We start from the raw sequence: 922,746 nt of genomic DNA, 5'->3' as shown, positions 1-922,746 counted from the left end.
GAGCCGGGCGCCGAGCCGCCCGGCGGTCAGTTCCTCGCCGGCCCGGGCCGCGTCCAGCAGGGCGATCAGGGCCCGGAGGTCGGTGGGGTGCAGGCCGTTGCGGGTGGCGAACTCACCACCCGCCAGGTCGAGTTGGAGCGTCACCTCGCGCAGCAGATGGACCAGGTCCATGCCCTCCGGTTCCCGCTCCCGCGCCACCACCACGGATCCCCACCTCTCCTGTGTCCGGCCCGTATATCCCGAACCAGCAACCTAACCCGGCCGGGGCGCGTATGATCCCACATTATCTCGCTGAGCGAGATACTTGGCAGGCGAGGTACCTGGCGGCCCGCCCGTCTACTGTCGTCCTCACCACGGAGGCGCACCGTGAACGCGAAACGCACGTCGTCGTCTGCGATGGCCGCTTCACCCGATTCACCTGATTCGCCCGCTTCACCTCGTTCGCCTGCGCTGGCCGGGGGCTCCGCTGCGGCGTCGGCGTCCTCGGAGTTCCGGGCCGCGTACGGGCAGGCCATGGCGCTCTGGCCGGTGGCGGTCGAACGGCTTGATCTGGAGACGGAGTTCGGCAGCACGCGGGTCAATGCCTGCGGGCCGTCCGGTGGGCCGCCGCTGGTGTTGCTGAGCGGCGGTGGGACCACCTCCGCCGTCTGGTACGCACGGGTCGCGAGCCTCGCGCGGACGCACCGGGTGTACGCGGTGGACCTGATGGGCGGGCCCGGGTTGAGCGTGCCCGGCGGTCGGCCGCTGCGCCGGCCGGCCGATCTGATGGCGTGGCTGGACGGGGTGGTGGACGCGCTCGGGGCCGAACGGGTCTCGCTGCTGGGGCACTCGTACGGGGGGTGGATCGCGCTGAGTTACGCGGTGCACGCCGCGATGGGGATCCCCCCTTGCTCCTCCAGAGCTCGGGGGAGGGTGGAACGGTTGGCCCTGCTCGACCCCACGCAGTGCTTCGCGGGCTTCCGGGCGTCGTATCTGGTGCGGGCGGTACCGCTGTTGGTGCGGCCCGGTGAGGTCACGGCCGGGCGGTTCCTGGCGTGGGAGACCCGCGGTGGACCGGCGGTGGCACCGGAGTTGGTGCGGCTGACGGGGGTGGGCGGCCGGGAGTTCCGGGGGCGGCCGGTCACCGGGCCGCGGCCGGACGTGGCGCGGTTGGGGACCGCCGCGCCGCCCGCGCTGGTGCTGCTGGCCGGGCGCAGCAGGGCGCATGACGTGCGGCGGGTCGCGGCGGCGGCCGGGCGGTCGCTGCCGGGGGCGCGGGTCGTGACGGTGCCGGGGGTCGGGCACCATGCGTTGCCGGAGCTGCGGTCGGCGGAGTTGGACGGGTGGGTGGCCGGATTTCTGACGGGCTGAGGGCGGGGCGGGGACTGGGCGTGGGCGGGGCGCGGCCCGCCGTGTGGGCCCGGCGTCGTGTGTGGTGGCGGGGCGGAGGGGGTGGGCCGCCCCGTGCGGCGTGGATCACACAGTGGTGGTCCACTCCGGCAGGGCCTCGCGTTTGCTCGTCCACTGCTCGCCCAGGGCCGTGGTACCCGAGCGGGCGGCCACTACGCCGCCGGTGATGGCACAGGTGGTGTCCACGTCGCCGAGGCCGGCCGCGGTGGTCCACAGGGCGGTCGGCAGGTCGTCGGGATGGCGGGCGGCGCACCAGAGGGCGAACGGGACGGTGTCGTCGGCCCTGATGCGGCGGCCGCTGCCGAGGGTGGCGGCGGCCTCCTCGGGGGGTGTGCCGGGCGGGAGTTCGGCGGCGTGCAGCAGGCCCTGGCGGACCGGGCCGTCGGGGGTGCGGGCAGCGATCTCGGTGAGGGCGAGCGGGGCGCCACGGGCGGCGAGGGCGGCGGCGACGGCCACCGCCACCGCACCGGCGACGCCCTGGGGGTGGGCGTGGGTGACCTCCGCAGACCTGGCGGCCTGGTCGGCGGCGCGGTCGAGGTCGTGGTGGAACCAGGCGCCGAGCGGGGCCACCCTCATGGCGGCACCGTTGCCCAGGCTGCCCTCGCCGCCGAAGAGGGCGTGCGCCAACTCCCGCCATTCCGCCGGCGCGGCGGCGGCCCGGGGCAGCAGGGCGTGCATGCCGGAGCCGTAGCCGCGGCCGGGATCGGCGCGGTAGGTGGCGGCGAACCGCGCCACCAGCGCCGGCTGTCGCACCTCGCCGTGCTCGGCCAGGACGGCGAGCAGGTCCAGCGCCATGGCGGTGTCGTCGGTCCAGTGCCAGCGCGGCTCGGGCGGCAGTTGGCGGTGGGCGATCAGCCGTCGGGCCTCCGCCTCGGGGCGGAAGAGCGCGAAGAAGCGTTCGCCGAAGGCATCGCCGTGCGCCAGGCCCTCGATGCTGCCGCGCACCGCGGCGCGCCGTCGGTCGTCGGTGTCCATGGGCGGATCCTGTCATCCGAGCCCCGGTCCGTACGGCCGGTGGGGCGCGCGCGGAGTCAGTCGTCGGCGGCGCCCCGCGCGATGGCGTCGGCGACCTCGGCGGTGCGGGCCGCCTCCTCGGCGGCGAACCGCTCGGCGTCCAGGTGCTCGGCGAGCTCCTCGTCCTGGGCCATCAGCAGATCCAGGTTGGCGTCGCCCAGTTCGAGGACGCCGAGGTCCACGTAGGCGCGCTGGAGGCGTTCGCCCCACAGGCCGATGTCCTTGACGCAGGGGACGATCCGGCTGAACAGCAGCTTCCGGAAGAGTTGGAGGAACTCCGAGCGCTCGGTGAACTCGGCGGCCTCCTCGACCGGGATGCCGTAGTTCTCCAGGACTTCCGTGCCGCGCAGCCGGTCGCGCATCAGGTAGCAGCCCTCGATGACGAACTCCTCGCGCTCGCGGAGTTCGGCGTCGGTGAGCTGCCTGTAGTAGTCGCGCAGCGCCATCCGGCCGAAGGCGACGTGGCGGGCCTCGTCCTGCATGACGTAGGCGAGTATCTGCTTGGGCAGCGGCTTGGTGGTGGTGTCGCGGATCATGCCGAACGCGGCCAGCGCCAGGCCCTCGATGAGCACCTGCATGCCGAGGTAGGGCATGTCCCAGCGGGAGTCGGCGAGGGTGTCGTCGAGCAGCGCCTTGAGGTTGTCGTTGACCGGGTAGAGCATCCCGATCTTGTCCTTGAGGAAGCGGCCGTAGATCTCCGCGTGCCGGGCCTCGTCCATGGTCTGGGTGGCCGAGTAGAACTTGGCGTCGAGGTCGGGGACGGATTCCACGATCCGCGCGGCGCACACCATCGCGCCCTGCTCGCCGTGCAGGAACTGGCTGAACTGCCAGGCGGAGTAGTGCTGCCGGAGGTCGCCGCGGTCCTTCTCCGTCATCCGGTCCCAGTACTTCGTCCCGTACAGCGCCAGGGACTCGTCGGGGGTGCCGAGCGGGTCCCTGGGGTCCACCTCCAGGTCCCAGTCGATCCGCGTGGTGGCGTCCCACTGCTTGTCCTTGCCCTTTTGGTAGAGGGCCAGCAGACGGTCCCGCCCGTCGTCGTACTCCCAGGTGAAGCGGGCCGCGCCGGAGGCCGGCACGGTCCACAGGGAGTCCCCGGGGTCCTGGACGTAGAGCTCTCGGATCGACACGGCGCCTCGCCTCCTCCGCCCGCCGAACGCCTCGTCGCGAACGGGCCGTTGGCAGATTCACACGCTTCTTACCGGCGGGTCAATAAGTCGTACGTGAGGGATTGACGCGCTTGCTGACAGGCAGTCTCATAAGAGGCAGCCGCATGTGACCGCGGGTAACTCCGACTGTGAGGTGTAGCCAGAGCCATGACGAGCGCGCCCACCGCAATGACCGAGGCGGATATCGACGTCCTGCGAGACGCCCTCGGGTTGCTCAAGGACCGGGAGCAGATCGCCGAGCGGCTGCTCGCCTCCTCCGCCAAGCACTCCTTCGACCCCGACACCGAACTCGACTGGGACGCGCCCTTCGAGGAGGGCAAGTGGTTCTGGCCGCCGGAGCTGGTCTCGCTGTACGACACCCCGATGTGGCGGCGGATGAGCGAGGAGCAGCGGATCCTGCTCTCCCAGCACGAGGCGGCGGCGCTGGCCTCGCTCGGCATCTGGTTCGAGATCATCCTCATGCAGCTGCTCGTCCGGCACATCTACGACAAGCCGGCGACCAGCGCACACGTCCGGTACGCACTCACCGAGATCGAGGACGAGTGCCGGCACTCGAAGATGTTCGCGCGGCTGATCTCCCGCGGGGACACGCCCTGGTACCCGGTCGCCCGGGTGCACCAGAACCTCGGCCGCCTCTTCAAGACGATCTCCACCACCCCCGGTTCGTTCACCGCGACCCTGCTCGGCGAGGAGGTCCTGGACTGGATGCAGCGGCTGACCTTCCCCGACGAGCGGGTGCAGCCGCTGATCCGGGGCGTCACCCGGATCCACGTGGTGGAGGAGGCCCGACACGTGCGGTACGCGCGCGAGGAGCTGCGGCGGCAGATGGTGACCGCGCCGAAGTGGTCGCAGGAGTTCACCCGGGTCACCTCCGGCGAATTCGCCCGGGTCTTCGCCATCGCCTTCATCAACCCCGAGGTCTATACCAACGTCGGTCTGGACAAGCGGGCGGCCATAGCGCAGGTGAAGGCCAGCCCCCACCGGCGCGAGGTCATGCAGAACGGCGCCAAGCGGCTGACCGACTTCCTCGACGACATCGGGGTGTTGCGCGGCGTGGGCCGCCGCCTGTGGCGGTCCTCGGGCCTGCTGGCCTGAACGCCCCGTCCGCGGGCACCTCCACCCCGAGCACCTGTACGAGGGGCAAACCCCGGCGGTTACGCTGCTGTTCATGAACGGCAGCGGCACCGCCCCAGCAGTACCCAGACCCGCCTACCGCAGGCTGAGCGTGGAGCAGCGCCGCAGCCAGTTGCTGGCCGCGGCACTGGGCCTGTTCGCGCAGCGCGCGCCGGAGGACGTCTCGTTGGACGACGTCGCGACCGCCGCCGAGGTCTCGCGGCCGCTCGTCTACCGCTACTTCCCCGGCGGCAAGCAGCAGTTGTACGAGGCGGCGCTGCGCAGCGCCGCCGACGAGCTGGAGCAGTGCTTCGCGGAGCCGGAGAGCGGCCCGCTCACCCAGCGGCTGGGCCACGCCCTGGACCGCTACCTGACCTTCGTCGACCAGCACGACGCCGGGTTCAGCGCGCTGCTCCAGGGCGGCAGCGTGGTGGAGACGTCCCGGACGACCGCGATCGTGGACGAGGTCCGGCGCGCCGCCGCCGAGCAGATCCTGCGCCACCTGGGCGAGCCGGAGCCGAGCCCGCGGCTGCGGACCACCGTCCGGATGTGGATCAGCGCGGTCGAGGCCGCCTCGCTGATCTGGCTCGACGAGGACAAGCGGCACCCCGATGCAAGCACCGGCTCCACTGGAGCGGCTGGCGCCGCGCTGCCCGCTGCGCTGCGCGCCGAGCTGCGGGACTGGCTGGTGGACCACTTCGTCGCGCTGCTGACCGCCACCGCGGCCCGGGACCCGCAGACCGCCCGGGTGGTGCGGGCGGCGCTGAAGGGCGAGGCGCCCGACGGCCCGGCCGGCGAGCTGGCGCGCCGGATCCTACCCGTGGTGAGCGAGGCCGCCCACCTGCTGTGAGACTGGGTCGGTGCGTAGCGAGAACATCCCCTTCGTCGGCGGTCCCCTGGACGGCCGGGTCCTTCCCGTCCTGGTCGGCCCCACCGGACTGCCCCCGAAGACCTACGAGATCCCGGTGCCCCGCGACGACGGCCGGCCGCCGGAGGTGCACCTCTACCGCCGGGTCCCCGGGCCGGCCGGCCGGCTGGGGCTGCCGCGCGGCTGGCGGTACGCCTACGACCCCGAGGGCCGCTCCGCCGACGGACCCAAGTGGCCCTGGCGGAAGCGGCGTTGACGGAAGCGGCATTGACGGAAGTGACGCCGGCGGCGGGGACGCCGGCGGCGGGCCGGTGGACCGCCGCACGGTCCGCCGGCCCGCCGGGCCGTACCGGGATCAGCCGGTGAACGACGCCACGTAGGCGTCGGCCTTCTCCGGCTCGAAGAAGAAGTGCTCGAAGTCGGACGGGTCGTCGAAGCCGTTGGCGAACCGGTCGGCGATCGGCTGGAGCTGGCCGGCGGCGCCGAACAGGTTGAGGACGTGCTCCGGCGGCGGGGCCAGCATCGCGTTGGTCCACTTGGTGACGTGCTGGGCGGTCTGCCAGTAACGGTCGAAGGTGGCCTGCATCCACTCCGCGTCGAACGGCCGCTCGCCCTGCTCGACGATGGACGTCAGGTAGGACGCGGCACACTTGGCGGCCGAGTTGGCGCCCTGGCCGGTGATCGGGTCGTTGGCCACCACCACGTCCGCGACGCCCAGGACCAGGCCGCCGGAGGGCAACCGGCCGATCGGCTTGCGGACGGTGGGGGCGTAGCGGCCGGCCAGCGTGCCGTTGGCGTCGGTCAGTTCGACGTCGGCGCTGCGCTCGAACTCCCACGGCAGGAACGTCTTCATCAGGTCCAGCGTGAGGGCCAGGTGCTCCTGGGGGTCCCGCACGCCCTGGAAGACGTCCACCGGGCCGCCGGGCAGGCCCTCCCAGAAGAGGATGTCGGCGCGGCCGGTGACGGTCAGGGTCGGCATCACGAACAGCTCGCCGACGCCGGGGACGACATTGCACCGCACCGCGTCGAACTCCGGGTGCTCCGGGCGCGGGCCCATGCCGTGGACGTAGGCGACGGCCAGCGCGCGCTGCGGGGCGTCGTAGGGCGAACGGGCGGCGTCCCGGCCGAACATCGACACCAGCTCGCCCTTGCCGGCCGAGACCAGCGTCAGGTCGTAGCGCTGGGCGAAGAAGTCCAGGTCGGAGACGGCCGCGCCGTGGATGACGACCTGGCCGCCGCGCTGGGCGAAGGTCTCCATCCAGCCGGCCATCTTCAGGCGCTGGTCGACGGACTGGGCGTGGCCGTCGAGCTTGCCGACCCAGTCGATGGCGCGCTGGGTGCCGCCGGGCGCGGCGTGGCTGCCGGGCGCGGCGACCGAGACGCCCAGGCCCTCGATGCGCGGGGCCTGGCTCTCCCAGAAGTTGAGCGCCAGGTCGCGCTCGTGCTGGAGGGCGGTGTGGAACATGCACTGCGTCGACATGACCCGGCCGGAGCGGATCTCGTCGGCGGTGCGGTTGGACATCAGGGTGACCTCGTAGCCCTGGGACTGAAGGCCGAGGGCGAGCTGGAGACCGGACTGGCCGGCTCCGACGATGAGTATCTTCCGCATGGCGGGGCTCTTCTCTGTTCCTGCTGTTCGGGGGAAGGCTGGGGGGTGGCGGGCTATTCGGGCGTGACGTCGAGCGCGTGGCCGACCAGCGCGAGCAGCGCCTCGATCACGGTGGACCGGCGCCGCGCGTCCATCACCACGACCGGCACCTGCGGCGGCACGGTCAGCGCGTCCCGGACGTCGTCCACCTCGTACCGCTCGGTCCCCTCGAAGTGGTTGACCGCGACGACGTACGGCAGCCCGCAGCTCTCGAAGTAGTCCAGCGCCGGGAAGCAGTCCTCCAGCCGCCGGGTGTCGGCCATCACGATCGCGCCGATCGCGCCGCGCACCAGGTCGTCCCACATGAACCAGAAGCGCTGCTGGCCGGGCGTGCCGAAGAGGTACAGCACCAGTTCCTGGTCGAGGGTGATCCGGCCGAAGTCCATGGCGACCGTGGTCGTGGTCTTCTCCGGCGTCGCCGACAGGTCGTCGGTCGCCTCGCTGGCCTCGGTCATCACCGCTTCGGTCTGCAGCGGAGTGATCTCCGAGACCGATCCGACGAAGGTGGTCTTGCCGACGCCGAAGCCGCCCGCCACCACGATCTTGGTGGCGACCGGTGCCTGCGTCCGATCCATCTGCCAGCTCTGCAGCCCCGCATCGTCGGCGGCGGCCGGCCCTGTCCCGGCCGTTATCGTGTCAGAGCCTGTGAAGTCCACTCAGCACCCTTTCGAGCAGCGCGCGTTCGGGCCGGCCGGTGCCGTGCCCGGTGCCGTAGACGCGAATCTTTCCCTGGTCGGCGAGATCGCTGAGGAGGACGCGGACGACTCCCAGCGGCATCTTGAGCAGTGCGGAGATCTCCGCGACCGAGCGCATCCGGCGGCACAGCTCGACGATCGCGCGCATCTCCGGCATCACGCGGTCCAGCCAGCCGGGCCCGGACGAGGCGGTGAGCTCCCGCCGCTCCTCGGGGGCGTCCAGCGCGGCCACGAACGTCTCGACGAGCAGCACGTGGCCGAAGCGCGTCCGTCCGCCGGTGAGCGAGTACGGCCGGACCCGCGCGGGTTTGGGGGTCCCCCCTGTGCGAGCGGAGCCGAGAGCTCGGGGGAGGTCCACCCCGCGGACGGGAAGTTTGGGAGTGCTACTCATGCTGAGACCTCGCTTCGCTCGGCACGCACCTCTTGTCGGTTCGCTCGCTTCGCTCGCTCACTGGGCGTTCTCCATCGACTTGCGGAGTTCGGTGCGCAGTTCGGGGGTCAGGACGTGGCCGGCCCGGCCGACGAAGAGCGCCATGTGGTAGGCGATGACGCTCATGTCGCAGTCCGGGGTGGCGTGCACGCCGAGCAGCGAGCCGTCGCTGATCGACATGACGAACAGGCTGCCCTCGTCCATCGCGACCATCGTCTGCTTGACCGCGCCGCCGTCCATCAGCTTCGCGGCGCCGTTGGTGAGGCTGCCGAGGCCGGACACGATGGTGGCGAGGTCGGCGCTGGAGCCGCGTGGGCCGCCGTCGGCGGCGTGCGCCGTGGCCTCCTCCACCCGCTCGGGGTCGGAGGACAGCAGCAGCAGACCGTCGGAGGAGACCACCGCGACCGAGTGGATGCCGGGCACCTCGTCGACCAGATTGCTCAGCAGCCAGTGCAGGTTACGTGCCTGGGGGCTCGGTCCTTTTCCCTGAGCCGTGGGCGCTTGCGCCTTCAATCGCGTGCCTCCTCGCCGGTATGGCTTTGTCCCGGGGCCCCCGCTCCGTCGGTGTCGGTCTGTGGGATGGTCTGCTCCGCGGTGCTGTCCGCGATCTCCGCCGCGACATCGCGTCGGCCTTCCCGCGCACCCTGTTGGAATCCGCCGAGCCGACGGCGCAGTGCCTCGGCGTGGGCGGTCCCGGTCTTGCGGGGTGCGGCGGGCGCCTTCTTCTGCGCCACGTTCTTCGGGACGCGCTTGGGCAGCCCGGTGCTCGTCCGGCGCCGCGGCCCGGGCCCGCCGGGTGCGTCCGCCGGGGGCACTTCCCCCTGGGGCGCCGGGTCAGGGTCCGCGCCCGGTTCCGGTGCCCCGTCGGTCTCCCCGGCCGACGCCGGGCGGCTGTGCTCGTCCGGCCCTATGGCGTACGGGTCGGCGCTGGCGGGCGCCGAGGCGGCGTGCCGTCCCTTCCCGGGCGCCGGCACGTCCGGGGCGCCGTCGGCCGACGGCGTGGTCTCCCCGGGACGGGTGTGTTCACCGGTGGTGCCGGCGGAGGTGCCCGCCGTGGCGTACGGTCCGGGCGACTGCGGGCCGTACGGGCTCGGTTCGGGCGCGGCGGCGGGGCGCTCGGCGTCCGCCGCCGCGGTGGACGGGGTCTCCTCTTCCGCGGGCGGCTCCGCCGGGCCCTGGGACTGGGCCGGTACCGCCGGCCGCGCGGCCGGTGCCTCCGCCGGCGGCTGGGCGCCGAGCCCCGCCGCGTCGATGGCGCGTTCGGCCGCGGCGACGAACGGGTCGTCGGCGAGCCCGCGCCGGCCGGCCGGCGGCGGCTGCGGGGCGGGCTCCGGCGCCTCCTGGGCGACCGGGGCGTCCGCGGCCGTTGCGTCCGCGACCGGGGCGGGCTCCGCCGGGACGGGTTCCTCGACCGCCGGCGGTGCCGTCGGCTCGGACCGGCCCATCCGCGTCTGGAGGGTGTTGGAGTTGGCCTCCGCGATCGAGCCCGGGAGGGTCGGCGCGGACGACCCACCGACGCCCGCAGCGGGGGCGGACGGCGCCGGCCCCGGGCGGTTGGGCAGGATCGAGCCGGGGAGCACGACGACGGCGGTGACCCCGCCCTGCTTCCGGTCGCGCAGCTGGACCCGCACGCCGTGCCGGGCGGCCAGCCGCACCACCACGTACAGGCCCAGGCCCAGCGCCTCGTCCACGCTCTCGGAGGTCGAGGCGGCCTCCACGTCCGAGAGCCGCTCGTTGACCTCGGTCAGCCGGTCCGCGGTCATCCCGATGCCCTCGTCCTCGACCGAGACCATCAGCTCGCCGCTCTCCAGCAGCCAGCCGGACAGCTCGACATGGGCGTCCGGCGGGGAGAACGCGGTGGCGTTCTCCAGGAGTTCGGCGACCAGGTGGCTGATGTCGTCGGCGGCGAACCCGGCGACCTGGGCGCGCGGCGGCAGCGAGGTGATGCGCACCCGCTCGTACCGCTCGATCTCGCTGACCGCGGCGCGCAGCATGTCCAGCAGCGGCACCGGCCCGGAGTGGCTGCTGCCGTGCTGTTCGGCGCCGGCCAGCACGAGCAGGTTCTCGCTGTTGCGGCGCATCCGCGCGGCGAAGTGGTCCAGCTTGAAGAGGGTGTCCAGCCGCTCCGGGTCCTGCTCGCTCTCCTCCAGGGACTCGATGACGGCGAGCTGGCGCTCCACCAGTCCGAGGGTGCGCAGCGAAAGGTTGACGAACCGGCCGTGGACGCCGGTGCGCAGCACCGCCAGCCGCTCGTGGAGTTCGGCGACCTCTTCCTTGAGCGCCTCGGCCTGTTCCTGGAGGACCTCCCGCTCGGCGACCAGCCGCTGTCGGCCGCCGACCAGCCGCTTGCGCTCGCCCTCCAGCTCGGCGCCGCGCCGGGCGGCCTCGGCGACCTGGGCGTGCAGCGCGTTGACGGACCGGACGGCGGCGGCGTACTCGTCGTTGCGGCCCTTGTAGCCGATGGGGTCCTCGTGGCCGGGGTCGGCCGCCAGCCGCTTGGCACCGATCCGCAGCGCGGCCAGCGGCTGGGTCATCGTGCGGGCGGCCCAGATGCCGGTGCCGACGGCCACCAGGAGGCAGAGCCCCTCCAGGCCGACGGCGATCTCCAGGGCCGTCACGTCGTCGTCGCGCAGCTGGCCCAGGCGCTGGATCTCGGCGGTGGCGATGGCCGATTCGACGCCCCGCATCAGGCCGACCCGGGCGGTCAGGGCGGCCTGCACCCGGCGCCGGCTGAGCGCCATGTCCGTGGCGTCCAGGAACGGCTGGTCGGTCAGCTTGGTCAGGTAGCGCTCGGCGGTGTCGACGTCGGTGCCGTTGACGGTGCGCTGGAAGCGGTCCCTGGCGTCCTGGCTCGCGGCCTGGTTGAAGTCGCCGAGGGCGCCCTGCTCGCGGATGTGGGCCACCTGCGCGGCGGCGGTCAGCCGGGGCTGGGCGCCGCCCGCCTTGAGCCCGGCGAGCAGCAGCGCGCGGGTGCCGGCGGCCTGGTCGGCGGCCCGGCCGAGGGCGGGCAGCGCCAGGGTGTCGGCGGCGCCGCCGGCAGCCCGGGCGGGCAGGCCGCGGGCGATGTCGTCGCTGATCGTGCCGAGTGCCGCGACGGCCGCGCTGTATTCGTCGTAGACCTGCTCGGCGGTGGCGGGCCCGGCGAGCGCCTTCTGGCGGGTCTCGGGGAGCTGCTTGAGGAGCTTGTCGGCGGCGGCGAACGCGGCGGTGTCCCCGGCCACGCCCTGGGCCTGGCCGCGCAGTTCGTCGATCTGCCGGTCCACCTGGGCGCGCTGGGAGTCGGTGGCGGCCTGGTTGACGTTGCGGCCGGTCCGGCCGGCGGCGACGTACGCGGTCATCGCGTCGCGCTCGTCGGCGAGGGTGTGCGCGAGGGTGACGGCGTGCGCGTTCAGCCCGGCCAGGTCGACGAGGTGCTGACTGCCACCGGCGTTGTCGACGGCGGTCAGCACGGCGGGGGCGCCGGCTCCCAGGACGGCCACGGCGACCACGGCCACGGCCCCCATGAGCCGGTTGCGGACCCGCGCGGGACGCCGTCCCGAGCCGGCCGCATCGTCGCCCGCCGTGCCCGCTCCCGTACCGGGTGCCGTGCCCGGTACCGAGACCGATCCGGCCGGTGACCCCGGCTTCCCTGCGCCGCCCCGAAGCCGCTTCTTCCGCACCGCTGCTCGCACTTCCTCATCTCGCCTGCCCACGCCGTGTCGGCGTCGCGGACCCGGCTCGCTCACCGCTCGCGGGGCGGATCTGCGCGAAGACCGCGGCAGCGCACAATTCCGCGAAAGGGGAACAGCCCGGCTCTGCGCGTCGCGACGAACGTCCTGACCACCCCGGTTACTCCGGGAATCGACCATTCCACCGGCGCCGCGCAGTGGCTCGGCAACACATGCCCGGCCACCTGAACGAGTGAACAGCAATCGGAGTTTGGGCATCAACTTCCGTGCGGCATCAGTTTCGGCCGCAACCTTGCGCAACCCCCCGACGGGTTTGGAGATGCGTGCCGGTCCTGGAAGGATGCCCGCCCGCAGCCGACACCGGGCGCCCCGCGCACCTGCGGGCCACTATCGCCCCACCTTCCGATGCGACGGCCGGTCACCGGGCCTTTTCGGCCACCTCCGGCAGACTCTCCGGTATGCGCATCGAACTCGCCACCGAGCCGGGCGATCCCCAACGCCCCAACGAGGACTACGCGTCGGTCGCCCTGCCGGCCTCCGGCGACGGCGGCGCCCTGGTGCTGCTGGACGGGGTGACCCCTCCGGAGGGGGACTGCGGCTGTGTCCATTCCGTGCCGTGGTTCACCGCGCGGCTCGGGGGCGCAATGCTCGAACTGTCGGTTTCACGCCGCGATATGACGCTGACTGAGGCGCTCGCCGCGGCCGTGACCAGAACGGCCGAGGCGCACCGCGACACCTGTGACCTTTCTCACCCTCGGACGCCGCAGGCGACGGTGGTCGCCGCGCGCTGGTCCCGGGAGACCGTGGAACACCTGGTGTTGTCCGATTCCGTACTGCTCCTGGAGAAGGCGGACGGCTCGGTGCATCCCGTGCGGGACACCCGGCTCGACGACCTCCCGCCCGCGGTCCGCGCGCGGCGCGCGACGGTCCGGGCGCTGCCCCGCGGATCCGGCGAACGCGCCGCCGCGGCCCGGGAGTACGTCCGCGCGGTGGAGGCGCTGCGCAACGCCGAGGGCGGTTTCTTCACCGCGGCCGCCGATCCGTCGGTGGCCGCCCGCGCGCTCACCGGCACCACCCCGCGCGCCGGGCTCCGCTCGCTGACGGCGCTCAGCGACGGCGCGGGCCGCTGGGTGGAGGTCTTCCGCGCGGGCTCCTGGGCCCAGTGCGCGGCGCTGGTCGCCGAGGCCGGGCCGCAGGCGCTGATCGACCGGGTGCGGGAACTGGAGGCGGCGGACCCGGAGGGTGCCGCACACCCGCGGGGGAAGGCCCGGGACGACGCGGCGGTGATCCACGTCGCGCCGTGACAGCAGGGCCGGGAGATGCCTCAGCCGTCCTGCCCCTCGTGCCCGCCCTCCTGCTCGCGCCCCTGCTCGCCCTCGTGCTCGCCCTCCTGCTCCGCGTTCAGTCGGTGCAGGAGACGGGCGAGTTCGGCGACCTCGGCGCGGTCCCAGGAGGCGAGGCGGCGGGCGTAGCGGGCGCGGCGGGCGGTGCGGACGCGGTTGAAGCGGTCCCGGCCCTCGTCGGTGATCCGCACCAGGACCGCGCGGCCGTCGGCCGGGTCGGGTGCGCGGGCGACCAGCCCGAGCCGCTCCAGGGCGTGCAGTTGGCGGCTTATGGTCGCCTTGCCGACGCCGAAGAAGGCGGCGAGGTCGGTGGCGCGCTGGGCGCCGGCGTCGGCGAGCCGCACCAGCAGGCCGTAGGCGGCCGGTTCGAGGTCGGGGTGGACCTCGCGGGAGAGCTCGCCGGAGGAGGCCCGGGCGCGGCGCAGAAACACCGCCAATTCCCGTTCCAGGGACAGGAATGCGGGGTCCACACCCATCGGCTCGCCGTCCGCCGTGGTACCGCCGGCTCCGGTCTCGTGCACGTCAGCACCCTTTCCCGCGTTGTCCCGCTCGTCCAACAAATCCCCCGTCGTGTTCGCCCCGCGTTTCCGTCCGGCTGAAATTTTCTGTCCCGGGTGGGTGGAACCGCAGTTGGGCCAGTATTTCGCAGGAGTAGACCAACGGCAGCCCGCGGCCCCCTTTTGTCACGGGGTTCTACGCGCGTATCGTCTTTTCTGGCATGACCACACCAAACGTGGTGCCGGTACCTCCCCCCTCAGAGGTCACTTCCTTCTCGGAGTCACCCTCGGAGTCACCGCATCGAGATCCACCGAGATCTACGGAGGCACGTAAATGCCCGTGCTCAGATCCGGCTCCCCCCACCGCTCCGTGCGCTCCCGCGCGACCGTGGCCGGGACCCTCCTCGCGACCGTCTCCCTCCTCGTCGGCCTGCCCGGCACGGCCGGTGCCGCCGCCACCGCGCGCGCACCCGAACCCCGCCACCCCGAACTCGACTGGGCCGGCTCCCAGATCGCCAAGCACGAGGGCACCAAGGGCGGTGCCCTCCCGTCGCCCTCGCTGGCCGCGACCGTCGAGGGCGTGGACGTCAGCAGCCACAACGGCAATGTCGCCTGGTCGACGCTGTGGAACAGCGGCGTGAAGTTCGCCTACGTCAAGGCCACCGAGTCCACCAGCTACACCAATCCCTCCTTCGCGCAGCAGTACAACGGCTCCTACAACATCGGCATGATCCGCGGCGCGTACCACTTCGCCACACCCGACACCTCCAGCGGCGCCGCCCAGGCCAACTACTTCGTCGACCACGGCGGCGGCTGGTCCAAGGACGGCAAGACGCTGCCCGGCGCGCTGGACATGGAGTACAACCCCTACGGCGCCACCTGTTACGGGCTGAGCGCGGCCGGGCTGGTGAACTGGATGAAGGACTGGTTCGCCACCTACAAGGCGCGCACCGGCCGGGACGCGGTCGTCTACACCTCCACCGGCTGGTGGAAGCAGTGCACCGGAAACTCCGGCGCCTTCGGCAGCATCAACCCGCTGTGGATCCCCCGCTACGGCTCCTCGGTCGGCGAACTCCCGGCCGGCTGGGGCTTCCACACCATCTGGCAGTACACCTCGACCGGCCCGACGGTCGGTGACCACAACAAGTTCAACGGGGCCTACGACCGGCTCCAGGCGCTGGCCAACGGCTGACGCGCGGCGGGCCGGCCCGTCCCCCTGACGAGGGGCGGGCCGGCCCGTGCCGGACGTCACCGGCCGTGCGCTACGCCGCGACCGGGACCTCCGGCCGCCGGCCGTTCGCGGCCGGCGTCAGAGCCAGTTCCAGCACCTGCCTCACGTCCGCGACCGGGTGCACCTCCAGCGCTTCGAGGACCTCGGCCGGGACGTCGTCCAGGTCCGGTTCGTTGCGCTTGGGGATGATCACGGTGGCGATGCCGGCCCGGTGCGCCGCCAGCAGCTTCTGCTTGACGCCGCCGATCGGCAGCACCCGCCCGGTGAGCGAGACCTCGCCGGTCATCGCCACGTCCGGACGGACCTGCCGGCCCGACAGCAGCGAGGCCAGCGCGGTGGTCATCGTGATGCCCGCGCTGGGGCCGTCCTTGGGGACGGCGCCGGCCGGGACGTGCAGATGGACCCCGCGCTCCTTCAGGTCGCCCACCGGGAGCTCCAGTTCGGCGCCGTGCGAGCGCAGGAAGGACAGCGCGATGTGCGCCGACTCCTTCATCACGTCGCCCAGCTGGCCGGTCAGGTGGAGCCCGGAGGCGCCGGTCTCCGGGTCGGCCAGCGACGCCTCGACGTAGAGCACGTCGCCGCCGGCGCCGGTGACCGCCAGACCGGTGACCACACCGGGCACCGCGGTCCGCCGCTCGGCCGGGTCCTGGGCCGACTCCGGGGTGTGGTGCGGACGCCCGAGCAGCGGGCGCAGCTCGTCCACCCCGACGGTGAACGGCAGCTCCTGCTCGCCCAGTTCGTGCCGGGCGGCCACCTTGCGCAGCAGCCGGGCGACCGAGCGCTCCAGGTTCCGCACGCCCGCCTCGCGGGTGTACTCGCCGGCCAGCCTGCGCAGCGCGGCGTCGGCGACGGTCACCTCGCCGGGCTCCAGTCCGGCCCGCTCCAACTGGCGCGGCACCAGGTGGTCCCGGGCGATGACGACCTTCTCGTCCTCGGTGTAGCCGTCCAGCCGGACCAGTTCCATCCGGTCCAAAAGCGGCTCGGGGATCGCCTCCAAGACGTTGGCGGTGGCCAGGAACACCACGTCGGAGAGGTCCAGTTCGACCTCCAGGTAGTGGTCCCGGAAGGTGTGGTTCTGCGCGGGGTCCAGCACTTCCAGGAGGGCGGCGGCCGGGTCGCCCCGGTAGTCGGAGCCCACCTTGTCGATCTCGTCGAGGAGGACGACCGGGTTCATCGAGCCGGCCTCCTTGACGGCCCGCACGATCCGGCCGGGGAGCGCCCCGACGTACGTCCGCCGGTGGCCGCGGATCTCCGCCTCGTCCCGCACGCCGCCGAGGGCGACCCGGACGAACTTCCGCCCCATGGCCCGCGCCACGGATTCCCCGAGCGAGGTCTTTCCGACGCCCGGCGGCCCGACCAGCGCCAGCACCGCACCGCCGCGGCGCCCGCCGACGAGCCCGAGCCCCCGCTCGGCGCGCCGCTTGCGCACGGCCAGGTACTCGGTGATCCGCTCCTTGACGTCCTCCAGGCCCGCGTGGTCGGCGTCCAGGACCTGCCGGGCGCCCGCGATGTCGTAGGCGTCCTCGGTCCGCTCGCTCCAGGGGAGTTCCAGGACGGTGTCGAGCCAGGTCCGGATCCAGCTGCCCTCCGGGCTCTGGTCGCTGGCCCGCTCCAGCTTGTCGACCTCCTTCAGGGCCGCCTCGCGGACCTTCTCCGGCAGGTCGGCGGCCTCCACGCGGGCGCGGTAGTCGTCGGACTCCTCGCCCGAGTCCTTGGAGTTCTCGCCGTTCAGCTCGCGCAGTTCCTTGCGGACCGCGTCCAGCTGCCGGCGCAGCAGGAACTCCCGCTGCTGCTTGTCGACGCCCTCCTGGACGTCCTTGGCGATGGACTCGGCGACGTCCTGCTCGGCCAGGTGGGAGCGGAGCACCTCGGTGGCGTACTTCAGCCGGGCCACCGGGTCGGTGGTCTCCAGCAGCTGGAGCTTCTGCTCGCCCGTCAGGAACGGCAGGTAGCCGGCGTTGTCGGCGAGCGTGGGGACGTCGTCGATGCCGGCGACCCGGTCCACGACCTGCCAGGCGCCGCGCTTGCGCAGCCAGCTGGTGGCCAGTGCCTTGTATTCCGTGACGAGTTCGGTGACCGCTCCGGGATTGGGGCCTCCCCTGCTCGAACGGTGTTGAGAGCTTGGGGAAGGGTCCGGGACCTTCTCCTCGACGGCGGTCCCCTCCACCCAGAGCGCGGCGCCCGGCCCGGTGGTGCCGGAGCCGATCCGCACCCGGCCCAGCCCCCGGATCAGGGCCCCGGGATCGCCGTCGGACAGCCGTCCGACCTGCTCGATCCGCCCGAGCGTGCCGATCCCCGCGTACGTCCCGTCGATCCGCGGCACCAGCAGCACACGGGGCTTGCTGCCCGATGACGCAGCGGCCTGGGCGGCCTCCACGGCGGCGCGTACCTCGGCGTCGGACAGGTCCAGGGGCACCACCATGCCGGGCAGGACGACCTCGTCGTCGAGGGGCAGCACGGGCAGGGTGAGCGGTGTGGACTCCGTCGACCGAGCGGACTCAGCAGTCATGATCTCCCCTTCGGCAAGCAAGTTGAGCTTTACCCACTCAATGCTGGGAGCCCTGCCGTTGTTCCCTCGCGCGTGTTCGCTGTGAGCGATCAGGTGACGGCAACTCGGTTACGGGCCAGGGGCGGTGGGCCCGGCCGAGGACAAGCGGGCGCCGCTACCAGTGGGCGGGGCGGCGCAGCCCGCGCGGCAGCCTGGTGGCCGCGTCGCCCCGGGCGGCGTTCACCTGGGCCTGCGTCAGGAAGATGCTGCCGGTGAGGTCGGCGCCGCGCAGATCGGCGTCCCGGAGGTCGGCGCCGATCATGTCCGCGGAGCGCAGGTCGGCGCCCCGCAGGTCGGCGGCGATGAGATAGGCGCCGCGCAGGTTGGCGCCCTTGAGGTCCGCGCCCGTCAGGCGTGCCCCCATCAGGTCCGCGCCGCGCCGGTCCTTCTTCCGGCCCGGGACCTTCGCCCGGACCAGCTCGCCGACCCGCAGCAGCAGGGTGTTGACCTCGCCCCGGTGGGCGGGCACGTCCAGCCCGGCCAGTTCCTCCGCGGTGCCCAGGGTCAGCCGCTCGGTCTTCTCCAGGGCCGCCCGCAGCTCGTCCCGCAGCGGGCGGGCAGCGGGCAGCGCCACCGCCTCGGTCAGGTACCAGAGCAGTTCGTGCAGCTGACGCATCACGGCGAACGCGTCGAACATCGGCCGGGCGGTCTCCGGCGCGGTCCGCCAGTCCTGCCCCTGGAAGGTGACCTGGGAGATCTTCTGGCCGGCGCCGAAGCACTCGAAGACCGTGCAGCCGGAGAAGCCGCGCTGCCGCAGTTCCTGGTGGACGCCGCAGCGGAAGTCGGCCTGGAGGTTCGGGCAGGGCCGCCCGGCCTCCTTGTCGAGGGCGAAGTCCGCCGAGCGCGCGAACGGCAGCGCCACACAGCACAGGCCGAAGCAGTTCCCGCAGTCGGAGAGCAGCGGCAACCGGGCGGCGTCCGGGGATTGCGTCGGGGCGGACGTGCGGTCCTGGGCGGGGCGGCGGTGCTCGTGCGACACGGTTCTTCTCTGCTCCTACGGCCGGCGGGCGCCCTCCCTACCAAGCGCCCGCGAGGAGTCCCATTGTCCGTGACCCGCGGCGGGCCGGGCGGCCCGAGCACCGGGCGGCGCCGGGAACCAGGACGTCCGCGGCAGCCCGGGCGTCCGGAGCGCCGGATGGCCCAGGTCCCCGGGCAGCGGCGGGGGCCCGGCCCGCCGCGCCTGCCAGCAGCGCAGCAACGGCCAGGCGGCGACACCCAGGGCGAGCGAGAGCAGATGGCCCCAGTCGGTCATCGGGTCGATGTAGGCGAGCAGCCCGGTCACCGCCTGGTAGCCGCCGGCGGCCAGCAGCGGCCAGCGCGCCCAGGCGGGCAACAGCCCGGCGAGCGCCCCCAGGCAGGCCATCACACCGAAGCTGATGCCGTAGTCGAGGCGGTGCAGCGAGCTGTCCGGCAGCCCGCCGGCGGCGACCGAGAAGCCGATCGGCACCTCGGTGGCGAGGGTGGCCAGCGCGTGCCCGCCGAAGAACACCACCGCGCTGCGCACCCCGCCGATCCGCCGCTCCAGGGCGGTCAGCACGAAGAGGAAGGCGACGGCGTACCCCGAGGTCAGCCCGCCGGCGATCCACAGCGCGCTGGCGACCAGCACCAGCAGCGGCGCCTGTGCGAGGTGGACCACGTCGGTGCTGGAGCCCTGGAGCAGTGCGGAGACCACGGAGGGGTTGCCGTGCTCGGCGAAGAGCGAGGTGGCCACGAGCAGCAGCGCGTAACCGAACGTGAAGGGGGTGCCGGTCGGGGTGGGGAGCAGCCGCCAGGGGCGCAGGCCCGTCCAGGGGCGGCGGGCGGCGGGGACCGGGGCGGTGGGGTGCGCGGCCGGCGCGCCCGCGCCGCCGCGCTGCCGGGGCAGCCCGGCGAGGAGGACCGGCGCACCGCTGTCCGGCGCCGCCCCGTCCCCGGCCGGCGCGCCGCCGGCCGTCTCCACCGCACTCGCCATTCCAGGCCCCTTCCGCCGCCCCGCGCATCGTCCGCGCTCCACTGTGCCCGGCCAACCCATGAGTCAGCTGTGCGGGTGATATCCCTCACAGCCCTCAACCCTCGTGCGATGCACGGCGTTGCGCGTGTCGGCCTCGCGGAATCGCCCCGGAACCGTCCCGGAACCGGGTCCGAAACCGTTGGACCGCCGCGCCGGACTGTGGTCAAGATGGCCGCATGGCTCCCGTTCACCCCTGGCATCCGACCGCCGGCGACGAGCCGGCCGTACGCACCCTCGACCGCCGCGAGGGCCCCTACGGGGAGGTGGTGCTGCGGCAGCGGGGTCCGGCCGCCGCAAACCCCAACGCCCTTGCGGCGCCCGGGAGGTGCGGCCCGGTCTACGAGATCATCGCCAACGGCTGCTTCCTGATGGACACCTCCGACGGCCGCTCCGAACGGCTGCTGGTGGACGCCGCGCTGGCCGCCCTGCCGCCCGACCGCGAGAGCCCCTCGGTACTGATCGGCGGACTGGGCGTGGGCTTCTCGCTGGCCCGGGCCGCGGACGAGCCGCGGTGGGGCCGGATCACGGTCGTCGAGCGGGAGACGGCGGTGATCGACTGGCACCGCACGGGCCCGCTGGCGGCGGTCTCCGGGCCGGCACTGGCCGATCCCCGCACCGAGATCCTGCACACCGACCTGGTGGCGCACCTGTGCACGGACGCCGGCCAACTCGCCTACGACGCCCTGTGCTTGGACATCGACAACGGCCCCGACTGGACCGTCACCGAGGACAACGACGGCCTCTACTCCCCCGCCGGCCTGGCCGCCTGCCGGGACCGTCTGACCTCGGGCGGGGTGCTCGCCGTGTGGTCGGCCCGGCCCTCGCCGGCGTTCGAACAGGCGCTGAGAAATGCCGGTTTCGAGGGTGTAAGGACGGAAGAGATGCCGGTTGCCCGAGGCGTCCCGGACGTCGTCCACCTGGCGCTCCGGTCCGCGTAGGGCGCGTAGCCGACTGTCACATCATGCCCTTACGCTGCTGCCCAGCAAGACGCGACCACGCAGGGCACATGCAGGGGCGGGCGATGGACCAGACTCAGACAACCCAGGGCGGCACCACCGCGGCCACGCCGGGCGCCCAGCGCCGGGTCCTGGTCGTGGAGGACGATCCGACGATCGTCGAGGCCATCGCGGCCCGGCTGCGCGCCGAGGGGTTCCAGGTGCAGACGGCCACCGACGGCCCGGCCGCGGTCGACACCGCCGAGGCGTGGCAGCCGGACCTGCTCGTGCTCGACGTGATGCTGCCGGGCTTCGACGGCCTGGAGGTGTGCCGTCGGGTGCAGGCCCAGCGCCCGGTGCCGGTGATGATGCTCACCGCCCGCGACGACGAGACCGACATGCTGGTCGGCCTCGGGGTCGGCGCCGACGACTACATGACCAAGCCGTTCTCCATGCGGGAGCTGGCCGCCCGGGTGCACGTCCTGCTGCGCCGGGTCGAGCGGGCCGCGCTGGCCGCGCACACCCCGCGCAGCGGCATCCTGCGGCTGGGCGAGCTGGAGATCGACCACGCCCAGCGCCGGGTACGGGTGCGCGGCACCGACGTCCACCTCACCCCCACCGAGTTCGACCTGCTGGTCTGCCTGGCGAACACCCCGCGCGCGGTGCTCTCCCGCGAGCAGCTGCTGGCCGAGGTCTGGGACTGGGCGGACGCGTCGGGCACGCGGACGGTCGACAGCCACATCAAGGCACTGCGCCGCAAGATCGGAGCCGAGCGCATCCGCACCGTCCACGGCGTGGGGTACGCCCTGGAGACCCCGCCGGCATGATCCGTCAGTGGCGGCCACGGGCGCGCGCCCTGTGGGACCGGACCTGGGAGGCGCTGCGCCCCCTGGACCCGTACCGCTCGGTCAAGGCGGCGCTCGGCGCCCTGGTGATCATCTCGGTGATCATCACCACACTCCTGGTCTTCGTGGCGATGCACTCGGCGACCGAGCTGCGGGTGATCACGGTCTTCTCGATCATCGCCTCGCTGCTGATCACCCAGTTCGTGGCGACCGGCCTGACCGCCCCGCTCGGCGAGATGACCGACGTCACCCGGGCGATGGCGCACGGTGACTACACCCGCCGGGTGCGCGCCGGCCGCCGCGACGAGTTCGGCGACCTGGCCGACGCCTTCAACCGCATGGCCGCCGACCTGGAGGCGGTGGACACCCACCGCAAGGAATTGGTCGCCAACGTCTCGCACGAGCTGCGCACCCCCATCGCGGCGCTGCGCGCGGTGCTGGAGAACGTCGTCGACGGCGTCTGCGAGCCCGACTCCGACACCATGCGCACGGCGCTGAAGCAGACCGAGCGGCTGGGCCGGCTGGTGGAGCACCTGCTGGACCTGTCCCGGCTGGACAACGGCGTGGTGCCGCTGCACGCCCGACGCTTCGAGGTCTGGCCGTACCTGTCCGGGGTGCTCAAGGAGGCCAACATGAGCCGCGGCGCCTCCACCCTCTCCGGCCTCGCCAGCTCCGGCACCCACACCCGTACCGACGTCCATCTGCACCTCGACGTCTCCCCGCCGGAGCTGACCGCGTACGCCGACGCCGAGCGGCTCCACCAGGTCGTCGCCAACCTCATCGACAACGCCATCAAGCACAGCCCGCGGCACGGCCGGGTCACGGTCCGGGCCCGGCGCGGCGACGGGCCGGCGAGCCTGGTGCTGGAGGTGCAGGACGAGGGCCCCGGCATTCCGGAGTCCGAGCGCTACCGGGTCTTCGAGCGGTTCAACCGCGGCGGCCCCGGCCCCTCGGGCCCGGGCACCGACGGCGGGACGGGGCTGGGCCTGGCGATCGCGCGCTGGGCGGTGGACCTGCACGGCGGACGGATCGGGGTGGCGGAATCATCCCGGGGTTGCCGGATCCGGGTCACTCTTCCGGGGCTGGAGTCATCCCGGGGTTGACGTCGACTGACGTAGGGTCGGTGGCGGGAGCACTCATTCCGGGGTGCAACGGCGATGAGCGCTACCCGCACACGGGCAAACCACGTGTGTTTCCCGCCAAGTCAGACCCTGAAACCCTTCGGTGAATGTGACGTGCGCGACGAGTGGCCCTCCCGGACTGCACCAAAGGTCACAAGAGGCGTAGCCTTTATTCCCGCTGTCCACCACCTTAGGAAGCGGAAGAGGGCGGTTGCCGCCGTGTCGCTACAGTCCCCCAACAGTGCGAGTGTCTCGACCGAACAAGGAGAGCAGGGGAAGAATCCTGCCGCCGCGTTCGGGCCCAACGAGTGGCTCGTCGACGAGATCTACCAGCAGTACCTCCAGGACCCGAACTCGGTAGACCGAGCCTGGTGGGACTTCTTCGCCGACTACAAGCCGGGCGGCGCCGGGACGGCTGACGCCGCGCGCCCCGCGGCGCCGGCCAAGCCCGCGGAGGGCTCGTCCCCCGCCCCGGCTCCGTCGGCCCCGGCCCCCGCGGCCGCGCCGAAGCCCGCCGTTGCCCCCGCGGCCACCCCGGCGAAGCCCGCCGCGGCGGCGCCGGTCAAGACCGCGCCCGCCAAGCCCGCGGCGAAGCCGGCGCCGGCCGCCAAGCAGCCCGCCGAGGCCCCCGAGGGTCCGGAGCTCGTGACGCTGCGCGGCCCGTCGGCGGCCGTGGCGAAGAACATGAGCGCGTCCCTGGAGCTGCCGACGGCCACGTCCGTCCGCGCGGTCCCGGTGAAGCTGCTGTTCGACAACCGGATCGTCATCAACAACCACCTCAAGCGCGCCCGCGGCGGGAAGGTCTCCTTCACGCACATCATCGGGTACGCCATGGTGCAGGCCCTCAAGGCCATGCCGTCGATGAACAACTCCTTCGCGGAGAAGGACGGCAAGCCGACGCTGGTCAAGCCCCCGCACATCAACCTCGGCCTGGCGATCGACCTGGTCAAGGCGAAGGGCGAGCGCCAGCTGGTCGTCGCGGCCATCAAGAAGGCCGAGACGATGACCTTCTTCGAGTTCTGGCAGGCGTACGAGGACATCGTCCGCCGGGCCCGTGACAACAAGCTCACGATGGCCGACTTCACCGGGGTCACCGCGTCGCTGACCAACCCCGGCGGCATCGGCACCGTCCACTCGGTGCCCCGTCTGATGCCCGGCCAGTCCATGATCATGGGCGTCGGCTCGATGGACTACCCGGCCGAGTTCCAGGGCACCTCGCAGGACGCCCTGAACAAGCTGGGCGTCTCCAAGGTCATGACGCTGACCAGCACGTACGACCACCGGGTGATCCAGGGCGCCGCCTCCGGCGAGTTCCTGCGGATCATGAGCCAGCTGCTGCTCGGCGAGAACGATTTCTTCGACGACATCTTCAAGTCGCTGCGGATCCCCTACGAGCCGATCCGCTGGCTGCGCGACATCGACGCCTCGCACGACGACGACGTCACCAAGGCCGCCCGGGTCTTCGAGCTGATCCACTCCTACCGGGTCCGCGGCCACGTCATGGCCGACACCGACCCGCTGGAGTACCACCAGCGCAAGCACCCCGACCTGGACATCACCGAGCACGGCCTCACCCTGTGGGACCTGGAGCGGGAGTTCGCGGTCGGCGGCTTCGCCGGCAAGTCCATGATGAAGCTGCGCGACATCCTCGGCGTGCTGCGCGACTCGTACTGCCGTACCACCGGCATCGAGTTCATGCACATCCAGGACCCCAAGCAGCGCAAGTGGATCCAGGACCGGGTCGAGCGCACGCACAAGTCGCCCGAGCGCGACGAGCAGCTGCGCATCCTGCGCCGGCTGAACTCCGCCGAGGCGTTCGAGACGTTCCTGCAGACCAAGTACGTCGGCCAGAAGCGGTTCTCGCTGGAGGGCGGCGAATCGGTCATCCCGCTGCTGGACGCGGTCATCGACTCCGCGGCCGAGGCGCGGCTGGACGAGGTCGTCATCGGCATGGCCCACCGTGGCCGCCTCAACGTCCTCGCCAACATCGTCGGCAAGTCCTACGCGCAGATCTTCCGCGAGTTCGAGGGCAACCTCGACCCGAAGTCGATGCACGGCTCCGGCGACGTGAAGTACCACCTGGGCGCCGAGGGCACCTTCACCGGCCTGGACGGCGAGCAGATCAAGGTCTCGCTGACCGCCAACCCCTCCCACCTGGAGGCCGTGGACCCGGTCGTCGAGGGTGTCTCCCGCGCCAAGCAGGACATCATCAACAAGGGCGGCACGGACTTCACCGTCCTGCCGATCCAGCTGCACGGCGACGCGGCGTTCGCCGGCCAGGGCGTGGTCGCCGAGACGCTGAACATGTCGCAGCTGCGCGGCTACCGCACCGGCGGCACGGTCCACGTCGTCATCAACAACCAGGTCGGCTTCACCGCGGCCCCCGAGTCCTCGCGTTCCTCCATGTACGCGACGGACGTGGCCCGCATGATCGAGGCCCCGATCTTCCACGTCAACGGCGACGACCCCGAGGCCGTCGTCCGCGTCGCGCGGCTCGCCTTCGAGTTCCGCCAGGCGTTCAACAAGGACGTGGTCATCGACCTGATCTGCTACCGCCGCCGCGGCCACAACGAGTCGGACAACCCGGCCTTCACCCAGCCGCTGATGTACGACCTGATCGACAAGAAGCGCTCGGTGCGCAAGCTCTACACCGAGTCGCTGATCGGCCGGGGCGACATCACCCTCGAAGAGGCCGAGCAGGCGCTGCAGGACTTCCAGGGCCAGCTGGAGAAGGTCTTCACCGAAGTCCGCGACGCCACGACGGCCCCGGTCACCCCCGAGGTGCCGCAGCCCAAGGCCGAGTTCCCGGTCTTCGTGGACACCGCGATCTCCCAGGAGGTCGTCAAGCGGATCGCCGAGTCCCAGGTCAACATCCCCGACCACATCACCGTCCACCCGCGTCTGCTGCCGCAGCTGCAGCGCCGGGCGGCGATGATCGAGGACGACACCATCGACTGGGGCATGGGCGAGACCCTGGCCATCGGCTCGCTGCTGATGGAGGGCACCCCCGTCCGGCTCGCCGGCCAGGACTCCCGCCGCGGCACGTTCGGCCAGCGCCACGCGGTGCTGATCGACCGGAAGACCGGCGAGGACTACACCCCGCTGCTGTACCTGTCCGACGACCAGGCCCGCTTCAACGTCTACGACTCGCTGCTCAGCGAGTACGCGGCGATGGGCTTCGAGTACGGCTACTCGCTGGCGCGTCCGGAGTCGCTGGTCATGTGGGAGGCGCAGTTCGGCGACTTCGCCAACGGCGCGCAGACCGTCATCGACGAGTTCATCTCCTCGGCGGAGCAGAAGTGGGGCCAGACCTCCGGCGTCACCCTGCTGCTCCCGCACGGCTACGAGGGCCAGGGCCCGGACCACTCCTCGGCCCGGATCGAGCGCTACCTCCAGCTGTGCGCGCAGAACAACATGACCGTCGCGATGCCGACGCTCCCGTCGAACTACTTCCACCTGCTGCGCTGGCAGGTGCACAACCCGCACCACAAGCCGCTGATCGTCTTCACCCCGAAGTCGATGCTGCGTCTGAAGGCGGCGGCGTCGAAGACGGCGGAGTTCACCACCGGCGGCTTCCGTCCGGTCATCGGCGACAGCACGGTCAAGGCCGAGGACGTCCGCAAGGTCGTCTTCTGCTCCGGCAAGGTCTACTACGACCTGGAGGCCGAGCGGGAGAAGCGCGGCGCCTTCGACACCGCGCTGGTGCGCATCGAGCGGCTGTACCCGCTGCCGGGTGCCGAACTCCAGGCGGAGATCAAGAAGTTCCCGAACGCCGGGAAGTACCTGTGGGCGCAGGAGGAGCCGGCGAACCAGGGTGCCTGGCCGTTCCTCGGTCTCAACCTGATCGACCACCTGGACCTGGCGGTCGGCGCCGACGTCCCGCACGGTGAGCGCCTGCGCCGCATCTCGCGGCCGCACGGCTCGTCGCCGGCGGTCGGCTCGGCCAAGCGGCACCAGGCCGAGCAGGCCCAGCTCATGGCGGAGGTCTTCGACGCCTGAGCGGTCGGCCACCGCTGAACACGGTCCCCGAAGGGCCCGTCACCACCTCCGGGTGGGGCGGGCCCTTCGGGCTGTCGGAGGGGGCGGTACGGCCACCCGCCGCCCGCGGCACGGGCGGTCCGCGCGGCTGCCTATCCTGGCCGCACTGTCCCATTGACCTGCTGGAGAGCACGTGTATTTCACTGACCGCGGCATCGAGGAGCTGGAGAACCGGCGCGGCGACGAGGAGGTCACCCTCGGGTGGCTGGCCGATCAGCTGCGGACGTTCGTCGACCTCAACCCGGACTTCGAGGTGCCGGTGGAGCGGCTGGCCACCTGGCTGGCCCGGCTGGACGACGAGGACGACGACGAGTAGGCACCGGCCGGGGCGCCGGCCCGCCGGCGTCACCTAGGGTGAACGAAAGGGGTGTATCAGGGCACGGTCAGGGACGGATCCACTTGACTCCCACAGGCTGCGATATATCGTGTCTAACGAAGACGCGATATGTTGCGTTGTCTGCCTACCTAGGGGAGGCCAGGTATGTCAGCCCGGACCGAGTGGACGGTCTCCACAGCACGCACGCTGGAGATCGAGGAACCCGTCAGCGCCCTGACCGTCCGCCTGGTGGGCGGCACCGTCAACGTCGTCGGCACCTCCGAGGGCGGGCCGGCCCGGCTGGAGATCTCCGAGCTGCACGGTCCGCCGGTGGAGGTCTCCTACGAGGACGGCGTCCTTTGCGTCGGCTATGACGACGTGCAGTGGAAGGGCTTCCTGAAGTTCCTGGACCGCCGGGGCTGGAACCGCAGCGCGGTGGTCTCGGTGACGGTGCCGACCACCACCCGCGTCGAGGTCGGGGTGGTCGGCGCCACCGCGGTCGTCTCCGGCATCGCCGGGCGCACCGAACTGCGCGGGGTCAGCGGGAACAGCACCCTCGTCGGCCTCTCCGGCCCGGTCCGCGCCGACACCGTCTCCGGCGACGTCGAGGCGCAGGCCCTCACCGGATCCCTGGAGTTCAACTCCGTCTCCGGCGATCTGACGGTCGTCGAGGGCGCCGGCGGCGCGGTGCACGCCGACTCCGTCAGCGGTGACATGGTCCTGGACCTGGACCCGGCGGCGGGCGCGGAGATCGACCTGACCACGATCTCCGGCGAGATCGCCATCCGGCTGCCCGACCCGGCCGACGCCAAGGTCGAGGCCAACACCACCACCGGCGTGGTCACCAACGCCTTCGACGACCTGCGGGTCAGCGGCCAGTGGGGCACCAAGCGGATCACCGGCTCGCTGGGCGCCGGCACCGGCCGGCTCAAGGCGACCACCGTCTCCGGCGCTCTCGCCCTGCTGCGCCGTCCCGCCTACGAGGAGGCCGACGGCGGCCCGGCCGGCGAGCCGGGCGACGGCCCCTCCCCCACGACCCCGCCCGCCGGGAAGAAGGTGCTCTGAGCATGCCCCCCGTCTTCGCCCACGGCCGTCTGCGCCTCTACCTCCTCAAGCTGCTCGACGAGGCCCCGCGACACGGCTACGAGATCATCCGCCTCCTGGAGGAGCGCTTCCAGGGGCTCTACGCCCCGTCCGCCGGCACGGTCTACCCGCGGCTGGCCAAGCTGGAGGCCGAGGGCCTGGTCAACCACACCACCGAGGGCGGCCGCAAGGTCTACGCCATCACCGACGCCGGCCGCGCCGAACTGGCCGACCGCGGCGGTGAACTCGCCGATCTGGAGCTGGAGATCCGGGAGTCGGTGGCGGCCCTCGCCTCCGACATCCGGGAGGACGTCAGCGGCTCGGCGCGGGACCTGCGCCGGGAGGTCAAGGAGGCCGCCCAGCAGGCCCGGGCGGGCGCCGGGAAGGCCGGGCGCAAAGCCGGCGGGCGGCCGTTCCCGGAAGCCTCGGACTACTTCGACGCCGCGTTCGGCGACAAGGACTCCTGGCGGCAGGCGAAGGAAGAGTTCCGGCGCGCCAAGGAGGAGTGGAAGGAACAGGCCCGGCGCGCCAAGGAGGAGAGCCGCCGCGCCAAGCAGGACGCCCAGCGGGCCCGCAAACAGGCCCGGGACGCCCAGGTGTTCGCCCGCGAGGAGATCCAGCGGGTCATCAGGCGCGTGCAGGAGCAGACCCAGGGGGCGGTGCGCACCGGCGACTGGTCGGCGGCGGTGCGGGAGGCGCTGAGCGAGGTCTCCCGCGAGGTCGGCCGCTTCACGGGCGCCCCGCACGACACCGCCCCGACCGACGCCGCCCCGGCCGAGGAGCACGCCGGGACCGCCCCGGACGGCACCCGGGTGGCGGCCGAGCGGATCGACCTCACCAAGCAGGCCCCGGCGGCGCCGGAGCCCGCCGCGTCGGCGTCCCACGACGTGCGCGCCCCCGAGGAGCCCCCCGCGCCCGCATGGGCCGCCGAACCGGCCAGCGGCGATCCGGCCCGCGACTTCGACCGCCTGCTGGACCGCTTCCGGGACGATCTGCGGGACGCCGCCCGCGACCACGGCGTCACCGAGGATCAGCTCACCGAGTCCCGTCGGCGGCTGGCGGACGCCGCCGCCCACATCGGCACGCTGCTGCGCCGCCCGGGGACGGACGGCACGGAGGCGGACCGGGAGGCGTAGCGGCCGGTCCGGCGGTCGGCGCCGGGGGCGAAGGCTCGCGGCGCCTACCGCCGGACCGGACTCAGGCGACGGCCGGCGCCCCCACGCAGGCCCGGACGGCCTCGATCAGCCGCTCGGCGCGGACGTCGCCGCTGGCGCCCAGCCGGTTGGTGACATAGCCGAAGCCGACCCCGAACTCGTCGTCGCCGAAGGCGAACTGGCCGCCCGCCCCGCTGGTGGCGAAGGAGCGCGGGCCCAGCAGCCGGCGGAACGGCGAGTCCAACAGGAAGCCGCTGCCGTAGCGGGCGCCGAGGTCCGGCAGCCCCGAGAAGGTCGGGCCGCCGGACAGCGGCCGGACGGCGTCGGTGACGGTCTCCTCGCCCAGCAGCCGCGGCCCGCCCTCCACGCCGGTCGCCACGGCCGCGAACAGCGCCGCCAGCCCGCGCGCCGAGGAGACCGCGCCGGCCCCGGGGAACTCCCGGGTCAGCACGTCCGGCGCGTTGTAGCCGTGCGGATCGTCGAGGCCGGGGAAGGGCACCGCGCCGTGCAGCGTCAGCGCCCGCATGATCAGCGAGTCGCTCGGCGGCAGGGTCGGGCGCCCCTCGGCCTCGACCAGCCTGGCCAGCGTCGGAAGTTCCTCCTGCGGCACCCCGATCCAGGTGCGCAGGCCCAGGTCGTCGCCGATCGCCCGGCGGAAGTAGGCGCCGGGCTTCAGCCCGGTGAGCCGGCGGACGACCTCGCCGAGCACGAAGCCCAGCGCATGCGCGTGGTACTCGTACGCGGTGCCGGGCTCCCACAGGGGCGGCTGCTCCTCCAGCGCCTCGATCATCGGCGTCCACGCCATGATCTGATCGAACGTCAGCTTGCGTTCGGCGAGCGGGATCCCGGCGGTGTGCGTGAGCATCATCCGGGCGGTGATCCGCTCCTTGCCGTGCCGGCCGAACTCCGGCCAGTACGCGGCGATCGGCGCGTCCAGGTCCCAGACGCCCTGCTGCGCCAGCAGATGGGCGCTGACCGCGAGCAGCCCCTTGGCGCAGGACATCACCGGAACCGCGGTGTCCGCCTCCCAGGCCCGCCCGGTCCGCGCGTCGGCGGTGCCGCCCCACAGGTCCACGACCTTGCGCCCGCCGACGTGGACGGTGAGAGCGGCGCCCAGCTCCCCGCGCTCGGTGAAGTTCCGCCGGAACTCCTCCGCGACCGCGCCGAACCCCTCGTCCGCCGCCCCTCCCCCAGCCACCGCTGGGAGGTCCCCACCCGACACCACGTGCTCCTTTTGCCGCTCCGGTCGGCCCGCGGGCGAGCAGGGGCGAGCGCACCGGCCGCCGGCTGCCGGCCGCCGGCCGGTATCCGGGTCACGGTACGCAGCCCGGTGCGGCCCGTTCCACCGAATTCCCGCGGGCCAGTGCGCCCGGGCGCGGCGGCCGGGCCGGGCCGCGGGCAACACCGCCGCGCTCCGCCTCGGACCGGTCAACTCGCGCGTCGGGCGGGGTGCTCCGCCAGGACCCGCGCCACGGCGTCGTACGTACGTCACCCCGTGGTCGGCCAGCACTACCCCGGCCGGGCCGGACCCGGCGGTCAGCGCCAGCAGCAGGTGCTCGTCGCCCAGGCGCCGATCGCCGCGGCCCACCGCGATCCGCAGCGCGCGCTCCAACACCGCCTCGCCCTCCGGCGCGAACGTCCGGCGCACCCGCTTGCCGCGCCCGACCCGGCGTCCCCCGCCGGCCGGCGCCCCGGCCCCGTGCGTCTCCTCCACCCGGGCCACGACCGCGTCGACGTCGATCCCGAGTCCGGCCAGCGCCGCCGTATCGGCCGCCGAGAGACCGCCCCGCCGCCGATCCGCCGCCAGGTCGCGGACGACCCCCGGCCGCGGCGCGCCGAGCCCCCCGGTGCAAGCACCGGCTCCACCGGAGCGCCTGACGCCGCGCGTGCCGTCGCCGCCGCGGCCGGCGAGTCCCGCTGGTCCAACAGCGCGAGCAGCAGCTCAGGTTCGCCGACGCAGTCGCTTCCGGTGCGGTCCGCGTGCTCCACCGCACCGCCCACCACCGCCCGGGCGGCGGCCGTGAACCTCTCGGACATCAACGCCTCCCGTGTTTCTTGTGGACCGCCTGCCGGCTGACTCCCAGCTCGGCGGCGATCTCCTGCCACGACCAGCCCTTCGCGCGGGCGCTGCGCACCTGTACCGCCTCCAGCTGCTCCAACAGCCGGCGGAGCGCGGCCACGGCGCGGAGGCCGGCCCGCGGGTCGGGGTCGCTCGCCCGTGCGGCGAGATCCGTTGCCTCGGTCATAACTGTCAATCTAGGTTGACACACCCCACCTGTCAGCCATCGTTGACAGGTGGGGTGCCCCCTTCCATCCCCTTGACCTCAACCACACTTGAGGGACGAAGCTCCGGGCACCGCCACCGAGACACCACGGAGCACGCATGCCACCCGCCATCGACTTCCCCGACGTCCGCCGCCCCGACGCCGCCACCGTCCTCATCAGCCCCTGGCTCGTACCGGAGGCCCGCTTCCAGCGCCCGGCGGCGGACGCGGTGCTCGCCGCCTGGGAGGACCAACCGCGGCCCGACGCGATGCTGGCGCTCGCCACCTTCCTGAGCGCCGACGGCAGCCATGTCCTCAACTACGCGCAGTGGACGGACGACCGAGCCCACCGGGAGTGGGTGCGCACCCGGCGCCCCGCGGCCATCGCCCCGATCGACGAGGCCCTCCCGGGCATCCGCCGCCCCGGCCCGACCCGCTACCGCCGCTACCGCAGCCACGTCCCCGAGGAACGCCCCGCGGCCCGCCCCGGCTTCGTGGCCACCCCGGTCTTCGCCACCACCGGCCCGGACGCCCAGCGCGCCCTCGCCGACACCGTCGTCGACCTCCTGGGCCGCGCACGGGTCCCGGGGCTGCTCGGCGCCCACCTCCACCTCGCCCAGGACGGCGGACGGGTGCTCAACTACGCGGAGTGGACGGACGCTTCGGCCCGGCGGGAATTCCTCACCGGGGGCACCGCGGACCGGCTGCGGGCGGCGCTCGACGCCCTGCCCGGCGTCACAGCCGTACCCGCCGTCCCCGTGGAACACGCGGACCCCGCGACGGCCGACGGTCCGGCCCGCCCACCGGTTTCCGGCTACCAGCCGTACAAAACCCTGGTCAACGTCCCGTCCCCGCGGACCCGTTGACGTCGGACGGGGCATCGGGGACGACGTCGGAGAGCTCGATCACCGCCGCGACCCCGTCCGTCCGCACCACCGCGGGCACCGCCGCGTCCCCCGTCGGCTCCCACACGGCCGCGTCGTACCGTGCCAGCCGCACGCCCGGCTCCCCCGCCGCCGCGGCATCGATCCGGGTCCCGCCGTCCAGCGCGACCACCACCGCGGTCCGCGCCCCCGTCAGCTCCCGGCTCCCGCGCACCATCGTGACGCGCGCCGCCGTCCGCCCCTCCCGGACCATCACGTTCAGATTGACCACCGGGCCGTCGAGCAGCTGGGAGTCGGTGGCGGCGGCGCCGGGGAAGGCGAAGGGGCGGTAGCGGCCGGGGAGCGGGTGCACGGCGCCGTCCACCGTCAGTTCCAGCCCGGTGCCGTCGACGACGGTGAGGATCCGCCGGACGCCGGGCAGCGGGGAGTACGGCCCGTCCCGGGTCACCTCGGCCAGGCTCACCCGCCAGGCGAAGGCGTCCCAGCCCGCGCCCGGCGGATGCGCGGCGACCTCGCGGGTGAACCCGCCGCCGTTGCGCCACGGCACGGCCGCCCGCCCGTCCGCCCGAAGGATCCGCACGTCCCCGCTCCTTCCCCGCACCCGACGCAGCACGGCCGTCAGACCGTCAGCACGATCTTCCCGAAGAGCTCCCCCTCGGCCATCTTCGCGAAGCCCTCGCGGGCCCGGTCCAGCGGCAGCGTGGAGTCGATCACCGGCCGGATGCCCTTGGCGGCGCAGAAGTCGAGCAGGCCGGCCAGTTCCTCCTTGCTGCCCATCGTCGAGCCCACGACCTTCAGCTCCAGGAAGAAGATCCGGTTGAGCTCCCCGTTCTTGGGCGTGAAACCACTGGTGGCACCCGAGATGACCAGGGTGCCGCCGGGCCGCAGCGACTTCACCGAGTGCGACCAGGTGGCGGCGCCGACCGTCTCGATCACCGCGTCCACCCGCCGGGGCAGCCGCTCGCCGCTCGCGAACGCCGCCTCGGCGCCCAGCTCCACGGCGCGCTTGCGCTTGGCCTCGTCCCGGCTGGTGGCGAAGACCCGCAGGCCCGCGGCGGCACCCAGGACGATGGCGGCGGTCGCCACGCCGCCGCCGGCACCCTGGACCAGCACGCTGTCCCCGGGCCGGACCCCGGCGTTGGTGAACAGCATCCGGTACGCGGTCAGCCAGGCGGTGGGCAGGCAGGCGGCCTCTGCGAAGGAGAGCTCCGCGGGCTTGGGGAGGACGTTCCAGGTCGGCACGGTGACCCGCTCGGCGAAGGTGCCCTGGTAGCGCTCGGTGAGGATCGAGGGCTTCTCGTCGGGTCCGACGCCGTGGCCGGTCTGCCCGATGACGGAGTGCAGGACGACCTCGTTGCCGTGCTCGTCGATGCCGGCGGCGTCGCAGCCGAGGATCATCGGGAGCGAGTCCTCGGTGATCCCGACGCCGCGCAGCGTCCACAGGTCGTGGTGGTTGAGGGAGGCGGCCTTGACGTCGACGGTGGTCCAGCCGGGGCGGGCGGCGGGGGCCGGGCGGTCCCCCAATTCGAGGCCGTTCAGCGGCTGGTCGCGGTCGATGCGGGCGGCGTAGGCAGCAAACATGATCCCAACGTAGGGCGCGGGCGCCCCCGGCGACAGCGGGCGCGAGTGTGACGCGCGCCGCCCGCACGGGCCTCGGACGGCCGGATTCCGCCCACCGTTTCCGGCCATCGCCGCGGATGCCCGACGGGCCGGGCCCGCACCCGCGAGGGATGCCGGCCCGGCCCGTCAGTGGTGTCCGCGACGGTGGCAGGTCAGCGCCGGGCGACGCCCTCCGCACGGGCGGCGGCCGCGACGGCGGCGGTGACCGCCGGGGCGACCCGCTCGTCGAACGGCGAGGGGATGACCTTGTCCGCGCTCAACTCGTCGGCGACGACGGCAGCCAACGCCTCCGCGGCGGCGAGCTTCATGCCCTCGGTGATCTGCGAGGCGCGCACCTGCATGGCGCCGGCGAAGATGCCCGGGAAGGCGAGCACGTTGTTGATCTGGTTCGGGAAGTCGCTGCGCCCGGTGGCGACCACGGCGGCGTACTTGTGGGCGACGTCCGGGTGGATCTCCGGGTTGGGGTTGGCCATCGCGAAGATCAGCGAGTCCTTCGCCATCTTCGCCACCGCCTCCTCCGGCACCGTGCCGCCGGAGACGCCGATGAAGACGTCGGCGCCGTCCAGCGCTGTCTCCAGCGAACCGGTCAGGCCCGCCTTGTTGGTGAAGTCGGCCAGCTCGCGCTTGACGTCCGTGAGGTCCTCACGGTCCGCCGAGACGATGCCCTTGCGGTCGCAGACCGAGACGTCACCGATGCCGGCGTTGACCAGGATCTTGGCGATGGCGACACCGGCCGCGCCGGCACCCGAGATGACCGCCCGCAGGTCGCCGAGCTCGCGCCCGGTGAGCTTGGCGGAGTTGCGCAGCGCGGCCAGGGTGACCACGGCGGTGCCGTGCTGGTCGTCGTGGAAGACCGGGATGTCCAGCCGCTCCTGGAGCTTGCGCTCGATCTCGAAGCACCGGGGCGCCGAGATGTCCTCCAGGTTGACGCCGCCGAAGGACGGCGCGAGCCGGGCGACGGTCTCCACGATCTCGTCGGTGTCGGTGGTCGCGAGCGCGATCGGGACCGCGTCCACGCCGCCGAACTGCTTGAAGAGGATGGCCTTGCCCTCCATCACGGGGAGGGAGGCTTCCGGCCCGATGTCGCCCAGGCCCAGCACCGCGGTGCCGTCCGTGACCACTGCCACGACCTGGGACTTCCACGTGTAGTCGTGCACGAGCTCGGGACGCTCGGCGATGGCGCTGCACACCTTGGCCACGCCCGGCGTGTACGCGAGGGACAGGTCGTCCTTGTCGCGCACCGGCACAGTTGCCTGAATGGCCATCTTGCCGCCACGATGCAGCGCGAAGGCCGGGTCGAAGAGTTCGCCGGACGTGCCGTCCGCGCCTCCTTCGACGCCTGTCTCACTGTCGCTGCGAGGATTGACGATCTCCGCTGCCACTTTTCTCTGACCCCTTTGTCGTAAATCTGTTGAGGGTGGCCACTCCCTGGTTGGGGAGTGGGCGGGCACCGCGCCCGCGCCCTGCGCTGCGGATAGCCGCCGCGCGGGGGGAGGTACGGACGCCGGGCGCGCCGCACACGCGCCCTGAGCCCCGGATGAGGGGTGTAACGAACCTTTCTACCGGACGTGCGTCCAGCGCGACGAGTTAGATTCGTTACCTGTCGGTACAGAGCTCCGACATTAGTGATGGAATGGCGGAAATCGCCGAAGATCCCCCGCGACTGTCCGAATTCCGAGACACCCCCGCGTTCGCGATCACCGCCTTCCCGACTGGTGAGCGGCGTTTCCCCTTGTGGGACGCGGCCGACGATCACCCTCGCTCGTCCGTTATCCGATTTTGACCTGCGCAACAGTCCGCATACCGGAGCGCGGATGGCAGGATTCCGTCACCGACCGAGGGCGCGACGCTCAAAGGTGCCCAAAGGTGTGTGCACACCCCCTTCTCACCAGCACATCGGCTGCCCACACTGGCACGTCGGTTACCCATCCGCAGGAGGATCCGCATGACCGCAGACACCACCCGTCGCGCGGCGGCCGGCAGGTCCGGTAAGTCCGTCAAGACTGCCGCCGCGATAGCCACGGTCACCGCATCGCTGTTGCTGCTCAGCGCCTGCGGTGACCAGACCGACGCGGCGATCGCCCGACGGGAGGCGGCGAAGAACCGCAATCCGCACGCCCCGCTCTTCAACAAGCTCCCCAAGGACGTCCAGGACAAGGGGATGCTCCAGGTCGGCTCGGACATCACCTACAAGCCGGTGGAGTTCCGCTCGAACGGCGCGGTGGAAGGCATCGATCCGGATCTCGCGGCGGCAATCGGCAAGGAATTGGGCATCAAGCTCAATTTCAACAACGCCACCTTCGACACCCTCATGGGCGGCCTGAAGTCCAAGCGCTACGACCTCGCGATGTCGGCCATGACGGACACCAAGGACCGCCAGCAGGGCATCGACTCCACCACCGGCAAGAAGATCGGTGAGGGCGTCGATTTCGTGGACTACCTCAACGTCGGTGTCTCGCTCTACACCCAGAAGGGCAAGACCAAGGGCATCGACGGCTGGGAGACCATGTGCGGCAAGAAGCTCGCCGTGCAGCGCGGCACCGTCTCCCACGACCTGGCCAAGGACAAGTCCAAGGCGTGTGAGGCGGGCGGCGAACAGCCGATCTCCATCGAGGCGTTCGACAACGACTCCGAGGCCCAGACCCGGCTGCGGACCGGCGGTGTGGACGCGGTCTCCAGCGACTACCCGGTCGCGGCCTACGCGGTGAAGGTCTCCGGCGGCGGCAACGACTTCCAGATGGTCGGCGGCGCCCCGCTCAAGGCGGCCCCGTACGGCATCGCCGTCCCCAAGGGCCAGGAGCAGCTGCGCGACGCGCTCAAGGCGGCCGTGGAGCTGGTGATCAAGAACCACGCGTACGACGGCGTCCTGGCCAAGTGGAACGTCAAGGACGCCGGGGTCAAGGAAGTGCAGATCAACGGCGGCACCTGAGCCGGCGGCCCGTCCCCCCTCGCCGGCGCGCTCCGCGCGGCCGCCCTCACGCCTCTCCCGCCACACGCTGAAAGGCAACCTTCGTGTCAGTTGACGTCGACAAGCCGGCCGAGCCGCCGGCGTCCGCTCCGCCGGCCCAGCCCGAACCCATCAAAGCCATACCGGTCCGCCACTACGGGCGCTGGGTCGCCGCCCTCGTCGTCATCGGGCTGCTGGTCCTGCTCGTCCGGGCCTTCGCCTCCGGGAAGGTCAACTGGGGCGCGATACCGGAGTACATGTTCAACGCGGACATCCTCAAGGGCCTGCGCAACACCCTGTGGATCACCGTGCTGTCGATGGTGATCGGCATCGTGCTGGGCGTGGTCCTGGCCGTCATGCGACAGTCCAAGAACCCGGTCACCAAGTCCGTGGCGTGGTTCTACGTCTGGTTCTTCCGCGGCACCCCGGTCTACGTCCAGCTCTTCCTGTGGTTCAACCTCGGCCTGGTCTTCCAGTACATCGACATCATGCCGATCTACAAGGACGAGTGGTCGGACTTCATGACCCCGTTCCTGTGCGCGCTGCTCGGCCTCGGCCTCAACGAGGCCGCGTACATGGCCGAGATCTGTCGGGCCGGCCTGAACGCCGTCGACGAGGGCCAGACCGAGGCGGCGCACGCGCTGGGCATGAGCCACGGCAAGACGCTGCGCCGGATCGTCGTGCCGCAGGCGATGCGGGTGATCGTGCCGCCGACCGGCAACGAGGTCATCAACATGCTCAAGACCTCGTCCCTGGTGATCGCGGTGCAGTACTACGACCTCCTCCAGGCCGCGCAGAACGTCGGCCGGGACTCCGGCGTGGTGGTCGAGATGCTGATCCTGGCCGCCGCCTGGTACCTGATCGCCACGACGGTGCTCAGCATCGGCCAGTACTACCTGGAGCGCTACTACGCCCGCGGCTCCAGCCGCCAGCTTCCGCCCACCCCGTTCCAGCGCCTCAAGGCGAAGCTGGCCGGCCCGAACCGTGCCGGAGGTACGGCATGAGCAAGACCACGAGCACGACCGCGGAGAAGGACTCCGGCGAGGCCACCGTCCCGATGGTGAAGGCCGAGGGCGTCCACAAGTCCTACGGCACCGCGCACATCCTCAAGGGCATCGACCTGGAGGTGGCGCCCGGCGCGGTCTTCTGCCTGATCGGCCCGTCCGGTTCCGGCAAGTCGACGTTCCTGCGGTGCATCAACCACCTGGAGAAGATCAACGCCGGCCGGCTGTCGGTCGACGGCGAACTGGTCGGCTACCGCGAGCACAACGGCAAGCTCTACGAGCTGCGCGACCGCGAGGTCGCCGCCCGCCGCCGGGACATCGGCATGGTCTTCCAGCGCTTCAACCTCTTCCCGCACATGACCGCGCTGGAGAACATCATGGAGGCGCCGGTCCAGGTCAAGGGCGAGTCCAAGGCAGCCGCGCGGGAGCGGGCGGGCGCACTGCTGGAGCGGGTCGGGCTGGCCGACAAGGCCGGCAACTACCCCTCGCAGCTCTCCGGCGGCCAGCAGCAGCGGGTGGCGATCGCCCGGGCCCTGGCCATGGAGCCGAAGCTGATGCTCTTCGACGAGCCGACCTCGGCCCTCGACCCGGAGCTGGTCGGCGACGTCCTGGACGTCATGAAGGACCTGGCGGCCGACGGCATGACGATGGTCGTGGTGACCCACGAGATGGGCTTCGCCCGCGAGGTCGGCGACTCCCTGGTGTTCATGGACAACGGCGTGGTGGTGGAATCCGGCCACCCGCGCGATGTGCTCACCAACCCGCAGCACGAGCGAACCCAGTCGTTCCTGTCCAAGGTGCTGTGACCTTAGGGGGCCGCGGCGGGTCCGCTGCGCGGGGCGGGTCCGCTGCGTGCCCGCCTGACGGCGGGGTGTTGCGGGTCCGCTGCGTGCCGCTGCGCGGGGCGGTGCCGCTGCGCGGGGCGGTGCCGCTGCGCGGGGCTTTTCGGCAGCGGTGACGGGTCTGTGGGGTGGGGGTTGTCCGGACTGCTGCGCTTTACGTCCGGACAACCCCCACCCCGCAGACCCGTCCCCTCCCGTGGGTGGTCATGAAGACGGTGGGTAGGGGCGTATGCCGGTGGTCCCCTGCGGGTTCGTTGTCGAGTGGTGACCGTGAGCAGACCACCGGCGTGAGGGTGGACGCACCTGTATTTCCCACCCCCTCCGGCCCGTCACCGCACCCAACAGCCCCGCGCAGCGGATCGGCACGACCGCCGTCAGGCGGCCCCGCGCCACGGACCGGACGGGTCGTAATACCCTCGTAGTGACAACACCCATTACGCAGGTGGGCACCCGCACCCCGGGCGCGTCCCGTAAGGACTACAAGTGGAACTGACCTATTACTCGGACTACGCCGTGCGACTGGTCAACACCGAGCAGCCCGAGCGCGGCGAGGACACCCTGACGTCGGTCGAGGCGGTCCGCGAGCTCTTCGGCGGTGCCCAGCAGGCCGCCCGGCGGGCCACCGAGAGCGACGTCACGCGGCTGCGCACGGTCCGCGCCCGGCTCCGCGCGGTCTTCGAGGCCGCCGACCGCGGCGACGAGGTGCTCGCCGTGGACCTGCTGAACGCGCTGATGATGGAGTTCCCGGTCAGCCCACAGATCTCCGGCCACGAGTACCGCGACGATGGGGGCACCTCCCGCTCATGGGGGTCCCCCCGCTCGAACGGAGTCGAGAGTGGGGGAGGAGTCGGGAGTGGGGGAGGCCGCCCCAAGTGGCACATGCACATCGCCGACCACGCCGCCAACGCCACCGCCGGCTTCACCGCGACCGCCTGCATGGGCCTGGCCTTCCACCTCACCGAGCTCGGCGTGGACCGGCTGGGCATCTGCGAGGCCAAGCCCTGCCGCAACGCCTATCTGGACACCTCGACCAACCGCTCGCGGCGCTACTGCTCCGACCGCTGCGCCACCCGCGCCAACGTCGCCGCCTACCGCGCCCGCAAGCGCCTGGAGAGCGGCCGCACCGCCGACAGCGCCCAGGAGCCCCAAGCGAGCGCGGCCCGCGGCGAGCGCTGAAGCCCGCGCGGCGAGCGCACCCGCAGCCACGCCCGGGCGATCACCAGGTCGTCGGGGACCGTGCCGAACTCCCGGCTGTCGTTCTCCACGTACGGGTTGTCGCCGCGCACCCACCAGCCGCCGTCCCGCCGCTCCACCGCGCGCTTGACGATCAGCAGGTCCTGCCGGAACGGGTGCCGCAGCACGACCACATCACCGGGACGCACCACCGCGCCGTACCGGACCACCAGATGGTCCCCCGGCCGGAGCGTCGGCACCATCGACGGGTTGTAGACCTCCGCCAACCCGAACGACCGCAGCGGCCCGCCCCGCACCGGCTCCGCGCCGCCGCCGCTGTCCTGCTCCGGCTCGCGCACCCGCTCCGGCATTCGTACCTCCCGGTCCAGCCCCTGTGCGACCTTCACCAGACCATCCTCCATCAGTCCCGGCCCGCCACCGGACTTTTGCCCTAAGACCCCCGGGGCACCCGAGAAAAGCCTTCCCGCACCGAGTAATCTCGCACGTGAGAAGACGATCACGAGGAAGGACTGAACATGCTTTCCCGCCTGTTCGCCCCCAAGGTCAAGGTCAGCGCGCACTGCGACCTGCCCTGCGGCGTGTACGACCCGGCCCAGGCCCGCATCGAGGCCGAGTCGGTCAAGGCCGTACAGGAGAAGTACCAGGCCAACGAGGACGCGGACTTCCGCACCCGCGCCGTCCTGATCAAGGAGCAGCGGGCCGAGCTGGCCAAGCACCACATCTCGGTGCTGTGGAGCGACTACTTCAAGCCCCCGCACTTCGAGAAGTACCCGCAGCTCCACCAGCTGGTCAACGACACGCTCAAGGCCCTCAGCGCGGCCAAGGCTTCGAACGACCCGAAGACGGGCACGAAGGCCCTGGAGCTCATCGCCGAGATCGACAAGATCTTCTGGGAGACGAAGAAGGCTTGATCTTGGATCATGCCGTCTGACCTGCGGTTTCCTTACTCGCAGCGTCGCCCTGTCCGCACCCGGTCCGCAAGCCGCCGAGCACGGCGTCCATGACGGACCGGGTGCGGTCTTCTTCGCCCGGCCACAGGTGCACGTAGATCCGCAGCGCGATGACCGCGGACGCGTGACCGAGCACCAGCTGAACCTGCTTCACGCTGGCCCCTCCCGCGATGAGCGCGGCGGCGTGGAAGTGCCTCAGGTCGTGCGTCACCATGTGCGGCCGCTCGACGGGCCGGCGCCCCTCGCGCTCGGCCGCCTCGTTCTCCGCCTTCTGCAGTGCCTTGCGGGCGCACCTCCACTCGGTCTTCCAGCGGCTGTAGTTGAGGGGCTCCCCCTCCTCCATCGTGAACAGCCACTCCTTCGAGGGCCGTGCGGCGAGGTGCGCGAGGAGGGCGTCCGTGACGACCCCTCCGACCGGGACCGTGCGCCGGGACTTGGCGGTCTTCGGCGGGCCTGACCTCCTCGTCCGAGATGGCCGGCAGCGTGATCCGCTTGCACGGGCTCGTGGCGATGACCTTGTCCTCGACGGCGGCCGTCGCGACGCGGACGAGGACGTCCTAGACGTTGCGCACGCTGCCGGGGACCCCACCTAGCCCGCCCTGACCACCACCCTCGCCCGCGCTGAAACCGCCGGCCAAAACCGGCGGCACCTCCTGGCAGAAGTCGCCGCCCGGCGAGAACTCGACAGCGCCGAACACCCCGCCGAGGTCCTCAACTGGCACATCGCCATCCAGCCCGACAAGCGCCCTGCAGCTGCAACACGCCGCAGCTCACATACCCGCGGGAACTACCGAGCTACAGCGCCGACGGCCACGACGCCGCCCATTGCCAATGGTCACCGACAGGGCCACCGCAGGTAACCCTCGGCAGGACGTGAGCTGGCAGTCCGTCGCTCCTGGGCCTCGCAGGCTGTCGTCCTCGTGGCCCCATCATCAGGGCCGGCTGTGCTTCCTCGGCCGCGCCGCGTCCCGCGGCGCTTAGGTCTGCCGGGTGCTGCCGGTTTCGATGAGGATCTGTCGGGCCTGCGTCACGTTGTCGGTCCGCACTGCCCTGGCCATCGCGGCGCGCGCGGCGTCGGGTGCCGTATCGGGCGGTACCACCAGCAGGGCGAAGTGATCGTTGTCGCCCCGGGTGATGAGAACCGTGTCGTCACCGATCGGGAAGGAATCGAGGTGGACCACGCGGTTGTCGATCGTAAGCCGCGTCGGCAGCTCCGCCCAGGCGCTCGCGTCCAAGCCCACGCGTGTGATGGGGCCAAGGTGCTCGGCCAGGGCACTGACCAGCGCGGGAAGCTCTGCACCTATGTCGCGGGAACGTGGCCACCACGCGCCATCCAGGATCCCCTCACGGGCTTGCGTGGTCTCCAGCCGCAGAAGTGCCGTCCCGGGTTTCACGGATCGATGGATCGCGCTCGGCAAAAGTCCTGGGACACGAGGAACATCGGAATCGGTCATGGCGTTTCTGTCCGCCTTCGAGAATTCGACGCGCCGCCCGACGATGTCGGTGGCCACCCGGCGAAGGCTCAGTTGCCCCCACTGTACTCCTCGCGCCCGAGCGGTTTCGTCCTCCGGAAGCTGTGCTGGGGCATGGCGACAAAATCAGGAACCGACCGCGGCCGGCAACCGACCCGGCGGGCTTTCCCTTACCCGTGGCCGCCCTCACGGAGACCGCAGACGGCACCGGCTGTTCTCCAGCCGGGGCGGCGAGCGTGACGTAGGCTCGCACCACGCCATACCCACCGGAGACCACCTCACATCATCCAGAAAACGAGGCTGGCATGAACCCTGCGGAACCTTTGCCCCGGGCCGGGTACGCCGACGTTCGCATCATCGCGGCTTCCCCCGAGATCGCCCGTCGCGTGGCAGACGTTCTCCGGCATTGCTTCGATTCCACCGAGCAGCGTAGCTACCCGGCCGGCCACGACGGCGGCACCCGGCTCCAGCTCACCGTGGACACCGCACATCCCGCCGGGCCCGCGCGGTCCTGGCTGGCGGCCAGCCAGCCACAGAGAGACGACCGCCCGCAGGGCAGCGAGGCGTGACAAGGGCGGCGCATGCCCTGTACAGCCCGCGGTCCCGGCCTCCGGAAAGGCAGCCGGCAAGCCGTCGAATCCGTATGACCGGAACCAACGGACGAAAGCGACCGCTCCCCTGACCAGGGCTGCTGTGAACCAGGCGTGAGGCCCCACCCAGTCGGCGCCCGTACCGTCTCATCCCAGAAGGCGGAGCTCGCGAGACGCCCTTACTGTTGGCCCATGAGCGTCTTCATCAAGTTGGTGGAAAATCGTCCGCCGAAGGAATACGCGAAAGCACGTACGCCGGATATCTCCTACGACGACGCCGTCGAGGGAAATTCCGAGATCAGTTATCAATACGACGTGCTGCCCAGTGGCGCCCTGAGAATCCTGCGGGTCACGAGAGGGCAGGAGGCCGTCATCCATTCGGTCTACGCCCCGGGATTGTGGTTCCGCGTCGAGGGACTCTGCCGCGGTACTACGGAATAGCGGCCCGGACGGGAAACATCACACCTCACGGGAGAGGAAGGCCGAAGAGCCGCGAGCGACACCTGCTCGGCAAGCCCGAACAGTGCTACCGAGCCCTGCTGGCCGCCGAGCGGGCCGCACCGCAGGAAATCCGCCGCGGTTCGGTCAAGGGCATCGCCAGCGGCCTGCTCCACCATGACCGGGCTCTTCCCGGCGTCCGCGCCTTCGCCGGTCGCGCTGGAGTCCCCCTCAATTGAGCTGGCCCGCAAGCGGTTTGCGAGGTCGCAAAGCGTTTGCGGATCTGCCCTTCCTCACGGCGGTGGACTCTTCTCCGCCGCCAGGGACCGCGCACGGCCGGCCTCTCCTCGCCCCAGGCGGCGGCGGTTGACCACCCCCGTCTTCGAGGAGTCGCAGCATGGCAACCACCCGCACCGCCCCACTCCCGCCCACCACGGGTATCGGCAGTGACCAGTGCCAGGCCGACATCGCCGCCGCACTGCGCTCTCGGACCACGCTCCCGCCGTACGACGAGGCCTCCGGCTGATCGACACCCTCAAGGGGCACCTCGCCCCGCTGGTCGACCAGGCCAAAGAGCACGTCAACGAGCACCGGCCGCAAGACGGTGCTTGGCGCCAAGCCATCGCCGGGGCCGAGTTCCAGCTCCGAGCCGGACCCGGCAACGGCCTGGTCTCGGCCACCCACCGCCTCCAGGCCCTCGCCAGGTGCCTGCTGTCTTTCCACCGGCACCTGAACCCCGACATGGCGGCCGGTGACCGGTGACGGGCCGCCACCGCGGCGGAGACCCGCGGTTGGACGTGTGGCTGGCGAGGGTGTGGCTGCTGGGCACCACCGCCGGCCTGACTCTCCTGGCGGCGTTGGTCGTCCAGCACGACGGCGACCACGCCGTGGCTGCCTCGGTCGCCGCCCCTGACACCGAACCGCCGTCGTAGGCGGCCCCATAGCTTCCCGCCGAAACCTCGGCGGGGGAACCGAAAAGAGAGAAGGGAGTACGAGGTGGACAACCTGATCGTCTCGAAGCGCACGGTGAAGGCCGCCCTGCCCAGGACTGCCTGAGCGACGGCGGCGGCACCGGCAAGGGCGACGGCAACGACTGATCGGAGCCAGTAGAAGATGACCGCCATCACCGCGGCGGTCCGGAGCCTCGGCGGGGACTTCCCCGCCGAGGCGTTCGGCCGCACCTATCGGCTCTGGCCACAAGTCGGCGACTTCTCCGACCTGTTCACCTGGGACGACCTCAACGAGATCATCGCCCGGCACCGCCTCGAACCCCCGCGGCTGCGGCTGTTCAACGACGGCGCCCAGGTCCCCCAGCACGCTTACGCCCACCCAGTGGTCACCAAGCGCCACACTGTCTGGCACCGCATCGAGCCGGGCAACCTCCACCACCAGCTCAACAAAGGCGCTTCGCTCGTCCTGGACGCGGTCGACACCTTGCACCGCAGGGTGGAGCACTTCGCCGAAGCACTGGAACGGCACCTTCGTACCGACGTGCAGGTCAACCTTTATGCGTCGTGGACCTCGAAGGAGGGGTTCGGTCTCCACTTCGACGACCACGATGTGGTGGTCGTCCAACTCGAAGGCGCCAAAAGGTGGAAGATCCACGAACCCACCCGCATCGCCCCGCTCCGTATCGACGTCGAAGCACCCGAACCGCCCCAAGGTGAGTCGATCGCCGAGATCGTCCTGCGCGCCGGCGACATGCTCTACCTGCCCCGCGGCTGGTGGCATGCCGTGGCCGCCGCAGAAGACCGATCCCTGCACCTGACCTGCGGCCTGAAACCCACCACGGGCGCCGACCTGCTCGCCTGGCTGGCGGACCAGCTGCGGGCCTCGGCCACCGTTCGCGCCAACACCTCCCCCACTTCGCTTCCCGCGAGGAACAGGTGGCCCACTTGGCGGCGCTTTTGAAGGAGTTCACCTCAGCCCTGCACGACGGGGTGATCGAGGAGTTCCTCTGCGCGCGGGGCGCGATGGATCCGGGTCGGCCGATGCCGTCTCTGCCGTTCGTCGGCGGTATCCCCGCCGACGAACACCTCCAGGTCCGCCTCACCGCCTCGGGTGCGTGGTACGAGGTCGACGGGGAAGGTCGAGTGGTGATGAGCGCGGGCGGCCAGGACCGCATGCTCTCCGCCCGCGCCCACGCCTACGACCTGCTAGACCTCACAGGCGCCGCGGGCGGGGAGGTGTGGGGATATGCCGGCCGGAGCCTGCCGGGGCCGCCATGGCCGCGGACAGCCCCGCCTGGCTGCGGCTGGTCAGCGACCCCGAGGGCAAAGCAGGCGGGAAGCTGTGGGAAGGCCCCAGGGAGGCAGAACGGCTCGTGCCTCCCGCCGTGCCCCGGCCACGGCTGATCGACTTGGTGGACTGGCCAGCCGACGGCTGGGACTACCGGGCAGAGTTGTACGAGTACGTCACCACGCCGCCGGTGTCCCGAAGTCCGGTCCTCCATCACAGCGTGGAGTTGTCGGATACCTGGTGGCACAACCTCCACCAGGCCCTGGACCGCCTCTCACGCGTCCCCACCAGTAGGGAGGCGGTCCGTGAGCAGTACATCCGCCGCCGCGTCCCGGAATACACCGGCATCACCCCTGGCGAGATCGCCTGGACCACCGGGCACGGGGACCTCCACTGGGCCAACCTCACCAGCCCTCCGCTGTCCCTCCTCGACTGGGAGGGCTGGGGCGCCGCCCCTGTCGGCCACGACGCCGCCACCCTCTACCTGCACTCCCTCCCCATCCCGGACCTTGCCGAACGGGTCCGCGTGGAGTTCGCCCACGTCCTGGGCACTCCGACCGGCCGAGTCGGGGAGCTGACCGCCTGCACCGAAATCCTTCAGGCGGCTGCCCGAGTGCCGTTCTACTCCGACCTGGCCGACAGCGTGCGGCAGCATCTCGATCACCTAAGCTGAACGTCTGCGGCGCCGGCGCGACCGGGGCAGAACGTGGTCGACGGGTGGCGGTCGCCCGCCGGTCTCCTCGACCCGGGCACGTAGCTCTGATCAATGGGCGCGTCCGGGTCACTGCCCTACATAGGCGAGCCAGCGCCGTAGCAGGGGACACCGCTACCGCCGAGTGCGTGCCGGGGCCATTTGCGCGGCCCGCGCCGCCGCTCACCACACGCCTAAGGCGTCGCCGTGGCCTGTTCGGTGGTCAGGCGGGCCCGCCAGTCACGGACGTAGTCATGGGAGATGGAGGCCAGGCGGGCTATCTCCGCGTCGTCGCGGCCGTCGGCCCACGCCAGGATCCGGGTCACGGTGCGGTTCCGCGCGGCGCGGAAGTCCTTGAGCATGCTTTCGAGACGTTCGACCTCCTCGCCTTCGTAGACGAGCTGCCGGTCGACGGAGGCCCGTTCGTCGGCGCGCAACCGCTGCAGATAGGCGGACAGGCCCGTCAGGACCAACCCCTCCTCGTGCGCGGCGCTCTGGAAGCGTTCTGCCAGGGCCGCCAGCACGCAGTCCGGCACATCGGCGAGCGTGGCTCCGGGGGGCTTGGCCGCCTCCCAGGTGCCCCTGCCGGCCTCTGTCGTCTCCAGCCAGGTGCGGGCCTCGGTCGGGGAACGGTCGCCGCACGCCTGGGCGCGATAGGCGTACAGGGCGGCGCGGTGGCCGTAGAAGGTGAAACCGTCCTCGATCTGCCGGTCGGCGGCGCGGCACATCCGCCCCGGGACACCGCCGTAGCCCGCCTCGGGCCGGTAGTCGGCGTAAGCCTCCAGTTCCGCGTCGGTGGCCACTCCCCAGGACGGGTCGCACAGGTCGGGGTTGCTCGCGAGGAACGCGCTGACCTCGACCCGCCACGCGGGGACCGGGCTCATCCGGAGCCTGGGCCAGACGACAGCTCCGGAGGGGGCGAAGGCGTAGGTGGCGGCCTGCTCGATGTCGTCCCAGGCGGTGGCGGCCTCGGCGGACCACTCCAGTTCGCCGGCCGGTCCCGTACGGTGTATCGAGTCCACGAGCCGCTGTACGGCGGGCAGGATGCGCAGCGCGAGCGCATGCAACTCCTCGGCGGTGAAGAAGCGCCAGGAGTAGCCGCGCCGCTCGTCGTGCGCGAGGTGGGTCAGCAGGTACACGAGAACGCCGGGGGCCGGCAGCGTCCCGTCACCGAGTGCGCTGCGCGGGACACCGGGGAGCTGGCGCTCCAGGTGCTCGCGCGAGGCCCGCCAGTCGACGTCCCCGAACCAGACCGCACCGCTCTGCGCGTCGATGGCCAACCACTGGTGGTATCCCACGCCCGGGCCGTACCGCTCCTCTTGCTGCTCGGCGTCTTCGTCGTGCCAGACGTACTCGGCGGGGGGCGGGTTCAGCTCCACGGCCACGAAGCCGTCCTCCGGGCGGTAGCCGGTGAGGATGCGGGCCGTGCTCGGTGCGCTGTCGGTGGCGGTCATGAGGGGTTTCCTCTCGGTGGAACAGCAACCGCCGCAAACCGTAGTGCGCCCGTCGGTCATTAGTTCAATTTTCAGTCATTTACGCCTGGCTCGACACGGCAGGCAGGCACCGCCGGGACCTCGGTGTCACGCGAGGTTTACGCGCGTGCAAGCGGCCACCAGGTTGGCCATATTTCACATGGCCTCCATGTTTTGCTCACTTCGCGACATGCTTTCGCAGCCCGTCCTCGATCGACTCGAAGGCATGTCGGGCGCGTGCGACCACATTGGACACTGGTCGCCAGGTCGACAATGCTCAGCTAGTTTAATGTTCTACTATTTGCCAGGGTTGCGGCGTGTTCCCCACGAACGCGACGTGCTCGACGCCAGCCGCCGCCGATCCGGCGCGACCTTTCACCACCGGCATCCTCCGAAAGGCTCCGACCCTGAACACCGCACTCGCAGAAGCCCTCTCTGTCGCCCTGCTCCTGGCGGTGCTGGCCTGCGCGGTGATCCGGCCGTGGGGCTGGCCGGAAGCGGTCGTGGCCGTCCCCGCCGCCGGAGTGGTCATCGCCACCGGCGCGATCTCCCTGGACCACGCGGCAGCCGAGGCAGTCCGGCTGGGCCCGGTGATCGGCTTCCTCGCGGCCGTCCTGGTCCTGGCTCAGCTCTGCGACGACGAAGGGCTGTTCCACGCCTGCGGCGCGTGGATGGCCCGCAGGGCGGCCGGCCGCCCCCGTCGCCTGCTGGTGCTGGTGTTCGTGATCGCCTCGCTGATCACCGCGGTGCTCAGCCTGGACGCCACGGTGGTGCTGCTGACCCCGGTGGTGTTCGCCACCGCCGCCCGACTGGGCGCCCGCGCCAAACCGCACGTGTACGCCTGCACCCACCTCTCCAACACCGCCTCGCTGCTGCTGCCCGTCTCCAATCTCACCAACCTGCTGGCTTTCGCCGCCAGCGGCCTGAGCTTCACCCGCTTCGCCGCCCTGATGGCGCTGCCCTGGCTGGTCGCGATCGGTGCCGAGTACGTCGTCATCCGCCGCTTCTTCGCCGCCGACCTGGACGCCGGCGCCCAGACCCCGCCCACCGACGAACCCCGCGAACTGCCGCTGTTCGCCCTGATCACCGTGGCGGGCACCCTGGCGGGCTTCGTCCTGACCTCGGCGGTCGGCATCAACCCGGCCTGGGCCGCCGCCGCGGGCGCTGCAGTTCTGGCGGCCCGCGCGCTGGCCCGGCGCCGCACCACCCCCACCGCGATCGTCCGGTCCGCGGCCCTGCCGTTCTGCGCCTTCGTCCTGGCCCTGGGCATCGTGGTCCGGGCCGTGGTCGACAACGGACTGGCCGACGCGCTGGGCCACCTGGTACCCGGCGGCACAAGCCTCCCGGCCCTCCTCGCCATCGCGGCCCTGGCAGCCGTACTGGCCAACATCATCAACAACCTGCCCGCCGTCCTGGTCCTGCTCCCCCTGACCGCCCCCACCGGCCCCGGCGCCGTCCTGGCCGTCCTCCTCGGGGTCAACATCGGCCCGAACCTCACCTACGCCGGCTCGCTGGCCACCCTGCTGTGGCGGCGCATCGTGCGCGAACACGACACCGACGTGGCCCTGGGCGAGTTCACCCGACTCGGCCTGCTCGCCGTACCGGCCGCCCTCCTGCTCGCGGTGGTGGCACTGTGGACCTCACTCCACACGATCGGAGGCTGAACACCGTGACCGTCATCGTCTGGATCGTGGAGGGCACCTGGCCCGCCTGCGTCGACGCCGCACGCGCCCACACGCCCGCGGACGCCGACACGGTGCTGCTCCACGTCACCGGCCACGAGGTACCGGACGCCGCACACGGCGCCTACGCCGGACTGCTGGGCCGCGCTCGCCCCGACCGCGACCCCGGCACCGCAGTGGAACACCTGGCCGCCGCCTCCGCCGAACAACTCCTGGCCAGCGCGGCCACGCGACTGGGACGCCCCTGCACCCGGCAGGAACGCTCCGGCCGAGCCGAACACGAGGTCGTGGCCGCCGCAGAAGGCGCCGACCTGCTCATCCTCGCCCGCGACGGCGACCGCACCCACCTCGGCCCCCGCAGCCTCGCCCCCACCAGCCGCTTCGTCATCGACCACGCCCCCTGCCCCGTCCTCCTCGTCTGGCCGGAGACCGCGCCCAGCACCGCCACCATCCCTCCACACCACCGCTAGTACTCCAGCTAGTACTCCAGCTGGTAGAAGACGTCGCCCGAGCTGGTTCTCCTCTTGTTGCTCGTCGTCCCATCCCATGGCGGACTCGATCGGGCTGGTGAGCTGCTTCGCCTCCTCGGCCAGGGCGTCGGACGACGCCGACCGATGACCGCGGCTACGCCGCGGATGACACAACGTTGCTCATCTACGACTGGTTCATCGACGGCACAGGGGCCGACGGCAACCGGCGCACTCGCGCCGCCCCAGTCCGCACACAGTCCGCGGGACACCCGATCGAGACCGCCGCACCCCGTCGCCAGCAATCAGCAAAAGGCCAGGTCGGTGACCTGCGGCAACCATCACCGCAGGTCACCGACCCACCCCGTTACTCGGAGACGAGGAAGGGCTGAGCCCGGGTCATCCCCTTCGGCCGGCGGTCCTCCCGACCGCCTGGTCCCCTGACCGCACCCGTTCCGCGAACCGCCGCAACCCGGCGACCCTGGCGGGCCGGGTGCTGTCGTTTGCAGTGATGTGCGGTCGTTTGCGCAAGGGCGCCGCCTTCGCGGGCGGGGGGGCGGATCCGCCGGTCACGGGTGGGTGATAGCCCTGCCCTATAAGCCCCTGACGCCCTAGTGGCCGGGCGCCAGCACGCCGCCGTGCCGGACCAGCCAGTCGTGGTACGCCTCGCTGGCCCAGGCGATCTCCGTGTACGCGGCGGTCAGGTCGGCGAACAGCTCGTCGGCGGAGGCGGCCGGCGGGCCGTCCGCCCGGCAGGCCATGAAGAGCCGGACCGCCAGCGGGTCACAGTGCAGCGGGCGGATGGCCATGCCGGGGCGTGAGCGGGCGGTGGGCTGGCAGGGGGTGACCACCTCGCCGGCGATGACGAGGTCCACGGCGGTGAGGTAATCGCCGTGCACCACCCGGGGGTTGATGCCGGCCGCCGACCAGATCCGGCGCAGTCCGGCCCACTCGCCGTCCACCGTCGGATCGACCATCCACTGGTCGGTGGCCAGGTCGGCGACCCGGACGACGGTCCGCCCGGCCGCCGGGTGGCTCTCCGCGAGGGCGATGAACTGTGGTTCCCTGGCGAGGAGTTCGCGCTCCACCAGGCCGTCGGGGACGCGCAGCGGGGCGCCCTCGACCTCGTGCACGAAGGCCGCGTCGAGCTGCCCCATCGCCACCATGTGCAGCAGGGCGTTGGCGGACACATCGGTACGTATCGTGGTGTCGGTCTCCGGCAGTCGGGCGCGCAGCCGGCGCAACCAGCCGGCGACGGCGGGGCTGTTGGTGCTGCCGATCCGCAGCCGGGTGCCTTCCTCCCTGACCGAGACCGAGGCGATGTCCTCGACAAGCGCGCGCATCTCGGCCACTATCGGCCGGGCGCGACAGAGCACGGAATGCCCGAGCGGGGTGGGCCGGCTACCGGTCGGCTCCCGGAAGAAGAGCTGGCCGCCGAGGGCCTTCTCGATGCGGTGGAGCTGGGTCGTCAAGGAAGGCTGCGTCATCCCCAGCTGTCGGGCCGCCTTGCGCACGCTGCCGGTGTCGGCGATGGCGCACAGGGCGCGAAGATGCCTTACCTCAAGCTCCACGCCCGGAGCATAAACGCGCAGGCGCGGCTCACACCAGACTCTCAGGGCGGTCCGAACTCCGGGGCTTCACCAGCACGTTGGCCCATGGCCATCAAGGGTATTGACTCGCGCTATCGCCACCTGGCATCTCCGCCCCACGGGTGAACTCCGTCCACACTCAACGGCACCAAGAAATCCGCAGGGCCCCGGCCGCCGCCCCACACGGCGGCCGTACGGCCTCTCGGAAATTAAGGAGCCCCCCACATGAGATCTCCCAAGACGGCGCTGTCGGCTGCGCTCGGTCTGGGCCTCGCCGCCGCGTTCGCCGCGGCCGCCCCGGTGTCGGCGACTTCCCCCGCCGCGCACCCCGCCTCCCACCACAGCACCCCCGCCTCGATCGCCGCCTACACCGGTTCGGCGGCCGAGAAGGCGGACACCAAGGCGTTCTTCCAGGCCGTCATGAAGTCGGCCCAGGCCAAGCTGAAGGCCAACCCGCACCTGAAGTCGGTCACCGTCACCTACGACGCGAGCGCCGCTCCGACCTTCGCGAACGAGATATCCCAGAGCGCCTCGATCTGGAACAGCGCGGTGCAGAACGTCAAGCTGCAATCGGGCAGCGGCGGCGACTTCCAGTACAAGGAGGGCAACGACCCGCGCGGTTCGTACGCCAGCACCGACGGCCACGGCAAGGGCTTCGTCTTCATCGACTACAGCCAGGCCCAGCAGTACAACCGCACCCGCATCGTGGCGCACGAGACCGGCCACGTGCTGGGCCTGCCGGACCACTACGAGGGTCCGTGCAGCGAGCTGATGTCCGGTGGCGGGCCCGGCCCGTCCTGCCAGAACACCCAGCCGGACGCCAACGAGCGCGCCCAGGTCGACCAGCTCTGGGCGAACGGCCTGGCCGGGATCCGCTTCGGCGGCTGACCCACCCGGCCGTCCCTGGACGCGGCACGGCGGTCGGTCCGCCGTCCCCCGGCCGGGCTGACGGCGGTCGGGAGGACGACGGGCCCGGGCTGACGGGGCCGGTACCTGGCGGCCGGCTCCGTACCCCCCACCAGCCCTCGCATTCCGTACGTCCACCCACGCGGTGGGGCTCCTCGTCGAGCCCCACCGCTTCCGTGTGCGCGGGCAGTTGGGCGGACCGGCGCCCGGGGTCAGGACCACAGGGCGTGAGCGAGGGCCATCCCGGCGCCGGCGGCGGTCAGTCCGGCCGCCAGGCTCAGCACGATGTTGAGCGCGGCGTACCGGCGCGCCCCGTCGGTGGCCAGCCGCAGGGTCTCGTAGGAGAACGTCGAATAGGTCGTCAGCGCCCCGCACAGGCCGGTGCCGAGCAGCAGTTGGGTGTGCGACCCGGCGGCGCCGGTGGCGACCGCGCCGGTCAGCAGGCCGAGGATCAGGCTGCCGACGGCGTTGACGGTCCACGTCCCCCAGGGGAAGACGGTGTCGTGCCGGGCCTGGACGAAGCGGTCGGTGAGGAAGCGCAGCGGTGCCCCGACCATGGCACCGGCCACCACCAGCAGCCAGTTCACCCGTGTGTGCCCTCCCCGCCGGCGGTCCCGTCCGCCCGGCCCCGGAACGCGATCATCTCGCACGGGTCGAGGGTCACCAGGCCCCCGCCCGCCAGGAGTTCGGTCAGCTGCGGCAGGAACGCCCGCACCCGCTCCTCGGTGTCCACCACGACCACCGCCACCGGCAGTTCCTCGCTGAGCGACAGCAGCCGCTGGGTGTGGATCAGTGAGGTCGCCCCGAAGCCCTCGACGCCGCGGAAGGCGCTCGCCCCGGCGAGGCCCGCGGCGCGGGCGCGGTGCACGATCTCCGCGTAGAGCGGCCGGTGGTGCCAGGCGTCCTGCTCGCCGACGACGACGGTCAGCCGCAGCGCCGGGCTCCCGACCGAAGGCGCCGGACCGGGCGCCGCGTGGTCCGTCATGCCGGTCGCCGCCGCAGTCCGAGGAGCGCCCGGGTGGTGGCGCCGGCCAGCGCCACCGCGGACAGCGCGGCGAGCAGGGTGCCGGCGAGGTAGGCCAGGGCGAGCGGCAGCCGCCCGGCGGCTGCCAGGCGCCCGATGTCCACCGCGTAGGTGGAGAAGGTGGTGAAGCCGCCGAGGATGCCGGTGCCCAGGAACGGGCGGAGCAGCCGGTGGCCCGTCCACACCTCGGTGATCAGCACCATCAGGATGCCCATCAGCGCGCAGCCGACCACGTTGACCACGAGGGTGGTCCAGGGGAAGGCGGCCTCGGGGGTCGGCCAGAGCAGGCCGGCGGCGTAGCGGGCCGTGGCGCCGAGGGCACCGCCGACGGCCACCGCGCCGATCACCGGCCACTCGCCCTGCCAGGGCAACGGCCGGGGGGCTCGCTCGTCCATGGGTCCGTGGGTCTCCCTGTCTGTGTCCGGCGGGCCACCGCCGCCCCCAGGTTAAGCCTGATCATTTGACACCGCTAAACATGGGATGTTCCCATCACCGGTGGAATCGGATGCCCTGAAGCCGGGCATCCGCCGTGAGCGGACCCGCGGAACGCGGACGAGAGGACGACGCCGATGCCGCTGCGCAGCACCGCCCGCACCAGCCTCGTCGAGCTGGTCATCGAGCAGATGGAGCGGCTGATCGCCGACGGCGAGTGGCCGGTCGGCGCGAAGATCCCGGCCGAGCCGGTGCTCGTGGAGCAGCTGGACGTCGGCCGGAACACCGTCCGCGAGGCGGTCCGGGCCCTGGTGCACACCGGAATGCTGGAGCCGCGGCAGGGCGACGGGACCTACGTCCGCGCCCGCAGCGGTTTCGGTGCGGCCGTCCAGCGCCGACTGCGCCGGGCCGCCAACTTGGAGGCGTACGAGGTCCGTTCCTGCCTGGAGCGGGACGCCGCGCGGTATGCGGCCGAGCGCCGCACGGACGAGGACCTGGCCGCGCTGCGGGAGGCGCTGGCGGTGCGCGGCCGGGCCTGGGAGGCCGGCGACGTGCCCCGGTTCGTGGAGGCGGACGTGCGCTTCCACCGGGCGGTCGCGGCGGCGGCGCACAACAGCCTGCTGGCCGAGCTGTACGAGCAGTTCAGCGACGCCCTGCGGGAGGCGCTGGCGGCCGTGGTCGACACCCCACTGCTGCCCGACGCGGTCCGCCACCAGTTCGACGCGCACGCCGCGATCGTCGACGCCATCGAGGCCCGCGACCCGGACGCCGCCGAGCGGGCCGCGCTGGCGCACCTCGCGGAGGCCGCCGACGCCCTCCGCGAGCCGCCGACGCGACCGGCGGACGGCCCGGACAGTAACGACGCGACACAGGAGGAACCCCGGTCATGAGTCAAGGACCGGCATCGGTCATACCGGAGGCCCGGCCGCAGCCGGCCGGCGGGACGACGTCCCCGGCCGGGGACACCCCCGCACCCGCCGGCGCCACCGGCCGGCGCGCCCTCCACCTCGGCGCCGGCGTCGTCCTGTTGGCGCTGAACCTGCGCCCGGCGCTGGTCGCGGTCTCCCCGCTGGCCGACACCGTCCGCGCCGACAGCGGGATGTCGGCGGCCGCCACCAGCCTGCTGACCGCGCTGCCGCTGCTCTGCTTCGGGCTGCTGGCGCCGGTGGCGCCGCGGCTGGGCCGGCGCTTCGGCACGGAGCGGTCGCTGCTCGGCACCATGGTGCTGATCTGCCTGGGCACCGGGCTGCGGCTGCTGGACTCGGTGGTGGCGCTGTTCGCCGGGACCGTCGTGATCGGCGCCGGCATCGCCGTCGCCAACGTCCTGCTGCCCGGCCTGATCAAGCGGGACTTCCCGGCGAAGGCGGGCCTGATGACCGGGCTCTACTCGATGTCGCTGTTCGGCGGCGCGGCACTGGCGGCCGGCGTCACCGTCCCGGTGCAGCAGGCCGCCGGGCTCTCCTGGCAGGCCACGCTGGCCTGTTGGGGCGCGCTGGCGGTACTCGCGCTGGTCGTCTGGCTGCCGCAGGTCCGCTCCCGCGCCGCGGCGACGGAGGCCGCCGCCCGGCAGGCCGCCCACCCCGTCCGCGGTCTGTGGCGCTCCCCGCTGGCCTGGCAGGTCACCGCCTACATGGGGCTCCAGTCGCTGAGCTACTACGCGGCCGCCGCCTGGTTGCCGACGATCCTCAAGGACGCCGGGATGAGCGCGGGCGACGCCGGCTGGATGCTGTCGTTCTCCTCGCTGTTGGGGATCGCGGGCTCGTTCCTGGCGCCGGTGATCGTCGGCCGCCGGCTGCGGGCGGGGACGCTGGCCGCGCTGGGCGCGGTGCTGTGCGCGGCGGGCTTCGCCGGGATCTGGGCGGCGCCGGTCGGCGGCACGTACCTGTGGATGACGTTGCTGGGCCTGGGCCAGGGTGCGGCGATCAGCCTGGCGCTGCTGTTCATCGTCCAGCGCGCCCCGGACGCCCGGCGCACCGCCCAACTCTCCAGCATGGCCCAGTGCTTCGGATACGTCCTGGCCGCCACCGGCCCGGCGGTGCTGGGCGCCGTCCACGACGCCTCGGGCACCTGGGCGGTGCCGTTGGCGGTGCTGCTGGTGCTGTTGGTGCCGCAGGTGGCGGCGGGGTTCGGGGCCGCCCGGCCGGGGCACGTCGGGGGTCGGTGAGCGCCCGTCACGGCGGCCCGCGTCCGGCCCCGTAACGGCGTTACAGCCAGCCGTTCCGCTTGAATCCGCGGTGCATCAGCCCGCAGATCGCCACCATCACGACCATCACCAGTGGATAGCCGAAGGTCCAGCTCTTCTCCGGCATGTACTCGAAGTTCATGCCGTAGACGCCGGTGACCATGGTGGGGACGGCCAGGATCGCCGCCCAGGCGGACATCCGGCGCATCGCGTCGTTCTGGGCGTTGGCGACCTGGGCGAGATGTGCCTGGAGTATCGAGTTGAGCAGTTCGTCGAAGCCGGTGATCCGCTCGCGGACCTGGTCGAGGTGGTCCGCGACGTCCCGGAAGTAGGTCTTGATCCGGGGGTCGATGAACTGCAGCGAACGGGTCGCCAGCTCCTGGAGGGGACGGTCCAGCGGGGTCACCGCCCGCTTGAATTCCAGCAGTTCGCGCTTGAGCTGGTAGATCCGGTCGGCGCCGCGGCTGCCGCGGACCGAGAAGACCTCGCTCTCGACGTCGTCGATGTCGTCCTGGACGGCGGCGGCGACGTCGAGGTAGTCGTCCACGACGAGGTCGGCGATGGCGTGCAGCACCGCGGACGGGCCGAGCGCGAGCTGCTCCGGGTCGCGCTCCAGCTGCTCGCGCAGCGGGCCCAGCGAACCGTGGCCGCCGTGCCGCACCGTGATCACGAAGTCGACGCCGGTGAAGACCATGATCTCGCCGGTGTCGACGACCTCGCTGGTGTCGGTGAGCTGGTCGTGTTCGACGTAGCGGACGGTCTTGAAGACGGTGAACAGCGAGTCGTCGTAGTGCTCCAGCTTGGGGCGCTGGTGGGCGTGGACGGCGTCCTCGACGGCGAGCGGGTGCAGCCCGAACAGCTCGACGATGCCGGCGAACTCCACCTCGGACGGCTCGTGCAGACCGATCCACACAAAGCCGTCACCGGTCTCCCGGACCTGCCGGATCGCCTCCTGCGCCGGCTGGTGGCCGTCCTGGCGCGCGCCCGCCACATAGACCGCGCAGTTCACCACGGCCGTACCGAGCGGCGAGCGGGCCGGGTGGCTGAGGTCCACCCCGCCCTGGCGCGGCTGCGGCAGCCGGGCGGCTTTGCGGAGGTTGCTGATCATCGACACCCGGCAAGTATCGCCCGTGGGGGCGCGCGGGGGGTACGGCCGGGGCTCGATTTTGCGGACTCCGCACCCTGTCGTGGGCCGCGCCGTGCCGTCCGTTTGCCCGCACGCCCCGGGCGTGCGCCCCGCGTGTCCGTCAGGGAACGAGCGCCGGCTGGTCGACCGCGACCGGGTCGGGCGCCGCCTCGGCGGGCGTCCCCGGCTCCTCCTGGGTCGGGCCGCCGGCACGGGCCCGCCGGGGCAGCCGGAACAGCAGGCCGAGGACGAGCACCAGCCCGCCGGCGATCCACCACAGGGCGTGCGTGGTGGCGGCCACGAAGCCCGCGCGTCCCGGCCCGTCCACCGCGCCGAAGAACGCCACCGACGACAGCGCCAGGCCCAGCGCCATGCCCACCTGGCCGGTGGTGTTGAAGATGCCGGAAGCCGAGCCGGAGTGCCGGACCGGCACCTCGGAGAGCACCGCGTCGGTGATCGGCGCGACGATCAGCCCCATGCCGGCGCCCATCAGGACCATTGCCGGGGCCATCTGCCAGGACTGCATGGCGGTGCCGTAGTGGTCGGCCTGCCAGAGGTAGAGCAGGGCGCCGACGAGCATGATCAGCGCACCGGCCTGGAGCACCGCGCGGCCGAACCGGGGCACCAGCTTCTGCACCGACAGGCCGGCCGCGGCGGAGCAGGCCAGCGAGAACGGCAGACCGGTCAGCCCCGCGTGCAGCGGCCCCCAGCCCAGCCCGAGCTGCATGTAGAGCGTCCAGATGAGGAAGAACAGTCCGCTGACCGCGCCGAAGAGGAGCTGGACGCCGACGCCCGCCGCGAAGGTCGTGATCCGGAACAGCGAGAGCTCGACCAGCGGCGAGCCGTCCTTGCGGGCCTTGTGCCGCTCGTAGCGGACGAAGCCGGCGAGGACCAGCGGCCCGGCCGCCATGGCGACGAAGCCCCAGACGGGCCAGCCGGCCTCGCGGCCGTGGGTGAGCGGGTAGAGCACCAGCAGCAGGCCGACGGTGAGCAGCGCGGTGCCGACCAGGTCGAGGCGGAGCGCGGTGTCCGACCGGGACTCGGTGAGGAAGCGGCGGCCGAGCAGGATCCCGACCAGGCCGACCGGGAGGTTGATCAGGAAGATCGGCCGCCACTCCAGGCCGAAGAGGTTCCCCTGGGTGAGCAGGGCGCCGATCAGCGGGCCGCAGACCGCGCCCAGGCCGACCACCGCGCCGAACATCCCGAAGACCTTGCCGCGCTCGTGGGCCGGGAAGCTGACGTGGATGATCGCCAGCACCTGCGGCACCATCAGCGCCGCCATCGCGCCCTGGAGCACCCGCGCGGCGACCAGCATCGCCGGGTCCGCGGCCAGGCCGCACAGTGCCGAGGCGACGGTGAAGCCGCCCATGCCGAGCAGGAAGAGCTTCTTGCGGCCGTGGATGTCGCCGAGCCGGCCGCCGGTGATCAGGCCGATGGCGAAGGCCAGCGCGTATCCGGCGGTGATCCACTGCAGGGCGCCGAAGTCTGCACCGGTGTCCTGCTGGATGTTGGGCAGGGCGATGTTGACGATCGTCGCGTCGACCAAATCCATGAAGCTGGCCGTCAGGACGACGGCGAGGGCTATCCACCGTCTGCGGTCGGCGGACGCGGGCGCGTCGCCCACCGGTGCGGCGGGGGTCGGATCGGACGGGGACATGCGGGAACTCCTGGTGGTGCCGTGGACGAGCGGAAGGGGGACGTCCGGGGCGGCACGCGCTGCGCTGACGGCGCGCACCGCCCCGGACGTCCCCGACACTAGGCACCGTCTAGGACAACTCCCGTCCTACTCCCTCGGCCATCATCGTCCCCATGAGTGAGACATCGGCACGTCTGCTGAACCTGCTGTCGCTGCTCCAGACGCCCCGCGAATGGCCGGGGCGGGAGCTCGCCGACCGGCTGCGGGTGACCACCCGGACCATCCGCCGCGACATCGAGCGGCTGCGCGAGCTGGGCTATCCGGTGCACGCCACGATGGGCGCCGAGGGCGGCTACCGGCTGGCCGCGGGCACCGCCATGCCGCCGCTGCTGCTGGACGACGAGGAGGCGGTGGCCATCGCGGTGGGCCTGCGCTCGACGGCCGGGCACACCATCGCGGGCATCGAGGAGGCGTCGGTCCGGGCGCTGGCCAAACTGGAGCAGGTGCTGCCGGCCCGGCTGCGGCGGCGGGTGGCCACGCTGGGCACGGCGACCGTCCCGATGCCGGCCGGCGACGGCCCCACCGTCGACCCGGAGCACCTGGCGGTGCTGGCCGCGGCGATCGCCAACCACGAGCGGGTGCGCTTCCGCTACCGCGCCGGCGCGGGCGACCTCAGCCGGCGCCTGGTGGAGCCGCACCGGCTGGTGGCGGCGGGCCGCCGCTGGTACCTGGTGGCGTTCGACAACGACCGCGACGACTGGCGGATCTTCCGGGTGGACCGGCTGAGCGAGCCGTTCGCCACCGGTGCGCGGACCGCGCCGCGCGAGCTGCCGGCCGCCGACGCCGGGGCGTACGTCCGGGAGCGGATGCGCGGCATGGCGGCGACCTATCGGGCGGTGGCGACGGTCCACGGGCCGGCCGAGGAGGTGGCGGCCCGGCTCGGCGGCCCGGCTCGGCGGCCCGGCGGCGGGCCGGGTCGAGCCGCTCGACGAGGGCAGCTGCCGCTGGCACAGCGCACCCGACTCGCTGGAGTGGCTGGCGCTGCGGCTGGCGCTGCTGGGCCGGGAGTTCACCGTGCACGAGCCGGCCGAGCTGGCCGGATATGTGCGCGAGATGGGTGGCCGGATGACGCGGGCGGGCGGCGCCACCGAGACGGAAGCCACGCCGGAATCCCCTTCCGGAAATACCCCAGGGGGGTAAAGTGTCGATGGGGTCGGCGGAGGGTGGACGGGACGCCGGCCGCCACCGGTGCCGCACGGCCCCGCGAACAGGAGGAGCAGCCGTCATGACCACCGCGATCGATGGGCCCGTAGTCGAGCTGGAGATCGGCGGTATGACCTGCGCCTCGTGCGCGGCCCGCATCGAGAAGAAGCTCAACCGCATGGACGGGGTCACCGCCACCGTCAACTACGCCACCGAGAAGGCGCAGGTGACGCTCGCGGAGGACAGCGGCGTGGGCACCGCCGACCTGATCGCCACCGTGGAGAAGACCGGCTACACCGCCGCGGTCCCCGCGCCGCCCGCCCCAAAACCGCCCGCCGACGGCGCCGAGCGCGGCCCGGCCGCGGAGGAGGCCGACGGCCCGCTCGCCGCGCTGCGGCAGCGGCTGCTCGTCTCCCTGGCGCTCTCCGTGCCGGTGATCCTGATGGCGATGGTCCCGGCGCTCCAGTTCACCAACTGGCAGTGGCTGTCGCTGACCCTGGCCGCCCCCGTGGTGGCCTACGGGGCGTGGCCGTTCCACCGGGCCGCCTGGACCAACCTGCGGCACGGGGCGGCCACCATGGACACCCTGATCTCCATGGGCACCCTCGCCGCCTTCGGCTGGTCGCTGTGGGCGCTGTTCTTCGGTACGGCCGGGATGCCCGGCATGACCCACCCCTTCGAGCTGACCATCGCCCGCACCGACGGCAGCGGCGCCATCTACCTGGAGGCCGCGGCCGGCGTCACCACCTTCATCCTGGCCGGCCGGTACTTCGAGGCCCGCGCCAAGCGGAAGGCCGGCGCGGCCCTGCGGGCCCTGCTCGAACTGGGTGCCAAGGACGTCGCGGTGCTCCGCGCCGGCAAGGAGGTCCGGGTCCCCGTCGGCGAGCTGCGGGTGGGCGACCGGTTCGTGGTCCGGCCCGGCGAGAAGATCGCCACCGACGGCCGGGTGGCGGAGGGCTCCTCCGCCGTGGACGCCTCGATGCTCACCGGCGAGTCCGTCCCCGTGGAGGTCGCCCCCGGCGACACCGTCACCGGCGCCACCGTCAACGCGGGCGGCCGGCTGGTCGTCGAGGCCACCCGGATCGGCGCGGACACCCAGCTCGCCCGGATGGCCAGGCTGGTGGAGGACGCCCAGAACGGCAAGGCGGCGGCCCAGCGGCTCGCCGACCGGATCTCCGCCGTCTTCGTCCCGATCGTCATCGCGCTGGCCCTGGCCACCCTCGGCTTCTGGCTCGGCACCGGCCACGGCGCGGTCGCCGCGTTCACCGCCGCGGTCGCGGTGCTGATCATCGCCTGCCCGTGCGCGCTGGGCCTGGCGACGCCGACCGCGCTGATGGTCGGCACCGGCCGCGGCGCCCAGCTCGGCATCCTGCTCAAGGGGCCGGAGGTGCTGGAGACCACCCGCGCCGTCGACACCGTCGTCCTGGACAAGACCGGCACCGTCACCACCGGCGTGATGACCCTGACCGGCGTCCACCTCGCCGACGGGGTGACCCGCGCGCAGGCGCTGCGGCTGGCCGGCGCCCTGGAGCACTCCTCCGAGCACCCCATCGCCCGCGCCCTGGCCACCGCCGCCCAGGAGGCCGAGCCGACCGGCACCCTGCCGGCACCCGAGGGCTTCACCAACGTCCCCGGCCTCGGCGTCCGCGGCTCCGTCGAGGGACACTCCGTCCTGGTCGGCCGGGAACGACTGCTCAACGACCGCGGCCAGCAGCTGCCGCCCGCGCTGGCCGCCGCCAAGGACGCGGCCGAGCGGGCCGGGCACACCGCGGTCGTGGTCGGCTGGGACGGCGCGGCCCGCGCCGTGCTGGTGGTCTCCGACGCGGTCAAGCCCACCAGCGCCGAGGCGGTCCGCCGGCTGCGCGCGCTGGGCCTGACCCCGGTCCTGCTGACCGGCGACAACCGGGCGGTCGCCGAGTCGGTCGCCGCGGAGGTCGGCATCGACGAGGTGATCGCCGAGGTCCTGCCCGAGGACAAGGTGGCCGTCGTCGAGCGCCTCCAGGCCGAGGGCCGCTCGGTCGCCATGGTCGGCGACGGCGTCAACGACGCCGCGGCGCTGGCCCGCGCCGACCTCGGTCTGGCGATGGGCACCGGCACCGACGCCGCCATCGAGGCCGGCGACCTCACCCTCGTCCGCGGCGATCTGCGCGCCGCGGCGGACGCCATCCGGCTCGCCCGGGCCACCCTCGGCACCATCCGCGCCAACCTCTTCTGGGCGTTCGGCTACAACGTCGCCGCACTTCCGCTGGCCGCGGCGGGCCTGCTCAACCCCATGATCGCCGGCGCCGCGATGGCCTTCTCCTCGGTCTTCGTGGTCGGCAACAGCCTGCGCCTGCGGCGGTTCCGCGCCCTGGCGTGAGCCCCCGCGGCCCGTCCCGGCCCCGGCCGCGCACCGCGCCGCCGGGGCCGGGTCGCGTCGGAAGCCTCCAGTTCTCGGCGCCGAACGTTGGCGGTTCGCACATCCTTCCGGCGCCGGCGAGCGGCGAGACTGTGCGGGTACCGCCCGCTCCACGTACCGCAGGGGACCTCATGATCGGGTCGCGCATCCTGGCCCTCGGCCACTACCAGCCCTCCCGTGTGCTGACCAACGACGAGCTCGCCGGAATGGTCGACACCGACGACGCCTGGATCCGCAGCCGCGTCGGCATCCGCACCCGGCACGTCGCGGCGCCGGAGGAGACGGTGGACGCGATGGCCGCCGCGGCCGCCGAGAAGGCCCTGGCCGCCGCCGGCCTGGCCACCAAGGACATCGACCTGGTGCTGGTCGCCACCTGCACCGCCACCGACCGCAGCCCCAACACCGCGGCCCGGGTCGCGGCCCGCCTGGGCCTGGCCGCGCCGGCCACGATGGACATCAACGTCGTCTGTGCTGGCTTCACCCACGCGCTGGCCACCGCCGACCACGCGATCCGAGCCGGCTCGGCGACGAACGCCCTGGTCATCGGCGCGGAGAAGTTCACCGACGTGGTGGACTGGACGGACCGCTCCACCTGCGTCCTGGTCGGCGACGGCGCCGCGGCCGCGGTGGTCACCGCCTCCCCCGAGCCCGGCATCAGCCCGGTGCTGTGGGGGTCGGTCCCGGAGATGGGCAACGCCGTCCGCATCGAGGGCACCCCGGCCCGCTTCTCCCAGGAGGGCCAGACCGTCTACCGCTGGGCGACCACCCGGCTCCCGGCCATCGCCCGCAAGGTCTGCGACCGGGCCGGCCTGCGCCCCGAGGAGCTGGCCGGCGTCGTCCTCCACCAGGCCAACCTGCGGATCATCGAGCCGGTCGCGGAGCGCATCGGCGCGGTCAACGCCGTCGTCGCCCGGGACGTCGTCGACTCCGGCAACACCTCGGCCGCCTCGGTCCCGCTCGCCCTGGCCAAGCTGGTCGAGCGCCGCGAGGTCCCGGCCGGCGCCCCGGTGCTGCTCTTCGCCTTCGGCGGCAACCTCTCCTACGCCGGCCAGGTCGTCCACATCCCCTGACGGCCCCGGCCCGGCGGCGTCCGATTTCTTCAAGACGGCGCCCCGCCGCCGCTCCTACGCTCGCGGCCATGAACACCCCACCCGTAGTACCCCGCCTCGACGCGATCGGCCTGGTGGTGGCCGACATGGCCGCTTCCCTGGCGTTCTACCGCCGGCTCGGCCTCACCGTCCCCGACGGCAGCGACACCGCCCCGCACGCCGAGGCACCGCTCCCCGGCGGCCTCCGCCTGATGTGGGACACCCACGAGACCGCCCGCTCACTCGACCCCGACTGGGCGCCGCTTCCGGCCGGCGCCCCCACCGGCCTGGCCTTCGCCTGCGCGGACGCCGCCCACGTCGACGCCGTGTACAGGGACCTCACCGCCGCCGGCTACCGGGGTGGGAAGGCACCCTGGGACGCCGACTGGGGCCAGCGCTACGCCGTCGTCCAGGACCCGGACGGCCACGGGGTGGACCTCTTCGCCCCGCTGTCCTAGGGCCGGGCCCGGCCGGCCGTCCCGGTCATTCGGTGTCCTGCGGATGCTCCTCCAGGTACATCACGCCGCAGGTGCGGCAGAACGGCTGCGCCTCGGCCGTCCCCCACTTGCCGGCCGATTGGGTGACGGCGGCCGGGGCCAGCGGCTGGCCGCACATCGCGATGGTCGCGCCCACCCTGGTCATGTGCCACTTCTTGACCGGCGTGTCCTCGTGCGGCAGCACGCCCTCCGCATACTCCGCGCGCATCTCATGCTCCATGGCAGGTGCACCTCCTACCGCCCACCATGCGCCGCCGCTCCCGACCCCACAACGCCAGCCCACCCGGCCGGGCGGCCATCGGCCCGCCCGGGGGCCCGCCCTAGAAGACCGACCAGCCGGTGAGCGTGGTGAACTGGTCGAGCGCCGCCATCCCGGCCACGGAGTTGCCCCGCGCGTCCAACCCCGGGCTCCACACGCACAGCGTGCACCGCCCCGGCACCACGGCCACGATGCCGCCGCCCACCCCGCTCTTCGCCGGCAGACCCACCCGGTAGGCGAACTCCCCGGCGGCGTCGTACGTGCCGCAGGTCAGCATCACCGCGTTGATGCGCTTGGCCTCGCGCGCCTCCAGCAGCCGGCTCCCGTCGGCCCGCAGCCCGTGCCGGGCCAGGAACCCGCCGGCCACCGCCAGGTCCCGGCAGGACATCTCGATCGAGCACTGCCAGAAGTAGTGCTCGATGACGCTCGGCACGGGGTTCTCCAGATTCCCGAACGACGCCATGAAGTGCGCCAGGGCCGCGTTGCGGTCCCCGTGGTCGGCCTCGGAACCGGCCACCGCCTGGTCGAACGCCAGCTCCGCATTGCCGCTCTCGGCCTGGAGGAACTCCAGCATCGAGGTGCTGGCGTCACCGGTCATGGTCAGCAGGCGGTCCGTCACCACCAGCGCGCCCGCGTTGATGAAAGGATTCCTCGGAATCCCGTTCTCCCACTCCAGCTGCACCAGGGAGTTGAACGGCGTCCCCGAGGGCTCCCGCCCGACCCGCTGCCAGATGTCGTCGTCCCCATGGGACCCGGCCATCACCAGCGCCAGCGAGAACGCCTTGGAGATCGACTGCACGGAGAACGGGACCTGCCAGTCACCGGTCCCGTACACCTCGCCGTTGATGTCCGCTATCGCGATCCCGAAGCGGTCCGGGGACACCTCCGCCAACGCCGGAATGTAGTCGGCGACGTGCCCGCGCCCCACGAACGGCCTCGCATAGGCCGCTACCTCTTCAAGAACGGCCTGGTAGTCCATACCGGACACGCTAACCCGCGCCGAGGACCGCTCCCATCGCGGCCCCCGCAAGTGACTTCACCTCGCGCGCCAAATGGGCCTGGTCCGCGTATCCGGCGCGCGCCGCGACCTCGGCGTACGGGACGCCGGCGCGGGCCAGATCCAGCGCCCGCACCAGCCGCAGCACCCGGCTCAGCGTCTTCGGTCCGTACCCGAACACCGCCAGGCTGTGCCGGTGCAGCTGCCGTTCGCCCAGCCCGGCCAGCCGGGCGGCCTCCGCCACCGGCCGGCCGCGCCCGAGCGCGGTCACCAACGCCGCGGTCCGCCCGTCCCGCCCGGGCAGCTCACCGCGCGCACCGGCCCCGGCGGCCCACCGCCCGGCCGCCCGCAACCGGTCCCGCGCGACCTCCTCCAGCACCGCCCCCGGGCCGTCGACCGCCGCCTGCTCCGCCAGTTCGCGGGCCCGCCGGGCGCCCCACAGGTCCTCCAACGGCACCCGCCGGTCGCGCAGTTCATGGGCCGGCACCCCGAAGACCGCCGGCCCCTGCCCCGGCGCGAACCGCAGCCCCACCCAGCGCGTGCCGTCCGGCACCGCGGCGTCCACGCGCTGCGGCCCGGTGTCCGGCCCGGCCACCAGCAGCCGCCCCGCGCTCCAGATCAGGTCCGTGCACCCGTCGGGCAGCACCGGCCCCGCCCCGGGCAGCGTGGTGGTGCTCCACAGCACCGCCCCCGGCAGCCGCGACGCCCGCTCCCGATAAGTCCCCCGGACGGTCCGGCCGGAGTCCGCCCCCGCTGCACCAACCGGCTCACCCATGTCGCGCTCCTCGCCCACATCCCCCAGCCTGGCACGGGAACCGTTCGGCCGTCCCCGCCGTTGATCCCTTACGAAACCGACACCGACCGGGTCGCACCGGCCCGTACGCCAGGGAGGCAGCAATGTCAGGGTTTCTCGACCGCGCCAAGGAGCAGGCCAAGCAGGGGCTGGCCCAGGGCAAGCAGAAGGTCGACGAGTTGCAGCAGCAGCGCGCGGGCAACGACCTCCTGAGGAAGCTCGGCGCGGCCTATTACGCGGAGCGCCGCGGCAGTGGCACCCCCGATGCCACCCAGAGCGCCCTCACCGCCCTCGAAGCCCACATCAGCGCCCACGGCGACGGCTTCCTGCAGGGCTGACGCCACACCACTACCGCACCCCCGTCCCCCTTCCCCTCCCCATCCCCTCCCCGCTCCCGTGACCAGCCCCGATCCCCAGGCCCTCCGCCCCCGCCTCCCCTCCCCCCTCCAGCCCGTCGACGACGAGCGGTTCACCCGCCACGGCGTCCGGCTGGTGCTCAAGCGCGACGACCTCATCCACCCCGCCCTGCCGGGCAACAAGTGGCGCAAGCTGGCCCCCAACCTCCGAGCCGCGACCGAGGCCGGCGACCGTGCGCTGCTCACCTTCGGCGGCGCGTACTCCAACCACCTGCGCGCCACGGCCGCCGCGGGCCGGCTGCTCGGCTTCACGACCATCGGCGTGGTCCGCGGCGACGAGCTCGCCGGCGCCCCGCTCAACTGGTCCCTGGCGCGCTGCGCCGCCGACGGGATGGAACTGCACTTCGTCGACCGCGCGACCTACCGCCGCGCGTCCGACCCGGAGGTGCTCGCCGCCCTCCACGAGCGGTTCGGCGCCTTCCGCCTCATACCCGAGGGCGGCAGCAACGCCCTCGCCGCACAGGGCTGCACGGAGTTGGGCCGGGAGCTGCGCGGGCAGGCCGACACGGTCGCGGTGGCCTGCGGCACCGGCGGCACCTTGGCCGGGCTCGCCGCCGGCCTCGGCCCCGGCCAGCGCGCGCTGGGCATACCGGTCCTCAAGGGCGGCAGCCCGCACTTCCTCCACGGGACGGTCGCCGACCTCCAGCGCGCGGCCTTCGGCGACGTCCGCGGCGACTGGACGCTGGCGGAGGACTTCCACTGCGGCGGCTACGCCCGCCGCACCCCCGAACTCGACGCGTTCGCCGACGCCTTCGAGGAGCGGCACGGCCTGCCCGTCGAACGGGTCTACGTCGCCAAGCTGCTGCTCGCCCTGGCCACCCTGGCCGAGCGGGGCGCCTTCCCGCCCGGCAGCACCGTCGCCGCCGTCGTCACCGGCACTGCCTGAGGCCCGCCCGACGGGGCCCGGCCGACTCGCCGACAGGCCCCAGCCCGCGGCCTCAGCCCTCGGCCTCCCGGTAGGCCGCCGCCTCCTCCAGGTCCAGCCGCCGCAGCAGCGTCCGCATCATCTCGTCGTCGATGCGCCGGGCGTCCCGCAGCTCGACGAAGACCCGCCGCTCGGTCTCGATCATCTCCCGGGCCAGTCGCCGGTAGGTGTCGTCGGCGGACTCCCCGGTCAGCTCGTTGACGGCGCCCAGCCGCTCCCAGACCGCGTTGCGGCGGCGTTCCATGACCGTGCGCAACCGGTCGGCCAGTGGCCCCGGCAGGGCGTTCCGCTCGTCCTGGAGCAGGGCGTCGAGCCGGGCCTCGGCGGCCCGCGACGCCTCGTTCTGGGCCTGCGCTTCGGCCAGCGTCTCGGCCTGGGCGTCGCGGCCGGGCAGCCGCAGCGCCCGGATCAGCGGCGGCAGCGTCAGCCCCTGGACGACCAGCGTGCCGATGACGGTGGTGAAGGTCAGGAACAGCACGAGGTTGCGGGCCGGGAAGGGGCCGCCGTCCAGGACCGTCGCGGGGATGGAGAAGGCGATGGCCAGCGAGACCACCCCGCGCATCCCGGCCCAGCCGACGATGACCGGCGCGTTCCAGGTGGTGTCCGGTTCGCGGGTCCGGATCCGGTCCGACAGCAGCCGCGGCAGGTACGTCGCGGGGAAGACCCACAGATAGCGCGCCAGCACCACGGCGCCGAACACCACCGCCGCGTACCCGAGGGCCTGGGCCGTGCTGAACTCCCCCAGGCCGCGCAGCACGACCGGCAGTTGGAGTCCGATCAGCGCGAAGACCGCGGACTCCAGCACGAAGGAGACCATCTTCCAGACCGCCTCCTCCTGGAGCCGGGTCTCGAAGTCGACCTGCCAGGAGCGGTGGCCCAGGTAGAGGCCGACGACCACGACGGCCAGCACCCCGGAGGCCCCGACCTGTTCGGCCGCGGCGTACGCGGTGAACGGGATGAGCAGGGAGAGGGTGTTCTCCAGGAGCGGCGATTCCCGCAGCCGGCAGCGCAGCCAGTGCAGCGGCATCATCAGCACCAGGCCGATCCCGATGCCGCCCAGGGACGCCACGGCGAACTCCCGGAGGCCGGCGCCCCAGGAGGCGCTGGCTCCCACGGCGGCGCCCAACGCCACCTTGTACGCGGTGATCGCGGTGGCGTCGTTGACCAGCGACTCGCCCTGGAGGATCGTCGTGATCCGGTGCGGCAGGCCCAGTCTGCGGGCGATCGCGGTGGCCGCGACGGCGTCCGGCGGGGCGACGACGGCGCCCAGGACCAGCGCGGCGGTCAGCGGCAGGTCCGGGATGACCAGGTACGCCACGTACCCGACGGCCAGCGTCGCGAACAGCACATAGCCGATGGAGAGCAGCGCCACCGGCCGCAGATTGGCCCGCAGGTCCAGGTAGGAGCTGTCCAGGGCGGCGGTGTGCAGCAGCGGGGGCAGCAGGAGCGGCAGCACGATGTGCGGGTTGAGGGTGTAGTCCGGGATGCCGGGGATGTAGGAGGCCCCGAGCCCCACGGCGACCAGCAGCAGCGGCGCCGGCACCGGGGTGCGCCGCGCCAGCCCGGCGACCCCCGCGCTGCCCGCGACCAGCAGCAACAGCGGCATCACGTCCACGCCCGCACCGTCCCCACGCTCATCCCCCACCGGCCGTCCCGGCGATCTAACCTGGCCATCATGAGCGAGTGCACGCATGTTCCCGAATTCCCGCGCGCCGAACCGGTGCCGCTGAGCGAGACCTGCCTGGAGTGCCTGGCCGTCGGCAGCCACCCGGTGCAACTGCGGCTCTGCCTGCAATGCGGGCACGTCGGCTGCTGCGACTCCTCGCCCTACCGCCACGCCACCGGGCACTTCAAGGAGACCGGCCACCCGGTGATGCGGTCGTTCGAACCGGGCGCCTCGTGGCGCTGGTGCTTCGTCGACGAGGTCCTGGTCTGAGCCCGGCCGGGGCGTGCGGCGGACCCCCTCAGGGCGTTCCGGGGCGCCGGTCTAGCCTTGCGGCATGATCCGCGAAGCGCTGCCCGACGATGTCCCCGTCATCCTCGCCATGATCGGCGAACTGGCCGCCTACGAGCGCGTCCCCGAGGCCGCGCGGGCCACCGAACCGCAGCTGAAGGAGGCGCTGTTCGGTCCGCAGCCGGCCGCCTTCGCGCTGATCGCCGAGGACGCCGGGGAGCCGGTCGGCTTCGCCCTGTGGTTCCGGAACTTCTCGACGTGGACGGGCACGCACGGTGTCTACCTGGAGGACCTGTACGTCCGCCCCGAGGCGCGCGGCGGCGGTCACGGCAAGGCATTGCTGGCGGCCCTCGCACAGATCTGCGTGGCCCGCGGCTACGAACGTTTCGAGTGGTCGGTCCTCGATTGGAACGAACCGACCATTGGTTTTTACCGATCCATCGGCGCCGAGCCCATGGACGAATGGACGGTCTTCCGGCTCACTGGAGATGCGCTGCACTCACTGGCGGGTACCGCACCTGCCAACGGAGCGTAATCAGCCTCGATTTGGCGCCCCAGACCCCTACCACCGTCCGTGCCCGAGGTTTTACACTCTGTAACAGACGCTCCGCCGCGAGCCGTCCGTCGCCTTCCGGACGGCTGCCCTGCTCCTTCTGGGCGACACCGGCCCGCGGATCGCGATAGCGTCACAGCCGAACCACGAGCCGCGCCGGATCGTTCTCCTTAGCACCTGGCGGGAGAGCCGCCCGGCACGGATGCCCCGAAGTACGCGAAAACGCGAACCGCAAGAGCTTCATCACGCATTCCAGCTCTACCAGCTTGTGCCACCTTGGAGGTGAGGGTGTCCCAGATCGCAGGCGAGCCCGGGACTCAGGACTTCGTGGAAGTCCGTCTGCCCGCTGCGGGTGCCTACCTGTCCGTGCTGCGTACCGCCACGGCCGGGCTCGCAGCCCGCTTGGACTTCACCCTCGACGAAATCGAGGATCTGCGCATCGCGGTCGACGAAGCCTGCGCGATCCTGCTGCAACAGGCCGTCCCCGGCAGCGTGCTCAGCTGTGTCTTCCAGCTCATCGACGACGCGCTGCAGGTGACGGTGTCGGCCCCGACGACCGATGGCCGCGCTCCCGAGCGCGACACGTTCTCCTGGACGGTGCTCTCCGCACTGGCCGGCAAGGTCGACTCCACTGTCGCCGAGGACCGTACGGTCACCATCAGTCTGTACAAGGAGCGCGGCGCCGGTCCCGGACCGTCATGACCGAACAGGGGGCCCCGTGAAAGATCTCGAACGCGGCGCGAGGATGGCGGCGGGCGCGGTCATCCCCGGGCAGCATGCCCGGCCGCACCCGGTGGGAGCGGACGACCACGGCGGCCGGCTGGCCGCGGCGGAGCAGGCAGAGCGGGCGGACCACATGGACCACAGCGAGCAGCAGGGCCGACAGGCGGACCGGCAGGAAGCGCCGGCCACCGGCGGCCGGCCCCAGGAGCGGCATTCCCCGGCACCGGAGGATCCGCACGACCGCGGCGGCGCCCGGGCGATGTTCTACGAGCTGCGCAAGCTCCCGGACGGCTCCCCGGAGCGCGCGGAGCTGCGCAACACCCTCGTGCGCATGCACCTGCCGCTGGTCGAGCACCTGGCCCGGCGGTTCCGCAACCGCGGCGAACCGCTCGACGACCTGACCCAGGTCGCCACCATCGGCCTGATCAAGTCGGTCGACCGGTTCGACCCGGAGCGCGGGGTGGAGTTCTCCACGTACGCCACGCCCACCGTCGTCGGGGAGATCAAGCGGCACTTCCGCGACAAGGGCTGGGCGGTCCGGGTCCCGCGCCGTCTCCAGGAGCTGCGGCTGTCGCTGACCACGGCGACCGCCGAGCTGTCCCAGCGGCACGGCCGGGCGCCCACGGTCCACGAGCTGGCCGAGCACCTGGGGATCTCCGAGGAGGAGGTCCTGGAGGGCCTGGAGTCGGCGAACGCCTACAGCACCCTCTCGCTGGACGTCCCGGACACCGACGACGAGTCCCCGGCGGTCGCCGACACCCTCGGCGCGGAGGACGAGGCGCTGGAGGGTGTGGAGTACCGCGAGTCCCTCAAGCCACTGCTGGAGGACCTGCCGCCGCGCGAGAAGAAGATCCTGCTGCTGCGGTTCTTCGGCAACATGACCCAGTCACAGATCGCCCAGGAGGTCGGCATCTCCCAGATGCACGTCTCCCGCCTGCTGGCCCGCACCCTGGCCCAACTGCGCGACAAGCTCCTCGTGGAGGAGTAACCGGCAACCACCGGCCCGGAACCCAGGCCCCGATCCCCCGGGGCCCTGGAACTCCGCATCCTCGACACCTGCGACCCCGTCGACCTCCGCACCCGCCGAACCCGGCGCCCCTCGGGCCCTTGGGCCGCCCCTCGATCCTCTCGGAATCCGCCTCGCGATCCGTCGAGCCCGGTCTCTCCCCCGGAAAATCCCGGTCGAGCCCGGTCCCTCCCCGAAAACCCCCGATCGAGCCCGACCGCTCCCCGAAAATCCCGATGGGGCGGGAATCTCACCCCGCCCCATCCCGTTGTGGCCCCGCAGGGGGCGCCGGCATCCCCTACGGGATCCGTTCGCCCCTCCCCTACGGGGCCTCGCGTCGTCTCGGGCCCCTCCGCCGCGGGCCCCGCGCGCTCCGCCGCTCGCGGGCTACGGCGCCTCGCGCGGACCGATGCCCAGCGCCTCGGTCGCCGTCGGATTGACCAGCAGGACGAGCACGACCAGTGCCGCCACCGCCAGCGCGGCCCCGGCGGCGATCAGCAGACCGCCGCCCTTGACGAGCGTCCAGGCGACCGGCAGCGCCACGATCTGGGTGATCAGCGACGGCCCCCGGCTCCACCGCCGACGCAGCCACAGCCCCCGCGCGGCGACCAGCGGCAGCACCGCCAGCGCCAGGATCGTCGCCCCGCCCATCTCCGCCTGCTGCGGACTGTCCGGCGCCCCGACCAGGCCGTTGATCAGCATGTACGCACCGAGGGCGGCCAGGGCCAGCCCCTCGATGCCGGTGAGCGCCGCGGCGGCGCTCAGCCGGGTGGGCCGCGGGCCGTCCGGCTCGGGCACCGCGGGGGTGCCCGCGACTCGCTTCGGGGACTGCTTCTGCTGACTGGTCACCTCAGCAGGGTAGCGTCGGGCCCCTGCCGGATCGGGCCCGCCCGCACCCTGGACAGGAGTGAGAGGAGTACCGGCAGGTAGGTACGCTGCTGCACATGCGCGCACTTCTCGTGGTCAATCCCGCAGCTACCACCACCAGTGCCCGCACCCGTGAGGTTCTCACCCACGCACTGGCCAGCGACCTCAAGCTGGAGGTCGCCGAGACGCAGTACCGCGGGCACGCCCGCGACCTGGCCCGGGAGGCCGCCGAGGGCGGGGAGACCGACCTGGTGGTGGCGCTCGGCGGCGACGGCACGGTCAACGAGGTCGTCAACGGCCTGCTGACGACCGGTCCCGACCCGGACTCGCACCCCCGGCTCGCGGTGGTCCCCGGCGGCTCCACCAACGTCTTCGCCCGGGCCCTGGGGCTGCCCAACGACGTCGTGGAGGCCACCGGCGCCCTGTTGGACGCGCTGCGCGACCGCAGCGAGCGCACGGTGGGTCTGGGCCTGGCCGCGGGCACGCCGGGCAGCCCGGACGAGGGGGTGCCGGCCCGTTGGTTCACGTTCTGCGCCGGCTTCGGCTTCGACGCGGGCGTGGTCGGCCGGGTCGAACAGCAGCGCGAGCGCGGCAAGCGGTCCACCCACGCGCTGTACGTGCGCCAGGTCGTCCGGCAGTTCATGGGCGAGGCCAATCGCCGGCGCGGCACCATCACGCTGGAGCGACCGGGCGGGGAGCCGGGCACCACGGAGGTCATCGAGAACCTCACGATGTCCATAATCTGCAACACCGCGCCCTGGTCCTACCTGGGCAATCGCCCGATCTACCCCTCCCCCGAGGCGTCCTTCGACACCGCCCTGGACCTCTTCGCGCTGGACAAGTTCTCGGTGCCCGCGGTGACCCGTTATGCGTCCCAACTCCTCACCTCCACACCGGATCGCGGCCCACGGGGCAAGCACGTTCTCTCACTCCACGACCTCACCGACTTCACCTTGCATTCGCAGGTTCCCCTGCCGTTTCAGATGGACGGTGACCACTTGGGACTGCGGACGAGTGTGACGTTCACAGGCGTTCGCCGTGCACTGCGTGTGATTGTGTGAGCAGTAGGGCCTAAAGTCCTTTCACTCGAACGTTTAGGCTGGCCTCCACCCCCTAGAATGACGGCTGTGAGCTAGGCGACACCAAGGAATCAAAAAAAAGTTTCCGGAAGGGGTTGTATCCGTCGCCGAGGTTTGCGAGTCTCTTCATGGCGATCGGGACGGCCGCTCTACCGGCCCCCTTGAGAGCCCGAATCCTCCTCCTCATCCCACAGGACCGCACCAGTCGTTGACTGGCCTCCGGCCCTTCCCTTGTGGAGGGATTCGTGAAAGCGTTCACATTCACAAGCAACGTTCCCGTCACACGAGGAGATGGAGCAGCCATGGACTGGCGTCACCGCGCCGTTTGCCGCGAAGAAGACCCCGAGCTCTTCTTCCCCATCGGCAACACCGGTCCCGCGCTGCTGCAGATCGAGGAAGCCAAGGCCGTCTGCCGCCGCTGCCCCGTCATGGAGCAGTGCCTGCAGTGGGCGCTTGAGTCCGGCCAGGACTCCGGCGTCTGGGGTGGTCTGAGCGAGGACGAGCGCCGCGCGATGAAGCGCCGTGCAGCTCGCAACCGGGCGCGCAACGCCAGCGCCTGAGCCAGCCTCCCCGTGGCCCCCGAGCCGCAGCGCGCAGTACCTTCGATGCCTACCCGGAGCTGAGACCCGGGCGTTATCGCATCGCTACAGCTTTGAGCCCCGGACCGATTTCGGTCCGGGGCTTGTTGCTGTTGGGGGGGCGGCCTTCCAGAGACCGGTCGGATTCCGGACCTCTCCGGCGAAACCGGCCCCGATCCGCCGTCAGGCCCCAGACCGGGTCCGCGACGTCCCGTCGTTCACCCGATGCGGTGAGAGTGGTGCCGCGCGCCGGGGGGGCGTGCCGGACGCCGCGGCCCCCGGCCATGACCCATCGGACAGGACCTAGTGCTGCTTCTCTGCACGCACGGGGATGTCGAGGAGCACCTGGGTGCCGCCCTCGGGTCGGCGGACCATGTCGAACGTGCCGCCCAACTCCCCTTCCACCAGGGTCCGTACGATCTGCAGCCCCAGGTTTCCGGCGCGGTGCGGGTCGAATCCCTCGGGCAGTCCGCGGCCGTTGTCCTGGACGGTGACCAGCAGTCGGGGCTCGGTGCGGCTGCCGCCACGGACCGCGGTGACCTCGACCGTGCCGTGCTGCTCCTGGTCGAAGGCGTGTTCCAGGGCGTTCTGGAGCACCTCGGTGAGCACCATCGACAGCGGGGTGGCCACCTCGGCGTCCAGCACGCCGAAGCGTCCGGTGCGGCGGGTGGTCACCTTGCCCGGGGCGATCTCGGCGACCATGGCCAGCACCCGGTCGGCGATCTCGTCGAATTCCACCCGCTCGTCGAGCGTCTGGGAAAGCGTCTCGTGGACGATCGCGATCGAACCGACCCGGCGCACGGCCTCGTCGAGTGCCTCGCGACCCTGCTCGGATTCCATCCGGCGGGACTGCAGCCGCAGCAGGGCGGCAACGGTCTGGAGATTGTTCTTCACCCGGTGGTGGATTTCCCGAATGGTCGCGTCTTTCGTGATCAGTTCCCGTTCGCGGCGACGGAGTTCGGTCACATCGCGCAACAGGACCAGCGAACCGATGTGCGTGCCCTTGGGTTTGAGGGGAATGGCCCGCAATTGGATCACCCCGTCGTTGCCCTCGACCTCGAATTCCCGCGGGGCCCAGCCGCTGGCCAGTTTGACCAGCGCCTCGTCCACCGGGCCACGGGCCGGGGCGAGTTCGGCGGTGGCCTGGCCGAGGTGGTGGCCCACCAGGTCGGCGGCGAGGCCGAGCCGGTGGTAGGCGGAGAGCGCGTTGGGGCTGGCGTACTGGACCACGCCGTCGGCGTCGAGGCGGATCAGTCCGTCGCCGGCGCGCGGCGAGGCGTCCATGTCGACCTGCTGCTCCGGGAAGGGAAACGTTCCGGCAGCGATCATCTGGGCCAGGTCGGAGGCGCTTTGGAGGTAGGTGAGTTCCAGCCGGCTGGGGGTCCGCACGGTCAGCAGGTTGGTGTTCCGGGCGATCACCCCGAGCACCCGGCCCTCCCGGCGGACCGGGATGGACTCGACCCGCACCGGCACCTCCTCGCGCCACTCCGGGTCGCCCTCGCGCACGATGCGGCCCTCGTCCAGGGCGGAGTCCAGCATCGGGCGGCGGCCCCGGGGAACGAGATGTCCGACCATGTCGTCCTGGTAGGAGGTCGGTCCGGTGTTGGGCCTCATCTGGGCGACCGACACGTAGCGCGTGCCGTCGAGGGTGGGAACCCACAGGACGAGGTCGGCGAAGGAGAGGTCGGAGAGCAGCTGCCACTCCGAGACCAGCAGGTGCAGCCACTCCAGGTCGGAGTCGCTCAGAGCGGTGTGCTGGCGTACGAGATCGTTCATCGAGGGCACACCTTGGAGCCTACCGGCGTACGGTATGTGTTGTGCCTGCACGGCCATGGACACGGCAGAATGGTCTAGTCCAGAATGTGCGGTGCAGCACACCGGGGGAAACCCCGGACCGCTGGAACTTCCGCTCTCCCCGCACAGGAGGGCGGATCGAGGCCCACGGCGCTCTCTGCCCTGACTGCGCCCGGGCCTCCGATCGACCGGCCCCGGGACGGGGCCGCGTCCCCTACCGCACTGGGGGCGCCTCCCGTCCGTAGTACGAGGCCGGCCGATGTCAGCTCCGGGCTGCGGTGCCGGACAGGTTGAGGGTCCTGTCCCGGCGCCGCGGCCCGCGGGTGCTTTCGGGGCCGGCGGCCGAAGATCTAGCCCCGCTCCCCCTCGCGCGGCCAGGCGTTCATCGCCAGCGAGGCGACCGCCTCCAGCGTCGCCCGGTCCGTGCCGTCCCGCGCCGACTGCGACATCCCGGCGAGGATCGCGCTCACGTACTCGGCCAGCGCGTTGGCGTCCGTGCCGGAGGGGACCTCGCCGACGGCGATGTCGGCCCGGATCGCCCGCTCGATCTCCCGGACGTTCGTCTGCCGCTTCTCCCGGAGGGACGCGGCGACCTCGGCGGAGGCGGGTGCGGTGTTCAGCGCGGCGCTGATGACCATGCAGCCGCGCGGGCGGTCCGGAACGGTGTATTCGGCGGCAGCCTCGCGCAGCGCCCGCTCGACGCCGCGGCGGGCGGTCGGCTCCTCGGCCAGCGCGCGGGAGATGAAGCCGCCGTACAGCTGTCCGTAGACGGTGATCGCCTCGTCGAACAGGGCCCGCTTGTCGCCGAAGGCGGCGTAGAGGCTGGGGGCGCTGATCCCCATCTCGCGGGTGAGGTCGGAGATGGACGTCGATTCGTATCCGTGCTCCCAGAACGAACGGAGCGCCTTCTCCAGGGCCGTGTCACGGTCGAACGACCTGGGCCGGCCACGCTGCTTGGTCTCCTTGGCCACCATGGAGTGAATTCTATAGCGGTCGATAAGAAATGCGTGCTACGGTTTTTATGTAGCGAGCACTACAGAAAAGGCTCGCCGGACGGCGCGTTGCGCGTGCGGACGAGACGCACGGGCGCGGAAGACGAAGGGGAGGGCCCGAGATGGGTGCACTCAGCGGGAAGACGGCACTGGTGACGGGCGGCGGCCGGGGCATCGGCCGGGCGATCTCGGAGCGACTGGGGCGGGACGGCGCGCGGGTCGGCGTGCACTACGCAAGCGACGAGACGGCCGCGAAGGAGACGGTCGCGGCGATCGAGGCGGCGGGCGGCGAGGCGTTCACCGTGCGCGCCGAGCTGGGGGTACCGGGGGACGCCGAGGCGCTGTGGTCCGCGTTCGACGCGCAGGCCGACGGGCTGGACATCCTGGTCAACAACGCAGGGATCAACAAGGCGTTGGACGGCACCCTGCGCCCGTTCGAGGCGATCACGCGCGGCGATATCGAGCACCTCTTCGCGGTCAACGCCACCGCGCCGTTCTTCGTGATCCAGGAGGGGCTGTCCCGCCTGCGGGACGGCGGACGGATCATCAACGTCTCCACGGGGTTGACGCGCAGCGCCGCCAAGTCCGATCTGATCGCCTATGCGATGTCCAAGGGCCCGATCGACATACTGACCAGTTCGTTGGCACAGGAGCTCGGCCCTCGCGGCATCACGGTCAACGCGGTGGCACCCGGCGCGGTCGACACGGACATGAACGCCGCCTGGCTGCGCGGCGAGGGGAACGCCGAGGCGCGCACGGCGACGGGAGCGCGCTCGCCGCTGGGGCGGGTGGCGGACCCCACCGACATCGGCGACCTCGTGGGGTTCCTCGCCTCGAACGACAGCCGGTGGGTGACGGGCCAGTGGATAGATGCCACTGGCGGCGCCCTGCTCTGACGAACAACGGGCGGCAGGCGATGGGCGGCAGGCGACAGGCGGCAGGCGGCAGGCGGCAGGCGGCAGGCGACGGATAGACCTCCGATCGGCCTCCGCGACGGCGCCACCCCGCGCGATTGCCGCGACCCGAGTGCGCACCCGGCCGGGCGCACCGATCGACGCGCCCGACCCTGCCCACATGCTCGTTCCCACCCGTATGCCGGTTCCGGACCGTATGCCGGATGCGGCGCCCGGACTCAGGGCCTCGGTCCGGTCACCGGGGCGAGGGGGAGAAGTGGGGAAAACGTGCGCTTTTGTTCAGCAGCGCCACGGGGTCGCGTTGGCCTGCCTCTGCTAGATTGGTCTATACCACATAGCCCATTCTCCAGAACGGCAGGCCAAGCGTGGAAGTTGTCATCGTCCCGGATGCCGTGGCAGGCGGCGAGCTCATCGCGGAGGCCATCGCCACCCTGGTGCGCCGCAAGCCCGAGGCGCTGCTCGGGGTGGCCACCGGCTCGACCCCGTTGCCCATCTACGAGGCGCTGGCGACGAAGGTCCGGGCCGGTGCGGTGGACGCCTCGCGGGCCCGGATCTGCCAGCTCGACGAGTATGTGGGCCTGCCCGCCGGGCACCCCGAGTCCTACCGCTCGGTGGTACTGCGCGAGGTGGTGGAGCCGCTGGGGCTCGACGAGAGCGCGTTCATGGGGCCGGACGGCGCGGCGGAGGACGTCCAGGCCGCCTGCGAGGCGTACGACAAGGCACTGCGCGACGCCGGCGGGGTGGACCTCCAACTGCTCGGCATCGGCACCGACGGGCACATCGGCTTCAACGAGCCCTGCTCGTCGCTGGCTTCCCGTACCCGTATCAAGACCCTCACCCAGCAGACCCGGGAGGACAACGCCCGCTTCTTCGACAGCCTGGACGAGGTCCCGCACCACGTCATCACCCAGGGCATCGGCACCATCCTGGAGGCCCGTCACCTGGTGCTGCTCGCCACCGGCGAGGGCAAGGCCGACGCCGTGGCGCAGGCCGTCGAGGGGCCGGTCGCCGCGCTGGTGCCGGCCTCGGCGCTCCAGCTCCACCGGCATGCCACGGTGGTCGTCGACGAGGCCGCGGCGTCGAAGCTGAAGCTGGCCGAGTACTTCCGCGCGACCTACGCCGCCAAGCCGGAGTGGCAGGGGCTCTAGAAGAACCCACCGGCGGCCCGAGGGCCCGTACCGGTGCCGGGCCCCCGCGGGGCCGGCGCGGGTACGGGCCCTGTGCGTGTCGCGGGGCGGGGCGACGCGCCCCACGCGGTCGCCCCGCCTGGCGGCTGCCCCCACCCGCGGGCATGTCCGCCCGTCGGGGAGGGGCCGCCGGGGAGGGCGCACGCCCCGTCAGGGGGTGCGCGCCCTCGGGGCCGCTGACGTCAGGGGTGTGCCGCGTGGTGCGGCTCACCCGTCAGGGAGGCTGACGTCAGGGCCGGTCAGTTCGGCCGTCGGCCGGTGAGGGCCTCGGCCGCGGCCTGCGCGCAGACGCGGGCCGCGCCGTGGGTGGCGAGGTGGGGGGTGCCCTGGGGTGGCGCCTGGGGGACGCCCATCTCGACGACGGCGGTGTCGGGGCGGGCGGTCAGCAGGGCGTGCAGCGCGTCGGCCATCCACGGGTGGCGGTGCAGGTCGCGGACGACGGCCACGACGGGGCGTTCGCCGGCGGCGGTGAGCAGGGTGTCGACGAGGGCGCGGGTGCCGGCCGCGGCGTCCTCTGCGGCGTAGGCGGCGGTCTCGGTGCCGGGGAGGAGCCGGGAGAGTTCGGCGGCGACGCCCCAGGGGGTTTCGTCGCCGACGGCGATGTTGGCGAGGGGGGTGAAGGAGGCGACGTAGGCGGGGCCGGTCAGCGGCGTGCAGGGGGTGGTGGAGGTCAGACGGAGGGCGCGGCGGGCTGCGGTCAGGCCGATCCCGGGTGCCGGCGCGATTTCCTCCCCCGCGCCCGCACCCGTGGTCCAGTGCGCCAGGGCGCGGACCCGTGCCGCGGCGTCGGCGAGCCGCTCCTCGGGCAGTTCGCCCTCCCGGACGGCGCGGACCAGCGCGTCGCGGAGCCGCAGCACGGTGTCCTCGTCGGCGAGTCCGCCGCCGACGCAGATCGCGTCGGCCCCGGCCGCGAGCGCCAGGACGCTGCCGCGTTCGATGCCGTAGGTGGTGGAGATGGCCCGCATCTCGATGCCGTCGGTGACGATCAGGCCCTCGAAGCCGAGGCCGCCTTCGGTGACGGGTGCGCGCAGCAGGCCGTGCAGGGCGGCGGGGCTGAGCGTGGCGGGGCGTTCTGCGTCCAGGGCGGGCAGCAGGATGTGGGCGCTCATCACGGCGCGGGTGCCGGCGGCCACCGCGGCGCGGAACGGCACCAGTTCGCGTTCCTGAAGCATCGTCAGATCGGCGGTGATGCGGGGGAGGTCGTGGTGGGAGTCGGTGGCGGTGTCGCCGTGGCCGGGGAAGTGCTTGGTGCAGGCGGCAACGCCGGCGGACTGCAACCCCTCGACGTAGGCGGCGGTGTGCCGGGCGACGAGGTCGGGGGCGGCGCCGAAGGAGCGGACCCCGATGACGGGGTTGGCGGGGTTGGAGTTGACGTCGGCGGAGGGGGCCCAGTTGACGTTGATGCCGCAGTCGGCCAGGCAGCGGCCGAGTTCGCGGGCGACGGCGCGGGTCAGCTCGGTGTCGTCGACGGCGCCGAGCGCGAGGTTGCCGGGGAAGGAGGAGCCGCCGCGCACTTCGAGGCGGGTGACGTCGCCGCCCTCCTCGTCGATGGCGATCAGCAGGTCCCCGCGGACGTCGCGCAACCGGCCGGAGAGGGAGGCGAGTTGTTCGGGGTCGTGCACGTTGCGACCGAAGAGGGCGACGGTCATCAGTCCCTCGTCGAGGCGGTGCAGCAGCCAGTCCGGCGCGGTGGTGCCGGTGAAGCCGGGCTGGAGGACGGCGAGCGCGTCCCGGGTGAGGGTGTCGATGGAGCGGGTGACGGTGGCCATGGCTATCCCTTCACCGCGCCGGAGGTCAGACCGCCGACGGCCTTGCGTTGCAGGAACAGGAAGAGGACGAGGATCGGGAGGGCGAAGAGGGAGGCGGCGGCCATCGTGGCGCCCCAGTCGTTGCCGAACTGGGTCTGGAACTGGGACAGCCACAACGGCAGGGTGCCGGCGCCGGGCTCCTTGTTGAGCACCAGCACGAGCGGGAACTCGTTCCAGGCGGTGATGAAGCCGAAGAGGGAGGTGGCCATCAGGCCGGGGGCCAGCAGCGGCAGGACGACCTTGACGAACGCCTGGCGGCGCGAGCAGCCGTCCACCATCGCGGACTCCTCCAACTCCTTGGGCACCGCGGCGACATAGCCGCGCAGTGTCAGGAGGGTGAAGGGCAGCACCATCAGCATGTAGAAGAAGGTGAGCGGCAGCAGGCTGTTCAGCAGGTCCGCGTCCCGGACGATCATGTAGATCGAGATCACCATGACCTCCCAGGGCGCCATCTGGGCGACCATGAAGGTCAGCAGGATGCCCTTGCGGCCCTTGAACCGCATCCGGGCGATGGCGAACGAGCCGCACAGTCCGATCACCAGCGACAGCCCGACGGCGACCACGGTCACCAGGACGGAATTCCCGGCCAGCCGCCAGAAGTTCGGGGCGGCCACGGCCGTCGCGAAGTGCGAGAAGGTGCCGTGGAACGGGAACCACACCGGGTCCTCGCTGAGGATGTCCTGGGTCGGCTTGAAGGCCGTGGCGAACATCCAGTACACGGGGAAGGCGAAGACGAGCGCGAGGACGGCGGCTGTCGCGTTGGGCCAGATCCGGCCGGCGAGTGAGCGCTTCACAGCGCGTCCTCCTCTTGCTTGAGCGTCAGGCGCAGGTAGTACGCGGTGAGGCCGAGCAGCACCACGATGGTCAGCACGGAGATCGCGGCGCCCATCCCGAAGTGGAGGTTGCCGACGCCCTCGGTGAAGGCGTAGATCGGCAGCGTCTCGGTGAGCCGGTCGGGGCCGCCCTGGTTGATCGCGAAGATCTGCGGGAACGCCTTGAAGACCCAGATGACTTCGAGGAACGTCGTGGCCATGAAGAAGGGGCGCAGGAAGGGAAAGGTGACGGAGGTGAAGATCTTCCAGGTGCCGGCGCCGTCCATCCGGGCCGCTTCGTAGAGCTCCTTGGGGATCGTCGTGGTGGCGGCGTAGAGGTTGAGGGCCACGAAGGGCAGCGACTGCCAGACGATCAGGACGGTGATGACGAAGAAAGTGGACAGCTGGGTGCCGACCCAGTCGTAGCGGGCCATGGAGTGCCAACCGAGGTGGTCCAGCACCCAGTTGACGACGCCGTAGCGGGAGTCGAAGAGCCATTGGAAGACGGTGGTGGCGGCGATCGACGGCATCGCCCAGGCCAGCACCAGCGCCACCGACAGCGTCAGCCGCATCTTCTTGCCCAGCCGGGCCAGCAGCAGTCCGAGCAGGGTGCCCAGCACCATGATCAGGACGACGTTGACGGCGGTGAAGACGACGGTGCGGACGGTGACCCGCCAGAACTGCTCGCTGCCCAGGGTCTCCTGGTAGTTGCCCAGCGCCCGCCAGTCGGTGAGGTGCTGGATCAGCTCCTTCATGTTGAGGTTCTGGAAGGAGAGCACCAGGTTGCGGACGAGTGGCCAGCCCAGGAAGACCGCGGTGGCGAGCAGGGCAGGGAGCAGCAGGAGGTAGGGGGCGGCCCGCCGGCCGCCGGCGCCGCTCCGGGCCGGCGGTGCGCCGCCCTTGCCGGTCCGCGGCGCGGTCCTCCCCGCCGCTTCGTCGAGCTGCACTGCCATGAGCGTGTGGTCCCCTCGTTCCCGTGGATGCGCCTGTGGTGCCCGTGGAGGCGGCCGCCGGTCCCGCGGGGGCCGACCCGGCGCGGTGGCGGCGGCCGCGGTCGCTGTACCGGGTGTACGGGCGGGGCGGCAGGGACGCCCCGCCCGTACGCGTCCGGTGGCCGGCTACTGCTTGGCGAGCCGGGCGTTCAGCTCGGACTCGATGTCCTTGGCGGCGTCGGTCGGGGCCTTACCGTTCAGGACCGCGGTCATGTAGTTCTTGATCGGGTTCGGCACGTTCTCGACCGCGGCCCACTGCGGGATCAGCGGGGTGGTGCCGCCGGACTTCTCGGCGGCCGGGGCGGCGGCCGCGGCGGCCGGGTTGTCCTTGGCGGCGCCGGCCAGGGCCGGGGACTTGGGCGTCCAGCCGGATTCCTTGACCATCTGGGCGTCGTTGTCCTTGGAGAGGGCGACCTTGAGGAATTCCTTGGCGAGTTCCTGGTTCTTGCTCATTCCGGCGACGGCGAAGTTGGAGCCGCCGAGGAAGACACCCTCGGGCTTGGCGGCACTCTCCCCCGGAATGGTGAAGAATCCGATGTCGTCCTTGATCTTCGGATTGGCCTTGATGGCGGTGGCCGCCTCGTAACCCATGGCGATGATGGCACCGGTCTTCCCCTTGGCGAAGATCTCGCCCTGTTGTGGGGTGGCCTCGTCCTTGTTCTTGGGGGCGGTGCTGAACGCCTGGTACTGCTTGTAGATGTCCATTGCCTTGGCGACCTTGGGGTCAGAGAAATTCGAGACCCATTTGCCGCCTTCCTTCTTCACCAGTTGCGCACCGGTGCCGATGGTCAGGCCGTCGAGGAAGTACCAGTTCTGGCCGGGCAGGTAGAGCGGCTCGGCGTCGGTCTTCTGCTTGATGGCGTCAAGGTCGTGGAAGAGCTCGGCGCGGGTGGTGGGGAGCTTGGCGATCCCGGCCTGGGCCCAGATCTTCTTGTTGTACATCACCACGCGGTTGCCGGCGAACCACGGCAGGGCGTACTGCTTCCCGTCCACCATCGCGGCCTTGTTGAAGGCGTCGTTCCAGTCGGCGCCGATCTCCTTCTTCAGATCACCGAGGTCGACCAGGGCGCCGGCCTTGGCGTAGGCGGCGGTCTGGGTGTTGCCGATCTCGACGACGTCCGGCGGGGTGTCCTCGGAAAGCGCGGTGCTCAGCTTCTGCTGAATGCCGTTCCACTGCTGGACCTTGAATTCCACAGTGGCGCCGGTCTTCTTCTCGAATTGCTCGGACACCTGCCTGGTCCATTGGTCCGGATTGGAGCCGGACATCACCCATACGGTCAGCTTCTGCCCCTTGAAGCCGTCGGCACCCGCATTTCCGCCGCTCGACCCACAGGCAGCGACACTCACCAGCATTCCCGCGACCGCGGTCGCCGCTATGAGCCCACGCTTCATCGCGCTCTCCCCCTCAAGGACGGGTTTGGCTTTAATGGTTTAGACCAGTTCCCGCAGCTTGGCCTAGACCTTTAGGGGTGTCAAGGGTGTATAAGAGTCGCTGTCAGGTCCGTTACCGGACCGACATCTGACGGGGCGGGACCCGCGTGGATCCCCGGACACCCCGTCCGTGCCACGATGTGAGCCGCTACGTACGGAGGAGCCGGTGACGGCAGCACGACAGGCATCGGAGAGGCGGGTCATGGACACCGAGGTGGGCAGCGCCGAGAACGGCGGCAGCGCCACACGCACCGCCCGGGTGCCCAAGTACTACCGGCTCAAGCGGCATTTGCTGGAGATCACCGAGACCCTGCCGCCGGGCACCCCGGTGCCGCCCGAGCGCACCCTCGCCGCGGAGTTCGACACCTCCCGCACCACCGTCCGCCAGGCCCTCCAGGAGCTGGTCGTCGAGGGCCGCCTGGAGCGCATCCAGGGCAAGGGCACCTTCGTCGCCAAGCCCAAGGTCTCCCAGGCGCTGCAACTGACCTCCTACACGGAGGACATGCGGGCCCAGGGTCTGGAGCCGACCTCCCAGCTGCTGGACATCGGCTACGTCACCGCCGACGACCGGCTGGCCGGGCTGCTGGACATCGTCCCCGGCGGCCGGGTGCTGCGCATCGAGCGGCTGCGGCTGGCCAGCGGCGAGCCGATGGCCATCGAGACCACCCACCTGTCGGCCAAGCGGTTCCCGGCGCTCCGCCGCAACCTCGTCAAGTACACATCGCTCTACACCGCGCTGGCCGAGGTCTACGACGTCCGGCTGGCGGAGGCCGAGGAGACCATCGAGACCTCGCTGGCCACCCCGCGCGAGGCCGGGCTGCTGGGCACCGACGTCGGCCTGCCGATGCTGATGCTCTCCCGGCACTCCCTGGACGCCCATGGGCAGCCGGTGGAGTGGGTGCGCTCGGTCTACCGCGGCGACCGCTACAAGTTCGTCGCCCGCCTCCAGCGCCCGGCGGACTGAACCCGCCCGCGCACGCCGCACCGGGCCGGGCCGTACGGGCCCCGGCCGCACCGCCGCCCGTCCACCGCGTCACCCCACGAGGGCCGGCCCGGCGCCTTCTCCGCCCAACTCCCCTGCGGTAACCGCCCCATACCGATATGCGGACAGCTAGTGACGCGCGCCACTGCCCTGGCTTAGATTTCCAGCCGATTACACAGGAGTTCACCAGGGACGGGAGCCACGGTCATGGCCGAGAAAGCCGCATCACCGGACCGCAGACCGGTCGTCACCCCCACGCGGGTGGTGGCCGGATTGTGCCTGCTCGCCCCGTTCATCGCGATGTTGTGGGTGAGTTCGTACGCCAGGATCGAGCCGACGCTGATCGGGATCCCGTTCTTCTACTGGTACCAGATGGCGTGGGTGCTGATCTCGACGGCGCTGACCGCCGTGGCCTACAAGCTGGTTCAGCGTGAGCAGCGCGCCCGCAAGGGGGGTGCGGTCCGATGACGACCCCCGTCACGACGCTCGCCGCCGCCTCCCGGGGCATCAACGGCGTGGCGCTCGCCGTCTTCGTCTTCTTCTTCCTCGCCGTCACGGTCATGGGCTTCCTGGCCGCGCGCTGGCGCAGGGCCGAGCAGTCCGCCAGCCTCGACGAATGGGGCCTGGGCGGGCGGAGCTTCGGCACCTGGATCACCTGGTTCCTGCTGGGCGGCGACCTGTACACCGCGTACACGTTCGTGGCCGTGCCGGCGGCGATCTACACGGCCGGCGCCTCCGGCTTCTTCGCCGTCCCGTACACCATCCTGGTCTACCCGCTGATCTTCACCTTCCTGCCCCGGCTCTGGTCGGTCTCGCACCGGCACGGGTACGTCACCACCTCCGACTTCGTCCGTGGCCGCTTCGGCTCCAAGGGCCTGTCGCTGGCGGTGGCGCTCACCGGCCTGCTCGCCACGATGCCCTACATCGCGCTCCAACTCGTCGGCATCCAGGCCGTGCTGGACGTGATGGGGGTCGGCGGCGGCGAGCACGCCAACTGGTTCGTCAAGGACCTGCCGCTGCTGATCGCGTTCGCCGTGCTGGCCGCGTACACCTACTCCTCGGGCCTGCGGGCGCCCGCGCTGATCGCGTTCGTCAAGGACGGGCTGATCTACCTCGTCATCGTGGTGGCGATCATCTACATCCCGATCAAGCTGGGCGGCTTCGGCGAGATCTTCCACTCGGCCAAGGAAACGCTCGCCGTGCACGGGCCGACCGGCAAACCCCGCGGTGAACTGGCCAGCGGCCCCAACGCCCAGTGGGCGTACGCGACGCTCGCGCTCGGCTCGGCGCTGGCGCTGTTCATGTACCCGCACTCGATCACCGCGACGCTCTCCTCGCGCAGCCGCAACGTCATCCGCCGCAACACCACCATCCTGCCGCTCTACTCCCTGATGTTGGGCCTTCTGGCGCTGCTCGGCTTCATGGCGATCAAGGCCGGCACGGACACCCGGGGCAATGCGCAGCTGGCGATCCCGCAGCTCTTCGCGGACATGTTCCCCAGCTGGTTCGCCGGGGTGGCGTTCGCCGCGATCGGCATCGGCGCGCTGGTGCCCGCGGCGATCATGTCGATCGCCGCCGCCAACCTCTTCACCCGGAACGTCTACAAGGACTTCCTCAAGCCCGCCGCCACGCCCGAGCAGGAGCACAAGGTCGCCAAGCTGGTCTCCCTGCTGGTCAAGGTCGGGGCGCTGGTCTTCGTCCTCACCATGGACAAGACGGTCGCGATCAACTTCCAGTTGCTGGGCGGCATCTGGATCCTGCAGACCATGCCGGCGCTGGTCGGCGGCCTCTTCACCCGGTGGTTCCACCGCTGGGCGCTGCTGGCCGGCTGGGCGATCGGCATGGTCTACGGCACCCTCGCCGCGTACGGGGTGGCCAGCCCGACCCAGAAGCACTTCGGCGGCTCCAGCGCGGAGATCCCCGGGATCGGCGAGATCGGCTACATCGGCCTCACCGCCTTCGTGCTGAACGTGGTGGTGACGGTCGTCCTGACGGTCGTCCTGAAGGCCCTCAAGGCCCCGGAGGGCACCGACGAGACCGTCCCGGCCGACTACACCGCCGACCTCGGCGACAAGGGTGTCACCGCCGACCTGCCGCCGGCGACGACGGGGGCGCCGGCGGGGCACTGACGGGCATCAACTACGGCGGAGGGCTGCCGCGTTCCCCCGGAGCGCGGCAGCCCTCCACTATGCGGGGGAGGCACGCGGTCGGGAAGCGCAGTCCTCCAGCCGCCGGGTGTCGAACACCATGCCGACGGGAGACGGGAGGGCGAGCCGGTCGCCAAACGGCACGGTGTGGACTTCCACGTACCGCGCGCCGCGCGGCCGACTGCGGACGATCAACTCCCGCACCTCCCGGTCGACCAGGAGATAGACCGGGACACCGGTCGCCGCGTACACAGCGGGCTTCTCCTCCCGGGAGCACCGGTCGGTCTCGGGGGCGTACGCCGTGATCTCGGCCACCATCAACACCGACTCCGGGTCCCCCCATTCGCCCTGTCGGACGAAGGCTTCGCTGGGTGCGAGCGCGCCGTCCGCCCGGAGCCGATCGCTCTGGCACGGCCCCCCCTTGAGCCCCTGGGCCGAGTGGAGCCACAGTTCGGGACGCTGCGCGAGAGATCCGCGCGTCAGCCACTCGACGGCCATCCCGCGGCCCCCGTCCATCCTGGCCTTGGGTCTCGTCCGCCCGTTGACGAGCTCCAGCCATGCGCCCTCCTCCTCGCGGGCGTGTATCCGGGCCGTCTCCTCGAACTGCTCGGTGGGTGTGCGGAACGGCCGATCGGCGGGCGGGGCCATGGAACCTCCTCCTTCCGGAGCGCGGGCGGGGTGGAACAACAGCCGCTACCGACCATAGCGACGACCACTGACAGTGACCTCCGCACCCAACACCCCGGCCGCACATACCTGTTGGCTCGTTCACACTGACCCCATGGACATCACGATCAGGCCCATACGCCAGGCGGAGTTCGAGACGGTCGGGGAGCTGGTGGCGGAGGTGTATCTGGCCGAGGGGTTGCTGCACGGCGGGGAGCACGATCCATACGCGGCGGAGCTGCGGAAGGTGGCGCACCGCACGGAGCACGCCGAGGTGCTGGTGGCCTCGGACGGGGTGGACGGGACGGTGCTGGGGGCGGTGACGTTCGCGGCGCACGGCAGCCCGTACGCGGAGTTGGCCGGGCCCGGGGAGGGCGAGTTCCGGATGCTGGCGGTGCGGCCCGAGGGGCGCGGGCGCGGCATCGGGGAGGCCCTGGTGCGGGCCTGTCTGGGGCGGGCGCGGGAGCTGGGGCTGCGCGGGATGGTGCTGTCGAGCCAGCAGCACCTGCTGCCGGCGCACCGGCTCTACCGGCGGCTGGGGTTCGCGCGGGCGGCCGAGCGGGACTGGGCCCCGGTGCCCGGTCTGACGCTGTGGGCGTTCGCCCGCGAGCTGGTCTGAGCGGTGTTCCGGCGGGCTCCGGGTCGCGTTCGGGCGGGCCGCCGGCGGGGTTTCGGCGGGGTTCCGAGGCGTTTCGGAGGGGATCCGGGCGGGTCGGCGCTTCGTACACCTGGGGGAATGGTATGAGGCGGCGACACAAGATGTGGGGGTGCGTGCGGGGAGCGACACAAGATGTATGCTCGTCCTCGCTGTCGCCGCAGGGGAATCCGGTGCGAATCCGGAACTGTCCCGCAACGGTGTGCGAGCGCGGACCACGGCCCTTTCCTCAAGGGCCGGTCGCGCGCTCCCCAGTCCGAAGACCTGCCGACGGTACGCCCGCACCGCCATCGGTGCGGCGTCGATACGTCCGGGCCCCGAGGGATGGGCAGATGGACGCCGCGCGGCCGACCCGCGCACCTCCGGTTCGCCGCGGGGTGCCCCCTGCCCGCACGGCTCCCGTCATGCCGCCACCCCTCCCGGCCCCCGCCGAGTGAGGGAGAGCATCAGGTGACCATCGCGCCAACGGAGCCAGCGTCAGACGCCGAGGTCGTGCAGCCCGTGGTGGCCGCGCCTCCCGCGCACGCGGACGGGCCGGGCACCGCCCTGCTGCGGACGCTGACCGAGCTGACCGCGGACCTGACCGCGACCGACCCCGGCAAGGTGGCCGCCACCGCGCTGCGCGGCCGGCACCCCGGGTCCGACGAGGCCGAGTTGCGGTCGCTGGCCATCGAGGCCGCGGCCGGGCTGATCGCCGACGAGCCGCAGTACTCCAAGCTCGCCGCGCGGCTGCTCACCCTCGCCATCGCCGAGGAGGCCGCCGGCCAGGGCGCCACCTCCTTCTCGGCGTCGATCGCGGTCGGCCACCAGGAGGGGCTGATCGCGGACGTCACCGCCGCTTTCGTCGGCACCCACGCCGAGCGGCTGGACGCGCTGGTCGACGGGGCGCTGGAGGCCGGCGCCGACGACCGGTTCGGGTACTTCGGGCTGCGCACCCTGCACTCGCGCTACCTGCTGCGGCACCCCACCACCCGCAAGGTGCTCGAGACGCCCCAGCACTTCCTGCTGCGGGTGGCCTGCGGGCTCGCCGAGGACGACTCGGCGCGGGCGCTCGCGGACGTCGCCGAGCTGTACCGGATGACCAGCACGCTCTCCTACCTGCCGTCCTCCCCCACGCTCTTCAACTCCGGCACCCGCCACCCGCAGATGTCCTCCTGCTATCTGCTGGACTCCCCGCTGGACGAGCTGGACTCGATCTACGACCGCTACCACCAGGTGGCCCGGCTCTCGAAGCACGCCGGCGGGATCGGCCTGTCGTACTCCCGGATCCGCGCCCGCGGTTCGCTGATCCGCGGCACCAACGGGCACTCCAACGGCATCGTGCCGTTCCTGCGCACCCTGGACGCGTCGGTGGCCGCGGTCAACCAGGGCGGCCGCCGCAAGGGCGCGGCCTGCGTCTACCTGGAGAGCTGGCACGCCGACATCGAGGAATTCCTGGAGCTGCGGGACAACACCGGCGAGGAGGCCCGCCGGACCCACAACCTCAACATCGCGCACTGGATCCCGGACGAGTTCATGCGCCGGGTGGAGGCGGACGCGGACTGGTCGCTGTTCTCCCCGTCCGACGTGCCCAAGCTCGTCGACCTGTGGGGCGAGGAGTTCGACGCCGCCTACCGGGCGGCGGAGGCCGCGGGCAAGGCCCTCAAGCAGATCCCGGCGCGGGTGCTGTACTCCCGGATGATGCGCACCCTGGCGCAGACCGGCAACGGCTGGATGACGTTCAAGGACGCCGCCAACCGCACCGCCAACCAGACCGCCGAGCCCGGCCGGGTCGTGCACTCCTCGAACCTGTGCACGGAGATCCTGGAGGTGACCGACGACGGGGAGACCGCGGTCTGCAACCTGGGGTCGGTCAACCTCGCCGCGCACCTGGGCGCGGACGGCGAGATGGACTGGGAGCGGCTGGACGCCACCGTCCGCACCGCGGTGACCTTCCTCGACCGGGTCGTGGACATCAACTTCTACCCGACCGAGCAGGCCGCCGCCTCCAACTCCCGCTGGCGGCCGGTCGGTCTGGGCCTGATGGGCCTGCAGGACGTCTTCTTCCGGCTGCGGCTGCCGTTCGACTCGGCCGAGGCACGCGAGCTGTCGACCCGTATTTCCGAGCGGATCATGCTCGCCGCCTACGAGGCGTCCGCCGACCTCGCCGAGCGGCACGGCCCGCACGCGGCCTGGTCCGCGACCCGTACGGCGCGCGGCGTGCTGCACCCGGACCACTACCCGAACGCCGAACCGCGCTGGGCGGACCGCTGGACGGCGCTGCGCACCCGGATCGCCGCGACCGGGATGCGCAACTCGCTGCTGCTGGCCATCGCGCCGACCGCCACCATCGCCTCCATCGCCGGCGTCTACGAGTGCATCGAGCCGCAGGTCTCCAACCTCTTCAAGCGCGAGACGCTGTCCGGTGAGTTCCTCCAGGTCAACACGTACCTGATCGAGGAGCTCAAGGAGTTGGGCCTGTGGGACGCGCGGACCCGGGACGCGCTGCGGGAGGCCAACGGCTCCGTCCAGGAGCTGGCCTGGATCCCCGAGGACGTCCGGTACCGCTACCGCACCGCCTGGGAGATCCCCCAGCGCGCCCTGATCGACATGGCCGCGGACCGCACGCCGTACCTGGACCAGAGCCAGTCGCTCAACCTCTTCATGGCGTCGCCGACCATCGGCAAGCTCAGCTCGATGTACGCCTACGCCTGGAAGCGCGGCATCAAGACCACCTACTACCTGCGCTCGCGGCCGGCGACCCGGATCGCCCAGTCGGCCCGCGCCGCGTCCGTCCCCGCACAGCTGCCGGTGGCCGACCCCGAGGCGGTCGCCTGCTCCCTGGAAAACCCCGAGTCCTGCGAGGCATGCCAGTAATCATGACCACTGCACCCGAGAAGAACGCCGGCGCCGCCCACACCGTCACCGCCGGCGGCCGTAAGAACCTCCTCGACCCGGGGTTCGAGCTGACCCTGCGTCCCATGCGCTACCCGGACTTCTACGACCGCTACCGGGACGCGATCAAGAACACCTGGACCGTGGAGGAGGTCGACCTCCACTCCGACGTCGCCGACCTCGCCAAGCTCTCCCCGGGCGAGCAGCACCTCATCGGCCGTCTGGTGGCGTTCTTCGCCACCGGCGACTCGATCGTGGCCAACAACCTCGTCCTGACGCTGTACAAGCACATCAACTCCCCCGAGGCGCGGCTCTACTTGAGCCGTCAGCTCTTCGAGGAGGCGGTGCACGTCCAGTTCTATCTGACGCTGCTGGACACCTACCTGCCCGACCCGGACGACCGGGCCGCCGCCTTCGCCGCGGTGGAGAACATCCCGTCCATCCGCGAGAAGGCGGAGTTCTGCTTCACGTGGATGGACCACGTCGACCAGCTGGACCAGCTGGAGAGCAAGGCCGACCGCCGCCGCTTCCTGCTGAACCTGATCTGCTTCGCGGCGTGCATCGAGGGCCTGTTCTTCTACGGCGCGTTCGCGTACGTGTACTGGTTCCGCTCGCGCGGCCTGCTGCACGGCCTGGCCACCGGCACCAACTGGGTCTTCCGCGACGAGACCATGCACATGGACTTCGCGTTCTCGGTGGTGGACACCGTCCGCGAGGAGGAGCCCGACCTCTTCGACGACGCGCTCCAGCAGCAGGTCACCGACATGCTCAAGGAGGCCGTGGAGGCGGAGCTGCAGTTCGCCCGCGACCTGTGCGGCGACGGCCTGCCGGGCATGAACACCGACTCGATGCGCGAGTACCTCCAGTGCGTGGCCGACCAGCGGCTGCAGCGCCTGGGCTTCGCCCCGGTGTACGGCTCGGAGAACCCGTTCTCCTTCATGGAGCTGCAGAACGTCCAGGAGCTGACCAACTTCTTCGAGCGGCGCGCCTCGGCCTACCAGGTCGCCGTCGAGGGCTCGGTCTCGTTCGACGACGACTTCTGATCCCGGCCGCCCGACCTGTCGTCCGGCCACCCGCCGAATGTGAGCGTTCGATTAGCGGGTGGCCGGAGCGGCAACCGGAGCCCGTGCCACCACATCTACGCAGATATGGAGGGCAGGAAGAAAAGTCGCCGATACATCGACTACCCCCGTCTCGGCCGCAAGGGGGTGCGCCGCTGGCTGCCGTCATGGCGCCTGTGGCTGGGCACGTTCACCTTCGTCCTCGCCGCTCTGGCGGGGCTGTTCGCGTTCGTCTACGCGAAGACCGACATCCCCAACGAGAACGCGCTGGCCGCCCGCGAGGCCACCGTCTACTACTGGGCGGACGGCAGCCAGATGGTCAGCGTTGGCGCCGTCAACCGGCAGAACGTCACCCTCGACAAGGTGCCCAAGCACGTCCAGAACGCGGTGATAGCGGCGGAGAACGCCACCTTCTACGAGGACCACGGGGTCTCCCTCACCGGCATCGGCCGGGCCGTGGTGAACATGCTCTCCGGCGGGGACACCCAGGGCGGTTCGACCATCACCCAGCAGTATGTGAAGAACACCTATCTCTCGCCGGACCAGACCGCCACCCGCAAGGTGAAGGAATTCATCATCGCGCTGAAGGTCAACAACCGGAAGTCCAAGCCGGAGATCCTGCGGGGCTACCTCAACACCAGCTGGTTCGGGCGGGGTTCGAACGGCATACAGGCCGCGGCGCACGCCTATTACGGCATCGACGCCAAGGACCTCAATCCCAGCCAGGGCGCCCTGCTGGCCGCCGTGCTGAAGGGCTCCGAGCAGTACGACCCGGGGCTGAGCAAAGCCAACCACGCCCGGGCGGTGGCCCGTTGGAAGTGGATCCTCGACCGGCTGGTCGCCACCGGCGCGATGAGCCAGGAGGAGCGGGCGCAGTACCGCGACTTCCCCGAGCCGCACCCGGTGGCCAAGCCCACCAGCCAGGCCGGCCAGATCGGCTATCTCGTGGACATCGCCAACAAGTTCGTCAAGAGCGCCACCGGGCTGACCGACAAGGACCTGGCCCGCGGCGGCTACCGCATCCACACCACGTTCGACAAACAGCGCACCCACCGGCTGGAACAGGCGGTCGACGGCGTCCGCGCGAAGAGCCTCGATCCGAAGAAGCGCGCCGCGGACACCTTCGTGGAGTTCGGCGCGGCCTCGGTGCGCCCCGGCGACGGCGCGATCGTCGCGCTCTACGGCGGCGCCGACGCCACCCGGCACTTCAGCAACAACGCCGACACCACGGCGGTGCCAGCCGGCTCCGCCTTCAAGCCGTTCGTGCTGGCCACCGCCCTCCAGCAGGAGGCCGAGCAGTACGGCGACCAGCCGCGCCCGGTGGACGCCCCCAGCCGGGCCGAGGAGCTGCGCGGCGCCCTGATGCAGGGCGACAACATCCCGTTCGTGCAGGCGGGGAAGCAACTCGGACTGGAGCGGATCCGGGACCTGACGCTCGGCCTCGGGCTGCGCAAGGAGAGCCTGGCGCAGCTGGAGCAGACCTTCCCGCTGGGCACCTCGGCACCCAGCGCCGTCCGGCTGGCCAGCGCGTACACCACCTTCGCCAACGGCGGGCTGCACGCCGAGCCGTACGCGGTCGCGAAGATGACTCACCAGGGCAAGGCCGTGACCGGGTTCGAGCGCACCGAGCCGCAGCGGGTGGTCACCCCGGCGGTCGCGCAGGAGATGACCAACACGCTGTCGGGGCTGGGCTGGCGGGCGCTGGGCGTGCCGGGCGGGACGCCGGTGCGGCAGCCGGTCGCGGCCGGGGTCAGCGAGGCCAAGGACCGGATGAAGTCGGCGTGGTTCGTCGGCTCCCCGCCGCCGGCCGGCGCCGCCGACTGGGGCGCGGGGTGGGCCGGGTCGGGACCCGGCGGGGCCGGTGTCCGCGCCGACCGGGCCTCCGGCCGGGGTGACGGTGGCGAGCCCACCACCGCGATCACTCTGTTCCGCAACAAACCGGGCGCGCCCCAGCTGCTGCCGCTGAACGGCGTCGGCGGCCCCGACACCGGGCTGGGCACCTCGCTCCCGCCCCAGGTCTGGGCCGCCTACCAGAACGACGCGTAGGGCCGGTCCGGATCAGGGCCGGAGCCCCGCCGCGCCGTCGTCTCAGTCGTTGGGGACGACGGGGTAGCGGGGCTCCCGCTCGGCCATCTGCTTCAGCGCGTCCTTGCGATCCCGCTTGGAGAGCCGGTCGATGTAGAGGTAGCCGTAGAGGTGGTCGGTCTCGTGCTGGAGGCAGCGCGCGAAGTAGCCGGTGCCCTGGACCACGATCGGCTCGCCCTCGGCGTTCTGGCCGCGGACCACCGCGTAGTCGGGGCGGGGCAGCTCGGCGTACGCGCCGGGGACGGACAGGCAGCCCTCGTTGGAGTCGTCCAGCACCCGACGGCCGGCGGGCAGCTCGTCCAGGACGGGGTTGCACACCGCGCCGACGTGCCGGACGCCCTCGTCGTCCAGGCAGTCGTAGACGAAGACCTTGAGGTCCACGCCGATCTGGTTCGCGGCCAGGCCGACGCCCTCGGCGGTGCGCTGGCTGGCGAACATGTCGTCGATCAGCTGCGCCAGCTCGTCGTCGAACGCGGTGACGTCCTTGCACTCCTTGTGGAGGACCGGGTTGCCGACCACGGTGATCGGACGGGAGGTGCCGCGCTCCCGGTGGGCCGCCTCGCGCTCCTCGGCGTCCGTGACGTCGTCGATGAACTCGACGCTCTCCTGCTGATCACTGTCCTGCTGGGCCATCTCCGCCGTACGCCTTCCTACAAAACCCTCGGGGAACGCCCTACAGCCTACGGGGGGACGCGGTCACCGCTCAGCAGACCTCTTCAAGATCACGCCATTCCCGGGTGTCCGGGCTGTCCGCGACCCAGCCGTCCAGCAGCCCGCGCACCAGGGCCGCGGGCGCCGCGATGCCGCACTCGCGCTCGGGGACCCACAGCGAGCCGGAGCCCGCCGTGCGGTGGCCCAGCGGCCCGGGGTGGCCCGGCTCGCTGTGGTCGTGCGGGTCCAGGTGCTCGCCGTCGCCGTCGTCGCTGGGCATCCGGCTCTCGGAGCACGTGCGGCACAGCAGTCGCACCGACGACGACCAGTCCTCCGCGGCGAAGCCGGCGTCGGCCGCCAGTTGCTCCAGGGCGTCCCGGTCGGCCTCGGAGGCGGCCTCCAGGAGCACCACCCAGGTGGGTACCGGGGAGGGCGCCCACAGCTCGATCTCGTCGAAGACCGGGAACGCCCGGGTCTCGCCGCCGACCGCGGTGGTGGTCCGCTCGCCGTGCGGGACGCCGTCGTGCAGCACCACCTCGCCCCAGCGCCGCCCGGAGGACGGCAGCGGGATGGAGAGCACCTCGATCCGGGCCGGGTCCAGGCGGCGGCCCCAGACCACCTCCGCCTCGCCCTCGGGCGAGAGCCGGACCGCGGCGCTGCCCAGCGCCATGCCCAGCGGCTCCCCGGTGGGCGAGCCCTCGCCGGGGACCTTCAGCCCGTACGCCTGCCAGGCGCGGCGGGCCAGCGGCCAGTCCTGGAGGGCGGTGGCGGCGATGCCCACGTTCCACCAGTCGGGGGCCCCGGTCTCGCGGTCCAGCAGCGCCACCGCGCGCAGTCCGGCGGCCCGGGCCTGCTCCCAGTCGTGCCGGAACTTGTGCAGCAGCGCGAGGTTGAACCAGGACTCCGACAGCCAGGGCTCCATGTCCGCCGCGCGGGTCAGGAGCGCCCCCGCATCCTCGTAACGGCCGTCGCCGATCAGCGTGAAAGCGCGGTCGGTCGCCTGCCGCCACGAGGCGGAGGGCCGGTGCCGTACCTTGCCGAAGATCCTCACGATTCCCGCCTGCTGGTTGCTCTTGTGCCGCTCCGGAGGTGTCCCGGGCGGCGCCCGGGGCCTTCTGGGGGCCCACTCGACAACCTGCCACAGATTGCCGTCGGGCTCAGCCTGGTGCGCTGCGCCCCCGTGCGGCTCATGCCCTGCGCCGACCCCCTGAACCCCCGTTCAGGGGGCTCCCTTCGCATCCAACCATGCCCATCTCGCGGGGCGCTCATTACCCATGGGTTCCCGTGCGGTGGACGGCCCGGGAACACCATGCGGCAGGGGTGTGCGGGGCCCGCCCCGGGAGCGTACGGGCCCCTTCCACGCTCCGGCGCACACCGTGCGCGATCAGCCCGCCGGCCCCCCGCGCGCCAGCACCCGGGCGAGCGCCTCGACCACCCCCGGCTCGTGGTCCCTGGCGGTGGCCAGCCGCAGCCGTTCCAGGGCGCGCAGCCGCCCGGCGGGGCCGGCGGCGCCCGCCACGAGGTCGTCGTAGGCGTTGACGGTGCGGACGATACGGGCGGTGACCGGCTGGTCCCGGTACGGATCGGCCTGCCGCTCGACGATCACCGCGACCTGTGCCGGGGCGCCGGTCTGCCGGGCCACGGCGCCGCCGAGCAGGGCGATCCGGCGCTGTTCGGCGGCCGGCAGCGGGACGGTGGCGCCGTCCGGCACCGGGTCGACGAGCGAGAGCTGGCCGATGTCGTGCATCAGGGCGGCGTGTTCGAGGACGTCCAAGTCCGCTCCGCCGAGCCCGAGTTCCCGGCCGACCGCGCGGCTGAGCGCGGCGACCCGGCGGGCGTGGCCGGGCGGGGTGCAGCCGGCGATCTCGGTGGCGCGGGCCAGCGAGGCGATGGTCTGGCGGTAGGTGGCGCGCACCGCCGCGTACCGGCGGAAGGCGATCTGGGTGAGCAGCAGCGGCAGGCAGAACACCGGCAGCGCCCACAGCCCGGCGGCGGCGACGGCCAGCGCGATGACCACGCCGGTGGCGCAGATGGCGGTGCCGATGCCGGGCAGCGCCCGCAACTCGTCGTGCAGCAGCGGCCCGTACGGCCAGCCGGTCCGGGCCCGGGTCAGCGCCGCCGCCAGCACCGCGTCGCACAGCGCGGTCAGCCCCAGCAGCACGGCCAGGAAGAGCGGGCGGACCGGACCGGCCGCACCCCAGGAACGCAAGACGTCGACGTGGTACAGGGGTTGGCAGCAGGTGGCGGCGAACCCGACGGTCAGCACCCGGCGGGCCAGCGGGTCCAGCGCCGGCCCGCCGCCGCGCACCAGGTACGGGACGAGCCCCACCAGCCCGGCCGCCACCACCACCGCCACGGTCTGCGGGACCCCGTGCACGGCCGGCCGCCCGCCGGTGGCGTCGAGCAGCGCGTACCCGAGCGCCCCGGCCGCGCCGAGCGGGGCGCCCTCCCGCAGACCGGGGAGCTGCTGCGGCCGGCGCACCGAGGGGATCGGAGGCTCCGCCGGGGAGGGGGCTCCCGCCGCCGGAGCGACGTCGGGGGCGGGTGCGGAGCGGGGCGCTCGGGGCGGGTCGGGCCGGTGGCCGGCCGGCCGGGCGGGGACCCGGCGCACCGCCTCGCCGGCCGCGATCAGCGCCCCGAAGGCCAGCGCGGTGCGCGGCCCGGTGATCCCGTGCCACAGGGTGTGGCCCAGGCCCCAGCAGGCCAGTACGGCGGCCGGCCCGTACACCCAGGCGGTCGCGCGGCGGCTCATCGGGCGGCGCCGTGGCCCGCGCCCGGCCGGTGGGCCCGGGCCGGAGGGACGTTTCCGCGCCCCGCCGGGACCGGGTCCGGCGCCCGCTGCTCGTCCGCCGTCACCTGGTCCGGCCGCCAGCCGTGCTTGTCGAGGGCGGCGGCCAGCGCCCGGACCATCCGCGGGTCGAACTGCGTCCCGGCGCACCGGCGGAGTTCGGCGACCGCGGCGGGGACCGGGCGGGCGCGGCGGTAGGAGCGGGTGGAGGTCATCGCGTCGAAGGCGTCGGCGACCGCCACCACCCGGGCGCATTCCGGGATGTGATGCCCCGTCAGTCCGTAGGGGTAGCCGCTGCCGTCCATCCGCTCGTGGTGGTGCAGGATCGCCGCCCGCGCCTCGCCGAGGAAGCCGATGCCGCGCACGATCTCGTGGCCGTACTCGGGGTGCAGCTCGATGATCCGGCGCTCCTGCGGGGTCAACGGGCCGTCCTTGCGCAGCAGCCGGGTGGGGACGCCGAGTTTGCCGACGTCGTGCAGGATCCCGGCGAACCGCAGCACCTCCAGCCGGTCCTCCGCCATGCCCAGCTCCCGGGCGATCAGCACCGACGCCCGCCCGACCCGCTCGCTGTGCCCGCGGGTGTAGCGGTCCTTGAGGTCCACGGCCTGGACGAGGGCCCGCACGGTGGCCTGGTGGGCGGCGCGTTCCCGCTGGTACTGCGCGGACGCCCAACAGGACAGGTGCACCGGCAGCAGCACCAGCAGCGCTGCCGGCGGCCCGTAGACGCTGTGCCAGAGCACCGCCATCATCAGCCCGGTCAGCCCGTGGACGAGGTGCGGGACCGGCAGCCGGGCCGCCGGGCCGCGCCAGGCGGTGCGCACGGGGTGCCGCTCGGCGAGGACCAGCACCCCGCCGCCGAGCGCGACGAGCACGGCGCAGAAGGCCCCGGCGGCGGCCAGCGCGGGCGGCAGCAGCTCCGGGAAGGGCGCGGCGGCCGGGGCGGCGGGCGCGGCGGTCCGGAAGACCTGGGCGGCCGTCCAGGCGGCGAGGGCGAGTTCGGCGGTGTGCCAGACACGGCGGGCCACCGGCCAGGGCCGGGCGGCCGGGGTGAGCAGGGCGCCGGGGACGGCGACCAGGACGGCCAGCGACGGCGGCAGCAGGAAGGATCCGGCGAGGACGACGGGGGTGGCCCAGCCCGGCGGAAACGTCCCGGGCGTTGCGTCGGGGCCGGTGGACTGCCGTGCGGGGCCGTCGGTCAGCGGGCAACGGCGCATCCGCTCGCACAGGCCGTGGAGGGCGCCGAGGGCCAGCGCGCCGGTCCAGGGGGCGGCGGCGCCGAGCCGGACCGCGGGGGCCGCGCAGAGCGCCGCGGCCAGGGCGGCACAGCCGATGTACATCCGCGCGGCCGCCGGAAGTTCCCGCATCGCGCTCTCCTCACCCTCCCCCAGCCACCGCTGGGAGGTGCCCCCAGCCCGACGCACCCGCCGCCACACGGCGGGAGACCACGCACCGCGGGGGTCCGGCGAGAATAGAGGGGCCGGGGCGCCGGCGGAGGCGCATCGGCGGATCGAGCGGGACGGATCGCCCCACCCCTCACTCCCAGGGATGACGGGAGCGCGCGCCCGTTCGAGACACGGGCGGGTCGGGTGTACGCACGCGGGCCGTGCGGAGCCGGGCTCCGGAGGGGCCGTGCGGTCCTACTCGGCGTGCGCGGCGTTGCCCGCCGCGTCGGCCTTCGGGGACGCGCCGGCGGCGCCCTGGGCGTCCGCCGCCCGCTCCCGCTGGGCCTGTTCGTGCCGGGCCTGGTCCAGCACGCTCACCTCGGGCACGGTCTCGCCGGCCCGGATCAGCTCGATCCGGCCCATGACCTTCGACCGCAGGTCCACGGGCACGTCGTCGTGCCCGCAGCAGCGCTTGACCAGCTTCTTGACGGCCTGCTCCAGGCCGTACTTCTCCAGGCACGGCGAGCACTCGTCGAGATGGACCTGGAAGTCGGCGCACTCCCCGGCCGGCATCTCGCGGTCGAGATACTCGTAAAGGTGGTCAAGGACCTCTGAGCAGTCCTTCTCGTGCGGCTCTCCGCAGCTCATGATCCCGAGCCTTTCCGGTCGTGCGACTCCGGCGCCGGCGCGGACTGCGCCTCGGCAGCCGCCCCCGCCGGGACCAGCCCGCGCTCACGGGCGTAATCCTCCAGCATGCCGCGCAGTTGGCGCCGGCCACGGTGGAGACGGGACATCACCGTGCCGATGGGTGTCCCCATGATGTCGGCGATCTCCTTGTACGCAAAGCCCTCGACGTCCGCGAGATAGACGGCGATCCGGAATTCCTCGGGGATCGCCTGGAGCGCGGCCTTCACGTCCGAGTCGGGGAGGTGGTCCAGCGCCTGCGACTCGGCGGAGCGCAGACCCGTCGACATGTGGGACTCGGCGCGGGCGAGCTGCCAGTCCTCGATCTCGTCGGCGGCGCTGCGCTGCGGCTCACGCTGCTTCTTGCGGTAGGAGTTGATGAAGGTGTTGGTGAGGATCCGGTACAGCCACGCCTTGAGGTTGGTGCCCTCCCGGAACTGGTGGAAGGACGCGTACGCCTTGGCGTACGTCTCCTGCACCAGGTCCTCCGCGTCGGCCGGATTGCGCGTCATGCGCAGGGCGGCGGAGTACATCTGGTCGAGGAAGACGAGGGCATCCCGCTCGAAGCGCGCATTGCGCTCGACGTCGCTCTCCGTCCGGCCCGTGGGCTGCTCCGCAGCCGAGCCGTCGGTCCCTGCGTCGGTTCCGGTGACCGGACCCACCTCCTCCAACACCGTGGCGGATCCCGCGACTGCCGCCGCGGACCCTCTCGATTCGGAGAATAGACGACGATCCGGTGCCGCCGCCGCTCCAGCCAGGGCGGGCTGCGTCACCTGCATCTGCGACCACTGCAGGTCGGCGGCCGGACGGGCCGGGCAAGCGATTCCCATGCGACGGACTCCCATTCCTCGTGCGCGCTGGACGTACTCCACTGCCTTCGCCTGGCACAACAGCGGCACGGGTGCGGATCATTCCCGGCCGGACGGGCCGGTTTCGCCGCCTGTTCCGGCGGGCCGGGCCGGGGCTCCGCGCATCGGGCGGCGCCCCGCCCGGTCCCGGTCGGTCAGCCGAACATCCCGTCCAGCCACGCCACCACCGCGTCGGTGAGCACCGCCATCGACTCCGCCTCGGTCACCCCCGCCGACTTCGGCACCGCGAAGCCGTGGTCGCCGTAGGCCACCTCGGTGAGCCCGGTGCCCGCGGGGAACTCCTCGGGGCGCCCGAACGGGTCCCGGCCGCCCTGCACCACCAGGGTCGGCACCCCGGCGCCGGTGAGCTCCTCGGCCCGGGACTTCTCCGGCTTCCCCGGCGGGTGCAGCGGGAAGCTCAGCGCCAGCACGGCCTGCGCGCCCAGCTCGCGCGCCGTGCGGCAGGCCACCCTGGCGCCGGCGCTCCGACCGCCCGCGACCACCGGCAGGCCGGGCTTCTCCAGCGCCGGCCAGAGCGCCGTCCACCCGGTGTCCAGGGTCTTCGGCGCGGGCGCCACCTTCTTGCCGGCCACCCGCCACGGCTGCTCGACCAGCGCCACGGTGTAGCCGCGGGCCGGCAGCGCGGCCGCCAGGGCCTGCAGGTCACGGGCCTCGATGCCGCCGCCCGCGCCGTGGCTGACGGCGACCACGGCCCGGGCCGGCTCGGCGTCGCGGTACCAGGAGATCCGGGCGTCGCCCACCGGCGTCGCGACCGTCTCGCTCTCGTTCGCCCTCGTACTCATACGCCCATCCTGCCCGGGCCGCGCCGGGGAGTGCGGCGCGGCCCGCCCGGCGCGTCAGAACAGCGTGCCGACCTCGGGGCCTTCGAGCTCGGTGACCAGCTCCGGACCGTTGTTGCGGACGTTGCTGACGCCGGTGGGGACCGGGTGGGCCCGCATCAGCCCGGGCGGCGGCGGGGCGAGCAGCGCGCGCAGGTCGTCGGGGTCGGTGCGGGCCGGGTCGAGCCAGGCGTCCCAGCGGTCCGGCGGCAGCACCAGCGGCATCCGCGGGTGGATGTCGGCGAGCGTCCGCGGGCCGTCGTCCCCGGTGGCCCCGGCCAGCGGGGTGGTCTCGGCCTCGGTGGTGACGACCGTGCAGGTCACCCACCAGGCCAGCGGGTGGTCGCCGGGCAGGGTGCGGTCCCGCCAGAACTCGTAGAGGCCGGCCATCGCCATCACCGAGCCGTCCGCCGGCGTCACGAAGTACGGCTGCTTGCGGGGCCGCTTCTTCCGGCCCTGCTCCTCCAGCTCCCGCTCGGCGGCGCCGGTGACCCACTCGAAGTAGCCGTCCCCGGGGAGCAGGCAGCGGCGGGCCGCGAACGCCTGCCGGAACGAGGGCTTCTCATGCACCGTCTCGGCCCGGGCGTTGATCATCCGCGCGGCGCCCTCGGGTGATTTCGCCCACGACGGGACCAGGCCCCACTTGAGCGTCCGCAGCTGGCGCACCGGGCCAGGCGGGAAAGCGGCGGCGGCCTCGCCCTTGAGGGGACGTTCCAGTACCGCCTGCACGTTGGCCGTCGGAGCGATGTTCCAACTGGGCGCCAGGGTCTCCGTGGGCTGCCACTGCTGGACGTCGAAGATGCCGACCAGGTCCTCGGGCTGCCGGCTCGCTGCATACCTACCGCACATGCATGCCACACTGCCATGCACGCCGAAGGGAGACGTGGAGATCTTGGACACCCACCACATCACGGACGTCTGGGACCGGGTCTTCTCGGCCCAGCCCGGGCCGTCGCTCTGGCTGGTGATCGTCACCGGCGTGCTGGCCCTGGGCGCCGTCATACCGCGCACCGCCTGGCGGCTGTCGCGGAACGCCGTCACGATCGCCCACGAGGGCGGCCACGGCCTGGTCGCCCTGCTGACCGGCCGCCGGCTGGACGGGATCCGGCTGCACTCCGACACCTCGGGGCTGACCGTCTCCCGCGGCAAACCGCACGGTCTGGGCATGATCCTGACCGCCGCGGCCGGCTATCTGGCCCCGTCACTGCTGGGCCTGGCGGGCGCCGCCCTGTTGGGCGCCGGGCACACCACAGCGCTGTTGTGGGGGGCCACCGTGCTGCTGCTGGCGATGCTGGCGATGATCCGCAACGCGTACGGCGTGCTGACCGTCGTGCTCGCCGGCGGCACCTTCCTCCTGGTGTCCTGGCTGACCGCGCCCGAGGTGCAGGCGGGTTTCGCGTACGCGGTGGTGTGGTTCCTGCTGCTGGGCGGCGTGCGGCCGCCGTTCGAGCTCCAGGGGAAGCGGCGGCGCGGCGGCCCGGTGGACTCCGACCCGGATCAGCTGGCCCGGCTCACCCATGTCCCGGCCGGTGTCTGGCTCGGGTTCTTCCATGTGGTGACCCTCTGTTCCCTGATGGGCGGCGGGCGCTGGCTGCTCGGAGTATGAGGAGCCGATGTCCCTACTGATAGGCATCCGGTAACCCACATTCCGTATGTCGGTGTCGCGCCTGTTGCCCCGGAGGGGGCCGCTGCCTGCGGTTGCACCGCGGGAGCCGTGTTTCGCACAGGTTGCGCCGCTTTTGATCAAGATCGGCACCCTTGTCCAGCCATTAAAGTAAGGGCATGACCGAGAGCCCCGCCCTCCCTGCCCTGTGGCCCGCCCCCGTCGCTCCCGGGGCGGTCGATGCGACCGTCACCGTGCCCGGCTCCAAATCGGTCACGAACCGCGGCCTGGTCCTGGCCGCCCTCTCCTCCGAGCCCGGCTGGCTGCGCCGCCCGCTCCGCTCCCGCGACACCCTGCTGATGGCCGAGGCGCTGCGCGCCCTGGGCGTCGGCATCGAGGAGACCGCCTCGTCCAGCTCCGCGGGCACCTCCGGCGGTGAGGCGTGGCGGATCATCCCGGCCGGCCTGCACGGCCCGGCCACCGTTGACGTCGGCAACGCCGGCACGGTCATGCGCTTCCTGCCGCCGGTCGCCACGCTCGCCGACGGCGCCATCCGCTTCGACGGCGACCCGCGCTCCTACGAGCGCCCGCTGAACGGCGTCATCGACGCGCTGCGCACCCTGGGCGCCCGGATCGACGACGACAACCGCGGCGCCCTCCCGATGACGGTGTTCGGCGGCGGCGCCCTGGAGGGCGGCGCGGTGGAGATCGACGCCTCCTCGTCCTCGCAGTTCGTCAGCGCCCTGCTGCTGTCCGCGCCGCGCTTCAACCAGGGCGTCGAGGTCCGGCACGTCGGCGCGGCGCTGCCCTCGATGCCGCACATCCGGATGACCGTCGACATGCTCCGCAGCGTCGGCGCCCAGGTGGACACCCCGGAGGCGGGCGGCGAGCCGAACGTCTGGCGGGTCACCCCCGGCGCGCTGCTCGGCCGCGATCTGGTCGTCGAGCCGGACCTCTCCAACGCCCAGCCGTTCCTGGCCGCGGCGCTGGTCACCGGCGGCCGGGTCACCGTCCCGGACTGGCCCGAGCACACCACCCAGCCCGGCGACGCGCTGCGCGAGATCTTCACCGCCATGGGCGGCTCCTGCGAGCTGACCGAGCACGGTCTGACCCTCACCGGCAGTGGCCGCATCCACGGCATCGACATCGACCTCGGCGAGGTCGGCGAGCTGACCCCGGGCATCGCCGCGGTCGCCGCGCTCGCCGACTCGCCCTCCACGCTGCGCGGGGTGGCGCACCTGCGGCTGCACGAGACCGACCGGCTGGCCGCGCTCACCAAGGAGCTCAACGAGCTCGGCGGCGACGTCACCGAGACCGCGGACGGCCTGCACATCCGGCCGCGTCCGCTGCACGGCGGGATCTTCCACACCTACGAGGACCACCGGCTGGCCACCGCCGCCGCGATCATCGGCCTGGCCGTCGAGGGCGTGGAGGTGGAGAACGTCGCCACCACCGCCAAGACCCTGCCCGACTTCCCCGCGCTGTGGTCGCAGATGCTGGATCCGACGTCCACCGCCGCCCGGAGAGCCTGAGGGTCGCCGCACCATGCGTCGCTACGGCAAGAACCCCGATGAGGACGACGTCCGGGTCCGTCCCAACCGCAAGGGCAACCGCCCGCGGACGAACATCCGCCCCAAGCACGAGGACGCCCGCGAGGGCCTGGTCCTGACCGTCGACCGGGGCCGCCTGACCTGCCTGATCGACGACCGCAAGGTCACCGCCATGAAGGCCCGCGAGCTGGGCCGCAAGAGCGCGGTGGTCGGCGACCGGGTCGCCGTGGTCGGCGACCTGAGCGGCGACAAGGACACCCTGGCCCGGATAGTGCGGGTCGAGCCGCGCAGCTCCACGCTGCGCCGCACGGCGGACGACGACGACCCGTACGAGCGGGTGGTGGTCGCCAACGCCGACCAGTTGGCGATCGTCACCGCGCTCGCCGACCCCGAGCCCCGGCCGCGGCTGATCGACCGCTGTCTGGTCGCCGCCTACGACGCCGGGCTGGACCCGCTGCTGGTGCTGACCAAGTCCGACCTGGCCTCGCCGGACACCCTGCTGGAGTCCTACGGCGCGCTCGGCGTCCCGTACGTCGTCACCAACCGCGAGGAGCTGTCCGACGGCAGCGCCGCCGAGCGGGTCCGGGAGAAGCTGACCGGCCGGATGACGGCGTTCGTGGGGCACTCCGGGGTGGGCAAGACGACCCTGGTCAACGCCCTGGTGCCGGAGCGCCGCCGGGCCACCGGACACGTCAACGCGGTCACCGGCCGCGGCCGGCACACCACCACCTCGGCGCTGGCGCTGCCGCTGCCCGGCGACACCGGCTGGGTCATCGACACCCCGGGCGTGCGGTCCTTCGGGCTGGCCCACATCGACCCGTCCCGGGTCATCCACGCCTTCCCGGACCTGGAGCCGGGCACCGAGGAGTGCCCCCGGGCGTGCAGCCACGACGAGCCGGACTGCGCGCTGGAGGCGTGGGTGGCCGGCGGGCACGCCGACCCGGCCCGCCTGTATTCCCTGCGCCGACTGCTGTCCACCCGGGAGCGACGCGAGGGCGACTGATCCCGGTAATCCCCTGCCGTCCGTCGGGGCCAACGGCATAATCACCCTCACACCAGGACCGGTCTGATCCGGTCTGATCCGGTCGTGATGGGTCGCCTGGGCTGAAGCAGTCACCGAACTGACGGAGGCAATGGGATATGGCGTGGCTGATGGTCGTGGTGGCGGGCCTGTTGGAGACCGGCTTCGCGGTCTGCCTCAAGCTCTCGCACGGCTTCACCCGCCTCTACCCGACCGTCGCCTTCGCGGTCTTCGCCCTGGGCAGCTTCGGCCTGCTGACCCTGGCGCTGCGCAAGCTCGACGTCGGCCCGGCGTACGCGGTGTGGACCGGCATCGGCGCGGCCGGCACCGCGATCTACGGCATGGTCTTCCTCGGTGACCTGGTCTCCACGCTGAAGATCATCTCGATCACCCTGGTCATCGTCGGGGTGATCGGGCTCCAGCTGTCCGGCTCGGCGCACTGACGCCCTGCGGCCGCCCACGTCATCCGGCGAGTCCGGCGAAGGCGCCCCGCACGAGCCGGGAGACCGCCTCGGTCTCGGCCTCGGGCCTGCGCCGCGCCCGCTGCCGCGGCACCGCCACGCGCACGTCGGCCGGTGGGCGGACCGGCTCCGGGTCCCGCTCCGCGCTCGCCGGGGCGATCACGCAGGACAGCGTCAGCCGGGCCGCGGTCTCGCAGGCCGCGTCCAGGGCCGGCAGGTCCTCCCGGGGCCGGCCGGGCGCCAGCGCCGCCACCGCCCGGTCGCGGAACCGGCCGACGAGTTCGCCGGGCCTGTCCTGACCGGCCGGCAGCCGATCGCCCCAACACCCCGTCAGCGCCGCCCGCACCAGCGGGTTCGCCCGTGCGGTCCGCAGGGTCCAGGCGGCCGCCGCGGCCACCCGGGCGCCGGCGTCGTCCGCCGGTCCGGCGACCCCTCGGGCCAGCGCCCGGTCCACCCCGGCCAGATAGGTCTCGGTCTCCCGCTGGACGAGCGCCCGGGCCAGCCCGTCCTTGCCGCCGAACTCGTTGTAGAGCGTCTGCCGGGACACCCCCGCCGCGGCCGCCACCTCCACCATCCGGACGGCCGTCCAGGCCCGGGTCAGCAGCGCCGTGTAGGCGGCGTCCAGCAGGGCCTCGCGTGCCGAAGGCATCGGCCACCTCCCTGGCTCCACCCGAACAGTGGTCCAGATCACAGAATTGACGTACCGTCAGGGACTGTCAAGACCCACTGCGGACGCCCCTCGGGCGGGCCCGGCCGACGACTCCCGGGAGACCACCCTCAGGACGCGGCATGGCCATGTGGATCCCGCGTATACCAGTGGATACTGTTCGCACATGCCCGACTATCACGATGATCTCCGCCTGGCACACGTCCTGGCGGACGCCGCGGACGCCGCGACCATGGAACGGTTCAAGGCCCTCGACCTCAAGGTGGAGACCAAACCGGACATGACTCCGGTCACCGAGGCGGACAAATCCGCCGAGGAGCTGATCCGCGGCCAACTCCAGCGCGCCCGGCCGCGGGACGCGGTGCTCGGCGAGGAGTTCGGCAGCGAGGGCTCGGGGCCGCGCCGCTGGATCATCGACCCGATCGACGGGACCAAGAACTACGTCCGCGGGGTGCCGGTCTGGGCGACCCTGATCGCCCTGATGGAGCGCGGCGAGGGCGGCGACCGCCCGGTGGTCGGGCTCGTCTCCGCCCCGGCACTGAATCGCCGCTGGTGGGCCGCGGAGGGCCTGGGCGCCTTCACCGGCCGCAGCCTGACCTCGGCGACCCGGTTGCAGACCTCCCAGGTCGCCCGCATCCAGGACGCGTCCTTCGCGTACTCCTCGCTGAGCGGCTGGGAGGAGCGCGACAAGCTCTCCGGCTTCCTCGACCTGTCCCGGGACTGCTGGCGCACCCGGGCCTACGGCGACTTCTGGCCCTACATGATGGTCGCCGAGGGGACGGTGGACATCTGCGCGGAGCCGGAGCTGTCCCTGTGGGACATGGCGGCCTGTGCGGTGATCGTCCAGGAGGCCGGCGGACGCTACACCGGCCTGGACGGTCGGCCCGGTCCGCACAGCGGGAACGCGGCGGCCTCCAACGGCCTGCTCCACGAGGACCTGTTGTCGTACGTCGGGGACAACCGGGGCTGACCGCCGCCGCGCATACGGCGCCGGGCCGCCAGCCGAAAACCGGCACCGATCCGCGAAGGGGCAGATGCTCGGACTGATGTCCAACATCTGCCCCTTGTGACGTGGACGGGGGCATGTGAACATGAGAACCCCCCACTTTGTGCACTTGTGAATCGATTCGCATATTCACATGCACCCAAGGAGGTGGCTCCCCTTCATGTCCATGCTCGTCAAAGAAGCCATGAGCACGACGGTCCTCACCATCGGGCCGGCCCACACCCTCCGCCAGGCGGCACGACTGATGGCGGCCCGCCGCATCGGCGCGGCCGTGGTCTTCGACAAGGACACCTTCGGCATCGGCATCCTCACCGAGCGCGACATCCTCAACTCCCTCGGGGCGGGCGAGAACCCCGACCGGGAGACCGCACAGAGCCACACCACGTCCGACGTGGTCTTCGCGGCCCCGGACTGGACGCTGGACGAGGCGGCCGGCGCCATGGTGCGCGGCGGCTTCCGCCATCTCGTCGTCCTGGACAACCTCGAACCGGTCGGCATCGTCTCGGTCCGCGACATCATCCGCTGCTGGTCCGACGTCTCCGTACGGACGCCCGCGGCGGCCTGAGGGTGGCTGCCCCGACGGTCACGGCGCGAGGGCGCACGAGCGTGCGGATGCGGGCGCACACGCCCGCACGAAGAGGCCGGAGCCCCGTGGCATCCGGCCTCTTCGGCATGTACGGCAAGCGACGTCCGGTCGCCCCGCGGCGGCTCGCCACCGAGGTGACGGACCGCCGCGCGGGCCCCCTAGCCGCGCAGGGCCTGGACCGCGGCCTCCAGCCGCTTGCCGTAGTCCGCGTCCGCCTTGCGGAAGTTCTCGATCGCCCGCTGCGCGATGTCGTCGCGGGAGACCTTGGCGATGAAGCCCGCCAGGTTGTCGATCAGGCGCTCCTTCTCGCCGTCCGACATCAGGCGGTAGAGGTTGCCGGCCTGGACGAAGTCGTCGTCCTCGGCGTGCGAGGGCGCCACGGTCTCGCCGGTCGCGCCGGACACCGGCAGCGGCTGCCACAGCGCCCGGCCGGTCTGGACCGGGCCGCCGAAGCTGTTCGGCTCGTAGTTCTTCTGCCGGCCGTGGCGGCCGTCATAGAGCGCGCCGTCCCGGCCGTGGGTGCGCGCCTCGGTGGCGTGCGGGCGGTTCACCGGGAGGTGGTCGGCGTTGATGCCGACGCGGTAGCGGTGCGCGTCGCCGTACGCGAAGAGGCGACCCTGGAGCATCTTGTCGGGGGACGGGCCGATGCCCGGCACGAAGTGGTGCGGGGAGAAGATCGACTGCTCGACCTCGGCGAAGATGTTCTCCGGGTTGCGGTTGAGCTCCAACGTGCCGATCTCGATGGGCGGGTAGTCCTCGTGCGGCCAGACCTTGGTCAGGTCGAACGGGTTGAAGCGGTAGGTGGCCGCGTCGGCCGCCGGCATGATCTGCACCTGGACGGTCCAGGTCGGGAACTCGCCGCGCTCGATGGACTCGCGCAGGTCGCGCTGGTGGCTGTCGGGGTCCTCACCAGCGAGCCTGTTGGCCTCGCCCTGGGTGAGGTTCTCGATGCCCTGGTCGGTCTTGAAGTGGTACTTGACCCAGAAGACCTCGCCCGCCTCGTTGTTCCACTGGAAGGTGTGCGAGCCGTAGCCGTTCATGTGGCGGTACGTGGCCGGGATGCCGCGGTCGCCGAACAGCCAGGTCACCTGGTGGGTGGCCTCGGGCGAAAGACCCCAGAAGTCCCAGACGTTGTCCGCCTCCTGGGAGCCGGTGTAGGGGTCGCGCTTCTGGGTGTGGATGAAGTCGGGGAACTTGATGGCGTCCTTGATGAAGAACACCGGGGTGTTGTTGCCGACGAGGTCGTAGTTGCCCTCCTCGGTGTAGAACTTCAGCGCGAAGCCGCGGGGGTCGCGCACCGCGTCGGCCGCACCGAGGTTGCCGGCGACCGTCGAGAAGCGCAGGAACGTCTCGGTCTGCTTGCCGATCTCCGAGAGGAACTTCGCGCGGGTGTACCGCGTCACGTCCGCGGTGACGGTGAAGGTGCCGTACGCACCCGCGCCGCGGGCGTGGACGATGCGCTCCGGGATGCGCTCCCGGTTGAAGTGCGCGAGCTTCTCGATCAGGAGCTGGTCCTGGATCAGACCGGGGCCGCCGAGGCCGGCCGTCTCGCTGTTCTGGTTGTCCGCGACCGGGGCCCCGGTCTCCGTGGTCAGCGGTCCGGTGGTGCTCTCTACCGACACGTGCGCCTCCTGATGTCTTCGTTCACCTGCCCTTGGCTTGCGCCACACCCGATCCTACATTGGACAATGTCTAAGTCAAGATGAGACCGAAACTCGTACCCGATCCGGCGATGGACCGCCGCTGCTACCCTGGTGACTATCTGACTGATAGGTGATTGGCATGAGTGACCTGCTGGAACGACTCCGGGGACGCGGCTGGCGGCTGACCGCACAACGCCGCGTCGTCGCCGAGGTCCTGGACGGGGACCACGTCCACTACACCGCCGACGAGGTGCACGCCAAGGCGTCCGAGCGCCTCCCCGAGATCTCCCGCGCCACCGTCTACAACACCCTCGGCGAGCTGGTCTCGCTCGGCGAGGTGATCGAGGTGAGCACCGACGGTCGCGCCAAGCGCTACGACCCCAACGCCCACCACGACCACCAGCACCTCGTCTGCTCGCGCTGCGGCACGATCCGCGACGTGCACCTCCACGGCGACCCGCTCTCCTCGCTGCCCGAGCCGGAGCGCTACGGCTTCCAGGTCTCCGAGGTCACCGTGACCTACCGGGGCATCTGCCCCAACTGCAGCGCCACTTCCTGACCCGACCCGGCCCCCGTCCGGGCCGCGCCGCACCCCCGCCACCCCGTGGGCCCCTGCCGCCCCGGGGGTCTTCGGCGCGCCACGGAGCGGACGCTCCACTGGGTGCGGCTCAAGATCGGGCGGCCCACCTCCTCGCCGTCCCTCAAGGGCGCGACGCGGGGCACCGTGATCGGCAAGGGGTCGGTGATCACGTAACCGATGGAGCGGGCGCCGACCTCACCTTTCCGCGCGCCTACGTCCGCACCGTCAACACCTACTTCGCCGGCGACTACAAGGCCGACAAGGCGTTCGTCGCGGAACCAGCCGGGCCACTGAAGGCGGATCCGAAGCCCCTCGCCTCGGTGCCGGCGCTCCGGATGGACCGGGAGACCAGGAAGGGCACCATCAACCGGCTCCAGCGGGCCTATCGCGACGCCGGTGTCACCAAGAGGGCACCGCGCTGCCGGAGGAGAAGATCACGGACCGCGCTCTGCACGCGGAGGCGGTCAGGCACCGCTCGTAGCCATCGCCCCAAATACACCGAAGGCCCGGATCCTGAGGATCCGGGCCTTCGGTTTCAGTAGCGGGGACAGGATTTGAACCTGCGACCTCTGGGTTATGAGCCCAGCGAGCTACCGAGCTGCTCCACCCCGCGTCGTTGTGGCTTTACTTTAACCCCATGCCGACGACCAGCGCAAATTCGCTCCGGCCGGCCCGGGGCGCGGCCGTCGGACCGCACCCCGGGCACCGGGGTCACCGCCCCCGGCCGCCGGCCGTCACGCGCTGAGCTCCTCCTGGAGTGCGGTCCGCAGCCGGGCCGCCCGCTCCGCCACCTCTGGCGGGCCGAGCTCCACGGCCCGCGCGCACCAGCGCTGGGCCTCCGTGAACGCCCCGCGGCGGGCGGCGATCAGCGCCAGCCGCAGCGCCGCCCGGCCGTGGCCGCTCTCGGCGGCGCGCTGCCACCACAGGACGGCCTCGGGGAGGCTGCCCTCGCGGGCCAGCAGCAGCCCGAGGTTGAAGGCGCCGTTACGGCTGCCGGCCTCGGCCGCCGCGCGGTACCAGGACGCCGCCTCCACGGCGTCCCCGCGAGCCGCCGCGAACATGCCAACCCGGACCTGGGCGCGGCGGTGGCCCTGGCGCGCGGCGCGCTCGTACCACTGCCGGCTCTCGTCGCCCTCGGGCCGCTCGCCGTCCGGTTCCCCGGACCGCCGGTCGAGGAGGTCGGCGAGCCGGAAGGCCGCCTCGGCACTGCCGCCGCCGGCCGCGCAGCGCAGGTTCCGCTCCGCGTCCTGGAGGTCGCCGTCACGCAGCTGCGCTATGGCGACCTGGAGCGCCGCGTCGGTGTGCCCGGCGGACGCCGCCCGCTCGTACCAGGAGCGCGCCAGTCGCTCCTCGCCGCGGCCGGTGAACAGGATGCCGAGGTTGAACGCGGCGTCCACGCTGCCCGCTTCGGCCGCCTTGGAGAACCACGGTTCGGCCCCGGAGGCGTCGCCGCGCTGGAGCAGCAGGATGGCCAGCGCGTTGGCGGCCTCGCGGTGGCCGGCGTAGGCGGCGCGGCGGTACCACTGCTCGCCCCGGCCGGGCCGGCCTTGCTCGGCGCAGAGCAGGCCGAGGTTGTAGGCGCCGTTGACGTCCCCGGCGTCCAGCGCGGCGCGGTACCAGCGCTCGGCGGTCTGCAGCTCGCCGCGGTCGGCGTGCAGCGCACCGAGGGCGTTGGCGGCGTTGCCGTCGCCGTCCTGGGCGGCCCGCCGCCACCACTCCGCGGCGCTCTCCTCGTCCCCGGCGTCGCGGAGCAGGAAGCCCAGCGCGCAGGCGGCGCGGGCCTCACCGTCCTTGGCCGCGGAGAGGTACCAGCGGCCGGCCTCCTGGATGTCGCCGCGCTCCTCCAGCAGCGCGCCGAGCTGGAGCGCGGCCCGCCGGTGGCCGCGGGCGGCGGCCTGGCGGTACCACTGCTCGGCCTCGGCCTGCTGGGTCAGTTCCCCGTAGGCGGGCACCGTCCGGCGGTCGGCGTCGCGGCCGTCCTCGACGAGCCGGGCGAGGCGGTAGGCGGCCTCCCGGTGGCCCCGCTCGGCGGCGGCCCGGAACCAGCGCTCGGCGCCGATGTCGCCGCGGTGCTCCAGGAGGTCGGCGAGGGCGTACGCGCCCAGGCAGTGGCCGGACTCGGCGGACTGGCGCAGCCAGTACTCGGCAGCCGGCTCGTCGCCGCGCTCGCGGTAGTGGCGGCCCAGGGCGTGCGCGGCGGCGGCGGAGCCGGCGACGGCGGCGATCCGCCACCAGCCGGCGGCCTCGTCGGCGTAGCCCCGCTGGTGGAGGAGGACGCCGAGGTTGTTGGCCGCGGCCCGGTCCCCGGCGGCAGCGGCCGAGCGGAGGTGCGGCTCGGCGCCGTCGAGGTCGGCGCGGCGCAGCAGCATCGCACCCAGCGCGCTCATGGCGGCGGTGTCGCCCGCCTCTGCGGCACGGCGGTGGCCGGACTCGGTCACCGCGTCGGACGCCTCGGCCGTGCCGTCGGCCTCCATCGCGTCCATCGCCATCTCGGGATCGCGCCCGTCGTCGGGCGCCTGCACAAACCGGTCCGTCTCCAACAACCTTGCCTTGTCCCCCATAAGAACCATCGTCGCATCACCTGTAACCCGCGTACACCTGGTATACCGCAGCCAGTGAGGTCACTTCAGCGGTTTGTCGACTTCCCGACACGGCGACATGCCAAACTCAAGCACACAGCTTTCCCACATGGGTTGTCCGACCCGCCCCCGGTCAGCTTTGACCCGAACGCATGACAAAGGCCCGGATTCTCAAGGAATCCGGGCCTTGGTCTTTCAGTAGCGGGGACAGGATTTGAACCTGCGACCTCTGGGTTATGAGCCCAGCGAGCTACCGAGCTGCTCCACCCCGCGCCGTTGTGACTCCAACGTATCACGTCGCGGGGAGCGCGGTTGACACCCGGGTCGCGGTGGCCGCCGATGTGCGCCGGCGGCCACCGGACCGAAGGGATCCGCGCCGGGGGCTCAGTCGCTCGCCTTGCCGCCCTTCTCGGACGCCTTGGCCGCCCGGTCCAGCGCGTTCTTCAGCCGCTTCTGGGCCTCGCCGTAGGCGGCCCAGTCGCCGGCCACCCGTGCCTTCTCGCCGTCGTCGTACGCCTTCTCGGCGTCCGTCAGGTCCTGTTGCACGGTCTGGCCGGCCGGCGGCTGCTCGCCGGTCTGCCCGCCGCCGGGCGGCGGGTTCTCCGAGCCGGTGCTCGGCGCCTTCTTGCCGAAGACGACGTCGAGGGCGTCCTTGAGGCTGTTCTCCAGGACGGGCTTGCTGTCGCCGTAGCTCACCAACACCTTCTTCAGGAGCGGGTAGTTGGTGTTGGCGCCGCGCAGGTAGACCGGTTCGACGTAGAGCAGGCCGTCGTGCAGCGGCACGGTCAGCAGGTTGCCGTACTCGATCTCCGAGTCGCCGAACTTCTTGAGGATGTTGAGCTCGTTGGCGATCGTCGGGTCGGAGTTGAACTTCGACTGGGCGAGCTGCGGGCCCGGCACCGGGGTCTGCGCCGGCAGCTTCAGCAGTCTGATCCTGCCGTAGTCGGCGCTCGTGGCATCGGCGTCGACCGCCATGAAGGCGCCCAGGTTGTCCTTCTTGTTGGGCGTGAAGGTCGTCGTCAGCGAGAACGCCTGTGCCTTCTGGTCGGGCATCTTCATGCTCAGGTAGTACGGCGGCACCGCGTTGCCCGACTTGGTGGTCGGGTCGCTGGGGATCTGCCAGCGCTCCGAACCGGTGTAGAAGGTGCCCGGGTCGGTGACGTGGTACGTGGTCAGCAGCTGGCGCTGCACCTTGAACAGGTCCTGCGGGTACCGCAGGTGGGCCAGCAGGTCCGGGCTGATGGAGCTCTTCTTCTCGACCGTGCCGGGGAACGCCTTCATCCAGGTCTTCAGGACCGGGTCCTTGGTGTCCCACTGGTAGAGCTTGACCGTGCCGTCGTACGCGTCGACCGTCGCCTTGACGGAGTTGCGGATGTAGTTGACCTGGTTCTGCTGGGCCACCACCGCGCGCTGGCCGTTGGTGAGCGAGTCGGCGGTGCTCTCCCCGAGGGTGGTGCGCGAGGCGTACGGGTAACCGTTGCTGGTGGTGTACGCGTCCACGATCCACTGGATCCGGCCGTCGATCACCGCCGGGTAGGCGTCGCCGTCGATGGTCAGCCAGGGGGCGACGGACTCGACGCGCTCCTTGGGCGTGCGGTTGTACAGGATCCGCGACTTGTCCCCGATGGCGCCGGAGTAGAGGATCTGCGGCTCCCCGAACGCCACCGCGTAGGCGGCGCGGTTGATCGGGTTGGACAGGCTCACCCCGCTCTTGCCCTGGTAGCGGTAGCCCTTCTCACCGCTGTCGTCGGAGTAGTCCAGCTCCTTCTGCGGCCCGCCCACGATGGAGTACTGGGTGGTCTTCTCGCCGTAGTAGACGCGCTGTTCGTACTTCGGGAGCTGGCCCTTGGTCGGCAGGTCGGACTCGGTGTACTGGGGGCCGCCGCCGTCGGCGGTCTCGGTCCCCTTGGCGGTGACCGCGCCGTAGCCGTGGGTGTACTTGAAGTGGTCGTTGATCCAGTTGCGCTCGGGGATGCCGGCGAGGTTCAGCTCGCGCAGGCCGATGACGGTGTCCTGCTCCTTGCCGTCCTTGCCCTTGTACCGGTCGACGTCCAGGGTGGACGGGAACTGGTAGTAGGACCGCACCTGCTGCTGTTGCTGGAAGGCCGGCGAGACCACGTTCGGGTCGAGCAGCCGCATGCTGGCGACGGTGTCGGCGTCGTCCCGGAGCCGCTGCCGGTCCTCCTCGGAGGCCGGCTTGTAGTTGCCCTTGTAGGACTTCACCTCGGAGTCCTGGATGTCGTACGCATCCCGGGTCGCCTTGATGTTCTGCTTGATGTACGGCGCTTCCTTGGCCTGCTCGTTCGGCTGGACCTGGAACTTCTGGACGATCGCCGGGTACAGCCCGCCGATCAGGACCGCGGAGAGCACCATCAGACCGAACCCGATCACCGGCAGCTGCCAGGTGCGCCGCCACAAGGTGGCGAAGAACAGCACCGCGCAGATCGCCGCGATGAAGAACAGGATGGTCTTCGCCGGGAGATAGGCGTTGGCGTCGACGTAGCGCAGACCGGTCCAGTTGTCGGCCGACTTCAGGCCGCTGGACTTCACCGCGAGGCCGTACCGGTCGAGCCAGTACGCGACCGCCTTCAGGGAGACGAAGAGGCCCAGCAGCACCGAGAGGTGGCCGGTGGCCGCGGCGGTCGCCCGCGAACCGGGGCTGGTCAGCCGCAACCCGCCGTAGAGGTAGTGGGTGAGCACGGCGGCCACCAGGGACAGCACCGCGCAGGCGAAGCCGAAGCTCAGCAGGAAGCGGTACCACGGCAGGTCGAAGGCGTAGAACGAGACGTCCTTGTGGAACTGCGGATCCGTGGTGCCGAACGGAACGCCGTTGACCCACTGGAGCCACGTCCGCCACTCACCGGAGGCGGAGGCCCCGGCGATCAACCCGATCACCGCGGTGACCGCGACCAGCGCCCACTTCTTGAACGGGGCGACGCCCATGCGGTAGCGGTCCAGGCTCTGCTGCTCCACGGACATCGCGCTGAGCGGCGGCCGCAGCCGGTGCGCCAGCCAGATGTTGACGCCGACGGCCACCGCCATCACGACGCCGAAGGAGAAGAACAGTCCGATCTTGGTCCACAGGGTGGTGGTGAAGACCGAGGAGAAGTGGACCGAGCGGTACCAGAGCCAGTCGGTCCAGAATCCCGAGAACATCACGAAGAGCATGGCCAGCACGGCCAGTACACCCAACGTCATGAGCAGGGTCCTGAACCGCCGCGACGGTCGGCCGACTCTGATCCGTGGCCCGGAGGGGCCTCCGCCGCGGTCCGGCATCTGGAAAGCCAAGGTGCGCACCTCGAAGTTCGCTGTCGTGTGGGGCAGGCCCGGCGATACTAGGACCCAGTGATGCAACTTACGACGGCTTTACTCGGTTCCCGATTTCCGGGGTGCACAAGGCACGATGTTGAGCATGACCAACCTCCCCGTTGACGGCACCCCCCTCGCCGCCGACCCACTGACCCGCGCGGTACTCGAAATCGACGAGTACGCGGCCAGCCTCGGCTGGGACCAGCCCGCCCGTTTGTTCGCCCTCGTCGACACCGCCAAGCTCCGTGCACAGGAGCCCTCGCTCGCCGCCCAGCTGGGCATCGACGAGTCCACCGGCACCTCCCTGACCCCCATCGAGCAGGACGAGATCCCGGCCGGCACTCCGCTGGACGAGTTCCTCGCCACCATCGCCTGGCCCGACGCCGTCGTCGGCTGCGCACTGACCGTGGAACGCCTGATGCTGCCGCCGTCCGCCGAGAAGGCCGAGCCGGAGGGCATGTCCGAACGGCAGCTCGCCAAGTGGGTCGCCGAGCACCCCGAGCGCCAGGAGGTCCGGATGACGGTGGCCGTCCTGCGGGACGGCGCCCGCGAGTCGGCGCTGCGGCTGCGGGAGAAGGACTCCACCTCCGAGGTGCTGACCGGCAAGTCGCTGGTCCCCAGCCTCGCGGACGCCCTGACGGCGACCTTCGAGGACTAGGGCGCTTCCGACGGATCTCCGTGGAAGAAGGAGCGGCGTCTGGTGCGTGCGATCGCAAGGCGCCGGGATGTCTTCATAGCGGAGCTATGGGGACATTTCGGCAACGCCGCGAGCGTGCGTGCCAGACGCCGCGACGCCGCGGAGATCCGTCGGAAGCACCCTAGGGCGCTTCCGGCGGGCGGGACACCGGATGCCCCGCCGTCGGCCTCGTCCTCGTGCCTCGCTACCGGCCTGCCGGGCTGCAGCTCGGCAGGCCGGCGAGGTCGTTCTTGCGGATCTTCTCCAGCGCCTGCACCGCGTCCCCTATGGTGCCGACCTTGACCAGCCGGAGGCCGCTGGGGGTGTCCTTCGCGGCGGCCGCGCAGTTCTCCTTGGGCGTCAGGAAGAACTCCGCGCCCTTGTCCCGCGCGCCGATCGTCTTCATCGAAATGCCGCCGATCGGGCCGACCTTGCCCTGGTCGTCGATGGTGCCCGTGCCGGCGACGAACCTGCCGCCGGTCAGATTGCCGCCGGGCGTGAGCTTGTCGACGATGCCGAGCGCGAACATCAGCCCGGCGCTGGGGCCGCCGACGTCGGCGAGCTTCACGTCGATGGTGAACGGGAAGGTGTGGTCCGCCTGGGCCTGGATGCCCACCACCGCCCGGCCGCTGTCCGCCGCCGTGGTGATCGCGACCTGCTTCTGCGGCCCCTCGGGCCGCTTGCCCTGCTTCTCCGCCGCGGCCGCGTCCTTGGCGGGGATGAGGGTGAAGACCACCTTCTCGCCCGGCTTGTGCCGGGTGACGAACTTGGCGACGTCGCCGGTCTGCTGGACCTCGTTGCCGTCCACCGCCTTGATCACGTCGCCGGCGTGCAGCACCCCGTCGGCCGGCTTGCCCTTGACGACCGCCCCCACCACGGTCTGGGTGGCGACCGGGATGTGCAGCTGCTTGAGCGCGGCGACCTTGGCGCTCTCCTGGGACTGCGTGAACTCCTCGGCGTTCTGCTGGTCGGCCTGCTCGGCCGTCTGCCCCTCGGGGTAGAGCGTCTTGTGCGGCACCACCGCGCTGCTCGGGTCCAGCCAGCCGTAGACCGCCTCGAAGAGGTTCATGTTGTAGTCCGGGCCGGTCACCCGCACCGTGGTCATGTTGAGGTTGCCGGAGGTCGGATACGTCTTGCGGCCGGAGATCTGCAGCACCGGCTCGCCGTTGTGGTCTCCGAGGGTGTTGACCGTCGGTCCCGGCGACATCTCGGAATACGGGACGGGAATCAGCACCCCGGCGCAGAGCAGCGCGATCAGCATCAGGGTCGAGGCGAGCAGCGTCGCGGTGCGGCGTGGCATGGAACGACAGTACGGGACGGGTATGACAACCGGCCCGCGGGGCCGTCCGTACGGGGACGGGCGGACGACCGGGCGCCGGCGGCGTCAGACCGGGTCCGAGGCGCCCTCGGGGACGGCGGCGGCGGGGACGGGAGTGGCGTGTTCCTTCTCCATCGCGGCGCGGAATCGGGCGTAGCCGGCCAGTTCGGCGACGTCCCCGGTCCGGCGGTTGCGCATGGCCCAGCTGCTCCAGAGCGCAGCGACCAGACCGGCCAGCACCGGAATCAGCAGCCAGAGGAGCGCTCCCATGGCGACCTCCCTACACCTAGCGCGCCCACGATCGACGAATAAACAGATTAACCATCTGCCACGTCAACGCTGGTGCTGGGGAGCGGGTTACGCAACCGGAACCGGGGGCACCGGTTCGGCCCCAGGCCAAGAGCCGGAAGCGCTACGCGCCCTCCCGTCACCCGACCTCCACCCCCAGAAGAAGGCGCTACGCGCCCACCCTCCCTCCCGTCACCCGACCTCCACCCCCAGAAGACGGCGCTACGCGCCCACCCACTCTTCTGTTCCGTCCGAGAAGGTCTGGTGCTTCCAGATGGGGACCTCGTGCTTGAGGTCGTCGATCAGCTTGCGGCAGGCGGCGAACGCCTCGGCACGGTGGGGGCAGGCCACCGCGACGACCACGGCCAGATCTCCGATGGCCAGATCGCCCACCCGGTGGACGGCGGCCAGCGCGCGGACCGGATAGTCGGCGACGACCTTCTCGGCGACCCGGCGCAGCTCCGCCGCGGCGGACGGATGGGCGGAGTAGCCCAGGCCGTCCACGTCGGTGCCGCCGTCGTGCGAGCGGACCGTGCCGACGAAGAGGGCCGTGCCGCCCGCCGCCTCGTCCCCGACGGCCGCGAAGACCTCGTCCACGGACAGCGCGGTGTCGCGGATCTCCAGGAGCCGGATGGGATCCTCGGCGCCCTGCTCACCAGGGTGGTCGCGGCCGGTGGACGGGCGGGAGTGCGTGCCAGACATGGTCCCATCGTGCCGCACCGGGCATGCCTCGGGGAATGGCCGTTTCCACCGGGCGTCCGGGGCCCCGTATGGAGGCTCGTACAGTCGGCGGCCCGCGATGTGCCCGGCGTACGGGGCGACCCGTGGTCGGTGGCCCCGGTGGCGTCAGATGCGGCGGCGGGCCTTGCGGGCGCGGCGGACCAGGGCGGCGGTGCCCAGGAGGGCGACGGTGGCTCCGGCGGCGCCCGCGGCGGTGGCGTCCTTGCGGCCCAGCCGTCGGCCGGCGACCGTGTGCCGACCCGCGACCTCCTCCAGCAGCTCGGCGAGGACCTCCTCGTTGGTCCACCGGGGCCGCCAGCCCGCGTCGTGCAGCCGGCTGCCGCTGACCACCCAGGGGTGCATGGTGTACGCGAGGTCCCCGGCGGGCGACGGCGTCAGGCCGATCCGGTGCAGGCGGGCGGCGGCGCCCAGCGCCACCGAGGACGGCAGCTCCATCCGTCTGATGCCGGAGAGCTCCTCGACCTCCTCCTGCTCCAGCCAGCCGTCGCAGCCCACCGCCAGCTCGCCCTCGACCTTCTCCAGGGCGGCGTACTCCAGGGCGCTGACCAGGTCCTCCACGTGGCAGAACTGCCAGGCCGGGCGGGATCCGGCGACGACCAGGAGGCGCGGCGACTCGAAGTAGCGGGTCAGCGCGGTGTCGGTGCCGCCGACCAGGACGGCGGGGCGCAGCACGGTGACGTTCAGGCCCGGGTGGGCGCGCGGGGCGCGGCGCGCCAAGTGCTCGATCTCCAGGAGGTCGCCGACCCCGGTGGCGTCCGCGGTGGCGCGCAGCTCGGCGTCCTCGGCGAGCGGGACGTCGTTGTCGGGCAGCGCCCCGTAGACCATGGCGGAGGTGCACAACACCACCCGGTGGACGCCGGCGGCCGCGGCGGCGGTCAGCACGGTCTGGGTGCCGCGCACGTTGTAGGCGGTGCGGGCCGCGGCGTCGGTCTCCAGGTCGAGGTCGAGGGCGAGATGGACGACGACATCCGCTCCGCGCAGTTTGTCGGCGATGGCAGGGTCGCGGACGTCCAGGACGTGCCACTTCGCCTCGGCGATGTCGCCGGGGCGTTCGTCGATGGCCACCACCTCCCTGACCTCGTCGGACACCACCAGGGCACGGGTGAGCAGCGCGCCGACCCCGGAGGCGGCTCCGGTGACGGCGACGACGGGGCGGCGCAGCGGCCGGTCGGCGCCGACCGGGGTGCGGTCTGCCTGATCGGCTGCGGCGGCAGCGTTTCGCGCTGCGCGAACGGTCGGATCTGGGGAACTCACCGGGCGTCTCCAGCGGTTGTCTTCAGTACGGGCGCGACGAACGCGTCCGCACCAGGTGACATCCATCCTGCCGCAGCCACCGGGACAGCGAAGCACCGAGCCCCGAGGCGGGGCGAGTGTCTACGCTGGAGGTGATGTCGGGCAGCCGCCGTCGGCGTAGGGCCGGCGGCCCTACGAGCCGAGGAAACCCGTGAGTGACACCCCATTTGGATTCGGCCTTCCGCCGGAGGAGCCGGAGGACGGCGACAACGGCAAGAAGAAGGACGGCCAGGGAGGTAGCCAGGGCCCCGCGAACCCCTTCGGGTTCGGCGGCGGGAGCGGCGCTGCGGACAATCCGTTCGCGGCGCTCTTCGGCGGCATGGGGGGACCCGGCGGCCAGATGAACCCTGGCGACCTCGGCGCCGCCTTCCAGCGGCTCGGCCAGATGCTCTCCTACGAGGGCGGCCCGGTGAACTGGGAGATGGCCAAGGACATCGCGCGGCAGACCGTCGCGCAGGGCGCCGAGGACGGCAGCAAGGACGCCAGCGTCTCCGCCGGTGAGCGGACCGCGGTCCAGGAGGCCGTACGCCTGGCCGACCTGTGGCTGGACGGTGTGACGTCGCTCCCGTCGGGCGCCGGCTCGGTGGTGGCCTGGAGCCGCGCCGAGTGGGTCGAGGAGACCCTGCCGGTATGGCGGGATCTGGTCGATCCGCTCGCCGAGCGGGTCGGGTCGGCGATGGGCGAGGTGATGCCCGAGGAGATGCAGGCCATGGCCGGCCCGCTGCTCGGGATGATGCGCTCCATGGGCGGCGCCATGTTCGGCACCCAGATCGGGCAGGCGCTGGGCGTGCTGGCCTCCGAGGTCGTCGGTTCGACGGACGTCGGGCTGCCGCTGGGCCCGGCCGGCAAGGCCGCGCTGCTGCCGGCGAACGTCCAGGCGTTCGGCGCCGGACTGGGCGTCCCGGAAGAGGAGGTGCGGCTCTACCTGGCCCTGCGCGAGGCCGCCCACCAGCGGCTCTTCGCCCATGTGCCGTGGCTGCGCTCGCATCTGTTCGGCGCCGTCGAGGGCTATGCCCGCGGCATCAAGGTCGACACGACCAAGCTGGAGGACATGGTCGGCCAGATCGACCCGCAGCACCCCGAGGAGCTGCAGAACGCCCTCCAGGGCGGCATGTTCCAGCCCGAGGACACCCCGGAGCAGAAGGCCGCGCTGGCCCGTCTGGAGACCGCGCTGGCACTCGTCGAGGGCTGGGTGGACGCGGTGGTGCACGCCGCCGCCAAGCCTCACCTGCCGTCCGCCGACAAGCTCCGGGAGACCCTGCGGCGGCGCCGGGCCACCGGCGGCCCGGCCGAGCAGACGTTCTCCACGCTGATCGGCCTCCAGCTGCGTCCGCGGCGCCTGCGGGACGCCTCGCGGCTGTGGGCCTCCCTGACGGACGCGCGGGGTCTGGAAGGCCGCGACGGCCTGTGGGAGCACCCGGACATGCTGCCGACGGCGGCCGACCTGGACGACCCGGACGGCTTCGTGCACCGCGAGCACCTGGACTTCTCCGAGCTCGACAAGATGCTGGGCGAGGCGGCGAGCGGCGGCGGACCGGACCTGACCAAGCGGCCCGGGGACGCCGAGGGGACCGGTGACGGCCCGGCCGACGGCGGCCCGCGCGGCCCCGAGGACGAGGGCAAGGGTGACGGCGCCAAGTGAGCCTGCGTGAGGACGCGGCGCGGGTGCTCAAGGAGTGGCCCGCGCCGTCGGCCGACCAGGAGCGGCTGCGGCTGGCCTATCTGGACCATCTCGCGGCCCATCGGGACGGCATGTGGAAGCCGTGCAAGGACGGGCACATCACGGCCAGTGCGCTGGTGGTCGACCCGGCCGGCGGCCGGGTGCTGCTCACTTTGCACCGCAAGTTGAAGATGTGGCTCCAGATGGGCGGCCACTGCGAGCCGGAGGACGCCTCACTGGCCGACGCGGCGCTGCGCGAGGCGCGTGAGGAGTCCGGGATCGCGCACGGGCTGACGCTGCTGGGCGGCACGCCGGTGCGGCTGGACCGGCATCAGACGCCCTGCGCGGAGCACCTGGACGTCCAGTACGCCGCGCTGGCGCCGGCGGGCGCGGTGGCGGCGATCAGCGACGAGTCGCTGGACCTGCGGTGGTTCCGCTACGACGAGGTGCCCTCGGTCGCCGACGACTCGGTGGTGCGCCTGGTGGCGGACACCCGCGCGCTGCTGTCCGCGAGCTCCTGACGAACCATCACCTCCGGCGTCCGCCCTCCTCGGGGCGGACGCCGGAGGCATGTCCGGACCGGGTCGTTCAGCGCCCCCGGTGCGGGTCGCCCTGGGGATCGCCGGGGGCTCCCGGATATTCGGGGTGCGGCCAGGGCCCCGTGCCGCCGTCCACCGGGGCCGGCGCGCCCTGCCCCGGATACGGGGCGTACGGGGCTCCCGGGGGCTGCTGGCCCGGCTGACCGTACGCACCCGGCGGCGGGAGCGGCACGGGCTGCCCCTGGGGCGCGCCGTATCCGCCGGGCGGCGGGGGCTGCTGACCGTACGGAGGCGGCGGCGGGGGCTGCTGGCCCTGCGGAGGCAGTGGGGGCGGCTGTTGCCCGTACGGAGGCGGCGGGGGCTGCTGGCCATAGGGGGGCAGCGGGGGCGGCTGCTGGCCCTGCAGAGGCAGTGGCGGCGGCTGCTGACCGTTCGGGAAGCCGCCGGGGGCCTGGCCGTACAGGGGCGGCGGAGGCGGAGGCTGGGTGCCGCGCACGCCCGGGGGCGGGGGCGGCGGCGGGGGCGGCCCCTGTACGCCCGGGTGCGGCGCCGGGCCACCGGGCGGGACCAGCGACGCGATGACCGTCGGCGCACTGTGGATCTGCGCGGCGGCCGGCTGCGGCAGCGGGGGCGGAGTCTGCTGGGGCGGAGTCTGCTGGGGGTGCTGCGGCATCGGGGCGCGCGGGTCCGGGGCGGACGCCACGGGCGGTGCCGGGACGGACACGGGCGGCACCGCGGACGGGGCGGGGCCCGGGACCGGCGGCGGCAGCAGGAAGTCGGGCCCGCCCTGCGCGGCGGGCGGCGCCGGCGCCTCGCCGGCCTCGTCGCCCTCCTCCAGGACCTCACCGCCGAAGTTCGTCAGCAGCGCCTCCAGTCCACCGTCGAAGCCCTGGCCGACCGCGGCGAACCGCCAGACGTCCTTGACGTAGAGGTCACCGAGCATCACGGCGCGCTCGGTGCTGAACTCGCCGCCGGTGAAGGGGTACCGGGCCACCTCTTCGCCGCCGGCCACGAGGCGGAGGCAACCGGGGCCGATCTGCGCCATCTGCCCCGCCCCGTCGAGGGCGGCGGTGAAGGTCAGCTTCCGGATGTGCGGGGGGATGCGGTCGAGGACTACCTGGAAGGAGTCGGTGTCGCCGTCCTGCGGGCCGAGTTGCCGGATCGCCCCCTCGGGCGTCGTGGGCTGGTTGTAGAAGACGAAGTAGCGGTCGTCGGCGAGCCGTTCGTCGGCGTCGAGTCCGAAGCAGCTGATGTCGAAGGTCAGACCGGGGCCGGCGATCTGCACCCCGATATACAGGTCCCGTTCCGCCGTCAGATCGACAAGCCTGGCCTTGTGGCCGCGTTGGAATTGCCTGGCCATGTGCAACGCCCCTCCCCCACTCTCGCGCTCAGTCCTTACCCGCGCCAGGCTAGCCCCTGGCGCGGGCGGCCAGCGGCGCCGGTGCGCGTCGGGGGACGGCCCGTCCCGGTCAGCGGCGGCGGGCGGCGGGCAGATGCGGCAGCCGGTCGGCGGCCACCACGCCTTCGAGATAGCCGCGGGCCCGTTCCGTGCGCGGATAGGGCTCCAGCAGACGCCAGAACTCCGGCCCGTGACCGGGGACGAGAAGGTGCGCCAGTTCGTGCAGCAGGACGTAGTCGATGACGTACTCCGGCATGCCCTGCAGGCGGTGCGACAGGCGGATGCTGCCCTCGGCCGGGGTGCACGACCCCCAGCGGGTGTTCTGGTTGGTGACCCAGCGGACCGTCGCCGGCCGGGCCCGCCCGTCGAGGTACTGCCCGGAGAGCCGCTCGGCCCGCTCGGTCAGTTCGTCGTCGCCCAGCATCCGCTTGCTCTCCTGGGCGGCGAGCTTGTCCAGCATGACCGCCACCCAGCGCTGCTCCTCGGCCTGCGACATCCGGGCCGGGATCAGGACGATGGTGCGGTCGCCCTCGCGGTACGCGGAGACCGTCCGGCGCCGCCGTGTGCTGCGGCGCACCTCGACCGTGCGGGCCGGCGGGCTCGGCTCGACCCGGCGCGGGGGGTCGGCGGCGCGGCGCAGGGGCGTCTCCCCGGATCCGCGCGGGGAAGGATCGGCGGGCACGCGCCCGACGTTACCCGCTGGCACTGCGGGAAGTCCCGCCCCACGGACGGTTCGCCACCTGAACGCCCCGGCGCGCACGGCTCGTAGGAGTAATGCCCCGGCGCCTGTGGATAACTTCCGTGCCGTTCGTGCGGCCGGCGCATGCTGGGGGTCGGACGAGAAGAGACGGGGGGCGGATGGCATGCATCCGATGCTCAAGCCCGCGCTGCGGCGCGGCTGGCGGGACCGGGAGACGGTGCGGTTCGGCGTGGCGCCGGCCCATGCGCGGGTGGTCGGGCCGCTCGACCTCGCGACCGGCTGCTTCATGGAGCTGATCGACGGCACCCGCTCGCTGGCACAACTGGTCGACGAGGCCGTGGCGCTGGACGTCCCGCCGGAGCGGGCGCGCGGGGTGGTGGCGCGGCTCGGCGCGGCAGGGCTGCTGGAGGCGCCGGCGGATGAGGGGTCGTCGGACGGCGCCGTGATGGCGGACGGCCCGGCGGTCGAGCGGCTGCGGGCGGATCTGGCCGCGCTGGCGGTGCGGCAGCGGGGAGGGGCCGCGGGGCCGCTCGCGCAGATGGCGGCACGACGGTCGGTCCGGGTCAAGGTGAAGGGCGCGGGGCGGGTGGGCGCCCAGATCGCGGCGCTGCTGGCGGCGTCGGGGATCGGCCGGGTGGACGCGGTGGACGGCGGCACGGTCGCACCGTGGGACGTCGTCCCGGGCGGGCCGGCGGCCGGTGAGATCGGCGAGCGGCGGGGCGACGCCGCGCGCCGGCTGGTCCGGGAGTCCTCCCCATGGAGCCGCCGGCCGCGGCCAGGCGCCCCCGTCACCGAGTCCGGCGAGCCCGGCATCTCGCTCCTGGTGCTCGCCCCGCGCGACGGCCTCGGTGCCTACGCCCCCGATCCGGTGCTCGCCGAGCCGCTGCTCGCCGCGGGCATCCCGCACCTCTACGCGGGTGTGCTGGAGGGCACCGGAGTGGTGGGCCCGCTGGTGGTGCCCGGCGTCTCGGCCTGCGCCGGCTGCGACGAACTCCGGCGCACGGACGCGGAGCCGGCCTGGCCGCGCCTGCTCGCGCAGTGGCGCTCGGGGCGCGGCACACCGGCGGTGCCGGCCTGTGACGCCTCGCTGGCGACGGCGGTCGCCGGGCTCGCCGCCGTCCAGGCACTGGCGTTCCTCGACGGCGAGCCGCCGCCGTGCACGGGGGCGCGGATGGAGCTCCCCCTGCCGTGCGCGAGCGCCCGTACGGTGCGGATCGCCCCGCATCCCGACTGCGGCTGCGGGGCCGCCGCCGTACGGGGCGCGGCGGACGCCTCGGTTCCGCGGCCGCGACACGCAACAATGACGGGGTAACCCCGGTAGGGGACAGTGTGAGTTGGAGGGGCGCATGTCTGATCTTCCCCGCAAGGCGGTCACCCGGACCGCCAAGCTGGCCGCGCTGCCACTGGGGTTCGCCGGCCGTGCCACCTGGAGCCTGGGCAAACGGCTCGGCGGCAGATCCGCCGAGATCGTCGGCCGGGAGCTCCAACAGCGCACCGCGGAGCAGCTCTTCAAGGTGCTCGGCGAGCTGAAGGGCGGTGCGATGAAGTTCGGCCAGGCACTGTCCGTCTTCGAGTCGGCGCTGCCGGAGGAGGTCGCCGGTCCCTACCGCGCGGCCCTGACGAAGCTCCAGGAAGCGGCACCACCGATGCCGACGAGCACCGTGCACGCCGTGCTGGCCGAGCGGCTCGGCGCGGACTGGCGGGAACTGTTCGAGGAGTTCGAGGACAAGCCGTCCGCGGCGGCGTCGATCGGGCAGGTGCACCGGGCGGTGTGGCACGACGGCCGGGAGGTGGCCGTCAAGGTGCAGTACCCGGGGGCGGGCCCGGCGCTGCTGTCGGACCTGACGCAGCTCAGCCGGTTCGCGCGGCTGCTCGGACCGCTGATCCCGGGCATGGACATCAAGCCGCTCATCACCGAGCTGCGCGACCGGGTCTCGGAGGAGCTGGACTACGCCCTGGAGGCCGAGGCCCAGCAGGCGCACGCCACGGAGTTCGCCGGCGATCCGGACGTGGTGGTGCCGGCCGTGGTGCACCAGAGCGACCAGGTGCTGGTGACGGAGTGGCTGGAGGGGGTGCCGCTGTCGGAGGTGATCGCCGACGGCACCGAGGAGCAGCGCGACCGCGCCGGCCAGTTGCTGGCGCACTTCCTCTTCTCCGGTCCGGCGCGCACGGGCCTGCTGCACGCCGACCCGCACCCGGGCAACTTCCGGCTGCTGCCCGGGGCGGAGCCGGACGGTCCGGTGTCGCAGTGGCGGCTGGGCGTACTGGACTTCGGCACGGTCGACCGGCTGCCCGACGGACTGCCGCCGACGATCGGCACCTCGCTGCGGATGGCCCTGGACGGCGAGGCGGACGCGGTCTACCGCATGCTGTGCGAGGAGGGCTTCGTCAAGGAGTCCATCGAGCTGGATCCGGACACGGTGCTGGAGTACCTGCTGCCGATCATCGAGCCCGCACAGGTGGAGGCGTTCACCTTCACCCGGGGCTGGATGCGCCGCCAGGCGACCCGGATCGGCGACCCGCGCTCCCCCGCGCACCAGTTGGGCAAGCAGCTCAATCTGCCGCCCTCCTACCTCCTGATACACCGTGTGACGTTGAGCACTATCGGGGTGCTGTGCCAGCTGGGTGCCACGGTGCGGCTGCGCGACGAGCTGGAGGCGTGGATGCCGGGCTTCCTGCCGGAGGACACGGCCGAGGAGGAACCGGGCGCGGACGAGCCGGGCGCGGAGAGTTCCACCGGGGACCCGGCGGAGAGTCCGGCCTGACCGTCACCACCAGCTGGAGTCCAGCCGGCCCTCGATGGCACGGATGTTGTCCCGGGCGCAGCGGTCGCAGAAGTACCGGCGCTCGCCGTTCTCGACCGAGCAGGTCCAGGTCGGCGGGGCGCCCTCGGCCACCGCGCCGCATCGCGCGCAGACCGTGCCGTCGGGGGTCAACTCCGCCTGTTGATGCGTCTTCTGGTCCACCATCCGACGATATCCCCGCAGGCCCCGCGAATCGGGGCGCAACGCAGCACGGGGCCCGTCCTGTCGGACGGACCCCGTGGTGACGAAGCCTCAGTGTGCGGTGCGGGTGTGCCCGGTCACTGCATCACGGCCATGGCCAGCGCCCGCCGGGCGCGCAGCGACGCGCGCTCGGCGCGCCGCTGCATCCGCCGCGCGGCGGCGAGCCGATGTCCCCTGCGTTGGGACTCGGCTTCCTGCAGGCGTTGTTCCACATGGGCCCTGGCCAGGGCTTCTGGCATGAGTTGCATGGCGAGGTTCCTGTTCTGGCGCGACTCGAGGGCGCCGAAGTTCGCGGGAGCGGTGGTCTCGGTGAAAGTCGGGTTCATCGTGGGGTCCTGCTTCTGGGGGTCCCGGGTGACGGGACGGTCGATCGTTCCTGTGCGGGCGGTGTTCATGCCACGACCGGGTTCTTGCGCGGACGGCCCCGCGGACGCTTGCGCGGCACGACGACGCCCTGGACGAAGAGCTCGCCGCCCCACACGCCCCACGGCTCACGGCGGTCCTTGGCGCCGGCCAGGCACGCCTCACGCACCGGGCAGGTCTGGCACAGCGTCTTGGCGTACTCGACGTCGGCCGGGGACTCGGCGAAGAAGACCTCGGGGTCATAGGTGCGGCACGGTACGGCGGTGCCGAGGCGGTCGATCTCGTCGTCGAGCTCGGTGAGGGGCAACAAGGGGTTCTCCTGGAGGTCAGGCGGAGGGATCAGGTCGGTGGCGGACGGGGTGTGCGACTGGAGTTGCACGGTGGTGTGTTCCTCGTCTGTTCCGGCCCGGCTGGTGGCGGGCGCGTTGGGCAAAACAAAAGGACCGCGGATCCCGGTGTGGGTTCCGCGGCCCTGGAAGGTGCCGACCTGATCGCCGATCAGGCTGGATCTCTCCAGGGTTCGAGGCCGCGGTAGGCCCACATGTCGTTCTGAGGCTGGTACTGCTCCCGGGATTCGGCACCATTGGCCGCCGTCGCGAAGGCAAAGGCATGCGCCGCCGTCGCTACTGCTGCCGCGGGTGCCTCGGTCGGTCGCGCGATGCGCTCGCTCGCCGTCAGGGAGGCGAGGGCGGCCGGACGCGCGACCTTGGTACCGGACAGGCGGCCGAGGCCGGACAGACCGGTGCCCAGGAGCGAGGTGCCGAGAGCGCAGGGGGCGACGACCGAGAGATCGGTCATTTTGTTGGTCTCGATGAAGCTGATCACTGGGCTCGCCTCCTCTCGGCGTCTCGGGGACCGGGAAACCCGGTCCAGGGTGTTCAAGTACAGCACGGATTCATCGGATCTCGGAAGTTCCGTTGTTTCCGCTGCTTCCGAAGGCTATGGGGATGCGCTCCGCGCGCGCAAACTATTTTTCCGACGAGTTTTCCGCGCCGTCCTCGGCCCCCTCCGCGACGGCGCCGCCGGGCTCTTCACCGGCGCAGATCGCCAGCACGTCGGCGCCGAAGCGGTCGAGCTTGCGACGGCCCACGCCGGGGATGACCGCGAGCTCCTCGGCGGCCGTCGGGACGACCTCGGCGATGGCCATCAGGGTCTTGTCGGTGAAGACGCAGTAGGCGGGCTGACGGGTCCGGGCGGCCTGCCCGGCGCGCCAGTCCCGCAGCCGGTCGTAGAGCGCCTCGTCGAGCTCCGAGGGGCACTCCTCGCAGCGCATCAGCTTCATCTCGCCGGGGTCGGTCAGCGTGCGGTTGCAGACCCGGCAGCGGGCCGGGCTGCGGTGCGTCCGCCGGGGCCGGCCGGGGGCCGCCGGGGCGCTGCCGCCGCGCTCGACGCCGCCCCTGAGTACGCCCGCGCCGCCGCGGTGGCCCGCCGCGCGGGAGCCGGGCCGCAGGCCGTCCAGGAAGCGGCTGGCGCCGCGCGAGGGCCGCCCGCCGGGCGAGCGGGCCAGCGACCAGGACAGCGCCAGGTGGCGCCGGGCCCGGGTGATGCCGACGTAGAGCAGCCGGCGCTCCTCCTCGACCTGCTCGTCGGTGCGGGCGTGGTGGATCGGCAGCATGCCCTCGGTGAGGCCGACCAGGAACACCGCGTCCCACTCCAGGCCCTTGGCGGCGTGCAGCGAGGCGAGGGTGACGCCCTCGACGGTCGGGGCGTGCTGGGCGCCGGCCCGCTCGTCGAGTTCGGCGACGAGGTCGGCGAGGGTGGCCGTCGGACGGGCCCGGGCGAAGTCCTCGGCGAGTCGCACCAGGGCGGCGAGCGACTCCCAGCGGTCGCGCGCGGCGCCGGAGCCGGCCGGCGGCCGGTCGGTCCAGCCCATGTCGCTGAGCACCGCGCGGACCTCGGAGGGCAGTCCGGTCGCGCCGGCGAGCAGGGTGTCGTTGCCGCCGAAGCGGGCCGCGCCGCGCAGCTTGGCGCCGGCCTCGCGCACCTCGGGCCGCTCGAAGAACCGCTCGGCGCCGCGCAGTTGGTAGGGCACCCCTGCGTCGGCGAGGGCCTGCTCATAGACCTCGGACTGGGCGTTGATGCGGAACAGGACCGCGATCTCGCTCGCCGGGACGCCGGTGGCGATCAGGTCGCGGATCCGGCGGGCGGTGCCCTCGGCCTCGGCGGGCTCGTCGGCGTACTCGGTGAAGACCGGCTCGGTGTCCGGCTCGCGCTGCGAGATCAGCTCCAGGCGGTGCTCGGCGGCCCGGCCCCGGGCCCGGGAGAGCAGGCCGTTGGCGAGGTGGACGACCTGGGGGGTGGAGCGGTAGTCGCGGACGAGCTTGACGACCGTGGCCTGCGGGTGGCGGACCCGGAAGTCGAGGAGGTGGTCCGGGGTGGCGCCGGTGAAGCTGTAGATGGTCTGGCTGGCGTCGCCGACCACGCACAGGCTGTCGCGGTCTCCCAGCCACAGCTCCAGCAGCCGCTGCTGGAGCGGACTGACGTCCTGGTACTCGTCGACGACGAAGTGCTGGTACTGGCTGCGGACCTGCTCGGCGATGTCGTGCCGGTCCTGGAGCACGCCGACCGTGAGCAGCAGCACGTCCTCGAAGTCGATGGTGCCGCGGTCGCGCTTGAGCTGCTCGTACGTGGCGTATATCTGGCCGATCTCGGCGGGGTCGCGGGGCGCCTCGCGGCCGGCCTTGGCGGCCGCGGCCGGGTAGTCGGCCGGCACCGTCTGGGTCACCTTGGACCACTCGACCTCGCCGGTGACGTCGCGCAGCTCGTTGCGGTCCAGGCGGAGGCGGCAGCGGGCGGCGGCCTCGGCGATCAGCGGGCCCTTGCGGTCCAGCAGCCGCGGCAGCTCACCGCCGATCGCCCGGGGCCAGAAGAACTGGAGCTGGCGCAGGGCGGCGGAGTGGAAGGTGCGGGCCTGCACGCCGGCCGCGCCGAGCTGCCGGAGCCGGCCGCGCATCTCGCCGGCCGCGCGGGCGGTGAAGGTGACCGCGAGCACACTGGCGGGCTGGAGGATCCCGGCCCGGACGCCGTAGGCGATGCGGTGGGTGATCGCACGGGTCTTGCCGGTGCCGGCACCGGCCAGGACGCACACCGGTCCGTGCAGGGCGGTGGCGACCTCGCGCTGCTCGGGGTCGAGCCCGTCGAGCACCGCGTCGGCCGTCGCCGGAACCTGCGGGAAGAGAGTGGCGTCCGTTGCTGCTGTCACCCCGCCATGCTGCCAGGTCCGCGGGGGCACCCGGGAAAGCCGTCCACACCGGCCGGGGACCGGTCGTACCGGTGGGCCGGGCCGGGGACGGCGGCGGGCGCCGGTGGGCGGGCGGGAATGGTCCGGGCCCGGTGCGCGTTGTGAAGGACGGTGCCACGGCGTCGACTGGACGCGCGTGGCACATGATCACGAGAGAAACCGAGCTAAGGAGCGCGGGACGCATGGCGGGCACTGTGACGATGTACAGCACGACCTGGTGCGGATACTGCCGTCGGCTGAAGGGCCAGATGGACCGCGAGGGCATTGCCTACACCGAGATCAACATCGAGCAGGACCCGGAGTCCGCGGCGTTCGTCGAGAAGGCCAACGGCGGCAACCAGACGGTGCCGACCGTGCTCTTCGCCGACGGCACGACGCTGACCAACCCGTCCCTGGCGCAGGTCAAGGAGAAGGTGGCCGCGGCCTGAGGGCCCGACGCACCGCCGAAGCGGGACCGTCGGCCGGTCCGGTGAGGGAGCCGGCCGGCGGCCCCATGCCGTCCTCCGTCCCGGCCGGGACGTCGTCCGCGGCCGGGACCGAGGGAGTCAGGGCCTGGGCAGCGGCTTGCCGTACCACTGCTCGATGAGCCGTGCCGCGATGGAGATGCCGTAGGGCGGGAGGACCTCGCCGGAGGCGAAGGCGGCGGTGAGGTCGTCCCGGGAGAACCACCGGGCCTCCTCGATCTCCTCGCCGTCCACCTGGATCTCGGAGGAGGTGGCGCGGGCCATGAAGCCCAGCATCAGGCTGGAGGGGAAGGGCCAGGGCTGGCTGGCGACGTACTCGACGTCGCCGACGACGACGCCGGCCTCCTCGTAGACCTCCCGGGCGACCGACTGCTCGATGGACTCGCCCGGTTCGACGAAGCCCGCGAGGGTGGAGAAGCGCCCCTCGGGCCAGTGGACCTGGCGGCCGAGCAGGGCGCGGTCCTGCTCGTCGGTGACGAGCATGATCACGGCCGGGTCGGTGCGCGGGTAGTGCTCGGCGCCACAGGCCGGGCAGCGGCGGATGTGGCCGGCCGCCGCGATGACCGTCCGCTCGCCGCAGCGGGAGCAGAAGCGGTGCATCCGCTGCCAGTTCTCCAGGGCCACGGCGTGGACGAGGAGGCCGGCGTCCCGGGGGGAGAGCAGCAGACCGGCCTCGCGGAGTCCGGCGGCGCGGGCGGACTGGTCCAGGCGGCCGGGCAGCGAGTCCTTCTGGAGGGCGAAGTAGCTGACCCCGTCCTCATCGGTGCCGAGGTAGTAGCGGTGGGCCTCGGTCAGCGGCGCCTCGAAGGACGGCGTCATGATCAGTTCGGTGCGGCCGTCGGGGGTGTCGTCGATCAGCGCCTGGCCCCCGGACACGACGAAGACGCGCGTCGTCGGGTGGCTCCAGGCCGCCGCCAGCCATGCCTCGTCGAGACGGTGATGGGCGGAGCGGTCAATTCCGCTCGGCGCGCTGAAGGTGATCGGTCGATCGGCCGTGCTGTCGGTCCAGGTGGTCACTGCTGTTTCCAACTCCCCCTATGGCGTGGGTGATTGCTGCGTGCGGGCGCGGAGCGGTACGGCGGTGCGCGCGGGTCAGGACGGGCGCCAGGCGTCCGCCAGGTCGCCCCAGAGGTAGGCGGCGGTCTCCACGCCCTTCATCAGCAGGTCGAGCTCGACCTTCTCGTTCGGCGCGTGCCAGCCGTCGGAGGGCACCGAGATGCCCAGGAAGAGGACCGGGACGCCGAGGACGTCCTGGAGGTCGGCCGCCGGACCCGAACCACCCTCGCGGGTGAAGCGGATCGTGGTGTCGAAGGCCCGCCCCATGGCGCGGACGACGGACTGGAGCGCCGGGTGGTCGAGCGGGGTGAGGCAGGGGCGGGTGGCGCCCCAGAAGGTGATCTCGTGGCGGATGCCGGCCGGCAGCCGGCCGGCGACCCAGGTGCGGACGGCCTGCTGGACGGCGGCGGTGTCCTGGCCGGCGACCAGGCGGAAGGAGAGCTTCAGCTGGGCGGAGGACGGCACGATGGTCTTGCCGCCGGGGCCCTGATAGCCGCCGCCGATGCCGTTGACCTCGGCGGTGGGGCGGGCCCAGATGCGCTCCAGGGTGGTGGCGCCGGTCTCGCCGAGGGTGGCGTGCGAGTGCGCGGTGCGCAGCCAGCGCTCCTCGTCGAAGGGCAGCTCGGCGAAGAGTTCGCGCTCGCGCTCGGTGAGCTCGATCACCCCGTCGTAGAAGCCGGGGATCGCGACCCGTCGGTCGGCGTCGTGCAGCGCGGCGGCGAGCCGGGCCGCCTCGGTGGCCGGGTTGGGCACCGCGCCGCCGAACGAGCCGGAGTGGATGTCCTGGTCCGGGCCGAACAGATCGATCTGACAGTCCGTCAGTCCACGCATGCCGGTGCAGACGGTGGGGGTGTCCTCGGCCCACATCCCGGTGTCGGAGACGATCACCGCGTCGCAGGCCAGGCGGTCGGCGTGGCGCTGGATCAGGGCCGGGAAGTGCGGCGAGCCGGACTCCTCCTCGCCCTCGATGAGCAGCTTGAGATTGACCGCGGGCGCGGTGCGGCCGGTCGCGGCCAGGTGGGCGCGGACGCCGAGGGTGTGGAAGAAGACCTGGCCCTTGTCGTCGGCGGCGCCGCGGGCGTAGAGCCTGCCGTCGACGGTCACCGGCTCGAAGGGGTCGGTGTGCCAGCCGTCCTCGCGGGCGGCGGGCTGGACGTCGTGGTGGCCGTAGACGAGCACGGTCGGGACGGACGGGTCCCCGGCGGGCCACTCGGCGAAGACCGCGGGCAGCCCCTCGGTCTCCCACACCTCGGTCACCGGGAAGCCGGTCTCCGCGAGCTTGCCGGCGAGCCACTCGGCGCTGCGACGCACCTCGGCCGCACAACCGGGGTCGGCGGAGACGGAGGGGATGCGCAGCCACTCCGCGAGATCGGCGAGGAAGCCGTCGCGGTGGTCGGCGATGTACGCGCGGACGGCGTTGTCCGAGGTGGTGCTCATACGCCCGAGCCTATCGGCCTTCCGGGGGATGTCGGTCGGCGGTCTCCCCGAGCAGGATCCGTTCGAGCCCGGCCCGGCCCGGCAGCCGGGCGGGCCTGACGACCTCGCCGGTACGGACGAAGACGAACGCGGCGCCGACCTCGGACGGCGCCAGGCCGTACCGCTCGGCCCAGGCCAGACGGTAGACGGCCAGCTGGAGCGGGTCCGCGCCGCCGCTGCCGGCGGGCAGGTGCCGGCCGGTCTTCCAGTCGACGATCTCGAAGCGGTCGCCGTCCGGGCCGTGCTCCTTGTACACCGCGTCGATCCGGCCGCGGATCACCCGCCCGGCGAGCGTCATCCGGAAGGGGGCCTCCACCCGGAACGGGGTCCGGTGCGCGTACGGGGTCCGGGCGAACGCCTCCTTCAGGGCCGCCAGGTCCTGTTCGTCGGCGATCTCCGCCGCCTCGCCGGGCTCGGCGCCGGGCAGCTCGTCGGGGCCGAGCAGGGGCAGCGGCAGCTCCTCGAAACGGGACTGGACCCAGGCGTGGAAGCGGGTGCCGCGGCGGGCCGCGGGCTGCGGCGGGCGCGGCATCGGGCGGGCCAGCTCGCGCGCGAAGCCGTCCGGGTCGGCGGCGACCTGGAGCAGCTGGGTGGCGGTGAGCGAGGCCGGCAGCGGGACGTCGCGGACCCGGGCGCGGGAGCTGCGCAACTCGGTGGCGAGCGCCTCCAGATCGCGGTCCCAGGACGCCACGGCGCGGCGCTCCTCGGGGAGCAGCGCCGAGGGCTGTCGCCCCGGGGGGGCCGTGGGGGCGGGTCCGCCGACGGGGGTCGCCGGATCGGGCTCGGCGGAGCGCTGGGCGATGAGGTGGGGGTGCGGGAGCGCGGCTCCGCCCTCGCCGCCGGCATGCGGGGCGTCGGGCCCGTCGTCGTGTGCGGCGTACGCGTCGTCATACGGGGCGTCGTCGAACGGGGCCTCCTCATAGGGGGCGTCGTCGAACGGCGGGTACGGCGCGTCCTCGGGGGAGGCCGCCCAGTCCTCGTCCCACTCCTCGTCGTCCGGTGGCGGCGGCCACTCCGGGTCGTACGCGGGGGACGGGGCGGCGGGCGGGGTGGCGGACGCGGCGAGGTGGTCGCGGACGGTGGCGGCGGCCGCGCGGCGGCGGGCCATGGCGGTGGGATCCAGCGGCAGCGGCCAGGGCTGATCGGCGGCGTCCTCGGCGAGGGCCGGATTCTCGGCGCCCTCCTCCGGCGGGTCGGCCCAGACCTCGATCTCGCCATGGCCGGCCTCGCAGTGCTCGCGCAGCGCCTCCAGGAAGGCGGACGGGCCACGGGAGCGCTTCTGGCTGGGGCCCCACCAGTGGCCGGAGCCCAGCAGGAGGGAGCGCGGGCGGGTGAAGGTGACGTAGCCCAGGCGGAGCTCCTCGATCTCCTGGTGGTGCTTCATCTCCTCCTTGAAGTCCTTGACGCCGCGGGCCGTCCACTCCGCCACGTCGGGCAGGGTCTCGGCGTCGCCGCGGAGGGCGTGCGGCAGGACCTTGGCGCGGCTGATCCAGGACTCGCGGGCCTGCTCGCTGGGGAACTGCTTGGCCACCAGGCCGGGCACCGCGACGACGTCCCACTCCAGGCCCTTGGACTTGTGGGCGGTGAGTACCTTGACGGTGTTCTCGCCGCCCGGGAGCGAGCTGTCCAGGCCCTTCTCGTACTGGACGGCGGTGCGCAGGAAACCGAGGAAGGCCAGCAGGGTCGCCTCGCCGTCGAGGGCGGCGCCGCCCTCCTTGGCGGCGAACCCGGCGGCGAGGTCGAGGAAGGTGCCCAGGGTCTCCCTGCGGCGGGCGGCCAGGGCGTGCGGCGAGGCGGACAGCTCGACCTCCAGGCCGGTGACGGCGAGGATCCGGTGGAGCACGTCCATCAGCGGGTCGGCGAGCGAGCGCCGCAGGTCGCGGAGTTCGGTGGCCAGGCGGGCGAAGCGGACCCGGGCCTCCGCCGAGAACGGCAGGCCGTCGTCGGAGCCGCCGGTCTCCAGGAAGGTGTCGAGCGCGTCGGCGAGCGAGACCGTCTCGGCCGGGTCGACACCCTCGACGGCCTCGGCGAGGCGTCGCTCGGGGTCGTCGTCGGCGGCGGCGGTGCCGTGGTGGGCCAGGGCGCGGGCCCGGCGACCCAGCAGGGCCAGGTCGCGGGGGCCGATCCGCCAGCGGGGGCCGATCAGCAGGCGGACCAGGGAGGCGTTGGCCGTCGGGTCCTGGAGGACCTCGCAGACCGCGACCAGGTCGGCGATCTCGGGGAGGTGCAGCAGCCCGGAGAGGCCGACGACCTCGACGGGGATGTCCCGGGCCACCAACTCGCCCTGGATGGCGGCGAAATCGGCGGCCGTGCGGCACAGCACCGCGATCCCGCCGGGCGGGGTGCCGGTGCGGACCAGGTGGGCGAGGGAGTCGGCGAGCCAGCCGAGCTCCTCGGCGTGGGTGGGCAGCAGGGCGCAGCGGACCACGCCGTCCCGTTCGGCGCCGGGGGCCGGGCGCAGCGCCTCCACCCCGGCGTGCATCGCGCGCAGCGGGGCGGCGAGGCGGTTGGCGAGCTCCAGGAGGCGGCCGCCGCTGCGGCGGTTCTCACTGAGGGCGAAGCGGCGGGCCGGGCTGCCGTCGGCGAACGGGAAGTGGGCGGGGAAGTCGTCGAGGTTGGCGACGGAGGCGCCGCGCCAGCCGTAGATGGCCTGGCAGGGGTCGCCGACGGCGGTGACGGCATGCCCGGTGGCGGACCCGGTGGCCGGACCGGCGCCGAAGAGGCCGGAGAGCAGCAGCCGCTGGGCGACGGAGGTGTCCTGGTACTCGTCGAGGAGGACGACCCGGAACTCGTCGCGGAGCAGCGCACCGACCTCGGGGCGGGTGGTGGCCAGGGTGGCCGCGAGGGCGATCTGGTCGCCGAAGTCCAGCAGGTCACGGCGGCGCTTCTCGCGGCGGTACGCGCCGACCAGGTCGAGCAGCTCCAGCCGGCCGTGGGCGGCCTCGGGGGCCTTGCGCAGGTCGGCGTTGCTGAGCTTGGCGCCGTCCAGGGTGGCGAGCAGGGCGGTGTCGTGGGCGTGCAGGGCGGCCGGCTCCACCAGGTGCTCGGCCAGCTCGCCGTCGAGGGCGAGAAGGTCCTCCACGAGGGTGGGCAGCGAGGTGGTGAGCGACGGGTAGGGGCCGGGGGCGGCGCGCAGGGTGCGGGCGGCGAGCTGGAAGCGGGTGGCGTCGGCGAGCAGCCGGGCGCTGGGCTCCAGGCCGATGCGCAGGCCGTGGTCCTTGAGGAGCTGGCCGGCGAAGGCGTGGTACGTGGAGATCCGCGGCTCCCCCGGGGGCGGCTCGGCTCCCCCGGCGCCCTCGGGGAGCTGCTCGGGGTCGGTGACGCCGGCCGCCAGCAGGGCCGCACGGACCCGCTCGGCCAGCTCCCCCGCCGCCTTGTTGGTGAACGTCAGCCCGAGGACCTGCTCGGGTGCGACCTGGCCGGTGCCGACCAGCCACACCACCCGCGCGGCCATGACGGTGGTCTTGCCCGACCCGGCTCCGGCCACGATGACCTGCGGGGCGGGCGGCGCCGTGATGCACGCCGTCTGCTCCGGGGTGAACGGGATGCCGAGCAACTCCTTGAGCTGCTCGGGGTCGGTGATACGAGCTGACACATCGGACACCGTAACGGCCGCCACCGACAATCCCTCCGCGCTCGGCGTCCGCGCAGGTCAGCGCGGGCACGAGCCGGCCCGGCCGGTCACTCCACGATCTGCCGGCCCTCCGGCCGCGCACTGCACGAGGCCCGGAAGGCGCAGTGCGTGCAGTGCGAACCGGTGGTGGGCGTGAAGCGCTCCTCCAGGACGCGGCCGGCGGCGGTGGCGAGCAGGTCGCCGACCCAGTCGCCCTCCGGCGGCGGCTGCGCCTGGACGGCCGGCAGCGCGTCGCCGCCCTCCTTGCGGGGCGCGCCCAGCCTCAGGTGGACGAGTTCGGCGCCGCCCGGTTCCGGCCGGCGGCCGTCGAAGGCGTCGTCCAGGGCGCCCTCGACGACCGCGAGCTGGTAGACGGCCAGCTGTGGATGGCGGGCGACCTCGGGCCCGGTCGGCTTCTGCTTGCCCGTCTTGAAGTCGACGACGTAGGCGCGGCCCTGGGCGTCCCGCGAGACGTGGTCCATGCTGCCTCGGATGCGGACCTCGTAGGAGCCGGCGTCCAGGGTGACGTCGAAGCCGTGCTCGGTGGCGACGGTGTCCCGACCGAGGGTCTCGCGCTCCATGACGTGCCAGCGCAGGAAGCGCTCCAGGGCGGCGCGGGCGCTGTCCTTCTCCTGGCGGGACTTCCAGGGGGCGTCGAAGGCGAGCGCGTCCCACACCGAGTCCAGCCGCTCCATCAGGACGGACAGGTCGGCCGGGGTGCGTCCGGAGGCGACCTCGTCGGCGAGGACGTGGACGACGTTGCCGAAGCCCTGGGCGGCGGTGGCCGGGGCGTCGGCCTTCACCTCGCGGCCCAGGAACCACTGGAGGGCGCAGGTGTTCGCCAGTTGGTCGAGGGCGCTGCCGGAGAGCACCACGGGCTGGTCGCGGTCGCGCAGCGGGACCGCGTTGTGAGTGGGCTCGTGCAGGCCCCACCAGCTGTCCGGGTGCGCGGCCGGCACCAGGGGGTACCCGTCGTCGTCGCGCAGGGCGGCCAGTTTGGCCAGCCGTCGGGCGGCGGCCTCGCGCAGCGCCGGCCCGGCCTCCGGGTCGACGGTGGTGGCGCGCAGCTCGGCGACGAGCGCGGCGACCGTCAGGGGGCGGCGGGGGCGGCCGGTGACGTCCTGGGGGGCGACGCCCAGCTCGGTCAGGAACCGGGACGGTTGGTCGCCGTCCTCGGCCGCGGCCTTCACCGCGGTGACCACCAGGCGCTCCCGGGCCCGGGTCGCGGCCACGTAGAACAGCCGGCGTTCCTCGGCGAGCAGGGCGCCCGGGGTGAGCGGTTCGGCCAGGCCGTCGCGGCCGATCCGGTCCGCCTCCAGGAGCGAGCCGCGCCGCCGCAGGTCGGGCCAGAGGCCGTCCTGGACGCCGGCGACGACCACGAACCGCCATTCCAGGCCCTTGGCGCGGTGCGCGGTCATCAGACGCACCGCGTCGGGACGGACCGTGCGGCGGGTGAGGGTGTCCGCGGCGATGTCCTGGGCGTCCAGCTCCTCCAGGAAGTTCCGGGCGCCGCGGCCACCGGTGCGCTCCTCGGCGCGGGCCGCGGTCTCGAACAGGGCGACCACCGCGTCCAGGTCCCGGTCAGCGTTGCGGCCGGCGGCCCCGCCGCGCCGGGCGGCCCGCTCCAGCCGCCCCGGCCAGGGGGTGCCGTCCCACAGCAGCCACAGCGCCTCCTCGGCCGTCCCGCCGCCGGCGAGGAGCTCCCGGGCCTTGCGCAGCAGCAGGCCGAGCCGCTGGGCGCCGCGGGCGTAACCGGGGTCGTGGGCCACCAGGCGCTCGGGCTCGGACAGCGCGCGGGCGATCAGCTCGTCGGAGGGGGGCGGCAGCGGGCGGCCGGCCGCCCGCTCCTCCTCGCGCAGCGCCCGGCCCAGCCGCCGCAGATCGGCGGCGTCCATGCCGCCCAGAGGGGAGGTCAGCAGGTCGACGGCGGTCTCGGGGTCGATGCGCAGGGTGGTCGCACCGTCCGGGGCGGCGTCCTGCGGGTCCGGGTCGCCCGGGGCACCGCCGGGCGCGTCCGATGCGTCCGATGCGTTCACGGCATCGTCCGATGCGTCCACGGTGTCGTCCGGTGCGCCCGGCGCCCCCGCGGCCACCCGCAGGGCGGTCAGCAGCGGGGCGACCGCCGGTTCGTGGCGCAGCGGAAGGTCGTCGCCGTCGATGTCGAGCGGGACCCCGGCGGCGGTCAGCGCACGGCGCACGGCGGGGATCGAGCGGCCCCCGGCGCGTACCAGGACGGCCATCTCCCGCCAGGGCACCCCCTCCTCCAGATGGGCACGGCGCAGCAGGTCCGCGATGTTGTCCAGCTCGGCGCCGGGGGTCGGATACGTGTACACCTCGACCCGGCCGCCGTCCCGTACGGGCGTCGGCTCCCGGTGGGCGCGGACGGCGTCGGCCGGAAGACGGGTGAGCGGCATCCGGCGGGTCAGCAGACGGGTGGCGGCCAACAGCTCGGCCCCGGAGCGGCGCGAGGTGCCGAGGACGGCGACCGGGGCGGGGGTGCCGTCGGCGCGCCGGAAGGTCTCGGGGAAGTCGAGGATGCCGTTGACGTCGGCGCCGCGGAAGGCGTAGATCGACTGGTCGGGGTCGCCGAAGGCGAGCAGCGTGCGGCCCGGGGAGCCGGGCGCGGCCGGTGCGCCCCGGTGGCCGGCGAGCGCCCGCAGCAGCCGCACCTGGGCGGCGTCGGTGTCCTGGTATTCGTCGACGTAGACCGCGTCGTAGGCGCCGGCCAGCTGGGCGGCGGCCTCCGGGCGCTCGGCCAGGAGTACCGCGCGGTGCACCAGCTCGGCGTAGTCCAGCACTCCCTGGGCATCCAGGACGTCGAGGTACTCGGCGAGGAAACCGGCCGCGGCCTGCCAGTCGGGGCGGCCGGTGCGGCGGGCGAAGGCGCCCAGCGCGTCCGGGCCCAGGCCCAGTTCGCGGCTGCGGGCCAGCACCGCGCGGACCTCGTCGGCGAACCCGCGGGTGGTCAGGCACGCCCGCAGCTCGTCCGGCCAGCTCACCCGGGCGCGGCCGGCGCCGGCGAGCTCCGCCTGGCCCTCCAGGAGCTCGCGGACGACGAGGTCCTGCTCGGGTCCGGAGAGCAGCCGTAGCGGGTCGGCGAAGAGGTCGGCGTCCTGGTGGCCGCGGACCAGGGAGTAACAGAAGGAGTGGAAGGTGGTGGCCTGCGGGACGCCCGGCCGGCGGACGGCGGACGGGCCTCCCCCGCGCCGGGTCGGCACGGGGGCACCGTCGTGGTCGGCCAGGCGGGCGGCCAACCGGTCGCGCAGGGCGACCGCGGCCTTCCGGCTGAAGGTGAGGACGAGGATCCGCTCGGGGTCGCCCCCGTCCCGGATGCGGCGCACCACGGACTCCACCAGGGTCGTGGTCTTGCCCGTCCCCGGGCCGGCGAGGACCAGCAGCGGCCCGTCCCGGTGCGCCACCACGGCGCGCTGTCCGGCGTCCAGGGTGGGGGGCGCGGTCCGCTCCGGCGGGGTGCGCACCAGCCGGTACGCGCCGGGGGCGTCCCGCCGCGCCGCCTCGCGGGGCTGCGCCGGCGGGACGGCCGGAAGGGAGGAACTCACGTGGATCGCCGGTCCTGGGAAGGGAAGTGCTGGTGGTGGTGCGGAGGGTGCCGGGCGGTGCCGGCGGTGCCGCTGCCCGTCGGGGGCGCCCGCGGCGGGCCGCGCCCGGCCCGGCGGTCCGCCGACCGTACCGGCCAAGGGGCCAACCCTAGGGCACGTCCGGGGCCCCGCCGCCGTCCCATCGCGCCCGCCGCATGTCGATCCGCGGCATCTGCCCACCCGTCGCCCGACCACCGCCCCTCCCGGACGCGCTTCGCGCGACGCCTCCTGAACCCGTCGCCCGACCACCGCCCCTCCCGGACGCGCTTCGCGCGGCGCCTCCTGAACCCGTCGCCCGACCACCGCCCCTCGTCGACGCCTCCCCGGACTCTGTCCGGGGCCCCGCGGCCCCTTCGGTCAACACCGCCGAGGCTCCCCTGAGGGGTGTGCCCTCGTCGCGGTAGTGGGCCAGGGCGCGCAGTTCGCTCCCGGGGAGCAGGGTGCCGTCCGCGCGCACCACCCGCCACCAGGGCACCGCGCCCCCGTAGAGCGCCATCACCCGGCCCACCTGCCGGGGGCCGCCGGGCGCCGGCCCCTGGGGGTGCTCCTCGTCCTTGAGCCACTCCGCGACGTCCCCGTACGTCATGACCCGGCCGGGCGGGATCAGCTCGACGACGCCGAGGACCCGCTCGGCGTAGTCGGGCAGTTCCACGGCGGCGGCCGGTCCGTCGCCGGCGGCGCCGGCGCTGTCCGTGTCTCCGGTCCCCTTCATTCGGTCCATCCTGCCGCACAGCACCGACAATGGGCTTGGACGCTCGGTCCTGCGTCGGCCGGGGTAGACCCTGAGAACGGCGGAGACCGTGTGCGGTGGCGGTGGTTCCACTTCCCGTGGGCCCCAAATGCACCCTGATGCCTCCCCGGGCCGGACGGCCGTGCCACCATCTTCCGGACGGTGACTGGTGATACGAGATCAAGAAGAGACGGCCGAACAGCAGGGTGCGGCGCCTCCACGGGAGGCGGGCGCCCCTGATGTGCTGGCAGCCGGCACCGCCCCGGGACCGACCGCAGGGACCGCGCAGCCGCAAGGGCCGCGGGCGGCGGAACAGGGGAAGCAACAACGGAAGCCGACCGCGGCCTCCGCTACCGAAAAGGCGAGCACGATCGAGAAGGCCGAACGACCCGAGGCGTCCGCGAGGCCGGGACGGCCCACGGCGCCGGAGCCACCCGAGCGGCACCAGCCCGTACGGCGGACGAAGGAGAGCGCCCAGAGCGATCAGCAGCCGGAGGAACGGCTGGAGCACCACAAGACCGCCGACGACGCGCCCCGGGGCGTGCCCCGCACCGGCGCGTACCGCTCCACGGGCGGCCCGGAGGACAGCGGCGAGTTCCACGTGGACCGGCTCGCGGTCGACGAGCCGCTGCTGCCGGCGCGGGTGCACCGCCCCGCCGACCTGCTGCGGCTGCTGCTCGGCATCGCCGGGATCGCACTGGTGCTGGCGCTGGCGACGTTCGCGCACGGCACCACCCAGGGGCTGAAGAACGACATCGGGCAGGGCGCCGGGGCGGCTCCGCCGCTGCTGATCAACCTGGCGGGGCTGGCCTCCAGCGTCCTGGTGCTGATCGTGCCGGTGGCCTACGCCGTGGAACGCCTGATCAAGCGGGACGGGCTGCGGATCGCGGACGGCGTGCTGGCCGCCGTACTGGCGCACGGGGTGTCGCTCGCCACCGACCTGTGGGTGGCCGAGGCGGCCCCCGCCTCGATCCGCAGCGCGCTGACCCAGCCGCTGGCCAACGGGGCGCTCTCCGCACCGGTGCACAGCTATCTGGCACCGGTGATCGCCTATATGACGGCGGTGGGGATGTCCCGGCGGCCGCGCTGGCGGGTGGCGATGTGGTGCGTCCTGTTGCTGGACGCTTTCGCGGTGCTGATCGGGCGGTACACCACCCCGTTCGCGATCGTGGTGACCGTACTGATCGGCTGGACCGTCGCCTTCGGCACCCTCTACGCCGTCGGCTCGCCCAACGTCCGCCCCACCGGCCAGAACCTCCTCGCGGGCCTGCGCCGGGTCGGCTTCCGGCCGGTCAGCGCGATGCGCGCGGAGGACGGCAGCCCGGACCACGGCGACCGGGGCCGCCGCTACCTCGTCGCCCTGGAGGACGGCCCGCCGATCGACGTCACCGTCGTGGACCGCGAGCAGCAGGCGCAGGGCTTCTTCTACCGGGTGTGGCGGCGGCTGTCGCTGCGCGGCATCAACCAGCGCCGCAGCCTCCAGTCGCTGCGCCAGGCCCTGGAGCAGGAGGCGCTGCTGGCGTACGCGGCGATCGCGGCCGGCGCCAACGCGCCCAAGCTGATCGCCACCTCCGAGCTCGGACCGGACGCGGTGATGCTGGTCTACGAGCACATCGGCGGCCGCAGCTTCGACGCGCTGGCCGACGAGGAGATCACCGACGAGCTGATGCACAGCGCCTGGCGGCAGGTGGCCGCGCTGCAGTCGCGGCGGATCGCGCACCGGCGGCTGGTCGGGGACGCCCTGCTGGTGGATCGTTCCGGCAACATCGTGTTGACCGACCTGCGGGGCGGCGAGATCGCCGCCGGCGATCTGGTGCTGCGGATGGACATCGCCCAGCTGCTGTCCACCTGCGGGCTGCGGGTCGGCGCCGAGCGGGCGGTCGCCGCGGCCGTCGAGGTGCTCGGCCCCGACGCGGTGGCCGACAGCCTGCCGCTGCTCCAGCCGATCGCGCTCAGCCGCACCACCCGGGCCACCCTGCGCCAGCTGGCCAGGGAGCGGTCCAAGCGGGAGCGGGAGACGGTGCTCACCGCCTCGCAGGCCGCGAAGGAGGCGCGGGAGGCCCGGGAAACGAGCGGCCCCCGCGACCGCAAGGCGCTGCGGGCGATGCGGAACGCGGAGAAGTCCGCCGAGAAGCGGGCCCTGGAGGAGGCGTCGGAAGAGGCGCTGGAGGAGGACCTGCTCGCCCAGATCCGCCGACAGGTGCTGCTGATCCGGCCGACCGCGGTCATCGAGCCGGCGAAGCTGGAGCGGCTGAGCCCGCGGATCCTGATCACCTGGATCGCGGGTGCGTTCGCCGCGTACCTGCTGCTGTCCCAGCTCACCAACTTCAACGTCGGCGACGTGATCAACCAGGCCCGGTGGGTGTGGGTGCTGGTGGCGGCGTTCTTCTCGGCGCTGACGTACGTCGCGGCGGCGATGAGCCTGCTGGGGTTCGTCACCGAGAAGGTCTCGTTCCTGCGGACGCTGCTCGCGCAGGTCGCGGGCGACTTCGTGAAACTGGTGGCGCCCACCGCGATCGGCGGGGTGGCGCTGAACACCCGGTTCCTCCAGCGGGCCGGGGTACGTCCCGGCCTGGCGGTGGCGAGCGTCGGCGCGTCCCAGCTGTTCGGGCTGGGCAGCCACATCGTGCTGCTGCTGGCGTTCGGCTATCTGACCGGCACCGAGCACGCCCCGCAGATCCAGGCGTCCCGGACGGTGATCGCCGGTCTGCTGACGGTGGCGGTGCTGGTCCTGGTCGTCACGGCGGTCCCGGTGCTGCGGAAGTTCGTGGTGACCCGGCTGCGGTCGCTGTTCGCCGGCGTGGTGCCGCGGATGCTGGACATCCTCCAGCGGCCGCGGAAGCTGGTCACCGGCATCGGCGGGATGATGCTGCTGACGGGGGCGAACGTGATGTGTCTGGACGCCTCGATCCGGGCGTTCGGCGGCGGCGACCAGATCAGCTACGCCGGTATCGCGGTGGCCTTCCTGGCGGGCAACGCGCTGGGCTCGGCGGCGCCGACACCGGGCGGCGTGGGCGCCGTGGAGGGCGCCCTGAGTGCCGCGCTGATCTTCGGCGGACTGCCGGCCGAGACGGCGCTGCCGGCGGTGCTGCTGTTCCGGCTGATGGTCTTCTGGCTGCCGGTGCTGCCGGGCTGGCTGGCCTTCAACTTCCTGAGCCGCAAGGGCGAGATCTGACGCAGGCGGCTGCCCGGCACTCCGGGAAGCCGCCTCCGCCGGTACGCGCGAAGGCGCCGGTCCGTGGTGCACGGACCGGCGCCTCACGTGTCACGGGGCGACTGCGCCGCTCAGTAGACGGGCTTCTCCGGCTCGACGGTGTTGACCCAGCCGATGACGCCGCCACCGACGTGCACCGCGTCGGCGAAGCCGGCGGACTTCAGGACCGCGAGCACCTCGGCGGAGCGGACGCCGGTCTTGCAGTGCAGGACGATCTTCTTGTCCTGCGGGAGGTCCTGGAGGGCGGTGCCCATCAGGAACTCGTTCTTCGGGATCAGGCGGGCGCCGGGGATCGAGACGATCTCGTACTCGTTGGGCTCCCGGACATCGATGATGTCGATCTTCTCGTCGTTGTCGATCCACTCCTTGAGCTGGCGCGGAGTGATCGTGGAACCGGCCGCCGCCTCCTGGGCCTCCTCGGACACCACGCCGCAGAACGCTTCGTAGTCGATGAGCTCGGTGACGGTCGGGTTCTCGCCGCAGACCGCGCAGTTGGGGTCCTTGCGGACCTTGACCTGGCGGTACGTCATCTCCAGCGCGTCGTAGATCATCAGGCGGCCGACCAGCGGGTCGCCGATGCCGGCGAGCAGCTTGATGGCCTCGTTGACCTGGATCGAGCCGATGGAGGCGCAGAGCACGCCGAGCACGCCGCCCTCGGCGCAGGACGGCACCATGCCGGGCGGCGGGGGCTCCGGGTACAGGCAGCGGTAGCAGGGGCCGTGCTCGCTCCAGAACACCGACGCCTGGCCGTCGAAGCGGTAGATGGAACCCCAGACGTACGGCTTGTTCAGCAGCACGCAGGCGTCGTTGACGAGGTAACGGGTGGCGAAGTTGTCCGTGCCGTCGACGATCAGGTCGTACTGGGCGAAGAGCTCCATCACGTTGGTGGAGTCGAGGCGCTCTTCGTGGAGGTTGACCGTGACATACGGGTTGATGCCGAGCACCGTGTCCTTGGCGGAGGCGGCCTTGGAACGGCCGATGTCCGCCTGGCTGTGGATGATCTGGCGCTGCAGGTTCGACTCGTCGACCTCGTCGAACTCCACGATGCCCAGGGTGCCGACGCCGGCCGCGGCCAGGTACATCAGCGCGGGCGAACCCAGGCCGCCGGCGCCGACACACAGCACCTTGGCGTTCTTCAGCCGCTTCTGCCCGTCCATCCCGACATCGGGGATGATCAGGTGGCGGGAGTACCTGCGGACCTCGTCGACGGTGAGCTCCGGAGCGGGCTCGACCAGGGGTGGCAGCGACACGGGGACTCCGTTGGTCGGTCTCGATGGGGTTCCCCCGCCCCGGTCGGAACCGGGAACGGCGGAGATGGTTCTCCCCGTAACACTGCCACGCCCTTCTTCATTCCGAGACACCCGGTCCGGTGTGCGAGACGAATGCGTCCCAGTGGCCGGGCAGCGGCTCCGGGGCGGCACCGGCGGCGGCCGACCCGCGGGACGGAGGCCCAGGCGGAAGCCTCCTCCGATGCCGCTCCCGACCGCGCTGGGCACCGGTGAGCGGCGCGGCGAAGGACCGGGCGTCCCGCTCCGTATCCAGGCGTCCCACTGGGTGGACATCCGTCTCACGAGCGCGGGCGCCGACAGGGGTGCACGAAGCCGGGCACCCCCGCCCGCGGCGGCCCGGCCCCGGTGGAGGCGCGGGCGGTGCCCGGGGCGCCACCGCTCAGATGCGGCAGGCGGCCTCCATCCAGATGTCGGCCAGGGACTCCTCCAGGCCGATCCGCGGGCGCCAGCCGAGCCGGTCGCGGGCGGTGCGCACATCGGCCTGCTGCCAGGTGCCGCAGCCGTCCGGATACGGGTAGGCGGTGGGCGGTGCGCCCGCCGCGTGCCCCTCGGTGGCCGGGGCCGGGATCACCAACCGGGCGGGCGGGGAGTCGAGTTCGTGCAGCGAGCCGCCGAACCCGGCGACCCGGGCGAGCACCGCGGCGGCCTCCCGCAGCCGCACCGCGCGCCCGGTGCCGATGTTGACCACGCCCTGCGCGGCGGACAGCGAGGCGGCGTGCACCGCCCGGGCCACGTCCCGGACGTCGACGAAGTCCCGCTGGACGCCGAGCCCGCCCAGCTTCAGCTCGTTGTCCCCGGACTGCATCGCGCGCCGCATCGCCTCGGCGAGCCGGCCCAGCGGCGACCCGGCCGGGGTGCCCGGGCCGACCGGCGAGAAGACCCGCAGCACCACCGCGTCCAGCCCGGAGCCCAGCACCAGTTCGGTGGCAGCCAGCTTGCTGACCCCGTACGGGCCCCCGGGGCGCGGCACCGCGTCCTCCGCGGTGGACGAGCCGGGCTGCGAGGGCCCGTACTCCGAGGCGCAGCCGAGATGGACCAGGCGGGCGCCGCAGCCGCTGCGGCGCAGCGACTCGCAGATGGTGGCGACCGCGACGGTGTTGTGCCGGGTCAGCTCCCGGGCGCCGCCGCGGGTGGTGCCGGCGCAGTTGACTACCACGCCGGGGTGGACCGCGTCGAGGAAGCGGGTGAGCGCCCCGGGGCTGCCGGTGGCCAGGTCGAAGCGGACGTCGGCGTCGTCTCCCCGGCCCAGGGCGGTGAGCTGGACGGCGGGGTCGGCGAGCAGGCGGTCGGCGACATAGCGGCCGAGGTACCCGTTGGCGCCGATGAGCAGCACCCTCATCGTGCGTCCCCCCTGCGCGCGTGACGTGTGGTCGGGTGGACGTTCATGTGTCGACTCCTCATGGGGATCGAGGGAAGCGGGCCGGTTCCTCCGGCTCCGGCCGCGGGTTCGGCGTCCGCCGCTGGGCGCGGGGACCAGGTGGGGGGTGCGGTCCGCGGCACGGAGGCCGGGGAGCGCGGAGCGGCGGCATCGGGGCACCGCGCCACGCCATGCGGGGGGTACGAAGGCCCATACGGGCGGAGGGGGGCGGTCATGGCCGGTGAGCCTCCGCGGGGTCGCCGACGGGGGTGCCGCCGGGCCGTTCGGGCATGTCGGCGGGCGGGTGCGCACAGGCGCCGGTGAGCGCCCGCAGGCCGCGGACGAGGAGGCCCAGCGCGGCAACCGCGCACGCGACGGCCGGGACCGCGGCCGGTCCGGCGGCGGCGACCAGCGCCTCCACCGGAGTGCCGAGCCGCGCCAGGCCGGGGAGCCGGGCGGTCAGGACGAGGGCCAGGGCCACCGCCTCCAGGGCCGCGGCGCCGCCGAGGCCGGCCGCGGCGGCCGCCGGGAAGCCGTGGACCGCGAGCAGCCGGGCGAGGAAGAGCAGCACCGCCAGCGCGACCACCGCCGGGACCGCCCACCGGCCGCCGGGGCTCCCCGCGCGGGCGAGCAGCAGTTGGGCGCCGACCGTCAGCGCCCCGGCCGCGACCACGAAGAGCAGCGTGGCGCCGATCAGCAACGGCCGCACCCGGGCGGCGAGTTCGGCCAGTGCGCGACTGGCGACCACCCCGCGCCGGGCGCGCCGGGCGAACCAGTGGGCGCAGCCGGCGGCCGGGGCGATCACGCAGGCCAGCGCCACGGCGGCGGCGACGGCGGCCCGCGGGTGCGGGCCCGGCACATCGGGCCCGCCGGAGAGCAGCTGCGCCAGCAGCCAGTCGCCGTAGACCGCGTACCCCACCGCCCAGACCGCCCCCAGCACCGCCGTACGGGAACCGGGGCCGCGCCGCAGCCGCAGCGGTCCGTGGCGCAGCGCCAACCGCACCGCGAGGACGGTCAACAGCAGCCCGGCCGCGTCAACGGCGCCGCGCACCGGCGGAGTCGGGGCCACGACGGAGGCGTGGGCGGCGACCGTGGCGAGGCCGATCGCGCCGGGGAGCAGCTGCACCGCACCCCGGGCGAACCGGGAGCGGGGGGCCGGGGCGGGGGCCGCCGGGTCCGGGGCCGGGGCCGGATTCGGCGCCTCCGGTTCATCCTCCGGGCCCGCCGACGCGCCGCGCTCCGGTCCGTCGGCGCGCGGGACCCGGGCGTAGAGCTCCTCCGCCAGGGAGAAGACGTCGCGGTGTCGGAAACGGGCGGCGGCGCGGTCGGTGACCCCGTGCGCCTCCAGTCCGGCGGCGATCTCCAGCGGGTCAACCGCCCTTTCGCACAAGGTGCGGTGACGGTACATCAGAATCTTGACGGGGTCGGCGGGGCCGTGCCGCGGGGCCGGCCGGGCGGGTGGGGCCGCGGTGTCGCTCTCGGGTGCGGTCATGCGCCGTCTCCTCTCCCCCGACCCCGGGGACAGAGGCCGGGGGCGCGGATGACGGGGGCGGGTAGCAGCGCGCGCCCCTCACGGGGGCGGCGTCCGAAACCCGGACGGCCGTCCCGCCATGCGGCGCCCCAGCTCCCCTCGTGTGCCACGTCCGCCATCCCCGTCACCAGGGCCGCGCCCACCACGCCCATCGCACAGAGCACGTCCAGCACGACTGTCACCACTGTCGCCTCCCTCACCCTCACCACACCTGCCCGGCGGCCGGTTCGCCGGCCGCTCCGCGCCGCGTACGCCGGGACCGTCCGCCTGTCTGGCCCGCCGGATCTGCCTGCTCGGCCTGGGCCCAGCTCGGGGTGCGGGCGGTGCCGGTCGGGGGCGGCTCCCCGGGCACCCGGGACTCGGCGGGCCGGGCGAAGGGCCGCGGGACGCCGTCCCCGGCGCCGCACCCCGCCGGACCACCCGGGGCGCTGGCGATCAGCTCCAGGTAGATGCCACGAAATGCCGCGATGTTCTGCTCGACGGTGAAGAGTTCGAAGGCCCGGGCGCGGGCCGCGGCGCCCAGCCGGGCGCGCCGCTCCGGGTCGCCGAGCAGCGCCCGGCAGGCGTCGGCCAGCGCACGGGGGTTGCGCGGCGGGACCACCAGACCGGTGCCGCCGATCACCTCGCAGACCGCGCCGGTGTCGGTGGAGACCGTGGCCCGGCCGCAGAACATCGCCTCCACCAGGGAGCGCGGGAACCCCTCGACCGCACTGGAGAGCACCACCACCGTCGCCGAGGCGTAGGCGTCCGCCGCGGTGGGCGCGGTGGGGCCGCCGATCTCCTCGAAGCTGACCGGGTTCTCCCCGGCGGTCCGGGCGTCGGCGGCCTCGTCGGGGAAGAGCTGGGCGGCCAGCGCCCGGCACTGGGCGCGGTATCCGGCGGCCTCCGGGTCGGCGCCGAGGCCGCCGATGATCCGGAGTGTGGCGGCGGGGACGGTCCTGCGGAGGTCGGCGAAGGCGTGCAGCAGTCCGACGAGGTCCTTGTCCGGGGCGATGGCGCCGGTCCACACCAGGGTCGCGGAGTCGTCCGCCGCGGTGTCCGGGACCGCCGCGAACGGGCCCGCGGCCATGCCCGGGTAGACCGTGCGCAGCCGGGCCGGGTCCGCGCCGCAGCGCTCCTGCCAGCGGCGGGCCCGGGTGCCGCCCGGGGTGATCAACGCGGCCCGGGCGTAGGTCTCGGCGGCGAGGGCGCGCCGGAAGGCGGCGAGCAGGACCCGCACGGGCACGGTCCGCGGCGCCGCGGGGTGCGCGAGGTAGTGCTCGCGCAGCCCCACACCGTGCTCGGTGACCAGGAGCGGGGTACCGAAGAAGCGTTTGGCCAGCAGCCCCGGGAGCGCGGCGGTGCCGGCCGAGGCGGCGTGGCAGAGGTCCACCGCGGCGAGCCCGGCGTCGCCGTACCAGGCCAGCGAGAGCGGGCGCAGCGCCGGCTCCAGCTCGGCGGCGACCGCCAGCAGGTCCGCGACCTGTGCGCCGCGGACGGCGGACGGTGCGCCGGCGCCGTGGCAGACGGCCTCCAGGGCGCGGACGGCGTCCTCGGAGCGGAGCAGGGCGGGCAGCGCGGCACTGCCCCGGGCGAGGTCGGCGAGCCCGTAGAGGCCACTGGCGAAACGGTCCGCCTGTCCGTCCGCGGCGGCTTCCGCACCGGCCGCCGGCTCCCCCGCCGACAGCGCCACACAGGCCGCCGCGAGATCACCGAAGTGCTCGGCGAAGCGGCGCCGGGCGCGGCGGCCGGCGGCCCGGCGGCGCCCCGTCGGGATGTCGCCCCACAGCCGCGCCTGCCCCATCAGCCGGGCGTTGACGGGCAGTTCGACGGGGCCGCGGGCCTCCTGACGGGGGTCGGTGATCAGCGCGTAGAGCGCGAAGTCATGGCCGGTGAGCCCGCGCACGAGCCGGTCGCACCAGCCGTGCGCCTCACCGGACGCATAGGGATAGCCACCCTCGGTGAGCAGTCCAATGCGCACGACGGCACCCCCGTCCTCCCATATCGGCGTCCTGGCGCGGCACGTCCCCCGCCACCTGCAGGAAGAAGCTACGCAAAGGGTCCGGTGGCGCGATGGACGGTTGTCCGTCGCACCACCGGAAGGGGTGAACACGCGTGACTTTCCACCCCTCAGGGCGTTTCGACGCGCTATGTGGCCCGTTGGACGGTGAGGTCCGGCCGTCGCGCCGCCGCCCGCGGGGCGTGCATCCCGGGCGCGACCTGCGGATCCGGCGCGAAAACGCCCCTCAACGCCCCTCGTGTGCAACGGTGTTGGGCGTCGCCGTGCGCCCGCTCGCCCGCCTCTCCCCCGTGCCCCGGCCGGCCCGCATCGCCACCGCCGGCACCGGGCTCACTGCCCGGTCGGATACGGCCAGGAGTTGGGGCGGCAGGTCACCCCGTCCGTGGTGAGGAACTTGGTCTGCTGCATCATCACCGGGGCGAGCGCGCCCGCCCGGGAGCACGCCTCGTGGTTGTGCCCGAGCCGGTGCCCGACCTCGTGGTTGATCAGCATCTGCCGGTAGGCCAGCATCTTGTCGGGGCCGTAGGTCTTGGCGCCCTGCGCCCACCGATAGGCGTTGATCATCACCCGCTGGGTGGCCGCCGAGTCGCAGGAGACGTTGTCCTCGGTGGTGTCCAGGCCGGACTTGGCGCACCACTTCGCGGTGGTGCCCGGACTGGCCAGGGAGATCACGAAGTCCGCGTCGCCGGAGCCCACCCGCTGGAAGGTCCGCTGCCCGCCGTGCGCCCAACTCCGATCGTCGTTGAGGGTCTTGTGCACCGCCTCGGCGAACAGCTCGCCGTCCAGCGGCAGTCCCTCCTCGACGTCCACCCGGTAGCGCAGCACCTTGCCGTGGCCGGGCGCCTTGGCGTCGCCGCCGACCGGCCGGAACCGGCCGCCGGCGGTCAGGTGCGGGTCGAGCGGGAAGACCTCGGCCATCTGGGTGGCGTAGTCGGCGGGCTTGGCGTCCTGGCCGGCCCGCGTCTGCGAGCGCGACGCCTCGCCGGCGCCGTCGGCCCGGTCGTCGCCGCTGCGGGCCTGCGGACCGCCGTCCTCGCGGTGCTGGTCGGCGACCTGGCCCCCGATGACGACGGCGAGCGCGGTGGTCACCGCCGCGGCGGCCGCGCCGGTGAAGGTCCGCGCCCTGCTCCCCTTCCGGGGGCCTCGCGCGCCGGACCCGTCGTCGGTCGGCCCGGCGGCCTCGGGGCCGGGCCCGTCACCGCCGTCCCGGCGATCGGTCCGCGGCGCCGCATCACCCTGGCGGACGCCGTCGGAGACGCCCTCCGGGAAGCCGGTGGCAGCGCCGTCCGGAGAGCCCGTCGGGAAACCGTCGGCCCACGTGCCCGGCGCGGCGCGGCGGGCCGTCTGGCCGAACGCCTCCAGATACTCCTGCCGCGGCCCCGGACCGCCGCCGGGCGGCGAGACCACCGGCGTGCCGAAGGCGGGCGTGCCGAACGGCGGCGTACCGGAAACCGGCCCACCGGGCTCGGCGGACCGTGGCCGGGGGATCCTCGGCGCGGCCGGCACGCCCCTCGCCCAGCCGTGCGGTGCGGCCGCGGGCGGCGGGACCGTGCCCCAGGCGCCGCCCGGCTCGTGCTGCTCGGGATGGCCGCCGCGGACCGCGGCGCCGTCCTCCGGCGCACCGGTCACCCGGCGGCGGCGCCCCGTCCCCGGGGCGTGCTGGGTGCTGCCGGCGCTCCCGGCCGGTTCCGCGGGCGGGCGCTGCGGCTCGCCCCGGCGGCTGTGTCGTCCCACGGCGCCGTCAGCTCCAGCCCGCGCCGGACGACACGTCGGACCGGGCCGCCGCGGTGGAGTCGATCAACTCGCGGACGGCCCGTGCCACCGCCTCGGGGTACTCCATCATCGCCACGTGCCCCGCCTCCGGAAGTGTCAGCAGCCGTGAGCCGCGGAACGCCGCGGCCGCCCGCCGTGCCATCCGGATGGAGACCAGGCGGTCGCGTCCACCGTAGACGAGAAGCGTGGGCACCAGGACCCGTTCGGCCTGGCGCCACAGACCCTGCTGGCCACCGAGCGTGTAGGCGCCCACCACACCGCGCGCCGAACGCTCCATCACCTCCCAGAAATAAGGGAGTTCCAGCCGTCGGGCGTACTCCTCGACGGCCGATTCGAAGCCCTCGGAGGTGATCCGGGCCGGATCGCCGTAGCAGAGCGCCAACACCTCGCGGGTGCGCTGCTCGGGCGTCCAGTCGCGGGTGAGCCGGCCGAACAGCCGGGCCGCGCCGGGGACCGCGAGCAGCGCGGTGGGCACCGCCGTGCGCTGCGGCCGGAGTTCGGGCAGCGCGGGCGAGATCAGGGTGAGGGTGCGGATCAGGTCGGGGCGCATCGCCGCGACCCGGGTCGCGGCGGCGCCGCCCATGGAGTTGCCGATGAGGTGGACGGGGCCGCGCTCGGCCGCGTCGAGGTAGCGGACGAGCGCGCGGGCCTGCGCGGAGACCGAGTAGTTGCCGTCCTCCGGCGGCGGCGACTCGCCGAAGCCGGGCAGGTCGATCGCCTCGCCGTCCAGCCGGTCGGCGAGCAGCGGCATCAGGGCCGACCAGTTCCGGGACGAGCCGCCCAGGCCGTGGACGTAGAGCGCCGGTTCGCGGTCCCGGCCGGCGGCGTCGGCCGGTGCGTCGGGGCGCGCGGCCGGGGTGCGGACGGCCAGCGTCAGCCGCGGCGGCGTCGCCAGCGCGACCCAGTCGACCGACTCGTCCGCGGCGTCCGGGGCGCCGGGTCCGGCCGGCGGCACCGGGAAGGCGGCGGCTGTCGCGGTGTCCGGCGACTCGGTCGAAGACATGCCCTCGATGTTACGAGACGATCACGCCCCCGATTGTGTGTTCGCGGTCACACACCGCATCGCGCTGCCGCAACTGCTCTCCTAGGCTCGTAGCTAGGGCGACCGCCCCCACGGCGGGCCACGGCCCCAGCAAGCATCGGAAAGGGAGCCACCATGCGCGTCGACCCGACAGACCCCGACACCTTCGAGGAGGCGGCCGAAGGCCCCGCCCTCACCCAGATCGACGTGGAGGCACCGGAGGCCGATGCCGCCGAACAGCACGCCGAGCTCGCCCCGCGGCACGACGAGACGGTGACCGGCGGCGACTTCTCCGCCAATGAGGCGGACCGGGCCGAACAGGCCCGGGTCGTCGAGCTCAACGAAGACGAATATCGATGACCTGGGACGTTATGTCGGCTTCGAAGAAGGGTTCGGGGCAGAATTTCTCGCCCCGGACCGCACACAGCCCCGTTACCCAAAAGTACGATGACGGCCGCGGTGCACCACCTTGTACGGACCGCGAACGGAACGATTTCTGGGAGGCAGCGTGAGCGCCATCGAGCAGACCGAGGCGGCGCGTCCGCGGGGCACACGCCTGCCACGCCGAGCCCGGCGGAACCAGCTCCTGGGCGCGGCCCAGGAAGTCTTCGTCGCGCAGGGCTACCACGCGGCCGCGATGGACGATATCGCCGAGCGGGCGGGCGTCAGCAAGCCGGTGCTCTACCAGCACTTCCCCGGCAAGCTGGAGCTGTACCTGGCCCTGCTCGACCAGCACTGCGAGGCCCTGCTGCACTCGGTGCGCACGGCCCTGGAGTCCACCACGGACAACAAGCAGCGGGTCGCGGCCACGATGGACGCCTACTTCGCCTACGTGGAGGACCCGGGCGGCGCCTTCCGCCTGGTCTTCGAGTCGGACCTGACCAACGAGCCGGCGGTCCGCGAGCGGGTGGACAAAGTGTCCCTGGAGTGCGCCGAGGCGATAAGCGCGGTGATCGCCGAGGACACCGGGCTGTCACGGGACGAATCGATGCTGCTGGCCGTCGGCCTGGGCGGAGTCTCCCAGGTGGTGGCGCGCTACTGGCTGTCCTCGGAGAGCCAGGTGCCGCGGGACACCGCGGTGCAACTGCTGACCTCGCTCGCCTGGAAGGGCATCGCCGGATTCCCGCTGCACGGCACCGACATGCACTGACCGTGTTCGCTGCTGGCGTGGTCTGCGACGTCCTGTCCGTCCCCGTACCGGGCTAATGTGTGCTGCGTACCGCGCGGCTGGCCGCGCATCCTCCCCCAGCCGACGCTGGGGGACCCCCAGACCATCGGAGGGACAGAAGCCGTGGAGGTCAAGATCGGCGTGCAGCACGCGCCCCGCGAGATCGTTCTGGAGAGCGGGCAGTCTGCCGAGGAGGTCGAGCGCATTGTGAGCGAGGCGCTGACCGGCAAGGCGGAGCTGCTGAGCCTCGTGGACGAGCACGGCCGCAAGGTCTTCGTCGCGGCGGACCGGGTGGCCTACGTGGAGCTCGGCGAGCCGACCACCCGCAAGGTCGGTTTCGGCGCTCCCTGAGCGACGGCGCAGCGGCGCACGAGGCGCCATCACTGACGCAGGGCGGCGGCCCGGAGAAGTTCTCCGGGCCGCCGCCCTGCGTCGTGTCACCGGCGCCCGGCGCCGACCGCCGGCCGGGATGTGCGCAATCCCTGTCCAAAAACCCTTGCCCGATGGCCGGACGAGGGCGCACGCTGACCGGACAAGGGGGCCGCGCCGGAGGGTTGCTGCCGGCGGCCCTTGGGTACGACCGCCTACGACCGATTTGTTTGTTGGGTCGGCCTCGTCACGCGGGAGGGAACAGCATGATCTGGGAAGCGCTCGGCTCCGTGATCGTCGGATTCGCCATCGCCCTGTCCGCGCGGCGCTGGCTCCCCGAGCGATTCCCCGCCCACGCCCTCACCCTGGCCACCGGACCGGTCGCGGCGCTGCTCGGTGCGCTGCTGACCCGCTCGATCCTGGGCCCCGGACACCCCGTGCAGGTGATGGTCGCCGCGTTCGCCGTGGGCGCCGCACTGCTGTCGGTCCTGGTGCGCCCGCCGCGCCGCCGGGTGCTCCCCCGGCTGTCGCCGGGAGGTGCCCCCGGCCCGGGCACCCCCCTGAAGAGCCACCGGACGGCCTGCTGACGGGCGTCAGGCCGCCAGGCCCAGCGCCGCCATCCGCTTGGTGTGCGCCTCGGTGATCCGGGAGAACATCCGGCCGACCTCGGCCAGGTCGAAGCCGTCGGCCACCCCGCCGACCAGCATCGTGGAGAGCGCGTCGCGGTCCGCGACCACCCGCTGGGCCTGCGAGAGCGCCTCGCCCATCAGCCGGCGGGCCCACAGCGCCAGTCGCCCGCCGACCCGCGGCTCGACCTCGATGGCCGCCCGGACCTTCTCCACCGCGAAGGTGGCATGCCCGGTGTCGTCCAGCACGGCGAGCACCAGGTCGCGGGTGTCGGAGTCCAGCCGGGCCGCCACCTCGCGGTAGAAGTCACTGGCGATCGAGTCGCCGACGTACGCCTTGACCAGGCCCTCCAGCCAGTCCGACGGCGCGGTCTGACGGTGGAACTCGTCCAGTGCCGCGGCGAACGGCTCCATCGCCTCGTTGGGCTCCGCCTCGATCTCGGCGAGCCGGTCGCGGAGCCGCTCGAAGTGGTGGAATTCCGCCGAGGCCATCTTGGCCAGTTCGGCCTTGTCGTCCATGGTGGGGGCGAGCTTGGCGTCCTCCGCCAGGCGCTCGAAGGCGGACAGTTCGCCGTATGCGAGGGCGCCGAGCAGATCGATCACAGCGGCCCGGTACTGCGGGTCCGTGGATGCCCGGTCCCAGTCCTGGGCGGCGATTCCGGTGTGTTCCTGCGCGTCGGCAGCGGCGTTGTCAGGCGTCTCCATGACCGGCACAATAGCCCGCCCGAGGGGTCATGGAAGGCCCTGGTCAGCCACGGCTCGGTCACCCGTGCGAGTGATCGCCGAGAGCGGTCCGGCGCGCCGTGATGAATTCCTCAGTCATACACGCCTTCGGATTCACGCGCGATATCCGGGGTACAGTGCTAAAGGACCCGCCGAGTATCGGTGGGTCGTTCCACGAAAGCGGATGCCCGGTCGGTGGCCCGATCGGCTCCAACCGACCGCCCTCCCCCGCGGCGCGTACGCGACGTACGCACAGCAGGAGGCACACCGCTCGCGGCAAGAGTGCCTGAGCGACGGCAGTGGTCCCGCGCCGTCCGGCCCCTTCGGGTCGGCGCCGTACGAACCCGTACGACGGTGCGGTACGACCCCCTTCGCCGCCTCTCGCCGCGTCTCACAGAAGAGGCAAGACTCTGTCTACGACGTTCCGAGAACTCGGGATCTTCCCCGAGACCGCCGAGGCCCTGGAAGCCGTCGGCATCGTTACCCCCTTTCCCATCCAGGAGATGACGCTCCCCGTCGCCCTCTCCGGCAACGACGTCATCGGCCAGGCCAAGACCGGCACCGGCAAGACGCTCGGCTTCGGCCTGCCGCTGCTGGAGCGGGTCACCGTCCCCGCCGACATCGAGGCCGGTCGGGCCACGCCCGAGCAGCTGACCGAGGCGCCGCAGGCCCTCGTGGTCGTGCCCACCCGTGAGCTGTGCCAGCAGGTCACCAACGACCTGCTGACCGCCGGCAAGGTGCGCAACGTCCGGGTCCTGGCGATCTACGGCGGCCGGGCGTACGAGCCCCAGGTCGAGGCGCTGAAGAAGGGCGTCGACGTGGTCGTCGGCACGCCCGGCCGGCTGCTCGACCTGGCGGGCCAGCGGAAGCTCGACCTGTCGCAGGTGCGCACGCTCGTCCTGGACGAGGCCGACGAGATGCTCGACCTGGGCTTCCTGCCCGACGTCGAGAGGATCATCCAGCTGCTGCCGGCCAAGCGGCAGACCATGCTGTTCTCGGCGACCATGCCCGGACAGGTCATCTCGCTGGCCCGCCGCTACATGTCGCAGCCGACGCACATCCGTGCCACCGCGCCGGACGACGAGGGCGCGACGGTCGCCAACATCACCCAGCACGTCTACCGGGCGCACTCCCTGGACAAGCCGGAGATGGTCGCCCGCATGCTCCAGGCGGAGGGCCGCGGGCTGGCCATGGTGTTCTGCCGCACGAAGCGGACCGCCGCCGACATCGCCGACCAGCTCGCCCGCCGCGGCTTCGCGTCCGGCGCGGTCCACGGCGACCTCGGCCAGGGCGCCCGCGAGCAGGCGCTGCGCGCCTTCCGCAACGGCAAGGTCGACGTCCTGGTCTGCACCGACGTCGCCGCCCGCGGCATCGACGTCGAGGGTGTGACCCACGTCATCAACTACCAGTCGCCCGAGGACGAGAAGACCTACCTGCACCGGATCGGCCGCACCGGCCGGGCGGGCGCCAAGGGCACCGCGGTCACCCTCGTCGACTGGGACGACATCCCGCGCTGGAAGCTGATCAACAAGGCGCTGGACCTGTCGTTCGACGAGCCGGAGGAGACCTACTCCACCTCGCCGCACCTCTACGAGCAGTTGCACATCCCCGCGGGCACCAAGGGCGTGCTGCCGCGCGCCGAGCGCACTCGGGCGGGGCTGGCCGCCGAGGAGGTCGAGGACCTGGGCGAGCCCGGTGGCCGCGGGCGCGGCCGGCGGTCCGGGACCCCGGACACCAAGGAAGAGCCCCAGCGGACCCGGACGCCGCGCCAGCGGCGCCGGACGCGGAGCGGAACGCCCGTGAGCCAGGCGGCCGGCGCGGACGCGCCGGAGACCGCGAACGCCGAGAGCGCCGCCGACGCGGCGGTGCGCACGGCCGAGGGCACCGAGGCCGCCGCGGCACCGCGGACGCCCCGGCGTCGGCGCCGCACCCGGGGCGCGGTGACGGCCGCTGCCACCGAGGCCGCGGTGGCCGAGGCCCGCGAGGCCGTGGCCGACACGGTCGTCGAGGCCGCCCCCGCGCCGGCCGCCACGGCCGGTCCGGACACCGAGGAGGCGCCGGCCGCCAAGCCGCGCCGACGCCGTACCCGGAGCACCGCCAAGGCCGCCGCGGAGAGCGTGGGCGAGGCGGCGGAGGCCACCGTGGAGACCGTGGTCGAGGCGGCGCAGGAGACCGCGTCGGCGCCGGTCGCGGCGGAGGCCGCCCCGGAGAAGCCCAAGCGCACCCGCAAGCGGGCCGCGACCAAGAAGGCCGTGGCGGCTGACGCCGTGGACGCGCCGGAGGGCGTGGCGGACACCGCCGTCGCGGACACCGCCGTCGCGGACACCGTGGCGGCTGACGCCGCGCTCCCGGCTGCGGCCAAGCCCAAGCGCACCCGGACCCGGAAGGCTGCTGCCGCCAAGCCCGCGGCCGAGGTCGAGGCCGCCGTGGCCCCCGCCGCGGCCGAGGGCGTCGAGGCCGCCCCGGAGAAGCCCAAGCGGACCCGGAAGACAGCCGCGGCCAAGACCGCCGTGACCGAGGTCGCCGACGGGGAGGCCCCCGCCAAGCCGAAGCGGACGCGGAAGACCGCCGCCGCCAAGGCCGCCGAGGCCGCGGAAGCGGTGGACGGCGCGGAGGTCAAGCCGAAGCGCACCCGGAAGCGGACGCCGGCGAAGCCCGCCGAGGCGCCGGCCGAGAGCTGATCCGGCCCGCCTCCGACGGCTCCTGACGACCCGGCCCCGCCTCGTGCGGGTGCCGGGTCGCCGCCGTTTCAGGCCGGGGTGCACCGGCAACTCCGGCGTACCGGCGGGTTTTCCCCGGCCGTCCCGATAGCCTCACCCCATGAGCAGGCCGCCCACCCTCACACTGCCGCCGTGCGCCCGCGCGTACCGGCTCGACACCGCACGCGGCGCGTTCGCCGTGCACGACGCCCGACCCGACGGCGCACCGATCGGCACCGCCCTCCTGGTCCCCGGGTTCACCGGCAGCAAGGAGGACTTCATCGCCCTGCTGGCACCGCTCGCCGCGGCCGGTTTCCGAACGGTCGCGGTGGACGGCCGCGGGCAGCACGAATCCCCCGGCCGAAGCACTCAACAGGCGTACGAGCAGCAGGAGTTGGCGCTGGACGTGCTGGCCCAGGCGCGGGCCCTGGAGGTACCCGACGGCAGCCCGCTGCACCTGCTGGGCCACTCCCTCGGCGGGCTGATCACCCGGGCCGCGGTGCTCCGCGACCCGGCCCCGTTCCGTTCGCTGACCGTGCTCAGCTCCGGTCCGGCCGCCATCGACCCGGCCCAGCAGGCGCGGGTGCGGATGCTGATCGACGCGCTCGGCACGATGGAGCGGGAACAGGTGTGGGAGGCCATGCGGGCGCTGGATCCCCCGGAGGCGGCGGACGACGCGGCGCCGCCGGAGATCGCCGCGTTCCTGCGGCAGCGCTGGCTGAACACCGCCCCCGAGCAACTGATCGCCACTGCACGGCAGATGCTGGCGGAGCCGGACCGGGTCGACGAGCTGGCCCGTACCGGGCTGCCGGTGCACGTCGTCTCGGGAGTCGTGGACTACGCCTGGCCGGTGCCGCTGATGGACGCGATGGCCCGCAGGCTGTCCGCCCGCCGCACGGTCGTCGAGGGCGCCGAGCACTCCCCGAACGCCGAGCGCCCGGAAAAGACCGCCGGGGCGCTGGCGGGGTTCTGGAGCGACGTCGGCTGACGCTCGCCCACGGTCCGGTCCGGCACCGCGGCGTCGCCGCGCCGCTAGAGCCGCCCCTGCACGTGGTCCCAGAACCCGTCGCGCAACACCCGCCGCAGGTCGGCGTGGCCGCGCAGGGAGTGTTTCAGCAGCGCCTCGGCGGCGGTGAGCAGCTCCTGGTCGACGGCGCCGGGCAGGTACGGGTGGCCGGGCAGCAGATCGGCCACCCATGCCGGGCCGCGCTCCGACAGCCACTGGGCGGCGACCCGCGCCCCCACGAACCGGACCTCCTCGCGGCTGGGCACCGGCCCCTCGCCGACGCCCGGCTCGGGGTGCTCCGCGGCCGTCCGCCGGGTGACGTACGGCTTGCAGAAGTCCAGGTCGAAGGTGCGCGCGCTGTCCACCTCCCACATCAGCGGCTCGGCCTGGTTGCGGCCGCCCGCGGCCTCGATGCCCCACAGGTGGACCCGGGCGCCGTAGCCCTGGGCCGCCTCCACCGCGGAGACCAGGTCCTCGTCGCCGCCGATCAGGACGGCATCGGTGATCGCCCGGTGCCGGGCCAGCGACTCCAGGTCCGTGCGGATCAGCGAGTCCACGCCCTTCTGCTGGTTGTGGGCGTTGAGGTTGCCGAGCCGGACCTTGACGTCGGGGAGCTCGGCGACCCGCTGCTGTTCCTGGGTGTGGATCCGACGGCGGGCGCCGTCGTACCAGTAGACCCGCAGCAGCCGGCTGTCCGGGAAGATCGTCCGCGCCTTGTCGATGAACGCCTCGATGAGCCCCTCGGCGTCCAGCTCGAACGCCTTGCGGTCCTCCGTACCGGTGACCAGCCGCCCGGTGGCGGCGTAGACGTACCCCGCGTCGACGAAGATCGCATGGGTGGACGGGGTGGTGGCGACCTCCGCCAGGACCCGGGTGAGCAGCTCGTTGGTGCGCTCGATGCCGGCGGCGAGCGCCGCGAGGTCGGTGATGCCCGTGGGCTGGAGGTCGTTCATTTCGGGGTCCATTGTCCGGGCGGGCGCTCGGAGGGCACAACCACGCGGGCTTCCATAGATGCATTCCTTAGACCATGAAAAAATTTCCTTAGCGTAGGGAATCATTTCAGCTGTAGGCTCGTTGTACCCATACGGAACGCCCGGCAACGAAGCCAGGCAAGTCCTGTCAAAAAGTTCTCCGCAGGAGGATCAGACGAAGGGAGAAGCCGTATGCGCTTCGAGATCATGCGCCTGGACGATGTCGACGGCGCCGCCGTGGACAGCACCGTCGTGGACGCCGCCTCCGTCAACCAGATCGTGCAGCAGGCCGCCGCCATAGGGCAGCGGATCTACATCCGCCCGGCCGACACGGCCGCGGTCAGCTGATCACCGACACCGCCGACCGCGTCCGGACGACGACGTGACGACCACGTAGCGACGACGCGCGAACGCCCCCCGCACGGACCTGCCGTGCGGGGGGCGCCGTCGTATCCGGAGCCGCTCAGGACGCCTGGATCACCTGCGTCACACCGTTGATGATCTGCTGCACGGCGAGCGCGGAGAGCATCATGCCGGCCAGTCGCGTCACCAGGACCACCCCGCCGTCCTTGATCACGCGGATGATCACCAGCGAGAACCGCATCACCAGGTAGAGCACCACATGGATCGACGCGATCGCCGACCACACCGCGACCTGGGACGCGACGTCCTGCGCGTGCTGCACCGCGAGGATCACCGAGACGATGGCGCCCGGCCCGGCCAGCAGCGGCATGCCCAGTGGCACCAGCGCCACGTTGACGTCCTTGGTCTGGGTCGGCTCCTCGGACTTGCCGGTCAGCAGGTCCAGCGCCACCAGCAGGAGCAGCAGCCCGCCGGCGATCATCAGCGCGGGCGTGGAGATGTGCAGGCGCCCCAGGATCTGCTTGCCGAAGAGGCCGAAGACGGCGATCACGCAGAACGCGACGGTGGCGGCCTGCCAGGCCATCCGGCGCTGCACCTTGGCCGGCCGGCCGGAGGTCAGGGCGAGGAAGATCGGGGTGATTCCCGGGGGGTCCATGATCACAAAAAGCGTGACGAAGAGGGTACTGAAGACGGCGACGTCAAACACAGTGCTGGCCTTGCGAGTGGTACGGACGAACGGAAGGAGACGCACGGGACCGGACGCGGCACGGCCGACGGCCGGCCCGTGGGAAAGCAAGCGCGGAGGGAGAAAAGAGGAGGTGGCGTGCCGGAGCGCGGCCCGCTCGGCGGAGCACGCGGTTCGGCGAACGGCCGGACGGCCGGTGCCGCGGGCTCAGCCGCCCGCGCCGGGGACGGGGAAGGCGCCGGTGGACCGGCGCACGATCTCCCCGTAGACCTCGGGGTCGGTGGTGTAGTCGCCGAGGCGACAGGTCTTGCGGCTGCCGTGGTAGTCGCTGGAGCCGGTGGTCAGCAGCCCGAGGTCGGCGGCGAGCCCGCGCAGCCGGGCGCGGGTGGCGTCGTCGTGGTCCATGTGGTCGACCTCGATGCCGTCCAGGCCGGCAGCGGCCAACTCGGCTATCGCGCTCTGCGGGACACAGCTGCCGCGCTTGACGGCGAGCGGGTGCGCGAAGACCGTGACCCCGCCGGCCGCCTTGACCAGCCGGATCGCGTCGAACGGGTCGAGCTCGTGCTTCTCGACGTAGGCCCGGCCGTCGTTGGCGAGCCACTCGGAGGTGAAGGCGTCGGAGACCGAGCCGACCACGCCCAGCTCGACCAGGGCGGTGGCGATGTGCGGCCGTCCGACGGCGCCGTCGCCGGCGATCCGCGCCACCTGCTCCCAGGTGACCGGGACGCCCAGCTCGCGCAGCTTGCCGACCATGGCCCGGGCGCGCGGCACCCGGTCGTCACGGACCAGCTCCCGCTCGCGGGCGAGCTCCGGCTCGTCGGGGTCGAAGAGGTAGGCGAGCATGTGCAGGCTGACCCCGTCGAGCCGGCAGGACAGCTCCGCTCCGGTGACCAGCGTCAGCCCCTCGGGCAGCGCGGCGCGCGCCTCGGCGTGCCCGCCGACGGTGTCGTGGTCGGTCAGCGCGACGACGTCCAGACCGGCGGCCGCGGCGTTGCGCACCAGCTCCGCGGGGGTGTCCGTGCCGTCGGAGGCCGTGGAGTGGGTGTGCAGATCGATACGCACGGCACGGGCTCCAGACTGCTGCGGGACGGACTCGGCGGTGGTCCCGGGCCGGGCACCGCACCACGGGCCACCGTAAGGACTACACGGCACTACCACGGACTACAGAAGGAAGGATACCGGGCGGCCGGACATGCCCCCGTCAGTCCACCGCTCACCGGATCCGAAGATCCGCAGCCGCACCGCTCGCCTCAGCTCAGAATCCTCGGCGACAGGGCCCCGCAGGGCAGCAGATCGACTTCGGCGCCGGCCTCGCGCAGATCGGTCAGCACCAGTTCGTCGTACATCAGCAGCCCGGACTGCTCCGGCCAGGCGATGGCCCACAGCCACAGCCCGCGGGCCTCGCCGGCGAAGACCGCGCGGTCCGCCGGGGCGCCATGAACCTGCCACATCGGGGTCGGGCGGCCGGCCGCCAACACCTTCGCGTTCGGCGGCTTGTCGACGCGCAGATGCAGGCCGGGGTCGGGGCCGTCGATGCCGGCGTAGCGGGCGCCGAGCCCGACGCCCAGCTCCTCGGCGATCAGCAGGAGTTCACCGGGGCCGCCGAGCGGCCCGGGGCCGGAGCAGGCGACGGCGGTCGCCCGACCGCCGCTGCGGTCGTCACCGGCGCAGGCCACACCGGTGAACAGCCAGCCGACCGGCAGCGGCCAGGGCATCCATACCGGTACCTGTGCGCGGTGCACGACGACACCGAGCGCCTCGACGCTCGGCGGGACGACCGGCTGGAGCGGGTGCACGGCGCCATGAATGGCGCACTGCCAGGTATCGGAAAAGAGACCGGGCGTCCGCACCCGGCCTCCGCACTTTGGGCAACTGGGTTCGCCCCTCATAAGGACCAACGGTCCTCCTGGGCCGCCGTCCCGTCAAGGACGATCACCCGACCGGTGTGCCCCTAATCGCGTACCGGGCCGCACACTTGGCCGATTCCCGCCAGTGCTCCACACCCTCGAAAGCTAGTTGCATCTCACATTCTTTAGTCCGCCTAACTCATCGTGTGCAAACGTCAACGCTTTCGACGCACGCAACACCCGCGGCGATCGGCGCCGGCGTCGCCGCGGTCCGCCACCGGGCGCCGCCCCTGCACGCCGAGGAGCCGGCACCCCGGCGACCCGGCACACGAACGGGGACGGGGGCTCGGCCTTCGCCAACCCCTGAGCTCCGGCGGGCCGGCAACCGGCGGCCGGGGCAAGGGACCTGACGCACCGCCCGGGTACGGCACGGGCGGTGCGCCCGGCCGCCCTCCCCGTGCGGTCAGTCGAGCGGCACGCCGGCGCGCAGCGGATCGCGCAGGTCGGTGCCCCGTTCCAGCCAGCGCGCCTGCAGCGCCTCGGCGCCGTGCACCCTCTTCCAGGCGGCCTCGTTCGGGGTCATCGGCAGCAGCGGCAGGAACCGCACCGGATCCATGGGCTCGTCCAGCTCCAGGTCCTCGACGAGGCCGCCGGAGGCCCCCACCAGGACCGAGGTGAACGGCGCCCCGGGCCACAGCGGCTCGCCGACGTCCAGCGACGCCCCGGAAGCCACGATCACGCCCTCGACCTGAGGCGACGCGGCGAGGACGGCGAGCGGCCGGAGCACCTTGTCGGTGTCCGCGCGGCCGGCCCGCACGGACAGCAGGAGTTCGGCCCGCGGGCCGCGGAGCGGGTCGGCGACCACCGCGGTGGGGTCGGCCATGGGCTGGGTGGACATCCCGAGGGTGGCGTAGCGGAGCACGTCCCCGTCGACGAAGCGGAGCACCTCGATGCGGTCGGTACCGAGGAAGGTGACGGCGGCACGCGCGTCCGGTTCGCCCAGCGCCGTGCGCAACCGGGCCTCGACCAGCTCAAGAACGTCAGACATGGGCCGAGCATAGGTGTCGCCCCGACGCCCGCCCGCCGCGCCCCGATACGCCGGGAGACGGCGCCCTGGCTCTGCACTTCGTATCGAACGTGCAAAGGGGAGCCATAGTGCTTCAGGCGGCTGATAGCCTTGCCGTCTGGTCAGGGAATGACGAACGTCCCCCAGCGGGGACCGGCCGGAGGAGGTGGGGCTGCGGTGGATCCGAGTCGACCGTGCAGTACCGATAGTTCTCCCGTCATCCCGTTCGCACCGCGATCCTTCTGATCCGAGAGCTTCCGTACCCGGCCGCACCGCGGCTAAACCGACGAAGTTCTCCCGCTCCGGACGCAGATGACGGAAGAGCGCCTCCGACTCTTACTTCCGTGATGTCAGCGAACTGCCGTCAGTAGCCCCCGCACCGAGCGCCGCCCGCTTTGCGGACGTACGGCCCTTTGTCGCCTCGTACGCCCTCGTTCCGGGCCGCGTTGCGCCCGCGGCACGCCCCACTGACGGCCGGCCCGAAGGAGCCTGCCATGTCGATGATCCGCGACCTGCGCGCCGCCGTCCGCCCGGCTCGACGCCGCGACGACTCCCCCTACCGCACCGCATCCGCCGCACCGGCCTGCACCAACAGCGCCATCGTCGACTGCGGCGTGTACCGCGACGGCCAGCGGGTGCGCGGGCACCTCACCCCGGGTGAGGCGATCGCCGGCGTCCGGGACGAGGGCGGCTTCGTCTGGATCGGCCTGCACGAGCCGACTGAGGCCGAATTCGCCGGCATCGCCCAGGAGTTCGGGCTGCACCCGCTCGCCGTGGAGGACGCCGTCCACGCCCACCAGCGGCCCAAGCTGGAGCGGTACGACGACACCCTGTTCACCGTCTTCAAGACCGTGCACTACGTCGAGCACGCCGAACTGACCTCGACCAGCGAGGTGGTGGAGACCGGCGAGGTGATGTGTTTCACGGGCCCGAACTTCATCGTCACCGTCCGGCACGGCGGCCAGGGCTCGCTGCGCGCGCTGCGGCACCGCCTCCAGGAGGACCAGGAGCGGCTGACCAAGGGCCCGTCCGCGGTGCTGCACGCCATCGCCGACCAGGTCGTCGACGGCTACATGGCGGTGGCCGGCGCGGTCCAGGACGACATCGACGAGGTGGAGATCGACGTCTTCAGCTCGGGCACCAACGGCAAGGGCGCCGGCGGCAAGGGGGCCGCCAAGGGCGGTGACGCCGGGCGGATCTACCAACTCAAGCGCGAGGTACTGGAGTTCAAGCGCGCGGTGTCCCCGCTGCTGCGGCCGATGCAGCTGCTGAGCGAGCGCCCGATGCGGCTGGTGGACAGCGACATCCAGAAGTACTTCCGGGACGTCGCCGACCACCTGGCGCGGGTCAACGAGCAGGTGCTGTCCTTCGACGACCTGCTGAACTCCATCCTCCAGGCCAACCTCGCGCAGGCCGCCGTCGCGCAGAACGAGGACATGCGCAAGATCACCGCCTGGGCGGCCATCTTCGCCGTCCCCACGATGATCGCCGGCATCTACGGCATGAACTTCACGTACATGCCGGAGCTGCACTGGAGGTACGGCTACCCGGCGATGATGCTCGTCACGGTCACCATCTGTCTGGGGATCCACCGCGGGTTCAAGCGCAACGGCTGGCTGTAGCGGCGGCCGGCGGCTGCTCCGGCCGGGGGCCGGGACGCGGTGTCTCACCGCCTGGGCGCCCCCGGATACCGGTCACCGGGCCGATTAGGCTGAGGCCCATGACGGAGGAGACCGTGTCGCAGGCCCTGCTGGATCAGGCGCTCGTCGAAGAGGCCACGAAGAAGTCCGGCCTGATCTGGGTACGGGGGGCGACGGGCCCGGCCCGCGCGCTGTGGCACGTCTGGCACGACGGGGCGGTCTGCCTGGTCGGCGACGGCACCGGTGAGCAGCCGCTGGCCGCGCTGGGGCTCACCGACGGCGGCACCGCCACGGTCACCGTCCGCAGCAAGGACAAGGGCGGCCGGCTCGTCGCCTGGCCGGCCGCGGTCCGTGAACTCCCGCCCGGCGGCGAGGAGTGGCAGGCCGCCGTCGAGGAGTTGAAGGGCAAGCGGCTCAACGCCCCGGACGCCGACACCATCGCCGAGCGCTGGGCCCGGGAGTGCCGGGTGTTGCGGCTGACGCCGACCGGCGAGGCGGAGCAGCGCCCCGGCCGGATGCCGGACGGCTCGCACGCCGCACCGCCGCCGGCCTCGCCGGCGATCACCCGCCGGCCGGTGCCCGCCGCGCTGCCGAAGCTGCTGCGCCGGGGCCGCAGGGGCTGACCGGCCCGGGCCCCCGGCGGTCAGCCGCCGGTCTGCGAGATCCGCTTGCCGTAGTCGACGACCTGACTCTGGTCGGGGGTCTTGAGGTCCACGCTCTTGCCCCAGTCGGCGAGGGTGAGTTCCCCCGCGCCGCCCGCGCGCTGGAACCGCAGCGGATACGGGGTGCCCTCCAGCGAGACGTCGAGGGTGCCGCCGGAGCCGGAGCCGGCGGCGACCTGGACGGTGCGGACCCCGCCGACCGTCCCGCGGTTTCCGGCCGTCAACTCGCCGTGCAGGCCGAGCAGTCCGGCGAGCAGGGTGTCCTTGTCGGTGAAGCCGCTGAAGCGTTGGTAGACGGGGTCGGCGGCGGGCACCTTGACGTACTTGTTGCCGAGTTTGGCTGCGGTGGCGGCGGAGCCGCTCTTCTCCCCGGCCCAGAAGGACGCGTCCGCCTTGAGATAGAGCGCGTCGTCGATCCGCAGCAGTTGGAACGAGGTGGCCTTGGTGGTCAGCTCGCCCCGGGCGCCGTTCTTGGCCAGCCGCATGTCCAGCGTGTAGGTGGCGCCCTGGCTGACGACCTTGCCGGAGAGCCGCACGGTGTCGGTGCCCGCGGCGGCGGCCCGGGCCTTGGCCTCGATCTGCTGGGCGGGCAGCTTGCCGACCCCGTTGGTGCCGGCGTCCGGGTCCTCCGCCGCGCAGCCGGCCACCGTCGCGGTCAGCGCCGCGCACACCGCCGCCACCAGCGCCGCTCGCCCACTGCGTCGGGTGCGGGCCGGCGGTCGGCGGGTGGTGTCCGGGGGGATGGCGCTCACGTCGGCTCTGCCTCCTGATGCGGGTGACCTCGACAGCTCACGGCAGCGTACCCGGGGGGCGCAGGCCCGCAGACCGGGTGCCGGGCGGCCACCATACGGCCGTTCCCGTCGGGGCGCGGCCCACCCCGACGGGTTAGCCTGAACCAGGATTAATGCATTGTTCTCCGGTCTTTTATGGAGCTATCCGGACGGAAAGGGAGAAGGGCGGCGCTTTCCATGGCGGTGGTCACTCCCCGGATCTTCGTCTCCCACCTCTCCAGCATCGCCGTGTTCGACCCCAACGGCGACCAGGTCGGGCGGCTGCGGGACCTCGTCGCGCTGCTCCGGGTCGGGGACCGCCCGCCGAGGCTGCTGGGGCTGGTGGTCGAGGTGATCAGCCGGCGCCGGATCTTCGTGCCGATGACCCGGGTGACCGGCGTGGAGTCCGGCCAGATCGTCACCACCGGCGTGGTCAACATGCGGCGCTTCGAGCAGCGGGCGTCGGAGACGCTGGTCTTCGGCGAGCTGTTGGACCGGCGGGTGCGGCTGGTCGAGACCGGCGAGGAGGTCACCGTGCTCGACATCGGCATCACCCAGCTGCCGGCCCGCCGCGACTGGGAGATCGACAAGGTCTTCGTCCGGCGCGGCAAGGGCGGACCGCTGCGGCGCAAGGGCGAGACGCTGACGGTGGAGTGGTCGGCGGTCACCGGCTTCTCCCTGGAGGAGCACGGGCAGGGCGCGGAGAACCTCCTCGCCACCTTCGAGCAGCTGCGCCCGGCGGACCTGGCCGGCGTCCTGCACCACCTGACCCCCAAGCGCCGCGCCGAGGTCGCCGCGGCGCTCGACGACGACCGGCTGGCCGACGTCATGGAGGAGCTGCCGGAGGACGACCAGGTCGAGATCATCGGCAAGCTGAAGGACGAACGGGCCGCCGACATCCTGGAGGCGATGGACCCGGACGACGCCGCCGACCTGCTCTCCGAACTCCCCGAGGACGAGAAGGAGCGCCTGCTGACCCTGATGCGGCCGGAGGAGGCGGCGGACGTCCGGCGGCTGATGTCCTACGAGGAGCGCACCGCGGGCGGCCTGATGACCACCGAGCCGATCGTGCTGCGCCCGGACGCCACCGTCGCGGACGCGCTGGCCCGGGTCCGCGACCCGGACCTCTCCCCCGCGCTCGCCGCCCAGGTGTACGTCTGCCGCCCGCCGGACGAGACGCCGACCGGCAAGTACCTGGGCCTGGTGCACTTCCAACGGCTGCTGCGGGACCCGCCGTTCACCCTCGTCAGCTTCATCGTGGACACCGATCTGCCGGCCCTGCGGCCGGACACCCCGCTCCCCGAGGTGACCAGCTACCTGGCCGCGTACAACATGGTCGCGGCGCCGGTGGTCGACGAGGGCGGGGCGCTGCTGGGCGCGGTCACCGTCGACGACGTGCTGGACCACCTGCTGCCGGACGACTGGCGGGAGGCCGGGCTGCACGGCCGCCCGCCCACCGGCGACGATGCCGTCGGGCCGCACGGGAAGACCGCCGATGGGCACTGACGACCGGGAGAACCCCAAGGAGCGGCGGATGCACGGCGCCTCGGCGGTGCGCCGGGGCGGCGCCGGGGAGCGGTCCCGGGGCTCCGAGCCGCGGCCGCGGGTGCGGCTGGACCTCCCGCGGGTGCCGCGCCGGACGTTCTTCCCGGAGTACGACCCGGAGGCGTTCGGGCGGATGTCCGAGAAGATCGCCCGCTTCCTGGGGACCGGCCGCTTCATCGTCTGGATGACGGTCACGATCATCCTGTGGATCGGCTGGAACGTCACCGTGCCCGGCTCTCTGCGGTTCGACAACTACCCCTTCATCTTCCTGACCCTGGCGCTCTCGCTGCAGGCGTCGTACGCGGCGCCGCTGATCCTGCTGGCGCAGAACCGCCAGGACAACCGCGACCGGGTCACCCACGAGCAGGACCGCAAGCAGAACGAGCGCTCCATCGCCGACACCGAGTATCTGACCCGGGAGATCGCGGCACTGCGGACCGGCCTGGGCGAGGTCGCCACCCGCGACTGGATCCGCTCCGAACTGGAGGACCTGCTGCGGGAGCTGGAACTGCGGCAGACGGCCGACGGCGAGCACCCGCAGCGTGACGAACGCGACCGGTGAGGACCTTTCCGGAGGCGGCCTCAGCCGCCGTACCGCCCTCCCGTCGCCCGACCACCACCCCTTGGGGGCGCGCTTCGCGCGGCCGTACTATCTGTGCATGGCAACAGACACGCCCCAGCCCAACGGCTCCGCGCCGAGCGAGGACGCGATCCGCGAAGCGCTCGCGACGGTCAACGACCCCGAGATCCACCGCCCCATCACCGAACTGGGGATGGTCAAATCGGTGGATGTCGCCGCGGACGGCTCGGTGGCGGTCGTGGTCTACCTCACGGTCTCCGGCTGCCCGATGCGGGAGACGATCATCAGCAACGTCCGGGAGGCCGTCGAGCGGGTGCCCGGTGTGACCCGCGCCGCGGTCGAGCTGGACGTGATGAGCGACGAGCAGCGGCGGGAGCTGGCCACGGCGCTGCGCGGCGGCACCGCCGAGCGGGAGGTCCCCTTCGCCAAGCCCGGCTCGCTGACCCGGGTCTACGCGGTGGCCTCCGGCAAGGGCGGCGTCGGCAAGTCCTCGGTGACGGTCAACCTCGCCGCCGCGATGGCCGCCGACGGCCTCAAGGTCGGCGTGGTCGACGCCGACATCTACGGCCACTCGGTGCCCCGGATGCTCGGTGCGGACGGGCGGCCCACCCAGGTCGAGAACATGATCATGCCCCCGTCGGCCAACGGCGTGAAGGTCATCTCGATCGGCATGTTCACGCCGGGCAACGCCCCGGTCGTCTGGCGCGGTCCGATGCTGCACCGCGCCCTCCAGCAGTTCCTCGCCGACGTCTACTGGGGCGACCTGGACGTCCTCCTGCTGGACCTGCCCCCGGGCACCGGCGACATCGCCATCTCGGTGGCCCAGCTCGTCCCGAACGCCGAGATCCTGGTGGTCACCACCCCGCAGCAGGCGGCCGCCGAGGTCGCCGAGCGGGCCGGTTCGATCGCCGTGCAGACCCACCAGAAGATCGTCGGCGTGGTGGAGAACATGTCCGGGCTGCCCTGCCCGCACTGCGACGAGATGGTCGACGTCTTCGGCACCGGTGGCGGCGAGCGGGTCGCCGAGGGCCTGACGAAGACCACCGGCACGCAGGTACCGGTGCTCGGCGCCATCCCGATCGACGTCCGGCTGCGCGAGGGCGGCGACGAGGGCAAGCCGGTGGTGCTGACCGATCCGGACTCCCCCGCCGGTGCGGCGATCCGCGCCATCGCGGGCAAGCTGGGCGGCCGTCAGCGCGGTCTGGCGGGCATGTCGCTGGGGATCACCCCGCGCAACAAGTTCTGATCGCCACGGGCCGGCCACCGGTCCCGTGCGACGCCGGGAAGGGCGGATCCGCAGTGGTCCGCCCTTTTGCGTGCGTCGCGCGCCGCCCGAAGGGGCCGCACCTCATCCCGCACGCGCCCCCTGCGGGCGCTCAGCCCCCGTAGGCGCTCAGGTCCTTGATCACCGAGAAGCCCAGGCCGTACGCGCTCATCCCCCGCCCGTAGGCACCGAGGTGCACCCCCTCCGGCCCGTCCTGGCCGGCGGTCCCGGCGAGCACCCAGCCGTACTCGGACTCGCGGTAGCAGAACGGCGTCGGCACCCCGTCCACCGGCAGCATCAGCTCGCTCCAGCTCTCCTCGCCGAGGTCGTCGGCCAACTCCCAGGCGAGCGTCGTCTGCTGGTCCAGCCAGTCCTGGCGCAGCGTCCGGTCCATCTGGGTCGGCCAGGTGTGGGAGAGCAGACCGGAACCGGCCAGCCAGGCCGCCGTCGAGACCGAGGTGGCCTCCAGGACGCCGGTGCCGTCCGCACTGCGCCGCACCGGCCGACTGGCGACCGTCACCACCACCGCGAAGCGCTCGTCCTCCAGCTTCTCGACCTTTATGGTGGGCTCCACGCCATGACCGGTCGCACCGTGCTCGACGGTGCCGTCCGCGGCCGAGCCGACCTGCATCAGCCAGCGCGGTCCGGTGAACGCCTCATCGAGGCCGTACCACGGGAATGCGGCCAGCAGATAGCCGTCGACCTTCCGGCCGGTATCGGCGGTCACCTCGCGGGTGACCGCCCGACTCGTCGTCTCCATCTGCGCGGAGCCTCCTCGTTGCCCTGCGTCGTGGGCGGCCCGCCCCCCTCAGGCGACCTCACCCCGGACACCCGGAGCATAGCCAGTGGGGTCAACCCAGCCGGGCATACGAGATGTCAGGTCGCGTCGGCGTCGAACGGGGGCGGCTCCCGGCGGGACGGGTCGGCGCCCTTGGTGAACATGTCCGGTCGGCCACCGGACGCGGCCGGGGATTCCTTGGAGAGGCTCAGGGGCGCAGCACCGGACGCGGCGGGGGCAGCCGGCGCCGGGCGGGGCGCGGTGGAGTCCCGGACCGCCTCGGTGACGTCGGCCATCTCCTTCTTCAGATCGAAGCCGTCGCGGATCTCGGCGAGCTCCCGCAGGCCGTACTCGTCCTTCTCCAGCACGTGCTTGCGGACGAAGTTCCGCGGCTTGAGGTCCTCGAACTCGAAGTCCTTGAACTCCGGGCCGAGCTCGCTGCGGATGTCCTCCTTGGCGTTGTCGGAGAACGCCCGGACCTTACGGATGAACCCCGTCACGTCCTGGATGACCTTGGGCAGTTTGTCCGGCCCGAAGATGAGCACCGCGAGGACCACGATCGCTACCAGCTCTAGGGGTCCTATGTCGAAGAACACCTTGCAGCTCCTTGGGGTATCCGCGGCCTTCGAGGGCCTTTGGGCCAAGGCCGCCTCTCACGGTACCTGGCCCCGGGCGTCGGGTGGGAGTCGCCCGTGCCAACACCGTACAAACGATCAGCTCCCGCTCGAGGAACCCAGTGTCAGCCGGACGGGCCGTTCCGCGCCGCCCCGCTGGACCGTCAGCGTGAGTGTGTCCCCCGGCCGGTGGCTGCGAACCTTGATGATCAGCTCCTCACCACTGTGCACCGGCGCTCCGTCCACCCGGGTGATGACGTCGCCCGGCCGGATGCCGGCCTTGGCACCGGGACCGCCGGGGGTGACCGGCGCACCCGTCTTGCCGCCCTCCGTGACCCGGGCGCCGTCGCCGGCGTACTCCATCTCCAGCGTGACGCCGATCACCGGGTGGGTGGCCCGGCCGGTGTTGATCAGTTCCTCGGCCACCCGCTTGGCCTGATTGATCGGTATGGCGAAGCCCAGCCCGATGGAGCCGCCCTGGCCGCCGCCGTCCAGCCCGCCGCTGCCGCTGTCGGCAGCCCGGATCGCACTGTTGATCCCGATCACCCGGGCCTTGGCGTCCACCAGCGGCCCGCCCGAGTTGCCCGGGTTTATGGGTGCGTCGGTCTGCAGCGCGTCGACGTACGACACATCGCTGCCGTCGCCCTTCTTACCGCCCGCGGTGATCGGTCGCTGCTTGGCGCTGATGATCCCGGACGTGACGGTGTTGGCGAGGTCGAAGGGCGCGCCGATCGCCACCACCGGGTCGCCGACCTGGGCCGCGTCCGAATCGCCGAGGGTGAGCGGGTGCAGCCCGGTGACGCCCTCGACCTGGACCACCGCGAGGTCGTAGCCGCCGTCCCGCCCGACGACCCTCGCCCGGGCGGTCTGCCCGCCGCTGAACGTCACCGATATCTCGCCGCCGGTCCCGACCGGCTCGACGACGTGGTTGTTGGTGAGGATGTGCCCCTGCCGGTCGAGCACGAAGCCGGTGCCGGTGCCCTGCTCGGCGTTGCCGCGGACGTGCAGGGTCACCACGCCGGGCAGCGCCGCCCGGGCGATCCCGGCCACGCTCTCCGGACTGCGGCTCCCCGCGTCCCCCGCCACCTGGGGCAGCTTGATGTCGTCGATGCCGCCGTACCGCTCGACGTATGCGCCGGCCACCCCGCCGACGCCACCGGCCAGCAGCGCCAACGCCACGGCGCCGGCCACCAGCCCGGAGCGCCGGCCGCGCCGCCGGGGCGGGGGCGCGACGGGCGGCCCAACGTGCCGGGGCGCGCTCCAGGGGTCGTACTGCTGCCAGGCGGCGGGCGCGGCCGGGGGCGCGGGGCGGGGGCCGCCGTCTCCGGGATGCGGGACGAAGCCGCCCTCGGCCGGCTCGGGGCCGGTCGGCCGCGGTCCGGCGACGGGGCCGGCCGGGGCGTCCTGCGGGGCGGCGTGGGCCACCGGCGCCGGGGCGGGCGGAGCAGATGGCGCGGGCGGGAGCGCGGTGCCGTGGGCGGGCGTGGCCGTCGGGCGCTGGACGAGCGGGGCCGGCGCCCACGGGCCGGGGCCGCCGTACGGCGGCGTGCCGTACGGGTCCTCGGGGTGCAGTGGTCGCTGCCGCGGCGCGCCGCCGGTGGGGGCGGTGGGCGCGGCAGGGGGTGCGGCGTCGGGCGCCACCGGGGGCTCGGCGCGCGGGTCGGGCAGCCGATCGGCCCGGGCACCGGCGGGCACCTGACCGAGCGTCATCGTCGCAGCGGGGCGCTCCACGGGGGCGGGCACGGCCGACGCGTCCTCGACAGGCTGGGCGCCGGCGGCCTCCGCCGCGGGCGCCGCCCCGGATATCTCCGCCGGCGCGGCGGCCAACTCCCGTTCCGCACCGGCCGCTTGGACGCCCGTGGCTCCCCCGGCATCCGTGCCTTCTGCGGCTTCGGTGACGGCTGCGGCACCTGCGGCGTCCGGGGCCGTGGGGGCCGCCGCCGTGGGCGCGGGCTGCGGCGGACGGACGACCCAGTCGCCCGACGCCTCGGCCCCGGACGCACCGGACTCCGGCTCCCCGGCCGCCGCCGGAGCGGGCTGCCCGGGCCCCGGAACCTGCTCCGGGCGGCTCCACCACTTCAGCTTGGGCCCGGCGGCCTTCGCGTCGTCCATGCTCTCCCCAACAATTCACCCGCGACCCTGCGCGGGCCACCGCCACCTGGGACCTGTCCGGCGACAGGCCCGTGCGGTACGCGCCCCGGGCAGGGGCGCGCCGCCCGACAAGGGATTCAACCAGTTCCGGGCGGGGACGCGCAGAGCCCGGTCAGTGCGGGCCGGAGGCGGACTGGCCGGTGGGGGCCGGCGAGCCGAGCAGGGGCCGCATCGGCTCCAGGGGCGGCAGCGACGGCGGGACATGACTTACCGGAACATTACCGCTCAAGGCAGACAGCTGGGCGAAGCGGAAATCCGTCGCCGGGCCGGTGGCGGCTATCAGCGGCGAGAGACCGAAACGGCCGGGCGCGGGGCTGAACGCCGGCACCACGTCCGAGGGACGGCTCTCACCCGGCGCGAGCAGGGACATCGGGCTCGGCGCGGGGGCACCGGTGGGGTCGCTGGCGGAGGGCCAGGACCCGGGACCGGGCTCACGCGCGATCGGGCCCCCCGCATCGCGGGAGAAGACGCCGGAGCCGGCCGCGGGACGGGCGCTGAGCGGGGTGACCGCGGTGCCGCTGCCCTCGGCGCGGGGGCCGGGCACGTCGACGGCGGCCTCCAGCGGGAGGGCGCCACCGAGCGCGAACGCCGCCAACGAGACCGCCCCGGCCGCCGCGAACACGAGCCGGCGCCGCTGCGGGGCACCGCGCTCCGGCTCCTGCACCCGGAAGCCGCGCGCCCGGGACGGGGCGGCGACGGCCGCCATGGCGCCGCCGAGGTGGTCGTCCGAGGGCACGTAACGGAACGCACCGTCGCCGCGGGCGAACTCGCCGCGGCCGAAGGTGCCGTTGCCCAGCCGGCTGCCCGGCCCGTCGGGATCACCGCCGGGCAACTGCTGAAGGCGCGCCAGCAGCCCCTCGGAGGGCCCGGGGGACAGCGCCTGCGCGAACACGCTTTTCAGCCGACGCTGCGCGTCGGCCTCCGCCTTGCACTTCCCGCACGTCGCGAGGTGCGCCAGCACCCGCTCCCGTGCGTCGTGCCCCAGTTCACCGTCGACCAGGGCTGCGAGGCGGTCGCCGAGATGCTGCTCGGCGGGGGACGGACCGCCACTGCCGCTCACGCGATTCCGACCTCCCTACTGGGCACCACGGCCAGGGTCCGCTGCTCGCGCCGCTGCTCCTGGCGCTCCTCCGCACGCGCCTCCGGCGAGCGGTGCTTGAGCGCCTTGCGCAGGTGGGAGCGGCCCCGGTGGATCCGGCTGCGGACCGTGCCGAGCTTGACGCCGAGCGTCGCGGCGATCTCCTCGTACGACAGGCCCTCGATGTCGCAGAGCACCACGGCGGCGCGGAACTCGGGCGCGAGGGTGTCCAGCGCGTGCTGGACGTCGGCGTCGAAGTGGGTGTCGTCGAACTGCTGCTGCGGTGCGGGCTCACGACTGGGGAGCTTCTCGGCGGCGTCGTCACCGAGCGCGTCGAAGCGGATACGCTGACGGCGACGGACCATGTCCAGGAAGAGGTTGGTCGTGATGCGGTGCAGCCAGCCCTCGAAGGTGCCGGGGGTGTACGTCGACAGCGAGCGGAAGACGCGGACGAACACCTCCTGCGTCAGATCCTCGGCGTCGTGCTGATTGCCGGTGAGGCGGTAGGCGAGGCGGTACACCCGTGCACTGTGCGTGCTGACGATCTCCTCCCAGGTGGGCGGAGACCACGCCTGCACGTCCGCGTCGGCGGCGAAGGTCGCTGTGGGGGCGTCGGCGATGGGGGCCCCTCCCCTGGCCTTGGGGCCGTGAGGGCGGAATCGGTCAGCGGTGTTGGTCACGGATTTCGGCCCGGCGAACGACCGTCGCAAGCGCCTGCGCACCCTTCGGTCACCCGCCGCAGCCGCACCTCCCCTGGTGGCTCTGGTGGTGTCCAGTAGAGCCCCTACCATATCCACCTCGCCCGTTAGCTCCGGATAAGCAGTTTTGACCAGCATTTGGTCTGGCTTCTCGTCCTGCCGCGGCTCTCGCCGGGCCTCTTGCGCGGTATCCACCGGTGCGTCCCCCCGTCTCTCCCCTCGCCCTCTCCTAACGCCCGGTCCCATCTGCGGGTTCCCGCACACAGCGGATACAGTCACGGTTGCGTCAACTACGGGGACAGGAGAGGGCCATTACCGGCAACCGGCAGACGAGCTTGGCATTCGCCGAGGCGTACGGCGCCGGAACCCTCGACGACGACGCCCACACCGCCCTGCTCTGGTGCCGCGACCGCGCCCGGGAGGTCGGTGTCCGTACAGTGACCGCCGGCACCGGCGCGGCCCTGCGGATGCTCGCCGCCACCGCCGGCGCCAAGGCCGTCGCCGAGATCGGCACCGGCACCGGGGTGTCCGGCATCTACCTCCTGCACGGCATGCGCCCGGACGGCGTGCTCACCACCGTGGACCTCGAACCGGAGCGGCAGGCTTTCGCCAAGCAGGCGTTCCGCGCCGCGGGCTTCGCCGGCAACCGCGCCCGCTTCATCCCGGGCCGGGCCCTGGACGTCCTGCCGCGCCTGGCGGACGGCGGCTACGACCTCGTCTTCTGCGACGGCGACCTCATGGAGTACCTGGAGTACCTCGCTGAATCGTTGCGTCTGCTGCGCCCCGGCGGCCTGGTCTGCTTTCAGGGCGTCTTCGCGGACGGCCGGACGGTGGACTCCGCGGAGCAGCCCGACGAGGTGCTGCGGGTCCGCGAGCTGCTGCGGGCCATTCGGGAGAGCAGCGCGCTGGTGCCGGCCCTGCTACCGGTCGGCGACGGGCTGCTCTGCGCGGTCAAGCGCGGCTGAGCCACTCGTCCCCGACCCGGCCCGAGCACCGTTCCACGACCGCGCGTGGGCACGCGAAACGGCCCCGGCACGCGGCACGCCGTTTCTTGGCGTGCCGCGTGCCGGGGCCGGGGTATCTGGCTGGAGGTACCGGGGTGGAGTCCCCGAAAACCGCAGCGGTTTCTCCGCCCTCGTCAGACGGTGACCTTCTCCAGGGCCTCACCCAGGGCCTTGGCCTCGTCGGGGGTCAGCTCGACGACGAGCCGACCGCCGCCTTCGAGCGGAACGCGCATGACGATGCCCCGCCCCTCCTTGGTCACCTCGAGCGGGCCGTCACCCGTCCGCGGCTTCATGGCCGCCATGCTCGTTCCCCTTCCTGAAACCAGCTCATCTCAGCCGATGGCCTTGTTAGGCGCGTGTCACCGGCGTCGAACACATTGCTTCCAGGCCATTATCCCGCATCGAACGACCCGATGACCAACATCAGGGGGCATCCCTTTGGCAACGCGCTCCCGCAAACCCACCCAATTCGGGGAGCGCCCTGCGATACTGCGCCACTCTCCGCCACCCCTCGCGCCCACAATCTTTGACGTACGTCACATGCCGACGCCGGATGATCTCCGGCATCCTGAGCGCTGGCTGCCGTTACCCGGCAGTCCAGAGCCGCGACGGAGGGGACTCCACTATGGCCGACACCGTGCTCTACGACGTGACCGACGGACTGGCGACGGTCACTCTCAACCGCCCCGATGCCATGAACGCGATGAACACGGAGGCGAAGGTCGCACTCCGGGACATCCTTCAGGAGGCCGCCGCCGACCCGGCCGTGCGGGCGGTGCTGCTGACCGCCACCGGGCGCGCGTTCTGCGTCGGACAGGACCTCAAGGAGCACATCGGGCTGCTGGCCGAGGACCGGAAGGCCGGTACCGGGCACACCATGAACACCGTGCGGGAGCACTACAACCCCATCGTCACGGCGCTGGCCGGGATGCCCAAGCCGGTGGTGGCCGGGGTCAACGGGGTCGCGGCGGGCGCCGGTGCGGGCTTCGCGCTGGCCGCCGACTACCGGGTGATCGCCGACACGGCCTCCTTCAACACCTCGTTCGCGGGGGTGGCACTGACCGCGGACTCCGGGATGTCCTGGACGCTGCCCCGGCTGATCGGCCACGGCCGGGCCGCCGATCTGCTGCTCTTCCCGCGCTCGGTCGGCGCCCAGGAGGCGCACGAGCTGGGCATCGCCAACAAGGTCGTCCCCGCGGACGAGCTGGCCGACGAGGCGGCGGCGGTGGCCCGCCGGCTGGCCGAGGGGCCGACCGCCGCCTACGCCGCGATCAAGGAGTCGCTGGCCTTCGGCGCCGGGCGCGCGCTCGCCGAGACCCTTCAGAAGGAGGACGAGCTCCAGGTCCGGGCCGGGGCCTCGGAGGACCACCACCGCGCGGTGGAGGCGTTCGTCAAGAAGGAGAAGCCGGTCTTCCTGGGGCGCTGAGCCCGGCGCGCGGTGGACGGGCGGCGGGCCCGGCCGGCGGTCAGGCGGCCGCCGCCTCCACCACCGCGCGCACATGGCAGTCCGCGAGGTGGTCGTTGACCAGGCCGCACGCCTGCATCATGGCGTACGCGGTGGTCGGGCCGACGAACCGGAAGCCGCGCTTCTTGAGGTCCTTGGCGAGGGCGGTGGACTCCGGGGTCACCGGCTGGAGGTCGCCTCTGGTGCGCGGCGCCGGGCGGCCGGCCCGCGCCGGGGCGTAGGACCAGATCAGCGCGTCGAGCTCGCCGGGGGCCAGGTCGGCGGCGACCTTGGCGTTGGCGATCGTTGCGGTGATCTTGGCGCGGTTGCGGATGATGGACTGGTCGACGAGGAGCCGCTCGGCGTCCTCGTCGGTGAACCGCGCCACCTCCGCGATCCGGAAGCCGGCGAACGCGGTGCGGAACCCCTCGCGGCGCCGCAGGATCGTGATCCAGGACAGCCCGGACTGGAACGCCTCCAGGCTCATCCGCTCGAAGAGCGCGTCGTCGCCGTGGACCGGACGGCCCCACTCCGTGTCGTGGTAGACGCGGTAGTCCACCATCTGCTCGGATTCCATGCCCCAGGGACAGCGCGGGACGCCGTCGGGCGCCGTCACCACTCCGCTCATGCCTGCTCCTCGCCTTCTCCGCGCTCGGCGCGGCCGTCTCCCCGCTCGGGGTCATCCGGACTGTCGGGCTCCGCGGCACCGCCCGGCGTACCCGGCCGCCCGGCCGGTCCGACCGCGGGCGGCACCGGCGACGCACCCTCTATGAGGCCCGGCCCGCCCATCGCCGCGGCGTTGGCGCCGGCCAGCGCGGCCTCCAGCTCGGCGATCCGGGCGTCCCGCTCGGCGAGCTCGGCGCCGAGGCGGTCCAGGATGTCGTCGACGTCGTCCATGCGGTAGCCGCGGACGGCCATCGGCAGCCGGACGGCCTCCACATCGGCCCGGGCCAGCGGGCGGTCCTGGGGCAGCGGGTCGTACAGGCCCGCGGGCTCGGCCTCGCGCAGGCCGCCGCCCTCCCCGCCGGCGTCTCCCCCGCCGACGACGACCAGCGTGACCGCGGCCACCACCACGACCAGCGCGATCAGCATGAACCAGAACACGACCAACTCCCCGGACTGAGTGCCTGCACCGATCGTGCCATGCGGGTCTGACAGTTAGGGTCGCTCCCGGACCACGGAGAGGGAGTCAAGGGAATGCTGCGGCTGGGAAAACGCGAGTTCGGGGCGCATGAGCCGGTGATCATGGCGATCGTCAACAGGACGCCGGACTCCTTCTACGACCAGGGTGCGACCTTCCGCGACGAACCCGCGCTGCACCGCGTGGAACAGGCGATCGCCGAAGGCGCCGCGATCATCGACATCGGCGGCGTCAAGGCCGGCCCCGGTGAGGAGGTGGACGCCGAAGAGGAGGCCCGCCGCACGGTCGGCTTCGTGGCCGAGGTACGGCGCCGCCACCCCGACGTGGTGATCAGCGTCGACACCTGGCGGCACGAGGTCGCCGAGGCGGTGTGCGAGGCCGGCGCCGATCTGCTCAACGACGCCTGGGGCGGGGTCGACCCGCGGCTCGCCGAGGTCGCCGCGCGGTACGACGTGGGCCTGGTGTGCACCCACGCGGGCGGTGCCGAGCCGCGTACCCGGCCGCACCGGGTGGTCTACGACGACGTGATGGCCGACATCCTGCGGGTGACGCTCGGACTGGCCGAGCGGGCCGTGGAGTTGGGCGTCCGGCGGGACGGGATCATGATCGACCCGGGGCACGACTTCGGGAAGAACACCCGGCACAGCCTGGAGGCGACCCGGCGGCTCGGCGAGATGGCGGAGACCGGGTGGTCGGTGCTGGTCTCGCTGTCCAACAAGGACTTCGTCGGCGAGACGCTGGACAAGCCGGTCAAGGAGCGGGTACTGGGCACCCTCGCGACCACCGCCGTCTCCGCCTGGCTGGGCGCCCAGGTCTACCGCGTCCACGAGGTCGCCGAGACCCGCCAGGTGCTGGACATGGTGGCCTCGATCGCCGGCCACCGCCCGCCGGCGGTCGCCCGCCGCGGCCTGGCCTGAGGGGGCGCGCCCAGGCGGCGTGCGAACGGATTCCCTAGGGGATGGCCGCGCCCCCTGCGGGGCCAGAACGGGGCGGGGGCGGGCGGTATTCCCGATTCCCGCGGCGGACGACGGCCGGCGAACGGGGGTCGGGGCCGTTTCGCCACCGATCTCGCCCCGCGTCCCCACCCCTCGTCCCCGGCCCCGTCCCCGATCCCGGCCCGGTTCTAGATCCCGACCTCCTTGGTCACCAGGGCGATCGCCTCGTCGACGTCGTCGCTGAGGTGGAACAGCTCCAGGTCGTGCACCGACGCCTTCCCCTGGGAGACCACCGTCTCGCGCAGCCAGGAGAGCAGCCCGCTCCAGTAGTCCGAGCCGAACAGCACGATCGGGAAGCGGGTGACCTTGCGGGTCTGGACGAGGGTCAGCGCCTCGAAGAGCTCGTCGAGGGTGCCGAGTCCACCGGGGAGGACGACGAAGCCGCGCGCGTACTTCACGAAACAGGTCTTCCGGACGAAGAAGTAGCGGAAGTCCACCCCGAGGTTCACGTACTCGTTCATGCCCTGCTCGAAGGGCAGCTCGATGCCGAGCCCGACGGAGGTGCCGCCGGCCTCGAAGGCGCCCTTGTTGGCGGCTTCCATGGCCCCGGGGCCACCGCCGGTGATCACCGAGAAGCCGGCCTTCACCAGCGCGGCGCCGATCCGCACGCCCGCGTCGTACTCCGCCGTGCCGCGCGGGGTGCGGGCCGAGCCGAAGACGCTGACGGCCGGGCCCAGCTCGGCCAGCGCGCCGAAGCCCTCGACGAACTCCGACTGGATCCGCATCACGCGCCAGGGGTCGGTGTGCACCCACTCGGAGGGGCCTTCGAAGTCCAGCAGCCGCTGGTCCGTCGTCGTGCCGGTCTGCACCTGGTCGTGCCGGCGCAGTACGGGGCCCAGTCGCTGCTCCTCAGGGACGTACGCTCCCTCGGGGTCGACCATGACGTGCTCCCTCCGCTGACAGATCGTTTGCCACTTCAGCGTAGATCCGTCGGTGTGAAGCGGAAGGGAATTCGCCGGGTATGCAGGCGGTCGGCGACGGGGCCGTCAGGCCGCCGGGCCGGCGGTCAGCCAGGCGCGCAGCCGGTCCTCGCAGTGCAGGATGCGGTCGATCGCGACCCGCTCGTCCTTCTTGTGGGCCAGCAGCGCCTCGCCGGGCCCGTAGTTGACAGCCGGGACGCCGAGGGCGCTGAAGCGGGAGACGTCGGTCCAGCCGAACTTGGGCTTGGCGGTGCCGCCGACCGCCGCCATGAACGCCTGGGCCGCCGGATGGGACAGCCCGGGCAGCGCCCCCGGGGAGTGGTCGTCGATGACGAACTCGTCCACGGGGCAGTCCGCGAAGACCTCGCGGACGTGGGCCACCGCCTCCTCGGGGGTGCGGTCGGGCGCGTAGCGGAAGTTGACGGTGACGGTGCACTCGTCGGGGACGACGTTGCCCGCCACCCCGCCCTCGACGCGGACCGCGTTGAGGCCCTCGCGGTATTCCAGGCCGTCGATGACCGGGCGGCGCGGCTCGTAGACGGCGAGCTTCGCCAGGATGGGGGCGGCGGCGTGGATGGCGTTGGCGCCCATCCAGCTGCGCGCGGAGTGGGCGCGCTCGCCCCGGGTGCGCAGCAGGACCCGGAGGGTGCCCTGGCAGCCGCCCTCCACCTGGCCGTCGGAGGGCTCCAGGAGGACGGCGAAGTCGCCCGTGAGCCAGTCGGGATGGGCGTCGGCGACGTGGCCGAGGCCGTTGAGGTGCGCGGCGACCTCTTCGTTGTCGTAGAAGACGAAGGTCAGGTCCCGGTTGGGGGCGGGGACCGTGGCGGCCATCCGGAGCTGGACGGCGACCCCGGACTTCATGTCGCAGGTGCCGCAGCCCCACAGGACGCCGTGCTCGTCGAGCCGGGACGGGACGTTGTCGGCGATCGGCACGGTGTCGAGGTGTCCGGCGAGCACCACCCGCTCGGCGCGGCCCAGGTGCGTGCGGGCCACGACGTTGTTGCCGTACCGGTCGACGGTCAGGTGCGGCAGGGCGCGCAGGGCGTCCTCGACGGCGTCCGCGAGGTCCTTCTCGTCGCCGCTCTCGGACGGGAAGTCGACGAGCTGGGCGGTCAGCGCGGCGGCGTCCAGCGACAGGTCAAGGCCGGGGTGAGTGGTGCGCTCCATGGAGCCGACCCTATCCGGCGGCCCTCGGGTACGTTGTGCTGCGTGTCCGCCCAGCCCGTTTCCCCTGCCCGTCGCGCCCGCCTGTGGCGTACCGCCGCGGCGGTCGCCGTCCTTCTCGGGGTGGTCGTGTATCTCCTGGTGCAGTACGTCACCAGCGGCCCCGGGGCGCCGCGCTGTTCGGTGCGTGTCCAGGGCGACGGGGACCCGTACGAGCTCACCCCCGAGCAGGCCGCGAACGCCGCGACGATCTCGGCGGTGGCGGCCTCGCGCGGGCTGCCGGAGCGGGCGGTGACGATCGCGCTGGCGACCGCGATGCAGGAGTCCGGGCTGCGCAACATCAATTTCGGCGACCGGGATTCGGTGGGGCTATTCCAGCAGCGGCCTTCGCAGGACTGGGGCACCGTGCAACAGATCATGGACCCGGTCTATTCGTCCGGGGAGTTCTACCGCCATCTGGTGAAAGTCCCCGGCTATTCCCGGCTGCCGTTGACCGTTGCCGCGCAGAAGGTGCAGCGCAGCGGCTATCCGCAGGCGTACGCCAAACACGAGGCGAATGCGGCACTGCTCACCGGGGCGCTGACCGGCCGGAACGGGGACGTGCTGAGCTGCACGGTGAGCCACCCCGTGGACGGCGCCGGGCCGGACGGCGCGGCGAAGGTGCGGGAGAAGCTGGTGCGGGAGTTCGGCGCGGACGTGCTGCCGCGGAAGGACGCGGCCGGCGGGCGCACGGCGGGTTCCGGCCGCAGCCTGACGGTGCCGGTGCAGTCGGACGGGTACCAGGCGACGACCCCGGGCGATGCCGGCCAGCGTGGTTGGCAGCTGGCGAACTGGGCGCTGGCGCACGCCGCCGACCTGCACATCGAGCGGATCTCGTACGCCGGGCGGACGTGGACGGCGGCCGACTCGGACAAGGGCTGGCAGGGCGCGGCGGCGGCCGGGGACGCCGCGGGCGCGGTGCGGATCGTCACCGCGCAGTAGTCCACCGACCCATCGGGGGACCGTGGTTGACGTCGCCGACGGGCGGCGCGGCAGCAATGCCCTTTCCTGGTCCGGGATTTCACCTGGTTGCGACCGTATCCTCGGCCAATTCCCTTGCGTTGAGAGGTCTGTGACCTTTCCGCACGGCTTCGGCGCGCGCACATATTCCTCGTATTTATCGAGGGTAGATTATATGACACGTTGCCAATTCTTTACCGGATTTCACCGCAACCTTCGGGCACCTGACGCGGTATTCAGGGCGTCCGTCCGCCCGGCGGACATGGCACATCTGTCAGAAGTACGAGTTCTTCTCCGTAAAAGGAGCACCATGTCCCTCCCCGTTACGCGTCGGATCGCCCGAGCCGCCCTGCTGGTCGCGGCGGGCGCCGCTCCCGTGGTCGCCGCGGCCGGATCCGCGAACGCTGTGAACCTGCCGCCTCAGGGCAACGAGCTGGGCGGACTGACCACCGTGGACTCCGCGAACACCGCCAAGACCCTGGACGGCGCCGCACGGACCGGCGTCGGCCTGGTCAACAAGACCGGCGACGAGGCCGCGCGCACCCTCGCCCCCGCGCTGGTCCGGACGCTGGCCCCGATCGTCGAGGAGGCCGCGCCGCTGACCCAGGAGACCGCCCGTCAGGCGGAGGACGCGGCCCGTCCGGTCGCGAAGAAGGGCATGTCGACCAACTCGCTGGCCGGCGAGGCGGTCAAGCGCCTCGTGGGCGCCCCCCAGGAGCCGCGCATGCCGGTCCACGGCCTGATCGGCGGGCTCCCGATCGGCACCAGCACCCACTCCAACTGATCTTCCGCACGACGCCGCGGGGGCCCGGGGAACTGCTCTCCCCGGGCCCCCGTGCGTGCGGTGGTTCAGCGGCTCATGCGGTCAGGCGGCGCACCGCGGCGGCCACCCGCTCGTCGGTGGCGGTGAAGGCGATCCGGACGAACTGCTCCCCCGCGGTGCCGTAGAAGTCGCCGGGGGCGACCAGGATGCCGCGCTTGGCGAGGTCGCCGACGGTGTCCCAGCAGGGCTCGTCGCGGGTCGCCCAGAGGTAGAGCGACGCCTCGCTGTGCTCGATGCGGAAGCCCGCGGCCTCGAAGGCGGTGCGCAGCGCGGTGCGGCGGCCGGCGTAGCGCTCGCGCTGCTCGGCGACGTGCACGCTGTCGCCGAGCGCCGCGACGGTGGCGGCCTGGACAGGCGCGGCCACCATCATCCCGCCGTGCTTGCGGATCTGGAGGAGGTCGTCGAGGACCGCGGCGTCGCCGAGCAGGAACGCGGAGCGGTAGCCGGCGAGGTTGGAGCGCTTGGACAGCGAGTGGACGGCGACGATGCCCTCGTAGGAGCCGCCGCAGACGTCCGGGTGCAGGACGGAGACCGGCTCGGCGTCCCAGCCCAGTTCGAGGTAGCACTCGTCGCTGAAGACCAGGACGCCGTGCTCGCGGGCCCAGGCGACGGTGCGGCGCAGCTCGTCGACGGTGAGCACCTGGCCGGTGGGGTTGGACGGGGAGTTGAGCCAGAGCAGCTTCAGGCCGGTCGGGTCCAGGTCGATGCCCGCGCCGGAAGAGGCGAACGTCTCGGCGTCGTAGACGACCGGCTCGGCGCCGGCCAGGCGGGCGCCGACCTCGTAGGTGGGGTAGGCCAGCCGCGGGTAGGCCACCTTGTCGCCGGGGCCCAGGCCCAGCTGGGTCGGCAGCCAGGCGACGAGTTCCTTGGAACCGACGACCGGCAGCACGTTGGTGTGCGCCAGGTCGGGGGCGCCGAGGCGGTCGGCGGCCCAGCCGGTGAGCGCGTCCCGGAGGGCGGTCGTGCCCCACACCGTGGGATAGCCGGGGCTGTCCACCGCGTCGGTGAGCGCGCGCTGGACCAGCGCGGGCACCGGGTCGACCGGGGTGCCGACGGAGAGGTCGACGATGCCGTCCGCATGGGCGGCGGCGGTCGCCTTGTACGGCTCCAGGCGGTCCCACGGGAAGGCGGGCAGGCGGTCGCGGAGGGTCGCGCCTGACGGGTGGCGGGAGGAGACTGCGCCCACGGTGCTCTCTTTCTCGTACGGGGTGGCGCGGGGGACGTCGGCGCGCGAAAACGCCTCGGTCCCGTACAGCGGGTGGGCCGTACGGGACCGGGCGGCGCCGTATGGCCTTCCCCAGCTCATGCCGGGGCTATCCCCAGCGGCCTCGGAGGCACGGGAGGAGCCGGCCGGCTCCACTCCGCCCTCCGGGGTGTCAGTGGTCCTGGTTCTGCGGCGGCAGCGCGGCGATGAACGGGTGGTCGCGCTCGATCAGGCCGAGCTTGCTGGCACCGCCCGGGGAACCGAGCTCGTCGAAGAACTCCACGTTCGCCTTGTAGTAGTCCTTCCACTCCTCAGGAGTGTCGTCCTCGTAGAAGATCGCCTCAACCGGGCAGACCGGCTCACAGGCACCACAGTCGACGCATTCGTCCGGGTGGATGTACAAGGACCGAGAGCCCTCGTAGATGCAGTCGACGGGGCACTCCTCGATGCATGCCTTGTCCTTGACGTCGACACAAGGCTGCGCGATGACGTAGGTCACGCTGTCGTTCCTCCTCGGTAGGGCCGGCGGACCGATCGGCGGTACCGCCGCTGGGCGCGCGGGAGCGCGGCGTCGTCGATGCCCGCCACCTAGTATCTCCGTTCCCGGGCACGAGACGAACAAGAGGGGCGGTTAGAGATCAATGGAATTCCTCTCCGGCGGGCGCGCGGAGGTCCGGATCACCCGTGCCGACGTGGGCAAAAGGGTATCCGTCCGGCGCTTGACCGGGGCTCCGGCCGGGGAGCCCGCGTTCACCGACGCGATCGGCGTTCTCACATCATGGGACGACGGTGTGCTGAGCATCACACGGCGGGACGGCGGATCCGTACGGGTCGAGGAGTCTTCGCTGGTAGCGGCCAAGGTTGTCCCGGCTGCGCCGGCCCGCCGGAAGGTCCCGGCGGCCACGGTGCGGGAGCTCCAGGAGGTGGCCGCCCGCGGGTGGCCTGCCGTTGAGACGGAGCGTCTCGGTGAGTGGACGTTGCGGGCGTCCGTCCAGGAGACGGCGCACGCGGCGGGCGCTCCCGGCGGCCCGGAGCGGACCGGCTTCACCCGCCGCGCCAACTCCGTGCTGCCGCTCGGCGACCCCGGCGTCCCCCTGGACGAGGCGCTGGACCGGGTCACCCGGTGGTACGCCGATCGCGGACTGCCCGCCCTGGTCTCCGTCGCCACCGGGCGGGCGGACGCCGACGAGCGACTGGCCGCGGCGCTGGCCGAGCGCGGATGGCGCGACGAGGCGCACACCTCCGTGCGGATCGCGGCGCTGGCGCCGCTCGCGGACACCGGGGCGGACACCTCGGGCGTACTGCTCTCCCGGCAGCCGGACGACGGCTGGCTGGGCCTGTACAACCGGACCGGGGCGGCCACGGCGACGGGGCTGGCGGTGCTGACCGGCGGCCCCTCGGTGTGGTTCGCACGGGTGCCGGCGCCGGACGGCGGCACCGCGGCGATCGGACGGCTGACTGTCGACGGGCGCTGGGCGGGGTTCGCCGCGGTGGAGACCGCGCCCGAGCGGCGGCGCGAGGGACTGGCAACACTGGTGATGGCGGCGCTCGCCGAGCGGGCCCTGACCGAGGGCGCCTCGGCTGCGTACCTCCAGGTCGAGGCGGACAACGCCGGCAGCCGGGCGCTCTACGACGGGCTGGGGTTCGTCGAGCACCACGGCTATCACTATCGACGCGGCCCGGCGGGCGGCGGGGCCGGGATCTGAGGGGGTATCCGTCCGGTATGGGTGAGCGAGCGGAGCGCGGGGAACCGGGGCCCGAGCGGGACGCGGCGCGCGACGAGCGGCGGCGGCAGTTCGCGGCGGCGGCCCGCGAGGAGCGGCCCGACCTCGCGCTGCTGTGCCTGTTGATCGGCGCCGAGGCTGATCCCGCCCTGGACGAGGCCGGTGTCGACGCGGCCCAGATCGAACTGGACCGGCTGGCCGGTCTGCTGCCGCACTCCCCCGCCGGCGGCCCCGGCGCCTGGGCCCGGAACCTCGCCGAGCTGCTGGGCACCCGGGAGGGCTTCGTGGGCTCGCCCGGCGCCTACCGCAGGCTGGAGTCGTCGCTGCTGCACGAGGTGCTGCGGCGGCGCCACGGGCTGCCGATCCTGCTGTCGGTGGTCTGGCTGGAGGTCGCCCGGCGGGCCGGGGCGCCGGTGTACGGGGTGGCGCTGCCGGGCCACTTCGTCGTCGGCCTCGGGGATCCGGCCGGGCGGCATGTGCTGGCGGATCCGTTCGAGGGCGGGCGGCTGCTCACCGACCAGGACGCGGCGATGATCGTCGCGGGGGCGACCGGTGAGGCGCTGACCCCGGGGATGCTGACCCCGGCCGGCCCGTTGGAGATCGTCCAAAGGATCCTCAACAACATCCGGGCCTGGGCCCAGGCCCGGCCGGAGCACAGCGCGGTCCATCTGTGGGCGCTGGACCTGTCGCTGCTGCTGCCCAGCCATCCGGCGCGACTGCGCCATGAACGCGCCCAACTCCTCGTCCAGCGGGGCGAGTTCCTGGCCGGGGCGGCCGAGTTGGAGGAGTACGCGCGGGTGCTGGAGCCGGTCCAGCCGGCCGCGGCGACCGCGCTGCGCCGGGAGGCCGGGGCGGCCCGGGCCCGGCTGAACTGAGGGCTCGACGGGGCCGGGCCCGGTCAGGCCGCCGCGGTCCGGGCCGGCGCCGGCGCGGTCTGCTCCGCCGGGGCACGGCGGACGACCAGCAGCGTGGCGTCGTCCTTCAGGTCGCCGCCGGTGAAGCGCTCCAGGTCGGCACGGAGGGTGCGGGCCAGCTCGACCGGCTCCAGGTCGACCCAGGCGGTGAGCCGCTCGGCCAGCGGGTAGAAGCGGCCGTCGCCGCCGCGGGCCTCGGTGACGCCGTCCGTGCACAGCACCACCCAGTCGTGGGGTTCGTGCTGGATGCGGACGCTCCGGCGCGGTTCGCGGCTGAGTCCGCCCAGCCCCAGGGGGAGCCCGCCCTCGCCGTCGGAGCGCTCCTGGACGATGCCGTCCCGCACCACGTAGTACGGGATGTGGCCACAGGACAGGAGCCGGGCCCGGCCGGGCGCGCGGACCTCCAGCAGCAGTGCGGTGACGAAGCGCTCGTCGGCGCCCTCCTTGGCGGAGCGGGCGTTGTAGCGGGTCAGCGCCTGCTCCATCCGGCCGGCCACGCCCTCCAGCGACTCCTGGTACTGCGCCGCCTCGCGGAACGACGCCAGCACCTCCAGACCCGCGCCGATCGCCGGCATGCCCTTGCCCTGGACGTCGCCGATCATCAGCCGCAGCCCGTGCGGGGTGTCGACGGCCTCGTAGATGTCGCCGCCGACCCGGGCGCCCTCCTGGGCGGACACATAGAAGCCGTACGCCTCCAGCGGTCCGGCGCGCAGCGGCAGCTCGCGCAGCATCGCCCGCTGCACGGTGTCGGCCACCAGAGTGGTGCGGGCGTGCAGCGCCTCACGTTCGAGTCGGGTACGGCACAGCACCAGGGCGAAGACGCCCACCAGGAACGCGCCGAAGACGCCGACAACCCGGCTGGCCGGGGCCCAGTCCGGCACCGTCAGCAGATCGACGTAGGTGAGGCAGACGACGTAGACCACGGCCACCAGCAGCGTCCGGTGGTAGGAGCAGCGCAGCGCGGCGACCAGCGGGGCGATGCCCATGAAGGCGGAGATGTGCAGCTCCGGGCCGGTCGTCGCGTCCACGGTCGCGACGATCAGGATGGCGAGAATCAGCAGCGCGGGGGTGAGGAGGCCACCCTCGGCGGGGCGATGGGCTGGCATGACACTTCAAGCCTGCGGGACGTTCCGCGAGCCCGCACAGGGGCGAAGGCCCGGCCGCGCACCGGCGAAGGTCCTGGACACGGCGCCGACGGTGCGATCGGCCCGGGCCGGCCAGGCCCCATCGGACAGACCTAGAGCCAGCCCTTGTCGCGGGCGGTGCGGACCGCCTCGGCGCGGTTGCGGGCGCCGGTCTTCTGGATGGCGAGCGAGAGGTAGTTGCGGACCGTGCCCTGGGACAGGTGCAGGGCGGCCGCGATCTCGGCGTTGGTGGAGCCGTCGGCGGCGGCCCGGAGCACCTCGCGCTCGCGGTCGGTCAGCGGGCTGGCGCCGTCAGCCAGCGCGGCCGCCGCCAGCACCGGGTCGATGACCCGCTCCCCGCGCAGCACCCGGCGCACCGCCTCCGCGAGCCGGGCCGCCGGGGCGTCCTTGACCAGGAAGGCGTCCGCGCCCGCCTCCATGGCCCGGCGCAGATAGCCGGGGCGGCCGAAGGTGGTGAGGATGACGACCTTCACGTCGGGCAGCTCCGCGCGCAGCAGGGCGGCGGCGTCCAGTCCGCTCAGGCCCGGCATCTCGATGTCCAGCAGTGCGACATCGACCTCGTGGGCCCGCGCCTGCCCGACGACCTCGTCGCCGCGCGCCGCCTGGGCGACGACCTCCAGGTCGTCCTCCAGGGACAGCAGCGCTGCCAGCGCCTCCCGGACCATCGACTGGTCCTCCGCCAGCAGCAGTCTGATCATGCGGGTCAGCTTACGGCCTGGCACCGACACGGCGGCCCGCAGCCGGCGCGGGGAAAGCGGGCGGGAACGGCGCGTAGGGGGCCCGGCCGCCCCGGGCCCGGCCGCGCCCCGAATCCGCCGGACACACCCCCTAGAGCGAGCGGTTCGCCGCTCCGGGAGCCGTGTCCGGCACGGGTATCGGGTCGTCGGGGGACGCGGCGGGAGTGCTCTTGGGGACGTACGCGCGCAGGGTGAAGCCCCGCGACCCGCGGGGCTGGCCGGTCTCCAGACGGCCGTCGGCGAGTGCCAGCCGCTCGCGGAGGCCGGCCAGGCCGTTGCCGTCGTGCTGGGTGCGGGGCGGGCCGTCCCCGTCGTCGCTCACCGTGAGGCAGACGTAGTGGCGGTCGTCGGCCTCCCACTCCTCGGTGAGCAGCAGTGCGCAGCGGCCGGCGCCGCTGTGCCGGACGACGTTGGTGACCGCCTCGCGCAGCGCCCAGGCCAGGGCGCCCTCGGTGTCGGCGGTCAGTCCGCGCGACTCGTCCTCCAGGGCCGGATCGACGGTCAGCGCGATGTCGGCGGTGCGCAGCGCGGCGCGGGCACCGGCCAGCTCCACGGCGAGGCGGGGGCGGCGGTAGCCGGTGACCGCCTCGCGGACGTCGACCAGGGCCTGGCGGCTGACCTGCTCGATATCGGCGACCTGCTTGGCGGCGTCCTCGGGGCGGCCGGGCAGCATCCGCCCGGCCAGCTCGCTCTTGAGCGTTATCAAGGAGAGCGAGTGGCCCAGCAGGTCGTGCAGATCGCGGGCGAGCCGCAGCCGCTCGTCGTTGGCGGCGAGGCGGGCGACCTCCTCCCGGGCGGCGCGGAGCTCCTGGGTGGTGCGGATCAGGTTCTGCACGCCGACCATGACGAAGCCGCTGCCGAGGGCGGGCAGGGCGTACGCGAAGAGGTAGTAGCCGCGTATCTCCGGATAGCGGGCGCCGACGACGATCACCACCGCGGTGACCAGCGGTATGGCCCAGCGGGAGCGCTGCCAGGGCAGCACCACGGCGGAGGCCACGCTGGTGAAGATGAACAGCACCAGCCAGGTGGAGCCCAGTGTCCATGTCAGGGCGACGGACAGCGCCAGCATCAACGCCAGCGGGGTGTACCGCTGGGAGACGGGCGGTCGGTGCCACATGTGGCGGAAGATCAGGACGACGTAGGCGAGGACGTAGAGCGCGAGGCCGGTGATGCCCCAGGTCCGCTGGGCGGTGCTGAAACCGTGGCCGGTCAGCTCCCCCACCGGGCCGGCGAGGTAGAGCAGCCAGACGGCGATCCACATCGCCTTGCGCAGGGCCTGGCGACGGCTGCGCGGCCGCTGTCCGATCAGCACCGGGTTCCGGTCGTCGAACGCGCTCTTCGTCTCCACCGGTCTCATGCCTTCCGAGTGTCCTTGCGATACAGCCAGGCCGCACCGCCCACGAAGAGGAGGAGGTAGCCGAGCAGGATCGCCATGTCCTTGACGTGCGGCGCGCCGCCGGCCTCGACGGCGGTGCCCAGCGCGGCGTAGGCGTGCGTCGGGAGCCACTCGGAGATGTTCTGCACCCACTGCGGCAGCAGCGTCATCGGCATCCACAGGCCGCCGAGGAAGGCCAGTGCGAAGAAGCAGAGCATGGAGATCGGGCGGACCGCGTCGCCGCTGGCCAGATAGCCGATGGCGACGCCCAGGGCGGCGAAGACGAAGCTGCCGAGCCAGGTGCCGACGGCGATGGCGATCCACTGCCAGGCTTCGAGGCGGACGCCCTTGACCGTCGCGGCGGCGATCATGACCAGCAGGATCGAGGGCAGGCTGACCGTCGCCGCGGCGGCTATCTTCGCGGCGACGTAGCCGCGGCCGGGCAGAGCGGTCAGCCGCAGCTGGCGCACCCAGCCCTGCTCGCGCTCCTTGGCGATGCGCTCGCTGTTGCCCAGCAGGACGGCGGTCATGGCGCCGAACGCGGCCATCGAGACCATGTAGTACAGGCCCATGTTGAGCCCCGTGCCGGGGATCGGCTTGCTGTCCGCGCCGCCGGCGATGATCAGGTAGAGCGCCGGCGGGTAGATCACCGAGAAGAACATGAACTTCTTGTTCCGCAGCGCGCGGATGATCTCAAGCTTGATCAGAGTGGTCATCGGGCCGCCTCCTCGGCGGTGGTGATGGCGATGAACGCCTGCTCCAGGCCGAGGCCGGAGACTTCGAGGTTGCGCGGGTAGAGACCGAGGCCGTAGAGGGCGTGCACGGTCGCGTCGGCGTCCTGGGACTGGATGCGGACGGTGCTCCCGGAGCCGCTGGCGGACACGGTCAGCGCGGTGAGGTGCGGCAGGGCCTCCAGCGCGGCGCGGTCGGCCGGCTCGGTCAGGTCGAAGTTGATCCGGCGGGCGCCGGCGCGGGCCTTGATCTCGGCGGAGGTGCCGTCGGCCAGCACCCGGCCGCGGTGCAGCACGATCACCCGGTCGGCGATCTCGTCGGCCTCTTCGAGGTAGTGCGTGGCGAAGAGGACCGTGCGGCCCTCCTGGGCCTGGCGGCGCATGGCGCCCCAGAAGGTCTGCCGGGAGGAGACGTCCATGCCGGTGGTGGGCTCGTCCAGCACGATCAGGTCGTTGGCTCCGGCGGTGGCGAGGGCGAACCGCACGCGCTGCTCCTGGCCGCCGGAGAGCTTGCCGACCAGGCGGTCGGCTATGTCCGTGATGCCGGCGTTGGCCAGGATCTGGTCCACCGGATAGCCCTGCGGGTGCAGATCGCGGGCCAGCTGGACCAGCTCGCGCACCTTGACGCCCTCCATGAGGCCGCCACTCTGGAGCATCGCGCCGACCTTGCCCTGCTGTATGGCGCGCTGCGGAGTGGTGCCGAACAGGGACACCGATCCGGTGTCGGGGGTGCGGAGGCCGAGGAGCAGGTCGAGGGTGGAGGACTTGCCCGCGCCGTTGGGGCCGAGGAGTGCGACGGTCTCGCCGGGGTGCAGCTCCAGGTGCAGATCGGCCACCGCGCGCACCGCGCCGTAACTCTTGCTGACCCCCTGGAAGCTGACCACCGGGGCCCGTCCCGCGTCCTGCGCGGTGGTGGCTGTGGTGGTAGCTGTCGTCGTCATGCCATTCAGCTTCCTGGATCGTCGGACCATGCGGCAGTGTCAACCGTCTGCGAATCGGCATGACAGATGTCATGGGTGAGGCCCCCTAGGGGGAATCCCGGAGGACTCGCCCCAGAGGGCCTCTGACCTGCTCTTTCCGTATTCTACGGCGGCCGGTGCGCGGTACCGCGGGCGTCAGCTGCCGTTGGTCGCGATGGTCTGCACGCGCTCGGCGGGGGTCTTGCCGACCAGTGCCTTGCCCACCGCGCTGGCCACCTCCTCGACGCTGACCGGGTGCTTGCTGCCGTCGCCCTTGGTCACCATGACGCTGTCGAAGGTGTTGCCGTAGAGCTCCTTGAGCGCCGGCCGGTCGTAGAACGGCACCAGCTGGCCACTGATGATCTTGAAGGACAGGAACTTCGGGATGGACTTCTGCGGACTGAAGGAGACCGCGTGCTGGGGGTCCGTCCGGACCGTGATCAGCCCGGACATCGCCGGCTCGGCGAACTGTTTGAGGGCCTTGTCCACCGCGGCCTTGTCGACCTTGGGCTGCTGGGTGGTGGCGGCGAGCACCACGGGGGTGTCGCTGCCGGTGCTGACACGGTCGAGGTAGGCGTCGGTGATCTTGCTCTCGGAGGCCGCGGCGTCGATCGCCTTGTGCGGCGCGCCGTAGTGCGGCACCGCCTTGCCGTTCTCGAACGTGATCCCGCCGTCCGCCGCCGCGTCCGCCGGCCCGGTCAGGCCCTGGAGCGCGACCGCCAGCTTCTCCTTGTCGGTGATCACCGCGGGCTGGGCGGTGCGCTTGACGCCGAAGAGCGAGCCGACGACGGAGACCGGGTTGTAGTCCCGGCCGGAGGCGTTGCGGACCGTCGCCTGCAGGTCGATATCCAGGCCCGCCCGGGCCGGCAGCAGGGTCTCGGTCCGGCCGTCGACGGTGATCTTGAGCGGTGCGGTGCGGCGGTCCTTGAGGGCGGTCTCCAGCTTCTTGACCGCGTCGTCCTTGGAGCTGCCGCCGATGTCGACGCCGAGCGCGGTGGTGTTGTTGGGGACGTCGGCGTGGTCGAGCAGCAGCCCGGCGCCGTAGGCGACGCCGGCCAGGACGACGACGGCGACGCCGATGAGCACCAGCTTGTTGCGGCCCTTCTTGGGCGGCTTGATCGGCTCGGGGATCTTGGGCCGCGGCTTGAGGGCGGCGCTCTCCTCGTCGCCACCGGACACCCCGGCGAACGGGGTGGCGGCGGCCGGTCCGGCCTTCCCGGGCACCTTGGGGATCCCGCTGACGAGGGTGTCGCCGGACACCCGGCCACCGGGGCCGCCGCTCTTCGGGCCGCCCTTGGGGCCGGTTCCGGCGCCCTTGTCCTTCCGGCCGCCCGTGATGCCGCCGGTGACACCGAGGCCGCCGGGCGACGACGGCTGCGGGGTGAGTTCGGCGGTGTCGTCGCTCATCCGGCCCGCGGCGCTCTTGCCGGCGCTGGGGTCGCTGAATCCGGGCGGGAGGTCGAGCGCCGAGTCGCCGCGCGCCGGGCCGGTCGTCGGGCCGTTGGGGGCGGCGCTGCCCGCCGGGGCGTCGAACGGGTTGCGGTCGCGGGCCGGCTGCGCCGGGGCGTCGAACGGCGAGCCGCCGCGCGGGCCACCGTCGAACGGGGACGCCTCGCCCCGCGGGCCACCGTCGAACGGGGAGGGCCCGGTCAGCGGATCGCCCCCGAGAGGGGCGCCGCCCAACGGGTCGCTGCCCAGCGGGTCGTTCCCGAGGGGGGCGCTCCCGAGGGGGGCGCTCCCGAGGGGGTCACCACCCAGGGGGTTGCCGACCAACGGGTCGCTGCCCAGGGGGTCGCCACCGAGCGGGTCGCTCTCGTAGGGCGAACCGCTGTGCCCGCGGGCGCCGTCGAACGGCGTGCCGGGGCTCTGCGCGACCGGCCCGGAGTCGGCCGGGGCGTCCGAGAAGTACGGGAGGTCCGGACGCTGCGCGGGCTTGCCACCGGCCGCCCCGGGCGCCGGGGTGGCGGCGGGTGCCGCCGGCGGCCCGCCGGCGGCACCCTGCGGCTTGCGCGGCGAGAACCAGTCGCTGGTCGTCTTCTCCTTCGGGGCGGCGGGTACCTCGCCCGCCGCCGCCTCCGGCCGCGGCGTCTCCGCCGTGCGCTCGGCGGGCCGTTCGCCGCCGAAGGCCGGACCGGACGTCCCCGGGGAACCGGACGGGCCGGCGGAACCGCCGGATGCAGCCGATGCGTTCATGCCGGACTCCTCACCGACGGGCTTGCGCACGACGACCGGCGGGATGGGGCGGGACCCCGGAATGTTGATCTTGATCCGCGTGGTCAGCGTGGTCTCGGTTTTGGGCTCCTCCGGCCGGTCCGCGGCTCCGGGCACCGGCGTCTCGCCGGTTTCTCCCCTGGGCGAGCCGTAGGGCGGTGTCCCCGACGGGTACACGGCTCCGCCACGGCCCCGGGGGCCGGAGGACGAACTGTCAGATTCACGACTCAAAGCAGGTTCTCCCGGTTGGCTCCGCCGCTCGTCAGAGATGATCCTCGGCCTCGGGCCGAGTGGGGGAGCCCCCAGCGTTAGCTGGGGAAGCGCCCCCAGGGCGGCGCGGCGGCGCGCACCACCATACTGGCCGCTGCCGGCCGACACTCGGGGTGCGCGGGAAGACCGCCGCACCGGGATCCGCCCCCGCACCGCGGCCGGTCACCCGGAACCGCGCGGCATCCGTCCTGGTATGAACCACGTCATCCGCCAACTCGGCCCGGGGACACGCCGGTAGCACGCACCTGGCTCCCGGTGGCGCAGATCACAGCGATCACGATGCCGCCCAACAGGAAGGCGTACGAACCGATACCCGGCCCGAACAGGAAATCGCCCTCCGGCCGGACCTCGCTGAGCAGCAGGAACACCGTCACCAGCCAGGCGGCGCCGGGCACCAGCACCCCGCCCACGGTCCCGGTGGCCCGGGAGCCCCCGTAGAAGAGGCCGACCATGCCGGCCAGGGCCAGCAGCAATCCGCCCGGGAACCAGGCCGCTTGGAGAAGCGTTCCGGCGAACGCGAGCAGGACGCCCGCGACCAGCAGCAGGACGTACACGCCCACCCGACCCGGCGTCAGCGGTGCGCCCGGCACGGGCCGGCCCGCCGGCGCCGCGGGGGTACCGCCACCGCGTGCCGCGGCCGGGCCGCCGCCGGACGCCCGCGTCCGCCGTCCGTTGTCCGCCTTGTTCGCCTTCTCCGCGTCGCCGCCGTTACGGGCGCCGCCCTTGTCCGCGGCCCCGCCACCCTTGGACGTCGTCATTCCGCCGCCTCCTCAATTCGGGCACTCTCCTCCATACCCACCAAATCCGTCGACTCCCCGATTCCCGCGAAGAGATCGTCCTCGCGTTCCCCGTCGGCCGCGCCGGACGCCCCGTGGACCAGCCGGTAGTGCTCGGTGCCGAACAGTGGCTGACCCAGGGCGTTGGAGAGCGCGAAGAACGCCCCGTCGACCGCGATCTGCGTCACGTGCGCGCGCATCGCCGCGGCCTTCGCATCCGCGTACGCGCCCGCGCCCTCGCCCGCGAGCGATGCGGTGACCGCGTCGTCCGGGACCACACCCGGGACGTCGTCCACCGCCGCCACCCCGGCGAAGCCATGCCCGGCCGCGCGCACCGCGGCGAGGCCCGCCTCGACCTCCGAGCGGGGGGTGCAGTTCCAGTAAATCTTTTCGATCGCATACGCGCCGCCGAGATCCGGGCGGAAGACCGCCTCCGCGGCCAGCTCCGCGGCCCGCATCGCCACGCGGTGGGCCTGGATGTGGTCGGGGTGGCCGTATCCGCCATTCGGGTCATAGGTGACCAGGACCTGGGGGCGGACCTCGCGGATGACGGCCACCAGGTGGGCCGCCGCCTCGTCCACGGGGGCCTGCCAGAAGCAGCCCGGCCGGTCGTTCTGGGGCGCGCCCATCATCCCGGAGTCCCGGTAGCGGCCCGGGCCGCCGAGGAAGCGGTGGTCGGCGACCCCGAGGGCGGCCATCGCGTCGGCCAGTTCACCGACGCGGTAGGGGCCCAGGGTGTCGTCGCGGTCCGGCGCCAAGTGGGCGAGCTCGGGCGGGATGACCTCGCCTTCCTCGCCGCGGGTGCAGGTCACCAGGGTGACCAGTGCGCCCTCGGCGGCATATCTGGCCATGGTGACGCCGTTGTTGATCGACTCGTCGTCCGGGTGCGCGTGCACCAAGAGGAGGCGACGAGAGGGAACGGGCGCGGCGCCACGCGGCGCAGCGGCTCCGCTCGGGGTGGCGGCGGGCGACGGGTGGGAGGTCATGCGGACAGCCTACGAGCCGCCCGCCGCACCCTCCGCAGCCGATCGGGACGGCCGCCCACGCGCCCCGTGGAAGCGCGGGGCCGGGGGTTGGCCCGGGGTCCACCGGGCGGGCCGGTGTGGATCGCTCCGCGGCGCGCGGTGCCGGGCGGGGCGCCGGCCGCGGACCGGATGTCCGCGGGCGATGCGACGACGCGGGGCGCGAGCCTCTCCCCGCGTCAGCCAGGAACGTGCGACAGCAGGCCCCGCGGTCCCGCGGGGACCCTCCGGACAGGCCCCCGAGACCGCCGGGTCGCGATCAGAACTTGATACCGCCGAGCATCCCCGCGACATTGGTCGTCAGGGTCTTGATCGTCGGGGCGATGGACGAGCTGGCCAGATAGAAGCCCAGCAGCATGCAGACAAATGCATGCACCGTCTTCAGCCCGGACTTCTTGATCAGCAAGAAGACGATGATCGCCAGCAGCACCACCGCCGAAATCGAGAGTGCCACGGCGGCTCACCTCCAAGTACTCACGGTCCGGACAGAGTTGACGGTACGGGAGCCGACGGGTCGGCGCCATGTACCCGGGTATGCCAAGGGCTCTTTACCCCGTACCCACCACGCGCAAGGGATCATAACTTTCCGTCCTTGCGCATAAGTCGGTGCACCGGAGCACGACGGGGGCGCACGCCGTTTTCCACAGTCCCGCACCGGCGGGCTCCTCCCGCCGTAGGCTCGGCGGCATGACCGGACAGCTGCCCTTCCCCCGGCACTACGCGCGCACCCAGCGCTTCACACTCGGCACGCCCCGCGACTTCGCCCTCTCCCCCGACGGCGCGCGCGTCGTCTTCCTCCGGTCCCGCACCGGCACCGACCGCAGTCAGCAGCTCTGGGTCCTCGATCTGGACGGTGGAGGGGAGTTCACCGCGGCGGACCCGCACGCCCTGCTGGCCGGCGCGGACGAGGAGCTCCCCCCTGAGGAGCGGGCGCGCCGCGAGCGCAGCCGCGAGGGATCGGCGGGCATCGTCGGTTACGCCGTCGACTCCGCCGTGGAGTTGGCCGCCTTCGCGCTGTCGGGGCGGCTCTTCGTCTCGGAGCTGCGGGCCGGCACCACCCGGGAACTCCCCGCGTCGGGGCCGGTGGTGGACCCCCGCCCGTCCCCCGACGGCCGCCATGTGGCCTATGTGGCGAACGGCGCGCTGCGGGTCGTCGCGGCCGACGGCGGCGGCGACGGCGCCGCGGGCGCGGACCGGGCGTTGGCGGAGCCCGACGGCCCCGATGTCACCTGGGGGCTGGCGGAGTTCGTCGCGGCCGAGGAGATGGACCGCCACCGGGGCTTCTGGTGGTCCCCGGAGGGAGACCGGGTGCTGGCCGCCCGGGTCGACGACGCGCCGGTGACCCGCTGGTGGATCGCCGACCCCGCGCACCCGGACCGGGAGCCCGCGCGGGTGCCGTATCCGGTGGCCGGCAGCGCCAATGCCGAGGTCACCCTGGCGCTGTTCGGCCTGGACGGCTCCCGGACGGACATCCGGTGGGACACCGCGCGCTACCCCTATCTGGCCCGCGTGCACTGGTCGGCGGCCGGTCCGCCGCTGCTGCTGGTCCAGACCCGGGACCAGCGCGCCCAGCGCTATCTGACGGTCGACCCGGAGACCGGCGCGACCACCGTGGTGCACGAGGACCAGGACGACGCGTGGGTCGAGCCGTTCCCGGGGGCGCCGGCCTGGACGCCGGACGGGCGGCTGGTGCGGATCGCCGACGAGGGCGGCGCCCGGAAGCTGTTCGTCGGCGACCGGCCGTTGACCGGGGAGCCGCTGCACGTCCGGGCGGTGCTGGACATCGGCGAGGACGACGTCCTGTTCTCGGCGAGCGGCGCGGACACCCACGACATCGGGGTCTACCGGGCGTGGTTCCGCGGCAGCGGGGACCAGGGCGGCGGTGGGGGCACCACCCGTGCCTTTAGGGCATGGGGGAGGGTGGGCGAGCGGCCGTATCCGACGGTGTCCTCCGCGGTGCGCGGCGGGGAGCTGACGGTGCTGACCCAGGCGTCGTTGCAGCGACCGGGCGCCCGGTCGGAGGTGGTGCGGCTGGATCCGGACGGCGGCGAGAAGGTACTGGCCGTCATCGGCTCGTATGCCGAGACGCCGCATCTCACCGCCCGGCCGCGGCTGGTGCTCGCCGGTGAGCGCCGGATCCCGTGCGCGGTGCTGCTGCCGACCGGCTATACGGAGGGCGACGGTCCGCTGCCGGTGCTGCTCGATCCCTACGGCGGTCCGCACGGCCAGCGGGTGGTCGCCGCGCACAACGCCCATCTGACCTCCCAGTGGTTCGCCGACCAGGGCTTCGCGGTGATCGTGGCGGACGGCCGGGGCACCCCGGGCCGCTCCCCCGCGTGGGAGAAGGCGGTCTCCCGGAACCTCGGGCCGGTGGCCCTGGAAGACCAGGTGCACGCCCTGGAGGCGCTGGCCGGTTCCTTCCCGCTGGATCTGGGGCGGGTGGCGATCCGCGGGTGGTCGTTCGGCGGCTATCTGGCGGGCATGGCGGCGCTGCGCCGGCCGGAGGTCTTCCATGCCGCGGTGGTCGGGGCGCCGGTCACCGATCTGCGGCTGTACGACACCCACTATCAGGAGCGGTATCTCGGCCACCCGGACGAGGAGCCAGAGGTCTACGCCTTCAACTCCCTGGTGACGGACGAGGGGTTGTCCGGCGCGGTGGAACCGCACCGTCCGATGCTGATCGTGCACGGCCTGGCCGACGACAACGTGGTGGTGGCGCACTCCCTGCGGCTCTCCTCGGCGCTGCTGGCCGCGGGCCGGCCGCACGAGGTGCTGCCGCTGTCCGGGGTGACGCACATGGCGTCCCAGGAGCAGGTGGCGGAAAACCTGCTGCTGCTCCAGGTGGACTTCCTCAAGAGGTCGTTGGGCATCCACTGAGGACCGTGCGCCGGGCGACGATGCCTCCCGGTGCATGCCGGCGGCCGGGCTACCGGTCGCCGGCGGCGACCAACGGGCCCGTCATGACAACGCCCCCTGCGCACCGCGGTGGAGACGGCTCGTCCGCGGGACGGACACGTACCGCGGACGCGCGCCCGATGCACGTCACGGACAGGCACCCCACCACACGTCGTGGACCCGCGTCGTGAACAGGCACCCACCACACGTCGTGGACCCGCGTAGCGGACAGGCGCCCCGACGCACGTCATGGACGGACATCGTGCGGACACGTCGTCGGCACGACCCGCCGGCATCGGTGACCCACGACCTCCACCGCGTCCCCGCATTCGTGAAGGCGCTATCGCAGGTCTACACCAATCTCGTCCATCGGACAACAGACACGGGGGGATCGGGGCCCGAAACACCGACAAAACGGCGGTCGGCCGGGGCGCCGCTGGCACCTCCCGGCCGACCTACGGCACCCGCACGGCCGTACGTTGTTCAGCATGGAGCGTCCGTATATCGGTGATGCGACGGACAAGTTGCCTTCATGTTAAGGCGCTTGGGGACGATATGTCCCTCATGCCGTACATGACAACCCCGTGTCAAGCACGCGAGGGAGACGATCTGCGCAATCTTCGCTCAAGAAGCGGACGACCTGTGCACGAGCGCACCTCTTGCCCTTGACTCCGCCGTAAATCCCTTGCGAAAGTCGCGCTCATCCAGCGGTGCGACCGGTGCCGCTTCACGTTCCAAGAGAACTCGGCGCGGGGGCACTTCGCGATGACTAGTCCATCCCAGACCGCGGCAGGCAAGCCCGATACCCCGGGACTTGCATCCAAGGGTCTGAAGAAGGAAAAGAAGGGCAAGGGCGGTGAGCTCGTAGGCCGTTCCCCCGGGCAATTGATGTGGGCGCGCTTCAAGCGCGACCGCAGCGGCATGATCTGCGCGATCATCGTGCTCGCGTTCTTCGTCATCGCGGCCCTGGCCCCGGTGATCGCCTCGCTCTACGGCAAGAACCCGTACACGCTGTACGGCAGCGACAACCCCAATCTGCTGGACGAGTTCAGCTATCCGGCGGCGCCCAACGGCGGCATTTCCGGCGACTTCTGGTTCGGCATCGAGCCGGGCCTCGGCCGCGATCTGTTCACCAACCTGCTGTACGGCATGCGGACCTCGCTGGGCATCTCGCTCGCGGTCACCATCCTGGTGGTCATCACCGGCACCATCATCGGCATCACGGCGGGCTACCTGGGCGGCAAGACCGACTACTGGGTCGGCCGGCTGATCGACTTCCTGCTCGCCTTCCCCAGCCAGCTGACGTTCGTGGCGTTCATGCCCGCGGTGATCGCGGTCTTCGTGGCGCCGGGCGACGAGACCCCCACCTATATCCGCGTGATCGCGCTGATCCTCGTGCAGTGGGCGCTGGGCTGGATGGGTCTGGCCCGTCTGCTGCGCGGACAGGTGATGTCCCTACGGGAGCGGGACTTCGTCGAGGCCGCGAGGATCACCGGCGCCTCTCCCTGGCGGATCATCACCAAGGAGCTGCTGCCGAACGTGGTGACCCCGATCCTGGTGCAAAGCACCTACATGCTCCCGCTGTTCGTGACGGCGGAGGCCGGCCTGTCTTTCATGGGCGTCGGCATCGTGGACCCCACCCCCGACTGGGGGCGGCTGTTCAAAACGGCCGGCCAGATCTACGAGAACGACCCGACCTTCCTCCTCTTCCCCGGCGCCGCGATGGTGATCTTCGTGCTCTGCTTCAACCTGCTCGGGGACTCGGTCCGGGACGCGTTCGACCCCAAGTCCGGGCGCTGATCGCCCTCTTGACGGGGGCAGCTGTCACCCCCGCGCCGGTGGCGCACCGGATGCGTCAGACAGCACATCGGGACAACGACTGACAGGCAGGTGCTTGGATCCTCATGAACACACTCTCCACGCGTAGAACCCGCGCGGTGATCGTGGCCCTGGCGGCCGGTTCGCTCGCGCTCACCGGTTGCAGCGGCGGCAGCCGTTCGGGCAAGGACGACGCGCAGACCGACAAGGACGCGGCCTCCCAGTCCAAGGTGGTGCCGCTCGGCACCGCGGCGCAGTCCAACGGCCCCGCGGCCGCGGTGGCGGGCGCGCAGAACGGTGGCACCATCACCGTCTACCAGCGGGACAGCTACAACCACCTGGACCCGGCCCAGATGTACGTCAGCGACGTGGGCGACCTGGCCAAGTTGATCTTCCGTGGCCTGACCACGTACACGCAGGACGACAAGGGCAACAAGACCCTCGTCGGCGACCTCGCCACCGACGCCGGAAAGATGTCCGACGGCGGCAAGACCTGGACGTACACGCTCAAGGACGGCATCAAGTTCGAGGACGGCACGCCGATCACCTCGAAGGACATCCGGCACTCCATCGAGCGGATGTACGCGCCGTTCATCACCGAGGGTCCGACCTACATCCAGCAGTGGCTGTCGGGCGACGGCACGACCTACCGCAAGGCGCTGCCGGACGGCCCGTACAAGGGCGACCACCTGCCCAAGTCCGTCCTGGACACCCCGGACGACAAGACCGTCGTCTTCCACTTCAAGGTGCCGCAGACGCAGCTGCCCTACGCGCTGGCGATGGCGGGCTACAGCGCCGTCCCGGACAGCGCCAAGGACACCAAGGACAGCTACGACGTCGCGCCGGTCACCAGCGGTCCGTACAAGATCGCGTCGTTCAAGTCCGGCAAGTCCATGGCACTGGTGAAGAACCCGAGCTGGGACCCCAAGACCGACCCGGCGCGCCACCAGTACGTCGACGGCTACAACATCTCCTTCAACCACCAGTTCTCCGACTCCACCAAGCGGCTGATGGCCGACAAGGGCGAGGACCAGACCGCCATCAGCTTCACCAACGCCGTGGAGCCGACGCTGACCAAGCAGGTGCTGAGCGACCCCAGTGCCAGCAAGCGCCTGGTGCAGGGCTACCAGCCCTACGTCTGGCAGCTGAACATGAACATGGACCGCATCAAGGACAAGCGGATCCGTGACGCGATCACCTACGCGATGCCGAGCCAGCAGGTCGTGCGGATCGAGGGCGGCAGCTACGGCGGTGAGGTCGCCGGCGGTCTGCTCTCCCCGACCGTCGCGGGCTACGAGAAGGGCTACGACCCCTACGGCAAGCTGAAGAAGCCCAACGGCGACCCGGAGAAGGCCAAGCAGCTCCTGAAGGAAGCCGGCAAGGTGGGCATGAAGCTCGTCTACGCCTACGCCAACACCGAGATCCGGCAGAAGGAGTCCGTCGCCATCGCCGACGGGCTGACCAAGGCCGGCTTCGACGTGCAGAAGAAGGAGGTCGACTCCTCCTCCTGGTACCAGCAGATGGGCAAGGTCGACAACGGCTTCGACGTCTACCTGACCGGCTGGGGCCAGGACTGGCCGGACGCCTCCACGGTGATCCCGCCGTCCTACGACGGCCGCATCATCGCGGACGGTGCCTCCAACTACTCGCACGTCCGTGACCCGAAGATCAGCCAGGAGATCGACCGCATCCGGCAGATCCCGGACGTGCAGAAGCAGACCGCGGAGTGGCAGAAGCTCCACCACTACATCGTGGAGCAGGTCAACCCGGCCGCCCCGGTGTTCTTCGTCAAGTCGCTCCAGCTGTACGGCTCGAAGATCGGCGGCATCCGCTACAACACGGACACCAACTACCTCGACGTGAACACGCTGTTCGTCAAGAAGTAAGAAGTAAGCAGCACACAGCCGAAGGCATTCCGGAGTGCGCGCGCAAGGCGGGGCGCGCACTCCGGGGCCTTCCCGCCACCCCTCACCCCACTGCAGCCGCCGTCCTGAGAGCAGCGAACTGTCATGCTTCCCTTCCTACTTCGCCGGACGCTCGGCGCGGTCGTCATCCTCCTCCTGCTGAGCGCCTTCACCTTCTTCGTCTTCTTCTCCGTCGGTGATCCCGCGCTCATGGCGTGCGGCAAGAACTGCACCGCCGACAACGTCGCGCTCATCCACAAGAACCTGGGCCTGGACCAGCCCGTGCCCGTCCAGTACTGGCACTTCCTCGTCGGGATCTTCGCGGGCCGCGACTTCACCCTCGGCCACTGCAACGCCCCCTGCTTCGGTTACTCCTTCGCCACCAAGCAGGACGTCTGGTCCACGATGATGGACCGGCTGCCCCTCACCGCGTCGCTGGCCTTCGGCGGTGTCGTGGCCTTCCTGGTGATCGGCGTGGGCGCCGGCCTGCTCGCCGCCTGGAAGCGCGGCTCGCTGCTGGACAAGACGGTCACGAGTCTGTCGATGATCCTCAGCTCGGTGCAGATCTACATCCTCGGCCCCGTCGTGCTGGGCATCTTCGTCTACAGCGGCATCATGGCCGCTCCCGCGTACGTGAACCTCACCAGCGATCCGATCGGCTGGTTCATGGGCCTGCTGATCCCGTGGCTGGTGATGGCGACGATCTTCACCGCGCAGTACACCCGTATGGCGCGCTCGACGATGATCGAGCAGCTCCAGGAGGAGCACGTCCGCACCGCCAAGGCGAAGGGCATGCCGGCGCGTTACGTCTTCCTGCGGTACGCCTGGCGCGGTTCGCTGATCCCGATCGTCACCATCCTCGGTGTGGACCTGGGCTCGCTGTTCGGCGGCGCGATGATCACCGAGTTCACCTTCCAGCTGGCGGGACTCGGCCGGCTGGCGGTCGACTCGGTCACCACCCTGGACCTGCCGATGGTGATGGGCGTGATGATCTTCAGCGCCGCCCTGATCCTGGTTTTCAACATCGTCGTGGATGCGGCGTACGCGTTCATCGACCCGCGCGTGCGTCTGTCCTAGGAGAGCCTGTCGTGACCACACCCACCAAGACCGAGGAGACGCCGGCCCCGAACGGATCCGGCACCGGCTCCTTCCTCTCCGTCCGCGACCTGCATGTCCGCTTCTCCACCGAGGACGGCATCGTCAAGGCGGTCGACGGCCTCTCCTTCGACCTGGAGCGCGGCAAGACCCTGGGCATCGTCGGCGAGTCGGGCTCCGGCAAGTCCGTCACCAACCTCGCCGTGCTGGGGCTGCACAACCCCAAGGTCACGGAGATCACCGGTGAGATCCACCTGGAAGGCCAGGAGCTGACCGGCGCCAGGGAGAAGACCCTGGAGAAGCTCCGGGGCAACAAGATGGCGATGATCTTCCAGGACGCGCTGACCGCCCTGTCGCCGTACTACACCGTCGGGCGGCAGATCGCCGAACCGTTCATGAAGCACACCGGCGCCAGCAAGCGCGAGGGCCGGCAGCGCGCGATCGAGATGCTCACCAAGGTCGGCATCCCGCAGCCCAACCTGCGAGTGGACGACTACCCGCACCAGTTCTCCGGCGGTATGCGGCAGCGCGCCATGATCGCCATGGCGCTGGTCTGCAACCCGCAGCTGCTGATCGCCGACGAGCCGACCACCGCCCTGGACGTCACCGTCCAGGCGCAGATCCTGGACCTCCTCAAGGACCTCCAGCAGGAGTTCGGCTCCGCGATCATCCTGATCACCCACGACCTGGGCGTGGTCGCCGACGTCGCCGACGACCTGCTGGTGATGTACGGCGGCCGGGCGGTGGAGCGCGGTTCGGTGCGGGAGATCCTCACCGAGCCCCGGCACCCGTACACCTGGGGCCTGCTCAGCTCCATGCCGCGGCTCTCCTCGGACGTCAACGAGGAGCTGCACCCGATCCCGGGCTCGCCGCCGAGCCTGCTCAACCCGCCGTCGGGCTGCGCCTTCAACCCGCGTTGCGCGTTCACCGCGGAGGTCGACGGCGACCTGTGCACCGGCGAGCGCCCGCCGCTGGCGCCGGGCCGGGCCGCCGCCTGCCACCTCACCTCAGAGCAGAAGCAGACCTTCTTCACCGAGCAGATCAAGCCCCGGCTGGGCTAGGGAGCTACCACCATGGCCAAGAACGACACCCTGACCGCGCCCGGAGCCGCCGCGGCCACCCAGAGCGAGCCCCTGCTCACCGCCGAGGGACTGACCAAGCACTTCCCGATCTATGGCGGCTTCCCGTTCAAGCGGAAGGTCGGCGCCGTCCAGGCGGTCGACGGGGTGGACCTGACCGTCCACGCCGGTGAGAGCTTCGGCCTGGTCGGTGAGTCCGGCTGCGGCAAGTCGACCACCGGTCGGCTGCTCACCCGGCTGATGGAGCCCACCTCGGGCAAGATCACCTACGCGGGTCAGGACATCACACACGCCAACCGCAAGCAGCTGGCGCCGATCCGCTCCGAGATCCAGATGATCTTCCAGGACCCGTATGCCTCGCTGAACCCGCGGCAGACGGTCGGCACGATCATCAGCGGGCCGATGGAGATCAACGGGATCAACCCGGTCGGCGGCCGGGAGAAGCGGGTCCGCGAACTCCTGGAGACCGTGGGCCTCAACCCCGAGCACTACAACCGCTTCCCGCACGAGTTCTCCGGCGGTCAGCGGCAGCGCATCGGCGTGGCCCGGGCGCTCGCCCTGGAGCCCAAGCTGATCGTCGCGGACGAGCCGGTCTCCGCCCTGGACGTCTCCATCCAGGCGCAGGTGGTCAACCTGCTCCAGGACCTCCAGCGCGAACTGGGCATCGCGTTCATCTTCATCGCCCACGACCTGGCGATCGTCCGGCACTTCAGCGAGCGGGTCGCGGTGATGTACCTCGGCAAGATCGTCGAGGTGGGTACCCGCGACGAGATCTACAACCGGCCGCGCCACCCGTACACCCACGCCCTGCTCTCGGCCGTGCCCGAGCCGAAGCTGGCCGAGGAGGGCGAGGAGGAGCGCGAGCGGATCCGGCTCGCCGGCGACGTCCCCTCCCCCGTCAACCCGCCGTCCGGCTGCCGGTTCCGCACCCGCTGCTGGAAGGCGCAGGAGAAGTGCGCGACGGAGGAGCCGCCGCTGATCCAAATCGCCCGGAACGACGCCGGCCACCTGACCGCCTGCCACTTCCCGGAGGAGCCGACGACCGCGTCCCGCGGCGAGGACATCATCCTGGACCCGGCGCTGGCGGCGATCGAGGAAAACGGGATGGCTGACACCGACAGCTCGGAGAGCTGAACCTGCCGCGCCTAAACCGCCGATACACGGCGCTGGGGCCCGCTTCATTCAAAGGAAGCGGGCCCCAGCGCTGCTCGGGTGTTGCGGTTGCGGTCTACGGCCGGGCGGGGCGACTGATTTCGCGTACGCAGTCCAGGCGCACCCACCCTCCGCCGACTACGAGCCGGGGCCGATCTTTGGAGTGCTTGCCGCATCAGGTTGAGGCGGGGCGGGCGAGTTCCCTGTGCCCTCCGCCAGCCTCTACTGACGGAAGACACCACCTAAACGGTCTTGCGGCCATAGAGCGCCGGGACCCATACCTCTCAAAGACGATGGCTCCCGGTTATTGAACTGCGAATCAGTTCCGACTATCCGTAGATAGCCATCCACGTCTCTCGTCCGTCTATACCCTCAGTGCAGACCGCATCGCCGCCTGATACCTTGAGGTAGCAACCGGCACCCTGGCTTACGTAGACGGCCTTCTCCCTGTCATGGTAGGAGCTCGCGGTAAAACCCGACCATCCACCGAAGTGGCAGGAATTCACGTAGACATACCCGCCGACCTTGTTCTTGCCCAGCAGGCAGGGACCCGTCGTGCCAGCGGCCATAGATATGATCCCGTCGGGGGAGTTCGCCCATCGCTGCCGTTGGACTTCTACGTCACACTTCACCGCGGTCACAGGATGACCAATTCCATTGAACTGGAGACATTTCCCGAACGCGATATTCTTAATGTTGAACCCCCGGACAGGCGTGGCGGACGCCGGCGTCGTACCGAGCATTGCCACCCCTGCCGCAGCCACCCCGGCGACAGCCACGCCAAATTTACGCTTCATACTTTCCCCTCGCTTTTCTTGCCTGTTTGACACCGGCAGGTCAGCTTGTCCGCGACTACCGCGACGGGCGCCCGCGCCCCTGCCCCCTCGAAGCGGTCACCTTCGCAGGAAGTGTCACGCCGACCGCTTTCCCATAGCGACCGACGAGATCATTAAACACCAAATCGCCCCCTCGCACCCGTGAAATTAACGAGCACCTGTCACGCAACTTCCAGGAGTCCGTGCATTGCATAGATCCCGCATCCATGACGCCTGAATATCCGAAATTGGCTGAATTTCCCCCCTCGCATCCTCACATTGTCAAGGAAGCAGTACGTCTGCAGCACATCTGCGGACCTGAGACGCGATCCACCCTGGCGAAGGAGCACGAACGGTGGTAGCGGCCGTCGAGATGGGATGAGCAACGGGCCGCGAACGACGCGTACTTGGAAACAGTGTGGGCCACCGGACAGACAGAAGTCGCCAAGCCGGCTCCAGATGCCCGGTCCGTATACCGGGGTGCCGTCTACTCGCTCGGCACCACCCGTCGTTCCTCCGCGAAGTGGCAGGCCGAGGCGTGCCGCGTCGGGCCGGTGGCGTCCTGGAACGCCGCCGGGACCGCCAGCGGCGGCTCGACCCGTGCGCACAGCTCCTGCGCCTTCCAGCAGCGGGTGCGGAAATGGCAGCCGGACGGCGGGTCGGCCGGGGAGGGGACGTCGCCGCTCAGCAGGATCCTCCCCCGCCCCTCGCCGGCAGACGCCCCCGCCCGGTGGGCGCGGGCCCCGGGGTCGGGTACCGGGACGGCGGAGAGCAGCGCCTGGGTGTACGGGTGGGTCGGGTGGTCGTAGATCTGCTCACCGGTGCCGATCTCGGCGATCCTGCCGAGGTACATCACCGCGACCCGGTCGGAGAGGTGCCGGACGACGGACAGGTCGTGCGCGATGAAGACGTAGGAGAGCCCGAAGTCGGCCTGGAGCCGGGCCAGGAGGTTGACGACCTGGGCCTGGACGGAGACGTCGAGGGCGGAGACCGGCTCGTCGGCGACGATGATCTCCGGGCGGAGGGCCAGGCCGCGGGCGATCCCGATGCGCTGCCGCTGGCCCCCGGAGAACTGGTGCGGATAGCGATTGATGAACTCGGGGTTGAGGCCGACGACTTCGAGGAGTTCTTGGACCCGGCGCCGACGGTCGCCCTTGGGCGCCACCTCGGGGTGGATCTCGAAGGGCTCGCCGATGATGTCGCCGACCGTCATCCGGGGGTTGAGCGAGGTGTAGGGGTCCTGGAACACCATCTGGATGTTGCGCCGGACGGCCTTCATGGCGCGCCCGGAGAGCCGGGTGATGTCCTCGCCGCGGTAACGGATGTGACCGTCCGTCGGCCGTTCCAGGCCGACCAGCATCCGGGCGACGGTGGACTTGCCGCAGCCGGACTCCCCCACGATGCCCAGGGTTTCGCCCTGCCGGAGGTCGAAGGAGACCCCGTCGACCGCCTTGACCGCGCCCACCTGCTTCTTGATCAGCACGCCCTGGGTGAGCGGGTAGTGCTTGACCAGGTCGCGGACTTCGAGGAGGGGTTCACCGGGCGCCATCGAGCGTCTCCTTCCAGAAGTGGCAGGCGCTGGTCCGGCCCGGCCCGACGTCGTAGAGCGGCGGGCGGTCGGTGTGGCAGACGTCGCGGGCCAGCGGGCAGCGGGGGTGGAAGGCGCAGCCCGGCGGGATGGCGGTGAGGTTCGGAGGCAGGCCCTTGATCGCGTGCAGTTCCCGGCCCTTGTGCCCCAGGCGGGGGACGGACTCCAGCAAGCCGCGGGTGTACGGGTGCGCGGGCGCCTTGTAGAGCTGGTGCACCGGGGCGGACTCGACGACCCGGCCCGCGTACATCACGGCGATGGTGTCGGCGACGTCGGCGACCACGCCCAGGTCGTGGGTGATCAGGATCAGGCCCATCCGGTATTCCCGGCGCAACTCGGCGAGCAGGTCCATGACCTGGGCCTGGACCGTGACGTCCAGGGCGGTGGTCGGCTCGTCGGCGATGATCAGGTCGGGTTCCAGGGCGAGCGCCATGGCGATCATGATGCGCTGGCGCATACCGCCGGAGAACTGGTGCGGATAGTCCCCCACCCGCGCCCGGGCCGCCGGGATGCCGACCCGCTCCATCAGCTCGACGGCCTTGGCCCGGGCTTCCTTGCGGGACGTCCCGGTGTGCACCTGGAACATCTCGCCGAGTTGGGTGCCGACGCTGAGCACCGGGTTCAGCGCGGAGAGCGCGTCCTGGAAGATCATCGCCATCTTCGCGCCGCGGATCCTGCGGCGCTCCTCCTTGCCCAGGGTGAGCAGATCGCGCCCCTGGAAGAGGATCCGGCCGCCGGTGACGAAGCCCGGTGGGGAGTCGAGGATGCCCATCACGGCCTGCGCGGTGACGGACTTGCCGGAGCCGGACTCGCCGAGCACCGCCAGCGTCTGGCCGGCGGCCACGGTGTAGCTGACGCCGTTGACGGCCTTGGCCACCCCGTCCCGGGTGCGGAACTCCACCGCCAGGTCCTGGACGTCGAGCAGGGGCTGCGCCGGGGGCGCGCCGCCGTTGGTCATCTCCACCGCCTCCTCAGCGCAGCTTGGGGTCGAGGGCGTCGCGCACCGCGTCGCCGAGCATGATGAACGCCAGCACCGTGATGCTCAGCGCGCCCGCGGGCCAGAGCAGCATGTGGGGGGCGTTGCGGATGTGGGTGGAGGCGGCGGAGATGTCGATGCCCCAGGAGACGGTGGGTGGTTTCAGGCCCGCGCCGAGGTAGGACAGGGTGGCCTCCAGGGCGATGTAGGTGCCCAGCGCGATGGTGGCGACGACGATGACGGGGGCGACGGCGTTGGGGGCGATGTGCCGCAGCAGCAGCCGCCGGTTGCCCGCGCCCAGGGCCCGGGCGGCCTGGACGTAGTCGTTCTGCTTGGCGGTGACGACCGAGCCGCGGGCGATCCGGGCGATCTGCGGCCAGCCGAGCAGCACGATGAAGCCGATCACCGGCCAGACGGTGGCGCTGGTGACCACGGAGAGGAAGACCAGCCCGCCGAGCAGCACCGGGATGCCGAAGAAGATGTCGGCGAGCCGGGAGAGCAGGGTGTCCCACCAGCCGCCGAAGAAGCCGGCCAGGCCGCCGAGCAGTCCGCCCAGGAGGGCGACGCCGGCGGTGGCGCAGGTGCCGACGGTGATGGAGGCGCGGGCGCCGTAGACGACCCGGGTGTAGACGTCCCGGCCCTGGGTGTCGTAGCCGAAGGGGTGGCCGGGGCCGGCGCCCTGCTGGGCCTTGGCGAGGTCGGCGCGGTAGGGGTTGCCGGTGGCGATCAGCTGCGGCCAGAGGGCGATGACCACCAGGAAGACGATGACCAGCGCGGAGACCACGAAGACCGGGTTGCGGCGCAGGTCGTGCCAGGCGTCGCTCCACAGGCTGCGGGGTTTGCCGGTGGGTTCGCCGCCCGGGGGCAGGGGCCGGGCGGTGGGGGCGCGTTCGAGGGATTCGGCCTCGCCGATGGCGAGCGCGGCGGTGCCGCCGTCGCCGTGGCCGATGGCTTCCTTGGGCACGTGGGACTCAGGCATAGCGGATCCTCGGGTCGAGGACGGCGTAGAGCAGGTCGACCAGCAGGTTGGCGATCAGGAAGACCAGCACCAGGATCGTCACGAAGCCCACCACGGTGGGCGAGTTCTGCCGGAGGATGCCCTGGTAGAGCTGGTAGCCGACGCCGTGGATGTTGAAGATGCGCTCGGTGACGATGGCGCCGCCCATCAGCGCGCCGATGTCGGTGCCGATGAAGGTGACGACCGGGATCAGAGAGTTCCGCAGCAGGTGACGGGTGATCACCCGGTGCCGGGGCAGGCCCTTGGCGATGGCGGTGCGGACGTAGTCGGCGCGGGCGTTCTCCGCGATCGAGGTCCGGGTCAGCCGGGTGACGTAGGCGAGCGAGACCAGCGCCAACACCAGGCCGGGCAGCAGCAGTTGGCCCAGTGGTGCGTCCAGGGCGACGGTCGGGGCTGCCCATTCCCACTTCACGCCGAAGACGAACTGGAGCAGATAGCCGCTGACGAAGGTCGGCACCGAGACCACGACGAGGGTGAGGACCAGCACGGTGGTGTCGATGCCCCGGCCGCGCCGCAGTCCGCTGAACACCCCCAGCGCGATGCCCACCACCATTTCGATGACGATCGCGACCAGGGTGAGCCGGAGGGTGACGGAGAAGGCCGAGGACATCAGCTCGGTGACCGGTCGGCCGTTGAACGCGATGCCGAAGTTCCCCTGGAAGATCTGGCCCATGTAGTGCGGGTACTGCTTCCACAACGGCTGGTCGAGGTAGAGGTCGTGGCGGATCTGCGCCGCGGTGGCGGGGTCCGGCGCCCGGTCGCCGAACATCGCGGCGACCGGGTCGCCCAGTGCGTAGACCATCAGGAAGATCAGAAAGGTGCTGCCGATGAACACCGGGATCATCTGGAGCAGCCGCCGGATCACATAACGTCCCATGAGCGCGCCTGCCTCCGTGGTCAACCGACCGTGATCTCGTTGTAGACCGGCACGCTGAACGGATTGAGCCGCACATTGCTGATCCGGTCCGAATAGCCGCCGCTGCCGTTCTGGTACCACAGCGGGATGGCGGGCATCTCGCGGGCGAGAATCCGCTCCGCGTCCTGGAACTTCGCCACCGCTTGCCGGGTGTCCGGGGCGGCGTTCGCCTGGTTGACGAGCTTGTCGAATTCGGGGTTGCTGAATTTTCCGTCGTTGGAGGAGGCACCGGTGTAGTACAGCGGCTGGAGGAAGTTCTGGATCAGTGGGTAGTCCATCTGCCAGCCGGCCCGGAACGGCCCGGTCATCTGTTTGGCACTGATCTTGTTACGGAAGTCCGCGAAGGTGCCGACGGGATTCCCCACGCACGCCTTGTCGTCCCCCAGCGTCTTGTTGATGCTGTTGCAGATCGCGTCGACCCAGTCCTTGTGCGAGCCGGTGTCGGCGTTGTACGTGATCGTGGTCCGGCCGCCGGGAATTCCGCCGCCGTCCTTGATGAGTTGCCGGGCCTTCGCCGGGTTGAATTCGCAGGATTCGCCGCAGAGCCCCGGTTTGTAGCCGCCCTTGGCGCCCAGTACCGGTGAGGTCCAGTCGGTGGCCGGGGTGCGTGTGTTCTGGAAGATCTCCTTGGTGATCTGCCCCCGGTCGATCGCCATCGACAGGCCGCGCCGCACCTGCGCCGCGCCCGGTTTGCTCCACCGCGGGTCGTACATGGGGAAGGTGAGGGTCTGGATGATCCCGGCCGGCTGATTCAGATACCGGTCTCCCAGATCTGCCCGGACGTTCTTCAGTTGGGAGGCCGGAATGTCGTCCACCAGGTCGAGGTTCCCGGCCTGGAGGTCCGTGTAGGCGGTTTCGTTGTCGGTGTAGACGCGGAGGTCGATCCCGCCGTTCTGCGCCGGGTCGGAGCCGGGGTACCTCTTCCACTTCCGCATTTTCAGCACGCTGCCCTTGGCGTACGAATCCACCACGTACGGGCCGTTGCCGATGGGTTTCGCCAGCCAGCCGGCGTGGTCGCGGAAGAACGTCTGGGGCAGCGGCATGAACGCCGAATAGCCCAGGGTGTCCGGCCAGCTGGAGAACTTCTGGTTCAGGGTGACGGTGAAGGTGTGGTCGTCCTTCACCCGGAGCCCGGAGAGGGTCTTCGCGGTGGCCGAACCATTGTCCGGGTGCACCTTGTCGAAGCCGTCGATGTACTGGAAGAAGGGCGCGTTCTTCTGCTTGTTGTCCAGCAGCGCGCCGTAATTCCAGGCGTCCACGAAGGACTTGGCGGTGACCTTCTCGCCGTTGCTGAAGGTCCAGCCGCGCTTGAGCGTCACGGTGTAGTGCTGGGCGTCGGTGGTCTCGATCTTCTCGGCGAGGACGTTCTCCGCGGCGCCGGTCCCGGGGTTGTACCGCTTGAGGCCGCGGAACAGCATTTCCAGGACCTTGCCGCCCTGCACCTCGTTGGTGTTGGCCGGCTCCAGCGGATTCTGCGGGTCCCCCCAGGAGGCGCTGACCACGGCGGAGCCGCCCGGCCCGGCGGTCCCACCCCCGCAGGCGGTGGCCACGAGGGCCAGCACCCCCGCGCAGACGGCCCACTTCGCGCGCACGGCTCCGCGCATGGCGCCTCCTTACGGTCCGGACTCCGGGTCACACGTAGTCGCGGGGACCACACGTAGCCCACATCAGAGCCCAAACCGTGCCATAGCGCACCTCGGCACCGGCCGCCACTGCTCCGAACCCCCGGGAAACCCCTCGGATGACCGACGCCCGGTCACCGCCCCGTGCCACCGAGGCCCTACGGGCATACGGCGGCGCCCCGCCGGACCGTGGTCCGACGGGGCGCCGGGAAGAGCCGTGGCGCGGGTCGCGTCAGCCGTGCTTGGCGCGCGAGGCGGTGCGGCCGCGCTCCTTCTGGTCCAGGACGACCTTGCGGATGCGGACGGCCTCCGGGGTCACCTCGACGCACTCGTCATCGCGGCAGAACTCCAGGGACTGCTCCAGCGACAGCTTGCGCGGCGGGACGATCGCCTCGAAGGAGTCGGCCGAGGAGGAGCGCATGTTCGTGAGCTTCTTCTCCTTGGTGATGTTCACGTCCATGTCGTCGGCGCGCGAGTTCTCGCCGACGATCATGCCCTCGTACACCTCGGTGCCGGGGTCGGTGAACAGCACGCCGCGCTCCTGCAGGTTCGTCATCGCGAAGGCGGTGACGGCACCGGCACGGTCGGCGACCAGCGAGCCGTTGTTACGGGTCGTCAGCGTGCCGAACCACGGCTCGTGGCCCTCGTGGATGGAGTGGCCGATGCCCGTGCCGCGGGTCTGCGTCAGGAACTCCGTACGGAAGCCGATGAGGCCGCGCGACGGGACCACGAACTCCATGCGGACCCAGCCGGAGCCGTGGTTCGACATGTTGTCCATGCGGCCCTTGCGGACACCCATGAGCTGCGTGACGGCGCCCATGTGCTCCTCGGGCACGTCGATCGTCATGCGCTCGACCGGCTCGTGGACCTTGCCGTCGATCTCCTTGGTGACCACCTGCGGCTTGCCGATGGTCAGCTCGAAGCCCTCACGGCGCATCTGCTCGACGAGGATGGCCAGCGCCAGCTCACCGCGGCCCTGCACCTCCCAGGCGTCGGGGCGCTCGGTGTCCAGGACGCGCAGCGAGACGTTACCGATCAGCTCGCGGTCCAGGCGGTCCTTCACCTGGCGGGCGGTGACCTTGCGGTCCTTGACCGCCGCCTTGGCGGCGGCTCCCTTGCCGGTGCCGCCGCGGCCGACCAGCGGCGAGGTGTTCGTACCGATGACCATGGAGATGGCCGGCTCGTCGACCGTGATCAGCGGCAGCGCGATCGGGTTCTCCGGGTCGGCCAGCGTCTCGCCGATCATGATGTCGGGGATACCGGCGACCGCGCAGATGTCACCGGGGCCCGCGACCTCGGCGGGCTTGCGGGTGAGCGCCTCGGTCATCATCAGCTCGGAGATGCGGACGTTCGAGACCGTGCCGTCGCGCTTGATCCAGGCCACGGTCTGGCCCTTGCGCAGCTCGCCCTGCTCGACGCGCAGGAGCGCGATACGGCCGAGGAAGTTGTCGGCGTCCAGGTTGGTGACGTGCGCCTGGAGCGGGGCCGTCTCGTCGTAGGTCGGGGCCGGGACGTGCTCCAGGATCGCGGAGAAGAACGGCTCCAGGTTGGTGGAGTCGGCCGGGACCGTGCCGTCCTCCGGCTTCGTCAGCGACGCGATGCCGTCACGGCCGCACGCGTAGACGATCGGGAACTCGATCTGCTCCTCGTCCGCGTCCAGGTCCAGGAACAGGTCGTACGTCTCGTTGACGACCTCGTCGATGCGGGAGTCCGGGCGGTCCGTCTTGTTGATGCACAGGATGACGGGCATCCGGGCCTGCAGCGCCTTGCGCAGCACGAAGCGGGTCTGCGGGAGCGGGCCCTCGGAGGCGTCCACCAGCAGGACCACCGCGTCGACCATCGACAGACCGCGCTCGACCTCGCCACCGAAGTCGGCGTGACCGGGGGTGTCGATGATGTTGATCGTGATGGGCTCCCCGCCGTCCTTCGGGTGATACTTCACCGCGGTGTTCTTGGCGAGGATCGTGATGCCCTTCTCACGCTCCAGGTCGTTCGAGTCCATGACGCGGTCGTCGACGGACTCCAGCTGGTGCGCGGCGAAGGCGCCGGCCTGCTTGAGCATGGCGTCGACGATGGTCGTCTTGCCGTGGTCGACGTGGGCGACGATGGCGACGTTACGGATGTCGTGGCGCGTGGCCATATTGCGGCGTACTCCCGAAGTGAGTGGACGGCTGCGCGTACGTCTGTGTTACGCGGCCCTGCCGGGCTTGACACGCCACGGCCTCACCCCATGGTACGGGGCTGCGGCGGCAATGGCCGCCCCAGCCCGTACGCACCACCTCTGACCTGCGGTTTCTTATCGAACTTTAGCTCTGGCGCAACCCCTACTTCGTGTAACCGATGTCTTGGAAGCGGGGTGTGGCGAAGCCGAACGCGCCGATGTTGGCGAGTGACTTCCTGGTGGCCACCAGTTCCGGCCGCTGGTAGAGCGGGATCGAGCCGGCGGCGGCCCAGATCCGGGCGTCGGCCTGCTCGACCAGGGTGTGCTCGGCGTCCGTGTCCAGCTCCGAGGCGGCCTGCTCGAAGAGCTGGTCGATGTGGTCGGTGCCGACCCGGGTGTAGTTCTGTTCGACGGTCAGCGAGCCGTCCGGCGCCGGCTGCGGCTTGGCGAAGATCGGCCGGGCGTCGGTGGCCGGGTAGGCGGTGCCGGGCCAGGAGTACAGCGCCAGATCGAAGTCGCCGGAGGCGATGTGGTCCTGGAAGTAGCTGGAGTCCGGCACCTGCTGGATCGTGGTCTGCACCCCGATCCGGTTCAGCATCCCCGAGATCCGCCGGCCGACGGTGCGCAGCTGCTCGGAACCGGGCCCCTCGGGGAGGACGAAGCGCAGCGCCAGCGGCCGGCCGTCCTTCCGCAGCACCGGCGCCGCGCCGGGGGCCCGGCCGGCCGCCGCCTGCGGGGAGTGCCCGGCGTCGGCCGGCCGGGCGTGCAGCAGGCCGGTGCCGGACCACAGGGCGGCGGCGTGGCCGGCGGCGGCGCCCGGCAGGTGCGGGGCCTGCCCGGTCTCGATCCGCTCGGCGGCGCCCAGCACCTGCGCGGCCCGCTTCTTGTACCGCCGGTACTTGCGGTACGCCGGGGAAGCGGTGTCCCCGGCGGCCGCCACCTTCTGCTGGGCGGCCTCGGCCTTGTAGAACCCCGCGCTCTGCCGCAGCAGGGCGGCCTGCTGGACCTCGGAGCCGACCGCCCCGGCGAAGGACAGCGGCGCCTCGGCGGCGGCCGGGCGGGCGCCGTCCCGGTCGTCGACCGCGCCGGGCCGGTGCAGGTTGCGGCCGTCGGACCCGGCGTCGCCGGACTGGTCCACGGCGGTGCCGCCGCCGGGCTCGTCCGCCCGGGGGTCCTCGGAGTACCCGTCCCCGTCGGTGGCCCGGTCCGGCGTGACCGCCCGGCCGGCGCCGGCCTGCTCCTCTCCCGCCGGCTGCCCGGCGGACCCGCCGGAGGGCTTCCAGCCGGCCTCCGCGAGCAGTTTCTTGGCCTCGCCCGAGTCGGTGTCGCCCAGGGCGTCGCTGTGGTCCTCGTAGCCGTGCTGACCGGCCATCAGCAGGTGGTTGCCGAGCGGTTTGGTGGGCAGGTCCAGCGGCTTGAGGACGGTGTCGGCGAGCGCCTGCCGGTCGATCGCGCGGGCCACCGCGCGGCGCACCCGCTGGTCGGCGAGCGGCCCGGCGCTGCCGTTGAGGGCGAGCTGGGTGTAGGCCGGCTCCAGGGCCTTGCGGACGGTGTAGCCGCGCAGCGCGGCGTTCCGGGCGGTGGCGTCCCGGCCATCGGCCTTGGCGTCCGCGCCCTTGGCCGCGGGGGGCCCGGCGGCCTGGGCGACCCGCTTGGCGGTGACCTGGTCGACCGCGGCGACGTCGACTGCCCCGGCGGCCAGCGCCTTGGCCCGCTTGCTCCGGGGCAGCGCCGTGAGCACCAGCCGGTCGAGCTTGGCCCGGTCGCCCCACCACTGGGGGTTGCGGACGAGGGTGACGGTGCGGTGGTCGGCGTCCCGCTTCTGGACGAGGAACGGGCCGGCGCCGACCGGGAGTTTCTCCCGTGCCGCGTCGTTGAAGGCGTTGGCGTCGCCCATCACGCTCTTCGGGTAGAGCGGGGTGAACAGCGACTGCCAGTCGGCGTACGGGCGGGCGAAGGTGACCTTGACCTCGCGCGGTGTGGCGCCCGCCGCGACCTTGGCGATCCGGTCGTAACCGGCGTTGCGGGCGGTCCAGTAGGCGTTGTCCTTGCCGCGCAGCGCGTTCCACTGGGCGACGAAGTCCGCGGCGGTGATCGACCGCCCGTCGCTCCAGCGGGCCTTGGCGTTGAGCTTGTAGGTGACGACCTGCCGCGGCTCGCGGGCGCTGACGTCGGCGGCGGCGAGGTAGTCGGCGTTGCGCTGCGGCCGGCCGTTGGCGTCGAGGGTGAACAGGCTGGGCAGGACGGCGCCGGTGACCCGGGCGGTGGCCGCGTCGGCGTCGCTCTGGAAGGCGTTGAAGGTGCTGGGCAGCGAGTCGATCGCCCAGCGGACCGTACCGCCGTCCTTGACCGACCCGCGCGGGGCCGGCGCGATGTCCTGGGACTGGGCGACGGAGGGCGCGGCGTCGCCCTGGCTGCATCCGGCCAGTGCCGGCAGCGGGAGCAGCACCCCCACCGCGACGAGCGCGACACAGCGGCGCCTGTGGCACACCGCGCCGCCTGGGCTGACGTGGTCGGTCATGACTGTTCCCTCCGGGCTCGCCCGCGCCGCGCCGAGCCGCCGCAACACGTTCGGCCGACTTTGCGGCTCATCACATCTATGGGCTCCCTACTGAAGGTGACCGCCCAGGCCCGGATCGTTCGACACGTCGGGGGTCCGGGCAAGGCCACCCGCCCGGCCCAATTGCGACTCGTCCGGCTGACGGACGCGGGGAGCGCGCCGGGAACTCCGCGGGCCGCCGTACCGGCTCGTTTCGCACCGGAGTTCGGCGTAGCGCAGGGTACGGCGGTCCCGCAACGCACCGGTTCGAGTCGTACTCGCGCCTGCCCCCTTCCCAAGCCCTACTGTGACGCGCGACACTCTCGGGCGCATGAGATCGCCCACCACGCTCACGAAGTGAGGGCATGTGATGTCCGTACAGGACGACTTGACGGCGGTTGAACGCAGCCTGGACGCCTTGGTCCAGGCGGTCGGAAAACTTCAGACGCGGATCGGTGGCGGGCTGGACGTCCGCCGGGTCCGCAGCGACACGGACCATCTGCGGGAGAGCCTGGCGCTGCTCAAGCAGGGCCTGGCCGGTGCCCCGCCGGGCCGGCCGGAGGCGGCCGAGGACGAGATGGTGCCGATCCCGGACACCCCCTACAACGCCGCGCTGTGGACGGACGCCGAGGACGAGGGCCTGGGCGCCAAGGACCGGCACGCGCCCTGAGGACGGAGACCGACGATGGCCACTGGCATCGAACCCGCATCGCAATCGGGCCCGACCGGCGTGCACGATGCCTCGCGCGCCGCCATCCCCGCCCGCCACCTGCGCACCGACCGCTGGTGGCTGGCGCCGGCCGGCACGGCCGCCGGGCTGCTCGCGTTCGTCGTCTACTCGACCTGGCGTGCGTTCGCGAACGCCGACTACTACCACGCGCCCTATGTCTCGCCGTTCTACTCGCCGTGCCTGGCGGACAACTGCCACACCATGCGCGGCGGCCCCAACTGGGCGCTCTTCGGCAGCTGGTGGGGCCTGTCGCCCGCCCTGCTGATCCTGATCTTCCCGCTGGGCTTCCGGCTGACCTGCTACTACTACCGCAAGGCGTACTACCGCGGCTTCTGGGCCTCCCCGCCGGCCTGCGCGGTCGCCGAGCCGCACCGGAAGTACACCGGCGAGACCCGCTTCCCGCTGATCCTGCAGAACGTCCACCGCTACTTCTTCTACTTCGCGGTGCTGGTCGCCGGCGTCCTCACCTACGACACCGTGCTGACCTTCCGCGACGACCACTACCGCTGGGGCCATATGGGCCTGGGCTCGCTGATCTTCCTCGCCAACATCGGGCTGATCTGGGCCTACACCCTCTCCTGCCACTCCTGCCGGCACATCGTCGGCGGTCGGCTGCGGCACTTCTCCAAGCACCCGGTGCGCTACCGGTTGTGGGGCTGGGTCAGCAGGCTCAACGCGCGCCACATGCTGCTCGCCTGGTCCTCGCTGATCAGCGTGGCGCTGGCGGACTTCTACGTCTTCCTGCTGGCCAGCGGCGCGTTCGAGGATCCGCGCTTCTTCTGACGAACGACATCCGAGGGAATCCAGGGTAATCCACGGACTCCGACGAGAACCGAGGGAAGGTGTGCCACTGATGGCGCATGTGGACCGGCAGACCTGGGACGTGGTCGTGGTGGGGGCGGGCGGCGCCGGGCTGCGTGCCGCCATCGAGGCCCGTGAGGCGGGCATGCGGACGGCGGTGATCTGCAAGTCCCTGTTCGGCAAGGCCCATACGGTGATGGCCGAGGGCGGCATCGCGGCCAGCATGGGCAATGCCAACGAGCACGACAACTGGCAGGTCCACTTCCGGGACACCATGCGCGGCGGGAAGTTCCTCAACCACTGGCGGATGGCCGAGCTGCACGCCCGCGAGGCCCCGGACCGGGTCTGGGAGTTGGAGACCTGGGGCGCGCTCTTCGACCGCACCCCGGACGGCCGGATCTCCCAGCGCAACTTCGGCGGCCACGAGTACCCGCGGCTGGCGCACGTCGGCGACCGGACCGGCCTGGAGCTGATCCGCACCCTCCAGCAGAAGATCGTCTCGCTCCAGCAGGAGGACGAGCGGGTCTCCGGCTCGTACGAGGAGGGGCTGAAGGTCTTCCAGGAGTGCACCGTCACCCGCGTGCTGAAGGCGGACGGCAAGGTCTGCGGCGTCTTCTGCTACGACCGGGAGTCCGGCCGCTTCTTCGTGCTGGAGGCGCCGGCCGTGGTGCTGGCCACCGGCGGCATCGGCAAGTCGTTCAAGGTGACCTCGAACTCCTGGGAGTACACCGGCGACGGCCATGCGCTGGCGCTGCTGGCCGGCGCACCGCTGATCAACATGGAGTTCGTCCAGTTCCACCCGACCGGGATGGTCTGGCCGCCGTCGGTCAAGGGCATCCTCGTCACCGAGTCGGTGCGCGGCGACGGCGGAGTGCTGCGCAACACCGACGGCAAGCGGTTCATGTTCGACTACATCCCGGACGTCTTCAAGGAGAAGTACGCCCAGACCGAGGCCGAGGGCGACCGCTGGTACGAGGACCCCGAGCACAACCGCCGGCCGCCCGAACTGCTGCCCCGCGACGAGGTCGCGCGGGCCATCAACGCCGAGGTCAAGGCGGGCCGCGGCTCCCCGCACGGCGGGGTGTTCCTGGACGTGTCGACCCGGATGCCGGCCGAGGTGATCAAGCGCCGGCTGCCGTCCATGCACCACCAGTTCAAGGAGCTGGCGGACGTGGACATCACCGCCGAACCGATGGAGGTCGGCCCGACCTGCCACTACGTGATGGGGGGCGTGGAGGTGGACCCGGACACCGCGGCGGCGACCGGGGTGCCGGGGCTGTTCGCCGCCGGCGAGGTGGCCGGCGGGATGCACGGCTCCAACCGGCTGGGCGGCAACTCCCTCTCCGACCTGCTGGTCTTCGGCCGCCGCGCGGGGCTGTACGCGGCCGAGTACGTCAGCGGGCTGCGCGCCCGGCCGGCCCCCGAACCGCGCGAGATCGACGCCGCCGAGGCGGAGGCGCTGCGCCCGTTCAGCGCCGAGGACGGCCGCGGCCCGGCGGAGAACCCGTACACCCTGCACCAGGAGCTCCAGCAGTCGATGAACGACCTGGTCGGCATCATCCGCCGGGAGGGCGAGATGGCCGAGGCGCTGGACCGGCTGACGAAGCTGCGGGCGCGGGCCCGCCGGGCGGGCGTGGAGGGCCACCGGCAGTACAACCCGGGCTGGCACCTCTCCCTGGACCTGCGGAACATGCTGCTGGTCAGCGAGTGCGTGGCGCGGGCGGCCCTGGAGCGCACGGAGAGCCGCGGCGGACACACCCGCGACGACCATCCACAGATGGACCGGCACTGGCGCAACGTCAATCTGGTCTGCGAACTGGCCGACTACCGGGCGGAGCAGGGCGAGGCGGATCCGGTGCTGGGGCAGATCCGGCTCTCCCGCCGCGAGACCCCGCCGATCCGCCGCGACCTCCTCGAACTCTTCGACAAGGACGAGCTGGTGAAGTATCTGACGGACGAGGAGCTGAGCCGGTGAGCGAGTTGCAGGCGGAACAGCGGTCCGGCGCCTACCAGGCGCACTTCCGGGTGTGGCGGGGCGACGCGGACGGCGGCGCGCTGCGGGACTTCGAGGTGGAGGTGCACGAGGGCGAGGTGGTGCTGGACATCATCCACCGCCTCCAGGCGACCCAGGCGCCGGACCTCGCGGTCCGGTGGAACTGCAAGGCGGGCAAGTGCGGTTCGTGCAGCGCGGAGATCAACGGGCGGCCGCGGCTGATGTGCATGACCCGGATGTCGGTCTTCGGGCGCGCCGAGACCATCACCGTCACCCCGATGCGGACCTTCCCGGTGCTGCGCGACCTGGTCACCGACGTCTCCTTCAACTACACCAAGGCGCGGGAGGTCCCCGCGTTCATGCCGCCCGCGGAACTGGGGCCGGGCGAGTACCGGATGAAGCAGGAGGACGTGAACCGGTCGCAGGAGTTCCGTAAGTGCATCGAGTGCTTCCTGTGCCAGAACACCTGCCACGTCGTCCGGGACCACGAGGAGAACAAGGGCGCCTTCGCCGGCCCGCGGTTCCTGATGCGGATCGCCGAGCTGGACATGCACCCGCTGGACGCCGCGCCGGCCGGCGGGGTGGACCGCAAGCGCACCGCGCAGGACGAGCACGGACTCGGCTACTGCAACATCACCAAGTGCTGCACGGAGGTCTGCCCGGAGAACATCAAGATCACCGACAATGCGCTGATCCCGCTGAAGGAGCGCGCCGCGGACCGCAAGTACGACCCTCTGGTGTGGCTCGGGAACAAGATCCGGCGACGGACCGAATGACCCGTACGGGACCCAAGTCGCCCGGATTGCAGCGATTCTGATGCCACATCACATGACTGGAATCCCCCTCACGACGCATGCGAACAGCCGCGGTATAAGAACGGAATGAATCTTCCAAATATGAGCCGGCGGAGCGTCCTGGCCGGCCTGAGCACCGTTCCCCTGGCCGCCGCTGCCGGCTTCCCCGAACTCGCCCAGGACCGCCCCGGACGCCCGGCGGAGGACCCCGGCCACCGCCGCACGACCCTGCTGCGCGGTGCGGACCTGGTCCTCACCATGGACCCCCGCCTGGGCAGCGGCCCCCTGGGCCAGCTGGAGAACGGCGTGGACGTGCTGCTGCGGGACGGCACCGTCGCCGCGGTCGGCCACGGCCTGGCCGCCCCCGACGGCGCCCGCGTACTGGACGCCCGCGGCCGGATCGTCCTGCCGGGCTTCGTCGATCTGCACAACCACCTGTGGCAGTCCAGCATCCGCGGCGGCTGCGCGAACGAGGGCCTCTACGGCTGGATGAACGACTGCAACCGCGCCACCCTCCCCAAGATCGACCCCCAAGACATGTACCGCTTCGTCCACCTGGCCGCGCTCGACGCCCTCCAGGCGGGCGTCACCACCGTCGTCGACTGGGTGCACCCCATCCCCTACGACACCAGCGAGCGCTACATCAGGGCGCTGGACGACGCCGGGCTGCGCTTCGTCTACGCCTCGGCCCAGAGCGCCGCCCACGCCCACCTCATCCCCAAGATCAAAAAGGACCTCCTGGACCCGTTGCCGCTGGCCTCCGTCCAGGTGGCGGCCCACGCCGGGATGTCACAGCTGGCGGATCTGCGCACGCTGCACGCGCTCGCCCGGGACCTCGGCGTGATGCTCAACTCCCACGTCCTGGAGAACCGCGGCGACCGCAAGGACGACCCGATCCGCTCGCTGCGCGAGGCCGGCGCGTTCGGCCCGCGGCTGCTGATGAACCACGCGATCCACCTCACCGACGAGGAGATCGCGCTGACCGGCGAGCACGACGTGCGGATCGCGCACTGCCCGCTGAGCAACATGCGGTTGGCGTCCGGCATCTGCCCGCTGCCGGCGTTCCACCGGCAGGGCGTCAAGGCCGGGCTCGGCCACGACGGCGGGACCAACGACACCTCGGACATGTTCAACGTGATGAAGGCGGCGGTCGGCCTCCAGCGGGCCCGCCACGAGGACGCCGCGATCCACCCCACCATCCCGGCGGTGCTGCGGATGGCGACCCTGGGCGGCGCGGAGGCCATCGGGATGGCGGACCGGGTCGGGTCGCTGACACCGGGCAAGCGCGCCGACGTCGTCGTCCTCGACCCCGGCACCCTCAACTTCGCCCCGCGCTTCGACTGGACCGGCCAGATCGTCCTCAACGGCCAGCCGCCGAACGTCAGCGAGGTCTTCGTCGACGGCCATCTGCGCAAGGCCCGCGGCGAACTGCTGCACGTGGACACCGCCCGCGTCGTCCGCGAGGCCGAGCTGGCCGCCACCCACGTCCGCACCGCCTGACCCGCCCCACCGCGCCCGGGGCCGTCCACCCGGGGCCCGCGGGCCCCGGGCCGTGCCCCGCGGGCCCTCAGAAGAGGCTCAGCAGCGCCTCTGCCGGGTCCACCGGCGTCGCGTCGCCGTCCGGCAGGGCGAGCTCGAACCAGACGGTCTTGCCGCGCGGAGTGCGCCGGCTCCCCCAGCGCTCGCTCAGCAGGCCGACGAGCTGCAGACCGCGGCCGCCCTCGTCCGTGTCCCGGGCCCGCCGTCGCCGCGGCTGGGCCAGATCGGCGTCCCAGACCTCGCAGACCAGCGTCCGGTCCAGCAGCAGCCGCAGCCGGATCTCCCCGTGCCCGTGCCGCAGGGCGTTCGTCACCAGCTCGCTGACCAGCAGCTCGGTGGTGTCGACCAGGGCCTGCAGCCCCCAGTCGTTCAGCTGGTCGCGGGCCAGTTCCCGCGCCCGGGCGACCGAACGCGGCTCCGGCGCCAGGCTCCAGTCGCCCACCGCGTCCTTGGGCAGCCCGTGCACCCGGGCCATCAGCAGCGCGATGTCGTCCTCGCCGTGCGAGGTGTCCAGGGCGCTCAGGACGTGGTCGCAGACGTCCTCCAGCGGCCGGCCGGAGTCCGACAGCGCCCGCCGGAACGCCTGCAGCCCCTCGTCCAGCGGATGGTGCCGGGACTCCACCAGGCCGTCGGTGTACAGCGCGAGCAGCGCGCCGTCCGGCAACTCGACCTCGATCTCCTCGAACGGCTCCCCGCCGACGCCCAGCGGCATCCCCGGCGGGACGTCCAGCAGCAGCGCCTCCTCGCCCTCCTCGACCAGCACCGGCGGCAGATGCCCGGCGTTGGCGAAGGTGCACACCCGGGTGATCGGGTCGTAGACGGCGTAGACGCAGGTGGCGAGGTAGACCTCGGAGAGGTCGGCGGTCCGGGCCGAACGGCCCTGGGCGGCCCCGCCGGACGCGGCCCCCGAGCGGCTGCGCGCGGCCTCCCGGTCCCCGCTGCCGCCCAGCCCCCGGGCGATCTCGTCCAGCGCTCCGAGCACCTCCGCCGGCTCCAGGTCCAGCAGCGCCAAGGTCCGCACCGCGGTGCGGAGTTCGCCCATGGCGACCGCGGCCCGCAGGCCCCGGCCCATGACGTCGCCGACCACCAACGCGGTGCGGTGCCCGGGGAGTTCGATGACGTCGAACCAGTCGCCGCCGACCTCGGTGGCGGTGGTGCCGGGCAGATAGCGGCAGGCGATGTCGAGGCCGGCCGCCTCGGGGTCGCCGGGCGGCAGCAGACTGCGCTGCAGTATCAGGGCCCGCTCGTGCTCCCGGCGGTAGAGGCGGGCGTTGTCGATGCAGACCGCGGCCCGCGCGGCCAGTTCCACCGCCAGCGCGGTGTCCCGCTCGCCGAACGGCTCGCTGCCCTTCGTACGGGAGAACTGCACCAGGCCGACGACGGTGTCCCGGGCGACCATCGGCACCGCGAGGGTGGAGTGCACCACCGCGCCCAGCTCCGGCCCCTCGTCGCTCTCCCGGCCGGGGATGATCTGCGCCTGGGCGGTCCGCAGGGCGGCCGCGCACGGGGAGTTGAACGGGTAGCGGTGGACCGCACCGACCGCGACCGGATCCTCCTCCGGCGCCTTGCCGGGGAGCGGGGCGTCGGAGACCGCGCTGGCGAAGGCGACCCGGCGCAGCTCCGCGCTGCCGTCGCTCATCCCCGGCTGCTCCTCGTCGCCGGCCAGCAGCCCCTGGTAGAGGTCCACCGACGCCAGGTCGCAGAACTGCGGTACCGCGACGTCCAGCAGGGTGCGGGCGGTGGTCTCCAGGTCGAGCGAATTGCCTATCCGGGCACCGGCCTCGTTGAGCAGCGCGAGATTGCGGCGGGCGTTGGCCGCCTCGCGTTCGGCGCGGCGGCGGCCGGTGACGTCGGAGGCGAGCGCGGCGACGCCGATGGGACGGCCGCTGGCGCCGTGCAGCCGGTACAGCGAGACCGACCAGCGACGGCGGTCCTCCTCGCCGGGGACGCGGCCGACCAGTTGCATCTCGCTGACCGGTTCGCCGGTCTCCAGCACCCGGCGCAGCGCGACGGTCATCCGCTCGGCCTCGGGGCGGGGCAGGAAGTCGTGCGGGGTGCCACCGCGGTACTTGCCGGCCGGGCCGCCGAAGACGGTGGCGAAGCGCTCGTTGACCCGCAGCAGCTTCAGGTCGGTGCCGAACAGGGTGAAGCCCATGGGGGATTGACCGAAAACGGCCTGCGCGGCGGCGAGGTCGGTCTCGATGCCGCGGAGCGCCCGGACGTCGACGACCAGGCAGACCGCGCCGCGTTCGCCGTCCTCGTTCTCGGCCGGCATCACATAGATCTCGGCGAGCCCCTCGGCCGCGCCGCCCGCTTCCCTGCGGTAGGGCACCAGACCGGTCCACTCCCGGCCGTCGAGGATCTCGCACACCTTGCGGCGCCCGGTCTCCCGGAACTCGCTGGGGACGAAGGCTTCGACGGGGTCCTTGCCGAGGGCGTGGCGGGCCGGGATGCCGAGCATCTGCTCGGCCCGCTCGCTCCACTGGTCGATGTGCCCGTCGGGCCCGAGCGAGAACGAGGCGACCTTGATGTAGTCGTAGATCGATCCGGGCCGGCTGCGCTGCCACACGGGCGCGCCCTGCGGCTCGCGGGCATGGCGACGTTCGCCATGGTCCACCGGACCGACCGCACCGCCCCGGCCACCGTCCCGCGCAGGTACCACCCCGCCAGATGACTTCTCGCTCACGAGCCCCGTCCCCTCCAGCTCATCGTGCCCGGACCGGACCTGCCGAGTATTCCAGCACCTCGGCTATCCGGAACACGGTCTTCACGATCACAGCACAGTCTCGATCGCAGGCCATCTACAAAATGTCGATGAAATGGCAACGATCAGGACTCCTCATGAGTCCTAACCAGCCACAGCCAGCTCGAACCACACTGTCTTGCCGCTCTTTCCCTGCCGGGTGCCCCAGCGCCGCGAACTGTGCGCGACCAGCTGGAGTCCGCGTCCCCCCTCGTCGTCGAGGGCGGCGGTACGGGTCCGCGGCGGGTCGGGCAGCGGATCGGAGACCTCGATGAGCAGCGCCCCCGCGCCGAGCAGCACCATGCGCACGCCGATGGGACCGCTGGCATAGCGCAGGGAGTTGGTGACCAGCTCGCTGACCAGCAGCACCGCGACGTCGGCGGCGCCGTTCAACCCCCAGTCGTCGAGCACCTGACGGACCATGGTGCGGGCGGTGCGCACCGCGCCGGGATCGGCGGGGAGGCTCCATTCCGCGCTCGGTGCACCGGAGATCCTGCCGCGCCTGCGGACATCGGAGGGGCCGGGTTCCGGGGCCTCTGCCGCTGCGCTGTCGCTCACGCCGATCACTTCCCAGGCCGAGGGGTCCCCCGTCGAACCCGGCCCACGCCGAAAGGGGCCAATCAGGACATACCCGATATCGAGCGGCGAGTACCGCCTTCAACTGTGCACTGTGGCACAAATGGCCCATATCCCGGCAAAGTGGTGGCGAGCCTCGCACACCCGCGGAACGGCGGAGCCAGACGGCCCACCGCGAGAGCCACCCGGCCCGGGCCCACGAGAGGCACACCGGACGGCACCCCGGTCCGCTACAGCCGGGCGCCCGGGATCCCCACCGCGGGCCTGGAGCCCAGCCGGCGCATCACCTCGGCGACCGCCGGGCGGTCCTGATCCAGCCAGTCCACCTCGCGCTCCTCGCCGGGCCGCAACCAACGCAGCTCGTCGTGGTCCTGGAGCGGCTCCGGCCGGCCGGAGACCAGCCGGGCGGTCCACACCTGGAGCACGAAGCCGGGCCGCAGCACCCATTCGCCCGGGATCCGCTCCACGGGGGCGACGTCCACGCCCAGCTCCTCGTGCAGCTCGCGGACCAGCGCCTGCTCCGGCGTCTCGCCGTCCTCCACCTTGCCGCCGGGCAGCTCCCAGCGGCCGGCCAACGCGGGCGGCGCGCTCCGTCGGGCGGCCAGCAACCGCCCCCGCTCGCACACCGCGCCGCCCACCACTACGCGCACCGTCGTCATGCGCGGCAGCCTACGTCCCCCGCCGGACTCCCGCTCCCCTCATGCCACTCCTTACGAGGCCCCCTGCCCGACCCGCTCGACCACGTAGAGCCGCTGATTGCCACGGGTGTCCAGGCGCTCGGCGACCCGCTCCGCCTCCGCTCGGGTGGCATAGCGGCCGACGCGATAGCGGTTACCGCCTTCGTCCTGGCGGATGACGAGCCAGGGCAGCGCGGTCTCGTTATCGGTCATTGCGCCCCTCCGTCCGCCGCGCAGCGCGCCGCGGCGGCGCGCCCCTCCTGTGCTGATGCCGAAATCGCATTCCGCATATGCCCGAGCCTACGCCCGACCTTCACGCACCGGTTATGGATTTACACAAAGAGAGACCGAACCGGCCACTCGCGGGCCCTGGATGCACCAGGTGTGGCCCGCGAGTGGCCGGTGAGGGTTTGTGCGTTGGGGGAAGAAAGCGCGCCGCGAACGGCCGCTCAGGCGGTGGTCGGGGCCTTGTCGCCCGCGGCCTCCGCGGCGCTCTCCTCCGCGGCCAGTTCGGCCTCGACCGCGACCAGCGAGGGGTTGCGCCAGGCGCTGCGCACGCCCCAGTAGTAGAAGGCGAGCGCGATCACCGCGACCACCGCGAGGTCGAGGCCCGGCGGCAGGTAGCCCTTGCCGCCGAACTCCTTGCCGCCCAGGTAGGAGACGGCCGCCATGACCACCAGGTAGACGACCATCCAGGCGCCCGCCTTCAGGTGCGGCAGCAGCTCACGCAGCGGGCTGCGGCCCTGCTTCCACGGCCGGACGATCTCGTACCACGCCCAGACCGGCAGCCCGATGGCCATGATGAAGATGACCTTGCCGGTGAGCGGCCACTTGCCCCAGTACAGGACCAGCGAACCGAAGATCATCGCGATCGGCGCGATGACCGGCATGGCGCGCAGCTTCACCGGCCGCTTCATCTGCGGCGCCAGCCGCCGCAGACCCATCACCGCGACCGGCCCGGTGATGTACGAGATGACGGTCGCGACCGAGACGATCTCGGCGAGCGAACCCCAGCCGCGGAAGACCGCGAGGAACATGAACGCAACGACGAGGTTGAGCACCAGCGCCGGGCGCGGAATGCCGGTCTTGGCGTCGACCTTGCCGAAGACGCCCGGCAGGTGGCCGTTCTCCTGGACGCCCTGGATCATGCGCGAGGTGGTGGCGGCGTAGATCATGCCCGTGCCGGACGGCGAGACGAACGCGTCCGCGTACAGCAGCAGCGCCAGCCAGTTCAGGCCCCAGGCGAGGCCCAGCTCGGCGAGCGGGGAGTGGTAGGACAGACCGCCCCAGCCCTTGCTCAGGTCGGCGGCGGGCACCGCGAAGAGGAAGGCGACCTGCAGCGCGAGGTAGATGACCAGCGCGATGACGATCGAGAAGGCGATGGCCTTGGGCAGCGAACGGCCCGGGTTGCGCGCCTCACCGGCGAGGTTGAGCGGCGACTGGAAGCCGTTGTAGGCCCAGACGATGCCGGAGAGCGCCACACAGCTGAAGACCGCGCTCCAGCCGTTGGGGGCGAAGCCGCCGGCGCGCTGGATGTTGCTGGTGTCGAAGTGCGAAAAGATCAGGGCGCCCGCGGTGAGCGCCGGCACGACGATCTTGAAGACCGTGATCGCGGTGTTCGTCTTGGCGAACAGCGAGACCGCGAACCAGTTCATGAAGAAGTAGAAGATCAGCAGGACGCTGGCCACCGCGACGCCGGAGCCGGTGAGCTCCTTGCCGTCGAACAGCGCCTTGGCCCAGCCGAAGTCCCACGAGCTCATGTACTGGACCGAGGCGGTCGCCTCGCCCGGGATCACGGAGACGATCGCGATCCAGTTGGCCCAGGCCGCCAGATAGCCCGCGAGCGAGCCGTGCGAGTACTGGCCGTAGCGGACCATGCCGCCCGCCTTGGGGAACATCGAGCCGAGCTCGGTGTAGGTCAGCGCGATGGTCAGGGCGACGACCGCGCCGATGACCCAGGCGATGATCGCGGCCGGACCGGCGATGGCCGCTGCCCGCTCGGCCCCGAACAGCCAGCCGGAACCAATGATGGACCCGAGACCAGTGGCGGTCAGGGCGATGGTCCCGAGGGACCGACGGTAATTCGACGAGTGCGAGCCCTGCTCCGCACTCGTTGTCTTCGTCGTGGTCACGTGCTGGTCTCCTGGTCTTCCCCCGTGCCGTGCACAAACTTCGCCATCGTATGAGCGAATCCGAAGATCCGGTTCCCACACCGGCCAAAAAATCCCGCCGAGTTGAGCCTCTGTGAGGTTTCCAACACCGATATCCGGACGACTTTCCCGGGCGAACCCCTACAAATCGGACAGCTAAGTCGGCCGAAAATCATGCCCAACAGCCCTACGGATAGCGCAGGATCCCCATACCGGCCGTCGACTTGACGGACACAGGGAGTTCACGGGGCGCCCACCGGCCCCCGGAACGCCCCCGAAGACCGCCGCCTTCCCCGCCCCACCGGCCGGTCGGGCGGCCGGGCGGCCGACCGGTCACTTCACCGGCAGGTGGTAGGCCACCCGATGGCGCGCCGCGAGCGCGATCACGTCCGCCGTCTCGACCGGCCGGCCACCCGCGAAGTAGGTGCGCGAGATGACCAGCACCGCATGGCCCGGCACCCCGCCCAGCGCCATCGCCTCCTCGGCCAGGCCCGGCCGCGCCCCGACCTCCTCGACGACGTTGTCCACCACCACGTCGATGGCCGCCATCCGCTCGACCACCCCGCGCCCCGCCAGCGGGCCCTCCTCCGGCAGCATCACCGGCGTGCGCCCCGTGATCTCCAGCGGCTCCCAGGAGGTGGAGAGCATCGACGGCTCCCCCTCCGCGCGGAACACGTACCGCGTGCGCATCACACGGGCGCCCACCGGGATCCGCAACCGGGCCGCCACCGCCGAACCGGCCGCCTCCTGCTCGCTGTTGGACTCCCAGGTGCCGCGCACCCGCTCGTCCGTCTGCTCCTGGCGGAACGGCGTGCAACCCAGGGTGTGGTAGCCACCGCGGGCGATCCGGCGCGGCACCGGATGCTCCCGCACATACGTCCCGGACCCGGACCGGCCCTCCACCAGACCCTCGGCCATCAGGACCTTGCGCGCCTCCAGCGCGACGGTGTCCGAGACGCCGTACTCCTCGCGGATGCGGGCCTGGGAAGGAAGCCGGGTGTGCGGGGCCAGCACCCCGTCGACGATCTTCTGACGCAGGTCACCGGCGACGCGGAGGTACGCGGGCTGCTCACCGAAAGGCACAGGCCCCTCCCAACAGCTTGACAGTCAGCGACAGCGTGGCAACCGCGCGTCGCCGACCGCAAGCTCTGGCCAAACCTTTACTTCCAGCAATGAACGCAGCTCAACACCGCCTCATGCCCCGATCCCGCCCGCACCGAAACACCCGTTCCACCACGGTCCGTGGCTGTCTGTCCGTGGTCGGCCGTGCCACCATCGTCACCGACCAGAAAGGGGCCGCGATGCCGACCGAGAACGCCGCCGTCAGCTCCCTCCGGCCGATGCCCGACGACTGGCAGCGGGCACTGGCCGTCGTCGCCCACCCCGACGACCTCGAATACGGCGCGGCGGCCGCCATCGCCGAATGGGCCGACGCCGGCCGGGAGATCGGCTACCTCCTGGTCACCCGCGGTGAAGCCGGCATCGACGGGCTGGCGCCGCCCGCGTGCGCGGCGGTCCGCGAGGCCGAGCAGCGCGCCGCCGCGGCCCATGTCGGCGTGCACGCCGTCGAGTTCCTCGACGGCCACCGGGACGGCGTGATCGAGGCCGGCACGGCGCTCCGCCGCGACCTGGCCGCCGCGGTCCGCCGGCACCGCCCCGAGCTGCTGATCACCCTCAACCACCGCGACACCTGGTTCGGCACGCAGTGGAACACCCCCGACCACCGGGTGGTGGGCTGTGCCGTCCTGGACGCCCCGGCCGACGCCGGCAACCGCTGGATCTTTCCCGACCTCGCCGACACCCAGGGCCTCGCCCCCTGGTCCGGCGTCCGCTGGACCGCCGTGTCCGGCTCCCCGCGCCCCACCCACGCCGCCGAAGTGGGCCCCGGCATCCCCCGCGCCGTCGCCTCCCTGGCCGCCCACACCACCTACATCAAGGCCCTCACCGCCCCCGACCAGGACCCGCACGCCTACGCCCGCGACTTCCTCGACCGCTCCTTCGCCAGGGCCGCCGCCCGCCACCACGGCCGCCCCGCGGTCCTCTTCGAGGTGTTCCGGCATTAGCGGCCCCCCAACGGAACAACAGCTCACGGAGCGCCGCCCGACGGCAGAGGCGTGCGGGGCAGACGGACCTGCGAGGCATCGCCCGGCTCACAGACCGTGCTCGTCCATCAAGCGCATCAGGTTCCGCTTGCGTTTCTGGGCAGTGCGCAGGGCGGTGACGTAACCGGTGAACTCCCCCGACGATCCCAGGCGGCGGTGGCAGTCCCGGATGCTCAGCAGCAGGCTGACGAGCTGCTCATAGACGGCGTTGCCGGTCTGCTCGGTCAGTGGCTCCACCAGGCGCAGGTAGACGCCGAGCGCGTCGGCGGGGCGGGTGGCGCGGGCCTGGTCGGCAAGGGTGAGCCACTGCCGGTCATGGGCGCCGGTCCCGGTGGCGGCCCGCCAGGCGGCGTCGACGTCCTTGTCGTCGAGCAGCGCGTCGACCAGGACGGGGCCGCCGTACCAGCCCCGTTGCCGCCGCCCCGCGTCGGCGCGCAGCACGGCCAGCGCGCCCTCGCGCTCGGCCGGCCAGCAGTCCGCGGCCCGGGCCGCGGCACGCAGCTGCTGGTAGGTGAGCAGGGTGCGGCGGGCGCCGAAGTGGTCGCGGCGCAGGGCGACGGCGTCGTCGAGCCGGTCCGCCTGTGCGTAGCGGTCGCAGAGGTGGTCGACGAGCGCGGTGTCGACGGCAGCGAGGTCCCCGGCCTCCTGGACGCCGCGTTCCGCCCAGCCCAGGGCCTCGTCGGGGCGCCGGGCGGCATCCAGCTCACGGGCGATGACCAGGTGCGTGCGGCCGTCCGGTGCGAGGTCGGCCGCATGCACGGCGATCACCGCGTCGACGTCGCCTCCCGCCTTGGCCAGGCGCTCCATCAGGTACTTCTCCGCCCAGCCGCGGCGGTTGCCCTGCCACGCCTCGACAGCCAGCTTCCGCAGGACGGCCATCCCCTCATCTCCGAGAACGTCCTCGTAGTCGAGCGGATCGATGTCGGTGAGGCCGGTGTCCAGCTCGCCGAGCGCATGGTCGATCAGCCAGCGCGCGAGCTCCCCCGCCTCGGGGCGCGCCGCACGGCACGCGTCGAGATGGGCGTCGGCGAGGCCGGCGCCCACCTGACCGAGCCATCCGTCGGAGTCGTCGACGCACTCCACCGCCTGGGCCAGCGACTTCATCGCCTCGCCCACCAGGATGATCGCGTCGGCTGCCCGTCCGGAGCCGGTGAGCGCGCCGATCGCCGACACCGCCTGCCCGGCCTGGTCCGCGTAGGCGCGCGCATCGGCGTACTCGACGTACCCGTACTGTGCGAACGGTCCGATGTCGAGCAGCTCACGGATACGGGCCCGGACCGCGGCGAGATCCCCGCGGGCGCTCGCGGCCCGCAGCTCCAGGCGGCGCCGCAACTGCCGGTCCTCGCCCACCTGTTCCCGCACCAGAGCCAGCAACTCGTCCTTGGTCAGGGCGGACAACCACCCGTCGAGGTCCTGCGCCCGGTTCCGCGCCGCCTTCCGCTGCCGCGGCAGGCTGTCCGACCGGGCGAGCACCGTCAGGCCGAGGGCGACCAGATGCTTGCAGAAATTGCCCTCAAGGCCATACGGGCAATCGCACGCGCCGGACAGCCCACCGGGCCCGTCCAAGGACAACTCCACCTCGTACCGCTCCGTGCCGTGGACGCTCGCGCTGATCCATCCGTCACCGACCTCGACCCCGGACACCGCATCCACGTACCCGCGCCCCCGCTCGAAGGACCGGACACCGGCCAACGTCTTGAGCTTCGCCTCGGTAAAGCCACGCATGGTCTCTTCCACCCCGCCCCTGGTCCGGTCCGCTGCGGTAGCCAGCTTATGACTGTCAGTGAGCTCCATCCTGTCCTCCAGGACCGCGGATCAATGCTGCGCCGACGTCCGGGCTCCGCTGGCCGGGCCCTGGCACCTGAGGGAATCAACTCAGCGCCAACCCAGCACGGGAAACCACCAAGGGCCCGCCTCCAGAGAGCCGGACCCTTGGTGACCTGCATGCCTACAAGTCAGCGACGTGGTGTTACGCCATCCGCTCAGACGTTGAAGCGGAACTCCACCACAAGGCTTTGACCTGCAGAAATGTGGGCGCATCCCAGCACCATCCCAGCACGGGATTCACTGCAAAGCACAAGAGGGCTCAGGGCCGCCATCGCTACACAACCCGATCGACCCACGAACTGAGATCCGAAGGACTGCCCCACAACGCCGGTGGCCTGGTCGCGCTCCCCAGCCCCGCGCCTAACCTGCCACAGGGGCCAGGCGGGCAGCGAATCGCCGGGCCTACAGGTGACGTCAAAACTCGGAGCAGGGCGTTCGGGCCATAAACCGGTGGCACCCGAAAAGGGGGCATGGCCCTCACTTCGCAAGTAGTGCATCGGCAAAACGCGTGAGGTTGGCCAGAGCGGCGTCGATGGGGACGGCCTCGGGGTCGAGCAGCGATTAGCAGACGTCACCGCGCAACGCGCCGACGATCAGCATCGCGGCCGCGGGCGCATCGACACCGGTCGCCCCCTCCGCGATCCCGCTCTCAATCCTGCGGCGCAGGTCGCGATGGAGGCGGCCATCCGGTCGCGCAGGAACGGTGCGGGAAGCACCGCATCGAACATGAGCACGTACAGCGCGCGCATCTGGTGCGGGTTGCGGCGCCAGCTGGTGCGCAGTTCATCGAAGAAGCGGTGCAGTCCTTCGGCTCCGGTCCGGTCGCCGACCGCCGGCGTCAGGGCTCGCTCGCGCGGCCCCGCGACCGACACGAAGGCTCGGCAGGCGCACCGCTGGCACGCCATTCTGTTGTCATGACGCACTCCGGCCAGGACAATCCAGCAAGGATCACAGCGGTGACACGGCGCGATGTCTTCGACTTGCTACGCACTGCGGAGGGCGGCTGGTGGGGACGCCTGGACGAAGTCGCCTTCCTGGGCGCCCTGTACGACCTGGACGCCCTCCCATCAACCGACTCGCGCCACCCGACCGCCCGCACCGACATCATCCAGCACCGGTTCAACAACTACGACTGGGAGGACGATTGGGTCTTCGAGGACCCGCGGTTTGGGCTCCTCGATGGCCCGGACGAGGTGCTGCTGGCATTCCTCGCACGGCTGGTACATCCCGAGGTACGCCCCGACGCCGACGAGGCGGCCAGGCGCGTCGATGAGCTGAACCGCCTTCTGGCAGCGGATGGCTGGGCGCTGCGCCCCCGAGACTTCATGTCCGGGCGGCCCGTCTATGCGCCGTTCCCGGAGAGCGCCGTCACTCCGACGATCCCATTGCCGATAAGGGACGACGACGCCAGCAAGCTCGATCTCGTCCTCGGACAGACCCACCATCTGCTCGACGACGACGGCGAAGGGTTGGCTCGGGACCTCGTCCGCTCGGCGAAACTCACCCTGCGCCGCGACGGTGGGTACTTCCATCCGATGCCCAACGACAACTGGACGGATGCCACTTACGAGGCCGTCCTCACCGTGGACCGCGCGCTCATACCGGAGTTCACGACGGCCATGACCGAGGCGATTTGGCAAAGGCTAAGGGCCGTGCTCAAGCAGCTGGAGCGCGGGGACGTGCAGTCCCTCGTGGTCGAAGCCGCGCTGCGCCCGCTCCCGAAGATCACGCAGGACTGGCGGTATCAAGGAAGCAGTCCGACCAACCAGGCTCGCCGCGAAAGGCGAAGCGACCAGGGATACCCAACTGCAGACGATCTCGTGTTCGCAAGTCGGGCCGAACTCGCCGTCTACCAGGTCCTCCAAGACCTCCAACGCGAGCGCCCCACACAAAGCGGCATCGCGATCCTGCCGCTGGCCTCCGCCAAACTGCGGGATGCCGGCGTGCGCAGCCCGGACTTCACCGTTCTGGGAAACGGCCGAGCCGTTATCATCGAGGTCGACGGACCACACCACTACGGCCGAACCCGCAAGGCCGACGACGAGGATCGCGACCGGCACTGGACGCGCTGCGGCGTCCACACCATCCGGATCGCCCATGAACACACCAGCCATCCCACTGAACTCAAAGAGCGGCTCCGCGAAGACCTCGGTCGACTGCTCTTCCCGACTCGCTGATCTACGCAGCCAACACCCTCGGCGCACGCGGACACGGGCAGCCAGGTTGAAGCCACCTCAGCCTTCGGTATCCGCTCACGCGAACGACATGGGCAGGCCCGAGCAGACAACTAGCTGTGAGATTCCGGCGGAAGTTAGAATCCCGGTCCATGGCCGAACGCCCCTTAACTCTTCCCTCACCCGCCCCGAACCGGACGCTCGCTGCCCGCGTCAGGGCGCTACGTGAAGAACGCGCCTGGACTCCAGAACGCCTTGCGAAAGAGGCGGGCATTCAGCTCGCCACTCTGAAGCGACTGGAGGGCGGGGGACCAATTCAGCCAGGTTTCTTCACCGTTGGTGCACTCGCTGCCGCACTCGGCGTCTCCCTCGACGACCTGTTCCGCCAGGCCCAGACGGCAGACCCCGGGCTGTGGTCCGCCGGATACGAGGGGCGGGACATCGAATCCTTCGTCGCTTCCCTCCTCTCTGCCCAGATCAGCACAGTCGCCGACGTCCGCCTGACCCCCATCAGCCGCAAGCCCGGATTCAGCAAGACCCGCCTCACACACGCCCTCAACGAGGCCGGCATCGCCTACACACACCTGCGCGCCCTGGGGAACCCGAAGGACAACCGGGCCCCCTTCTGGGAAGGACGCATCAGCGAGGGCCGCGCACGCTTCCGCAGCCTGCTGCGCTCCGACGCGGCCCAGGCCGACCTCGATGAACTCGCAGAACACGCAGCTCAGGAGCGGGTCGCCGTGCTGTGCTTTGAGAAGGACCAACAGCGCTGCCACCGCCACGTCGTCCTGGAGACCCTGCGCAAGCGCATGTCACTACCCGTCAGCCCCTTGGCCTGACTTCAACTCCTCTACTCGACGGCACTCTTGCGCGTGCCAACTACCTCACTTCCAATCTGGTCCAGAAGCAGCGGACCGGGGGTGGGGTATGGCAGGAGCGTGGGAACGCGCACGAATACTGATCACGGTCAAGACGTATCCGGAACTGTCCACGAAGTACCGCGAGACCAGCTGCGTCGCCGGCATACGCCTCGACCGCGGCACTCCCGAGCACGTCCGCCTCTTCCCGGTGCCCTTCCGGCTCCTGAGCCAGGAGAGCCAGTTCGCCAAGTACGCGATCATCGAGGTCGACGTACGCCGCCATCACCAGGACCGCCGGCCCGAGAGCCTGCGCCCGAACCCGGACACCCTCAAGGTAATCGACAGGATCGGCACGAGCGACGGATGGCGCGAGCGCTACTCGATCCTCCGCCCGCTGATCGCCCCATCGCTGTGCGCCATCAAACGAGACCAGGAGAAGCACGACACGTCGCTCGGCCTCTTCCGACCAGCGGCGCACACCGTCGACTTCCGCCTCGAGCCCGCCGAGCCCTGGCCTGTCTCCAAGGCCGCCCTGGCCGATCAGATGGATCTCCTCGACCAGGACCTGCGCCAACTGGAGTGGGTACCGTTGGAGTTTCGCTACCGCTTCCGCTGCGACGACTCCGACTGCACCGGTCACGACATGGCCCTCCGGGACTGGGAGGCCGGCGAGTCCTACCGCAAATACCTGCGCCAGTACGGGCAACAGGGTGTGGAGGAAAAGCTGCGGGAGCGCTGGTTCACCCGGATGTTCGCACCGGACCACGTCGTCCACTGCTTCGTCGGCAACCTGGCCAAACGCCCCAGAACGTTCATGATGCTCGGCCTCTTCTATCCGCGGCGCGGCACCGTCGAGAACTACCAGGAAGAGCTGTTCTCGCTGTAAACGCGCCATGCACCACGTCTCATCCGATCGAAGGCTCTCTCAGGTCGTCCGGAATTCCCGTGGAAGCGGCGGGCATTGTCTCCGGGGCAGCACAGCTAGGAACCGCAGGGGGACCACATGCACCAGGCCCTCAATGAGCGGCAGCGGGCTGTGCTCGAATGGGTGGGCCAGGGGTGTCCCGACGGAGTCTGGCCGGACAGCACGTACAAGACCAGCGGACAGGCCCTGCAGAACCGAGGGCTCATCAAAATTACCAAGCGCCACGGGCATTGGAACGCCCAGCTCACGGACAAAGGGCGGCGGTATCTCACCGAACGCGGCATCCACCTCGTGGAGCAGAACACTGAACCGCCGGAACGGCCCAGCCGAAAGCCGGCACCGTCACGTCCCAGAACCGTGCCGAAGGCCCTTGCGAACTACGCGGCCAAACTACTCGAAGAACTGGCCGCGAACGATGGCTACCTCATCAAGCCCATCAAACCCGGCCCGGACGCTGTGAACTGGGCGTCACGCGTCAACGCCGCCCGCAAGTCCGGCAAGATCCCCCGCACCCAGGAACTCCACGGATACCCGACCCACAGCGGCTACGAGATCAAGCTCGTCAATATCCCCGCCTGGCGCCTCGCCGAACTCACCCCGCTCCACGTTCCGGCCAGACTCACCAAATCCCACGCCGTCGTCGCCGCCCTTCAAAAGCAGCCCCAGCCCATGGGCCTGACCACACCCCTCCAGGGCCGAGCCCTACGCATCATCCAGGCCCTCATCACCGCCACCGAAGCACAAGGCCATAAGGCGGCACTCGGCACCACACAAGGCGCGCCCCCACCTCATCGGCGCCGCAAGGCACCACCGCACTTCACCATCACCGCCCAAGGCGAAAGCGTGGGGTTCCTCGTCCTTCAAGAACAGGACCGCAGCGAACACGTCCCCACCGACAAGGAACTCGCCGACGCCAAAAGGTACTCGTGGATGCGAATTGCCCGCTTCGACTACACCCCCTCCAACCGCCTGCGTTTCATCCTCCGCGGCGGCAGCCCGCACCGCGCCAGCGAATGGGCCGACCTCCCCAACCGGCCGCTCGAAGACCAACTCGCCGAGATCACACAAGAGGTCGGCCTCCGTGGCGAAGCCGCGGATCGTAAACGCCTTGCAGACCAGCAAGCCAGAGAGGCACGGCAGAGGCGCTGGGAAGCCGCCATGCAGGAAGCCCGCGCCGCATACGCCCACGCCTATCGCGTCAAACACCTCGAAGAACAGGCAAACGCCTGGCACCAGGCCAGCCGCCTGACCGAATACGTCACAGCAGTACGCGACCACGCCACATCACTGCCGCCGGGGCAGGAGCGGACCGATATCGAGGCGTGGCTCGCGTTCGCGGACGCGCACCTCCAACACCTCACCGAGTCCGCCTCAACGCCAAGGCTGCCCACGCCGCCGAAGCCCAGCGGCGACGACCTCAAGCCCTTCCTCGGAGACTGGAGCCCCTACGGACCCCGCTCCTACTGGCCGTTGACTCCGTCCGCGACCCACGGACTTGTCGTCCGGCAGGACCCCGATCTCGCTGCCGCAACATAGCGGCGGATCCCCGGTTACCGAACCCGGGGATCCGCCGAATACTTGTAGATCCACCACCACGCCCTGACGCCCGTCGAAAGGCAGCAAAGCGACGATCAGCACCTCACCTGTGAAAATTCGCCTGACCTTATCGAGCACTGCCCTGTCGCACCGCGGACAGGGGAAGTCAGACCGCCACGAGCCGGACCCGATCGCCGCAGAGCTTGACCATGTCGTCGATATCGGAGGTCAACATGACCACGGGGCGGTGCTGGCGCAGCGCGGCCTCAGCGACCGCCGCATCGATCGCGTACTTGTGCCCGTGCAAACCTGCCTCCATCAGCAGCTTCGAGGCCGCTCTCGCCTCCTCGTCGCCCACCGGGACGACCCGCAGCCCGGAGAGCACCCAGTTCAGGCGGGACTTGTTCGTACGCGAGTGGACAGCCTCGATGATGGTGAGCGCACTGATCACGACCTCCATGCCGCGCGAGCGCGCCTCGGCAATCAGAGCCACCACCTGCTCGTCGTCGGCGAGTAGCTTCGAGAGCCCCTCACTGTCGAGGATCAGCGTCCCCTCGTGACTCAGCCTGCGGCGGGCCACTCGGCCTCCTCGGCGAACACCTCGTCGAAGACCTGGCGCGCCCGCTGCCGGGCCTGCTCAGAGACCGGCCCCTTGCGGCTCTCGTAGTCCGCCAAGTACTCGTCAAGGACCTGGCCACGCAGCTCACGCTCGACCGCCTCAGCGATGAACGCCGAGAACTCCCGCTTGCCCACCCGCGCCCGGATCGCCTCCGCGGTCCCCTCCGGCAGCGACAGGCTCACCCGTGTCGCTGGCCCTTCTCCGATGCTGTACGTCGTCTCACCCATGCCCCGAGTGTGTCAAACGAGTAGGAAAAGTGCTACGCCCAGACCTGTGCGGAGCCTCAGAGCCGTGAAGAAGGTGTGCGCATGGACCCTCTCCGCTCGCTCCCACATCGGGCAGCGCAACATCCGAAACCCAGCACGGGCGCCCTCATCCCGCCCCATCACAATCCCAGCACGGTACGGATGACCAGGGATGACGACAGGTGACGAGGGGCCAGCTATCCCAGCACCATCCCAGCACGGAAAAAACAAAGGACCCGACTCCGAAGAGTCGGGGCCCCTTCTGACCTGCACGTTTGCCAGATCAGCGACGTGGTGATATGTCAGCCGCTACACATTGAAACGGAACTCCACCACGTCCCCGTCCTGCATGACGTATTCCTTGCCCTCCATGCGGGCCTTGCCGGCGGAGCGGGCTTCGGCGACGGAGCCGGTCTCGACCAGGTCGGCGAAGGAGACGACCTCGGCCTTGATGAAGCCCTTCTGGAAGTCGGTGTGGATGACTCCGGCGGCCTCGGGGGCGGTGGCGCCCTTCTTGATCGTCCAGGCGCGGCTCTCCTTGGGGCCGGCGGTCAGGTACGTCTGCAGACCCAGGGTGTCGAAGCCGACGCGGGCGAGGGTGGCCAGGCCGGGCTCCTCCTGGCCGACGGACTGCAGGAGCTCCAGGGCCTCCTCGTCGTCCAGCTCGGCGAGGTCGGCCTCCAGCTTGGCGTTGAGGAAGATCGCCTCGGCGGGGGCGACCAGGGCCCGCTGCTCGTTCTTGAAGTCCTCGTCGGTGAGCTCTTCCTCGTCGACGTTGAAGACGTAGAGGAAGGGCTTGGTGGTGAGGAGGTGCAGGTCGTGCAGCAGCTCGGTCTTCTCGGTGCCCTGGACGTAGCCGGCGGCGAAGAGGGTGCGGCCCTCCTCCAGGATGGCCTTGACCTCCTCGACGGCCTTGACCTTGGGGGCCACGTCCTTCTTGATCCGCGACTCCTTCTGGAGGCGCGGCAGCACCTTCTCGATGGTCTGGAGGTCGGCGAGGATCAGCTCGGTGTTGATGGTCTCGATGTCGCTCTTGGGCGAGACCTTGCCGTCGACGTGGACGACGTTCTCGTCCTTGAAGGCGCGAATGACCTGGCAGATCGCGTCGGACTCGCGGATGTTGGCGAGGAACTTGTTGCCCAGGCCCTCGCCCTCGGAGGCGCCCCGGACGATGCCGGCGATGTCGACGAAGTCGACGGTGGCGGGCAGCAACCGCGCGGAGCCGAAGATCTCGGCGAGCTTGGTGAGGCGGGAGTCCGGGACGCCGACCACGCCGACGTTCGGCTCGATGGTGGCGAACGGGTAGTTGGCCGCCAGCACGTCGTTCTTGGTCAGGGCATTGAACAGGGTCGACTTGCCGACATTGGGCAGACCGACGATTCCGATCGTGAGCGACACGGTGGCGACTTCCCGGAGCTGGAGGTGGGCGAAGGGCGGGCCGCTTCCCGGATCCGGCCGGCGGGACCGGGCCTGGCCGAGGAGGGCCGATCCCCCAGTCTACTGGGCGGGCCCCGCCGGGCCGGGCGGACCGCATGCGGCGCCGGGGAGGGCGCCCGCCGCGCCGCGTGCCCCGGTGGCGTGCGCCGGGCCGCCTAACAGTGCCCCCATGGGAGGTCAAAGCGCGTGTCCCATGACCGATTAATCCCACTTAGCGGCCTACCGTGGCCGAGTGGAGCAACACGTGGAGGAAACCGAAGCGCGCACGTCCCCGCACGGCCGGCCGCACGGCGGCGGCCCGGACACCGGGCGGGACGCCCGGCTCCCACGCCCCGCGGAGGCCGTGGGGCCCGATCCCGACGACGCCTTCCTGTCCGCGATGCGGGCGTCCGGCTATGCGTCGGTACCGGCCGGCACCGAGGTCACGCCCCGCGGCTACGCCCCCACGCCGGCGGAGTTCCGAGCGTCGGCCGTGCGGGCGGGCGAGTGGATGCCGCGGCCGACCGCCGGGCCGCCCCCCGAGGGCGAGGAGGTCGCGGCCGTCTACCGGGCGGGCCCGCGGCGTCCCCCGGCGCCCGCCCCGGTGGCCGGGCTGCTCCGCAGGATGCCGGCCGCCAAGCTCACCGGCCTCGGCTGCGGGCTGCTGGCCACCGCCGCGCTGCTGGCCTTCGGTTTCCTGGACCGCTGGCTGTTCGGCGGCACGCAGACCGCGTACGGGGTGTTCTTCCTGCTGGTCAGCGTGGCGGCCGGGGCATGGGTGCGGCCCCTGGACCTGGTCGCCGCGCCGGTCGCGCTGCCGATCGCGTTCGCCGTCGGCACGCTGCCGGTGCAGCACGGCCCCGCCGGCCTCACCGGGCTGCTGATCGGCGTCTTCACCGTCCTGGCCCTGAACGCCGGGTGGCTCTACGGGGGCACGCTGGTCTGTGCGCTGCTGGTGCTGGTCCGTAAGGCGCTGCTCATCGCCGGCCGTCGGGCCAGCCGACCGGTGAGTCGACAGCGGCACTCGGGGCCCGGTCCGCGGGCGTCGGTCCCTGTGCCGGACGGGTCCGTGCCGCGGGCCCCGGACCGTTCCCGGCCGGGGAGCCGCCCGCGGCAGGCGGCGCGCCGGTAGCGGGCGCGGCCTGGGCGGCCCCGGTGGAGCCGGCGGCGGAGGGGGGCCGCGCGGCCATGGCGGCCCCCACGATCCCGGCGTTGTTCTGCAGCCGCGCCGGCACGATCTCCGCCCTGATCCCCTCGATCAGCGGCAGGAACTTCTCCGCCTTGCGGCTCACCCCGCCGCCGATCACGAACAGGGCGGGCGAGAAGAGCATCTCCACATGGGCGAGGTACTTCTGGACCCGGTGCGCCCACTGCTGCCAGTTGAGCTCCTCGTCCTCCTTGGCCTTGGTCGAGGCACGCTTCTCGGCGTCGTGGCCGTGCAGTTCCAGGTGGCCCAGCTCGGTGTTGGGGACCAGCCGGCCGTCGATGAAGACGGCGCTGCCGATGCCGGTGCCGAAGGTGAGGACGATGACCGTGCCGGTGCGGCCCCGGCCGGCACCGAACTGCATCTCGGCCAGGCCCGCGGCGTCCGCGTCGTTGAGCAGGGTGACCGGGCTGCCGCCGGTGTCGCCGCCGAGTCGGCCGGTGAGCAGCGCGGCGGCGTCCGTGCCGATCCAACGCTTGTCGACGTTGGCGGCCGTCCTGGTCGTCCCGCCGGTGACCACGCCGGGGAAGGTCGCGCCGACCGGGCCGGTCCACCCGAAGTGGTCCACGACCTCCTTGACGCAGTCGGCGACCGCCTCGGGGGTGGCCGGGTGCGGCGTCAGCACCTTGTAACGCTCGTCGACCAGCTCGCCGCGTTCCAGATCGACCGGGGCGCCTTTGATGCCCGATCCGCCGATGTCCACACCGAAGACCCTCATGGGAAAAGGCTAGGCGCGTACTCCGCCCGCCGCTCCCGGTATGGCGAGACGGCGGGCGGGCGACGGGGCGATCAGTCCTCGACGGCGGCCTTGGCCTCGGCGCGCAGGTCGCGGCGGAGCTCCTTGGGCAGCGAGAAGGCGATCGACTCCTCGGCGGCGGTGATCGTCTCGACGTCGTCGAAGCCGCGGGCGGCCAGCCACTCCAGGACCCCGTCGACCAGGATCTCGGGGACGGAGGCGCCGGAGGTGACGCCGACCGTGGTCACGCCCTCCAGCCAGCTCTCGTCGATCTCCTCGGCGTAGTCGACCAGGTAGGACGCGGTGGCGCCGGCGCCGAGGGCGACCTCGACCAGGCGCTTGGAGTTCGAGGAGTTCCGGGAGCCGACGACGATGACGAGGTCGGCGTGGGCGCCCATCTGCTTGACCGCGATCTGGCGGTTCTGGGTGGCGTAGCAGATGTCGTCGCTGGGCGGCGAGAGGAGGTTGGGGAAGCGGCCCTTGAGGGCGTCTACGGTCTCCATGGTCTCGTCCACGGAGAGCGTGGTCTGGGAGAGCCAGACGACCTTTTCCGGGTCGCGGACCTCGACGTTCGCGACGTCCTTGGGGCCGTCGACGAGCTGGATGTGCTCGGGGGCCTCGCCGCTGGTGCCGATGACCTCCTCGTGGCCCTCATGGCCGATCAGGAGGATGTCGTAGTCCTCCTTGGCGAAGCGGACGGCCTCCTTGTGGACCTTGGTGACCAGGGGGCAGGTCGCGTCGATGGTGGCGAGCTTGCCGCGCTCGGCCTCCTCGTGGACGACGGGGGCGACGCCGTGCGCGGAGAAGATGACGATGTTGCCCTCGGGCACCTCCTCCGTCTCCTCGACGAAGATCGCGCCCTTCTTCTCCAGGGTCTTCACCACGTACTTGTTGTGGACGATCTCGTGGCGCACGTAGACCGGGGCGCCGTACTGTTCGAGGGCTTTCTCGACGGCGATCACGGCGCGGTCCACGCCCGCGCAGTAGCCGCGCGGGGCGGCGAGGAGGACCTTGCGGCTGGGCTGCGGACCGGGAGTAGCAGACATGGGTCCCATCGTACGGCCGCGCCTCGGCATGGGGTGATCGCGGCGGTGGCCCAGACTGGTGCGGAGCACGGGTGAGGAGGCGGGATGCCGGGTATGGGCGGCGCGACCGTTGGTGAGAGGGCGCACGACGGCACCGGAGCGCTGCGGCGGACGCTGTCGTTCCGGGATCTGGTCGTGTACGGGCTGTTGTTCATCGCCCCGATGGCGCCGGTGGGGATCTTCGGCACCCTCCAGGCCACGTCGCGCGGCGCGATCACGGCCGTCTACGTCGTCGCCACGGTGGCGATGGCCTTCACCGCGTATTCCTACGCCCAGATGGTGCGGGTCGTCCCTAAGGCCGGCTCGGTCTACGCGTACGCCCGGGTCGGCCTGGGTGAAGGCGCGGGGTTCGTCGCCGGGTGGATGGCGATGTTGGACTACCTGCTGATCCCGGCGGTGGCGTACTTGTTCTCCGGGATCGCGCTGCACGCCCTGGTGCCGCAGGTGCACCAGTGGGTGTGGACGGCGGTCGCGGTGGTGGTCACCACACTGCTGAACCTCTGGGGGGTGCGGACCGCGGCGGTGGTCGGGTTCGCGGTGCTGGCGCTGGAGATCGCGGTGCTGGTGGTCTTCGTGGTGACGGCGGTGTGGGCACTGGCCGCGCATGGGGCGCAGCGCGGCTGGGCGGTGCCGCTGACCGGGGAGGGCGGCTTCTCGCTCGACGCGGTGCTGGCGGCGGTGTCGGTGGCGGTGCTGTCGTATCTGGGCTTCGACGCGATCGCGTCGTTCGCGGAGGAGGCTTCCGGAGGTTCGCGGCGGGTGGCGCGGGCCGTGGTGACGTGCCTGGTGGTGGCCGGGGTGCTGTTCGCGGTGCAGACGTACCTGGCGGCGCTGCTGGCCCCGATGAGCGCCGCGGAGCTGGCCGCGAAACCAGGAGAGCAGGGGGCCGCGTTCTATATGACGGTGGACTCCGCGGTGGGCGGCTGGCTGCACGACCTGGTGGCGGTGAGCAAGGCGATCGGGGCGGCGTTCGCGGCGCTGGCCGGGCAGGCCGCGGCCGGCCGGCTGCTGTTCGCGATGGCCCGGGACCGGCGGCTGCCGGGGGCGATGGCGAAGGTGGACGTGGGCAGCGGGGTGCCGCGCCGGGCGCTGTTGGGGGCGGCGCTGGTGACGCTGGTGGCGGCGGTCTGGGCGGCCGCCCGGGACGACGGTCTGGACCGGCTGTCGTCGATCGTGAACGTCGGCGCGCTGAGCGCGTTCGCGCTGCTGCACGCCTCGGTGATCGGGTGGTTCCGGTTCCGCAGGCAGGGGGCGCCGCCGAGCGTGCTGCGGCATGTGGTGGTGCCGCTGCTGGGGCTGGCGGTGGTGGTCGCGGTGGTCGTCGAGGCGTCCCCGACCGCGCAGATCGTGGGCGGCGTCTGGCTGTTGGTGGGTCTGGTGGTGCTGGCGGTGCAGCACGCGAGGGCCGGCGCCGGTCCGTCCGACGCGTGAGGCCCGGCACTGTCGGTGGCCGCCGCTACTCTCGCTCGTATGGCTGTCTCTACGTCTCCGGAAGCGCCGATCCCGGTCGGCGAGGTGTCCCGACTCATCGGCGGGTGGATCGACCGGCTCGGCGCGGTGTGGGTCGAGGGGCAGATCACCCAGCTCTCGCGGCGGCCGGGCGCGGGCGTGGTGTTCCTGACGCTGCGGGACCCGTCGTACGACATCTCGGTGAGCGTGACGTGCTACCGCCAGGTCTTCGACAAGGTCTCCGAGGTGGTGAGCGAGGGCGCCCGAGTGGTGGTGCACGCCAAGCCGGAGTGGTACGCCCCGCGCGGTCAGCTGTCGCTGCGGGCCGCCGAGATCCGACCGGTCGGGGTGGGTGAACTCCTCGCCAGGCTGGAGCAGTTGAAGCGGACGCTGACCGCCGAGGGGCTGTTCGCGGCGGAGCGCAAGCGCCCGCTGCCGTTCCTGCCGCAGCTGATCGGGCTGGTCTGCGGCCGGGCCAGCGCCGCCGAGCGCGATGTGCTGGAGAACGCCCGGCACCGCTGGCCGGCGGTCCGCTTCGAGGTGCGCAATGTGCCGGTGCAGGGGGTGCACGCGGTGCCACAGGTGATCGCCGCGGTGCAGGAGCTGGACGCGCTGCCCGAGGTGGACGTGATCATCGTGGCGCGCGGCGGCGGCAGCGTGGAGGACCTGCTGCCGTTCTCCGACGAGCAGTTGGTGCGGGCGGTGGCGGAGGCGCGCACGCCGGTGGTCTCGGCGATCGGCCACGAGCCGGACAGCCCGCTGCTGGACCTGGTCGCCGATCTGCGCGCCTCGACGCCGACGGACGCGGCGAAGAAGGTGGTGCCGGACGTGGGCGAGGAGCTGACCCGGGTCCACCAGCTGCGGGAGCGGGCCCGGCGCGCGCTCGGCGGCTTCCTGGACCGCGAGGAGCGGGGCCTTGCGGCCGCGCTGCAGCGCCCGTCGATACAGCATCCGCAGCGGATGGTGGAGCAGCGCGAGGAGCAGGTCACCGCCCTGCTGGAGCGCGGCCGACGGACGCTGGGCCATCTGCTGGACCGCGCCGATTCCGAGCTGGTGCACACGTTGGCGCGGGTGGTGGCGCTCTCCCCCAAGGCGACCCTCCAGCGCGGTTACGCGGTGCTCCAGCGGCCGGACGGGGCGGCGGTGCGCGCACCGTCCGAGGTGGCGGTGGACGAGGAGCTGCGGGCCCGGGTGGCCGAGGGCGAGTTCCGGGTGCGGGTGGCCGCGGTCCCGGGTGCGGATTTCGAGCAGACGGTTCCGACCAGGGCGGACTCATAGGGTGGGAGACATGGCGAAGACGGATGACGTGGTGGACGAGGCGGCCGGCGGAGCGCCGGTGGATTCCACCCTCGGCTACGAGCAGGCGCGGGACGAACTGATCGAGGTCGTCCGCCGCCTGGAGGCGGGCGGCACGACGCTGGAGGAGTCGCTCGCCCTGTGGGAGCGCGGCGAGGAGCTGGCGAAGGTGTGCCGCCGCTGGCTGGACGGCGCCCGGGCGCGCCTGGACGCGACACTGGCCGAGGGGTCGCCGGAGAACGGCGCAGCGGAGCAGGAGTAGGCGTAGGAGCGCGCGTAGGAGTAGGGCCGAACCAGGGGGTGAACCCGAGCCCCTCGTCCCGAGCGGCGGCGACCCCGAGCGGCCTTCCGGATTCCGGAATCCGGAAGGCCGGTCCCACCCTGTGAAGCGCCTCACACTTTCCAGCCGTTAGTTGAACTTTAATCTATCTCGGTTAGAGTGGTTCCCGTAGACAGCACAGTCTTCGAAGATCCGTAACCACCCCAAGCCCGAGGTGCCCCGATGTCTCTCGCCCTTGACGCAGCCGCCCAGGACCTCCTCTTCCGCGAGGCCCAGACCGCCAACACGTTCACGGACGAGCCGGTGACGGACGAGCAGGTCCAGGCCATCTACGACCTGGTGAAGTACGCCCCGACCGCCTTCAACCAGTCGCCGCTGCGGATCACCCTGGTCCGTTCCGAGGACGCCCGTAAGCGCCTGGTCGCGCACGCCATGGGCGCCAACGGCTCGAAGACGCTGGCCGCGCCGCTGACCGTGGTGCTCTCCGTCGACCTGGACTTCCACGAGAAGCTGCCGCGGCTCTTCCCGGCCCTGCCGAACGTCAAGGACGACTTCTTCTCCGAGGCCGGGTACCGCGAGGTCGCCGGCACCCAGAACGCCACCCTCCAGGCCGGCTACTTCATCCTCGGCATCCGCGCCGCCGGCCTGGCCGCCGGCCCGATGACCGGCTTCGACTTCACCGGCGTCGACAAGGAGTTCTTCGGCGACGGCAAGCAGAAGTCCTTCCTGGTCATCAACCTCGGCAAGCCGGGCGCGGACGCCTTCTTCCCGCGCTCCCCCCGCCTGTCCTTCGACGAGGCCGCGACCACCGTCTGAGCCGCCCCCGGCCCGACGCAGCACGAGGCCGCCGCACCCCACCCGGGTGCGGCGGCCTCGTCGTTGCTCCTGCGGCGCGCCCGGCGAACGGGGCGGGCCGACCGCTCAGCCCTTCTTGGCGACCAGGGCCCCGGCCAGCTCCGCCAGCCGCCCGTACGGCGCGGTGCCGGTGACGACCGTGGTCACCCCCGGCTCCTCGTTGACCAACGCCTTGTAGGTGTCGCCCTCGTAGCGATCCCACTTCTTGCCGCCGACGGCCTGCCGGCCGGCGACCTTGGTCGCACCCAGCGTCACGTCCTGGATGAACTGCTTGGCGGGCGCATCGCTCTGCTCGACGGCCGCGTACTGCTGCTCCGGGTCGAGCAGCCCCAGGTGCCAGGCGCCGCCCTTGCCGTCGTTGCTGGCCTTGTAGGTCACGGAGGTGGTCCGCCAGGTCTTGGGCAGGTTCTCGGGGGCGGCGACCGGGTACGGGGCGGCGCGTCGGGCGGTGATGATCTCGACACGGGTGTCGACGGTCTGCACCGCGTTCTTCTCCGCGGTCGCACTGTCGTCGTGCGGGATGAAGAAGTAGATCGCCCCGACCAGGACGCCGATCACCGCCAGCGACAGAACCATGTCCGTCACTCTTTGCCTGCCTCGCATACCAGCCACGTCCCTATGGTCCCCTATGCCCGTCGGCGACCGGACGCGGCCCCCTCGGACCCCACCCACCTGTGCAAACGGAGCGGCGTCCGGATACCGGGCGGCGTGGGCGTTACCCGGCCAGTGGCTTGCTCATGCGAAGCCCCCCCTGCTCATTTTCGCGACCTACCGATAAAGTCATGAGCACCCTCATCAATCCGGCCGTCGCCGTACAGAAAGGTGCGCTCGATGACCGAGCATCATCTGCCGTCCCAACTCGAGGTCAGCCCGGAGGCGCCGGACCGCAACCTCGCCCTGGAGCTGGTCCGGGTGACCGAGGCCGGTGCCATGGCATCGGGCCGCTGGGTCGGACGTGGTGACAAGAACGGCGCGGACGGCGCGGCGGTGAAGGCCATGCGCGCCCTGATCCACACCGTCTCCATGAACGGCGTCGTGGTCATCGGGGAGGGCGAGAAGGACAACGCCCCGATGCTCTACAACGGCGAGCGGGTCGGCGACGGCACCGGCCCGGAGTGCGACGTGGCCGTGGACCCGGTGGACGGCACCACGCTGACCGCCAAGGGCATGGCCAACGCGGTCTCCGTGATGGCGGTCGCCGAGCGGGGCTCGATGTTCGACCCGTCCGCGGTCTTCTACATGGACAAGCTCGCCACCGGCCCGGAGGCGGCGGACTTCGTCGACATCACCGCCCCGGTGGCCGTGAACATCAAGCGGATCGCCAAGGCGAAGAAGTCCGCCGTCGAGGACGTCACCGTCGTCATCCTGGACCGGCCGCGCCACGAGGGCCTGGTCAAGGAGGTCCGGGAGGCCGGCGCGCGGATCAAGTTCATCTCCGACGGCGATGTCGCCGGCGCGATCATGGCGGCCCGCGAGGGCACCGGCGTGGACCTGCTGCTGGGCATCGGCGGCACGCCCGAGGGCATCATCGCGGCCTGTGCGCTGAAGTGCATGGGCGGCACCTTCCAGGGGAAGCTGTGGCCGAAGGACGACGACGAGCGGCAGCGCGCCATCGACGCCGGCCACGACCTGGACAAGGTCCTGCAGATCGAGGACCTGGTCCGCGGTGACAACGTCTTCTTCGTCGCCACCGGCATCACCGACGGCGAACTGCTGCGCGGCGTCCGCTACCGCGCGGAGACCGCCTACACCCAGTCCCTGGTGATGCGCTCCAAGTCCGGCACCATCCGCCAGATCGACTCCGAGCACCGCCTCTCCAAGCTGCGGGCCTACAGCTCGATCGACTTCGAGCGCCCGAGCTGATCCGGGCCGGCCGGGCCGGCCGGGCACGCAACTCGCCCCCGTCGGAAGCGACTTCCGGCGGGGGCGAGCTGCTCCCCCAGCTGCCGCTGGGAGGTGCGCCCAGCCGCGGGTGCGGGAGCCCGTGCGGACTCGCGTGCGGTCAGCCGGCCGCGGGCACCGGGGCGGCGGCCCGCTGCAGTTCGTTCTCCCGGCGCCGCCTGCGGGTCAGCACCACCCGGCGCTCGGCGGCCGTCAGCCCGCCCCAGACGCCGTACGGCTCCGGCTGGAGCAGGGCGTGCTCCCGGCACTCGACCATCACCGGGCAGCGGGCGCAGACCCGCTTCGCGGCTTCCTCCCTGGCCAGCCGTGCGGCGGTGGGCTCCTTGGAGGGGGCGAAGAAGAGCCCGGCCTCGTCCCGGCGGCACACCGCCTCCGAATGCCAGGGGCCGGCCTCGTCACGCGCGTGCCCTCGCTGGGACGGGACGACAGCGGCATCCTGCAGGGGCTGATGCGGTAGCAGCACGGTCTACTCCTGACGACGGCTTCGGCGAGAGAAATCACCCTTGCCCGTCTCGCTGCGCACGGCCTTTTTCGCACCCCGCAGCCGTACGAGAGACGATGCACCAGCCCTACCCGCTGTACGCGGGCTTATGCACACCGTGGCGATCGAGGACCTGACGACCGGTGTCGCAACGGCCCCTGCGACTAACCGAGTCGGCGGCGCCTGCGGCGCTCCTCCCACCGCTCGTGGCGCTCCGCCCGCAGTTGGTCCATCCGTTCGTGCCGCTCGGCGCGGAGCTCGTCCATCCGTTCGTGCCGCTCGGCGCGCAGCTCGTCCATCCGCTCGCGCCGGTCGCCGCGCAGCCGGTCCCGCAGATCGCGGATCCAGGCGCCGCGCTTGGGCTTGGCCTCCACGCTGCCCAGCAGCGCGAAGCCGTTCACGTCCACCTCGGGGGCGTTGCCGTCCTCCGCCTCGTGGGTCTCCACCTCGAAGGAGCCCAGGATCCCGGAGCCGCTGCTGCGCAGGGTGATGTTCTCCGGCACCCGGACCTCGACGCTGCCGAAGACGGAGGTGACGTTGATCTGCACCCGCTGCTGCGGGAAGACCGCCTCGGTCAGGTCGATCTCCACGCTGCCGAAGATCGCGACCGCGTTGATCCGCCGCGGGACCCGCCAGCGGCCCTTGCGGTTGGCCGCGCTGAAGATCGCGACGAGGTTCTGGTCGGCCTCCGGGCCGGCCGGGCCGTACTCGTAGGCATCCGCGGCCGGCTGCGGCCGGGCGCCGGCGGCGGGCAGGTCCCGCACGACGGGCTCCAGCTCGCCGAGGGTCTTGGCGCGGTAGACGGCGTCGATCCGCTCGGCGTGCTCCTCGGCGTCCAGCCGGCCCTCGGCCAGCGCCTCCCGCAGGATCTCCGCGACCCGGTCGCGGTCCGCGTCCGAGGCCCGCATCTCGGCCTGGGCCACCGGCCTGCCCTGCGGCTTCGCCTCACCCTTGGTCAGTTTCACCACCTGCTGGTCCGGCTGTGCAAGCGGCCCGGGCGGGGTCTCGGGGCCCGGTCGTCCCCCGTTTCCTGAAGCGTCCACGACCACAGCCTACCGAAACGCGATAGATCGCGACTAGTGGAACGGGGGCGCGTCTGCAGGGACTGAGCCCTACCTCACAGCGGCGGCCCGACGCCGGGGTTCTACGCTGTTCAGGCGCTGCCGTAGAAGCCAGCCACCATCCCTCCGAGTAAGGACATATCCCCCATGGCCGCCTCCTCCCGCCCGGCCCACCCGGAATTCGCCTATACCGACCTGCTTCCCACCGGCGAGGACAACACCCCCTACCGCCTGGTCACTTCGGAGGGCGTCAGCACCTTCGAAGCCGACGGCCGGACGTTCCTCAAGGTCGAGCCGGAGGCGCTGCGCAAGCTCGCCGCCGAGGCGATGCACGACATTGCGCACTACCTGCGCCCGACCCACCTGGCCCAGCTGCGCAAGATCCTGGACGACCCGGAGGCCAGCGCCAACGACCGCTTCGTCGCCCTGGACCTGCTCAAGAACGCCAACATCGCCGCGGCCGGCGTGCTGCCGATGTGCCAGGACACCGGCACCGCGATCGTCATGGGCAAGCGCGGCCAGCAGGTACTGACCGAGGGCGGCGACGAGGCGGCCCTCTCCCGCGGCATCTACGACGCCTACACCCAGCTCAACCTGCGCTACTCGCAGATGGCGCCGCTGACCATGTGGGAGGAGAAGAACACCGGCTCCAACCTCCCGGCCCAGATCGAGCTGTACGCGACCGACGGCGGCGCCTACAAGTTCCTCTTCATGGCCAAGGGCGGCGGCTCGGCCAACAAGTCCTTCCTGTTCCAGGAGACCAAGGCCGTCCTCAACGAGGCGTCCATGATGAAGTTCCTGGAGCAGAAGATCCGCTCCCTCGGTACGGCCGCCTGCCCGCCGTACCACCTGGCCATCGTCGTCGGCGGCACCTCGGCCGAGTACGCGCTGAAGACCGCCAAGTACGCCTCCGCGCACTACCTGGACGAACTGCCGGCCGAGGGCTCCCCGACCGGCCACGGCTTCCGTGACAAGGAGCTGGAGGAGAAGGTCTTCGAGCTGACCCAGAAGATCGGCATCGGCGCCCAGTTCGGCGGCAAGTACTTCTGCCACGACGTCCGCGTCGTCCGTCTGCCCCGGCACGGCGCCTCCTGCCCGGTCGCCATCGCCGTCTCCTGCTCCGCCGACCGCCAGGCCGTCGCCAAGATCACCGCCGAGGGCGTCTTCCTGGAGCAGCTGGAGACCGACCCGGCCCGCTTCCTCCCGGACACCACCGACGAGGAGCTGACCAAGGGCGCCGGAGCCGACCTCGACGCGGTCGCCATCGACCTCAACCGCCCGATGGCCGACGTCCTCGCCGAGCTGACCAAGCACCCGGTCAAGACCCGGCTCTCGCTCACCGGCACCCTGGTGGTCGCCCGCGACATCGCCCACGCCAAGATCAAGGAACGGCTGGACGCGGGCGAGGAGATGCCGCAGTACCTCAAGGACCACCCGGTCTACTACGCCGGTCCGGCCAAGACCCCCGAGGGCTACGCCTCCGGCTCCTTCGGCCCGACCACCGCCGGCCGGATGGACGCCTACGTCGAGCAGTTCCAGGCCGCCGGCGGCTCCAAGATCATGCTGGCCAAGGGCAACCGCTCCCAGCAGGTCACCGACGCCTGCGGCACGCACGGCGGCTTCTACCTGGGCTCCATCGGCGGCCCGGCCGCCCGCCTCGCCCAGGACTGCATCAAGAAGGTCGAGGTGCTCGAATACGAGGAGCTCGGCATGGAAGCCGTCTGGAAGATCGAGGTCGAGGACTTCCCCGCCTTCATCGTCGTCGACGACAAGGGCAACGACTTCTTCCAGGACCCGGCGCCGACGACGCCGACGTTCACCAGCATTCCGATGCGACCGGGGGCGTGACGACCCGGCGCCACTGCCGGCACAACGCCCTGACGTAACGTCCGGTACGACATCCCGCATAACGTCCTGGACGGTACGGTTCAACGGCCGTCATTCGCAGCGCGCGAATGGCGGCCGTTAATTTTTCGCTAATTCTCCCGGCTGCCGCCATGGCTGGAACCTTTTCCTTCTCCTGCCGCCTTCCGAACACCCTCCCCAATCCACTTGACCAGCGGAATTACACGCGTGTTAGTCTCGCCGGCCGAGCGGCGGGTGACGGCACGTCAAGGGGGAGAAAGCAGATGTCCAATACGGGTGAATTCACGGTCGATGTCGAGGAGTTGGGCTACCTGGCGACACGCCTGGAACGCTGCACGGAGTCGATGAAGTACGCGAGCGGCGATCTGCGGAGCGCGACCACCGGAGATCTCGGCAACGACCAAATCGACAAGGCCGGGGCGGAGTTCAAAAGCTCCTGGGAATACGGCATCGACCAGATCACCCGGCTGACCGACGCCATCAAGCAGGGCTTGGAGGCCACGGCACGGGCGTACAACGAGACGGACAGCGCCGTACAGCAGGCATTCGCGAAGGGAACCCGCCAGGGCGGCGGGGGCGCGGCCACCAGTCCGTTCGGCTGAACGGCCGGTCGCAGTGCATGGCTTGGATGTCAACCAAAGACATAGGGGAACGAGAAGTGTCGCTCGGTGAGCAGCTGTGGGGGTACGGGGGCGGCGACCCGTACGAGGACAACGGCAACTTCTCCGGATTGCAGTTCAATCCGGCACCCGGGGTCCCGCAAGCGGTCAGTGGCCTGGTCGAGGACCTGCGCCGGGCACAGAAGAACATCACGAGTGCGTCGGAGACACTGCACGACATCAGCGACGGCGGCTGGACCGGCGCCACCGCAGACGCGTTCCGCGCCAAGACCGAGGCGCTTCCCAAACTCCTTGACGACGCGGGCAAGAGCTTCGAGCTGGCTCACGGCGTGCTGCAGGAATGGCAGAACCAGCTGGGTGCGATGCAGTCCAAGGCGCATTCGTACGAGGTCGAGGCCAAGAACGCCCGCAAGCGCGCCGAACGAGCCGAGAGCAACGAGGATCTGCGGATCTTCCGCGACGGCGGCATCGGCATGACCGACGCCCAGGCAGAAGAGGCCAACAAGCGCTACACCGCGGCGATCAACGAGCTGGGTGCGGCACGCGAGGAGCTGGCGGGCATCATCCGCCCAGAGCATCCGCAGCCAGCACGAGGAACTGGCGGGAACGGTCGCCACGGTACTGAAGGCCGCGGGCGAACGGGCCCCGAAGGAACCGGGCTTCTTCGACGACCTGCTAAGCAGTCTGCAGAAGCTGGTCAAGGCTCGCGAACTCGTCCTCAACGAACTCGGCCGTTGGGTCAAGGAGCATGCCAATGCCATCGCGGCAATCGGCGATGTGCTGTCAACCATCAGCACGGTGACCGGCGTGATCGGTTTGGTGCTCGATGGAGCCTTCCCACCGGCGGGAGCTGCTATGGGACTGGTGTCCGGGATTACGTCAGGAGCCGCCCTGGGGCTGCACAGTATTGCGCGAGCCAATGGTGCAGACGTCAGCGGCCGAACTCTTGCCGAGGACGGCCTCGGCCTGGTCTCGTTCGGCGTGGGGAAAGCCGGGGAGAAAATGGAGAAACTGTCGGACCTGGAATCCGCCGGCAAGATGGTGCAGAATGTCGGAAAAATAGTTGGAATTGGTTCGAGCACCATGACGGGCGAAGACTGGCTAAAAGATCCGTCAGGACTTGGCATATTCCTGCCGCAGAACGTTGAAGAAGGTGCGGCCCTGGGAGGAACAATGCTGCTGGGTGGCCCTCTCGGGCCGGCGACGGGCCTGGGCATGGCCTTTACCTGGGAAGCCGGCAGCAAGAAAGACGCCGAAGCACACAAGGCGAGATTGACGGAGTCACGGACCTGTACGAGAGGGCATCAGCCATGCTCTTGGCGGACGGGGTCGTTTACGCCGCATCCTGTCATGGGAAATTTTACGATGAACGGTCTACCGGCACCTTGACCATAGGGCTCAGCCCGCTCGCTTACGCCGACGAGACGCCGGCACTCCGCATCCCTGGTGAATTCACCACCGCAGGTCAAGACATACCTGTAGATGTCGCTCAGCTTCAGGCATTCATTCCGGTGCCTCAGGAGGCCGTACCGGACGAACAGACCCTGGTCACGATCACGTTCAGCACGCCGAGCATCGACCACTGGCCCGAATACAGCGAGATCGCGGCCGAGTTTCTTCGCACTCTGCGCTTCCTGCCCGATGCGCATGACGAGGACATAGACGTCCGCCCATCATCGCCTGCCGCAATCGAAGAGGCAGAACGGCTGCGGAAGCCCATCCCGACAGCACCGGCCGACCGAGCCGACATGTCGGCATTCGGATAGGAAGCACCTGAAGGAAACGGCGGCCCGGACCATTGGACGGATAACCGGTGGCGGTGTCCCGTGATCGAAGAAGCGACGGCAGCCCGGCGGCCCGCCAACGCGCCCAGGCCGGACTGAATCGGGTACGGGCCGCGGGTAGTTGGGCTGCGGTGACCTCCCAGCCCTGGACGACTGCGTATGCCCTGGATCCTTCCCTCGTCACGCCATTGCGGGCGGCACGGGCGGCGCGGACCGCCAAGGCGTGCGAAACGGTGTCCCCGGGCCTGACGGCAGCGGTGTTCGTCCTGATGGCGCTCGCGTGCTTCGCGATAGCGGGGCATGCCCGGACGGTGGCGGGCTGTGTCGTTCCGCCTCTCGTCGGCGTCCTGTGGCTGGCGCTGCCACCCTCACGCCGCGCCGCACGCGACGCGTACATGATAAGAATCTGCGTCTGCTGGAGGACTTTCGGCGGCAGCAGGCGGCACGGTTCCCGGTGCCTCCACCGGTTCCCCCGCCCCGCCTCTAATGGCCCTTGTGGCGGGGGCAGGTGCACGGGGGCCACGCCTGGGAGAGGCCGTAGAGGTCGAAGCGGTCGCCGGCGACGACGTGGATCTGGGCGCGTTCCTGGACGACGATGCCGTCGCGGGTCGTGGTGTAGACGCGCAGGGTCATCAGCGATTGCCGGGATCGCGGGCCCGGTGAGGTGTGGCCGGCGCTCGTGGCCATGGATGACGCTCCTGTTCGGTGGGGGGTGTTGGTGCTGTCCCGTGAGGGGCGAGGGCGGCTGCCGGGTTTCGTCGTGGGATGCCCCTAACTTTCAACGGCTCGTTACTTTCCGTGTTCCCATCGTTGCTCTCCGGCGTAACCTTGAGAAGGGAGTAAGACCTGATTCCTACAGACGTAAGAATGGGAAGTGAGGCCGTGGCCAAGGAAATTGATCCGGCGTCATCGATGGCGGCGCTGTTCGGGACGCGGCTGCGGAAACTCCGGCTCGCCGCCGGGCTGACACAGGATGCGCTGGGTCGCCGCGTGCGCACGCACAGCACGCGCATCAACCAGGTCGAGCGGTGCACGGGCGCCAAGCCGACGCTGGAGCTGACCCGGGCGCTGGACGAGGCGGTGGGGGCGGACGGCTTGCTCGTCGACCTCTGGCCGTACGTCTACCGGGAGACGTTTCCGGACTGGTCGCGGAAGTTCATGGCGTTGTCGGAACGAGCGCTCGCCATCCGGCAGTACATGGCGGCCGTCGTACCGGGTCTGCTGCAGACGGAGGAGTATGCGCGGGACTTGCTCAGCCTCGACCGCACGCTGGTCTCCGACGAGCAATTGGCGGAGCGGGTGGCCGCCCGGCTGGGACGGCAGGCCCGACTTGAGCAGCCGGACAGCCCTGAACTGCTGGTGATCCTCGACGAGGCCGTGCTGATGCGGCCGGTCGGCGAACCGGCCGTCATGCGGGCGCAGTTCGCACGACTGCTGGAAGCCGCGGACAATCCACGCATCACGCTGCAGGTCCTGCCGTTCAGCAGCGGCAAGCACGAGGCGATGGGTGGTTCCCTCACGATCCTGACCATGCCGGACGGCTGCGACGCCGCATATCTCGAAGGCGCCGACCACGGCCAACTCACCGAGGAACCAGAGGAGGTGAAGGCGTACCGTATGGCCTATGAACGGCTCGGGGGCCTGGCCCTTCCGCCGCATATGTCGCTCGACATGATCCGATCCGTGAGGGAGGGCACCTACCGTGGTGAACGCGTCCCGTCTCGATCTGAGCGCCACCGTCTGGCGCAGGTCCACCTACAGCAATCAGGCGGGTGGCGACTGCGTAGAAGTGGCAGCCGGCCGTCCCGGCATGGTCCCCGTTCGGGACAGTAAGGATCCTGAGGGGCCCGTAGTGGTGTTTTCGGGCCGTGCCTGGGGGGCCTTCGTCGACGCCGTGCGGGCATACGGGGCTGCTGACGCACCCTGAGCGCGGAGCCCGCCCAAGATCGGTAACGTGTGCGAGTGGCAGTCCTCGACCAAGGACGTGCCGTCGAACCTGACCGTGAGTCATGGCCGGACGACCGGTGCATGACCGTCGGGCACACCACCACCATGCACAGGGGGAAGCGAATCATGCGCAAGATCAGTCGCTCGTTGGCCGCGGCCGTCACCACCTTGGCGGTCGCCGGCATCACCGTCGCCGGGGCCGTTCCCGCCACTGCCGCGCCGGCCGGGTCGGCGGCCGCGAGCAGTGCGCAGTGCGACAGCATCCGGGCTGCGATCCGGCAGCACGCGGAGGCCGGAGACAAGTACCAGGGGCTGGCCAAGGTGGAGGCCAGCAAGGCGGACCCGGACCAGGACAAGGTCACCCAGTACAACGCGAAGGCGAAGGCGGAGTACCAGGCCGCCGACGCGTACCAGGTGAAGTACGCCCAGCAGTGTTCATGACGGTCACCGTTCATGGCCGGGCGGTGTTCGGGCCCGGTCGGTGATGTCGCGATGTGACCGCTGAGCGGCGTCGTTGCGGGCCCGGCTCCCCGAGCCGTGCTCGTGGCGTGCCCCCGGTGCGCCCGTTGGGTGCGCGGATCGGCGGATCCGGGAACAGATCCCCGGGCGCGGGCACTGTCATAGACATGAGCGAAAACAGCGCATTCAGGATCGAGCACGACTCGATGGGCCAGGTGCGGGTTCCGGCGCATGCCAAGTGGCGGGCCCAGACCCAGCGGGCCGTGGAGAATTTCCCGATTTCCGGGCAGCGGCTGGAGCGGGCGCACATCGAGGCGCTGGCGCGGATCAAGGGGGCCGCCGCCAAGGTCAATGCCGAGCTGGGCGTGCTGGGCAAGGACGTCGCGGAGGCCATCGCGGAGGCGGCGGCCGAGGTGGCCGAGGGGCGGTGGGACGAGGACTTCCCGATCGACGTGTTCCAGACCGGGTCGGGGACGTCGTCGAACATGAACGCCAATGAGGTGATCGCGACCCTCGCCGGTGAGCGGCTGGGGCGGGACGTGCACCCCAACGATCACGTCAATGCGAGCCAGTCGTCCAACGACGTCTTTCCCTCGTCGATCCATATCGCGGCGACGTCGGCCGTCCTGAACGACCTGATTCCGGCGCTGGAGCACCTGGCCGCGGCGCTGGAGCGGAAGGCGACGGAGTTCGCCGAGGTGGTGAAGTCGGGGCGGACGCATTTGATGGATGCGACGCCGGTGACGTTGGGGCAGGAGTTCGGGGGGTACGCGGCGCAGGTGCGGTACGGCGTCGAGCGGTTGCGGGCTTCGTTGCCGCGGCTGGCCGAACTGCCGTTGGGGGGAACGGCGGTGGGGACGGGGATCAATACGCCGCCGGGCTTCTCGGCGGCGGTGATCGCCGAGGTGGCACGGACGACCGGGCTGCCGTTGACCGAGGCCCGCGATCACTTCGAGGCGCAGGGGGCGCGGGACGGGATCGTGGAGACCAGCGGTCAGTTGCGGACCATTGCGGTCGGGCTGACGAAGATCGCCAACGACCTGCGGTGGATGGCGTCGGGGCCGCGTACGGGGCTCGCCGAGATCAATCTGCCGGATCTCCAGCCCGGCTCGTCGATCATGCCGGGGAAGGTCAATCCGGTGATTCCGGAGGCGGTGCTGATGGTCGCCGCGCAGGTCACCGGCAACGACGCGACGGTGGCCACGGCCGGGGCGGCCGGCAATTTCGAGCTGAACGTGATGCTGCCGGTGATCGCCCGGAACGTACTGGAGTCGGTGCGGCTGCTCAGCAACGTGTCGCGGTTGCTGGCCGATCGGACGGTGGACGGGATCACCGCGAATGTGGGGCGGGCCCGGGAGTACGCCGAGTCGTCGCCGTCGGTGGTGACGCCGTTGAACAAGTACCTCGGCTACGAGGAGGCCGCAAAGGTCGCCAAGCGGTCGTTGGCGGAGCGCAAGACGATCCGGGAGGTGGTGGTCGAAAGCGGTTACGTCGAGCGCGGTCTGCTCACGGTGGAACAGCTCGACGAGGCGCTGGACGTGCTGCGGATGACCCATCCGTAACGCCCGCCGTCATCGCCTCCGTAACCACGGGTGCGGCGCATGTCACCGCGCGCGTAACGCGACGCCCCTAAGATCTGCGCATGACAGCGGACATGGTGGAGACGACGGAAGGCGAGACGGCCGGTGTGCCCGGGCCGACGGCCGGGGCGGGGCAGGCGGCGGCCGAGCGGGGGCGCTGGGCCCCCGGGGACCACATCCTGTGGCGCTATCGCGACAACGCCGATCCCCGCCGGTTCCACATCTGTCGTCCGATGACCGTTGTGCAGGACACCGAGGAGCTGCTCGCGGTGTGGATGGCGCCGGGCACACCGTGCATCAAGCCGGTGCTCGCCGACGGGACGCCGGTGCACCGCGAGCCGCTCGCCACCCGCTACACCAAACCGCGGCGGACGCTGCGTGACCAGTGGTTCGGCAGCGGTGTGTTGAAGCTGGCACGGCCGGAAGATCCGTGGTCGGTCTGGCTGTTCTGGGAGAGCGGCTGGCACTTCAAGAATTGGTACGTCAATCTGGAGGAGCCGCGCCGCCGTTGGTCGGGCGGAATCGACTCGCTCGACCATTTTCTCGACATCTGCGTCTATCCGGACCGGCGCTGGGAGTGGCGGGACGAGGACGAGTTCGCACAGGCACGGCGGGACGGGCTGATGACGGACGCGCAGGTGTCCGAGGTCAGAGCCGCCGGACGCGCCGCGGTCGCACAGATCGCGGCGTGGGGCGGGCCGTTCGCGGACGGTTGGGAGGATTGGCGGCCCGATCCGGCCTGGGAGGTTCCCGCGCTCCCGGAGGACTGGGAACGCCTGCCAGATCATTTGCTGCCGTGAGGTTGCAAACGCGAAAAGAACAGCAGGAAGAGAGTGAAGGGGGCGAACGATGGAAAGGTGCGCCTATGGGCAAAGCTGTTTCCCGCCGGGTGCCCCCGGGGTTCCCGCCGGACGAGAAGCGGTACCCAGCCCCCTTGCTGCACCCTGGGCCTTCAAACGTAGGATCGTCCTCCGCAAGACTGCACAGGCGCAACTCCAGAACGGGAAAACGAACTTGACCGCGGTCGCAGGAGGGGCGGGGTCGTGAGCGCGACAAGCTACGACACGTACGAGGGCCTGAATCGGTTAGCACTCGACCGGGCCGGACAGGCCGAGGCGTTCGACGCGATCGGGAACCAGTACGAAACGGCTTTCCCACATAAGGAAGGCCAGATCGCCTCGGGCGTATGGTTGAGCGGGGAACTGCCGGCCGGGTCACGGATCCTCGATGCCGGATGCGGCACGGGACTGCCGACCGCCCGTCAACTGCGCGACGCGGGCCACCGGGTCGTGGGAATCGACCTCTCCCCCGGGATGGTCAAACTGGCCCAGGAGAACGCCCCTGGTGCCGAATTCCACCGGTTGGACATCGCCGATCTGCGCGGTGGCCGGCTGGGCGGACCGGGTTCCTTCGACGGAATCACCGCCTATTTCTCACTGCTGATGATGCCCCGTGCGGAAATCCCCTGTGCCCTGGGCATGCTGCACGACCTCCTGCGACCCGATGGGCTGATGGCCCTGGCAATGGTCGAGGGCGATATCGACGACTTCCCCATTCCGTTCCTCGGCAGCATGATCCGGGTATCGGGATATCTGCGGGACGACCTGCGCCGGGTCGTGTGCGACGCGGGTTTCGACATCGTCGGGGAGGACTCCTATGCGTATGCCCCGGCGAGTACGGACGTACCACCCGAAATCCAGCTCTTCCTGCACCTGCGACGCGCTTGAGACGCACCGCGTCAGGCGCGTCCGCTCGGGCGGCGCGCACCGAACGCGGCGCGCCGGCGCCAGCCCCGGACGGATGGAATCCCACGCGTGACGGAGCATCCCACCTCCCACGAAACGCGGCAGTCGGCCCCGACCGCCGCGTCCTCGGCACTCCCTGCTGCGGGGACGGCCGGGACGGCGCCGCTCGGCGGCGTACCCGACCCGCGCAGCGCCCTCCAGCAGCCCGTCGGCACCGGCCACGATCCGGCGCCGGGTACGGGGTTCGCCGTGCGCGGGGGTGACGACAACGGCCTCGGCGGCGCGACCGGCAGGTCGGCCGCCACGGCCTCCGCGGGGCCGCCGGCCGGGCAGGGGGACGCCGAGCCGGCCGCCGACCACGGCCCGGCCGGTGACGGCGCACGGGCGTACGGCGCCGCCCGCGCGCCCCGCGACAGTTCCTACGGTGGATACACCGGGTCGTACGGGGGCTCGTACGACCCGTACGGGGAGGTGGCCATGCCCGCGGAGGGACGGCCGGATTCGGAGTCGGGCGCGGAGCGCGCGGCGGTACGCGCGGGCCGGCCGGTGGCGCAGGGCGCGGTGGATCGCGCCGGGCCGCCGGACCCGGGCGAGGAGCCGGGGCATGCGCAGCCGCGGCCCGACGGTGCGGGTGTCGGGCGGCCCCGCGAGGGCGACGGGGCGGCCTGCGCGCACGGCGGTGAGCCGGGCGCCGGCGGGCTGCCGCCGGGGCCGCCGGGTGCCCGGGGCGGCGGCCGATCCGGTCCGGCCGATGCGGAGTTGCCGCCTCCGGCGGGGCCGCCGCACCCGCCCGTGGTGCCGCCCGCGCGGTCGGCGCACCCCGGCGAGAGCAGCGAGGTGACCGCCGCGCGGCAGGCGAGCGGCGACCGGCTGCGGTTCATCGGGGCGGCGACCCGGCGGATCGCCCGCGGCATCGACCTCGACGAGATCGTGCTGGGGCTGTGCCGGGCGACGGTGCCGACGTTCGCCGACGCGATCCTGGTCTATCTGCGCGACCCGCTGCCGGTGGGCGACGAGCGGCCGACCGGCCCGGTGGTGCTGCGGCTGCGCCGTACCGACCGGATCCCGGAGGAGCCGGACACCAACGGGCTGCGGCTGCCGGTGCTGCCCGCGCAGCCGGATCTGGGTCCGGCGATGGGCGGCAGCGCCGCGGAGCTGGCCGAGGTGCGGCCGGGCGGTCCACTGGCGGAGGTGCTGCGCGGGGTCCGGCCGCTGTTCGGCGAGGCGCAGGCGGCGCGGACCGCGCTGCCGGAGCTGCTGGGTCCGGACACCCGGCTGCCGGGCGGCCACCGGGTGATCCTGGCGCCGCTGCGCGGGCGCCGGCGGGTGATCGGCGCGGCGGTGTTCCTGCGCCGACCGGACCGGCCGGCGTTCGAGCCGGACGACCTGCTGGTGGCGGCGCAGCTGGCCACCCACACCGCGCTGGGCGTGGACAAGGCGGTGCTCTACGGCCGCGAGGCGTACATCGCCGACGCCCTGCAGCGCACCATGCTGCCGGACTCGCTGCCGCAGCCCACCGGCGTGCGGCTGGCCAGCCGCTATCTGCCGGCCGCGGAGACCGCCCGGGTCGGTGGCGACTGGTACGACGCGATCCCGCTGCCGGGAAGCCGGGTGGCGCTGGTGGTCGGCGATGTGATGGGCCACTCGATGACCTCGGCCGCGATCATGGGTCAGCTGCGGACCACGGCGCAGACCCTGGCGGGGCTGGACCTGCCGCCGCAGGAGGTGCTGCACCACCTCGACGAGCAGGCCCAGCGGCTGGGCTCGGACCGGATGGCGACCTGCCTGTACGCGGTCTACGACCCGGTGGCGCACCGGATCATCGTCGCCAACGCCGGGCATCCGCCGCCGGTGATGCTGCACCGCGGCGGGCGCGCGGAGGTGCTGCGGGTGCCGCCGGGCGCGCCGATCGGTGTCGGCGGGGTGGACTTCGAGGCGGTGGAGCTGGACGCCCCGGCGGGTGCCACGCTGGTGCTGTACACCGACGGCCTGGTGGAGTCGCGGATCCGGGACGTGTGGACCGGCATCGAGCAGCTGCGCGAGCGGCTGGCCGAGACGGCCCGGCTGACCGGGCCCAATCCGCCGCCGCTGGAGCCGCTGTGCGACGAGGTGTTGGACATGCTCGGGCCCGGCGACCGCGATGACGACATCGCGCTGCTAGCGGCCCGGTTCGACGGGATCGCACCGAGCGACGTGGCGTACTGGTACCTCGATCCGAAGGCGCAGACGGCCGGGCAGGCGCGCCGGCTGGCCCGGCGGGCGCTGGCCCGCTGGGGCCTGGACGAGCTGTCCGATCAGCTGGAGCTGCTGGTCAGCGAGGTGGTGACCAATGCGGTGCGGTACGCCGAGCGGCCGGTGACGCTGCGGCTGCTGCGCACCGACGTGCTGCGCTGCGAGGTCGGGGACGATGTGCCGCAGCTGCCGCGGCTGCGGCAGGCCCGGCCGTCCGACGAGGGCGGTCGGGGGCTGTACCTGGTCAACCGGATGGCCCGGCGGTGGGGCGCGACCCGGCTGAGCATGGGCAAGGTCGTCTGGTTCGAGCTGTCGATGCCGCCGGGGACGCGGCGCTGAGCCGGCCGCACCGGCACGCTGCGGGAGGACCTCGTCCGGGATCGGGCGGGGTCCTCCGGTGTGTGCGGGCCCGGACTCGTCCGGACACCTGGGTGCCCGGCGGCAACGCCCCGTCCTGGACGCTGTATGTGCAGGTCATGCCGTTCGACGACGCCCCGGACTACCGCTTCAACCCGTTCGACCTGACCAAGGTGTGGCCGCACGGCGACTACCCGCTGATCGAGGTCGGCCGGATGACGCTGAACCGGAACCCGGAGGACTACTTCATCCACATCGAGCAGGCCGCGTTCGAGCCGTCCAGCATGGTGCCGGGCACCGGCCCGTCCCCGGACAAGATGCTGCTCGGCCGGCTGTTCTCGTACCCGGACGTCAACGGCGGCTGATCCCCACGGGGAACGCGGCGGCCCGCACCCCCCGTGGGGGCGCGGGCCGCTGTGGTGCCGGGTGACCGGGCGGGTCAGTTGCCGAAGTTCGGCACGGTGTTGCCGCCAGCGCCGTTGGCCCCACCGGGAGTGCCGGTGGTGCCTCCGTTGCCGGTGGTCCCGCCGTTGCCGGTGGTCCCGCCGTTGCCCGTGGTGCCCCCGTTTCCGGTGGTGCCGCCGGTCGGCGGGCCGCCCGCGGTGCCGCCGGTCGGCGGCGTGGGCCGGCCGGTCGGGCGGTCGGTCCCGCTGTCCGACGGGGTACCGGTCGGCGTCGGGGGGCCCGACGGGGTACGGGTCGGCGTCGGGGTCGGCGTCGGGGTGACCGGCGCGGACGGGGTCTGCGTCGGGGTGCTGGGCGGCGGCACCGCGGCGCCCATGTCGGTCTCCAGGCTGAAGTCGCCGCCGGCGCCGTCGCCGACCGCGTCCTGGGTGTAGTCGGCCCAGACCCGGGCCGGGTAGCCGCCGCCGTTGACCCGGCCGCCGCCTCCGGTGCCCTTGAGGGTGACCTGCTTGCCGCCGTTGGGCGACTCGCCGAACATGCCGACCGCGGTGACCAGCTTGGGCGTGTAGCCCACGAACCAGGCCGACTTGTTGTCGTCGGAGGTACCGGTCTTGCCCGCCGCCTTGTAGTCGGTGTTCTTCACCGCTTCCGAGGCGGTGCCGTCGTCGACCACGCCGGTCAGCACGGAGGTGATGGTGTCGGCCGTCGTCCGGGACAGCACCTGGTCGCCGATCGGGTCCTTGAGCTTGACCTCCTTGTCGACGCCGTCCTGGGTGTGGACGGCCTTGACGACCATGGTCGGGGTGACCTTCGTGCCGTGGTTGTCCAACGTGGCGTACGCCCCGGCCATCTGGAGCGGGCTGGCGCCCATGGTGCCCAGCGTCATGGCCGGCTGCACGTCCATCTTGGCGCCGTTCATGCCCAGGCTGACCGCGGTCTTCTTGACCTGGTCCAGGCCGACGTCGGCGCCCATCTGCGCGAAGACGGAGTTGACGGAGTTGTTGGTCGCGGTCTGGACGGTGATCCGCCCGTAGGTGTGCTCGTCCTCGTTCGGCGGGGCGAAGGGCTTGGTGCCGCCGACCACCGGACGGCGGTTGCGGCCGTCGTAGATCGCGTTCGGGGTGATCGGGACGCCGCCCTGCGTGACCGCGTGGTTCTCCATGGCCGACGCCAGGATGATCGGCTTGAAGGTGGAGGCCGGCTGGTAGTCGGAGCGGGTGGCGTTGTTGGTGTAGTGCTTGGGGTAGCCCGCACCGCCGTACAGCGCCACGACGTAACCGGTCTTGGGGTCCACCGAGGCGGCGCCGAGCTGGGCGTCCCGGTCGACCGAGCGGCTGTCGGGCTTGAGGTCGTCGGTGAGCTTCTGCTTGACCGCGCCCTCCAGCGACTTCTGCCGCTTCTTGTCGATGCCGAGGGTGACCGTCCACCCGCCGGCCTCGAATTCGTTCTCGTCGACGCCCTGGGCGAAGAGCTCCTTCTTGGCCGCGTCGATGATGTAGCTGGCCTGGCCGGTCAGACCGGGCAGCGGCTTGGGGGGCTGGGGCACCGGGAACTTCTGCTTGGCGCGCTCCTCGGGCGAGAGCCACTTCATCTCGACCATGTTGTCGAGGGTGTACGCCCAGCGCTCCTGGACCCGCTGCTTGCCGGCGTCGGAGGCGATGGCCCAGTCGTACTGGTTGGGCGCCTGCAGCAGCGAGGCGAGGTAGGCGCCCTGCGCGACGGTGAGCTTGTCGGAGTCCACGCCGTAGTACGCCTGCGCGGCGGCCTGGATGCCGTAGGCGCCGCGGCCGTAGAAGCTGGTGTTGATGTAGCCGGCGAGGATGTCGTCCTTGGAGAACTTCTGGTCCACCTTGAGGGAGATCACGATCTCCTGGAGCTTGCGGGAGACCGTCTGCTCCTGGCTCAGGTAGTAGTTCTTGACGTACTGCTGAGTGATCGTCGAGCCACCCTGCTTGCCCTTGCCGCTGAGGGTGTTGATGACGCCGCGGAGGGTGCCCTTCAGGTCCACGCCGGAGTCGTTGTAGAACGTCTTGTTCTCGGCGGCGACGAAGGTGTGCTGGACTACCTTGGGTATCCGGCTCAGCGGGACGGTCTCACGGTTGACCTGGCCGACCCGCGCCATGACCGAGCCGTCCGCGTACTTGAAGACGTTGCTCTGGAGCTTGGCTTCCTTGTTGCCGGCCGGGACGTCCACGTAGAGGTAGAGCCCGACGAAGCCGAGGATGCCCAGCAGGCAGATGCCGAGGACGGTTCCGAGGATCTTCTTCCAGGTGAAGAAGCGGCGTATGCCGGACTTCTTCTCGTTCTTTCCGGCCTGGCGGGCGCCGCCCTGCCGCGCCCGCCTCGCGTTCGCTCGGCCCATCGCTCGTGCAACTCCAGTCGTTCCGCCCCCGGCATAACTCAGCTGTTGAAGCTAACACCGCAACTGTCAACAAATACTCATCGATCAAGGCTTTTCCCTACGTGACATACAGCACGGGAAAGGAACGCAACCCTCGCGGCACCTGGCCAAATCCCTCTGGACCCCAGCAGGCCAGCACGTTAAAGTGCTATCACTTTGCTAGACCAGCGAAAGCACGCACTGCGGCACACATCACGTGCCGCGGCGCGCGTCAACCGAGAAACGGGGACCCCATGACCGATACGACACCCGCCACCCCGACACCCACCCTCTCCGCGGACGCCCCGGAGATGCCGGCGCCGCACGTCCGCGAGCGTGCCGCGCACAGCATCCCGGGCGGACTGGCCCTGCTGCTGACCGTCCTGGGCGTCGCCCTCGGCGTCGTCGTGATCGTCGTCGGCGGCATCACCGGCAACAACGGCAACAAGGCGGCCGCCATCCCCCTGGTGCTCGTCGGGATCCTGCTCCTGGTCGGCTCGCTCTTCTGCATGACCGGCGTGAAGATGGTCGCGCCGGGCGAGGCCCGGGTGATCCAGCTCTTCGGGCGGTACGTCGGCACCATCCGCAACGACGGCCTGCGGTGGGTCAACCCGCTCACCTCGGCCCGCAGCATCTCCACCCGGATCCGCAACCACGAGACCTCGGTCCTCAAGGTCAACGACGCCTACGGCAACCCGATCGAACTGGCAGCGATCGTCGTGTGGAAGGTCGAGGACACCGCCCAGGCGCTCTTCGAGGTCGACGACTTCCTGGAGTTCGTCGCCACCCAGACCGAGGCGGCCGTCCGGCACATCGCCATCGAGTACCCCTACGACGCGCACGACGAGGGCGACCTCTCGCTGCGCGGCAACGCCGAGGAGATCACCGAGAAGCTCGCCGTGGAGCTGACCGCCCGGGTCCAGGCCGCCGGCGTGCAGATCATCGAGACCCGCTTCAGCCACCTCGCCTACGCCCCGGAGATCGCCTCCGCGATGCTCCAGCGCCAGCAGGCCGGCGCGGTCGTCGCGGCCCGCCAGCAGATCGTCGAGGGCGCGGTGGGCATGGTCGAGTCGGCCCTGGAGCGCATCAACGAGCAGGGCATCGTCGAGCTGGACGAGGAGCGCAAGGCCGCCATGGTCAGCAATCTGATGGTGGTGCTGTGCGGTGACCGCGCCGCCCAGCCCGTCCTGAACGCGGGCTCGCTCTACCAGTGAGCACTGACAGCCCCCAGGGGGCCGGCGCGGCCGGCGACCGGCCCGCCGGCCGCCGGCCGCAGCAGCGCAAGCAGGTGCTGCTGCGACTGGACCCGCTCCTCCACGACGCCCTCACCCGCTGGGCCAACGACGAACTCCGCAGCGCCAACGCGCAGATCGAGTTCCTGCTCCGCAAGGCCCTGTCCGACGCCGGACGGCTGCCGCGGGGCACGGGTGCCCCGCCCCGCAGGGGGCGTCCGCCCAAGCGGCGGGAACCGGAGGACGGGACCGACGGACCGGCGGAGTGAGCCGGTCCGGGGCGTCGCTTCCGGGGCGTCACTTCCGGGGCGACGGTCGAATGACGGGGTTTCCGGTGACGGGCGGACGCGTGACCCACCGTCACTAGAAACCCCGTCTATACATACCGCGTATACACCTCATGTAGAGTTCGGTCGTGCTCATGGGACGGCGCCGCCATCGGCGCGCCCTGCCCTTGCCATGCCCTGCCCGTACTCCCGGAGGCCCGTGTATGACCCCGGCCGGTTCCCTGCTCGAAGCCCGTGCGCTGCACAAGGCGTACGGCCCGACGCCCGCGCTCGACGGCGCGGACTTCGCCATCCACCCCGGTGAGGTGGTCGCCGTCATGGGCCCCTCCGGGTCCGGCAAATCGACCCTGCTGCACTGCCTCGCCGGGATCATCCGCCCCGACTCCGGCTCCGTCCGCTACGGGACGCACACCCTGACCGGGCTCAGTGACGCGCGGTGCAGCGCGCTGCGCCGCACCGACTTCGGGTTCGTCTTCCAATTCGGCCAGCTCGTCCCGGAGTTGACGTGCCTGGAGAACGTCGCGCTGCCGCTGCGGCTGAACGGCACCAAGCGCAAGGACGCCGAGCGGCAGGCCCGCGACTGGCTGGCGCGCCTGGAGGTCGACGGGGTCGCTGCCAAGCGGCCCGGGGAGATCTCCGGCGGCCAGGGCCAACGGGTCGCGGTCGCCCGTGCGCTGGCCACCCGACCGCGGGTGATCTTCGCCGACGAACCCACCGGCGCCCTGGACTCCCTCAACGGCGAGCGCGTGCTGACGCTGCTGACGGACGCCGCCCGGGACACCGACGCGGCCGTGGTGCTGGTCACCCACGAGTCGCGGGTCGCCGCGTACGCCGACCGCGAGATCGTGGTGCGGGACGGCATCGCCCGGGAGACGGCGGGCGCGGCGTGAGCATCGACACGACGACCACCGGGGGCGGGCTGCGCGGCTGGGCCCGGGACCTCGGCATGGGGGTACGGTTCGCGGTCGGCGGCGGGCGCGAGGGGTGGATCCGCACCCTGCTCACCGCGCTCGGTGTGGGGCTGGGCGTGCTGCTGCTGCTGGGCGCCGCGTCGATACCGACCATGATGGAGACGCGTACGCAGCGCGGCCAGGCCCGGCTTCCCATGGAGATGGAGAGCGAGGCGTTGGCGCCGTCGGCGGCGACGCTGGTCGAGGCGGAGGCGGACACCGAATTCCGCGGCGATCCCGTACGGGGAAAGCTGCTGCGGCCTGACGGCGACCAGGCGCCCACCCCACCCGGGGTGAGCGCGCTGCCGGGGCCGGGCGAGATGGTGGTCTCCCCTGCCCTGCGCGAGTTGCTCGGCTCACCGGAGGGCCGACTGCTGCGGGAGCGGCTGCACTTCAAGGACGTCGGGACGATCACCCAACCCGGTCTGATCGGTCCTGGCGAGCTCCTCTACTACGCCGGCAGTGCCACGCTCACCACGGACGACGGGGGCTGGCGGATCGCCCGTTTCGGCACGCTCGTCAAGAGCGATCCGCTGGACCCGCTGCTCCTGACACTGTTGATCGTGGGCTGCGTGGTGCTGCTGATGCCGGTCGCCCTCTTCATCGCCACGGCCGTCCGGTTCGGCGGCGAGCGCCGGGACCGTCGGCTGGCAGCGCTCCGGCTGATCGGCGCCGACGCGCGAGCAACCCGGCGGATGGCGGCCGGTGAGGCGCTGTTCGGGGCGGTGTGCGGGCTGCTGGTGGGGGCCGGCCTGTTCGTGGTGGCCCGGCAGTTCGTCGGCGACGTCACCGTCTGGGACATCAACGCCTTCCCGTCCGATGTGACGCCGGTCCCGGGTCTGGCGGCGCTGGTCCTGCTCGCCGTACCGGTGTCCGCGATCGGTGTCACACTCTTCGCGCTGCGCCGGGTCAGCATCGAGCCCCTGGGCGTCGCACGCGACAGTGCCGGGCGCCGGCGCCGGCTGTGGTGGCGACTGCCGTTCCCGGTGGCGGGGCTGGCGCTGATGCTGCTCAACGGTCGGGTCAGCGGGCGCGACGCCGAGGTCAATCCGTATCTGGTGGCGGGCGGCGCGGCGCTGCTCCTGGTGGGTGTGACGCTGCTGCTGCCGTGGGCGGTGGACGCGGCGGTGGCGCGGTTCCGGGGCGGGCCGGTGCCCTGGCAGCTGGCCGTCCGGCGGCTCCAGCTCAGCGGGGGTGCGGCGGCCCGCGCGGTCAGCGGGATCACCGTCGCCGTCGCCGGGGCGATCGCGCTCCAGCTGTTCTTCTCCGCGATCCAGGGCGACTTCATGAAGATCACCGGGCAGGACCAGAGCCGGGCGCAGCTGCGGACCATGCTTCCGTCCCACGACATCGGCGCGATCCGGAAGATGATCAGCGAGTTCCACGCGACCGAGGGCGTCCGGGGCGTCATCGCGTCCATCGGCTCGTCCGCCCGCCGGCCCGGTCCGCTCCGCAAGGGTGAGGAGTTCCGGCCCGGCACGCTGGTCAGCGTCGGCGACTGCCCCAGCCTGAGCGAGCTGGCACACACCGGCCCCTGCAAGGACGGCGATGTCTTCGTCGTCAAGGACAGCACCGGCACGGTCGACGAGGACGACATCACCGAGGTCGCCCGGCCCGGCGCCACGGTGGACTTCGCGGGGGACGACGGAAGGAGCGGACCGCCGCCCCACCCCCGGCTGTGGACCATCCCGATGTCGGCCCGCACCATCGAGGCCCGTAAGGACCCCACGGGACAAGCGGTCTTCGGCCTCATGGCCACCCCGGGCTCCCTGGACCTGAAGCTGCTGGAGCGTCCGACGGCCCGCGCCATGGTCAAGATCGACCCGAGGGTCCCGGACGCCGTCGAGCACGTCCGGAACACCGCGGCCCGGATCGACCCGCAGACGAGGGTCTTCACGCTCCAGAACACCGCCCGCGACAAGCAGTTCACCAGCCTGCGCACCGGTCTGCTCGCAGCCGCCACCGCGATGCTGGCCCTGATCGCCGCCAGCATGCTGGTGACGATGCTGGAGCAGCTGCGCGAGCGCCGCCGGCTGCTGTCCGTCCTGGTCGCCTTCGGCACCCGGCGGGCCACGCTGGCCTGGTCGGTGCTGTGGCAGACCGCCGTCCCGGTGGCCCTGGGGCTGGCCCTGGCGGTGGCCGGCGGCGCCGGGCTGGGCCTGGCGCTGCTGCGGATGGCCGGGAAGACCGCCTTCGACTGGTCGGTGGTCTGGCCGCTGACCGCCGCCGGGGGCGCCCTCGTCCTGGTGGTGACGCTGCTCAGCCTGCCGCCGCTGTGGCGGTTGATGCGGCCGGACGGGCTGCGCACGGAGTGAGCGCACGCGGTGCGGGGCGGTCGCCGGCAGAAATCTGCGGCGACCGCCCCGCACCTCCCCCCCTCAGAGCAAGCCGGTATACCACGTGCGTATACACCAGCGTTACAGCCCCGAGTAAGGTGGTCGTCATGTCAATCGGTCATACGCTGCTGGGCCTCCTGGAGTCCGGCCCCCGCCATGGCTACGACCTCAAGCGGGCCTTCGACGAGCACTTCGGGCAGGACCGCCCGCTGCACTACGGGCAGGTCTACTCCACGATGTCCCGGCTGCTGAAGAACGGCCTGGTCGAGGTGGACGGCGTGGAGGCCGGGGCGGGCCCGGAGCGTAAGCGGTACGCCATCACCGACGCCGGGATCACCGACGTCGCCCAGTGGCTGGCCCGGCCGGAGAAGCCCGAGCCCTACCTCCAGTCCACGCTCTACACCAAGGTCGTCCTGGCCCTGATGACCGACCGGGACGCGGCCGAACTCCTCGACACCCAGCGCGCCGAGCACCTGCGGCTGATGCGCGGCCTGACCGAGCGCAAGCGGACCGGGGACCTCGCCGACCAGCTGATCTGCGACCACGCGCTGTTCCACCTGGAAGCCGATCTGCGCTGGCTGGAGCTGACCGCCGCCCGCCTGGACAAACTGGCGGAGGCGGTCGGCGGATGACACCCGAGGGATCCCTGCTCGCCGCGGAGGGGCTGCGCAAGGCGTACGGCCCCACGCCCGCGCTGGACGGCGCCGACTTCTCCATCCACCCCGGTGAGGTGGTCGCCGTCATGGGCCCCTCCGGGTCCGGCAAATCGACCCTGCTGCACTGCCTCGCCGGGATCATCCGCCCCGACTCCGGCACCGTCCGCTACGGCACGCACGCCCTGACCGAGCTGACCGACGCCCAGCGCAGCGCGCTGCGCCGCACCGACTTCGGATTCGTCTTCCAATTCGGCCAGCTCGTCCCGGAGTTGACGTGCCTGGAGAACGTCGCGCTGCCGCTGCGACTGAACGGCACCAAGCGCAAGGACGCCGAGCGGCAGGCCCGCGACTGGCTGGCGCAGCTGGAGGTCGACGGCGTGGACGGGCAGCGCCCCGGAGAGATCTCCGGCGGCCAGGGCCAACGGGTCGCGGTCGCCCGCGCGCTGGCCACCCGACCGCGGGTGATCTTCGCCGACGAACCCACCGGCGCCCTGGACTCCCTCAACGGCGAGCGCGTGCTGACGCTGCTGACCAACGCCGCCCGGGACACCAACGCGGCCGTGGTGCTGGTCACCCACGAGGCCCGGGTCGCCGCCTACTCCGACCGCGAGATCGTCGTCCGGGACGGCCGGGTGAAGGACATGGCGGGCCGGATATGACCCTGCTCCGCTCGCGGCCCCACGGCGAGCGGGACACCACCGTACCCGCACCGCCGCCCGCGCCCCCGCGCACCGGCCCGGCCCGCTGGGCCCGCGACCTCGCCATGGGCATGCGGTTCGCGGCCGGCGGCGGGCGGGAGGGCTGGATCCGCACCGCCCTGACCGCCGCCGGGGTCGCCCTCGGCGTGGCGGTACTGCTGTTCTGCGCCTCCGCCCCGACCCTGATGAACGCCTGGCACGGCCGGGAGAAGGCCCGCGAGAACCTCGGCCAGGCGCACCCGCCGCCGCGCAGCGACCGCACCGTCCTGTACGCCCACACGGACACCGTCTTCCGGGGCACCGCCATCCGCGGCCGGCTGGTCCGCCCGGACGGCGCGCACCCGCCGGCGCCGCCCGGCATGCGACACCTGCCCGGCCCGGGCGAGATGGTGGTCTCGCCGGCCCTGAAGGACCTGCTGGCCGCCCCCGACAACGCACTGCTGCGCGCCCGCCTGAGCAGCTACCGGATCGTCGGCGTGATCGGCGACGAGGGCCTGAAGGGCCCGCGGGAACTCACCTACCTCGCGCACAGCGACGCCCTCAGCGAGCTCACCGGCTACCGCATCGACCGCTTCGGCAAGAGCTGGGACCCACGGCCGCTGACCACGCCCGGCCTGGTCCTGGTGATCATGACGTGTGTGGCGCTGATGACGCCGGTGATGGTCTTCATCGGCACCTCCGTGCGCTTCGGCAACGAACGCCGGGAGCGCCGCCTGGCCGCCCTCCGCCTGGTCGGCGCCGACGTCCGCACCACCCGGCGGATCGCCTCCGGCGAGGTGCTGTTCGGCTCGCTGCTCGGACTGTTGGGCGGCGGCGCGCTGTTCCTCGCCGGCCGTCTGCTGGCCCCCTCCATCACCCTGTGGGACATCAACGTCTATCCCTCGGACGTCACCCCCGGCCCGCTCGCCGCGCTGCTGATCACCGTCCTGGTGCCGACCGCCGCCGTCCTGGTCACCCTGGTCGCCCAGCGCGGCGTCACCGTCGAGCCGCTCGGCATCGTCCGCAACCGCCCACCGGTCCGCCGCCGGCTGTGGTGGCGCGTCGCGCTGCCGGTCGCCGGCACGGCCCTGCTGGTCCCCATGGCGATCCGGCCGGGCCCGATCGACGATCCGCTCGCCACCGGCTGCCTCGCCGGCGGCTCCACGCTGCTGCTGTTCGGCGTCACCGCACTGCTGCCCTGGCTGGTCGACCGGGTCGTGGGCCGGCTGCGCGGCGGCCCGGTCACCTGGCAGCTGGCGGTCCGCCGGCTCCAGCTGAGCAGCGGCCCGGCGACCCGCGCGGTCAGCGGCATCACCGTCGCGCTGGCCGGCGCCGTCGCCATCCACATGCTGATGACCGGCTCGCAGGCCGGCTACGCCGCCGCGTACGCCGAGTCCGGCCGGGTACCCCAGATCAGCCTGTGGGGCAACGGGGCGAGCTGGCAGCAGACCGAACGACTGCTGAGCGCGCTGCGTGCCACCCCCGGGGTCACCACTGCCCGCGGCCTCCTCGATGCCAACGCCGGCCGGATGCCCACCCCGGACCACGACACCGACCGCGACCTCCCCGGCATCATCGGCGTCGGCACCTGCGCCGAGCTGCGCAAGGTGGCCCACCTGCCGTCCTGCCGGGACGGCGACGCCTTCGTCACCGACGGCCACCGGGACTCCGGCACCGAGAGGGGCCTCACCCCCGGTGCCACCATCAACCTCAACCCGCCGGACGCCTCCGACGAGCCCGTCCCGGCCCCCCGCCCCTGGACGGTTCCGCCGTCCGCCCGCGCCGCCCAGCTCGCCCCGCTCCAGGACGGCCACCGCCTCTACTACGACCTGCTCCTGACCCCCTCGGTCCTCGACACGAACCGGCTCACCAGGCCCAGCGTGGAGGCCCTCGTCCGCTTCGACCGCGACACCCCCGACGCCGTCGAGCACATCCGCAACACCGCGGCCCGGATCGACCCGACGATGATGGAGGGCTCCTCCATCGACAACCCGCACGACCGGCAGTACGACGGCATCCGCACCACGATCTTCATCGGCGCGGTCGTCACCCTGCTGCTGATCGGCGCGGGCCTGATCATCTCCACCGTCGAGCAGCTCTACGAACGCCGCCGGCTGCTCTCCACCCTCGACGCGTACGGCACCCGCCGCGCCACCCTCGGCTGGTCCGTCCTGTGGCAGACCGCCCTGCCGGTCGCCCTCGGCCTGGCCCTGGCGCTGTCCTGCGGACTGGCCCTGGGCTCCCTGCTGCTCACCATCATCGGCAGCGACGTGATCGTCGACTGGCCGGTGGTCGCCGGCATGACCGCCATCGGCGGCGGCGTCATCCTCTTCGTCACCGCCCTGAGCCTGCCGCCGCTGTGGCGGATGATGCGGCCGGAGGGGTTGCGGACGGAGTGATACCCGAACGGGTGAACGTTGTCGTACGAGACGGGTGCGGGCGACCGTGCCTACGATGATGGCACTCGACACCAGGCAACGGGAGGCATGCATGTCCGCAGCAGCCGCCGAAGGGCCTTACGCGCACGGCCACCGGCACCTGCTCCTCGAACAGGCCGACCAGCTGATGCAGCAGCTCCCCGGCCAACGCAACGACTTGCGTAAGAAGGTCGCCGCCTACGGGTCCGCGAACGTCCCTGTGTACGTGATCGTCGACCGCAAGCACGAGCGCCTCCACGTCCTCACCGAGCCTATGGAGGACGGCTACGCCGTTCACCGCATCCATGTAGCGGGAGAGAAGGTCACGCTTCCGGAGTCGATCGGGGCCAGCGTCACCCTCGATGTCGCGCAGGTTCTGGAAGATTCCAGGCGCCGCACCCCACGGCGCCGCTGACGCCCCTCACCCCTCCACAACCCGCACCGGCAACCCCCGCATGGCCCCCCGCAGCGCCGCCGCGAACTCCTCGAACTCCGGCTGCCGGGCCGAGCCGCTGCGCATGGCCAGGGCGATCCGCCGAGAAGGTGCCGGGTCCGCGAAGTAGCCCGTGGTCAGAAGGTCGTTGCGGGCGGTCTCGACGCGAAGGGCCGTACGCGGCAGGAGAGTTACCCCCAGACCGCCGGCCACCAACTGCACCAGCGTGGAGAGCCCGGCCGCACTCGTCGTCACCGGTGTGTTCTCGTCCCGCCCCGCCTCGCGGCAGATGTCCAGCGCCTGGTCGCGCAGGCAGTGCCCCTCGTCCAACAGCAGCAGGTCGAGTTGTTTCAGGGCCGCGCGGGGGATGTCGCCGCGCCCGCCGAGCCAGTGTTCCTTCGGGGCCACCAGCACGAAGTCCTCGTCGAACAGAGGGATTTCGGTGACCTGGGGGACGCCGAGCGGCACCGCGAGCAGCAGCAGGTCCAGCCGGCCGTGCGCCAGTCCGTCCAGCAGCGAGGTGGTCTGCTCCTCGTGCACCTGGAGGTCCAGCTCCGGGTAGGTGTCGTGGACCAGCCGCAGGACGGCGGGGAGCAGATACGGGGCGACGGTCGGGATGACGCCGAGGCGGAGCACGCCGGTGAACGGCGCGCGGGCCGCCTCCGCCTCCTCCATCAGCGCGCCGACCGCGTCCAGGACGGCCTGGGCGCGGACCGCCACCCGCTCCCCCGCCGGCGAGAGCAGCACCTTGCGGGTCGTACGCTCCAGGAGTTGGACGCCCAGGGTTTCCTCCAGCGCGGAGACGGCTCCGGAGAGCGCGGGCTGGCTCATGCCGATCTCGGCCGCCGCCTCCCGGAAGTGCAGGTGCTCGGCGACCGCGGCGAAGGCCCTCAGCTGGGCCAGGCTGGGCTGGCGGGGCCGCCCGCCGGGGTTCGTGGGGGATGCCACTGATAACCACCTCCGATCAACGTCCACAAGTCTAACTATTTCCCTGATCAATGCCTGCTGTGGCACTGTGGATCCCGTCCAAGCCTCAAGGAAAGACCAGAAAGCGCCCCACAAGGGACTTTCTTGTAACAAGGAGAGCGCGTGCTCACTGTTGGTGACAAGTTCCCCGAGTTCGACCTGACCGCCTGCGTCTCGCTGGAGAAGGGCAAGGAGTTCGGGCAGATCGACCACAAGACCTACGAGGGCAAGTGGAAGATCGTCTTCGCCTGGCCCAAGGACTTCACCTTCGTGTGCCCGACCGAGATCGCCGCGTTCGGCAAGCTGAACGACGAGTTCGCCGACCGTGACGCCCAGATCCTCGGCTTCTCCGGCGACTCCGAGTTCGTGCACCACGCCTGGCGCAAGGACCACCCGGACCTGACCGACCTGCCCTTCCCGATGCTCGCCGACTCGAAGCACGAGCTCATGCGCGACCTCGGCATCGAGGGCGAGGACGGCTTCGCGCAGCGCGCCGTCTTCATCGTCGACCCGAACAACGAGATCCAGTTCACCATGGTGACCGCCGGCTCCGTCGGCCGTAACCCCAAGGAGGTCCTGCGGGTCCTGGACGCCCTGCAGACCGACGAGCTGTGCCCCTGCAACTGGAGCAAGGGCGAGGACACCCTGGACCCGGTCGCCCTGCTGGCTGGTGAGTGACACCCATGGCTCTCGATGACCTCAAGTCCGCCGTTCCGGACTACGCCAAGGACCTGAAGCTGAACCTCGGTTCGGTGATCGGCAACTCCGACCTTCCGCAGCAGCAGCTGTGGGGCACGGTGCTCGCCTGCGCGATCGCCTCGCGCTCCCCCAAGGTGCTGCGCGAGCTGGAGCCGGAGGCGAAGGCGAACCTCTCCGCCGAGGCGTACACCGCCGCCAAGTCGGCCGCGGCCATCATGGCGATGAACAACGTCTTCTACCGGACGCGCCACCTGCTCTCCGACCCGGAGTACGGCAACCTGCGCGCCGGTCTGCGGATGAACGTCATCGGCAACCCCGGCGTGGACAAGGTCGACTTCGAGCTGTGGTCGCTGGCCGTCTCCGCCATCAACGGCTGCGGCATGTGCCTGGACTCGCACGAGCAGGTGCTGCGCAAGGCCGGTGTCGAGCGCGAGACGATCCAGGAGGCCGTCAAGATCGCGGCCGTCCTGCAGGCCGTCGGCGCCACCCTCGACGCCGAGGCCGCCCTCGCCGAGTAAGGCACGGCGGAGCGGGCGGCGCACGCCCCCGTACCACGCAACAACGCGGAACCCCCGCGGACCTGGTGTCCGCGGGGGTTCCGTGCGTTGCGGGGGGGACCGCCGGCCGTTACTCGTCCGCCGGGTGCTCGGAGTGCCGCGGCGGCGGGGTCGGCGCCACCGCGAGCGCGGTCGCGCCGCGCGGCGGCACCGTCATCCGCAGCGCCTGCTCCCGGGAGTACGAGCGGAGGTAGCCGACGACGGTATTGGTCACGGCCACCAGGGGCACCGCCACCACCGCGCCGCCGATGCCGGCGATCAGACTGCCCGCGGCGACCGAGAGGATCACTGCCAGCGGGTGCACCCGGACCGCCCGGCCCAGGATGAACGGCTGGAGCACATGGCTCTCGATCTGGTTCACCGCCAGCACCACCGCCAGCACCAGCAGCGCAGTGAAGACGCCGTCGTCCCCCGCGACCAGCGCGACCACGCACGCCAACGCGCCCGAGCCCACCGCGCCGACCAGCGGAATGAACGCGAAGAGGAAGACGAAGACGGCGAGCGGGACGGCAAGCGGCACATTGAGGAAATAGAGTCCGATGCCGATGAAGACGGCGTCGATCAGCGCGACCAGGACCGTGCCGCGGATATAGGCGGTCAGCGTCCGCCAGGCGCGCGGGCCGGCGCCCGCCACCCCCTCGCGGGCCGCGGCCGGGACGAGCTTGAGCGTCCACTCCCAGATCCGCCGGCCGTCGTAGAGCAGGAACAGCGTGGTGAACATCGCCAGCACGATGCCGGTGAACAGCTCCAGGACGACCGTGACGCCCTCCAGCCCGGCCGACGTTATCGCCTCGGTGTTGGCGCCGACCGCGTCCTGGAGGTTCTTGGCGATGTGGTTGATCTGGCTCTCGGTCACATGGAACGGGCTGTTGAGCAGCCAGCCCTTCAGCTCGGTGATGCCCTCCTGGATGCGGCTGGACACCGAGTCGATGTTGCCCTGAACCTGCCATACGACGAACCAGCCGACCAGGCCCATCACCACGAAGCCGCCGATGAAGGTCAGCGCGGTGGCCGGCCCGCGCGGCACGTTGCGCTGCCGCAGCCACGCCACGGTGGGCTGGAGCAGCGCCGTGATCAGCAGCGCCGCGACGAAGGCCAGCACCACCAGCGAGATGGTGGTGATCACCCTCGCCAGCACCCACAACGTCCCGGCCAGCACCAGCAGCCGCCAGCCGGCCTCGGCCGCGACCCGGACGCCCCAGGGCACCGCGGCCACCGGATCCGGGCGGGCCGCGACGGCCGGCGCATAGGTCGGCGGCGCGGGGACCGACTCGGGCGGCCGGGCGGCGGGCGTCTGGACCGGCTCCGCCGGCTCCTCGGGCTCCGCCGGCGCGCTCGCCACCCGCTCCGGCACACCGTCCACCGTGGCCACGGCATCGGCGGCGGTCATCGCGGCCGGCCCCCACGCGGCCGGCACGGTGCGCCCGTCGGGCCCGCCCTCCGCGGCGAGGCTCTTGGCCGGAACCCGCAGGGCGTACCCGTCCAGGCCGTTGGCGCGCCCGGCCGGCACCGGCGCATCCGTGTCGCCGGCAGCCTCGGCGGCCTCGGCACGGCGGCGCTGCTCCTCCAACCGCTGCGAGAGCCGCGTCAGACCGGCGCCTAGGCCACCGACCCACTGAGGCAATCTGGACATGTCGCTTCCTCTTCCCCGCCCTTACGGCACAACTGACGTAACGACGTTACCTGTGCCGGATGCGCGAAACCCCCGACGCGTCGCGTTCGGGGGTTTCGGAGCGTGGTGAAGCTGCCAGGCGGCCTAGTACCAGCTGTTCGCCTGCCAGAACGACCAGGCACCGCAGGGGCTGCCGTACCGGCTGTTCATGTAGTTCAGGCCCCACTTGATCTGGGTGGCCGGGTTGGTCTGCCAGTCGGAGCCCGCGGAGGACATCTTCGAGCCGGGCAGCGCCTGGACCAGGCCGTAGGCGCCCGAAGAGGCGTTGGTGGCGCGGTAGTTCCAGCCGGACTCGCGCTCCACTATGTTGCTGAAGCACTGGAACTGGTCGGACGCGATCATCTGGCGCGCCATCGCCTGGGTCTCGGCGATGGAGTAGGAAGCCTTGGCGACGAAGTCGCTGGCGTCGCGGACGGCCGAGCGGGAGGCGACCTGCGCCTTCTCACGCTCCTTGGCCTCCTTCTCCGCCTTCGCCTTGTCCGCGGCGTCCTTCTTGCTCTGCGCGGTCTCCGCAGCTGCCTTGCGGGCCGACTCCTGGGCGGACTTCAGGGCCGCCGTGTCCGCCTGGGTGGACGCCGAGTCTGCCTGCTGCGTCAACGACGCCGTCTGCACCTGGGCCTGTTGGCCCGCGGGGATGTCGGCGATCGTCGCGTCGGCCGCGGTGGCCTCGGTGTTGCTGACCGATGCCTGGCTGCCTGACGCAACGCCGACGACGGCGCCGACGGTGGTGACCGCGGTGGCAGAGGCCACTGCGAATCCCCGGACCGAGATCCGGCTCACACGTTTTCCTTCCAGCATCGCCCGCTTAGGTGACCTCGCGGACGCAATCGTGCCCCTGGCGCTGGCCTCCCCTTGTTCCGGCGCCTGTTGAGCGGTGGCGTCGGCTGGTCACGGGAGGCACTGACCCGGTACGTCCCCCTCGGGGGTCCGCGTGGTGCTTGGGCGGCATACGGCAACTCGCTATGAAGTTCGGGTCGTCCATACACCTCGAGGGTGCGTCTGGGCCGTATGCGGGGCCTGACAGGACCCAGACTCTGCCCGAACGGGCTACCGGGAAGCAATTCCCCATCGGGTGTGAAAGCTCACACCTCGTTTGCCTCTCGGGATTTCCGGATATCCGAGCGCACACGAGCGCCGCCCGGCTAAGCTCCTTCGCTTCGCCGGGCGGCGCGCCGTTCCACAACGGGTCAGATCCTGCCGTCCTCCAGCATTTCGGTCACCAGTGCGGCGATCGGCGAACGCTCCGAACGATTGAGCGTGACGTGCGCGAAGAGCGGATGCCCCTTCAGTTTCTCGACGACGGCCACCACCCCGTCGTACCTCCCGACCCGGAGGTTGTCGCGCTGGGCGACGTCATGGGTCAGTACGACCCGGGAATTGGCCCCGATGCGGGACAGAACGGTCAACAGGACGTTCCGCTCCAGCGACTGGGCCTCGTCCACGATCACGAACGCGTCGTGCAGCGATCGGCCGCGGATGTGGGTCAGCGGCAGCACCTCCAGCATCCCGCGGGCGACCACCTCCTCGATGACGTCCTTGGTGGTCACCGCGGACAGCGTGTCGAAGACGGCCTGAGCCCAGGGGCTCATCTTCTCCGCCTCGGTGCCCGGCAGATAGCCCAGCTCCTGCCCGCCGACCGCGTACAGCGGCCGGAAGACCATCACCTTGCTGTGCTGCCGGCGCTCCAGCACCGCCTCCAGCCCGGCGCACAGCGCCAGCGCCGACTTGCCCGTACCGGCCCGGCCGCCCAGCGACACGATGCCGAGCTCCGGATCGAGCAGCAGGTCCAGCGCGATCCGCTGCTCGGCACTGCGGCCGTGGATCCCGAACGCCTCCCGGTCGCCGCGCACCAGCCGGACCGCGCCCTCCGGGGTGACCCGGCCCAGCGCCTTGCCGCGCTCGGACAGCAGGACCAGCCCGGTGTGCACCGGGAATTCCTCCGCGCCCGGAACGTGCGCGGTCTCGGCCGCGAACAGGTCGTCCACCTGCTCGGCGGAGAGGGCGAGTTCGGCCATGCCGGTCCAGCCGGAGTCGGTGATCGCCAGCTCCGCGCGGTACTCCTCGGCCAGCAGACCCACCGAGGACGCCTTGATGCGCATCGGCAGGTCCTTGGAGACGACGGTGACGTCGAACCCCTCGGCCTGGAGGTTGCGGGCGACCGCGAGGATCCGCGAGTCGTTGTCGCCGAACCTGCTGGGACCGTTCAGGAAGGCGGCGGGCAGCAGTCCCGGGTCGGAGTGGTTCAGTTCGACCCGGAGCGTCCCGCCGAGTTCCCCGATGGGGATGGGGGCGTCCAGTCGCCCGTATTGCACGCGGTACTCGTCCAGCCGGCGCAGCGCCTGCCGCGCGAAGTAACCCAGTTCGGGATGGTGCCGCTTGGCCTCCAACTCCGTGACCACGACGACCGGCAACACCACCTCGTGCTCGTCGAAGCGGGACATGGCGGACGGATCCGCCAACAGGACGCTGGTGTCGAGTACATAGGTGCGCCGGTCGCTCTCACGGCGCTTCTTGCTGTTCACCACGGGTGGACGAACCCCCTCGGATGAGGTCGGGGTGCGACGACGTCGCCGGGGACAGGACCGGGTTCTGACCGCGCTGCGCGGGCCGAACGCCGGCCCTCCGCGTCGTCCGTGCGGTACGCACGATCGTCCGTGATGCGCAAAGGGCCTCCCGGGCGGACGGCCCCATGCCGCCCGCTGAGATCCGGCACCCGATGGCTTGTTTGTTCCGGGCACCGACCTGCCAGGGATATTCCCTTCAACCCCCGCGCCCATGCCACGGCATATGACACACGCTCGATGAACCTTTGGTTACAGGTGCCCGCTGACCGGCGGAAAGACGGGCGAAGCACCCTCCGAACAGGGACGCGACACCGGAGGCGCCCCCGAACGAGGGGCGCCGGAGGGGGCGTTAGGAGAGGCATTGTCAGAGCGCGGAAGACGCGCCATCAAGGACGTGCGCCCGGGCGCCGTCGGGGCGCACACGGCGCCCCGACGCCCGGTCCCACCCCCGGAAGACGGCCGAATCACACCGGGCAACGTGGCCGGAATCCGGCCCCACGAGCGAAGCGGGGCCCCGATCGCGTCCACGGAGTCCCGCCATCCGCCCGGAGGGACTGCCGGGCACCGCCCGGCAGTCCCTCCGGGAACGTTGCGGGCTAGAGCCCGAGGCGTCGGTGCCGGGCCGCGTAGTCGCGCAGGGCCCGCAGGAAGTCGACCTTCCGGAACGCCGGCCAGAAGACCTCGCAGAAGTAGTACTCCGAGTGGGCGCTCTGCCAGAGCATGAAGCCGGACAGCCGCTGCTCACCGCTGGTGCGGATCACCAGGTCCGGGTCCGGCTGCCCCCGGGTGTAGAGGTGCTCCGAGATCAGGTCGATGTCGACGATCTCGGCCAGTTCCTCGAAGGTCGTGCCGCGCTCGGCGTGCTCCAGCAGCAGCGAGCGCACCGCGTCCGCGATCTCCTGCCGGCCGCCGTAGCCGACCGCGACGTTCACCAGGACGCCCTTGTTGTCGAGGGTGTCCTGCTCGGCCCGCTTGAGCACCTGCTGGGTCGCGTCGGGCAGCAGGTCGCGGTTGCCGACGTGATGGACCCGCCAGCGGCCGTCCGCGGCCAGGTTGCGCACGGTGTTCTCGATGATCCCCAGCAGCGGGGTCAGCTCGGCCGCCGGCCGGTCGAGGTTGTCCGTCGAGAGCAGCCAGAGCGTGACGACCTCCACATCGGTCTCCGCGCACCACCCCAGCAGTTCGTCGATCTTGGCCGCACCCGCCAGGTGGCCCTGCTCGGCCGACAACCCGTCGGCCCGCGCCCAGCGCCGGTTGCCGTCCAGGATGACGCCGATGTGCTTGGGCACCTGGGTGTGGTCCAGACGGCCCTCCACCCTGCGGGCGTACAGCCGGTAGACGAGGTCGCGCAGTGCAGGCGGATACGGGATGCGCATCCCGGAAGATCGCAGCATGTGTGGTCCAGCCCCTCCGTACCGATGGCCATCGCCCCGTCGCCTAAAGGGGCAACTTTACTTCTCGGCTGTCTCAACAGCCCAATCAGGTATGTCACAAGTCCGTGATAGGGAGAGGACCATGACCACTGGCACTGACTACCGCGCCGCGGATTCACGCTATGCCTCCATGGAGTACCGGCGCACCGGCCGCAGCGGCCTCAAACTCCCCGCTGTCTCTCTCGGACTCTGGCACAACTTCGGGGACGATCGCACCCTCAGCTCCCAGCGGGCGATTCTGCGCCGCGCCTTCGACCTGGGCATCACCCACTTCGACCTGGCCAACAACTACGGACCGCCGCCAGGGTCCGCCGAGCTGAACTTCGGCAAGATCTTCGCGCAGGACTTCCGCGGCTACCGCGACGAGCTCGTTCTCTCGACAAAGGCCGGATATCTGATGCACCCCGGCCCTTACGGCGAATGGGGCTCCCGGAAATATCTGCTCTCGTCGCTGGATGCCTCGCTCAAGCGGATGGGCGTCGATTACGTCGATATCTTCTACTCGCACCGCTTCGACCCGGAAACCCCGCTGGAGGAGACGATGGGCGCGCTGGCGTCCGCCGTCCAGCAGGGCAAGGCGCTGTACGTCGGGGTCTCCTCCTACAACGCGGAACAGACCCGCGAGGCGGTCCGGATCCTGCGCGAGATGGGCGTGCGCCCGCTGATCCACCAGCCCTCGTACTCCATGATCAACCGCTGGATCGAGGACGACGGGCTGCTGGACGCCCTGGACGACGCGGGCATGGGCTGCATCGCCTTCGCGCCGTTGGCCCAGGGCATGCTCACCGACAAGTACCTGAACGGCGTCCCCGAGGGCTCGCGCGCCTCGCAGGGCAAGTCCCTGGACCCGAACCTCCTCACCGACGAGGTCGTCCGGCGCCTCCGCGGACTCAACGAGATCGCGAGCCGCCGCGGCCAGTCGCTGGCCCAGCTCGCACTGAACTGGGTCCTGCGGGACCAGCGCATGACCTCCGCACTGATCGGCGCCAGCAGCGTCGCCCAGCTGGAGGCCAACGTCGCGGCGCTCGACGCCCCCGCGATCACGGACGCGGAACTGGCCGAGGTCGACAAGTTCGCGGAGACGACGGAGGGCGTGAACATCTGGGCCCGCCGTTGAGGATGCCTCCCACGTAGCCGGCGTCCCCGCCGTAGGGGTCGCCGGGCCCGCCTGACGGCGGGGTGTGCCGATCCGCTGCGCGGGGCGGTGCCGCTGCGCGGGGCTTTTCGGCAGCGGTGCCGGGTCTGCGGGGTGGGGGTTGTCCGGACTGCTGCGCTTTACGTCCGGACAACCCCCACCCCGCAGACCCGTCCCCTCCCGTGGGTGGTCATAGAAACGGTGAGTCGGGGCGCCCGTAAGTGGTCCCCTGCGGGTTCGTTGTCGAGTGGTGACCGTGAGCAGACCACCGGCGTGAGGGTGGACGCACCTGTATTTCCCACCCACTCACGGGAGGGGACGGGCCGGAGGGGGTGGTGTGCAGGACGTAAAGCGCAGCAGTCCTGCACACCACCCCCGCAGGCCCGTCACCGCACCCAACAGCCCCGCGCAGCGGACCCGCCCCGCGCAGCGGAATCGCAAGACCCCGCCGTCAGGCGGGCCCGGCGCCGCAGGCGCACCGAACACGCACCCCCGCGGCGGGGAGGACGACAACGTGGGAAGCCAGCCAAGCGCAGCGGAAGGGCAAACGAAAAGCGGGCCGGTCCGTGGGGGGGATACGGACCGGCCCGAGGGGGGGCTTCCACCATAACCCCGCGGGAGGGGTGCTTCGTGCATCGCGGGGTGACCGGCGTGGCTCGGGGTGGGGTCAGGGGGATGCCGCGGCGCCCAGGAGGAGGCCGCAGAAGGCTCCGATGATCATGAAGGGGCCGAGCGGGAGGGTGGCCTTGCGGTCCGTGCGGCGGGCCAGGAGGAGGCCGGCCGCGAAGAGCGCGCCGATCAGGAGGCCGGCCGCGCCGCCGGTGAGCAGGGTGGGCCAGCCGTACCACCCAAGGGCGACGCCCAGGCCGAGCGCCAGCTTGACGTCGCCGCGGCCGAGGCCGGCGGGGTTGAGGAGGTGGAGGAGCAGGTAGAAGGCGGCCAGGGCCGCGCCGCCGAGGAGGGCGCGCAGCCAGCTGCCGGTGTCGCCGGTGAGCCAGCCGACGGCGCCGAGGGCGGTGGCCGCGGTGCCGGCCAGGGGCAGGGTCAGCACGTCGGGGAGGCGCTGCACCCGGTGGTCGACGAGCGTCAGGAGGACCGCGAGGGGCGTCATGAGCAGCCAGACGGCGAGTTCCGGGCGGGCTCCGGTGGCCGTGGCGAGCGCCGCGCAGGCGAGGGCGGTGGCGGTCGCGATCGGCGGCGCGGGCGGCCCGTACGGTGCCCGGCAGCGCGGGCAGTGGCCGCGGCCCAGCCAGCCCCGGGCCGCGCCGGTGAGCGGATGGCCGTCCGGGCAGTGCGCGCGCCAGTCCTCTTCGGGGTCCACGGAGAGGCGGTGCGCGGGCCGCGGTATGAGGAGGCCGGTGGCGGCTCCGTAGGCGGCGGCGAGGGCGATCAGCGTGACGGACACGGGCTCGACCCTAGAGCGCGGCGGTTGGTACAACGGCGGGCATGGGGAGTTGGGTGGACGGGCGGGGTGTTCTGGAGGTCGCGGGCGTCGAGGTTCCGGTGGAGGTCGCGGCGTCCTACCGGGCCCGGACCCGGGGGTTGTTGGGCCGGGACGGGATCGTGGGGGCGCTGCTGCTGACGCCGGCGAGCGGGGTGCACACGTTCGGGATGCGGTTCGCGATCGATGTGGCCTATCTGAGCCGGGACTTCGTGGTGGTCGACGTGTGCACCCTGCGGCCGGGGCGGTTGGGGCGGCCGCGGCTGCGGGCCCGCCACGTGGTGGAGGCGGAGGCCGGGGCGATGGCCGGGTGGGGGTTGCGCCCGGGGGTGCGGGTGCGGGTCGGGGGCGCCCGGGGGTGATCGCCCTTGGGGCGTGGGGTGTTGGGTCAGCCCTCGGTGGTGACGCTCGCCGGGGTGCGCGGCGGGACCGGGAGCGGTGCGGGCACGGTACGGGTGCGGCGTTGGAGGGCGGCGGCCCAGGCGATGGCGATGAGGCCGAGCAGGCCGGTGGCGGCGCCGACCCAGGCGACGGAGGGGTAGCCGAGTCCGGCGTCGATGGTCGCTCCGCCGAGCATGGGGGTGAGGGTGATGCCGACGTTGAAGGCCGAGGTGTTCACGGCGGGGACCAGGGTGAGGGCGTCGGGCGCCAGGCGGAAGACCCGGGACTGGACGACGGGGTTGACGAGGTAGGCGGTGAAGCCGAGGAGGAGGACCAGGGCGAGGGTGGTGGGCAGGTCGGCGGCGGCGAGGGCCAGGGCGGCGGAGGCGAGGGTGAGGAGGGCGGCGCCGAGGGTGAGGGTGCGCAGCGGCGCGGAGTCGGCGTACCGGCCGCCGACGGTGATGCCGATCAGGCCGCCGACGCCGTAGAGCGAGAGGACGGCGGGGACCCAGCCCGCGGGGAGTCCGGTCACCTCGGTCAGTAGCGGGGCGAGGTAGCTGAAGGTGACCACGCCGGCGCCGAAGGTCAGGGTGGTGATGAGGAAGGAGAGCCAGAGCTGGGGGCGGGCCAGGCCGGTCAACTCGCGGCGTATGGAGGGGATGTGGGTCGTGCGGCGAGTGGCGGGGAGGGCGACCAGGAGGGAGAGGGTGCTGAGGACGGTCAGGGCCGCCACCGCCCAGAACGCCGCGCGCCAGCCGGCGTGTTGGCTGAGGAGGGTGCCGGCGGGCACGCCCACGACGGTGGCGAGGGTGAGCCCCATGCCGACCACGGACATCGCCCTGCCCCGTGATTCCGCCGGCACCAGGCCCGCCGCGGTGGCGGCGGCGACCGCCCAGAAGCCGGCGTAGGCGAGGGCGCTGAGGATGCGGGTGGCGAACAGGACGCCGTAGGCGGGTGCCAGCGCGCCGATCACATGGCCCGCGACGAAGACCAGTTGGAAGGCCACGAGTGCGGTGCGGCGCGGGACCCGGAGGGTGGCGACGGCGAGCACCGGGGCGCCGACGACCATGCCGATGGCGAAGGCGGAGACCAGCAGGCCGGCGTCGGGGATGGAGACGCCGAGGTCGGTGGCGATGTTGGGGAGGAGGCCGGAGAGCATGAACTCGGAGGTGCCCTGGGCGAAGATCGCCAGGCCGAGGAGGTGGACGGCGAGGGGCATGGGGTCCTTCTCGGTGTGTGGGATTTATTTTGGATGGATCAGTACAAAATTGGGGCAGGGGCAGCCAGGGGCGGGGGCGGTCGGAGGGCTTCGGGCGGGGCGGCGCTAGAAGGCCGTGAGGGTGGCGTCGGCGACGCTTTCCAGGGCGGCGCGGTCGACACCGGCGCGGGCCGAGACGCGAATGCCGCCGATCGCGGCGATGAGGAGGTGGGCGAGAGTGCGGGAGTCCCTGTCGGCGGCGATGTCGCCGTCGCGCTGACCGCGCTCGATCACGGCGCGGACCATCTCCAGGCGCACGCCGTAGTCCCGCTCCAGAGCGGCGGCCACCGGGGCGTCGTGGGACGCGACCTCGATGGCGGTGTTGACGACGAGACAGCCGCGACCGTCGGGGTGACGGGTGAACTCCTCGTCGATGATGCGCTGGAGGATGCCGCGCAGCTTCTGACGGGCGGTGCGGGTGTCGTCGTCGAGGAACTCGGTGAGCTCGCCGTTCTTGCGCTCCATGTAGCGGGCCAGGGCGCGCTCGAAGAGGTCGTGCTTGCTCTTGAAGGTGTTGTAGATGCTGCTGCGACCCAGGCCGGTGGCGTCGCACAGGTCCTGGGTGGACGTCGCTTCATAGCCGGCGGCCCAGAACGCCTCCATCGCGGCGTCGACCGCCCGCACCTCGTCGAACTTCCTGGGCCGGGCCATGGGGCAACGGTAACAGTTATTGGATCGGGCGGTCCAATACGGTGGTCGGGGCCCGTCAGCCGCCGCTGCGCGGGAAGCTGACCTCGACGCGGCGGTTCTTCCGGCGGCCGGCCTCGGTGCTGTTGTCCGCGATCGGGTACTGCTCGCCGTAGCCGCGGATCTCGAAGGTGATCCCGGAGCCGAGGTCGACGGCGAGTTCCTGCTGGACGGCGTTGGCGCGCTGCTTGGACAGGACCAGGCCGTGCGCGGCGGAGCCGAGGTTGTCGGTGAAGCCGAAGACCCGCAGGTGGGTGGCGTGTTGCTTCCTGACCTCGTCGGCGATGGCGCTGATCCGGGCCAGCGCGTCGGTCGACAGGTCGGCGCTGTCCTTGCCGAACAGGACCTCGGCCTGGAGCGCGAAGGTGATGTTGTCGTTGGTGTCCTGCCGGCGCTCGGAGCCGTCGTCGGTCTCGACGATGGACTTGATGTTGAGGACCTTGGGCGGGGCAAGCGTGGCGCCCTGGACCATCCGCAGGTTGGGGTTGGTGGGGTCGATGCGGACCGGCGCGGTGGTGTCCTCGGTGACGCCCGGCGGGTCGGCGTGGGCGGTGGGGGCGGTCAGGGCGACGGTCAGCAGGAGCGCGGCGGCGGCCGTGAGGGCCGTGCGGGAGGCGGTCATGGCGGGCGGCTCAATCGGAGATCTTGATGGTGGCCGGCGGCAGGGTGGGCAGCTGGAAGTCGACCTCGGTCACCTTGGCGGGCGGGGCCGGGAACTGCGCGAAGATCGGGCGGCTCTGGCCCGGCAGCAGTCCGCTCAGGCCCGTCGTACACAGGCATTCGCCGTTGGTGTCGCGGAGGACGAGATAGCGCTTCTTGCCCGTCTTGTCGACCAGGGTGGCGCCCGAGACGGACGAACGCGACTTCAGCTCGGTCTCGTTGGAGCGCCAGTCGATGGCGTTGAAGGCGCGGGTGCCGTGGTTGGTGACGGTGCCCTCGACGGTGACGAAGCCGCCGGCGTCGCGGACCGCGGAGCTCAGGGTGACCACGACGCCGTCCGGGCCCTTCATCTCGCCGATGACCTTGTCGGCGTCGGCCGCCGGGGAGCCGGCGCCGCCGTCGTCGGGGGTGGCGCTGTGGGCGGCCGGCTTCTTGCGGTCCGATGCCTGCGCGCCGCCGTCGTCGCCACCACCGCAGCCGGCCACGAGGAGGGCCAGGCCGACCGCGCTCGCCGTGGCGACCGCTCCCCTGGCGGCCTTCGTGGTGCGCCGAATGCTCATGGATCCGTTCCTTCGGTGAGTGCGATCGGGAGGTCGGTGGGGCCACGGGGCGGCTGGTCTCGGGGCGGGCGGCGGTCACCGGGCCAGGCGTACGGAGAACAGGTCGGCGGCCGTGGGGAAGTCCTGGAGGTGGTCGGGGTCGAGCGTCCGGCCCTTGCCGTCGCAGGTGAGCGTGCGGGGAGTGGGCCTGGGGTCCTTGCCGCCGTCCTTGCTACCGCCGGGAGTGGGGGTGGGGGTGGGGGCTGGTGTGGGCCGGGTCGAGGGGGTGTCGGCGGCGAAGGTGCAGCGGGGGACGACGACCGCCTTCGCCTCGGCGGCGGCATGGGTGCTCCCGGTGCCCGGGATGACCGAATCACCCACGGGGCGGCGGGACTTCACGGTGACGGCGAAGGATGTCGGCCAGGAGTCCGGGGTGCAGGACGAGACCGCGGCGTCGTTGCGGCCGGCGTACCAGCCGGCGTTCGTGCAGGCCGGGTCGGAGGGGGCGCCGCGGCCGGCGAGGAGTTCCTCCCAGGCCGTCGGGTCGCCGGTACCCTCGCGGAATCCGGCGAGGAAGCCCTCGCGCAGGTCCTCGCGGTACTTCTGGCCGGCGGCGAGCGCGGCGGCGTCGGCGGCGGTCTGCGCGCCGTTGCGGCTGGCCGCCGCCTGGCCTACGGCGAAGAAGGCGAGCGCGAGGAAGAGCAGGCCGCCGATCGCGACGAGGTAGATCGGCAGGGTCTGCCCGGCGTCGCGCCGGCGGCGGCGCGTGACGGTGGTGGCCGGCACGGGCGGAGTGTCGGGAGCTAGATCCCGACGACGTCGGAGATCTTGTTGGCGATGGCGTTGGCGATCTGACTGCCGAAGTCCGTGGTCGACAGCACCAGGACGATCGCCACGACCACCGCGATGATGCCGAGGTACTCGATCGAGGTCTGTCCCCGGTCGTTCCTCACGGTCCGCTTCGCCATCGTCTTCTCCTCCATGGGCCGCCGTCCCGCTCTGGTCCGGCCGGTGTGTCCCCGTGGTGCGCGCGTCCGCGCTCATGACACGAGAAAAGTACGCCGGAACGGCGTTCCCGGAACAGAGGTTCCGAACCTCCCCCTCGTCCGAAACCACCAACGAGGGAAGGGGCGTCGTGTTTCGGCCATCGCGCGTCACCTCGGCCACCCCCGTTCCCCCTCCGAAATCCCCCTGCCCATGCGCTCCGGACGCCGCCCGCACCGCGGTGCGGGCGGCCGCCAGGCGCCACCACTGTGGCACAACTCGTTGCGCTTGCGAAGGCATTGGAGGGAACGCGGTCCCCGGACCGGTCTCATCCGGCCGAGAGGGCGGCCGGGCCCGGTGCCGCCAGCCCCGAGCAGTCGTAGCCGCCGGACGGGTCGGGCGCGTAGAGCACCCAGACCCCGAACACCTCCAGCAGCAACGGGAGTACGCCCAGGATCAGGACGGCCAGGGCGAGGCCGGAGGCGCGGGTGGCGGTGTGGTCCCAGCCGCGCCGGGCCGCACCGCGGCACAGCGCCACGTACAGCATCGGCGCGGCGAGTCCGCAGGCCAGCCCCGCCCAGGCTGCGATGTGCATCCGCAAGGACGGGCCGAAGTAGTGGCAGTCGTGGAAGGTGTCGTGGGCGAACACGGTGCCCTGGAGGAGTGCGAGGGCGGTGCCGAGGGCGACCAGGCCGGGGACGCCGAGGGCGGTCCAGCGGCGCCAGGTCGCCGGGGGTGCGTCCGAGAGGGCGGCGGAGGGTGTGGTGCGGGTCATGGTCACTTGCCCATCAGGGAGCCGAAGTCGGTGCCGGAGCCCAGGAAGAAGCCGGCGATAAGCAGGATCATCGTGGCCGGGACCATGAACGTGGTGACGACCATGGTGGCCTTGGGGACCGCGCGGGCGGCCCGCCGGCGGGCGTTCTGGGCGTCCGTGCGGCGCATGTCGTTGGCGATCTGGATCAGCGTCTCGACGATCGGCGAGCCCAGTTCCTCGCCCTGTTGGAGGGCGGTGACGAACTGTGCGACCTGCTCGGAGTCGTTGCGTTTGCGCAGCTCCTCGAAGGCGGCGCGGCGGCTGACGCCCATGTCCATCTGGCGCAGCGTGATGCGGAGTTCGTCGGCCCAGGGGCCCTCGTACCGCTCGGCGACCCGGTCCAGCGCCTGGCGGAAGCCCAGACCGGCGCTCACCACGACGGCCAGCACGTCGAGAAAGTCCGGAAGCGTGCGCTCGATGGTGTCCTTGCGCTGGCGGATGGCCGCCCAGATGCCCACCTCCGTCCAGAACAGGCCGAACAGCACCATCAGGACGCCCAGCACCGGCTGGCCCTTGAGGAACATCACCAGCGCGCCGAAGAACCCCAGGCCGCCGTAGACCGCACGGCGGGCGGCGTAGCGGTCGACGGTGAGGCCGCCGGGGTTGCCCGCCAGGTCGATCCGGCGGCGGACCCGCGCCACCCGCTTCTCGCCCATCAGCCGCAGGACGAGCGGGGCGTAGCGCATGCCGGTGCGGTCCACGGCCGAGCCGACGGCGGTGGTCCGGGTCGCGCCGACCTCCAGGGACAGCGCGAGGTCGGGCGGCAGCCGGGCCTCGCGGCGGTAGAGCGCGATCCCGCAGCAGATGCCGACGACCGACAGGGCGAGCGCGAGGGCCAGCAGGATTCCGATTGCCATCAGTCCTTCTTTCGGCAGCTGACAGGCCCTAGACGTCGATCTTGGAGAGCCGGCGGATGAGGAAGAAGCCGAGTCCGTAGAGGACGAAGGCCGCCACGACCGCGAGCTGGCCGAGGAAGGACGAGGTCATCCGGTCGATGGCGCCCGGGGCGATGCGGTTCATCAGCAGCAGGGTGCCGATGCCGAGCAGCGGGACGACATAGGCGGTGACCACGATCTGGGAGAGCTGGGTGCGGACCTCGCGACGGGTCTCCTTGCGCTCCTCCAGGGTCTTGGTGAGGTTGCGCAGCGAGCCGACGACGGTGCCGCCGGCGCGGTTGGCGAGGACCAACGTGGTGACCAGGACGACCAGTTCACGGGAGGGCAGGCGTTCGGCCAGCTCCCCGAGGGCGTCGTCGACGGAGTGGCCGACGGCGAGCTTGTCGGAGACCTTCGCCAGCTCCTCGCCGGCCGGGGCCTCCAGTTCCTCGGCCGCCATGGCCAGCGCGGTGCGCAGGGCGAGGCCGGCCTGGGTGGCGTTGGCGAGGATCCGGGAGAGTTCGGGGAGCTGGTTGATGAACCGCTCGATCCGTTTCTGCCGCTGCCAGTTGAGGAAGGCGAACGCCGCCCAGACCGCGATCACCGCGGCGATCGGCCCGAAGAACGGGGCGAGGACGGCCTGCGCGGCCACCCACAGCCCGACCACCGTGGCGACCATGTAGACGAAGAACTCGCCGGGGGTGAGCTCCAGTCCGGTGGCGGCCAGCCGGAGTTCCAGTCGGCGGCCGAACCGGGTGGTGCGCAGGGTGCGGTCGACGGACGGGAAGCGGCGGCGCCGGTCGGCCACCGGCAGCCCCCGCGCGTCGTCCAGCCGGTCGACGATGGCCTGGCGCTGGGCGCGCCCGGAGGCGTAGACGCGGACGCCGGCGACGGCGAGCGCGCCGCCGAGCACGGTGGCGCCGAGGGCGAGCAGGGCGAGGGCGTTCCCGCCGGTCATGAGGTGGCCTTCCGGGTGGCGAGTTGGTCGTCGGTGGTCGCCACGCCGAAGGCGGGCGGGGCGGCCTCGCCGGCCATGAAGAGGCGTTCGGCGACCCGGCGGGGCAGCGGGAAGTAGCGGAAGGCGCCTTTCACCACGCGGTCGGCGCCCATCGGGTCGGCCTCGAAGCGGCAGACCGTGACGATCCGGTAGTCCTCGTGGCCGCGCGAGTCCAGCAGGGCGATCTCACTGATCCGGCGGGAGCCGTCGGCGTGCCGGGTGAGCTGGACGAGGCAGTCGACGGCGCTGTTGATCTGGTCGCGCAGCGCCTCGAAGGGGATGGTGACGTCGGACATGGAGGCCAGCGTCTGGAGCCGCATCAGGGCGTCCTCGGCGCTGTTGGCGTGGACGGTGGCGAGCGAGCCGTCGTGGCCGGTGGACATCGCCTGGAGCATGTCGAGGGTCTCGCCGCCGCGGACCTCGCCGACGATGATCCGGTCGGGGCGCATCCGCAGCGAGTTGCGGACCAGGTCGCGGATGGTGATCCGGCCCTTGCCCTCGACGTTGGGCGGGCGGGATTCGAGCCGGATGACGTGGCTCTGCTGGAGCTGGAGTTCGGCGGCGTCCTCGACGGTGATGATCCGCTCGCCGTCCGGGATCAGGCCGGAGAGGGCGTTGAGGAGGGTGGTCTTGCCGGCGCCGGTGGCCCCGGAGACGACGACGTTGAACTTGGCGCGGACCAGCCCGGCCAGCAGCATCAGCGTCTGCTCGTCGAGGGTGCCGATGCCGATGAGCTCGGCGAGGGTGTAGGCGCGCGGGAAGCGGCGGATGGTGAGGGTGGCGCCGTTGAGGGCCAGCGGCGGGATGATGACGTTGACCCGCTCGCCGGTGGGCAGGCGGGCGTCGACCATCGGATTGGACTCGTCCACGCGGCGGTTGACGGTGGAGACGATCCGCTCGATGGTCTGCATGAGCTGTTCGTGGGAGGCGAAGCGGACGGGTACCGGCTCGACCCGGCCGTGCCGTTCGACGTAGACCTGGTCCGGGCCGTTGACCATGATCTCGGTGATCGAGGAGTCCTCCAGGAGCGGTTCGAGGACCCCGAGGCCGAGTGCCTCGTCGACCACCCGGCGGATGAGCTGGGCGCGTTCGGCGGTGGACAGGACCGGGCCCTCGCGGCTGATGATGTGCCCCAGGACGCGTTCCAGCCGGGAGCGGCGCTCGGCGGCGGACAGCGAGGACATCTCGGCGAGGTCGATCTCCTCCAGCAGCTTGGCGCGGTAGACGGCGACCAGATGGCCGTCCTGGCGGGCCTCGCCGGTCGGTTCGGGCGCGACGATCCGGGCTTTCAGGCTCATCGCGACGGTGCTCCTTCGGGGCGGGGCATGGTGGCGCTGCGGCGCGCGGAGCCGAAGTCGGCGCCGGGGACGATCGAGGGGATCTGCACGGTCGCGGTGGCGCTGACCGTGTCGCCGGATCCGGCGACGGAGATGGTGGCGCGGTGGGCGACCCAGTCGCTGATCGCGGCCCGGCCGGCGCTCTGCGGGTCGGTCTCCTGGTCGACGCGGTCCATCGCGGCGGTGCGGGCCGCGGCGCGCGCGGCGGTGCCGGCCTGCTGGACGGCGTAGGCGGCCAGGCCCAGTTGGACGGTGGCGAGGGCGACGATCAGCAGGACCGGGAGGATGCCGAGGAACTCCAGGGAGGCGGAGCCGCGGTCGCGGTGGCGGTGGCGGGGGCGCCGGCGGGTCCGGGAGCGGGCGGCGGGGGGCCGGTGGGTCATCGGTCTGCTGCCTCCTTGGCGGCGCCGGCGGTGCCGGTGACCGTCCAGGGGAAGGCGCCGGCGCCGGGGAAGAGCACCGGGACCTTGATCTGGACCGTGGCATTCCACAGGCCCGGCTGGGTGGTGCAACTGGTCCGGGAACCGCCCCGCCAGGCGCGCGGGAGCTGGTGCGCGGCGGCGGTGCGGCAGGCGCCGGCGCCGCCGCCGTCGAGGGCGGTGGCGGCCCGTGCGCCCCGGTCGGCGGCGTGCGCGGCGAGCGCGTAGGTGTAGCCGACCAGCGCGAACTGCCAGAGCAGGACGAGCACGACGAGGATCAGCGGGAGGAGTCCGAGGAACTCGACGGAGATCTGGCCGCGGTCGCGGTGGCGACTGCCCGGCGCCCGGCCGGGCCCTGCGGGACGCCGCATCGGTCAGCCCTCCTCGTAGGGGCCGGCCTGGTCGTACGGGCCGGGGCCGCCGGTCCGGGGGCCGAACCGGCCGGCGGGGCCGGCGCCGGCGCCCGGTGCGGGCCCTGGGGGCGGCCCCTGAAGCGTCCCGGACGCGGGAGCCGCCCCGGTGGTGAGCGCCTTGCGCTTGCGCCCGGTGAGCATGGGGCGGGTGCGGTGGCCGCCGCGGCCGGGCCGGACGGCCGGAGCGCCGGCCAGGCCCAGTTCGCCGGCGAGCTCCCACAGGGCCGCGCGGACCGTCGAGCGGGCGTCGAGGTCCTGCATGCGGCCCGCGTCGACGCAGGGCTGGAGCTCCTTGAAGGCCGCCGGCACCAGGGTCCGGGCGACCTGGGTGCCGGTGGCCTTGGCGACCAGCGACGGCTGGATCTCGGTGTGGCGGGTGAAGCGGTTGACGACCGTGGTGGTGTCCTCGGCCTTGCGGATCCGGAGCCGGTCCCACAGCCGCACCTGGCGTTTGGCGGCCCGTACGCAGACCACGTCCGGGGTGGTCACCAGCAGGGCCACGTCGGCGAGTTCGACGGCGGCGGCGTTGGCGGACTGCATCTGGGAGCCGCAGTCCGCGACGACCACGTCGTAGCGGGAGCGCAGGGCGGTGACGATCTGCCGGGCCGCCCGGTCGTCGACCTCCTCGCCCCGTTCGCCCTCCTCGGGTGCCAGCAGCAGTCCCAGTCCGGTGTGGTGGGCGTGGACCGCGTCCTGGAGGACCCGGGCGGAGAGGTCCTGGATCCCGGCGAGGTCCACGACCGAGCGGCGGAACTGGACGTCGAGGTAGGAGCCGATGTCGCCGGATTGGAGGTCGAGGTCGACCAGGGCGACCCGGCGGCCGGCGGCCCGTGCGGCGAGCGCCAGTTGGACCGCGGTGACGGTGGTGCCGACACCGCCCTTGGCGCCGGTGACGGTGACGAGGGTGCCGGTCGGCGCGGGCTGCGCGTCCGGGTTGCCCCCCAGGTGGACGCGCACCCCGGCCGCCCACTGGGCCGCGGCCTGCACCCGGGCGGCCAACTCGTCGTACGCCAGGGGAAGTCCGACGATGCCCCGGGCGCCGGCGTCCATCGCGGCGGAGAACAGCGCGGGGCCGGCGTCGGCGGTGATCAGGACGACGCCGACTGCCGGGAAGCGGAGCGCCACCTCGCGGATCAGCTCCAGCGCGGGCACCGGGCCGATCCGCTCGTGGACCAGGACGACCTCGGGGAGCGCCTGGACGGCGGCGGCCGGTCCGGCGGGTGCGCCGCCGTCGGGGGGCTGCGTCGCCACGGACGGTCCGGCGGCCCCGGCCAGGGCGTTGAGCAGCGCGGTGGAGTCGGCGACGGCGGGCGCCGGTTCGGCGTCCGGCAGCTGGCCGAGGAGGGCGGCCACGGCGCGGGCCGCGTCGGGGTCGCCGACTGCCGGGAGGATGCGGATGGTCACCTGGGCCTCCAGGTCACTTGTCGCCGTCGAGGGTGTAGGTGCGCTCGCCGGGCGGGATGGTGGCCTGGGTGCCGGGGGCGAGCAGGGCGAGTCGCACGTGGGTGGCGAACGACTCGGCGTAGGCGACGCGTTGGGCGTCCTCGGTGTCGAGCGCGAAGGTGATCGGGACGGCCTGGCCGGGCTGGCGGCCGGTGGCGGTGGTGTTGCCGGGGTCCTTGGCCTCCAGGGGCGTCAACTTGCCCACGTCGATGACCTGGGCGCCGGCGACGATGACCTTGGAGACCGGCTTGTCCTCGGGGCGGCGGCCGTCGAAGGTGGCGTAGATGTTCACCCGGGAGCCGGGGTTGATCTTGCCGGCCACGCCGGTGGCGGCGTCGATCATGATGGCGATCTCCTGCTGTCCGGGCTTGAGCGCCGGCCGATCGACGATCATGTCGTCCTGGAGGAGCGAGCCCTTCCTGAGCGGGGTCACCGCGATCTTGCCGCTGACCTTGTCCAGGTCGGTCACGGCGGTGGGCGGCAGCCACCGCTGCGGAATCCTCACCTCTTCGAACTGCCCGGGATCCAGGGATTTATAGGCCGCGACATCCGACTTGAGCCGATAGGCGGTCCGCTCCGACCCGACCTTGGACTCGACGTTCCGGATCACCGACAGCACGCCGATGAAGGCGCCGACCGCACACAGGACGGACAGGAGCAGCAGGATCACTCCGCGGCGCTGGCGTGAGTTCATGGGTGGGGGACCTCGATCGGGACGGGGGCGGATCGGTCGGGGCGGGTGACGGACGGGACCGGGCGCCGGTCGGCGGGGCCGGGCGCCGGGCGCGTCGGAGGGGGCTTCGGAGGTTCAGCGCACGTGGGCCACCCTCCGCGCGCCGCCGGGGAGGGTGCGGAGGTCGGGGTGGTCCGGGTCGCCGGTCAGGCCGGGCGGTGGGGCGGTCGGCCGCTGGACCGCGCCGGCCATGACGTCCGGGCCGCGGACGTCGAGGTGTCCGGGCCCGCCGCGGACACCGGGCACGCCGGGACCGTACCGGACGCCCGTGCCGTGGGGCGCTCCCGTGGCGGGCGGTACGCCGGTGATCTGGGGCGGGCCGGGGACCTGCGGCGCGCCGTCCGGGCCCGGCACTCCCGAGATGCCGACCACCCCGGGGACGCCGGCGGGCGCCACGGGTGACAGACCGCGCTGCCGCAGCGGTGAGCAGCCGGACGGGTCAGGGGCGGCTGCCGCGGGGGGCGGGGGCGCACCCGGGGCGGGCGCCGTCGCCGCGAGCGCGGCCGGCGCCCCGGCTATGGCGGCGGGTTCCCGCCCGGCGGAGCCGCCGCCCGCCCGGTCGCGGGCCAGTGGCGCGGCGCAGAACGCGCAGCGGTCGCCGATGACTTCCTGGCCGCACCAGCCGCACTCCTCCCGCCGGACGGAGGCCACCAGCCGGCTGAGCAGCGCCGGGTCGGGGATGGCGGCGGCGAATTCGATCAGCTTCTGGGTGCCCCACCAGCGGGCGGACTCGGTGGGCAGGTGCGCCTCGTAGACGCCCTGCACCTGCCAGGCCGGGGCGAGCGCTGAGGTGACCCAGTCGGCGGTGAGCTGGCCGCGGGCGACGGCGAGTTGGGTGGCGAAGCCGGGCGGGCGGAGTCCGGCGTCGGTACTGTGCCGGTCGACGTGGAGCAGTTGGGGCTGCGGGGTGGCCAGCACCGCGAAGTGCGCGCCGGGCAGCCAGGACTTCATGTGGGAGCGCAGGTCCACCTCGACCCGGTCCAGCCCGGTGACGCTGCCCAGCAGGGCGCCGGCGTGGACGTAGTGCGCCAGCAGCCGGGCCGCGCAGGCCAGTACGCCGGGGCTGAAGCCGCAGACCGACAACTGGCGGAGCTGGCGGGCGAGTACCGCGACGCCGAGCGGCGGCAGGGCGCTGGGCAGGATCGCGATCCGGTCGCTCTCCAGGACGGCGCGCAGGGTGTGCAGCCGACGGACGTGCTCCGGCGGGCAGGCGGCGGAGTACAGGACGATGAGGTGGCCGTGGTGTTCGAGGACCGCGCTGGTCTCCGTCAGGGCCTCGTCCAGCGGTTGCTGGTGCGGGGCGCGGAGGACGACCGCGGCGGGGGTCTGCCGGTCGAGGGGGGCAGCTCCCTGCCCGAGCCAGGCCGAGGGCTCGGGGGCGGGCAGCGCGAGGTCCGGACTGGTGACTGCAATCGCGGTCGGCACGTCGCTCCCCCACTCCTTCCGGCCTCCGGGGTTCCCGGGACCGCGGATCGGCACAGCTCTGCGCCATCGGCGCCATACGCTCAGCACTTTATCCACAGAGATACGTCCCGGAGAACACGTTCTGGGCTACTCGTCTTGCCCGTCGTTCCACCGGGCGACCCCGCATGCCGCCCGAGCGGCGAACATCGGAACACCCTCTTCCGACCGGACCCTTGACACCGTTTATTGGTCTGGACCACCTTGTACGGCAAGCCCAGGGCCCCTGAACGCACACGGCACCACTCCCCCAACCACCCCCCACACGGAGGCAGTCGTGGCTCGCGCACGCGGAGAAAGAGCTGGCATCGGAACGAGGAAGCGGACCCGGATCTACCGCGGACGGCTGCTGGCCGGGCTGGCCGCCGCCGTGCTGGCGTCCGGCGGTCTGGTCGCCGCCGGCCCCGCAAGCACCGCCGGAGCGACCGGCCCGTCGGCGCAGCGGCCCGCCCCGGCGGCCGGCGCCGCGGCCGTCCCGAAGCACGCCCTCACGGGCTACTGGCAGAACTTCGACAACGGCGCGACCGTACAGAAGTTGAAGGACGTGGACGACGCCTACGACATCATCGCGGTGGCCTTCGCCGAAGCGGCCGGTCAGCCGGGCGCCGTCACCTTCACCCTCGACCCGGCGCTCGGCTACGGTTCGGCGGCCGACTTCAAGGCGGACATCAAGGCCAAGCAGGCGGCCGGCAAGTCGGTGGTCCTCTCGGTCGGCGGCGAGAAGGGCTCGGTGGCGGTCGGCGACGACGCCTCCGCCCGGAACTTCGCCGACTCGATCAACGGCCTGATGGACGAGTACGGCTTCAACGGCGTCGACATCGACCTGGAGAACGGCCTCAACTCGACCTATATGACGCAGGCGCTGAAGGCCGTCCACGCCAAGCACCCGGACGTCGTGGTGACCATGGCCCCGCAGACCATCGACATGCTGTCGCCGCAGAACGAGTACTTCAAGACGGCGCTGGCCGTCAAGGACTTCCTGACCGTCGTCAACACGCAGTTCTACAACAGCGGTTCCATGAACGGCTGCGACGGCAAGGTCTACGCCCAGGGCTCGGTGGACTTCCTCACCGCGCTCGCCTGCACCCAGCTGGAGGGCGGGCTGGACCCGTCGCAGGTCGGCCTCGGTGTGCCGGCCTCGCCCCGCGCGGCGGGCGGCGGTTACGTCTCCCCGTCCGTGGTGAACGCCGCGCTGGACTGCCTGACCGCGGGCACCGACTGCGGCTCGTTCAAGCCGCCCCGGACGTATCCGGGGCTGCGGGGCGCGATGACCTGGTCGACGAACTGGGACGCCGCGAACGGCGGCGCCTTCGCGAGCCAGGTGGGCGGGCACGTCCACCAACTGCCCTAGCCGGCACCCCTCAAGACGCCATCCAAGACGCCACCCCCCAAAAAAAGAGGGCCGGGTCCCGTGCACGCGGTGCACGGGACCCGGTTCCTCACCTTCCGCTGCGGCGGTCCCCGGTCAGCGGCGCAGGCCCGACGGCTTGGGCAGGGTGCAGCCCGCGGCGTTCAGGTCGAGCTTGTTGCCGGTGCCGAAGCACTTGGGGATGCCGTAGGTCTCCTCGGCGTAGTTGATGCCCTTGTGGACGGTGACGTTGCCGTTCTCGTCCACCTCGCACGGGTTGTTCTCGGTGCAGCGCTCACCGTTCTCGTTGCCCGTGTTGTTGATGGCGGTGACCTTGCCGGTGGAGTTGTCGATCACCGGCGACCCGGAGGTGCCACCGATCGTCTTGCACTCGGGGGTGTAGCGGACGGAGTCCTTCCAGGCCCAGTCGCCCTCCTTGAGGGTGGGCACGAACCCGTCGATGCTGCAGGTGTAGGTCTTCTTCCAGTAGCCGGAGACGACGGTGATCCCGGCCCCCTTGGCGGGGTGGTCGGTGGACAGCTCCAGCGGCTTGATCCCGTACTTCTGCTCGATCTGCGCGTAGGTCGAGCCGGTCTCGTAGAGCGTCACGTCGGTGTCGGTCATGGTCGCGTAGGAGACCTTGGTGGCCTGGATCGAGCCCAGGTCGCCGGCCGACTTGTCCAGGACGGTGAAGCTGCGGCTGGAGGGCTGGTCGACTATCACCTGGCCCGGAGAGGGCATGCCGCTCTCCAGGCAGTGGCCGTTGGTCATCACCAGCGCCGGGTCGTTCGGCTGCGAGGTGGGCATCTTGACGATCGATCCGGAACAGTCGTCCAGCGCCACCGTGCCCGCGAAGTCGACGGCCTGGGTCCGCGGCGGCCCGGGCTTGTGGTGCGCGGCGGCGCCGACCGGGGCCGCGCCCGCCGGGGCGGCGGCGGTCACCAACGCGGCGGCTCCCAGCACGGCGGTGGCCAGGGTGCCGACGAGAGGTCGATACATGTGGGGGTCCTCTCAGTTCTGTGTCCGGAGGTCCACGGCGTCGGTTCCCCTCCGCCGCTCCGGATTTGTCACGCGCATTGTTCGCCGAGCCCGGCTCCACGGCAATGAATTTGCGGGAAGAGAGAGGAAGTTGACCCTTCGCCGTCGCCGCGCGCCGATTCCCCTGTACCCCGCACCACCCCCTCGGCCACCTTGACTTGACCACATCTTGACCAGCTCATGCCAAGCCCCAAAACTGGTGGTGTCGCTTCGCCTCACACCCCCACAGGAGGACCGCATGCGACCACGTCCACGCGGCGCCCGGACCACCGTCCTCGCCGCGGCCTTCGCCCTCGCCCTCGCCGCCCCGCTCGCCGCGCAGGCGCAGGGCACCCCACCGGCCGGCCCCGCGGACGGCCCCGGACGCCCGCACCAGTACGAGGTGACCGGCCTCGCCACCCCCTCGGACCGCTCCGCCCTCGCCGCCACCGGCGTCTCCGTCGACGAGGTGCACGGCCGCGCCACGGTCATCACCGCCGACCGCGGTCAACTCGCCCTCGTCCGCGCGCTCGGCCACCCGGTCAGGCGACTGCCCGACCCACCGGCCTACGCGGCCACCGCCGCCCCCGGCGTCAAGGGCTTCCCGCCCGGATACACCAAGTACCACACCTACGAACAGGCGACCCAGGAGATCAACGCCCTGGTCGCCGCGTATCCGAGCATCCTCACCAAGACCGTCATCGGAAAGTCGTACGAGGGCCGGGACATCGTCGCCCTCAAACTCAGCAAGAACGCCGCCAAGGACGAGGCGGAGCCCGAGGTCCTCTTCACCGCGCACCAACACGCCCGGGAACACCTCACGGTGGAGATGTCCCTTTACCTCCTGAAGGAACTCACCTCGAAATACGGCTCCGACCCGCGCATCACCAAACTCCTGGACTCCCGCGAGATCTGGATCATCCCGGACCTGAATCCGGACGGCGGCGCCTATGACATCGCCTCCGGGCAATTCCGCAGCTGGCGCAAGAACCGGCAGCCCAACTCCGGTTCGAGCAACGTGGGCACCGACCTCAACCGCAACTGGGAATTCAAATGGGGCTGCTGCGGCGGCTCGTCCGGTTCGCCCTCCAGCGAGACCTACCGCGGCCCCTCGGCGGCGTCCTCGCCCGAGGTGCAGGTCGTCGCCAAGTTCGTGCGCAGCCGGGTGGTCGGCGGCCGGCAGCAGATCACCGCCGCCATCGACTTCCACACCTACAGCGAACTGGTGATGTGGCCCTTCGGGTTCACCGACGACCCGACCGGACCCGGCATGACCCAGGACGACCACGACGCCTTCGCCGCGGTCGGCAGGAAGATGGCCGCCAGCAACGGCTACACCCCCGAGCAGTCCAGCGAGCTCTACATCACCGACGGGGCGATCGACGACTGGCTGTGGGGCGACCAGAAGATCTTCGCCTACACCTTCGAGATGTATCCGACGTCGGCCGGTGCGGGCGGTTTCTACCCCAAGGACACGGTGATTCCGCGGGAGACCGCACGCAATCGCGAGGCGGTGCTCCAACTGCTGGAGAACGCGGACTGCATGTACCGCTCGATCGGCAAGGAAGGGCAGTACTGCAAGGCCAGGTGAATCGCGGCACGGCGAAGGACCGGGCGACCACCCACGCATCCCACGGCGGTGTCCCGGAACACTTCCTCGTGTTCCGGGACACCGTCCCGCGGGTCCACAGTCGATTCGCAGCGGTTCGCTAGAAGACCAGGCTGAGCGCCGCCGCGGCCGCGAATCCGACGACCGAGAGCACCGATTCCAGGACCGTCCAGGACTTCAGGGTGTCGCGTTCGGATATCCCGAAGTACTTGCTGACCATCCAGAACCCGCCGTCGTTGACATGCGAGGCGAAGATCGAGCCCGCCGAGATCGCCATGATGACCAGCGCCAACTGGGCCTGGGAGAAGCCCTGCGCCTCGACCAGCGGCAGCACGATCCCGGCGGTGGTCACGATCGCCACCGTCGCCGAGCCCTGGGCCACCCGCAGGACCAGCGAGAGCAGATAGGCCAGCACGATCACCGGCAGGCCGACGTGGTGGAAGGTGTCCGACAGCGCGGTGGCCACCCCGCTGCCCTTGAGGACCGCGCCGAAGATCCCGCCCGCGCCGACGACCAGCAGGATGTTGCCGACCGGCTTGAGGGAGGAGGTGGAGACCTTCTCCAGGGACGTGCGGGACCAGCCGCGGCGCACGCCGAGCAGGTAGTACGCCAGCAGCAGGGCGAGGGTCAGGGCGACGAAGGGGTGGCCGAAGAACTCGATGACCGAGCGGCCCATGGAAGGGGCCAGCGCGATGGAGGAGAAGGTCGCCAGCAGGATCAGCACCAGCGGGGTGCCGATGATGGCGAGGACGGTGCCCAGCGCGACCGGCCGCTCCCGCGGGGTGCTTCCCGAAGCCGCCTGCTCGGCGGCGACCGCGGCCCGGGCCTCCTCGGCGGCCTCGACCATGTCCTGCGGCACCGGCACGAACAGCCGCTGGCCGATCCACGCGGCGTACCCCCAGGCCGCGAGCACCGCGGGCACCCCGCACAGCACGCCCATGAGGATGACCCAGCCCAGGTCGACCTTGAACAGGCCGGCCGCGGCCACCGGTCCGGGGTGCGGCGGCAGGAAGGCATGGGTCATGGACAGTCCGGCCAGCAGCGGCATGGCGTAGAGCACGATCGACCTGCCGCTCTTCTTGGCGGCGGCGTAGACGATCGGCGCCAGGACGAAGATGCCGACGTCGAAGAAGACCGGGATGCCGAAGATCAGGCCGGTCAGGCCCATCGCCAGCGGTGCCCGCCGCTCACCGAAGAGGGCCAGCAACCGGGCGCTCAACACCACGGCCCCGCCGGAGACTTCGAGGATCGCGCCGAGCATGGTGCCCAGCCCGATGATGATGGCGACATGGCCGAGGATCCCGCCCATGCCGGTCTCGATCACGGAGACCGCGTCGGCCCGCGCGGAGTGCGCTGATGGATGCAGCTGGACCGTGCCGAAGAGTTCGGTGACCGAGAGGCCGGCGGCCAGTCCGACCGCGATGGAGACGCCGAGCAGGGCGACGAAGGGCTGCAGCCTGACCTTCATGATCAGGAAGAGCAGCAGGGCGATGCCGAGGGCGGCGACGGTCAGCAGGCCGGGCGTGCCCGGTATCAGGGCGAGCAGTCCGCCGGTGTGGGGTGGCGGTGGGACGGGGGGCGCGGCGAGGACCATGGGGTGACTCCGTTGTCAGGCATGGAGGTGTCCGGGCAGGGGGGACCGCGGCACGGCGCCCCGGTCGGACGGGGCGCCGTGCCGTGCGGCGGGCGGTGCGCGCGGCGGTGCGCTAACGGCGGGCGGTGCAAGGGGTGTTGATGCCTCAGCTCAGGACGGCGAGCGCGTCGATCTCGATGAGCAGGCCCTTGGGCAGGCCGACGTAGACGGTGGTCCGGGCGGCCGGGGCCGCCGTGAGGCCCTGCTCCTCGAAGTAGGCGTTGTAGATCTCGTTCATCTCGGCGAAGTGGTCCACGTCGGTGAGGTAGACGCGCATCATCATCACGTCGTCCCAGGTGGCGCCGCCCTCTTCGAGGATCGCCCGGACGTTGGCGAAGGTCTGGAGGGTCTGCTCGCGCAGCGTCGGGCCGGCCGGCGTCGGGGGCTGGCCCTCGACGGCGGGCAGGAAGCCCACCTGGCCGGCGACCTGGAGGATGTTGCCCTTCTTGACGCCGTGCGAGAACTTCGCGGGCGGGGTGGTGTGGGTGGCCGGGGTGAGGGCGATCTTCTCGCTCATATGTGTCCTTCAGACGTGCTTCACGGGGCCGGCTTGTGGCCGGGGCTTGTGGTGCCGGAGTACTCCCGGCTGATGGCGTCGGCGGTGCGGCGCACCAGCGGGAGCAGACCGAGGAGTTCCTCCGCGCTGACGACGACGTTCGGTGCGGAGACCGACATGGCGGCCGCGACCCGCCCGTCCGCGCCCCGGATGGGGGCGCCGATGCAGTTGATGGACTCCTCGTGGCCACCGAGGTCGGTGGCCCAGCCCTGTTCGCGCACCTTGGCCAGTTCGGCCAGGAAGGCCGCGGCGTCGGGCGTCGAACGGGACGTGTAGCGGGGGTAGTCGAGCTTCGCGGCGAGGGCGCGGCGCTCGGGCTCGGGCAGGTCGGCCAGGAGCAGCTTGGCGACCGCGGCGACGGTGATCGCCACCGGCTTGCCGATCCGGGAGTACATCCGGACCGGGTAGCGGCTGTCGACCTTGTCGATGTAGAGGACCTCGTTCTCCTCGTAGACCGCGAGGTGGACGGTGTGGCCGCACGTCTCGTTGAGTTCGACGAGGTGGGGGTGGGCGATCTCGCGGACGTCGAGGTTCTCCACGGCCTCCTGGGCCAGGGCGATGAGCCGGGCGCCGAGGCGGTAGCGCTGGTCGGGCTGGCGGTAGACGAGGCCGTGCTCGTGGAGGGTCCGCAGCAGGCGCAGCGCGGTGGACTTGTGGACGCCGAGCCGGTCGGCGACCTGCCCCAGGTCGGCGGGTCCCTCGGCGAGCAGCGGCAGGATGCTCAGCGCACGGTCGACGGTCTGGCTCATGCCCGTGCCTCGCTTCGCTCGACCCCGCCGGCGCCGGGGGCGTGCCTCTCGTCGGTCGTCCGGCTGCGCTCGTCCACTGCGTGTCCCTCCTGGTCCGCGGCCTCCATGGCGTCCGTCCAGCCGGGGCCGAGGTGCAGTGTCCCCCAGGCACCGTCGTCGAGCGCGGCCAATCGGTCGGCCAGGGCCCGGACGGGGGGCGCGGCGAGGTCGCCGGGGACGGTGAGGGCGGCGGCGGCCCACAGGTGGCCGTGCCGGACCCGGGTGGGCAGCGGCAGTCCGCGCAGGGCGGCGGAGAGGAAGCCGGCGGCGAAGGCGTCGCCGGCACCGACCGCGGCGACCACGTCGACGGTGGGGGCGGGGACGAGGGTGCCGGTGGGGGCCTCGTCGCGGTCGGCGGCGCCGGGGGCGCGGCGGAAGACCAGCGCCCCGGCCGCGCCGAGCTTGACGACCAGGGTCTCCGGCTCGGGCAGTGCCGCGCGGACCGCCCGGGGGTCGGGCAGGCCCCAGGCGGCCTGGGCCTCGTCGGCGCCGACGAACACCACGTCGGCGGTGCGGGCCAGGTCGAGGAGGACCCGCGGGCCCTGCGTGCCGGACCACAAGTGCGGCCGGTAGTTGACGTCGAAGGAGACCAGCGGGCGGGTGGCGCCGGCCGGCGGGTCGCCGTGGGCGTGCGGCGCGCGGGCCATCAGGACGCGCAGCAGGCCGAGGCAGTCCGCGGAGAGCGCGGCGGTGATCCCGGAGAGGTGCAGCACCCGGCCGGAGCGGACGGCGGTCAGGTCGATGGTGGCGGGGGCCATCGCGGAGGCGGCCGAGCCGGCGCGGTAGTAGGCGACCTCGTGGGCGGCGGTGGCGCGGTCGCCGGCGGTGCGGAAGTAGATGCCGGTGGGGCGCAGGGGGTCGCGCCGGACCGCGCGGGTGTCCACGCCGTACCCGGCGATCTCGCGGACGAGGTGGTCGCCGAAGCCGTCCGCGCCGACCCGGGAGATCCAGCGGGTGGGGTGGCCGGCCCGGGCGAGGGCGCAGGCGACGTTGGACTCCGCGCCGCCGATGGCGCGCTCGAAGGCGGGGACGTCGGCGAGCGGCCCGGGGGCGGTGGGCAGGAAGGTGACCATGGACTCGCCGAGGCAGACGACATCGACGTCCGGGGCGGCGCCGGCCGCCGGGACGGGGGTGTCGTTGACGTTCGAGGACCTGGTCACGATCGGTTGCGCTCCTTCGCTGTGCCGCCGACGCTGCGGGTTTTCCCCGCTCGACGCGCTCGGGGAGGGTTCGCCGTACCGCGAGGTGGGGCGGGCCGGCTCCCGGCCGGTCCGGCACCGGCTCCCGGTCCGGATGTCCCTCCGGTCTTCGGCCTGGTTCCGGTGCCGGCCTCCGGCGGCCGGTTTTCCGTGCGGTTTTCCGTCCGCCCGCGGCGCGTTTCGTCCTGCCTCGCCCCGTGTTTTCCCACCATTGACCGGGCGATGGCTCGGATGTTAGACAGCTGTCAGCGATATGCGCAACGGGTGTTGCAGAGGGTGCAACACGGTCTTTGAGGAGGCTCCATGGCCGGCGAGCGGCTCGCGCAGGAACTCACCGACCTCGCGGACGAGAAGGTCGATCACCGCTTCAAGGCACTCCCCCCGGATGCCGCCGGACGCACCGTCGGGGAGCTGGCGGCCGAGCGCCGCAACCTCTTCACCGACGGCTTCACCACACCCGTGCTCGCCCTCTCCGCCGCATCGGTCGAGCACAACCTCGCCCTCCTGGAGACCTACGCCGCCCGGCACGGCCTGGCCTTCGCCCCGCACGGCAAGACCTCCATGGCCCCGCAGCTCTTCGCCCGCCAGTTGGCGCACGGCGCCTGGGGGATCACCGCCGCCGTCCCCCACCAGGCCCGCGTCTACCGCGACTTCGGCATCCAGCGGATCTTCCTGGCCAACGAGGTCGTCGACGCCGCCGCGCTGCACTGGCTCGCCGGCGAGCTGGCCGCCGACCCGGACTTCCGCTTCATCTGCTACGTCGACTCGGTGCGCGGCATCGAGCTGATGGACGCCGCGCTGCGCGCCGCCGAGGCCACCCGCCCGGTGGACGTCGTCATCGAACTGGGCGCCGGCGAGGGGGCCCGGACGGGCGCCCGCACCGAGGCCGAGTGCCGCGAACTGGCCGACGTCATCGCGGGCGTGGACACCCTCCGCCTGGTCGGCGTCGCCGGCTACGAGGGCGAGGTACCCGACGCGGACCAGGAGCGGGTCACCGCCTGGCTGCGCCGGCTGGTCGCGCTCGCCGCCGACCTCGACGCCTGCGGCCGCTTCGCCGACCTCGACGAGATCGTGGTCAGCGCCGGCGGCAGCGCGTGGTTCGACACCGTCGCCGAGGTCTTCGCCGACCTCCCCGAGCTCTCCGCGCCGATCCTCAAACTGCTGCGCTCGGGCGCGTACGTCTCGCACGACGACGGGCACTACCGCCACCTCACCCCCTTCAACCGGGTGCCGGACGAGGGGGCGCTGCAGCCCGCCTTCCGGCTCTGGGCGCAGGTCGTCTCCCGGCCCACCCCCGAGCAGGCGTTCCTCAACGCGGGCAAGCGGGACGCGGCGTACGACCTCGATCTGCCGCGGGCCCAGACCGTGCGCTCCGGCCGGGACGGCACCCTGCGCCCGGCGGCCGGCATCACCGTCACCGGTCTGTCCGACCAGCACGCCTGGCTGCGCACCGAGCACGCCGGGGACCTGGAGGTCGGCGACTGGGTGGCCCTGGGCCTGTCGCACCCGTGCACCTCCTTCGACAAGTGGCAGTTGATTCCGCTGGTCGAGGAGGACGGAACGGTCGTCGATTTCATCCGCACGTTCTTCTGATCCCGCGGGGGTGGTCCGGCCGCCCCCGCCCGCCTCCCGAGCAGGCCCGAGAACGGCAGCGAGAAAGGCAGCCCGCCCATGGACACCGTGTTCCGCGACGTACGCGTCATCGACGGGTCCGGCGGGCCCTCCTACCGTGCCGACGTCGCCCTGGCCGACGGCCGGATAGCCGCGCTCCACCGCGCGTCGGACGCCGGCCCCCGCCCGTCCGCCGCCCGCACCGTCGACGCCGCCGGCCTCGCCCTCGCCCCCGGCTTCATCGACATGCACGCGCACAGCGACCTGGCGCTGCTGCGCGACCCGGAGCACACCGCCAAGGCCGCCCAGGGCGTCACCCTCGAAGTCCTCGGCCAGGACGGCCTGTCCTACGCCCCGGTCGACGACCGCACGCTCGCCGAGGTCCGCCGGGCCATCACCGGCTGGAACGGCGACGGCGCGGACATCGACTTCTCCTGGCGCACGGTCGGCGGCTACCTCGACGCCCTCGACACCGCCCACGGCGGCCGGGGCATCGCGGTCAACGCCGCCTACCTCGTCCCCCAGGGCACCATCCGGATGTACGCCGTCGGCTGGGACGACCGCACCCCCTCCCCCGCCGAACTCGACGCGATGCGGCAGCTCGTCGCCGAGGGCCTGGCGCAGGGCGCCGTCGGCATGTCCTCCGGCCTGACCTACACCCCCGGCATGTACGCCGAGAACGCCGAACTCACCGCGCTGTGCCGGGTGGTGGCCGCGTACGACGGCTACTACTGCCCGCACCACCGCAGCTACGGAGCCGGGGCGCTGGCCGCCTATGAGGAGATGGTCGAGCTCACCCGGAACGCGGGCTGCGCCCTGCACCTCGCGCACGCCACGATGAACTTCGGGGTGAACAAGGGACGGGCCGCCGAGCTGCTCGCCCTGCTCGACGCGGCACTCGCCGGCGGCGCCGACATCAGTCTCGACACCTACCCCTACACCCCGGGCTCCACCACCCTCGTCGCGATGCTGCCGAGTTGGGCCAACGAGGGCGGTCCGGAGGCGACCCTGGCCCGCCTCAAGGACGCGGGGACCGCCGAGCGGATCCGCCACCACGTCGAGGAGGTCGGCTCGGACGGCTGTCACGGGGTACCGATCGAGTGGGACACCATCGAGGTCTCCGGGGTGAGCGACCCCGGGCTCGGCTCGTACGTCGGCCGGACCGTCGCCCGGTCCGCGGCGCTGCGCGGCGAGGCCCCCTGGGTCACCGCCCGTCGCCTGCTGATCGACGACCGCCTCGGCTCGACGATCCTCCAGCACGTCGGCCACGAGGAGAACGTCCGCGCCATCATGCGGCACCCCGTCCACACGGGCGGCAGCGACGGCATCCTGCAGGGCACCAAGCCGCACCCGCGGGCGTACGGGACGTTTCCGCACTACCTCGGCCACTACGCCCGCGACCTCGGCGTCCTCTCCCTGGAGGAGACCGTCGCCCACCTGACCTCCCGCCCCGCCGCCCGGCTGCGGCTGCCCGACCGCGGCCTGGTCCGCGAGGGGTACCGCGCCGACCTGGTCCTCTTCGATCCGCAGACGGTCGCCGCGGGCTCCACCTTCGACGCCCCGCGGGCCCTGCCGGTCGGCATCCCGCACGTCCTGATCGACGGCCGCTTCGTCATCGAGGACGGCCGCCGTACAGATGTCCTGGCGGGCCGCACGATCCGGCGCACGCCGGGCCGGCGCCGCTGACCGCGCCGGCGCGGGCCGCCGGCCGACCCCCGCCACGAAATCAGCACCCTCCCCACCAGTCACACCAGGTAACGAATGCCGCACGCTCCGCCACATCGTGGCGAAAACCACCCGGCACGCACCGCTACGCGCCCGTAGAGTGGCCGTCATGCAGGTGATCCAGTCAACGAAGCTCGCCAACGTCTGCTACGAAATCCGCGGCCCGGTCCTCGAAGAGGCCATGCGGCTGGAGGCGGCGGGTCACCGCATCCTCAAGCTGAACACCGGGAACCCGGCGGCCTTCGGATTCGAGTGCCCGCCGGAGATCCTGGAGGACATCGTCCGCTCGGTCGGCACCGCGCACGGCTACGGCGACGCCAAGGGTCTGCTCTCGGCCCGCCGCGCGGTGGTGCAGCACTACGAGACCCAGGGCATCGAGCTCTCCGTCGACGACGTCTACCTCGGCAACGGCGTCTCCGAGCTGATCCAGATGTCCATGCAGGCGCTACTGGACGACGGCGACGAGGTGCTGGTCCCGGCGCCGGACTACCCGCTGTGGACGGCCTCGGTCTCGCTCTCCGGCGGCACCGCCGTCCACTACCGCTGCGACGAGCAGGCCGACTGGATGCCGGACCTGGCCGACATCGAGCGCAAGGTCACCGACCGCACCAAGGCCATCGTGGTCATCAACCCCAACAACCCCACCGGCGCGGTCTACGACGACGAGCTGCTGCGCGGGATCGCCGAGCTCGCCCGCCGGCACAACCTGATCGTCTGCGCCGACGAGATCTACGACAAGATCCTCTACGACGGCGTCACCCACACCCCGTTCGCCTCGCTCGCCCCGGACCTGCTGACACTGACCTTCAACGGCCTGTCCAAGGCGTACCGGGTCGCCGGCTACCGCAGCGGCTGGCTGGCGGTCTGCGGTCCGAAGGCGCACGCCTCCTCCTACATCGAGGGGCTGACGATCCTGGCGAACATGCGGCTGTGCGCCAACATGCCGGTGCAGCACGCGGTCGCCACCGCCCTCGGCGGCCGGCAGTCGATCAACGACCTGGTGCTGCCCGGCGGCCGGCTCCTGGAGCAGCGGGACACCGCCTACGAGCTGCTCACGCAGATACCGGGCGTCAGCTGCGTCAAGCCGAAGGGCGCGCTCTACGCCTTCCCCCGGCTGGATCCCGCGGTGTACAAGGTCAAGGACGACCGGCAGATGGTGCTGGACCTGCTGCGCGCCGAGAAGATCATGATCGTCCACGGCACCGGCTTCAACTGGCCCGAGCCGGACCACTTCCGCCTGGTGACGCTGCCGAACAAGGACGATCTGGCGGACGCCGTCACTCGAATTGGCGCCTTCCTCGACGGTTACGGACAGTACTGAGGCACAGCAAGTTCTGTACGAACCATAACTTTAGACAGTGTCTAAGCTAGGATGGCCTCCTAGACGTTTTCAGGAGGCCGTCCCATGTACGAACCGATCCGCACCAAGTCGGTCCACACCATGGCCGTCGCCCCGGGGATCCCGCACCGCTCCCGTGAGGAGGAGCTGGACATCCGGCTCGCCGGGCAGCTGACCGCCCTGCTCACCGTCACCGACGAGCTGCACGCCCTGACCGAGTGCGGCGCCGAGCGCGCCGCCCTGGCCTCGGCGGCCGACCGCATCGCCGTCGAGGTCGCCCGGCTGAGCGGCCACTCTCCGCTGCGCGCCGAGCCCACCGACGGCGGCGACCGGAGCCGGGTGACGGCCCTCCGGCAGCGCGCCCACACCCTCGCCGGGAACGCCCTGGCCGTCGCCACGTCCCGGAACGACGCCGGCGCCGTCGCCCTGGCCGAGGAGCGGCTCGCCGCCCACGACGCGAGCAGCCCGGACCTCGCCACCGCCTGACCGTCCGCGCACGCGTCGGGGCCCCACGCATCGCGCACGGGGCCCCGGACGGGTGGGGTACGCGCCGGGCGGAGCGCATCGCGCCGCCCGGCGGACGGGCACTAGCCGAGCCGCTGCACCAGCGCGCGGTACTCGTCCCACAGCTCCTTCGGCGTGTGGTCGCCGAAGGTGTTCAGGTGCTCGGGGACCAGCGCCGCCTCCTCGCGCCAGACCTCCTTGTCGACGGTGAGCAGGAAGTCCAGGTCCTTGTCGGAGAGTTCGAGGCCCTCGGTGTCCAGCGCGTCCTTGGTGGGCAGCACGCCGATCGGGGTCTCGACGCCCCCGGCCGTGCCCGCCAGCCGCTCGACGATCCACTTGAGCACCCGGCTGTTCTCGCCGAAGCCCGGCCACACGAAGCGGCCCTCGTCGTCCTTCCGGAACCAGTTGACGTAGTAGATCTTCGGCAGCTTGGCCTGGTCCTTATCAGCCCCCACCTTGATCCAGTGCGCCATGTAGTCGCCCATGTTGTAGCCGCAGAACGGCAGCATGGCGAACGGGTCGCGGCGCAGCTCGCCGACCTTGCCCTCGGCCGCGGCGGTCTTCTCCGAGGCCACGTTGGCGCCGAGGAAGACACCGTGCTGCCAGCTGAGCGACTCGGTCACCAGCGGCACCGCGCTGGCCCGGCGACCGCCGAAGAGGATGGCCGAGATCGGCACGCCCTTGGGGTCCTCCCACTCGGGCGCGATGGTCGGGCACTGGGCTGCGGGCACCGTGAAGCGGGCGTTGGGGTGCGCGGCCGGACGGTATCCGCCTTCCTCTTGGGCGGAATCGGGCGTCCAGTCGTTGCCCTTCCAGTCCGTCAGGTGCTTCGGGGTCTCCTCCGTCATGCCCTCCCACCACACGTCGCCGTCATCGGTCAGGGCGACGTTGGTGAAGACGGAGTTGCCCCAGAGGGTCTTCATGGCGTTGGCGTTGGTGTGCTCGCCGGTGCCGGGCGCGACGCCGAAGAAACCGGCCTCGGGGTTGATCGCGTAGAGCCGGCCGTCCTGGCCGAACCGCATCCAGGCGATGTCGTCGCCGATGGTCTCGACCGTCCAGCCCGGGATCGTCGGCTCCAGCATGGCGAGGTTGGTCTTCCCGCAGGCGCTCGGGAACGCCGCGGCGACGTACTTGGCCTCGCCCTGCGGCGGGGTCAGCTTGAGCACGAGCATGTGCTCGGCCAGCCAGCCCTCGTCACGGGCCATGACGGAGGCGATCCGCAGCGCGTAGCACTTCTTGCCGAGCAGGGCGTTGCCGCCGTAGCCGGAGCCGTAGGACCAGATCTCCCGGGACTCGGGGAAGTGCGAGATGTACTTGGTGGAGTTGCACGGCCACGGCACATCCTGCTCGCCCTCGGCAAGCGGGGCGCCGAGGGTGTGCACGGCCTTGACGAAGAAGCCGTCCTCACCGAGCTCGTCGAGGACCGCCTGGCCCATCCGCGTCATGGTGCGCATCGAGACGGCGACGTACGCGGAGTCGGTGATCTCCACCCCGATGGCGGAGAGCGGGGAGCCGACCGGCCCCATGCAGAACGGGACGACGTACATCGTCCGGCCCTTCATCGCGCCGCGGAAGACACCCTGCTCCCCCACGAAGACCTCCCGCATCTCGGCGGGCGCCTTCCAGTGGTTGGTGGGGCCGGCATCCTCTTCCTTCTCCGAGCAGATGAAGGTGCGGTCCTCGACACGCGCCACGTCCGTCGGGTCGGACGCGGCGTAGTACGAGTTGGGGCGCTTGATCGGGTCGAGCTTCTTGAAGGTGCCCTTCTCGACGAGCTCTTCGCACAGCCGCTCGTACTCCGCCTCCGAGCCGTCGCACCAGACGACCCGGTCGGGCTGGGTGATCGCCGCTATCTCGTCGACCCAGTCGCGCAGGGCCTGGTGCCGGGTCGGGGTGGGAGCCGCGTTGTCGCGCGCCACGATCGCTCCTAGATGAGGGGTTTGGTCGACTTCCTGCACACAAGGCAAGAAGACCGCTTCATTTACTTCTCTGCCCCTTGGGGGCTGCGACCCGGATGCTTCGTGACCGCTCATCCGGTGCCGACCGCACTCATTTGATCATCCGACCCTGATTCGGTTCTGTCCAGGGGGCACCGTGGTGACCGTCACCACTTCCGGACGAATCCGTAACTTACGGTTGCGTAGGTAGCATTGCGCCATGACTTCCGCGCCCGACGCCGCCGAAAGCCGCCCCCCTGTCGCGCCGTCCAGGACCGATACCGGGTCCCCCGTCGCCACGGCGGTCGCCGCCGCGGCGGCGCCGCTCAAGCCGAAGCTGCGCGGCTGGCTGCATGCCGGGATGTTCCCGGCCGTCCTGCTCTCCGGCATCGTGCTGACGGCGCTCGCCGACAGCCCCCGCGGCCGACTGGCCTGCGCGATCTACACCATCAGCGCCTGCCTGCTGTTCGGCGTCAGCGCCCTGTACCACCGCGGCAATTGGAGCCCGCGGATCGACGGAGTGCTGCGCCGACTCGACCACGCCAACATCTTCCTGATCATCGCCGGCACCTACACGCCGCTGACGCTGCTCCTGGTGACGGGCACCCGGGGGCAGGTGCTGCTCTGGGCGGTCTGGGCCGCCGCACTGGCCGGCATCGCCTTCCGGGTCTTCTGGGTCGGCGCCCCTCGCTGGCTGTACACCCCCTGCTACATCGCGATGGGCTGGGCCGCCGTCTTCTTCCTGCCCGACTTCCTGCGCACCGGCGGCATCGCCGTCCTCGTCCTCGTCATCGTCGGCGGGCTGCTCTACAGCGCGGGCGGCGTGATCTACGGCATCAAGCGCCCCAACCCCTCACCGCGGTGGTTCGGCTTCCATGAGGTCTTCCACTCCTTCACCCTCGCGGCCTTCGTCGTGCACTACGTCGGCATCTCGCTCGTCGCGTATACGCATTCCTGAGGCCGGCCGGAGCCGCGCGACCGGCCCCACCGGTCTCCGGTCCGCCCTCCCGGCCGCCGCCCCGCGCGATCTCGGCCGCGGCCGCGAGGCCGCGGCCACGTGCCACGTCAGGGCCGCCAGCCCGGCCAGCACCAGGGCCGTCACCAACAGGCCGCCACCCAGCAGGAAGCCACCGACGCACAGCGCGGCGGCGAACGCGGTGTACACATGCATCACGGGTCGCACCACGAACCTCCTTTCGAATGTCACCGTCGGTAATCATTCCCCGGTCGCAGCGTGACACACCCCACTGACAGTCAGAGCTCTGTCAACGCACCACGCATCCGCCACACGGCGGATGGGGACAATGGGCCGCATGGTCCCCACACGCACCCCCGCCGCAGCGCCGCCCGGCACACCGAAACCCGGGCTGCGCGAGCGGAAGAAGATCCAGACCCGGCAGGCGATCCGCCGCGCCGCCTTCCGGCTCTTCGCGGAGCGGGGCTACGACGCGACCCCGGTCGACGAGATCGCCCAGGCGGCTGAGGTCTCCCCCAGCACGGTCTTCCGCTACTTCCCGGCCAAGGAGGACATCGTGCTCACCGGCGAGTACGACGCCCTGCTGGACTGTGGAATCCGGGCCCGCCCGCCCGGCGAGCCGATAGCCGAGACGCTGCGGCACGTCACCGTCGGGATCATGCACGACATCAGCGCGGCCGACCGCGACGAACTCCTCCAGCGGATCCGGCTGATCCGGGACGTGCCCGCGGTCCGGGGCCGCACCGCCGAACTCACCGCCCGCCACATCGACGTCATCAGCACCGCACTGGCCGAACGCACCGGCCGCCCGGCGGACGACCTGGGGATCCGCGTCATCAGCGCGGCGGCCCTGGCCGCCCTCCAGGAGGCACTGCTGCGCTGGGCCGAGGACTGCCAGGCGGCGAGCCCGGAGGCGCTGATCCACCGGTCGATGGACGTCCTGGCCCGCGGGCTCACCCTCTGAGCGGGCGGTCCCCCGCCCCGGAGCCCGACCGCCCGCCGGACTCCCCCAGGCGCGCCGCCAAGCGCTCCCGCAACCGGGACAACCGCGCGATATGGCCGTCCAGTTCGGCCAGCCGGCGCCGGGCCACCACCTCGACGGCCGCACAGCGCTCCGCGCCCGGTTCCTGCCCGATCAGGTCCGGCACGCCGTCCGGCGGCAGGGCGTGCAGCAGATGCGCGAAGGCCCGGACGTCGCCGACGGTCAGCCCCGCCTCGCGCAACTCACGCACGGCCCGCAGCCGGCGGACGTCCTCCGCGTCGTACTCCCGATGGCCCGACGGCGTCCTCCGGGCCGTCACCAGCCCCTGCTGCTCGTAGTAGCGCAACGCCCGCGGTGTCAGTCCGGCCGCTACCGCCGCGTCCCCGATACGCATCGGCCCCCCTTCGTCCCCCGCGGCGTCAGCGTTCGCTCGTCGGTGCGCCGGTGGCCCCGGCCGCTCCGTTCAGTACGCGCTCGACGCCCCTCGCCCAGGACAGCAGCGCCTCGTCCGCGCCGGACCGGCCCACCAACTGGAGCCCCAACGGCAGCCCGTTGGCGGCCCGGCCGGCGGGCAGGCTCAGCGACGGCAGCCCGGCGTTGCTCCACGGCAGGCACATGATCGAGGTACCGGTGGTGGTCAGGTCGGCCGGCGCGGGGCCGGTGGCCGCGGGGGTGATCCACAGGTCGATGCCGGCGTGGGCACCGTCGGCCGCGAGCCGTTCGCGGAAGGCGGCGCGGCGCTCCCGGGCGGCCTCGTAGGCGGCGTCCCCGATCGTCCGGCCCTCGCGGATGGCGGCCGTGGTCTGCTCCCGGTAGAGGTCGGCGTGGCGCGCGAACCACTGGGCGTGGGCGCGGGCGACCTCGTAGCGGTTCATGGTGAAGAGCTGCTCGACGATCGCCGCGAAGTCGGCCATCACGGGCACCTCGCGCACCTCGTAGCCGGCCGCCGCCAGCGCCGTGCGCTGGGCCTCGAAGGCCCTGCGCGCCTCGTCGTCGGCGCGCTCCAGATAGGGGCCGGACGGTACGCCCAGCACCGGCGGCCGGTCCGGGCGGTCCGCATCCGCGGCCCCGTCGCCGTCCGTTGGCCGCCACCCGTCGCAGAGCACCGGCGCGGCCAGCGCGATCCCCGCCACATCCGTCGCATAGCACCCGAGGGTGTCGAAACTGAGCGCGTTCGGAATGACCCCGTCGAGCGGAATGCGCCCGTAGGTCGGCTTGAAACCGACCACTCCGCAGTAGGCGGCGGGCCGGATCACCGAGCCGACGGTCTGCGTCCCGATGGCCAGCGGGACCATCCCGGCGGCGACCGCGGCCGCCGAGCCACTGCTGGAACCCCCGGGCGTGTGCGCAGGGTTGTGCGGGTTGCGGGTCGGCCCGGGGGCGGTCACCGCGAACTCCGCGGTCACGGTCTTGCCCGCGATGAGCGCCCCCGCGGCCCGCAGCCGGTCCACGACGGCCGCCTGCGGGCCGGCGAGTTCCTCGGGCGGCAGCGCCGAACCGGCCCGCGTGGGCAGCCCGTCGACGTGCACGATGTCCTTGATCCCGACCGGCACGCCGTACAGGGCGGGGCGTCCGGCGGATCCCGGCGGGCCGGCCGCGGCCAACTCCCGGGCCGCCGCCAGCAGCCGGGCGCGGCGCCCCGGCTCCGGCACGAAAGCCCGGAGGCGGGGATCCACGGCGTCGATGCGGTCACAGGTGCGGCGCACCGCGTCGGCGGGATCGTCCGCGCCGGACCGCAGCGCCGCGGCCTCCTGGACGAGAGAACGGCACCCGAGCAAGGTCGTCACCCGTGCAGGCTACCTGCGGGGCGGAAACCTTTCCGGCTCCTTTCCGGGGAAGGGCATTGCCGGATGCTGCCGCGTCCGCCGCTGCGCGCGGGGCCGCCGTCCCGTATGCCGGGCCTCACAACTCCACGAGTACCGAGCCCAGATGCTTCCCGGCAAGAAGTTCCTGCAGGGCCCGCGGGGCCTGCTCGATGCCGTGGAGCCGGGCGTGCGGGAAGGCGAGGGTGCCCTCGCGCAGCCCCTGGGCGAACAGTTCGTACCACTGCGGGACGATGTCGAGGTGGTCGTAGAGGGCCACACCGCGCATCGTGATGCCCCGGGAGAGCAGCGACAGGGTGTCGATCGGCGTGGTGGTCGCGGCCCCGTCGGAGAGCTGGGTGGCGAGCGCGCCCACGAGGGCGAGTCGGGCGCCGCGCCGGGCGACGGCGATCGCGGCCTGGAGCTGTTCGCCGCCCACGTTGTCGAAGAGCACGTCGATGCCCTCGGGGGCGGCCGCGCGCAGCTGCTCCTCGATGGGCCCGGCGCCGCGAACGACCACCGCGTCGAAGCCGAACTCCTTGCGGAGGCGGTCGGCCTTCTCCCGCGAGCCCGTACTGCCGATGACCCGGGAGGCGCCGCGGAGCTTGGCGATCTGGCCGGCCAGGGAGCCGACGCCGCCGGCCGCCCCGGTGACGAACACGCTGTCCCCGGGGCGTACTCCGGCGCCGCGGTCGATGCCCATCAGGGCGGTGGGCCCCTGCGAGAGGTAGCCGGCCGGATCGGGCAGCAGACCGGGGTCGAGGCGCTGCGCCTGCGCGGCGTCCACCAGGGCGTACTCGCGCCAGCCGAGGCGGTGCTGGACCAGGTCGCCCGGCTGGAGGTCGGTCCCGGGGGCGGCGACCACCTCGCCGACGGCGGCCCCGTGGAGCGGCTCGCCGACCACGAAGGACGGCATGGGGACGTCGGTGACCTCGTTCATCAGGGTGCGCATCACGGCGGTGACGGACATCAGGGAGTTGCGTACGAGTACCTGGCCGTCCGCCGGTTCCGGAACGGGGACCTCCACGATCTCGAAGAGGTCGTCGGTGACCGGCCCCGTGGGGCGGGCGGTCAGGCGGACTTCGCGGTGCGTGCGGTTCGTCATGCCCCGAGGCTAAAACCTGACGCGCACGTCAAGTTCAAGCCGGTCGCTGGCCCTAGGACCTGAGGCGGGGCAGCGGGCCTGAGGCGGGGCAGCCGACCGGATCCGGGCGGGAGGGGCCGGCCTACGGGGCGCGGCCCCTCCGCACGCCCTCAGGAGCGCAGTCGCTCCGCCAGCTCCTCCGGGTCCGTCGTGGGCCGCTCGCAGGTGAAGTGGCGGCACACGTAGGCGGCCGGTCGGCCGTCGACCAGGGGGCGCGCCATGAGCAGTGGCACCTCCGCGGCGGCGTCCTCCCCCGGGGCGCCCAGGGCCACCACCGCCCCTGGGGCGGTGCCCAGCAGCGCGGCCCGGTGCAGCGCGCGGGTGGCCGGATCGTCCGCCGGGCCGACCACCGCGACCTCGCGCGGCCCGTCCAGCGCGGCCTCGGCGACGGCCAGCCCCCAGCCGATGAAGCGCGGCGCCCGGCCGCCGAGGGCGGTGACCACGCCCAGGGCGCGCTCCGCGGCGTCCCGGTGCAATGCGCTGCCGGTCAGCGCCGCGTACGAGAGCAGCGCGCCGGCCGCGGCGGTCCACCCGGAGGGCGTGGCGTTGTCGGTCGGGTCCTGGGGGCGGCGGATGAGCCGCTCGGCGTCGGCGGCGGTGTCGTAGAGCGTGCCGTCCGGGGCGGTGAACTGCACCAGGACGGTGTCCAGGAAGAAGCCCGCGAACTCCACCCAGACGCCCTCCCCGGTGACCGAGGCCAGCGTGAGCAGGCCCTCGGCGACGTTCGCATAGTCCTCCAGCACACCGGCGTTGGGGCCGGCCGTGCCGTCCCGGGAAGTACGGTGCAGCCGGGCCTGCCAGTCCATGTGGACGCGGACGAGCAGGTCGGCGGCGTCGGTGGCGGCCTGGATCAGATCGGGCCGGTCGAAGTAGGCGCCGGTCTCGGCGAGCGCGGCGATGGCCAGGCCGTTCCAGGAGGCGACGACCTTGTCGTCGCGCTCCGGACGGGTGCGCTCCGCACGCGCCGCGAGCAGCCGCTGCTTCACCGACGCCACCCGCTCCACCTCGACCAGGCCGCCGGTGTCGGGGAGTTGCAGCACGGAGGCGCCCTCCTCGAAGGTGCCCTCCTCGGTGACGCCGAAATACGTGGCGGCGAACTCGGCGTCCCGCTCCCCCAGTACGGCGCGCAGCTGTTCCGGCGTCCAGACGTAGTAGGCGCCCTCGGCGTGCCGGCCGGACCCGTCGTCGCTGTCGGCGTCCAGCGCGGAGGCGAAGCCGCCCTGGTCGGTGCGGAGTTCGCGGACCATGAAGTCGGCGGTCTCCAGGGCGACCCGACGGGCCAGGTCGCTGATTCCCGCAGCGGCTCCGTCGCCGGCGGTGGCGCGCCACAGGTGGGCGTAGACGCGGCACAGCAGGGCGTTGTCGTAGAGCATCTTCTCGAAGTGCGGAACGACCCATTCCCGATCGACGGAGTAGCGGGCGAACCCACCGCCGAGCTGGTCGTAGAGCCCGCCGCGGGCCATCGCCGCGCAGGTCGCCTCGACCATCTCCAGGGCGCCCGCGGAGCCGGTCCGGGCGTGGTGGCGGAGCAGGAACTCCAGGGCCATGGACGGCGGGAACTTCGGTGCGCCGCCGAACCCGCCGTGCACCGCGTCGAATTCACGGGTCAGGCCCAACAGGGCGGCGGCCAGCTCCTCGGGGCGCGGGGGGCGCTGCTCGCCCTTGGCCAGCGACTCGGCCAGCGAGCGGCCCGCGAGGTCGGCCACGATCCGGCCGGCGACCTCGCCGACCTCGTCGCGCCGGTCGGCCCAGGCACTGCGGACCCCTTCGAGGACCTGCCGGAAGGACGGCATGCCGTGGCGCGGCTCGGGCGGGAAGTACGTGCCGAAGTAGAAGGGCTCGGCGTCGGGGGTGAGGAAGACGGTCATCGGCCAGCCGCCCTGACCGGTGGCGGCCTGCACGGCCTCCATGTAGACCGCGTCGACGTCCGGGCGCTCCTCACGATCGACCTTGACGGCCACGAAGTGCTCGTTGAGCAGCGCGGCGAGCTCCGGGTCCGCGAAACTTTCCCGGGCCATGACATGGCACCAGTGGCACGCAGAGTAGCCAACCGACAGCAGAACGGGCACATCGCGCCGCCGCGCTTCCTCGAAAGCCTCCGGCGTCCACGGCCACCAGTCGACGGGATTGTCGGCATGCTGAAGCAGATAAGGCGAGGTCACACCAGCCAACCGGTTCATACAGCCCAGCCTCTCACAAGGCACAACCCCGTCCACGAGACCCGCACCGGCCCTGCCTCGCTTGGCCGAGCTGCATTTGCGCGCCATCTCGCGGTGGGCGACAGCCTCCCCTCGTAACAACTCGCTTGGGGCCGGCGTTTTGTTGAGGCTGTCCGCTACACGGGCTTAAGGCTTCCTGCCCAGCGAGCCACGCGGGTGGGATGCGCCGTGGGCGAGGCGGACACGGTGGGTTCCTGCGGTGTCGCCGAAGTCGCATTCATCGCCGCAGGGACGTTTGAGAACCACTGAGCACTCGGAGGCGATGAACAAGCCGTAGGGGTGGTGAACGTCGTTGGTGGCGTCGCATCAGCCCTCGGCGATGCGCTTGCCCTTCTCGCCGTCTGGGGAAGCTTGCCCGCAAGACGCCGGCTTCGGGGACGGGGTCGCCTGCGCCGCTGAGCCCAGCAGCGCTGGAACTGCCGAAGCTCCTCGAAGGAGGCACGTCATGACCGCCGAGATGATGGCGCCCGCGTGGATGCATACGCAGATCAGCGCGGAGCAGTACGACTCCTGGTCCGAGGAGCAGTGTGCCGGCATTGAGGTCGTGGACGGGATGGTCATTGTGAGCCCGCGCGCGCCAAAGCGGCACAACCGGCTGGCCCGAATCCTGGCCAATGCGCTGGACGCCGTCGCAGGCCCTTCCTCCCCCGGAGGAGCTTGCCCGCCGGTGCCCGGAATCGGCCTTCCGCATCGCGCACTCCCGCATCCCCGGCTACCGCCAGTCCCTGGGCCTGGCAACCTCCAGTGCCTGGCAACCTCCAGTGCCTGGCAGCCTCCGGTGTCTGGCAGCCTCCGGTGTCTGGCGATCCTCGGTGACGGGCGAAGCCCCAATAGGGTTGGCGGTCCCAGGTGTCTGGCGATCCTGGAGATGACTGGTGCCGGCGGGCCGGGGGCAGAGCGGTGCGGCGGCGTGGGTGGTCGGCGAGGGCGGTGCCGGAGGGATCGACGTCGAACAGTGTTGACTGCGGCGGCCGGGCATTGAGTCGATCTCCCCTTTCGGATACCGCCCGTTGTACACCGAATTCGTCTACAGTGATCTTGCTGTACAGCGCACCGACAACGGTCCGACGGCCGTGGTGACCGTACGCGACACCGGCGACCGCGCGGGCGAGGGGACCGTGCACGCATATCTCGGCGTCAGCACTGACGCCACCATGCCGCAGGTGAAGAAGTAGCTCGCGCGGCTGCGCGAAGTCGGCCTTCAGGTCCGGTGAGAGCACACCGGTCGCGGTCACGATCAACAGACAACAGCAGCGGCACCGGGACGCCCGGTGCGCGACTGGCGGCGGGGCCTGCGCGAAGCGCAGCGTCCGGGTCGGCGCAACGGCGACCGTCCTCAAGGCATGCGGGACCGTCACCGTGCCGTGCCCGCGGCCGCGACCGCGATCGATCCCCGTATCGGGGCCCTGTCCCCCCTTGGAACTTTCTGAGAGCGAGGAACTTTTCGTGGAACCACGGCAGTTGCTGCGCAACATGGTGCGCATCCGGTGCGCCGAGGAAGTCATAGCCGACGTCTATCGCGATGAGCAGCAGATGCGCACGCCCGTGCACTTCTCCATCGGTCAGGAGGCCACCGCCGTCGGCGTGTGTGCCGCGCTGCGCCGCGAGGACGTCGTCTACAGCGGTCACCGCTGTCACGCCCACTACCTGGCCAAGGGCGGCGATCTGCGCGCCATGGTCGCCGAGTTCTACGGCAGGGAGTCCGGCTGCGCCTCGGGCCGCGGCGGCTCGGTGCACCTGACCGACCAGGAGGCGGGCTTCGCGGCCTCGTCGGCGATCCTCGGCGAGATGATCTCGGTGGCCACCGGTGCCGCCTGGGCCTTCGCCCGCGAAGGGGCGCCCCGTGTGGCGGCCACCTTCTTCGGCGACGGCGCCTCCGAAGAGGGCGTCTTCCACGAGTCCTTAAACTTCGCCGCCCTGCACCGGTTGCCTGTGATCTTCGTCTGTGAGAACAACCAGTACGCGCTGGGTTCGCCGGTCGACGCCCGCCAGCCGCCGGGCACCAGCATCACCGGCCGGGCCCGCGGCTACGGCATCCGGGCCGAGCAGGTCGACGGCAACGACGTCCAGGCCGTGTACGAGGCCGCACACAAGGCGGCGCTGCACTGCCGCGAGGGCAACGGCCCCTACTTCCTGGAGCTGGACACCTACCGCTGGCGCGAGCACGTCGGCCCGCACTGGGACCACGAGCTCGGCGTCCGCCCCCGGGACGAGGTGGAGTCCTGGATCGAGCGCTGCCCCATCCGCCGGACCACACAGGCACTGCGCGCCACCGACCCCGGTATCGAGGATGCGGTGGCCGCCTGGGACCGGGAGTTCCGCGCCGAGGTGCGCGAGGCGATCGCGCTGGCGAAGGCGAGCCCGTTCCCCCGTGTCGAGGACCTGCTCAGCGGGACGTACGAGAACTGAAGGGGATGCGGACGATGCGGAAACTCACCTACAGCCAGGCGATCAGCGAGGCGACGGTCCAGTGCATGGAGGCCGACCCGTCCATCGTGCTGGCCGGCCAGAGCGTCGACGACCACAAGGGGGTCTACGGCACCACGGGCGACGCCTTCGCGCGCTTCGGGTCCGCACGGGTGATGGACATCCCCAACGGCGAGAACGCCTTCGCGGGCATCGCCGTCGGCGCCGCGTCGATGGGACTGCGGCCCCTGGTGGTGCACACCCGGGACGACTTCATGTTCCTGGCCATGGACGGCATCTTCAACCTCGCCGCGAAGTGGCGCTACATGTACGGGAACCGGGGCAGTGCGCCGGTCGTGATGCGCGGGATCATCGGCCGCGGCTGGGGCCAGGGCGCCACCCACTCGCAGAGCCTCCAGTCGCTGTTCGGCCACTTCCCCGGCCTGTACGTGGCGACCCCGGCTTCGCCCGCCGACGCCAAGGGTCTGCTGATCAGCGCGCTGCGGGCGGACACCCCCGTCATCCTGCTGGAGAACCGCGGGCTGTACGGCCTGGAGGGCGAGGTCCCCGAGGAGCCGGTGGCGGTCCCGTTCGGCAAGGGGCGGATCGCCCGGGCCGGCGACGACATCACCATCGTGGCGGCCTCGCTGATGGTCCACGAGGCCGAGCGGGCCGCCGAGGTGCTGGCCGGCCACGGCGTCAGCGCCGAGGTGGTCGATGTGCGCAGTATCCGGCCGCTCGACGACGCGATGATCTGTGAATCGGTCGCGAAGACCGGCCACTTGGTGGTCGCGGACACCAGCTGGGCCCGCTACGGATTCTCGGCGGAGGTCGCTGCCGTGGTGGCGGAGAACGTGCCGCAGGCGCTGCGGGCGCCGGTGCGCCGGGTCACCCCGCCGGACTGCCCGGCGCCGGTGTCCTGGCCGCTGGAGAACGCGTTCAACCCCGGTGCCGAGACGATCACCCGGGCCTGCCTGGAAACGCTGCGCGCCGCGCAGGACTCCGTGCCGGAGATCGAGGACGTGATGGCCGGCTTCATCGGCCCCTACTGATCGGCGCCTGCTGATCGGCCCCTGCTGACGGTCGTCGGACCGTCGGACCGCCGGTTCACGGTCGCCCGCAGCGGTCACCGTGAACCGGCCCCTCGGCACCGCAGGGCACCCGTGCGCGCCGGTCGATCCACCGTGTGACGCGTACGGCAGCCGTGAGCACGCTGCCCGCGGGGTCGTCTCCCACCGGCCGTCTGTAGTCTCCAGGCGAAAACCTGGATGAGGAGGAACCGAATGGCGCAGTGTGACCGGACCACCTTCACGCTGGGTGGAGACCTTCCAGTTCACCGGATGGGATTCGGCGCCCTGCGGCTGACCGGCCCGGGCTACTGGGGTCCGCCCGAGGACCGTGCGGCGGCGCTCGAAATAGCCCGGCTGGCCGTCGACCTCGGCGTGTCCTTCATCGACACCGCCGACTCCTACGGGCTGGGAGCCAGCGAGGAAGTGCTGGCCGAGGCGCTGCGCCCGTACCGCGACGGCCTGGTGATCGCGACCAAGGCCGGCCAGTGCCGCCCCCGTCCCGAGCAGTGGGTACCGCTGGGCCGGCCCGAGTACCTGCGTCAGCAGGCCGAGTTGAGCCTGCGCCGGCTCGGGCTCGACCGCATCGACCTCTTCCAGCTGCACCGGATCGATCCGAAGGTGCCGGCGGCCGAGCAGTTCGGCGCGCTCAAGGAGCTGCAGGACGAGGGGAAGATCCGGCACATCGGGCTGTCCAAGGTCACCGTCGAGGAGCTGGAGCAGGCCCGTGAGCAGATCACCGTGGCCAGCGTGCAGAACCTGTACAACCTCACCGACCGGCACAACGACGAGGTCGTCGACTACTGCGAGAAGCACGCGATCGCGTTCGTCGCGTGGCTGCCGATCGCCCGCGGTGAACTCGCCGCCGAAGGCAGCCCGGTGACCGCCGTCGCCACCGAGCTGGGCGTGTCCACGAGCCAGGTGGCGCTGGCCTGGCTGCTGCACCGCTCCCCGACGGTGATCCCCATCCCCGGCACCAGCTCGCCGGTGCATCTCAAGGAGAACTTCGCGGCGTCGGACATCGTGTTCTCCGACGACCAGTTGGCCCGGCTCGACGCCCTCGGATGACCGCGCGCCCCGGGGGGAAGTGCCGAGACACTTCCCCCCGGGGCGGGTGGTGGGACCGTCGGTCAGGAGGAGGGCACCACGACCTTCGTCTGCAGCGGAAGGCTGGTCGAGGAGGAGCCGACGTACACGGACCTGGTACCGGCGCCGGTGGACCACCCGTGGGTGGCGCTGTTCCAGTACTTCAGCTGCTGTCCGGCGACGTGGACGGTCACCCGCCGGCTCTGGCCGGGCGCCAGTTCGACCTTGGCGTAGCCGGCGAGCGCCTTGTCAGCCTGCGGTGCCTTCACCTCGGGGCTCGCCCCCAGGTACACCTGCGCGACCTCCTTGCCGGCGCGCTGACCGCTGTTGCGCAGGGTGAAGCTGACGTCGTAGCCGTCGCCCGCCGGGACCGCCGACGGAGCGCTGTACTCGAAGGACGTGTAGGACAGGCCGTGGCCGAACGGGAACAGCGGCTGCACCTTGTTCTTGTCGTACCAGCGGTAGCCGACGTAGATGCCCTCGGAGTAGGTCTCCTCGTTGTCCACTCCCGGGTAGCGCTTCGGGTCGCCCGCGACGGGGGTGCTGTTCTCATCGACCGGGAAGGTCTGGGTGAGCCGGCCGCTGGGGTTCACGTCGCCGAACAGCAGCGCCGTCGTGGCCTGTGCGCCCGACTCCCCCGGGTACCACATGTCGAGCACCGCGGCGGTGCTGTCGAGCCACGGCATCTTGACGGCCGATCCGGTGTTGAGCACCACCACCGTGTTCGGGTTGGCCTTCGACACCCGGGAGATCAGCTCCGCCTGGCGGCCCGGCAGGGCCAGCGAGGTGCGGTCGGCGCCCTCGGCTCCGTCGTCGAAGGCGAACACCACGGCGGTGCGTGCGCCCTTGGCCGCGGTGACCGCCTGGTCGATGGCGGCCTCGGCGGCCTGCGGCGTCACCCAACTCAGGTCGAGCGTCAACGGCTTGGTGCCGGTGGTCTGCCCGGAGATGGCCAGCTTGTGCGCACCGGCCGTCAGCCGTACCGGCGCGCTGGTCAGCTTGCCGAATGCCTCACCGGCCTGGATCGGGGCGCCCCCGTCCAGCTGCACGGTCGCGGCGCCGCCGGTCACCCGCACGGCGAGTCGGTAGTCGCCGTCCTCGGGCACGGTCAGGGTGCCGTTGTAGATGGGGCCGACCGTGCCGGGCTGCAGCACCGTCCCGCCCGCGAAGGCGGGCGAGAGCGCGTCCTTCGGCAGGGCGCTGCCGGCCAGTTCCTCGCCGGTCGCGTAGGTCACGGCGCCGGCGCCGGCCCGGGCCCGGATGGTGTCGAGCGGCGCGGCCGCCGCGTCGGGCTCCACGTGTGCGCTGCCCAGGCCGGAGACCTTCGGGTCCTTGGCCGTGGGGCCGATCACCGCGATGCTCTTCGCGGCGTCACCGGTCAGCGGCAGTGCCCCGCCCTTGTTGCGCAGCAGCACCGCGCCGTCCTCGGCGACCTGCTGGGCGACCTTCGCCGCTCCTGCGGTGTCGCGCGCGGGACGCGCGGGCGGGTTGGCGCCCACCAGGCCGAACCGCTGCAGCTGGGTGACGATCCGGCTCACCGCGGTGTCCAGGGCGGCCATCGGGATGCGCCCCTCCTGGACGGCCTTCTTCAGCGGCTCGCCGAAGTACTTGCCGCCGGGCACCGAGCCGTTGACGCTGCCGGACCAGTCGATCCCGAGTTCCTGGTCCAGTCCCTTGGTGATCGAGTCGGTGCTGTGCGTGGCCATCCAGTCCGACATCACCCAGCCCTTGAAGTCCCACTGGGTGCGCAGGACGTCGTTGAGGAGTGCCGCGTTGCCGCAGGACGGGGTGCCGTTGACCTTGTTGTAGGCGCACATGATGGAGCTGACGCCGGCCTTCGCCGCGCTCTGGAACGCCGGCAGCTCGATCTCGTGGAGGGCCTGTTCGTCGACCTTGACGTCGACGGTCTCCCGGTTGTCCTCCTGGTTGTTCTCCGCGAAGTGCTTGGCGGTGGCCATCAGGCCCTGGCCCTGGATGCCCTGGATCTCCGCGGCGGCGGTGCGGGAGGAGACCAGCGGGTCCTCGCTGAACGTCTCGTAGTTCCGGCCCGCCTGGGGCACCCGGATGGTGTTCATCATGGGCCCCATCACCAGGTCCTGGCCCAGTGCCCGGCCGTCCCGCCCCATGGCCGCGCCGTACGACTTCGCCAGCTCGTCGTCGAAGCTGGAGGCCAGCGCGACGGGTGCGGGCAGGGCGGCCGCCGTGCCCTGGTTGAGCCGGATGCCGGCCGGGCCGTCGGCGGCCCGTATCTCGGGGATGCCGAGGCGGGGGACGCCGGGCAGGTATCCGACGCTGAACGGGCCGGAGAACGTCACCGTCCAGTGCACGAAGGACAGCTTCTCGTCCAGCGTCATCTTGCCCACCAGCGGGTTAACCGGCTGGTCAGACCGGACGCGCTGGTCCGCGGCGGCGACTCCGCCGTTCAACAGGGTGCCGACGGCGAGGAGGGCCAACAGTCGGGTCCCCGTCGACCGGCGCCTGGTGACTTGTACGGGCACGGCGTGCCTTCCGTTCTGTAAGTGCGGTGGGTGCGGTAGGTGCAGTGGGTCGGGCACGTGCGCTCAGGGGCGGGCGAAGGTGATCGGCAGCCGGTAGAGGCCGAAGAGCGTCGCATCGTGCTTGAAGGGCAGCTCGTCCAGCTCGGCGGCGGGCACGACGTCGGGGATCTTGTCGAACAGCGTGCCGAACGCGATCTCCAGCTCCGCCTTGGCCAGGTGCTGGCCGATGCACTGGTGCGGGCCGTAGCCGAAGGCGAGGTGATGGCGCTCCGTGCGGTGGATGTCGAACTCGTCGGCGTTCGCGAACCGCTCGTCCCGGTTGGCTGCGGCGGCGAGGCCGATCACGCTGTCGCCCGCCTTGATCACCGTGCCGTCGATCTCGATGTCCTCCTTGGCGGCCCGGCGCAGCCAGTCCGCGCTGGAGTGGTAGCGCAGCAGCTCGTCGACGGCCGCGGGCCACAGCTCGGGGTCGGCGCGCAGTTCGGCCACCACGTCCGGGCGGCGCATCAGCGTCAGCGCGCCGAGGCCGATCATGTTGGCGCTCGTCTCGTGGCCGACGATCAGCAGCAGCACGGCGGTGTTGACCAGTTCCTCGTGGGTCAGCGCGCCGGGGCGCAGCTGCTCGACCACCAGGCGGCTGATGATCCCCTCGTCGGGCTCCGCCTCCTTCGCGGTGACCAGCTTGTCGAGGTACTGGTAGAGGTCCATGAACGCGGCCGTGGTCTCCCCCGCGGTGCTGCTCTGGATCGCCACCGACGAACGGCTGTGGAAGAACTCCCGGTCGGCATAGGGCACTCCGAGCAGTTCGCAGATCACCATCGTCGCCAGCGGCATCGCGAGCGCCTCGACCAGGTCCACGGGGCCCTCGGTGGCCAGGATCCCGTCCACCAGCTCGTCGGCGGTCCGCTGGATCGCCGGGCGCATCGCCTGGACCCGCTTGACGGTGAAGTACGCGGTCAGCATCCGGCGGTAGACGCCGTGCTCCGGCGGGTCCATCCCGACGAACGTGCGGAAGTTCGCGCCCTCCCCCTCCTCACTCGGGGCGAGTGAGGCCAGTCGGGGCTGCTCGGAACTGATCCTTGAGTCCTGCAGCAGCTTGCGCAGCGGGTGGTAGCCGGTGACCAGCCAGGTCTCCTTGCCGTTCCACAAGGTGGCCTTGGTCAGCGGCCCCCGGGCACGCAGTTGGGCGTACCCCTCCGGCGGCGCGAACGGACACGTGCGTGCCATCGGGAAGGCGGGCAGCTCCTCGGGCTGTTCGGACGGGGGGACGGGCGTCTGCGTCACTTTGCCTGCTCCTCCCTCGATTACTCGCCCGACCAGCACACCGGCAGCGCGTGCGCGCCGTACATGACTCTGTCGTCAAGGGTCTGGATCTCCTCGGGTGACACCGCGAGGCGGAGGTCCGGGAACCGCCGGAACAGCTCCCGGTAGCCGACCTTCAGCGTGACCCTGGCCAGCTGCTGACCGAGGCACTGGTGCGGCCCGTAGCCGAACGCCAGGTGCGAGGGGCGACCGCGGGTGACGTCCAGCCGGTCCGGGTCGGCGTAGCATCGCGGATCCCGGTTGGCGGCGGCCAGCGCGCCCACCACGATCTCGCCCGCGCGGACCAGCTCGCCGCCGACCTCGACGTCCTCCTTCGCGCCCCGGATGGTACCGAGGTGCACGGTCGTCAGATAGCGCAGCAGCTCCTCCACGAGGTTTTCCTGTGCCATCTGGTCGTCGCCGCGCAGCGGCTCCAGCTGGTCGGGGTTCAGCAGCAGCGCGAGGGTGCCCAGGCCGAGCATGTTGGCGGTGGCGTCGTAGCCGGCGAGCAGCAACGGCAGTGCCATCCCGGCGATTTCCTGGTCGGACAGCCCGTTGTCCCCGGTGACCAGGCCGCTGATGATGTCGTCGGCGGGCTCGGCACGCTTGGTGCGCACCAGTTCCAGCAGATAGGTCCCCAGCCCGACGACCACGGTCATCAGCTCTTCCATCGGCAGCTGAGCGCTCATCAGGGCGTCGGAGCACTCCTGCAGGTACTCCCGGTCGTCGTAGGAGACCCCGAGCAACTCGCAGATGAGCAGGGCCGCGACGGGCTGCGCGAACTCCTCGATCAGGTCGACCGTGCCGCCCTTCTGTTCCATCGCGTCCAGGCGCCCGTTGACGATCTGCTCGATCCGCGGGATCAGCGCGCGCATCCGGCGAACGGTGAACTGCCCGGTGAGCAAGCGCCGGTAGTGGGTGTGCTCGGGCGCGTCCATCGAGATGAAGTGACCGGGCGGCACTTCGCCGCGCGCCTCCGGCGGTGTCTCCCTGATCGGTGAGGAGTGCCGGGCCAGGTACGTGCTGAACCTGGGGTCGGCCAGCACCGCGCGGACGTCCTCCTGGCGGGTCACCAGCCAGCCCAGCGTGCCGTCCGGGAAGCTGAGCCGACTCACCGGACACTCCTCGCGGAACCGTCGGTACTCCTCGGGCGGGTCGAAGAGGTGGGTCCGCTTCGTCGGCAGTGTCGGTGCGGGCTGGCTGTCGTTCATGCTCTGAACCTTTGCGGTAGGGGGGATGGTGTTCTGGTTGGGGGTGTGGGGGTGTGGGGGGTGTTCCTGGGTTCGGTGGGGGTCAGCGCAGGAATCCGCGCACGTCTCCCCAGCCCGCGGCCACGTCCGCCGTCATCTGGCCGAGCCGGGCGCTGATCACCTGGTCGTAGCCGTCCAGGAAGTACTCGTCGCCGGCCACCGGCTCGATCTCGCGCCGCTCGACGACGAACCGCTCGACGACCTCGGCCAGGCTGGTGTCGGGGGTGACCCGCCCGGCGATGTAGCGGTCGGCGCCCTTCAGGTCGGGGAAGCCCGCCTCGCGGTAGAGGTAGACGTCGCCCAGCAGATCGACCTGGACGGCGACCTGCGGGTGCGCGGTCGGGCGCATGGTCTCCGGGCGGATCCGCAGCAGCTCCGCGTCGACGCCGATCCGCTGGCTCTCCAGCGCGTAGCCGTAGTCGACGTGCAGCGTCGGCGTGTGGGCGCGGACCCGCTCGTCGAAGGCGGACAGCGCCTCCTGCATCTGTGCCCGCTCCTCCGGTGCCAGCTTGCCGTCGGGGCGTCCGCTGTAGTCCTCGCGCAGGGTGAGGAACTCCAGCGGCCGGTCGGGGTTGGCCGCGTTCAACTCGGCTATGTAGTCGACCAGATCGAGCAGTCGGTGCGCCCGGCCGGGCAGGATGATGTAGCTCAGGCCGAGCCGCGGCGCGTCCTGCCGTTCCCGGCGCAGCTCCTGGAACCGCATCAGGTTCTTCTTGACCCGGCTGAACGACGCCCGCTTGGTCGTGGTCGCCTGGTACTCGTCGTCGTTGAGGCCGTACAGCGAGGTGCGGATCGCGTGCAGGTCCCAGATGCCCGGCTGGCGGGCCAGGGTCTGCTCGGTGAGCGCGAACGAGTTCGTGTACATGGTGAGCTTCAGCCCGCGCCCGGCCGCCCGGGTGATCAGCTCGCCGAGGCCGGGGTTGGTCAGTGGTTCCAGGCCACCGGAGAGGTACATCCGCGCCGGGTTGTCGGTCGGCACCTCGTCGATGATCGAGGCGAACATCTCGTTGCCGCCGGCCACCGAGGAGTGCTCGTACTTCGCGCCGGTCACCCGGACACAGAAGTGGCAGCGGAACATGCAGGTCGGGCCGGGGTACAGGCCGACGCTGTTGGGGAACCACGGCTTTCCGTGCAGCGCCGCGTCGAGCGCGCCGGACCGCTCCACCGGAAGGACGGTGTTGGTCCAGTACTTGCCGGCCGGTCCCTGCTCCACCGCGGTCCGCAACTCCGGTATCCGCGCGAAGGTGTCGAGCAGCAGCCGGAACTCGGCCCGCTCGACACCGAGGCCGTGCCGGGCCGCCTCCAGCTGGGTGAAGGGCTCGGTGCTGTAGGTGCGGGCCAGCGAGACCAGGTGTGCCGCGAGCCGCTCCGCGTCGGCCTCGCCGGTACCGGCCGCCTCGCTCACCAGCGGCCGCAGCGCGGCGACCGCTGACGCGGGATCGGCGCCCGGCAGGGTGCAGCGCTCGATGACGCTCGGCTTGGATTGCAGATCCACCGGGCTACTCATGGCTTCAGGTGCCTTTCGTCGGTGCTTGGGGTGATGTGCTCAGCCAACGGGCACTTCCGGGCGGGTCCGGTGCTCGGCGGTCAGCCGTTCCAGCACGGGGACGAGTTCGCCCGGCGTCGGCTCCGCGAGCACCTCCTGGCGGAGGCGCTCGGCAGCGGCCCGGAAGGAGGGTTCTTCCAGGACCCGCACGACCATGTCGCGCAGGCCCTGCGCCGTCAGCGTGTTGGGCCGGATGAACAGTCCGGCGCCCAACTCCTCGATCCGCTCGGCCTTCAGCACCGTGTCGTACTGCTCGGCGAGCATGATGTGCGGCACCCCGGCCAGCATCGCGGTCGACCAGGTGCCCGCGCCGCCGTGGTAGATGATCGCGGAACAGGTCGGCAGCAGAGCGTGCATCGGCACGAAGTCGACGATGCGGGTGTTGTCCGGCACCGAGGCCAGCAGGTCCCGCTGCGACGCGTCGAGGGTGGCCACCAACTCGATGTCCAGGTCGGCGGTCGCCTCGATCAGGTCGCTGATGGAGACCGCGTCACCGCCGAGCACCTCCCGGGCGCTCACCCCGAGCGTCAGGCACACCCGTGGCCGCTTGGGCGGCTCGCGCAGCCAGTCCGGGATGACCGAGGTGCCGTTGTAGGGCACGTAGCGCATCGGCACCACGTGCTGGTCCAGCGGCAGCCGGGTGCTCTCCGGCGTCGAGTCGATGGTCCACTGGCCGGTGACGATCTCCTCGTCGAACGTGCAGCCGTAGCGGTCCAGCGTCCAGGTCAGCCACTCGGCGAGCGGGTCGTCCCGGTGCTCGACCGGCTGCTCGGCCTGCCGTTGCAGGAACAGCTTCCTGGCCCGCAGCTGCACGTCCGGCCCCCAGAGCAGCCGGGCGTGCGCCGCACCGGTCACCCGGGCGGCCACCGCTCCGGCGTAGGTGAACGGCTCCCAGATCACCAGGTCCGGCTGCCACTGCCGGGCGAACTCCACCAGGTCGTCGACCATGGTGTCGTTGACCTTGGCGTACATCAGCGGGGTCATCATGGACTGCAGGCCGAGCGCGTAGTCCCAGGTCACGATCTCCGGCCGGGTCTCGGCGAAGTTGATCTCGGGGTGCTCGCTGTTGCGGTTGCTCTGCCGCTGCTCGAATTCCTGCACGGCGTGGTCCACACCGACCGGCACCGCGGGCAGTCCGGCCTGCGTGATCGTGTCGGTCAGCGAGGGCTGGCTGGCCACCGTGACTTCGTGGCCGGCAGCGCGAAACGCCCAGGCCAGCGGGGCCAGTGTGTAGAAGTGCGTGTTGTGTGCGAACGAGGTGAACAGCACGCGCACCGGTTATCTCCTTTGACGTTCGGACGGCTGGGGCACGACTAGGCGGCGGTCACCGGTACCCGCGCGATGGCGCGGCTGACCGGTGCCCTCCTCCGTCGTACGATCGGCCCGTCCTGCCGGAGTCCAGGCAACCGGTCGAGCAGCAGGCGAAGTGCGACCTCGGCCTGCAACTTGGCCAGTGGGGCGACCAGTTCGTGATGCGCGCCGCCTTGCAGGGGCGCGGCTTCGGCGCGGTGCGGATCGAAGCGTTCGGGGTCGGCGAAGACCTCGGGGTCCCGGTTGGCGGCGGCCAGCAGAACGACCAACTGGCTGTCCGCGGCGATGTGTTGACCGGCGATCTCGACGTCCTCGCGGGCGACCAGGGCGCACAGGTGCACCGGCGGATCGCTGCGCAGCGTCTCGTCGATCACCTGGGGCAGCAGGCCGGGTTCGGCGCGCACCGCGTCCCGTCGCGCGGGGTCGGCCAGCAGCGCCAGTGCCGCGTTGCACACCAGGCTCGACGCGGTCTGGACGCCGGTGGCGGCCAGCAGCATCGCCGTCGCCAGCGCGTCCTCGGCCGCCAGGTCGCCACCGGTCGCCGCCACCTCGCCGAGCAGGCCCCCGTCCGGGCGTCCGGCGAACTGGCCGCGCAGCCGCTCCAACGCGGTGATCAGGGCGCGGGCCGGGACGAGCTGCTGCGGGCACACCTCGGCGTCCAGCGCGTTGCCGAGGGCGGTGCAGTGCTCGGCGAAGCCCGGCCGGTCCGCGGCCGGCACGGCGAGGAGCTCGGCCAGCACGCCGACGGCGAGCGGGGTCGCGAAGTCGGCGGCGAGGTCGAACTCGGCGCCGAGCCCGTCGAGCAGGTCGCCGGCCACCCGTTCGGCCACCGCGCGGTGCCGCTCGACCGCCTCGGCCCCGAGCAGCGGAGCGGTGCGCTCACGCAGCCGGTCGTGTGCGGTGCGGTCCAGGCCGAGGAACGCGTCGTCCAGCGCCAGCACGTGCTGCGCGGCGGTGCCGCCGTCCGCCGTGCGGGTGTCGAACCGCGGGTCCGCCAGGATCTGCGCGGCCAGTTCGTAGCCGGTGCAGACCCAGCTGCCCAGCGCGTTCTGGTGCAGCGGGCCCTGTGCGCGGGCCTGTTCGTAGAGCGGGTGCGGGTCGTCCGTCTGGGCGCGCAGCACCAGCGCATAGGGGTCGCCGAACATGCCGACGTACCACTGGGTGCCGCGGACCAGCTGCATCATGCCGCCGAGTTCGCTGTCCGTCAGATTTTTCATTACGCCCCCGGCCGCCGGGAATCCGCCGTGAGAAGCTTCCCGGAAATCTGGTCACAAATCGCTTCGCGGTGTTCGTTCAAGTAGAAATGGCCACCGGTGAAAACCTTCATGTCGAATTCCCCGGTGGTGTGCTCACGCCAGGCCCGGGCGTCCTCGATGCTCACCCTGGGATCCTCGTCACCGATGAACGAGGTGATCGGGCAGGAGAGCGGCGGTCCCGGACGATAGACATAGGTCTCGATCGCCTTGTAATCGCCGCGGATGGCGGGCAGTGCCATCCGCAGAATTTCCTCGTCGTCCAGCGCCTGGCTGTCGGTTCCGGCCAGCCGCCGCACCTCCGCGATGAGTCCGGCGTCATCGCGCCGATGGACCGATTCCGGGCGGTGGATCGAGGGCGCGCGGCGGCCGGACACGAAGAGGTGGGCGGGAGTGACGCCGGCCTCCTGCTCCAGCATCCTGGCCACCTCGAAGGCCAGTACCGCCCCCATGCTGTGCCCGAACAGGGCGGGTCGGGCGCCGGTGATCGGGCGCAGCACCTCGAAGACCCGGCGGGCGAGCGTCAACAGGTCTTCCGCGCAAGGCTCCTTGAGCCGGTCCTGTCGCCCCGGATACTGCACCGCGCGCACCGCGAGCGCCGGTGACAGCTGCCGGGAGAAGGGGAAGTAGAAGCTCGCCGAACCGCCCGCGTGCGGGAAGCAGGAGAGTGTGGCCGCAGCTGGCGAAGCGGGATGGAACTCCCGCACCCACAGGCCCGTGAACTCGTCGAAAACCGACATCACCGCTCCCCCGTTTCCACGCACACCAGCTGCCCCAGCGGCGTGGGCAGACCAGTTCCAAACATACTCGCAAACGGTTTCAGGAGTCCGTCAGCGGATACCGCGAATGAGTTTGTACGGCCGATCGGAAACGAACGGGTCATCACACGACCCCCGTCAGCCACTGGTTAATCGAATCCGCTGTCACGCTAGCGTACTCGGCCATCATGGTGAAGTGGTTTCCAGGCACATCAACCGTGGTGTGAGCGAAGTCCCAAGAAGACCGCCAGTCACGTTCTCCGGACCATTCGGCCATCGGCTCGCTGGCTCGGACCAGCAGCGTCGGCGCCTTTGCGGGGAACCGCTTCCTGGTTGCCAGGAATTGGTCGTACGCACCCATCGCGGTGAGCCGGAAGTCATCCATCGACACGTACGCCGACTCCCGTTCGAACGTCCACCTCGCCAGGTCCTGCTGCCACTCCACGAGCAGCTCCAGGTCGTCCGGCGAGTAGATGTCCGCCAGCACCACGGCGGCCGGCGCGGTGCCGGTCTCCTCCAGGTGGCAGGCGAGCGCGTTCGCCATGGTCGCCCCGCCGGAGTGCCCGAACAGCACGAACGGCCGTCCCGCGGTGTGCTCGCGCACGGCCTCGGCCTGCACGCGCAGCGCGTCCTCCAGGTCCGCGGGGAGCGGTTCGTCCCTGCCGTAGCCGGGCAGCGGAAGCGCCGAGACGTCCCGCACCCCGCGCATCGCCGAGGCCAGCCTCGCGAACTCGTGCGGCCCGGCGATGGCCGCGGTACCGCTGCAGCAGATCAGCTCCGGCTTCGCCGGCCCTTCGGCCAGTCGCACCAGGGCCGGTGGCGTCAGCGTCGAGGACGCGTCGAACCTCGGACGGAACCGTGCCGCATCGGCGAGCAGCGTGACGAAGTCGGAGAGCGTGCCCTGCTGCACCGCCTGCCGGTACAGCGACCCCAGGAACCCGGATGCCGCACCTTCCGCCGGCGCCGCCCCGGCCCCGGCACCGACCAGTTCGGCGTGCAGGAAGTCCGTCAGCGCACCGAGGGTGGGGTGGTCGAAGGTCAGGGTCGCCGGGAGGTCCAGACCGGTGGCGGCGGCGATGCGGTTGCGGAGTTCGACCGCGGTGAGCGAGTCGAAGCCCAGCTCCAGGAACGCCTGCTCCGGCCGGACCCGGTCGGCCGACGCATAGCCCAGCACGGCGGCCACCTCGCCCCGCACCAACTCCCCTACCACTGCGCCCCGTTCACCTTCGGGCAGCTTCGCCAGGCGCTCGATCAGCGGCACACCGTCCACCGCCGACGGCGACTGGGCCACCGGCCGGGTCGGGAGCAGCCCGTCGAGCAGCGGGCTCGGCCGCAGCGCGGTGAACGCCGGGCCGAACGCGGCCCAGTCGACGTCCGCGACGACGACGGCCGGCTCGGCCCGCCCCAGCGCCTCCCGCAGCCCGGCCAGGGCCAGTTGCGGGGACATCGCCGGCAGTCCGCCGCGGCGCAGCCGCTCCTCGTGCGCGCCGTCCGCGGCCATGCCCGCCTCGGCCCACGGCCCCCATGCGACGGACGTGGCCACCAGCCCGTCCGCCCGGCGCTGCTCGGCCAGTGCGTCCAAGTAGGCGTTGGCGGCCGCGTAGTTGCCCTGACCGGCCGCGCCCACCGTGCTGGCGAACGACGAGAACAGGACGAACGCGGACAGGTCGAGGTCGCGGGTCAGCTCGTGCAGGTTCCGCGTCGCGTCCACCTTGGGCCGCAACACCCTGGCCGTCTGCTCGGCGGTGAGGGTGTCCAGCAGCCCCGGCTCCAGCACCCCCGCCGCGTGCACCACCGCGGTCAGCGGCGGACCGGACAGCGCGGCGAGCAGCGCGCCCAGCGCACCGGCGTCCGCCACATCGCAGGCCGCGACGGTGACTTCGGCGCCACGTCCGCGCAGCTCGGCGGCCAACTCGGCGGCCCCGGGGGCGTCTTCTCCCTGCCGGCTGGTCAACACCAGGTGGGCGGCCCCGTTCTCCGCCAGCCAGTGCGCGACCTGCGCACCCAGCGCGCCGGTGCCACCGGTGATCAGCACGGTGCCGCTCGGCCGCCACTCCTGCGCCGGGGCCGCGACGGCACGCCGCAGCCTGCGCGCGAAGACCCCGGACGGGCGAACGGCCACCTGGTCCTCGCCGGTGCCGGTCAGCACCGCGGCCAGGCGGTCCAGCGTCCGGTCGTCCGGCGCACCGGGCAGGTCCACCAAACCGCCCCAGCGCTGCGGGTGCTCCAGCGCGGCCACCCGGCCGAGCCCCCACACCTGCGCCTGCGCCGGATCGGCCAGCCGTTCCGATCCGCCGACCGCCACCGCGCCCTGGGTCAGGCACCACAGCGGTGCGTCCCACCCGAGGTCGCCGAGGGCCTGCAGCAGCACCAGGCTGGGCTGGACCGTGCCGGTCGCCGCCAGCAGCGACAGCACTCCGGCCGGTGCGCCGGGCCCCGCCTCGGCACGCAGCCGTTCGGCGAGCCGCGCCCGGTCGACGTCGGTGGCGGCGAGCTCCACACGGATCGTTTCGACGCCGCGCGCGGTGAGCCCCGTCGCGAGGTCCGCGGCCCATCCGGCGCCCGTCGGGGACACCACCAGCCAGCGGCCGGAGAGCGGGGTGGTCGCCGTGGCGTCCACCGGTTGCCAGGTCGCCTGGTACCGCCAGGAGTCCACCGTGGACTTCTCCCGCCGGGCCGTGCGCCACGCGGCCATCGCCGGCAGCACCGCACTCAACGGAGCGTCCGGATCGACCGACAGCGCCTCCGCCAGGTTCTCCTGCTCCACCGCGGCCCAGAACCCGGCATCCACCGAGTCCTCCACCGCCGCGGCGGACTTCTCCGGCACCTCCGGCCAGTACCGCTCCCGCTGGAAGGCGTACGTCGGCAGGTCGACCCGACGGGCGCCGGGGAGCACCGCCGGCCAGTCCGCCTCCACACCCCGGGCGAACACCGAGGCGACCGCGGTCAGCGCCGAGCGCACCTCGTCGCGCCCCTTGCGCAGCACCGTCACGGCCGCCGCACCCTCCGCGGCGCAGCACTCCCGCACCGACGCGGTCAACGCGCCATCGGGCCCCAGCTCGACGAATGCCGTGACGCCCGTGGCCTCCAACGCCCGGATGCCGTCCAGGAAACGGACGGACTCCCGCACGTGCCGGACCCAGTGGTCGGCGTCCGGTGCGACCACGGTGCCGGTGAGGGTGGAGACGATCGGGATCCGCGGAGCCGCGTAGGTCAGGCCCTCGGCGACCTTGCGGAACGCGTCCAGCATGCCGTCCATGTGCGGTGAGTGGAACGCGTGGCTGACCGGCAGCCGCTTGGTCTTACGGCCCTGCCGCTCGAACTCGGCGGCGATGCCCACCACCGCGTCCTCGTCACCGGCGACGACAACCGACGTCGGACCGTTGACCGCGGCGATGCTCACGCCCTCGACCAGCAGCGGCGCGACCTCGTCCACCGATGCCTGGACGGCCACCATCGCGCCGCCGGCGGGCAGTTCCTGCATCAGCCGGCCACGAGCCGCCACCAGCGTGCAGGCGTCCTCCAGCGACAGCACACCCGCGACGTGCGCCGCCGCCAGCTCGCCGATGGAGTGCCCACTGAGGAAGTCGGGGACCACACCCCACGACTCCATCAGCCGGAACAGCGCCACCTCGACGGCGAACAGCGCGGGCTGGGTGTACGCCGTCTGGTCCAGCAGATCGTCCTCGACGTCGCTGTCGCCGACGCCGAACACCACGTCCTTCAACGGACGCGCGAGCTCGGCGTCGAACCGCGCACACACCGCGTCGAACGCGTCCGCGAACACCGGGAACGCCGCATACAGCTCACGTCCCATCCCCACCCGCTGCGAACCCTGGCCACTGAACAGGAACGCCAACCGGCCCTCGGACACCACATCACGCACCACCCCGGACGCCGAAGCACCCGAAGCCAACGCTTCCAACCCACCGCGGAAGTCGTCCCGACCCGCGCCGACCAGCACCGCACGATGCCCCAGCGCCGCACGCGTCGTCGCCAACGAGAACGCCACATCCACCGGCTTCAGCCCGGGCGTGGCATCCACGAACGACAACAACCGCGCCGCCTGCGCACGCAACGCGGCCTCGGACTTGCCCGACACCACCCACGGCACCACATCGACGGCGGACGGTTCGGTGACGGCCTCGGGGGCCGACGGCGACTGCTCGATGATGACGTGTGCGTTGGTGCCGCTGATGCCGAACGACGACACGCCGGCCCGACGCGGCTCGTCGGTCTCGGGCCAGGGCGTCGCCTCGGTGACCAGCGAGACCGCGCCCGCCGACCAGTCGACTTCCGGCGTCGGCTCGTCCACGTGCAGCGTCTTGGGCACCAGGCCGTGCTGCATGGCCTGCACCATCTTGATCACGCCCGCCACACCGGCCGCTGCCTGGGTGTGCCCGATGTTCGACTTCAGCGAGCCGAGCAGCAGCGGTTGTTCGCGGTCCTGTCCGTACGTGGCCAGCAGCGCCTGCGCCTCGATCGGGTCGCCGAGCACCGTGCCGGTGCCGTGCGCCTCCACCACGTCGACCTGCTCTGCGGACAGCCGGGCGCTGCCCAGCGCCTGGCGGATCACCCGCTGTTGCGAAGGGCCGTTCGGCGCGGTCAGGCCGTTGGACGCGCCGTCCTGGTTCACCGCGGAGCCCCGCACCACGGCCAGCACCGGATGCCCGTTGCGGCGGGCGTCGGAGAGCCGCTCCACGACGAGGACACCGACGCCCTCGCCCCAGCTGGTGCCGTCCGCGGAGGCGGCGAAGGACTTGCAGCGGCCGTCCGCGGCCAGTCCGCGCTGACGGCTGAACTCCACGAACATCCCGGGGGTCGACATCACCGTGACCCCACCGGCCAGCGCCAGCGAGGACTCGCCCTGCCGCAGCGACTGGCAGGCGAGGTGCAACGCGACCAGCGACGAGGAGCACGCCGTGTCCACCGTCACCGCGGGGCCTTCGAGGCCGAAGGTGTACGAGATCCGGCCGGACACCACACTGCCCGCGTTGCCGGTCAGCAGATAGCCGTCGGACGCGTCCGGAGTGGACATCAGCAGCGCCGCGTAGTCCTGGCCGTTCGCCCCGGCGAACACCCCGGTCCGGCTACCGCGCAACGTGGACGGGTCGATGCCCGCGCGCTCGAACGCCTCCCACGAGGTTTCCAGCAGCAGTCGGTGCTGCGGGTCCATCGACAGCGCCTCGCGCGGCGAGATCCCGAAGAACGTCGGGTCGAACTCGGCCACGTCGTAGAGGAACCCGCCCTCGCGGGTGTACGAGGTGCCCGACTCGCCGTCGCCGAACAGGCCGTCGATGTCCCAGCCACGGTCCGTCGGCACGAGGGAGATCGCGTCCCCGCCGTCGGCCACCAGCCGCCACAGCTCCTCGGGAGTGCGCACGCCACCGGGGAAGCGGCAGGCCATGCCGACGATGGCGATCGGCTCGTCGTCAACGGATGCGGTCGCGGACGGCGCCGCGGTCAGCACGGTCGACGGCGTCCCAGCAGCCTCGGCCACCTCGGCCAGCAGGAAGTCGGTGAGCACCGACGGGGACGGGTAGTCGAAGACCAACGTGGTGGGCAGCTTCAGCCCGGTCGCACCGGCCAGGCGGTTGCGCAGGTCCACCGCGGTCAGCGAGTCGAATCCCAGCTCGCGGAAGGCACGGTCGGCCTCGACCAGCTCGCCCGGGCCGTGCCCGAGCACCGCGCCGACATGGCTGCGGACCAACTCCAGCACGGCACGTCGCCGCTCGGCCCCGGACATCCCGGACAGCCGGGCGTGCAGGGCGGATTCGCCCGCGTCGGCCTCGGCCCCCGCGTCGGCGAGGGCCCGGACCTCCGGCAGGTCACCGATGAGCCGGTTGGGCCGGACCGCGGTGAAGCCGGGTGCGAACCTCGCCCAGTCCACGTCGGCGACCGCGAGCAGCGTCTCATCGAGGTCCAGCGCCTGCTGCAGCGCGGCGATCGCCATCGCCGGCTTCATCACCGGCAACCCGCCGCGGCGCAGCCGCGAACCGATCGCCGCGTCATCGGCCATCCCGCCGTCCGCCCACGGGCCCCAGGCGATCGCGGTCGCCGGCAGCCCGTCGGCCCTGCGGCGCTGCGCCAGCGCCTCCAACACCGCGTTGGCGGCGGCGTAGTTGCCCTGCCCCGCCGCGCCCAACGTACTGGCGAAGGAGGAGAAGAGGACGAAGGCGTCGAGGTCCTCGGTCAGTTCGTCCAGGTGCAGGGCGGCCTCGACCTTGGGCCGCAGCACCGCGTCCAGCCGATCCGGGGTGAGCGCTTCGAGCACACCCGCGTCCAGCACTCCGGCCGTGTGCACCACCGCACGGATCGGCGCCACCTCACCGGCCGCCCGGATCGCGGCGGCGAGCGCCGCCTTGTCGGTGACATCGCAGGCGTCGATGGTCACCTTGGCACCGAGCCCGGTCAGCTCCGCCTCAAGCTCCGCGGCCCCCTCGGCCGCGCGGCCACGACGGCTCAGCAGCACCAGGTGCTCGGCACCGTTGCCGGCCAGCCATCGCGCGACGTGGGCGCCCAGCGCGCCGGTGCCACCGGTGATCACCGTCGTGCCACGCGGCTTCCAGACCCGGCCCGCAACCGTCTCGGCACGAGCCCGCACCAGGCGGCGCACGAACACACCCGAACCACGCACGGCCAGCTGATCCTCGGCACCGGCACCGGACAGCACTCCGGCCAACCGGCCGAGTGCGCGCTCGTCGAGCACCTCGGGCAGATCGATCAAGCCGCCCCAGCGCTGCGGGTGTTCCAGGGCGGCCACCCGGCCCAGGCCCCACACCGCGGCCTGCACCGGACTGGCCACCCGGTCCGACGGGCCGGTGGAGACCGCTCCCCGAGTGGCACACCACAGGGGCGCCTCGATGTCGCTGTCCCCCAGCGCCTGCACCAGCGCCAGTACGGCGTCCACCCGCGCGCCCAGCAGCGACAGCACTCCGGCCGGCGCTTCCTCCGCGGCGATCACGCGCAGCCGCTCGGTAAGCGCCTCCCGGTCCGCCCGCTCGTCCACCGTCAGGACGGCGACCTGCGCGCCGTGCCCGGTCAGCGCCCCCGCGACCGCGTCCGCGAGTTCGTCCGTGAGCTCGTCCGCGCGTTCGTCCGCGCGTTCCTCTGCGGCTGGTACGACCAGCAGCCAGGTACCGGACAGCGGCTGCCGAAGCGGGTCGGTCAGCGGCTGCCAGCTTGCCCGGTAGCGCCAGGAGTCCACGGTGGACTGGTCCCGCCGGTTGCGACGCCATGCCGACATCGCGGGCAGCACCGCGCTGAGCGGGGCGTCGCCGGCCACGTTGAGCGCGCTGGCCAGGGCCTCCAGATTCTCCCGCTCAACGGCATCCCAGAACTGCGCGTCCACCGGGTCCACCACGGCCGCCGCCTCCGGGGCAGCCGCCTCCAGCCAGTAGCGCTGACGTTGGAAGGCGTACGTGGGCAGGTCGTCCACGGGGCGGGCGTCGGGGAAGACGGCCGTCCAGTCGACGGTCGCGCCGTGCACGTGGGCTTCGGCCAGCGACAGCAGGAACCGGTCCAGGCCACCTTCGTCACGCCGCAGGGACCCCAGGGCCACGATCTGCTCGGACGTTTCCTGGATGCCCATCGCCAGCACCGGGTGCGCACTGGACTCCACGAAGAGCCGGTGGCCCTGCTCAGCGAGCAGCCGCACGGTCTCCTCGAACCGAACCGTCTGCCGGAGATTCCGGTACCAGTACTCGGCATCCAGCACGCTGGTGTCGGTCCGCTCCACCGACACCGTGGAGTAGAACGGCACCTGCGACGGGCGCGGGGTGATGTCCGCGAGGATGCTCAGGAGCTCCTCGCGGATCTCCTCCACGTGCGCCGAGTGGGACGCGTAGTCCACCGGGATGCGACGAGCCCGAACCCCAGACTCCTCACAATCGGCAAGGAGTTCATCCAGCGCGTCGACGTCACCGGAGACCACGATCGAGCCCGGGCCGTTGACGGCGGCGATGGAGATCCGGCCGTCCCAACGCTCAACGCGGTCGGCGACCTCATCTGCGGGGAGGGAGACGGACACCATCCCGCCCCGACCGGACAGAGCCAGCAGCGCCTTGCTCCGCAACGCAACAACCCGCGCAGCATCATCCAGCGACAACGCACCCGCCACACACGCCGCGGCAATCTCACCCTGCGAATGGCCGACGACAGCCGCCGGCTCGACACCATACGAACGCCACAACGCCGCCAGCGACACCATCACCGCAAACAGCACAGGCTGAACAACATCAACCCGCTCCAACGCCTCAGCATCGCCCAGCACATCCAACAGGGACCACTCGACGTGCGGCGCAAGAGCCTGCGCACACGCCCGCATCGACTCCGCGAACACCGGCGAGGAGTCCAAGAGCTCCGCGGCCATGCCCACCCACTGCGAACCCTGACCAGGGAAAACGAACACCGCACGGTCACCAGCACCCGTAACGCCCTGCACGATGCCGGGCGCAGCGGTGGCGTCTGCCAGCGCGGCCAGACCGCCACGGAAGGCAGCCAGGTCAGCACCGACCACCGCAGCACGATGCTCGAAGGCAGCACGCCCCGCAGCGAGCGAGAAACCCACATCCACCGGGTTCAGCTCGGGCGTGGCATCCACGTACGACAGCAAGCGGGCCGCCTGTGCACGCAGCGCGGCCTCGGTCTTGCCCGACACCACCCACGGCACCGCACCCACCGGCGTCGCACTCGCCTGCGTGGCAACGGGCTCCTCGTCGACCGGCGGCGCCTGTTCCAGGATGGCGTGCGCGTTCGTGCCGCTCACGCCGAACGAGGACACGCCGGCGCGGCGCGGCTGTCCGGTCGTGGGCCACTGGGTGGGTTCGGTGAGCAGCGAGACCGCGCCGGCGGACCAGTCGACCTGCCTGGACGGCGCGTCCACGTGCAGCGTCTTCGGTACCAGGCCGTGCCGCATCGCGTGCACCATCTTGATCACGCCGGCCACGCCTGCGGCGGCCTGGGTGTGACCGATGTTCGACTTGACCGCGCCGAGCAGCAACGGCCGTTCGGCGGGCCGGTCCTGTCCGTATGTGGCCAGGATCGCCTGCGCCTCTATCGGGTCGCCGAGCCTGGTGCCCGTGCCGTGCGCCTCCACCACGTCGATCTGGTCGGCGGCGAGCTGCGCGTTCAGCAGTGCCTGGCGGATCACGCGCTGCTGCGCGGGACCGTTGGGCGCGGTCAGGCCGCTGCTCGCGCCGTCCTGGTTGACCGCGGTGCCGCGCACCACGGCCAGCACCTGATGTCCGTTGCGTCGCGCGTCGGACAGCCGCTCCACCAGGAGCATTCCGACGCCTTCGCCCCAGCCGGTGCCGTCCGCCGCGTCCGCGAACGCCTTGCAGCGGCCGTCCGCCGCCAGACCGCGCTGGCGGCTGAACTCCACGAAGATCGCCGGGGTGGCCATGATCGTGGCGCCACCGGCCAGCGCCAGCGTGCACTCCCCCTTGCGCAGCGACTCGCAGGCCAGGTGCAACGCCACCAGCGAGGACGAGCAGGCGGTGTCGATGGTGACCGCGGGGCCTTCCAGGCCCAGTGTGTAGGCGATGCGCCCGGAGGCGACGCTGCCCGAGTTGCCGGTGCCTATGTAGCCCTCGACGCCCTCCGGCAGATCGACCAGTCGCGTCGCGTAGTCGTGGTAGATCACCCCGGCGAAGACACCGGTTCGGCTTCCGCGTACCGCGGCCGGGTCGATGCCCGCACGCTCGAACGCCTCCCAGGACGCTTCCAGCAGCAGCCGCTGCTGCGGGTCCATGGCCAGCGCCTCGCGCGGGGAGATCTCGAAGAACGCGGGGTCGAACTGGCTCGCGTCCTGGAGGAACCCACCCTGACTGGTGTACGACTTGCCCGAACTATCCGGGTCCGTGTCGTACAGGTCGTCGACGTCCCAGCCACGGTCCGGTGGGAACGAGGAGATGGCGTCGCCGCCGTCAGCCACCAACTTCCACAGTTCCTCGGGCGAGTTGACGCCGCCCGGGTAGCGGCAGCTCATCCCGACGATCGCGATCGGTTCGACCGCGGCGTCCTCGACCTCCTGCAGACGCTGCTTGGTCTGCCGCAGGTCCGCAGTCACCTGCTTGAGGAAGTAACGGAGCTTGTCCTCATTGGACATGGGTGGTTCCTTTCTGATGGAAGTTCCGGATTCGCTGGTGCTCAAGAAATCCCGAACTCCTTGCCAATGAGGTCGAACATCTCGTCGTCGGTGGCCGTGTCCAGGTCGGCCTCGGCCTCGGCCTCGGTTTCGCCGCCGTCGGTCCAGCTGGCCATCAGCGCCTTGAGGCGGACGGTGATCTGACCGCGAGTCTCTTCGTTCGCGGTGAACGCGGCCAACTCACCCTGCAGTCGCGCCAGTTCGGCGAGGAGCGGCGCAGCGGAGTTCGCCGTGTCCGGCACGATCTCTGCGGCCAGGTAGCCGGTGAGGGCGGACGGCGTCGGATAGTCGAACACCAACGTCGCGGGCAACCGCAGTCCGGTCGCCGCGTTCAGCCGGTTCCGCAGCTCCACCGCGGTCAGCGAGTCCAGGCCGAGCTCAAGGAACCCGCGCCCGGCATCGATGGCGTCCGGTGAGGCGTGGCCCAGCACGGCCGCCAACTGGCCACGCACCAGGTCGATCAGCACCCGGTCGCGCTCCTCCTCCGCCAGACCGCCGAGCCGCTGCCGCAGGGAAGCCGCGTCCGGAACAGAACCGGCGTCGACGGTCCGCCGCGCCGGTGCCCTCACCAGCCCACGCAGCAGAGCGGGGACGACCTCGGTGGCGCGCAGGGCCGCCGGTGCCAGTCGCACCGGCACGAGCACGGCCTCGTCCGCGCCGATGGCGGCGTCGAACAGGGCCAGGCCCTCGGCGGTGGACAGTGCGGCCATGCCACCGCGTTCGAGCCGGTCGATCTGCTCGTCCGCGAGGTGGGCGGTCATCCCGCCGCGCTGCGCCCACAGGCCCCACGCCAGCGAACTGGCCGGCAGCCCGCTCGCCCGACGTCGCTGGGACAGCCCGTCCAGGAACGCGTTGGCCGCCGCGTAATTGCCCTGTCCCGGACCACCGAAGGTCGAGGCCGCCGAGGAGAACAGCACGAACGCGGCCAGGTCGATGTCCTGCGTCAACTCGTGCAGGTGCAGCGCCGCGTCCACCTTCGGCCGCAGCACCGCGTCGATCCGCTCCGGAGTCAGCGACTCGATCACACCGTCGTCCAGCACACCGGCGGCATGCACCACCGCGGTCAACGGGTGCGCCTCGGGGATGTCCGCGAGAAGCGCGGCGAGCTGGTCCCGCTCGGCCACGTCGCACGCGGCCATCGTCACCGTCGCACCCAGCTCAGTCAGCTTGGTGGCCAGCTCGGCCGCTCCGGGCGCTTCCATGCCCCGGCGGCCGGCCAGCACCAGCCGCCGGACGCCGTGTTCGACGACCAGATGCCGGGCCACCAGCCCGCCGAGCGCACCGGTGGCGCCGGTGATCAGCGCGGTGCCGTCCTGGTCGAGCGCCCGCGGCACCTCGTCGGAGGCCACGGCCCTGGCCAGCCGGGGCGCGTACAACGTGCCTTCGCGCACCGCCAGTCGTGGTTCATCGGTGCCGAGCGCGGCCGAAAGTGCCTGGTAGGAGGCATCGTGCTCGTCGAGATCCAGCAGCACCAGCCGGTCCGGGTGCTCGGCCTGCGCGGACCGGATCAGCCCCCAGACCGCGGCGTGCGCGAGGTCGGGCACGTCCTCCCCGGGCCGGGTGGCCACCGCGCCACGGGTCACCAGCACCAAGCGCGACTGCGCGAACCGCTCGTCGGCGAGCCACCCCTGGACCAGTGCCAGCGCCTTGTGCGTCGCCAGGCGCACCGCCGAGGCCGTGTCGGCGGCGTCCGCGACGGAGTCGACGGTGCACGGCGCGAGCACCACGGCGGGCACCGGCGCCGCATCGAACGCAGCCAGGTCGGCGAACACGTCCACCGGAAGGGCTGCGGCCTGCAGAGCGGCGCCGAGCTTGTCCTGATCCGCGCCGAGGACGGCCCAGCGGTCCGCGACGACCGCGGGCAGCGCCGGGACGACCGCCCAGTCGACGCGGAACAGCGAGTCGTGGCGGACCGCCCGCGCGGCTCGCAACTGCTCGGCGGTAACCGGCCGCAGCACAAGGGAGTCCACCTCCGCCACCGGCTGGCCGAGCGTGTCCGTGACGGCGAGCGACACCGAGTCCTGGCCGTTGGGCGAGATCCGGACCCGCAGCGCGGCGGCACCGACGGCCCGAAGCGACACCCCACCCCACAGGAACGGGAGCCTGCTCTGACCCGAGTCGCCGAGGAAGCCGCCGAGGCCGATCGCCTGGACCGCGGCGTCCAGCAGGGCCGGGTGCAGGCCGAAGCGGCTCGCGTCGGAGCGGCGTTCCTCGGGCAGCGCGACGTCCGCGAAGACCTCGTCACCGTGCCGCCAGGCCGCGCGCAGGCCCTGGAAGGCCGGGCCGTAGTGGTATCCGGTGGCGGCCAGCCGGCCGTACAGGTCGTCGAGCTCGATCGGCACCGCGCCCGCGGGTGGCCAGACACCCCCGGAGTCGGCAGGAGCCGCGGGAGCGTCCGCGGCCAGCACACCGCTGGCGTGCCTGACCCATGCGCCGCCGTCCTCGGACCGCGAGTGGATGCCCAGCGTGCGCCGCCCGGTCGCGTCGGCTTCGCCCACGGACAGCCGGAGTTGACGGCCACCGCGTTCCGGCAGCACCAGCGGCGATTCGAGGGTGAGTTCCTCGACATGGCCGCAGTCCGCCTGGTCACCGGCGCGAACCGCCAGCTCCACGAAGGCGGTGCCCGGCAGCAGGGTCGAGCCCATCACCGCGTGGTCGGCCAGCCACGGATGGCCGGCCAGGGACAGCCGGCTGCTGAACAGCATGCCGTCGGAGTCCGGCAGCTCCACCATCGCGCCCAGCAGCGGATGGTCCGTAGAGCCCAGCCCTGCCGAGGCCACATCGCTCGCCGCCGCCGGGGCGTCGAGCCAGTAGCGCTGACGTTGGAAGGCGTAGGTGGGCAGATCATCCACGGGGCGGGCGTCGGGGAACACGGCCGTCCAGTCGACGGTCGCGCCGCGCACGTGGGCTTCGGCCAGCGACAGCAGGAACCGGTCCAGGCCACCTTCATCGCGGCGCAGGGACCCCAGGGCCACGATCTGCTCGGACGTTTCCTGGATGCCCATCGCCAGCACGGGGTGCGCGCTGGACTCCACGAAGAGGCGGTGGCCCTGCTCGGCGAGCAGCTGCACGGTCTCCTCGAACCGGACCGTCTGCCGGAGATTCCGGTACCAGTACTCGGCATCCAGCACACTGGTGTCGATCCGCTCCACCGACACCGTCGAGAAGAACGGCACCTGCGACGGGCGCGGGGTGATGTCCGCGAGGATGGTCAGGAGCTCGTCGCGGATCTCCTCCACATGCGCCGAGTGGGACGCGTAGTCCACCGGGATGCGACGAGCCCGAACCCCAGACTCCTCACAGTCAGCGAGGAGTTCATCCAGCGCGTCAACATCGCCGGAGACGACGATCGAGCCCGGGCCGTTGACGGCGGCGACGGAGATCCGACCGTCCCAACGCTCAAGACGCCCGGTGACCTCGTCGACCGGCAGGGAGACGGACACCATCCCGCCACGACCGGAGAGAGCCAGCAGCGCCTTGCTCCGCAACGCCACAACCCGCGCAGCATCATCCAGCGACAACGCACCCGCCACACACGCGGCAGCGATCTCACCCTGCGAATGGCCCACCACAGCGGCCGGCTCAACACCGTACGAACGCCACAGCGCCGCCAGGGAGACCATCACCGCAAACAGCACAGGCTGAACAACATCAACCCGCTCCAACGCCTCAGCGTCACCCAGCACGTCCAGCAAGGACCACTCGACGTGCGGCGCAAGAGCCTGCGCACACGCCCGCATCGACTCCGCGAACACCGGCGAGGAGCCCAGTAGCTCCGCGGCCATGCCCACCCACTGCGAACCCTGACCAGGGAAAACGAACACCGCACGGTCACCCGCCACGGTGCCCTGCACCACACCAGGCGCCGCAGTCGCATCCGCCAGCGCGGCCAGGCCGCCGCGGAAGGCAGCCAGGTCAGCACCGACCACCGCAGCACGATGCTCAAAAGCAGCACGCCCCGCAGCGAGCGACAAGCCCACATCCACCGGGTTCAGCTCGGGCGTCGCGTCCATGAAGGACAACAACCGGGCCGCCTGTGCACGCAAAGCCGCCTCGGTCTTGCCCGAAACCACCCACGGCACCGCACCCGGCACCGGCGCGGCAACGGCCTGCGCCTCAACCTGCGGCGGCGCCTCCTCCAGAATCACATGCGCATTCGTGCCGCTGATCCCGAACGACGACACCGCGGCCCGCCGCGGCGCATCCGTCCGCGGCCACTCCACCTGCTCGGTCAGCAGAGAAACGGCACCGGCCGACCAGTCGACCTGAGGGGTCGGCTCGTCCACGTGCAGCGTCTTCGGCAGCACACCGTGCCGCATCGCCAACACCATCTTCATCACACCGGCCACACCAGCAGCGGCCTGAGTGTGACCGATGTTCGACTTCAACGACCCCAGCCACAACGCCCGTTCGCGATCCTGACCATAGGTGGCCAGCAGTGCCTGGGCCTCGATCGGGTCACCCAGCGTCGTGCCGGTGCCGTGCGCCTCCACCGCGTCCACGTCCGACGTGCCAAGGCCCGCGTTGGCCAGCGCCTGGCGGATCACCCGCTGCTGCGACGGACCGTTCGGCGCCGTCAGACCATTGGACGCACCGTCCTGGTTCACCGCGGAACCACGCAACACCGCCAGCACCGGATGCCCGTTCCGACGTGCGTCGGAGAGCCGTTCCACGAGCAGCATGCCCACGCCCTCGGCAAGCGCGAAGCCGTCCGCCGCCGCCGCGAATGCCTTGGAGCGCCCGTCCGCGGCCAGCCCGTTCTGGCGGCTGAACTCAAGGAACATGTCCGGGGTGGACATCACCGTCACGCCGCCGGCCAACGCCAGTTCGCACTCGCCCTGCCGCAGCGCCTGCGCCGCCAGGTGCAGCGCGACCAGCGACGAGGAACACGCCGTGTCCACCGTCACCGCCGGACCTTCGAGACCGAACGTGTACGAAACCCTGCCCGACAGCACACTCGCACCGTTACCGGTCGCCAGATAGCCGTCCAGGTTCTCCGGTGCACCCTGGAGCAGCGGGGCGTAGTGCTGGCCGTTGGTGCCGGCGAACACGCCCACCGGCCGGCCGCGCAAGGAGTTCGGGTCGACACCGGCCCGTTCGAACGCCTCCCAGGAGGTTTCCAGCAGCAGCCGGTGCTGCGGGTCCATCGCCAGCGCCTCACGCGGCGAGATCCCGAAGAAAGCCGGATCGAACTCGCCCGCGTCGTGCAGGAAACCGCCGTTTCCGACATAGGAGGTCCTGGCGCGCTCGCCGTCCTGGTCCACCAGCTGGTCGAGGTCCCACCCGCGGTCGGTGGGGAACTCGCTGATGGCGTCCGTGCCGGCGGAGATCAGCTGCCACAGCTGCTCCTCCGACGTGACCCCGCCGGGGAAACGGCAGCCCATGCCGACGATGGCGATCGGCTCGTCGGTCCCCATGGCCACTGCCGGGACGGTCGAGGCCGTCGCCGGGGCGCCGAGCACCTCGGCCTTGAGGTAGTCGGCGAGCGCGGTGGCCGTCGGATAGTCGAAGATCAAGGTGGCCGGCAGCTTCAGGCCGGTCGCCGCGTTCAGCCGGTTGCGCAGGTCCACCGCGGTCAGCGAATCGAAACCCAGCTCCAGGAAAGCCCGGCCGACCTCGACCGCTTCCGGCGCGGAGTGGCCGAGCACCGCTGCCACCTGGTCGCGCACCAGCTCCAGCACGATCCGGTCGCGTTCGAGATCGGTCTTGCCGGCCAGCCGCTGGGCCAGTACGGAGCCCTCGGCATCTGCCGTCTCGCCCTCTTCCGCCTGTATGCGGCGCACCTCGGGCAGTCCGGCGATCAGCGGGCTCGGCCGCACCGCGGTGAACCCGGCGACGAACCGCTCCCAGTCCACATCGGCGAGCGCAACGAACGTCTCATCGTGATCAATGACCTGTTGCAGGGCGGTGATCGCCAGGGCGGGGTTGATGGCACGCAGGCCGCGACGGCGCAGGAAGTCGAGGAAGCCGTCCTCGGTGTCCGCGCCACCGTCCCATGGGCTCCAGGCCACCGAGGTCGTGGGCAGTCCACGGGCACGCCGCCGCTGGGCCAGTGCGTCGAGGTAGGCGTTGCCCGCCGCGTACGCGCCCTGCCGGCCGCTGCCCCACACGCCGGCCACCGCGGAGAAGAAGACGACGACCGCGTCCGGGGCGTGTTCGTCCAGCAGCTCGTCGAGGTGCGCGGCCATGGCCGCCTTGGCGTCGACCACCGCGGCGAACTCGGCCGGAGTGGTCTCGGCGAGCGGTGCCTGGTCGAGCACGGTCGGCGCGTGCACCACCGCGGTGGGCGGCGTCGCCAACAGCTTCTCCAGCGTCGCGCGGTCGTCGGACGCGCAGGGCACGATGGTCACCCGCGCGCCCGCGTTGACCAGCTCGGCCTCAAGAGCGGCCTCGCCTCCTCCGACACCTCCTTCGGCGCCTTCTTCGCCCCCTTCTTCGCCCTCTTCCTCGACCGGACCGGCCAGCAGCACGTGCTCGGCGCCGTTCTCGGCCAGCCACCGCGCGGCCTGCGCGGCCAGCGGACCGGTACCGCCGGTGACCAGCACCGTGCCGGACGGCCGCCACGCCCTCGACGGGGCCCGGTCGGCCAGCGACGCGTGCTCCAGCCTCCGTCCGTACAACCCGGCGGCACGAAGGGCGAGTTGGTCCTCGTCGTCCGCGCCGGCCAGCACGCCGACGAGTCGTCGCCGTGCCGCGTCGTCCGCATCCACCGGCAGGTCGATCAGACCGCCCCAACGCTGCGGGTGTTCCAGGGCGGCAACCCGGCCGAGACCCCACACCTGGGCCTGCACCGGACTGTCCGGTCCCTCCCCGGACGCGACGGCCACCGCACCACGGGTCGCGCACCACAACGGCGCGTCGATCCCGGCGGTGCCGAGCGCCTGCAGCAGCGAAACGGTGTTCGCCACCCCCACCGGAGTCCCTTCCAACGCCGCCAGGGACAGCACGCCCTCGGGCGCGGCACCGCTCAGCAGCTCGGCGACGGCCCCGGGGTCGGTCCCGGCAGGCAGCTCGACCTCGGTGACTTCAGCACCCGCGGCTTCCAGCGCCGCCACCGCGGCGGTGCCCCACTGCCCGGCGCCGCCCGCCGGGAGCACCACCAGCCAGTTTCCGGACAGCGCGGCGGATGCCGGTTCGGGCAGTCGCTGCCAGCCGATCCGGTAGCGCCAGGAATCAACGGTGGACTTGTCGCGGCGGGTGCGGCGCCATGCCGACAGCACCGGGAGCACCGCTTCGAGCGCGGCTGCGTCGTCGCCGCGTACGCCGAGTGCGTCGGCCAGCGCTCGCAGGTCCTCGCCTTCCACGGCCGCCCAGAACCGCGCATCGACCGGGTCCACCGACACCTCGCCCACCGGGGCGTCCGCGTCGAGCCAGTAGCGCTGACGTTGGAAGGCGTACGTGGGCAGGTCGTCCACGCGGCGGGCGTCGGGGAAGACGGCCGTCCAGTCGACGGTCGCGCCGTGCACGTGGGCTTCGGCCAGGGACAGCAGGAACCGGTCCAGGCCACCTTCATCACGCCGCAGGGAGCCCAGGGCCACGATCTGCTCGGACGTCTCCTGGATGCCCATCGCCAGCACCGGGTGCGCACTGGACTCGACGAAGAGGCGGTGGCCCTGCTCGGCGAGCAGCTGCACGGTCTCCTCGAACCGAACCGTCTGGCGAAGGTTGCGGTACCAGTACTCGGCGTCCAGCACGCTGGTGTCGGTCCGCTCCACAGTCACCGTGGAGTAGAACGGCACCTGCGACGGGCGCGGGGTGATGTCGGACAGGATGCTCAGGAGCTCGTCGCGGATCTCCTCCACGTGCGCCGAGTGGGACGCGTAGTCCACCGGGATGCGACGAGCCCGAACCCCGGACTCCTCACAATCGGCAAGGAGTTCATCCAGCGCGTCGACGTCACCGGAGACCACGATCGAGCCCGGGCCGTTGACGGCGGCGACGGAGATCCGACCGCCCCACCGCTCAACGCGCTCGGCGACCTCATCTGCGGGGAGGGAGACGGACACCATCCCACCCCGACCAGACAGCGCCAGCAGCGCCTTGCTCCGCAACGCCACCACCCGCGCAGCATCATCAAGCGACAACGCACCCGCCACACACGCGGCAGCGATCTCACCCTGCGAATGGCCCACCACAGCGGCCGGCTCAACACCGTACGAACGCCACAGCGCCGCCAGCGACACCATCACCGCGAACAGCACAGGCTGAACAACATCAACCCGCTCCAACGCCTCAGCATCGCCCAGCACATCCAACAGGGACCACTCGACGTGCGGCGCAAGAGCCTGCGCACACGCCCGCATCGACTCCGCGAACACCGGCGAGGAGTCCAAGAGCTCCGCGGCCATGCCCACCCACTGCGAACCCTGACCAGGGAAGACGAACACGACCTTGCGGCCGCCCGCGACGCCCTGAACCAGATGGGGAGTCGAACCGGCGTCCGCGAGCGCGGCGAGTCCGGAGCGGAAGTCGGCCGGGTCGGTGGCGACCACCGCGGCACGGTACTCGAAGGCTGCGCGGCCCGCGGCCAGCGAGATGCCGATATCCGCCGGGTTCAGATCGGGCATCGAGTCCACGTACGACAGCAGACGGGATGCCTGTGCACGCAGCGCGGCCTCGGTCTTGCCCGAGACCACCCACGGCACCACACCCGGCACCACACCCGGCTCCGGCGCGGCAACGGACTGTGCCTCGATCGGCGGTGCCTGTTCCAGGATCGTGTGCGCGTTGGTGCCGCTCACGCCGAATGACGACACCGCGGCCCGGCGCGGTTCGCCGGTCTGCGGCCACTCGACCTGCTCGGTCAGCAGCGACACCGCACCCGCGGACCAGTCCACCTCGGGAGTCGGCTCGTCCACGTGCAGCGTCTTCGGCAGCACGCCGTGCTGGAGGGCCATCACCATCTTGATCACGCCGCCCACACCGGCGGCGGCCTGGGTGTGGCCGATGTTGGACTTCAACGACCCCAGCCACAGCGCCCGTTCGCGGTCCTGGCCGTAGGTGGCCAGCAGTGCCTGGGCCTCGATCGGGTCACCGAGTCGGGTGCCGGTGCCGTGCGCCTCCACCACGTCCACCTGCTGGGCGGAGAGGTTGGCGTTCTCCAGCGCCTGCTGGATGACACGCCGCTGCGAAGGGCCGTTCGGCGCGGTCAGGCCGTTGCTCGCACCGTCCTGGTTGACCGCGGAACCGCGCACCAGGGCGAGTACGGGGTGTCCGTTGCGGCGGGCGTCGGACAGCCGCTCCACGAGGAGCATTCCCACGCCCTCGCCCCAGCCGGTGCCATCGGCGTCGGCGGAGAACGCCTTGCAGCGGCCGTCCGGGGAAAGCCCGCGCTGGCGGCTGAACTCGATGAACGAGCCGGGGCTGGACATCACGGTGACGCCACCGGCCAACGCCAGCGTGCACTCGCCCTTGCGCAGTGACTGCGCGGCCAGGTGCAGGGTGACCAGCGAGGACGAGCAGGCGGTGTCCACGGTGACCGCCGGGCCCTCCAAGCCAAGGGTGTAGGCCACCCGGCCGGACGCGATGCTGCCCGCGCTGCCGTTGCCGAGGTAGCCCTCCAGGCCCTCCGGCACGACGTTCAGCCGGGCCGCGTAGTCGTGGTACATCATGCCGGCGAACACGCCGGTCCGGCTGCCGCGCACCGAAGCCGGGTCGATGCCGGCCCGCTCCAGCGCCTCCCAGGAGGTTTCCAGCAGCAGCCGGTGCTGCGGGTCCATCGCCAGCGCCTCACGCGGCGAGATCCCGAAGAACGCGGGGTCGAACTCCGCCGCGTCGTAGAGGAATCCGCTTTCCCGCACGTATGTGGTGCCGGCGTGGTCCGGGTCCGGGTGGTACATCCCGTCCACGTCCCAGCCGCGGTTGTCGGGGAACGCCGCGATGGCGTCGGTGCCCGACGCCACCAGCTGCCACAGGTCCTCCGGCGAGCCGACGCCACCGGGGTAGCGGCAGGCCATGCCGATGATCGCGATCGGTTCCTGGTCCCCTGCCTCGACCTCGGCCAGGCGGTCCCGGGTCTGTTGCAGATCGGCGATGGCTCGCTTGAGGTAGCTGCGGAGCTTGTCTTCGTTAGTCGGTGACACTTCGACTCCCTTGGGGCGTCCGGAAATCCACGGTGGTTTGGGGGGCTTGCTCAGGACGCACCGAGATCACCGTCCAGCAGGGCGTAGAGCTCGTCGTCGGTCGCCTCGTCGAGGTTGTCGACCGCCGCCGGGCTGTCCGCCCGGGGGGTGTCCACCTGCGCGAGCAGCTTCCGCAACCGTCCGGCGAGCTGTGTGCGGGTGTCCTCGGCGGTGATCGCGGACAGCGCGACCTCCAGCCGGTCGAGGTCCCCGAACACCGCCAACTGTGTGTTCTCCACGGGTAGTTCAGTGAGCAGGTAGTCGGCCAGGGCGGCCGGGGTCGGATAGTCGAAGATCAGCGTGGCCGGCAGTCGCAGTCCGGTGGCCGCGGTGAGCCCGTTGCGCAGTTCCACCGCGGTCAGCGAGTCGAATCCCAGGTCGCCGAAGGTCTTGTCCTCCTCGACGGCCTGGGCACTCGCGTGGCCGAGCACGGTGGCGGCGTGCGCCCGGACCACGTCGAGCAGCACCGCCTCCCGCTCCGCCACGGTCAGCCCGGCCAACCGTTCCCGGAGCGAGGGGCCTTCGGCCGCGACGGCCGCCGGCCGTGTCGCGCCGCGGATCAGGCCGCGCAGCAGCGCGGGTACCGGCGCGCGGACCGCGTCGACGTCCAGTCTGATCGGCACCACCGCAGGCTCGGCCAGGGTGTGCGCCGCGTCGAACAACGCCAGGCCCAGCTCCGGGGTCAGTCCGCCGACCCCGGACCGCTGCATCCTGGTCAGGTCGGTGTCACCGAGGTCGCCTGCCATGCCGCTGGCCTGCGCCCAAAGGCCCCAGGCCAGCGAAACCGCGGGACGCCCCTGGTCGGCGCGGTGGCGTGCGAGCGCGTCCAGGAAGGCATTGGCCGCCGCGTAGTTGGCCTGGCCGGCGCTGCCCATGGTGGCCGCGGCCGACGAGAACAGCGCGAACATCGCCAGGTCCGTGTCGCCCGTCAGCTCGTGCAGGTTGAGCGCGGCGTCCACCTTGGGCCGCAGCACGGTGTCCATCCGCTCCGGTGTCAGTCCTTCGAGAACGCCGTCGTCGAGCACGCCCGCGGTGTGCACCACCGCGGTGAGCGGATGCTCCGCGGGCACCTCGGCCAGCAGTGCGGCCAAGGCGTCCCGATCGGCCACGTCACAGGCCGCCACCCGTGCCTCGGCGCCCAACTCGGCCAGTTCCGCGACGAGTTCCTTGGCGCCGGCGGCGGCCTCGCCACGGCGGCTGGTCAGCAGCAGCTGTCGGACGCCGTATGCGGTGACCAGGTGCCGGGAGACCAGTCGGCCGAGGGTGCCGGTGGCGCCGGTGACCAGCGCCGTACCGGCCGGGTCCAGCTTCGGCGCCGCGTCCTGCACCGGCTGCCCGACCCTGGCCAGCCTGGCCCCGAGCACGGCTCCCTTGCGCACCGCGAGCTGCGGTTCTCCGGTGGCCAGGGCGGCCCCGAGGGCCTGGTGGGAGACGGCTCGGCCGTCGGTGTCGACCAGCACGAAACGGTCCGGGTGCTCGGACTGTGCCGAGCGGATCAGACCCCATACGGCGGCGCCGGCCAGGTCCGACAGTTCGTCGTCCGCGCCCGTGGCGACCGCGCCTCGGGTCATCAGAACCAGCCGCGACGCGCCGAACCGATCGTCGGCGAGCCAGCGTTGGACCAGTTCCAGCGCCCGGTGTGTGGCGGCGCGCACCGCGTCGGCACGCGGCGGCCCCGCCGTCCCGCCGAGCGTGACCAGCACCAGTTCCGGAACGTCGGTCGCGGCGAGAGCGGCCAGGTCGTCGCCCACCTCCACCGCGCAGCCGCCGTCCCGCAGTCCGGCGGCGAGGTCCTCGGTAACGAGGTCCTCAGTGGCGTCGAGCAGTGCCACCCGGGCGGTGGCCGGTTCGGTCCGGAGCTCGGACCAGTCCACCCGGAAGAGCGCGTCGTGGTGCGCGGCCTTGGCACTGTTCAGCTGTTCCACGGACAACGGGCGCAGCACCAGCGACTCGATCGACGCCACCGGCGCACCGGTGCCGTCGGCCACCAGTACCGACACCGCGTCCTGCCCGGCAGGCGAGATCCGTACCCGCAACGCACCCGCACCGTGGCCGTGCAGCGCGACACCGCGCCAGGCGAACGGCAGCCGGACCGGGCCGGAGTCGGCGAAGAACTCGCCCTTGCCGACCGCGTGCAGTGCGGCGTCGAGCAGCGCGGGGTGCAGCCCGAACCGGGCCGCGTCGGCCTGGTTCTCCTGCGGCAGGGCGACCTCGGCGAACACCTCCTCGCCGCACCGCCAGGCCGCGCGCAGGCCCTGGAACGCCGGTCCGTAGCCGTAACCGGACTCCACCAGACGCTGGTAGTAACCATCGACGTCCACCGCCACCGACTCCGCCGGCGGCCACACGCCGCCGAGTCCGCTGGTCGGCGCCGGCGCGGCCGCGGTCAGCGTCCCGCTGGCGTGCCGGGTCCACGGCTGGTCCTCGCCGCGTGCGGGCCGGGAGTGCACCCGTACCGGGCGCGCCCCCGTCTGGTCCGGTTCGCCTACGGTGACGCGCAGTTGGACACCGCCCCGCTCCGGCAGGATCAACGGCGCCTCAAGGGTCAGCTCCTCCAACAGACCACAACCGACCCGCACACCGGCATGCACCGCCAACTCCACAAACGCGGTACCCGGCAACAACACCGAACCCATCACCACGTGATCGGCCAACCACCCATGGGTCGAAACCGCCAACCGCCCGGTGAACACCAACCCCTCAGGCAACTCCACCGCCGCACCCAGCAACGGATGCTCCGCCGACACCAAACCCGCCGATGACACATCCGCCACATCCACACCGGAGTCCAACCAGTACCGCTCCCGCTGGAAGGCATACGTCGGCAGATCCACCCGACGGACTCCCACTCCGGCGAAGAACGCCCGCCAGTCGACCGTCACACCACGCGCGTGGGCACGGCCGACCGCCGCGGTGAGGGCTTCGACCTCCGGGCGACCGTCGCGCAGCACGGGAACGAACGCCTTGCCGTCCAGATCGCTGACGCAGTCCTGGGCGAGAGCGGTCAGCGTGCCGTCCGGGCCGAGCTCGACGTACGTCGTCACACCCGCGTCTTCCAGCGCCCGTATCCCGTCACGGAAGCGGACGCCCTGACGGACGTGCCGGACCCAGAAATCCGCGGTGCCGATCTCCTCACCCGACACCACCGCACCAGTCAGATTCGACACGACCGGAATCCGCGGAGCCCCATAGACCAGCCCCTCCGCAACCTTCCGGAACTCCTCCAACATCCCGTCCATGTGCGGCGAATGGAACGCATGACTGACCGCGAGCCGCTTGACCTTACGACCCTGCCCCTCAAAACCGGCAGCGATCTCCAGGACCGCGGACTCATCACCCGCGACGACAACCGACATCGGACCATTGACCGCAGCGACACTCACACCCTCGACCAGCAGCGGCGCGACCTCGTCCTCCGACGCCTGAACCGCCACCATCGCACCACCCGACGGCAACTCCTGCATCAGCCGGCCACGAGCCGCCACCAGCGTGCAGGCATCCTCCAGCGACAACACACCCGCAACATGCGCCGCCGCCAACTCACCGATGGAGTGCCCCGCCACAAAGTCGGGCTGGACGCCCCACGACTCCACCAACCGGAACAACGCCACCTCAACGGCGAACAACGCAGGCTGCGTATACGCCGTCTGATCCAGCAAGGCACCCTCACCCTCGCCGAACAGCACATCCTTCAGCGGACACTCGAGGCCGGCATCGAACCGCCCGCACACCTCGTCCAACGCCGCCGCGAACACCGGAGAGGACTCATACAACTCACCCCCCATCCCCACCCGCTGCGAACCCTGACCACTGAACAAGAACGCCAACCGGCCCTCGGACACCACATCACGCACCACCCCGGACGCCGAAGCACCCGAAGCCAACGCTTCCAACCCACCGCGGAAGTCGTCCTGACCCGCGCCGACCAGCACCGCACGATGACCCAGCGCGGTACGCGCCGTCGCCAACGAGGACGCCACATCGACCGGATTCAGCCCAGGCGTGGCATCCACGAACGACAACAACCGCGCCGCCTGCGCACGCAACGCCGACTGGGACTTGCCCGACACCAGCCACGGCACCGCACCAACGGCATGCGCCTCGCCAGCGACCTCGTCCTGGTTGTCGCCCTGGTCCTGGTCCTGGTCCTGGTCCTCGGCGGGAGCCTGCTCCAAGATCACATGCGCATTGGTGCCACTGACCCCGAACGACGACACGGCAGCCCGACGCGGCCGTCCCGCATCGGGCCAGTCAACCCGCTCCGTCAGCAGCGAAACCGCACCGGCGGACCAGTCGACATTCGACGACGGCGCATCCACGTGCAGGGTCTTCGGCAGCACACCGTGCCGCATGGACTGCACCATCTTGATCACACCTGCCACACCGGATGCGGCCTGGGTGTGCCCGATGTTCGACTTCAGCGAGCCGAGCAGCAGCGGTTGTTCGCGGTCCTGGCCGTACGTGGCCAGCAGCGCCTGCGCCTCGATCGGGTCACCGAGCCGGGTGCCGGTGCCGTGCGCCTCCACCGCGTCCACGTCCGACGGGGTCAGCCGCGCGTTGGCCAGTGCCTGGCGGATCACCCGCTGCTGGGCAGGGCCGCTCGGCGCGGAGAGGCCGTTGCTCGCACCGTCCTGGTTGATCGCCGAACCACGGACGAGGGCGAGCACCCGGTGTCCGTTGCGGCGGGCATCGGAGAGCCGCTCCAGCAGCAGCACACCGACACCCTCGCCCCAGCCGGTGCCGTCCGCCGCCTCCGCGAACGACTTGCACCGACCGTCCGGCGCGAGCCCGCGCTGACGGCTGAACTCGATGAAGGCACCGGGGTTGGCCATGACCGCGGCCCCGCCGACCAGTGCCAGGGTGCATTCCTGCTGGCGCAGCACCTGGCACGCGAGGTGCAGGGCGACCAGGGACGACGAACACGCGGTGTCCAACGTGACCGCGGGACCCTCCAGGCCGAGGGTGTAGGCCACCCGCCCGGAAAGGACAGCGGAGGCGTTGCCGGTCAGCACATAGCCTTCGGTGCCCTCCGGCGCCTGCTGTGCCCCCGGCCCGTAGCCCTGGTACGACGCGCCGACGAACACCCCGGTCCGACTGCCGCGCACCGAAGCCAGGTCGATGTCCGCCCGCTCGAAGACCTCCCAGGACGCCTCCAGCAGCAGCCGCTGCTGCGGGTCCATCGCCAGCGCCTCACGCGGCGAGATCCCGAAGAACTCGGCGTCGAATTCGGCGGCGTCGGCGACGAAGCCGCCCTCACGCGCATACGACGTGCCGGGGTGGTCCGGGTCCGGGTGGTACAGCCCCTCGATGTCCCAGCCGCGGTCTTCGGGCAGCCCGACGACCGCGTCCCGGCCCTCGTCGACCAGCCGCCACAGGTCCTCCGGCGACTCCACGTCACCCGGATACCGGCAGGCCATGCCCACGATCGCGATCGGCTCCCGCGCAGCGGCGGTGAGTTGCCGGTGTTGTTGCCGGAGCCGTTCGGTCTCCTTCAGTGAGGCTCGCAGCGCCTCGAACACCTTCTCATTGGAGGCAGCCATCATGAGCTCCACGGTTCGGCGGATTCGGCTTCACCCAGCGCCATCCGCAACAGGTCGTCATGGTCCATCGAGTCGATCGAGTCGAGCCGTTCCCGGCTGTCCGAGCTCTCCGCGGCCTCTGTGGCGTCGGATGCCCCGGCGAGTTCCAGGAGTGCGTCCAGCAGGCCCGCCGCGCGCAGTTCGTCCAGCGAAACCGCGGCGAGCGCCTGCCGGATACGGGCCTCTTCCGGATCGAGCGTCGGCTCGGAGTCGCCCTCCGGCGCCAGTTCGGTGCGCAGGCGCTCCACCAGCGCGGTGGGCGTCGGATGGTCGAACACCAGCGTGGGTGGCAACTTCAGCCCGGTCGCGGCGTTCAGCCGGTTCCGTAGTTCCACCGCGGTCAGCGAGTCGAAGCCCAGCTCGCGGAACGCCCTGGTGGCCTCCACCGTGTCCGCCGAGGAGTGGCCGAGCACAGCGGCGACCTGGCCTCGCACCAGCTCCAGGAGGGTCCGGGCCTGCTCGCTGTCCGGCAGCCCCGCCAGTCGCTCCCGCAGTGCCGCGCCGGCGTCCGTGCCCTCGGTCTCCGCTCCGGCCGCGTCCCGGACCTCGGGCAGGTCCTCGATCAGCGGACGACGACGCGCCGCCGTGAAGCCAGGCACGAACCGTGCCCAGTCCACATCGGCCACGGCGACGAACGGTTCCGCCTGGCCGACCGCCTGGCGCAGTGCCGCGACCGCCAGTTCCGGCGCCATCGCCCGCAGGCCGCGGCGGAGGAGGAACTCCTCGTTGGTCCCCTCGGCCATGCCCGCACCGGCCCACAGGCCCCAGGCCACCGACGTGGCAGGCAGGCCACGGCCGCGGCGCTGCTGTGCGAACCCGTCCAGGAACGCGTTGGCCGCGGCGTAGGCGGCCAACCCGCCGCTGCCCCAGACCCCCGCGTTCGACGAGAACAGCACGAAGGCGTCCAAGGCATCGTTGTCCAGCAGGGCGTCCAGGTGCAGCGCACCGCCGACCTTCGCGGCGAGCACGTCGGCGAACTCGGCCGTCGTGGTGCCCGCCAGCGGCGCCCCGTCGCCCACACCGGCGGCGTGGACCACCGCGCGGATCGGTTCGCCCTGTGCCGTCAGTCGCTCCACCAACGCCGCCACCGACGACCGGTCCGCGACGTCGCACGCCTCGACGAGCACCTCCGGGCCGAGCGCGGCCAGTTCGTCCCGCAGCTCGACCGCACCGGGCGCGTCCAGACCACGGCGGCTGGTCAGCACCAGCCGCTCCGCACCGGCCCCGGCCAGCCACCTGGCGACGTGCGCGCCCAACGCGCCGGTGCCGCCGGTGACCAGCACCGTGCCGCGCGGCTGCCAGTCCGGCACGGACGCGGTGCCGAGCGGCGCGTGTGCCAGGCGACGCGCGAAGACACCCGCGGGGCGAACCGCCACCTGGTCCTCGTCGTCGAGCCCGGCCAGCACCCCGGCCAGAACGGTCGCCGTCCGCTCGTCGTGCACCTCGGGCAGGTCGACCAAGCCGCCCCAGCGTTCCGGGTGCTCCAGGCCGAATACCCGGCCGAGGCCCCAGATTTGGGCCTGGTCCGGGTCGACCTCCTCGCCCGACGCGGTGGCAACCGCGCCCCGAGTGCCGATCCACAGCGGCGCGGACACCTCCGCATCGCCGAGCGCCTGCACCAGAACCACCGTGGCGGCGACATGGGCGGGCAACACCGGGTGCGCCGGATGCGCGGCGCCGGCCTGCCCGAGGAAGGAGAACACCCCGTCGATCTCGGCATCGGCCGCCAGCTCACGCAGCCGTACGGCGAGCGTCGCCCGGTCCGCCGAGCCCGGATCGAGCTCCAGGTGGACGAGCTCCGCCCCGTGCGCCGTGAGCGCGTCGAACGTCCCGGTCCGCTCGCCGGTCGTCACGACCAGCCACGTACCGGAAAGCTTCGGTGCCGAGGGGTTGGCAACCCGCTTCCAGTCGATCCGGTAGCGCCACGAGTCCACCGTGTTCTTCTCACGACGGGTCTGGCGCCAGGCGGACATGGCGGGCAGCACCGCGCTGAGCGGAGCATCCACGTCAACCCGCAGCGCAGCCGCCAGCTCCGGTACGTCCGCACGCTCGACGGCCGCCCAGAACTCGTCGTCCAACGGGTCGGCCTGTCCCGGGTAGCCGGCTTCCAGCCAGTAGCGCTGACGTTGGAAGGCGTAGGTGGGCAGATCGTCCACGCGGCGAGCGCCGGGGAACACGGCCGTCCAGTCGACGGTCGCCCCGTGCACGTGGGCTTCGGCCAGCGACAGCAGGAACCGGTCCAGGCCACCTTCATCACGCCGCAGGGACCCCAGGGCCACGATCTGCTCGGACGTCTCCTGGATACCCATCGCCAGCACCGGGTGCGCACTGGACTCCACGAAGAGCCGGTGGCCCTGCTCGACGAGCAGCTGCACGGTCTCCTCGAACCGAACCGTCTGCCGAAGATTCCGGTACCAGTACTCGGCATCCAGCACACTGGTGTCGATCCGCTCCACCGACACCGTCGAGAAGAACGGCACCTGCGACGGGCGGGGAGCGATACCCGCCAGGATGCTCAGGAGCTCCTCGCGGATCTCCTCCACATGCGCCGAGTGGGACGCGTAGTCCACCGGGATGCGACGAGCCCGAACCCCAGACTCCTCACAATCGGCAAGGAGTTCATCCAGCGCGTCGACGTCACCGGAGACGACAATCGAACCCGGGCCGTTGACGGCGGCGATGGAGATCCGACCGTCCCACCGCTCAAGACGCCCGGCGACGTCGTCGACCGGCAGCGAGACGGACACCATCCCGCCACGACCGGAGAGAGCCAGCAGCGCCTTGCTCCGCAACGCAACAACCCGCGCAGCATCATCCAGCGACAACGCACCCGCCACACACGCAGCCGCGATCTCACCCTGCGAATGGCCGACGACAGCCGCCGGCTCGACACCATACGAACGCCACAACGCCGCCAGGGAGACCATCACCGCGAACAGCACGGGCTGAACAACATCAACCCGCTCCAACGCCTCAGCGTCGCCCAGCACGTCCAGCAACGACCACTCGACGTGCGGGGCAAGGGCCTCAGCGCACGCGCGCATCGACTCCGCGAACACCGGCGAGGAATCCAGAAGCTCCACCGCCATGCCCACCCACTGCGAACCCTGACCAGGGAAAACGAACACCGCACGGTCACCCGCCACGGTGCCCTGCACCACACCAGGCGCCGCAGTCGCATCCGCCAGCGCAGCCAGGCCGCCACGGAAGGCAGCCAGGTCAGCACCGACCACCGCAGCACGATGCTCAAAAGCAGCACGCCCCGCAGCGAGCGACAAGCCCACATCCACCGGGTTCAGCTCGGGCGTGGCATCCACGTACGACAGCAAGCGGGCCGCCTGTGCACGCAGCGCGGCCTCGGTCTTGCCCGAAACCACCCACGGCACCGCACCCGGCACCGGCGCGGCAACGGCCTGCGCCTCAACCTGCGGCGGCGCCTCCTCCAGAATCACATGCGCATTCGTGCCGCTCATTCCGAACGACGACACCGCGGCCCGCCGCGGCGCATCCGTCCGCGGCCACTCCACCTGCTCGGTCAGCAGAGAAACGGCACCGGCCGACCAGTCGACCTTGGGCGTCGGCTCGTCCACGTGCAGCGTCTTCGGCAGCACACCGTGCCGCATCGCCAACACCATCTTCATCACACCGGCCACACCAGCAGCGGCCTGAGTGTGACCGATGTTCGACTTCAACGACCCCAGCCACAACGCCCGTTCGCGATCCTGACCATAGGTGGCCAGCAGCGCCTGGGCCTCGATCGGGTCACCGAGGGAGGTACCGGTGCCGTGCGCCTCGACCACGTCGACCTGGCGTGCCGAGAGTCGCGCGTTGGCCAGCGCCGCCCGGATCACCCGGACCTGCGACGGTCCGTTGGGGGCCGTCAGCCCGTTGCTCGCGCCGTCGGAGTTCACTGCCGATCCGCGCAGCACGGCCAGCACCGGATGCCCGTTCCGGCGGGCGTCCGACAGCCGCTCCAGGACGAGCATGCCGGCGCCCTCGGAGGGGCCGAACCCGTCCGCGGCGGCCGAGAACGCCTTGCAGCGACCGTCCGCGGCCACCCCGCCCTGGCGGCTGAACTCGATGAAGGTGTCCGGGCCCGACATGACGGTGACGCCGCCGCTCAGCGCGAGCGTGCACTCGCCCTTCCGCAGTGACTGGGCCGCCAGGTGGAGTGCGACCAGCGACGAGGAACACGCGGTGTCCACGGTGAAACTGGGGCCTTCGAAGCCGAGCACATAGGCGATCCGCCCGGACACGAAGCTGCTCGCGCCGCCGGTGAGCAGGAAGCCGTCGAGGTTCTGGTCGGATCGCCGGATGCCCTCGACGTAGCCGGAGTACCAGGCGCCGGCGAAGACACCGACCTGGCTACCGCGCAGGGAGCCCGGGTCGATCCCGGCTCGTTCGAACGCCTCCCAGGAGGTCTCCAGCAGCAGCCGCTGCTGGGGGTCCATCGCCAGTGCCTCACGCGGCGAGATCCCGAAGAACGCCGGATCGAACTCGCCCGCGTCGTAGAGGAACCCGCCTTCCTTGGTGTACGAGGTCCCGCGCTCTGCGTCTTCCGCGTGCAGGGCGCCGAGGTCCCAGCCGCGGTCGGTCGGGAAGGCCGAGAGCGCGTCGCCGCCGGAGGAGACCAGCTGCCAGAGGTCCTCCGGCGAGGCGACCCCGCCGGGGAAGCGGCATGCCATGCCGACCACCGCGATCGGCTCGTGCTCCTTCTCCTTGACCTGGCGCAGCCGCTCGGTGGCGTCGTCCAGGTCGGTCACCACGCGCTTGAGGTACGCCCGAAGCTTCTCTTCGCTCGCCATCACAACTCACGTCCCCACTTGCTGTCGATCAGGTCGAAGATCTCGTCATCGGACGCGGACTCGATCTGTTCCGCGACCCCTCGGCCGTCCACATCGCCCCGCACGTCGTCCCATTGGGACAGCAGGGACTTCAGGCGCGCGGTGATGTCGGCGCGTGCCTGTTCGTCCGGTGCGATGGCGCTCATGTCGTCCGGCACGATCGCGGCGAGCGTCGCTTCCAGGCGTTCCAGCTCGGTCAGCAACGAGCTGCCGTCAGCGGCCTCGTCTCCCAGGAGCTCGGCGCGCAGGAGTTCGGCGAGCGCGGTCGGGGTCGGGTAGTCGAAGACCAGCGTCGGTGGCAGGCGCAGGCCGGTGGCTGCGTTGAGGCGGTTGCGCAGTTCGACGGCGGTCAGCGAGTCGAAACCGACCTCCTGGAAGGCTCGTCCTGGCTCGATCGCGGCTCCGGAGGCGTGTCCGAGCACGGTCGCGACATGGGTCCGTACCAGGTCGAGCAGGACCCGACTCCGATCCGCCTCCGGCGTCTCGGCCAGCCGCTGTGCCAGCGACGGGCCGTGCGAGGCGGCGGCGCCGGCCTCGACCATCCGCCGGACCGGACCGCGGGCGAGACCTCGCAGCGACGGCGGCACGTCCGCGGCGCGCAGGGTTCGGGTGTCCAGGCGCATCGGTACGACGGTGGCCTCGGGCCGTCCGATCGCCGCATCGAACAACGCCAGACCCTCCTCAACCGACAACGCACCCACACCAACCCGCGTCATCCGCTGCACATCGACATCCCCAAGATGCCCCGTCATCCCACTCGAACGAGCCCACAACCCCCACGCCAACGACACACCCGACAAACCCAACGCACGACGATGCGCAGCCAACCCATCAAGAAACACATTCGCCGCCGCGTAATTCGCCTGCCCCGCACCACCCAACGTCCCCGACACCGACGAGAACAACACAAACAACGACAAATCAAGACCAGCCGTCAACTCATGCAGATTCCACGCCGCATCCACCTTCGGCCGCAACACCGCAGCCAACCGCTCCGCAGACAACGACCCCACCACACCGTCATCCAACACACCCGCCGCATGCACCACCGCAGTCAACGGATGCTCCCGCGAAATCCCCGCCAACACCCCAGCCAACTCATCACGATCAGCCGCATCACACGCCGCCACCGACACCGACGCACCCAACCCCGTCAGCTCCGCAACCAACTCCTCAGCACCCGGCGCCCCCAACCCCCGCCGACCCACCAACACCAACCGACGCACACCGTGCTCCACCACCAGATGCCGGGCCACCAACCCACCCAACACACCAGTAGCACCCGTGACCAGCGCAGTCCCCTCCGGATCCACCCCACGCGGCACCGTCAACACCAACTTGCCCACATGCCGCGCCTGACTCAAGAAACGCAACGCCTCCGGAGCACGTCGCACATCCCAACCCCGCACCGGCAACGGCCGCAACACACCACGACCAAACAACCCCACCAACTCACCCAACATCTCGGCGATGCGGTCGGGTCCGGCGTCCATCAGGTCGAACGCGCGATAGGTGACGCCGGGGTGCGAGGCAGCGACCTGCTCGGCATCCCGGACGTCGGTCTTGCCCATCTCCACGAACCGGCCGCCCCTCGGCAGCAGCCGCAGTGAGGCGTCCACGAACTCCCGGGCCAGGGAGTCCAGTACGACGTCTACGCCCTGGCCGTCCGTGGCACTGCGGAAGCTTTCCTCGAAGTCGAGGGTACGCGACGACGCGATGTGCGCGTCGTCGAAGCCCAGCGAACGCAGCAAGTCCCACTTGCCGGGGCTCGCGGTCCCGAAGACCTCGGCACCCCAATGCCGCGCGAGCTGCACCGCAGCCATGCCCACACCACCCGCGGCGGCGTGGATCAGCACCGACTCGCCCGCACCCAACCCGGCGAGGTCCTTGAGCGCGTAGTAGGCGGTGAGGAACACCACCGGCACCGAGGCCGCCTGCGTGAACGACCAACCCGACGGCATCCTGGTGACCAGTCGGTGATCGGTCACGCTGACCCGGCCGAACGCGCCGGAGAGCAGGCCCATCACCGCGTCGCCGGGGGCGAGACCGGTCACTCCCGGCCCGACCTCCAGCACAACGCCCGCACCCTCGCTGCCCATCAGTGCCTCGTCCGGGTACATGCCGAGGGCGATCAGCACATCGCGGAAGTTCAGGCCCGCGGCCCGCACCTCGATCCGCACCTGGCCCTCGGCCAGTGGTTCGGTGTCGGCCGTGCACTCGGTGAGGGCCAGGTTCTCCAGCGTGCCCTTCTCCGCGATGTCCAACCGCCATGCCGAGCTGTTCGGCGGCACCAGCGAACCGTCTCCGGTGACCCGCACCAGGCGCGGCGCGGACACCACACCCTCACGGACGGCAAGTTGCGGTTCGCCGGTCGCCAGCGCCGCAGCAACCACCTGGTACGAGGCGTCGTGCTCGTCCAGGTCCAGCGCCACCAGCCGGTCCGGATTCTCCAGCTGCGCGGACCGGACCAGGCCCCACAGCGGGGCATGCACGAGGTCCGACACGTCCTGCGACTCTCCGGCCGCGACGGCACCCCTGGTGACCAGCACCAACCGCGACTCCGCGAACCGCTCGTCCGCCAACCACGCCTGGACGATCCCCAGTGCGGCGCCCGTGGCCCCGCGCACCTCCGCGGGCGACAGCGCGACGCCATGGTTCGGCGGGAAGGCCACGAACACCAGCTCCGGCACGGCATCCGCTGCGCCGAGGACGGCCAGGTCCGGGTAGGCGTCGAGTTCGACACCGGCGGCGGCCAGCTCCGCCTGAAGCTTGAGCTCGTCCGCACCGATCAACGCCCAACGGCCGTGCCCCGCCTCCGGGTTCGCCGGGCTCGCCGGGCTCGCCGGGACCGCCGGGTTCCCCGCGACCGGGATGTCCGACCAGTCCAACCGGAACAGCGAGTCGTGCGTAGCGGCATCGGCCACTGCCAACTGCTCCTCGGTCACCGGACGCAGCACCAATGACGCCACCGACGCCACCGGTTCGCCGCTGCTGTCGGCGACCGCGAGCGCCACCGCGTCCTGACCGGCCCGGGACACCTTGACCCGCAACGCCGCCGCACCAGCCGCGTGCAGATGCACCCCGCTCCAGGCGAACGGAAGGTAGCCGTGCTCGGCGTTCGGCAGGAAGTCACCGAGACCGACCGCCTGAACCGCGGCGTCCAACAGGGCGGGATGCAGCCCGAACCGAGCCGCGCCGTCCTGCTGCTCCGGTGCCAGGGCGACTTCGGCGAAGACCTCGTCGCCGCGCCGCCAGGCCGCACGCAGACCCTGGAACGTCGGGCCGTAGTCATAGCCCTGTGCGGCCAGGTACTCGTAGCGCCCGGACAGGTCGACGGCGACCGCCCCGGCGGGGGGCCAGCTGCCGTCTTCGGGGGCCACGGTGCCCTGGCCGGCGTTCAGCGTGCCGGTAGCGTGCCGCGTCCACGGCCCGTCGTCACCCTGGCGGGAGTGCAGGTGCAGCGACCGGCGACCGGAGTCGTCCGCCGCGTCGATCACCAGTTGCAGATGGACCCCGCCGCGCTCGGGCAAGACCAGCGGCGCTTCCAAGGTGAGTTCTTCCAGGTGGCCACAGCCGACCTGGTCTCCGGCACGGATCGCAAGCTCGACGAAAGCCGTACCGGGCAACAGCACCGAGCCCATCACGGCGTGATCGGCCAACCACGGGTGGGTGGCGAGCGACAAGCGCCCCGCGAACAGGAAGCCATCCGCCCCGGCCAGCGGGACAGCGGCACCCAGCAGCGGGTGATCCGCGGAGTCGAGACCAACGGCGGAGAGGTCGCCCATCCGGCCCGCAACCGCTTCCGGCCAGTAGCGCTGACGCTGGAAGGCGTAGGTGGGCAGGTCGTCCACGCGGCGGGCGTCGGGGAAGACGGCCGTCCAGTCGACGGTCGCGCCGTGCACGTGGGCTTCGGCCAGCGACAGCAGGAACCGGTCCAGGCCACCTTCATCACGCCGCAGGGACCCCAGGGCCACAATCTGCTCGGACGTTTCCTGGATGCCCATCGCCAGCACCGGGTGCGCACTGGACTCCACGAAGAGGCGATGGCCCTGCTCGGCGAGCAGCTGCACGGTCTCCTCGAACCGAACCGTCTGCCGGAGATTCCGGTACCAGTACTCGGCATCCAGCACGCTGGTGTCGATCCGCTCCACCGACACCGTCGAGAAGAACGGCACCTGCGACGGGCGTGGGGTGATGTCGGACAGGATGGTCAGGAGTTCGTCGCGGATCTCCTCCACGTGCGCCGAGTGGGACGCGTAGTCCACCGGGATGCGACGAGCCCGAACCCCAGACTCCTCACAGTCAGCGAGGAGTTCATCCAGCGCGTCAACATCGCCGGAGACGACGATCGAACCCGGGCCATTCACCGCGGCGACGGAGATCCGACCGCCCCACCGCTCAAGACGCCCGGCGACGTCGTCGACCGGCAGCGAGACGGACACCATCCCGCCCCGGCCGGACAGAGCCAGCAGCGCCTTGCTCCGCAACGCCACCACCCGCGCAGCGTCATCCAGCGAGAGCGCACCCACCACACACGCCGCGGCGATCTCACCCTGCGAATGGCCGACGACAGCCGCCGGCTCAACACCGTACGAACGCCACAACGCCGCCAGCGACACCATCACCGCAAACAGCACAGGCTGAACAACATCAACCCGCTCCAACGCCTCAGCGTCACCCAGCACATCCAACAGGGACCACTCGACGTGCGGCGCAAGAGCCTCAGCGCACGCCCGCATCGACTCCGCGAACACCGGCGAAGAGCCCAGAAGCTCCACCGCCATGCCCACCCACTGCGAACCCTGACCAGGGAAGACGAACACGACCTTGCGGCCGCCCGCGACGCCCTGAACCAGATGGGGAGCGGAACCGGCGTCCGCGAGCGCGGCGAGTCCGGAGCGGAAGGCAGCCAGGTCGGCCCCGACCACCGCAGCGCGATGCTCGAAGGCTGCGCGGCCGGCAGCCAGTGAGAGGCCCGCTTCCGCCGGGTTCAAACCAGGCGTGGCATCCACGTACGACAGCAGACGGGCCGCCTGTGCACGCAGCGCGGCCTCGGTCTTGCCCGAGACCACCCACGGCACCACACCCACCGGCGCCGCACCCGTCGATGCCGCAACGGGCTCCGCGTCAACCTGCGGCGGTGCCTCCTCCAGAATCACATGCGCATTCGTGCCGCTGATCCCGAACGACGACACCGCGGCCCGCCGCGGCGCGCCCGTCCGCGGCCACTCCACCTGCTCGGTCAGCAACGACACCGCACCCGCGGACCAGTCCACCTCAGGGGTCGGCTCGTCCACGTGCAGCGTCTTCGGCAGCACACCGTGCCGCATCGCCAACACCATCTTCATCACACCGGCCACACCAGCAGCGGCCTGAGTGTGACCGATGTTCGACTTCAACGACCCCAGCCACAACGCCCGTTCGCGGCCCTGGCCGTACGTGGCCAGCAGTGCCTGGGCCTCGATCGGGTCACCCAGCGTCGTGCCGGTGCCGTGCGCCTCCACCACATCGACGTCCGACGTGCCAAGGCCCGCGTTGGCCAGCGCCTGGCGGATCACCCGCTGCTGCGACGGACCGTTCGGCGCCGTCAGACCATTGGACGCACCGTCCTGGTTCACCGCGGAACCCCGCAGCACCGCCAGCACCGGATGCCCGTTCCGACGTGCGTCAGACAACCGCTCCAGCGCCAACATGCCCGCGCCCTCGGCGAGGCCGAAGCCTGACGCCCCGGCGGCGAACGCCCTGGACCGACCGTCCTGGGACAGGCCGTTCTGGCGGCTGAACTCGAAGAACATGTCCGGGGTGGACATCACCGTCACGCCGCCGGCCAACGCCAGTTCGCACTCGCCCTGCCGCAGCGCCTGCGCCGCCAGGTGCAGCGCGACCAGCGACGAGGAACACGCCGTGTCGACCGTCACCGCCGGACCTTCGAGACCGAACGTGTACGAAACCCTGCCCGACAGCACACTCGCACCGTTACCGGTCGCCAGATAGCCGTCGAAGGTGTCCTGGTCGCTCTGCAGCAGCGGCATGTAGTGCTGGCCGTTGGTCCCGGCGAACACGCCGACCTGCTTGCCGCGCACCAACGCCGGGTCGATTCCGGCCCGTTCGAACGCCTCCCAGGAGGTTTCCAGCAGCAGCCGGTGCTGCGGGTCCATCGCCAGCGCCTCACGCGGCGAGATCCCGAAGAACGCCGGGTCGAACTCCGCCGCGTCGTGCAGGAATCCGCCGTGGCGGACGTAGGAAGAACCGGACCGCTGGCGAGTGGGGTCGTAGAACGCGTCGATGTCCCAGCCGCGGTTCTCCGGCAACCCGGTCACCGCGTCGTGGCCGCCCTCGACCAGCTGCCACAGTTCCTCCGGTGTGCGCACGTCGCCGGGGAAGCGGCAGCCCATGCCCACGATCGCGATCGGCTCGTCGTCCACCGGCGCGACGGTCGTCACTGCCGCGACCGCACGGTCCGAACCGACCAGTTCGGCGCGCAGGAACTCGGCGAGCGCCACCGGGGTCGGGTAGTCGAAGACCAGCGTGGCGGGCAGCTTGAGTCCGGTGGCCGTGTTGAGCCGGTTACGCAGGTCCACCGCGGTCAGCGAGTCGAAACCCAGCTCACGGAAGGCACGCTCGACCGCCACGGCGTCCGTGCTGGCGTGGTCGAGGACCGCCGCCAAGTGGTCGCGCACCAGGTCGAGGACGATCCGCTGCTGCTCCGGCTCGGCCAGTCCGGACAGACTGCGGACCAGTTCGGAGGCGGTTGTCGACTGCTCGTCCTTGCCTTGTTCCGCCGCGGCCAGGATGCGCTTCACGTCGGGCAGCTCGGCGAACAGCGGGCTCGGCCGCAGCGCCGTGAACCCCGGCAGGAACCGGTCCCAGTCCACGTCCGCGACCGCCACGAACGGCTCGTTGTGATCGAGGACCTGCTGAAGCACGGTGAGCGCCAGGTCGGGCGCCATCGCCCGCACGCCACGCTTGCGCAGGAACTCCGCACCGTCCGCGTCGGCGGCGGTCTCCGAGCCCTGCCACGGGCTCCAGGCCACCGAAAGGGCCCGCGCGCCGGTGGCCCTGCGCCGCTCGGCCAGTGCGTCCAGGAACGCGTTGCCCGCCGCGTAGGCGCTCTGACGGCCGCTGCCCCAGACACCGGCGACCGAGGAGAAGTAGACAACGACTTCCAGAGAGTCGTAGTCGAGCAGTTCGTCGAGGTGCGCGGCGCCGGAGACCCGGGAGGACAACACCTGGGCGAAGTCGGCGAGTTCGGTGTCAGCCAGCGCGGACATCTCGGCGGCGGGAGAGGAGTGTGCCACGGCAGTGAGCGGATGCTCGGCGGGCACCGAGGCCAGCAGCCGTGCGACCGCGTCCCGGTCGGTCACGTCGCAGACGGCGACGGTTACCTTCGCGCCCAGTTCGGCCAGCTCGGCCTCCAGGTCGGCGGTGTCCCGCGGGTCGGGGCTGGTCAACAGCAGGTGTTCCGCGCCCTGTTGGGCGAGCCACAGCGCAACCCTGGCACCCAGCGGTTCGGTACCGCCGGTCACCAGCACGGTGCCGGACGGTCGCCACTTGCGAAGACCGCGCTCCGCTATCGGAGCCGGCTGGAGCCGCCGCACGAACACACCGGCGGAACGCACCGCGAGCTGGTCCTCGTCACCCGCACCGGCCAGCACGCCGACCAGTCGGGTCACCGCCCGGTCGTCGAGGGCCTCGGGCAGGTCCACCAGTCCGCCCCAGCGTTCCGGGTGTTCCAGGGCCGCGACCCGGCCGAGCCCCCAGACCTGTGCCTGCGCCGGGTGGGACACCTGGTCGGAGCCGCCCACGGACACCGCGCCCCGGGTGACGCACCACAAGGGCGCGTCGATCCCGGCATCCCCCAGGGCCTGCACCAGCGCGACCGTTCCGGCCACACCGACGGACAGCACTGGGTGCAGCGGGTGCGGCTCATCGGCCGGACCGAGCAGGGACAGCACACCGGACAGCTCGATGTCGGACGGCAGAGCGGCCCGCAGGGCCTCCCTGTCGACGTCGGTCACCTCGGCCTCGACCACGTGCGCGCCGTGCGCGGTCAGCGCGGCGACGGTGGCGGTCGTCCACTCGTCGGTGCGCCCGGCGGGCCGCACCACGAGCCAGTTCCCGGACAGGCGCGCGGCGGTGGTCTCGCCGATCGCATGCCATGCGACGCCGTAACGCCAGGAGTTCACCGTGGACTCCTCGGCGCGGGCACGCCGCCATGCGGACATCGCGGGCAGCACCTTGCTCAGCGGGTCGGCGCCGTCCACGTTCAGCGTGTCCGTCACACGCTCCAGGTCTTCGCGCTCCACCGCGCGCCAGAACTCGGCATCGACCGAATCCACCGCCCCAGCCGGACTGCCCGCGTCGAGCCAGTAGCGCTGGCGCTGGAAGGCGTACGTGGGCAGATCGTCCACCCAGCGAGCACCGGGGAACACGGCCGTCCAGTCGACGGTCACGCCCTGCACATGCGCTTCGGCCAGCGACAGCAGGAACCGGTCCAGGCCGCCCTCGTCACGCCGCAGGGAGCCGATCGCAGTCACCTGCTCCGACGTCTCCTGCACACCCAGCGTGAGCACGGGGTGCGCGCTGGACTCCACGAAGAGCCGGTGGCCCTGCTCGGCGAGCAGCTGCACGGTCTCCTCGAACCGAACCGTCTGGCGAAGGTTGCGGTACCAGTACTCGGCGTCCAGCACGCTGGTGTCGATCCGCTCCACCGTCACCGTGGAGTAGAACGGCACCTGCGACGGGCGCGGGGTGATGTCCGCGAGGATGCTCAGGAGTTCGTCGCGGATCTCCTCCACATGCGCCGAATGCGACGCATAGTCCACCGGGATGCGACGAGCCCGAACCCCAGACTCCTCACAGTCAGCGAGGAGTTCATCCAGTGCATCGACGTCACCGGAGACGACAATCGAACCCGGGCCATTCACCGCGGCGACGGAGATCCGACCGCCCCACCGCTCAAGACGCCCGGTGACCTCGTCGACCGGCAGGGAGACGGACACCATCCCACCGCGACCGGACAGGGCGAGCAGCGCCTTGCTCCGCAACGCCACCACCCGCGCAGCATCATCAAGCGACAACGCACCCGCCACACACGCGGCCGCGATCTCGCCCTGCGAATGGCCTACGACAGCCGCCGGCTCGACACCGTACGAACGCCACAACGCGGCCAGGGAGACCATCACCGCAAACAGCACAGGCTGAACAACATCAACCCGCTCCAACGCCTCAGCGTCGCCCAGCACGTCCAACAACGACCACTCGACGTGCGGCGCAAGAGCCTGCGCACACGCCCGCATCGACTCCGCGAACACCGGCGAGGAGTCCAAGAGCTCCACCGCCATGCCCACCCACTGAGCGCCCTGACCAGGGAAGACGAACACCGGTCGGTCATCTGCCGTGGCAGTGCCCCGTACGGCACCGTTCGCGTCACCGGTCGCCAGGGCCTCAAGTCCGGCGCGGAGGGAGTCCAGGTCGGAGGCAACCAATGCGCCCCGGTGTTCGAGCGCGACGCGGCCGGTCGCCAGTGAGAAGCCCACGTCCGCCGGGCGCAGGTCGGGCGTCGAGTCCACGTAGGACAGCAGGCGGGCGGCCTGCGCGCGCAACGCCTGCTCGGTCGCACCGGACAGCACCAACGGCACGACGTCGGTGGCCTGCTCCGACTCCGGCTTCGGCTTCGGCTTCGGCTCGGCAGTGGGCGGCTGCTCCAGTACGACATGCGCGTTGGTGCCGCTGACTCCGAACGACGAAACGCCGGCGCGCCGCGGCTCGCCGGTCTGCGGCCACTCGATCTGTTCGGTCAGCAGGGAGACGGCACCGGCCGACCAGTCGACCTTGGGCGTCGGCTCGTCCACGTGCAGCGTCTTCGGCAGCACACCGTGCCGCATCGCCATGACCATCTTCACCACGCCGCCGACGCCGGCCGCGGCCTGGGAGTGCCCGATGTTGGACTTGAACGATCCGAGCCACAAGGGCCGTTCACGATCCTGGCCGTAGGTGGCCAGGATCGCCTGCGCCTCGATCGGGTCGCCGAGGGTGGTGCCGGTGCCGTGCGCCTCCACCGCGTCCACCTGCTGGGGCGTCAACCCGGCGCTGTCCAGTGCCTGGCGGATGACGCGCTGCTGCGCGGGGCCGTTGGGCGCGGTCAGGCCGCTGCTCGCGCCGTCCTGGTTGACCGCGGTGCCGCGCACCACGGCCAGCACCGGATGCCCGTTGCGCTGCGCGTCGGACAACCGCTCCACCAGGAGCATCCCCGCGCCCTCGGACCATGCGGTGCCGTCCGCCGCGCCGGCGAACGACTTGCAGCGTCCGTCCCCGGCCAGTCCGCGCTGCCTGCTGAACTCCACGAACGCGGCCGGGGTGGACATCACGGTGACGCCACCGGCCAACGCCAGCGTGCACTCGCCCTTGCGCAGTGACTGCGCGGCCAGGTGCAGGGCCACCAGGGACGACGAGCACGCCGTGTCGATGGTGACCGCGGGACCTTCCAGACCGAAGGTGTAGGCGATGCGTCCGGAGACGACACTGCCCGAGTTGCCCGTGCCGAGGTAGCCCTCGACGCCGTCGGGTACCTCGTGCAGCCGGGTCGCGTAGTCGTGGTACATCAGGCCGGCGAACACACCCGTCCGGCTGCCGGACAGCGCGGTCGGCGCGATACCGGCCCGCTCGAACGCCTCCCAGGAGGTCTCCAGCAGCAGTCGCTGCTGCGGGTCCATCGCCAGCGCCTCACGCGGCGAGATCCCGAAGAGCGCCGGGTCGAACTCGGCCGCGTCGTGCAGGAAACCGCTCTCCCGGACGTAGCTGGTGCCGGTGTGGTCCGGGTCCGGGTCGTAGAGCGCGGCCAGATCCCAACCACGGTCGGTCGGGAACGGCGAGATCGCGTCGCCACCGTCGGCCACCAGCTGCCACAGGTCTTCCGGGGAGTTCACGCCTCCCGGATAGCGGCAGCTCATGCCGATGATCGCGATGGGTTCCTGTTCCCCCGCCTCAAGCTCCTGGACTCGCCGGCGGGCCTCGCCGAGGTCGACGGTGGCACGCCTGAGGTAATCGAGAAGCTTCTCCTCGTTCGACATCTGGCGTCAGCTCCTTGCGGCGGTGGGACGGTATGCGTTGATCACGTCAGGACCTGCCGAACTCTCGGTCGAGCACGTCGAAGAGTTCCTCGGCGCTGGCCGACAAGAGGTCGTCGGTGGTGTGTTCCGGTTGTTCGCCGGGGCTGGTCCAGTTCGACAGCAGGCGCTGCAGCCGCGTGGTGATCGCGGTGCGTGCGTCGTCGTCTCCCGGGACGGCCGCGAGCAGGGCTTCCAGCCGGTCGAGCTCGGCGAGTGCCGGCGCGGCGACGGACGTTTCCTGCGGTGCCAGCTCCGCGCGCAGATGGTCGCGGAGGGCGCTCGGCGTCGGGTAGTCGAACAGCAGGGTGGCGGGCAGTCGCAGGCCGGTGGCCGCGCTGAGTCCGTTGCGCAGTTCCACCGCGGTGAGCGAGTCGAAGCCGAGCTCCAGGAATCCGCGCCCGGCGTCGACCGCGTGCGACGTGCTGTGGCCGAGGGCGGCGGCGGAGTGCGTACGGACCAGGTCGAGCAGCAGTCGGTCCTGTTCCGCGTCGGTCAGTGCGGCCAGCCGCTCGCGGAGCGAGGGGCCTTCGGTGGCGCTGACCGTCGGCCGAGCCGAGCTGCGGATCAGGCCGCGCAGCAGGGCCGGCACCCCGCCTGCCTTGGTGCGCAGGGCAGCGGTGTCGAGCCGGATCGGTACCAGCACCGCCTCGTCGACGGACTGCGCGGCGTCCAGCAGTGCCAGTCCCTGGTCGGCGGAGAGCGGCACCATGCCGAGGCGTGCCATCCGGGCGCGATCGGCCTCGTCCAAGGCGTCGGCCATGCCGCCGTCCGCCCACGGTCCCCATGCCAGCGCCACGGCGGGCAGGCCCAGCGCCCGGCGGCGGACGGCGAGCGCGTCGAGGAACGCGTTCGCCGCGGCGTAGTTGCCCTGGCCCGCGCTGCCGAAGGTGGCTGACGCCGAGGAGAACAGCACGAACCCGGCCAGGTCGAGGTCGCGGGTCAGCTCGTGCAGGTGCAGCGCCGCGTCCACCTTCGGCCGCAGCACCGCGTCGATCCGCTCCGGGGTCAGCGACTCCAGCACACCGTCGTCCAGCACGCCTGCCGCGTGCACGACGGCGGTCAGCGGGTGCGCTTCGGGGACTCCGTCCAGCAGTGCGGCCAGCTCGTCCCGGTCGGCCACGTCGCAGGCCGCCATTCGCGCCTCGGCGCCCAACTCTGCGAGTTCCGCGACGAGTTCGGCGGCACCGGCGGCGGCCTCGCCACGGCGGCTGGTCAGCAGCAGGTGCCGAACGCCGTGCGCGGTCACCAGGTGGCGGGCGACGTGCCCGCCGAGCGCACCGGTGGCGCCGGTGATCAGCACGGTGCCCGCCGGGTCCAACGGCCGCCGGACGCCTTCGGCGGGCAGCGCCACCCTGGCCAGTCGTGGGGCGTACAGGGCGCCCTCGCGGACGGCCAGCTGTGGTTCACCACTGGCCGCCGCGGCGAGCAGCAGGCCGCGCGAGGTCGCGTGCTCGTCGAGGTCCACCAGCACGAACCGGTTCGGGTGTTCCGACTGTGCCGCGCGGAGCAGACCCCACACCGTGGCGCCGCCGAGGTCGGCGACGTCCCCGTCGGCGCCGGTCGCCACCGCGCCCCGGGTCAGCACGACCAGCCGGGACGAGGCGAACCGCTCCTCCTCCAGCCACTCCTGCACCATCGCCAGCGCCCGATGCACGGCCGCGTGCGCGTCGTCGCCACGCTCGCCGGATGCACCGGATGCACCGGATGCACCGGGTTGAACTGATGCACCGGGGTGGCCTGATGCACCGGGTTCTCCGGCGACGAACACCAGCTCCGGCAACCCGCCACCAGCCGCCTGGGACGCAGCAAGGGAGGCCAGATCCGCGTACCGGGTTGCGTCGAGCCCGAAGTCGCCGTTCCCGACGACGGCGCAACGGCTCGTCGTGGCGGACGGCGTCGGCACCGTCGTCCAGTCGACGCGGAACAGCGCGTCGCGTGTCGCCGCGTCGGCCGCACGCAGCTGCTCGGCCGAGACCGGCCGCAACGCCAGCGACTCGACGGAGGCGATCGACCGGCCGAGTTGATCCGACACGGTCAGCGACACCGCATCCCGGCCCGCAGGCGCGATACGGACGCGCACGGCGCCGGAACCTGCTGCGTGCAGGCACACATCACGCCAGGCGAAGGGCAGACGGGCGCCGTCGGAGCCGGCGAAGAAATCTCCCAACCGCACCGCGTGCAGTGCGGCGTCGAGCAGTGCGGGGTGCAGCCCGAACCGGGCCGCGTCGGCCTGGTTGGCCTGCGGCAGGGCGACCTCGGCGAACACCTCGTCGCCGCGCCGCCACGCCGCGCGCAGCCCGCGGAACGCCGGTCCGTAGCCGAGTCCGGCCGCGGCCAGGTCGTCGTAGAGGCCGGCCAGGTCGACGGCCTCCGCATCGGCGGGCGGCCAGGCGCCGGGCACGATGGGTACCGGCTGCGCGTCCGCGTTCAGCGCGCCGGACGCATGGCGGGTCCATGTCGTCGCGCCGTTCTCGGCACGTGAGTGGACAGCGAGCGAGCACCGGCCGGACTCATCCGGTTCGCCGACGGTGACGCGCAGTTGGACACCGCCCCGCTCCGGCAGGATCAACGGCGCCTCAAGGGTCAGCTCCTCCAACAGACCACAACCGACCCGCACACCGGCATGCACCGCCAACTCCACAAACGCGGTACCCGGCAACAACACCGAACCCATCACCACGTGATCGGCCAACCACCCATGGGTCGAAACCGCCAACCGCCCGGTGAACACCAACCCCTCATGCAACTCCACCGCCGCACCCAGCAACGGATGCTCCGCCGACACCAAACCCGCCGACGACACATCCGCCACATCCACACCGGAGTCCAACCAGTACCGCTCCCGCTGGAAGGCATACGTCGGCAGATCCACCCGACGGGCGTTCCCCAGTGCCTGCGACCAGTCCACCGACACACCACGCGCATACGCGGAGGCCACAGCGGTCAACAACGACCGCACCTCACCCCTGCCCCTACGCAACACCGGAACCGCCGCCACCCCCTCGGCGACACAGCACTCCTGCACCAAACCACTCAGCGCACCATCCGGCCCCAACTCCACAAACGTCGAAACGCCCAACCCCTCCAACGCCCCGACACCATCAGCAAACCGAACAGCCTCACGAACATGCCGAACCCAGAAATCCGCAGTGCCGATCTCCTCACCCGACACCACCGCACCAGTCACATTCGACACGACCGGAATCCGCGGAGCCCCATACTCCAGCCCCTCCGCAACCTTCCGGAACTCCTCCAACATCCCGTCCATATGCGGCGAATGGAACGCATGACTGACCGCGAGCCGCTTGACCTTACGACCCTGCCCCTCAAAACCGGCAGCGATCTCCAGAACCGCGGACTCATCACCCGCGACGACAACCGACATCGGACCATTGACCGCAGCGACACTCACACCCTCGACCAGCAGCGGCGCGACCTCGTCCTCCGACGCCTGAACCGCCACCATCGCACCACCCGACGGCAACTCCTGCATCAGCCGACCACGAGCCGCCACCAGCGTGCAGGCATCCTCCAGCGACAACACACCCGCAACATGCGCCGCCGCCAACTCACCGATGGAGTGCCCCGCCACAAAGTCGGGCTGGACGCCCCACGACTCCACCAACCGGAACAACGCCACCTCAACGGCGAACAACGCAGGCTGCGTATACGCCGTCTGATCCAGCAGCTCGCTCTCGCCAACGCCGTCCCCCTCGCCGAACATCACGTCCTTCAGGGGACGTTCGAGTTCGGCGTCGAAGCGCGCACACAGGCCGTCCAACGCCACCGCGAACACCGGAGAGGACTCATACAACTCACGCCCCATCCCCACCCGCTGCGAACCCTGACCACTGAACAGGAACGCCAACCGGCCCTCGGACACCACATCACGCACCACCCCGGACGCCGAAGCACCCGAAGCCAACGCGGCAAGCCCCTCCCGGAACTCAGCGACGTCCTCGGCCACCACCGCCGCACGATGCCCCAACGCGGCGCGCGTCGTCGCCAACGAGGACCCCACATCGACCGGGTTCAACCCAGGCGTGGCGTCCACGTACGACAGCAACCGCGCCGCCTGCGCACGCAACGCGGCCTCGGACTTGCCCGACACCACCCACGGCACCACACCACCGGCAACCACAGGCGCCTCAGCAGCGGCCTTGCCCTTGCCCTGGCCCGCGTCCTCGCCCGCGTCCTCGGCAGGGGCCTGCTCCAAGATCACATGCGCATTGGTGCCACTCACCCCGAAGGCGGAGACCGCACCGCGTCGCGGGTCGCCGGTCTCCGGCCAGGCGATCCGCTCCGTCAGCAACGACACCGCGCCCGACGACCAGTCGACGTGCGACGACGGCGCATCCACATGCAGGGTCTTCGGCAGCACACCGTGCCGCAGTGCCTGCACCATCTTGATCACGCCGGAGACTCCGGCGGCGGCCTGGGTGTGCCCGATGTTGGACTTCACGGACCCGAGCCACAGCGGCCGATCGCCCTGCCGGTCCTGGCCGTACGTGGCCAGCAGCGCCTGCGCCTCGATCGGGTCGCCCAACGTCGTCCCGGTGCCGTGCGCCTCGACGGCATCCACATCGGACGGGGTGAGCCCCGCGTTGGCCAATGCCTGGCGGATCACCCGCTGCTGGGCAGGGCCACTCGGCGCGGTCAGTCCGTTGCTCGCACCGTCCTGGTTGATGGCTGTGCCACGCACCACCGCGAGCACCCGATGGCCGTTCCGCTGGGCGTCGGACAACCGCTCGACCAGCAGCATTCCGACGCCTTCGCCCCAGCCGGTGCCGTCCGCCGCCTCCGCGAACGACTTGCACCGACCGTCCCGCGCGAGCCCGCCCTGACGGCTGAACTCGGTGAAGACGGTGGGCGTCGGCATCACCGTGACCCCGCCGACCAGCGCCAGACCGCACTCGCCCTGGCGCAGCACCTGACCTGCCTGGTGGAGCGCGACCAGCGACGAGGAGCACGCCGTGTCCACCGTCACCGCGGGGCCTTCGAAGCCGAACGTGTAGGCGATCCGGCCGGACGCCACGCTCGTGACGTTCCCGGCCAGCAGGTGGCCTTCGGTGCCGCCCGGCGCCTGGTGCATGCTCGCGCCGTAGCCGGAGAAGGACACCCCGATGAACACCCCGGTCCGGCTGCCGCGCAACGAGGCCGGGTCGATCCCGGCCCCTTCGAGGGCCTGCCAGGACGCCTCCAGCAGCAGTCGCTGCTGCGGGTCCATCGCCAGCGCCTCACGCGGCGAGATCCCGAAGAACTCGGCGTCGAAGTCCGCGACGTCGGTGACGAAGCCCCCCTCGCGCGCATACGTCGTGCGGGGCCGCTCGTTGTCCGGGTCGTAGAGGGCTTCGACGTCCCAGCCGCGGTCGTCCGGGAACCCGGTGATCGCGTCCCGGCCCTCGTCGACCAAGCGCCACAGGTCCTCCGGCGACTCCACGTCACCGGGGTACCGGCAGCTCATGCCGACGATGGCGAGGGGCTCCTGCTCCTCCGACTCCAGTTCGCGCAGGCGCTGGCGAGTCGAGTGCAGTTCGGTGGTGACTTCCTTGAGGAAGTGCCGCAGCTTGTCTTCGTTCGCCATTTACGCCAGCCCCCTAGAGAAAACGTTTCGCTGTCCGGTCACGAGATGCCGAACTCCTCGCCGAGGAAGTCGAAGATCTCGTCGTCGCTCGCCGACTTGATCTTCTGCTCGACCTCATCCGTTTCGACCGGGACGTCCCACTTGGCCAGCAGCGTTCGCAGCCGGTTGGTGATCTCCGCCCGCGCGGTGTCGTCAGCGGACACGGTGGACAGTGCGGCCTCCAACCGGTCGAGTTCGTCCAGTCCCGGTGTGCCGGTGTCCCCGGCGCCCAGTTCGGACCGCAGGTGCTCGGCCAGTGCGACCGGCGTCGCGTGATCGAAGACCAGCGTGGCCGGCAGCTTCAGCCCGGTCACCTGGAACAGGCGGTTGCGCAGCTCCACCGCGGTCAGCGAGTCGAAGCCGAGCTCCTTGAACGCGCGGTCGGCCGCCACGGAGTCGGGCCGGGCATGGCCGAGGACGTTCGCGACCTCCCCGCGCACCAGTTCCAGCACCAACCGGTGCTGCTCGTTCTCGGGCAGTGCCTGGAGCTGCCGGGACAGCTCCGACCCGGTGGACTCCCCTTCCGTCCCCGACTCCGACTCCGCCGGTCGCGACGCCTCGGGCAACTCGGCGAACAGCGCGCTGGTCCTGGCCGTGGTGAAACCGGGCAGGAACCGGTCCCAGTCCACGTCCGCGACCGCGACGACGTCGTCCCGTCGCTGCAAGGCCCCGGCCAGCGCCTCGATCGCGGTGTCCGGTGCCATGGCCGGCAGTCCGCGGCGGCGGAGCTGCTCCTCGATGTCGCCCGCGGCGGCCATTCCACCGCCGGCCCACGGCCCCCACGCCACCGACGTGGCCACCCGGCCGTCCGCCCTGCGCTGCTGGGCCAGGCCGTCCAGGAAGGCGTTGGCCGCCGCGTAGGCGGCCTGCCCACCGCTGCCCCAGATCGCCGCGACCGACGAGAACAGCACGAAGGCATCGAGCGGTTCGTCGGCCAGCAGGGCATCGAGGTTCGCCGCACCGTCCGCCTTCGCCGACAGCACCCCGGCCAGCTCGGTCGCGGTCAGCTCGGTGAGCGGGACACCGGAGTGGGGCACGCCGGCGGTGTGCACCACCGCCCGGATCGGGGCCCCCTCGGCGGTCAGCTGCCGCAGCAGCTGCGCCAGCGCATCGCGGTCGGCCACATCGCAGGCCGCGAGGGTCACCTTGGCGCCCAGCGCGAGCAGTTCGGCCTCCAGCTCCACGGCGCCGTCCGCGTCGCTGCCGCGACGGCTGGTGAGCACCAGGTGCTCGGCCCCGTTCTCGGCCAGCCAGCGCGCGACCCGCGCGCCCAGCGCACCGGTACCACCGGTGACCAGCACGGTGCCGGTCGGCCGCCATTCCGTGGACGACGTGCCGACGGCCGGCGCCCGCACCACGCGGCGCAGGTGCACGCCGGAGTCCCGCAGCGCCACCTGGTCCTCGCCGGTGCCCTTCAGCACGCCCACCAGCCACTCGGCCATCCGGTCGTCCAGGGCTTCCGGCAGGTCGATCAGGCCGCCCCAACGGTCCGCGTGCTCCAGTGCGGCCACCCGGCCCAGGCCCCACAGCTGCGCCTGCGCCGGACTGGCCAGCCGGTCCGCCGGGCCGGTGGACACCGCACCACGGGTCAGGCACCACAGCGGCGCGGCGATACCGGCGTCACCAAGTGCCTGCACCAGCAGCATTGTTGTGGCGGGTTCCTCGTCGAGTGCCAGCATCGACACCACTCCGGTGAACGGCGCGCCGGCGGTCTCGGCCCTCATCCGCGCTGCGATGGCGGCGCGGTCCTCGGTACCCGGCTCGACGACGACGGTGTCGGCACCACGCTCGGCCAGGGCGCGTACGACCGAAGCGGCGACCTCCCGTTCGCCGGCGGGCAGTACCACCAACCAGCGTCCGGACAGCGTGGCGTCCGACTCTCCGGCGACAGCCTTCCAGGTGACCTGGTACCGCCAGGAGTCCACGGTGGACTTCTCCACCGCAGCCGACCGCACCCGAACCTCGGGCCAGTACCGATCCCGCTGGAAGGCATACGTCGGCAGATCCACCCGACGGGCGTTCCCCAGTGCCTGCGACCAGTCCACCGACACACCACGCGCATACGCGGAGGCCACAGCGGTCAACAACGACCGCACCTCACCCCTGCCCCTACGCAACACCGGAACCGCCGCCACCCCCTCGGCGACACAGCACTCCTGCACCAAACCACTCAGCGCACCATCCGGCCCCAACTCCACAAACGTCGAAACGCCCAACCCCTCCAACGCCCCGACACCATCAGCAAACCGAACAGCCTCACGAACATGCCGAACCCAGAAATCCGCAGTGCCGATCTCCTCACCCGACACCACCGCACCAGTCACATTCGACACGACCGGAATCCGCGGAGCCCCATACTCCAGCCCCTCCGCAACCTTCCGGAACTCCTCCAACATCCCGTCCATATGCGGCGAATGGAACGCATGACTGACCGCGAGCCGCTTGACCTTACGACCCTGCCCCTCAAAACCGGCAGCGATCTCCAGAACCGCGGACTCATCACCCGCGACGACAACCGACATCGGACCATTGACCGCAGCGACACTCACACCCTCGACCAGCAGCGGCGCGACCTCGTCCTCCGACGCCTGAACCGCCACCATCACACCACCCGACGGCAACTCCTGCATCAGCCGACCACGAGCCGCCACCAGCGTGCAGGCATCCTCCAGCGACAACACACCCGCAACATGCGCCGCCGCCAACTCACCGATGGAGTGCCCCGCCACAAAGTCGGGCTGGACGCCCCACGACTCCACCAACCGGAACAACGCCACCTCAACGGCGAACAACGCAGGCTGCGTATACGCCGTCTGAGCCAGCAACTCGCTCTCGCCAACGCCGTCCCCGTCGCCGAACATCACGTCCTTCAGGGGACGTTCGAGTTCGGCGTCGAAGCGCGCACACAGGCCGTCCAACGCCGCCGCGAACACCGGAGAGGACTCATACAACTCACGCCCCATCCCCACCCGCTGCGAACCCTGGCCGCTGAACAGGAACGCCAACCGGCCCTCACCGGCCCGGTCCACCACCGTGCCCGCGGTCGAACGCCCCGAAGCCAACGCTTCCAGCCCACTGCGGAAGTCGTCCCGACCCCCGCCGACCAGCACCGCACGATGACCCAGCGCGGCACGCGTCGTCGCCAACGAGGACCCCACATCGACCGGGTTCAACCCAGGCGTGGCGTCCACGTACGACAGCAACCGCGCCGCCTGCGCACGCAACGCGGCCTCGGACTTGCCCGACACCACCCACGGCACCACACCACCGGCAACCACAGGCGCCTCGGCAGCGATCTCGTCCGCGTCCTGGTCCTCGGCGGGAGCCTGCTCCAAGATCACATGCGCATTGGTGCCACTGACCCCGAACGACGACACGGCAGCCCGACGCGGCCGTCCCGCATCGGGCCAGTCAACCCGCTCCGTCAGCAGCGAAACCGCACCGGCGGACCAGTCGACATTCGACGACGGCGCATCCACATGCAGCGTCCGCGGCAGCACACCGTGCCGCATCGCCAACACCATCTTCAGCACACCGGCCACACCGGCGGCGGCCTGGGTGTGCCCGATGTTGGACTTCACAGACCCGAGCCACAGCGGCCGGTCGCCCTGCCGGTCCTGGCCGTACGTGGCCAGCAGCGCCTGCGCCTCGATCGGGTCACCGAGCCGGGTGCCGGTGCCGTGCGCCTCCACCGCGTCCACGTCCGACGGGGTCAGCCGCGCGTTGGCCAGTGCCTGGCGGATCACCCGCTGCTGCGACGGACCGTTCGGCGCCGTCAGGCCGTTGGACGCGCCGTCCTGGTTCACCGCGGAGCCCCGCAGCACGGCCAACACCCGGTGCCCGTTGCGGCGGGCGTCGGAGAGCCGCTCGACCAAGAGCATGCCGACGCCCTCGCCCCAGCCGGTGCCGTCCGCCGCCTCCGAGAATGCCTTGCACCGACCGTCCGACGCGAGTCCCCGCTGACGGCTGAACTTGAGGAACGCGCCCGGGGTGGACATCACGGTCACACCACCGGCGAGCGCCAGCTCGCACTCGCCCTGTCGCAGTGCCTGCGCGGCCAGGTGCAGCGCCACCAGCGACGAGGAGCACGCCGTGTCCACCGTCACCGCGGGGCCTTCGAGCCCGAAGACGTACGAGACCCGGCCGGACATCACACTGCCCGCGTTGCCGGTCAGCAGGTAGCCGTCGGCGCCTTCCGGGGTCTCGGCGAGCAGTTCGGCGTAGTCCTGACCGTTCGTCCCGGCGAACACCCCGATCTGGCGTCCGCGCACCGAGGTCGGGTCGATCCCGGCCCGTTCGAACGCCTCCCACGAGGTCTCCAGCAGCAGCCGCTGCTGCGGGTCCATCGCCAGCGCCTCACGCGGCGAGATCCCGAAGAACTCCGGGTCGAACCGCTCGACACCCTCCAGGAACGCGCCCTCGCGGGTGTAGGTGGTGCCCGGGTGCTCGGGGTCCGGGTGGTACAGCCCGGCCAGGTCCCAGCCACGGTCGGACGGGAACGGGCCCACCGTGTCCGTACCTTCGGACACCAGCTGCCACAGGTCCTCCGGTGAGCCGATCCCACCGGGGAACCGGCAGGCCATGCCCACGATCGCGATCGGGTCGTCGACCACTGCCTGGGTGACCGCGGCGGCGGGCGCCTGCTGCGCCAGGCCGAGCATCTCACCGCGCAGGAAGTCCACCAGCACCATGGGGGTGGGGTGGTCGAACACCAGGGTGGCGGGCAGGGTCAGCCCCGTGGCCGCGCCGAGCCGGTTGCGGAAGTCGACGCCGGTCAGCGAATCGAAGCCCAGCTCGCGGAAGGCCCTCGATGCATCGATGCCTTGGGACGGGTCATGGCCCAGTACCGCCGCCACCTGCGAACGCACCAGCTCCAGCAGCAACCGCTGCTGCTCGGCTTCCGACAGCCCTTCGAGCCAGTCGCGCAGCTCCACCTTCTCCACGGCCGGCAGCATGCGCGCCTCGGGGAGTTCGTCCACGAGGGACAGCGGCCGGACGGCACCCATCGCCGGGACGAAGGTCGACCAGTCGACGTCGGCGAGCAGCAGCGCCGACTCGTTGCGGCACACGGCCTCTGCCAGGGCGGACGCGATCGTGCCGGGTGCCATCGGGCGCAGGCCGAGGCGGCGTTGGTGCTGTTCGCCGGCGCCCTCCGCCAGCCCGCCACCGGCGAGCAGGCCCAGTGCGATCGACGTGGCGGGCAGGCCCGCCGCCCGGCGCTGTTGCGCCAGCGCGTCCAGGAACGCGTTGGCGGCCGCGTATGCCGCCTGGCCGCCGTTGCCCCAGACACCGGCGACCGAGGAGCACAGGACGAAGGCGTCGAGTTCGAGGTCCGCGGTCAGCTCGTGCAGGGCCCGGGCGGCGTCCACCTTGGGACGCAGCACGGCTTCGGCCCGGTCGGGGGTGAGTGCGGTGAGCAGCCCGTCGTCCAGCACGCCGGCCGCGTGCACCACCGCGGTCAGCGGGCGCTCGGCGGGGATGCCGCCGAGGAGCGCCGCCAGCGCGGTGCGGTCGGCGACGTCGCAGGCGGCGATGGTCACCTTGTCGCCCAGTTCGGCGGCGAGTTCGGCGGCGCCGGGCGCGTCGGGGCCTCGGCGGCCGGCCAGCACGAGGTGCTCGGCGCCGTTGGCGGCCAGCCACCGCGCCATCTCCGTGCCGAGCGCACCGGTGCCGCCGGTGATCAGGACGGTGCCGCGCGGTTGCCACGACTGGGCGGCGCGCGCTCCACCGGCGTGTTCCAGACGGCGGACGAACACTCCGCCCTCGCGGACCGCGAACTGGTCCTCGCCGCCGTGCCGGGCCAGTACGCCGACCAGCCTGGCGAGCGTCCGGTCGTCCACCAGTTCCGGCAGGTCGACCAGGCCGCCCCAGCGCTGCGGGTGCTCCAGGCCGAAGACCCGGCCGAAGCCCCATATCTGTGCCTGGTCCGCGTTGCGCAGCCGGTCGGACCGTCCGGGGGCCACCGCGTCCTGCGTCACGCACCACAGCGGCGCGTCCACCTTGGCGTCGCCCAGTGCCTGGGCGGCCACCACGTTCGGCCACAGCCGCCCGTCGCGGGACAGCAGGGACAGCACTCCGTTAGGCGCTCCGTCCGCCAACACGGTGCGAAGGCGCTCGGTGAGGTCGGCGCGGTCGGTGTCGGCCACCGGCAGCAGCACGACTTCGGCGCCGTGTCCGGTCAGTGCCGCGCCGATGGTGGTGGTCAGTTCGTCCTCGGCCAGCGCGGCCGGGACGAGCACCAGCCAGGAGCCGGTCAGTGCCGCGGCGGCGGGCTCGGCGGCCGGGCGCCACACCACCCGGTACCACCAGGATTCCGCGGCGGCCAACTGGTGACGGCCCCGACGCCAGTCCGACAACGCCGGTACGACCTCGGTCATCGGGGTCTCGGCCGCTATGCCGAGGGTGGCGGTCAGCTCCGCCACGTCCGCGCGCTCCACCGCGTCCCAGAACCGGGCGTCCACCGGGTCCTGCGCGGTCGTGGGGTGCGTGCTCTCCAGCCAGTAGCGCCGCCGCTGGAAGGCGTACGTCGGCAGTTCCACCCGGCGACCGCCGGGGAACATCACCGACCAGTCGACGTCGATGCCGTGAACATGCGCCTCGGCCAGGGACTCCAGGAAGCGTGCGAAGCCGCCCTCGCCCCTGCGCAGCGAACCGACGGCCACCGCCCGCTCAGCGGTCTCCTGTACGGCCACGGCAAGCACGGGGTGCGGGCTGATCTCGACGAATACCCCATGGCTCTGATCGGCCAAGGCACGCACGGTCTCCTCGAACCGGACCGTCTGCCGGAGATTCCGGTACCAGTACTCGGCATCCAGCACACTGGTGTCGATCCGCTCCACCGACACCGTCGAGAAGAACGGCACCTGCGACGGGCGCGGAGCGATACCCGCCAGGATCGTCAGGAGCTCCTCGCGGATCTCCTCCACATGCGCCGAGTGGGACGCGTAGTCCACCGGGATGCGACGAGCCCGAACCCCGGACTCCTCACAATCGGCAAGGAGTTCATCCAGCGCGTCGACGTCACCGGAGACGACAATCGAACCCGGGCCATTCACCGCAGCGATGGAGATCCGACCGTCCCAACGCTCAAGACGCCCGGCGACCTCACCCGCCGGCAACGAGACAGACACCATCCCGCCCCGGCCGGACAGAGCCAGCAGCGCCTTGCTCCGCAGCGCCACCACCCGCGCGGCATCATCAAGCGAAAGCGCACCCGCCACACACGCAGCCGCGATCTCACCCTGCGAATGCCCCACCACAGCGGCCGGCTCAACACCATACGAACGCCACAACGCCGCCAGCGACACCATCACCGCAAACAGCACAGGCTGAACAACATCAACCCGCTCCAACGCCTCAGCATCGCCCAGCACGTCCAGCAACGACCACTCGACGTGCGGCGCAAGAGCCTCAGCGCACGCCCGCATCGACTCCGCGAACACCGGCGAGGAGTCCAAGAGCTCCACCGCCATGCCCACCCACTGAGCGCCCTGACCAGGGAAAACGAACACCGCGCGGTGGTCCGCCACGGTGCCCTGCACCACGCCGGGTTCCGTCACGCAACGGGCCAGTCCGGCCAGGCCCTTCCGGAAGTCGGCGGCGTCGGCAGCCATCAGCACCGCGCGGTGCTCGAAGGAGGACCTGCCGGTGGCGAGGGAGAAGCCGACGTCCACGGGGTTCAGCCCGGGGTTGTCGTCCACATAGGACAGGACGCGGGCGACCTGGTCACGCAGCGCCGCCTCGCCGCGCGCCGACAGCACCCAGGGCAGTACGCCGGACGCAACAGGCTCCGGGGACGTCTCGGCCGCGGGCGACTGCTCCAGCACCACGTGCGCGTTGGTGCCGCTGATGCCGAACGAGGACACCCCGGCACGCCGCGGCTCGCCGGTCTGCGGCCATTCCGCCTGCTCGGTCAGCACGGAGACGGCACCGGTCGACCAGTCGACGTGTGTCGAGGGTTCGGTGACGTGCAGCGTCTTGGGCAGCACACCGTGTTGGAGGGCCAGCACCATCTTGATCACACCGCCCACACCGGCGGCGGCCTGGGCGTGCCCGATGTTGGACTTCAACGAGCCGAGCAGCAGGGGGTGGGCACGGTCCTGCCCATAGGTGTCCATGATCGCCTGCGCCTCGATCGGGTCACCGAGGGTGGTTCCCGTGCCGTGCGCCTCGACCACGTCGACCTGGCGTGCCGAGAGGCGTGCGTTGGCCAGCGCCGCCCGGATCACCCGGACCTGCGACGGGCCGTTGGGCGCGGTCAACCCGTTGCTCGCGCCGTCGGAGTTGACCGCCGAGCCGCGTACGACCGCCAGGACCCGGTGCCCGTTGCGGCGGGCGTCGGAAAGCCGCTCCAGCACCAGCATGCCGACGCCCTCGGCCGGGCCGAACCCGTCGGCCGTGGCGGAGAACGCCTTGCACCGGCCGTCGGGGGCCAGCCCGCGCTGCCTGCTGAACGAGAGGAACATGCCCGGCGTGGACACCACCGTGACGCCACCGGCCAGCGCCAGCGAGGACTCGCCGCGCAGCAGCGACTGGACGGCCATGTGCAGTGCGACGAGCGAGGAGGAGCACGCCGTGTCGATGGTGACGGCAGGGCCTTCCAGGCCCAGCGTGTAGGCGACCCGGCCGGAGACCACACTCGTCGTGGTGCCGGTGAACAGGTGGGCCTCGGTGCCGTCCTGCGCCTCGTGCAGCCGCGGACCGTACTCCTGGGCGATCGCGCCGGCGAACACGCCGGTGCGGCTGCCCCGCAACGAGCCCGGGTCGATCCCGGCCCGTTCCAGCGCCTCCCACGAGGTTTCCAGCAGCAGCCGCTGCTGCGGGTCCATCGCCAGCGCCTCACGCGGCGAGATGCCGAAGAAGTCCGCGTCGAACCCGCCCACGTCGTGCAGGAAGCCGCCGTGGCGCGTGTAGGTCTTCCCTGCCAGTTCCGGGTCGGCGTCGTACAGCGCTTCGACGTCCCAGCCCCGGTCCGCGGGGAACTCCGAGATCGCGTCGCCGCCGGACGTCACGAACCGCCACAGGTCGTCGGGGGACGCGATACCGCCGGGGAAGCGGCACGCCATTCCGACGATGGCGACCGGTTCGTGCTGTGCCTGCTCGACTTCCTGCAACCGTTGCCGGGTCTGGTGCAGATCGGCGGTAACCCGCTTGAGGTAATCGACGAGCTTCTTTTCGTCGGCCATCTACCCGAACTCCTCGACGTTCCGATCCGTCCGGCGGTTGCCGGTCATGACATCCCCAGTTCGCTGTCGATGAAGTCGAAGAGCTCGTCGGTGGTCGCCGACTCCAGACGCGTCGCGACACCCGCGTCCGCGTCCTCGGTGCCTTCCGGTGCGTTCGACAGCAGGCCCTGTAGCCGTGCCCGTACTTCGGCGCGCAGGCCGTCGTCCGGGTCCAGTGCGGCGAAGCTGCGTTCGAGCCGGTCCAACTCCGTCAGCACCGAGGCGGCTGCCGGTGCCTCCTCCGGCAGCAGTTCGGCCCGCAGGTGGGCGGCGAGTGCGGCCGGGGTGGGGTGGTCGAACACCAGGGTGGCGCGCAGCCGCAGGCCGGTGGCCGCGTTGAGGCGGTTGCGCAGTTCGACTGCGGTCAGCGAGTCGAAGCCCAGCTCCTTGAACGCCTGGCTGGCGTCCACCGAGGAGGCGGTGCCGTGGCCCAGCACGGTGGCGGTGTGCTCGCACACCAGGTCCAACACCACTTGCTGGCGGTCCACTTCGGAGAGTCCGGACAGGCGCCCGGCCAGCGAGGAGGCGTCCGCCTGCTGCGTCGCAACGGCGGCGGCGGTACGGCGGGTGGTGCCGCGGACGATGCCGCTCATCAGCGCGGGGACCTGGTCCTGCGACCGCAGGGTTCGGGTGTCCAGGCGCATCGGTACGACAGTGGCCTCGGGCCGTCCGATCGCCGCATCGAACAACGCCAGACCCTCCTCAACCGACAACGCACCCACACCAACCCGCGTCATCCGCTGCACATCGACATCCCCAAGATGCCCCGTCATCCCACTCGAACGAGCCCACAACCCCCACGCCAACGACACACCCGACAAACCCAACGCACGACGATGCGCAGCCAACCCATCAAGAAACACATTCGCCGCCGCGTAATTCGCCTGCCCCGCACCACCCAACGTCCCCGACACCGACGAGAACAACACAAACAACGACAGATCAAGACCAGCCGTCAACTCATGCAGATTCCACGCCGCATCCACCTTCGGCCGCAACACCGCAGCCAACCGCTCCGCAGACAACGACCCCACCACACCGTCATCCAACACACCCGCCGCATGCACCACCGCAGTCAACGGATGCTCCCGCGAAATCCCCGCCAACACCCCAGCCAACTCATCACGATCAGCCGCATCACACGCCGCCACCGACACCGACGCACCCAACCCCGTCAGCTCCGCAACCAACTCCTCAGCACCCGGCGCCCCCAACCCCCGCCGACCCACCAACACCAACCGACGCACACCGTGCTCCACCACCAGATGCCGGGCCACCAACCCACCCAACACACCAGTAGCACCCGTGACCAGCGCAGTCCCCTCCGGATCCACCCCACGCGGCACCGTCAACACCAACTTGCCCACATGCCGCGCCTGACTCAAGAAACGCAACGCCTCCGGAGCACGCCGCACATCCCAACCCCGCACCGGCAACGGCCGCAACACACCACGACCAAACAACCCCACCAACTCACCCAACATCTCGGCGACGAGATCGGGGTCGGTGGTCAACAGGTCGTAGACGCGGTAGCGCACGCCAGGGTGCGCGGCGGTGACCTCGTCGGCGTCGCGGATGTCTGTCTTGCCGATCTCGACGAACCGGCCGTCGTTCCGCAGCAGCCGCAGCGAGGCGTCCACGAACTCCCTGACCAGCGAGTTCAGCACCACATCCAGGCCCGAGGAGAACTTGTCCGCGAAGTCGAGGGTGCGCGACGACGCGATGTGCGCGTCATCGAGACCCAGCGAACGCAGCACATCCCACTTGCCCGGGCTCGCGGTCCCGAAGACCTCGGCACCCCAATGCCGCGCGAGCTGCACCGCGGCCATCCCCACACCACCCGCGGCGGAATGGATCAGCACCGACTCACCCGCACGCACTCCGGCGTCGTGCCGCAGTGCGTGGTACGCGGTGAGGAACACCACCGGCACCGAGGCCGCCTGCGCGAACGACCAACCCGACGGCATCTTGACCAGGAGCCGACGATCGGCGATCGCGACCGGGCCGAACGCACCCGTGAACAGGCCCATCACGGTGTCGCCGGGGGCGAGACCGGTCACTCCCGGCCCGACCTCCAGCACGACGCCCGCACCCTCGCTGCCCAGCACTTCCTGGTCGGGCACCATGCCCAGGGCCAGCACCACGTCGCGGAAGTTCACACCGGCCGCGCGTATGTCGACGCGCACCTCGCCGTCCGCCAGCGGCCGCGACGCCTCCGGAAGGTCGACCAGCGCCAGGTTCTCCAGCGTGCCCTTGTCCGTGATGTCCAGCCGCCAGGTCGTCGAGCCCTGCGGGGGCGTCAACGTCTCGTCCGCAGTCGGCCGACCCAACCGCGGCGCGTACAACACTCCTTCACGTATGGCGAGTTGGGGCTCGTCGCCGGCCAGCGCGGCGGGCAGCGCGGCGGACACGTCGTGGTCGTCGAGGTCGACGAGCACGAACCGGCCGGGATTCTCCGCCTGCGCCGACCGGACCAGACCCCACACCGGGGCGTTGACCAGGTCGAGCACGCCCTTACCGGGCTCGGCGGCCACCGCGCCGCGGGTGAGGAAGACCAACCGCGAGTCGGCGAACCGCTCGTCGGCCAACCATGCCTGGACCAGTTCGAGCGCACGCGCGACGGCACGGTGCGTCGCCTCCGCGACGGGCAGCCCGAAGTCGTCGACACAGGCCGCCAGCACCACGTCCGGCACGGCCCCATGGGGGAGCGCACCGATGTCGCCGAAGGTCTCCAGGTCGCCCAGTGCCACGCCGAGCTTGAACTCATCGGCACCGATCAGCGCCCACGAACCGATCCGGCCCGCAGGCTCGGACGGCGGTGCCAGCTCGTTCCAGTCCACCCGGAACAGCGCCTCGGGCAGACCGGTCCGCACCTGGTCAGCCGCCATGGGCCGCAGCGCCAGGGACTCCACCGACGCCACCGGGCGTCCGGCCACATCGGCCAACCGCAACGACACCGCGTCCGGCCCCGCGGGCGAAATCATCACGCGGGCCGCCGTGGCACCGGTCGCCTGGAGGGAAACCCCGCTCCAGACGAACGGCAGACGGCACTCCGGCCCCTCCCCCACCACGGCGTGCAGGGCGGCGTCCAGCAACGCGGGATGCAGTCCGAACCGGGCGGCATCCGGCGCGAGTTCGGGCGCCAACTCCACCTCGGCGAAGATGTCCTCGCCCGAGCGCCACCACGACTTCAGGCCCTGGAACGCGGGACCGTAGCGGTAACCCAGCTCCGTCCAACGGTCGTAACCGCCGTCCCAGTCCACCGCGACCGCTCCCGCGGGCGGCCAGACGCTCAGGTCGAAGGCGTCGGTCGGGCCGCTGGCAAGCACACCCGTAGCGTGCCGGACCCACTGCGGCTCCGCCGCGTCGTCCTCGCTCCGGGCGTGCACCGCCAACGTACGCGTCCCGGATCCGTCGTCGGCACCCACCGACACCCGTAGCGCGATGCCGCCGTGCGCCGGCAGCACCAACGGCGCCTCAAGCGTCAGTTCCGCCACCCGGTCGCAACCCACCTGGTCACCGGCGCGGATGGCGAGCTCCAGGAACGCAGTGCCCGGCAACAGCACCGAGTCCCGCACCCCGTGGTCGGCCAGCCACGGATGGGTGGCCAGGGACAGCAGACCGGTCAGCACCACGCCGCCGGAGTCCGGCAGCTCCACCGCCGCACCCAGCAACGGATGCCCGGCCTCCCGCAGCCCGACCGACGACACATTCACGGCCTGTGCCCCCCGAGCATTCAGCCAGTAACGCTGACGTTGGAAGGCGTAGGTGGGCAGGTCGTCCACGCGGCGAGCGCCGGGGAACACGGCCGTCCAGTCGACGGTCGCCCCGCGCACGTGGGCTTCGGCCAGCGACAGCAGGAACCGGTCCAGGCCACCTTCATCACGCCGCAGGGACCCCAGGGCCACGATCTGCTCGGACGTTTCCTGGATACCCATCGCCAGCACCGGGTGCGCACTGGACTCCACGAAGAGCCGGTGGCCCTGCTCGGCGAGCAGCTGCACGGTCTCCTCGAACCGAACCGTCTGCCGAAGATTCCGGTACCAGTACTCGGCATCCAGCACACTGGTGTCGATCCGCTCCACCGACACCGTCGAGAAGAACGGCACCTGCGACGGGCGCGGGGTGATGTCGGACAGGATGGTCAGGAGTTCGTCGCGGATCTCCTCCACATGCGCCGAGTGGGACGCGTAGTCCACCGGGATGCGACGAGCCCGAACCCCAGACTCCTCACAATCGGCAAGGAGTTCATCCAGTGCATCGACGTCACCGGAGACGACGATCGAACCCGGGCCGTTGACGGCGGCGATGGAGATCCGACCGTCCCAACGCTCAACGCGATCGGCGACCTCACCTGCGGGGAGGGAGACGGACACCATCCCGCCACGACCGGACAGGGCGAGCAGCGCCTTGCTCCGCAACGCCACCACCCGCGCAGCATCATCAAGCGACAACGCACCCGCCACACACGCGGCAGCGATCTCACCCTGCGAATGGCCCACCACAGCGGCCGGCTCAACACCGTACGAACGCCACAACGCCGCCAGCGACACCATCACCGCAAACAGCACAGGCTGAACAACATCAACCCGCTCCAACGCCTCAGCATCGCCCAGCACATCCAACAACGACCACTCGACGTGCGGCGCAAGAGCCTCAGCGCACGCCCGCATCGACTCCGCGAACACCGGCGAGGAGCCCAGAAGCTCCACCGCCATGCCCACCCACTGCGAACCCTGACCAGGGAAAACGAACACCGCACGGTCACCAGCACCCGCAACGCCCTGCACCACACCAGGCGCCGCAGTCGCATCCGCCAGCGCAGCCAGACCGCCACGGAAGGCAGCCAGGTCAGCACCGACCACCGCAGCACGATGCTCAAAAGCAGCACGCCCCGCAGCGAGCGAGAAACCCACATCCACCGGGTCCAGCTCGGGCATCGAGTCCACGTACGACAGCAAGCGGGACGCCTGTGCACGCAGCGCGGCCTCGGTCTTGCCCGAGACCACCCACGGCACCACACCCACCGGCGCCGCACCCGTCGATGCCGCAACGGGCTCCGCGTCAGCCTGCGGCGGTGCCTCCTCCAGAATCACATGCGCATTCGTGCCGCTGATCCCGAACGACGACACCGCGGCCCGCCGCGGCGCATCCGTCCGCGGCCACGCGACCTGCTCGGTCAGCAACGACACCGCACCCGCGGACCAGTCGACCTTGGACGTCGGCTCGTCCACGTGCAGGGTCTTCGGCAGCACACCGTGCCGCATCGCCAACACCATCTTCACCACGCCGCCGACGCCGGCCGCGGCCTGGGCATGTCCGATGTTGGACTTCAACGATCCCAGCCACACGGGCCGTTCGCGCTCCTGGCCGTAGGTGGCCAGGAGCGCCTGGGCCTCGATCGGGTCGCCGAGGCTGGTGCCGGTGCCGTGTGCCTCCACCGCGTCCACGTCCGAGGCGTCGAGGCCCGCGTTGGCCAATGCCTGGCGGATCACCCGCTGCTGCGACGGACCGTTCGGCGCCGTCAGACCATTGGACGCACCGTCCTGGTTCACCGCGGAACCCCGCAGCACCGCCAGCACCGGATGCCCGTTCCGACGTGCGTCAGACAACCGCTCCAGCGCCAGCATGCCCACGCCCTCGGCCCAGGCGGTGCCGTCGGCGGACGCCGAGAACGCCTTGCAGCGGCCGTTGGCGGCGAGTCCGCGCTGGCGGCTGAACTCGACGAACATGCCGGGGCCGGACATGATCGCGGCGCCGCCGGCGAGCGCGAAGGTGCACTCCCCCTGTCGCAGTGACTGGGCCGCCAGGTGCAACGCCACCAGCGACGAGGAGCACGCCGTGTCCACCGTCACCGCGGGGCCTTCGAGGCCGAGTGTGTAGGCGACGCGGCCGGAGGCGACGCTGGCGGTGTTGCCGGTGAGCAGGTAGCCGTCGTGTCCGTCCGCGCCTTCGTACAGCCGGGGGCCGTACTCCTGGGACATGGCGCCGACGAACACGCCCGCCCTGCTGCCGCGCAGCGTGGCCGGGGCGATTCCGGCCCGCTCCAGCGCCTCCCACGAGGTTTCCAGCAGCAGTCGCTGCTGCGGGTCCATCGCCTGTGCCTCGCGCGGCGAGATGCCGAAGAACGCCGGGTCGAACTCGCCGGCGTCGTGCAGGAATCCGCCGTATCGCGTGTAGGTCTTGCCGGGCTGCTCCGGGTCCGGGTCGTAGAGCGCCTCGATGTCCCAGCCGCGGTCGGTCGGGAACTCGGTGATGCCGTCACCACCGGTGACGACCAGCCGCCACAGGTCCTCCGGGGAGCCGACGTCGCCGGGGAAGCGGCAGGCCATGCCGACGATCGCCACGGGTTCGTCCGGGGCCGCTGCCGCCGGCCGGTCGCCGTCGTTCTCGGTTCCGGTGCCGAACAGTTCGACCAGCAGGCGGTCGGCGACGGCCTGCGGGGTCGGGAAGTCGAACAGCAGGGTCGGGCTGAGCGCCAGTCCGGTTGCCGTGCTGAGTTGGTCGCGCAGCTCGACGGAGGTCAGCGAGGTGAAGCCGAGGTCCCGGAACTGTCGGTCGACCTCGACCTCCTCGGCGGCGTCATGGCCGAGTACGACGGCGATCCGGGTGCGCACCAAGTCCAGTAGCGCCCGGGCTCGTTCGGACTCGGGCAGCTGGTCGATGCGCTGCCGCGGCGATGCGGTTTCCTGCGCCGCGGGCGGGTCCACCGGGATCGGGGAGCTGTCGGCCGCCACGTCCGCCCAGTAGCGGCGCCGCTGGAACGCGTACGTGGGCAGTGGCACCTGGCGTGCCCCCGTACCGGCGAAGACGGCGGGCCAGTGCGGGGACAGGCCGCTGAGGTGCAGGGCGCCGAGCGCGGCGCTCAGCGCGGCCGGTTCGGGCCGGTCGGCGCGGAGCGCGGGCACGCAGGAGGCGTCGGGTGCGCAGTCCCTGGCCATTCCGGTGAGGGTGCCGTCCGGGCCCAGCTCGACCAGGGTGGTCACGCCCTGGTCCGCCAGCCAGCGGACGCCGTCGAGGAACCGGACGGTTTCCCGCACGTGCCGCACCCAGTAGTCGGGGGTGCGCAGTTCGCCGTCACCGGCTGGGCGGCCGGTGACGTTGGATATCACCGGAAGCGCCGGGGCGTGGTAGGTGAGCGCTTCGGCCACCTGTCGGAAGTCCGCCAGCATGGCGTCCATCAGCGGTGAGTGGAACGCGTGGCTGACCCGCAGCTGCTTGGTCTTCCGGCCCTGTGCGGCGAGCCGTGCTGCGGTCTCCAGGACCGCGTCGGTGGCGCCGGAGAGCACCGTGGCGGTGGGTCCGTTGACCGCGGCGATGCCCACCTCGGGGGAGAGCAGCGGCCGGACCTCGTCCTCGGATGCCTGGACGGCCACCATCGCCCCGCCGGCGGGCAGTGCCTGCATCAGCCGGGCGCGCGCGGCCACCAGGGTGGCGGCGTCCGGCAGGCTCAGCACGCCAGCGACATGCGCCGCGGCCAGCTCGCCGATGGAGTGTCCGGCGACGAAGTCGGGACGCACCCCCCACTTCTCGAACAGCCGGAACAGCGCGACCTCGATGGCGAACAGTGCGGGCTGTGTGTAGCCGGTCTGGTCGAGCAGTTCCGCATCGCCGTCGAACACGAGCTGCTTGAGCGGGCGGTCCAGGTGGGCGTCCAGCGCGGCACAGACCTCGTCGAACGCCGAGGCGAACTCGGGGAGTTCGGCGTGGAGTTCCCGGCCCATGCCGACGCGCTGCGAGCCCTGGCCGCTGAACAGGTAGGCGACCGGGCCGGGGGCGGCCTTGCCCTGCAGCACTCCGGCCGCCGGTCGTCCGTCGGCCAGCGCGGCGAGCCCGGTGCAGAACTCCTCGTGGCCTGTGCCGAGCAGGACGGCGCGGTGCTCGAACGTCGTGCGGGTGGTCGCCAACGCGTGGGCGATGTCGAGGGGTTGGGCCTGGGGGGTGGTGTCGAGGTGGTCGAGCAGCCGTCGCGCCTGGGCCCGCAGTGCGGGCTCGGTGCGTGCCGACAGCACCCAGGGCACTACGGAACGGGTGTGTGCGACGGGTTCGACGGGCGCGGTCGCCCACTCCGCGAGCAGGACGTGGCAGTTGGTGCCGCCCATGCCGAAGGAGCTGACGCCTGCGACGAGTTGGCGGTCCGGCGACGGCCAGGCGCCGGATTCGGTGCGCACCCTCAGGTTGAGGTCCGCCAGCGGGATGCGCGGGTTGGGCTGCTGGAAGTTCAGGCTCGGCGGGAGTTCCCGGCGGGCCACGCTCAGTACGGCCTTGAGGAGGCCGACGATGCCCGCGGCGCCCTCCAGGTGCCCGACGTTGGTCTTCGCGGAACCCACCAGCAGCGGTTCGCCGGCCGGCCGTCCGGCGCCGAACACCGCGCCCAATGCGGCCGCTTCGATGGGGTCGCCGACCCGGGTACCGGTGCCGTGCAACTCCACGTACTGCACGTCGGTCGGGGCGATCGCGGCCCGGCGGCACGCCTCGTGCAGCACCGCCTGCTGGGCGGTGGGGCTGGGGACGGTCAGGCTCTCGGTTCCGCCGTCGTTGTTGGTCGCGCTGCCGCGGATGACGCAGTAGACCGGATCGCCGTCGGCGACGGCCGCGGCGAGCGGCTTGAGCAGCACCGCGCCGCCGCCCTCGCCGCGCACATAGCCGTTGGCCCGCTCGTCGAAGGTGAAGCTGCGGCCGTCCGGCGACAGGCCGCCGAACCTGGCGGCGCCGAGCGCGCTTTCGGGTGCCAGGTTGAGGTTCACCCCGGCGGCCAGGGCCAGGGTGGACTCGCCGCGGCGCAGGCTCTCGCACGCCAGGTGGACGGCGACCAGCGCGGAGGACTGGGCGGTGTCCACGACCAGGCTCGGGCCGTGTACGCCGAGGAAGTAGGAGAGCCGGTTGGCCAGGGCGCTGCGGTGCGAGCCGGTCAGCGTGTGCTGGTTGATGCCCTCGGCGCCACCGCGGTGCAGCAGTTTGGCGTAGTCGTCGGATGCCGCGCCGACGAAGACGCCGAGCGGGCTGTCCCGGACGTCGGCCGGGACGATGCCGGCGTTCTCAAGCGCCTCCCAGCCGAGCTCCAGCATGAGCCGCTGCTGCGGGTCCATGGCTTCGGCCTCACGTGGAGAGATGCCGAAGAAGGCCGCGTCGAACGTGTCGACCCGGTCCAGGAACGCACCGAACCGGAGGGCGGGCTCCGCCTCCGCGGCGGCCGCGTCCCACCGCTCGGACCCGGTTGCGGTGACGGCGCTCTCGCCGCCGGTGAGCAGCCGCCAGAACGCCTCCGGGTCGGCCGCGCCGGGCAGTCGGCAGGACAGCCCGATCACGGCGACGTCATCGGGCCTGGCGGTGGTGTCTGGCACGCTGCCGGTGGTCATTTGCTCCCCTTGCCTTCGCCGCCGGCCGTGGATTGCGCCCGCTCGTTCGCCCGGCGGGTCACCTCGTGTCCCCGCTCCACGGTGAGCCGCACGATGTCGCAGACCCGGCGGATGTCCTCGCGGGAGACGGTGGGGCCGGTGGGCAGGGCGAGCACCTTCTGGGCGAGCCGCTCGGTGTGCGGCAGGGTGACCGGCCGCTCCGAGCGGTAGGGCTCCATCTCGTGGCATCCGGGGGAGAAGTACCGCTGGCACACCACGTTCTCCGACCGGAGCACGTCGCCGAGCAGGTCGCGGTGGACGCCGGTCTCCGCGGCGTCGACTTCCACGATCAGGTAGTGGTAGTTGTTGCGCTCCTCGGGGTCGAAGGCGACGACCTTCAGCCCGGCGAGGTCGGCCAGCTCCGACTGGTAGCTGTCGAAGTTGGCCTCGTTCTGGCGGACCGTTTCCTCGAAGGCGTCGAGTGAGGTCAGGCCCATCGCGGCGGCGGCTTCGGTCATCTTCCCGTTGATGCCCACCTCCGTGGAGACGCGCCCTTGGGCGAACCCGAAGTTGTGCATCGCGCGGATCCGACTGGCCAGTTCCTCGTCGTCGGTCACCACCGCGCCGCCCTCGAAGGCGTTGACCACCTTCGTGGCGTGGAAGCTGAACACCTCGGCCTGCCCGAACCCGCCGATCGGCCGGCCTTCCGAGGTGCAGCCGAGTCCGTGTGCGGCGTCGTAGAACAGCTTCACGCCGTGGTCTGCCGCGACCTTCGCCAGCTCGTCGACCGCGCACGGACGGCCCCACAGGTGGACCGGGACGATCGCACTGGTACGGGGAGTGATCGCGGCCTCGACCAGTGCGGGGTCCAGGCAGCCGGTGCTCGGGTCGATGTCGCAGAAGACCGGCGTCAGGCCCAGCCACCGGAACGCGTGCGCGGTCGCGGGGAAGGTCAGCGACGGCATGATGACCTCGCCGGACAAATCCGTGGCGCGGGCGAGGAGTTGCAGGGCGACGGTCGCATTGCAGGTCGATACGCAGTACCGCACCCCGGCCAGTTCCGCCACGCGCTGCTCGAATTCGCGCGCCAGCGGTCCGCCGTTGGTCAGCCACTGGTGGTCCAGCGCCCAGTTCACACGATCGAAGAATCGAGATCGGTCACCGATATTGGGGCGCCCCACATAAAGCGGCTGCAGGAATGCCGAAGAACCGCCGAATATAGCGAGGTCGCCAATATTGCGTTTCATAGTCACACCTCCCCCGACGCATGCGGAAAACGCACGCGCGGTATTCATGGCAGACAGTACAACATGCGGCGCCTTTGAATACGCGGACTACTTCCGGGAAGGGTTGAAGCCCCGCAGAATCAGCGGTTCCACAAGGTGACTGAAGCGCCGGCTCGAATGCGAGCACAGCGACCGCCGTCATCGGCACGCATGGAGCGCACGCTACGGGCGGGAATCGAGGATTTCGGGTTCGACAAAGATTCCGGACGCGCCGGACAAGGGGCCGCGGTGCACGGCGACGTCTTCCGCCGTGCACACGCGAAGGACCCACATCGGGGAGATCAGATCAGCCCGGGCAAGGCCGGGGCGAGGCCGCGCTCAGTGCTTGCGGCGCCAGTAGACGCCGGTCACGTCCACGGTCTCGATCGGCTCGTCGATGCCGTGCTCGCTCCGGTAGTCGTGAACGGCCTGCTTACAGGCCGGGATCGCGTAGTCGTCGATGATCGCGAACCCGCCGACCGAGAGCTTGGGGTACATGTTGACCAGGGCGTCCATGGTCGACTCGTACAGGTCGCCGTCCATCCGCAGGATCGCGAGCTTCTCGATCGGTGCGCTCGGCAGCGTGTCGGCGAACATGCCGGGCAGGAACTTGACCTGGTCGTCGAGCAGGTCGTAACGGGCGAAGTTCTCCCGAACCTGCTCCTCGGAGCAGCTCAGCACCCAGTTCAGGTTGTGGAACTCCATGCCCTGGTCGAGCGGGTGGCTGTCGTCGGACGTCACCGGAACACCGGCGAACGAGTCGGCGAGCCACACATTTCGGTCTTCCACGCCGTGCGCCTTGAGCAGTGCCCGCATCAGGATGCAGGCGCCGCCGCGCCACACGCCGGTCTCGATGAAGTCGCCGGGCACGCCGTCGCGGAGCACCTGCTCCACGCACTCCTGGATGTTGTCCAGGCGGCGCATTCCGATCATGGTGTGCGCGACCGACGGGACGTCCAGACCAGCCGCTCGGTGGTCGACGTCGAACACCCCGCGCTTTTCCGCGGAGCCTTCCGCGCCGGGCCGCATGGTGTCTGCTTGAGCCTTATCGAGGACATTCATCCCGAACGGGAAAGTCGGGCGGTCCTCATAAATAACGTTCGCCAGAACCTTTTTCATAAGGTCGACATAAAGCTCATAGCTCTGCATGGCCAAAGCATCCCCCGGTTAAGAACCAAGTCGTTCAATTAACTTCGTTAACCTTTGGCCGACCCTAACAGCAAGCCCAGGGGGAGTCAATGAACACTTTCCCCTGCTCACCAGGCCATCTCGATGGTGTGAACGGCGGCGACCGTTCGACCGATCCGGTTGGCGCGGTAGCGGGCCTTGCATAGGATCCGCCATTGCTCGTCGAGGCGGGTGAAGCGCGTTCTCCCGCCCCACGCCGACAGTCGCGCTCGTGGTTGAACTCGGCGTACTTCGAGCGTACTTCCGAGGAAAGTTTCTGCCGCACTAGGGGTGCGGATGGCGCCCCCGACTCAACGGTGGACCCGGTGGGCGAGGATGCGCAGAGCTTGCCGGAAGCACCCCCTCCTGCACCAGTGGGTTCCGTCCGACGCTTCGAGCACGGACGGGCCGCGCACGACACTCGACGACCTCCCGCGGGGCGTCACACACGGTGCATCTCGTCCCCCAACAGGACTCCCGACCACGGCCGTTGACGAGCGGGCTCAGCGCGCCGACCAGGGGCTCCGTCGCGCCACGGCCCCCGGCCGACAGCCGCCCCGCCCACGAACCGCCGGATGGGAAGCGTTCCGCCAGCCAAAAGGCAATCACCTCTTTTGAAAAAAGACCGAACGGCCGATTAGTGATCGACGCAACATATCCGCGGCCCGCCCGGAACGCTTCCATCCGTGCGCCTTCCGGTTCTCCCGGCCTACGCTGAAAGCGACACCGGGGTTAATGTGTGTGCGCGGCGCAACCGGAAGCGGGCCGGAACGTGATGGGTCGACGCAGCCAGTCGCCGCCGCGGCAGATGTGGTCCCCAGGGCGCTGGAAGGGGGGAGAAGCGCTCGGGACCTGGTGAAACCCGCACCGAGACGGGCTGCCGCATCCCGGAGAGTGTGACCTCCGCCATGGAGTCCGGCCACCGGCCGCCTCCACTCCCCGACCCGGTCGCGGTTCACGCAGAGTGATTCGGCTGACACCCGACCCAGCGGCTCCCTCCCGTCGGATCCGTCTACCGGATGCGTATCAGGGCGATGGGACAAGCCCTGCGATTCCCCTGCCAACCTCCCAACCCAGGCATCTACCACCAGACAGGCGGAACTTCCCCTGTGACGGCGAGCCGAGAGCGCTTGCCCAGGAAGGAACCGCTCACCCAGGTCATAGGAGACCCTGTGCGTCTACTCGTCACCGGTGCGGCCGGATTCATAGGTTCCAACTACGTTCGCAAGCTGCTGACCGGGGCCTACGCCTCGGCGGGCGAGGTGAAGGTCACCGCTTTGGACAAGCTGACCTACGCCGGGAACCCGGCGAATCTCGACCCTGTCCGAGATCACCCTGGTTTCACCTTCGTTGAAGGTGATATCTGCGACGGCCCGCTCCTGGCCGATCTGCTGCCCGGGCACGACGCCGTGGTCAACTTTGCCGCCGAGACCCATGTCGACCGTTCGATCTCCGGCGCCGACGACTTCGTACGGACCAACGTCAGCGGCACCCACACCGTGTTGGAGGCCGCACGACTGGCCGGGGTCGGGCGGGTGGTCCATGTGTCGACCGACGAGGTGTACGGATCGATCGACACCGGCTCATGGACCGAGCACAGCCCCCTGCTGCCCAACTCGCCCTACGCCGCGACGAAGGCGAGCGCCGACCTCCTCGCCCGCTCCTACGCCCGCACCTACGGCCTCGACGTGAGCATCACCCGGTGCAGCAACAACTACGGCCCGTACCAGTTTCCGGAGAAGGTCATCCCGCTGTTCGTGACCAACCTGCTGCGCGGCAGGTCGGTCCCGCTGTACGGCGACGGACTGTGCATCCGCGACTGGCTGCACGTGGACGACCACTGCCGCGGCATCCAACTGGTGCTGGAGAAGGGCCTCCCGGGCGAGGTCTACAACATCGCCGGCGGCGAGGAGCTCACCAACCTGCGCCTCACCGAGCTCATCCTCCAGGCATGCGGGGCCGACGAGGAGAGCGTCCGGCACGTGCCCGACCGCCCCGGCCACGATCGCCGCTACTCGATGGACGACGGCAAGCTGCGGGCACTGGGGTACGCGCCGCAGGTTCCGTTCCAGACCGGACTCGCCCGCACGATCGCCTGGTACCGCGACAACCCGCAGTGGTGGCAGCCGCTGTGCGACGGCGCCACCGCGGCATAGGGCCACGCCGCGGCCCGGCCTCCCGCACAGCAGGCAACCGAAACGGAGACACACATGCGCGGAATACTCCTGGCGGGAGGGTCGGGCACCCGGCTGCACCCGATCACCGCCGTATCGTCGAAGCAGTTGCTTCCCGTCTACGACAAGCCGATGGTGTACTACCCGCTATCCGTCCTGATGCTGGCGGAGATCCGGGAGATCCTCATCATCAGCAACCCGGAGCACATCGAGAACTACCGCGACCTGCTCGGCGACGGCAGCCGGTTGGGGCTGCGGCTGAGCTACGCCGTCCAGGACCGGCCGCGCGGCCTCGCCGACGCGCTGCGGATCGGGCGCGACTTCATCGGCGACGAGCAGTTCGCCCTCATCCTGGGCGACAACATCTTCTACGGGAACGCGCTCACCGAGACGCTGCGCCGGGAGCGCGCGCGGCTCGACGGGTGCACCCTGTTCGGATACCGCGTGGCGGACCCCGAGCGGTACGGCGTGGCCACCATCGACGACGCGGGCCGGGTCACCTCGCTGGAGGAGAAGCCGCCGGCTCCCCGCTCCAACCTGGCGGTCACCGGAATGTACTTCTACGACAACGAGGCCGCCGACCTCGCGACCCGGTTGAAGCCCTCCCCCCGTGGGGAGCTGGAGATCACGGACCTGAACCGGATCTTCGTGGAGCGGAACAAGGCCCGACTGATCGACCTCGGCCGCGGCTGCGCCTGGTTCGACACCGGTACGCACGAAAGCCTCATGGACGCCGCGCTGTTCGTGCAGGTCCTGGCCAAACGCCAAGGCATCCGACTGGCGTGCATAGAGGAGGTCGCCTTCCGCATGGGCTTCATCGACGAGGACCAGCTCGCCTCGCTCGGCAAGGAGTTCGTCGCCAACTCCGCCTCCGGCTACGGCCACTACCTCATGGACCTCGCCGGCACCTGACGTCGCGTCCGGTCGGCGCGGGAGCCGGGGCTCGGGACAGAACGCCGAACCGCCCCGTCCGACCGCCGGGGGCCGGCGTGCCGGAGCGGATACGGGGAAGTCTCATGAGCCAGGTGGTTCGGCATGAGGCCGTCCTGCCCCTCTGGGCCGCGGGTGCCGGGCGGGGCGGGAGTTATCCACAGCCCTGCCGGGAACTGCCTGGGAGCGGAACACTGTCCGTACGGCGATGACCACGCCGGGGGCGGGCCGCGGCGGCGGGTTCCGGTGATCCGCCGACGACTGCTGGACCGCCAGGACTACTGGCGACTGCTGGAGGGGACGGGCATGCCGGGCGAACTGGCTGGGCTGCGGGACGGCCACCGGAAGGAAGCGGACGGGCTGCTGGCGCGGACCGTCGAGGAGGAGGCGCGCCGCTCGGGCGGCCGGATCGACGGCGCGGCGCTGCTCGGCCGGGCCCGGGCGGCGCTGGACGAGCTGGCCGCCTCGGCGGAGGAGGAGTACGCGGCGTACGTCCGCGCACTGGACGAGGCGGCGGCCGGCCGACAGCCGCTCGGGGAGCGGCTGTCGCGCAAGGAGTTGGGCACCCCGGTGGTGGCGTCCGCGGTGGCCGCGGTGGCCGCGTTCGGTGCGGACCTGGCGTGGGGCACGGGCGGCGGCCCGGCGCTCGGGGCGGGCGCCGCGGCGCTGGTGGCGGGCGCGGCGGCCGCGGTCGTGAAGCTGACCGCAGGCCATCTCCCGGCGGAGCACCGCCACGCCGGGATGCGGGGCCAGCCCGGCGGGCCCGAGCAGTTGCGGCTCCAGTGGCTGACGGCACTGGAGGTGCGGGGCATCCGGCCGTTCCTCGACCAGCAGCGGATGCTGTCCGCGGCATCCCGAGGCGGCGGTTCGTCCACCGCCCGGCCGGCGGGGAAGGGCACCCGGGGGCCGCAGCTGCGCGGCGCGGACCGCAGCGCGGCGGCCCGTCGGCGCTCGGTCCTGGAGCGGTCCTTCGCCCAACTCCCGCAGCCAGACGGCCCGTTCGCCGGGCGCCGGACGGAGCTGGCGCAGCTCGCCCAGTGGGTGCAGGCCGGCCGGGCGAGCACCGAGACCCGGCCGATCGTGGTGGTGCTGCACGGCGAGCCGGGCTCGGGGCGGACGGCGCTGGCGGTGCGCGCGGCGCACCAGCTGCGCGATCAGTTCCGCGGCGCGTGTCTGGTGGATCTGCGCGGCGACACCCCGGGCGAGGTGCCACTGCCGACCCGGGACGCCCTGCTGCACCTGCTCAACCGCCTGGGCGCGCCGCGCGAACAACTGCTGTTCCGCGAGCGCCCCTCCCAGGAGCAGCACGTCAAACGACTCACCGAGGTCTACCACCAGCATCTGACCGGCCTCCCGGTGACGCTGCTGCTGGACGACGCCTCGGACGCCGAGCAGGTCCGGGCCCTGGTGCCGGACCGCTCCGAGAGCCTGATCCTGGTCACCTCCCGCACGCCGCTGGAACTTCCCGCGGACCTTCTGGCGCGGGTGCACCACCTCCCGGTGGCGGCGCTGGACGCGGCGGGCACCGAGGAACTCCTGCGGACGGCGGCGCCCGCCGGGGAGGCCCCGGCGGACGGCACGGCACCGTACGACGCGCAGTCGATCGACCGGATCTCCGAGCTGTGCGCCGGACTGCCGCTGGCGCTGCGGGTGGCCGGCTCCTCGCTGGGCAGCCGCTCCCCCGCGGTGCTCGCCCGGGAGCTGGCGGCGGTCGACGAAGCGGCGCCGGTGGAGCGGGCGTTGTCGCTGCGCTACGCCGACCAGCCGCCGCAGGCCCGGCAGTTGCTGCGCCGGCTGGCCCTGGTGGGCCGGGCGAGCCTGGGGGTGGCCGCCGCGGCGGCGCTGCTGGGCGTCCCGGACGCGGAGGCGAAGCGCCAGCTGACGGCGCTGGCCGAGGCCGGGCTGATCGAGCACGTCCGCGGCGCGCGCTACCGCCTGCACCCCCTGGTGCACCGCTTCGCGCACGCCCGGTTGGCCGTCGAGGAGGAGCCGGCCGAGCGCGCCGCGGCCCAGGAGCGGCTGATCCGCGGCTATGCGGAACTGGCGGACGCGGTGATCCGGCTGGTCGACGGCAATACGTCCACCCGCGCCGACCGCTTCGGCCCGCACGGCTTCGCGTCCCTGGACGCGGCCCTGCAGTGGCTGGACGACGAGACCAGCTTCATCACCGCCGCCCTGCGCCACGCCGATCAGGACGTCGACCAGGACACCGTCTCGCACCTGCTGGGCGCGCTGTGCGACTACTGCCTGCTGCGCGGCGACCTCTACCGCCTGGGCGAGCTGAGCGAACTGACCCGGGCCGCCGGCCAGGGTCTGCTGGTGCGCTCGGTGCAGTGGCGCACCGGCGTCGCGGCCCGCCAGCTCGGCGAGCTGGACCGGGCCCGGACGACGCTGTCGTCGGTGGTCGATCTCTACTTCGAGGCGCAGCACCCGGTGGGCGCCGCCCGCGCGCTGCGCGATCTGGGCATCACGCTCCAGCAGCAGGGCAGTCTCACCGAGGCCGCGGCCAAGCTGCGGGAGGCGCTGGACCTCCAGACCGGCCCCGAGATGCGCGGCGACCGCGCCTGGACGCTGCACGCCCTGGCGGCGGTGGAGCGGGACCGCGCCCGGCTCCCCGAGGCGCTGGAGATGCTGCGGGAGTCGCTGGCCCTCCATGAGGAGAGCGAGAGCCTGCACGGCCAGGCGTGGGCGCACTTCCAGCTCGGCCAGGTGCATCTGCGCCGGGGCGATGTGCCGGGCGCCGAGGCCGCGCTCGGCGCCGCACTGGAGCTGTACGGCCACACGCACGACGACCGCGGCACGGCCTGGGCGATGACCCAGCTGGCGCGGGCCCGCCTGGTGGCCGGCGACACCGGCCCGGCCGTGGACCGGCTGCGCCAGGCGCAGCCGCTGCACCGCCAGCACGAGGACGCCCGCGGTGAGGCGTGGACGATGTACTACCTGGGCCAGGCGCTGGAGGAGCGCGGTGAGCGCGACGAGGCACTGCGGCAGCTGGAGCGCGCGCGGAACATGTTCAGCCGGATGCAGGACGCCTACGGCCTGGCCTGCGCCCGGCACCACGCGGGCCGGGTGACCCGGGACCTGCGGGCCGAGCAGACGGGTTCGCTGCGCAACAGCGGCTTCGCCCGCCAGCTGCTCCAGGACGCCCGGAAGGACTTCCAGCGGATCGGGGTGGCGCACGGCGAGGCGTGGTCCGTACTGGAGCTGGTGATCGTCGACGCGGGCAACGGCCGGACGGCCCAGGCGCTGGCGCTGGCCGACGAGGCCGCGCAGCTCTTCGCGGGCTACGGCGACCGGCGCGGTGAGGACTGGGCGCGGTTCCTGCGGTGCACGCTGTTGCCGTTCGCCTCACCGGGCGGTTCGGTGGTCGGCTCGGCGGTGGCGCAGGAGGAGCTGGCGCAGCTCGTGCGGGAGCGGCACGACGGCCGGGACGCCAAGCTGGCGGACTCGGCGCAGACCTTCGCGCTGCTGCTGGAGCGCGGGGTGGAGCCGGAGTCGGGATGGCAGGGCTGGCGGCTGGGCATGGTGCCGGACCGCCACGCCAGGGAGGTCATGGCGGTGTCCGCGACGACGGAGTGACGGTGCCGGTCCACGCCGGCCCGCAGCCGCGGCGTCCGGCCCGCGGCACGGCTCGCCGACCGCTTGGGTCAGCGAGCCGCCGGGCCGGTCGGCCGGCCGCTGCCAGACGGCCGGTTCACTGACCGCCACCCGGTCCTCGTGCCCGTGCGCCGTGCGCCGCATCCGCGGCCCGGCGCCGGGCTGTCAGCTGGTCTTCGGCTTCGGGGCCGCGGCGGCCGGGGCGGTGCTGCCCGCCTGACCGTCCTCGGGGGTCTCCTCGAAGTCCACCTTGCGCATGTGCTTGTTCATGGACTTCATCAGCAGCCATACGGCACCGCCGATGACCGCGAAGACGATGAAGCCGAGGACGCCGGGGGTCACCTTGTCCTTGTCGAAGCTGTCGGCAAGGGTGACGAAGTGCGTCAGGGCGAGGGTGCTGGTCGCGCTCATCATGGGCTCAATTGTTGCGGATGCCCGCGAAGAGGTCGTCCTCGGGGAGCGAAGTGTCCACGAGCGACTTCGCGAGCTCGTATTCCTCCGTCGGCCAGACCTCGCGCTGGATGTCCATCGGCACCCGGAACCACCCGCCGTCGGGGTCGATCTGGGTGGCGTGGGCGATCAGTGCCTTGTCGCGGATCTCGAAGAAGTCGGCGCAGGGGATGTAGGTGGTCAGCGTGCGCTCGCGCCGCTCGAACTGCTTCCACCGCTCCAGCCACTCGCCGTAGGGCGACTCCATGCCGCGCTCCAGCAGCGCCTCGTGCAGCGCGATGGTCCGCGGCTTGTTGAAGCCCTGGTTGTAGTAGAGCTTCTGCGGCTGCCAGGGCTCGCCGGCCTCCGGGTACTTCGCCGGGTCGCCGGCCGCCTCGAAGGCCACCATCGTGATCTTGTGGGTCATGATGTGGTCCGGGTGCGGGTAGCCGCCGTTCTCGTCGTAGGTCGTGATGACCTGCGGCTTGAACTTCCGGATCAGCTTCACCAGGGGCTCGGCCGCGGCCTCGACGTCGTGGAGGGCGAAGCAGCCGTCCGGCAGCGGCGGCAGCGGGTCGCCCTCGGGGAGCCCGGAGTCGACGAAGCCCAGCCACTCCTGCTTGACGCCCAGGATCTCCCGGGCCTCGTCCATTTCCTTCCGGCGTACCTCGTGGATGTGCTCCTCGATGTACGGGTCCCCCTGGAGCTTGGGGTTGAGGATGGAGCCTCGCTCGCCGCCTGTGCAGGTGACGACCAGCACGTCCACCCCCTCGGACACGTACTTGGCCATGGTGGCCGCACCCTTGCTCGACTCGTCGTCGGGGTGTGCGTGGACCGCCATCAATCGCAGCTGCTCAGTCAAGACTCGATCCTCAGTGAAAGGCCGGAGAAGATGCCTCCTATAGTGACCGAAGCGAGGGGGCGCTGTATTCCCTGGGGCGGGGACCCCTCAGGGGTCTGATGGCTTCCCGGTCCCCTACCAGGAGGATGGATCATGACCGCGGTGCGCGAAGGGCTCCCGGACGGACGCTACGGCCGTTCCGCCGACCAGCGCGCGGACCGCAAGCTCAAGATCATCGGGGCGGTGCTCGGCGTGGCGCTGCTCGGCGTGGTCGGCTGGCTGGGCGTCTCGTACATCTCCGGGCAGGACCTCAGCGGCCGGATCATCACCTGGGACGCGGTCTCCGACCATGAGGTCAAGGTCCACCTCGAAGTGGTCAAGGGCGCGGACGATACCGGGGTGTGCACGCTGCGTTCACAGGCCACCGACGGTTCCGAGGTCGGCCGCAAGGACGTGACCATCGACCAGCGCACCGGACAGGTCGACACCGAGGTCACGGTGCGGACGACGAAGCGGGCGACCAACGCCATCCTGGTCGGCTGCACGGGCTCCGCGGCCGGCACCGGCTGACCGCCGCGGCGCACCCCCGGCACTCACCGTCCGCAAGATCCCGGTGACTCGAACGGCCGACCCCCGTGTCCCGTCCGATCGTCTCTGATCAGCGGCGATGCACTCTCGTGCAACCACTGTGAATTTCCTCTTCCCCCTTTTGTGCCGGAATTGTTAGGCTCGTGGTTTCGCCCACCTGTGAAGGCGCAAACCTTCCTGGTAGGGCGTTTGATTTATCCCCAGTACCGACGAGGAGCACCTGTGACCCAGACCAGTGAGAACGTCACCTGGCTGACCCAGGAGGCGTATGACCAGCTCAAGAAGGAGCTGGAGTACCTGTCTGGTCCCGCACGCGCCGAGATCACCGAGAAGATCCAGGCGGCCCGCGAGGAAGGTGACCTGAAGGAGAACGCCGGGTACCACGCGGCCAAGGAAGAGCAGGGCAAGCAGGAGCTCCGCGTCCGTCAGCTCAAGCAGCTGCTGGAGAGCGCGAAGGTCGGCGAGGCCCCCGCGGCGAACGGCGTGGTCGCTCCCGGCATGGTCGTCACCATCGCGTTCGACGGGGACCCGGACGACACCCTGGAGTTCCTGCTGGCCTCGCGGGAGTACGCGAGCGAGGACATCGAGACCTACTCCCCGCAGTCGCCCCTGGGGACCGGCGTGAACGGCAAGAAGATCGGTGCCGACGCCGAGTACGAGCTGCCCAACGGCAAGAAGGCGTCCGTGAAGATCCTCGACGCCAAGCCCTACACCGGCTGAGCCTCGGGGCGCACGGAGATCAAGCGCAGCGGAAGCGGCCCGGAGCACACGGCTCCGGGCCGCTTCCGCGTGTGCGGGCGGGCCGCCGGGGACCTCAGGCGGTCGCCGAGCGGTACTTGCGGACCGCCAGTGTGCGGAAGACCGCGATGATCAGGACGGACCAGATCACCGAGGCCAGCACCGGGTGCTCCATCGGCCAGGCACCGGTCACCGACCGGGGCACGCTGTCGATGGTGTTGCCGAACAGCTGCCGGGCGCCGGCGACCGTGGCACTGAACGGGTTCCACTCCGCGATGTGCTGGAGGACCGCCGGCATGCCGTTGACCGGTACGAAGGCGTTGGAGATGAACGTCAGCGGGAAGAGCCAGATCAGCCCGCCGGAGGTGGCGGCCTCGGGCGTGCGGACCGAGAGGCCGATGAGCGCGCCGATCCAGGAGAAGGCGTAGCCGAGCAGGAGCAGCAGCGCGAAGCCGGCCAGCACGCTCGCCGGGTTCTCGTGACTGCGCCAGCCGATCAGCAGCGCGACCACCGCCAGCACCACCAGGGTCAGCGCGGTCTGCACCAGGTCGGCGAGGGTCCGGCCGGTGAGCACCGCACCGCGGGACATCGGCAGCGAGCGGAACCGGTCGATCAGCCCCTTGTGCATGTCGTCCGCGATGCCCGCGCCGGCACCGGCGGTGGCGAACGTGACGGTCTGCGCGAAGATCCCGGCCATCAGGAACTCCCGGTACGCCTGGGTGTCGCCGGCCTGGGCACCGGGGAGGGCGATGGATCCGCCGAAGACATAGGTGAACAGCACCACGAACATGATCGGTTGGATCAGTCCGAAGATCACGACCTCGGGGATGCGCAGCATCCGGATCAGATTGCGCTGGGCGACCACCAGGGAGTCGCGCACGGACCGCGTGAGGCCGCCGCGCGACCGCGGGGTCCGGGTGGGGGCCTCATCGGCCGCGTGACCGACCGCACTCATCGCACACCCTCCTTCGTCGTGGCCGCGCCGGCCCGGTTGCCGCGCGCGCCTCCCGTGCCGTTCCCGTTCCCCGTGCCGTCGCCGTTCTCCGCCACCTCGGCGGCGTGCCCGGTCAGCGCGATGAAGACGTCGTCGAGGGTCGGGCGGCGCAGCCCGATGTCGTCGATCTCCACCCCGCGAGTGTCCAGTTCGCGGATGACCTCGGCGAGCAGCTTGGCGCCGCCGGCCACCGGGAACGTGAGCCTCCGGGTGTGCGGATCGACCGCACCCTCCCCCTTGGCGACCGCGCGCAACACCCCTTCCGCCACGGTGAGGTGGTCGGCGGCGTGCACCACCACCTCGATCCGCTCGCCGCCGGTGCGGGCCTTGAGCTGGTCGGAGGTGCCGCGGGCGATGACCTTGCCGTGGTCCACGACGCAGATGTCGTGCGCGAGCCGGTCGGCCTCCTCCAGGTACTGGGTGGTGAGCAGCAGGGTGGTGCCGCCGGCGACCAGTTCCTGGATGACGTCCCAGAGTGCCTGGCGGTTGCGCGGGTCCAGGCCGGTGGTCGGCTCGTCCATGAACATCACGGGCGGGCTGACGACCAGGGCGGCGGCGAGGTCGAGCCGGCGGCGCATCCCGCCGGAGTAGGTCTTGGCGGTGCGGTCGGCGGCGTCGCCGAGGTTGAACCGCTCCAGCAGTTCCTCGGCCCGGCGCTTGGCCGCGCGCCCGCCCATCTGGTAGAGCCGGCCGACCATCACGAGGTTCTCCCGGCCGGTCAAGTACTCGTCGACGGCGGCGAATTGACCGGACAGGCCGATGGAGCGGCGCACCGCGTCGGGGTGCGCGAGGACATCGATGCCGGCGACCCGCGCCGTGCCCCGGTCGGGTCGGAGCAGGGTCGTCAGGACCCGCACGGCGGTGGTTTTGCCGGCACCGTTCGGGCCGAGCATTCCGAGGACGGTTCCTTCGGGAACGTCGAGATCGACGCCGTCCAGTGCCCTCACCTCGCCGAAGGTCTTCACCAGACCTTCGGCATAAATGGCGCCTGGCATGTGGCTACCCCCATGGCATGGAGTCGGTGGGTTCCAGGTCGGATACGACGGATAAGCCGAATAGTACGTTTTTGCGGCGTTCGCAGCCCGGTTTTCGGAAGATCCCGGACGATCGGTGGAGCGGGGTGCATCCGGGGGGCGCATGGTCCGGGCGCGCGCCTCCGGGCGCTCGTCCGCGGCGGGGCGCCCTGGCCGTGGCGCGGCACCCCCGCGTCCGCGCCGACACTCTACTCCCGAACGCGATACATCGCGTTACAAAGAGAGATGATGCGCCTGCGGCGCCCGGATCCGGCGGGAGCGGCCGGGCGCCCGTGGCTCAGACCGCGAGCACGTCGTACCCCGCCTCGCGCAGCGCCGTGGTCACCTCGGCACAGTGCTCGGGCCCCTTGGTCTCCAGATGGAGCTCGACCTCGACCTCGGTGAGCCCGAGCCGGGGGTCGATGCGGACGTGTCCGACGTCGAGGACGTTGGCGTCCGCCACCGTGAGGACGCCGAGAAGATTGGCAAGTGCCCCCGGGCGGTCGGTGAGGCGGACCCGGAAGGAGAGGTAGCGGCCGGCCGCGACCATGCCGTGGCGGAGGACCCGTTGCAGCAGGAGCGGATCCACGTTGCCGCCGGAGAGCACCGCGACGACCGGCCCCTCGAAGGAGCCGGGCGAGGACAGCAGCGCCGCGACCGGGCTCCCGCCTGCCGGCTCCACCACCAACTTCGCCCGCTCCAGGCACAGCAGCAGGGCGCTGGACAGCGCGTTCTCGGTGACCGTGACGACCTCGTCCACCAGCTCGCGCACGATGCCGAACGGCACGTCGCCGGGCCGCCCCACCTTGATCCCGTCCGCCATCGTGGCCAGCGGCTCGATCGCCACCGGGCGCCCCACCGCCAGCGACGGCGGATAACAGGCCGCGGCCGCCGCCTGCACCCCGACCACCCGCACATCCGGCCGCAGCGCCTTGACCGCGAGGGAGATGCCGGCTGCCAGCCCGCCACCGCCCATCCCCACGACGACGGTGCGCACCTCCGGGCACTGTTCGAGGATCTCCAGCCCGACCGTGCCCTGGCCCGCGATGATGTCGCGGTGGTCGAAGGGGTGGATGAAGACCGCACCGGTCCGCCGCGCGTACTCCTCTGCGGCGGCCAGCGTCTCGTCCACGACCTGCCCGTGCAGCCGGACCTCGGCTCCGTACTCGCGGGTCGCGGCGACCTTCGGCAACGGGGCGCCGACCGGCATGAAGACCGTCGAGGCCACCCCCAGCAGGGACGCCGCGAGGGCCACACCCTGCGCGTGGTTGCCGGCGCTCGCCGCCACCACTCCGGCGGATCGTTCCTCCGCCGAGAGTCCGGCGATCCGCACATACGCGCCGCGGATCTTGAACGATCCGGTGCGCTGGAGGTTCTCGCACTTCAGGTGGACGGGGGCGCCCACCAGCTCCGACAGATAGCGGCTGCCCTCCATGGCGGTGGCCCGGGACACCCCGGAGAGCAGCTTCTGTGCCGCGCGCACGTCGTCGACCGTGATCCCGGCAAGTGCCGCCGGTGCGGCGGCCCCGGAGCCGGCGGGCTGGTGCGGCGTACGCGGCGTGTGGTCGGCCATGCCGCCAGTCTCGCAGTTCGGCCACCCGCGGGACGTTTCCGGCCGGATGGCGGACACCTGCGGGCCCGGAGGGCCGCTTCGCCGGCCCCGGCGCGGGCCGTACGCGCCTGCGCCGGTACGGCCCGCGCCGGGGCCGCGTACCCTGTCTTCCCATCCATGCCCACTTCCATGAAGCGAGCCCCGACCATGCCCACCCCTTCGGACATGTCGACCCACTCCGACACTGCTCTTCTCGACGCGCTGCAGCACCAAGTGGCCGTCTTCGCACGCCGCGCCGAACAGAGCCGGCTCGGCGGCGTCGGGCAGGCGCGCAACTCCATGGACCGCGCCGCCTATCTGCTCCTCAACCGCCTGGACCAGGAAGGCCCGATGGGCGTCAAGGCCCTGGCCTGCGGGATGGGGATCGACTCCTCCACCGTCACCCGGCAGGTCGCGCCCCTGGTAGACGCCGGCCTGGTCGACCGCGCCACCCACCCCGAGGACGGCCGCGCCGTGGTCCTCGAACTGTCCGAGCGCGGTCACGCCCGGCTGGACGAGGTCCGGGCCTCGCGGCGGGCGCTGATGGCGATGGTGACGGAGAAGTGGACCGACGAGGAGCGCAACGCGTTCACCGCGCTCCTGACGCGCTTCAACACCTCGCTCGCCGAGATCACCGCACTGGCACCGGGCGGGCCCGCACCGTCCTGACGGGTCCGGCCGGATCCGACGGCGACCCGGCGGTCATCCGGCGGGCACCACCCGACGGACGTCAACCGACGGACGCCAACCGACGGGCACCTGACGGTGCGTCTGCGTGCGGGGGGGGGCGATCCGCGGGCGGGTCACCGCTAACCCCCCACATCCAGGCGGGAGTTGCCCAGCCCCAGCGCCCGCCATCCGCCACCCGCCACCGGATCGCGCCACCCCGCCCGTAGAGGGGTGGTGAAGCGGTGGCGAGCGGACCGGAGGCCGAACGCCGGGCAGCCGGCCGCCGAGGACCGGGCCGGAGCCGGCCACCCGCGAACGGGCGGAGCGGCGGACCAGCCCGGCGTGACCGACCGGCCCGGGATGCCCCGGACCGCCCCGGCACGAAGGCGGCCCGGGCGGCGGAAGGACGGATCAGCCCAGCGCCTGCGTGAGGTCGGCCAGCAGGTCGTCGGCGGACTCGATGCCCACCGAGAGGCGCACCAGGTCCGCGGGGACCTCCAGCGCCGAACCGGCCGTCGAGGCGTGCGTCATCCGCCCCGGGTGCTCGATCAGCGACTCCACGCCGCCCAGCGACTCCCCGAGGGTGAACAGCTTGGCGCGGTTGCAGACCTCCACCGCCGCCTCCTCGCCGCCCGCCACCTGGAACGACACCATGCCCCCGAAGGACCGCATCTGCTTGGCGGCGACCTCGTGGCCGGGGTGCTCGGACAGCCCCGGGTAGTAGACCCGAGTGACCTTCTTGTGGGAGGTCAGCAGCTCGGCGACGCGTGCCGCGTTGGCGCTGTGCCGGTCCATCCGGACGGCCAGCGTCTTGATGCCGCGCATCACCAGCCAGGCGTCGAAGGGGCCGGCGATCGCGCCCATCGCGTTCTGGTGGTACGCCAGTTCCTCACCCAGGGTGTCGTCGTTCACGACCAGCGCGCCGCCGACCACGTCCGAGTGACCGCCCATGTACTTGGTGGTGGAGTAGACCACCACGTCGGCCCCGAGGGCGAGCGGCTGCTGGAGGTAGGGGCTGGCGAAGGTGTTGTCGACCACCAGGCGGGCCCCGGCGTCCCGGGCCACGCCGGCGAGCGCCGCGATGTCGCTGATGCCGAGCAGCGGGTTGCTGGGCGTCTCCACCCAGATCACCTTCGTACGGGGCCGCAGCGCGTCCCGCACGGCCTGCGGGTCGGAGGTGTCGGCCACCGACCACTCCACGCCCCACCGCTCGACGACCTTCGCGAACAGGCGGAACGTGCCGCCGTAGGCGTCATTGGGGATCACGACGTGGTCACCCGGCGCGAGCAGGGTGCGCAGCAGGCAGTCCTCGGCGGCGAGGCCGGAGGCGAAGGCCAGGCCGCGGCGTCCGCCGTCAAGGGCGGCGAGGTTCTCCTCCAGGGCGGTGCGGGTCGGGTTGGCGCTGCGGCTGTACTCGTAGCCGCCGCGGAGCCCGCCCACGCCGTCCTGCTTGTACGTGGACACCTGGTAGATGGGCGGTACCACCGCGCCGGTGGCCTGGTCAGGCTCCTGACCTGCGTGGATGGCAAGGGTTTCGAAGTGCTGGTGGCGCTTGTCGCGCTGTTCGCTCATGCCTGCCGAGGGTAGTCGGCCGCGCGGCTGAACTTTCCGGAACTTATCCGTTCGCTCGATAGTGGATACATAAGAGAGAACGGGAGACCGCACCGCGACCGGCGCCGGGGCCTCGGCCCGCACCGCGGGCCACCGCCGCACCACCGCCCGCCGGACCCCTCCCACCCGCCGCCCTGCCCCTCCGACCAGGACACACGACATGGACGCTCTGCTGCTTCTCTTCGCCGCGATCGCGCTCGGCGGTCTGGTCTTCCTGCCCTGGATGCGGCGCCGGAAGGCCGTACAGCACACCGAACGGGGCCTCGCGGTGGCCGCCGACCCGATGGCCGGCTACGGCTTCGTGCCCCTGGAGCAGCTCGACGTGCGGCTGCCCGGCCCCGACGAGCAGCTGACCGAGGCGCTCGCCGAGATGCGTCGGACGCGCGACTGGCGCCCGGCCGCCGAACTGCTGCGGTCCACCGGTGAGGACTGGGAGCTGCGCTGGCAGCGGGTGCAGACGCTGGCCGGCGCGGCCGCGTTCGAGCTCGCGGACACGCCGCCGGCGACCGCGGCCCCCGGCGGCGTGCGGACCGGCGGCATCTGGCTGCGCACCTGGCGCGCCGAGGCCCCCAAGGACCCCGGCGGCGCCCAGACGCACGCCCAGTTCCTGGTCGTCCAGGCCCTGCGCGACCCCGGCTCGCAGGACTTCCGGATGATCCTGGAGGAGGCCCGCACGGTCTGCCGGGATGCGGCGCTGCTGGCCCCCGGCAGCCCGATCCCGTACATCACAGAGCTGGCCGTCGCCCGCGGCCTGGGCGAGCGCCCCGCGGACTACGAAGAGCTCTGGAACAAGGTCCGCCAGCGGGCGCCGCACCACATGGGCGCGCATCTGGCGGCGCTCTCGTACTGGTCGGAGAAGTGGCACGGCTCCCGTGAGCAGGCCGAGGAGTTCGCCGCGCGCGCCGCCGCCGAGGCCCCGGCGAAGAGCCTGCTGCCGGCCCTCCCGCTGTTCGCGGTCTACGAGCACCTCCCCGAGGCCAACATGGTCCGCAGCCTCTTCCAGAGCGCGGTCGTCGAACGCGCCATAGAGGGCGCCCACTTCGCCCTCCGGGAGGCCCCGGCCGACCACCCCATGGCACCGCACGTCCGCCACCTGCTGGTCTGGTTCCTGGTCCGCGCGGAACGCTACGCCGAGGCGATGGAGCAGCTCCGCCTCGTCGACGGCCACGTGGGCGCCGTCCCCTGGTCCTACGGACGCAGCCCGGCCGCCGAGTACGCCGCGTACCGCGCCCTGGCCATCGCGGGCTGGGAACAGCTCGGCGGCACCTCGGCGAACTTCCGCGCACAGGACTAGCCAACCCCACCCCCGCAAGCGAAGTTCCCAGGAACGAACGGGGCCCGGAATGCCCACCACTCCCCGGACGTTCCACCGAAACGGAACCCGAACCCGAACCCGGGACCGGAATGGAAACGGGATACGGACACGGACACCGCCCGCCCCTCCTGCCCCGCTTCCCGCCCGCCCTCTCCCTGGAGCACGATCCTGATGCTGTTCTCCCGCTTCAAGACCCACCTCCCCACCTCCGAGGAAGCGCTGAAGGGACGCCCCGAGCGGGCCTTCGCCGTCCCCGACCGGCACACCGTCCTCGGCAATCCGCTGCTCGGCCCGTACCCGGAGGGCCTGGAGGTCGCCGACTTCGGGCTGGGCTGCTTCTGGGGCGCCGAGCGGAAGTTCTGGCAGACCGACGGCGTCTGGACCACCCTCGTCGGCTACCAGGGCGGCCACACCCCGAACCCCACCTACGAAGAGGTCTGCAGCGGCCACACCGGCCACACCGAGGCCGTCCGCGTCGTCTTCGACCCCGCGGTCGTCCCGTACACGTCCCTCCTGAAGCTGTTCTGGGAGTCCCACGACCCCACCCAGGGCTTCCGCCAGGGCAACGACGTCGGCACCCAGTACCGCTCGGCGATCTACACCCACTCCCCCGCCCAGCAGCAGGCCGCCGAAGCCTCCCGCGACGCCTACCGCAACGTCCTCCACTCCTCCGGCTACGGCGACATCACCACCGAGATCCTCCCCGCCGACACCACCCGCCCCTTCTACCCGGCCGAGGCGTACCACCAGCAGTACCTCGACAAGAACCCCGCCGGCTACTGCGGCATCGGCGGGACCGGCGTCAAGCTGAGTGCCCCGTCGGAGACGAACTGGGGTCGGTCCTGCCCCACGGGGATCGTGCCCGCCCCGGAAGTCACGGAGCAGTAGAACGCTCCAGGCGCCGGTCGGTCTCCGCCACGCCCGCCAAGCCGGGACGGGCGCTGGTAGGCGTATCGCCTCTCCCTCACTCGTTCGAGCGGAGGGAGAGCACTCACGCCCGATACGCTGACGCATGGGACCAGAATCGCGCCCATGGGAGCAGCCATGACCACCTCCGCCGCTGGGCAGCCACTCATTCCCCAGCCCCCTGCCACGGTAGCCGCGCTGCGGCAGGCCATCAGTCAGATCGCACCCGCAGCGCTGCCGGCGTTCACCCGGGAGTTGGACCAAGCGGCCGACCAGTCCCGGCAGGGCTCCGACCTGGCACCGCTCCAGCGGTTCATCGCTCAGTGGGCCGTCTATGTCCACATCCAGCGTCGGCCCGACGCTGCAGCGGACCTCCGCCGGTGGGAGGAATCCGCCGAGTCGGGCGACGCGGCTCAGGCACTGCAAGCCGCCTCCGAGATCGGCAGGATCCTGGACGAAGCCCACGCCGCCGTCGGCCTCCCGACCCGGTGAGCGCTGGCTGGCGCTGGGAGTACGACCCCGACCACCGCCATGTATCGGACGGCATCCCCGTTCACGTAGTGGCGGAAGTGGAACGTCTGGCCGGCCAACTCGTCGACCTTGCAAGTACGGGCATCGACGTCAGCGACTTCGGCAACGGTCCCCGACCGGGCGGACTGCGCCGCATGGACGCCGCTGGCGGCTGGTTCTACTTCCTGGTGGCTCCGCGCGACCCGCTGATCATCATCGTCCGTATCGTGCCTCCGTTCAACGCTCTGTAGCCCTCACACACCTCGTATCCGGCGCGCGTCCTCGCTCACCGCTGGGGCGTGCCCGCGATCTCCCTCTCGCCGAACCTCGTCGCGTGGGAGGGGTACGAGGAGGAGGTCTCCGAGCCGATGTGGGCGGAAGTCAAGGCGAGCGAGCGCGGTAGGGCGTACTACGAGAAGTTCACCAACTGGCTTGTGGAGAACGGGATCACGCAGCACCCCGACCCGTTCGTCGGTCGCCCCGACCGGTCGATCGTGCTCATCCCCAGGGCGCTGCAGCCGCAGGCCGACCGGGTCGACGAGAACGTCCGCTCCTGCGTCGGCGCCTGCCGGGGCGACCGCACGACGCAGGGCGACTGGGCGCGGCCCTCGGACGTCGAGCGGGTGCTGCTCGTCTCGCTCGGCTCGTCCTTCACCGAGCAGCCCGGTTTCTACCGTGAGTGCGTCAAGGCGTTCGGCGGCCTGCCGGACCGGCACGTCGTGCTCCAAGTGGGCAAGCACGTCACCGCCGACGAGCTCGGGGAGATTCCCGGAAACGTCGAAGTGCACCAGTGCGTACCGCAGTTGGCGATCCTGAAGCAGGTCGACGCCTTCGGCACGCACGCCGGCGCCGGGAGCAGCCAGGAGGGTCTGGCCACCGCCACACCCATGGTGGCCGTCCCGCAGGCCGCCGACCAGTTCGGCAACGCGGACATGCTCCAGGGACTCGGCGTGGCCCGCCACCTCCCGATGGACCAGGCGGACGCCGCCACCCTCCGCGAGGCGGTGCTCGCGCTCGCCGCCGACCCGGAGGTGGGACGCCGCCAAGCGGCCGTAAGGCGTAGGGTCCGCTGCTTCGTTCACACTGGCTCCTGCGGAAACGCCGGAATCCGCGTCCAGTGAGCAGCGGCCGTGTCGGCGGGTGGTGAGCACTCGATGGTCCTCCGCGTTCGGAGTCGGTGACAGCGAGTGAGGTACCCATGGTCTTGTGGAACGCCGGTTTCGCTCACCGGAGTTCAACGGCTATGCAGGGCGCAGCTGGTTTCGCGGTAGGGCGCCCGATGTCGCGAGCGCTGTCCAGCAGACGGTGCAGGACGACTGCGTCGGGCCCGGGAGCGGATGTTCTGCGTCATCCTCGGGTGGGACCGCTTCCCGCGCGGGCGGTGCGGGTAGGAACGACGCGCTGCCGGCCAGGCACGCGGCGGGCGGGCCCGGTCCCCCCTCGTCCCGTACCCGGACGGGAGCCGGGCAGGGCCTCCGTTCACATCAGGGAGAAGAATGCGCACCAGGCCAGGACGGTCTGCGATCCCCTCACTGTTCCGCATGCTGGAGTGGCACGAACACATCGAGGCGGAGCGGCAGCGACCGGGCGCTCGTGTCTTCCTGTCCGACTACAACGGCGGCCACCCCTATGTGGAGAAGTACCTGGGGGAACTCGCCCATACCGCGCCGCATCGCCTGGCGGACATCACCCGGTACGCCGGCCTGGACGAGGATCTGAGGCTCCGGTCCAAGATTGCCGCGATGCACGAGCGCTACGACCGGGTGTCCTACAGCGAGCGGAACGTCGTCCCGGCCGGCGGTTCGAGCAGCGTGCTCGGGACATTCGTCACCTGGCTGGCCATCAACGGCCACCGACGGGTCCACTACGTGGCGCCCGTCTACTACAAACTGGCCTATCTCTTACGCGAGTTCGGCATCGAACCGGTACCGGTGGCCTCGGGCCACGCGTACCAGCCGGAGTTCGACCTGAGCCTGCCCGGTGAGCGAACGGTCCTCGTGCTGACCGACCCCGTCTGGTACGCCGGCCGCCGGGTGCCGATAGATGTTCTGAACGCGATCGCGGCATGGCAGCGGGCCACCGATTCGCTGGTGTTCGTGGACGGCACGTTCCAGTACATGCCCTGGGACGGGCAGCCAGGCGAGGCCAGCGCCCGCCTGCCGGTCGAGCGCACCCTGCGCATGGTGTGCCCGACCAAGTACCTGTCGATCCACGGGTATCGCTGCGCTCACCTGCTGGTTCCCGCCGCGCTGCGTGAGGAACTGGCCGACCTGCACATCAACCTGCACGGTGACGTCGCCGTCTCCGACCGCCTCTTCGCCCACCGCGCCGCGGATCTCATGGCACAGCACGGCAACGGCGACTTGGTCGGACATATCCGCGACAACCACGCGCAACTCACGTCGAGCGGTGCGCTCGCCGCGCGGACACCGGTCGAGACCGGTTTCTTCCTCTTCGCCCGGCCACGCGTCCCGCACCGCTGGTTCCTGGCGCTCGACGAGCGGTACTTCGAACTCGACGGCCACCCAGGCTACGTCCGCATCAATCTGCTCAACCACACCGCCATCGAGGCACTGGCTGCCACTGTCGCAGACCCCGCCGGCTCCGGCCCGCCCCAGGACGGCCTGGTGTCAGACGCCGCAGCTGGCAAGGACATGCCGGTGGCGCCACACTCCCGCTGAGATACGGGCCAGCAGCCGGGCTGCCGGATCGTCCACCGCGCGGCCGCTCGCCAGCGACCCCGTGTAGCAGACAGCGAGGACATACGGATCAACGTCCGCGGGATAGACGACGGCGGCGCTGTGGCGCAGCCCGGGAAACCAGCCGTTCTTCCCGGCCAGGCGCGTACCGGGGGGCAGCCCGGCCGCGATGTCCACACGGTGGACGTTGTGCTCCAGCAGCGCCAGCACCTCCGGCTCCAGGGAGTCCAGCAGCCGGGCCAGATCCCGGGCGGACACCCTGTTGTGAACGCCGGCGTCGCGCCCTGCGTAGTCCTCGATCCCGCGCGGGCTGCCGCTGGCCGTGGCCCCGGCTTGCCGCCAGACCCGGGCCACGGCCGCCTGTCCGACCTGCGCCAGGCACAGGTTCGTCGCAAGGTTGGACGAGTGGGTGACCATACGGCCGGCGAGCCAGCGCACTGAGGCCAGGTCGCCGATCCGCTCCCAGGGCAACGGATCGCTGTCCCACTCCGGGCTGTTGCCGTAGCTGCCGCCCGTCACCGACCGGAACTCGTTGACCACCGGTATCTGCGCGTTCAGGTCCAGACCGCTGCGGTGCACAGCCGCCAGCACGGCCACCTTCATGGTGCTCGCCGCATCATGAAGGGCGTCCGCGTTGCGCAGCACCGCCGGCTCGCTCCCCCGGGGCGCCACCACCATCGACAGCATCCCCACATCGTATCGACCGCCCCACTCCGGGCATTCGAGGAGACCGACGTCGTCCCGGCTGCACCGGTCCTCGACGATCCTGCCCGATCGGGGATCACTACGGGACGTAGTCATTGTCAACGGGATCGCGAATTTGCGAATTTGCTGATCCACTGCTCACGAACTGCCTTCATTGCTGACGAAGTCGCGGATCCTGGATAAGGGCGCCAGGGGGCGGTTGCGGCCTACTGGTCCGTGACGGGCCGGACCGGAAGGGAAGACCTGTCGCCGCTCAGCCGCGCATTTCCTCGATCACGCCGGCGAATTCGGCGTCGCCGTACCCCGCGGCGATCGCCCGGTCCACCAGGCCCTTGACCGCGCGGAGCACGTCGGTGTTGATGCCGTGGCTCCGGGAGGTCTCGATGATGTGGGCGAGCCCCGCCGTGTGGATCGCGAGGACGTCCGCCTCTCCGGAGTACCGTCCGGCGTCGATGTCCCTGGCCATGCTCACCGCGACGGACGGGAACTGGCCCAGGATGACGTCCAGGTGCGGCGCGAGGTCCTGGGCCGGTATGCCCTCCCCGCCGGCCAGGGCGAAGGCGTTGACCATGCCGGCCAGACCCGCGTAGTAGAGGCTCAGCAGCGCCACGTCGTAGGCGGTGGCCGTCCCGGGGTCGGTGCCGAGGTAGGGCGCCCGGCCTGCCAGGGCCTTGAGTGTGGTCTCGTGCTCGGCGTGGGCGCGGCGCGAACCGCTGTAGAGGACGGTCGCCTCGGGCCTGCCGACCAGGGTGGGCGGCATCAGCATCGCGCCGCCGAGGTACGCGATGCCGTGTTCGGCCGCCCACGCGGCGGCCCGGCGGTTGCGGTCGGGAGTGTCGGAGGTGAGGTTGACCAGCGCCTTTCCGGACAGCGCCGCCCCGACCGGCTCCAGGATCCGGTGGACGACCTCGCCGTTCAGTACGCACACGATCACCAGCGGGCTCGCGGCCACCGCGTCGGCCACCGTCCGTGCACGCCGCGCGCCCTGCGCGACGAGTGCGTCGGCCTTGGCCGGGGTGCGGTTCCACACCGTGGTCGGATGCCCGGCCGACAGCAGAGCGCGGGCCAACTGCCGTCCCATCGCTCCGAGTCCGAGCACGGACACCGGGGCCGGCCGCCCGGTGTTCGCAGGGGCTTGACTCATCATGTGCTCCTCACCTCGTCCACTCGTGATGACGTCGTGATGACGTCGATGACGTCGCGATGACGTCGATGACGTCGTGATGACGTCGCGGACCGGGCCGGTGGCGTCGGTCGCGAACGGGTCCCTTCCGAACGGGAACCGTTCACTCAAGGGTGCTGTAATGCCCTTATGCAGCAAAACCCTTACGGAGAAGACCCCGTGCGGTTCATGGTCCAGCTCGCGGCCGAACCACCGCGCACCCCCGAGGAGTTCGCCGCGCGCTGCCTGGCGGCGGGCATGGCCATCGACCGCCCGGTGGGCGCAGGCGACCTGGCGGAGATCCTGGACTTCCTCCCGCGCTGGCTGGCCGTGGCCGACGCCGAAACCCATGGGCAACGGGCCGCCCTGGTCAACGCGTTGCTGGCCTCCTCCGCCGGGCACCCCCGCGTGACCGACCACGCCGACGGGGGCTGGCACATCCACTACCGCGACGACGGCCTCGGCCTGGGCGCCGTGGTCCGTGCGGTGGTCAGCGTCGGCACGGCCCTGCACCTGACCGGGCGCGGCATGGACCGCCTCGGTCGCTGCGCACTGGCCGAGTGCGACCGGGTGTTCGCCGACTTCACCCGGGGCGGCCGGCAGCGCTACTGCTCCCACGCCTGCGCCAACCGCGATGCGGTACGGCGGCATCGAGCCCGACGGCGGTAGGGGGCCGGAGCCCGTCGGCGGATCTCGACGAGTGCCGCGCTCATGTCCGCGCCACCTCGGCGTGCGGGTGGCGGCGGATCTCGATGTTGCGGTCGATGACGGTCGACTTGTCGCCGATGGCGTGCGCCGCCGCGCGCTGCTGGGCCAGGGCGGCGCACACGTCGCACCCGGCGACCGGCGCGGGCTCCGGCGCCGACACCGGTTCCCCGAGGTGAACGGGACGGCAGTTGCGGGGCATCAGACCCCCACCTCCGCCCCGTGGATCCGGCGCGGGCCGGCCTCGCCGCCGTGCACGGCCGGCCACGGCGTCCGCCCCCGCGCATGCCCGGGGCGACGCCTGCGCCACTCCTCGGGAGTCAGCACATACGGGCGGACCAGGGCCGAATCCTCGCCACGAAGCAGTCCCGCATGCCGGACGGGAACGCGAGGACGTACGCGCGCCGGCGCGTCCGCACGCCGGGCGACGGGTGGCGCACCGGCCGACCGGTGGCAGCCTCGCGCGGGAAAGAGCAGCCGCAGCAACGGGATTAAGTATCGCGCGGTAGCGTTGGTCACGTCGTCAACTCCTTGTTGGTTGACGGCCACGCCCCCGGACCGTCCACCACGGTCGCGGGGGTCCTCTCGTCGTCTCGCCGATGGGCGGCGGCCATGACGCGAGGAGGGCCGGTGCTCGCTCTAGGCAACCGCCTCGCTACAGCCGGCGGTACCGTTGCACCGGCAGCGGCTTTTAAGAGCTTTAAGCGCTCGTGCACACCGGGGAGTTGAGGGCTAGTGGGCGCTCGGGAACCGAATCGGCACCTCGAACGGCTTTACCGGCAGACCGGCTGGACGCTGCGGCAGTTCGTCCAGGCCGTGAACCGCGTCGGGACCGAGAGAGGAACCCCGCTCAAGTACCGCGAGCCATCGGCTCATCAGTGGCGTCAGGGGCACCTGCCGAAGGAGGAGGTCAGGCCGCTGATCCTGGAGGCCCTGGCCCGGAGGCTGGGACGCCCGGTCACCCATGCCGAGGCCGGGTTCCCAGCCCCTGCCGACGCTTCGGACGCCGCTGCGGGCACGGTCGAAGGGCTGGTCGACCTCGGTCGGGGGGACGTGGATCCCTCGCGCCGCAGCGTCCTCGGCATGAGTCTCTTCTCCGTCGCGCTGACCGTGCCCAATTGGCCCGATGTGGTGGGCCGGATGGAAGAAGTCCAACTCGGCCGGACTCAGCGCATCGGCATGCCCGAGGTCGACATGGTCATCGCCATGACCGAGCGGGTGTCGGAACTGGACGACCAGTTCGGCGGACGCCACGCACGCCCGATGGCCGCGGCTTTCTTGGTCAATACCGTGGCCCCGTATCTACGGGCCGCGGCCCCCGAGCCGGTACGCAAGGCGATGATGTCGGCTGCCGCGGATTTGTGCTACCTGACCGGGTATATGGCCGTGGACGAGGGGCTGGAGGGCTTGGGGCAGCAGTACTACCTCAAGGCTTTGGAACTTGCCGGCGCGTCGGAGGACCATCTGACGTACTGCACGACGCTACGGGGAATGAGCGTCCAGGCCGTCGACCTGGGGCACGGCAGGCAGGCGGCGCGACTTGCCGACGCTGCCGCTGCCGCCTCCCCGCAAGCCGGGCCGCGCATGCGCGCTTTCCTCACCGGACAGCAGGCGCACGCGTTTGCGCAGATCGGCGACAGTCAAAAAGCGCTGATGTACCTGAGGGAGGCCGAAGTCGCCATGGAGAAGGCCGAATCCAGGGAGAAGGCGTTCGGCTCCTACGACCCGTCAGCGCTGCATTACCACATCAGCCACGTCCGTCACGAACTGGGGGATGTGCCAGGGGCGGTCGAGGCCATGCAGGAGTCGGACCGGCTGTGTTACGACGTCTATCGCAGGTCCCGGGTGAAGGAGCGGGCCACGCTCGCCGAATTCCAGCTCAAGGTCGGCCACTTGGAAGCGGCTTGTGCGACATGGAATGAAGCCCTGGACGAATATCCCCTGGTGCAGAGCGGGCGGGTGGACCGACGCATCACCAACATGTTCCGGCTCATCCGGCCCCACCTCAGAAATCACGCCGCACGGGAATTGCACGAGCGCGCCCAACTCGTGGCTCCGGCCTCACTCTTGGCCTAGTCCGGGGCGCCGGGTGGGGTCGAGGCGGGCGTGGTCGGCGGCGGCGGTGCCCTGGTCCCAGCCGGCGGCGTCGCGGATGCCGCGCAGGCGGACCGGGGCGGTGTCGGGGAAGAGCGTGCCGGTGGTCTCCTCGACGGCGAGTTCGCGGGCGGCGAGGACCGGGAGGAGCCGGTCCGCGGCGGCGGCTTCGGCGGAGGCCGCGGCCGTGGCGGCGGCGGTGGCCGCGGAGAGGCGGGTGCGGATGCGGTCCGCGTACGCCACGAGGAAGGTCTGGCGGAAGTCGCGGGTGCGGCGGGAGCGGCCGCGGGCGTGGTGCTCGTCGGCCGCGCGGTGCATCGCGGCGGTGGCCTGGAGGAGCAGCGAGGTGTAGAGGAGTTCGGTCGCCTCCAGGTCGGGCGGGAAGCCGACGGCGGTGGAGAAGCCGAGTTCGGCGGCCCAGACGGCCTGGCAGCGGTTGGCGGCCGCGACGGCGTCGAGGAGCAGCGCCTTGCCCTGTTCGTAGGGGCCCTCGATGCCGATGCGGATCGCCGAGGGGCCGTCGGCGGGTTGGTTCCCTCCGGGGCCGTGGGTGTGGGTGAGGAGGGCCTCGTCGATGCTGTGACGGGCCATCAGTTCCTGGGCCTTGGCGGACAGTGCCTCGGCCTCCTCGGCGAAGGTGGTCGCCTCCGCCTTGGCGAGCAGGCCGCGGATCCGGCCGAGCATCCGGGAGGCGGGCGCGCCGCCGGGCCCGCTCCCGCCGGACGGACCGGACGGGCCGGGCGGGGCCGGCAGCGGAGTGATCCGGGGCAGCCGGGCGAGCAGGCGCAGCGCGGTCAGGACGTCGCAGGCGGTCTCGAAGCGGGTGGCGCGGCGGCGGGCCGTCAGGGCGTCCAGATAGGCGGGGTCGGCGCCCCACCAGACGCGGGCGTCGAGGCGGTCGAGCTGGGCGCGCCAGCGGGGGTCCCTGGCCGGGCCGGACGCGCCAGGGCGGCGGGCCTCCTCGGCGGCGACGGCGTCGACGACCAGCTCCGCCGTCGCGGCGTCCGGAGCGTCCCGCCGGACGATCCGCTCCAGGTCGGCGGGTTGCCAGCCGCCCGCCCAGCACCGTCGGACGGCGTCCACGGCGGCCGTGACCACGGCCGCGCTCATCGCCTCCCAGCCCGGCGCCGCGGCGGCCAGCATCGAGGCACCCGCCTCGACGGCGTCCTCGGCGGCCGGGCCGTCCGCGGCGTAGCGGACGCTGCCGAGGATGGTGCCGAGCAGGTCGGCGGCCTGGCGGGCGGGGTCGCCGCCGGGCCGGGCTCCCGCGCCCGCTGCGCCGTCGCGTCCGCGGCCCTGCCGATCGCGCTTCCCACCGTCGTTCCTCGCGTGCTCGCTCACCCGGCCACTGTACGGACGGCCGCCGGCGCCGCCCGCCCCGGACTCCGGGCCCGTGCCGCGCGCCCCGTATGCAGCGACCGGCGCCCGACGCCCCGCGTGGTCTGCGGGGTGCCGGGCGCCGGTCGTCTCGGTGGTGCGCGCGTCGGGCGGGTGCGCGGGGCGGCGTCACCGCCCGCCGTGTCGGGTCAGACGGCGCTGCCCGCGAGCCACTGGGACCAGGACATGTTCCATCCGTTGAGCCCGTTGTCCGGCTTGATGGTCTTGTCCGGGGAGTTGATCACCTTGACGACGTCGCCGAGCTGCGAGTGGGCGAAGAACCACGCGGCGTTGGTGGACGGGTCGTTGCCGCCCTTGACGTCCTCCAGGCCGATGCAACCGTGGCTGGTGTTGGCCTTGCCGAAGATGCCCTTGCCCCAGTAGTTGCCGTGGATGAAGGTGCCGGAGCTCGACAGCCGCATGGCGTGCGGGACGTCGGGGATGTCGTACTCGCCCTTGCCGTCGTTGTTGGTGAAGCCGACGGTGGAGCCGTCCATCCGGGTCTGCTTGAACTTCTCGGAGATGACCATCTGGCCGTTGTAGGTCGGGTGGTCGTCGCTGCCCGAGGAGATCGGGATGGTCTTGACGACCTTGCCGTCGCGGACCACCGTCATCAGGTGCGTCTTGGCGTCGACGGTGCTGACCTGGGAGTGGCCGACGGTGAAGCGGACGGTCTTGTTCTGGATGCCCTTCACGCCCGGCGACGCCTCGACGCCGTCGAGCGCGAGCTTCATCGTGACCTGGGAGTTCGGCTTCCAGTAGTCCTTGGGCCGGAAGTCCAGCCGCTTGTTGCCGAACCAGTGGCCGACGACCTGCTGGTTGCTGCTGGAGGCGACCGTGATCGCCGACTGGACGGCCTGGCGGTTCTTGACCGGCTTGTCGAAGTTGATCGACACCGGCATGCCGACGCCGACCGTCGAGCCGTCCTCGGGGGTGAAGTTCCCGAGGAAGCTGTTGGTCGGGGAGACCGTGGTGAAGGTGGAGTTCTCCACCGCCGTGCGGCCCTGGGCGTCCACCGCGTGGGCGGTGACCTGGTAGGTCGTCGCGCGGGACAGCGCCTGCTTGGGCTTCCAGGAGGAGCCGTCGGCCGCGAGGGTGCCCTCGACGGTCTTCCGCTGGGTCTTCTCGTTCTGGTGCGCGACGACCGTGGTCATGGTGACGTCGGTGAGCTTGCCGCCACTGGCGGTCACCGCCATGTCACTGAGGCCGGCGTCCGTCGAGCCGTTCCTCGGCGTAATGGTGATCTTCGCCTGCGAGGCGTCCTGGGCGGCGGCCTCGTCGACCTGCTGGGTGCTCTCGTGCCGGGTGCCGTCGGGGCGTCCGGTGTCCGCACCGCCACCGTGTGCGGTGGCACTGCCGCCACACGCGGCGACCGTGAGAACGCCCCCGATCAGCGCGGCACTGGCTATGAGGCCCTTGCGGCGCTTGCGGTCCGTCATCACACGCTTCTCCATTGCTGCCGATTTGCGAAAAATCCCCGAGCGGGCCGCCAACCGAGCGCAGACATATCTGGACGCAGGCATTCCGGCCGACTCCCCATGGAACGCCCTATCCCTTTCGCCCACTCCATTCCTGGCGGAATTGTGGGGAAGGACACGTAATCGCGGGCAAAACGACCATCGCGCAGCGAATGCTGCAGATCACGCATATAGCTGTGAGGTGCTGCATAACGCCTGACTGTGGCGTGGCCGAGAGCGGGCTTGCGCCCCGGCGCACGACCCGCCTCCGATTCCTCCGATTCACCGCCCCCACGCCCCCGGCCCCATTCGGCGTCCCGGCCGGGATAACGAGCGGGCGCCCCACACGTCATCGACCCCCGCACGGCGCGCCGTGCGGGGGCCTCGGTGGAAGGGCGGTGGAGCCGGGGTCAGCCCTCCCCGTCCGTGTCGTCCGCAAGGTCCCACTCCGCCGCGTCCCACTCGGCGTCCGGGTCGTAGTCGGTCATCTCCTCACTGCTCCAGGACGCCTGGGCGAGTTCGGTGCCCGGCACCTCGGCGACCAGGTCGAAGGGATCGATGAGATGGGCCAGCGCCTCCGCCGGGTCGTCTCTGACCGTCTCCTGCGACTGCCTGCGTTCCTCTTCGGGGAGCGCGGGGTCGGCGGTGATCCGGTCGAAGGCGGCGCCGGTCAGCTGCGCGGCGTCGGTGACCTCCATGACCAGTTCGACGTGAAGCCGTACAAAGCGTGATGTCTCGCCATTGCTCATGAACGGAGGGTATGCACGTCCGGGTCCCGACTACCGCGCGACCCGCGGCGGTCACTAACATCTGCGGTCAACGGCCAATTCGCCGAACCCACAAGGGGGATAGCTTTCGTGACCGCACGACGACCACTACTGACCGCCGCTGCCGCGGGATCGGTGCTGTTCGCCCTGTGGTTCGTGCCGTCCGCCAACGCGATCGTGGAAGATGACGGAGCGACACATTCCGGCCTGCGGGCGGAATCCGCGCCGGCCGCTCCGGGGCAGGCGAATGTGTCGGACCCGTCCGGCGCCGAGAGGCATACCGGCGACGGATCCACCGAAAAGAAGAATTCCGATACGCGGGAGTCCGGTATCGGTTCGACCACCACCCGGCCCGGCGGCGCGCCGGCCGAGAACGGCGGACCGGCCCACTACCTCGCCGACACCGGCAGCCTCGACACCACGCCCTATGCGGTCGGCGGCGCGGCCTGCCTGGTGCTCGGCGCCGCGCTGGTCGGCTACTCCGTGCACCGCACCCGCGACGAGACCGCCTGAGCCGGGCGCGCACCCGCCGGCCCGCGCGGCTCGGAGGGGACGGTCCCAGGACCGCCCCGCCCCGGATGCCGGCCGCGGCCGACGCGCGGCCCTGCGCCGCCGAGTTGAGGTGCCGTCAGGCCAGTCGGCCGGTGACCGACTCGGCCGCCGCCACCAGCTTCCCGTCCCGCACAAAGGCGTACGCCGCCTCCAGGTCGGGCGCCAGGAAGCGGTCCTCGCCCGGTCCCTGAACGCCCGCGGCACGCAGCGCGTCCAGCACCGCGCGGGTCGCCGGCGCGGGCGCCAGTCCCTCGCGCAGCTCGACGGCGCGGGTCGCGGCGTAGAGCTCGACGGCGACGACCCGGGTGAGGTTGTCCACCGCGGTGCGCAGCTTGCGCGCCGCCGACCAGCCCATCGAGACGTGGTCCTCCTGCATGGCGGAGGACGGGATGGAGTCCACCGACGCCGGTGCGGCCAGCCGCTTCAGTTCGCTGACCAGCGCGGCCTGCGTGTACTGGGCGATCATCAGGCCCGAGTCGACGCCCGGGTCGCCGGCCAGGAAGGCGGGCAGCCCGTGCGAGCGGTTCTTGTCCAGCAGGCGGTCGGTGCGGCGCTCGGCGATCGAGCCGAGGTCGGCCGCGGCGATGGCCAGGAAGTCCAGCGCGTAGGCGACCGGTGCACCGTGGAAGTTGCCGTTGGACTCCACCCGGCCGTCGGGCAGCACGACGGGGTTGTCGACGGCGGCGGCCAGCTCCCGGTCGGCGACCAGGCGGGCGTGCGCGAGGGTGTCCCGGCCGGCGCCGGCGACCTGGGGGGCGCAGCGGATGGAGTAGGCGTCCTGGACGCGCGGGGCGTCGTCCTGGTGGTGGCCGGTGAGGCCGGAACCGGCCAGGAACGTCAGCATGTTGGCGGCCGAGGCGGCCTGGCCCGGGTGCGGCCGGATGGCGTGCAGCTCGGGCGCGAGGACCTTGTCGGTGCCCAGCAGCGCCTCCATGGAGAGCGCGGCGGTGATGTCCGCGGAGGTGAACAGCCGGGCCAGGTCGGCGCAGGCCATCACCAGCATGCCGAGCATGCCGTCGGTGCCGTTGAGGAGCGCCAGCCCCTCCTTCTCACGGAGCTCGACGGGCGCGATGCCGTGCGCGGCCAGCAGTTCGCCGGAGGGCCGGACGACGCCGTCGGGGCCTTCCGCATCGCCCTCGCCCATCAGCGTCAGCGCGCAGTGCGAGAGCGGCGCGAGGTCGCCGGAGCAGCCGAGCGAGCCGTACTCGTGGACGACCGGGGTGATCCCGGCGTTCAGGAGGGCGGCCATGGTCTCGACGACCACCGGGCGGACGCCGGTGTGCCCCGAGGCGAGGGTCTTCAGCCGCAGGAACATCAGGGCGCGGACCACCTCGCGCTCGACGGCCGGGCCCATGCCGGCCGCGTGCGAACGCACGATGTTGCGCTGGAGCTGGGCCCGCAGTTCGGGGCTGATGTGCCGGACGGCGAGGGCGCCGAAGCCGGTGGAGACGCCGTAGACCGGGTCGGGCTTGGCGGCGAGTTCGTCGATGAAGGCGCGCGAGGCGGCGACGGCGGCGCGGGCCTCCTCGGACAGCTCGATCCGCGCCGCGCCGCGGGCCACCGCGATGACGTCCTGTGCGGTGGTGCCGGACGTCCCCAGCACCACAGTGTGCATATCCATATTCAGGCACCCTAGAGACTGAATCGCCAGATGTCACCACCGGATTTCGGGATCACCCCTTACCGATCATCGCCCGCGCCGATCGCGCCCCGTCACCCGGCACCCCGCGTCACCTCCGGAACCTCCGTCGCTCCGGCCCCGGCGGCGGCTCCGGCGAGTCCGCCAGCTGCACCACCGGGTCGTCCGCGCCGCCGTGCCGCCCGGCCACCACCGGCCCGCCGGACTTCGCCGCCTTGGCCCGGTACTGGGCGGCGTCCGCGAGCCGGAAGAGCCGGCGGGCGCTGTGCACCGGCCCTATCGGGTCGCCGGTCGAGGCGACCCCCACCGCGACCCCCTCGCCGAGGTCCAGCTCACCGGCCCGCCGGCACAGCTCACCGGCCACCTTGGCCACCTCGTCGCTCCCCGGCCCGACCGCCAGCAGGCAGAACTCGTCGCCGCCCAACCGCGCCACGAGCGTCCCCGGCAGCATCGCGCCGCACAGCGACAGCACCGACCCGAAGCGCTCCAGCAGCCGGTCGCCGACCGCGTGCCCGCGCGAGTCGTTCACCTGCTTCAGCCCGTTCAGATCGCACACCACCAGGCTGACCGCCACACCGTCCACGCGGTGCCGCTCCAACGCCTCGTCCAGTCGCATGTCGACGGCCCGGCGGTTGGCCAGGCCGGTCAGCGCGTCGGTGAACGCCAGCCGGCGGGCCTCCGCGAGCCGCTCGGTCTGGGCGATCCCGGCGGCCGTGACGGCGGCCAGCACGGTCGCGAAATCGACGTCCGCCCGCCCGAACACCGGCTCCCCGGCCCGCCGCGCCACATAGAGCTCGCCCCACGCCCGGCCGTGCAGCACGATCGGGGCCACCACGCAGCAGCCCCGGCCGCGCCGGCGCAGCGCGGCCACCCGCTGATGGTTGTACGAGCCCCCCGCCGGCGCGCCCTCCCGCGGCCCGCCCTCGGCGAACTCCACCCACGCGCCGGGCTCCCCGCCGCCGGCCCACTGCTCGTGCAGGAACTCGACGACCTCCGGGAACTCGTGCACCGGATACGCCTCGTTGTCGGGGAACTCCCGCTCCCCCGGAGCGAGTTCGCCGACGTTCGCCAGCACCCGCAGCCGCCCCCGCTCGCGCTCCCACATGGAGAGGGCCGCGAAGGAGCCCGCCAGCGCCCGGCGTGCGCCCTGCGCGGCGGCCCGGGCCGAGTCGCGCAGCGCCGGCGCGGCGGCCATCGCCTGCGCCAGCTCCACCACGGCCCGCAGCCTCGCGTCAGCCTCGCCCGTCACCGGATCCTCACATTCCGTCACCGTGAGCACGCTCTGTATTACAGCGTAGGAATGATTGACCCGATTCGCCCCTTCCGCTGGTCAGCCACCGGACGGGGCGGGGCGGAGCGTCACTCCCCCGGCCAGTTCGGGTCCCGCTTCTCGTTGAAGGCCGCGACGCCCTCGGCCCGGTCCCCGGAGAACGCCACGCTGCGCCAGGCTCCGTCCTCCAGATCCAGCCCGGCCCGCAGGTCCAGGCCCTGACCGAGCCGCATGGCGCGCTTGGCCGCACGCAGCCCCACCGGCGAGTTACGGGCGATCGCGGCGGCCAGCTCCAGCGCCTCCGCCCGGTCCCGCCCATCCGCCACCACCCGGTCCACCAGCCCCAGCTCGCCGGCCTCCGCCGCCGGCACCCGGCGCGCGGTGAACACCAGCTCGGCGGCGCGCGCCGCGCCCACCCGGCGCGGCAGCAGCTGCGTCCCACCCCCGCCGGGAATGACGCCCACCGACACCTCCGGCAGCCCCACCACCGCGGTGCCGTCCGCGACGATCAGATCGCAGGCCAGCGCCAACTCGTAACCGCCACCGAGCGCGAAGCCGTGCACCGCCGCGATCGTCGGCATCGGCAGCTCCAGCACCCCGGTGTAGGCGGCCCGGGTGCGCGGCCGCTGCCGCATCAGATCGGCGTCCGTGAAGGAGTTGCGCTCCTTGAGGTCGGCCCCCACGCAGAACGCCCGCTCATGGGTGGAGGTGAGCACCACCGCCCGCACGGAACGGTCGGCGGCCAGCTCGGCGCACGCCTGCGCCAGCGCGTCGGCCATCGCCGTCGACATCGCGTTCATCGCCTTCGGCCGGTCCATGACCAGCTCCGCCACGAAGCCGTGCCGCGCCACGCCGACCCACTCGTCCGCACCGAACCGCCGCGTACCGCTCATGCCGCCCTCCCGATTCCCGGTTAACGATCGTTGACCCGACCGCTGAGGATCATGTCAGCTCGCGCCGGTTTACGGCAGGGCCCACCGCGGCCGTGCGCCTCACCCGCGCCGGGTCAACATCCACGGCTCGACGACGCCCAGACCGCGCACCGGCCGCTGCCACATCGGCTGCAACGCGAAGCGGTACGGGGGCGGCGGGCTGCCGGTGCCCTCCTGGGCGGCCTTCTCCGCCGCCGCGGCATCCGCCTCGGAGACCGGTGCGTCGCCCGTACGCCCCAGCTCCTCCGCGAACGCCTGGTCCACCAGCACGGTGTCCTTCGGCGCTATCGAGGTCAGCCGGCTGGCCAGGTTGACGGTCGTCCCGAAGACATCGCCCATCCGGGTCGTGACCGTGCCGAACGCGATGCCCACCCGCAGCTCGGGCATCGTCTCGTCGTGGCCCATGGTCTCGATCAGCCGCAGCCCGATCTCGGCCGCGATGCCCGCGTCGTCCGCCGCGAAGAGCACCTCGTCGCCCAGGGTCTTGATGAGCCGGCCGCCGTGCGCGGCGACCAGATCGGCGGCGGTGGTCTCGAACGCCTCGACCAGCTCGCCCAGTTCCTCTTCCTCCAGCCGCCGCGTCAGCCGGGTGAACCCGACCAGGTCGGCGAACCCGACGGCCAGCCGCCGGTCCACCATCTCCGCGTCGTCCTGCGCCTGGACCACCCGCCCGGTGGCCGCGGCCAGCTGCCGCCGCCACACATAGACCAGGAACTCCTCCAACTCCGGGAGCAGCAGCTCGACCAGCGGATAGGTGATCTCCGTACGGGTCAGGCCGGAGTCCTGGGGCTCGGTCAGCCCCTCCAGGAACGAGTCGATCTGCCAGTCGGCGAGCCGCGCCGTGGTCTGACCGGTGGAACGGGCGACCTGCACGGCCATCGCCTCGCTCAGCAGCCCCGCCTCGACGAGACCGGCGAGCCGGCGCAGCGCCAGCACATCGGCCTCGGTGAGGGCCTTGACCTGGCCGATGTCCGCGAAGCCCATGGCCCGCCAGAAGCGGGCCGCGAGGTCCATGGAAACGCCGGCGCTGCGGGCCGCCTGGAACGGCGTGTAGCGGCGCTCGGCCCCGAGGATGAGCTGTTCGAGCTTCACGGCGATGTTGTTCTCGGCGGTCTCGCCGTTGTCTTCGACGACGCCGTCGCCCGCTTCGGGACCGCCTGCGGGATCGCCCGCAGGGGCCTCTCCCACCGCCTCGCCCTCGGCGTCCGCGCCGCGCGGGGTGGCCCCCGACTCGTCGGCCGTCACCGACCGCTCCCTGTCCGTTCCCTGCGCACGGCCCTTCCGATCTCGCTGCTCGCCCATGATCCGCTCCCTGCCGACGGACCGCCTCAACGATACGGCAGGTGTGCTCTGCCTCACGTAGCCGCTGCGCTCGGCTTCTTCCCACGTTGCCGGCTGCCCCGATGTGGGGGCACCGTTTTCCGCCTTCGGCGGAGGGGTGTGTCGGGGTGGGGCTCCGGCTCGGTGGTGGGTACCGGTCATGAACGGACCCCACCCCGGCGGGAGGACAGGTACAAGCGGCAACCCGGTCCTGCCCCGTCCCTCATCCCCACCGGGCGGGGCACCCACACCGGCACCCACCACACCCCGGGCGCCCCGCCCAACACATCCGCTACGCCGGTCGGAGATGCACGATGTCGCCGGCGTCCACCGGTTGTTGGACGCCGTCCGCCGTGGCCAGGACGAGGCGGCCGTCGGCGTCGAGGGCGACCGCCTCGCCGTCGATCGAGCGGTCGCCCGGCAGGTGCGCCCGCACCTTGCGCCCCAGCGTCGCGCAGCCCGCCGCGTACGCCGCCTGGAGGCGGCACGCGCCCGGATCGCCGTCCGCTTCCTGCCACTCGCCGTACCACTCCTCCAGCGAGCGGAGGACGGCCCGCAGCAGCGGGTCCCGGTCCGTGTTGGCGGCGCCCGCGAGGGCCAGCGAGCCGGCGGTGGGGACGGGGAGTTCGTCGGCGGTGAGCGAGACGTTGAGGCCCATGCCGATGACGACGCCGTCGGCGGCGCGTTCGGCGAGGATGCCGCCGAGCTTGCGTTCCGCGCCGTCCACCGTGATCAGCAGGTCGTTGGGCCACTTGAGCGCGGTGTCGACGCCGGCGGCGCGGGCGATCGCGGTGGCCGCGGCCACTCCGGTGAGGAGGGGGAGCCAGCCCCAGCGGGCCGGCGGCACGGTCGGCGTGAGGTAGACGGAGAAGAAGAGCCCGGAGCGGGACGGCGCCGACCAGCGGCGGTCGAGCCGGCCGCGGGCGGCCGACTGTTCCTCGGCGATGAGGACGGCGCCCTCGCGCAGGCCACCGGCCGCCGCCCGCTCGACGAGGTCGGTGTTGGTGGACCCGGTGGCGGGGACGACGTCCAGTGAGGACCAGAGCGAGCCGGGGCGGACGAGGGCCCGGCGCAGCGCGTTCGCGTTCAGCGGCGGGCGGCCCAGATCACTCCAGCGACCGGCGTCTTTATCCCGGTTTTCCGGTGGTTGAGGCGTCATGGCCCCAGCCTAGGTGTGGTCAACGACGCAGTGCCGCAGAGCAGTCCCGCCGATACGCTACGAGTCGGTAGCCACACCCGTACCTCCCTCAGTACGAGTGCCAGTCCAGGACGAGCAGGAGCCGCATCCCGATGTCCGAACCGGAAGCAAACATCCACACCACCGCGGGCAAATTGGCGGATCTGCAGCGACGGGTCGAGGAAGCCACGCATGCCGGCTCCGCCCGTGCGGTGGAAAAGCAGCACGCCAAGGGGAAGTTGACGGCGCGTGAGCGCATCGATCTCCTGCTGGACGAGGGCTCGTTCGTCGAGCTCGACGAGTTCGCCCGTCACCGGTCGACGAATTTCGGGATCGAGAAGAACCGGCCGTACGGCGATGGCGTGGTCACGGGTTATGGAACGGTCGACGGGCGGCCGGTCTGTGTGTATTCGCAGGACTTCACGATCTTCGGCGGATCGCTCGGCGAGGTCTACGGCGAGAAGATCGTCAAGGTGATGGACTTCGCCCTGAAGAACGGCTGTCCGGTCGTCGGGATCAATGACGGCGGCGGTGCCCGCATTCAGGAGGGCGTGGCCGCCCTCGGGCTGTTCGCGGAGATTTTCCGGCGGAATGTGCACGCGTCGGGCGTGGTGCCGCAGATTTCCCTGATCGTGGGTCCGTGCGCGGGTGGCGCGGTGTATTCGCCGGCCATCACGGATTTCACGGTGATGGTCGACCAGACCTCGCACATGTTCATCACCGGGCCGGACGTCATCAAGACGGTGACGGGCGAGGACGTCGGTTTCGAGGAGCTGGGCGGGGCCCGTACGCACAACACCACCTCGGGCGTGGCGCACCACATGGCGGGTGACGAGAAGGACGCCATCGAGTACGTCAAGGGGCTGCTGTCGTACCTGCCGTCGAACAACCTCTCCGACCCGCCGGCCTTCCCGGAGGAGGCGGACCTGGCGGTCACCGACGCGGACCGTGAGCTGGACACGCTCATCCCGGACTCGGCCAACCAGCCGTACGACATGCACACCGCGATCGAGCACGTGCTGGACGACGGCGAATTCCTGGAGACCCAGGCGCTGTTCGCACCGAACATCCTCACCGGGTTCGGGCGGGTCGAGGGGCACTCGGTCGGCGTGGTGGCCAACCAGCCGATGCAGTTCGCGGGCTGTCTGGACATCAACGCGAGCGAGAAGGCTGCGCGGTTCGTGCGCACCTGCGACGCCTTCAACATCCCGGTGCTGACCTTCGTCGACGTCCCGGGCTTCCTGCCGGGCACGGACCAGGAGTACGACGGGATCATCCGGCGCGGCGCCAAACTGATCTACGCCTATGCGGAGGCGACGGTTCCGCTGATCACCGTGATCACCCGGAAGGCGTTCGGCGGCGCATACGACGTCATGGGCTCCAAGCACCTGGGCGCGGACCTGAACCTCGCCTGGCCGACCGCGCAGATCGCCGTGATGGGCGCCCAGGGCGCGGTCAACATCCTGCACCGCCGGACGCTGGCGGCGATCGAGGACCCGGCCGCGCAGGAGACCCGCCGCCAGGAGCTGATCCAGGAGTACGAGGACACCCTGCTGAACCCCTACGTCGCGGCCGAGCGGGGCTATGTCGACGCGGTGATCATGCCGTCCGACACCCGGCGGCACATCGTCCGCGGGCTGCGCACGCTGCGCAACAAGCGGGAGGCGCTGCCGCCGAAGAAGCACGGCAACATCCCGCTGTAGTCCCCGCCGTAGGAGGTCGATGACGATGATCAAGGTCGTACGGGGCAATCCCACGCCCGAGGAGCTGGCCGCCGCGCTGGCGGTGGTCAAGGCCCGGGCGGCGGCGGTGGCCGCCGGCGCCGCGCCGGACAGCGGCGGGCGCGGCAGCGAGTGGTCGGATCCGGCGGCGACGGTTCCGGCCCGGTCCCGGATGCCCCATCCGGGACCGCGGGCCTGGCGGACCAGCTTCTGGCCGCGATGACCCGCGGAACAGATCGGTGCATTGTGCACTGACTAGTCCTTGACGGCGCGGCGCCTGAGTATGCGTACTCAGGCGCCGCCGCCGTTGGGGACGGGAGGATCGAGGCCATGCTGTGGTCCGATCCGCCCGATGAACCGCCCGAGGAGCTGCGCGAGGTGCAGGCGAAGCTCCGTCGGATGGGCTTCGTGCTCGCCACGGCGATCATGGTGGGGACGCTGGTGCTCCTGATCAGGTGACGCCCTCACGGGACCCGCGGTTCCCGCGGGGCCGGCGCCCCATCCGCCCCATTGACCTCACCTCTCTCCGCAACCGCAGCGGCCGAATTTGCATCTTTCTCTCTCGACAGTGCAATTCGGGCATGCGGCCATGGAGTGACCGGCCGGCCGCCGTGCCGGGCGGGAGGGGAGATCATGAACAGGCCGCTCAGACACATAGCCGTCTTCTGCGGGGTGCTGGTGCTCGCCCTGCTGGTCCGGGTGACCTGGGTGCAGTTCCTGCAGGCAGATCAGCTCGCGAACGACGCCAACAACCGGCGGGTAAAGATCGAGGCGTACTCGTATCCGCTCGGCAACATCATCGTCGACGGCAAGCCGATCACTGGGTCCACGGAGACCAGCGGCGACTTCAAGTACAAGCGGACCTACACCGACGGCGCGATGTACGCCCCGGTCACCGGGTACGCCCGGCAGGCGGCGGGCGAGACGATGCTGGAGGGCGTCTACCGCAAGGTGCTCAGCGGCAAGGACGACCGGCTGTTCTTCAACCGCGCGCGGGGCATGCTGACGGGCGAGAAGCCGCGCGGCGGCGACGTCCTGACCACCATCAGCGAGAAGGCGCAGAAGGCCGCCTACAAGGGGCTGACCGATCTGCACGCGACCGGCGCGGTGGTCGCCCTGGACCCGCGGAGCGGCAAGATCCTGGCGATGGCGAGCACGCCGTCCTACGACCCGTCGACGTTCGCGGGGCTGTCCGCCGCGGAGGGCAAGAAGTACCTCGCCCTCGACCAGGACAAGTCCAAGCCGATGAACAACCGGGCGCTGCGCGAGATCTACCCGCCCGGCTCGACCTTCAAGGTGCTCACCGCGGCCGCGGCCCTGGAGCACGGCACCGTCACCGACATCAACGCCTCCTCCGGCGCCCCGGCCCCGTACACGCTGCCGCAGACCCACACCCAGGTCGGCAACGACGTCGTGGGGGCGCCCTGCGACAAGGCGTCGCTGAAGACCGGTATGCAGTGGTCCTGCAACAACGTCTTCCTGGACGCCGCGCACAAGCTGGGCACGGACAAAATGCGGGAGACCGCGGAGAAATTCGGTTTCAACTCGGAGCACTTCGTCCCGGTGCGTTCCGCGGTGAGCGGATATCCGAGCAAGCTCGACCAGCCGCAGACCGCGCTGACCGGTATGGGGCAGGGCAGCCTGACCAGCACCCCGCTGCAGATGGCGATGGTCGCCGCCGGGATCGCCAACAACGGCAAGGTGATGAAGCCGTATCTGGTCGAGGAGCTGCGCGGCCCGGACCTGTCCACGATCGAGAAGTTCGATCCGGCGCCGCTGAATTCCGGGGACCCGCAGGCGGTCTCCGAGAGCACCGCGAAGAAGGTGCAGGAAATGATGGAGTACACCGTTTCGGACGGCACCGCCTCGAAGGCGAAGATCGACGGGGTGACGGTCGGCGGCAAGACCGGTACCGCGCAGCACGGTGCGGACGTGAACGACGAGCGGCCCTACGCCTGGTTCGTCTCCTACGCGAAGCTTCCCGACGGGAGTTCGCCGGTGGCGGTGGCGGTCTTCGTCGACCCGAAGGACATGGACATCCCGCGCTCGGAGATCGCCGGTGGAAAGCTGGGCGGACCGATCGCGAAGTCGGTGATGCAGGCCGTCCTGAACAAGTGAGGCCGCGCTGAACGACCGGAACGGCGCCGGAACGCGGAACACGTGACGCGGCGAGCGGGCCGGACTACCGGAGAAGGGGAAATTGCCCCCTTTCACTCCGGGCGTCCGGCCCGTTTTCCTTGCCTGCCCGACATCCCCTCATGGAGGCTTTACGCCGCCTCCCAGTACCGCCCTGATGCCCAGCATTAACGCGCCCTCGCGAAGGAGCCGCGGACTGGGCGCACAACACCCTGGGCGTCGCCCTCGGCGCACTGCTGGGCTGGCTGGCGCTGCGGGCCGCCGGCCGTCGGACCCCGGCCCACTGATCGCCGCCGGCTCCGTACGATGGCGGGCATGACCGAAGCTCCCGGCCCCCGCCGCCTCGTCCTCGCCTCCCAGTCCCCGGCCCGTCTCGGCCTGCTCCGGCAGGCCGGGCTGGCACCCGAGGTCGTGATAAGCGGGGTCGACGAGGACGCGCTCACCGCCGCCACCCCGGAGGAGCTGGCCCGCATGCTGGCCGAGGCGAAGGCCGCCGCGGTCGCGGCCCGGCCGGAGGCCGCCGGTGCGCTGGTCGTCGGCTGCGACTCGGTGCTGGAGCTGGACGGGCGGGCGCTCGGCAAGCCGGCGGACGCCGAGGACGCCACGGCCCGCTGGAAGTCGATGCGCGGCCGGTCCGGGATCCTGCGCACCGGTCACTGCGTGATCGACACCGCGTCGGGCCGTCAGGTTTCGGCCACCGCGTCCACCACGGTCCGGTTCGGCGAGCCCGACGACGACGAGATCGCCGCGTACGTGGCGAGCGGTGAACCGCTGTACGTGGCGGGCGCGTTCACCCTCGACGGCCGCTCGGCGCCGTTCATCGACGGGATCGACGGCGACCCGGGCAACGTCATCGGCCTGTCCCTGCCGCTGTTCCGCCGCCTGCTGGCCGACCTGGGCATCGCGATCACCGATCTGTGGGCCTGAGCGCCGCCCCGAACGCCGCTCGCCCGCCGCGGGCGTGCCCTCCCGCCGGTGATTTTCGGCCGGGCGGTGAGCGCTGCGCATCGTCGGGGAACCGATGGTTCCGAGACGACCGCCAGCGCGAGGAGTGTTCCCCATGACCAAGATCCTGATCGTCGCCGGAGACGCGAGCGAGGACCTGGAGTTCTTCTACCCGTACCAGCGGCTGCTGGAGGAGGGGTACGAGGTCCTGGTCGCGGCGCCGTCGCGGAAGAAGCTGCGGTTCGTCACGCATGACTTCGTCGAGGGCTTCGACACCTACACCGAGTCGGCGGGCCACTCTTGGCCGGCCGACCTCGCACTGTCCGAGGTCGATCCGACGGAGTACGCGGCGCTGGTCCTGCCCGGTGGCCGGGCGCCCGAATACCTGCGGCACGACCCGGACTTCCGGCGGGTGGTCACGCACTTCTTCGACGCGGACAAGCCGGTCGCGCACATCTGCCACGCGGCCATCGCGCTGGCGCCGCTCGGGGTACTGAAGGGCCGCCGGACCTCCGCCTACCCCGCCTGCGCGGCGGAGGTGGAGCTGGGCGGCGGGGACTTCGTCGACGGGTCGGCGGTGGCGGACGGCAAGGTCATCTCGGCCCGTGCCTGGCCGGACCAGCCGGAGTGGATGCGGGCGTTCGTCGAGATCCTGCGGGAGCACGCGCCGGCGGGGCGGCCCGCGGGGAGCTGAGGGCCGGGGCGGCGGATCCGGCCACCGCGTCCGGTCGGGTGGCGCGCCGGGTCACCGTCGGCGGCGCGCCGCGGGGGCGCCGGACGCCCCGAAACGAGGCCAAACACCCCCCGCCACGCCCCGAGTTCGGGGCGCGGACGGGAGGCCGACGGGGTCAGGCGGGGGCGCCGCCCGTGGCGGGGTCCTCGGCCGGCGCCCGGTCCGGGCGCGGTTCGCCGTAGGCGACCAGGGTCAGCACGAGCAACGCGAGCACCACCATCAGGGCGGCGAACGCCGGCCAGCCGATCAGGCCGACGGCGAGCGCGCCGACGACGCCGTGCGCCACCGCGCAGCAGATCAGCGCGATGCGCGTCAGGCGGCCGGGCGCCCGGTCCCGCAGTGCGGCGCGCAGCAGCACCGCGGCGCAGAAGAGGAGGAAGAGTGCGGCGACCGCGGCGCCGCCCCAGGCACCGACGGACATCGCGTCCGGCCGCAGCCCGGCCAGGGACATCTGCTGCCGGTCGACCACGATGCTCAGGATCCAGTTCAGCAGCAGGATCCCGGCCGTCTCCAGGACCAGGACCACCGCCGCCGCCAGGGCCACCGGTCTGCGTGCCGCGATCATCGCGCCCACCCCACTTCCGCCGTCGTGCGCTCTCCGCGCCGCCGTCCGCCGCCACTACGAACTGTTACCAGGAGTACGGAAGGCATCCCGCACGCTACTAACGGGTAACAGTCACGGCAAGGGGTCTGCACCACCGCGTCCGACCCCCCGTCGGCATACCCCCGCCCGCCGCGCCCACCCGAAAACTTTCACTCGCCCATTCGTAGGGACTCCACAAAGAATTGACGGTTCGCCGGGTGTCCACAGTCCGAGACCTAGGCCACACCGCGCCGCGCGCCGAAGCCCGGGAATCCGGGCCTACCCTGGGATTCCAACGGACTTTGGCCCCTCGCCATCGCCGCGCGCACGCTCCGTGTGGGCAAGCTCACCCCAGGGAACGGGTCGGCACGCGGTGTCGCCAGTCCCTAAACTCGCTGCGTTCAGTGTGTTGCGGCGTAGCGCCAAGGAAGGACCCATCGTGCGCAAGGTGCTCATCGCCAACCGTGGCGAAATCGCTGTCCGCGTTGCCCGTGCATGTCGGGACGCCGGGATCGGGAGCGTAGCCGTCTACGCCGACCCGGACCGGGACGCCCTGCACGTCCGCGCCGCGGACGAGGCATACGCCTTGGGCGGTGACACCCCTGCCACCAGCTACCTGGACATCGCCAAGGTCCTCCAGGCGGCCGCCGATTCCGGTGCGGACGCCATCCACCCCGGCTACGGCTTCCTCTCCGAGAACGCCGAGTTCGCGCAGGCCGTGCTCGACGCCGGCCTGACCTGGATCGGCCCGCCGCCGCACGCCATCCGCGACCTCGGCGACAAGGTCGCCGCCCGGCACATCGCGCAGCGCGCCGGTGCCCCGCTGGTCGCCGGCACCCCGGACCCGGTCTCCGGCTCCGACGAGGTCGTCGCCTTCGCCAAGGAGCACGGACTGCCGATCGCGATCAAGGCGGCGTTCGGCGGCGGCGGCCGCGGCCTGAAGGTCGCCCGGACCCTGGACGAGGTCCCCGAGCTCTACGACTCCGCGGTGCGCGAGGCGGTCGCCGCCTTCGGCCGCGGCGAGTGCTTCGTCGAGCGCTACCTCGACCGCCCCCGGCACGTCGAGACCCAGTGCCTGGCCGACAAGCACGGCAACGTCGTGGTCGTCTCCACCCGCGACTGCTCGCTGCAGCGCCGCCACCAGAAGCTCGTCGAGGAGGCCCCCGCGCCGTTCCTGAGCGACGAGCAGAACGCCGAGCTGTACCGCGCGTCCAAGGCCATCCTCAAGGAGGCCGGCTACGAGGGCGCCGGCACCTGCGAGTTCCTCGTGGGCCAGGACGGCACCATCTCCTTCCTGGAGGTCAACACCCGCCTCCAGGTGGAGCACCCGGTCACCGAGGAGGTCACCGGCCTGGACCTGGTCCGCGAGATGTTCCGGATCGCCGACGGCGAGGAGCTGGGCTACGACGACCCGGCCGTGCGCGGCCACTCCTTCGAGTTCCGGATCAACGGCGAGGACCCGGGCCGCAACTTCCTCCCCGCGCCCGGCACGGTCACCACGTTCGACGCGCCGTCGGGCCCGGGCGTCCGCCTGGACGCGGGCGTGGAGGCCGGCTCGGTCATCGGCCCGGCCTGGGACTCCCTGCTGGCCAAGCTGATCATCACCGGCGCCACCCGCGAGCAGGCCCTCCAGCGGGCCGCCCGGGCGCTGAACGAGTTCCAGGTGGAGGGCATGGCCACCGCCATCCCGTTCCACCGCACGGTCGTCAAGGACCCGGCGTTCGCGCCCGAACTCACCGGCTCCACCGAGCCGTTCACGGTCCACACCCGCTGGATCGAGACCGAGTTCGCCAACGAGATCCCGCCGTTCGCCGCGCCCGGCGGCGAGGAGACCGAGGCGGACAGCCGCGAGACGGTCGTGGTCGAGGTCGGCGGCAAGCGCCTGGAGGTCTCGCTGCCGGCGTCGCTCGGCATGCCGCTGGCCCGCGCCGCGGTCGCCGGGGGCGCCAAGCCCAAGCGCAAGGCCACCAAGAAGACCGGCAGCGCGGTCTCCGGTGACACCCTGGCCTCCCCGATGCAGGGCACCATCGTCAAGGTCGCCGTCGAGGAGGGCCAGCAGGTCACCGAGGGTGAGCTGATCGTCGTCCTGGAGGCGATGAAGATGGAGCAGCCGATCAACGCGCACCGCTCGGGCACCGTCAAGGGCCTGAGCGCCGAGGTGGGCGCGGCCCTCACCTCCGGCGCGGCGATCTGCGAGATCAAGGACTGAAGCGTCCACCGACCGACATAGGGGCGGGCTCCCGGTACACCGCGTACCGGGAGCCCGCCCCTTTTTCGTTTCCTTCCCGCTCGGCCTCGCCGGTGTCGCGGGCGGCTACGACTTCCCCACGACCTCCTCGGGGAACATCAGCGTCCGGCTCATCCACTGGAGCGCGGCGGGCAGTTCGCGGCGCCAGGTGGCGAAGTTGTGGCTGCCGTGGTCGAGGACGATCGAGTCCGCCTTCATGGGCGGGCGGACCGCGGCCAGGAACGCCTGCGCCGCCGGGTAGTTCTTCTCGCCGCTGCGGCTGGTGCCGATCAGGACGTTGACGTCGGGGGCGGGCAGGTTCTTCAGCCGCCACATCAGGTCGTGCTCCGAGCGGCGCTGGCCGCGTGCCGCGTCGTCGCCGAAGAGATTGCCGGTGGTGGGGTCGTTGGAGACCTTGTAGTCGGGCGAGAGGGCCGCCGCGGCGGTGTAGGTGCGCGGGTGGCGCATGGCGAGCTGGAGGGCGCAGCTGCCGCCGGAGGAGTAGCCGAGCACGCCCCAGGCGCCCGGGTCGTGGCCCACCCGGTAGTGCGACTTCAGGGCGTCCGGGACGTCCTGCGCGAAGAAGGTCTCGGCCTGCGGGCCGCCGGGCACGTCGACGCACTGGGTGTCCCGCGGCGGCGCGATGGTGGGCCGCAGCATCACGATGACCGTCGGCTGGAGGGTGCCGTTGCGGACCAGCTTCGCGGCGGTCTCCGGCAGCCGGAGGTGCTGGCCCAGCAGGAATATCCCGCCCGGGTAGCCGCTGAGCGCGACGACGACCGGGAATCTCTGCCGGGCGTACTGCTTCTGGAAGTACTGCGGCGGCAGGTAGACGTACGCCGGGTCCACCACCCGGGTCCGCTTGCCGACGATCCGTACGGTCTCGACCTTGCCGTTCTTCTCCGGCGGGCCCTTGGGCACCCCGTGCACCTTGTCCAGCCCCTCCGGGCCGGACGCCTGCACCAGGCCCTTGGACGGGTCGCCGGCGGGCCCGGCGGCGCCCTCGTTGCCCCACTTGCCGACCGCGGCGGGCGCCCCGTCGTACAGGCCGAGCAGCTCGTGCCAGGAGGCGTAGAACTGGAAGTTGGTGTTCACCACGAGACCGAGCGCGGCCACGACGGCCAGCTGGGTCCCGGCGATCACGCCGAGCCGCCCCAGCACCGCCCGCGTGCCCCGTCCCGAGAGCCTCGGCCAGATCCAGACCGTGAGCCCCACACAGGCCAAGGCGAGGGCGATCACGGCGTACAGCAGTGGCCGGCTGGTCAGTCCCATACGTTGTTCCCCAGACTTCCTGGACGGCTCCCGGACGTCCCCGGAAGCCCTCTTTGCGCCTGGTTTGATGGCCCTTGGAGGGGGGACGTTGCGGCCTTTCCCAGGAGTTCGCCGGCCCGACGGGCGCGGTACGCCGAACGGTCACCGGCCGGCCGCCACCCGGCCACCGGCGCCGCCGGGCGGACGCCCCGGTCCGCCCCCGGCACAGCGATGTCATGCTGGACGCGGGATCGAGGAGGGACGGCGGATGGCGACCGAGACGGCAGGGCAGCGGCGGGCGGAGCGGGCCGCCGCGGCGCACGCACCGGCGGGGACGCCGGCGTCCCCGGACGCGCCCGCGGTACGCCCCATGCGGGCCGACGCGCGCCGGAACTACGAGCGGCTGCTGACCGAGGCCCGGACCGCCTTCACGGAGCACGGCACGGACAGCTCCCTGGAGGACATCGCGCGCCGGGCCGGCGTCGGCATCGGCACCCTCTACCGGCACTTCCCCAACCGCACCGCCCTGATGGGCGCGGTCTTCCAGGGCGAGGTGGAGGCCCTGCTCTGCTACGCCCGGGAGCTGGCCGACGACCCCCAGCCGTGCACCGCGCTGGTGGACTGGCTGCGCGCGCTGATCACCCACGCCAGCACCTACCGGGGCCTGTCGCGGGCCCTGATGACCGCGTACGCAGACGAGAGCTCGGGGATGGCGCGGTGCCGCGTCCCGCTCGGCGAGGCCGGGTCCGCGCTGCTGGCCCGGGCCCAGCAGGCCGGGGCGGTGCGCCGGGACGTCGTCATCGGCGATCTGCTCCAGCTCACCAACGGCATCGCGCTGGCCGCCGAGGAGTCCCCGGACGATCCGGAGCTGGCCGACCGGCTGTTGACGCTGACCCTGCGCGGGCTGAAGGCCGGCGGGACGGGCCGGGAGACGGGGGCGTAGGCCACCGCCGGTGCAGCGGTGCGGGCCCCGGCAACCCCGGGCCGGACTCTCCGGCCGAACGACGGGACTTCGCGGGACCCGGCCCAGGGCCTGTCGGCACATTCCCGCCTGCCGGGCGGCGCCCGACCCGCCCTTCGGGCGGACCACGGGAATGTGACGACAGGCCCTAGCGGCGCCGGGGCGCCAGGTCGGCCACCCGGCCGTCCCCGAGCGAACCCGCCGAGCGCAGCTGCGGCGCCCCGGGCGCGGCGCCCGGGTGGTTGCGCCGCTGACCCGGCAGCGGCACGTCCCGCCGCGGACCCCGGCGCTCCGGCGGGGCGGCTTCCATGCCCGGCTGGGCCGGCGGCTGCCCGGTGAGCGAGCCGCTGGCGACGGCGATCTGGACGCCCTGGTCGGCCAGTGCCTGCAACTCCGTGGCGGCACGGTCGTCGTGGGCGGGCGGTTCGTCCGTCACGAGCCGGGTGATGACGTCCGTCGGCACGGTCTGGAACATGGTGTCGGAGCCGAGCTTGGTGTGGTCGGCGAGCACCACCACCTCCCCCGCCGCCTGCACCAGCGCCCGGTCGACGCTGGCGGAGAGCATGTTGGAGGTGGACAGCCCGCGTTCGGCGGTCAGGCCGCTGCCCGACAGGAAGGCGCGGGATACCCGCAGCCCCTGGAGGGACTGCTCGGCACCGCTGCCGACCAGTGCGTAGTTGGAACCGCGCAGGGTCCCGCCGGTCATCACCACCTCCACGCGGTTGGCATGGGCCAGCGCCTGGGCGACCAGGAGCGAGTTGGTGACGACGGTCAGGCCGGGGACCCGGGCGAGCCGGCGGGCCAGCTCCTGGGTGGTGGTCCCGGCACCGACGACGATGGCCTCGCCCTCCTCGACGAAGCCTGCCGCGAGATCGGCGATGGCCGTCTTCTCCGCGGTTGCGAGGTGGGACTTCTGTGGGAAGCCGGACTCGCGGGTGAAACCTCCCGGTAGGACCGCACCGCCGTGCCGGCGGTCTAGCAGTCCCTCTGCCTCCAGCGCCCGCACGTCGCGCCGTACGGTTACTTCGGAGGTCTGGACGACACGGGCGAGCTCACGGAGCGACACCGCTCCGTTTGCGCGCACCATTTCTAGGATCAATTGGCGACGTTCTGCAGCGAACACGAAACTGACAGTAACGCCAACGACCGTCTGTTTTCAGCAGGTTGCACCAATTAACGGAAGTTGTTCACACGGCATCGCTTCACGTGGTAAGCGGCATGCACATGCCTCGCTCCCCGTCACCGTGTGTGCTCAAACCCGCTCGACGCCTGGTCAGTTGCACTCTTGGGCAATCGACCGCCGCACCCCGGACGAGGCGGTCGGTCCCGACCATGCAGGACCGTTTCACCCCAAGTGCCCACCGTAGGCACAAATGTTTCATGCGCCTGCTTGCGGAACGCCGGTCAGTCGCCGGCCGCCTTCCGGGTGTGCAGCTGCCGGGCGACCTCGGCGATCGAGCCGGACAGCGACGGGTAGACGGTGAAGGCACTGGCGATCTGCTCGACCGTCAGATTGTTGTCGACCGCGATCGAAATCGGGTGGATCAGCTCACTGGCCCGCGGCGAGACCACCACACCGCCGACCACGATGCCGGTGCCGGGGCGGCAGAACAGCTTCACGAAACCGTCGCGGATGCCCTGCATCTTGGCGCGCGGGTTGCGCAGCAGCGGGAGCTTGACCGCCCGGGCGTCGATCACACCGTTGTCGATGTCGGCCTGGGAGTAGCCGACGGTGGCGATCTCGGGGTCGGTGAAGACGTTGGCGGAGACGGTCTTGAGGTTGAGCGGGGTGACCGCGTCGCCGAGGAAGTGGTACATCGCGATCCGGCCCTGCATGGCGGCGACCGACGCCAGCGCGAAGACGCCGGTGCAGTCGCCGGCGGCGTAGACACCGGGGGCGGTGGTCCGCGAGACCTTGTCGGTCCAGATGTGCCCGGACTCCTTCAGCTTGACGCCGGCGCCCTCCAGGCCGATCCCCTCGGTGTTCGGGATGGAGCCCACCGCCATCAGGCAGTGCGTGCCGGAGATCGTCCGGCCGTCGGCGAGGGTGACCTCGACCCGGTCGCCCACCCGCTTGGCGGACTGCGCCCGGGACCGCGCCATGACGTTCATCCCGCGGCGGCGGAAGACGTCCTCCAGCACGGCGGCGGCGTCCGGGTCCTCGCCCGGCAGCACCCGGTCGCGCGAGGAGACCAGGGTGACCCGGGACCCCAGCGCCTGGTACGCGCCGGCGAACTCGGCACCGGTGACGCCGGATCCGACGACGATGAGTTCCTCGGGCAGCTCGGTGAGGTCGTAGACCTGCGTCCAGTTCAGGATCCGCTCGCCGTCCGGCTGGGCGTCCGGGATCTCGCGCGGGTGCGCGCCGGTGGCGATCAGCACCGCGTCGGCGATCAGGCCCTCGGTCGAGCCGTCGGCGGCGGTGACCGTGACCTTGCGCGAGCCGTCCGGTGCCTGGCCCGGCTCCAGCCGGCCGCGACCGCGCATCACCCGGCCGCCGGCACGGGTGACCGAGGCGGTGATGTCGTGGGACTGGGCCAGCGCCAGCCGCTTGACCCGTCGGTTGACCTTGCCGAGATCGACCCCGACGACCCGCGCGGGCCGCTCCTTGAACGGGGTGTCGTCCTCGACGATGATGCCGAGCTCTTCGTAGGAGGAGTCGAAGGTCGTCATCACCTCGGCCGTGGCGATGAGGGTCTTCGACGGGACGCAGTCGGTCAGTACCGACGCTCCCCCCAGACCGTCGCAGTCGACGACGGTCACCTCCGCGCCGAGCGAGGCCGCCACCAGGGCCGCTTCGTATCCGCCGGGCCCACCACCGATGATCACGATCCGAGTCACGTACTCCATTGTCCCGCACGCCCGTCGGTGCCTCTCCCCCGGGGGCGCGGAGGTCACCGGGCGGGCGCCGGGCGTGTGCTCTCGCCAGCCGGTTGTACGAATCTCCGGTACCACGAGCCCAACGGGGAACCTCCCGTACCCTCGGAAGCATGTCGCTCTACGCCGCGTACGCCGGCAACCTCGACGCGCGGCTGATGTCCCGCCGCGCACCGCACTCGCCGCTGCGCGGCACCGGCTGGCTGAACGGCTGGCGGCTCACGTTCGGCGGGGAGCAGATGGGCTGGGAGGGCGCCCTGGCGACGGTCGTCGAGGACCCCGGTTCCCAGCTCTTCGTCGCGCTCTACGACATCGCTCCCATGGACGAGGAGTCGATGGACCGTTGGGAGGGCGTCGGCCTGGACATCTACCGCCGGATGCGGGTCCGGGTGCACACCCTCGACGGCGACGAGGCCGCCTGGATCTACGTCCTGAACGGCTACGAGGGCGGCCTCCCCTCGGCCCGCTATCTGGGCGAGATCGCCGACGCGGCCGAATCCGCCGGTGCCCCGCACGACTACGTCATGGAGATCCGCAAGCGCCCGTGCTGAGGTGGCCGCTCCCTCCGGGCCGCGAGACCGCCCGGGAACGCTTTGGCAAAAGCCACAAGCCGACGCCCACAGGCCCGTGGACAGCGACATCTACGCGCGTAGGGGATTACCGGCTACCCTCGTCCGCGTGAACGCATCTGTTACCCCGGACATCGACCCGAAGGGCGCCGCCGACGCCGCGGCGGCCCGCCTCCGCGAGCTCACCGGCGCCGAGCGGCACGACGTCGCCCTGGTCATGGGCTCCGGCTGGGCCCCGGCCGCCGAGGCCCTGGGCGCCCCCGATCACGAGTTCCCGGTCACCGAGCTGCCCGGCTTCCCGCCGCCGGCCGTCGCCGGCCACGGCGGCAAGATCCGCTCGTACAAGATCGGCGAGAAGCGCGCCCTGGTCTTCCTCGGCCGCACCCACTACTACGAGGGCCGTGGGGTCGCCGCGGTCGCGCACGGCGTCCGCACCGCCGTCGCGGCGGGCTGCAAGACCGTGGTGCTCACCAACGGCTGCGGCGGCCTGCGCGACGGCATGCGCCCGGGCCAGCCGGTCCTCATCGGCGACCACCTCAACCTCACCGCCACCTCCCCGATCGCCGGCGCCAACTTCGTCGACCTGACCGACCTGTACTCGCCGCGGCTGCGCGCGCTGTGCAAGGAGGTCGACGCGAGCCTGGAGGAGGGCGTCTACGCCCAGCTCCCCGGCCCGCACTACGAGACCCCGGCCGAGATCCGGATGCTGCGGACCATGGGCGCCGACCTGGTCGGCATGTCCACCGTCCTGGAGGCGATCGCCGCCCGCGAGGCCGGCGCCGAGGTGCTGGGCATCTCGCTGGTGACGAACCTCGCCGCCGGCATGACGGGCGAGCCGCTGAACCACGAGGAGGTGCTCCAGGCGGGCCGCGACTCCGCGATCGCGATGGGCACGCTGCTCGGCCAGGTCCTCAGCAAGATCTAGCCGATACCGACACCCGGGCAGGCCCAGGGTCTGTCCGGGCGGCAGGATCCCGCTGCCGGCGCGAGCCGGCGGGCGGGACCGGCGGACGCCGTCGCGCCCGCCCGGCCGGCCGCACGCATCCCCCACATCGCATCCACAGGCAGGAGCATCACGTGGCTACCGTTCCCGCGGAGCTGATCAGCCGGGCACAGGCGTGGCTGGCCGAGGACCCCGACCCGGAGACCCGGGAGGAGCTGGCCGGGCTCATCGAGGCGGACCGGCACGAGGACCTGGCGGCGCGGTTCGCCGGCACCCTCCAGTTCGGCACCGCCGGGCTGCGCGGCGAGCTGGGCGCCGGCCCGATGCGGATGAACCGGTCGGTGGTCATCCGGGCCGCGGCCGGCCTCGCCGCGTACCTCAAGGACAGCGAGCCGGACGGTGGCGGGCTGGTCGTCATCGGCTACGACGCCCGCTACAAGAGCGCCGACTTCGCGCGGGACACCGCGGCGGTCATGGTCGGCGCCGGGCTCCGCGCCGCGCTGCTGCCGCGTCCGCTGCCCACCCCGGTGCTGGCCTTCGCCATCCGCCACCTGGGCGCGGTGGCCGGGATCGAGGTGACCGCCAGCCACAACCCGCCGCGGGACAACGGCTACAAGGTCTACCTGGGCGACGGCTCGCAGATCGTGCCGCCCGCGGACGGCCAGATCGCCGACCGGATCGCCGCGGTCCGCTCGCTGGCCGACGTGCCCCGCCCCGAGGCCGGCTGGGACATCCTGGACGACACCGTCCTGGCCGCCTATCTGGAGCGCACCGACGCGGTCCTCACGCCCGGCTCCGCCCGCGACATCGACGTCGTCTACACCCCGATGCACGGCGTCGGCCGGGACACCCTGGTCGCCGCCTTCGCGCGGGCCGGCTTCCCGGCCCCGACGGTCGTCGCCGAGCAGGCCGAGCCGGACCCGGACTTCCCGACGGTCGCCTTCCCCAACCCGGAGGAGCCGGGCGCGATGGACCTCGCGTTCGCCACCGCCCGGTCCCGGGCCCCGGGCAGCGTCGACATCGTCATCGCCAACGACCCGGACGCGGACCGCTGCGCCGTCGCCGTCCCCGCCCCCGGTACGCCGGAGGGCTGGCGGATGCTGCGCGGCGACGAGGTCGGCGCGCTGCTCGCCGCGCACCTGGTGCGCAAGGGCGCCACCGGGACGTTCGCGACGACGATCGTCTCCTCCCAGCTGATGTCCCGTATCGCGGACGGTGCCGCGCTCCCCTACAAGGAGACGCTGACCGGTTTCAAGTGGCTGGCCCGGGTGGACGGCCTGCGCTACGCCTACGAGGAGGCGCTGGGCTACTGCGTCGACCCCGAGGGCGTCCGCGACAAGGACGGCATCACCGCCGCCCTGCTGATCACCGAGCTGGCCGCCGAGCTGAAGCGGGCCGGCCGCGGCCTCGCCGACCTCCTCGACGACCTGGCCGTGGAGTTCGGCCTGCACGCCACCGACCAGCTCTCGGTGCGGGTGGAGGACCTGTCGCTGATCTCCGACGCGATGCGCCGGCTGCGCGCCGAGCCGCCGGTGGCGCTGGCGGGCCTGTCGGTGACCCGCGCCGACGACCTGAACGCGGGCAGCGCCGACCTCCCGCCGACCGACGGCCTGCGCTACTACCTCGCGGGCGCCCCGGCGGACGGCATCGAGGCGGCCCGGGTCGTGGTCCGGCCCAGCGGCACCGAGCCCAAGCTCAAGTGCTACCTGGAGGTCGTGGTGCCGGTGGCCGACGCGAGCGGCCTGCCCGACGCCCGCGCCAAGGCGACGGCCACCCTGACGGCGATCAAGAAGGATCTGTCGGCGGCGGCCGGGATCTGATACATCGTCAGGAAATGACGACGGGGGCCGGGCTCGTTAAGAGCCCGGCCCCCGTTTGCCGTCCCGACGCTCCGCCGGGCGGCCACGCCGGAGGGCGGCGAGGCGCCCTACAGCGCCAGCATCACCGCCAGCCCCACCGCCCCCACCAGGCTCGGCACCAGGACCGCGTACGACCAGCGCACCCGCGGCTCGCCCCGGGCGGTCTCCCGGTGGGCCGCCCGCTCCTTGATCTCGCGCAGTTCGGCGAGGGTCTGGTCGGCCATCGCCTTGGGGACCGGCCCGGCGTCCATGTTGAGCCCGAAGCGCGGCCGGACGGCGCCGGCACCGCGCGCCGCCTGCCGGGTGGCCTTCTTCCGCTGGCGGAGGGAGACCGGAATGGCCCACAGCTGGTACGTGGTGCCGGCGCCGGTGACGACCTCGGCGGAGAACGTCGCGCGCAGGCCCTCGACGGCCGACCAGGGCAGCTCGATGGTGCGGAACGGGTTGCGCACCAACAGCCGGTCCTCGCTCGCCCGGACCAGCGGCCGCAGCGAGAAGGCGGCGACCAGCGGCACCCCGAGCAGCAGCGCGAAGAGCGCGGTGAGCTTGGCGGCGGCGGTGCCGCACAGCAGCGCGTCGACACCGAGCCAGAGGCCGAGCAGGATGAGCAGCGCGCCGCCGACCAGGGCCGCCGGCGAGCGGTAGCTGCGTTCCGCGTACTGCTGCGGAGGCGAGGTGGACCGTTCCGGGCTCGTCATGCCGCCGATTCTGCCCGACCGTCCGGATGCCGGACATTGCGTTACGGCATCAATGCGGACGCCGTGCGCATCCGGCCGTTCCCAGGCGGTTCCGGCCGGGGGCTGGCATGTCGCTACGCGCGTAGATATGCTCCCCTCGTGACCATGCCCACCACTGTTCCCGCATACGGCAAAGAGGCCGCGGGGCGCCTGGCGTCGATGGCGGACGTGACCGCCTCGGACGGAGCGCTGCGCCGCTTCCTGCACGGACTCCCCGGCGTCGACGCGGTAGGGCTCCAGGCCCGCGCCGCCACGCTCGGCACCCGCTCGATCAAGACCACGGCGAAGGCGTACGCCATCGATCTCGCCATCTCGATGATCGACCTGACGACGCTCGAAGGCGCGGACACCCCCGGCAAGGTCCGGGCGCTGTGCGCCAAGGGCGTCCACCCCGACCCCACCGACCGCACCGCGCCCAAGGTCGCCGCGATCTGCGTCTACCCGGACATGGTCGGCGTCGCCAAGGAGGCGCTCGGCGACTCCGGCATCCACGTCGCCTCGGTCGCCACCGCCTTCCCGGCGGGCCGGGCCGCGCTGCCGGTCAAGCTGGCCGACACCCGGGACGCGGTGGCCGCCGGCGCCGACGAGATCGACATGGTGATCGACCGCGGTGCCTTCCTCTCCGGCCGCTACCTGGAGGTCTTCGAGGAGATCAAGGCCGTGAAGGAGGCGTGCGCCCGGCCCGACGGGAGCGCCGCGCACCTGAAGGTGATCTTCGAGACCGGCGAGCTGCAGACCTACGACAACGTCCGCCGGGTCTCCTGGCTGTCGATGCTGGCCGGCGCCGACTTCATCAAGACCTCGACGGGCAAGGTGGCGGTGAACGCCACTCCCCCGGTCACGCTCCTGATGCTGGAGGCGGTCCGGGACTTCCGCGCCACCACCGGCGTCCAGGTCGGCGTCAAGCCGGCCGGCGGCATCCGGACGACCAAGGACGCGATCAAGTACCTGGTGATGGTCAACGAGACGCTGGGCGAGGAGTGGCTGACCGCCGACTGGTTCCGCTTCGGTGCGTCCAGCCTCCTCAACGACCTGTTGATGCAGCGTCAGAAGCTCAGCACCGGCCGTTACTCCGGCCCCGACTACGTGACGGTGGACTGAACCGCTATGAGCTCAGCATTCGATTACGCACCGGCGCCGGAGTCGCGCTCCGTCGTGGACCTCGCGCCCTCCTACGGGCTCTTCATCGACGGCGAGTTCACCGAGGGCACGGGCGGCGGCCTGCGCAAGACCGTCTCGCCCGCCACCGAGGAAGTGCTGGCCGAGTACACCCAGGGCACCGCCGAGGACGTCGACCGCGCGGTGCAGGCGGCCCGCCGGGCGTTCGAGAAGTGGTCGGCGCTGCCGGGCGCCGAGCGCGCCAAGTTCCTCTTCCGGATCGCCCGGATCATCCAGGAGCGCTCGCGCGAGCTGGCCGTCCTGGAGACGCTCGACAACGGCAAGCCGATCCGCGAGGCGCGGGACGCCGATCTGCCGCTGGTGGCCGCGCACTTCTTCTACTACGCGGGCTGGGCCGACAAGCTGGGGCACGCGGGCTTCGGCCCGGACCCCAGGCCGCTGGGCGTGGCCGGCCAGGTCATCCCGTGGAACTTCCCGCTGCTGATGCTGGCGTGGAAGGTCGCCCCGGCCCTGGCCTGCGGCAACACCGTCGTCCTCAAGCCCGCCGAGACCACCCCGCTCTCCGCGCTGTTCTTCGCGGACATCTGCCGCCAGGCCGGGCTCCCCAAGGGCGTCGTCAACATCGTCACCGGTGACGGCTCGACCGGCGCGTCGCTGGTGGCGCACCCGGGCATCGACAAGGTCGCGTTCACCGGCTCCACCGAGGTGGGCAAGGCGATCGCCCGCACGGTCGCCGGTACGGACAAGAAGCTCACCCTCGAACTGGGCGGCAAGGCGGCCAACATCGTCTTCGACGACGCGCCGATCGACCAGGCCGTCGAGGGGATCGTCAACGGGATCTTCTTCAACCAGGGGCACGTGTGCTGCGCGGGCTCCCGGCTGCTGGTCCAGGAGTCGATCCAGGACGAGCTGCTGGACGCGCTCAAGCGCCGGATGGCCACCCTTCGGGTCGGCGACCCGCTGGACAAGAACACCGACATCGGCGCGATCAACTCCGCCGAGCAGCTGGCCCGGATCACCGAGCTGGCCGCCGCGGGCGAGGCCGAGGGCGCCGAGCGCTGGTCCCCGTCCTGCGAACTGCCCGGCTCCGGCTACTGGTTCGCGCCGACGCTGTTCACCGGCGTCACCCAGGCGCACCGGATCGCCCGCGAGGAGGTCTTCGGCCCGGTGCTCTCGGTGCTGACCTTCCGCACGCCGGAGGAGGCGGTGGCCAAGGCCAACAACACGCCCTACGGCCTGTCGGCGGGCATCTGGACGGAGAAGGGCTCCCGGATGCTGTGGATGGCGAACCAGCTGCGCGCGGGCGTCATCTGGTCCAACACGTTCAACAAGTTCGATCCGGCCTCGCCGTTCGGCGGCTACAAGGAGTCCGGATTCGGTCGCGAGGGCGGCCGGCACGGTCTGGAGGCGTACCTCAATGTCTGATCGTTTGAGCGTTCTCAAGACCTACAAGCTGTACGTCGGGGGCAAGTTCCCCCGGTCCGAGAGCGGGCGGGTGTACGAGGTGACCGACGCAAAGGGCCGCTGGCTCGCCAACGCCCCGCTGGCCTCCCGCAAGGACGCCCGGGACGCGGTCGTCGCCGCCCGCAAGGCGTTCGGCGGCTGGTCGGGCGCCACGGCGTACAACCGCGGCCAGATCCTCTACCGCGTCGCGGAGATGCTGGAGGGCCGCCGGGAGCAGTTCGTCGCCGAGGTGGCGGACGCCGAGGGGCACTCGAAGGCCAAGGCCGCGGCGCAGGTGGACGCGGCGATCGACCGCTGGGTCTGGTACGCGGGCTGGTCCGACAAGGTCGCCCAGATCGCCGGGTCGTCGAACCCGGTGGCGGGGCCGTACTTCAACCTCTCCGCCCCGGAGCCGACCGGTGTGGTGGCCGTGGTGGCCCCGCAGGATTCGTCGTTCCTGGGCCTGGTCTCGGTGCTCGCCCCGGTGATCGTCACGGGCAACACCGCGGTGGTCGTCGCGGCGGAGCGGGCCCCGCTGCCGGCGCTGTCGCTGGCCGAGGTGCTGGCCACCTCCGACCTGCCGGGCGGAGTGGTCAACCTGCTCTCCGGCCGGACCACGGAACTGGCCGCTCCGCTCGCCGCCCACCAGGACGTCAACGCCCTCGACCTCACCGGCGCCGACGCCGAGTCGGCGAAGGAGCTGGAGACGGCGGCGGCCGACAACCTCAAGCGGGTGCTGCGCCCACCCGTCGCCCGCCACCGCCCTTCAGACGAAGCGCTGCGCGCTGCCCCTTCCGATGCGGTGGACTGGACCGCCGACCCGGGCACCGACCGGCTGCTGGCCTTCCTGGAGACCAAGACGGTCTGGCACCCGATGGGGGTCTGACGTCCTACCGGCCCCCGTCCGGGCCGGCAGGACGAACGGCGCGGGACCTCGCCCTCGGGGCGGGTCCCGCGCCGTCGTGCGTCCAACGGGGCGGTGGTCCGGCGGTGGGCCGTCAGCCGGGCAGCAGCCCCATCGCGGTGCCGGTCACCGGCAGGCTCCGCAGCGAGCCGCCCTTGGTCACCGGGTCGGTCACCTGCTTGGTGCTCACCGGCTTGAAGTCGGCGACCTGGGTGCCGAGGCCGTTGTCCAGCGGATCGACGCCGGTGTTGTTCATCGGGTCCAGCTTGAGGTCCTTGACGGGGCCCAGGCCGCGGCTCGTGGAGCCGGTCACCGAGCGGGCCACCGCGTGCCCCACGACGCCGTCTTCGGACGCGGTCTGGTGCGGGGCGGCCGCGCCGCCGGGCATGGGGGCGGCCGCGCTCGCCGCCGCCGCGCCGCCCGTGAGTGCGGCGCCGGCCGCGGAGATCACCAGCCCGGCGCGCAACACGCCGCGGGGGACGCGGCTGGGCTTGGGACGTGCGTGGGAGGGCATCTGTGCCACCTGCCTGTGGATCGGGAGCGGAACGGACATACGGTGTCGCCCTCGACGGGGCGAGCCGTCCGAGCCGGCTGCGTAATCAGTTGATTGCGTAGCGTAGTTGAGCGGTGGCGGGGGTTCCACCTCGCGCGCCAGGGGTACCCCTCCCGGCGCAATGCCCGACAATGAGTACCCGTGAATTCCCACTCGCCCGCCCGGGCCACCGCCCGGGTCCTCCTGTTGACCGGCCCCTCCGGCTCCGGAAAGACCTCGCTGGCCGCGCTGACCGGTCTGCCCGTCCTCAATCTCGACGACTTCTACAAGGAGCGCACGGACCCGTCGCTGCCCCAACTGCCCGACGGCGGCGGCGCGGACTGGGACTCGCCGCTCTCCTGGGACGCGGGCGCCGCGGTCGCCGCCATCGAGGAGCTGTGCCGCACGGGGCGGACCGCGGTGCCGGTCTACGACATCGCGACCAGCTCCCGGACCGGCTCCGCCGAACTCGCGCTCGACGAGGCGCCGCTGTTCATCGCGGAGGGCATCTTCGCCGCCGACGTCATCGAACGGTGCCGGGCGGCCGGGCTGCTGGCCGACGCGCTGTGCCTGCGCGGGCGTCCGACCACCACGTTCCGGCGGCGGCTGGCCCGGGATCTGCGGGAGGGCCGCAAGCCGGCGGTGTATCTGGTGCGCCGGGGGCTGCGGTTGCTGCGCAGCGAGCGGACGATCGTGGCCCGGCACACCGCGCTGGGCGCCCATCCGTGCGCCCGGCCGGAGGCGCTGGCCCGGATAGCGACGGCGCGGACCGCGGACCCGGTGGAGGCGGCCGCGCGGCCCTGAGCGGGCCCGCGGGCGCCGACCGGCGGCGTGTGCGCACACGGAAGAGCGGGTTCGGGCAGACCCCCCGGCCGCCCGAACCCGCTCGTTTCCCCCGTGTTCCCCCGTGCCCCCCTCGGGCTCTCCCCCCGGATCCCCCTCGGGCGTTACCCCCCGTCCTCAGGCGACCAGTGCGCCGAAGGACTCCTCCTCGTCACGGCCGAAGCTGAGGACCTCGTCCTCGCGCAGCCGGCGCAGCGAGCGCCAGATGCTGGACTTCACCGTGCCGACACTGATGTTGAGGATGTCCGCGATCTCCGGGTCCGTGCGGCCCTCGTAGTAGCGCAGCACCAGCATGGTGCGCTGCGTCTCGGGCAGCCGGGCCAGCGCCTGCCACAGGACGGCGCGCAGCTCGGTGCCGCGCATGGCGTCCGCGTCGGCGGCGGTCTCGGGCAGTTCCTCGGTCGGGTACTCGTTGAGCCTGCGGCGGCGCCAGGCGCTGATGTGCAGGTTCGTCATGGTGCGGCGCAGGTACCCGCCGAGCGCCGCCTTGTCGCTGATCCGGTCCCAGGCCCGGTAGGTCGAGAACAGCGCGCTCTGCAGCAGGTCCTCGGCCTCGTAGCGGTCACCGGTCAGGTGGTAGGCCGTGGCGTACAGGGAGGCGCGGCGTTCCTGGACGTAGGCGGTGAAGGCCGCTTCGGCCTCGGCCGCTCCCGCCGCGGTGCGCCGGTCCCCCGTCTCCCTGTACTCCACTCCCCCGTCGGTGCTCTCCTGGCCCCCGTTCCCCCCGTTGGGCCCCTTGGGCACCACCATCGCGTCAATGGCCACCATGTACGGCGGCCGCTGACGCCCGGCGCCGCGAGCGCACCCCCGCCCTCCCCCGGACCCTCGGCTTCGCTCGGGCAGAGAGGTGCTCCCCTCGGCACCGGACTTCTCCCGCCCGATGTCGTGGAGGCGTGTGACGACTGCGCCGGAAGCCGTGCCGTGCAGGGTGTTCTTCATCGCGCTGCCCCCCGTCGATCGAGCCAGTTCGTTCGGTGTGTCCCGGTCGAGATCCCGGCTCTGCGGTGTTGATCTCTCCCGGCTGACCAAAAGACTGCCAACCCAGTTTCATCGCGTTGTCCGCCGTCTGTCACAGGCGTGTCACAGGGGTGATCGCGGTCCGGCGTGGCTCCCTCGGCAGTGCCGGACGGCCACCGGTCGATCTCCCGGCGTCCCATGGGCCAGAATGGCGGGCGTGCCTTTCCTGTTGCTGATCGAGGACGACGACGCCATCCGCACGGCCCTCGAACTCTCGCTGTCCCGCCAGGGTCACCGCGTGATGACCGCGGCGACGGGCGAGGACGGCCTGAAGCTGCTCCGCGAGCAGCGGCCGGACCTGATCGTGTTGGACGTGATGCTGCCCGGCATCGACGGCTTCGAGGTGTGCCGGCGGATCCGGCGCACGGACCAGCTGCCGATCATCCTGCTCACCGCGCGCAGCGACGACATCGACGTGGTGGTGGGCCTGGAGTCCGGCGCGGACGACTATGTCGTCAAGCCGGTGCAGGGCCGGGTGCTGGACGCCCGGATCCGGGCGGTGCTGCGGCGCGGCGAGCGGGAGTCCAGCGATTCGGCGACGTTCGGCTCGCTGGTGATCGACCGGTCGGCGATGACCGTCACCAAGAACGGCCAGGATCTGCAACTGACGCCGACCGAGCTGCGGTTGCTGCTGGAGCTGAGCCGGCGGCCGGGGCAGGCACTGTCCCGGCAGCAGCTGCTGCGGCTGGTGTGGGAGCACGACTACCTCGGTGACTCGCGGTTGGTGGACGCCTGTGTGCAGCGGCTGCGCGCGAAGGTGGAGGACGTCCCGTCCTCGCCGACGCTGATCCGCACGGTCCGCGGTGTCGGCTACCGACTGGACGCGCCCCAGTGACGGCAGGGAGCACGCACGGCGGCGGGGCCGGGGAAGGGAACACGGGCACGCAGGACGGCGCACCGTCGTCCGGCGGCCGGCTCGGGCGGCTGCTGCGCCGGGCCGCGGGCCTGCTGCGCCTGACGAGCCTGCGGCTGCGGCTGGTCGTGGTGTTCGCGCTGGTGGCGCTCACCGCGGCGGTCTCGGCGTCCGGCATCGCGTACTGGCTCAACCGCAACACGGTCCTGGACCGCACCCAGAACGCCGCGCTGAAGGACTTCCGCAAGTCGCTGGAGGACAGCGCCCACACGCTGCCGGTGCACCCGCAGTGCTCCGAACTCCAGGACACCGCACGGCAGATGGCGGCCGGCCCGCAGAACTACGCGGTGCTGCTGATCGGGGTGGACCGCGAGGGCAAGGAGTGCGCGGCCACCACCGAGAAGGACCTGCTGACGCTGCGAAGCGTCCCGCAGTCGCTGCGCAACGCCGTCGAGCAGGTCCGCCCGGTCGACGAGAACAACCACGCCACGCACCACCTGTACTGGCAGCGCAAGGAGGTCGGGGACGTCCCGTACCTGGTCGCCGGGGCGAAGGTGATCGGCGGCGGGCCGACCGGCTACATGATGAAGTCGCTGGCCACCGAGCGGCAGGACCTGACCTCGCTGGGCTGGTCGCTGGGGATCGCGACCGCGCTGGCGCTGGTCGGCTCGGCGCTGCTGGCGCAGGCCGCCGCGACGACCGTGCTGCGGCCGGTGCAGCGGCTCGGGCACGCGGCGCGCCAGCTGGGCGAGGGACGGCTGGACACCCGGCTGCGGGTGACCGGCACCGACGAACTGGCCGATCTGTCGCGGACCTTCAACCGCACCGCGGAGCGGCTCCAGCAGCGGGTCGAGGAACTGAGCGGGCGGGAGGCGGCGTCCCGCCGGTTCGTCGCCGACATGTCGCACGAGCTGCGGACACCGCTGACCGCGATCACCGCGGTGACCGAGGTGCTGGAGGAGGAGGCGGACTCCCTCGATCCGATGATCGCGCCGGCCGTGCAGCTGGTGGTCAGCGAGACCCGACGGCTGAACGACCTCGTGGAGAACCTGATGGAGGTCACCCGCTTCGACGCGGGCACCGCCCGGCTGGTGCTCGACGACGTCGACGTCGCCGACCAGGTGACCGCCTGCATCGACGCCCGGGCCTGGCTGGACGCGGTGGAGCTGGACGCCGACCGCGGCATCGTGGCCCGTCTGGACCCGCGGCGGCTGGACGTCATCCTGGCCAACCTGATCGGCAACGCCCTCAAGCACGGCGGTTCGCCGGTGCGGGTGTCGGTCCGCACGGAGCCGGCGGAGCCCGCGGCGGCGGTGCCGGCGGCGGAGGGCCCGGAGCCGGCCGAGGGCCCGGCCGCGGAGGCCGGCCCCGACGAGGAGGCGGCCCGGTTCGAGCAGGGGCGGGAGATCGCCGGCGGGGAGCTGGTGATCCGGGTGCGGGACCACGGTCCGGGCATCCCGGAGGAGGTGTTGCCGCACGTATTCGACCGCTTCTACAAGGCGAGCGCGTCCCGCCCGCGGTCCGAGGGCAGCGGGCTGGGCCTGTCGATCGCACAGGAGAACGCGCACATCCACGGCGGCCGGATCAGCGCCGCCAACCACCCCGAGGGCGGCGCGGTGTTCACGCTGCGGCTGCCGATGGACGCCTCCCCGCTGGCCGACGACGACCGGGCGGCGCCCGGCGGACAGCGACCGAAGGGCGCCGGCGAGGGCACGGAGGGCAGGCGGTGATCCGGCGCTTCCGGCCCGCTGCCGCACGGCGTGCGGCAGCGGTGACCGTCGTGGCGCTGGCCGCCACCGGCTGCGGGATCCGCGGCACGTCCGTGCCGGTCGACGCGGGCGACGCGCCGTCGCGGGTGAGCTGTCACGCGCCGGAGACGGGCGCGCCGGTGGCGGAGCGGGTCCGGGTGTATCTGGTGTGCGGTTCGACGCTGGTCCCGGTGGAGCGGGCGGTGCCCCGTCCGCAGGGCACGCCGGGGGCCGCGGTCCGGCTGCCGGCGGCGCGTGCGCTGCTGGCGGAGTTGCAGAAGCCGCCGACGGCCGAGGAGACCCGGGCCGGTTTCCACAGCGCCGTGCCCGAGGCGCTGCGGGTGGACGGGCCGCGCGCCGGAGACGCCCCGGAGGCACTGCGGCTGTCCGTCGAGCCGGACGACCTGCCGTCGTTCGCGCTGGCGCAGCTGGTGTGCACCTACGGGCGGAGCGCCGCGCTGGGCCGTACCGGGGGCGCGCTGCTGGGCGGCCCGGGCGGGTCGGCGGCACACCGCTACGACTGCTCGCCGGACGTGCAGGCCAATCCGAACATCGCCCAGCAGGCAGGCTGGGGCGACCCGCAGTCCCAGGAGGGTTAAGGGCGCCGCGGAGATCCGTCAGAAGCGCCCTGGGGGCCCGTCGGCCCCTGAGCCACCGGACGGGCCCCGGCGCTTCCGGCGCAAGACGGGCGCAACGGGGCGGAACCGTGGCCCCCGCAACCGGCGTCCTGGCCTGTGTGCAGCGTCATGGCCCCGGCGATACCGTCGCCCCCCGTTTGCGCGCCGCGGGGATTCTCCTCCTCGTGGTGCATCTGCTGATCGTCGGCTGGCTGATGTTGGTTCCTCGCACGGTGCCCTGGGTGCCGGCCGCGAATCTGGAGCCGCTGGCGTCGATCCATGCCGAGCTGGCGCGGGGCGGCTGGTCGGCGGTGTGGCACCTGGGGGCGCCGGTGCTGATGCTGGCGCCGCTGGGGGTGCTGCTGCCACTGGCCGGCGGGCGCCTGAATGCTTCCCCCCTGGGTTCGATGGCCCGTACGGTCTTCGGCGGCGCGATGATCTCGCTGACGATCGAGCTGTGGCAGACCGCGGTGCCGGGGCAGGTGCCGGACGTCGACGCGGTGCTGCTGAACACGCTCGGGGTGGCACTGGCGCATCTGCTGATCGTCCCTGGGGCCCGGTCGCGGCTCCGCCGGCGGGACGAGCGGCACAGGGGCACGACCCCGAGAATCCCCAGGGTCGGCCTGGCCCCGCAGGCTGACGTTTTCTCCGGCGGCCGGACCTACTTTTGAGACATCGGGGCAACCGCCCCGGATCGTCGACAAGGAGTAGCCCGACATGGCCGCCGCACTGGTCCGCCCCACCAACAACCGCATGATCGCCGGTGTCTGTGCCGGCCTCGCCCGCCGCTTCGGGACGTCCCCGGCGACGATGCGGGTGATCTTCCTGCTCTCCTGTCTGCTGCCCGGTCCGCAGTGCCTGGTCTACCTGGCGCTGTGGATCCTCCTCCCCTCGGAGGACAAGGCGCGCAGTGCCGCGGCCTGGTGACCGGTCGCGCCCCGGACATGAGGGTGCCCCGGCCCGTACGGGATACCGCGTACGGACCGGGGCGGTCCTGAAGGGTGTCCCCTAGGGGACTTCGGGCCGGGTCAGCCGATCGGGAGCTTGGCGACCTGGCCGGTGGGCAGGCCGCCGAGCAGCTGGTTGCCCTTGTGGGTCATGGGGGTCCTGATGTCGTTGCCGGGGCCCTGGTTGGTCACCCCGGAGAGGGTGGTGGCGGCGTCCCTCACCACGCCGTTGGCACCGATCGAGTTGCCCGCCGGGGCAACCGGGGCGACCGGGGCGGCGGAGGCCGCGCCCGCGCCGGTGGCGGCGATGGCGGCACCGAGCGCGACGGCGCCGAGAGTCTTGACCGTTCCCTGCTTCATTGCATTACGTCCTCGTGATGGGGGCTTGACCGACTAAAAAAACTAGTGATTCGGCCACGGCCGCCGCAAACACTCCCGGCACACCGGAAAACGGCCGGTGGACAATCCACCGGCCGTTGCGCTAGCCCCCCATTCCGCACGCTTACTCAGCGTCAGAACCCCTGCTGGGAGCGGGGTTTGTCGCCGACTGCCGGAAGAGCCATTCGGAGCGCAATTCCGCATATCCGGGCTTGATGACGTCATTGATCATGGCGAGACGTTCATCGAAAGGAAGGAAAGCAGACTTCATACCATTGACCGTGAACCACTGCAGGTCATCGAGCGTGTAGCGGAATGTCTTGACCAGGTGCTCGAATTCCCGGGACATGTTCGTACCGCTCATGAGGCGGTTGTCGGTGTTGACCGTGCAGCGGAACTGCAGCCGGCGCAGCAGCCCGATGGGGTGCTCCGCATAGGAGGCCGCGGCCCCGGTCTGGAGGTTGGAGGTCGGGCACAGCTCCAGCGGGATGCGCTTGTCGCGGACGTAGGAGGCGAGCCGGCCGAGGGTGACCGAGCCGTCGTCGGCGACCTCGATGTCGTCGATGATGCGGACGCCGTGGCCGAGCCGGTCGGCGCCGCACCACTGGAGCGCCTGCCAGATGGACGGCAGGCCGAAGGCTTCGCCGGCGTGGATGGTGAAGTGGTTGTTCTCCCGCTTGAGGTACTCGAAGGCGTCGAGGTGGCGGGTGGGCGGGTAGCCGGCCTCGGCACCCGCGATGTCGAAGCCGACCACGCCCAGGTCGCGGTAGCGGTTGGCGAGTTCGGCGATCTCCAGGGCACGGGCGGCGTGCCGCATGGCGGTGAGCAGGGCGCCGACGCGGATCCGGTGGCCGTTCGCACGGGCCCGTCGCTCACCTTCCCGGAAGCCCTCGTTGACGGCCTCGACGACCTCTTCGAGGCTGAGCCCGGCCTCCAGGTGCTGCTCCGGCGCGTACCGGACCTCGGCGTAGACGACGCCGTCCGCCGCCAGGTCCTCGGCGCACTCGGCGGCGACCCGGAAGAGCGCCTCGCGGGTCTGCATGACGGCGCAGGTGTGCGCGAAGGTCTCCAGATAGCGTTCCAGCGAGCCCGAGTCGGCGGCCTCCCGGAACCAGATCCCGAGCTTGTCCGGGTCGGTCTCGGGGAGTCCCTGGTAGCCGTTCTCGCGGGCCAGGTCGATGACGGTGCCGGGGCGCAGTCCGCCGTCGAGGTGGTCGTGGAGCAGCACCTTGGGCGCGCGGCGGATCTGTTCGGCGGTGGGGAGGTTCCTGATCTCGCTCGTCATTTCCGCACTGTAGCCCCTACGCGCGTAGATCTCACCGAACGATACGTAACAGTGACCCGTCGGCAGGGTGGACAGTGCGCCTCGTTCTGTCATCGTTCTCGGCATGGCTCAGCAAGCGCTGCCGGTGCGCGAGGCCCGGCTGGGAAAACCGCTGGGAGCGGGCGGCACGGCCCGGACGGTGAACGCCGTCGCCCTCCTGCTACCGGGGTGCGGACCGACCGGGCTGCGCCGGCCGTCGCCGGTGCACGCGCTGACCGTGCGCCCGCTGGCCGCCCGGCTGGCGCGCGCCGGCCGCGCCGAGGGACTGACCGCCCATGTGGTGCACTACCGCTGCCGCGGCTGGAACGGCGCCGCCGCACACCCGGCGCGGGACGCCACCTGGGCGCTGGAGGAGGTGGTCCGGCGCTACGGCGACGTCCCGGTCGCGCTGGTGGGCACCGGCATGGGCGCCCGCGCCGCGCTGCACGCCGCCGGCCACCCGGCCGTCCACGCCGTGCTGGCCCTCGCGCCCTGGCTGCCCGACCCGCACCGATTCGGCGCCGAGCCGGAACCTGTCAAGCAGTTGATCGGCCGTCAGGTCCTCCTGGTGCACGGCACCAACGACGAGCGCGTGGACCCCGACCTCTCCTACCGCTACGCCCAGCGCGCCAAGAAGATCAACCGCGACACCTGCCGCTTCGAGGTGCACTCCGACAGCCACTCCCTCCACCAGCACCGCGCCGAGGTGCACGCCCTGGCCGCCGACTTCGTCCTCGGCGCCCTCTTCGCCCGCTCCTACGCCCGCCCCGTCAAGGACGCCCTGGCCGCTCCCCCGCCCCTGGGCCTGCGCATGCCCCTGGCATCGGGCTTCGGGGCGTCGCTGCGCCACTGACCGAACGGTCAACTCCGGTGCGGGGCCGGGACGTCGGCGGTACCCCCCTGGCAACCGAGAGCAACGGGGGGATTCGGCATGTCCATTGGCCCGCGCTACCGACGGGTGTCCGCACTGCAACGCCAGTTCTTCGACCGCGAGGCCGCCCTGACCGCCTACGACGAGGCCCTGCGGGGGCTGTCGGCGACCGGTGGCGGCCGCTGACCGGGTCTCACGACAGCAGGGCCCCCCGCCGGCTCAGGAGGAACTTCTTGAAGGCGGCCACCGGAGGGGTGTCCGTGCGGCCGTCGAGCCAGGCCACGCCGATCTCACGGACCGCCCGCGGGGCGGTGACGGTCAGTTCCGCGACGCCGGGCCGGGGCACCGCGGGCGGCGGGAGCAGTGCGACGCCCAGGCCGGCGGCGACCAGTCCGCGCAGCGTCTCGGCCTCCTCACCCTCGAACGCCACCCGCGGGGTGAAACCGGCTTCGGCGCACAGCGCGTCGGTGATCCGGCGGAGGCCGTAGCCCGGTTCGAGGGTGACGAAGAGTTCGCCGGCGGCCTCCGCGAGCCGGATCCGTTTGCGGGCGGCCAGCGGGTGGTCGTCCGGGACGACCAGCCGGAGCTTCTGCTCGTCGAGGCGGCGCGCCACCAGGTCCGGGTAGTCCGGGACCGGCGAGGTCAGGCACAGGTCGAGGTCCCCGGCCCGGAGCCGTTCGATCATCGCCTCGCCGTAGTTCTGGACGAGTTGGAAGCGGATGCCGGGGTGGTCGGCGCGGAAGCTGCGGATCAGGCCGGGGACGGTCTCCGAGCCGAGGGTGTGCAGGAAGCCGAAGGCGACCTTGCCGGCGGCCGGGTCGGCGTCGGCGCGGACGGCTTCGGTGGCCCGTTCCAGCTCGCCCAGGGCCCGCTCGGCCGCGGCGCGGAAGGCCCGCCCGGCCGGGGTGAGGGAGAGCGTGCGGCCGTGCCGGGTGAACAGGGCCACGCCGAGGTCGTCCTCCAGCCGGACCAGGGCACGGCTGAGGGTGGGCTGGGGCATGCCGAGTTCGTGGGCGGCGCGGGTGACGTGCTCGTGCCGGGCGACGGCGGCGAACTGGGCGAGCCGCGGGGCGAGCGTCAACGCCCAGGAGTCGGGCCCCAGCTCGACCGCCTCGGGCGCGGTCGGCGGGACCGGGCCGAGGCGTTCCGGAATGTCTTTTCTGTTGCGAGCTTGCAACAGAGACCCTTGTGAACTGCGATCATGTGTCACGGCATCGATTATGACGTTTTGATGCATTGGACGCATGAGATGGAGTCCTTCTACCTTCGACGTATGCCTCCCGCTGATACCGGGGCGTCCGTCACCGACCGTGCGGCCGCCTCTCCCCAGTCGTCCACAGACTCCTCCTCTTCCGCCGCACCGACCGACCCCGAGTCGGACAAGCTGCGGCCGGGCGGCCCCGGCTACCGCCGGATGAGCTTCGCCCTCTTCGCCGCCGGAGTGGCCACCTTCGCCCTCCTGTACTCCACGCAGGCACTGCTGCCGGCCATCTCCGCCGACCTCGACGTCGCCCCGGACCAGGCCAGTTGGACCGTCTCCGCGGCCACCTTCGGGCTGGCCCTCGGGGTGATCCCGCTCAGTGCGCTCTCCGAGCGGTTCGGCCGCCGCACGATGATGACGGCCTCCCTCACCGTCGCCGCGATGATCGCGCTGCTGGTGCCGTTCGCGCCCTCGCTCGGCACGCTGATCGCGCTGCGCGCCGTCCAGGGCGTCGCGCTGGCCGGGCTGCCCGCCTCGGCGATGGCGTTCCTGGCCGAGGAGGTACGCGCCAAGGCGCTGGTGGCCGCGATCGGCCTGTTCGTGGCCGGCAACAGCATCGGCGGGATGTCCGGGCGGATCCTCACCGGCTGGGTCGCCCAGGCGTGGGGCTGGCGGGTGGCGCTCGGCGCGGTGGGTGCGCTGGCCGTGGTGTGCGCGGTGGCGTTCCGGCTGCTGGTGCCCCGGGCCCGGCACTTCGTACCGCGCGCGGTGGGCCCGCGGACGCTGGCCCGCACGCTCGGCGGCCACCTCGCCGACCCGCTGCTGCGCCGCCTCTACGCCATCGGCGCCCTGTTCATGACGGTCTTCGGCGCGGTCTACACGGTGATCGGCTACCGCCTGGTCTCCGAGCCGTTCAACCTGCCCCAGGGCATCGTCGGCTCGATCTTCGTGATCTACCTGGTCGGCACTGTCTCCTCGGCCGCGGCCGGCACACTGGTCGGCCGGATGGGCCGCCGCGGCGCGCTCTACCTCGCGGTCGGCACCACCGCCGCGGGCCTGCTGCTGACCCTGTCCTCCTCGATCGGCGCGGTGCTGGCGGGCCTGGTCCTGATCACCGCGGGCTTCTTCGCGGGCCACGCGGTCGCCTCGTCCTCGGTCAGCCGCACCGCCAAGACCGCCCGGGCCCAGGCGTCCGCCCTCTACCAGTGCGCGTACTACATCGGCAGCAGCCTGGGCGGCGCGCTCGGCGCCGCCGCCTTCCACGCCGCCGGCTGGTCGGGCACCGTCCTGCTCGGCCTGGCCGCGATGGCCGGCGCCGTCGGCATCACCCTCTACGCCACCCGCAAGGCGGTCGTCGAACGCCGCCTGCTGAGCCTGGCGAAGGCCGCGTAACCCCCGCCCGATACGGCCCTCCGGGGCCCCGCGAGCCGAAGGGCCCGCCCCGCCACCTGTCCTGGCGGGGCGGGCCCTTCGTCGTCCCGCGCGGTCAGGCGCCGCGCGCGGCTCCTGACCCAGCTGTCCTGGCCACGTATGGAGATGTGCTCCCGGCCATAGGCAGGGAAGGGCGCCTTTGACATTCGGACCTCAGTCGCGGGACGCGCCGACCGGCCAGATCACCACCACGGGAACGCCCATGCTCCGTGCGTACTCGACGACGTCTCCTGCTCCCCCGTACCCGCGGGCGGGTTGGCCGTCCCACACAGCGAGCAGCCGATCGACAAGGCCGACGAGGATTTCGCTCCCCGCCATGTGTGCCTGTTCGGTGGACTGGACCATACCTGTCTCGTGCACTTCGACCGCAGCGGCGAGAAGCCGGTCGTACGTTGCGTGATGCTCTCCGGGAAGCCCGTCACCCTGCGCCGACCGTAGTGGGTCGCCGTGGGCTGCCCGCATGATCCGTGCTGTGGCGTTCGAGTCGTTGCAGGTGGCGCGCCGGATCGCTCCCCAACACGCCAGGGAACACCGATGGGTGCGTGAGGACGCAGCCACCTTGCGCCGCCTCAAGCGCGCGGATGCGGAGAAACTGTCGAACTTCGCCGCATGGTGCCACGCGGGCGAGTGCGTCTGACCGGTACCCCTCACAGGGGTACTTGCGGCTCCTTCCCGGGGCCAACCTCTTCCTGAGCCCAACGGCACAGGGAGATAACCGTGACCACAACGACCACTCCATCCGCAACCCGCGAATCGGGTGTCGTGCGCACCTCCCCCGGCGAGTGGCCCATCGATGCCGAAACCATCAGTAGAACGATTCGCCAGGCGCTCCGTCTGGGCTCGGGGCGTCCCGAGCTCGGCGAACTGGCCGAGGTAGCAGAGGACTTGCGGGGACATGTCGCACTGCTTCTCGTCGACGCCCGGGAGGCGGCCGGTCACCGGTGGCCGGCGGGCTGCGAGGTGCACCGCGTAACGACCCGGCTCGACGGCATCGAGCAGCAGACACAGCGGAACCTCGGAGACGGCGCGTTGTCCGCCCACGTCCACGTGCATCAACTCGCCCGGGATTGCCAGTGGCTACTCGCCCACTACACGGCGAGGGAGGGCTGGTGAGCAGCGGGCGGACGTCGGTGGTGCCGCCCAGGACCGCCATGCCTACCGCACCCCGCGGCACCGGCTTCCGGACGCGCCGCGGCACGAGCCCTGACGTCCGGTGAGCACATCAAGCCCCCGTCCCGACCGGCGATTCCTTGGCCGGACATCCGGCCGGGACGGGTCCGGGCCTCCTCGGGAGGCCCCTGCCAGTGCACGCCGACGCGGGGACGGACCCTGCGGGGGTGCCGCGCCCCAAGGGCAACGGCACCCCGGCAGGTCAGCCGATCCGCTCCAGCACCACCGGCTGTGCCTCGAACGGGGTGTCCGACGCGCCGATCTCCACCCCGCCGTCCAGCGCCGCGAGGGCGTAGTCGAACTTCTCGGGGGTGTCGGTGTGCAGGGTGAGCAGCGGCTGGCCGGCGGTGACCTGGTCGCCGGGCTTGGCGTGGAGTTCGATGCCGGCGCCGGCCTGCACCGGGTCCTCCTTGCGGGCCCGGCCGGCGCCCAGGCGCCAGGCGGCGAGGCCGACGGCGTAGGCGTCGAGGGACGTCAGCACTCCGGAGGCGGAGGCGGTGACGGTGTGCTGCTCGCGGGCGACCGGGAGCGCGGCGTCGGGGTCGCCGCCCTGGGCGGTGATCATGCGGCGCCAGTGGTCCATCGCGGAGCCGTCGGCGAGCGCCTTGGCCGGGTCGGCGTCCTTCAGGCCGGCCGCGTCGAGCATCTCGCGGGCGAGGGCGAGGGTGAGGTCGACGACGTCGGAGGGGCCGCCGCCGGCCAACACCTCGACGGATTCGCGGACTTCGAGGGCGTTGCCGGCGGTGCGGCCGAGCGGGGTGGCCATGTCGGTGAGCAGGGCGACCGTGCGCACGCCGTGGTCGGTGCCCAACCCGACCATGGTGGAGGCCAGTTCGCGGGCGTCGTCGAGGTTCTTCATGAAGGCGCCGGAGCCGACCTTGACGTCCAGGACGAGGGAGCCGGTGCCCTCGGCGATCTTCTTGGACATGATCGAGGAGGCGATGAGGGGGATGGACTCGACGGTGCCGGTGACGTCGCGGAGGGCGTAGAGCTTCTTGTCGGCGGGGGCGAGGCCGTCGCCGGCGGCGCAGATGACCGAGCCGACGGTGCGCAGGACGTCGAGCATCTCGTCGTTGCTCAGGGTGGCGCGCCAGCCGGGGATGGACTCCAGCTTGTCGAGGGTGCCGCCGGTGTGGCCCAGGCCGCGGCCGGAGAGCTGCGGGACGGCGGCGCCGCAGGCGGCGACCAGCGGGGCGAGCGGCAGGGTGATCTTGTCGCCGACGCCGCCGGTGGAGTGCTTGTCGGCGGTGGGGCGGGCGAGCGAGGAGAAGTCCATCCGCTCACCGGAGGCGATCATGGCGGCGGTCCAGCGGGCGATCTCCTGACGGTTCATGCCGTTGAGGAAGATGGCCATGGCGAGGGACGACATCTGTTCGTGGGCGACCTCGCCGCGGGTGTACGCGTCGATGACCCAGTCGATCTGTTCCGGGGTCAGCTCACCGCGGTCGCGCTTGGTACGGATGACGGAGATGGCGTCCATGGACGGGTTCCTTTCGAACGGGTAGGTCCCGTTCTACACGCATAGACGCCGCAGTCGCCAGGGCGGGCGGCGGGCGGCGGCACCTGCCGCCCGCGGAGCCCCGCCCGCCGTCATTCCGTCAGGTGTCCCGGGCCGAAGGCGTCCGGGAGGAGTTCCGACAGGGGGCGGATGCCGGCCCGGGTGTCGACCAGCAGCTCGGGCCCACCGTGCTCGTAGAGGAGCTGCCGGCAGCGACCGCACGGGACGAGCAGCTCGCCCTTGCCGTCGACGCAGGTGAACGCGGTCAGCCGGCCGCCGCCGCCGGCGAACAGGGCGGAGACCAGGCCGCATTCGGCGCACAGCGCCAGGCCGTAGGAGGCGTTCTCGACATTGCAGCCGGTGACCGTGCGGCCGTCGTCCACCAGGGCGGCGGCGCCGACGGGGTAGCCGGAATAAGGGGCGTAGGCCCGGGACATCGCGTCCCGGGCCTGCGTCCGCAGTGCGGTCCAGTCGACCGGCACTTCGTGCGTCATACGTGCTGTCTTCCTTCGTGTCTTCCTTCGCGCGCGGTGCGGGGATCCGCGCGCGTCAGTGGCCCTGGCCCCGGCGGTAGGGCTTGCCGATCGCCTTCGGGGACCGCAGGCGCTGTGAGAAGAGCGCCAGGACCAGCAGCGTAGCGATGTAGGGGCTGGCCTCGACCAGTTCCAGCGGGACGCTGTCGGAGAGCGCGTACCAGACCAACAGGACCACGGCGGCGACCGCGGCGACCGCGGCCTGGGCCCGCTTGGCGGCCCGCAGCCGCACCAGCGCCAGGCCGGCGAGCAGCGCGGCCAGGCCCAGCAGCAGGGCGTGCACGGTCGGGCCACCGCTGCGCAGCTGCATGGCGTCCATGAAGCCGAACAGGCCCGCGCCGAGGGCGACGCCGCCCGGCCGCCAGTTGCCGAAGATCATCGTGGCCAGACCGATGTAACCGCGCCCGCCGGTCTGACCGTCCTGGTAGAAGTGCACGCTGATCGCCAGGAAGGCGCCGCCGAGGCCGGCCAGCGCGCCGGAGACCAGCACCGCCGCGTACTTGTACGCGTAGACGTTGACGCCGAGGGTCTCGGCGGAGAGCGGGGCCTCGCCGCAGGACCGCAGCCGCAGGCCGAACGACGAGCGCCACAGCAGGAAGAAGGTGCCGACGAAGAGGCCGATGGTCAGGACGGTGAGCCAGGAGACGCCGGTGACCGCGGCGCCGAGCACCCCGGCGACGTCGGAGACCAGGAACCAGTGGTGGCCCTCGATCCCGTTCAGCCAGTCCGCGAGGCCGGGGACGGTGAAGGTCGGCATGTCGGACATCGGCGGGGACTGCTTGTCGTTGCCGCCGGCCACCATCGCCGCGCTGCCCTCCTGGCCGAACCAGAGGGTGGCGAGGTACTGGGTGGCGCCCAGCGCCAGGATGTTGATCGCGACACCGGAGACGATGTGGTCCACGCCGAAGGTCACGGTGGCGACGGCGTGCACCAGGCCGCCGAGCGCGCCGCCGAGGATGCCGGCCGCGGCAGCCGCCCAGGGGCCGTGCTGCCAGCCCACCCAGCCGGCCGCGAACGAGCCGAGCATCATCATGCCTTCGAGTCCGATGTTGATCACGCCGGCCCGCTCGGCCCACAGACCGCCCAGACCGGCCAGCCCGATCGGTACGGCGGCGCTGAGCGCGGCCCCGAACTGGCCGGCGGACGTGAGGTCCGCGGCGCCGCTGACGGCCCGCAGGGCGGAGACCGCCAACAGCGCGCCGGCGACGATCAGCATGATCCAGGGGTAGGTCAGCTTCCGCTTCCCGCCGCCCGGGCCGGGGGCCGCGGGTCGCGCCGCGGACTTGAGTTCCGTACTCACGCCGTCACCTCCGGCTTGTCACTGTTGCCGGCGGCGCCGGTCCCGTTCGTGTCGTCGCCGGTGCGGGCCAGCACGGCCAGTTCCTCGCCGACCTTGCGCTGCTGGAGACGCAGCCCGTAGCGGCGGACGACCTCGTAGGCGACGACCACGCAGAGCACGATCACGCCCTGGATGACGCCGACGATCTCCTGGGCGTAGCCCTCGAACTCCAGCCGGGAGCCGGTGCGGTCGAGGAACGCCCAGAGCAGGGCGCCGAAGGCCATGCCGGCCGGGTTGTTGCGGCCGAGCAGGGCGATGGCGATGCCGGTGAAGCCGATACCGGCGGGGAAGTCGGTGCCGTACTGGAACGATTCGCCGAGCAGGGTCGGCATCCCGACCAGGCCGGCCGCGGCACCGGACAGCAGCATGCTGATGACGATCATCCGCTTGACGCTGACGCCGCTGGCCTCGGCGGCCGACTCGGAGGCGCCCACCGCCCGCAGGTCGAAACCGAAGCGGGTGCGGTTGATCAGGAACCAGTACAGGGCACCGGCCACCACCGCGACCACCACGAAGCCCTCGACCGGCTTGGGGTGGGCCGGGAAGGAGAAGAAGTGGCTGGACTCCGGCAGGAACTTGGTGTGCAGGAGGTTGCCGTCCTTGACAGCGAGCCGGCCGTCCTGGAGGAAGTAGCCGATCAACGACGCCGCGATGGAGTTCAGCATGATCGTGGTGATCACCTCGCTGACCCCGCGGGTGGTCTTCAGCAGGCCGGCGATGCCGGACCAGATCGCGCCCACCAGCATCGCGATGACGATGAGCAGGATGATCTGGAGGGCGCCGGGCAGCGCGATGGCGCCGCCGACCGCCGCCGCGGCGAAGGCGGCCAACCGGTACTGCCCGTCCACACCGATGTTGAACAGGTTCATCCGGAAGCCGATGGCCACCGCGAGCGCCGAAAGGTAGTACGGCACCGCCTTGTTGATGATCCAGACCTGGCTGTCGCTGTAGTGGCCGTAGTCGGCCATGATCCCGTAGGCCCGGAACGGGTTCTCGCCGGACGCCAGGAAGACCAGCGAGCTGATCACTATCGCGGCGACGATCGCCAGCACCGGGGCGGCGATGCCCAGCAGGACCTTGTCCCGGGCGGCGCTGCGCGCGATGGCGTCAACGGCCGGGGTCTTCTTGGTCGTCGGCGTGGTGGTGGACGTGCTCACTTCTCGCCACCCCCCTGGGCGACGGCGCTGTCGTCCGACGCGCTGAGGTGGCCGCTGGCGGCACCGGTCATGGCGGAGCCCAACTCCTCCGGGGTGATCACTGCGGGGTCGGCGTCCGCGACCAGCCGGCCGCGGTACATCACCCGCAGGGTGTCGGACAGCCCGATCAGCTCGTCCAGGTCGGCAGAGATCAGCAGGACCGCCAGCCCCTCCCGGCGCGCGACGCGGATCTGCTCCCAGATCTGCGCCTGCGCGCCGACGTCGACCCCGCGGGTGGGGTGGGCGGCGATCAGCAGCTTGGGGTGGTGGCTCATCTCGCGGCCGACGATCAGCTTCTGCTGGTTGCCGCCGGAGAGCGAGGCCGCGGTGACCTCGATGCCGGGGGTGCGGACGTCGTACTCGGCGACGATCCGCTCGGTGTCCTTGCGGGCACCGGCCAGGTCGAGGAGCTTGCCCTTGCTGTTGGGGCGCTCGGTGACGTGGCCCAGGATGCGGTTCTCCCACAGCGGGGCGTCCAGCAGCAGGCCGTGCCGGTGCCGGTCCTCGGGGATGTAGCCGATGCCGCCCTCGCGGCGGGCGCGGGTGGAGGACCGCGACAGGTCCCGGCCGTCCAGGGTGATGGTCCCGCCGTCGGGCGTGCGGGTGCCCATGACGGCCTCGACCAGCTCGGCCTGCCCGTTGCCCTCGACGCCGGCGACGCCCAGCACCTCGCCCTTGCGGATGGTGAACGAGATGCCGTCCAGCACCGTGCGGACCACGCCGTCGGAGTCCGTGGCGGACAGCCGCACGTCGCTGACCTTCAGCATCTCCACGTCGGTGACGGTGGACTCGCGGGTCTCCGGGGAGGGCAGCTCGCTGCCGACCATCAGCTCGGCCAGCTGCTTGGGGGTGGTCCTCGACGGCTCGACGGACGCCACCGTCGTGCCGCGCCGGATGACGGTGATGTCGTCGGCGACCGACAGCACCTCGCCCAGCTTGTGCGAGATGAAGATGACGGTCAGGCCCTCGGACTTGAGCTCGCGGAGGTTGTCGAAGAGCGCGTCGACCTCCTGCGGGACGAGGACCGCGGTCGGCTCGTCGAGGATCAGCGTCCGGGCGCCCCGGTAGAGGACCTTGAGGATCTCCACCCGCTGGCGGTCGGCGACGCCCAGGTCCTCGATGAGCACGTCCGGCCGGATGTTCAGCCCGTACGCGTCGGAGATCTCACGTATCCGTGCGCGGGCGCCGGCGCCGATGCCGTGCAGTTTCTCCGCGCCGAGGACGGTGTTCTCCAGGACGGTGAGGTTGTCGGCGAGCATGAAGTGCTGGTGCACCATGCCGATGCCGCGGGCGATGGCGTCGCCCGGAGAGTGCAGGGCGACCTGCTCGCCGTCGAGCGCGATGGTGCCCTCGTCCGGCTTCTGCATGCCGTAGAGGATCTTCATCAGGGTCGACTTGCCGGCGCCGTTCTCGCCGCACAGGGCGTGGACGGTACCGCGGCGGACGGTGAGGTGGATGTCGTGGTTGGCCACGACGCCGGGGAACCTTTTGGTGATCCCGCGGAGTTCTACAGCAGGGGCGTCCTGGCCGGGCGGGCTGCTGCTGGTGGGCGCTGCGTTGATGGCGCACTCCCCTCAGGGGCGAAGGAGCGGAAGAAGCGGACGGGTGGGGAAAAAGCGGGGAAAAGAGGGGGGAGTGGGGCCCGCGGCGGCCCCGTGGGGCTGCCGGGTGCGGCCCCCGGAGGCTACGGCTACGGCGTCTCCTTGACCTTCACCTGACCCTCGATGATCTTCTTCCGGACCGCGTCGATCTGCGGCTGGATGTCCTTGATGAAACCGCCCGAGGTGGCGAGCGAGACCCCGCCGTGCTTCAGGTCGTAGGTGTGGATGCCGGTCAGCGGCTTGTGCTGCTCGCAGCTCTTGATGAGGTCGAAGACCGCCACGTCCACGTTCTTCACCACGGAGGTCAGGATGTGGTCCTTGTAACGGGCCAGTCCCGGCTGCCGGTACTGGTCGGAGTCCACCCCGATCGCCCAGGCGCCCTTGACCTTGCTGACCGCCTCGATCGAGCCGGCGCCGGACTGGCCGGCGGCCGAGTAGATGATGTCGATGCCGCTGTCGAGCATGCCCTGGGCCTTGGCCTTGGCGGCGGCCGGGTCGTTGAAGCCCTTGTCGTTGTTGGGGTACAGGTACTGCGAGACGACCTTGGCCTTCGGGTCGGTGTCGCGCACGCCCTGCTCGAAGCCGGCCTGGAACTTCTGGATCAGCGCGTTGTTGACCCCGCCGATGAAGCCGACCTTGTGGGTCTTGCTCTTCAGCGCGGCCGCGACGCCGGCCAGGTACGACCCCTCGTGCTCGGCGAACACCATCGCGTCGACGTTCTTGCCGGTCGGCACCGCGTCGACCACGCCGAAGGTGGTGTCCGGGAAGTCCTTGGCGACGTTCTGCACGGACTGGCTGTAGGCGAAGCCCACCCCGATCACCGGGTTGTACCCGGCCTCGGCGAACGAGGTCAGCCGCTGCTCGCGGTCGGCCTCGGTCTCGCCGTTCTTCGCGGTGAGCATTTTGACGTTCACGCCCAGTTGCCGGCGGGCGTTCTCCGTACCGCGGGCGGCCGCCTCGTTGAACGAGTGATCGTCCCGCCCGCCGATGTCGAAGGCCAGCCCGACGCCGGCGTGTTTCGCGCGGTTGGCCTCGGCGAAACTCTGGCCGCAAGCGGTGGCGGTGAGCCCGAGACACGCGGTGGCGGTGGCCGCGGCGACAACCCTGATGACCCGACGCACGGGGCCTTCCCTTCGCTGTAAGCGCCCCCAGTGGCGCTGGCTTGTCGGGAGATTAACGCGCGTAGACCTGGCGCAAAACCCTCCATGGCGTCGCCGTTATCGATTCGTCTCTCACGGCGTGCCCCGGCAACACGGCGGGCGGTCGACGCAAGGCCGACCGCCCGGGGTGGTGGGATGTGGCGGGATCTTTACGGTCCGCGGGCCTCAGAGCAGCGCCGCCGCCGTGAACAGCTCGACCCCGACGGTGATCGCGTGCTCGTCGACGTCGAAGTCGCCGCGGTGCAGGTCGAGGCTGCTCAGCTCGCCGGGCGGGCGGACGCCCAGCCGGGCCATGGCGCCCGGGACGTGTTCGAGGTACCAGGAGAAGTCCTCGCCGCCGAGGGACTGCTCGGTGCCCTCGACGGCCTCGGCACCGCAGCGGGCGGCCATCGCGTCGTGCAGCAGCTGGACGCTGTCCGCCTCGTTGACGACGGGCGGGACGCCGCGGACGTAGTCGATCTGGGACTTGGCGCCGTGCAGGGTGGCGACCTCGTCGATCGCCGCGTGGACGAGGTCCGGCGCCTGCCGCCAGGCGTTCAGGTCCAGGCAGCGGATGGTGCCGGCGAGCGCGGCGCGCTGCGGGATGACGTTGCAGGCGTGGCCGGTCTCCATCCGGCCCCAGGTGATCGCGAGGCCGGCCCGGGCGTCCACCCGGCGGGAGATCACCGCCGGGACGTCGATGGCGACCCGGGCGGCGGCGGTGACCATGTCCGTGGTCAGGTGCGGACGGGCGGTGTGGCCGCCGGGCCCTTCGAGGGTGATCTCCAGGCGGTCGCAGGCGGAGGTGATCGCGCCCGTGCGCAGGCCGATCCGGCCGGCGTCCACCCGGGGGTCGCAGTGCACGGCGAGGATCTGCCCGACGCCGTCCAGCGCACCGCTCTCGACGGCCTCGGCGGCACCGCCGGGCAGGACCTCCTCGGCCGGCTGGAAGAGCAGCCGCACCGGGCGGGGCAGTCGGCCCTCGCGGTCCAGCTCGGCCAGGACCAGTCCGGCGCCGAGCACGACGGTGGTGTGCACGTCGTGGCCGCAGGCGTGGGCGCGACCGGGGACCGTGGAGGCGTAGTCGACGGTCTTGGTGTCGGGGATGGGGAGGGCGTCGATGTCCGCGCGGAGGGCGAGCCGCCCGCCGGCCGTGGTGCCGTCGTCCGTACCGATGTCACAGATAAGGCCGGTGCCGGTGGTGAGGGCCCGCGGGCTGAGCCCGGCCTTCTCCAGCCTGTCCTTGATCGCCGCGGTGGTCCGGAACTCCTGGTTGCCGAGCTCCGGGTTCATGTGCAAGTCGCGGCGGAACGTGATGAGTTCGGCGCGTAGTGCCTCGGAGAGCGTGCCGGGCAGGGCGGAGGCGTGCGGATCGTCGGCGGCGCGAGACATCAGTTGGTTCACCCGTTGAAGGTTACGGGGCCGAACGGGGCAACTGTCCCTCGATCAACAAAAGTTCAGCCCGTCAGGGGAAGAAATTTTAGGCAGCCGGGTGCATGGACGGTTTTTGGTACGGGTATGAAGGAGGGCTTTATCAGGGCCTCATCAGGGCTTCATCACTCACTGTCAGGTTCGGTCGGGTTCTCCCTCGCAAACGGGCGGCACTCCCCCGCAAGCGGGTGGGGGCACCTCCGGCTTGCGGGGGAGTGCCGCCACCACCCCGGGCAGTCGCCGTACGTCCTGGGCGGTGCCGGTGACATCGTCGAGGAAACCCTGGGCGCGCGGGGAGGCGTGCGCGGTGAGCCAGGCGGGGTCGATGTCGCAGACCGCGACCTGGACTCCGGTTCCCCGGAGGGCCAGTGGCAGGGTGTGGACGACGGTGGAGGGGAAGCTGAGGACCAGCCGGCCCACCGGGCCGCGGCGCGCGATCAGTTCCAGGGGGAGGTCGGGGCGGACCACCTCCAGGCCGGTCTCGGTGGCCAGGCGGTGGAGCTTGCCGGCGCGTTCCCGACGGTGGGCGAAGTAGCGGGTGGCGCCGTGCGCACGGGCCAGGTCGGCGACCGCGGCCAGGTAGCGGTCGGTGTCGACGACGCCGGTCTCCACCAGCGAGGTGCCGACGATGTCGGCGGTGCGGGTCAGGCGGGGCGGGCCGAAGCGACCGCGGGTCCAGGCGAAGTCGTTGGCGGTGACCGCCATGCCCTCGGGCACCTGGACCGGCATGGAGCTGAAGAGGGCGACGGTGCGGCGGCGCCGGGCGCCCTCGGGGCCGGGGGTCAGGCGGCGGCGGGCCGCGGCGGCGAACGGCGCGAAGACCAGGTCGCGGGGGCCGCGCCCGGAGCCCTGCCGGTGCCAGCGCACCAGCCTTTCGCCGCGGGCGAGTTGGCCGATGAACTCCATGGTGGCGGTGCCGTCGTCGACCACGACCAGGTCGCGGGCCCGGGTGAGGCCGAGGAGCAGCTGGACGTAGCGGGAGAAGGGGTCGCCGAGGACGATCCGGTCGGCCCGGCGGAGCAGCGGGGTGAGGCCGCCGATGGTGCGCAGCGGGGCGGTGGTGCCGCCGCGGGCCTCCTCCCAGCGGACGGTGTGGCCCTCGTCGCGGGCGAGTTCGACCATCCGGCGCAGCTGACCACGGGTCATCGGGTCGTGCGGGGCGAGCACCACGACGGTGAGCGCGGCGGGCTGGTCGCCGCCGGCCCGGGTGTGCGCCCATTCGAGGACGTTCAGCAGCTGGACCGGGCTCTCGACGAAGGCGAGGGTGCCGGTGTCCGCACGGGCGGTGTCCGTGAGGGCAGTGGTCATGTCGTCACCGGTGGGTTCGGTCCGCTTGCGCTGCCGGGGGACGCCGAGGAGACGGCGGGTGGGAGTACCCGCCGTCTCCTCGGGCGGGACCTCGGCGCCGGCGGCGCAGGTCCCTTCGGGTGAGCTCACGTGGCGAACTCCTGTCGGCGTGGGGCCGGTCAGACGGCGGCCGGCTCGCGGTCGGCGGCCTCGGCGGCCTCCTCCTCGGCGACCACGCCGGCGATCCGGCGCAGCTTCTTCATCGGGCCGAGCTCGCTCTCGTAGACCTTCTTGACGCCGTCGCCGAGGGACTCCTCGATGGTGCGGATGTCGCGGACCAGGCGGGTCAGGCCCTGCGGCTCGACGGAGGCGGCCTGGTCGGAGCCCCACATGGCGCGGTCGAGGGTGATGTGCCGCTCGACGAAGGTGGCGCCGAGGGCGACCGCGGCGAGGGTGGTCTGCAGGCCGGTCTCGTGGCCGCTGTAGCCGATCGGCACGTTGGGGTACTCGGCCTGGAGGGTGTGGATCATGCGGAGGTTGAGCTCTTCGGCCTTGGCCGGGTAGGTGCTGGTGGCGTGGCAGAGGACGATGTTGTCGCTGCCCAGCACCTCGACGGCGTGCCGGATCTGCCGGGGGGTGGACATGCCGGTGGAGAGGATGACGGCGCGGCCGGTGGCGCGCAGGGCGCGCAGCAGCTCGTCGTCGGTGAGCGAGGCGGAGGCCACCTTGTAGCAGGGCACGTCGAACTTCTCCAGGAAGGCGACGGACTCGACGTCCCAGGGAGAGGCGAACCACGCGATGCCGCGCTTCTTGCAGTACTCGTCGATGGCGCGGTAGCCGTCCTCGTCGAACTCCACGCGGTGGCGGTAGTCGATGTAGGTCATCCGGCCCCAGGGGGTGTCGCGCTCGATGTCCCACTGGTCGCGCGGGGTGCAGATCTCGGGGGTCCGCTTCTGGAACTTGACCGCGTCGCAGCCGGCGTCCGCGGCGGCGTCGATCAGCGCGAAGGCGTTCTCCAGGTCGCCGTTGTGGTTGATGCCGATCTCGCCGGTGACGTAGACGGGGCGGCCGGGGCCGACCAGGCGGTCGCCGAGGGAGCGGAGGCGGGCGTTGCTGCTCATGGGAGGTTCCTTCGTTCTGTTCGGGGAGGTGCTTCGGGGTGGTGGCTGGGGGCGGTGGTTTGGGGACGGTGTCGGGGGTGCGGCGGGATTGGCGCTGTAACGGCGTTACAGGGACGGGCCGAGGAGCCAGCCGGCGATCTCGCGGACGGCGCCGCTGCCGCCGGGGGTGGCGGTGACCGCGCGGGCCGCGCCGCGCACCACGTCGTGGGCGGAGGCGACCGCCACCGGCCAGCCGACGAGGTCGAAGCAGGGCAGGTCGTTGACGTCGTTGCCGACGTAGAGCACCCGCTCGGGGGTGACGCCGGACTCCTCGCACCACTGTTTGAGGGCGACGTCCTTGCGGTCGATGCCGTGCAGGACGGGCACCTTCAGCTTCCGCGCGCGGGCGGCGACCACCGGGTTCTGCTCGGTGGAGAGGATCAGCAGCTTCAGCCCGGAGCGGCGGAGCGCGGCGATCCCCAGGCCGTCGCCGCGGTGCACGGCGACGGTCTCCCGGCCCTCGGCGTCGATCAGCACCCGGTCGTCGGTCTGGGTGCCGTCGAAGTCGAGGACGACGGCGTCGATGTCGTCGCTTGTCGGGAGGGCGGCGGGAGAAGGGCCGGCGAGGGCGGTGGGAGAAGGGCCGGCGAGGGCGCCGGGGCGCGGAGCGTCCAGCAGCGGGGCCAGGGCGCGGGCCCGGGCCAGGTCGTGCGGGTCGTCGATCTCCAGCACCCGGGCCGGGTCGGTGCGGACCAGTTCGGTGCGGCCGAAGAAGCGGTGGCCGCTGGTGCGGAAGCCGGCCGCGTCCATGGCGTAGGCGGCGCCGGTCTCCAGCAGGTCCTGCGGGCGGTCCTGGCGGCGCGGCCGGAAGGACTTGTCGTGGTTGACGCCGCGGCCGCCGCCGTCGGGGGCGGCCGCCTCCTCGGGGGCGGCGCCCGCGGCGTCCGTGGCGGCCTCGGCGTCCCGCCAGACGAAGCCGTGGAAGGGGGCGACGGTCAGCGCGCTGTCCGCACCGCCCTCGACGACCGCCGCGGCCACCGCGTCGATGTCCTCGCTGACCAGGAACGGGCTGGTGCACTGGACGAGCAGCACCGCGTCGACCCGGCGGCCCTGTTCGGCCTCGTAGGTGTCCATGGCGTGCCGGACCGCGGCCTCGCTGGTGGCGGTGTCGCCGGCGATCTCGCCGGGCCGGCGTATGACCACCGCGCCGGCGCCGCGCGCGGCGGCGGCGATCCCGGCGTCGTCGGTGGAGACGACCACGTCGGTGACGAGCCGGGCGGCGCGGCACTCGCGGACCGCGCGGGCCACCAGGGGCACGCCCCCGACGGCGGCGAGGTTCTTGGCGGGGACGCCCTTGGAGCCGCCGCGGGCGGGGATGACGGCCACAACGGTGGGGGGCATGGGGCTCTCCTCGGTCGGGTGGGGACGGCTCACAGCTGCCCCCAGCGGCGGATGGCCGGGGCGACGCGCTGGACGCCGTGCCGGTAGGCGCCCCGGGCGGCCTCGCGGACCGTGTCGCGGGCGAACTGCCGTAGCCCGCCGGTCTCCTGGGGCGCGTCGGTGTACCCGGCGAGCGGTGCGCCCTGCGGGTCCAGCCCGTAGCGGGCGAGGATGCCGGGCAGATAGCCGGGGGCGGTGCGGGGCGTGTAGTACGGGGTGAGCGGCGGCAGGCGGTCGGCGGCGACCAGCTCGGCGACCCGGTCGCGGGCGGCGTCGAAGGCGTGCGCGTACTCCCCCGGGCCGCGTCCGGGCGGGGATCCCTCCTGCGGTGGCCGGGGGGCTGCCGGCACCGCCGGGGCGACGCCCTGGCGGGCCAGCCAGTCGGGGTCGGGCTCCGGGCGGTGGCCGGCGTCGAGTTCGTCCCAGGAGACCAGGCAGCCGGAGCCGAGGAAGTGGTGGTTGCCGAGCGCCTCGCGGATGCCGAGGTCGGTGAGGACCGCGGTGGGGATGCCGCGGTGCAGCGACTCCAGGGCTGCGGTGGAACTGACCGTGACCATCAGGTCGGTGCGGTCCAGGACCTCGCCCATGTTGCCGTACACCAGGCGGCAGTTGGCGGGCAGTCCGCCGGGGACCTTGGCGGCGAGCTTCTGGTAGGGAAGTTCCTCGATGTGCGTGGTGTGCTCGCCGGGCCTGCTGCGGAGCTTGATCAGCACCTCGCGGTCGGGGTGCCGGCGGGCGTGCTCAACTGCCCGGCGCAGCAGGTACGTTCGCCCCTCGCGGCTCTCCGGGACGGAGGGCTGGGCGGCGAACACCACCGTGTACGGGGTGTGCGGGGACTCGTAGGGGGCGCCGCCGAGGAAGGGCAGGGCGCACTCCACCACGCTGTCGGCCGGCGCGCCCACGCCACGGTAGACCGCACGGAACCGGTCCGCGTCGTGGCGGGAGTTGGCGAGCACCACGTCCGCGCCGTGCCGCAGCAGCAGGCCGTCGGCGAGCTTCTCGTAGACCACGCCGACGTAGCCGGTGACGACGACGGGGCGGCGCCCGCCGGCCCGCCAGGCGTGCCCGAGGCCGTGCAGCATCGCCTGGACGGCGCCGCCGACGCAGGCCAGCACCAGCACGTCGTAGCGGGTGCGGTCCGCCGCCTCCGGGCCGCGCTCCATCAGTTCGAGGAAGTCCACTCCCCTGATCTCCCGCAGCGAGTCCGCGCGGGCTCCGACCTCGCCGAGCTGGCGGACGGTGGGGGTGGCGCGACCGCGGAGCAGGTAGCCGTCGAGCCGGGCGTCCGGCTGGAGTCGGCGCGCGGTCAGGGCGCCCCACTTCCACCGGGTGTCCGAGTCGGCGAGCACCGCGACCCGCGGCGCCGAATGGGTAGGTGATGGCACGTCGAAGACGCTAGAAAGGCGCGACGGGCGGCGGACCAACTGAGGAGCAACAACGGGTTAACAGCCGACCGACGAACACCGAACCCACCCGGATACCGTCCGGTCACCGGACTGGTTAACCATCCCGCCATTCTTCGTTCACCGCCAAGTACGCGCCGCGTCAAGACGAATGCCGGGCGCCGCACCTAACGTCACGGGGGTGGTTAAGCTCTCCGTCGTCGTGCCGTTCTACAACGTGCAGACATACGCGCCCGATACTCTGAAAAGCCTCGCGGCGAACTCCCGTGAGGATTTCGAATTCCTGCTCGTCGACGACTGTTCACGCGACGAGACGCCGGAGATCCTCGCGCGCGCCGCGACCGACCTCCCGGGCGCCCGGGTGCTGCGACACGAGAAGAACGGCGGCCTGGCCACCGCCCGCAACACCGGTCTGGACGCGGCCCGCGGCGAGTACCTCGCCTTCCTCGACGGGGACGACTGGCTGGCCCCCGACTATCTCCCCGAACTCCTCTCCGTCATCGAGGAGTTGGGATGCGACTTCGTGCGGACCGACCACGTCCAGTGCACCGCCAAGGCGCGCACCGTGCACCGGGTCCCGCACGGCCGGCGGGGGGTGGTGATGGATCCGCGGAGCGTGATCCTGCCCGCCGACCGCTCCACCTCGGTCGACTACGCCTACGCCTGGGCCGGGATCTACCACCGCCGGCTGCTCGACGACGGCCTGCTGCACTTCACCGACGGGCTGCGCACCGCGGAGGACCGGCCGTGGATCTGGCGGCTGCACCGCGAGGCGAAATCCATGGCGGTGACCGGTCTGCTGGGGGTTTTCTACCGGCGCGGAGTGGCGTCCTCATTGACCCAGATCGGCGATGTCCGGCAATTGGACTTCATCCGCGCTTTCGATCAGGTGATCGAGGAAACGGCACAGGACCCCGAGGCGCATCTGCTGCTGCCGAAGGCGGTGCGCACGTATTGCGCGATCATTTCCCATCATCTCGGTTCGATCGAACGATTCGAGCCGGCGGTCGCCCGTAAATTGCGGGCGATGAGCGCCGCGGCCATGAAACGCATGCCGCAGGACGTACTGAAGGAAGCCCTGGATTCCATGGATGTACAGCGCGCGTCCCGGCTGCGACGGCTGCGCCGCCGCCCCTCCGCCACGGCGGAGGTCGCCGCCTGATGCCTGCCCGGCCCCGTACCCAGATCTTTCTGGCGTCCACGCTCTACGGCGCGGCGACCCTGGCCGCCGCCCTGGACGCCGACCTGTTCCCCCCGGCCGACCGCCGACTGCTGCTGATCAGCAACAACGCGACGACCCCGGAGACCACCCCGGCCCTGGACGCCATGCCCGGTTTCGCGCGGTTGCGCGGCCGCTTCGACCGCCTGCTGTCCTGGAACGAGACGATCCGCCCGTTCCACCCCGGCGGCTGGTCCCCGCGCCCCAACGACGTGCCGCTGTGGGAACGCCATCTGCGGCTGCTGTGGGGGCTGGGGGACGACCAGGTCGAGCTGGTCGTGGAGTCGATCCAGGTCAACCCGGCCATGGCGCTGGCCCAGTTGTTCCCCGACGCCCCCGTGGACGTCTACGCCGATGGGCTGATGAGCTACGGCCCCACCCGCAACAAGCTCGACCCGCTGGTCGGCACCCGGATCGGCCGGCTGCTCCACCTGGACCTGGTGCCGGGCCTGAAGCCGCTGCTGCTCACCGAGTTCGGGGTGGAGCCGGTGCTCGTGCCGACCGACGCCTTCACCAAGGTGCTGACCGAACTCGCCGACGACGGCGAGGCGTCGGGCGACCTGTCCGGCGTCCCCGAGGGGGCGGCGCTGCTGCTCGGCCAGTACCTCTCCGCCCTGGCCATCCTCACCCCGCAGGAGGAAGAGGAACTGCACGTCCAGATGGTGCGCGGGGCGGTCGAACGCGGCCACCGCGAGATCGTCTTCAAGCCGCACCCGTCGGCGCCGGCCCGCTGGTCGCACCTGCTGGAGCGGGAGGCCGAGAAGCTGGGGATCTCGCTGACCGTGCTGGACCGGCCGGTGCTCGCCGAGGTCCTCTACCAGCGGGTCCGGCCCGCGCTGGTGGCCGGCTGCTTCTCCACCGCGCTGCTCACCGCGTCCGCCTTCTACGACCTGCCGGTCGCCCGGACCGGCACCGGACTGCTGCTGGAGCGGCTCACGCCGTACGAGAACAGCAACCGGGTGCCGGTGACGCTGGTGGACGCACTGGTGCCGGACCTCGCCGACCGGGGCGCGGCGCCGCGCGCCACCGCCACCCCGCAGGACGTCGGCCCGCTGGTCACCGCCGTCGGCTATGCGATGCAGCACCAGATCTACCCGCACCTGCGCCGGGCCGCCGAACGCTACCTGGCCGCCCATCTGGACCCGCACACCCGGCGCTACTTCAAGCGCCGTCGGCTCACCGTGCTGGCGCTGCCCGGCGCGCTGCCGTCCCAGCTGTCGTTCATCCCGCGCAATGCCGCGGTCCGCCGGGTGGCGCGCCGGGCCCGGGCCGTGCAGCGCCGACTGAGGCAGCGTCATTCCAAGAAGTGGACCGCCGCCTGATGACCACCACCTCTCCGCCGCCCGGGGCTCCCCCGGTGCCGTCCGACCGCACCGCGGGCGGCGCGCCGGGCGCCGGGCCGGCCGCAGCCCGGGACACCGCGACACCGGGCCGCGACCGGGCCGGCGGCGCCGCCCGGCTGCGCGCCCTGGACGGGCTGCGACTGGTCGCCGCCCTGATGGTCGCCGCGTACCACTACGGCGGCCGGAACGGCGACATCTCCCGGGCCTGGGGCGGCTCCCCGACGCACCAGTTCCCTTACCTCTCCAGTGCGTTCGCGTACGGCTGCCTGGGCGTCCAGATCTTCTTCGTGATCAGCGGCTTCGTCATCTGCCTCAGCGGCTGGGTCCCGCCCGTCGCCCACCACCACCCTTCGCCGGACCGGGCTACGCCCGGGCTGAGACGAGTGCGGTCCTTCGTCGCCTCCCGCATCGGCCGCCTGTACCCGGCCTACTGGGCGGCGATCCTCCTCGTCACCGCCGTCTTCGCGCTCCCCTGGGTCGCCTTCAAGACGCTCGCGCCCAGCGAGGTGCTGACGAACCTCACCATGCTCCAGTACCCGTTGGGCGTGCACCGGGTCCTCGGCGTCTGCTGGACCCTCTGGGCCGAGATGCGCTTCTACGCCCTCTTCGCGCTGTGCGTGGTGCTGCCGGGGGCCACCCGCGGCCGGGTGGTCCTGTTCTGCGCCGGCTGGACGCTGGCCGCCGCGCTGGCCCAGTCCGCCCACGAGCCGTTCCTCACCACCGTGCTGATGCCCCAGTACGCCCCGTTCTTCATCGGCGGCGTGGGGCTGTACCTGCTGCACCGGTTCGGCCGTCGGGACCCGGTCGCCTGGACGATCGTGCTGGTCAGCTGGCTGATCGGACAGCATTACGCGGTCGCCGGACTGTGGCACGCACCGTCCGTGCACGCCTTCTCCTACCGCTCGACGACCGTCATCATCGCCATCGTGACCCTCGGGTTCGCCGCGGTCGCCGCCGTCGCCCTGGGCGCGTTCCGCCGGGCCGACTGGCGCTGGCTGACCGTCGCCGGGGCGCTGACCTACCCGTTCTACCTCGTCCACGAGCATCTGGGCTGGGTCGTGATAGGCGCGCTGCACCGCGGCGCCGGACTGCCCTCGTACGCCACGCTCCTGTTGACCGTCGGGCTGATGCTGCTGCTCGCGTGGGCGCTCCACCGCTGGGTCGAGCGCCCACTGACCCCGCGCCTGCGCCGGGCGATCGCCCCGCGCCGCTAGGGCCTGTCGCGGCGGGTCGGTGGCCCGGCCCGCCGACCCGCCCCGCGTGGCGCACCCGCGTAGCGCACCCGCGCCTTCGCGCTCCCCCTCCGGGCGCGGACCCTCAACTCCCCAGTCGCTTGAGGTGGTTGGCCTCGATGCCGGCCACGATGATCTGCAGCCCGGCCTCGAACGCCTCCTCGACGTCGCCGAAGAGCGTCCGCCCGGCCTGCGCGGCGAGCGGGTACGTCCCGCCCAGCCGGCGCTCGCGGTCGTCTTGGTCGTAGGACGGATCGCGGACTTCCGGGTGCTCGGGGTCGGGGTGCACCGACTGCTCCTCGATGACCAGCCCGACCGTGTAGTTGTACGCGGTCCACCAGGCGCGGGACGCCTCGGGCAGGGTGTAGCCGGCCGCGACGAAGTGGCTGAGGAAGAGCTCCAGTGGGGCCGCGAAGGTGTCGTCCGTCATCCGGGTGCCGCTGACGACCTTGCCGCCGTCGCGGTAGCGGAGCAGTTCGCGGCGGAGCACGACACAGGTCTGGTAGACCATCTCCCGCCAGGTCGGCCACCGGCCGTCCGCCCCGGGCCCGCCCTCCGGCATGGTGGCCCGGAACAGCCGCCGGAAGATCTCGGTGGCCATCTCGTCCAGCAGCTCCTGCTTGTTCTTGAAGTGCCAGTAGAGCGCTGGGGCCTGGACGTCGAGCTCCTTGGCGATCCGCCGCAGGGTCAGCCCGTCCAGCCCGCTGTCGTTCAGCAGCCGCAGGGCGGTCTCCACCACCACGTTCCGGTCGATACGCGAAACCATGTTGACAACTTAACACTGTTAAGTACAGCCTCATGAGCATGGCACTTAACAGCGTTAAGGAAACCGTCGCCAGCACCGCCACGGACGCCTTCGAGGCCACCGCCCCGGACACCACCGCGCCCCCCGTCGAGGTCCTGATCTCCGGCGCCGGCCCGACCGGCCTCGCGCTCGGCATCGACCTCGCCCGCCGGGGCGTGACCGCCCTGGTGGTCGAGCGCCAACCCACCCTCTCTCGCGGCGCCCGCGGCACCGGCATGCAGCCGCGCACCCAGGAGGTCTACGACGACCTCGGCGTGCTCCCCGCCGCGCGGGCCGCCGGCGGCCTCTACCCGCCCATGGCCCTGTGGGAGGACGGCCGGATCGCCCACACCCACCAGATGATCGTGCGGGTCGCCCCGACCCCGTCCACGCCCTACTCCGACGCCCTGATGCTCCCCCAGTGGCGCAACGTCGAGCTGCTCCACGACCGCCTCCGGGAACTGGGCGGCAGCGTCCACCTGTCCACCGAACTCACCGGGTTCACCCAGGACACGGACGGCGTCATCGCCCGTCTCACCGGCCCCGACGGCGACGTCCGCACCGTCCGCGCCCGCTACCTCGTCGCCTGCGACGGCGGCGGCAGCACCATCCGCAAGCAGCTCGCCGTCCCGATGAGCGGCCCCGAACTCGCCCCCGGCCACGCCGTACTCGCCGACGTCCGCCTCGACGGCCTCGACCGGGACCACTGGCACCGCTGGCAGCTGTCGAGCGGCGGCTTCCTCACCCTCCTCCCGCTGGCCGGCACCGACGCCTTCCAGATGCTCGCCGCCGCGGCCTCCGACGAGCCGGACACCTCCGCCGACGCGATCCGCGACCTGATCGCCGAGCACACCCACCTCACCCGCGACCACGTCCGCGAGGTGCTGTGGACCTCGCTCTACCGCCCCAAGGCGGGCATGGCCGACGCCTACCGGCACGGCAGGGTCTTCTTGGCCGGCGACGCCGCGCACATCCACTCCCCGGCCGGCGGCCAGGGAATGAACACCAGCGTCCAGGACGGCTACAACCTCGGCTGGAAGCTCGGCCAGGTGCTCCGGCACGGCGCCCCCGACACCCTCCTGGACACCTACGAGACCGAGCGCCGCCCGATCGCCGCCCGCATCCTGGAGACCAGCACCCGCCTGCACCGCTCCGGCAGCCTCCACCGCGGCCGCAACCTGCACCAGCTCGACGTCGGCTATCCGGACAGCCCGCTCTCCCGCGAGCTGCGCACCGACCTCCCGGACGGCGCCCTGACCGCCGGCGACCGCGCCCCCGACGCGCCCTGCACCACCGCCGACGGCGCCCCCACCCACCTCTTCGACGTCTTCCGCGGCCCCCACTTCACCGTGCTCGCCCTCGACGCCCCGGACCTCGACCCCACCCCCCTGACCAGGGCCGCCGGCGCCACCCCCGTCCGTACCGTCCACACCGCCGGCCCCGCCCCCGACCTCCTCGACCCCGACGGCCACCTGCACGCCGCCTACGGCACCACCCCGACCGTCTTCCTCATCCGCCCCGACGGCTATGTGGCGGTGGCGGCCCCACCTAAGACCGCGGAAGCCGCGATCACGGAGGCGCTGACAACGCACTTCGGCGCGGCCCCGGTCGCGGTCTGACGAACCGCCCCGGACTACGCCTCCCGTGGCGCCAGTTGGGCCCCACCCTCCCTTCAGTGCCGAGGCAGGGCGGGGCCGGTTTCCCTCACCGCGCGGACGGAGCCGGCGCGGCATCCCTCAAGGGAGCGCCCGGGACGCTCCCCGCGGGACGGACCGGGGCCGTGAGCCGAACCTGTCGGCTCGAACGGGACACGCGCTGTCCCCGCTCACGGCCATTCCGGTCGGGGGAAGCTCACGCGAGCGGGGCACGGTCCCCACCGCCTGCGCCGTCGGCAGCGGGATCGTCGTCCTCGACGGAGTCGTCGGTCAGGAGAAGCAACCGAGCGCCCCGACTCTCCGCCACCCGCCGTACCTTCGCCAAGGTGTCGTTCAAATCGATTGCCAGCAGGTGAAGTTCACCCGGGGTCCACGACCGGCCGTCGAGGATGCGGCCGGCTTCCTCGATGAGCCCGGCGGCCGAGCACATCTGCGCAGCCTCCACTTTGTCGGCGAGACGGGAGATATACCCGCTCCCATTGCCGCCGAGGAGGTAACACGGCTTCCCGTCGGAGCTGGTCCACGGCAGCAGCCGAGCGGCGTCCATGGGGTTCATCGTGTGGTCGCCTCCACGGCGTGAAACCAGCGGGGCTGGCCCGCGGCGCCGCCGGGCACTGGCAACCACGGGATCCGCCGATGCCCACGCTGCCCGACGGGCACGAGGGGAACCACACATGCCGGAGCATCCTGGCGCCGCGCGGCGGGCAGCGGACCGGCCCACCGATGACGCCCCCTCGCGGGAAACATCAGCCGCAGCAATGGGATCAGGGACCCCGCGATAGCTTTGGTCATGTCGTCAACTCCTTGCTGGTTGATGGCCATGCCCCCGGACCGGTCGGACGGTCGCGGGGGTCCTGCATGTGGCCCGTCATGTCTTCGGAAAGCGTCTTCAGGCACGCTCGATGCCGGCGCCTCGGCCCGGTCATGGCGGTGCCCTCGTCCGCTGCTCCGGGCGAGTGAACTAGTTCAGTATCGGAGTGGCCGAAGCACTTCCGCTACGGTTTCCGGTGCCCTAGTGTGCTGAGCTACTTCGGTCCTCAACTCGCTTGGGAGGCAAGGGAAATGGCCGGATCGAAAACATTCACGAAGATCGCGGATCACTTCCGGGAGCGGATCCTGTCGGGTGATCTGGAGCCGGGGACGAAGCTGCCCACGAACCGGGAGATCTCGGGGCAGTGGCAGGTCGCCGCTGCCACGGTCTCCCGTGCCCTCCAAGCGCTCCAGGTTGAGGGGTACATCCGGACCACTCCACGGGGTACGTACGTCGCCGACGACCCGGCCTGGACGCTTTCGGCACGCGACCGGCTCGCCCGGGTGCAGCGCGTGAAGTCGTTCCTCGCTGACGGCGAGACGAGCCGGGTCACGGCCGCCGAGCTCATCGCCCCTCCCCTGTACGTCGCCGAGATCTTCGACCTGGATACGGGAGATCAGGTGGTGCGCCGGGAATGGCTGGCAGGTCGGGGCAAGACCCGGACGGTGTTCGCGGTGACGTGGTATCCGGCGCCGTTCGCCGCTCTCGTGCCCGACCTGCTGAACACCGCACCAGAACGTAATCACGGCTTGTCGGCAAAGGTACTGGAGACCACGGGACGCACCGTCACGCACGCCAGGGACGACATGCACGCACGGGCTGCGGACGCGCGCGAGGCCAGCGCCCTGGGCCTCCCCGTGGGCTCTCCGGTCCTGGCGGGTGCGCACCGCTGGTCGGACGCCGATGGCGTCATCGAGTACGGGGAATGGTGCCTGCCACCCCGGTTCACGATCGGGTACGAGTACCAATCCTGAAGACTGTCGGGGCCGACACTGCCTCCTCAGCATCACCCGTGCAACACGGCCGCAACTCCGCCTGAAACAGGAGCCGTTGAGGAGGACGGAACGACAATGGCCCCCGCCGACCGCAAGTCGAGGCAGTCGGCGAGGGCCCGTCCACGTATCGACCCGTCGCGTCGCCGCTACACCACCAGCGACAGCAACAACACCCCCACGATCCCGACGACCGAGATCAGTGTCTCCATCACCGACCAGGTCTTCAGGGTCTGGCCGACGTCCATGCCGAAGTACTCCTTGACCATCCAGAAGCCGGCGTCGTTGACGTGGCTGAAGAAGAGGGAGCCGGCGCCGATGGCGAGGACGAGGAGGGCGGCGTGGGTGGTGCTCATCTCCGCGGCGAGCGGGGCGACCAGGCCGGCCGCGGAGATGGTGGCGACCGTGGCGGAGCCGGTGGCGAGGCGGATGGCGACCGCGATCAGCCAGGCCAGCAGCAGCGCGGAGATGTTCCAGTGCCGGGAGATCTCCAGGATCATCTGGCCGATGCCGGAATCCACCAGCGTCTGCTTGAAGCCGCCGCCCGCGCCGACGATCAGCAGCACCCCGGCGATCGGGCCGAGCGAGGACTCGACGGTGGAGGCGATCCGGCCGCGGGTGAAGCCGGCCGCCCGGCCCAGCGTGAACATCGCGACGACGACGGCGGTGAGCAGCGCGATCAGCGGCGAGCCGACGACGTCGAAGACCCGCTGGAGGGAGTCCTTGGGGTCGTCCACGAGGACGTCCACCAGGGCCTTGGCCAGCATCATCACCACCGGCAGCAGCACGGTGGCGACGGTGACCCCGAAGCCGGGGCGCGTCTCCGGCTCGTCGGAGGCGTGCTGCGCCCGGGGGTCCGGGGTCTTCCCGGAGGAGAGCAGCATCATCTCCGGCGGGGCGATGTCGACCCAGCGGGCCGCGTAACGGGAGAAGAGCGGGCCGGCGATGATCGCCGTGGGTATGGCGATGACGACGCCCAGCGCCAGCGTGACCCCGAGGTTGGCCTTGACCGCGTCGATCGCGGCCAGTGGCCCGGGGTGCGGGGGGATCAGCCCGTGCATCACGGACAGTCCGGCCAGTGCCGGGATGCCGATGCGCATGAGGGAGAAGTTGCCGCGCTTGGCGACGAGGAGCACCACGGGAATCAGCAGCACGATGCCGACCTCGAAGAAGATCGGCAGTCCGACGATCCCGGCGATCAGCACCATCGCCCAGGGCATCGCCCGCTGTCCGGCCTTCGCCAGGATCGTGTCCACGATCCGGTCCGCGCCGCCGGAGTCGGCGAGCAGCTTGCCCAGGACGGCGCCCAGCGCGATCAGCACGCCGGTGCCCGCGACCGTCGTGCCCAGCCCCTTGGAGAAGCTGGCGATGGCCCCATCGAGCGGGGCGCCGGCCACCGCGCCGAGCACCAGCGAGCCGATGATCAACGACAGGAAGGCGTGCAGCTTGAACTTGGTGATCAGCAGGACGATGACGGCGATACCCGCCAGGACGGCGATGCCCAGCTGTGCGTGACCGGCCGAGGTGATGGGCGCGGTCGCGTCCGCTGCGAGCATCTCGACGCTGAGATGTGGCACGGCGATTCCCTTGGTTGGAGAGGGGAGATCCCTTGGTTGGAGGGGGAGGGTGGCCGGGCCCCGTGGGGGAGACGGGGCCCGGCCGGCCCGGGTCCGGCCGGCGCGTTGGGGGGTTTACGCGGCCGGAGCCGGGCGGCGCAGGGCGCTGACGGCCCGGTCGGCGATCTGCTCCGGGGTGCCGGAGACATCGACGGCCACGCCCGCCTCGTCCGCTCCGAGGGGTTCGAGCGTGGCGAACTGGGAGTCCAGCAGCGCGGTGGGCATGAAGTGGCCCTTGCGTTCGGCCATCCGCGCCTCGATGAGCGCGCGGTCGCCGGCGAGGTGGAGGAAGGCCACGCCCGGCGCGGCGGCCCGCAGCCGGTCGCGGTAGGCGCGCTTGAGCGCGGAGCAGCTGACCACGCCGCCGTGGCCGGCGCGGCCGTGCGCCCAGGAGCCGATGGCGTCGAGCCAGGGGCCGCGGTCGGCGTCGTCCAGGGGGATGCCGGCGGACATCTTGGCGATGTTGGCCGGCGGGTGGAAGTCGTCGCCCTCGGCGTAGGGGACGTCCAGCGCGTCGGCCACCAGGGGACCGATCGTCGTCTTGCCGGTCCCGGCCACACCCATCACGACGATGACGTCGGCGCTGCCCATCCCGATTACCTCGATACCTCGTATGCAGGACATTGCGTACCAGGCCGCCGATATCGGCGCTATCGGTACGACGCTGTCCTCTTCGACCTCGTGCGCCCCCACTGAAACTCATTAGGTACGACGTATTCAAGCCCCTGTGACGCAAACGTCATACTTAATTGGTCGAGAGGCGGGATCGTAGGCTTGGCCCATGGAAGCGACCGGGAACGGGGAGAAGGGGCTGCACGCCCGCGTGCTGGAGTCCCTGGGGCCCGCGATCACCGCGGGCGACCACCCTCCGGGCACGGTCCTGCGCACCGATGAGCTGGCCGAGCGGTTCGACGTCTCGCGCACGGTGATCCGCGAGGCGATCCGGGTCCTGGAGTCCATGCACCTGGTCACCTCCCGGCGCCGGGTCGGGGTGACCGTCCGCCCGACCGAGGAGTGGAACGTCTACGACCCGCGGGTGATCGGCTGGCGGCTGGCCGGCCGGGACCGCCCCCGGCAGCTGCGGTCGCTGACCGTGCTGCGCTCGGCCGTCGAGCCGGTGGCGGCCGGTCTCGCCGCCCGCCACGCCACCCCCGCCCAGTGCGCCGAGCTCACCGAGCACGCCATGGGCATGGTGGCCACCTCCCGTGGCCAGCAGCTCGACGCGTACCTCGTCCACGACATGGCGTTCCACCGGGTGGTGCTGACCTCCTCCGGCAACGAGATGTTCGCCCGGCTCGCGGAGGTCGTCGCGGCCGTCCTCACCGGCCGCACCCAGCACCATGTGATGTTCACCGACCCCGACCCGGCCGCGGTCACCCTGCACGTCCAGGTCGCCGAGGCGATCCGCACCGGCGACGCGACCCGCGCGGAGGCCCTCACCCGGGAGATCACCACCGGCGCGATGGCCGAACTGGACGTGCTGGCGCCGTAGTCGACGCCGTCCCGGCACCCCGCGCGCCGGGACGCGGCGTCAGAACAGCGGCTGCTGGCCGGGCATCGGCGGCTCCTCAGGGTCGAAGAGCATCGAAGCGGGCGCCATCATCGGCGCGGTCCGCCGCGATCCCGGGCAGGAGATCAGCTCGATCCCGGTCCGCCGCCCCGGCGGGTCGTGGCGGGCGTACCGGCCGCCGACCACGGCGATCTCTCGGGTGCAGACGGGGCAGCGACGGCGGGGTGCGGACATGCCTCCAGTGTGGCGGACGCGTTCCGGGCGCCTCACCCGGGACCCGGCACCCCTCACCCGGAACGGCCTCAGAACGCGTCCGTCGGCACATACGTCCCCCACACCTCGCGCAGCGCGTCGGACACCTCGCCCAGCGTGGCCCGGGAGCGCAGCGCCTCCCGCATCGGGTAGAGCACGTTGTCCGGCCCCTCGGCGGCCTTGCGCAGCGCGCCGAGGGCCGCGGTGACCGCGCGGCCGTTGCGGCGGGCGCGCAGCCGAGCCAGCCGCTCGGCCTGCTGCGCCTCGATGGCGGGGTCCACCCGCAGCGGCTCGTAGGGCTCCTCCTCCTCGGTCCGGAAGCGGTTGACGCCGACCACCACCCGCGCGCCGGCGTCGGTCTCCCGCGCGATCCGGTAGGCGTTACGCTCGATCTCGTCCTTCTGGAAGCCCCGTTCGATGGCGGCGACCGCACCGCCCATGTCCTCCACCCGCCCCATCAGCGCCCGCGCGGCGTCCTCGACGGCGTCCGTCAGCGACTCCACGGCGTACGAACCGGCGAACGGATCGACGGTGGCGGTGACGTCCGTCTCGTGCGCCAGCACCTGCTGTGTGCGCAGGGCGAGCCGGGCCGCCTTCTCGGTCGGCAGCGCGATCGCCTCGTCGAAGGAGTTGGTGTGCAGCGACTGGGTCCCGCCGAGCACCGCGGCCAGCGCCTGCACGGTGACCCGGGCGAGGTTCACCTCCGGCTGCTGGGCGGTCAGCGCCACCCCCGCGGTCTGGGTGTGGAAGCGCAGCATCTGCGACTTGGGGTTCCGCGCCCCGAACTCGTCCCGCATCACCCGCGCCCAGATCCGCCGCGCGGCCCGGAACTTGGCGACCTCCTCCAGCAGCGTCGTACGGGCGACGAAGAAGAACGACAGCCGGGGCGCGAAGTCGTCGACGTCCATGCCGGCGGCGAGCGCGGTGCGGACGTAGGCGATGCCGTTGGCCAGGGTGAAGGCGATCTCCTGGGCGGGCGAGGCGCCGGCCTCCGCCATGTGGTAGCCGGAGATGGAGATGGTGTTCCAGCGGGGGATCTCGGCCCGGCAGTAGCGGAAGATATCCGCGGTCAGCCGCAGCGACGGCTGCGGCGGGTAGATGTACGTGCCCCGCGCGATGTACTCCTTCAGCACGTCGTTCTGCACCGTGCCGTTGAGCTGATGGCCCTTCACCCCCTGTTCCTCGCCCACGAGTTGGTACATCAGGAGCAGCAGCGCGGCCGGCGCGTTGATGGTCATCGACGTCGAGACCGTCCCCAGCGGGATCCCGCCGAACAGCACCTCCATGTCCTCGACGGAGTCGATCGCCACCCCGACCTTGCCCACCTCGCCCGCCGCGATCGGGGTGTCGGAGTCGTGTCCCATCTGCGTCGGCAGGTCGAACGCGACGGACAGCCCGGTGGTGCCGTGCTCGATCAGCCGCCGGTACCGCGCGTTGGACTCCCGCGCCGTGCCGAACCCGGCGTACTGCCGCATGGTCCAGGCCCGTCCGGTGTACATCGTCGGGTAGACCCCGCGCGTGTACGGGAAGGCGCCCGGCTCGCCCAGCCCGGTGCCTGGATCCCATCCGGCCAGCGCCTCCGGCCCGTACACCGGCTCGATGGGCAGCCCGCTCTCGCTGTACCGCGCCATGTCCGCTACGCCTCCAAACGAGTGAACAGTGCCGGTTTGCACCCATGCACAGCATGCCTGGAGGTTCGCCGCGGCGCAGCGTCGAGAAGGGGGCGGGTCATGCGGGGGGGGTCGGGAGAGGAGGACCGCGACACTGGCAGCACGGGCCGCACCGGCCCCAACTCCCGCACGGGTAAGCCGAAATCCGGGCCCCGACCACCGGAAAGATCTCTCACGGAAGCGACAAGTGGGCAACCCCCACCCCTCGCCACCACATCCGCGAAAGCGGCGCCGGCTTAGGCGCAAGATAGGGCGCGGGCAGGGCCGGGGGAACGTGCCCCGCCCGCGCCATGTGCGCTGAGCCACGGGTACGGGGGGAACCCCGGCTCGTGCGCTGCCGATGACCAGTCGGCTCACTTCTTACTGCGTCACGGCGTCAAAAAACGTCACACCTGACCGGTGGGAAGGGTTCCGGTAGGCGTCGGCACGGCCGTGCCGGGGGGCGGTGCGGGGGTGCTGCTGGCGGGCGGCGCGCTCGGAGTGGGCGAGGCGGAGGGGGAAGAGTCACCCTCCTCGTCGCCGCTGCCGCCGCCGTTGTGGCCGCCGCCGTTGCCGCCGTTCTCGCCGTCGCCACCGCCCCGGCCGCCGCCTCCGCCATCGTTGTCACCCGAGCCGCCGCCCTGCTGGCCGCCGTCGCTGAGGTACTGGCGGCAGAAGGCGTGCACCTTCTCCGCGCCGCCGGCGGTGGCCTCCAGCCGCCGCAGCGTGTCGCGGTCCATGTCGCCGCGCCTGCCGGCCTCGTAGTCCTTGCAGAGGGCCTGCAGCAGCTTGCGCTTCTTGTTCCGGCCGTCTCCGCCGTCCGGCAGCGGCTGGCCGTCGTTGCCGGACGTACCGGCGCCCGGGGTCCGGCCGCCCGGCGCCGGGGCGGTGCCGTGACTGCTGTCGGGGGTGGGGGTGGGACCGGGTACGGTGCTCTGCCCGCCGGGCGGGGTGGCCGGGATCCGGCCGGTCTCGCCGGTGGTGGCGGCGGGCTCCTCGCTCCCGAAGATGCTGGGCGACTCGGCCGCCGAGACGCTGGCCCCGGGCCGGGGCTCGCCGCCGCGGAACGGGGTGGGCAGCACACCGGTGCCGGCGGCGACCGCGATGCCGCCGATCGCGCAGACCGCGAGGGCGACCGCGAAGCCGCGTCTGAAGGGGCGCGCGAGCCCGGTGCGTTCGACGACGTGGTGGGTGCGGGCGGTGCGCATGCCGGGCGCCGTCGCACCGCGGGCGCCGGGACCACCGGGCCGGGCCTGCCGGAAGGCGGCCAGTGCGGCCTCCTCGCCGGGCGCCGCGGCGGTTTCGGGCAGGCCGGAGCCGGCCGCGGCGGCGGCCTTCAGCAGTTGTTCGAGTTCGCGTGCGCCGTCACCGACCTGGGAACCGGCCGGCTCACCACGCAGCAGTCGCTCCGCGGCGTCCTTGTCGAGCCAGCTATACCGGTCGTCGGCCATCACATGTCCTTCTGCGTTCGTGCGGCCGTTTCCGTCACACCTGGTACGTACGATTCCGCCACGCCGTTATGGCGTCTTCGGTCCTGTATGGGCAGCTCTCCCGCCATTCCACCACCCTTGCCGGAACCCGCGGACGGCCCCCCTGGTTCCCCGCCGTCGTCCCCGCTGCCGTCGTCCGTGAGCAGTTCGGCCAGTTTCTTCAGGCCCCGGTGGGCGGCGGTGCGGACCGCGCCCGGCCGCTTGCCCAGGACCTGCGCCGCGCTCTTGGCGTCCAGTCCGACGACCACCCGCAGGGTCACCGCCTCGGCCTGGTCCTGGGGCAGTCGGCCTATCAGCCGGAAGGTGTGGCCGGTGCCCAGCGCCTCCAGCGCCTCGCCCGCGGTGTCGGACGCCGCGGGGGTGTCGGTGAGTTCGGTCTCGTCGCCCCCGATGGCCGGCCGTCGGCCGCGCATCCGGATGTGGTCCAGCGCACGGTTGCGGGCGATCCGGGCGGTCCAGCCGCGGAAGCGGTCCGCATCGCCGCTGAAGCGGACGAGGTCGCGGGTGATCTGGAGCCACGCCTCGGACGCCACGTCCTCGGCGTCCGCCTCGCCCACCAGGGTCCGGACGTACCCGAGCAGCCGGGGGTGTATGGCGCGGTAGACGAGCCGGAACGCGGTCTCGTCACCCTCCTGCGCCGCCTGCACGGCAACCGTCAGCCGTCCGTCGTCCGGCTGAATGTCGTCCCCTCGCACGGGTCCATCCTGTCGCACGCTGAATGTCCGCCGCCCGGTCCTTGCCGCTTTGCGCTGCCGCTGGTTTCTTCGTGTGGTTCGCCGGTCGTCCGGTCCACCGTGGTCGGCGCCCGACCGGTCCGGGTCGCCCCCGCGCCGTCCACCGGCCGTCCGGCCGTTCCTGCTGACCGTAACGGGTCAGACCGGGGTTCCGGCACCCGGGCCACCCCTTGGGGCGGACGACACATTGGTGCGCGGTGCCCGCGCGGGCCTCGAACTCCCCAGTAACCAGCCGTTCTTCCGGTCGCCGGAACGGGCCGACCGGTCCGCCGGCCGGCGCGTTCCGGCACGTTACGGGCCCTGCCGGGCCCACGTCCAGGCCACTGGCCGTGCCGTCGCCCGTACCCCGTGTGACGCTTTCGGGACCGTTGGCGCTGTATCGATTAGGAGCCCGTCACGGGCTCCTACGCGAGCGACGGCCGGGGCCTCTCCTGTGGGGGGTGGCGGCCCCGGCCGTCTCTCGTATCCTTCCCGCCCGGCCGCTCAGAGCCGGTTCACCAGCGCCTTGAAGTCCGGCCAGGACAGCGCGGGGGTGCGCGGGTCCCAGGTCTTCTGCGCCAGCGCCGCGAGCGGCATCCTGATGCCGGCCGCGATCTGCTGCGCGGTCTGCGCCTGCGCACGGTCGTTCCAGATCGCGAACCGCGCCCCGGGGATGCGGTCGGCCCCGGTCAGGCTCGACGGTACGGACACCGGCGAGGTGTGGCGCAGCACCAGCGGGGTCCAGCTCTTGTAGATCCGCTCGCCGGTCGGGTACGTGAAGTTGTTGGGCTCGCCGAGCACGTAGTAGAGGAACTCGTCGTTGAGGTTGAGCACCGTGCGGCCCTCGCGGAGGAACTCGGCGGGGTCGCGGGCGCCGATCTCCTTGCCGGTCCAGTAGGCGACCGTGCGGTTCTTGTCCGCGGCCACCTTGCCGCCGGCGAAGAAGCCGTCGTTCCAGGCTTCGATCCGGGTCTTGCCGGCGGCCTGGACGGTCTTCTGCCGGTCGTTGAGCCAACCGGTCGCCAGGTCCTTGATGGTGGCGCCGGGGCCGTACTTGTCCTGCGCGGCCTTGGCGAGCTGCGGGTAGCGCGCCTCGGGGTCGCTGGACATCAGCGCCTGGTACTCGTCACCGCCCAGGTGCCAGTACGGGCCGGGGAAGAGCTGCGCGTACTCCTTCAGCAGCGAGTCGATGAGCGCGCCGGCCTGGGGCTTGGAGATGTCGATGGCGCCGCGGAGCGGTGTGCCGGAGGCGTTGCGCAGCCGGAGGTCGGGGTAGTGGTCGAGGACGGCGCCGAGGTGGCCGGGCGAGTCGATCTCCGGGATGAGAGTGACGTGCAGGCTCTGCCCGACCTTGATCAGGTGGCGGACCTGATCCTTGGTCAGGTGGTCCGCGGAGACGATGTCGGGGTGGCTGTCGCTCTGGATGCGGAAGCCCTGGTCGTCGGAGAAGTGCAGCTGGAGCTGGTTGAGCTTGAGGTCGGCGAGCTGCCGGATGCGGGCCTCGATCCAGTCCGCGGTGAACGACTTGCGGGCGTTGTCGAGCAACATGCCGCGCTGGGGGCGGTCCGGGCCGTCCTCGATGGTGCCCTCGGGGAGGCCGCCGGCGGTGCGGACGGCCTGCTTGACGGTCCGTGTGCCGTAGAAGACCCCGGCGTCGGTGGGGGCGGTGAGGGTGAGCCGGCCACCGCGGGCGGCGAGGGTGTAGGACTCGTCGACGGTGCCGCCGGCCGCGTTGTCGGGCCCCTTTGCGCCGCCGCTGAGCTTCACCTCGACGTCACCGGGCCGGACGTCCTGGTTCCCCCAGACCACGGCCAGCCCGCCGAGATCTTTGGCCATAAGTTGCGCCTCATCGGCGACGGTGCTCTTCTCGCCGGCCGGTACCACGATCCGGGCGCCCTTGGTCGGTCGCCAGCCGATTCCGTTCGCCGGGCGGAAGTCCCGTACGGCCGGGACGATGTGCGGCGGACCGGTCACCTTGGCCCAGCTGGGAATGGGCGCGGCGGGGCTGGAGGAGCTGGGAGCAGCGCCGGGAGCCTGGGAATCGGCCCCTTGCGCGCAGCCGCCGAGCGCCAGCGCGCCGGCCAGCACCGGGACGGCCAGCAGCGCGCGGCGGGCCTCCGGGCCGGCGGCCCGGAGGGCCGGAGGCGGGTCCTGAGGGGAGGCCGCGGACCGCGGGAAACGCGGCGGCCGCATCGGGTTCGACATCGTGCAATCCTCACTTTTCGGGGCGAAGGCATTGCCAGAGGGGCGGAACAGGTCGTCCACCGAGCGCGCGAGAGCTCTCTCATCCGGGTGAAAATCGCGCATCCGTCGGACAGTGGCCGGCGGGCGTCGTTAGCGTGGCCTCGCCGTCGCTCACTCCGTTCCGGGGCGCGTGGACCGCCGGAAGACCGCCGGGTGCCACCTCATGTGACGTATCACCACACCTGCCTGCACTTCCGTACGTATCAGACTTTTCATCCATTTCGCCCCACGCGTCGCTCGGATTCCGCCAGTCGTCCGCCGCCCATCCACCCTCTCCCTCACCACCACACCCACCGTTCACCTCCGCCGCAGCCACCACACCCATCACACTCGACTGCATCCGCCCGAGGAGCCCACGCTGTCCGGTGACACTCCGGCCGTCCGTCCGACGGCGCGGCCCCAACCGCCCGCTCTGCGGTGCGGCATACCTTGGCAGAACCGGCTCGCCCCGGCTCCGGCGGCCGGCCTCGACCGCTTCCACGCACTCCCCCACCCCCAGGCCGTCGCCACCCTGCTGACCTGCTGCGGCTGCCTCCGCTGGGCCGAACGGCTCGCCGGCCACCGCCCCTACCCGGACCCGGAGTCCCTGCTGGCCGCCGGCGACGAGGCCAGCTACGACCTCACCTCGGCCGAGCAGATCGAGGCACTGGCCCAGGAGGCACCCGCGCCGCTCCCACCGGCCCGCCCCGGACCCGGCACCCTCGCCGCCCACACCGCACTGCGCGCCGCGCACGCCGCGTACGAGCTCCGCTTCCGGCACGCCTTCGTGATCTGCCTGGACGGCTACCGCCCCGACGAGCTGATGGACCAGACCCTGCACGCCATCCGCACCCGCCTGGCACACGAACCGGACGAGGAGCGGTCGGTCGCCGCGGAGGAGTTACGGCGGCTGGCGCGCGCCCGGCTCGCGCGACTCGCGGCCGGATGTCCCTGATGGACGGGTTCGGACTTGTGTGATAGCCCGTTGGTGCCTGTTTGATCACACCTAAGGACCCCCGCGCGAGGAACCGACAACTCGTCGATACGATGACGAGCGGCCGGTGGACCGTACCCGGCCGGGCCCGACCGACAGAGAAGCCGGCGCGGCCCTAGTCCCCGCTCCCGGAGGGTTCTTCCGTGCCGGCTGGAACGCTGTACCGCGGCCGGGAAGGTATGTGGTCCTGGGTGGCTCATCGAGTCACTGGCGTCCTCATCTTCTTCTTCCTGTTCGTACACGTCCTCGACACCGCTCTCGTCCGTGTCTCCCCCGACGCGTACGACAACGTCGTAGCGACTTACAAGACGCCCATCGTCAACGTGATGGAGTACGGCCTGGTGGCCGCCATCCTCTTCCACGCGCTCAATGGCCTGCGGGTCATCGCAGTGGACTTCTGGTCCAAGGGCCCGAAGTACCAGAAGCAGATGCTGTGGACCGTCGTCGGCGTCTGGGTCGTGCTGATGGCAGGTGCCTTCTACCCCGTGCTGCAGCACACCCTGCGCACGCTGTTCGGGAGCTGACGCGTGATGTCTGCTGAATCCACCACCGCCGAGAACGTCGCGCTCTACGACGCGGACAATCCCGCTCCGGTCATCGAGGCGCCGCGCAAGCGCACCGGGAAGACCCCGAAGTCGACCCGCACCAACTTCGAGCTGTACGGCTGGCTGTTCATGCGGCTGTCCGGCATCGTCCTGGTCGTCCTCGTCCTCGGCCACCTGCTGATCCAGCTGGTGCTCGACGGCGGCGTCTCCAAGATCGGCTTCGCCTTCGTGGCCGGCCGCTGGGCCTCGCCCTTCTGGCAGGTCTGGGACCTGCTGATGCTGTGGCTGGCCATGCTGCACGGAGCCAACGGCCTGCGCACCGTCATCAACGACTACGCGCAGCGGGACAACACCCGCTTCTGGCTGAAGATGCTCCTCTACACCGCCACGGTGTTCACCGTCCTTCTGGGCACGCTGGTGATCTTCACCTTCGACCCGAACATCCGCTAGGCCCCGGGCTGAGGGACTGAGGTATCCACCCATGCAGATCCACAAGTACGACACCGTCATCGTCGGCGCCGGCGGCGCCGGCATGCGCGCCGCCATCGAGGCGACGAAGCGCAGCCGCACCGCCGTGCTGACCAAGCTCTACCCGACCCGCTCCCACACCGGTGCCGCCCAGGGCGGCATGGCCGCGGCCCTCGCCAACGTCGAGGAGGACAACTGGGAGTGGCACACCTTCGACACGGTCAAGGGCGGTGACTACCTGGTCGACCAGGACGCCGCCGAGATCCTGGCGAAGGAGGCCATCGACTCGGTCCTCGACCTGGAGAAGATGGGCCTGCCCTTCAACCGCACGCCGGAGGGTCGGATCGACCAGCGCCGGTTCGGCGGTCACTCCCGCAACCACGGCGAGGCCCCGGTCCGCCGGTCCTGCTACGCCGCGGACCGCACCGGCCACATGATCCTCCAGACGCTGTACCAGAACTGCGTCAAGGAGGGTGTGGAGTTCTTCAACGAGTTCTACGTCCTGGACCAGCTGATCACCGAGGTCGACGGCGTCAAGAAGTCGGCCGGTGTGGTCGCCTACGAGCTGGCCACCGGCGAGATCCACGTCTTCCAGGCGAAGTCGGTCATCTACGCCTCCGGCGGCACCGGCAAGTTCTTCAAGGTGACGTCGAACGCCCACACCCTGACCGGTGACGGCCAGGCCGCGTGCTACCGCCGCGGGCTGCCGCTGGAGGACATGGAGTTCTTCCAGTTCCACCCGACCGGCATCTGGCGGATGGGCATCCTGCTGACGGAGGGCGCCCGTGGTGAGGGCGGCATCCTCCGCAACAAGGACGGCGAGCGCTTCATGGAGAAGTACGCGCCGGTCATGAAGGACCTCGCGTCCCGTGACGTCGTCTCCCGCTCCATCTACACGGAGATCCGCGAGGGCCGCGGCTGCGGTCCCGAGGGCGACCACGTCTACCTGGACCTGACCCACCTGCCGCCGGAGCAGCTGGACGCCAAGCTGCCGGACATCACCGAGTTCGCGCGGACCTACCTCGGCATCGAGCCCTACACGGACCCGATCCCGATCCAGCCGACCGCGCACTACGCCATGGGCGGCATCCCGACCAACGTCGAGGGTGAGGTCCTGGCGGACAACACCACCGTCGTGCCGGGCCTGTTCGCCGCCGGCGAGGTCGCCTGCGTCTCCGTGCACGGCGCCAACCGCCTGGGCACCAACTCGCTGCTGGACATCAACGTCTTCGGCCGCCGGGCCGGCATCGCGGCCGCGGAGTACTCGGCCACCGCCGACTTCGTCGAGCTGCCCGAGGACCCGGCGTCGCTGGTCGCCGAGCAGGTCGAGCGGCTGCGCAACTCCACCGGTGGCGAGCGGGTCGCGGAGCTCCGCAAGGAGCTCCAGGAGTGCATGGACGCCAACGTGATGGTGTTCCGCACCGAGCAGACGATCAAGACCGCGGTCGAGAAGATCGCCGAGCTGCGTGAGCGCTACCAGAACGTGGCGATCCAGGACAAGGGCAAGCGCTTCAACACCGACCTGCTGGAGGCCATCGAGCTGGGCAACCTGCTCGACCTGGCCGAGGTCATGGCGGTGTCCGCGCTGGCCCGCAAGGAGTCCCGCGGCGGTCACTACCGCGAGGACTACCCCAACCGCGACGACGTCAACTTCATGCGGCACACCATGGCGTACCGCGAGGTGGGCGCCGACGGCTCCGAGTCGATCCGGCTCGACTACAAGCCGGTCGTGCAGACCCGCTACCAGCCGATGGAGCGTAAGTACTGATGAGCACCCCGACCATCGACAAGCACTCCGCGGCCCTGGACGCGGCCGAGAACGACGCCGCGCACCTGATCAGCGTCACCTTCCGGATCCGCCGGTTCAACCCGGAGGTCTCCGAGGAGGCCAGCTGGCAGGACTTCCAGCTGGAGATCGACCCCAAGGAGCGCGTCCTGGACGCCCTCCACAAGATCAAGTGGGACCAGGACGGTTCGCTGACCTTCCGCCGCTCCTGCGCCCACGGCATCTGCGGTTCGGACGCCATGCGGATCAACGGTCGCAACCGGCTGGCCTGCAAGACGCTGATCAAGGACATCAACCCCGAGAAGCCGATCACCGTCGAGGCCATCAAGGGCCTGACGGTGCTGAAGGACCTTGTCGTCGACATGGAGCCCTTCTTCCAGGCGTACCGGGACGTGATGCCGTTCCTGATCACCACCGGCAACGAGCCGACCCGCGAGCGCCTGCAGTCCTCCGAGGACCGCGAGCGCTTCGACGACACCACCAAGTGCATCCTGTGCGCGGCCTGCACCAGCTCGTGCCCCGTGTTCTGGAACGACGGCCAGTACTTCGGCCCGGCGGCGATCGTCAACGCGCACCGCTTCATCTTCGACTCGCGTGACGAGGGCGGCGAGCAGCGGCTGGAGATCCTCAACGACAAGGACGGCGTCTGGCGCTGCCGGACGACCTTCAACTGCACGGACGCCTGCCCGCGCGGTATCGAGGTCACCAAGGCGATCCAGGAGGTCAAGCGGGCCCTGATCACCCGGCGGTTCTGAGCGCCCGCCTCTTTGCGCCTAAGCCGGCGCCGCTCTCGCGGAGTTGGTTGCTCGCCGTACGGGTGCCTCAATTGAGGGTTGCCGTACCGGTGGGCATGGGCCCCGCCTCCTCCTACGGAGGCGGGGCCTTCGTCGTTCTCGCGCCCGGCGCCGGTCAGTCCGACCGCAGGGCCATCGCGGCCAGTGCCTCGTCCTGGGCGCGTCGTTCCCGCATGACCTGGGCATAGGTCCCCAGGGCCGCCCGGCGCCGCTGCAACTCGGCGATTTCGGCGTCGAGTCGGGCCATCTGCTGCTCCACCACGCCGCACGAGAAGCTGCACGACATCAGGCCCGGCCCGCCCTGGGCGCAGGGCAGCAGGTCGCGGATGGAGTCGGTGTTCAGACCCGTGGCGAGCAGTTCGCGGATGCGGGCGACGGCCTCGACGGCGTCCGGGTCGTAGGTGCGGTAGCCGTTCGCGTCGCGTCCGGCGCAGAGCAGGCCGCGCTGCTCGTAGTAGCGCAGGACCCGGGTGCTGACGCCGGCGCGACGGGCCAGTTCGCCGATCCGCATCGGGCCCGTCGGCCGCGGATCCGTCCCCGTGCCGTCCGCCATGTGACGCCCCTCTCCCCCGCTTCTTCCCGGTGTCGGCTTGACCTTGACACCGGTGTCAAAGGGCAACCTCTTGGGCATGACGCAGATTCCCGTAGCGCAGACCCCGTCCGTTTCCCTTCCTCGGCTCTCCACCACCGTCGCCGGCCCGGCCGACGGCCCCGGCATCCTGCTGGCGCACGGCGCGACCGGCAGCGTCCGGGACAACTACGGCACGCTGATCCCGGCCCTGACCGCCACCGGCCACCGGGTGGTGGCACCGGACTACCCCGGTTCGGGGGAAACCCCGCGCGCCGCCGGCCCGTTGGAGCTGGACGCACTGGCCGACGCGGTGGTCGCCGAGGCGGTCGCGGCCGGACTGGAGACCTTCACCGTGATCGGCTTCTCGATGGGCACCGCGGTGTCCGTGCGGGCCGCGGCCCGCCATCCGGAGCGGGTGCGGGGGGTGGTCCTGACCGCCGGGCTGGCCAAGGCGGACACCCGCGCCCAGGTCTGGCTGGACCTGTGGCTGCGGCTCCTGGAGCGCGGCGACTACCAGGGCTTCGCCCAGGCGCGGGCGCTCAGCGGGGTGGCGCCGGAACACCTCAACACGCTGCCGCCGGCCGAGCTGGCCGCCGTGCTGGACCCGGACCCGACGCTGCCGCCGGCCGGTTCGGCCGAGCAGGCGGCCCTGGTCAAGGTCCTGGACACCACCGCCGACCTGCCGGGCATCACGGTCCCGACCCTGGTCATCGCCACCACCCGGGACGCACTGCTGGACCCGGCCAACTCCCGCTACCTGGCCGACCACATCCCGGGCGCGGAGTACGTCGAGATCGCCACCGGGCATCTGCCGATGGTCGAGCGGAACGCGGAGTGGCTGGCGTTGATCGGGGACTTCCTGGCCGCGCGGGGCCTGTGACCGGCCGCGGGCCGCGCGAGCGGACGGCGGCGGGTCCACCTCCGGGCCCGCCGCGCCCTCACGCCGGCTCGCCGGCCAGCACCTTGTCGAGGAAGGCGTCCAGATTCCCCACGGTGCGCGCGATCCGGTCCACCAGCGGGAGGGTCTCCTCGTGCCGCCCGGCGAGCTGGGACTTCTTGCGGCCGCGGACGTAGAGGGAGCAGGCGAGGTCGGCGCACAGATAGGTGCCGACGGTGTTGCCCTGCCGGCCCGCGGCCCCGGCGCGGCGGGCGGCGAGCAGGCTGACGCCTGAGCCCGGGTGCCCGGTCAGGCAGATCGAGCAGACCGTCGTCTTGGTGAAGCTGCGCCGTACGCCCTGCGGCACCCGCAGGGTCACGCCCATCAGGCCGTCGGCCCGCGGGGCGACCAGGTAGCTGCGGTCCGGCGCTCCCCGGTCGCGCCACCCGAGGAAGTCGAGGTCCTCCCACGGGAGTTCGGCCAGCCCCACGGGGAGGTTGAGCCTGCTCGCCTCGCCCTTGGAGCAGTTCACGAAGGACGCGCGTATCTGTTTCTCACCAACCGGATCCATGATTCCGGACGCTAACAGCGGGGTATGGGGCGCGTCGTCCGATTTTCCGGTGCGCCGTCCCCGCCGGTCGTCACTCGATCACCGGCGGCGGGATCTCCCGCGGCGGGGTCCCGGTGGTCTCGTCCTCGTCGAGGTGGCGGGACCGCGGTCCTCCCGGGCGGCGCCGGCCGCCCTTGTCGGACTGCTCCCCCTTGCCCCGGCCGCCCTTGCCCTCGGTGGACGCCGGGTCGGCCGCGGTGGCCCGGCGTCCGCCGCGGCTGCGGTGGAGTCCGGCGCCGCCCTGCTTGCTGCCGCCGGCCGGGCCGGTCGGGCCCTCGGGCCGGGCGGTCGGGGCGCCGGGGGTGCGGGGCGGCGTGGCGGCGCGGGCGGCGACCGCGTCGGGGCTGCCCGCCGTGCCGCTGGCGCTCCGGCGGGCCCCGCCGGAGCCGCGCGTCCCACCGGTGGGCAGCCCGCCGCCCGTCACCCCGATGACGCCCGACATGGCCGCGTTGTTCGGCAGGCCGCCGCCGGCGGGCGCGGGGCCGCTCTGGCCGCCGGGCGGCGTGCCCGCGCCGACGGCGTGGCCGGCGGCCGGCGGTGCGGTGAGGGTGCCGCCGCCGATGCTCTCCAGTCCGGTGGTCACCGGCCGGTCGGCCCGGGGGCTGTCGAAGCCGGCCGGTACCGCGCCGCCGCCCGCGCCGTTGGGCCGCTGTGCCGTCGGCGGGTGGTGCGGGGCGGGGCCGCCGGTCACCTCGGCGTTCACCGGCGGCGGGGCCGGGCTGCCGGACGGGGCGACCGGCCAGTCGCCCTCGACGCCCTGTCCGGTGCCCTCCCGAAGCCGCTCCCCCTGCGCCTCGTAGTGGGCGGCCAGTTCGTCCATCACGATGACGGCCTCGATCTGGCACTGCTTGCTCGGGGGAAGGCTGCCGCGGTTGAGCTCCAGCGCCATCCGGGTGTCGAGCTTGGGGTTGGCCATGTCCCGCTTGAACTGGCTCTCGTCGCCGGCCGCCTCCATCGGCTCGGCCGCGGCGCCGGCGAGCTGGAGCTTGGCCAGGGCCTTCTGGGCCTCGCGGAGGTTGTGCGCGACGCCGACCTCCGGGCCCGAGGAGCGGGTGCCGATCAGGGTGGACTCGACGTTGCGGGCGTGCTGGTAGCTCAGGTCGATCTTCGCCAGCACCTTGGCGGCCTCCCGGCGGAACGCCTGGGCCGCCGAGCCCTCCCAGTGCGCCGAGGCGTGCTCCACGGCGTCCTGGAACGCCTTGCGGATCCCGCCGTGTCCGTCGTCGCCGCCCAGCCGGTCGGCGGAGGGCCGCCAGTGCCGGCCGGAGGTCTCGATCGTCCCGGCGCTGGCGTGCGCGATCATCGCCCGGAGCGCGGGCAGGCCGTACTTCTGGAAGTCGGAGGGGGACCGCGGGGTCAGCCGGTGTCCGCGGAGCGACTTCAGCCGCTCCGCCCGCTCGTGCTCGGTCCGCCGGCGCGCCATCTCCGCGGCGCCGTCGCGCGCCTGCCCGGTCTCCGTCATACCGGTCCCCCTCCCTCGAACTCGCCGTCGTCATGTCCGCCCGGTACCGGACGGGGGTGGGTCAGTGGTGCTCGGGGGGCCGGGTCTCGTGCTCCTGGTCCTCGTAGGCGCCACGGCTGGCCTCGGTCTTCTCGCCGAAGGTGCGGATGAGGTCCTGGAGCGCGCCGAGCACGTCCGCCATGTATGTCTGCATGCCGTCGTGCGCGGCGGCGAGCCTTCCGGCCTCGATGAAATCGCCGCCGAACGCCGACTTCGGGATCGCCGTGCCGTATTTGACCGTCTGGTGGGGATCGTCCATATCGCGCTGCAGGTGACGCAGCTGCCGCACGACGACGTCCAGTTCCTCCAGGTCAACCCTGAACTGCTCGGCCATGTACCGCTTCTCCCCGTTCCCCCGCGGGCTTTCACCACCAAGCTATCAAGCCATTCGGGCTCCCTGTATGCCCGTTCTCCTGATACCCGCGCCGGGGCGGGTCGTAGCGCGGATCGGACGGCTCTGAACAGCCAATTCGGCGAAAGGAAAAGAAATCTGACGAAGCGTCAGCCAATTCCGTATCAGGGAGCGGGAGCGAGGCGGTGCCGACAGTTCCAGACGCGGGACGAGAGGCGGGCCAGCAGGCGGGCCGCAGGGTCGTCGACGTCCTGGCCGTTGGCGAGCGGGCCGGTGTAGCAGATGGCGAGGGCGTAGGGCGGGGCGTCGGGCGGGTGGACCAGCCCGACGCCGTGCCGCACCCCGGGGAACCAGCCGTTCTTGCTGGCCAGACGGGTGCCGGGTGGCAGGCCCGCGGCCAGGTCGACCCGGTGGGCGTTGTGCTCCAACCGGGCCAGCACCTCCGGTTCGAGCGACGTCAGCAGCCGGATCAGGTCGTGGGCGGTGACGCGGTTGTCGAGGCCGGCGGCGCGGGCCGGGGCGTCCTCGACGCCGCGCGGGCTCCGGGAGGCGGCCGACGCCCCGGCCCGCCGCCACACCTCGGCCACCGCGGCATGCCCCACCGCGGTCAGGCAGAGGCTGGTGGCCAGGTTGGAGGAGTGGCTGACCATCCGGCCGGCGAGCCAGCCGAGCGGCGCGGTGCGACCCAGCAGCTCCCAGGGCTCCGGATCGCTGTCGCCGGCCCGGGAGTGGGTGTAGCTGCCGTCGGCCGCCGAGGCGAAGCGGTTGACGACGGGGACCTCCCGGTCGGGGTCGAGTCCGCTGCGGTGGACGGCGGCGAGCACGGCGACCTTCATCGTGCTGGCCGCGTAGTGCGGGACGTCCGCGTTCCGCAGGATCACCGGGGGGCGCTGCCAGGGGGCGACGGCGACGGAGAGCATGGCCCATCTTGGCATCCGCCACCCGCGAAACGGGGCGGCCGGGCCGGTCGCGGGCGCCCCCGTACGCCCCGCTCGTCCCGTACACCCCGCTCGCCCTGTACACCCCGCTCGTCCCGCGTGCCCCGTGCGTCGATCACCGCGACTGGCGATCAGTCAGCTGTCCGCCCCGTCCCGCAGCCGTACCGCCTCCGCCGCCAGGGTGGTCATCGCCGCGTGGTGCAGGCCGCCGCCGAAGGTGATCCGGGTCGCGCCGAGGGCGCCCAGTTCGCGCGGGGCGGGGCCGCCGGCCCTGGCCAGGGCGTTGAGCGGGAGGGGCGCCGCCGCGGCCAGTTCGGGCAGCAGCTCCGGCGGGGCGAGGATCGGGTAGAGGCAGTCCGCGCCGGCGGCGGCGTAGCGGTGGGCCCGCTCCAGCGCCGCGTCGAGGTCCGTCCCGCCGCGCAGGAAGGTGTCGATCCGGGCGTTGACGACCAGCGCCTCGCCCGCCTCGGCCCGCACCTCGGCCAGCCAGTCGGCCTGCTCCTGCGGGTCGCGGAGGGCGCCGGTGGCGTGGTCGGAGTCCTCCAGGTTGCAGCCGACCGCGCCGGCCTCGGCGAGCCGGCCGGCCAACTCCCTGGCGGACAGCCCGTACCCGGCCTCCACGTCCGCCGTCACCGGGACGTCCACGGCCCGGACGATCCGGGCGATCGCCGCGAACATCTCGTCGGCCGGGGTCTCGCCGTCCGCGTACCCCAGGGACGCGGCGATGCCCGCGCTCGGGGTGGCCAGCGCCGGGAAGCCGGCGTCGGCGAAGACCCGGGCGCTGGCGGCGTCCCAGACGTTGGGGAGGATCAGAGGGTCGCCCGGCCGGCGGTCGTGGTGCAGGGCGCGCAGGGTCGCCGCGCGGGCGGCGGCGGTCACAGCTCCGCCCCGGGCGGCTGGCGGACCGTGACGTTGACCCGGTTCCAGTTGTTGATGGCGACGATCACGGCGAGCAGGTGGGCGAGTTCGGTCTCGTCGAACTGCGCGGCGGCCCGCTCGTAGACGGCGTCCGGGACGAATCCTTCAGTGAGCACGGTGACCGCCTCGGTGAAGGCCAGGGCCGCCCGCTCCCGCTCGGAGTAGAGGTCGCCGGCCTCCTCCCAGGCCGGCAGCAGGTCGATCCGCCGCTGCTCGACGCCGGCCTCGCGGAGGTTGGTGACGTGCATGTCGATGCAGAACGCGCACCTGTTCAGCTGGGAGGCGCGGAGCACGACCAGCTCCGCCAGGACGTCGTCGCCCAGCCCCTTCTTGGCGGCCTGGGTGAGCTTGAGCTGGGCCTGGAAGAAGGCGGGGACCCGGCTCCAGTACTTCATGCGGTGGCTCATCGCGTTCACACCTGCCCCGGGACGAGGCGGGTGGTCACGCCGAAGCGGTTCCAGGCGTTGATGGTGGTGATCTGGGCGATCAGCTGGGCCAGTTCGGCCTCCTCGAAGACGGCGGCGGCCTGCTCGTAGACCGCGTCCGGTACGAATCCTTCGGTCAGCACGGTGATCGCCTCGGTGAGGGCCAGGGCGGCGCGCTCCCGGTCGGTGTAGAAGCCGGCGGCCTCCTCCCAGGCGGCCAGGAGGGCGATCCGCTCCTCGGTCTCGCCGGCCTTGCGGGCGTCGGCGGTGTGCATGTGGAGGCAGAAGGCGCACCTGTTGAGCTGCGAGGCGCGGATGTTGACCAGCTCGATCAGGGTCCCGTCGAGGCCCTTCTTGGCCGCCGCGTCCAGCGCGATCATGGCCTTGTAGACCTCGGGGGCAAGCTTGGCCCAGCGCATCCGGGGGCCGTGGTGGTGGCCCGCCCCGGCGGGGGCCTGCTGGGCTGCGGAAGGTGTCGTCGGGTTCGTCATGACCTTGACGCTACGGGGTGAGTGGCACAGGAGTATGGTCCACTTCCATGGAGAAATCGCGGGCCACTTTCGGTCGGGATCTCGGGCTGGACCTGCATCTGGACCTCGACGGGCCGGGCGGGGTGCGGGCCTCCCTGATGAGCGCGCTGCGCGAGGCAGTGCGATCCGGGCGGCTGGCCCCCGGCACCCGGCTGCCGTCCTCCCGTTCCCTCGCCACCGACCTCGGCATCGCCCGCAACACCGTCGCCGACGCCTACGCGGAACTGGTCGCCGAGGGCTGGCTGTGCGCCCGCCAGGGCTCCGGCACCGAGGTCGCCGAGCGCGTGCTGCCGCGGGCCGGCGGCGGGGCGCCCCGGCGCACCCCGGGCCCGCCGTCCCCGACCGCCGCCGGGCCGCGCTTCGACCTCACCCCCGGCACCCCGGACGTCTCGGCCTTCCCCCGGACCGCCTGGCTGGCGGCGGCCCGCCGGGCGCTGACCGCCGCGCCCAACGAGGCGTTCGGATACGGCACCGCGGCCGGCCGCCCCGAGCTGCGCGCGGTGCTCGCCGACTACCTCGCCCGGGTCCGCGGCGTCCGCACCGATCCGGACCGGATCGTGATCTGCGCGGGGTTCATGCAGGGGTTGGGGCTGCTGTGCCGGGCGCTGAAGCCGCGCGGCGGCACGCCCGGCCGGGTCGCCACCGAGTCCTACGGACTGCCCTTCCACCGCGACGTCATCACCCGCGCCGGGCTCGGCACCGTCCCGCTCCCGGTCGACGCCCACGGCGCGGACACCGGCCGGCTGGCCGACCTGGACCACCTGCGGGCGGCCCTGCTCACCCCCGCGCACCAGTTCCCCACCGGCGTTCCGCTGCACCCGGACCGGCGGGCCGCCGCGGTCAACTGGGCCCGTTCCAGAGGCGGTTACGTCCTGGAGGACGACTACGACGGCGAGTTCCGCTACGACCGGCAGCCGATCGGCGCCCTCCAGGGGCTCGACCCCGACCACGTCGTCTATCTGGGCACCGCGAGCAAGAGTCTGGCCCCGGCGCTGCGGCTGGCCTGGATGGTGGTTCCGGACCGGCTGATCGACCGGGTGCTGGAGATCAAGGCGACCGGCGAGTGGCAGTCCGGGTCGCTGGACCAGCTCACCCTGGCCGAGTTCATGTCCTCGGGGGCGTACGACCGGCATGTCCGCGGGATGCGGCTGCGCTACCGGCGGCGGCGCGACCAGCTGGTGGCCGCGCTGGCCGAGCACGCCCCGCACGTGCACGTCTCGGGGATCGCCGCCGGGCTGCACGCGGTGCTGGAACTCCCGGCCGGGACCGAGCAGTCCATCACCCGGGCCGCGCTGTGGCAGGGGCTGGCGGTGCAGGGACTGGCGCAGTTCACCGACCCGGCGGGCCCCGCGGTGGCCCGGGACGCGCTGGTCATCCCCTACGGCCGCCCGCCGGAGCACTCCTTCGCGACCATCCTGGACGCCCTGCTGCGGGCGCTGCCGCCGGGCGACTGACCGGGCCCGCTCAGGGGCGTTCCGCGGCCAACGGGGCGGGACCGGGTTCGGCCGCCGGCTCGCCGGGGTGCGCGGCCGGTGCCTCGCCGAACCGGGCCAGGGCCAGCGCCCCCGCGACGGCCAGCGCGAAACCGGCGACGGCCAGCGGGGCCAGTCCCTCGCGGGTGCGGTCGCCGAGCCAGGCGACGCCGACCACGGCCGGGCCGAGCGTCTCGCCGATCACCATGCCGGCGGTGGCGGTGGTGACCGCGCCGCGCTGCAGGGCGGCGGTCAGCAGCAGGAAGGCGGCGGCCCCGCCGATCAGCAGCGCGTAGCTGGCGGGATTGGTGAGCAGGTCGGCCGGCCCGAAGCCGTCGATGAGCCGCACCGCCACCTCGACGACACCGAAGCCGAAGCCCGCGCCGAGGCCGAGCGCGGCGGCGCGGGCCCGGTCCGGGAGACGGCCGGCCAGGGCGCCGCCGGCCAGCAGGGCGAGCGCGCAGACCAGCGCCCCGATCCGCAGCGCGGGGGTGCCGGCGCGGTGCCCCTCGGCGCCGGACGACAGCGCCAGCAGGGCCAGGCCGCCGCAGACCACCGCGACCGCGCCCCACTCCGCACGCCGGAGGCGGACGCCCAGGACCGGCGCGGCGACCACCGCGGTCACCGCCAGGGTCGCCGCCAGCGCCGCGCCGACCGTGTAGATCGGCAGCGTCCGCAGCGCCACCAGCTCCAGCAGGAACCCCAGCCCGTCCAGCGCCAGTCCGAGCAGATACCGCCACTGCGTCAGCACCCGCAGCAGCAGCCGGGCGTCAACGCCGGACCCGGTGCCGGTCGGGGTGTCCCGGGCCGCCACGGCCTGGAACACGGAAGCGGTACCGAAGCACACGGCGGACGCCAGTGCACAGATCATCCCGAGCAACATGGCCCGACTGTACGGCGCCACCGGGCCACGGGGGCAGGGGGCAACCCGGCCGGGCCCGGCGCGCACGCTCCACCCGCACGCCGCATGTGGCACGTCCTAGACGCCCAGCACCTCGCGGAGTCGGGCCAGGCCCCAGTCGAGGTCCTCCTCGCTGATGACCAGCGGCGGGGCGATCCGGATCGTCGCGTCGTGGGTCTCCTTGACCAGGACGCCGCGGGCCAGCAGCCGTTCGGCCACGGCCCGGCCGTCCCCGCGGGAGGGGTTGACGTCGACGCCGGCCCACAGGCCGCGGCCACGGACCGCGTCCACCGCGCCGCCGCCCACCAGCGGCGCCAGCGCGCGGTGCAGGTGGTCGCCGAGTTCGGCGGCCCGCCGCTGGTACTCGCCGGTGCGCAGCAGCGCGATCACCTCCAGGCCGACCGCGCAGGCCAGCGGGTTGCCGCCGAACGTCGAGCCGTGCTCGCCGGGCCGGAAGACCCCCAGCACCTCGCGGGACGAGACCACCGCGGACACCGGCACCACCCCGCCGCCCAGCGCCTTGCCCAGTACGTACACGTCGGGCACCACGCCCTCGTGTTCGCAGGCGAAGGTGGTCCCGGTGCGGCCGAGCCCGGACTGGATCTCGTCGGCGACGAAGAGCACGTTCCGGGCCCGGGTCAGCTCGCGCACGCCGGCCAGGTAGCCGCGCGGCGGCACCACGACGCCGGCCTCGCCCTGGATCGGCTCCAGCAGCACGGCGACGGTGTCCGCGTCGACGGCCGCGTCCAGGGCGGCCAGGTCGCCGTAGGGGACGACGGTGAAGCCGGGGGTGTACGGGCCGAAGTCGGCGCGGGCCTGGGGGTCGGTGGAGAAGGAGACGACGGTGGTGGACCGGCCGTGGAAGTTGTTCTCCGCGACGACGATCCGGGCCCGGCCGTCGGGGACGCCCTTGACCTTGTAGCCCCACTTGCGGGCCGTCTTGACGGCGGTCTCCACCGCCTCCGTGCCGGTGTTCATCGGCAGGACGAGTTCCATCCCGCACAGGTCGGCGAGCTGGGTGCAGAAGTCGGCGAAACGGTCGTGGTGGAAGGCGCGGGAGGTGAGCGTGACCCGCTCCAGCTGGGCGCGCGCGGCGTCCAGCAGGCGGCGGTTGCGGTGGCCGAAGTTGAGCGCGGAGTACCCGGCGAGCAGGTCCAGGTAGCGGCGGCCGGTGACGTCGGTCATCCAGGCGCCCTCGGCGGTGGCCACGACGACGGGGAGCGGCTGGTAGTTGTGCGCGCTGTGGGCTTCGGCGGCGGCGATGAACGCTTCCGTGGATGTCACGGCTGACTCCGTCCGGTGGGCCGGACCGGCGGGCCCGACCGTATCGGCGAGGGCCGGCCCCCGCCGTCGTGCGCTCCGGCCTCTCGTTGCTCCTGCGGCCTCCCCGTCCCTTCCATTGTCGGGCCCGGGGGCGGGCGTCCGCAGGCCATGCGCCGGTCCCCCGGCCGGCCCTCCGCCCGGTGCGGCGGGGCGCGCCGGACGACAGGCGGGACTTCGCGGACAGGCCCTAGACTTCCGGTGCGCAGCCGCGACTGGCGTACGGGGAACGGACCCCGAGGGAGCGGTGCGCGGCCACACGCCTACGAGGTGCCGCCCGCCTGGGTACCCCGGGACCACGACCGACCACCGATCGATCGCCCCGGAGGACGCCATGACGGCCCATCCCGCCACCCATCCCGCCCTGCACGCCGCCGACCCCGAACTCGCCGCGCTGGTCGACGCCGAGGAGCAGCTCCAGGCCGACACCCTGCGGCTGATCCCCAGTGAGAACTACGTCTCCGCGGCCGTGCTGGAGGCCACCGGAACGGTCCTGCAGAACAAGTACAGCGAGGGCTACCCGGGCCGCCGCTACTACGAGGGCCAGCAGAACATCGACCTCGTGGAGACGCTGGCCGTCGAGCGCGCCAAGGCCCTCTTCGGCGTCGAGCACGCCAACGTCCAGCCGTACTCCGGCTCGCCCGCGAACCTCGCCGTGTACCTCGCCTTCGCCTCCCCCGGCGACACGGTGCTGGGCATGTCGCTGCCGATGGGCGGGCACCTCACGCACGGCTGGGGCGTCTCGGCGACCGGGACGTGGTTCAACGGGGTGCAGTACGGCGTACGGGCCGACACCGGGCGGATCGACTTCGACCAGGTGCGCGACCTGGCCCTGAAGGAGCGCCCGAAGATCATCTTCTGTGGCGGCACGGCCGTCCCGCGGACCATCGACTTCGCCGCCTTCGGCGCGATCGCGCGGGAGGTCGACGCGGTGCTCGTCGCGGACATCGCGCACATCGCCGGTCTGGTGGCGGGTGGCGCGCACCCCTCCCCCGTGCCGCACGCCGACGTCGTGGCGACCACCACCCACAAGACGCTGCGCGGCCCGCGCGGCGCGATGCTGATGTCCCGCGCCACCCACGCCAAGGCGATCGACAAGGCGGTCTTCCCCGGCCTGCAGGGCGGGCCGCACAACCACACCACGGCCGCCATCGCGGTGGCGCTGCGCGAGGCGTCCGCGCCGTCCTTCCGGGAGTACGCGCACGCCGTCGTCGCCAACGCCAAGGCGCTCGCCGAGGCGCTGCTGGCGCGCGGCTTCGACCTGGTCTCCGGCGGCACCGACAACCACCTGGTGCTGATCGACCTGACGTCGAAGGAGGTGCCCGGCAAGGTCGCCGCCAAGGCTCTGGACCGGGCCGGGATCGTGGTGAACTACAACACCGTGCCGTTCGACCCGCGCAAGCCGTTCGACCCGTCCGGGATCCGGATCGGCACCCCGTCGCTGACCTCGCGCGGGCTGGGGACGGCGGACATGCCCAAGGTCGCGGAGTGGATCGACCGCGGCGTGCGGGCCGCGGGCAGCGCCGACGAGGAGGCGCTGGCGACGATCCGCAAGGAGGTGGCGGACCTCATGGCCGCCCACCCGGCGCCGGGCCTGCCCCTGGGCGCCTGACCCCCGGAGCACCCGGGAGCACCGGGGGCATCGGGGGCACCGGGGGCACCGGGGGCACCGGGGGCACCGGGAATACCCCTCGCCACCCCCACGTTGTGGCCCCGCAGGGGGCGCCTGCATCCCCTACGGGATGTGTTCGGCCACCCCCTGCGGGCCTCCACGCCCGGGCCCCCGGCGGACCTGAGACAATGCTTGCCATGGCTCTCGATCGCCCGTCCGCCACCCACCACCACCCCAAGGGGAATGGCTCCGCCATGCCGCGTCCGCCTCGTGTGCTTTCCGGAATCCAGCCCACCGCCGGCTCCTTCCACCTCGGCAACTACCTCGGCGCGGTGCGCCAGTGGGTGGCGCTCCAGGAGTCCCACGACGCCTTCTACATGGTGGTCGACCTGCACGCGATCACCGTTCCGCAGGACCCCGCCGAGCTCCGCCGCAACACCCGGATCGCCGCGGCCCAGCTGCTGGCCGCCGGTCTCGACCCGGAGCGCTGCACGCTCTTCGTGCAGAGCCACGTCCCCGAGCACGCCCAGCTCGCCTGGGTGATGAACTGCGTCACCGGCTTCGGTGAGGCGTCCCGGATGACGCAGTTCAAGGACAAGTCGGCGAAGCAGGGCACGGACCGGACGACGGTCGGCCTGTTCACCTACCCCGTCCTGATGGTCGCCGACATCCTGCTGTACCAGGCCGACCAGGTCCCGGTCGGCGAGGACCAGCGCCAGCACCTGGAGCTCACCCGCGACCTCGCGGACCGCTTCAACACCCGCTTCGGCGACACCTTCACGGTCCCGAACCCGTACATCGTCAAGGAGACGGCGAAGATCTTCGATCTTCAGGACCCGTCGATCAAGATGAGCAAGTCGGCGTCCTCGCCGAAGGGCATCATCGACCTCCTCGACGACCCCAAGGTCACCGCGAAGAAGATCAAGAGCGCCGTGACGGACACCGACACGGTGATCCGCTTCGACCGGGAGGCCAAGCCCGGCGTCAGCAACCTCCTCACCATCCTGTCCACCCTCACCGGCGAGGACATCCCCTCGCTGGAGCGCTCCTACGAGGGCAAGATGTACGGCGCGCTGAAGACGGACCTGGCCGAGACGATGGTCGACTTCGTCACACCGTTCCGGACCCGTACGCAGGAATACCTCGACGACCCGGAGACGCTGGACACGATCCTGGCCAAGGGCGCCGAGAAGGCCCGCGCGGTGGCGGCCGAGACGCTGGCCGCCACCTACGACCGGATCGGGTTCCTGCCGGCCAAGGGCTGACCGTCCGGGGACGGCCCGGGACGCGCCTTCGGGTCCGTCCCCGGCACACTGGGAAGGGTGCGCGCCCACGCGGCGCGCATGCACACGTCAGGAGGGAGAACGCAGTGGGGACCGTAACGCTCGGCGTTTCGCTCGCGGTCCCGGAGCCGCACGGCAGCTTCCTCCAACGGAAGCGCGAGGGCTTCGGCGACCCGGCCGCCCGCGGCATCCCCACGCACATCACCCTCCTCCCACCGACCGAGGTGGACGCCGACGCACTGCCCGGCATCGAGCGGCACCTCGCCACGGTCGCCGCCGTCTGCCGCCCCTTCCCGCTGCGGCTGGAGGGCACCGGCACCTTCCGCCCGCTCTCGCCGGTGGTCTTCGTCAAGGTCGTCGAGGGCGCCCACGGCTGCGCCGTCCTCCAGGAGCGGGTCCGCGCCGCGTCCGGGCCGTGCGCCCGTGAGCTCCAGTTCCCGTACCACCCGCATGTGACGGTCGCGCACGCCATCGACGAGGCCGCGATGGACCGCGCCCAGACGGAGCTCGCGGACTACTCGGCCGCCTGGACGATCGGCGGCTTCGCGCTCTACGAAAAGGGCGGCGACGAGGTCTGGCGACTGGAGCGGGAGTACCCGTTCGGGTCCGGCAGCGGGTCGGTGACACTGCCCCGGCAGGCCGCGGAGTCCGCCGAGCTGTCCCGGCCGCCCGCCGCGTCGTCCTCCTGAGGCGTCGCCGCGTCGGGCCCGCCGCGCACACCTGCCCGGCGCACCGGGTGGCAGCCGCACTCCGGGGTAGCCGGAGGCTAGTGTTCCGGAGCGGTCGGCGCGGGAGGGCGGTACGGGGATGACGGGCGGACGGGGCATGCGGGGGAACGGCGAAGACGAGGGCACGCCCGCGGACGACGACCCCACGGACAAGCACTCCACGGACAACGACGCCGCGGAGAAGGACCCCACCGAGAAGGACCCCACGGGGAAGCGCCCCGGCGCCGAGGGCGGGATGCTGGACCGGGTCTCCCGGCTGCCGATCGTCGGCCCGCTGCTCGTCCCGGTCGTCCGCCGGGTGCTCACCACCCACCTGTGGCGCGCCTACGAACGGATACAGCGGGTCCACTGGACCCGGCTGGCCGCGGCCATCACCTTCACCAGCTTCATCGCGCTGTTCCCCCTGCTGACCGTCGGGGCCGCGATCGTCGCCGCCACGATCGGCAAGGACCAGCTGCACAAGCTGGAGGACAAGCTCTCCGAGCAGATCCCCGGCATCGCCGCTCAGCTCGACCTCGCCGCACTGGTGCAGAACGCCGGCACGGTCGGCCTGATCGCCGGTGCCGTGCTGCTGTTCACCGGCATCGGCTGGGTGCAGTCCCTGCGCGACTGCCTGCGGGCCGTGTGGGAGGCGCCCGCCGAGGACGTCAACTTCCTGTTCGGCAAGGTCCGCGACGGCGTGCTGCTGCTCGGCCTCGGCGGGGTGGCACTGGTCTCCCTGGGCTCCTCGGCGTTCGCCTCCGCCGCGGTCGACCGGGCGGTGGAGGCGATCGGCCTGCCCCAGGGCGGCGCGGTCAGCATCCTGCTCACCGTCGCCGGGTTCTGCACCGCGGTACTCGCCGACTTCCTGATGCTGGCCTACATCCTGACCAAGCTCGCCGGCGCCCATCCGCCGCGGCGCGCCCTGGTCGTCGCCTCGCTGATCGGCGCGATCGGCTTCGAGGTGCTGAAGCTGCTGCTCAGCGGCTATCTGCGGGGCGTCGCCGCACGCAGCATGTACGGCGCGTTCGGCACCCCGGTCGCGCTGCTGCTGTGGATCAACTTCACCGCGAAGCTGCTGGTCTTCTGCGCGTCCTGGACGGCCACCGAGCGGGTGGCGCCGGGGGCGGGGGCGGAGCCGGCGGCGGCCACCGGGACGTGACGCCCGCGGGGAGGTGACCGGCGCGGGACGTGCCGACCGTGCCGGGTACCGGGTGCCGGCCGCCGCCTCCCGGCCGGCACCCGGCGGGCCCGGCCCCCGGTCTCAGCCCCGCGCGGTCACTTCTTCCGCCGGCCCGCGCCCCGGCGCCCCCGCTCGCCATCCGGCAGCGCCCGCCGGCGGCGGGCGAAGAACACCACCGCGCCCAGCAGGACCACCACCGCGCCGCCGATGCCGGCGGCCGTCCACGGTCCGCCCCAGCCGCCGGCGGAGTCCAGCGCGGCCTGGGTCTCCTTGTCGCCGTCCTTGGCGCCGCCGGCGCCGTTGCCCGCGCCCTTGGGGTCGACGAGGCTGCCGACCGGGTCCACCTTGCCGTCCGCGGCGAAGCCCCAGTCGAAGAGCTTGGCGGCCTCCCGGTACGCCTCGTTGTGCTGCTTCTTCTCCGGGTTCATGACGGTGACCAGCAGCTTGCGGTCGCCGTGCTGGGCGACCCCGGTGAACGTGGACCCGGCGTTGGTCGTGGAGCCGTTCTTCACGCCCGCGATGCCCGGGTACGGCTTGATGTCGAAGTCGCCGCTGAGCAGTCGGTTGGTGTTCTGGATGCCGAAGGTCGCCCGCTTGCCGTCCTTGCCCATGTCGCCCGGGAACTGCGCGCTCGCCGTGGAGCAGTACTCCCGGAAGTCCGGGTTCTTGAGCCCGGCCCGGGCGAACAGGCTCAGGTCGTAGGCGCTGGACACCTGCCCCGGTGCGTCGTAGCCGTCCGGCGTGATCACGTGCGTGTCGGTGGCGTTCAGCTCCACCGCCCGCTTCTGCATCTCCTTGACGGTGGCCTCGGTGCCGCCGTTCATCGCCGAGAGCGTGTGCACCGCGTCGTTCCCGGACCGCAGGAAGACCCCCAGCCACAGGTCGTGCACGGTGTACGTGAGGTTCTCCTTTATCCCCACGAGGCTGCTGCCGGTGCCCATACCGGCCAGGTCGGCCGGCTTGACCTTGTACGTCTGGGTCTTGGGGAACTTCGGCAGCACGGTGTCGGCGAACAGCATCTTCAGCGTGCTGGCCGGCGCCAGCTGCCAGTGCGGGTTCTTCGCGGCCAGCACCTCGCCGGACTCGGCGTCGGAGATGATCCACGAGCGGGCGGTGAGCTCCTTGGGGAGCGCGGGCGCGCCCGCCTGGAGCTGCACCTGGACGCCGGGCCGGCCCAGCCGCTCGCCGCCGACCTGTGACATCTTCGCGGGCGGCACGGGGGCCTTGGGCAGCTGCCCCCCGTCCGCGGGGGCGGCGTGCGCGGTGCCGGCCAGCAGGGGCGACACCAGCAGCGCGGAGGACGCCAACGCGGCGACGGTACGAACGGCGGAGGGGGACGCGGAGGCACTCTTGGTCGTCGGCACGTCCGTGAACGTACCCGTCTGCGACCGCCTCTTAGAACGCGCCCCACGGAAGAGTGCCCCTCCGAACGGCCGGATGGAGCCGCCGCCCATACTGGAACCCATGAAGCTCTCTCGCCCCGTGTCCTGGTTCCTGCTCGCCTTCGGGGTGTGGAGCTGGTGCATCTGGTTCACTTTCGTCAAAAATTTGATCAAGGATGCCAGCGGTCTTGCCTTCGACTCGGCCGGCGATCCGACCGCGTACTTCTGGGTCCACCTGCTGCTCGCCGTGGTGTCCTTTCTTCTGGGGACGGCTATCGGCGTGATCGGGTTCCGGGGCGTCCGCGCCCTGCGCCGCGAGGCGGCGGCCGGGACGGCCACCGAGGGCTGACGGGGCCGGGGGCGGGCCGCCGCACGACGAGCCCCCGGTACCCGCTCAACTGCGGGCCGGGGGCGGTGCGTTGCGGTCGTGGCCGGGCGGCCGCTACTGCCCCGCGAACTTCGCGCTGATCGTGTTGAAGACGCGTTGCGCCTCCGGGCCCAGGTACGGGCCGGCCAGCCAGGTGTGGGCGTTGGAGCTGATCGAGGTGTTGGAGATCAGCGTGAGCTTGCCGCCGCGGCCGACGAACCAGCCGCCGCCGGACGTGCCGCCGGTCATGGTGCAGCCGATCCGGTCCATGGCGGGCGTGCCCTGTTGCATGGTGAGGCGGCCGGGGCGGTCGAGGCAGGCCATCATCCGGGCGCCGTCGTAGGGCGGCGCGGCCGGGTAGCCGAACGCCTTGACGGAGCTGATGCGGTCGGCGTGCGGGGCGTTGAACCACACCTGGGCCGCGGCGCCGACGGTCTCCTGGAGGGACTTGCCGCCGCCGTTCTCCGGCCGGACGTGCAGCACCGCGAAGTCGTAGGCGGAGCCGCCGTTGCCGGACGAGGAGCTGCCCATGTCTATCCACTCGCCGGAGGTCGTGATCCAGTCGGCCCAGAAGCGGCCGTACGGGGTGACCTGCTCGGTGGGGGCGGTGCCGACCTGACTCATCGGCACGCCGTGGTCGTTGTACGACGGCACGAAGACGATGTTGCGCATCCAGCCGCCCTGCCGGCCGGAGTGGACGCAGTGGCCCGCGGTCCACACGAGGTTGGACTTCCCCGGGTGCGCCGGGTCCTCGACGATGGTGCCGGAGCAGACCATCGGGCCCTTGGGGCTGTCGAAGAAGATCTTCCCGACCGGGGCCATGTTGCGGTGGTAGGGGCGGGCCACCTCTTCGGCGTTGATCGGGCGGGGTTCGGGGTCGGTGGCGCCGCTGCCGCCGACCGCCTCGGAGGCCCGCACGCCGACGTCCGGCGCGGCCTGGGCCTGCGCCATCCGGTCGGCCTTCCAGTGGTCCTTGATGATCGGGTTGGCGAAGTCCTGAGCCTTATGGGCCCATTTCTCCCAGTTATTCCAGCCGCCGTCCTGCCACTTCTTGAGGTCGTCGAGGCTGGTCGGCGCCCCGTCGGGCAGCCGTGGGCCGCCGGCCTTCTGCTCCCCGGCGGCCGAACTCCCCGCCCCGGAGGCGGCGTTGCCGTCGGGGCCGCAGGCGGTCGCGGTGACGGCGAGCAGCACGGCGGCCGCGGCGGCGGCCAGCCCGGTCCGGCGACGGGAACGGGCCCGGCCCGCCCCCGCGGCCGGCCGGCGGCACTCCTGCGAGGCCGATGGTGTGGACGGGATGGACGGGACGGGTGGTATGGACGGCACGGTGCGGTTCCCCCCTGGTGCGTACGGGCGTGCGGGCGCGGCACGGGACGGCTGGCGGCCGGCACCGGCTGGTGCGCCGTGGTGACTGTCATGCCCCTGCAGGGGCCGCGCCCTACTATGCCGGTCCGCCGCGCCGGGCGGGGGCGGGGGCGGCGACCGCGAAAAGATCGGGACAATCAGTGGTGTCCTGTCCGAACCGTCCCAAGGACCCTCACGTGACCGAGCGCGTCATCGACCGTCCCCGCAGCCGCGGGTTCCTCTTCCTCGACTCCCACCCCGCGGGGTGCCGACAGCTGGTCTGCGACATGTGGGAGGCCGTGGCCGCCCCGGCCACACCGCCGTCGGCCGACGGCCCGGTGGCCCTCGTCATCGGCTCGTCCGCCGGTTACGGGCTGGCCGCCACCTTGGCCGGTCTCAAGCGCGCCGGGATCCGCGGCATCGGCGTCTGCTTCGAGAAGCCGGCCACCGCCCGACGCACCGCCACCGCCGGCTGGTACCGCACCGCCGCGACCGCCGAGCTGGCCCGCGAGGTCGGGCGGGACATGGTCTTCCTCAACGGGGACGCGTTCTCCGACGCGATGAAGGAGCAGGTCGCCGACCTGCTCGTGGAGCGGTTCGGCGGCAAGCTGGACTACCTGATCTACTCGGTGGCCGCGCCGCGGCGCACCGACCCCGACACCGGCACCGTCCACGCCTCGGTCCTCCAGCCGATCGGCGCGTCGTCCCGTACCAAGACCCTGGTCTTCGACGACGAGGGCGCGCCCGAGGTCAAGGAGGTGGAGACCGCGCCGGCCGCCGAGGAGGACATCGCGCACACCGTGGCGGTCATGGGCGGCGCCGACTGGGAGCGCTGGATCGACCATCTGGCCGGCCGCGGTCTGCTCGCCGACGGCTTCGCCACCGCCGCGCTCTCCTACATCGGCTCGACGCTGACCGAGGCGATCTACCGCAAGGGCACCATCGGCGCCGCCAAGGCGCACCTGGAGGGCACCGCCCGCGCCCTCGACAAGCGGCTGTCCGAGCTGGTCGGCGGGCGCGCGGTGACCTCCGTCAACGGCGCCGCGGTCACCCAGTCCTCCACCGCCATCCCCGGCATCGCGCTCTACGTCGGGCTGCTGCGCGGCGTCCTCGACGAGCGGATGGTGCCGCCGACCGCGCAGCTGAGCGCCCTGTGGGACCAGCTCACCGGGGTCCGCCCGCTCGACCTGGACGAGGAGGGCCGGATCCGCCTGGACACCTGGGAGTTGGACCCGGAGATCCAGGCCGCGGTCGCCGAGCGCTGGCAGGCGGCCACGACGGAGGACATCGCGCAACTCGCCGACCTGGGCTGGTTCCACGGCGAGGTGCACCGCCTCTACGGCTTCGCGGTCCCCGGCGTCGACTACGGCGCGCCGGTCGACATCGAGGTGCCGTGGCCGGGGCAGCCCGCCTGACGGCCGCTGCCCCGCGCCGGTGACGACCTAGTGACGGCGGGCCGCCATCCGGGGATCCCGGCGGCCCGCCCCGACCGCGTGCCGGTACTCCTCGATCTGCTCGCGGGTCGGGTACCACTTCTTGTCGCAACGGTGGCAACGCCAGCGCCAGTTGTCCCAGTGGAACTCGGTGGTGGTGGTGTCCTTCCACAGGTGGTCGTCGCAGTCGGGCGTCGGGCAGTGCGGCGGCGGCAGGGGCATGACGGGCCGGGCCTTCCGTGGGCCGGGGCGGGTCCCCGGCTCGGTCGGGAACGGGCCCCGGGTGGGGTGGGGGCGCCTCCCAGCCTGGAGCGCCGAGGCGTGCGCGGTGGCCCGGCGTGACCGCGGCCATACGATCGGGTGACCGCTCGTGTCGCGGCTGACGGGCCCCGCCCGGCCCGCGGTCCGCACCGGACGAGCAGGTCGGCCGGGCCGTTGCGGGACCGGACATGCGATCACGGATGATCGGCGATGCGATGGAGTCATGACCACGACCAGGCGGGTCGCGGCGCGGCTGCACCGCCTCTTCGAATCCACCTGTGACCGCGTGCCGTCGGCGACGGCGCTGGAATGCGGGCCGCACACGCTGACCTACGCCGAACTCGACGCCCGCGCCAACCGGCTCGCCCACCACCTGCGGGCACGGGGCATCGGCGAGGGCTCCCGGGTCGCGATCCTGGTGCCGCGGTCGGTGGACCTGTACGCCGCGCTGCTGGCCGTGGGCAAGGCGGGCGGGACGTTCGTCCCGATCGACCCGGCGGCGCCCGCGGAGCGGGTCGCCTTCATCGTGACGGACGCCGAGGTGGACGCGGTGCTGACGGTGGCGGCGCTGGCGGCGACGGTGGACGGCCTGCGGGCGCAGGTGGTGGCGCTCGACGCGGGGGCGGCGGAGTTGGCCGCCGCCCCGGCCACCCGGCCGCTTCCGGCCCCGGCGCGGCGCACCGCCCCGGCGGGGCCGCCGGGCCGGGAGGCCGACGACCCCACCGACCCGCTCGCGTACATCATGTACACCTCGGGCTCCAGCGGCCGGCCCAAGGGCGTGGCCATCGCCCACTCCAGCATCTGCAACTTCCTCGCCGTCGTCCCCGCCGTCTACGACGTGCGCCCGGACGACCGGGTCTACCAGGGCATGACGCTCTCCTTCGACTTCTCCATCGAGGAGATCTGGCCCACGTGGACGGTGGGCGGGACCGTCGTCGCGGGGCCGCCCGGCACCGGATCGGCGCGGCTGGGCACCGAACTCGCCGACCTCCTGGAGGAATCCGGCGTCACGGTCTTCTACTGCGTGCCGACGCTGCTGGCCACCATCCCCCGGGACCTGCCGGCGGTGCGCAGCATCGTGGTGGGCGGCGAGGCGTGCCCGGCCCGGCTCGTTGAGCGGTGGAGCCGGCCGGGCCGGCGGATCCTGAACACCTACGGGCCGACCGAGATCACCGTCACCGCCACCGTCGCCGAGCTCCGGCCGGGCCGGCCGGTCACCATCGGCCGGCCGCTGCCCACGTACACGGTGGTGCTCCTCGACGACCTGCGCCGGCGGGTCCCGGACGGGGCGGTCGGCGAGATCTGCGTGGGCGGTCCCGGCCTCGCCCGCGGCTATGTGGGACGCCCGGACCTGACCGCGGAGCGCTTCGTCGAGCACCCGCTGGCACCCCGGGGCGGCCGGCTCTACCGCACCGGCGACCTCGGCCGGATCACCGCGGACGGGGAGATCGAGTTCCTGGGGCGGGCCGACGACGAGGTGAAGGTCCGGGGCTACCGGGTGGACCTCGGCGAGATCGACAACGTGCTGCTGGAGGACCCCGGGGTGGCCGAGGCCGCCACCGCGCTGGTGGCGCTGCCGAACCGGAACGGCGAGGGCGACAACCGGGAGTTGTCCGCGTACGTGGTGCTGGCGCCGGATCGCGGCGGGCAGGCGGGCACGGCGGACGGGGACGCGCTGGTGGCCCGGCTGCACCAGCGCCTGCGGCACCGGCTGCCGGCCTACATGGTGCCGCCCTTTCTGGACATCCTCCCCCGGTTGCCGGCGATGCCCAGCGGCAAGGTGGACCGCAGACGGCTGCCCGCGCCGACCGGCCGCAGGCTGGGCAGCGGCGGCCGGCCGGTGGTGCCGCCGCGGGACGAGACGGAGAGCCGGGTGCGGGACGTGTGGGCCGAGGTGTTCGGCATGGGACCGGACGCGCTGTCCACCGACGCGGACTTCTTCGGCGACCTCGGCGGGCACTCGCTGCTCGCCGCCCAGGTCGTCTCGTTGCTCCGCAGCCGCGGCATCGGCGGCGACACCGGCGCCACCCTGCGCGACGTCTACGCCCACCCGACGGTCCGGGGCCTGGCGGCCCAACTGGGCGCTCCCGGCGCGACGGAGGCCGCGGGCGGCGGCGCGGCGGCGCGCGACGACGGCACCGGCGCCACCCGGGCCGGCGACCCCGCCGGCCCGCCGCCGGTCCGCCCCCGTCCGCTGCGGCACAGCGGTGCCCGGGTGACCGCCGCCGGCCTGGTCCAGGCCGTGGTGCTCTACCTCCAGCTCTTCGCCCTCACCCTGCCCGTCGCCACCGTCTTCAGCTGGCAGGACGGCGCGTTCACCAGCCGGGCTCCGATCCCGGTGCGGCCCGTACTGGCCGTAGTGGTCGGCTACTTCGGCATCCGCTGGCTGCTGCCGACGGTCCTCGCCCGTCCGCTGGCGGCCGGGATCCGGCCGGGCCGCTACCCGTTGTGGGGCGCGACCTACCTCCGCCTGTGGACGCTCGCCCTCCTGCTGGCCGTCAGCCCGCTCCCCACGCTCGCCGGCTCCCCCCTGATGGGCCGTTACCTGCGGCTGCTGGGCGCCCGGATCGGGCCGCGGACGACCATCGCCACCGGCGTCGTACCGCTGCCGTCCCTGGTCCGGATCGGCGCGGACGCCTCGGTCGGCTACGGCGTCACGCTGCGCGCCTGGCGGGTCGCGGACGGCTGGGTGACCGTCGCCCCGATAGACATCGGCCCCCGCGCCTACGTGGGAGCCCATGCGGTGCTGGAACCGGGCGCCCGCATGGCGGCCGGCGCCGGACTCGGCGAGCAGTCGGTGATCGGCCAGGGCCAGGCGGTGCCGCCCGGCGCCCGCTGGGCCGGCTCCCCGCCCTCCCCGGTGGCCGCACTGGCCCCGCACATCGAGGACATGCTGCGCGCCGGCGGCACGACGGAGCACGGGCGGGCACGGCACCTGGCCGCCGCGGCACTGGGCGTCGTCCTCCTCGAATTCCTCGCACTGGCCGTCATGGCCCCCAGCGCGGCGCTGATGTGGTGCACCTGGCTGGCCTGGGGAAGCGGGCCCACCGTCCTGGTCGCCCTGACCCTGGCGGCCCCCCTCTACGTCCTCTCCGTCTGCGCCGCGATCGCCGGCGCCAAGCATCTGGTGCTGCGCCGCACCCCGGTCGGCGTCCACCCGGTCCGCTCCGGCCTCGGCGTGCGCAAGTGGCTCTCCGACAAGCTGCTGGAATTCAGCCTCACCTTCACCAACTCCCTTTACGCCACCCTCTACACCGTCCCCTGGCTGCGGCTGCTGGGCGCCCGGATCGGGCCCGGCGCGGAGGTCTCCACCGCCGCCCACCTCGACCCGGACCTGCTCACCCTCGGCGAGGGCAGCTTCGTCGCGGACATGGCCGGGGTCGGCGGCGCCGCGTTCGCCGGCGGCCATCTCGCCTGCCGCCGCACCGAGGTCGGCCGCCGCGCGTTCGTCGGCAACGCCGCCTACCTGCCGGCCGGGACCCGGACCGGGCCCAACTCCCTGATCGGCGTCGGCACCGTCCCGCCCCAGGACGAGGTGCCGGCCGGCACCTTCTGGCTGGGCTCCCCCGCCATCCACCTCCCCCAACGCCAGAGCAGCGGCACCTTCCCCGAGGAGCTGACCTTCCGCCCCACCCGCAAGGCGGTCCGCCGCCGTCTGGCCGTCGAGTACTTCCGCGCCACCATGCCGGCATCCCTCCTGGGCACCGCCGCCTTCCTCTTCCTCCTCGCCCTGGCCGCCCTCGCCCACAGCCCCTCCCCGGCCCTCCCCCTCCTCCTGGCCCCACTCCTCCTCATGGCATCCGGCCTGACCGTCATCGCCGCCTGCGCGCTGCTCAAACTCCTGGTCGTGGGCCGCTACCGGCCGCGCGTCGAGCCCCTGTGGAGCTGGTTCGTCCGCCGCACCGAGTTCGTCACCGGCCTCTACGAGGCGGCAGCCGTCCCGGCCGGCCTCGCCGCCCTCGCCGGCACCCCGTTCCTGCCGCCGGCGCTGCGCCTGTTCGGCGCCCGGATCGGCCGCCGGACATGGCTCGGCACCACCTTCCTCACCGAGTTCGACCTGGTCGACGTGGGCGACGACGCGGCGATCGGCCCCGGCGTAAGCTTGCAGACGCACCTGTTCGAGGACCGGGTGATGAAGATGTCGAAGGTCACCGTCCGGGCGGGCGCCACCGTCGGCAGCCGCGCGGTCGTGCTCTACGACGGCATCGTCGGCGAAGGCGTCCTGCTCGACGCGCTCTCCCTGGTCATGAAGGGCGAGTACCTCGTCCCCGGCACCGCATGGCACGGCATCCCCGCCCAGGGCCTGGCCCTGCGGCCCGCCGCCCGCTCGCCCGCCGACCCGACCCCGCACCCCACCAGCCCCTCACGGTGAGTCCCATGCCTCCCCCCAACGGCTTCCTCGGCTCCCTCCGCCGGCTCCTCGGCGGCGGCACGCCCGAGGCCCCGCCCCTGCCCACACCCGACGGACGCCGGCTGGCCCTGGTCTACCGCGGCCCGGCCGCCCGCCCCGCCGGCTGCTCCGAGGCGGTCGCCTCGCTGCTGTCCTCCGGCCCCTGGAACCTCGACGTCCGCTACATCGGCCCGCACGAGGACATCCCGCTCTCCGCCACGTCCCTGGCACACGCCCACCTCTACGCCCAGCCCGGCGGCGGCTCCCTGGACCCCGCCTACCGCCGCCTGCGCAAGCACGCCGATGAGATCCGCGACTACGTCCGGGGCGGCGGCCGCTACCTGGGCTTCTGCCTGGGCGGCTACCTGGCCGGCGACGACCCGGGCTTCGACCTGCTCCCCGGCGACACCGACCAGTACATCGTCACGCCCGGCGCCACCGTCACCCACGACGGCGACACCGTCGTCGAGACCCGGTGGCGCGGCCTCCCCCGCACCGTCTACTTCCAGGACGGCCCGCACTTCCTCCTCGACGAGGGCGCCGACGCCACCGTCCTCGCTACCTACCCCAACGGCACCGTCGCCGCCGTCGTCGCCCCCTGCGGCGCCGGCAAGGTCGCCGTGGTCGGCCCCCACCCCGAAGCCACCGACGACTGGTTCCTCGACGAGGGCCTCCCCGTCCACCAGACCCACGACCTGGCGATGGACCTGGTGGACGAGCTGCTGGAGGACTGACGACGCGCCGTCACCCGCCGGGCAAGTACCCACCGGGGGGGGCGGGAACGTGAACCGGCACGTCGTCGTGCTGCGGATGACGTCGTAGCAACACCCGACAGTCGACGGCCCCGGCCTTGTCGCCCGACTCCGCAGCCGCTCGTAATTCCACGGCGAGCCCTTCGCACTCGGAGCAGCTCACGAGCGCCCCCGAGGCCGCGCACCATCCCCACCATGTCGGCATCCCGGTCGTAGCCCCCCAACGGCGATCTTTTGGTGTTCGCGTACCTACCGTGTAGAGCAGCAACACCAAAAGATCGTCGACTTGGCGGGAGGACACCGTGAGCGCAGGCGAGTGGGTCAGCACCTCGATGCCGTACGTGACGCCCCGGGACAAGGGCCCGTCCGACCTTTGGGGTGCCGAGGCCGCGGCCAAGGGCCGACGGGGCAGTCAGCGCATCGTCCGCGCCGAGGAGATCGCGGCGCCCTCCGAGGTGGCCGAGTTGCTCGGGACTCCTGCGGGAGAGGCGGTGGTCGTACGCCGCCGCATCATGTATCCCGACGACACGCCATGCGAGTTGACTGACACGTTCTACCCGGCGCACATCGCCCGCGGCACCCGGCTTGCCGGGACGGCCAAGATCCCCGGTGGCGCGGTCAGACTGCTCGCCGATCTCGGGCACGTGGGCGTCCGGGTGCGTGAGGACGTGATCGCCCGGATGCCGAACGAGGAGGAACAGCAGACGCTGCAGACCGGCCCGCACGAGCCCGTGCTGCAGCTGACGCGACTCACTCTCGACGGCGACGACCGCCCCCTCCAGGTCGACGTCATGGTGATGCCGGCACAACGTCAGCGACTGCGTTACGAGCTCAGGATCGGATGACCATGCCCAGGACCGAAGCCGACGCATACGACCGCCGCTCACTGCATGAGCGCATCGCCGCCGATCTGCGCGAGGAAATCATGAGCGGCGACCTGGCCCCGGGCGCCAAACTGCCGTCCACCGCACAACTCACGGCCCGTTTCGCCGCCTCGAACGCGACCGTGCAAAAGGCGCTGCAACTCCTCAAGGACGAACGACTGGCCATCGGGCGGCCCGGAGCGGCTGTCACCGTCCGCGAGCACCGGCAGCGGACCATGCGACCGGCGTCTTACATGGCTGCGGCGAAGGCCGGCGAGCCGTACCGCTGGCTCACCGAGGCCGCGAAGCTCGGCGCACAGGCACGGAGCGAGCTGGTCGAGGTGGCAGAAACCACGCCGCCTGCCGACGTCGCCGCGGCACTGAAGCTGGCAGCGGGCAGCACGGCGCTGCTCCGCTGCCAGGTGCTCTTCATCGACGACGAGCCCGTCGAACTGGTCAAGTCCTACTACCCGCTGGAGATCGCCCAGGGCACCGCGATGATGGAGCGCCGCAAGATCAAGGGCGGTACGCCGACGCTCCTCGCCGAGCTGGGATACCCGCCCCGGCTCAGTGTGGACCGGGTCTCCGCGCGCGTACCCACGCAAGAGCAGTACACGACGCTGCGCCTCCCCAGCAGTCTTCCGATCCTTCGGACGTTGCGTGTCGTCCGCAGCAACGAAGAACGCCCCATCGAGGCCACCGTGATGGCCAAGGCGGGCCATCTCTACGAGTTGCAGTACGAGTTCACGCCGGAGTGAACGCCGACGGGCGGGACCGACCGGCGTCGGACCCGCCCGTTCGGGGGGGGAGAGAGGTGGGGGGGTTACGGCTACTTCTTCGAGGGGTTCGGCAGCCAGCTCTTCCACACGTCGGGGTGTTCGTCCACCCACTTCTTGGCGGCCTCGTCGGCCGGGAGGCCGTTGGAGGCGATCATTTCGGAGACCTCGTTCTGGTCCTTCTTGTCCCAGCGGAAGTTCTTCAGGAACTGCGCCGCGGAGTTGCCGCTCTTGGCGAAGTCGGTGTTGAAGTACTTCTGGAGGGGGGTGGTGGGGTACGCGCAGTCGATGGACTGCGGGTCCTTGGTCCCCTTCGCCGCGCAGGCGTCGGTGTACTCGGGGAGTTTGACCTCCACCATCGGCACCTGGTTGAAGAGCCACTGGGGTTCGTACCAGTAGGTGAGGAAGGGCTTCTTCTGCTTGGCGAACTGCTGGATCTGGGTGATCTGGGCGGCCTCGGAACCGGCGAAGACGACCTGGTAGTTCAGGCCGAGGTTCTTCACCAGCGCCTTGTCGTTGGTGACGTAGGACGGCGAGCCGTCCATCAGCTGGCCCTTGTCGCCGCTCTCCGAGGTGCGGAGTTGGTCGGCGTACTTGTTGAGGTTCTTCCAGTTGGTGACGTCGGGGTGGGCGTCGGCCCAGTACTTGGGGACCCACCAGCCGATGTGGCCGGTGACGCCGTTGCCGCCGCCCGCCGTGATGGTCTTCTTGTCCTGGACGTAGCGCTTCTCCTGGTCGGGGTGGCCCCAGTCCTCCAGGATCGCGTCGACCCGGCCCTGGCTGAGCGCGTCCCAGGCGGGGATCTCGTCCACCTGGACGGTGTCGACGTGGTAGCCCAGTTCGTGTTCGAGCAGGTACTTCGCCACCGCCACGTTGGCCTGGGCGCCGACCCAGGTCTGGACGGACAGGGTGACGGACTTCGAGCCCTTGGCGGCGGCGAACGGCGACGCCTGCTTGGTCATGTCGGCCTTGCCGCAGGCGGAGAGCGAGACCAGCAGCGCGCCGGTCGCGGCCGTGGCCGCGAGCGCCTTGGCGAGGGTGCGCGGGCGTATCGGTGTGCGGGACATGGTCAGGCTCCCTTCCCGGTCGTGCGCCGTTCCGTGGGCTGGGTGACCCGGTCGAGCATCAGGCCCAGGCACACGATGGCGACGCCGGCGACCAAGCCGATGGCGAGGTTGCCGGTGGCCAGGCCGGTGACCACGTCGTAGCCGAGGGCACCGCCGCCGACCAGGCCGCCGATGATGACGACGGCGAGGACGAGCACCACGCCCTGGTTGACGGCCAGCAGCAACGCCGGCCGGGCGAGCGGGAGTTGGACCTGGAGCAGGGTCTGCCAACGGGTGGCGCCCAACGAGCGGGCGGACTCCATGGCGCCGGGGTCCACCTGGCGCAGGCCCTGGGTGGTGATCCGGATGACCGCCGGCAGCGCGTAGACCACGGCAGCGGCGGCGGCCGGGGCGCGCCCCACCGCGAACAGCGCCACGACGGGGATCAGGTAGACGAACTGCGGCATGGTCTGCATGACGTCCAGGACCGGCCGCAGCACGGCCTCGAAGCGCTTGCTGCCGGCCGCGAGGATGCCGACGCCGATGCCCAGCACCAGGGTCAGCGCCAGGGCGGCGAGGACCTGGGAGAGGGTGTCCATCGACGGCTTCCACACGCCCAGGACGCCGATGGCGGCCATCGCCAGGACGGCGGTGAGCGCCGTGCGCCAGGTGCCGATGAGCCAGGCCAGCGCGGCGACGATGAGCAGCACGCCGTACCAGGGCAGCGCGGTCAGGCCGTCGCGCAGCGGGTTGAGCACCCAGTTGGTGAAGTGCGCGGCCCAGTCGGCGGTGCCGCCGACGACCGGGACACCGGAGTAGAGGTGGTTGACCATCCACTCCTTGGCGTCGTTGACCGGGCGGGCGATGGCGAACGTGGCACCGGCGGGCCAGATCGCGGAACCGGCCAGCCGGCCGACGAGCGCGGCCACGGCGGTGATCACGGCGATCCCGGCCCAGGCGGGCCAGCCGCGCAGCAGCCGCGGGCCGGCGGCGGCCGGGGTCGCGCCCAGCTTCTCGCCGGCCGCGGCGGTGGTGCGGTCCATGACGATGGCCAGCAGCACGATCGGGACGGCGGCGGCGAGCGCGGCGCCCACGTCGACGGAGGCGAGCGCCTGGTAGACGCGGTCACCGAGGCCGGCGGCGCCGATCATCGAGGCGATCACGGCCATGGACAGCGCCATCATGATCGTCTGGTTGACGCCGAGGAGGAGTTCCTTGCGGGCCAGCGGCAGGCGGGCGGTCAGCAGCCGCTGGCGTCCGGTGGCGCCGAGCGAGGAGACCGCCTCCAGCACGCCGGCGTCCGCGCCGCGCAGTCCGAGCGCGGTGAGCCGGGCCATCGGCGGCGCCGCGTAGATCACGGTGGCCAGCAGCGCGGCCGGCACGCCGATGCCGAAGATCATGACGACCGGCAGGAGGTAGGCGAAGGCCGGGAGCACCTGCATGGTGTCGAGGACCGGGCGGAGGATCTTGAACAGCCGCGGGGAGAGGCCGGCGGCGAGCCCGAGCAGCGCGCCGACGACCACCGAGGCGAGGACCGCCACGATCATCAGCGCCAGCGTCTGCATGGTCGGGACCCACATCCCCAGGGCCCCGCTGACCAGGAACGACACCAGCGCGACGGCGGCGATGCGGAGGCCGGCGACGCGCCAGGCCAGCAGCGTCACGCCGGCCGTCACACCGGTCCAGCCGAGCGCGAGCAGCAGCAGGTAGACGCCGCGGACGGAGAGCACCACGGCGTTGCTGAGGTGGCCGAGGACGTAGACGAACAGCCAGTGGCTGTCGCGGTTGTCGATGATCCAGTTGCTGGCGTGGTCGAGCGGACCGGAGAGGTCCACGGTCAGCGCGCCGGGCCAGGAGGCGCCGGGCCACGCGGACCGGACGAGCGGGACCAGGACCGCCGCGGCGACGGCGAGCAGCAGGAGCTTGGCGAGGCCACGGCGGCGCAGCAGGCCCTGTATCGGACTGAGCTTCCCGGCGCCGAGCGCGCCGGGAGTGGTGGGGGGTGCGGCAGTAGTCATGCGCGGCCTCGCTTCACCGTGCCGACCGGCACGTTCAGCGCGGCGGTGCGCTGGGCCTGGCGCCACTGGCGGAACAGGGCGGCGCGCAGCCGGGCCCGGGGGCTGGCGGCGGGCGCGCGGGGGACGACGGCGCGGCTGGCGCCGCGGTAGGGGGCGGCGGCGTACATCAGGCGGCCACCTCCCCCGGGGCGTCGTGGTGCGGCTGCGGGATCCGGGCCACCACGTTCAGCAGGCAGGCGCTGTCGACGATGCCCAGGCAGCGGCCGCCGTCGACGACCCGGGCGGGGCCGCCGGAGCGGGCGACCGCCTCGATGGCGTCGGCGATCAGGGTGTCGGGGGTGAGTGCGGGGCCGTCGGTGGCCTCGCCGTCCTCGGCGGGGCGCATCGCGCGGCGCACGGTCAGCACCTGCTCGCGCGGGACGTCCCGGACGAAGTCGCGGACGTAGTCGTCGGCCGGCGAGCCGACGATCTCCTCGGGCGTGCCGAGCTGGACGATCTGCCCGTCGCGCATCAGGGCGATCCGGTCGCCGATCCGCAGCGCCTCGGCGAGGTCGTGGGTGATGAAGACCATGGTCCGCCCCTCCTCGCGGTGCAGGCGGACGACCTCCTCCTGCATGTCGCGCCGGATGAGCGGGTCGAGCGCGCTGAACGGCTCGTCGAACAGCAGGACTTCGGGGTCCACGGCGAGCGCGCGGGCCAGGCCGACGCGCTGCTGCTGGCCGCCGGAGAGCTGGCCGGGGCGGCGCTTCTCCAGGCCGGCCAGGCCGACCTTGTCGACCATCTCGGCGGCCCGCTCGCGGCGCTCGGACTTGCCGACGCCCTGGATCTCCAGCCCGTAGGCGACGTTGTCGACGACGGTGCGGTGCGGCAGCAGGCCGAAGTGCTGGAAGACCATGGCGGCCCGGCGGCGGCGCAGCTCGCGCAGGGCGGTGCGGTCCATGGCGCGGACGTCCTCGCCGTCCATCTCCAGGTCGCCGCTGGTCGGCTCGATCAGCCGGGTCAGGCAGCGGACGAGGGTGGACTTGCCGGAGCCGGAGAGCCCCATGACCACGAAGACCTCGCCCTTGCGGACGTCGAAGGAGACGTCGCGGACGGCGGCGGTGCAGCCGGTCTGTTCGCGCAGCTCCCGGGCGCTGAGGTCGGTGACCGAGGCGTCCTCGGGGATCCGCTCGGCCTTGGGGCCGAAGACCTTCCACAGGTGCCGTACGGAGAACACCACGGGCTGCGTGCCCGTGTCGTCCGCTGCGGAACCCTGACCGGCCTCGCAGGGGTTGGGGATCGCGGTGGTGTCGGCGGCAGTACCGGTCATCACGCATCACCCCCCTGGGCCGGGGCCTCGCGGAGCAGTTCGGCGCACTTCTCCCCCACCATCAGCACGCCGATCATCGGGTTCACCGCGGGCATCGTCGGGAAGACCGAGGCGTCGGCGATCCGGATGCCGTTCAGGCCGCGGATCTTCAACTCCGGGTCGACGACGGCGAGTCGGTCGTCCTTGGCGCCCATCTTGCAGGTGCCGGCCGGGTGGTAGACGGTGTGCGCGGCCTTGCGGACCAGCTCGCTGATCTCCGCGTCGTCGGTGACCTCGGGGCCGGGGAAGACCTCGCGCTTGAGCCACTTCTTGAACGGCTCGGCCTGGGCGACCTTGCGCGCCAGCTTGATGCCGTCGACGAGGGTCTGTCCGTCGTAGTCACCCTCGTCCTCGAAGTACCTGAAGTCCAGGGCGGGCTTGACCTCGGGGTCGGCGGAGGTCAGGTAGAGCCGGCCGCGGGCGCGGGACTTGGGGATGTTGGGGGTCATCGAGACGCCGTGCTCGGGGCGCTCGTAGCCCAGTCGCTCGGGGTTGTCGGTGAACGGGATCTGGTAGAAGTGGAACATCAGGTCCGGACCCTTGTGTCCCGGGTCCCGCTTCACGAACAGACCGGCGTCGGAGTCCATCGCGGAGTTGCCGGGGATCGGCCCGTTGGTCTCCCAGACGATGACCGACTCGGGGTGGTCGATCAGGTTCTCCCCGACGCCCGGCAGGTCGAGGACGCACTCGATGCCCAGCGCCTCCAGGTCCGCCTTCGGGCCGATGCCGGAGTGCATCAGCAGCCGCGGGGTGTCCACCGCGCCGGCGCACACCAGCACCTCGCGGGCGGCCTCGACGTAGACCTCCTCGCCATCCTTGGTGCGGACGTGAACGCCCTTGGCGGTGGTGCCGTCCAGCTCCAGCTTGTGCGCCCAGGTCTCCAGCATCAGCGTGAGGTTGGGGCGGTCGCCGGCCTCCATGTGGGGGTGGAGGTAGGCGACGGAGGCGGAGGACCGCTTGTTGTTCTCGGGGTGGTAGGAGAGGTCGAAGAAGCCGACGCCCTCCTCGAAGGGCCGGTCGTTGAAGCCGACGACCTCAGGGACGCCGAGCGCCGTCTTGGTGGCCTCGATCCAGTCCGTGGCGATCTGGTTCTGGTCCTTCTTGGCCACCCGCACGATGTTGTTGCGCAGCTTGCCGTAGTAGGGGTCCATCTGCTCGGCGCCCCACCCGGTGGCGCCGGCCGCCTCCCACTCGTCCCAGTCGGACGGCAGCGGCTTGAAGGAGATCAGGGTGTTGTGGGACGAGCAGCCGCCGAGCACCTTGGCGCGGCTGTGCAGGATGTGCGAGTTGCCGCGGGGCTGCTCGGTGGTCGTGTACTCGTAGTCCAGATCACCGCCGAGCAGGCCGAGCCACTTGCGCAGCGTCAGGACGTCCTCGCGGTCGATGTCGGAGGGGCCGCCCTCGATGACGGCGACGGTGATGCCGGGGTCCTCTGCGAGGCGGGAGGCGATGACGGAACCGGCGGTTCCACCACCGACAACGACGTAGTCGTACACGGGCATGAGGGGTGCTCCTTACTGCGAAGTGCGCTGGGGCCCGGGTCCCGGGCCGGAGGCGTGACGGGTGGGTACCGGTCAGCCGGCGAACCAGCGGACGGGCTGGGGCCGCAGGTTCTCGTAGATGTGCTTGCTCTCCCGGTACTCGTCGAGTCCGCTCGGGCCGAGTTCGCGCCCGATGCCGGACTTCCCGAAGCCGCCCCATTCGGCCTGCGGCAGGTAGGGGTGGTAGTCGTTGATCCACACGGTGCCGTGCCGCAGCCGGGCGGCCACCCGGCGCGCGCGGGCGGTGTCGGCGGAGAACACCGCGCCGGCCAGTCCGTACTCGGTGTCGTTGGCGAGCGCGACGGCCTCGTCCTCGGTACGGAAGGTCTCGACGGTGAGGATCGGCCCGAAGGTCTCCTCCCGGACCACCTTCATCCCGCGGTGGCAGCCGTCCAGCACGGTCGGCAGGTAGAAGTAGCCGCCGGCGGGACGGACGTCGCTGGGCTCGGGGCGGGCGCCGCCGCAGCGCAGGCTCGCGCCCTCGGTCAGCGCGGAGGCGACGTACGCCTCGACCTTCTCCAGCTGCTGCTGGGAGACCAGCGGGCCGCACTCCACGCCGGGCTCGGTCCCCCGGCCGAGCTTGATCTTCTCGGCGCGGCGGGCGAGTTCGGCGACGAAGCGGTCCCGCACCGACTCCTCGATGATCAGCCGGGCGCCGGCCGAGCACACCTGCCCGCTGTGGATGAACGCCGCGTTCAGCGCCTGGTCGACGGCGGTGTCGAAGCCCTCGTCGGTGGCGCAGGCGTCGGCGAAGACCACGTTGGGGTTCTTCCCGCCCAGCTCCAGGGCGATCTTCTTGGCGCCGGAGACCGCCGCCGCGCCCGCCTTCGTGCCACTGGCCAGCCCACCGGTGAACGAGAAGAGGTCCACGTCGGGGTGGTCGGCCAGCCGCTGGCCGACCGGCAGCCCGGCGCCGGTGACGATGTTGGCGACGCCCTCCGGCAGACCCGCCTCGACCAGCAGCCGGATCAGGTACACCGTCGAGAGCGGGGTGACCTCGCTCGGCTTGATCACGAAGGCGTTGCCGGCCGCCAGCGCCGGGGCGATCTTCCAACTCGCCTGGAGCAGCGGGTAGTTCCACGGCGTGATCAGCGCGCACACGCCGACCGGCTCGTGCACCACCACGCTGTGCACGTCCGCCGAACCGGCGTCCACGACCCGGCCGCCGCTGTCGTTGGCGACCAGGTCGGCGAAGTAGCGGAAGGCGTTGGTGACGTCGTCGACGTCGACCCCGCCCTCTTCCAGGGTCTTGCCGGTGTCCCGGCTCTCGATCAGGGCGATCTGCTCGCGGTCGCGCTGGAGCAGGTCGGCGACCCGGCGCAGCAGCGCCGCCCGCTCGGCGACCGGCGTGCGGGGCCACACCCCGGCGCCGCCGTCGAAGGCCGTCTTGGCCGCCGCGACCGCCGCGTCGGCGTCCTCGGCACCGCCCTCGGCGACCACCTGCAGCGTCGTGGCGTCGGCGGGGTCCAGGACCTCGCGCGTGGCGCCGGAGACGGCCGCCCGCCACACCCCGCCTACGTGAATGGTCTCGTTTGTCTCGGTTGCCGCCACGACGATCTTCTGCCTTTCGCTTACCGATGTGTTGCGCCGACGGCCCGGGCCCCAGTGATCACCACTGATGCGACCGCTGACCCGCCAGCAACCGGGACCCCTAACCCAAAGCTCCGTTCCTATGCCCAAACATTCATCGAAAGTGACACGAGTCACCCCGGGACGCCCGACCCCTCCACATGCGCCCGAATAGGCCGGAAAGTACGCTAAATAGCCGTATGCCCACCCGGGAGCCTTCCGGGCGGCCCACCGCGGCCCCCGGGAGCCCCTCCCGACGGGAGGTGCCGAGATGACCCGCAGACGCCGCTCCCTCACCGCCCTGGCCTGCGGCGCGGCCGGGGCGGCCCTGACCGCCACCTGCATCGCCGCGGTCCCGGCCGACGACCCGGGCGACGAGGGCGACCTCGCCCACAAATCCGCCCAGGAGATCTCCGACGACGCCCTGCACAGCCTCCTCGGCGCGAAATCCCTGCGCATGCGCACCGAGACCTCCACCGACGAGACCAAGCTCGACCTCACCCTCGACCAGGACGGGAACTGCAACGGCAACATCAACAAGGGCAAGCTCGGCCGGGTCGACCTGATCAAACGCGGCAAGGACGTCTGGCTGAAGCCCGACGCCGCCTACTGGAAGAGCCAGCTGCCCGGCGACGAGGGCAGCACGGCGGCCCGCAACTACCAGGACCGCTTCCTCCACGGCACCACCGACGACGCCTTCCTGCAGAGCCTGGCCACCGCCTGCGACCTGAACGCCTTCCAGAAGTCGGTGACCCCGCAGCCCCCCGCGCCCGATCAGCCGTCACCCCCCGCGGTCACCCTCAGCAAGGGCCGACCCACCACCCACGAGGGCACCCGGGTCCTGCCCATCGTCAAGAAGACCGAGGACGCCACCCAGACCGTCTACGTCGCGATCAAGGGCACCCACTATCCGCTGAAGATCACCACCCAGGTCGACGACGAGAGCAGCACCATCCTGCTCAGCAACTACGACCGGCCGGTCCCCTCGCACACCCCGGCCCCCGGCCAGACCGTCGACATCACCGCCCTGGAGAACCGCACCCAGGCCGCGTGACGCCGAGCCGCGGATCGATTTCCCCTCCGAGGACGAGGACAATGCCTTCTGCCCGGACGTCGCCAAGCTCGTCGACGGCGCCAAGAAGGAGAACGGCCGCTGGCGCTACCAGGACGTCGAGCTCGTGGCGGAGGTCATCTCCAAGGGGACGGGGGTGAACGACTACGGCCCCAAGAAGACGGCCTATGCCACCGCCGAAGTCCCCGTCTACATCATCGCCGACCCCTACCTCGGCCGATGCCGCGTCTTCACCGATCCCAAGGACGACGACTACGAGAACGACGTCACCGTCCCCTACGGCGAACCAATCGACCTCACCGACACCATCCTCGGCATGACCCTCTCGACGGAGGATTTCCCCCGGGACTGACGGCCGGCTCCCGGCGAGCCGCCCCGGACGGCCCCGGGCCGCGCGAGACACTGCCGCCATGGCGAGCAAGGCACCCAAGGCAGTACTCCAGGGCGGTCCCGAGGGGATCAGCGAGCGGATCGTCGAGGTGGAGCCCGGAGGGGGCGACCTGAAGGTCCCGTACCGCGGCGGCTACGAGCACTTCCGGCCGACCGCGCGGGAGTGGGACACCGCCGACGGCCGACTGCCGGTCTACGAGTGGTGGGAGCGGACCGAGCTGCCCGGCTAGGGCCGCGGCCCGGGACCGGGCCGCAAACCCTCAGGCGGTGGGTGCGAACGACCCCAGGGCGACCTGCTGGACGCCCTCCTGCCGGGGCCAGTCGGACTCCGGCCCCAGGGCGAGGACCGCGAACTGGCGGCCGTCGGGGACGGTGAAGGCGCAGTCCACAGCCTGGACCCGGATGCCCAGGCGATCGCTGTCGTAGGCGTAGGTCAGCTGGACACCGCCGGCGCCGGCCGGACCCTGGCGCGGTTCGATGCCCAGTTCCTTGTAGCCGGGGTTGCCGGAGAGCCCCTTGGACGCCTGCTCCAGGGCCTGCCGCGGGGTGAGGTCGGGCTCGGTGATCTGGAAGATCTGCAGCAGGCTGCGGGAGTCCGGCGAGGTGTAGAAGACCCCGGTGGGGCGGAGTTCGCGCTGCCAGCCGTCGGGGACCGCGAGCGTGAAGCCCTTCTCGTCGTGGACGAGGTGGTAGCCGCTGGGGACGGACGTGGCGGACGCGGAGGCGGTGGGCGACGCGGAGGCCGTTGCGGGGCCGGTCGGCGCGGCGGCGGTGGCGCTGCTCGCCGAGGCCGTCGGCCGGGCGGCCGGCCGGACGTCCGCACCCCGGCCCCACAGGAGGTAGCCGCCGCCGGCACCGACCACGACGACGGCGGCCACCGCACCGGCGATCAGGATCCGGGTCCGGCGGCCGGCGGCCGGGTCGGGGACGGGCCCGCCCGGGGTGTCGGCGCCCGGGTCGTACGACGGGCCGGGCGGGTACGCGGGCGCGGTGGGGCCGGCCGTCGGCCCGGGGGCGGTCGGCGGCGCGGCCGGGCGGGGCGGCATCGGGCCGGTGTACGGGCGGGTGGGACGCGTGGGGCCGGTCTCCCAGGACTGGGTGTCAGGGTTCCAGCGCGGTCCGGAGCCTGCGGGCACGGCCGGTCAGCCCCCCAGGAGGGCGGCGACCGACTGCACCACCGCCGCACCGGAGGACAGCAGCCCCACCACGGCGCTCGCGTCGGTCAGCACCTCGCGCAGCCGGGCCAGCCGGCCGGGGGCGGCGGCGCCGGTACCGGTGATCTCCTCCTCGGTGCCGGCGAGTTCGGCGGTCAGCGCCCGGACCTCGGGGGTCTCCACGGCCCGGCCGAGGTCCTCGCGCAGGGCACGCACGGCCCGCAGCAGCTCCTCGTGGGCCGGGTCGACGGTCGCGCCGGCGCCCTGGACGTTGGCGCCGTGGTGGGTGACGGTGTTGTGGTCGCCGATGGCGAAGGCGCCCTGGACGCTGCCGATGTGGATGCCCTTGCCGGATGTGTCATCTGATGCCACGTCAGGACCTGCCCTTCGGGGAGGCGGAGTCGCTCTTGGGAGCGGGGTCGCCGTTGTTGGTGATGGTGTTGTGGTCGCCGATGCCGACGGCGCCCTGCGCGGACTCGACGTAGACCCCACCGTCGGCGACGTGCACGATGCGCTGCTCGAACTCGGCGGTCTGGTAGCCCGCCTCGTGCAGCGCGCTCTTCACCCCGGCCGCCACCCGCTGCTGGATGGTCTTCAAGTAGCGGGCGACGTCCATGTATTGGAAGAGCGACGCCTCGCCGATCGAGCCCAGTTCGCGGACGGCCGCGGCGGGGCCCTCCGGGAGGGCGGCGCCGTGGCCCTCGGTGGCCAGGCGCCATCCGCCGCCCGCTCCGCGCAGCAGGGTGAGCAGGGCCTCGCCGGCGCTGCGGGGGCTGCGGGTCAGCGCCCAGACCGCCTTGCCGAAGTGGTGGTGGTGACGGTACTGGTGGGCGATCCGGTCGGCGTCCTGGAAGAGCGGGCGCAGCGGCCACAGCACGTGCGGCGCCACCTCCATCATCAGCATGCCGCCCTGGGTGTGGACCCGGACGAAGACCGTGGTGACCACGCCCTCATGCCAACCGCCGACCCGGATCCGCAGGAAGTGCCGGCGGGTCTCGCCGCCCTCCTCCAGCGCGGCGACCCGGTGCGCCTCGAAGGCCACCGGGTCGTACGGCGCGGCGGCGCGGGTCGGCAGGCCGTCGACCGGAAGGAAGACGCACTGGTCGACTTCCAGGGCGCGCAGCCGGTCGCGGACCGCGTCCGCCATCGCCGGTGAGCCGGACGGCACCCGCAGCGCCTCGACGAGGGGGACGATCCGGGCGAGGATCTCGCCGTTGTCCAGCGGCACGGCGGTGCCGTCGGCCCGGGGGACCAACTCCACTGACAGCGACCAGGGTTTGAACGGCTCGCCGGCACCGCAGAACGGGTCACCGGGGCGGTACATCACCAGCGGCCCGTGCTGCTCGGTCCGCACCCGCTCGCGCAGCCGCTGGAAGCGCAGGCCCTCGGCGCGCTCGGCCGGGTCGGCCATCACGTCGGGGAAGCGCTCCCGGGACAGTTCGCGGGCCAGCGCGCGGGCGAACTGGCCCCGCTGGAGCGCGACCAGGACGGCCACCAGCACCGGCAGCAGCAGCGCCACCCAGATCGCGAACACGGTCGGAACGCCCAGGTCCGAGGTGCCCAAGGCACCGCCCAGATCGCTCCATCCGCCGCCGTAGGACGACGATTGCGTGACGCCGATCTCGGCGAGCAGGGCGTCGATCAGGGCGAGCGGCGACAGCGCCGGCAGGAACCGCGGCAGGCTGCTGGCGAAGGCCAGCAGCGCCAGGCCCACCACGAAGAGCGTCAGCGAGATCCGGGCGTACCACCGCAGGACGAAGGAGAAGGACCGGGCCCACCACGACGTCGCCGACAGCCCGCGGACGAAACGCGCCAGGCCCAGCAGGACGACCGGGCCGAGGTAGGCCGTCGCCATCCCCTGGGACAGTGGGACGGCCACGATCCACACCAGCAGGATCGCCGCCGACCAGCCGAGTTCGAGCCGGCGGGCGCGCAGGGCGTGGGCGAGCACCCGGGCCGCGTCGATGCCCAGGGAGGGGGCGGCGAACCGCTCCTCGTGGACGTAGAGCTCGTCGATGACGGCGTCGCGGAAGGTCTCGTCGAGGTACGTCCCGGCACACAGCAGGCGGGTGGCCTCGCTGGCCCCGGGCGGGGTCGTGTGGAGCGGTGCGGGCGCCGCAGCGCCCGCGGATTCCTTGCGCAATCGTGGCCGGCCCCCCGGCTGCGCGGGCACCTCGTTCCCAGTCATCGGCCTCCCCCGTACGTGCCGTTGCGTGCCACCGCGTATCCGTCACAACGCGCCGGCGCGGTGGGGCGGTTCCGCCGGCGCGCACCGTCACCCGGACGTGTGAAGGCATCGCAGCATAGAGGAGCGGAGGCCGTCGTGTCAGCGCGTTATCGGCTCACGACGCGCCGTCAACGGGACGAGCCCGTACGGCGGTTGGGCCGTACGGGCTCGGTGGGGTGGTGCGACGGGCGCCGGCTCAGATCAGGCCGAGCGCGCGAACCGCCTCGCGCTCCTCCGTCAGCTCCTTGACGGAGGCGTCGATGCGCGTGCGGGAGAACTCGTTGATCTCCAGGCCCTGGACGATCTCGTACTTGCCGTCCTTGGTGGTGACGGGGAAGGAGGAGATCAGGCCCTCCGGGACGCCGTAGGAGCCGTCCGAGGGGATGCCCATGGAGGTCCAGTCGCCGTCGGCGGTGCCGTTGACCCAGGTGTGGACGTGGTCGATGGCGGCGTTGGCCGCGGAGGCCGCGGAGGACGCGCCGCGGGCCTCGATGATCGCCGCGCCGCGCTTGGCGACGGTCGGGATGAAGGTGTCGGCCAGCCACTTCTCGTCGTTGACGGTCTCCGCGGCGTTCTTGCCGGCGACCGTGGCGTGGAAGATGTCCGGGTACTGGGTGGCCGAGTGGTTGCCCCAGATGGTCAGGCGGTGGATCTCGGACACCGGGGTGCCGGTCTTCTGGGCGAGCTGGGTGACCGCGCGGTTGTGGTCCAGGCGGGTCATCGCGGTGAAGCGCTCGCGCGGTACGTCCGGGGCGGCGGCCTGGGCGATCAGCGCGTTGGTGTTGGCGGGGTTGCCGACGACCAGGACCTTGATGTCGTCCGCGGCGTGGTCGTTGATGGCCTTGCCCTGCGGCTTGAAGATGCCGCCGTTGGCCTCCAGCAGGTCGCCGCGCTCCATGCCCTTGGTGCGGGGGCGGGCGCCGACCAGCAGCGCGACGTTGGCGCCGTCGAAGGCCACGTTCGGGTCGTCGGTGATCTCGATGCCCTGGAGCAGCGGGAAGGCGCAGTCGTCCAGCTCCATCGCGGTGCCCTCGGCGGCCTTGAGACCCTGCGGGATCTCCAGCAGGCGCAGCTTGACCGGCACGTCCGCGCCGAGCAGATGGCCGGAGGCGATGCGGAAGAGAAGGGCGTAACCGATCTGGCCGGCGGCGCCGGTCACGGTGACGTTGACGGGAGTGCGGGTCATGGCGATCTCCTGCGCGGTATTCCGGGGGCAAGCCCCTGGACCACCTTGGGTGGCGGTGGGTGTCCCTGCCCATCTATCAAGGTCTCTTGGTATCGAGAGACCCGGCCGTCAGGCTATCGGACCCCCGCCCGGCGCAAGTGACGGGCCGGTGTGGGACACCTCACCGGCCGTCACGCCGACCCCGACCGGACCACCTCGGCGACCGCCGCGCGGACGGCCGGCGGAGCGGCCCGATCAGGGAGGGGCGACGGCCGCCCGCTCGTGGGAGGGGGAGCGCGGGCGGCCGGCGGTTGTGCCACACCCGTGGGGGGTTGTGGTGCGCATTCCCGGGATCCGGGAGGGCAATCCCCCCTTTCCCTCGGCAGCTCTTTGGGGAGGGCGAATCCCGGCCAGGCACGGCGGCCGGCGCCGGCGCGGACTCAGGCCGGCGCCATCGCCTTCTGGAGGGCGGCGTCCAGGGCCTCCAGGAACTGGTCGGTGGTGAGCCAGGGCTGGGCGGGGCCGATGAGCAGGGCCAGGTCCTTGGTCATCTGGCCGCCCTCGACGGTCTCCACGCAGACCCGCTCCAGGGTCTGCGCGAAGCGGGTCACCTCCGGGGTGTCGTCGAGCTTGCCGCGGTGCGCCAGGCCGCGGGTCCAGGCGAAGACCGAGGCGACGGGGTTGGTGGAGGTGGCCTTGCCCTGCTGGTGCTGGCGGTAGTGGCGGGTGACGGTGCCGTGCGCCGCCTCGGCCTCGATGGTCCGGCCGTCGGGCGTCATCAGCACCGACGTCATCAGGCCGAGCGAGCCGAAGCCCTGGGCGACGATGTCGGACTGGACGTCGCCGTCGTAGTTCTTGCAGGCCCAGACGTAGCCGCCGGACGACTTCAGGGCGGCGGCCACCATGTCGTCGATCAGCCGGTGTTCGTACGTCAGGCCGCGGGCCTCGAAGTCGGTCCGGAACTCGCTGTCGAAGACCTCCTGGAAGAGGTCCTTGAAGCGGCCGTCGTACTTCTTCAGGATCGTGTTCTTCGTGGACAGGTAGACCGGATAGTTGCGGTCCAGTCCGTAGCGGAACGACGCCCGGGCGAAGTCGCGGATCGAGTCGTCGTGGTTGTACATCGCCAGGGCCACGCCGGCGCCCGGGAATTCGTGCACCTCCAGCTCGGTCGGCTCGCCGCCGTCCGCCGGGGCGAAGGTCAGGGTGAGCGTGCCGGGGCCGGGGACCTTCAGGTCGGTGGCGCGGTACTGGTCGCCGAAGGCGTGGCGGCCGACGACGATGGGCCGGGTCCAGCCGGGCACCAGCCGGGGCACGTTCTCCATGATGACGGGCTCGCGGAAGATCACGCCGCCGAGGATGTTGCGGATGGTGCCGTTCGGCGAGCGGTACATCGCCTTGAGGTTGAACTCCTCGACCCGGGCCTCGTCCGGGGTGATCGTCGCGCACTTCACCCCGACTCCGTACCGCTGGATGGCGTGCGCGGCATCGACGGTCACCTGGTCGCTGGTGGCGTCCCGGTGCTCGATGCCGAGGTCGAAGTACTTCAGCTCGATGTCGAGGTACGGGAGGATCAGCCGGTCCCTGATGGACGACCAGATGATGCGGGTCATCTCGTCGCCATCGATCTCGACGACGGGGTTGGCAACCTTGATCTTGGCCATGAGATGGACGTCCCTCTCGCGGTTGGGGCACCCCCCGGACGTCGCCAAGTTACCCGCGTCACACAAGCGCGCGGCGCTACGGCACGAGGTGTGCCGCAGCGCCGTGGGACGCTTCCGGACCGGTCCCGGGGCCTGTCCGGCCCCGACCCATCGGCCCGGCCCTAGGGCGCTTCTGACGGATCTCCGTGGAAGAAGGAGCGGCGCCTGGTGCGTGCGATCGCAAGGCGCCGGGATGTCTTCATAGCGGAGCTATGGGGACATCCCGGCAACGCCGCATGGGGGTCCCCCGCGCCCTTTAGGCGTGGGGGAGTGCGTGCCAGACGCCGCGACGCCGCGGAGATCCGTCAGAAGCGCCCTAACGGACCGTGAAGTGGACGATGTCGTCCAGGAACGGGATGTGGATCCACGGCTTGGGCTGCACCATCATGGCCAGGATCACGATCACGAAGCCCAGTCCGCCGTAGGTGATCAGGTCGGTGAAGCGGGAGCGGACGGCCAGCATCCCCACCGACGGCAGCGCCCACCGCAGCACCGCGCCGCCCAGCAGGGACAGCCCGATCACGATCGAGCCGATCCGGAAGGCGTCCAGCGCGACCAGCAGCAGCCCGAGGCCGACCCCGCCCAGTACGGCGAGCAGCGGCCACTGTCGGGCCGGCGCCGGATAGTCGCCCGAAGCAGCCCGGCCGCCGCCTTCGGGGCGGGCGGTGTCGCGGGTCAGCTGCGGAAAGCGGCGCGAGGTGCGCTGCGGCTCGGACGCACCCTCCGAGTGCGCTTCGGCAGCCATGTGTGGCGGTCAGCCCCTTCCGGTGTCCGGTGTCCAGGTCGGTGTCGAGGATGGGTCGAGGATCGATCGATCGAGCGTGCGGGACGGCGGACCGCGGCCCCCTCCAGGCTCGCACGTCCGGGCCGGTCGGGCCCTTGCCCGCCGGACAGGGGCTAGCCCTGGGCCGCGCGCTCCGCCGCCTCGACGACGTTGACCAGCAGCTGGGCGCGGGTCATCGGGCCGACGCCGCCCGGGTTGGGGGCGACCCAGCCGGCCACCTCGGCGACGCCGGGGTGCACATCGCCGACGATCTTGCCGTTCTCGTCCCGGCTGACGCCGACGTCCAGCACGGCCGCGCCGGGCTTGATGTCCTCGGGCTTGATGATGTGCGGCACACCGGCCGCGGCGACGATGATGTCGGCCTGCTTCAGGTGCGCGGACAGGTCGTGGGTGCCGGTGTGGCACTGGGTGACCGTGGCGTTCTCGGACTTGCGGGTCAGCACGAGCGGCATCGGCCGGCCGATGGTGATGCCCCGGCCGACGACGACCACGTGCGCGCCCTTGATCTCGACGTCGTGCCGCCGCAGCAGCTGGACGATGCCGTACGGGGTGCACGGCAGCGGGCCCTCGATGCCGAGGACCAGGCGGCCCAGGCTCATCGGGTGCAGCCCGTCGGCGTCCTTGGCCGGATCCATCAGCTCCAGCACGCGGTTGGCGTCGATGCCCTTGGGGAGCGGGAGTTGGACGATGTAGCCGGTGCAGTCCGGGTTCTCGTTGAGCTCCCGGACGACGGCCTCGATCTCCTCCTGGGTGGCGGTCTCCGGCAGTTCGCGCTGGATGGACGCGATGCCCACCTGGGCGCAGTCCCGGTGCTTGCCGTTGACGTACCAGCGGCTGCCCGGGTCGTCGCCGACCAGCAGGGTGCCCAGGCCGGGGGTGACACCCTTGGCCTTCAGCGCCTCGACGCGGGCGGTGAGCTCGGACTTGATCGCGGCGGCGGTGGCCTTGCCATCCAGAATCTGGGCAGTCATACCCCCATCTTCCCGGATGGAGGCTCCCGGGTTCCAATCAGGGCGCGCGAACGGCAGTTGTCCTGAAATGATCATTGCGGTTGGACAAAGGCTGACCCCCTTGACTGGACAGAGGGAATCCTCACCTAGAAGGATTGACGCCGCAGTGCCGCAGGCATCGTCGGGGGCGGGCCATGAAACAACCTGTTTTTTCCTCCGAGTCACGCCGCGTCGTCCCCCACTGACACCAACGGAGGAAAGCAGCACCATGAGCTTCGGTGACCCGAACAACCCGTACGGCCAGCAGCCGCAGGCCCCCCAGGGCCCGTACGGCCAGCAGCCGCCGGTCCCGCCGCAGGGCGGTCAGCCGGGCTACGGCTACCCGCAGGGCGCCCCGCAGCAGCCCCAGCAGCCGTACGGCTACCCGCAGCAGGGCCAGGTCCCGCCGCAGGGACAGCCCGGCTACGGCGGCTACCCGCAGCAGCCGGCGGCCCCGTACGGCCAGCCGGGCATGCCGGGGATGGGGATGCCGGGGATGCCGATGGGTTACGCGAGCTGGGGTGCGCGGGTGGGCGCCCTGCTGCTCGACGGCCTCATGATCGGCGCCGTGCCGATCATCCTGTACATCATCGGCGGCGTCATGGCGGCCAGCTCGGTCTCCTCGGTCACCCCGGACTACTCCCACTGCCCGACGGGCGACTACACCTGCATCCAGAACGCGGCCAACAGCGCCGTGTCAAGCAGCACGCCGGTCGGCGCCATCATCGTGATGGCCCTCGCGTGGCTGATCGCGGTGGGCGGGATGTTCTTCCTCATCGCCAAGGAAGGCGGCACCGGCCAGACCCCGGGCAAGAAGGCCCTGGGCATCAAGGTCATCAAGGAGACCACCGGCCAGCCCATGGGCTTCGGCATGACCTTCGTGCGCTACATCTGCCGCTACCTCAACGGTCTGCTGTGCGGCATCGGCTGGCTGTGGCCGCTGTGGGACGAGAAGAACCAGACGTTCGCGGACAAGATCGTCGGCACCGTGGTCGTGCAGGTCCCCAAGTAACCCGGGAAATGCCGTAACGGGCCGCACTCCACGCCCCGCACAGCCCAGTGAAGGCCCCCCTCGCAGCAGCGACCGGGGGCCTTCGCGGCGCTCGCCGATACCACCCCAAGTCGCCTGAAGGACACCGCTCGTGAGCTATCCGAACCCCAACAACCCCTACGGCCCCCCGCCCGGCCAGCAGCCCGGCTACGGCTACCCCCAGCAGCCCCCGCAGCCGCAGCAGCCGATGGCCCCGTACGGCGCGTACCCCGGTGGTGCGATGCCGCCGGCGCAGATGCCGTACCCGACGGTGATGCCGGGCAGCGCCAAGGCGGCCCGGGTGATGATGTTCGTGCTCGCCGCGCTGAACCTCATCGGGCTGGTCCTGGCAGTGCTGGGGCTGGGCGGCGTCACCAAGGCGTCGCACGAGGCGTCGTCCTCGCCCTACGCGGACATGTCGGCGTTCAACGTCGGCAAGGGCGTGCTGATCGCGGTGATCGTCGTCATCGTGATCTTCACGGTGGCCGGGATCGCGCTCGCCTCCCAGTTCGGCAACGGCGGCGGCGGGGTCCGCGTCGGCAGCATCATCTTCGGCGTCGGCACCATCCTGGTGAGCCTCTTCAGCTTCCCGATCGGCCTGGTCCACACGGTGCTGGGCATCCTGGTGACGGTCTTCGTCTCCAAGGACGAGTCCAACGCCTGGTTCAGCCGGCCGCGTTACTGACCGCGGCGGTACCGCGCACGGCGGAGGGCCGCACCCCGGGCAAGGGGTGCGGCCCTCCGCGCTGTCCGGCCCCGCGGGGCCGGCCGGGCCTCAGTGGAAGAAGTGCCGGGTGCCGGTGAAGTACATCGTCACGCCGGCCTTCTCAGCGGCCTCGACGACGAGTTCGTCGCGGATCGAACCGCCGGGCTGGACGATCGCCTTGACGCCGGCGGCGATCAGGATCTCCGGGCCGTCGGGGAACGGGAAGAAGGCGTCCGACGCGGCGTAGGAGCCGCGCGCCCGCTCCTCGCCGGCACGCTCCACGGCGAGCTTGCAGGAGTCGACACGGTTGACCTGGCCCATGCCCACACCCACCGACGCGCCGTCCTTGGCGAGCAGGATCGCGTTGGACTTCACCGCGCGGCACGCCTTCCAGGCGAACGCCAGCTCGGCCAACTCCCCGGCGGACAGCGCCTGTCCGGTGGCCAGGGTCCAGGTGGCGGGGTCGTCGCCCTCGGCCTGGAAGACGTCGGTGTGCTGGAGCACCGCGCCGCCCGAGAGCAGCTTGAGGTCACCGGGCTGGTGCGGGGTGCCCTCGACCTTCAGGACGCGGATGTTCTTCTTGCGGGCGAGGATCTCGACCGCGCCGTCCTCGTACGCCGGGGCGGCGATGACCTCGGTGAAGATCTCCGCGACCTGCTCGGCGAGGGCGACGGTCACCGGGCAGTTCACCGCGATCACGCCGCCGTACGCGGACACCGGGTCGCAGGCGTGCGCCTTGCGGTGCGCCTCGGCGACGTCCGAGCCGATCGCGATGCCGCACGGGTTGGCGTGCTTGATGATCGCCACGCAGGGCTCGTCGTGGTCGTAGGCGGCACGGCGGGCGGCCTCGGTGTCCACGTAGTTGTTGAAGGACATCTCCTTGCCGTGCAGCTGCTCGGCGTTGGCGATGCCGCCCGGCTGGCCGTCGACGTAGAGGGCGGCGGCCTGGTGCGGGTTCTCGCCGTAGCGCAGGGTGCTGCGGCGCTCCCAGGTCTCGCCGAGGAACTCGGGCAGCGCGGCCCCGTCCGCCTCCGGCGCGTAGACGTTGGTCATCCAGGCGGCGACGGCCACGTCGTAGGCGGCGGTGTGCTGGAACGCCTCGGCGGCCAGCCGCTTGCGGGCGGCCAGGTCGAAGCCGCCGCCGTTGACCGCGGCGAGGACGTCGGCGTACCGCTCGGGGCTGGTGACCACGGCGACCGAGGGGTGGTTCTTGGCTGCGGCGCGGACCATCGAGGGGCCGCCGATGTCGATCTGCTCGACGCACTCGTCGGGGGTGGCGCCGGAGGCGACGGTCTCCTTGAACGGGTAGAGGTTCACGACCACCAGGTCGAACGGCTCGACGCCGAGGTCGGCCAGCTGCTGCTGGTGGTCCGCGAGGCGCAGGTCGGCGAGGATGCCGGCGTGGACCTTGGGGTGCAGGGTCTTGACCCGGCCGTCGAGGCACTCCGGGAAGCCGGTGAGCTCCTCGACCTTGGTGACCGGCACCCCGGCGGCGGCGATCTTCCCGGCGGTCGATCCGGTCGAGACCAGCTGGACGCCCGCCGCGTGCAGCCCCTGGGCCAGCTCCTCCAGCCCGGACTTGTCGTAGACGCTGACCAGCGCGCGGCGGATGGGCCGCTGCGTACCTTCGGTGGCGGTCACGAGATACGTACCTTTCGTCCCTCTATGCGGTAGCCGTGGCGGGCCAGGCGCCCCACGACCTCGACGAGCAGCGATCGCTCGACTTCCTTGATGCGCTCATGCAGCGCGGTTTCGTCGTCCTCCTCCCGGACCTCGACCACGCCCTGGGCGATGATCGGGCCGGTGTCGACGCCGTCGTCGACGAAGTGGACGGTGCAGCCGGTGACCTTCGCGCCGTACGCGAGGGCGTCGCGGACGCCGTGGGCACCGGGAAAGCTGGGCAGCAGCGCCGGGTGGGTGTTGATCGTCCGGCCGCCGAAGCGGGCCAGGAACTCCTTGCCGAGGATCTTCATGAAGCCGGCCGAGACCACCAGGTCCGGGGCGTGCGCGGCGGTCGCCTCGGTGAGCGCCGCGTCCCAGGCCGCGCGGTCCGGGTGGTCCTTGACCCGGCAGACGAACGTCGGCAGCCCGGCCCGCTCGGCGCGCTCCAGACCGACGATCCCGGCGCGGTCGGCGCCCACCGCCACGATCTCGGCGCCGTACTCCGCGGCGCCCTCCTCGGCGATGACGTCGAGCAGCGCCTGGAGGTTGGTGCCCGAACCGGAGACGAGTACCACGATGCGGGCCGGGGCGGAGCGAGCGGGAAGAGAGGAGGAGGCCACGGTGGGGTCTTTCTCGCCAGGTCTTGCGGGTCTGGGGGGCTGTGCGGGGCTCTACGGAACTTTGTGCGGTCGTACAAAACGAGGGGTTCCGTGAATCCGGGGAACCCTACGAAGGCGCCGACCGTCAGCAACGATACCGGCACACCGTGCGGCCCCCGCGGGACGGGGGCGGGCACGGGAGGTAGCGTCAGGCGAGAGATCGCATGCAGTTCATGGTGACCGCACGCCCGGCCCACCCGCCGGACGGACGCCCACGACAAGGGGAAGACTCACTCCAGATGCCGGACCGACGCCGCCGCGCGGCTCTCCTCCTCCCTCCCCCGGCCATCGCCGGGTGGCACCCCCAGCCCACCACCGCCCCGGGGCTGGTCCTCCTGCCGCGCGAGCGCAAGTCGTCGTCCAACCCGGACGGACCGTCCGACGGCACCCCGGGCCCGTCCGCCCCCGCCGGGCAGGACGACAACCCGTTCGCGCCGCCGCCGGCCGACGCCCCCGAACAGGAGTGGCGCCCGCGCCCGCACCTCACCGGGCAGGCGCAGGGGGACGCCGGCGACGGCGAGGAGCAGCGGCCGCAGGACCAGCCCCCGGCGTGGGGCAGCCAGTGGAGCAGCCGCCAACCGGGCCGGCAGGGCGGCGGCTTCGGCAGCCGGCCGGGCCGGGGCGGCGGCCAGGGTGGCCAGGGCGGGCCCGGCGGACCGGGTGGCGGCGGCCCCGGCGGGCTGCGCTGGGACCCCACCGACCCGCTCCAGCGACGGGCCCGCTACGCCCTGCTGGCCGGTATGTGGGCGTTCTTCTTCGTGCTCTTCAGCCTGCCGGAGGTGGCACTGCTGCTGGGCTCGCTCTCCCTCTACTGGGGCATCAGCGCGCTGCGCGGCAAGCCCGTCCCGAAGAAGGCGGGCGCCGCGGCGCCCGGGGGAAGCCCGGCCGGCGGCGCCACCCCGCCCCCGCCGGGGCGCCCCGGCGGCGTCGCGGGCCCGACGACCCGACCGCAGACCACCGCCGCGATCGCCGGTCTGGTGACCGCCTCGCTGGCGCTGATGATGGTGGCCGCGACCTTCACCGTCCAGGTCGTCTACCGCGACTACTTCACCTGCGTGAACGACGCGCTGACCCAGTCGGCGAGCAAGTCCTGCGAGAACCTCCTCCCGCCGCAGCTCCGACCGCTGCTCAGCCAGCAGCCGCAGCAGTAGCAGCGGCGGCGGCGGTGGTGGCGAGCGCGGTGGGGCGGTAGCGGCGGCGCGGTAGTGGCCGTTCCCGTCGTGGTGGTGGGAACGGCCGGGGGCGAGTGGGGCGTCGGGGCGTGCGCCGTCAGGCGGCGGTCCCCCGGTCCTCCTCCGGGCCCTTCGCCCGGCCCTTCTTCCGGCTCTCCCCCCGGCCCTTCTTCCGGCTCTCCCCCCGGCTCTCCCCCCGGCCCTTCTTCCGGCTCTCCCCCCGGCTCTCCCCCCGGCCCTTCTTCCGGCTCTCTCCCCGGCCCTCGTCCCGGGTTTCCCGCGCGCCTTCCGTCCGCTCGTCCTCCTCCCGGCGGTTGCGCCGGCCGGCGCCGGTGGCCCGGAGGATGCCCCGGCCGAACCGCCGCCCGCCCCTCCGTCCCGCCTCCGGGCCCGACTGCCCGTGCCCCTCTCGGGTGCGGCGGAACAGGACGCCGGGCAGGGCGCGGAGGCGCACCGACCGGCCCTCCGCCGCCCGCCGCCCGGCCCGTCGCCAGGCGCGCAGGCCCAGCGACCCGGGGACCCCGGCCAGCGCCGTCCAACCCGCCGCCGCCAGGCCGATCAGCCAGCCGCGGGGGCCGAACGAGGCGAGTGCGCCCTGGCCCAGCGCGCCGCCGGCCAGCACCCCGAGCACCGCCGTCGCCAGGCCGCACAGGCCCGCCGCCACGGCCGCCGTCCCGGCCGTCCGCCCCCATGAACGGTGCCCCTCGCCGGCCGCGTACCGGGTCAGCATCACCACCGCGGCGGCCGGCACCACCAGGGCCGGCGCCACCGACCACCAACTTCCCGGACCCGGGTCCGGAAGGCCGCTGAGCAGCGGGAAGTGCGGCAGCGCGGGGCGCGGTGAGGTGCCCAGCGGCCCGACCGCGGTGCCCGCGCCGACGGTGAAGCCGGGCCCCAGGCCGTAGGCGGCGCCCCAGACGGCCGCGTTGGGGAGCAGGGTGAGGCAGAGCAGCAGCACCGTGCAGCGGCCGGCCCAGTCGGGGGCGAGCTGGCTCAGGTCGTCGGCGAACCGGCCGGGGTGCAGGGCCAGGCCGAGGAGGGTGAGCGTCGCGCCGGAGGCGAGCAGGGCGAGGGTGGCGGCGGCCGCCGCTTTGAGGGCGGTGTCGAGGCGGGGGCCGGTGAGCGCGGCGCGGAGGCCGGCCGGCAGCCTCCGGAAGGCGGGCGGCACCCGGGCCGGTAGGAGGGCCACGGCGTCCGGTCCGAGGATGTGCCAGGCGGTACCGCCGAGGGTGGCGGCGGCGGTGCCGGGGACGGCCAGTAGCGCGGCGAGCGGCGCGGCGGTCAGCCGGCCGGTGGAGGTGTAGAGCAGTGCCCCGGCGGCGACCGCCAGGTACCCCGCCAGCAGGGCGCCGAGCAGGGTGCGCGGGGCGACCGCGGAGCCGTCGTCGGGGCGCTGCTCGGCGGCCGAGGCCAGGGTGTCCCGGGCGGCGCGGTGGAGCAGCCAGACCGGGAGGGCGGCGAGCAGCAGCGGGGTCACGCCGACCGGCGCCGGGACGCCGGACGCGGTCGCCTCGCGGACCAGGCCCCCGCCGTGCGCCGTGAACCACAGGCCGGCGGCCAGGTGCAGCGCCCGTGAGGGGCCGCTGTCCGGGTACGGGGAGACGACCCAGAGCAGCAGGACGGCGACCGCGAGCGCGCCGAGGCCGAGGCCGGCGGCGGTCACCCCGCTGACGACGGCGGTGCCGATCGCCGAGGAGCGCTGCGCGGCGGTCCGGCCGTGTGAGGACAACGTGGTACCGCGTTCGGTCAATTGGCTCACACGGCCATGCTGCCAATAACATCCCTTTACACCACGTATCGGGCATCTGCCCGACGTGTCGCGCGAGATCCGCGGCCCGGCGTTTTCAGACTTCCGGTATGAGCGAGCACGACCGGAGGCAGCCCGAGGAATCTTCCGACGCCACATCAGAGAGCCGTGGCGGAAACGGATTTGACTGTTCGTCAGCCGACTTCGACGCGCTGTACGGCGTGCACGCCGGGCCGCTGATCCAGCAGGCGGTGCTGCTCACCGGGCGGGCCCGGCTCGCCCGGCGGGCCGTCGAGCGGGCGTTCCAGACGGCCTGGCAGCGCTGGCCGGAGGTGCGGGCGGATCCGGATCCGGTGGGGTGGGTGCGGGCGGCAGCGTACGAGTACGCGCTGGCGCCCTGGCGGCGGCTGTTCCCCGGGCTGCGGCCCGCCGAGCGGCCCCGGCCCGGGACCCCCGCGCCGCCGCCGGCCGCACCGCGGGACCATGCGCTGCTGACGGCGGTGCTCGCGCTGCCCGTCCCCTACCGCCGCACCCTGCTGCTGCACGACGGGGTCGGGCTGGGGCTGCACGAGACCGCGGCTGAGGTGGAGGCCAGTACGCCGGCGGCGACCGGGCGGCTGACCCACGCCCGGGAGTTCCTGGCCGAGCAGCTGCCGGAACTGGGGCTCAAGGGCCTGCCGCCGGACCGCCAGGGCGCGGTGCTGCACGCCCGGCTGGGCGCGCTGGCGGCGTCCCGCCCGGCGGTGCCGCCGCCCGCGCACGACGTCCGGGCCGGCGCGGAGCGGCGGGCCCGGCTGACCACCCGTACCGGGTTCGGGGCGACCGGGCTGCTGGCGGTGGTGGCGCTGGCGGTGTCGCTCGGCACGCCGGACGGCTATCGCCCGCCGCCGCGGCGGCCGGCCATGGCCGCCTCGTACGCGCCGGCCGCCCCTTCCGTCCCCTCCATCCCGTCCGCACCGGCCGCCGCCGACCGCGCGGCAGCCCCCTCGGCTGCCCCCTCCGCGGTCCGGCCCACGCACCGGCCGGCGCACCACCGCAAGGCCGGGCGGACCGGGCGGCCGGGGAAGTCCCGGCACCGCTCGCTGCCGCCCGGCGCCCGGCTCCGCCCGGACGTCAGCTGAGCGCTGCGCCCGTAGCGGAAACGGCCGTGGGCCCGCACCCGGGAGGGGTGCGGGCCCACGGCCGTCGTACAGCGGGTGCCGCGTCAGCCGTTGAGGATCTCGCGGGCCAGCAGCGCGGTCTCGGACGGGGTCTTGCCGACCTTCACGCCCGCGGCCTCCAGGGCCTCCTTCTTCGCCTGGGCGGTGCCGGACGAGCCGGACACGATGGCGCCGGCGTGGCCCATCGTCTTGCCCTCGGGCGCGGTGAAGCCCGCCACGTAGCCGACGACCGGCTTGGTGACGTGCTCCTTGATGAAGTCGGCGGCCCGCTCCTCGGCGTCGCCGCCGATCTCACCGATCATCACGATCAGGTCGGTGTCGGGGTCCTCCTGGAACGCGGCCAGGGCGTCGATGTGGGTGGTGCCGATGACCGGGTCGCCACCGATGCCGACGGCCGAGGAGAAGCCGATGTCGCGCAGCTCGTACATCATCTGGTACGTCAGCGTGCCGGACTTCGACACCAGGCCGATGCGGCCCGGCTTGGTGATGTCGCCCGGGATGATGCCGGCGTTGGACTGGCCGGGGGTGATCAGGCCGGGGCAGTTCGGGCCGATGATCCGGGTCGTGTCGCCCTTCGACTTCGCGTACGCGTAGAACGCGGCGGAGTCGTGGACGGCGATGCCCTCGGTGATGACGACGGCCAGCGGGATCTCGGCGTCGATCGCCTCGACGACGGCGGCCTTGGCGAAGGCCGGCGGCACGAAGAGGACGGAGACGTTGGCGCCCGTCTTCTCCATCGCCTCCTTGACGGAGCCGAAGACCGGGACCTCGGTGCCGTCGAAGTCGACGCTGGTGCCGGCCTTGCGCGGGTTGACACCACCGACGATGTTGGTGCCGTCACCGAGCATGAGCTTGGTGTGCTTCATGCCGGTGGCGCCGGTCATCCCCTGGACGATGACCTTGCTGTCCTTGGTGAGGAAGATAGCCATGGTTGTTGGAGTCCTCGTCCCTTACTTGGCCGCGGCCAGCTCGGCGGCCTTGTCGGCCGCACCGTCCATCGTGTCCACACGCTGCACCAGCGGGTGGTTGGCGTCCGAGAGGATCTTGCGACCCAGCTCGGCGTTGTTGCCGTCGAGGCGGACGACCAGCGGCTTGCTGACGTTCTCGCCCTTGGACTTCAGGAGCTCCAGGGCCTGCACGATGCCGTTGGCGACCTCGTCGCACGCGGTGATGCCGCCGAAGACGTTGACGAACACGGACTTCACGTCCGGGTCGCCGAGGATGATCTCCAGGCCGTTCGCCATGACCTCGGCGGAGGCGCCGCCACCGATGTCGAGGAAGTTGGCGGGCTTGACGCCACCGTGGTTCTCGCCGGCGTAGGCGACGACGTCCAGGGTGCTCATGACGAGACCCGCGCCGTTGCCGATGATGCCGACCTGGCCGTCGAGCTTGACGTAGTTCAGGCCCTTGGCCTTGGCCGCGGCTTCGAGCGGGTTAGCCGCGGCCTTGTCCTCCAGGGCCTCGTGCTCCGGCTGGCGGAACTCGGCGTTGGCGTCCAGGGAGACCTTGCCGTCGAGGGCGAGGACGTCACCGGAGGCGACCTTGGCCAGCGGGTTGACCTCGACCAGGAGGGCGTCCTCCTTGACGAAGGTCTGCCACAGGGTGACCAGCACCTCGGCGACCTGCTCGGCGACCTCGGCCGGGAACTTCGCCTGGGCGACGATCTCGCGGGCCTTCTCGATGGAGACGCCCTCGTTGGCGTCGACCGGGACCTTGGCGAGCTTCTCGGGGGTCGTCGCGGCGACCTCCTCGATGTCCATGCCGCCCGCGACCGAGGCCATGGCCAGGAAGGTGCGGTTGGTGCGGTCCAGGAGGTAGGAGACGTAGTACTCGTCGACGATCTCCGGGGCCGTCTCGGCGATCATCACCTTGTGGACCGTGTGGCCCTTGATGTCCATGCCGAGGATGTCCGTCGCGCGGGCGACGGCCTCGTCCGGCGTGGTGGCCAGCTTCACGCCGCCGGCCTTGCCACGGCCACCGACCTTCACCTGCGCCTTGACGACCGACTTGCCGCCAAGGCGCTCAGTCGCCGCGCGCGCCGCCTCAGGCGTGTCGATGACTTCACCGGCCAGCACCGGTACACCGTGCTTGGCGAAGAGGTCCCTCGCCTGGTACTCGAACAGGTCCACGCGCGTCCGTCCCTTGTCTTCTCAGAATCGCCGTAGTGATCGCGGTTCGTTCGTCTGCGATGGGCGTGCCGCGAAGGGCAACGTGACGGCGCTGTCACAGGGGAGGCGTACACGGTGTCCGGATACGCGGCATGTCCGTCTCGCAGGGTATCGCCGCTGGACATGCGTCCCTAAATCGCAGATCACACTCTGGCGGTGATTACGGTCACAGATCTTTTGGTCAACGTACTGCGCCGCCCCTTTTCCGCAGGGGCGCTCCGGCGCGCCGCAGGCATTTCGCAGGGCCGTCCGGGTGCCGGGCGACTTCGTCGCCATCCGCCGTGCACTCCGTCGCCGTGCGCCGTTCGGGCGCCGGGCACCGATGACCCGGTGCGCCCGAGCGCACCCGGCCCATCCGGTTCCGGTTGCGGGGAAGCGGGAAACCGTTCGGGAAGAACCCGCAACGCGCCCGCACAAGACCTCCGCAGGCGGTGTCCGGAAAGCTCCTTGACCCTCCAACTCCCCCTGAAAGAAACTGCGTTGAGCACTTACGCATCAGGAGTCACAGGCCGGAGTCGCGCACTTCCGGGCTTGGTCCCGTGCGGGTCGGACCGCGGATCACGGACCGCCTCGCACCGGATGCAGACGGGGGAACTTGATGGGTAGCGGGGGGATGCACGACCACGATCACCGCTTTGTGCGGTCGTGGACTCTTCCGCACCTGTCGCCCCTCCCCCTTCTCCCCGCCCACCCCTCCCGGTTTTCTCGATTTCTTGGTGTTCTCACACTCGGTGCCTGAAGGGATTGGAGGGGGAATGCCGACACATACGACCTATCCCGGCGTCTATGTCGAAGAGCTTCCCAGCAGCATCCGCAGCATCACCACCGTGACGACCTCGGTGACCGCGTTCGTCGGCCACACCCGGCGCGGCCCGCTCAACCAGCCGGTCCGGATCACCAGCTTCGCCGACTTCGAGCGCCGCTTCGGCGGCCTGACCTCGCGCAGCCCGGTCTCCTACGCCGTCCACCAGTTCTTCGGCAACGGCGGCGCCGTCGCGGTGATCGTCCGGGTCGCCAAGGCCGGCAGCGGCAAGGAGGCCCAGGTCACCCTGGAGTCCACCGAGGGCCGCAGCCAGTGCCCGGTCCTGGAGGTGCACGCCAAGGAGCCGGGCATCTGGGGCGACGGCCTGCGCATCGCCGTGGACCACGACACGCCCGCCCGTCACCCGGCCCAGGAGACCTTCAACCTCCAGGTCCTCGACGCGCACGGCGCAGCCCGCGAGTCCTTCGCCGGCCTGTCCATGGACCCCGGCAGCGGCCGGTTCGTGGAGACGGTGGTCAACGCCGGCTCGTCGCTGATCCGCGTGGCGGCCGTGGGCGAGGACCGCCCGGACCCCTCCGGCACCGTCTCCAAGCCGTTCCACCACGAACTCCCCGATCTGAACGTGGAGTTGGTGGTGAAGATCGGTGAGGTGGAACGGGAGTTCACGCTCTACGACCCGGACTGCGACGGCGAGCCGCCGTGCGACGTCACCGAGCTGGCGCTGCTGCTGGAGCACAAGCTGCGCTCCCTGCCGGACGCCCCCGGCAAGCATGCCTTCGCGGGCGCCCAGGTGATCGCCTTCGGCCGCCGCGTCCAGGTCGTGGCCGGCTCCACCGACCCTGGCGACGTGGTCCGCTTCCTCGGCGAGTGCGCCAACGACCTGGGGCTGGAGGCATCGGTCAATCCGCCGGTCTTCCCGCTGTGCGGCGGCGAGGACGGCGACCCACCCGGACCGCGCGACCTCATCGGCAGCGAGGCTCGCAAGAGCGGCCTCCAGGCGCTGCGCGACATCCCCGACGTCAATCTGCTCGCACTGCCCGAGCTGGCCTCGTACGAGTCCGTCGACGACATGCTCACGGTGGTCTCGGCGGCCCAGCGGCTGTGCCAGGAGCGGCGGATGTTCCTCCTGGTGGACGCGCCCGCGGCATGGGGCAGTGTGGACGCCGCACGGGCCGGGATCGGCGCCTTCGACGCGGTCCGCGACAACCACGCGGCCCTGTATTTCCCGCACCTCCAGCTCACCGACCCGCTCACCGGCCGACTGCGCTCCTTCCCGCCGTGCGGCGCGCTGGCCGGCGTGATCGCCCGTACGGACGGCGAGCGCGGGGTGTGGAAGGCCCCGGCCGGCACCGAGGCCCGGCTGACCGGCGTGCACGGGCTGACCGTCAAGCTCACCGACCGCGAGAACGGCCTGCTGAACCCGCTCGGCGTCAACTGCCTGCGGACCTTCCCGATGGTCGGCCCGCTGGTGTGGGGCGCCCGCACGCTCCAGGGCGCGGACGCCCTGGACAGCGAGTGGAAGTACGTCCCGGTGCGCCGGCTGGCCCTGCACGTCGAGGAGAGCCTGCTGCGCGGCCTGCAGTGGGTGGTCTTCGAGCCCAACAACGAGCAGCTCTGGCAGCAGATCCGCCTCAACGCCTCCGCCTACCTGCACTCCCTCTTCGAGAAGGGCGCCTTCAAGGGCGGCACCCCGCGGCAGGCGTACTTCGTCAAGTGCGACAAGGACACCACGACCGAGGCGGACATCGAGAACGGGATCGTCAACGTCGTGGTCGGCATCGCGCCCGTCAAACCGGCCGAGTTCGTGATCGTCAAGATCCAGCAGCTGGCCGGCCAATTCGACCTCTAGGGCGCGGGGCGCCGGGCCCGGCGGACGGGCCGGCCCCCGGTGCGCCCCACGACGCCGACGTGCAGGAATCCGATGTGAAGGAATCCGATGGCTGAGTTCAAGATCAATGCCCATCGCTTCGACCCGTACAAGAACTTCAAGTTCCTGGTCCTGTGGGACGGCCGTACGGTCGCGGGGGTCAGCAAGATCAGCCCGCTCAAGCGCACCACCGAGGTCGTCAAGCACCGCAACGGCGGCGACCCCAGCTCCCCGCGCAAGTCCCCGGGCCGCTCCGAGTTCGAGGGCATCACCCTGGAGCGCGGGGTCACCCACGACCCGGAGTTCGACCGCTGGGCCAACAAGGTCTGGCAGGTCGGCGCCGGCCTGGGCTCGGAGGTGTCGCTGGCCGACTTCCGCAAGGACATCGTCATCCAGGTCCTCAACGAGGCCGGGCAGGTCGCCGTCTCGCACAAGATCTACCGCTCCTGGCCCAGCGAGTACCAGGTCCTGGGCGAGATGGACGCCAACGCCAACGCGGTGGCCATCCAGAGCCTGAAGCTCGAATGCGAGGGCTGGGAACGCGACTACGAGGTGCCCGAGCCGGAGGAGCCCTCGTTCACCCACCCGGCCTGATCCGCGGCGACGGGAGCGCGCATGGCGGTCACCGGGCCGGCGGAACTGCTGGCCACCTGGGAGGCCGGGCTGGCCGAACGGGACGCCGGCCGGGCCCTGTTGCTGCACCGGGCGGCCCGCCCCGGAGCGGCCCCCGAGGCCCTGCTGTCGGCACCGCTCGGAGAACGGGCGGCCGACCTCTTCGCCCTGCGCCGGGCGCTGTTCGGCGACCGGCTGGAGGTCACGCTCGACTGCACGGCGGCGGAGTGCGGCACGGTGCTGGAGTTCGAGCTGGACGCCGGGGAGTTGGCGGCCGCCCGTCCGCGCCCGCCGGAGGGCGGACTGCGGGTGGCGGAGGGCGCGTGGACGGTGCGGTTCCGGCTGCCCGGCCCCGCGGACCTGGCCGCGGTGGCCGCCGCCCGCCCGCCGGACGCCACCGCCGCCCGGCGGCTGCTCGCGGCCCGCTGTGCCCTCGCCGCCCACCGGGCCGGCCGGGAGGCCACCGCCGAACAGCTCGCCGACCTGCCCGACCCGGTGCTCAAGCGCTTCGCCGAGGCCGCCGAGGAGGCCGACCCCGGCGCGGAGCTGACCCTGGAGATCGCCTGCCCGGAGTGCGGCGCCGCCACCTCGGCGGAGCTGGACATCGCCGCGTACCTGTGGACCGAACTCGACGCCTGGGCCCGTGACCTGCTCCTGGACGTCCATCTGCTCGCCTCGGCCTACGGCTGGAGCGAGCCCGAGATCCTGGCGCTCAGCCCGCTGCGGCGCCGCTACTACCTGGAGCTGTGCGCGGATGCCTGAGATGCCCGAGCGGACGCCCGCCGCGTCCGGCGACTACCTCGGCCGGCTGCTGGCCCGGTACGCCCCGGCGCCGCCCGCCGATCCCTTCGGCCCGCCCGACGGCGCCGACGCACCCGGGCGGCGGACCCGCGTCCGGCCGCGGCTGCCGGGCCCGTTCGAGCGGGTCGAGGCGCTGCGCGGACCGGCCGCCGTCGAGCCGGACGACGACGGGCGCTCGGCCCCCCGGCCGTCCGGGTGGCCCGCCCCGTCGCCGGGCGCCGCCGAACCGCCGCGCGCCGAGCGGTGGTCGGAGATCCGCACCCGGCACGAACGGGAGACGGTGCTCCGCACCGAGGCGGCACCGGTGGCGGACCCGGACCGCGCGGCGGCCGACCGGGGGCCGGGCCCGGCCCCGCTGCTGCGGCCCACCGCGACGGCCGTGCCCGGGACCCGAGCCGCCGCCGAGGGCGTCCGGCCGCGGGGGCGGTCGACGGCGCCCGGCGGGGAGCGGACGGCAGCGGGCAGCGGGGCACCGCCGGGCGGCCCGGAGGCGGCCGAGCCGGCCACCGGCGTCCTGCGCCCGCGCACCGACGCCGTACCGGCGCCCCGCCGGCCCGCGCCGCCCCGCGCGGGTTCCGCGGGCGGCCGACGCGGACCGCGCGGCCCCGCCGAGCGGGTGGTGCACGTACAGATCGGCCGGCTGGAAGTCAGTACCGCCGGCGCGGCCGACTCCCGACGGCCCGCGGCGGACGGCCGCCCGGCCCGCCCCGAGCGGCGCGCGCCCGCGCTGAGCCTCGCGGACTACTTGGCTTCCCAGCAACGGACTTCAGGGGGACGGTCCACATGAGCAACGCACTCGCCCTCGCGACGGTCACCCAGGCCCTTGCGCTGCTGATCGAGCACAACCTCCACCCCGAGATCGACCTGGCCGTCTCGGTGGAGACCCGCAAACCGCCGGCCGATCCCCCGACCGACCCGACGATCACCGTCTTCCTCTACCAGGTCACCCACAACCCCTCGATGCGCAACAACGACCTGGTCACCCGCGCCTTGGACGGCACGCTGCTCAAGCGCCCGGCCGCGGCGGTCGACCTGCACTTCCTGATCAGCGCGTACGGGGAGGAGCAGGAGCTGGTCGGCCAGCGGCTGATCGGCAGCGTGGTGCGGACGCTGCACGAAATCCCGGTCCTGCCGAAGGAGTTGATCGAGGAGGCCGCCGACCGCCCCTATCTGGCCGGAAGCGACCTGGCCGAGTCGCTGCAGAAGGTCCGCTTCACGCCGACCCAGATGGACGTGGACGAGACCTCCAAGCTCTGGGGCATGCTCAACAACACCCCGTACGCCCTGTCGGTGGCCTACCAGGCGTCGCTGGTGCTGCTGGACGGCCACCAGAAGCCGGCACCGGCCCGCCCGGTGAAGCGGCCGGAGGTGACGGTGGTGCCGGAGGTGCCGCCCGAGGTGCCGTTGGGAACGCCGGCGGGGACACGGCCGGGGGCGCCGTCGGGGACGCCGTCAGACGCGACGGATCCCGCGGGGACGGCGGGTGCTCCGGGGGCCGGGACGGCCGGATCGGCTGGATCGGCTGGATCGGCTGGATCGGCTGGGACAGGTGAATCGGCTGGGGCGACCGCGGGCGGCACGGCGAAGGCTGCCGAGGACGCGACCGCGACCGCGAAGGATGCCGCGAAGAACGCCGCGAAAAAGCCCGTGAAGCGGACGGGCGGCGGCAGGCCGCAGCCGACCAAGACCACTGCCACACGCGGGGGTTCGGACGCCGGCCGGCCGGGCCCCCGTACCCGCACCCGGCCGCGTAAGACGACCGACGACGGCGGGGAGAGCTGAGGCGCGGTGCGGGGAACGGGGGCGGAGAAGAAAATGGCGGCCGGCGGCAGCGGCGGGAACGGGCCGGGGGCGGCGGACGGGCGGACGTCCGGCGCGGCGGACGGCGCGGCGGACGGCGCGGCGCTCTCCGCGGCCGTCCGGGCCGTCCTCGCGCGCCTGGACGCGCACGCGGCCCGCACCCAGGGGAGCCCGGTGGGCGCGGAGACGGACACGAACACGGAGGCGGAGGCGGAGGCGGACACCGGTGCGGGTGCGGGTGCGGGTGCGGATACCAATGCCGGTGCGGATACCGGTGCGGGTGCACCCCCCTCCCCGCACGCCCTCGACGCCCTCGACGCCCTCGACACTCTCGACGCCCTCGTCGCGTGCTTCGGGCTGACCCCCTTCGAGCGGGAGGTCGTGCTGCTCACCGCCGCCGCCGAGCTGGACCCGACCACCGGCGTGCGCTGCGCCGCCGCCTGCGGCGATCCGGCCCGCCCGTACCCCACGTTCTCGCTCGCCCTGGCGGCGCTCGGCGACCCCCACTGGAGCGCCCTCACCCCGGTCGCCCCACTGCGCCGCTGGCAGCTGGTCGAGCTGGACGACGCGACCCGCCTGACCACCGGCCGGCTGCGGCTCGACGAGCGCATCCTGCACTTCCTGGCCGGCGCGCCCTACCTGGACGCCCGGTTGCACGGCCAACTGCGCCGCACCGTCCCGCCCGAGACGCTGCCGCCCGCCTACGAGACGGCCGCCCGGCGGGTGGCGGCCGGCTGGGCGGGCGCCGGCCCCGACGCCCCGCTGCGTGTCGAACTGGTCGGCGGGGATCTGCGCACCCGCGCCGACATCGCGGCCACCGCGGCCCGCCGCTGCGGGCTCGGCCTGTACTCCATGGCCGCCGAGGACATCCCGGCCGACCCGGCCGCGCGGGACCGGCTGGCCCGGCTCTGGCAACGGGAGGCGATCCTGCTGCCGGCCGCGCTGCTCGTCGAGGTCGGCGAGCTGGACCGCGAGCAGTACGCCGCCGCGGACGCCTTCGTCGCGGGTGCCGCCGTCCCGCTGGTCGTCTCCGGCCGGGAGCCGCGGCAGACCGGCCATCCGCGCGGTGAGCGGGTCACCGTCCCCAAGCTCTCCGACGAGGAGCAGCTGGGCCTGTGGGCCGATGCCTTCGCCGGCATCCCGGAGGTGACGGATCGTCATCTCGCTTCCTTGGTCGCGCAGTTCCACCTCCCACCGCACGTCGTCCGCACCGCCGCCGCATCCGTCCGGCGTGATCTCCCCGCGGCCTCCGCCGCCTCCGCCGCCTCCGACACCGCCGACGCCGCCGAACTGGCCTGGCGGGCCGGCCTGGCCGAGGCGCGGATGGGCCTGGACGAACTGGGCCGCCGCATCGAGCCGCGGGCCGGCTGGCACGACCTCGTGCTGGCCGACCGCCAACTGCGCGTCCTCCAGGAGATCGTCGCGCATGTCCGCCAGCGGGGCACCGTCTACCAGGAATGGGGCTTCGCGCAGGCGCTGCGCAGCGGCCTCGGCGTCACCGCGCTCTTCGCCGGCGGCTCCGGCACCGGCAAGACCCTGGCCGCCGAGGTGATGGCCAAGGAGCTGGGTCTGGACCTCTTCGTCATCGACCTCTCCCAGGTCGTCAGCAAATACATCGGCGAGACGGAGAAGAACCTCAGCCGGGTCTTCGACGCCGCCGAGCGGGGCGGGGCGCTGCTCCTGTTCGACGAGGCGGACGCGCTGTTCGGCAAGCGCAGCGAGGTCAAGGACAGCCACGACCGCTACGCCAACCTGGAGGTCAGCTACCTCCTGATGCGCATGGAGGCGTACCGCGGCCTGGCCGTCCTCACCACCAACATGAAGAAGGCCCTGGACTCGGCCTTCATGCGCCGCATCCGCTTCGTCGTCGACTTCCCCTTCCCCGGGGAGAAGGAGCGGGCGGAGATCTGGCGCCGGGTGCTGCCCGCCCAGGCCCCGACGAAGGGCATCGAACCGTCCCTGCTGGCCCAACTCACCGTCGCCGGCGGCTCGATCCGCAACATCGCGCTCTCCGGCGCCTTCCTCGCCGCGGAGGAGGGCGACCGCCTCCAGATGCGTCACATGCTGGCCGCGGCACGCACCGAGTACCTGAAGCTGGAACGCTCTCTGACGCCGTCGGAGGTCCACGGATGGGTCTGAAGCACGAGGTCGGCAACGCCGTGGCGCGGGAGTCCGCGGCACCGGAGTCCGCAGCACCGCAGCCCGCGGTGCGGGAGGCGGGGGCGCCCGCTCCCCGTACCTTCCGCATCGACATCGGCGAACTCGTCCTGGACGGCTTCGACGCCCGGACCACCGACCCGGACCGGGTATCGGCCGCGTTCCAGGCCGAGTTGGCCCGTCTCGTACGGGACCGCGGCGTGCCGCTGGCGGCGGCCGGCGACGGCTCGGGCCTCGCCCTCGACGGGCTCGCCGGCCTGCCGCCGCTCCCGGCCACCACGCACCCCGTACGGCTGGGCGAGGCGCTGGCCCGCGCGGTGCACGCGGGGCTGACCGGACGGGGGGAGGCGCGATGAGCAGCTCCTCCCCGTCCGCCGCCCAGTCCGGCCAGTCCGCCCGCGACGCACGGCGCCGCAAACGCAAGGAACGGTCCGCCAGGTCCGCCGCCCCCGAGCCCAAGAACATCGTCAGCGGCGCCGGCCAGCCCCTCGACCTCAGCGTCCGCCGCGAGCTGGAGGAGCAGCTCGGCCACGACTTCAGCCGGGTCCGCCTGCACACCGACCGCGACTCCGGGCAGCTCGCCGAGCTGATGGGCGCCGACGCCTTCGCCGTCGGCCAGGACATCTTCTTCCGCGAGGGCACCTACCGCCCCGGCACCGCCGACGGCCAACGCCTCCTCGCCCACGAACTCCTGCACACCGTCCAGAACCCGCACGGCCTGGGCGCCCTGCGCGCCGGCCGCGACCTGGGCACGGTCAGCCTCCCCCAGGAGGCCGTCGAACGCGAGGCGGAGTCCGCGGCCCAGGAATCCCTCCGCTCCGCGATGCTCGGCGTCACACGCGAGGACGACCCGGCCACGGAGGTGGCACCGGGCCGCTCCACTCCGGGCTGGCTCCGCTACGCCACGGTGGACGCGGACCGCCACCGCCTGGAACTGATCGACCCGGCAACACTGGTGGACCGCCTGGCCAATGGGGTACTGCGGTCGTTGCGGGGGGATCCGGAGGATCGGTCCAAGCGCGCTCGGATGCAACTGGCTCAGCTGCCCGACGAGTTGCAGGACGCGGTCCTGGAGCGGCTGGAGCGGCGGCTGCTCAGCTCGGAGCAGGAGCGACTGCTCGACCTCGTCGAGGAGATCGAGTCCGACGACGAGCTGGAGCGCAGTTCGCTCGATGCGCCGATGGTCGAGACGGACCCCGCCGAGGAGTTGCGGTTCACGCGCGAAAGCGAGCGGCGGGCCGCGGAGGAGCAGCGGGAGCAGGAGCGGAAGCCGGGCCTGGCGCCCGGGCCGGAGAAGGACGAGCAGGAGGCTGCGGGTGCCGCAGGGAGCACCCCACGGAACGGCGGGACCCGGGCGGACGGCACCACTCCGCTGGGCAGCGAAGCCCCGGGCGGGCCCGTCGCACAGGACCGGAACGCCGGCCGCGGCGGGCAGGCGGAGCAGCAGCCCGGCGGCGGGAGCGCGGCCCCGGCGAACGCTTCCCCGGCGCCGGGTGCCGCACCTGCGCAACCGGCGACGGAGTCCGCGCCCGCGGCGCCGGGCGGTAGGCCGGCGGACAAGGCGGCCGGCGGTGAGCAGGCCGCCGACGGGAAGTCCTCCGGCGGCGCGCAGGAGGGCGGGCAGCAGGCCGGCGGCAAGGAGGACAAGAAGGACGCCGCGGCCGACGGCAAGGAGGGCACCGAGCGCGCGGGCACACCGGTGGCCAGCAAGGAGGAGTCCGCGGCCAAGAACCGTCCGGGCGCGGTCGATGCGCTGGTGGCGGGCAAACAGCTGAACCCCGCGGACAAGCGGGGGCAGGAGAAGCCCTCGGGCTCGCCGTCGGCGGCGGGGGCCCAGGCGCAACAGCCCGGCGCGGTGAGCACCCTCGACGGCGTCCGCACCCAGGACCTCGAAGGTCCGGACGAACACGTCGACGAGGACCCGTTCGGCACCGGCAGCGAGTCCGAGGTGGACGTCGGCGGCGGGGAGCCGAGCGCCTGGGACGTCACGCTGCAGCCGGACGACTACCTCCCCGCTCAGGATCCGGACGTGTCCGCCGTGCCGACCGCGGACACCCTGGACCCGTCCTCGCCCGACGGCCGGGCGGCCCCGTCGCTCCCGGCTCCCCCGGTGACCAAGGCCGACAAGGTGCAGGCGGAGCGCGACGCCGAGGACGCCGAGGACACGGCGGCGGAGGCCGATCCCGAGGAGGGCGTCGACGAGGCGCCCGCCGGTGCGGAGACGGCGGCCGAGACGGACACCGAGGGGCCGGGCGGCGGGCCGGAGGAGCTTGCCCCGGATCGGGCCGCCGAGGCGCGGACGGCGCCCGGCACCACGTCGAAGGCCCCCCAGAGTGGCGCCGACCCCAAGGCCGGCCCGGTGGCCGCTCAGGTGACGGTCCAGGAGGCGCCGGGCCGGCCGGAGGGCGGCGGCGAGGCCAAGGAGACGGCGGCCAAGGCGGAGCAGGGCACGCCGGCCGCGGGCGACGCGCCGGGCGCCGGGCAGGAGAAGGGGGCCCCGCAATCGGCCAGCAAGCCGGCGGCGGCGCAGTCCGCGGGCAGCGGTGAGCAGAAGCAGGCCACGGCGGCACCGGCGGACAAGGGCGAGGCCGCGGGCGGTACCCAGACGTCGTCGCCGGGGCGCGACAGCCACGTCTCCGGCGGGTCCAACGCCGACGCCTCCGGTGGGGCGAGCGCGGACGCGGCTGCCGGGGCGCAGCGCGAGCCGTCGGGCGCGGGGGCCGAGTCGCGCGCGCAGGCGACGGCGGAGAAGAGCGCCCCGGCGGGTGGGGAACACGGCAAGGGCGGTGCGGCGCCGGCAGCGGGTCCGCAACCGGCCAAGGGCGCTCCCGAGGCTCCGGCGGCGGCCGCACCGGCACCGGGACCTGCGGCAACGGCGGCATCGGCGGCCAAGGAACAGCAGGTGCCCAGGGCGGCCGGTACGGCGCCCGCCGCCAAGGGCGGGGGCGGCGGGGGCGGAGGCAGTGCGGCCGTGCCCGTGAAAAAGGCCAAGAAGGACGCCGGGCCGGCCCCGAACCTGTCGAACGTCTCCCCCGAGGCCGGCCTGTCGACCGCGTCGAAACTCAAGCCGCACAAGGCACTTGAGGCCATGGGCGGGGTGGGCGGCTCGGTGGACCGCACGGTCGGCGACGAGCACAAGGCGCTGGCCGCGGCACCGCCGTCGATGCAGCGCCCGGCCGGCGCGCCACAAACCCTCCAGGGCAAGCCGAAGGCCGACGCACCGGCCCAGTACGACCAGAACCCGGCGCAGAAGAGCGACGCGCCCGGCGCGGACAAGGCCGAGGTCAGCGGCGCCAAGGAGCCGGAAGGCCAGATCGAGGCGGAGAAGGCCGAGGAGCCGGGCGGCTGGCAGACCTTCAAGATGGCGCTGGGCTTCGGCATCGGGTGGGTGGCCGAGAAGCTCGGCTTCAAGGTCGACAAGCAGGAGTTGGCCGCCAAGTTCGCCGGGCTGCCCACGAAGGACGAGGCGCTCAAGAAGGCCCAGGCGGGCAACGCGCCGGGCGTGCAGATGCAGGGCGCCGCCGGGGAGAAGGCCGACGAGCAGGGCGGCGCCGTCGACGCCAAGGGCCAGGACACCGTCGCGACCGGCCGGGACGACGCGGGCCGGCCGATGGGCGAGGACCAGGTCTACCCGGACGCCCCCAAGGAGCAGATGACCGCCAAGGTGCCCGGCGCCCAGGGCGGCAAGGGCGGCGGGCCGCAGGGGGCGGCGAACACCGGAGCGGTACCGCCCGAGGCGGCCTCGGAGGTGGCCGAGCACGACCGGGGCCCCCAGTTCCAGGCCGCGTTCAGCGACGGCCAGAAGGACATGTCCAAGGGCCGTCAGAAGAAGGACCAAGACTTCCGCGACTCCCAGGAGAAGCACAAGAAGCAGGTCGACACCGAGGTCGACGGCAACACCAAGAGCCAGGCCGACGAACGCCAGAAGGCGATGAGCGAGGTCACCGACCACCGCTCGGACTGGCGCAAGGAACAGGACACGGAGCTCAAGAAGCTCGGCGACAAGAAGACCGAGCGGCACGACAAGGTCCGTAAGGACGTCAAGGACAAGGAAGAGAAGACCGACAAGGACGCCACGAAGGAAAAGGACGACGGCGACAAGAAGATCCAGGACAAGAACACCGAGGCCGAGAACGACGCGAAGAAGAAGCGCGACGACAGCGTCAACGAATCGGGCAACTGGCTTTCCAAGGCGTTCGACTGGATCAAGCAGAAGGTCATCGAGATCAAGAACGCGATCGTCGATGTCATCAAGCGGGCCCGCGAGGCCGTCGTCGGCTTCATCAAGCACTTCAAGGAGACGGTCGAGCGCTGGATCAACGAGGCGCGCCAGTTCATCGCGGACGCCATCAAGACCCTGATCAACGATCTGATCGAGTTCGCCGTGGCCATGGTCCGCGCGGTCATCGAACTGGCCCTGCGCATCCGCAAGATGATCGCCGAACTCATCTCCGCCGCCATCGCCCTCGTCAACAAGCTCGCCACGATGCTGAAGAAGGCCCTCTCCGACCTTCTCGACGCTCTGGGCAAACTCCTCAGCGGCATCCTCAACATCCTCAAACAGGTACTCGACGAAGCGATCAAGCAGGTCATCGGGGCCATCAAGGCGGTCCTGGACTTCGCGTCCAAGCTCCTGAGCGCGCTCGGTGACTGGATGCTGATCGCGGTCGACTTCCTCTCCGACCCAGGCGGTTGGCTCAGCGGCGCCAAGAACTCCGCAGTGGACGGCGCCAAGAACCACCTCTTCCGCGAGATCTCCAGCGCGGTCAAACAATGGTTCAAGGACAAGATCCAGGAAATCATCGGCGTCCCGAAGGCCATCCTGGACAAGCTCCTCAACGGCGGCTTCAAGCTCGACGACATCGTCAAGGAAGCCTGGGACGCGGTCCTCCCCCAACTCCCGCTCATCATCGGCGAACTGGTCATGACCAAGATCGTGGCCAAGCTGATTCCGGGGGCCGGCTGGGTGATGGCGGCCATCGACGCCATCCGCACCGCGTGGGGCGCACTGAGCGCGATCCTGCGCGCCCTGTCCATGGTCCTCGACTGGCTGAAGGCGGTCCGCGCGGGCGGCGCCGGGATCCTCTTCGCCAAGGCCGTCGCGGCGGGCGTGGTGGCTCTCCTAGAAACCCTCTACCAGTGGCTGCTGAACGGCATCGGCAAGTACGTCGCCAAGGTCGGCCAGCGCCTCAAGGGCGTCGCCGCACGCCTCGGCAAGGGCTTCGGGAAGGAAGGCCGCGGCGGCCCGAAGGGCGCGGCCGGCGAGGGCTCAGGCGGCAAGGGCAAACCCGGCGACAAGAAACCCCGGACCGACGCCACCCCGACCAGGGAACCGGCCCCGAAGTCCGCCGGCGCCCCGACCACCCGCCCGACGACCGCCAAGCCCCACGAGGGCAAACCGGGCCAGCGACCGGGCGAGAAGCCGGCCGCCACCAAACCGGGCACCGACAAGCCCCCGTCCAAACCCGGCGAAACCCCGGAACGGCCGGCCGCCGGCAAGCCCAGGACCCCCACCGACGAGCCCAGGAGGCCCGCCGGCAACGACAAGAACGGCAAGCCCAGGTCCAAGGCCGACGAGACCCCCGACACCCGCCCCACCCCGTCCGCCAAGCCCAAGTCCGAACCGGAACCCCGCCCCAAGCCCAAGCAGGAGCCGGAGCCCAAACCCAAGCCCAAGGAGGACGAGCCCGGATCCAACAAACCCAACAAACCCAAGGAAGAAGACCCCACCAGGCCCAAGCCCAAGGACGACAAGGACACCCCCGGCAAACCCAAGCCCGACAAGGACGGCGACCGCCCCCACAAGCCCAACGACAAACACCCCGACCACGACCCCAAGAACCCCAAACACAAGCCCGACAAGGACCACAACCCACACGACCCCAAGAAGCCCAAGGAAGACCACAACAAAAACCCCAAACACAAGCCAGACGAAAAGGGCCCGCACAAACCCAAGGACGACCACCCGAAGAACAAGGACCCCAAAAAAGAAAAGCAGGACAAAAAAGACAAGAAAAAAGAGGACGAAAACAAGAAGGATTCGAAGGATGCGCGACTCAGGAAGATCGTTTCGCGCATAAAGCCGAAGGTCGACGGATTTCTCCGGCGTGGAGTCAAGAAGCCGGTACTCAAGGGTGCACTATTCGGCATGCGCGCCTGGTACAGGCTCACGCAGCTCGACATTGAGGGCGCGCGGAATTTCAAGATTATCGCCGCGCTGAACCCTCGCATGGGCGTAGAAGAAGGAGTTAGCAAACAGATAAAGGCAAAAATTGATGGACTCGACAAGAAGACCAGAGACGGGCTGCAGCGGGAGATCCAGATCCGGGACTTCGAAGACTGGCTACTCTTCGTCGATGGGGAAAAACCACAGGCCGCCATCTCGAAGTTCACCAAAATCCTCGAAGGGATCGTCGAGGAGTACGAAAATCGACCGGGAAACGAAAAGAAGGTCCGAAACACGGCCCAATCGGCCGAGGATAAAATCCAAGACGCTTTGCGCAGCATGCCCGCCAAGGGCGCGACACCGAACAACCCCTCGGAGCAGGGCTGGAAGAAGACGGTCGGCATTCCCGAGGATGCAGCAAAGGCACTGTTGCGCGGGCGCGACTATTCAGCCGCACAAGCCGCAAAGCGGGAACCGGGGAACGTCCATGCCCCGCAGCCGGCACCGAACCCCGGCGCGCCGGCCACTGAGGCACATCTGTACTTCAACGATCCAAAGTGGTCAAAGATCCAGTACACCAGGAAGGCTCTCGACTTCATCAGGTGGAACGTGGATCCAGACCCGGACAAGGCGCCCATAAGGCGACCCACTCCGCTACCTTCCGACCTCCGGAACTCGAAGATTCAAGGCGCCTACAAGGATGCCGTCTACAAGACCGCGCACGCCGACTGGAAAATTAGAGAGGGGAATAAAGCGGCGGACGAAGCCGAACGCGATAGGATACTCGGCGAAATCATGAAAACGAAGCACCCGGATCACCGTCGAGAACTTCAGTTCAACGGCCCGGACGATATACGCAGCCTTTCGCTGCTCGACGGAAACGTGAACACGAGCTCCGGCAGTCAACTCGAGAAGGAAGTGAAGGCAGTGGACGACTGGAGCACTCTCACATTCGTGATCCATTACTGGTGGGAGGGCGCCAAGCCTAAGTCCAAGTAGGACGAAAATGCCCAGGCGCGGCTCACGACACACCACACCGGAAGGTACGCATGGCAAGCAAGAAGCAGCTCCAGGATTTCTTCGGAGAGCAAGGATTGATCACTGCATCGCTCGGACCCGAGAGCGCCCGAACCTTGCCTCCCAAGTTGGGTGAATACATTCAAGAAATCGGATTCCCCGCGACAGTCGAAGGAATCTACTGCGCGCTCCCCGAAAGCGCCCCGAAGGGGTTCTCGCTGCTTGCCACCGAAACAGATGGAACCTCTGCCGAGATCCTCTGCCTGGGGGCGCCGAACCCGAGCACGGATCTCAGGTACGTGGTCGACATCAAGACCGGATATGTACTCCTGATGGACACCACCGAAGGTAACGCCCAAATGATCAACAAAAGCGTTGAGGATTTCGGAGAGTTCCTGTACCGCCTGGGAAAGTTTCTTCATTTTCGCGACTCATCGACACGCGAGCAGGACGAAGCGTACGTCGAGCTCCTCACCGCATTCCTGAAAGAACGGGACCCCAGCTCCTTTGGAGAGCCTCCGGGCTGGTGGCCCATGGTCTTGGAACACCTGCTGGACTACTAGGTAGAGGGAACGCCCGTGGCGCCTTATCGAGACATCCCCAAACCCATTCGTTCCGGGATCGTTGTGGTTGATCCTGAGCTCGGTGTTCCGCAGCGGATCATCGTGTTGCAGTTCAATCCGGACACGTTGGAGCGGCAGGTGGCGCCGCAGGCGGCCGGGGGTGAAGGCGACAGTGGTGGGGGCGGGGGTGGGAGTGGTGGAGGGGATCGGAACGAGGCGCTGCGGCTCAAAGGGCCCGCGCAGGAGACGTGGAAGTTCACCGCGGAGATCGATGCCACCGATCAGTTGGACGTAGCGGCGCCGGAGGGGATTCATCCGGAGTTGGCGGTGCTGGAGATGTTGGTGCAGCCGACGACCGCGCAGTTGCTGGCGGCGTCGAAGTTGACCAAGAAGGGGACGATCGAGATCAGTCCCATCGAGATGCCGTTGACGCTGTTCACGTGGGGGAGCAAGCGCATCATGCCGGTGCGGTTGACGGAACTGTCGGTCAATGAGTCGGCGTTCGACGTGAATCTCTGTCCGATACGGGCCTCGCTGAGCATCGGGCTGAAGGTGTTGACGGTGAGTGATCTGCCGGCCGGGCATCCCGGGGCGGCGCTGTATCTCGCGCACCTGGCGCAGAAGGAGCAGTTGGCGCGGCGGGCGCGGGGTGGCACGTTGGCGCAGTTGGGGCTGGGGAGGGGGATCTGAGGCGTGGGCATCGAACCGTACGAGAGTGCGTTGGACGATGTGCCGGGGGCGCATCCGTATCCGCGGAGCAGTCGGTATGCGGGGATCGGCATCGGGGTGCACACCCTGCCCGACGGGACCGAAGTGCGGTACGCCAAGCGGAGGTTGTTGCCGTCGTTGGCACAGGCCGCGGAGGACTCCGTGCCGCATGTCGTCGGCAGCGGGGAGCGGGCCGATCAGCTGGGGCAGCGGTATTTCGGGGATCCGGGGCAGTGGTGGCGGATCGCGGATGCCAATCCGGTGCTGGAGCCGCGGGAGCTGACGGCGGAGCCCGGGGTGGAGATAGCCGTGCCGTTGCCGGGCGGGTTCGCCGGGGGTGTCGGCGGCGGGCCGGGGGTGCGGCATGGCTGAGGGGGACGAGCCGGTCGGGCGGGGACCCATTCACGTCTCGCTGTACATGGGGCCGAAGTCGGCGCGGTTGGTCCCGCAGGAGGTGGTGGAGGCGCTGTTGTCCGCGCAGATCACCAGTACGGCCGGTGAACGGAGCGGGTTTCAGCTGGCGTTCGACCTGACGAAGAAGGGGGCGATCGTCGAGCGGTTGCTGCCGGAGGGGTTCTTCGATCCGAAGACCCGGGTCATCGTCACCGTTGCCCTCAAGGGGACGCCGGTGGTGTTGCTGGACGGCGTGATCGTGCGGCAGGAGGTGGGGAGCAGCAACCATCCCGGGCAGAGCACGCTGACGGTGACGGGTGAGGACCTGACGCTGTTGATGGATCTGGAGGAGCGGACGGACCGCTATCCGAATCTGGCGCCCTCGCAGCGAGTCGAGCGGATCCTGTCCAAGTACGCCGATTACGGGATCGATGCGCGGATCATCAGGGAGCAGATTCCGCAGCCGCCGCGGGAGCAGGTGCGGGTCGACTACCAGACGGGGACGGACCTGCAGTATGTGAACGAGCTGGCGCGGGCCAACGGGTACACGTTCTATCTGGAACCGGGTCCCGTGCCGGGGCGGTCGACGGCCTTCTGGGGGCCGGAGCAGCGGCTCGGGCAGCGGCAGCACGCCCTGAACGTGAACATGGACGCGAACTCGACGGTCGATCAGCTCACGTTCGCTTATGACGGGACGGCGCGGGAAGAGCCGCAGGCCCGGGTGCAGGACCCCGTGACGCGGCAGGCGCCGTTGTTGGCGCAGCCCGACATCAGCCCGCTGCGGCCGCCGTTGGGGTTGCGGGGCTCGCCGGCGCTCAAGCGCAGGACGCTGAGCGGGACGGCGAAGATGGACGAGGGGCTGGCGAAGGCGGAGGCGTTGGGGCGGGCCGCCACGAGTGCCGATGCCATTTCGGGGTCGGGGTCGTTGGATGTCACCCGGCACGGATATGTGCTCCGGCCGCGGGAGTTGGTGGGCGTGCGGGGCGCCGGGGTCACCTATGACGGCGACTACTACGTGAAGTCCGTGACGCACAACGTGCGGCTCGGTTCGTACCTGCAGAACTTCACGTTGTCCAGAGAGGGGCTGATCGCCCGCAGCGGCACCGTTCGGCCCTAGCCGCACCCGCATCCGTCACCCGTCACCCGTCCATGGGGACGTAAGGAGAGAAGCCACGCATGGCTGCTGCACCGAACAACCGCTTCCTCGGCAAATTCCGGGGCCGGGTGGCGGCGAACGACGACCCGATGGGAGTCGGGAGGTTGAAGGTCCAGGTCCCGGACGTGTTGGGCGATGAGGTGTCGACCTGGGCACTGCCGTGTTTCCCGTTCACCGGTGAACAGGCCGGGCAGGTGGTGGTGCCGTCGGTCGGGGCCGGTGTGTGGGTGGAGTTCGAGCAGGGTGACCCCAGCTTCCCGGTGTGGGTGGGGTGTTGGTACGGGCGGCGGGAGGAGTTGCCGGAGGACGCGCGGCGGGACCCGGCGATCTCGCATCCGGTGGTGATCCAGACGCCGGGCAAGCACAAGATCGTGATGTCCGACGTGCCGACCGAGGGGATCTTGCTGGAGGCGCCGAGCGGCGCGTATGTGCGGATCGACGCCACCGGGGTCCACATCAACAACGGGCACGGGGCGTCGGTCTCCCTGGTCGGGGAGCACGTCGACATGAACGACGGCCGGCTGACCGTGCAGAAGAAACGCTGACGGGAACGGGGGTGGCAGGGCAGATGGCGAGCGGAAATCTCCTCCATGGCGGAATGGCCATGGGATGTCCGCACGGCGGGCTGGTGGCGCAGGTCTCGGCCGGCGGCGCGGCGGTGCGGATCGACGGCGCGCCGGTGGCGACCGCCGCGGATCTCTTCACGGTGAGCGGGTGCGCGCATGTCGTGGCGGGGCGCCCGCAGCCCTGTACGAGTGTGCGGTGGGCGCCGGACGGCGGTGGCCGGGACGTGTGCGTCGACGGTGTGCCGGTGCTGCTGGACTCCACGGCGGCGATGTGTTTCAGCGCCGGGCTGGTGCCGCAGGGGCCGCCGGTGGTGGTGGCCGTCCATCAGGTGAGCGGAGCACAACAGGGGGTCTTCAGCCGATGAGGGCGGCAGCAGGGCAGGTACGGCGGACGGACATCGCCTTCCCGTATCGCATCGACCGGCGGGGGCGGACCGCGCACGCCCGTTACGACGCGCATGTGCGGGATCTGATCGAGCAGTTGCTGTTCACCAGTCCCGGCGAGCGGGTGATGCGGCCCGACTTCGGATGCGGGCTGCTGGATCTGGTCTTCACGCCGAACAGTCCGGAACTGGCCTCGGCCATCGAGCTGTCCGTGCAGGCCGCGCTCCAGCGCTGGTTGGGCGAGCTGATCGAGGTGGAGTCGCTGGACGTGGTGAGCGAGGAGAACGTGGTGCGGGTGTCGCTGCAGTACGTGGTGCGCGCCACCGCCAGCCGCCGCGACGAGGTGTTCGAGGGGCGGGGGGCGGAATGACGGTCGCGGACACGGACGGGTCCGGGCGCCGGGCGCTGGTCCGGGAGGCGAGGCGCAACGGTCTGGACGCGGTGGAGGTCGGCGAGGACGGGCGGACGCTCACCGTCACCTTCCTGGGGAAGGCGCCGCACGGGCTGCGTCCGGAGAACGTCCGGATCGACGGCGGGCGGCGGATATCCGGCATCGAGGCGCTGGAGATCGCCGTCGAGCGGGAGGAGGACCCCGAGCTCGACGACCGGCTGGTGGTGACGCTGGACCGGGCCGGTGACTTCTCGCCCTACCGGCTGTCGGTGGTGGAGACCGATCCGTACGGGCGGCCGGGCACCGAGCCGTTCCCCGGCTTCGACCAGCGGTACTTCTCGGCGGAGTTCTCGTTCCGGCCGAACTGCCCGACCCCGTTCGACTGCGTGGACGGCAGCGGCAGCGACGGGATGGGGCGGCTGCCGGACGCCGTCCGCCCGGCCGCCCCCGTCATCGACTACACCGCGCGGGACTACGACACCCTCCGGCAGGTCGTCCTGGACCGGCTGCGCCTGACGACCCCGGAGTGGGTGGAGCGGAATCCGGCCGACCTCGGGACGACGCTGGTCGAGCTGCTCGCCTACACCGCGGACCAGATCAGCTACCAGCAGGACGCGGTGGCCACCGAGGCGTATCTGGACACCGCGCGGCGCCGGGTGTCGGTCCGGCGCCATGTGCGGCTGATCGACTACCCGATGCACGACGGTTGCACGGCGCGGGCGTTCATGGCGGTGGCGGTGGTGGCGGAGCTGACGCTGCTGCCGGGGACCTTCCGGTTCGCGGCCGTGGACTACCGCACCTACGGGCCGGGGGACCGGCCGGAGCTCGGGGCGGTGCTCGACGACCGGGAGCTGGCGGTGCTGGCCGAGCGCGGGGCGCTGGAGGTTTTCGAGCCGGTGGTGCGGGACGCGCCGCTGCGGCTGCTGCCCCGGCACAACGCCATCGGGCTGTGGACGTGGGGCGGGGAGGTCTGCGGGCTGCCGAAGGGCGCCACCGCCGCCACCCTCACCGACGGCTGGGCCGACGAGGAGTGCGGGCAGCGGGAGTTGGCGCTGGCGCCGGGTGATCTGCTGCTCTTCGAGGAGGTCAAGGGGGCGCGGACCGGGACGCCGGGCGACCAGGATCCGACGCACCGTCAGGTGGTGCGGCTGACGTCCGTCACCCCGGCCGTCGATCAGCTCGTCGGGCAGCCCGTCCTGGAGGTCGCCTGGGCCGCGGAGGACGCGCTGGCGTTCCCGCTGCGGCTTTCGACGCGGGGCGGCCGGGACTGTGCGCCCGTCGCGGACGTGAGCGTGGCGCGCGGGAACGTGGTGCTGGTGGACCACGGGCGGACGCTGGACGGGGACGGGGACGACGGGCACGTCCCGGAGACCGTCACCGTGCCGCCGGTGCCCGCCGTGCTGGCGTCCTGCGACCCGCCGGCGTTCGGCTGCTGGGACGGCGGACACGGCGGCAACGAGGTCGGGCAGCTGGTGAACGACCTGATCGACCGGGCGGAGGGCGGCCGGGAGCTGTCCCCCGACGACGTCCGGCGGCTGTTCACCGCCGTCGGCGAGGAGGCCGCCGAGCGGGCCGGGATCGGGCTGGAGTCGGCCGGGCTGCGCGCCGAGAGGGTGGTGCCGGGCACGGCGTACGCGCAGGCCGCGGCGTTGCGGACGCTGCTGGCGCAGTCGGTGTACCCGGGGATCGTGCCGCGCTTCCGGCCGGTGCTGGGCCGGTCGCCAGTGGTCCAGGCGGTGCCGTTCCCGCAGCCGCGGTTCGTCGCGGCCGGGCAGGCGGAGCGGCTGGCGGCGATCCCGGATCGGGTGCGGGAGCGGCTCGTGGAGCTGTGGCGCAGCGCCCGCGACCACGACGGGCTGGACGAGGCCGAGATCGCCGAGCTGACCGTACTGTTCGGGCCGAGGCCGCTGGAGGTCGTGGAGCTGGCCCGGCATCCGGTGCGGGCGCTGCGGGAGTTGCTGCACCGCAGTGCGCAGCTGCTGGACGGCAAGCTGCGGCGGCTGGCGGTGCTGGCGGCGCGGGCCCGGGCTGGGACGGTGCTGGACGGGCGGACCGCGTGGGAGATCGCACAGACCTGGGGGCCGGCGTACGCGGCCGGTCTGCATCCGGACGAGCCGGTGCTGCACGGCCCGGCCGCCGCAGTCCTCCAGGACCCGCGGGAGGCCCTGCCGGCGATCCGCCTCCGCGCGCTCCCGGACGCCGACGGGGGCGACGGCGACGGCACCGGGGACGCGACCGGGGCGGCGGACACCGACTGGCTCCCCCGCCGCGATCTGCTGCGCAGCGGTCCGCGCGACCGGCACTTCGTCGGGGAGCTGGAGGAGGGGGGTACCTCCCGCGCGGGCGGAGTCGAGAGTGGGGGAGGGCGGCTGGCGCTGCGGTTCGGTGACGGGCGCTACGGGGCCCGGCCGGCGCCCGGCGGCCGGTTCGCCGTCCACTACCGGATCGGCGGCGGCACGGCCGGCAACGTCGGCGCGGAGGCGATCGGCCATCTGGTGCTGCGGCGCGCCCCGGAGGAGTCCGAGGCCGCCGGGCCCCTCCCGGTGGCCGGGGTCCGCAACCCGCTGCCCGCGGTGGGCGGCGTGGAGCCGGAACCGGTCGAGCAGGTGCGGCAGTTGGCGCCGTTGGACCTGAAGCGGGCCCGGCTGCGGGCGGTCACCGCGGAGGACTACGCGGTGCTGGCCGGCGGGCTGTCGGGCGTGCAGCGGGCGGCGGCGGAGATCCGGTGGACCGGCAGCGTCCAGGAGGCGCACGTCGCCGTCGACGCGTACGGGACCGAGGACCCCTCGCCGGCCCTGCTGGACGCCGTCGGCTACGCGCTGGAGAGCTACCGCAGGATCGGGCACGACCTGGTGGTGCGGCCGGCGCAGTGGGTACCGCTGGACGTGGCGCTGGAGGTCTGTGCCGAGCCGGGGCATCAACACGGGCAGATCCTGGCCGAGTTGTACCGGGTGCTGGGCCGCGGGGCGCTGTCCGGCGGGCGGCTGGGCTTCTTCCATCCGGACGCGCTGACGTTCGGGGAGCCGGTCCGGCTGAGCCGGCTGGTCGCGGTGGCCGCGGCGGTGCCGGGCGTCCGGAGCGTGGCGGTGACCCGGTTGCACCGGATGTTCCATGAGGACCGAGGGGAACGGGAGGCGGGGGTGTTGCGGCTGGGGCCGCTGGAGATCGCCCGCTGCGACAACGACCCGGACCGGCCCGAGAACGGCCGGCTGGTCATCGAGCTCGGGGGTGGGCGATGACGGAGCACGAGACGACGGGCTGCGGCTGCGGCTGCGACGGGGCGGACGCGGGGGGCGGCGGGCACGACGAGCGCCGCGCCGACCCCGCGCTCTACAACCCGCCGGGCCGCGCCGCGCTGAACTACCGGGTCGGGGACCACGGTTCGTTCCTTGCCGCGATGGTGGACCGGCTGGCCTCGCCGGCCTATCCGGCGCTGCGCGGGCTGACCGTCCGCACCACCGACGACCCGTCCATCGGGCTGCTGGACTCCTGGGCCGTGCTGGGCGACCTGCTGACGTTCCACAGCGAGCGGATCGCCGACGAGGGGTATCTGCGGACCGCCAACGAGCACCGGTCGCTGGCGCTGCTGGGCCGGCTGGTCGGGCACCGGCCGCGGCCGGGCGTCGCCGCCGACACCTTTCTCGCCTACACCCTGGACCGCGATCCACGGGCCGGGGACCTGCCGGTGGTGATCCCGCGCGGGGCGCGCAGCCACAGCGTGCCGGCCGGGTCGGACGAGGAGTCGCAGACCTTCGAGACCGACGAGGACCTGACGGCGCGCTGGGCGTGGAACGCGCTGGCGGTGCGGCAGCGGCGGCCCGCGCTGCTCACCGCGGACGACCTGAGGACCCGGCCGGAGCTGCTGGTCGCGGGGACGTCCACGGGGCTGACCGTCGGCGACCGGCTGCTGTTCGACTTCGGGGCGCAGCGGGTGCTGCTGCCGGTCGCGTCGGTGCGGCCGGACCGCACGGAGGACGTGACCGGGCTGGGGCTGCCCAAGGCGGCGCCGGCCTCGCTGCCGGAGCTGATCACCGAGCTGCGGGCGTGGATCACCGAGCCCCCGCCGTCCACCGATCCGGACGACCCCGACTATCCGCCGCCGGCCACGCCACAGGCTCCCAACCCCCGTCCGATCAGCCGGTTCGTCGCCGATTTCGACGCGCAGGTGCTGGCGCCGCTGCGGAAGGACCTGGACGGGATCGCCGACCCGGACGTGTTCGTCGCGCGGCTGGCCGGGCCGCACGAGCGGCTGGCGGAGGCGCAGGCGGTGGCGGCCGGCTATCCGGAGGTCGTCGCGTGGTTCGAGGAGCTCCAGGCCGTGGTGGGCGAACTGGCGCGACGGGCCGGCCAGTTGGCCGGGGAGCCGCCGCAACCGCAACCACCGGGGACGACGGCCCCCGCCGCGGGCCCCGACCCGGCCGCGGGCCCGGACCGAGATGCGGCCGACGCCGCTCCCTCGATGCCCACCGCGCTCGCCGCCCTCGCCACCGTGCTGCCGGCACTGCGCACCCGGGTCGTCCGCCCGCCGTCCGCCGCCCGGGAGGCCGCCGGCGACCCCCGGCGGGCGTTCGGCGCCGGCGCGGACCTGGGCGCGCGGCTGCTGTCCGCGCTGGACCCGCGGATCGGCGACGGCCTCTACCCGGCGTGGCGGCGGGCCACCGCACCGGCCGCCACGCCGACCACCGCCACCGGCCGCCTCGCGCGGGCCGCGGAGAAGCCCCTGCTGCGCGCCCTCCTGGCCATGCGGGTCACCGCCACCCCGTTCGGGGCGACCGCGCCGCTGAAGTCCGTGCAGGACGACCGGGGCCGGGTCATCAGGACCGCGGACTGGCCGCTGACCGGCGCCGCGCTGACCACCGTGCGGGTGGTGTTCGACACCGCGGGGAAGGTCCCGGTGCGGGCCGAGTTCCAGCACGCCGAGACCGGCAGTTCGGATCAGCGGGCGGAGAACCTGCCCGCCTCCGAGGTCGGCTTCGCGCTCGGCCCGGGCCGGGTCGAGCTGCACAGCCGTACCGGCCAGGACCACGATCTGAGCTGGCTGGGCCGCCGCCCGGTGGACTCGCAGGAGCCGGGGGTCACCGCCCGGCTGCTGTCCGGGCTGCCGGAACGGACGTTGTTCGTCTCGCGGCCGGCCGAGGACGGCCGGATCCACGTCTCGGTGGACAACGGGTCCTCGCAGTCCTGGCAACTGGCCCCCGGCGAGCACCGGCAGGTCACGCAGGGCGGGTACGAGGTGCGGGTGCGGGTGGCTGCCGGCGGGGAGCCGCCGGGCGTGGAGATCGGGATCGCGACGGTCCCCGAGCCCGCCGACCGGCACGCACTGGCACTGGACGCGGTGTACGACGGGATCACGGTCGGCAGCTGGGTGGCGATCGAGCGGCCCCGCAAGGGCGCGGACGGCCCGGACGGCATCCCGGGCGACAAGAAGCTGGCGTTCGTCACCACCCGGGTCACCGCGGTGCGCACCACGACGCACACCCAGTACGGGATCACCGGCCGGGGCACGGTCCTCACGCTGGCCGACCCGTGGCTGGACGAGCACGACGTCACCCTGGACGCGATCCGGGACACCACCGTGCACGCCGCGGGCCAGGACCTCCAGCAGGCCGACGACCCGGTGGGCGAGGACGTCCACGGCGACCGGCTGGAACTCGCCGAGCTGTACGACGGGTTGCGTCCCGGCCGCGCTCTGATCGTCTCCGGCGAGCGGACCGACATCCCCGGCGTGACCGGGGTGCGGGGCACCGAACTGGCGGTGATCGCGGGCGTGGAACAGACCCTGGATCCGGCGCTGCCCGGGGACCGGGTGCACACCACGCTGACCCTGACCCGCGAGCTGACGCACCGCTACCGGCGGGAGTCGGTCCGGGTGCAGGGCAACGTCGTCCCGGCCTCGCACGGCGAGAGCCGCGACGAGGCGATCGGCAGCGGTGACGCGGCGCGCGCCAACCAGACCTTCGCGCTCTGGCAGTCGCCACTGACCTGGTTGCCGTCCGACAACCCCCTGGGGGCCGTCCCGCAGCTGGAGATCCGGGTGGACGGGCTGCGCTGGCACCCGGTGGACAGCCTGGCCGGCCGCGGCCCCGACGAGCGGGTGTACGTCACCGGGACCACCGGTGGGGACACCTCCCGTTCGGGAGGGGTCGAGAGCGGGGGCAGCCGGACGACGGTGACCTTCGGCGACGGGGTGCACGGCGCCCGGCTGCCGACCGGCCACGACAACGTGCGGGCGCGCTACCGCTTCGGCACCGGCCGGGCCGCCAATGTCGCGGCGGACCGGATCACCCAGGCGGTCACCCGCCCGCTGGGCGTCACCGCCGTCACCAATCCGCAGCCGGCCACCGGCGGCGCGGACGCGGACGGTCCGGCGCTGACCCGGCGCACCATCCCGCTGGCGGTCTCCGCCCTGGACCGGCTGGTGTCCCTGGCGGACCACGAGGACTTCGCGCGCTCCCGGGCGGGCATCGGCCGGGCCGCGGCCCGCGAGGTGTTCGACGGCCGGCGGCAGGTGCTGCACGTGACGGTGGCCGGCGTGGACGACATCCCCATCGCGCCGGACGCGGAGGTGCTGCGGGCGCTGCGCGCGTCGCTGGCGGAGTACGGCGACGGCCGGCTGCCGGTGCGGGTGGACGTCCACGAGCCGGTGCTGCTGCTGTGCGCGGCGAAGATCAAGGTCGCGCCGGACCACGCCTGGTCGCTGGTCGAGCCGCGGGTCCGGCAGGCGCTGCTGGCCCGCCTCGGCTACGACGGGCGGGAGCTCGGCCAGCCGGCGCAGCTGTCGGAGGTGCTGGCCGCCGCCCAGGCGGTGCCCGGCGTGGACTGGGTGGACGTGGACGCCTTCACCGGCGTACCGGCGTCCGTCACTCCCGACGAACTGGCCGCACTGACCGGCGAGTTGGCCGGTCCCGCTCGCACCTCGGTGGCGTCCCGGCTCGCCCGCTTCGACGAGCGGATCCACGAGGTCACCGCGGACGGCGGGGAGACCCTGACCGCCGTCGCCGCCCACTACGGCATCCCGCTGGCGGAACTGCTGCGCCTCAACCCCGACCTCACCGACACCCGCCCGCTGCCCAAGGGCCGCGCGGTCTGCGTCTTTCGCGGCATCCGGCCGGCCCAACTCGCGCTGTTCTCGCCGCGGGTCGCGGACACGCTGATCCTGACGGAGGAGATCCGATGACCACCAACAGGGAGCCGGACGGGCTCGCGGAGCTGCTCCCGCAGTGGCACCGGCTGCGCGACTCCGAGGACCCCGCGCGGGGCGAGCCCCTGCGGGCGCTGCTGGCGGTGATCGCCGAGCAGGTGGACCGGGTCCGGGACGGCGTCGCCCAGCAGTACGACGACTGGTTCGTGGAGACCGCGGCGGAATGGGTACTGCCCTACCTCGGCGACCTGGTGGGCTACCGTCCGCTGCCCGGCTACGAGCGGGTGCTGGCCACCGGACTGCGGGACGGCGGACTTCCGGACTCCTCACGGCGGCGGCTGGCGGAGGCGCTGGCGCCGCGCCGCGACGTGGCCGCCACCGTCGGCAACCGGCGGCGCAAGGGCACCCTGGCGCTGCTGGAGGAGCTGTCCGAGGAGGTGGCCGGCTGGCCGGCGCGGGCGGTGGAGTTCTCCCGGCTGGTCGCCCACCAGCAGCCGGTGCGGCTCTACGGCTCGGCCACCGAGGCGGCCGACGCCCGACGGCGCGGGCGCGGCCGGCTGGTGGACGTCCGGGACGGCGCGGCGCTGGACCTGGCCGACGGCCCGTTCGGCACCGTCGCCCGCTCGGTGGACGTGCGACGGGTCACCTCCCGCCACTCCCAAGGGGGGTACTCGCCGGCCGGCGTCGGCCTGTTCGTCTGGCGGCTGAAGCCGTACGCGGTGACCCGGGCGCCGGCGTACTGCCTGGACCGGGCCCGCAACCTCTACACCTTCTCGATCCTCGGCAACGACACCCCGCTGGTGACCCGCCCGGAACCGGAGCCGTCGGCGACCCACCTCGCCACGGTCGACAACGTCCCGGCGCTGATCACCCGCCGCCAGCTGCACGACCGGCTCGCGGACTACTACGGGCCGGGCAAGAGCTTCGTCATCCGGCGGGACGGCGAGGACCGGCCGGTCCCGCTCGCCGACATCGTCGTCGCCGACCTCGGCCAGTGGCGCTACCGGCCCAGGCGCGGGCAGGTCGCCGTCGACCCGGAACGGGGACGGATGGCGTTCGGCACCCGCTCGGCGCCGCGGCAGGGCGTCTGGGTGGACTACCACTACGGCTTCGGCGACGACCTGGGCGGCGGGGAGTACGCCAGGGAAAGGGTGACCCCGCCGGACGCCGCCGTCTACCGCGTCGGCCCCGGCGCGCCGTTCCACCGGATCACGGACGCCTACGCGGCCTGGCAGCACGACCGGCGCTCCGGCGCCTGCGGCCCCGACGGCATCATCGAGATCACCCACAGCGGCGCCTACCAGGAGCAGTTGGACTTCGACCTGGAGCCGGACGACCGGCTGGAGCTGCGCGCCGCCGAGGGCACCCGCCCGGTGATCCGGCTGCTGGACTGGTACAGCAACCGCCCGGACGCGCTCAACATCCGTGCCGTGGACGCGGAGTGCGCGCCCGGCCGGCGGCCCCGCATGGTGCTGGACGGGCTGCTGGTCACCGGCCGCGGCCTCAACGTCACCGGCCCGCTGGGGTCGTTGGTGCTGCGGCACTGCACGCTCGTGCCGGGCTGGTCGCTGGAACCGGAGTGTCACCCGGCCTCCCCCGAGGAGCCGAGCCTGGTCCTGGACCGCACGACGGCCTGCGTGGAGATCGACCGCACGATCCTCGGCACCATCGAGGTGATCGGCGACGAGGTCGGCACCGACCCGCTCCCGATCCATCTGCGCGACAGCATCCTGGACGCCACCGGCACGGACCGGGCGGCGCTGTCGGCACCGGACTGCCGGCACGCGCACGCGGAGTTGTCCGCGCACCGCACCACGGTCCTCGGCGAGGTGCACGTCCACGCGGTGCGGCTCGCCGAGAACAGCCTGTTCACCGGGCGGGTGCGGGTGGCCCGGCGGGGCGTGGGCTGTGTCCGCTTCAGCTACCTCCCGCCCGGGTCGCGGACCCCGCGCCGCTACCGCTGCCAGCCGGACCTGGTCGGCCCCGATGGAGCCGCCCGGGTCCGTCCACAGCTGCGCAGCGAGCGCTACGGCACGCCGTGGTACGGGCAGTTGGCGGCGGACTGCGGTGGGGGTGCCCCCGGCCCGTCCGGGGCTGGGGGAGAGATCGTCCGCGGCGCGGAGGACGGCGCGGAACTGGGCGCGTACCACGACCTCTATCTGCCGCAGCGCACGGACAGCCTGCGGGCCCGGCTCGCGGAGTACACCCCGGCGGGCACCGACGCGGGGATCGTGTTCGTCACATGAGCCGCCGACCGTCCCAACACTCGCCAATCGAGCGCCCGTTGCGCCGCCGCACCGCCCACCACCGACCGCCAGAGCTTCCGTACGAGGGGGACCCCTTCCATGCACGCTGACCTCTCCCGCATCACCCACCGGCCGGAGCGCCACTACTCCGCGGTGGTGGCGCAGCAGGGCCGGGTCCAGCTGGACGCCGACGCCAACGAGCAGACCGCCATCCAGCTGTTCCAGGCCCGCACCCTGGCGGCCGACCTGATCGGCGCGCACGGCGGGCCGCACGGCGCCACCGGCTTCAAGATCGACCTCCGGGGCGGCCCGCACGAGCTGGACGACCTCGTCATCGGCGGCGGCCGCTACTACGTCGACGGGATCCTGTGCGACGCCACCCGCCCGCGGCCGGGAACACCGGTACCGACGGCCACCGCCCCCAAGGAGGACAGGGAGGACGAGGAGGAGGCGGCGGACGGCGACACCCCCTCCGCGCCCGCCGCGTCCGAGACCTGGACGTACTGGGACCAGCCGGACGGCCACCGCGACCCGGAGCGCCCCGGCGACCGCCTGCCCTCCCAATTCCCGTACCTGGTCTATCTGAAGGTGTGGGAGCGGCTGGTCACCGCCGCCGAGGACCCGGCACTGCGCGAGGTGGCGCTGGGCGCCGCACTGCCGGACACCGCGGCCCGCGCCAAGGTGGTCTGGCAGGTGCTGCCGCTGCCGGCGTCCGAGCTGGGACTGGACGGCGACAACCCGCCGGCCGACGACATCCGCACCGCGTTCGACCGCTGGGCGCGGCAGGCCGCCGCCCCCGGCTGCCGGCTGGCCGCCCGCAGCGAACGCCCCGACCACGCCGACGACGACCCCTGCCTGGTCGCGCCCGAGGCCCGCTACCGCGGCCCGGAGAACCAGCTGTACCGGGTCGAGGTGCACGAGGGCGGCACCGCCAAGGACGCCACCTTCAAGTGGTCGCGGGAGAACGGCTCGCCCACCTTCCCCGTCGACGAACTCGACGGCACCTGGGTGCAGTTGGCCTCCCTGGCCAACGACGACAAGCTCTCCCTCCATGTCGGCGACTGGGTCGAGTTCGTGGACACCGGGTACGCCAGCCGGGGCGAGGCGGCGCCGCTGCTGCGGGTGGTGGAGGTCGATCTGCCCGGCCGCCGGGTGCGGCTCTCCGACGAGCCCGCGCCGGGCGTGGGCCGCCGCCCCGAACTGCACCCGTTCCTGCGCCGCTGGGACCACCAGGAGGCCAGCCGGAAGACGGTGCGCCGCGGCGACCGCCCGGGGCGGCTGCGGCACGGCGCGGTCCCGGTGGAGGAGGGCGGCTGGCTGCCGCTGGAGGACGGTGTCGAGGTCTACTTCGAGGCCGGCGGCAGCTACCGCACCGGCGACTTCTGGCTGATCCCGGCCCGCACCGCCACCGGCGGCGTCGAGTGGCCCACCGACCGGGCGCGCCGCCCGCTGCTCCAGCACCCCTCCGGCATCGTCGTGCACCACGCGCCGCTGGCCTGGGTGCACGGCGAACAGGCCGTGCCCGACCTGCGGTTCGCGTTCCGCCCGCTGGCGACCGGCATCCAGGCGACGGACGCCGCCGCGCAGACCCAGGGGTCCGGCGGCGTCGGCACGCTGTCGACCGGCGCTGCGGGCCGGGGCGGCCCGCAGCAGCCCCGGTCGCAGACCACCGCGGAGGCCGAGGCGCAGGTGGACGAGCAGGGGGTGGCGGACTGATGGCCACCCCGCTGACCGGCAGCCAGTTGCTGGCCGCGCTACGCGCGGAGGGGCTGGTCGTCCACGAGGTCCGCGACTGGCGCCGGCACAACCGGAACACCAAGGGCCACTGGGGCCCGATGAACGGGGTGGTCGTCCACCACACCGCCACCGAGGGCACCGAGCCCTCGGTGGACCTCTGCTACGACGGGCGCCCGGACCTGCCGGGGCCGCTCTGCCACGGGGTGATCGACAAGGCCGGCGAGGTGTATCTGGTCGGCAACGGCCGCGCCAACCACGCCGGCCTCGGCGACCGCGACGTCCTCCAGGCGGTGATCGACGAGGTCGAGCTCCCCGAGGACCGGCTCGCCGACACCGACGGCAACCGGCACTTCTACGGCTTCGAGTGCATCAACCTCGGTGACGGCCAGGACCCCTGGCCGGAAGCCCAGTTGTCGGCGGTGGAGAAGGCCGCGGCGGCGATCTGCCGGGCGCACGGGTGGGGCGAGCGCTCGGTGATCGGCCACAAGGAATGGCAACCGGGGAAGATCGATCCGTTCGGCTTCACCATGGACGCGCTGCGCGACCGCATCAAGTCCCGCCTCGCCGAACCGCCGGAGGGCCCGGTGGACCCGGTGGACCCGTCCCGGGGCGCCCAGGGGACGGGGCCCGGCACCGGGCCGATCGCGGCGAACGGCAGCGGCGCCGGTGACGTCGGAGCTGCCGGTGGCACCGGCGGCGCTCTCGACGACGGCCGCACCCCACCCGTCCCGCCGATGCCGCAACACCCGCCCTACGAGCCGTTCCCCGGCGGCGGGTTCTTCCACCCCGGGGCCCGCGACCCGGTGATCGCGGCGATGGGCGAACGGCTGATCGCCGAGGGCTGCGACCACTACCGGCACGGCTCCGGCCCGGAGTGGAACGAGGCCCACCGCAAGTCGTACGCCTCCTGGCAACGCAAACTCGGCTTCCACGGCAAGGACGCGGACGGCGTCCCGGGCCGCGTCACCTGGGACCGCCTCCGTGTACCGAACACACAGGCCCGATCGCCTGGTTGAGGGGTACGGGGCGACCGGCAGATCTTGGGGGTAGCCCTACCCGGAGCCCGGCGGACAGCAGGATCGTCCCGACCGGTCGCCTCCGGAAATGCTGGGACCCGGCACATGCCGCTGGTTCCCAGGGCTTCCGGAGGAGTTGACTCGTGCGTGCACAGGCAGGACAGAGGTTCCGTTGGTCCGGACGGCGGTCGGGCGGTGGTCGGCGCAGGGCCGTGACAGCCGCGGCTGCGGTGGCCGTCGGCGCGATGGCGGTGGGCGCTCCGGCGTCGACCGCGGCGTCGGCGGCACCGGCCTCCACATCGCACTCCGTGCAGAGGCACCTGAACCAACTGGTACGTGAGGACGGTGTGCCCGCTGCGCTGGCGAGCGTCCAGGACCGCCACGGGCACACCCGTACCTACACCGCGGGCGTCGGCGACGTGGCCACGGGCGCGAAGGTCCCCAGGGACGGTCAGGTCCGCATCGGCAGCAACACCAAGACCTTCACGGCCGTGGTCGTGCTGCAACTGGTCGCCGAGGGCAAGGTCGAACTCGACGCTTCCGTCGACACCTACCTGCCCGGCCTGTTGCGCGGGGACGGCATCGACGGCCGCCGCATCACCGTCCGCCAACTCCTCCAGCACACCAGCGGACTTCCCACCTACGTGGACCACCTCAGCGACGACATCCGCTTCTACGAGCCCGGCGAACTCCTGCACCTCGCCCTGAAGCACAAGGCCCACTTCGCGCCCGGAGCGAAGTGGGAGTACAACAACACGAACTACCTCGTGGCGGGCCTACTCGTCCAGAAGGTCACCGGCCACACCGTCGCCGAACAGATCGACCGGCGCGTCGTCCGACGCATTGGCCTGCGCCACACCTACTTCCCCGCCCCCGGCGACGCGACCATCCGGGAGCGCCACCCCAAGGGCTACTACCAGGAGTCGGCGGGCGCGCCCCTGGTCGACGCCACGGAATGGGACCCGTCCTGGGCATGGGCGGCAGGCCAGATGATCTCCACGAACTCCGACCTCAACCGCTTCTTCAGCGCGCTGCTGTCCGGACGCCTCCTGCCGAAGGCCCAGCTCGACCAGATGCGCACCACCGTCTCCGCCACCTCCCCCTTCCCCGCCGGTGCCCGCTACGGCCTGGGCCTCGTGAGCAGGCCGCTGTCGTGCGGCGGCGTCTACTGGGGCCACGGCGGCAGCATGACGGGATACGAGACCCGAGGTGGCGTCGCCGGGAACGGCCGCGCCGCCGACGTCGCGGTGACCACGCAGCCGGGCCGGACGACCAAGGAGCACATGGACAGCGTGGTGGACGCGGCCCTGTGCCGCTGAACCGAACGGCCCCCGGGCACCGGCCGTTCCCCGGGCACGAAAAAGGCCGGGTGACCCTCCCCCACAGAGGGCCACCCGGCGTCTTTCACTCGGCGGGACGAGATGACCCCCACGTCACCTCGTCCGCCTCATCCGGCGTTCCGATGGCCCCGGGTCCCGACCGCCGCCGCGGTCGGTCCACCGGTGCACACCGTGCGGTTCGCCGGACGGATCAGAGGCCCTGCACCGGAAGGGCGGGCACCGCCGGGATGTTGGCGGCGTTGGTCAGGTCGGCGACGTTGGCGGGCACGGCCGGGGCCAGGCCCTGGGCGCCGGCGACGGCGGCGGTCGCGGTGCCCTTGGCGTCCGTCACCACGACGGTCACCACGCCCTGCGCGAACGGCACCGCGTCGCTGCCCACGCCCTGCGCGAGGACGGTGGCCTGCCCGGCGACACCCTGCGCGAACGGCACGGCCTCGCCCTGGACGTTCTGCACGAACACCTGGACGCGGCCGTCGACGACGGTCACGAACGGGGTGGCCCGACGCGCGGCGTCACCGGCGAGCGCGCCCACGTTGCCGACCGCGCCCTGGGCGACCGGCAGGACCTTGGCGACCGTCCGGGCGGCGACCGGCGGCAGCACGTCGGCGGCGGTGCGGTCGACGAGCGGACGCGCGGTGGCCAGCGCACCCTGCGCCTGCTTGGTCAGCTGCTCGGGACGCAGACCCGCACCGGCGAGGCCGGCCAGCAGGTTGTCGGCCGAACCCGGGGCCTTCGGCAGACCCGGGGTCTTGGGCAGCGCCGGGACGCCGGGCAGGCCCTTGGGCAGACCGCCGGGCAGCTTGGCGGCGGGGACGCCCGGGACGGCGGGCAGCTTCGGCAGCGCGGGCAGCTTGCCGTTCACCAGCTTGCCGGCCTTGCCCAGGTCAGCGGTCTTGGCGACCTTGGAGAGCTGCTTGACGGCCTGCTTCGCCTGCTTGCCGTCGACAGCCTTCTGCACGTCACCGGCGTTCGCGTCGGGCAGCCCGGCACCGCCGACGAGCTGGCGCACACCGTCCACGATGCCGCCGGCCTGCGGCAGCTGACCGGTGGGCAGCTTGTCGGCGGACACGCCGCCGCCGAGGACCCCGGTCGCCTTGCCGGCCGCGCCGCGCACGGTCTTGGTGGCGGTGCCGGCGGCCTTCTGGACGGTGCCGGTGACCGCGCCGGTGGACAGGTGCTGGGCGGCACCGGTGACCGTGCCGACGGCCGGCAGGTCCGGGGTGGCCGGCAGCTCGGCGGCGTTGGCGGCGACGGAGCCGAGGGCCCACAGGCCGGTGGCGGTGGCGGCGACGGCGATGGAACGGCGGATGTTGGAGCGCATGGTGGTGATGTCCTTCGAATTCGGGAGGTTCAACGGGCAGACCTGTGCCACCCCCGCGTGGCAGGTCATTTCAGACGCGGAGCGGTCTGCCCTAGCCGGGGAATTCGAGGATTTCTTCGGCCCGTCGGCGCGTCGGGGCGCCATCGGCCGTACGGACGCCACCGGGCAGCAGCCGGAAGCGCGGGGAGTCCGCCGGAGCGGCGGCGTGCTGATCGCCGCCACGGGGACCGTGGCCGTCGCCCGTGGTGTGCGCGGGCGGCGCGACCGGGCCCAGCGGGCCCTGGGCCGGCAGGCCGTGGTGGCCGGCGTCCCGCTGCGGCTGGGCGACGGGACGCGGCTGTGCGGCGGCCGGGTGGTGCGGTGCGTAGCCGCAGTGCGCCGGGCGGAGCAGCTGCGACGCGGCCGGGCCGTCGCCGGTGGGAACGGCCCCGGGACCGGCCTGAGCGCCACCGGGCGCCCCGCCGTGCGCGGGCGTGCCACCGTCGCCGGGCCGTCCCGGGTGGGTGCCGACGGGGAGGTGGACGGGCAGCGCGCCGCCGACCGTGTCCCCGATCCCGCCGATCGCCTTGACCAGGCCGGTCACCGCGTCCACCGGCTCGGCGAGCCGGCCGGTGACCGGTGCGGCGGCCTGCTCGGCGGGGCGCATCGTGCCCTCGACCGCGGCCGTCTCGGTGTCCGCGCGCCGGGTGAGTCCGGCGCCCTCCGCCTCGCCCTGGTGCGCCAACGTCGCCCCGGACTGCGGCAGTTTGCCGAGGTGCCGGGGGGTGCCGGCGCGCTGCGGGGTCTGGGCCCCGGTCAGCGCGGGTGCGGCCGGACGGCCGTCGACGGGCGTCCGGTCGGCGGCGTGTGCGCCGGTGCCGAAGCCGATGCCGAGGAGGACGAAGCCGACCAGGAAGAGCCCCGCCAGCAGCGCGCGCCGCACGGCCACGGTGCGCGGCAGGCGCACGGCGGCAGGCAGGGCGAACACAGCGGACAAGGAGGGGACCTTCCCATGCGGACGGGGACAGCCGGGCACAGCGCCACGGTGTCGAACCCGTCACGGGTGATCGAGCGATGCCCTGATCCTTGCACGACGGGGCAGGTACCCCGCAAGTCCCCCCGGGTTTCCTGTCACCGTTGCTCCGCCATGTCCGGTATGGGCAGCGGCCGTTTCTCCAGTGCGGCCGCCATCACCTCCGGAAACCGGTCGGGCGTGCAGGCGAACGCCGGTGCCCCGAGGGCGGCCAGGGCCGCCGCGTGCTCCCGGTCGTAGGCGGGCGCGCCTTCGTCGGAGAGCGCGAGCAGGGTCACGAACCGCACCCCGGACGCCGTCATCGCGGCGACCCGCTTGAGCATCTCGTCGCGGATGCCGCCCTCGTAGAGGTCGCTGATGAGGACGACCACGGTGTCGGCGGGCCGGCGGATCCGGGACTGGCAGTAGGCCAGCGCCCGGTTGATGTCCGTGCCGCCGCCGAGCTGGGTGCCGAACAGCAGCTCCACCGGGTCCTCCAGGTGGTCCGTCAGGTCGGTCACGGCGGTGTCGAAGACGACCAGCCGGGTGTCGAGGGCCCGCATCGAGGCCAGCACCGCCCCGAACACCGAGGCGTACACCACGGACGCGGCCATCGACCCGGACTGGTCGACGCAGAGCACCACGTCCTTCCGCGCCGACTGCGCCGAGCGCCCGTATCCGATCAGCCGCTCGGGGACGACGGTGCGGTGTTCCGGGAGGTAGTTCTTGAGGTTGGCGCGGATGGTGCGGTCCCAGTCGATGGCGCGGTGCCGCGGGCGACGGATCCGGGCGGCGCGGTCCAGCGCTCCGGTGAGCGTGGCCCGGGTGCGGGTGGCCAGCCGCTGCTCCAGCTCTCCGACGACCTTGCGGACGACGGCCCGCGCGGTCTCCCTGGTGGTCTGCGGCATCACCTTGTTCAGGGAGAGCAGGGTGCCCACCAGGTGGACGTCGGCCTCGACGGCCTCCAGCATCTCCGGCTCCAGCAGCAGCGCGGACAGCCCGAGCCGGTCGATGGCGTCGCGCTGCATCACCTGCACCACGGAGGACGAGAAGTAGCTGCGGATGTCGCCCAGCCAGCGGGCCACTTGGGGCGCCGACGCACCGAGGCCGGCCGCCCGGGTGCCGCCGCCATCGCGCGGTCCGCGGCCCGGCCGCGGGTGTGGTTGCTGCCCGTACAGGGACTCCAGTGCGCCGTCCATCGCGGCGTCCCTGCCGCGCAGTTCGCAGCCGGTGCCGTCCGCGCCGGCGCCGCCCAGCGCCAGTCGCCAGCGGCGCAGCCGCTCCGCGTTCCGGTCCGCCGTGCTGGTCATCTTCCCGCTCCTGTCGGCTCGTTGGTCGCTGGGGCGGCGCCTTCGGTCCCCGTGGTCCCGGATCCGTTCCCGACGCCGTCCGCGCCCTCGCTCGTGCCGCCCCGCTCGCTCCCGTCCCGCCCCCTGCCGTTTTCGTCGCGCCCGTCCTCGTCCTCGTAGCCGCGCTGGGGTATGCCCAGCAGGAGTCGCAGGGTGGGCAGGACGGCGGCGGCGCGGTCGCGGTCCAGGCCGGGGCCGAAGCCGGGCGCCGCCGCGTCCGCGGGGCCGGGCGCCGGGTGGCGGGATCCGCCGGACGGGCCGCGGCGGACGAGTTCGCCGAGGGTGCGCCGCACCCCGGTGTCGTATCCACCGAAGGTCCGCCGCAGCAGCGGCAGGACGTCGACGAACACGGCGTCCGGTACCCGCGTCAGCCAGCCGTCCACCAGTGCCAGCAGCCGTTCGTCGTGGACCAGCAGCAGGCCGCCGCCCGGGCCGCCCACGAAGCCCTCGATCCATCCGGCGGCGTCGGCGGGCGGGGTGCCGGGCGAGAGGGCGAGCGCCATCAGCCGCTCCGCGCCGTCGCCGGGCAACCGTCCGTCGTCCAGCAACAGCCGGGCGGCCCGCCCGCGGAGCAGGCCGGGGACGGTGTCCCGTTCGGCGAGCGTCCGGAGGACCGCGGCCCAGCGCTCCCGCAGGGGCGGGGCGGGCGGCTCGACGGTCGCCCGGTCCGGTGCCCCGGTCTCCTCCGCGACCTGCCCGAGGAGGCCGACGGCCCGGTGGGTGGCGTCGAGGTGGCCGCGCAGCTCCGCCGCGCCTTCGGCGTCCAGGCCCGCGCAGGCCGGGGGCAGCCCGACGAAGATCCGGCCGGCCAGGCCCAGCGCCACCGCACGGAGCGCGCCGGCGTCGGTGCCGCGGACGTCCCCGTAGCGCACCGCGCGGACCAGGGCGGGCAGGGCCTGGGCGAGGTGGCCGACGTCCGCGTCGAGGGCGGCGCGGTCGGCCAGCGCCCGCATCACCACCGGCAGGGCCTCGGGCAGCCCGGCGAGCAGGCAGCGCTCGGCGAGGGCGGTGACCTCGGCGAGGACGGTGGCCTCCGCGGCGTCCGAGGTGGCCTTGGCGGTGGCCGCCGTGAGCACCGTGGTGCCCCAGACGCCGGCCTCCGCGACCCGCACGGACAACTCCGGCTCCCAGCGCAGCCGCCAGGTCTCCCGGAAGGTCCCGGTGCCGCCCCGGGAGCGGGCGGGCTCGCCCCAGGGGATGCCGAGCAGCTGCAGCCGGTGCAGCAGGCCGCTGCGGCCGGCGTCGGTCTCCTTGCGGAGGTCCAGTTCCAGCTCGCGCTCGGCCGCCTCGGGCCTGAGGCGCAGCGTCCGCTGGCAGCGGGCGAGGTCCCGTTGGAGCGGGACGGCCGGGGCGTCCTCGGGCACCTGGCCCAGCACCTCGCCGACCACCAGCCGGTCGCGGATCAGCGCGGCGGGCACGTCGGAGCCGGCGGTCATGACGGCCCGGACCGCGTCGTCGAGTTCGGCGAGGCCGGCGAGCGGACGGCCACGGATCGCGGCGAGCCCTTCGGCGAGCCGCACCGCCTCGATGACGTGCGCCGACGAGACGGCGTGGTCCTCCTCGCGGAGCAGCCAGGCGGCCTTGGTCAGCCAGCGCTCCACGGGGCGGTCGGGGGCCTCGAAGAGGTGGCCGTACCACCCGGGGGAGGTGATGCCGGCGCCGTAGCCGCTGCGCCGGGCCAGCCGCCGGTGGGTCCACGGCACCCAGGTCAGCGCCGTCTTCACCTTCGGCAGGCCCTTGAGGAGCTGCCGGTCGGCGGCCACCGTGGGCGGGGCGGGGCTCCCGCCGGAGCCGGGGCGGGCGGCGGCGCGGGCCAGTGCGGGGACGTGCCAGGCCCCGCAGACCACGGCCACCGGGTCGCCGAACTCCCGCCGCGCGGCGCGCAGTCGGAGCCGCATATGGGCCTCCCGGACCGCGTCGCGGTCGGATCCGTCGTCGAGAGCCGCGCGCAGTGCCGCCATGGCCTCGGCGAGCACGGCGAACGGAGCCAGCGCGTCCGCCTCGGGCCCTCCCCCGCCCTCGGCGCCTCCCCCACTCTCGACTCCTCCCCGACTCTCGACTCCGCTCGCGCGGGGGGACCCCCATGACCGGGCGGCACGTCCCGGGCCGCGGTGCTCGACCACGTCCTCCCACCAGCGCTCGGGGTCGTCGTGGCCGGCGGTCTCGGCGAGCACCCGGAGGGGATCCAGCCGCACGGCGGCGGCCGACGCCGACGCCCCCTGCTCCCCCGCCGCCTCGCCCGTTCCCGTGCCGGGCGCCGTCCCTCCTTCTTCCGGCCGCTCGCCGGTCTCCGGCTCCTCGTCCGCCATGGCCAGTGCATGTGCCGCCGGAAGGTCGATGAAGCGCACCGGAACGTCGTGCTCCAGGGCCCAGCGCAGCGCCACCCACTCCGGGGAGAAGGCGGCCAGCGGCCAGAACGCCGCGCGGCCGGGGTCGTCCACGGCGTGGGCGAGCAGGGCGACCGGTGGCCGCATCTCCGGGTGGGCGGCGAGCGGCACCAGCGCGTCCGCCTCCGGCGGCCCCTCGATCAGCACCGCGCGGGGTGCGCACTGCTCCAGTGCGGCCCGCACCGCCCGGGCCGACCCCGGGCCGTGGTGCCGCACCCCGAGCAGCACCGGCCCGGTCCCGTTTACGCCGGTCATGCGCCCACCTCCCGGCAGGCGCGGTAGAAGTCCTTCCAGCCGTCGCGCTCGCGCACCACGGTCTCCAGGTACTCCTGCCAGACGACGCGGTCCGCGGTCGGATCGCGGACCACCGCGCCGAGGATGCCGGCGGCCACGTCCCCGGGGCGCAGCACGCCGTCCCCGAAGTGGGTGGCCAGTGCCAGGCCGCTGGTGACGACCGAGATGGCCTCGGCCGTGGAGAGCGTCCCGGACGGCGACTTGAGCTTGGTGCGGCCGTCGGTCGTGACGCCGTCCCGCAGCTCGCGGAAGACCGTCACCACGCGGCGGATCTCGTCCATCCCCTGGGGTGCGGGCGGGAGTCGGAGCGAACTCCCGATCTGTGCGACCCGCCGCGCGACGATGTCCACCTCGTCCTCCGGGGTGGCGGGCAGCGGCAGGACGACGGTGTTGAAGCGGCGGCGCAACGCGCTGGAGAGGTCGTTGACGCCGCGGTCACGGTCGTTGGCCGTGGCGATCAGGTTGAAGCCGTGGACGGCCTGGACCTCCTGCCCCAACTCCGGTATCGGCAGGGTCTTCTCCGACAGGAGGGTGATGAGGGTGTCCTGGACGTCGGCCGGGATCCGGGTCAGCTCCTCGACCCGCGCGGTCATCCCCTGTGCCATCGCCCGCATGACGGGGCCGGGCACCAGGGCGTCGGCGCTGGGGCCCTGGGCGAGCAGCCGGGCGTAGTTCCAGCCGTAGCGGATCGCCTCCTCGGGGGTGCCGGCGGTGCCCTGCACCAGCAGGGTGGAGTCGCCGCTGACCGCCGCCGCCAGGTGCTCCGACACCCAGGTCTTGGCGGTGCCGGGCACGCCGAGCAGCAGCAGCGCGCGATCGGTGGCGAGGGTCGTCACCGCGACTTCGACGATCCGCCGCGGGCCGACGTACTTGGGTGTGATGACCGTGCCGTCGGCGAGCGTGCCGCCGAGCAGATACGTCGCGACCGCCCAGGGCGAAAGCCGCCAGCGCTCCGGCCGGGGCCGGTCGTCGGCCGCGGCGAGCGCCGCCAGCTCGTGCGCGAAGGCGACTTCGGCGTGCGGTCGCAGCGCCTCCCCGGACCCGTCGTGCGCCCCACCCGCTGTGGTGATGCCGTTCTCGGACATGCTTCCCCCTCGTCGCGCGATGTGCGGCCGGCGCCCCGCGCGGATCCCGCCGGCGACTTGCGGTTCCCAGCCTGCACCAGACCACTGACAACGCCCCCGAAAAGCGTTGCTGACCTGCGGAGTTGCCGACGTGCGAGGGCGATTGTCAGTGCCGCGTCGTAGCGTCGAAGACAGCGAATCCGCAGGGGTTCGACGGCAGGGGTTCGACGGGAGTCCGCAGGGGGGTCGGATGAGTCCGCACGGGGAGCGTTGGACGAGGGACCGGGTGCTCGCGCTGGCGCCGGACGAGGCGTCGCGGGCGGCGGGCGGGCGGCTCGCCGCGGCCGGCCGGTGGTCGGGGACGGGCGCGGGCGGGGGCGCGGTATGGGGGATGTGCGAGGGCGGCGACGGCACGCGGTACGGCACCGTCGTGGATCTCGACGGGCCGGCGTTCCAGTGCAGTTGCCCGAGCAGGAAGTTCCCGTGCAAGCACACGCTGGGGCTGTTGCTGCGGTGGGCCGGGGACGAGGCCGGGGAGCCGGCGCGGCCGGGGGACGGTCCGGCCGCGGGCGGGCAGCCGCCGCCGTGGGCGGCCGGGTGGCTGGCGACGCGCCGGGAGCGGGCCGACCGCCCGCCGGGCGGCGCGGGGGCCGGCGGTCCAGGAGCCGACGGTTCCGAGGCCGACGGCGCGGGCGCGGCCGCCCCCTCCCGCGCGCCCGCGGATCCGGAGGCGGCCCGGCGGCGGGCGGCCCGCCGGATGCAGCGGATCGCCGCCGGCGCAACGGAGTTGGAGCAGCGCCTGGAGGACCTGCTGCACTCGGGCCTCGCGGCGGCCGGCCCAGCCGCCGGGGCCGCCTCCCGCACCGGCGCGGACGACCCCGGTGGCGGGCGGGGTTCCTGGGAGGAGACCGCCGCCCGCATGGTGGACGCCCAGGCGCCCGGACTCGCCTCGCGGGTAAGGGAGTTGGCCGCGATCGCGGCCTCCGGCCCCGACTGGCCGTCCCGCCTGCTGGAGGAGTGCGCCCTGCTGCACCTCCTCAACCAGGGTTTCCTGGGCATCGATCGGCTCCCGCCCCCGCTCGCGGCGACGGTCCGCGCCCGGGTCGGACTGACCACGGACGCCGCGGACGTCCGGTCCGACCCGGAGACGGTGACGATCCGGGACCGCTGGCTGGTCCTCGCCCAACGGGACGGCGCCGAGGGACCGTTGACCACCCGCCGGATCTTCCTGCGCGGCGAGCGGACCGGCCGGATGGCGCTGCACCGCTCCTTCGGCGGCGCCCACCGCCCCCTGGAGGTGTCGCTCCCGCCCGGCCTGCTGCTCGACGCCGACCTGGCCTACTACCCGGGCGCCCGGCCGCTGCGCGTCGCCCTCGGTGAGCGGTACGCCCCCGCGGCCCCGGGGCCGGTCCCGACCGGTTGCGGCATCGACGCCGCGCTGGCCGCGTACGGCCATGCGCTGCGCGACGACCCCTGGCTGGACGCCTGGCCGGTGGTCCTGGCCGATGTCACGCCGATACCGGGCGGCGCGGGCGGCGGCTGGCAACTGGCCGACGCCGACGGCGAGTCCGCCCTCCCGCTGGATCCGCGCTGCCTGGGCCGTCCGGCCCTGTGGCAGCTGGCGGCCATATCGGGCGGCGCGCCGGTCACGGTCTTCGGCGAATGCGGCCACCGGGGTTTCCTGCCGCTGACGGTCTGGGACCCCGCACCGGTGTCGCTGTCCCCGTGACCCACCGCCCGGCCCGCAGCGGCGCGAGGCCCCCTCATCCGTGCACCACCCTCATCCGGAGGCAGAGCATGCCGACCACACCCACCCCATCCCCCACCCCCAGCACAGCCATCCCCACCGCAGCCGCCCCCGGCGCCTGGCCCGACCTGGTGAGCGCCGCGCTCCTCGGGGCCGAGCGGCGCACCCCGCCGGTGGCCGTGCGGGACGGGCAGACCCCCGCGGCAGCGCTGCTGGACGCGGCGGCGGTCGGCACCGTGCGGCGGCGCTCCGCGCTCCGCCCCGCCCCGGCCGCCGAGCGGCCCGCCCCGGCCCCCGCCGATCCGCGGCCCCCGCTGCCGCCGGCCGCCCGGCGCCGGCTCGCGCTGCTGCTCGCCGACCGCGCTCCCGGCTCCGGCAGCCGGCGCGGCACCGATCCCGACCTCACCGAACTGCTGCCCCAGTGGCTGGCCGCCGCCGACGGACGCGGTTACCGCGCCCCCGAGGCACTGCTGCCCGCACTGCTGGACGCCGCCCGGTCCCGCACCGACCTACGGCCCACCGCGCTCGCCCTGGCGGGCCCCCGCGGCCTGTGGCTGGCCCGGCTCAACGACGACTGGAGGTTCGCGCTCCGCGGCATCGGCGGCCCGCTGTCGCTGCCGGGCGCCGACGCCCCCGAGGCGGTCCGGCGACTGTGGGAGGAGGGGCTGTTCGCGGAGCGGGTCGCGCTGCTGACGTCGCTGCGGCGCCGCGATCCGCGGGCCGGCCTGGCGCTGCTCGCGGCCACCTGGGCGACCGAGCGCGCCGAGGACCGTCTGATGTTCCTGGATTCCCTCGGCGAGGCGCTCACGCCGAGCGACGAGCCGTTCCTGGAGCAGGCCCTCTCCGACCGCAGCCGCAACGTCCGCACCACCGCTGCGGAGCTCCTCTCCGCCCTGCCCGGCTCCGCGCTCGCGGCCCGGATGGCCGAGCGCAGCCTGGTCTGCGTCCGCCTGGCCCGGCCGGCCCCCGGGGACGCCACCGCCACCGAGGTCCTCGTGGTCGATCCGCCGGGCGCCTGCGACGCCGGGATGCAGCGGGACGGCGTCGCCCCCCAGCCGCCCTCCGGGAGGGGGGAACGCGCCTGGTGGCTGGGCCAGTTGGTGGAGGCGACGCCGCTGGACCGCTGGCCCGGCCGTCTGGGCGGGCGCTCCCCGGCGGAACTCGTCGCGCTCCCGGTGGCCGGCGACTGGCGGACGGAGCTGCACGACGCGTGGTGCCGGGCCGCGGTGCGCCAGCGGCACGCGGACTGGGCGCGGGCCCTGTTGGGCGCGCCCGGCAACCCCGGCCAGGCCGCCGCCGAGCTGGCGCCGGCCGGTTCCTCCCGGGACCTGACGAAGCTGTTGACGGTGCTCCCGGACGACGAACGGGCAGGCTGGGTATCCGAGTTCATCGCCGTCCACGGCCTCGCGGACGCGTTCCGGATGCTGGGCGTCTGCGCGGTGCCGTGGTCCGAGCCGCTGGGCCGGGCGGTGGTCGACGCACTGGACATCGCCCGGGACGCGGGCAGCTATCCGTGGAGCTTCAGCGGGGTGATGGGCCTGGCCGAGCGCTGCCTGGATCCGGCGGCGGCCGACCGGCTGCAGATGCTCACGGCGGTCACGGACGAGCCCGAGGGTGCCTCCCCGGGCTCCGGCGGCTATTGGTCCGAGGCGTTCCAGCGCCTGGTCGGCACCCTCCGCCTGCGCGCCGCCATGCACGCCGAGCTCGCCGGGGAGGCACCATGACGCCGGCGACCGCCCGCCGCCCTGCGCGGACGACGGGCCCGCTCCCCCGGCGGCCGGCGCCGCCCGCGGCAACGGGCCGGGCCGTCCCGTACGGCTCGTCGGGCGCGGGCCGCTCAGACGGCCAGCGGGCGGACGTTCGCGTTGACCCACTCCACGATCGAGGTGGTGGTCGCCCCCGGCGTGAAGATCTCCGCGACGCCCTGCTGCTTCAGCGGGGCGATGTCCGCCTCCGGGATGATGCCGCCGCCGAAGACCTTGATGTCCGTCGCGTCCCGCTCCTCCAGGAGGGCGAGCACCTTCGCGAAGAGGGTGTTGTGGGCACCGGAGAGGATCGACAGCCCGATGGCGTCGGCGTCCTCCTGGATCGCGGTGTCGACGATCTGCTCCGGCGTCTGGTGCAGCCCGGTGTAGATCACCTCCATACCGGCGTCCCGCAGCGCCCGGGCGATGACCTTGGCGCCCCGGTCGTGCCCGTCGAGCCCCGGCTTGGCGACGACGACCCGGATCGGCCCCGACCGGCCCGCCGCGCCCTGGCCCTCTGCCTGCGCCCCGTCTTGCCGCGCCACACTCATCACTGCCTCCAAGCCATGCGCGGCACCGCCAGGGCGATGCCGCCGAGCCGACATCCGGTCGCGCCACCGCGAACCGGCGGCCACGAGCGTGAACGAACGTTATCTACAGCATCCCGTACGCAGCCGTTTCGTGACATCCGGCGAGGGGGAAATCACACACGGGACACATTCGCCACGCGCCGCGTTCCGCGTGTCCGCCGCCGCCAGGGACGGCCGGCGCCGCACACACGGGCCGGGCGCCCGGGGAGCCGCAGCCCGGTCGGCCCGCGGGGCCGCCGCCGCACCACCATCGCCGCTCGCGGCTTCCCACAAGGGCATTCGGGGGTCGTCGTCACCTCCCGCATGCCGTTCGGGAGGTCGGCCATGGGGGCTCTGCCTGTTCTCTCCACACCTCTTCTGCTGCGCACCACGCTCGTGGAGCTGGGCGTGCTCACCGCTCATCTCCTCCTCTATCCGACCGGGATCGCCCAGGAGCGCCCGCCGACCGCGTCCCCCGCGGCCGGTCCGCCGACCCGCCTGCCCACCGAGGGCCGCGCCCATCCACCGGTCCTGCTCCTGCACGGCTTCGTGGACAACCGCTCGGTCTTCGTCCTGCTGCGCCGCTCCCTGTACCGCCACGGCTGGCGCCATGTCGAGGCACTCAACTACTCCCCGCTGACCTGCGATCTGCGCCGCGCCGCCGAGCTGTTGGGCCGCCACGTGGAAGAGGTCTGCGCCCGGACCGGACACCGCCGGGTGGATCTCGTCGGGCACAGTCTCGGCGGCCTGATCGCCCGCTATTACGTGCAGCGGTGCGGCGGCGACGAGCGGGTCCGGACGCTGATCACGCTCGGCACCCCGCATGCCGGCACCCGCGTCGCGCCCCTGATGTCGGCGCATCCGATCGTCCGGCAGATGCGCCCCGACTCCGCAGTGATCGCGGAGTTGGCGCTGCCGGCGCCGCGGTGCCGGACGCGCTTCGTGGCCTTCTGGAGCGAGGAGGACCAGGTGATGGTGCCGGCCAGGACCGCCCGGATCGATCATCCGGACCTGCATGTGGAGAACGTCCGGGTCAGCGGCGTCGGGCACCTCGCACTGCCGGTCAACGCGGCCGTGGCGGCGCGGATTCGGGAGGCGCTGGCGGCCACGGAAGCGGTCCCGTCCGCACGGGACGCGATATCGGTGGCCTGACCGGCGACCGAGGCGGCAATCCCCCCATGCCCGCGCGACCGCCCCTCGTCATACCCCGGTCACCGCGTCGAACAATCTTCGAACGAGCCGCCAAGAACGCGCAAGAAGTGGCCTGCGTACTGCCGAAAGGCGGCCAAATGCCCGGCCTCGCCGAGCCCGAAACTTCGGGAAGATTGTCGCCGTCGTGTACCGCCGGGTACAGTCGCCGCTAATTCTCCTGCAGCCGAGGCGAAAGAGAAGTTGGTGGACGACCGTCACCCGTCGGGGGCTCAGCTTCCGACCGCCCCCGCTTCCGATGCCTCCTACGCACACGCGGCATACGGCGACGGTGACCCCCTCTTCGGCGCGCACCCCGGCGGCCACGACCACGGCGGCTACGGCACCGGCGGCCACCCTGCGGGCGACCACCTCACCGACGCCTACGGAACCGGCAGTTACCCCACCACCGGGTACGACACCACCGCCTACGGCAGCACCGGCTACGACCCGTACGCGCACACCGGCTACGACGCCCCCGGCTACGACACCACCGCCCCGTACGGCACCGGGTACGACACCGCGGCCTACGGGCTCGCCGGGGGCTACGACTCCGCCGCCCACGGGAGCGGCGCCGCCTACGGCACCGGAAGCTACGACACCGGTGGCTTCGGGACGCACGGCTTCGACGGCGGGGCGTACGACACCGCCGGCTACGACACCGGCGCCTCGTACGGCTCCGCCGGCGGCCTCACCGGCGGTTACGACACCGGCAGTTACCCCACCGCCGGGTACGACACCACCGCCTACGACACCGGCTACGGCACCGCGGCCTACGACACCGCCTCCTTCGCGGCCGCCGCCACCGCGGTCCAGGAGCCGATCGGCTACGAGGCCACCGCGGTCTGGTCGACCGCGGACTACGCCGACCACGCCGACCGCACCGCCCCGTCGCCCGCCCCGGCCCCGGGTATCCCGGCCCAGGCGGGCCCGCCCGCGGACGACACCGTGCCGGTCGAGGACACCGTCCTGTGGGACCAGCCCCTCGCGGCGTTCGCCCCCGAGACCGTCGGTGCCGACGGTGCCGTCGACGAGCACGACGCCACCGACGCGTCCGCCACCGAGGCCCTTGCGCCCGCCCCCTCGTCGCTCGCCGACGCGATGACCCAGGCGATGCCCGTCCAGGCGACGCCCGTCACCGCCGTCCCGGACGACGATGCCCCCCTGGGGGTCGACGGTCCCCCGGCGGGCAAGGCGGTCCGCGGTCGCGGCCGGCGCCGCCAGGCCAAGCGCTCGGCGCTGCTGACCGTCGCGGTGCCCTCGGTCGCCGCGATGGGCGTCTGCGCGGCGGCCGCGGCCTCGGTCAGCCAGTTCGGCGGGGACGACAAGGACGGCACGACGACCCAGGCCGCACCGGACGCCGGTGCCGCGAAGCGGACGACGGCGGCCAACAAGAAGCTCGACAGCCAGCTCGCCGGACTCAGCGCCAGCGCCCAGGACTTCCGCGAGCGGGCCAGCCGCACCCAGGAGCGACTGGACCTCAAGCAACGGCAGGCGGACGAGCGCAAGCGCAAGGAAGAAGAGGCGGCCCGCAAGGAGGCGCTGCGCCCCAAGTTCGTCCTGCCGGTCACCCAGCACGGTCTGAGCGCGCTCTTCGGCCAGGCCGGGGTGAACTGGATGTCGGTGCACACCGGCATCGACTTCCCGGTCAGCTACGGCACCCCGGTCATGTCGGCCACCGACGGCACCGTCCGCACGCAGTGGAACTCCGCCTACGGCAACATGGCGATCGTGACCTCGCCCGACGGCACCGAGACCTGGTACTGCCACCTGAGCAGCGCCAAGGTCCGCTCCGGCACGGTCAAGGCCGGCGACACCATCGCCTACTCCGGCAACTCCGGCAACTCCACCGGCCCGCACCTGCACTTCGAGGTCAGGCCGGGCGGCGGCTCGGCGATCGACCCGATACCGTGGCTCCGCGCCCACGACCTCAACCCGTACTGAACCCCGGTACGAGCGCCCAGGGGCCTGCCGCACACCGCGGCAGGCCCCTGCGCGTTCCCGCTGTCCGCGCTGCTAGAGCTTCTCCACCGGTGCGTACCGCAGCAGCAGCCGCTTGGGCTTCTCGCCGCCGAAGTCGATGGTCGCCTCGGCGTTGTCCCCACTGCCCTTGACGGCGACGACCGTGCCGAGCCCGAAGCTGTCGTGGGTGACGCGGTCGCCGATGGCCAGCGCGACCACCGGGCGGTCCGCCGCGCGCCGGGTCGCGAACCCGCTCGGCCCCTTGGCGCGCGCCGAGGACAGCGACGCCCCGATGCCGCCGCCGAGCCCTCCGCCGCCCGAGGAACCGCGCGACGACAGGCCGCCCATGGACGCCGACGGCGTCGCGGGGCCCGTGCGCTTCCACTCCACGTACGCGTCGGGGATCTCCTCCAGGAAGCGGGAGGCCGGGTTGTACGAGGGCTGGCCCCAGGCGCTGCGCATCGTGGAGCGGGTGACGTAGAGCCGCTCGCGGGCGCGGGTGATGCCGACGTAGGCGAGCCGGCGCTCCTCCTCCAGCTCCTTGGTCTGGCCGAGCGCCCGCATGTGCGGGAAGACGCCGTCCTCCATGCCGGTCAGGAACACCACCGGGAACTCCAGGCCCTTGGCGGTGTGCAGGGTCATCAGCGTGATGACGCCGGAGCCCTCCTCGTCCTCGTCCGGGATCTGGTCGGAGTCGGCGACCAGGGCGACCTGCTCCAGGAACTCGGCGAGCGTGCCGGGGCCCGCGGCGGCACCCTCCGGCGCCTCGCCCTCGCCGCGCCCCTGCTCGAACTCCAGGGCCACGGAGGCGAGTTCCTGGAGGTTCTCGATCCGGGTCTCGTCCTGGGGGTCGGTGGACGCCTGGAGTTCGGCCAGATAGCCGGTGCGCTCCATGACCGCTTCCAGGACCGTGGCGGGGCCGGCCCCGGACTCCACGATCGTGCGCAGCTCCTCCATCAGGGCGTTGAACCGCTTGACGGCGTTGGCGGAGCGGGCGGCCATCCCGTACGCCTCGTCGACCCGGCGCAGCGCCTGCGGGAAGGTGATCTTCTCGCGCAGCGCCAGGGCTTCGATCATCGCCTCGGCGCGGTCGCCGATGCCGCGCTTGGGGACGTTGAGGATCCGGCGGAGCGGGACGGCGTCCTCGGGGTTGGCGAGCACCCGGAGGTAGGCGAGGATGTCGCGGACCTCCTTGCGCTCGTAGAAGCGCACGCCGCCGACGACCTTGTAGGGCAGCCCGACCCGGATGAAGATCTCCTCGAAGACCCGGGACTGGGCGTTGGTGCGGTAGAAGACCGCGACGTCGCCGGCCTTGGCGTCGCCGGCGTCGGTGAGCCGGTCGATCTCGTCGGCGACGAACTGGGCCTCGTCGTGCTCGGTGTCGGCGACATAGCCGGTGATCTTGGCGCCGGCGCCGGCGTCCGTCCAGAGGTTCTTCGGGCGGCGGTTCTCGTTGCGCTCGATGACGGCGTTGGCGGCGGAGAGGATGGTCTGCGAGGAGCGGTAGTTCTGCTCCAGCAGGATCGTGGTGGCGTCCGGGTAGTCCTCCTCGAACTGGAGGATGTTGCGGATCGTGGCGCCGCGGAAGGCGTAGATCGACTGGTCGGCGTCACCGACCACGCACAGCTCGGCGGCGGGGGTGTCGGCCGTGCCAGGGCCGACCAGCTCGCGGACGAGGGTGTACTGGGCGTGGTTGGTGTCCTGGTACTCGTCGACCAGGACGTGGCGGAAGCGGCGGCGGTAGTGCTCGGCGACGTCCGGGAACGCCTGGAGCAGGTGGACCGTCGTCATGATGATGTCGTCGAAGTCCAGGGCGTTGGCCTCGCGCAGCCGCGCCTGGTACATCGCGTACGCCTGGGCCAGGGTCTTCTCGAAGCCGTCGGCGGCCGTCCCGGCGAAGGTCTCCTCGTCGATGAGCTCGTTCTTGAGGTTGGAGATCTTCGCGCTGAAGGACTTGGGCGGGAAGCGCTTGGGGTCCAGGTCGAGGTCGCGGCAGACCAGGGCCATCAGGCGCTTGGAGTCGGCCGCGTCGTAGATCGAGAAGGACGACGTGAAGCCCAGCCGCTTGGACTCCCGGCGCAGGATCCGCACGCAGGCGCTGTGGAACGTGGAGACCCACATGGCGTTGGCGCGCGGGCCGACCAGCTCCTGGACGCGCTCCTTCATCTCGCCCGCGGCCTTGTTGGTGAAGGTGATCGCGAGGATCTGGCCGGGGTGGACGTGGCGCTCGGCGAGCAGGTGGGCGATCCGGTGGGTGAGCACCCGGGTCTTGCCGGAGCCGGCGCCGGCGACGATCAGCAGCGGGCTGCCGCTGTGCGCCACGGCGGCCTTCTGCTGGTCGTTGAGCCCCTCCAGGAGCGCCGCCGGGTCGATGGCCGGGCGGGCGGCGCCGTCGCGGTAGTAGGACTCCCTGGTCACGGGCGCGTCGAAGGCCCCGCCGAAGAGGTCGGCGGGCACGTCCTCGGGGGCCGGGCCGGGCTCGTCCTCGGGCGGGGGCGGGGGCTCCTCGTCCGGGGGGCCGAGGTCCGCCAGGAAGCTGTCGTCAAAGAGGCTGCTCATCGCCCACCGAGTCTAGGCCGCCGCACCGACAACCGGTCCCGGAGTGGCGGATTGCCCCGGCACTGCGCCGGCCGGGGCGGTAACTTGTGCGCTCGTGCCCGGAAACGTGGCGACACTCACCGTGAGGTCACGAAAAGGTTTCGGGCATATCGAACATCAGCCTTCACAGGAGCCACACGAGTTGGCTACGGTCTCGCTCGGGCAGCCCGCTGTCCCCGCGGACGACAGCGTCCGCACGGGCCGCCTCCGCCGAGTCCGGTCCTGCCGTCAGGCACCCGGAGCCGGGGACCCACAAGCACCACTGGGGTGAATCGACCGGTGCGGCCGTCGCCAGGCGGACGCAGCGGTCGTAGGGCAAGCCTTCCGTCAGCACACCGCCCGAACCCGACAGCTAACCCGGTAGGCGGTCCACGGAAGGAGTCGCCGGCCTTGGCGTCCCATCGCAAGCCGCGCACCCCCATACTCGCCACGCCCGGCGGCCGTCGCACCGCGGCCGGGCTCACCACCGCGGCGCTGGCCTCGGTCACGCTGCTCTCGCAGACCGCGAACGCCGCCCCGAATGCGCCGCAGCCCTCCATCGGAGAGGTCAAGCAGAAGGTCGACGACCTGTACCGGCAGGCCGAGGTGGCCACCCAGAAGTACAACGGCGCCAAGGAGAAGGCGGACGGCCAGCAGCACACCGTGAACCGCCTCCTCGACGAGGCGGCCCGGCTCGCGGACAAGATGAACGAGTCCCGCCGCCGGCTGGGCGCGTTCGCCTCGGCGCAGTACCAGACCGGCGGGATCAGCCCGACCGCCCAGCTGATGCTCGCCAAGGACCCGCAGCAGTTCGTCGACCGCAACCACCTGATGGAGCAGTTGACCGGACGGCAGAAGCAGGCGATCACCGACTACGAGGACCAGGCCGCGACCGCCGCCCGTCAGCGGGCGGAGGCCACCCACAGCCTGGAGGCCCTCCAGCAGTCGCAGGCGACCCTGAAGGAGACCAAGCGAAACGTTCAGTCCAAGCTGGCCGAGGCCCAGCAGCTGCTGTCCCGGCTGACCGCCCAGGAGAAGGCGCGGCTGGCCGAACTGGAGCGCCAGAAGGAGGCGGAGGCCCAGCGCAAGGCCGCCGAGGAGGCCCGCAAGGAGGCCCAGCAGCGCCAGCAGCAGCCCAGCGGCGGTACCGGCTCCGGGACCGGCACCGGTTCGGGGGGCGGCAGCTCCGACAGCGGCTCGTACTCCACCAAGGCCGGGAAGGCGCTCGCCTTCGCCCGCTCCCAGATCGGCAAGCCGTACGTCTGGGGCGCGACCGGACCCAGCTCCTACGACTGCTCGGGGCTGACGCAGGCCGCGTGGCGGGCCGCCGGGGTCGATCTGCCGCGCACGACCTGGGACCAGGTCAAGGTCGGCACCCGGGTCTCCAGCAGCGATCTCCAACCCGGTGACCTGGTGTTCTTCTTCAACGACATCAGCCACGTCGGGATGTACATCGGCGGCGGCGAGATGATCCACGCCCCGCACCCGGGCGCCAGCGTCCGGGTGGAGTCGATCTACGGCATGCCGATCTACGGCAGCGTCCGGCCCGCGTAGCCGGCGCACGGGCGCGCCCGTGCGCCCGTCATGAACCACCCCCCACACGCCACCGCGCGGTCATCCGCCGTCTCCGTAAGTACGGAGCGGGATGACCGCGCGGTGAGTCGTCGCTGCGGCGATGCCTGGCCCGGGGCCGGGCAGGCGGCTCAGGTCCAGAGCACCGCGATGAAGATGTTGAGCATGGTGAGTCCGCCGACCGCGCCGAAGAGCGGCTTGGGAAGCTTCTCCTCGTCGCGCTTGACGTAGACCAGCGCCAGGATCACCACCAGGACGGCCATCTTGATGCCAATCTTGATGTTGTTGAGCGAGTGGTCCTGCATCTGGTTCAGGCCGACCAGGACGATGCCGGTGACCAGCATCGTCAGCGCGCCGTGCAGCATGGCCGGCACGAAGCGGGCGGTGCCCGCGCCCATCGCCTTCATCTGGGTCAGGAAGCCGCCCAGGAGGGAGGCGATGCCGATGATGTGCAGGGCGACGAAGACATTGATTACTACGTCCATAGTGCTGGATCGTATCCGCCCCATAGCACGCCCTTTCCGGCAGGGCGCCCGTGATGCCCGCTTCGGTCAGGGCCCACCGCCCCTCGGCCCTCCCCCGGCCTTCGGGCCGGTCATCCCCCGCACGGTGGCGGTCGGAATCGGGCAATGCCGGGCAAGGGGGTTCCCGACGGTGACACCGGGCCTAGCTTCCTCCTGCAGGCGACCGGGCCCGTACCCCGCCGGTCGTATCCGCCCGCAGGGAAGGAAGTGACGGCCGCCATGGCGTCGCACCACACGGCCGGTGAGCGGCCGCCGCTCGCACCCCCGCCGGCCGGGCCCCGTACGGCCCGCACCGCCCGCACCGGGCTGCTGCTCGCCGCGGACCCGCAGCGCTACCTGGACGGCGCCACGGTCCTGGAGCGCACCGGGAGCCACCAGGCGACCGCGGTTTCCGGCTGGGCCCGTCGGCTGGGCAGCGTCCGCCGGCTCGGCGGCCACCCCTTAGCCACCGCGGAGCGCTCCCCGGAGGCCGCCGCCCCGCGCCTCCCGGCGTACGCCTTGCCGCGCGCCCTGGAACCGGCCGTCGCCGCACCCGCGCCGCCCGACCCGGCGCCCGGTAACCGCGCCGCCCGGGCGGTGGCCTTCGCCCACGGCGCCCTCGGCAAGCCCTACGCCTGGGGCGCGACCGGCCCGGCCGCCTACGACTGCTCGGGCCTGACCCTGGCCGCGTGGCGGGCCGGCGGCGTCGCCCTGCCCCGGACGACCTACACCCAGATCACCTCCGGCACCCGCGTCGACTGGCCCCAACTCGCCCCCGGTGACCTGGTGTTCTTCTACTCCGGCATCAGCCACGTGGGCCTCTACATCGGCGGCGGCGAGATGATCCACGCCCCGCATCCGGGGACACCCGTCGAGATCGCCCCGCTCGACCGCCTGCCCTTCGCGGGCGCGACCCGCCCGGCGTAGGGGACGCCCCGCGCAGACGCCCCGAGAGCAGAAACCCGCCCGTCCGGCCCGGACAGCCCCACGCGAACGCGTCGGGCGCCGGCCGGCGGGCGGGCGGGGGTGCGGCAGGCCCTAGCCCCGCAGGTACAGGCCGAACCACCGGAAGATCTCCGGCACTTGGCGCTTCCACACCGGCACGGTGTGGCCGCCCGCGCCCGAGGAGATCTGCTGGACGGTCACCGTCGTCGGGTTCTTCGCGAGCTCCTTGAGGCCCGTACCGGCCTGGTAGCCGTCACCGCTCGCGCCCGAGATGTACAGCGCGGTGCGGGGCGGCTTCCCGGCCTCGTTGGCGGCCTTGAGGATGTGCATCGGGTTGGTCTCGACGCGCAGCTTGGGATCCTTGCCGGCGAGCGAATCACGCTCTATGGCCGGGTCGTTGTAGCCGGACATGCCGACGGCTGCGCGGTACCGGTCCGGGTGGGCGAGCGCCAGCTTGGTGGCGCAGTGGGCGCCCGCCGAGTAGCCGGCCAGGCCCCAGGAGTCCGGCTTGTCGCCGGCCCGGAAGTTGTCGATCACCATCTGGCGGACGTCGACGGTCAGCCAGCTGTCGGCGTTGACCTTGCCGGGGATGTTGACGCAGCCGCTGTCGGCGTTGGACAGGACGTTGGTCCGCGGCGCCACCAGGATGAACGGCTTGACCGCCCCGCTCTGCATCAGCGAGCCGAGCTGCTCGTTGGCCTTGAGCGAGCCGAACCAGGACTTGGCGGAGCCGGGGTAGCCGGGCAGCAGCTCGACCACCGGGAACTTCTTGTTCTTGTAGGCGGGGTCGTTGTACTGCGGCGGCAGCCAGACGTACACCTCGCCGTTGACGCCCGAGATCTGGCCCTTGAGGTCGGTCATCTGGACGCCGGCGCCCAGCACCGGGTCGTCGGCCGGCCGGAAGTGCTGGAGCACCTTGGGCTCGTCCTTGAGGTTCTTGCCGCCCAGGCCGTCCGCGCCGAGGTTCCGGGCCTGGTCGATGTGGTTGCCGGTGCCGAGCAGATCGCCCCAGCTGTCGTAGAGGTTGTTGGCGTTGTTGACCATGACGAACACCACCGTGATGGCGGTGATCTGGGCGAACAGCAGCATCAACAGCCGTGCCACGATCCGTACCAGGCGCGGCCCGGCCACTCGTCCCCACAGGGCGAACGGCAGCACGACGGCGACGATCAGCAGCAGGATCGAGAAGAGGAAGAAGGGCGTACCCGTCAGGCTCATCGGGATCTCGTTTCCAGGGATGTGTGCGGCGCAGGGCGTGGGCGTGGTTCCGGCCCCGCCTTCGGGCAGCGAGCCTCTCCGCGCCCTTAGATGGCGTTCCGCACGATCCTGGTTGCCCGGCTTGAGCGCTTCTTTACACGCCCCGTCGGCGCCCCGCGCTCCGGGGGCGGCTCCCGGTCATCCGCCCCCATGCACCCCCTGCACGACGAAACCGCAGGTCAGACCAGTCGCCGCGCGGCCGCCCAGCGGGTGAGCTCATGGCGGTTGGAGAGCTGGAGCTTGCGCAGGACGGCCGAGACATGTGACTCAACCGTCTTGACGGAGATGAACAACTGCTTGGCGATCTCCTTGTACGCGTACCCGCGGGCGATCAGCCGGAGCACCTCGCGCTCACGCTGGGTGAGGCGGTCCATGTCCTCGTCCACCGGCGGGGCGTCCGTCGAGGCGAAGGCGTCCAGGACGAAGCCGGCCAGCCGCGGCGAGAAGACCGCGTCGCCGTCGGCCACCCGGAAGATCGCGTTCACGAGGTCGGTGCCGGTGATCGTCTTGGTGACATAGCCGCGGGCGCCGCCGCGGATGACGCCGATGACGTCCTCGGCCGCGTCGGAGACCGAGAGCGCCAGGAACCGCACCGGCCGCTCGGGGTCGACCATCATCGCGGCGCTGCGGCGCAGCACCTCGACGCCGCCGCCCCCGGGGAGGTGCACGTCCAGGAGGACGACCTCGGGGCGGGTGGCGGTGATGACGGTGATCGCCTGGTCGACGTCGGCGGCCTCGCCGACCACCTCGACCCGGGTCTGCTCGGTCCGGCCGATCTCCGCCTGGACGCCGGTCCGGAACATCCGGTGGTCGTCGACCAGCACGACCCGTACGGTGCGGCCCTGGTCCTCGCCGCCGGCCTCGCCCTGCTGTGCGTCGTCGCTGCTCATGTCGTCCGTCCGTCCTTCGGTGTCTGCCCCGTCATGATCCCCCGGCCCCGGGATGCGGTGTCCCACGGGCCCGTGGCCGTCTGCGTCGCCCCCGGGGGCGGGTGGGAGGTGCGCCGCGCTCATTCCGGCTCCCCCTCCCCTCCGGTGCGGCGCTCGGTGCGCTCGCGGTCCTCGGTGCGCTCCATCTCCAGCTCGACGACCGTGCCGCCGTCGGGCGCGGCGCGCAGCCGGGCGGTGCCGCCGTGGCGCTCCATCCGGCCGATGATGGATTCCCGTACCCCCATCCGGTCCGCGGGGACCGCGTCCAGGTCGAAGCCCGGGCCGTGGTCGCGCACCGAGACGAAGACCGTGCGGCCCTCCACCTCGGCGAAGACCTGGACCGCGCCGCCCTCGCCACCGTACTTGGCGGCGTTGACCATCGCCTCGCGTGCGGCCTGCATCTGGGCGCCGAGCGCCTCGTCCAACGGGCAGTCGCCGACCACGACGACCTCCAGGGGGACGCCGTGGTGGTCCTCAACCTCGGCGGCGGCGGCCCGCACGGCCTCGGCCAGCGTCGTCGGCTCCTCGTCCTCGTCCTTGCCGCGGCCCTCGGGCTTGTAGAGCCAGGCGCGCAGCTCGCGCTCCTGGGCGCGGGCCAGCCGGGCCACTTCCCGGGGGTCGTCGGCGTTGCGCTGGATCAGGGTGAGGGTGTGCAGGACGGAGTCGTGGACGTGCGCGGCGACCTCGGCGCGCTCCTGGGCGCGGATGCGCATCAGGCGTTCCTCGGAGAGGTCCTGGGTTATCCGCACGAGATAGGGGCCGGCGAGCAGGGCGATGCCGACGACGACGGCGAGCGCGGCCTGGAGCACCGAGCCGAGGTTCTGCACCGAGCCCTGGAGCACGACGATGCCGGTGACCCCAGCGCCGACCAGGAGCACCCCGGCGGCGCCGCGCACCATCGGCACCAGGCCCTTGTTGCGGCGTCCGAGCTCCAGCCACTGGGCGCGCCGGGAGTTGTCCGCCTGGCGCCAGACCAGGGCCACACCGGCGCCGATCAACAGCACCGGCCAGAGGTAGACGTTGGCCCGGCCCGGCTGGAACCGGGAGGCCACGATCGCCGCGCCCACCAGAAGCGCGATCAGCGCGACGAGCTGCCCCTTGTCGGGCCTGCGGCCCAGCAGTCGCCGCCGCTCCTCCCCCGCCGCGGGCTGCCGGGTCTCGACGCCGCCGACGCCCAGCGGCACGAAGAACCAGAACGCGGCGTAGAGCAGGGCGCCCATGCCGTCGGCCATGAAGAGCGCGGCGAAGACGATCCGCACCCAGGTGACCGGGAGCCCGAGGTGCCCCGCGAGACCGCGCGCGACACCGCCGAGGAGCCGCCCCTCGGCGCTGCGGTAGAGCTTGCGCACGGGCGGGTCGTCGGGGTCCGGCGCCGGGGCGTAGATCGTCTCGGCGCGGGGTGGCGCTGTGGTCATGCCTCAGATCGTCACACGCCGGCCGGGTCCGGGACATCAGGGTCGACCCTGAACCCGTCCCTGAGCTTGCTCGGGGTTCCCCCGCGGGCCGCTCAGCCCGTCGGCGAGGTCCTCCGGAATCCGTCCTTGACGTTCGCGAAGACCTGCTCGTACTTCGTCCAGTTCGCGGACGGCGCGGAGACGTAGATGGCGTACTCCTTGCCGCCCTCGCGGCCGAAGCCCAGGTCGATGCCGCGGAACTGGCGGGCCCGGCCCTGGAAGGAGAACTCCCAGATGGCGGCCGGGTCGCCCTGGAAGATGGTGTCCTGGAGGCGGAGCCGCGTGTAGGGGTACCGGCTCTTGACGTCCGATTCGAGGCTCTTGAAGTGCTCCACCTGGTCCGCCGCGGCGAAGTCCAGGCAGCTGATCGTCAGCTGGGCCAGCCCGTCCTCGGAGATGTAGACGATTTGCCGGCCGTTGTCCTGGACGTCCCGCTTCCAGCCGGACGGCACGGGGAAGGAGGCCCCGATGTCCTTCTCCGTGGCCCGGCGGTAGCCCTGGGGCGTGGGCGGTGGCGGGGAGGCGCTGGTGTGCGGCACCACGGGCACGACGGGGGCTCCGTCGCCGGCCTCTGCGGTGGTTCCGTCGTCGCGGTGGGTCAGGTACCAGGCCGTGCCCCCGCCGCCCCCGGTGACCAGGAGGCCGGCGACGACCCAGGCCACGATCCGGCCCCGCCGGCGCTTACGGGGAGCCGGGCCGGACGGGAGCACGTCCGGACGGTCGCCGGTGGCGGTGGCCGTGGTGGGGACCGCGCCGTCGGTCACGGCCACCGGGCCGGTGGCCTCGGCTGCCGCGGCATCGGGCGCCGCCGCCGTCTGGCCGCCGGCCTCGGCGGCGTTCCCGGTGGTCGCGCCGGTGTCCGTGCGTCCCGTCGTCCCGGTGCCGCTCTCGGCGGCCACCGGTGTGCCGGCGTGCGCCACGGTCCGGGTGGGCATCTCGGAGATCCCGCCCCCTGTGGACCGGCCGCGGCCGACCGTGCCCAGGGCCAGCGTGGGCCAGCCCATCAACGCCGTGTCCGCCTCGGCCTCGGCGGCCCGCAGCGCCTGCTCGACGACCTCGGCGGTGGGCCGGTCGCCGGGCTCCTTGGCGAGCAGCGCCTCGATCAGCGCGGTGAGCTGACCGGCGTTGCGCGGCGTCTCCAGCGGATCGACGGCGATCGCGTACGCGGTCTCCACCGCGGTGTTCTTGCGGAACGGGGGCTTGCCCTCGACCGCCTGATAGAGCGTCGCGCCCAGCGCCCACAGGTCCGAAGCGGGCCCTGGCGTCGAGCCCTTGACCCGCTCGGGGGCCAGGTAGTCGATGGAGCCGACCAGTTCGCCGGTCTTGGTGAGGGTGGAGGTCCCGGTGGCGACGGCGATCCCGAAGTCGGTGAGGACGACCCGGCCGTCCTCACCGAGCAGGACGTTGCCCGGTTTGACGTCGCGGTGCAGCACACCGGCGGAGTGCGCGGCACGCAGCGCGGCGATCATGCCGCGGCCGATCCGGGCGGTCTCCCGCGGCGTGAGGTAAGTGCCGGACCCGGTGCCCTCCTTGATGGCGTCGCCGAGCGTCGCGGAGGGGACGTACTCCATGACGATGCACGGCGACCCCTCGTCGTCCACGACGTCGTGGACGCTGACGACGTTGGGGTGGTTGATCCGCGCCGCGGCCTGCGCCTCCCGGGTGGTGCGTTCGTGGCGGGTGGCCAGTTCGTCCGCGTCCAGTTGGGGCGAAACGTGCAGACGCTTGACCGCCACCTGACGACCGAGGACTTCGTCCCGGGCCCGCCAGACGGTGCCCATCCCGCCCTGACCTATCCGCTCAACCAGGCGATATCGCCCGGCGACCAGTCGCCCCTCATCCACCGACGCCGCTTCCGCCACCGCACGCCCCTCCGGAAACCCGTACGTATTCAGGGCGCAACGATAGTCTTCAGCAGGACGGAAAAGCCCTTCGGCCACCGCCGCGACAAGTCTTTTTCCGGCGCGCGCCCCCACGCGCGGGGCGTTCGCGGCCCGTTCCGGGACGTGTCCGGCGCCGCTGCGCGCGCCCGGAGCCGCCGCAACGGCGGCGCGAGGGGGCCGGGGCGACGGCCCCAAGGGAGGCATCCGGGGGACGTCGGGGTCGTCTCGGGGGATATCAGGGATCAGCCAGGGTTCTCACCGATGCCGCGGCCCGGCCGCACTTGTCACCATGGCTCCATGAACGATGCACCCACCGCCGCGGAGCCGGCGGACTCCGGCGCCGCCGGCACCACGCCGCCCTCTGGCGCCCCGCTGCGCCGCAGCCGGCGGCACAAGGTCGTCGCGGGCGTGTGCGGCGGCCTGGGCCGGCAGTGGGACATCGATCCGGTGATCTTCCGGGTCGTGCTCGCCGTGCTGTCCATCGGCGGCCTCGGCCTGATCTTCTACGGCTTCGCCTGGCTGCTCGTCCCCCTCGACGGCGAGGAGGAGAACGAGGGCCGCCGGCTGCTCTCCGGCCGCGTCGAGGGCTCGGCCCTGACGGCGCTGCTCTGCGCGCTGGTCGGCTGCGCGCTGTTCCTGACCACCCTCGGCAAGGGCAGCATGATGTCCTTCGCGATCATGGTGACGCTGGCCGTGGCCGGCGCCGCCTACTGGTCGCGCCAGCGCCGGCGCGCCCAGGCCGAGGGCCTGGGCTCCGTGGACGCCGCCACAGCCCAGGCGGTCGCCGACGCCCCGCCGGAGGCCACCGCTCCGCCGGCGCCCAACACCCCCTCCTGGTGGCGCGATCCGCGCACCGAGGCGCTGCTGCGCCGGGGCTACCTCTGGGGCCCGGAGGACACCCGAATCGACATCACCTACGACTTCACCCACGGGGTCTCCGACGGCCCCCGCCCGCGCGGCAGCTGGTCCCCCGGCCCCGCGCCCGCCCCGCGCACCGACGTCGTCCCGCCCCGGCCCGCCCGGCCCGCCCTGGGCCGGGGCATCGGCGGCCGCACGTTCGTGCTGGCCGTCCTGGCGGGCACCGGCACCGCCCTGGCCGTCTCCCGGCATGCCGCGCTGGCCCCGTCCCTCCAGGCGGGCCTGGCCTGCGCGCTGGTCGTCTTCGGGCTGGGCCTCGTGCTGAGCGCCTGGTGGGGGCGCACGGGCGGCGGCACGGTCTTCATGGCGGTGCTGACCACCGCGCTGTTGGCCGGCGCGATGGCGCTGCCCGCCAACATCACCGCCGACTGGCAGCACCGCACCTGGGCCCCGACCACCGTCGCCGCCGTGCAGCCGCGCTACACCGTCGGCTCCGGCGAGGGCCTGCTCGACCTCACCCAACTCCCCCTGAAGCCCGGCACCACGGTCCGCACCGGCGCGGAAGTCGGCGCCGGCCGGCTCCGGGTGACGCTGCCGCAGGGCACCACCGCGACCCTCCGCCTCCGGCTCGGCGTCGGCGACATCCAACTGCCCGGCGACGCCGCCAACGACGTGGAGATCGTCGCCGGCCACCGCGAGCGACGGGTCACCCTGCCCGCCGAGGGCCTGAAGAAGGGCGAGCAGCCGCACGGCACGGTCGAGCTCGACCTGGAGGTCGGCGCCGGCCAGATCGCCGTCGAGCGCGCCACCACGACCCCGCCGGCCACCCCGTCCCCGGCCTCTCCCCCGACCCCGCAGGGAGCCCCCCAGTGAACCGCCACCCCTTCGAGCCCGGCCGGCTGATCACCGGTGCCGCCACCCTCGCCGTCGGCACCGGCTACGGCCTCGACGCCCTCGGCCTCTGGCACGCCCCCCGCCCCTGGCTGTTCCTGGCCCTCCCCGCCGGCCTGCTGGTCGCCGGGATCACCACCGCCGTCTGGGCCACCGTCCGCCGCCACCACCAGCGGGACGCCCCGCCCCCGCAGCCGTCATGACCCGCGGCCCGTCATCCGTAGAGCTGCGTCCCGTGCCGCTGGCGGCGGTTGGCCAGTGCCGCGTCCAGCGAGAAGGCGGGCGCGCCGGCCAGCACCAGCGGTGTCCAGGCCATCAGGTAGGCCAGGTCGTTGCCGTAGTAGTACGGGGTGGACGGCCAGCTCACGGTGAGCCACAGCGTCAGCGAGATCAGCGCGCCGCCCAGGGCCGCCAGCCGCCCCAGCAGCCCGATCAGCGTCCCGATGCCGACCAGCACCTCACCGCCGGCGACGGCATAGCCGAAGCCCACCGTGCTGTGCTGGGCCAGCTCCACCAGTCGCGGCAGCGCGGCGGTGTCGTGCACCTGCCGCAGCAGGTCGCTCAGCGAGCCCTTCGCGCCACCGGACAGGAACGCCCGGTCCGTCAGTTTCTGGAGTCCGGCGTAGAGGAAGGTGGCGCCCAGGAAGAGCCGCAGCGGGAGCAGCGCGTGCCGCCCCAGTCCGCTCCGGAGCCCGACGGGTCGGGCAGCGCCCACGTCGACCGGGCGTGTGCGGTGTGCGTGAGCCATGACGTCGCCTCTCCGTTGCCACCGGGAGCAGCCGATTGTGCCGCCGCCCGCACGGCTTGGCGAGATGCGTACGCAGGGACGCGCGAGATTCCCTCCCACGCCGACCCGTGGGGCCGCGGCGCGCCGTCGCGACGGCCGCCGGGGCGCCTGCCGCCCGCCCCGCAGGAACGGGGGCGGACGCAGCCGTCCGGCCCGCTCAGTCCTGGACCTCGATGCGATAGCCGCGGGTCTCCGCCCCGGCCGCCGTGATCACCCGGACCTCCACGGGCCCCGGCTCCACGTCGACCGGCACCGGCACGGTCAGCACCCCGTCCGTCGGATTGGCGAAGCCCCCGGGCACCGGCACCAGCGGGACCGGCACATGCACCCCACCGATCCGGACGACCGTACGGGCCAGCCGGTCCGGGGTGGTCGCGCCAGGCGGCACGAAGCCGGTACCGCGGATCTCGATGTCGTCGCCGGTGCGGATCGGCGCGGCGAGATCGCCCAGCTCCCGGGCGCGGACGACGGAGAGGATCACCGGCCGGCCCCCGGCGACGGCCTTGCCCGCCAGATACGTCATCGCCGAGAGCGCCACCAGGACGACCAACACCCAGGGCAGCGCGGGCAGTCGGGTCGGGTCTGCGGCCAGCCGCACCTGCGCGAAGCCCAGCACCGCGATGTTCACCAGCACGTACTGCGCGTCGGTGAAGCTGCCGCGGCCGGCGTCGTCCGCCAGCAGGTCGGCGGCCCGGGGCCGGTCCGCCGGGATCTTCTGCACCCGCCCGGAACGGACCCGTCCGGCGGTCATCCCGTAGGCCAGCACCGCCACCGCGCAGCCGATGGCCAGTATGGTCAGCAGCCCTCCCGAGGCGGCGAGTCCGAGCCCGGAGAGCAGCCGGCGCCGGGCGTCCGGGCCCGCGGCCACCGCCAGTTGGACGGCGAGCGTCAGGACGGCGTAGAGCACCGCCGCCACCCAGGCCGCGGCGATCGCGCGGGAGGTGGACAGCCGGTGGTCCTCGCCGACCAACGGGGCCAGCGCGCCGCCCTGTTCACGGTGGAGCCAGGCCGCCGCGGTCGCCCCGAGGGCCAGCGCGGCGGCCGCGACCAGGGTGGCCGTGCGGCCCGTCGTCCAGCCAGTGCCGACGGCGGTGAGCGCCTGCCCGAGCAGCAGCGCCAGCACCGCGGCCCACACCACGGTCACGGTGCGCCGACGGACGACCGCCGGCCAGGAGGCGCCCTCGGCGGCGCCGCGCTCGGCCAGCATCCGGGCGGAGAGGGTCAGTTCGTCCGACACCCACTGCCGGGCGGCGCCGGCGGAGCGTGCCAGCCCGGCCGGCACCCCGCGCCCGGCGGCGAACTCCTCCCGCAGCGCGACGAACGCGGCGATCGCCTGCCGGTGCCCCTCGCGGGCGCCGTGCGGGCATCGTCCGCACCGGCACGCGCCACCGTCGCCGGGCTGCCCACCGCCTCCGGGCTCGCCCCTTCCGGCCACTGTGCTCGCCGAATCCACCGACACGTCCGTACCGCCCCGCCGCCGCTTGTATCAACTTCTCGTCTCTCAACGGGAATTGTGCCCCAGGGCACCGGGCCGGCCGGTAATCGTCCTGGTCACGGGAGTCCCGTGCGACGGCGGCAGGTTGACGCTCACCTGTGCACCGGGCGGCGCGGCGGCCCGTACGGTGTCCGGACAGCCCGGCCCGCGCTTCCCCCGTTCGGGCGAATCGCCGTCGATCGGCGGCTGCCCGGCCCGGCCGCTGCGCAAGCTCCCGCCGTGCGCGAGAGACACGATTCCGTCCGAACCGGCGCCGGCGCCACCCCGCGCCGGCCCCGGCCCCCGTTCGCCACCCTGGCCCGTGCCGCGGCGCTGTCACTGGCCGCGGCGTCGACGCTCGCGGCGGCCCTGGCCCTGGTCGGCTCCGCGCCGGCCGCCGCCCGTCCAGGTGCCCTCCAGCGGCCGTCCGACGACAACTGCGCCTTCGCCGGCACCTCGCCCCCCGTCGAGCTGCCCACCGATTTCCCCGTGCCGCCGGGCTGGCGCATCCCCTGCACCACGCCCACGCCCACCCCCACGCACCGGCCCGCGCCGCCGTCCCCGGCACCCCCGCGGACCGCGGCGCCGCGCCCCCAGCCGCGGCCCACCCCGAAGGCCGCCCCCGTGCCGCGGCCGTCGCCGCCGGCTCCGCCCGTCCGCCCCGCGCCCCCCGATCCGCCGCCGCCCGCCCCCACGCCGCAGCCCGTGCACCGCCTGGCGCTGCCGGTCCCCGCCCGCCCGCTCCGCTACACCCCGGCCCACCACAAGCCGCACCGCGGGCACTCCGTGGTGACCAGGACGCTGCTGGTCACCACCCCGGCGGTGCTGGCCGGCGCCGCGCTCCGTCCCCGTTCGCGTTCCGCGTCCCGCTCCGCCGGGCGCGGCTCCTCGTAGGAGGTCTCCATGTCGCAATGGCTGGTGTTGACCATCGCCATGGCCGCGGTGTGCGGCGTCGTCCTGACCATCACCGTCCTCAAGGAGCGCCGGATCGGCGAGGACGACGACCCGTCCGAGACGCCCGATGTGATCGAGTACCTGACGATGATGGTGGGGGTGGTCTACGCGATCGTGCTGGGCCTGGCCATCGCCGGCGTGTGGGAGGCCCGGAGCACCGCCGAGGACACCGTGCGGGCCGAGGCACAGGCGCTGCACGAGGTCAGTGAACGGGCCCGGGTCTGGCCGGCGCCCGTACGGGACACCATCCGCGCGGACGTCAACTCCTATGCGGACTACGTTGTCCACAAGGAATGGCCGGTGATGGCCGAGCGCGGGGAGCTCACCCAACGGGGCGGCGACCTCCTGGCGAAGGTCCGTACGGACGTCATGGAGTACCACCCGCGCGACGACTTCGAGCGGGAGTCCTACCAGCCGCTCGTCGACCAGGTCGCGGCCGCGGACAGCGCCCGGATGGCCCGTGCGGACGCGGCGGACTCGACGCTCCCGGGGGTGGTGTGGTTCGGGCTGATCGTCGGGGGCGTGATCTCCATCGGGGTGATGTACACGCTCCAGATCCGGCGCTCCGGGCGGGAGATGCTGATGGCCGGCCTGTTCAGCGCGCTGATCGCGTTCCTGCTGTTCCTCGTCTGGGACTTCGACGCCCCGTTCAGCCGCGGCCTGCCGGCGGCGGCCGACCCGTTCCTGCAGCTGTTCCCGCAGAAGTGACGTACGAGGGGCGGCGTTTCGTGGCCGGCCGGCCGCGTGGCGCCGCGCCTCCCGTCGTGCCGGCGGCGCGGCTCAGCCGAACATCTCCGGCTCGCTCCGCGCGATCTGCTGGTACAGCGGCTGGTAGTTGATCCACGCGACCAGGTCGTTGCCCAGTTGCTCGCGGGTGCGCACCGCGTCCTGATGGGAGATCAGCACCGGTTTGCCGGCCGCTTTCGCCGCCAGCTGCACCTGGCAGCAGCGTTCCATGGCGAGGAACCACCAGGCCGCCGCGTCGACCGAGTCGGCCACCGTCAGCAGTCCGTGGTTCCGCAGGATCACGGCCTTGTGCGGGCCGAGCACGGCGGCGATCCGGCGCCCCTCCTCCTCGTCGACCACCACGCCCGTATAGGCGTCGTAGAGGGCGTGGTCCTCGTAGAAGGCGCAGACGTCCTGGGTGATCGGGTCCAGCGGCTCCCCGAGGGCGGCGAGCGCCCGGCCGTAGGTGGAGTGGCTGTGGGCGACGGCGACGACGTCCGGGCGGGCCCGGTGGACCTGCGCGTGGATGGTGAACGCCGCCTGGTTGACGTGGTGGCGGCCCTCGACGACCTTCCCCTCGCCGTTGACCAGGATCAGGTCGCCGACGGTCATCAGCGCGAAGGAGACGCCGAAGGGGTTGGCCCAGAAGCAGTCGGTGAACTCCGGGTCCCGCACGGTGATGTGGCCCGAGACGCCCTCTTCGAAGCCGTACCGCGCGAAGAGGCGCAGCGCCGCGGTCAGGCGTTCCTTGCGGTGCCGACGCTCCTCCTCGACGCCGGTGTGCCGCGGCGGCATCGCGAACTGCAGCTGCTCGGTGGGTATCGGCGTCGGCTCGGGCATCGCGGTTCTCCTCCTGGCGCGTACGGCTCACGGCGCTCGGGCGGAAGCTACCCTCCGCTTGCATCGGAGGCCAGGCCCACGGCGTCACGAAACGCGCCGCCGCGCCGTCTTCCTGTTCGCCGCCCTCCGCGGCACGAGGAGAGACGAGGCACACCATGCGCACCACCACGGTCCTGGCCACCCCCGCCCGCGCCCGTTCCGTCACCCGGGAGCTCGCGGCCGCCCCGCAGCAGATCTTCGCCGTCCTCCGGGACCCGGCCCGGCACGCCGCGCTGGACGGCTCGGGCATGCTGCGCGGGCACCCCGACGGGCCGGCGCTACTGGGGCCGGGCGACCGGTTCGGCATGGCGATGGCGCAGGCCGGGCTCGCCTACCGCTCGGTGAACGTGGTGGTGGAGTACGCGCCGGACCGGCTGATCGCCTGGGAGACCTGGGGCGAGTTCCGTGGCCGCCGGCTGGTCGGCGGCCAGCGCTGGCGGTTCGCGCTGCACGAGCTGTCCGCCGGGGACGGCTCCCGCCCGGCCCGGACCCGGGTGACCCACACCTACGACTGGTCGCGGGCCCGGCTTTCCCGCCTGACCATCGAACTCCCCGGCTATCCGCGGCGGATGGTCCCTGCGATGGTGACGACGCTGGACCGGCTGGCGGCGGCCGTGGAGGACCGACAGGCCGGTTCCGGCCCAGGGGCCGGGCCCACTGCCCGCGCCGGTGACCGCTGAGCGGCTCCACGCCGCGCAGAAACGGCAACGCCGCCGCCCACGAGCGGGGCGGCGGCGTTGCCGTCGGGCGTCAGTGGGAGGTCACTCCCACTCGATGGTGCCCGGCGGCTTGCTGGTGACGTCCAGGACGACGCGGTTGACGTCCGCGACCTCGTTGGTGATCCGGGTGGAGATCCGGGCCAGGGCCTCGTACGGCATCCGCGTCCAGTCCGCGGTCATGGCGTCCTCGGAGGAGACCGGGCGCAGCACGATCGGGTGGCCGTAGGTGCGGCCGTCGCCCTGGACGCCGACCGAGCGGACGTCGGCGAGCAGGACCACCGGGCACTGCCAGATCTCGCGGTCCAGACCGGCCGCGGTCAGCTCCTCGCGGGCGATGGCGTCGGCCTCGCGCAGCAGGTCCAGGCGCTCCTGGGTGACCTCGCCGACGATGCGGATGCCCAGGCCCGGGCCGGGGAACGGCTGGCGGTGGACGATCTCCTCCGGCAGGCCCAGCTCGCTGCCGACCATCCGGACCTCGTCCTTGAACAGCTTGCGCAGCGGCTCGACGAGCTCGAACTCGATGTCGTCGGGCAGACCGCCGACGTTGTGGTGCGACTTGATGTTCGCGGTGCCGGTGCCGCCGCCGGACTCGACGATGTCCGGGTAGAGCGTGCCCTGGACCAGGAAGGCCACTTCCTCGCCCTCGGCGCCGGCCTCGGCGACCAGCTCGGCCTGGGCCTGCTCGAAGACCCGGATGAACTCCCGGCCGATGATCTTCCGCTTCTGCTCGGGGTCGGAGACCCCCTTGAGCGCGTTCAGGAAGCGCTCGGCGGCGTCGACGACCTTCAGCTGCACGCCGGTCGCCGCCACGAAGTCCTTCTCGACCTGCTCGGTCTCGCCCTTGCGCATCAGGCCGTGGTCGACGTAGACGCAGGTGAGCTGGTCGCCGATGGCCTTCTGGACCAGGGCGGCGGCCACCGCGGAGTCCACGCCGCCGGACAGTCCGCAGATCGCCCGCTTGCTGCCGACCTGCTCGCGGATCGCGGCCACCTGCTCCTCGACCACGCTGGTGGTCGTCCAGGTCGGCTCGATGCCCGCGCCGCGGTAGAGGAAGTGCTCCAGGACCTGCTGGCCGTGGGTGGAGTGCAGCACCTCGGGGTGGTACTGGACGCCGTAGAGCTTCTTCTCGTCGTTCTCGAAGGCGGCGACCGGGACCAGATCGGTGGACGCGGTGACGGCGAAGCCCTCGGGGGCGGCTGAGCAGGCGTCGCCGTGCGACATCCACACGGACTGCTCGGCCGGAGTGCCCTCGAAGAGGGTGGAGCCGGGCTTGCTGACGGTCAGCGCGGTGCGGCCGTACTCACGGGCACCGTTGTTGTCGACCGTGCCACCGAGGGTGGTGGCCATCAGCTGGAAGCCGTAGCACATGCCGAAGACCGGGACACCGGCCTCGAACAGCGCACGGTCGAGGCTGGGAGCGCCTTCGGCGTAGACCGACGACGGACCGCCGGAGAGGATGATCGCGCTGGGGTTCTTGGCGAGCATCTCGGCCACCGGCATGGTGGACGGCACGATCTCGCTGTAGACCCGGGCCTCTCGGACCCGTCGGGCGATGAGCTGGGCGTACTGTGCGCCGAAGTCGACGACGAGGACGACGTCAGGTGCGGCGGCAGGGGGCGCTGATGGCACTTCGGCGGCCTTCCGGCGGTGTGGAGCGGGGTTGGACTTTCGATTCTAACGGGCTCATACTGAACGCCATGTTCCAGCAGTACAGCTTCGCTTTTACCTATGGCACCGGCCCGTCCGGCTGCCATGGTCGTGCTGCTTGATCGACTGACACACGACTTCCCCAGGCGCCCCGGGCCGATGACGGTCCGGGGCGCTGGTGTTTGTCCGGGACCGCAGCGGTCGCCAGGGCTCCAGGGGCCCCTCACCCCAGGAGGAACGGACATGACCACGCCGAACAACACCGCGCGGACGACGCCCACCGCCACCGTCACCGCCGCCCCGGACGCCGGTGCGCACACCCCCGAGGCGGCCGAGGTGATCCGGGACGCCCGGCACCGGATCGACGATCTCGACGGGCGGATCATCGGGCTGGTCCAAGAACGGATGGCCGTCTCGGCGGTCATCCAGCGCGAGCGGATCGCCTCCGGCGGGCCCCGGCTGAACCTCTCCCGGGAGATGGAGGTGCTGGCGCGCTACAGCGACCAGCTCGGCCGGTCGGGCACCGCACTGGCGATGACCCTGCTGGAGCTCTCCCGGGGTCGGGTCTGAGGCCGGTTCCCGAGGCCGGGCGTGCGGCCGGATTCGATCGGTCCCGCGGCCGGTTTCCGGGTGGGAGCCGAGTGGGGGCCCGGCTGGAACTGAGTTCGGGTGCCCTCTCACCCGTACGGCGCGTGACCGGGCGCCGAGAGGGTTCGTTGTTCCCGGTGCCACGCCAGCCAGGCGCGGCCTGCAGGACTACGCGTAGACGCCGCCCCACGGGCGGAAAGCCGGAGCGATGAGACGCCGGCCGCTGGCAGCGGTCCGCGTCGTGGGACCTCGTTCCGGTCCGTGACCGGTCAGCAGGGGACAGCAGCCCGGTCACACCGATGGGGTGGTCGGTCCTGGGGACGCCCGGGACCGACCGCATCCGGTCGAAATGGTTGCGCCAGGTGAGGCGCATCCTGGACGATGTTTGACGAACCGCAGACCGCTTCCGGTGCGAGCCTTCACCTCGCACACCATTGGTCCAGACCAGAGCGCGAGCGGAACATCGCGCACCACCCCGCACCGATCCGCACCACCCCGATGAGCCAGCGGCGCTACCCCCCCCCCCCAGCGCCGCACGTCGGTGCCGGCGCTGCCCTGATGCCGGCACCGAAAGCCAAGGGCCCCGTGGCCTCCGCGTTCCCCCCTCGCGGACGGATTCCGGGGCCCTTCGCTGTGGGCCGGTTGTCCGTTACCCATGGGGCGACCGTGAAGCATGTGACCGGTATCACGGCGATCTTTTCAGTTGAGCGAACAACTTTTTTCGGCCAAGCGTGGTCACGTACCTGACAACGCACGGCCCTACCGCGCCCCACCGCGACGGCCAGCACCCCGATGTGCCGCGCCACGGCACCGTGGACCGGAGAGGTCTTCTGGATGAAGCTCCGCCGTGCCCTGACGGCCGTCGCCGCGACGGCCGTCATAGCCCCCGCCCTCATGGCGGCTCCCGTAGCCCACGCGACCGGTCCCGACACCGAGCCCAGCGCGAGCGCATCCCCGACGCCGTCCGCCCCCGGCCCGGAGCGGAGCAGCACCCCCACCCCGCCGGCCGAGACCCCCGCCGGCGGCGGGGAGGGCACCCCGGGCGGCGAGACCCCGCCCGGCGGCGAGGGCGGCGCCACGCCGTCGGCCTCGGCCACCCCGGGCGGCGCCACCACACCGTCCCCCACCGCCGGGCCCACCGCGCCGGCCACCCCGACCGCGCCGGGCACCCCGTCGACCACCCCCTCCGACGAGCCCGAGTGCACCATCGACGACGCGTCCCTCGACGTCACCGTGGCGAACCTGCCCTCGAAGCTGGTCGCCGGCGGCGACTGGTCGCGGTTCACCATCAAGCTGGCGAACACCACCGACAGGAAGCTGGACGAGGTCTACCCGTTCGTCCTCGCGGTGCCGCTGGAGGACGGCGCGGACCGCCCCGGGTCCGCGCTGCACCTGGAGTACCAGGACCCGAACACCGGCAAGTGGACCGCGTTCGGCGAGTGGTCCGACGGCGACTACTTCGGCTGGTTCGCGCTGGAAGCGCACCGGACCGCCGAGTTGGGGATGCGGATCCGCGCCGACAGGAGCGCCCCGCCCGGTGACGGCTTCGCGCTGGTCGCGGGCGACTACTACAACGAGGACGGGTCCTGCGGCTCGTCGCAGGAGCAGTGGTACGACTTCGCGGTGCTGTCCGCCGGCAGCAGGCCCGGCGAGGTCCCGCCGGCCGAGCCCGGCAAGCCGGGCGACAAGCCCGGCCCGCAGGGCGGCGTCAGGCCGGTCGCCACCGGCAGGCCCGGGAAGGACCTGGACAGGCTGCCGGTGACCGGCAACCTCGCCGCGACCGGTTCCTCGTCGGCGCTGCCGACGATCGGCTTGGTGGGCGGCGTGGCGACGGCCGTCGGCGCCGGGGCGGTCTTCGCCGTCCGGCGGCGCAGGGCGGCCGGCGGCACGGCCGCGTAACGCGCCGCGGAAGCGCATGAGGCGTACGGCCCGACGCGCACCGTGGGACGGGAGGAGGGGCGCCCCGCGGGGGACGGCCCTCCGCCCGTCCGCGGCTACTTCTTGGGCGGGACCGAAGGAACCGGCAGGAAGGGCAGTTTGAGCGCGCCGAAGGCCGATGCGGGGACGGCCGGGCGGACCGGCTCGACCGGCGCCACCCGCACGTACGGCCGCCCGGGGGCCGGACGGGGGTCCGCCTCGCCCTTGTTGGGCCACAGGGACATGGCGCGCTCGGCCTGGGCGGTGATCGTCAGGGAGGGGTTGACGCCGAGGTTGGCGGAGACCGCGGACCCGTCGACGACCGAGATGCCCGGGTGGCCGTAGAGGCGGTGGTAGGCGTCGATGACGCCGTGGTCGGCGTCCGCGCCGATGGGGCAGCCGCCGAGGAAGTGCGCGGTCAGCGGGGTGCCCATCAGCTCGCCGACGTTGCTGCCCGCGAAGCCGTTGATCTCCTGGGCGAGCAGGGTGGCGGCCTCGGTGGCCTCGGGGATCTGGTTGGGGTTGGGGGCGCCGTGGCCCTGCCGGGCGGTGAGCAGGCCCTTCCCCAGGCCGCGCGGTTTGCGGTACGTGGTCAGGGAGTTGTCCAGGGACTGCATCACCAGGCCGATGATGGTGCGCTCGGACCAGCGGCGGTTGGAGAGCGAGCGGAGCGCCAGCAACGGGTGGCGGACCATGTTGCCGGCCCAGCCCAGGACCCGGCCGGCCGGCCGGTACGGGACCTGAAGGATCGTCAGGCCGCCCATGGAGTTGGAGCCCTTGCCGTAGCGGACCGGCTCGATGTGGGTGTTCTCGTCGGGGTGGATGGACGAGGTGATCGCCACGCCCTTGGTGAAGTCGACCCGGTCGGCGCCGTGCCGCTCGCGGTAGCGCTGGCTGGTGGTCTGGGCGCCCACCAGCGCCTCGGAGTTGGTGCGGGTCAGCGCGCCGAGGCGGTCGGAGAGGTACGGCAGCAGCCCGCTGTCCTTCATGCGGTGCAGCAGCGTCTGGGTGCCGTAGGTGCCGGCGGCCAGCACCACCCGGCGGGCGGTGAACGTCCTGCCCGCGCCCTTCTTCTTGTTGTCGGTGGGCAGCGTCCTGACCGCGAAGCCGCCGCGGGAGTCCTCGGTGAGCGTGACGACCGAGGTCATCGGGTGGATCACCGCGCCGGCCTTCTCGGCGAGGTGGAGGTAGTTCTCGGTGAGGGTGTTCTTGGCGCCGTGCCGGCAGCCGGTCATGCACTCGCCGCATTCGGTGCAGGCCCGGCGGGACGGGCCCGCGCCGCCGAAGTACGGGTCGGGGACCTCCCCGCCCGGCCTCGCCCGGGCCGCGCCGGCGGCGTCCTCGCCGTCCCCGAAGAACACCCCGACCGGCGCCATGTGGAAGGAGTCGCCGACGCCCATGGCCTGCGCGGTCGCCTTCAGGTGGACGTCGGACGGGGTCATCGTCGGGTTGAGCCGGACCCCGAGCATCCGCCGGGCCTGGTCGTAGTACGGCTTCAACTCCTGCTGCCAGTCGGTGATCCGGCGCCACTGGGGGTCGTCGAAGAACGCCTTCGGCGGGACGTAGAGGGTGTTGGCGTAGTTGAGCGAGCCGCCGCCCACCCCGGCGCCGGCCAGCACCATCACCTTGCCCAGCAGGTGGATGCGCTGGATGCCGTAGAGGCCGAGCGCCGGAGCCCACAGGTAGTTCCTGAGGTCCCAGGAGTTCTTCGGCAGGGTCTCGCGGGTGAACCGCCGACCGGCTTCGATGACGCCGACGCGGTAGCCCTTCTCGGTCAGGCGGAGGGCGGAGACGGAGCCGCCGAAGCCGGAGCCGATGACGATGACGTCGTAGTCGTAGTCGTAGTCGTCGGGGTTCTCTTGGGCGGGGCGCCCCGCGTCGGCGGACGGCCCCTGCGGGGCGTGGGGTTGGGCAGGGTTGGGCTGTGGCACCGGTACCTCCGTGTCCGTTTTCGGGGCTCCGCCCCGGACCCCGCTCCTCGATCGCCGGAGGGGCTGACTAGTGGGCTCCGTCCCCCGGGCGCACTCCTCGAACGCCGGAGAGGCTGGATACTTCCGTCTCGTTCAGCGCAGGCGGAGGGCCTTCATCACGCGCAGGCTGCGGGTCATGAAGGCGGCGTACTTCTCGTCGTCCATCCCGAAGGCCGGCGCCAGCGGCATCAGCCTCTGCTGTGCGACGGTCTGCGCCTCGGTGTACTTGAGGATGCCCTCGGAGCCGTGCCGGCGGCCCAGGCCCGAGTCGCCCATTCCGCCCATCGGCGACTGCACGCTGCCGTAGCCGGCCGCGTACGACTCGTTGACGTTGACCGTGCCGGTGCGCAGCCGCGCCGCGACCGCCCGGCCGCGGCGGCCGTCCTTGGTCCAGACACTGGAATTCAGGCCGTAGGGCGTGGCGTTGGCGCGGGCCACCGCCTCGTCCTCGTCGCGGAAGCGGTAGATCGAGACGACCGGACCGAAGGTCTCCTCGCCGCAGACGGCCATCGGGGGCTCGACGCCGTCCAGAATGGTCGGCTCGTAGAAGAGCGGGCCGATGTCGGGGCGGGGCCGGCCGCCGGCGACCACCCGGGCGCCCTTGGCCACCGCCTCCTCGACGTGCCGGGTGACGGTCTCCAGCTGGCGCGCGCCGACCAGCGAGCCCATGTCGGCGCCGTAGGCCAGGGCGTTGCCCAACCGCATCGCCTTCGTCCGGGCCGCGAACCGCTCGACGAAGGCGTCGGCGATGGATTCGTGGACGTAGAGGCGCTCGATGGAGATGCAGAGCTGGCCCGCGGAGGAGAAGCAGCCGCGGACGGCGCCGGCGGCGGCCTTCTCCACGTCGGCGTCGTGCAGCACCAACATGGCGTTCTTGCCGCCGAGTTCGAGGGAGACGCCGACGAGCCGGGCGGCGGCGCCCTGGGCGACCTCGCGGCCGGTGCGGGTCGAGCCGGTGAACGAGACGTAGTCGGCGTGCCGGACGACCTCCGGGCCGACGACCGGGCCGTCGCCGATCACCACCTGCCAGACGTCCTCCGGGAGCCCGGCCTCGATCAGCTGCTCGCGTGCCCACAGGGCGGTCAGCGCGGTCTCCGTGTCGGGCTTCATGACGACGGCGTTGCCCGCGACGAAGGCCGGCAGGGCGTCGCCCACGGTCAGTTCGAAGGGGTAGTTCCAGGGGGCGATCTGCCCCACCACGCCGCGCGGCTGGCGGAGTTCGGTGACCTTGGTCAGCGTCGGCACGACGCCGGTGTGGCCCTTGGGGCGGAGGTAGGCGGGGGCCTTTCGCCCGTAGTGGCGGGCGGCGACGGCGACCGCCTGCACCTCCTCGTGGGCGTGCAGCCGCGCCTTGCCGGTCTCCAGCTGGATCAGGTCCAGCACCTCGGCCTGGCGGCGCAGGACCAGGTCGTGGAAGCGCAGCAGGACCGCGGCGCGCTGGCGGACCGGGACCTTCGCCCAGCGCTCCTGTGCGGCGCGGGCCCGCTCGAAGGCGGTGGCGACGTCCTCGGGGGTGGACTCGGGCAGGTCCGCCAGCTTCTCCCCGGTGAACGGGGTGTGGTTGGCGGTGGTTCCTCCCCCGTTCTCGGCTCCGTCCGAACGGGAGGTACCCCCAGTCACCACGCACCGGGTGAGGCGGGCGGCCACCTCCGGGGGGACCACGTCCGCGGCGGTGCGGGTACCGGGTGCGGCGAGCACGACCGGGTTGCCGTCGGAGGGCGCCTGGGGGGCGGCCGGGGGCGCCGGTGCGTCCAGGTGGGCCTCGTCGGTGGCGGAGGCGGTTCCGGTGTCCTGCGAGTCCGTCATGCGGGCGAGCGTATTCGCCCGGGACCGCTTTGTGTACCCGGGAGTAACAGGTTTTCACCCGCTGCGCGCAATCGCGCCAGTGTTTGCTGGCCGTAAGCGGGCTGGTCTGGGGGGACGGGGCGACGGCGGCGGTCCCGGACGGCGCGGCCGGGCGGGCCGAGGGCGGCGGGGCGGACCGGCGCCGCCGGGCGCTCACCGGCCGGACAGCTGGAAGGACGCGGTCGCGGTGTCGAACTGTCGCTTGGCGTCCCCGTGGGAGGCGACCGGGGAGGAGATCCAGATGTCCATCATCCTGCCGCCCTCGTTCCAGCTGAGGTCGTAGGTGTAGCGCGCGCCGGCGTCCTGGGCGCTGCCGTCCCAGACGAACTCCCAGCGCCCGGCCCGGAGTCCGTTGTGCGTGGTTTCGACGACCTTTCCGCTCCGGTATCCCGGATAGCTGTCGGGCCCCTTGGCGTCCGCCTTGCGCATCGCGCCGATGGGCCCCTCGGGCACCGGCTTCTGCAGCTGCACCCCGATCCGGAAGCGCTTGCCCTCGGAGTAGTAGTAGACCCGCGAGTTCTCGTAGGAGCGGGTGAAGCCGGTCGGGACGGCCATGGTGAAACCGGCCGGGTCCCGGACGATCTGGTAGCCGGACGGGGCATGCCCGCCGTCGGCCGGCCCGGCGGAGGTGGTCACCGTGACCGTGGAGGTCGGTCCGGGCCCGCCCGGCGCGATGCCCCGCGGATCCGACGGGCCCCGGCCCGACGGCCCCTGGGCGCCCCCCTGCCCCTTCTTCCCCTTGTGGGCCGTGGCCTGCGCCGAGGCCCCGGGGTGCGCGGCGGTCAGGTCGTCGATGCCGTCGCCGCCCCCGGGCGTCAGCAGGGCGGCGAGGCCCGCCGCGGCGGCGCCGACGACGACCACGGCGGCGGCGATCACCAGGGGGAGGCTCTTGCGGCGGTCCGCCGGGCGGGCGGTGGCCGATGCCGGGGTGCCGGGCGCGGCGCCCCGGTGGCCGGGGACCGCGGCGAGCGCCACCGGGGGCCCGGCGAAGCCCCCGGCACCGGGGCGCACCGCCCCGCCCGGGGTGGGCAGCACCGGCGTGCCGCCGGGCCGGAAGGGGGCGCCGCGGGCCCCGGCCACCGGGGGGCCCGGGCGGGCCGCGGCGGCCACCGGCCGGAACGGGTCCCCCTGTGGCGGGCGGGCCCCGCGGCGGACGCCGTCGCCCGGCTCCCCGAAGGGGTCGCGCCCCGGCGCCGTGACGCCGCTCAGCAGCCGCTCCGTCGCGTCCATGTCCAACCGCCGCTGCGGATCGCGCTCCAGCAGCCCGCCGAGCGCCTCCGCCAACGGCCCGTCCACCGGCGGGAGTTCGATCTCCTCGTAGACCACGGCGTGCAGCACCCCGGCCATCGAGTCCCGGCGGAACGGCGTCGCCCCACTGAGGGCGGCGCACAGCAGCACCCCCAGCGACCACAGGTCGGCCTCCGGGCCGGCGTCCCGCCCGGCCATCCGCTCCGGCGCGGTGTACTCGGGCGAGCCGACGAAGCCGCCGGCGTCGGTCAGCGTCGTCGCACCGGGCACCCGGGCGATCCCGAAGTCCGTCAGCACCACCCGCTCGCCGCCGCCCTCCAGCAGCACGTTGGCCGGTTTGATGTCGCGGTGCAGCACGTCCCGGGCGTGCGCGGCCCGCAGCGCGCCCAGCAGCGCCAGGCCGATCCGGGCCGCCTCGTCCGGCGCGAGCGGCCCGGCGGAGGCCAGCCGGTCGGCCAGCGACGGGCCCTCCACCAGCTCCATCACGATCCACGGCCGCCCGTCCTGCTCGACCACGTCGTGCACCACGATCACGTTCGGGTGCTTGACCTGGGCGACCGTGCGCGCCTCCCGCATCGCCCGGTCGCGCTGCACCCGCGCCTCGGGCTCGGCCGTCATGTCGTCCAAGTGCAGTTCTTTGACGGCAACTTGACGGCCGAGCAGTTCGTCCGTGGCCCGCCAGACCGTACCCATGCCGCCGCGGCCCAGGCGTATGCCGAGCCGGTACCGATCGCCGATCAACCGGCCTTCTCCCCCGAAGATGCCCATGGCGACATCTTGCCGCACGCCCACCGACCGCCCGGGGCCGGCTCCTGCCCCAACACCCGCCCGACAACCGTCCGTTACCAGAGGTAGTGCCACAACACCGCTGCCACCTGCACCGGTTGGAAAAATGACCGGGATCCACCTTTCCTCTGTGGTCCACTGTCTGTCATGGAGGCAGTCATAGCGAGCGTCGTCGCCGTCTTCGGGACCCTGCTGGGTTCCGCCGTCACCCACCACTTCCAGAGCCGGTCCGCCGACCGCAGCGAGGGGTTCGCCCGTGCGGAGCGGCTGCGGCAGGAGCGGATCGATGCGTACTGCGCGTACGCGGGAGCGCTGCTGGACTACCGCCGGGTCCTCGTCCACAGCTGGTTCGTGCGGCACGAGGACGACCGCTGCGGCGAGGACACCCCGGAGCTGCGCGAGGAGGTCTACAAGAGCCGTTACACGGCCCAAGAGGCCATGTTCCGCGCCCAGATGGTGAGTGACGACCCGGACGTCCTCGACCTCAGCGAGCGGATCATGGCCGAGGTGACCGAGATCCACTGGGTCGAGGACCGCGAGGCCCTCACCGAGCGGCGGGCCGCGACCCGACAGGGCATCCGCGACTTCGTGGCGGCCACGGCCCGCCGCGTACGGTGAACGCCCCCGGGCCGCGCCCCGCCCCTCGCGCGGGGCAGGATCCACCACTTCTTGATCAACTCGCGACACACGGAGCGGAACCTCCCCCGCCCCTCCGCCCGTCCTTGACACAGTGAGGCGGCGGCAGCGGCGCCACCGGCGACAATTCCGCCACGGCGACGCACGGCACGGAAACGGGGATCGGGCATGGTGATGCGGGACGGCGACGCGCTGGACGTACGTCCGGGCGGCGATCCGGCCCGCGCCGCCCCTCAGCACCACGGCGCCTACCACACCACCGCGTTCTTCCTCACCCTCTACGCGACCGCGCTCACCGCCTGGACGGTGTACGGGATCGTCCAAGGGGACGGCTCCGTATGGGACTTCGTCGAGGGCCTGTTCAACCCTGGCGCCTCCCCCGCGTCCCAGCTGGTCGGTCCCTACGAGTGGGCCTTCGCCGCCGCCTTCCTCGCCACCGCCGGGCTCGCCGTCGCCCACCGCCGGCCGGCCCGCAGCGCCGCCCTGTTCTCCGGGTTCTTCCTGCTGGCCGTGTCGCTGCGCGAGGCGGTCGGCCTCTGCGACGCCGCCTACCGCGACCAGTACGCCACCGACCCGCTCGGCGGGTGGGCGCTGGCCACCCGCGTGCTGGGCCTGGTGGTCGCGGTGGTCGTGCTGACCACGATGCTCCCGGCGACCGAGACCCGCCCGCGCCGCCGGACCCGCTCGGACCCGCCCGCCCCGCGCCCCGCCCCCGGCGCCCGGGACCGCCGCCTCTCCCGGATCTGCGGCGTCCTCTTCCTGGCGATGGGCGTGACCCGGCTCGTCTGGACCGTCCACGAGCTGACCCTGACCGGGATGGACACCTTCCGGTACCTCCGCGGCGCGGTGGACGGCTCGGTGCTGGGCACCCTCAACCTCGCCGCGTCCACCGAGTTCACCACCCTCGGCTCGGTACTGGGCTTCTTCCTCTTGGGCTGGCTGGCCTTCCGCGCCCGCCGCGACCTGCGCGGCGCGCTCCTGGTCTTCGCCTCGGTCGAGCTGTACCTCACCGTCCGCACGGTGGTCTGGCTGACCGTCACCGACTTCTTCAACCAGTCCTTCGAGACCCCACAGGGCGCGCTGTCCATGGCCATCACGGCGTTCGGCCTGGCGGCGATGACGTCGGTGGTGGTGCTGGTGATGGGGTGGCGGTCGGAACGGGAGTCCCCGGCCGCCGAGTCGACGACGTGAGGCACGTACCCGACGGCGCGATGCGGCATGTTGCCGTGGGCGGGCGTAGCGTGGTCGATACGTCCGTCTCGCGGGGGTGGCCATGGAGTTGTTCCACGAGGAGCCCGGCATCGGGGACCGCATCGCCCGGCTGCGTGCCCGGCGTAAGCTGACCCAGGAAGGGCTCGCCGAGCGCGCCGGGTTGTCCGTCGACATCGTGCGCAAACTCGAACAGGGTGTACGCCGGACGGCCCGGCTGAGCACTCTCAACGCACTGGCCCAGGCGCTGGATGTGGAGACGTCGGCACTCGTCGGGAAGCCCACCACCTTCGAGGTGCGCACCGACGGTGAACAGCCGTCCGTCCTGGCACTGCGCCAGGCCGTCTCTCCGGTGTCCGAACTTCTCGGTGAGGAGCCGGACCCCGAGAACCCGCCGGACATCGCGACGCTGCGGGCTTCGCTGCGCTCGACGGAACGCATCCGCAGGGAAGGGCGCATGGCGGAAATCGGGGCCCTGCTACCGCAGTTGATCATGGATGCCAAGGCGGTGGCCCACGCGTCCACGGGGAGCACGGCAGCCTCCGCCCAATCCGTGCTGGCCGAGGCGTACCAGATCGCCGCGACCACGCTGGCGGCACTGGGCAAGGAGAATGCCGCGTTCACCGCCCTCGAACGGGCAAGGGCGGCGGCCGCCAAGGGGGACGACCCCTACCTGGAGACCATGGGATTCTCCAGCCTCGCCTGGGTCCTGACCAAGCAGGGGCGGTTGACGGACGCCGAACGCGTCGCGCTCAGCGCCGCCGAGCGCATCGAACCCGGCTTCCGCTCCCCGCCCGTCGAGCTGGCGCTGTGGGGAGTCCTGCTGCTCCGGGCCGCAACGGCAGCCGTCCGACTGGAGCGCCGGGAGACCGTACGCGACCTACTGGCCCTTGCGGGAGCGGCGGCGGCCAGGATCGGCACGGACCGGATCGACTACGCAACGCCGTTCGGCCCCACCAACGTGGGCGTGGCGAAGGTCAACTTCCTGGTGGAGATGGAGGACAGCGCGGAGGCCCTGCGCACCGCGCGCACCGTGCCGGAACTACAGGCACTGCCACCCACGTGGCGTGCGCGGTTCCACGTCGACCGCGCCCTGGCCTTCGCGGACCTGCACCAGGACGACGGAGCCGTGGCAGCTCTGCTCACCGCCGAACGCACCGCGCCGGAGTGGATGCGCTACCACTCCACCAGCCTGCGCCTGGTGTCCGAACTCCGCGTACGGGAAAGGCGCCGGACCTCCCCGCTGGTGGAGCTCGCCGACCGGCTCAACCTGGATGCGTAGGGCGACGTCCGTCGAAAGGGTGGCGGGTGGGACATGGTGTCCGACCCCTCGCCAAAAGTGGCACAGGACGTCGCTGTCCGGGCGGTCTGCACCCACCTAGCGTGCTGGCCAGTCGAAGACGACAGGCCCGGCCGCGCGCCGGCCCGCCCCGCCCACCTGAAGAAAGCAGGCCGACGTGCCGCACCCTTCCGTTCGTACCGTTGCCCGGTTGCTGCCCTGGACCGGATCCGCCGACCAGCCCTGCCATCTGCTCACCGACGAGACGGGCGACGGCCCCGTCTCCCGGTACGCGGACCGGGTCGAGGCCCTCCAACTGGAGATGAGCATCGGGCTGCTGGATCATGCCGAGCCCCTGATCGACGACCCCTCGGCCGATGCCGGGCAGTTGCGGTTCCTGTCGGCGCAACTGAGGACAGCGCTGCGGGACACCGTACGGGTCGCGGAGAGCCGGGGTGAGCGGCTGGCGGCGTATCAGCGCTCCCAGCAGCCGGACGAGCCGGACGAGCCGGACGAGCCGGACGAGTCGGATGGAGCGGCGGCGGGCGGCGCGGCTGCTGCGCAACAGCCGGGGACCGACGAGCCCGAAGGCCCCGAGCCCCAAGGCTGCGCCCCCGGCGATCAACGTGCACACAAAGGAGCAGAATCCGGCGAATCGAAGGAACCGAATAAATCGTCAACGGCGCACGCGAACAAAGCTGGGCGATCAGGCAAAAACGGCGGCGGGGGAGGCGGCGACGGGGCCTCGTAGGCCCCCGCGACCAGGCGGGGAAGGTTCCCCTTCGGGCCACCCCCGCGCGCCGGGGGACGTCCGTCGCGTGTGGGGGCCGCGGCGGCCGTCGATGTGAACTGCAACGCGTCCTGGGCTTGTGGCCTCTTCAGTGGTGCAGCATGAGAACCACTCTGCCCGCGGGGTCCGCCCCGCGCCATCGTCCGCAGGTCGGGCGAGGACCCCCGCCGCTCGGCGGGGGTGTGGGGCCCTCTGAAGGGGGAACCGGCGGCAGGGACGGAGTCGCGCAACGCCGGGCGGTTCCGAGGCTTGGACGGGTGCGTGGGAGAAAGGGGCGGCCGGTGATCCGTGTCGCTGTGGTGGACGACGAGCGGCTCGTCAGGTCCGGACTGCGGATGATTCTGGGGACCGCCCCGGACATCGAGATGGTGGCGGACTGCGGCGGCGCAGAGGCCGTGGAGACCGTGCTGAGCTGCGCGGCCGAGGTCGTCCTGCTCGACATCCGCATGCCGGACGTGGACGGCCTGACCGTGCTGCGCGGGCTGCGCGCCGCCCCGGAGCCGCCGGCCGTGGCGATGCTCACCACCTTCGACGCGCAGGAGTACCTGACCGCGGCACTCCGGGAGGGCGCGGCGGGCTTCCTGCTCAAGGACTCCGACCCGGAGCAGCTGGTGCGGGCGGTGCGGACGCTGGCGGCGGGCGGCAGCGTGCTGGACCCCGGGGTGACCCGGGCGGTGATCGGCGGCTATCTGACGTCCGAGGACCAGGCCGCCGCGGCCCGGGCGGTGAGCGGGCTGACGCCGCGCGAGTCGCAGGTGCTGGCGCTGCTGGGCGAGGGCCTGGGCAACGCGCAGATCGCGGAGCGGATGGGGCTGGCATCCAGCACGGTGAAGGACCATGTGCGGGCGCTGCTGGCCAAATTGGGCGGAATCAATCGCATTCAGGCGGCGATCGTCGCGGACCGGGCGGGCCTGGTGGCAGGGGTTCCGCGGGGGACCGGGTGATATCCGGCCGGGAGACCCCGGCGGGCCGGGACGCGGCCGTGAGCGCGCTCGGGGAGGCAGTCGGGGAGGTAGTCGGGGATGCGTCCGGAGAGGGGGCGGCGGGGACGGGCGGCATACGGGACCGCGACCGGTCCCGCACCCGCGTGCCCGCCCGCCACGCCGTCCGCCGGGCCGTCCGCCGGGCCGTCCGTCGGGCCGTGCGCCGGCTGGTGTGCGGGTCGCTGGGCCGACGGCTGCGCCAGGTCGGCCCGGTGCTGGTCCCGATGCTGCTCTCGATCGCCGACGCGCTGCTCGTCAACGGCCTGGAGATGGCGCTGGAGCTGGGCGTCTCGGTGGTCGCGGCGGCGGCCCTGCTGCTGCGCCGCCGCTGGCCGCTGCTGGTGTTCCTGGTGACGCTGCCGGGGCTCTACATCGGCTACATCTGGTTCGCGCCCATGGTCGCCCTCTACACCCTCGCCGCGCTGCGGCCCGGCCGCGCCCGGCTCGGCGGCTGCGCGCTGCTGCTGGTCGCCGCGCACTTCCTGCCGTATCCGATCTCCGACTTCGAGCCGACCGCGTACCGGGAGAACACCCTGGTCCTGATCGACGCCTGCGTCACCTCCGCGGCCCCGATCGCGCTCGGCCTGCTGGTCCGGACCCGGCGCGAACTCGCCTCCCGCGTCGAGGACCTGACCCGCAGCCTGCGCCGCGAGGACCGGCTGTTGGCGGAGCGGGTGAAGGCCACCGAACGGGCCCGGCTGGCCCGGGAGATGCACGACGTGGTGGCCCACCAGGTCAGCCTGATCAGCCTGCAGGCCGGTGCCGTACAGGTCAGCACGGCGGACGCGGTGGCGCGGGACGGCGCCCGGACGATCCGTGAGCTGTCCGTCCGCACGCTGGAGGAGCTGCGGCACATGGTCGGCGTCCTCAGGGCGGCCGGCGGCGACGCCCAGGAGGCGGGCGAACTGGCGCCGCAGCCGGACCTGGACGAGCTGCCCCGGCTGATCGAGATGAGCGCGCTGGACGTGACGTACGAGGGGCTGCGGACCGCGCACGACGGCGCCGCGGGGTCCGGCGCGGACCGGCCGCGCGGCGGCAGGACGGTCGAGCGGGCCGCCTTCCGCACCGTCCAGGAGGCGCTCACCAACGTCCGCAAGCACGCGCCGGGGGCGCAGGTACGGGTCCGGGTCGACGCGGTGGAGCTGGCCGCGCCGGGCGATCCGGAGGCGGCCGAGCGGGGCCGGGCCGGGCTGCGGGTGGAGATCCGCAACGGGCCGCCGGACGCGACGGTACCGGCCCCCGCGCTGCCCGGCGGCGGGCACGGGCTGGTGGGGCTGCGCGAGCGCGCGCAGAGCCTCGGCGGGACGCTGGAGGCGCGCCCCACGGCCGAGGGGGGCTTCGTCGTACGGGCGGAGTTCCCGTACGGGGCGGGGTGAGGGCGGGCCGCGGCGGAACGCCGGTGCGCGGCCGGTGCGGCCGGCCGGCTCAGGCCGACAGCGGGGCCGCCGCCTCGTCCACCGCCGTGGGCAGGTCCGGGTAGACCTCGAAGAGCCGGCGGACGCCGAGGGCGGCCAGCACGCGGTTGACGTGCGAGCCGTCGACGGCGCCCTGGGCGGGCAGGATCAGCCGCAGTCTCCCCTGACAGGAACGCATCAGGCGGCGGGCGGCGATCAGCACGCCCACCCCGCTGGAGTCACAGAACCGGACTTCGGAGAGATCGAGGACCAGGGACCGCCGCCCCTCGGCCACCGCGTCGTGCACGTGCTGGCGCACCGCGGGCGACGTGACCAGGTCCATCTCGCCCGAGACCTGAAGTACGGCCCAGGGGCCCTTTTCGTCCTCTGCCACCTTCAACGACACGCGCTCGAAGCCTTTCGCTCGCTTTCGGACCGGATGTGCCCCGATTGCAATCCGGAACCCACCCTTCCCGGCTCGACTGCCCGGCCTCTCCCCCGTGAAACGCTGTCGATTCCATGGCGCGGCGGGCTCCTCCTGCCCAAGGCTATGCCCAGAGGACGGCGGGTTTTCGCCCGCAACCGGTCACACCCGCGTAACACATGGGTAGATACGGGCGCGAACGGTCCACATCGATCCACTTCGAGCCGGAAGTGTCACCAGATCCACCACAACGTCACCACGCCCTTACCACCTGCGACGCCCTCGCGGCCGGCTTTGCCGCAAAGGCGCCTGCACTGTCGGACCCGCCCACTACATTCGAGGACACGGCGACCGTCACGCCGTGCGCACATCCGGTGCCACGGCGTCCACGCGCCGCCGGATCGGGTGATGACCCGGCAATCGTGAGCGAAGGGGCGAGTACGGGTACGACAGTGAGCGGGAGTGACGACACAGGGTCCTGCGGCGCGCGGGCCCCTCGTGCAGGCCGAGGTCGCGGCGGAGCGCGCGGCGGAGGTCTCGGCAGAGCGCCGGCCGAGGTGTGAGCCCGGCCGCGACGGGCAGGGATGGGGGTCCCATGGCACATGACGCACCACCGCGCTGGGACAGGCGGATGCAGCAGCGACTCGCCCGCGGCGAGGCCGCCGCACTCGGTGAGCTCTACGACCGTTTCGCCTCGCTCGTGCACAGCCTCGCCCACCGCGTCCTGGACGACGAGGACGCCGCCGACCGCATCACCCGCGAGGTGTTCGGCTACATCTGGGAGCACCCGGACTCCTACGACCCCAAGCAGGGCTCGCTGCGCTCCTGGGTGGCCGGGATCACCCGCCACCAGGCCGTCCAGCGGCTGCGCCAGACCGAGGCCGACTCGGCACGCGACCGCGGCGAGGCCGGGCCGGCGTCCGCCGAGTCGGAGCGCGAGCTGGAGCGGAAGATCCACGAGGCGTCCACCGCCGCCCGCGCCGACTACATCGTCACGTCCATGCCCGCCCCGCTGCGCGAGGCCCTGGAGCTGGCGTACTTCCAGCGCCGGGACTACCGCCAGACCGCCGCCGACCTCGGCGTCACCGAGGACGAGGCGCGGCGCCGGCTCCGCCTGGGCCTCCAGCTGCTGTCCACCGCCCACAACCACCAGGCCCTGCCGGCCGTCCCGATGCGCCGCGTCGCCCGCGGGCCGCACACCCCGCGCCCGCCGCACCCCGCACCGCCCGGTCCGGGCCACGGACGGTCGCTGTGAGAGGCCCGGACGAGTGGGACGGCCGCGAGCGCTCCGGCGGCCCCGGTGAAAGCCCCCGGATACCGTCACCGCGCCCCGCCGCGGAGGACCACGGCCCGCTGCCGGACCTCCCACCCGTCCCCCACCGGGGGCCCGGCCCCGTCCCGGCCCCCACCCCGCCCCACCACGCCCCTGCGGAGTACGAGAGCGATGACGACCCCGTGACCGGCGATGACACCGGCCCGCCGCCGGCCGCCCCGTCCCACAAGGTGCTCAAGTCCCTGCTGGGGGCCTGGGCGCTGGCCGCCTGCTCGTCGGAGGAGACGGCCGCCGTCGAGGCGCACCTGACGGACTGCGCCGCCTGCGCCGAGGAGGCCCTGCGGCTGCGCGACGCGGTGGGGCTGCTGCACCCCGCGGACAGCCTCGACCTCGACCCGCTGCTGCGGTCGCGGGTGCTGGAGGGCTGCCTGGGCCGCCGCCCGCCGCGCATCCCGGTTCCGGAGTGGGCGACGCCGTTCGACGCCGAAGCCGCCAAACTGGACGCCCTGCTGCGCGACATGGGCGAGTCGGAGTGGCGGGCCCCGGTGCGGCTGCGCTGGTTCGACGGCCGGGAGCCGGTGGAGCGCGACACCACCGTCGCCGGAGTGATCGGGCATCTGATGGCGGTGGACGGCATGGTCGCGACGTCCCTCGGGCTGCCCGACCCGCTGGGCCCCGCCGCCCCGGAACACCCCGGCCCGCGCCGCCGCACCGAGGCGTACTGGCGCACCCTGGGCGAGGACCCGGACCCGCGGGCGCCGCACGACCCGTGGCGCGAGCAGAGCCAGGCGCTGATAAGGACCGCCTCGTTCGCCGGCGGCGGGGTCGCCGAACTCTCCGTCCCGTACGGCAAGTTCGACCTCGCGCTGCGCGACGCGTTCCTGGACCGGGCCTTCGAGACGTGGGTGCACGCCGGGGACATCGCCGACGCGGTGGACTACCCGTACAAGCCGCCGGCCGCCGGCCACCTCCACCTGCTCGTCGACCTCGCGGCCCGGCTGCTGCCGACCACGCTCGCCCAGCGGCGGCGGGACGGTCTGGCCGCGCCGCCCCAGCAGTTGGTCGCCGCGGGCGCCCCGGGCCGCTCGCTCCACCTGGAGGTCGAGGGCAGCGGCGGCGGGGACTGGTACATAGCTCTGGACTCCCCGGCGGCGGTGGGCTCACCGGAGTGCGCCGTCGCCCACCTCGCACTGGACAGCGACGAGTTCTGCCAGCTGGCCGCCGGGCACATCTCGCCGGAGGAGACCGCGGCGGGTCAGACCGGCGAGCGCGAGGCGATCCGCGAGGTGCTGTTCGCGACGGCGGCACTGTCGCGGCTGTGAGCGGGACCGCCGCCGGACCGGCCGCGGCGCCCGGGGCAGGCCCGGGCGCCGCGGCCGTAGGACCCTGCCGTCGTCAGGCGAAGACCACCGTCCGGGTGCCGTTGAGCAGCACCCGGCGCTCGCTGTGCCACTTCACGGCCCGCGCCAGCGCCTGGCACTCCACGTCGCGGCCGATCGCCACCAGCTGGTCCGGCGTGACCTCGTGGCCGACGCGCTCGACCTCCTGCTCGATGATCGGGCCCTCGTCGAGGTCCGCGGTCACGTAGTGCGCGGTGGCGCCGATGAGCTTGACGCCACGGGCGTGCGCCTGGTGGTAGGGCCGGGCGCCCTTGAAGCTCGGCAGGAAGGAGTGGTGGATGTTGATGACGCGGCCGGACAGGGCCTTGCAGAGGTCGTCGGAGAGGACCTGCATGTAGCGGGCGAGCACGACCAGCTCGACCCGCTCCTTCTCCACCAGCTCCAGCAGCTGGGCCTCGGCCTGCGCCTTGGTGTCCCGGGTGACCGGGATGTGGTGGAAGGGGATGCCGTACGAGCCGACCAGCTCGGCGAAGTCGGTGTGGTTGGAGACCACGGCCGCGATCTCGACCGGCAGCGCGCCGATCCGCGAGCGGAAGAGCAGGTCGTTCAGGCAGTGCCCGAACTTCGACACCATCAGGACGACCCGCATCTTCTCGTCGGCCCGGTGGATCTGCCAGTCCATCGCGAAGGAGTCGCCCACCGCCGCGAAGCTGGCCCGCAGCTTCTCGACGTTGACCGGCGCGTCCGCGGTGAAATGGACCCGCATGAAGAACAGCCCGGTGTCCCGGTCGCCGAACTGCTGACTGTCCTCGATGTTGCAGCCGGTGATGAACAGATAGCTGGACACGGCGTGCACGATGCCCTGCTTGTCCGGGCAGGAGAGGGTGAGGACGTACTGATCGTTCCGATCGTGCTGACCGGACTGGGTGGGCTGCGACTCGCTCATGACCTCATAGGGTCCCATATCCGCCGGGCAGCTCGGACCGGGCGCCCCGGCCGCCGGTCAGACCGGCGTCTGGAGGGTGCCGACCATGACGGCCAGCGCTTCGAGGGAGTGCGGGGCGGTGTCCGGGTCCTCGCCGTCCGCGGTGGCCAGGTGGACGTGCGCCTCACGGGCGGCCCGTACGGCGTCGGGCCAGCCGGGGTGCTCCATGTAGGCGGTCACCGGGGCGTCCGCCCCCACCTGGTGCATGATGCGCAGCACCCGCAGGACGGCGGCGTCGACCAGCTGCGCCTCCTGGGCGTCGCGGAAGATCGTGCCGATGTACTTCTCGGCGGACCAGTTGTCGAGCCAGGTGTCCTCGACGAGCCGGTAGACGGCGTCGGTGACGTCTCCGTACCCGGGACGGCCGGCGAGCCAGGTGTGCTGCTGGAAGACGGGGTCGGAGAGCATGTGCAGCGCGGAGCGCACATTGCTGCGCCAGCGCCACCACGGCATGTCAGAGAGCGGCATACCGCCCATGGTGGTCGAGCGGCGGCCGCGACGGGAAGACTTCTCCGAACCTTGCACAGCATGCGATCGTACGTTCCGCCCGATTGATCTCGATCGGCCCCCCGGAGTTCACCGCGGCGTCACCGTCCGTTGACCGTGCGTCACTCGCACGTTCCGCCCTGGGCGGAAGGCTGCGGGGTCATGACCGGACGGCGACGCTCCTCCCCCCGCCACTTCCCGCGCGCCTCGGCGACGGCCGCGGCGGCGTGCACGGCGGTCATCGCGTCACTGCTGTCCGGCTGCGGCTCCCTCCCCGGAGCGGGTTCCGGGGAGCAGGAGCCGGTCACGGTGATGACCTGGGCGCCCGAGGACACCCGGACGACCAACATGCCGGGAATGCCGGCCATGGCGCAGGCGTACGCCCGCTGGGTCAACTCCCGCGGCGGCATCGCCGGCCACCCCCTGAAGGTCCTCACCTGCAACGAGCGCAACGACTCGGTGGAGGCCGCCCGGTGCGCCCAGCGTGCGGTGGACGCCGGGGCGGTCGCCGTGGTCGGCTCCTACAGCCAGTGGGGCCGCTCGTTCATGTCGCCGCTGGAGGTGGCGGGCATCCCGTTCATCGGCGGGTACGGCGCCTCCGCCGAGGAGTTCTCCAGCCCGCTCTCCTACCCCGTCAACGGCGGCCAGGCCGCGCTCCTGGCGGGGAACGGGCGGCAGTTGGCCGCGGACTGCCGGCGGGTGGCGCTGGTCCGCCCGGACACCATCCAGGGCGACCAGATGCCCGCGCTGCTCGACGCCGGACTCGGCGGCGGGCGCGGCGGCGAGCGCGGCGGCGGCAGCACCAGTGGGGCCGGTGCCGGCACCGGGGGCAGCCGCGGCCGGGCCGCGGACATCAAGGCGCCCGAGACCGGCACGGACTACTCGCCGCAGGTGGCCGCCGCCCTGGAGGCGGTCGGCGCGGACCCGGCCCGCTACGGGACGGCGAAGGCCGGCGGCGAGGCGCCCGGCTCCTGCGTGGCCGCCTCGTTGGGCGACAGCACGGACACCTTCTTCGACTCCTTCCGCCGCCTCCAGGAGAGCAGCCCCAAGGTGCAGATCGGCTCCGTCCTGGGCAGCGTGGACCAGTCGATGGTCAACCGCAGCGGCGGCGTCTCCGGCCCACTGGAGGGCGCGGACGTCACCGGCTGGTACCCGGCCGCCGGCGATCCGCGCTGGGCGCCCATGCGCAGGGTGATCACCCAGGAGGCGTTCGACGACAACCGCATCGACCCGGCCGACCAGGGCGTCCAGACGACCTGGATCGCCTACACGGTGCTGCGCGCGGTGATCCAGCAACTGGCCGACCAGGGCGTGGAGGACATCACCGCGCACGCCCTGCAGACCGCCCTGGACCGCGGCGACCGGACCATCGACACCGGCGGTCTGACGCCCATGCTGCGCTGGCGCGACGACGACATGCTGGCCGTCACGGACTTCCCGCGCATCGTCAATGCGGACGTGACGTACCAGGTCGTCCGGCACGGTCAACTGGTCGCCGCCCAGGAGGGGTTCGTCGACGTCGCCGCGACGCTGGAGCGGCGGCCCACGGACGACGACTGACGCGCCGGCCCGCCGGCCGACGGCTCACAGCTGCTCGGGCTGGTGCTCCCGCAGGCCGTACTTCTGCGCGATCGGGTTCCACAGGCCCGCCGCCTGCTGCTTGGCCTGGGTGGCCGCACCGCTGGCGGCGTTCCCCTGGCCGGCCTCCTTGCCGCCCTTGGCGTGGCCCTTGTCGCAGCCGCCCTTGCCGGCGGCCTTGTCGGCCCAGGCCGCGTAGTGGTTGTCGGCGGCGGCCGAGGACTGCCACGCCTTGGTCAGCGCGGCGGTCAGCTCGCCGCTGTTCGGGAGCTTGTCCACGGGGAGCTGCTGGAGCCGCTTGACCAGGTCGTTGCGCTGCCCCGCGGCGGACCGCAGGTCGCTGGCCGCGCCGTCGAGGTTGTTGCAGCCCTTGATGTTCTGGACGGCGCCGATGACCGCGGAGCGGCTGTTGTTGCTGTCGGCGAGCAGCGCGTCCAGGCCCTTGGCCTGGCTGGCGGCCGGGTCGTCGGCCGACTTGGAGGCGTCGCCGTTGGCCGTCTTGGCCTTAGTGGTGCCGGTGTCCTGCTTCTTCGGGCCGGCATCGTCGTCGCTGCCGCCGCTGAGCGCCCAGCCGACGCCGAGGCCGACGCCCGCCAGCGCAACCACGATCACGCCGACGATCGCTGCGGCGGGGATCTTGCGCCGCCCGCCGCCGTCCTCCTCGTAGGAGGCGTACTGGCCCTGGCCGCCACCGGGGGCGAACGGGCCGCCGGGGCCGCCCTGTTGACCGTAGGGCGGGTGGGCCGCCTGGTTGTCGAAGCGCGGCAGCTGCGCGGTGGAGTCCGGGGCGGCGGACGCGCCCGGGGCGGCCGGTCCGTCGCGGAACAGGCCGTCGAACTCGGCGGGCGTCGGCCGGTCGCCGAGAGCACCGGGCCCGGCGCCGAACGGCGCGCCGGGCGGCGGGGTGGGCATCCCGGCCCCGGGGACGCCGCCCCCGACCGGCGGTATCAGCTGGGTGGCCTCGGAGCCGTCCATACTGCCGGGCAGGGGCTGGCCGCCCCGCGGCGGCGCGTCGTTCGGCTTGATCGCCCGCAGCATCTGGGTGGCCGCGTCGCGGGGCTCCGCGGCGGCCGACGCCTCGGGCGGCAGCGGGGCGGCACCGGGGCCGCCGGCGACGGGCGGCAGGAAGGTGGTCGCCTCGGCGTCCCCGGCGACCGGCGGCAGCGGCGCGCCGGCCTGTGGGGTCGCACGGACCAGTTCACCGGCCGGGGCGGGCTGCTGGCCGGCGTAGGGGGCGTTCTGGGGCGGCAGGGCGCCGGGCGCGGGCTGCCGCCCCGACCGGCCGCCGAGGGAGAGGACGGTGGTCGCGTCGGCGCCGGCGGCGTGCGGCGGCAGCGGCCCGGCGGCCGGCGGGCCCGCCTGGGGCGGCATCGCGGGGGGAGCGCCCGGCATGGGCGGCGTCTGCGGCTGCTCCTGGGGCTGCTGCGGGAAGCCCTGGTTCTGCGGCGGCAGCTGCTGCCCGCCGGGCTGCAGGGACGGCGCGGAAACCTGCGGAGCCGGTGCATGCGCCGGGGGAACGGCCGGGTAGCCCTGTGCCGGGCCCTGAGCGTACGGCTGCGGCCCGCCCGGCGCGCCGCCGGGCTGGGCGGCCGGCTGCTGGCCCGGCCCCCAGGGCTGCCCCCAGGGCTGGCCGGCCGGGGGCGCGGCCTGCTGGTCGGACGCCCATGCGTCGCCGCCGCCGGCGGGCAGGACTATGCCCTCCCTGGCCGGGCCTGCCGCAGAATTCTGCGGGTCGTTGCCCTGTCCGCTCTGCGTCACCGGGACTCCTACCATCGTGCAGACCTACGGAATCGTCGGCTGCACGCTACCGGTTCGCAGCAACGTTCGACCATGTGTCCTGGTCACCGCACCGGGCAGCGGCGGACCGCGCCCGCCGCGCCGCCGACCGCGCGACGGGCGGGCCGGAATCCCGGCCCGCCCCGGCAGCGCACGGCCGAACGCCCTTCGGCCGATTCCTCCTTCCGCCCGTCCACGACCCCCGCCGCGGCGGCTCACCGCCTCTTCTTGAGGCGTTGCTCACGCCGCGGCGCGGAGTTCCATCCGGGCGGTGAATTCCCTTACGACGGGTTCGTCCTGATACGGCACCAAACGATGCCGGAATTCCTCCAGGTATTCCGCGCCGCGGTCCGTGCGCAGCCCGCCCAGCAGCTCGACCGCCTGGGTGCCCGTATGGCAGGCCAACTCCACCTCCCGCTGCTGCACCTGGGCGCTGGCCAGCAGTGCCAGCCCGATGGCGCGGCGGCGCGCCCGGCCCGCCGGATGGCCGTCGAGCGCCTCCTGCGCACGCTGTGCGGCCGGGATCGGCTGCCCCAAGTCACGGTGGCAGTGGGCCAGTTCGTCGGCCAGGTACGCCGGGTCGAAGTGGCCGATCCAGGCCGGGTCGTCGCCCGTTTCGGCCACCGCCTCGGCGCGCTCCATCGCGGCGACCGCCCGGCCCGCCACCGACTGGAAGGCCCGGGCGTCGCCCATCAGGGCGTGGCCGCGCGCCTCCGCGGCGAAGAACATCGCCTCCGCCCTGGGCGTGACCTGCCCCCGCGCCCCCTCCTGGGCGGCCCGCGCCAGCTGGGCGATCTCCCGCGGGTTCCCCAGCGAGGCGGCCAGGTGGCTCATGCTGGCGGCCAGCACATAGCCGCCGTAGCCGCGGTCGCCGGCCGCCTGCGCCAGCCGCAGCGCCTGGATGTAGTAGCGCTGCGCCAGGCCCGGCTGCCCGGTGTCGACGGCCATGTAGCCGCCCAGTTCGGTCAACCGCGCGACGGCGGCGAAGAGTTCCCGCCCCACCGCCTCCCGGTACGACCCCGCCAGCAGCCCGGAGACGACGCTGTTGAGGTAGTGCACGACGACCGGCCGGACGTGCCCCGAGCCGAAGCGGTGGTCCAGTTCACTGAGCGCCGACGTCATGGCCCGTACGGCCGCGACGTCTGAAATGCCCACTCTTGCACCGGCGTTGCGGGACACCTGGGTGTCCGTCCCGGTGATCAGCCAGTCCCGGCTGGGCTCGACCAGCGCGGAGGCGGCGACCGTGGACCCGCTGAGGAAGTCCCGCCGTCCGACGTCGCTGCGCCATAGTTCACAGACCTGCTCGATGGCCCCGAGGACGGTCGGCGAGAACTGCAGCCCCACCCCGGACGCGAGGTTCTTCCCGTCGGCCATCCCGATCTCGTCGATGGTGACCGTGCGGCCCAGTTTGCGGCCCAGCGCCTCGGCGATGATGGCCGGGGCGCGGCCCCGCGGCTGTTGTCCGCGCAGCCAGCGGGCCACGGATGTCTTGTCGTAGCGCAGGTCTAGACCGTGTTCCGCGCCGCACATGTTGACGCGGCGGGCCAGCCCCGCGTTGGAGCACGCGGCTTCTTGGATGAGCGCCTGCAGCCGTTCATTGGGCTGGCGCGCGACGAGTGGCCTGGCGGCCATGGTGTGTACCCCCTGTACTGCTGCTGCGCGTTCACCGGCGAACGCCGTCCCCGCGATCAATTCCCCGTACATATCCCGGATATCCGAGACATCCGGGATATACGCAGTACGAACCGGGCGACGCACTTCGCAGCCGATGCCCGGGATGCCTGTGATGTGCGCGATACCCGTGCGTCGTCGTACGAAGCGCGGCATCCCGACGTCCGTGCCGCGAGGGGCTGGTCCACGAGGAGGGGGCGCTCGGTGCCCGTGCACCGGTCACGGCGGGCGATGCAGCTCTCCCCTGCTGCACCGGCCGTCCGCCGGGCGGCCTCTCCGCCCGTCACGCAGGTGGCTACCCGCTCCGCGGGCCCCATCCGCACACGCGCCCCCACTGGTGCATCCATGCGCCCCACGTGCTGGAACGATGCGCCGGGGCAGTCACCCATTCGGCCGTAACCCTTGGTGACACGTGCAGTTGTCATCTGCGTGGAAGAGACCATCGGAGTCACAGGAGCCCCGCAGATCCCCAAACAGCGCGGCGAGCAACTCATCGAAACTGCGGTGCGTTACGCGGAGGAGCGCCATTGGGAGGTGTTCCCCGGCGCATGGCTGGAGCACGACGGGGACCGGCCGCGCTGCTCGTGCGACGCCGCCAACTGCCCCTTGCCCGGCGCCCATCCGACCGCACCGGGCTGGGCCGGCACGGCCACCGGCAGCGCCACCGCGGTCCGCCGGATGTGGAGCAAGCACCCGCGGGCATCGATCCTGCTGCCCACGGGCCGGACGTTCGAGGCTCTCGACGTGCCGGAGATGGCGGGCTGCCTGGCACTGGCCCGTATGGAGCGGCTGGGCGTGACACTCGGCCCGGTGACCCGCACCCCCGACCGCCGGATGCTCTTCCTCGTCCTGCCCGGCGCCTCCGCGAAGGTCCCGGACCTGGCGCGGAACCTCGGCTGGGCGCCGGCCGCCCTCGACCTGATCTGCCGCGGCGAGGGCGAGTACATCGCCGCCCCGCCGACCCGGGTGGGGCCGCACGGCGCGGTGCAGTGGGCGCGCCGCCCCACCGCCACCAACCGCTGGCTGCCCGACGCGGAAGAGTTGATCAGCCCGCTGGCGTACGCCTGCGCCCGCGACGCGGCGGCGCTCCGCGCCCGCTGACACAGGCCCGAACCGGTTTGTCAGCGCCTGCCCGTATCGTGGGATGCCTGGACGGGGGCCAGGTCCCGGCCCCTGCGGGGACGTCGGAGGGCAGGCCGTGGCCAGCGAAGCGGAAAAGAAGCAAGAGGAAGAGGAGTACGGGTCGGTCGCGACCCCGGGCGGTGCCCTGGCCGGCCCGCCCGCGGTCCGCATCGAGGGCCTGTGGAAGCGGTTCGGCGAGCAGACCGCCGTCCACGGCATCGACCTGACCCTGCCCGCGGGCCACTTCATCGGCCTGGTCGGCCCCAACGGCGCGGGCAAGACGACCACCCTCTCCATGGTGACGGGCCTGCTGCGGCCCGATTCCGGACTGGTCGAGATCGGCGGGCACGACGTCTGGCAGGACCCGGTGGGGGTCAAGTCCCGGATCGGCGTGCTGCCCGAGGGACTGCGCCTGTTCGAGCGGCTCTCGGGGCGCGAACTCCTCGCCTACATAGGCAGGTTGCGCGGTCTGGCGGGCGCCGAGGTGGACAAGCGGGCCGGCCAGCTGCTGGACGTGCTCGATCTGTCCGGCTCCCAGCACAAGCTCGTCGTGGACTACTCCACGGGCATGCGCAAGAAGATCGGGCTGGCCGCCGCGCTGCTGCACAACCCGGAGATCCTCTTCCTGGACGAGCCCTTCGAGGGCGTCGACCCGGTGTCGGCGCAGACCATCCGCGGCGTCCTGGAGCGCTACACCTCCTCCGGGGCGACGGTGATCTTCTCCAGCCATGTCATGGAGCTGGTCGAGTCGCTCTGCGACTGGGTCGCGGTGATGGCCGCCGGCAAGATCCGCGCACAGGGCCCGCTGGCCGAGGTGCGCGGCGCCGCACCCTCGCTCCAGGACGCGTTCCTCGAACTGGTCGGCGCGCGCGGCCGCGGCGCCGGGCAGAACCTCGACTGGCTGGGCGGCGGCGCCCGATGAGCACCGAAGCCACCGCCCCCGCCGCACTGGTCCCGGTCTTCGTCCGGCTCAAGCTGACGCTGCTGCGCAACGGCCTGCGCCAGTCGACGGGACGAACCGCCGCCTACGTCCTCTCGGCCGTCGTCGGCCTGCTCTTCACCGCCGCGATCGCGCTCGGCCTGGTGGCGCTGCGCGGCAATCCGCACGCCGGGACGCTCGCCGTCACCCTCACCGGGATCCTCACCCTGGGATGGGCGGTGATGCCGCTGTTCTTCCCCACCGGCGACGAGACCCTGGACCCGACCCGGCTGGTGATGCTGCCGCTGCGGCCCCGCCCGTTGATCCGTGCGCTGCTGGTGACGTCGCTGGTCGGCCTCGGCCCGCTCACCACCCTGGTCCTGGCGACCGGCGCGGTGATCGCGGTCGCGGACGGGCCGGCCGCCGCGGTCGTGGGCGTCCTGGCCGTCGCCCTGGTGGTGCTGGTGTGCGTCGCCCTGGCACGCGCCGTCGCCACCGCCTCGGTGCGGCTGCTGACCAGCCGCCGGGGCCGCGACCTCGCCGTGCTCGGCGGCCTGTTCGTCGCGTTCGGCGCCCAGGGCGTCAACATCGCCGCGCGGCAGCTGGGCAGCCCGGACGGCCTGTCCGTCCTGGAGCCGCTGGGCGAGGTGCTGCGCTGGGTGCCGCCGGCCTCCGCGCTCGGTGCCGTGGACGACGCCGGGCACGGCGCGTACGGGCGCGCGGCGGCCGGCCTGGCACTGGCGGTAGTGGCCCTGGCGCTGCTCCTGTGGTGGTGGCAGCGGACCCTGACCGCCCTGATGACCTCGCCGGACTCCTCGACCCTCCAGGCCGTGGAGAAGGACAGCGCGCGCCGCTCCGGCGGCGCCGAGCGCGGGCTCGCGCGGCTGCTGCCCGGCGGGCGCACGGGCACGGTCATGCTGCGGACGCTGCGCTACGCCTGGCGCGACCCGAAGTCGAAGATGTCCTGGGCGATGGCGCTCGGCCTCGGCCTGCTGCTGCCGGTCGTCTACGCCGCCCAGGGCAACGGCAGCATCTACACCTCCTTCTCGGCGTCCGCGCTGCTCGGCCTGCAGATGTACAACCAGTTCGGGCAGGACACCTCGGCGTTCTGGATGGTTGCCTCGACGATCGCCACCCCGCGCGACGCCTTCGTGGAGCTGCGGGCCCGGGCGCTGACCCTGATGCTGGTGGCCGTCCCGTACGTCACGCTGGTCGTCGTCGGCGCCGCCGCCTTCATCGGCCCGTGGTCGTCCTTCCTGGAGGTCTACGGGCTCTCGCTGGGCCTCCTGGGCGCGCTGGTCGCCACGGGGGCGATGGCATCGGCGCTGTCCCCGTATTCCATCCCGTCGGACGGCAACAAGAACGTGGCACCCGGCCAGGCCGGCATCGCCTGGATCAGCCTGTTCGGCGGCTTCCTCACCGCCGCGGCGCTGACCTCCCCGCTGCTGGCCCTGACCATCGGGCTCCATGTGGCGGGCCTCTCGGGCCTGTTGTGGGTGCTGCTACCGGCCGGCGCGGTGTACGGACTCGGGGTCGCGACGCTCGGACTGCGGCTGGCGGCTCCCCGGGTGGCGGCGCGGCTGCCGGAGATCCTGGCGGCGGTCAGCAAGGGGTGATCCGACGGCCTCCTCGGGGCCGCACCCGACCGCTTGACATCAAGTTCGGTTGAGGTTCGAGGGTGTGGGGGTGCCGGCCGGTGAACGGGCCGGCACCCCTACTCGCTTCTCCGCCCGGGAGCCCACCATGCCGCCGACGCCCGCCCCCAGCCCCGACACCACCACCCCCACGACCACCGCCACCACCACCCCGGCAGCCACCACCACCGCACCGGCCACCGCGCCCGGCACCGCCGTTGGCGGACCCGACCGGACCGGACCGCCGGGCCCGACCACCCGGCACGCCCGCCGCCACGGCGCGCCCCGCATCGCCGCCCTGGCCTCCGTCGTGGTGCTGGGCTCGCTGATGACCGTTCTGGACACCACGGTCGTCAACGTCGCCCTCAACCGCCTCTCCGCCGACTTCCACGCGCCACTGGCGGCCATCCAGTGGGTGGTCACCGGCTATACGCTCGCGCTGGCCGCCGTCATCCCGCTCACCGCCTGGGCCATCGGCCGATTCGGCACCAAGCGCCTGTACCTGCTGGCGATCGGGGCGTTCGCCCTGGGGTCCGCGCTGGCCGGGCTCGCCTGGAACATCGAGTCACTGATCGCCTTCCGGGTGCTCCAGGGACTGGCCGGCGGCGCGGTCTCCCCGGTCGGCATGACCATCCTGATCCGGGCCTCCGACCCGGCGCACCGCGGCCGGATCATGAGCATCCTCGGCATACCCGTCCTCGTCGGCCCGTTGATCGGCCCGGTCCTGGGCGGCTACCTGGTCGACCAGGTCTCCTGGCGCTGGATCTTCCTGATCAACGTCCCGATCGGCCTGCTCGCCCTCCTGCTGGGCGCCCGCCTCTTCCCCCGGGACACCCCGCAGCCCACCCGCCGGCTCGACGTGCCCGGCCTGCTGGCCCTCTCCCCCGGTCTCGCGCTGCTTCTCTACGGCCTGAGCACCGGCGCCGAACGCCACGCCTTCGCCTCCCCCGGCGCACTGCTGCCGACCCTGCTCGGGGCCGCCCTCGTCGCGGCCTTCGTGATCCGCGCGCTGACCGCGGCCGAGCCGCTGCTCGATCTGCGCCTGCTGCGGCACCGCCCCTTCGGCACGGCGGTCGCAACCCTGGCGCTGTTCACCTGCGGCTACTTCGGCTCGATGATGCTGCTGCCGCTCTACTACCAGGTCGTCCGCGGCCAGAGCGCCACCGGCGCCGGGCTGCTGGGCATTCCGCAGGTGCTGGCCACCGGCATCACCATGCAGTTCGCCGGCCGGCTGGGCGACAAGGTGGCGCCGGGCAAACTCGTGCCCACGGGAGTGGTGTTGGCCGCCGCCGGCTTCCTCGCCTTCACCACCCAGGTGGCCGCCGACACCCCGTACGCGGTCCTGATGGCCGCGCTCGCCCTGATGGGCGTCGGCGTCGGCATGACGATCATGCCGACCATGGCCGCGGCGACCCGGAGCATCGACGCCGACCGCATCCCGGCCGCCTCGACCACGATGACGATCATTCCGCAGCTCGGGGCCTCGGTGGGCGGCGCGCTGATGTCCGTCCTCCTGGCCGGGGCGCTGACCGACCGCCTCCCCCGCGCACTGTCCGGGGGCCTGGAAGCCGTCCACGCCCTGCCGCGTACCGCGGTGCGGCACCTCGCGCCGCAACTGGCCGACGCGTTCCAGCACACGTATGTCTGGGCGGTGGGGTTTGTGGCGCTGGCGGCGCTACCGGCGGTGTTCCTGCCGCGAAGGCGGTAGGGGTTTGTTGGGGCGGGGTCCGCCGCCGCTGGTGCTGCTGGTGGGTGGCGGGTGTGGGGCCTTCGGGGTGGGTGCGCGGACTGCTGCGCTTTACGTCCGCGCACCCACCCCGAAGGCCCCACACCCTCCCCGCCGTCGTCGTCCGCGCCAGCCCCCGCCCCCTGTGGGAAGAAGGAAGCGAGGTCAGGGGTGCTCACCCTCCACCCACGCTTCTGGCTACAGGACCACCACGACGGCCCTTAAGTCCTCCACCCCCGCAGGCCCGCCCCACAGGCCCCCGAAACCCACCACAAGCAACAGCGCCCCCGCCCAACCACACACCCGCCACCGCCCACCACCACCCCGCTCACGCCGTTGCCGGGACGTTATCCACAGCCTTCCCCGCCCCCCGCACAACCGCTGTAGCGTCAACGCCGACGTCAACATCAACGTCGACGCAACGACGTGAACGAGGGGTGGTGGAAGCGGTGTCGCGCGCCGGAGTGGTGCTGGTGATGAGGTGGTTGGCGGCGCTCTTCGCCGCCGGCACGGTGCTGCTCGCCGCCGACGGTGCGCACGCCGCAAGCGCGGGCTCGGCCGCAAGCGCGGATGCCCAGAGCCAGTCCGCCTATCTCGCCGAGCAACTCCGGCGCGATCCGGTCTACATCAGCGACCAACTGCCGCGCGCCGTGCCCCGGTCGACGGCCCCCGCCTTCGCCGCGGAGGCGAAGCGGCTGCACGTTCCGACGTACCTCGTCGTGCTCCCGCTCCACACCTCCGGCGGCCCGGATTCCGGACTGCTCGCGGGGATCCACGACCGCCTCGGGCGCAAGGGGCTGTATGTCTCGCTGTCCGAGATGGGCCTGATGGACGTGCAGACCTACGGGGTGAGCGTGCCGGGCGCACAGGACGCGCAGACCGCGACCAGCTACGAGATGCCCACGGACGCCACGCCCCGCGAGGAGTTCCGGCACTTCGTGGACGTGCTCACCTCGGGACAGGCCAACCAGCGCGCCGACAAGGCCCGCACCGCATACGGCGGCGCGTACAACTCCCATGAGCCGCCCGCGCTGCACACCTCGCGGACGGATCGGGAGGACCAGAGCTTCCTGACCGGCGTCGCGGTCACCGGGGTGCCGCTGACCGCGCTGCTGATCGTGAAGTACGCGGTGCGCAGGCGCCGGCTCCGGCGCGAGGAGGGCGAAGCCCGTTCCCCCGGCGGCCGGCGGTGGCCGCTGCTGGAGCTCGGCGCGCTGGCGCTCGCGGGACTGCTGGCCCTCACCGCGTCGCGGGTGTTCGACGACACCACCACCGGGGACGGTTCGGTGCCGACGGCCGCCGACATGCGGGCCCGCGTCGACCGGGTCGCCGAGGGTCTCCGCCATGACCCGCTCTACGTCGACCCCGAGAGCCCGTCCTCCCTGGACGCCGGCCGGCGGGCCGAGTTGCGCAAGCGGATCGGCGCCCTGCCCGTCCCCGTCCTGATCGCCGTCGTACCCACCTCGACGGACGACGAGTCGCAGGGCGACGAGGACCGCCTGGCGAAGGCCCTGCACGACCGGCTGCACCGTGACGCCCTGTTCGTCTTCGCCGAACCGACGGGCGGCGGCATCGAGATCGTCAACTACGGCACCCCGGTGGACTCCGGGTATCTCTACGGCCGCCCCCGCGACCTCGTCTACGCGGATCCCGCCACCGGCCCGCTCGGTTCCCAGCTGGACAAGCTGCTCACCTACCTCTCCAAGGCCCCCAAGTCCCCGCACGCCGACCAGCCGTACCCACCACGGCCCGCGCCGGACCCGGCCGCGGAGCAGAGGCTTCCCCGCCTGTTCAGCGGGGACTTCCGGGCCGGGCTGTTCATCGGCGGACTGGCCGCGCTGCTGCTCTTCGGACTGGTGGTGGCGGTCTGGGCGCTCGTCCGTTCGCTGGTCCGGGGCCGCGCCCGGTCCCTGGCCGCCGCGGCGGCGCCCGTCCAGCCCCGGCAGTCGTGGCTGCGGCGCACCGCACGGGAAGAAGTGGCGGAGCTCACCGGCGAGTTGGAGACGGCGACCGAGCTCCCGGAGAAGGCCCGGCGCCGGGCCTGGGAGTGCCTGGACGCGGCCGCGCTGCTGGTCGACGGCGACAGCGACGGCCTCATCGACGACGACGCCACCCCGGCCAGCCTGGCCTGCGCGATCGTGCTGGCCCGGGCCGGCCGGGCCGCGGTCCGGGAGCCGTCCACCGCGGCGCACATCTGCCACCGCAATCCGCTGCACGGCACGGCCGTCGAGCGGGCACCGAAGCGGCCCGCCGGCAGTCGCCGGGCGCCCCGGGGCCCGGTGTGCACGGCCTGCCTGAAGACGCCCGGCGAGATGTTGCGGCTGTACGGCGCGGACGGCTCCGGGCGCCAGGGCTACGGCCCCTATCCCGAGCATCCCGGTCCGCTGGCGTCGCTCGCCAAGGGCGCCGGCATAGATCAACTCACCCGCGAGGTACGGGAGTCCTTCGGTGTCCACTGACCTTCGCCGCCGTCGTTCGCCGCGGTCCGTCCTTGCCGTCGGGGCGGCCTCCGTCGCGCTGCTCTGCGCCGTCGCGGAGCCCGCCACGGCCGCCGAGAGCCCGGGGCAGAAGATCGCCGACGCGCTGCGCACCTCGCCGGTGTACGTCGATCCGTCCCTCTCCTCGGCGGTCGGGCCGGAGGACCAGCGCACGCTGGTGCAGAAGATCCGGCAGAGCCGACTCCCGATCCGGGTCGTGCTGGTCCCGCTGGTCGAGGGCGACAACTGGGGCGGCAAGCCGGAGCAGCTGATCGAGGTGGTGCACGAGCGGATGGGCGGCGGGCCGGCCATCCTCATCGCTCCCGGGCACTACCCCGACGACATCGAGGCCCGCGAATGGCCCGCCGACGCCCACCAGGCGGAGCGCGCCGCCGCGTCGGTGTTCTTCGACGACGCCATGAAGGGCGCCGGGCTGCCCAAGCGGATATCCCGGGCGATCGACCTCATCAAGGCCGGCAACGGCAACGCGGAATACGAGCGGCGCACCGCCGGCCTCGGCACCTCGGGCGGCGCCTCGCCGAAGAAGCCCGCGGCACAGGGGACTTCCCCGGTCGTCCGGATCGTGACGCTGGCCGTCGGGCCGGTGCTGGTGCTCGCCGCGGCCTGGCTGCTGCTGCGGCGCCGGTCCCGGCTGCGCGACTTCGGGACGCCGTTCGCGATGCCCCGGTCCGTCTTCGCCGCCGCCCACCGGGCCGACGAGGACGGGCTGCGCGAGCGGGCCGGCGAGGAGGTGGTGCGGCTCGGCGAGGAGGCCCGTGCCGCCACCGGCGATCCGGCGGCCATCGAGCGCGCCCTGGACGCCTATGCCGCGGCCGGCACGGTGCTGGACCGTGCCCGCGGCGTCCCGGATCTGGCGGGCGTGTTCGCGCTGGTCGCCGAGGGCCGGGCGGCGCTCTCCCCCGCCCCCGCCACGCTGCCGCTGTGCTTCTTCCACCCGCTCCACGGCCCGGCGACCCGCCGCATACCCTGGCGGCCCCTGGGCCGCCGGGAGCAACTCCGGGTCGCCGCCTGCGACACCTGTCTCCGTGCCGTGCGCACCCGCCGCGCGCCCGAGGTCCTCACGGACCGCCTGGACGACCGTCCGGTGCCGTACTTCGAGGTGCCCGCGGAGAAGAGCCTCTGGGCGGCCACCGGTTACGGCTCCCTGCTGTCGGGCGCCTCGCTCGCCGCGCGGGTCCAACGCGGCGACTTCACCCGCACCTTGGAGTGAGCGGAGCGCCCCTCGCGTAGCGCGGCGGTGCCTCTGTCGGCACGACGACAGCCACCCGCCCCACCCCTTGCCCAAAACCCGGCACAACTTTTGTCCGGGGATTACCGTCGGCGGCTTCACCGGACTGCAATTCCCCTGAATTCGCCTTCAATTGGTCCAGGGTGGTACCGAATCATCGGGCCGTTATGCAGGAATTGCGACGAAAGAGTCGGGACGCTCCCGTGTCGGCAGAACGGAAGGCGACGAGCACCCGCATTCCACGTTTCGACACGGCGGAAATCGCACTCTTATGCTCCGCTCTCACAGTCGTTCGCGCGCACTGGGCAACGGTGCTGTGCAACGGGGGAAGCAAGGACCTGGAGAGCGTTGTGCTGCACACGAGGAGCGTCTGGCTGCGCGCCGCCGCACCGGTTGCCGTACTGGCACTGGCACTGACCGCCTGCGGTGGGAACAAGGACGCGTCGAGCTCCGCTCCCGGTTCCGGTTCCGGGGTGGACGACGGGAAGAACTCCGCGGACGCCGTGGCCGCGGCCGACGAGAAGCCGACCCAGTCGCCCGAGCCGTCCGAGCCGTCCGGCGGCGTACTGCGGCCCGGCCGGAGCGGCACCGGGCAGTACAAGGAAGAGTCCGGGAAAACCACCTACGAGGTCGTCGCGCAGAAGGTTCACGTCGGCACCGAGGCCGAGGCGAGGAAAGTGGTCCAGAGCCCGGAGGACGCCAAGGGCCTGGTCGCCGTGACCGCCTATGTGAAGTTCACCAACAAGGGTCCCGGCATCGTCAAGGGTCTACCGAAGGTGGACAACGGCACCGAGATCTACGCGGACGGGCAGCGCGGCGGGCTGCTCATCGGCGCCCCGGAGAGCCTTCCCGGCTGCGAGGACCCGATCGACATCGACAACTGGCAGGTCGGCGAGAGCCACACCATCTGCCAGACGTACATGATTCCCGAGCACTCCACGTCCTTGGAGGTCCACTGGGGCGAGGAGGGCGCCGCCCGGCCGTTCATCTGGAAGTTCGACGGCGCCGGCTGACGGCGGCCCGCCCCCGTCACCAGTACTTGACTGCACGTCAATATCTGCGCGATGGACGGTGTTTGGGTCGACCGTACAGTACGGCCGCATCGACGACCGAGGGACCTGCCGCACCCGTCCCGGTGGTCAGGGCTGGGGCGTCAGCGCGCCGAGGAACGGCTCGATGACGCGGCACCAGGCGTCGGGCTGCTCCCAGGGCAGCAGATGGCCGGCCTCGGGGATCTCGGCGTACTCGCCGCACGGCAGCACCCGGACCATCTCCTGGGCCTCGGCGCGGCCCAGCTCGGCGTCGAGGCCCCGGACGACGAGGGTGGGGCAGGCGACCTGGGCGAGCTCTTCCCAGTGGGCGTCGTGCACCCAGGTCTCGCGGGCGCTGAGCATCTGACGGCGGGAGAAGACCGGGCGCCAGCCGTCGGCGCGCTCGGCCATCACCTCGGCGAAGAACTCCCCGCGGGCCGGCCGGGGGCGCTCCAGCGTCGGGTCGTCCTCGCCGAACCACTTGCGGACGTCCGCGAGCGTGGCGAACGGCACCGGCCAGGAGCGGAACCACTCCGCCCATTCGCGCTGCGAGGCCGCTCCCAGCGCAGAGGCGCGCATGTCGCAGATCACCAGGGCCCGGACCAGATCCGGGCGCCGGGCCGCGACCTGCCAGGCCGTCAGGGCGCCCATGGCGTGGCCGACCAGGGCGGCCGGGGCCAGCTCCAGCTGCTCGATGGCGGCGATGGCGTCCTCGACGTAGGCGGCGCGGTCGAGGGGCCCCTCGACGGGCTTGTCACTGCGGCCGTGGCCGCGCTGGTCGAGGGCGACCGCGCGGTGCGCCGCGCTCAACCGGCGCGCGGTGTCCGCCCAGTGGGAGGCCCGCCCCATCAGGCCGTGGAGCAGCAGCACACCAGGCCGCCGCCCGTCCTCCTCCAGCCCGCCGCCGCTCTTGGGCGGGTCGGTGAATTCCCAGGCCGCGAGCCGCACGCCGCCGGACCCCGTCACATCGATACGCCGCACCATGTGCCCTGGCACCCCCAATCGTCCCCTGGTAAGCCCCGTACGCCCCACATTATCGAATGCGTATTCGAACAGACCGCTGTCGCGCCCAACACCCCACTTTCGAGTGACCATGCTGCGGGATTGGCCACGCCCACCACGGGGAGACATCTGCCGGGAGGCGGGCCCTACCGGGAAGGGGGCCCGTGGGGAACGACCCTGAGAGCTCGGGGCTCCGGGTCGCGGTGGGGGGACATGGGGAGGCAGGGCCCCGGCAGCTCGCAGCGCCGGGGCCCTGACCGTCCTCGACCGGACTCAGTGGACGCATCCGAGCCCCCTCGGCCGTCAGCGCATCACGCGGGAGTGACGACGCATGGCCATGCGTCAGCGCCAGAGTGACACGAGAGCGGCCGATCCGCACGGATTCGCACAAGACCGTTCATCGCACCGGGAGTTGACGAGCCCGCCGCCCTCCACATCAGCGCAGGTCAGCGGGCTCATGGGGCGCTACGGGAGGAGAGTGCGAATGTGCCGGAGGCCCATGCCGCTAGGGCCTGCCGTCAAACTCCCGTCGTCCGCCCGGAGGGCGGGCCGCGCGGCGTCCGGTGCGCGCTTCTCGGCGTGCCCGGCGAGGGCCCCTGTACGGGCGTACCGGGGTCGTCGCCCGGTGCGGCGAAGGGCCCCCGCCCGAGCCGTGCGAAGCCGGTTCGGGCGGGGGGACGTGCCAGGCGACGAGCGGCAGGCGGACGTTTGACGACAGGCCCCAGAGGGCCCGTGGCCCCGAAGGCCCGGTGCGCGGCAGCGTGGGCTCAGCGCTTGGCGACGAAGACGTGGTTGGCGATTTCGGCGTCCAGCTCGGCGGCCTCGCCGCTGCTGCCGACCAGCACCCCGCCCGGGGACTCCGTCACGCTGACCACCGCGCCCGGCTGCACCCCGGCCCGCCGCAGCGTGTACATCAGCTGGGCGTCGGCCTGGATGGGCTCGCCGATCCGGCGCACCACGGCCGTCTTGCCGTCGGAGCCCGCGTCCAGATCCATCAGGCTCACCATGCCGGCGTCCAGGAACGGGTCGGCCTCGGCCTTCTCGCCCAGCTCCTCCAGGCCCGGGATCGGGTTGCCGTACGGGGACTCGGTGGGGTGGCGCAACAGCTCCACGACGCGGCGCTCGACCGCCTCGCTCATCACGTGCTCCCAGCGGCACGCCTCGGCGTGCACCTGCTCCCACTCCAGCCCGATGACGTCGACCAGCAGGCACTCGGCGAGGCGGTGCTTGCGCATCACCCGCGTCGCCAGCCGGCGGCCCTCCTCCGTCAGCTCCAGGTGCCGGTCGCCCGCCACCGTCAGCAGGCCGTCTCGCTCCATGCGGGCCACGGTCTGGCTGACCGTCGGGCCGCTCTGTTCCAGCCGCTCCGCGATGCGGGCGCGCATGGGGACCACACCCTCCTCTTCCAGTTCGAGGATGGTGCGGAGATACATCTCCGTGGTGTCGATCAGTCCGGACATGCGTGCCCCTCGATATGTCGTGCGGTGGCCCTGGACTCAATTCTGACGCATCCCACTGACAAGGGTGCGTCCTCGTCCGCGCTGCGGACGTTCCGCGACGGGTTCAACGGGTGCATTGCCCGGCGTATTGACAGCGCACTGGTCCAGACCGCAACGTGATCCGGGCCACTGATCCACGAGGCGGCGACAGGACGCCAACGAGCCGGCACCGTCCCGCCACAGATCCCATCCAGACGCGACGAGAGGGGCCCGCGGCCATGGCTGAGAGCGACCGGAGCGAGGGGCTGGCCGGGCGGTACTTCGACGCCGCGATCGACCTGCTGCGGCAGGTCCGCGACGCGGAGGGGGACCGGATCACCGCGGCCGGCCGGCTGATCGCGGACACCGTGGCGGCGGGCGGCCGGGTCTTCTCCTTCGGGGCCGGGCACTCCTCGCTGCCGGCCCAGGACACCGTGTACCGCGCCGGCGGCCTGGCGATCATGAACCTGCTCTCCGTCCCCGGGGTCGTCGGGGTGGACGTCCGGCCGGCGACGCTGGGCAGCGCCCTGGAGCGGGTCGACGGGCTGGCCGGGGCGGTGCTGGACACCAGCCCGCTGGAGCGCGGCGACGTGCTGGTGATCATCTCGCTCTCCGGGCGGAACGCGCTGCCGGTCGAGATGGCGATCAACGCGCGGGCCCTGGGCATCAGGGTCATCGGCCTGACGTCGGTGGCCTACGCGGGCGCCACCAAGTCCCGGCACTCCTCGGGGACATACCTCAAGGACCATTGCGACATCGTGCTGGACAGCCGGATCCCGGTCGGCGACGCGGAGCTGACGCTGCCCGGCATCGAGGCGCCGTTCGCCCCCGCCTCGACGGTCGTCACCAGCGCGATCATGCAGGCCGTGGTGGCGACCGCGGCCGGCACGCTGGCCGAGCGCGGGGTGCAGCCGCCGCTGCTGCGCTCGGGCAACGTGGACGGCGGGCACGAGTGGAACGGCCGGGTGATGCGGGAGTACGCGGACCGGATCTTCTACCGGCACTGAGGGGCGCGGGCCGGACACCGGACGGCCGACCGCCCGCCCGCCGGCGCTCCTAGGCCCGCTCACACCCCCGCCGCCCCCGCGAGGTCCAGCGCGGCGGCGACGCGGGCGGCGACCTCCTCGGCGTAGTCGGCGTCCGCACGGTCGAAGGGGCGGCGGGCGGGCATCCGCAGGAAGGTGGCGACCCCCAGGGTGCGGCCCCGGCTGCGGAGCACCACGCACAGCCCGTGCACCGTGCCGTCCGGCCAGTTGCGGGCCGCCGCCCAGCCCTCGGCGGGGTTCTGACCGGCGCTGGCCCGCACCGAGCCGCGCCGCGCGTACGCCTGGAGCGCCGGGTGGCCCACCGCGTAGGCCACCGGGATGCCGGCCGCCGGGACGACCTCCGAGGGGCCGGGCGCGCCCGCCGGGGAGGCCAGCGCCCGCACCAGCCGGGGCGCCCTGACCGGAGCGCCCGGTCCGCCGTCCGGGGCGGGCGGGTCCGCGTCCCATGCGGCGTCCGCGTCCACCGCGCCGTACGGGGCCGGGGCCGGGGTGCGGGCCAGGTCGACCAGGGCGTGGTCGGCGAAGCCCGCCAGCGCGAAGTCGAGGTGGACCGCGGCGGCCTCGGCCGGGTCCGGGCACTCGGCGGCGGCCCGGCCCGCGCGGTGCAGCTGATGCGCGCGGAAGCGCAGCAGGGAGCCGTCCTGCTCGGTGCGCTTGAGCTCGGTGACGTCCTGGAAGAGCCAGGCCACGCCGAGCGGGACGGGTTCCTCGGCCAGCGGCGAGGCAAGTCGGACGAAGCCGCTGCGCCAGCACCGGCGCGGGAGTTCGCACTCGCCGTCCCGCAGCGTCACCCACAGCTCCGCGATGGCCGGCGGCGCGCCCTCCGCCAGGACGTGCTGGAAGGCGTTCTCCAGCTCCTCGACGCCCTGCGCCAGGACATCGCCCAGCGGGCGGCCCAACAGCGCGGTACGGCCCCTGCCGAAGGCGCGGGCGGCGTGTCCGTTGACGACCGCGGGCCGCAGGTCGGCGTCGATCAGCACCACGCCCCAGGTGGCGTCCTCGAAGAGCGCCTCGCTCAGCGCCACGGCCCGTTCCAGGTCGAGCTGGGTGTGCGACTCGCTGAAGGCGCAGTAGACCCCGGCGACCCGCCCGTCGGCGGCGTGCACCGCGGAGGACTGGGTGCGGACCAGGACGCGGTGGCCGTCCTTGGTCAGCAGGGCGAAGTCGTGCACCTGACGGCCCGGGCCGCGCATCGCGGCGGCCAGCGCGGACTGCACCCCCTCGGCGTCCTCCGCGCGGACCGCCCAGCCCGTCAGACCGGGGCGGCCGACCGCCTCCTGCGGCGTCCAGCCGAGGATGCGGGCGGCCTCGTGGTTCCAGTGTGTGACCGTGCCGTCGGCGGCGAAGGCCATCAGGGCGGCGTCCATACCGTCCAGGAGGGCGGCGAGCAGCCCGGAGTCGTCGGCGTCCGGAGGTCGGTCGGGCTCGGTGTCCACGCCGGTCCGCGGGGGCCCGGAGGCCGCCTGTCCGGGCCCGTCCACCGGGCCGGGCGGACCGCCGGAGGCAGGGCGCCTCGACGACGAGGCCGACGAGGCCGAAGAAGCTGACGAGGCAGTCACTGGCACCCCTTACGAACGCGGCCGCACGTGCTCCACGTGGGGTCATTCAACTGGAACGTGACGTGGGACACACCCCATTCGCGGAAATCGCCGCCCGGCAAGTTCCGCCCCCGGAAAAAACCGGTTGTGCGGCGCCGGGCGGATTCCTAACGTATGGGGTACACGAGAAGGGAGGTGGTTCGGCAGATGATTTCGCACCGGACGCGTGAGGTGGCTGCGGGCTAGCGCCCGACGCTCCACCGAAGTGCAGCGCCGGATCCGCGCATACTGCAGATGCGCAGCCGGCCCAATCCCAAAGCAGTCACCCGACCCGCGGGCTGCCGGTTCGTCCGACCGGCCCTTCGCGCCACCGAGCGCGGAGGAAACAGCCCGCGGGTCGTCTGCGTGTGCGGCCGATGCCGGCCGCACACGCGCTCGCCTAGGGCGCGAGACGCTCCACTCGCCACTGGCCCGCCTCGGGGGCGCCCTCGCGGACGTACCGCAGGCGGTCGTGGAGGCGGTTCAGACGGCCCTGCCAGAACTCGACCGTCTCGGGGGTGACGCGGTAGCCGCCCCAGTGCGGGGGCGCCGGCACCTGCTCGCCCTCCGGATAGCGGGCCGCCAACTCCTCGTAGGCACGCTCCAGTTCGTCGCGGGAGGCGATCGGCGCGGACTGCTCGCTGGCCCAGGCACCCAGTTGGGAGCCGTGCGGGCGGGTGCGGAAGTAGGCGGCGGTCTCGTCCCGGCCGATGCGCTCGGCGGCCCCGATCACGATGACCTGGCGGGCCAGCGGGTGCCAGGGGAACAGCAGGGAGACGTGCGGGTTCTCAGCCAGTTCGCGGCCCTTGCGACTGGTGTAGTTGGTGAAGAAGACGAAGCCGCGCTCGTCGAACGCCTTGAGCAGCACGGTTCTTGAGCTGGGCCGGCCGGCGGCGTCCGCCGTCGAGACGACCATGGCGTTCGGCTCGTGCAGGCCGGCCACCGCCGCGTCCTTGAACCAGCGTCCGAACTGGTCGTAGGGGCTCGCGGCGAGGTCGGGCTCGGCGATTCCCTCGGCGCGGTAGTGCGCACGCATGGACGAGGGGTCGGGGGTGTCGGCGGAGGGCATGTCGGCGGGATGCACGGCCTCATCTTGCAGCATCCGCCCCGCGCCAGACAGCCCGGTGGGCTGGAAGTCTGCCCCTCGTCGCCGGGGCGTAACCCTCCCGTCGGCAAATCGCCCAGTGTGCCGGATGTCACGCTTCCCCGCTGCTGATGAACCCGCCAAAATCATGGCCCGGCCCACTGTGGCCTTCGGACACCGGGAGTTATCGTGTCCGTCTTCAGGCCGCTGCGGGCAGCATGCGTGGCGGCCCGCGCCCGTGGACCGACCACCAACGGGCGGAACCGTCGCGTGGCCCCTGCCCCGGCGGGGCATCACCGGGGTGACCGGTACGGACCGCGAGCTGCCCGGCGCAGCCGCGTAGCCGCACCGGCGCCGCACCTGAGTCGACCGCACGGCAGCCGGTCACCGGTTGCCGTCCCCATCTTGAGGAGCCGCCTGATGTCCGACTTCGTTCCCGGGCTTGAGGGAGTCGTCGCGTTCGAGACGGAGATCGCCGAACCCGATAAGGAGGGCGGCGCGCTCCGCTACCGCGGGGTGGACATCGAGGACCTCGTCGGGCACGTGTCCTTCGAGAACGTCTGGGGGCTGCTGGTCGACGGGGCGTTCAAGCCGGGGCTGCCGCCCGCCGAGCCCTTCCCGATCCCGGTGCACTCGGGTGACATCCGGGTCGATGTGCAGTCCGCGCTCGCCATGTTGGCGCCCGTATGGGGCCTGAAACCGCTACTCGACATCGACGAGCAGACCGCCCGCGACAACCTCGCCCGGGCCGCCGTGATGGCGCTGTCCTACGTCGCCCAGTCGGCGCGCGGCCAGGGCCTGCCGATGGTGCCGCAGAAGGAGATCGACAAGGCGGAGACCGTCGTGGAGCGCTTCATGAAGCGCTGGCGCGGGGAGCCCGACCCCAAGCACGTCAAGGCCGTCGACGCCTACTGGACCTCGGCCGCCGAGCACGGCATGAACGCCTCGACCTTCACCGCCCGGGTCATCGCCTCGACGGGCGCGGACGTGGCGGCGGCGCTGTCCGGCGCCGTCGGCGCCATGTCCGGCCCGCTGCACGGCGGCGCGCCCTCCCGCGTCCTCGGCATGATCGAGGAGATCGAGCGGACCGGTGACGCCGGCGCCTACGTCCGACAGGCGCTGGACCGCGGCGAGCGGCTGATGGGCTTCGGCCACCGCGTCTACCGCGCCGAGGACCCGCGGGCGCGGGTCCTGCGACGGACCGCCAAGGAACTGGGCGCCCCGCGCTTCGAGGTCGCCGAGGCCCTGGAGAAGGCCGCCCTGGAGGAGCTGCACAACCGCCGCCCCGACCGGGTACTGGCCACCAACGTGGAGTTCTGGGCGGCCATCGTCCTGGACTTCGCGGAGGTCCCGGCGCACATGTTCACGTCCATGTTCACCTGCGCCCGCACGGCGGGCTGGAGCGCCCACGTCCTGGAGCAGAAGCGGACCGGACGCCTGGTCCGCCCGTCCGCCCGATACGTGGGCCCGGCGGCGCGGAGCCCGCAGTCGATCGCGGGCTACGAGGACATCGCGGGCTAGTCCGCCCTTCCGCTGCGCTTGGCGGGCTTCCCACGTTGTCGGCGTTTCCGCCGTGGGGGTCGCCTTTTGCGCCTGCGGCGCGTGTCCGCCTGACGGCGGGTGTTTCGTCCGCTGCGCGGAGTTGTTGTCCGCTGCGCGGGGCTGTCGGGTGCGGTGACGGGCCGGAGGGGTAGGGGGTGTCCGGACTGCTGCGCTTTACGTCCGGACACCCCCTACCCCTCCGGCCCGTCACCTCCCGTTGTGGGTGGGAAAAACAGGTACGCGGGCGCTGACGCCGGTGGTCCGCTGACGGTCACCACTCCACAACAAACCCGCAGGAGACCACCGGCACACACCCCCACCCACCGTCTTCATGACCACCCACGGGAGGGGACGGGTCTGTGGGGTGGGGGTTGTGCGGACGTAAAGCGCAGCAGTCCGCACAACCCCCACCCCACAGACCCGGCACCGCTGCCGAAAAGCCCCGCGCAGCGGAACCGCCCCCCCCCGCCGTCAGGCGGACACGCAGCGGAACCGGCACAACCCGCCGTCAGGCGGGAAGCAGCCGCCCGCAGGGCTACAGCACCGCGTGGATGTTCTTGGCCCATTGGGCCACGACCCGGTCCCGCCGTGCCGAGTCGTCCGTCAGGAGGTTCGCGAGGCCGAGGCCGCGGGCCATGTCCAGGAGACCCTGGACGGTCTCCCGGACGCCGGGGACGGACTCGTCGGCGGCGAGCAGCGCCACCGTCGTGCGGTGCGCCTCGCGGCCCACCCGGGCCTCCAGGGCGGTGACCCGGTCGCGGAGTTGTTCCTCGTCGGAGGCGGCCACCCACAGGTGGAGCGCGGCCCGGAACAACGGGCCCGTGTAGAGGCCGACCACCTCCTCGACGATCATCCAGGTGCGGGCGATGGAGCCGGCCGGCGGGAGGTCGTGCGCCAGGGCCTTGAGCGCGCCCTGGCGTTTCTCCGCGACGTGCTCGACGGCGGCGGTGAACAGGTCCTCGCGGGTGCGGAAGTGGTGCTGGGCGGCGCCTCGGGAGACGCCCGCCCGTTCGGCGACGACGGCGACCGTGCTGCCGGTCCAGCCGCGTTCGGCGAGGCAGGCGACGGCGGCCTCCAGCAGCTTGAGCCGGGTGGCGCGGCTGCGCTCCTGCTGGGGCTCCTTGGTGCCGCGGGCCGGGGTCAGCGCGCCCATGCCGGGTCCCGTCGTTCCAGGAAGGCGGTCATGCCCTCGCGGGCCTCGGCGGAGCCGAAGAGCCGGGCTGACCGGTCGGCGAGCGCGTCGGTGTCCCGGTCGAAGGCGGCCAGGACGGCTGCGGTGACGAGCTTCTTGGACTCGGCCAGGCCCTGGGGGGAACACTTGCGCACGCCGTCCAGCAGGGGCGCGAGGCCCGCGTCGACGTCGTCGGCGGCGACGGTGACCAGGCCGATCCGGGCCGCCTCGGCGGGGCCGAACTTCTCGCCGGTGAGGTAGTAGCGGGCGGCGGCGCGGGCGTCCATACGGGGCAGCAGCGGCATCGAGATCACGGCGGGGGCGAGGCCGAGCCGTGCCTCGGTGAACGCGAAGGTGGTCTGCGGGCCGGCGACGGAGAGGTCGCAGGCGCCGAGCAGTCCGAGCCCGCCGGCGCGGACGTGGCCGGTCACCCGGGCGATCACCGGCTTGGGCAGTTCCACGAGGGCGCGCAGCAGTCGGGTGAGCTCCAGGGGGCCGTCCTTGGCGTCCCCGGTGGTGGCCTCGGAGAGGTCCGCGCCGGCACAGAACGTGCCGCCGGTGTGGGCGAGCAGCACGGCCCGGACGGCGTCGTCGGCGGCGGCGTCCGCGAGGGCCTGGTGCAGTTCGGCGACCAGGCGGGTGGAGAGGGCGTTGCGGTTGTGGGGGGAGTTGAGGGTGAGGGTGGTGATTCCGCGCTCGTGGGCGCGCTCCACGTACGTCATCGGACCGTCGAACTCCTTTCCCTGGCGCGGAGTTCGCGCCGGAGGATCTTTCCGGTGGTGGCACGCGGGACACTGTCCAGGAATTCCACGCGGCGTACCTTCTTGTACGGGGCAACTCGTTCTGCAACGTAGGCGATGACCTCGTCCGCGGTGAGCGCGGCCCCCGGTCGGCGGACCACGAACGCCTTGGGGATCTCGTTGCCGTCGTCGTCGGTGACGCCGATGACGGCCGCGTCCGCGACGGCCTCGTGGGCGAGCAGCAGCGCCTCCAGGTCGGCGGGGGCGACCTGGTAGCCCTTGTATTTGATCAACTCCTTGACGCGGTCGACGACATGGAGCCAGCCGGTGGCGTCGGTCCGCCCGATGTCGCCGGTGTGCAGCCAGCCGTCGGGGTCGATCATCGCGTCGGTCTCGGCGGGGCGCCCCAGGTAGCCGCGCATCACCTGCGGGCCCCGGATGACGATCTCGCCGGTCTCCCCCGGTCCGAGGTCCCGCCCCGTCTCCAGGGAGACGATCCGCAGTTCCGTACTGGGCAGCAGGGTGCCGACCGCTCCCGGGGGAGGGCCGGCGGCGGGTGGCGCCGTCGTTGTGGGACGGGCGGTGTCGGGCGGCACCACATGGGTGGCCGGGGAGAGTTCGGTCATCCCGTATGCCTGGAGGACGGCGGGCAGGCCGAGCCGTCGGGCGCAGGCGGCGGCCAGGCCGGCGTCCAGCGGCGCGGCGGCGCACAGCACGCGGCGGAGGGAGGACAGGTCGAACTCCTCGACCATCGGATGTTTGGCGAGTGCCAGCACGATCGGGGGTGCGGTGTAGATCTCGGTGATGCGGTGCTGCTCGATGGCGGTGAGGAACGGGCGGAGGTCGAAGCGGGGCAGGACGACGACGGTGGCGCCGTTGCGCAGCGGGGCGTTCATCAGGGCGGTGAGCCCGTAGATGTGGAAGAAGGGGAGCACGGCCAGGATGCGGTCGCCGGGGCCGTTGGCCATCACCGGGGCCAGTTGGGCGAGGTTGGTGGCGATGTTGCGGTGGGTGAGCATCACGCCCTTGGGGGCGCCGGTGGTGCCGGAGGAATACGGGAGCGCGGCCAGGTCGGTGGCCGGGTCGATCTCCGGGGCGGGGTCGGGGTGGTCCTCGGCGGTCAGGTCGAGGACGGAGCGGTGGCCGTCGGCGCGGTCGCACAGGAGGATCTCGGTGATGCCGCCGGCCCGTCGGGCGGCGGCCCGGGCGGTGTCCAGCAGTGCCGCCACGGTGACGATCCGGGACGCCCGGGAGTCGGTCAGCTGCCGGGCGAACTCGGCCTCGGTGGCGAGCGGGTGGACGGTGGTGACCGCCGCCCCGCAGCGCGACGCGGCGTAGAACACCACGGGGAAGAGCACCGAGTTGGGGCTGTGCAGGGCCAGCACGTCGCCCTTGCGGAGCCCGGAGGCGGCCAGTGCGGCGGCCAGCCGGCGGCTGAGGTGGTCGAGACGGGCGTAGTCGAGCGTGGTGCCGCTGAGGGCGTCGACGAGGGCGGGGCGCGCGCCGTGCTCGGCCGCCCGCCCGAGGACGGCCTCGTGGATCGGCAGCTCCACGGGGGCGACGTCGGGGTACGCGCTGCGGAAGACGTGGGAGTCGTGGGACGTCGGGGACGCCATGGTGTCCTTCCCTGGTGCGGCGGTGGGTGCGGCGGCGGGCCGCCGTGGACCTTCCTTCCCGTGTGCCGGGCCGTGGTGCGCCGGGCCGGTGGGGGCCGGGCCCGGCGCACCGCCCGTTTCCTCAGTACGACTTGGGCAGCCCCAGGGACTGGTGCGAGACGAAGTTGAGGATCATCTCCCGGCTGACCGGGGCGATCCGCGCCACCCGGGCGGCGGTGACCAGGGACGCCAGCCCGTATTCCCGGGTGAGGCCGTTGCCGCCCAGGGTGTGCACGGCCTGGTCGACGGTGTGCACCGCGGCCTCGGCCGCCGCGTACTTGGCCATGTTGGCGGCCTCCCCGGCGGCCATGTCGTCGCCCGCGTCGTAGAGCAGCGCCGCCTTCCGCATCATCAGCGCGGCCAGTTCCAGTTCGATGTGGCACTGGGCGAGCGGGTGGGCGAGGGCCTGGTGGGCGCCGATCGGCTCCTTCCAGACCTGCCGGGTGCGGGCGTAGTCCACGGCCCTGGCCAGCGCGTAGCGGCCCATGCCGAGGGCGAACGCGGCGGTCATGATGCGTTCCGGGTTGAGGCCGGCGAACAGCTGGAGCAGTCCGGCGTCCTCGTCGCCCACCAGGGCGTCGGCGGGCAGCCGCACGTCGTCCAGGGTCAGCTCGAACTGCTTCTCCGGGGCGGCCAGTTCCATCGCCACCGGGCTGCGGCCGAAGCCGGGGGTCTCGCGCGGGACGAGGAACAGGCAGGGCTTGAGCTTCCCGGTACCAGCGTCCTCGGTGCGGCCGACGATCAGCGTCGCGTCGGCGATGTCCACGCCGGAGACGAAGATCTTCCGCCCGTTGAGGATCCAGTCGCCGCCCTCCTTGCGGGCGGTGGTGGTGATGCGGTGCGAGTTGGATCCGGCCTCCGGCTCGGTGATGCCGAAGGCCATCTTGCGGCTGCCGTCGGCCAGTCCGGGCAGCCAGGTGCGCTTCTGCTCCTCGGTGCCGAAGCGGGCGATGACCGTGCCGCAGATCGCCGGCGAGACCACCAGCATCAGCAGCGGGCAGCCGGCCGCCCCCAACTCCTCCAGGACGAGGGAGAGTTCGGTGATGCCGGCGCCTCCGCCGCCGTACTCCTCGGGCAGGTTGACGCCGAGGTAGCCGGCCTTGGCGGCCTCCTGCCACAGCTCGTCGGTGTGCCGGCCCTCGGCGACGACGGTGGCGAAGTACTCCCGGCCGTAGCGCTTGGCGAGGGCGGCGACGGCGGTGCGCAGGGCGCGGTGTTCCTCGGACTCGATCACGGGGTTGCTCAGGGCGTTGCTCATGACGGCTCCTGGGGCGGTGAGTGAGTGCCTGCGGGTAACGGGTGGGGCGGGTGCGCCGGGTGCGCCCCGGCGTCAGTCGGCGACGACGGCGAGCAGGGTGCCCACCTCGACCTGCCGGCCCGTACGGGCGGGGAGGGCGGTCAGGGTGCCGGCCGCCGGTGCGGTGATCTTGTGCTCCATCTTCATGGCCTCCAGCCACAGCAGCGGCTGGCCGGCCTCGACGCGGTCGCCCTCGGCCAGCCCGTCCGCGATCCGGACGACCGTGCCGGGCATCGGGGCGAGCAGCGAACCGGGCTCCGTACGGGCGGTGGGGTCGGGAAAACGGGGCAGCGCGGTGAGGGTGCGGGCACCCAGGGGCGAGTCGACGTGGACCTGGTCGCCGTAGCGGGCGACCGCGAACGTCCGGCGCAGCCCGTCGACGTCCAGCACCACCTCGTCCGCCGCCAGGGCGACCAGTCGGACGCCGGGGAAGTCCGCGGCGTCCAGTCCCTCGCGCCCGAGCCGGTAGCGCACCTCGTGCGTGGTGCCCGCGCGGGCGAAGCTCTTGACCTGCGGGCCGGCGGGGACGTTGCGGAAGCCCCCGAAGCGGGAGCGGCCGTGGGCGTCGGCGAGCGCGGCGGCCAGCGCGCACAGCCCGTCCCCGGCGGCCTCCGCCGCGGTCAGGGCGCCGAGGTTGCGGTCGTAGAACCCGGTGTCCAGCCCGGTGGTGGCGGCGAACTCCGGGTGCCGCAGCGAGCGGACCAGCAGCTCGCGGTTGGTGACCGGGCCGTGGATGCGGGCCCGTTCCAGGGCGCCGGCCAGCTTGCGCACGGCCTCGGCGCGGGTGGGCGCCCAGGCGATCACCTTGGCCAGCATCGGGTCGTAGTGGACGGTGACGGTGTCGCCGTCGGTCACGCCGGAGTCCAGCCGGACGCCGTCCGGTACGGCGATCCGGTGCACGGTGCCGGTCTGCGGCTGCCAGTCGGCCGCGGGGTCCTCCGCGTAGAGCCGGGCCTCGACGGCGTGGCCGTGCGGCGCGGGCAGCGCGGCGGGCAGCGGCCGGCCCTCGGCGACGGCGATCTGCAGGGCCACCAGGTCGATCCGGTAGATCTCCTCGGTGACCGGGTGCTCCACCTGGAGGCGGGTGTTCATCTCCAGGAAGTACGCCCGGCCGGAGGCGGCGGTCCCCTCGCCGGAGGCGGCGGGAGGCACCAGGAACTCGACGGTGCCCGCGCCCCGGTAGTCGATGGCCCGCGCGGCCTGCGCGGCGGCCCGGTGCAGGGTGTCCCGGAGCACCTCGGGCAGGCCGGGCGCCGGGGCCTCCTCGATGACCTTCTGGTGGCGCCGCTGGAGGGAGCAGTCGCGGGTGCCGAGCGTCCAGACGTTGCCGTGGGCGTCGGCGAGGACCTGCACCTCGACGTGCCGCCCGCCCTCGACGTACGGCTCGACGAACACCTCGCCGTCCCCGAACGCGGCGATCGCCTCGGCCCGCGCCGACGCCAACTCGCCGTCCAACACAGACAGTTCGCGGACGATGCGCATACCGCGCCCGCCCCCGCCGGCCGCCGCCTTCACCAGCAGCGGCAGGTCCCCGGCGGTGGCCGCGGCCGGATCGACCGGCGCCAGCAGCGGCACCCCGGCCGCCGCCATCAGCTCCTTGGCGCGGGTCTTGGAGGCCATCGCCGCGATGGCGGCCGGCGGCGGCCCGATCCACACCAGTCCCGCGTCCGCCACCGCGGCGGCGAACGCGTCGCTCTCGGAGAGGAACCCGTACCCCGGGTGGACCGCGTCCGCCCCGGCCGCCAGCGCCGCCTTCACGATCAGCTCGCCGCGCAGATAGGTCTCCGCGGGCGCCTCGCCGGGCAGCCGGACCGCGACGTCCGCCTCGCGTACGTGCGCGGCCCCGGCGTCCGCGTCGGAGTACACCGCGACGGTGGCGATGCCCCGTTCGCGGCAGGTGCGGAAGATGCGGCGGGCGATCTCGCCGCGGTTGGCGACGAGCACCGAACGGATCTCCACGAAGTCCTCCCCGCCCTCGGCCGTGGTCGCGGCCCCGGAATCGATCGTTGTCACAGGAACCTCACCCCTCACATCCGGAAGACGCCGAAGCCGCCCCGCGCGCCCTCGACCGGCGCGGTGTGGACGGCGGACAGGCACAGGCCGAGGACGGTGCGGGTGTCGCGCGGGTCGATGACGCCGTCGTCGTACAGCCGCCCGGACAGGAACATCGGCAGCGACTCGGCCTCGATCTGCTGCTCCACCATGGCGCGCAGCGCCGCGTCGCCCGCCTCGTCGTACGGCTGCCCCTTCGCGGCGGCGGAGGCCCGCGCCACGATGGAGAGCACCCCGGCGAGCTGCTGCGGCCCCATCACCGCCGACTTGGCGCTCGGCCAGGCGAACAGGAACCGCGGGTCGTAGGCCCGGCCGCACATCCCGTAGTGCCCGGCCCCGTACGACGCGCCCATCAGCACCGAGAGGTGCGGCACCCGCGAGTTCGACACCGCGTTGATCATCATCGCGCCGTGCTTGATGATGCCGCCCTGTTCGTACTCCTTGCCGACCATGTAGCCGGTGGTGTTGTGCAGGAAGATCAACGGGATGTCCCGCTGGTTGGCCAACTGGATGAACTGCGCGGCCTTCTGGCTCTCCGCGCTGAACAGCACGCCCTGCGCGTTGGCGAGGATGCCGACCGGATAGCCGTGCAGCTCCGCCCACCCCGTCGCCAGGCTCGGCCCGTACAGCGGCTTGAACTCGTCGAAGTCCGATCCGTCGACGATCCGGGCGATCACCTCGCGCGGATCGAACGGCGCCTTGAGGTCGCCCGGGACGATCCCCAGCAGCTCCTCCTGGTCGTACTTCGGCGGCGCGGCCGGGCCCGGATCGGGGTGCGCCTTGCGCCAGTTGAGCCGGGCCACCACCCGGCGCGCCTGTCGCAGCGCATCCGGTTCGTCGACCGCGAAGTAGTCCGCGAGCCCCGAGGTCCTGGCGTGCATCTCGGCCCCGCCCAGCGACTCGTCGTCGCTCTCCTCGCCGGTCGCCATCTTCACCAGCGGCGGCCCGCCGAGGAAGACCTTGGCCCGCTCCTTCACCATGATCACGTGGTCCGACATCCCGGGGACGTATGCGCCCCCGGCCGTCGAGTTCCCGAAGACCACCGCCACCGTCGGAATGCCCGCGGCGGACAGTCGCGTCAAGTCCTTGAAGAGCGCCCCGCCGGGGATGAAGATCTCCTTCTGGCTCGGCAGGTCGGCGCCGCCCGATTCCACCAGGCTGACCACCGGCAGCCGATCGGCGAACGCGATCTCGTTGGCCCGCAGCGCCTTCTTGAGCGTCCACGGATTGCTCGCCCCGCCCCGCACGGTCGGATCGTTCGCGGTGATCAGGCACTCCACGCCCTCGATCACCCCGATCCCGGTGACCAGCGACGCCCCCACCGCGTAGTCGCTGCCCCACCCGGCGAGCGGCGACAGCTCCAGGAACGGCGTATCGGGGTCCAGCAGCAGCTCGATCCGCTCCCGGGCCAGCAGCTTGCCCCGCTCGCGGTGCCGGGCGACGTACTTCTCCCCGCCGCCGGCGAGCGCCTTGGCGTGCTCGCCGGCCACCTCCCCCAGCTTCTCCAGCATCGCCGCCCGCCGCTCGGCGTACTCGTCACCGGTCGGGTCCAGCGCGCTCCTCAGGACGGTCAAAGCAACTCCTCCGGTATCTCCACATGACGGGAGCGCAGCCACTCCCCCAGCGCCTTGGCCTGCGGATCGAACCGGGCCTGCGAGGCGACGCCCTCGCCGAGCAGTCCGTCCACCGTGAAGTTCAGCGCCCGCAGATTGGGCAGGACCTCCCGCCGCACCGCCAACTTCTCCGTCTCCGGCAGGAGTTGACGGATTCTCGACTCCGTCAGCTCGTGCGCGAGCCACCGCCACGCCCGGTCCGTCCGGACCCACACCCCGACGTTCGCCGACCCGCCCTTGTCGCCGCTGCGGGCCCCGGCGACGAGCCCCAGGGGCGCCCGCCGGGTCGGCCCCGCCGGCAACGGCTCCGGCAGCTCCGCGGGCACGGCGGCCGGCTCGCCCGCCGCCCCCGGCGCGGGCGCGATCCGCACCCGCTCCCCGTCCGGCAGCACCGCCACCTGCCGCACGTCCCCGGCCGCCGCGTACGCCGCCTCGAACACCCCGTACGGGGCGCCCTTGCCCGGCGGCGCCGTCACATGGAAACCCGGGTAACTGGCCAGCGCCAGCTCGATCGCCGCCCCGCTCACGGCCCGCCCCACGGCCTCCGCGTCCGGATCGCGCACCACCAGCCGCAGCAGCGCACTCGCCTCCTCCTGCACCCCGGCATCCTGGTGGTCGGTCCGCGCCAGCGACCAGCTCACCTCCCTCGGACGGCGCCCGGCGCGCTCCAGCGCCTCCTCCAACTGACCCTGCACCAGCCGCGCCTTGGCCTCGATGTCCAGTCCGGTGAGCACGAACACCACCTCGTTGCGCCAGCCGCCCATCCGGGTCAGCCCGACCTTCAACGTCGCCGGTGGCGCCTCGCCCCGCACCCCGTCGATCCGCACCCGGTCCGGTCCGTCCTCCGTCAGCCGTACGGTGTCCAGCCGCGCCGTCACGTCCGGCCCCGGGTAGCGCGCCCCCGCCGTCTCGTAGAGCAGCTGGGCGGTCACCGTCCCCGTCGTGACCGCGCCCCCGGTCCCCGGGTGCTTGGTGATCACGGCACTGCCGTCGGAGTGGATCTCGGCCAGTGGGAACCCGGGACGCCGCACGTCCCCCAACTCGCCGAAGAACGCGTAGTTCCCGCCCGTCGCCTGCGTCCCGCACTCCAGCACATGCCCCGCGACCACCGCTCCCGCCAACCGGTCGTGGTCGTCCGCCGCCCAGCCGAAGTGCGCCGCGGCCGGCCCGCTGACCAGCGCCGCGTCCGTCACCCGCCCGGTGACCACGACGTCCGCCCCGCCCCGCAGGCACGCCGCGATCCCCGCGCCGCCCAGGTAGGCGTTGGCGGTGAGCACCCCCTCGCCCCACTCGCGCCCCACCAGGTCGTCGCCCTCGACGTGCGCGACCCGCACCGGGACGCCGACCCGTGCGCCCAACTCCCTTACGGCATCGGCCAGTCCCGCCGGATGCAGCCCGCCCGCATTCGTCACGATCTTCACGCCGCGCTCGACGGCGAGCCCCAGCCCCTCCTCCAGCTGCCGCAGGAAGGTCTTGGCGTACCCCAGCCGCGGGTCCTTCAGCCGGTCCCGCCCCAGGATCAGCATCGTCAGCTCGGCGAGGTAGTCCCCGGTCAGCACGTCCAGCGGCCCGCCGGTCAGCATCTCCCGCACGGCCTCGAACCGGTCGCCGTAGAACCCCGAGGCATTCCCGATCCGCAGCGGCGCGGCGCTCCCCCGCACCGTCACCGCCGTACCTCTCCCGGCGCCCGCCCGGCCCCCGCCGGCCCCGCGAAGGACTGCGCGATGCCCAGCCACCGCTCGGCGTCCGCCCCCACCGCCACCAGGGAGACATCGTCCCGATGCGCCCGCTGCGTCACCAACAGGCAGAAGTCCCACGCCGTCCCGCTCACCCGCTGCGCGGCCCCCGCCGGCCCGAACACCCACTCCTCGCCCCCGGGCCCGACCAGCTCGACCCGGAACTCCTCGGCCGGCGGCGTCAGCCCGTGCACCGTGTACGCGTAGCCCCTGGCCCGCACCCCGATCCGGGCGACGTGCCGCAGCCGCGCGGTCGGCACCCGCCGCACCCCCAGCGCGTCCGCCACGTCCTGCCCGTGCGCCCAGGTCTCCATCAGCCGCCCGGTGGCCACCGACGCCACGCTCATCCGCGGCCCGTACCAGGGCAACTTCGCGCCCGGGGGCTGCGCCGCCAGCACCTCCAGCAGCTCCGCCCGGCTCGCCCGCCACCGCGCCAGCAGCTCGGCGGGGGCCAGTCGGGCCCCGCGCTCGGCCCCCTCGTCCACGAACGTCTCCGGCGAGGCGAGCGCCGCCGCCACCTCCCGCCCGAACCCCTCGGGGTCGACCGCGGACTGCACGGCCCGCTCGTCCGTCCACAGCAGGTGTGCGATCTGGTGCGCGACGCTCCATCCGGCGGCCGGGGTCGCCCGCCCCCACTCCGCTTCCGGCAGCCCCGCCACCAGTCCGTCGACTTCCTCACCCTCGGCCCGTAGGTCCGCCAGGACCTCCCGAACCTCCCGCGGATCGGCCATCGCGCGCTCTCCTCATCCACGCCGGACGCCCATGTCCCCTACGGACAGGGCACGTTGACAGCTGCGGTGATGCGAGAACCGAGGGTGGCAGCGCGCCGAGAAACAATCAAGCACGCATGCATGATTTCTTGCCATGCCGCGCCCCCGCATACGCGACGCGCGAGCGCCCCGCGTTACGGCCGCACGGGCGCCGATGCGGCGTAACGAACGAAGGCGGTCCAGGCGGCGGGGGTGAGGGTGAGGTGGGGGCCGGGCTTGTCTTTGGAGTCGCGTATGAGGACGTGAGCGGTGGCCGGGCTGGTGGCGACCTCGACGCATTCGCCGCCGGAGGAGCTGCTGTGGCTCGACTTGCGCCAGACCAGTTCGCTGTTCATTCCTACCCCGCCAACTTCTCGATGATTTGAATGGATTCCCTGGTGGACAGAGCCTGCGTACGGATCATGGCATAGCGATCCACGAGTTCGGCGACTCTCCTTCGGTCGGAGACGAGCTGGCTCCTCGCGTGGCCCTCCAGGTAGCCCAGCGTGCGCGGATCGGGCATCTCCAGCAAGACCAACGGACCGTCGGTGCATGGATGTTCCTCAATGTTCGTCGGCATGACCTGGAGGGAGACATTGCGCAGCCGTAGCCGCCCCAGGATGCTTGCCATCTGCTCACGGTGGACTTTCCAGCCGCCGATCGGGCGCTCCAGCGCGCACTGCTCGACAATGAAGTGCACTGGCGGCCGGTCCTCGCGCGTGAGTAGCCCCTGCCGTTCGAGCCTGCCTGAGACCAGGCGTTCAACCTCATCGTCCGTGAGGGCAGGGACATGCGATTCGAAGACCGCACGCGCGTAGTCCTTCGTCTGCAACAGCCCCGGCACGACCAGCGTCTCGTACGAGCATCGGCGTACACACTTCCGCTCCAGTTTCGCGACATCACGGAAGAACGTCGGGTACTGCGCCTCCTCCAGCAGCGGAATTGCCGCCTTCAGTACGCCCCTCGCGCCCAGCAGCTCGTCCGCCTGCTCCACCGTCGACGCGCCCGGAATCCGCTGCCCCAGTTCGTACGCCTTGATCGTGTGCGGCGCGTAACCCAACTTCCGCCCCAGCTCCTCCCGGCTCAACTCGGCCAGCTCGCGGAAAAGCTTCAACTGTCCGGCGAAGACTCGCAGCGCCACCGACGCAGACTCTCCGTCACCCATGCCCGACCTCCTCGGATACAGCCATCACCACGCGCCACTAGGAACACTCTCCGTACGCGCGCCATCACTGGTCGGGCTTTAGTCCGGAAAAGAGCCAGCGGTCTCACCGAACTCCTGGCCCGAGTACGCCGCGACCGCGGCCGCGAAGTCGTAGTCGAGCACCTGCAGTCCACCTGCCGCGCGTCCTCAAGACGCCCGCCGGCACCCGCACCGCCAACCCCGAGCAGGAGACCGCCCTTCCCTGCTCCGGCCTCTCCGGCCAGTAGCAGCGTGCCGCCGCCCGCCCCGAGGCGCAGCCGTTCACGAACCACTCGCAGGTCCTCGTCCCAGCCGACCAGCGGGTCCCCGGCACCGGGCGCGCCGGGCACAACCCCGTCCGCCGCAACCGCTCCCTCCCCAAGACTGGCCCTGCCACTCGGGCGACTGGAGCAGATCTTTCAGGGAGGGGAATTCTCCGCACGGCCGTGCACGCCCCAGGGCGCGCCCCGTATGCCGGACCTCGGATTCCGCACACGGACAGTGGGCGGGAGTACGGATTCCATGGTTCCGCCGTCACCGGAGTTCTCTGATCAGCTTGTGGTCGCTGGCATCAGCATGCTTCTTCCAGCGGACTGTCGCAGGTCAACAGTGGGCGGCCAACTCCTCTGCCACAGCGCGATTATGGACTTGCCGGTCCATTTTTGGCCGCCTAACGTGCCGACCGTTCACCTCCCCACAATGAGCCCGCACAGGAAGGCGTCATTCCATGCATGCGATACGTATTGAGGAGCACGGCGGTCCTGAGGTCATGCGCTGGACCGAGTTGCCGGATCCGGTGCCCGGCCCGGGCGAGGCATTGGTGCGGCTGGGTGCCGCAGGCGTGAACTACATGGACGTCGGTGCCCGTGCCGAGGGTGGCCCGGGCTGGGTGGCTCCGGCCGTCCTCGGCGTCGAGGGGACGGGATACGTCGTCGAACTCGGCGACGGAGTCCGGGATTTGGCCGTTGGTGACCGGGTGGCCTGGTTCTACCATCCCGGCAGCTACGCCGAGTTCCTCGCCGTCCCGGCGGACTCGCTCGTCAAGGTGCCCGATGGCATCGGTGACGAGACCGCCGCATCCGTGATGATGCAGGGCCTGACTGCCAGCCACCTGAGTACGGAGACCTACCCGATCGGCCCGGGCGACACGGCCGTGGTGCACGCCGCGGCGGGCGGCGTCGGCCGGCTGCTCACCCAGATGATCAGTGCCCGCGGTGGCCGGGTGATCGGCCTGGTCTCCCGAGAAGGGAAGGCACCCGTCGCGAAGGAGGCCGGCGCCGACCACGTCCTCGTCCACTCCGGCGGCGGCTTCGAGGAGCAGGTCAGGGAGCTGACCGACGGACGGGGAGCCGACGTCGTCTACGACGGCGGCGGCGCCGAAACCTTCCGCTCCTCCCAGGCAGCCCTGCGCCCCCATGGGGTGCACGCCTACTACGGCCCGTTCATGGGCGTCCCGACACTGCGGCCCACCGACCTGCCCAAGAGCATCCTGCTGACCTACCCCGTGGTGCACCACCACGTCGCCACCCGCGAGGCCCTGCTCCAGCGGACCGGGGAGGTCTTCGACCTGATCCTGACGGGACGGCTCACCCCGCATGTCACCGGCCGCTACCCGCTCGCGGACGCCGCCCGCGCCCACACCGACCTCGAATCGCGGCGTACCACCGGCAAACTGCTCCTCCTGCCCTGACCAACCGCCAACCAACGCGCCGACCCCTTGAACGAGGTCACCGAAGCCACGCGGACCGTGGCAGGCGAACTGCACATCCTGCTAATCGACTTACCCCGGCGTGATGAGCCATCTCGTGCCACGGTCACATGACCGATGCGCCGACATGCCGCAGCGGAGCACAGTTGGGCCGGCGGCTCCGCTCCACGCCTGCGGCCTGGCGCGACGGGCGCCGCCACTGGAGCGGTGGTGGAGCGCATGAGCAGGGACCTCTCTGAAGTGAGCTGGAAACCTCTGTGCGCCACCGGTATTCCGTTCTGGTGGGCCGTCCGCGATGACGTCGGCCCAACTGTGCTCCACGGCCGCACGCCGGCGCATCGGTCATGCGACTGCAGGAGCGGGCCGGTTGATCACACCGGAGTATGGCGAGCAGTAGGTCACGAACTCGGCGATTCAGGTCTCCGGTGTGTCGGCGGAGGCACAGGCCGTCGGCACTGCGACGGCTGCGTGTCGTCCGGCGGCGGAGATTGTCAGCGGTCGCGGCGGGCGGAAGCGCGAAGGTGGGCGATGCCCAGGTCGATCGCGGCCTCCAGGTGAGCGAGGCCACCCGTGGTCATGAGGATCAGCACGCCGCCCTGGATGCCGGCCAGCAGTGCCGCGGCCTCTCGATCGGCGTCCAGTCCTGGGCCCATCTCGCCGACGCTCTGCATGTGACGGATCCCCGCGGCGAGTTCCCGCTGCCACCGGCCGAGCAGTTCGCCCGCCACGGCCCTGGTGGCATCCGTGGCCCCGCCCAGGTGGGCGAGGGCCGTGTGGAGGGGACAGTCGCTGCCCTGCGTGCGGTAGCGGGCGACGACCTTGTCACGCCACTGCTGCCAGGCTGTCCAGGAGGTGAGGGAGCCGAGCTCGGGTTGCTGCTCGTCGATCACCCGAGACGCCTCGTGTCGGGCTACGGCCAGGAGTAGTTCGTCTTTCCCCTCCGGGAAGTAGTGGAAGAGTTGGCTCTTGCTCGTCGTCGTGCGGGCCATGACGTCCTCCAGTCTCACCGCGAAGACGCCCTGTTCACGGATCTGGTCGGCGGCGCCCTCGATGATGCGTTGCCTGGTCGCGACGCCCTTGCGGGTCAACGGCATGGATCCTCCCGGTGCGAGCTGTTGTGTTCCATTCAATTGGGTGGGCCCGGCAAGTGGGAGCCGCATCGAGTGACGGGCGGCCAGGGCATCTGCGCACCGTGGTAGTCCGCCGTGCGACGAACCCGCCCTTGCCCGCACTCTCACCGAGGACACCCCCGCCGGCGAGTTCTTCCGCCGCACCTGCCCCCAGTCCCTCACACCACCCAGCAGCGCCGCAACTACCAGCTCCTCAAGGACAGCATCTCCAGGGGGGACCTCGATAGCGCGCATGGCACCCTCCGCCTGGCCATCGACGGCTACGTCGACGCCATCCCGGCCTACGATCCCCTGGGGCACTGCGTGCTTCGAACTGATCTACTCCCCCGCTGACGCAGAGCAGCTCACGACCGACGCCCCGGACACCGTGTTCGCCTGCTCCACCCATGACCCACGCATCGCCGTGGTGCTGCTCAGCGAGATCCAGCCCGGCGACCTGTTGCGTGTGACCGGACCGCCGTAAGGCTCAACGATCCGGCCGCCCCGGCCCGGCTCACCATCGATGCGCTGCATGTGCTGGAGAGCGCCAAGGTCCCCGCCCTGAACGACATGGTGATGGACCGGTATGGCGACTACCGCTGCATCTTCGACGCCGACCGTGACCAGTTCCCCGTCTTCAGTGCTCACCCACGCCGCCGCGGGCTTGTCCCTCCCCCATGACGTCGGCCTGCCCCCGCTCACTACGGCGTCCACGTCGAAGCTCGACGCAGCGACGGCACCGGCTACACACTGCTCCGCCTCGGGCCCTACACCCAGACCTGGCTCGCCTCCCACGACGCCCACCGCCTCAACATCGAGTTGGAGGGCCGAGCAGCCACCGTCATCCCCGGCTTCACCGTCACCGCGAAGGATGCACCGTTCGACGTCAGCGACCACGAGAGCTACACCGACCCGCACGGCACCGACATCGCCGCGCTCCTGCCCGACGCCGTCACAGGGGTGAGCGCGTGACCACCACAGTCCTGTACGAGATCGAGACCAGCGAGGCCGACGACGACACCATGCACCCCGTCGAACAGCTCTGGACCCCCGGCGAGGAAGCGGTGGAGAACGGCTTCGTCGCTCACCGCGGCCTGCACGTCATCGGGCTCGATGAGCCCACCGGCGATCACCTCTACCCGGTCGCGTTCCTCGTGCTCGGTCACCAGAGGTCGGCCGACATCAGCGAAGCCGCCGCCGCGTACATGGCCCAGGTGCACGGCTGGCGCAACCTGCACCTCTACCCGGGCGACGACCCCTCGGTACTCATCTCGCGCATCCCGTGCGCCGTGCTGGCCTGGGGCGTGTTCTTACGGCACCCGCACTCGGACCACGGCTGCGGATGCGAGTGGGACGACACCTGGCGCATCGTCTGGGCACCCAGCACCGAACCCGGCGCCATCCCGATCACGTCGCGCAGGAACTCAACGGCCGCCCACGCAAGACGCTCGACTGGGATACACCAGCCGAGCGTCTACGTGATCTACTCGCTGCCTGAGCCAGTGTTGCGATGATCGCTAGAACTCAAGTCGCGGGAAGCCGGGCCTTCTTGCGTTTGCGGGCGTCTACACGTCCGGGAAGTTCTCCGCCGCGCACGCCATGTGGTCGCGCAGCCGCCCGCCAACCTCGCCGACTACACCGACCTTCCCGCCGGCCGCGCATGGCCTTGTAGGTGAGTTTCGCGAACACCTCGTTGCTTGCCTCTGGGCCCTGGTTGTGCCCTGCACGACGAAGGGGCCGGGTGTTGCCGGCGTGTCCCTGGGGCTGTCCCCACTGCCTATCCGGGCAGTCGCCCCATTACGCCGTCTCGCACGCCCCGGCCAGCATGGGGCACGTAAGGGGATCGGCGCGCACGGCAGCCTCGGCCACAGACGCGCCGCTCGCCCGACCACCACGCCTGCCACCTCCGAGGACGCATACATGATCACGCTCAAGCAAACCACGTACAAGCGAGCGTTGGGCGGCTTGCTCGTGCTGGCCGCGGTCGCCGGTGTCGCCCTTGGCGCGCAGCCGGACGACGCCCACGCGCGGCCGAACACCGCCGCGCCCTCCGCCGAATACCCCCAGCTCCGCGCACTCCTGCAACGGCTGACCACGACCGATGGCGGCCCCGGCGCGCTGGTCGCACTGCGGAACCGGTCCGGCCGCGCGGTGCTGACCAGCGGCGTCGCGGACGTGCGGCGGCACACGCCGGTGCGCGCGGACAGCAGGTTCCGGATCGGCAGCATGACGAAGCCGTTCGTGGCGACCGTCGTGCTCCAACTGGTGGGTGAGGGCCGCGTGGTCCTCGACGCGCCGATCGAGCGCTATCTCCCCGGCGTCGTCCGCGGCCACGACAACGACGGGCGCAAGATTACGGTCCGTCAACTTCTCCAGCACACCAGCGGCCTGCCCGACTACCTCGATTACCTCAAGCCGCAGGACGTCGTCGACAAACCGCTGACCCACCACAACACCCGCGATCTCGTGCGGCTGGCGCTCGCCCACCGCCCGTCCTTCGCGCCCGGCACCGGCTGGCGCTACTCCAACACGGGCTACCTGCTGGCCGGCATGCTCATAGAGCGGGTGACCGGGCACACGTACGGCCACGAGATACACCGACGCATCATCGAACCGCTCCACCTGCGCCAGACGTCCGTCCCGGTCGACGCCTCGAAGATCCCGGGCCCGCACCCCCGCGGCTATGTGCGGAAGGACAAAGACGCGCCGCTCAAGGACACCACCGCGCTCAACCCCACGGTCGCGGGCGCGAGCGGCGCCATGATCTCCAGCGGCGCCGACATGAACCGCTTCCTGGACGCGCTCGTCCACGGCCAGCTGCTCCGGCCCGCCCAGCTTCAGCAGATGATGAAGACCCGGCCGACCGGCTCCCTGGACGGCGGGGCCTACGGCCTCGGCCTGGAGAGCCACCCACTGCCGTGCGGTGGCCTCGCCTGGGGGCACGACGGCGGGATCGTCGGCTACCAGACGACGAGCGCGGTCACCTTCGACGGCAGGCAGGCCACAGCCATGATGAACCTCTACCCGGGCGAGACGGACGCCCAGGACAAAGACCTGAACGCCACCGCCCGGACGGCGCTCTGTGCAGCCCGTCCATCGCCGGGTCGCTAGCAAGCGGTCCGACCATCGGACGCATGAATCAGAAAAGCCCCTCATCCGGGGACAGCGCTTTGGCCCAAGGGCAACGCGCGGCAGAGGAGTTGGCGGGCGCACTGGCCGCCGCCGGGTTCACCTTCCCGTCCCTCCGGGGCGGATATCCGGTCATGGAACGGGGGCGGGTGGAGCTGGGCGGGATTCGCGATTCCGAGGCATCCCGTCTGGCGGCCTGGATTCGCGAACGTACGGAGAATCAGCAGGGGCGGGAGCGAGGGCGGTGAAGATCAGCCCCCGTCGGATGACCCTGTCCGTGTACCGGGTTTCGGCGGCCGGGGTGCGTACCCCGCTCCGTAAGGTCGTCGTGCGGACCGACGACCCGGCACGGCTCGTGGACGACGCGCCGGGGCGCTACCCGCCGTGCGAATGCCCCGGTTGCCGCCCGAAACGCTGAATCAGGACCAAAGTCCCTATGTGCGAGGGAAGATCGCCGATTCCATTGCTTCCCAAGACGTTTCCCTCGTTCCGCCCCCTCGGATTGGGACCCTCATGAGCCATGTCTCCAGACGGCGCCTCCTCGCCGCCGTGCCCGTCGCCGGCCTCGCGGCGGCCGTCCCCGTCTCGCTCGCGACCGCGGGCGCCGCGGTCGCAGCGCCCAGCCGGCCGAACGCCCCTCAGGCCGCCCCGCCCCGCAAGGCGGCCGCCCGCTCGCTCCAGGACATCACCGACGAGTGGGGGAAGTGGATGGCCCGGGAACGGTTCCCCGCGTCCAACGGCTGCCGCTTCACCGCCTCCACGGACTACGGCAAGCGCGGCGAGCTGGGCGACTACCACAAGTACCAGGTGAGCACGAAGTACACCGGCATCACCTACGACCCCAACGCCCCCTCGCCCATACCGGGTCAGGTCAGCTCCGTGACGACCAACTACCGCAACGGGTCGTCCGTCGAACAGACCGTCACCTACAAGCAGAGCAAGACGACCGAGCAGGACCTTCGCATCTCCGTGACCGAGTCGCTGAAGATCGGCGTCTCCATGGAGGTGTCGGCCGAGATCCCGGCCGTGGCCAAGGTTTCCGAGACCACCTCGATCGAGACCAACCTCTCCTCAACCCAGGAGTACACCCACAAGGAGACGCAGAACTGGAGCGTCGATCTCCCTCTCAAGATCCCAGCCAAGTCGGTCATCGAGGCGTCCCTCGTGATCGGCACCCAGAAGTACGACATCGACTGGACGGCCACCGTCAGCATGGCGGGAGCCGTGGCGATCTGGTTCAACGACAAGGTCGACCTCAACCACGACGGTGACTACCACTGGCTCTGGTTCGTCCCCATCGAGGAGGTCTTCCGCGACTGCCGTACGCACTCGATCATCGACACCTCCGGCTACGAGATCACCCCCGGCGGCGTGGACGCCTTTGCCAGCGGGAAGTTCGGCGGGGGCCAGGGCGTGGCCGTCAACGTGAACGTGGTGCAGAAGGATCTCGACGGCCGCACGAAGCGCAGCGCGCCGCAGTCGATCCCGGTCCCTCTCAGCCAGGACGGCAAGAAAGTCATCCGCTCCGGCCGCTGAATCAGCCCTGCGGAGTCCCACCCGCGCCGGCCCCCACCCGCCTGGATTCCCCCACCCGCGGGAGGGGGAATAGAGAGAGTCTCCAGAAACTGAGACATGGTTGAAGCTTTCAACCATTCTGCGCTATCGGGCATGCGAACAGCCACCCTCCGTGATGGTGCTGGAGGGTGGCCGTGTGGGCGTGTGGCACCACCCGGGCTTGCTGCGAGGGAAGCGACGCCCGCAAGGGATCAACAGGAACGGCCTTACCCCGTACCCTGACAGTGACGAAGCTGTACAGAGAGGGGCAAGGCCGTGTCTCCAGATACTACCCCGGACCCGTTCGCCGAGCCGGTTGCCTTCGGCCAGCGCATGCAGATCCTACGAACCCGTCGCGGCATGAGTCGTGACGTGATGGCTGGTCTGCTAGGAAAGTCGCCGAGTTGGGTTAAGCAAATCGAGGGTGGACGCCTTCAAATGCCCAAGCTTCCGATGGTTTTGCGCATTGCAGAAGCTTTGAGGGTCGGTGACCTATCGGATCTCACTGGTGATCAGTCGATGGCAATCGAGTTGTTCACCGGCCCCGGACACGCCCGTCTTCCCCTGGTGCGTTCGGCCATCAACGCGTTTCCGCTGACAACGCAGAGAGAGGCCCCAACTCAAACGCACCTCCGGCAACGTCTTGAACGGGCTTGGAGCGCCCGGCACTCGGCACCCAATCACCGCGACGTCATCGGGGCACTGTTGCCTGGTCTCATTGAGGATGCGCAACTTTCCGTCCGGCAAGCGGACTCATCGAGCGATCGACGCACGGCTCAAGCCGCACTCTCCGAGGTATACAGCCTGAGCCAATTCTTCATTGCGTACCAACCGGATGCGTCGCTACTGTGGCGTGTCGTGGAGCGCGGAATGATCTCTGCACAAGAATCCGCAGATCCGCACACTGTTGGCGTCGCGGCCTGGCTGGCTGCACAGGCCCATCGAGACAGCGGGCCAGCTCACTTCGACGCGGCAGACGCGGTGAATCTTGAAACGCTCCGGTATCTGGAGCCATTCCTGCCCGACGCTAGTGATGATGTACTCGCCATTACCGGCGCACTCCAATTCGAGGCTGGATACACAGCCGCCCGACGTGGAGAATCGGGAACCGCCTGGCAGTACTGGGACACAGCACGTGCAATGGCAGAACGGTTGCCAGCTGACTACTACCACCCTGTGACATCGTTCTCACGAACCGTTATAGGGGCACACGCGGTCACTGTCGCGGTTGAGCTACATGCAGGTGCTGAAAGCGTACGGCAGGCAGCTGCCGCGGACTCCACCACAATCCCTTCGCGCCCCCGGCGTGCCAGGCACCGCATCGAGGAAGCACGCGGATACCAACTCGATGGACAGACCGAAGCCGCGCTAGCCACTCTCGACAAGGCTTACGAGGCCGCGCCGGAGACCATCCGTTACAACGGCTATGCCCGGCGGATCGTGTTGGAAGAGACCGAGTCCAAGAACCCGGCTCAGCGGCGCCGAGCAAGTGAACTAGCCGTCAAGCTTGGCATGTTGGCGATCTGAAGCAAGGGGCACAAAGTGTGCCCCCTCTCCCTTCCCAGGGGTCATACGGTCACTCCCGACTGACCGACAGAAGACCCCCGCGACCGATGTGCGTCGGTCCGGGGGCGTGGCCATCAACCCCTGGGAGGTTGACGACATGCGCAAACATAGCGCGTGGATCATCGAACTGCTGTTGCACCTGTTGTTTCCCGCCCGTGGGCGTCACCGTTCGGCCGACGCACCGCCCACCCCCGAACTCCCCGACACCCCCACGCTCGCCATCCCCCGCGTCCCCGTCGAACAGCGGTTGCTGCGGGGTGAGGACGTGGCGTTCCTCCGTCCGTACGTCCTGACGCCCCAGGAGCGCCAGGAGCGGCGGTTGCAGCGTGGGCGGCGCCGTGCGCTGTGGCTAGCGACGGACGGCGTCGAAGCGGGGCCGCGTTGGATTCACGGTGTGGGGGTGGGGTGCTGATGGCTCCGAGGTTGAGTGGCCCCGTCCACCTGTCCGACCCGACCGCGAAGCCCGACCCCGAGCCCGTTGCGGGGTGTGACGTGTGCGGGGCTTTGGTCCGGCAACGTGCGGCAGCACGTTCTCGTGGGGACATGTCGAAGGTGACCGACTGCAACGTCGAGTTGCGGCGTCACCCTCACCACAAGGCGGCTGGCTCATGAGCGGGGATGTGTGGTCGCGGTGGCGCGCTCAGGTAGAGGAAGCACGGAACCGGCACCGCAGGTATCCGGAGCTTGACCGCCAACTCGACGCCATGCAGGCGGACGTCAAACTTCGTACGTGGCTGGATGAGTTGACCGACGAAGAGATGGGGGAGATGTTGCGTGGTCTGGCTGCATGCATCGACGCCATACAGGATGTGGTCGGTGAGGCCCCGGAGCGTCCGGAGGGAACGCCGTGAGCGAGCGTGAGCGGTTGCGTGACTGGGCGCTCCAACTCGATTCAGAGTGGGGCCTGAGGCACGTGGGGAAGTGCATTATCTGTGGGGAAATGAGCCTCGATAGCCCCTCCGAGGATGAAGCCCGAGAGTGGTGTCTCAACCACGCACGCGCCACGGGTGATGACCACTTCGAGTTGTTCGGGATCCAGTACGGCAGTGCCCTCTTCAGAGAACCCCCGTCGGTGAACGGCACTTCGCCAACGTAGACCAGGGTGGGAATACTCGACTGTCGGTTGGTCCCGCATCTGCCGAGCCTGGTTTCCCGGGGCGGGTTACCGGACCCCTTGTGGGTCAGTCGGCTGTCAACGGCTTGAACCCCTGCGTCAGCCGTGCACCCCACTGCCGCCACCCGGCGGACGGTGGAACAATCGCGTCTCCCCGATGTAGGGCTAATGGAGTGCAACAGGGATCTGTACGAAACGCGGGTAGCGTGCGACAAGTGCGGTCAGGAGATGACTCCGAACCAGGACGGCTGGTGGATCTGCTACCCGTGCGGGACGAGCAAGCCTGCGTAGCCCAGCCGTGCCCCCGCTGCGGCAGTCGCCTTGTCAGCGCTACGGGGGTGTGGTGGCGGTGCCGCTCCGGCGTCTGCCCGTACGAGATGCCGGGAGAGGCGTACAAGCTGTACTGCGAGCTGTCAGAGATGGTCGATCGCGACCCTGAAGCGTTCTTCAAGATCGTGAGTGCGTACCGCTCTGAGGTCCGGGCGCTTGAACCAGCCTGGATGCGGTGACCGAAGGCCCCGTCTGTGCGCTGCCCCTGCGGCGTTCGGGCGGGTCTGGTCAGCGGCGCGTGGGAGGGAAGACCTCAGCGGCGCGAGCCGCTGAGAACCGCCCCCGCACTGGCCACCACCACCAGCCCGATCGCCACCAACTCGACCCACCCCAGCGCCTGCCCCAGCACCAGGAACCCGGCCGTGGCCGCCGCGGCCGGCTCCAGGCTCATCATCACCGCGAACCCCGAAGCGGGCAGCTTCCGCAGCGCCAGCAGCTCCAGCGTGTACGGCAGCACCGACGACATCAGCGCCACGGCGGCGCCCAGCCCCACCGTCACCGGGTTCAGCAGCGCCGTGCCCGCGCTGAGCACGCCCAGCGGCAGGCTCAGCACCGCCGCCACCGTCATCGCCAACGCCAGCCCGTCCGCCTGCGGGAACCGCTGCCCGGTCCGCGCCGACAGCAGGATGTACGCGGCCCACAGCCCACCGGCCGCCAGCGCGCATCCGGCCCCGACGAAGTTCAGCCCGTCGAACCCCGCGCGCCCCAGCAGCACCACACCGCCCAGCGCCAGCGCCGCCCACACCACGCTCAGCAGCCGCCGGGACGTCGCCACCGACAGGATCAACGGCCCGAGGAACTCCAGGGTGACCGCGGCCCCCAAGGGAATCCGGTCGATCGCCTGGTAGAAGAGCGAATTCATGCCGACGAGCGCCACGCCGAAGGCGACGACCGTGGCCCAGTCCGCCCGCCCGTAGCCCCGTACCTTCGGCCGGCAGGCGACGAGCAGCACCAGCGCCGCCACGACCAGCCGCAGCGTGACGACACCCAGCGCGCCGGCCCGCGGGAACAGCAGCACCGCGACCGACGACCCGAACTGCAGCGAGACGATCCCGCCGATGACCAACCCCACCGACACCAGCCGGCCCCGCGCCCGCGCCGCACCCGTATCGCCCAGCCCGTGGGCCGCGGCCTGCGCCTCGGCCGACAACACCTCGGGCGAGGGCGGCACGGGCCGGGGTATCCCGGAGCCGAACGCACCGGAAGAGGACTCAGCGGACACGGACTCGGCAGACGAGGGCTCGGCGGACGGCCCGAAAGGCGCGGAGGAAGCATTCACACCCTCCACGCTACGACCCGCGTTCGCGCACGTGAAATGCCTTTTCGCCGGTTGTTATGCTCCGCACGCATGAGCATCGAGCCGCGTCATCTCCGCGGTGTGAGGTCTGACGACATCCCCCCGCTGCAGAAGGGCACCGTCAAGCGTCCCTTGCTGCAGGCTCGGGCTCGGACTCGGGCCCCGGCTTCCGCTGGCGCCTCTCCTGCCGTCCCTGCGCGGTCTCGGTGCGCTGAGCGGAACTTCGCGCCAGCCACCCCTGGAGCAGGGGCAGCAGCAACACCATGAGGAACAGCCGCAGCGTCTGCACACTGGAGATCAGCCCCATGTGCGCATCGCTGGTCGACGCGCTGGCGAGGACCGCGTTGATACCGCCGGGCGTCGTCGCGAGGTAGGCGTCGGCCCGGCTCACCCCCAGCACCGGGGCCAGCCCGACGGCGATCCCCCCGATGACACCGCAGAGCAGCAAGATCGCACCCAGTACCAGCGGGATCATGCGCCTCACCGCCTGTACGGTCTCGCGGTCGAAGCGCAGGCCCACCTCCAACCCGACGAGTACCAGCAGCGTCTCCTTGAACAGGCCCGCCGGCGAATAGCCGTGCGTCAGGCCGAGCGCCGTGACGGCCGCGGAGAGCAGCATGGGCCCCAGGAGAGCCGCGCTGGGCAGCCTGATGCGCCGGGCCAGGCGCATGCCAACGGCGGCCAGGACGAGGGTGATGGACACCCCGGCCAGCTGATCGCCTCGGGGCACCAGGTCCCAGGACCATCCGGCGGTGGCGCTCGCACCACCGTCGTCCCCTGTGCCGCCGGCCGCGGGGTCGGCGATGAGCATGGCCACCAGCGGCGCGGCGGCCGAAATCACGGCGACACGGGTGTACTGCATAAACGCCACGACTCGAGAATCCGCGCCCATGTCCTTCGCGCACGACGTCACGGCCACCGACCCTCCGGCGATCATTCCGAGCGTCGCGGTGAGCCGGTCCATTCGGCCGGTCCGCGCGATCATGACGGCAATTCCGACGCTGAGGACGGTCGTCACCAGCGTGAGCATCGTCAGCGGAAGCATGGCACCGGCCACGTCGCGCAGGACCGAGACCTGGAGATAGGCGCCGATCATGACGCCGATGAGGGCCTGCACGCTCTGGTCGACGGTCTTCGACATATGGTGCCGCCGGCTGCCCCGCAAGGCGATCACGGCCCCGACCAGCAGCCCGAGGAGGAGTTGGGGCGACGGGGCCCCCAGGGGCTCCAGGACCGCCGAGACGGCAAGGATCCCCACCGTCACGCATCCGATTCCCATGGGGCCGTCGAGTGCATTCCGTACCCGGCTCGTAAGCCGCTCAGCTACGCGCATTGGACCATCTCCGACGTTCGGCGTAAGCCAGTGGCCATCATGAACGGCGAGAGGTTTCCAAAAGGTGAATCAGCCTTATCTTTCCCATGAATGGACTTTCCGTGAAAGACGTGAAAGGGCGGAGCGCAAGCCGGCCGAGCCGGTGAACCGCGTTCCCGTGAAGAGACAACCTCCTACGGTCAGCCGGGCCCCGGTCCCTCCCCCAGGGCCTCCGCCAGCACCTCCGCCAGGTGTCGTCCCCGGCGCGCGCCCAGTTGGGCGAGTTGGGTCCGGCAGGAGAAGCCGTCGGCGAGGATCTCGGTGTGCGGGGGCGCCTCGCGCACGGCGGGGAGGAGTTGGTCCTCGGCGCAGGCGACGGAGACGTCGTAGTGGCCGCGTTCGAAGCCGAAGTTGCCGGCCAGGCCGCAGCAGCCGCCGCTCAAGTCGCCGGTCAGGCCGGCGCGTTCGCGAAGTCGGCGGTCGGCGGCGTCGCCGAGGACCGCGTGCTGGTGGCAGTGGGTCTGGCCGGCGACGGGGCGGTCGAGGCGGGGCGGGGTCCAGTCGGGGGCCAGTTCCTCCAGGACCTCGGCGAAGGTGCGGACGGAGGCGGCGAGCCGTGCGGCCCGGGGGTCGTCGGAGAGCAGTTCCGGCAGGTCGGTGCGGAGCGCCGCGGCGCAGCTCGGTTCGAGGACGACCAGGGGGCGGCCGGGGCGCACCAGGGGGCCGAGCGCCTCGACCGTGCGGCGCATGACGGCCCTGGCCTGGGTGAGTTGGCCGGTGGAGACATAGGTCAGGCCGCAGCACAGGCCGGGGCGGTGGAGGCGGGGCAGCGGGAACGACGGGCGCTTCGCCAGGGGCGCGGTGGGCGGGAGCAGGGGCCGCAGTCCGGCGGCCTCCAGGACGCGGACGGCGGCCCGGCCCACCTCCGGGGACAGGTGGTCGGTGAAGGTGTCGGGCCACAGGACGACCGTCCGGCCGCCCGTCGGCGCGCCCCCGGCGGCGCGCCGGCGCCACCACCAGCGCCGGAACGTCTCCCCCGCCAGCGCCGGGATCTCCCGCTCCGGCGCGATCCCGGCGAGCCGCTTGGCGACCGCGGCGAGCGGGGTGCGGGCGAGGGCGTTGAGGAGCGGCGCCGCGGGGGCGGCGGCGCGCAGCCACTGCGGCAGGCGGCCCATGGCGTAGTGGGCGGCGGGGCGGATCCGGCCCGCGTAGTGGTGGTGCAGGAACTCCGCCTTGTAGGTGGCCATGTCGACCCCCACGGGGCAGTCGCTGCGGCAGCCCTTGCAGGAGAGGCAGAGGTCGAGGGCGTCGCGCACCTCCGGGGAGCGCCAGCCGTCGGTGATCACCTCGCCGGCGAGCATCTCGTGCAGCAGCCGGGCGCGCCCCCGGGTGGAGTGCCGCTCCTCGCCGGTGGCGCGGTACGACGGGCACATCACATCGGACGATCCCGAACCGAGCTTTTCGGTACGGCACTTGGCGACGCCGACGCAGCGGCGGACGGCGGCCGGGAAGTCGCCGTGATCGTGCGGGTAGCCGAACTCCACCGGGACCGGGCCCTTCGGCAGCGGGGCGAAGCGAAGGTTGTCGTCGAGGCGGGCGGGGCGGACCAGCATGCCGGGGTTGAGGCCCCCGGCCGGGTCCCAGAGGTCCTTGAACGCGCCGAAGAGGCCGACCAGTTCGTCGCCGTACATCGCGGGGAGGAGTTCGGCGCGGGCCTGGCCGTCGCCGTGCTCGCCGGAGAGTGATCCGCCGTGCGCCACCACCAGGGCGGCCAGGTCGGTGGAGAAGTCCCGGAAGCGGCGGATGCCGGGCGGGGTGAGCAGGTCGAAGTCGATCCGGACGTGGATGCAGCCGTCGCCGAAGTGGCCGTAGGGGGTGCCGCGCAGGCCGTGCTGGGCGAGCAGGGCGCGGAAGTCCCGTAGATACGGGCCGAGTCGGGCGGGCGGGACGGCGCAGTCCTCCCAGCCGGGCCATGCCTCCGTGCCGTCGGGCATCCGGGTCGCGGTGCCGGAGGCGTCCTCGCGGATCCGCCAGAGGGCGCGCTGGCCGGCCGGGTCGGCGACGAGGGCGTGGCCGGTGGCGCCGTCCGCGATCGCGGCACGGCACAGCACCTCGGCGCGGGCGGCGGCCTCGGCGCGGCTCGCCCCGCCCATCTCGACGAACAGCCAGGCGCCGCCGTCGGGCAGCCCGGCGGCGCCCTTGCCGACGAGGTCGGCGGCCATCCCCTCGACGGTCAGCGGGCAATGCGGGAGGAGGGTGTGCGCGGCCTCGGCGGCGGCGCTCTCGTCGGGGTAGGCCAGGACGGCCAGGGCGCGGGCCGCGGGGGCCTCGACGAGTCGGACGGCGGCCTCGGTGACGACGCCGAGGGTGCCCTCGCTGCCGGTGAGGGCACGGGCCAGGTCGGTGCCCGCCTCGGGGAGCAGCGCGTCCAGTGCGTAGCCGGAGATGCGGCGCGGGAGGCCGGCGGGGTAGCCGGTGCGCAGCAGCGCCAACTCCCGCCCCACCAGGGCCTGGACACCGTCGCGCAGACGGGGCGGGAGGCCGGTGGGGCGGCCCTCGGGGTCGGTGCCGCGGCCGGCCCGGACCGCCTCGCCGCCGTAGGTGAGCACGTCCAGGGTGTGGACGTTGTCGGCGGTGGTGCCCCAGGCGACGGAGTGCGAGCCGCAGGAGTTGTTGCCGATCATGCCGCCGAGGGTGCAGCGGCTGTGGGTGGAGGGGTCGGGGCCGAAGGTCAGCCCGTGCGGGGCGGCGGCGGCCCGGAGGTCGTCGAGGACGACGCCGGGCTGGACGACGGCCGTGCGGGCCTCGGGGTCCAGCGCGGCGATCCGGCGCATATGGCGGGTGAAGTCCAGGACGACGCCGGTGCCGGTGGCCTGCCCGGCGATGCTGGTGCCGCCGCCGCGCGGCACCACCGGGACGCCGCGCTCCCGGCAGACCCGCAGGGCCGCGGCGACGTCCTCGGCGTCCCGGGGCGCGACCACCGCGTCCGGGACCCGCCGGTAGTTGGACGCGTCCATCGTCATCAGCGCCCGGTCCCCGGCGGTGGCCGAGACCTCGCCCCGCACCGCCGCGGCCAGTTCGCGCGCCAGGTCCGCCCGGGCCGCCGCCGCCCGGTCGGTCGCCCGCCCACGCCGGCCGCCGGTGCCCGATCCGCTCGTATCCGATCCGTCGCCGTTCCGCTTGTCCGTCTCCGTGCGATCAGCCATGACTCCAGGGTGCCCGGAAAGGGCGGGGGGCGATCAAGGGCTGTGGATAACTGCACCACCACCCCTAGCATGGAACGCATGAGCGACGACGCATCCGGTGGCACGTCCCACCACACGGTCCACCACAGCTCCCACCACTCGTCGGACGACGGCTCCGCCTGGCAGCCGCACCGGTCGTCCGGCGGTGCGTCGTCGCTGGACACGCTGCGCCGCGCGGCCCGGTGGGAGACCCTCGTCATCCTCGTCGCGCTGATCGTCCTGGCGGCCGTCTTCAGCTAGCCGGGCGCGCGCCGGCCGACATCAGGGGCGGCGTACCGTCTCACACCTCAGACGGGTGGAAGCGGAAGACGTTCTCCGGGTCGTGGGCGGCCTTGAGGTCCGCCAGCCGGGCCCGGGCGGCCGCGCCGTGGGTGCTGCGGGCCACCTCCGCGGCGTCCGCCCGCCCCTGCTGCTCGCCGAGGAGGAAGTTGACGTTCCGGCCGAGCCGCCAGGGCTCCACGACCGCCAACACCTCGGCGTGCACCTTCCGGACGGTCGTCAGGTCGCCCTCGGGGTCGGTGGCGCCCAGCGGGGACAGCACCCGCAGCGCGAACCGGGCGTCCCGGTGGCCGACCGCGCGCAGCGGCGCCCCCAGGCGCTCGCCCTCCTCGGCGCCGCCGGAGGACGCGATCCGTGGCGTCCGCGCAGGTGGGCCGGCGACTGCGGCAGGTGGGGTTGGAACTGCTACCGCTCGACCGAGTTCAAGCGCGGCCTGGCGGGAACGAGTGAGCACCGCCTGTCGGCGCCGAGCCGAGTTGACATGCCTCCCGAAAAAGCGAATGACAGTTTGCGTGCCGAATGGGTGACCCTTTCGGGTGGGGCTCGTTGGATGCCGTGACGGGATCTCGACGTTGGCGGTGGAGGTGGGCGGGCTGCGTGAGCTGACGGATCCGTTCGTGGTGCCCGGCCCGTCAGGGTTGGCGGTCCGGGCCCGGTTGCGGGTATCGGAGACGGATGCGGCGGTGCTGCGCAAGGTCGGGGCGTTCCTCGGCTCGCTGGCCGCTCATGATCTCGCGGTGCGATGCAGGCAGGCGCTGGAGCACGATGCCACCTCGTGGGCGAGGCGGAAGCGGGAGCTTTCCGAGGTCTCGTCGGCACGATGGGCAGGCAGCATCACCAAGGCCACACACGACCAGTGGTCGCTTGCACGGCGCTGCCAGGCGGCCGAAAAAGGATGGCTGCGCGGGCAGATCGCGCGGATCGAGGCCCGGCTGGCCCGCCCGCTGGGCGCCAGGGCGGACAAGCGTGAACGATTGCCGCGCGGGTACGGCTCCCGGGCGGAGTGGCATGCCAAGTCCCGCCGCCTCCACGTCCTGCGGGACCGGCTGGCGGGGCTGGAGGCGGACTGGGCCGCAGGCCGGGTGCACGTGGTGCGTGGCGGCAAACAGCCCGCCCGGCTGCGCCACCGCCTCTACGAGGCCGGGCTGGACGAGCGGGCGTGGCGGGAGCGGTGGCATGCGGCGCGGATGTTCCTGGCCGCGGACGGTGAGTCTGGCAAGCGCTTGGGCAATGAGACCATCCGCATCACCGAAACCGGACAGGTCGCGATCAAGCTCCCGGCTATCCTTGCTCACCTGGCCAATGCGCCGCACGGCCGGTACATCCTGCAAGCGACTGCTCAGTTCAGGCACAGGGGCGAGGAGTGGGCGGACCGGATCACGAACAACCGGGCCGTGGCCTATCGCATCCACCTCGACACGGTGCGCAGCCGCTGGTACGTGACCGCCTCTTGGCAACGCACTCCCGTCCCGCCGCTGCCGCTGGAGGCGGCCCTGGCCCGGGGCCTGGTGGCGGTCGACATGAACGACGACCATCTCGCCGCCTGGCACCTGGACATGCATGGCAACCCGGTCGGCGAGCCGCGGCGTTTCTTCTACGACCTGTCCGGCAGTACCTCGCATCGGGACGCTCAGATCCGCCACGCTCTGACCCGGCTGCTCCACCACACCCGCCGCTGCGGGGCCGCTGCGATCGCCATCGAGGACCTCGACTTCACCGACGGCAAGACCCGCGAAAAGTACGGCCGCAACAAGCGCTTCCGCCGCCTGATCTCCCGCTTCCCCACCGCCAGGCTGAAGGCCCGGCTGACAACGATGGCCGCCGAACAGGGCGTTGCCATCGTCGCGGTGGATCCGGCCTACACCTCCCGGTGGGGTGCCCAGCACTGGCAGCAGCCCCTCACCACCACAACCCGCAAGACCTCTCGCCACGACGCGGCAGCCGTGGCGATCGGACGACGCGCCCTCGGGCACCCGATCCGGCGACGGACGGCACCGCCCCGTACCCACCAGAGCGATGGATACGGGCATCGGACCGCCCAGGCCGGATCGGAGACCCGACGGCGTGAGGAAACCCGCCCCCGCCTTCCCGGACCACGCACGAGATGCGTGCCGCCCGGTAGCGGAGCGAACGCGGGCGACCAGCGTGCCCAACACCGTTCGGGACACGCGGCTGAGCAGCAGTCCTGGCACCAGGACTCACTCCCGCTCAGTCTTTAGAAACGGTAGACGATCAGTCCGAGGGACGGTCTCGGTCCAGCGCAGGTAGCCGGTCAGCGCGTCATCGATCTGCTCAGCGCCGAAGGCGAGTTGGCCGCGGTAGAACCGCGCGACTGGGCGGCGCTCTCGGACCTCTACGCGGCGGACCGCCCGTAGCCGGCGGTGACCGCCGGCGCGGTCCCGGTCACACCGCGCGTCCACACTCCGACCGTCCGTCATCTCACCGGCTGGACGCCCCGCCGGGTCCCCGCGCGACCCTTTAGGCTGCCCCCGTGGCTGATATCGAGATCCCCGCTGACCTCAAGCCCGCCGACGGACGCTTCGGCGCGGGCCCCTCCAAGGTGCGTACGGAGGCGCTCGACGCGCTGGCCGCCACCGGTACTTCCCTGCTCGGCACCTCGCACCGCCAGGCCCCGGTCAAGAACCTGGTCGGCAAGGTGCGGCAGGGCGTGCGCGACCTCTTCCAGCTCCCCGAGGGCTACGAGGTCATCCTCGGCAACGGCGGCTCCACCGCCTTCTGGGACATCGCGACGCACGGCCTGATCGAGAACAAGTCGCAGCACCTCTCGTTCGGCGAGTTCTCCTCGAAGTTCGCCAAGGCCGCCAAGCTGGCGCCGTGGCTGGCCGAGCCCACCGTCATCTCCGCCGACCCGGGCACCCACCCGGAGCCGGTCGCCGAGGCCGGCGTGGACGTCTACGCCTTCACCCACAACGAGACCTCGACCGGTGTCGCCGCCCCGATCCGACGGGTGGCCGGCGCCGACGAGGGCGCCCTGGTGCTGGTCGACGCGACCTCCGGCGCCGGCGGCCTCCCGGTGGACATCACCGAGACCGACGTCTACTACTTCGCGCCGCAGAAGTCCTTCGCCTCCGACGGCGGCCTCTGGCTCGGCGTCTTCTCCCCGGCCGCCCTGGAGCGCGCCCGCGCCGTCCACGCGTCCGGCCGCCACGTCCCGGAGTTCTTCTCGCTCCCCACGGCGATCGACAACTCCCTGAAGAACCAGACGTACAACACCCCGTCCCTCGCCACCCTCTTCCTGCTCAACGAGCAGCTGGAGTGGATCAACGGCCAGGGCGGCCTGGACTGGGCGGTCGGCCGCACCGCCGCCTCCTCGCGCGCCCTCTACGGCTGGGCCGAGGACTCCAAGCACGCCACCCCGTTCGTCACCGACCCGGCCAAGCGCTCGCAGGTCATCGGCACGATCGACTTCAGCGACGACATCGACGCGGCGGCCATCGCCAAGGCGCTGCGCGCCAACGGCATCGTCGACACCGAGCCGTACCGCAAGCTCGGCCGCAACCAGCTGCGGGTCGCGATGTTCCCGGCGATCGACCCGGCGGACGTCGAGGCGCTGACGGCCTGCATCGACTACGTGGTCGGCCGGCTCTGACGGCACCACCGCACCGACGCGGAAGGGCCCCGGCACGGCGCACAGCGCCCCACCGGGGCCCTTCCGCATGCCGGGGCCCGGAGCCCCGCCGCACCCCCGAACGGGCGCATCGCCACCGGCCGCCGCACCGGACGCAGCGCGCCGAGGCGTAACGCGACGCGACGAAACGGTCCGGATGTGTCTCCATGGAGGCATGCGGACCTCTCCCAGCCCCGGCCTCGCCCCCTTCGAAGACCAGGGGACGATCCTGCTGACCACGTACAAGAAGGACGGCACCGGCATCGACACCCCGGTCAACTTCGCGGTGGACGGCGACCACGTCTACTTCCGCACCTTCGGCAGCGCCTGGAAGGTCAGGCGGATGCGGAACTTCCCCGAGGTGGAGTTCTGCGCCTCGACCTGGCGCGGCAGGCCCACCGGTCCCACCGTCCGGGCCCGGGCCCGGCTGCTGGACCCGGCCACCCGTGAATACCGGCGCGCGGAACGGTCGTTGACGCGCAAGTACCCGCTGATCCACGGGCTGGTGGTGCCGCTCGTGCACCGGCTGCGGCGGGAGCCGACGCTCCACTACGAGCTGCGGCTGATCGAGGACGAGCAGCCGCCAGGGTAGCCCGGGGTGGCCTTCGTAGAGCACCGCGCCACCCTGTTTCTTACTGTCGAGTCAGACCCGTGCGGCCGGTACGGGGGCAACGACATAGACACACGGGCCATCGTCGCTGTCGTTGTGGGTCCATTGACATCCTCCATCCCCGTGAACGGGGATGGACTCCCATCCGAGCCGTGGTGCGGTCGGCTGGGCGGTTGACGCTTCACAGCCTGCCTATCGGCGAGGGCTCAGCAGTCCTGACACCGCCTGCCCGGCGGCGTGTTTGATGTTGCGTGCGGCATTGGTGTCCGCGTTGTCTTCGTATCCGCAGCTGGCGGCCTTACAGACGAAGCCCGCTTGGGTCTCCCGGCTTCCGGGAGTGGTGAAGCCGCAAGCCGAGCAGCGCAGGGAGGTTCCTGGAGCCGGGACTTTGACCAGGTGGCCGCCTCGGTCGGCGAGCTTGTACGCCAGCAGCTCGACGGTCCGACCCCATGCCTCCCCAGCTATCGCACGGTTCAGCGTGGCCTTTTGACGAACGTGCTTGCCAGGGGCTTCCGCGGTTCCTCTGGCGGACTTAATCATGTTGGTGATGGCCAGGTCTTCCACCCCGACCACTGCGAAGGTGTCGGCGAGGTCGGTGGTGGTCTGGTGCTGCCAGTCGCGGGCGCGGCGCGTGGCTGTTGCGCGGAGCCGGGCGATCTGGTCATAGGTGCGGGTGAGGCGGCTGCTGTTGCGTTCGCCTGGCGTGCAGTGGCGTCGCTTGCGGGCGGCGGCCTTCTCCAGACGGCGCAGGCGATCGGTTTCGCCCGGGGTGAGCCAGGGGCCGTGTTCACGGTTGGTGCCGTCGGACAAGGCAAGGGGAACAACGACGCCCCGATCGATGCCGACGAGCGCTCCCGTGTGCGGTTCCGATCCGGGCACCTCTGTTTGGACGCGGAAGACGATGTGCCAGCCGTGCGCCTCTTTCACGAGGCGAGCACCGGTGATGCGATTGAGCTTGTCGGCGCGCTTGCCGACGGGGAGGGCCTTGGTCCAGCGGAAGCGGACAAGACCGATCTTGGGAATGCACAGCTGCCCCCAGTGCCGGGACAAGCGCTTGACCTGCAAATCCCGGCCTTGCGGAACGTCCACGGCCATGCGGGTACGGATGCGGGACTTGAAGTTGGGGGCCGATGCGCGGCCTTCCCAACAGTTGACCCACGCCCGGTGGTACTGCTTGAGCACCTGTTGCGCGGCCTGAGCCGGGAGGACCCCGAGCCATGCGATTTCTTTGCGGGCCTGCCGGATCGCCCGATCCGCTGCCGCGAGGGAGCGTCGGCATTTCGGCGCCATCACCCACCAGTCATGAAGGAGATTCCACAGGGTTCGGGCGGCGTGGCCCTGGTCATCCAGCTTCCTCGCCTGCTCGGAGGTGAGAGACAGCAGCGCCTTATGTCCACGCTGACGCTTCAACTCCCCACCCCCTCACACTTGTTGATTGCCCCAGAGGTCACACTAGCATTGGCGCATGTCACCTCGATGGGAATCAGCACCCGATGTCAGAAGGTCAGCACACGTGGTCTACAACCTTCACGCACACTTGGTGTTTGTCACCAGGTACCGGCGCGGTGTATTCACGTCCCAGATGCTGGAACGCTGCGAAGAGATCATGCGCGACGTGTGCGCGGGCTTCGAGGCGGAGCTGAAAGAGTTCAACGGCGAAACCGATCACGTGCATCTCCTGGTGCACTACCCGCCGAAAACCGCCCTGTCCAAGCTGGTCAACAGCCTCAAGGGCGTCAGCTCCAGGCGCCTGCGCAACGAGCACTCCGAGCAAGTCGACAGCGCCATCATGCACGGCCGGTTCTGGTCCCGCTCGTACTTCGCCGGCTCGTGCGGCGGGGCACCGCTGACCGCCGTACGCCAGTACATCGAGAACCAGCAGCGCCCCGTATGAGCATTCCCAAGCGATGCGGCCGGGGCGGCGTGGCCAGCGTCACGTACCCGGCGGTAGCGTTCTCGGCCATCATTGCCGGATGAGGATCATGTGCGTCGGGGACTCGATGACGATCGGCAGCTCCGGCGACTTCACGTGGCGCTACCGGATGTGGCAGCACCTCAACGCGACCTACCCCGGCCCGTACCAGCTCGTCGGACCGCGCGACACCCTGTACGACCCCGCCACCGACGCCGCGGACTCGGTCGCCTACGCCGACCCGGCCTTCCCCGCGAAGGCGCGGCGTCACCTCGCCGGCTGGGGCGAGGGCTGGCTGCACATGGCGCCGCTGATCGAGGACGCGGTCCGCGCGCACCGGGCCGACACCCTGCTGGTCTCGCTGGGGCTGATCGACCTCGGTTTCTACACCGACCCGGAGCAGACCGCGGAGAACGTGCGGCGCTTCGTGGCCGGGGCGCGGGCCGCCCGACCGCACGTCCGGGCGGTGCTGATGCCGGTCATACCCAACGTACGGGCGCTGGTGGACGCGGACTTCGGCGCCCAGTGCACGCGCTTCAACGAGCTGCTGGCGAAAGCGGTGGCCGACCTCTCCACACCGGGCTCGCCGCTGCTGCTGGCCTCCGAGCCGGCGGACTGGCGGATCGACGGGTCCACCTACGACGGCACCCACCCATCGGCGCCGGGCGAGCACCTGCTGGCCGGCGCGTTCGCCGACGCGATGCACCAGGCGTGGGAGATCGGCGGCCCGTACCTCCACTGAACCCTTGCTTCGAGCGGACTCCAACGGCTTGGCTGGACGACCATGGAGTACACGCAGCTGGGACGCACCGGACTCAAGGTCAGCCGCATCGTCCTCGGGACGATGAACTTCGGGCCGCAGACCGACGAGACCGACAGCCACCACATCATGGACGCCGCGCTGGACGCGGGCATCAACTTCTTCGACACCGCCAACGTCTACGGCTGGGGCGCCGAGAAGGGCCGCACGGAGGAGATCATCGGCTCGTGGTTCGCCCGCGGCGGCGGGCGGCGGGAGAAGACCGTGCTGGCCACCAAGGTGTACGGCAACATGGGGCCGGACGGCGAGCGGGTCTGGCCCAACGACGACAAGCTCTCCGCGCTCAACATCCGCCGGGCGGTGGACGCCAGCCTCAAGCGGCTGGGCACCGACCACATCGACCTCTACCAGTTCCACCACGTCGACCGGAACACGCCCTGGGACGAGATCTGGCAGGCCATCGACGTCCTCGTCCAGCAGGGGAAGATCCTCTACGCGGGCTCCTCCAACCACGCCGGCTGGCACCTCGCACAGGCCAACGAGGCCGCCGCGCGCCGGGGTTCGTACGGCCTGGTCAGCGAGCAGTGCCTGTACAACCTCGCCGAGCGGCGGGCCGAGATGGAGGTCATCCCGGCCGCCCGGGGCTACGGGCTGGGTGTGATCCCCTGGTCGCCGCTGCACGGCGGGCTGCTGGGCGGCGTGCTCCGCAAGGAGCGGGAGGGCACCGGAGCGGCCCGCTCGGCCTCCGGCCGGTCCGCGAACGCGCTGGCCGACTCGGCGATCCGGGCGCGGATCCAGTCCTACGAGGACTTGGTCGACAAGCACGGCCTGGTGCCGGGCGAGGTGGCGCTGGCGTGGCTGCTCACCCGGCCCGGGGTGACCGGCCCGATCGTCGGTCCGCGCACCGCCGACCAGCTCGCCTCCGCACTGCGCGCGGTGGAGCTGGAGCTGCCGGCGGAGTTGCTGGCGGGCCTGGACGAGGTCTTCCCCGGACCCGGGCCGTCGCCGGAGGCGTTCGCCTGGTGAGCCGGGTGGGCCTGGTGAGCCGGGTGAGCCGGGTGGGTCGGGCGGGCGGGGTCAGCGCAGGGCCGCCGCCACGACGACGACGATCAGCAGCACGGCGAGCAGCCCGGACATGATCCGGTTACGGGTCTTGGGATCCACCCTTTGAGCGTAACCGGGGCGGAACCCGGCGCCGCACCGGCCCGGCGGGTGCGGCGCCCGGGCCCGGCTCAGCGCCCCAGCGGCCAGCGCGCGACCGGTTCGTAGTGCGGCTGGGCGCCCGGCACCCCGGGTGCCGGCGGGTGGCTGCGCATCAGGGCGATCTCCTCGACCGTCCAGGGGCTGCCGGCGAACTCGGACAGGGCGGTGGCGTACGGGACGAGGTCCAGTCGGCCGGTGCGGTTCCGGGCGAGGGTCAGGTGCGGGGTGTACGGGCGGTGCTCGCCCATCCGCAGGCCGATCCGGCGGCCGGCGGCCTCGGCGGCGTCCGCGAGGTGCCGCATGGCGGGCCGGTCGCCGTCCGCCCCGGCCCACACCACCCGGTCGCCGAACCGGCCGCCGCCGGCGATCCGCAGCTCGTAGGGGGCGTGCCGGTGGGCGGCGCGGGCCAGCCGCTCGTGCAGCTCGGGCAGGGCGTCCTCGGGCACCTCGCCGTAGAAGGCGAGGGTGAAGTGCCAGCCGTCGTGCCCGGTCCAGCGCAGCCGTTCGGCGCCCGGCAGCTTCTTCAACTGCCCCACTTCCGTGGCCAGTTGACCGAGCGAGTGGGCCGGGGGCAGCACGGCGGCGAAGAGTCTCATGGGGCCAGTGTTGCCCCCGGACCGCCGCCGTGCCCGGCGAACCCTAGGCCGCCGCCGTCAGTTTCTTCTCCGGTGCCTCGTCGGGCGCCCCGGTGGCGCGCATCCGCGGGACGAACGCCACGTGCTGGTGCCCGCGCCGCAGGTCGATCTTGAGCCGCAGTCCGCCGGACCGGGCCAGGAACAGGCCGACCAGGGCCGCGGCCGCCATGGAGACCACCCCGCCGGCGAGGAAGCCGACCCGGGGGCCGCAGGTGTCGGTGACCCAGCCGACCAGCGGCGCACCCAGCGGCGTGCCGCCCATGAAGACCATCATGAACAGGCTCATCACCCGGCCGCGCATCGCCGGGTCGGTGGCCATCTGGACGCTGGAGTTGGCCGTGACGTTGATCGTCAGGCCGACCATGCCGATCGGGGCGAGCAGCGCCGCGAAGACCCAGAAGCCCGGCGCCAGGGCGGCCACGCACTCCAGCAGGCCGAAGACCAGTGCGGCGCCGACCAGCATCCGCAGCCGGGAGCCGGCCCGGCGGGCCGCGAGCAGCGCGCCGATCAGCGAACCGGCCGCCATCAGGCCGTTGAACAGCGCGTACGTACCGGCGCCGGCGTGGAAGACCTTGTAGGTGAAGGCGGTCAGCCAGATCGGGAAGTTGAAGCCGAAGGTGCCGATGAAGCCGACCAGGACGATGGGCCAGATCAGTTCGGGGTGCTGGCGGACGTAGGCCAGGCCCTCCCGCAGCTGCCCCTTGCTGCGCGGGACCCGGTCCACCTTGTGGAGTTCGGCGGTGCGCATCATCAGCAGGCCGGTGAGCGGGGCGAGGAACGACAGGCCGTTGAAGAGGAAGGCCCAGCCGCTGCCGAAGGCGGTGATCAGGACGCCGGCGACGGCCGGCCCGATCAGCCGGGCGGACTGGAAGTTGGCGGAGTTCAGGCTGACCGCGTTGCGCAGGTCGCGCTGGCCGACCATCTCGGAGACGAACGCCTGCCGGGCCGGGTTGTCGACGACGGTGACCAGGCCGAGGAGGAAGGCGCCGGCGTAGACGTGCCAGACCTGCACCTGGCCGCTGAGGGTGAGGCCGGCCAGCGCCAGGCCGGTCAGGCCCATCGCGGACTGGGTGCACAGCAGCAGCTTGCGCTTGGCGAAGCGGTCGGTGAGGACGCCGCCGTAGAGGCCGAAGAGGAGCATCGGCAGGAACTGGAGCGCGGTGGTGATGCCGACCGCGCCGGACGAGCCGGTGAGGCTGAGCACCAGCCAGTCCTGGGCGATGCGCTGCATCCAGGTGCCGGTGTTGGAGACCACCTGGCCGGTGGCGAAGAGGCGGTAGTTGCGTATGCGGAGGGAGCTGAACATGCCCGTGCGCGGTGTGGCGGCGTGGCCGGTGGCGACACCGGGGGCCTCGGTGGGGCCCGGGGTGGTCGCGGTCGCGTCGTCGGTGACCGTGTCGTTGTGGGAGTTCGGTGCGGGTGCGGAGGGTGCTCCGTTTCCCGTACTCAAAGTGGGTTCGCCTCCTTAAGCCTGGGGTCTACAGCTGCGCGAGTTTCTCCAGTACGGGCGCGGCGTCCCGCAGCTTGGCCCACTCGTCCTCGTCCAGCCCGGAGGCCAGTTCGGCGAGCCAGGCGTTGCGCTTGCGGCGGCTCTCCTCGAGCATCGCCTCGGCCTGTTCGGTCTGGGTGACCACCTTCTGCCGGCGGTCGTCGGGGTGCGCCTCCAGCCGGACCAGCCCCTTGGCCTCCAGCATCGCCACGATCCGGGTCATCGACGGCGGTTGGACGTGCTCCTTGCGGGCCAGCTCGCCGGGGGTGGCGCGACCGCATCGGGCGAGGGTGCCGAGCACCGACATCTCGGTGGGGCTCAGCGACTCGTCGACCCGCTGGTGTTTCAGACGGCGCGACAGCCGCATCACGGCGGACCGCAGCGCGTTCACGGCATCAGCGTCGACGCCGTTGGACAGTTCCGGCATGGTCTTTAGCATAGCTCATTAGCCTTTCTAAGGAAAGCGGCGGTCCGGGGCCCTCCGGGGAGCACCCCGGGATCACCCGTATGAGTGAGGACGTCGCGGAAAGCGACACACCTGACCGCGCCGTGCAGGGACCGTGTCGGTATGGGATCGAGAGTGCTCAGCCTGCGCGTGGACGGGGAGCTGCTGGAGCGCCTTGGGCAGCACGCCGCAAAACGCGGAATGAGCGTCCAGGACTATGTGGTCCGGACGCTCATCCGCGAGGACTTCGATGAACGGTTGTCGAGCTCGGTCGACGCGACCGAGCAGCTGCACGGCTGGGGGCCGGCGCCCGGACCCTCGTAAGGGGTCCGCCCGCCCGTCGCCCGACCTCCACCCCCAGGAGACGGCGCTGCGCGCCGGCCCTCCCGCTACTTCACCCCGAGCACCTGCTCGATCGGGTTGAGCAGGAAGTAGACCAGGAAGCAGAGCCCGACCGCGTTCAGCAGCCACGGGATCTCCTTGACGCGGCCGGTGGCCGCCCGCAGCAGGATGAAGGCCAGCACACCGATGCCGATGCCGTTGGTGATGCTGTAGGTGAACGGCATCGTGGCGATGGTCAGGAACGCCGGGATCGCGACGGTGAAGTCGCTCCAGTCGATGTCCCGGACGTTCGAGGCCATGATCAGGAAGCCGACGACCAGCAGCGCGGGCGTGGCGGCCTGCGAGGGGACGACCGTCGCCAGCGGCGTGAAGATCAGCGCGAGCAGGAACAGTCCGCCGGTGACCAGGTTGGCCAGGCCCGTGCGGGCGCCCTCGCCGACGCCGGCGGTGGACTCCACGAAGCAGGTGTTGGCGGAGGCCGAGCCGAAGCCGCCGCCGGCGACCGCGATGCCGTCCGCCATCAGGATCCGGCCCATGTTCGGCAGGTTGCCGGTCTCGTTGTCCAGCAGCCCGGCCTCCTCGCCGACGCCGATGATGGTGCCCATCGCGTCGAAGAAGCCGGACAGCAGGACGGTGAAGACGAACAGGCAGCCGGTCAGCACGCCGACTTCCTTGAAGCCGCCGAAGAGGCTGATGTGCCCGATCAGCCCGAAGTCGGGCGCGCCGACGATCTTGTCCGGGACGTTCGGGACGGCCAGCCCCCAGGACGCGTCCGGGATGTTCGCCACCGCGTTGATGATGATCGCGACGATGGCCATGGTGACCATCCCGATCAGGATCGCGCCCTTGGTCTTGCGCACGGTCAGCACGAACATCAGCGCCAGGCCGAGCACGAAGACCAGCACCGGCCAGCCCTTGAGCTGACCGCCCTGGCCCAGGCCGAGCGGGACGGTGGTGTGCGCGGCGTCCGGGTTGCGGCTGACGAAGCCCGCGTCGACCAGGCCGACCAGCGAGATGAACAGGCCGATGCCGATCGCGATGGCCCGCCGCAGCCCGCCCGGGATGGCGTCCATGACCCGCTGCCGGAGCCCGGAGGCCACCAGGATCATCAGCACCAGGCCGGCGAGCACCACCATGCCCATCGCGTCCGGCCAGCTCATCTTGGGCGCGAGCTGGAGCGAGACCACGGCGTTGATGCCCAGGCCGGCGGCGATGGCGATCGGGACGTTGCCCATCAGGCCCATCAGGATCGTGCCCAGACCGGCCATCAGGGCGGTGGCGGTGACCAGCTGGCCGTTGTCCAGGTGGTGGCCGTATTTGTCGACGCCGGCACCGAGGATGATCGGGTTCAGCACGACGATGTAGGCCATCGCGAAGAACGTGGCCAGTCCGCCGCGCAGTTCGCGGCCGACCGTCGACCCCCGCTCGGAGATCTTGAAGAAGCGGTCGAGGCCGTTCTTGGGCGGCTGGGGGCCAGGACTCTTCAGGGCGTCGACCGGCGTGGTGGTCGAGGGCGACATGCGGGACCTCAGTCGTACGGGCCGGGGCAGGCGCGGGATCTCGGGATTGCGCCCGATGGATCAGGATCCGGCCGTGATCCACCGGGTGCGCCCGAGGCCGGGACACGCACAGGCGGCGGGAGAGCAACCAATGAACTGGAACAGTCTGAAGGGATCAGATTGGAGGAATCAACGATCCGAACCAGTCAGCTCCAGAAAGGTTCAGTATGAATAAACAATTCGTTGATCGCTATCTCCGCGCGTAGACCCTTCTGGGGCCCGGAGGAACGCCCTCGGGGGCGGGCCCGGATCGACACCGCCCCCGGCCCCGTAAGCTGAGCCCCATGTGGAAGAAGTCCGAACTGCGCGCGGCCCCGGCGCCCCTCGAAGGTCCCGTCGTCGGCACGATCACCGGCGGCACCATCATCTGGTTCGTACTCTTCCTCGCCCAGCTGCCCTTCTACGGCTGGTACGCCGACCACGACCGCACCTGGCTCGTGTGGACCTGCCTGGCCGGCGGCGGGCTCGGCCTGCTGGGCATCTGGTACGTGCGCAAGCGGGACGCCGCGATCAAGCGGGCGGCGGCCGCGGCGACCGACGCCTCCTGACGCACCCCCACACCTCCCTCCGGGCCGCGGCCGGACGCCGTCCACCCGCCCGGGGTTGCCGCGAAACCGGACAGAACCCCCACACCGCTTCTGTCGACCGCCAGCGGGTGAAGCGGGCAATTCGCCCGTAACGTCTAGGGCATGACGGACCCGGCGCAGACCGAAGTCGAGCAACCGGAGCCCGGCGGGCGGCGCGCCGGCGAGGCCGACCTGGAGGTGGCGCGGCGCGGCCTGACCGCCGCCGAGGTCGCCGAACGGGTGGCCAGGGGCGAGGTCAACGACGTCCCTGCGCGGTCCTCCCGCTCGACCGCGGACATCGTCCGCGGCAACGTCTTCACCCGGTTCAACGCCATCATCGGCGTGCTCTTCGTGATCATCCTGATCGTCGGGCCGATCCAGGACGGCCTGTTCGGCTTCGTCATCATCGCCAACACCGGCATCGGCATCCTCCAGGAGCTGCGCGCCAAGCAGACCCTGGACAGCCTGGCCCTGATCGGCGAGGCCCGGCCGACCGTCCGCCGCGACGGGACCGCCGCCGAGATCCCCACCTCCGAGGTGGTCCTCGACGACGTCATCGAGCTCGGTCCGGGCGACAAGGTGATCGTCGACGGCGAGGTGCTGGAGACCGACGGCCTGGAGATCGACGAGTCGCTGCTGACCGGCGAGGCGGACCCGGTGCTGAAGAAGCCGGGCGACCCGGTGATGTCCGGCAGCTTCGTCGTCGCGGGCGGCGGCGCGTTCACCGCGACCAAGGTCGGCCGGGCGGCGTACGCGGCGCAGCTCGCCGAGGAGGCCAGCCGGTTCACCCTGGTCCACTCCGAACTGCGCTCCGGCATCAGCCAGATCCTCAAGTACGTGACCTGGATGATGATCCCGACCGCGCTGGGGCTGATCTGCAGTCACCTGCTGACCCTGGGGCTGCCGGTCGACGCCGCGGTCCGGCGGATGGTCGCCGGGATCGTGCCGATGATCCCCGAGGGGCTGGTCCTGCTGACCTCGGTCGCCTTCGCCATCGGCGTCATCCGGCTCGGCCGCCGGCAGTGCCTGGTGCAGGAGCTGCCGGCGATCGAGGGCCTGGCCCGGGTGGACGTGGTCTGCCTGGACAAGACCGGCACGCTGACCGAGGGCGGCATGGACGTCAGCGAGCTGCGTCCCCTGGGCGACGGCGCTCACGAACCGGCCCGCCTGCGGCAGGTGCTCGGCGCCTTCGGCGCCTCCGACCCGCACCCCAACGCCTCCCTCCAGGCCGTCGTCGACGCCTACCCGGCCCCCGATTCCTGGCGGTGCACCGGCACCCTGCCCTTCTCCTCCGCCCGCAAGTACAGCGGAGCGGCCTTCGAGGAGCCCGGCGGGCAGCGCTCGTCCTGGCTGCTGGGTGCGCCGGACGTGCTGCTGCCCGGCGACGACCCGGCGCTGCCCGAGATCGACCGGCTCAACGCCCAGGGCCTGCGCGTCCTGCTGCTGGCCGGCGCCACCCGGCCGCTGGACCACCCCGACGTCGCCCACGAGGTGCGGCCGGCCGCCCTGGTCGTCCTGGAGCAGCGGCTGCGCCCGGACGCCCCCGAGACCCTGCGCTACTTCGCCGAGCAGGGCGTCCAGGCCAAGGTGATCTCCGGCGACAACGCGGTGTCGGTGGGCGCGGTCGCCGGCAAACTGGGGCTGCCCGGCGCCGATGCGCCAGTGGACGCCCGGCACCTGCCGCACGACGACCCCGACGCGATGGCCCGGGCCCTCGAAGAGGGCGCCGTCTTCGGCCGGGTCACGCCCCAACAGAAGCGGGACATGGTCGGGGCGCTGCAGTCCCGCGGCCACCACGTGGCGATGACCGGCGACGGCGTCAACGACGTGCTGGCGCTCAAGGACGCCGACATCGGCGTCGCCATGGGCTCCGGCTCCGAGGCGACCCGGGCGGTGGCCCAGATCGTGCTGCTGAACAACAGCTTCGCGACCCTGCCGTCGGTGGTGGCGGAGGGCCGCCGGGTGATCGGCAACATCACCCGGGTCGCCACCCTCTTCCTCACCAAGACCGTCTACTCAGTGCTGCTGGCCATCCTGGTGGCCGTCTGTCAGATCCCCTACCCGTACCTGCCCCGGCACCTGACGCTGCTGTCGACGCTGACCATCGGCATCCCCGCCTTCTTCCTGGCGCTGGCGCCGAACAAGGAGCGCGCCCGCCCGCACTTCGTCCGCCGGGTGATGCGCTACGCCATCCCGTCCGGCCTCATCACCGGCCTCGCGGCGTTCACCACCTACCTGCTGGCCCGCGCCTACTACTCCGGCCCGGACGCCCTCCCCGCGCAGACCAGCGCCGCCACCCTGACCCTCTTCCTGACCGCCTTGTACGTCCTGGCGATCATCGCCCGCCCGTACACCTGGTGGCGGATCGGCCTGGTGCTGCTGATGGGGCTGGGATTCCTGACCGTCCTGGCGACGCCGTGGCTGCAGACCTTCTTCGCCCTGCGGCTGGTGGGGACGACGATGCCGTGGACGGCGGTGGCGATCGCGGCGGTGGCGGCGCTGCTGCTGGAGGTCGCCTGGCGGTGGGTGGGGAAGCGGTTCCCGGTGTGAGCCGGGGCCGGCCGGGTCAGGCCGCGGGGCCGCGCAGCACCTCGATGACGCTGGCGTAGCTGTCGGAGCCGTGCCCGGCCGCGGCGGTCCGCTCCATCAGCCCCTTGAGCAGTTCCGGCAGCGCGGTGTCCACCCCGCGCGCCGCCGCGGCGTGCAGCAGGTGCCCGACCGCGGCGATCTGGACGTCGACGGTGGCGTCGTCGCCCGGGTAACGGCCGGCGTCGACCTGGGGGGCGTAGGTGTTCATGAAGCCGGTCACCGCGGTCAGCCAGCGGGCGGCGACCGGGGTGAAGGCGGTGGCCGCGGTGGGCGCCGCCCCGTCCGCCGCCGTGGTCCGCCCGGCGCCGACCAGGGCGGTGCCGTGCAGCCAGCCGGTCAGGGTGGACCACATCAGGCCCAGCAGCGCGGCGTCGTAGAGGGACCCGAGCCCGGGGTCGGCGCCCAGGTGGAGCGGGTCGCCCAGGGCCTCCAGGGCGGCGCGGTGGGCGTCGAAGACCGCGCGTTCGCCGCTGTAGAGGAACATCATCTCCGGGCTGCCGACCCCGGGCGGGGTGGTCATGATGGCGCCGTCGAGGTAGCCGATGCCGTGCCCGGCGGCCCAGGCCGCGGCCTCGTGGGCCTGCTCGGGCGCGCCGGAGGTGAAGTTGACCAGTTGCTTGCCGGCGAGTTTCCCGGCGACCGGGTCGAGGACGGCGTGCACCGCCGGGTAGTCCAGGACGCACACCAGGGTCAGCGGACTTGCCTCGACCGCCTCGGCGACGCTCCCGGCCACCCGCGCGCCCCGCGCGGCCAGCGCCTCGGCCCTGCCCGGGGAACGGTTCCACACGGTGGTCGGGTGCCCCCGGTCCAGCAGCGCGCCGGCCAGTGCCGAGCCCATCGAACCCAGTCCGACGACGGTCACGGCCGGTCGGTCAGCTTGCGTGCGCATCCCACAACTCCCTTGCTCCTGCGTCAAGATCACGTACCGCTACGTTCGCAGCCGCGGAGCCGTCGGCGACAGTGACGGGAATGACGCCCAGCACCAAATTCCTGCCACCCCGCCGGCCCGTACGCTCGCCCCATGAGCCCCGTACGTCCCACCAGCCCCGAGCCGACCGCCCGCCCCGCGGGCCCGGGGACCGTCGCCGTGGTCGTCCCCGCCGGCATCGGCCTCCCCTCCTGGGACCTCTACGAACTGAGCATCCCGTGCACGGTCTTCGGGAAGCCCCAGCCGGACCTGGCCGACCCCTGGTACGACCTGCGCCTGTGCACCTACGACGACGGGACCGGGCCCGCGCCCGCCGGGCTGACCCTGCACACCCCGCACGGGCTCGACGACCTGGCGGGCGCCGCCACCGTCATCGTCCCCTCCGTCCCCGACGCCTGCGTGGAGGACGGCGTTCCGCTGCCCGCGTCGCTGGTCGCCGCCCTGCGCCGGGCCCACCGGGCCGGCGCGCGCGTGGTCTCGCTGTGCACCGGAGCCTTCGCGCTCGCCGAGGCGGGACTGCTCGACGGCCGGCGGGCCACCGCCCACTGGCAGCACACCGCCCAACTCGCCGCCCGCTACCCGGAGGTGACGGTCGACGATGCGGTCCTCTACGTGGACGAGGGCGACGTCCTGACCAGCGCCGGGCTCACCGCCGGGCTCGACCTGTGCCTCCACCTCGTCCGCCGGGACCTGGGCGCCAAGGTCGCCAACCAGCTCGCCCGCCGGATGGTCGTGCCGGCCCACCGGCCCGGCGGCCAGGCGCAGTTCATCGACCTGTCGGTCCCCGCGACCGACGACGAGGGCCTGGCCCCGGTACTGGAATGGGCGCGCGCCCGCCTGGACCGGCCGCTGACCGTCGACGACCTGGCCCGCCGGGCGGCGCTGAGCCCCCGGACCCTCTACCGGCGCCTCCAGGCATCGACCGGCACCACCCCGCTCCAGTGGCTGCTCAACCAGCGGCTGGCGCGCGCCCAGTCGCTGCTGGAATCCACCGGCCTGCCCATCGAGAAGATCGCCGCACTGAGCGGCCTGGGCACGGCCAACAACCTCCGCCACCACTTCCTACGGCACCTCGGCGTCTCCCCGGGCGCGTACCGCCGCTCCTTCCCGGGCCGCTGAACCGCCGACACCGCCTACCTCGACAACCACCCTCCCGGCAGCGACGCCCGGCGCGCGCCGGGACGGCGGGAGGCGGCCACCGGACACCACGTCCGACGACCGCCTCCACCCTGCCTCCGTCACGCCCCGCGGGGCGCCGGGCTCAGTCGAACCACCGCGCCCGGGCCAGCTCGTCGCCCCGCTCCGGGTCCTCCAGCAGCGCCGCGACCTCGAAGCGGCGCGGCCACTGCCCGGCCGCCCACGCCAGGCCGGCCGCCACGCCCTCCAGCGTCGCGGCGTGCAGCGTGCCGTCCGGGGTCCACCGCCAGTCCAGTTCGACGCCGCCGTCGGCGCCCTCGACCAGCAGTTCCTCGTGTTCGACGTAGGCGTCCGGGGCGGCCGGGCCGAGCAGCGCGCGGACCGCCTCCGGGACGTCGTGCGCCGCGCCGTCGGAGCGGACCTCCGCGGCGACCGCCTCGCTCAGCCGCCCCACCTGGAACAGCTCGGCCAGCTCCGCGGCCCGGGCCGGCCGCACCGGCAGCAGCGCGCGACCGGCCGCCAGCGGCATCAGGTCCGGGGCGTCCGCGACCAGCACGTCCGCCGCGTCCGCCACCTGGATCTCGCCGTCCACGACCGCCCGCAGCTCATCGGGCAGCGTCACCTGATCCGGATCCAGCTCGGTCAACATCCCGTACAACGCGTGGAGTTGGGAGATCCCCACGCGCAGCTCGGGGTCGGCGAGCCGGGTCAGCAGTTCGGCCGCGCCGCCGGGTTCGTCGAGCAGCGCGCCGACCGAGGTGCGGACGCCGAGGGCGCGCAGCACCTGGGCGTCGACCCGGCCCGCGTCCGCCGCCTCGTACAGGCCGGCCAGCAGCGGATCGCCGCCCGCGGCGCGCAGCCCGGCGGGGCGGCGCCCGTCCAGCACCGGGTGGCCGCGCAGCCACCAGGCGGTGTACGGCCGCACCGACTCCGTGGTGCCGTCGGGCAGCAGCACCCGCACCGGCGCGGTCAGGGCATCCCGCAGCGGCGGCCGGGAGAGCATCTCCAGGACCCGCGGCCAGGCGTCGTCGGCGACCAGGTCGAGGTCGCGGACCGCGACCAGTTCGGTGACGACCGGCGGGACCGGGGCCTCCGGGAGGGTGTCGAGGATGTCCTCGCACCACACGTCGACCGCGTCCAGCAGACCCGCGTCGTCGGGCTCGGGGAAGTCCCCGTCGCGCGGCTCCAGTTCGTCCGGATCGAGCACCACGTCCGCGGCCCGGACCAGCGCGAAGGTGGCCAGCACCCCCACCGCGGTGAGCGGTTGCTCCCCCCACCGCTCCGCCAACTCCGCCTCACAGGCGGCGAGTTCGCCCTCGCGGATCACCTGTTCGAAGTCGCTGCCGGGGAAGACCAGTTCGCCCGCCGGCGCCAGCTCGCCGTCCTCGTCGGGCAGCGCCAGCGCGGCCAGCCAGGGCTCGTCGCCGGGCGCCAGATTGGCGTCCCGGACCAGCCCGAGGACCGTCTCGGCCAGCTCCTCGGCGCCCAACGGCACCCCGGCGCCCGGCGCCAGCTCGTCCTCGAAGACGTCGTAGGCGTCCTCGTCGGCGTCGAGCGAATGGGCGACCGCCGCCCGTACCTGAGGCGTCGTCAGCACGGCCCGGGGTGCGGCGGGCGTGGCCCCGAGCTTCTCCAGGAGCGGGTGCACCGCATCGGGGTGGGCGACCTTGAGTCCGAGCCGGGTCAGGGTGCGGTGCCGGTCGGCGGCCTCGCCGCCGGCGTCCGGGCCGCCGTCGGGCAGCGGCAGCAGCACCTGGCGCGGCCCGATCGTGGTCCGCCCGGTGCCCGCCAGCGGCACCGGCAGGCCGCTGAGCCGGTCCGGGTCGGTGCCGGCCAGCGCGTCGTAGAGCCGCCACCACCACTCCGGCGGCCGCTCCACGCCCGCCAGCCGGTCGATCATCTCGGTGAGCGGCACCCGGGCCACGCCCAACGCCCGCAGCTCCGAACGCCGTTCCAGGCCGGCCGGCAGCAGGCTGGGGAACAGCTCGGCCAGCACCCCGACGGTCGCCGCGCCGGCGCCTTCCACCAACTCCGCGTCCACCGGCCGCAGGACGTACCGCTCCCCGTCCTCGCCCTCGCCGTCACCCTCGGCCCACGCGGCGGTCTCCGCCGCCCCGCCGTCGGCCGCCGCGCTCGGCAGGAACCGCATCCGCGGCAGCAACTCCAGCACCTGTCGCCGCAGTTCGCCGTCCAGCCAGCCCTTGCCCAGCGGTCCCGGGACGAGGTCCAGGGTGCCGGCCGACACCGGCTGCCAGTCGCCGAGCAACCCCGCGTACCCGGCGGCCGCCCGGCCCACCAGGAAGTCCGCGAGCGGCCCGGGCGCGACATGGCGGCGGGTCGGCTCCAGCGGGAACGACGCGATGAGCAGCGCGGGCAGCCCGAGCGGTTCGTCGGTCGGGGTCGGCGCGTGCAGCACGGGCACGGTGCCCGGCCGCGCCGGCGCCCCCGCCTCGTCCACCGGCACCGCCCAGGTCACCGACCAGAACGGCCGCAGCCGCTCCTCGACCGGCCGGTCCGCCAGCAGCGCCGGGTCCAACGAGCCGCCGTCGGTCGCCACCCGCCACCGGGTGGCCCCCCGCCGGCTGTCCTCGATCAGGACATACGCCTCGTCCTGACGCCGCGTCAGCGTCCGGGCGCCCTCCGGCGTCTCCACCACGACCTCGGCCAGCCCCGGCAGGGTCAGCAGCAGCGCCGCGTCGACCCCGGCCAACAGCCGCTCGGCGAGGTCCTGCGCGGCACCGTCGCGCAGCGGCAGCACCACCGCGGTGTCGTACCCCTCCGGCGCGGTGCCCGCCGCGGGCAGCGGCAGCCGCAGCAGCGGTACGTGGCCCTCGCGGCGGCGGAGTTCGCCGCCCAGCCCCGGGCTGTGCGCGGCCACCGCCTCGGCCAGCTCCCGGGCCTCGGCGAGCGACCAGCGCACGCCGCCGGTGCGGCCCACCAGCGCCGGTTCGTCGCTGACCGCCAGCACCGCGGCGAACCCGACGCCGAACCGGCCCACCGCGCCGACCGCCACGCTGGTCTCCCGCTTCGCGGAGGCGCGCAGCGTGGAGAGCGATTCGACGCCGGTGGCGTCCAACGGGGCACCGGTGTTGGAGGCGACGAGCACCGCGGGCGCGTCGCCGTCGGCCGCGTGCAGGGTCAGCCGCAGCCGGCCGGGGACGCCGGCCCGGGCCGCCGCGTCCGCCGCGTTCTGCGCCAGCTCCACGGCGAGCCGGTCGCGGTAGCCGCCGAGCGCGAGGTCCTCCTCGGCATTGGCGTCCTCCCGGAACCGGGCCGGCGAGGCGGCCCAGGCGTCGAGCACGCCGCGCCGCAACCGGGCCGTACCGAATGGGTCGGCACCCTCGTCAGCGCCCCGCACCCACGGCATACCTGCCACGTTTCTCGTCTCCCTCATCAGACGGTTCTGTCCCGACGGTATCGCCCCACGTCGTCGGGTGCGGCGCCGTGCGGGGGCTTCCCGCCTCCGGCGGGAAATGGGGTTTGTGGGGCGGGGGCCCCGGTGGGTGGTGGGTGCCGGGTGCGGGGCCTCCGGGGTGGGTGTGCGGACTGCTTCGCTCTACGTCCGCACACCCACCCCTCCGGCCCCGCACCCTTCCGCCGTCGTCGCCAGTCCCCGCCCCTTGCGGAAAAGGGGAGGTCAGGGGTGTCCACCCCCAACCCACGCTTCTGGGCCAACCAGCACTTCTGATGTCAGGGCCACCACGACGGCCCTAAGGTCCTTCACCCCCACCGGGCGGGGGCCTCTCACGTACGGGCGGGTGCCTGTGGGGCGGGCCGGAGGGGGTGGTTGTCGGACGTAAAGCGCAGCAGTCCGACAACCACCCCCGTAGGCCCGCCCCACAGGCACCCGCCACCCACCACAAGCAGAGGCACCCCCGCCCAACCAAAACCCCTAGCTGTGCCCCAGCTCCTCCGCCGGGCCGCCGTCCTCCACGGACCCGCCGTCCGCCGCGGGGCGGATCGAGACCGGCTCGACCACGGTCTCGTCGAGCACCGGCTCCGCCGGCTTCGGCGGCTTCGGCATCACGGCGGCCTCCGAGTGCGCCCCGCAGCCGTACGACAGCGAGACGACGCGGCCGTCCGCCGGCGAGAACTCGTTCGCGCAGACCCCGAACGCCTGCCGCAACGAGCCGGCCATCGGCGTCAGGAAGCCGCAGCTCACACAGGTGGCGGGGGCCGCCTGGGCCATCGGGGTCTTGGGGCCGAAGGCTTCTTCCCAGCGGTCGGCGGCGGCGTGCAGGCCGTAGCGGGACAGGACCCGGGCCCGGGCCATGCCCAGTTCCTCGGCGACCGCGCCGAGGCTGCCGCGGACGGGCACCGGCTGGATCGCGGGCGAACCGGGGACGACGTCCGCTTCCTCGGTGTCGGCGACGTCGGCGGCCATGCCCTCGGCTACCGGCGAGTTCGGCGGCGGGGTGTCCTCACCGCTGAACCCGGGCTCCAGCCGCAGGTCGTCGGCCTCGGTGGGCAGCAGGTCGCCGGGGCCCATGTCGCCGGGGCGCAGCCGTTCGCTCCAAGGCACCCACTCGGGTGCCAGCAGCGCCTCGGGGCCGGGCAGCAGGACCGACTCGTCGAGGGTGACGATCTTGCCGCGGGAGGCGCGGGCGACCGTCACCGCCCAGCGCCAACCGCGGTAGCCGGGCTCCCTGCAGTCGAAGAGATGGGTGACGACGCGGTCCGCCTCGGCGACAGCATCGATGTGCTCGCCGACCATGCCGGGCGTGGCGACCTCTTCGGCCGCCGCGCGGGCGAGGTCGACCGCCTCGGCGCACAGGCGGTCAGGGGTACGGCTTCGCATCGCAGCACTCACAAGAATCGATTCTCTCTTCCACGCCGTCTCACGAGTGCGCCAGCCGGGGCTGTCCTGGTCCTGTCTGGACGACCTGCGGGGGTCGGGGCGGGCGGAGCGGACCTGGGGACCGCGTCGACGTCCGCGCCCAACTGGTTCGTTCGGTCGAGCGCACCTCTTACGTCCTATTCTGCGCGATCGCAGGGAAATGAGGTACGCGGCCGAAACAGACCGCCGGTGGCGCTCTGGACACGCTACCCCTTCAACGCTGCACGACCCCTCGGCGGGAGCAGCAAATCTCACCGATCGCGGTCGGGCGGGGGTGTCGCGGTGACCGCCAGGAGGCCGATGCGCCCCGCCCGACCAGGGGGAGAAACCGCCCTAGATGGGGCGAGTTGGGGCAGTATGACCAGGTGGCAGCCGTCAGGGCGTCGAGGACGCCGAGGACGTCGAAGGTCCGCCGGGCGGGCCGGGCGGCCGGGCGCGCGCTGCACCGGCCGCTGGCCGCCGCGGCCCGGGGGGTGCGGCGGGCCACCCACGCACAGGGCGCCGGCGAATCGGGGCTGGCGAAGCTGATCGAGTTGCACGCGGTGAACGCCGCGGGCGACGTGATGATCACGGTCGCGCTGGCCTCCACGGTGTTCTTCTCGGTGCCGACGCACCAGGCACGGGGGCGGGTGGCCCTGTACCTGGCGGTCACCATGGCGCCGTTCGCGCTGCTGGCGCCGGTGGTGGGGCCGCTGCTGGACCGGTTGCCGCACGGCCGCCGGGCGGCGATGGCCGGCTCGATGCTGGCCCGGGCGGTGCTGGCGCTGACCATGTCGGGGGCGGTGGCCGGCGGCGGGCTGGAGCTGTATCCGGCGGCGCTGGGGGTGCTGGTGTCGTCGAAGGCGTACGGGGTGGTGCGCAGCGCGGTGGTGCCGCGACTGCTGCCACCGCGGGTCTCGCTGGTGAAGGCCAATTCCCGGGTGACGCTGGCGGGGCTGCTGGCGACCGGGGTGGCCGCGCCGGTGGGCGCCGGACTGCACCTGATCGGACCCGCCTGGCCGCTGTACGGGGCGTGCGCGGTGTTCCTGACCGGGGCGTTCCTGTCGTTCTCGCTGCCGCACGCGGTGGACTCGGGCAAGGGCGAGGCCCGGGCCCGGCTGGCGTCCCGGGACGGCACGTCCCCCGCCGGGGCGGGCGGACGGCGGCCGGGGCTGCGCACGGTCGGCCCGTCCGTCCTGCACGGCCTCCAGGCGAACGCGGCGCTGCGCTCGCTCTCCGGCTTCCTCACCTTCTTCCTGGCGTTCCTGCTGCGCGAGCACCCCTTGGGCGGGCTGGGGGCGGCGGCGTCACTGGGGCTGGCCGCGGTGGCCGCCGGCACCGGGAACGCGCTGGGCACGGCGGTCGGCGCCGGGCTGAAGGCGCGCGGCCCGGAGCGGATCATCGCCGCGATGCTGGGGCTGGCACTGGGCGCGACGGCGCTGGCGGCGCTGCTGTACGAGGTACTGGCGCCCGTGGTGGTGACCGCGACGGCGGCCACCGCGGGGCTGTGCCAGGCGCTGGCCAAGCTGTCGCTGGACGCGATGATCCAGCGGGACGTGCCGGAGGCGGTGCGGACCTCGGCATTCGCCCGGTCCGAGACGGTGCTCCAGCTGGCGTGGGTGGTGGGCGGCGCGCTCGGGATCGCGCTGCCGCTGGTCGGCACACTGGGCATGGCGGCGGCCGCCGGCCTGGTGGCGCTGGGCGCCGCACTGGCCGTGCGGGGGCTGCTCGACGCGGCCCGGCGCGGCGGCCGGCCGGCCCCGCGGGTGGTGTGACGGCGCAGGCGGGGCAGCCCGTGCGGCGGGCCCGGTCGCGGCGCGCCGCACCCGCGCGTGGCGTGCGCCGGGACGCCCGATAGCCTGCCCCGTATGACCGCTGCGTTGATCTCCCGGGGCAAGGGCCGCCGCGCCGCCGCTGCCCTCGGTGCCATGACCCTGGGCCTGCTCACCCTCTCCGCCTGCCAGCAGCCGACCTCGCTGGCCACCGTGACCGTCGGCTCGAAGACGGTGACGGCGGAGGTGACCCCCGGATGTGACGGCAACGGCAAATCCCTCGACCAGAAGACCGTCAAGGACTGCATCTCCAAGAAGGGCGCCGACACCCTCACGGTGCAGCAGGGCGAGAAGATCCGGGTGGGCGTCGACCCGAAGGTGGCCAAGTCCGGCTGGTTCGTCGTCGGCGGGCAGCCCTTCATGCAGCCCACCACCGAGACCTACCGCTCCTTCAGCGTGGACGAGATCTTCAAGCAGACCAACCCGATGACCGGCCAGAGCGGTTACCTCCCCGAGGTCACCCTGCTGGTCGCCGAGGCCGGCAAGGCCCAGGGCGAGGGCCCGACGGCCCTGTGGCACGTCAACCTGAAGCTGAAGGACTGAGCGGCGCTGCGCGCGGGGGCCGGGGACCGGCGGCACACGGTGCGGGGCGTCTGATGCGGGCGCTGGTGGTCACCGCGGTGGCCGCGGAGCGCGACGCGGTGTGCGCCGCCGGGGACGGCTACGCGCACCGCCCGCTGCCCGGCGGCCACGCGCTGCACCACGCGCCCGCCGGGTCGCCGGCCCCGGACGTCCTGGCGGCCGGCGTCGGCCCGGCCGCCGCGGCCGCCGGCACCGCCACCGCGCTCACCGTCGCCGCGCTCGCCGGCACCCCGTACGACCTGGTCGTCTCGGCCGGCATCGGCGGCGGCTTCGCCCCCGGTCCAAGCTCCTCCCCCGGCCGCCCGTCCGGCGCGCCCCTGGGCTCGGTGGTCGTCGCGGACGCGATCGTCGCCGCCGACCTCGGCGCCGAGACCCCCGACGGCTTCGTCCCGGTGACCGAACTCGGCTTCGGGACCACGGTGCACCTGCCCGACCCGGCGCTGGTCGCGGCCGTCGCGGCGGCGACCGGCGGGGCGGTCGGACCGGTCGTCACGGTCTCCACGGTCACCGGCAGCGCCGCCCGTGCCGCCGAGCTGGCGGCGCGTCACCCGGGCGTGCTGGCCGAGGCGATGGAGGGGTTCGGCGTCGCCGAGGCGGCCGCCGCGCACGGCCTGCCCGTGCTGGAGCTGCGCACGATCTCCAACGCGGTGGGCCCCCGGGACCGCGCCGCCTGGCGGATCGGGCCCGCCCTCGCCGCGCTGACCGACGCCTTCCGCACGTTCCCCGGAGCCCTGGCGGGCACCCCAGCGGCGACGTCGCCCGGGGCTCCGGCATCGCCACCCCACACCCCCCGGAGGACCCCGTGACCCGGCCGCTGTCCATCGCCTACTCCCCGTGCCCGAACGACACCTTCGTCTTCGACGCCCTGGTGCACGGCCGGGTCCCGGACGCACCGGAGCTGGCGGTCACCCTCGCCGACATCGACGTCACCAACGGCCTGGCCGAGCGCGGCGAGCTGGACGTGCTGAAGGTGTCCTACGCGGTCCTGCCGTGGGTGCTGGACGAGTACACACTGCTGCCCTGCGGCGGGGCGCTGGGGCGCGGCTGCGGCCCGCTGGTGCTGACCCGCCGGCCCGGGGCGGCGGCGGACCTGGCGGGGAAGACGGTCGCGGTGCCCAGCGAGCGGTCCACCGCGTACCTGCTGTTCCGGCTGTGGCTGGCGGAGGCGGTGCCGGGCGGGGTCGGCGAGGTCGTGGTGCTGCCGTTCGACGAGATCATGCCGGCCGTGCGGGACGGCAAGGTCGACGCCGGCCTGGTGATCCACGAGGCCCGTTTCACGTACCAGGACTACGGGCTGCACTGCCTGGCGGACATGGGCGAGCACTGGGAGCTGACCACCGGTCTGCCGATCCCGCTGGGCGCGATCATCGCCAAGCGGTCGCTGGGCGAGCCGGTGCTGCGCCGGCTGGCGGAGGCGGTGCGCACGTCGGTCCGGATGGCCTGGGACGACCCGGAGGTCTCCCGTCCGTACGTGCTGGAGCACGCCCAGGAGATGGACCCGAAGGTGACCGACCAGCACATCGGGCTGTACGTCACCGAGTTCACCGCCGACCTCGGCGAGGACGGCTACGCCGCGGTGCGCGGGCTGCTCACCCGCGCCGCGGCCGAGGGGCTCGTTCCGCCCCTCGGCCGCGATGCGCTGAAGTTCCTCTGAAGGATGTCGGTGCGGCCGCCCGCGGCTGCTTCGGGAGCGCGGGCGGTCCGGCTCAGACGTCGAGCTGGTCGGCGACCGCCCGCAGCATGCCGGCGATCTTGGCGCCGTGCACCTTGTCGGGGTAACGCCCGCGCTCCAGCTGCTGGGTGACGTTCTCCAGGAGCGTGGTGAGGTCCTGCACGATCGAGGCGAGCTCGTCGGGCTTGCGCCGCTGGGCCGCGGCGAGCGAGGGGGTCGGATCGAGGAGGATGACGCTCAGTGCCTGGTCTCCGCGCTGGCCTGCGACGACACCGAATTCGACGCGCTGGCCGGGCTTGAGCGCCTCCACGCCGTCGGGCAGCACCGACGAATGTACGAAGACGTCACCGCCGTCGTCGCGGGAGAGAAAGCCGAAGCCCTTCTCGCTGTTGAACCACTTGACCTTGCCGGTAGGCACGTCTGTCCTCGTCCTCGTACTCGTCGGGAAATGCGGGCTGGTCCGCGGCAGGCAGCGTGTGGAGCCGCGGCGTTGAGAAAATTGGTCCGGATAACAGTGCAGCGGGCCACCGAAGCCCGCCTCCCCCAAGGCTAATGGTCCGGGGCCCGGTGACAAGACGTCGCCAGGGGGATCCTCGGCGCCTCTGGCCCGGACTTACCCTGGTCAGGTGTCTGATGAAACGCCCCAGGCCGGGGATCTGATGGTCCGAATCGGCGCGATCGTGTTCCTAGTTGGCGCACTGGCCACTCTCGTCACGGTGCTACCGCTGTTCCTCGGCACGAAGCCGTTGCCGTGGGAGTTCTACTGGGTGTCCATGCTGATGGGCGCCGGTTTCCTGATCGCGGGCTGCGGAGTGCTGCGTTCCGTGGTCGCCGAGCGCCGTCAGGCGGAGGCGGCCCTCGCGCCGTCCCCGTCGACGCCACCCGCCGGGTAACGATCCGGATCCGCTACGTAACGATCCAGCCACGACGGGAAAGCGGTCAGGTCGTCGAGCAGGACCTGGGCGCCGGCCGCGCGCAGTTCGTCGGCGGCGCACGGGCCGGTGGCGACCGCCACGGACAGCGCGCCCGCGGTCCGGGCGCCGCGCACGTCGCCGGTGTGGTCGCCGACGTAGACGTGCGCGCCGTGCTCGCGCAGCGCCTCGGCCTTGGCCTCCGCCCACAGCGAGCCGATGACCGCGTCCGCGGCGATGCCCAGGTGGGACAGGTGCAGCTTGGCGTTGGGCTCGTACTTGGCGGTGACGACGATGGCCCGGCCGCCGGCCGCGTGCACCGCGTCGACCGCCTCCCGCGCGCCGGGCATCGCCAGGGTGCCGGCGACGGCGTGCGCGGGGTACAGCTCCCGGTAGACGTCGCTGACCTCGGCCACCCGCTCCTCGGGGAACCACCGGCGGATCTCCTGCTCCAGCGGCGGCCCGAGCCGGGTCACCGCCGCGTCGGCGTCGATGTACGTACCGGTGCGGGCGGCCAGCGCCTCGTAGGCGGCCTTGATGCCCGGGCGGGAGTCGATCAACGTCATGTCGAGGTCGAACCCGACGGTCAGGGGATGCGCAGCCATGCCTGCCATTGTGCCCGCGCCCCCGCGGGCCCCGGCGACCAGGACGTAGCGTTAGCCTTGCCTTACCTAACCGCGGGCCCCACCGGGCGCCCGCGGTCGCCCGTCCGACAGCTCCAGACCGCGCGAATGGACCCGACGCCCGTGATGCCATGCCCGTGACGCAACGGAAACGGAGCCGACGGCTCGGCCTGACCGCGGTGGCGGTGCTGGCGCTGTTGCTCGCGGTGGTCCTCTCGCTCGCCGTCGGCAGCCGCGCGTTCGCGCCGTCCGCGGTGCTCGACGCCCTCGTCCACGGCGGCACCGACGACGCCGCGCAGGTCGTGCGGTACCTGCGGCTGCCGCGCACCCTGATCGGGCTGATGGTGGGCGCCGCGCTGGCGATGGCCGGCACGGTCATGCAGGGCATCACCCGCAACCCGATCGCCGACCCCGGCATCCTCGGCATCAGCCAGGGCGCCGCGGCCGCCGTGGTCACCGCCATCGCCTTCACCGGGGTGCACACCCTGACCGGCTACGTCTGGTTCGCGTTCGCCGGCGCGGGGATCGCCGCCGTCTTCGTCTACGGCGTCGCCACCCGCGGCCGGGGCGGCGCCACCCCGGTCAAGCTGGCGCTCTCCGGCGCCGCGATCAACGCGCTGCTGGTGTCGGTGTCGATGGCGATCCTCACCACCAAGGCCGCGGCGCTGGACGAGTTCCGCTTCTGGCAGGTGGGTTCGCTCACCGGCCGGGATGCCGCGGTGGCCGCCCAGATCTGGCCGTTCCTGCTGGTCGGCGCGGTGCTGGTGCTGTCGGTGGCGCGCGGACTGGACGCCCTGGCGCTCGGCGAGGACGTCGCCCGGGGACTGGGCCAGAACGTCGCCGCGGTGCGGATCGTGGGCGGGCTCGGGGCGACCGTGCTGACCGGCGCGGGGGTGGCCGCGGCCGGCCCGATCGCCTTCGTCGGCCTGGCCGTCCCGCACCTGGCCCGCGCGCTGGTGGGCGGCGACCACCGCTGGGCGCTGCCGATGGCCGCGCTGCTCGGCCCGGTCGTCGTGCTGGTCTCGGACACCGTCGGGCGGGTGCTCTTCCCGCCGTCGGAGGTCCCGGCGGGCGTGATGACCGCGCTGATCGGCGTGCCGTTCCTGGTGACCCTGGTCCGGCGACGGGCGGTGGCGGCATGACGGCTCCCGGGATCTCCCCCGCCGCCCGCCCGGGCGCGGTCCGCCCCGCCGGGTACGCGCTGGTCCGGGCCGGCCGCGGCTCCTTCCTGCTGCACCGGCGCGCCACCGTGGTCGCCGCCGTGCTCGCGGTCCTCCTGGCCGTGGTGTCCGTGGCGTACCTGTGTGCCGGCGAGAGCTGGGTGGCGCCCTCCGAGGTGCTCAAGGTGCTGACGGGCCGGCCGTCCGCGCAGGAACTCGTCGTCGGGACGCTGCGGCTGCCCCGGATGGTGGTCGGGCTGCTGGTCGGCACGGCCTTCGGGGTCGCCGGCGGGCTGATCCAGACCGTCGCCCGCAATCCGCTGGCCAGCCCGGACATCATCGGCGTCACCCAGGGCGCCGGGGCGGTGACGGTCGGGGCGATGACCTTCGGCGTCACGTCGTTCGCGGTCCTGCCCTACGTCTCGGTCGCCGGCGGGGTGCTGGCCGCCGTCCTGGTCTACGTCTTCGCCTGGCGCGGCGGGCTGCACGCCACCCGCTTCGTGCTGATCGGCATCGGCTTCGCGGTGGCGCTGCGCTCGGTCACCCAGCTGTTCCTCACCAAGGGCGACTACCTGGTGGCCCAACAGGCCCAGGTCTGGATGACCGGCTCGCTCAACGGGCGCGGCTGGGCGGAGGCGGCGCCCCTGGGGTGGGCGCTGCTGGTGCTGCTGCCGGCCGTCCTGTGGGCGGCCCGCGCCCAGCGGACGGTGTCCCTGGACGACGACACCGCGACCGCGCTGGGCATCCGGCTGGGCCGCACCCGGCTGGGGCTGGTGGCGGTCGGCGTGGTGCTGGCGTCGATGGCGACCGGCGCCGCCGGGCCGGTGGACTTCGTCGCCCTGCTCGCCCCGCAGATCGCCCGCCGGCTGACCCGGACCGCGCAGATCCCGCTGCTGAGCTCCGCCCTGCTGGGCGCCGTCATCGTCGTCCTCGGCGACCTGCTCGCCCGCAAGCTGCTCGCGCCGACCGAGCTGCCGGTGGGCGTGCTGACCGCCGCGGTCGGCGCCCCGTATCTGATCTGGCTGATCGTCAGGGGCCACCGGGCCCGTGGCCGGGCCACAGGAGGAAACGCGTGACCGGTACCGGCACACCGCGGCCGGCGGCCGAGACGGGCCCCGCCGCCCCGGAGACCACCGCCGAGGAACCCACCGCCCAGGAGACCACCGCGCTCCAGACCGCCGCCCGTCTGACGGCCCGCGACCTGACCCTCTCCTACGAGGAGCGCACCGTCGTCGAGGGCCTGGACGTGGACGTGCCCGACGGCGCGGTCACCGTCGTCGTCGGCCCCAACGCCTGCGGCAAGTCGACACTGCTGCGCGCCCTGGGGCGGCTGCTGCGACCGCGCCACGGCACGGTCCTGCTGGACGGCACGGACCTGGCCAAGATCCCCACCCGGAAGATCGCCCAGTCGCTCGGCCTGCTGCCGCAGACCCCGGTCGCACCGGAGGCGATCACCGTCGCCGACCTGGTGGCCCGCGGTCGCCAGCCGCACCAGCGGTGGTGGCAGCAGTGGTCGACGCAGGACGAGCGGGCGGTCTCCGAGGCGATGGCGCGGACCGACGTGGCGGCGCTGGCGGACCGCGCGGTCGACGAGCTCTCCGGCGGCCAGCGCCAGCGGGTCTGGATCGCCATGGCGCTGGCCCAGGAGACCGATCTGCTCCTGCTGGACGAGCCGACCACCTATCTGGACATCGCCCACCAGGTGGAGGTCCTGGACCTGGTGCGCCAGCTCAACCACGAGCGCGGCCGGACCGTCGTCGCCGTCCTGCACGACCTCAACCAGGCCGCCCGCTACGCCGACCACCTGGTGGCCATGAAGGCGGGCCGGATCGTCGCCCAGGGCCACCCCGGGCAGGTCGTCACGGCCGACCTGGTCCGGGAGGTCTTCGGCCTGGACGCGGTGGTCGTCCCGGACCCGGTGACCGGCTCGCCCCTGGTGGTTCCGGGCCGTCCCTGGGAAAGGGAACCCCGGCAGTGACGTCTGCTCGTCGAGGCTCCCGCCCCGCCGACCTCCCCGCCCGCCGAGCCGAAAGGGCCGCCATGACCCGCCCCACCCACCCGGCTACGTCCCGCTCGCCCCTTTCCTCCCACCCGGCCCTGCCCTGCGTCTCCGCCGCCGGTGCGCGGCCGCGCCGCGGCGGCACCGCCCGGGCCGCCGCGGTCGCCGCCGCCGGCGCGCTCCTGCTCACCGCCTGCGGCAGCGGCGCGGACTCCGGCGCCTCCGCCGCCGGCCCCGACGGCACCTTCAAGGCGGCCACCTGCCCCGCGCAGCCCACCACCACCTGGCCCGAGCCGGCCCCCCGGGGCGGCGGCAGCCACCCGGTCCGCACCGCGATGGGCGAGGTCGCCGTCCCCGACACCCCGCGGCGCGTCGTCGTCCTGGACACCGCCGAGCTGGACTCCGCGCTCACCCTCGGCGTCACCCCCGTCGGCGCGACCCACTCCGACGTCGACTCCGGCTTCCTCGACTACCTGCCGCGGCACCGGCTCGCCGGCATCAAGGACGTCGGCAAGATCGGCGCCCCCAACCTGGAGGCGATCGCCGCCCTCAAGCCCGATCTGATCCTCACCAGCAAGGTCCGCGACGGCCAGCGCTACGCCGAACTGAAGAAGATCGCGCCCACCGTCATGACCGAGACCACCGGCTACCCGTGGAAGCAGAACTTCGCCGTCCACGCCGCCGCGCTGAACAAGATCCCCGAGGCCAAGCGCGTCGTCGCCGCCTACCGGTCGCACGCCGAGCGCGTCACCCAGGCCCTGGGCGGCCCGGCCAAGGCCCGCGCCCTGCGCGCCAACGTCGTCCGCTTCGTCGAGGGCGCCGACACCCGCGTCTACGGCTGCCGGAGCTACATCGGCACGGTCCTCGACGACATCGGCACCGGCCCCACCACCGTCGTCGACGGCGCACAGAACGGCCTGATGGTCGAGGTCGGCCCCGAGCAGATCACCAAGGCCGACGCCAACGCCGTCTTCTACTCCACCTACGGCAGCCCCGAGAAGTCCAAGGAGGCCCAGATCACCACCGGCCCCCTGTGGAAGAACCTCCGGGCCGTCAAGGACGGCAGGTCGATCCGCGTCGACGACCAGCTGTGGATCCAGGGCATCGGCTACACCGCGGCCGACAAGATCCTGGACGAGATCCAGCAGCGGCTGGCCAAGAAGTAGCGGCGGCCCGGGCGGCGGCCGGCCCCGGGGCGCGCCGCCCGCGCCTCAGCCGGCCGCCCGCCGCATCCGCCACAGCAGGAACAGCGCCGAGGCGACCGCCGCCACCCGCACCACGCCCGGCAGGCCGGCGAGCAGTTCCTCGCCCAGGTGGCCCGGGGCGATCGGGGCGCCCCAGCGGCCGTCGTTGCGGCCCCAGACCCAGACCACCAGGCCGCCGGCGACGATGCCCGGCACGCCCAGCGCGGCGAACTTGGTCTCCGTGCGGCTGAGCCGGCGCGAGACGTAGGCGAGGCCCCAGCCGCCGGCCAGCGCCAGCCAGGAGCCGACCACCGCACCGGCCACCAGCAGCAGCACCGCCAGCGTCAACACCGGGCTGAGCCACGCCCGCAGGGGTACCGGAGCGGGGGTCCCGGTGCCGCCGTCCGCCGCGTCCTCCGGCTCGCCTGCCGACTCGGCCGCCGCCTCCTGGGCGGGCCGCCGGCCCAGCGTCCGCCGCAGCAGGCCCGGCGGCACCCGCCGGCGCCCGGTGCCGCCCTCCTCCTGCGCCGGCGCGTCCTCGCCGCCCTTGCCCTTCTCCTCCGGCCGCTCCCAGACCTCCGGGATCTCGATACCGCCGACGAACCCGGGCACCGCGTCCGCCGCCTCGTGGGGCGCGGCCTCCAGCCGCCACCAGTCGGGCGGGTCCTCCGCGTCCCCCAGTTCGTCGGCACCGGCCAGATGGGGCGGTGCGGCGGCCGACCGCGCCTCCGGGACGGCCGGCCGGGCACCGCGCTTCTTGAGGAAACCCGGCCGCCGCCCGCCCTCCCCCGGCACGTCCTCCTCACGGGGCTCGGGCACCTTGCCGATCAGCCCACCGAATTTCTCGCGGGCGCCGCCCCACGGCGCGGGACGGGCCGGCTCCGCGGGCCCGACCACCGGTGCCGGCCGCGGGGCCGCGGCCCCGCCGCCGGCACCGTCCGCGTCGGCCGCGGCCCGCACCACCGCCTCCGGCGTGCCCAGCCGGGCCAGCATCCGCTTCACCCCGGGCACCGAATCGGCCCTCGGGTCGGCCTTCTGCGCGTCGATCTCGGCGCGCAGCGAGGTCACCAGCCGCATCCGGGCGCCGGACGACAGCCCCCGCTGCTGGGCCAGGTCGCCCACCCGGCTCAGATAGTCAAAGACGAGCTGCTCGCTCTCGATCCCCACGAAATCCCCTGCGGCGTGCGCTGGTTGCTGCCCCCGACGGTACCGCGCGGGCCCGCGCCACCGCCCCGGGCCGCCCGCGGAGGGGCGCACGGACCGCGGGCGGGCGACCCCGCACCGCGGTCACCTCCTCCCGCCGCCTTCCCGGCCCGGCTAACGTAGGACGAATGACCACCGCTACCCCCCGCACCCTCGCCGAGGAGCTCAGGACCCGTTCGGACCGCGGGCTCGCCGGCCTGCTGCGGGCTCGGCCCGACCTGCTCAACCCGGTGCCGGGCGATCTGACGCAGCTGGCCACCCGGGCCGGGACCCGGGCGTCGGTGGTCCGGGCGGTGGAGCGGCTGGACACCTTCGCCCTGCAGACCGCCGAGGCGCTGGCGATCGCCCCGGACCCCTGCCCGTACCCGACGCTGGCGGCGCTGATGGCCGGGGACGCCGGGAACGCAGCGGTCGCCGCGGCGCTGCCCCGGGCGGTGGCGGCGCTGCGCGCCCAGGCCCTGGTGTGGGGCCCGGACGACCGGCTGCGGCTGGTGCGCACCGCCCGGGAACTCCTCACCCCGAGCCCCGCCCGCCCCTCCCCGACCGGGCTGGGCCCGACCGTCGCCGAGGCCACCGCCGGGATGTCGCCGGGCCGCATCCAGGAGATCCTGGCCGCGGCCGGCCTGCCCGCCACCCATGACCCGGTGTCCGCGGTCGCCGCCCTCACCGGCCTCTTCTGCGACCGCGTCCGGATGGCCGCGCTGCTGGACACCGCGCCCGCCGAGGCCGTCGCCGTCCTGGACAAGCTGCTGTGGGGCCCGCCGTACGGGGCGGTCACCGACCGGCCGGCCGCGCATCTGCAGTGGCTGCTGGACCGCGGGCTGCTGCTCCCGGCGGGCGCCCGCAACGTCGTGCTGCCCCGGGAGGCGGCGCTCCACCTGCGCGCCGGGCGCGCCCACCACACGCCCGAGCCGGTGCCGCCCGCCCTCGATCCGGCCACCGCCCGCGATCCAAAGCTTGTGGACAACGCCGCCGCGAGCCAGGCGTTCACCGCCCTGGCCACCGTCGAGGAGCTGCTCAAGGAGTGGGACCTCGGCGGCCCGCCCGTCCTGCGCGCCGGCGGTCTGAGCGTCCGTGACCTCAAGCGGACCGCGGTCGCCCTGGACACCACCGAGCCGCTCGCCGCCTTCTGGCTCGAACTCGCCTACGCGGCCGGGCTGATCGCCTCCGACGGCGAGGCCGACGAGCGCTACGCCGCCACCCCGGCCGCCGAGGACTGGTTGCAGCTGCCCGACCACCAGCGCTGGGCGGCCCTGGTCGCCGCCTGGCTCCCCGCCACCCGCACCCCCGGCGTGGTCGGCACCGCCGACGCCAAGGGCCGTGCCCTGGCCGCCCTCGGCCCGCACCTGGACCGCTCTCCGGCCCCCGAGGTCCGCCACCGGGTACTGACCCTGCTGGCCACCCTCCCGCCCGGCACCTCCGTACCGGAACGGGCCCTGCTCTCCCGACTGCGCTGGGAACGCCCGCTGCGCGCCGCCACCCCCGCCACCCAGCCCCCGGCCGCGTCGCCCCCGCCCCAGGGGCCGGCCCAGGCCGCGCCCCCGTCCACCGCGGCGGACAGCGCCGCCGGCCCCGCCCCCACCGACGACCTCCGCTCCCGGCTCGCCCAATGGACCCTCGTCGAGGCCGAGTTGCTGGGCGTCACGGGCCGCGGCGCACTCGCCACCCACGGCCGCACCCTGCTCCGCACCACCGGCGACACGGGCCCGAGCGCGGAAACGGACACCGGACCGCGCGCGGAAACGGACGCGGACGCGAGCACGATCGCCGGCGCCCTCACGCCCCTCACCCCCGCCGAGGCGACCGCCACCGCGGTCCGCGCCGCCGCCCTGCTCGCCCCGCTGCTCCCCGAACCGGTCGACCACGTCCTGCTCCAGGCCGACCTGACCGCCGTCGCGCCCGGCCCGCTGCGCCGCCCGCTCGCCGAGGCGCTCGCGGTGCTGGCCGACATCGAGTCCAAGGGCGGCGCCACGGTCTACCGCTTCACCCCGGCCTCGGTGCGCCGCGCCCTGGACGCCGGCCGGTCCGCCGCCGAGCTCCAGGAGTTCCTCACCACCCACTCCCGCACCCCGGTCCCCCAGCCACTCGCGTACCTCATCGACGATGTGGCCCGCAAACACGGCCAGTTGCGGGTCGGCGCGGCCAGCGCCTACGTCCGCTGCGACGACGACGCGCTGCTCTCCGAGATCCTCGCCGACCGCCGCGCCGCCGCCCTGCGGCTGCGCCGGCTCGCCCCGACCGTGCTGGCCGCCCAGACCGCCCCGGAGCAACTCCTCGACGGCCTGCGGGCGATGGGCTACGCCCCGGCCGCCGAATCCGCCGCCGGCGACGTCCTGGTGGCCCGCGCCGACTCCTACCGCACCCCGCCCCGGACGGCCCCGACCCCGGTGCCCGACGGCCCGCCGCCGCCCGACCGCACCCTGCTGGAGGCGGCGGTGCGCGCCATCCGCGCCGGCGACCTCGCCGCCACCGCCGAACGCAAGCCCGCCGCCGCCCCCGCCGACACCGCGCCGCCGACCCCGGGCGCACTGCCCCGCACCACCTCCGCCGAGACGCTGGCCACCATGCAGGCCGCGGTCCTCACCAGCTCCCCCGTCTGGATCGGCTACGTCAACGCGGACGGCGCCGCCAGCCAGCGGGTGATCGCCCCCGTCCGCGTCGAGGGCGGCTACGTCACCGCCTACGACCACACCTCCGACGAGGTCCGCACCTACCCCCTGCACCGCATCACCGGCGTCTCGGAACTGGCCGACGACGCGGTCTGACCTGCGCGGGAACGGACCGCCCCGCGGACCGGGCCACCGTGTCGGCGCAATGCGGCACACTGGACGTTTGGCACGTTCGGCCGTTTCGGCGGCTGCGGCCCGACGGTTCGGCCCCCGAAAGCGAAAGGCGAGGCGCGTGAACGGACCCCTCATCGTCCAGAGCGACAAGACGCTGCTGCTGGAGGTGGACCACGAGCTGGCGGACGCCTGCCGGCGGGCCATCGCGCCGTTCGCCGAGTTGGAGCGGGCCCCGGAGCACATCCACACCTACCGGCTGACGCCGCTCGGACTGTGGAACGCGCGGGCCGCCGGCCACGACGCCGAGCAGGTCGTGGACGCGCTGGTGCAGTACTCCCGGTATCCGGTGCCGCACGCCCTGCTCGTCGACGTCGCCGAGACCATGTCGCGGTACGGCCGGCTCACCCTGACCAAGCACCCCGCGCACGGCCTGGTGCTGTCCAGCACCGACCGCCCGGTGCTGGAGGAGATCCTCCGCTCCAAGAAGGTGCAGCCGCTGGTCGGCGCGCGGATCGACCCGGACAGCGTCGTGGTGCACCCCTCCGAGCGCGGGCAGATCAAGCAGACGCTGCTCAAGCTGGGCTGGCCGGCCGAGGACCTGGCCGGCTACGTCGACGGCGAGGCGCACCCAATCGAACTGGACGAGAGCGGCTGGGCGCTGCGCCCGTATCAGGCACAGGCCGTGGAGGGCTTCTGGCACGGCGGCTCGGGCGTCGTGGTGCTGCCCTGCGGCGCCGGCAAGACGCTGGTCGGCGCGGGGGCCATGGCGCAGGCCAAGGCCACCACGCTGATCCTCGTCACCAACACCGTCTCGGCCCGCCAGTGGAAGCACGAGCTGGTCAAGCGCACCTCGCTGACCGAGGACGAGATCGGCGAGTACAGCGGGACGAAGAAGGAGATCCGTCCGGTCACCATCGCCACCTACCAGGTGCTGACGACCAAGCGGAAGGGCGTCTACCCGCACCTGGAGCTGTTCGACTCCCGGGACTGGGGCCTGATCGTCTACGACGAGGTGCACCTGCTGCCCGCGCCGGTCTTCAAGTTCACCGCCGACCTCCAGGCGCGGCGGCGGCTCGGGCTCACCGCGACGCTGGTGCGGGAGGACGGCCGGGAGTCGGACGTCTTCTCGCTGATCGGGCCCAAGCGCTTCGACGCCCCGTGGAAGGAGATCGAGGCGCAGGGCTACATCGCGCCGGCCGACTGCGTCGAGGTGCGGGTGGACCTGACCGACTCGGAGCGGCTGGCGTACGCCACGGCCGAGGCGGAGGAGAAGTACCGCTTCTGTGCGACCACCGACAGCAAGCAGCGGGTGACCGAGGCGCTGGTGCGCCGGCACGCGGGCGAGCAGACCCTGGTCATCGGGCAGTACATCGACCAGCTCGACGAGTTGGGCGAGCACCTCGACGCGCCGGTGATCAAGGGCGAGACGAGCAACGCGCAGCGCGAGAAGCTCTTCGACGCCTTCCGGGAGGGCGAGATCTCGGTGCTGGTGGTGTCCAAGGTCGCGAACTTCTCCATCGACCTGCCGGAGGCCACGGTCGCGATCCAGGTGTCCGGCACCTTCGGCTCCCGCCAGGAGGAGGCCCAGCGGCTGGGCCGGGTGCTGCGCCCCAAGGCCGACGGCCACGAGGCCCGCTTCTACTCGGTGGTCGCCCGCGACACCATCGACCAGGACTTCGCCGCGCACCGCCAGCGTTTCCTGGCCGAGCAGGGCTACGCCTACCGGATCATGGACGCCCACGAACTGCTGACCACCGGTGGGGACGACCTCACCGCCGGGGAGGACGATCCCGCCCCGGCGTGATGCCGGGCGGCGGCGGGGTCAGCCCGTCGGGCTGCCGGTGGGCCGGCGGGCGTCGACGCGCGGCGCGGGAACGCGGGCGGCCGAGCGGCCTCGGGGGGCGTCGGCACGGCCGGACGCCCCGCGCGTCCACCAGGCCAGCGCGGCCAGCAGGGCCAGGCCGAGCACCGGGTAGGGGGCGGCGAGCGGCTGCTGCCACCAGCTGAAGTGCAGGGCCAGGGTGCCCCTGTGGTGGAGCGCCCACATCGAACGGGCGGCGAAGGCGACCGTGACGGCGGTGACCAGCGCCCAGCGCCACACATCCCGCCGGGCGTGCGCGATCAGCGCGGCCAGCAGGGGTATGCACCACACCCAGTGGTGCGACCAGCTGATCGGCGAGACCAGCAGCGCGGTGACGGCGGTGGCGAGCACGCCCCACAGGTCCAGGCCACGGCGGACGTATACCCGGCGGGCGACCCAGAGCCCGGCCGCGCCGGTGATCGCGGCCGCCGCCAGCCACCACATCCCGGGTTCGGTGGTGTGCAGGAGCCGCGCCAGCAGCCCCTGGAGCGACTGGTTGTCGACGATCCACACCTTGCCGACCCGCTGTGTCTCGAACATCCGCCGCGTCCAGAACTCGACGCTCGCCGTGGGCAGCACCAGCGCGCCCAGCAGCACCGACACCACGAATCCGGCGAAGGCGGTGAACGCCGCCTTCACCCGCCCGGTGATCAGCAGATAGACCGCGAAGATCGCGGGGGTGAGCTTGATGCCCGCGGCGAGGCCGGTGGCGAAGCCCTTGAAGCGGGCGCCGTCCGGCCGCGAGAGGTCCCACAGGACCAGGCAGGCCAGGGCCAGGTTGATCTGCCCGAAGACCACGGTCTGGAAGACCGGTTCGAGCCAGAGGCCGAGAGCGGTGGTGACGAGGACGAGCGGCGCGGAGTACGCGGCCCGGCGCAGCCCGGCGGCCTTGCAGGAGAGGTGGATCAACAGCGCCAACAGGGCGGCGTTGACCAGGACGCAGGTGACCTTGAGGGTGGTCAGCGAGACCCAGGTGGTGGGGATGAACAGCAGGGCGGCGAACGGCGGGTACGTCGCCGGGAGCGCCCACTTGGTGACCGTGAAGCCGTAGAGATCACCGCCGGTCGCGGCGGCCTGGCCCTCGGCGCGGTACACCTCTATGTCGGACATCGGGAGCTGCACGACCAGGGAGAGCGCATAGAGCGCGGCGAGGGACAGCCCCAGCAGGCCCGCCCCCAGCGCCAGTCGGCCGGGGCTGGCGAGGCTCTGCGCCCAGGTGCGTCTCCACGTCCCCGTCCCGTCGGCGGCAGACACCGTTGACCCCCTCCTCGTCGCCCTGAGCGCGCTCTCTGCGGCGACGCTAACGGACAGAGACCGACCGCCCGTAACGCTTTCCGGTCAACCGGATGCCCATGCAGAATCGGCGCTCACACACACGAATGGTGCGTAATTCCGATCCTGCCCGACCGTTCGGTGCCCGTGACGGTGGCAGGACGCGCGTGGCTACAAGGTTCGCCGGCGGCGCGCGGTGGTGCTTCTCGCGGTGTGCCGCGCCTCATCCCTCGGTGTACTCGCCCATCACCACCACACTGAACGCGGCCGCGGCGAAGACCTTCACCGCGCGAAGGGCGCTGCCCACCGGGCGACGGTGCGCGCGGGCGGCCGCCGAACCGGTGGCGGCATCGGTGCCGAGGGCCGTGGCACCGTTGGCCGAGCGGCGGGGGACGGCGTGGACGGAGACTGGGGAGATCGTTGCGCTGCTCATGCCTCCATCATCCGTTTCACGCGATTGGCGCACATCGCCCCACGGTTCCATCTCCCGGCGCCCCGGCATCCCCCTACGGGTCCACACCGTCCCCTACGGGAGACCTACGGTCCTAGCGCGTCCTCCCTCCCGAGCACGGTGATCCCCCCACCGCGGCGGGGCCGGCATAAATCCGTTGGCGCCCCGGATAGCTGCGCACTACAATCGCCCGCCTGCCTGCCTCCCGTCAGGGGAGTGCCACCGTCCGGTCGGAAACCGGTCGGCCTTCGCACCACGCCGTCGCACGCCGTCGCGCCGTCGCCGGACGCCTGCCGTCGCGCCGCACACCAAGGAAAGACCCGCTACCGGAGGCAAGCCGTGCCCTCGCACGCCCACCCGTCACCCGACCACCACCCCTCCCCGGACGCCGCGCAGGACGCCGGTCCGCTCCGGCGGGAGCGCGCGCACCTCGCCGCCTCCCGGGCCGCCCTCCGCGCCATGCGCGAGGACGCCGAGTCCCTGAACATCGCGGACGTCACCGCGAACTGGGTCAACGCCGAGGTCCTCCAGGGCGAGATCGACGCCCGCATCAAGGCCCTCGCGGACCTCTCCGGCACCCCGCTGTTCTTCGGCCGGCTCGACTACCTCCACGCCCCCGGCGTGGAGCTCGCCGAGGGCGCCGCCGGAGAGCACTTCTACGTCGGCCGCCGCCACGTCCACGACGCCGACGGCGACCCCATGGTCATCGACTGGCGCGCGCCGGTCTCCCAGCCGTTCTACCGGGCCTCCAAGAAGGACCCGATGGACCTCAGGCTGCGCCGCCGCTTCGGCTACACCGGCGGCGAGCTGACCGCCTACGAGGACGAGCACCTCACCGACCCGGCCGAGGCCGAGACCACCAGCGCCCTCCTCCAGGCGGAGATCGAGCGCCCGCGCGTCGGCCCGATGCGGGACATCGTCGCCACTATCCAGCCCGAGCAGGACGAGATCGTCCGGGCCGGCATCGGCGGCACGGTCTGCGTCCAGGGGGCACCCGGTACGGGCAAGACCGCGGTGGGCCTGCACCGGGTCGCGTATCTGCTGTACGCCCACCGGGAGCGGCTGGCCCGTTCCGGCACCCTGGTGATCGGCCCGAACCGCTCCTTCCTCCAGTACATCGAGCAGGTGCTGCCCGCCCTGGGGGAGTTGGAGGTCAAGCAGGCCACGATCGACGACCTGGTCGACCACGTGGAGGTGCGCGGCACGGACGACGCCGCCGCGGCCACGGTCAAGGGCGACGCGCGGATGGCGGAGGTGCTGCGCCGGGCGGTCCGCTCGCACATCGCGCCGCCGCAGGAACCCTGCGTGGTGGTCCGCGGGTCCCGCCGCTGGCGCGTCCCGGCGTATGAACTCGAAGAGATCGTGCAGGAGTTGCGGGACCGCGACATCCGTTACGGCGCGGCCCGCGAGGCGCTGCCGCAGCGGATCGCGCACGCCGTCCTGGTGCGGATGGAGCAGGCCGGCGAGGCGCCCGACGACCGGGTGCAGGACGCGGTGGCCCGTAATGCCGCGGTGAAGGCGGCGGTCAAGGCGATCTGGCCGCCGGTCGATCCGGCGAAGCTGGTGCTGCGGCTGCTGGGCGACGCCGACTTCCTCGCCGCGCACGCGGACGGGATCCTCACCGACGAGGAGCAGAAGGCGATCCTGTGGACGAAGCCGCCGCGCGGCGTCAAGAGCGCCAAGTGGTCGTCGGCGGACGCGGTGTTGGTCGACGAGGCGACGGACCTGGTGACCCGCACGCACTCGCTGGGCCATGTGGTGCTGGACGAGGCGCAGGACCTGTCCCCCATGCAGTACCGCGCGGTGGGCCGCCGCTGCACCACGGGCTCGGCGACGATCCTGGGCGACATCGCCCAGGGCACCACCCCCTGGGCGACCGACACCTGGCAGCAGGCGCTGGCTCATCTGGGCAAGCCCGGTGCCGCCGTCGAGGAGCTGACCCAGGGCTTCCGTGTGCCGCGCGAGGTCATCGCCTACGCGTCCCGTCTGCTGCCGGCGATCGCGCCCGACCTGAAGGAGGCCACCTCCATCCGCGAGTCGGCGGGCGACTTCGCGATCCGTACGGTGCAGCCCACGGAGCTGGACGCGACGGTCCTCGCGGCCTGCCACGACGCGCTGGCCAAGGAGGGCTCGATCGGCCTGATCGCGGCGGACGCCCGTATTCCGTTGCTGCGTACGGCCCTTGAGGAGGCGGGCATCAGCGCTCTGCCCCCGGGGGCGGAGACCTCGGCCGACGCCCGGCTGACGCTGGTGCCGGCCACCCTGGCCAAGGGCCTGGAGTACGACTACGTGGTGGTGGACGAGCCGGCGGCGATCGTGGACGGCGAACCGGACCAGCGGACCGGCCTGCGCCGCCTGTACGTGTGCCTGACCCGCCCGGTCTCCGGCCTGACGATCGTCCACGCGACGGACCTGCCGGAGCAGTTGGGGAACGTCTGACGGCGGACCGGGGCCGGTTCCCGGCGGCCGTCAGTTCCCGGTAGCCGGCCCGTCGCCGGCCGCCATCGCCCGGACCAGCGTGTCCACCAGCCCGGGGAACCGTGCGTCGAGGTCGGCGCGGCGCAGCCGCACAAAGCGGTTGCGCCCGACCGCCCGGGTCGAGGTGATCCCGGCCTGTCGCATGATCCGCATGTGGTGCGACACCGTCGACTTGTGCAGGTGCGCGACGCCCAGCCGCTCCGACGAGCAGTCGTACCGCCCGCCGCTCGCGTAGACCCCGAGCAGGTGCAGCCGTGTCGGGTCCCCGAGCGCGTGCAGCACCTTCACCAGCTCGATGTCCGCGACGTCCGGCTGCTCCAGCAGCTCGCCCTCGTCCCTGTCCTCAGCCATGAAATCCGGCCTCACCGATAGAGAAAGCGATCTCTCCCCCGCGCCCACCCTAAGGCTCGGCACGGCGCCCTCGGGCTGCGGACGGGGCGCGCGCCCGGCAGGCGCCCGCCCCCCTCAACTCCCTTGTTCAGGACAGCGTCTGGCCCGGATAGACCGAGATCCCCGTCTGCTCGCGCGGGGCGAACGGTGCCTTCCCGTTGCCGGTGCCGTGGTAGACGTACGAGTCGCCGCCCGAGGTGACCAGGAGGTCGGCCTTGCCGTCGCTGTTCGCGTCACCGATGCCGATCATCTGGGTGTACCCGCCCCAGCCGCCGCCGATCTTCACCCGGTCGTCGAAATTGCCGTCGCCCTTGCCCAGGTACGACCACAGCACCCCGTTCTTGTCGCGGGCCACCACGTCGCCCGCGGGCCCGCCGGCCACGTCGCCGACCGAGATGATCCGGTCGTAGATGTTCCAGCCACCGCCGATCTTCACCCGGGGGGCGAACGGCGCTTTCCAGTTGCCGGTGCCCTTGTAGAGCCAGAGCACCCCGGCGGAGTCACGGGCCAGCAGGTCGCCGCGGCCGTCGCCGTTGACGTCGCCTCCGCCGGTGAGCTGGGTGTAGTCGCCCCAGCCGCCGCCGATCTTCACCCGGCCGTCGAAATTGCCGTCGCCCTTGCCCAGGTACAGCCACAGCACGCCGGCCTTGTCCCGGGCGACCAGGTCGCCGTGGGCCGCGCCGGCGACGTTCCCGACGGCCGTGACCTGGTCGTAGGTGTCCCAGCCGCCACCGATCCGGGCCGCGTCCCGGCCCTTGAGCCGTGCGTCCTCGGGGTCGCGGTAGGTGTCCGTGCGCTCCAGGTCCCCCCACCCGTTGCGGAGCAGCAGGTCCGGCGAGCCGTTGTCGTTGTAGTCGTGCGGGGCGGGCCGGCGCGTCACCGTGAAGGTGCCGCCGGCGTCGAGGACCGGGCCGATGCCGTTGCGCGGCTTGGCCGTCAGCTTCCAGGTGTAACCGCCGTTGGGGGCGGCCAGGTCGGGGGCGTAGGAGGGGCCGAGCAGGCCGCCCCAGTCCAGGTCCACCCAGGTCGGGCCCTTGTCCTCCCACTTGGCGGGGTCGATCCGGAGCGCGAACTCCCGGGTGGCGCCGGAGGCGGTGTGGCGCAGGGTGACGGTCACGTCGGCGTTGCCGTGCGACAGCTGCCAGCGCGGCCGCCAGTGGCCCTTGTCCAGCTCGGCCACGGCCGGGGCCTCGGCCCCGACCAGGGTGAGGCCGGTCCGCTCGCCGGTGCTCGCCATCAGCTTGGCGACAGGGGCGCCGTCGGCCCCGGGGGAGACGCGGTAGAGCCCCTCCCCGTTCTCCACCGTGCCGCCCATCACCAGCAGGTCGCCGTCCGGGGTGGGCGTGGCGGAGCTGGCGTGCTCCAGGAGCGTGCGGGGGGTGCCGCCGCCGATCGGTACGGCGCGGATCCGCCCGTCCGCCCCGGTGTAGGTGGTGCCCTCGTTGAGCTGCCAGCTGTTCCCGTACAGCGCCCAGTTGCCCACCAGGCCGACCAGCGGGCCGACGACATGGTTGAGGTCCATGCTCCAGCGCTTGTGGTCCCCGCCGAGCTCCCTGGTGCGCAGCGACGCCTCGGTGTCGAGCATGAACATGCCGCCGGCGAGCGCCAGGTGCGTGGGAGACAGGGCGGTCCGGGAGGTGTAGCCGCCGACCATGCCGTGGTCGGTGTCGACCGTGGCGGCGGCCAGGTCGGCCACCGCGTAGTCGTACATGCCCCGGTCGTCGACGTCGGGCGGCGTCGTCGAGTAGCGCAGCACGGCCCGGTCGCCGAGGCCCGACTCCAGGTCGACCTCCCGCGTCCTGTCGGGCAGCCCGGTGATCACCCGGTCGGTCACTTTGTCGCCCGCGGCCTGCAGGACGTGCGCCCGCACGGTGCCCTTGTCCTTGTCCCGCTCGTACGCCAGGACCCGCGATCCCACGGTGCCCAGGTAGTAGTAGCCGTACGTGGTGAGGTCGACGAGAGTGGACGACCCGGTGGTCATGTCCCGCAGGGTGATCTTGCGGGAGGCACCCATGACCGGGTTGTCGCCGAGGGCCACGACGTCGGACGCGATGCCGTGCTCCGTGTCGTACCGGGATGTGGGGTCGTCCTGGGCCAGCTTCGTCGTCACGCCGTCCGCGTACCGCGTCCACAGCACGTGGTGCTGGGCGTCGACGGAGAGGAAGCCGGTGCGGCCCGCGCTCACGATCTGGGAACCGGCGGCGATCTTCGCCGTCTGGGCGGGGGCGTCGGTGCGCGCGAAGGCGGTGGGGGCGGCGACGGCGGGCGCGACGAACGGACCGGCGGTGACCGCCAGGGCCAGTGCGACGGCTCCGGTCACCAGCCGGCGCGAGCGGCCGGCCGGCGCCTGGGTGCGCGGGTGACGAGGTACGGCGGAACGGGGCATCTGCCCTCCTGGCAAGACATCGTGCGGGCCGGAGGGCGGCCGGAAGGAAGCGAATCCCCCCGAGCCGACGGAATGCGCTCCCCCCTGCTGATTCGCACAAATCCTACCAACGGGTAGTTCCGGCGCGCTTGCCCTTTTCCGTGCACTGCCCCGGAGTTCGCGGCACTGGCGCACTTTTGCCGCACCGCCCCCGCCCCGCCCCCGACTTCCGGCCTCCGGCGCTCGTCAGACCCGGGACGCCACCGGCGCGTCCAGCGCCGCCCGCCACTCCCGTACGGCCGCCGCGTCCACCGGCGCGGACCACCCTCCGGGGCGGGCCGCACCACCGATGTGGAACGCGTCGAGGCCGGCCGCCCGCAGATCCGGCAGGTGGTCGAGCCGGAGCCCGCCGCCCACCAGGATCCGCGGCGCGTACCCGGGCTCGCCCGCCGCGGTGCGCGCCTGCTCGGCGACCAGCGTCGCCAGCCCCGCGTCGACACCGTCCGCGGAACCGGCGGTCAGGTAGGTGTCGAGCCCGGCCGCCCCGGCGGAGCCCGCCAGCTCCTGGCGGAGCGCGCCCCGGTCCGCGGCCCGGTCGATGGCCCGGTGGAACGTCCACCGGCATCCGTCGATCACCTCGGTCAGCGCCTTCACCGCCGCGAGGTCCGGCCGCCCCTGCGGCGTCAGGAAGCCCAGCACGAACTCCTCGGCGCCCTCCGCGCGCAGCGCCCGCGCCTGTGCGCACAGCGCGGCGATGTCCACCGCGTCGCCCGCGGCGAAGCCGTCGGCGGCGCGCAGCATCACCCGCAGCGGAATGTCGACGGCCGCCCGGATCGCGGCGAACGTGGCACGCGGCGGGGTCAGCCCGTCCGCCGCCATGTCCGCGACCAGTTCCAGGCGGTCGGCACCGCCGGCCTGCGCGGCGACCGCGTCCTCGGGACCGAGCGCGATCACCTCCAGGAGCGCGCGCTGATTCATACGACCCAACCCTTCCGATGACGAGCGACGTGGCGAGAGCGCGCGGGACGTGCGGCCGGAGCGGCGCCGCGCGCTCTCGCCGCGGCCCGCCGCCCCGCACCCGCATCCCACACAGGTCTAGTCCAATACCCAGCCTAAGTGCTCCCCGACCACCACACCGCCATCCGCCCCGCGACACGGCCCGAATCCACCCGCACCCCTCCCCCCACACCACCCCGAAACCACCCGATGATGCGGGTGTGGATCACCCCTCACATGGGTAACACGCCTTTCTCATAAGGGTGTTGCCACACCATCGCGCCCACCCATGGCCCCAGCACGGAGGGACCGGATGTCCGACCTCGCGACCGTCTCAGCCGAAATAGCGCCCTATCTCGCCCTGGCGGCCAACAGCCTGGGCAGCTCCGTCCTCACCGCCGCCCAGGACCGGATCGCCGAACACACCGTGACCGCCGGCGAGGGCTTCTTCCGCCGCCTGCTGCACCGCCGCGACAGCACCACGGCCCCCCTCGACGACCCGAGCGGCACCACCCGGCCACCCCTCGACACCACCCGCGCCGACGCCCTCGACCACCTGCTGGCCACCCTCGACGACCACGACCGCCAGCTGCTCGCCGACGCCCTCACCGCCTGGCTGAACGCCCCCGACGCCGACCGCGACGCCGCCGGCTTCCGCCACCACGTCGACCGGCTCGCCGCGTCCACCGGCCCGCGGACCGTCCACCACCACGTCACCGCGACCGGCGACCACTCCCTCGCCGCCGGCGAGATCCACGGCACCATCACCATGGGAGGCGCCCCCCGCCCCCGGGACGACGCATGACCCCCCGGAGACCGCCCCGGCCCGAGCCGGAGCACCTCCACAACGAGGCCACCGCGACCGGCGACCACTCCATCGCCGCCGGCAACATCCGGAACGTCGTCATCCGCTGGGCCCTCCAACACCCCAGCGCCCGCTGGCTGCCCCTGCTCCTGGCCTGCGCCGCCCTGGTCGTCACCGGCACCGCCTGGCCGGACGGCCCGGCCTCCCAGTACGTCCTCTGGGGCGCGCTGGTCGCCGTCGCCCTCGGCACCGCCGCCGCCCGCGTCCTCGTCCAGCGGCCCCGCGACGCCCGGATCGTGGCCACGCTCTCCCTCGTCTCCGTCCTGGCCACCGTCGGCGCCTGGCTGGCCTTCCGCGACGTCGCCACCCACGGCGAGATCGACGCCACGGGCAAGATCACCTCGAAAGCGCCGGACCTCGTCGACGGCGCCCCCCTCACCCTGACCCTGCGCGTCTCCCCCGGGGAAGCCCGCGACGCCCTCCGCCTCACCCTCGCCATCGACGACCACGACCCCACCGCCCCGACCTGCCGCCCCGTCTCCTCCGTCGCCCTCACCTCGCCGCCCTACGGGGGCGCCGCCACACCGGCGGCCATCCACGACGGCGGCACCTTCGACATCCCCGTCGACCCCCAGGCCCGCACCGTGCGCATCGACCTCACCCTCCACACCGACCACGGCTGCCGCATGGACATCACCACGACGGAGGCCACACTCCACAACGCCTGACCCACACCGCCCGCGGCGGAAGAACGCACCACCCCGCACCCGGCGACGAAAGGGACAGAAAACGGGGACCATGACCACACGCATCACCAGGACCGCGGCCCTGCTCGCACTCGCCACGCTCACCGCGACAGCCTGCGGAACGAACCAACCCCCCTCCCTCTTCACCAAAGGACAGGTCTCGGTCGGCGTGAAGAGCGACCAACCCGGCACCAGCTATCTCGACGGCTACGACTTCAACGGCTTCGACATCACCGTCGCCAGACAACTCCTCAAGAAACTCGGCACCGAACCGAATTTCGCCGCCGTGCCCTCCGAACGCCGCACCACCGCGGTCACCGAAGGACGCCAGGACCTGGTCATCGCGACCTTCTCCATCACCGACGAACGCAGCGCGAAAGTCGACTTCGTCGGCCCCTACGCCACCACCCCCCAAGGCGTCATGGTCCGCAAAGACGACCACCGCATCAAAAACCTCTCCGACCTCCGCGGCAAATCCGTCTGCGCATGGTCCGGCACCACCTCCGGCACCGCACTGCAGAAGATCCCGGGCCTCGTCTTCTCCGGGAAGACCACCGCCGACGGCTGCGTCCGCGCCCTGGAGAACCACCAGGTCGACGCGGTCTCCACCGACACGGTGATCCTCTACGGATTCGCACAGAGCAAGCAATACCCCAACCTCAAGGTCGTCCCCGGCATCGACATCGATTCCACCAACCGCTACGGAATCGCCATGCAAAAAGGTCACCGGGAAGACTGCTACAAACTCCGAGACGCCCTCCGCGACTACCTCAACAGCAGCGACTGGAAAAGGGACTTCACCACCGAACTCCCCGTCGTACCCGACGCCGACGCCCACTGGGAAGCGCACTACAAACCCAACGCGGACGACCTCGACAAATACTCCTGCCGCGACAAGCCGGCCCCCTGAACCGGCACAATGACGCCATGACCGAGTCCCGCCCCGACCTGGCCGCCCGCTGGGCCGCCACCGTGGCCCAGGCCCGCGGCACCCAGGAGGGCCCCGACCCCGCCCCGTACGCCGCCAACCTCCTCCGCCGCTGGGCCGAGCCGCAGCGCCACTACCACACCACCGACCACCTCACCGCCGTCCTCGACCGGATCGACGAACTCGCCGCGCACGCCGAGGACCTGCCCGCCGTCCAACTGGCGGCCTGGTTCCACGACGCGGTGTACCGGCCCGACCGCTCCGAGAACGAGGAACGCAGCGCCGCCCTCGCCGAACGCGCCCTCCCCGAACTGGGCATCGCCGCACCGTGCACGGCCGAGGTCGCCCGCCTCGTCCGGCTCACCGTCACCCACGACCCGGCCCCCGACGACCGCAACGGCGCCGTCCTGTGCGACGCCGACCTGGCCGTCCTGGCCGGCTCCCCCGACGCCTACGCCGACTACGCCGCCGCGGTCCGCGCCGAGTACGCCTTCGTCCCCGACCGGGACTTCCGGGCCGGTCGCGCCGCCGTTCTGCGTCAACTCCTCGCGCTCCCCCGGCTGTTCATGACCGCACAGGCACACGACCGCTGGGAGACCGCGGCCCGCCACAACCTCTCCACGGAACTCACCCTCCTGGAGGGCGGCGGCGCCTGAACCGGCCCGACCGGGAGCAGCACACACCGCCACCGCCGGCGCCCCGCCCCACCGGCGAACCGTCCGCCACGTGGCGAACGACACCCCTCGACGCGGGAATGACGGCACCCATTCCCACGTTCACACCTGTCATGCCAGCACCATCCGCCCCCCGTCCCCACGCCCGCCTCCCCATCGCCGTCTACGTCCTCGGCCTGTCCGTATTCGCCCTGGGCACCAGCGAGTTCATGCTCTCCGGCATCCTCCAACCACTCGCCCGCGATCTTCAGGTCTCCATCCCGCAAGCCGGACTGCTGGTCTCCGCCTTCGCCATCGGCATGGTCGTCGGCGCCCCCGTACTGGCCGCCGCGACGCTCCGCCTCCCCCGCCGCACCACCCTCATCGCCCTGCTCGCGATCTTCGGCCTCGGCCAGGCCGCTGGCGCCCTGGCCCCCTCCTACGCCGTCCTCTTCGCGTCCCGGGTGATCAGCGCCCTGGCCTGTGCCGGCTTCTGGGCAGTGGGCGCCGCCGTGGCCGTCTCGCTCGTCCCGGTCACCGCCCGGGCCCGCGCCATGGCCGTCATGGTCGGCGGCCTGAGCATCGCCAACATCGCCGGCGTCCCCGCCGGCGCACTCCTCGGCCAGCACGCCGGCTGGCGCTCCGCCTTCTGGGCCGTCGCCGGACTCTCCGTGATCGGCCTCATCGGCGTCATCGCCCTCGTACCGCGCACCGAGGTCCCCACCGGCGAGGACCGCCCCCAGCTCCGCCGCGAGCTGTCCATCTACAAGGACAAGCAGGTCTGGCTGGCACTGATCGCCACCGCCATGAACGGCGCCGCGGTCTTCGCCCTCTTCTCGTACCTCTCGCCGCTCCTGACCGACACCGCCGGCCTCGCCGAGAGCTGGGTCCCGACGGTGCTCGCCCTCTTCGGCGTCGGCGCGCTGATCGGCACCTTCATCGGCGGCCGGATCGCCGACGCCCACCTCTTCGGCACTCTCTTCGGCGGCATCTCGGCCTCCACGATCGTCCTCGCCGTCCTGGCACTGACCGCACACAGCCCGATCGCCGCCGTGGCCCTCTCCCTGATGCTCGGCGTCACGGCCTTCACCACGGCCCCGGCCCTCAACGCCCGGATGTTCAACGTGGCGAACGCGGCCCCGACCCTCGCCGGCGCCACCACCACCGCCGCCTTCAACATCGGCAACACCCTCGGCCCCTGGCTGGGCGGCCTGGCCATCAGCGCCCACTGGGGCTACCCCTCGGTCGCCTGGACCAGCTCGGCCCTCGCCGCCGTCGCCGTCCTCACCACGGCCCTGGCCTACCGCCTCCACCACACGTCGACCCGTTCCCGCGTGGTCGCGACGTCCGCGCCCACGACCACCACCGACGCCAGCACCGGCACCGGCAGCCACTCCAGCGCCAGTGCCACCGCCGAAGCAGGCAGCCGCTCCAGTGCCACCGCCGGCGACACCTTGCCCCCGGCGTCCGCCGGTCACTCCTCGGAGGCCGCGGAGCACCACTGACGGCCGCGTGGGCCCGCAGAACTCCGCTGGTGGGGTGGGGTGTGGGGCGGGGCGGGATGCCTGAGCAGCTCGCGGTCGTCCCGCCCCCCAGGGGCCCCGGGGGGGGCTCCCCCACCCCCCACCCCCGCCCCGCCCCTCACCTCCCCTTCGGCCGCCGCAGCCCCGCCTCGGTGAGGCGGCGCACCAGCTCCTTCGAGCCGATCTCCACCGCCCCCGCCCGCACGGCGTCGTCGTACCGCTCGGCCGGGAGGTCGTAGTGGTCGCGTTCGAAGGCCCGGGGCGGCGCGCCGAGCACCGCCGCGAAGCGGTGCAGTTCGTCGAAGGACCGGTCACTCACCAGGTGTGACCACATACGACCGTGCCCTGGCCAGATAGGCGGGTCGATGTAGATCGTCACCTCAGCCCTCCGTCGGCGCGCGCAGCCGCCCGACGGGGGCGACGGCGGCCGCCGTCTTCGGGCACACCCAGTGCGGATCCGGGCCCAACTCCGGCTCCACATCGAGCGCATGCGGATCGCCGGTGTCCGTGCACACCGGGCACAGCGGCCAGCGGCCGTACCGCTCCAGCAGTGCGTCCTGGACGTCCTGCGCTATCAGTCCCGCGACGAACGAAGCACCTTCAGGCCACTGCTCCACCCACCATCGGCGATGCGCGACCGCATTCTCGACGAGCGAGACGATCTCGGCGTCCGCTACGTCATCCGCTATCAGGTCGGCGAGCACCAGCGCCCGCGCGGCGTGCAATGCCTGTTCAAGCTCCATGACCTCATTCTCGCGCGGAGGCGCGGACCGACCGAAGTTGTCCACAGGCGGCCGGGGTGGCCGTGCCCGGCCTGTCCACAGGCTTCACGGAGGGTGTTGACGCACCACCGCACTGAAAATATCTTTCAGTCATGAATAGCGGAGTGAAGGAAACTTTCATCGGCGCCAGACCGGCCTCGGCTCCGACATCGCCCCCCGCCCCACCGGCACCCGCGGCCCTGGCCGCCAAGGTCCGCACGCTCGCACCGACGATGACCCGCTCCATGCAGCGGGTCGCGGAGACGGTTGCCGGCGACCCGGCCGGCTGCGCCGCCCTCACCGTCACCGGCCTGGCCGAGCGCACCGGCACCAGCGAGGCCACCGTTGTCCGCACTTCCCGCCTGCTCGGCTATCCGGGCTATCGCGATCTGCGCCTCGCCCTCGCCGCACTCGCCGCGCAGCAGGCGACGGGCAGCGCACCCGCCGTCACCGCGGACATAGCGGTCGACGACTCCCTGATCGACGTCGTCACCAAGCTCGCGCAGGAAGAGCGGCAGTGCCTCGCCGACACCGCCGCCGCGCTGGACGTCACCCAATTGGAAGCGGCCGTTGCCGCCCTCGCCTCCGCCCGCCGGATCGACGTCTACGGCATAGGCGCCTCCAACCTCGTCGCCCAGGACCTGGTCCAGAAGCTGCTGCGCATCGGCCTGATCGCCCATGCCCACTCCGACCCGCACCTCGCCGTGACCAACGCCGTGCAGATGCGAGCCCGTGACGTGGCCATCGCCATCACGCACTCCGGCCGCACGACGGACGTCATAGAGCCACTGCGGGTCGCCTTCGACCACGGCGCGACGACGATCGCCATCACCGGTCGCCCGGACGGCGAGATCGCCGCCTACGCCGACCACATCCTGACGACCTCCACGGCCCGCGAGAGCGAGCTGCGCCCCGCGGCGATGTCCTCCCGCACCAGCCAACTCCTCGTCGTCGACTGCCTCTTCATAGGCGTCGCCCAGCGCACCTACGAGACCGCCGCCCCCGCCCTCTCCGCCTCCTACGAGGCCCTGGCCCACCGCCACAACCCCCGCCACTGACCACACCGGGGCCCCGCGCCACACCGCCCCACCCGCCACAGACAGCCGTGCCGCCCAGCCGTGTAGGCCGCGCCTTCCGGTCCATGCAGGTCCCCCGCCCACCAAGGGCCCGGAGGAGGGCGAGCACAGCTTCACCCCGCCAGCAGCTTCGTCCCGCCGGCCGGCAGCCGACAGCCCTCCGGCGGCGCACCCACCGAGCAGCCGCACCGAAGCCACCACCCCTCCGCCAACGCCCCGACCCAGCCGCCGCCCTCCGCCCTCCGCCAAGGAGCCACCCATGCCACCCACCGACCCCAACTACACGACTCTCCGCACCCAGTTGGCGACGCTCACCACGGAGGCGTTCCGCCCGGACCTCGCCGACATCGACCGCCGCCCCACCCTCGACATCGCCCGCCTGATGAACGACGAGGACGCCACCGTCCCCGCCGCCGTCGCCGAGCGCCTCCCCGAGATCGCCGCCGCGATCGACGCCGCCGCCGCCCGGATGGCCCGCGGCGGCCGACTGATCTATGCCGGTGCCGGTACGGCCGGCCGCCTCGGCGTCCTGGACGCCAGCGAATGCCCGCCCACCTTCAACACCGACCCCTCCGAGGTGCTCGGCCTGATCGCGGGCGGCCCGTCCGCGATGGTCACCGCAGTCGAAGGCGCCGAGGACAGCAAGGAGTTGGCCGCCGGCGACCTCACCGCGCTCGCCGTCGCCGATCGCGACATCGTTGTCGGCATCTCCGCCTCCGGCCGCACTCCCTACGCCGTCGGCGCGGTCGAGCACGCCCGTGCCATCGGCGCCCTGACCATCGGCCTTTCCTGCAACGCCGATTCGGCCCTCGCCTCGGCCGCCGAGCACGGCATCGAGGTCGTCGTCGGCCCCGAGCTGATCACCGGTTCCACCCGCCTCAAGGCCGGCACCGCCCAGAAGCTCGTCCTCAACATGATCTCGACGATCACCATGATCCGCCTGGGCAAGACCTACGGGAATCTGATGGTCGACGTCCGCGCCTCCAACGACAAGCTGCGGGCCCGCTCGCGCCGCATCGTCGCGCTCGCCACCGGCGCCACCGACCTGGAGATCGAGGCCGCCCTCATCGAGACCGACGGCGAGGTGAAGAACGCCATCCTCGTCCTGCTGGCCGGCGTCGACGGCCACGAGGCCGCCCGCCTCCTCAACGCCTCCAAGGGCCACCTCCGCGCCGCCCTCCAGTCCGCCACCACCCCCACCCCCTGACCCACCACCAGCCCCATCCCACCCCGCCCCACCCCAAAGGTCACCCCCACCCCAAAGGTCACCCCACCCCGTTGTCCACACAGCAAGGCGCCACACATGACCGCAGACAAGAACCGCGCCACCGCCGCCGCCCTCCTCCCCCTCGTCGGCGGCGCCGACAACGTCACCTCCGTCGCCCACTGCATGACCCGCCTCCGCCTGGGCATCCGGGACCGCTCCCTCGTCCAGGACGCCGCCCTCATCGCGCTCCCCGCCGTCCTGGGCCTGGTCGAGGACGACACCTACCAAATCGTGCTGGGACCCGGCACCGTCGCCCGGGTCACCCCCGAGTTCGAACGCCTACTGACCAGCCCCGACGCCCCCGCCACCTCCCCCGCGGACGCCCAACACCTCGGTAACACTCCGCAGGAACAAATCACGCTCCGTAACCGTTGCCGTAATAAGGAAGACCGCGGCGCCCCCCAGGCAGGCCCCCAAAGCACCGCACCCCCGACCGAGATCACCACCACCGCCACCACCACCGCCACCGCCAGCGCCGCCGACCTCGCCGCCCAAGGCGCCACCCTCAAGGCCCGCCAGAAGGCCCGCAACGCCACCCCCGTCAAACTCTTCCTCCGCCGCGTCGCCAACATCTTCGTCCCGCTCATCCCCGCCCTGATCGGCTGCGGCATCGTCGCCGGCCTCAACGGCCTGCTCGCCAACGCCGGTTGGCTCCCCACCCTGGTGCCGGCCCTGACCGCCATCGCCTCCGGCTTCATGTCCCTGATCGCGGTCTTCGTCGGCTACAACACCGCCAAGGAGTTCGGCGGCACCCCGGTCCTCGGCGGCGCGGTCGCCGCGGTGATCGTCTTCCCCGGCATCGCCAACGTCACCGCCTTCGGCCAGAAGCTCGCACCCGGGCAGGGCGGCGTCCTCGGCGCCCTCGCCGCCGCGCTCCTCGCCGCCCAGTTGGAGAAGCAGCTCCGACGACGCGTCCCCGAGGCCCTGGACGTCCTCCTCACCCCCACCCTCACCGTCCTCCTCACCGGCCTGGTCACCGTCTTCGGCCTGATGTACGCCGCGGGTGAGGTCTCCCTCGCCATCGGCACCGCCGCCAACTGGCTGCTCGCCCACGGCGGCGCGCTCGCCGGGTTCCTCCTCGGCGGCCTCTTCCTCCCCCTCGTGATGCTGGGCCTCCACCAGGCCCTCATCCCGATCCACACCACCCTGATCCAGCAGCAGGGCTATACGACCCTCCTCCCGATCCTCGCCATGGCCGGCGCGGGCCAGGTGGGCGCCGCCCTCGCCCTGTACGTACGCCTCCGCCGCAACCACTCGATCCGCACCACGATCCGCTCCGCCCTCCCCGCGGGCTTCCTGGGTGTCGGCGAGCCCCTGGTCTACGGCGTCTCGATGCCGCTCGGCCGCCCCTTCATCACCGCCTGCGTCGGTGGCGCGTTCGGCGGCGGCTTCGTCGGCCTGTTCAACCAACTCGGTGACGCCGTCGGCTCCACCGCCATCGGCCCGTCCGGCCTGGCCCTCTTCCCCCTGGTCAAGGGCAACCACGCGCTCGGCACGACGATCACCGTCTACGCCCTCGGTCTCCTGGTCGGCTACGCGGTCGGCTTCGCCGGCACCTACTTCTTCGGCCTCAGCCGACAGCAGCGCGCGGACCTCAACACGCCCCACGATGCGCCCCGCACGCGGGGAGAAGGCAAAGCCGACGCCCCGGCTCCCGACGCGCCCCGAGGCGGGAGCGCGGAGGCCCTGGGCCCCGCCGCCGTCGAAGGCGTCGGATAGCCACCCACGAGCCCTCCCCTCTCCCCCGCGCCCCGCGCAGCACCCCTCACCGAGCGCCCACCGTCGGGCGCCCGCCGCGGAGTGCCCGTCACGCCTCATACCGCCTGGCCGCCCTCCCAGTTCAGGTCCGGGGTCGGGTCCGGGGTCGGGCCCGGGTGAACGTACGGGTGCAGGCGCGAGTCCAGGTCCGGTAATCGGGTCGCGGGCGTGGCGAACGGTCGCGGGCATGGCGAACGATCGCGGACGTGACGAACGATCGCGGACGTGACGAACGGCAGTGGCTATCCGAAGCCTTCGAGGGAGGCGGATGGCAAGACCGACGGCAGCAGCCCCAGGGGGCAGTTGCGCTGCGCCCGGCGCTCGGCGCTCGCGCTTCGGGCGGCGGTGGGGGCGCATTCATCGACGCCGTCAAGGCGTTGAGGCGTTGAGGCGTTGAGGCGGGCCGACCCGCCCCCGTCGGCCACAGGTCCGTCGCGGCCCGGACGCCGGTCGGCCTCGGCCCAGCCGCGGCCCGGACGCAGGTGTCCCGGTGCGACGAGGCATCGCCCGGGGCTCAAGCCTCGTCGTTCGAGCCCTCTTTCCAAGGAACGGGTGGACGGGCCAGTACCCACCCACCCACCCTCCCCCCGCCTCAACTGCCCCGCATACCAGGAGAGATGACGTTCCGTAGCGGGCTTGCCACGCGGCGTCCCGCCCGTCTAGCGTGCGCAGCAACAAATCAACCCCGGCAGGTGCGCCAACACCACGCCGGGGTCTCGCCACAAGATCGAAAGCCGCGATCTCATGACGTACGAAAACTCTAGCTTTCCCGCGCCCACGTCCGCAGCCCCCCACCCCCGTGCCAAGCCAGGTTTCGGCAAACGTGGCGCGCCGGATCAACGTCCGGCCCACCCCACCGACTTCGACCACCTCCCCCGCCGCGAGGCGTCGATCGCCGCGTACCTCGACCGACTCCCCGAAGGGGCCGACGTCTCCGTGAAGACGCTGGCCAAGGTGTTACCGGACTACGGGCAGTGCGCCCTGCGGACCGCCCTTCGCCGCCTCTCCGAGGCCGGCCACCTGCGGCGGATCACCGAGACGTACATCGGCACCGCCGGGAGCCCCCAGTGGGTGACCCGGACGTACTTCTCCCGTACAGCGCGGGACGACGCCTGGTGGGCGGCCCTGCACGCTGGGAACGCGCCGGGGAACGCGCCCGGAGACGCACCCGCGGACGTGGCGATCGCGCAGGTCGGTAACTCCCCCGAGGCGCACGCCGGGAGCGCGCCGCACATGCCGCACATGCCGCAGGAGACCGGCCGGCCGGAGCACCCAGCCGCCGCCCCTTCGCCCTCACCGTCCCCCTCCCCCTCGTCCTCGCCCGCGCTTTCCCTCTCCCTCTCCCCCTCCAGCCCCCGCAGCGCCGCCTACGGCCTCCTCGCGGGCCTCGGGCGGGTCGAGCCCCGTCTGACGCTCTCCGCGGCCGACTGCGAGGCCCTGGAGCCGTTCGCGGCGGACTGGCTGGCCAGGGGCGCCTCGACGGAACAAGTCCTGGCCGCGCTGACGGCCGGGCTACCGGCCCACGTCCACCACCCGGCCCGGTTCGCGCTGTCCCGGCTGACGGCCAAGCTCCCGCCCGTCATCCAGGCCCCGACCCCGGCCCCGGTCGCGCCGGCTACCAGGCCGGCGGGACCACGCATCATGGAGTGCACGGTCTGTCGCGTACCAGGGCGCCCCGAAGCGCTCCCCGGCGGCATCTGCCGCGACTGCCGAGGAGAAACCCCACCCGACCAGTACGCCGACCAGCACTCCGGCCAGTACGCCCACCGCTCCAGCGACCACTCCAGCGACCACCCCGGCGGCTACCCCACCGATCGGCGCACCGATCAACGCACAGACCGCTATGCCGACCGCCGTGCCGAAGCCCCACGCACAGGGGATCGGCCCACCGGAGGTCGGCCCGCATCGGGCCACCACCCCGCTTCGCGTCGGCTCACTCCGGGGCGTCCGGATGCGTTGGGCCTGCCCCCTGTGCCCCCGGTCCCGGATCCCTCGGCCCTGCGTTCCCCGGATCCGCAGTTCCCGGCCCCTCAGCTCCCGGCTCCGGGGCGGCTGGCTCCCGAGCAGGTCCGTTCGCGCGCCCGGCGGGTTCGGTCCGCCATGCGCGCCTGAGGCCCTCCACATAGCGCGCCCAGGGGCCGTCCCAGTGGCCGGCCCAGCGGCGTCGGCGGCGGGCCGAGCGGCCCAACTCCCAGGCCAGGAGGGCGAACCACGCGCCGACCAGGGTCAGGTGGACGCGTTGCGGGACGCCGTGCCAGCCGGGGTGGCCGATGAGCGGGCCGACGGTGAGGATCGCGGCGGGCATGGCCACGGCCAGGACGCGTGGGCCCCAGCGGCGGACCGCCGGCATGGGGGGTCGTTGGACGGCGGCGGCCCTGCTGAGAAAGGCCATCGAAGCGAAGAGGAAGAAGTGGGCGAAGGCGCTGGTGGCGGTGTGCCAGGGGTGGACGGCGATGCAGTCCTGTTCCACCGAGGGGGCGCAGGCCATGGGCAGCAGGACGTCGGCCAGTGAGGAGAGGGCGAGGCCGGCCAGGGAGAGCCAGCCCGCGCGGGCCCAGCGGCCGTGGCCCGAGGGTGTGCTGCGGGCGAGCAGGGCGCCGGTGATGACGAGGAGGGCGCAGGCCCCTTCCAGGCCGCCGAAGAGGCGGCGCAGTGGCTGGTCGGCGGCGTAGAGCTCGCTGACGTAGGAGTGGCGGGGGTCGAGGCCGGTGGGGAGGAGGAATTCCAGCGGCCACCAGTTGTAGAGCAGGGCGGCGGCGGCGAAGAGGAAGGCCGCCGTCGCCTCCCGTCCGGCGTAGCGGGTGGTGGGGGTGACCACGGGCTCGTAGACGGTGCGGGCACCGGTCGTCGTGGGGTTGGGGACGTTCGGCACGGGCGGGTCCTGTTCCGGGTGGGGGCGGGGTCCTGGGGCCTGTCGTCGGGCTCCCGTCGTTCGCCGGGAGGGCGGGCCGGGCGGTGGGTGGCGTGCGGGAGTGTGATGACGGGCCCTAGGCGAGGTTCTCCCCGGTGGGGCCCGCTACGTTGGCGCGCCGTTCGGAGGCGCGCCGAGCCGCCACCCGACAGGCGGAACACGTCCCCTGATCGACTGATCCAGCCATGTACGGCATCGGGTTTGAAGCGTCGTCGGCGAGGCGGGCGATCGTCGGCCGTCCGGTTGCCGACCGTTCGTGATCGAACGAACGGGCGTTCGCGTGAGCAATGGTCCCTTCCCGATCGGCCGACGATCGCGCTTCCGTATAGCGGCGATCGCGACTGTCCACATGTGTACTGGTGCGAAGAGTGACCATGCCGCTGTCATTGCCTCGCCGGGAACGGACGCGACGGCGAAGGGCCCGCGCACCGGCATCGGCTCCACGGGGGGGACAGCGGCAATGATCCAGACACGGGACACCGTCCGGCAGTGCGCGGGGCAGGGCGGGCGGGGGAGGTCGACCGCCGCGTCGGCGCGGCCGTGGCCCGCGCGGCGGTCGTCGGCTCGGTGGTGACGACGACGCCCGGGCCCGCCCGGTCACCCCGGTCACCATCGACGTCCGCGCCGACGTCCTCGCCGACGACGCCAACGGCGGCTCCGGCACGGCCCGCGGCCTGACCGTCAGCGGGGTGGCCGCGCCCGCCGACGGCACCGCCGCCGTGCAGGACGGCACGGTCGCCACACCGCCAACTCCGGTTTATGCGGCGGCGATTCCTTCGCCCACGCGGTCACCAACAGCCGGGGTCAGAGCTCCACCGCCGCGGTCTTTGTCGTCACCTCCGCGAAGTAGCCGACCCCCTCAAGGGAGGAACGCTCATGGACATCACCGAAGAGCAGGCCGCCGAGGCCCTGCAGGCCGCCGCCGCGGTCCTCCTGGGCGCACTCCGCCGCCGGGGCCGGGACGTCGTCCTCGTCGGCTACGACGAGCGCAGCGCCTCCATCCTGGCCAACGCCCGGGTCGCCACGGCCGCCGTCCTCCGGTCCACGGCCGAACGCCTCGGCGGTGAACGCCTCGGCGGCGAACGGCTCGTCGTCGGGGGTTCAGCATGGGCGGCCTGGTCCCCCCTCCCCCGAGCCCCTAAGGAACCGAGGGCCCCATCGCCCTCGCCCAGTTGGAGCGCCAGGGCGTCGACCACCAGACGGACGTCTACAGCACTGCTTCGCGGTGAGCGCCGTCGCCGTGCGGGAGCCCGACCACGCCGACCTCTGCGCCCCGATCGACGGCCTGCCGCCGACCGAGAGCCCCCTGGACGACTTCGTCCCGGCCTCGCAGAACGAGGAGCACACCTTGATCATCGAGGAGCGCTCCATCTGGCTCCTGGGCCACCTGCCGTAACACCCGGCGCACAACGCCGCCGGGGCGGTACCCCTGGGAGAGGGGTACCGCCCCGGCGAACGAGCGGACGTTGATCAACCAGAGGTCGATCAGAAGTCCATGTCACCGCCCGGCATGCCGCCCGGAGCGGCCGCAGCGGCCTTCTCCGGCTTGTCGGCGATGACGGCCTCGGTGGTGAGGAACAGCGCCGCGATGGAGGCGGCGTTCTGCAGCGCGGAGCGCGTCACCTTGGCGGGGTCGATGATGCCCTCGGCGATCATGTCGACGTACTCGCCGGTCGCGGCGTTCAGGCCGTGACCCGGGGTGAGGTTGCGCACCTTCTCCACGATGACGCCACCCTCAAGGCCGGCGTTCACGGAGATCTGCTTGAGCGGGGCCTCCAGGGCCAGCTTCACGGCGGCGGCACCGGTGGCCTCGTCGCCGTCCAGCTCCAGCTTCTCGAAGACCGAGGAAGCCTGCAGCAGGGCCACGCCACCGCCGGCGACGATGCCCTCCTCGACGGCCGCCTTCGCGTTGCGAACGGCGTCCTCGATGCGGTGCTTGCGCTCCTTGAGCTCGACCTCGGTCGCGGCACCGGCCTTGATGACGGCCACGCCGCCGGCCAGCTTCGCGAGGCGCTCCTGGAGCTTCTCGCGGTCGTAGTCCGAGTCGCTGTTCTCGATCTCGGCGCGGATCTGGTTGACCCGGCCCTGGACCTGCTCGCTGTCACCGGCACCGTCGACGATGGTGGTCTCGTCCTTGGTGATGACGACCTTGCGGGCGCGGCCGAGCAGGTCGAGACCGGCGTTCTCCAGCTTGAGGCCGACCTCCTCGGAGATGACGGTGCCACCGGTGAGGATGGCGATGTCGCCGAGCATGGCCTTGCGGCGGTCACCGAAGCCGGGCGCCTTGACCGCGACGGACTTGAAGGTGCCGCGGATCTTGTTGACGACCAGGGTCGACAGGGCCTCGCCCTCGACGTCCTCGGCGATGATCAGCAGCGGCTTGCCGGACTGCATGACCTTCTCAAGGAGGGGCAGCAGGTCCTTCACGTTGCTGACCTTGGAGTTGACGATGAGGATGTAGGGGTCCTCGAGCGCCGCCTCCATGCGCTCCATGTCGGTCGCGAAGTACGCCGAGATGTAGCCCTTGTCGAAGCGCATACCCTCGGTGAGCTCCAGCTCCAGACCGAAGGTCTGGGACTCCTCGACGGTGATGACGCCTTCCTTGCCGACCTTGTCCATGGCCTCGGCGATGAGCTCGCCGATCTGCGGGTCGGCGGCGGAGATGGACGCGGTGGAGGCGATCTGCTCCTTGGTCTCGATCTCCTTGGCCTGGTCGAGCAGCGCACCGGAGACGGCCTCGACGGCCTTCTCGATGCCGCGCTTCAGGGCCATCGGGTTGGCGCCGGCGGCGACGTTGCGCAGGCCCTCGCGGACCAGCGCCTGGGCCAGGACGGTCGCGGTCGTCGTGCCGTCACCGGCGACGTCGTCCGTCTTCTTCGCGACCTCCTTGACCAGCTCGGCGCCGATCTTCTCGTACGGGTCCTCCAGCTCGATCTCCTTGGCGATGGAAACACCATCGTTGGTGATCGTGGGGGCGCCCCACTTCTTCTCAAGGACGACGTTGCGGCCCTTGGGGCCGAGGGTGACCTTGACGGCGTCGGCGAGCTGGTTCATACCGCGCTCAAGGCCGCGCCGCGCCTCCTCGTCGAACGCGATGATCTTGGCCATGTGAAGTGGTCCCTCCGGGCTGATGGGGGTACCCCCTCGCTCGAACGAAGTTGAGCTCGGGGGAGGAAAGCTCGGACCGCGCTGGCGCCCGCGACGGACGGCCTGCATGCCGTGTGGTTCCTTGCCCCACCTGGCGTGCGGGCCTCACCGACCCGGTCCGTATTCAGCACTCTCACGGGGAGAGTGCTAACGCAATGATTAGCACTCGCACCCATCGAGTGCAAGCGGCTCCGGAGATGTCTCCCATGGTGGTGACACTCGGGCCGGGGGTGGGTACAGGTGCTTGACGGGCGGTGTGCCGCTCGCCCGCGAGAGGGTCGGGCCCCGTCCGCGAGACGGGCGCCGCACCCTGCTCGCCGCCCCTTAGCCTCCGCTCGCGCGCGCCCGCGCGCGAGGCGCGCGCGACCCCCGGGAACGACAGAAGGCCCGCAACCCCGTACTCGGGGATGCGGGCCTTCCGCGAAACGATGCAGTCGGCCGCCGCCTCAGGCGGTGACCCGGACCATGTCCGCCTGTGGCCCCTTCTGGCCCTGCGAGATCTCGAACTCGACTCGCTGACCCTCCTCCAGGGTGCGGTACCCGTCCATCTGGATCGCGCTGTAGTGGACGAAAACATCCGCACCACCGTCGACCGCGATGAAGCCGTACCCCTTCTCCGCGTTGAACCACTTGACGGTGCCCTGAGCCATGCCTAACTCCCCTATTACTGGCCCTTGCACAGGACCGCACTCCGCGGACCCGGGTCAGACCTCACCCCCCGGAATGGCCCGCGGGGTGTGCGCCGGAACGCGTCGACCGCCGCTGAATGTATCTGGACCAATGCCCAGCGCAACAGGTCAATCGGACGAGAATTCTTGCACCAGGGAAACGGCTGCATGCGCTCAAATCCCGTTATCTCAGGCTAAGTCGGGCCGGGAATAAGTGGCATAGACGACAAATCGCGCACACAACTTGCGCACAAGTCACCGCGATCTCATATGCGTTCGGCATGCACACGGAGATAACCGGAGGGGGATCGCCCCAATGGTATCGCCTTTCACAACACGGAATTGCCCCGTCCGTTTAGCTCGGACGGGGCAATTTCCGGTCACTACCGGCAAAGAGTTGGCGCGAATACGATCCATATCGCGCCGCACCGGACAGTCGTCGGGCGTATCAGCAGCCTCCGGCGACCGCCGGGATGATCGAGATGCCCGCGCCTTCCGGGGTCGGCGTCTGGAGTCCCTGCTCGAAACGGACGTCGTCGTCGTTGACGTAGACATTCACGAAGCGGCGCAGCTTGCCCGCGTCGTCGAGCACCCGGGCCGCGATGCCCTGGTGGTTCTTCTCCAGGTCGGCGATCACCTCGGAGAGGGTCGCGCCCTCGGCGGTGACCTCGGCCTCGCCGCCGGTGTACGTGCGCAGGATGGTGGGGATGCGGACGTTGACGCTCATGGTTCTGCCTTCCAGGAGGTGCGGGGGGTGCGGAACGGGGCGGGCGGAGGGACGGCTCAACCGGCCAGGCCGGCCGCGCGGAACGCGTCCAGGTCCGGCCGGATGGTGGCGGTGGGCCCGGAGGCGACGGCGTCGAGGGTCTTCAGGCCGTCGCCGGTGTTCAGCACGACGGTGGTCAGCGACGGGTCCAGCACGCCGTTCTCGATGAGCTTCCTGGTCACGCCGACGGTCACGCCGCCCGCGGTCTCCGCGAAGATCCCCTCCGTACGGGCCAGCAGCTTGATCGCGTCCACGATCTGCGGGTCGGTGACGTCCTCGACGGCCCCGCCGGTGCGGCGCGCGATGTCGAGCACGTACGGGCCGTCCGCCGGGTTGCCGATCGCCAGCGACTTGGCGATGGTGTTCGGCTTCTGCGGCTTGACGACCTCGTGCCCGGCCTTGAAGGCCGCGGACACCGGCGAGCAGCCCTCGGCCTGCGCCCCGAAGATCTTGTAGGGCTTGTCCTCGACCAGGCCGAGGGCGATCAGCTCCTTCAGCCCCTTGTCGATCTTGGTGAGCTGGGAGCCGGACGCGATCGGGATGACCAGCTGGTCCGGCAGCCGCCAGCCGAGCTGCTCGCAGATCTCGTACGCCAGCGTCTTGGAGCCCTCGCCGTAATACGGGCGGAGGTTGACGTTGACGAAGCCCCAGCCCTCGCCCAGCGGGTCGCCGATGAGCTCGGAGCAGAAGCGGTTGACGTCGTCGTAGTTGCCCTCGATGGCGACCAGGTCACCGCCGTAGACCGCGGCCATTACGACCTTGCCGGGCTCCAGGTCGTGCGGGATGAAGACGCAGGACTTCAGGCCCGCGCGGCGCGCCGCGGCGCCGACCGCACCGGCGAGGTTGCCGGTCGAGGAGCAGGAGAGGGTGGTGAAGCCGAACGCGCGGGCGGCCTCGACGGCGATCGCCACGACCCGGTCCTTGAAGGAGTGGGTGGGGTTGCCGGAGTCGTCCTTGACGTACAGGCCGCCGGTGACGCCCAGTTCGGCGGCGAGCCGGTCGGCCTTGACGAGCTTGGTGAAACCGGGGTTGAGGTTGGGCTTGTCGGCCACGTCCGCGGGGACGGGCAGCAGCGGCGCATAGCGCCAGATGTTGGCGGGACCGGCCTCGATCTGCTTCTTCAGGGCCTCGGGGTCGCCGGTGGGAAGCGCGTAGGCGATTTCCAGCGGGCCGAAGCACTCCTGGCACGCGAAGATCGGACCGAGCGGGAAGCGCTCGCCGCATTCGCGACAGGACAGGGCGACGGCGGGACCGAGTGCGACAGAAGGCGTGGATTCGGTTGCTTGCACAGCCATGGAGGCGAGGCCCTTTCTCCTCATCTTCCTCACGACGCGTTTCGCCGTGAGACGGATTTGGCACCTTCCCTAGCCGGGAGCCTCGCGCGCACTGTGCTGTCGTGCGGCGGAGACCGGCTGGAGGGTTGCCGGGGCTTCAACGGGCCGTGTCCCTCTGCCCCTCTGGATGAGCGGTATGGCACTGGGTGGAACCCAGGCGTTTGTTGCGCGGCGACCCCGACATGCGAGGGTCCTCCGCGTTGTTCAAGACTGTAACCGAAGGCACTCACCGTTGAGATAGTCGTCCGGTCCGCGAGATGGATCACATAACGGGCTCCCGTTCGGGGGGCCGCCGAGGAGAGTCGTAGACGTGCTGGAAGAAGTGGAGCGCTGGCTGGCCGGCCGCTCCTGGTCCGCCGCGGACCGCCCCCTGGAGCAGTTGTTGGAGGCCAAGCGCCAGACGGGGCGGACGGTCAGTGTGGTGCTGCCCGCGCTCGACGAGGAGGCGACGGTCGGTGCGATCGTCGCGGCGATCCGCGCCGATCTGATGACCGAGGAGGTGCCTCTGGTCGACGAGCTGGTGGTGCTGGATTCGGGCTCCACCGACCGCACCGCCGAGGTCGCCGCGGCGGCCGGCGCCCGGGTCGTCCACCGGGACAGCGTGCTGCCCCGGATCCCGGCGCTGCCCGGCAAGGGCGAGGTGCTGTGGCGCTCGCTGCTGGTGACCAGCGGGGACATCGTCTGCTTCGTCGACGCCGACCTGCGGGAGTTCTCGTCCACCTTCGTCTCGGGGATCGTCGGGCCGCTGCTGACCGACCCGGAGGTCCAGTTCGTCAAAGCGATGTACGACCGGCCGCTGGACACCGGCCGGGGCGGGCCGGCTGCCGGAGGCGAGCAGGGCGGAAGGGTCACCGAGCTGGTCGCCCGGCCGCTGCTCAACCTCCACTGGCCGCAGCTGGCCGGGTTCGTGCAGCCGCTGGGCGGGGAGTACGCGGCGCGCCGCTCGCTGCTGGAGCGGCTGCCGTTCCCGGTCGGCTACGGGGTGGAGCTGGGGCTGTTGGTGGACGCGCTGCACACCGTCGGGCTGGACGCCCTGGCGCAGGTGGACGTCGGGGTGCGCAGGCACCGCCACCAGGGCGGCCAGGCGCTCGGCCGGATGGCCGCGGCGATCTACCGCACCGCCCAACTCCGGTTGGCCCGCGGTCATTTGGTGCGGCCGCGGCTGACCCAGTTCGAGCGCGGCGAGCACGGCTTCGTGCCGCGGACGACGGCGGTGGACACCGAGGAGCGGCCGCCGATGGCCGAAATACCGGAATACGCGGAACGGCGGGCGGCCTGAGGGGCGATCCGTACGTTTGCGCGGATCCGTGACGGGTTAATGTCGCGACATGGTCTCCGAGCGCAGTGCGGTCCAGCCAGGTGCCGAGGTCCTCGTCGCGTCCAACCGCGGGCCCGTGTCGTACGCCCTGGGAGAGGGCGGTGAGCTGAGCGCCAAGCGGGGTGGCGGGGGGCTGGTGTCGGGGCTCTCGACGATCGGGGCCGACGCGATGTGGGTGTGCTCGGCGCTGGGCGACGGCGACCGGGAGGCGGCTCGGCGGAGCGGCGGGCTGCTGGACGTGGCGGACACCGGGGGACAGCGCGTCCGGATGTTGGACATCCCGGCGGATGTGCACGCCGCGGCCTACAACGGCGTCGCCAACTCCGTGCTGTGGTTCGTCCACCACATGCTGTACCAGACGCCGCTGGAGCCGGTGTTCGACACCGACTTCCGGGGCCAGTGGGCGGCGTACGAGGCGTACAACGCGGCGTTCGCCTCGGCGCTGGCGGACAGCGCGAGCCCAGGTGCGGCGGTGCTGGTGCAGGACTACCACCTGGCGCTGGTGCCGGCGATGCTGCGCGAGGTGCGGCCGGACGTCCGGATCGCGCACTTCTCGCACACCCCGTGGGCGCCGCCGGAGTACTTCGCGATGCTGCCCGACGACGTCCAGCGGCAGCTGGTGCTGGGCATCCTCGGCGCCGACCGGGCGAACTTCCTGACCGAGCGGTGGGCGCGGGCGTTCACCGCGTGCTGCGAGCGGGCGCTGGGGCCGGACTGCACGGCGCACTGGCCGCGGCACGAGGCGCCCAGCGTGGTCGCGGTGCCGCCGGACCAGAAGGCGCACCGGACCCGGATCGGGGTCCATGGGCTGGGGGCGGACGCGGAGTTCCTGCGGGAGCGCTCCCGGCGGCCGGACGTCGAGGAGCGGATGGCGGCGCTGCGCGGGCAGATCGGCGGCACCGACCGGAAGACGATCGTCCGGGTGGACCGGACGGAGCTGTCCAAGAACATCGTGCGCGGGCTGCTGGCCTTCCGGCGGCTGCTGGCCGACCGGCCGGAGTGGCGCGAGCGGGTGGTGCACCTGGCGTTCGCCTATCCCTCGCGGCAGGACCTGGCCGTCTACCGCGACTACACCGCGCAGGTCGGCGCGCTCGCCGAGGAGATCAACGCGGAATACGGGACGGCGGGCTGGCAGCCGGTCGTGCTGCACGTCAAGGACGACTTCGCGCGGTCGCTGGCGGCGTACCGGCTGGCGGACGTGGCGCTGGTCAACCCGATCCGGGACGGGATGAACCTCGTCGCGAAGGAAGTCCCGGTGGTCTCCGACGCCGGGTGCGCCCTGGTGCTCTCCCGGGAGGCCGGCGCCTGGGAGGAGCTCGGTGCGGACGCGCTGACGGTCAACCCCTACGACGTGGGGCAGACCGCCGAGGCGCTGCACGCCGCGCTGTCCATGCCGGCCGAGGAGCGGGCCGCGCGCACCGCCCACCTGGCCGCGGCGGCGACCGCGCTGCCGCCGGCGCGGTGGTTCCTGGAGCAGTTGCAGGCGCTGGGCGAGTGACCGGCGGGCGGGCGCCGGCCGGGCCGCCGGCTGCGGGGTGGGCGAGAGGGAACCCCGCCGGTAGATCGTCGACGCGCGGGTCTAGCGTGGTGGGCCGTGACAGTGACAACGCTTGCTTCGACGACGGTCGCGTCCGGTCTGCCGGAGCTGACCGCCGGGCGGCTGATCGACAGCTGGCGGCTCGACCCGTACGCGCTGGTGCTGATCCTCGTCCTGGGCGGCCTCTACGCCTGGGGCGTGGTGCGGCTGGCGCGGCGCGGGGAGCGCTGGCCGGTGGCCCGGACGGTGGCGTTCGCCGGTCTGGGGCTGGGCGCGATCGCGCTGGCCACCATGTCGGGGCTGGCGGTCTACGACCATGAGCTGTTCTGGCCGGCCGCGGTGCAGAACATCGTGCTGGACCTGATCGCGCCGTTGGGGCTGGCGCTGGGCGACCCGTTGTCGCTGGCGCTCGCCGCGCTGCCGCAGGAGCGGCCGGCGGCCCGCCGGCTGCGCGCGGCGCTCTCCGGCCGGATCCTCCGCTTCCTGACGTTTCCGCTGGTCAGCACCGTGTTGGTGCTCTCCTCCGAGCTGGCGATCTACTTCACGCCGTACTTCCCGACCGCGCTGCGGCACGGTCCGCTGCACGAGTTGATGTATCTGCAACTGCTCGTCACCGGCAGCCTGTTCGTGCTGCCGATGCTCACCCGCCAGGAGCTGCTGCCGTCGTGGTGCAGCCATCCGGTGCGGGCGCTGCTGGTGCTGCTGGACGGCCTGGTGGACGCGGTGCCGGGGATCGTGGTGATGACCAGCGGGACGCTGATCGCGGGCGGTTGGTACGCGTCCCAGCACCGCCCGTGGGATCCGAGCCCGCAGCAGGACCAGATGATCGGCGGCGGGCTGATGCTGACCATCGCCGAGCTGGTCGGACTGCCGTTCCTGATCGCGGTGTTCGCGGAGTGGGTGCGCGACGAGCGGCGCAGGACGCGGGCGCTGGACGAGCGACTGGACCGGGAGCTGGCGGTGGCCGCGGCGGCGCCCACACCCACGACAACGACGACAATCGCGACGACCGCGACGACCGCGGCGACCGCGGCGACCGCGGCCACGGTGACGACCACGGCCTCGTCGCCGGGCGAGGCGGCCGTGCCGCAGCCGGAGTTGACGCGGCCCTGGTGGGAGACCGATCAGGGGGAGGTCGGCGAACGGTTCCGGCGGGGGCGCTAGGGCGTTTCCGCGAAGTCCCGTCGTCCGCCCCTTCGGGGCTCCCCCGCGCTCCCGTGTTGTGGCTGCGGTGGGCCGGAACGGGGTAGTTCTTTCCCATGCCCCTCAGTACACGCTCATATTCCGCACGGTGGGCCGCGGTTGCGGCCGTCACCGTCCTGGCGACCGCGGTCGCCGGCTGTTCGTCCGGGAAGACCGGGAAGGGCGGCACCGAAGCGAAGGGCGGCACGCCGTCCGCGTCGGCGTCCGCCTCCGCTCCGTCGGGGTCGATACCCGTCGGCCCCGGGCCGCAGTCGGCGTACACGGTGCAGCGCCAACCCGCCCCCGGCACCTGCCACTTCCGCTACACCGCGGACAAGCAGCCGCTGCCCGACCCCACGTGCACCCCCGGGGCGACCAACCCCAAGGTCACCCCGCAGACGCTGAAGACCACGATCTGCCAGAGCGGGTACACCAAGGGCATCCGGCCGCCGGTGAGCATCACCGGGCGCGAGAAGACCGCCAACGCCAAGTCCTACGGCTACACCGGCTCGCCGCACGACGCCGAGTACGACCACCTCATCAGCCTCCAGCTGGGCGGCGACCCCAACGACCCGCGCAACCTCTGGGTCGAGCCGCCGTCCCCGGGGCACAAGCCGGGCGCCGGGCCCAACAACCCCAAGGACGGCGTGGAGAACAAGCTCAAGGCCGCCATCTGCTCCGGCAAGGCCGATCTGGGCAAGGCGCAGCAGGCCATCGCGCACGACTGGACGACGGCGCTGTCCTCCCTGGGCCTCAAGGAGTAGCCCCGCCCGCCCCATCCGGCTCGTCCGGCTCGCCCGGCCCGTCCGGCTCCTGTGGTGGGTTCTCGATGTGGTCCGCGAGGGCGTTGAGCAGGGCCACCACGCCCTTCGGGCCGTCGACGACCAGGTCGGCGCGCTCGGCGAGCTCGGTGACCTCGCTGCTGCCGCTGCACACCAGGACGCCGGCGGTGCCGTCGGAGCGCAGTTTCTCGACGGCGGCGAAGGCCGCCAGGTCGCCGAGGTCGTCGCCGGCGTAGAGGACGGCGGCAGCCCCGGTCTCCGCGACCCACTCGGCAAGCGCGACGCCCTTGTCCATCCCGGGCGGGCGCAGCTCCAGCACCAGCCGGCCCGGTTCGACGATCAGGCCGTGGCGCTCGGCGAGCGCGGTCAGCGGTTCCCGCAGCCGCTCGAAGGCGCGCTGCGGATCGGCGGCGCGGCGGGTGTGCACGGCGATGGCCCGGCCGCCCTTGCGCTCGACGGCGGTCTCGACCCAGGTGCCGTGCCAGACACCGGATCGGTCCAGTACGCCGGGGAGTTCGGCCTGTATGGCGGCGATGCCCGGGTGCGGGGCGGGGGCGTGCAGGGCGCCGGTCGCGGCGTCCCAGCGCTCGGCGCCGTAGTGGCCGAGGACGACGAGGTGGGTCAGGCCCGGCACTCCGTCGAAGCCGCCGAGGCGGACCGCGACGCCGGCCGGACGGCCGGTGATCACCGCGATCGCGCGCAGGTGCGGGGCGAGTCGGGCCAGGGCCTCGGGGGCGCCGGGGTGGGCGCGGGCCTTGGCGGGGTCGGGGACGATGTCGGCGAGGGTGCCGTCGAAGTCGAGGGCGACGACGGCACGTTCGGGGTGGGCCAGCAGGGCGGCGAGGCCCGCTCGACCGGCGGGGGCGTCCGGGACCGGGACGGCGGGCGGCGCCGGCGCGGGGTCCGGCGCTGGTTCGGGAGATGGCGCGGCGTTCGGGGTGCCCATGACGCCGACCCTACCGGCGGGACACGGGCGCACGCCGGGTGTACGGGCGCATCAACACGGCGGCCCGGCGCGCAGCGCCGTCTTCTGGGGGTGGAGGTCGGGTGACGGGAGGGCGGCCCGGCGCGCAGCGCCGTCTTCTGGGGGTGGAGCCCGGGTCAGCGCCGCGCCCGCCGCGCGTCCCGTACGCGGCGCAGCCGGTTGATCGTCACCGGGTCGTGCGCCAGTGCCCGGGGGTCGTCGAGCAGGGCGTTGAGGAGTTGGTAGTAGCGGGTCGGGGAGATGCCGAGTTGCTCGCGGATGGCGCGTTCCTTGGCGCCGGGGCCGGGCCAGGAGCGGCGTTCGACGGCGAGCACCGCCTCGTCACGGGCCGAGAGCCCGCGCTCGGTGCCCGCATCGGTGCCGTCCGTCATCCCACTCCACCGTCCGTCGTCTGCTTCCCACGATAAGCCCACCGCAGAGGCGGGCCCGGGGGTGGTCCGCCGGGCCCGCGGGCGGCGCTATTCGGTGGAGTTGTCGGCGGTGTCCGCGATGTTCTGGATGTCGGTGAGGGTCGCCGAGGGGTTGCCCTGCGGGCCGACCGCGGCGCCCATCCGGGACTTGACGGTCTTGGAGACCAGCGGCCAGGACGTCTTGTTGGACGGGTAGAAGTGGGCGGTGGGCAGCTGGTTGAGGAAGCCGTGCAGCTTGCTGAAGCGGTCGTCGGCGAGCATCGCCTGGGAGGCGGAGCTGGTGACCGGCAGCAGGTTGTAGTCGGCGGAGAACGTGAGGACGTTCTTCTTGCTGTAGACGAAGTCCAGGAACTTGCCGACCTCGGTGCGGTGGCCGTTCTGCTTGAACGCCATCATCCAGTCGGCGACTCCCATGGTGGCCTTCGCCTTGCCGGTGGTGCCGGGGAGTTCGACGGTGCCGTAGTCGATGCCCTTGGCCTCGGCCTGCTTCATGAGGGTGGGGTGGCCGTTGAGCATGCCGACGTTGCCGTCGGCGAAGCCGGCGAAGGCGTCCTCGCGGTTGAGCTTGGCGGGGTCGCCTCCGGTGAGGTCCTTGCCGACGAGTTCCTTCTGGAGCCACTCGAAGGTCTTGACGTTCTCGGGCGAGTTGATGGTGTACTTGCCGATTTGATCGGTGTAGTCGCCGCCGCCGGCGAGCATCCACTCCAGCGTCTCGGCCTGGGTCTCCTCGGGGCCGAGCGGCAGTGCGAAGGGGGTCTTCACGCCGTGCGCCTTGAGCGCCTGGGCGTCGCTGAGGATGTCGCTCCAGTTCTGCGGCGGCGCGGTGATGCCGGCGGCGGCGAACAGCTTCTTGTTGTAGAAGAGGCGCCGGGTGCTGGCCCCGAAGGGCATGCCGTACTGCTTGCGCTGGTACTCGCCGGCCTCCGCGAGGGAGGGGGTGAAGTCGGCCTGGACGGGGATGGAGAGCAGGTCGTCGGCGCCGTAGAGCTTGCCGCGGGCGGCGTAGTCGGCGTACGCGCCGACCTGCGCCATGTCGGGGGCCTTGCCGGAGTCGACCAGTTCCTCGACCTTCTTGTCGACGTCGGTCCAGCTGTAGACCTTGACGTCGACCTTGATGCCGGGGTTCTGCTCCTCGAAGGCGCGGACGAGTCCGTCCCAGTAGTGCTGCGAGCTGTTGGCCTTGCTGTCGCCGTAGTCCGCGGCGATCAGCGTGAGGGCGACGTCCTTGCCCCCGGAGCCGCTGCCGCAGCCGGTGAGAGTCAGTGTCATGGTGGCGGCCAGTCCTGCCGCCGCCAGGCTCACGTACCGCCGTCGCACCGCTGTTACCGCCCCTTTGTCCCGAAAATTCCGTGCTTGCGGGTGTTCCCTCCGCCGTCTCGGGGATCGCCCGCGATCGACGCAGAACAGCGGATCTCTCCACTGTCCCCCACAAGGTCTACACCACCCTCCCCCCACCTTCCGTATCGGCCTGCCCCCTGCGCAGGTCACAGGCCCGCGGGAGGGCTGAATACAGAGGCTACCGGCGCGTATCCGCACCCGGACACGGGCGACGGCGTCCGGCTACGGCCGACCGCCGACGAACGAGGGGTGACGTGCGGTACGTGGTGATCAGCACGGTGAGTGGACTAGACCTTTATTGGCCGATCGCGCGACACTGTCCCCCGTGAAACACGTCATCGCCCTCGATGTGGGCGGCACCGGAATGAAGGCCGCCCTCGCCGGGGCGGACGGCACCCTCCTGTACGAGGCGCGGCGCCCCACCGGGCGCGACCGCGGCCCCGAGGCGGTCGTCGAGACGATCCTCGGCTTCGCCGCCGAGCTGCGCGACGTCGGCCGGGAGCGGTTCGGCAGCACCGCGCTGGCCGCCGGCGTCGCCGTCCCCGGCATCGTCGACGAGACCACCGGCACCGCCGTCTACGCCGCCAACCTCGGCTGGCGGGACGTGCCCATGCGGGCGCTGCTCTCCGAACGCCTCGGCGGAGTACCGGTCGCGCTCGGCCACGACGTCCGCACCGGCGGCCTGGCCGAGGGCCGGATCGGTGCCGGCCGGGACGCCGACCGCTTCCTGTTCGTCCCCCTGGGCACCGGGATCGCCGGCGCCATCGGACTCGACGGCCGCATCGAGGCCGGCGCCCACGGGAGCGCCGGCGAGATCGGCCACCTCGTCGTCCGGCCGGGTGGTCACACCTGCGGCTGCGGTCAGCGCGGCTGCCTGGAGACGGTGGCCTCGGCCGCGGCGGTGGGCCGCGACTGGGCCGCGGTCTGCGGCGATCCGCGGGCCGGCGCCGCCGACTGCGCCAAGGCCGTGGAGTCCGGCGACCCGCGCGCCCGGGAGGTCTGGCAGGGCGCCGTGGACGCGCTCGCCGACGGCCTGGTCGCCGGGCTCACCCTGCTCGACCCGCGGATGCTGATCATCGGCGGCGGGCTGGCGGAGGCCGGCGACACGCTGTTCGCGCCACTGCGGGAGGCGGTCCGCGCGCGCGTTACCTTCCAGCAGCTCCCCACGATCGTCCCGGCGGCCCTCGGGGACGCCGCCGGCTGCCTGGGCGCAGGACTGCTCGCCTGGGATCTTCTCTCCACGGAGGTAACCGCCTGATGGCACAGCAACAGTCCGCGGGACGACCCTCGGACGCCGGGCGCACCATCCTGGCCGGCGCCCGGATCGCCCGGCCCTCCGGCGTCACCGACCACGGCCGGATCACCATCGAGGGCGCCCGGATCGCCGCCGTCCACAGTCGCGACAAGGACCGCGGCCGGTCGCCGGACGCGACCGAGCCGCAGGACCTCCACGACGACACCGCGACCGTCCTCGACCTGACGGGGCATCTGATCGTCCCCGGCTTCGTCGATCTGCACGTGCACGGCGGGGGCGGCGGCTCCTTCTCGTCCGCCGACCCCGAGGAGTGCCTGACCGTCGTCGACACCCACCGTCGGCACGGCACCACCTCGATGGTGGCCTCCACCGTCACCGGCGACCTGGACGACCTGGCCCGACAGGCCGCGGTCCTGGCCGAGTTGGTGCAGCAGGGCGACCTGGCCGGCATCCACTTCGAGGGGCCGTTCATCTCCCCGCACCGCTGCGGCGCCCACCAGCCCGAGCTGCTGCGCGACCCGGACCCCGCCGACGTCCGCCGGCTGGTCGAGGCCGCCCGCGGCACCGCCGCGATGATGACCGTCGCCCCCGAACTGCCGGGCGGGCTGGACTCCGTGCGGCTGCTCGCCGACGCCGGGGTGATCGCCGCCATCGGCCACACCGACTCCGACTACGACGCCACCCGCCGGGCCATCGACGCCGGCGCCACCGTCGCCACCCACCTGTTCAACGCGATGCCCGCGCTCGGCCACCGCACCCCCGGCCCGGTCGCCGCGCTCCTGGAGGACGAGCGGATCACCGTCGAGCTGATCAACGACGGCACCCATCTGCACCCGGCGATCCTCCAGATGGCGTTCCGCTCGGCGGGCGCCGAACGGGTCGCCTTCATCACCGACGCGATGGGTGCGGCCGGCATGAGCGACGGGATGTATCCGCTCGGCCCCATGCGGGTCGAGGTCAAGGACGGCGTCGCGCGGATCAGCGAGGGCCCCACCGCCGGCTCCATCGCGGGCTCCACGCTCACCCTGGACCGCGCCTTCAAACGGGCCGTCACCCTCGACGGCCTCACCGTCGAGCAGGCCGTGCAGGCGCTCTCCGCCAACCCCGCCCGGCTGCTGGGCATCGCCGACCGGACCGGCTCGCTGGAGGCCGGCAAGGACGCCGACCTGGTCGTCCTGGACGCCGCCCACGACGTGGTGGGCGTACTGCGGCAGGGCTCCTGGCTGCGCCGCCCGCCCGGCGTCTGACCGACCGGACCGCCCCCCCCGCTACCGCCGGGGCGTCCCCGGCCCGACCGCCGCCCCGGCGGCCGGGCCGGGCAGGGTGGCCGACCCGGGTCTGGGCCTACGGCCGTCCGCGATGGCATGATCGCTCGCGCACTTGTCCGTATGCCACCGCGGAACGCGGGGCCCTCACCCACGGCCGTCCGGCCGGCCTCCTCCCGGAGGGGAGACCATGATCCTCACGGTCACGCTGAACGCTGCGCTGGACATCACCTACCGCGTCCCCCGGCTCCATCCGCATACCACGCACCGCGTCACCGAGGTCGCCGAACGCCCCGGCGGCAAGGGCCTGAACGTCGCCCGCGTGCTGGCCGCGCTCGGCCACCGCACGGTCGCCACCGGCTTCGCGGGCGGCGGCACCGGCGAGGCGCTGCGCGCCCTGCTCGCCCAGGAGAGCGCCGTCACCGACGCGCTGGTCCCGGTCGGCGGCGCCACCCGCCGCACCGTCGCCGTCGTGGACGCCGGCACCGGCGACACCACCCAGCTCAACGAGCCGGGCCCGACGGTCTCCCCGACCGAATGGGCCGCCTTCCTCGGCACCTACCGCGAACTGCTGGGCGAGGCACGGGCGGTGGCGCTCTGCGGCAGCCTGCCACCCGGCGTCCCGGTGGACGTCTACGCCCGGCTCACCCGCGCCGCCCACGCCGCCGGGGTCCCCGTCCTGCTGGACACCAGCGGCGAACCGCTGCGCCGCGGCCTGGCCGCCCGCCCCGACCTCGCCAAGCCCAACGCCGACGAACTGGCCGCCCTCACCGGCAGCACCGAACCGCTGCGGGCCGCCCGCGACGCCCGCCGCCGCGGCGCCCACGCGGTGGCCGCCTCACTCGGCCCGGACGGGATGCTCGCGGTGACCGCCGACGGCGCCTGGCAGGCCACCCCGCCCCGCCGGTTCGCCGGCAACCCCACCGGGGCCGGCGACTCCGCGGTGGCCGGCCTGCTGTCCGGACTGGTCGAGGAACTGCCCTGGCCGGACCGGCTGTGCCGCGCGGTGGCGCTGTCCGCCGCGACCGTACGGGCCCCCGCCGCGGGCGAGTTCGACGCCACGACCTATCAGGAGCTGCTGCCCCACGTGGTGGTGACGGACCATCCCGCGGCGGCCTGAGCGCCCCTCGGGGCCGCGCTCCTCGGAGGGGACCGCCGGCCCCGTCCTGCGGGGTGCGGCGCCGTCAGGGCCGGTCGAGCCAGACCTGGTCGAGGTTGACCTCGCACTGGTTGCCGTTCTCGCAGGACAGCTTGATGGTGTTGGTGCCCTTGTTGAGCTGGATGAGCGACCAGGACTTGGTCCAGCCCTTGTCCCAGGCGCCCTCGGGGGCGTGGGCGAAGTTGTGCAGGCTTATCGGCCGGGTCAGCGCCTGGCCGTTGATGTTGAGCGTGAGGTTGGCGTCCTTGCCCGGCACGCCGTAGCCGACCCAGAGCTTGTACTGGCCGGCGGTGTCCACGTCGAGGGTCCAAGTGGCCGACGCGCCGGGAGTGTTCATACCGGCGACGTACGAGCCGCTGGCGGTGCGGGCGCCGGGGACGTCCTTGGCGGTGGTCGCGCCGCCTTCGAGGCGCAGCGCGCCCGCGTCGTCCTTGGGAAGGGCGCCCGGGGTGGGCTTGGTGGAGGGCTGCTTGCTGGGCTCGACCGAATCTGCGGCCGTCGGGCCCGGGTTCTTCGCGCCGCTCTCGTCCTTGGACTGACCGGAGTTGGTCAGCATTGCCGCGCCGATGCCTATGCACACCACCGCGACCACCGCGACCGCGCCGATCAGCAGGCCGTTGCGGCTCTTGCGGGGCTCGGGGGCCATCGGGACGGGGCGGGTGCGGTCGGCGGCACCGCCGCCGGGGAGTGTCTCGGGGGCCGCGTAGTGCGCGGAGGCGGAGCGCGGGTTCTGCCGGCCGTAGCCGGGCTGGCCCTGCTGGGTGCCGTACTGTCGCTCGCCGACCGTGCGCACCTGGTTGTAGGAGGTTCGCGGGACGCCTGGCTGCCGCGGTGCGCCGGCGCCCGACGCGCCCGCGCCGCCCTCGCCGCCCTCCGAGCGGTACAGGTGGGCGAAGGGGTCGTCGTTCTCCGGCGTGTCCGCGCCGTTGTTGCCGGCCGTCATTCCGTGTCACTCCCAAGCGGTCTCTACGCGTCTGTGCGCGTCCGTACGCGTGCGCGGGGCTCCGCGCGAACTGCCTCTTTCGGGCCTCCCGGCGCCGCCGCGCCGCATCGGCGCAGCCTACCCCGTCGGGGCCGGGCCACGCCGTCCCCGGAGGTTCACAAGATCGCTACAGATCGGTGAACGTGCGATGCCCAGGCAGGACACCGCGGGTGTGAGATGCGCGGCATCGGGCCGGGCGGCCGGTGCCGGGCGGTCGCGGGCGGCTCAGCCGGCCGCCCGCCGGCCGCTCTTCGACCGCCGCTTCTCGATGTACATCCGCTGGTCGGCCGACTCCAGCACCTCCTCGGCCGTCATCCCGCAGCTCGCCCAGCCGATGCCGAAGCTGGCGCCGACCCGGACGGCCCGGCCCTCGACCCGGATCGGCGGGATGATCGCGTTCCGCAGCCGGACCGCGAGGTCCTGGGCGTCGGCCGTGCCCAGCCCGTCGGCGAGCACCACGAACTCGTCGCCGCCGAGCCGGGCGACGGTGTCGCCGTCGCGGACACCGCTGGTCAGCCGGCGGGCGACCTCGATCAGCACCGCGTCACCGGTGTTGTGGCCGAAGCGGTCGTTGATCGACTTGAAGCCGTCCAGGTCGCAGAAGAGCACCGCGAGGCCCTTGGCGCCGTCGTCCTCGGCGCCGTCGGCGAGCGCGGAGAGGTGGACGTGGTGGTCGAAGGGGAGGGCGCCGCGGGGCGTCGGCTCGCCCTCGAAGCCGTCGAGCCCCTCGAACGCCTCCGAGCCGTCCCCCACGAAGCCGTGCGGGGCACGCGGGTCGGCACCGCCGCCCGAGGCGGCGTAGGCGTCGGCGAGCGCGCTCGGCGGGCGGGAGCACAGCCGGGCGGAGAGCCGGGCGCGCAGCTCGGCGCTGTTGGGCAGGCCGGTCAGCGAGTCGTGGCTGGCCCGGTGCGCGAGTTGGAGCTCGTGCCGCTTGCGTTCCTCGATGTCCTCGACGTGGGTGAGCAGGTAGCGGGGGCCGTCGGTGGTGTCGGCGACCACCGAGTTGCGCAGCGAGACCCACACGTAGGTGCTGTCCCGGCGCTGGAGCCGCAGTTCGGCCCGGCCGCCCTCCGCGGAGGTGCGCAGCAGCGTGCCGATGTCCTCGGGGTGGCAGATGTCGGAGAACGACAGCCGGCGCATCCCGGAGGCCGGGCGGCCCAGCAGCCGGCACAGCGCGTCGTTGGTGCGCAGCAGTCGTCCGTGCTGGTCGCCGCCCATCTCGGCGACGGCCATCCCGCTCGGCGCGTACTCGAACGCCTGCCGGAAGCTTTCCTCACTCGCCCGCAGCGCCTGCTGCTCGCGTTCCAGGCGGACCAGCGCCCGTTGCATGTTGGCCCGCAGCCGGGCGTTGCTGATCGCGATGGCGGACTGGAACGCGTACATCTGGAGTGCTTCCTGGCCCCAGGGGCCGGGGCGCCGCCCGTTGCGCGGCCGGTCCACGGAGAGCACGCCGAGCAGTTCGCCGTTGCCGTTGGCGGCGGTGTACATGGGCGCGAAGAGGCGGTCCATCGGGTGCCACTCGTCGGGGAACCGCGGTGCCGGCCCGGCGGTGTGCCACTGCGGCACGTCGTCATCGTCCAGCACCCAGCCCTCGGTGTACGGGATGAAGCACAGCTCGCCCCAGCGCTCCCCCATGGACAGCCGGCGCTCCCATGAGGCGCGCGAGCCCACCCGCCCGGCCATCAGCGCCTCCGCGCCCGCGCTGCCGGCCACCGCGGCGACCACGAGATCACCGTCCTGCCGTACGAGGTTGACCGCGGCGAGCTCGTAACCGAGCCCGGCGATCGCCCCGTCGGCGACGCACTGCAAGGTGTCCGCAAGGCTGCGTGCGGTGTTCAGTTCGGCGACCACTTGGTGCAGCTGCCGCAGGGTCGCAAGACGGACATAGGGCTCCGACTCGGTCTCCATCGCTCGCTCTCCCTGAGACCTCGACAGCAACTCCACCGGTTTCTTCGTCGTCCGATTCCACGCTCACTGAATCACAGTGAGCTGTTCACTCGGTACACAGGGTCAACAATTAGCGGCTCATGTGACTCAAGTCACAACCAGTGACGGGCCGTTACGGATCGCCGACCAGGGGCTCATCCGAGCGTGCGAACGGCATTCGGACAGCCCCTGAAAACTTCCTGAACGCAAATTCCGGCCACCGCGCGGCGTGATCCACACCCCTGGCCCGCCGACCGTCGCCTCCGCCGCGGGACCTAGGACGCGGGTGGTCCGGAGGCCCGATGCGCGCCCCGCCCGAGCGGCGTTAGCGTTCATGGCGTGTTCACGAAGACTCCTGCCACCACCCCGGCCGCCGGCTCCGCCGCCACCGCCGCCCCCACCGCCGCCCTCGCCTCCCTGCCGGGCGACGGGTCGATCGCGCATGCTGTTGGGGTGAGTGACGACGAGTTCCGCGCCGCACTGTCCCGCCTCGCCGCCGGCGTGGTGCTGATCACCGCCCACGATCCGGACGCCGGACCGCGCGGCGAGGGTGTCGGGATGACCGCCACGGCGTTCCTCTCCGTGTCGCTCGATCCGCCGCTGGTGATGGTGAGCGTTCGCAACGACTCACGGATGGACGACCTGCTGGCGCAGCAGCCGCTGTGGGCGGTCTCGGTGCTGTCGGGCCACCAACGACAGGTAGCGGCGCGATTCGCCATGAAGGGCCGGATCAGCGACCGACTGCTCTTCCAGGACATTCCCTCCGTACCGGGCGAAGCGTCCGGTGCGCCGCTCATCGAGGGCGCGCTGGCGACGCTGGAGTGCCGGACCGAGCAGCGGGTGGTGGCCGGCGACCACACCCTCGTCATCGGCCGTGTCCTGGCGACGACCACGTCCGGGGAGGACGACGGTCCGCTGACGTACTTCCGGGGGAAGTACCGGCAGCTGGGGTGAACGGGGCCCGACGCAGCGGCCCGGTGCGGGCGGTCCGGCGCAGGGGCCCGACGCGGGACGGCCGGGCGCCGGGCAGGGGCGCCGCCGTCAGCCCCAATCGCGGCCGGAGCGGCCCCGCTTGGTGTCGCCGCGCTGCTTCTTCTCGCGCAGCCGGCGCTCGTTGATGCCGCGCGGGATGCGGGTCTTGCGGCGCGGCGCGGGCGGCGGGGCGGTGGCCTCGGCGAGCAGCGCGGTCAGCCGCACGGCCGCGATCTCGCGGTTGCGCCACTGCGAGCGGTGTTCGGAGGCGCGCACCGTCAGCACCCCGTCGACCAGCCGGCCCGCCAGCCGCTCCAGGGCACGCTCGCGCCACACCGGCGGCAGCGCCTTCGTGCGCGCCAGGTCGAAGCGCAACTCGACCTGGCTGTCGCTGGTGTTGACGTGCTGGCCGCCCGGGCCGGAGGAGCGCGAGAACCGCCAGACCAGCTCGGCCTCCGGGAGGACGACCGAACCTCGGATGACATGGGGCCCGGACATGCCCCCCATGATCCCGCGCCCGCGGCCGTCCGTCACCTCGGTTTTCCTGGTCGGAACGGGCCGCCGCCTTCGAGGAGCGGGCACGGCACGGCCATCAGGATTCGGCAAAGAAAGTAAAGGGAGCTGGAACCACCCGGTTGTCCCGGGGCGTTGAGGTGGGTGACGGCGGCTCCGCTCCCGGGCGGGTCCGCCGCGGCATCACCACACCACCCGCAGCAGCGGCATCACCGACCCCAGGTCGGCGCGACTCGACGAGGAAAGGGACTTCCCATGGCTGTAAGCCTGTCCAAGGGCGGCAACGTCTCGCTCACCAAGGAGGCACCGGGCCTGTCCGCCGTCACGGTCGGCCTCGGCTGGGACGTCCGCACGACCACGGGCACGGACTTCGACCTCGACGCCAGCGCCATCGCGGTCAACGCGACCGGCAAGGTCCACTCCGACCAGCACTTCATCTTCTTCAACAACAAGTCGACGCCGGACCAGACCATCGTCCACACCGGCGACAACACCACCGGCCAGGGCGAGGGCGACGACGAGTCGATCAACGTCAACCTCGGCGCGCTGCCGGCCGAGATCGACAAGATCGTCTTCCCGGTCTCCATCTACGACGCCGAGAACCGCGGCCAGAACTTCGGCCAGGTGCGGAACGCCTTCATCCGCATCATCAACCAGGCCGGCGGCGCCGAGATCGCACGCTACGACCTGAGCGAGGACGCCGCCACCGAGACCGCCATGGTCTTCGGCGAGCTGTACCGCAACGGCGCGGAGTGGAAGTTCCGCGCCGTGGGCCAGGGTTACGCGTCCGGCCTGCGCGGCATCGCACAGGACTTCGGCGTCAACGTCTGAGACCCGACACCACCGAGGCACGGCCGCACCGCGGCACGCCACCGCCGGAAACCTCCGGCACCGAGGGCCGGCTCCCGAGAGGGGGCCGGCCCTCGGCGTTCGCACCGGCCCCTGGATGAGCCCTGGACACGGCCCCTAGAACTAGGCAGCCGCGCTGCCGCGTCCGGTGTCGTCGGTGGTCCCGGGGGGTGATTCCGCCGGCGTGGCCAGCACGGCCACCTCGTCCAGCGACAGTCCGAGCGTCCCGGCGAGCGCGGCGACCGTGAAGAACGCCGGCGTCGGCGCCCGGCCGGTCTCGATCTTCCGCAGCGTCTCCGCGGACAGCCCGGCCGCCGCGGCGACCTCGACCATGCTGCGCTCGCCGCGCGCCGTGCGCAGCAGCATGCCCAGCCGCTCACCGCGTTCGCGCTCCCAGGGGGTCAATGGAGTTCGCACCATGCCCGTGATACTAATACCGGTAAATAAATACCGGTAAACAAATACCGGCCCGGTGGCGGAACGCACGGTTCCGACCCCGGGGACGGAACGCCGTCCGGGCGCAGCGCCCGGGTGACGGAAAGGGAGGGCGTACCGATGGTGGAGATCAAGAGCGACGCGTCGCTGGACGCGATGCGGGTGGCCGGCCGGGTGGTCGCGGACGCGCTGGCCGCGGCCCGGGCCGCGGCCGCCCCCGGGATGCGGCTGGCCGAACTGGACGAGGTGGCCCGCACGGTACTCCACGAGGCCGGCGCCACCTCGCCGTTCCTCGGCTACCGCCCCTCCTTCGCCCCCACCCCCTTCCCCGCGGTGATCTGCGCGTCCGTCAACGACGCGATCGTGCACGGCATCCCGAACGGCTACCGGCTGCGCGACGGCGACCTGGTCAGCATCGACTGCGGCGCGATCGTCGACGGCTGGGCCGGGGACGCGGCCCTCAGCTTCACGGTCGGCACCGAGCGCCCCGAGGACCGCCGGCTGATGGAGACCACCCGGCGGGCCCTGGAGGCGGGCATCGCGGCGGCCGTCGTCGGCGCCCGGATCGGCGACGTCGCGCACGCCATCGGCAGCATCGGCCGCGCGGCCGGCTACGGCATCCCCGAGGACTTCGGCGGCCACGGCATCGGGCGGGCGATGCACGAGGACCCGCCGGTCCCCAACGACGGCCGGCCGGGCCGCGGCCTCGTGCTCCGGCACGGCCTGGTCATCGCCATCGAGCCGATGTTCCTGGCCGGCGGCAGCAACCACTACGCCGCCGACGCCGACGGCTGGACCCTGCGCACCCTCGACGGCAGCCGGGCGGCCCACTTCGAGCACACCGTCGCGGTGACGGACGAGGGGCCGCGCATCCTCACCCTGCCGTAGGGGAGGCGCGGGCGCGCGGCACGGGACCGGGTGCGGGTGCGGCGCACGGGCCGGCGTACGGCGCGGGCCGGGGCGGCGGGCCGGGGAGCGGCACACCGAGCGGTGCGTCGCCCGCCCCCGTCCGTGAGCGCCGCCGCGCCCCGCCCGCGAGTGCCGCCCCGTCCGCCTCAGACCGCGTCGAGGTCGATCGCCCGGGCCATCGCGCGGTACCCGGCGTCGTTCGGGTGCAGATGGTCCCCCTGGTCGTACGCGGCGGCCATCCGTCCCCGGTCGGCGGGGTCGGACAGCGCCCGGTCCAGGTCGACCACCCCGTCGAACGCGCCGGAGGTGCGTATCCAGCGGTTGAGCGCCTCGCGCTTGATCTCGCCGCGCTCGGTGTAATACGCCGCCCCCTTGAACGGCGTCAGCGTCGCGCCGATCACCTTGACGCCCCGGCGGTGCGCCTGGCGTATCAACTCCCGCTGCGCGTCGATCAGTTGCCCGACCGACACCTCGGGGGTCGGACCGCCCGACCCGACCGACACCTCGCTCATCCCGATGTCGTTGATGCCCTCCAGCAGGATGACGGTGCCCACGTCCGGCCCGTTGAGCGCATCCTCGGCGAAGCGGGCCGTCGCCTTCTCGCCGAAGTCCGCGGTGGTGTTGACCAGTTGATTGCCGGCTATGCCCTCGTTGAGGACGCCGCGCGGGCGTCCCGCGGCGGCGAACCGGTCGGCCAGGGCGTCCGGATAGCGGCGGTTGGTGCCGACGGTGGAGCCGTACCCGTCCGTAATGGAGTCCCCGAACGCGACGATGCCGTCCCGCCGGGCGGGCCCGCCGCCGGCGAACTCGACGCCCGAGAGGTAGTACCAGGACTGCGAGGTCTCGGTGAACGCCGCGGCGCCGACATCGGACCGGTGGTCACCGGCCGCGCGGTAGCTGGTGGCGCCGGCCAGCGCGTGGAGGGTGGCCGGACCGGTCGGCGCGTCGAAATACAGCGTGACGGTGACCGACTCCAGGGCGCGCACGCGCAGGCCCACCCCGTCGCTGAGCAGCTCGCCGCCGGCCGGTATCGTCGCCGACTTCCCGTGCCCGAAGGTCAGTTGTCGCACCGAGCCGGCCCGCACGGCGGCGCCCTGGTCGGCCCGCGCGAGGGTCGCCCCGGCGACCTTCAGCGGCGCCGTGCCGTAGCGGTTCGACAGCCTGATCCGGGCCTGTGCACCGCCCGCGCCGACCCGGACGACCTGGCGGACGGTCTGCCGCGCGAAGCCTTCCCCGGACCAGTTCTTCCCGAACACCTCGGTCGGCCGCTGCGGCGCGGCGGCCCAGCCACCGCGCCAGTGCCCCCCGGCCTGCGCGGCACCACCGCGGCCCGCGGCGCCCGCCCGACCTGCCGCATACGCCGCGCCCGGCGCTCCCGCCCCGTCCGGCAGCGCCGGCAAGGCCGGCAGCGCCACCAGCGCGGCCGCCGACACCAGCGCGACCCCCGAACGCCGCACCAAGGAACCAGACATGATCATTTCCCCACCCTCTGCCCGTCCGCCGTTGCGCCGGCGCGCCGCCGGTCGCGTGGGGCCGGTCGTCCGGACCCTCCGCCGCGCCGGCGCGCGAGCGCGCGTGACACCATCAAGAGGTGATCGACCTCGGCTATTCCCTCTCCCGCCGCTTTCCGGACCCTCCGCAGACCGACTACCGGACCGCGGACGTGCACGCCCTGCGGCACGACCTCTTCTGCGGCGATGTCTACATCGCGGACACCGAGACCGACCGCGAGCTGTCCACAGCCTGGGGATGGGTGCCGGTGCTCGACTTCGCCTGGGCGCTGTGCGACATCGTCGAGCAGCTCGACACCGACCCCCGCGGCAGCCGCTCCGCCCGCCCGATCCACGCCGAGCTGGACTTCACCGAATCCACCGACCGGATGCTCTTCGAGCGGCGCTTCGGCTGGGTCGACGTCGCCGCCGACTGGATGCCGGTCGAGGAAGCCCCCCTCACCTTCAATCACGCCGCGCTGCGCCGCGAAGCCCGCGACTTCCTGCACGACCTGATCGCCGACCTCGCCGATATGCACGAGGGCCTGGCCGACAACGCCGCCGTCTGGGCACTCCAGGCCCGCTTCCCCCGCATCTGATCCACCCCCGCCCCCGTCCGCATCCTCCGGCTCACTCCACCCGCACGCCCACCTGGGCCGCGAACGCCGGTGCCAGATCCATCAGTTGAGCGGTGCTGATCACGGCGCCGCCCAGCGAGTCGATGCCCCGCGCGATGTCCAGCCCGACCGTCCCGCGCAGATCGACGTCCGTCATCCGCGCCGCCGAGAAATCCACCCGCGTCAGGGTGCAGTCCTCGAAGGACACCCGCTCCAGCTGCGCGCCCCCGAAGTCCGCCTCGACCAGCACGCACCCCTCGAACGCGACGTCCCGCAGCCTGGCCTTGCGCAGATTGGCGAAGTCGATCTTGCCGCCGCGCACCACCACCCGCTCCAGCACCGCACCGTGGAGCTGTATCCCGCCGAGCCGGGCGTCCACCACCTCCACGTCGCGCAACGACGCCTGCGACAGGTCCGTGCCCACCCCTCGCACCCCGCTCAGCACGCAGTCGATGAGCCGCCCCCGGCTCAGCACCGCCTCGTCCAGCGCGCACCGCCGCAGCGCGCAGTCCATGAACCGGGCGCCCCGCGCCGACTGCCCCGCGAAGTCCACCTCGGTGAACTCCAGGCCGTCGTAGTCCCCCTCGGGCTCCAACTCCCCGCCGTCGTACGCCCGCAGCTCCGGCAACCGCACCTCGGGCCGCCGCACCGGCCGCACCGCCGCCTCCTTGTCGCGCCCTGCCATGCGCTCACCGCCTCCCATCCGTCCCGGTCCCGTCCCCGTGCCGCGGACCGGCTCGGCCGCCCGCACTCCGCGGACCGCTCCACATCCACCCCCATCCTGAACCACCCCACTGACAATCCCCCGTGAAACCCAGCTGACCTGCGAAAACCCTCTCCGGTGCGTCGGCATGTCACATCCGTGGCACCCCCGTCCGTCCCCTCAGCGAGCGCCCGCCCGCCGGCGGACGCCGCCCCTCGCCCCACCCACGACCGGAGGAACTGCCATGAACCGCCGCCCGCTCACCGTCATCGGAGGCGGTTTCGCCGGCCTCACCGCGGCCATCTCCGCCGCCGAGGCCGGCGCCACCGTCACCCTCTACGAGGCCCACCGCACGCTCGGCGGCCGCGCCCGCACCGCCGACGGCCCCTACCTCACCAACGACGGCCCGCACGCCCTCTACAACCGCGGCCCGCACTGGCCCTGGCTCCGGCAGCGCGGCCTGCTCAAGCCGCTCGCCCCGCTGCCCCTCCGGGACGCCGCCCGGCTGCGCTTCTTCCACCGCGGCGCCCTGCACCGGCTGCCCCCGCTCGGCATGCTCGGGCTGCGCAGCCACCGCGACGCCCCCGTCGACCAGGACTTCCTCACCTGGGCGCGCACCCATGCCGGCGAGAGCACCGCCCGCGCCGCGGCGCACTACGTCGGCGTCGCCACCTTCCACCACGACCCCGGCAGCCTCTCCGCCGCCTTCGTCCAGGAACGCCTGCGCCGCACCACCAGCCTGCCGCCGGAGGCCCACTACCTCGCCGGCGGCTGGGGCACGCTCATCGAGCGGATGGCGCACCACGCCCGCGACCTGGGCGTACGCATCGAGACGGGGGCCCGCGTCGATGCCCTCCCCAAGGACGCCCCGGTCATCGTCGCCACCCACCTCGACTCCGCCCGCGCCCTCCTCCGCGACGACCGCCTCAGCTGGACCGGCGCGCGGACGGTGCTGCTCGACCTCGCCGTCCGGACCCGGCGCGGCGATCCGTTCGCGCTGTCCGGGCTCGACTTCCCCGGCTGGATCGAGCGGTTCACCAGCCAGGACCCGGGCCTCGCGCCCCGCGGCGAACAGCTCCTCCAGGGGCAGGTCGGCATCGGCCCGGACGAGACCCGCGCCGACGGCGTGGCCCGCGCCGAACGCCTCCTGGACGCCGGTTTCCCGCACTGGCGCGAGCGCACCACCTGGCGCCGCACCGCACTGTCCACCGGCCGTACGGGAGCGGTGGACCTGCCGGGCACCACCTGGCGCGACCGCCCGGCGATCGACCGCGGCGACGGGGTCTATCTGGCCGGCGACCAGGTCGCGGCTCCCGGCGTGCTGTGCGAGGTGTCCTTCACCAGCGCCCTGGAAGCGGTCTCGCTCGCGCTGCAGACCACCCCCCGCCGCCCGGCCCCCGCCCCCCTCGACCGCACGCGCTGATCCCCCCACCGCCTCCAGGAAACCCACGGCGCCATCCCACCCACGCACGACAACACCCACGGCGCGACAGCACCCACGACACCCACAACACCCGCGGACCCCAGGAGTCGCCTCTCGCCCCAACTCCACCGCTTGCACCCAGGTGTTGACCTCAACTCAGCTTGAGGTACCAGAGTGGCGGCAGTCGACCATCCCCCCGCGGCGGGGCGGTCGTCCCTCACCGGCGCCCACTCCGCCGCCCTCCTCCCAAGGAAACGACCCCGCCATGCGCGCAATACGGCTGCACACCTTCGGCCCCGCGGAAAACCTCGTCCACGAGACCCTCGACGACCCCGCCCCGGGTCCGGGCGAGGTCCGTATCGCGGTGGCCGCGGCGGGCGTCCATCTCCTGGACACCGCCCTCCGCCAGGGCCTGGAAGGCGGCCCCGCGCCGCTGCCCGACCTGCCGACCGTGCCCGGCCGGGAGGTGGCCGGCACCGTCGACGCCATCGGCGAGGGCACCGATCCCGGCTGGCTCGGCCGACCCGTCGTCGCGCACCTCGGCATGGTCCCGGGCGGCTACGCCGAACTGGCCGTGACCAGCACCGACCGGCTGCACGCCATCCCCGAGGGGCTGGATCCGTCCCAGGCCGTCGCCATGATCGGCACCGGCCGCACCACCATGGGCATCCTGCTCTTCGCCGACCTCGCCCCCGACGACCTCGCGATCGTCCCGGCGGCCGCCGGCGGCATCGGCTCGCTGCTCGTCCAGTACGCCAGGAACGTCGGCGCGACCGTCATCGGCCTGGCCGGCGGACCCGCCAAGGTGGCCCACGTCCGCGAGCTGGGCGCCGACCTCGCCCTCGATTACACCGAGGCCGACTGGCCGACCCTCACCCGCCGCTTCCTCGACGAGCGCGGCGCCACCGGGGCCACCCTCGTCTTCGACTCGGTGGGCGGCGCCGAAGGCCGCGCCGCCGTGGACCTCCTCGCCCGCGGCGGTCGCCACCTGGTCTTCGGATGGTCCTCCGGCGGCCCGCCGCACTTCACGGACGCCGAACTCGCCGAACGCGGCATCACCTCCGAAACCGTCCTCGGCCCCCCGATGCTGGCCCGGGCCGGCGGCATCAACCCGATCCGCACCCTGGAGACCGCCGCCCTGGCCGAAGCCGCAGCCGGCCGACTCGTCCCCACCGTCCACCGCTTCCCCCTCGCCGAGGCCGCGGCCGCGCACCGCGCCCTGGAGTCCCGCGGCACGATGGGCAAGGTCGTCCTGGTGCCGTAAGGCCGGCCCGCGCCCCGGCCCGGCCCGGCCCGTCGAGGTGCCACGGCCCGCCACCAGCGCGGGCCCCACCCCGCCCCGCCCCGCGCGGCGGCCTACCGCACCACCGCCAACTCCCTCCCCGTCACATTCAGCCGCCGCCCGCCGGTCTCCGTACACGCCACGATGTCCTCGATCCGCACCCCGAACCGGCCCGGCAGATAGATCCCGGGCTCGATGGAGAAGCACATCCCCGGTACCAGCGGCAGATGCTCGCCCTCCACCATGTACGGCGGCTCATGGGTGGTGACCCCGATGCCGTGCCCGGTCCGATGGATGAAGTACTCGCCGTAGCCCGCCGCCTTGATCACCCGCCGGGCGACCCGGTCGATCTCCTGACACGCGACGCCGGGCCGCACCGCCTCGAACGCCGCCTGCTGGGCCTCCCGCACGATCTCGTGCACCGTCCGCTCCTCGGCGCTCGGCTCCCCGACGTGCACGGTCCGCGTGGTGTCCGACCCGTAGCCGTCCTTCAACCCGCCGAAGTCGAGCACGACCATGTCGCCGTCCTCGATGACCCGCTCCCCCGCCTCATGGTGCGGATTGGCCCCGTTGGGCCCCGACCCGACGACCGTGAAGTCCACCTGGCTGTGCCCGTGCTCGGTCAGCAGCCGCGCCAGATCCGCCGCCACGTCGCACTCCCGCCGCCCGGCGAACCGCACCCCCAGGATGTCCTGGTACGTCGCGTCCGCGGCCGCCCCCGCCGCCGCCAGCCGCTCCACCTCGTACGCGTCCTTCACGGCCCGCAGCATCGGCAGCGCCTCCGTCAGCGCCGCGTAACCGCCGCCGGGGACCGTGCGCTGCAGTCCGAGCAGATGCAGCGCCCACATCCCGTCCGACACCCCGTAACGCCCCTGCGGCGCCAGCCACTTGGCCAGCTCGGCGTAGGGGTCCGCCCCGTCGGACCACCCCGCCACCTCCAGCGCCCCGGCCCCCGCGGCGCGCTCCGCGTCCGGCCGCTCCAGTACGGGCACCAGCAGCCGCCCGGCCCGCCCCGGCTCGATCACCAACGCCGTCAGCCGCTCGGTCACGGCCGTCGGCTGGTACCCGCACAGCCACACCAGGTCCGGCCCCGGCGTCACGATCACCCCGGCCAGCCCGGCCGCCGCCGCGGCCTGCCCGGCCCGCGCCATCCGCTGCTCGTACGCGTCCCGCGTCATCGAAGTCACCATGCCGCGAAATCTACGCCGCCCCGCCCGCCGCCCCCGGCGATCTCGACAAGGTCGACAGGTCACCAGGCCGGACCGGGCCAACACCTCAGACCGGGCCAACGCCTCCGTCCGGGCCGGGAGGTCATGCCGTCCGCTCTCGCGGCCCCGGCCTCCGCGTCGCCAGGAACAACGCCACACCCCAGCCGACCAGCGTCGCCCCGAACAGCACGTTGACGAGCAGCACCAACCGCCGGCTCTCACTGTCCCGCCGGAACGCCACGAAGGCGGGCAGGAAGTACAGCAGGAGCCCCACCACGGAGAGAACCACGACTTCCAAGGGCCCCAGGTCCGCTTCCGCCCACCCCCTCACCCCAACTGGCGCCCGCCCGAACCGACTTCCCACACCCCGGGACGCCCACCACCAGACAAGAAAAAGCCCAGGTCAGCATCGCTGTGACCTGGGCCTCCCAGAGCCCCCTGTCGGATTCGAACCGACGACCTTCGCTTTACAAGAGCGGCGCTCTGACCAGCTGAGCTAAGGAGGCGTACCGGAAGAAGTGTACCTAGGCGCACCCGGTGCCGGTTGCCTTATTCGGGGTCGCCTTGTTCAGGCATCACCCGGACACCGCTCGCGCCGCCCACCTCGCTCGGGCCCGCCCGGGCGTCGCGCCGCCACGAGCCGGTCCCGCCGGACGACCGCGCCGCCACGCCCCGGCCCCTCGTCCCGCACCCCGCCGACCGACCGCATTTCGTGACCGCGGACCTACTGACACCCGGCCCCGGCGCAGGTAGCGTCACCAGCGGCTTGCCGCTGTGGACTACACCACTTCGTGTGGTGGGCCCCGGGGGTGGGCCACGCGCACTCCTCCCGGGGGCGCGCTCTCCTTTACTCGGATCGTCCGGCACGTTCCTGCCGGTGAAGGGACACACCATGGCAACGGTCACCTACGACCAGGCAACCCGGATCTACCCGGGCTCCGACAAGCCCGCCGTCGACAAGCTCGACATCACCATCGAGGACGGCGAGTTCCTCGTGCTCGTCGGGCCCTCCGGATGCGGCAAGTCCACCTCGTTGCGGATGCTCGCGGGGCTGGAGGACGTCGACGAGGGCGCGATCCGCATCGGCGACCGCGACGTCACCCACCTGCCGCCCAAGGACCGGGACATCGCCATGGTGTTCCAGAACTACGCGCTCTACCCGCACATGACGGTCGCCGACAACATGGGCTTCGCGCTCAAGATCGCCGGCGTGCCGAAGGCCGAGATCCGGCAGAAGGTCGAGGACGCGGCGAAGATCCTGGACCTGACGGAGTACCTGGGGCGCAAGCCGAAGGCGCTCTCCGGCGGCCAGCGCCAGCGGGTCGCGATGGGCCGCGCCATCGTCCGCGAGCCCCAGGTGTTCCTCATGGACGAGCCGCTGTCCAACCTGGACGCCAAGCTGCGGGTGCAGACCCGTACGCAGATCGCCGGGCTCCAGCGCCGCCTCGGCATCACCACCGTCTACGTCACCCACGACCAGGTCGAGGCCATGACCATGGGCGACCGGGTCGCGGTCCTCAAGGACGGGCTGCTCCAGCAGGTCGACTCGCCGCGCAACATGTACGACCGCCCGGCCAACCTCTTCGTCGCGGGCTTCATCGGCTCGCCCGCCATGAACCTCATCGAGGTGCCGATCACCGACGGCGGGGTGAAGTTCGGCAACAGCGTGGTGCCGGTCAGTCGGGAGGCGCTCGCCGGCGCCGAGGGCGAGCGCACGGTGACGGTCGGCATCCGGCCGGAGCACTTCGACATCGTCGAGCAGAACGGCGCGGCCGCCAAGTCGCTGTCCACGGACACCCCGGCCGGCCTGGCGGTGACGGTCAACGTCGTCGAGGAGCTGGGCGCCGACGGCTACGTCTACGGGACGGCCGAGGTCGGCGGGGCGGTCAAGGACCTCGTCGTCCGGGTCAACGGCCGCCAGGTACCGGCCAAGGGGACCCAGCTGCACGTCGTGCCGCAACCGGGCGAGACGCACGTCTTCTCCACCTCGACGGGCAAGCGGCTCACCGGCTGACCGGCCGGGCGGCGGGCGGAGCCGGGCCGGCGGGGCGTCTCTCCGTCCCGCTCCGGCCTGATCCGCCCGCCCCCGCCCCATCCGGTTTACCGCGGCGGCGGTGTGGGGTACTGCGCGTCCCCGCACCGCCGCCGCGGCGCGTCCGGGCCGCGGAAGGCCAGCGCTCCCAAGCCCGGGAAGGGGGCGACGGGCGCCCTCGCCGCACCCCGGGAAGCCCGCCCGGAAGCGGCTTTTCGCATCAATCCGTCAACCCAACAACCGCACCGACGAGCCATTCCGTCCCCCGATAAGGTGACCAAATGTCGCCAAATCATCACCCCTCGCTACCATCACGACCGTGAACTCCGCAGCCCGCCGTATCGGCCGAACTCTCGCCCTCGTCCTGCCCGTCGTCCTCGTGCTCTCCGGGACCCTCGCGGTCACCCGCGTCCCGTGGGCATCGAAGACCACCGAGTCGCAGGTGCTCGCCGCGTCCTCCGGCAAGGTCTCCACCAAGGCCGGCCCCCGCGCCGCCCAGGACGTGCTCCGGGACCGTCTCCTCGTCGAACTCCAGGAGAAGGACCCCGGCGTCGCCCTGACGCACCTCCAGGAGGCCACCAACGCCCGGCCCTCGCTGGCCAAGCACTGCGCCTCCATCGCCCGTGCCCTCGGCCGTGCCGCGGTCGCCAAGTACGGTGCCGCGCACCGCGCCCAGGCGTTCTCCCGGCCGGTCTGTGACACCTCCTTCGCCTCCGGTGTGGCCGCCGCCCAGTGATCGTCGCTCGCACCGCATAGGGTGCGAAACATGACAGGTGCCCCGCATTCCCACCCCACGCAGGCCGTGGTCCTGGCCGGCGGCCAGGGCTCCCGTCTTCGCCCGTATACCGACGACCGCCCCAAGCCGATGGTCGAGATTCCCGGTACCGGAACCCCGATCATCGGCCATCAGCTGAACTGGCTCGCCGAAGAGGGCGTCACCGACGTCGTCATCTCCTGCGGGCACCTCGCCGAGGTCCTCCAGGACTGGCTGGACCAGGCCCAACTCCCCTTGCGCGTCACGACCGTTGTCGAGACCGAGCCGCTGGGGCGCGGCGGCGGCCTGAAGTACGCCGCCGGCTCCCTGCCCCGCCCGGACGAGCCCTGGTACGCCACCAACGGCGACATCTGGACCCGTTTCCCGCTCCGCGAGATGGCCGCCTTCCACGACGAGCGCGACGCCGCGGCCACTCTGGCGCTCGCCCGCCCGCGCATCCCCTGGGGCGCCGTCGAAACCGACGCCTTCGGGCACGTCCTGGATTTCATCGAGGCCCCGCCCTCCCCGTATCTGATCAACGCGGGCGTCTACGTCTTCGCCGCGACCTTCGCCGAGCTGCTGCCCGCCCGAGGCGACCACGAGCGCACCACCTTCCCGCGCCTCGCCCGGGAACGCCGGCTGGCCGGCTATCCGCTCCCCCAGGGCTCCTACTGGCGCGCCATCGACACCGCCAAGGACCTCACCGAGGCCGCCGAGGAAATGGCCGCACACGGCCGTTGAGCCGTCGTCGACGACGCGCTCCCCACCCCTCCCCACCCCTCCCCACCCCTCCGCCCCCCCGCAACGAGAAGCGGCCCGCACCGCTGGTCCCCGACCGCTCGCCCCCGGCCTGAGGCCGTGAAGGGGGGCGGAGCGATCGGGGACCAGTGGTGCGGGCGGTGTGGAGGAACGGGGCGGCGTGGGCCCGGGTGGGTCAGCCCAGCAGGCCGCCGAGGGTGCTGCCGCGGCCGGAGTCGCCTCCGGGGGCGCCGCTGCTGGAGCCGCCGCTCGTGCCGCCGCCGGTGCCGCCAGAGCCGGCCGGCGACTGGGTGCGGCCGGGGGTGCGACTCGGGCCGGACAGCTGCGGGGCGCTGCTGGTCGCGCCGGGCCGGCGGGCCGAGCTGCCCGTGTGGCCGCCCGCCGACGGGCTGCCGGGGGCCGAGGCCGACGGCGTGCCCGGCTTGTGGGCCTTGTGGGAGGCGCTCGTGGAGGGCGCGCCGGGGTGGCCGGGGATGCGGTGGCCGGGGCGGGCGGCGTGGTGGCCGGGGCGGGGCAGGGGCGAGCCGGGGAGGTTGTTGATGGCGGGCTCGCCGGGCCGCGGCACGGTCGGCACCCGCGCGGTCCGTACGGCGCCGCCCAGCAGGGAGCCGATGAGCAGGGTCAGCCCGGCCACCACCGCGGTCATCACGGCGCCGCGGCGCAGCACCCGGCGGCGCAGCGCACCGACCTCGACGCGCGGGCCCAGCCGCCGCCATGCCTCACCGGCCAGCCGGGCGTCCATGGAGTAGACGGGGGCGCCGGCGATGATCAGCGGGCTCCAGGCGGCGAGGTAGATGATGTCGGGGGCGTCGTAGGCGGGCAGGGTGCGCCAGCTGACGGTCATCAGCAGCGCCGCGGAGAGCAGCGCACCGAACGAGGCGGCGACCCGCTGCCACAGCCCGCAGATGGTCAGCACGCCCACCACGACCTGGAGGAAGGCCACCGTCAGCCCGGCGCCGACCGGGTGCGCGACCGCGAAGTCCCGCAGCGGCACGGCCAGTTCCCAGGGGTGGAGGGAGAGCAGCCAGGTGACCATCGAGCCGCGCTGGCCGCCGTCGAAGTAGACGGGGTCACAGAGCTTGCCCATGCCGGCGTAGACCGAGATCAGCCCGAGGAAGATCCGCAGCGGGAGCAGCACCACGCCGAGGTTCATCCGGCGGCCGGGGTAGTAGGCGTGCCGGACGCTGTCGCCGCCGCGCCGCCGGACCCCGGTGTCGTAGCTGTCGCGCATCTCGAAGCGCTCGTCGTCGCGGCCGTCCTCGTCGTCGTACCGCTGACCGGGCAACCGGGCGGCGACGGCGCGGGTGCCGCGCGGCAGGGTGTCCTCGCCGTCGGCGGGACCGCGCGGGCCGACGACGGTGGAGGCGGGGGAGCCACCGAGCCGGACCCGGGGCAGGACCTGGGTCGTGCCGACGTCCTCGGCCGGTCCGCGGTCCAGGCCGACGCTGGCGTCGCGCACCGCGTGCAGGAGCTGGGTGGTGGCGCCGGCGGTACCGCCCGGTTCGGTGCGACCGCTCCAGACCACGGGCGTGCGGCGTCTGGGCGGCGATCCCCGGAGGGCGGGGACGCGCGTGGTCTCTGCCAGGCGGCCGGCGACCACGGGAGCGGCGAGCTGCACGCGGAAGCTGGCGTGGTTGACGATGACCTGCGCGGGATCGCACGGCACCTTGACCGAGCTCAGGACCGGCTCGTCGTCGAAGCTCGACGACGAGCGTCCCCCCGTAGGCGTGCGGGGTGTTCTGGTGTCCACGCTCATCTAACCGAGTGACCCGCGGTTAAGACACTGCCTTGACCGGCCCGATCTGTCCGAGACCCGTCAAAAGATCACGTGATACGGCAGAGACGTACGGAGCGTCATGCTGTGCCCCGGACCGGGCGGCGGTGCGGCCCGCCCGACCCGGGGCACCGCCGGAAGCACCCGGCGGCGGCCGCCTCAGCCGCGGCGGCGGGCCGCCTCCCACAGGACCACACCGGCGGCGACACCGGCGTTCAGCGACTCCGCGCCACCCGGCATCGGGATCCGCACGCGCAGGTCGCAGGTCTCGCCGACGAGCCGCGACAGGCCCTTGCCCTCGCTGCCGACGACGATGACGACCGGGCCGTCCAGGACCTCCAGGTCCTGCAGCTCCACATCGCCGTCCGCGGCCAGGCCGACCACCGTCAGTCCGGCCTTCTGGTACGACTCCAGGGCCCGGGTCAGGTTGGTGGCCCGGGCCACCGGCGTACGGGCCGCGGTGCCCGCCGAGGTCTTCCAGGCGCCCGCGGTCATCCCGGCCGCCCGGCGCTCGGGCACGACCACGCCGTGGCCGCCGAAGGCGGAGACGGAGCGGACGACGGCGCCCAGGTTGCGCGGGTCGGTCACGCCGTCCAGCGCGACGATCAGCGGGTCCTCACCGTCGTCGAAGGCGGCCGCGGACAGGTCCTCGGGGTGCGCGTACTCGTACGGCGGGATCTGGGCGACCAGGCCCTGGTGGTTGAGGCCGTTCGTCATCCGGTCCAGCTCGGCGCGCGGCGCCTCCAGGAGGTTCAGCCCGAGCTCGTTGGCGAGCCGGAGGGCCTCGCGCACCCGCTCGTCGTTGTCGATGAACTGCTGCACGTACAGGGTGGTCGCGGGCACGCCCTCGCGCAGCGCCTCGACGACCGGGTTGCGGCCCACGACCAGCTCCGCGGTGCCCTTGGCGCCGCCGCGCCGCGGCGCCGGCCGGCGGCTGTCGGCCTGCTTGCTCTTGGCGTTGGCGATGCGGTTCTTGACGTGCCCCTTGCGCGCGGACGCGGGCGGGGTCGGCCCCTTGCCCTCAAGAGACCGGCGCCGCTTACCGCCACTGCCGACCTGAGCGCCCTTCTTGTTCGACGTGCGGCGGTTCCTGCGCTGGCTGTTGCCGGCCATGGGTCACCTGTTTCTTCACTGCTCTCGACGTCTCGCGACGTGGAGTGGGTACGTACGTATGGATTGAGTGTCGCCCGCGGCCACCGGGAAGGGCGAATCCGGCTGGTGGCCGGGGGTACGGCCGGTCCCCGGGGCACCCCCGGGGCCGGGCTCAGGCCAGCGACCAGCGCGGGCCGGAGGGGGTGTCCTCGATGGTCAGACCGGACTGCTGGAGCTGGTCGCGGATGGCGTCGGCGGTGGCGTAGTCCTTGCGGGCGCGGGCGCCCTGCCGCTGCTCCAGGACGAGCCGGACGAGGGAGTCCACGACCCCGTGCAGGTCCTCGCCGCGGTCCGCACCGCCGCTCGACCAGCGCTCGTCGAGCGGGTCCAGGCCGAGCACCCCGAGCATGGCGCGCAGCTCGGCCAGCCGGGCCACCGCGGACTCCTTGTCGTCGGCGGTCAGCGCGGAGTTGCCCTGCCGGACGGTGGTGTGCACGATCGCCAGCGCCTGCGGGACGCCCAGGTCGTCGTCCATCGCCTCGGCGAACGCCGGCGGCACCTCGGCCGCGGGCTCGACGACGCCGACCTTCTCGACGACACGCTGGACGAAGCCCTCGATCCGGGCGAACGCCGACTCGGCCTCGCGCAGCGCCTCCTCGCTGTACTCGATCATCGAGCGGTAGTGCGGGGTGCCGAGGTAGTAGCGCAGCACGATCGGCCGCCAGCGCTTGACCATCTCCGAGACCAGCACGGAGTTGCCCAGCGACTTGGACATCTTCTCGCCGCTCATGGTCACCCAGGCGTTGTGCGACCAGTAGCGGGCGAAGTCGTCCCCGTACGCCTTGGCCTGCGCGATCTCGTTCTCGTGGTGCGGGAAGACCAGGTCGACGCCGCCACCGTGGATGTCGAAGACCGTGCCCAGGTACTTGTGGGCCATCGCCGAGCACTCCAGGTGCCAGCCCGGCCGGCCGCGGCCCCAGGGGGTGTCCCAGCTGGGCTCGCCCTCCTTGGCCGCCTTCCACATGGCGAAGTCGCGCGGGTCCCGCTTGCCCGTCTCGCCCTCGCCGGACGGCTGGAGGAGGTTGGCCAACTCCTGGTTGGAGAGCTGGAGATACTCCGGGAAGGACTTCACGTCGAAGTAGACGTTGCCGTCGGCGGCGTAGGCGTGGCCGCGCTCGATCAGGCCGCGCATCATCTCGATCATCTCGGGGATGTGGCCGGTGGCGCGCGGCTCGTAGGTGGGGCGCAGGCAGCCGAGGGCGTCGTAGGCCGTGTTGAAGGCGACCTCGTTCTCGTAGCCGATCGACCACCACGGGCGGCCCTGCTCGACCGACTTCTGGATGATCTTGTCGTCGATGTCCGTGACGTTGCGGACGAACGTCACGTCGTAGCCGCGGTGGGCGAACCAGCGGCGCATGATGTCGAAGTTGAGTCCGGAGCGGATGTGTCCGATATGCGGCGCGGCCTGCACGGTCGCACCACAGAGGTAGATCGAGACACAGCCCGGCCGGAGCGGGGTGAAATCGCGAATCTGCCGGGCGCTGGTGTCGTACAGGCGAATCGTCACGGGACCAGGGTAGTCGGAACGTGGCAGTGCCCCGTGCCCTCTTGGACACGGGGACACCGAAGCGTCACAGCCGTCCGATTCGCCCGGACTTGCGGACGGGCCGTCCCGGGCGACTCAGATCCGGCCGACCACCTTGCGCGGGGTGATCCGGACCACGACCCGCTGGTCGTCGTCGGCCGAGGCCGGGTTGAACTCCGCGTACGACTTGCCGGTGTACTTCCTCGACAGCTCGTCGATCAGCTCCTGCCCGCCCTCGGTGCTGAGGCTGGCGGTGCCGCGGATCTCGGCGTAGCCGTACGGCGCGTCGAAGGGCTGGAGGACGACCGAGACCCGCGGGTCGCGGCGGATGTTCTGCTCCTTGCGCCGGCCGACGGTCGTCGAGATCAGCAGGTCGTCGCCGTCCCGCTTGACCCAGACCGGGGAGAGCTGGGGGCTGCCGTCCGGCTGGATCGTCCCCACCGTCACGAAGACGGGGGAGTCGAGCAGCTCCTTGAGCTGGTCGGAGAGCGTTGCAGTCACGAAGGATCCTTCCCGCGGGCCGAACCGAGGACTTCCGATGGACACGACTACCCGTGATTCTTCCCCAACGCCCTTTGCTGCGCCGGGCATTCCCGAGCGGTACGGCCAATCGGCGGAACCTCGTTCCGGCCCGCCGGCGGCCTCAGCCGGTGCGCACCACCAGGGCGGTCGCGATCGCGGCCAGCCCCTCGGCGCGACCGGTCAGCCCCAGCCCGTCGGTCGTGGTGCCGGAGACCGAGACCGGCGCCCCGACCGCCGCCGACAGCGCCCGCTGCGCCTCGTCCCGGCGCTTGCCGATCTTCGGACGGACGCCGATGACCTGCACCGCGACATTGCCGATGGCGAAACCCTCGGCCCGGACGATCCGTGCCGCCTCGGCCAACAGCGTCACCCCGGAGGCACCGGACCACTCCGGGCGGGAGGTGCCGAAGTGCGCGCCGAGGTCGCCGACGCCGGCCGCGGAGAACAGCGCGTCGCACGCGGCGTGCGCGGCCACGTCGCCGTCGCTGTGCCCGGCCAGGCCGTAGCCGTCGCTCTCCGCGGCGTCCCAGAGGAGTCCGGCGCACCACAGCTCGCGGCCCTGCTCGAAGGCGTGCACGTCGGTGCCGACCCCGACGAGCGGGACGCCGGGCACGGCGGGCGGCGCGGGAACGGTCCCGGACGGATCAGACATAGCCATCGGTGGCCCTCCTGCGGGCGAGTACGGCCTCGGCCAGGACGAGGTCCAGCGGCCGGGTCACCTTGAACGCTTCCTCGTGGCCCGGGACGAGCACCACCGGCTTCCCGAGCCGCTCCACCAGCCCGGCGTCGTCGGTGGCGCCCTCGCCCTCCACGACGATCTCGTGCGCCGCCAGCAGCGTCGGCAGGTCGAAGCCCTGCGGGGTCTGCACGGCGCGCAGCAGCGACCGCTCCGGGGTGCCGACCACCGGCTCCGGGGTGCCCTGGGGGCGCGGTTCGACCTGCTTGACGGTGTCGGCCAGCGGCAGCGCGGGGACGACGGCCGGGGCGCCGTCGCGGACCGCCGCGATCACCGCATCCACCGTCTCGACCGGCACCAGCGGGCGGGCCGCGTCGTGGACCAGGACCACGTCGATGCCGTCCGGCAGCGCGGCCAGCCCGCGCCGGACGGATTCCTGGCGGGTCGTCCCGCCGGGGACCACGGTCAGCCCGGTGCGGTCGGCGAGCGGATGGGCGTCGAGCAGGCGGCGGACCCCTTCGGGGTCGTCCTGCGGGGCGACCACGACGATGTGCGTGACGGCGCGCGAGGCGGCCATCGCGCGGACCGCGTGGACCAGCATCGGGGTGCCGCCGAGGGTGCGCAGGGCCTTGGGGGCGCCGGGACCGAGCCGGACGCCGAGGCCGGCTGCGGGGATGACCGCCGCGGTACGGACCGGGCGGGAAGGATCTGACATCGATGGCTCCGGAGTCCGGGCTCGGCCCGGAATTGGGGCAGACAGGTTTGTTTCCTCGGGCGAGGTGGGTATGGCCTGGGAGTGCCGGGCGTTACGCCTTGACCGGAACCCTTCCGTGACATCGGTCGGGGCATCAGCCCGAGCCCGGCACGCCACCATGGGGCCCGGCAGGCTTCCCCGAGGAAGCCGCCGCCGGCTCGGCCTCCGGCTTTCCCACGCACCGCCCGCAGATATGCCGCAGCGCCCGGCAACAGACCTTCCGTTTCCGGAAGACGGTCGTCACTCGGGCACCGCGGCATTGCTACGTTGCTGCTGCGTCGTCACACCGCTGCGTTGTCACACCGCTGCGTCACCACAGCACTGCGCCGCAGTCGGCGTGCGCGTCGTCAGGACGCGAGGACCTCGTCCAGCAGGGCCTCGGCCTTGTCTTCGTTGGTGTTCTCCGCGAGGGCCAGCTCGCTCACCAGGATCTGGCGGGCCTTGGCGAGCATCCTCTTCTCACCGGCGGAAAGTCCGCGCTCACGCTCGCGCCGCCACAGGTCACGAACGACCTCGGCGACCTTGATCACGTCGCCGGAAGCGAGCTTCTCAAGATTTGCCTTGTAGCGACGGGACCAGTTCGTCGGCTCTTCGGCATACGGTGCACGCAGCACCTCGAAGACCCGGTCCAGCCCGTCCTGACCAACCACGTCGCGTACGCCGACGAACTCCGCGTTGTCCGCTGGCACACGAACAGTCAAGTCGCCCTGCGCGACCTTCAGCACCAAGTAGGTCTTGTCCACGCCTTTGATCTGGCGAGTTTCGATGGCCTCGATCAGCGCGGCCCCGTGATGGGGATAGACCACGGTGTCGCCAACCTTGAACGTCATGTGACAGGTACCCCTTCCGTGGCTATCCATGCTAACACGGGAACGGGCCGTTCTGAATGGCGTTTTCGCAGGTCAGGGCATATCTCGGGGCTTGACAACAGCGCCCGGAACGTGCTGCGAGGGGACACTCGGTGCAGGTATTCGCAGGTGGGAGGGGCTTCACGGGGGCCCGGAATGCCACCCACGGCGCACCGGAAACCCGGTGATCAATGAGCCGTACGTCCTGATTTGCACCGATCCGCATGAGCGAGTTCCGCTACTCCGTTCGGACGCTTGGTGACGAGTCGGGTGCGTTTCCCGGAATTGATCAACACTCCCGCACGCCGGTGTGTGATCAATTTCGGGCGGCATGTGCATTCCTTGTGAATACCGCTTTTCACCGGGGGAAACACCACGGCCGCCACTCGAACGGCCGCGTGCCGGAATATGCCTCCCAGTTCTCCGGAGATCGCCACCGAGATCCGCCCGAGATCGACTTCCGGAAATCCCGTCCGGGGGACGTCCGGACCGCCGGCCGCCACCCCCGCCGCGGGCCGGCCGGGCCGGGCGGCGGGTGCGTGATCGCGCAGGAGGCGGGTCGGGTGCGGCACCGCGAGGACGGCTCGGTAACCTAGCGGCGCTGACCAACCCTTAGGGCGGCTTTACGTGCGCGTCCCCATGACGCGTACACGAGTCCGCCCACAGCCGTCCATCCGCGACCGGGCACGAACGTTCGGCCGCCGTAGCTCGTCAAGGAGATGCCGCCGCCGTGAGCCGCAGCCTTCGACGCGGCGTCCTCGCCGCCACCGTCCTCTCGCTCTCGATCGCCACTCTCTCCGCGTGCGGCGCCGGGAACGACGCCCAGACGCTGGGGGTCAAGCCGGACAACGCCGAGACCAGCGTCGGCACGATCAAGGTCCAGAACGCCAACGTCGTCACCCAGCCCGACCCCACCGCCAAGGGGCCGGCCGCGATCACCGCGACGCTGTTCAACTCCGGCGACAAGGACCAGCAGCTGACCGGGATCTCGGTCGACGGCAGCGGCCAGTCCGCCAAGCTGTCGTCCGCCAAGATCAACGTGCCGGCCGGCGGCTCCGTCGTGATCGGCGGCCAGGGCAACCCCAGCGCCGTCCTGGCGAGCGGCCGGGAGGCCGTCCAGGACGGCAACGCCCAGCCGCTGACCTTCACCTTCAGCTCGACCGGCAAGGTGACGCTGAACGCCTTCGTCGTCCCGGCGAAGAACATCTTCGAGAACTACGGCCCGTCGGTGACGCCGCAGCCGTCCACCTCCGCGAGCGGCAAGCCCTCGGAGTCGGCCTCCCCGTCGACCTCCGCCTCGCCCTCGGAGTCGGCGCACACCGGCCACTGAGGTCCGCAGCAACAGGTGAAGGGGCGCCTCTCCGGTCGGGAGGGGCGCCCCTTCACGCACATCGCTCGCGGGCGGCGGCCTACGGCTCGAACTTGTAGCCCAGGCCGCGGACCGTCACCAGATAGCGCGGGGCGCCCGGGTCGGGCTCGATCTTGGCGCGCAGTCGCTTCACGTGGACGTCGAGGGTCTTGGTGTCGCCCACGTAGTCGGCACCCCAGACGCGGTCGATCAGCTGCATCCGGGTCAGCACCCGGCCGGCGTTGCGCAGCAGCATCTCCAGCAGGTCGAACTCCTTGAGCGGCAGGTCCACCTTGCCGCCGGAGACCGTGACGACGTGGCGGTCCACGTCCATCCGGACCGGGCCGGCCTCCAGGGCCTGCGGGGCGACCTCCTCCGGCTCGCCGCGGCGGCGGAGCACGGCGCGGATCCGGGCGACCAGTTCCCGGGAGGAGAAGGGCTTGGTGACGTAGTCGTCGGCCCCTATTTCGAGACCGACGACCTTGTCGATCTCGCTGTCCTTGGCGGTCACCATGATGACGGGGACGTTGGAGCGGCCGCGCAGCTGGCGGCAGACCTCGGTGCCGGGCAGACCCGGCAGCATCAGGTCCAGCAGGACGAGGTCGGCGCCGTTGCGCTCGAACTCGTCCAGGCCGTCGGGGCCGGTGGCCGCCACGGCGACCTCGAAGCCCTCCTTGCGAAGCATGTACGACAGTGCGTCGCTGAACGATTCCTCGTCCTCGACGACAAGCACTCGGGTCACGGAAGGACCTCCGGGGCTGGGTGAGCTGGGAGCGGATCGTTGAAGGTCTCGTACGGGCGGTCCTCGTCGTCGAGGCCCTCCGCAGTGAGGTCCGAGGGCCGCTCGCGGTCGCGGACGGCCCCGGCTTCCGGGAGACGCAAGGTGAAGGTGGAGCCCTGTCCCTCAGCGCTCCACACCGTGACCTCCCCGCCGTGCGAGGCGGCCACGTGTTTGACGATGGCGAGGCCGAGGCCGGTCCCGCCGGTGGCGCGCGAGCGCGCCGGGTCCACGCGGTAGAACCGCTCGAAGATGCGGTCCCGGTCCTTTTCGGATATCCCGATGCCCTGGTCGGTCACCGCGATCTCGATCAGGTCGCCACCGGGTGCGGTGACCCGGCGGCCGGCGATCCCGACGCGGGTGCGCGCCGGGGAGTAGTTGACGGCGTTCTCGACGAGGTTGCCCAGGGCGGCGGCGAGCTGACCGCGGTTCCCCCAGACCGTGAGGTCGGCGGTGCCGCCGGCGGCGATGGTGATCTGCTTGGTGCCGGCCTGCTGGCGGCAGCGGTCGACGGCCTCGGCGACCAGTTCGTCGACCGGCACGGGCTCGGAGTCCTCCAGCGGGTCGTCGTTCTGCACCCGGGAGAGGTCGATGAGCTCCTGGACGAGGTTGGTCAGGCGGGTGGCCTCGTTCTGCATCCGGCCGGCGAAGCGGGTGACCGCCTCCGGGTCGTCGCTGGCGTCCATCACGGCCTCGGAGAGGAGCGAGAGGGCGCCGACGGGGGTCTTGAGCTCATGACTGACGTTGGCCACGAAGTCCCGGCGGACCGCCTCGATGCGGCGGGCCTCCGTCAGGTCCTCGACCAGCAGCAGGACCAGCCGGGAGCCGAGCGGGGCGACCCGGGCGGAGACCGCGAGGGCGTCCCCGCGGCCGGTGCCGCGGCGCGGAAGGTCCAGCTCCACCTGGCGTATCTCCCCGTCGCGACGGGTGTCGCGGGCCATCTGGAGCATCGGTTCGACGGCCAGCCGACCGCCGCGGACCAGCCCGAGGGCGTACGCGGCGGAGCTTGCCTTGACCACCGTGTCGGCCTCGTCGAGGACGACGGCGGAGGAGCGCAGCACCGACAGGACGGTGTCGACACCGGGCGGCAGGACCGCCTCGGTGTGCAGGGACGTACGGGTGGGCTTGGCCTGATCCCGCTCACTCCAGCGGAACGCCAGCATGGCGAAGACGCCGGTGCAGAGCCCGGCGATCGCTGCCATCGCGGCGACGGCCGCGTCCACGTTCATGAATCCAGAGTATGTGCCGATTCCGACACTCCCCCAGCGGTCGGAGATGCTGCTCGGCCACCCTTCGCCCAGAGTTCACCGAGGCGTCGGTGACGGTTCACTCACCGCGACGGCCGGGCCGGGCGGGCGCCCTCGCGGCTGCGGCCGCGACTCCCAGAGTTCACCTCCAGGTCGGTGGTGGTTCACCCCCGGTGGCCCCGCACGTCGCGATCCGGCCGCACATTGAGGGTGCGGGGACCTCCCGGCGCCCGGTCCGTGGGAGCGTAGGCGCCACGGCCACCTCCCATTCATCACCACGCAACGCCCCCCGGAATCCCCCGGGAGCACTCGGAATCCTCGAAGCGAGAGAAGGTCACTGATGCGGGACGCGTACCACGAGGAGCTGGACTCGATCAGCGAGGGCCTGGTCGAGATGGCCCGGCTCGTCGGCTCCGCGATCGGGCGCGCCACCACGGCGATACTCGACGCGGACCTGAAGCTGGCCGAGAACGTCATCGCCGCCGACGAGAAGGTCGACGACCTCCACCGCGACCTGGAGGCGCGGGCCATCGCCCTGCTCGCCCGCCAGCAGCCGGTCGCCACCGACCTGCGGATCGTCGTCACCTCGCTCCGGATGAGCGCCGACCTGGAGCGCTCCGGCGACCTGGCCCAGCACGTCGCCAAGCTGGCCCGGCTGCGCTTCCCGGAGCGGGCGGTGCCGCGCGATCTGCACGCCACCATCCTGGAGATGGGGCAGCTGGCGCAGCGCCTGATGGCCAAGGCCGGCGAGGTCATCATCACCAAGGACGTCGACCTCGCGCTCCAGCTGGAGCAGGACGACGACGCGATGGACCTGCTCCACCGCACGCTCTTCCAGCACCTGATGGACGACCGCTGGAAGCACGGCATCGAGACGGCCGTGGACGTGACCCTGCTGGGCCGCTATTACGAGCGTTTCGCGGACCACGCGGTGTCCGTGGCCAAGCGGGTCGTCTACCTCGTGACCGGCGAGCACGCCGACGAGATCGCCTCGCCGACGGCGGTGGAGGGCGCGTAACGTGCGCCCACGCGCCGTTGACGCGCCTATGCACCCGGGCTTGCAATAAGCACCAGGTGACCCCTAGGAGGCGAATACATGGCACTCATGGCGGACTCCCCCATCCCCGCGTCCCCGAACGAGCCGCCGGCCGCCGGCCGGCCGCTGCTCCCGCTCCTGAGCGGATGCAGCTGCGGACCGGGCTGTGGCTGCGGCTGCCAGTCCGGCGGCCCGTGCCAATGCGGCGGCAGCTGCTGACGAGCGGCTGCCACCGGAGCACGGAAGCAAGCCCCCCTTCCTGCGGCGAAACCGCAGGAAGGGGGGCTTGTGCGTGCGGGCTTACTTCTTCTTGCCCTGGTTCTTCACTGCCTCGATGGCGGCCTTGGCGGCCTCCGGGTCGAGGTAGGTGCCGCCGGGGGTGAGCGGGCGGAAGTCGGCGTCGAGCTCGTAGGAGAGCGGGATGCCGGTGGGGATGTTCAGGCCGGCGATGTCCGCGTCGGAGATCTGGTCGAGGTGCTTGACCAGGGCGCGCAGGCTGTTGCCGTGCGCGGCGACGAGGACCGTGCGGCCGGCCAGCAGGTCCGGGACGATGCCGTCGTACCAGTACGGGAGCATGCGGGTGACGACGTCCTTCAGGCACTCCGTCTTCGGGCGGAGCTCCGGCGGGATCGACGCGTAGCGCGCGTCGTCGCTCTGGGAGAACTCGGTGCCGTCCGCCAGCGGGGGCGGCGGGGTGTCGTACGAACGGCGCCAGAGCATGAACTGCTCCTCGCCGAACTCGGCCAGGGTCTGCGCCTTGTCCTTGCCCTGGAGCGCGCCGTAGTGCCGCTCGTTCAGGCGCCAGCTGCGGTGGACCGGGATCCAGTGGCGGTCGGCGGCCTCCAGGGACAGCTGCGCGGTGCGGATCGCGCGCTTCTGGAGGGAGGTGTGGACGACGTCGGGGAGCAGGCCGGCCTCCTTGAGCAGCTCTCCGCCGCGGACCGCCTCCTTCTCGCCCTTCTCGTTGAGGTTGACGTCCACCCAGCCGGTGAACAGGTTCTTCGCGTTCCACTCGCTCTCGCCGTGGCGGAGCAGGATCAGCTTGTACGGTGCGGTGGCCATGCCGTCGAGCGTAATCGACGCCGGGGGTGTCCCCGCGTGCGGCCGCCACCTGCGCGGATCCGGGGGCGGCGGGGTCGTTGACGTTTGACGTTTCCCGTCAAACGAGTGGCTGGCCGACCCTCCGGTTTGTAGTGTGCGCTTGGCGCTTTCGCCACTTACCGTATCGAACGTCGTCGCACGCCGTCCGGCCGTCGCGGTTGCCCGCCCGTGCGGGTGCGGGCCGGCATCCAAGGGGGAAATGTCATGTCCGCGCCTATCAGTAAGTCCCGGAGGCGGGGCCCGTCCCGGATACGGCGGGCCGCCGTGGAGAGCGTCTCCGGTCTGCCGCCGCAGTTCTGGTGGCTCTGGACCAGCACGCTGGTCAACCGGCTGGGGGCGTTCGTCGCCACGTTCCTGGCCCTCTACCTCACCGTGGAGCGCGGCTACTCGGCCTCGTACGCGGGCCTGGTCGGGGCGCTGTACGGGCTGGGCGGGGTGGTCTCGTCGGTGGGTGCCGGGGTGCTCACCGACCGGCTCGGGCGGCGGCCGACGATGCTGATCGGGCAGGTGTCCACGGCGGCGTCGGTGGCGCTGCTGGGCTTCATGACCGACCCGGTGGCGATCGCGGTGGTGGCCGGCCTGGTCGGCATGGCGACCAACGCCTCGCGCCCCGCCGTGCAGGCGATGATGGCGGACATCGTCGCCCCCGAGGACCGCGTCCGCGCGTTCTCCCTGAACTACTGGGCGATCAACCTCGGCTTCGCCTTCTCCTCCACCGCCGCCGGGCTCATCGCCGAACACGGCTATCTGGCCCTCTTCCTGGGCGAGGCCACGCTGGTGCTGGCCTGCGCGCTGGTGGTGTTCTTCAAACTGCCGGAGTCCCGGCCGGAGGCGGGCGGGGCGGCGGACGACCCGGCGTCCACCGGGGCGTCGGCCGCCGGCGCCGGGCGGGTCTCGATGCTGACCGTGCTGCGCGACGGCCGCTTCATGACCGTCGTCGGACTGAACCTCCTGCTGGCGCTGCTGTTCCAGCAGGCGTACGTCTCGATGCCGGTGTCGATGGGCCGGGCCGGCTTCTCCAGCGCCGACTTCGGGCTGGTCATCGCGGTGAACGGGGTGCTGATCGTGCTGCTCCAGATCCCGGTCACCCGCTTCATCGAGCACCGCAGCCCGGCCGTGCTGCTCGTCGGCTCGGCGCTGCTCGCCGGCTACGGCTTCGGGATGACGGCGCTGGCCGGCTCGGTCGCCCTGTACGCGGTCGCGGTCGCGGTCTGGACCCTCGGCGAGATCATCAACTCGCCCACCCAGATGGGGCTGGTGGTCCGCCTGTCGCCGCTCCACGGCCGCGGTCGCTACCAGGGCATGTACGCGCTGTCCTGGTCCGTCGCCTCGCTGGCCGCCCCGCTGGTCGGCGGCACGATCATCGACCACTACGGCCCCGACGTGCTCTGGGCCGGCTGCGCGGCCGTCGGCACGGTGGCGGCACTGGGGTACGGGCTGCTGCTGCGCCGGCTGCCGGGGAAGGCGGCGCCGTCCGGCGGCACCGCCACCGTCGCCGGGAACCGGGCGGAATCCGCCGGTCAGGGCCCCGCCGACGCGGCCCCATCCGCCGACGAGCGGGCCGGGACCGGGCGGGCGGAAATCCCGTCGAACTCGTAGTACGGCTCGGCTACCCTCCCCCGCATGCCGCCTCGGAAGTCGTCCTTCGTGTGCCTCCCCTGCCGGGCCTCCTACAAACAGCCGCCCCCCGAGGCCCGCGCGGCCGGCCGTCCGCGGCACTGTCCGCGGTGCGCGCGGCAGTTGATCCACGTGGGGTCGGCGTTCGCCGCGCCGCCGCGTCGCGACGCCGAGGGCTGGCGGGTGCTCGACGTCCTGCTGACCGCGGGGGTCCGCTTCCACACCACGGGCTGCTGCGGCGACGGGCCCGGCTACCGCCCGCGCACACTCCGCGAGGTCCGCGAGCGGCGGGCGTACGCGGACGCCACCGGCGAGCCGCTGGTCCGGGCGCTGGTCCGGCGCGAACTCCCCGAGGCGGCCGGCGTCGCCCGCGGGACACGGGGCCGGCGATGACCGCGGCGGCGTTCACCCCGGAGGACCGCGCGGCCGTCACCGAGCTGCTCGCCCTGCACGGGCACCTCTTCGACGACGGTGAACTCCACCGGCTGGACGAGCTGTTCACGCCGGACGTCCGGTACGACGTGACGGTGTTCGGGCAGGGTGTGCTGCACGGCCCGGCACAGATCCTGGCCGCGGCGCTCGCGCTGGCGGAGCGCAACCCGGTCGGGCATCACGTCACCAACATCGTCGTCACACCGGTGACGGGCGATCAGGTACGGGTGCGCTCCAAGGGGTTGGGGGTCGGCGCGGACGGCAGCTGCAGCAGCGTGACCTACGAGGACGTGGTGGTGCGCACGCCCGGGGGATGGCGGATCGCGCGCCGCACGGTCCTGCCCCGGCGGGTGCCGCTGGGCGGCCGGGCGAGGTGACCGCGGGTCCCGCCGGACCTCGCGGCGGGCGCGGCTCTTCGTGGTGGCCACACCCCGAAGACGGGTGCCGGCACGGTCGATCGGGGCGGGCCGACCGGGAATTCTGCTGCGTACGGGCGGTGAGCCGCGCGTCGGGCGCACACCGCGCCCGAGGACCGAGCCACGGGGAGCAGCGATGGGCAGCAGGGTGCGGCGGGGGGCCGCGGGTATCGGGGCGCTGACGGCGATCGCGGTGGCGGTCGCGGCGACGGCCGGGGCGCCGGCGGCGGAACCGGGGAGGGCGAGCGGGGCGGGGGCCGCGCGGGCGTCGGCCAGCGCGCCGGTGCTGACGCTCCCGGCGCCCACCGGGCGGTATCCCGTCGGCACCGCCACCCTGCATCTGACGGACCGCCACCGCTCGGATCCCTGGGTCGCGGAGCAGCGGCACCGGGAGCTGATGGTGAGCGTGCGCTACCCGGCCACCCGGGACGCCGGGCGGTTCCCGCGGGCGCCGCAGATGACGCGGGCCGAGGCGGCCGGGTTCGACGGGCTGAACAACTTCGCCGACCACGTCCCGGCGGGAAAGGTGGCCTGGGGCGCCACCCTCACCCACGCGCACCAGGGCGCACCGGTGGCCCGGCCGGCCGGGCGGCGGCTGCCGGTGGTCCTCTACTCCCCCGGCGCCGGCGACCCCCGCGCGCTCGGCAGCACGCTCTGCGACGAACTGGCCTCCCGCGGCTATGCCGTGGTGACCCTCGACCACACCTACGAGGCGCCCGCCGTGCAGTTCCCGGACGGCCGGGTGGCGCACAGCGTGATGCGGGCGGAGCTGGCGAAGGCGCAGCGAACCGGGCGGATCACCGAGCTGCTGGAGAAGGTCAGTGCGGTGCGGGTCGCCGACACCCGGTTCGTCCTCGACTCGCTGGCCCTGACGGGGCGGGACGCGGTGCTGCCGCCCGCGCTGCGCGGCGCGCTGGACCTGACCGCGGTGGGGATGTTCGGGCAGTCGGCGGGCGGCTTCACCGCCGCGCAGACGATGCACGACGACCGGCGGATCAGAGCCGCGGTGAACATGGACGGGGTGATGGGCTACACCCAGCGCGACGACGATCCGTCGCATCCGTCCACCGTGGGGCGGGACGGGGTGGACCGGCCGCTGCTGCTGATGGGCATGGCCGGGGACGACCACCACTCGGTCGCGTCCTGGGACGCGGTGTGGCGGCACAGCGCGGCGCGCGGGACCTGGCTGCGGGACCTGACGCTGCGGGGCGGCCGGCACGCCTCCTTCACCGACGCCGAGGCGCTGGTCCCGCAGATCGCCCGGCAGTTGGGGCTGTCCCGCAAGGCCGTCACGGAGATGATCGGGACGGTCCGGCCGGAGCGCGCGGTCGCCGCCGAGCGGGCCTACGTCACCGCGTTCTTCGACCGTTGGCTGCGCGGCCGTGACCGGGGGAACCTGCTGGACGGGCCGTCCGCGCGCCACCCGGACGTGCGGTTCGTGTCCTAGGGCCTGTCCGATGGGTCAGGGTCGGGCAGACCCTGATCCTGCCCGTCGCCCCGCGTCAGCCGCTCGAACGCGGCCAGGTTGCGGGTGGACTCGCCGCGCGCCACCCGCCAGGCGTACTCCTTGCGGATCGCCGAGGCGAAGCCCATCTCCAGCAGGGTGTTGAAGCTGCCGTCGGCGTTCTCCAGGACGGTGCCGAGGATCCGGTCCAGCTCGGCGGGGGTGACGGCGACCAGCGGGAGCTTGCCGACGAGGTAGATGTCGCCGAGCTTGTCGATCGCGTAACTGACGCCGTAGAGGCGGGTGTTGCGTTCGAGCAGCCAGCGGTGGACGGCCTCGTGGTTCTCGTCCGGCCGACGGACGACGAAGGCGTTGATGGAGAGCGAGTGGCGGCCGACGACCAGCGAGCAGGTCGTGGACAGCTTGCGGGTGCCGGGCAGCTTGACGACGTAGTTGCCGGCGGCCGGCGACTCCCAGTCGAGATCCGCGTCCTTCAGGGTGCGCTCGATGACCGCACCGGCGTCCGTCGCCTGCCGCTCGCCCTCGGCGGGCCGCCGTTCCTCACCCATGCAGCGATCGTAGGTGACGGCGGCGCTCCTGCATCGCGGCGGTGTAGACATCCGCGGTCGCCCCGGCGGCGGTGTCCCAGCCGAAGGACTGGGCGTGCCGGGCCGCGGCGCCGCCCATCCGGGCGGCCAGCGAGGCGTCGTCGACGAAGCGGCGCAGCGCGCGGGCGTAGTCGGCCGGGTCGTGGCCGGCGACCAGGAAGCCGCTGACGCCGTCCCGCACGGCCACCGGCAGCCCGCCGACCGCCGCCGCGACGACCGGGGTGCCGCACGCCTGGGCCTCGATCGCCACCAGCCCGAACGATTCGCTGTACGAGGGCATGACCAGCACGGACGCGGCGCGGTACCAGTCGGCGAGCTGCTCCTGGCCGACCGGCGGGTGGAACCGGACCAGATCGGCGATGCCCAGCCGGGCGGCCAGCTTCTGCAGGCCCTCGGGCTTGGCCAGGCCGCTGCCGCTGGGCCCGCCGACCACCGGGACGACCAGCCGGGAGCGCAGCGACGGGTCCCGGTCGACCAGCGCGGCGGCGGCGCGCAGCAGGATGTCGGGGGCCTTCAGCGGCTGTATCCGGCCGGCGAAGAGCGGGATGACCGCGTCCTGCGGCAGCCCCAGGCGGGCCCGGGCGGCGGCCCGGCTGGCCGCGACGTCGCCCGGGCCGCCGTCCGTCAGCGGCCGGAAGCGGTCGAGGTTGACGCCGGGGTGGACCACCGCGACCTTGCCAGGGTCGGCGTCGTAGTGCCGGACCAGCTCGTCCGCCTCCTCGGCGGTGTTGGCTATCAGGCGGTCGGCGGCCCCGACGATCTGGGTTTCGCCGATCACCCGGGCGGCCGGCTCGGGGGTGTCGCCGTCGGCCAGCGCGGCGTTCTTGACCTTGGCCATGGTGTGCATGGCGTGCACCAGGGGGACCCGCCAGCGGTCCGCGGCGAGCCAGCCGACGTGGCCGGAGAGCCAGTAGTGGGAGTGCACCAGGTCGTAGTAACCGGGGCGGTGGCCGGCCCACGCCTGCATCACGCCGTGGGTGAAGGCGCACAGCTGGGCCGGCAGCTCCTCCTTGGCCAGCCCCTCGTACGGGCCCGCGGCGACGTGCCGGACCAGCACGCCGGGGACCAGCTCGACGGCGGGCGGCAGGGCCGCGGTGGTGGCCCGGGTGAAGATCTCCACCTCGATGCCGAGCGAGGCGAGCTTGCGGGCCAGCTCGACGATGTAGACGTTCATCCCGCCGGCGTCGCCGGTGCCGGGCTGGTGGAGCGGGGAGGTGTGCACGCTGAGCATCGCCACCCGGCGGGGGCGGCGGGCTCCGGGCAGGCGCAGCCGCGACGGACCCGCGAACTGCCTGGACGGCCCGGGGGGACCCCCATGCCGGCTGCGGAGCCGGGACACGTATTGGCTCACTGCGAGCTACCTCCTAGGCGAGGCGGGCGGCGCGCCTCCGCCCCCCTCCAACAACACCGGACCGCCATCCATTTCCGTCCGGCCCGACGTCTTCGAAATTTGTTCGTGGCGGTCCGTGTACTTCCCTTGTCCTTCCCTTCGTACTTTGCCAAAGCATGCCCACGTCCCGCAGAGCGGCCCAGGTCAGGGCTCCCGACCGGCCCTCCCGCCGGGACCCCATACCCTCGATGCATGGCCCGCCGCTCCCCCGTTTCCGCCTCCCGCACCGCCGCCGCCCCGGCCCCCGCGCCGTCCCGGCCGGTCGGAAACGCCACCCGCGGCACCACCAACCCCAACCGGCTGCGCCGCATGGACCGCTGGATCGCCGCCGAGCACGGCGCGGAGCTGCGCCGCGCCGCCGACCCGGTGGCCGTCGACCTCGGCTACGGCGCCGCCCCGTGGACCGCGCTGGAGCTGCTCGGGCGGCTGCGCACGGTGCGGCCGGACGCCCAGGTCGTCGGCATCGAGATAGACCCGGCCCGGGTCACCGCCGCCCTGCCGTACGCCCGCGCCGGGCTGGACTTCGTCCATGGCGGCTTCGAGGTGCCGCTGCCCGGCGGGCCCGGCCGCGCCCCGGTCCTCATCCGGGCCGCGAACGTGCTGCGCCAGTACGACGAGGACGAGGTCGCCGCCGTCTGGGCGCGGCTGTGCGCCCGGCTGGCGCCCGACGGGCTGCTGGTGGAGGGCACCTGCGACGAGATCGGGCGGCGCCACGTCTGGGTCGCGCTGGGTCCCGAGGGCCCCCGCACGGTCACCTTCGCGACCCGGCTCGGCTCCCTCGACACCCCCTCCGACCTGGCCGAACGTCTTCCCAAGGCGCTGATACACCGCAATGTCCCGGGCGAGCCGGTGCATGCCTTCCTGCGCGACTTCGACCGGGCCTGGGCGAGCGCCGCCCCGCTCGGCGCGCTGGGCGCCCGCCAGCGGTGGCGCGCCGCCGTCGCCTCGCTGGCCGCGGACTGGCCGCTGGCCGGGGACCCCCGCCGGCGGCGCCAGGGCGAGGTCACGGTGCGGTGGGACGCGCTGGCCCCGCGCCGCGGCGCGCCGGGGTGAGCCCGCGCCGGACACCGCGGACCCGGCCATGATCCGCCGGACAGACGCCAGCTAGGGCACGCTCCCGGCCGGGACGGCCGTACCCGCCGCCAGCTCGCGCAACCGGTCCTCGGAGACCGAGCCGGCCGGCGCGGTGTACGTCACCAGCACCTGCTCCGGGTCCACGGGCAGCCGGAAGCTCTCGAAGGTGACGGTCAGCTCGCCGACCGCCGGGTGCCGCACCCGCTTGGTGCCGCGCAGGCACTCGTGCACCCCCTGCGCCGCCCACAGTCGCCGGAACTCCGGGCTGCGGTCGAGGAGTTCATGGACCACCTCGCAGATCCGCGGGTCGTCCGGGTGCCGGCCGCTCTCGGCGCGCAGATTGCCGACGACCTCCTCGGCCTTGTTCTCCCAGTCCGGGTACCGCTCCCGCGAGGCCGGTTCGAGGAAGACCAGCAGCGCGGTGTTCCGCCGCTCGGGGGCCAGCGTCTCGATGTCCCAGGAGAGCCGGCCGCCGGTGGTGTTCCAGGCCAGGATGTCCAGACCGCGGCCCAGCACCACGGCGCCGACGGTCGGGGCCATGGCCGCCAGCAGCCGCCGGATCTCCGGGCGGACGGTCTGCGCCGGTAGCGGCGGGCAGCAGTCACCGGCCCCCTCGGCGGGCCGGCGGCGCGGCACCGCGATGTTCCGCAGATACGCCACCTCGCCGTCCGACAGCCGCAGCGCCCGTGCGACGGCGTCCAGGACGGAGTCGGAGACCGCCGGCGCCCGGCCCTGTTCGATCCGGGTGTAGTAGTCCACGCTGATCCCGGCGAGCTGGGCGACCTCCTCGCGCCGCAGCCCGCGCACCCGGCGGCGGCCGAACCCGTCGGGCAGGCCGACCTCGGCCGGATCGAGCGCGGCACGGCGCGCCTTGAGGAAGGCGCTGATCTCGATTTCCCCGTGCAGCATCACTCCAGTATGCGCCGAGGGGCGGAACGAGAAATTCCGCGGCGTCGCTCAGCCGTCCTCGTCCGGCACCCGGCCGGTCGCGTGCAGCGCGCTGAGCAGGGCCGCCACCAGTTCCCTGTCACGGTCCCGGGTGAGCAGGTCGCGGGCCGCGTCCGGCGGCAGCCACAGCATCCGGTCCACCTCCTTGTTGGGGATGAACCCGCCGCCGGTGGCCTCTGCCGCCCAGTAGCGCACCTCCTTGGGGCGACCGCCGACGAGATAGCGGACGGTGGGGAGTTCCGGGCCGATCTCGCAGGTCGCCCCGGTCTCCTCCAGCACCTCGCGCAGCGCGCCCCGCCGCGGGTCCTCGCGCGGCTTCAGCTTGCCCTTCGGGTGTGACCAGTCGCCCCACTTGGGCCGGTGCACCAGTGCCAGCTGTATCCCGTCGCCGCCGGGCGCGCGGCGCCACAGCACGCAGCCCGCCGCCCGGATCGGCCCGGCCGGCGGCCGGTCGCCGACCGCCCCGCCGTCCTTGCGGCCCGCCGTCCTGCCCATCGCTCCCCTCGCCCCGCTTCAGCCGGTGCGCTCGACGGACGGGCCCGGCAGCCACACCCGGCCGAAGGCGTAGCGAGCCGCCTCGACCTCGTGGCGCTGGTCGGCGTGGAGCACGCCCAGCGCGTAGGCGGTGGCCGGCGCGATCCGCGGCGTACGGGCCGCGGCGGCGGCAGCGGCGGCGGCCTCGGCGGCGTCCCGGTGGTGCTCCAGCGCCAGGCCGGACTCGGTCAGCCGGGAGTCGACCGCGTCCGGGGCGACCACCTCCTGGCCGTAGTGGCTCAGCCGGACCAGCAGCCGCACCTGGTGCCAGGGCGCGTCCTGGCGAGGGTCCACGGCGAGCGCGTCGGCGTTGTACGGGTGGCCGGCGCGGGCCAGCGGCAGGGTGGCGACCGCCTCGGCGAGCCGTCGGTGCGCCAGTTCGGCGAGCGGCGGCAGTGCCTCCGCGGCGGACACCTCGCCGGCCCGGCGGGCCAGCGGCGCCTCGGAGGCCAGCACCGCGAGCGCGTCCGCGACGGCGTGGAAGCGGGACGAGCCGAGCGCCTGGAGGGCGGCGGAGTGCGCCCGCGTACGGGCGAGGGTGAGCTGCCGGTCGAGCAGGGCGCCGGCGCGGGCCGCACCGGCGGCGAGCGCGCTCTCGGCGTCCGGCTCGGTGGCGGCAGCAGGGGGCGCGGCGTAAGCCGCTCCAGTGGAGCCGGTGCTTGCACCGGGGGTGGCGGTGGACGCGGCCGGGCGGGCCTCCCGGGCGCTCCGGGCGCCCCGTCCGCCCCGGCCGCCGCGCTCCGCCGCCCGCTCGATCCGCTCGCCCCGCCCGGTCAGCCGCTGCAACGCCGCCATCAGCTGGTCGCGGCGCGCCGCGCACGCCTGCTCCCGGGCCAGCGTGCCGCTCAACCAGCCCAGTTCGGCGCGGAGTTGGTCGGCCCAGATCTCCTCGGTCAGCGGCCGGAAGGTGTGCAGCGTGGCACTGATCCGGCGGGCGGCGCGGCGCAGTTGCCGGGCCGCCTCGCCCGCGCCCGCCGCGTCCGGACCGGCCTCCCGATGGAGCCGCAGACTGCGCAGGAACTCCGCGGACTGCCGGTGCAGATAGCCGGCCAGCACCTCCTCGGCCGTCCGGCCGGCGAGTTCCACCCCGCCGCCGTGGGCCGGGCCGTCGGCCAGCCCGTACGGCACCCCGTTGTCGTAACTGCCGTAACCCCGCACCGCCCCGAACGGACCGCCGTCCGCCCCGTGCAGCGCCTCCCCGTACATCCCGTCCCCGTACACACCGTCCCCCGGCCCGTCCACTACTGCCGCACGGACCCCCGGCGCGCGGCCGGGCTCGTATCCGATTCCGCTGACCATTCCGCTCCCCGAGCCGGTACCGAGGTGACCGGGCCACGGCCCCCCGGCCGGCTGGTCATGTCGCTGGGCCACGCCGGCGCCTCCGGGCGTCGATGAGCATTTCCTGTACGTTCCGCAGCGGGGTGCCGTCCGCGTCCACCGCGTGCCGGGTCCAGTTGCCGTCCGGGCCCAGGTGCCAGGACGAGGTGGAGTCCGAAGTGCCGGTCTCCAGCAGCCGGTTGAGGGCCGCCCGGTGGGCCGGGTCGGTGACCCGTACCAGCGCCTCGATCCGCCGGTCGAGGTTGCGGTGCATCATGTCGGCGCTGCCCAGCCACACCTCGGGCTCGCCGCCGTTGCCGAAGGCGAAGACCCGGGAGTGCTCCAGGAAGCGGCCGAGGATGCTGCGGACACGGATGGTCTCGCTCAGCCCGGCGACCCCGGGGCGCAGCGCGCAGATGCCGCGCACCCAGATGTCGACCGGCACACCGGCCTGCGAGGCCCGGTAGAGCGCGTCGATGACCGCCTCGTCGACCATCGAGTTGACCTTGATGCGGACATAGGCGGGGCGGCCCGCCCGGTGGTGCGCGGCCTCCTTGTTGATCCGCTGGATCAGCCCGTCGCGCAGCGAGGTGGGCGCCACCAGCAGCCGGCGGTAGGTCTCCCGCCGGGAGTAGCCGCTGAGCCGGTTGAAGAGGTCGGAGAGGTCGGCTCCCACCTGGGGGTCCGCGGTCAGCAGCCCCAGGTCCTCGTACAACCTGGCCGTCTTGGGGTGGTAGTTGCCGGTCCCCACGTGGGAGTACCGGCGCAGGGTCTCGCCCTCCTGGCGGACCACCAGGGACAGCTTGCAGTGCGTCTTCAGCCCGACCAGGCCGTAGACGACGTGACAGCCGGACTCCTCCAGCTTGCGGGCCCACTTGATGTTGGCCTGCTCGTCGAAGCGCGCCTTGATCTCGACCAGGACCAGCACCTGCTTGCCGGACTCCGCGGCGTCTATCAGGGCGTCCACGATCGGGGAGTGGTCGGAGGTGCGGTAGAGGGTCTGCTTGATGGCGAGCACGTTCGGGTCGGCCGCGGCCTGTTCCAGGAACGCCTGCACGGAGGTGGAGAACGAGTCGTAGGGGTGGTGCAGCAGGACGTCGCGGGCGCGCAGCGCGGCGAAGACGTCGGGCGCGGACGCCGACTCCACCTCCGCCAGGTCGCGGTGGGTGCCCGCCACGAACTTGGGGTACTTCAGCTCCGGGCGGTCCAGTGCCCCTATGCCGAACAGGCCGGTCAGGTCGAGCGGGCCGGGCAGCGGGTAGACCTCGGACTCGGAGACCTTCAGCTCCTGGACCAGCAGGTCCAGCACTGCCGGGTCGATGGACTCCTCGACCTCCAGGCGGACGGGCGGCCCGAAGCGCCGCCGCATCAGCTCCTTCTCCAGGGCCTGGAGGAGGTTCTCTGCGTCGTCCTCCTCCACCTCCAGGTCCTCGTTGCGGGTCACCCGGAACATGTGGTGCGCCCGCACCTCCATTCCCGGGAACAGCTCCTCCAGGTGGGCGGCGATCACGTCCTCGATGGGGACGTAGCGCTGCGGGGAGGCTTCCAGGAAGCGGGAGAGCAGCGGCGGAACCTTCACTCTCGCAAAGTGATCATGCCCGCTGACCGGGTTGCGGACGACCACGGCGAGGTTCAGCGACAGCCCGGAGATGTACGGGAAGGGGTGCGCCGGGTCCACCGCCAGCGGCGTGAGCACCGGGAAGATCTGCTGCCGGAACAGCGTGAACAGCCGGGCCTGCTCCTTCTCGGTCAGATCGGGCCAGCGGATCAGGTGAATGCCCTGGTCAGCGAGTTCCGGGGCGATGTCCTGCTGGAAGCAGGCGGCGTGCCGCGCCATCAGCTCCCGGGAGCGCGTCCAGATCTGCTCCAGCACCTCGCGGGGCTGGAGCCCGGAGGCGGAGCGGGTGGCGACCCCGGTCGCGATCCGCCGCTTGAGGCCGGCGACCCGGACCATGAAGAACTCGTCCAGATTGCTGGCGAAAATCGCAAGGAAGTTCGCCCGTTCGAGCAGCGGGGTGGCCGAGTCCTCGGCCAGCTCCAGCACCCGCTCGTTGAACGCCAGCCAGCTGCGCTCCCGGTCCAGGAAGCGCCCGCTGGGCAGCTCCTCGCCGTTCGCACCCGGGACGCCGTGGTCGTCGTAGGCATCCGGATCGGCATCCAGGTCGGGCTCCAGCCCGGAGACGGCGCGACGAACGGCGTTCGGGCGGTGCGCGGCGATCGAGCCCACCGACGGCTGCACCGAGGGCTGCTGCACCGAGGAGCCTGCCACCCTCGGCGATTCCTGGGACGGCATCTCAGGCTGGGCCGGGGCCTGAGCGCTGCGCTGCTGGGTCATGTCCTTATTCTTCCGCGCTCGGGCGCTTCCAGGCGCGTCAGGAGGAGACGGCGCGATCGCGATCTCTAGCCGCGGTTTCGGGACGTTCGGCACAGCGGGCTGCATTCAGTGATGCTTGCAAGCGATATTGAATGGCCGGTAACGCGAACATGGCGGCCAGGGAAGCGGGAGACCACTCCGGGGTGATTTCCGGTCACCCGCCCGCCGGCGATCTTCACACCCGCCAATCCGGGCGAAGCACCGGAAGCCGGACCGGCACCGCCGCCGGTATCCGGAAAGTCCGCTGCGCGGCCCGCCCCCGCTCCCTACGCTGAGCGCGTGCTCAGACCTTCCACACCGCCCATACCGCCGCTCCCCGCGCTGCCGCCGCTCCCGTTCACCCCCGCCTACCCACTGCGGACCGAGCGCCTGGACCTCCGCCCCGTACGCCACGACGACTTCGACGCCATCTACGCCTACCAGCGTCGCCCCGAGGTCTGCCGTTACCTCTACTGGGGCCCGCACGACGAGGCCGCCTCCCGCGCCTCCGTCGCCGACAAGACGACCCGCACCACGCTGCGCGAGTCCGGCGACTTCCTCCAGCTCGCCGTCGTCGTCCACGAGACCGGCACCCTGGTCGGCGACGTCACCTTCTTCTACACCAGCCGCCGGCACCGCCAGGGCGGCATCGGCTACGTCTTCAACCCCGAGCACGCCGGCCGGGGCTACGCCACCGAGGCCGCCCGCGCCCTGCTGGAGCTGGGCTTCGAGCAGCTCGGACTGCACCGCATCCAGGCCGAGTTGGACGGCCGCAACACCGCCTCCGCGAAACTGCTGGAGCGCCTGGGCATGCGCCGCGAGGGCCATCTGCGGGAGAACGAGTTCCTGGCCGGCGAGTGGAGCGACGAGGTGGTCTACGCGATGCTGGCGCGCGAGTGGCGCGCCGGGCGGGAGCGCCCCTCGGAGTCCTCCTGACCGTGACGGCGGGTGCGGGGCGGGCCCGGGTGCCCGCCCCGCCCCGCACCGGTCACGTCTCCGACCGGTACATCAGGTCGGTCTCGTGGGTGACGAACCCCAGCCGCTCGTAGACCGTCACCGCGGCCACGTTGTCCGCGTCCACGTAGAGCATCGCGGTCGCCAGCCCCTGCGCCGCCAGGTGCCGCAGCCCGATCGCGGTCAGCGCCTTGCCCAGGCCGCCGCCCTGCGCGCCCGGCTGCACGCCGAGGACGTACACCTCGCCCAGGCCCTCCTCGGCGTGCACCTTCGTCCAGTGGAAGCCGACCAGCGCGCCCTCCCGCTCCGCGAGGAAGAAGCCCTTGGGGTCGAACCACGGCTCGCCCTTGCGGTCGTCGAGGTCGCGCTGGGTCAGCGAGCCCTGCTCGGGGTGGTGCGCGAAGGCCGCCGCATTGACCTCCAGCCAGGCCGCGTCGTCGGTCTCCGGCTGGAAGGTCCGCACCGTCACCCCGTCGGGGAGCACCGGCTCCGGCAGGTCCAGGTCCGCCAGCGACCGCCGCATCTGCCGCAGCTCGCGGAACATCGTCAGCCCCAGGGTCTGCGCCAGGTGCCGGGCGGCCGGGTGCCCGCCGTGCGCCCACACCCGCAGCCGGCGCCCGGACTGGACGAGCAGCTCGCCGCCGAGCGCCCGGCCGTGGCCGCGACCGCGGTACCCCGGGTGGACGACCAGCTCGGCGGCCGGCGCCTCCACCGGGTCGGTGTCCTCCAGCTGCCCGTACCCGACCAGCTCCTCACCGCTCTCGCCGGGCGCGTACACCAGCAGATGCCGCACGCCCTCGCGCCGACCGCCCCGCAGCTGGAGCCGCCCCTGCTCGGACACGGCCGGTTGCCCGTCCGTCCGCGCGGCCCGTTCGATCAGCTCAAGGACGGCCGCGGCCCCTTCCGGCGCGAGCTCGTCAACCACCTGGATCCTGCGACCGGTCCGACCCATCTCCTGTGCAGCGTCAGTCATGCCTGAAGCGTACGACGCTGCCGCGGCGTCACGCGGGTGTCGCGGGCGCCGCCGCGTTCCGCATCGCCACCGCACCGTCACCGAGCCGTAAACCGCGCCCCCCTATCCCTCTACGCGCGTCGACAATATGCTGCCGTCCGCTCAGCACCATCCATGGAGGGGAACCATGCCACCGACACCTCAACGGCGCCGTCTCGCCCGCAGATTGGCGGCCGGCGCCGCCGTGCTCGCCACCGCCGCGGGCGTCACCCTGACCACCACCGCCCCGCCCGCCGGCGCCGACAGCGGCCGCGCGCACCGCCCGGCCGGCACGGTCGACGTCCAGCTGCTCTCCTTCAACGACTTCCACGGCAACCTCGAACCGCCGCAGGGCTCCTCCGGCACCGTCGAGGAGCTCCAGGCCGACGGCACCAAGAAGACCGTCCCTGCCGGCGGCGTCGAGTACCTGGCGCAGTCCCTCCGCACCGCCCGCAAGGGCCACCCGTACTCCGTCACCGCGGCGGCCGGCGACGTGATCGGCGCCAGCCCGCTGCTCTCCGGCCTCTTCCACGACGAGCCGACCATCGAGGCGATGAACAAGCTCGGCCTCGACGTCACCTCCGTCGGCAACCACGAATTCGACGAGGGCCGCGCCGAGTTGACGCGGATGCAGCGCGGGGGCTGCCATCCCAAGGACGGCTGCTACGAGAAGGGCAAGACCTTCAAGGGCGCCGACTTCCCCTACCTCGCCGCCAACGTCACCGACGACCGGACCGGCAAGCCCATCCTCAAGCCGTACACGATCTGGCAGCACAAGGGCGTCAAGATCGGCTTCATCGGCGTGACGCTCAAGGGCACCCCGGACATCGTCAACGCCGACGGCGTCAAGGGCCTGACCTTCCACGGCGAGGTCGAGACGATCAACAAGTACGCCAAGGTCCTCGACCGCCAGGGCGTCAAGGCGATCGTCGCCCTCATCCACGAGGGCGGCCTGCCCGCCTCCACGTCCTACAACTACGACTGCGACAGCCCCGGCCCGGGTGCAGGCATCTCGGGCCCGATCGTCGACATCGCCAAGCACGTCAGCCCCAAGGTCGACGCCCTCGTCACCGGTCACACCCACCAGTCCTACACCTGCACCATCCCCGACCCGGCCGGTCACCCCCGCACGGTCACCTCAGCCGCCTCCTACGGCCGCCTGTACACCGACACCACCCTCACCTACGACCGCCGGACCCACGACATCGTCCGCACCGCGGTGCACGGCCCGCACGCGGCCAACCACGTGGTCGACCGCACCCAGCCCAAGGCCGCGGACATGACGTCCCTGATCGCCCGCTGGAACAAGCTGGCCGCCCCGGTCGCCAACAAGCCCGTCGGCTACATCTCCGCCGACATCAACGGCCGCGGCGCCGGCACCCCCGAGGAACCCCTGGGCGACGTCATCGCCGACGCCCAACTGGCGGCCACCCAGGACACCGGAAAGGGCGGCGCCCAACTCGCGCTGATGAACCCCGGCGGCATCCGCTCCGACCTCGCCTACAAGGCGTCGGGCAACGAGGGCGACGGCGTCGTCACCTACGCCGAGGCGTTCACCGTCCAGCCGTTCACCAACATGACCAACGTCGTGGACCTGACCGGCGCCCAGCTGCTGACCGCCCTCCAGCAGCAGGTCAGCGGCCCCAACGAGGCTTCCCCCAAGATCCTCCAGATCTCCCGGGGCCTCACCTACACCCTCGACATGACCAAGACCGGCGCCGCCCGCGTCGTCGCCGACTCCGTCAAGCTCAACGGCGCCGCCCTGGACCCCGCCAAGACCTACCGGGTCGCCATGAACGAGTTCCTGGCCGGCGGCGGCGACGGCTTCCCCGCCCTCAAGCAGGGCACCAACAAGTACGTCGGCCCGTCGGACCTCGACGCCCTCACCGCCTACCTGACGGCCCACTCGTCCCCGACCGCCCCGCTGGCCCCGCCGAAGGCGGACCGCATCACCGTGGTGAAGTAACCACCCGGGAAGGGCCGTCCGCCCGGCCCGCGCCCACGGCCCCGGTCGTCCGCCTCTCTACGGCGGACGACCGGGGCCGCTGCGGTGCACCGCGTGGCGCGGGTCGCGTCAGAACAGGTGGAAGGAGAAGCCGAAACCCATGACGGCCATGGCCAGGCCGATGACGAGGAACACCGGCCCGATGACATAGTCGCCCCACCTCTTCTCGTGGTGGGCACGCCAGAGGACGAAGGTCAGGTAGGCACCGGCCCCGACGATCACGCACCCGGCAAGCCCCAGGAGCGCCAGGAAGAAGGGGGCCCAGCCAGGGTCGGGGTGGTTCGGATCGATGTGCACGACCGACGCCAGGATCACCCCGTCGGGCTCACCGATCAAGAGCCGCTCACCCCCTTCTCGGCTTCGTCATAATCCTTGGAAAGGTTCTGAAGGTCACTCTCGATACCCGAGCCGCCTTCGTAGATACCCGTGTTGAGTCCCGTGCGGAAAGCGTTCCGGTACGCCCCGTCGATGAGCTCGCCCTGTTCACCGCCACCCTCGCCGCCGAGACTGTGCCCCTCCATCTTCCCCAGGACGCGGTCGCCGACGTGGTTCCCGAGGGCACCGGTGGCAGCATTCGTGCCCATGTCCCATACGGTCGTCCCGCCGTCCTTGCCGTCCCACATGTCGGCGGTAAGTCCGCCGGCGATGTTGCCGAGCGCACCATTGACCGCGCTGCCTCCCAGGCCCTCGCCCTTGAGCACTCTGCCGACCGCGCCTGTCAGATGGGCGCCCTCCGCCAGCGATGCACCGCCCGCCGTGAACGCGGCCGTGCCGGCTGCTTCCTTGGCCGCGGTCTTGAAATCTTCGCCCACCGTCACCGGTTGGCCGTTGAGCGCCTGATTGATCATCAAGCTGCCTGAATCAGCGACGAAGTTCGTGGCGAAGCCCTCTGCGAACCTGCCGCCGACCCGTGCCACCGCGACGAGCATCTTCTCCAGCGTCGCCGCGGCCTCGGCACTCATCCCGAAGAACCGCTCCAGCAGCTCCGCCACCTTCTCCGCCGCCGACGTGAACAGCTTGACCAGGTCCATGATCTTGGCGACCTTCGCGGCCACGGCAGCGTTGGCGACGAGGTCGGAGAGGAATCCGGTGAAGAACGACAGCGCGGCGCCGAGCACCTCCATCTCGGCGATCTGCACGCAGATGTCGATGATCTCTTCGTTGATCTTGTCGATCTCGCCGGCGAATTCCCGTAGTCCGTCCGCGACTTGGTGAAAGTTCTTCGCGACGTCGGTGATGGTCTTCTTCTGGTCCTGCCAGTGCTTCTCGAAGGCGTCGCGGGCCGCGCCGTACCAGCCCTGCTTGTCGACACCGTCGATGGCGCGGTCGAGGGCCCCTACGGTCTTGGTCAGGTCGTTGCCCATGGCGTCCCAGCCACGGGCGATCTCGCGCAGCGTGTCGCCGTTGCCGCCCGGGAGCTCCACGCCGAACGCCTGGAGGATCTCCAGGACCTTGCCGTCGATCCAGCTGTTGACGCTCACCGTCACACCCCCTGGTAACGGGGCACGGACTGGAGATGACCGACGGCCGTCTGGTCCGCCTCCTCGTACTGGGACGCGTTGATCCGCAGCCGTTCGGCGTCGCTGGTGAGCACCTGGGGCAGCTGGCTCAGCGCCTTGACCGTGCTGTTCAGCAGCTTCAGGTACTTCTCCATCGCGCCGTCGCAGGCACCGAGGATCCCGAACGCCTCCCCGACCTCCGCCGATGTCGCGGCGAAGGAGCGGATCGGGCCGTCGAGGCCCTTCGCCTGAAGGTCGAACTTGCCGGCCAGATCCGTCAGCGCCGTCGGCTCCACGCCGAACTGCCCGCTCATCCCGCTCCCCCTGTTCACTCACCTACGTGACTCCAGGAGTACGTCGGGGGGCGACCGCGGGGAAAGGATCTTTAACGGGTCCCGGATACGGGATTGGGTTCCGCTTTACCTCCATGGGACGTCCCATACCTGGACGTGGCCAAAAGCGGAACTTGGCCGGGCCAACGGCCTTTGCGCGTGGGCGAATTCGCCGCCGCGCACCCCACCGGGATCAGGAGAAGTCCGCCGCGTGGTCCCGCGCCCACTGGGCGAAGGAGCGGGCCGGGTGGCCGGTGACGCGTGCGACGGTGTCCGTGACGGGGAAGGCGGGGGCGTCCACCGTCCGGCCGAAGAGGCCGATGAGTTCGCGGGCGGCCACCAGCGGGAGGTGGGGGCCGACCATCGCCTCGGCGGCCTCGTCCTCCGGGATCTGCTCGATGCGCACCGGGCGGCCGATGGCCTCGGCGATGGCGGCGACCTGCTGGGCGTTGGTGAGCACCTCGGGGCCGGTCAGGCGGTGCACCCGGTGGACGTGGGTGCCGGTGCGGTCCAGGAGGGCGACGGCGGCGGCGTCCGCGAGGTCGGCCTCGTGGATCGGCGCGCCCTGGGCGCCCGGGTGCGGGTCGCGCACCACGCCGTTGCCGCGGACCGCCGGGGCCCAACCGAGGGCGTTGGTGGCGTAGTTGCCCCCGCGCAGGAAGGTCCATTCCAGGCCGGACGCGCGTACCGCGCGTTCCACCGCGGCGTGCGAGCGGGAGACGAAGTTGGTCTCGTCGGCGGGTGTGTCGGTCACCCCGAGGGAGGAGTTGAAGACCAGGCGCGGGACCTTCGCCTCGACGGCGGCGTCGATCAGCCGCTGCGCGGACTCGCCGCCGCCGGCCGCGAGGTTGAGGAAGAGGGCGTCGGCGCCGCTGAGCAGCGGGGCGAGGTCGGTGTCCGCCATGAGGTCGGCGCGGACCGCCTCGGTCCGGACGGGGAGGCCGGCGCGGGCCGGGTCCCGGGTGAGCGCGCGAACCGGAACACCTTCCTCCAGAAGACGACCCACAAGACTGCGGCCTATATTGCCGGTTGCTCCGGTTACGACGATCACGGTGCCCCTCCAGAGGAACGCGAGCGCGGCGGCGGACGCCTGCCGGGAGATTCGCTGAAGATTGACGGTAGTTCAGCGAGGCACAAGGACGCGGCAATATTTCACCAAGGACGACGGGACGACTTTCGCGTTCCTCACATTCCGCGGGTGCGACTTGCGCTTCTGGGTCCCGCTCGTGGTGGGATGTGCGGATGCGAACCCCCATACGCATAGCTTCACCCTCGTCCCCACCTGCACGTCCGGCCGCCTCCGCCCCCGAGGCCGGTGACCGGCCCCACATAGCCGCGCACCCGGACGATCCGCAGGGCGACACCAGGGAGCTCCCGCCGGTCGATGCCGCCAATCCGTACGCGGATCTGGCCGCGCTCGCCGACCCGGAACCCAGAGCGGACGGCGCCTACGCCCGGGAGGCCGGGGCGGAGTACGGCCCGTCGTCCGTGCGGCGCGCCTACCTCAACGAGCGGGACCACAGCGACGATCCGCTGGGCCTGGGCCTGCGCTCGGACGATGAGGGCGACGAGGACGCCTGGTCGCCCCCGAACCACCGGAAGGTGAAGCGGGGCATCAGCCGGTTCGCCGCCGTCCCCCGCACCCTCAAGCTGCTGGTCGCGCTGGCGGCCTGCGCGGGGACGCTCGCACTCGCCGACCGGTTCGCCGTGCTGTACGCGCAGAACAAGGCCGAGGAGCAGGTGAAGGCGGCGCTGCACCTGCACGCCCGGCCCGAGGTGGACATCCAGGGGTTCCCGTTCCTCACCCAGGTCTTCGACAAGCGGCTCGACCAGGTCGACGTGGTGATCCCGGACGTCGCCGCGGACCGGGTCTCGCTGGCGAAGGTGGAGGCCACGGCCCGGGACATCCGGCTCGACGGAGATCTGCCGACCGCCATCAAGGGCGCCACCATCGGCTCGATGCACGGCAGTGTGCTGCTCGCCTTCGACGACATGAACCGTGAACTGGGCGCGTCCCAGGTCAAGTTCAGCGGGATGGGGAGCAACGGGGTGCGCGCGGTAGGCGAGCTGCCGATCGCCGGACACACCCTGCGCGTGCGGGCCGAGGCGCGCATCCAGCGCAACGGCGAGCGGGGGATCTCCACCGACATCGGGCAGATGCGGCTGGACATCGGCGATGTCGCGGTCTACCGCCCGGGCACCGGCAAGGAGGAGGGCCTGCGGCTGACCGAGAAGGGCGCCGCCGAGCTCAGCCGGCAGGCGGCCAAGGTCAAGTCGATGCTCAGCATCCCGGCGATCGCCGAGCGGATCGGCATCCCCAAGGAGTACATCGACGACGCCCTGCGCAGCGACGACAAGCTGCACGAGCTGATCGGCTCGCCGCGCTTCGTCCATCAGCTGATGCAGGTCAACCTCGTCGACGTGGTGATGGAGCACCCCTGGCTGCTCCAGAAGGTCGGCCTCGACGCGAAGATGCTCGGCGCCCTGACCGACCTGACGAAGCCGCAGCTGGCGGACCGGCTGTCGCTCTCCTTCCAGCTTCCCAAGACGCCGGGGGACGTGCGGCTGCGCAACATCACCGTGGAGAACGACGGCATCCGGGTCGATCTGACCGGCGCGAACCTGCCGTTCGGCGACGCGGCGAAGGGCGGGGGGAAGGGGAAGTAGCGGCCCCGCCCGGACCGGCCTACGCGCCCGGCGGCGTCCCCTGCTCCCCCGGCTCGGCACCGTCCCCCGGCGCGGCCCGATGGCCCGGCGCCGCCGGCCGGCCCGGCGCACCCGGCTCGTCCGCCGGCCCGTCGGCCGCCCCCGGTATGTCCGGCGGCGGTGTGGGCGCGCCCGGCATGGTCAGCAGGGCCTCCGTACCGCCGCCGGGGGCGTTGCGCAGGCGCACGCCGCCGCCGGCCTGCTCCGCCGTGCGGGCCACGATGGACAGGCCCAGTCCGCTGCCGGGCAGGCTACGGGCGGAGGGGGAACGCCAGAAGCGTTCGAAGACGTGCGGGAGTTCCTCGGGCGGGATGCCGGGGCCGTGGTCCCGGACGGTCAGCGCACCGCCCGCCAAGCGGACCTCGACCGTGCCGCCGGACGGGCTGAACTTCACCGCGTTGTCGAGGAGGTTGACCACCGCGCGCTCCAGCGCGGCCGGTTCGGCACGGACGTACCACGGGTCGAGGTCGGCGGTGATGGTGAGGGAGGGGCCGCGCAGCCGGGCCCGTTCCAGTGCGGTGCCGACGATGTCGTGGAGGGCGACCACCCGGACGGACGCCGCGCCGTCGCCGGCTCCCGTCTCCGATGGGCGGGAGAGGACCTGGAGGTCGCCGATGAGCGCCGCCAGCTCGCCCATCTGGGCCTTGACCGACGCGAGCAGCGCCTCCTTGTCCGCGGCCGGGATCGGCCGGCCGGAGCGCTCGCTGCGCTCCAGGAGGTCGATGTTGGTCCGCAGGGACGTCAGGGGCGTGCGCAGCTCATGGCCGGCGTCGGCGATCAGCTGCTGCTGGAGGTCGCGGGAGGCGGCCAGCGCGGCGGTCATCGCGTTGAACGACCGGGAGAGGCGGGCGATTTCGTCCTCGCCGTCGGTGGGGATGCGGATGGTGAGGTCCTGGGTGCGGGCGACGTGCTCGACGGCGGCGGTCAGCCGGTCGACGGGCTTCAGGCCCGCCCGGGCCACCCACAGGCCGGCGGTCGCCGCGCCCAGCACCCCGACGCCGGCGACCACCAGCAGCACCAGCGCGAGCTGGTTGAGCGGGTCGGTGACCTGGTCCATCGGCGCGGCCACCGAGATCGCCACCCGGTTCCCCTGGGCGTCGGCGATCGGGCCGCGGTAGGGGACGGTCGAGACCCGCATCGAGGCGCCGTTCTCGTCCTTGGTGGTGTGGACGGCGCTGGCCAGCCGCCCGTCGGCGACCGCCTGGTCCACGCGCTGGGCGGGGATGGGCGCCTTGTTGGGCGAGGTGCAGACGTAACCACTCGCGGAGACCAGCTGGATGGTGTACGGCGTGGGCTGGAAGCGGACGTTCAGCGGGCTGCCGGCGCAGCGGGCGCTGATCGCCTGGACGTAGTCGGAGTTCACCTCGACCGTGCCGAGGCTGGTGTCGAGCTGCTCGGTGAGCCGGTCGCGGGTGATCAGCCAGCAGGCGGCGGCCGACAGCGCCACCGCGAACGCGACCGCGACGGCGGTGAGCAGCGCCAGCCGGGAGCGCAGCGGCAGTTGGTGGAACCGCGTCAGGCCGAAGGAGCCGCCCGCCGGGGGCGCCGCACCCCCGCCGCCCGCGTCGTGCGCCTCATGACCGTGCGCCTCATGACCGTGCGTCGCGTGACCGTGCGTCTCAGAGCCGTGCGTCTCAGGGCCGTGCGGGGCGTGGACGTCGCCGGTGCCGCTCATTCCGCACCGCCCCCCAGCCGCAGCACATAGCCGACCCCGCGCACGGTGTGGACCAGCCGCGGCTCACCGCCCGCCTCCGTCTTGCGGCGGAGGTACATCACATACACGTCGAGGGAGTTGGAGGTCGGCTCGAAGTCGAACCCCCAGACGGCCTTGAGGATCTGCTCGCGGGTGAGGACCTGCCGGGGGTGGCCCAGGAACATCTCCAGGAGCGTGAACTCCGTACGGGTCAGCTCGACGGGGCGGTTGCCGCGGGTGACCTCGCGGGTGGCCAGATTCATCCGCAGATCGGCGAAGCCCAGCAGCTCGCTCTCGTCGGGGCGGGCGGTGCCGGCCGCCGTCGCGTACGAGCTGCGGCGCAGCAGCGCGCGGATCCGGGCCAGCAGTTCGTCCAGCTCGAAGGGCTTGACGAGATAGTCGTCGGCGCCGGCGTCCAGGCCGGTGACCCGGTCGCCGACGGTGTCCCGCGCGGTCAGCATGAGGATCGGTACGGTCACCCCGCTCGCCCGCAGTCGGCGGGCCGCGGTCAGCCCGTCCATCCGGGGCATCAGCACGTCCAGCACGATCAGTTCGGGGTCGTAGGCGGCGACCTTCTCCACCGCGTCCAGGCCGTCGACGGCCTGTTCGGTGCCGTACCCCTCGAAGGCGAGCGAACGCTGCAGCGCCTCGCGGACCGCGGGCTCGTCGTCGACGATCAGGATGCGGGCGGGGTGATCACCGTGCTCGGCGGGGCTCATGTGCGTGACTACCTCGGATGACATTGCGAACGACCGGCTGGACCTTTCCTGGCTTCAGCCTGACACGGATGCCGCACGGACGGACGACCTGTGGACGACCGCCTGTGGATATCCACCGCCCGGCGGCGGCCCGGCCCGGGGCCGGCCGCCCTCAGACCCCGCTGTTCCCGCCCCCGCTGCCGCCGCTGCGCAGCGCGTCGAGGTCGGCCTTGACGGTGTTGATCGGTATCGCGAAGCCGAGGCCGACGCTGCCCGCCTGGCTGCTGTCCGACGAACCCGGCGCGTACATGGCCGAGTTGATGCCGATGATCTGCCCCTGCATGTTGATCAGGGCGCCGCCGGAGTTGCCCGGGTTGAGCGCGGCGTCGGTCTGTATCGCCTTGTAGGTGGTCTTGGACGAGCCGGTGTCGCCGTTGTACTGGTTGCCGCCGAACTCGAACGGCCAGCCACCACCGCCGCCGAAGCCCCCGCGACCACCCTGACCCTGCCCCTGGTCCTGGCCCTGCCCCTGGCCGCCCTCCTTGGGGACGGTGACGTCACGGTTGAGCGAGGAGACGATGCCGCTGGTCACCGAGCCGGTCAGGCCCTCCGGCGAGCCGATCGCGACGACCGGGTCGCCGACCGCGAGCTTGTTGGAGTCGCCCAGCACCGCGTGCGTCAGCCCCTTGGCGCCCTGGACCTTGATCAGCGCGAGGTCCTTGTCCGGGTCGGTGCCGACGACCGTCGCGGTCTTCTTGCTGCCGTCGCTGAAGGTGACGCTCACCTGGCGCGCGCCGGCCACCACGTGGTTGTTGGTGATGATCTCGCCGCTGCTGGTGATCACCACGCCGGAGCCGGTGGACTCGCCGCCCCCGGTGCGCGCCTTGATCTCCACGATGGCCGGGCTGACCGCCTTGGCCACCCCGGCGACCCCGGTGCCGCCGGAGTTCTGCCCGGCGTTGACCAGCGGGGTGGAGATGCCGCCGGACGTGCTGCCCTGCTGCGTGGCACCGGCGATCAGCGCCGCGCTGCCACCGCCGATCAGACCCGAGGCCAGCGCCACCGCCGCGATCAGCGCGATCGGTCGGCGGGCCCGGCGTCGCGGCTCTCCCGCGCCGGGGCCGTCGGCCGCGGGCATGCCCGGCGCGTACGGGGGCGGCGGCGGTACGTCGCCGCGCGCGCGGTCCGCGCCGTGGTCGCTGCCGTGGTGGCCGGTGCCGTATTCGGTGCCGTAGGCGTACGGCCGGTCCTGGGGCATCTCTTCGCCGCTGCGGCGGTAGCTCTCGGTCATGCCCACGACTCTGCGACCGCTGCATGAGAACCGTCTGAGAGCGCCCTGAGAGACCCAACAGAAGTGGGTATGCCCGGTATAAGGAAGCCCCCGGCGCGGCCCCGTTCAGCGGCCGCTCAGCCGCCGCAGCCGCAGGAGCGCCGCACCACCAGCCGCGACGGGAACTGCCGCAGCCGCTCGCGGCGCGAGTTGACCACCCGCAGCCCGTCGTCCAGCACCAGGTCGACCGCGGCCCGGGCCATCGCCTGCCGGTCCGAGGCCACCGTCGTCAGCGGCGGATCGGTGAGCGCCGCTTCCTTCACGTCGTCGAAGCCGGCCACCGCCAGCTCACCGGGGACGTCGATCCGCAGCTCGCGGGCGGCCCGCAGCACTCCGATGGCCTGGTCGTCGGTGGCGCACATGATGGCCGGCGGCCGGTCCGGCCCGGCCAGCACCCGCAGCGCGACCTGGTAGGCGTCGTAGCGGTTGTACGGCGCCTGGAAGTAGCACCCCTCCGGCGACCGCCCGAACTCCAGCATGGCCCGCCGCCAGCCCTCGACGTGGTCGGTGACCGGGTCGCCGGACTTCGGGGTCTCCTCCGTGCCGCCCAGGAAGGCGACGTAGGGGTGGCCGTGCTCCAGGAGGTGCCGGGTCGCCAGCTGCGCGCCCCAGATGTCGTCGGTCATCACCGCGACGTCGTCGATGGCGTCCGGCCGGCGGTGCAGCAGCACCACCCGGGCGTCCCACGCCTCGATCTCCGCGGCGGCGTGCTCGCTGGGGCCCTGGCTGATCAGGATCAGCCCGGCCACCCGCATCCCGAGGAACGCGCGGAGGTAGTGCACCTCGCGCTCGTCGATGTAGTTGGCGTTGCCGACCAGCACCATCTTGCCCCGCTCGGAGGCGGCCTGTTCGACGGCGTGCGCCATCTCCGCGAAGAACGGCTGTCGGGTGTCCGGCACGATCAGACCTATGAGGTCCGTACGGCGGGACGCCATCGCCTGCGCGACCCGGTCGGGCCGGTAGCCGAGCTCCTTGATGGCGGCGAGCACCCGCTCGCGCGTGGCCGGGGCGACCGGCCTCGGTCCGTTGTTGATGACGTAACTGACGACGGCGGTGGACGTCCCCGCCAGTTTTGCCACATCATCCCGCGTCACCTTGGCCACGCGCGGCAGTCTACGCGGGTGGTCCTACCGGCGGGCAGGCTGCACGGACGTGGATCCTGCGTCCGACGAGGACGAACGCACCGACGCCGGCCCGTCGGCCCGCGTGCCCCCGTCGCCGTCCCCGACCGCCTTCGCCGCCTTCGCCGCCTTTGTGGTGTCCGTCTGGGCCTGGGCCTCCGCGGCCGCCCGCTCCACCTTCTCCGGCACCACGAAGCGGTAGCCGACGTTGCGGACCGTGCCGATCAGCGACTCGTGCTCGGGGCCGAGCTTGGCGCGCAGCCGCCGGACGTGCACGTCCACCGTGCGCGTACCGCCGAAGTAGTCGTAGCCCCACACCTCCTGGAGGAGCTGGGCGCGGGTGAAGACCCGGCCCGGGTGCTGCGCCAGGTACTTCAGCAGCTCGAACTCCTTGAAGGTCAGGTCCAGGACCCGGCCCTTGAGCTTGGCGCTGTAGGTGGCCTCGTCCACCGACAGGTCGCCGGTGCGGATCTCCATGGGCCCGTTGTCGGTGGTGATCTGCTGGCGGCCCATCGCCAGCCGCAGCCGCGCCTCGACCTCGGCCGGACCGGCGGTGTCCAGCATCACGTCGTCAACACCCCAGTCGGCGGTGACGGCGGCCAGCCCGCCCTCGGTGACCACCAGCACCAGCGGACAGCCCGGCCCGGTGGACCGCAGCAGCTGGCACAGGGACCGCACATGTGGAAGATCGCGGCGGCCGTCGATCAGTATGACGTCGGCCCCTGGGGTGTCGATCAGGGCCGGGCCCTCGGCGGGGGCCACCCGGACGCTGTGCAGCAGCAAGCCGAGCGCCGGAAGCACCTCCGTCGACGGCTGGAGTGCATTGGTCAGCAGCAGAAGCGAACTCACTTCCGACCACCTACCCGGTTTCCGACGAGCTTCATCCTGTGCGGCTCACTGTCCTGCACGCTTCGCTTGCCCATGACGTCTGGTTCCTCCTCGGTCCCTGCGACGGGGGCACCACCCGGCTCGGCCGGGGGTCTGCGGCACTGCTTCGTACGGGGTGCTTTCGATCACACTCTTTGCGTGCGCGAAAGCACAAAAGGACCCGGGGGCGACGCTGCCCGGATCCTTCTTGTCCAGCAGAATAGCTCACCTGAGTTGTGGACCCGAGGCCGATTTTGCGCGTTCTTGTGTTCCGTCGATCACTTCGAGTGGTCGCCGCGCGTTTCTGTTGACGTCTGACGGCGTCCATGTCGAGGCCGCACGTACCCCCGGATTCCGCCCGCGGCAGGGCCTTCCGGGTCCTCGTCCGCCCCCTCCGCCACCCCGCGAGCGGCTCCGCCGTCGCCCTCGCGCACGGCTGCACCTGCTCCCTCGAACTCCCCCGAGCTCTTGAGGAGCAGGGGGTACCCCCATCGCGCTCCGGCGCGCCGCCGCCGCGTTGTCCCAGCATGCGGACGTGATCACGTTCGCCCTCCGGGGCCGGGGCGGCTGCGCCGGCCGGTCCGCCGCCGGCCGCCGCGCGCTCCACGACCCGACCGCCGCCGACCGTCGGGCCCGCTCCCCGGGGCACCGCCGGATCGCCACCGTCGGCCCCTCCCCGGGCGGCTCGGTCGCGCTCCGGCAGGCCGCCCGCACGGCCGCCGGCGGGCCGCCGACGGCCAGGGGGGAGCACGGGGAGCGCACGGATGCGTCCCCCGATGTCGCGGTCGCGGTCCGTGCCCCGCCCGGTGGCACTACCGGGGCACGGCGTCGATACGACGTCTCCACCGCCCCGCCGCTACCCCGCCTCCGTCACGGCCTCCGCGAACTGGGCCGCGTACAGGCGGGCGTAGGCACCGTCCGCGGACAACAGGGTGCCGTGGGTGCCCTGCTCGACGATCGAGCCGTTCTCCATCACCAGGATGAGGTCGGCGTCCCGGATGGTGGAGAGGCGGTGCGCGATGACGAAGCTGGTGCGGCCGCTGCGCAGTTGGGCCATGGCGTGCTGGATCAGCACCTCGGTGCGGGTGTCGACCGAGCTGGTGGCCTCGTCCAGGACGAGGATGGCCGGCTCGGCGAGGAAGGCCCGGGCGATGGTGATGAGCTGCTTCTCGCCCACCGAGACGTTGGCGCCCTCCTCGTCGATGACGGTGTCGTAGCCGTCGGGGAGGGTGCGGACGAAGCGGTCGACGTGGGTGGCCCTGGCGGCCTCGACGACCTTGTCGCGGGAGGTCCCCTCGGGGGCGCCGTAGGCGATGTTCTCGGCGATGGTGCCGCCGAAGAGCCAGGTGTCCTGCAGGACCATGCCGATGTGGCCGCGCAGCTCCTCGCGGGACATCTCCGCGATGTCCACGCCGTCGAGGACGATCCGGCCGTCGCGGACCTCGTAGAACCGCATCAGGAGGTTGACCAGGGTGGTCTTGCCGGCGCCGGTCGGGCCGACGATGGCGACGGTCTGGCCGGGGCGGACGGACAGCGAGAGGTCCTCGATGAGCGGCTTGTTCTCGTCGTAGCGGAAGGAGACGCCCTCGAAGGCGACCCGGCCGGTGACCTGCTCCGGGCGGGCGGGCCGCTCGGCGTCGGGGTGCTGCTCCGCGGCGTCGAGGAGTTCGAAGACCCGCTCGGCGGAGGCCACGCCAGACTGGACGAGGTTGGCCATCGAGGCGACCTGGGTCAACGGCTGGCTGAACTGGCGGCTGTACTGGATGAACGCCTGGACGTCGCCGATGGACAGGGCGCCGGAGGCGACGCGCAGACCGCCGACCACGGCCACCAGGACGTAGTTGAGGTTGCCGATGAACATCATCGCGGGCTGGATGATGCCGGAGATGAACTGGGCCTTGAAGCCCGCGGAGTAGAGCGCGTCGTTCTGCTCGCGGAACAGCGCGGCGGACTCCTTCTCCCGGCCGAAGACCTTGACCAGGGAGTGGCCGGTGTACATCTCCTCGATGTGCGCGTTGAGCTTGCCGGTGGTCTTCCACTGCTGGACGAACTGCGGCTGGGCGCGCTTGCCGACCTTGGTGGCGACGACGACCGAGACCGGGACCGTGACCAGGGCGACCAGGGCCAGCAGCCAGGAGATCCAGAACATCATGCCCAGCACGCCCACGATCGTCAGCAGCGAGGCCACTATCTGGCTGAGGGTCTGCTGGAGCGTCTGCTGGATGTTGTCGATGTCGTTGGTGGCGCGGGAGAGCACCTCGCCGCGCTGCTGCTTGTCGAAGTAGCTCAGCGGCAGCCGGGCGAGCTTCTCCTCGACCTGCTCGCGCATCCGGAAGACGGTGCGCTGCACGACGCGGGTGGCGATCCGGGCCTGGACGAAGCCGAAGACGGAGGAGCCGACGTAGATCAGCGCGACGAAGAGCAGGACCATGCCCACCGCGCCGAAGTCGGTGTGCGGGCCGGGGGCCACCGGCATGCTGGCGACCAGGTCCGCGAGCCCGCCCTGGCCGTGCGCCCGCAGCAGGTCGGCGGCCTGCTCCTTGGTCAGTCCCGCGGGCAGGTCGCGGCCGACGATGCCGGCCATGATCAGGTCGGTGGCCCGGCCCAGCACCTTGGGGCCGACGACGGTCAGCGCCACGCTGAGCACGCCGAGCAGCAGCGCGACCGTGATGAGGCCGCGCTCCGGCCGCATCTGGGCCAGCAGCCGCTTGCCGGAGCCCTTGAAGTTCAGGGACTTGTCGATCGGGCCGCCCATCATGCGGGCCATCGGACCGCCGCCGGGGGCCGGGCCGCGGCGGGGGGCCGACGCGGGGGCCTCTGGGGCCCGGTCGGTGGCCGGGCCCTGTTTGTCCGCGGTGGTCATGCCGCCTCCTGCTCGGTGAGCTGGGAGAGCACGATCTCCCGGTAGGTCTCGTTGCCGGCCATCAACTCGCCGTGGGTGCCGGTGCCCACGATCCGGCCCTCGTCCAGGACCACGATCCGGTCGGCGCCGCGGATCGTCGAGACCCGCTGGGCGACGATCACCACGGTGGCCCGGTCGGTCTCCCGGGCCAGTGCGGCGCGCAGGGCCGCGTCGGTGGCGTAGTCCAGGGCCGAGAAGGAGTCGTCGAAGAGGTAGATCTCCGGCTTGCGGACCAGGGCGCGGGCGATCGCCAGGCGCTGCCGCTGACCGCCGGAGACGTTGGTGCCCCCTTGCGCGATCGACGCGTCCAGGCCGCCCTCCATCCGCGCGACGAAGTCCCGGGCCTGCGCGGTCTCCAGGGCGTGCCACAGCTCGTCGTCGGTGGCGTCCGGGTTGCCGTACCGCAGGTTGCTGGCGACCGTGCCGGAGAAGAGGTACGGCTTCTGCGGCACCAGGCCGATCACGGCGGCCAGCGTCTCCGGGGCCAGGGTGCGCACGTCCTCGCCGTCGACCAGGACCGTGCCGCCGGTGGCGTCGAAGAGCCGGGGCACCAGCCCGAGGAGGGTGGACTTGCCGGAGCCGGTGGAGCCGATGACGGCGGTGGTCTCGCCGGGGCGGGCGATCAGGGAGATGTCCTTCAGGACCGGCTGCTCGGCGCCGGGGAAGCGGAACTCGACGTCCCGGAGCTCCAGTTCGCCGTGCCGGCGCAGGGTGCTGACCGGGGCGGCGGGCGGGGTGACGCTGGACTCGGTCGCCAGCACCTCCTGGATGCGCTCGGCGCAGACCTCGGCGCGCGGCAGCATCATCACCATGAACGTCGCCATCATGATCGACATCAGGATGTACATCAGGTAGCTGAGGAAGGCCGTCAGCGCCCCGATCTCCATCTCCTTGGCGTCGATGCGCAGCCCGCCGAACCAGACCACGGCCACGCTGGAGAGGTTCACGATCAGCATGACCAGCGGGAACATCATCGACATCAGCCGGCCGGCGCGGATCGAGATGTCGTAGAGATCGGTGTTGGCCCCGGCGAACCGCTCGCGCTCGTACCGGTCGCGGACGAAGGCGCGGATGACGCGGATGCCGGCGATCTGCTCGCGCAGCACGCGGTTGACGGTGTCGATGCGCTCCTGCACACCGCGGAACAGCGGACGCATCCGGCGCACGATCAGTGAGACGAGGATCCCGAGGACCGGGACGATGACCAGGAGGAGCGCCGACAGCGGCACGTCCTGGTTGAGCGCCATGGCGATGCCGCCGACGCACATGATCGGCGCCGAGACCATCATCGTGAACGTCATCAGGACCAGCATCTGGACCTGCTGGACGTCGTTGGTGGTGCGGGTGATCAGCGACGGCGCGCCGAAGCGTCCCACCTCCCGGGCGGAGAACAACTGCACCCGGTCGAAGACCGCGGCCCGGATGTCCCGGCCCAGCGCCATGGCCGTGCGGGCGCCGAAGTACACCGCGCCGATCGCACAGGCGATCTGGAGCACCGTCACCGCGATCATGAAGCCGCCGGTGCGGAAGATGTAGCCCGTGTCGCCCGCCACGACACCGTTGTCGATGATGTCTGCGTTGAGGGTCGGCAGATAGAGCGTGGCCAGCGTCTGTATCAGCTGGAGCAGGACGATCAGGGATATGGAGCGCCTGTAGGGCCGCAGATGCGCCCGCGCGAGTCGGACCAACACAGGCCGGAGCCTATGCGAACACTTGCCTTCGGCAATCGAATTTCCCCGAACCGTGCAGGAATCGTCCCGGACCGCCGCAAACTCTTTACCCGAACTTGCCCGGAACCGGGCCGGCCGCCGCGTACGCCATCATGGAGGCGGCAAGAGCCCCCCGACGTGAAGAGGCCGCCGTGACAACAACTGGCACCGTGCGCTACTGGGCCGCGGCCAAGGCCGCCGCCGGCGCCGCAGAGGAGCCGTACGCGGCGGCGACGCTCGCCGAGGCACTGGACGCGGCGCGCACCGCGCACACCGCGAACCCGGAGTTCGCCCGCGTCCTGCTGCGCTGCTCCTTCCTGGTGGACGGCGTCCAGGTCGGCTCCCGCGATCATGCGGAGGTACCGCTGAGCCAGGGCGGCACCGTCGAGGTCCTGCCGCCGTTCGCCGGAGGATGAGCAGAGGGTCATGAGCGACAACCAGCCGCAGCACCAGAACCCGTACGACCCGTACACCCACCCGTCACCCGACCACCACCCCACAACGACGCCGCTGCGCGACGACGCCTCCCGCTACGCTCCCCCGTCACCCGACCACCACCCCACAACGACGCCGCTGCGCGACGACGCCTCCCGCTACGCTCCCCCGTCACCCGACCACCACCCCACAACGACGCCGCTGCACGGCGACACCCCCGGCTACGCTCCCCCGTCCCCGCACCCCGGGTACGACCCGCAGACGGCCTACGGCACCCCGTACGGACAGCAGTCCTACGACCCCTATATGCAGCAGCAACCGCAGCACCAGCAGGCCCAGCCGGACCCGCAGCACCAGCACCCCCAACAGGCGCAGCACGCACAGCAGCCCTACGGCTACGACGCGTACGGGCAGCCGCAGCACCAGTCCGCCGCCCCCTACGGGCAGGACGGCTACGGACCTGACGCCTACGGGGACGACGCCTACGGGGCGGGCGCCTACGCCGCCCCGGTCCCGGCAGCCGCACAGCACCACGGCGCGCACCAGGGTGCCCACGGCGCCGCGCACGGGACCACCGCCACCGCCGAGCCGGTGCCGGCCGGCCATCCGGAGGCCGAGGCCGCCGCGCCCGCCGCGCCGCTCAAGCCCAACCAGATCGCCCGCGCCGAGGGCCGCTCGCCGATCATCCCGCCGGGCATCCAGCCGGCCGCGCTGACCGCGCTGCTCGCCCTGCTGCTGGCGCTGGCCGCGCCGGTGGCCCGCCCGGTCCTGGTGGTCCCGGTGGTGCTGCTCCAGGCCGTCACCGCCGCCGGCTGGTTCCGGCTCAACGGCATGTGGCCGGCCCGCCAGGGCATCGCGCTGGCCTTCCTGGGCGGCGTGGCCACCGACGTCGGTCTGCTGGCCACCCCGCACGAGGACGCGCCGCTGGTGGCCATCGGCACGCTCGGCGTGTGGTGCCTGCTGGTCATCGTCCTCCAACTGCGCAACCGCAGCAGCGCGGACGAGCGGATGTACGCGCTGACCGCGGGCCTGACCTCGTCCGCGCTGGCCGTGCTCGCCTCCGGCCACCTGGCCGCCGACCCGGACGCGGTGGTGGTCGGCGCCGCCGCGGTCGCCCTGGCGACGCTCGCCCGGGCGCTGCCGCTGCCCGGCCCGCTCACCCTGGTGCTCGGCCTGCTGGCCGGCGCCGGCGGCGGCATCGCGGCCGGCCAGCTGACCGGCATGGGGGCCACCGCGGCGCTGCTGGGCCTGGCCGCCGGCGGCTGCGCCCTGATCGGCCTGCGGGTGGCCAGCTACGACTACCCGTCGAAGTTCGTCCACATGACCGCGGGCGTCGCCCTGCCGCTGGCCCTCGCGGCCCCGGCGGTCTACGTGCTGGGCCGGGCGCTGGGGTAAGCCCCGGGCCCGCCACGCAGCGCCGCGGCGGCCGTACGGAGCGCAGGGTTCGGCGCTCCGTACGGCCGCCGCTCCCGTTCCGGCGACCGGTTCGTCTAGGGTTCCCGGAGCGCGGGCCGGGGGCCGTGGGCTCGCGTACCGGATTGGACGAATCGGCCGACGGGACGCACCCCGGCCCGGCGGTCACAAGTGGGGGTAGTGGTTCGATGCGCGCACTGAAGGTGCTGCTGGTGCTCGTCGTGATATTCGGCGGGCTGTTCGTGGCGGCCGACCGCGTCGCGGTCAATCTCGCCGAGAGCAAGGCCGCGGACAAGCTCCGCAGCATGAACGGGATCACCTCGACGCCCGAGGTCTCCATCAAGGGCTTCCCGTTCCTGACCCAGGTCGCCGGGCGGAACCTCGACGAGGTCGACGCCGAACTCGACCATGTGGCGGCCCGTTCCGAGGGGCGCACGCTGACCCTCAAGCACCTCTCGGCGCAGTTCCACGACGTCGCGCTGACCAGCGACTACACCTCCATCCAGAGCGCCGCCTCGGCCAACGCCACGGCCGAGATCTCCTACGCGGACATGACCAACGCGGCCGGCGGCGGCGTCAAGATCTCCTACGGCGGCGAGAAGAACGGCCGCGCCCAGGTCAAGATCTCCCCCAACATCCCGCTGCTCAGCTCGTTCGACGTCACCGGCACCATCGACATCGCCCACGGCGACACCGTCCAGGTCCGGGCCGAGCGCATCCCCGCCATGTGCCAGGCGATCCCCGGCTGCGAGCGCAAGGTGCGGGCCCAGACCGACCACGGCTGGAAGCTGGACCAGCTGCCGGGCAGCCTGAAGCTGGAGAAGGTCACCACGACCGCGCAGGGCATCACGGTCACCGCGTCCGGCACCGACGTCAAGCTCACCGGCTGACCCGCCCCGGCGGGTGGCGGACCGCCCCACCGGGCCGCCACCCGTCCACACCCTGAGACTCCCCAGTCCGTAAACCAGACCCCCCTCTGCGGCGGCGCCCCGCCGGACCCTCCGGACCTCGTTTCCCGGCACACGCATCCCGCATCGCGGACAATCACATCTCGCCATTTGACACACCGGTGACATGCCGCGCTCTCCCTCCCTACGATCGGTGCCATGCAGAGCGCATGGAGCGGTCTCCGTCCACGGAGACAGGCGGTACTGACGAAGCGGCGGGCAGTCGACCTGTGCCGTGTCGCCGCCATGCTCTGTCGCCCTGTCTGACGGGCCGTTGGCTCCCTCCCCCGCGCTCTTCCGCAACGGAGCGGGGGTGACCCACCGGTCCCGGCCGGCCGCCTCCCCAAGGCCGCGCCCCTCCACGAGTCCCCAGTACAGCGCCGCGCGCATCCCGTCGCGCCGCGCCGTCCGGCGTACCCGTGTGCACCCCTCAATCCCGCCCCCCGCAACTGCCCCGGAGGAGAGACCGACATGAGCCGTAGCGACGTCTTGGTAGACGCCGACTGGGTCGAGGCCCACCTGGACGACCCGAAGGTCGTCCTCGTCGAGGTCGACGAGGACACCTCGGCCTACGACAAGAACCACATCAAGAACGCCGTCCGGATCGACTGGAAGAAGGACCTCCAGGACCCGGTCCGCCGCGACTTCGTGGACCAGGAGGGCTTCGAGAAGCTGCTCTCCGCGAAGGGCATCGCCAACGACGACACCGTCGTCCTCTACGGCGGCAACAACAACTGGTTCGCGTCCTACGCCTACTGGTACTTCAAGCTCTACGGGCACGACAGCGTCAAACTGCTCGACGGCGGCCGCAAGAAGTGGGAGCTGGACTCCCGCGACCTGGTCGACGGCGCCGAGGTCCCCCGCCGCCCGGCCACCGCGTACCAGGCCCAGGCCCAGGACACCTCGATCCGCGCCTTCCGCGACGACGTGGTCGCCGCGATCGGCACCAAGAACCTGGTCGACGTCCGCTCCCCCGACGAGTTCAGCGGCAAGCTGCTGGCCCCGGCGCACCTCCCGCAGGAGCAGTCGCAGCGCCCCGGCCACGTGCCCAGCGCCCGCAACATCCCGTGGTCGAAGAACGCCAACGACGACGGCACCTTCAAGTCGGACGAGGAGCTCACCGCCCTCTACCAGCAGGAGGCCGTGGACCTGGCGAAGGACACCATCGCCTACTGCCGCATCGGTGAGCGCTCCGCGCTGACCTGGTTCGTGCTGCACGAGCTGCTCGGCCAGACCAACGTCAAGAACTACGACGGTTCCTGGACCGAGTACGGCTCGCTGGTCGGCGTCCCGATCGAGCTCGGCGCCAACAAGTAAGCCCGAGAGCCCCTCTCCTCCCTACCCCTCAAGGAAGTACCGCTATGTGTGGAGCACAGGCCGGCGGCCCGGACGCCTCGACCCTCAAGCCCGGTGAGACCACCATCCAGGGCAGCGTGACCCGCGACGGCCAGCCCGTCACCGGTTACGTCCGCCTGCTGGACAGCACCAACGAGTTCACCGCCGAGGTCCCCACCTCCGCGACCGGACAGTTCCGCTTCTACGCGGCCGAGGGCACCTGGACCCTGCGGGCGCTCGTGCCGGGCGGCAGCGCGGACCGTACGGTCGTCGCCCAGAAGGGCGGGCTGGTGGAGGTCGCCATCGCCGTCTGACGGCACGCGCGTGACGGACCCGCAACCCGGGTCCGGACGGCCGGAGGGCCGCACCCCAGGGGTTTGGACGCCTTGGCTGAGGGGTGCGGCCCTCTGTGCCGCCCCGGCGCGGAGGGCACCCCCGTCCGGGCTTCTTTCCGGGCCGCGACGGACTTACCGTGGACGTATGTACGCGCATGCGCACCGCCGGCTCAGCCCGCCGCAGCGCCGCCATCGCCGGTACTTCGTCCTGATGGGCGTGTGCCTGGTGCTGTTCGTGCTGGCGTGGAGCGTGGTGCGGCTGTGGTCCGTGCCGGTCGCGGTCGCGATGTGCGTCGTCGCCATGGTCATCCCGCCCGTCGCGGCCGTCATCGGCAACCGCCGCGAACCGGGCGAGCGCTGGTGGGACGAGTCCGGCGACCCGGAGTCCGACCGCTGGTGGCGCGAGCTGGACGACCGCGACGACCAGGACCGCCGCCGGAGCTGACGCTCGATCGCCCGGCCCGCTTCAGCAGCCGGCCCGCTTCAGTAGACGAGCGCCTGCACGCCCTCCGGCATGATCTCGCTGACGAACAGCTGGGAACCGGCGATGCCCGCCCCCTCGATCAGGTCCTTCTCCTCGATACCGCGGCGTGCCGCGCACTGTGTGCAGACCGTGATCGCCCCGCCGCCCGCGCGGATCCCGTCGATCAGCTCCGGCAGCGGCGCCGCGTGCGGCAGCTCGAACTCCGCCGCCCGCCCCGGCATCGCGAACCACACCGACTCCCCGGTCAGCCACAGCGACACCTCTACGCCGCTGGCCACCGCCACCGCCGCCACCGTGAACGCCTGCGAGCACCGCTCGGGCGCGTCCGCGCCCGCCGTCACCTTGATCACCAGCTTCTTCGCCATGGGCCCAGCGTAGGCGCGACCGGGCCGCCGGGGCGCGCACGCCCTGCGGGGAGTCCGGCGACCGGGCGCACGACCACGGCGGACCTCACAGCGCCGCCCCCGACAGCGCCGACTAGACTCGCAGGCGGTCCGTAACACCTCACTCCGCCCAAGGAGCGCGCTCGTGCTTGAGGCATTCTTCACCACCCTGCTGGTTCTGGTCGCCGTCGGCGTGATCGCGTTCGCCGGGCTGACCTGGAAGAAGCTGTACCAGGGCCAGCGCTGACGCCCACCCGTCGCCCACCACCCTTCATAGGAGCGCTTCGCGCGCCCCTTCTGTCCCCCACTACAGATCGCCTGAGCTCATGATCGAGATCCCGTCCGACCTGAACCCGTCGCTGGTCCCGCTGGCCTTCCTCCTCGGCCGCTGGGAGGGCGCCGGCGTCTTCGACTTCCCCGGCGCCGAGAAGTGCAACTTCGGCCAGGAGGTCGTCTTCTCCCACGACGGCCGCGACTTCCTCGAATACACCTCGCGCACGTGGGTGCTCGACAGCGAGGGCAAGCAGCTCCGCGCGCTGGAGACCGAGACCGGCTTCTGGCGGGTCGACGAGGGCCGCCAGGTCGAGGTCGTGATGACCCGCGACCAGGGCGTCGTCGAGATCTGGTACGGCGAGCTGGCCGACAAGAAGCCGCAGATCGACCTCGCCACCGACGCCATCGCACGGACCGCCGCGGCCAGCCCGTACAGCGGCGGCAAGCGGCTCTACGGCTACGTCAAGGGCGACCTGATGTGGGTGGGCGAGAAGTCCACCCCGGAGGTGCCGCTGCGCCCCTACATGTCCGCGCAGCTGAAGAAGGTCGCCGACCTCAAGGAGTGGGCCGAGAGCCTGCCCGACGACATGCCCGACGGCGTCTCCTTCTTCCGCCCGGACGGCACGCCGTACGAGGGCTGAGCCCCCGGGCCGACCGGCCCGCACCACAACTGCATGACGCGCCCCGCGGGGGAAGTCCGGTGAGAGTCCGGCGCTGACCCGCAACGGTATGCGGACGTCCCGAAAGGGCGCCGTTCCGCAAGCCCGATCACCCGCGGCGGCGCCGGATCCACACCAACTCGCCGTGGACTGCGAGGGGACGCCGCCGTCGCCTTGGGGCACCTCCCAGCGTTAGCTGGGGGAGCCCGGGCCGCCGCTCCTCATCCTCCCCAAGCTCTCAAGGAGCAGGGAGGACCCCCACGCACGCGGCCCGAGCCGAAGGCTTGACCACCCTTGGCACGTCCCGTCCGCACCCTTCCCCTGGCCGTCGCCCTGGCCGCCGTCCTGGCCGGCTCGCTGCTGTGCGGGACCGCCCTCGGCGCCGCCGGGATCGGCTGGCCGCAGGTGCTGCGCTATCTGGGCGCCGGACTGACCGGCGGCACCATCCGACCCGACGAGGTCGCCGCGTACACCATCGTCTGGGAGCTGCGGTTCCCCCGCGCGGTGCTCGCCGCGGTCGTCGGCGCCGGCCTGTCCGCCATCGGCGTCGCCGTCCAGGCCCTGGTCCGCAACGCCCTCGCCGACCCCTTCGTGCTCGGCATATCCTCCGGCGCGGCGGTCGGCGCCAACGCCGTCCTGCTCTTCGGGACGCTCGCCGCGCTCGGCGTCTGGGCGCTGTCCGTCGCCGCCTTCGCCTCCGCGCTGCTCGCCATGGTCCTGGTCTACGCCGCCGCCCGGACCGCCCACGGGCTGACCCCGATGCGGCTGGTGCTGACCGGCACCGCGATGTACTACGGCTTCTCCGCGATCACCACCCTGATGGTGTTCACCGCCGACCGCGGCGAATCGGCCCGCTCGGCGATGATGTGGCTGCTCGGCAGCCTCAGCGGCGCCGGCTGGGGCTCGGTTCCGATCGCCGGGCTGGCCGTCGCCGCGGCCCTGACGCACCTGCTGCTCTCCGCCGGCCGGCTGAACGCCCTGGCCATGGGCGACGAGACCGCCGCCGCACTGGGCGTGGACCCCGAACGGCTGCGCCGCGAGCTGTTCGTGGTGGCCGCCGCGGCCACCGGCGCGGTGGTCGCGGTCAGCGGCGCGATCGGTTTCGTCGGGCTGATGGTGCCGCACGCCACCCGGATGCTGGTCGGCGCCGACCACCGCCGGGTGCTGGCCGTCGCGCCGCTGCTGGGCGCGGTGCTGCTGGTCTGGGTCGATCTGCTCTCCCGGGTGCTGATGGCGCCCGTGGAACTGCCCGTCGGGGTGATCACCGCGGTGATCGGCGTGCCCTGCTTCGTCCTGCTGATGCGGCGCCGCCGCTACACCTTCGGAGGCGGTGCCTGATGCGGCTCGACATCTCCGGGCTGTCGGTGGCGGTGGCCGGGCAGCGGCTCGTCCACGACGTCACCCTGACCGCCGGCAGCGGCCGGCTCATCGGGCTGGTCGGCCCCAACGGCAGCGGCAAGTCGACCCTGTTGCGATGCGTCTACCGCGCCCTGCGCCCGGCCGCCGGCACCGTCCACCTGGACGGCACCGACCTGCACGCGCTGACCGCCCGGGAGGCCGCCCGGCTGCTGGCCGCGCTGCCCCAAGAGGCGGGCACCGACTTCGACTTCACCGCCGCCGAGGTCGTCGCGATGGGACGGCTGCCGCACCAGCGCGGCTCGGGCCGGCCCAGCGCCGCGGACCGCGCGCTCTGCGACCGGGCGCTGGCCCGGGTCGGCGCCGCCCACCTGGCCGAGCGGGGCTTCCTGCGGCTCTCCGGCGGCGAGAAGCAGCGCGTCCTGATCGCCCGCGCCCTCGCCCAGGAACCGCAGGTGCTGGTCCTGGACGAGCCCACCAACCACCTCGACATCGCCCAGCAGTTGGACGTCCTGGCGCTGGTCCGGGACAGCGGGCTGACCGTGCTCGCCGCGCTGCACGACCTCAACCTCGCCGCGGTGCACTGCGACGAGCTGCACGTCATCGCCGACGGCCGGATCGTCGCCTCCGGCCCGCCGCACGACGTCCTCACCGCGGAGCTGCTCGCCGAGGTCTTCGGCGTCCGTGCGCACCGCGTGCGGCACCCCGAAACCGGCGCCGTCCAGCTGCTGTTCGACCGCCTGCCCGCCGCCTGAGCCCGCTCCCGAGGAACCCGAACCCCATGCCTCACGCCCCGCGCCCCGCCCGCCGCGCCCTGCGCCCCGCCGCCCTGCTCGCCGCCCTGGCCCTGGCCGTCACCGGCTGCGGCGCCCACGTCGCCGACCCGACCCACGGCACCGACGAGCACGCCTTGGGGCACTACCCCGTCACCGTCACCAACTGCGGCACCCGGACCACCTACCCGCACGCCCCGCGCCGCGTGGTCACCAACGACGTCGGCATCACCGAGATCATGTTCGCGCTGGGCCTGGAGGACCGGATGGCCGGTTACGCCATGCCCGACGACAAGGGCGACCTCACCAAGGTCCCCTGGAAGGCCGCCTACGACAAGGTCCCCTGGCTGTCGAAGAAGGCCCTCACCAAGGAGATGGCCCTGGACGCCAAGGCCGACCTGGTCTTCGCCGGCTGGAACTACGGCTTCGGCGAGGGCAACGGCCTGACCCCCGCCGCCCTCGGGAAGCTCGGCGTCGGCTCCTACGTCCTGACCGAGTCCTGCCACAACGGCAGCGGCGCCGGCGCCCGCGGCGTGATGCCGCCCCTGGAGGCGCTCTACACCGACCTCACCACCCTCGGAAAGATCTTCGACGTCGAGGACCGCGCCCAGGCCCTGATCCGCGCGTACCAGAAGCAGGTCGCCGACGCCGCCGCCAGGACCCCCGCCCACCGCCCCACCGTCTTCCTCTACGACGACGGCCGCGACAAGCCGCTGACCTCCGGCAAGTACGCCGCCCCGCACGACATCATCACCAAGGCCGGCGGCGACCACGTCATGAAGGACCTCAAGGACTCCTGGACCACCGTCGGCTGGGAGACCGTCGTCGCCCGCGACCCCGACGTCATCGTCATCAACAACTACGGCGACACCTCCGCCGCGCAGAAGAAGGCGTTCCTGGAGTCCTACGCCCCGATCGCCGGCGTCTCGGCGATCAAACACCACCGCATCTACGTGATGGATTACGCCGAACTCGTCGAAAGCCCCCGCAATCCCACCGCCATCAGCGACCTCGCCCGTTATCTGCGGGGCGTGCGCACCGACTGACCGCCCTCCTACACTGGCCGTGTGGTGACCACCGACTGGCAGAGCGACCTCCGCAGGCGCGGATACCGCCTGACCCCGCAGCGACAACTCGTGCTGGAGGCGGTGGACAGGCTGGAGCACGCCACCCCGGACGACATCCTCACCGAGGTGCGCAAGACCGCCGGCGGCATCAACATCTCCACCGTCTACCGCACCCTGGAACTCCTCGAAGAGCTGGAGCTGGTCAGCCACGCCCACCTCGGGCACGGCGCGCCCACCTACCACCTCGCCGACCGCCACCACCACATCCACCTGGTGTGCCGGGACTGCACCGACGTCATCGAGGCGGACCTGTCGGTCGCCGCGCCGTTCGCGGCCACCCTCCGCAAGCAGTTCGGCTTCGAGACCGACATGAAGCACTTCGCGATCTTCGGCCGGTGCACGGGCTGCGCGGCCCGGGCCGCGCAGGGCGGCGGTACGGCCGAGGGGAACGGGTAGCACGCCGCCTACTGGTCGTAGGCTGGCCCCATGCTGCGACATTCATCCGCCAGCCCTCTGCTGTCGCTGCCCGGCGCCGTCCCCGCCGAGGCCCCCGACGAAGGCGTCGCCGCGCACTACGGCGACTTGTTCCGGGAGCAACGTGCCCTCGCCGACGGATCCGGCTTCGTGGACCTCTCGCACCGCGGCGTGGTGACCGTCAGCGGCCCCGAGCGGCTGAGCTGGCTGCATCTGCTGCTGACCCAGCACGTCAGCGAACTCCCGCCCGGCCAGGCCACCGAGGCCCTGATCCTCTCCGCGAACGGCCACGTCGAGCACGCGCTCTACCTGGTCGACGACGGCGAGACGACCTGGTTGCACACCGAGCCCGGCAAACAGGAGGCGCTGATCGCCTACCTGGAGAGCATGAAGTTCTTCTACCGGGTCGAGGTCGCCGACCGCACCGACGACTTCGCCGTCGTCCACCTCCCGGCCGGCTCCATCGTCGAGGCCCCCGAGGGCACCGTCGTGCGGGAGACCCCGCACGGCCGCGACCTGTTCCTGCCGCGCGCCGAGCTGGAGGCGTTCGCCGCGGCCGGGGGCCCCGCGATCGGCATCCTCGCCCTGGAGGCGCTGCGCGTCGAGGCGCACCGCCCGCGGCTCGGCCTGGAGACCGACCACCGCACCATCCCGCACGAGGTCGGCTGGATCGGCGGCGCGGTCCACCTCCAGAAGGGCTGCTACCGCGGCCAGGAGACCGTCGCCCGGGTCCAGAACCTCGGCAAGCCGCCGCGCCGCCTGGTCTTCCTCCACCTCGACGGCAGCGAGGTCCACCTCCCGCCGCACGGGACGCCGGTCCGGCTGGCCGCGGACGGCGAGGAGGGCCGCCAGCTGGGCTTCATCACCACCTCGGCCCGCCACCACGAACTCGGCCCGATCGCCCTGGCCCTGGTCAAGCGCAACGTCCCGACCGACGCCGTGCTGCTCGCGGGCAGCACGGCGGCGGCCCAGGAGGTCGTGGTCGAACCGTAGGAGCGGGGCGCACGGGGGCGCCCTACGGGGTGGGCCGTCTCGTGCCCCACCCGGTGAGGCGCCCCTGGAATGCATGTCCGGGAATGCGCCCCCGGGAATCCGTGCCAGGGAATTCGTGCCAGGGAATGCGCCCCGGGAATGCGCGTCCGGGCCCGCCGCGTTGTGGCCCCGCAGGGGGCCTTCGCGTCCCCTAGGGGATCCGTTCCCCTCCCCCCTTGGGAGCGCCCAGGAGCCGTTCAGACCTCCAGCAGCACCGTGAACGGCCCGTCGTTCGTCAGCGACACCTTCATGTCCGCGCCGAACCGTCCGGTCTCCACCTGTGCGCCCAACGCCCGCAGCCGGGCGACCACCTCGTCGACCAGCGGCTCGGCGACCGGGCCCGGCGCAGCCGCCTGCCAGGTGGGACGACGGCCCTTGCGCGCGTCACCGTAGAGAGTGAACTGGCTGATCACCAGGAGCGGCGCCCCGTTGTCCGAACAGGACTTCTCGCCCTGCAGGATCCGCACCGACCACAGCTTCCGGGCGAGCTGCGCGGCCTTCTCCGGGGTGTCGTCGTGCGTGACTCCCACCAGGGCGCACAGCCCCTCCCCGACGATCTCGCCGACCGTCTCGCCCGCCACCTCGACGCGTGCGCCGTTCACCCTCTGCACCACAGCTCGCATACCCGCCATCATGCCGGGCCGCCCCGACGCCGCGGCCCGGGTACCCCCACGAGGGCCGTTCGAGTGCCATGGCACTGCACACGGGCCGCACAGAGTGGCACGATGCGTGCACGCGGTGCGTTTCACGGACAACATGCCCTGGACGCGGCACCGGACGAGGGGACGGAACGATTCATGACCACACTCGGCGCCGGCCAGACTCCCGGCCCCGTGCCAACCGCCCGTACGGCACCCGTCGGCGGCCCGCCGCCGGCCCGCCCCGTCCCGCCGTCCGGGCCTCCCAGACCGGTCGTCCCGGAGACCTCGACCGCCCCGGAGGCCCCGCAGTCCCTGACCACCACCCCGGCGCCGGCTCCCGTCGAGCCCGCCCGTACCAAGGATGACCCCATGCTCCAGGCAGGCCAGGCACAGACCGCCCGCCCCCCGCAGCAGCGCGACCGCTTCCGTCCGGCCGGCCCACCGGAGCTGTCCGGCCTGAGCCTGCCCGAACTGCGCGTGGTGCGCCGCGACTGCCAGCAGGAGGAGGCCGACCTCAGCTATCTGCGGCGGCTGCTCCAGGGCCGGATCGACATCCTCCGCGCCGAGATCGCCCGCCGCACCGGGCCGCACTCGCCGCTGCTGGACCGGCTGCCCGAGATCCTCACCGACCTCCCGTCGCGCCAGCGCTCGTCCGCCCGGCATGTGACGCTCGGCACCCCGCACAGCGAGGAGTACCGCCGGCTCGCCGACGAGATGCTCGGCGAGGTCGAGCTGTCGGACCTCACGGCCCGTACGGACGAGGAGCTGCACGACGCGATGGCGCGGCTGATCCGCTACGAGCGGCAGATCTCGCAGCGCCGTCAGTCCCTGCAGCGCACGACCGACGATTGCAGTGCGGAAATCGCACGCAGGTACCGTGAAGGCGAAGCCCAAGTAGACGACCTGCTCTCCTGAACGGCCACAAGCCGCCTCCGGGAGCGGGTCCCCGTCCCCCGGAAGGCCGGCCTTGACCTCGTCGAAGACCTCGTCCTCGTCCTCGCCCACCCCGATACCCGAGCAGTCGTCGTCCGCGGCGGCGCCCGGGACACCGGTCGGTCCGGTGCCGTCGCCGGTGCTCGCCGAGGTCGTCCGCTCCGGCTTCGTCGAGGGCCGGCACCGGGGCTCGCTGGTGGTGCTGGCGGCCGACGGGAGTGTCGAGCAGGCCCTCGGTGACGTCGCGGCGCCGGTCTTCCCGCGTTCGACGAACAAGCCGATGCAGGCGGCGGCGATCCTGCGGGCGGGCCTGGACCTCTCCGGGGAGCGGTTGGCGCTGGCCGCGGCGAGCCACTCCGGCGAGGCGTTCCACCTCGACCTGGTGCGGACCATGCTCGCCGAGCACGGGCTCTCCGCGGAGCTGCTGCAGACGCCGCCGGACCTGCCGCTGGACCCGCAGGAGGCGGAGCACTACCTCGCCGCCGGCAACGTCCGCGACCCGCTCACCATGAACTGCTCCGGCAAGCACACCGCGATGCTCGCGGCCTGCGCGCTGAACGGGTGGCCGCTGGAGACGTACCTGGCGCAGGACCACCCGCTCCAGCAGCTGATCCTGGACGTCGTCCGCACGGCGGGCGGCGAGGACGTCGCCCACATCGGCACCGACGGCTGCGGGGCGCCGCTGATGTCGCTGTCGCTGACCGGGCTGGCGCGGGCCTATCGCCACTTCGTGCTCGCCGAGCCGGGGACGCCCGAGCGGCGCGTGGCGGACGCGATGCGGGCGCACCCGGAGTACGTCGCGGGCACCCGCCGGCCGGACACCTGGCTGATGCGGGCCCTTCCCGGCACCCTCTCCAAGATGGGCGCCGAGGCGGTGCAGGCGCTGGCCCTGCCGGACGGGCGGGCGCTGGCCTTCAAGATCGACGACGGCGCGGGGCGCACGCTGGGGCCCGTTCTGGCCCGTGTGCTGCGCGGGATGGGCGTCGAGGACGCGGTGCTCGCGCGGATCGAGGATGTGCCGCTGCACGGGGGCGGGAGCCGGGTGGGGGAGGTTCGGGCGGCCTTCTGAGCGGGCTCCGCGGCGTCCCACGTGGTGGTTCCGGGCGGCGCTCCTGCGCCGCCCGTGCCGGTCCTCGGGCCGGGCCGGGCCGGTCGGTGGGTGCCCCACGGCGGTCCGACTCCCGCGCCCGGGCGGACCCGGCGGAATCCGCACCCCCGCATCCGTCACGCAGGGGGCCGGGAAAACCTAAAGTGGCGGTGCATCCGTAATGGCTACTCACCACCACAGCAGGAGGCCGGCGACCATGAGTGACGCGAATTCCGAGCCGCAGGGGCCCGAGGCGATCGAGCACGCGCACGACCCCGAGGTGCTGCAGCTCGCGGCCAAGGTGTTCGACCTGGCGCGGCATGGTGACACCGACACCGTCGCCGCCTATGTGGACGCGGGCGTGCCCGCCAACCTGACGAACGACAGGGGCGACTCCCTGGTGATGCTCGCCGCCTACCACGGGCACCCGGCCACCGTGGAGGCCCTGTTGCAGCGCGGCGGGGACGTCGATCGCGCCAACGACCGGGGGCAGACTCCCCTTGCCGGTGCGGTGTTCAAGGGGGCGGACGAGGTCGTGAAGGTCCTGCTGGCGCACGGTGCCGATCCGGCGGCCGGTGCGCCGTCGGCGATCGAGACGGCGCGGATGTTCCAGAAGACGGAGTTGCTGGAGCTGTTCGGCGCGGAGTGACGGCCCCGGGGGCGGGCCGTGTTTGCTCGCCCCCGCCGCTTGACCTCATGTTTGATTGAGGTTTTAACGTCGTGGCCGTTGCACTCCACTCCGCCACGAAGGGCCTGACATGTCCGCAGAGCGCTACACCCTCGCCGTGATCGTCGCCAGCACCCGGGAGGGCCGGTTCGCCCCGGTCATCACCGAGTGGTTCACCCGGCACATCAGCGCCGCCCACCCGCACCTGACGGTCGACGTCATCGATCTGGGCGCCGTCCGGCCCTACGAACTCCGGCACGGGAGCGCGGAGTTCATCGCGTACGCCAAGCGCGTGGAGCAGGCGGACGCGTTCGCCGTGATCACGCCGGAGTACAACCACTCCTTCCCGGCCCCGCTCAAGCACGCCATCGACCTGCTGCGCGCCGAGTGGCAGGCCAAGCCGGTCGGCTTCGTCTCCTACGGCGGGATCTCCGGCGGTCTGCGCGCGGTCGAGCAACTGCGGCTGGTGTTCGCCGAGTTGCACGCCACGACGGTGCGCGAAACGGTCAGCTTCGCGCTCACCGGCGGCCCCTTCGACGACCAGGGGCAGCTGCGCGACCCGGAGCCGCCGGCCCGGGCCGCGGACGCGCTGCTGAACCAGCTGGCCTGGTGGGCGCGGGCCCTGCGAGAGGCGCGCACGGCCCGCCCGTACGGCAACTGAGCCGACCCGGCCGGGCGTTCCTCACGGCGCGGCGGTGCTCCCGGCGGGCCGCCGCGGCCGTGGGCACCGCAGCGCGATCGTCGATACTTGAGGCGGGTGCGCGAGCAGGCGCGCCGGCGTTGCGGGGAACGTGGAGGGGGTTGGCGTGGGCGGACAGAAGGGCCCCTACGAGTGCGGGCTGGACGCCGCCGTGGACGTCATCGGCGGCAAGTGGAAGGTGCTGCTCCTGTGGGCGCTCGCCCAGGGCCCGCGGCGGTTCGGCCAGTTGCGCCGGGAACTGCCGGGGATCAGCGAGAAGGTGCTCGCCCAGCAGCTCCGCGAGCTGGAGGCCGACGGCATCGTCCACCGCGAGGTGTTCGCGCAGGTCCCCCCGAAGGTCGAGTACGCGCTGACCGGGCTCGGTACATCGCTCAACGAGGCGCTGACCCCGCTGGGCGCCTGGGGCCGGCAGCACATGGCCCACCTGGAGGCCACCCACGGGCAGCGCCATCCGGACGCGGTCTGATCCCGGCCGGCGACGCGCCGGCCATCACCGTCATCACCGCCATCACCGTCATCACCGTCATCGCCGTCATCGCCGTCATCACCGGTCGGCCGGGTCCGCTGGGCCCTCCTGCACGGCCCAGCCGTTCCCGTCCGGGTCGCTGAAGTAGACGAACGAGTTCCACGCCCCGCCGGGGCCGTCGGTGAGCGCCCCGTTCTCCACGTGCTGCACGGGGCCGACCGGCACCCCGCGGGCGAGCAACTCGCCGCGGGCCGCGGCCACATCGGGCACCACCAGCTGCACCCCCTGCACCGAGCCGGGGCGCACCGGCGTCACCCCGTCGCCCGCCCCCAGGACGATCGAGCAGTCCGAGCCGGGCGGGGTCAGCTGGACGATCCGCACGCCGTCGTCGAGCCGGATGTCGAAATCGACGGCGAAGCCGACCCGCTCGTTGTAGAACTGCTTCGCGCGTTCCACGTCGCTCACCGGAATCGGCACCAGCGCGAGCTTCCATTCCATGGTGTGCCGCCCCTCGGGGATCTCACCGGCCGGCCGCCTGTCCCGCCGGTCGTCGTCGCACGTCGGGCCGGATGTCGGCGGGCCGCCGACGGTGTGGCCGGCGCGCGTCGCCCGCCTGCGTGAAGGCCGTCGCTCGCCTTTCAGAAGTCTAGGGACGGGGCGGCGGGTGCGCCTCCCGCAGCATTTCCCATTGACGGAGTGAGCGCTCACTCCGTACCGTGGCAGCATGTCCCCCACCACCTCTTCCGCCGAGAGCAAGCCGCCGCGCCGCCGGGCACCCGGTATGAGCGTCGAACAGCGGCGAGCCATGATCGTTGCCGCCGCCCTCCCGCTGATCGGGGAGCACGGGGCGGCCGTCACCACCAGTCAGATCGCCCGCGCCGCCGGGATCGGCGAGGCCACGATCTTCCGTGCGTTCAAGGACAAGGACGAGCTGCTGGACGCCTGCGTGGCCGAGGCCGTGGGCGTCGAGCACGTGCTGCGCGAGCTCGCCTCCGTCCCCCTCGACGAGCCGCTGGCCACGCGGCTCACCGAGGCCGCCGAGGCCCTCTGCGCCCACATGGAGCGCATGGGCACCGTCGTCAGAAGCCTCTACGCCACCGGGCACCGCCACGAGCGCGGGCTCCCGCCGCAGACCCGGGCGGACGGCACTCCGCCCGAGGACGCCCGGGCCCGGTCCTTCCGCGCCCTGCAGGACGCCGTGGTCGAGCTGATCGAGCCGGACCGGGAGGTGCTGCGGCTGGGCCCCGAGCGGGTCGCCGCCGCTTTCCTGGGGCTGCTCTTCAGCCGGCTACCCTCGCCCGCCGGCCCGGGCCACGACCCCCTCACCACCGAGGAACTCGTCTCCGTGCTGCTCCGCGGCACCCTCACCGACCCCGGGAGCGCCTGATGCCCGTCAGCCTCAACCACACCATCGTCCCGGCCACCGACCACCGTGCCGCGGCCCGCTTCTTCGCTGAGGTTGGGGTCTCCCCTGCTCGAACGGAGTTGAGAGCTTGGGGAAGGACCTGCCGGAGCTCCCGCCGGCCGGCCGCGACGGCCACTTCGCCCCGGTCCGGGTGAACGAGACGCTCACCCTGGACTTCATGGCCGTCCCGGACCCCGAGGGCCACCACCTGGCCTTCGACGTCGATCCCGAGACCTTCGACGGGGTCCTCGCCCGCCTGCGGTCCGCCGGCATCCCCTACGGCAACGCCCCGGGCCACCCGGACAACGGCCGGATCGACCACCCGCTGTGCCCCCGCGGCCTGTTCTTCCTCGACGCCGACCGCAATCTCTACGAGGTGATGTCGCCGGCCTGAGGCCGGCGGCGGTGGGGCCGGCGGCCGGGGCACTCCCCCGCCGGCCCCACCGCCTCACCGGCCGGCGCGCCGCTCGGGTGCGCCGGCCGGTGGCCTCACTTGCCGACGAAGGCCAGGTTCCCGGCGTCGTACCGGGTGCCGGCGACCCGTCCGGCCGGGGCCGCGGCGTCGATGGCGGCGAGCTCCTCGACGGAGAGCCGCACCTCCACGGCCCCGAGGTTCTCCACCAGGTACTTCTGGCGGCGGGTGCCCGGGATCGGCACGACGTCGTCACCCCGGTGCTGCACCCAGGCCAGCGCCAACTGGCCGGCGGTGACGCCCTTCTCGGCGGCGAGCTCGTTGAGCTTCTCCACGATCGCGAGGTTCTGCTCCAGGTTGCCGTCCGCGAAGCGCGGCTGGGTGCGGCGCACATCGGACTCCGGCAGGCCCTCGACCGAGGTGTAGCGCCCCGTCAGGAAGCCGCGGCCGAGCGGCGAGAACGGCACCAGGCCGATGCCGAGCTCGCGGCAGACCGGGGCGACCTCCTCCTCCAGATCGCGGGTCCACAGCGACCATTCGCTCTGCAGCGCGGCGATCGGGTGGACCGCGTGGGCCCGCCGGACGGTCTCCACGCCCGCCTCGGACAGGCCGAGGTGGCGCACCTTGCCCGCCGCGACCAGCTCGGCCATGGCGCCGACGGTCTCCTCGATCGGCACGTCGGGGTCGACCCGGTGCTGGTAGTAGAGGTCGATGTGGTCGACGCCGAGCCGGCGCAGCGAGGCGTCGCAGGCCTGCCGGACGTAGGCGGCGTCGCCGCGGATCTCGATCGGCTCGCCCAGCCGGTTGGCGAAGCCGAACTTGGTGGCCAGCACCACCTCGTCGCGCCGCCCGGCGACCGCCTTTCCGATCAACTCCTCGTTGTGGCCCGACCCGTAGAAGTCGGCGGTGTCCAGGAGGGTGACGCCGAGGTCGAGCGCGTGGCGGATGGTCGCGATCGACTGGTCGTCGTCCGAGGCGCCGTAGCCGTGGCTCATCCCCATGCACCCGAGCCCCTGCGCGGATACCGCGAGTCCCCCGAGGTGACGGGTGGGAATCTCCATCATGTTGCTGCCTCCTGGTGCGTACGACGAATGGGACGGGAGGGAGTGGGCGGCCCGCTGCCGACGCCCCTCGATCCGTCCACGACGCTACGAGTTGGAGCGCGCTCCAAGTCAACTGATCTACGGGCGACCCCCGTCGCAGCCTCCTCGTCGCGGCTTCCTCGTCGCGGCCCCCTGATCGCCGCGGCGCCGGGTCAGCCTTCGGCGCCCGCTATGGCCCGCAAAGCCCGACAGTGCGCGGCGAAGACGGCCCGGCCGTCCGCCGTGAGGGCGAGCCAGGTGCGCGGGCGCTTGCCGACGTATCCCTTGGTGACGGCGACATAGCCGGCCTTCTCCAGGGTGGCGACCTGCCGCGACAGGACCGAGTCGCTCACCTCGACCGTGTCGCGCACGAACGCGAACTCGGCCTTCTCCGCGGCGGCCAGGGTCGCCACGATGGAGAAGCGGACCGGGGCGTGGATGACCTCGTCCAGCCCGTGGCGCGGGTGGCTTCCGGGCGGCGGGGCGGCATCCGAGGCCGCCCCCGTCGCCTCGTGCGTCTCCGTCACTTCCGGGCCTCCAGATATCCGCCTATCAGGCCCGGCAGGGAGACCACCACCGCGCCGGGCACCCACCAGGACACATCCCCCCGGAAGAAGAGCAGTCCGAGCCACAGCACCGCGGAGTAGAGCAGTGCCCAGGTGCCGATCATGATGCCGTGCCAGCGGCCGAACCCCCGCCGGGCGACGGGCTGTCGGGCCGCGTAGACCGAGAGCACGGCGATCGTGGCGCCCCAGCCCCCGGCGCCGATCGCCGGCCCGAACGGGGCCTTCACCAGGCCGATGACAAGCACCAGCAGACCGGCCGCGCAACCGTAGACGACTTGGTACCGCACGTACCACGCGGTGCGCTTGCGGACCATCGAACTCAGCTCCTGCGCGCGGGCCAACGCGGCCGCCGCGTCGCTGGATGCGTACTCCCCCATGTCCATCCCCCTCATTCGTCACAGTGAGCAAGGTCTTCGCTCACTCATTCGACACTCATCATGCTGACAAGAACTTTCCAATCTGACAAGTACTTTCCGACTGCTTCTTCGCGCGCGGGCAGAGGCCGCCCGCGGCGCGCACGCGAACGGCACCGGGACGCTCCCCTCCTGACTGCCGATCATCTGGTCGGGTACTGTTGCCCCGGCCGTCGGCGCCCGACGTGGTGCCGGCCCGCGTCCGTTTCGTACACGCGCCCGCCCCAAGGAGGTGAGACCGATTCCCCGCCAGACCAGGCAGGTGCTCCCGTCTCACGTCCGTGCGTCCACCCGGCTTAGGTGACCGCCCGACATCCGTGACCCGGGAAGCGCCCCTCGGCATCCCGAAAGGCTCACCACCATGTCGTCACCCCACCCGTCACCCAAGTCCCTGTTCTCATCGGGCACTTGCTCCTCGACCGAGACGGCGGAGCCGTCCCGTTCCACCGTCGTCACCCGACTCCGCGCCGCCGGCTGCGTCTTCGCCGAGGACGAGGCCGCGCTCCTGATCGCTGCGGCCCCCACCCCGGACGACCTCGCCGCCCTGGTGGAGCGGCGGACGGCCGGCCATCCCCTGGAACACGTCCTCGGCTGGGCCGAGTTCGGGGGTCTGCGGGTCGCCGTGGACCCCGGGGTCTTCGTACCGCGCCGCCGCACCGAGTTCCTGCTCGGCCAGGCCGTCGCCCTCGGACGCCGGCCTCCCGGGCGGACCGGGCGGACCGGGCGGCACATCGTGGCGGTGGACCTGTGCTGCGGCTCCGGCGCGGTGGGCGCCGCGCTGGCCGCGGCGTTGGGCGGCGTCGAACTGCACGCCTGCGACATCGAACCGGCCGCGGTGCGCTGCGCCCGCCGCAATGTCGCCGCCGCCGGCGGCCTGGTCTACGAGGGCGACCTGTTCGCCCCGCTCCCCGTCCACCTCCAGGGGCGCATCGACGTCCTGACGGCCAACGTCCCCTACGTGCCCACCGAGGAGGTCGGCCTGTTGCCGCCGGAGGCCCGCGAGCACGAGCCGCTGGTGGCGCTCGACGGCGGCGCGGACGGGCTCGACGTGCTGCGGCGGGTGACCGCGGCGGCGCCGCGGTGGCTGGCGCCGGGCGGCCACCTGCTGGTCGAGACCGGCGAGCGCCAGGCGCCCCGGGCCGTGGAGACCTTCCGGCGCAGCGGGCTGGTCCCCCGGGTGGCCACCTCCGACGAGCTCTACGCCACCGTCGTGATCGGCACCCGCCCGACCGACCCGGCTCGACCGACCGGGACGACCGACCCGACCGGGACGAAAACCGCTTAAGCATCGTCCGCGGCAGGCCGTACGGTGGGCCCATGGCTTCGATGAGCTACGACCGCCACTGTGCCGAAATCGTCGCCCAGACCGCCCTGTTGAGGACCCGGCTCGACGATGCGGACCTCTCCGCGCCGGTTCCCACCTGCCCCGGTTGGACGCTCGCCCAGTTGGCGCGCCACCTGGGCGGCGCCCACCGCTGGGCCGAGACGATCATCCGGACGAGGGCGGCCGAACCGGTCCCCGACGACCTGGTCAACGACGTCTCCGGTCACCCCGACGTGGACGCGGCCACGCTCGGCGCCTGGCTCACCGACGGCGCCGAGCAGTTGGCCGACGCCCTGCGCACCGCCGGCCCGGACACCCCGGTGTGGACGGTGGCCCCGGGCGGCACCCCGGCCTTCTGGGCGCGCCGGATGACGCACGAGACGGTGGTCCACCGCGCGGACGCCACCTTCGTGGCCGCGCAGTCCCCCGGCGGGTCCGCCGGGGCCGCCCGCCCGTTCGCCGTCGTCGAGGACGTCGCCGTGGACGCGCTCGATGAGTGGATGTCCTTCGGCTCCCTGCCGGTGGTGCGGGAAACCACGCCCCGGATCGCCGACTTCATGGGCCGGGGCCACACCCTCCGCTTCCAGGCCACCGACGCCGCCCCCGAGGCCGCGGCGGACTGGCTGATCGCCCTCGAAGCCGACGCCCTCACCTGGCACCGGCCGCCCTCCCCCGCGCTCTCGCCCCCTCCCCCACTCTCAGCTTCGTTCGAGCGTGGGGACCCCCCTGAACGGGGAGGCGCCCCCGATGCCCCCGATGCCCCCGATGCCCCCGATGCCCCCGATGCCCTCGGCGCACCGGCCACCACCACCGTCCGCGGCGCCCTGAGCGATCTGCTGCTGCTCGTCTACGGCCGCATCCCCACCCGCGGCGCCGCGCCCGCCCCGGTCGGTGCCGGCACCGGCCCGGTCGAGATCCGCGGCGACGTCCCGCTGCTCGACGCCTGGCTGCACGCCGTCAGCTTCTGGCTCAGGGAGTGAGGCGGCGCGGGGAGGGGGGCGCGGGGCCGCTCCCCACCACGGCGTCGAACAGCGGCCAGCCGTCGAGCTCCCGCTCCCGCGCTCCGGCGGTCACCGGCAGTGCGCCGCGCTCCCCCAGGCTCTCGGTCCTCCCCCGCTCTCGACTTCGTTCGAGCGGGGGGACCCCCACGGGCAGGGCGGCGTCCCCCACCGCGGCGTCCAGCAACTTCCGTACGACGCCCGGCTCATGGAGGTTGAGCGACCGGCGCCGGTCGTCCATGACCGCCCCGGAGTGCAGGAAGCCGTCGGGGACGAAGCGCCCGGGGCCGGGGCGGAAGACGATCCGCAGTACCTCCCGGCTGCCCTCGCGGCGCAGGGAGAGCACCTCCCGGCACTCGGGGTGCCGGTGGCGCACGGTCCACAGCCAGCACTGATCGCCCACGACGAGCCGGCGGGGCCGGTGTGTCTTCCGCATCCGCCCGACAGTAGCCCGCCGGGAGCCCGGCAGCAGCCCCTCAGGCGTCCGCCCACAGCTCCCCCCGGCGCTCCGCCACCACCGCCCCGATACGGGCCAGCGCCTCGGTGGCGGGCAGCGGTGCGGGGCGGCGGCCGTCGCGGAGACGGAGCGCGACGAGGTCGGCGGGGGCCTCCCGGGGGCCGATGACGGCCTGGTAGGGGACGTGTCGGGCGGCCCGGATACGGGCGCCGAGGGTGCCCTGCGCCGGCTCGGCGAGTGCGGCGCGCAGACCGCGTTCGCGACAGCGCCGCACGAGGTCGGCGGCCTGCGGCAGCTCGTCCTCGGAGAGCGGGAGCGCCGCCAGCTGGACGGGGGCGAGCCAGGCCGGGAAGGCGCCGCCGTGCTCCTCGATGAGGTGGGCGACGGCGCGTTCGACGCTGCCGATGACGGCGCGGTGGACCATCACGGGCCGGTGCCGGGTGCCGTCGGGGCCCACGTAGGACAGGTCGAAGCGGCGCGGCTGATGAAGGTCGACCTGGACGGTGGAGAGGGTCGCCTCGCGGCCGGCGCGGTCGGCGACCTGCACATCGATCTTGGGGCCGTAGAAGGCGGCCTCGCCCTCGGCGGCCTCGTAGGGCACGCCGGAGGCGTCCAGGACCTCGGTCAGCAGGGCCGCGGCGCGTCGCCACATCGCGGGGTCGTCGATGTACTTGCCGCCCTCGCCGGGGAGCGAGAGGCGGTAGCGGGCGGCGCGGATGCCGAGGTCGGCGTAGGCGCGGCGGATCAGGTCCAGGGCGGCGCGGGCCTCGTCCGCGACCTGGTCGAGGGTGCAGAAGATGTGCGCGTCGTTGAGCTGGATGGCCCGGACGCGGGTGAGACCGCCGAGCACCCCGGAGCGCTCCGAGCGGTACATCCCGCCCAACTCGGCAATTCTGAGCGGGAGTTCGCGGTAGCTGTGGGAGCGGGAGCGGTAGATGAGGGCGTGGTGGGGGCACAGGCTGGGGCGCAGCACGACCTGCTCGCCGCCGAGGTCCATGGGCGGGAACATGTCGTCGCGGTAGTGGTCCCAGTGCCCGGAGATCTCGTAGAGCTCGCGCTTGCCGAGGACCGGTGAGTAGACGTGCTGGTAGCCGGCGCGGTGCTCGGTCTCGCGGATGTACTCCTCCAGGGCGTGCCGCACCGCCGCGCCGTCCGGCAGCCAGTAGGGCAGCCCGGCGCCCATCAGCGGATCGGTGTCGAAGAGGTCCAGCTCGCGGCCGAGCCGGCGGTGGTCGTGGACGGGGGTGGCGTTCATCGGGATCTCCTCGTGTGTCACTGGAGGAGCGAGTGACCACACGGCGAAGCCCCGGGGCACTCGCCCCGGGGCTCTACGACTCGTTGGTCAGCAGTCAGCGCGCCGGGACTCTCTCCGGCGTCGTCGTGAAGGTCAGACCAGCGCGCTGCATGCGGCAGACGGTAGCAGCGCGCCACCGGGCCCGCACGGCATTTCTCACCCGATGATGTGCGGCAGGAACCGCGCGTACCCGTCGGTGACCAGGCCGGTCGACTCGCGGATGCCGAGCCCGGCCGCCTCGCCCTCGACGACCCAGGCTCCGAGCACCACCCGGTTGCCGTCGAAGTCCGGCAGCGGCGCCAACTCCTGGTAGCAGCACGGTTCGTCGCGCCGGACGGCGGTGGATCCGGCCGGATGGACGGTGACCCCTTCGCCCTCTCTTCCCAACAGCGGCTTGGCGACGTAACCGGGGCCGGCGGCCAGGTCGTGGGGGCCGTCCAGGCGGGCGGGGAGGAGGTTGGGGTGGCCGGGGAAGAGCTCCCAGAGGATCGCCAGCAGCGCCTTGTTGGAGAGCAGCATCTTCCAGGCGGGCTCGATCCACAGGGTGGAACCGGTGGCGCCGCCGTTGTCGAGGGTGTCCAGGACGTGCGGGCCGAAGTCGTCGGAGGCCAGCCACTCCCAGGGGTAGAGCTTGAAGCAGGCCCGGATGAAGCGCAGTCGCTGGTCGACGAAGCGGCCGGAGAGCCGGTCCCAGCCGATCTCCTCCATGGCGATCGCCTCGGTCGCCAGGCCGGCCTGCTCGGCCGTCTCCCGCAGGTAGGCGACGGTCATCAGGTCCTCGCCCAGCTCGTCGGCGGCCGAGTGCGCGAAGTGCAGCGGGGCGCCGGGCGGCAGCAGTGCCGCCTGCCGCTTCCAGGCGTCCACCAGCCGCTCGTGCAGCGAGTTCCACTGGTCGGCGGCCGGGAACCGGTCCTCCATCCAGAACCACTGCGGGCTGGCGGCCTCCACCAGGGAGGTGGGGGTGTCGGCGTTGTACTCCAGCATCTTGGCCGGGCCGTCGCCGTCGTAGCGCAGGTCGAACCGGCCGTAGACGGAGGGGAGTTCGGCGCGCCGGTGCCATGCCTCGGCGATCCTGGCGGCCAGCCGCGGATCGGTGACGCCGAGGTCGGCGAACCGGTCGTGGGCGACGATGTGCTCGGCGGCGGCCAGGCACATGCCGTGCAGCTCCTCGACGACCCCCTCCAGCTCCTCGATCTCGTCGGCCGAGAAGGAGTAGTAGGCGCTCTCGTCCCAGTAGGGGCGCAGCGAGTCGTCGGGGTACCGGGTGAGCGGGTAGATCAGGCCCTGGGCCTCGACGAGGGCCTGCCAGTCGGGGCGGGGCTCGATGGTGTGGCGGCGCATCGCGTGGTCAGCCGCCCGAGGAGCCGTGCCGGGAGCCGGGGCCGGAGCAGCCGAAGCCGCCGCGGTCCACGGCCTGGCTCTTGCTGAACGTGCCGCCCTCGGCGTAGCGGCCGGAGCCGCCGGACCCGTAGTACCAGCGGCCGGTCGTGGCGGTGCCGGACGTCCCCTTCGCCGGCGAGCACCGGGCCGCGCCGACAACCCGGTAGCCCAGGACGCTGTCGTAGCTCTTGGGGTCCACGCAGCGCTTGTCCGGTTCCGATCCGCAGGAGGCGAGGGCAGCGGCGAGCGCTCCCATGCCGCCGAGGACGACGGTGCTGGAGCGCAGCCGTCGCCGTATCTGTCCTGATTCCGTCTTGTCTGCCATGTCTGGCGCCCCCGTCCGGCCGTACGCGAACAAGCTTTTGCCCGCCCACCCTAGGTGTCCACCCCGGTCGGTGATACCGCGGGCGGGTACCCGTTTTCCGCCACCTGACACCCTCCGGGACCCCTGCACCACCGCCCCCGCCATGGCGCGCGCCACTATTGCTAGCGCTTGCTTGCAATAGTTAGCGCTACCGTGCAGTATCGAGACATGGCCTCTCTCAATGTCGGCAATCTCGGCGAGTTCCTGCGGGAGCAGCGGCGCACCGCGCAGCTGAGCCTGCGGCAGCTGGCGGATGCCGCGGGGGTGTCCAACCCGTACCTCAGCCAGATCGAGCGCGGTCTGCGCAAACCGAGTGCGGAGATCCTCCAGCAGCTCGCCAAGGCGCTGCGGATATCCGCCGAAACGCTGTACGTCCAGGCCGGGATCCTGGACGAGCGGCGCAGCCCGGACGGCGCCGGGGTGCAGACCGCGATACTCACCGACCCGTCGCTGAACGAGCGGCAGAAGCAGGTCCTGCTGCAGATCTACGAGTCCTTCCGCAAGGAGAACGGACACGGCGGCGATCCGGACGGCGACACCGCGCACCGGTCCGACGACGGACCCGAGGACGGACCCGAGGACGGGGACCGCCCCCACGAGCCAGAAGCCGACGGCGGCCCGCACGCCACCTGAGCAACCCCAACGTTTCCAGGAGGAACCACGTCATGGCCATCACCACCGATGACCTCCGCAAGGCCCTGACCGACGCGACCCCGCTGTACGCCCTGGCCGGTACCGCCGACCTGGCCGCCGAGAAGCTCGGCGAGGTGCCGCAGCTGGTCGAGAAGATCAAGGCCGAGGCGCCCAAGCACTTCGAGTCGGTCCGCAGCACCGACCCCAAGGACATCCAGGCCCTGGTCACCAAGCAGGCCAAGGAGGCCCAGGAGAAGCTGACCGTGCTGCTCGGGTCGCTCGACGGGGACCTGAAGAAGTTCCGCGACCAGGCGCAGGAGCTGGCGCTGCGCGGCGTCGGCCGGGCCGCCGAGGTCGCCGTGCAGGCCCGGGAGACCTACGACGAGCTGGCCGAGCGCGGCCGGGGCGCGGTGCAGAACTGGCGCGGCGGCGCCGCCGAGCAGGTCGAGGAGCTGGCGGTGGCGATCGAGCCGGAGCCGGCGGCGAAGGCCGAGGCCAAGAACGGCGCCGAGACCGGCGGCCGGGCCAAGACCGTGCCGGCCAACGGGGCCCGCACCGAGGCCAAGGCCACCGCCTCGACCGAGCCGAAGACCGCCGGGGCGAAGAAGCCGACCGCGGTGCGCAAGCCCGCGGCGGGCCCGGCGAAGAAGAGCACCCCGCCGTCGTCCGCGAAGTGAGCCACCGGTGAGCGGTGGCCCTCGGGCGGGCCGGGCACTTCCCACGTGCCCGGCCCGTTGTCCGGGTACGGTGGGGCCTTCAGGAGCCACACGAACCGCGATGACAGACCGAGTTTCCAGGGCGAATGGCTAACGGCAGGTGGACGGCGTGCTGATTTACGGATTCCAGAGCATTCTGAGCTGGGTTCAGCTCGCCCTCGGCGTCTACTCCGCCGTGATGCTGATCGACGCGGCCGTCCGCCGCGAGGACGCCTACCGCGCGGCCGACAAGCAGACCAAGCCCATGTGGCTGATCTTCCTGGGCATCGCCACCGCGCTGATGTTCCTGCTGCCGCTGCTGTCGTTCCTGCCGATCATCGGCATGATCGCGGTGATCGTCTACACCGTCGACGTCCGCCCGGCGCTGCGCGCGGTGGCCGGCGGCGGCCGTGGCCCGCGCCGCGGCTCCAGCTCGGACGGCCCCTACGGCCCGTACAACGGCGGTCGCTGAGGCCGGTCGGGCCCGACTCCGCTCCGGGCCCGGCCGGGCCCGGTGGCCCGCGCGGCCTACCGCCGGTCCAGCAGCAGGACCGCCACGTCGTCCGTGAGCTCTCCGCCGTTGAGGGCCCGGACCTCCCGCACCGACGCCTCCAGCAGCTCCTCGCCCGTCAGGCCGCTCGCCATCTGGCGGGCGACGAGTTCGGTCATGCCCTCCTGGCCCAGGCGCCGGTTGCCCTCGCCGATGCGGCCCTCGATGAGGCCGTCGGTGTACATCAGCAGGCTCCAGGCGGGGCCCAGCTCGACCTGGCGGCGCGGCCAGCGGGCCTCCGGCAGCAGGCCGAGCGCCGGGCCGCCGAACTCGTACGGCAGCAGCTCGGGCTGCTCCCCGGCGCGGGCCAGCAGCGGCGCGGGGTGGCCGGCCAGGCACACGCCGGCCCGGTGGCCGTCCTCGGAGATGTCGACGGTGCACAGCGTCGCGAAGATCTCGTCGTCGGAGCGCTCGTTCTCCAGCACCTTCTGGAGCGTGGCCAGCAGCTCGTCGCCGTAGAGCCCGGCGAAGGTCAACGCCCGCCAGGCGATGCGGAGTTCGACGCCGAGCGCGGCCTCGTCGGGGCCGTGGCCGCAGACGTCGCCGATCATGGCGTGCACGGTGCCGTCCGGAGTGCGGACGGTGTCGTAGAAGTCGCCGCCCAGCAGGGCGCGGCTGCGGCCGGGCCGGTAGCAGGTCGCGAAGCGCAGCTCCGAGCCGTCGAGCAGCGGCGTGGGCAGCAGGCCGCGCTCCAGGCGGGCGTTCTCCTGGGCGCGCAGCCGGGACTCGGTGAGCTGGCGCTGGGCGAGGTCGGCGCGCTTGCGTTCCACGGCGTAGCGCACCGCGCGGCTGAGCACCTTCTCGTCCAGCTCGTCGCGGAAGAGGTAGTCCTGGGCGCCCACCCGCACCGCGTCGGCGGCCCGCTCGGCGTCCGTCTCGCAGGTGAGCACGAGGACGGCCTGCGAGGGCGCCATCCGCAGCACGGCCCGCAGCACGGCCAGTTCGTCGCCGGGGGCGCCCGGGGCGTCGGCCCGGGAGTGCGCGGGGGTCCCCGCTGGAGCGAAGCGCGTCGCAGATCCTTGGGGGAGCTCCTCGCGGCCGCGCGGATCGGCGGGGGTGAGGTCGAGCAGGATGCAGTGCACGTCGTCGGTGAGCAGCCGCTCGGCCTCGGTGAGGTTGCGGGCGGTGCGCAGCCGGACCTTGCGGCCGGCCCAGTCCCACATCTCCGGGACGTGGCTGTTGGGGTCCTCGCCGATCAGGAGCAGGGTCAGCCCCTGGGCGGGCTGCGACGCCGGCTCCGGGGAGGCGGCGACCGTGGGGTCCTCGGGTGTGGCGGAGGACACGTCGTCGGCCACTTCGGCGGACGCATGACCGGACGCCGGGCGGGCAGCAGTCCACCCGGCCGGAAGTCGACGGTCCCCGGCCGGCCGCGGCAGCTCGGCCGCCGGCAGGTCCCGGGGCAGCGGCGCGGAGTCGACGGAGCCGTGGGGCGCCTTCAGGGGCGCCGCCTGCGGCGGAGCGGAAGCCTCCGGGCAGCCCCCGTGCGCGGGCATGCCGACGGCGGCGGCGCGGGCGGTTCCCGCGCAGCCGTGGTCCACCGGTCCTGCCTGGTGCGGCAGCACGGCCGTCCGCTGGTGCGGTACGGGTACGGGCATCGGTCTGCTTCCTTCCCTCCCCCGAGGGGCGCGGTGGGGTACCGACCGGCACACCACCCTGCCCGGCTCGACCCTTGCTCGTCGGTCGGCTGAGCGGGGGGGCTACCGGGCATCGAAGGGCGACCATAGCGTCCGGACCGCCGCGCATGGAATGCCCTTTGGCACGCGGCCTTCGTCATATGCCAGTACTGATAGGCCATTTCACCTGGGGCGGCATGGAAGGGGAATGACGAACATCACCCCCGGTGAGCGCATTCCGCTACCAGATCACTACGGAAGGGCATCTTTCGGCCGATCCCCCGACCCGCCCTACGAAATTGAACAATCCAGCCACGTGCCGCCGTCCGACAATGCCGCGCATTCCGCTCGAACGGAACGGAATGCATGGAATGGGCGCCCGAAGAATGTCCGGAACCACTCCGTACGGCCTTGGGCGGTCGCGTGGGCACGGGCACCGCGCAGCCGCCGGCTCAGTCGGCGGCGCCCCCGTCCGGGCGGACGACGCCGAGGATCGGCATCGAGCCGGCGCCCGTGATCGTCACCTGCCGGCCCGGCCGCGGGGCGTGCACGATCGCGCCGTCGCCGAGGTACATCCCGACGTGGCTGGCATCGGAGAAATAGATGATGAGGTCGCCCGGGCGCATCTCCTTGAGCGGCACCCGGGGCAGCTGTCGCCACTGCTCCTGCGAGGTCCGCGGAATCGTGTGGCCGGCGGCCTGCCAGGAGCGCAGGGTCAGCCCGGAGCAGTCGAAGGTGTCCGGGCCCACCGCGCCCCAGACGTAATCCTTGCCGATCTGCGAAGTGGCGTACGAAATCGCCTTCTTGCCCTGCTCGGACGCTTTGTTGCCGATGTCTTTGAGTACGCCGGAGTCGAGCCATTTCTGCTGGGCCAGCAGCGCCTGATCGTCCTCCAGTTTCCGCAGCCGTTCCTTTTCCTTGGCGGCCAGCCGGGATTCCAGTTCTTTCGCCGCGTCGATCTTGTCGTTGATCTCCTTACGGGCGGCGTCCTTCTTCTTGCGGTTGGCCTCCAGTTCCTCCCAGCGGTGGCTGGCGTCCTCGGCGTAATCCTGCAAGTCGCTTTTGAGGTGCGTGAGTTGGCTGATCACGCCCTTGACGGCCTGCTGACCCTTGCGGGCGAGATCGGCATTGGCGAGAAAGACCTGCGGGTCGGCGCTGAGCACCAGCTTCGCCTCGGGGGGAATGCCCCCGGTGCGGTACTGGGCACTGGCCAGCGCGCCGGCCCGGCGCTTCAGGGCGGCCAGCCGCTGCTGGGCGGCGTCGATGGTGCGGGCCAGCTCGACGATCTTCTTCTGCTGGAGCTGGACCTGCTCCTCGGCGGCGTTGTACTCCTCGGTGGCCCGCTCCGCCGTGCGGTAGAGGCCCTCGATCTCCTTGCGCACCTCGTCGAGGTGGCGGGCGTCGCCCCCGGGGGGCGGCGTCGGGGCCGGGGTCCGCTGCGCCGCCGTCGCCGTCCCGCCGAGCAACCCCGTGGCGCAGAGCACGACCGCGGTGCAGACCGCCAGCCGACCGCCCCATACGCCCCGCCCCGCACCTGCGTCCCGAACGCCCTGTTGTGCCCCCTGGCTCCCCACCAGTCACCTCCGGTCGTTCCGCACCGATTCGCGTGCTCGTCTCGGCGCGGATGCTGCCATACCGGCCGGTAATTCGACAGGGCGACGGGCCGTTTCGCGGAAGGGAAGAGGGGAGGTCCGCACGGAATCCAGCACTCCGGGCGGCGCCGCCCAGCGGAACCGGGCGCTCCACGGCGCCGCTCCGCGACCGCGCCCGCGGACCGCACACGCCCCGGCGACGACCGCACGCGCCCGCTCCGCACCGCACTCAGCCGACGGCCGAGGTTCACCGTGCGTTCACTCCCGTCCATCGGCCGCTTCACCTGATCTGCCTAATTTCGGCCGTACCGAGGGCGCCGCGCGCCGTAAGGCAACGCAACCGCGCTCCTTTCCGTCACCACCCGCACGCCGAGGAAACGGCGCGCACCAGGAAGGAACTCTCGACAGTGAAGCTTCAGCGCAAGAACCGGGTTCGCGCCCTCGCCGTTGGCGCTCTCGCCGTCTCCGGTGCCCTGGCCCTGACCGCGTGCGGCTCCGACAACACCAGCGGCGGCAGCGGCGGCAGCGGCAGCTCCGCCAAGGCGGCCAACATCAAGTGCGAGGGCAAGGGCAAGCTGCTCGCCTCCGGCTCGTCGGCGCAGAAGAACGCCATGGACGTCTGGGTGCAGAACTACTCGGGCGCCTGCCAGGGCACCGAGATCAACTACCAGCCCACCGGCTCCGGTGCCGGCGTCACCACCTTCCTCCAGGGCCAGACCGCGTTCGCCGGTTCCGACTCGGCGCTCAAGCCCGAGGAGATCACCAAGTCCAAGACGCTCTGCAAGGGCGGCCAGGGGATCGACCTGCCGATGGTCGGCGGCCCGATCGCGGTCGGCTACAACGTCCCGGGCGTGGACAACCTGGTCCTCGACGCGCCGACCCTGGCGAAGATCTTCGACTCGCAGATCACCAACTGGAACGACGCCGCGATCAAGAAGCTCAACCCGGGTGCCAAGCTCCCCGACCTGAAGATCCAGGCGTTCCACCGCTCCGACGACTCGGGCACCACCGACAACTTCACCAAGTACCTCAAGGCCGCCTCCGGCGGTGCCTGGAAGCACGAGCCGGGCAAGAAGTGGGAGGGCACCGGCGGCCAGGCGGCGTCCGGCTCGGCCGGCGTCTCCTCGCAGGTCAAGCAGACCAGCGGCGCGATCTCCTACTTCGAGCTGTCGTACGCCACCTCCGGCAAGATCCCGACGGTCAAGATCAACACCGGTGCCAAGGCCCCGGTCGAGGCCACCGTCGACAACGCCTCCAAGGCGATCTCCGAGGCCCAGCCGGTCGGCCAGGGCGCAGGCGACCTGGCGCTGAAGCTCAACTACGCCACCAAGGCCGAGGGCGCGTACCCGATCACCCTGGTGACCTACGAGATCGCCTGCGACAAGGGCAACAAGGCCGACACCCTGCCGGCCACCAAGTCCTTCCTCACCTACGTCTCCAGCAAGGACGGCCAGGACGCCCTCAAGGCCCTCGGCTACGCCCCGCTCCCGACCGAGATCGCCGACAAGGTCCGCAAGACCGTCGCGACGCTCTCCTGACCCGCCGGCGGCGGCCCCGGTCTCCCCGGGGCCGCCGCCCATCCGGTGCACCGCCGCGCCGGAGCCCCCAGGGGCTCCGCAGACCGGAGAAACCCATGGACTACTCCACATCGCCACTATCCGAAACACCGCCACCGCCACCGGCCGCCGCCTCGGTGTCCGGCAGGACGGTCCGCCCGGGTGACCGGATCTTCCTCGGGCTCTCCCGGGGCTCCGGCGTCGCCCTCCTGGTGATCATGGCTGCCATCGCGGCCTTCCTCACCTACCGCTCGGTGCTCGCCATATCCGGCGACAAGAGCAACTTCTTCACCACCCTCGACTGGAACGCCACCGGCACCGAGCCCAAGTTCGGCATCGCGGTGCTGGCCTTCGGCACGGTCGTCAGCTCGGTGATCGCGATGGCCATCGCGGTACCGGTCGCGGTCGGCATCGCGCTGTTCATCTCGCACTACGCACCGCGCAAGCTGGCCTCCCCGCTGGGCTACGTCATCGACCTGCTCGCCGCCGTCCCCAGCATCGTCTACGGCCTGTGGGGCGCGCTCTTCCTCGTGCCGCACCTGAGCGGCCTCTACGGCTGGCTCGACGACTACCTCGGCTGGACCGGGATCTTCAGCTACAGCAACGGGGCTGCCCGTTCGCTGTTCACCGTCGGCATCCTGCTCGCGATCATGATCCTGCCGATCGTGACCAGCGTCAGCCGGGAGGTCTTCCTCCAGGTCCCGCGGATGCACGAGGAGGCCGCGCTGGCCCTCGGCGCCACCCGCTGGGAAGTCATCCGGATGTCGGTGCTCCCCTTCGGCCGCTCCGGCGTCATCAGCGCCTCCATGCTCGGCCTCGGCCGCGCGCTGGGCGAGACGATGGCGGTCGCCACGGTCCTCTCCCCGAGCTTCCTGATCAGCGCCAGCCTGCTGGACCCGGGCGGCGGCACCTTCGCGCAGAACATCGCCAGCAAGTTCAGCGAGGCCGACACCTTCGGCCAGGACGCCCTGATCGCCTCCGGCCTCGTCCTCTTCGTGATCACCCTGCTCGTCAACGGCGCGGCACGGCTGATCATCGCCCGCCGCAAGGAGTACTCGGGGGCCTCCTCATGACCGTCGCCACCAGCCACCGCCACCGCAAGGTCGCCGAGCCCCGCCCCCCGCTCGCGCTCAAGCAGTCCCGGCTGCCCCGCTGGACCCTGCCGGTCCTCGCCCTGGTCGCCGTCGGTGCCGGCTGCGGCATCGGCCTGGTCGCCGGCCTGGACTCGACCGTCCAGTGGGGCCTGATCGCCGCGCTGCTCTTCGTCCTGGCGACGTATCTGCTGACCACGGCCGTCGAGGGCACCCGCCAGGCCAAGGACCGGCTGGCCACCAGCGCCGTGTGGACCGCCTTCCTGCTCGCCGTGGTCCCGCTCGCCTCCCTGCTGTGGGAGACCGTCGCCCGCGGCACCAAGGTCCTGGACGGCTACTTCCTGTCCCACTCGATGGGCACGCTCCCCGACGCGCTGCCGGGCGGCGGCGTGTACCACGCGATCATCGGCACCCTGGAGCAGGTCGGCCTGGCGACCCTGATCGCCGCCCCGCTCGGCCTGCTGACCGCGATCTACCTCGTCGAGTACGGCCGCGGCAGGCTCGCGAAGGTCGTCACCTTCTTCGTGGACGTGATGACCGGCATCCCGTCGATCGTCGCCGGCCTGTTCGTCCTCTCCGTGTGGATCCTGATCCTCGGCTTCGGCCCGTCCGGCTTCGCCGGCTCGATGGCCCTGGCGATCCTGATGATGCCGGTCGTGGTCCGCTCCACGGAGGAGATGCTCAAGCTCGTCCCGAACGAGCTGCGCGAGGCGTCCCTGGCCCTCGGCGTCCCCAAGTGGCGCACGATCCTCAAGGTCGTCCTGCCCACGTCGATCGGCGGCATCACCACCGGCGTGATGCTCGCCATCGCCCGCATCACCGGCGAGACCGCCCCGGTGCTGCTGCTGGTGTGGGGCGCCAAGACGATCAACAACAACCCCTTCGACGGCGCCCAGCAGTCCCTGCCGCTCTACGTCTTCCAGCAGTGGCAGCAGGGCTCGGACGCCTCCTACGACCGGGCCTGGGCCGCGGCACTCGTGCTGATCGCCTTCGTCATGGTCCTGAACCTGGTGGCCCGCGGGATCGCCCGCTGGAAGGCCCCTAAGGCCGGCCGCTGACCCACGCGCACGCAGCGCCCGTTCCAGCAGCGGCCCGGCGGCCGCGCGAGAAAGAAGCAGTGATCCCCATGGCCAAGCGAATCGACGTCAGCGGCCTGAACGCGTACTACGGTGCCCACAAGGCCATCGACGACATCTCCATGACCATCGAGCCCCGCTCGGTGACCGCCTTCATCGGCCCCTCCGGCTGCGGCAAGTCGACCTTCCTGCGCACCCTGAACCGGATGCACGAGGTCACCCCCGGCGGCCGCGTCGAGGGCAAGGTGCTGCTGGACGACGAGAACCTCTACGGCGCCGGCGTCGACCCGGTCGCCGTCCGCCGCACCGTCGGCATGGTCTTCCAGCGTCCCAACCCGTTCCCGACGATGTCGATCTTCGACAACGTCGCGGCCGGCCTCCGCCTCAACGGCAAGTACCGCAAGAGCGAGCTGAAGGACATCGTCGAGCGCTCCCTCAAGGGCGCCAACCTCTGGAACGAGGTCAAGGACCGCCTGAACAAGCCCGGCTCGGGCCTGTCCGGCGGCCAGCAGCAGCGGCTGTGCATCGCCCGCGCCATCGCGGTCGAGCCGCAGGTGCTGCTGATGGACGAGCCCTGCTCGGCGCTCGACCCGATCTCCACCCTCGCCATCGAGGACCTGATCGGGGAACTCAAGGAGCGCTTCACGATCGTCATCGTGACGCACAACATGCAGCAGGCCGCGCGCGTCTCGGACCGCACGGCGTTCTTCAACCTCGCGGCCGTCGGCAAGCCCGGCAAGCTCATCGAGATCGACGAGACCGAGCGGATCTTCTCCAACCCCTCGGTCCAGGCCACGGAGGACTACATCTCCGGCCGCTTCGGCTAGGCCGTCGAGCCTCCCGTCGGCCGCCCACCGGTGTCCTGCGGTGCTGCATGGCGGTGCCACCGCAGGACGAAGGGCCCGCCCCCTCGATCAGGGGGCGGGCCCTTTCGCCGTCCTACGGGTGCCGGCTCCCGGCCGTCAGCCGAACGCCAGCTTGATCAGCCAGAACGCCAGACCGGCGACCAGCGCCGCGGCCGGCATGGTGATGAACCAGCCCATCACGATGTTCTTGGCCACGCCCCAGCGCACCGCGCGCGGGCGCTTGGTCGAGCCCACGCCCATGATCGAGGCGGTGATGACGTGCGTGGTGGAGATCGGCGCGTGGAACATGAAGGACGCCACGTACATCACCGAGGCGGACGTGGTCTCCGCGGCGAAGCCCTGCGGCGGGTCCAGCTCGATGATCCGCCGGCCCAGCGTCCGCATGATGCGCCAACCGCCCGCGTAGGTACCGAGCGACATGGTGATCGCGCAGGCCAGCTTGACCCACAGCGGAATGGCGTCGTCGGCCTTCTCGACGTCGGCGATGACCAGGGCCATCACCACGATGCCCATGGTCTTCTGGGCGTCCTGGAGGCCGTGGCCGAGTGCCATGCCCGCGGCCGAGACGGTCTGCGCTATGCGGAAGCCGCGCTTGGCCTTGTGCGGGTTGGCCTTCCGGAACAGCCAGAGGATCACGACCATCACGAGGTAGCCGAGCACCAGCCCTATCACCGGCGAGATGAACATCGGCAGGACGACCTTCTCGACCACGCCGGACCAGATCACCTGCGTCCCGCCGGCCAGCGCCGCCCCGACCATGCCGCCGAACAGCGCGTGCGAGGAGGACGACGGCAGGCCGAAGTACCAGGTGACGAGGTTCCAGACCACCGCGCCGAGCAGCGCGGCGAAGAGGATGCCCATCCCCTTGCTGCCATGTGGGGTCGCGATCAGCCCCTCGCTGACCGTCTTGGCGACGCCGCTGCCCAGGAAGGCACCGGCGAGGTTCATCACGGCCGCCATCGCCAGCGCGGCGCGCGGGGTCAGGGCCCGCGTCGAGACCGAGGTCGCGATCGCGTTCGCCGAGTCGTGGAAGCCGTTGGTATAGGTGAATCCGAGCGCGACCGCAACGGTCACGACGAGTGCGAAGGTGTCCATGGCTGAGGGCTCAGGACTCCTTGACCGCGATGGTCTCGACGGTGTTGGCGACGTGCTCGAAAGCGTCCGCCGCCTCCTCCAGGATGTCCACGATCTGCTTGAGCTTGAGCACCTCGATGGCGTCGTACTTGCCGTTGAAGAGGTGCGCGAGCAGCTTGCGGTGGATCTGGTCGGCCTGGTTCTCCAGGCGGTTGACCTCGATCCAGTACTCGGTGAGGTTCGACATCGTGCGGAGGTTCGGCATGGCCTCGGCGGTCAGTTCGGCCGCCCGCGCCAGCACCTCGATCTGCTGGTCGATGCCCTTGGGGAGTTCCTCGATCTTGTAGAGGACGACCAGATCGACGGCCTCCTCCATGAAGTCCATGATGTCGTCGAGCGACGAGGCGAGGGCGTAGATGTCCTCGCGGTCGAACGGCGTGATGAACGAGGAGTTCAGCTGGTGGAAGATCGCGTGCGTCGCGTCGTCCCCCGCGTGCTCCGCCGCCCGCATCCGTTCGGCGATCTCGGCCCGTGCGGAGGCGTCCGCCCCGAGCAGTTCCATCAGGAGCTTGGAGCCGGTGACGATGTTGTCGGCGGACGCCGCAAACATGTCGTAGAAGCTCGTCTCCCTGGGGGTCAGACGAAAGCGCACGTGAAATCCTCGGGGTGCATCGGATTCGGTCGAGTTGATGCTAGGCGCATCATCCAGCCACAGCTAACCCAGCTAACCGGCATTCCTTCAGTGTCGCCCATCGGGCAGCATGCTCTGCACGGGGTACCGCGGGTGCCCGCAAACTTCGGTACGATATACCCGCCGGGGGTATACGGATCGCCTCAATACCACGGGAGATGGCCATGACGACCACGGACGCGGGCACCAGCGGCGGCACCGCAGCCGCCGCGGCCTGCCACGGCCCCCAGTCGGAATCCGACCCCCGCACCGGAGCCGGATCTGTGACCGATACCGCTACGGAGAGTCCAGCACCCGGCGGCCACGGCTACGCCAAGCAAAAGGACGCGCACATCAAGCGACTGCGCCGCATCGAGGGTCAGATCCGCGGCCTCCAGCGCATGCTCGAAGAAGACGTCTACTGCATCGACATACTCACCCAGGTCTCGGCGAGCACGAAGGGCCTGCAGTCCTTCGGCCTGCAACTGCTGGAGGAGCACCTGCGGCACTGCGTCGCCGACGCGGCCGCCAAGGGCCCGGACGCCATCGACGCCAAGGTCCAGGAAGCGACCAAGGCCATCGAGCGGATGCTGCGGAGCTGACCGCGGAGCCGGTCGAGACCGTCCGCCGGGCGCGTCAGGGCGTGTCCGGCGCCTCCCGGTCGGCCCCGTCCCCCCGCGGGGGTCCGGCCACGTGCAGCAGTTCGTCGATCCGGTCAGTGCTGAGCCGGTCCTCGCTCGCGGCCGCCGCCGCGATCATCAACTCACCGGTGAGGTCGATCTCGGCGAGGGCCACCTGGTCCTGAACGGTCGGATGGCGATGGGCGGGCACGTCCGACACCTCCTCCCTTCGAGCGCCTTCCCACGCCGCGGTGGTTACCGCCAGCGTAGGGAGGGCCGCCCGCCCCGCACATGGCACGGAAGGACCATTTCCGGTCCACGAGTCCGCCTCGGCGCCCTACGAGGGCGCCGAGGCGATCTTCCCGGTGTAGATGTCGCGCCGGTCCGGCAGCCGCACCGCGACCTTGGTGCCGAACCCGTACAACTCGGTCGTCGAGACCACCGCCGCCCCCTGCGGCACGCCGTTGGCGAACCGGAACCGCTGACGGAGCTTGCGCAGCCGCCCGGCGGTGTCCACATACGCGTCGAACGGCACCACGACGGTGGTGAACCCTTTTTCCGCCGCCACCAGCGCGGGTTTGCTGCGCGCCGACGCCACCCCGGCGGCCGCGGCCAGGTCGGTCGTGCCGCGGTAGTGCCGCACCAGCACGCCGCCCAGCCGCTCCTCCCCCTGGTACGTCACCTCCCGCGCGCCGCGCAGCAGTTCGGCGGCGGCCAGCGGATCGGTCACCCCACCGGTGACCAGATTCCCGTCGGACAGCGTCGCGGTGTCCACCCGCACCCACTTGTCGGCCGGCACCCCCGCCCCACGGTTCTTCATGAACAGCGCGCCCGGCGCCAGGATCTCGGTGATCGGCTGGTGGCCGCCGCTGGGCTTGCCCTTCAGATCCGGCAGCACCACCCGCAACTGCCCGCTGGCGGACGCGAAGTCGTAGCCGCCGGCGCCCCGGATCGCCACCCGCGTCCCGCCGCTGACCATCTCCATCGCCGTCCGCAGCTTGGCGGTCCCGGCCCGGACCAGCGCCTCGGCACTGCGCCGCAGCTGCACCGCGGCCGCCACCTGCCCCGGCACCACCTGGTCGTCGGCCGCGGCCCCGTCCGGTGAACAGCCCGCCGTCGCCAGCAACCCCGCCATCAGCCCCGTCCCGCAGGCCACGGCCGCGGCGACCGTCCCGCCTCGTCTGTCCTGCACCACCATGCGTACGAGCCCCCTCGGCCGCTGTGTTCGGGACCGCCTGGGCCGGCCGGTCCGCTCGGGACGGTCGGACGTCCCGCCCCCGCTCCTCAGACGGTGCGTCGACCGATCCGTTCAACGACCGTTACGGGGGCTCGTCACGCAACGGGCCGTGCGGCGCGTAGCGTGGGCGGGTGCCCGAACAATCCCCCCACCGCACGTTCACCACCGAGCGCGGCTCGTTCTGCCTGGCCCGCTGCGGGTGCGGCTGGACGGGGATGGCCCGCCGCGCCCGCTCCCAGGCGCGGGCCGATGCCGAGCGCCACCAGGCGGACGTGCGCAGCGGCCCCGACGCCGCCCCGGAGCGCCCCGTGGAATGACCCGGTCCGTTCCGGGAACCCACCACCCCCCGCGCCGCATCTGGGTAGTGAGGGACACAACGGCACCATGCGGCAACAGACTTCACTCGGGTACCGGACGGCACGGCACGACGGGGGCCTGCCCGGCCCACCCCGCCCGGTGCGGTGTCCCGGCACAGCGCCCCGCGCCCACCGGCCGGACGACCGGCGGGCCGGGGCCGGACCGTACGACAACCAAGGGGGATTCATCCCAGTGAAGCGGCGCACACTCCTGACGGCCGGCGGCGGAATCGCGGCCACCTCCCTCGCCTGGGCCACCGGCTGCGACTCGGGCGGGCGCCCCGCCGCGGCGGCCTCCTCCACCGGCACCACCACAGGCGCCTTGAGCACCGCGGCCACCGCCAAGAGCCCCGCCACCCAGGCCGCCTGGAGCGCGCTCGGCAAGGGCCTGGACGGCGACCTGATACGCACGACCGACGCCGCCTACGCCTCCGCCCGCCGCCTGTACAACACCCGCTTCGACAACCTGAAGCCGTCCGCCATCGCCTACGTCAAGCACCCCGGTGACATCGCCGAGTGCCTGGCCTTCGCCCGGCGTTACAACGCCCCCGTCGCCATCCGCAGCGGCGGCCACTCCTACGCCGGCTTCTCCAGCGGCGACGGCAAGCTCATCATCGACGTCTCGGCGCTGAACAAGGTCGGCGCGCCGTCCGGCGGGACCACCCGGATCGGCGCCGGCGCCAAGCTCATCGACGTCTACGAGGGACTCGCCCCGCACGGCGTCACGGTCCCCGGCGGCTCCTGCCCCACCGTCGGCATATCCGGGCTGACGCTCGGCGGCGGCCACGGCGTGGTCTCCCGCGCGTACGGCCTGACCTGCGACAGCCTGGTCGGCGCGACCGTCGTCACGGCCGACGGCAAGACCGTCGACTGCGACAAGGACCACCACCCCGACCTCTTCTGGGCGCTGCGCGGCGCCGGCAACGGCAACTTCGGCGTGGTCACCGAACTCCGCTTCCGCACCCACCCGGCGCCCCGCGCGGTGATGGCGTACATGACCTGGCCGTGGGCGAAGGCCGCGGCGGTGCTGGGCTCCTGGCAGAAGTGGGGCCCGGACCAGGCCGACGAGATATGGTCCGCCGCCCACTTCGACGCCCGCCCCGGCGGCACCCCCGCCGTCTCCGTCGCGGCCTTCTCCCTCGGCGGCTACCGCGACCTCCAGAACGCCGTGGACAAGCTCGCCGACCAGCCCGGCGGCCCCGGCCCCGCCACCCGCGTCAGCCTCACCCCGATCGGCTACCTGGACGCGATGGAGGCGTACGCGGGCTGCTCCTCCAAGTCCACCGCCCAGTGCCACATGCCGGGCACCCTCCCCGGCCACACCGGGGACGGGAAGCTGGGCCGGGAGACCTACGCGGCCCGCTCGCACTTCTTCGACCGCTCGCTGTCCGCGGCGGGCGTCCAGACCCTGCTGGCGCAGATCGAGAGCGGCGGCCGCAAGGGCGTCACCGGCAACGTCGCGCTGACCGCGCTGGGCGGCGCGATCAACCGCGTGGGCGCCGGCGACACCGCCTTCGTCCACCGCCGGTCCCGCTTCCTCGCCCAGTACCTGGCGTCCTGGCCGGCCGGAGGCTCCGGCGCCACCCGCACCGCCTGGCTGGACGCCTTCCACGGCGCGATGCGCCGTCACTCCTCGGGCGCGGCGTACCAGAACTACACCGACCCCGGCCTGTCCGACTGGAAGTCGGCCTACTACGGCGCGGGCGCCGCCCGCCTCGACAAGGTCAAGCAGACCTACGACCCGCAGCGGCTGTTCAGCACCTTCGCCCAGGCCCTCTGACGCTCCCTGGGCCCGCCCACGGAACGCCGATGGCCCGGCCCCTGGGGAAGGGGCCGGGCCATCGCCCTGCGCGTCCGGCGCGCCGTCGCACCGTCGTGCCGTCGTGCCGCGGCGGACGGCCTCAGGCCGCCAGGTCCTTGTCCCGCTCGTGGTGGCGCAGCGCCGGCTCGGCGGCCATCATCGGGCCGGGCTCGGCGTCGCGGCCGTCCGCCGCCCGCTCCGTCCGGCCCCCGGCCCGGACCAGCCAGGCCAGCGGCGACCGCTCGATCGCCGTCATCAGCGGCACCAGCAGTGCCTGCGCGAGCGGCGCCAGCAGCAGCGCGACGGCCGTGCCGAGGGCGAACCCGCCGATCACGTCCGTCGGGTAGTGCACGCCCATGTAGACCCGGCAGAAGCCCTCCAGCAGCGCCAGCCCGATCCCGATCAGGCCGAACCGGCGGTGCGCGATGAACAGGCCGACGCCGACGGCCATGGTGAGCGTGGCGTGGTCGCTGACGAACGAGAAGTCGCTCTTGCCGGGGATCAGCACCGCGAGCCCGGTGTGGTCCTTGAACGGCCGGGGACGCTCGACGAACCCGCGGATCGGGATGTTGGCCAGCAGCGCCAACCCGGCGGCCAGCGGCGCCCAGAGCAGTCCGGCGATCGTGGCCGGCCCCCGCTCGGGCCGACGGCGGGCGACCCACCAGGCGATCAGACACAGCACTCCGAGGGCGGCGATGATGCCGTACTCACCGATGAACTCCATCGCGCGGTTCACCCACTGCGGGGCGTCCTTCGCGAGGCCGTTGATGCCGTCGAGAACGTCGACATCGGGGTTCGGCCCCTCGAATGCGAGTCCAGCCATCTGCCGTGGCCCCTTATCTTCCGCGCGCCCTGCGAGCGCCGCCCAGTGCTACCAACCCCCGTTGCCGATCTGTGCGGCCGTCGAGCCCGTGCTGCCGCGGGCGCTGCTGTGTCCCCACGCCAAGGAAACGCGCGACCCACCCCCGGCGTTCCACTCTCCACGGGATGATCACCAGGACGTTATCGAAGCTTGACACGTCGCCGCAGCTCAGGACTTATGTTCACCCGGCGTTCCCGGTGGGGAGTGCTTTCGCGCCATCCGACGTCACGCGGGTGGCGCCGATGTAGTCCGGCGTGTCGATCTTGTCGAACCGGATCACCGCACCGGTGTAGGGCGCGTTGATCATGTATCCACCGCCGACGTAGAGGCCCACGTGGTGGATGGACCGCGGGTCGTTCAGGTCGTAGGCGAAGAACACCAGGTCGCCCGGGAGCAGCTCGTTCCGCTTCGGGTGCGGACCGGCGTTCCACTGGTCGTTGGCCACCCGCGGCAGCCCGATGCCCACCGACTCGTAGGCGGCCTTGGTCAGACCGGAGCAGTCGAACCGCCCGCCCTGGTCCGCCGTTCCGTTGCCGCCCCACAGATAGGGCGTGCCGAGCTTCCCCTGGGCGAAGTAGATGGCCGCCGCGGCCTGCCGGGAGGGCGCCACCGGGCCGACCGGCGCCTCGAAGCTCTTGGCCAGCGTCGTGATGGTCTTCACGTAGTTCTGCGTCTCCTGGTAGGGCGGGACGCCGTTGTACTGGATGACGCGGTACGCGCCCGCGTTGTACGCCGCGAGCATGTTCGCGGTGGCGTTGCCCGCCGCGTCCTTCACATAACTGGCCAGTTCACAGTCGTACGAGGCGGCCGACGGAATGGCGTCCTCCGGATCCCAGATGTCCTTCTTGCCGTCGCCGTTGCCGTCGATGCCGTGGGTGGCCCACGTCCCCGGGATGAACTGCGCTATGCCGCGCGCGTCCGCGGGGCTCTGCGCATGCGCGTTCCAGCCGCTCTCCTGATAGAGCTGGGCCGCCAGCAGTGCCGGGTTGATGGCCGGGCAGAGCGTCCCCCACTTCTGGACCAGTGACTGGTACGCGGCCGGCACCGCCCCCTTGGCCAGCCCGACCGCCCGGCCGGCGGCGCCCGCCAGTCCGGCCGCCGCCCCGTACGTCCCGATCACGAGCAGCCCGACCAGGAGGAGCAACAGCCCCACCCCGAGCCCGCCGGTCGTCCAGAATTTCCGCACCCCACAACCCTCCCCCATTCAGGCCCGGTTCACAGCCCTTTCGTCGGCCACCGCGCGCCCTGCCGCCGCACCGAGGCGCACGGAGCAGCGCACGGGGCGCTTCGAACGGTGTGCGATTCCTGTCACATCCGCCGCCCCCCGCGCTCCGACGCGGCCGATCCTCCGGCGCGTCAGGCCGCCGCCCCGCACCGCTCCTTGGCGCCGCCGCCCCTCAAGTACACACCGCCCAGGGGCCATGCCCCCGCCCTGCCCCTCACCCCACTCCCGCCCCACCCCGACAGTCATTGCTCAGCGTTATCGCCCGTGATACACACGGTGAGACAAGGGGGAGGCGACGGACGACGGACGGGGCCGCACACACCACACCCCCACCGGATCCGTCAAAGAAAGCCGCCAAGTCGACATCTGATGGCGTCTTTGTCAGCGAAGATAGAGACTGATTCCGTGCCGCACGGCACGACCCGGCAACTACCCATAATGGGGCGGTGAGTTCTCACATGTTCATTGCGGCCGAAAAAGGCGACATCACCACCATCATCGGCGGCATCGCCCCGGACTGGGGGCCGTTCGGCACCCTGGGCAACGAGGCCCGCGTGATGGTGCAGGTCATCATGGCGGTGGCGATCCTGATCTGCCTCGGCATCGCCATCTGGGGCGCCGCCAAGCAGCGCATCGGCGCCACCGCGCTCCGCGACACCTTCAGCGCCGAGCAGGGCAAGGGCCTGATCGTGGCCGGCCTCACCGGCGTCTTCATCATCGGCTCGCTGGGCACGCTGTTCACCATCGTCTACGGCATGGCCGTCTAGCCGCCGGGCGACGGCGGGCCGGCGCCCGCCCTCCCGGCCGCCGGACGGCCCGGGCGCCCGGCGCGGGGGAGGGCCCCACCCCCAGCCCTGCCCGCCGCCACCGGTCACCACACCGCGCACGTCGGCACGCACCCGTCCCCGCGCCGCTCCCCGTGCGCCCCCACCCGACCTCCCTCCGCCGCCCCATGCCCTCCCGTACCCCGATGTGCCCCACCCCCCTGCCCGAGGCCCCATGCTGACGCCCCTTCACCCCGTCCCAAGGGGCCCCGAGCCGCGCCGTGACCACGCCCGCCACCAGCGGGCCGATTGGGTTGCCCGCGACGCGGGGACAGGTGGTTCCGGAGACCAGCAGGCCGCGGCGGGCGTTCGGCGGACGAGGGGCACAAACCGCCCAGAGTCCCCCATTCGCCTCTGCCGCCCAGCAACTGAGGAACCGTCACGGTGAGATGTACTCGTACCACTTCACCCGAGCCGCCGCCCACGCAGCTACGGTCATATGAAGGCGGCACACCAACGGCACGGACGGCGAGGGCGGCAGCGGCGATGGCGGCAGAGGGGGCACAGGCGCGATGAGTATCGGCGACGACGGAGGCTACGGCGACGGCCGCGGCACCGGCACGGGCCAGACCCGGACCAGACTTCCCGACGGCGAGAGCGACACCTACGGCGCGCCCCGCCGCGCCCGGTCCGGCCTCTCCAGCCGCAACCTCATCACGGTCGTCGGCGTGGTCGTCCTGCTGATCGCGGCCATCGCCTTCGCCAACCGCGGCGGCAGCGGCAACGACGAGACCGGCTCCGGCACCGGCTCCGGCGACTCCACCAAGGACCAGGCCGCGGCCCAACCGACCGCCCCCACCGGCACCAAGCCGGTCACCGGCAAGACCGGCGGCATCGCCTCGGGGTTCCCGCAGACGGAACAGGGGGCGCAGTCGGCGGCGGCCAACTACGTGGTGGCGCTGGGCTCCAGCACCATGTTCAACCGCGACCAGCGGCACCAGATCGTCAACACGGTCATGGCGCCGCCGGCCGTGGCCGCCCTCCAGAGCAAGCTCGACAGCGCGTACTCGCCGGCGTTCTTCAAGAACGCGGGGCTGAAGCCCGACGGCACCGCCCCGGCCGGGATGACCTTCGTCAACCGCACCATCCCGGTCGGCACCAAGGCCACGGCCTTCTCACCCACCGAGGCGACCGTCGAGGTGTGGTGCACCGGGCTGCTCGGCCTGGCCGGCGAGGGCTCCACCAAGCCGGTCACCACGGACTGGCTCACCTTCACCATGAAGCTGACGTGGACCGGCGCCGACTGGAAGACGCTGAGCTACGCGCAGAAGAACGGTCCGGCGCCGGTCAGCGGTGACGTTCCCGCGTCCGGGGCGAAGGAGATCGCGGGAGCGGTCGCAGGGTACGGAGGTTTCACCTATGCCCGGTAGTCCGCTCGGCCGCCGCGCCCTGTCCCGCGTGTCCGTGGTGGCGGCAGTGCAAACCTCACTGGTCCTCTTCGCCACCCGCGCCTTCGCCGACCCGAGCCCCAAGCCCTCCGGTGACGCCTGCGACCTCGTCCCCGGCGCGCAGAAGCAGTTCTGCCAGACAGGCGACACGGCGGGCACCGGCGCGCCGAAGCTCCCGAGCAACCCCCTCGACAACAACCCCCTCGACCCCCTCGGTTCGCTTGCGCAGGGGTGCGCCAAGGCCGCTGCGTGGATTGTCGATAAATTGTCGGGGGCCGTGAAGGCGACCTCTCAGGTGGACTTCACGAATGCGGCGTTTCTGCGGCAGTACGCGGTGGTCTTCGCCGCGTCCACGGTGCTCACGCTGGTGCTGTGGCTGCTGGCCGTCGCCAAGCGGGCCGTGCGGGGCGTGCGGCTGACCGAGGCGATCAGCGAGGCGGTCGGGTTCCTCTGGCTGACGGTGCTGGCGTCCGCGTTCACGCCGTTGATCCTGTACACGGTGGTGTCGGCGACCGACGGGGTCACCGAGATCATCGCGAAGGGGACGGGGGCGCAGACCGACACGTTCTTCGGGGCGTTCTCACAGGCGCTGACCAAGGGGACGGACATCGGCGGCGGCCCGATCATGCTGATCGTGGTGTCGCTGGTGTCCGTGCTGGCCGCCGGTGTGCTGTGGCTGGAGCTGGTGATCCGGGCCGCGCTGCTGTACGTCGGGGCGCTGCTGGGGACGGTGGTGTACGCCGGGCTGGTCGACAAGAACATGTGGGGCCACGTCCGCCGCTGGGCCGGCATCATGATCGCGGTGATCATGGTGAAGCCGGTGATCGTGATCGTGCTGGGGATCGCCGGCGCGCTCTCCGGGGACAAGGGGCCGAACGCCTTCTCGGCCGTGGTGTCCGGGCTGGCCATCATCATCCTGGCGATCTTCGCGAGTGCGGTGATCTACCGCTTCGTGCCGGGCTTCGGCGACGAGATGGTCTCGGCGCGGTCGAGCAAGGGACGGGCCACCGACGGCAGTCAGGCGGCCGCCATGATCTCGTCGCCCGCGGCGCTGGTCTCGCAGGGCATCAAGACGCACAGCGCCCGCCGGTCGGGCGGCGACGGCGGGGGTGGCGCCCAGGGCGGGCAGTCCCGGCCGGCCGACGCGGTCTCCGGCGGTGTCGCCGCACACGGCTCCCGGGCGACCCCGGCGGCGCCGGCCCCGCGGACGAACCCCGGCACCGGCGGCCCCCGCACCGGCAAGACTCCTGGAGGTGAGGGGCGTTGAGCACGCCGTCCCAGCCGATCGCGCCGCGGCGCACGTATCTGATCGGCCGTGCCCGGCCCAACGCCGTCGTCGGCAAGAACCGGGAGACCGGCGAGATCACGCTGATCATCGCCGGCGCGTTCCTCGGGATGGTGTGCGGGCTGCTGGTGCCCTCGCTGCCGCTGCGGATCGCCTCGCTGACGGGGTTCCCGATGCTGGGGCTGGCCGTGGTCTACGTGCCGTACAAGGGGCGTACGTACTACAAGTGGTTCGAGGTCCGGCGGAGTTTCCGGCGGACGGTGCGCAAGGGAGGGGCGGTGTACCGCTCCGGGGCCATGGAAGCCGGGGTACGGCTGGACGGGAGGGAAGTGGAGATCGGGCCGCCGCCCGGGATCGGGCGGATCAGTTGGCTGTCGGCGCCGTTCGGGCCGGACGAGATCGCGGTGCTGCTGCACGCCGACCGGCGGACGGTGACCGCGGCGATCGAGATCGAGGGGCCGGGCGTCGGCCTGCGGGACAGCGAGGACCAGGAGGCGCTGGTCGACCGGTTCGGCACGCTGCTGAAGCACGTCGCCAACGGGGACGGCTTCGTGACGCGGCTGCAGATGCTGGCGCGCACGCTGCCCGCCGACCCGGACGCGCACGCCAAGGACGTCACCCAGCGGGGCGACGTCGACTCCCCGCGGTGGCTGCAGGAGTCCTACGACCAGTTGCAGTCGATGGTGTCGACGTCGTCCGAGCAGCACCGGGCCTATCTGGTCGCCTGCATGCACTACACCCGGGAGCTGGCCGCCGAGGCGGTCACCATGGCCCGCGCCGCGGCCGCCCAGCGCGGCGGGCTGCTGCGCCGGAAGCTGGACCGGGACGCCGGGCTGGCGGTGGTGATGGCCCGTGAGCTGACGGACATCTGCGCCCGGTTGACGGAGGCGGACATCCGGGTGCGCCAGCCGCTCGGGCAGGCGCGCCTGGCGTCCCTGGTGCACTCCATGTACGACCCGGACCACCCGATCGACCACATCCAGGCGATGAGCAGGCGCAACGCCTGGCCGGCCGAGCTGGACGCGACCGAGCCGACGTACCTCCAGGCCAAGACCCGGGAGTCCTCGACGCGGGCGCCGTGGTGCCACTCCACCGCCTGGATCAAGGAGTGGCCGCTGACCCCGGTGGGCGTCAACTTCCTCGCGCCGCTGCTCGTGCACACCCCGGACGTGATCCGGACGGTCGCGGTCTGCATGGATCTGGAGCCCACCGAGGTGGCCATCGAGCGGATGCTGACGGAGAAGACCAACGACGACGCGGAGGCCAGTCGCGCGGCGAAGATGAACCGGGTGGTGGACCCGCGGGACGTGGCGCACCACGGCCGGGTGGACCAGCGCGGCGAGGACCTGGCGTCCGGCGCGGCCGGCGTCAACCTCGTCGGCTACCTCACCGTCTCGTCCCGGTCGCCCGAGGCGCTGGCCCGCGACAAGCGGACCATCCGCGCCTCGGCGGGCAAGTCCTACCTCAAGCTGGAGTGGTGCGACCGTGAACACCATCGAGCGTTCGTGAACACCCTGCCGTTCGCGACCGGTATCCGCCGCTAACGCCGCCAACGCCGCTGAAGCCCTGGGAGGCGCGTACGTCATGGCCATGTTCGACCCGCTCGGTGCCCTCACCGAAGCCTTCACCAGCTTCCTGTACGGGAAGGTGGAGACGACACGGCTGCCCGTACGCACCTCCACCGGTCAGGCGCAGGCGGTCTACCTGCCGACGGCGGCTCCCGGGCTCGGCGACTCGGGCGTGATCATCGGGCGCGAGGTGTACTCCGGCAAGGGGTACATCTACGACCCCTTCCAGCTCTACGGGCAGCAGCTGCCGGCGCCGCACTGGCTGGTGCTCGGCGAGTCCGGCAACGGCAAGTCCGCGCTGGAGAAGACCTATGTGCTGCGGCAGCTGCGGTTCCGCGACCGGCAGGTCGTGGTGCTGGACGCGCAGGGCGAGGACGGCGTCGGCGAGTGGAACCTCATCGCCCAGCAGCTGGGGATAACCCCCATCCGCCTGGACCCGACCGCCGCCCTCAACGGCGGCATCCGCCTCAACCCGCTCGACCCCTCGATCACCACCACCGGTCAGCTGGCCCTGCTCCGGACGATCATCGAGGTCGCCATGGGGCACGGTCTGGACGAACGCGCCGGCTTCGCCCTGAAGGTGGCGCACGCGGCGGTGCTGAGCACCTACGAGGACGGCACGGACGGCCTGTCCCGCAGCCGGCAGCCGGTGCTGTCCGACATCGTCGAGCAGCTGCGACACCCCGAGCCGGCGTCCGCGGAGGCGATGAACGTCGACATAGACGACGTCCGCGCCTGGGGCCTGGACGTGGCGCTGGTGCTGGACCGGCTGGTCGACGGCGACCTGCGCGGGATGTTCGACGGCCCGACCTCGGCCGGCATCGACCTGGACGCGCCGCTGATCGTCTTCGACCTCTCGCACATCGACCGGAACTCCATCGCGATGCCGATCCTGATGGCGATCGTGGGGGTGTGGCTGGAGCACACCTGGATCCGGCCCGACCGCAAGAAGCGGATCTTCCTGGTCGAGGAAGCCTGGCACATCATCAACTCGCCGTTCGTGGCCCAGCTCTTCCAGCGGCTGCTGAAGTTCGGCCGCCGGCTGGGCCTGTCCTTCGTGGCCGTCGTCCACCACCTCAGCGACGTGGTGGACGGCGCGGCGGCGCGGGAGGCCGCGGCGATCCTGAAGATGGCGTCCACCCGGACCATCTACGCCCAGAAGGCCGACGAGGCGCGGGCCACCGGGCGGGTGCTCGGGCTGCCGCGCTGGGCGGTGGAGATCATTCCGACCCTGACCCCCGGTATCGCCGTCTGGGACGTCAACGGCAATGTGCAGGTCGTCAAGCACCTCATCACCGAGGCCGAGCGCCCGCTGGTCTACACCGACCGGGCGATGACCGAGTCGGCCTCCCTGCCGACGGACGAGGCACGCGCGCTGGCGCTGGCGGCGGACGCCGAGGCCGAGGCGCGCGCCGAGGCCATCGCGATGGAACGGCAGTTGCGGGACGAGTCGAGCGAGACGGTGGCGTGACGCGCGGATACGACGAAGACAGCGCCGGCGCCGGCTACCGCCCTCGGGACGGCCGCGGCTACGACGGTGACCACCACGGCGCGGCGGGCCGCCCGGGCGGCCGGCCCAGGAACCGGGGCGTCCCCGACGCCCTGCTGGTGGGGCTGATCGGCTTCCTGCTGGGGCTGACCCTGGTGGTGTGGACGGCGACCGGACTGGCCGGCCTGCTCGCACACGGCGGCTGGCCGTCGGGGGTGACGTACACCGGTACGCCGCTGGCGCTGCGGCACTTGATCGCCGCGCCGCACGACATCGCGGCGGCCTGGCCGGACGCCCCGAAGGAGCAGCTGTCGGGCTACGGCCTGTTCTGGGGGCTGTTCGTCGGCGAGCTGATGGTGCTGCTGGTGCTGTCGATCTTCGTGCTGGGGACGGTGACGCGGTACCGGACCGTGCGGGCGACCCGGCGGGCCGAGCGGCGCGCGCAGGCCGCACGGGCGCGGGCCGGCCGGCCGGGCGCCCCCGCGGCGGCCGAGACGGCCGCGCCGACCGCCCCACGACCCACCCCGCAAGCCGCTCCACGGCCCCCCTCGCCGCCCGCGACGGGCCCGGCGGCCCCCGGGCCCGGGGTGGCGCCCGCCGTCCCGCAGACGCCGGCCCGGGCCGCGGCACCGCTGCCGGTCCCCGGCCCGCTCCCCGAGCAGCGCGGCACCGCCGCCGCGGCCCCGCCGGAACCGTCCCCGGAGTCCGAACCGGCGCTCCCCCGCGTAGAGTTCGGCCGCGACCGGGCCGCCGCCCGCGCCGCGGCGCTGGCCGCCGCCACCGCCGCGCCCGGCCCACTCGTGCTCGCCACCACCGATCCCGCCCTGTGGGCCGAGACCAAGGACGCCCGCGCCAAGCTGGGCCCGCTGCTGGTCTACGACCCCACGCACCTCCTGGACACCCCGGCCCGGCTGCGCTGGTCGCCCACCGCGGGCTGCGAGGACATCGGCACCGCGGCGGCCCGCGCCGTCGCGCTGCTGGCCCCGGTCCGCCCGGCCAGCGCACTGGACTCGGCCGTCGCGGACGCCGCACAGACCCTGCTGCGCTGCTGGCTGCACGCCGCCGCGCTGGACGACCGCCCGTTCCGTCAGCTGCACCGCTGGGCGCACGCCGCGGGCGGCGCCCAGGAGCCGGTGCGCATCCTGCGCACCCACGCCGGGGCGTCCGCCGGGCAGGCCGGCGAGCTGGAGTCGGTGCTCACCGCGCACGCCGAACGCCGGGAACTGGCGAAGGAGTTGCTCGGCCGGGCGTTGGCCGCGCTGTCCTCGGTGCACATCCGCGACGCCAGCAATCCGCTGCGAGCCGATGCGCTCGTCCTCGAATCATTCGTCGCCGAGGGGGGAACGCTGTACCTGGTGGGCGAGTCCATCGAGGACCCGCGCACCGACCCGGGTGCGATGCCGCTGCTCACCGCACTCCTCTCGCACGTGGTCGAGCACGGCCGCCGCATGGCCGAACGGTCATCCGCCGGTCGGCTCGACCCACCACTCACCCTCGTCCTGGACGACATCGCCGCGCTCGCCCCGCTGCCCGCCCTGCCGGGCCTGCTGGAGACGGGCCGGGAGCGCGGCCTGCTGACGTTGGCCACCATGCGCTCACGCGAGCAGGCCCGCGCCCGCTGGCCGCAGGACTTCGCACCGGCCTGACGGGCGCGGCGGGGCGGTGACCAGGTGGTCCGCCACCTCCGGCCAGTGCCCGGTGAGGTAGAAGTGGTCGCCGCCGGGGAAGACCCGCAGCCGGAAGCCGCCGGCGGTGTGCTCCGCCCAGGCCGCCGCCTCCTCGACGGTGACCAGCGGGTCGCGGTCGCCGGTCAGCGCGGTGACCGGGGTGGCCAGCGCCGGGCCGGGCCGGTGCCGGTAGGTCTCCACGGCCTTGTAGTCGCTGCGGACCACGGGCAGCGCCATGGCCAGCACGTCCCGGTTGTCCAGCAGGCGCGGGTCGGTGCCCCGGGTGCGCCGGATCTCGTCGATCAGCCCGTCGTCGTCCCTGAGGTGGACCGTGCCGCCGCGCACCCGGGACGGCGCCCAGGCGCCGGAGACGACCAGGTGCGCCGGGCCGGTCCCGTCCCGTTCCAGGAGGCGGGCCACCTCGTAGGCCACCAGGGCGCCCATGCTGTGGCCCAACAGGACCAGCGGGCGGTCGGCCAGCGCCGCGACCGCCCGGTGGGCGCCGGCCGCCAGCGTCCGCAGGTCCTCGACGCGGGCCTCCCGGATCCGGTCGTTCCGCCCCGGGTACTGGACCGCCAGCAGCTCGTGGGGGCGGTCGCCGACGGTGCGGGCGGCGACGGCGGTGGCCAGCGGCCGGTAGGTGCCGGCGCCGCCGCCGGCGTGCGGGAAGCAGACGACCCGGGCGGCGCCGGCCGCGGGGTGCGCCGGCCCCGGGCGCAGCCGCCGCAGCCACGGGTCCGCGGCGGGCGCCGGCCGCGGCCGGGGAAGGGCGACCGTCCCGGTGTCACATCCCACGGGTGTAGCCCCCGTCGACGGTGAGGGACTGCGCCGTGATGGCGGCCGCCCGGTCGGACGCCAGGAAGCCGATGAGTTCGGCGGCCTCCCGCGCCTCGACCAGCCGCCGCAGCGGGACGGACTTGCGCGCCTGGCGCAGCATCCGGGCCGGGTCGGCGCCGATCTCCGCGGCGGAGGCGGCGATCTCGCGGCGCAGCATCGGGGTGTCGATCCAGCCCGGCAGCACGGCGTTGACGGTGATGCCGCGGGACGCCAGGTCCAGGGCGAGGCCCTTGGTGTAGCCGATCAGGCCGTGCTTGGAGGCGCAGTAGGCGGTGTTCCGCATCTTGCCGGCCTTGCCGAGGATCGAGGAGACGTTGACGATCCGGCCCTTGTCGACGAGGTACTCCAGGCAGGCGGCGGTGACCGCGAAGGTGCCGTGCAGGTTGATGTCGAGCACCCGCAGCCAGGTGTCCTCGTCGTCCGGGCCGTTCTCGTCGGCGACGCCGGCGTTGTTGACCAGGATGTGCAGCTGCCCGGCGGCGCGCAGCGCGGTGCGCAGCCCGGTGCGGACCGCCGCCCGGTCGCGCAGGTCCGCGGCGAGCGCGGTGGCCTGCGCGCCGAGGGAGCGCACCTCCTTGGCGACGGTGTCCAGTTGGGCGGCGTCCCGGTCGAGCAGGATCAGGCGGGCGGCGCCGGACTCGGCCAGCAGCAGCGCCACTTCGCGGCCGATGCCCTGGGCGGCGCCGGTGACCACCGCGGTCCGGCCGGCCAGTTCGCCCGCTGCCGGGGCGGCGACGGGGGTGTCCAGTTCGGTCATGTCCGGTCCCTCACGCCATCTTCAGGCCGCCGTCGACGTGCAGTACCTCGCCCGTGGTGTAGGTGTTGCGCGGGCTGGCGAGGTACGCCACGGCGTCGGCGATCGTCTCGGGTTCGGCGTACTTCTTCAGCAGCAGCCGGCTCATGATCTCGTCCTCGCCGTGGGCGCGGATGGTGTCGGTCATGTCGGTGTTGATCACGCCCGGGGCGACCGCGTTGACGAGGATGTTCCGGGAGGCCAGCTCCACCGCCATCGCCTTGGTGAAGGACTCCAGACCGCCCTTGGCCGCCGCGTAGTTGGACTGGCCGCGGCCCGGCTTGGAGGCGGCGGACGAGGAGAGGTTGACGATCCGGCCGTAGCGCTGGCGCAGCATCGCGGGCGCCGCCGCCTGGACGGTGAGCATCGGGCCGACGAGGTTGGTGCGCAGCACGTCCTCGATGTCGGCGAGGCCCTGGTTGACCAGCAGTTCGTCGCGGGTGATCCCGGCGTTGTTCACCAGGACGTCGATCCGCCCGAAGGAGGAGCGGACGCCGGAGACCACCGTGTGGGGCACCTCGGGGTCGGCGATGTCCCCCTGGAACAGCTCGACCTTGCGGCCCAGCTTCGCGATCTGCTCGGCGACCTGTTCCGCCTCGGCCGTCGCGCTGCGGTAGTTGAGGGCGATGTCGCACCCCTCCTCCGCCAGTTTGACGGCGATGGCGCGGCCGATGCCCCGGCTGCCGCCGGTCACCAGTGCCACCTGGCCTGCGAATTCCATGACGCTGTCGTCCTCTCGGGTCCGGTGGGGAATACGGTGTGGGGGGTGCGGGGCGCCGCACGCGGTGGATGCCTGCGACGGGTCGCGTGCGGCGCCCCGGGGTTACCCCCAGCGTGAGCTGGGGGAGTTCACACCGAGTGCGCGCTCTTGTAGTCGGCGAGCCGCAGCCCGTGCGCGTCGGCCAGCGCGGCGATGTCGAGGACCTGCTGGCGGCTGATGTTCCCGTAGGAGTAGTGCCGGTCGATGCCGGCCAGGCCCATCAGCGCGGTCTCCGCCATGCAGGCGAAGAGCTGGCCGGCCTCCAGGAAGGCCCGCGCCGAGGGGTGCAGGCTCTCGCCGTGGGGCGTGGCGACGATGCCGCCGAGCATGTACGCCAGGTCCGGGCGCCGCGCGGTCAGGTCCGGCACCGCGTTGTTGGGGACCGCGATGTCGCAGACCACCGCGTCGGGCGCGAAGTGCTCCCCGGTCAGGAACGGCTCGGGGCTGTTGGAGGCGCACAGCACCAGCTGTGCCTCGCGGAGCGCGTCGCTGTCCTGGGTGACGGTCAGGAACGGGTCCTGCCCGTACCGCTCCTCCAGGTGGGCGGCGATCGCCTTGCCGCGCTCGGCGTCGTCGGCGTCCCCAGTGGACTGCCCCTCGGCCAGCCACTTGGTGATCAGCGGCTCCTCGGCGAGCCGGGCCGGGATGCCGGTCAGCTCGCCGCCGGCCGCGATCCGCGCCCAGACCTCCTGGTAGATGCCGTGCACGGTGGTGCGCAGCCGGCGCGCCGAGCCGTCCCTGCGGCTGCCCACCAGCACGATCCGGTCGAGCTTCTCGGCGAACAGCTGGCTGTAGACGGACGCGATGTTGCCGGCCGCGCCGACCACCGCCAGGGTGGCGTCGGCGACCGCGAAGCCGCGGTCGCGCGCGCCGCGCTCCATGGCCCGCACGCCCATCGCGACGGTCAGCGCGTTCCCGGAGGTCAGCGCGATGCCCGGGACGTTCAGGGAAGTGCAGTTGTGGGTGACGATCGAGGTGTACATGCCGAGCCCGGCGACCTCGCAGCCGTCCTCGCGGGCGGCCCGCACCCGCTCCTCGACGTCCGCCCGGATCCCGGTGACGTCCCCGGACGCCAGGTAGCCGCCCATCTGCTCGGAGCCCACCATCAGCGGGTAGAGCGCGAACTCCACGGCGCTGCCCAGCGGCGAGTCGATCCGCACGCCCGGATAGGGCGCGGCCTTCTTCACCGGGTCCATGCCGAGGACGAACGAGCGCAGCGCGGCGTCGCCGAAGTCGGCCAGCGCCGGGTCCACCTGCCGCAGATGGGCCGGGGTGATCAGGTGGTTGACGAACGCCACCTTGCGGACCGGGCCGGTCACCGGGCGCGGCGCGCCCTGCTCATAGCCCTCGACGGCGCCGCGGAAGTCGCGGATCTCCGCCCGCGGCTTGGGGATCGTCCGGTCGCTGGCCGGGTGGACCAGGTGCAGGGTGTCCTCGTAGCGCAGGATGCGGCAGAGCCGGTCCAGCGCACCGCGCAGCCGCTCGATCTCCTCGTCGGTGAGGTGCGCGGACGGCTGGATGCGCAGCACGTTGCCGGCGCTGCCGGTCGGCGCGATCCGGATCCGCTCCTGGCGCAGCAGGTAGCCGGAGAGCAGATAGCCCAGCGCACCGGTGTAGGCGCTGCCGCGCAGCACCATGGAGCGGGCCCCGCCCTGGTCGCGCAGTTGGACGCCGACGAACAGGCCCTTGCCGCGGATCGCCTCGATGACGTCCGGGTAGGCCGACTTGAGGTCGGCCAGCATCTCCACCAGTCGCTCGCCGCGCTCGGTGACCTGTCGGTACACCCGCCCGTCGTCGGCCTCCAGCATCTCGACGACCTTGCGGGCGATGGACGAGGAGAAGTCGTCCATGGCGAACGTCGAGCTGTGGATCAGGTCGAACTCGCCCTGGTACAGCGACCGGCGGACGAGCATCGCGGAGACCTTGGCCAGTCCGCCGCCCAGCGACTTGGACAGCGTGTAGTAGTCGCCGCGCAGCCCGATCAGCGAGCTGGCCAGGAAGGCGCCGCAGCGGCCCATGCCGCTCTGCACCTCGTCGATGATCAGCGCGGTGCCGACCTTGTTGCAGAACAGCCGGATGGCGCGGCCCTGTTCGGCGGTGAGCGCGTGGATGCCGCCCTCGCCCTGCACCGGCTCGACCATGAAGGCGGTGATGGCGGGGAAGTCCCGTTCGACGACCCGCACCCGGCCGTCGGCCAGCTCGGTGTCGAGCAGCACCACCCGCTCGTCCTCGGCGATCCGGTCCAGCAGCTCCGGCCGGTCCATGGGGACGAAGCGGACCCGCGTGCCCAGGTTCTGGAACGGGGTGCGGAAGCCGGCGTTGTAGGTGAGCTGGACGCTGCCGACGAGCTTGCCGTGGAAGGACCGCTCCAGCGCCAGGAAGAGCGGCTTGGTGGCCAGCGCCGCCGCGTTGTGCGCGCCGATCGCGGCCAGCAGCCCCTCGATGCCGGCGGCCGGGGCGACCTGCCCCTGGAGGGCGGGCAGTTGGTGGGCGTCCGGGTCGACGGTGGCCGCGCCGCTGCGGACCGCGTCCCGGGCCGCCTCCAGGTGGGCCGCGATCTCCTCGGCGAGCGCCGCCGCCTTGGTCACCCGGACCAGCTCGGCGTGTTTGACGGCCGCCTCGACGGCCTCGGCGCCGCTGTTGCCGAAGGTGGCCAGGTACGGCTCCTTGATGCCGGTCTCCCGGCGGACCACGTCGCTGAGCGCGGCGCCGAGTCGGCCGGCCTCGCCGCGCAGCGAGAACTGGGCGTGCACCGCGCGGTTCTGGTCCAGCAGTTCCTTGGCGTGCGCGACGATCTCCGGGTGGTTGTGGCCGAGGATCAGCGAGCCGTAGCCGCCCATCAGGTCCAGGACCGGCACCAGCTCGCCCTGGTCGTCGCGGTGGTAGAGGGTGTTGCCCTCGGCCCGCTCGTACTCCACGTCCAGCCCCAGGGCGGTGAACAACCGGCCCATCTGGGGCTGTACGAACTCGGTGAACGCTGAGGTAGCTGACATTGGCTGGTGGTCTCTCCTAGACGAGGTGCGGCCGCTTGGCGAGCAGTGCTCCGGCGAACCCGTTGAAACTGCTGTGCAGGCTGAGGACGGAGTCGATCCGCCGCTTGCGGGCCGTCCCGGTGACGAAGTCGGTGCCGTCGTCCGGCGGGGTCGCCAGGTGCGCGATCGGCGGCAGCTCACCGGCGGCGAACAGGCTGGGCGCCAGCGCCAGTTCGGCCAGCGGCCCGGCGGCCCCCAGGGTGCCGACGACCGGCCGTACGGAGCTGACCGGGACGCCGCTGTCCTTCAGCAGCGCGCGCAGCAGCTCGGCCTCGGCGGCGTCGTGGTGGACGGTGCCCTTGCCGTCGGCCAGTACGGCGCCGAGGGAGTCCGGCGTCACCCCGTGCGCGGCCATCAGCCCGCGGGCGCTCTCGGCCAGCGCGGCCGGGCCGACGCCGCTGTCCACGGCGGGCCGCAGCGCCGCGCCCAGCACCTCCACCAGCGGGCGGGCCCCGCGCGCCGCGGCGTCCCCGGCCCGCTCCAGGACCAGCGCCACCGCGCCCTCGGCCAGCACCGTGCCGTCCCGGCCGGCGTCGAAGCTGCGCAGCGGGGCCGCGTCGTGGTCGCCGGCCGTGAGGTTGCCGGCGCGGTACTGCGCCGCCAGCTTCAGCGGCTCGTTGTAGCTGCCGGCGCCGACGACCAGCGCGGTGTCGCAGTCGCCCTGGCGGAGGCCGAACGCGGCCCGCTGGAGGGCACCCAGCGCGGCCCCGGCGTCCTGGACGAACGCCGCGCAGTCGCCGCGGAACCGCTGGGCGATGCTGACCAGCGCCAGGGTGTTGTTGTTCAGCGCCCGGATGACGGTGAACGGGTTGAACGTCGCGGCGTTGCCGAACGCCTCCGCCACCACCCGGGTGAGGTCCGCGCCGACCTGCGGCGAGGTGTCGGTACGGGCCTGGTCGAGCGCCTTGTGGAAGGCGGCCACGCTCAGTTCGGTGGAGTCGTCCTGGGCGACGTAGAGCCCGCGCCGCTCCTCGGGGATGGCCTGCCAGCTCTCGCCGGCCTGCCGCATGGCGTCCTCGGCGGCCAGCACCGCGTTGAAGGTGAACCCGGTGCCGAACTTCCGCAGCTTGTGGGGGACGCTGTCCCGGCTGAGCTGCTGGAGGTCTGCGGGGACGTGCCCGAAGTGGGTGATCTTCTTCGTCCGGACGTAGGGGTCCTGGTAGGGCGTGAGCGCCGGCCGCGCCTCGCGCCAGGCCGTCCACAGGGCCTCGGGCCCGCGCCCGGTGGGCAGTACGGCACCGATGCCGGTGACGACGATCGCGTCGGGGTCGAAGGACGGGTCGGGCGCCGGCGCGCGCCCGGCGCTGTCCGCGCTGGAAACGATGTCAGTGCTCATAACCACGCACCACCAGACTGGCGTTGAGTCCGCCGAAGCCGAAGGAATTGCTCACAGCCACCGACACCTCCTGGTACCGCGCCTTCTCCGGCACGTAGTCCAGGTCGCAGGCCGGATCCGGGTTCTCCAGATTCAGCGTCGGCGGCACGATGCCGTCCCGTACGGACAGCACGGTGGCGATCAGCTCGGGCGCGCCGGCGGCGGCGATCAGGTGCCCGAGCATCGTCTTGTTGGCGGTGACCGCCAGCTTCCGGTAGTGCGCGCCGGCCGCGAACACGTCCTTGATCGCCCGGGTCTCGATCGGGTCGTTCAGGGGGGTGGAGGTGCCGTGCGCGTTGATGGAGTCCACCGCGTCCGGCGCCACCTGGCCGTCCGCCAGCGCCCGGCTCATCGCCAGCGCCGCGCCGTGCCCTTCCGGGTGCGGGGCGGTGACCTGATAGGCGTCCAACGAGGTGCCGAAACCGGCCAGTTCGGCGTAGATCGTCGCGCCCCGCCGCCGGGCGCTCTGCTCGCTCTCCAGCACCACCATGGCCGCGCCCTCGGCGGCCACCAGCCCGCTGCGGTCCCGGTCGAAGGCCCGGCACAGCCGGTCCCCGAACAGCTCCGACGTGGACGGCGCGCCCAACAGGTGCAGCCCGGTCATGGTCGGCAGGTTCAGCACCGAGTCGGCGCCGCCCACCACCATCGCGTCCACCTCCCCGCGCCGGATCATCCGAAAGCCGTGGCCGACGGCGTGGGTGGCCCCGGCGCAGGCGGTGGAGAAGTTCAGCGCCGGTCCGCGCAGCCGGTGCCGCGCCGCGATCCCGGCCGCCAGCGCGTCGTTGGTGCAGAACAGCCCGCTGGCCCGGTCCAGCCGGTCGCGCCGTCCGAAGAGCGTCTGCCAGCCGGGCTGCCCGTCCTCGCCGATCGCGTGCAGCAGCTCGTAGGGGTCGCGCTCCGGTACGCCCGAGCCGACCGCGGTGCCGATCCGGCCCACCGTGCCCGGCCCGTCGATCCCGGCGTCGGCCAGCGCCTGCGCGGCGGCGGCCAGCCCGAACCGGGCGCGCCGCTCCAGCGGCCGGTCCGAGTCCGCCTCGGCGCCGTACCGCGCGGCGAACTCCGCGTCGTCGACCGGCGCCGCGTAGCGCACCGGGAAGTCCGGGACGCCGGGCAGTTGCCAGGCGCGGATCGCCGACCGGCCCGCGGTCAGGCCCTCCCACATGGTCTGCCAGTCGAGCCCCAGTCCGCAGACGGCGCCCAGTCCGGTCACCACGACGCGGCGGCTCATTTCTCGGCTCCTTCCAGTACGACGGCGCACACCTGGCCGCGTGCGCCACAGGCCAGCACCAGGGCCCGCGGGGCGGGCAGCGCCTCCTCGCGCACCGCGTCGCCGTCGGCGACCAACCGCCGCCCGGCGGCCAGGCCGTGCAGCGCCAGCACCGCGTGCGCCAACGGGTGGGCGGGGCCCAGTACCCCGGTGGCCGGCTCGCTGGTGAACCGCGCGGGCCGGTCCGCTGCGCCCGCGAAGACCCGGTCCAGCGCGGCGTCCTGGGACCGCGCGCCGTCCGCCGTCCAGGCGGCGTCGGGCAGCACCCAGCCGATCCCGCCGGCGTCCGTGCCGGCCGTCTCCAGCGCCGCGTGGACGGCCTCGACGAGCGCCTCGGCACGGTCCTGCGGCCCGGCGCCGAAGGCCCGCCCGTAGCCGGCCAGCCGCGCCCCGGGGACCCCGGAGCCGGCCACCGGGCCGACGGAGCCGACAGCACCGCCGGGGGCTCGCTCGGCGAGCAGGAAGGCCGCCCCCTCGCCCGGTACCGCGCCGTTCCACCCCAGCTCCTCGTACTGCGCGAAGAGCAGCGGATGCACCTTGGGGCTCACCGCCCCGACCAGCGCCACCTCGTTCTCCCCCTCGGCGACCGACAGCGCCCCGTCGATCAGGGCCGTGAGGCCCGCGTCCGAGAACGGCGAGTACGCGGCCATGGCCCCGGTGAGCCCGAAGACCGCCGAGATGTGCGCGGCCGCGGTGCTGTTGAGGTGCGAGAGCCCGCTGAACGGCGGGACCTCCCGGCCGTAGAGGGCGGCGACCTCCGCCGGCGAACCGGCGGCCTTGTGCAGCCGGTCCAGGGCGCCGAACCGCAGTAACTCCTCGTCTACCGTGGGCAGTCCGAGGTAGAGCCCCCAACCGGGGCCGCCCACCGGGCCGCGCTCCGCCGGGCCCGCCAGCGCCAGCCGCGCCCCGTGGAGCGCCATCCGGGCCTGCTTCTCCGAGGTCCGCAGCACCCTGCGGTGCACCCCGAGGGTGGCCGCGTCCGGGTCGTCCACCAGGAAAGCGGTGTCGAACTCCGGCCACGGGCCCGCCAGGGCCTCGGTCGGCCGGCGGGTGTCCTTGCCGGCGACCAGGGCCTCCCACAGGTCGCCCGGGTCGGTACCGGCCGCGGTGAGCAGGCCGGGCGCGGTCAGTCGTACGTCGTGTGTCGTCATGGCCGCGCTCACCCCGCCTCGGCCAGGATCAGGGAGCAGTTCTGGCCCCCGAAGCCGAAGGAGTTGGACAGCACCGTGGTCACCCGCGCCGGGCGCCGCTCGGTGACGATGTCCAACCCGCGGGTGACCTCGTCCGGTTCGGCGAAGTTCAGCGTCGGCAGCAGCGTCTGCCGCTGGAGGCTGAGCACCGACAGCACCGCCTCGGCCGCCCCGCTGTTCGCCAGCGAGTGCCCCATGGCGGACTTGTTGCCGGTGACCGGGAGCTGCGCGGCGCGCGCCCCGAAGACGGTGTGCAGGGCCGCCGCCTCGCAGGTGTCGTTGGCCTCGGTCGAGGTGCCGTGCGCGTTGACGTGGTCGATGTCCTCCGGGGCGAGCCCGGCGTCGCCGAGCGCGGCCCGCATGCACTGCGCGTAGTCCGAGCCGTCCCGCGAACTGGACGTCATCTTCACCGCCTCGGTCACCCCGGCGTACCCGGCGACCGTGGCCAGGATGCGGGCGCCGCGCGCCTCGGCGTGCGCCCGGGACTCCAGGACGAGGAAGGCCGCGCCGTCCCCGATGACGAAGCCGGAGCGGTCCTTGTCGAACGGGCGGCTGATCCGCGCCGGGTCCCGCCCGTCCGCCGGGGCGAGCGCACCCACCCCGTAGAAGGCGGTGACCGCGGTCAGCGTGGTCAGGCTCTCGGCGCCCCCGGCGAGCGCCACGTCGAGCGCGCCGCTGCGGATGTAGCGGTAGGCACTGCCGATCGCCATGCCGCCGGCGGCACAGGCGTCCGCGCGGGTCTCCAGGACGCCGGTCGCGCCGAAGTAGTCGGCGAGCGCGGCGGTGGCGGAGTCCGGCTGGATCCTCTCGTGCCGCCGCGGATCGAGTCCGCCGGCCGCGCCGTCCGCACCGTCCGCGGCGGGCGCCGCGGGGTCGTCGAGCCGCTCCAGGTAGCCGTCCAGGTCCAGGGCCCCCGCCTCGTGGTCCACGTGGGCGGCCAGCGCGGTGAGTTCGGCCGGCTCCATGACCATGCGGTTGCAGGCCAGGAAGACGCCGCCGCGCTCGGTGTCCAGCCGCCGCGGCAGTCCGCTGCGCTGCCATGCCTGGGCGGCGGCGTGCCAGGCGAGGACGCCGGCCGGCCCCAGCGACCCGGCCTCTTCGGGCGCCGCGTCGGTCAGCGCCTGCCGGACCTGCGGGTCGATGTGCGCCGAGACCGCACAGGGGACGCCCCACTCCTTGTGGCGGGGGTGCTCGGTGATGAGCGTGCGTCCTTCCGCGATGTGGTCGAACAGCGCCTCCGGGTCGGTCAGTTCCCCGGCGACCAGGCCGATCCCGGTCACCACGACCTCGTGTTCGGCCCCGTTGGGTATGTGGGGTGTCACTTGCTTTCCTTTCGCACGACTCGCACGACGAGCGACGCCTTCCGCACCGGCCGCGGACGGTCAGCCGACGGGCTGGGCGTGCCCCAGGGCGGCGAGCGCGGCCCGCACGCCCTCGGCCATCACCTCGTCGCCGGTGGCCGCCTCCAGCGCGGCGCCGCAGCCGGCGCAGATCGCCTTGCCGGACGCGGCCGGTTCGGCCTTGTCGGCGCCGCACTCGGTGCAGTTCTCGGGCAGGTGGTCGAAGATCGCGTGGGTGAAGGCGGCCCAGTGCGCGCTGGTGGCCGCCGCGGCGACCTCGTACGGCCGCTGGCCGGCGTGCACCTGCTCCGCGGAGTAGCCGAACGCGCTGCGGCGCAGCACCTCGGCGGCCAGTTCGGTGATGCCGCCGCGCTCGTCGTAGAGCTGCTCGGAGCCGCCGAGCGTGGTGGCGAGCTGGTCCAGGACGTTCGACTTGGGCAGCGCCACGCCGAGCTTGGTCTCCATTTCGAAGCGGAATTCGACCAGGTCGAGGGATTCCGCCCCCAGGTCGGCGACGAGGGTGGCATCCGCGGTGATCTCGTCGACACCGGTGCCCAGGACCTGGGCCAGGCCCTCCCGCACGATGTCGTGGATCTGCTCGGCCTGATAGGGGTTCTGCATGGCTCTCTCCTCGTTTTTGAGCGCTCTTGGATACCACCGTCGACCAGCCGTGAAAATTCCCGGAAAACGGCAGCAGAAATACTCGGCAGCGCATTGTCGACGCATTCGCGATAAGGTCGCCAAAAGCGCCGGACATCGCGCATACGTGAGGGTGCGATTCCGCTCGGCACGCCTTTCATGACGTCGCCCGAAACCTCTTTCGGCGACCGTCACGGCAGGCTGCCGCTCGGTGAAGAAGTTGTTGGATTGCCCGCCCAAGGCATGACATCAGGTCATGAAAACGACCGGTTCACGCTGCGGACACAAGAGAACGGGAAAACTTCCGAACCTCAGGAAGCCCCGATTTCAGACGCCTTCGAAGGCGCTACACATGACCATCCCCCGTAGCAAATGATCCCCCGACACCTGCCTGCAAAAGAACAGGCCGTAATCATCGGCGATCACCTCGTTGTGATGCACTCGCAAAGCCCGTCCCGCCTCTCCCGGAGGCGCGATAAAAACGCTACCAGAGCCACCTAGGAGCGTCACTCGTTTGTGCGATAGGTCACTTGACCCAGATAGCACCGGAAGGGGTCAGCCATAAATGTTCCGTGGTAATGGGGAACTTAACGCGCCATTCACATGGGGCGGGTTTACTGTCCGGGCCCGCGATACAGCGGGTTACCGGCCGTAAACTTACTCGGCGTCCCATCGCTTTCCGGCCACCGCACCGCATTCCGGCCAGCGGCCGGATACCCCCTCACCCGAGGGCCCCACTCCCAGCCGACGCCCCAGCGGACCCACCGGCCGCCCCGGACCCACCGGCCGCCTCCGCCACCCCGCCCCGCTCCTCCTGGAGCCGCCGCGCGTACCCCGCCAACCGCTTCCCCAGATTCACACTCACCGCACCGACCAACCGCCCCTCCCGGTAGTGCGCCTCCAGCACCTTCTCCGCACCCGGCTCCCCCTCTTCGACGACCACCCGGTCCCCGGTCCCCGGCAGCCCCACGGACTTGATCCGCAGCCCGAACGCCGACGTCCAGAACGACGGCACATGCTCATACGGCTCGGCCGCGGCCGGCCCCGCCAACAGGTTCCGCGCCGCCAACTCCCCCTGCGCCGCCGCATTGCTCCAGTGCTCCAACGGCACCGGCCCGTCCACCGACCGCACCGCATCGCACCACGCCACGTCCCCGGCCACCACGATCCGCGGATCGGGCACCCCGGCCACCCCCGCCGTCCGCGCGAACAGCCGCTCGTCGCAGTGCACCCGCCCGGACGGCAGCGCCAACCCGGACCCCACCAGCCACCCGGTCGCCGGCACCATCCCGATCGCCACCACCGCCAGCTCGGCCGGCAGCACGCTCCCGTCGGCCAGCCCGACCCCGGCGACCCGCCCGCCCTCGGCGCGAAAACCCGTCACCCCGGTGCCCAGCCGCAGGACGACCCCGGCCCGCCGCGCCGCCTGCGCCACCGCATCCGGCACCGTCCCGCCCAGCACCCGCAACGGCCGCCCGAACGGCTCCACCAGCGTCACCCGCACCCCGAGCCCCAGCCCGACCAGCGACGACGCCAGCTCCACCCCGACGAAACCCGCCCCGACGACGACCACCTCACGGGCCCCGCCGTCGACCGCCGCGCGCAGCGCCCGGACATCGTCCAGCCCCCGCACCGTCAGCACCCCGGCCGGCACCTCCCCGGGCCAGGCCCGCGCCTGCGCCCCGGTCGCCAACACCAGCCCGTCGTAGGGCACCTCCGCACCGTCGGCCAACCGCACCCGACGCCGCTCCCGATCCAGCCCGACGGCCCCCGTGCCCCGGATCCAGCGGGCACCGAAGTCCTCGGCGCCGGCCAGCCGGATGTCGTCCGCCGCGCGGGTCCCGGCCACCACCTGCTTGGTCAACGGCGGCCGGTCATACGGGAGCTCCGTCTCGTCCGACACCACCGTCAGCGCCCCGCGGAACCCCCGCGCGCGCAGCGACTCAGCGGCCCGGACACCCGCCAGGCCCGCGCCCACCACGACGACCGCCCGCAACGCTCAGGCCCTCTCGACCGAGATCGCCCGCACCGGGCACGCCCGCGCCGCGGCCACCACCTTGTCCGCGAGCTCCGGCGCCGGGTCCGACGCGACCTGCAACCGCTCGTCGTCGTCCAGCGCGAAGACCTCCGGCGCCACCAGAGCACACTGCCCCAGCCCGTCGCACGCCTCGTGATCGACCGTGATCCGCATGCCCGACTCCCCCACTTCCCCTATGGATCCAGCAGCTGACGCGACGCACAAGCCCCCGTCGCCCCGCCCGCGGTCGGCGGCGCCACCCCACCGGGCCCACCCCGCCGACCGCCCGGGCGTCCTCACACCGTCACACCGTCTCCCGCGCATACCGCAGCGGCAGCGCCTCCAGCCCCCGGATCGCATCCGAGGCCAACCAGCGCACCTCACCGGCCGGAACGCCCAACTCCAGCGTCGGGAAACGGTCCAGGATCTCGGTCAGCGCGATCGTCGCCTCCTGCCGGGCCAACCGCTGCCCCAGGCAGAAGTGCGGTCCCATCCCGAACGCGACGTGCTGCGCGGTGGCCCGCCCGATGTCGAACGTGTGGCCGTCCTCCCGCACCTCCGCGTCCCGATTGGCCGCGTTCAGCAGGAACCGCACCAGCTCGCCCTCGCGAATGGTCACCCCACCGGCCTCGATGTCCGTAAGGGCCACCCGGTTCACCGTGGTCATCGCCGACCCCCGGAACCGCAGCGCCTCCTCCACCGCCTGGCCCACCAGCGACCGGTCCGCGCGCAGCGCGGCCAGCTGCTCCGGATGCGTCAGCAGCTCATGCAGCGCGTTGGCCAGCAGATTCGTCACCGTGTCATGGCCGGCGATCAGCAGCACCGCGGCGAACGACGACAGCTCCTCGTCCGACAGCCCACTCCCGTCCTCGAACCGCGCCGCGATCAGCTCACCGAGCAGGTCCTCCGTCGGCTGCTCCCGCTTGGCCCCGATCAGCCCGATGCAGTACGCGAACAGCTCGCCCGCCGCCGCCTGCATCGCCTCCGCCGACGGCGCCGCGGAGATGTCCATCGCCCACTTCCGGAACGGATCCCGGTCCTCGCCCGGCACCCCCAGCAGATCGCAGATCACCTCCAGCGGCATCGGGTAGGTGAACGCGTCGATGAAGTCCACCGTCCCGCTGTCGCCCAGCTTGTCCAGCAACTGCCGGGTGACCTCCACGATGCGCGGCTCCAACTGCCGCACCGCCTTCGACGCGAACGCCGCGGAGACCAGCCGCCGGTAACGGGCGTGCCCCGGGTCGTCCTGCTCCAGCAGCATCACCTGCAACCCCGGGACCAGCGCCCCGTGCGGCGCATGCGCGTGCACGTCGTTGGACAGCCGCGGATCGCTCAACAACTCCCGGGTCAGCGCCGCACTCAGCACCGTCCACGTCTCCTGCTGGTTCAGCTGCCGGGTACGGATGATCCCGTGGTCCGCGGCGAGCCGCCCCAACTCCCGCTCCAGATCCGCCGAAGCCGCCAACTCGGCAAGATCGAACACCTCGGACATGACACATTCCCCCAATGCCTGCCATGGATGACGGGCCGCCGGCCCACGCCGCGGCCCACACGCCACGCCACGGGCCGACCGGCCCCGAAGAAACCCGCCCCGGACATCGACGGCCGGCGGCTGATCCGCCCCGGACTCAGTCCCGGAGCAACTGCACGGCCTGCTGCGCGAGTTGCTGATCCATCGCGCCCGACCGGCTCCCGGCGATCCCCGACCTCATCAGGGCCGCCCCCTCGACCAACGCGACGAACGTCTCGGCCCGCGCGCGGCAGAAGCCGGCGGACCACTCCGGCCGCCCCTGCTGCACGAACGCCTCCACATGGGCCACGTACTTCTGGTAGAACTCCCGGACCACCGCGGCGATCTCGTCGTCCCGCGCCGCCAGCGCCCACACCTCGACGTACAACCGGACCAGTTGCGGGTCATCCTGCTCGGCGAGCACCACCGCCACCACCTCGGCGGGTTCCGCCCGGCCGCCCTCCGGCACCTCGATGGCCGACGGGTCCTCCCGGTCCAGCCGCAGCCCCGTCGTCTCCGCCAGCCGCTCCAGCGAACGGTCCAACGCCCGCTCCAGCACGGCCTTTATCAGGTCGGCCCGGGTCGGGAAGTAGTGCTGCAGATGCCCGACCCGCACCCCCGCCTCACCGGCGATGGCCCGCAGCGAGGCATCCGCATTGCCCTTGGCGACCAGTACGGTCTCGGCGGCATCCAGCAGACTCGTCCGCCGCAGGCTCCCCTGCCGCGTCAGCTGCGGCTTGCCGCCGCCCTTCTCCTCGCTCATGACACCGTGACCTCGACCCCGGCCTTCTCCAGCGCGGAGACGACGTCCTGCGGCACCGGCGTCATCTCGGGGAAGACCACCCCGGTCGGCGCCTCGGCACCGTCCGCCCCCAGCACCCGACGCAGCCCCAACAACCCGCCCAGCGCGGTCAGATGGGCCTGCCCGGCTGCGTCCTTGACCACCGCGGTGCGCCGCTCGCCGCCCCGCCCACGGACATCGATCCGCAGCAGCGCCGACCCGCCCTCACCAGGCGAGTACAGCATCCCCCGCCGGGTCTTCTCGAACGCGTCGCCCCGCCCCCACCGGAAGAACCCGGTCTTCTTCAGCGCCAGCAGCGTCGACGTCGACGAGTTCGCGCTGAACCCGATCCGCGTGATCGCGGTGTCCAGCCCGAGCACCAGCGGCAGCGTGAACTGCTCCGGCGTGTCGATCCGCGCCACCTTCGTCCGGTGCTCGCCGATCTGGACGAACCCGGCGTCGCTCAACGGCATGATCATCCGCCGCTGACCGTTCTCGGTCACCTCGTAGTCCAGCCCGAGCCGGTCCATGAACTCCACCGAGTCCGTACCGGCCCGGTCCTTCAGGTCGTACCGGATGGCGATCTGCACCCCGGACGCACCGCCGAGCTCGGCCGCCAGCGCCGCGGTGACCAGCGCGCTGACCCCGCCCATCCAACTCGACGAGAGCAGCACCGGCGCCTTCGGCGGGTTGACCGCGGCGACCGCCGTGGCCCGCTGCAACCGCGCCGTCCACCGCGTGATGTCCACGTACGGCACCCCGCCTCGGACGGCGGCCAGCATCACCCGGTCGTCCGGGTCGTTCACCGTGCTGATCACGGCCCGGACCTTCGCCGCGAACGGCTCCGGATCGCTCAGGTCCCAGCGCCGCACCTCCGCCCCGACCTCATCGGCCAACGCCTGCCCCTTCTCGGGCGTACGCCCGGTGAGCAGCAACGGCCAGGAGGGAGCGGCGAGCCGGGTCAGATCGCCGCCGACGGTCCCATAACCGCCGACCACGAGCACCGGACCATTCACATCAAGCTGGAGGTCATCGTCCACACCACAGACACTAGGTCACGCGACCTAGACTCGGCAACGACCTTCTTTGTAGCCCCCGTCACATAGAGTCGTCCCCCCACGGCCCCTCACCTCCGGCCCCCACCCGAGGAGTTGACCCCCATGCTCATCGAGCACGTCCTCCCCCCGCACGCCGTAGGAGAGGACGCCCTCGGGGACCCTCCGGCCACCGCGCCCAACGGCCTCTTCCCGATCGAGGAACGCGAGATCGCCCACGCCGGCGAGAAACGCCGCCGCGAATTCACCACCGCCCGCCAGTGCGCCCACCGCGCCCTGACCCGCCTGGGCCTCCCCCCGACCCCGGTCCCCCCGAGCCCCACCGGCGCCCCCGCCTGGCCCCCCGGCATCACCGGCAGCATCACCCACTGCGACGGCTACCGCGCCGCCGCCGTGGCCCACTCCGCCGACCTGCCCCACCTGGGCATCGACGCCGAACCCCACGCCCCCCTGCCCGCCGCCGTCCGCGCCGGCATCACCACCCCCACCGAACGCACCCACCTCCAGGACCTCGACACCACCCACCCCGACATCCCCTGGGACCGCCTCCTCTTCAGCGCCAAGGAATCCGTCTACAAGACCTGCGCCCCGCTCGCCCCCCGCCCCCTCCAATTCGACGACGCCGAGATCACGTTCACCCCCACCACCGGCACCTTCATCGCCCGGCTCCTCCTCCCCTGGCCGGCCGACGTCCCGGCCCCCGTCCTCCCCGGCCGCTGGCACGCCTCCCACGGCATCCTGCTCACCGCCACCACCCTCCCGCGCCCGGCCTGATCCCCCGGACGCCTCCACACCCCCGCAGGACAACGCAAAAAAGCCCCGTTGGGAACCGAGGTTCCCAACAGGGCTTCTTCTAAAATTAGTTCGGCGGCGTCCTACTCTCCCACAGGGTCCCCCCTGCAGTACCATCGGCGCTGAAAGGCTTAGCTTCCGGGTTCGGAATGTAACCGGGCGTTTCCCTAACGCTATAACCACCGAAACACTATGAAACTATGAACAACCGTTGGTCTGTTCGTGGCTTCAGAACCAACACAGTGGACGCGAGCAACTGAGGACAAGCCCTCGGCCTATTAGTACCAGTCAACTCCACACCTTACGGCGCTTCCATATCTGGCCTATCAACCCAGTCATCTACTGGGAGCCTTACCCCATCAAGTGGGTGGGAGCCCTCATCTCGAAGCAGGCTTCCCGCTTAGATGCTTTCAGCGGTTATCCTTTCCGAACGTAGCCAACCAGCCATGCCCTTGGCAGAACAACTGGCACACCAGAGGTCCGTCCGTCCCGGTCCTCTCGTACTAGGGACAGCCCTTCTCAAGACTCCTACGCGCGCAGCGGATAGGGACCGAACTGTCTCACGACGTTCTAAACCCAGCTCGCGTACCGCTTTAATGGGCGAACAGCCCAACCCTTGGGACCGACTCCAGCCCCAGGATGCGACGAGCCGACATCGAGGTGCCAAACCATCCCGTCGATATGGACTCTTGGGGAAGATCAGCCTGTTATCCCCGGGGTACCTTTTATCCGTTGAGCGACGGCGCTTCCACAAGCCACCGCCGGATCACTAGTCCCTACTTTCGTACCTGCTCGACCCGTCAGTCTCACAGTCAAGCTCCCTTGTGCACTTACACTCAACACCTGATTACCAACCAGGCTGAGGGAACCTTTGGGCGCCTCCGTTACCCTTTAGGAGGCAACCGCCCCAGTTAAACTACCCACCAGACACTGTCCCTGATCCGGATCACGGACCCAGGTTAGACATCCAGCACGACCAGAGTGGTATTTCAACAACGACTCCACACCAACTGGCGTTGGCGCTTCAAAGTCTCCCACCTATCCTACACAAGCCGAACCGAACACCAATATCAAGCTATAGTAAAGGTCCCGGGGTCTTTCCGTCCTGCTGCGCGAAACGAGCATCTTTACTCGTAATGCAATTTCACCGGGCCTATGGTTGAGACAGTCGAGAAGTCGTTACGCCATTCGTGCAGGTCGGAACTTACCCGACAAGGAATTTCGCTACCTTAGGATGGTTATAGTTACCACCGCCGTTTACTGGCGCTTAAGTTCTCAGCTTCGCCCCACCGAAATGGAGCTAACCGGTCCCCTTAACGTTCCAGCACCGGGCAGGCGTCAGTCCGTATACATCGCCTTACGGCTTCGCACGGACCTGTGTTTTTAGTAAACAGTCGCTTCTCGCTGGTCTCTGCGGCCACCCCCAGCTCACCGTGTAAAACGGATCACCAGAAATGGCCCCCCTTCTCCCGAAGTTACGGGGGCATTTTGCCGAGTTCCTTAACCATAGTTCACCCGAACGCCTCGGTATTCTCTACCTGACCACCTGAGTCGGTTTAGGGTACGGGCCGCCTTGAAACTCACTAGAGGCTTTTCTCGACAGCATAGGATCATCCACTTCACCACAATCGGCTCGGCATCAGGTCTCAGCCTTAACGTGCGACGGATTTACCTACCACACGGCCTACACCCTTACCCCGGGACAACCACCGCCCGGGCTGGACTACCTTCCTGCGTCACCCCATCGCTTACCTACTACAAGTCTGGTCCGTCGGCTCCACCACTCCCCTCAACTCCGAAGAGATCAGGGCGGCTTCACGGACTTAGCATCGCCTGATTCAGTATTGGGCGCTTCAAAGCGGGTACCGGAATATCAACCGGTTGTCCATCGACTACGCCTGTCGGCCTCGCCTTAGGTCCCGACTTACCCTGGGCAGATCAGCTTGACCCAGGAACCCTTAGTCAATCGGCGCAAGAGTTTCCCACTCTTGTATCGCTACTCATGCCTGCATTCTCACTCGTGAACCGTCCACAACTCGTTTCCACGGCTGCTTCACCCGGCACACGACGCTCCCCTACCCATCACAACAGGCGTTAGCCCTCATGCTGCAATGACACGACTTCGGCGGTGTACTTGAGCCCCGCTACATTGTCGGCGCGGAATCACTTGACCAGTGAGCTATTACGCACTCTTTCAAGGGTGGCTGCTTCTAAGCCAACCTCCTGGTTGTCTCTGCGACTCCACATCCTTTCCCACTTAGCACACGCTTAGGGGCCTTAGTCGATGCTCTGGGCTGTTTCCCTCTCGACCATGGAGCTTATCCCCCACAGTCTCACTGCCGCGCTCTCACTTACCGGCATTCGGAGTTTGGCTAAGGTCAGTAACCCGGTAGGGCCCATCGCCTATCCAGTGCTCTACCTCCGGCAAGAAACACACGACGCTGCACCTAAATGCATTTCGGGGAGAACCAGCTATCACGGAGTTTGATTGGCCTTTCACCCCTAACCACAGGTCATCCCCCAGGTTTTCAACCCTGGTGGGTTCGGTCCTCCACGAAGTCTTACCTCCGCTTCAACCTGCCCATGGCTAGATCACTCCGCTTCGGGTCTTGAGCATGCTACTCCAACGCCCTATTCGGACTCGCTTTCGCTACGGCTTCCCCACACGGGTTAACCTCGCAACATACCGCAAACTCGCAGGCTCATTCTTCAAAAGGCACGCAGTCACGACGCAAAGAACAAGTCTCTGCGCGACGCTCCCACGGCTTGTAGGCACACGGTTTCAGGTACTATTTCACTCCGCTCCCGCGGTACTTTTCACCATTCCCTCACGGTACTATCCGCTATCGGTCACCAGGGAATATTTAGGCTTAACGGGTGGTCCCGCCAGATTCACACGGGATTTCTCGGGCCCCGTGCTACTTGGGTGTCTCTCAAGCAAGCCGCTGACGTTTCAGCTACGGGGGTCTTACCCTCTACGCCGGACCTTTCGCATGTCCTTCGCCTACATCAACGGTTTCTAACTCGCCCTGCCGCCGGCAGACGACAGAAGAGAGATCCCACAACCCCAACCACGCAACCCCTGCCGGGTATCACACGTGACTGGTTTGGCCTCATCCAGTTTCGCTCGCCACTACTCCCGGAATCACGGTTGTTTTCTCTTCCTGCGGGTACTGAGATGTTTCACTTCCCCGCGTTCCCTCCACACTGCCTATGTGTTCAGCAGCGGGTGACAGCCCATGACGACTGCCGGGTTTCCCCATTCGGACACCCCCGGATCAAAGCTCGGTTGACAGCTCCCCGGGGCCTATCGCGGCCTCCCACGTCCTTCATCGGTTCCTGGTGCCAAGGCATCCACCGTGCGCCCTTAAAAACTTGGCCACAGATGCTCGCGTCCACTGTGCAGTTCTCAAACAACGACCAGCCACCCACCACCCCAACCCGAAGGCTGAGTTCACTGGGGCCGGCATCGCGAAGGTTCAGACCATAGTCCGCACCCTCAGATACCCAACAGCGTGCCCGACCCGACCAGATGAGACCCTGCGTTCCACGCCGAAGCAGTACTAACAGTCCTCACACCAATCGCGCCGAGTAGTCAACGTTCCACCCATGAGCTAACCACCGTCGAACATTCGCCGACGTAGTGGCTCTGGACAATCTTGCGACCGTCTAGATGCTCCTTAGAAAGGAGGTGATCCAGCCGCACCTTCCGGTACGGCTACCTTGTTACGACTTCGTCCCAATCGCCAGTCCCACCTTCGACGATTCCCTCCCACAAGGGGTTGGGCCACCGGCTTCGGGTGTTACCGACTTTCGTGACGTGACGGGCGGTGTGTACAAGGCCCGGGAACGTATTCACCGCAGCAATGCTGATCTGCGATTACTAGCAACTCCGACTTCATGGGGTCGAGTTGCAGACCCCAATCCGAACTGAGACCGGCTTTTTGAGATTCGCTCCACCTCGCGGCATCGCAGCTCATTGTACCGGCCATTGTAGCACGTGTGCAGCCCAAGACATAAGGGGCATGATGACTTGACGTCGTCCCCACCTTCCTCCGAGTTGACCCCGGCAGTCTCCTGTGAGTCCCCATCACCCCGAAAGGCATGCTGGCAACACAGAACAAGGGTTGCGCTCGTTGCGGGACTTAACCCAACATCTCACGACACGAGCTGACGACAGCCATGCACCACCTGTACACCGACCACAAGGGGGGCACTATCTCTAATGCTTTCCGGTGTATGTCAAGCCTTGGTAAGGTTCTTCGCGTTGCGTCGAATTAAGCCACATGCTCCGCTGCTTGTGCGGGCCCCCGTCAATTCCTTTGAGTTTTAGCCTTGCGGCCGTACTCCCCAGGCGGGGAACTTAATGCGTTAGCTGCGGCACGGACGACGTGGAATGTCGCCCACACCTAGTTCCCAACGTTTACGGCGTGGACTACCAGGGTATCTAATCCTGTTCGCTCCCCACGCTTTCGCTCCTCAGCGTCAGTATCGGCCCAGAGATCCGCCTTCGCCACCGGTGTTCCTCCTGATATCTGCGCATTTCACCGCTACACCAGGAATTCCGATCTCCCCTACCGAACTCTAGCCTGCCCGTATCGAATGCAGACCCGGGGTTAAGCCCCGGGCTTTCACATCCGACGTGACAAGCCGCCTACGAGCTCTTTACGCCCAATAATTCCGGACAACGCTCGCGCCCTACGTATTACCGCGGCTGCTGGCACGTAGTTAGCCGGCGCTTCTTCTGCAGGTACCGTCACTCTCGCTTCTTCCCTGCTGAAAGAGGTTTACAACCCGAAGGCCGTCATCCCTCACGCGGCGTCGCTGCATCAGGCTTTCGCCCATTGTGCAATATTCCCCACTGCTGCCTCCCGTAGGAGTCTGGGCCGTGTCTCAGTCCCAGTGTGGCCGGTCGCCCTCTCAGGCCGGCTACCCGTCGTCGCCTTGGTGAGCCACTACCTCACCAACAAGCTGATAGGCCGCGGGCTCATCCTTCACCGCCGGAGCTTTCCACACGGAGATCATGCGACCCCGTGTCATATCCGGTATTAGACCCCGTTTCCAGGGCTTGTCCCAGAGTGAAGGGCAGATTGCCCACGTGTTACTCACCCGTTCGCCACTAATCCCCGACCGAAGCCGGTTCATCGTTCGACTTGCATGTGTTAAGCACGCCGCCAGCGTTCGTCCTGAGCCAGGATCAAACTCTCCGTGAATGCTTACCGGTAATCCGGTATCAACACTCGCGTTGAGCGGAACCACAAGGAGGAATAATCCTCGCGGTTCACAGCGTCCTCGCTGTGCGCCTCCCAAAGCTATTGGAAGGACTTTTCAAAGGAACCTCATCTCCAAGATGGAGACGGGGTATCAACATATCTGGCGTTGACTTTTGGCACGCTGTTGAGTTCTCAAGGAACGGACGCTTCCTTCGGCCACCCTCTCGGGCTTCCTCCGGGCGCTTCCCTTCGGTCTTGCGTCTCCGACTCTATCAGATCCTTTCGGCTCCGATTTCCGCCGGTGCGATTCGGCCTTTCGGCTTCCTCGCGGTTCCAACCTTACCAGATCCGTTTCCGTCTCTGGCCCCCTGTTGGAGCGGGGTCCGGCCGCTTCGCTTTCGCTTTTCGGCCTTTCCGACTTTATCAGATCTTCTTTCCGTTCCGGCCCGCTTCTCAGTGAGTTGCGGTCGGTTCGAATTTCGATCCGATTCCCCGTCGGCGGGGTGTTCACTACGTTAGCGGAATTCCTCGCTGACGCCTAATCAGGCGCCCGGAATGAATTTCGGCATGCGAAATTCGCTCCCGTTGAGGGACCGTGCAGTAGTGGGTTGCCGCGAAGCGGCGGGATGGCTGTCCGGGGCCATCGGCTCCGTGACAACTCGGAGAACACTACACGAGGGGGTGGGGTGGTTCAAATCCCTGCGGGGGACGGGTCCGACCGGTACTTTGAGGGGCATGACTGCGCATGTGCTCGTACAGCTGTGGTGGCCCGCCTGACGGCGGCCGCATCAGCAGCGCATGCATGACCACGGCCGCCGCTTCGGCGGCCGTTCGCGTATCTCCCTTCGTCACCGGCCGGCGCAGGCGGCGGTCCCGGTGAGAGTGAGGGACGGATGAGCGAGAAGGTCGGGACGTCGGGGGCGGCCGCGCGGGTGTTCAGCGGGGTGCAGCCGACGGGGCATCTGACGCTGGGGAACTACCTCGGGGCGGTGCGGCGGTGGGTCGATGAGGAGCAGTACCGGGCGGATGCGCTGTTCTGCGTGGTGGATCTGCACGCGCTGACCGTGGAGCACGATCCGGCGCGGGTGCGCCGACTCAGCCGACAGGCGGCGACCCTGTTGTTGGCGGCAGGGCTGGATCCGCAGCGGTGCACGGTGTTCGTGCAGAGCCATGTCGACGAGCACGTGCGGCTCTCGTATCTGATGGAGTGCACCGCCGGCGTCGGTGAGATGCGGCGGATGGTGCAGTTCAAGGAGAAGGCCGCCCGCGAGGAGGCCGCCGGGGTGCGGCTGTCGCTACTGACGTATCCGGCACTGATGGCGGCGGACATTCTGGCGTACGGGACGGACGAGGTGCCCGTGGGTGAGGACCAGGCGCAGCACGTGGAGCTCACACGGGATCTGGCGGTGCGGTTCAACCGGCGGTACGGGCGGGTGTTCGTGGTGCCGCGGGCGTCGGTTCCGCCGGTGGCCGCGCGGGTGATGGACCTTCAGGATCCCCGTTCGAAGATGGGCAAGACGGCGGCCCTGCGGAACGGCGGCGCCGGAGTGGTCCATCTCTTGGACGAGCCGGACGCGGTGCGGCGGAAGGTGATGCGCGCCGTGACGGACGGCGGGACGGACGTGGTGTACGACCGGGACGAGCGGCCGGGGGTGGCGAATCTGCTGGACGTCCTGGCGGCCTGCCGCGGGGACGGTGATCCGGCCGGGCTGGCGGAGGCGTACGGGTCGTACGGGGCGTTGAAGCGGGACACCGCGGAGGCGGTGGTGGAACTGCTGCGGCCGGTGCGCGAGCGGCACGCGGAGCTGGCGGCCGATCCCGGGTACGTCGACGGGGTGCTGCGGGCGGGGGCCGAGCGGGCGCGGGGGATGGCGCGGCCGCGGGTGGACGCGGCGTACGAGGCGGTGGGGCTGTTGCCGGTGGGCCCGTAGAGGCCCGTGGGCCCGTAGGTGGGGAGGCGAACGGATCCCGTAGGGGGCAGGAGCGCCCCCTACGGGCCACAACGGGGTGGGGCGGGGGTGGTTATTCCCGTTCGCTGTTCGGGGGGGGAGAGACGGAGACCGGCCCGCTGTGGGGCGGCCGACGGTCCGCGGTCCGCGGTCGAGGGGCGGCGGTCCGTGGTCCCTGGCCAAGGTGCGGTTGTCGTTCCCGGTTGTGCTCAGGTGTCCTCAGTTGCCGTTGGCCAGTTCGCGGCTGCGGTCGCGGGCGGCCTCCAGGGCAGCGATCAGGGCGGCGCGCACGCCGTGGTTCTCCAGTTCGCGGATGGCGTTGATGGTGGTGCCCGCGGGGGAGGTGACGTTCTCGCGGAGCTTAACCGGGTGTTCGCCGCTGTCGCGGAGCATCACCGCGGCGCCGATGGCGGCCTGGACGATCAGGTCGTGGGCCTTGTCGCGGGGCAGGCCGAGCAGGATGCCGGCGTCGGTCATCGCCTCGACGAGGAAGTAGAAGTAGGCCGGGCCGGAGCCGGAGAGGGCGGTGGCGGCGTCCTGCTGGGACTCCGGGACGCGCAGGGTCTTGCCGACCGTGGAGAAGATCTCCTCGGCGAGGGTGAGATGCGCGGCGGTGGCGTGGCTGCCGGCGGAGATGACGGACATCGCCTCGTCGACGAGGGCGGGGGTGTTCGTCATGACCCGGACGACCGGGGTGTCGGGGGCCAGCCGCTCCTCGAAGAAGGAGGTCGGGATGCCGGCGGCGCCGCTGATCACCAGGCGGTCGGCGGGGACGTGCGGGGCCAGCTCGGTCAGCAGGGTGCCCATGTCCTGGGGCTTGACGGTGAGGATCAGGGTGTCGGCGGCCTTGGCGGCCTCGGCATTGCTGACCGCCTCGACGCCGTAGCGGGTGCGGAGCTGTTCGGCACGCTCCTGACGGCGGGCGGTGACCAACAGGTCGGAGGGCGCCCAGCCGCCGCGGATCATGCCGCTGAGCAGGGCTTCGCCGATTTTTCCGGTGCCGAGTACGGCGACCTTCTGGGCCATGCGTTCACCTCGCCGGTGGTGCGTGAGCTGTTCGGAGCCATCCTCGCACCGGTGGGCGGGCGGATGCGGAGGGTGTCCACGGAGCGGGCAGTCCACTGGTGGGCGTTCGATGGCGTGATTCGCGTCGCATTCGGACCGAAGGCTGACGAATTTGCCGGAATTGACCGTAAGGTCGGTGAACTTCTGTTCGCTTTCTGTATTCGCCCGAGGAGCGCCTTGCTTCGTCGCCCCCTCCGCAAATGCGGTGCCGTCGCCGCGCTGTCCGTCGCCCTGCTGCTGTCCTCGTGCACGTCCGGCGGCACGGCCGTCAAGGGGAAGGCGGGCAGCGGCGGGGTGGGCGACCCGCTCTTCCCGGCGCTCGGCAACGGCGGCTACGACGTCCGGCACTACGGCCTCGACCTCCGCTACGACGTGGCCGAACGGCATCTGGACGGCACCGCGACGATCACCGCCAAGGCCGACGAGGACCTGCGGTCCTTCCAGCTCGACCTCCAGGGGATGACGGTGACCGGCGTCCGGGTCGACGACCGGGCCGCGGAGTTCAGCCGCAAGGGGCACAAGCTGGTGGTCCGACCGAGCGCCGGGATCGGCAAGGGCAAGGAGTTCCGGACGACCGTCGAGTACCGCGGGGCCCCGGAGGAGATGGAGGACGAGGGCGGCGGGTACGAGGGCTGGGTCAAGACCGCCGACGGCGCGTTCGTCGTCGGGGAGCCGGCCGGCACGATGACCTGGTTCCCCGGTAACAACCACCCCGGCGACAAGGCCGCCTACGACTTCCGGATCACCGTGCCGGAGCACTACACCGCGGTCGCCAACGGCGAGTTGAAGTCCAAGCGGACCACGGGCGGGCGGACCACCTACGAGTGGCACAACGCGGAGCCGATGGCCAGCTACCTCGCCACCGCGACGATCGGCAGGTTCGACGTCCAGGAGTCCCGCACGCCGCAGGGGCTGCCGCTCTACGTCGCGGTGGATCCGAAGGAGGCCAAGGCCAGCAAGGAACCGCTGTCCCGGCTGCCGGAGATCCTCGCGTGGAGCACCAAGCTGTTCGGCCCGTACCCGTTCTCGTCGGCCGGCGCGATAGTCGACCACACCCCGGAACGGATCGACTGGGGCGCGCTGGAGACCCAGACCAAGCCGGTCTACGCCGGGGCGCCGGACACCTCGACGGTGGTGCACGAGACCGCCCACCAGTGGTTCGGCGACTCGGTGACGCCGAAGACCTGGCAGGACACCTGGCTCAACGAGGGCTTCGCGACCTACGCCGAGTGGCTGTGGGAGGAGCACGAGGGCGGCCGGACCCCGCAGGAGCAGTTCGACGCGCTCTACCACTCCGACGAGGACGACGCGCGCTGGGACTTCCCACCGGGCAAGGTGCCGACGGCGGCGGACGTCACCGAGCCGCCGGTCTACGAGCGCGGCGCGATGGTCCTCCAGCAGCTGCGGAACGCCGTCGGCGACAAGACGTTCTTCTCGATCCTCAAGGAGTGGCCCGCGAAGTACCGGCACGCCAACGCCGACAGCGCGGACTTCGTCGCCTTCTGCCAGCAGCGCACGGACGAGGACCTGACGGACCTGTTCGACGACTGGCTCTACGGGGAGGGCGCGCCGGACTGGGAGTACGAGGCCGCCTGAGCGCGGCCGGGCCCGGAGGCCCGCGGGCTTGCGGGCCCGGGGCCTCCGCCCACCGCTCACAGATCCGAGAAGTCCAGGTGCCCGAGCTTGTCCGGGTTGAGCACGGCGTCCACCTCGGTGATCAACCCGTCGTGCACCGTGAAGCCGAAGACCCCGGCCGGGTATTCCCCCGACGGGTCGGCGAAGACCATCCCCAGGGAGCCGTTGACCTCCCGGACCGCCAGCCGCATCGTTGCCGGGGTGAAGTTGCGGGTGACCAGGCCCTGGACGTAGCGGGCGACCTTGTCCCGGCCCAGCACCGGCCGGCGGGCCGCGGACACCTTGCCGCCGCCGTCCGAACGCCACACCACCTCCGGGTCCAGGACGTTCAGCAGCGCCTCGAAGTCCCCGCCCATGACGGCCGCCAGGAACGCCTCCACGGTGCGCCGGTGCTCGGCCCGGTCCACGGTGCGGCGCGGCGCCTCGGCCCGTACCCGGCGGCGGCCGCGCGAGGCCAGCTGCCGCACCGATTCCGGGGTCCGGCCGACCGCCTCGGCGATCTCCGGGAACGGCACCGCGAAGACGTCGTGGAGGACGAAGGCGGTGCGTTCGGCCGGGGTGAGCCGCTCCAGGACGGTGAGCAGCGCCATGCCCACCGACTCGTCGAGGGTCACCCGGTCCTCGGGGCCGTCCGGGACGCCGGCCCGGCCGTCGCCGACGGACCCGCCGGCGGCCCCGTCGAGCACCGGCTCGGGCAACCAGGGCCCCACGTACAGCTCGCGCCGGGCCCGAGCCGACCCCAACAGGTCGTAACAGATCCGGCTCACCACGGTGGTGAGGAACGCGCGGGGGCTCTCCACCGGCGGCTCGTCGGGGAGCGCCTGCCAGCGCAGCCAGGTCTCCTGCACCGCGTCGTCGGCGTCGCTGACCGTCCCCATGATCCGGTACGCCACGGCCCACAGCCGGCCCCGCTGCTCCTCGAACTGCGCCAGCCGCTCCGCCCGGACCCGCTCGTCGGTCGCCCCGCGTCCCCGCTCCGCCATCGTGTCCCTCCCGCCTCCCCGCCCCTCGGCCGCGGCCCGTGCGCCGGCGCCCTCCGGGATGGGGACGACGCTACGGGGTGGGGTGGGATCGGGTAGGGCGGGGGTGCCGGGGAGCGGGTGTACGGGCGCGGGGTGACGGTGGCTTCAGGAAACCGGCCGCCGGGCGACGGTGAGGTCCAGGCGGTACGCCTCCTCGACCCGGCCGTCCGGGAAGACCTCCAGGAGCGCGGCCCGTTCGTCCTCCAGGACGGGGGCGGCCGCCGGGCCGAGCGCGGCGAAGTAC

757 protein-coding genes, 3 tRNA genes, 3 rRNA genes, 15 pseudogenes and 5 riboswitches (2 of these 783 only partly in view) are annotated in these 922,746 nt (G+C 72.3%); of the genes and pseudogenes, 376 read left to right on the top strand and 402 right to left on the bottom strand.

Annotated features, from left to right (window positions below):
• Positions 1-171: the beginning of a MarR family winged helix-turn-helix transcriptional regulator gene (locus tag JNO44_RS28595; RefSeq protein ID WP_205370689.1), read on the bottom strand. The gene continues 282 nt to the left of window position 1, outside the view; 171 of the gene's 453 nt are visible here — the first part of the coding sequence; its start codon is at positions 169-171; its stop codon lies beyond the left edge, outside the window.
• Between the two features lie 342 nt (positions 172-513).
• On the opposite strand from JNO44_RS28595, the gene JNO44_RS28590 reads away from it, so the two are divergent.
• The gene (locus JNO44_RS28590) at positions 514-1,350 is read left to right on the top strand and encodes an alpha/beta fold hydrolase (RefSeq protein ID WP_240167693.1); all 837 of its coding nucleotides are present in this window, start codon (positions 514-516) and stop codon (positions 1,348-1,350) included.
• 105 nt (positions 1,351-1,455) lie between these two features.
• Here JNO44_RS28590 and JNO44_RS28585 read toward each other — a convergent pair whose 3' ends face one another.
• Both JNO44_RS28585 and JNO44_RS28580 read right to left on the bottom strand, forming a co-directional pair.
• Positions 1,456-2,364, bottom strand: coding sequence for an ADP-ribosylglycohydrolase family protein (locus tag JNO44_RS28585; RefSeq protein ID WP_205366657.1), 909 nt, complete (start codon positions 2,362-2,364; stop codon positions 1,456-1,458).
• A 56-nt stretch (positions 2,365-2,420) separates the two neighbouring features.
• The gene (locus JNO44_RS28580; RefSeq protein WP_205366656.1) at positions 2,421-3,530 is read right to left on the bottom strand and encodes a ferritin-like domain-containing protein; all 1,110 of its coding nucleotides are present in this window, start codon (positions 3,528-3,530) and stop codon (positions 2,421-2,423) included.
• A 207-nt stretch (positions 3,531-3,737) separates the two neighbouring features.
• On the opposite strand from JNO44_RS28580, the gene JNO44_RS28575 reads away from it, so the two are divergent.
• From JNO44_RS28575 to JNO44_RS28565, 3 genes are all read left to right on the top strand, one after another.
• The gene (locus JNO44_RS28575) at positions 3,738-4,664 is read left to right on the top strand and encodes an AurF N-oxygenase family protein (RefSeq protein ID WP_420882759.1); all 927 of its coding nucleotides are present in this window, start codon (positions 3,738-3,740) and stop codon (positions 4,662-4,664) included.
• A 73-nt stretch (positions 4,665-4,737) separates the two neighbouring features.
• The gene (locus JNO44_RS28570) at positions 4,738-5,532 is read left to right on the top strand and encodes a TetR/AcrR family transcriptional regulator (RefSeq protein WP_205366654.1); all 795 of its coding nucleotides are present in this window, start codon (positions 4,738-4,740) and stop codon (positions 5,530-5,532) included.
• 10 nt (positions 5,533-5,542) lie between these two features.
• Positions 5,543-5,806 (top strand): hypothetical protein, encoded by a 264-nt coding sequence (locus JNO44_RS28565; protein WP_039632803.1) that lies wholly within the window; start codon positions 5,543-5,545, stop codon positions 5,804-5,806.
• Positions 5,807-5,905: 99 nt separating this feature from the next.
• Here JNO44_RS28565 and JNO44_RS28560 read toward each other — a convergent pair whose 3' ends face one another.
• The 5 genes from JNO44_RS28560 to JNO44_RS28540 all read right to left on the bottom strand — a co-directional run bounded on the left by JNO44_RS28560 (position 5,906) and on the right by JNO44_RS28540 (position 11,826).
• Positions 5,906-7,159 (bottom strand): styrene monooxygenase/indole monooxygenase family protein, encoded by a 1,254-nt coding sequence (locus JNO44_RS28560; protein WP_205366653.1) that lies wholly within the window; start codon positions 7,157-7,159, stop codon positions 5,906-5,908.
• 53 nt (positions 7,160-7,212) lie between these two features.
• The gene (locus JNO44_RS28555) at positions 7,213-7,773 is read right to left on the bottom strand and encodes a GTP-binding protein (protein ID WP_240167692.1); all 561 of its coding nucleotides are present in this window, start codon (positions 7,771-7,773) and stop codon (positions 7,213-7,215) included.
• Positions 7,774-7,834: 61 nt separating this feature from the next.
• On the bottom strand, positions 7,835-8,284 hold the full coding sequence (locus tag JNO44_RS28550) for a DUF742 domain-containing protein (protein ID WP_235094384.1): 450 nt from the start codon (positions 8,282-8,284) through the stop codon (positions 7,835-7,837).
• A 57-nt stretch (positions 8,285-8,341) separates the two neighbouring features.
• Positions 8,342-8,836, bottom strand: coding sequence for a roadblock/LC7 domain-containing protein (locus tag JNO44_RS28545; protein ID WP_205366651.1), 495 nt, complete (start codon positions 8,834-8,836; stop codon positions 8,342-8,344).
• Positions 8,833-11,826 carry a nitrate- and nitrite sensing domain-containing protein gene (locus JNO44_RS28540; protein ID WP_205366650.1) on the bottom strand — a complete coding sequence of 998 codons (2,994 nt, stop codon included), beginning with the start codon at positions 11,824-11,826 and terminating at the stop codon, positions 8,833-8,835. Before JNO44_RS28540 ends, JNO44_RS28545 begins: the two co-directional genes overlap by 4 nt.
• Before the next feature lie 623 nt (positions 11,827-12,449).
• Here JNO44_RS28540 and JNO44_RS28535 point away from each other — a divergent pair.
• Positions 12,450-13,295, top strand: coding sequence for a hypothetical protein (locus JNO44_RS28535; protein WP_205366649.1), 846 nt, complete (start codon positions 12,450-12,452; stop codon positions 13,293-13,295).
• A gap of 20 nt (positions 13,296-13,315) precedes the next feature.
• Here JNO44_RS28535 and JNO44_RS28530 read toward each other — a convergent pair whose 3' ends face one another.
• Positions 13,316-13,855, bottom strand: coding sequence for a MarR family winged helix-turn-helix transcriptional regulator (locus JNO44_RS28530; RefSeq protein WP_420882697.1), 540 nt, complete (start codon positions 13,853-13,855; stop codon positions 13,316-13,318).
• A gap of 310 nt (positions 13,856-14,165) precedes the next feature.
• Between JNO44_RS28530 and JNO44_RS28525 the strand changes: the two genes are divergently transcribed.
• Entirely contained in the window at positions 14,166-15,023 is an 858-nt protein-coding gene (locus JNO44_RS28525; protein WP_205366648.1) for a lysozyme, read from the top strand.
• Between the two features lie 70 nt (positions 15,024-15,093).
• Here JNO44_RS28525 and lon read toward each other — a convergent pair whose 3' ends face one another.
• The 3 genes from lon to JNO44_RS28510 form a co-directional block, all read right to left on the bottom strand.
• Positions 15,094-17,571, bottom strand: coding sequence for an endopeptidase La (gene lon / locus JNO44_RS28520; RefSeq protein ID WP_205366647.1), 2,478 nt, complete (start codon positions 17,569-17,571; stop codon positions 15,094-15,096).
• Positions 17,572-17,725: 154 nt separating this feature from the next.
• A complete protein-coding gene (locus JNO44_RS28515) occupies positions 17,726-18,589 on the bottom strand; it encodes a pentapeptide repeat-containing protein (protein WP_420882696.1) in 864 nt (287 codons plus the stop codon).
• 15 nt (positions 18,590-18,604) lie between these two features.
• On the bottom strand, positions 18,605-19,561 hold the full coding sequence (locus JNO44_RS28510) for a rhomboid-like protein (RefSeq protein WP_235094381.1): 957 nt from the start codon (positions 19,559-19,561) through the stop codon (positions 18,605-18,607).
• A 215-nt stretch (positions 19,562-19,776) separates the two neighbouring features.
• On the opposite strand from JNO44_RS28510, the gene JNO44_RS28505 reads away from it, so the two are divergent.
• The 7 genes from JNO44_RS28505 to JNO44_RS28475 all read left to right on the top strand — a co-directional run bounded on the left by JNO44_RS28505 (position 19,777) and on the right by JNO44_RS28475 (position 29,074).
• A complete protein-coding gene (locus JNO44_RS28505) occupies positions 19,777-20,538 on the top strand; it encodes a spermidine synthase family protein (RefSeq protein WP_205366646.1) in 762 nt (253 codons plus the stop codon).
• A gap of 83 nt (positions 20,539-20,621) precedes the next feature.
• On the top strand, positions 20,622-21,362 hold the full coding sequence (locus tag JNO44_RS28500) for a response regulator transcription factor (protein WP_018536131.1): 741 nt from the start codon (positions 20,622-20,624) through the stop codon (positions 21,360-21,362).
• Positions 21,359-22,483, top strand: coding sequence for a HAMP domain-containing sensor histidine kinase (locus tag JNO44_RS28495; protein WP_205366645.1), 1,125 nt, complete (start codon positions 21,359-21,361; stop codon positions 22,481-22,483). The genes JNO44_RS28500 and JNO44_RS28495 overlap by 4 nt, the downstream gene beginning before the upstream one ends.
• A gap of 237 nt (positions 22,484-22,720) precedes the next feature.
• Positions 22,721-26,500, top strand: coding sequence for a multifunctional oxoglutarate decarboxylase/oxoglutarate dehydrogenase thiamine pyrophosphate-binding subunit/dihydrolipoyllysine-residue succinyltransferase subunit (locus tag JNO44_RS28490; RefSeq protein ID WP_205366644.1), 3,780 nt, complete (start codon positions 22,721-22,723; stop codon positions 26,498-26,500).
• A 172-nt stretch (positions 26,501-26,672) separates the two neighbouring features.
• Positions 26,673-26,855 carry a DUF6104 family protein gene (locus JNO44_RS28485; RefSeq protein WP_039632829.1) on the top strand — a complete coding sequence of 61 codons (183 nt, stop codon included), beginning with the start codon at positions 26,673-26,675 and terminating at the stop codon, positions 26,853-26,855.
• Between the two features lie 165 nt (positions 26,856-27,020).
• Positions 27,021-27,920, top strand: a complete 900-nt coding sequence (locus JNO44_RS28480) for a DUF4097 family beta strand repeat-containing protein (RefSeq protein ID WP_073443501.1) — start codon at positions 27,021-27,023, stop codon at positions 27,918-27,920.
• Between the two features lie 2 nt (positions 27,921-27,922).
• Positions 27,923-29,074, top strand: coding sequence for a PadR family transcriptional regulator (locus tag JNO44_RS28475; RefSeq protein WP_205366643.1), 1,152 nt, complete (start codon positions 27,923-27,925; stop codon positions 29,072-29,074).
• Positions 29,075-29,135: 61 nt separating this feature from the next.
• Here the strand turns inward: JNO44_RS28475 and JNO44_RS28470 are convergent, their stop codons facing one another.
• A complete protein-coding gene (locus JNO44_RS28470) occupies positions 29,136-30,314 on the bottom strand; it encodes a serine hydrolase domain-containing protein (protein ID WP_420882758.1) in 1,179 nt (392 codons plus the stop codon).
• Between the two features lie 273 nt (positions 30,315-30,587).
• Between JNO44_RS28470 and JNO44_RS45485 the strand changes: the two genes are divergently transcribed.
• Positions 30,588-31,169, top strand: a complete 582-nt coding sequence (locus JNO44_RS45485; protein WP_478219200.1) for a hypothetical protein — start codon at positions 30,588-30,590, stop codon at positions 31,167-31,169.
• On the opposite strand, the gene JNO44_RS28460 is transcribed toward JNO44_RS45485, so the two are convergent.
• Positions 31,129-31,338 (bottom strand): helix-turn-helix domain-containing protein, encoded by a 210-nt coding sequence (locus tag JNO44_RS28460; RefSeq protein WP_039640853.1) that lies wholly within the window; start codon positions 31,336-31,338, stop codon positions 31,129-31,131. The genes JNO44_RS45485 and JNO44_RS28460 overlap by 41 nt on opposite strands.
• Before the next feature lie 137 nt (positions 31,339-31,475).
• Between JNO44_RS28460 and JNO44_RS28455 the strand changes: the two genes are divergently transcribed.
• Positions 31,476-32,222: an antibiotic biosynthesis monooxygenase gene (locus tag JNO44_RS28455; protein WP_205366642.1), complete on the top strand. Its 747-nt coding sequence runs from the start codon at positions 31,476-31,478 to the stop codon at positions 32,220-32,222.
• Here JNO44_RS28455 and JNO44_RS28450 read toward each other — a convergent pair.
• From JNO44_RS28450 to JNO44_RS28440, 3 genes are all read right to left on the bottom strand, one after another.
• Positions 32,194-32,820, bottom strand: a complete 627-nt coding sequence (locus tag JNO44_RS28450) for a HutD/Ves family protein (RefSeq protein WP_205366641.1) — start codon at positions 32,818-32,820, stop codon at positions 32,194-32,196. The genes JNO44_RS28455 and JNO44_RS28450 overlap by 29 nt on opposite strands.
• 38 nt (positions 32,821-32,858) lie before the next feature.
• Positions 32,859-33,821: a zinc-binding dehydrogenase gene (locus JNO44_RS28445; RefSeq protein WP_039632840.1), complete on the bottom strand. Its 963-nt coding sequence runs from the start codon at positions 33,819-33,821 to the stop codon at positions 32,859-32,861.
• Between the two features lie 191 nt (positions 33,822-34,012).
• Complete coding sequence (locus tag JNO44_RS28440; protein ID WP_205366640.1) at positions 34,013-35,242, bottom strand: NAD(P)-dependent malic enzyme; 1,230 nt, start codon at positions 35,240-35,242, stop codon at positions 34,013-34,015.
• 563 nt (positions 35,243-35,805) lie between these two features.
• Between JNO44_RS28440 and JNO44_RS28435 the strand changes: the two genes are divergently transcribed.
• The 4 genes from JNO44_RS28435 to JNO44_RS28420 all read left to right on the top strand — a co-directional run bounded on the left by JNO44_RS28435 (position 35,806) and on the right by JNO44_RS28420 (position 39,829).
• On the top strand, positions 35,806-36,789 hold the full coding sequence (locus JNO44_RS28435; protein WP_205366639.1) for an ABC transporter substrate-binding protein: 984 nt from the start codon (positions 35,806-35,808) through the stop codon (positions 36,787-36,789).
• An 83-nt stretch (positions 36,790-36,872) separates the two neighbouring features.
• Positions 36,873-37,811, top strand: a complete 939-nt coding sequence (locus JNO44_RS28430) for an amino acid ABC transporter permease (protein WP_205366638.1) — start codon at positions 36,873-36,875, stop codon at positions 37,809-37,811.
• Between the two features lie 53 nt (positions 37,812-37,864).
• The gene (locus tag JNO44_RS28425) at positions 37,865-38,617 is read left to right on the top strand and encodes an amino acid ABC transporter ATP-binding protein (protein WP_205370668.1); all 753 of its coding nucleotides are present in this window, start codon (positions 37,865-37,867) and stop codon (positions 38,615-38,617) included.
• A gap of 519 nt (positions 38,618-39,136) precedes the next feature.
• Positions 39,137-39,829: a CGNR zinc finger domain-containing protein gene (locus JNO44_RS28420; RefSeq protein WP_205366637.1), complete on the top strand. Its 693-nt coding sequence runs from the start codon at positions 39,137-39,139 to the stop codon at positions 39,827-39,829.
• On the opposite strand, the gene sodX is transcribed toward JNO44_RS28420, so the two are convergent.
• A complete protein-coding gene (sodX, locus tag JNO44_RS28415; RefSeq protein WP_039640859.1) occupies positions 39,742-40,197 on the bottom strand; it encodes a nickel-type superoxide dismutase maturation protease in 456 nt (151 codons plus the stop codon). The genes JNO44_RS28420 and sodX overlap by 88 nt on opposite strands.
• Before the next feature lie 165 nt (positions 40,198-40,362).
• On the opposite strand from sodX, the gene sodN reads away from it, so the two are divergent.
• A complete protein-coding gene (sodN, locus tag JNO44_RS28410; RefSeq protein WP_073443512.1) occupies positions 40,363-40,758 on the top strand; it encodes a superoxide dismutase, Ni in 396 nt (131 codons plus the stop codon).
• 7 nt (positions 40,759-40,765) lie between these two features.
• On the opposite strand, the pseudogene JNO44_RS28405 reads toward sodN, so the two are convergent.
• The 3 genes and pseudogenes from JNO44_RS28405 to JNO44_RS28400 all read right to left on the bottom strand — a co-directional run.
• Positions 40,766-41,378, bottom strand: a pseudogene (locus JNO44_RS28405) (tyrosine-type recombinase/integrase); the annotation flags it as partial.
• On the bottom strand, positions 41,355-41,519 hold the full coding sequence (locus JNO44_RS45200) for a hypothetical protein (protein WP_420882776.1): 165 nt from the start codon (positions 41,517-41,519) through the stop codon (positions 41,355-41,357). The pseudogene JNO44_RS28405 and the gene JNO44_RS45200, both read right to left, overlap by 24 nt.
• Before the next feature lie 255 nt (positions 41,520-41,774).
• Positions 41,775-42,251 (bottom strand): DUF5994 family protein, encoded by a 477-nt coding sequence (locus JNO44_RS28400; RefSeq protein WP_205370667.1) that lies wholly within the window; start codon positions 42,249-42,251, stop codon positions 41,775-41,777.
• A gap of 323 nt (positions 42,252-42,574) precedes the next feature.
• On the opposite strand from JNO44_RS28400, the gene JNO44_RS28395 reads away from it, so the two are divergent.
• The 6 genes from JNO44_RS28395 (at position 42,575) to JNO44_RS43750 (ending at position 45,208) form a co-directional block, all read left to right on the top strand.
• The gene (locus tag JNO44_RS28395; RefSeq protein ID WP_205366636.1) at positions 42,575-42,838 is read left to right on the top strand and encodes a hypothetical protein; all 264 of its coding nucleotides are present in this window, start codon (positions 42,575-42,577) and stop codon (positions 42,836-42,838) included.
• Positions 42,839-43,051: 213 nt separating this feature from the next.
• Complete coding sequence (locus JNO44_RS28390; protein ID WP_205366635.1) at positions 43,052-43,300, top strand: hypothetical protein; 249 nt, start codon at positions 43,052-43,054, stop codon at positions 43,298-43,300.
• Between the two features lie 394 nt (positions 43,301-43,694).
• Positions 43,695-43,823 (top strand): hypothetical protein, encoded by a 129-nt coding sequence (locus JNO44_RS44540; RefSeq protein ID WP_275695773.1) that lies wholly within the window; start codon positions 43,695-43,697, stop codon positions 43,821-43,823.
• Positions 43,820-44,059, top strand: a complete 240-nt coding sequence (locus JNO44_RS45195; protein ID WP_420882757.1) for a DUF6415 family natural product biosynthesis protein — start codon at positions 43,820-43,822, stop codon at positions 44,057-44,059. The genes JNO44_RS44540 and JNO44_RS45195 overlap by 4 nt, the downstream gene beginning before the upstream one ends.
• 29 nt (positions 44,060-44,088) lie before the next feature.
• A complete protein-coding gene (locus JNO44_RS28385; RefSeq protein ID WP_205366634.1) occupies positions 44,089-44,229 on the top strand; it encodes a hypothetical protein in 141 nt (46 codons plus the stop codon).
• Positions 44,230-44,410: 181 nt separating this feature from the next.
• Positions 44,411-45,208 carry a cupin domain-containing protein gene (locus JNO44_RS43750; protein WP_240167690.1) on the top strand — a complete coding sequence of 266 codons (798 nt, stop codon included), beginning with the start codon at positions 44,411-44,413 and terminating at the stop codon, positions 45,206-45,208.
• An 11-nt stretch (positions 45,209-45,219) separates the two neighbouring features.
• On the opposite strand, the gene JNO44_RS43745 is transcribed toward JNO44_RS43750, so the two are convergent.
• Positions 45,220-45,441 (bottom strand): hypothetical protein, encoded by a 222-nt coding sequence (locus JNO44_RS43745; protein ID WP_240167689.1) that lies wholly within the window; start codon positions 45,439-45,441, stop codon positions 45,220-45,222.
• An 80-nt stretch (positions 45,442-45,521) separates the two neighbouring features.
• Here JNO44_RS43745 and JNO44_RS28375 point away from each other — a divergent pair, with 80 nt between their 5' ends.
• The gene (locus tag JNO44_RS28375) at positions 45,522-46,208 is read left to right on the top strand and encodes a phosphotransferase family protein (RefSeq protein ID WP_240167688.1); all 687 of its coding nucleotides are present in this window, start codon (positions 45,522-45,524) and stop codon (positions 46,206-46,208) included.
• Between the two features lie 212 nt (positions 46,209-46,420).
• Here JNO44_RS28375 and JNO44_RS28370 read toward each other — a convergent pair whose 3' ends face one another.
• A complete protein-coding gene (locus JNO44_RS28370) occupies positions 46,421-47,680 on the bottom strand; it encodes a hypothetical protein (protein WP_205366632.1) in 1,260 nt (419 codons plus the stop codon).
• Between the two features lie 425 nt (positions 47,681-48,105).
• Here JNO44_RS28370 and JNO44_RS28365 point away from each other — a divergent pair, with 425 nt between their 5' ends.
• Both JNO44_RS28365 and JNO44_RS28360 read left to right on the top strand, forming a co-directional pair.
• A complete protein-coding gene (locus JNO44_RS28365) occupies positions 48,106-49,362 on the top strand; it encodes an SLC13 family permease (RefSeq protein ID WP_205370665.1) in 1,257 nt (418 codons plus the stop codon).
• A gap of 5 nt (positions 49,363-49,367) precedes the next feature.
• Complete coding sequence (locus tag JNO44_RS28360; RefSeq protein ID WP_205366631.1) at positions 49,368-49,850, top strand: universal stress protein; 483 nt, start codon at positions 49,368-49,370, stop codon at positions 49,848-49,850.
• A gap of 608 nt (positions 49,851-50,458) precedes the next feature.
• Here JNO44_RS28360 and JNO44_RS28355 read toward each other — a convergent pair.
• Complete coding sequence (locus JNO44_RS28355; RefSeq protein ID WP_039632852.1) at positions 50,459-51,418, bottom strand: LysR family transcriptional regulator; 960 nt, start codon at positions 51,416-51,418, stop codon at positions 50,459-50,461.
• A 243-nt stretch (positions 51,419-51,661) separates the two neighbouring features.
• Between JNO44_RS28355 and snpA the strand changes: the two genes are divergently transcribed.
• Entirely contained in the window at positions 51,662-52,324 is a 663-nt protein-coding gene (gene snpA, locus JNO44_RS28350; RefSeq protein WP_067347024.1) for a snapalysin, read from the top strand.
• 230 nt (positions 52,325-52,554) lie between these two features.
• On the opposite strand, the gene crcB is transcribed toward snpA, so the two are convergent.
• The 3 genes from crcB to JNO44_RS28335 are packed head-to-tail and all read right to left on the bottom strand — an operon-like array spanning position 52,555 to position 53,761.
• Entirely contained in the window at positions 52,555-52,929 is a 375-nt protein-coding gene (gene crcB, locus JNO44_RS28345; RefSeq protein WP_205366630.1) for a fluoride efflux transporter CrcB, read from the bottom strand.
• Positions 52,926-53,327 (bottom strand): DUF190 domain-containing protein, encoded by a 402-nt coding sequence (locus JNO44_RS28340; RefSeq protein WP_067347028.1) that lies wholly within the window; start codon positions 53,325-53,327, stop codon positions 52,926-52,928. Before JNO44_RS28340 ends, crcB begins: the two co-directional genes overlap by 4 nt.
• On the bottom strand, positions 53,324-53,761 hold the full coding sequence (locus JNO44_RS28335; RefSeq protein ID WP_205366629.1) for a fluoride efflux transporter FluC: 438 nt from the start codon (positions 53,759-53,761) through the stop codon (positions 53,324-53,326). The genes JNO44_RS28340 and JNO44_RS28335 overlap by 4 nt, the downstream gene beginning before the upstream one ends.
• A 174-nt stretch (positions 53,762-53,935) precedes the next feature.
• Here JNO44_RS28335 and JNO44_RS28330 point away from each other — a divergent pair, with 174 nt between their 5' ends.
• Complete coding sequence (locus JNO44_RS28330) at positions 53,936-54,688, top strand: FadR/GntR family transcriptional regulator (RefSeq protein WP_205366628.1); 753 nt, start codon at positions 53,936-53,938, stop codon at positions 54,686-54,688.
• Positions 54,685-55,962: a CynX/NimT family MFS transporter gene (locus tag JNO44_RS28325; protein ID WP_205366627.1), complete on the top strand. Its 1,278-nt coding sequence runs from the start codon at positions 54,685-54,687 to the stop codon at positions 55,960-55,962. Before JNO44_RS28330 ends, JNO44_RS28325 begins: the two co-directional genes overlap by 4 nt.
• 40 nt (positions 55,963-56,002) lie before the next feature.
• Here the strand turns inward: JNO44_RS28325 and corA are convergent, their stop codons facing one another.
• Both corA and JNO44_RS28315 read right to left on the bottom strand, forming a co-directional pair.
• Positions 56,003-57,088 carry a magnesium/cobalt transporter CorA gene (corA, locus tag JNO44_RS28320; RefSeq protein WP_205370664.1) on the bottom strand — a complete coding sequence of 362 codons (1,086 nt, stop codon included), beginning with the start codon at positions 57,086-57,088 and terminating at the stop codon, positions 56,003-56,005.
• A gap of 139 nt (positions 57,089-57,227) precedes the next feature.
• The gene (locus JNO44_RS28315; RefSeq protein WP_205366626.1) at positions 57,228-58,763 is read right to left on the bottom strand and encodes an MFS transporter; all 1,536 of its coding nucleotides are present in this window, start codon (positions 58,761-58,763) and stop codon (positions 57,228-57,230) included.
• Positions 58,764-58,915: 152 nt separating this feature from the next.
• On the opposite strand from JNO44_RS28315, the pseudogene JNO44_RS28310 reads away from it, so the two are divergent.
• The 4 genes and pseudogenes from JNO44_RS28310 (at position 58,916) to JNO44_RS28295 (ending at position 63,889) form a co-directional block, all read left to right on the top strand.
• A pseudogene (locus tag JNO44_RS28310) lies at positions 58,916-59,942 on the top strand (helix-turn-helix transcriptional regulator).
• A gap of 85 nt (positions 59,943-60,027) precedes the next feature.
• A complete protein-coding gene (locus JNO44_RS28305) occupies positions 60,028-62,304 on the top strand; it encodes a heavy metal translocating P-type ATPase (RefSeq protein ID WP_205366625.1) in 2,277 nt (758 codons plus the stop codon).
• A gap of 170 nt (positions 62,305-62,474) precedes the next feature.
• Complete coding sequence (locus tag JNO44_RS28300; protein ID WP_205366624.1) at positions 62,475-63,413, top strand: beta-ketoacyl-ACP synthase III; 939 nt, start codon at positions 62,475-62,477, stop codon at positions 63,411-63,413.
• A gap of 68 nt (positions 63,414-63,481) precedes the next feature.
• Positions 63,482-63,889, top strand: a complete 408-nt coding sequence (locus JNO44_RS28295; RefSeq protein WP_205366623.1) for a VOC family protein — start codon at positions 63,482-63,484, stop codon at positions 63,887-63,889.
• Positions 63,890-63,914: 25 nt separating this feature from the next.
• Here JNO44_RS28295 and JNO44_RS28290 read toward each other — a convergent pair whose 3' ends face one another.
• From JNO44_RS28290 to JNO44_RS28280, 3 genes are all read right to left on the bottom strand, one after another.
• The gene (locus JNO44_RS28290; protein WP_067347041.1) at positions 63,915-64,148 is read right to left on the bottom strand and encodes a hypothetical protein; all 234 of its coding nucleotides are present in this window, start codon (positions 64,146-64,148) and stop codon (positions 63,915-63,917) included.
• A 100-nt stretch (positions 64,149-64,248) separates the two neighbouring features.
• Positions 64,249-65,166 (bottom strand): glutaminase, encoded by a 918-nt coding sequence (locus JNO44_RS28285; protein WP_205366622.1) that lies wholly within the window; start codon positions 65,164-65,166, stop codon positions 64,249-64,251.
• A gap of 10 nt (positions 65,167-65,176) precedes the next feature.
• Positions 65,177-65,959, bottom strand: a complete 783-nt coding sequence (locus JNO44_RS28280; RefSeq protein WP_205366621.1) for a helix-turn-helix domain-containing protein — start codon at positions 65,957-65,959, stop codon at positions 65,177-65,179.
• 122 nt (positions 65,960-66,081) lie between these two features.
• Here JNO44_RS28280 and JNO44_RS28275 point away from each other — a divergent pair, with 122 nt between their 5' ends.
• Both JNO44_RS28275 and JNO44_RS28270 read left to right on the top strand, forming a co-directional pair.
• On the top strand, positions 66,082-66,315 hold the full coding sequence (locus tag JNO44_RS28275; protein ID WP_205366620.1) for a hypothetical protein: 234 nt from the start codon (positions 66,082-66,084) through the stop codon (positions 66,313-66,315).
• A 58-nt stretch (positions 66,316-66,373) separates the two neighbouring features.
• The gene (locus JNO44_RS28270) at positions 66,374-67,279 is read left to right on the top strand and encodes a 1-aminocyclopropane-1-carboxylate deaminase/D-cysteine desulfhydrase (RefSeq protein WP_240167687.1); all 906 of its coding nucleotides are present in this window, start codon (positions 66,374-66,376) and stop codon (positions 67,277-67,279) included.
• A gap of 52 nt (positions 67,280-67,331) precedes the next feature.
• Here the strand turns inward: JNO44_RS28270 and JNO44_RS28265 are convergent, their stop codons facing one another.
• Positions 67,332-68,933 carry a Na+/H+ antiporter gene (locus JNO44_RS28265; protein WP_205366618.1) on the bottom strand — a complete coding sequence of 534 codons (1,602 nt, stop codon included), beginning with the start codon at positions 68,931-68,933 and terminating at the stop codon, positions 67,332-67,334.
• A gap of 60 nt (positions 68,934-68,993) precedes the next feature.
• Here JNO44_RS28265 and JNO44_RS28260 point away from each other — a divergent pair, with 60 nt between their 5' ends.
• From JNO44_RS28260 to JNO44_RS28245, 4 genes are all read left to right on the top strand, one after another.
• A complete protein-coding gene (locus tag JNO44_RS28260) occupies positions 68,994-69,254 on the top strand; it encodes a UBP-type zinc finger domain-containing protein (RefSeq protein WP_205366617.1) in 261 nt (86 codons plus the stop codon).
• A gap of 64 nt (positions 69,255-69,318) precedes the next feature.
• Positions 69,319-69,807, top strand: coding sequence for a GNAT family N-acetyltransferase (locus JNO44_RS28255; protein WP_205366616.1), 489 nt, complete (start codon positions 69,319-69,321; stop codon positions 69,805-69,807).
• A 306-nt stretch (positions 69,808-70,113) separates the two neighbouring features.
• Positions 70,114-70,527: an ATP-binding protein gene (locus tag JNO44_RS28250; RefSeq protein WP_039632890.1), complete on the top strand. Its 414-nt coding sequence runs from the start codon at positions 70,114-70,116 to the stop codon at positions 70,525-70,527.
• 43 nt (positions 70,528-70,570) lie between these two features.
• A complete protein-coding gene (locus JNO44_RS28245; protein ID WP_205370662.1) occupies positions 70,571-71,536 on the top strand; it encodes an RNA polymerase sigma factor SigF in 966 nt (321 codons plus the stop codon).
• Between the two features lie 405 nt (positions 71,537-71,941).
• Here JNO44_RS28245 and JNO44_RS28240 read toward each other — a convergent pair whose 3' ends face one another.
• Positions 71,942-72,403, bottom strand: a complete 462-nt coding sequence (locus JNO44_RS28240; protein WP_205366615.1) for a hypothetical protein — start codon at positions 72,401-72,403, stop codon at positions 71,942-71,944.
• 95 nt (positions 72,404-72,498) lie between these two features.
• On the opposite strand from JNO44_RS28240, the gene JNO44_RS28235 reads away from it, so the two are divergent.
• Together JNO44_RS28235 and JNO44_RS28230 are read left to right on the top strand one after the other, a co-directional pair.
• Positions 72,499-73,482, top strand: a complete 984-nt coding sequence (locus JNO44_RS28235; RefSeq protein ID WP_205366614.1) for a diacylglycerol/lipid kinase family protein — start codon at positions 72,499-72,501, stop codon at positions 73,480-73,482.
• Positions 73,483-73,802: 320 nt separating this feature from the next.
• Complete coding sequence (locus JNO44_RS28230; RefSeq protein ID WP_003983230.1) at positions 73,803-74,060, top strand: WhiB family transcriptional regulator; 258 nt, start codon at positions 73,803-73,805, stop codon at positions 74,058-74,060.
• A 321-nt stretch (positions 74,061-74,381) separates the two neighbouring features.
• Here JNO44_RS28230 and JNO44_RS28225 read toward each other — a convergent pair whose 3' ends face one another.
• Both JNO44_RS28225 and JNO44_RS28220 read right to left on the bottom strand, forming a co-directional pair.
• Positions 74,382-75,854 (bottom strand): sensor histidine kinase, encoded by a 1,473-nt coding sequence (locus tag JNO44_RS28225; protein WP_067347060.1) that lies wholly within the window; start codon positions 75,852-75,854, stop codon positions 74,382-74,384.
• 368 nt (positions 75,855-76,222) lie between these two features.
• Complete coding sequence (locus JNO44_RS28220; protein WP_205366613.1) at positions 76,223-76,846, bottom strand: TetR/AcrR family transcriptional regulator; 624 nt, start codon at positions 76,844-76,846, stop codon at positions 76,223-76,225.
• Positions 76,847-76,986: 140 nt separating this feature from the next.
• On the opposite strand from JNO44_RS28220, the gene JNO44_RS28215 reads away from it, so the two are divergent.
• Both JNO44_RS28215 and nagB read left to right on the top strand, forming a co-directional pair.
• Complete coding sequence (locus tag JNO44_RS28215) at positions 76,987-77,760, top strand: SDR family oxidoreductase (RefSeq protein WP_205366612.1); 774 nt, start codon at positions 76,987-76,989, stop codon at positions 77,758-77,760.
• A 383-nt stretch (positions 77,761-78,143) separates the two neighbouring features.
• Positions 78,144-78,926: a glucosamine-6-phosphate deaminase gene (gene nagB / locus JNO44_RS28210; protein WP_205366611.1), complete on the top strand. Its 783-nt coding sequence runs from the start codon at positions 78,144-78,146 to the stop codon at positions 78,924-78,926.
• Between the two features lie 278 nt (positions 78,927-79,204).
• Here the strand turns inward: nagB and JNO44_RS28205 are convergent, their stop codons facing one another.
• The 4 genes from JNO44_RS28205 to JNO44_RS28190 form a co-directional block, all read right to left on the bottom strand.
• On the bottom strand, positions 79,205-80,734 hold the full coding sequence (locus JNO44_RS28205; protein WP_205366610.1) for a glycoside hydrolase family 3 protein: 1,530 nt from the start codon (positions 80,732-80,734) through the stop codon (positions 79,205-79,207).
• Between the two features lie 2 nt (positions 80,735-80,736).
• The gene (locus tag JNO44_RS28200; RefSeq protein WP_205366609.1) at positions 80,737-81,567 is read right to left on the bottom strand and encodes a carbohydrate ABC transporter permease; all 831 of its coding nucleotides are present in this window, start codon (positions 81,565-81,567) and stop codon (positions 80,737-80,739) included.
• The gene (locus JNO44_RS28195; protein ID WP_205366608.1) at positions 81,564-82,538 is read right to left on the bottom strand and encodes a carbohydrate ABC transporter permease; all 975 of its coding nucleotides are present in this window, start codon (positions 82,536-82,538) and stop codon (positions 81,564-81,566) included. The genes JNO44_RS28200 and JNO44_RS28195 overlap by 4 nt, the downstream gene beginning before the upstream one ends.
• Positions 82,539-82,703: 165 nt before the next feature.
• Positions 82,704-83,969, bottom strand: coding sequence for an extracellular solute-binding protein (locus JNO44_RS28190; protein WP_205366607.1), 1,266 nt, complete (start codon positions 83,967-83,969; stop codon positions 82,704-82,706).
• A 241-nt stretch (positions 83,970-84,210) separates the two neighbouring features.
• Between JNO44_RS28190 and JNO44_RS28185 the strand changes: the two genes are divergently transcribed.
• The 3 genes from JNO44_RS28185 (at position 84,211) to mctP (ending at position 87,119) form a co-directional block, all read left to right on the top strand.
• On the top strand, positions 84,211-84,972 hold the full coding sequence (locus tag JNO44_RS28185; RefSeq protein WP_205370660.1) for a GntR family transcriptional regulator: 762 nt from the start codon (positions 84,211-84,213) through the stop codon (positions 84,970-84,972).
• A gap of 225 nt (positions 84,973-85,197) precedes the next feature.
• Complete coding sequence (locus JNO44_RS28180) at positions 85,198-85,458, top strand: DUF3311 domain-containing protein (RefSeq protein ID WP_205366606.1); 261 nt, start codon at positions 85,198-85,200, stop codon at positions 85,456-85,458.
• Complete coding sequence (gene mctP, locus JNO44_RS28175; protein WP_205366605.1) at positions 85,455-87,119, top strand: monocarboxylate uptake permease MctP; 1,665 nt, start codon at positions 85,455-85,457, stop codon at positions 87,117-87,119. The genes JNO44_RS28180 and mctP overlap by 4 nt, the downstream gene beginning before the upstream one ends.
• Positions 87,120-87,176: 57 nt before the next feature.
• Here mctP and JNO44_RS28170 read toward each other — a convergent pair whose 3' ends face one another.
• On the bottom strand, positions 87,177-87,785 hold the full coding sequence (locus JNO44_RS28170) for a Uma2 family endonuclease (RefSeq protein ID WP_205366604.1): 609 nt from the start codon (positions 87,783-87,785) through the stop codon (positions 87,177-87,179).
• Between the two features lie 133 nt (positions 87,786-87,918).
• Here JNO44_RS28170 and JNO44_RS28165 point away from each other — a divergent pair, with 133 nt between their 5' ends.
• The 4 genes from JNO44_RS28165 (at position 87,919) to JNO44_RS28150 (ending at position 94,439) form a co-directional block, all read left to right on the top strand.
• Complete coding sequence (locus JNO44_RS28165) at positions 87,919-88,422, top strand: GNAT family N-acetyltransferase (RefSeq protein WP_205366603.1); 504 nt, start codon at positions 87,919-87,921, stop codon at positions 88,420-88,422.
• 169 nt (positions 88,423-88,591) lie between these two features.
• A riboswitch (cobalamin riboswitch) is annotated at positions 88,592-88,744 on the top strand.
• 164 nt (positions 88,745-88,908) lie between these two features.
• Positions 88,909-91,314: a ribonucleoside-diphosphate reductase subunit alpha gene (locus JNO44_RS28160; protein ID WP_205366602.1), complete on the top strand. Its 2,406-nt coding sequence runs from the start codon at positions 88,909-88,911 to the stop codon at positions 91,312-91,314.
• Between the two features lie 2 nt (positions 91,315-91,316).
• Positions 91,317-92,375 (top strand): ribonucleotide-diphosphate reductase subunit beta, encoded by a 1,059-nt coding sequence (locus JNO44_RS28155; RefSeq protein WP_205366601.1) that lies wholly within the window; start codon positions 91,317-91,319, stop codon positions 92,373-92,375.
• 105 nt (positions 92,376-92,480) lie between these two features.
• Positions 92,481-94,439: a transglycosylase domain-containing protein gene (locus JNO44_RS28150; RefSeq protein WP_205366600.1), complete on the top strand. Its 1,959-nt coding sequence runs from the start codon at positions 92,481-92,483 to the stop codon at positions 94,437-94,439.
• A gap of 42 nt (positions 94,440-94,481) precedes the next feature.
• On the opposite strand, the gene def is transcribed toward JNO44_RS28150, so the two are convergent.
• The 8 genes from def to JNO44_RS28110 form a co-directional block, all read right to left on the bottom strand.
• Positions 94,482-95,111, bottom strand: coding sequence for a peptide deformylase (gene def / locus JNO44_RS28145; protein ID WP_205366599.1), 630 nt, complete (start codon positions 95,109-95,111; stop codon positions 94,482-94,484).
• A gap of 70 nt (positions 95,112-95,181) precedes the next feature.
• Positions 95,182-96,180 (bottom strand): tetratricopeptide repeat protein, encoded by a 999-nt coding sequence (locus JNO44_RS28140; protein ID WP_205366598.1) that lies wholly within the window; start codon positions 96,178-96,180, stop codon positions 95,182-95,184.
• Positions 96,181-96,513: 333 nt separating this feature from the next.
• A complete protein-coding gene (locus JNO44_RS28135; RefSeq protein WP_240167686.1) occupies positions 96,514-97,881 on the bottom strand; it encodes an HD-GYP domain-containing protein in 1,368 nt (455 codons plus the stop codon).
• Complete coding sequence (locus tag JNO44_RS28130; protein ID WP_205366597.1) at positions 97,878-99,281, bottom strand: HD-GYP domain-containing protein; 1,404 nt, start codon at positions 99,279-99,281, stop codon at positions 97,878-97,880. Before JNO44_RS28130 ends, JNO44_RS28135 begins: the two co-directional genes overlap by 4 nt.
• 273 nt (positions 99,282-99,554) lie before the next feature.
• Positions 99,555-99,947 (bottom strand): mycothiol system anti-sigma-R factor, encoded by a 393-nt coding sequence (rsrA, locus tag JNO44_RS28125; RefSeq protein ID WP_039632928.1) that lies wholly within the window; start codon positions 99,945-99,947, stop codon positions 99,555-99,557.
• Positions 99,944-100,645: a sigma-70 family RNA polymerase sigma factor gene (locus JNO44_RS28120; RefSeq protein WP_205370656.1), complete on the bottom strand. Its 702-nt coding sequence runs from the start codon at positions 100,643-100,645 to the stop codon at positions 99,944-99,946. The genes rsrA and JNO44_RS28120 overlap by 4 nt, the downstream gene beginning before the upstream one ends.
• 341 nt (positions 100,646-100,986) lie before the next feature.
• Positions 100,987-101,634: an alpha/beta hydrolase family protein gene (locus JNO44_RS28115; protein WP_205366596.1), complete on the bottom strand. Its 648-nt coding sequence runs from the start codon at positions 101,632-101,634 to the stop codon at positions 100,987-100,989.
• 54 nt (positions 101,635-101,688) lie between these two features.
• Positions 101,689-102,519: an SOS response-associated peptidase gene (locus JNO44_RS28110; protein ID WP_205366595.1), complete on the bottom strand. Its 831-nt coding sequence runs from the start codon at positions 102,517-102,519 to the stop codon at positions 101,689-101,691.
• A gap of 43 nt (positions 102,520-102,562) precedes the next feature.
• Here JNO44_RS28110 and JNO44_RS28105 point away from each other — a divergent pair, with 43 nt between their 5' ends.
• From JNO44_RS28105 to JNO44_RS28090, 4 genes are all read left to right on the top strand, one after another.
• Entirely contained in the window at positions 102,563-103,276 is a 714-nt protein-coding gene (locus tag JNO44_RS28105; protein WP_073443750.1) for a M50 family metallopeptidase, read from the top strand.
• Between the two features lie 176 nt (positions 103,277-103,452).
• The gene (aroA, locus tag JNO44_RS28100; protein ID WP_205366594.1) at positions 103,453-104,805 is read left to right on the top strand and encodes a 3-phosphoshikimate 1-carboxyvinyltransferase; all 1,353 of its coding nucleotides are present in this window, start codon (positions 103,453-103,455) and stop codon (positions 104,803-104,805) included.
• Positions 104,806-104,818: 13 nt separating this feature from the next.
• Positions 104,819-105,826, top strand: coding sequence for a ribosome small subunit-dependent GTPase A (gene rsgA / locus JNO44_RS28095; protein ID WP_205366593.1), 1,008 nt, complete (start codon positions 104,819-104,821; stop codon positions 105,824-105,826).
• A 137-nt stretch (positions 105,827-105,963) separates the two neighbouring features.
• Entirely contained in the window at positions 105,964-106,287 is a 324-nt protein-coding gene (locus JNO44_RS28090) for a DMT family transporter (RefSeq protein ID WP_067347099.1), read from the top strand.
• Positions 106,288-106,306: 19 nt separating this feature from the next.
• Here the strand turns inward: JNO44_RS28090 and JNO44_RS28085 are convergent, their stop codons facing one another.
• Positions 106,307-106,954, bottom strand: a complete 648-nt coding sequence (locus JNO44_RS28085; RefSeq protein ID WP_205366592.1) for a TetR/AcrR family transcriptional regulator — start codon at positions 106,952-106,954, stop codon at positions 106,307-106,309.
• A gap of 184 nt (positions 106,955-107,138) precedes the next feature.
• Between JNO44_RS28085 and hisN the strand changes: the two genes are divergently transcribed.
• Both hisN and JNO44_RS28075 read left to right on the top strand, forming a co-directional pair.
• Positions 107,139-107,942 (top strand): histidinol-phosphatase, encoded by an 804-nt coding sequence (gene hisN / locus JNO44_RS28080; protein WP_039632942.1) that lies wholly within the window; start codon positions 107,139-107,141, stop codon positions 107,940-107,942.
• 202 nt (positions 107,943-108,144) lie between these two features.
• Complete coding sequence (locus JNO44_RS28075) at positions 108,145-108,543, top strand: CBS domain-containing protein (protein ID WP_073443751.1); 399 nt, start codon at positions 108,145-108,147, stop codon at positions 108,541-108,543.
• A gap of 179 nt (positions 108,544-108,722) precedes the next feature.
• Here the strand turns inward: JNO44_RS28075 and JNO44_RS28070 are convergent, their stop codons facing one another.
• The gene (locus JNO44_RS28070) at positions 108,723-110,186 is read right to left on the bottom strand and encodes a catalase (protein ID WP_205366591.1); all 1,464 of its coding nucleotides are present in this window, start codon (positions 110,184-110,186) and stop codon (positions 108,723-108,725) included.
• Positions 110,187-110,346: 160 nt separating this feature from the next.
• On the opposite strand from JNO44_RS28070, the gene JNO44_RS28065 reads away from it, so the two are divergent.
• A complete protein-coding gene (locus tag JNO44_RS28065) occupies positions 110,347-110,766 on the top strand; it encodes a Fur family transcriptional regulator (RefSeq protein WP_205366590.1) in 420 nt (139 codons plus the stop codon).
• Between the two features lie 560 nt (positions 110,767-111,326).
• Here the strand turns inward: JNO44_RS28065 and JNO44_RS28060 are convergent.
• The 4 genes from JNO44_RS28060 to JNO44_RS28045 all read right to left on the bottom strand — a co-directional run bounded on the left by JNO44_RS28060 (position 111,327) and on the right by JNO44_RS28045 (position 116,642).
• Positions 111,327-111,400, bottom strand: a tRNA-Met gene (locus JNO44_RS28060).
• 121 nt (positions 111,401-111,521) lie between these two features.
• Positions 111,522-113,357: a tetratricopeptide repeat protein gene (locus JNO44_RS28055; RefSeq protein WP_205366589.1), complete on the bottom strand. Its 1,836-nt coding sequence runs from the start codon at positions 113,355-113,357 to the stop codon at positions 111,522-111,524.
• Between the two features lie 208 nt (positions 113,358-113,565).
• Positions 113,566-113,639 (bottom strand) — tRNA-Met (locus JNO44_RS28050).
• Positions 113,640-113,750: 111 nt separating this feature from the next.
• The gene (locus tag JNO44_RS28045) at positions 113,751-116,642 is read right to left on the bottom strand and encodes a UPF0182 family membrane protein (RefSeq protein ID WP_240168005.1); all 2,892 of its coding nucleotides are present in this window, start codon (positions 116,640-116,642) and stop codon (positions 113,751-113,753) included.
• A 136-nt stretch (positions 116,643-116,778) separates the two neighbouring features.
• On the opposite strand from JNO44_RS28045, the gene JNO44_RS28040 reads away from it, so the two are divergent.
• A complete protein-coding gene (locus JNO44_RS28040; RefSeq protein ID WP_073443570.1) occupies positions 116,779-117,333 on the top strand; it encodes a PPA1309 family protein in 555 nt (184 codons plus the stop codon).
• Between the two features lie 223 nt (positions 117,334-117,556).
• Here the strand turns inward: JNO44_RS28040 and JNO44_RS28035 are convergent, their stop codons facing one another.
• From JNO44_RS28035 to JNO44_RS28020, 4 genes are all read right to left on the bottom strand, one after another.
• Positions 117,557-118,651 (bottom strand): YlbL family protein, encoded by a 1,095-nt coding sequence (locus JNO44_RS28035; protein WP_102926099.1) that lies wholly within the window; start codon positions 118,649-118,651, stop codon positions 117,557-117,559.
• 84 nt (positions 118,652-118,735) lie between these two features.
• Positions 118,736-118,939, bottom strand: coding sequence for a hypothetical protein (locus JNO44_RS28030; protein WP_205366587.1), 204 nt, complete (start codon positions 118,937-118,939; stop codon positions 118,736-118,738).
• 240 nt (positions 118,940-119,179) lie between these two features.
• On the bottom strand, positions 119,180-119,659 hold the full coding sequence (locus JNO44_RS28025) for a molybdenum cofactor biosynthesis protein MoaE (RefSeq protein WP_039632957.1): 480 nt from the start codon (positions 119,657-119,659) through the stop codon (positions 119,180-119,182).
• A 144-nt stretch (positions 119,660-119,803) separates the two neighbouring features.
• Entirely contained in the window at positions 119,804-120,952 is a 1,149-nt protein-coding gene (locus tag JNO44_RS28020; protein ID WP_205366586.1) for an SDR family oxidoreductase, read from the bottom strand.
• A gap of 190 nt (positions 120,953-121,142) precedes the next feature.
• Between JNO44_RS28020 and JNO44_RS28015 the strand changes: the two genes are divergently transcribed.
• On the top strand, positions 121,143-122,633 hold the full coding sequence (locus JNO44_RS28015) for a zinc-dependent metalloprotease (RefSeq protein ID WP_189854322.1): 1,491 nt from the start codon (positions 121,143-121,145) through the stop codon (positions 122,631-122,633).
• The gene (locus tag JNO44_RS28010; RefSeq protein WP_205366585.1) at positions 122,630-123,172 is read left to right on the top strand and encodes an NUDIX hydrolase; all 543 of its coding nucleotides are present in this window, start codon (positions 122,630-122,632) and stop codon (positions 123,170-123,172) included. Before JNO44_RS28015 ends, JNO44_RS28010 begins: the two co-directional genes overlap by 4 nt.
• A gap of 226 nt (positions 123,173-123,398) precedes the next feature.
• Here JNO44_RS28010 and JNO44_RS28005 read toward each other — a convergent pair.
• Together JNO44_RS28005 and JNO44_RS28000 are read right to left on the bottom strand one after the other, a co-directional pair.
• Positions 123,399-124,550, bottom strand: a pseudogene (locus JNO44_RS28005) (TerD family protein); the annotation flags it as partial.
• A gap of 109 nt (positions 124,551-124,659) precedes the next feature.
• Positions 124,660-125,271, bottom strand: coding sequence for a M48 metallopeptidase family protein (locus JNO44_RS28000; protein ID WP_039632965.1), 612 nt, complete (start codon positions 125,269-125,271; stop codon positions 124,660-124,662).
• Between the two features lie 190 nt (positions 125,272-125,461).
• On the opposite strand from JNO44_RS28000, the gene JNO44_RS27995 reads away from it, so the two are divergent.
• Positions 125,462-126,601: a ThiF family adenylyltransferase gene (locus JNO44_RS27995; protein ID WP_205370654.1), complete on the top strand. Its 1,140-nt coding sequence runs from the start codon at positions 125,462-125,464 to the stop codon at positions 126,599-126,601.
• A 34-nt stretch (positions 126,602-126,635) separates the two neighbouring features.
• A complete protein-coding gene (locus JNO44_RS27990; RefSeq protein ID WP_205366583.1) occupies positions 126,636-128,054 on the top strand; it encodes an ABC1 kinase family protein in 1,419 nt (472 codons plus the stop codon).
• Positions 128,055-128,057: 3 nt separating this feature from the next.
• On the opposite strand, the gene JNO44_RS27985 is transcribed toward JNO44_RS27990, so the two are convergent.
• The 5 genes from JNO44_RS27985 to JNO44_RS27965 all read right to left on the bottom strand — a co-directional run bounded on the left by JNO44_RS27985 (position 128,058) and on the right by JNO44_RS27965 (position 131,859).
• A complete protein-coding gene (locus JNO44_RS27985; protein WP_205366582.1) occupies positions 128,058-128,258 on the bottom strand; it encodes a hypothetical protein in 201 nt (66 codons plus the stop codon).
• A 113-nt stretch (positions 128,259-128,371) separates the two neighbouring features.
• Positions 128,372-128,689 (bottom strand): hypothetical protein, encoded by a 318-nt coding sequence (locus JNO44_RS27980; protein WP_039632976.1) that lies wholly within the window; start codon positions 128,687-128,689, stop codon positions 128,372-128,374.
• Complete coding sequence (locus tag JNO44_RS27975; protein ID WP_039640881.1) at positions 128,686-129,036, bottom strand: WhiB family transcriptional regulator; 351 nt, start codon at positions 129,034-129,036, stop codon at positions 128,686-128,688. Before JNO44_RS27975 ends, JNO44_RS27980 begins: the two co-directional genes overlap by 4 nt.
• A 119-nt stretch (positions 129,037-129,155) precedes the next feature.
• The gene (locus tag JNO44_RS27970) at positions 129,156-129,482 is read right to left on the bottom strand and encodes a hypothetical protein (RefSeq protein ID WP_067347131.1); all 327 of its coding nucleotides are present in this window, start codon (positions 129,480-129,482) and stop codon (positions 129,156-129,158) included.
• A 142-nt stretch (positions 129,483-129,624) separates the two neighbouring features.
• Entirely contained in the window at positions 129,625-131,859 is a 2,235-nt protein-coding gene (locus JNO44_RS27965; protein ID WP_205366581.1) for an ATP-dependent DNA helicase UvrD2, read from the bottom strand.
• 221 nt (positions 131,860-132,080) lie between these two features.
• On the opposite strand from JNO44_RS27965, the gene JNO44_RS27960 reads away from it, so the two are divergent.
• Entirely contained in the window at positions 132,081-132,326 is a 246-nt protein-coding gene (locus tag JNO44_RS27960) for a mycoredoxin (RefSeq protein WP_039632983.1), read from the top strand.
• Between the two features lie 117 nt (positions 132,327-132,443).
• Here JNO44_RS27960 and nudC read toward each other — a convergent pair whose 3' ends face one another.
• The 5 genes from nudC to JNO44_RS43740 all read right to left on the bottom strand — a co-directional run bounded on the left by nudC (position 132,444) and on the right by JNO44_RS43740 (position 142,827).
• Entirely contained in the window at positions 132,444-133,379 is a 936-nt protein-coding gene (gene nudC, locus JNO44_RS27955; protein WP_039632985.1) for an NAD(+) diphosphatase, read from the bottom strand.
• Between the two features lie 75 nt (positions 133,380-133,454).
• Positions 133,455-134,855, bottom strand: coding sequence for a dipeptidase (locus tag JNO44_RS27950; RefSeq protein WP_205366580.1), 1,401 nt, complete (start codon positions 134,853-134,855; stop codon positions 133,455-133,457).
• 10 nt (positions 134,856-134,865) lie between these two features.
• Entirely contained in the window at positions 134,866-138,489 is a 3,624-nt protein-coding gene (locus JNO44_RS27945) for a UvrD-helicase domain-containing protein (protein WP_205366579.1), read from the bottom strand.
• 86 nt (positions 138,490-138,575) lie between these two features.
• Complete coding sequence (locus tag JNO44_RS27940; RefSeq protein ID WP_205366578.1) at positions 138,576-142,067, bottom strand: ATP-dependent helicase; 3,492 nt, start codon at positions 142,065-142,067, stop codon at positions 138,576-138,578.
• 148 nt (positions 142,068-142,215) lie between these two features.
• Positions 142,216-142,827, bottom strand: a complete 612-nt coding sequence (locus JNO44_RS43740; RefSeq protein WP_420882695.1) for an MGMT family protein — start codon at positions 142,825-142,827, stop codon at positions 142,216-142,218.
• Between the two features lie 178 nt (positions 142,828-143,005).
• Here JNO44_RS43740 and JNO44_RS27930 point away from each other — a divergent pair, with 178 nt between their 5' ends.
• Complete coding sequence (locus JNO44_RS27930) at positions 143,006-146,011, top strand: lysylphosphatidylglycerol synthase transmembrane domain-containing protein (protein WP_205366577.1); 3,006 nt, start codon at positions 143,006-143,008, stop codon at positions 146,009-146,011.
• A gap of 110 nt (positions 146,012-146,121) precedes the next feature.
• On the opposite strand, the gene moeZ is transcribed toward JNO44_RS27930, so the two are convergent.
• From moeZ to JNO44_RS27900, 6 genes are all read right to left on the bottom strand, one after another.
• A complete protein-coding gene (gene moeZ / locus JNO44_RS27925; RefSeq protein WP_067347142.1) occupies positions 146,122-147,300 on the bottom strand; it encodes an adenylyltransferase/sulfurtransferase MoeZ in 1,179 nt (392 codons plus the stop codon).
• Between the two features lie 418 nt (positions 147,301-147,718).
• Positions 147,719-148,678, bottom strand: a complete 960-nt coding sequence (locus tag JNO44_RS27920) for an NAD-dependent epimerase/dehydratase family protein (protein WP_067347144.1) — start codon at positions 148,676-148,678, stop codon at positions 147,719-147,721.
• Between the two features lie 250 nt (positions 148,679-148,928).
• Positions 148,929-150,188, bottom strand: coding sequence for a hypothetical protein (locus tag JNO44_RS27915; RefSeq protein ID WP_205366576.1), 1,260 nt, complete (start codon positions 150,186-150,188; stop codon positions 148,929-148,931).
• A gap of 241 nt (positions 150,189-150,429) precedes the next feature.
• Positions 150,430-152,187: a DUF3492 domain-containing protein gene (locus JNO44_RS27910; protein ID WP_205366575.1), complete on the bottom strand. Its 1,758-nt coding sequence runs from the start codon at positions 152,185-152,187 to the stop codon at positions 150,430-150,432.
• 369 nt (positions 152,188-152,556) lie between these two features.
• Positions 152,557-153,960 (bottom strand): DUF3152 domain-containing protein, encoded by a 1,404-nt coding sequence (locus JNO44_RS27905; protein ID WP_420882694.1) that lies wholly within the window; start codon positions 153,958-153,960, stop codon positions 152,557-152,559.
• A 7-nt stretch (positions 153,961-153,967) separates the two neighbouring features.
• Positions 153,968-155,002, bottom strand: a complete 1,035-nt coding sequence (locus JNO44_RS27900; RefSeq protein ID WP_205366574.1) for an alpha/beta fold hydrolase — start codon at positions 155,000-155,002, stop codon at positions 153,968-153,970.
• Between the two features lie 153 nt (positions 155,003-155,155).
• Here JNO44_RS27900 and JNO44_RS27895 point away from each other — a divergent pair, with 153 nt between their 5' ends.
• The 4 genes from JNO44_RS27895 to JNO44_RS27880 all read left to right on the top strand — a co-directional run bounded on the left by JNO44_RS27895 (position 155,156) and on the right by JNO44_RS27880 (position 157,144).
• Positions 155,156-155,380 (top strand): hypothetical protein, encoded by a 225-nt coding sequence (locus JNO44_RS27895; protein WP_073443593.1) that lies wholly within the window; start codon positions 155,156-155,158, stop codon positions 155,378-155,380.
• A gap of 148 nt (positions 155,381-155,528) precedes the next feature.
• Entirely contained in the window at positions 155,529-156,170 is a 642-nt protein-coding gene (locus JNO44_RS27890) for a TetR/AcrR family transcriptional regulator (protein WP_039633010.1), read from the top strand.
• A 141-nt stretch (positions 156,171-156,311) separates the two neighbouring features.
• Complete coding sequence (locus JNO44_RS27885; protein WP_205366573.1) at positions 156,312-156,539, top strand: DUF3107 domain-containing protein; 228 nt, start codon at positions 156,312-156,314, stop codon at positions 156,537-156,539.
• A gap of 284 nt (positions 156,540-156,823) precedes the next feature.
• Positions 156,824-157,144 (top strand): hypothetical protein, encoded by a 321-nt coding sequence (locus JNO44_RS27880; protein WP_235094339.1) that lies wholly within the window; start codon positions 156,824-156,826, stop codon positions 157,142-157,144.
• 6 nt (positions 157,145-157,150) lie between these two features.
• Here the strand turns inward: JNO44_RS27880 and JNO44_RS27875 are convergent, their stop codons facing one another.
• Positions 157,151-157,888, bottom strand: coding sequence for a ferritin-like fold-containing protein (locus tag JNO44_RS27875; protein ID WP_205366572.1), 738 nt, complete (start codon positions 157,886-157,888; stop codon positions 157,151-157,153).
• Positions 157,889-158,409: 521 nt separating this feature from the next.
• On the opposite strand from JNO44_RS27875, the gene JNO44_RS27870 reads away from it, so the two are divergent.
• Together JNO44_RS27870 and JNO44_RS27865 are read left to right on the top strand one after the other, a co-directional pair.
• A complete protein-coding gene (locus JNO44_RS27870) occupies positions 158,410-160,587 on the top strand; it encodes a DEAD/DEAH box helicase (RefSeq protein ID WP_240167684.1) in 2,178 nt (725 codons plus the stop codon).
• A gap of 139 nt (positions 160,588-160,726) precedes the next feature.
• Positions 160,727-161,593, top strand: coding sequence for an alpha/beta fold hydrolase (locus tag JNO44_RS27865; protein WP_205366570.1), 867 nt, complete (start codon positions 160,727-160,729; stop codon positions 161,591-161,593).
• A 44-nt stretch (positions 161,594-161,637) separates the two neighbouring features.
• Here JNO44_RS27865 and JNO44_RS27860 read toward each other — a convergent pair whose 3' ends face one another.
• A complete protein-coding gene (locus JNO44_RS27860; RefSeq protein WP_205366569.1) occupies positions 161,638-162,564 on the bottom strand; it encodes an NYN domain-containing protein in 927 nt (308 codons plus the stop codon).
• Positions 162,565-162,774: 210 nt separating this feature from the next.
• Between JNO44_RS27860 and JNO44_RS27855 the strand changes: the two genes are divergently transcribed.
• Complete coding sequence (locus JNO44_RS27855) at positions 162,775-162,930, top strand: hypothetical protein (protein ID WP_099055693.1); 156 nt, start codon at positions 162,775-162,777, stop codon at positions 162,928-162,930.
• Positions 162,931-163,045: 115 nt separating this feature from the next.
• On the opposite strand, the gene JNO44_RS27850 is transcribed toward JNO44_RS27855, so the two are convergent.
• From JNO44_RS27850 to JNO44_RS27835, 4 genes are all read right to left on the bottom strand, one after another.
• Entirely contained in the window at positions 163,046-163,651 is a 606-nt protein-coding gene (locus JNO44_RS27850) for a MarC family protein (protein WP_205366568.1), read from the bottom strand.
• Positions 163,652-163,837: 186 nt separating this feature from the next.
• Complete coding sequence (locus JNO44_RS27845) at positions 163,838-164,692, bottom strand: PHP domain-containing protein (protein ID WP_067347166.1); 855 nt, start codon at positions 164,690-164,692, stop codon at positions 163,838-163,840.
• A gap of 188 nt (positions 164,693-164,880) precedes the next feature.
• On the bottom strand, positions 164,881-165,519 hold the full coding sequence (locus JNO44_RS27840; RefSeq protein ID WP_039633028.1) for a DUF6758 family protein: 639 nt from the start codon (positions 165,517-165,519) through the stop codon (positions 164,881-164,883).
• A 421-nt stretch (positions 165,520-165,940) separates the two neighbouring features.
• Complete coding sequence (locus JNO44_RS27835) at positions 165,941-166,525, bottom strand: suppressor of fused domain protein (protein WP_073443598.1); 585 nt, start codon at positions 166,523-166,525, stop codon at positions 165,941-165,943.
• A 512-nt stretch (positions 166,526-167,037) separates the two neighbouring features.
• On the opposite strand from JNO44_RS27835, the gene JNO44_RS27830 reads away from it, so the two are divergent.
• Complete coding sequence (locus JNO44_RS27830; RefSeq protein WP_205366567.1) at positions 167,038-168,165, top strand: magnesium and cobalt transport protein CorA; 1,128 nt, start codon at positions 167,038-167,040, stop codon at positions 168,163-168,165.
• 98 nt (positions 168,166-168,263) lie between these two features.
• Positions 168,264-168,806: a ferredoxin reductase domain-containing protein gene (locus tag JNO44_RS27825; protein WP_205366566.1), complete on the top strand. Its 543-nt coding sequence runs from the start codon at positions 168,264-168,266 to the stop codon at positions 168,804-168,806.
• Between the two features lie 20 nt (positions 168,807-168,826).
• Here the strand turns inward: JNO44_RS27825 and JNO44_RS27820 are convergent, their stop codons facing one another.
• The gene (locus JNO44_RS27820) at positions 168,827-169,597 is read right to left on the bottom strand and encodes a hypothetical protein (RefSeq protein ID WP_039633036.1); all 771 of its coding nucleotides are present in this window, start codon (positions 169,595-169,597) and stop codon (positions 168,827-168,829) included.
• A gap of 216 nt (positions 169,598-169,813) precedes the next feature.
• Between JNO44_RS27820 and JNO44_RS27815 the strand changes: the two genes are divergently transcribed.
• The 3 genes from JNO44_RS27815 (at position 169,814) to JNO44_RS27805 (ending at position 172,986) form a co-directional block, all read left to right on the top strand.
• Positions 169,814-171,121: a magnesium transporter MgtE N-terminal domain-containing protein gene (locus tag JNO44_RS27815; protein ID WP_205366565.1), complete on the top strand. Its 1,308-nt coding sequence runs from the start codon at positions 169,814-169,816 to the stop codon at positions 171,119-171,121.
• A complete protein-coding gene (locus JNO44_RS27810; RefSeq protein ID WP_205366564.1) occupies positions 171,111-171,722 on the top strand; it encodes a DUF1003 domain-containing protein in 612 nt (203 codons plus the stop codon). Before JNO44_RS27815 ends, JNO44_RS27810 begins: the two co-directional genes overlap by 11 nt.
• Positions 171,723-171,819: 97 nt before the next feature.
• Positions 171,820-172,986: an Mrp/NBP35 family ATP-binding protein gene (locus JNO44_RS27805; protein WP_067347184.1), complete on the top strand. Its 1,167-nt coding sequence runs from the start codon at positions 171,820-171,822 to the stop codon at positions 172,984-172,986.
• Between the two features lie 130 nt (positions 172,987-173,116).
• Here JNO44_RS27805 and JNO44_RS27800 read toward each other — a convergent pair whose 3' ends face one another.
• The 5 genes from JNO44_RS27800 to sigE all read right to left on the bottom strand — a co-directional run bounded on the left by JNO44_RS27800 (position 173,117) and on the right by sigE (position 178,305).
• Positions 173,117-173,764 carry a hypothetical protein gene (locus JNO44_RS27800; protein WP_205366563.1) on the bottom strand — a complete coding sequence of 216 codons (648 nt, stop codon included), beginning with the start codon at positions 173,762-173,764 and terminating at the stop codon, positions 173,117-173,119.
• Positions 173,765-173,880: 116 nt separating this feature from the next.
• Positions 173,881-174,378, bottom strand: coding sequence for a sec-independent translocase (locus JNO44_RS27795; protein ID WP_205366562.1), 498 nt, complete (start codon positions 174,376-174,378; stop codon positions 173,881-173,883).
• Positions 174,379-174,495: 117 nt separating this feature from the next.
• Positions 174,496-176,508 (bottom strand): S1C family serine protease, encoded by a 2,013-nt coding sequence (locus JNO44_RS27790; RefSeq protein ID WP_205366561.1) that lies wholly within the window; start codon positions 176,506-176,508, stop codon positions 174,496-174,498.
• A gap of 151 nt (positions 176,509-176,659) precedes the next feature.
• Positions 176,660-177,607 (bottom strand): anti-sigma factor family protein, encoded by a 948-nt coding sequence (locus tag JNO44_RS27785; protein ID WP_205366560.1) that lies wholly within the window; start codon positions 177,605-177,607, stop codon positions 176,660-176,662.
• The gene (sigE, locus tag JNO44_RS27780) at positions 177,604-178,305 is read right to left on the bottom strand and encodes an RNA polymerase sigma factor SigE (RefSeq protein ID WP_039633050.1); all 702 of its coding nucleotides are present in this window, start codon (positions 178,303-178,305) and stop codon (positions 177,604-177,606) included. The genes JNO44_RS27785 and sigE overlap by 4 nt, the downstream gene beginning before the upstream one ends.
• Before the next feature lie 299 nt (positions 178,306-178,604).
• Here sigE and JNO44_RS27775 point away from each other — a divergent pair, with 299 nt between their 5' ends.
• Positions 178,605-179,288, top strand: coding sequence for an O-methyltransferase (locus JNO44_RS27775; RefSeq protein WP_205366559.1), 684 nt, complete (start codon positions 178,605-178,607; stop codon positions 179,286-179,288).
• A 173-nt stretch (positions 179,289-179,461) separates the two neighbouring features.
• Here the strand turns inward: JNO44_RS27775 and JNO44_RS27770 are convergent, their stop codons facing one another.
• Positions 179,462-179,629: a DUF3117 domain-containing protein gene (locus JNO44_RS27770; protein ID WP_003985072.1), complete on the bottom strand. Its 168-nt coding sequence runs from the start codon at positions 179,627-179,629 to the stop codon at positions 179,462-179,464.
• Positions 179,630-179,952: 323 nt separating this feature from the next.
• Between JNO44_RS27770 and chcB the strand changes: the two genes are divergently transcribed.
• On the top strand, positions 179,953-180,753 hold the full coding sequence (gene chcB / locus JNO44_RS27765; RefSeq protein ID WP_205366558.1) for a 2-cyclohexenylcarbonyl CoA isomerase: 801 nt from the start codon (positions 179,953-179,955) through the stop codon (positions 180,751-180,753).
• Positions 180,754-180,793: 40 nt separating this feature from the next.
• On the opposite strand, the gene JNO44_RS27760 is transcribed toward chcB, so the two are convergent.
• Together JNO44_RS27760 and JNO44_RS27755 are read right to left on the bottom strand one after the other, a co-directional pair.
• Positions 180,794-181,399: a DNA-3-methyladenine glycosylase I gene (locus JNO44_RS27760; protein ID WP_205366557.1), complete on the bottom strand. Its 606-nt coding sequence runs from the start codon at positions 181,397-181,399 to the stop codon at positions 180,794-180,796.
• Positions 181,396-181,875: a DivIVA domain-containing protein gene (locus JNO44_RS27755; protein WP_205366556.1), complete on the bottom strand. Its 480-nt coding sequence runs from the start codon at positions 181,873-181,875 to the stop codon at positions 181,396-181,398. Before JNO44_RS27755 ends, JNO44_RS27760 begins: the two co-directional genes overlap by 4 nt.
• A 93-nt stretch (positions 181,876-181,968) precedes the next feature.
• On the opposite strand from JNO44_RS27755, the gene folP reads away from it, so the two are divergent.
• Positions 181,969-182,829: a dihydropteroate synthase gene (folP, locus tag JNO44_RS27750; protein ID WP_205366555.1), complete on the top strand. Its 861-nt coding sequence runs from the start codon at positions 181,969-181,971 to the stop codon at positions 182,827-182,829.
• A gap of 206 nt (positions 182,830-183,035) precedes the next feature.
• Here the strand turns inward: folP and JNO44_RS27745 are convergent, their stop codons facing one another.
• Together JNO44_RS27745 and dapE are read right to left on the bottom strand one after the other, a co-directional pair.
• On the bottom strand, positions 183,036-183,788 hold the full coding sequence (locus JNO44_RS27745; protein ID WP_205366554.1) for an LOG family protein: 753 nt from the start codon (positions 183,786-183,788) through the stop codon (positions 183,036-183,038).
• A gap of 105 nt (positions 183,789-183,893) precedes the next feature.
• Positions 183,894-184,994, bottom strand: coding sequence for a succinyl-diaminopimelate desuccinylase (dapE, locus tag JNO44_RS27740; RefSeq protein ID WP_205366553.1), 1,101 nt, complete (start codon positions 184,992-184,994; stop codon positions 183,894-183,896).
• Between the two features lie 42 nt (positions 184,995-185,036).
• Here dapE and JNO44_RS27735 point away from each other — a divergent pair, with 42 nt between their 5' ends.
• Together JNO44_RS27735 and JNO44_RS27730 are read left to right on the top strand one after the other, a co-directional pair.
• Positions 185,037-185,972, top strand: a complete 936-nt coding sequence (locus JNO44_RS27735) for a VldE C-terminal domain-containing protein (protein WP_205366552.1) — start codon at positions 185,037-185,039, stop codon at positions 185,970-185,972.
• Between the two features lie 328 nt (positions 185,973-186,300).
• The gene (locus JNO44_RS27730; RefSeq protein ID WP_205366551.1) at positions 186,301-186,774 is read left to right on the top strand and encodes an ATP-binding protein; all 474 of its coding nucleotides are present in this window, start codon (positions 186,301-186,303) and stop codon (positions 186,772-186,774) included.
• Between the two features lie 73 nt (positions 186,775-186,847).
• Here the strand turns inward: JNO44_RS27730 and dapC are convergent, their stop codons facing one another.
• Together dapC and fdxA are read right to left on the bottom strand one after the other, a co-directional pair.
• The gene (gene dapC / locus JNO44_RS27725) at positions 186,848-187,999 is read right to left on the bottom strand and encodes a succinyldiaminopimelate transaminase (RefSeq protein WP_205370641.1); all 1,152 of its coding nucleotides are present in this window, start codon (positions 187,997-187,999) and stop codon (positions 186,848-186,850) included.
• A 190-nt stretch (positions 188,000-188,189) separates the two neighbouring features.
• Positions 188,190-188,516 (bottom strand): ferredoxin, encoded by a 327-nt coding sequence (gene fdxA, locus JNO44_RS27720; protein ID WP_016573354.1) that lies wholly within the window; start codon positions 188,514-188,516, stop codon positions 188,190-188,192.
• 142 nt (positions 188,517-188,658) lie between these two features.
• Between fdxA and JNO44_RS27715 the strand changes: the two genes are divergently transcribed.
• On the top strand, positions 188,659-189,723 hold the full coding sequence (locus tag JNO44_RS27715) for a GNAT family N-acetyltransferase (protein ID WP_205366550.1): 1,065 nt from the start codon (positions 188,659-188,661) through the stop codon (positions 189,721-189,723).
• A 17-nt stretch (positions 189,724-189,740) separates the two neighbouring features.
• Positions 189,741-190,616 carry a transglutaminase family protein gene (locus tag JNO44_RS27710; protein WP_205366549.1) on the top strand — a complete coding sequence of 292 codons (876 nt, stop codon included), beginning with the start codon at positions 189,741-189,743 and terminating at the stop codon, positions 190,614-190,616.
• 23 nt (positions 190,617-190,639) lie between these two features.
• On the opposite strand, the gene JNO44_RS27705 is transcribed toward JNO44_RS27710, so the two are convergent.
• From JNO44_RS27705 to JNO44_RS27665, 9 genes are all read right to left on the bottom strand, one after another.
• Complete coding sequence (locus tag JNO44_RS27705; protein WP_205366548.1) at positions 190,640-191,761, bottom strand: PP2C family protein-serine/threonine phosphatase; 1,122 nt, start codon at positions 191,759-191,761, stop codon at positions 190,640-190,642.
• A gap of 131 nt (positions 191,762-191,892) precedes the next feature.
• Positions 191,893-192,498 carry a response regulator transcription factor gene (locus tag JNO44_RS27700; RefSeq protein ID WP_180990357.1) on the bottom strand — a complete coding sequence of 202 codons (606 nt, stop codon included), beginning with the start codon at positions 192,496-192,498 and terminating at the stop codon, positions 191,893-191,895.
• Between the two features lie 130 nt (positions 192,499-192,628).
• A complete protein-coding gene (locus JNO44_RS27695) occupies positions 192,629-193,894 on the bottom strand; it encodes an ATP-binding protein (RefSeq protein ID WP_205366547.1) in 1,266 nt (421 codons plus the stop codon).
• Positions 193,891-194,628: an ABC transporter permease gene (locus tag JNO44_RS27690; RefSeq protein ID WP_039633077.1), complete on the bottom strand. Its 738-nt coding sequence runs from the start codon at positions 194,626-194,628 to the stop codon at positions 193,891-193,893. The genes JNO44_RS27695 and JNO44_RS27690 overlap by 4 nt, the downstream gene beginning before the upstream one ends.
• A complete protein-coding gene (locus tag JNO44_RS27685; RefSeq protein ID WP_205366546.1) occupies positions 194,625-195,584 on the bottom strand; it encodes an ABC transporter ATP-binding protein in 960 nt (319 codons plus the stop codon). The genes JNO44_RS27690 and JNO44_RS27685 overlap by 4 nt, the downstream gene beginning before the upstream one ends.
• A 174-nt stretch (positions 195,585-195,758) precedes the next feature.
• Positions 195,759-197,795 (bottom strand): hypothetical protein, encoded by a 2,037-nt coding sequence (locus JNO44_RS27680; protein WP_240167683.1) that lies wholly within the window; start codon positions 197,793-197,795, stop codon positions 195,759-195,761.
• Between the two features lie 491 nt (positions 197,796-198,286).
• On the bottom strand, positions 198,287-198,841 hold the full coding sequence (locus JNO44_RS27675; protein WP_205366544.1) for a DUF6113 family protein: 555 nt from the start codon (positions 198,839-198,841) through the stop codon (positions 198,287-198,289).
• Positions 198,838-199,845 carry an N-acetyl-1-D-myo-inositol-2-amino-2-deoxy-alpha-D-glucopyranoside deacetylase gene (mshB, locus tag JNO44_RS27670; RefSeq protein ID WP_240167682.1) on the bottom strand — a complete coding sequence of 336 codons (1,008 nt, stop codon included), beginning with the start codon at positions 199,843-199,845 and terminating at the stop codon, positions 198,838-198,840. The genes JNO44_RS27675 and mshB overlap by 4 nt, the downstream gene beginning before the upstream one ends.
• A 295-nt stretch (positions 199,846-200,140) precedes the next feature.
• Complete coding sequence (locus JNO44_RS27665) at positions 200,141-200,335, bottom strand: hypothetical protein (RefSeq protein WP_067347230.1); 195 nt, start codon at positions 200,333-200,335, stop codon at positions 200,141-200,143.
• A 233-nt stretch (positions 200,336-200,568) separates the two neighbouring features.
• Here JNO44_RS27665 and JNO44_RS27660 point away from each other — a divergent pair, with 233 nt between their 5' ends.
• From JNO44_RS27660 to JNO44_RS27635, 6 genes are all read left to right on the top strand, one after another.
• Positions 200,569-202,758 carry a S9 family peptidase gene (locus JNO44_RS27660; protein ID WP_205366543.1) on the top strand — a complete coding sequence of 730 codons (2,190 nt, stop codon included), beginning with the start codon at positions 200,569-200,571 and terminating at the stop codon, positions 202,756-202,758.
• 783 nt (positions 202,759-203,541) lie between these two features.
• On the top strand, positions 203,542-204,576 hold the full coding sequence (locus JNO44_RS27655; RefSeq protein ID WP_205366542.1) for an ABC transporter permease: 1,035 nt from the start codon (positions 203,542-203,544) through the stop codon (positions 204,574-204,576).
• 104 nt (positions 204,577-204,680) lie between these two features.
• Positions 204,681-206,480 (top strand): ABC transporter substrate-binding protein, encoded by a 1,800-nt coding sequence (locus tag JNO44_RS27650; RefSeq protein ID WP_205366541.1) that lies wholly within the window; start codon positions 204,681-204,683, stop codon positions 206,478-206,480.
• Positions 206,481-206,603: 123 nt separating this feature from the next.
• Positions 206,604-207,575, top strand: coding sequence for an ABC transporter permease (locus JNO44_RS27645; protein ID WP_039633093.1), 972 nt, complete (start codon positions 206,604-206,606; stop codon positions 207,573-207,575).
• Positions 207,576-207,586: 11 nt separating this feature from the next.
• Positions 207,587-208,654 (top strand): ABC transporter ATP-binding protein, encoded by a 1,068-nt coding sequence (locus JNO44_RS27640; protein ID WP_205366540.1) that lies wholly within the window; start codon positions 207,587-207,589, stop codon positions 208,652-208,654.
• A 12-nt stretch (positions 208,655-208,666) separates the two neighbouring features.
• Positions 208,667-209,806, top strand: a complete 1,140-nt coding sequence (locus tag JNO44_RS27635) for an ABC transporter ATP-binding protein (protein ID WP_205366539.1) — start codon at positions 208,667-208,669, stop codon at positions 209,804-209,806.
• A 347-nt stretch (positions 209,807-210,153) separates the two neighbouring features.
• Here the strand turns inward: JNO44_RS27635 and JNO44_RS27630 are convergent, their stop codons facing one another.
• From JNO44_RS27630 to JNO44_RS27595, 8 genes are all read right to left on the bottom strand, one after another.
• On the bottom strand, positions 210,154-210,621 hold the full coding sequence (locus JNO44_RS27630; RefSeq protein ID WP_205366538.1) for an RICIN domain-containing protein: 468 nt from the start codon (positions 210,619-210,621) through the stop codon (positions 210,154-210,156).
• A gap of 505 nt (positions 210,622-211,126) precedes the next feature.
• Positions 211,127-212,188: an ABC transporter ATP-binding protein gene (locus tag JNO44_RS27625; protein WP_205366537.1), complete on the bottom strand. Its 1,062-nt coding sequence runs from the start codon at positions 212,186-212,188 to the stop codon at positions 211,127-211,129.
• Positions 212,175-213,185, bottom strand: coding sequence for an ABC transporter ATP-binding protein (locus JNO44_RS27620; protein WP_205366536.1), 1,011 nt, complete (start codon positions 213,183-213,185; stop codon positions 212,175-212,177). Before JNO44_RS27620 ends, JNO44_RS27625 begins: the two co-directional genes overlap by 14 nt.
• A gap of 13 nt (positions 213,186-213,198) precedes the next feature.
• On the bottom strand, positions 213,199-214,182 hold the full coding sequence (locus JNO44_RS27615; RefSeq protein WP_205366535.1) for an ABC transporter permease: 984 nt from the start codon (positions 214,180-214,182) through the stop codon (positions 213,199-213,201).
• A complete protein-coding gene (locus JNO44_RS27610; RefSeq protein ID WP_039640894.1) occupies positions 214,175-215,098 on the bottom strand; it encodes an ABC transporter permease in 924 nt (307 codons plus the stop codon). Before JNO44_RS27610 ends, JNO44_RS27615 begins: the two co-directional genes overlap by 8 nt.
• 20 nt (positions 215,099-215,118) lie before the next feature.
• On the bottom strand, positions 215,119-216,741 hold the full coding sequence (locus JNO44_RS27605) for a peptide ABC transporter substrate-binding protein (protein WP_205366534.1): 1,623 nt from the start codon (positions 216,739-216,741) through the stop codon (positions 215,119-215,121).
• Positions 216,742-216,991: 250 nt separating this feature from the next.
• Positions 216,992-218,899, bottom strand: coding sequence for a translational GTPase TypA (gene typA, locus JNO44_RS27600; protein WP_205366533.1), 1,908 nt, complete (start codon positions 218,897-218,899; stop codon positions 216,992-216,994).
• A 184-nt stretch (positions 218,900-219,083) separates the two neighbouring features.
• Entirely contained in the window at positions 219,084-221,441 is a 2,358-nt protein-coding gene (locus JNO44_RS27595) for an ABC transporter family substrate-binding protein (RefSeq protein ID WP_205366532.1), read from the bottom strand.
• Between the two features lie 388 nt (positions 221,442-221,829).
• Between JNO44_RS27595 and JNO44_RS27590 the strand changes: the two genes are divergently transcribed.
• The 5 genes from JNO44_RS27590 (at position 221,830) to JNO44_RS27570 (ending at position 227,277) form a co-directional block, all read left to right on the top strand.
• On the top strand, positions 221,830-222,129 hold the full coding sequence (locus JNO44_RS27590) for a hypothetical protein (RefSeq protein WP_039633110.1): 300 nt from the start codon (positions 221,830-221,832) through the stop codon (positions 222,127-222,129).
• A gap of 15 nt (positions 222,130-222,144) precedes the next feature.
• Positions 222,145-222,972, top strand: coding sequence for a hypothetical protein (locus JNO44_RS27585; RefSeq protein ID WP_205366531.1), 828 nt, complete (start codon positions 222,145-222,147; stop codon positions 222,970-222,972).
• Between the two features lie 70 nt (positions 222,973-223,042).
• Entirely contained in the window at positions 223,043-224,965 is a 1,923-nt protein-coding gene (locus JNO44_RS27580) for a fumarate reductase/succinate dehydrogenase flavoprotein subunit (protein WP_205366530.1), read from the top strand.
• Entirely contained in the window at positions 224,962-225,759 is a 798-nt protein-coding gene (locus JNO44_RS27575) for a succinate dehydrogenase/fumarate reductase iron-sulfur subunit (protein WP_205366529.1), read from the top strand. The genes JNO44_RS27580 and JNO44_RS27575 overlap by 4 nt, the downstream gene beginning before the upstream one ends.
• A gap of 120 nt (positions 225,760-225,879) precedes the next feature.
• A complete protein-coding gene (locus JNO44_RS27570; RefSeq protein WP_275695771.1) occupies positions 225,880-227,277 on the top strand; it encodes an amidohydrolase family protein in 1,398 nt (465 codons plus the stop codon).
• 67 nt (positions 227,278-227,344) lie between these two features.
• On the opposite strand, the gene JNO44_RS27565 is transcribed toward JNO44_RS27570, so the two are convergent.
• The 6 genes from JNO44_RS27565 to JNO44_RS27540 all read right to left on the bottom strand — a co-directional run bounded on the left by JNO44_RS27565 (position 227,345) and on the right by JNO44_RS27540 (position 234,545).
• Positions 227,345-229,933, bottom strand: a complete 2,589-nt coding sequence (locus JNO44_RS27565) for a SpoIIE family protein phosphatase (protein WP_240167681.1) — start codon at positions 229,931-229,933, stop codon at positions 227,345-227,347.
• Positions 229,934-230,164: 231 nt separating this feature from the next.
• Positions 230,165-230,626, bottom strand: coding sequence for an ATP-binding protein (locus tag JNO44_RS27560; RefSeq protein WP_205366527.1), 462 nt, complete (start codon positions 230,624-230,626; stop codon positions 230,165-230,167).
• Between the two features lie 239 nt (positions 230,627-230,865).
• Positions 230,866-231,294 carry a (deoxy)nucleoside triphosphate pyrophosphohydrolase gene (locus tag JNO44_RS27555; RefSeq protein WP_073443643.1) on the bottom strand — a complete coding sequence of 143 codons (429 nt, stop codon included), beginning with the start codon at positions 231,292-231,294 and terminating at the stop codon, positions 230,866-230,868.
• Between the two features lie 51 nt (positions 231,295-231,345).
• Positions 231,346-231,525: an SPOR domain-containing protein gene (locus tag JNO44_RS27550; protein ID WP_039633125.1), complete on the bottom strand. Its 180-nt coding sequence runs from the start codon at positions 231,523-231,525 to the stop codon at positions 231,346-231,348.
• A gap of 236 nt (positions 231,526-231,761) precedes the next feature.
• Complete coding sequence (locus tag JNO44_RS27545; RefSeq protein ID WP_205366526.1) at positions 231,762-233,444, bottom strand: APC family permease; 1,683 nt, start codon at positions 233,442-233,444, stop codon at positions 231,762-231,764.
• A gap of 351 nt (positions 233,445-233,795) precedes the next feature.
• Positions 233,796-234,545, bottom strand: coding sequence for a GntR family transcriptional regulator (locus tag JNO44_RS27540; RefSeq protein WP_039633129.1), 750 nt, complete (start codon positions 234,543-234,545; stop codon positions 233,796-233,798).
• A gap of 218 nt (positions 234,546-234,763) precedes the next feature.
• Here JNO44_RS27540 and JNO44_RS27535 point away from each other — a divergent pair, with 218 nt between their 5' ends.
• Positions 234,764-235,525, top strand: coding sequence for a PIG-L deacetylase family protein (locus JNO44_RS27535; RefSeq protein ID WP_205366525.1), 762 nt, complete (start codon positions 234,764-234,766; stop codon positions 235,523-235,525).
• An 87-nt stretch (positions 235,526-235,612) separates the two neighbouring features.
• Here the strand turns inward: JNO44_RS27535 and JNO44_RS27530 are convergent, their stop codons facing one another.
• A complete protein-coding gene (locus JNO44_RS27530; RefSeq protein ID WP_205366524.1) occupies positions 235,613-237,289 on the bottom strand; it encodes an SWIM zinc finger family protein in 1,677 nt (558 codons plus the stop codon).
• Between the two features lie 695 nt (positions 237,290-237,984).
• Complete coding sequence (locus tag JNO44_RS27525) at positions 237,985-238,263, bottom strand: hypothetical protein (protein ID WP_205366523.1); 279 nt, start codon at positions 238,261-238,263, stop codon at positions 237,985-237,987.
• A gap of 42 nt (positions 238,264-238,305) precedes the next feature.
• Between JNO44_RS27525 and JNO44_RS27520 the strand changes: the two genes are divergently transcribed.
• The 4 genes from JNO44_RS27520 to JNO44_RS43735 all read left to right on the top strand — a co-directional run bounded on the left by JNO44_RS27520 (position 238,306) and on the right by JNO44_RS43735 (position 242,886).
• Positions 238,306-239,568: an AbiJ-related protein gene (locus tag JNO44_RS27520; protein ID WP_205366522.1), complete on the top strand. Its 1,263-nt coding sequence runs from the start codon at positions 238,306-238,308 to the stop codon at positions 239,566-239,568.
• Between the two features lie 149 nt (positions 239,569-239,717).
• Complete coding sequence (locus JNO44_RS27515; RefSeq protein WP_205366521.1) at positions 239,718-240,404, top strand: DUF488 family protein, N3 subclade; 687 nt, start codon at positions 239,718-239,720, stop codon at positions 240,402-240,404.
• 88 nt (positions 240,405-240,492) lie between these two features.
• The gene (locus JNO44_RS27510; RefSeq protein WP_205366520.1) at positions 240,493-241,311 is read left to right on the top strand and encodes a hypothetical protein; all 819 of its coding nucleotides are present in this window, start codon (positions 240,493-240,495) and stop codon (positions 241,309-241,311) included.
• A 117-nt stretch (positions 241,312-241,428) separates the two neighbouring features.
• On the top strand, positions 241,429-242,886 hold the full coding sequence (locus JNO44_RS43735; RefSeq protein ID WP_240167680.1) for a hypothetical protein: 1,458 nt from the start codon (positions 241,429-241,431) through the stop codon (positions 242,884-242,886).
• Positions 242,887-243,052: 166 nt separating this feature from the next.
• Here the strand turns inward: JNO44_RS43735 and JNO44_RS27500 are convergent, their stop codons facing one another.
• The 3 genes from JNO44_RS27500 to ychF all read right to left on the bottom strand — a co-directional run bounded on the left by JNO44_RS27500 (position 243,053) and on the right by ychF (position 245,148).
• Positions 243,053-243,466, bottom strand: a complete 414-nt coding sequence (locus JNO44_RS27500; protein WP_205366519.1) for a PIN domain-containing protein — start codon at positions 243,464-243,466, stop codon at positions 243,053-243,055.
• Positions 243,448-243,732 carry a hypothetical protein gene (locus JNO44_RS27495; protein ID WP_205366518.1) on the bottom strand — a complete coding sequence of 95 codons (285 nt, stop codon included), beginning with the start codon at positions 243,730-243,732 and terminating at the stop codon, positions 243,448-243,450. Before JNO44_RS27495 ends, JNO44_RS27500 begins: the two co-directional genes overlap by 19 nt.
• A 327-nt stretch (positions 243,733-244,059) precedes the next feature.
• On the bottom strand, positions 244,060-245,148 hold the full coding sequence (gene ychF / locus JNO44_RS27490; protein WP_205366517.1) for a redox-regulated ATPase YchF: 1,089 nt from the start codon (positions 245,146-245,148) through the stop codon (positions 244,060-244,062).
• A gap of 418 nt (positions 245,149-245,566) precedes the next feature.
• Between ychF and JNO44_RS44840 the strand changes: the two are divergent.
• A pseudogene (locus tag JNO44_RS44840) lies at positions 245,567-246,085 on the top strand (DUF6542 domain-containing protein); the annotation flags it as partial.
• Positions 246,086-246,143: 58 nt separating this feature from the next.
• Here the strand turns inward: JNO44_RS44840 and ppgK are convergent.
• Positions 246,144-247,088, bottom strand: coding sequence for a polyphosphate--glucose phosphotransferase (gene ppgK / locus JNO44_RS27485; protein ID WP_205366516.1), 945 nt, complete (start codon positions 247,086-247,088; stop codon positions 246,144-246,146).
• 71 nt (positions 247,089-247,159) lie between these two features.
• Positions 247,160-248,161, bottom strand: a complete 1,002-nt coding sequence (locus JNO44_RS27480) for a 4-hydroxy-3-methylbut-2-enyl diphosphate reductase (protein ID WP_205366515.1) — start codon at positions 248,159-248,161, stop codon at positions 247,160-247,162.
• A 75-nt stretch (positions 248,162-248,236) separates the two neighbouring features.
• Here JNO44_RS27480 and JNO44_RS27475 point away from each other — a divergent pair, with 75 nt between their 5' ends.
• The 4 genes from JNO44_RS27475 (at position 248,237) to JNO44_RS27460 (ending at position 252,032) form a co-directional block, all read left to right on the top strand.
• Positions 248,237-249,622 (top strand): APC family permease, encoded by a 1,386-nt coding sequence (locus tag JNO44_RS27475; protein ID WP_205366514.1) that lies wholly within the window; start codon positions 248,237-248,239, stop codon positions 249,620-249,622.
• A gap of 39 nt (positions 249,623-249,661) precedes the next feature.
• Entirely contained in the window at positions 249,662-250,918 is a 1,257-nt protein-coding gene (xseA, locus tag JNO44_RS27470) for an exodeoxyribonuclease VII large subunit (protein WP_205366513.1), read from the top strand.
• Between the two features lie 10 nt (positions 250,919-250,928).
• On the top strand, positions 250,929-251,198 hold the full coding sequence (locus tag JNO44_RS27465) for an exodeoxyribonuclease VII small subunit (RefSeq protein WP_205366512.1): 270 nt from the start codon (positions 250,929-250,931) through the stop codon (positions 251,196-251,198).
• A gap of 240 nt (positions 251,199-251,438) precedes the next feature.
• Positions 251,439-252,032 carry a malonic semialdehyde reductase gene (locus JNO44_RS27460; RefSeq protein ID WP_205366511.1) on the top strand — a complete coding sequence of 198 codons (594 nt, stop codon included), beginning with the start codon at positions 251,439-251,441 and terminating at the stop codon, positions 252,030-252,032.
• A gap of 105 nt (positions 252,033-252,137) precedes the next feature.
• On the opposite strand, the gene JNO44_RS27455 is transcribed toward JNO44_RS27460, so the two are convergent.
• Positions 252,138-252,674: a DUF4245 domain-containing protein gene (locus JNO44_RS27455; protein ID WP_205370621.1), complete on the bottom strand. Its 537-nt coding sequence runs from the start codon at positions 252,672-252,674 to the stop codon at positions 252,138-252,140.
• A gap of 228 nt (positions 252,675-252,902) precedes the next feature.
• On the opposite strand from JNO44_RS27455, the gene glpX reads away from it, so the two are divergent.
• Positions 252,903-253,934 carry a class II fructose-bisphosphatase gene (gene glpX / locus JNO44_RS27450; RefSeq protein WP_067347294.1) on the top strand — a complete coding sequence of 344 codons (1,032 nt, stop codon included), beginning with the start codon at positions 252,903-252,905 and terminating at the stop codon, positions 253,932-253,934.
• 139 nt (positions 253,935-254,073) lie between these two features.
• On the opposite strand, the gene JNO44_RS27445 is transcribed toward glpX, so the two are convergent.
• Both JNO44_RS27445 and JNO44_RS27440 read right to left on the bottom strand, forming a co-directional pair.
• Positions 254,074-254,436, bottom strand: coding sequence for a WhiB family transcriptional regulator (locus tag JNO44_RS27445; protein WP_205366510.1), 363 nt, complete (start codon positions 254,434-254,436; stop codon positions 254,074-254,076).
• Between the two features lie 335 nt (positions 254,437-254,771).
• Positions 254,772-255,362: pseudogene (locus JNO44_RS27440) on the bottom strand (DUF1707 SHOCT-like domain-containing protein); the annotation flags it as partial.
• Positions 255,363-255,662: 300 nt separating this feature from the next.
• On the opposite strand from JNO44_RS27440, the gene JNO44_RS27435 reads away from it, so the two are divergent.
• The 5 genes and pseudogenes from JNO44_RS27435 to JNO44_RS27415 all read left to right on the top strand — a co-directional run bounded on the left by JNO44_RS27435 (position 255,663) and on the right by JNO44_RS27415 (position 259,767).
• A complete protein-coding gene (locus JNO44_RS27435; RefSeq protein ID WP_205366509.1) occupies positions 255,663-257,363 on the top strand; it encodes a fumarate hydratase in 1,701 nt (566 codons plus the stop codon).
• A 281-nt stretch (positions 257,364-257,644) separates the two neighbouring features.
• A complete protein-coding gene (locus JNO44_RS27430; RefSeq protein WP_205366508.1) occupies positions 257,645-257,983 on the top strand; it encodes a hypothetical protein in 339 nt (112 codons plus the stop codon).
• 17 nt (positions 257,984-258,000) lie between these two features.
• Positions 258,001-258,420: pseudogene (locus tag JNO44_RS45190) on the top strand (putative T7SS-secreted protein); the annotation flags it as partial.
• Between the two features lie 115 nt (positions 258,421-258,535).
• A complete protein-coding gene (locus JNO44_RS27420; RefSeq protein ID WP_205366506.1) occupies positions 258,536-259,390 on the top strand; it encodes a hypothetical protein in 855 nt (284 codons plus the stop codon).
• Positions 259,312-259,767 carry a hypothetical protein gene (locus JNO44_RS27415; RefSeq protein ID WP_420882693.1) on the top strand — a complete coding sequence of 152 codons (456 nt, stop codon included), beginning with the start codon at positions 259,312-259,314 and terminating at the stop codon, positions 259,765-259,767. The genes JNO44_RS27420 and JNO44_RS27415 overlap by 79 nt, the downstream gene beginning before the upstream one ends.
• 501 nt (positions 259,768-260,268) lie before the next feature.
• Here JNO44_RS27415 and JNO44_RS27410 read toward each other — a convergent pair.
• A complete protein-coding gene (locus JNO44_RS27410; RefSeq protein WP_205366504.1) occupies positions 260,269-260,472 on the bottom strand; it encodes a hypothetical protein in 204 nt (67 codons plus the stop codon).
• Positions 260,473-260,697: 225 nt separating this feature from the next.
• On the opposite strand from JNO44_RS27410, the gene JNO44_RS27405 reads away from it, so the two are divergent.
• From JNO44_RS27405 to JNO44_RS27375, 8 genes and pseudogenes are all read left to right on the top strand, one after another.
• Positions 260,698-261,618, top strand: a complete 921-nt coding sequence (locus JNO44_RS27405) for a helix-turn-helix domain-containing protein (protein WP_205370619.1) — start codon at positions 260,698-260,700, stop codon at positions 261,616-261,618.
• Positions 261,575-261,712 (top strand): DUF397 domain-containing protein, encoded by a 138-nt coding sequence (locus JNO44_RS43725; RefSeq protein ID WP_235094298.1) that lies wholly within the window; start codon positions 261,575-261,577, stop codon positions 261,710-261,712. Before JNO44_RS27405 ends, JNO44_RS43725 begins: the two co-directional genes overlap by 44 nt.
• A gap of 146 nt (positions 261,713-261,858) precedes the next feature.
• Positions 261,859-262,173 (top strand): hypothetical protein, encoded by a 315-nt coding sequence (locus JNO44_RS27400; RefSeq protein ID WP_205366503.1) that lies wholly within the window; start codon positions 261,859-261,861, stop codon positions 262,171-262,173.
• Positions 262,174-262,358: 185 nt separating this feature from the next.
• Positions 262,359-263,753, top strand: a complete 1,395-nt coding sequence (locus tag JNO44_RS27395) for a class II fumarate hydratase (protein ID WP_073443668.1) — start codon at positions 262,359-262,361, stop codon at positions 263,751-263,753.
• An 80-nt stretch (positions 263,754-263,833) separates the two neighbouring features.
• Entirely contained in the window at positions 263,834-264,571 is a 738-nt protein-coding gene (gene fomD / locus JNO44_RS27390; protein WP_420882692.1) for a cytidylyl-2-hydroxypropylphosphonate hydrolase, read from the top strand.
• A 243-nt stretch (positions 264,572-264,814) separates the two neighbouring features.
• Complete coding sequence (locus tag JNO44_RS27385) at positions 264,815-265,498, top strand: class I SAM-dependent methyltransferase (RefSeq protein WP_205366502.1); 684 nt, start codon at positions 264,815-264,817, stop codon at positions 265,496-265,498.
• Between the two features lie 87 nt (positions 265,499-265,585).
• Positions 265,586-268,087 (top strand): SpoIIE family protein phosphatase, encoded by a 2,502-nt coding sequence (locus JNO44_RS27380; protein ID WP_205366501.1) that lies wholly within the window; start codon positions 265,586-265,588, stop codon positions 268,085-268,087.
• A gap of 92 nt (positions 268,088-268,179) precedes the next feature.
• Positions 268,180-268,461: pseudogene (locus tag JNO44_RS27375) on the top strand (catalase); the annotation flags it as partial.
• A gap of 83 nt (positions 268,462-268,544) precedes the next feature.
• On the opposite strand, the gene JNO44_RS27370 reads toward JNO44_RS27375, so the two are convergent.
• The gene (locus tag JNO44_RS27370) at positions 268,545-270,872 is read right to left on the bottom strand and encodes a transglycosylase domain-containing protein (protein ID WP_205366500.1); all 2,328 of its coding nucleotides are present in this window, start codon (positions 270,870-270,872) and stop codon (positions 268,545-268,547) included.
• A 272-nt stretch (positions 270,873-271,144) separates the two neighbouring features.
• On the opposite strand from JNO44_RS27370, the gene JNO44_RS27365 reads away from it, so the two are divergent.
• From JNO44_RS27365 to JNO44_RS27330, 8 genes and pseudogenes are all read left to right on the top strand, one after another.
• A complete protein-coding gene (locus JNO44_RS27365; protein WP_205366499.1) occupies positions 271,145-272,104 on the top strand; it encodes an SPFH domain-containing protein in 960 nt (319 codons plus the stop codon).
• The gene (locus JNO44_RS27360; protein ID WP_205366498.1) at positions 272,101-272,391 is read left to right on the top strand and encodes a type II toxin-antitoxin system antitoxin; all 291 of its coding nucleotides are present in this window, start codon (positions 272,101-272,103) and stop codon (positions 272,389-272,391) included. The genes JNO44_RS27365 and JNO44_RS27360 overlap by 4 nt, the downstream gene beginning before the upstream one ends.
• 221 nt (positions 272,392-272,612) lie before the next feature.
• Positions 272,613-273,299, top strand: a complete 687-nt coding sequence (locus tag JNO44_RS27355) for an ABC transporter ATP-binding protein (protein ID WP_205366497.1) — start codon at positions 272,613-272,615, stop codon at positions 273,297-273,299.
• Between the two features lie 56 nt (positions 273,300-273,355).
• Positions 273,356-275,674 carry an FtsX-like permease family protein gene (locus tag JNO44_RS27350; protein WP_205370617.1) on the top strand — a complete coding sequence of 773 codons (2,319 nt, stop codon included), beginning with the start codon at positions 273,356-273,358 and terminating at the stop codon, positions 275,672-275,674.
• Between the two features lie 128 nt (positions 275,675-275,802).
• A complete protein-coding gene (locus JNO44_RS27345) occupies positions 275,803-276,327 on the top strand; it encodes a PadR family transcriptional regulator (protein WP_073443678.1) in 525 nt (174 codons plus the stop codon).
• Positions 276,324-277,010 (top strand): ABC transporter ATP-binding protein, encoded by a 687-nt coding sequence (locus JNO44_RS27340; RefSeq protein WP_205366496.1) that lies wholly within the window; start codon positions 276,324-276,326, stop codon positions 277,008-277,010. Before JNO44_RS27345 ends, JNO44_RS27340 begins: the two co-directional genes overlap by 4 nt.
• Positions 277,007-279,427: an FtsX-like permease family protein gene (locus JNO44_RS27335; protein WP_205366495.1), complete on the top strand. Its 2,421-nt coding sequence runs from the start codon at positions 277,007-277,009 to the stop codon at positions 279,425-279,427. Before JNO44_RS27340 ends, JNO44_RS27335 begins: the two co-directional genes overlap by 4 nt.
• A gap of 187 nt (positions 279,428-279,614) precedes the next feature.
• Positions 279,615-279,860 (top strand): annotated as a pseudogene (locus tag JNO44_RS27330) (Uma2 family endonuclease); the annotation flags it as partial.
• A 6-nt stretch (positions 279,861-279,866) separates the two neighbouring features.
• Here JNO44_RS27330 and JNO44_RS27325 read toward each other — a convergent pair.
• Positions 279,867-280,826, bottom strand: coding sequence for a hydrogen peroxide-inducible genes activator (locus JNO44_RS27325; RefSeq protein WP_073443682.1), 960 nt, complete (start codon positions 280,824-280,826; stop codon positions 279,867-279,869).
• Between the two features lie 141 nt (positions 280,827-280,967).
• On the opposite strand from JNO44_RS27325, the gene JNO44_RS27320 reads away from it, so the two are divergent.
• Positions 280,968-281,522: a peroxiredoxin gene (locus JNO44_RS27320; protein WP_067347329.1), complete on the top strand. Its 555-nt coding sequence runs from the start codon at positions 280,968-280,970 to the stop codon at positions 281,520-281,522.
• A 5-nt stretch (positions 281,523-281,527) separates the two neighbouring features.
• Positions 281,528-282,061 carry an alkyl hydroperoxide reductase gene (locus JNO44_RS27315; RefSeq protein ID WP_018536447.1) on the top strand — a complete coding sequence of 178 codons (534 nt, stop codon included), beginning with the start codon at positions 281,528-281,530 and terminating at the stop codon, positions 282,059-282,061.
• Positions 282,062-282,170: 109 nt separating this feature from the next.
• Here the strand turns inward: JNO44_RS27315 and JNO44_RS27310 are convergent, their stop codons facing one another.
• From JNO44_RS27310 to JNO44_RS27295, 4 genes are all read right to left on the bottom strand, one after another.
• Positions 282,171-283,733 (bottom strand): AI-2E family transporter, encoded by a 1,563-nt coding sequence (locus JNO44_RS27310; RefSeq protein ID WP_235094289.1) that lies wholly within the window; start codon positions 283,731-283,733, stop codon positions 282,171-282,173.
• Between the two features lie 123 nt (positions 283,734-283,856).
• Complete coding sequence (locus JNO44_RS27305) at positions 283,857-284,552, bottom strand: aggregation-promoting factor C-terminal-like domain-containing protein (protein ID WP_205366494.1); 696 nt, start codon at positions 284,550-284,552, stop codon at positions 283,857-283,859.
• 407 nt (positions 284,553-284,959) lie between these two features.
• On the bottom strand, positions 284,960-286,297 hold the full coding sequence (locus tag JNO44_RS27300; RefSeq protein ID WP_073443685.1) for a PhoH family protein: 1,338 nt from the start codon (positions 286,295-286,297) through the stop codon (positions 284,960-284,962).
• A 635-nt stretch (positions 286,298-286,932) separates the two neighbouring features.
• Complete coding sequence (locus JNO44_RS27295) at positions 286,933-287,712, bottom strand: isoprenyl transferase (protein ID WP_205370613.1); 780 nt, start codon at positions 287,710-287,712, stop codon at positions 286,933-286,935.
• A 139-nt stretch (positions 287,713-287,851) separates the two neighbouring features.
• On the opposite strand from JNO44_RS27295, the gene mgrA reads away from it, so the two are divergent.
• Complete coding sequence (mgrA, locus tag JNO44_RS27290; RefSeq protein WP_205366493.1) at positions 287,852-288,886, top strand: L-glyceraldehyde 3-phosphate reductase; 1,035 nt, start codon at positions 287,852-287,854, stop codon at positions 288,884-288,886.
• Positions 288,887-289,571: 685 nt separating this feature from the next.
• On the opposite strand, the gene JNO44_RS27285 is transcribed toward mgrA, so the two are convergent.
• On the bottom strand, positions 289,572-290,309 hold the full coding sequence (locus tag JNO44_RS27285) for a prepilin peptidase (RefSeq protein WP_205366492.1): 738 nt from the start codon (positions 290,307-290,309) through the stop codon (positions 289,572-289,574).
• Between the two features lie 41 nt (positions 290,310-290,350).
• On the opposite strand from JNO44_RS27285, the gene JNO44_RS27280 reads away from it, so the two are divergent.
• Entirely contained in the window at positions 290,351-290,707 is a 357-nt protein-coding gene (locus JNO44_RS27280; RefSeq protein WP_039633208.1) for a DUF192 domain-containing protein, read from the top strand.
• A 26-nt stretch (positions 290,708-290,733) separates the two neighbouring features.
• On the opposite strand, the gene JNO44_RS27275 is transcribed toward JNO44_RS27280, so the two are convergent.
• The 15 genes from JNO44_RS27275 to JNO44_RS27205 form a co-directional block, all read right to left on the bottom strand.
• Positions 290,734-291,945, bottom strand: a complete 1,212-nt coding sequence (locus tag JNO44_RS27275; protein WP_205366491.1) for a Cmx/CmrA family chloramphenicol efflux MFS transporter — start codon at positions 291,943-291,945, stop codon at positions 290,734-290,736.
• A 105-nt stretch (positions 291,946-292,050) separates the two neighbouring features.
• Entirely contained in the window at positions 292,051-292,635 is a 585-nt protein-coding gene (locus tag JNO44_RS27270; protein WP_205366490.1) for a TetR/AcrR family transcriptional regulator, read from the bottom strand.
• A gap of 55 nt (positions 292,636-292,690) precedes the next feature.
• Positions 292,691-293,293: an OmpA family protein gene (locus JNO44_RS27265; RefSeq protein ID WP_205366489.1), complete on the bottom strand. Its 603-nt coding sequence runs from the start codon at positions 293,291-293,293 to the stop codon at positions 292,691-292,693.
• A gap of 10 nt (positions 293,294-293,303) precedes the next feature.
• Positions 293,304-293,891, bottom strand: a complete 588-nt coding sequence (locus JNO44_RS27260) for a hypothetical protein (protein WP_205366488.1) — start codon at positions 293,889-293,891, stop codon at positions 293,304-293,306.
• Between the two features lie 75 nt (positions 293,892-293,966).
• Positions 293,967-294,656 (bottom strand): pilus assembly protein TadG-related protein, encoded by a 690-nt coding sequence (locus tag JNO44_RS27255; RefSeq protein ID WP_205366487.1) that lies wholly within the window; start codon positions 294,654-294,656, stop codon positions 293,967-293,969.
• A gap of 17 nt (positions 294,657-294,673) precedes the next feature.
• A complete protein-coding gene (locus JNO44_RS27250) occupies positions 294,674-294,838 on the bottom strand; it encodes a hypothetical protein (RefSeq protein WP_205366486.1) in 165 nt (54 codons plus the stop codon).
• A gap of 344 nt (positions 294,839-295,182) precedes the next feature.
• The gene (locus JNO44_RS27245) at positions 295,183-295,629 is read right to left on the bottom strand and encodes a hypothetical protein (RefSeq protein ID WP_205366485.1); all 447 of its coding nucleotides are present in this window, start codon (positions 295,627-295,629) and stop codon (positions 295,183-295,185) included.
• 2 nt (positions 295,630-295,631) lie between these two features.
• Positions 295,632-296,525, bottom strand: coding sequence for a DUF5936 domain-containing protein (locus tag JNO44_RS27240; protein ID WP_039633226.1), 894 nt, complete (start codon positions 296,523-296,525; stop codon positions 295,632-295,634).
• Between the two features lie 28 nt (positions 296,526-296,553).
• Positions 296,554-297,501 carry a type II secretion system F family protein gene (locus JNO44_RS27235; RefSeq protein ID WP_205366484.1) on the bottom strand — a complete coding sequence of 316 codons (948 nt, stop codon included), beginning with the start codon at positions 297,499-297,501 and terminating at the stop codon, positions 296,554-296,556.
• Positions 297,498-298,838: a TadA family conjugal transfer-associated ATPase gene (locus tag JNO44_RS27230; protein ID WP_205366483.1), complete on the bottom strand. Its 1,341-nt coding sequence runs from the start codon at positions 298,836-298,838 to the stop codon at positions 297,498-297,500. The genes JNO44_RS27235 and JNO44_RS27230 overlap by 4 nt, the downstream gene beginning before the upstream one ends.
• Entirely contained in the window at positions 298,835-299,260 is a 426-nt protein-coding gene (locus JNO44_RS27225) for a TadE family protein (RefSeq protein WP_205366482.1), read from the bottom strand. The genes JNO44_RS27230 and JNO44_RS27225 overlap by 4 nt, the downstream gene beginning before the upstream one ends.
• Complete coding sequence (locus JNO44_RS27220; RefSeq protein ID WP_205366481.1) at positions 299,257-299,667, bottom strand: TadE/TadG family type IV pilus assembly protein; 411 nt, start codon at positions 299,665-299,667, stop codon at positions 299,257-299,259. The genes JNO44_RS27225 and JNO44_RS27220 overlap by 4 nt, the downstream gene beginning before the upstream one ends.
• Before the next feature lie 3 nt (positions 299,668-299,670).
• A complete protein-coding gene (locus JNO44_RS27215; RefSeq protein ID WP_205366480.1) occupies positions 299,671-301,113 on the bottom strand; it encodes a CpaE/TadZ family protein in 1,443 nt (480 codons plus the stop codon).
• Positions 301,114-301,126: 13 nt separating this feature from the next.
• Complete coding sequence (cpaB, locus tag JNO44_RS27210) at positions 301,127-301,846, bottom strand: Flp pilus assembly protein CpaB (protein ID WP_180990360.1); 720 nt, start codon at positions 301,844-301,846, stop codon at positions 301,127-301,129.
• A 114-nt stretch (positions 301,847-301,960) separates the two neighbouring features.
• A complete protein-coding gene (locus JNO44_RS27205; protein WP_205366479.1) occupies positions 301,961-303,310 on the bottom strand; it encodes a hypothetical protein in 1,350 nt (449 codons plus the stop codon).
• A gap of 343 nt (positions 303,311-303,653) precedes the next feature.
• On the opposite strand from JNO44_RS27205, the gene JNO44_RS27200 reads away from it, so the two are divergent.
• On the top strand, positions 303,654-304,697 hold the full coding sequence (locus JNO44_RS27200) for a chitinase (protein WP_338058615.1): 1,044 nt from the start codon (positions 303,654-303,656) through the stop codon (positions 304,695-304,697).
• A gap of 114 nt (positions 304,698-304,811) precedes the next feature.
• Here JNO44_RS27200 and JNO44_RS27195 read toward each other — a convergent pair whose 3' ends face one another.
• Positions 304,812-305,693, bottom strand: coding sequence for a S1 family peptidase (locus JNO44_RS27195; protein ID WP_205366478.1), 882 nt, complete (start codon positions 305,691-305,693; stop codon positions 304,812-304,814).
• Between the two features lie 277 nt (positions 305,694-305,970).
• Between JNO44_RS27195 and JNO44_RS27190 the strand changes: the two genes are divergently transcribed.
• Positions 305,971-307,302 (top strand): M14 family metallopeptidase, encoded by a 1,332-nt coding sequence (locus tag JNO44_RS27190; RefSeq protein WP_205366477.1) that lies wholly within the window; start codon positions 305,971-305,973, stop codon positions 307,300-307,302.
• Between the two features lie 118 nt (positions 307,303-307,420).
• Here JNO44_RS27190 and JNO44_RS27185 read toward each other — a convergent pair whose 3' ends face one another.
• From JNO44_RS27185 to JNO44_RS27170, 4 genes are all read right to left on the bottom strand, one after another.
• Entirely contained in the window at positions 307,421-308,914 is a 1,494-nt protein-coding gene (locus JNO44_RS27185; protein WP_205366476.1) for a GntP family permease, read from the bottom strand.
• A gap of 145 nt (positions 308,915-309,059) precedes the next feature.
• Positions 309,060-309,470 (bottom strand): RidA family protein, encoded by a 411-nt coding sequence (locus JNO44_RS27180; RefSeq protein WP_073443703.1) that lies wholly within the window; start codon positions 309,468-309,470, stop codon positions 309,060-309,062.
• A 20-nt stretch (positions 309,471-309,490) separates the two neighbouring features.
• The gene (locus JNO44_RS27175) at positions 309,491-310,258 is read right to left on the bottom strand and encodes an IclR family transcriptional regulator (protein WP_073443704.1); all 768 of its coding nucleotides are present in this window, start codon (positions 310,256-310,258) and stop codon (positions 309,491-309,493) included.
• The gene (locus JNO44_RS27170; RefSeq protein ID WP_205366475.1) at positions 310,255-311,457 is read right to left on the bottom strand and encodes a sugar kinase; all 1,203 of its coding nucleotides are present in this window, start codon (positions 311,455-311,457) and stop codon (positions 310,255-310,257) included. Before JNO44_RS27170 ends, JNO44_RS27175 begins: the two co-directional genes overlap by 4 nt.
• Before the next feature lie 342 nt (positions 311,458-311,799).
• On the opposite strand from JNO44_RS27170, the gene JNO44_RS27165 reads away from it, so the two are divergent.
• From JNO44_RS27165 to JNO44_RS27150, 4 genes are all read left to right on the top strand, one after another.
• Entirely contained in the window at positions 311,800-313,089 is a 1,290-nt protein-coding gene (locus tag JNO44_RS27165; RefSeq protein ID WP_205366474.1) for an amino acid deaminase, read from the top strand.
• Positions 313,090-313,167: 78 nt separating this feature from the next.
• On the top strand, positions 313,168-314,793 hold the full coding sequence (locus tag JNO44_RS27160) for an N-acyl-D-amino-acid deacylase family protein (RefSeq protein WP_205366473.1): 1,626 nt from the start codon (positions 313,168-313,170) through the stop codon (positions 314,791-314,793).
• A 148-nt stretch (positions 314,794-314,941) separates the two neighbouring features.
• A complete protein-coding gene (locus tag JNO44_RS27155) occupies positions 314,942-316,153 on the top strand; it encodes a pyridoxal phosphate-dependent aminotransferase (protein ID WP_205366472.1) in 1,212 nt (403 codons plus the stop codon).
• An 84-nt stretch (positions 316,154-316,237) separates the two neighbouring features.
• The gene (locus JNO44_RS27150; RefSeq protein ID WP_205366471.1) at positions 316,238-316,657 is read left to right on the top strand and encodes an SCO4983 family protein; all 420 of its coding nucleotides are present in this window, start codon (positions 316,238-316,240) and stop codon (positions 316,655-316,657) included.
• A gap of 101 nt (positions 316,658-316,758) precedes the next feature.
• Here the strand turns inward: JNO44_RS27150 and JNO44_RS27145 are convergent, their stop codons facing one another.
• Positions 316,759-318,594: a phosphoenolpyruvate carboxykinase (GTP) gene (locus JNO44_RS27145; protein WP_205366470.1), complete on the bottom strand. Its 1,836-nt coding sequence runs from the start codon at positions 318,592-318,594 to the stop codon at positions 316,759-316,761.
• 238 nt (positions 318,595-318,832) lie between these two features.
• Here JNO44_RS27145 and trhA point away from each other — a divergent pair, with 238 nt between their 5' ends.
• The gene (trhA, locus tag JNO44_RS27140; protein ID WP_205366469.1) at positions 318,833-319,570 is read left to right on the top strand and encodes a PAQR family membrane homeostasis protein TrhA; all 738 of its coding nucleotides are present in this window, start codon (positions 318,833-318,835) and stop codon (positions 319,568-319,570) included.
• Between the two features lie 355 nt (positions 319,571-319,925).
• Entirely contained in the window at positions 319,926-320,552 is a 627-nt protein-coding gene (locus JNO44_RS27135; RefSeq protein ID WP_205366468.1) for a TetR/AcrR family transcriptional regulator, read from the top strand.
• On the opposite strand, the gene JNO44_RS27130 is transcribed toward JNO44_RS27135, so the two are convergent.
• From JNO44_RS27130 to JNO44_RS27115, 4 genes are all read right to left on the bottom strand, one after another.
• Positions 320,542-320,964, bottom strand: a complete 423-nt coding sequence (locus JNO44_RS27130) for a MerR family transcriptional regulator (RefSeq protein WP_205366467.1) — start codon at positions 320,962-320,964, stop codon at positions 320,542-320,544. The genes JNO44_RS27135 and JNO44_RS27130 overlap by 11 nt on opposite strands.
• Positions 320,965-320,989: 25 nt before the next feature.
• Positions 320,990-322,357, bottom strand: coding sequence for an amidase (locus tag JNO44_RS27125; protein WP_205366466.1), 1,368 nt, complete (start codon positions 322,355-322,357; stop codon positions 320,990-320,992).
• A gap of 115 nt (positions 322,358-322,472) precedes the next feature.
• Positions 322,473-323,477 carry an MDR family NADP-dependent oxidoreductase gene (locus JNO44_RS27120; protein ID WP_205366465.1) on the bottom strand — a complete coding sequence of 335 codons (1,005 nt, stop codon included), beginning with the start codon at positions 323,475-323,477 and terminating at the stop codon, positions 322,473-322,475.
• 149 nt (positions 323,478-323,626) lie between these two features.
• The gene (locus JNO44_RS27115; protein WP_205366464.1) at positions 323,627-325,696 is read right to left on the bottom strand and encodes a thioredoxin domain-containing protein; all 2,070 of its coding nucleotides are present in this window, start codon (positions 325,694-325,696) and stop codon (positions 323,627-323,629) included.
• A gap of 484 nt (positions 325,697-326,180) precedes the next feature.
• Here JNO44_RS27115 and JNO44_RS43720 point away from each other — a divergent pair.
• The 5 genes and pseudogenes from JNO44_RS43720 to JNO44_RS27095 form a co-directional block, all read left to right on the top strand.
• Positions 326,181-326,375, top strand: a pseudogene (locus JNO44_RS43720) (Uma2 family endonuclease); the annotation flags it as partial.
• Between the two features lie 370 nt (positions 326,376-326,745).
• Entirely contained in the window at positions 326,746-326,910 is a 165-nt protein-coding gene (locus JNO44_RS27110; RefSeq protein ID WP_205366463.1) for a hypothetical protein, read from the top strand.
• Positions 326,911-327,181: 271 nt separating this feature from the next.
• Positions 327,182-328,144 (top strand): thiamine pyrophosphate-dependent dehydrogenase E1 component subunit alpha, encoded by a 963-nt coding sequence (locus JNO44_RS27105; protein ID WP_240167677.1) that lies wholly within the window; start codon positions 327,182-327,184, stop codon positions 328,142-328,144.
• Positions 328,145-328,158: 14 nt separating this feature from the next.
• Entirely contained in the window at positions 328,159-329,193 is a 1,035-nt protein-coding gene (locus JNO44_RS27100) for an alpha-ketoacid dehydrogenase subunit beta (RefSeq protein WP_205366462.1), read from the top strand.
• Between the two features lie 288 nt (positions 329,194-329,481).
• Positions 329,482-330,276, top strand: a complete 795-nt coding sequence (locus JNO44_RS27095) for an aldo/keto reductase (RefSeq protein ID WP_229921305.1) — start codon at positions 329,482-329,484, stop codon at positions 330,274-330,276.
• Positions 330,277-330,338: 62 nt separating this feature from the next.
• Here the strand turns inward: JNO44_RS27095 and JNO44_RS27090 are convergent, their stop codons facing one another.
• The 17 genes from JNO44_RS27090 to JNO44_RS27010 all read right to left on the bottom strand — a co-directional run bounded on the left by JNO44_RS27090 (position 330,339) and on the right by JNO44_RS27010 (position 408,613).
• Positions 330,339-332,792: a glycoside hydrolase family 3 C-terminal domain-containing protein gene (locus JNO44_RS27090; protein WP_205366461.1), complete on the bottom strand. Its 2,454-nt coding sequence runs from the start codon at positions 332,790-332,792 to the stop codon at positions 330,339-330,341.
• A gap of 63 nt (positions 332,793-332,855) precedes the next feature.
• Positions 332,856-334,076 carry a cytochrome P450 gene (locus JNO44_RS27085; RefSeq protein WP_240167676.1) on the bottom strand — a complete coding sequence of 407 codons (1,221 nt, stop codon included), beginning with the start codon at positions 334,074-334,076 and terminating at the stop codon, positions 332,856-332,858.
• A gap of 20 nt (positions 334,077-334,096) precedes the next feature.
• Complete coding sequence (locus JNO44_RS27080; protein WP_205366460.1) at positions 334,097-335,305, bottom strand: cytochrome P450; 1,209 nt, start codon at positions 335,303-335,305, stop codon at positions 334,097-334,099.
• Between the two features lie 82 nt (positions 335,306-335,387).
• Entirely contained in the window at positions 335,388-336,851 is a 1,464-nt protein-coding gene (gene desII / locus JNO44_RS27075) for a dTDP-4-amino-4,6-dideoxy-D-glucose ammonia-lyase (RefSeq protein WP_205366459.1), read from the bottom strand.
• A 39-nt stretch (positions 336,852-336,890) separates the two neighbouring features.
• Positions 336,891-338,165 (bottom strand): activator-dependent family glycosyltransferase, encoded by a 1,275-nt coding sequence (locus tag JNO44_RS27070; RefSeq protein WP_205366458.1) that lies wholly within the window; start codon positions 338,163-338,165, stop codon positions 336,891-336,893.
• 38 nt (positions 338,166-338,203) lie between these two features.
• Positions 338,204-339,418 (bottom strand): cytochrome P450 family protein, encoded by a 1,215-nt coding sequence (locus tag JNO44_RS27065; RefSeq protein ID WP_205366457.1) that lies wholly within the window; start codon positions 339,416-339,418, stop codon positions 338,204-338,206.
• The gene (locus JNO44_RS27060) at positions 339,418-340,194 is read right to left on the bottom strand and encodes a thioesterase II family protein (RefSeq protein ID WP_205366456.1); all 777 of its coding nucleotides are present in this window, start codon (positions 340,192-340,194) and stop codon (positions 339,418-339,420) included. Before JNO44_RS27060 ends, JNO44_RS27065 begins: the two co-directional genes overlap by 1 nt.
• 142 nt (positions 340,195-340,336) lie before the next feature.
• Entirely contained in the window at positions 340,337-350,320 is a 9,984-nt protein-coding gene (locus JNO44_RS27055; RefSeq protein WP_205366455.1) for a type I polyketide synthase, read from the bottom strand.
• 41 nt (positions 350,321-350,361) lie between these two features.
• Entirely contained in the window at positions 350,362-360,495 is a 10,134-nt protein-coding gene (locus tag JNO44_RS27050; RefSeq protein ID WP_478219204.1) for a type I polyketide synthase, read from the bottom strand.
• Positions 360,492-366,023 carry a type I polyketide synthase gene (locus JNO44_RS27045; protein ID WP_420882691.1) on the bottom strand — a complete coding sequence of 1,844 codons (5,532 nt, stop codon included), beginning with the start codon at positions 366,021-366,023 and terminating at the stop codon, positions 360,492-360,494. The genes JNO44_RS27050 and JNO44_RS27045 overlap by 4 nt, the downstream gene beginning before the upstream one ends.
• On the bottom strand, positions 366,020-370,867 hold the full coding sequence (locus JNO44_RS27040) for a type I polyketide synthase (protein ID WP_420882690.1): 4,848 nt from the start codon (positions 370,865-370,867) through the stop codon (positions 366,020-366,022). The genes JNO44_RS27045 and JNO44_RS27040 overlap by 4 nt, the downstream gene beginning before the upstream one ends.
• A complete protein-coding gene (locus JNO44_RS27035; protein WP_205366451.1) occupies positions 370,864-381,975 on the bottom strand; it encodes a type I polyketide synthase in 11,112 nt (3,703 codons plus the stop codon). The genes JNO44_RS27040 and JNO44_RS27035 overlap by 4 nt, the downstream gene beginning before the upstream one ends.
• A gap of 46 nt (positions 381,976-382,021) precedes the next feature.
• Complete coding sequence (locus tag JNO44_RS27030; RefSeq protein ID WP_478219203.1) at positions 382,022-387,580, bottom strand: type I polyketide synthase; 5,559 nt, start codon at positions 387,578-387,580, stop codon at positions 382,022-382,024.
• A gap of 56 nt (positions 387,581-387,636) precedes the next feature.
• The gene (locus tag JNO44_RS27025) at positions 387,637-396,822 is read right to left on the bottom strand and encodes a type I polyketide synthase (protein ID WP_205366449.1); all 9,186 of its coding nucleotides are present in this window, start codon (positions 396,820-396,822) and stop codon (positions 387,637-387,639) included.
• Positions 396,823-396,866: 44 nt separating this feature from the next.
• The gene (locus JNO44_RS27020) at positions 396,867-406,220 is read right to left on the bottom strand and encodes a type I polyketide synthase (protein WP_205366448.1); all 9,354 of its coding nucleotides are present in this window, start codon (positions 406,218-406,220) and stop codon (positions 396,867-396,869) included.
• Complete coding sequence (locus JNO44_RS27015) at positions 406,217-407,446, bottom strand: dTDP-4-dehydro-6-deoxyglucose aminotransferase (protein ID WP_205366447.1); 1,230 nt, start codon at positions 407,444-407,446, stop codon at positions 406,217-406,219. Before JNO44_RS27015 ends, JNO44_RS27020 begins: the two co-directional genes overlap by 4 nt.
• A 357-nt stretch (positions 407,447-407,803) precedes the next feature.
• Complete coding sequence (locus tag JNO44_RS27010) at positions 407,804-408,613, bottom strand: TylF/MycF family methyltransferase (protein WP_205366446.1); 810 nt, start codon at positions 408,611-408,613, stop codon at positions 407,804-407,806.
• 1,190 nt (positions 408,614-409,803) lie between these two features.
• Here JNO44_RS27010 and rfbB point away from each other — a divergent pair.
• The 3 genes from rfbB to JNO44_RS26995 all read left to right on the top strand — a co-directional run bounded on the left by rfbB (position 409,804) and on the right by JNO44_RS26995 (position 415,314).
• Complete coding sequence (gene rfbB, locus JNO44_RS27005; protein WP_205366445.1) at positions 409,804-410,787, top strand: dTDP-glucose 4,6-dehydratase; 984 nt, start codon at positions 409,804-409,806, stop codon at positions 410,785-410,787.
• Positions 410,788-410,841: 54 nt separating this feature from the next.
• Entirely contained in the window at positions 410,842-411,717 is an 876-nt protein-coding gene (rfbA, locus tag JNO44_RS27000; protein ID WP_205366444.1) for a glucose-1-phosphate thymidylyltransferase RfbA, read from the top strand.
• 324 nt (positions 411,718-412,041) lie between these two features.
• Entirely contained in the window at positions 412,042-415,314 is a 3,273-nt protein-coding gene (locus JNO44_RS26995) for a tetratricopeptide repeat protein (protein ID WP_205370605.1), read from the top strand.
• 183 nt (positions 415,315-415,497) lie between these two features.
• On the opposite strand, the gene JNO44_RS26990 is transcribed toward JNO44_RS26995, so the two are convergent.
• Both JNO44_RS26990 and mca read right to left on the bottom strand, forming a co-directional pair.
• A complete protein-coding gene (locus JNO44_RS26990) occupies positions 415,498-415,746 on the bottom strand; it encodes an RAMP4 family protein (RefSeq protein WP_205366443.1) in 249 nt (82 codons plus the stop codon).
• Between the two features lie 4 nt (positions 415,747-415,750).
• Positions 415,751-416,623 (bottom strand): mycothiol conjugate amidase Mca, encoded by an 873-nt coding sequence (gene mca / locus JNO44_RS26985; RefSeq protein WP_205366442.1) that lies wholly within the window; start codon positions 416,621-416,623, stop codon positions 415,751-415,753.
• Between the two features lie 132 nt (positions 416,624-416,755).
• Between mca and JNO44_RS26980 the strand changes: the two genes are divergently transcribed.
• A complete protein-coding gene (locus tag JNO44_RS26980) occupies positions 416,756-417,172 on the top strand; it encodes a DUF4307 domain-containing protein (RefSeq protein WP_205366441.1) in 417 nt (138 codons plus the stop codon).
• 240 nt (positions 417,173-417,412) lie between these two features.
• Positions 417,413-417,910 (top strand): transcription elongation factor GreA, encoded by a 498-nt coding sequence (gene greA / locus JNO44_RS26975; RefSeq protein WP_039633310.1) that lies wholly within the window; start codon positions 417,413-417,415, stop codon positions 417,908-417,910.
• Between the two features lie 94 nt (positions 417,911-418,004).
• On the opposite strand, the gene JNO44_RS26970 is transcribed toward greA, so the two are convergent.
• From JNO44_RS26970 to ilvA, 3 genes are all read right to left on the bottom strand, one after another.
• The gene (locus JNO44_RS26970; protein ID WP_205366440.1) at positions 418,005-418,883 is read right to left on the bottom strand and encodes an ABC transporter permease; all 879 of its coding nucleotides are present in this window, start codon (positions 418,881-418,883) and stop codon (positions 418,005-418,007) included.
• Positions 418,880-419,917, bottom strand: a complete 1,038-nt coding sequence (locus tag JNO44_RS26965; RefSeq protein WP_205366439.1) for an ATP-binding cassette domain-containing protein — start codon at positions 419,915-419,917, stop codon at positions 418,880-418,882. The genes JNO44_RS26970 and JNO44_RS26965 overlap by 4 nt, the downstream gene beginning before the upstream one ends.
• 316 nt (positions 419,918-420,233) lie before the next feature.
• Positions 420,234-421,508 carry a threonine ammonia-lyase gene (gene ilvA / locus JNO44_RS26960; RefSeq protein WP_235094258.1) on the bottom strand — a complete coding sequence of 425 codons (1,275 nt, stop codon included), beginning with the start codon at positions 421,506-421,508 and terminating at the stop codon, positions 420,234-420,236.
• A gap of 186 nt (positions 421,509-421,694) precedes the next feature.
• Between ilvA and JNO44_RS26955 the strand changes: the two genes are divergently transcribed.
• A complete protein-coding gene (locus JNO44_RS26955; RefSeq protein ID WP_205366438.1) occupies positions 421,695-422,195 on the top strand; it encodes a MarR family winged helix-turn-helix transcriptional regulator in 501 nt (166 codons plus the stop codon).
• Between the two features lie 411 nt (positions 422,196-422,606).
• On the opposite strand, the gene JNO44_RS26950 is transcribed toward JNO44_RS26955, so the two are convergent.
• Positions 422,607-423,767 carry a cystathionine gamma-synthase gene (locus JNO44_RS26950; RefSeq protein WP_189860680.1) on the bottom strand — a complete coding sequence of 387 codons (1,161 nt, stop codon included), beginning with the start codon at positions 423,765-423,767 and terminating at the stop codon, positions 422,607-422,609.
• A gap of 199 nt (positions 423,768-423,966) precedes the next feature.
• Here JNO44_RS26950 and JNO44_RS26945 point away from each other — a divergent pair, with 199 nt between their 5' ends.
• The 6 genes and pseudogenes from JNO44_RS26945 (at position 423,967) to JNO44_RS26920 (ending at position 429,218) form a co-directional block, all read left to right on the top strand.
• Positions 423,967-425,100, top strand: a complete 1,134-nt coding sequence (locus JNO44_RS26945; RefSeq protein WP_205366437.1) for a hypothetical protein — start codon at positions 423,967-423,969, stop codon at positions 425,098-425,100.
• A gap of 192 nt (positions 425,101-425,292) precedes the next feature.
• Positions 425,293-426,009 carry a peptide-methionine (S)-S-oxide reductase MsrA gene (gene msrA, locus JNO44_RS26940; protein WP_205366436.1) on the top strand — a complete coding sequence of 239 codons (717 nt, stop codon included), beginning with the start codon at positions 425,293-425,295 and terminating at the stop codon, positions 426,007-426,009.
• Between the two features lie 156 nt (positions 426,010-426,165).
• A complete protein-coding gene (locus JNO44_RS26935) occupies positions 426,166-426,519 on the top strand; it encodes a DUF6247 family protein (protein WP_205370602.1) in 354 nt (117 codons plus the stop codon).
• Positions 426,516-426,788: a hypothetical protein gene (locus JNO44_RS26930; protein ID WP_159508334.1), complete on the top strand. Its 273-nt coding sequence runs from the start codon at positions 426,516-426,518 to the stop codon at positions 426,786-426,788. The genes JNO44_RS26935 and JNO44_RS26930 overlap by 4 nt, the downstream gene beginning before the upstream one ends.
• A 12-nt stretch (positions 426,789-426,800) precedes the next feature.
• Positions 426,801-427,658: pseudogene (locus JNO44_RS26925) on the top strand (macrolide family glycosyltransferase); the annotation flags it as partial.
• Positions 427,659-428,078: 420 nt separating this feature from the next.
• Positions 428,079-429,218 carry an aminotransferase class I/II-fold pyridoxal phosphate-dependent enzyme gene (locus JNO44_RS26920; protein ID WP_205366435.1) on the top strand — a complete coding sequence of 380 codons (1,140 nt, stop codon included), beginning with the start codon at positions 428,079-428,081 and terminating at the stop codon, positions 429,216-429,218.
• Here JNO44_RS26920 and JNO44_RS26915 read toward each other — a convergent pair.
• Both JNO44_RS26915 and JNO44_RS26910 read right to left on the bottom strand, forming a co-directional pair.
• The gene (locus JNO44_RS26915; protein ID WP_205366434.1) at positions 429,168-429,923 is read right to left on the bottom strand and encodes a serine hydrolase; all 756 of its coding nucleotides are present in this window, start codon (positions 429,921-429,923) and stop codon (positions 429,168-429,170) included. The two genes, JNO44_RS26920 and JNO44_RS26915, sit on opposite strands and share 51 nt — an antisense overlap.
• 271 nt (positions 429,924-430,194) lie before the next feature.
• Positions 430,195-431,085 carry an NAD(P)-dependent oxidoreductase gene (locus tag JNO44_RS26910; RefSeq protein ID WP_240167675.1) on the bottom strand — a complete coding sequence of 297 codons (891 nt, stop codon included), beginning with the start codon at positions 431,083-431,085 and terminating at the stop codon, positions 430,195-430,197.
• 168 nt (positions 431,086-431,253) lie between these two features.
• Here JNO44_RS26910 and JNO44_RS26905 point away from each other — a divergent pair, with 168 nt between their 5' ends.
• Positions 431,254-431,772: a CGNR zinc finger domain-containing protein gene (locus JNO44_RS26905; protein ID WP_205366432.1), complete on the top strand. Its 519-nt coding sequence runs from the start codon at positions 431,254-431,256 to the stop codon at positions 431,770-431,772.
• 40 nt (positions 431,773-431,812) lie between these two features.
• Here JNO44_RS26905 and JNO44_RS26900 read toward each other — a convergent pair whose 3' ends face one another.
• Positions 431,813-432,010, bottom strand: coding sequence for a hypothetical protein (locus tag JNO44_RS26900; RefSeq protein WP_073445947.1), 198 nt, complete (start codon positions 432,008-432,010; stop codon positions 431,813-431,815).
• A 533-nt stretch (positions 432,011-432,543) separates the two neighbouring features.
• Here JNO44_RS26900 and JNO44_RS26895 point away from each other — a divergent pair.
• Positions 432,544-433,884 carry an NsdA family TPR-like regulatory protein gene (locus JNO44_RS26895; RefSeq protein WP_205366431.1) on the top strand — a complete coding sequence of 447 codons (1,341 nt, stop codon included), beginning with the start codon at positions 432,544-432,546 and terminating at the stop codon, positions 433,882-433,884.
• Here the strand turns inward: JNO44_RS26895 and JNO44_RS26890 are convergent.
• From JNO44_RS26890 to JNO44_RS26880, 3 genes are all read right to left on the bottom strand, one after another.
• The gene (locus JNO44_RS26890; RefSeq protein WP_205366430.1) at positions 433,870-435,243 is read right to left on the bottom strand and encodes a DUF2786 domain-containing protein; all 1,374 of its coding nucleotides are present in this window, start codon (positions 435,241-435,243) and stop codon (positions 433,870-433,872) included. The two genes, JNO44_RS26895 and JNO44_RS26890, sit on opposite strands and share 15 nt — an antisense overlap.
• Positions 435,244-435,428: 185 nt before the next feature.
• Complete coding sequence (locus JNO44_RS26885; protein ID WP_420882689.1) at positions 435,429-436,718, bottom strand: L,D-transpeptidase; 1,290 nt, start codon at positions 436,716-436,718, stop codon at positions 435,429-435,431.
• A gap of 428 nt (positions 436,719-437,146) precedes the next feature.
• Positions 437,147-437,485, bottom strand: coding sequence for a hypothetical protein (locus tag JNO44_RS26880; RefSeq protein ID WP_235094251.1), 339 nt, complete (start codon positions 437,483-437,485; stop codon positions 437,147-437,149).
• A 108-nt stretch (positions 437,486-437,593) separates the two neighbouring features.
• Between JNO44_RS26880 and JNO44_RS26875 the strand changes: the two genes are divergently transcribed.
• Positions 437,594-438,016 (top strand): hypothetical protein, encoded by a 423-nt coding sequence (locus tag JNO44_RS26875; RefSeq protein WP_205366428.1) that lies wholly within the window; start codon positions 437,594-437,596, stop codon positions 438,014-438,016.
• Between the two features lie 115 nt (positions 438,017-438,131).
• On the opposite strand, the gene hutH is transcribed toward JNO44_RS26875, so the two are convergent.
• The 5 genes from hutH to JNO44_RS26850 all read right to left on the bottom strand — a co-directional run bounded on the left by hutH (position 438,132) and on the right by JNO44_RS26850 (position 444,375).
• Positions 438,132-439,676: a histidine ammonia-lyase gene (gene hutH, locus JNO44_RS26870; protein ID WP_205366427.1), complete on the bottom strand. Its 1,545-nt coding sequence runs from the start codon at positions 439,674-439,676 to the stop codon at positions 438,132-438,134.
• A 109-nt stretch (positions 439,677-439,785) separates the two neighbouring features.
• On the bottom strand, positions 439,786-440,889 hold the full coding sequence (locus JNO44_RS26865; RefSeq protein WP_205370598.1) for a GGDEF domain-containing protein: 1,104 nt from the start codon (positions 440,887-440,889) through the stop codon (positions 439,786-439,788).
• Between the two features lie 164 nt (positions 440,890-441,053).
• On the bottom strand, positions 441,054-441,857 hold the full coding sequence (locus tag JNO44_RS26860) for an enoyl-CoA hydratase/isomerase family protein (protein ID WP_205366426.1): 804 nt from the start codon (positions 441,855-441,857) through the stop codon (positions 441,054-441,056).
• Between the two features lie 99 nt (positions 441,858-441,956).
• On the bottom strand, positions 441,957-443,141 hold the full coding sequence (locus JNO44_RS26855) for an adenylate/guanylate cyclase domain-containing protein (protein WP_205370596.1): 1,185 nt from the start codon (positions 443,139-443,141) through the stop codon (positions 441,957-441,959).
• 367 nt (positions 443,142-443,508) lie between these two features.
• On the bottom strand, positions 443,509-444,375 hold the full coding sequence (locus tag JNO44_RS26850; RefSeq protein ID WP_205366425.1) for a biotin--[acetyl-CoA-carboxylase] ligase: 867 nt from the start codon (positions 444,373-444,375) through the stop codon (positions 443,509-443,511).
• A gap of 131 nt (positions 444,376-444,506) precedes the next feature.
• Between JNO44_RS26850 and JNO44_RS26845 the strand changes: the two genes are divergently transcribed.
• From JNO44_RS26845 to JNO44_RS26825, 6 genes are all read left to right on the top strand, one after another.
• Entirely contained in the window at positions 444,507-446,096 is a 1,590-nt protein-coding gene (locus JNO44_RS26845) for an acyl-CoA carboxylase subunit beta (RefSeq protein ID WP_205366424.1), read from the top strand.
• 25 nt (positions 446,097-446,121) lie between these two features.
• Complete coding sequence (locus JNO44_RS26840; protein ID WP_039640938.1) at positions 446,122-446,337, top strand: acyl-CoA carboxylase epsilon subunit; 216 nt, start codon at positions 446,122-446,124, stop codon at positions 446,335-446,337.
• 107 nt (positions 446,338-446,444) lie between these two features.
• On the top strand, positions 446,445-446,573 hold the full coding sequence (gene mmpB, locus JNO44_RS44535; protein WP_258018278.1) for a morphogenic membrane protein MmpB: 129 nt from the start codon (positions 446,445-446,447) through the stop codon (positions 446,571-446,573).
• A 174-nt stretch (positions 446,574-446,747) separates the two neighbouring features.
• Positions 446,748-448,232, top strand: coding sequence for a peptidoglycan D,D-transpeptidase FtsI family protein (locus tag JNO44_RS26835; RefSeq protein ID WP_073445936.1), 1,485 nt, complete (start codon positions 446,748-446,750; stop codon positions 448,230-448,232).
• 333 nt (positions 448,233-448,565) lie between these two features.
• Positions 448,566-449,177: a Maf family protein gene (locus JNO44_RS26830; RefSeq protein ID WP_205366423.1), complete on the top strand. Its 612-nt coding sequence runs from the start codon at positions 448,566-448,568 to the stop codon at positions 449,175-449,177.
• A gap of 133 nt (positions 449,178-449,310) precedes the next feature.
• Positions 449,311-449,889, top strand: coding sequence for a DJ-1/PfpI family protein (locus JNO44_RS26825; RefSeq protein WP_205366422.1), 579 nt, complete (start codon positions 449,311-449,313; stop codon positions 449,887-449,889).
• A gap of 154 nt (positions 449,890-450,043) precedes the next feature.
• On the opposite strand, the gene JNO44_RS26820 is transcribed toward JNO44_RS26825, so the two are convergent.
• The gene (locus JNO44_RS26820; protein WP_420882688.1) at positions 450,044-450,502 is read right to left on the bottom strand and encodes a hypothetical protein; all 459 of its coding nucleotides are present in this window, start codon (positions 450,500-450,502) and stop codon (positions 450,044-450,046) included.
• Positions 450,503-450,950: 448 nt separating this feature from the next.
• Here JNO44_RS26820 and JNO44_RS26815 point away from each other — a divergent pair, with 448 nt between their 5' ends.
• Positions 450,951-452,720 carry an acetyl/propionyl/methylcrotonyl-CoA carboxylase subunit alpha gene (locus JNO44_RS26815; RefSeq protein WP_039633349.1) on the top strand — a complete coding sequence of 590 codons (1,770 nt, stop codon included), beginning with the start codon at positions 450,951-450,953 and terminating at the stop codon, positions 452,718-452,720.
• A 105-nt stretch (positions 452,721-452,825) separates the two neighbouring features.
• On the opposite strand, the gene JNO44_RS26810 is transcribed toward JNO44_RS26815, so the two are convergent.
• A complete protein-coding gene (locus tag JNO44_RS26810; RefSeq protein WP_205366421.1) occupies positions 452,826-454,010 on the bottom strand; it encodes an alpha/beta hydrolase in 1,185 nt (394 codons plus the stop codon).
• Between the two features lie 247 nt (positions 454,011-454,257).
• Here JNO44_RS26810 and JNO44_RS26805 point away from each other — a divergent pair, with 247 nt between their 5' ends.
• On the top strand, positions 454,258-454,932 hold the full coding sequence (locus tag JNO44_RS26805; protein ID WP_420882687.1) for a TetR/AcrR family transcriptional regulator: 675 nt from the start codon (positions 454,258-454,260) through the stop codon (positions 454,930-454,932).
• 166 nt (positions 454,933-455,098) lie between these two features.
• Here JNO44_RS26805 and JNO44_RS26800 read toward each other — a convergent pair whose 3' ends face one another.
• Positions 455,099-456,037, bottom strand: coding sequence for a DeoR/GlpR family DNA-binding transcription regulator (locus JNO44_RS26800; protein ID WP_235094247.1), 939 nt, complete (start codon positions 456,035-456,037; stop codon positions 455,099-455,101).
• 317 nt (positions 456,038-456,354) lie between these two features.
• The gene (locus JNO44_RS26795; protein WP_067347490.1) at positions 456,355-457,800 is read right to left on the bottom strand and encodes an NAD(P)H-quinone dehydrogenase; all 1,446 of its coding nucleotides are present in this window, start codon (positions 457,798-457,800) and stop codon (positions 456,355-456,357) included.
• A gap of 140 nt (positions 457,801-457,940) precedes the next feature.
• On the opposite strand from JNO44_RS26795, the gene JNO44_RS26790 reads away from it, so the two are divergent.
• The 3 genes from JNO44_RS26790 to JNO44_RS26780 all read left to right on the top strand — a co-directional run bounded on the left by JNO44_RS26790 (position 457,941) and on the right by JNO44_RS26780 (position 461,159).
• On the top strand, positions 457,941-458,378 hold the full coding sequence (locus tag JNO44_RS26790; RefSeq protein ID WP_043265802.1) for a gamma-glutamylcyclotransferase family protein: 438 nt from the start codon (positions 457,941-457,943) through the stop codon (positions 458,376-458,378).
• A 127-nt stretch (positions 458,379-458,505) separates the two neighbouring features.
• Positions 458,506-459,321, top strand: a complete 816-nt coding sequence (locus JNO44_RS26785) for a purine-nucleoside phosphorylase (protein WP_205366419.1) — start codon at positions 458,506-458,508, stop codon at positions 459,319-459,321.
• Between the two features lie 152 nt (positions 459,322-459,473).
• Positions 459,474-461,159, top strand: coding sequence for a phospho-sugar mutase (locus tag JNO44_RS26780; RefSeq protein ID WP_205366418.1), 1,686 nt, complete (start codon positions 459,474-459,476; stop codon positions 461,157-461,159).
• Positions 461,160-461,266: 107 nt separating this feature from the next.
• Here JNO44_RS26780 and JNO44_RS26775 read toward each other — a convergent pair whose 3' ends face one another.
• Complete coding sequence (locus JNO44_RS26775) at positions 461,267-461,896, bottom strand: PH domain-containing protein (RefSeq protein WP_205366417.1); 630 nt, start codon at positions 461,894-461,896, stop codon at positions 461,267-461,269.
• Between the two features lie 144 nt (positions 461,897-462,040).
• Here JNO44_RS26775 and deoC point away from each other — a divergent pair, with 144 nt between their 5' ends.
• The 3 genes from deoC to JNO44_RS26760 are packed head-to-tail and all read left to right on the top strand — an operon-like array spanning position 462,041 to position 465,383.
• On the top strand, positions 462,041-463,036 hold the full coding sequence (gene deoC, locus JNO44_RS26770; RefSeq protein ID WP_189860726.1) for a deoxyribose-phosphate aldolase: 996 nt from the start codon (positions 462,041-462,043) through the stop codon (positions 463,034-463,036).
• A 6-nt stretch (positions 463,037-463,042) separates the two neighbouring features.
• Complete coding sequence (locus JNO44_RS26765) at positions 463,043-464,479, top strand: aldehyde dehydrogenase family protein (protein WP_205366416.1); 1,437 nt, start codon at positions 463,043-463,045, stop codon at positions 464,477-464,479.
• Positions 464,472-465,383: an aldehyde dehydrogenase family protein gene (locus JNO44_RS26760; protein ID WP_205366415.1), complete on the top strand. Its 912-nt coding sequence runs from the start codon at positions 464,472-464,474 to the stop codon at positions 465,381-465,383. Before JNO44_RS26765 ends, JNO44_RS26760 begins: the two co-directional genes overlap by 8 nt.
• Positions 465,384-465,495: 112 nt before the next feature.
• On the opposite strand, the gene JNO44_RS26755 is transcribed toward JNO44_RS26760, so the two are convergent.
• A complete protein-coding gene (locus JNO44_RS26755) occupies positions 465,496-465,915 on the bottom strand; it encodes a hypothetical protein (RefSeq protein WP_205366414.1) in 420 nt (139 codons plus the stop codon).
• A 180-nt stretch (positions 465,916-466,095) separates the two neighbouring features.
• Here JNO44_RS26755 and JNO44_RS26750 point away from each other — a divergent pair, with 180 nt between their 5' ends.
• Positions 466,096-466,737 carry a uridine kinase family protein gene (locus JNO44_RS26750; RefSeq protein ID WP_205366413.1) on the top strand — a complete coding sequence of 214 codons (642 nt, stop codon included), beginning with the start codon at positions 466,096-466,098 and terminating at the stop codon, positions 466,735-466,737.
• A 156-nt stretch (positions 466,738-466,893) separates the two neighbouring features.
• Here the strand turns inward: JNO44_RS26750 and JNO44_RS26745 are convergent, their stop codons facing one another.
• On the bottom strand, positions 466,894-467,715 hold the full coding sequence (locus tag JNO44_RS26745) for a SigE family RNA polymerase sigma factor (protein ID WP_205366412.1): 822 nt from the start codon (positions 467,713-467,715) through the stop codon (positions 466,894-466,896).
• Positions 467,716-467,950: 235 nt separating this feature from the next.
• On the opposite strand from JNO44_RS26745, the gene afsQ1 reads away from it, so the two are divergent.
• The 5 genes from afsQ1 (at position 467,951) to JNO44_RS26720 (ending at position 471,938) form a co-directional block, all read left to right on the top strand.
• Positions 467,951-468,628: a two-component system response regulator AfsQ1 gene (gene afsQ1, locus JNO44_RS26740; protein WP_016571665.1), complete on the top strand. Its 678-nt coding sequence runs from the start codon at positions 467,951-467,953 to the stop codon at positions 468,626-468,628.
• Entirely contained in the window at positions 468,625-470,376 is a 1,752-nt protein-coding gene (locus JNO44_RS26735; RefSeq protein ID WP_205366411.1) for a sensor histidine kinase, read from the top strand. Before afsQ1 ends, JNO44_RS26735 begins: the two co-directional genes overlap by 4 nt.
• Entirely contained in the window at positions 470,373-470,993 is a 621-nt protein-coding gene (locus tag JNO44_RS26730) for a hypothetical protein (RefSeq protein WP_205366410.1), read from the top strand. The genes JNO44_RS26735 and JNO44_RS26730 overlap by 4 nt, the downstream gene beginning before the upstream one ends.
• A gap of 203 nt (positions 470,994-471,196) precedes the next feature.
• Positions 471,197-471,682 (top strand): VanZ family protein, encoded by a 486-nt coding sequence (locus JNO44_RS26725; protein ID WP_205370592.1) that lies wholly within the window; start codon positions 471,197-471,199, stop codon positions 471,680-471,682.
• 46 nt (positions 471,683-471,728) lie between these two features.
• The gene (locus tag JNO44_RS26720; protein WP_039633387.1) at positions 471,729-471,938 is read left to right on the top strand and encodes a PspC domain-containing protein; all 210 of its coding nucleotides are present in this window, start codon (positions 471,729-471,731) and stop codon (positions 471,936-471,938) included.
• A 101-nt stretch (positions 471,939-472,039) separates the two neighbouring features.
• Here JNO44_RS26720 and JNO44_RS26715 read toward each other — a convergent pair whose 3' ends face one another.
• Together JNO44_RS26715 and JNO44_RS26710 are read right to left on the bottom strand one after the other, a co-directional pair.
• Complete coding sequence (locus JNO44_RS26715; RefSeq protein WP_205366409.1) at positions 472,040-472,318, bottom strand: hypothetical protein; 279 nt, start codon at positions 472,316-472,318, stop codon at positions 472,040-472,042.
• A gap of 142 nt (positions 472,319-472,460) precedes the next feature.
• A complete protein-coding gene (locus JNO44_RS26710) occupies positions 472,461-473,621 on the bottom strand; it encodes an adenosine deaminase (RefSeq protein ID WP_205366408.1) in 1,161 nt (386 codons plus the stop codon).
• Positions 473,622-473,724: 103 nt separating this feature from the next.
• Here JNO44_RS26710 and JNO44_RS26705 point away from each other — a divergent pair, with 103 nt between their 5' ends.
• Complete coding sequence (locus JNO44_RS26705; RefSeq protein ID WP_205366407.1) at positions 473,725-474,492, top strand: alpha/beta hydrolase; 768 nt, start codon at positions 473,725-473,727, stop codon at positions 474,490-474,492.
• A gap of 78 nt (positions 474,493-474,570) precedes the next feature.
• The gene (locus tag JNO44_RS44530) at positions 474,571-474,696 is read left to right on the top strand and encodes a hypothetical protein (protein WP_275695770.1); all 126 of its coding nucleotides are present in this window, start codon (positions 474,571-474,573) and stop codon (positions 474,694-474,696) included.
• A 7-nt stretch (positions 474,697-474,703) separates the two neighbouring features.
• On the opposite strand, the gene JNO44_RS26700 is transcribed toward JNO44_RS44530, so the two are convergent.
• Positions 474,704-475,687 carry a LysR family transcriptional regulator gene (locus JNO44_RS26700; RefSeq protein WP_420882686.1) on the bottom strand — a complete coding sequence of 328 codons (984 nt, stop codon included), beginning with the start codon at positions 475,685-475,687 and terminating at the stop codon, positions 474,704-474,706.
• A 96-nt stretch (positions 475,688-475,783) separates the two neighbouring features.
• On the opposite strand from JNO44_RS26700, the gene JNO44_RS26695 reads away from it, so the two are divergent.
• Positions 475,784-477,103, top strand: a complete 1,320-nt coding sequence (locus tag JNO44_RS26695) for an MFS transporter (protein ID WP_102926197.1) — start codon at positions 475,784-475,786, stop codon at positions 477,101-477,103.
• 192 nt (positions 477,104-477,295) lie between these two features.
• Here the strand turns inward: JNO44_RS26695 and JNO44_RS26690 are convergent.
• Positions 477,296-477,562, bottom strand: a pseudogene (locus JNO44_RS26690) (hypothetical protein); the annotation flags it as partial.
• A 55-nt stretch (positions 477,563-477,617) separates the two neighbouring features.
• Here JNO44_RS26690 and JNO44_RS26685 point away from each other — a divergent pair.
• A pseudogene (locus tag JNO44_RS26685) lies at positions 477,618-477,779 on the top strand (transcriptional regulator); the annotation flags it as partial.
• Positions 477,780-477,859: 80 nt separating this feature from the next.
• Positions 477,860-478,255, top strand: coding sequence for a DUF6415 family natural product biosynthesis protein (locus tag JNO44_RS26680; RefSeq protein ID WP_205366406.1), 396 nt, complete (start codon positions 477,860-477,862; stop codon positions 478,253-478,255).
• 259 nt (positions 478,256-478,514) lie between these two features.
• Here JNO44_RS26680 and JNO44_RS26675 read toward each other — a convergent pair whose 3' ends face one another.
• The 11 genes from JNO44_RS26675 to JNO44_RS26625 all read right to left on the bottom strand — a co-directional run bounded on the left by JNO44_RS26675 (position 478,515) and on the right by JNO44_RS26625 (position 492,261).
• The gene (locus tag JNO44_RS26675) at positions 478,515-479,792 is read right to left on the bottom strand and encodes a thymidine phosphorylase (RefSeq protein ID WP_205366405.1); all 1,278 of its coding nucleotides are present in this window, start codon (positions 479,790-479,792) and stop codon (positions 478,515-478,517) included.
• Positions 479,793-479,902: 110 nt separating this feature from the next.
• Positions 479,903-480,304: a cytidine deaminase gene (locus JNO44_RS26670; protein WP_039633414.1), complete on the bottom strand. Its 402-nt coding sequence runs from the start codon at positions 480,302-480,304 to the stop codon at positions 479,903-479,905.
• A 55-nt stretch (positions 480,305-480,359) separates the two neighbouring features.
• The gene (locus JNO44_RS26665) at positions 480,360-481,643 is read right to left on the bottom strand and encodes an ABC transporter permease (RefSeq protein ID WP_205366404.1); all 1,284 of its coding nucleotides are present in this window, start codon (positions 481,641-481,643) and stop codon (positions 480,360-480,362) included.
• Entirely contained in the window at positions 481,640-482,839 is a 1,200-nt protein-coding gene (locus JNO44_RS26660; protein WP_205366403.1) for an ABC transporter permease, read from the bottom strand. Before JNO44_RS26660 ends, JNO44_RS26665 begins: the two co-directional genes overlap by 4 nt.
• Complete coding sequence (locus JNO44_RS26655; RefSeq protein WP_205366402.1) at positions 482,836-484,350, bottom strand: ABC transporter ATP-binding protein; 1,515 nt, start codon at positions 484,348-484,350, stop codon at positions 482,836-482,838. Before JNO44_RS26655 ends, JNO44_RS26660 begins: the two co-directional genes overlap by 4 nt.
• 218 nt (positions 484,351-484,568) lie before the next feature.
• The gene (locus JNO44_RS26650) at positions 484,569-485,600 is read right to left on the bottom strand and encodes a BMP family lipoprotein (RefSeq protein ID WP_205366401.1); all 1,032 of its coding nucleotides are present in this window, start codon (positions 485,598-485,600) and stop codon (positions 484,569-484,571) included.
• 204 nt (positions 485,601-485,804) lie between these two features.
• The gene (locus JNO44_RS26645) at positions 485,805-487,010 is read right to left on the bottom strand and encodes an amidohydrolase (protein ID WP_205370588.1); all 1,206 of its coding nucleotides are present in this window, start codon (positions 487,008-487,010) and stop codon (positions 485,805-485,807) included.
• Between the two features lie 174 nt (positions 487,011-487,184).
• Positions 487,185-488,486 (bottom strand): hypothetical protein, encoded by a 1,302-nt coding sequence (locus JNO44_RS26640; RefSeq protein WP_420882685.1) that lies wholly within the window; start codon positions 488,484-488,486, stop codon positions 487,185-487,187.
• Between the two features lie 29 nt (positions 488,487-488,515).
• Positions 488,516-489,457: an N-acetylneuraminate synthase family protein gene (locus JNO44_RS26635; RefSeq protein WP_205366400.1), complete on the bottom strand. Its 942-nt coding sequence runs from the start codon at positions 489,455-489,457 to the stop codon at positions 488,516-488,518.
• A 105-nt stretch (positions 489,458-489,562) separates the two neighbouring features.
• Positions 489,563-490,837 carry an acylneuraminate cytidylyltransferase gene (locus tag JNO44_RS26630; protein WP_205366399.1) on the bottom strand — a complete coding sequence of 425 codons (1,275 nt, stop codon included), beginning with the start codon at positions 490,835-490,837 and terminating at the stop codon, positions 489,563-489,565.
• Positions 490,838-490,866: 29 nt separating this feature from the next.
• Positions 490,867-492,261, bottom strand: coding sequence for a DUF6716 putative glycosyltransferase (locus JNO44_RS26625; protein WP_338058578.1), 1,395 nt, complete (start codon positions 492,259-492,261; stop codon positions 490,867-490,869).
• A gap of 199 nt (positions 492,262-492,460) precedes the next feature.
• Here JNO44_RS26625 and JNO44_RS26620 point away from each other — a divergent pair, with 199 nt between their 5' ends.
• From JNO44_RS26620 to JNO44_RS26610, 3 genes are read left to right on the top strand one after another with little or no spacing between them, the layout of a single operon-like run.
• A complete protein-coding gene (locus JNO44_RS26620) occupies positions 492,461-493,441 on the top strand; it encodes a glycosyltransferase family 2 protein (RefSeq protein ID WP_205366398.1) in 981 nt (326 codons plus the stop codon).
• A complete protein-coding gene (locus tag JNO44_RS26615; RefSeq protein WP_205366397.1) occupies positions 493,441-494,820 on the top strand; it encodes a polysialyltransferase family glycosyltransferase in 1,380 nt (459 codons plus the stop codon). Before JNO44_RS26620 ends, JNO44_RS26615 begins: the two co-directional genes overlap by 1 nt.
• Entirely contained in the window at positions 494,820-496,055 is a 1,236-nt protein-coding gene (locus tag JNO44_RS26610) for an acyltransferase family protein (RefSeq protein ID WP_205366396.1), read from the top strand. Before JNO44_RS26615 ends, JNO44_RS26610 begins: the two co-directional genes overlap by 1 nt.
• A 103-nt stretch (positions 496,056-496,158) precedes the next feature.
• Here JNO44_RS26610 and JNO44_RS26605 read toward each other — a convergent pair whose 3' ends face one another.
• Positions 496,159-496,839 carry a TetR/AcrR family transcriptional regulator C-terminal domain-containing protein gene (locus JNO44_RS26605; RefSeq protein WP_205366395.1) on the bottom strand — a complete coding sequence of 227 codons (681 nt, stop codon included), beginning with the start codon at positions 496,837-496,839 and terminating at the stop codon, positions 496,159-496,161.
• 38 nt (positions 496,840-496,877) lie between these two features.
• Between JNO44_RS26605 and JNO44_RS26600 the strand changes: the two genes are divergently transcribed.
• On the top strand, positions 496,878-498,476 hold the full coding sequence (locus JNO44_RS26600; protein WP_205370584.1) for an FAD-dependent monooxygenase: 1,599 nt from the start codon (positions 496,878-496,880) through the stop codon (positions 498,474-498,476).
• Positions 498,477-498,708: 232 nt separating this feature from the next.
• Here JNO44_RS26600 and JNO44_RS26595 read toward each other — a convergent pair whose 3' ends face one another.
• Complete coding sequence (locus tag JNO44_RS26595) at positions 498,709-499,068, bottom strand: hypothetical protein (protein WP_205366394.1); 360 nt, start codon at positions 499,066-499,068, stop codon at positions 498,709-498,711.
• A gap of 506 nt (positions 499,069-499,574) precedes the next feature.
• On the opposite strand from JNO44_RS26595, the gene JNO44_RS26590 reads away from it, so the two are divergent.
• On the top strand, positions 499,575-500,297 hold the full coding sequence (locus tag JNO44_RS26590; RefSeq protein WP_205366393.1) for a GntR family transcriptional regulator: 723 nt from the start codon (positions 499,575-499,577) through the stop codon (positions 500,295-500,297).
• Between the two features lie 167 nt (positions 500,298-500,464).
• On the opposite strand, the gene JNO44_RS26585 is transcribed toward JNO44_RS26590, so the two are convergent.
• Positions 500,465-501,892, bottom strand: a complete 1,428-nt coding sequence (locus JNO44_RS26585) for a GntT/GntP/DsdX family permease (protein WP_205366392.1) — start codon at positions 501,890-501,892, stop codon at positions 500,465-500,467.
• A gap of 114 nt (positions 501,893-502,006) precedes the next feature.
• Positions 502,007-502,522, bottom strand: a complete 516-nt coding sequence (locus tag JNO44_RS26580; protein WP_039633440.1) for a gluconokinase — start codon at positions 502,520-502,522, stop codon at positions 502,007-502,009.
• A gap of 190 nt (positions 502,523-502,712) precedes the next feature.
• Between JNO44_RS26580 and JNO44_RS26575 the strand changes: the two genes are divergently transcribed.
• The gene (locus tag JNO44_RS26575) at positions 502,713-503,423 is read left to right on the top strand and encodes a FadR/GntR family transcriptional regulator (protein ID WP_205366391.1); all 711 of its coding nucleotides are present in this window, start codon (positions 502,713-502,715) and stop codon (positions 503,421-503,423) included.
• Between the two features lie 39 nt (positions 503,424-503,462).
• Here JNO44_RS26575 and JNO44_RS26570 read toward each other — a convergent pair whose 3' ends face one another.
• From JNO44_RS26570 to JNO44_RS26550, 5 genes are all read right to left on the bottom strand, one after another.
• Positions 503,463-503,675 carry a hypothetical protein gene (locus tag JNO44_RS26570; protein ID WP_205366390.1) on the bottom strand — a complete coding sequence of 71 codons (213 nt, stop codon included), beginning with the start codon at positions 503,673-503,675 and terminating at the stop codon, positions 503,463-503,465.
• 68 nt (positions 503,676-503,743) lie between these two features.
• Entirely contained in the window at positions 503,744-505,324 is a 1,581-nt protein-coding gene (locus JNO44_RS26565; protein WP_205366389.1) for an acyl-CoA mutase large subunit family protein, read from the bottom strand.
• A gap of 425 nt (positions 505,325-505,749) precedes the next feature.
• Positions 505,750-506,793, bottom strand: coding sequence for a hypothetical protein (locus JNO44_RS26560; protein ID WP_205366388.1), 1,044 nt, complete (start codon positions 506,791-506,793; stop codon positions 505,750-505,752).
• Positions 506,793-507,527: an RNA polymerase sigma factor gene (locus JNO44_RS26555; protein WP_205366387.1), complete on the bottom strand. Its 735-nt coding sequence runs from the start codon at positions 507,525-507,527 to the stop codon at positions 506,793-506,795. The genes JNO44_RS26560 and JNO44_RS26555 overlap by 1 nt, the downstream gene beginning before the upstream one ends.
• A gap of 522 nt (positions 507,528-508,049) precedes the next feature.
• Entirely contained in the window at positions 508,050-509,750 is a 1,701-nt protein-coding gene (locus JNO44_RS26550) for a beta-N-acetylhexosaminidase (protein ID WP_205366386.1), read from the bottom strand.
• 211 nt (positions 509,751-509,961) lie between these two features.
• Here JNO44_RS26550 and JNO44_RS26545 point away from each other — a divergent pair, with 211 nt between their 5' ends.
• From JNO44_RS26545 to JNO44_RS26525, 5 genes are all read left to right on the top strand, one after another.
• Positions 509,962-510,723 (top strand): 2-oxo-4-hydroxy-4-carboxy-5-ureidoimidazoline decarboxylase, encoded by a 762-nt coding sequence (locus JNO44_RS26545; RefSeq protein WP_420882756.1) that lies wholly within the window; start codon positions 509,962-509,964, stop codon positions 510,721-510,723.
• A 182-nt stretch (positions 510,724-510,905) separates the two neighbouring features.
• A complete protein-coding gene (gene sdhC / locus JNO44_RS26540) occupies positions 510,906-511,286 on the top strand; it encodes a succinate dehydrogenase, cytochrome b556 subunit (protein ID WP_016574684.1) in 381 nt (126 codons plus the stop codon).
• A 6-nt stretch (positions 511,287-511,292) separates the two neighbouring features.
• Positions 511,293-511,757, top strand: a complete 465-nt coding sequence (locus JNO44_RS26535; protein ID WP_039633456.1) for a succinate dehydrogenase hydrophobic membrane anchor subunit — start codon at positions 511,293-511,295, stop codon at positions 511,755-511,757.
• Between the two features lie 31 nt (positions 511,758-511,788).
• Positions 511,789-513,543: a succinate dehydrogenase flavoprotein subunit gene (gene sdhA / locus JNO44_RS26530; protein ID WP_205366385.1), complete on the top strand. Its 1,755-nt coding sequence runs from the start codon at positions 511,789-511,791 to the stop codon at positions 513,541-513,543.
• Positions 513,543-514,316: a succinate dehydrogenase iron-sulfur subunit gene (locus tag JNO44_RS26525; RefSeq protein ID WP_205366384.1), complete on the top strand. Its 774-nt coding sequence runs from the start codon at positions 513,543-513,545 to the stop codon at positions 514,314-514,316. Before sdhA ends, JNO44_RS26525 begins: the two co-directional genes overlap by 1 nt.
• A gap of 154 nt (positions 514,317-514,470) precedes the next feature.
• On the opposite strand, the gene JNO44_RS26520 is transcribed toward JNO44_RS26525, so the two are convergent.
• Positions 514,471-514,908: a MerR family transcriptional regulator gene (locus JNO44_RS26520; protein WP_205366383.1), complete on the bottom strand. Its 438-nt coding sequence runs from the start codon at positions 514,906-514,908 to the stop codon at positions 514,471-514,473.
• A gap of 76 nt (positions 514,909-514,984) precedes the next feature.
• Between JNO44_RS26520 and JNO44_RS26515 the strand changes: the two genes are divergently transcribed.
• Entirely contained in the window at positions 514,985-515,806 is an 822-nt protein-coding gene (locus JNO44_RS26515; RefSeq protein WP_205366382.1) for an alpha/beta fold hydrolase, read from the top strand.
• Between the two features lie 58 nt (positions 515,807-515,864).
• On the opposite strand, the gene JNO44_RS26510 is transcribed toward JNO44_RS26515, so the two are convergent.
• The 7 genes from JNO44_RS26510 to JNO44_RS26480 form a co-directional block, all read right to left on the bottom strand.
• The gene (locus JNO44_RS26510) at positions 515,865-516,374 is read right to left on the bottom strand and encodes an FBP domain-containing protein (RefSeq protein ID WP_205366381.1); all 510 of its coding nucleotides are present in this window, start codon (positions 516,372-516,374) and stop codon (positions 515,865-515,867) included.
• Between the two features lie 70 nt (positions 516,375-516,444).
• Positions 516,445-517,875 (bottom strand): hypothetical protein, encoded by a 1,431-nt coding sequence (locus tag JNO44_RS26505; protein WP_205366380.1) that lies wholly within the window; start codon positions 517,873-517,875, stop codon positions 516,445-516,447.
• Positions 517,876-517,936: 61 nt separating this feature from the next.
• Positions 517,937-518,248, bottom strand: a complete 312-nt coding sequence (locus JNO44_RS26500) for a hypothetical protein (RefSeq protein WP_205366379.1) — start codon at positions 518,246-518,248, stop codon at positions 517,937-517,939.
• A 182-nt stretch (positions 518,249-518,430) separates the two neighbouring features.
• A complete protein-coding gene (locus JNO44_RS26495) occupies positions 518,431-519,186 on the bottom strand; it encodes a serine hydrolase (RefSeq protein ID WP_205366378.1) in 756 nt (251 codons plus the stop codon).
• Positions 519,187-519,339: 153 nt separating this feature from the next.
• The gene (locus JNO44_RS26490) at positions 519,340-520,083 is read right to left on the bottom strand and encodes an isocitrate lyase/PEP mutase family protein (RefSeq protein ID WP_205366377.1); all 744 of its coding nucleotides are present in this window, start codon (positions 520,081-520,083) and stop codon (positions 519,340-519,342) included.
• Positions 520,080-520,529 carry a carboxymuconolactone decarboxylase family protein gene (locus tag JNO44_RS26485; protein ID WP_205366376.1) on the bottom strand — a complete coding sequence of 150 codons (450 nt, stop codon included), beginning with the start codon at positions 520,527-520,529 and terminating at the stop codon, positions 520,080-520,082. Before JNO44_RS26485 ends, JNO44_RS26490 begins: the two co-directional genes overlap by 4 nt.
• A gap of 5 nt (positions 520,530-520,534) precedes the next feature.
• Positions 520,535-521,038, bottom strand: coding sequence for a carboxymuconolactone decarboxylase family protein (locus tag JNO44_RS26480; protein WP_073445886.1), 504 nt, complete (start codon positions 521,036-521,038; stop codon positions 520,535-520,537).
• A gap of 47 nt (positions 521,039-521,085) precedes the next feature.
• Between JNO44_RS26480 and pdxR the strand changes: the two genes are divergently transcribed.
• Complete coding sequence (gene pdxR / locus JNO44_RS26475; RefSeq protein WP_205366375.1) at positions 521,086-522,531, top strand: MocR-like pyridoxine biosynthesis transcription factor PdxR; 1,446 nt, start codon at positions 521,086-521,088, stop codon at positions 522,529-522,531.
• Between the two features lie 10 nt (positions 522,532-522,541).
• Here pdxR and JNO44_RS26470 read toward each other — a convergent pair whose 3' ends face one another.
• Both JNO44_RS26470 and rocD read right to left on the bottom strand, forming a co-directional pair.
• Positions 522,542-523,432 (bottom strand): hypothetical protein, encoded by an 891-nt coding sequence (locus JNO44_RS26470; RefSeq protein ID WP_240167674.1) that lies wholly within the window; start codon positions 523,430-523,432, stop codon positions 522,542-522,544.
• 96 nt (positions 523,433-523,528) lie between these two features.
• The gene (rocD, locus tag JNO44_RS26465; RefSeq protein WP_205366374.1) at positions 523,529-524,734 is read right to left on the bottom strand and encodes an ornithine--oxo-acid transaminase; all 1,206 of its coding nucleotides are present in this window, start codon (positions 524,732-524,734) and stop codon (positions 523,529-523,531) included.
• A 237-nt stretch (positions 524,735-524,971) separates the two neighbouring features.
• Positions 524,972-525,064, top strand: a riboswitch (ZMP/ZTP riboswitch).
• Positions 525,065-525,104: 40 nt separating this feature from the next.
• Between rocD and JNO44_RS26460 the strand changes: the two genes are divergently transcribed.
• From JNO44_RS26460 to JNO44_RS26445, 4 genes are all read left to right on the top strand, one after another.
• Complete coding sequence (locus tag JNO44_RS26460) at positions 525,105-526,382, top strand: serine hydroxymethyltransferase (RefSeq protein WP_039633482.1); 1,278 nt, start codon at positions 525,105-525,107, stop codon at positions 526,380-526,382.
• 254 nt (positions 526,383-526,636) lie between these two features.
• Positions 526,637-527,647, top strand: a complete 1,011-nt coding sequence (trpS, locus tag JNO44_RS26455) for a tryptophan--tRNA ligase (RefSeq protein WP_078875777.1) — start codon at positions 526,637-526,639, stop codon at positions 527,645-527,647.
• A 104-nt stretch (positions 527,648-527,751) separates the two neighbouring features.
• Positions 527,752-528,354 (top strand): 2'-5' RNA ligase family protein, encoded by a 603-nt coding sequence (locus JNO44_RS26450; RefSeq protein ID WP_205366373.1) that lies wholly within the window; start codon positions 527,752-527,754, stop codon positions 528,352-528,354.
• A gap of 277 nt (positions 528,355-528,631) precedes the next feature.
• Positions 528,632-529,534 (top strand): YihY/virulence factor BrkB family protein, encoded by a 903-nt coding sequence (locus JNO44_RS26445; RefSeq protein ID WP_205370570.1) that lies wholly within the window; start codon positions 528,632-528,634, stop codon positions 529,532-529,534.
• A gap of 116 nt (positions 529,535-529,650) precedes the next feature.
• On the opposite strand, the gene JNO44_RS26440 is transcribed toward JNO44_RS26445, so the two are convergent.
• Positions 529,651-530,919, bottom strand: coding sequence for a D-alanyl-D-alanine carboxypeptidase family protein (locus tag JNO44_RS26440; protein ID WP_328285864.1), 1,269 nt, complete (start codon positions 530,917-530,919; stop codon positions 529,651-529,653).
• Between the two features lie 100 nt (positions 530,920-531,019).
• On the opposite strand from JNO44_RS26440, the gene JNO44_RS26435 reads away from it, so the two are divergent.
• Positions 531,020-531,286 (top strand): SCO4848 family membrane protein, encoded by a 267-nt coding sequence (locus tag JNO44_RS26435; protein WP_205366371.1) that lies wholly within the window; start codon positions 531,020-531,022, stop codon positions 531,284-531,286.
• A gap of 93 nt (positions 531,287-531,379) precedes the next feature.
• On the opposite strand, the gene JNO44_RS26430 is transcribed toward JNO44_RS26435, so the two are convergent.
• The gene (locus tag JNO44_RS26430) at positions 531,380-532,627 is read right to left on the bottom strand and encodes a trypsin-like serine peptidase (protein ID WP_240167673.1); all 1,248 of its coding nucleotides are present in this window, start codon (positions 532,625-532,627) and stop codon (positions 531,380-531,382) included.
• 215 nt (positions 532,628-532,842) lie between these two features.
• Here JNO44_RS26430 and fabV point away from each other — a divergent pair, with 215 nt between their 5' ends.
• Complete coding sequence (gene fabV, locus JNO44_RS26425) at positions 532,843-534,060, top strand: enoyl-[acyl-carrier-protein] reductase FabV (RefSeq protein ID WP_205366370.1); 1,218 nt, start codon at positions 532,843-532,845, stop codon at positions 534,058-534,060.
• Between the two features lie 27 nt (positions 534,061-534,087).
• Here fabV and JNO44_RS26420 read toward each other — a convergent pair whose 3' ends face one another.
• Positions 534,088-534,300, bottom strand: coding sequence for a hypothetical protein (locus tag JNO44_RS26420; RefSeq protein WP_205366369.1), 213 nt, complete (start codon positions 534,298-534,300; stop codon positions 534,088-534,090).
• A 262-nt stretch (positions 534,301-534,562) separates the two neighbouring features.
• On the opposite strand from JNO44_RS26420, the gene JNO44_RS26415 reads away from it, so the two are divergent.
• The 4 genes from JNO44_RS26415 (at position 534,563) to JNO44_RS26400 (ending at position 541,102) form a co-directional block, all read left to right on the top strand.
• The gene (locus JNO44_RS26415; RefSeq protein ID WP_205366368.1) at positions 534,563-538,711 is read left to right on the top strand and encodes a Pls/PosA family non-ribosomal peptide synthetase; all 4,149 of its coding nucleotides are present in this window, start codon (positions 534,563-534,565) and stop codon (positions 538,709-538,711) included.
• Positions 538,712-538,716: 5 nt separating this feature from the next.
• On the top strand, positions 538,717-539,463 hold the full coding sequence (locus JNO44_RS26410) for a BPL-N domain-containing protein (RefSeq protein WP_205366367.1): 747 nt from the start codon (positions 538,717-538,719) through the stop codon (positions 539,461-539,463).
• A gap of 320 nt (positions 539,464-539,783) precedes the next feature.
• Positions 539,784-540,326, top strand: a complete 543-nt coding sequence (locus tag JNO44_RS26405; protein ID WP_205366366.1) for a GntR family transcriptional regulator — start codon at positions 539,784-539,786, stop codon at positions 540,324-540,326.
• Complete coding sequence (locus tag JNO44_RS26400) at positions 540,323-541,102, top strand: GntR family transcriptional regulator (protein ID WP_205366365.1); 780 nt, start codon at positions 540,323-540,325, stop codon at positions 541,100-541,102. The genes JNO44_RS26405 and JNO44_RS26400 overlap by 4 nt, the downstream gene beginning before the upstream one ends.
• Before the next feature lie 71 nt (positions 541,103-541,173).
• Here JNO44_RS26400 and JNO44_RS26395 read toward each other — a convergent pair whose 3' ends face one another.
• The 6 genes from JNO44_RS26395 to JNO44_RS26370 form a co-directional block, all read right to left on the bottom strand.
• Positions 541,174-542,187, bottom strand: a complete 1,014-nt coding sequence (locus JNO44_RS26395) for an ABC transporter substrate-binding protein (protein WP_205366364.1) — start codon at positions 542,185-542,187, stop codon at positions 541,174-541,176.
• Between the two features lie 2 nt (positions 542,188-542,189).
• Positions 542,190-544,184: an ABC transporter permease subunit gene (locus tag JNO44_RS26390; protein WP_205366363.1), complete on the bottom strand. Its 1,995-nt coding sequence runs from the start codon at positions 544,182-544,184 to the stop codon at positions 542,190-542,192.
• Positions 544,181-544,351 carry a hypothetical protein gene (locus JNO44_RS26385; protein ID WP_167390773.1) on the bottom strand — a complete coding sequence of 57 codons (171 nt, stop codon included), beginning with the start codon at positions 544,349-544,351 and terminating at the stop codon, positions 544,181-544,183. Before JNO44_RS26385 ends, JNO44_RS26390 begins: the two co-directional genes overlap by 4 nt.
• On the bottom strand, positions 544,351-545,493 hold the full coding sequence (locus tag JNO44_RS26380) for a quaternary amine ABC transporter ATP-binding protein (protein ID WP_205366362.1): 1,143 nt from the start codon (positions 545,491-545,493) through the stop codon (positions 544,351-544,353). Before JNO44_RS26380 ends, JNO44_RS26385 begins: the two co-directional genes overlap by 1 nt.
• Complete coding sequence (locus tag JNO44_RS26375; RefSeq protein WP_205366361.1) at positions 545,493-547,034, bottom strand: GMC family oxidoreductase; 1,542 nt, start codon at positions 547,032-547,034, stop codon at positions 545,493-545,495. The genes JNO44_RS26380 and JNO44_RS26375 overlap by 1 nt, the downstream gene beginning before the upstream one ends.
• A gap of 72 nt (positions 547,035-547,106) precedes the next feature.
• Complete coding sequence (locus JNO44_RS26370; protein ID WP_205370552.1) at positions 547,107-548,582, bottom strand: aldehyde dehydrogenase family protein; 1,476 nt, start codon at positions 548,580-548,582, stop codon at positions 547,107-547,109.
• Between the two features lie 331 nt (positions 548,583-548,913).
• Here JNO44_RS26370 and JNO44_RS26365 point away from each other — a divergent pair, with 331 nt between their 5' ends.
• The 3 genes and pseudogenes from JNO44_RS26365 (at position 548,914) to JNO44_RS26355 (ending at position 550,334) form a co-directional block, all read left to right on the top strand.
• Complete coding sequence (locus tag JNO44_RS26365; RefSeq protein WP_205366360.1) at positions 548,914-549,696, top strand: hypothetical protein; 783 nt, start codon at positions 548,914-548,916, stop codon at positions 549,694-549,696.
• A 1-nt stretch (position 549,697) separates the two neighbouring features.
• Positions 549,698-550,066 (top strand): annotated as a pseudogene (locus JNO44_RS26360) (Uma2 family endonuclease); the annotation flags it as partial.
• Positions 550,067-550,124: 58 nt separating this feature from the next.
• Entirely contained in the window at positions 550,125-550,334 is a 210-nt protein-coding gene (locus JNO44_RS26355) for a DUF5988 family protein (protein ID WP_039633522.1), read from the top strand.
• A 30-nt stretch (positions 550,335-550,364) separates the two neighbouring features.
• On the opposite strand, the gene JNO44_RS26350 is transcribed toward JNO44_RS26355, so the two are convergent.
• The 7 genes from JNO44_RS26350 to JNO44_RS26320 all read right to left on the bottom strand — a co-directional run bounded on the left by JNO44_RS26350 (position 550,365) and on the right by JNO44_RS26320 (position 558,105).
• Positions 550,365-551,240 (bottom strand): hypothetical protein, encoded by an 876-nt coding sequence (locus tag JNO44_RS26350; RefSeq protein WP_240167672.1) that lies wholly within the window; start codon positions 551,238-551,240, stop codon positions 550,365-550,367.
• A 6-nt stretch (positions 551,241-551,246) separates the two neighbouring features.
• Complete coding sequence (locus JNO44_RS26345) at positions 551,247-551,630, bottom strand: hypothetical protein (RefSeq protein WP_039633526.1); 384 nt, start codon at positions 551,628-551,630, stop codon at positions 551,247-551,249.
• A 1-nt stretch (position 551,631) separates the two neighbouring features.
• Positions 551,632-553,446 carry a hypothetical protein gene (locus JNO44_RS26340; RefSeq protein WP_205366359.1) on the bottom strand — a complete coding sequence of 605 codons (1,815 nt, stop codon included), beginning with the start codon at positions 553,444-553,446 and terminating at the stop codon, positions 551,632-551,634.
• A 235-nt stretch (positions 553,447-553,681) separates the two neighbouring features.
• Positions 553,682-554,671 carry a malate dehydrogenase gene (locus JNO44_RS26335; RefSeq protein ID WP_205366358.1) on the bottom strand — a complete coding sequence of 330 codons (990 nt, stop codon included), beginning with the start codon at positions 554,669-554,671 and terminating at the stop codon, positions 553,682-553,684.
• 419 nt (positions 554,672-555,090) lie between these two features.
• Complete coding sequence (locus tag JNO44_RS26330) at positions 555,091-556,311, bottom strand: NADP-dependent isocitrate dehydrogenase (protein ID WP_205366357.1); 1,221 nt, start codon at positions 556,309-556,311, stop codon at positions 555,091-555,093.
• A gap of 355 nt (positions 556,312-556,666) precedes the next feature.
• On the bottom strand, positions 556,667-557,095 hold the full coding sequence (locus JNO44_RS26325) for a DUF3017 domain-containing protein (protein WP_073445862.1): 429 nt from the start codon (positions 557,093-557,095) through the stop codon (positions 556,667-556,669).
• A 152-nt stretch (positions 557,096-557,247) separates the two neighbouring features.
• Positions 557,248-558,105 carry a bifunctional methylenetetrahydrofolate dehydrogenase/methenyltetrahydrofolate cyclohydrolase gene (locus JNO44_RS26320; RefSeq protein ID WP_205366356.1) on the bottom strand — a complete coding sequence of 286 codons (858 nt, stop codon included), beginning with the start codon at positions 558,103-558,105 and terminating at the stop codon, positions 557,248-557,250.
• A gap of 247 nt (positions 558,106-558,352) precedes the next feature.
• Between JNO44_RS26320 and JNO44_RS26315 the strand changes: the two genes are divergently transcribed.
• Both JNO44_RS26315 and JNO44_RS26310 read left to right on the top strand, forming a co-directional pair.
• Positions 558,353-559,135, top strand: coding sequence for an RDD family protein (locus JNO44_RS26315; RefSeq protein ID WP_205366355.1), 783 nt, complete (start codon positions 558,353-558,355; stop codon positions 559,133-559,135).
• 130 nt (positions 559,136-559,265) lie between these two features.
• Positions 559,266-559,838, top strand: coding sequence for a hypothetical protein (locus JNO44_RS26310; RefSeq protein WP_205366354.1), 573 nt, complete (start codon positions 559,266-559,268; stop codon positions 559,836-559,838).
• A gap of 90 nt (positions 559,839-559,928) precedes the next feature.
• Here the strand turns inward: JNO44_RS26310 and purH are convergent, their stop codons facing one another.
• Entirely contained in the window at positions 559,929-561,500 is a 1,572-nt protein-coding gene (gene purH / locus JNO44_RS26305; RefSeq protein WP_205366353.1) for a bifunctional phosphoribosylaminoimidazolecarboxamide formyltransferase/IMP cyclohydrolase, read from the bottom strand.
• Complete coding sequence (gene purN / locus JNO44_RS26300; RefSeq protein WP_205366352.1) at positions 561,497-562,141, bottom strand: phosphoribosylglycinamide formyltransferase; 645 nt, start codon at positions 562,139-562,141, stop codon at positions 561,497-561,499. Before purN ends, purH begins: the two co-directional genes overlap by 4 nt.
• 278 nt (positions 562,142-562,419) lie before the next feature.
• Between purN and JNO44_RS26295 the strand changes: the two genes are divergently transcribed.
• The gene (locus JNO44_RS26295) at positions 562,420-563,331 is read left to right on the top strand and encodes a hypothetical protein (RefSeq protein ID WP_240167671.1); all 912 of its coding nucleotides are present in this window, start codon (positions 562,420-562,422) and stop codon (positions 563,329-563,331) included.
• Between the two features lie 118 nt (positions 563,332-563,449).
• Here JNO44_RS26295 and JNO44_RS26290 read toward each other — a convergent pair whose 3' ends face one another.
• Positions 563,450-565,111 (bottom strand): cell division protein PerM, encoded by a 1,662-nt coding sequence (locus tag JNO44_RS26290; RefSeq protein ID WP_205366351.1) that lies wholly within the window; start codon positions 565,109-565,111, stop codon positions 563,450-563,452.
• Positions 565,112-565,209: 98 nt separating this feature from the next.
• On the opposite strand from JNO44_RS26290, the gene JNO44_RS44835 reads away from it, so the two are divergent.
• Entirely contained in the window at positions 565,210-566,220 is a 1,011-nt protein-coding gene (locus tag JNO44_RS44835; protein WP_338058577.1) for a SigE family RNA polymerase sigma factor, read from the top strand.
• A gap of 83 nt (positions 566,221-566,303) precedes the next feature.
• Here JNO44_RS44835 and sucD read toward each other — a convergent pair whose 3' ends face one another.
• Complete coding sequence (gene sucD / locus JNO44_RS26280; protein ID WP_039633546.1) at positions 566,304-567,188, bottom strand: succinate--CoA ligase subunit alpha; 885 nt, start codon at positions 567,186-567,188, stop codon at positions 566,304-566,306.
• Between the two features lie 21 nt (positions 567,189-567,209).
• Positions 567,210-568,388: an ADP-forming succinate--CoA ligase subunit beta gene (sucC, locus tag JNO44_RS26275; RefSeq protein ID WP_205366350.1), complete on the bottom strand. Its 1,179-nt coding sequence runs from the start codon at positions 568,386-568,388 to the stop codon at positions 567,210-567,212.
• 794 nt (positions 568,389-569,182) lie between these two features.
• Between sucC and JNO44_RS26270 the strand changes: the two genes are divergently transcribed.
• The 21 genes from JNO44_RS26270 to JNO44_RS26165 all read left to right on the top strand — a co-directional run bounded on the left by JNO44_RS26270 (position 569,183) and on the right by JNO44_RS26165 (position 601,230).
• On the top strand, positions 569,183-571,039 hold the full coding sequence (locus JNO44_RS26270) for a phage tail sheath family protein (protein WP_205366349.1): 1,857 nt from the start codon (positions 569,183-569,185) through the stop codon (positions 571,037-571,039).
• 87 nt (positions 571,040-571,126) lie between these two features.
• Complete coding sequence (locus tag JNO44_RS26265) at positions 571,127-571,651, top strand: phage tail protein (RefSeq protein ID WP_016574124.1); 525 nt, start codon at positions 571,127-571,129, stop codon at positions 571,649-571,651.
• 21 nt (positions 571,652-571,672) lie between these two features.
• Positions 571,673-572,431 carry a hypothetical protein gene (locus tag JNO44_RS26260; RefSeq protein ID WP_205366348.1) on the top strand — a complete coding sequence of 253 codons (759 nt, stop codon included), beginning with the start codon at positions 571,673-571,675 and terminating at the stop codon, positions 572,429-572,431.
• The gene (locus JNO44_RS26255) at positions 572,424-573,257 is read left to right on the top strand and encodes a hypothetical protein (protein WP_205366347.1); all 834 of its coding nucleotides are present in this window, start codon (positions 572,424-572,426) and stop codon (positions 573,255-573,257) included. Before JNO44_RS26260 ends, JNO44_RS26255 begins: the two co-directional genes overlap by 8 nt.
• Positions 573,254-574,252, top strand: a complete 999-nt coding sequence (locus JNO44_RS26250) for a Pvc16 family protein (protein WP_205366346.1) — start codon at positions 573,254-573,256, stop codon at positions 574,250-574,252. Before JNO44_RS26255 ends, JNO44_RS26250 begins: the two co-directional genes overlap by 4 nt.
• Before the next feature lie 33 nt (positions 574,253-574,285).
• Positions 574,286-576,409, top strand: a complete 2,124-nt coding sequence (locus JNO44_RS26245) for an ATP-binding protein (RefSeq protein WP_205366345.1) — start codon at positions 574,286-574,288, stop codon at positions 576,407-576,409.
• The gene (locus JNO44_RS26240) at positions 576,400-576,783 is read left to right on the top strand and encodes a hypothetical protein (RefSeq protein ID WP_235094162.1); all 384 of its coding nucleotides are present in this window, start codon (positions 576,400-576,402) and stop codon (positions 576,781-576,783) included. The genes JNO44_RS26245 and JNO44_RS26240 overlap by 10 nt, the downstream gene beginning before the upstream one ends.
• On the top strand, positions 576,780-583,592 hold the full coding sequence (locus tag JNO44_RS26235) for an eCIS core domain-containing protein (RefSeq protein WP_240167670.1): 6,813 nt from the start codon (positions 576,780-576,782) through the stop codon (positions 583,590-583,592). The genes JNO44_RS26240 and JNO44_RS26235 overlap by 4 nt, the downstream gene beginning before the upstream one ends.
• Before the next feature lie 50 nt (positions 583,593-583,642).
• Entirely contained in the window at positions 583,643-584,173 is a 531-nt protein-coding gene (locus tag JNO44_RS26230) for an SUKH-4 family immunity protein (RefSeq protein ID WP_205366344.1), read from the top strand.
• 15 nt (positions 584,174-584,188) lie between these two features.
• Positions 584,189-584,863 (top strand): hypothetical protein, encoded by a 675-nt coding sequence (locus tag JNO44_RS26225; RefSeq protein ID WP_067347712.1) that lies wholly within the window; start codon positions 584,189-584,191, stop codon positions 584,861-584,863.
• 3 nt (positions 584,864-584,866) lie between these two features.
• A complete protein-coding gene (locus tag JNO44_RS26220) occupies positions 584,867-585,253 on the top strand; it encodes a LysM peptidoglycan-binding domain-containing protein (RefSeq protein ID WP_205366343.1) in 387 nt (128 codons plus the stop codon).
• The gene (locus JNO44_RS26215; RefSeq protein WP_067358385.1) at positions 585,246-586,391 is read left to right on the top strand and encodes a hypothetical protein; all 1,146 of its coding nucleotides are present in this window, start codon (positions 585,246-585,248) and stop codon (positions 586,389-586,391) included. The genes JNO44_RS26220 and JNO44_RS26215 overlap by 8 nt, the downstream gene beginning before the upstream one ends.
• A gap of 59 nt (positions 586,392-586,450) precedes the next feature.
• Positions 586,451-586,975, top strand: a complete 525-nt coding sequence (locus JNO44_RS26210) for a phage baseplate assembly protein V (RefSeq protein ID WP_205366342.1) — start codon at positions 586,451-586,453, stop codon at positions 586,973-586,975.
• A gap of 59 nt (positions 586,976-587,034) precedes the next feature.
• The gene (locus JNO44_RS26205; RefSeq protein ID WP_328285862.1) at positions 587,035-587,361 is read left to right on the top strand and encodes a hypothetical protein; all 327 of its coding nucleotides are present in this window, start codon (positions 587,035-587,037) and stop codon (positions 587,359-587,361) included.
• Entirely contained in the window at positions 587,358-587,750 is a 393-nt protein-coding gene (locus JNO44_RS26200; protein WP_205366340.1) for a GPW/gp25 family protein, read from the top strand. The genes JNO44_RS26205 and JNO44_RS26200 overlap by 4 nt, the downstream gene beginning before the upstream one ends.
• Positions 587,747-591,010, top strand: coding sequence for a putative baseplate assembly protein (locus JNO44_RS26195; protein WP_205366339.1), 3,264 nt, complete (start codon positions 587,747-587,749; stop codon positions 591,008-591,010). Before JNO44_RS26200 ends, JNO44_RS26195 begins: the two co-directional genes overlap by 4 nt.
• Entirely contained in the window at positions 591,007-594,948 is a 3,942-nt protein-coding gene (locus JNO44_RS26190) for a putative baseplate assembly protein (protein ID WP_205366338.1), read from the top strand. Before JNO44_RS26195 ends, JNO44_RS26190 begins: the two co-directional genes overlap by 4 nt.
• Entirely contained in the window at positions 594,945-597,158 is a 2,214-nt protein-coding gene (locus tag JNO44_RS26185; RefSeq protein ID WP_205366337.1) for a hypothetical protein, read from the top strand. Before JNO44_RS26190 ends, JNO44_RS26185 begins: the two co-directional genes overlap by 4 nt.
• Before the next feature lie 99 nt (positions 597,159-597,257).
• On the top strand, positions 597,258-598,874 hold the full coding sequence (locus JNO44_RS26180; RefSeq protein ID WP_205366336.1) for a DUF6519 domain-containing protein: 1,617 nt from the start codon (positions 597,258-597,260) through the stop codon (positions 598,872-598,874).
• Positions 598,874-599,911, top strand: a complete 1,038-nt coding sequence (locus tag JNO44_RS43700) for a peptidoglycan-binding protein (RefSeq protein ID WP_240167669.1) — start codon at positions 598,874-598,876, stop codon at positions 599,909-599,911. The genes JNO44_RS26180 and JNO44_RS43700 overlap by 1 nt, the downstream gene beginning before the upstream one ends.
• A 143-nt stretch (positions 599,912-600,054) precedes the next feature.
• Positions 600,055-601,230: a serine hydrolase domain-containing protein gene (locus JNO44_RS26165; RefSeq protein ID WP_420882684.1), complete on the top strand. Its 1,176-nt coding sequence runs from the start codon at positions 600,055-600,057 to the stop codon at positions 601,228-601,230.
• A gap of 211 nt (positions 601,231-601,441) precedes the next feature.
• Here the strand turns inward: JNO44_RS26165 and JNO44_RS26160 are convergent, their stop codons facing one another.
• The 5 genes from JNO44_RS26160 to JNO44_RS26140 all read right to left on the bottom strand — a co-directional run bounded on the left by JNO44_RS26160 (position 601,442) and on the right by JNO44_RS26140 (position 608,678).
• Positions 601,442-602,572, bottom strand: coding sequence for a hypothetical protein (locus JNO44_RS26160; protein WP_205366334.1), 1,131 nt, complete (start codon positions 602,570-602,572; stop codon positions 601,442-601,444).
• A gap of 91 nt (positions 602,573-602,663) precedes the next feature.
• Positions 602,664-603,548 (bottom strand): hypothetical protein, encoded by an 885-nt coding sequence (locus JNO44_RS26155; protein WP_205366333.1) that lies wholly within the window; start codon positions 603,546-603,548, stop codon positions 602,664-602,666.
• A gap of 134 nt (positions 603,549-603,682) precedes the next feature.
• Positions 603,683-604,873 (bottom strand): VWA domain-containing protein, encoded by a 1,191-nt coding sequence (locus JNO44_RS26150; protein WP_205366332.1) that lies wholly within the window; start codon positions 604,871-604,873, stop codon positions 603,683-603,685.
• A complete protein-coding gene (locus tag JNO44_RS26145) occupies positions 604,870-607,554 on the bottom strand; it encodes a DUF5682 family protein (protein ID WP_240167668.1) in 2,685 nt (894 codons plus the stop codon). The genes JNO44_RS26150 and JNO44_RS26145 overlap by 4 nt, the downstream gene beginning before the upstream one ends.
• The gene (locus JNO44_RS26140) at positions 607,551-608,678 is read right to left on the bottom strand and encodes an ATP-binding protein (protein WP_205366331.1); all 1,128 of its coding nucleotides are present in this window, start codon (positions 608,676-608,678) and stop codon (positions 607,551-607,553) included. The genes JNO44_RS26145 and JNO44_RS26140 overlap by 4 nt, the downstream gene beginning before the upstream one ends.
• A 229-nt stretch (positions 608,679-608,907) precedes the next feature.
• Between JNO44_RS26140 and JNO44_RS26135 the strand changes: the two genes are divergently transcribed.
• Positions 608,908-610,386 (top strand): SWIM zinc finger family protein, encoded by a 1,479-nt coding sequence (locus tag JNO44_RS26135; RefSeq protein WP_205366330.1) that lies wholly within the window; start codon positions 608,908-608,910, stop codon positions 610,384-610,386.
• Between the two features lie 68 nt (positions 610,387-610,454).
• Positions 610,455-612,128, top strand: a complete 1,674-nt coding sequence (locus tag JNO44_RS26130) for a DUF5691 domain-containing protein (protein WP_240167667.1) — start codon at positions 610,455-610,457, stop codon at positions 612,126-612,128.
• Positions 612,129-612,241: 113 nt separating this feature from the next.
• Here JNO44_RS26130 and JNO44_RS26125 read toward each other — a convergent pair whose 3' ends face one another.
• A complete protein-coding gene (locus tag JNO44_RS26125; RefSeq protein WP_205366329.1) occupies positions 612,242-612,700 on the bottom strand; it encodes a cobalamin B12-binding domain-containing protein in 459 nt (152 codons plus the stop codon).
• 363 nt (positions 612,701-613,063) lie between these two features.
• On the opposite strand from JNO44_RS26125, the gene JNO44_RS26120 reads away from it, so the two are divergent.
• Complete coding sequence (locus tag JNO44_RS26120; protein WP_205366328.1) at positions 613,064-613,870, top strand: esterase/lipase family protein; 807 nt, start codon at positions 613,064-613,066, stop codon at positions 613,868-613,870.
• A 243-nt stretch (positions 613,871-614,113) separates the two neighbouring features.
• Positions 614,114-615,850 (top strand): peptidoglycan DD-metalloendopeptidase family protein, encoded by a 1,737-nt coding sequence (locus JNO44_RS26115; protein ID WP_205366327.1) that lies wholly within the window; start codon positions 614,114-614,116, stop codon positions 615,848-615,850.
• A gap of 72 nt (positions 615,851-615,922) precedes the next feature.
• Here the strand turns inward: JNO44_RS26115 and pcrA are convergent, their stop codons facing one another.
• On the bottom strand, positions 615,923-618,190 hold the full coding sequence (pcrA, locus tag JNO44_RS26110) for a DNA helicase PcrA (RefSeq protein ID WP_420882755.1): 2,268 nt from the start codon (positions 618,188-618,190) through the stop codon (positions 615,923-615,925).
• A gap of 474 nt (positions 618,191-618,664) precedes the next feature.
• A riboswitch (cyclic di-AMP (ydaO/yuaA leader) is annotated at positions 618,665-618,848 on the top strand.
• 8 nt (positions 618,849-618,856) lie between these two features.
• Here pcrA and JNO44_RS26105 point away from each other — a divergent pair.
• Entirely contained in the window at positions 618,857-619,999 is a 1,143-nt protein-coding gene (locus JNO44_RS26105; protein ID WP_205366325.1) for a C40 family peptidase, read from the top strand.
• A gap of 149 nt (positions 620,000-620,148) precedes the next feature.
• Here JNO44_RS26105 and JNO44_RS26100 read toward each other — a convergent pair whose 3' ends face one another.
• Positions 620,149-620,502, bottom strand: coding sequence for a hypothetical protein (locus JNO44_RS26100; protein ID WP_016577317.1), 354 nt, complete (start codon positions 620,500-620,502; stop codon positions 620,149-620,151).
• Between the two features lie 420 nt (positions 620,503-620,922).
• On the opposite strand from JNO44_RS26100, the pseudogene JNO44_RS26095 reads away from it, so the two are divergent.
• A pseudogene (locus JNO44_RS26095) lies at positions 620,923-621,447 on the top strand (C40 family peptidase); the annotation flags it as partial.
• Between the two features lie 111 nt (positions 621,448-621,558).
• On the opposite strand, the gene JNO44_RS26090 reads toward JNO44_RS26095, so the two are convergent.
• From JNO44_RS26090 to JNO44_RS26075, 4 genes are all read right to left on the bottom strand, one after another.
• Entirely contained in the window at positions 621,559-622,683 is a 1,125-nt protein-coding gene (locus JNO44_RS26090) for an alpha/beta hydrolase (protein ID WP_205366323.1), read from the bottom strand.
• A 218-nt stretch (positions 622,684-622,901) separates the two neighbouring features.
• A complete protein-coding gene (locus JNO44_RS26085; protein WP_205366322.1) occupies positions 622,902-623,612 on the bottom strand; it encodes a LuxR C-terminal-related transcriptional regulator in 711 nt (236 codons plus the stop codon).
• Between the two features lie 119 nt (positions 623,613-623,731).
• Positions 623,732-625,066, bottom strand: a complete 1,335-nt coding sequence (locus tag JNO44_RS26080; RefSeq protein WP_205366321.1) for an ATP-binding protein — start codon at positions 625,064-625,066, stop codon at positions 623,732-623,734.
• A gap of 92 nt (positions 625,067-625,158) precedes the next feature.
• Entirely contained in the window at positions 625,159-626,886 is a 1,728-nt protein-coding gene (locus tag JNO44_RS26075) for a serine/threonine-protein kinase (protein ID WP_235096084.1), read from the bottom strand.
• A 399-nt stretch (positions 626,887-627,285) separates the two neighbouring features.
• On the opposite strand from JNO44_RS26075, the gene JNO44_RS26070 reads away from it, so the two are divergent.
• Together JNO44_RS26070 and JNO44_RS26065 are read left to right on the top strand one after the other, a co-directional pair.
• Positions 627,286-628,719, top strand: coding sequence for a PspC domain-containing protein (locus JNO44_RS26070; RefSeq protein WP_205366319.1), 1,434 nt, complete (start codon positions 627,286-627,288; stop codon positions 628,717-628,719).
• Positions 628,716-628,940 carry a hypothetical protein gene (locus JNO44_RS26065; protein ID WP_205366318.1) on the top strand — a complete coding sequence of 75 codons (225 nt, stop codon included), beginning with the start codon at positions 628,716-628,718 and terminating at the stop codon, positions 628,938-628,940. Before JNO44_RS26070 ends, JNO44_RS26065 begins: the two co-directional genes overlap by 4 nt.
• 11 nt (positions 628,941-628,951) lie before the next feature.
• Here the strand turns inward: JNO44_RS26065 and JNO44_RS26060 are convergent, their stop codons facing one another.
• Positions 628,952-629,485, bottom strand: a complete 534-nt coding sequence (locus JNO44_RS26060; protein WP_205366317.1) for a DoxX family protein — start codon at positions 629,483-629,485, stop codon at positions 628,952-628,954.
• A 196-nt stretch (positions 629,486-629,681) separates the two neighbouring features.
• The gene (locus JNO44_RS26055; protein WP_205370529.1) at positions 629,682-630,959 is read right to left on the bottom strand and encodes a hypothetical protein; all 1,278 of its coding nucleotides are present in this window, start codon (positions 630,957-630,959) and stop codon (positions 629,682-629,684) included.
• A 279-nt stretch (positions 630,960-631,238) separates the two neighbouring features.
• Between JNO44_RS26055 and JNO44_RS26050 the strand changes: the two genes are divergently transcribed.
• Positions 631,239-631,892, top strand: a complete 654-nt coding sequence (locus tag JNO44_RS26050) for a hypothetical protein (protein WP_205366316.1) — start codon at positions 631,239-631,241, stop codon at positions 631,890-631,892.
• Positions 631,893-631,901: 9 nt separating this feature from the next.
• On the top strand, positions 631,902-632,660 hold the full coding sequence (locus JNO44_RS26045) for a bestrophin-like domain (protein WP_205366315.1): 759 nt from the start codon (positions 631,902-631,904) through the stop codon (positions 632,658-632,660).
• 72 nt (positions 632,661-632,732) lie between these two features.
• On the opposite strand, the gene JNO44_RS26040 is transcribed toward JNO44_RS26045, so the two are convergent.
• Positions 632,733-633,518, bottom strand: coding sequence for a class II aldolase/adducin family protein (locus JNO44_RS26040; RefSeq protein ID WP_205366314.1), 786 nt, complete (start codon positions 633,516-633,518; stop codon positions 632,733-632,735).
• Positions 633,519-633,673: 155 nt separating this feature from the next.
• Between JNO44_RS26040 and JNO44_RS26035 the strand changes: the two genes are divergently transcribed.
• Positions 633,674-634,237 (top strand): SRPBCC family protein, encoded by a 564-nt coding sequence (locus JNO44_RS26035; protein WP_205366313.1) that lies wholly within the window; start codon positions 633,674-633,676, stop codon positions 634,235-634,237.
• 81 nt (positions 634,238-634,318) lie between these two features.
• Here JNO44_RS26035 and guaA read toward each other — a convergent pair whose 3' ends face one another.
• Positions 634,319-635,905: a glutamine-hydrolyzing GMP synthase gene (gene guaA, locus JNO44_RS26030; RefSeq protein ID WP_205366312.1), complete on the bottom strand. Its 1,587-nt coding sequence runs from the start codon at positions 635,903-635,905 to the stop codon at positions 634,319-634,321.
• Between the two features lie 261 nt (positions 635,906-636,166).
• Between guaA and JNO44_RS26025 the strand changes: the two genes are divergently transcribed.
• Complete coding sequence (locus JNO44_RS26025; RefSeq protein ID WP_205366311.1) at positions 636,167-636,493, top strand: chorismate mutase; 327 nt, start codon at positions 636,167-636,169, stop codon at positions 636,491-636,493.
• Positions 636,494-637,345: 852 nt separating this feature from the next.
• Positions 637,346-638,410, top strand: a complete 1,065-nt coding sequence (locus JNO44_RS26020; protein WP_205366310.1) for a cell wall protein — start codon at positions 637,346-637,348, stop codon at positions 638,408-638,410.
• Between the two features lie 95 nt (positions 638,411-638,505).
• Here JNO44_RS26020 and JNO44_RS26015 read toward each other — a convergent pair whose 3' ends face one another.
• The 3 genes from JNO44_RS26015 to JNO44_RS26005 all read right to left on the bottom strand — a co-directional run bounded on the left by JNO44_RS26015 (position 638,506) and on the right by JNO44_RS26005 (position 644,259).
• Complete coding sequence (locus JNO44_RS26015) at positions 638,506-640,359, bottom strand: GMC oxidoreductase (protein ID WP_420882683.1); 1,854 nt, start codon at positions 640,357-640,359, stop codon at positions 638,506-638,508.
• Between the two features lie 132 nt (positions 640,360-640,491).
• The gene (locus JNO44_RS26010; protein ID WP_240167666.1) at positions 640,492-642,204 is read right to left on the bottom strand and encodes a succinic semialdehyde dehydrogenase; all 1,713 of its coding nucleotides are present in this window, start codon (positions 642,202-642,204) and stop codon (positions 640,492-640,494) included.
• A gap of 192 nt (positions 642,205-642,396) precedes the next feature.
• Positions 642,397-644,259, bottom strand: coding sequence for a serine/threonine-protein kinase (locus tag JNO44_RS26005; protein ID WP_205366309.1), 1,863 nt, complete (start codon positions 644,257-644,259; stop codon positions 642,397-642,399).
• Between the two features lie 165 nt (positions 644,260-644,424).
• Between JNO44_RS26005 and JNO44_RS26000 the strand changes: the two genes are divergently transcribed.
• The 6 genes from JNO44_RS26000 to JNO44_RS25975 all read left to right on the top strand — a co-directional run bounded on the left by JNO44_RS26000 (position 644,425) and on the right by JNO44_RS25975 (position 650,550).
• A complete protein-coding gene (locus JNO44_RS26000) occupies positions 644,425-644,895 on the top strand; it encodes a hypothetical protein (protein ID WP_205366308.1) in 471 nt (156 codons plus the stop codon).
• Positions 644,896-645,081: 186 nt separating this feature from the next.
• Positions 645,082-646,104 (top strand): hypothetical protein, encoded by a 1,023-nt coding sequence (locus tag JNO44_RS25995; RefSeq protein WP_205366307.1) that lies wholly within the window; start codon positions 645,082-645,084, stop codon positions 646,102-646,104.
• A gap of 82 nt (positions 646,105-646,186) precedes the next feature.
• A complete protein-coding gene (locus tag JNO44_RS25990) occupies positions 646,187-647,404 on the top strand; it encodes a helix-turn-helix domain-containing protein (protein WP_205366306.1) in 1,218 nt (405 codons plus the stop codon).
• Positions 647,405-647,612: 208 nt separating this feature from the next.
• Positions 647,613-648,152 carry a hypothetical protein gene (locus JNO44_RS44830; protein WP_338058576.1) on the top strand — a complete coding sequence of 180 codons (540 nt, stop codon included), beginning with the start codon at positions 647,613-647,615 and terminating at the stop codon, positions 648,150-648,152.
• Between the two features lie 320 nt (positions 648,153-648,472).
• Positions 648,473-649,135 carry a response regulator gene (locus JNO44_RS25980; protein WP_039633638.1) on the top strand — a complete coding sequence of 221 codons (663 nt, stop codon included), beginning with the start codon at positions 648,473-648,475 and terminating at the stop codon, positions 649,133-649,135.
• 263 nt (positions 649,136-649,398) lie between these two features.
• Positions 649,399-650,550: a sensor histidine kinase gene (locus tag JNO44_RS25975; RefSeq protein ID WP_235096082.1), complete on the top strand. Its 1,152-nt coding sequence runs from the start codon at positions 649,399-649,401 to the stop codon at positions 650,548-650,550.
• A 49-nt stretch (positions 650,551-650,599) separates the two neighbouring features.
• On the opposite strand, the gene JNO44_RS25970 is transcribed toward JNO44_RS25975, so the two are convergent.
• Entirely contained in the window at positions 650,600-650,974 is a 375-nt protein-coding gene (locus JNO44_RS25970; RefSeq protein WP_066985354.1) for an STAS domain-containing protein, read from the bottom strand.
• Positions 650,975-651,587: 613 nt separating this feature from the next.
• On the opposite strand from JNO44_RS25970, the gene JNO44_RS25965 reads away from it, so the two are divergent.
• Together JNO44_RS25965 and JNO44_RS25960 are read left to right on the top strand one after the other, a co-directional pair.
• The gene (locus JNO44_RS25965) at positions 651,588-652,247 is read left to right on the top strand and encodes a sigma-70 family RNA polymerase sigma factor (protein WP_205366305.1); all 660 of its coding nucleotides are present in this window, start codon (positions 651,588-651,590) and stop codon (positions 652,245-652,247) included.
• On the top strand, positions 652,244-653,587 hold the full coding sequence (locus tag JNO44_RS25960; protein WP_205366304.1) for a zf-HC2 domain-containing protein: 1,344 nt from the start codon (positions 652,244-652,246) through the stop codon (positions 653,585-653,587). Before JNO44_RS25965 ends, JNO44_RS25960 begins: the two co-directional genes overlap by 4 nt.
• Positions 653,588-653,660: 73 nt before the next feature.
• On the opposite strand, the gene purU is transcribed toward JNO44_RS25960, so the two are convergent.
• Both purU and JNO44_RS25950 read right to left on the bottom strand, forming a co-directional pair.
• On the bottom strand, positions 653,661-654,551 hold the full coding sequence (purU, locus tag JNO44_RS25955) for a formyltetrahydrofolate deformylase (RefSeq protein WP_205366303.1): 891 nt from the start codon (positions 654,549-654,551) through the stop codon (positions 653,661-653,663).
• Between the two features lie 57 nt (positions 654,552-654,608).
• Positions 654,609-655,067 (bottom strand): SCO4402 family protein, encoded by a 459-nt coding sequence (locus JNO44_RS25950; protein ID WP_205370522.1) that lies wholly within the window; start codon positions 655,065-655,067, stop codon positions 654,609-654,611.
• A 171-nt stretch (positions 655,068-655,238) separates the two neighbouring features.
• On the opposite strand from JNO44_RS25950, the gene JNO44_RS25945 reads away from it, so the two are divergent.
• On the top strand, positions 655,239-656,636 hold the full coding sequence (locus tag JNO44_RS25945; protein ID WP_205366302.1) for an ABC transporter substrate-binding protein: 1,398 nt from the start codon (positions 655,239-655,241) through the stop codon (positions 656,634-656,636).
• Positions 656,637-656,660: 24 nt separating this feature from the next.
• Here JNO44_RS25945 and JNO44_RS25940 read toward each other — a convergent pair whose 3' ends face one another.
• Both JNO44_RS25940 and JNO44_RS25935 read right to left on the bottom strand, forming a co-directional pair.
• Positions 656,661-658,412, bottom strand: a complete 1,752-nt coding sequence (locus tag JNO44_RS25940) for a hypothetical protein (RefSeq protein WP_240167665.1) — start codon at positions 658,410-658,412, stop codon at positions 656,661-656,663.
• Between the two features lie 258 nt (positions 658,413-658,670).
• The gene (locus JNO44_RS25935) at positions 658,671-660,062 is read right to left on the bottom strand and encodes an NsdA family TPR-like regulatory protein (RefSeq protein ID WP_205366301.1); all 1,392 of its coding nucleotides are present in this window, start codon (positions 660,060-660,062) and stop codon (positions 658,671-658,673) included.
• Positions 660,063-660,530: 468 nt separating this feature from the next.
• Here JNO44_RS25935 and JNO44_RS25930 point away from each other — a divergent pair, with 468 nt between their 5' ends.
• The 7 genes from JNO44_RS25930 to JNO44_RS25900 all read left to right on the top strand — a co-directional run bounded on the left by JNO44_RS25930 (position 660,531) and on the right by JNO44_RS25900 (position 670,241).
• The gene (locus JNO44_RS25930; RefSeq protein WP_205366300.1) at positions 660,531-661,202 is read left to right on the top strand and encodes a bifunctional DNA primase/polymerase; all 672 of its coding nucleotides are present in this window, start codon (positions 660,531-660,533) and stop codon (positions 661,200-661,202) included.
• A gap of 97 nt (positions 661,203-661,299) precedes the next feature.
• On the top strand, positions 661,300-662,145 hold the full coding sequence (locus JNO44_RS25925) for an ABC transporter ATP-binding protein (protein ID WP_205366299.1): 846 nt from the start codon (positions 661,300-661,302) through the stop codon (positions 662,143-662,145).
• Positions 662,142-663,758: a transporter gene (locus JNO44_RS25920; protein WP_205366298.1), complete on the top strand. Its 1,617-nt coding sequence runs from the start codon at positions 662,142-662,144 to the stop codon at positions 663,756-663,758. Before JNO44_RS25925 ends, JNO44_RS25920 begins: the two co-directional genes overlap by 4 nt.
• 127 nt (positions 663,759-663,885) lie before the next feature.
• On the top strand, positions 663,886-665,484 hold the full coding sequence (locus JNO44_RS25915) for a DHA2 family efflux MFS transporter permease subunit (RefSeq protein WP_205366297.1): 1,599 nt from the start codon (positions 663,886-663,888) through the stop codon (positions 665,482-665,484).
• Between the two features lie 458 nt (positions 665,485-665,942).
• Positions 665,943-667,961, top strand: a complete 2,019-nt coding sequence (locus JNO44_RS25910) for a hypothetical protein (RefSeq protein ID WP_205366296.1) — start codon at positions 665,943-665,945, stop codon at positions 667,959-667,961.
• Positions 667,951-669,210, top strand: a complete 1,260-nt coding sequence (locus JNO44_RS25905; RefSeq protein WP_205366295.1) for a hypothetical protein — start codon at positions 667,951-667,953, stop codon at positions 669,208-669,210. The genes JNO44_RS25910 and JNO44_RS25905 overlap by 11 nt, the downstream gene beginning before the upstream one ends.
• A 368-nt stretch (positions 669,211-669,578) precedes the next feature.
• Positions 669,579-670,241 carry a hypothetical protein gene (locus tag JNO44_RS25900; RefSeq protein WP_205366294.1) on the top strand — a complete coding sequence of 221 codons (663 nt, stop codon included), beginning with the start codon at positions 669,579-669,581 and terminating at the stop codon, positions 670,239-670,241.
• Positions 670,242-670,367: 126 nt separating this feature from the next.
• On the opposite strand, the gene JNO44_RS25895 is transcribed toward JNO44_RS25900, so the two are convergent.
• Both JNO44_RS25895 and JNO44_RS25890 read right to left on the bottom strand, forming a co-directional pair.
• Positions 670,368-671,243, bottom strand: coding sequence for an alpha/beta fold hydrolase (locus tag JNO44_RS25895; protein ID WP_205366293.1), 876 nt, complete (start codon positions 671,241-671,243; stop codon positions 670,368-670,370).
• Positions 671,244-672,028: 785 nt separating this feature from the next.
• Positions 672,029-672,721: an iron-dependent transcriptional repressor DtxR gene (locus tag JNO44_RS25890; protein WP_039633666.1), complete on the bottom strand. Its 693-nt coding sequence runs from the start codon at positions 672,719-672,721 to the stop codon at positions 672,029-672,031.
• Between the two features lie 257 nt (positions 672,722-672,978).
• Between JNO44_RS25890 and JNO44_RS25885 the strand changes: the two genes are divergently transcribed.
• Positions 672,979-673,746, top strand: a complete 768-nt coding sequence (locus JNO44_RS25885) for an SIS domain-containing protein (protein WP_039633667.1) — start codon at positions 672,979-672,981, stop codon at positions 673,744-673,746.
• 59 nt (positions 673,747-673,805) lie between these two features.
• On the opposite strand, the gene JNO44_RS25880 is transcribed toward JNO44_RS25885, so the two are convergent.
• Positions 673,806-675,266 (bottom strand): PAS domain-containing protein, encoded by a 1,461-nt coding sequence (locus JNO44_RS25880; RefSeq protein ID WP_420882682.1) that lies wholly within the window; start codon positions 675,264-675,266, stop codon positions 673,806-673,808.
• A 496-nt stretch (positions 675,267-675,762) separates the two neighbouring features.
• Positions 675,763-676,398 (bottom strand): pyridoxamine 5'-phosphate oxidase, encoded by a 636-nt coding sequence (gene pdxH, locus JNO44_RS25875; protein ID WP_205370518.1) that lies wholly within the window; start codon positions 676,396-676,398, stop codon positions 675,763-675,765.
• A gap of 468 nt (positions 676,399-676,866) precedes the next feature.
• Here pdxH and JNO44_RS25870 point away from each other — a divergent pair, with 468 nt between their 5' ends.
• Positions 676,867-677,967, top strand: coding sequence for a citrate synthase 2 (locus JNO44_RS25870; protein WP_205366291.1), 1,101 nt, complete (start codon positions 676,867-676,869; stop codon positions 677,965-677,967).
• 556 nt (positions 677,968-678,523) lie between these two features.
• On the opposite strand, the gene JNO44_RS25865 is transcribed toward JNO44_RS25870, so the two are convergent.
• The 10 genes from JNO44_RS25865 to JNO44_RS25820 form a co-directional block, all read right to left on the bottom strand.
• On the bottom strand, positions 678,524-679,141 hold the full coding sequence (locus JNO44_RS25865) for a TetR/AcrR family transcriptional regulator (protein WP_205366290.1): 618 nt from the start codon (positions 679,139-679,141) through the stop codon (positions 678,524-678,526).
• Positions 679,129-679,881 (bottom strand): enoyl-CoA hydratase family protein, encoded by a 753-nt coding sequence (locus JNO44_RS25860; RefSeq protein WP_205366289.1) that lies wholly within the window; start codon positions 679,879-679,881, stop codon positions 679,129-679,131. The genes JNO44_RS25865 and JNO44_RS25860 overlap by 13 nt, the downstream gene beginning before the upstream one ends.
• Positions 679,878-681,515 (bottom strand): 4-coumarate--CoA ligase family protein, encoded by a 1,638-nt coding sequence (locus tag JNO44_RS25855; RefSeq protein ID WP_205366288.1) that lies wholly within the window; start codon positions 681,513-681,515, stop codon positions 679,878-679,880. The genes JNO44_RS25860 and JNO44_RS25855 overlap by 4 nt, the downstream gene beginning before the upstream one ends.
• Before the next feature lie 121 nt (positions 681,516-681,636).
• Positions 681,637-682,812 carry an acyl-CoA dehydrogenase family protein gene (locus tag JNO44_RS25850; RefSeq protein ID WP_205366287.1) on the bottom strand — a complete coding sequence of 392 codons (1,176 nt, stop codon included), beginning with the start codon at positions 682,810-682,812 and terminating at the stop codon, positions 681,637-681,639.
• 72 nt (positions 682,813-682,884) lie between these two features.
• Positions 682,885-684,864: an ATP-binding protein gene (locus tag JNO44_RS25845; protein ID WP_240167663.1), complete on the bottom strand. Its 1,980-nt coding sequence runs from the start codon at positions 684,862-684,864 to the stop codon at positions 682,885-682,887.
• Positions 684,865-684,878: 14 nt separating this feature from the next.
• Complete coding sequence (locus JNO44_RS25840) at positions 684,879-686,477, bottom strand: acyl-CoA carboxylase subunit beta (RefSeq protein ID WP_205366286.1); 1,599 nt, start codon at positions 686,475-686,477, stop codon at positions 684,879-684,881.
• Positions 686,474-688,177 carry an acyclic terpene utilization AtuA family protein gene (locus JNO44_RS25835; RefSeq protein WP_205370505.1) on the bottom strand — a complete coding sequence of 568 codons (1,704 nt, stop codon included), beginning with the start codon at positions 688,175-688,177 and terminating at the stop codon, positions 686,474-686,476. Before JNO44_RS25835 ends, JNO44_RS25840 begins: the two co-directional genes overlap by 4 nt.
• A 2-nt stretch (positions 688,178-688,179) precedes the next feature.
• The gene (locus tag JNO44_RS25830; protein ID WP_205366285.1) at positions 688,180-688,983 is read right to left on the bottom strand and encodes a TIGR03084 family metal-binding protein; all 804 of its coding nucleotides are present in this window, start codon (positions 688,981-688,983) and stop codon (positions 688,180-688,182) included.
• A 173-nt stretch (positions 688,984-689,156) separates the two neighbouring features.
• Complete coding sequence (locus JNO44_RS25825; RefSeq protein ID WP_205366284.1) at positions 689,157-689,357, bottom strand: DUF397 domain-containing protein; 201 nt, start codon at positions 689,355-689,357, stop codon at positions 689,157-689,159.
• Between the two features lie 2 nt (positions 689,358-689,359).
• Positions 689,360-690,166 (bottom strand): helix-turn-helix domain-containing protein, encoded by an 807-nt coding sequence (locus tag JNO44_RS25820; protein WP_205366283.1) that lies wholly within the window; start codon positions 690,164-690,166, stop codon positions 689,360-689,362.
• A gap of 745 nt (positions 690,167-690,911) precedes the next feature.
• On the opposite strand from JNO44_RS25820, the gene JNO44_RS25815 reads away from it, so the two are divergent.
• On the top strand, positions 690,912-691,874 hold the full coding sequence (locus JNO44_RS25815; RefSeq protein WP_205366282.1) for a quinone oxidoreductase family protein: 963 nt from the start codon (positions 690,912-690,914) through the stop codon (positions 691,872-691,874).
• 509 nt (positions 691,875-692,383) lie between these two features.
• Here JNO44_RS25815 and JNO44_RS25810 read toward each other — a convergent pair.
• On the bottom strand, positions 692,384-692,986 hold the full coding sequence (locus tag JNO44_RS25810) for a TetR/AcrR family transcriptional regulator (RefSeq protein WP_205366281.1): 603 nt from the start codon (positions 692,984-692,986) through the stop codon (positions 692,384-692,386).
• An 834-nt stretch (positions 692,987-693,820) separates the two neighbouring features.
• Here JNO44_RS25810 and JNO44_RS43695 point away from each other — a divergent pair.
• The 8 genes from JNO44_RS43695 (at position 693,821) to JNO44_RS45480 (ending at position 700,346) form a co-directional block, all read left to right on the top strand.
• On the top strand, positions 693,821-693,973 hold the full coding sequence (locus JNO44_RS43695; protein WP_240167662.1) for a hypothetical protein: 153 nt from the start codon (positions 693,821-693,823) through the stop codon (positions 693,971-693,973).
• On the top strand, positions 693,970-694,515 hold the full coding sequence (locus JNO44_RS25800; RefSeq protein ID WP_205371454.1) for a hypothetical protein: 546 nt from the start codon (positions 693,970-693,972) through the stop codon (positions 694,513-694,515). The genes JNO44_RS43695 and JNO44_RS25800 overlap by 4 nt, the downstream gene beginning before the upstream one ends.
• A 406-nt stretch (positions 694,516-694,921) precedes the next feature.
• A complete protein-coding gene (locus JNO44_RS25795) occupies positions 694,922-696,112 on the top strand; it encodes a serine hydrolase domain-containing protein (protein WP_205366280.1) in 1,191 nt (396 codons plus the stop codon).
• A gap of 531 nt (positions 696,113-696,643) precedes the next feature.
• Positions 696,644-697,666, top strand: coding sequence for an ETX/MTX2 family pore-forming toxin (locus JNO44_RS25790; protein ID WP_205366279.1), 1,023 nt, complete (start codon positions 696,644-696,646; stop codon positions 697,664-697,666).
• 294 nt (positions 697,667-697,960) lie between these two features.
• Positions 697,961-699,211 carry a helix-turn-helix domain-containing protein gene (locus tag JNO44_RS25785; RefSeq protein WP_205366278.1) on the top strand — a complete coding sequence of 417 codons (1,251 nt, stop codon included), beginning with the start codon at positions 697,961-697,963 and terminating at the stop codon, positions 699,209-699,211.
• Positions 699,212-699,347: 136 nt separating this feature from the next.
• Positions 699,348-699,662 (top strand): hypothetical protein, encoded by a 315-nt coding sequence (locus JNO44_RS25780; protein WP_240167661.1) that lies wholly within the window; start codon positions 699,348-699,350, stop codon positions 699,660-699,662.
• A 196-nt stretch (positions 699,663-699,858) separates the two neighbouring features.
• A complete protein-coding gene (locus JNO44_RS25775; protein ID WP_205366276.1) occupies positions 699,859-700,101 on the top strand; it encodes a hypothetical protein in 243 nt (80 codons plus the stop codon).
• Positions 700,098-700,346, top strand: a complete 249-nt coding sequence (locus JNO44_RS45480) for a DUF7848 domain-containing protein (RefSeq protein WP_039633697.1) — start codon at positions 700,098-700,100, stop codon at positions 700,344-700,346. The genes JNO44_RS25775 and JNO44_RS45480 overlap by 4 nt, the downstream gene beginning before the upstream one ends.
• Positions 700,347-700,947: 601 nt before the next feature.
• On the opposite strand, the gene JNO44_RS25770 is transcribed toward JNO44_RS45480, so the two are convergent.
• From JNO44_RS25770 to JNO44_RS25760, 3 genes are all read right to left on the bottom strand, one after another.
• Positions 700,948-701,865 carry an EamA family transporter gene (locus tag JNO44_RS25770; protein WP_420882681.1) on the bottom strand — a complete coding sequence of 306 codons (918 nt, stop codon included), beginning with the start codon at positions 701,863-701,865 and terminating at the stop codon, positions 700,948-700,950.
• A 247-nt stretch (positions 701,866-702,112) separates the two neighbouring features.
• A complete protein-coding gene (locus JNO44_RS25765; protein ID WP_240167660.1) occupies positions 702,113-703,270 on the bottom strand; it encodes an AbrB family transcriptional regulator in 1,158 nt (385 codons plus the stop codon).
• A 233-nt stretch (positions 703,271-703,503) separates the two neighbouring features.
• On the bottom strand, positions 703,504-706,509 hold the full coding sequence (locus JNO44_RS25760) for an FAD-binding and (Fe-S)-binding domain-containing protein (protein WP_240167659.1): 3,006 nt from the start codon (positions 706,507-706,509) through the stop codon (positions 703,504-703,506).
• 78 nt (positions 706,510-706,587) lie between these two features.
• Between JNO44_RS25760 and JNO44_RS25755 the strand changes: the two genes are divergently transcribed.
• Complete coding sequence (locus JNO44_RS25755) at positions 706,588-706,788, top strand: hypothetical protein (protein ID WP_205366274.1); 201 nt, start codon at positions 706,588-706,590, stop codon at positions 706,786-706,788.
• 40 nt (positions 706,789-706,828) lie between these two features.
• On the opposite strand, the gene JNO44_RS25750 is transcribed toward JNO44_RS25755, so the two are convergent.
• Positions 706,829-707,281, bottom strand: coding sequence for a BBE domain-containing protein (locus tag JNO44_RS25750; protein WP_205366273.1), 453 nt, complete (start codon positions 707,279-707,281; stop codon positions 706,829-706,831).
• 82 nt (positions 707,282-707,363) lie between these two features.
• Between JNO44_RS25750 and JNO44_RS25745 the strand changes: the two genes are divergently transcribed.
• The 3 genes from JNO44_RS25745 (at position 707,364) to JNO44_RS25735 (ending at position 711,047) form a co-directional block, all read left to right on the top strand.
• Positions 707,364-709,046, top strand: coding sequence for an IS200/IS605 family accessory protein TnpB-related protein (locus JNO44_RS25745; protein ID WP_420882680.1), 1,683 nt, complete (start codon positions 707,364-707,366; stop codon positions 709,044-709,046).
• A gap of 272 nt (positions 709,047-709,318) precedes the next feature.
• Entirely contained in the window at positions 709,319-710,437 is a 1,119-nt protein-coding gene (gene serC / locus JNO44_RS25740; protein ID WP_205366272.1) for a phosphoserine transaminase, read from the top strand.
• 193 nt (positions 710,438-710,630) lie between these two features.
• The gene (locus JNO44_RS25735; protein ID WP_205366271.1) at positions 710,631-711,047 is read left to right on the top strand and encodes a PPOX class F420-dependent oxidoreductase; all 417 of its coding nucleotides are present in this window, start codon (positions 710,631-710,633) and stop codon (positions 711,045-711,047) included.
• Positions 711,048-711,257: 210 nt separating this feature from the next.
• Here the strand turns inward: JNO44_RS25735 and JNO44_RS25730 are convergent, their stop codons facing one another.
• Entirely contained in the window at positions 711,258-712,475 is a 1,218-nt protein-coding gene (locus JNO44_RS25730; RefSeq protein WP_235094114.1) for an RNA-guided endonuclease InsQ/TnpB family protein, read from the bottom strand.
• Positions 712,476-712,530: 55 nt separating this feature from the next.
• Here JNO44_RS25730 and tnpA point away from each other — a divergent pair, with 55 nt between their 5' ends.
• The 3 genes from tnpA to JNO44_RS25715 all read left to right on the top strand — a co-directional run bounded on the left by tnpA (position 712,531) and on the right by JNO44_RS25715 (position 714,763).
• Positions 712,531-712,959, top strand: a complete 429-nt coding sequence (gene tnpA / locus JNO44_RS25725) for an IS200/IS605 family transposase (protein WP_205366270.1) — start codon at positions 712,531-712,533, stop codon at positions 712,957-712,959.
• Between the two features lie 79 nt (positions 712,960-713,038).
• Positions 713,039-713,719, top strand: a complete 681-nt coding sequence (locus tag JNO44_RS25720; protein ID WP_189861319.1) for a GDSL-type esterase/lipase family protein — start codon at positions 713,039-713,041, stop codon at positions 713,717-713,719.
• Positions 713,720-713,761: 42 nt separating this feature from the next.
• A complete protein-coding gene (locus JNO44_RS25715) occupies positions 713,762-714,763 on the top strand; it encodes an aldo/keto reductase (protein ID WP_205366269.1) in 1,002 nt (333 codons plus the stop codon).
• Positions 714,764-714,969: 206 nt separating this feature from the next.
• Here JNO44_RS25715 and thpR read toward each other — a convergent pair whose 3' ends face one another.
• Genes thpR through JNO44_RS25700 form a run of 3 tightly spaced genes read right to left on the bottom strand, consistent with a single transcriptional unit; the run spans position 714,970 to position 717,491 of the window.
• Positions 714,970-715,536: an RNA 2',3'-cyclic phosphodiesterase gene (gene thpR, locus JNO44_RS25710; RefSeq protein ID WP_205366268.1), complete on the bottom strand. Its 567-nt coding sequence runs from the start codon at positions 715,534-715,536 to the stop codon at positions 714,970-714,972.
• Between the two features lie 43 nt (positions 715,537-715,579).
• Positions 715,580-717,025: an MFS transporter gene (locus JNO44_RS25705; protein ID WP_205366267.1), complete on the bottom strand. Its 1,446-nt coding sequence runs from the start codon at positions 717,023-717,025 to the stop codon at positions 715,580-715,582.
• Between the two features lie 28 nt (positions 717,026-717,053).
• Positions 717,054-717,491 carry a MarR family winged helix-turn-helix transcriptional regulator gene (locus JNO44_RS25700; protein WP_067347913.1) on the bottom strand — a complete coding sequence of 146 codons (438 nt, stop codon included), beginning with the start codon at positions 717,489-717,491 and terminating at the stop codon, positions 717,054-717,056.
• A gap of 141 nt (positions 717,492-717,632) precedes the next feature.
• Between JNO44_RS25700 and JNO44_RS25695 the strand changes: the two genes are divergently transcribed.
• The gene (locus JNO44_RS25695; protein WP_073445776.1) at positions 717,633-717,833 is read left to right on the top strand and encodes a hypothetical protein; all 201 of its coding nucleotides are present in this window, start codon (positions 717,633-717,635) and stop codon (positions 717,831-717,833) included.
• Between the two features lie 65 nt (positions 717,834-717,898).
• On the opposite strand, the gene JNO44_RS25690 is transcribed toward JNO44_RS25695, so the two are convergent.
• On the bottom strand, positions 717,899-719,371 hold the full coding sequence (locus JNO44_RS25690) for an NCS2 family permease (protein ID WP_205366266.1): 1,473 nt from the start codon (positions 719,369-719,371) through the stop codon (positions 717,899-717,901).
• Between the two features lie 323 nt (positions 719,372-719,694).
• Between JNO44_RS25690 and JNO44_RS25685 the strand changes: the two genes are divergently transcribed.
• Together JNO44_RS25685 and JNO44_RS25680 are read left to right on the top strand one after the other, a co-directional pair.
• The gene (locus JNO44_RS25685) at positions 719,695-719,958 is read left to right on the top strand and encodes a DUF2530 domain-containing protein (protein ID WP_039633730.1); all 264 of its coding nucleotides are present in this window, start codon (positions 719,695-719,697) and stop codon (positions 719,956-719,958) included.
• A gap of 141 nt (positions 719,959-720,099) precedes the next feature.
• Positions 720,100-722,526 (top strand): cation-translocating P-type ATPase, encoded by a 2,427-nt coding sequence (locus JNO44_RS25680; protein WP_205366265.1) that lies wholly within the window; start codon positions 720,100-720,102, stop codon positions 722,524-722,526.
• A gap of 16 nt (positions 722,527-722,542) precedes the next feature.
• Here JNO44_RS25680 and JNO44_RS25675 read toward each other — a convergent pair whose 3' ends face one another.
• Complete coding sequence (locus JNO44_RS25675) at positions 722,543-723,454, bottom strand: NAD(P)-dependent oxidoreductase (RefSeq protein WP_205366264.1); 912 nt, start codon at positions 723,452-723,454, stop codon at positions 722,543-722,545.
• A gap of 198 nt (positions 723,455-723,652) precedes the next feature.
• Here JNO44_RS25675 and JNO44_RS25670 point away from each other — a divergent pair, with 198 nt between their 5' ends.
• The gene (locus tag JNO44_RS25670) at positions 723,653-724,612 is read left to right on the top strand and encodes a helix-turn-helix domain-containing protein (RefSeq protein ID WP_205370494.1); all 960 of its coding nucleotides are present in this window, start codon (positions 723,653-723,655) and stop codon (positions 724,610-724,612) included.
• Positions 724,613-724,754: 142 nt separating this feature from the next.
• Here JNO44_RS25670 and JNO44_RS25665 read toward each other — a convergent pair whose 3' ends face one another.
• Together JNO44_RS25665 and JNO44_RS25660 are read right to left on the bottom strand one after the other, a co-directional pair.
• Positions 724,755-727,997 (bottom strand): sacsin N-terminal ATP-binding-like domain-containing protein, encoded by a 3,243-nt coding sequence (locus JNO44_RS25665; RefSeq protein WP_205370492.1) that lies wholly within the window; start codon positions 727,995-727,997, stop codon positions 724,755-724,757.
• Positions 727,998-728,522: 525 nt separating this feature from the next.
• Positions 728,523-729,428 carry a DUF3027 domain-containing protein gene (locus JNO44_RS25660; protein ID WP_205366263.1) on the bottom strand — a complete coding sequence of 302 codons (906 nt, stop codon included), beginning with the start codon at positions 729,426-729,428 and terminating at the stop codon, positions 728,523-728,525.
• Positions 729,429-729,832: 404 nt separating this feature from the next.
• Between JNO44_RS25660 and JNO44_RS25655 the strand changes: the two genes are divergently transcribed.
• The 4 genes from JNO44_RS25655 to JNO44_RS25640 all read left to right on the top strand — a co-directional run bounded on the left by JNO44_RS25655 (position 729,833) and on the right by JNO44_RS25640 (position 733,514).
• Positions 729,833-731,221 (top strand): MFS transporter, encoded by a 1,389-nt coding sequence (locus JNO44_RS25655; RefSeq protein ID WP_240167658.1) that lies wholly within the window; start codon positions 729,833-729,835, stop codon positions 731,219-731,221.
• A gap of 93 nt (positions 731,222-731,314) precedes the next feature.
• Positions 731,315-731,821 carry a hypothetical protein gene (locus JNO44_RS25650; protein ID WP_189861302.1) on the top strand — a complete coding sequence of 169 codons (507 nt, stop codon included), beginning with the start codon at positions 731,315-731,317 and terminating at the stop codon, positions 731,819-731,821.
• Between the two features lie 53 nt (positions 731,822-731,874).
• Positions 731,875-732,666: a futalosine hydrolase gene (locus JNO44_RS25645; protein WP_205366261.1), complete on the top strand. Its 792-nt coding sequence runs from the start codon at positions 731,875-731,877 to the stop codon at positions 732,664-732,666.
• The gene (locus JNO44_RS25640) at positions 732,663-733,514 is read left to right on the top strand and encodes a 1,4-dihydroxy-6-naphtoate synthase (RefSeq protein ID WP_205366260.1); all 852 of its coding nucleotides are present in this window, start codon (positions 732,663-732,665) and stop codon (positions 733,512-733,514) included. Before JNO44_RS25645 ends, JNO44_RS25640 begins: the two co-directional genes overlap by 4 nt.
• A gap of 52 nt (positions 733,515-733,566) precedes the next feature.
• Here the strand turns inward: JNO44_RS25640 and JNO44_RS44525 are convergent, their stop codons facing one another.
• Positions 733,567-733,950, bottom strand: coding sequence for a cold-shock protein (locus tag JNO44_RS44525; RefSeq protein ID WP_073445766.1), 384 nt, complete (start codon positions 733,948-733,950; stop codon positions 733,567-733,569).
• A 208-nt stretch (positions 733,951-734,158) separates the two neighbouring features.
• Between JNO44_RS44525 and JNO44_RS25630 the strand changes: the two genes are divergently transcribed.
• Positions 734,159-734,425, top strand: coding sequence for a hypothetical protein (locus JNO44_RS25630; RefSeq protein WP_205366259.1), 267 nt, complete (start codon positions 734,159-734,161; stop codon positions 734,423-734,425).
• Here JNO44_RS25630 and JNO44_RS25625 read toward each other — a convergent pair.
• Complete coding sequence (locus JNO44_RS25625) at positions 734,374-735,048, bottom strand: HAD family hydrolase (RefSeq protein ID WP_205366258.1); 675 nt, start codon at positions 735,046-735,048, stop codon at positions 734,374-734,376. The genes JNO44_RS25630 and JNO44_RS25625 overlap by 52 nt on opposite strands.
• Positions 735,049-735,197: 149 nt before the next feature.
• On the opposite strand from JNO44_RS25625, the gene JNO44_RS25620 reads away from it, so the two are divergent.
• The 4 genes from JNO44_RS25620 (at position 735,198) to JNO44_RS25605 (ending at position 739,391) form a co-directional block, all read left to right on the top strand.
• On the top strand, positions 735,198-736,208 hold the full coding sequence (locus tag JNO44_RS25620; protein WP_205366257.1) for a FecCD family ABC transporter permease: 1,011 nt from the start codon (positions 735,198-735,200) through the stop codon (positions 736,206-736,208).
• Positions 736,205-737,302 carry a FecCD family ABC transporter permease gene (locus tag JNO44_RS25615; RefSeq protein ID WP_205366256.1) on the top strand — a complete coding sequence of 366 codons (1,098 nt, stop codon included), beginning with the start codon at positions 736,205-736,207 and terminating at the stop codon, positions 737,300-737,302. The genes JNO44_RS25620 and JNO44_RS25615 overlap by 4 nt, the downstream gene beginning before the upstream one ends.
• Before the next feature lie 110 nt (positions 737,303-737,412).
• Positions 737,413-738,204 (top strand): ABC transporter ATP-binding protein, encoded by a 792-nt coding sequence (locus JNO44_RS25610; RefSeq protein WP_102926964.1) that lies wholly within the window; start codon positions 737,413-737,415, stop codon positions 738,202-738,204.
• 62 nt (positions 738,205-738,266) lie between these two features.
• Positions 738,267-739,391 (top strand): ABC transporter substrate-binding protein, encoded by a 1,125-nt coding sequence (locus JNO44_RS25605; RefSeq protein WP_205366254.1) that lies wholly within the window; start codon positions 738,267-738,269, stop codon positions 739,389-739,391.
• A 45-nt stretch (positions 739,392-739,436) separates the two neighbouring features.
• Here the strand turns inward: JNO44_RS25605 and JNO44_RS25600 are convergent, their stop codons facing one another.
• Positions 739,437-740,576, bottom strand: coding sequence for a chromosomal replication initiator protein DnaA (locus JNO44_RS25600; RefSeq protein ID WP_205366253.1), 1,140 nt, complete (start codon positions 740,574-740,576; stop codon positions 739,437-739,439).
• A 164-nt stretch (positions 740,577-740,740) separates the two neighbouring features.
• Between JNO44_RS25600 and JNO44_RS25595 the strand changes: the two genes are divergently transcribed.
• Both JNO44_RS25595 and JNO44_RS25590 read left to right on the top strand, forming a co-directional pair.
• Positions 740,741-743,377 carry a helicase C-terminal domain-containing protein gene (locus JNO44_RS25595; protein WP_205366252.1) on the top strand — a complete coding sequence of 879 codons (2,637 nt, stop codon included), beginning with the start codon at positions 740,741-740,743 and terminating at the stop codon, positions 743,375-743,377.
• 136 nt (positions 743,378-743,513) lie between these two features.
• Entirely contained in the window at positions 743,514-745,199 is a 1,686-nt protein-coding gene (locus tag JNO44_RS25590) for a DNA repair helicase XPB (RefSeq protein ID WP_205366251.1), read from the top strand.
• An 18-nt stretch (positions 745,200-745,217) separates the two neighbouring features.
• Here JNO44_RS25590 and JNO44_RS25585 read toward each other — a convergent pair whose 3' ends face one another.
• Together JNO44_RS25585 and JNO44_RS25580 are read right to left on the bottom strand one after the other, a co-directional pair.
• Entirely contained in the window at positions 745,218-746,510 is a 1,293-nt protein-coding gene (locus JNO44_RS25585; RefSeq protein ID WP_205366250.1) for a glycosyltransferase 87 family protein, read from the bottom strand.
• Positions 746,511-746,751: 241 nt separating this feature from the next.
• A complete protein-coding gene (locus tag JNO44_RS25580; RefSeq protein ID WP_102926543.1) occupies positions 746,752-746,961 on the bottom strand; it encodes a hypothetical protein in 210 nt (69 codons plus the stop codon).
• A gap of 357 nt (positions 746,962-747,318) precedes the next feature.
• On the opposite strand from JNO44_RS25580, the gene JNO44_RS25575 reads away from it, so the two are divergent.
• The gene (locus JNO44_RS25575; RefSeq protein WP_205366249.1) at positions 747,319-749,418 is read left to right on the top strand and encodes a HelD family protein; all 2,100 of its coding nucleotides are present in this window, start codon (positions 747,319-747,321) and stop codon (positions 749,416-749,418) included.
• A 30-nt stretch (positions 749,419-749,448) separates the two neighbouring features.
• On the opposite strand, the gene JNO44_RS25570 is transcribed toward JNO44_RS25575, so the two are convergent.
• The 3 genes from JNO44_RS25570 to JNO44_RS25560 form a co-directional block, all read right to left on the bottom strand.
• Positions 749,449-749,808 (bottom strand): ArsR/SmtB family transcription factor, encoded by a 360-nt coding sequence (locus JNO44_RS25570; protein WP_205366248.1) that lies wholly within the window; start codon positions 749,806-749,808, stop codon positions 749,449-749,451.
• A gap of 127 nt (positions 749,809-749,935) precedes the next feature.
• Positions 749,936-752,233 (bottom strand): FG-GAP repeat domain-containing protein, encoded by a 2,298-nt coding sequence (locus JNO44_RS25565; RefSeq protein WP_205366247.1) that lies wholly within the window; start codon positions 752,231-752,233, stop codon positions 749,936-749,938.
• 225 nt (positions 752,234-752,458) lie between these two features.
• Positions 752,459-753,190, bottom strand: a complete 732-nt coding sequence (locus JNO44_RS25560; protein WP_205366246.1) for a copper homeostasis protein CutC — start codon at positions 753,188-753,190, stop codon at positions 752,459-752,461.
• Between the two features lie 331 nt (positions 753,191-753,521).
• On the opposite strand from JNO44_RS25560, the gene JNO44_RS25555 reads away from it, so the two are divergent.
• The 5 genes from JNO44_RS25555 to JNO44_RS25535 all read left to right on the top strand — a co-directional run bounded on the left by JNO44_RS25555 (position 753,522) and on the right by JNO44_RS25535 (position 757,845).
• Positions 753,522-754,013: a hypothetical protein gene (locus JNO44_RS25555; RefSeq protein ID WP_205366245.1), complete on the top strand. Its 492-nt coding sequence runs from the start codon at positions 753,522-753,524 to the stop codon at positions 754,011-754,013.
• Entirely contained in the window at positions 754,010-754,741 is a 732-nt protein-coding gene (locus JNO44_RS25550) for a hypothetical protein (protein ID WP_205366244.1), read from the top strand. Before JNO44_RS25555 ends, JNO44_RS25550 begins: the two co-directional genes overlap by 4 nt.
• 70 nt (positions 754,742-754,811) lie before the next feature.
• On the top strand, positions 754,812-755,669 hold the full coding sequence (locus JNO44_RS25545) for a transporter substrate-binding domain-containing protein (RefSeq protein WP_235094089.1): 858 nt from the start codon (positions 754,812-754,814) through the stop codon (positions 755,667-755,669).
• A 17-nt stretch (positions 755,670-755,686) separates the two neighbouring features.
• On the top strand, positions 755,687-756,343 hold the full coding sequence (locus JNO44_RS25540) for an HD domain-containing protein (RefSeq protein ID WP_205366243.1): 657 nt from the start codon (positions 755,687-755,689) through the stop codon (positions 756,341-756,343).
• Between the two features lie 131 nt (positions 756,344-756,474).
• Complete coding sequence (locus tag JNO44_RS25535; protein WP_235094088.1) at positions 756,475-757,845, top strand: Cmx/CmrA family chloramphenicol efflux MFS transporter; 1,371 nt, start codon at positions 756,475-756,477, stop codon at positions 757,843-757,845.
• Between the two features lie 136 nt (positions 757,846-757,981).
• Here JNO44_RS25535 and JNO44_RS25530 read toward each other — a convergent pair whose 3' ends face one another.
• Together JNO44_RS25530 and JNO44_RS25525 are read right to left on the bottom strand one after the other, a co-directional pair.
• Positions 757,982-758,242, bottom strand: coding sequence for a DUF4031 domain-containing protein (locus tag JNO44_RS25530; RefSeq protein WP_073448331.1), 261 nt, complete (start codon positions 758,240-758,242; stop codon positions 757,982-757,984).
• Between the two features lies 1 nt (position 758,243).
• A complete protein-coding gene (locus JNO44_RS25525) occupies positions 758,244-758,606 on the bottom strand; it encodes a hypothetical protein (RefSeq protein ID WP_205366242.1) in 363 nt (120 codons plus the stop codon).
• Positions 758,607-758,737: 131 nt separating this feature from the next.
• On the opposite strand from JNO44_RS25525, the gene JNO44_RS25520 reads away from it, so the two are divergent.
• The 3 genes from JNO44_RS25520 (at position 758,738) to JNO44_RS25510 (ending at position 762,686) form a co-directional block, all read left to right on the top strand.
• Positions 758,738-759,682 (top strand): MurR/RpiR family transcriptional regulator, encoded by a 945-nt coding sequence (locus JNO44_RS25520; RefSeq protein ID WP_205366241.1) that lies wholly within the window; start codon positions 758,738-758,740, stop codon positions 759,680-759,682.
• A 277-nt stretch (positions 759,683-759,959) separates the two neighbouring features.
• Positions 759,960-760,907, top strand: coding sequence for an N-acetylmuramic acid 6-phosphate etherase (gene murQ / locus JNO44_RS25515; protein WP_205366240.1), 948 nt, complete (start codon positions 759,960-759,962; stop codon positions 760,905-760,907).
• Between the two features lie 96 nt (positions 760,908-761,003).
• The gene (locus JNO44_RS25510; protein ID WP_205366239.1) at positions 761,004-762,686 is read left to right on the top strand and encodes a PTS transporter subunit EIIC; all 1,683 of its coding nucleotides are present in this window, start codon (positions 761,004-761,006) and stop codon (positions 762,684-762,686) included.
• A gap of 1,972 nt (positions 762,687-764,658) precedes the next feature.
• Here JNO44_RS25510 and JNO44_RS25505 read toward each other — a convergent pair.
• A complete protein-coding gene (locus JNO44_RS25505) occupies positions 764,659-765,597 on the bottom strand; it encodes a DUF998 domain-containing protein (protein ID WP_235094084.1) in 939 nt (312 codons plus the stop codon).
• Between the two features lie 1,264 nt (positions 765,598-766,861).
• Here JNO44_RS25505 and JNO44_RS25500 point away from each other — a divergent pair.
• On the top strand, positions 766,862-767,032 hold the full coding sequence (locus JNO44_RS25500; protein ID WP_205366238.1) for a hypothetical protein: 171 nt from the start codon (positions 766,862-766,864) through the stop codon (positions 767,030-767,032).
• A gap of 89 nt (positions 767,033-767,121) precedes the next feature.
• Here the strand turns inward: JNO44_RS25500 and groL are convergent, their stop codons facing one another.
• The 4 genes from groL to thrC form a co-directional block, all read right to left on the bottom strand.
• Positions 767,122-768,744, bottom strand: a complete 1,623-nt coding sequence (gene groL / locus JNO44_RS25495) for a chaperonin GroEL (protein ID WP_039633792.1) — start codon at positions 768,742-768,744, stop codon at positions 767,122-767,124.
• A 485-nt stretch (positions 768,745-769,229) separates the two neighbouring features.
• On the bottom strand, positions 769,230-769,433 hold the full coding sequence (locus tag JNO44_RS25490) for a cold-shock protein (protein ID WP_004986573.1): 204 nt from the start codon (positions 769,431-769,433) through the stop codon (positions 769,230-769,232).
• Between the two features lie 466 nt (positions 769,434-769,899).
• A complete protein-coding gene (locus JNO44_RS25485) occupies positions 769,900-770,178 on the bottom strand; it encodes a MoaD/ThiS family protein (protein ID WP_205366237.1) in 279 nt (92 codons plus the stop codon).
• A 56-nt stretch (positions 770,179-770,234) separates the two neighbouring features.
• A complete protein-coding gene (thrC, locus tag JNO44_RS25480) occupies positions 770,235-771,512 on the bottom strand; it encodes a threonine synthase (RefSeq protein ID WP_073448338.1) in 1,278 nt (425 codons plus the stop codon).
• 17 nt (positions 771,513-771,529) lie between these two features.
• Positions 771,530-771,685, bottom strand: a riboswitch (SAM riboswitch).
• Positions 771,686-771,861: 176 nt separating this feature from the next.
• On the opposite strand from thrC, the gene JNO44_RS25475 reads away from it, so the two are divergent.
• The 4 genes from JNO44_RS25475 (at position 771,862) to JNO44_RS25460 (ending at position 776,352) form a co-directional block, all read left to right on the top strand.
• Positions 771,862-772,830, top strand: coding sequence for a glucosyl-3-phosphoglycerate synthase (locus tag JNO44_RS25475; RefSeq protein WP_205366236.1), 969 nt, complete (start codon positions 771,862-771,864; stop codon positions 772,828-772,830).
• A 49-nt stretch (positions 772,831-772,879) separates the two neighbouring features.
• A complete protein-coding gene (locus JNO44_RS25470; protein WP_205366235.1) occupies positions 772,880-774,367 on the top strand; it encodes an alpha,alpha-trehalose-phosphate synthase (UDP-forming) in 1,488 nt (495 codons plus the stop codon).
• A 96-nt stretch (positions 774,368-774,463) separates the two neighbouring features.
• Positions 774,464-775,570 (top strand): cytochrome c oxidase assembly protein, encoded by a 1,107-nt coding sequence (locus tag JNO44_RS25465; RefSeq protein WP_205366234.1) that lies wholly within the window; start codon positions 774,464-774,466, stop codon positions 775,568-775,570.
• 95 nt (positions 775,571-775,665) lie between these two features.
• Positions 775,666-776,352 (top strand): hypothetical protein, encoded by a 687-nt coding sequence (locus JNO44_RS25460; protein WP_205366233.1) that lies wholly within the window; start codon positions 775,666-775,668, stop codon positions 776,350-776,352.
• Here the strand turns inward: JNO44_RS25460 and otsB are convergent.
• From otsB to JNO44_RS25445, 3 genes are all read right to left on the bottom strand, one after another.
• Entirely contained in the window at positions 776,342-777,316 is a 975-nt protein-coding gene (gene otsB, locus JNO44_RS25455) for a trehalose-phosphatase (protein WP_205366232.1), read from the bottom strand. The two genes, JNO44_RS25460 and otsB, sit on opposite strands and share 11 nt — an antisense overlap.
• 155 nt (positions 777,317-777,471) lie before the next feature.
• Positions 777,472-777,726: a DUF3263 domain-containing protein gene (locus JNO44_RS25450; protein WP_039633817.1), complete on the bottom strand. Its 255-nt coding sequence runs from the start codon at positions 777,724-777,726 to the stop codon at positions 777,472-777,474.
• Positions 777,727-777,813: 87 nt separating this feature from the next.
• Entirely contained in the window at positions 777,814-779,082 is a 1,269-nt protein-coding gene (locus tag JNO44_RS25445) for an ABC transporter substrate-binding protein (RefSeq protein ID WP_205366231.1), read from the bottom strand.
• A 346-nt stretch (positions 779,083-779,428) separates the two neighbouring features.
• Here JNO44_RS25445 and JNO44_RS25440 point away from each other — a divergent pair, with 346 nt between their 5' ends.
• The 3 genes from JNO44_RS25440 (at position 779,429) to JNO44_RS25430 (ending at position 782,743) form a co-directional block, all read left to right on the top strand.
• Positions 779,429-780,361 (top strand): ROK family protein, encoded by a 933-nt coding sequence (locus JNO44_RS25440; protein ID WP_102926552.1) that lies wholly within the window; start codon positions 779,429-779,431, stop codon positions 780,359-780,361.
• Positions 780,361-781,605: an N-acetylglucosamine-6-phosphate deacetylase gene (nagA, locus tag JNO44_RS25435; RefSeq protein WP_205366230.1), complete on the top strand. Its 1,245-nt coding sequence runs from the start codon at positions 780,361-780,363 to the stop codon at positions 781,603-781,605. Before JNO44_RS25440 ends, nagA begins: the two co-directional genes overlap by 1 nt.
• 208 nt (positions 781,606-781,813) lie before the next feature.
• Positions 781,814-782,743, top strand: a complete 930-nt coding sequence (locus JNO44_RS25430; protein ID WP_205366229.1) for a 1-phosphofructokinase family hexose kinase — start codon at positions 781,814-781,816, stop codon at positions 782,741-782,743.
• Between the two features lie 64 nt (positions 782,744-782,807).
• On the opposite strand, the gene JNO44_RS25425 is transcribed toward JNO44_RS25430, so the two are convergent.
• Positions 782,808-783,725: a carbohydrate-binding protein gene (locus JNO44_RS25425; protein WP_205366228.1), complete on the bottom strand. Its 918-nt coding sequence runs from the start codon at positions 783,723-783,725 to the stop codon at positions 782,808-782,810.
• Positions 783,726-783,989: 264 nt separating this feature from the next.
• Entirely contained in the window at positions 783,990-785,672 is a 1,683-nt protein-coding gene (gene cdgB, locus JNO44_RS25420; RefSeq protein ID WP_205366227.1) for a diguanylate cyclase CdgB, read from the bottom strand.
• Positions 785,673-786,029: 357 nt separating this feature from the next.
• Between cdgB and JNO44_RS25415 the strand changes: the two genes are divergently transcribed.
• Positions 786,030-786,644, top strand: a complete 615-nt coding sequence (locus tag JNO44_RS25415; protein ID WP_235094075.1) for a flavin reductase family protein — start codon at positions 786,030-786,032, stop codon at positions 786,642-786,644.
• Positions 786,645-786,731: 87 nt separating this feature from the next.
• Here JNO44_RS25415 and arfB read toward each other — a convergent pair whose 3' ends face one another.
• The gene (gene arfB / locus JNO44_RS25410; RefSeq protein ID WP_189861228.1) at positions 786,732-787,160 is read right to left on the bottom strand and encodes an alternative ribosome rescue aminoacyl-tRNA hydrolase ArfB; all 429 of its coding nucleotides are present in this window, start codon (positions 787,158-787,160) and stop codon (positions 786,732-786,734) included.
• A 270-nt stretch (positions 787,161-787,430) separates the two neighbouring features.
• On the opposite strand from arfB, the gene JNO44_RS25405 reads away from it, so the two are divergent.
• The gene (locus JNO44_RS25405) at positions 787,431-788,006 is read left to right on the top strand and encodes a TerD family protein (protein WP_039633833.1); all 576 of its coding nucleotides are present in this window, start codon (positions 787,431-787,433) and stop codon (positions 788,004-788,006) included.
• Between the two features lie 141 nt (positions 788,007-788,147).
• Here JNO44_RS25405 and JNO44_RS25400 read toward each other — a convergent pair whose 3' ends face one another.
• Positions 788,148-788,444, bottom strand: a complete 297-nt coding sequence (locus JNO44_RS25400) for a helix-turn-helix domain-containing protein (protein WP_205366226.1) — start codon at positions 788,442-788,444, stop codon at positions 788,148-788,150.
• Positions 788,445-788,579: 135 nt separating this feature from the next.
• Between JNO44_RS25400 and map the strand changes: the two genes are divergently transcribed.
• Positions 788,580-789,347, top strand: coding sequence for a type I methionyl aminopeptidase (map, locus tag JNO44_RS25395; RefSeq protein ID WP_205366225.1), 768 nt, complete (start codon positions 788,580-788,582; stop codon positions 789,345-789,347).
• 167 nt (positions 789,348-789,514) lie between these two features.
• On the opposite strand, the gene JNO44_RS25390 is transcribed toward map, so the two are convergent.
• Positions 789,515-790,846 carry an SGNH/GDSL hydrolase family protein gene (locus JNO44_RS25390; protein ID WP_205366224.1) on the bottom strand — a complete coding sequence of 444 codons (1,332 nt, stop codon included), beginning with the start codon at positions 790,844-790,846 and terminating at the stop codon, positions 789,515-789,517.
• Between the two features lie 113 nt (positions 790,847-790,959).
• Here JNO44_RS25390 and JNO44_RS25385 point away from each other — a divergent pair, with 113 nt between their 5' ends.
• Entirely contained in the window at positions 790,960-791,457 is a 498-nt protein-coding gene (locus JNO44_RS25385; protein ID WP_039633841.1) for a hypothetical protein, read from the top strand.
• Between the two features lie 31 nt (positions 791,458-791,488).
• On the opposite strand, the gene JNO44_RS25380 is transcribed toward JNO44_RS25385, so the two are convergent.
• On the bottom strand, positions 791,489-792,160 hold the full coding sequence (locus JNO44_RS25380) for a pentapeptide repeat-containing protein (protein ID WP_235094072.1): 672 nt from the start codon (positions 792,158-792,160) through the stop codon (positions 791,489-791,491).
• Positions 792,161-792,422: 262 nt separating this feature from the next.
• Here JNO44_RS25380 and JNO44_RS25375 point away from each other — a divergent pair, with 262 nt between their 5' ends.
• Together JNO44_RS25375 and JNO44_RS25370 are read left to right on the top strand one after the other, a co-directional pair.
• On the top strand, positions 792,423-793,601 hold the full coding sequence (locus JNO44_RS25375; protein WP_205366223.1) for an FAD-dependent oxidoreductase: 1,179 nt from the start codon (positions 792,423-792,425) through the stop codon (positions 793,599-793,601).
• A 265-nt stretch (positions 793,602-793,866) separates the two neighbouring features.
• Entirely contained in the window at positions 793,867-794,865 is a 999-nt protein-coding gene (locus JNO44_RS25370; RefSeq protein WP_205366222.1) for a zinc-binding dehydrogenase, read from the top strand.
• Between the two features lie 92 nt (positions 794,866-794,957).
• On the opposite strand, the gene JNO44_RS25365 is transcribed toward JNO44_RS25370, so the two are convergent.
• From JNO44_RS25365 to JNO44_RS25355, 3 genes are all read right to left on the bottom strand, one after another.
• Positions 794,958-796,061, bottom strand: coding sequence for an aminopeptidase P family protein (locus JNO44_RS25365; protein ID WP_205370482.1), 1,104 nt, complete (start codon positions 796,059-796,061; stop codon positions 794,958-794,960).
• A 133-nt stretch (positions 796,062-796,194) separates the two neighbouring features.
• Positions 796,195-796,380 carry a superinfection immunity protein gene (locus JNO44_RS25360; protein ID WP_240167997.1) on the bottom strand — a complete coding sequence of 62 codons (186 nt, stop codon included), beginning with the start codon at positions 796,378-796,380 and terminating at the stop codon, positions 796,195-796,197.
• 143 nt (positions 796,381-796,523) lie between these two features.
• Positions 796,524-796,597: transfer RNA gene (locus tag JNO44_RS25355), tRNA-Thr, on the bottom strand.
• Between the two features lie 386 nt (positions 796,598-796,983).
• Here JNO44_RS25355 and JNO44_RS25350 point away from each other — a divergent pair.
• From JNO44_RS25350 to JNO44_RS25340, 3 genes are all read left to right on the top strand, one after another.
• Positions 796,984-798,105, top strand: a complete 1,122-nt coding sequence (locus JNO44_RS25350) for an ABC transporter ATP-binding protein (RefSeq protein ID WP_205366220.1) — start codon at positions 796,984-796,986, stop codon at positions 798,103-798,105.
• A 337-nt stretch (positions 798,106-798,442) separates the two neighbouring features.
• Positions 798,443-798,859, top strand: a complete 417-nt coding sequence (locus JNO44_RS25345; RefSeq protein WP_205366219.1) for a hypothetical protein — start codon at positions 798,443-798,445, stop codon at positions 798,857-798,859.
• Between the two features lie 30 nt (positions 798,860-798,889).
• Positions 798,890-799,618, top strand: a complete 729-nt coding sequence (locus tag JNO44_RS25340) for a nucleotidyltransferase family protein (protein WP_039633870.1) — start codon at positions 798,890-798,892, stop codon at positions 799,616-799,618.
• A 193-nt stretch (positions 799,619-799,811) separates the two neighbouring features.
• On the opposite strand, the gene JNO44_RS25335 is transcribed toward JNO44_RS25340, so the two are convergent.
• The 7 genes from JNO44_RS25335 to JNO44_RS25305 form a co-directional block, all read right to left on the bottom strand.
• Positions 799,812-801,392: a DoxX family membrane protein gene (locus JNO44_RS25335; protein WP_205366218.1), complete on the bottom strand. Its 1,581-nt coding sequence runs from the start codon at positions 801,390-801,392 to the stop codon at positions 799,812-799,814.
• Between the two features lie 177 nt (positions 801,393-801,569).
• The gene (gene rlmB, locus JNO44_RS25330; RefSeq protein WP_205366217.1) at positions 801,570-802,523 is read right to left on the bottom strand and encodes a 23S rRNA (guanosine(2251)-2'-O)-methyltransferase RlmB; all 954 of its coding nucleotides are present in this window, start codon (positions 802,521-802,523) and stop codon (positions 801,570-801,572) included.
• 151 nt (positions 802,524-802,674) lie between these two features.
• Positions 802,675-804,069, bottom strand: coding sequence for a cysteine--tRNA ligase (cysS, locus tag JNO44_RS25325; protein ID WP_205366216.1), 1,395 nt, complete (start codon positions 804,067-804,069; stop codon positions 802,675-802,677).
• Between the two features lie 114 nt (positions 804,070-804,183).
• A complete protein-coding gene (locus tag JNO44_RS25320) occupies positions 804,184-804,588 on the bottom strand; it encodes a PPOX class F420-dependent oxidoreductase (protein WP_073448385.1) in 405 nt (134 codons plus the stop codon).
• Positions 804,589-804,730: 142 nt separating this feature from the next.
• Positions 804,731-805,261, bottom strand: a complete 531-nt coding sequence (gene ispF / locus JNO44_RS25315; RefSeq protein WP_205370480.1) for a 2-C-methyl-D-erythritol 2,4-cyclodiphosphate synthase — start codon at positions 805,259-805,261, stop codon at positions 804,731-804,733.
• Entirely contained in the window at positions 805,254-806,000 is a 747-nt protein-coding gene (gene ispD / locus JNO44_RS25310) for a 2-C-methyl-D-erythritol 4-phosphate cytidylyltransferase (RefSeq protein WP_039633882.1), read from the bottom strand. The genes ispF and ispD overlap by 8 nt, the downstream gene beginning before the upstream one ends.
• Before the next feature lie 386 nt (positions 806,001-806,386).
• Positions 806,387-806,869, bottom strand: a complete 483-nt coding sequence (locus JNO44_RS25305; RefSeq protein WP_003953493.1) for a CarD family transcriptional regulator — start codon at positions 806,867-806,869, stop codon at positions 806,387-806,389.
• A gap of 748 nt (positions 806,870-807,617) precedes the next feature.
• Here JNO44_RS25305 and JNO44_RS25300 point away from each other — a divergent pair.
• On the top strand, positions 807,618-808,217 hold the full coding sequence (locus tag JNO44_RS25300) for a copper chaperone PCu(A)C domain-containing protein (RefSeq protein WP_205366215.1): 600 nt from the start codon (positions 807,618-807,620) through the stop codon (positions 808,215-808,217).
• Between the two features lie 79 nt (positions 808,218-808,296).
• Here JNO44_RS25300 and phoP read toward each other — a convergent pair whose 3' ends face one another.
• The gene (gene phoP / locus JNO44_RS25295; RefSeq protein WP_466869767.1) at positions 808,297-808,968 is read right to left on the bottom strand and encodes a two-component system response regulator PhoP; all 672 of its coding nucleotides are present in this window, start codon (positions 808,966-808,968) and stop codon (positions 808,297-808,299) included.
• 5 nt (positions 808,969-808,973) lie between these two features.
• Positions 808,974-810,242 carry a two-component system sensor histidine kinase PhoR gene (gene phoR / locus JNO44_RS25290; protein WP_205366214.1) on the bottom strand — a complete coding sequence of 423 codons (1,269 nt, stop codon included), beginning with the start codon at positions 810,240-810,242 and terminating at the stop codon, positions 808,974-808,976.
• A gap of 358 nt (positions 810,243-810,600) precedes the next feature.
• Between phoR and phoU the strand changes: the two genes are divergently transcribed.
• Entirely contained in the window at positions 810,601-811,278 is a 678-nt protein-coding gene (gene phoU, locus JNO44_RS25285; RefSeq protein WP_205366213.1) for a phosphate signaling complex protein PhoU, read from the top strand.
• Positions 811,279-811,596: 318 nt separating this feature from the next.
• Here phoU and JNO44_RS25280 read toward each other — a convergent pair whose 3' ends face one another.
• Complete coding sequence (locus JNO44_RS25280) at positions 811,597-812,358, bottom strand: phosphoglyceromutase (RefSeq protein WP_039633913.1); 762 nt, start codon at positions 812,356-812,358, stop codon at positions 811,597-811,599.
• 243 nt (positions 812,359-812,601) lie between these two features.
• Between JNO44_RS25280 and JNO44_RS25275 the strand changes: the two genes are divergently transcribed.
• The 4 genes from JNO44_RS25275 (at position 812,602) to JNO44_RS25260 (ending at position 816,309) form a co-directional block, all read left to right on the top strand.
• Positions 812,602-813,996: an MDR family MFS transporter gene (locus JNO44_RS25275; RefSeq protein WP_205366212.1), complete on the top strand. Its 1,395-nt coding sequence runs from the start codon at positions 812,602-812,604 to the stop codon at positions 813,994-813,996.
• 24 nt (positions 813,997-814,020) lie between these two features.
• Positions 814,021-814,407: a deoxyxylulose-5-phosphate synthase gene (locus tag JNO44_RS25270; RefSeq protein WP_205366211.1), complete on the top strand. Its 387-nt coding sequence runs from the start codon at positions 814,021-814,023 to the stop codon at positions 814,405-814,407.
• Complete coding sequence (locus JNO44_RS25265; RefSeq protein ID WP_205366210.1) at positions 814,404-814,823, top strand: nuclear transport factor 2 family protein; 420 nt, start codon at positions 814,404-814,406, stop codon at positions 814,821-814,823. The genes JNO44_RS25270 and JNO44_RS25265 overlap by 4 nt, the downstream gene beginning before the upstream one ends.
• 175 nt (positions 814,824-814,998) lie before the next feature.
• Positions 814,999-816,309 (top strand): alpha/beta hydrolase family protein, encoded by a 1,311-nt coding sequence (locus JNO44_RS25260; RefSeq protein ID WP_205366209.1) that lies wholly within the window; start codon positions 814,999-815,001, stop codon positions 816,307-816,309.
• Here JNO44_RS25260 and JNO44_RS25255 read toward each other — a convergent pair.
• Positions 816,306-816,875 carry a type III secretion system chaperone family protein gene (locus JNO44_RS25255; RefSeq protein ID WP_205366208.1) on the bottom strand — a complete coding sequence of 190 codons (570 nt, stop codon included), beginning with the start codon at positions 816,873-816,875 and terminating at the stop codon, positions 816,306-816,308. The genes JNO44_RS25260 and JNO44_RS25255 overlap by 4 nt on opposite strands.
• On the bottom strand, positions 816,868-818,265 hold the full coding sequence (gene mshA, locus JNO44_RS25250; protein WP_420882679.1) for a D-inositol-3-phosphate glycosyltransferase: 1,398 nt from the start codon (positions 818,263-818,265) through the stop codon (positions 816,868-816,870). Before mshA ends, JNO44_RS25255 begins: the two co-directional genes overlap by 8 nt.
• A gap of 231 nt (positions 818,266-818,496) precedes the next feature.
• Between mshA and JNO44_RS25245 the strand changes: the two genes are divergently transcribed.
• Positions 818,497-819,357, top strand: a complete 861-nt coding sequence (locus JNO44_RS25245; protein ID WP_205366207.1) for a class I SAM-dependent methyltransferase — start codon at positions 818,497-818,499, stop codon at positions 819,355-819,357.
• A 51-nt stretch (positions 819,358-819,408) separates the two neighbouring features.
• On the opposite strand, the gene JNO44_RS25240 is transcribed toward JNO44_RS25245, so the two are convergent.
• From JNO44_RS25240 to JNO44_RS25225, 4 genes are all read right to left on the bottom strand, one after another.
• On the bottom strand, positions 819,409-820,287 hold the full coding sequence (locus JNO44_RS25240; protein WP_205366206.1) for a helix-turn-helix transcriptional regulator: 879 nt from the start codon (positions 820,285-820,287) through the stop codon (positions 819,409-819,411).
• Positions 820,288-820,335: 48 nt separating this feature from the next.
• Complete coding sequence (locus tag JNO44_RS25235) at positions 820,336-820,821, bottom strand: NUDIX hydrolase (RefSeq protein ID WP_205366205.1); 486 nt, start codon at positions 820,819-820,821, stop codon at positions 820,336-820,338.
• 18 nt (positions 820,822-820,839) lie between these two features.
• Positions 820,840-822,081, bottom strand: a complete 1,242-nt coding sequence (locus JNO44_RS25230; protein WP_420882754.1) for a CHAD domain-containing protein — start codon at positions 822,079-822,081, stop codon at positions 820,840-820,842.
• Positions 822,082-822,214: 133 nt separating this feature from the next.
• Positions 822,215-824,512: an RNA degradosome polyphosphate kinase gene (locus JNO44_RS25225; protein ID WP_205366204.1), complete on the bottom strand. Its 2,298-nt coding sequence runs from the start codon at positions 824,510-824,512 to the stop codon at positions 822,215-822,217.
• A 318-nt stretch (positions 824,513-824,830) separates the two neighbouring features.
• On the opposite strand from JNO44_RS25225, the gene JNO44_RS25220 reads away from it, so the two are divergent.
• Positions 824,831-825,466 (top strand): GNAT family N-acetyltransferase, encoded by a 636-nt coding sequence (locus tag JNO44_RS25220; RefSeq protein WP_205366203.1) that lies wholly within the window; start codon positions 824,831-824,833, stop codon positions 825,464-825,466.
• Positions 825,467-825,518: 52 nt separating this feature from the next.
• On the opposite strand, the gene mshD is transcribed toward JNO44_RS25220, so the two are convergent.
• Positions 825,519-826,436, bottom strand: a complete 918-nt coding sequence (mshD, locus tag JNO44_RS25215; protein WP_420882753.1) for a mycothiol synthase — start codon at positions 826,434-826,436, stop codon at positions 825,519-825,521.
• 187 nt (positions 826,437-826,623) lie between these two features.
• On the opposite strand from mshD, the gene JNO44_RS25210 reads away from it, so the two are divergent.
• A complete protein-coding gene (locus JNO44_RS25210) occupies positions 826,624-828,441 on the top strand; it encodes a bifunctional metallophosphatase/5'-nucleotidase (protein ID WP_205366201.1) in 1,818 nt (605 codons plus the stop codon).
• 108 nt (positions 828,442-828,549) lie between these two features.
• On the opposite strand, the gene JNO44_RS25205 is transcribed toward JNO44_RS25210, so the two are convergent.
• From JNO44_RS25205 to JNO44_RS25190, 4 genes are all read right to left on the bottom strand, one after another.
• Complete coding sequence (locus JNO44_RS25205; protein WP_205366200.1) at positions 828,550-828,816, bottom strand: hypothetical protein; 267 nt, start codon at positions 828,814-828,816, stop codon at positions 828,550-828,552.
• A complete protein-coding gene (locus tag JNO44_RS25200) occupies positions 828,813-829,961 on the bottom strand; it encodes a WXG100-like domain-containing protein (RefSeq protein ID WP_205366199.1) in 1,149 nt (382 codons plus the stop codon). The genes JNO44_RS25205 and JNO44_RS25200 overlap by 4 nt, the downstream gene beginning before the upstream one ends.
• Before the next feature lie 2 nt (positions 829,962-829,963).
• A complete protein-coding gene (locus tag JNO44_RS25195; protein ID WP_205366198.1) occupies positions 829,964-830,293 on the bottom strand; it encodes a type VII secretion target in 330 nt (109 codons plus the stop codon).
• A 211-nt stretch (positions 830,294-830,504) separates the two neighbouring features.
• Positions 830,505-831,362: an NAD(P)H-binding protein gene (locus tag JNO44_RS25190; protein ID WP_205366197.1), complete on the bottom strand. Its 858-nt coding sequence runs from the start codon at positions 831,360-831,362 to the stop codon at positions 830,505-830,507.
• A gap of 191 nt (positions 831,363-831,553) precedes the next feature.
• On the opposite strand from JNO44_RS25190, the gene JNO44_RS25185 reads away from it, so the two are divergent.
• Positions 831,554-832,978, top strand: a complete 1,425-nt coding sequence (locus JNO44_RS25185; protein ID WP_205366196.1) for an LmeA family phospholipid-binding protein — start codon at positions 831,554-831,556, stop codon at positions 832,976-832,978.
• A 19-nt stretch (positions 832,979-832,997) separates the two neighbouring features.
• Here the strand turns inward: JNO44_RS25185 and JNO44_RS25180 are convergent, their stop codons facing one another.
• The 7 genes from JNO44_RS25180 to JNO44_RS25150 all read right to left on the bottom strand — a co-directional run bounded on the left by JNO44_RS25180 (position 832,998) and on the right by JNO44_RS25150 (position 843,319).
• Positions 832,998-834,692, bottom strand: coding sequence for an ATP-binding protein (locus JNO44_RS25180; protein ID WP_240167654.1), 1,695 nt, complete (start codon positions 834,690-834,692; stop codon positions 832,998-833,000).
• On the bottom strand, positions 834,689-835,429 hold the full coding sequence (locus JNO44_RS25175) for a response regulator transcription factor (RefSeq protein WP_205366195.1): 741 nt from the start codon (positions 835,427-835,429) through the stop codon (positions 834,689-834,691). The genes JNO44_RS25180 and JNO44_RS25175 overlap by 4 nt, the downstream gene beginning before the upstream one ends.
• A gap of 151 nt (positions 835,430-835,580) precedes the next feature.
• Positions 835,581-836,699, bottom strand: coding sequence for a S1C family serine protease (locus JNO44_RS25170; RefSeq protein WP_205366194.1), 1,119 nt, complete (start codon positions 836,697-836,699; stop codon positions 835,581-835,583).
• Positions 836,700-836,815: 116 nt separating this feature from the next.
• Positions 836,816-837,841 carry a LacI family DNA-binding transcriptional regulator gene (locus tag JNO44_RS25165; protein WP_067348143.1) on the bottom strand — a complete coding sequence of 342 codons (1,026 nt, stop codon included), beginning with the start codon at positions 837,839-837,841 and terminating at the stop codon, positions 836,816-836,818.
• 24 nt (positions 837,842-837,865) lie between these two features.
• Positions 837,866-838,708: a response regulator transcription factor gene (locus JNO44_RS25160; protein ID WP_205366193.1), complete on the bottom strand. Its 843-nt coding sequence runs from the start codon at positions 838,706-838,708 to the stop codon at positions 837,866-837,868.
• A gap of 874 nt (positions 838,709-839,582) precedes the next feature.
• Entirely contained in the window at positions 839,583-841,589 is a 2,007-nt protein-coding gene (locus JNO44_RS25155; protein ID WP_275695769.1) for an ABC transporter ATP-binding protein, read from the bottom strand.
• On the bottom strand, positions 841,586-843,319 hold the full coding sequence (locus JNO44_RS25150; RefSeq protein WP_205366192.1) for an ABC transporter ATP-binding protein: 1,734 nt from the start codon (positions 843,317-843,319) through the stop codon (positions 841,586-841,588). The genes JNO44_RS25155 and JNO44_RS25150 overlap by 4 nt, the downstream gene beginning before the upstream one ends.
• A gap of 188 nt (positions 843,320-843,507) precedes the next feature.
• On the opposite strand from JNO44_RS25150, the gene JNO44_RS25145 reads away from it, so the two are divergent.
• The 7 genes from JNO44_RS25145 (at position 843,508) to JNO44_RS25120 (ending at position 848,247) form a co-directional block, all read left to right on the top strand.
• Complete coding sequence (locus JNO44_RS25145) at positions 843,508-843,753, top strand: MoaD/ThiS family protein (protein WP_275695811.1); 246 nt, start codon at positions 843,508-843,510, stop codon at positions 843,751-843,753.
• A gap of 10 nt (positions 843,754-843,763) precedes the next feature.
• Positions 843,764-845,167 (top strand): hypothetical protein, encoded by a 1,404-nt coding sequence (locus tag JNO44_RS25140; protein ID WP_205366191.1) that lies wholly within the window; start codon positions 843,764-843,766, stop codon positions 845,165-845,167.
• 206 nt (positions 845,168-845,373) lie between these two features.
• Positions 845,374-846,075 (top strand): LmeA family phospholipid-binding protein, encoded by a 702-nt coding sequence (locus tag JNO44_RS25135; RefSeq protein ID WP_205366190.1) that lies wholly within the window; start codon positions 845,374-845,376, stop codon positions 846,073-846,075.
• A 216-nt stretch (positions 846,076-846,291) separates the two neighbouring features.
• Positions 846,292-846,399, top strand: a complete 108-nt coding sequence (locus JNO44_RS45185) for a putative leader peptide (RefSeq protein ID WP_420882678.1) — start codon at positions 846,292-846,294, stop codon at positions 846,397-846,399.
• A 204-nt stretch (positions 846,400-846,603) separates the two neighbouring features.
• On the top strand, positions 846,604-847,449 hold the full coding sequence (locus tag JNO44_RS25130) for a sulfurtransferase (RefSeq protein ID WP_073448416.1): 846 nt from the start codon (positions 846,604-846,606) through the stop codon (positions 847,447-847,449).
• A 44-nt stretch (positions 847,450-847,493) separates the two neighbouring features.
• Complete coding sequence (locus tag JNO44_RS25125) at positions 847,494-847,781, top strand: DUF1416 domain-containing protein (RefSeq protein ID WP_205366189.1); 288 nt, start codon at positions 847,494-847,496, stop codon at positions 847,779-847,781.
• 166 nt (positions 847,782-847,947) lie between these two features.
• Positions 847,948-848,247 (top strand): DUF3099 domain-containing protein, encoded by a 300-nt coding sequence (locus JNO44_RS25120; protein ID WP_205366188.1) that lies wholly within the window; start codon positions 847,948-847,950, stop codon positions 848,245-848,247.
• Between the two features lie 38 nt (positions 848,248-848,285).
• Here the strand turns inward: JNO44_RS25120 and JNO44_RS25115 are convergent, their stop codons facing one another.
• Positions 848,286-848,651: a DsrE family protein gene (locus tag JNO44_RS25115; protein WP_039633976.1), complete on the bottom strand. Its 366-nt coding sequence runs from the start codon at positions 848,649-848,651 to the stop codon at positions 848,286-848,288.
• 344 nt (positions 848,652-848,995) lie between these two features.
• Between JNO44_RS25115 and JNO44_RS25110 the strand changes: the two genes are divergently transcribed.
• The 6 genes from JNO44_RS25110 to ygfZ all read left to right on the top strand — a co-directional run bounded on the left by JNO44_RS25110 (position 848,996) and on the right by ygfZ (position 854,264).
• Positions 848,996-849,583: a heme-binding beta-barrel domain-containing protein gene (locus tag JNO44_RS25110; protein WP_205366187.1), complete on the top strand. Its 588-nt coding sequence runs from the start codon at positions 848,996-848,998 to the stop codon at positions 849,581-849,583.
• Positions 849,584-849,631: 48 nt separating this feature from the next.
• A riboswitch (cobalamin riboswitch) is annotated at positions 849,632-849,716 on the top strand.
• A 179-nt stretch (positions 849,717-849,895) separates the two neighbouring features.
• Positions 849,896-850,939 (top strand): FecCD family ABC transporter permease, encoded by a 1,044-nt coding sequence (locus JNO44_RS25105; RefSeq protein WP_073448418.1) that lies wholly within the window; start codon positions 849,896-849,898, stop codon positions 850,937-850,939.
• Positions 850,939-851,712 carry an ABC transporter ATP-binding protein gene (locus JNO44_RS25100; RefSeq protein ID WP_039633985.1) on the top strand — a complete coding sequence of 258 codons (774 nt, stop codon included), beginning with the start codon at positions 850,939-850,941 and terminating at the stop codon, positions 851,710-851,712. The genes JNO44_RS25105 and JNO44_RS25100 overlap by 1 nt, the downstream gene beginning before the upstream one ends.
• A 26-nt stretch (positions 851,713-851,738) precedes the next feature.
• Entirely contained in the window at positions 851,739-852,776 is a 1,038-nt protein-coding gene (locus JNO44_RS25095) for an ABC transporter substrate-binding protein (protein WP_205366186.1), read from the top strand.
• Positions 852,777-852,797: 21 nt separating this feature from the next.
• Positions 852,798-853,253, top strand: coding sequence for a Fur family transcriptional regulator (locus JNO44_RS25090; RefSeq protein WP_205366185.1), 456 nt, complete (start codon positions 852,798-852,800; stop codon positions 853,251-853,253).
• A 30-nt stretch (positions 853,254-853,283) separates the two neighbouring features.
• Positions 853,284-854,264, top strand: a complete 981-nt coding sequence (ygfZ, locus tag JNO44_RS25085; protein WP_205366184.1) for a CAF17-like 4Fe-4S cluster assembly/insertion protein YgfZ — start codon at positions 853,284-853,286, stop codon at positions 854,262-854,264.
• 236 nt (positions 854,265-854,500) lie between these two features.
• Here the strand turns inward: ygfZ and dtd are convergent, their stop codons facing one another.
• Entirely contained in the window at positions 854,501-854,926 is a 426-nt protein-coding gene (dtd, locus tag JNO44_RS25080) for a D-aminoacyl-tRNA deacylase (RefSeq protein ID WP_039633993.1), read from the bottom strand.
• Between the two features lie 174 nt (positions 854,927-855,100).
• Between dtd and JNO44_RS25075 the strand changes: the two genes are divergently transcribed.
• The 5 genes from JNO44_RS25075 to JNO44_RS25055 all read left to right on the top strand — a co-directional run bounded on the left by JNO44_RS25075 (position 855,101) and on the right by JNO44_RS25055 (position 858,797).
• Positions 855,101-855,859 (top strand): RsiG family protein, encoded by a 759-nt coding sequence (locus JNO44_RS25075; protein ID WP_205366183.1) that lies wholly within the window; start codon positions 855,101-855,103, stop codon positions 855,857-855,859.
• Between the two features lie 94 nt (positions 855,860-855,953).
• Positions 855,954-856,946 carry an asparaginase gene (locus JNO44_RS25070; RefSeq protein WP_205370448.1) on the top strand — a complete coding sequence of 331 codons (993 nt, stop codon included), beginning with the start codon at positions 855,954-855,956 and terminating at the stop codon, positions 856,944-856,946.
• Between the two features lie 235 nt (positions 856,947-857,181).
• Complete coding sequence (locus JNO44_RS25065; protein WP_067348172.1) at positions 857,182-857,613, top strand: ankyrin repeat domain-containing protein; 432 nt, start codon at positions 857,182-857,184, stop codon at positions 857,611-857,613.
• 109 nt (positions 857,614-857,722) lie between these two features.
• Positions 857,723-858,292 carry an NADPH-dependent FMN reductase gene (locus tag JNO44_RS25060; protein WP_205366182.1) on the top strand — a complete coding sequence of 190 codons (570 nt, stop codon included), beginning with the start codon at positions 857,723-857,725 and terminating at the stop codon, positions 858,290-858,292.
• A gap of 145 nt (positions 858,293-858,437) precedes the next feature.
• Positions 858,438-858,797: a winged helix-turn-helix transcriptional regulator gene (locus tag JNO44_RS25055; protein WP_205366181.1), complete on the top strand. Its 360-nt coding sequence runs from the start codon at positions 858,438-858,440 to the stop codon at positions 858,795-858,797.
• A 78-nt stretch (positions 858,798-858,875) separates the two neighbouring features.
• Here the strand turns inward: JNO44_RS25055 and JNO44_RS25050 are convergent, their stop codons facing one another.
• Positions 858,876-859,295, bottom strand: coding sequence for a VOC family protein (locus JNO44_RS25050; RefSeq protein ID WP_205366180.1), 420 nt, complete (start codon positions 859,293-859,295; stop codon positions 858,876-858,878).
• Positions 859,296-859,602: 307 nt separating this feature from the next.
• Here JNO44_RS25050 and JNO44_RS25045 point away from each other — a divergent pair, with 307 nt between their 5' ends.
• Positions 859,603-860,184 (top strand): TetR/AcrR family transcriptional regulator, encoded by a 582-nt coding sequence (locus tag JNO44_RS25045; RefSeq protein ID WP_205370446.1) that lies wholly within the window; start codon positions 859,603-859,605, stop codon positions 860,182-860,184.
• A gap of 106 nt (positions 860,185-860,290) precedes the next feature.
• Positions 860,291-860,596, top strand: a complete 306-nt coding sequence (locus tag JNO44_RS25040) for a VOC family protein (protein ID WP_235094048.1) — start codon at positions 860,291-860,293, stop codon at positions 860,594-860,596.
• A gap of 95 nt (positions 860,597-860,691) precedes the next feature.
• On the opposite strand, the gene JNO44_RS25035 is transcribed toward JNO44_RS25040, so the two are convergent.
• The 3 genes from JNO44_RS25035 to JNO44_RS25025 all read right to left on the bottom strand — a co-directional run bounded on the left by JNO44_RS25035 (position 860,692) and on the right by JNO44_RS25025 (position 862,639).
• Positions 860,692-861,678 carry an aldo/keto reductase gene (locus tag JNO44_RS25035; protein WP_205366179.1) on the bottom strand — a complete coding sequence of 329 codons (987 nt, stop codon included), beginning with the start codon at positions 861,676-861,678 and terminating at the stop codon, positions 860,692-860,694.
• A 191-nt stretch (positions 861,679-861,869) separates the two neighbouring features.
• The gene (locus JNO44_RS25030) at positions 861,870-862,223 is read right to left on the bottom strand and encodes a winged helix-turn-helix domain-containing protein (RefSeq protein ID WP_205366178.1); all 354 of its coding nucleotides are present in this window, start codon (positions 862,221-862,223) and stop codon (positions 861,870-861,872) included.
• A complete protein-coding gene (locus tag JNO44_RS25025; RefSeq protein ID WP_205366177.1) occupies positions 862,220-862,639 on the bottom strand; it encodes a hypothetical protein in 420 nt (139 codons plus the stop codon). The genes JNO44_RS25030 and JNO44_RS25025 overlap by 4 nt, the downstream gene beginning before the upstream one ends.
• A gap of 397 nt (positions 862,640-863,036) precedes the next feature.
• Here JNO44_RS25025 and JNO44_RS25020 point away from each other — a divergent pair, with 397 nt between their 5' ends.
• On the top strand, positions 863,037-863,960 hold the full coding sequence (locus tag JNO44_RS25020; RefSeq protein ID WP_205366176.1) for a putative protein N(5)-glutamine methyltransferase: 924 nt from the start codon (positions 863,037-863,039) through the stop codon (positions 863,958-863,960).
• 32 nt (positions 863,961-863,992) lie between these two features.
• Entirely contained in the window at positions 863,993-864,979 is a 987-nt protein-coding gene (locus JNO44_RS25015) for a maleylpyruvate isomerase N-terminal domain-containing protein (RefSeq protein WP_240167653.1), read from the top strand.
• On the opposite strand, the gene JNO44_RS25010 is transcribed toward JNO44_RS25015, so the two are convergent.
• From JNO44_RS25010 to JNO44_RS24995, 4 genes are all read right to left on the bottom strand, one after another.
• Complete coding sequence (locus JNO44_RS25010) at positions 864,969-865,433, bottom strand: hypothetical protein (RefSeq protein ID WP_205366175.1); 465 nt, start codon at positions 865,431-865,433, stop codon at positions 864,969-864,971. The two genes, JNO44_RS25015 and JNO44_RS25010, sit on opposite strands and share 11 nt — an antisense overlap.
• 40 nt (positions 865,434-865,473) lie before the next feature.
• The gene (gene thrS, locus JNO44_RS25005) at positions 865,474-866,709 is read right to left on the bottom strand and encodes a threonine--tRNA ligase (RefSeq protein WP_205366174.1); all 1,236 of its coding nucleotides are present in this window, start codon (positions 866,707-866,709) and stop codon (positions 865,474-865,476) included.
• A 195-nt stretch (positions 866,710-866,904) separates the two neighbouring features.
• Positions 866,905-868,089: a glutathionylspermidine synthase family protein gene (locus tag JNO44_RS25000; RefSeq protein WP_205366173.1), complete on the bottom strand. Its 1,185-nt coding sequence runs from the start codon at positions 868,087-868,089 to the stop codon at positions 866,905-866,907.
• Positions 868,090-868,096: 7 nt separating this feature from the next.
• Positions 868,097-868,453 (bottom strand): hypothetical protein, encoded by a 357-nt coding sequence (locus JNO44_RS24995; RefSeq protein WP_205366172.1) that lies wholly within the window; start codon positions 868,451-868,453, stop codon positions 868,097-868,099.
• Between the two features lie 207 nt (positions 868,454-868,660).
• Between JNO44_RS24995 and JNO44_RS24990 the strand changes: the two genes are divergently transcribed.
• The 3 genes from JNO44_RS24990 to JNO44_RS24980 all read left to right on the top strand — a co-directional run bounded on the left by JNO44_RS24990 (position 868,661) and on the right by JNO44_RS24980 (position 870,292).
• On the top strand, positions 868,661-869,125 hold the full coding sequence (locus JNO44_RS24990; protein ID WP_205366171.1) for a helix-turn-helix domain-containing protein: 465 nt from the start codon (positions 868,661-868,663) through the stop codon (positions 869,123-869,125).
• A gap of 32 nt (positions 869,126-869,157) precedes the next feature.
• Entirely contained in the window at positions 869,158-869,802 is a 645-nt protein-coding gene (locus JNO44_RS24985) for a hypothetical protein (RefSeq protein WP_205366170.1), read from the top strand.
• Positions 869,803-869,950: 148 nt separating this feature from the next.
• Entirely contained in the window at positions 869,951-870,292 is a 342-nt protein-coding gene (locus JNO44_RS24980) for a DUF2516 family protein (protein WP_039641068.1), read from the top strand.
• Between the two features lie 56 nt (positions 870,293-870,348).
• Here JNO44_RS24980 and JNO44_RS24975 read toward each other — a convergent pair whose 3' ends face one another.
• Positions 870,349-871,965, bottom strand: a complete 1,617-nt coding sequence (locus tag JNO44_RS24975; RefSeq protein ID WP_205366169.1) for a PP2C family protein-serine/threonine phosphatase — start codon at positions 871,963-871,965, stop codon at positions 870,349-870,351.
• A gap of 470 nt (positions 871,966-872,435) precedes the next feature.
• Complete coding sequence (locus JNO44_RS24970) at positions 872,436-873,557, bottom strand: C40 family peptidase (RefSeq protein WP_240167652.1); 1,122 nt, start codon at positions 873,555-873,557, stop codon at positions 872,436-872,438.
• A gap of 425 nt (positions 873,558-873,982) precedes the next feature.
• Between JNO44_RS24970 and pstS the strand changes: the two genes are divergently transcribed.
• The 4 genes from pstS to pstB all read left to right on the top strand — a co-directional run bounded on the left by pstS (position 873,983) and on the right by pstB (position 878,125).
• On the top strand, positions 873,983-875,113 hold the full coding sequence (pstS, locus tag JNO44_RS24965) for a phosphate ABC transporter substrate-binding protein PstS (protein WP_205366168.1): 1,131 nt from the start codon (positions 873,983-873,985) through the stop codon (positions 875,111-875,113).
• Positions 875,114-875,208: 95 nt separating this feature from the next.
• On the top strand, positions 875,209-876,204 hold the full coding sequence (gene pstC / locus JNO44_RS24960; protein ID WP_205366167.1) for a phosphate ABC transporter permease subunit PstC: 996 nt from the start codon (positions 875,209-875,211) through the stop codon (positions 876,202-876,204).
• Positions 876,201-877,280, top strand: coding sequence for a phosphate ABC transporter permease PstA (gene pstA / locus JNO44_RS24955; protein WP_205366166.1), 1,080 nt, complete (start codon positions 876,201-876,203; stop codon positions 877,278-877,280). The genes pstC and pstA overlap by 4 nt, the downstream gene beginning before the upstream one ends.
• A 68-nt stretch (positions 877,281-877,348) precedes the next feature.
• A complete protein-coding gene (gene pstB, locus JNO44_RS24950) occupies positions 877,349-878,125 on the top strand; it encodes a phosphate ABC transporter ATP-binding protein PstB (protein ID WP_102926592.1) in 777 nt (258 codons plus the stop codon).
• Between the two features lie 135 nt (positions 878,126-878,260).
• Here pstB and JNO44_RS24945 read toward each other — a convergent pair whose 3' ends face one another.
• Together JNO44_RS24945 and JNO44_RS24940 are read right to left on the bottom strand one after the other, a co-directional pair.
• Positions 878,261-879,259 (bottom strand): inorganic phosphate transporter, encoded by a 999-nt coding sequence (locus JNO44_RS24945; RefSeq protein ID WP_205366165.1) that lies wholly within the window; start codon positions 879,257-879,259, stop codon positions 878,261-878,263.
• Positions 879,260-879,269: 10 nt separating this feature from the next.
• Positions 879,270-879,890: a DUF47 domain-containing protein gene (locus JNO44_RS24940; protein ID WP_039634042.1), complete on the bottom strand. Its 621-nt coding sequence runs from the start codon at positions 879,888-879,890 to the stop codon at positions 879,270-879,272.
• A 203-nt stretch (positions 879,891-880,093) separates the two neighbouring features.
• Here JNO44_RS24940 and JNO44_RS43675 point away from each other — a divergent pair, with 203 nt between their 5' ends.
• Entirely contained in the window at positions 880,094-880,510 is a 417-nt protein-coding gene (locus JNO44_RS43675) for a metal-sensitive transcriptional regulator (protein WP_235094037.1), read from the top strand.
• Positions 880,511-880,544: 34 nt separating this feature from the next.
• Here JNO44_RS43675 and JNO44_RS24930 read toward each other — a convergent pair whose 3' ends face one another.
• Complete coding sequence (locus tag JNO44_RS24930; protein WP_039634044.1) at positions 880,545-880,748, bottom strand: hypothetical protein; 204 nt, start codon at positions 880,746-880,748, stop codon at positions 880,545-880,547.
• Between the two features lie 117 nt (positions 880,749-880,865).
• The gene (locus JNO44_RS24925) at positions 880,866-881,726 is read right to left on the bottom strand and encodes an SCO4651 family lipoprotein (RefSeq protein WP_205366164.1); all 861 of its coding nucleotides are present in this window, start codon (positions 881,724-881,726) and stop codon (positions 880,866-880,868) included.
• A 170-nt stretch (positions 881,727-881,896) separates the two neighbouring features.
• On the opposite strand from JNO44_RS24925, the gene JNO44_RS24920 reads away from it, so the two are divergent.
• Positions 881,897-882,082, top strand: a complete 186-nt coding sequence (locus JNO44_RS24920) for a hypothetical protein (RefSeq protein ID WP_205366163.1) — start codon at positions 881,897-881,899, stop codon at positions 882,080-882,082.
• Positions 882,083-882,314: 232 nt separating this feature from the next.
• Positions 882,315-883,901, top strand: a complete 1,587-nt coding sequence (locus JNO44_RS24915) for an FAD-binding oxidoreductase (RefSeq protein ID WP_205366162.1) — start codon at positions 882,315-882,317, stop codon at positions 883,899-883,901.
• A gap of 121 nt (positions 883,902-884,022) precedes the next feature.
• Here JNO44_RS24915 and JNO44_RS24910 read toward each other — a convergent pair whose 3' ends face one another.
• Together JNO44_RS24910 and JNO44_RS24905 are read right to left on the bottom strand one after the other, a co-directional pair.
• The gene (locus JNO44_RS24910; protein WP_205366161.1) at positions 884,023-884,745 is read right to left on the bottom strand and encodes a phosphatase PAP2 family protein; all 723 of its coding nucleotides are present in this window, start codon (positions 884,743-884,745) and stop codon (positions 884,023-884,025) included.
• Between the two features lie 220 nt (positions 884,746-884,965).
• On the bottom strand, positions 884,966-885,970 hold the full coding sequence (locus JNO44_RS24905; protein WP_039634053.1) for a C40 family peptidase: 1,005 nt from the start codon (positions 885,968-885,970) through the stop codon (positions 884,966-884,968).
• A gap of 497 nt (positions 885,971-886,467) precedes the next feature.
• Here JNO44_RS24905 and JNO44_RS24900 point away from each other — a divergent pair, with 497 nt between their 5' ends.
• From JNO44_RS24900 to JNO44_RS24875, 6 genes are all read left to right on the top strand, one after another.
• Positions 886,468-886,776 (top strand): hypothetical protein, encoded by a 309-nt coding sequence (locus JNO44_RS24900; RefSeq protein WP_039634054.1) that lies wholly within the window; start codon positions 886,468-886,470, stop codon positions 886,774-886,776.
• A gap of 569 nt (positions 886,777-887,345) precedes the next feature.
• Complete coding sequence (locus tag JNO44_RS24895; protein ID WP_205366160.1) at positions 887,346-888,203, top strand: hypothetical protein; 858 nt, start codon at positions 887,346-887,348, stop codon at positions 888,201-888,203.
• On the top strand, positions 888,193-889,488 hold the full coding sequence (locus JNO44_RS24890; protein ID WP_205366159.1) for a hypothetical protein: 1,296 nt from the start codon (positions 888,193-888,195) through the stop codon (positions 889,486-889,488). The genes JNO44_RS24895 and JNO44_RS24890 overlap by 11 nt, the downstream gene beginning before the upstream one ends.
• A complete protein-coding gene (locus JNO44_RS24885) occupies positions 889,485-891,050 on the top strand; it encodes an SCO6880 family protein (protein WP_205366158.1) in 1,566 nt (521 codons plus the stop codon). Before JNO44_RS24890 ends, JNO44_RS24885 begins: the two co-directional genes overlap by 4 nt.
• 46 nt (positions 891,051-891,096) lie before the next feature.
• Positions 891,097-892,545 (top strand): ATP-binding protein, encoded by a 1,449-nt coding sequence (locus JNO44_RS24880; RefSeq protein ID WP_073448483.1) that lies wholly within the window; start codon positions 891,097-891,099, stop codon positions 892,543-892,545.
• Positions 892,542-894,209, top strand: a complete 1,668-nt coding sequence (locus JNO44_RS24875) for a TraM recognition domain-containing protein (protein WP_205366157.1) — start codon at positions 892,542-892,544, stop codon at positions 894,207-894,209. The genes JNO44_RS24880 and JNO44_RS24875 overlap by 4 nt, the downstream gene beginning before the upstream one ends.
• On the opposite strand, the gene JNO44_RS24870 is transcribed toward JNO44_RS24875, so the two are convergent.
• From JNO44_RS24870 to JNO44_RS24805, 14 genes are all read right to left on the bottom strand, one after another.
• Positions 894,159-895,025 (bottom strand): thioesterase II family protein, encoded by an 867-nt coding sequence (locus JNO44_RS24870; protein WP_205366156.1) that lies wholly within the window; start codon positions 895,023-895,025, stop codon positions 894,159-894,161. The genes JNO44_RS24875 and JNO44_RS24870 overlap by 51 nt on opposite strands.
• The gene (locus tag JNO44_RS24865) at positions 895,015-895,824 is read right to left on the bottom strand and encodes an SDR family NAD(P)-dependent oxidoreductase (RefSeq protein ID WP_205366155.1); all 810 of its coding nucleotides are present in this window, start codon (positions 895,822-895,824) and stop codon (positions 895,015-895,017) included. The genes JNO44_RS24870 and JNO44_RS24865 overlap by 11 nt, the downstream gene beginning before the upstream one ends.
• A gap of 10 nt (positions 895,825-895,834) precedes the next feature.
• Positions 895,835-896,581, bottom strand: a complete 747-nt coding sequence (locus JNO44_RS24860; protein WP_205366154.1) for a 3-oxoacyl-ACP reductase family protein — start codon at positions 896,579-896,581, stop codon at positions 895,835-895,837.
• Positions 896,582-896,709: 128 nt separating this feature from the next.
• Positions 896,710-899,613: an aminotransferase class III-fold pyridoxal phosphate-dependent enzyme gene (locus JNO44_RS24855; protein WP_205366153.1), complete on the bottom strand. Its 2,904-nt coding sequence runs from the start codon at positions 899,611-899,613 to the stop codon at positions 896,710-896,712.
• A 16-nt stretch (positions 899,614-899,629) separates the two neighbouring features.
• Positions 899,630-900,988, bottom strand: a complete 1,359-nt coding sequence (locus JNO44_RS24850; protein WP_205366152.1) for a beta-ketoacyl synthase N-terminal-like domain-containing protein — start codon at positions 900,986-900,988, stop codon at positions 899,630-899,632.
• Positions 900,978-902,255 (bottom strand): beta-ketoacyl-[acyl-carrier-protein] synthase family protein, encoded by a 1,278-nt coding sequence (locus JNO44_RS24845; RefSeq protein ID WP_205366151.1) that lies wholly within the window; start codon positions 902,253-902,255, stop codon positions 900,978-900,980. The genes JNO44_RS24850 and JNO44_RS24845 overlap by 11 nt, the downstream gene beginning before the upstream one ends.
• Positions 902,252-903,445 (bottom strand): beta-ketoacyl synthase N-terminal-like domain-containing protein, encoded by a 1,194-nt coding sequence (locus tag JNO44_RS24840; RefSeq protein WP_205366150.1) that lies wholly within the window; start codon positions 903,443-903,445, stop codon positions 902,252-902,254. The genes JNO44_RS24845 and JNO44_RS24840 overlap by 4 nt, the downstream gene beginning before the upstream one ends.
• Positions 903,446-903,453: 8 nt before the next feature.
• Positions 903,454-904,806, bottom strand: coding sequence for a beta-ketoacyl-[acyl-carrier-protein] synthase family protein (locus JNO44_RS24835; protein ID WP_205366149.1), 1,353 nt, complete (start codon positions 904,804-904,806; stop codon positions 903,454-903,456).
• Between the two features lie 60 nt (positions 904,807-904,866).
• Positions 904,867-905,445, bottom strand: a complete 579-nt coding sequence (locus tag JNO44_RS24830; protein WP_073448462.1) for an acyl carrier protein — start codon at positions 905,443-905,445, stop codon at positions 904,867-904,869.
• A gap of 739 nt (positions 905,446-906,184) precedes the next feature.
• Entirely contained in the window at positions 906,185-907,459 is a 1,275-nt protein-coding gene (locus JNO44_RS24825; protein WP_205366148.1) for an NAD(P)/FAD-dependent oxidoreductase, read from the bottom strand.
• A gap of 3 nt (positions 907,460-907,462) precedes the next feature.
• Positions 907,463-907,654, bottom strand: coding sequence for a ferredoxin (locus JNO44_RS24820; RefSeq protein WP_067358453.1), 192 nt, complete (start codon positions 907,652-907,654; stop codon positions 907,463-907,465).
• A 130-nt stretch (positions 907,655-907,784) separates the two neighbouring features.
• Positions 907,785-908,972 (bottom strand): cytochrome P450 family protein, encoded by a 1,188-nt coding sequence (locus tag JNO44_RS24815; protein WP_205366147.1) that lies wholly within the window; start codon positions 908,970-908,972, stop codon positions 907,785-907,787.
• A gap of 136 nt (positions 908,973-909,108) precedes the next feature.
• On the bottom strand, positions 909,109-909,753 hold the full coding sequence (locus JNO44_RS24810) for a TetR/AcrR family transcriptional regulator (RefSeq protein ID WP_067348283.1): 645 nt from the start codon (positions 909,751-909,753) through the stop codon (positions 909,109-909,111).
• A complete protein-coding gene (locus JNO44_RS24805; RefSeq protein WP_205370434.1) occupies positions 909,750-910,775 on the bottom strand; it encodes a saccharopine dehydrogenase family protein in 1,026 nt (341 codons plus the stop codon). Before JNO44_RS24805 ends, JNO44_RS24810 begins: the two co-directional genes overlap by 4 nt.
• Positions 910,776-910,931: 156 nt before the next feature.
• Between JNO44_RS24805 and JNO44_RS24800 the strand changes: the two genes are divergently transcribed.
• Entirely contained in the window at positions 910,932-911,600 is a 669-nt protein-coding gene (locus tag JNO44_RS24800; RefSeq protein WP_205366146.1) for a 4'-phosphopantetheinyl transferase family protein, read from the top strand.
• 88 nt (positions 911,601-911,688) lie between these two features.
• On the opposite strand, the gene rrf is transcribed toward JNO44_RS24800, so the two are convergent.
• The 3 genes from rrf to JNO44_RS24785 all read right to left on the bottom strand — a co-directional run bounded on the left by rrf (position 911,689) and on the right by JNO44_RS24785 (position 916,831).
• Positions 911,689-911,805, bottom strand: a 5S ribosomal RNA gene (gene rrf, locus JNO44_RS24795).
• A gap of 71 nt (positions 911,806-911,876) precedes the next feature.
• Positions 911,877-914,999: ribosomal RNA gene (locus tag JNO44_RS24790) — 23S ribosomal RNA — on the bottom strand.
• Positions 915,000-915,302: 303 nt separating this feature from the next.
• Positions 915,303-916,831 (bottom strand): 16S ribosomal RNA (locus tag JNO44_RS24785).
• Together the 16S, 23S and 5S rRNA genes form the textbook arrangement of a ribosomal RNA operon.
• A gap of 893 nt (positions 916,832-917,724) precedes the next feature.
• Here JNO44_RS24785 and trpS (JNO44_RS24780) point away from each other — a divergent pair.
• On the top strand, positions 917,725-918,762 hold the full coding sequence (gene trpS, locus JNO44_RS24780; protein ID WP_205366145.1) for a tryptophan--tRNA ligase: 1,038 nt from the start codon (positions 917,725-917,727) through the stop codon (positions 918,760-918,762).
• Positions 918,763-918,999: 237 nt separating this feature from the next.
• Here trpS (JNO44_RS24780) and proC read toward each other — a convergent pair whose 3' ends face one another.
• Complete coding sequence (gene proC / locus JNO44_RS24775; protein WP_205366144.1) at positions 919,000-919,806, bottom strand: pyrroline-5-carboxylate reductase; 807 nt, start codon at positions 919,804-919,806, stop codon at positions 919,000-919,002.
• 216 nt (positions 919,807-920,022) lie between these two features.
• Here proC and JNO44_RS24770 point away from each other — a divergent pair, with 216 nt between their 5' ends.
• A complete protein-coding gene (locus tag JNO44_RS24770; RefSeq protein WP_205366143.1) occupies positions 920,023-921,441 on the top strand; it encodes a M1 family metallopeptidase in 1,419 nt (472 codons plus the stop codon).
• Between the two features lie 56 nt (positions 921,442-921,497).
• On the opposite strand, the gene sigJ is transcribed toward JNO44_RS24770, so the two are convergent.
• Both sigJ and JNO44_RS24760 read right to left on the bottom strand, forming a co-directional pair.
• Positions 921,498-922,463 (bottom strand): RNA polymerase sigma factor SigJ, encoded by a 966-nt coding sequence (sigJ, locus tag JNO44_RS24765; protein ID WP_067348300.1) that lies wholly within the window; start codon positions 922,461-922,463, stop codon positions 921,498-921,500.
• A 144-nt stretch (positions 922,464-922,607) separates the two neighbouring features.
• Positions 922,608-922,746: pseudogene (locus tag JNO44_RS24760) on the bottom strand (class I SAM-dependent methyltransferase) (it continues 702 nt past the right edge of the window).

This window comes from Streptomyces noursei (assembly GCF_016917755.1).
Taxonomy (GTDB): domain Bacteria; phylum Actinomycetota; class Actinomycetes; order Streptomycetales; family Streptomycetaceae; genus Streptomyces; species Streptomyces yunnanensis.
This window is presented reverse-complemented; position numbering and strand designations above follow the sequence as displayed.

What these genes read in the sequence shown, in the direction of transcription:
- JNO44_RS28590 (WP_240167693.1), top strand. Translation starts at nt 514, where the DNA reads ATGGCGCTCTGGCCGGTGGCGGTCGAACGGCTTGATCTGGAGACGGAG.
- JNO44_RS28585 (WP_205366657.1), bottom strand. Translation starts at nt 2,364, where the DNA reads ATGGACACCGACGACCGACGGCGCGCCGCGGTGCGCGGCAGCATCGAG.
- JNO44_RS28575 (WP_420882759.1), top strand. Translation starts at nt 3,738, where the DNA reads ATGACCGAGGCGGATATCGACGTCCTGCGAGACGCCCTCGGGTTGCTC.
- JNO44_RS28570 (WP_205366654.1), top strand. Translation starts at nt 4,738, where the DNA reads ATGAACGGCAGCGGCACCGCCCCAGCAGTACCCAGACCCGCCTACCGC.
- JNO44_RS28560 (WP_205366653.1), bottom strand. Translation starts at nt 7,159, where the DNA reads ATGCGGAAGATACTCATCGTCGGAGCCGGCCAGTCCGGTCTCCAGCTC.
- JNO44_RS28555 (WP_240167692.1), bottom strand. Translation starts at nt 7,773, where the DNA reads ATGGATCGGACGCAGGCACCGGTCGCCACCAAGATCGTGGTGGCGGGC.
- JNO44_RS28550 (WP_235094384.1), bottom strand. Translation starts at nt 8,284, where the DNA reads ATGAGTAGCACTCCCAAACTTCCCGTCCGCGGGGTGGACCTCCCCCGA.
- JNO44_RS28540 (WP_205366650.1), bottom strand. Translation starts at nt 11,826, where the DNA reads ATGGGGGCCGTGGCCGTGGTCGCCGTGGCCGTCCTGGGAGCCGGCGCC.
- JNO44_RS28535 (WP_205366649.1), top strand. Translation starts at nt 12,450, where the DNA reads ATGCGCATCGAACTCGCCACCGAGCCGGGCGATCCCCAACGCCCCAAC.
- JNO44_RS28525 (WP_205366648.1), top strand. Translation starts at nt 14,166, where the DNA reads ATGCCCGTGCTCAGATCCGGCTCCCCCCACCGCTCCGTGCGCTCCCGC.
- lon (WP_205366647.1), bottom strand. Translation starts at nt 17,571, where the DNA reads ATGACTGCTGAGTCCGCTCGGTCGACGGAGTCCACACCGCTCACCCTG.
- JNO44_RS28510 (WP_235094381.1), bottom strand. Translation starts at nt 19,561, where the DNA reads ATGGCGAGTGCGGTGGAGACGGCCGGCGGCGCGCCGGCCGGGGACGGG.
- JNO44_RS28505 (WP_205366646.1), top strand. Translation starts at nt 19,777, where the DNA reads ATGGCTCCCGTTCACCCCTGGCATCCGACCGCCGGCGACGAGCCGGCC.
- JNO44_RS28500 (WP_018536131.1), top strand. Translation starts at nt 20,622, where the DNA reads ATGGACCAGACTCAGACAACCCAGGGCGGCACCACCGCGGCCACGCCG.
- JNO44_RS28495 (WP_205366645.1), top strand. Translation starts at nt 21,359, where the DNA reads ATGATCCGTCAGTGGCGGCCACGGGCGCGCGCCCTGTGGGACCGGACC.
- JNO44_RS28480 (WP_073443501.1), top strand. Translation starts at nt 27,021, where the DNA reads ATGTCAGCCCGGACCGAGTGGACGGTCTCCACAGCACGCACGCTGGAG.
- JNO44_RS28475 (WP_205366643.1), top strand. Translation starts at nt 27,923, where the DNA reads ATGCCCCCCGTCTTCGCCCACGGCCGTCTGCGCCTCTACCTCCTCAAG.
- JNO44_RS28460 (WP_039640853.1), bottom strand. Translation starts at nt 31,338, where the DNA reads ATGACCGAGGCAACGGATCTCGCCGCACGGGCGAGCGACCCCGACCCG.
- JNO44_RS28455 (WP_205366642.1), top strand. Translation starts at nt 31,476, where the DNA reads ATGCCACCCGCCATCGACTTCCCCGACGTCCGCCGCCCCGACGCCGCC.
- JNO44_RS28445 (WP_039632840.1), bottom strand. Translation starts at nt 33,821, where the DNA reads ATGTTTGCTGCCTACGCCGCCCGCATCGACCGCGACCAGCCGCTGAAC.
- JNO44_RS28435 (WP_205366639.1), top strand. Translation starts at nt 35,806, where the DNA reads ATGACCGCAGACACCACCCGTCGCGCGGCGGCCGGCAGGTCCGGTAAG.
- JNO44_RS28425 (WP_205370668.1), top strand. Translation starts at nt 37,865, where the DNA reads ATGGTGAAGGCCGAGGGCGTCCACAAGTCCTACGGCACCGCGCACATC.
- sodX (WP_039640859.1), bottom strand. Translation starts at nt 40,197, where the DNA reads ATGCCGGAGCGGGTGCGCGAGCCGGAGCAGGACAGCGGCGGCGGCGCG.
- sodN (WP_073443512.1), top strand. Translation starts at nt 40,363, where the DNA reads ATGCTTTCCCGCCTGTTCGCCCCCAAGGTCAAGGTCAGCGCGCACTGC.
- JNO44_RS28400 (WP_205370667.1), bottom strand. Translation starts at nt 42,251, where the DNA reads ATGACCGATTCCGATGTTCCTCGTGTCCCAGGACTTTTGCCGAGCGCG.
- JNO44_RS28395 (WP_205366636.1), top strand. Translation starts at nt 42,575, where the DNA reads ATGAACCCTGCGGAACCTTTGCCCCGGGCCGGGTACGCCGACGTTCGC.
- JNO44_RS28390 (WP_205366635.1), top strand. Translation starts at nt 43,052, where the DNA reads ATGAGCGTCTTCATCAAGTTGGTGGAAAATCGTCCGCCGAAGGAATAC.
- JNO44_RS44540 (WP_275695773.1), top strand. Translation starts at nt 43,695, where the DNA reads ATGGCAACCACCCGCACCGCCCCACTCCCGCCCACCACGGGTATCGGC.
- JNO44_RS43750 (WP_240167690.1), top strand. Translation starts at nt 44,411, where the DNA reads ATGACCGCCATCACCGCGGCGGTCCGGAGCCTCGGCGGGGACTTCCCC.
- JNO44_RS28375 (WP_240167688.1), top strand. Translation starts at nt 45,522, where the DNA reads ATGGCCGCGGACAGCCCCGCCTGGCTGCGGCTGGTCAGCGACCCCGAG.
- JNO44_RS28370 (WP_205366632.1), bottom strand. Translation starts at nt 47,680, where the DNA reads ATGACCGCCACCGACAGCGCACCGAGCACGGCCCGCATCCTCACCGGC.
- snpA (WP_067347024.1), top strand. Translation starts at nt 51,662, where the DNA reads ATGAGATCTCCCAAGACGGCGCTGTCGGCTGCGCTCGGTCTGGGCCTC.
- JNO44_RS28340 (WP_067347028.1), bottom strand. Translation starts at nt 53,327, where the DNA reads ATGACGGACCACGCGGCGCCCGGTCCGGCGCCTTCGGTCGGGAGCCCG.
- JNO44_RS28335 (WP_205366629.1), bottom strand. Translation starts at nt 53,761, where the DNA reads ATGGACGAGCGAGCCCCCCGGCCGTTGCCCTGGCAGGGCGAGTGGCCG.
- JNO44_RS28330 (WP_205366628.1), top strand. Translation starts at nt 53,936, where the DNA reads ATGCCGCTGCGCAGCACCGCCCGCACCAGCCTCGTCGAGCTGGTCATC.
- JNO44_RS28325 (WP_205366627.1), top strand. Translation starts at nt 54,685, where the DNA reads ATGAGTCAAGGACCGGCATCGGTCATACCGGAGGCCCGGCCGCAGCCG.
- corA (WP_205370664.1), bottom strand. Translation starts at nt 57,088, where the DNA reads ATGATCAGCAACCTCCGCAAAGCCGCCCGGCTGCCGCAGCCGCGCCAG.
- JNO44_RS28315 (WP_205366626.1), bottom strand. Translation starts at nt 58,763, where the DNA reads ATGTCCCCGTCCGATCCGACCCCCGCCGCACCGGTGGGCGACGCGCCC.
- JNO44_RS28305 (WP_205366625.1), top strand. Translation starts at nt 60,028, where the DNA reads ATGACCACCGCGATCGATGGGCCCGTAGTCGAGCTGGAGATCGGCGGT.
- JNO44_RS28300 (WP_205366624.1), top strand. Translation starts at nt 62,475, where the DNA reads ATGATCGGGTCGCGCATCCTGGCCCTCGGCCACTACCAGCCCTCCCGT.
- JNO44_RS28295 (WP_205366623.1), top strand. Translation starts at nt 63,482, where the DNA reads ATGAACACCCCACCCGTAGTACCCCGCCTCGACGCGATCGGCCTGGTG.
- JNO44_RS28290 (WP_067347041.1), bottom strand. Translation starts at nt 64,148, where the DNA reads ATGGAGCATGAGATGCGCGCGGAGTATGCGGAGGGCGTGCTGCCGCAC.
- JNO44_RS28285 (WP_205366622.1), bottom strand. Translation starts at nt 65,166, where the DNA reads ATGGACTACCAGGCCGTTCTTGAAGAGGTAGCGGCCTATGCGAGGCCG.
- JNO44_RS28280 (WP_205366621.1), bottom strand. Translation starts at nt 65,959, where the DNA reads ATGGGTGAGCCGGTTGGTGCAGCGGGGGCGGACTCCGGCCGGACCGTC.
- JNO44_RS28275 (WP_205366620.1), top strand. Translation starts at nt 66,082, where the DNA reads ATGTCAGGGTTTCTCGACCGCGCCAAGGAGCAGGCCAAGCAGGGGCTG.
- JNO44_RS28260 (WP_205366617.1), top strand. Translation starts at nt 68,994, where the DNA reads ATGAGCGAGTGCACGCATGTTCCCGAATTCCCGCGCGCCGAACCGGTG.
- JNO44_RS28255 (WP_205366616.1), top strand. Translation starts at nt 69,319, where the DNA reads ATGATCCGCGAAGCGCTGCCCGACGATGTCCCCGTCATCCTCGCCATG.
- JNO44_RS28245 (WP_205370662.1), top strand. Translation starts at nt 70,571, where the DNA reads ATGGCGGCGGGCGCGGTCATCCCCGGGCAGCATGCCCGGCCGCACCCG.
- JNO44_RS28235 (WP_205366614.1), top strand. Translation starts at nt 72,499, where the DNA reads ATGCGCGCACTTCTCGTGGTCAATCCCGCAGCTACCACCACCAGTGCC.
- JNO44_RS28230 (WP_003983230.1), top strand. Translation starts at nt 73,803, where the DNA reads ATGGACTGGCGTCACCGCGCCGTTTGCCGCGAAGAAGACCCCGAGCTC.
- JNO44_RS28225 (WP_067347060.1), bottom strand. Translation starts at nt 75,854, where the DNA reads ATGAACGATCTCGTACGCCAGCACACCGCTCTGAGCGACTCCGACCTG.
- JNO44_RS28220 (WP_205366613.1), bottom strand. Translation starts at nt 76,846, where the DNA reads ATGGTGGCCAAGGAGACCAAGCAGCGTGGCCGGCCCAGGTCGTTCGAC.
- JNO44_RS28215 (WP_205366612.1), top strand. Translation starts at nt 76,987, where the DNA reads ATGGGTGCACTCAGCGGGAAGACGGCACTGGTGACGGGCGGCGGCCGG.
- JNO44_RS28205 (WP_205366610.1), bottom strand. Translation starts at nt 80,734, where the DNA reads ATGGCCACCGTCACCCGCTCCATCGACACCCTCACCCGGGACGCGCTC.
- JNO44_RS28195 (WP_205366608.1), bottom strand. Translation starts at nt 82,538, where the DNA reads ATGGCAGTGCAGCTCGACGAAGCGGCGGGGAGGACCGCGCCGCGGACC.
- JNO44_RS28190 (WP_205366607.1), bottom strand. Translation starts at nt 83,969, where the DNA reads ATGAAGCGTGGGCTCATAGCGGCGACCGCGGTCGCGGGAATGCTGGTG.
- JNO44_RS28185 (WP_205370660.1), top strand. Translation starts at nt 84,211, where the DNA reads ATGGACACCGAGGTGGGCAGCGCCGAGAACGGCGGCAGCGCCACACGC.
- JNO44_RS28180 (WP_205366606.1), top strand. Translation starts at nt 85,198, where the DNA reads ATGGCCGAGAAAGCCGCATCACCGGACCGCAGACCGGTCGTCACCCCC.
- mctP (WP_205366605.1), top strand. Translation starts at nt 85,455, where the DNA reads ATGACGACCCCCGTCACGACGCTCGCCGCCGCCTCCCGGGGCATCAAC.
- JNO44_RS28170 (WP_205366604.1), bottom strand. Translation starts at nt 87,785, where the DNA reads ATGGCCCCGCCCGCCGATCGGCCGTTCCGCACACCCACCGAGCAGTTC.
- JNO44_RS28165 (WP_205366603.1), top strand. Translation starts at nt 87,919, where the DNA reads ATGGACATCACGATCAGGCCCATACGCCAGGCGGAGTTCGAGACGGTC.
- JNO44_RS28155 (WP_205366601.1), top strand. Translation starts at nt 91,317, where the DNA reads ATGACCACTGCACCCGAGAAGAACGCCGGCGCCGCCCACACCGTCACC.
- JNO44_RS28150 (WP_205366600.1), top strand. Translation starts at nt 92,481, where the DNA reads ATGGAGGGCAGGAAGAAAAGTCGCCGATACATCGACTACCCCCGTCTC.
- def (WP_205366599.1), bottom strand. Translation starts at nt 95,111, where the DNA reads ATGGCCCAGCAGGACAGTGATCAGCAGGAGAGCGTCGAGTTCATCGAC.
- JNO44_RS28135 (WP_240167686.1), bottom strand. Translation starts at nt 97,881, where the DNA reads ATGAGCCGCCGCGCGACCGCCTGGGTGTACGGGCCGGCCGCCGTACTG.
- JNO44_RS28130 (WP_205366597.1), bottom strand. Translation starts at nt 99,281, where the DNA reads ATGCGGGAACTTCCGGCGGCCGCGCGGATGTACATCGGCTGTGCCGCC.
- rsrA (WP_039632928.1), bottom strand. Translation starts at nt 99,947, where the DNA reads ATGAGCTGCGGAGAGCCGCACGAGAAGGACTGCTCAGAGGTCCTTGAC.
- JNO44_RS28115 (WP_205366596.1), bottom strand. Translation starts at nt 101,634, where the DNA reads ATGAGTACGAGGGCGAACGAGAGCGAGACGGTCGCGACGCCGGTGGGC.
- JNO44_RS28110 (WP_205366595.1), bottom strand. Translation starts at nt 102,519, where the DNA reads ATGTGCGGTAGGTATGCAGCGAGCCGGCAGCCCGAGGACCTGGTCGGC.
- aroA (WP_205366594.1), top strand. Translation starts at nt 103,453, where the DNA reads ATGACCGAGAGCCCCGCCCTCCCTGCCCTGTGGCCCGCCCCCGTCGCT.
- rsgA (WP_205366593.1), top strand. Translation starts at nt 104,819, where the DNA reads ATGCGTCGCTACGGCAAGAACCCCGATGAGGACGACGTCCGGGTCCGT.
- JNO44_RS28090 (WP_067347099.1), top strand. Translation starts at nt 105,964, where the DNA reads ATGGCGTGGCTGATGGTCGTGGTGGCGGGCCTGTTGGAGACCGGCTTC.
- JNO44_RS28085 (WP_205366592.1), bottom strand. Translation starts at nt 106,954, where the DNA reads ATGCCTTCGGCACGCGAGGCCCTGCTGGACGCCGCCTACACGGCGCTG.
- hisN (WP_039632942.1), top strand. Translation starts at nt 107,139, where the DNA reads ATGCCCGACTATCACGATGATCTCCGCCTGGCACACGTCCTGGCGGAC.
- JNO44_RS28075 (WP_073443751.1), top strand. Translation starts at nt 108,145, where the DNA reads ATGCTCGTCAAAGAAGCCATGAGCACGACGGTCCTCACCATCGGGCCG.
- JNO44_RS28065 (WP_205366590.1), top strand. Translation starts at nt 110,347, where the DNA reads ATGAGTGACCTGCTGGAACGACTCCGGGGACGCGGCTGGCGGCTGACC.
- JNO44_RS28055 (WP_205366589.1), bottom strand. Translation starts at nt 113,357, where the DNA reads ATGGTTCTTATGGGGGACAAGGCAAGGTTGTTGGAGACGGACCGGTTT.
- JNO44_RS28045 (WP_240168005.1), bottom strand. Translation starts at nt 116,642, where the DNA reads ATGCCGGACCGCGGCGGAGGCCCCTCCGGGCCACGGATCAGAGTCGGC.
- JNO44_RS28040 (WP_073443570.1), top strand. Translation starts at nt 116,779, where the DNA reads ATGACCAACCTCCCCGTTGACGGCACCCCCCTCGCCGCCGACCCACTG.
- JNO44_RS28035 (WP_102926099.1), bottom strand. Translation starts at nt 118,651, where the DNA reads ATGCCACGCCGCACCGCGACGCTGCTCGCCTCGACCCTGATGCTGATC.
- JNO44_RS28030 (WP_205366587.1), bottom strand. Translation starts at nt 118,939, where the DNA reads ATGGGAGCGCTCCTCTGGCTGCTGATTCCGGTGCTGGCCGGTCTGGTC.
- JNO44_RS28025 (WP_039632957.1), bottom strand. Translation starts at nt 119,659, where the DNA reads ATGTCTGGCACGCACTCCCGCCCGTCCACCGGCCGCGACCACCCTGGT.
- JNO44_RS27995 (WP_205370654.1), top strand. Translation starts at nt 125,462, where the DNA reads ATGCTCAAGCCCGCGCTGCGGCGCGGCTGGCGGGACCGGGAGACGGTG.
- JNO44_RS27990 (WP_205366583.1), top strand. Translation starts at nt 126,636, where the DNA reads ATGTCTGATCTTCCCCGCAAGGCGGTCACCCGGACCGCCAAGCTGGCC.
- JNO44_RS27985 (WP_205366582.1), bottom strand. Translation starts at nt 128,258, where the DNA reads ATGGTGGACCAGAAGACGCATCAACAGGCGGAGTTGACCCCCGACGGC.
- JNO44_RS27980 (WP_039632976.1), bottom strand. Translation starts at nt 128,689, where the DNA reads ATGAACACCGCCCGCACAGGAACGATCGACCGTCCCGTCACCCGGGAC.
- JNO44_RS27960 (WP_039632983.1), top strand. Translation starts at nt 132,081, where the DNA reads ATGGCGGGCACTGTGACGATGTACAGCACGACCTGGTGCGGATACTGC.
- JNO44_RS27950 (WP_205366580.1), bottom strand. Translation starts at nt 134,855, where the DNA reads ATGAGCACCACCTCGGACAACGCCGTCCGCGCGTACATCGCCGACCAC.
- JNO44_RS43740 (WP_420882695.1), bottom strand. Translation starts at nt 142,827, where the DNA reads ATGGACCGAATGAAGGGGACCGGAGACACGGACAGCGCCGGCGCCGCC.
- JNO44_RS27920 (WP_067347144.1), bottom strand. Translation starts at nt 148,678, where the DNA reads ATGAGGGTGCTGCTCATCGGCGCCAACGGGTACCTCGGCCGCTATGTC.
- JNO44_RS27915 (WP_205366576.1), bottom strand. Translation starts at nt 150,188, where the DNA reads ATGACCGCACCCGAGAGCGACACCGCGGCCCCACCCGCCCGGCCGGCC.
- JNO44_RS27900 (WP_205366574.1), bottom strand. Translation starts at nt 155,002, where the DNA reads ATGTCTTCGACCGAGTCGCCGGACACCGCGACAGCCGCCGCCTTCCCG.
- JNO44_RS27895 (WP_073443593.1), top strand. Translation starts at nt 155,156, where the DNA reads ATGCGCGTCGACCCGACAGACCCCGACACCTTCGAGGAGGCGGCCGAA.
- JNO44_RS27880 (WP_235094339.1), top strand. Translation starts at nt 156,824, where the DNA reads ATGATCTGGGAAGCGCTCGGCTCCGTGATCGTCGGATTCGCCATCGCC.
- JNO44_RS27875 (WP_205366572.1), bottom strand. Translation starts at nt 157,888, where the DNA reads ATGGAGACGCCTGACAACGCCGCTGCCGACGCGCAGGAACACACCGGA.
- JNO44_RS27870 (WP_240167684.1), top strand. Translation starts at nt 158,410, where the DNA reads ATGACGCTCCCCGTCGCCCTCTCCGGCAACGACGTCATCGGCCAGGCC.
- JNO44_RS27865 (WP_205366570.1), top strand. Translation starts at nt 160,727, where the DNA reads ATGAGCAGGCCGCCCACCCTCACACTGCCGCCGTGCGCCCGCGCGTAC.
- JNO44_RS27860 (WP_205366569.1), bottom strand. Translation starts at nt 162,564, where the DNA reads ATGAACGACCTCCAGCCCACGGGCATCACCGACCTCGCGGCGCTCGCC.
- JNO44_RS27855 (WP_099055693.1), top strand. Translation starts at nt 162,775, where the DNA reads ATGCGCTTCGAGATCATGCGCCTGGACGATGTCGACGGCGCCGCCGTG.
- JNO44_RS27840 (WP_039633028.1), bottom strand. Translation starts at nt 165,519, where the DNA reads ATGAGGGGCGAACCCAGTTGCCCAAAGTGCGGAGGCCGGGTGCGGACG.
- JNO44_RS27835 (WP_073443598.1), bottom strand. Translation starts at nt 166,525, where the DNA reads ATGTCTGACGTTCTTGAGCTGGTCGAGGCCCGGTTGCGCACGGCGCTG.
- JNO44_RS27830 (WP_205366567.1), top strand. Translation starts at nt 167,038, where the DNA reads ATGTCGATGATCCGCGACCTGCGCGCCGCCGTCCGCCCGGCTCGACGC.
- JNO44_RS27825 (WP_205366566.1), top strand. Translation starts at nt 168,264, where the DNA reads ATGACGGAGGAGACCGTGTCGCAGGCCCTGCTGGATCAGGCGCTCGTC.
- JNO44_RS27815 (WP_205366565.1), top strand. Translation starts at nt 169,814, where the DNA reads ATGGCGGTGGTCACTCCCCGGATCTTCGTCTCCCACCTCTCCAGCATC.
- JNO44_RS27810 (WP_205366564.1), top strand. Translation starts at nt 171,111, where the DNA reads ATGGGCACTGACGACCGGGAGAACCCCAAGGAGCGGCGGATGCACGGC.
- JNO44_RS27805 (WP_067347184.1), top strand. Translation starts at nt 171,820, where the DNA reads ATGGCAACAGACACGCCCCAGCCCAACGGCTCCGCGCCGAGCGAGGAC.
- JNO44_RS27800 (WP_205366563.1), bottom strand. Translation starts at nt 173,764, where the DNA reads ATGGAGACGACGAGTCGGGCGGTCACCCGCGAGGTGACCGCCGATACC.
- JNO44_RS27790 (WP_205366561.1), bottom strand. Translation starts at nt 176,508, where the DNA reads ATGGACGACGCGAAGGCCGCCGGGCCCAAGCTGAAGTGGTGGAGCCGC.
- JNO44_RS27770 (WP_003985072.1), bottom strand. Translation starts at nt 179,629, where the DNA reads ATGGCGGCCATGAAGCCGCGGACGGGTGACGGCCCGCTCGAGGTGACC.
- chcB (WP_205366558.1), top strand. Translation starts at nt 179,953, where the DNA reads ATGGCCGACACCGTGCTCTACGACGTGACCGACGGACTGGCGACGGTC.
- JNO44_RS27760 (WP_205366557.1), bottom strand. Translation starts at nt 181,399, where the DNA reads ATGAGCGGAGTGGTGACGGCGCCCGACGGCGTCCCGCGCTGTCCCTGG.
- folP (WP_205366555.1), top strand. Translation starts at nt 181,969, where the DNA reads ATGCTGCGGCTGGGAAAACGCGAGTTCGGGGCGCATGAGCCGGTGATC.
- JNO44_RS27745 (WP_205366554.1), bottom strand. Translation starts at nt 183,788, where the DNA reads ATGGTCGACCCCGAGGGAGCGTACGTCCCTGAGGAGCAGCGACTGGGC.
- dapE (WP_205366553.1), bottom strand. Translation starts at nt 184,994, where the DNA reads ATGGAGCGCACCACTCACCCCGGCCTTGACCTGTCGCTGGACGCCGCC.
- JNO44_RS27730 (WP_205366551.1), top strand. Translation starts at nt 186,301, where the DNA reads ATGTCCCTCCCCGTTACGCGTCGGATCGCCCGAGCCGCCCTGCTGGTC.
- JNO44_RS27715 (WP_205366550.1), top strand. Translation starts at nt 188,659, where the DNA reads ATGGAATTCCTCTCCGGCGGGCGCGCGGAGGTCCGGATCACCCGTGCC.
- JNO44_RS27710 (WP_205366549.1), top strand. Translation starts at nt 189,741, where the DNA reads ATGGGTGAGCGAGCGGAGCGCGGGGAACCGGGGCCCGAGCGGGACGCG.
- JNO44_RS27705 (WP_205366548.1), bottom strand. Translation starts at nt 191,761, where the DNA reads ATGCCAGCCCATCGCCCCGCCGAGGGTGGCCTCCTCACCCCCGCGCTG.
- JNO44_RS27700 (WP_180990357.1), bottom strand. Translation starts at nt 192,498, where the DNA reads ATGATCAGACTGCTGCTGGCGGAGGACCAGTCGATGGTCCGGGAGGCG.
- JNO44_RS27695 (WP_205366547.1), bottom strand. Translation starts at nt 193,894, where the DNA reads ATGAGACCGGTGGAGACGAAGAGCGCGTTCGACGACCGGAACCCGGTG.
- JNO44_RS27690 (WP_039633077.1), bottom strand. Translation starts at nt 194,628, where the DNA reads ATGACCACTCTGATCAAGCTTGAGATCATCCGCGCGCTGCGGAACAAG.
- JNO44_RS27685 (WP_205366546.1), bottom strand. Translation starts at nt 195,584, where the DNA reads ATGACGACGACAGCTACCACCACAGCCACCACCGCGCAGGACGCGGGA.
- JNO44_RS27680 (WP_240167683.1), bottom strand. Translation starts at nt 197,795, where the DNA reads ATGAACGCATCGGCTGCATCCGGCGGTTCCGCCGGCCCGTCCGGTTCC.
- JNO44_RS27675 (WP_205366544.1), bottom strand. Translation starts at nt 198,841, where the DNA reads ATGACGACGTCCAAGGGTGGCGGGGCCGCGGACAAGGGCGGCGCCCGT.
- mshB (WP_240167682.1), bottom strand. Translation starts at nt 199,845, where the DNA reads ATGACCTCCCACCCGTCGCCCGCCGCCACCCCGAGCGGAGCCGCTGCG.
- JNO44_RS27660 (WP_205366543.1), top strand. Translation starts at nt 200,569, where the DNA reads ATGACCGGACAGCTGCCCTTCCCCCGGCACTACGCGCGCACCCAGCGC.
- JNO44_RS27655 (WP_205366542.1), top strand. Translation starts at nt 203,542, where the DNA reads ATGACTAGTCCATCCCAGACCGCGGCAGGCAAGCCCGATACCCCGGGA.
- JNO44_RS27650 (WP_205366541.1), top strand. Translation starts at nt 204,681, where the DNA reads ATGAACACACTCTCCACGCGTAGAACCCGCGCGGTGATCGTGGCCCTG.
- JNO44_RS27645 (WP_039633093.1), top strand. Translation starts at nt 206,604, where the DNA reads ATGCTTCCCTTCCTACTTCGCCGGACGCTCGGCGCGGTCGTCATCCTC.
- JNO44_RS27635 (WP_205366539.1), top strand. Translation starts at nt 208,667, where the DNA reads ATGGCCAAGAACGACACCCTGACCGCGCCCGGAGCCGCCGCGGCCACC.
- JNO44_RS27630 (WP_205366538.1), bottom strand. Translation starts at nt 210,621, where the DNA reads ATGAAGCGTAAATTTGGCGTGGCTGTCGCCGGGGTGGCTGCGGCAGGG.
- JNO44_RS27625 (WP_205366537.1), bottom strand. Translation starts at nt 212,188, where the DNA reads ATGGCGCCCGGTGAACCCCTCCTCGAAGTCCGCGACCTGGTCAAGCAC.
- JNO44_RS27620 (WP_205366536.1), bottom strand. Translation starts at nt 213,185, where the DNA reads ATGACCAACGGCGGCGCGCCCCCGGCGCAGCCCCTGCTCGACGTCCAG.
- JNO44_RS27615 (WP_205366535.1), bottom strand. Translation starts at nt 214,182, where the DNA reads ATGCCTGAGTCCCACGTGCCCAAGGAAGCCATCGGCCACGGCGACGGC.
- JNO44_RS27610 (WP_039640894.1), bottom strand. Translation starts at nt 215,098, where the DNA reads ATGGGACGTTATGTGATCCGGCGGCTGCTCCAGATGATCCCGGTGTTC.
- JNO44_RS27605 (WP_205366534.1), bottom strand. Translation starts at nt 216,741, where the DNA reads ATGCGCGGAGCCGTGCGCGCGAAGTGGGCCGTCTGCGCGGGGGTGCTG.
- typA (WP_205366533.1), bottom strand. Translation starts at nt 218,899, where the DNA reads ATGGCCACGCGCCACGACATCCGTAACGTCGCCATCGTCGCCCACGTC.
- JNO44_RS27595 (WP_205366532.1), bottom strand. Translation starts at nt 221,441, where the DNA reads ATGACCGACCACGTCAGCCCAGGCGGCGCGGTGTGCCACAGGCGCCGC.
- JNO44_RS27590 (WP_039633110.1), top strand. Translation starts at nt 221,830, where the DNA reads ATGTCCGTACAGGACGACTTGACGGCGGTTGAACGCAGCCTGGACGCC.
- JNO44_RS27585 (WP_205366531.1), top strand. Translation starts at nt 222,145, where the DNA reads ATGGCCACTGGCATCGAACCCGCATCGCAATCGGGCCCGACCGGCGTG.
- JNO44_RS27580 (WP_205366530.1), top strand. Translation starts at nt 223,043, where the DNA reads ATGGCGCATGTGGACCGGCAGACCTGGGACGTGGTCGTGGTGGGGGCG.
- JNO44_RS27570 (WP_275695771.1), top strand. Translation starts at nt 225,880, where the DNA reads ATGAGCCGGCGGAGCGTCCTGGCCGGCCTGAGCACCGTTCCCCTGGCC.
- JNO44_RS27555 (WP_073443643.1), bottom strand. Translation starts at nt 231,294, where the DNA reads ATGACGACGGTGCGCGTAGTGGTGGGCGGCGCGGTGTGCGAGCGGGGG.
- JNO44_RS27550 (WP_039633125.1), bottom strand. Translation starts at nt 231,525, where the DNA reads ATGACCGATAACGAGACCGCGCTGCCCTGGCTCGTCATCCGCCAGGAC.
- JNO44_RS27535 (WP_205366525.1), top strand. Translation starts at nt 234,764, where the DNA reads ATGCCGACCGAGAACGCCGCCGTCAGCTCCCTCCGGCCGATGCCCGAC.
- JNO44_RS27530 (WP_205366524.1), bottom strand. Translation starts at nt 237,289, where the DNA reads ATGCGTGGCTTTACCGAGGCGAAGCTCAAGACGTTGGCCGGTGTCCGG.
- JNO44_RS27520 (WP_205366522.1), top strand. Translation starts at nt 238,306, where the DNA reads ATGACGCACTCCGGCCAGGACAATCCAGCAAGGATCACAGCGGTGACA.
- JNO44_RS27515 (WP_205366521.1), top strand. Translation starts at nt 239,718, where the DNA reads ATGGCCGAACGCCCCTTAACTCTTCCCTCACCCGCCCCGAACCGGACG.
- JNO44_RS27510 (WP_205366520.1), top strand. Translation starts at nt 240,493, where the DNA reads ATGGCAGGAGCGTGGGAACGCGCACGAATACTGATCACGGTCAAGACG.
- JNO44_RS43735 (WP_240167680.1), top strand. Translation starts at nt 241,429, where the DNA reads ATGCACCAGGCCCTCAATGAGCGGCAGCGGGCTGTGCTCGAATGGGTG.
- JNO44_RS27495 (WP_205366518.1), bottom strand. Translation starts at nt 243,732, where the DNA reads ATGGGTGAGACGACGTACAGCATCGGAGAAGGGCCAGCGACACGGGTG.
- ppgK (WP_205366516.1), bottom strand. Translation starts at nt 247,088, where the DNA reads ATGAGGGTCTTCGGTGTGGACATCGGCGGATCGGGCATCAAAGGCGCC.
- JNO44_RS27480 (WP_205366515.1), bottom strand. Translation starts at nt 248,161, where the DNA reads ATGGGACCCATGTCTGCTACTCCCGGTCCGCAGCCCAGCCGCAAGGTC.
- JNO44_RS27475 (WP_205366514.1), top strand. Translation starts at nt 248,237, where the DNA reads ATGCCGGGTATGGGCGGCGCGACCGTTGGTGAGAGGGCGCACGACGGC.
- xseA (WP_205366513.1), top strand. Translation starts at nt 249,662, where the DNA reads ATGGCTGTCTCTACGTCTCCGGAAGCGCCGATCCCGGTCGGCGAGGTG.
- JNO44_RS27465 (WP_205366512.1), top strand. Translation starts at nt 250,929, where the DNA reads ATGGCGAAGACGGATGACGTGGTGGACGAGGCGGCCGGCGGAGCGCCG.
- JNO44_RS27460 (WP_205366511.1), top strand. Translation starts at nt 251,439, where the DNA reads ATGTCTCTCGCCCTTGACGCAGCCGCCCAGGACCTCCTCTTCCGCGAG.
- JNO44_RS27455 (WP_205370621.1), bottom strand. Translation starts at nt 252,674, where the DNA reads ATGCGAGGCAGGCAAAGAGTGACGGACATGGTTCTGTCGCTGGCGGTG.
- glpX (WP_067347294.1), top strand. Translation starts at nt 252,903, where the DNA reads ATGACCGAGCATCATCTGCCGTCCCAACTCGAGGTCAGCCCGGAGGCG.
- JNO44_RS27435 (WP_205366509.1), top strand. Translation starts at nt 255,663, where the DNA reads ATGGCCGCCTCCTCCCGCCCGGCCCACCCGGAATTCGCCTATACCGAC.
- JNO44_RS27430 (WP_205366508.1), top strand. Translation starts at nt 257,645, where the DNA reads ATGTCCAATACGGGTGAATTCACGGTCGATGTCGAGGAGTTGGGCTAC.
- JNO44_RS27415 (WP_420882693.1), top strand. Translation starts at nt 259,312, where the DNA reads ATGCTCTTGGCGGACGGGGTCGTTTACGCCGCATCCTGTCATGGGAAA.
- JNO44_RS27410 (WP_205366504.1), bottom strand. Translation starts at nt 260,472, where the DNA reads ATGGCCACGAGCGCCGGCCACACCTCACCGGGCCCGCGATCCCGGCAA.
- JNO44_RS27405 (WP_205370619.1), top strand. Translation starts at nt 260,698, where the DNA reads ATGGCGGCGCTGTTCGGGACGCGGCTGCGGAAACTCCGGCTCGCCGCC.
- JNO44_RS27400 (WP_205366503.1), top strand. Translation starts at nt 261,859, where the DNA reads ATGCGCAAGATCAGTCGCTCGTTGGCCGCGGCCGTCACCACCTTGGCG.
- JNO44_RS27395 (WP_073443668.1), top strand. Translation starts at nt 262,359, where the DNA reads ATGAGCGAAAACAGCGCATTCAGGATCGAGCACGACTCGATGGGCCAG.
- fomD (WP_420882692.1), top strand. Translation starts at nt 263,834, where the DNA reads ATGACAGCGGACATGGTGGAGACGACGGAAGGCGAGACGGCCGGTGTG.
- JNO44_RS27370 (WP_205366500.1), bottom strand. Translation starts at nt 270,872, where the DNA reads ATGGGCCGAGCGAACGCGAGGCGGGCGCGGCAGGGCGGCGCCCGCCAG.
- JNO44_RS27365 (WP_205366499.1), top strand. Translation starts at nt 271,145, where the DNA reads ATGACCGATACGACACCCGCCACCCCGACACCCACCCTCTCCGCGGAC.
- JNO44_RS27355 (WP_205366497.1), top strand. Translation starts at nt 272,613, where the DNA reads ATGACCCCGGCCGGTTCCCTGCTCGAAGCCCGTGCGCTGCACAAGGCG.
- JNO44_RS27350 (WP_205370617.1), top strand. Translation starts at nt 273,356, where the DNA reads ATGGGGGTACGGTTCGCGGTCGGCGGCGGGCGCGAGGGGTGGATCCGC.
- JNO44_RS27345 (WP_073443678.1), top strand. Translation starts at nt 275,803, where the DNA reads ATGTCAATCGGTCATACGCTGCTGGGCCTCCTGGAGTCCGGCCCCCGC.
- JNO44_RS27340 (WP_205366496.1), top strand. Translation starts at nt 276,324, where the DNA reads ATGACACCCGAGGGATCCCTGCTCGCCGCGGAGGGGCTGCGCAAGGCG.
- JNO44_RS27335 (WP_205366495.1), top strand. Translation starts at nt 277,007, where the DNA reads ATGACCCTGCTCCGCTCGCGGCCCCACGGCGAGCGGGACACCACCGTA.
- JNO44_RS27315 (WP_018536447.1), top strand. Translation starts at nt 281,528, where the DNA reads ATGGCTCTCGATGACCTCAAGTCCGCCGTTCCGGACTACGCCAAGGAC.
- JNO44_RS27310 (WP_235094289.1), bottom strand. Translation starts at nt 283,733, where the DNA reads ATGTCCAGATTGCCTCAGTGGGTCGGTGGCCTAGGCGCCGGTCTGACG.
- JNO44_RS27295 (WP_205370613.1), bottom strand. Translation starts at nt 287,712, where the DNA reads ATGCGCATCCCGTATCCGCCTGCACTGCGCGACCTCGTCTACCGGCTG.
- mgrA (WP_205366493.1), top strand. Translation starts at nt 287,852, where the DNA reads ATGACCACTGGCACTGACTACCGCGCCGCGGATTCACGCTATGCCTCC.
- JNO44_RS27280 (WP_039633208.1), top strand. Translation starts at nt 290,351, where the DNA reads ATGGGGAGTTGGGTGGACGGGCGGGGTGTTCTGGAGGTCGCGGGCGTC.
- JNO44_RS27275 (WP_205366491.1), bottom strand. Translation starts at nt 291,945, where the DNA reads ATGCCCCTCGCCGTCCACCTCCTCGGCCTGGCGATCTTCGCCCAGGGC.
- JNO44_RS27270 (WP_205366490.1), bottom strand. Translation starts at nt 292,635, where the DNA reads ATGGCCCGGCCCAGGAAGTTCGACGAGGTGCGGGCGGTCGACGCCGCG.
- JNO44_RS27265 (WP_205366489.1), bottom strand. Translation starts at nt 293,293, where the DNA reads ATGACCGCCTCCCGCACGGCCCTCACGGCCGCCGCCGCGCTCCTGCTG.
- JNO44_RS27260 (WP_205366488.1), bottom strand. Translation starts at nt 293,891, where the DNA reads ATGAGCATTCGGCGCACCACGAAGGCCGCCAGGGGAGCGGTCGCCACG.
- JNO44_RS27250 (WP_205366486.1), bottom strand. Translation starts at nt 294,838, where the DNA reads ATGGCGAAGCGGACCGTGAGGAACGACCGGGGACAGACCTCGATCGAG.
- JNO44_RS27245 (WP_205366485.1), bottom strand. Translation starts at nt 295,629, where the DNA reads ATGACCCGCACCACACCCTCCGCCGCCCTCTCGGACGCACCCCCGGCG.
- JNO44_RS27240 (WP_039633226.1), bottom strand. Translation starts at nt 296,525, where the DNA reads ATGGCAATCGGAATCCTGCTGGCCCTCGCGCTCGCCCTGTCGGTCGTC.
- JNO44_RS27235 (WP_205366484.1), bottom strand. Translation starts at nt 297,501, where the DNA reads ATGACCGGCGGGAACGCCCTCGCCCTGCTCGCCCTCGGCGCCACCGTG.
- JNO44_RS27230 (WP_205366483.1), bottom strand. Translation starts at nt 298,838, where the DNA reads ATGAGCCTGAAAGCCCGGATCGTCGCGCCCGAACCGACCGGCGAGGCC.
- JNO44_RS27225 (WP_205366482.1), bottom strand. Translation starts at nt 299,260, where the DNA reads ATGACCCACCGGCCCCCCGCCGCCCGCTCCCGGACCCGCCGGCGCCCC.
- JNO44_RS27220 (WP_205366481.1), bottom strand. Translation starts at nt 299,667, where the DNA reads ATGCGGCGTCCCGCAGGGCCCGGCCGGGCGCCGGGCAGTCGCCACCGC.
- cpaB (WP_180990360.1), bottom strand. Translation starts at nt 301,846, where the DNA reads ATGAACTCACGCCAGCGCCGCGGAGTGATCCTGCTGCTCCTGTCCGTC.
- JNO44_RS27195 (WP_205366478.1), bottom strand. Translation starts at nt 305,693, where the DNA reads ATGTATCGACCTCTCGTCGGCACCCTGGCCACCGCCGTGCTGGGAGCC.
- JNO44_RS27190 (WP_205366477.1), top strand. Translation starts at nt 305,971, where the DNA reads ATGCGACCACGTCCACGCGGCGCCCGGACCACCGTCCTCGCCGCGGCC.
- JNO44_RS27185 (WP_205366476.1), bottom strand. Translation starts at nt 308,914, where the DNA reads ATGGTCCTCGCCGCGCCCCCCGTCCCACCGCCACCCCACACCGGCGGA.
- JNO44_RS27180 (WP_073443703.1), bottom strand. Translation starts at nt 309,470, where the DNA reads ATGAGCGAGAAGATCGCCCTCACCCCGGCCACCCACACCACCCCGCCC.
- JNO44_RS27175 (WP_073443704.1), bottom strand. Translation starts at nt 310,258, where the DNA reads ATGAGCCAGACCGTCGACCGTGCGCTGAGCATCCTGCCGCTGCTCGCC.
- JNO44_RS27165 (WP_205366474.1), top strand. Translation starts at nt 311,800, where the DNA reads ATGGCCGGCGAGCGGCTCGCGCAGGAACTCACCGACCTCGCGGACGAG.
- JNO44_RS27160 (WP_205366473.1), top strand. Translation starts at nt 313,168, where the DNA reads ATGGACACCGTGTTCCGCGACGTACGCGTCATCGACGGGTCCGGCGGG.
- JNO44_RS27155 (WP_205366472.1), top strand. Translation starts at nt 314,942, where the DNA reads ATGCAGGTGATCCAGTCAACGAAGCTCGCCAACGTCTGCTACGAAATC.
- JNO44_RS27150 (WP_205366471.1), top strand. Translation starts at nt 316,238, where the DNA reads ATGTACGAACCGATCCGCACCAAGTCGGTCCACACCATGGCCGTCGCC.
- trhA (WP_205366469.1), top strand. Translation starts at nt 318,833, where the DNA reads ATGACTTCCGCGCCCGACGCCGCCGAAAGCCGCCCCCCTGTCGCGCCG.
- JNO44_RS27135 (WP_205366468.1), top strand. Translation starts at nt 319,926, where the DNA reads ATGGTCCCCACACGCACCCCCGCCGCAGCGCCGCCCGGCACACCGAAA.
- JNO44_RS27130 (WP_205366467.1), bottom strand. Translation starts at nt 320,964, where the DNA reads ATGCGTATCGGGGACGCGGCGGTAGCGGCCGGACTGACACCGCGGGCG.
- JNO44_RS27120 (WP_205366465.1), bottom strand. Translation starts at nt 323,477, where the DNA reads ATGACGAACCGCACGCACCGCGAAGTCCGCCTGACCGCCCGCCCCACG.
- JNO44_RS27115 (WP_205366464.1), bottom strand. Translation starts at nt 325,696, where the DNA reads ATGAACCGGTTGGCTGGTGTGACCTCGCCTTATCTGCTTCAGCATGCC.
- JNO44_RS27100 (WP_205366462.1), top strand. Translation starts at nt 328,159, where the DNA reads ATGCGGAAACTCACCTACAGCCAGGCGATCAGCGAGGCGACGGTCCAG.
- JNO44_RS27095 (WP_229921305.1), top strand. Translation starts at nt 329,482, where the DNA reads ATGGGATTCGGCGCCCTGCGGCTGACCGGCCCGGGCTACTGGGGTCCG.
- JNO44_RS27080 (WP_205366460.1), bottom strand. Translation starts at nt 335,305, where the DNA reads ATGAACGACAGCCAGCCCGCACCGACACTGCCGACGAAGCGGACCCAC.
- desII (WP_205366459.1), bottom strand. Translation starts at nt 336,851, where the DNA reads ATGAGTAGCCCGGTGGATCTGCAATCCAAGCCGAGCGTCATCGAGCGC.
- JNO44_RS27065 (WP_205366457.1), bottom strand. Translation starts at nt 339,418, where the DNA reads ATGAAAAATCTGACGGACAGCGAACTCGGCGGCATGATGCAGCTGGTC.
- JNO44_RS27060 (WP_205366456.1), bottom strand. Translation starts at nt 340,194, where the DNA reads ATGTCGGTTTTCGACGAGTTCACGGGCCTGTGGGTGCGGGAGTTCCAT.
- JNO44_RS27055 (WP_205366455.1), bottom strand. Translation starts at nt 350,320, where the DNA reads ATGTCCAATGAGGACAAGCTCCGTTACTTCCTCAAGCAGGTGACTGCG.
- JNO44_RS27045 (WP_420882691.1), bottom strand. Translation starts at nt 366,023, where the DNA reads ATGATGGCTGCCTCCAATGAGAAGGTGTTCGAGGCGCTGCGAGCCTCA.
- JNO44_RS27035 (WP_205366451.1), bottom strand. Translation starts at nt 381,975, where the DNA reads ATGTCGAACGAGGAGAAGCTTCTCGATTACCTCAGGCGTGCCACCGTC.
- JNO44_RS27025 (WP_205366449.1), bottom strand. Translation starts at nt 396,822, where the DNA reads ATGGCCGACGAAAAGAAGCTCGTCGATTACCTCAAGCGGGTTACCGCC.
- JNO44_RS27020 (WP_205366448.1), bottom strand. Translation starts at nt 406,220, where the DNA reads ATGACCACCGGCAGCGTGCCAGACACCACCGCCAGGCCCGATGACGTC.
- JNO44_RS27015 (WP_205366447.1), bottom strand. Translation starts at nt 407,446, where the DNA reads ATGAAACGCAATATTGGCGACCTCGCTATATTCGGCGGTTCTTCGGCA.
- JNO44_RS27010 (WP_205366446.1), bottom strand. Translation starts at nt 408,613, where the DNA reads ATGCAGAGCTATGAGCTTTATGTCGACCTTATGAAAAAGGTTCTGGCG.
- rfbA (WP_205366444.1), top strand. Translation starts at nt 410,842, where the DNA reads ATGCGCGGAATACTCCTGGCGGGAGGGTCGGGCACCCGGCTGCACCCG.
- JNO44_RS26995 (WP_205370605.1), top strand. Translation starts at nt 412,042, where the DNA reads ATGCCGGGCGAACTGGCTGGGCTGCGGGACGGCCACCGGAAGGAAGCG.
- JNO44_RS26990 (WP_205366443.1), bottom strand. Translation starts at nt 415,746, where the DNA reads ATGATGAGCGCGACCAGCACCCTCGCCCTGACGCACTTCGTCACCCTT.
- JNO44_RS26980 (WP_205366441.1), top strand. Translation starts at nt 416,756, where the DNA reads ATGACCGCGGTGCGCGAAGGGCTCCCGGACGGACGCTACGGCCGTTCC.
- JNO44_RS26970 (WP_205366440.1), bottom strand. Translation starts at nt 418,883, where the DNA reads ATGAGTGCGGTCGGTCACGCGGCCGATGAGGCCCCCACCCGGACCCCG.
- JNO44_RS26965 (WP_205366439.1), bottom strand. Translation starts at nt 419,917, where the DNA reads ATGCCAGGCGCCATTTATGCCGAAGGTCTGGTGAAGACCTTCGGCGAG.
- ilvA (WP_235094258.1), bottom strand. Translation starts at nt 421,508, where the DNA reads ATGGCCGACCACACGCCGCGTACGCCGCACCAGCCCGCCGGCTCCGGG.
- JNO44_RS26955 (WP_205366438.1), top strand. Translation starts at nt 421,695, where the DNA reads ATGCCCACCCCTTCGGACATGTCGACCCACTCCGACACTGCTCTTCTC.
- JNO44_RS26950 (WP_189860680.1), bottom strand. Translation starts at nt 423,767, where the DNA reads ATGAGCGAACAGCGCGACAAGCGCCACCAGCACTTCGAAACCCTTGCC.
- JNO44_RS26945 (WP_205366437.1), top strand. Translation starts at nt 423,967, where the DNA reads ATGGACGCTCTGCTGCTTCTCTTCGCCGCGATCGCGCTCGGCGGTCTG.
- msrA (WP_205366436.1), top strand. Translation starts at nt 425,293, where the DNA reads ATGCTGTTCTCCCGCTTCAAGACCCACCTCCCCACCTCCGAGGAAGCG.
- JNO44_RS26935 (WP_205370602.1), top strand. Translation starts at nt 426,166, where the DNA reads ATGACCACCTCCGCCGCTGGGCAGCCACTCATTCCCCAGCCCCCTGCC.
- JNO44_RS26920 (WP_205366435.1), top strand. Translation starts at nt 428,079, where the DNA reads ATGCTGGAGTGGCACGAACACATCGAGGCGGAGCGGCAGCGACCGGGC.
- JNO44_RS26915 (WP_205366434.1), bottom strand. Translation starts at nt 429,923, where the DNA reads ATGCTGTCGATGGTGGTGGCGCCCCGGGGGAGCGAGCCGGCGGTGCTG.
- JNO44_RS26910 (WP_240167675.1), bottom strand. Translation starts at nt 431,085, where the DNA reads ATGAGTCAAGCCCCTGCGAACACCGGGCGGCCGGCCCCGGTGTCCGTG.
- JNO44_RS26905 (WP_205366432.1), top strand. Translation starts at nt 431,254, where the DNA reads ATGCAGCAAAACCCTTACGGAGAAGACCCCGTGCGGTTCATGGTCCAG.
- JNO44_RS26900 (WP_073445947.1), bottom strand. Translation starts at nt 432,010, where the DNA reads ATGCCCCGCAACTGCCGTCCCGTTCACCTCGGGGAACCGGTGTCGGCG.
- JNO44_RS26885 (WP_420882689.1), bottom strand. Translation starts at nt 436,718, where the DNA reads ATGACGGACCGCAAGCGCCGCAAGGGCCTCATAGCCAGTGCCGCGCTG.
- JNO44_RS26880 (WP_235094251.1), bottom strand. Translation starts at nt 437,485, where the DNA reads ATGAGCAATGGCGAGACATCACGCTTTGTACGGCTTCACGTCGAACTG.
- hutH (WP_205366427.1), bottom strand. Translation starts at nt 439,676, where the DNA reads ATGGATATGCACACTGTGGTGCTGGGGACGTCCGGCACCACCGCACAG.
- JNO44_RS26865 (WP_205370598.1), bottom strand. Translation starts at nt 440,889, where the DNA reads ATGGCCGCCGCGCCGGCGCTGCGCGACTCGGCCCGGGCCGCCGCGCAG.
- JNO44_RS26860 (WP_205366426.1), bottom strand. Translation starts at nt 441,857, where the DNA reads ATGAGCGGTACGCGGCGGTTCGGTGCGGACGAGTGGGTCGGCGTGGCG.
- JNO44_RS26850 (WP_205366425.1), bottom strand. Translation starts at nt 444,375, where the DNA reads ATGACGCCTCAACCACCGGAAAACCGGGATAAAGACGCCGGTCGCTGG.
- JNO44_RS26845 (WP_205366424.1), top strand. Translation starts at nt 444,507, where the DNA reads ATGTCCGAACCGGAAGCAAACATCCACACCACCGCGGGCAAATTGGCG.
- JNO44_RS26840 (WP_039640938.1), top strand. Translation starts at nt 446,122, where the DNA reads ATGATCAAGGTCGTACGGGGCAATCCCACGCCCGAGGAGCTGGCCGCC.
- mmpB (WP_258018278.1), top strand. Translation starts at nt 446,445, where the DNA reads ATGCTGTGGTCCGATCCGCCCGATGAACCGCCCGAGGAGCTGCGCGAG.
- JNO44_RS26835 (WP_073445936.1), top strand. Translation starts at nt 446,748, where the DNA reads ATGAACAGGCCGCTCAGACACATAGCCGTCTTCTGCGGGGTGCTGGTG.
- JNO44_RS26830 (WP_205366423.1), top strand. Translation starts at nt 448,566, where the DNA reads ATGACCGAAGCTCCCGGCCCCCGCCGCCTCGTCCTCGCCTCCCAGTCC.
- JNO44_RS26825 (WP_205366422.1), top strand. Translation starts at nt 449,311, where the DNA reads ATGACCAAGATCCTGATCGTCGCCGGAGACGCGAGCGAGGACCTGGAG.
- JNO44_RS26810 (WP_205366421.1), bottom strand. Translation starts at nt 454,010, where the DNA reads ATGGGACTGACCAGCCGGCCACTGCTGTACGCCGTGATCGCCCTCGCC.
- JNO44_RS26805 (WP_420882687.1), top strand. Translation starts at nt 454,258, where the DNA reads ATGGCGACCGAGACGGCAGGGCAGCGGCGGGCGGAGCGGGCCGCCGCG.
- JNO44_RS26800 (WP_235094247.1), bottom strand. Translation starts at nt 456,037, where the DNA reads ATGGTGCGCGCAAACGGAGCGGTGTCGCTCCGTGAGCTCGCCCGTGTC.
- JNO44_RS26795 (WP_067347490.1), bottom strand. Translation starts at nt 457,800, where the DNA reads ATGGAGTACGTGACTCGGATCGTGATCATCGGTGGTGGGCCCGGCGGA.
- JNO44_RS26790 (WP_043265802.1), top strand. Translation starts at nt 457,941, where the DNA reads ATGTCGCTCTACGCCGCGTACGCCGGCAACCTCGACGCGCGGCTGATG.
- JNO44_RS26775 (WP_205366417.1), bottom strand. Translation starts at nt 461,896, where the DNA reads ATGACGAGCCCGGAACGGTCCACCTCGCCTCCGCAGCAGTACGCGGAA.
- deoC (WP_189860726.1), top strand. Translation starts at nt 462,041, where the DNA reads ATGCCCACCACTGTTCCCGCATACGGCAAAGAGGCCGCGGGGCGCCTG.
- JNO44_RS26765 (WP_205366416.1), top strand. Translation starts at nt 463,043, where the DNA reads ATGAGCTCAGCATTCGATTACGCACCGGCGCCGGAGTCGCGCTCCGTC.
- JNO44_RS26760 (WP_205366415.1), top strand. Translation starts at nt 464,472, where the DNA reads ATGTCTGATCGTTTGAGCGTTCTCAAGACCTACAAGCTGTACGTCGGG.
- JNO44_RS26755 (WP_205366414.1), bottom strand. Translation starts at nt 465,915, where the DNA reads ATGCCCTCCCACGCACGTCCCAAGCCCAGCCGCGTCCCCCGCGGCGTG.
- JNO44_RS26745 (WP_205366412.1), bottom strand. Translation starts at nt 467,715, where the DNA reads ATGAAGAACACCCTGCACGGCACGGCTTCCGGCGCAGTCGTCACACGC.
- JNO44_RS26720 (WP_039633387.1), top strand. Translation starts at nt 471,729, where the DNA reads ATGGCCGCCGCACTGGTCCGCCCCACCAACAACCGCATGATCGCCGGT.
- JNO44_RS26715 (WP_205366409.1), bottom strand. Translation starts at nt 472,318, where the DNA reads ATGAAGCAGGGAACGGTCAAGACTCTCGGCGCCGTCGCGCTCGGTGCC.
- JNO44_RS26710 (WP_205366408.1), bottom strand. Translation starts at nt 473,621, where the DNA reads ATGACGAGCGAGATCAGGAACCTCCCCACCGCCGAACAGATCCGCCGC.
- JNO44_RS26705 (WP_205366407.1), top strand. Translation starts at nt 473,725, where the DNA reads ATGGCTCAGCAAGCGCTGCCGGTGCGCGAGGCCCGGCTGGGAAAACCG.
- JNO44_RS44530 (WP_275695770.1), top strand. Translation starts at nt 474,571, where the DNA reads ATGTCCATTGGCCCGCGCTACCGACGGGTGTCCGCACTGCAACGCCAG.
- JNO44_RS26695 (WP_102926197.1), top strand. Translation starts at nt 475,784, where the DNA reads ATGCCTCCCGCTGATACCGGGGCGTCCGTCACCGACCGTGCGGCCGCC.
- JNO44_RS26675 (WP_205366405.1), bottom strand. Translation starts at nt 479,792, where the DNA reads ATGGACGCCATCTCCGTCATCCGTACCAAGCGCGACCGCGGTGAGCTG.
- JNO44_RS26670 (WP_039633414.1), bottom strand. Translation starts at nt 480,304, where the DNA reads ATGACGCACGAAGTGCCGGTCGACTGGACCGCACTGCGGACGCAGGCC.
- JNO44_RS26645 (WP_205370588.1), bottom strand. Translation starts at nt 487,010, where the DNA reads ATGTCTCGCGCCGCCGACGATCCGCACGCCTCCGCCCTGCCCGGCACG.
- JNO44_RS26635 (WP_205366400.1), bottom strand. Translation starts at nt 489,457, where the DNA reads ATGAGCAGCAACGCCCGCCTCCGCTCCCTCGGCGACCGCCTGGTCGGC.
- JNO44_RS26630 (WP_205366399.1), bottom strand. Translation starts at nt 490,837, where the DNA reads ATGCCCCCCACCGTTGTGGCCGTCATCCCCGCCCGCGGCGGCTCCAAG.
- JNO44_RS26615 (WP_205366397.1), top strand. Translation starts at nt 493,441, where the DNA reads ATGCCTGCCCGGCCCCGTACCCAGATCTTTCTGGCGTCCACGCTCTAC.
- JNO44_RS26610 (WP_205366396.1), top strand. Translation starts at nt 494,820, where the DNA reads ATGACCACCACCTCTCCGCCGCCCGGGGCTCCCCCGGTGCCGTCCGAC.
- JNO44_RS26605 (WP_205366395.1), bottom strand. Translation starts at nt 496,839, where the DNA reads ATGGTTTCGCGTATCGACCGGAACGTGGTGGTGGAGACCGCCCTGCGG.
- JNO44_RS26600 (WP_205370584.1), top strand. Translation starts at nt 496,878, where the DNA reads ATGGCACTTAACAGCGTTAAGGAAACCGTCGCCAGCACCGCCACGGAC.
- JNO44_RS26595 (WP_205366394.1), bottom strand. Translation starts at nt 499,068, where the DNA reads ATGAACCCCATGGACGCCGCTCGGCTGCTGCCGTGGACCAGCTCCGAC.
- JNO44_RS26590 (WP_205366393.1), top strand. Translation starts at nt 499,575, where the DNA reads ATGGCCGGATCGAAAACATTCACGAAGATCGCGGATCACTTCCGGGAG.
- JNO44_RS26580 (WP_039633440.1), bottom strand. Translation starts at nt 502,522, where the DNA reads ATGGGCAGCGCCGACGTCATCGTCGTGATGGGTGTGGCCGGGACCGGC.
- JNO44_RS26575 (WP_205366391.1), top strand. Translation starts at nt 502,713, where the DNA reads ATGGAAGCGACCGGGAACGGGGAGAAGGGGCTGCACGCCCGCGTGCTG.
- JNO44_RS26570 (WP_205366390.1), bottom strand. Translation starts at nt 503,675, where the DNA reads ATGTCCGCACCCCGCCGTCGCTGCCCCGTCTGCACCCGAGAGATCGCC.
- JNO44_RS26565 (WP_205366389.1), bottom strand. Translation starts at nt 505,324, where the DNA reads ATGGCGCGGTACAGCGAGAGCGGGCTGCCCATCGAGCCGGTGTACGGG.
- JNO44_RS26560 (WP_205366388.1), bottom strand. Translation starts at nt 506,793, where the DNA reads ATGGCCGACGACCGGTATAGCTGGCTCGACAAGGACGCCGCGGAGCGA.
- JNO44_RS26550 (WP_205366386.1), bottom strand. Translation starts at nt 509,750, where the DNA reads ATGTCGAACCCGATGCGGCCGCCGCGTTTCCCGCGGTCCGCGGCCTCC.
- JNO44_RS26535 (WP_039633456.1), top strand. Translation starts at nt 511,293, where the DNA reads ATGTCTGCTGAATCCACCACCGCCGAGAACGTCGCGCTCTACGACGCG.
- sdhA (WP_205366385.1), top strand. Translation starts at nt 511,789, where the DNA reads ATGCAGATCCACAAGTACGACACCGTCATCGTCGGCGCCGGCGGCGCC.
- JNO44_RS26525 (WP_205366384.1), top strand. Translation starts at nt 513,543, where the DNA reads ATGAGCACCCCGACCATCGACAAGCACTCCGCGGCCCTGGACGCGGCC.
- JNO44_RS26520 (WP_205366383.1), bottom strand. Translation starts at nt 514,908, where the DNA reads ATGGCGGACGGCACGGGGACGGATCCGCGGCCGACGGGCCCGATGCGG.
- JNO44_RS26515 (WP_205366382.1), top strand. Translation starts at nt 514,985, where the DNA reads ATGACGCAGATTCCCGTAGCGCAGACCCCGTCCGTTTCCCTTCCTCGG.
- JNO44_RS26510 (WP_205366381.1), bottom strand. Translation starts at nt 516,374, where the DNA reads ATGGATCCGGTTGGTGAGAAACAGATACGCGCGTCCTTCGTGAACTGC.
- JNO44_RS26505 (WP_205366380.1), bottom strand. Translation starts at nt 517,875, where the DNA reads ATGACGGAGACCGGGCAGGCGCGCGACGGCGCCGCGGAGATGGCGCGC.
- JNO44_RS26500 (WP_205366379.1), bottom strand. Translation starts at nt 518,248, where the DNA reads ATGGCCGAGCAGTTCAGGGTTGACCTGGAGGAACTGGACGTCGTCGTG.
- JNO44_RS26495 (WP_205366378.1), bottom strand. Translation starts at nt 519,186, where the DNA reads ATGCTCTCCGTCGCCGTCGCCCCCTGGCAGCGCCCCCCGGTGATCCTG.
- JNO44_RS26485 (WP_205366376.1), bottom strand. Translation starts at nt 520,529, where the DNA reads ATGAGCCACCGCATGAAGTACTGGAGCCGGGTCCCCGCCTTCTTCCAG.
- JNO44_RS26480 (WP_073445886.1), bottom strand. Translation starts at nt 521,038, where the DNA reads ATGACGAACCCGACGACACCTTCCGCAGCCCAGCAGGCCCCCGCCGGG.
- pdxR (WP_205366375.1), top strand. Translation starts at nt 521,086, where the DNA reads ATGGAGAAATCGCGGGCCACTTTCGGTCGGGATCTCGGGCTGGACCTG.
- JNO44_RS26470 (WP_240167674.1), bottom strand. Translation starts at nt 523,432, where the DNA reads ATGTTGCTCGGGATGATCTGTGCACTGGCGTCCGCCGTGTGCTTCGGT.
- JNO44_RS26460 (WP_039633482.1), top strand. Translation starts at nt 525,105, where the DNA reads ATGACGGCCCATCCCGCCACCCATCCCGCCCTGCACGCCGCCGACCCC.
- trpS (WP_078875777.1), top strand. Translation starts at nt 526,637, where the DNA reads ATGCCGCGTCCGCCTCGTGTGCTTTCCGGAATCCAGCCCACCGCCGGC.
- JNO44_RS26435 (WP_205366371.1), top strand. Translation starts at nt 531,020, where the DNA reads ATGAAGCTCTCTCGCCCCGTGTCCTGGTTCCTGCTCGCCTTCGGGGTG.
- JNO44_RS26420 (WP_205366369.1), bottom strand. Translation starts at nt 534,300, where the DNA reads ATGCCCCTGCCGCCGCCGCACTGCCCGACGCCCGACTGCGACGACCAC.
- JNO44_RS26415 (WP_205366368.1), top strand. Translation starts at nt 534,563, where the DNA reads ATGACCACGACCAGGCGGGTCGCGGCGCGGCTGCACCGCCTCTTCGAA.
- JNO44_RS26410 (WP_205366367.1), top strand. Translation starts at nt 538,717, where the DNA reads ATGCCTCCCCCCAACGGCTTCCTCGGCTCCCTCCGCCGGCTCCTCGGC.
- JNO44_RS26400 (WP_205366365.1), top strand. Translation starts at nt 540,323, where the DNA reads ATGACCATGCCCAGGACCGAAGCCGACGCATACGACCGCCGCTCACTG.
- JNO44_RS26395 (WP_205366364.1), bottom strand. Translation starts at nt 542,187, where the DNA reads ATGTCCCGCACACCGATACGCCCGCGCACCCTCGCCAAGGCGCTCGCG.
- JNO44_RS26390 (WP_205366363.1), bottom strand. Translation starts at nt 544,184, where the DNA reads ATGACTACTGCCGCACCCCCCACCACTCCCGGCGCGCTCGGCGCCGGG.
- JNO44_RS26385 (WP_167390773.1), bottom strand. Translation starts at nt 544,351, where the DNA reads ATGTACGCCGCCGCCCCCTACCGCGGCGCCAGCCGCGCCGTCGTCCCC.
- JNO44_RS26380 (WP_205366362.1), bottom strand. Translation starts at nt 545,493, where the DNA reads ATGACCGGTACTGCCGCCGACACCACCGCGATCCCCAACCCCTGCGAG.
- JNO44_RS26375 (WP_205366361.1), bottom strand. Translation starts at nt 547,034, where the DNA reads ATGCCCGTGTACGACTACGTCGTTGTCGGTGGTGGAACCGCCGGTTCC.
- JNO44_RS26365 (WP_205366360.1), top strand. Translation starts at nt 548,914, where the DNA reads ATGACCCGCAGACGCCGCTCCCTCACCGCCCTGGCCTGCGGCGCGGCC.
- JNO44_RS26355 (WP_039633522.1), top strand. Translation starts at nt 550,125, where the DNA reads ATGGCGAGCAAGGCACCCAAGGCAGTACTCCAGGGCGGTCCCGAGGGG.
- JNO44_RS26340 (WP_205366359.1), bottom strand. Translation starts at nt 553,446, where the DNA reads ATGACTGGGAACGAGGTGCCCGCGCAGCCGGGGGGCCGGCCACGATTG.
- JNO44_RS26335 (WP_205366358.1), bottom strand. Translation starts at nt 554,671, where the DNA reads ATGACCCGCACTCCCGTCAACGTCACCGTGACCGGCGCCGCCGGCCAG.
- JNO44_RS26330 (WP_205366357.1), bottom strand. Translation starts at nt 556,311, where the DNA reads ATGGCCAAGATCAAGGTTGCCAACCCCGTCGTCGAGATCGATGGCGAC.
- JNO44_RS26325 (WP_073445862.1), bottom strand. Translation starts at nt 557,095, where the DNA reads ATGGCTGCCGAAGCGCACTCGGAGGGTGCGTCCGAGCCGCAGCGCACC.
- JNO44_RS26320 (WP_205366356.1), bottom strand. Translation starts at nt 558,105, where the DNA reads ATGACTGCCCAGATTCTGGATGGCAAGGCCACCGCCGCCGCGATCAAG.
- JNO44_RS26315 (WP_205366355.1), top strand. Translation starts at nt 558,353, where the DNA reads ATGAGCTTCGGTGACCCGAACAACCCGTACGGCCAGCAGCCGCAGGCC.
- JNO44_RS26295 (WP_240167671.1), top strand. Translation starts at nt 562,420, where the DNA reads ATGCCGGACCGACGCCGCCGCGCGGCTCTCCTCCTCCCTCCCCCGGCC.
- JNO44_RS44835 (WP_338058577.1), top strand. Translation starts at nt 565,210, where the DNA reads ATGAGCGAGCACGACCGGAGGCAGCCCGAGGAATCTTCCGACGCCACA.
- sucD (WP_039633546.1), bottom strand. Translation starts at nt 567,188, where the DNA reads ATGGCTATCTTCCTCACCAAGGACAGCAAGGTCATCGTCCAGGGGATG.
- JNO44_RS26270 (WP_205366349.1), top strand. Translation starts at nt 569,183, where the DNA reads ATGCCGACACATACGACCTATCCCGGCGTCTATGTCGAAGAGCTTCCC.
- JNO44_RS26265 (WP_016574124.1), top strand. Translation starts at nt 571,127, where the DNA reads ATGGCTGAGTTCAAGATCAATGCCCATCGCTTCGACCCGTACAAGAAC.
- JNO44_RS26260 (WP_205366348.1), top strand. Translation starts at nt 571,673, where the DNA reads ATGGCGGTCACCGGGCCGGCGGAACTGCTGGCCACCTGGGAGGCCGGG.
- JNO44_RS26255 (WP_205366347.1), top strand. Translation starts at nt 572,424, where the DNA reads ATGCCTGAGATGCCCGAGCGGACGCCCGCCGCGTCCGGCGACTACCTC.
- JNO44_RS26250 (WP_205366346.1), top strand. Translation starts at nt 573,254, where the DNA reads ATGAGCAACGCACTCGCCCTCGCGACGGTCACCCAGGCCCTTGCGCTG.
- JNO44_RS26245 (WP_205366345.1), top strand. Translation starts at nt 574,286, where the DNA reads ATGGCGGCCGGCGGCAGCGGCGGGAACGGGCCGGGGGCGGCGGACGGG.
- JNO44_RS26240 (WP_235094162.1), top strand. Translation starts at nt 576,400, where the DNA reads ATGGGTCTGAAGCACGAGGTCGGCAACGCCGTGGCGCGGGAGTCCGCG.
- JNO44_RS26235 (WP_240167670.1), top strand. Translation starts at nt 576,780, where the DNA reads ATGAGCAGCTCCTCCCCGTCCGCCGCCCAGTCCGGCCAGTCCGCCCGC.
- JNO44_RS26230 (WP_205366344.1), top strand. Translation starts at nt 583,643, where the DNA reads ATGGCAAGCAAGAAGCAGCTCCAGGATTTCTTCGGAGAGCAAGGATTG.
- JNO44_RS26215 (WP_067358385.1), top strand. Translation starts at nt 585,246, where the DNA reads ATGGCTGAGGGGGACGAGCCGGTCGGGCGGGGACCCATTCACGTCTCG.
- JNO44_RS26210 (WP_205366342.1), top strand. Translation starts at nt 586,451, where the DNA reads ATGGCTGCTGCACCGAACAACCGCTTCCTCGGCAAATTCCGGGGCCGG.
- JNO44_RS26205 (WP_328285862.1), top strand. Translation starts at nt 587,035, where the DNA reads ATGGGATGTCCGCACGGCGGGCTGGTGGCGCAGGTCTCGGCCGGCGGC.
- JNO44_RS26200 (WP_205366340.1), top strand. Translation starts at nt 587,358, where the DNA reads ATGAGGGCGGCAGCAGGGCAGGTACGGCGGACGGACATCGCCTTCCCG.
- JNO44_RS26195 (WP_205366339.1), top strand. Translation starts at nt 587,747, where the DNA reads ATGACGGTCGCGGACACGGACGGGTCCGGGCGCCGGGCGCTGGTCCGG.
- JNO44_RS26190 (WP_205366338.1), top strand. Translation starts at nt 591,007, where the DNA reads ATGACGGAGCACGAGACGACGGGCTGCGGCTGCGGCTGCGACGGGGCG.
- JNO44_RS26185 (WP_205366337.1), top strand. Translation starts at nt 594,945, where the DNA reads ATGACCACCAACAGGGAGCCGGACGGGCTCGCGGAGCTGCTCCCGCAG.
- JNO44_RS26180 (WP_205366336.1), top strand. Translation starts at nt 597,258, where the DNA reads ATGCACGCTGACCTCTCCCGCATCACCCACCGGCCGGAGCGCCACTAC.
- JNO44_RS43700 (WP_240167669.1), top strand. Translation starts at nt 598,874, where the DNA reads ATGGCCACCCCGCTGACCGGCAGCCAGTTGCTGGCCGCGCTACGCGCG.
- JNO44_RS26160 (WP_205366334.1), bottom strand. Translation starts at nt 602,572, where the DNA reads ATGCGCTCCAACATCCGCCGTTCCATCGCCGTCGCCGCCACCGCCACC.
- JNO44_RS26150 (WP_205366332.1), bottom strand. Translation starts at nt 604,873, where the DNA reads ATGACCAGCACGGCGGACCGGAACGCGGAGCGGCTGCGCCGCTGGCGA.
- JNO44_RS26145 (WP_240167668.1), bottom strand. Translation starts at nt 607,554, where the DNA reads ATGACCGGCGTAAACGGGACCGGGCCGGTGCTGCTCGGGGTGCGGCAC.
- JNO44_RS26140 (WP_205366331.1), bottom strand. Translation starts at nt 608,678, where the DNA reads ATGTCCGAGAACGGCATCACCACAGCGGGTGGGGCGCACGACGGGTCC.
- JNO44_RS26135 (WP_205366330.1), top strand. Translation starts at nt 608,908, where the DNA reads ATGAGTCCGCACGGGGAGCGTTGGACGAGGGACCGGGTGCTCGCGCTG.
- JNO44_RS26130 (WP_240167667.1), top strand. Translation starts at nt 610,455, where the DNA reads ATGCCGACCACACCCACCCCATCCCCCACCCCCAGCACAGCCATCCCC.
- JNO44_RS26125 (WP_205366329.1), bottom strand. Translation starts at nt 612,700, where the DNA reads ATGAGTGTGGCGCGGCAAGACGGGGCGCAGGCAGAGGGCCAGGGCGCG.
- JNO44_RS26120 (WP_205366328.1), top strand. Translation starts at nt 613,064, where the DNA reads ATGGGGGCTCTGCCTGTTCTCTCCACACCTCTTCTGCTGCGCACCACG.
- JNO44_RS26100 (WP_016577317.1), bottom strand. Translation starts at nt 620,502, where the DNA reads ATGGACGTAGTAATCAATGTCTTCGTCGCCCTGCACATCATCGGCATC.
- JNO44_RS26090 (WP_205366323.1), bottom strand. Translation starts at nt 622,683, where the DNA reads ATGAGCCTGACGGGTACGCCCTTCTTCCTCTTCTCGATCCTGCTGCTG.
- JNO44_RS26085 (WP_205366322.1), bottom strand. Translation starts at nt 623,612, where the DNA reads ATGAGCAGCGACGACGCACAGCAGGGCGAGGCCGGCGGCGAGGACCAG.
- JNO44_RS26080 (WP_205366321.1), bottom strand. Translation starts at nt 625,066, where the DNA reads ATGACCACAGCGCCACCCCGCGCCGAGACGATCTACGCCCCGGCGCCG.
- JNO44_RS26075 (WP_235096084.1), bottom strand. Translation starts at nt 626,886, where the DNA reads ATGGGCACCGTCTGGCGGGCCCGGGACGAAGTCCTCGGTCGTCAGGTG.
- JNO44_RS26070 (WP_205366319.1), top strand. Translation starts at nt 627,286, where the DNA reads ATGAACGATGCACCCACCGCCGCGGAGCCGGCGGACTCCGGCGCCGCC.
- JNO44_RS26060 (WP_205366317.1), bottom strand. Translation starts at nt 629,485, where the DNA reads ATGGCTCACGCACACCGCACACGCCCGGTCGACGTGGGCGCTGCCCGA.
- JNO44_RS26045 (WP_205366315.1), top strand. Translation starts at nt 631,902, where the DNA reads ATGTCGCAATGGCTGGTGTTGACCATCGCCATGGCCGCGGTGTGCGGC.
- JNO44_RS26040 (WP_205366314.1), bottom strand. Translation starts at nt 633,518, where the DNA reads ATGCCCGAGCCGACGCCGATACCCACCGAGCAGCTGCAGTTCGCGATG.
- JNO44_RS26035 (WP_205366313.1), top strand. Translation starts at nt 633,674, where the DNA reads ATGCGCACCACCACGGTCCTGGCCACCCCCGCCCGCGCCCGTTCCGTC.
- JNO44_RS26025 (WP_205366311.1), top strand. Translation starts at nt 636,167, where the DNA reads ATGACCACGCCGAACAACACCGCGCGGACGACGCCCACCGCCACCGTC.
- JNO44_RS26020 (WP_205366310.1), top strand. Translation starts at nt 637,346, where the DNA reads ATGAAGCTCCGCCGTGCCCTGACGGCCGTCGCCGCGACGGCCGTCATA.
- JNO44_RS26010 (WP_240167666.1), bottom strand. Translation starts at nt 642,204, where the DNA reads ATGACGGACTCGCAGGACACCGGAACCGCCTCCGCCACCGACGAGGCC.
- JNO44_RS26005 (WP_205366309.1), bottom strand. Translation starts at nt 644,259, where the DNA reads ATGGGCATCTTCGGGGGAGAAGGCCGGTTGATCGGCGATCGGTACCGG.
- JNO44_RS26000 (WP_205366308.1), top strand. Translation starts at nt 644,425, where the DNA reads ATGGAGGCAGTCATAGCGAGCGTCGTCGCCGTCTTCGGGACCCTGCTG.
- JNO44_RS25995 (WP_205366307.1), top strand. Translation starts at nt 645,082, where the DNA reads ATGGTGATGCGGGACGGCGACGCGCTGGACGTACGTCCGGGCGGCGAT.
- JNO44_RS25990 (WP_205366306.1), top strand. Translation starts at nt 646,187, where the DNA reads ATGGAGTTGTTCCACGAGGAGCCCGGCATCGGGGACCGCATCGCCCGG.
- JNO44_RS25975 (WP_235096082.1), top strand. Translation starts at nt 649,399, where the DNA reads ATGCTGCTCTCGATCGCCGACGCGCTGCTCGTCAACGGCCTGGAGATG.
- JNO44_RS25965 (WP_205366305.1), top strand. Translation starts at nt 651,588, where the DNA reads ATGGCACATGACGCACCACCGCGCTGGGACAGGCGGATGCAGCAGCGA.
- purU (WP_205366303.1), bottom strand. Translation starts at nt 654,551, where the DNA reads ATGAGCGAGTCGCAGCCCACCCAGTCCGGTCAGCACGATCGGAACGAT.
- JNO44_RS25950 (WP_205370522.1), bottom strand. Translation starts at nt 655,067, where the DNA reads ATGGGCGGTATGCCGCTCTCTGACATGCCGTGGTGGCGCTGGCGCAGC.
- JNO44_RS25945 (WP_205366302.1), top strand. Translation starts at nt 655,239, where the DNA reads ATGACCGGACGGCGACGCTCCTCCCCCCGCCACTTCCCGCGCGCCTCG.
- JNO44_RS25935 (WP_205366301.1), bottom strand. Translation starts at nt 660,062, where the DNA reads ATGGCCGCCAGGCCACTCGTCGCGCGCCAGCCCAATGAACGGCTGCAG.
- JNO44_RS25920 (WP_205366298.1), top strand. Translation starts at nt 662,142, where the DNA reads ATGAGCACCGAAGCCACCGCCCCCGCCGCACTGGTCCCGGTCTTCGTC.
- JNO44_RS25915 (WP_205366297.1), top strand. Translation starts at nt 663,886, where the DNA reads ATGCCGCCGACGCCCGCCCCCAGCCCCGACACCACCACCCCCACGACC.
- JNO44_RS25895 (WP_205366293.1), bottom strand. Translation starts at nt 671,243, where the DNA reads ATGGTGCGGCGTATCGATGTGACGGGGTCCGGCGGCGTGCGGCTCGCG.
- JNO44_RS25890 (WP_039633666.1), bottom strand. Translation starts at nt 672,721, where the DNA reads ATGTCCGGACTGATCGACACCACGGAGATGTATCTCCGCACCATCCTC.
- JNO44_RS25885 (WP_039633667.1), top strand. Translation starts at nt 672,979, where the DNA reads ATGGCTGAGAGCGACCGGAGCGAGGGGCTGGCCGGGCGGTACTTCGAC.
- pdxH (WP_205370518.1), bottom strand. Translation starts at nt 676,398, where the DNA reads ATGCGTGCGCACTACCGCGCCGAGGGAATCGCCGAGCCCGACCTCGCC.
- JNO44_RS25870 (WP_205366291.1), top strand. Translation starts at nt 676,867, where the DNA reads ATGTCCGACTTCGTTCCCGGGCTTGAGGGAGTCGTCGCGTTCGAGACG.
- JNO44_RS25865 (WP_205366290.1), bottom strand. Translation starts at nt 679,141, where the DNA reads ATGGGCGCGCTGACCCCGGCCCGCGGCACCAAGGAGCCCCAGCAGGAG.
- JNO44_RS25860 (WP_205366289.1), bottom strand. Translation starts at nt 679,881, where the DNA reads ATGACGTACGTGGAGCGCGCCCACGAGCGCGGAATCACCACCCTCACC.
- JNO44_RS25855 (WP_205366288.1), bottom strand. Translation starts at nt 681,515, where the DNA reads ATGGCGTCCCCGACGTCCCACGACTCCCACGTCTTCCGCAGCGCGTAC.
- JNO44_RS25850 (WP_205366287.1), bottom strand. Translation starts at nt 682,812, where the DNA reads ATGAGCAACGCCCTGAGCAACCCCGTGATCGAGTCCGAGGAACACCGC.
- JNO44_RS25830 (WP_205366285.1), bottom strand. Translation starts at nt 688,983, where the DNA reads ATGGCCGATCCGCGGGAGGTTCGGGAGGTCCTGGCGGACCTACGGGCC.
- JNO44_RS25825 (WP_205366284.1), bottom strand. Translation starts at nt 689,357, where the DNA reads ATGAACAGCGAACTGGTCTGGCGCAAGTCGAGCCACAGCAGCTCCTCC.
- JNO44_RS25820 (WP_205366283.1), bottom strand. Translation starts at nt 690,166, where the DNA reads ATGGGTGACGGAGAGTCTGCGTCGGTGGCGCTGCGAGTCTTCGCCGGA.
- JNO44_RS25815 (WP_205366282.1), top strand. Translation starts at nt 690,912, where the DNA reads ATGCATGCGATACGTATTGAGGAGCACGGCGGTCCTGAGGTCATGCGC.
- JNO44_RS25810 (WP_205366281.1), bottom strand. Translation starts at nt 692,986, where the DNA reads ATGCCGTTGACCCGCAAGGGCGTCGCGACCAGGCAACGCATCATCGAG.
- JNO44_RS25795 (WP_205366280.1), top strand. Translation starts at nt 694,922, where the DNA reads ATGATCACGCTCAAGCAAACCACGTACAAGCGAGCGTTGGGCGGCTTG.
- JNO44_RS25790 (WP_205366279.1), top strand. Translation starts at nt 696,644, where the DNA reads ATGAGCCATGTCTCCAGACGGCGCCTCCTCGCCGCCGTGCCCGTCGCC.
- JNO44_RS25780 (WP_240167661.1), top strand. Translation starts at nt 699,348, where the DNA reads ATGCGCAAACATAGCGCGTGGATCATCGAACTGCTGTTGCACCTGTTG.
- JNO44_RS25775 (WP_205366276.1), top strand. Translation starts at nt 699,859, where the DNA reads ATGAGCGGGGATGTGTGGTCGCGGTGGCGCGCTCAGGTAGAGGAAGCA.
- JNO44_RS25765 (WP_240167660.1), bottom strand. Translation starts at nt 703,270, where the DNA reads ATGGGAATCGGATGCGTGACGGTGGGGATCCTTGCCGTCTCGGCGGTC.
- JNO44_RS25760 (WP_240167659.1), bottom strand. Translation starts at nt 706,509, where the DNA reads ATGGCTGATCGCACGGAGACGGACAAGCGGAACGGCGACGGATCGGAT.
- JNO44_RS25755 (WP_205366274.1), top strand. Translation starts at nt 706,588, where the DNA reads ATGAGCGACGACGCATCCGGTGGCACGTCCCACCACACGGTCCACCAC.
- JNO44_RS25735 (WP_205366271.1), top strand. Translation starts at nt 710,631, where the DNA reads ATGCGGACCTCTCCCAGCCCCGGCCTCGCCCCCTTCGAAGACCAGGGG.
- tnpA (WP_205366270.1), top strand. Translation starts at nt 712,531, where the DNA reads ATGTCACCTCGATGGGAATCAGCACCCGATGTCAGAAGGTCAGCACAC.
- JNO44_RS25720 (WP_189861319.1), top strand. Translation starts at nt 713,039, where the DNA reads ATGAGGATCATGTGCGTCGGGGACTCGATGACGATCGGCAGCTCCGGC.
- JNO44_RS25715 (WP_205366269.1), top strand. Translation starts at nt 713,762, where the DNA reads ATGGAGTACACGCAGCTGGGACGCACCGGACTCAAGGTCAGCCGCATC.
- thpR (WP_205366268.1), bottom strand. Translation starts at nt 715,536, where the DNA reads ATGAGACTCTTCGCCGCCGTGCTGCCCCCGGCCCACTCGCTCGGTCAA.
- JNO44_RS25700 (WP_067347913.1), bottom strand. Translation starts at nt 717,491, where the DNA reads ATGCCGGAACTGTCCAACGGCGTCGACGCTGATGCCGTGAACGCGCTG.
- JNO44_RS25695 (WP_073445776.1), top strand. Translation starts at nt 717,633, where the DNA reads ATGGGATCGAGAGTGCTCAGCCTGCGCGTGGACGGGGAGCTGCTGGAG.
- JNO44_RS25690 (WP_205366266.1), bottom strand. Translation starts at nt 719,371, where the DNA reads ATGTCGCCCTCGACCACCACGCCGGTCGACGCCCTGAAGAGTCCTGGC.
- JNO44_RS25685 (WP_039633730.1), top strand. Translation starts at nt 719,695, where the DNA reads ATGTGGAAGAAGTCCGAACTGCGCGCGGCCCCGGCGCCCCTCGAAGGT.
- JNO44_RS25680 (WP_205366265.1), top strand. Translation starts at nt 720,100, where the DNA reads ATGACGGACCCGGCGCAGACCGAAGTCGAGCAACCGGAGCCCGGCGGG.
- JNO44_RS25675 (WP_205366264.1), bottom strand. Translation starts at nt 723,454, where the DNA reads ATGCGCACGCAAGCTGACCGACCGGCCGTGACCGTCGTCGGACTGGGT.
- JNO44_RS25665 (WP_205370492.1), bottom strand. Translation starts at nt 727,997, where the DNA reads ATGCCGTGGGTGCGGGGCGCTGACGAGGGTGCCGACCCATTCGGTACG.
- JNO44_RS25660 (WP_205366263.1), bottom strand. Translation starts at nt 729,428, where the DNA reads ATGCGAAGCCGTACCCCTGACCGCCTGTGCGCCGAGGCGGTCGACCTC.
- JNO44_RS25650 (WP_189861302.1), top strand. Translation starts at nt 731,315, where the DNA reads ATGACCGCTGCGTTGATCTCCCGGGGCAAGGGCCGCCGCGCCGCCGCT.
- JNO44_RS25645 (WP_205366261.1), top strand. Translation starts at nt 731,875, where the DNA reads ATGCGGGCGCTGGTGGTCACCGCGGTGGCCGCGGAGCGCGACGCGGTG.
- JNO44_RS25625 (WP_205366258.1), bottom strand. Translation starts at nt 735,048, where the DNA reads ATGGCTGCGCATCCCCTGACCGTCGGGTTCGACCTCGACATGACGTTG.
- JNO44_RS25620 (WP_205366257.1), top strand. Translation starts at nt 735,198, where the DNA reads ATGCCCGTGACGCAACGGAAACGGAGCCGACGGCTCGGCCTGACCGCG.
- JNO44_RS25615 (WP_205366256.1), top strand. Translation starts at nt 736,205, where the DNA reads ATGACGGCTCCCGGGATCTCCCCCGCCGCCCGCCCGGGCGCGGTCCGC.
- JNO44_RS25605 (WP_205366254.1), top strand. Translation starts at nt 738,267, where the DNA reads ATGACCCGCCCCACCCACCCGGCTACGTCCCGCTCGCCCCTTTCCTCC.
- JNO44_RS25595 (WP_205366252.1), top strand. Translation starts at nt 740,741, where the DNA reads ATGACCACCGCTACCCCCCGCACCCTCGCCGAGGAGCTCAGGACCCGT.
- JNO44_RS25580 (WP_102926543.1), bottom strand. Translation starts at nt 746,961, where the DNA reads ATGAGCAGCGCAACGATCTCCCCAGTCTCCGTCCACGCCGTCCCCCGC.
- JNO44_RS25570 (WP_205366248.1), bottom strand. Translation starts at nt 749,808, where the DNA reads ATGGCTGAGGACAGGGACGAGGGCGAGCTGCTGGAGCAGCCGGACGTC.
- JNO44_RS25565 (WP_205366247.1), bottom strand. Translation starts at nt 752,233, where the DNA reads ATGCCCCGTTCCGCCGTACCTCGTCACCCGCGCACCCAGGCGCCGGCC.
- JNO44_RS25560 (WP_205366246.1), bottom strand. Translation starts at nt 753,190, where the DNA reads ATGAATCAGCGCGCGCTCCTGGAGGTGATCGCGCTCGGTCCCGAGGAC.
- JNO44_RS25555 (WP_205366245.1), top strand. Translation starts at nt 753,522, where the DNA reads ATGTCCGACCTCGCGACCGTCTCAGCCGAAATAGCGCCCTATCTCGCC.
- JNO44_RS25550 (WP_205366244.1), top strand. Translation starts at nt 754,010, where the DNA reads ATGACCCCCCGGAGACCGCCCCGGCCCGAGCCGGAGCACCTCCACAAC.
- JNO44_RS25545 (WP_235094089.1), top strand. Translation starts at nt 754,812, where the DNA reads ATGACCACACGCATCACCAGGACCGCGGCCCTGCTCGCACTCGCCACG.
- JNO44_RS25540 (WP_205366243.1), top strand. Translation starts at nt 755,687, where the DNA reads ATGACCGAGTCCCGCCCCGACCTGGCCGCCCGCTGGGCCGCCACCGTG.
- JNO44_RS25535 (WP_235094088.1), top strand. Translation starts at nt 756,475, where the DNA reads ATGCCAGCACCATCCGCCCCCCGTCCCCACGCCCGCCTCCCCATCGCC.
- JNO44_RS25525 (WP_205366242.1), bottom strand. Translation starts at nt 758,606, where the DNA reads ATGGAGCTTGAACAGGCATTGCACGCCGCGCGGGCGCTGGTGCTCGCC.
- JNO44_RS25520 (WP_205366241.1), top strand. Translation starts at nt 758,738, where the DNA reads ATGAATAGCGGAGTGAAGGAAACTTTCATCGGCGCCAGACCGGCCTCG.
- murQ (WP_205366240.1), top strand. Translation starts at nt 759,960, where the DNA reads ATGCCACCCACCGACCCCAACTACACGACTCTCCGCACCCAGTTGGCG.
- JNO44_RS25510 (WP_205366239.1), top strand. Translation starts at nt 761,004, where the DNA reads ATGACCGCAGACAAGAACCGCGCCACCGCCGCCGCCCTCCTCCCCCTC.
- groL (WP_039633792.1), bottom strand. Translation starts at nt 768,744, where the DNA reads ATGGCCAAGATCATCGCGTTCGACGAGGAGGCGCGGCGCGGCCTTGAG.
- JNO44_RS25490 (WP_004986573.1), bottom strand. Translation starts at nt 769,433, where the DNA reads ATGGCTCAGGGCACCGTCAAGTGGTTCAACGCGGAGAAGGGGTACGGC.
- JNO44_RS25485 (WP_205366237.1), bottom strand. Translation starts at nt 770,178, where the DNA reads ATGAGCGTCAACGTCCGCATCCCCACCATCCTGCGCACGTACACCGGC.
- thrC (WP_073448338.1), bottom strand. Translation starts at nt 771,512, where the DNA reads ATGGCTGTGCAAGCAACCGAATCCACGCCTTCTGTCGCACTCGGTCCC.
- JNO44_RS25470 (WP_205366235.1), top strand. Translation starts at nt 772,880, where the DNA reads ATGGTCTCCGAGCGCAGTGCGGTCCAGCCAGGTGCCGAGGTCCTCGTC.
- JNO44_RS25460 (WP_205366233.1), top strand. Translation starts at nt 775,666, where the DNA reads ATGCCCCTCAGTACACGCTCATATTCCGCACGGTGGGCCGCGGTTGCG.
- otsB (WP_205366232.1), bottom strand. Translation starts at nt 777,316, where the DNA reads ATGGGCACCCCGAACGCCGCGCCATCTCCCGAACCAGCGCCGGACCCC.
- JNO44_RS25450 (WP_039633817.1), bottom strand. Translation starts at nt 777,726, where the DNA reads ATGACGGACGGCACCGATGCGGGCACCGAGCGCGGGCTCTCGGCCCGT.
- nagA (WP_205366230.1), top strand. Translation starts at nt 780,361, where the DNA reads ATGGCACAGCAACAGTCCGCGGGACGACCCTCGGACGCCGGGCGCACC.
- JNO44_RS25430 (WP_205366229.1), top strand. Translation starts at nt 781,814, where the DNA reads ATGATCCTCACGGTCACGCTGAACGCTGCGCTGGACATCACCTACCGC.
- JNO44_RS25425 (WP_205366228.1), bottom strand. Translation starts at nt 783,725, where the DNA reads ATGACGGCCGGCAACAACGGCGCGGACACGCCGGAGAACGACGACCCC.
- cdgB (WP_205366227.1), bottom strand. Translation starts at nt 785,672, where the DNA reads ATGGAGACCGAGTCGGAGCCCTATGTCCGTCTTGCGACCCTGCGGCAG.
- arfB (WP_189861228.1), bottom strand. Translation starts at nt 787,160, where the DNA reads ATGTCCGGGCCCCATGTCATCCGAGGTTCGGTCGTCCTCCCGGAGGCC.
- JNO44_RS25405 (WP_039633833.1), top strand. Translation starts at nt 787,431, where the DNA reads ATGGCTGTAAGCCTGTCCAAGGGCGGCAACGTCTCGCTCACCAAGGAG.
- JNO44_RS25400 (WP_205366226.1), bottom strand. Translation starts at nt 788,444, where the DNA reads ATGGTGCGAACTCCATTGACCCCCTGGGAGCGCGAACGCGGTGAGCGG.
- map (WP_205366225.1), top strand. Translation starts at nt 788,580, where the DNA reads ATGGTGGAGATCAAGAGCGACGCGTCGCTGGACGCGATGCGGGTGGCC.
- JNO44_RS25390 (WP_205366224.1), bottom strand. Translation starts at nt 790,846, where the DNA reads ATGATCATGTCTGGTTCCTTGGTGCGGCGTTCGGGGGTCGCGCTGGTG.
- JNO44_RS25380 (WP_235094072.1), bottom strand. Translation starts at nt 792,160, where the DNA reads ATGGCAGGGCGCGACAAGGAGGCGGCGGTGCGGCCGGTGCGGCGGCCC.
- JNO44_RS25375 (WP_205366223.1), top strand. Translation starts at nt 792,423, where the DNA reads ATGAACCGCCGCCCGCTCACCGTCATCGGAGGCGGTTTCGCCGGCCTC.
- JNO44_RS25370 (WP_205366222.1), top strand. Translation starts at nt 793,867, where the DNA reads ATGCGCGCAATACGGCTGCACACCTTCGGCCCCGCGGAAAACCTCGTC.
- JNO44_RS25365 (WP_205370482.1), bottom strand. Translation starts at nt 796,061, where the DNA reads ATGACGCGGGACGCGTACGAGCAGCGGATGGCGCGGGCCGGGCAGGCC.
- JNO44_RS25350 (WP_205366220.1), top strand. Translation starts at nt 796,984, where the DNA reads ATGGCAACGGTCACCTACGACCAGGCAACCCGGATCTACCCGGGCTCC.
- JNO44_RS25340 (WP_039633870.1), top strand. Translation starts at nt 798,890, where the DNA reads ATGACAGGTGCCCCGCATTCCCACCCCACGCAGGCCGTGGTCCTGGCC.
- JNO44_RS25335 (WP_205366218.1), bottom strand. Translation starts at nt 801,392, where the DNA reads ATGAGCGTGGACACCAGAACACCCCGCACGCCTACGGGGGGACGCTCG.
- rlmB (WP_205366217.1), bottom strand. Translation starts at nt 802,523, where the DNA reads ATGGCCGGCAACAGCCAGCGCAGGAACCGCCGCACGTCGAACAAGAAG.
- ispF (WP_205370480.1), bottom strand. Translation starts at nt 805,261, where the DNA reads ATGTCTGATCCGTCCGGGACCGTTCCCGCGCCGCCCGCCGTGCCCGGC.
- ispD (WP_039633882.1), bottom strand. Translation starts at nt 806,000, where the DNA reads ATGTCAGATCCTTCCCGCCCGGTCCGTACCGCGGCGGTCATCCCCGCA.
- JNO44_RS25305 (WP_003953493.1), bottom strand. Translation starts at nt 806,869, where the DNA reads ATGACGTTCAAGGTTGGCGACACCGTGGTCTATCCCCATCACGGGGCC.
- phoR (WP_205366214.1), bottom strand. Translation starts at nt 810,242, where the DNA reads ATGAACGTGGACGCGGCCGTCGCCGCGATGGCAGCGATCGCCGGGCTC.
- phoU (WP_205366213.1), top strand. Translation starts at nt 810,601, where the DNA reads ATGCGGGACGCGTACCACGAGGAGCTGGACTCGATCAGCGAGGGCCTG.
- JNO44_RS25280 (WP_039633913.1), bottom strand. Translation starts at nt 812,358, where the DNA reads ATGGCCACCGCACCGTACAAGCTGATCCTGCTCCGCCACGGCGAGAGC.
- JNO44_RS25275 (WP_205366212.1), top strand. Translation starts at nt 812,602, where the DNA reads ATGTCCGCGCCTATCAGTAAGTCCCGGAGGCGGGGCCCGTCCCGGATA.
- JNO44_RS25270 (WP_205366211.1), top strand. Translation starts at nt 814,021, where the DNA reads ATGCCGCCTCGGAAGTCGTCCTTCGTGTGCCTCCCCTGCCGGGCCTCC.
- JNO44_RS25265 (WP_205366210.1), top strand. Translation starts at nt 814,404, where the DNA reads ATGACCGCGGCGGCGTTCACCCCGGAGGACCGCGCGGCCGTCACCGAG.
- JNO44_RS25260 (WP_205366209.1), top strand. Translation starts at nt 814,999, where the DNA reads ATGGGCAGCAGGGTGCGGCGGGGGGCCGCGGGTATCGGGGCGCTGACG.
- JNO44_RS25255 (WP_205366208.1), bottom strand. Translation starts at nt 816,875, where the DNA reads ATGGGTGAGGAACGGCGGCCCGCCGAGGGCGAGCGGCAGGCGACGGAC.
- JNO44_RS25245 (WP_205366207.1), top strand. Translation starts at nt 818,497, where the DNA reads ATGGCCCGCCGCTCCCCCGTTTCCGCCTCCCGCACCGCCGCCGCCCCG.
- JNO44_RS25240 (WP_205366206.1), bottom strand. Translation starts at nt 820,287, where the DNA reads ATGCTGCACGGGGAAATCGAGATCAGCGCCTTCCTCAAGGCGCGCCGT.
- JNO44_RS25235 (WP_205366205.1), bottom strand. Translation starts at nt 820,821, where the DNA reads ATGGGCAGGACGGCGGGCCGCAAGGACGGCGGGGCGGTCGGCGACCGG.
- JNO44_RS25225 (WP_205366204.1), bottom strand. Translation starts at nt 824,512, where the DNA reads ATGACCCAGCAGCGCAGCGCTCAGGCCCCGGCCCAGCCTGAGATGCCG.
- mshD (WP_420882753.1), bottom strand. Translation starts at nt 826,436, where the DNA reads ATGGGTCGGACCGGTCGCAGGATCCAGGTGGTTGACGAGCTCGCGCCG.
- JNO44_RS25210 (WP_205366201.1), top strand. Translation starts at nt 826,624, where the DNA reads ATGCCACCGACACCTCAACGGCGCCGTCTCGCCCGCAGATTGGCGGCC.
- JNO44_RS25195 (WP_205366198.1), bottom strand. Translation starts at nt 830,293, where the DNA reads ATGAGCGGGCAGTTCGGCGTGGAGCCGACGGCGCTGACGGATCTGGCC.
- JNO44_RS25185 (WP_205366196.1), top strand. Translation starts at nt 831,554, where the DNA reads ATGCGAACCCCCATACGCATAGCTTCACCCTCGTCCCCACCTGCACGT.
- JNO44_RS25180 (WP_240167654.1), bottom strand. Translation starts at nt 834,692, where the DNA reads ATGAGCGGCACCGGCGACGTCCACGCCCCGCACGGCCCTGAGACGCAC.
- JNO44_RS25175 (WP_205366195.1), bottom strand. Translation starts at nt 835,429, where the DNA reads ATGAGCCCCGCCGAGCACGGTGATCACCCCGCCCGCATCCTGATCGTC.
- JNO44_RS25170 (WP_205366194.1), bottom strand. Translation starts at nt 836,699, where the DNA reads ATGACCGAGAGCTACCGCCGCAGCGGCGAAGAGATGCCCCAGGACCGG.
- JNO44_RS25155 (WP_275695769.1), bottom strand. Translation starts at nt 841,589, where the DNA reads ATGACCACCGCGGACAAACAGGGCCCGGCCACCGACCGGGCCCCAGAG.
- JNO44_RS25140 (WP_205366191.1), top strand. Translation starts at nt 843,764, where the DNA reads ATGAGCGACAACCAGCCGCAGCACCAGAACCCGTACGACCCGTACACC.
- JNO44_RS25135 (WP_205366190.1), top strand. Translation starts at nt 845,374, where the DNA reads ATGCGCGCACTGAAGGTGCTGCTGGTGCTCGTCGTGATATTCGGCGGG.
- JNO44_RS45185 (WP_420882678.1), top strand. Translation starts at nt 846,292, where the DNA reads ATGCAGAGCGCATGGAGCGGTCTCCGTCCACGGAGACAGGCGGTACTG.
- JNO44_RS25130 (WP_073448416.1), top strand. Translation starts at nt 846,604, where the DNA reads ATGAGCCGTAGCGACGTCTTGGTAGACGCCGACTGGGTCGAGGCCCAC.
- JNO44_RS25125 (WP_205366189.1), top strand. Translation starts at nt 847,494, where the DNA reads ATGTGTGGAGCACAGGCCGGCGGCCCGGACGCCTCGACCCTCAAGCCC.
- JNO44_RS25120 (WP_205366188.1), top strand. Translation starts at nt 847,948, where the DNA reads ATGTACGCGCATGCGCACCGCCGGCTCAGCCCGCCGCAGCGCCGCCAT.
- JNO44_RS25115 (WP_039633976.1), bottom strand. Translation starts at nt 848,651, where the DNA reads ATGGCGAAGAAGCTGGTGATCAAGGTGACGGCGGGCGCGGACGCGCCC.
- JNO44_RS25110 (WP_205366187.1), top strand. Translation starts at nt 848,996, where the DNA reads ATGATCGAGATCCCGTCCGACCTGAACCCGTCGCTGGTCCCGCTGGCC.
- JNO44_RS25100 (WP_039633985.1), top strand. Translation starts at nt 850,939, where the DNA reads ATGCGGCTCGACATCTCCGGGCTGTCGGTGGCGGTGGCCGGGCAGCGG.
- JNO44_RS25095 (WP_205366186.1), top strand. Translation starts at nt 851,739, where the DNA reads ATGCCTCACGCCCCGCGCCCCGCCCGCCGCGCCCTGCGCCCCGCCGCC.
- ygfZ (WP_205366184.1), top strand. Translation starts at nt 853,284, where the DNA reads ATGCTGCGACATTCATCCGCCAGCCCTCTGCTGTCGCTGCCCGGCGCC.
- dtd (WP_039633993.1), bottom strand. Translation starts at nt 854,926, where the DNA reads ATGCGAGCTGTGGTGCAGAGGGTGAACGGCGCACGCGTCGAGGTGGCG.
- JNO44_RS25075 (WP_205366183.1), top strand. Translation starts at nt 855,101, where the DNA reads ATGACCACACTCGGCGCCGGCCAGACTCCCGGCCCCGTGCCAACCGCC.
- JNO44_RS25065 (WP_067348172.1), top strand. Translation starts at nt 857,182, where the DNA reads ATGAGTGACGCGAATTCCGAGCCGCAGGGGCCCGAGGCGATCGAGCAC.
- JNO44_RS25060 (WP_205366182.1), top strand. Translation starts at nt 857,723, where the DNA reads ATGTCCGCAGAGCGCTACACCCTCGCCGTGATCGTCGCCAGCACCCGG.
- JNO44_RS25050 (WP_205366180.1), bottom strand. Translation starts at nt 859,295, where the DNA reads ATGGAATGGAAGCTCGCGCTGGTGCCGATTCCGGTGAGCGACGTGGAA.
- JNO44_RS25045 (WP_205370446.1), top strand. Translation starts at nt 859,603, where the DNA reads ATGATCGTTGCCGCCGCCCTCCCGCTGATCGGGGAGCACGGGGCGGCC.
- JNO44_RS25035 (WP_205366179.1), bottom strand. Translation starts at nt 861,678, where the DNA reads ATGATGGAGATTCCCACCCGTCACCTCGGGGGACTCGCGGTATCCGCG.
- JNO44_RS25025 (WP_205366177.1), bottom strand. Translation starts at nt 862,639, where the DNA reads ATGGGGGAGTACGCATCCAGCGACGCGGCGGCCGCGTTGGCCCGCGCG.
- JNO44_RS25020 (WP_205366176.1), top strand. Translation starts at nt 863,037, where the DNA reads ATGTCGTCACCCCACCCGTCACCCAAGTCCCTGTTCTCATCGGGCACT.
- JNO44_RS25015 (WP_240167653.1), top strand. Translation starts at nt 863,993, where the DNA reads ATGGCTTCGATGAGCTACGACCGCCACTGTGCCGAAATCGTCGCCCAG.
- JNO44_RS25010 (WP_205366175.1), bottom strand. Translation starts at nt 865,433, where the DNA reads ATGCGGAAGACACACCGGCCCCGCCGGCTCGTCGTGGGCGATCAGTGC.
- thrS (WP_205366174.1), bottom strand. Translation starts at nt 866,709, where the DNA reads ATGAACGCCACCCCCGTCCACGACCACCGCCGGCTCGGCCGCGAGCTG.
- JNO44_RS25000 (WP_205366173.1), bottom strand. Translation starts at nt 868,089, where the DNA reads ATGCGCCGCCACACCATCGAGCCCCGCCCCGACTGGCAGGCCCTCGTC.
- JNO44_RS24995 (WP_205366172.1), bottom strand. Translation starts at nt 868,453, where the DNA reads ATGGCAGACAAGACGGAATCAGGACAGATACGGCGACGGCTGCGCTCC.
- JNO44_RS24990 (WP_205366171.1), top strand. Translation starts at nt 868,661, where the DNA reads ATGGCCTCTCTCAATGTCGGCAATCTCGGCGAGTTCCTGCGGGAGCAG.
- JNO44_RS24985 (WP_205366170.1), top strand. Translation starts at nt 869,158, where the DNA reads ATGGCCATCACCACCGATGACCTCCGCAAGGCCCTGACCGACGCGACC.
- JNO44_RS24975 (WP_205366169.1), bottom strand. Translation starts at nt 871,965, where the DNA reads ATGCCCGTACCCGTACCGCACCAGCGGACGGCCGTGCTGCCGCACCAG.
- pstC (WP_205366167.1), top strand. Translation starts at nt 875,209, where the DNA reads ATGGACTACTCCACATCGCCACTATCCGAAACACCGCCACCGCCACCG.
- pstA (WP_205366166.1), top strand. Translation starts at nt 876,201, where the DNA reads ATGACCGTCGCCACCAGCCACCGCCACCGCAAGGTCGCCGAGCCCCGC.
- pstB (WP_102926592.1), top strand. Translation starts at nt 877,349, where the DNA reads ATGGCCAAGCGAATCGACGTCAGCGGCCTGAACGCGTACTACGGTGCC.
- JNO44_RS24945 (WP_205366165.1), bottom strand. Translation starts at nt 879,259, where the DNA reads ATGGACACCTTCGCACTCGTCGTGACCGTTGCGGTCGCGCTCGGATTC.
- JNO44_RS43675 (WP_235094037.1), top strand. Translation starts at nt 880,094, where the DNA reads ATGACGACCACGGACGCGGGCACCAGCGGCGGCACCGCAGCCGCCGCG.
- JNO44_RS24925 (WP_205366164.1), bottom strand. Translation starts at nt 881,726, where the DNA reads ATGGTGGTGCAGGACAGACGAGGCGGGACGGTCGCCGCGGCCGTGGCC.
- JNO44_RS24910 (WP_205366161.1), bottom strand. Translation starts at nt 884,745, where the DNA reads ATGGCTGGACTCGCATTCGAGGGGCCGAACCCCGATGTCGACGTTCTC.
- JNO44_RS24900 (WP_039634054.1), top strand. Translation starts at nt 886,468, where the DNA reads ATGTTCATTGCGGCCGAAAAAGGCGACATCACCACCATCATCGGCGGC.
- JNO44_RS24895 (WP_205366160.1), top strand. Translation starts at nt 887,346, where the DNA reads ATGAGTATCGGCGACGACGGAGGCTACGGCGACGGCCGCGGCACCGGC.
- JNO44_RS24890 (WP_205366159.1), top strand. Translation starts at nt 888,193, where the DNA reads ATGCCCGGTAGTCCGCTCGGCCGCCGCGCCCTGTCCCGCGTGTCCGTG.
- JNO44_RS24880 (WP_073448483.1), top strand. Translation starts at nt 891,097, where the DNA reads ATGTTCGACCCGCTCGGTGCCCTCACCGAAGCCTTCACCAGCTTCCTG.
- JNO44_RS24865 (WP_205366155.1), bottom strand. Translation starts at nt 895,824, where the DNA reads ATGACCGAACTGGACACCCCCGTCGCCGCCCCGGCAGCGGGCGAACTG.
- JNO44_RS24860 (WP_205366154.1), bottom strand. Translation starts at nt 896,581, where the DNA reads ATGGAATTCGCAGGCCAGGTGGCACTGGTGACCGGCGGCAGCCGGGGC.
- JNO44_RS24855 (WP_205366153.1), bottom strand. Translation starts at nt 899,613, where the DNA reads ATGTCAGCTACCTCAGCGTTCACCGAGTTCGTACAGCCCCAGATGGGC.
- JNO44_RS24850 (WP_205366152.1), bottom strand. Translation starts at nt 900,988, where the DNA reads ATGAGCACTGACATCGTTTCCAGCGCGGACAGCGCCGGGCGCGCGCCG.
- JNO44_RS24845 (WP_205366151.1), bottom strand. Translation starts at nt 902,255, where the DNA reads ATGAGCCGCCGCGTCGTGGTGACCGGACTGGGCGCCGTCTGCGGACTG.
- JNO44_RS24840 (WP_205366150.1), bottom strand. Translation starts at nt 903,445, where the DNA reads ATGACGACACACGACGTACGACTGACCGCGCCCGGCCTGCTCACCGCG.
- JNO44_RS24830 (WP_073448462.1), bottom strand. Translation starts at nt 905,445, where the DNA reads ATGCAGAACCCCTATCAGGCCGAGCAGATCCACGACATCGTGCGGGAG.
- JNO44_RS24820 (WP_067358453.1), bottom strand. Translation starts at nt 907,654, where the DNA reads ATGCGGATCACGGTCGATCACGAGGCGTGCGACGGGCTGGGGCAGTGT.
- JNO44_RS24815 (WP_205366147.1), bottom strand. Translation starts at nt 908,972, where the DNA reads ATGTCCGAGGTGTTCGATCTTGCCGAGTTGGCGGCTTCGGCGGATCTG.
- JNO44_RS24810 (WP_067348283.1), bottom strand. Translation starts at nt 909,753, where the DNA reads ATGAGCGAGGAGAAGGGCGGCGGCAAGCCGCAGCTGACGCGGCAGGGG.
- JNO44_RS24800 (WP_205366146.1), top strand. Translation starts at nt 910,932, where the DNA reads ATGCTCATCGAGCACGTCCTCCCCCCGCACGCCGTAGGAGAGGACGCC.
- trpS (WP_205366145.1), top strand. Translation starts at nt 917,725, where the DNA reads ATGAGCGAGAAGGTCGGGACGTCGGGGGCGGCCGCGCGGGTGTTCAGC.
- proC (WP_205366144.1), bottom strand. Translation starts at nt 919,806, where the DNA reads ATGGCCCAGAAGGTCGCCGTACTCGGCACCGGAAAAATCGGCGAAGCC.
- sigJ (WP_067348300.1), bottom strand. Translation starts at nt 922,463, where the DNA reads ATGGCGGAGCGGGGACGCGGGGCGACCGACGAGCGGGTCCGGGCGGAG.